This is a genomic window from Candidatus Clostridium radicumherbarum (assembly GCF_045310525.1).
GTDB lineage: Bacteria > Bacillota > Clostridia > Clostridiales > Clostridiaceae > Clostridium_AT > Clostridium_AT radicumherbarum.
In genome coordinates, this window is the sequence record NZ_JBJHZY010000001.1 from 1,073,094 (window position 1) to 1,995,839 (window position 922,746).

At 31.7% G+C, this 922,746-nt stretch carries 887 protein-coding genes, 6 tRNA genes, 3 other RNA genes, 5 pseudogenes, 9 riboswitches and 4 other annotated features (1 of these 914 cut by a window edge); of the genes and pseudogenes, 716 read left to right on the forward strand and 185 right to left on the reverse strand.

All coding sequences use genetic code 11. From position 1 onward, the window contains the following. From ACJDUH_RS05175 to ACJDUH_RS05245, 15 genes are all read left to right on the forward strand, one after another. On the forward strand, positions 1-1,018 hold the 3' portion of the coding sequence (locus ACJDUH_RS05175) for a nucleotide sugar dehydrogenase (protein WP_406764090.1). The gene continues 353 nt to the left of window position 1, outside the view; the window shows 1,018 of its 1,371 coding nt (coding positions 354-1,371); its start codon lies off the left edge, out of view; the stop codon is at positions 1,016-1,018. A gap of 1 nt (position 1,019) precedes the next feature. Beyond that, on the forward strand, positions 1,020-2,924 hold the full coding sequence (locus ACJDUH_RS05180; RefSeq protein WP_406764091.1) for an alginate lyase family protein: 1,905 nt from the start codon (positions 1,020-1,022) through the stop codon (positions 2,922-2,924). Between the two features lie 66 nt (positions 2,925-2,990). After that, positions 2,991-4,385 (forward strand): phenylacetate--CoA ligase family protein, encoded by a 1,395-nt coding sequence (locus tag ACJDUH_RS05185; RefSeq protein ID WP_406764092.1) that lies wholly within the window; start codon positions 2,991-2,993, stop codon positions 4,383-4,385. Positions 4,386-4,446: 61 nt separating this feature from the next. Then, entirely contained in the window at positions 4,447-5,844 is a 1,398-nt protein-coding gene (locus ACJDUH_RS05190) for a phenylacetate--CoA ligase family protein (RefSeq protein ID WP_406764093.1), read from the forward strand. A 4-nt stretch (positions 5,845-5,848) separates the two neighbouring features. Beyond that, entirely contained in the window at positions 5,849-7,003 is a 1,155-nt protein-coding gene (locus ACJDUH_RS05195) for a sugar-transfer associated ATP-grasp domain-containing protein (RefSeq protein WP_406764094.1), read from the forward strand. Next, a complete protein-coding gene (locus tag ACJDUH_RS05200; protein ID WP_406764095.1) occupies positions 7,000-8,037 on the forward strand; it encodes a glycosyltransferase in 1,038 nt (345 codons plus the stop codon). Before ACJDUH_RS05195 ends, ACJDUH_RS05200 begins: the two co-directional genes overlap by 4 nt. Next, complete coding sequence (locus tag ACJDUH_RS05205; protein ID WP_406764096.1) at positions 8,037-9,491, forward strand: lipopolysaccharide biosynthesis protein; 1,455 nt, start codon at positions 8,037-8,039, stop codon at positions 9,489-9,491. The genes ACJDUH_RS05200 and ACJDUH_RS05205 overlap by 1 nt, the downstream gene beginning before the upstream one ends. Positions 9,492-9,527: 36 nt before the next feature. Then, entirely contained in the window at positions 9,528-10,730 is a 1,203-nt protein-coding gene (locus tag ACJDUH_RS05210) for a hypothetical protein (protein ID WP_406764097.1), read from the forward strand. A 2-nt stretch (positions 10,731-10,732) separates the two neighbouring features. After that, entirely contained in the window at positions 10,733-11,899 is a 1,167-nt protein-coding gene (locus ACJDUH_RS05215; RefSeq protein WP_406764098.1) for a hypothetical protein, read from the forward strand. A 296-nt stretch (positions 11,900-12,195) separates the two neighbouring features. Then, entirely contained in the window at positions 12,196-13,182 is a 987-nt protein-coding gene (locus tag ACJDUH_RS05220) for an O-antigen ligase family protein (RefSeq protein WP_406764099.1), read from the forward strand. Then, positions 13,160-14,392, forward strand: a complete 1,233-nt coding sequence (locus ACJDUH_RS05225; protein ID WP_406764100.1) for a glycosyltransferase — start codon at positions 13,160-13,162, stop codon at positions 14,390-14,392. The genes ACJDUH_RS05220 and ACJDUH_RS05225 overlap by 23 nt, the downstream gene beginning before the upstream one ends. 8 nt (positions 14,393-14,400) lie before the next feature. Continuing rightward, complete coding sequence (locus tag ACJDUH_RS05230) at positions 14,401-15,762, forward strand: glycosyltransferase (RefSeq protein WP_406764101.1); 1,362 nt, start codon at positions 14,401-14,403, stop codon at positions 15,760-15,762. A 3-nt stretch (positions 15,763-15,765) separates the two neighbouring features. Then, entirely contained in the window at positions 15,766-16,932 is a 1,167-nt protein-coding gene (cps2T, locus tag ACJDUH_RS05235; protein WP_406764102.1) for a beta 1-4 rhamnosyltransferase Cps2T, read from the forward strand. Beyond that, the gene (locus tag ACJDUH_RS05240) at positions 16,932-17,621 is read left to right on the forward strand and encodes a YveK family protein (protein WP_406764103.1); all 690 of its coding nucleotides are present in this window, start codon (positions 16,932-16,934) and stop codon (positions 17,619-17,621) included. The genes cps2T and ACJDUH_RS05240 overlap by 1 nt, the downstream gene beginning before the upstream one ends. Beyond that, positions 17,618-18,274, forward strand: coding sequence for a CpsD/CapB family tyrosine-protein kinase (locus ACJDUH_RS05245; protein ID WP_406764104.1), 657 nt, complete (start codon positions 17,618-17,620; stop codon positions 18,272-18,274). The genes ACJDUH_RS05240 and ACJDUH_RS05245 overlap by 4 nt, the downstream gene beginning before the upstream one ends. 74 nt (positions 18,275-18,348) lie before the next feature. Here the strand turns inward: ACJDUH_RS05245 and ACJDUH_RS05250 are convergent, their stop codons facing one another. Both ACJDUH_RS05250 and ACJDUH_RS05255 read right to left on the reverse strand, forming a co-directional pair. Beyond that, a complete protein-coding gene (locus ACJDUH_RS05250; protein ID WP_406764105.1) occupies positions 18,349-19,425 on the reverse strand; it encodes a GIY-YIG nuclease family protein in 1,077 nt (358 codons plus the stop codon). Between the two features lie 80 nt (positions 19,426-19,505). Then, positions 19,506-19,640 (reverse strand): hypothetical protein, encoded by a 135-nt coding sequence (locus tag ACJDUH_RS05255; RefSeq protein WP_406764106.1) that lies wholly within the window; start codon positions 19,638-19,640, stop codon positions 19,506-19,508. 285 nt (positions 19,641-19,925) lie between these two features. On the opposite strand from ACJDUH_RS05255, the gene ACJDUH_RS05260 reads away from it, so the two are divergent. From ACJDUH_RS05260 to ACJDUH_RS05320, 13 genes are all read left to right on the forward strand, one after another. Next, the gene (locus ACJDUH_RS05260; RefSeq protein WP_406764107.1) at positions 19,926-21,125 is read left to right on the forward strand and encodes an acetate kinase; all 1,200 of its coding nucleotides are present in this window, start codon (positions 19,926-19,928) and stop codon (positions 21,123-21,125) included. Between the two features lie 295 nt (positions 21,126-21,420). After that, entirely contained in the window at positions 21,421-22,839 is a 1,419-nt protein-coding gene (locus ACJDUH_RS05265) for an aspartate ammonia-lyase (protein ID WP_406764108.1), read from the forward strand. Between the two features lie 51 nt (positions 22,840-22,890). Then, positions 22,891-24,117, forward strand: a complete 1,227-nt coding sequence (locus ACJDUH_RS05270; RefSeq protein WP_479723046.1) for an NAD(P)-dependent malic enzyme — start codon at positions 22,891-22,893, stop codon at positions 24,115-24,117. Positions 24,118-24,322: 205 nt separating this feature from the next. Then, the gene (locus ACJDUH_RS05275) at positions 24,323-26,233 is read left to right on the forward strand and encodes a BglG family transcription antiterminator (protein ID WP_406764109.1); all 1,911 of its coding nucleotides are present in this window, start codon (positions 24,323-24,325) and stop codon (positions 26,231-26,233) included. Positions 26,234-26,255: 22 nt separating this feature from the next. Next, entirely contained in the window at positions 26,256-26,843 is a 588-nt protein-coding gene (locus ACJDUH_RS05280; protein ID WP_406764110.1) for an RDD family protein, read from the forward strand. Positions 26,844-26,958: 115 nt separating this feature from the next. Next, on the forward strand, positions 26,959-27,285 hold the full coding sequence (locus ACJDUH_RS05285; RefSeq protein ID WP_406764111.1) for a PTS sugar transporter subunit IIA: 327 nt from the start codon (positions 26,959-26,961) through the stop codon (positions 27,283-27,285). 143 nt (positions 27,286-27,428) lie between these two features. Next, complete coding sequence (locus tag ACJDUH_RS05290) at positions 27,429-27,758, forward strand: PTS sugar transporter subunit IIB (protein ID WP_406764112.1); 330 nt, start codon at positions 27,429-27,431, stop codon at positions 27,756-27,758. Between the two features lie 85 nt (positions 27,759-27,843). Further along, positions 27,844-29,202: a PTS sugar transporter subunit IIC gene (locus ACJDUH_RS05295; protein ID WP_406764113.1), complete on the forward strand. Its 1,359-nt coding sequence runs from the start codon at positions 27,844-27,846 to the stop codon at positions 29,200-29,202. Between the two features lie 11 nt (positions 29,203-29,213). Then, a complete protein-coding gene (locus tag ACJDUH_RS05300) occupies positions 29,214-29,741 on the forward strand; it encodes a GrdB-related putative oxidoreductase (protein ID WP_406764114.1) in 528 nt (175 codons plus the stop codon). 88 nt (positions 29,742-29,829) lie between these two features. Beyond that, complete coding sequence (locus tag ACJDUH_RS05305) at positions 29,830-30,786, forward strand: glycosylasparaginase (RefSeq protein WP_406764115.1); 957 nt, start codon at positions 29,830-29,832, stop codon at positions 30,784-30,786. A gap of 6 nt (positions 30,787-30,792) precedes the next feature. Beyond that, a complete protein-coding gene (locus ACJDUH_RS05310; protein ID WP_406764116.1) occupies positions 30,793-31,911 on the forward strand; it encodes a Sapep family Mn(2+)-dependent dipeptidase in 1,119 nt (372 codons plus the stop codon). Beyond that, entirely contained in the window at positions 31,904-32,656 is a 753-nt protein-coding gene (locus tag ACJDUH_RS05315) for a copper homeostasis protein CutC (protein ID WP_406764117.1), read from the forward strand. Before ACJDUH_RS05310 ends, ACJDUH_RS05315 begins: the two co-directional genes overlap by 8 nt. A 103-nt stretch (positions 32,657-32,759) precedes the next feature. Then, the gene (locus tag ACJDUH_RS05320; protein WP_406764118.1) at positions 32,760-33,848 is read left to right on the forward strand and encodes a DUF871 domain-containing protein; all 1,089 of its coding nucleotides are present in this window, start codon (positions 32,760-32,762) and stop codon (positions 33,846-33,848) included. Positions 33,849-33,971: 123 nt separating this feature from the next. Here ACJDUH_RS05320 and ACJDUH_RS05325 read toward each other — a convergent pair whose 3' ends face one another. After that, positions 33,972-34,958: an anti sigma factor C-terminal domain-containing protein gene (locus ACJDUH_RS05325; RefSeq protein WP_406764119.1), complete on the reverse strand. Its 987-nt coding sequence runs from the start codon at positions 34,956-34,958 to the stop codon at positions 33,972-33,974. Further along, on the reverse strand, positions 34,951-35,454 hold the full coding sequence (locus ACJDUH_RS05330; protein WP_406764120.1) for an RNA polymerase sigma factor: 504 nt from the start codon (positions 35,452-35,454) through the stop codon (positions 34,951-34,953). The genes ACJDUH_RS05325 and ACJDUH_RS05330 overlap by 8 nt, the downstream gene beginning before the upstream one ends. Before the next feature lie 200 nt (positions 35,455-35,654). On the opposite strand from ACJDUH_RS05330, the gene ACJDUH_RS05335 reads away from it, so the two are divergent. The 3 genes from ACJDUH_RS05335 (at position 35,655) to ACJDUH_RS05345 (ending at position 37,609) form a co-directional block, all read left to right on the forward strand. Further along, on the forward strand, positions 35,655-36,500 hold the full coding sequence (locus ACJDUH_RS05335) for a Nif3-like dinuclear metal center hexameric protein (protein ID WP_406764121.1): 846 nt from the start codon (positions 35,655-35,657) through the stop codon (positions 36,498-36,500). A gap of 100 nt (positions 36,501-36,600) precedes the next feature. Further along, positions 36,601-37,149, forward strand: coding sequence for a DUF7010 family protein (locus tag ACJDUH_RS05340; protein ID WP_406764122.1), 549 nt, complete (start codon positions 36,601-36,603; stop codon positions 37,147-37,149). Between the two features lie 58 nt (positions 37,150-37,207). Further along, positions 37,208-37,609, forward strand: coding sequence for a GNAT family N-acetyltransferase (locus ACJDUH_RS05345; RefSeq protein WP_406764123.1), 402 nt, complete (start codon positions 37,208-37,210; stop codon positions 37,607-37,609). Between the two features lie 168 nt (positions 37,610-37,777). Here the strand turns inward: ACJDUH_RS05345 and ACJDUH_RS05350 are convergent. Further along, positions 37,778-38,068, reverse strand: a pseudogene (locus tag ACJDUH_RS05350) (glutaredoxin family protein); the annotation flags it as partial. A gap of 244 nt (positions 38,069-38,312) precedes the next feature. Here ACJDUH_RS05350 and ACJDUH_RS05355 point away from each other — a divergent pair. After that, complete coding sequence (locus tag ACJDUH_RS05355) at positions 38,313-39,074, forward strand: MerR family transcriptional regulator (RefSeq protein ID WP_406764124.1); 762 nt, start codon at positions 38,313-38,315, stop codon at positions 39,072-39,074. 53 nt (positions 39,075-39,127) lie between these two features. Here ACJDUH_RS05355 and ACJDUH_RS05360 read toward each other — a convergent pair whose 3' ends face one another. Further along, positions 39,128-39,718, reverse strand: a complete 591-nt coding sequence (locus tag ACJDUH_RS05360; RefSeq protein ID WP_406764125.1) for an ECF transporter S component — start codon at positions 39,716-39,718, stop codon at positions 39,128-39,130. Positions 39,719-39,817: 99 nt separating this feature from the next. Then, a riboswitch (FMN riboswitch) is annotated at positions 39,818-39,942 on the reverse strand. 93 nt (positions 39,943-40,035) lie between these two features. Further along, positions 40,036-41,721: a PucR family transcriptional regulator gene (locus tag ACJDUH_RS05365; protein ID WP_406764126.1), complete on the reverse strand. Its 1,686-nt coding sequence runs from the start codon at positions 41,719-41,721 to the stop codon at positions 40,036-40,038. A gap of 214 nt (positions 41,722-41,935) precedes the next feature. On the opposite strand from ACJDUH_RS05365, the gene ACJDUH_RS05370 reads away from it, so the two are divergent. From ACJDUH_RS05370 to ACJDUH_RS05430, 13 genes are all read left to right on the forward strand, one after another. Further along, complete coding sequence (locus ACJDUH_RS05370) at positions 41,936-42,880, forward strand: oxamate carbamoyltransferase subunit AllH family protein (protein ID WP_406764127.1); 945 nt, start codon at positions 41,936-41,938, stop codon at positions 42,878-42,880. Continuing rightward, positions 42,864-44,420 (forward strand): acyl-CoA synthetase FdrA, encoded by a 1,557-nt coding sequence (fdrA, locus tag ACJDUH_RS05375; RefSeq protein WP_406764128.1) that lies wholly within the window; start codon positions 42,864-42,866, stop codon positions 44,418-44,420. The genes ACJDUH_RS05370 and fdrA overlap by 17 nt, the downstream gene beginning before the upstream one ends. A 22-nt stretch (positions 44,421-44,442) precedes the next feature. Next, positions 44,443-45,849, forward strand: a complete 1,407-nt coding sequence (locus ACJDUH_RS05380; protein ID WP_406764129.1) for a YlbE family protein — start codon at positions 44,443-44,445, stop codon at positions 45,847-45,849. A gap of 63 nt (positions 45,850-45,912) precedes the next feature. Next, a complete protein-coding gene (locus ACJDUH_RS05385; protein ID WP_406764130.1) occupies positions 45,913-46,707 on the forward strand; it encodes a cyclase family protein in 795 nt (264 codons plus the stop codon). A 29-nt stretch (positions 46,708-46,736) separates the two neighbouring features. Continuing rightward, a complete protein-coding gene (locus tag ACJDUH_RS05390; RefSeq protein ID WP_406764131.1) occupies positions 46,737-47,420 on the forward strand; it encodes a hypothetical protein in 684 nt (227 codons plus the stop codon). After that, positions 47,408-48,604 carry a thiolase C-terminal domain-containing protein gene (locus ACJDUH_RS05395; protein WP_406764132.1) on the forward strand — a complete coding sequence of 399 codons (1,197 nt, stop codon included), beginning with the start codon at positions 47,408-47,410 and terminating at the stop codon, positions 48,602-48,604. The genes ACJDUH_RS05390 and ACJDUH_RS05395 overlap by 13 nt, the downstream gene beginning before the upstream one ends. 1 nt (position 48,605) lies before the next feature. Next, entirely contained in the window at positions 48,606-48,944 is a 339-nt protein-coding gene (locus tag ACJDUH_RS05400) for a Zn-ribbon domain-containing OB-fold protein (protein ID WP_406764133.1), read from the forward strand. A 213-nt stretch (positions 48,945-49,157) separates the two neighbouring features. After that, complete coding sequence (locus ACJDUH_RS05405) at positions 49,158-49,985, forward strand: FAD binding domain-containing protein (protein WP_406764134.1); 828 nt, start codon at positions 49,158-49,160, stop codon at positions 49,983-49,985. Positions 49,986-49,987: 2 nt separating this feature from the next. Next, positions 49,988-50,500, forward strand: coding sequence for a (2Fe-2S)-binding protein (locus ACJDUH_RS05410; RefSeq protein WP_406764135.1), 513 nt, complete (start codon positions 49,988-49,990; stop codon positions 50,498-50,500). 2 nt (positions 50,501-50,502) lie between these two features. After that, entirely contained in the window at positions 50,503-52,845 is a 2,343-nt protein-coding gene (locus ACJDUH_RS05415) for a xanthine dehydrogenase family protein molybdopterin-binding subunit (RefSeq protein ID WP_406764136.1), read from the forward strand. 94 nt (positions 52,846-52,939) lie between these two features. Further along, positions 52,940-54,220 (forward strand): uracil permease, encoded by a 1,281-nt coding sequence (gene uraA / locus ACJDUH_RS05420; protein WP_406764137.1) that lies wholly within the window; start codon positions 52,940-52,942, stop codon positions 54,218-54,220. Positions 54,221-54,551: 331 nt separating this feature from the next. Further along, the gene (locus ACJDUH_RS05425; protein ID WP_406764138.1) at positions 54,552-60,194 is read left to right on the forward strand and encodes a glycoside hydrolase family 2 TIM barrel-domain containing protein; all 5,643 of its coding nucleotides are present in this window, start codon (positions 54,552-54,554) and stop codon (positions 60,192-60,194) included. Between the two features lie 155 nt (positions 60,195-60,349). After that, positions 60,350-63,574, forward strand: a complete 3,225-nt coding sequence (locus ACJDUH_RS05430; protein ID WP_406764139.1) for a glycoside hydrolase family 3 N-terminal domain-containing protein — start codon at positions 60,350-60,352, stop codon at positions 63,572-63,574. 187 nt (positions 63,575-63,761) lie between these two features. On the opposite strand, the gene ACJDUH_RS05435 is transcribed toward ACJDUH_RS05430, so the two are convergent. From ACJDUH_RS05435 to ACJDUH_RS05445, 3 genes are all read right to left on the reverse strand, one after another. Then, entirely contained in the window at positions 63,762-64,658 is an 897-nt protein-coding gene (locus tag ACJDUH_RS05435; protein ID WP_406764140.1) for a DUF2156 domain-containing protein, read from the reverse strand. A gap of 136 nt (positions 64,659-64,794) precedes the next feature. Next, entirely contained in the window at positions 64,795-67,149 is a 2,355-nt protein-coding gene (lon, locus tag ACJDUH_RS05440) for an endopeptidase La (protein ID WP_406764141.1), read from the reverse strand. Between the two features lie 81 nt (positions 67,150-67,230). After that, positions 67,231-67,794 carry a TetR/AcrR family transcriptional regulator gene (locus ACJDUH_RS05445; RefSeq protein ID WP_406764142.1) on the reverse strand — a complete coding sequence of 188 codons (564 nt, stop codon included), beginning with the start codon at positions 67,792-67,794 and terminating at the stop codon, positions 67,231-67,233. Between the two features lie 278 nt (positions 67,795-68,072). Here ACJDUH_RS05445 and ACJDUH_RS05450 point away from each other — a divergent pair, with 278 nt between their 5' ends. The 10 genes from ACJDUH_RS05450 (at position 68,073) to ACJDUH_RS05495 (ending at position 81,279) form a co-directional block, all read left to right on the forward strand. Further along, positions 68,073-69,914, forward strand: coding sequence for a peptide ABC transporter substrate-binding protein (locus ACJDUH_RS05450; protein WP_406764143.1), 1,842 nt, complete (start codon positions 68,073-68,075; stop codon positions 69,912-69,914). Positions 69,915-70,020: 106 nt separating this feature from the next. Continuing rightward, positions 70,021-70,950 (forward strand): ABC transporter permease, encoded by a 930-nt coding sequence (locus tag ACJDUH_RS05455; protein WP_406764144.1) that lies wholly within the window; start codon positions 70,021-70,023, stop codon positions 70,948-70,950. Positions 70,951-70,953: 3 nt separating this feature from the next. Beyond that, a complete protein-coding gene (locus ACJDUH_RS05460; protein WP_406764145.1) occupies positions 70,954-72,225 on the forward strand; it encodes an ABC transporter permease in 1,272 nt (423 codons plus the stop codon). Positions 72,226-72,237: 12 nt separating this feature from the next. Then, positions 72,238-73,281 (forward strand): ABC transporter ATP-binding protein, encoded by a 1,044-nt coding sequence (locus ACJDUH_RS05465; RefSeq protein ID WP_406764146.1) that lies wholly within the window; start codon positions 72,238-72,240, stop codon positions 73,279-73,281. A gap of 1 nt (position 73,282) precedes the next feature. Continuing rightward, positions 73,283-74,245 carry an ABC transporter ATP-binding protein gene (locus ACJDUH_RS05470; protein ID WP_406764147.1) on the forward strand — a complete coding sequence of 321 codons (963 nt, stop codon included), beginning with the start codon at positions 73,283-73,285 and terminating at the stop codon, positions 74,243-74,245. 152 nt (positions 74,246-74,397) lie between these two features. Next, positions 74,398-74,739: a single-stranded DNA-binding protein gene (locus ACJDUH_RS05475; protein WP_406764148.1), complete on the forward strand. Its 342-nt coding sequence runs from the start codon at positions 74,398-74,400 to the stop codon at positions 74,737-74,739. A 175-nt stretch (positions 74,740-74,914) separates the two neighbouring features. Beyond that, the gene (locus ACJDUH_RS05480) at positions 74,915-76,237 is read left to right on the forward strand and encodes an LCP family protein (protein ID WP_406764149.1); all 1,323 of its coding nucleotides are present in this window, start codon (positions 74,915-74,917) and stop codon (positions 76,235-76,237) included. Positions 76,238-76,329: 92 nt separating this feature from the next. Then, a complete protein-coding gene (locus ACJDUH_RS05485) occupies positions 76,330-77,154 on the forward strand; it encodes a PRD domain-containing protein (protein WP_406764150.1) in 825 nt (274 codons plus the stop codon). Positions 77,155-77,407: 253 nt separating this feature from the next. Further along, a complete protein-coding gene (locus ACJDUH_RS05490; protein ID WP_406764151.1) occupies positions 77,408-79,405 on the forward strand; it encodes a glucose PTS transporter subunit IIA in 1,998 nt (665 codons plus the stop codon). Positions 79,406-79,617: 212 nt separating this feature from the next. After that, the gene (locus ACJDUH_RS05495) at positions 79,618-81,279 is read left to right on the forward strand and encodes a ribonuclease J (RefSeq protein WP_406764152.1); all 1,662 of its coding nucleotides are present in this window, start codon (positions 79,618-79,620) and stop codon (positions 81,277-81,279) included. Positions 81,280-81,367: 88 nt separating this feature from the next. On the opposite strand, the gene rocF is transcribed toward ACJDUH_RS05495, so the two are convergent. Both rocF and ACJDUH_RS05505 read right to left on the reverse strand, forming a co-directional pair. Continuing rightward, complete coding sequence (gene rocF / locus ACJDUH_RS05500) at positions 81,368-82,267, reverse strand: arginase (RefSeq protein WP_406764153.1); 900 nt, start codon at positions 82,265-82,267, stop codon at positions 81,368-81,370. A gap of 10 nt (positions 82,268-82,277) precedes the next feature. Continuing rightward, positions 82,278-82,460 carry a hypothetical protein gene (locus ACJDUH_RS05505; RefSeq protein ID WP_406764154.1) on the reverse strand — a complete coding sequence of 61 codons (183 nt, stop codon included), beginning with the start codon at positions 82,458-82,460 and terminating at the stop codon, positions 82,278-82,280. Between the two features lie 109 nt (positions 82,461-82,569). Here ACJDUH_RS05505 and ACJDUH_RS05510 point away from each other — a divergent pair, with 109 nt between their 5' ends. Continuing rightward, the gene (locus ACJDUH_RS05510) at positions 82,570-82,728 is read left to right on the forward strand and encodes a hypothetical protein (RefSeq protein ID WP_406764155.1); all 159 of its coding nucleotides are present in this window, start codon (positions 82,570-82,572) and stop codon (positions 82,726-82,728) included. A gap of 375 nt (positions 82,729-83,103) precedes the next feature. Here the strand turns inward: ACJDUH_RS05510 and ACJDUH_RS05515 are convergent, their stop codons facing one another. Continuing rightward, a complete protein-coding gene (locus tag ACJDUH_RS05515) occupies positions 83,104-83,949 on the reverse strand; it encodes a CvfB family protein (RefSeq protein ID WP_406764156.1) in 846 nt (281 codons plus the stop codon). Positions 83,950-84,233: 284 nt separating this feature from the next. On the opposite strand from ACJDUH_RS05515, the gene ACJDUH_RS05520 reads away from it, so the two are divergent. Both ACJDUH_RS05520 and ACJDUH_RS05525 read left to right on the forward strand, forming a co-directional pair. Further along, the gene (locus tag ACJDUH_RS05520; protein ID WP_406764157.1) at positions 84,234-85,127 is read left to right on the forward strand and encodes a deoxyribonuclease IV; all 894 of its coding nucleotides are present in this window, start codon (positions 84,234-84,236) and stop codon (positions 85,125-85,127) included. 97 nt (positions 85,128-85,224) lie between these two features. Then, entirely contained in the window at positions 85,225-85,803 is a 579-nt protein-coding gene (locus tag ACJDUH_RS05525; RefSeq protein WP_406764158.1) for a 5' nucleotidase, NT5C type, read from the forward strand. Between the two features lie 13 nt (positions 85,804-85,816). Here the strand turns inward: ACJDUH_RS05525 and ACJDUH_RS05530 are convergent, their stop codons facing one another. From ACJDUH_RS05530 to ACJDUH_RS05540, 3 genes are all read right to left on the reverse strand, one after another. Further along, a complete protein-coding gene (locus ACJDUH_RS05530; protein ID WP_406764159.1) occupies positions 85,817-87,541 on the reverse strand; it encodes a DUF4153 domain-containing protein in 1,725 nt (574 codons plus the stop codon). Between the two features lie 241 nt (positions 87,542-87,782). After that, on the reverse strand, positions 87,783-87,950 hold the full coding sequence (locus ACJDUH_RS05535) for a type II toxin-antitoxin system antitoxin (protein ID WP_406764160.1): 168 nt from the start codon (positions 87,948-87,950) through the stop codon (positions 87,783-87,785). Positions 87,951-87,959: 9 nt separating this feature from the next. Next, the gene (locus tag ACJDUH_RS05540; RefSeq protein ID WP_406764161.1) at positions 87,960-88,838 is read right to left on the reverse strand and encodes an SPFH domain-containing protein; all 879 of its coding nucleotides are present in this window, start codon (positions 88,836-88,838) and stop codon (positions 87,960-87,962) included. A 276-nt stretch (positions 88,839-89,114) separates the two neighbouring features. Between ACJDUH_RS05540 and ACJDUH_RS05545 the strand changes: the two genes are divergently transcribed. Continuing rightward, on the forward strand, positions 89,115-89,465 hold the full coding sequence (locus ACJDUH_RS05545) for a hypothetical protein (RefSeq protein WP_406764162.1): 351 nt from the start codon (positions 89,115-89,117) through the stop codon (positions 89,463-89,465). Between the two features lie 146 nt (positions 89,466-89,611). Then, positions 89,612-90,487 (forward strand): YitT family protein, encoded by an 876-nt coding sequence (locus tag ACJDUH_RS05550; protein ID WP_406764163.1) that lies wholly within the window; start codon positions 89,612-89,614, stop codon positions 90,485-90,487. A 32-nt stretch (positions 90,488-90,519) separates the two neighbouring features. On the opposite strand, the gene ACJDUH_RS05555 is transcribed toward ACJDUH_RS05550, so the two are convergent. Beyond that, positions 90,520-91,395 (reverse strand): DMT family transporter, encoded by an 876-nt coding sequence (locus ACJDUH_RS05555; protein ID WP_406764164.1) that lies wholly within the window; start codon positions 91,393-91,395, stop codon positions 90,520-90,522. 286 nt (positions 91,396-91,681) lie between these two features. Between ACJDUH_RS05555 and ACJDUH_RS05560 the strand changes: the two genes are divergently transcribed. The 8 genes from ACJDUH_RS05560 (at position 91,682) to ACJDUH_RS05595 (ending at position 111,546) form a co-directional block, all read left to right on the forward strand. After that, positions 91,682-93,760, forward strand: coding sequence for a penicillin-binding transpeptidase domain-containing protein (locus tag ACJDUH_RS05560; protein WP_406764165.1), 2,079 nt, complete (start codon positions 91,682-91,684; stop codon positions 93,758-93,760). A 198-nt stretch (positions 93,761-93,958) separates the two neighbouring features. After that, complete coding sequence (locus ACJDUH_RS05565) at positions 93,959-96,148, forward strand: DNA topoisomerase III (RefSeq protein ID WP_406764166.1); 2,190 nt, start codon at positions 93,959-93,961, stop codon at positions 96,146-96,148. 379 nt (positions 96,149-96,527) lie between these two features. Beyond that, positions 96,528-97,766: a glycosyltransferase family 4 protein gene (locus tag ACJDUH_RS05570; RefSeq protein WP_406764167.1), complete on the forward strand. Its 1,239-nt coding sequence runs from the start codon at positions 96,528-96,530 to the stop codon at positions 97,764-97,766. Positions 97,767-98,041: 275 nt separating this feature from the next. Further along, positions 98,042-99,478, forward strand: a complete 1,437-nt coding sequence (locus ACJDUH_RS05575) for a DEAD/DEAH box helicase (protein WP_406764168.1) — start codon at positions 98,042-98,044, stop codon at positions 99,476-99,478. Positions 99,479-99,694: 216 nt separating this feature from the next. Further along, positions 99,695-99,865: a zinc-ribbon domain-containing protein gene (locus ACJDUH_RS05580; RefSeq protein ID WP_406764169.1), complete on the forward strand. Its 171-nt coding sequence runs from the start codon at positions 99,695-99,697 to the stop codon at positions 99,863-99,865. A 693-nt stretch (positions 99,866-100,558) separates the two neighbouring features. Beyond that, positions 100,559-101,233 carry a phosphorylase family protein gene (locus ACJDUH_RS05585; protein ID WP_406764170.1) on the forward strand — a complete coding sequence of 225 codons (675 nt, stop codon included), beginning with the start codon at positions 100,559-100,561 and terminating at the stop codon, positions 101,231-101,233. 67 nt (positions 101,234-101,300) lie between these two features. Beyond that, the gene (locus ACJDUH_RS05590; protein ID WP_406764171.1) at positions 101,301-107,237 is read left to right on the forward strand and encodes a PxKF domain-containing protein; all 5,937 of its coding nucleotides are present in this window, start codon (positions 101,301-101,303) and stop codon (positions 107,235-107,237) included. 355 nt (positions 107,238-107,592) lie between these two features. Next, a complete protein-coding gene (locus ACJDUH_RS05595; RefSeq protein WP_406764172.1) occupies positions 107,593-111,546 on the forward strand; it encodes a bifunctional metallophosphatase/5'-nucleotidase in 3,954 nt (1,317 codons plus the stop codon). 66 nt (positions 111,547-111,612) lie between these two features. On the opposite strand, the gene ACJDUH_RS05600 is transcribed toward ACJDUH_RS05595, so the two are convergent. After that, a complete protein-coding gene (locus ACJDUH_RS05600; protein ID WP_406764173.1) occupies positions 111,613-111,882 on the reverse strand; it encodes a hypothetical protein in 270 nt (89 codons plus the stop codon). A gap of 82 nt (positions 111,883-111,964) precedes the next feature. Next, complete coding sequence (locus ACJDUH_RS05605; RefSeq protein WP_406764174.1) at positions 111,965-112,549, reverse strand: hypothetical protein; 585 nt, start codon at positions 112,547-112,549, stop codon at positions 111,965-111,967. A 145-nt stretch (positions 112,550-112,694) separates the two neighbouring features. Here ACJDUH_RS05605 and ACJDUH_RS05610 point away from each other — a divergent pair, with 145 nt between their 5' ends. The 7 genes from ACJDUH_RS05610 (at position 112,695) to ACJDUH_RS05640 (ending at position 121,150) form a co-directional block, all read left to right on the forward strand. Continuing rightward, positions 112,695-113,189, forward strand: coding sequence for a hypothetical protein (locus ACJDUH_RS05610; RefSeq protein ID WP_406764175.1), 495 nt, complete (start codon positions 112,695-112,697; stop codon positions 113,187-113,189). 256 nt (positions 113,190-113,445) lie between these two features. Continuing rightward, positions 113,446-116,028: a bifunctional acetaldehyde-CoA/alcohol dehydrogenase gene (gene adhE, locus ACJDUH_RS05615; protein ID WP_406764176.1), complete on the forward strand. Its 2,583-nt coding sequence runs from the start codon at positions 113,446-113,448 to the stop codon at positions 116,026-116,028. A gap of 225 nt (positions 116,029-116,253) precedes the next feature. Continuing rightward, positions 116,254-116,412, forward strand: a complete 159-nt coding sequence (locus ACJDUH_RS05620) for a lmo0937 family membrane protein (protein WP_406764177.1) — start codon at positions 116,254-116,256, stop codon at positions 116,410-116,412. A 16-nt stretch (positions 116,413-116,428) separates the two neighbouring features. Next, positions 116,429-116,785: an MmcQ/YjbR family DNA-binding protein gene (locus ACJDUH_RS05625; RefSeq protein ID WP_406764178.1), complete on the forward strand. Its 357-nt coding sequence runs from the start codon at positions 116,429-116,431 to the stop codon at positions 116,783-116,785. Between the two features lie 116 nt (positions 116,786-116,901). Further along, positions 116,902-117,699 carry a hypothetical protein gene (locus ACJDUH_RS05630; protein ID WP_406764179.1) on the forward strand — a complete coding sequence of 266 codons (798 nt, stop codon included), beginning with the start codon at positions 116,902-116,904 and terminating at the stop codon, positions 117,697-117,699. Between the two features lie 202 nt (positions 117,700-117,901). After that, the gene (gene adhE, locus ACJDUH_RS05635; RefSeq protein WP_406764180.1) at positions 117,902-120,517 is read left to right on the forward strand and encodes a bifunctional acetaldehyde-CoA/alcohol dehydrogenase; all 2,616 of its coding nucleotides are present in this window, start codon (positions 117,902-117,904) and stop codon (positions 120,515-120,517) included. Between the two features lie 177 nt (positions 120,518-120,694). Then, positions 120,695-121,150 carry a CBS domain-containing protein gene (locus ACJDUH_RS05640; RefSeq protein ID WP_406764181.1) on the forward strand — a complete coding sequence of 152 codons (456 nt, stop codon included), beginning with the start codon at positions 120,695-120,697 and terminating at the stop codon, positions 121,148-121,150. Between the two features lie 38 nt (positions 121,151-121,188). Here the strand turns inward: ACJDUH_RS05640 and ACJDUH_RS05645 are convergent, their stop codons facing one another. Continuing rightward, positions 121,189-122,466 (reverse strand): FAD-dependent oxidoreductase, encoded by a 1,278-nt coding sequence (locus ACJDUH_RS05645; RefSeq protein ID WP_406764182.1) that lies wholly within the window; start codon positions 122,464-122,466, stop codon positions 121,189-121,191. Between the two features lie 215 nt (positions 122,467-122,681). On the opposite strand from ACJDUH_RS05645, the gene ACJDUH_RS05650 reads away from it, so the two are divergent. From ACJDUH_RS05650 to ACJDUH_RS05680, 7 genes are all read left to right on the forward strand, one after another. Next, positions 122,682-122,894, forward strand: a complete 213-nt coding sequence (locus ACJDUH_RS05650; RefSeq protein ID WP_406764183.1) for a hypothetical protein — start codon at positions 122,682-122,684, stop codon at positions 122,892-122,894. A gap of 83 nt (positions 122,895-122,977) precedes the next feature. Further along, on the forward strand, positions 122,978-123,886 hold the full coding sequence (locus tag ACJDUH_RS05655; RefSeq protein ID WP_406764184.1) for a 3'-5' exonuclease: 909 nt from the start codon (positions 122,978-122,980) through the stop codon (positions 123,884-123,886). A 26-nt stretch (positions 123,887-123,912) separates the two neighbouring features. Beyond that, positions 123,913-125,421 carry a transcriptional repressor LexA gene (lexA, locus tag ACJDUH_RS05660; protein WP_406764185.1) on the forward strand — a complete coding sequence of 503 codons (1,509 nt, stop codon included), beginning with the start codon at positions 123,913-123,915 and terminating at the stop codon, positions 125,419-125,421. Between the two features lie 101 nt (positions 125,422-125,522). After that, the gene (gene murA / locus ACJDUH_RS05665) at positions 125,523-126,791 is read left to right on the forward strand and encodes a UDP-N-acetylglucosamine 1-carboxyvinyltransferase (RefSeq protein ID WP_406764186.1); all 1,269 of its coding nucleotides are present in this window, start codon (positions 125,523-125,525) and stop codon (positions 126,789-126,791) included. Between the two features lie 163 nt (positions 126,792-126,954). Beyond that, positions 126,955-127,143: an alpha/beta-type small acid-soluble spore protein gene (locus ACJDUH_RS05670; protein WP_406764187.1), complete on the forward strand. Its 189-nt coding sequence runs from the start codon at positions 126,955-126,957 to the stop codon at positions 127,141-127,143. Between the two features lie 72 nt (positions 127,144-127,215). Beyond that, the gene (locus ACJDUH_RS05675; RefSeq protein WP_406764188.1) at positions 127,216-127,545 is read left to right on the forward strand and encodes a hypothetical protein; all 330 of its coding nucleotides are present in this window, start codon (positions 127,216-127,218) and stop codon (positions 127,543-127,545) included. A gap of 38 nt (positions 127,546-127,583) precedes the next feature. After that, complete coding sequence (locus tag ACJDUH_RS05680; protein WP_406764189.1) at positions 127,584-127,886, forward strand: spore coat protein; 303 nt, start codon at positions 127,584-127,586, stop codon at positions 127,884-127,886. A gap of 31 nt (positions 127,887-127,917) precedes the next feature. Here ACJDUH_RS05680 and ACJDUH_RS05685 read toward each other — a convergent pair whose 3' ends face one another. Further along, a complete protein-coding gene (locus tag ACJDUH_RS05685; protein WP_406764190.1) occupies positions 127,918-128,820 on the reverse strand; it encodes a hypothetical protein in 903 nt (300 codons plus the stop codon). Positions 128,821-129,272: 452 nt separating this feature from the next. Here ACJDUH_RS05685 and ACJDUH_RS05690 point away from each other — a divergent pair, with 452 nt between their 5' ends. The 3 genes from ACJDUH_RS05690 to ACJDUH_RS05700 all read left to right on the forward strand — a co-directional run bounded on the left by ACJDUH_RS05690 (position 129,273) and on the right by ACJDUH_RS05700 (position 132,603). Beyond that, positions 129,273-130,214: an ABC transporter ATP-binding protein gene (locus ACJDUH_RS05690; protein WP_406764191.1), complete on the forward strand. Its 942-nt coding sequence runs from the start codon at positions 129,273-129,275 to the stop codon at positions 130,212-130,214. Continuing rightward, positions 130,215-131,078 (forward strand): ABC transporter permease, encoded by an 864-nt coding sequence (locus tag ACJDUH_RS05695; RefSeq protein WP_406764192.1) that lies wholly within the window; start codon positions 130,215-130,217, stop codon positions 131,076-131,078. A 94-nt stretch (positions 131,079-131,172) separates the two neighbouring features. Further along, entirely contained in the window at positions 131,173-132,603 is a 1,431-nt protein-coding gene (locus tag ACJDUH_RS05700) for a GldG family protein (protein WP_406764193.1), read from the forward strand. A gap of 167 nt (positions 132,604-132,770) precedes the next feature. On the opposite strand, the gene ACJDUH_RS05705 is transcribed toward ACJDUH_RS05700, so the two are convergent. After that, positions 132,771-133,028: a hypothetical protein gene (locus tag ACJDUH_RS05705; RefSeq protein ID WP_406764194.1), complete on the reverse strand. Its 258-nt coding sequence runs from the start codon at positions 133,026-133,028 to the stop codon at positions 132,771-132,773. A gap of 137 nt (positions 133,029-133,165) precedes the next feature. On the opposite strand from ACJDUH_RS05705, the gene ACJDUH_RS05710 reads away from it, so the two are divergent. The 9 genes from ACJDUH_RS05710 to ACJDUH_RS05750 all read left to right on the forward strand — a co-directional run bounded on the left by ACJDUH_RS05710 (position 133,166) and on the right by ACJDUH_RS05750 (position 141,309). Beyond that, on the forward strand, positions 133,166-133,390 hold the full coding sequence (locus ACJDUH_RS05710) for a hypothetical protein (protein ID WP_406764195.1): 225 nt from the start codon (positions 133,166-133,168) through the stop codon (positions 133,388-133,390). 121 nt (positions 133,391-133,511) lie between these two features. Beyond that, positions 133,512-134,417 carry a metal ABC transporter substrate-binding protein gene (locus ACJDUH_RS05715; protein WP_406764196.1) on the forward strand — a complete coding sequence of 302 codons (906 nt, stop codon included), beginning with the start codon at positions 133,512-133,514 and terminating at the stop codon, positions 134,415-134,417. Between the two features lie 117 nt (positions 134,418-134,534). Next, on the forward strand, positions 134,535-136,334 hold the full coding sequence (locus tag ACJDUH_RS05720; protein WP_406764197.1) for a MutS-related protein: 1,800 nt from the start codon (positions 134,535-134,537) through the stop codon (positions 136,332-136,334). A gap of 16 nt (positions 136,335-136,350) precedes the next feature. Continuing rightward, positions 136,351-136,833, forward strand: coding sequence for an LURP-one-related/scramblase family protein (locus ACJDUH_RS05725; RefSeq protein WP_406764198.1), 483 nt, complete (start codon positions 136,351-136,353; stop codon positions 136,831-136,833). Positions 136,834-136,896: 63 nt separating this feature from the next. Then, positions 136,897-137,131: a binding site (T-box leader), on the forward strand. Positions 137,132-137,322: 191 nt separating this feature from the next. After that, on the forward strand, positions 137,323-138,714 hold the full coding sequence (asnS, locus tag ACJDUH_RS05730) for an asparagine--tRNA ligase (protein WP_406764199.1): 1,392 nt from the start codon (positions 137,323-137,325) through the stop codon (positions 138,712-138,714). A 134-nt stretch (positions 138,715-138,848) separates the two neighbouring features. Continuing rightward, positions 138,849-139,880, forward strand: a complete 1,032-nt coding sequence (gene mnmH, locus ACJDUH_RS05735) for a tRNA 2-selenouridine(34) synthase MnmH (RefSeq protein WP_406764200.1) — start codon at positions 138,849-138,851, stop codon at positions 139,878-139,880. 16 nt (positions 139,881-139,896) lie between these two features. Next, positions 139,897-140,754 carry a DMT family transporter gene (locus ACJDUH_RS05740; RefSeq protein ID WP_406764201.1) on the forward strand — a complete coding sequence of 286 codons (858 nt, stop codon included), beginning with the start codon at positions 139,897-139,899 and terminating at the stop codon, positions 140,752-140,754. A 29-nt stretch (positions 140,755-140,783) separates the two neighbouring features. Then, a complete protein-coding gene (locus tag ACJDUH_RS05745) occupies positions 140,784-141,053 on the forward strand; it encodes a DUF1294 domain-containing protein (RefSeq protein WP_406764202.1) in 270 nt (89 codons plus the stop codon). 82 nt (positions 141,054-141,135) lie between these two features. Beyond that, positions 141,136-141,309, forward strand: coding sequence for a hypothetical protein (locus ACJDUH_RS05750; RefSeq protein WP_406764203.1), 174 nt, complete (start codon positions 141,136-141,138; stop codon positions 141,307-141,309). Between the two features lie 38 nt (positions 141,310-141,347). Here ACJDUH_RS05750 and ACJDUH_RS05755 read toward each other — a convergent pair whose 3' ends face one another. Beyond that, positions 141,348-142,187 (reverse strand): YihY/virulence factor BrkB family protein, encoded by an 840-nt coding sequence (locus ACJDUH_RS05755; protein ID WP_406764204.1) that lies wholly within the window; start codon positions 142,185-142,187, stop codon positions 141,348-141,350. A gap of 190 nt (positions 142,188-142,377) precedes the next feature. On the opposite strand from ACJDUH_RS05755, the gene ACJDUH_RS05760 reads away from it, so the two are divergent. The 7 genes from ACJDUH_RS05760 to nifJ all read left to right on the forward strand — a co-directional run bounded on the left by ACJDUH_RS05760 (position 142,378) and on the right by nifJ (position 150,463). Further along, a complete protein-coding gene (locus ACJDUH_RS05760; protein WP_406764205.1) occupies positions 142,378-142,776 on the forward strand; it encodes an HNH endonuclease in 399 nt (132 codons plus the stop codon). 149 nt (positions 142,777-142,925) lie between these two features. Further along, positions 142,926-143,315, forward strand: coding sequence for a hypothetical protein (locus tag ACJDUH_RS05765; RefSeq protein WP_406764206.1), 390 nt, complete (start codon positions 142,926-142,928; stop codon positions 143,313-143,315). Positions 143,316-143,524: 209 nt separating this feature from the next. Continuing rightward, positions 143,525-143,968, forward strand: coding sequence for a cell wall hydrolase (locus ACJDUH_RS05770; RefSeq protein WP_406764207.1), 444 nt, complete (start codon positions 143,525-143,527; stop codon positions 143,966-143,968). Positions 143,969-144,004: 36 nt separating this feature from the next. Next, a complete protein-coding gene (locus tag ACJDUH_RS05775; protein ID WP_406764208.1) occupies positions 144,005-144,565 on the forward strand; it encodes a hypothetical protein in 561 nt (186 codons plus the stop codon). A 134-nt stretch (positions 144,566-144,699) separates the two neighbouring features. Then, positions 144,700-145,953 carry a D-alanyl-D-alanine carboxypeptidase family protein gene (locus tag ACJDUH_RS05780; RefSeq protein ID WP_406764209.1) on the forward strand — a complete coding sequence of 418 codons (1,254 nt, stop codon included), beginning with the start codon at positions 144,700-144,702 and terminating at the stop codon, positions 145,951-145,953. Between the two features lie 305 nt (positions 145,954-146,258). Further along, entirely contained in the window at positions 146,259-146,804 is a 546-nt protein-coding gene (locus tag ACJDUH_RS05785; protein ID WP_406764210.1) for a hypothetical protein, read from the forward strand. A gap of 134 nt (positions 146,805-146,938) precedes the next feature. Continuing rightward, positions 146,939-150,463: a pyruvate:ferredoxin (flavodoxin) oxidoreductase gene (nifJ, locus tag ACJDUH_RS05790; RefSeq protein WP_406764211.1), complete on the forward strand. Its 3,525-nt coding sequence runs from the start codon at positions 146,939-146,941 to the stop codon at positions 150,461-150,463. A 35-nt stretch (positions 150,464-150,498) separates the two neighbouring features. Here nifJ and ACJDUH_RS05795 read toward each other — a convergent pair whose 3' ends face one another. Continuing rightward, on the reverse strand, positions 150,499-150,663 hold the full coding sequence (locus ACJDUH_RS05795) for a CDIF630_02480 family spore surface protein (RefSeq protein ID WP_406764212.1): 165 nt from the start codon (positions 150,661-150,663) through the stop codon (positions 150,499-150,501). A gap of 331 nt (positions 150,664-150,994) precedes the next feature. On the opposite strand from ACJDUH_RS05795, the gene ACJDUH_RS05800 reads away from it, so the two are divergent. Both ACJDUH_RS05800 and ACJDUH_RS05805 read left to right on the forward strand, forming a co-directional pair. After that, a complete protein-coding gene (locus ACJDUH_RS05800; RefSeq protein WP_406764213.1) occupies positions 150,995-151,861 on the forward strand; it encodes an SDR family oxidoreductase in 867 nt (288 codons plus the stop codon). A gap of 315 nt (positions 151,862-152,176) precedes the next feature. Beyond that, the gene (locus ACJDUH_RS05805) at positions 152,177-153,046 is read left to right on the forward strand and encodes a TerC/Alx family metal homeostasis membrane protein (protein ID WP_406765016.1); all 870 of its coding nucleotides are present in this window, start codon (positions 152,177-152,179) and stop codon (positions 153,044-153,046) included. A gap of 60 nt (positions 153,047-153,106) precedes the next feature. Here the strand turns inward: ACJDUH_RS05805 and ACJDUH_RS05810 are convergent, their stop codons facing one another. After that, positions 153,107-154,105, reverse strand: a complete 999-nt coding sequence (locus tag ACJDUH_RS05810) for an alpha/beta hydrolase (RefSeq protein WP_406764214.1) — start codon at positions 154,103-154,105, stop codon at positions 153,107-153,109. A 403-nt stretch (positions 154,106-154,508) separates the two neighbouring features. On the opposite strand from ACJDUH_RS05810, the gene ACJDUH_RS05815 reads away from it, so the two are divergent. The 5 genes from ACJDUH_RS05815 (at position 154,509) to larE (ending at position 159,485) form a co-directional block, all read left to right on the forward strand. After that, positions 154,509-155,069, forward strand: a complete 561-nt coding sequence (locus tag ACJDUH_RS05815) for a phosphatase PAP2 family protein (protein ID WP_406764215.1) — start codon at positions 154,509-154,511, stop codon at positions 155,067-155,069. A 357-nt stretch (positions 155,070-155,426) separates the two neighbouring features. Then, on the forward strand, positions 155,427-156,206 hold the full coding sequence (gene lgt / locus ACJDUH_RS05820; RefSeq protein WP_406764216.1) for a prolipoprotein diacylglyceryl transferase: 780 nt from the start codon (positions 155,427-155,429) through the stop codon (positions 156,204-156,206). Positions 156,207-156,217: 11 nt separating this feature from the next. Next, the gene (locus tag ACJDUH_RS05825) at positions 156,218-157,357 is read left to right on the forward strand and encodes a cysteine desulfurase family protein (RefSeq protein ID WP_406764217.1); all 1,140 of its coding nucleotides are present in this window, start codon (positions 156,218-156,220) and stop codon (positions 157,355-157,357) included. Continuing rightward, positions 157,354-158,499, forward strand: coding sequence for a tRNA uracil 4-sulfurtransferase ThiI (thiI, locus tag ACJDUH_RS05830; protein ID WP_406764218.1), 1,146 nt, complete (start codon positions 157,354-157,356; stop codon positions 158,497-158,499). The genes ACJDUH_RS05825 and thiI overlap by 4 nt, the downstream gene beginning before the upstream one ends. Positions 158,500-158,660: 161 nt before the next feature. After that, positions 158,661-159,485 (forward strand): ATP-dependent sacrificial sulfur transferase LarE, encoded by an 825-nt coding sequence (gene larE, locus ACJDUH_RS05835; protein WP_406765017.1) that lies wholly within the window; start codon positions 158,661-158,663, stop codon positions 159,483-159,485. A 61-nt stretch (positions 159,486-159,546) separates the two neighbouring features. Here the strand turns inward: larE and ACJDUH_RS05840 are convergent, their stop codons facing one another. From ACJDUH_RS05840 to zwf, 3 genes are all read right to left on the reverse strand, one after another. Then, positions 159,547-159,765 (reverse strand): DUF1450 domain-containing protein, encoded by a 219-nt coding sequence (locus tag ACJDUH_RS05840; protein ID WP_406764219.1) that lies wholly within the window; start codon positions 159,763-159,765, stop codon positions 159,547-159,549. Positions 159,766-159,779: 14 nt separating this feature from the next. After that, positions 159,780-161,567 carry a stage V sporulation protein D gene (locus tag ACJDUH_RS05845; RefSeq protein WP_406764220.1) on the reverse strand — a complete coding sequence of 596 codons (1,788 nt, stop codon included), beginning with the start codon at positions 161,565-161,567 and terminating at the stop codon, positions 159,780-159,782. An 82-nt stretch (positions 161,568-161,649) separates the two neighbouring features. Further along, positions 161,650-163,134: a glucose-6-phosphate dehydrogenase gene (gene zwf / locus ACJDUH_RS05850; RefSeq protein ID WP_406764221.1), complete on the reverse strand. Its 1,485-nt coding sequence runs from the start codon at positions 163,132-163,134 to the stop codon at positions 161,650-161,652. Positions 163,135-163,407: 273 nt separating this feature from the next. On the opposite strand from zwf, the gene ACJDUH_RS05855 reads away from it, so the two are divergent. Then, positions 163,408-164,319, forward strand: coding sequence for a patatin-like phospholipase family protein (locus tag ACJDUH_RS05855; protein WP_406764222.1), 912 nt, complete (start codon positions 163,408-163,410; stop codon positions 164,317-164,319). 83 nt (positions 164,320-164,402) lie between these two features. Here ACJDUH_RS05855 and ACJDUH_RS05860 read toward each other — a convergent pair whose 3' ends face one another. Next, entirely contained in the window at positions 164,403-165,440 is a 1,038-nt protein-coding gene (locus ACJDUH_RS05860; protein ID WP_406764223.1) for a M42 family metallopeptidase, read from the reverse strand. Positions 165,441-165,657: 217 nt separating this feature from the next. Here ACJDUH_RS05860 and ACJDUH_RS05865 point away from each other — a divergent pair, with 217 nt between their 5' ends. The 32 genes from ACJDUH_RS05865 (at position 165,658) to ssrA (ending at position 201,540) form a co-directional block, all read left to right on the forward strand. Then, entirely contained in the window at positions 165,658-167,019 is a 1,362-nt protein-coding gene (locus ACJDUH_RS05865) for a VanW family protein (protein ID WP_406764224.1), read from the forward strand. A gap of 204 nt (positions 167,020-167,223) precedes the next feature. Continuing rightward, positions 167,224-168,162, forward strand: a complete 939-nt coding sequence (locus tag ACJDUH_RS05870; RefSeq protein WP_479723047.1) for an AAA family ATPase — start codon at positions 167,224-167,226, stop codon at positions 168,160-168,162. A gap of 1 nt (position 168,163) precedes the next feature. After that, positions 168,164-169,342, forward strand: a complete 1,179-nt coding sequence (locus ACJDUH_RS05875) for a DUF58 domain-containing protein (RefSeq protein ID WP_406764225.1) — start codon at positions 168,164-168,166, stop codon at positions 169,340-169,342. Between the two features lie 251 nt (positions 169,343-169,593). Continuing rightward, a complete protein-coding gene (locus ACJDUH_RS05880) occupies positions 169,594-171,615 on the forward strand; it encodes a transglutaminase-like domain-containing protein (RefSeq protein WP_406764226.1) in 2,022 nt (673 codons plus the stop codon). Between the two features lies 1 nt (position 171,616). Continuing rightward, positions 171,617-171,701, forward strand: a tRNA-Leu gene (locus tag ACJDUH_RS05885). 74 nt (positions 171,702-171,775) lie between these two features. Next, positions 171,776-172,792, forward strand: coding sequence for an N-acetylmuramoyl-L-alanine amidase family protein (locus ACJDUH_RS05890; protein WP_406764227.1), 1,017 nt, complete (start codon positions 171,776-171,778; stop codon positions 172,790-172,792). A gap of 94 nt (positions 172,793-172,886) precedes the next feature. Next, positions 172,887-173,711 carry a Cof-type HAD-IIB family hydrolase gene (locus tag ACJDUH_RS05895; RefSeq protein WP_406764228.1) on the forward strand — a complete coding sequence of 275 codons (825 nt, stop codon included), beginning with the start codon at positions 172,887-172,889 and terminating at the stop codon, positions 173,709-173,711. An 83-nt stretch (positions 173,712-173,794) separates the two neighbouring features. Next, the gene (trmL, locus tag ACJDUH_RS05900; protein ID WP_406764229.1) at positions 173,795-174,262 is read left to right on the forward strand and encodes a tRNA (uridine(34)/cytosine(34)/5-carboxymethylaminomethyluridine(34)-2'-O)-methyltransferase TrmL; all 468 of its coding nucleotides are present in this window, start codon (positions 173,795-173,797) and stop codon (positions 174,260-174,262) included. A gap of 13 nt (positions 174,263-174,275) precedes the next feature. Beyond that, positions 174,276-175,115, forward strand: a complete 840-nt coding sequence (locus tag ACJDUH_RS05905; RefSeq protein ID WP_406764230.1) for a DegV family protein — start codon at positions 174,276-174,278, stop codon at positions 175,113-175,115. Between the two features lie 123 nt (positions 175,116-175,238). After that, positions 175,239-175,337: riboswitch (glycine riboswitch) on the forward strand. A gap of 3 nt (positions 175,338-175,340) precedes the next feature. Next, positions 175,341-175,414, forward strand: a riboswitch (glycine riboswitch). Between the two features lie 104 nt (positions 175,415-175,518). After that, positions 175,519-175,896 (forward strand): GrdX family protein, encoded by a 378-nt coding sequence (locus tag ACJDUH_RS05910; RefSeq protein WP_406764231.1) that lies wholly within the window; start codon positions 175,519-175,521, stop codon positions 175,894-175,896. Between the two features lie 20 nt (positions 175,897-175,916). Next, positions 175,917-176,849, forward strand: a complete 933-nt coding sequence (gene trxB, locus ACJDUH_RS05915; RefSeq protein WP_406764232.1) for a thioredoxin-disulfide reductase — start codon at positions 175,917-175,919, stop codon at positions 176,847-176,849. Positions 176,850-176,862: 13 nt separating this feature from the next. Further along, on the forward strand, positions 176,863-177,195 hold the full coding sequence (locus ACJDUH_RS05920; protein WP_406764233.1) for a thioredoxin family protein: 333 nt from the start codon (positions 176,863-176,865) through the stop codon (positions 177,193-177,195). 179 nt (positions 177,196-177,374) lie between these two features. Next, positions 177,375-178,661, forward strand: a complete 1,287-nt coding sequence (locus ACJDUH_RS05925) for a glycine/sarcosine/betaine reductase component B subunit (RefSeq protein ID WP_406764234.1) — start codon at positions 177,375-177,377, stop codon at positions 178,659-178,661. 40 nt (positions 178,662-178,701) lie between these two features. Beyond that, complete coding sequence (gene grdA / locus ACJDUH_RS05930; protein WP_406764235.1) at positions 178,702-179,169, forward strand: glycine/sarcosine/betaine reductase complex selenoprotein A; 468 nt, start codon at positions 178,702-178,704, stop codon at positions 179,167-179,169. Positions 179,170-179,199: 30 nt separating this feature from the next. Next, positions 179,200-180,507, forward strand: a complete 1,308-nt coding sequence (gene grdB, locus ACJDUH_RS05935; RefSeq protein ID WP_406764236.1) for a glycine reductase complex selenoprotein B — start codon at positions 179,200-179,202, stop codon at positions 180,505-180,507. Positions 180,508-180,743: 236 nt separating this feature from the next. Further along, complete coding sequence (gene grdC / locus ACJDUH_RS05940) at positions 180,744-182,279, forward strand: glycine/sarcosine/betaine reductase complex component C subunit beta (protein ID WP_406764237.1); 1,536 nt, start codon at positions 180,744-180,746, stop codon at positions 182,277-182,279. Between the two features lie 31 nt (positions 182,280-182,310). After that, positions 182,311-183,471 carry a glycine/sarcosine/betaine reductase complex component C subunit alpha gene (gene grdD / locus ACJDUH_RS05945; RefSeq protein WP_406764238.1) on the forward strand — a complete coding sequence of 387 codons (1,161 nt, stop codon included), beginning with the start codon at positions 182,311-182,313 and terminating at the stop codon, positions 183,469-183,471. 273 nt (positions 183,472-183,744) lie between these two features. Next, positions 183,745-184,860 carry a BMP family lipoprotein gene (locus ACJDUH_RS05950; RefSeq protein WP_406764239.1) on the forward strand — a complete coding sequence of 372 codons (1,116 nt, stop codon included), beginning with the start codon at positions 183,745-183,747 and terminating at the stop codon, positions 184,858-184,860. 168 nt (positions 184,861-185,028) lie between these two features. After that, complete coding sequence (locus ACJDUH_RS05955) at positions 185,029-186,570, forward strand: ABC transporter ATP-binding protein (protein ID WP_406764240.1); 1,542 nt, start codon at positions 185,029-185,031, stop codon at positions 186,568-186,570. 19 nt (positions 186,571-186,589) lie between these two features. Then, positions 186,590-187,666 (forward strand): ABC transporter permease, encoded by a 1,077-nt coding sequence (locus ACJDUH_RS05960; RefSeq protein WP_406765019.1) that lies wholly within the window; start codon positions 186,590-186,592, stop codon positions 187,664-187,666. After that, positions 187,659-188,591 carry an ABC transporter permease gene (locus ACJDUH_RS05965; RefSeq protein WP_406764241.1) on the forward strand — a complete coding sequence of 311 codons (933 nt, stop codon included), beginning with the start codon at positions 187,659-187,661 and terminating at the stop codon, positions 188,589-188,591. The genes ACJDUH_RS05960 and ACJDUH_RS05965 overlap by 8 nt, the downstream gene beginning before the upstream one ends. A 127-nt stretch (positions 188,592-188,718) precedes the next feature. Further along, positions 188,719-190,068: an RNA polymerase factor sigma-54 gene (gene rpoN, locus ACJDUH_RS05970; RefSeq protein ID WP_406765020.1), complete on the forward strand. Its 1,350-nt coding sequence runs from the start codon at positions 188,719-188,721 to the stop codon at positions 190,066-190,068. 147 nt (positions 190,069-190,215) lie between these two features. Continuing rightward, complete coding sequence (locus ACJDUH_RS05975) at positions 190,216-191,250, forward strand: sugar-binding transcriptional regulator (RefSeq protein WP_406764242.1); 1,035 nt, start codon at positions 190,216-190,218, stop codon at positions 191,248-191,250. Between the two features lie 93 nt (positions 191,251-191,343). Then, positions 191,344-192,354 carry a type I glyceraldehyde-3-phosphate dehydrogenase gene (gene gap / locus ACJDUH_RS05980; protein WP_406764243.1) on the forward strand — a complete coding sequence of 337 codons (1,011 nt, stop codon included), beginning with the start codon at positions 191,344-191,346 and terminating at the stop codon, positions 192,352-192,354. Positions 192,355-192,447: 93 nt separating this feature from the next. Further along, entirely contained in the window at positions 192,448-193,638 is a 1,191-nt protein-coding gene (locus tag ACJDUH_RS05985) for a phosphoglycerate kinase (protein WP_406764244.1), read from the forward strand. Positions 193,639-193,831: 193 nt separating this feature from the next. Beyond that, a complete protein-coding gene (gene tpiA / locus ACJDUH_RS05990; protein ID WP_406764245.1) occupies positions 193,832-194,578 on the forward strand; it encodes a triose-phosphate isomerase in 747 nt (248 codons plus the stop codon). Positions 194,579-194,593: 15 nt separating this feature from the next. Then, the gene (gene gpmI, locus ACJDUH_RS05995) at positions 194,594-196,126 is read left to right on the forward strand and encodes a 2,3-bisphosphoglycerate-independent phosphoglycerate mutase (RefSeq protein ID WP_406764246.1); all 1,533 of its coding nucleotides are present in this window, start codon (positions 194,594-194,596) and stop codon (positions 196,124-196,126) included. A 101-nt stretch (positions 196,127-196,227) separates the two neighbouring features. Then, a complete protein-coding gene (gene eno, locus ACJDUH_RS06000) occupies positions 196,228-197,523 on the forward strand; it encodes a phosphopyruvate hydratase (RefSeq protein ID WP_406764247.1) in 1,296 nt (431 codons plus the stop codon). A gap of 123 nt (positions 197,524-197,646) precedes the next feature. Then, positions 197,647-197,880 carry a preprotein translocase subunit SecG gene (secG, locus tag ACJDUH_RS06005; protein ID WP_406764248.1) on the forward strand — a complete coding sequence of 78 codons (234 nt, stop codon included), beginning with the start codon at positions 197,647-197,649 and terminating at the stop codon, positions 197,878-197,880. 306 nt (positions 197,881-198,186) lie between these two features. Continuing rightward, on the forward strand, positions 198,187-200,400 hold the full coding sequence (gene rnr / locus ACJDUH_RS06010) for a ribonuclease R (RefSeq protein WP_406764249.1): 2,214 nt from the start codon (positions 198,187-198,189) through the stop codon (positions 200,398-200,400). A 168-nt stretch (positions 200,401-200,568) separates the two neighbouring features. Then, positions 200,569-201,039, forward strand: a complete 471-nt coding sequence (gene smpB / locus ACJDUH_RS06015; RefSeq protein ID WP_406764250.1) for an SsrA-binding protein SmpB — start codon at positions 200,569-200,571, stop codon at positions 201,037-201,039. Between the two features lie 144 nt (positions 201,040-201,183). Then, positions 201,184-201,540: a transfer-messenger RNA gene (ssrA, locus tag ACJDUH_RS06020) on the forward strand. 195 nt (positions 201,541-201,735) lie between these two features. On the opposite strand, the gene ACJDUH_RS06025 is transcribed toward ssrA, so the two are convergent. Continuing rightward, entirely contained in the window at positions 201,736-202,443 is a 708-nt protein-coding gene (locus tag ACJDUH_RS06025; protein ID WP_406764251.1) for an LbetaH domain-containing protein, read from the reverse strand. A 302-nt stretch (positions 202,444-202,745) separates the two neighbouring features. Here ACJDUH_RS06025 and ACJDUH_RS06030 point away from each other — a divergent pair, with 302 nt between their 5' ends. The 3 genes from ACJDUH_RS06030 to ACJDUH_RS06040 are packed head-to-tail and all read left to right on the forward strand — an operon-like array spanning position 202,746 to position 206,406. Beyond that, the gene (locus tag ACJDUH_RS06030) at positions 202,746-205,079 is read left to right on the forward strand and encodes a xanthine dehydrogenase family protein molybdopterin-binding subunit (protein WP_406764252.1); all 2,334 of its coding nucleotides are present in this window, start codon (positions 202,746-202,748) and stop codon (positions 205,077-205,079) included. Continuing rightward, on the forward strand, positions 205,076-205,915 hold the full coding sequence (locus tag ACJDUH_RS06035) for an FAD binding domain-containing protein (RefSeq protein ID WP_406764253.1): 840 nt from the start codon (positions 205,076-205,078) through the stop codon (positions 205,913-205,915). Before ACJDUH_RS06030 ends, ACJDUH_RS06035 begins: the two co-directional genes overlap by 4 nt. Next, positions 205,912-206,406, forward strand: a complete 495-nt coding sequence (locus ACJDUH_RS06040) for a (2Fe-2S)-binding protein (protein ID WP_406764254.1) — start codon at positions 205,912-205,914, stop codon at positions 206,404-206,406. Before ACJDUH_RS06035 ends, ACJDUH_RS06040 begins: the two co-directional genes overlap by 4 nt. A gap of 60 nt (positions 206,407-206,466) precedes the next feature. Here the strand turns inward: ACJDUH_RS06040 and ACJDUH_RS06045 are convergent, their stop codons facing one another. Beyond that, positions 206,467-207,066: a tyrosine-type recombinase/integrase gene (locus ACJDUH_RS06045; protein WP_406764255.1), complete on the reverse strand. Its 600-nt coding sequence runs from the start codon at positions 207,064-207,066 to the stop codon at positions 206,467-206,469. A gap of 331 nt (positions 207,067-207,397) precedes the next feature. Between ACJDUH_RS06045 and ACJDUH_RS06050 the strand changes: the two genes are divergently transcribed. The 22 genes and pseudogenes from ACJDUH_RS06050 to ACJDUH_RS06155 all read left to right on the forward strand — a co-directional run bounded on the left by ACJDUH_RS06050 (position 207,398) and on the right by ACJDUH_RS06155 (position 227,053). Next, a complete protein-coding gene (locus ACJDUH_RS06050; protein ID WP_406764256.1) occupies positions 207,398-207,586 on the forward strand; it encodes a Spo0E family sporulation regulatory protein-aspartic acid phosphatase in 189 nt (62 codons plus the stop codon). 276 nt (positions 207,587-207,862) lie between these two features. Further along, positions 207,863-208,417, forward strand: coding sequence for an HD-GYP domain-containing protein (locus tag ACJDUH_RS06055; RefSeq protein WP_406764257.1), 555 nt, complete (start codon positions 207,863-207,865; stop codon positions 208,415-208,417). A gap of 405 nt (positions 208,418-208,822) precedes the next feature. Beyond that, the gene (locus ACJDUH_RS06060) at positions 208,823-208,954 is read left to right on the forward strand and encodes a hypothetical protein (RefSeq protein ID WP_406764258.1); all 132 of its coding nucleotides are present in this window, start codon (positions 208,823-208,825) and stop codon (positions 208,952-208,954) included. 75 nt (positions 208,955-209,029) lie between these two features. After that, entirely contained in the window at positions 209,030-210,301 is a 1,272-nt protein-coding gene (locus tag ACJDUH_RS06065) for a sensor histidine kinase (protein ID WP_406764259.1), read from the forward strand. A 32-nt stretch (positions 210,302-210,333) separates the two neighbouring features. Beyond that, positions 210,334-210,909, forward strand: a complete 576-nt coding sequence (locus ACJDUH_RS06070; RefSeq protein ID WP_406764260.1) for an accessory gene regulator B family protein — start codon at positions 210,334-210,336, stop codon at positions 210,907-210,909. A 258-nt stretch (positions 210,910-211,167) separates the two neighbouring features. Next, the gene (locus ACJDUH_RS06075; protein WP_406764261.1) at positions 211,168-211,725 is read left to right on the forward strand and encodes a DUF5317 family protein; all 558 of its coding nucleotides are present in this window, start codon (positions 211,168-211,170) and stop codon (positions 211,723-211,725) included. Between the two features lie 47 nt (positions 211,726-211,772). Continuing rightward, positions 211,773-212,243: a hypothetical protein gene (locus tag ACJDUH_RS06080; protein WP_406764262.1), complete on the forward strand. Its 471-nt coding sequence runs from the start codon at positions 211,773-211,775 to the stop codon at positions 212,241-212,243. Between the two features lies 1 nt (position 212,244). After that, on the forward strand, positions 212,245-212,892 hold the full coding sequence (locus tag ACJDUH_RS06085; RefSeq protein WP_406764263.1) for an accessory gene regulator ArgB-like protein: 648 nt from the start codon (positions 212,245-212,247) through the stop codon (positions 212,890-212,892). A 17-nt stretch (positions 212,893-212,909) separates the two neighbouring features. Continuing rightward, positions 212,910-213,035 carry a cyclic lactone autoinducer peptide gene (locus ACJDUH_RS06090; protein ID WP_406764264.1) on the forward strand — a complete coding sequence of 42 codons (126 nt, stop codon included), beginning with the start codon at positions 212,910-212,912 and terminating at the stop codon, positions 213,033-213,035. Between the two features lie 57 nt (positions 213,036-213,092). Next, a pseudogene (locus ACJDUH_RS06095) lies at positions 213,093-214,778 on the forward strand (bifunctional diguanylate cyclase/phosphohydrolase). Between the two features lie 256 nt (positions 214,779-215,034). Beyond that, positions 215,035-217,119 carry a BglG family transcription antiterminator gene (locus ACJDUH_RS06100; RefSeq protein WP_406764265.1) on the forward strand — a complete coding sequence of 695 codons (2,085 nt, stop codon included), beginning with the start codon at positions 215,035-215,037 and terminating at the stop codon, positions 217,117-217,119. A 231-nt stretch (positions 217,120-217,350) separates the two neighbouring features. Continuing rightward, complete coding sequence (locus tag ACJDUH_RS06105; RefSeq protein WP_406764266.1) at positions 217,351-217,968, forward strand: KpsF/GutQ family sugar-phosphate isomerase; 618 nt, start codon at positions 217,351-217,353, stop codon at positions 217,966-217,968. A 41-nt stretch (positions 217,969-218,009) separates the two neighbouring features. Next, entirely contained in the window at positions 218,010-218,891 is an 882-nt protein-coding gene (gene dapA, locus ACJDUH_RS06110) for a 4-hydroxy-tetrahydrodipicolinate synthase (protein WP_406764267.1), read from the forward strand. 158 nt (positions 218,892-219,049) lie between these two features. Then, entirely contained in the window at positions 219,050-219,337 is a 288-nt protein-coding gene (locus ACJDUH_RS06115) for a PTS sugar transporter subunit IIB (protein ID WP_406764268.1), read from the forward strand. A 13-nt stretch (positions 219,338-219,350) separates the two neighbouring features. After that, positions 219,351-220,619, forward strand: coding sequence for a PTS ascorbate transporter subunit IIC (locus tag ACJDUH_RS06120; protein WP_406764269.1), 1,269 nt, complete (start codon positions 219,351-219,353; stop codon positions 220,617-220,619). A gap of 98 nt (positions 220,620-220,717) precedes the next feature. Beyond that, positions 220,718-221,476 carry an HpcH/HpaI aldolase family protein gene (locus tag ACJDUH_RS06125; protein WP_406764270.1) on the forward strand — a complete coding sequence of 253 codons (759 nt, stop codon included), beginning with the start codon at positions 220,718-220,720 and terminating at the stop codon, positions 221,474-221,476. A 303-nt stretch (positions 221,477-221,779) separates the two neighbouring features. Next, entirely contained in the window at positions 221,780-222,229 is a 450-nt protein-coding gene (locus ACJDUH_RS06130) for a PTS sugar transporter subunit IIA (RefSeq protein WP_406764271.1), read from the forward strand. A gap of 52 nt (positions 222,230-222,281) precedes the next feature. After that, the gene (locus ACJDUH_RS06135) at positions 222,282-222,917 is read left to right on the forward strand and encodes a beta/alpha barrel domain-containing protein (protein ID WP_406764272.1); all 636 of its coding nucleotides are present in this window, start codon (positions 222,282-222,284) and stop codon (positions 222,915-222,917) included. A 211-nt stretch (positions 222,918-223,128) separates the two neighbouring features. Then, positions 223,129-223,239: riboswitch (SAM riboswitch) on the forward strand. A 159-nt stretch (positions 223,240-223,398) separates the two neighbouring features. Further along, positions 223,399-224,571, forward strand: a complete 1,173-nt coding sequence (locus tag ACJDUH_RS06140; RefSeq protein ID WP_406764273.1) for a pyridoxal phosphate-dependent aminotransferase — start codon at positions 223,399-223,401, stop codon at positions 224,569-224,571. A gap of 22 nt (positions 224,572-224,593) precedes the next feature. Further along, a complete protein-coding gene (locus ACJDUH_RS06145) occupies positions 224,594-225,409 on the forward strand; it encodes a MetQ/NlpA family ABC transporter substrate-binding protein (protein WP_406764274.1) in 816 nt (271 codons plus the stop codon). 79 nt (positions 225,410-225,488) lie between these two features. After that, complete coding sequence (larAH10, locus tag ACJDUH_RS06150; RefSeq protein ID WP_406764275.1) at positions 225,489-226,769, forward strand: NPN-dependent 2-hydroxyacid racemase, LarAH10 family; 1,281 nt, start codon at positions 225,489-225,491, stop codon at positions 226,767-226,769. A gap of 107 nt (positions 226,770-226,876) precedes the next feature. Next, entirely contained in the window at positions 226,877-227,053 is a 177-nt protein-coding gene (locus ACJDUH_RS06155; RefSeq protein WP_406764276.1) for an H-type small acid-soluble spore protein, read from the forward strand. A gap of 22 nt (positions 227,054-227,075) precedes the next feature. Here ACJDUH_RS06155 and ACJDUH_RS06160 read toward each other — a convergent pair whose 3' ends face one another. Beyond that, a complete protein-coding gene (locus tag ACJDUH_RS06160; protein ID WP_406764277.1) occupies positions 227,076-227,792 on the reverse strand; it encodes a Crp/Fnr family transcriptional regulator in 717 nt (238 codons plus the stop codon). A 154-nt stretch (positions 227,793-227,946) separates the two neighbouring features. Here ACJDUH_RS06160 and ACJDUH_RS06165 point away from each other — a divergent pair, with 154 nt between their 5' ends. Then, a complete protein-coding gene (locus tag ACJDUH_RS06165; protein WP_406764278.1) occupies positions 227,947-229,479 on the forward strand; it encodes a YjjI family glycine radical enzyme in 1,533 nt (510 codons plus the stop codon). Continuing rightward, the gene (locus ACJDUH_RS06170) at positions 229,472-230,314 is read left to right on the forward strand and encodes a YjjW family glycine radical enzyme activase (RefSeq protein ID WP_406764279.1); all 843 of its coding nucleotides are present in this window, start codon (positions 229,472-229,474) and stop codon (positions 230,312-230,314) included. The genes ACJDUH_RS06165 and ACJDUH_RS06170 overlap by 8 nt, the downstream gene beginning before the upstream one ends. A gap of 131 nt (positions 230,315-230,445) precedes the next feature. Here the strand turns inward: ACJDUH_RS06170 and ACJDUH_RS06175 are convergent, their stop codons facing one another. Next, a complete protein-coding gene (locus ACJDUH_RS06175; RefSeq protein ID WP_406764280.1) occupies positions 230,446-231,678 on the reverse strand; it encodes an MFS transporter in 1,233 nt (410 codons plus the stop codon). A gap of 227 nt (positions 231,679-231,905) precedes the next feature. Between ACJDUH_RS06175 and ACJDUH_RS06180 the strand changes: the two genes are divergently transcribed. The 14 genes from ACJDUH_RS06180 to ACJDUH_RS06245 all read left to right on the forward strand — a co-directional run bounded on the left by ACJDUH_RS06180 (position 231,906) and on the right by ACJDUH_RS06245 (position 244,106). After that, a complete protein-coding gene (locus ACJDUH_RS06180; RefSeq protein WP_406764281.1) occupies positions 231,906-233,087 on the forward strand; it encodes a sensor histidine kinase in 1,182 nt (393 codons plus the stop codon). Next, entirely contained in the window at positions 233,068-233,736 is a 669-nt protein-coding gene (locus ACJDUH_RS06185) for a response regulator (protein WP_406764282.1), read from the forward strand. Before ACJDUH_RS06180 ends, ACJDUH_RS06185 begins: the two co-directional genes overlap by 20 nt. A gap of 125 nt (positions 233,737-233,861) precedes the next feature. Then, positions 233,862-234,200 carry a DUF192 domain-containing protein gene (locus tag ACJDUH_RS06190; protein WP_406764283.1) on the forward strand — a complete coding sequence of 113 codons (339 nt, stop codon included), beginning with the start codon at positions 233,862-233,864 and terminating at the stop codon, positions 234,198-234,200. 40 nt (positions 234,201-234,240) lie between these two features. Then, entirely contained in the window at positions 234,241-234,438 is a 198-nt protein-coding gene (locus ACJDUH_RS06195) for a Flp family type IVb pilin (protein ID WP_406764284.1), read from the forward strand. Between the two features lie 60 nt (positions 234,439-234,498). Next, on the forward strand, positions 234,499-234,690 hold the full coding sequence (locus ACJDUH_RS06200; protein WP_406764285.1) for a Flp family type IVb pilin: 192 nt from the start codon (positions 234,499-234,501) through the stop codon (positions 234,688-234,690). Between the two features lie 79 nt (positions 234,691-234,769). Continuing rightward, the gene (locus tag ACJDUH_RS06205) at positions 234,770-235,288 is read left to right on the forward strand and encodes an A24 family peptidase (RefSeq protein WP_406764286.1); all 519 of its coding nucleotides are present in this window, start codon (positions 234,770-234,772) and stop codon (positions 235,286-235,288) included. Continuing rightward, positions 235,285-235,695: a TadE/TadG family type IV pilus assembly protein gene (locus ACJDUH_RS06210; protein WP_406764287.1), complete on the forward strand. Its 411-nt coding sequence runs from the start codon at positions 235,285-235,287 to the stop codon at positions 235,693-235,695. Before ACJDUH_RS06205 ends, ACJDUH_RS06210 begins: the two co-directional genes overlap by 4 nt. Positions 235,696-235,707: 12 nt before the next feature. Next, a complete protein-coding gene (locus ACJDUH_RS06215; RefSeq protein ID WP_406764288.1) occupies positions 235,708-236,637 on the forward strand; it encodes a pilus assembly protein TadG-related protein in 930 nt (309 codons plus the stop codon). A gap of 8 nt (positions 236,638-236,645) precedes the next feature. After that, positions 236,646-237,344 (forward strand): Flp pilus assembly protein CpaB, encoded by a 699-nt coding sequence (cpaB, locus tag ACJDUH_RS06220; protein ID WP_406764289.1) that lies wholly within the window; start codon positions 236,646-236,648, stop codon positions 237,342-237,344. 24 nt (positions 237,345-237,368) lie between these two features. Next, positions 237,369-238,175: a CpaE/TadZ family protein gene (locus ACJDUH_RS06225; RefSeq protein WP_406764290.1), complete on the forward strand. Its 807-nt coding sequence runs from the start codon at positions 237,369-237,371 to the stop codon at positions 238,173-238,175. Positions 238,176-238,197: 22 nt separating this feature from the next. Then, positions 238,198-239,571 carry a TadA family conjugal transfer-associated ATPase gene (locus ACJDUH_RS06230; RefSeq protein ID WP_406764291.1) on the forward strand — a complete coding sequence of 458 codons (1,374 nt, stop codon included), beginning with the start codon at positions 238,198-238,200 and terminating at the stop codon, positions 239,569-239,571. Between the two features lie 2 nt (positions 239,572-239,573). Beyond that, positions 239,574-240,545 carry a type II secretion system F family protein gene (locus ACJDUH_RS06235; protein ID WP_406764292.1) on the forward strand — a complete coding sequence of 324 codons (972 nt, stop codon included), beginning with the start codon at positions 239,574-239,576 and terminating at the stop codon, positions 240,543-240,545. Positions 240,546-240,626: 81 nt separating this feature from the next. Continuing rightward, complete coding sequence (locus ACJDUH_RS06240) at positions 240,627-241,466, forward strand: type II secretion system F family protein (protein WP_406764293.1); 840 nt, start codon at positions 240,627-240,629, stop codon at positions 241,464-241,466. Positions 241,467-241,493: 27 nt separating this feature from the next. Then, on the forward strand, positions 241,494-244,106 hold the full coding sequence (locus ACJDUH_RS06245) for a dynamin family protein (protein ID WP_406764294.1): 2,613 nt from the start codon (positions 241,494-241,496) through the stop codon (positions 244,104-244,106). A 105-nt stretch (positions 244,107-244,211) separates the two neighbouring features. On the opposite strand, the gene ACJDUH_RS06250 is transcribed toward ACJDUH_RS06245, so the two are convergent. Beyond that, entirely contained in the window at positions 244,212-244,529 is a 318-nt protein-coding gene (locus ACJDUH_RS06250) for a hypothetical protein (RefSeq protein WP_406764295.1), read from the reverse strand. A 260-nt stretch (positions 244,530-244,789) separates the two neighbouring features. Here ACJDUH_RS06250 and ACJDUH_RS06255 point away from each other — a divergent pair, with 260 nt between their 5' ends. From ACJDUH_RS06255 to ACJDUH_RS06295, 9 genes are all read left to right on the forward strand, one after another. After that, positions 244,790-247,258 (forward strand): ABC transporter substrate-binding protein, encoded by a 2,469-nt coding sequence (locus ACJDUH_RS06255; RefSeq protein ID WP_406764296.1) that lies wholly within the window; start codon positions 244,790-244,792, stop codon positions 247,256-247,258. Between the two features lie 185 nt (positions 247,259-247,443). Then, a complete protein-coding gene (gene nuoE, locus ACJDUH_RS06260) occupies positions 247,444-247,953 on the forward strand; it encodes an NADH-quinone oxidoreductase subunit NuoE (RefSeq protein ID WP_406764297.1) in 510 nt (169 codons plus the stop codon). 40 nt (positions 247,954-247,993) lie between these two features. Further along, positions 247,994-248,395 carry a (2Fe-2S) ferredoxin domain-containing protein gene (locus ACJDUH_RS06265; RefSeq protein WP_406764298.1) on the forward strand — a complete coding sequence of 134 codons (402 nt, stop codon included), beginning with the start codon at positions 247,994-247,996 and terminating at the stop codon, positions 248,393-248,395. A 124-nt stretch (positions 248,396-248,519) separates the two neighbouring features. Continuing rightward, on the forward strand, positions 248,520-250,313 hold the full coding sequence (nuoF, locus tag ACJDUH_RS06270; RefSeq protein WP_406764299.1) for an NADH-quinone oxidoreductase subunit NuoF: 1,794 nt from the start codon (positions 248,520-248,522) through the stop codon (positions 250,311-250,313). Between the two features lie 16 nt (positions 250,314-250,329). Continuing rightward, the gene (locus tag ACJDUH_RS06275; RefSeq protein ID WP_406764300.1) at positions 250,330-252,066 is read left to right on the forward strand and encodes an NADH-dependent [FeFe] hydrogenase, group A6; all 1,737 of its coding nucleotides are present in this window, start codon (positions 250,330-250,332) and stop codon (positions 252,064-252,066) included. 179 nt (positions 252,067-252,245) lie between these two features. Further along, a complete protein-coding gene (gene recQ, locus ACJDUH_RS06280) occupies positions 252,246-254,432 on the forward strand; it encodes a DNA helicase RecQ (protein ID WP_406764301.1) in 2,187 nt (728 codons plus the stop codon). A gap of 25 nt (positions 254,433-254,457) precedes the next feature. Next, positions 254,458-256,215 carry a helicase-related protein gene (locus ACJDUH_RS06285; protein WP_406764302.1) on the forward strand — a complete coding sequence of 586 codons (1,758 nt, stop codon included), beginning with the start codon at positions 254,458-254,460 and terminating at the stop codon, positions 256,213-256,215. Positions 256,216-256,365: 150 nt separating this feature from the next. Next, a complete protein-coding gene (locus ACJDUH_RS06290; protein ID WP_406764303.1) occupies positions 256,366-257,232 on the forward strand; it encodes a tRNA 2-thiocytidine biosynthesis TtcA family protein in 867 nt (288 codons plus the stop codon). A gap of 5 nt (positions 257,233-257,237) precedes the next feature. Then, on the forward strand, positions 257,238-257,510 hold the full coding sequence (locus ACJDUH_RS06295) for a hypothetical protein (RefSeq protein ID WP_406764304.1): 273 nt from the start codon (positions 257,238-257,240) through the stop codon (positions 257,508-257,510). A gap of 22 nt (positions 257,511-257,532) precedes the next feature. On the opposite strand, the gene ACJDUH_RS06300 is transcribed toward ACJDUH_RS06295, so the two are convergent. The 4 genes from ACJDUH_RS06300 to ACJDUH_RS06315 all read right to left on the reverse strand — a co-directional run bounded on the left by ACJDUH_RS06300 (position 257,533) and on the right by ACJDUH_RS06315 (position 260,933). Then, positions 257,533-258,048: a hypothetical protein gene (locus ACJDUH_RS06300; protein ID WP_406764305.1), complete on the reverse strand. Its 516-nt coding sequence runs from the start codon at positions 258,046-258,048 to the stop codon at positions 257,533-257,535. A gap of 65 nt (positions 258,049-258,113) precedes the next feature. Beyond that, positions 258,114-258,806: a L,D-transpeptidase family protein gene (locus tag ACJDUH_RS06305; RefSeq protein ID WP_406765021.1), complete on the reverse strand. Its 693-nt coding sequence runs from the start codon at positions 258,804-258,806 to the stop codon at positions 258,114-258,116. Between the two features lie 140 nt (positions 258,807-258,946). After that, entirely contained in the window at positions 258,947-260,080 is a 1,134-nt protein-coding gene (locus ACJDUH_RS06310; RefSeq protein WP_406764306.1) for an SH3 domain-containing protein, read from the reverse strand. Positions 260,081-260,147: 67 nt separating this feature from the next. Beyond that, a complete protein-coding gene (locus tag ACJDUH_RS06315; RefSeq protein ID WP_406764307.1) occupies positions 260,148-260,933 on the reverse strand; it encodes a LysM peptidoglycan-binding domain-containing protein in 786 nt (261 codons plus the stop codon). Next, a riboswitch (cyclic di-AMP (ydaO/yuaA leader) is annotated at positions 260,933-261,058 on the reverse strand. (Overlaps the previous gene by 1 nt.) Before the next feature lie 227 nt (positions 261,059-261,285). Here ACJDUH_RS06315 and ACJDUH_RS06320 point away from each other — a divergent pair. Next, positions 261,286-262,533 (forward strand): MFS transporter, encoded by a 1,248-nt coding sequence (locus ACJDUH_RS06320; RefSeq protein WP_406764308.1) that lies wholly within the window; start codon positions 261,286-261,288, stop codon positions 262,531-262,533. A gap of 96 nt (positions 262,534-262,629) precedes the next feature. On the opposite strand, the gene ACJDUH_RS06325 is transcribed toward ACJDUH_RS06320, so the two are convergent. From ACJDUH_RS06325 to ACJDUH_RS06335, 3 genes are all read right to left on the reverse strand, one after another. Continuing rightward, positions 262,630-264,498 carry an LTA synthase family protein gene (locus tag ACJDUH_RS06325; RefSeq protein WP_406764309.1) on the reverse strand — a complete coding sequence of 623 codons (1,869 nt, stop codon included), beginning with the start codon at positions 264,496-264,498 and terminating at the stop codon, positions 262,630-262,632. A gap of 125 nt (positions 264,499-264,623) precedes the next feature. Then, on the reverse strand, positions 264,624-264,785 hold the full coding sequence (locus ACJDUH_RS06330; protein WP_406764310.1) for a hypothetical protein: 162 nt from the start codon (positions 264,783-264,785) through the stop codon (positions 264,624-264,626). Between the two features lie 116 nt (positions 264,786-264,901). After that, positions 264,902-265,393, reverse strand: coding sequence for a QueT transporter family protein (locus tag ACJDUH_RS06335; protein WP_406764311.1), 492 nt, complete (start codon positions 265,391-265,393; stop codon positions 264,902-264,904). 198 nt (positions 265,394-265,591) lie between these two features. Here ACJDUH_RS06335 and ACJDUH_RS06340 point away from each other — a divergent pair, with 198 nt between their 5' ends. Beyond that, positions 265,592-266,836, forward strand: coding sequence for a M16 family metallopeptidase (locus ACJDUH_RS06340; RefSeq protein ID WP_406764312.1), 1,245 nt, complete (start codon positions 265,592-265,594; stop codon positions 266,834-266,836). An 18-nt stretch (positions 266,837-266,854) separates the two neighbouring features. Next, entirely contained in the window at positions 266,855-267,499 is a 645-nt protein-coding gene (gene recX / locus ACJDUH_RS06345) for a recombination regulator RecX (protein ID WP_406764313.1), read from the forward strand. A gap of 66 nt (positions 267,500-267,565) precedes the next feature. On the opposite strand, the gene ACJDUH_RS06350 is transcribed toward recX, so the two are convergent. Then, positions 267,566-268,786, reverse strand: a complete 1,221-nt coding sequence (locus ACJDUH_RS06350; protein WP_406764314.1) for a 6-phosphofructokinase — start codon at positions 268,784-268,786, stop codon at positions 267,566-267,568. Positions 268,787-269,043: 257 nt separating this feature from the next. Between ACJDUH_RS06350 and ACJDUH_RS06355 the strand changes: the two genes are divergently transcribed. Further along, on the forward strand, positions 269,044-269,598 hold the full coding sequence (locus ACJDUH_RS06355; protein WP_406764315.1) for a hemerythrin domain-containing protein: 555 nt from the start codon (positions 269,044-269,046) through the stop codon (positions 269,596-269,598). A 147-nt stretch (positions 269,599-269,745) separates the two neighbouring features. Here ACJDUH_RS06355 and ltaE read toward each other — a convergent pair whose 3' ends face one another. After that, positions 269,746-270,777: a low-specificity L-threonine aldolase gene (gene ltaE, locus ACJDUH_RS06360; RefSeq protein ID WP_406764316.1), complete on the reverse strand. Its 1,032-nt coding sequence runs from the start codon at positions 270,775-270,777 to the stop codon at positions 269,746-269,748. Between the two features lie 108 nt (positions 270,778-270,885). Next, positions 270,886-273,210, reverse strand: a complete 2,325-nt coding sequence (gene hypF / locus ACJDUH_RS06365) for a carbamoyltransferase HypF (RefSeq protein ID WP_406764317.1) — start codon at positions 273,208-273,210, stop codon at positions 270,886-270,888. A 125-nt stretch (positions 273,211-273,335) separates the two neighbouring features. On the opposite strand from hypF, the gene ACJDUH_RS06370 reads away from it, so the two are divergent. From ACJDUH_RS06370 to ACJDUH_RS06380, 3 genes are all read left to right on the forward strand, one after another. Then, the gene (locus ACJDUH_RS06370; protein ID WP_406764318.1) at positions 273,336-274,235 is read left to right on the forward strand and encodes a DMT family transporter; all 900 of its coding nucleotides are present in this window, start codon (positions 273,336-273,338) and stop codon (positions 274,233-274,235) included. A 112-nt stretch (positions 274,236-274,347) separates the two neighbouring features. Continuing rightward, on the forward strand, positions 274,348-275,475 hold the full coding sequence (locus ACJDUH_RS06375) for an aminopeptidase (RefSeq protein WP_406764319.1): 1,128 nt from the start codon (positions 274,348-274,350) through the stop codon (positions 275,473-275,475). An 85-nt stretch (positions 275,476-275,560) separates the two neighbouring features. Beyond that, positions 275,561-276,175 carry an NUDIX hydrolase gene (locus ACJDUH_RS06380; RefSeq protein WP_406764320.1) on the forward strand — a complete coding sequence of 205 codons (615 nt, stop codon included), beginning with the start codon at positions 275,561-275,563 and terminating at the stop codon, positions 276,173-276,175. Here the strand turns inward: ACJDUH_RS06380 and ACJDUH_RS06385 are convergent. Continuing rightward, complete coding sequence (locus tag ACJDUH_RS06385; protein WP_406764321.1) at positions 276,165-276,509, reverse strand: hypothetical protein; 345 nt, start codon at positions 276,507-276,509, stop codon at positions 276,165-276,167. The two genes, ACJDUH_RS06380 and ACJDUH_RS06385, sit on opposite strands and share 11 nt — an antisense overlap. Before the next feature lie 172 nt (positions 276,510-276,681). Between ACJDUH_RS06385 and ACJDUH_RS06390 the strand changes: the two genes are divergently transcribed. Both ACJDUH_RS06390 and ndk read left to right on the forward strand, forming a co-directional pair. Next, entirely contained in the window at positions 276,682-276,924 is a 243-nt protein-coding gene (locus tag ACJDUH_RS06390; protein WP_406764322.1) for a hypothetical protein, read from the forward strand. A 107-nt stretch (positions 276,925-277,031) separates the two neighbouring features. Next, positions 277,032-277,436 (forward strand): nucleoside-diphosphate kinase, encoded by a 405-nt coding sequence (gene ndk, locus ACJDUH_RS06395; protein ID WP_406764323.1) that lies wholly within the window; start codon positions 277,032-277,034, stop codon positions 277,434-277,436. Positions 277,437-277,532: 96 nt separating this feature from the next. On the opposite strand, the gene ACJDUH_RS06400 is transcribed toward ndk, so the two are convergent. Together ACJDUH_RS06400 and ACJDUH_RS06405 are read right to left on the reverse strand one after the other, a co-directional pair. After that, positions 277,533-277,883 (reverse strand): hypothetical protein, encoded by a 351-nt coding sequence (locus ACJDUH_RS06400; protein WP_406764324.1) that lies wholly within the window; start codon positions 277,881-277,883, stop codon positions 277,533-277,535. A gap of 1 nt (position 277,884) precedes the next feature. Next, the gene (locus ACJDUH_RS06405) at positions 277,885-279,363 is read right to left on the reverse strand and encodes a nicotinate phosphoribosyltransferase (protein ID WP_406764325.1); all 1,479 of its coding nucleotides are present in this window, start codon (positions 279,361-279,363) and stop codon (positions 277,885-277,887) included. A gap of 172 nt (positions 279,364-279,535) precedes the next feature. Here ACJDUH_RS06405 and ACJDUH_RS06410 point away from each other — a divergent pair, with 172 nt between their 5' ends. Further along, positions 279,536-281,743 carry an ATP-dependent helicase gene (locus tag ACJDUH_RS06410; RefSeq protein WP_406764326.1) on the forward strand — a complete coding sequence of 736 codons (2,208 nt, stop codon included), beginning with the start codon at positions 279,536-279,538 and terminating at the stop codon, positions 281,741-281,743. A gap of 227 nt (positions 281,744-281,970) precedes the next feature. Here ACJDUH_RS06410 and ACJDUH_RS06415 read toward each other — a convergent pair whose 3' ends face one another. Beyond that, positions 281,971-282,348 carry a hypothetical protein gene (locus ACJDUH_RS06415; RefSeq protein WP_406764327.1) on the reverse strand — a complete coding sequence of 126 codons (378 nt, stop codon included), beginning with the start codon at positions 282,346-282,348 and terminating at the stop codon, positions 281,971-281,973. Positions 282,349-282,733: 385 nt separating this feature from the next. On the opposite strand from ACJDUH_RS06415, the gene ACJDUH_RS06420 reads away from it, so the two are divergent. The 6 genes from ACJDUH_RS06420 (at position 282,734) to ACJDUH_RS06445 (ending at position 292,475) form a co-directional block, all read left to right on the forward strand. Further along, the gene (locus tag ACJDUH_RS06420; RefSeq protein WP_406764328.1) at positions 282,734-285,946 is read left to right on the forward strand and encodes a glycoside hydrolase family 3 C-terminal domain-containing protein; all 3,213 of its coding nucleotides are present in this window, start codon (positions 282,734-282,736) and stop codon (positions 285,944-285,946) included. A 247-nt stretch (positions 285,947-286,193) separates the two neighbouring features. Continuing rightward, positions 286,194-286,397: a hypothetical protein gene (locus ACJDUH_RS06425; protein WP_406764329.1), complete on the forward strand. Its 204-nt coding sequence runs from the start codon at positions 286,194-286,196 to the stop codon at positions 286,395-286,397. A 158-nt stretch (positions 286,398-286,555) separates the two neighbouring features. Beyond that, complete coding sequence (locus tag ACJDUH_RS06430; protein ID WP_406765022.1) at positions 286,556-288,598, forward strand: cell division FtsA domain-containing protein; 2,043 nt, start codon at positions 286,556-286,558, stop codon at positions 288,596-288,598. A 5-nt stretch (positions 288,599-288,603) separates the two neighbouring features. Then, on the forward strand, positions 288,604-289,794 hold the full coding sequence (locus ACJDUH_RS06435) for a M20 metallopeptidase family protein (RefSeq protein ID WP_406764330.1): 1,191 nt from the start codon (positions 288,604-288,606) through the stop codon (positions 289,792-289,794). Positions 289,795-289,875: 81 nt separating this feature from the next. After that, entirely contained in the window at positions 289,876-290,832 is a 957-nt protein-coding gene (locus ACJDUH_RS06440; RefSeq protein WP_406764331.1) for an RluA family pseudouridine synthase, read from the forward strand. Positions 290,833-290,861: 29 nt separating this feature from the next. Continuing rightward, complete coding sequence (locus ACJDUH_RS06445) at positions 290,862-292,475, forward strand: putative polysaccharide biosynthesis protein (RefSeq protein ID WP_406764332.1); 1,614 nt, start codon at positions 290,862-290,864, stop codon at positions 292,473-292,475. A gap of 8 nt (positions 292,476-292,483) precedes the next feature. Here the strand turns inward: ACJDUH_RS06445 and spoVB are convergent, their stop codons facing one another. Together spoVB and ACJDUH_RS06455 are read right to left on the reverse strand one after the other, a co-directional pair. Continuing rightward, the gene (gene spoVB, locus ACJDUH_RS06450) at positions 292,484-293,989 is read right to left on the reverse strand and encodes a stage V sporulation protein B (protein ID WP_406764333.1); all 1,506 of its coding nucleotides are present in this window, start codon (positions 293,987-293,989) and stop codon (positions 292,484-292,486) included. 61 nt (positions 293,990-294,050) lie between these two features. Beyond that, positions 294,051-295,166: an aminopeptidase gene (locus ACJDUH_RS06455; RefSeq protein WP_406764334.1), complete on the reverse strand. Its 1,116-nt coding sequence runs from the start codon at positions 295,164-295,166 to the stop codon at positions 294,051-294,053. Between the two features lie 429 nt (positions 295,167-295,595). Between ACJDUH_RS06455 and ACJDUH_RS06460 the strand changes: the two genes are divergently transcribed. The 6 genes from ACJDUH_RS06460 (at position 295,596) to ACJDUH_RS06485 (ending at position 301,068) form a co-directional block, all read left to right on the forward strand. Beyond that, on the forward strand, positions 295,596-296,903 hold the full coding sequence (locus ACJDUH_RS06460; protein ID WP_406764335.1) for a PQQ-dependent sugar dehydrogenase family protein: 1,308 nt from the start codon (positions 295,596-295,598) through the stop codon (positions 296,901-296,903). Positions 296,904-296,942: 39 nt separating this feature from the next. Continuing rightward, positions 296,943-297,653 carry a zinc dependent phospholipase C family protein gene (locus tag ACJDUH_RS06465; RefSeq protein WP_406764336.1) on the forward strand — a complete coding sequence of 237 codons (711 nt, stop codon included), beginning with the start codon at positions 296,943-296,945 and terminating at the stop codon, positions 297,651-297,653. A 75-nt stretch (positions 297,654-297,728) separates the two neighbouring features. Then, positions 297,729-298,346 carry a class I SAM-dependent methyltransferase gene (locus ACJDUH_RS06470; protein WP_406764337.1) on the forward strand — a complete coding sequence of 206 codons (618 nt, stop codon included), beginning with the start codon at positions 297,729-297,731 and terminating at the stop codon, positions 298,344-298,346. Then, positions 298,264-299,946: a B12-binding domain-containing radical SAM protein gene (locus ACJDUH_RS06475; RefSeq protein WP_406764338.1), complete on the forward strand. Its 1,683-nt coding sequence runs from the start codon at positions 298,264-298,266 to the stop codon at positions 299,944-299,946. Before ACJDUH_RS06470 ends, ACJDUH_RS06475 begins: the two co-directional genes overlap by 83 nt. A 66-nt stretch (positions 299,947-300,012) precedes the next feature. After that, the gene (gene def, locus ACJDUH_RS06480) at positions 300,013-300,477 is read left to right on the forward strand and encodes a peptide deformylase (RefSeq protein WP_406764339.1); all 465 of its coding nucleotides are present in this window, start codon (positions 300,013-300,015) and stop codon (positions 300,475-300,477) included. Positions 300,478-300,558: 81 nt separating this feature from the next. Continuing rightward, a complete protein-coding gene (locus ACJDUH_RS06485; RefSeq protein ID WP_406764340.1) occupies positions 300,559-301,068 on the forward strand; it encodes an ECF transporter S component in 510 nt (169 codons plus the stop codon). A gap of 115 nt (positions 301,069-301,183) precedes the next feature. Here the strand turns inward: ACJDUH_RS06485 and ACJDUH_RS06490 are convergent, their stop codons facing one another. Further along, positions 301,184-302,008 carry an SDR family oxidoreductase gene (locus tag ACJDUH_RS06490; RefSeq protein WP_406764341.1) on the reverse strand — a complete coding sequence of 275 codons (825 nt, stop codon included), beginning with the start codon at positions 302,006-302,008 and terminating at the stop codon, positions 301,184-301,186. Positions 302,009-302,158: 150 nt separating this feature from the next. Between ACJDUH_RS06490 and helD the strand changes: the two genes are divergently transcribed. The 5 genes from helD (at position 302,159) to ssrS (ending at position 306,693) form a co-directional block, all read left to right on the forward strand. After that, complete coding sequence (gene helD / locus ACJDUH_RS06495; RefSeq protein ID WP_406764342.1) at positions 302,159-304,450, forward strand: RNA polymerase recycling motor HelD; 2,292 nt, start codon at positions 302,159-302,161, stop codon at positions 304,448-304,450. A 97-nt stretch (positions 304,451-304,547) separates the two neighbouring features. Further along, positions 304,548-305,723: an FprA family A-type flavoprotein gene (locus ACJDUH_RS06500; protein WP_406764343.1), complete on the forward strand. Its 1,176-nt coding sequence runs from the start codon at positions 304,548-304,550 to the stop codon at positions 305,721-305,723. 29 nt (positions 305,724-305,752) lie between these two features. Next, entirely contained in the window at positions 305,753-306,007 is a 255-nt protein-coding gene (locus ACJDUH_RS06505; RefSeq protein WP_406764344.1) for a DUF1292 domain-containing protein, read from the forward strand. 21 nt (positions 306,008-306,028) lie between these two features. Further along, positions 306,029-306,427: a hypothetical protein gene (locus tag ACJDUH_RS06510; RefSeq protein WP_406764345.1), complete on the forward strand. Its 399-nt coding sequence runs from the start codon at positions 306,029-306,031 to the stop codon at positions 306,425-306,427. A gap of 63 nt (positions 306,428-306,490) precedes the next feature. Beyond that, positions 306,491-306,693: non-coding RNA, 6S RNA (gene ssrS / locus ACJDUH_RS06515), on the forward strand. 52 nt (positions 306,694-306,745) lie between these two features. Here the strand turns inward: ssrS and ACJDUH_RS06520 are convergent. Genes ACJDUH_RS06520 through ACJDUH_RS06535 form a run of 4 tightly spaced genes read right to left on the reverse strand, consistent with a single transcriptional unit; the run spans position 306,746 to position 310,488 of the window. Then, positions 306,746-307,711, reverse strand: a complete 966-nt coding sequence (locus tag ACJDUH_RS06520; RefSeq protein WP_406764346.1) for a polyprenyl synthetase family protein — start codon at positions 307,709-307,711, stop codon at positions 306,746-306,748. Then, the gene (locus ACJDUH_RS06525) at positions 307,712-308,254 is read right to left on the reverse strand and encodes a Gx transporter family protein (protein WP_406764347.1); all 543 of its coding nucleotides are present in this window, start codon (positions 308,252-308,254) and stop codon (positions 307,712-307,714) included. An 11-nt stretch (positions 308,255-308,265) separates the two neighbouring features. After that, the gene (locus tag ACJDUH_RS06530; protein WP_406764348.1) at positions 308,266-308,646 is read right to left on the reverse strand and encodes a NusG domain II-containing protein; all 381 of its coding nucleotides are present in this window, start codon (positions 308,644-308,646) and stop codon (positions 308,266-308,268) included. A 33-nt stretch (positions 308,647-308,679) separates the two neighbouring features. Beyond that, positions 308,680-310,488 (reverse strand): FAD-dependent oxidoreductase, encoded by a 1,809-nt coding sequence (locus ACJDUH_RS06535; RefSeq protein WP_406764349.1) that lies wholly within the window; start codon positions 310,486-310,488, stop codon positions 308,680-308,682. 257 nt (positions 310,489-310,745) lie between these two features. Between ACJDUH_RS06535 and ACJDUH_RS06540 the strand changes: the two genes are divergently transcribed. From ACJDUH_RS06540 to ACJDUH_RS06565, 6 genes are all read left to right on the forward strand, one after another. Then, on the forward strand, positions 310,746-311,225 hold the full coding sequence (locus ACJDUH_RS06540; protein WP_406764350.1) for an FMN-binding protein: 480 nt from the start codon (positions 310,746-310,748) through the stop codon (positions 311,223-311,225). Between the two features lie 241 nt (positions 311,226-311,466). Then, entirely contained in the window at positions 311,467-311,637 is a 171-nt protein-coding gene (locus ACJDUH_RS06545; RefSeq protein ID WP_406764351.1) for a DUF896 domain-containing protein, read from the forward strand. A gap of 29 nt (positions 311,638-311,666) precedes the next feature. Continuing rightward, positions 311,667-312,569: an HPr(Ser) kinase/phosphatase gene (gene hprK, locus ACJDUH_RS06550; protein WP_406764352.1), complete on the forward strand. Its 903-nt coding sequence runs from the start codon at positions 311,667-311,669 to the stop codon at positions 312,567-312,569. Between the two features lie 5 nt (positions 312,570-312,574). Next, positions 312,575-313,120, forward strand: coding sequence for a 5-formyltetrahydrofolate cyclo-ligase (locus tag ACJDUH_RS06555; RefSeq protein ID WP_406764353.1), 546 nt, complete (start codon positions 312,575-312,577; stop codon positions 313,118-313,120). Positions 313,121-313,151: 31 nt separating this feature from the next. Beyond that, positions 313,152-314,090, forward strand: coding sequence for a magnesium transporter CorA family protein (locus tag ACJDUH_RS06560; RefSeq protein WP_406764354.1), 939 nt, complete (start codon positions 313,152-313,154; stop codon positions 314,088-314,090). A gap of 67 nt (positions 314,091-314,157) precedes the next feature. Then, positions 314,158-315,567 carry an aminopeptidase gene (locus ACJDUH_RS06565; RefSeq protein ID WP_406764355.1) on the forward strand — a complete coding sequence of 470 codons (1,410 nt, stop codon included), beginning with the start codon at positions 314,158-314,160 and terminating at the stop codon, positions 315,565-315,567. Between the two features lie 85 nt (positions 315,568-315,652). On the opposite strand, the gene ACJDUH_RS06570 is transcribed toward ACJDUH_RS06565, so the two are convergent. The 3 genes from ACJDUH_RS06570 to ACJDUH_RS06580 all read right to left on the reverse strand — a co-directional run bounded on the left by ACJDUH_RS06570 (position 315,653) and on the right by ACJDUH_RS06580 (position 322,477). After that, entirely contained in the window at positions 315,653-316,915 is a 1,263-nt protein-coding gene (locus ACJDUH_RS06570) for a Rossmann-fold NAD(P)-binding domain-containing protein (protein WP_406764356.1), read from the reverse strand. Between the two features lie 13 nt (positions 316,916-316,928). Then, the gene (locus ACJDUH_RS06575) at positions 316,929-321,806 is read right to left on the reverse strand and encodes a cytidyltransferase (protein ID WP_406764357.1); all 4,878 of its coding nucleotides are present in this window, start codon (positions 321,804-321,806) and stop codon (positions 316,929-316,931) included. A 179-nt stretch (positions 321,807-321,985) separates the two neighbouring features. Beyond that, positions 321,986-322,477 (reverse strand): DUF4883 family protein, encoded by a 492-nt coding sequence (locus ACJDUH_RS06580; RefSeq protein ID WP_406764358.1) that lies wholly within the window; start codon positions 322,475-322,477, stop codon positions 321,986-321,988. A gap of 154 nt (positions 322,478-322,631) precedes the next feature. On the opposite strand from ACJDUH_RS06580, the gene ACJDUH_RS06585 reads away from it, so the two are divergent. The 6 genes from ACJDUH_RS06585 (at position 322,632) to ACJDUH_RS06610 (ending at position 326,169) form a co-directional block, all read left to right on the forward strand. Continuing rightward, positions 322,632-323,549 carry an acyl-CoA dehydratase activase-related protein gene (locus ACJDUH_RS06585; RefSeq protein WP_406764359.1) on the forward strand — a complete coding sequence of 306 codons (918 nt, stop codon included), beginning with the start codon at positions 322,632-322,634 and terminating at the stop codon, positions 323,547-323,549. Further along, entirely contained in the window at positions 323,521-324,618 is a 1,098-nt protein-coding gene (locus ACJDUH_RS06590) for a 2-hydroxyglutaryl-CoA dehydratase (protein ID WP_406764360.1), read from the forward strand. The genes ACJDUH_RS06585 and ACJDUH_RS06590 overlap by 29 nt, the downstream gene beginning before the upstream one ends. Further along, positions 324,599-325,585, forward strand: a complete 987-nt coding sequence (locus tag ACJDUH_RS06595; protein ID WP_406764361.1) for an acyl-CoA dehydratase activase — start codon at positions 324,599-324,601, stop codon at positions 325,583-325,585. Before ACJDUH_RS06590 ends, ACJDUH_RS06595 begins: the two co-directional genes overlap by 20 nt. Positions 325,586-325,646: 61 nt before the next feature. Beyond that, positions 325,647-325,808, forward strand: coding sequence for a hypothetical protein (locus ACJDUH_RS06600; RefSeq protein WP_406764362.1), 162 nt, complete (start codon positions 325,647-325,649; stop codon positions 325,806-325,808). Positions 325,809-325,897: 89 nt separating this feature from the next. Beyond that, a complete protein-coding gene (locus ACJDUH_RS06605) occupies positions 325,898-326,032 on the forward strand; it encodes a CPC_1213 family protein (RefSeq protein WP_406764363.1) in 135 nt (44 codons plus the stop codon). Positions 326,033-326,046: 14 nt separating this feature from the next. Beyond that, positions 326,047-326,169, forward strand: coding sequence for a hypothetical protein (locus ACJDUH_RS06610; protein WP_406764364.1), 123 nt, complete (start codon positions 326,047-326,049; stop codon positions 326,167-326,169). A gap of 152 nt (positions 326,170-326,321) precedes the next feature. On the opposite strand, the gene ACJDUH_RS06615 is transcribed toward ACJDUH_RS06610, so the two are convergent. Continuing rightward, positions 326,322-326,403 (reverse strand) — tRNA-Leu (locus ACJDUH_RS06615). A gap of 165 nt (positions 326,404-326,568) precedes the next feature. Here ACJDUH_RS06615 and glsA point away from each other — a divergent pair. From glsA to ACJDUH_RS06790, 35 genes are all read left to right on the forward strand, one after another. Further along, positions 326,569-327,486, forward strand: a complete 918-nt coding sequence (gene glsA / locus ACJDUH_RS06620; RefSeq protein ID WP_406764365.1) for a glutaminase A — start codon at positions 326,569-326,571, stop codon at positions 327,484-327,486. A gap of 89 nt (positions 327,487-327,575) precedes the next feature. Then, positions 327,576-328,721: a chorismate synthase gene (aroC, locus tag ACJDUH_RS06625; RefSeq protein ID WP_406764366.1), complete on the forward strand. Its 1,146-nt coding sequence runs from the start codon at positions 327,576-327,578 to the stop codon at positions 328,719-328,721. A 13-nt stretch (positions 328,722-328,734) separates the two neighbouring features. After that, positions 328,735-331,365, forward strand: a complete 2,631-nt coding sequence (gene polA / locus ACJDUH_RS06630) for a DNA polymerase I (RefSeq protein ID WP_406764367.1) — start codon at positions 328,735-328,737, stop codon at positions 331,363-331,365. 18 nt (positions 331,366-331,383) lie between these two features. Further along, positions 331,384-331,998, forward strand: a complete 615-nt coding sequence (coaE, locus tag ACJDUH_RS06635; protein ID WP_406764368.1) for a dephospho-CoA kinase — start codon at positions 331,384-331,386, stop codon at positions 331,996-331,998. Next, positions 331,988-332,563 carry a lytic transglycosylase domain-containing protein gene (locus tag ACJDUH_RS06640; RefSeq protein ID WP_406764369.1) on the forward strand — a complete coding sequence of 192 codons (576 nt, stop codon included), beginning with the start codon at positions 331,988-331,990 and terminating at the stop codon, positions 332,561-332,563. Before coaE ends, ACJDUH_RS06640 begins: the two co-directional genes overlap by 11 nt. Positions 332,564-332,772: 209 nt before the next feature. Then, positions 332,773-332,855: transfer RNA gene (locus ACJDUH_RS06645), tRNA-Leu, on the forward strand. Between the two features lie 166 nt (positions 332,856-333,021). Further along, positions 333,022-333,531, forward strand: coding sequence for a GNAT family N-acetyltransferase (locus ACJDUH_RS06650; protein WP_406764370.1), 510 nt, complete (start codon positions 333,022-333,024; stop codon positions 333,529-333,531). A gap of 50 nt (positions 333,532-333,581) precedes the next feature. Continuing rightward, positions 333,582-333,785: riboswitch (cyclic di-AMP (ydaO/yuaA leader) on the forward strand. Between the two features lie 4 nt (positions 333,786-333,789). After that, entirely contained in the window at positions 333,790-334,419 is a 630-nt protein-coding gene (locus ACJDUH_RS06655; protein WP_406764371.1) for a C40 family peptidase, read from the forward strand. Between the two features lie 109 nt (positions 334,420-334,528). After that, positions 334,529-335,227 (forward strand): hypothetical protein, encoded by a 699-nt coding sequence (locus ACJDUH_RS06660; protein WP_406764372.1) that lies wholly within the window; start codon positions 334,529-334,531, stop codon positions 335,225-335,227. A gap of 236 nt (positions 335,228-335,463) precedes the next feature. Then, positions 335,464-335,724 carry a DUF4321 domain-containing protein gene (locus ACJDUH_RS06665; protein WP_406764373.1) on the forward strand — a complete coding sequence of 87 codons (261 nt, stop codon included), beginning with the start codon at positions 335,464-335,466 and terminating at the stop codon, positions 335,722-335,724. 20 nt (positions 335,725-335,744) lie between these two features. Beyond that, the gene (locus ACJDUH_RS06670) at positions 335,745-336,320 is read left to right on the forward strand and encodes a Maf-like protein (protein ID WP_406764374.1); all 576 of its coding nucleotides are present in this window, start codon (positions 335,745-335,747) and stop codon (positions 336,318-336,320) included. Positions 336,321-336,332: 12 nt separating this feature from the next. After that, positions 336,333-337,019 (forward strand): RadC family protein, encoded by a 687-nt coding sequence (gene radC, locus ACJDUH_RS06675; RefSeq protein WP_406764375.1) that lies wholly within the window; start codon positions 336,333-336,335, stop codon positions 337,017-337,019. 19 nt (positions 337,020-337,038) lie between these two features. After that, positions 337,039-338,043 (forward strand): rod shape-determining protein, encoded by a 1,005-nt coding sequence (locus tag ACJDUH_RS06680; protein WP_406764376.1) that lies wholly within the window; start codon positions 337,039-337,041, stop codon positions 338,041-338,043. Between the two features lie 2 nt (positions 338,044-338,045). After that, entirely contained in the window at positions 338,046-338,891 is an 846-nt protein-coding gene (gene mreC, locus ACJDUH_RS06685) for a rod shape-determining protein MreC (protein WP_406764377.1), read from the forward strand. Positions 338,892-338,901: 10 nt separating this feature from the next. After that, positions 338,902-339,405, forward strand: a complete 504-nt coding sequence (gene mreD, locus ACJDUH_RS06690; protein WP_406764378.1) for a rod shape-determining protein MreD — start codon at positions 338,902-338,904, stop codon at positions 339,403-339,405. An 18-nt stretch (positions 339,406-339,423) separates the two neighbouring features. Further along, entirely contained in the window at positions 339,424-342,318 is a 2,895-nt protein-coding gene (locus ACJDUH_RS06695; protein ID WP_406764379.1) for a penicillin-binding transpeptidase domain-containing protein, read from the forward strand. A gap of 144 nt (positions 342,319-342,462) precedes the next feature. Then, positions 342,463-343,095 carry a septum site-determining protein MinC gene (minC, locus tag ACJDUH_RS06700; protein WP_406764380.1) on the forward strand — a complete coding sequence of 211 codons (633 nt, stop codon included), beginning with the start codon at positions 342,463-342,465 and terminating at the stop codon, positions 343,093-343,095. Between the two features lie 14 nt (positions 343,096-343,109). Then, entirely contained in the window at positions 343,110-343,910 is an 801-nt protein-coding gene (gene minD / locus ACJDUH_RS06705) for a septum site-determining protein MinD (RefSeq protein WP_406764381.1), read from the forward strand. Positions 343,911-343,921: 11 nt separating this feature from the next. Further along, positions 343,922-344,191, forward strand: coding sequence for a cell division topological specificity factor MinE (gene minE, locus ACJDUH_RS06710; protein WP_406764382.1), 270 nt, complete (start codon positions 343,922-343,924; stop codon positions 344,189-344,191). 102 nt (positions 344,192-344,293) lie between these two features. Continuing rightward, positions 344,294-345,409, forward strand: a complete 1,116-nt coding sequence (gene rodA, locus ACJDUH_RS06715; RefSeq protein WP_406764383.1) for a rod shape-determining protein RodA — start codon at positions 344,294-344,296, stop codon at positions 345,407-345,409. Between the two features lie 60 nt (positions 345,410-345,469). Further along, entirely contained in the window at positions 345,470-345,838 is a 369-nt protein-coding gene (gene mgsA / locus ACJDUH_RS06720; RefSeq protein WP_406764384.1) for a methylglyoxal synthase, read from the forward strand. A 341-nt stretch (positions 345,839-346,179) separates the two neighbouring features. Next, a complete protein-coding gene (locus ACJDUH_RS06725; protein WP_406764385.1) occupies positions 346,180-346,926 on the forward strand; it encodes a peptidoglycan DD-metalloendopeptidase family protein in 747 nt (248 codons plus the stop codon). Between the two features lie 29 nt (positions 346,927-346,955). Further along, entirely contained in the window at positions 346,956-347,810 is an 855-nt protein-coding gene (locus ACJDUH_RS06730; RefSeq protein WP_406764386.1) for a M50 family metallopeptidase, read from the forward strand. 237 nt (positions 347,811-348,047) lie between these two features. Then, on the forward strand, positions 348,048-349,907 hold the full coding sequence (locus ACJDUH_RS06735; protein ID WP_406764387.1) for a TIGR03960 family B12-binding radical SAM protein: 1,860 nt from the start codon (positions 348,048-348,050) through the stop codon (positions 349,905-349,907). Further along, positions 349,876-350,598, forward strand: a complete 723-nt coding sequence (locus ACJDUH_RS06740) for a TIGR03936 family radical SAM-associated protein (RefSeq protein WP_406764388.1) — start codon at positions 349,876-349,878, stop codon at positions 350,596-350,598. Before ACJDUH_RS06735 ends, ACJDUH_RS06740 begins: the two co-directional genes overlap by 32 nt. Before the next feature lie 69 nt (positions 350,599-350,667). After that, positions 350,668-352,110, forward strand: a complete 1,443-nt coding sequence (locus ACJDUH_RS06745; RefSeq protein ID WP_406764389.1) for a ribonuclease E/G — start codon at positions 350,668-350,670, stop codon at positions 352,108-352,110. 120 nt (positions 352,111-352,230) lie between these two features. Continuing rightward, positions 352,231-352,542 carry a 50S ribosomal protein L21 gene (gene rplU, locus ACJDUH_RS06750; RefSeq protein WP_406764390.1) on the forward strand — a complete coding sequence of 104 codons (312 nt, stop codon included), beginning with the start codon at positions 352,231-352,233 and terminating at the stop codon, positions 352,540-352,542. Positions 352,543-352,545: 3 nt separating this feature from the next. Continuing rightward, the gene (locus tag ACJDUH_RS06755; RefSeq protein ID WP_406764391.1) at positions 352,546-352,872 is read left to right on the forward strand and encodes a ribosomal-processing cysteine protease Prp; all 327 of its coding nucleotides are present in this window, start codon (positions 352,546-352,548) and stop codon (positions 352,870-352,872) included. A 4-nt stretch (positions 352,873-352,876) separates the two neighbouring features. Then, positions 352,877-353,179 carry a 50S ribosomal protein L27 gene (rpmA, locus tag ACJDUH_RS06760; protein ID WP_406764392.1) on the forward strand — a complete coding sequence of 101 codons (303 nt, stop codon included), beginning with the start codon at positions 352,877-352,879 and terminating at the stop codon, positions 353,177-353,179. A 349-nt stretch (positions 353,180-353,528) separates the two neighbouring features. Further along, positions 353,529-354,803: a GTPase ObgE gene (gene obgE / locus ACJDUH_RS06765; protein ID WP_406764393.1), complete on the forward strand. Its 1,275-nt coding sequence runs from the start codon at positions 353,529-353,531 to the stop codon at positions 354,801-354,803. A 26-nt stretch (positions 354,804-354,829) separates the two neighbouring features. Next, complete coding sequence (locus ACJDUH_RS06770) at positions 354,830-355,120, forward strand: YhbY family RNA-binding protein (RefSeq protein ID WP_406764394.1); 291 nt, start codon at positions 354,830-354,832, stop codon at positions 355,118-355,120. Positions 355,121-355,202: 82 nt separating this feature from the next. Beyond that, positions 355,203-355,808 carry a nicotinate-nucleotide adenylyltransferase gene (nadD, locus tag ACJDUH_RS06775; protein WP_406764395.1) on the forward strand — a complete coding sequence of 202 codons (606 nt, stop codon included), beginning with the start codon at positions 355,203-355,205 and terminating at the stop codon, positions 355,806-355,808. A 10-nt stretch (positions 355,809-355,818) separates the two neighbouring features. Further along, a complete protein-coding gene (gene yqeK, locus ACJDUH_RS06780; protein WP_406764396.1) occupies positions 355,819-356,388 on the forward strand; it encodes a bis(5'-nucleosyl)-tetraphosphatase (symmetrical) YqeK in 570 nt (189 codons plus the stop codon). Positions 356,389-356,398: 10 nt separating this feature from the next. Further along, positions 356,399-357,352, forward strand: coding sequence for an LCP family protein (locus ACJDUH_RS06785; protein ID WP_406764397.1), 954 nt, complete (start codon positions 356,399-356,401; stop codon positions 357,350-357,352). 88 nt (positions 357,353-357,440) lie between these two features. Continuing rightward, positions 357,441-358,340: an RluA family pseudouridine synthase gene (locus ACJDUH_RS06790; RefSeq protein ID WP_406764398.1), complete on the forward strand. Its 900-nt coding sequence runs from the start codon at positions 357,441-357,443 to the stop codon at positions 358,338-358,340. 16 nt (positions 358,341-358,356) lie between these two features. Here the strand turns inward: ACJDUH_RS06790 and ACJDUH_RS06795 are convergent, their stop codons facing one another. After that, on the reverse strand, positions 358,357-359,628 hold the full coding sequence (locus tag ACJDUH_RS06795) for a D-alanyl-D-alanine carboxypeptidase family protein (protein WP_406764399.1): 1,272 nt from the start codon (positions 359,626-359,628) through the stop codon (positions 358,357-358,359). Positions 359,629-359,756: 128 nt separating this feature from the next. On the opposite strand from ACJDUH_RS06795, the gene ACJDUH_RS06800 reads away from it, so the two are divergent. The 8 genes from ACJDUH_RS06800 to ACJDUH_RS06835 all read left to right on the forward strand — a co-directional run bounded on the left by ACJDUH_RS06800 (position 359,757) and on the right by ACJDUH_RS06835 (position 367,218). Continuing rightward, positions 359,757-360,362, forward strand: a complete 606-nt coding sequence (locus ACJDUH_RS06800) for a helix-hairpin-helix domain-containing protein (RefSeq protein WP_406764400.1) — start codon at positions 359,757-359,759, stop codon at positions 360,360-360,362. Between the two features lie 64 nt (positions 360,363-360,426). Further along, a complete protein-coding gene (gene selD, locus ACJDUH_RS06805; RefSeq protein WP_406764401.1) occupies positions 360,427-361,455 on the forward strand; it encodes a selenide, water dikinase SelD in 1,029 nt (342 codons plus the stop codon). A gap of 41 nt (positions 361,456-361,496) precedes the next feature. Further along, entirely contained in the window at positions 361,497-362,894 is a 1,398-nt protein-coding gene (selA, locus tag ACJDUH_RS06810) for an L-seryl-tRNA(Sec) selenium transferase (RefSeq protein WP_406764402.1), read from the forward strand. Between the two features lie 4 nt (positions 362,895-362,898). Continuing rightward, on the forward strand, positions 362,899-364,806 hold the full coding sequence (gene selB, locus ACJDUH_RS06815) for a selenocysteine-specific translation elongation factor (RefSeq protein ID WP_406764403.1): 1,908 nt from the start codon (positions 362,899-362,901) through the stop codon (positions 364,804-364,806). A 68-nt stretch (positions 364,807-364,874) separates the two neighbouring features. Further along, a tRNA-Sec gene (locus ACJDUH_RS06820) sits at positions 364,875-364,971 on the forward strand. Between the two features lie 399 nt (positions 364,972-365,370). Further along, positions 365,371-365,634 carry a hypothetical protein gene (locus tag ACJDUH_RS06825; RefSeq protein WP_406764404.1) on the forward strand — a complete coding sequence of 88 codons (264 nt, stop codon included), beginning with the start codon at positions 365,371-365,373 and terminating at the stop codon, positions 365,632-365,634. Positions 365,635-366,026: 392 nt separating this feature from the next. Beyond that, positions 366,027-366,581, forward strand: coding sequence for a hypothetical protein (locus ACJDUH_RS06830; protein ID WP_406764405.1), 555 nt, complete (start codon positions 366,027-366,029; stop codon positions 366,579-366,581). 88 nt (positions 366,582-366,669) lie between these two features. Further along, positions 366,670-367,218, forward strand: coding sequence for a T6SS immunity protein Tdi1 domain-containing protein (locus tag ACJDUH_RS06835; RefSeq protein ID WP_406764406.1), 549 nt, complete (start codon positions 366,670-366,672; stop codon positions 367,216-367,218). A gap of 177 nt (positions 367,219-367,395) precedes the next feature. Here ACJDUH_RS06835 and ACJDUH_RS06840 read toward each other — a convergent pair whose 3' ends face one another. Further along, positions 367,396-369,825, reverse strand: a complete 2,430-nt coding sequence (locus tag ACJDUH_RS06840) for a transglycosylase domain-containing protein (protein WP_406764407.1) — start codon at positions 369,823-369,825, stop codon at positions 367,396-367,398. 464 nt (positions 369,826-370,289) lie between these two features. Between ACJDUH_RS06840 and ACJDUH_RS06845 the strand changes: the two genes are divergently transcribed. Next, on the forward strand, positions 370,290-371,171 hold the full coding sequence (locus ACJDUH_RS06845) for a sensor histidine kinase (RefSeq protein ID WP_406764408.1): 882 nt from the start codon (positions 370,290-370,292) through the stop codon (positions 371,169-371,171). A gap of 12 nt (positions 371,172-371,183) precedes the next feature. Continuing rightward, complete coding sequence (locus ACJDUH_RS06850; RefSeq protein WP_406764409.1) at positions 371,184-372,938, forward strand: tetratricopeptide repeat protein; 1,755 nt, start codon at positions 371,184-371,186, stop codon at positions 372,936-372,938. Positions 372,939-373,112: 174 nt separating this feature from the next. Here ACJDUH_RS06850 and ACJDUH_RS06855 read toward each other — a convergent pair whose 3' ends face one another. After that, complete coding sequence (locus ACJDUH_RS06855) at positions 373,113-373,619, reverse strand: metallophosphoesterase family protein (RefSeq protein ID WP_406764410.1); 507 nt, start codon at positions 373,617-373,619, stop codon at positions 373,113-373,115. A gap of 126 nt (positions 373,620-373,745) precedes the next feature. Between ACJDUH_RS06855 and ACJDUH_RS06860 the strand changes: the two genes are divergently transcribed. The 3 genes from ACJDUH_RS06860 to holA all read left to right on the forward strand — a co-directional run bounded on the left by ACJDUH_RS06860 (position 373,746) and on the right by holA (position 376,867). Continuing rightward, positions 373,746-374,048 carry a hypothetical protein gene (locus ACJDUH_RS06860; RefSeq protein WP_406764411.1) on the forward strand — a complete coding sequence of 101 codons (303 nt, stop codon included), beginning with the start codon at positions 373,746-373,748 and terminating at the stop codon, positions 374,046-374,048. A gap of 196 nt (positions 374,049-374,244) precedes the next feature. Beyond that, a complete protein-coding gene (locus ACJDUH_RS06865; RefSeq protein WP_406764412.1) occupies positions 374,245-375,840 on the forward strand; it encodes a ComEC/Rec2 family competence protein in 1,596 nt (531 codons plus the stop codon). Positions 375,841-375,844: 4 nt separating this feature from the next. Beyond that, on the forward strand, positions 375,845-376,867 hold the full coding sequence (gene holA, locus ACJDUH_RS06870) for a DNA polymerase III subunit delta (protein WP_406764413.1): 1,023 nt from the start codon (positions 375,845-375,847) through the stop codon (positions 376,865-376,867). A 33-nt stretch (positions 376,868-376,900) separates the two neighbouring features. Here holA and rpsT read toward each other — a convergent pair whose 3' ends face one another. Further along, the gene (gene rpsT, locus ACJDUH_RS06875) at positions 376,901-377,167 is read right to left on the reverse strand and encodes a 30S ribosomal protein S20 (protein ID WP_406764414.1); all 267 of its coding nucleotides are present in this window, start codon (positions 377,165-377,167) and stop codon (positions 376,901-376,903) included. A gap of 284 nt (positions 377,168-377,451) precedes the next feature. Between rpsT and gpr the strand changes: the two genes are divergently transcribed. The 25 genes from gpr (at position 377,452) to ppdK (ending at position 402,722) form a co-directional block, all read left to right on the forward strand. Then, positions 377,452-378,426, forward strand: a complete 975-nt coding sequence (gene gpr / locus ACJDUH_RS06880; RefSeq protein ID WP_406764415.1) for a GPR endopeptidase — start codon at positions 377,452-377,454, stop codon at positions 378,424-378,426. A 111-nt stretch (positions 378,427-378,537) separates the two neighbouring features. Then, complete coding sequence (locus ACJDUH_RS06885) at positions 378,538-378,816, forward strand: hypothetical protein (RefSeq protein ID WP_406764416.1); 279 nt, start codon at positions 378,538-378,540, stop codon at positions 378,814-378,816. Positions 378,817-378,942: 126 nt separating this feature from the next. Then, a complete protein-coding gene (gene lepA / locus ACJDUH_RS06890; protein ID WP_406764417.1) occupies positions 378,943-380,748 on the forward strand; it encodes a translation elongation factor 4 in 1,806 nt (601 codons plus the stop codon). Between the two features lie 11 nt (positions 380,749-380,759). After that, complete coding sequence (hemW, locus tag ACJDUH_RS06895; RefSeq protein WP_406764418.1) at positions 380,760-381,890, forward strand: radical SAM family heme chaperone HemW; 1,131 nt, start codon at positions 380,760-380,762, stop codon at positions 381,888-381,890. 186 nt (positions 381,891-382,076) lie between these two features. Then, positions 382,077-383,114 (forward strand): heat-inducible transcriptional repressor HrcA, encoded by a 1,038-nt coding sequence (gene hrcA / locus ACJDUH_RS06900; RefSeq protein ID WP_406764419.1) that lies wholly within the window; start codon positions 382,077-382,079, stop codon positions 383,112-383,114. Between the two features lie 62 nt (positions 383,115-383,176). Beyond that, a complete protein-coding gene (grpE, locus tag ACJDUH_RS06905; protein WP_406764420.1) occupies positions 383,177-383,776 on the forward strand; it encodes a nucleotide exchange factor GrpE in 600 nt (199 codons plus the stop codon). Between the two features lie 120 nt (positions 383,777-383,896). Next, on the forward strand, positions 383,897-385,750 hold the full coding sequence (gene dnaK, locus ACJDUH_RS06910) for a molecular chaperone DnaK (RefSeq protein WP_406764421.1): 1,854 nt from the start codon (positions 383,897-383,899) through the stop codon (positions 385,748-385,750). Positions 385,751-385,844: 94 nt separating this feature from the next. Beyond that, the gene (gene dnaJ, locus ACJDUH_RS06915; RefSeq protein WP_406764422.1) at positions 385,845-386,969 is read left to right on the forward strand and encodes a molecular chaperone DnaJ; all 1,125 of its coding nucleotides are present in this window, start codon (positions 385,845-385,847) and stop codon (positions 386,967-386,969) included. Between the two features lie 122 nt (positions 386,970-387,091). Beyond that, a complete protein-coding gene (gene prmA / locus ACJDUH_RS06920; protein ID WP_406764423.1) occupies positions 387,092-388,030 on the forward strand; it encodes a 50S ribosomal protein L11 methyltransferase in 939 nt (312 codons plus the stop codon). Positions 388,031-388,091: 61 nt separating this feature from the next. Further along, complete coding sequence (locus tag ACJDUH_RS06925) at positions 388,092-388,853, forward strand: 16S rRNA (uracil(1498)-N(3))-methyltransferase (RefSeq protein WP_406764424.1); 762 nt, start codon at positions 388,092-388,094, stop codon at positions 388,851-388,853. Next, a complete protein-coding gene (gene mtaB / locus ACJDUH_RS06930) occupies positions 388,853-390,154 on the forward strand; it encodes a tRNA (N(6)-L-threonylcarbamoyladenosine(37)-C(2))-methylthiotransferase MtaB (protein ID WP_406764425.1) in 1,302 nt (433 codons plus the stop codon). The genes ACJDUH_RS06925 and mtaB overlap by 1 nt, the downstream gene beginning before the upstream one ends. Before the next feature lie 58 nt (positions 390,155-390,212). Then, positions 390,213-390,557 (forward strand): histidine triad nucleotide-binding protein, encoded by a 345-nt coding sequence (locus tag ACJDUH_RS06935; RefSeq protein ID WP_406764426.1) that lies wholly within the window; start codon positions 390,213-390,215, stop codon positions 390,555-390,557. A gap of 140 nt (positions 390,558-390,697) precedes the next feature. Beyond that, the gene (gene rpsU / locus ACJDUH_RS06940; RefSeq protein ID WP_252131274.1) at positions 390,698-390,874 is read left to right on the forward strand and encodes a 30S ribosomal protein S21; all 177 of its coding nucleotides are present in this window, start codon (positions 390,698-390,700) and stop codon (positions 390,872-390,874) included. A gap of 23 nt (positions 390,875-390,897) precedes the next feature. Beyond that, on the forward strand, positions 390,898-391,344 hold the full coding sequence (locus tag ACJDUH_RS06945; protein ID WP_406764427.1) for a GatB/YqeY domain-containing protein: 447 nt from the start codon (positions 390,898-390,900) through the stop codon (positions 391,342-391,344). 218 nt (positions 391,345-391,562) lie between these two features. Continuing rightward, on the forward strand, positions 391,563-391,847 hold the full coding sequence (yqfC, locus tag ACJDUH_RS06950; RefSeq protein WP_406764428.1) for a sporulation protein YqfC: 285 nt from the start codon (positions 391,563-391,565) through the stop codon (positions 391,845-391,847). Then, the gene (yqfD, locus tag ACJDUH_RS06955) at positions 391,831-392,979 is read left to right on the forward strand and encodes a sporulation protein YqfD (RefSeq protein ID WP_406764429.1); all 1,149 of its coding nucleotides are present in this window, start codon (positions 391,831-391,833) and stop codon (positions 392,977-392,979) included. Before yqfC ends, yqfD begins: the two co-directional genes overlap by 17 nt. A gap of 31 nt (positions 392,980-393,010) precedes the next feature. Then, the gene (locus ACJDUH_RS06960; RefSeq protein ID WP_406764430.1) at positions 393,011-395,107 is read left to right on the forward strand and encodes an HD family phosphohydrolase; all 2,097 of its coding nucleotides are present in this window, start codon (positions 393,011-393,013) and stop codon (positions 395,105-395,107) included. 13 nt (positions 395,108-395,120) lie between these two features. Next, entirely contained in the window at positions 395,121-395,627 is a 507-nt protein-coding gene (gene ybeY, locus ACJDUH_RS06965; protein WP_406764431.1) for an rRNA maturation RNase YbeY, read from the forward strand. 35 nt (positions 395,628-395,662) lie between these two features. Beyond that, positions 395,663-396,361 carry a diacylglycerol kinase gene (locus ACJDUH_RS06970; RefSeq protein WP_406764432.1) on the forward strand — a complete coding sequence of 233 codons (699 nt, stop codon included), beginning with the start codon at positions 395,663-395,665 and terminating at the stop codon, positions 396,359-396,361. A gap of 94 nt (positions 396,362-396,455) precedes the next feature. Next, the gene (locus ACJDUH_RS06975) at positions 396,456-396,854 is read left to right on the forward strand and encodes a cytidine deaminase (protein ID WP_406764433.1); all 399 of its coding nucleotides are present in this window, start codon (positions 396,456-396,458) and stop codon (positions 396,852-396,854) included. Between the two features lie 33 nt (positions 396,855-396,887). Continuing rightward, a complete protein-coding gene (era, locus tag ACJDUH_RS06980) occupies positions 396,888-397,775 on the forward strand; it encodes a GTPase Era (RefSeq protein WP_406765023.1) in 888 nt (295 codons plus the stop codon). Between the two features lie 46 nt (positions 397,776-397,821). After that, positions 397,822-398,592: a DNA repair protein RecO gene (gene recO / locus ACJDUH_RS06985; protein WP_406765024.1), complete on the forward strand. Its 771-nt coding sequence runs from the start codon at positions 397,822-397,824 to the stop codon at positions 398,590-398,592. Beyond that, on the forward strand, positions 398,585-399,208 hold the full coding sequence (locus ACJDUH_RS06990) for a DUF4342 domain-containing protein (protein ID WP_406764434.1): 624 nt from the start codon (positions 398,585-398,587) through the stop codon (positions 399,206-399,208). Before recO ends, ACJDUH_RS06990 begins: the two co-directional genes overlap by 8 nt. A gap of 169 nt (positions 399,209-399,377) precedes the next feature. Continuing rightward, positions 399,378-400,019, forward strand: a complete 642-nt coding sequence (ccpN, locus tag ACJDUH_RS06995) for a transcriptional regulator CcpN (protein WP_406764435.1) — start codon at positions 399,378-399,380, stop codon at positions 400,017-400,019. Between the two features lie 69 nt (positions 400,020-400,088). Then, positions 400,089-402,722: a pyruvate, phosphate dikinase gene (gene ppdK / locus ACJDUH_RS07000; protein WP_406764436.1), complete on the forward strand. Its 2,634-nt coding sequence runs from the start codon at positions 400,089-400,091 to the stop codon at positions 402,720-402,722. 105 nt (positions 402,723-402,827) lie between these two features. Here ppdK and ACJDUH_RS07005 read toward each other — a convergent pair whose 3' ends face one another. After that, positions 402,828-403,898 (reverse strand): CotS family spore coat protein, encoded by a 1,071-nt coding sequence (locus ACJDUH_RS07005; RefSeq protein ID WP_406764437.1) that lies wholly within the window; start codon positions 403,896-403,898, stop codon positions 402,828-402,830. Positions 403,899-404,211: 313 nt separating this feature from the next. On the opposite strand from ACJDUH_RS07005, the gene dnaG reads away from it, so the two are divergent. The 31 genes from dnaG to ACJDUH_RS07160 all read left to right on the forward strand — a co-directional run bounded on the left by dnaG (position 404,212) and on the right by ACJDUH_RS07160 (position 435,932). Beyond that, a complete protein-coding gene (gene dnaG, locus ACJDUH_RS07010) occupies positions 404,212-406,014 on the forward strand; it encodes a DNA primase (protein WP_406764438.1) in 1,803 nt (600 codons plus the stop codon). Between the two features lie 21 nt (positions 406,015-406,035). Beyond that, positions 406,036-407,100, forward strand: a complete 1,065-nt coding sequence (gene rpoD / locus ACJDUH_RS07015) for an RNA polymerase sigma factor RpoD (protein ID WP_406764439.1) — start codon at positions 406,036-406,038, stop codon at positions 407,098-407,100. 103 nt (positions 407,101-407,203) lie between these two features. Beyond that, positions 407,204-408,085 carry a PH domain-containing protein gene (locus ACJDUH_RS07020; protein WP_406764440.1) on the forward strand — a complete coding sequence of 294 codons (882 nt, stop codon included), beginning with the start codon at positions 407,204-407,206 and terminating at the stop codon, positions 408,083-408,085. 97 nt (positions 408,086-408,182) lie between these two features. After that, positions 408,183-408,875 carry a tRNA (adenine(22)-N(1))-methyltransferase gene (locus tag ACJDUH_RS07025; protein ID WP_406765025.1) on the forward strand — a complete coding sequence of 231 codons (693 nt, stop codon included), beginning with the start codon at positions 408,183-408,185 and terminating at the stop codon, positions 408,873-408,875. Continuing rightward, positions 408,866-409,678: a Nif3-like dinuclear metal center hexameric protein gene (locus tag ACJDUH_RS07030; protein ID WP_406764441.1), complete on the forward strand. Its 813-nt coding sequence runs from the start codon at positions 408,866-408,868 to the stop codon at positions 409,676-409,678. Before ACJDUH_RS07025 ends, ACJDUH_RS07030 begins: the two co-directional genes overlap by 10 nt. A gap of 121 nt (positions 409,679-409,799) precedes the next feature. Next, positions 409,800-410,181: RNase P RNA component class A (rnpB, locus tag ACJDUH_RS07035), an RNA gene on the forward strand. Positions 410,182-410,588: 407 nt separating this feature from the next. After that, positions 410,589-410,666 carry a potassium-transporting ATPase subunit F gene (locus tag ACJDUH_RS07040; protein ID WP_406765026.1) on the forward strand — a complete coding sequence of 26 codons (78 nt, stop codon included), beginning with the start codon at positions 410,589-410,591 and terminating at the stop codon, positions 410,664-410,666. Positions 410,667-410,696: 30 nt separating this feature from the next. Continuing rightward, positions 410,697-412,376 carry a potassium-transporting ATPase subunit KdpA gene (gene kdpA, locus ACJDUH_RS07045; RefSeq protein ID WP_406764442.1) on the forward strand — a complete coding sequence of 560 codons (1,680 nt, stop codon included), beginning with the start codon at positions 410,697-410,699 and terminating at the stop codon, positions 412,374-412,376. Positions 412,377-412,391: 15 nt separating this feature from the next. After that, entirely contained in the window at positions 412,392-414,401 is a 2,010-nt protein-coding gene (gene kdpB / locus ACJDUH_RS07050) for a potassium-transporting ATPase subunit KdpB (RefSeq protein ID WP_406764443.1), read from the forward strand. A gap of 28 nt (positions 414,402-414,429) precedes the next feature. Next, positions 414,430-414,990, forward strand: a complete 561-nt coding sequence (gene kdpC, locus ACJDUH_RS07055; protein WP_406764444.1) for a potassium-transporting ATPase subunit KdpC — start codon at positions 414,430-414,432, stop codon at positions 414,988-414,990. A gap of 15 nt (positions 414,991-415,005) precedes the next feature. Continuing rightward, a complete protein-coding gene (kdpDN, locus tag ACJDUH_RS07060) occupies positions 415,006-416,124 on the forward strand; it encodes a KdpD-like non-kinase potassium sensor (RefSeq protein WP_406764445.1) in 1,119 nt (372 codons plus the stop codon). 96 nt (positions 416,125-416,220) lie between these two features. Next, on the forward strand, positions 416,221-416,442 hold the full coding sequence (locus ACJDUH_RS07065; protein ID WP_406764446.1) for a (2Fe-2S)-binding protein: 222 nt from the start codon (positions 416,221-416,223) through the stop codon (positions 416,440-416,442). 170 nt (positions 416,443-416,612) lie between these two features. Then, the gene (locus tag ACJDUH_RS07070; protein WP_406764447.1) at positions 416,613-417,197 is read left to right on the forward strand and encodes a hypothetical protein; all 585 of its coding nucleotides are present in this window, start codon (positions 416,613-416,615) and stop codon (positions 417,195-417,197) included. Positions 417,198-417,287: 90 nt separating this feature from the next. Beyond that, positions 417,288-417,881 carry a Holliday junction branch migration protein RuvA gene (gene ruvA / locus ACJDUH_RS07075; protein ID WP_406764448.1) on the forward strand — a complete coding sequence of 198 codons (594 nt, stop codon included), beginning with the start codon at positions 417,288-417,290 and terminating at the stop codon, positions 417,879-417,881. Positions 417,882-417,894: 13 nt separating this feature from the next. Further along, positions 417,895-418,926 (forward strand): Holliday junction branch migration DNA helicase RuvB, encoded by a 1,032-nt coding sequence (ruvB, locus tag ACJDUH_RS07080; protein ID WP_406764449.1) that lies wholly within the window; start codon positions 417,895-417,897, stop codon positions 418,924-418,926. A 93-nt stretch (positions 418,927-419,019) separates the two neighbouring features. Then, entirely contained in the window at positions 419,020-420,048 is a 1,029-nt protein-coding gene (queA, locus tag ACJDUH_RS07085) for a tRNA preQ1(34) S-adenosylmethionine ribosyltransferase-isomerase QueA (RefSeq protein WP_406764450.1), read from the forward strand. 18 nt (positions 420,049-420,066) lie between these two features. Next, positions 420,067-421,203, forward strand: a complete 1,137-nt coding sequence (tgt, locus tag ACJDUH_RS07090; protein ID WP_406764451.1) for a tRNA guanosine(34) transglycosylase Tgt — start codon at positions 420,067-420,069, stop codon at positions 421,201-421,203. 63 nt (positions 421,204-421,266) lie between these two features. Further along, the gene (yajC, locus tag ACJDUH_RS07095) at positions 421,267-421,569 is read left to right on the forward strand and encodes a preprotein translocase subunit YajC (RefSeq protein WP_406764452.1); all 303 of its coding nucleotides are present in this window, start codon (positions 421,267-421,269) and stop codon (positions 421,567-421,569) included. A gap of 80 nt (positions 421,570-421,649) precedes the next feature. After that, complete coding sequence (locus tag ACJDUH_RS07100; protein ID WP_406764453.1) at positions 421,650-422,018, forward strand: TIGR04086 family membrane protein; 369 nt, start codon at positions 421,650-421,652, stop codon at positions 422,016-422,018. Positions 422,019-422,086: 68 nt separating this feature from the next. Continuing rightward, positions 422,087-422,224, forward strand: a complete 138-nt coding sequence (gene scfA / locus ACJDUH_RS07105; RefSeq protein WP_406764454.1) for a six-cysteine ranthipeptide SCIFF — start codon at positions 422,087-422,089, stop codon at positions 422,222-422,224. 108 nt (positions 422,225-422,332) lie between these two features. Beyond that, positions 422,333-423,688, forward strand: a complete 1,356-nt coding sequence (scfB, locus tag ACJDUH_RS07110) for a thioether cross-link-forming SCIFF peptide maturase (RefSeq protein ID WP_406764455.1) — start codon at positions 422,333-422,335, stop codon at positions 423,686-423,688. Between the two features lie 92 nt (positions 423,689-423,780). After that, positions 423,781-425,046 (forward strand): protein translocase subunit SecD, encoded by a 1,266-nt coding sequence (secD, locus tag ACJDUH_RS07115; RefSeq protein ID WP_406764456.1) that lies wholly within the window; start codon positions 423,781-423,783, stop codon positions 425,044-425,046. A gap of 1 nt (position 425,047) precedes the next feature. Beyond that, entirely contained in the window at positions 425,048-425,935 is an 888-nt protein-coding gene (secF, locus tag ACJDUH_RS07120) for a protein translocase subunit SecF (RefSeq protein WP_406764457.1), read from the forward strand. Positions 425,936-426,215: 280 nt separating this feature from the next. Continuing rightward, positions 426,216-426,734 carry an adenine phosphoribosyltransferase gene (locus ACJDUH_RS07125; RefSeq protein ID WP_406764458.1) on the forward strand — a complete coding sequence of 173 codons (519 nt, stop codon included), beginning with the start codon at positions 426,216-426,218 and terminating at the stop codon, positions 426,732-426,734. A 160-nt stretch (positions 426,735-426,894) separates the two neighbouring features. Continuing rightward, positions 426,895-429,090 carry a RelA/SpoT family protein gene (locus ACJDUH_RS07130; protein ID WP_406764459.1) on the forward strand — a complete coding sequence of 732 codons (2,196 nt, stop codon included), beginning with the start codon at positions 426,895-426,897 and terminating at the stop codon, positions 429,088-429,090. A 13-nt stretch (positions 429,091-429,103) separates the two neighbouring features. Beyond that, complete coding sequence (dtd, locus tag ACJDUH_RS07135; protein ID WP_406764460.1) at positions 429,104-429,553, forward strand: D-aminoacyl-tRNA deacylase; 450 nt, start codon at positions 429,104-429,106, stop codon at positions 429,551-429,553. 19 nt (positions 429,554-429,572) lie between these two features. Further along, a complete protein-coding gene (locus ACJDUH_RS07140; RefSeq protein WP_406764461.1) occupies positions 429,573-430,187 on the forward strand; it encodes an MBL fold metallo-hydrolase in 615 nt (204 codons plus the stop codon). A 103-nt stretch (positions 430,188-430,290) separates the two neighbouring features. After that, complete coding sequence (locus ACJDUH_RS07145) at positions 430,291-431,790, forward strand: coproporphyrinogen III oxidase (RefSeq protein WP_406765027.1); 1,500 nt, start codon at positions 430,291-430,293, stop codon at positions 431,788-431,790. A gap of 167 nt (positions 431,791-431,957) precedes the next feature. Beyond that, positions 431,958-433,733 carry an aspartate--tRNA ligase gene (aspS, locus tag ACJDUH_RS07150; RefSeq protein WP_406764462.1) on the forward strand — a complete coding sequence of 592 codons (1,776 nt, stop codon included), beginning with the start codon at positions 431,958-431,960 and terminating at the stop codon, positions 433,731-433,733. Positions 433,734-433,771: 38 nt separating this feature from the next. Beyond that, complete coding sequence (locus tag ACJDUH_RS07155; protein WP_406764463.1) at positions 433,772-434,032, forward strand: metal-sensitive transcriptional regulator; 261 nt, start codon at positions 433,772-433,774, stop codon at positions 434,030-434,032. 265 nt (positions 434,033-434,297) lie between these two features. Beyond that, on the forward strand, positions 434,298-435,932 hold the full coding sequence (locus tag ACJDUH_RS07160; protein WP_406764464.1) for an alkaline phosphatase: 1,635 nt from the start codon (positions 434,298-434,300) through the stop codon (positions 435,930-435,932). A gap of 132 nt (positions 435,933-436,064) precedes the next feature. On the opposite strand, the gene ACJDUH_RS07165 is transcribed toward ACJDUH_RS07160, so the two are convergent. Both ACJDUH_RS07165 and ACJDUH_RS07170 read right to left on the reverse strand, forming a co-directional pair. Continuing rightward, a complete protein-coding gene (locus ACJDUH_RS07165; RefSeq protein WP_406764465.1) occupies positions 436,065-436,514 on the reverse strand; it encodes a threonine/serine exporter family protein in 450 nt (149 codons plus the stop codon). 2 nt (positions 436,515-436,516) lie between these two features. Next, complete coding sequence (locus tag ACJDUH_RS07170) at positions 436,517-437,284, reverse strand: threonine/serine exporter family protein (RefSeq protein WP_406764466.1); 768 nt, start codon at positions 437,282-437,284, stop codon at positions 436,517-436,519. Between the two features lie 351 nt (positions 437,285-437,635). Between ACJDUH_RS07170 and ACJDUH_RS07175 the strand changes: the two genes are divergently transcribed. The 12 genes from ACJDUH_RS07175 to lplA all read left to right on the forward strand — a co-directional run bounded on the left by ACJDUH_RS07175 (position 437,636) and on the right by lplA (position 451,169). Then, the gene (locus tag ACJDUH_RS07175; protein WP_406764467.1) at positions 437,636-439,009 is read left to right on the forward strand and encodes a sigma-54 interaction domain-containing protein; all 1,374 of its coding nucleotides are present in this window, start codon (positions 437,636-437,638) and stop codon (positions 439,007-439,009) included. 306 nt (positions 439,010-439,315) lie between these two features. Next, positions 439,316-440,362 carry a 2,4-diaminopentanoate dehydrogenase gene (gene ord, locus ACJDUH_RS07180; protein WP_406764468.1) on the forward strand — a complete coding sequence of 349 codons (1,047 nt, stop codon included), beginning with the start codon at positions 439,316-439,318 and terminating at the stop codon, positions 440,360-440,362. Positions 440,363-440,377: 15 nt separating this feature from the next. Then, entirely contained in the window at positions 440,378-440,680 is a 303-nt protein-coding gene (gene ortA, locus ACJDUH_RS07185; protein ID WP_406764469.1) for a 2-amino-4-oxopentanoate thiolase subunit OrtA, read from the forward strand. Next, the gene (ortB, locus tag ACJDUH_RS07190) at positions 440,673-442,085 is read left to right on the forward strand and encodes a 2-amino-4-oxopentanoate thiolase subunit OrtB (RefSeq protein ID WP_406764470.1); all 1,413 of its coding nucleotides are present in this window, start codon (positions 440,673-440,675) and stop codon (positions 442,083-442,085) included. Before ortA ends, ortB begins: the two co-directional genes overlap by 8 nt. Before the next feature lie 8 nt (positions 442,086-442,093). Further along, a complete protein-coding gene (locus ACJDUH_RS07195) occupies positions 442,094-442,462 on the forward strand; it encodes an ornithine aminomutase subunit alpha (RefSeq protein WP_406764471.1) in 369 nt (122 codons plus the stop codon). Then, positions 442,455-444,632, forward strand: a complete 2,178-nt coding sequence (gene oraE / locus ACJDUH_RS07200) for a D-ornithine 4,5-aminomutase subunit OraE (protein ID WP_406764472.1) — start codon at positions 442,455-442,457, stop codon at positions 444,630-444,632. Before ACJDUH_RS07195 ends, oraE begins: the two co-directional genes overlap by 8 nt. A 58-nt stretch (positions 444,633-444,690) precedes the next feature. Next, positions 444,691-446,022, forward strand: a complete 1,332-nt coding sequence (locus tag ACJDUH_RS07205) for a GlmL-related ornithine degradation protein (protein ID WP_406764473.1) — start codon at positions 444,691-444,693, stop codon at positions 446,020-446,022. A gap of 22 nt (positions 446,023-446,044) precedes the next feature. Next, the gene (gene orr / locus ACJDUH_RS07210) at positions 446,045-447,112 is read left to right on the forward strand and encodes an ornithine racemase Orr (protein ID WP_406764474.1); all 1,068 of its coding nucleotides are present in this window, start codon (positions 446,045-446,047) and stop codon (positions 447,110-447,112) included. 361 nt (positions 447,113-447,473) lie between these two features. Further along, on the forward strand, positions 447,474-447,878 hold the full coding sequence (locus tag ACJDUH_RS07215) for a MarR family winged helix-turn-helix transcriptional regulator (RefSeq protein ID WP_406764475.1): 405 nt from the start codon (positions 447,474-447,476) through the stop codon (positions 447,876-447,878). A 173-nt stretch (positions 447,879-448,051) separates the two neighbouring features. Further along, positions 448,052-448,405: a carboxymuconolactone decarboxylase family protein gene (locus tag ACJDUH_RS07220; RefSeq protein WP_406764476.1), complete on the forward strand. Its 354-nt coding sequence runs from the start codon at positions 448,052-448,054 to the stop codon at positions 448,403-448,405. Positions 448,406-448,459: 54 nt separating this feature from the next. Then, positions 448,460-450,190 carry a dihydrolipoyl dehydrogenase gene (gene lpdA, locus ACJDUH_RS07225; RefSeq protein ID WP_406764477.1) on the forward strand — a complete coding sequence of 577 codons (1,731 nt, stop codon included), beginning with the start codon at positions 448,460-448,462 and terminating at the stop codon, positions 450,188-450,190. Further along, the gene (lplA, locus tag ACJDUH_RS07230) at positions 450,183-451,169 is read left to right on the forward strand and encodes a lipoate--protein ligase (RefSeq protein ID WP_406764478.1); all 987 of its coding nucleotides are present in this window, start codon (positions 450,183-450,185) and stop codon (positions 451,167-451,169) included. The genes lpdA and lplA overlap by 8 nt, the downstream gene beginning before the upstream one ends. A 149-nt stretch (positions 451,170-451,318) precedes the next feature. On the opposite strand, the gene ACJDUH_RS07235 is transcribed toward lplA, so the two are convergent. The 4 genes from ACJDUH_RS07235 to ACJDUH_RS07250 all read right to left on the reverse strand — a co-directional run bounded on the left by ACJDUH_RS07235 (position 451,319) and on the right by ACJDUH_RS07250 (position 454,795). Then, positions 451,319-452,452, reverse strand: a complete 1,134-nt coding sequence (locus ACJDUH_RS07235; RefSeq protein WP_406764479.1) for a hypothetical protein — start codon at positions 452,450-452,452, stop codon at positions 451,319-451,321. Further along, positions 452,442-452,999: an RNA polymerase sigma factor gene (locus ACJDUH_RS07240; RefSeq protein WP_406764480.1), complete on the reverse strand. Its 558-nt coding sequence runs from the start codon at positions 452,997-452,999 to the stop codon at positions 452,442-452,444. The genes ACJDUH_RS07235 and ACJDUH_RS07240 overlap by 11 nt, the downstream gene beginning before the upstream one ends. Before the next feature lie 208 nt (positions 453,000-453,207). Continuing rightward, entirely contained in the window at positions 453,208-453,702 is a 495-nt protein-coding gene (locus tag ACJDUH_RS07245) for a hydrogenase maturation protease (RefSeq protein WP_406764481.1), read from the reverse strand. A 106-nt stretch (positions 453,703-453,808) separates the two neighbouring features. Then, on the reverse strand, positions 453,809-454,795 hold the full coding sequence (locus ACJDUH_RS07250; protein WP_406764482.1) for a tocopherol cyclase family protein: 987 nt from the start codon (positions 454,793-454,795) through the stop codon (positions 453,809-453,811). Positions 454,796-455,104: 309 nt separating this feature from the next. Here ACJDUH_RS07250 and ACJDUH_RS07255 point away from each other — a divergent pair, with 309 nt between their 5' ends. The 11 genes from ACJDUH_RS07255 (at position 455,105) to ACJDUH_RS07305 (ending at position 471,916) form a co-directional block, all read left to right on the forward strand. After that, positions 455,105-456,448 (forward strand): serpin family protein, encoded by a 1,344-nt coding sequence (locus ACJDUH_RS07255; RefSeq protein WP_406765028.1) that lies wholly within the window; start codon positions 455,105-455,107, stop codon positions 456,446-456,448. Between the two features lie 22 nt (positions 456,449-456,470). Continuing rightward, positions 456,471-456,851 (forward strand): RidA family protein, encoded by a 381-nt coding sequence (locus tag ACJDUH_RS07260; protein WP_406764483.1) that lies wholly within the window; start codon positions 456,471-456,473, stop codon positions 456,849-456,851. 28 nt (positions 456,852-456,879) lie between these two features. After that, complete coding sequence (locus ACJDUH_RS07265) at positions 456,880-457,425, forward strand: GNAT family N-acetyltransferase (protein ID WP_406764484.1); 546 nt, start codon at positions 456,880-456,882, stop codon at positions 457,423-457,425. 136 nt (positions 457,426-457,561) lie between these two features. Continuing rightward, positions 457,562-459,778, forward strand: coding sequence for an ATP-dependent endonuclease (locus tag ACJDUH_RS07270; protein WP_406764485.1), 2,217 nt, complete (start codon positions 457,562-457,564; stop codon positions 459,776-459,778). 3 nt (positions 459,779-459,781) lie between these two features. Then, positions 459,782-461,641 carry a UvrD-helicase domain-containing protein gene (locus ACJDUH_RS07275; protein WP_406764486.1) on the forward strand — a complete coding sequence of 620 codons (1,860 nt, stop codon included), beginning with the start codon at positions 459,782-459,784 and terminating at the stop codon, positions 461,639-461,641. A 1,453-nt stretch (positions 461,642-463,094) separates the two neighbouring features. Beyond that, a complete protein-coding gene (locus ACJDUH_RS07280) occupies positions 463,095-465,662 on the forward strand; it encodes a type I restriction-modification system subunit M (RefSeq protein WP_406764487.1) in 2,568 nt (855 codons plus the stop codon). Position 465,663: 1 nt separating this feature from the next. Continuing rightward, positions 465,664-466,905 (forward strand): restriction endonuclease subunit S, encoded by a 1,242-nt coding sequence (locus tag ACJDUH_RS07285; protein WP_406764488.1) that lies wholly within the window; start codon positions 465,664-465,666, stop codon positions 466,903-466,905. A gap of 13 nt (positions 466,906-466,918) precedes the next feature. Continuing rightward, positions 466,919-470,065: a type I restriction endonuclease subunit R, EcoR124 family gene (locus ACJDUH_RS07290; protein WP_406764489.1), complete on the forward strand. Its 3,147-nt coding sequence runs from the start codon at positions 466,919-466,921 to the stop codon at positions 470,063-470,065. Between the two features lie 807 nt (positions 470,066-470,872). Then, positions 470,873-471,025 carry a hypothetical protein gene (locus ACJDUH_RS07295; RefSeq protein ID WP_406764490.1) on the forward strand — a complete coding sequence of 51 codons (153 nt, stop codon included), beginning with the start codon at positions 470,873-470,875 and terminating at the stop codon, positions 471,023-471,025. Beyond that, positions 470,988-471,338, forward strand: coding sequence for a hypothetical protein (locus tag ACJDUH_RS07300; protein ID WP_406764491.1), 351 nt, complete (start codon positions 470,988-470,990; stop codon positions 471,336-471,338). The genes ACJDUH_RS07295 and ACJDUH_RS07300 overlap by 38 nt, the downstream gene beginning before the upstream one ends. A gap of 155 nt (positions 471,339-471,493) precedes the next feature. After that, on the forward strand, positions 471,494-471,916 hold the full coding sequence (locus ACJDUH_RS07305; RefSeq protein ID WP_406764492.1) for a DUF3267 domain-containing protein: 423 nt from the start codon (positions 471,494-471,496) through the stop codon (positions 471,914-471,916). 193 nt (positions 471,917-472,109) lie between these two features. On the opposite strand, the gene ACJDUH_RS07310 is transcribed toward ACJDUH_RS07305, so the two are convergent. Further along, on the reverse strand, positions 472,110-472,271 hold the full coding sequence (locus ACJDUH_RS07310) for a hypothetical protein (RefSeq protein ID WP_406764493.1): 162 nt from the start codon (positions 472,269-472,271) through the stop codon (positions 472,110-472,112). 43 nt (positions 472,272-472,314) lie between these two features. After that, positions 472,315-472,728 (reverse strand): hypothetical protein, encoded by a 414-nt coding sequence (locus ACJDUH_RS07315; protein WP_406764494.1) that lies wholly within the window; start codon positions 472,726-472,728, stop codon positions 472,315-472,317. Positions 472,729-472,874: 146 nt separating this feature from the next. Here ACJDUH_RS07315 and ACJDUH_RS07320 point away from each other — a divergent pair, with 146 nt between their 5' ends. From ACJDUH_RS07320 to ACJDUH_RS07330, 3 genes are all read left to right on the forward strand, one after another. After that, on the forward strand, positions 472,875-473,639 hold the full coding sequence (locus tag ACJDUH_RS07320; RefSeq protein WP_406764495.1) for a nucleotidyltransferase domain-containing protein: 765 nt from the start codon (positions 472,875-472,877) through the stop codon (positions 473,637-473,639). Positions 473,640-473,652: 13 nt separating this feature from the next. Continuing rightward, positions 473,653-474,387 (forward strand): DUF6602 domain-containing protein, encoded by a 735-nt coding sequence (locus tag ACJDUH_RS07325; RefSeq protein ID WP_406764496.1) that lies wholly within the window; start codon positions 473,653-473,655, stop codon positions 474,385-474,387. Positions 474,388-474,542: 155 nt separating this feature from the next. Next, positions 474,543-474,618: transfer RNA gene (locus ACJDUH_RS07330), tRNA-Pro, on the forward strand. 93 nt (positions 474,619-474,711) lie between these two features. Here ACJDUH_RS07330 and ACJDUH_RS07335 read toward each other — a convergent pair. The 7 genes from ACJDUH_RS07335 to ACJDUH_RS07365 all read right to left on the reverse strand — a co-directional run bounded on the left by ACJDUH_RS07335 (position 474,712) and on the right by ACJDUH_RS07365 (position 477,700). Continuing rightward, positions 474,712-474,933 carry a CGNR zinc finger domain-containing protein gene (locus ACJDUH_RS07335; RefSeq protein WP_406764497.1) on the reverse strand — a complete coding sequence of 74 codons (222 nt, stop codon included), beginning with the start codon at positions 474,931-474,933 and terminating at the stop codon, positions 474,712-474,714. Positions 474,934-475,111: 178 nt separating this feature from the next. Next, the gene (locus ACJDUH_RS07340) at positions 475,112-475,333 is read right to left on the reverse strand and encodes a DUF2922 domain-containing protein (protein ID WP_406764498.1); all 222 of its coding nucleotides are present in this window, start codon (positions 475,331-475,333) and stop codon (positions 475,112-475,114) included. A gap of 63 nt (positions 475,334-475,396) precedes the next feature. Then, entirely contained in the window at positions 475,397-475,621 is a 225-nt protein-coding gene (locus ACJDUH_RS07345) for a DUF1659 domain-containing protein (protein WP_406764499.1), read from the reverse strand. Between the two features lie 163 nt (positions 475,622-475,784). Further along, entirely contained in the window at positions 475,785-475,955 is a 171-nt protein-coding gene (locus ACJDUH_RS07350; RefSeq protein WP_406764500.1) for a YvrJ family protein, read from the reverse strand. Positions 475,956-476,057: 102 nt separating this feature from the next. After that, entirely contained in the window at positions 476,058-476,480 is a 423-nt protein-coding gene (locus ACJDUH_RS07355; protein WP_406764501.1) for a hypothetical protein, read from the reverse strand. 187 nt (positions 476,481-476,667) lie between these two features. Continuing rightward, the gene (locus ACJDUH_RS07360) at positions 476,668-477,177 is read right to left on the reverse strand and encodes a hypothetical protein (RefSeq protein WP_406764502.1); all 510 of its coding nucleotides are present in this window, start codon (positions 477,175-477,177) and stop codon (positions 476,668-476,670) included. Between the two features lie 88 nt (positions 477,178-477,265). Continuing rightward, positions 477,266-477,700, reverse strand: a complete 435-nt coding sequence (locus ACJDUH_RS07365) for a helix-turn-helix domain-containing protein (protein ID WP_406764503.1) — start codon at positions 477,698-477,700, stop codon at positions 477,266-477,268. A 139-nt stretch (positions 477,701-477,839) separates the two neighbouring features. Between ACJDUH_RS07365 and ACJDUH_RS07370 the strand changes: the two genes are divergently transcribed. The 10 genes from ACJDUH_RS07370 (at position 477,840) to glf (ending at position 488,178) form a co-directional block, all read left to right on the forward strand. Continuing rightward, entirely contained in the window at positions 477,840-478,046 is a 207-nt protein-coding gene (locus ACJDUH_RS07370) for a helix-turn-helix domain-containing protein (protein ID WP_406764504.1), read from the forward strand. A gap of 55 nt (positions 478,047-478,101) precedes the next feature. Continuing rightward, on the forward strand, positions 478,102-478,968 hold the full coding sequence (locus tag ACJDUH_RS07375; RefSeq protein ID WP_406764505.1) for a DnaD domain-containing protein: 867 nt from the start codon (positions 478,102-478,104) through the stop codon (positions 478,966-478,968). A 10-nt stretch (positions 478,969-478,978) separates the two neighbouring features. Next, positions 478,979-480,268, forward strand: coding sequence for a replicative DNA helicase (gene dnaB / locus ACJDUH_RS07380; protein ID WP_406764506.1), 1,290 nt, complete (start codon positions 478,979-478,981; stop codon positions 480,266-480,268). A gap of 101 nt (positions 480,269-480,369) precedes the next feature. Further along, positions 480,370-480,948, forward strand: a complete 579-nt coding sequence (locus ACJDUH_RS07385) for a sigma-70 family RNA polymerase sigma factor (RefSeq protein ID WP_406764507.1) — start codon at positions 480,370-480,372, stop codon at positions 480,946-480,948. Between the two features lie 110 nt (positions 480,949-481,058). Next, positions 481,059-481,823, forward strand: coding sequence for a peroxide stress protein YaaA (gene yaaA, locus ACJDUH_RS07390; RefSeq protein WP_406764508.1), 765 nt, complete (start codon positions 481,059-481,061; stop codon positions 481,821-481,823). A 173-nt stretch (positions 481,824-481,996) separates the two neighbouring features. Continuing rightward, entirely contained in the window at positions 481,997-483,520 is a 1,524-nt protein-coding gene (locus tag ACJDUH_RS07395) for a Y-family DNA polymerase (RefSeq protein WP_406764509.1), read from the forward strand. Next, positions 483,517-483,945, forward strand: coding sequence for a hypothetical protein (locus ACJDUH_RS07400; protein WP_406764510.1), 429 nt, complete (start codon positions 483,517-483,519; stop codon positions 483,943-483,945). Before ACJDUH_RS07395 ends, ACJDUH_RS07400 begins: the two co-directional genes overlap by 4 nt. Positions 483,946-484,254: 309 nt before the next feature. Next, positions 484,255-485,331: a M24 family metallopeptidase gene (locus tag ACJDUH_RS07405; RefSeq protein WP_406764511.1), complete on the forward strand. Its 1,077-nt coding sequence runs from the start codon at positions 484,255-484,257 to the stop codon at positions 485,329-485,331. A gap of 241 nt (positions 485,332-485,572) precedes the next feature. Next, the gene (locus ACJDUH_RS07410; RefSeq protein WP_406764512.1) at positions 485,573-486,940 is read left to right on the forward strand and encodes an MATE family efflux transporter; all 1,368 of its coding nucleotides are present in this window, start codon (positions 485,573-485,575) and stop codon (positions 486,938-486,940) included. Positions 486,941-487,053: 113 nt separating this feature from the next. After that, positions 487,054-488,178, forward strand: coding sequence for a UDP-galactopyranose mutase (gene glf / locus ACJDUH_RS07415; protein WP_406764513.1), 1,125 nt, complete (start codon positions 487,054-487,056; stop codon positions 488,176-488,178). A 54-nt stretch (positions 488,179-488,232) separates the two neighbouring features. Here the strand turns inward: glf and ACJDUH_RS07420 are convergent, their stop codons facing one another. Continuing rightward, complete coding sequence (locus tag ACJDUH_RS07420) at positions 488,233-489,249, reverse strand: glycosyltransferase family 2 protein (protein ID WP_406764514.1); 1,017 nt, start codon at positions 489,247-489,249, stop codon at positions 488,233-488,235. Then, the gene (locus ACJDUH_RS07425; protein ID WP_406764515.1) at positions 489,250-489,900 is read right to left on the reverse strand and encodes a phosphatase PAP2 family protein; all 651 of its coding nucleotides are present in this window, start codon (positions 489,898-489,900) and stop codon (positions 489,250-489,252) included. Positions 489,901-490,237: 337 nt separating this feature from the next. Between ACJDUH_RS07425 and ACJDUH_RS07430 the strand changes: the two genes are divergently transcribed. The 8 genes from ACJDUH_RS07430 to ACJDUH_RS07465 all read left to right on the forward strand — a co-directional run bounded on the left by ACJDUH_RS07430 (position 490,238) and on the right by ACJDUH_RS07465 (position 499,706). Then, positions 490,238-490,933 carry a hypothetical protein gene (locus tag ACJDUH_RS07430; RefSeq protein WP_406764516.1) on the forward strand — a complete coding sequence of 232 codons (696 nt, stop codon included), beginning with the start codon at positions 490,238-490,240 and terminating at the stop codon, positions 490,931-490,933. A gap of 609 nt (positions 490,934-491,542) precedes the next feature. Next, the gene (locus tag ACJDUH_RS07435; RefSeq protein WP_406764517.1) at positions 491,543-492,628 is read left to right on the forward strand and encodes an MBL fold metallo-hydrolase; all 1,086 of its coding nucleotides are present in this window, start codon (positions 491,543-491,545) and stop codon (positions 492,626-492,628) included. Next, positions 492,615-493,985, forward strand: a complete 1,371-nt coding sequence (locus ACJDUH_RS07440; protein WP_406764518.1) for a hypothetical protein — start codon at positions 492,615-492,617, stop codon at positions 493,983-493,985. The genes ACJDUH_RS07435 and ACJDUH_RS07440 overlap by 14 nt, the downstream gene beginning before the upstream one ends. A 22-nt stretch (positions 493,986-494,007) precedes the next feature. Then, positions 494,008-494,496, forward strand: a complete 489-nt coding sequence (locus ACJDUH_RS07445) for an ABC-three component system middle component 1 (RefSeq protein ID WP_406764519.1) — start codon at positions 494,008-494,010, stop codon at positions 494,494-494,496. Positions 494,497-494,504: 8 nt separating this feature from the next. Beyond that, positions 494,505-497,594 (forward strand): AAA family ATPase, encoded by a 3,090-nt coding sequence (locus ACJDUH_RS07450; protein ID WP_406764520.1) that lies wholly within the window; start codon positions 494,505-494,507, stop codon positions 497,592-497,594. Between the two features lie 105 nt (positions 497,595-497,699). Next, a complete protein-coding gene (locus tag ACJDUH_RS07455) occupies positions 497,700-498,458 on the forward strand; it encodes a hypothetical protein (protein WP_406764521.1) in 759 nt (252 codons plus the stop codon). 230 nt (positions 498,459-498,688) lie between these two features. Beyond that, positions 498,689-499,393 carry a helix-turn-helix domain-containing protein gene (locus ACJDUH_RS07460; protein WP_406764522.1) on the forward strand — a complete coding sequence of 235 codons (705 nt, stop codon included), beginning with the start codon at positions 498,689-498,691 and terminating at the stop codon, positions 499,391-499,393. Further along, complete coding sequence (locus ACJDUH_RS07465; protein ID WP_406764523.1) at positions 499,380-499,706, forward strand: hypothetical protein; 327 nt, start codon at positions 499,380-499,382, stop codon at positions 499,704-499,706. Before ACJDUH_RS07460 ends, ACJDUH_RS07465 begins: the two co-directional genes overlap by 14 nt. Positions 499,707-500,012: 306 nt before the next feature. Here ACJDUH_RS07465 and ACJDUH_RS07470 read toward each other — a convergent pair whose 3' ends face one another. Further along, complete coding sequence (locus ACJDUH_RS07470; RefSeq protein ID WP_406764524.1) at positions 500,013-500,228, reverse strand: hypothetical protein; 216 nt, start codon at positions 500,226-500,228, stop codon at positions 500,013-500,015. A gap of 162 nt (positions 500,229-500,390) precedes the next feature. Between ACJDUH_RS07470 and ACJDUH_RS07475 the strand changes: the two genes are divergently transcribed. From ACJDUH_RS07475 to ACJDUH_RS07515, 9 genes are all read left to right on the forward strand, one after another. Then, positions 500,391-501,317 carry a DUF2971 domain-containing protein gene (locus ACJDUH_RS07475; RefSeq protein WP_406764525.1) on the forward strand — a complete coding sequence of 309 codons (927 nt, stop codon included), beginning with the start codon at positions 500,391-500,393 and terminating at the stop codon, positions 501,315-501,317. Positions 501,318-501,447: 130 nt separating this feature from the next. Next, on the forward strand, positions 501,448-502,431 hold the full coding sequence (locus tag ACJDUH_RS07480) for a DUF2971 domain-containing protein (protein WP_406764526.1): 984 nt from the start codon (positions 501,448-501,450) through the stop codon (positions 502,429-502,431). A 372-nt stretch (positions 502,432-502,803) separates the two neighbouring features. After that, positions 502,804-505,602, forward strand: coding sequence for an AAA domain-containing protein (locus tag ACJDUH_RS07485; RefSeq protein ID WP_406764527.1), 2,799 nt, complete (start codon positions 502,804-502,806; stop codon positions 505,600-505,602). A gap of 191 nt (positions 505,603-505,793) precedes the next feature. Then, complete coding sequence (locus tag ACJDUH_RS07490; protein WP_406764528.1) at positions 505,794-506,333, forward strand: hypothetical protein; 540 nt, start codon at positions 505,794-505,796, stop codon at positions 506,331-506,333. A gap of 120 nt (positions 506,334-506,453) precedes the next feature. Further along, positions 506,454-506,789 (forward strand): hypothetical protein, encoded by a 336-nt coding sequence (locus ACJDUH_RS07495; RefSeq protein ID WP_406764529.1) that lies wholly within the window; start codon positions 506,454-506,456, stop codon positions 506,787-506,789. Between the two features lie 325 nt (positions 506,790-507,114). After that, positions 507,115-509,595: an ABC transporter permease gene (locus ACJDUH_RS07500; protein WP_406764530.1), complete on the forward strand. Its 2,481-nt coding sequence runs from the start codon at positions 507,115-507,117 to the stop codon at positions 509,593-509,595. 41 nt (positions 509,596-509,636) lie between these two features. Then, complete coding sequence (locus tag ACJDUH_RS07505; RefSeq protein WP_406764531.1) at positions 509,637-510,323, forward strand: ABC transporter ATP-binding protein; 687 nt, start codon at positions 509,637-509,639, stop codon at positions 510,321-510,323. 354 nt (positions 510,324-510,677) lie between these two features. Beyond that, entirely contained in the window at positions 510,678-510,830 is a 153-nt protein-coding gene (locus ACJDUH_RS07510) for a hypothetical protein (protein ID WP_406764532.1), read from the forward strand. 242 nt (positions 510,831-511,072) lie between these two features. Beyond that, positions 511,073-511,624, forward strand: coding sequence for a hypothetical protein (locus ACJDUH_RS07515; RefSeq protein WP_406764533.1), 552 nt, complete (start codon positions 511,073-511,075; stop codon positions 511,622-511,624). A 421-nt stretch (positions 511,625-512,045) separates the two neighbouring features. Here ACJDUH_RS07515 and ACJDUH_RS07520 read toward each other — a convergent pair whose 3' ends face one another. Then, positions 512,046-513,398, reverse strand: a complete 1,353-nt coding sequence (locus ACJDUH_RS07520) for a DUF4179 domain-containing protein (RefSeq protein WP_406764534.1) — start codon at positions 513,396-513,398, stop codon at positions 512,046-512,048. Then, the gene (locus ACJDUH_RS07525) at positions 513,399-513,962 is read right to left on the reverse strand and encodes a sigma-70 family RNA polymerase sigma factor (protein WP_406764535.1); all 564 of its coding nucleotides are present in this window, start codon (positions 513,960-513,962) and stop codon (positions 513,399-513,401) included. Positions 513,963-514,613: 651 nt separating this feature from the next. Between ACJDUH_RS07525 and ACJDUH_RS07530 the strand changes: the two genes are divergently transcribed. Beyond that, positions 514,614-515,180 (forward strand): SDR family NAD(P)-dependent oxidoreductase, encoded by a 567-nt coding sequence (locus ACJDUH_RS07530; protein WP_406764536.1) that lies wholly within the window; start codon positions 514,614-514,616, stop codon positions 515,178-515,180. Between the two features lie 98 nt (positions 515,181-515,278). On the opposite strand, the gene ACJDUH_RS07535 is transcribed toward ACJDUH_RS07530, so the two are convergent. From ACJDUH_RS07535 to pssA (ACJDUH_RS07550), 4 genes are all read right to left on the reverse strand, one after another. Further along, positions 515,279-515,707, reverse strand: coding sequence for a hypothetical protein (locus ACJDUH_RS07535; RefSeq protein ID WP_406764537.1), 429 nt, complete (start codon positions 515,705-515,707; stop codon positions 515,279-515,281). A 57-nt stretch (positions 515,708-515,764) separates the two neighbouring features. Then, positions 515,765-515,929 carry a hypothetical protein gene (locus tag ACJDUH_RS07540; RefSeq protein ID WP_406764538.1) on the reverse strand — a complete coding sequence of 55 codons (165 nt, stop codon included), beginning with the start codon at positions 515,927-515,929 and terminating at the stop codon, positions 515,765-515,767. Positions 515,930-515,956: 27 nt separating this feature from the next. Continuing rightward, positions 515,957-516,481: a hypothetical protein gene (locus tag ACJDUH_RS07545; protein WP_406764539.1), complete on the reverse strand. Its 525-nt coding sequence runs from the start codon at positions 516,479-516,481 to the stop codon at positions 515,957-515,959. Positions 516,482-516,553: 72 nt separating this feature from the next. Next, a complete protein-coding gene (gene pssA / locus ACJDUH_RS07550) occupies positions 516,554-517,090 on the reverse strand; it encodes a CDP-diacylglycerol--serine O-phosphatidyltransferase (protein WP_406765029.1) in 537 nt (178 codons plus the stop codon). A gap of 447 nt (positions 517,091-517,537) precedes the next feature. Here pssA (ACJDUH_RS07550) and ACJDUH_RS07555 point away from each other — a divergent pair, with 447 nt between their 5' ends. After that, entirely contained in the window at positions 517,538-518,287 is a 750-nt protein-coding gene (locus ACJDUH_RS07555) for an alpha/beta fold hydrolase (protein ID WP_406764540.1), read from the forward strand. Between the two features lie 235 nt (positions 518,288-518,522). Then, a complete protein-coding gene (locus ACJDUH_RS07560) occupies positions 518,523-518,834 on the forward strand; it encodes a molecular chaperone Hsp90 (protein WP_406764541.1) in 312 nt (103 codons plus the stop codon). Between the two features lie 326 nt (positions 518,835-519,160). Here ACJDUH_RS07560 and ACJDUH_RS07565 read toward each other — a convergent pair whose 3' ends face one another. Continuing rightward, entirely contained in the window at positions 519,161-519,883 is a 723-nt protein-coding gene (locus ACJDUH_RS07565) for a DUF3298 and DUF4163 domain-containing protein (RefSeq protein WP_406764542.1), read from the reverse strand. 317 nt (positions 519,884-520,200) lie between these two features. Here ACJDUH_RS07565 and ACJDUH_RS07570 point away from each other — a divergent pair, with 317 nt between their 5' ends. From ACJDUH_RS07570 to ACJDUH_RS07715, 30 genes and pseudogenes are all read left to right on the forward strand, one after another. After that, positions 520,201-520,392 carry a DUF4177 domain-containing protein gene (locus tag ACJDUH_RS07570; protein ID WP_406764543.1) on the forward strand — a complete coding sequence of 64 codons (192 nt, stop codon included), beginning with the start codon at positions 520,201-520,203 and terminating at the stop codon, positions 520,390-520,392. A gap of 669 nt (positions 520,393-521,061) precedes the next feature. Further along, positions 521,062-522,144, forward strand: coding sequence for a G1 family glutamic endopeptidase (locus ACJDUH_RS07575; RefSeq protein ID WP_406764544.1), 1,083 nt, complete (start codon positions 521,062-521,064; stop codon positions 522,142-522,144). 152 nt (positions 522,145-522,296) lie between these two features. Beyond that, positions 522,297-522,842: an RNA polymerase sigma factor gene (locus ACJDUH_RS07580; protein ID WP_406764545.1), complete on the forward strand. Its 546-nt coding sequence runs from the start codon at positions 522,297-522,299 to the stop codon at positions 522,840-522,842. Positions 522,843-522,854: 12 nt separating this feature from the next. Continuing rightward, positions 522,855-523,583, forward strand: a complete 729-nt coding sequence (locus ACJDUH_RS07585) for a hypothetical protein (protein WP_406764546.1) — start codon at positions 522,855-522,857, stop codon at positions 523,581-523,583. Positions 523,584-523,806: 223 nt separating this feature from the next. After that, positions 523,807-524,265, forward strand: a complete 459-nt coding sequence (locus ACJDUH_RS07590; RefSeq protein ID WP_406764547.1) for a GNAT family N-acetyltransferase — start codon at positions 523,807-523,809, stop codon at positions 524,263-524,265. Positions 524,266-524,632: 367 nt separating this feature from the next. Further along, positions 524,633-525,082 (forward strand): NUDIX hydrolase, encoded by a 450-nt coding sequence (locus tag ACJDUH_RS07595; protein ID WP_406764548.1) that lies wholly within the window; start codon positions 524,633-524,635, stop codon positions 525,080-525,082. Positions 525,083-525,182: 100 nt separating this feature from the next. Continuing rightward, entirely contained in the window at positions 525,183-525,920 is a 738-nt protein-coding gene (locus tag ACJDUH_RS07600) for a hypothetical protein (protein WP_406764549.1), read from the forward strand. Positions 525,921-526,174: 254 nt separating this feature from the next. After that, the gene (locus ACJDUH_RS07605; RefSeq protein WP_406764550.1) at positions 526,175-526,468 is read left to right on the forward strand and encodes a DUF2089 family protein; all 294 of its coding nucleotides are present in this window, start codon (positions 526,175-526,177) and stop codon (positions 526,466-526,468) included. Positions 526,469-526,473: 5 nt separating this feature from the next. After that, the gene (locus tag ACJDUH_RS07610; RefSeq protein ID WP_406764551.1) at positions 526,474-526,794 is read left to right on the forward strand and encodes a hypothetical protein; all 321 of its coding nucleotides are present in this window, start codon (positions 526,474-526,476) and stop codon (positions 526,792-526,794) included. A gap of 215 nt (positions 526,795-527,009) precedes the next feature. Beyond that, a complete protein-coding gene (locus tag ACJDUH_RS07615) occupies positions 527,010-527,342 on the forward strand; it encodes a PadR family transcriptional regulator (RefSeq protein ID WP_406764552.1) in 333 nt (110 codons plus the stop codon). A gap of 3 nt (positions 527,343-527,345) precedes the next feature. Beyond that, positions 527,346-528,092, forward strand: a complete 747-nt coding sequence (locus tag ACJDUH_RS07620; RefSeq protein WP_406764553.1) for a permease prefix domain 1-containing protein — start codon at positions 527,346-527,348, stop codon at positions 528,090-528,092. Positions 528,093-528,325: 233 nt separating this feature from the next. After that, on the forward strand, positions 528,326-528,532 hold the full coding sequence (locus ACJDUH_RS07625) for a hypothetical protein (protein WP_406764554.1): 207 nt from the start codon (positions 528,326-528,328) through the stop codon (positions 528,530-528,532). Between the two features lie 65 nt (positions 528,533-528,597). After that, positions 528,598-529,602, forward strand: a complete 1,005-nt coding sequence (locus ACJDUH_RS07630) for a D-cysteine desulfhydrase family protein (protein WP_406764555.1) — start codon at positions 528,598-528,600, stop codon at positions 529,600-529,602. 83 nt (positions 529,603-529,685) lie between these two features. Then, positions 529,686-529,823: pseudogene (locus ACJDUH_RS07635) on the forward strand (DUF362 domain-containing protein); the annotation flags it as partial. 251 nt (positions 529,824-530,074) lie between these two features. Then, the gene (locus ACJDUH_RS07640) at positions 530,075-531,433 is read left to right on the forward strand and encodes a ComEC/Rec2 family competence protein (RefSeq protein WP_406764556.1); all 1,359 of its coding nucleotides are present in this window, start codon (positions 530,075-530,077) and stop codon (positions 531,431-531,433) included. A 12-nt stretch (positions 531,434-531,445) separates the two neighbouring features. Beyond that, a complete protein-coding gene (locus ACJDUH_RS07645; protein WP_406764557.1) occupies positions 531,446-531,658 on the forward strand; it encodes a DUF3006 domain-containing protein in 213 nt (70 codons plus the stop codon). A gap of 365 nt (positions 531,659-532,023) precedes the next feature. Continuing rightward, positions 532,024-533,718: a molecular chaperone HscC gene (locus ACJDUH_RS07650; protein ID WP_479723053.1), complete on the forward strand. Its 1,695-nt coding sequence runs from the start codon at positions 532,024-532,026 to the stop codon at positions 533,716-533,718. After that, complete coding sequence (locus tag ACJDUH_RS07655) at positions 533,703-535,358, forward strand: tetratricopeptide repeat protein (RefSeq protein ID WP_406764559.1); 1,656 nt, start codon at positions 533,703-533,705, stop codon at positions 535,356-535,358. The genes ACJDUH_RS07650 and ACJDUH_RS07655 overlap by 16 nt, the downstream gene beginning before the upstream one ends. Before the next feature lie 164 nt (positions 535,359-535,522). Next, complete coding sequence (locus tag ACJDUH_RS07660) at positions 535,523-536,344, forward strand: enhanced serine sensitivity protein SseB (RefSeq protein WP_406764560.1); 822 nt, start codon at positions 535,523-535,525, stop codon at positions 536,342-536,344. 212 nt (positions 536,345-536,556) lie between these two features. Continuing rightward, a complete protein-coding gene (locus ACJDUH_RS07665) occupies positions 536,557-536,952 on the forward strand; it encodes a contact-dependent growth inhibition system immunity protein (protein ID WP_406764561.1) in 396 nt (131 codons plus the stop codon). A 556-nt stretch (positions 536,953-537,508) separates the two neighbouring features. Further along, a complete protein-coding gene (locus ACJDUH_RS07670) occupies positions 537,509-537,652 on the forward strand; it encodes a hypothetical protein (RefSeq protein ID WP_406764562.1) in 144 nt (47 codons plus the stop codon). A 56-nt stretch (positions 537,653-537,708) separates the two neighbouring features. Continuing rightward, on the forward strand, positions 537,709-538,167 hold the full coding sequence (locus tag ACJDUH_RS07675; protein ID WP_406764563.1) for a GNAT family N-acetyltransferase: 459 nt from the start codon (positions 537,709-537,711) through the stop codon (positions 538,165-538,167). Between the two features lie 382 nt (positions 538,168-538,549). Next, positions 538,550-539,287 (forward strand): hypothetical protein, encoded by a 738-nt coding sequence (locus ACJDUH_RS07680; RefSeq protein WP_406764564.1) that lies wholly within the window; start codon positions 538,550-538,552, stop codon positions 539,285-539,287. Between the two features lie 83 nt (positions 539,288-539,370). Next, complete coding sequence (locus ACJDUH_RS07685) at positions 539,371-539,727, forward strand: hypothetical protein (protein WP_406764565.1); 357 nt, start codon at positions 539,371-539,373, stop codon at positions 539,725-539,727. Positions 539,728-539,914: 187 nt separating this feature from the next. Beyond that, a complete protein-coding gene (locus ACJDUH_RS07690) occupies positions 539,915-540,373 on the forward strand; it encodes an NUDIX hydrolase (RefSeq protein ID WP_406764566.1) in 459 nt (152 codons plus the stop codon). Between the two features lie 319 nt (positions 540,374-540,692). Beyond that, positions 540,693-540,947 (forward strand): GNAT family N-acetyltransferase, encoded by a 255-nt coding sequence (locus ACJDUH_RS07695; RefSeq protein WP_406764567.1) that lies wholly within the window; start codon positions 540,693-540,695, stop codon positions 540,945-540,947. A 194-nt stretch (positions 540,948-541,141) separates the two neighbouring features. Then, complete coding sequence (locus ACJDUH_RS07700; protein WP_406764568.1) at positions 541,142-541,663, forward strand: DUF2812 domain-containing protein; 522 nt, start codon at positions 541,142-541,144, stop codon at positions 541,661-541,663. Between the two features lie 154 nt (positions 541,664-541,817). Continuing rightward, positions 541,818-543,338, forward strand: coding sequence for a S41 family peptidase (locus ACJDUH_RS07705; RefSeq protein ID WP_406764569.1), 1,521 nt, complete (start codon positions 541,818-541,820; stop codon positions 543,336-543,338). A 166-nt stretch (positions 543,339-543,504) separates the two neighbouring features. Continuing rightward, positions 543,505-543,657, forward strand: coding sequence for a hypothetical protein (locus ACJDUH_RS07710; RefSeq protein WP_406764570.1), 153 nt, complete (start codon positions 543,505-543,507; stop codon positions 543,655-543,657). 301 nt (positions 543,658-543,958) lie between these two features. Continuing rightward, positions 543,959-544,852: an alpha/beta fold hydrolase gene (locus ACJDUH_RS07715; protein WP_406764571.1), complete on the forward strand. Its 894-nt coding sequence runs from the start codon at positions 543,959-543,961 to the stop codon at positions 544,850-544,852. 217 nt (positions 544,853-545,069) lie between these two features. On the opposite strand, the gene ACJDUH_RS07720 is transcribed toward ACJDUH_RS07715, so the two are convergent. Continuing rightward, positions 545,070-545,639: a dihydrofolate reductase family protein gene (locus ACJDUH_RS07720; RefSeq protein WP_406764572.1), complete on the reverse strand. Its 570-nt coding sequence runs from the start codon at positions 545,637-545,639 to the stop codon at positions 545,070-545,072. Positions 545,640-545,951: 312 nt separating this feature from the next. Further along, positions 545,952-547,868, reverse strand: a complete 1,917-nt coding sequence (locus ACJDUH_RS07725) for a BglG family transcription antiterminator (protein WP_406764573.1) — start codon at positions 547,866-547,868, stop codon at positions 545,952-545,954. 182 nt (positions 547,869-548,050) lie between these two features. Here ACJDUH_RS07725 and ACJDUH_RS07730 point away from each other — a divergent pair, with 182 nt between their 5' ends. From ACJDUH_RS07730 to ACJDUH_RS07755, 6 genes are all read left to right on the forward strand, one after another. Further along, the gene (locus ACJDUH_RS07730; protein ID WP_406764574.1) at positions 548,051-548,356 is read left to right on the forward strand and encodes a PTS sugar transporter subunit IIB; all 306 of its coding nucleotides are present in this window, start codon (positions 548,051-548,053) and stop codon (positions 548,354-548,356) included. 22 nt (positions 548,357-548,378) lie between these two features. Beyond that, positions 548,379-549,665 (forward strand): PTS sugar transporter subunit IIC, encoded by a 1,287-nt coding sequence (locus ACJDUH_RS07735; RefSeq protein WP_406764575.1) that lies wholly within the window; start codon positions 548,379-548,381, stop codon positions 549,663-549,665. After that, positions 549,655-550,023, forward strand: a complete 369-nt coding sequence (locus ACJDUH_RS07740; protein ID WP_406764576.1) for a PTS lactose/cellobiose transporter subunit IIA — start codon at positions 549,655-549,657, stop codon at positions 550,021-550,023. The genes ACJDUH_RS07735 and ACJDUH_RS07740 overlap by 11 nt, the downstream gene beginning before the upstream one ends. After that, on the forward strand, positions 550,023-551,444 hold the full coding sequence (locus ACJDUH_RS07745; protein WP_406764577.1) for a glycoside hydrolase family 1 protein: 1,422 nt from the start codon (positions 550,023-550,025) through the stop codon (positions 551,442-551,444). The genes ACJDUH_RS07740 and ACJDUH_RS07745 overlap by 1 nt, the downstream gene beginning before the upstream one ends. 198 nt (positions 551,445-551,642) lie before the next feature. Continuing rightward, positions 551,643-551,900 (forward strand): HPr family phosphocarrier protein, encoded by a 258-nt coding sequence (locus tag ACJDUH_RS07750; RefSeq protein ID WP_406764578.1) that lies wholly within the window; start codon positions 551,643-551,645, stop codon positions 551,898-551,900. A 286-nt stretch (positions 551,901-552,186) separates the two neighbouring features. Beyond that, positions 552,187-553,446, forward strand: coding sequence for a glycosyl hydrolase family 18 protein (locus tag ACJDUH_RS07755; RefSeq protein WP_406764579.1), 1,260 nt, complete (start codon positions 552,187-552,189; stop codon positions 553,444-553,446). Positions 553,447-553,654: 208 nt separating this feature from the next. Here ACJDUH_RS07755 and cdaS read toward each other — a convergent pair whose 3' ends face one another. Continuing rightward, on the reverse strand, positions 553,655-554,272 hold the full coding sequence (gene cdaS, locus ACJDUH_RS07760) for a sporulation-specific diadenylate cyclase CdaS (protein WP_406764580.1): 618 nt from the start codon (positions 554,270-554,272) through the stop codon (positions 553,655-553,657). A 244-nt stretch (positions 554,273-554,516) separates the two neighbouring features. Between cdaS and ACJDUH_RS07765 the strand changes: the two genes are divergently transcribed. The 4 genes from ACJDUH_RS07765 (at position 554,517) to ACJDUH_RS07780 (ending at position 557,860) form a co-directional block, all read left to right on the forward strand. Then, positions 554,517-555,110, forward strand: coding sequence for a TMEM175 family protein (locus tag ACJDUH_RS07765; RefSeq protein WP_406764581.1), 594 nt, complete (start codon positions 554,517-554,519; stop codon positions 555,108-555,110). A 181-nt stretch (positions 555,111-555,291) separates the two neighbouring features. Beyond that, positions 555,292-555,534, forward strand: coding sequence for a (4Fe-4S)-binding protein (locus ACJDUH_RS07770; protein WP_406764582.1), 243 nt, complete (start codon positions 555,292-555,294; stop codon positions 555,532-555,534). A gap of 30 nt (positions 555,535-555,564) precedes the next feature. Beyond that, complete coding sequence (locus ACJDUH_RS07775; protein WP_406764583.1) at positions 555,565-556,908, forward strand: FAD-dependent oxidoreductase; 1,344 nt, start codon at positions 555,565-555,567, stop codon at positions 556,906-556,908. Between the two features lie 250 nt (positions 556,909-557,158). Continuing rightward, complete coding sequence (locus ACJDUH_RS07780; protein ID WP_406764584.1) at positions 557,159-557,860, forward strand: pirin family protein; 702 nt, start codon at positions 557,159-557,161, stop codon at positions 557,858-557,860. An 85-nt stretch (positions 557,861-557,945) separates the two neighbouring features. On the opposite strand, the gene ACJDUH_RS07785 is transcribed toward ACJDUH_RS07780, so the two are convergent. Then, entirely contained in the window at positions 557,946-560,558 is a 2,613-nt protein-coding gene (locus tag ACJDUH_RS07785) for a RyR domain-containing protein (protein WP_406764585.1), read from the reverse strand. A gap of 333 nt (positions 560,559-560,891) precedes the next feature. Here ACJDUH_RS07785 and ACJDUH_RS07790 point away from each other — a divergent pair, with 333 nt between their 5' ends. Further along, positions 560,892-561,233, forward strand: a complete 342-nt coding sequence (locus ACJDUH_RS07790) for a PadR family transcriptional regulator (RefSeq protein WP_406764586.1) — start codon at positions 560,892-560,894, stop codon at positions 561,231-561,233. After that, positions 561,224-562,516: an FtsW/RodA/SpoVE family cell cycle protein gene (locus ACJDUH_RS07795; RefSeq protein WP_406764587.1), complete on the forward strand. Its 1,293-nt coding sequence runs from the start codon at positions 561,224-561,226 to the stop codon at positions 562,514-562,516. Before ACJDUH_RS07790 ends, ACJDUH_RS07795 begins: the two co-directional genes overlap by 10 nt. A 62-nt stretch (positions 562,517-562,578) precedes the next feature. On the opposite strand, the gene ACJDUH_RS07800 is transcribed toward ACJDUH_RS07795, so the two are convergent. Together ACJDUH_RS07800 and ACJDUH_RS07805 are read right to left on the reverse strand one after the other, a co-directional pair. Continuing rightward, positions 562,579-562,758, reverse strand: coding sequence for a DUF2922 domain-containing protein (locus ACJDUH_RS07800; protein ID WP_406764588.1), 180 nt, complete (start codon positions 562,756-562,758; stop codon positions 562,579-562,581). Between the two features lie 141 nt (positions 562,759-562,899). Continuing rightward, positions 562,900-563,049 (reverse strand): annotated as a pseudogene (locus ACJDUH_RS07805) (flavodoxin family protein); the annotation flags it as partial. 181 nt (positions 563,050-563,230) lie between these two features. On the opposite strand from ACJDUH_RS07805, the gene ACJDUH_RS07810 reads away from it, so the two are divergent. The 3 genes from ACJDUH_RS07810 to ACJDUH_RS07820 all read left to right on the forward strand — a co-directional run bounded on the left by ACJDUH_RS07810 (position 563,231) and on the right by ACJDUH_RS07820 (position 566,549). Further along, positions 563,231-564,526 carry a DUF4179 domain-containing protein gene (locus tag ACJDUH_RS07810; RefSeq protein WP_406764589.1) on the forward strand — a complete coding sequence of 432 codons (1,296 nt, stop codon included), beginning with the start codon at positions 563,231-563,233 and terminating at the stop codon, positions 564,524-564,526. A gap of 26 nt (positions 564,527-564,552) precedes the next feature. Further along, a complete protein-coding gene (locus ACJDUH_RS07815; protein WP_406764590.1) occupies positions 564,553-565,050 on the forward strand; it encodes an RNA polymerase sigma factor in 498 nt (165 codons plus the stop codon). Between the two features lie 296 nt (positions 565,051-565,346). Continuing rightward, positions 565,347-566,549 carry a S8 family serine peptidase gene (locus tag ACJDUH_RS07820; protein ID WP_406764591.1) on the forward strand — a complete coding sequence of 401 codons (1,203 nt, stop codon included), beginning with the start codon at positions 565,347-565,349 and terminating at the stop codon, positions 566,547-566,549. 940 nt (positions 566,550-567,489) lie between these two features. Here the strand turns inward: ACJDUH_RS07820 and ACJDUH_RS07825 are convergent. Next, positions 567,490-568,116, reverse strand: coding sequence for a flavodoxin family protein (locus ACJDUH_RS07825; protein ID WP_406764592.1), 627 nt, complete (start codon positions 568,114-568,116; stop codon positions 567,490-567,492). Between the two features lie 324 nt (positions 568,117-568,440). On the opposite strand from ACJDUH_RS07825, the gene ACJDUH_RS07830 reads away from it, so the two are divergent. From ACJDUH_RS07830 to ACJDUH_RS07845, 4 genes are all read left to right on the forward strand, one after another. Continuing rightward, positions 568,441-569,235, forward strand: coding sequence for a CsxC family protein (locus ACJDUH_RS07830; RefSeq protein WP_406764593.1), 795 nt, complete (start codon positions 568,441-568,443; stop codon positions 569,233-569,235). Positions 569,236-569,527: 292 nt separating this feature from the next. Beyond that, positions 569,528-570,016: a helix-turn-helix domain-containing protein gene (locus tag ACJDUH_RS07835; protein WP_406764594.1), complete on the forward strand. Its 489-nt coding sequence runs from the start codon at positions 569,528-569,530 to the stop codon at positions 570,014-570,016. Positions 570,017-570,030: 14 nt separating this feature from the next. Beyond that, positions 570,031-570,198, forward strand: a complete 168-nt coding sequence (locus ACJDUH_RS07840; protein WP_406764595.1) for a hypothetical protein — start codon at positions 570,031-570,033, stop codon at positions 570,196-570,198. Positions 570,199-570,217: 19 nt separating this feature from the next. Further along, complete coding sequence (locus tag ACJDUH_RS07845) at positions 570,218-571,066, forward strand: alpha/beta fold hydrolase (RefSeq protein WP_406764596.1); 849 nt, start codon at positions 570,218-570,220, stop codon at positions 571,064-571,066. A 337-nt stretch (positions 571,067-571,403) separates the two neighbouring features. Here ACJDUH_RS07845 and ACJDUH_RS07850 read toward each other — a convergent pair whose 3' ends face one another. Then, positions 571,404-571,928, reverse strand: coding sequence for a hypothetical protein (locus ACJDUH_RS07850; protein WP_406764597.1), 525 nt, complete (start codon positions 571,926-571,928; stop codon positions 571,404-571,406). Between the two features lie 66 nt (positions 571,929-571,994). Beyond that, on the reverse strand, positions 571,995-572,531 hold the full coding sequence (pssA, locus tag ACJDUH_RS07855) for a CDP-diacylglycerol--serine O-phosphatidyltransferase (protein WP_406765030.1): 537 nt from the start codon (positions 572,529-572,531) through the stop codon (positions 571,995-571,997). Positions 572,532-572,953: 422 nt separating this feature from the next. On the opposite strand from pssA (ACJDUH_RS07855), the gene ACJDUH_RS07860 reads away from it, so the two are divergent. From ACJDUH_RS07860 to ACJDUH_RS07930, 15 genes are all read left to right on the forward strand, one after another. After that, a complete protein-coding gene (locus ACJDUH_RS07860) occupies positions 572,954-573,631 on the forward strand; it encodes a polysaccharide deacetylase family protein (protein WP_406765031.1) in 678 nt (225 codons plus the stop codon). Positions 573,632-573,970: 339 nt separating this feature from the next. Then, complete coding sequence (locus ACJDUH_RS07865) at positions 573,971-574,495, forward strand: DUF4825 domain-containing protein (RefSeq protein WP_406764598.1); 525 nt, start codon at positions 573,971-573,973, stop codon at positions 574,493-574,495. Between the two features lie 131 nt (positions 574,496-574,626). After that, positions 574,627-575,058, forward strand: a complete 432-nt coding sequence (locus tag ACJDUH_RS07870; RefSeq protein WP_406764599.1) for a GNAT family N-acetyltransferase — start codon at positions 574,627-574,629, stop codon at positions 575,056-575,058. Between the two features lie 59 nt (positions 575,059-575,117). Further along, positions 575,118-575,873 carry a hypothetical protein gene (locus ACJDUH_RS07875; protein WP_406764600.1) on the forward strand — a complete coding sequence of 252 codons (756 nt, stop codon included), beginning with the start codon at positions 575,118-575,120 and terminating at the stop codon, positions 575,871-575,873. 432 nt (positions 575,874-576,305) lie between these two features. Beyond that, positions 576,306-576,863, forward strand: coding sequence for an RNA polymerase sigma factor (locus ACJDUH_RS07880; RefSeq protein WP_406764601.1), 558 nt, complete (start codon positions 576,306-576,308; stop codon positions 576,861-576,863). Then, complete coding sequence (locus tag ACJDUH_RS07885; RefSeq protein WP_406764602.1) at positions 576,853-577,941, forward strand: hypothetical protein; 1,089 nt, start codon at positions 576,853-576,855, stop codon at positions 577,939-577,941. The genes ACJDUH_RS07880 and ACJDUH_RS07885 overlap by 11 nt, the downstream gene beginning before the upstream one ends. An 11-nt stretch (positions 577,942-577,952) precedes the next feature. Beyond that, positions 577,953-578,549, forward strand: coding sequence for a hypothetical protein (locus ACJDUH_RS07890; RefSeq protein ID WP_406764603.1), 597 nt, complete (start codon positions 577,953-577,955; stop codon positions 578,547-578,549). Positions 578,550-578,668: 119 nt separating this feature from the next. Further along, positions 578,669-579,331 carry a hypothetical protein gene (locus ACJDUH_RS07895; protein WP_406764604.1) on the forward strand — a complete coding sequence of 221 codons (663 nt, stop codon included), beginning with the start codon at positions 578,669-578,671 and terminating at the stop codon, positions 579,329-579,331. A 281-nt stretch (positions 579,332-579,612) separates the two neighbouring features. Beyond that, entirely contained in the window at positions 579,613-580,119 is a 507-nt protein-coding gene (locus ACJDUH_RS07900; RefSeq protein ID WP_406764605.1) for a GNAT family N-acetyltransferase, read from the forward strand. 380 nt (positions 580,120-580,499) lie between these two features. Next, a complete protein-coding gene (locus tag ACJDUH_RS07905; RefSeq protein ID WP_406764606.1) occupies positions 580,500-581,108 on the forward strand; it encodes a sugar O-acetyltransferase in 609 nt (202 codons plus the stop codon). Between the two features lie 336 nt (positions 581,109-581,444). Continuing rightward, positions 581,445-582,179, forward strand: coding sequence for a class I SAM-dependent methyltransferase (locus ACJDUH_RS07910; protein WP_406764607.1), 735 nt, complete (start codon positions 581,445-581,447; stop codon positions 582,177-582,179). A gap of 202 nt (positions 582,180-582,381) precedes the next feature. After that, positions 582,382-582,627: a hypothetical protein gene (locus ACJDUH_RS07915; RefSeq protein ID WP_406764608.1), complete on the forward strand. Its 246-nt coding sequence runs from the start codon at positions 582,382-582,384 to the stop codon at positions 582,625-582,627. A 55-nt stretch (positions 582,628-582,682) separates the two neighbouring features. Further along, complete coding sequence (locus tag ACJDUH_RS07920; protein WP_406764609.1) at positions 582,683-582,988, forward strand: hypothetical protein; 306 nt, start codon at positions 582,683-582,685, stop codon at positions 582,986-582,988. Between the two features lie 533 nt (positions 582,989-583,521). Continuing rightward, positions 583,522-584,286, forward strand: a complete 765-nt coding sequence (locus ACJDUH_RS07925) for a DUF2087 domain-containing protein (protein ID WP_406764610.1) — start codon at positions 583,522-583,524, stop codon at positions 584,284-584,286. 395 nt (positions 584,287-584,681) lie between these two features. Further along, positions 584,682-584,954, forward strand: coding sequence for a hypothetical protein (locus ACJDUH_RS07930; protein ID WP_406764611.1), 273 nt, complete (start codon positions 584,682-584,684; stop codon positions 584,952-584,954). A 117-nt stretch (positions 584,955-585,071) separates the two neighbouring features. Here ACJDUH_RS07930 and ACJDUH_RS07935 read toward each other — a convergent pair whose 3' ends face one another. Beyond that, positions 585,072-585,710 (reverse strand): pentapeptide repeat-containing protein, encoded by a 639-nt coding sequence (locus tag ACJDUH_RS07935; protein ID WP_406764612.1) that lies wholly within the window; start codon positions 585,708-585,710, stop codon positions 585,072-585,074. Continuing rightward, positions 585,697-586,824 carry a DEAD/DEAH box helicase gene (locus ACJDUH_RS07940; protein ID WP_406764613.1) on the reverse strand — a complete coding sequence of 376 codons (1,128 nt, stop codon included), beginning with the start codon at positions 586,822-586,824 and terminating at the stop codon, positions 585,697-585,699. The genes ACJDUH_RS07935 and ACJDUH_RS07940 overlap by 14 nt, the downstream gene beginning before the upstream one ends. A gap of 236 nt (positions 586,825-587,060) precedes the next feature. Here ACJDUH_RS07940 and ACJDUH_RS07945 point away from each other — a divergent pair. The 7 genes and pseudogenes from ACJDUH_RS07945 to ACJDUH_RS07975 form a co-directional block, all read left to right on the forward strand. Further along, positions 587,061-587,198, forward strand: a pseudogene (locus tag ACJDUH_RS07945) (cell wall-binding repeat-containing protein); the annotation flags it as partial. Further along, positions 587,193-587,720 (forward strand): cell wall-binding repeat-containing protein, encoded by a 528-nt coding sequence (locus ACJDUH_RS07950; RefSeq protein WP_406765032.1) that lies wholly within the window; start codon positions 587,193-587,195, stop codon positions 587,718-587,720. The pseudogene ACJDUH_RS07945 and the gene ACJDUH_RS07950, both read left to right, overlap by 6 nt. A 40-nt stretch (positions 587,721-587,760) precedes the next feature. Beyond that, a complete protein-coding gene (locus ACJDUH_RS07955; RefSeq protein WP_406764614.1) occupies positions 587,761-588,033 on the forward strand; it encodes a zinc-binding dehydrogenase in 273 nt (90 codons plus the stop codon). 169 nt (positions 588,034-588,202) lie between these two features. Continuing rightward, positions 588,203-588,574 (forward strand): PH domain-containing protein, encoded by a 372-nt coding sequence (locus ACJDUH_RS07960; RefSeq protein ID WP_406764615.1) that lies wholly within the window; start codon positions 588,203-588,205, stop codon positions 588,572-588,574. Positions 588,575-588,929: 355 nt separating this feature from the next. Continuing rightward, positions 588,930-590,246: a pyridoxal phosphate-dependent aminotransferase gene (locus tag ACJDUH_RS07965; RefSeq protein ID WP_406764616.1), complete on the forward strand. Its 1,317-nt coding sequence runs from the start codon at positions 588,930-588,932 to the stop codon at positions 590,244-590,246. Positions 590,247-590,413: 167 nt separating this feature from the next. After that, positions 590,414-591,088, forward strand: coding sequence for a hypothetical protein (locus ACJDUH_RS07970; protein WP_406764617.1), 675 nt, complete (start codon positions 590,414-590,416; stop codon positions 591,086-591,088). An 11-nt stretch (positions 591,089-591,099) separates the two neighbouring features. Beyond that, positions 591,100-592,056 (forward strand): 2-hydroxyacid dehydrogenase, encoded by a 957-nt coding sequence (locus ACJDUH_RS07975; protein WP_406764618.1) that lies wholly within the window; start codon positions 591,100-591,102, stop codon positions 592,054-592,056. A gap of 208 nt (positions 592,057-592,264) precedes the next feature. Here ACJDUH_RS07975 and ACJDUH_RS07980 read toward each other — a convergent pair whose 3' ends face one another. After that, positions 592,265-592,915 (reverse strand): hypothetical protein, encoded by a 651-nt coding sequence (locus ACJDUH_RS07980; RefSeq protein ID WP_406764619.1) that lies wholly within the window; start codon positions 592,913-592,915, stop codon positions 592,265-592,267. Positions 592,916-593,169: 254 nt separating this feature from the next. Between ACJDUH_RS07980 and ACJDUH_RS07985 the strand changes: the two genes are divergently transcribed. The 6 genes from ACJDUH_RS07985 to ACJDUH_RS08010 all read left to right on the forward strand — a co-directional run bounded on the left by ACJDUH_RS07985 (position 593,170) and on the right by ACJDUH_RS08010 (position 600,679). Continuing rightward, on the forward strand, positions 593,170-593,706 hold the full coding sequence (locus ACJDUH_RS07985; protein WP_406764620.1) for a superoxide dismutase family protein: 537 nt from the start codon (positions 593,170-593,172) through the stop codon (positions 593,704-593,706). A 248-nt stretch (positions 593,707-593,954) separates the two neighbouring features. Continuing rightward, the gene (locus ACJDUH_RS07990; RefSeq protein WP_406764621.1) at positions 593,955-595,346 is read left to right on the forward strand and encodes a cytochrome ubiquinol oxidase subunit I; all 1,392 of its coding nucleotides are present in this window, start codon (positions 593,955-593,957) and stop codon (positions 595,344-595,346) included. Next, entirely contained in the window at positions 595,337-596,341 is a 1,005-nt protein-coding gene (gene cydB / locus ACJDUH_RS07995; protein ID WP_406764622.1) for a cytochrome d ubiquinol oxidase subunit II, read from the forward strand. The genes ACJDUH_RS07990 and cydB overlap by 10 nt, the downstream gene beginning before the upstream one ends. A 12-nt stretch (positions 596,342-596,353) precedes the next feature. Further along, positions 596,354-598,069 carry a thiol reductant ABC exporter subunit CydD gene (cydD, locus tag ACJDUH_RS08000; protein WP_406764623.1) on the forward strand — a complete coding sequence of 572 codons (1,716 nt, stop codon included), beginning with the start codon at positions 596,354-596,356 and terminating at the stop codon, positions 598,067-598,069. Further along, complete coding sequence (cydC, locus tag ACJDUH_RS08005; protein ID WP_406764624.1) at positions 598,069-599,796, forward strand: thiol reductant ABC exporter subunit CydC; 1,728 nt, start codon at positions 598,069-598,071, stop codon at positions 599,794-599,796. Before cydD ends, cydC begins: the two co-directional genes overlap by 1 nt. A gap of 79 nt (positions 599,797-599,875) precedes the next feature. After that, complete coding sequence (locus ACJDUH_RS08010; RefSeq protein ID WP_406764625.1) at positions 599,876-600,679, forward strand: hypothetical protein; 804 nt, start codon at positions 599,876-599,878, stop codon at positions 600,677-600,679. Between the two features lie 143 nt (positions 600,680-600,822). On the opposite strand, the gene ACJDUH_RS08015 is transcribed toward ACJDUH_RS08010, so the two are convergent. Continuing rightward, positions 600,823-600,954, reverse strand: coding sequence for a hypothetical protein (locus tag ACJDUH_RS08015; RefSeq protein WP_406764626.1), 132 nt, complete (start codon positions 600,952-600,954; stop codon positions 600,823-600,825). A 332-nt stretch (positions 600,955-601,286) separates the two neighbouring features. Here ACJDUH_RS08015 and ACJDUH_RS08020 point away from each other — a divergent pair, with 332 nt between their 5' ends. The 3 genes from ACJDUH_RS08020 (at position 601,287) to ACJDUH_RS08030 (ending at position 602,726) form a co-directional block, all read left to right on the forward strand. Beyond that, a complete protein-coding gene (locus ACJDUH_RS08020; protein WP_406764627.1) occupies positions 601,287-601,811 on the forward strand; it encodes a DUF4829 domain-containing protein in 525 nt (174 codons plus the stop codon). Between the two features lie 219 nt (positions 601,812-602,030). Further along, positions 602,031-602,459 (forward strand): hypothetical protein, encoded by a 429-nt coding sequence (locus ACJDUH_RS08025; RefSeq protein ID WP_406764629.1) that lies wholly within the window; start codon positions 602,031-602,033, stop codon positions 602,457-602,459. A gap of 75 nt (positions 602,460-602,534) precedes the next feature. Further along, the gene (locus ACJDUH_RS08030) at positions 602,535-602,726 is read left to right on the forward strand and encodes a DUF4177 domain-containing protein (RefSeq protein ID WP_406764630.1); all 192 of its coding nucleotides are present in this window, start codon (positions 602,535-602,537) and stop codon (positions 602,724-602,726) included. A 120-nt stretch (positions 602,727-602,846) separates the two neighbouring features. Here ACJDUH_RS08030 and ACJDUH_RS08035 read toward each other — a convergent pair whose 3' ends face one another. Beyond that, the gene (locus tag ACJDUH_RS08035; RefSeq protein WP_406764631.1) at positions 602,847-602,972 is read right to left on the reverse strand and encodes a hypothetical protein; all 126 of its coding nucleotides are present in this window, start codon (positions 602,970-602,972) and stop codon (positions 602,847-602,849) included. Between the two features lie 231 nt (positions 602,973-603,203). Between ACJDUH_RS08035 and ACJDUH_RS08040 the strand changes: the two genes are divergently transcribed. The 13 genes from ACJDUH_RS08040 to ACJDUH_RS08095 all read left to right on the forward strand — a co-directional run bounded on the left by ACJDUH_RS08040 (position 603,204) and on the right by ACJDUH_RS08095 (position 615,176). After that, a complete protein-coding gene (locus ACJDUH_RS08040; RefSeq protein ID WP_406764632.1) occupies positions 603,204-603,668 on the forward strand; it encodes a hypothetical protein in 465 nt (154 codons plus the stop codon). A gap of 201 nt (positions 603,669-603,869) precedes the next feature. Beyond that, a complete protein-coding gene (locus tag ACJDUH_RS08045) occupies positions 603,870-604,151 on the forward strand; it encodes a hypothetical protein (protein ID WP_406764633.1) in 282 nt (93 codons plus the stop codon). 234 nt (positions 604,152-604,385) lie between these two features. Continuing rightward, positions 604,386-605,156, forward strand: a complete 771-nt coding sequence (locus ACJDUH_RS08050) for a hypothetical protein (RefSeq protein ID WP_406764634.1) — start codon at positions 604,386-604,388, stop codon at positions 605,154-605,156. Between the two features lie 390 nt (positions 605,157-605,546). Next, positions 605,547-605,915 carry a hypothetical protein gene (locus ACJDUH_RS08055; RefSeq protein WP_406764635.1) on the forward strand — a complete coding sequence of 123 codons (369 nt, stop codon included), beginning with the start codon at positions 605,547-605,549 and terminating at the stop codon, positions 605,913-605,915. Positions 605,916-606,635: 720 nt separating this feature from the next. Then, the gene (locus ACJDUH_RS08060) at positions 606,636-607,334 is read left to right on the forward strand and encodes a CPBP family intramembrane glutamic endopeptidase (RefSeq protein ID WP_406764636.1); all 699 of its coding nucleotides are present in this window, start codon (positions 606,636-606,638) and stop codon (positions 607,332-607,334) included. 484 nt (positions 607,335-607,818) lie between these two features. Next, positions 607,819-608,340 carry a sigma-70 family RNA polymerase sigma factor gene (locus ACJDUH_RS08065; RefSeq protein ID WP_406764637.1) on the forward strand — a complete coding sequence of 174 codons (522 nt, stop codon included), beginning with the start codon at positions 607,819-607,821 and terminating at the stop codon, positions 608,338-608,340. A gap of 1 nt (position 608,341) precedes the next feature. After that, positions 608,342-609,814: a DUF4179 domain-containing protein gene (locus tag ACJDUH_RS08070; protein ID WP_406764638.1), complete on the forward strand. Its 1,473-nt coding sequence runs from the start codon at positions 608,342-608,344 to the stop codon at positions 609,812-609,814. A 187-nt stretch (positions 609,815-610,001) separates the two neighbouring features. Next, positions 610,002-610,586 (forward strand): hypothetical protein, encoded by a 585-nt coding sequence (locus ACJDUH_RS08075; RefSeq protein ID WP_406764639.1) that lies wholly within the window; start codon positions 610,002-610,004, stop codon positions 610,584-610,586. 827 nt (positions 610,587-611,413) lie between these two features. Next, on the forward strand, positions 611,414-611,863 hold the full coding sequence (locus tag ACJDUH_RS08080) for a hypothetical protein (protein WP_406764640.1): 450 nt from the start codon (positions 611,414-611,416) through the stop codon (positions 611,861-611,863). 492 nt (positions 611,864-612,355) lie between these two features. Beyond that, entirely contained in the window at positions 612,356-612,430 is a 75-nt protein-coding gene (locus ACJDUH_RS19715; RefSeq protein WP_420492545.1) for a DUF7716 domain-containing protein, read from the forward strand. A gap of 120 nt (positions 612,431-612,550) precedes the next feature. Further along, positions 612,551-612,862 (forward strand): DUF7832 domain-containing protein, encoded by a 312-nt coding sequence (locus ACJDUH_RS08085; RefSeq protein ID WP_406764641.1) that lies wholly within the window; start codon positions 612,551-612,553, stop codon positions 612,860-612,862. A gap of 590 nt (positions 612,863-613,452) precedes the next feature. Beyond that, a complete protein-coding gene (locus ACJDUH_RS08090; RefSeq protein ID WP_406764642.1) occupies positions 613,453-614,256 on the forward strand; it encodes a DUF4046 domain-containing protein in 804 nt (267 codons plus the stop codon). A 2-nt stretch (positions 614,257-614,258) separates the two neighbouring features. Then, on the forward strand, positions 614,259-615,176 hold the full coding sequence (locus ACJDUH_RS08095) for a serine hydrolase domain-containing protein (RefSeq protein WP_406764643.1): 918 nt from the start codon (positions 614,259-614,261) through the stop codon (positions 615,174-615,176). Positions 615,177-615,303: 127 nt separating this feature from the next. Here ACJDUH_RS08095 and ACJDUH_RS08100 read toward each other — a convergent pair whose 3' ends face one another. Next, complete coding sequence (locus ACJDUH_RS08100; protein WP_406764644.1) at positions 615,304-616,029, reverse strand: hypothetical protein; 726 nt, start codon at positions 616,027-616,029, stop codon at positions 615,304-615,306. A 252-nt stretch (positions 616,030-616,281) separates the two neighbouring features. Between ACJDUH_RS08100 and ACJDUH_RS08105 the strand changes: the two genes are divergently transcribed. The 37 genes from ACJDUH_RS08105 to ACJDUH_RS08285 all read left to right on the forward strand — a co-directional run bounded on the left by ACJDUH_RS08105 (position 616,282) and on the right by ACJDUH_RS08285 (position 648,532). Beyond that, on the forward strand, positions 616,282-617,094 hold the full coding sequence (locus ACJDUH_RS08105; protein ID WP_406764645.1) for a hypothetical protein: 813 nt from the start codon (positions 616,282-616,284) through the stop codon (positions 617,092-617,094). 245 nt (positions 617,095-617,339) lie between these two features. After that, entirely contained in the window at positions 617,340-618,086 is a 747-nt protein-coding gene (locus ACJDUH_RS08110) for a FlxA-like family protein (protein WP_406764646.1), read from the forward strand. Positions 618,087-618,376: 290 nt separating this feature from the next. Further along, a complete protein-coding gene (locus tag ACJDUH_RS08115) occupies positions 618,377-620,107 on the forward strand; it encodes a S41 family peptidase (protein ID WP_406764647.1) in 1,731 nt (576 codons plus the stop codon). A gap of 218 nt (positions 620,108-620,325) precedes the next feature. Then, the gene (locus ACJDUH_RS08120; protein WP_406764648.1) at positions 620,326-620,883 is read left to right on the forward strand and encodes a GNAT family N-acetyltransferase; all 558 of its coding nucleotides are present in this window, start codon (positions 620,326-620,328) and stop codon (positions 620,881-620,883) included. 80 nt (positions 620,884-620,963) lie between these two features. Then, on the forward strand, positions 620,964-621,575 hold the full coding sequence (locus tag ACJDUH_RS08125; RefSeq protein ID WP_406764649.1) for a LysE/ArgO family amino acid transporter: 612 nt from the start codon (positions 620,964-620,966) through the stop codon (positions 621,573-621,575). A 112-nt stretch (positions 621,576-621,687) separates the two neighbouring features. Next, the gene (locus ACJDUH_RS08130) at positions 621,688-622,203 is read left to right on the forward strand and encodes a hypothetical protein (protein WP_406764650.1); all 516 of its coding nucleotides are present in this window, start codon (positions 621,688-621,690) and stop codon (positions 622,201-622,203) included. 44 nt (positions 622,204-622,247) lie between these two features. Next, positions 622,248-622,832: an MBL fold metallo-hydrolase gene (locus ACJDUH_RS08135; protein ID WP_406764651.1), complete on the forward strand. Its 585-nt coding sequence runs from the start codon at positions 622,248-622,250 to the stop codon at positions 622,830-622,832. A gap of 333 nt (positions 622,833-623,165) precedes the next feature. Next, the gene (locus ACJDUH_RS08140) at positions 623,166-623,327 is read left to right on the forward strand and encodes a hypothetical protein (RefSeq protein ID WP_406764652.1); all 162 of its coding nucleotides are present in this window, start codon (positions 623,166-623,168) and stop codon (positions 623,325-623,327) included. Positions 623,328-623,406: 79 nt separating this feature from the next. After that, positions 623,407-623,922, forward strand: coding sequence for a GNAT family N-acetyltransferase (locus tag ACJDUH_RS08145; protein ID WP_406764653.1), 516 nt, complete (start codon positions 623,407-623,409; stop codon positions 623,920-623,922). A 128-nt stretch (positions 623,923-624,050) separates the two neighbouring features. Next, the gene (locus tag ACJDUH_RS08150; RefSeq protein WP_406764654.1) at positions 624,051-624,971 is read left to right on the forward strand and encodes a helix-turn-helix transcriptional regulator; all 921 of its coding nucleotides are present in this window, start codon (positions 624,051-624,053) and stop codon (positions 624,969-624,971) included. Positions 624,972-625,051: 80 nt separating this feature from the next. Then, positions 625,052-625,321, forward strand: a complete 270-nt coding sequence (locus tag ACJDUH_RS08155) for a hypothetical protein (protein ID WP_406764655.1) — start codon at positions 625,052-625,054, stop codon at positions 625,319-625,321. Positions 625,322-625,825: 504 nt separating this feature from the next. Further along, on the forward strand, positions 625,826-626,425 hold the full coding sequence (locus ACJDUH_RS08160; protein WP_406764656.1) for a hypothetical protein: 600 nt from the start codon (positions 625,826-625,828) through the stop codon (positions 626,423-626,425). A gap of 95 nt (positions 626,426-626,520) precedes the next feature. After that, complete coding sequence (locus tag ACJDUH_RS08165) at positions 626,521-626,973, forward strand: hypothetical protein (RefSeq protein WP_406764657.1); 453 nt, start codon at positions 626,521-626,523, stop codon at positions 626,971-626,973. Positions 626,974-627,926: 953 nt separating this feature from the next. Then, complete coding sequence (locus ACJDUH_RS08170; RefSeq protein ID WP_406764658.1) at positions 627,927-628,727, forward strand: GNAT family N-acetyltransferase; 801 nt, start codon at positions 627,927-627,929, stop codon at positions 628,725-628,727. A 363-nt stretch (positions 628,728-629,090) separates the two neighbouring features. Beyond that, positions 629,091-630,257, forward strand: coding sequence for a WD40/YVTN/BNR-like repeat-containing protein (locus tag ACJDUH_RS08175; protein ID WP_406764659.1), 1,167 nt, complete (start codon positions 629,091-629,093; stop codon positions 630,255-630,257). Positions 630,258-630,481: 224 nt separating this feature from the next. Further along, positions 630,482-630,934 carry a hypothetical protein gene (locus tag ACJDUH_RS08180; RefSeq protein WP_406764660.1) on the forward strand — a complete coding sequence of 151 codons (453 nt, stop codon included), beginning with the start codon at positions 630,482-630,484 and terminating at the stop codon, positions 630,932-630,934. 92 nt (positions 630,935-631,026) lie between these two features. Continuing rightward, a complete protein-coding gene (locus ACJDUH_RS08185) occupies positions 631,027-631,449 on the forward strand; it encodes an Imm26 family immunity protein (protein WP_406764661.1) in 423 nt (140 codons plus the stop codon). Positions 631,450-631,486: 37 nt separating this feature from the next. After that, entirely contained in the window at positions 631,487-631,804 is a 318-nt protein-coding gene (locus ACJDUH_RS08190; RefSeq protein ID WP_406764662.1) for an SdpI family protein, read from the forward strand. Positions 631,805-632,087: 283 nt separating this feature from the next. Further along, a complete protein-coding gene (locus tag ACJDUH_RS08195) occupies positions 632,088-632,612 on the forward strand; it encodes an RNA polymerase sigma factor (RefSeq protein WP_406764663.1) in 525 nt (174 codons plus the stop codon). A 1-nt stretch (position 632,613) separates the two neighbouring features. Then, positions 632,614-634,017 carry a DUF4179 domain-containing protein gene (locus ACJDUH_RS08200; RefSeq protein ID WP_406764664.1) on the forward strand — a complete coding sequence of 468 codons (1,404 nt, stop codon included), beginning with the start codon at positions 632,614-632,616 and terminating at the stop codon, positions 634,015-634,017. Between the two features lie 248 nt (positions 634,018-634,265). After that, a complete protein-coding gene (locus ACJDUH_RS08205; protein ID WP_406764665.1) occupies positions 634,266-634,499 on the forward strand; it encodes a hypothetical protein in 234 nt (77 codons plus the stop codon). Between the two features lie 151 nt (positions 634,500-634,650). Then, on the forward strand, positions 634,651-635,667 hold the full coding sequence (locus ACJDUH_RS08210) for a MerR family transcriptional regulator (RefSeq protein WP_406764666.1): 1,017 nt from the start codon (positions 634,651-634,653) through the stop codon (positions 635,665-635,667). A gap of 217 nt (positions 635,668-635,884) precedes the next feature. Beyond that, complete coding sequence (locus ACJDUH_RS08215; RefSeq protein WP_406764667.1) at positions 635,885-637,132, forward strand: NAD(P)-dependent oxidoreductase; 1,248 nt, start codon at positions 635,885-635,887, stop codon at positions 637,130-637,132. A 433-nt stretch (positions 637,133-637,565) separates the two neighbouring features. Beyond that, positions 637,566-638,870, forward strand: a complete 1,305-nt coding sequence (locus ACJDUH_RS08220) for a CitMHS family transporter (RefSeq protein WP_406764668.1) — start codon at positions 637,566-637,568, stop codon at positions 638,868-638,870. Between the two features lie 179 nt (positions 638,871-639,049). Continuing rightward, positions 639,050-639,331, forward strand: coding sequence for a hypothetical protein (locus ACJDUH_RS08225; RefSeq protein WP_406764669.1), 282 nt, complete (start codon positions 639,050-639,052; stop codon positions 639,329-639,331). Between the two features lie 119 nt (positions 639,332-639,450). Then, positions 639,451-639,579 carry a hypothetical protein gene (locus tag ACJDUH_RS08230; protein WP_406764670.1) on the forward strand — a complete coding sequence of 43 codons (129 nt, stop codon included), beginning with the start codon at positions 639,451-639,453 and terminating at the stop codon, positions 639,577-639,579. A 180-nt stretch (positions 639,580-639,759) separates the two neighbouring features. Further along, a riboswitch (guanidine-I (ykkC/yxkD leader) is annotated at positions 639,760-639,854 on the forward strand. Between the two features lie 187 nt (positions 639,855-640,041). Then, positions 640,042-640,749 (forward strand): B3/B4 domain-containing protein, encoded by a 708-nt coding sequence (locus tag ACJDUH_RS08235; protein WP_406764671.1) that lies wholly within the window; start codon positions 640,042-640,044, stop codon positions 640,747-640,749. 17 nt (positions 640,750-640,766) lie between these two features. Further along, complete coding sequence (locus ACJDUH_RS08240; RefSeq protein ID WP_406764672.1) at positions 640,767-641,456, forward strand: radical SAM protein; 690 nt, start codon at positions 640,767-640,769, stop codon at positions 641,454-641,456. A gap of 308 nt (positions 641,457-641,764) precedes the next feature. Next, the gene (locus tag ACJDUH_RS08245; RefSeq protein ID WP_406764673.1) at positions 641,765-642,520 is read left to right on the forward strand and encodes a class I SAM-dependent methyltransferase; all 756 of its coding nucleotides are present in this window, start codon (positions 641,765-641,767) and stop codon (positions 642,518-642,520) included. 14 nt (positions 642,521-642,534) lie between these two features. Beyond that, positions 642,535-643,338 (forward strand): ABC transporter ATP-binding protein, encoded by an 804-nt coding sequence (locus ACJDUH_RS08250; RefSeq protein WP_406764674.1) that lies wholly within the window; start codon positions 642,535-642,537, stop codon positions 643,336-643,338. Positions 643,339-643,424: 86 nt separating this feature from the next. Continuing rightward, positions 643,425-645,086, forward strand: coding sequence for a hypothetical protein (locus ACJDUH_RS08255; RefSeq protein WP_406764675.1), 1,662 nt, complete (start codon positions 643,425-643,427; stop codon positions 645,084-645,086). A 46-nt stretch (positions 645,087-645,132) separates the two neighbouring features. Then, the gene (locus tag ACJDUH_RS08260; protein ID WP_406764676.1) at positions 645,133-645,906 is read left to right on the forward strand and encodes a hypothetical protein; all 774 of its coding nucleotides are present in this window, start codon (positions 645,133-645,135) and stop codon (positions 645,904-645,906) included. A 53-nt stretch (positions 645,907-645,959) separates the two neighbouring features. Then, a complete protein-coding gene (locus tag ACJDUH_RS08265) occupies positions 645,960-646,106 on the forward strand; it encodes a hypothetical protein (RefSeq protein WP_406764677.1) in 147 nt (48 codons plus the stop codon). A gap of 86 nt (positions 646,107-646,192) precedes the next feature. Beyond that, the gene (locus tag ACJDUH_RS08270; protein WP_406764678.1) at positions 646,193-646,993 is read left to right on the forward strand and encodes an aminoglycoside adenylyltransferase domain-containing protein; all 801 of its coding nucleotides are present in this window, start codon (positions 646,193-646,195) and stop codon (positions 646,991-646,993) included. Between the two features lie 67 nt (positions 646,994-647,060). Then, a complete protein-coding gene (locus tag ACJDUH_RS08275; protein ID WP_406764679.1) occupies positions 647,061-647,648 on the forward strand; it encodes a hypothetical protein in 588 nt (195 codons plus the stop codon). A gap of 42 nt (positions 647,649-647,690) precedes the next feature. After that, entirely contained in the window at positions 647,691-648,059 is a 369-nt protein-coding gene (locus tag ACJDUH_RS08280; protein WP_406764680.1) for a YkvA family protein, read from the forward strand. A gap of 119 nt (positions 648,060-648,178) precedes the next feature. Continuing rightward, on the forward strand, positions 648,179-648,532 hold the full coding sequence (locus ACJDUH_RS08285; protein WP_406764681.1) for a hypothetical protein: 354 nt from the start codon (positions 648,179-648,181) through the stop codon (positions 648,530-648,532). A 61-nt stretch (positions 648,533-648,593) separates the two neighbouring features. On the opposite strand, the gene ACJDUH_RS08290 is transcribed toward ACJDUH_RS08285, so the two are convergent. Continuing rightward, complete coding sequence (locus tag ACJDUH_RS08290; protein ID WP_406764682.1) at positions 648,594-649,541, reverse strand: L-lactate dehydrogenase; 948 nt, start codon at positions 649,539-649,541, stop codon at positions 648,594-648,596. A gap of 178 nt (positions 649,542-649,719) precedes the next feature. Here ACJDUH_RS08290 and ACJDUH_RS08295 point away from each other — a divergent pair, with 178 nt between their 5' ends. The 32 genes from ACJDUH_RS08295 to ACJDUH_RS08450 all read left to right on the forward strand — a co-directional run bounded on the left by ACJDUH_RS08295 (position 649,720) and on the right by ACJDUH_RS08450 (position 683,869). Then, positions 649,720-650,649: a hypothetical protein gene (locus ACJDUH_RS08295; protein ID WP_406764683.1), complete on the forward strand. Its 930-nt coding sequence runs from the start codon at positions 649,720-649,722 to the stop codon at positions 650,647-650,649. Between the two features lie 128 nt (positions 650,650-650,777). Continuing rightward, positions 650,778-651,500 carry a 4Fe-4S binding protein gene (locus ACJDUH_RS08300; RefSeq protein ID WP_406764684.1) on the forward strand — a complete coding sequence of 241 codons (723 nt, stop codon included), beginning with the start codon at positions 650,778-650,780 and terminating at the stop codon, positions 651,498-651,500. A 9-nt stretch (positions 651,501-651,509) separates the two neighbouring features. After that, positions 651,510-652,055, forward strand: a complete 546-nt coding sequence (locus ACJDUH_RS08305) for a PadR family transcriptional regulator (RefSeq protein ID WP_406764685.1) — start codon at positions 651,510-651,512, stop codon at positions 652,053-652,055. A gap of 99 nt (positions 652,056-652,154) precedes the next feature. Further along, positions 652,155-652,628, forward strand: a complete 474-nt coding sequence (locus ACJDUH_RS08310; protein WP_406764686.1) for a hypothetical protein — start codon at positions 652,155-652,157, stop codon at positions 652,626-652,628. Between the two features lie 120 nt (positions 652,629-652,748). Next, on the forward strand, positions 652,749-653,240 hold the full coding sequence (locus ACJDUH_RS08315) for a Csac_0668 family 2Fe-2S cluster-binding (seleno)protein (protein WP_406764687.1): 492 nt from the start codon (positions 652,749-652,751) through the stop codon (positions 653,238-653,240). A 40-nt stretch (positions 653,241-653,280) separates the two neighbouring features. Then, complete coding sequence (locus ACJDUH_RS08320) at positions 653,281-653,901, forward strand: HAD family hydrolase (protein ID WP_406764688.1); 621 nt, start codon at positions 653,281-653,283, stop codon at positions 653,899-653,901. A gap of 189 nt (positions 653,902-654,090) precedes the next feature. Next, complete coding sequence (locus ACJDUH_RS08325; protein WP_406764689.1) at positions 654,091-655,110, forward strand: LacI family DNA-binding transcriptional regulator; 1,020 nt, start codon at positions 654,091-654,093, stop codon at positions 655,108-655,110. 205 nt (positions 655,111-655,315) lie between these two features. Next, positions 655,316-656,725 carry an ABC transporter substrate-binding protein gene (locus ACJDUH_RS08330; protein ID WP_406764690.1) on the forward strand — a complete coding sequence of 470 codons (1,410 nt, stop codon included), beginning with the start codon at positions 655,316-655,318 and terminating at the stop codon, positions 656,723-656,725. Positions 656,726-656,848: 123 nt separating this feature from the next. Continuing rightward, positions 656,849-657,757, forward strand: coding sequence for a carbohydrate ABC transporter permease (locus ACJDUH_RS08335; RefSeq protein WP_406764691.1), 909 nt, complete (start codon positions 656,849-656,851; stop codon positions 657,755-657,757). 16 nt (positions 657,758-657,773) lie between these two features. Next, positions 657,774-658,646 (forward strand): carbohydrate ABC transporter permease, encoded by an 873-nt coding sequence (locus ACJDUH_RS08340; protein WP_406764692.1) that lies wholly within the window; start codon positions 657,774-657,776, stop codon positions 658,644-658,646. An 88-nt stretch (positions 658,647-658,734) separates the two neighbouring features. Continuing rightward, on the forward strand, positions 658,735-661,041 hold the full coding sequence (locus ACJDUH_RS08345) for a glycoside hydrolase family 65 protein (protein WP_406764693.1): 2,307 nt from the start codon (positions 658,735-658,737) through the stop codon (positions 661,039-661,041). After that, complete coding sequence (locus ACJDUH_RS08350; RefSeq protein ID WP_406764694.1) at positions 661,038-663,236, forward strand: glycosyl hydrolase family 65 domain-containing protein; 2,199 nt, start codon at positions 661,038-661,040, stop codon at positions 663,234-663,236. Before ACJDUH_RS08345 ends, ACJDUH_RS08350 begins: the two co-directional genes overlap by 4 nt. 173 nt (positions 663,237-663,409) lie before the next feature. Continuing rightward, positions 663,410-663,856, forward strand: a complete 447-nt coding sequence (locus ACJDUH_RS08355; protein WP_406765033.1) for an RrF2 family transcriptional regulator — start codon at positions 663,410-663,412, stop codon at positions 663,854-663,856. Continuing rightward, positions 663,849-665,033, forward strand: coding sequence for a cysteine desulfurase NifS (gene nifS / locus ACJDUH_RS08360; protein WP_406764695.1), 1,185 nt, complete (start codon positions 663,849-663,851; stop codon positions 665,031-665,033). The genes ACJDUH_RS08355 and nifS overlap by 8 nt, the downstream gene beginning before the upstream one ends. 2 nt (positions 665,034-665,035) lie before the next feature. Then, positions 665,036-665,461 (forward strand): Fe-S cluster assembly scaffold protein NifU, encoded by a 426-nt coding sequence (nifU, locus tag ACJDUH_RS08365; RefSeq protein WP_406764696.1) that lies wholly within the window; start codon positions 665,036-665,038, stop codon positions 665,459-665,461. Between the two features lie 150 nt (positions 665,462-665,611). Then, on the forward strand, positions 665,612-666,121 hold the full coding sequence (locus ACJDUH_RS08370; protein WP_406764697.1) for a PRC-barrel domain-containing protein: 510 nt from the start codon (positions 665,612-665,614) through the stop codon (positions 666,119-666,121). Continuing rightward, entirely contained in the window at positions 666,105-667,118 is a 1,014-nt protein-coding gene (locus ACJDUH_RS08375; RefSeq protein WP_406764698.1) for an AI-2E family transporter, read from the forward strand. The genes ACJDUH_RS08370 and ACJDUH_RS08375 overlap by 17 nt, the downstream gene beginning before the upstream one ends. A 109-nt stretch (positions 667,119-667,227) precedes the next feature. After that, positions 667,228-667,400, forward strand: a binding site (T-box leader). Between the two features lie 355 nt (positions 667,401-667,755). Next, on the forward strand, positions 667,756-670,395 hold the full coding sequence (alaS, locus tag ACJDUH_RS08380) for an alanine--tRNA ligase (protein ID WP_406764699.1): 2,640 nt from the start codon (positions 667,756-667,758) through the stop codon (positions 670,393-670,395). Between the two features lie 85 nt (positions 670,396-670,480). After that, entirely contained in the window at positions 670,481-670,738 is a 258-nt protein-coding gene (locus ACJDUH_RS08385; RefSeq protein WP_406764700.1) for an IreB family regulatory phosphoprotein, read from the forward strand. A 132-nt stretch (positions 670,739-670,870) separates the two neighbouring features. Beyond that, complete coding sequence (gene ruvX, locus ACJDUH_RS08390; RefSeq protein ID WP_406764701.1) at positions 670,871-671,284, forward strand: Holliday junction resolvase RuvX; 414 nt, start codon at positions 670,871-670,873, stop codon at positions 671,282-671,284. 59 nt (positions 671,285-671,343) lie between these two features. Next, positions 671,344-671,607: a DUF1292 domain-containing protein gene (locus tag ACJDUH_RS08395; protein ID WP_406764702.1), complete on the forward strand. Its 264-nt coding sequence runs from the start codon at positions 671,344-671,346 to the stop codon at positions 671,605-671,607. 19 nt (positions 671,608-671,626) lie between these two features. Next, positions 671,627-672,082 (forward strand): Fur family transcriptional regulator, encoded by a 456-nt coding sequence (locus ACJDUH_RS08400; RefSeq protein ID WP_406764703.1) that lies wholly within the window; start codon positions 671,627-671,629, stop codon positions 672,080-672,082. A gap of 67 nt (positions 672,083-672,149) precedes the next feature. Continuing rightward, positions 672,150-673,808: a ribonuclease J gene (locus tag ACJDUH_RS08405; protein ID WP_406764704.1), complete on the forward strand. Its 1,659-nt coding sequence runs from the start codon at positions 672,150-672,152 to the stop codon at positions 673,806-673,808. 165 nt (positions 673,809-673,973) lie between these two features. Continuing rightward, complete coding sequence (gene typA, locus ACJDUH_RS08410) at positions 673,974-675,797, forward strand: translational GTPase TypA (RefSeq protein WP_406764705.1); 1,824 nt, start codon at positions 673,974-673,976, stop codon at positions 675,795-675,797. Between the two features lie 17 nt (positions 675,798-675,814). Continuing rightward, complete coding sequence (mltG, locus tag ACJDUH_RS08415) at positions 675,815-676,846, forward strand: endolytic transglycosylase MltG (RefSeq protein ID WP_406764706.1); 1,032 nt, start codon at positions 675,815-675,817, stop codon at positions 676,844-676,846. 27 nt (positions 676,847-676,873) lie between these two features. After that, positions 676,874-677,518 (forward strand): O-methyltransferase, encoded by a 645-nt coding sequence (locus ACJDUH_RS08420; RefSeq protein WP_406764707.1) that lies wholly within the window; start codon positions 676,874-676,876, stop codon positions 677,516-677,518. A gap of 4 nt (positions 677,519-677,522) precedes the next feature. Continuing rightward, on the forward strand, positions 677,523-678,749 hold the full coding sequence (locus ACJDUH_RS08425) for a peptidase U32 family protein (RefSeq protein WP_406764708.1): 1,227 nt from the start codon (positions 677,523-677,525) through the stop codon (positions 678,747-678,749). Beyond that, complete coding sequence (udk, locus tag ACJDUH_RS08430; protein ID WP_406764709.1) at positions 678,749-679,381, forward strand: uridine kinase; 633 nt, start codon at positions 678,749-678,751, stop codon at positions 679,379-679,381. Before ACJDUH_RS08425 ends, udk begins: the two co-directional genes overlap by 1 nt. Before the next feature lie 50 nt (positions 679,382-679,431). After that, a complete protein-coding gene (locus tag ACJDUH_RS08435; RefSeq protein WP_406764710.1) occupies positions 679,432-681,078 on the forward strand; it encodes a penicillin-binding transpeptidase domain-containing protein in 1,647 nt (548 codons plus the stop codon). Between the two features lie 80 nt (positions 681,079-681,158). Further along, complete coding sequence (gene sigK, locus ACJDUH_RS08440; RefSeq protein ID WP_406764711.1) at positions 681,159-681,866, forward strand: RNA polymerase sporulation sigma factor SigK; 708 nt, start codon at positions 681,159-681,161, stop codon at positions 681,864-681,866. Between the two features lie 172 nt (positions 681,867-682,038). Further along, positions 682,039-682,827: a shikimate dehydrogenase gene (aroE, locus tag ACJDUH_RS08445; RefSeq protein ID WP_406764712.1), complete on the forward strand. Its 789-nt coding sequence runs from the start codon at positions 682,039-682,041 to the stop codon at positions 682,825-682,827. Further along, positions 682,814-683,869 carry a type IV pilus twitching motility protein PilT gene (locus ACJDUH_RS08450; RefSeq protein WP_406764713.1) on the forward strand — a complete coding sequence of 352 codons (1,056 nt, stop codon included), beginning with the start codon at positions 682,814-682,816 and terminating at the stop codon, positions 683,867-683,869. Before aroE ends, ACJDUH_RS08450 begins: the two co-directional genes overlap by 14 nt. Before the next feature lie 93 nt (positions 683,870-683,962). On the opposite strand, the gene ACJDUH_RS08455 is transcribed toward ACJDUH_RS08450, so the two are convergent. Beyond that, a complete protein-coding gene (locus ACJDUH_RS08455) occupies positions 683,963-684,127 on the reverse strand; it encodes a hypothetical protein (RefSeq protein ID WP_406764714.1) in 165 nt (54 codons plus the stop codon). Between the two features lie 423 nt (positions 684,128-684,550). On the opposite strand from ACJDUH_RS08455, the gene ACJDUH_RS08460 reads away from it, so the two are divergent. From ACJDUH_RS08460 to ACJDUH_RS08610, 31 genes are all read left to right on the forward strand, one after another. After that, entirely contained in the window at positions 684,551-685,837 is a 1,287-nt protein-coding gene (locus tag ACJDUH_RS08460) for a glycosyltransferase family 2 protein (protein ID WP_406765034.1), read from the forward strand. A 134-nt stretch (positions 685,838-685,971) separates the two neighbouring features. After that, entirely contained in the window at positions 685,972-687,243 is a 1,272-nt protein-coding gene (gene ftsA / locus ACJDUH_RS08465) for a cell division protein FtsA (protein ID WP_406764715.1), read from the forward strand. A gap of 15 nt (positions 687,244-687,258) precedes the next feature. Further along, the gene (ftsZ, locus tag ACJDUH_RS08470) at positions 687,259-688,347 is read left to right on the forward strand and encodes a cell division protein FtsZ (RefSeq protein ID WP_406765035.1); all 1,089 of its coding nucleotides are present in this window, start codon (positions 687,259-687,261) and stop codon (positions 688,345-688,347) included. 341 nt (positions 688,348-688,688) lie between these two features. Further along, the gene (gene spoIIGA, locus ACJDUH_RS08475; protein ID WP_406764716.1) at positions 688,689-689,486 is read left to right on the forward strand and encodes a sigma-E processing peptidase SpoIIGA; all 798 of its coding nucleotides are present in this window, start codon (positions 688,689-688,691) and stop codon (positions 689,484-689,486) included. A 19-nt stretch (positions 689,487-689,505) separates the two neighbouring features. After that, positions 689,506-690,213, forward strand: coding sequence for an RNA polymerase sporulation sigma factor SigE (sigE, locus tag ACJDUH_RS08480; protein ID WP_406764717.1), 708 nt, complete (start codon positions 689,506-689,508; stop codon positions 690,211-690,213). A gap of 74 nt (positions 690,214-690,287) precedes the next feature. Then, a complete protein-coding gene (gene sigG, locus ACJDUH_RS08485) occupies positions 690,288-691,061 on the forward strand; it encodes an RNA polymerase sporulation sigma factor SigG (protein WP_406764718.1) in 774 nt (257 codons plus the stop codon). Positions 691,062-691,256: 195 nt separating this feature from the next. Continuing rightward, the gene (locus tag ACJDUH_RS08490) at positions 691,257-691,520 is read left to right on the forward strand and encodes a YlmC/YmxH family sporulation protein (protein WP_406764719.1); all 264 of its coding nucleotides are present in this window, start codon (positions 691,257-691,259) and stop codon (positions 691,518-691,520) included. Between the two features lie 62 nt (positions 691,521-691,582). After that, positions 691,583-692,041, forward strand: coding sequence for a transcriptional regulator NrdR (gene nrdR / locus ACJDUH_RS08495; protein WP_406764720.1), 459 nt, complete (start codon positions 691,583-691,585; stop codon positions 692,039-692,041). 124 nt (positions 692,042-692,165) lie between these two features. Beyond that, on the forward strand, positions 692,166-692,885 hold the full coding sequence (gene pgeF / locus ACJDUH_RS08500; RefSeq protein WP_406764721.1) for a peptidoglycan editing factor PgeF: 720 nt from the start codon (positions 692,166-692,168) through the stop codon (positions 692,883-692,885). Positions 692,886-692,907: 22 nt separating this feature from the next. Beyond that, entirely contained in the window at positions 692,908-693,603 is a 696-nt protein-coding gene (locus tag ACJDUH_RS08505) for a response regulator transcription factor (protein WP_406764722.1), read from the forward strand. A gap of 1 nt (position 693,604) precedes the next feature. After that, the gene (gene pnpS / locus ACJDUH_RS08510) at positions 693,605-695,311 is read left to right on the forward strand and encodes a two-component system histidine kinase PnpS (protein ID WP_406764723.1); all 1,707 of its coding nucleotides are present in this window, start codon (positions 693,605-693,607) and stop codon (positions 695,309-695,311) included. Between the two features lie 104 nt (positions 695,312-695,415). Beyond that, positions 695,416-696,726: a DUF512 domain-containing protein gene (locus ACJDUH_RS08515; RefSeq protein ID WP_406764724.1), complete on the forward strand. Its 1,311-nt coding sequence runs from the start codon at positions 695,416-695,418 to the stop codon at positions 696,724-696,726. 11 nt (positions 696,727-696,737) lie between these two features. Continuing rightward, positions 696,738-698,054 (forward strand): ribosome biogenesis GTPase Der, encoded by a 1,317-nt coding sequence (gene der / locus ACJDUH_RS08520; RefSeq protein ID WP_406764725.1) that lies wholly within the window; start codon positions 696,738-696,740, stop codon positions 698,052-698,054. Position 698,055: 1 nt separating this feature from the next. Continuing rightward, positions 698,056-699,060 carry an NAD(P)H-dependent glycerol-3-phosphate dehydrogenase gene (locus ACJDUH_RS08525; protein WP_406764726.1) on the forward strand — a complete coding sequence of 335 codons (1,005 nt, stop codon included), beginning with the start codon at positions 698,056-698,058 and terminating at the stop codon, positions 699,058-699,060. An 85-nt stretch (positions 699,061-699,145) separates the two neighbouring features. Next, the gene (spoIVA, locus tag ACJDUH_RS08530; RefSeq protein ID WP_406764727.1) at positions 699,146-700,624 is read left to right on the forward strand and encodes a stage IV sporulation protein A; all 1,479 of its coding nucleotides are present in this window, start codon (positions 699,146-699,148) and stop codon (positions 700,622-700,624) included. Between the two features lie 184 nt (positions 700,625-700,808). Further along, a complete protein-coding gene (locus ACJDUH_RS08535; protein ID WP_406764728.1) occupies positions 700,809-701,456 on the forward strand; it encodes a glycosyltransferase in 648 nt (215 codons plus the stop codon). A gap of 242 nt (positions 701,457-701,698) precedes the next feature. Continuing rightward, a complete protein-coding gene (lepB, locus tag ACJDUH_RS08540) occupies positions 701,699-702,310 on the forward strand; it encodes a signal peptidase I (protein ID WP_406764729.1) in 612 nt (203 codons plus the stop codon). A 100-nt stretch (positions 702,311-702,410) separates the two neighbouring features. Continuing rightward, positions 702,411-702,486 (forward strand) — tRNA-Pro (locus ACJDUH_RS08545). A gap of 141 nt (positions 702,487-702,627) precedes the next feature. Further along, positions 702,628-702,826: a binding site (T-box leader), on the forward strand. A gap of 76 nt (positions 702,827-702,902) precedes the next feature. Next, positions 702,903-704,186 (forward strand): serine--tRNA ligase, encoded by a 1,284-nt coding sequence (gene serS / locus ACJDUH_RS08550; RefSeq protein WP_406764730.1) that lies wholly within the window; start codon positions 702,903-702,905, stop codon positions 704,184-704,186. A gap of 296 nt (positions 704,187-704,482) precedes the next feature. Beyond that, positions 704,483-705,679, forward strand: coding sequence for an AI-2E family transporter (locus ACJDUH_RS08555; RefSeq protein ID WP_406764731.1), 1,197 nt, complete (start codon positions 704,483-704,485; stop codon positions 705,677-705,679). Positions 705,680-706,109: 430 nt separating this feature from the next. Continuing rightward, positions 706,110-707,354 (forward strand): ABC transporter substrate-binding protein, encoded by a 1,245-nt coding sequence (locus ACJDUH_RS08560; RefSeq protein WP_406764732.1) that lies wholly within the window; start codon positions 706,110-706,112, stop codon positions 707,352-707,354. A gap of 66 nt (positions 707,355-707,420) precedes the next feature. Beyond that, positions 707,421-708,362 (forward strand): carbohydrate ABC transporter permease, encoded by a 942-nt coding sequence (locus tag ACJDUH_RS08565; protein ID WP_406764733.1) that lies wholly within the window; start codon positions 707,421-707,423, stop codon positions 708,360-708,362. Next, positions 708,359-709,183: a carbohydrate ABC transporter permease gene (locus ACJDUH_RS08570; RefSeq protein ID WP_406764734.1), complete on the forward strand. Its 825-nt coding sequence runs from the start codon at positions 708,359-708,361 to the stop codon at positions 709,181-709,183. The genes ACJDUH_RS08565 and ACJDUH_RS08570 overlap by 4 nt, the downstream gene beginning before the upstream one ends. A gap of 16 nt (positions 709,184-709,199) precedes the next feature. Next, complete coding sequence (gene ebgA, locus ACJDUH_RS08575) at positions 709,200-712,295, forward strand: beta-galactosidase subunit alpha (protein WP_406764735.1); 3,096 nt, start codon at positions 709,200-709,202, stop codon at positions 712,293-712,295. A gap of 32 nt (positions 712,296-712,327) precedes the next feature. Then, positions 712,328-714,013 (forward strand): amylo-alpha-1,6-glucosidase, encoded by a 1,686-nt coding sequence (locus ACJDUH_RS08580; protein WP_406764736.1) that lies wholly within the window; start codon positions 712,328-712,330, stop codon positions 714,011-714,013. Between the two features lie 101 nt (positions 714,014-714,114). Further along, positions 714,115-715,041 (forward strand): DMT family transporter, encoded by a 927-nt coding sequence (locus ACJDUH_RS08585; protein WP_406764737.1) that lies wholly within the window; start codon positions 714,115-714,117, stop codon positions 715,039-715,041. 42 nt (positions 715,042-715,083) lie between these two features. Continuing rightward, positions 715,084-716,094 carry a LacI family DNA-binding transcriptional regulator gene (locus tag ACJDUH_RS08590; protein WP_406764738.1) on the forward strand — a complete coding sequence of 337 codons (1,011 nt, stop codon included), beginning with the start codon at positions 715,084-715,086 and terminating at the stop codon, positions 716,092-716,094. An 86-nt stretch (positions 716,095-716,180) separates the two neighbouring features. Beyond that, positions 716,181-716,357 carry a cysteine-rich CWC family protein gene (locus ACJDUH_RS08595; protein WP_406764739.1) on the forward strand — a complete coding sequence of 59 codons (177 nt, stop codon included), beginning with the start codon at positions 716,181-716,183 and terminating at the stop codon, positions 716,355-716,357. A gap of 191 nt (positions 716,358-716,548) precedes the next feature. Next, positions 716,549-717,730 carry a glycosyltransferase gene (locus ACJDUH_RS08600; RefSeq protein ID WP_406764740.1) on the forward strand — a complete coding sequence of 394 codons (1,182 nt, stop codon included), beginning with the start codon at positions 716,549-716,551 and terminating at the stop codon, positions 717,728-717,730. 144 nt (positions 717,731-717,874) lie between these two features. Beyond that, positions 717,875-718,555 carry a hypothetical protein gene (locus ACJDUH_RS08605; RefSeq protein ID WP_406764741.1) on the forward strand — a complete coding sequence of 227 codons (681 nt, stop codon included), beginning with the start codon at positions 717,875-717,877 and terminating at the stop codon, positions 718,553-718,555. Positions 718,556-718,905: 350 nt separating this feature from the next. Further along, positions 718,906-719,460, forward strand: a complete 555-nt coding sequence (locus tag ACJDUH_RS08610; RefSeq protein ID WP_406764742.1) for a phosphatase PAP2 family protein — start codon at positions 718,906-718,908, stop codon at positions 719,458-719,460. Positions 719,461-719,547: 87 nt separating this feature from the next. Here ACJDUH_RS08610 and ACJDUH_RS08615 read toward each other — a convergent pair whose 3' ends face one another. Beyond that, positions 719,548-720,936 carry an alanine/glycine:cation symporter family protein gene (locus ACJDUH_RS08615; protein WP_406764743.1) on the reverse strand — a complete coding sequence of 463 codons (1,389 nt, stop codon included), beginning with the start codon at positions 720,934-720,936 and terminating at the stop codon, positions 719,548-719,550. A 135-nt stretch (positions 720,937-721,071) separates the two neighbouring features. Further along, on the reverse strand, positions 721,072-722,139 hold the full coding sequence (locus tag ACJDUH_RS08620) for a DUF1646 family protein (RefSeq protein ID WP_406764744.1): 1,068 nt from the start codon (positions 722,137-722,139) through the stop codon (positions 721,072-721,074). 291 nt (positions 722,140-722,430) lie between these two features. Here ACJDUH_RS08620 and ACJDUH_RS08625 point away from each other — a divergent pair, with 291 nt between their 5' ends. From ACJDUH_RS08625 to ACJDUH_RS08665, 9 genes are all read left to right on the forward strand, one after another. Next, positions 722,431-723,450 carry a threonine aldolase family protein gene (locus tag ACJDUH_RS08625; protein WP_406764745.1) on the forward strand — a complete coding sequence of 340 codons (1,020 nt, stop codon included), beginning with the start codon at positions 722,431-722,433 and terminating at the stop codon, positions 723,448-723,450. Positions 723,451-723,537: 87 nt separating this feature from the next. Next, positions 723,538-723,810, forward strand: a binding site (T-box leader). Positions 723,811-723,867: 57 nt separating this feature from the next. Next, positions 723,868-725,064 (forward strand): tyrosine--tRNA ligase, encoded by a 1,197-nt coding sequence (tyrS, locus tag ACJDUH_RS08630; protein ID WP_406764746.1) that lies wholly within the window; start codon positions 723,868-723,870, stop codon positions 725,062-725,064. Between the two features lie 116 nt (positions 725,065-725,180). Then, positions 725,181-725,825 (forward strand): class I SAM-dependent methyltransferase, encoded by a 645-nt coding sequence (locus ACJDUH_RS08635; protein ID WP_406764747.1) that lies wholly within the window; start codon positions 725,181-725,183, stop codon positions 725,823-725,825. A gap of 41 nt (positions 725,826-725,866) precedes the next feature. Then, complete coding sequence (locus tag ACJDUH_RS08640) at positions 725,867-726,073, forward strand: DUF5808 domain-containing protein (protein ID WP_406764748.1); 207 nt, start codon at positions 725,867-725,869, stop codon at positions 726,071-726,073. Positions 726,074-726,283: 210 nt separating this feature from the next. Further along, positions 726,284-726,598 (forward strand): hypothetical protein, encoded by a 315-nt coding sequence (locus ACJDUH_RS08645; protein ID WP_406764749.1) that lies wholly within the window; start codon positions 726,284-726,286, stop codon positions 726,596-726,598. A gap of 66 nt (positions 726,599-726,664) precedes the next feature. Continuing rightward, positions 726,665-726,883, forward strand: a complete 219-nt coding sequence (locus ACJDUH_RS08650; RefSeq protein ID WP_406764750.1) for a DUF1648 domain-containing protein — start codon at positions 726,665-726,667, stop codon at positions 726,881-726,883. A gap of 35 nt (positions 726,884-726,918) precedes the next feature. Beyond that, positions 726,919-727,128 carry a hypothetical protein gene (locus ACJDUH_RS08655; RefSeq protein WP_406764751.1) on the forward strand — a complete coding sequence of 70 codons (210 nt, stop codon included), beginning with the start codon at positions 726,919-726,921 and terminating at the stop codon, positions 727,126-727,128. 80 nt (positions 727,129-727,208) lie between these two features. Continuing rightward, positions 727,209-727,388, forward strand: coding sequence for a DUF4177 domain-containing protein (locus ACJDUH_RS08660; protein ID WP_406764752.1), 180 nt, complete (start codon positions 727,209-727,211; stop codon positions 727,386-727,388). Positions 727,389-727,510: 122 nt separating this feature from the next. Next, positions 727,511-727,687, forward strand: coding sequence for a hypothetical protein (locus ACJDUH_RS08665; protein ID WP_406764753.1), 177 nt, complete (start codon positions 727,511-727,513; stop codon positions 727,685-727,687). A gap of 150 nt (positions 727,688-727,837) precedes the next feature. On the opposite strand, the gene ACJDUH_RS08670 is transcribed toward ACJDUH_RS08665, so the two are convergent. After that, positions 727,838-728,716 carry a LysR family transcriptional regulator gene (locus ACJDUH_RS08670; RefSeq protein ID WP_406764754.1) on the reverse strand — a complete coding sequence of 293 codons (879 nt, stop codon included), beginning with the start codon at positions 728,714-728,716 and terminating at the stop codon, positions 727,838-727,840. 138 nt (positions 728,717-728,854) lie between these two features. On the opposite strand from ACJDUH_RS08670, the gene ACJDUH_RS08675 reads away from it, so the two are divergent. Continuing rightward, positions 728,855-730,297, forward strand: a complete 1,443-nt coding sequence (locus ACJDUH_RS08675; protein ID WP_406764755.1) for an MFS transporter — start codon at positions 728,855-728,857, stop codon at positions 730,295-730,297. Positions 730,298-730,404: 107 nt separating this feature from the next. Here the strand turns inward: ACJDUH_RS08675 and gpmA are convergent, their stop codons facing one another. Next, positions 730,405-731,136, reverse strand: a complete 732-nt coding sequence (gpmA, locus tag ACJDUH_RS08680; RefSeq protein WP_406764756.1) for a 2,3-diphosphoglycerate-dependent phosphoglycerate mutase — start codon at positions 731,134-731,136, stop codon at positions 730,405-730,407. A 130-nt stretch (positions 731,137-731,266) separates the two neighbouring features. Between gpmA and ku the strand changes: the two genes are divergently transcribed. The 5 genes from ku to ACJDUH_RS08705 all read left to right on the forward strand — a co-directional run bounded on the left by ku (position 731,267) and on the right by ACJDUH_RS08705 (position 735,095). Further along, on the forward strand, positions 731,267-732,073 hold the full coding sequence (gene ku / locus ACJDUH_RS08685; protein WP_406764757.1) for a non-homologous end joining protein Ku: 807 nt from the start codon (positions 731,267-731,269) through the stop codon (positions 732,071-732,073). After that, entirely contained in the window at positions 732,073-733,008 is a 936-nt protein-coding gene (locus ACJDUH_RS08690; protein ID WP_406764758.1) for an ATP-dependent DNA ligase, read from the forward strand. The genes ku and ACJDUH_RS08690 overlap by 1 nt, the downstream gene beginning before the upstream one ends. A gap of 105 nt (positions 733,009-733,113) precedes the next feature. Beyond that, the gene (locus ACJDUH_RS08695) at positions 733,114-733,305 is read left to right on the forward strand and encodes a small, acid-soluble spore protein, H family (protein WP_406764759.1); all 192 of its coding nucleotides are present in this window, start codon (positions 733,114-733,116) and stop codon (positions 733,303-733,305) included. Positions 733,306-733,554: 249 nt separating this feature from the next. Continuing rightward, positions 733,555-734,817 carry a DNA polymerase Y family protein gene (locus ACJDUH_RS08700; protein WP_406764760.1) on the forward strand — a complete coding sequence of 421 codons (1,263 nt, stop codon included), beginning with the start codon at positions 733,555-733,557 and terminating at the stop codon, positions 734,815-734,817. A gap of 14 nt (positions 734,818-734,831) precedes the next feature. Then, positions 734,832-735,095, forward strand: a complete 264-nt coding sequence (locus tag ACJDUH_RS08705; RefSeq protein ID WP_406764761.1) for a hypothetical protein — start codon at positions 734,832-734,834, stop codon at positions 735,093-735,095. Positions 735,096-735,181: 86 nt separating this feature from the next. On the opposite strand, the gene ACJDUH_RS08710 is transcribed toward ACJDUH_RS08705, so the two are convergent. Continuing rightward, positions 735,182-735,613, reverse strand: a complete 432-nt coding sequence (locus tag ACJDUH_RS08710) for a helix-turn-helix domain-containing protein (RefSeq protein ID WP_406764762.1) — start codon at positions 735,611-735,613, stop codon at positions 735,182-735,184. Positions 735,614-735,748: 135 nt separating this feature from the next. Here ACJDUH_RS08710 and ACJDUH_RS08715 point away from each other — a divergent pair, with 135 nt between their 5' ends. Further along, positions 735,749-735,928 carry a hypothetical protein gene (locus ACJDUH_RS08715; RefSeq protein WP_406764763.1) on the forward strand — a complete coding sequence of 60 codons (180 nt, stop codon included), beginning with the start codon at positions 735,749-735,751 and terminating at the stop codon, positions 735,926-735,928. Positions 735,929-735,984: 56 nt separating this feature from the next. Here the strand turns inward: ACJDUH_RS08715 and ACJDUH_RS08720 are convergent, their stop codons facing one another. Further along, on the reverse strand, positions 735,985-736,155 hold the full coding sequence (locus ACJDUH_RS08720; RefSeq protein WP_406764764.1) for a YvrJ family protein: 171 nt from the start codon (positions 736,153-736,155) through the stop codon (positions 735,985-735,987). 295 nt (positions 736,156-736,450) lie between these two features. Here ACJDUH_RS08720 and ACJDUH_RS08725 point away from each other — a divergent pair, with 295 nt between their 5' ends. The 5 genes from ACJDUH_RS08725 (at position 736,451) to ACJDUH_RS08745 (ending at position 740,143) form a co-directional block, all read left to right on the forward strand. Then, positions 736,451-736,939 (forward strand): hypothetical protein, encoded by a 489-nt coding sequence (locus ACJDUH_RS08725; RefSeq protein WP_406764765.1) that lies wholly within the window; start codon positions 736,451-736,453, stop codon positions 736,937-736,939. Positions 736,940-737,130: 191 nt separating this feature from the next. Beyond that, entirely contained in the window at positions 737,131-737,931 is an 801-nt protein-coding gene (locus tag ACJDUH_RS08730; protein WP_406764766.1) for a hypothetical protein, read from the forward strand. 59 nt (positions 737,932-737,990) lie between these two features. After that, positions 737,991-738,593, forward strand: a complete 603-nt coding sequence (locus ACJDUH_RS08735) for a hypothetical protein (protein ID WP_406764767.1) — start codon at positions 737,991-737,993, stop codon at positions 738,591-738,593. 232 nt (positions 738,594-738,825) lie between these two features. After that, a complete protein-coding gene (locus ACJDUH_RS08740) occupies positions 738,826-739,410 on the forward strand; it encodes an RNA polymerase sigma factor (protein ID WP_406764768.1) in 585 nt (194 codons plus the stop codon). Further along, positions 739,397-740,143 (forward strand): hypothetical protein, encoded by a 747-nt coding sequence (locus ACJDUH_RS08745; protein WP_406764769.1) that lies wholly within the window; start codon positions 739,397-739,399, stop codon positions 740,141-740,143. Before ACJDUH_RS08740 ends, ACJDUH_RS08745 begins: the two co-directional genes overlap by 14 nt. Positions 740,144-740,305: 162 nt before the next feature. On the opposite strand, the gene ACJDUH_RS08750 is transcribed toward ACJDUH_RS08745, so the two are convergent. Beyond that, positions 740,306-740,995: a YjjG family noncanonical pyrimidine nucleotidase gene (locus ACJDUH_RS08750; RefSeq protein WP_406764770.1), complete on the reverse strand. Its 690-nt coding sequence runs from the start codon at positions 740,993-740,995 to the stop codon at positions 740,306-740,308. A 288-nt stretch (positions 740,996-741,283) separates the two neighbouring features. Here ACJDUH_RS08750 and ACJDUH_RS08755 point away from each other — a divergent pair, with 288 nt between their 5' ends. From ACJDUH_RS08755 to ACJDUH_RS08770, 4 genes are all read left to right on the forward strand, one after another. After that, positions 741,284-741,973, forward strand: coding sequence for a Crp/Fnr family transcriptional regulator (locus ACJDUH_RS08755; protein WP_406764771.1), 690 nt, complete (start codon positions 741,284-741,286; stop codon positions 741,971-741,973). Between the two features lie 129 nt (positions 741,974-742,102). Beyond that, positions 742,103-742,336, forward strand: a complete 234-nt coding sequence (locus ACJDUH_RS08760) for a DUF2164 domain-containing protein (RefSeq protein WP_406764772.1) — start codon at positions 742,103-742,105, stop codon at positions 742,334-742,336. A 53-nt stretch (positions 742,337-742,389) separates the two neighbouring features. Further along, positions 742,390-742,869 (forward strand): GyrI-like domain-containing protein, encoded by a 480-nt coding sequence (locus ACJDUH_RS08765; RefSeq protein WP_406764773.1) that lies wholly within the window; start codon positions 742,390-742,392, stop codon positions 742,867-742,869. A 106-nt stretch (positions 742,870-742,975) separates the two neighbouring features. Continuing rightward, a riboswitch (purine riboswitch) is annotated at positions 742,976-743,077 on the forward strand. Between the two features lie 237 nt (positions 743,078-743,314). Next, positions 743,315-743,887, forward strand: a complete 573-nt coding sequence (locus ACJDUH_RS08770; RefSeq protein WP_406764774.1) for a xanthine phosphoribosyltransferase — start codon at positions 743,315-743,317, stop codon at positions 743,885-743,887. Between the two features lie 78 nt (positions 743,888-743,965). Here the strand turns inward: ACJDUH_RS08770 and ACJDUH_RS08775 are convergent, their stop codons facing one another. Then, positions 743,966-744,724, reverse strand: a complete 759-nt coding sequence (locus tag ACJDUH_RS08775; RefSeq protein WP_406764775.1) for a histidinol phosphate phosphatase — start codon at positions 744,722-744,724, stop codon at positions 743,966-743,968. Positions 744,725-744,742: 18 nt separating this feature from the next. Then, a complete protein-coding gene (locus ACJDUH_RS08780; RefSeq protein ID WP_406764776.1) occupies positions 744,743-745,792 on the reverse strand; it encodes an ROK family protein in 1,050 nt (349 codons plus the stop codon). Positions 745,793-746,129: 337 nt separating this feature from the next. On the opposite strand from ACJDUH_RS08780, the gene ACJDUH_RS08785 reads away from it, so the two are divergent. The 4 genes from ACJDUH_RS08785 to ACJDUH_RS08800 all read left to right on the forward strand — a co-directional run bounded on the left by ACJDUH_RS08785 (position 746,130) and on the right by ACJDUH_RS08800 (position 749,747). Continuing rightward, a complete protein-coding gene (locus tag ACJDUH_RS08785; RefSeq protein ID WP_406764777.1) occupies positions 746,130-746,420 on the forward strand; it encodes a hypothetical protein in 291 nt (96 codons plus the stop codon). A gap of 190 nt (positions 746,421-746,610) precedes the next feature. Beyond that, on the forward strand, positions 746,611-747,948 hold the full coding sequence (locus ACJDUH_RS08790) for a metallophosphoesterase (RefSeq protein WP_406764778.1): 1,338 nt from the start codon (positions 746,611-746,613) through the stop codon (positions 747,946-747,948). 323 nt (positions 747,949-748,271) lie between these two features. Further along, a complete protein-coding gene (locus tag ACJDUH_RS08795) occupies positions 748,272-749,093 on the forward strand; it encodes a pirin family protein (RefSeq protein ID WP_406764779.1) in 822 nt (273 codons plus the stop codon). A 54-nt stretch (positions 749,094-749,147) separates the two neighbouring features. Further along, positions 749,148-749,747, forward strand: coding sequence for a nitroreductase family protein (locus ACJDUH_RS08800; RefSeq protein ID WP_406764780.1), 600 nt, complete (start codon positions 749,148-749,150; stop codon positions 749,745-749,747). A gap of 131 nt (positions 749,748-749,878) precedes the next feature. On the opposite strand, the gene ACJDUH_RS08805 is transcribed toward ACJDUH_RS08800, so the two are convergent. Further along, positions 749,879-750,187 (reverse strand): winged helix-turn-helix transcriptional regulator, encoded by a 309-nt coding sequence (locus tag ACJDUH_RS08805; protein WP_406764781.1) that lies wholly within the window; start codon positions 750,185-750,187, stop codon positions 749,879-749,881. Between the two features lie 183 nt (positions 750,188-750,370). Then, a complete protein-coding gene (locus ACJDUH_RS08810; RefSeq protein WP_479723050.1) occupies positions 750,371-751,063 on the reverse strand; it encodes a superoxide dismutase in 693 nt (230 codons plus the stop codon). 154 nt (positions 751,064-751,217) lie between these two features. Here ACJDUH_RS08810 and ACJDUH_RS08815 point away from each other — a divergent pair, with 154 nt between their 5' ends. Then, positions 751,218-751,340 (forward strand): hypothetical protein, encoded by a 123-nt coding sequence (locus ACJDUH_RS08815; RefSeq protein WP_406764782.1) that lies wholly within the window; start codon positions 751,218-751,220, stop codon positions 751,338-751,340. 62 nt (positions 751,341-751,402) lie between these two features. On the opposite strand, the gene ACJDUH_RS08820 is transcribed toward ACJDUH_RS08815, so the two are convergent. Further along, positions 751,403-751,570 carry a hypothetical protein gene (locus ACJDUH_RS08820; RefSeq protein WP_406764783.1) on the reverse strand — a complete coding sequence of 56 codons (168 nt, stop codon included), beginning with the start codon at positions 751,568-751,570 and terminating at the stop codon, positions 751,403-751,405. A 217-nt stretch (positions 751,571-751,787) separates the two neighbouring features. Here ACJDUH_RS08820 and ACJDUH_RS08825 point away from each other — a divergent pair, with 217 nt between their 5' ends. The 3 genes from ACJDUH_RS08825 (at position 751,788) to ACJDUH_RS08835 (ending at position 754,200) form a co-directional block, all read left to right on the forward strand. After that, positions 751,788-752,348, forward strand: coding sequence for a cob(I)yrinic acid a,c-diamide adenosyltransferase (locus ACJDUH_RS08825; RefSeq protein WP_406764784.1), 561 nt, complete (start codon positions 751,788-751,790; stop codon positions 752,346-752,348). A 183-nt stretch (positions 752,349-752,531) separates the two neighbouring features. Next, a complete protein-coding gene (locus ACJDUH_RS08830; protein ID WP_406764785.1) occupies positions 752,532-753,542 on the forward strand; it encodes an asparaginase in 1,011 nt (336 codons plus the stop codon). A 106-nt stretch (positions 753,543-753,648) separates the two neighbouring features. After that, positions 753,649-754,200 (forward strand): NUDIX hydrolase, encoded by a 552-nt coding sequence (locus ACJDUH_RS08835; protein ID WP_406764786.1) that lies wholly within the window; start codon positions 753,649-753,651, stop codon positions 754,198-754,200. A gap of 42 nt (positions 754,201-754,242) precedes the next feature. On the opposite strand, the gene ACJDUH_RS08840 is transcribed toward ACJDUH_RS08835, so the two are convergent. Continuing rightward, the gene (locus tag ACJDUH_RS08840) at positions 754,243-755,238 is read right to left on the reverse strand and encodes a dipeptidase (RefSeq protein WP_406764787.1); all 996 of its coding nucleotides are present in this window, start codon (positions 755,236-755,238) and stop codon (positions 754,243-754,245) included. Between the two features lie 203 nt (positions 755,239-755,441). Between ACJDUH_RS08840 and ACJDUH_RS08845 the strand changes: the two genes are divergently transcribed. The 17 genes from ACJDUH_RS08845 (at position 755,442) to ACJDUH_RS08925 (ending at position 771,223) form a co-directional block, all read left to right on the forward strand. Then, on the forward strand, positions 755,442-756,599 hold the full coding sequence (locus tag ACJDUH_RS08845; protein WP_406764788.1) for an aminotransferase class I/II-fold pyridoxal phosphate-dependent enzyme: 1,158 nt from the start codon (positions 755,442-755,444) through the stop codon (positions 756,597-756,599). 254 nt (positions 756,600-756,853) lie between these two features. Then, a complete protein-coding gene (locus tag ACJDUH_RS08850) occupies positions 756,854-757,732 on the forward strand; it encodes a YicC/YloC family endoribonuclease (protein WP_406764789.1) in 879 nt (292 codons plus the stop codon). 15 nt (positions 757,733-757,747) lie between these two features. Further along, entirely contained in the window at positions 757,748-758,023 is a 276-nt protein-coding gene (remA, locus tag ACJDUH_RS08855) for an extracellular matrix/biofilm regulator RemA (RefSeq protein WP_406764790.1), read from the forward strand. Further along, entirely contained in the window at positions 758,023-758,649 is a 627-nt protein-coding gene (gene gmk, locus ACJDUH_RS08860; protein WP_406764791.1) for a guanylate kinase, read from the forward strand. The genes remA and gmk overlap by 1 nt, the downstream gene beginning before the upstream one ends. Next, on the forward strand, positions 758,630-758,848 hold the full coding sequence (rpoZ, locus tag ACJDUH_RS08865) for a DNA-directed RNA polymerase subunit omega (RefSeq protein ID WP_406764792.1): 219 nt from the start codon (positions 758,630-758,632) through the stop codon (positions 758,846-758,848). Before gmk ends, rpoZ begins: the two co-directional genes overlap by 20 nt. A gap of 1 nt (position 758,849) precedes the next feature. Then, positions 758,850-760,040, forward strand: coding sequence for a bifunctional phosphopantothenoylcysteine decarboxylase/phosphopantothenate--cysteine ligase CoaBC (gene coaBC, locus ACJDUH_RS08870; RefSeq protein WP_406764793.1), 1,191 nt, complete (start codon positions 758,850-758,852; stop codon positions 760,038-760,040). 147 nt (positions 760,041-760,187) lie between these two features. Next, a complete protein-coding gene (priA, locus tag ACJDUH_RS08875) occupies positions 760,188-762,392 on the forward strand; it encodes a primosomal protein N' (RefSeq protein ID WP_406764794.1) in 2,205 nt (734 codons plus the stop codon). Positions 762,393-762,476: 84 nt separating this feature from the next. After that, entirely contained in the window at positions 762,477-762,929 is a 453-nt protein-coding gene (gene def / locus ACJDUH_RS08880; protein ID WP_406764795.1) for a peptide deformylase, read from the forward strand. A 2-nt stretch (positions 762,930-762,931) separates the two neighbouring features. Further along, positions 762,932-763,861, forward strand: a complete 930-nt coding sequence (gene fmt, locus ACJDUH_RS08885; RefSeq protein ID WP_406764796.1) for a methionyl-tRNA formyltransferase — start codon at positions 762,932-762,934, stop codon at positions 763,859-763,861. Positions 763,862-763,932: 71 nt separating this feature from the next. After that, positions 763,933-765,261 (forward strand): 16S rRNA (cytosine(967)-C(5))-methyltransferase RsmB, encoded by a 1,329-nt coding sequence (rsmB, locus tag ACJDUH_RS08890; RefSeq protein WP_406764797.1) that lies wholly within the window; start codon positions 763,933-763,935, stop codon positions 765,259-765,261. Between the two features lie 8 nt (positions 765,262-765,269). Further along, on the forward strand, positions 765,270-766,310 hold the full coding sequence (gene rlmN, locus ACJDUH_RS08895) for a dual-specificity RNA methyltransferase RlmN (RefSeq protein WP_406764798.1): 1,041 nt from the start codon (positions 765,270-765,272) through the stop codon (positions 766,308-766,310). A 5-nt stretch (positions 766,311-766,315) separates the two neighbouring features. Next, on the forward strand, positions 766,316-767,056 hold the full coding sequence (locus tag ACJDUH_RS08900) for a Stp1/IreP family PP2C-type Ser/Thr phosphatase (protein ID WP_406764799.1): 741 nt from the start codon (positions 766,316-766,318) through the stop codon (positions 767,054-767,056). After that, a complete protein-coding gene (gene pknB / locus ACJDUH_RS08905) occupies positions 767,031-768,719 on the forward strand; it encodes a Stk1 family PASTA domain-containing Ser/Thr kinase (protein ID WP_406764800.1) in 1,689 nt (562 codons plus the stop codon). Before ACJDUH_RS08900 ends, pknB begins: the two co-directional genes overlap by 26 nt. 11 nt (positions 768,720-768,730) lie before the next feature. Further along, positions 768,731-769,597, forward strand: coding sequence for a ribosome small subunit-dependent GTPase A (gene rsgA, locus ACJDUH_RS08910; protein WP_406764801.1), 867 nt, complete (start codon positions 768,731-768,733; stop codon positions 769,595-769,597). Further along, positions 769,594-770,244 carry a ribulose-phosphate 3-epimerase gene (gene rpe / locus ACJDUH_RS08915; RefSeq protein ID WP_406764802.1) on the forward strand — a complete coding sequence of 217 codons (651 nt, stop codon included), beginning with the start codon at positions 769,594-769,596 and terminating at the stop codon, positions 770,242-770,244. The genes rsgA and rpe overlap by 4 nt, the downstream gene beginning before the upstream one ends. Before the next feature lies 1 nt (position 770,245). Further along, the gene (locus tag ACJDUH_RS08920; RefSeq protein ID WP_406764803.1) at positions 770,246-770,881 is read left to right on the forward strand and encodes a thiamine diphosphokinase; all 636 of its coding nucleotides are present in this window, start codon (positions 770,246-770,248) and stop codon (positions 770,879-770,881) included. 180 nt (positions 770,882-771,061) lie between these two features. After that, positions 771,062-771,223: a hypothetical protein gene (locus ACJDUH_RS08925; RefSeq protein ID WP_406764804.1), complete on the forward strand. Its 162-nt coding sequence runs from the start codon at positions 771,062-771,064 to the stop codon at positions 771,221-771,223. A gap of 150 nt (positions 771,224-771,373) precedes the next feature. Here the strand turns inward: ACJDUH_RS08925 and rpmB are convergent, their stop codons facing one another. Then, positions 771,374-771,565 (reverse strand): 50S ribosomal protein L28, encoded by a 192-nt coding sequence (gene rpmB, locus ACJDUH_RS08930; RefSeq protein WP_406764805.1) that lies wholly within the window; start codon positions 771,563-771,565, stop codon positions 771,374-771,376. Between the two features lie 200 nt (positions 771,566-771,765). Between rpmB and ACJDUH_RS08935 the strand changes: the two genes are divergently transcribed. The 6 genes from ACJDUH_RS08935 (at position 771,766) to ACJDUH_RS08960 (ending at position 777,651) form a co-directional block, all read left to right on the forward strand. Then, a complete protein-coding gene (locus ACJDUH_RS08935) occupies positions 771,766-772,116 on the forward strand; it encodes an Asp23/Gls24 family envelope stress response protein (RefSeq protein ID WP_406764806.1) in 351 nt (116 codons plus the stop codon). A 13-nt stretch (positions 772,117-772,129) separates the two neighbouring features. Then, positions 772,130-773,782 (forward strand): DAK2 domain-containing protein, encoded by a 1,653-nt coding sequence (locus tag ACJDUH_RS08940; protein WP_406764807.1) that lies wholly within the window; start codon positions 772,130-772,132, stop codon positions 773,780-773,782. 101 nt (positions 773,783-773,883) lie between these two features. Further along, positions 773,884-775,944 (forward strand): ATP-dependent DNA helicase RecG, encoded by a 2,061-nt coding sequence (gene recG, locus ACJDUH_RS08945; RefSeq protein WP_406764808.1) that lies wholly within the window; start codon positions 773,884-773,886, stop codon positions 775,942-775,944. A gap of 132 nt (positions 775,945-776,076) precedes the next feature. Next, complete coding sequence (rsmD, locus tag ACJDUH_RS08950; protein WP_406764809.1) at positions 776,077-776,634, forward strand: 16S rRNA (guanine(966)-N(2))-methyltransferase RsmD; 558 nt, start codon at positions 776,077-776,079, stop codon at positions 776,632-776,634. A 1-nt stretch (position 776,635) separates the two neighbouring features. Beyond that, positions 776,636-777,115 (forward strand): pantetheine-phosphate adenylyltransferase, encoded by a 480-nt coding sequence (gene coaD / locus ACJDUH_RS08955; RefSeq protein WP_406764810.1) that lies wholly within the window; start codon positions 776,636-776,638, stop codon positions 777,113-777,115. 11 nt (positions 777,116-777,126) lie between these two features. Next, positions 777,127-777,651: an ATPase gene (locus ACJDUH_RS08960; protein ID WP_406764811.1), complete on the forward strand. Its 525-nt coding sequence runs from the start codon at positions 777,127-777,129 to the stop codon at positions 777,649-777,651. Here the strand turns inward: ACJDUH_RS08960 and ylbJ are convergent. Beyond that, complete coding sequence (gene ylbJ / locus ACJDUH_RS08965) at positions 777,634-778,803, reverse strand: sporulation integral membrane protein YlbJ (RefSeq protein WP_406764812.1); 1,170 nt, start codon at positions 778,801-778,803, stop codon at positions 777,634-777,636. The genes ACJDUH_RS08960 and ylbJ overlap by 18 nt on opposite strands. A gap of 182 nt (positions 778,804-778,985) precedes the next feature. On the opposite strand from ylbJ, the gene ACJDUH_RS08970 reads away from it, so the two are divergent. Next, positions 778,986-779,885 carry an MBL fold metallo-hydrolase gene (locus tag ACJDUH_RS08970; RefSeq protein ID WP_406764813.1) on the forward strand — a complete coding sequence of 300 codons (900 nt, stop codon included), beginning with the start codon at positions 778,986-778,988 and terminating at the stop codon, positions 779,883-779,885. Here the strand turns inward: ACJDUH_RS08970 and ACJDUH_RS08975 are convergent. Beyond that, the gene (locus tag ACJDUH_RS08975; RefSeq protein ID WP_406764814.1) at positions 779,869-781,086 is read right to left on the reverse strand and encodes a nucleotidyltransferase; all 1,218 of its coding nucleotides are present in this window, start codon (positions 781,084-781,086) and stop codon (positions 779,869-779,871) included. The genes ACJDUH_RS08970 and ACJDUH_RS08975 overlap by 17 nt on opposite strands. Positions 781,087-781,278: 192 nt before the next feature. Here ACJDUH_RS08975 and pta point away from each other — a divergent pair, with 192 nt between their 5' ends. The 20 genes from pta to ACJDUH_RS09075 all read left to right on the forward strand — a co-directional run bounded on the left by pta (position 781,279) and on the right by ACJDUH_RS09075 (position 798,807). Next, positions 781,279-782,277 (forward strand): phosphate acetyltransferase, encoded by a 999-nt coding sequence (gene pta / locus ACJDUH_RS08980; RefSeq protein ID WP_406764815.1) that lies wholly within the window; start codon positions 781,279-781,281, stop codon positions 782,275-782,277. Between the two features lie 40 nt (positions 782,278-782,317). Next, positions 782,318-783,520: an acetate/propionate family kinase gene (locus tag ACJDUH_RS08985; protein ID WP_406764816.1), complete on the forward strand. Its 1,203-nt coding sequence runs from the start codon at positions 782,318-782,320 to the stop codon at positions 783,518-783,520. A gap of 92 nt (positions 783,521-783,612) precedes the next feature. Then, positions 783,613-784,113, forward strand: coding sequence for a YceD family protein (locus ACJDUH_RS08990; protein ID WP_406764817.1), 501 nt, complete (start codon positions 783,613-783,615; stop codon positions 784,111-784,113). Positions 784,114-784,125: 12 nt separating this feature from the next. Continuing rightward, the gene (gene rpmF / locus ACJDUH_RS08995; RefSeq protein ID WP_406764818.1) at positions 784,126-784,308 is read left to right on the forward strand and encodes a 50S ribosomal protein L32; all 183 of its coding nucleotides are present in this window, start codon (positions 784,126-784,128) and stop codon (positions 784,306-784,308) included. A gap of 125 nt (positions 784,309-784,433) precedes the next feature. Continuing rightward, positions 784,434-785,453, forward strand: coding sequence for a phosphate acyltransferase PlsX (plsX, locus tag ACJDUH_RS09000; RefSeq protein WP_406764819.1), 1,020 nt, complete (start codon positions 784,434-784,436; stop codon positions 785,451-785,453). Between the two features lie 70 nt (positions 785,454-785,523). Next, the gene (gene acpP, locus ACJDUH_RS09005; protein WP_406764820.1) at positions 785,524-785,757 is read left to right on the forward strand and encodes an acyl carrier protein; all 234 of its coding nucleotides are present in this window, start codon (positions 785,524-785,526) and stop codon (positions 785,755-785,757) included. Positions 785,758-785,871: 114 nt separating this feature from the next. Beyond that, positions 785,872-786,576: a ribonuclease III gene (gene rnc, locus ACJDUH_RS09010; protein ID WP_406764821.1), complete on the forward strand. Its 705-nt coding sequence runs from the start codon at positions 785,872-785,874 to the stop codon at positions 786,574-786,576. Then, a complete protein-coding gene (locus ACJDUH_RS09015; RefSeq protein ID WP_406764822.1) occupies positions 786,569-787,657 on the forward strand; it encodes an elongator complex protein 3 in 1,089 nt (362 codons plus the stop codon). Before rnc ends, ACJDUH_RS09015 begins: the two co-directional genes overlap by 8 nt. Positions 787,658-787,709: 52 nt before the next feature. Beyond that, positions 787,710-787,970, forward strand: a complete 261-nt coding sequence (locus ACJDUH_RS09020) for a stage V sporulation protein S (protein ID WP_406764823.1) — start codon at positions 787,710-787,712, stop codon at positions 787,968-787,970. 276 nt (positions 787,971-788,246) lie between these two features. Beyond that, positions 788,247-791,813 carry a chromosome segregation protein SMC gene (smc, locus tag ACJDUH_RS09025; protein WP_406764824.1) on the forward strand — a complete coding sequence of 1,189 codons (3,567 nt, stop codon included), beginning with the start codon at positions 788,247-788,249 and terminating at the stop codon, positions 791,811-791,813. Between the two features lie 64 nt (positions 791,814-791,877). Beyond that, complete coding sequence (gene ftsY, locus ACJDUH_RS09030) at positions 791,878-792,789, forward strand: signal recognition particle-docking protein FtsY (protein WP_406764825.1); 912 nt, start codon at positions 791,878-791,880, stop codon at positions 792,787-792,789. A gap of 137 nt (positions 792,790-792,926) precedes the next feature. Further along, the gene (locus ACJDUH_RS09035) at positions 792,927-793,274 is read left to right on the forward strand and encodes a putative DNA-binding protein (RefSeq protein WP_406764826.1); all 348 of its coding nucleotides are present in this window, start codon (positions 792,927-792,929) and stop codon (positions 793,272-793,274) included. A gap of 10 nt (positions 793,275-793,284) precedes the next feature. Beyond that, positions 793,285-794,640, forward strand: a complete 1,356-nt coding sequence (gene ffh, locus ACJDUH_RS09040) for a signal recognition particle protein (RefSeq protein WP_406764827.1) — start codon at positions 793,285-793,287, stop codon at positions 794,638-794,640. A 33-nt stretch (positions 794,641-794,673) separates the two neighbouring features. Next, entirely contained in the window at positions 794,674-794,931 is a 258-nt protein-coding gene (gene rpsP / locus ACJDUH_RS09045; protein WP_406764828.1) for a 30S ribosomal protein S16, read from the forward strand. Between the two features lie 18 nt (positions 794,932-794,949). Beyond that, a complete protein-coding gene (locus ACJDUH_RS09050) occupies positions 794,950-795,177 on the forward strand; it encodes a KH domain-containing protein (RefSeq protein WP_406764829.1) in 228 nt (75 codons plus the stop codon). A gap of 156 nt (positions 795,178-795,333) precedes the next feature. After that, positions 795,334-795,822 (forward strand): ribosome maturation factor RimM, encoded by a 489-nt coding sequence (gene rimM / locus ACJDUH_RS09055; protein WP_406764830.1) that lies wholly within the window; start codon positions 795,334-795,336, stop codon positions 795,820-795,822. Continuing rightward, positions 795,819-796,526, forward strand: coding sequence for a tRNA (guanosine(37)-N1)-methyltransferase TrmD (gene trmD, locus ACJDUH_RS09060; protein ID WP_406764831.1), 708 nt, complete (start codon positions 795,819-795,821; stop codon positions 796,524-796,526). Before rimM ends, trmD begins: the two co-directional genes overlap by 4 nt. A gap of 125 nt (positions 796,527-796,651) precedes the next feature. Next, entirely contained in the window at positions 796,652-796,996 is a 345-nt protein-coding gene (gene rplS, locus ACJDUH_RS09065) for a 50S ribosomal protein L19 (RefSeq protein WP_406764832.1), read from the forward strand. A 110-nt stretch (positions 796,997-797,106) separates the two neighbouring features. Beyond that, positions 797,107-797,949: a ribosome biogenesis GTPase YlqF gene (ylqF, locus tag ACJDUH_RS09070; protein WP_406764833.1), complete on the forward strand. Its 843-nt coding sequence runs from the start codon at positions 797,107-797,109 to the stop codon at positions 797,947-797,949. A gap of 12 nt (positions 797,950-797,961) precedes the next feature. Further along, on the forward strand, positions 797,962-798,807 hold the full coding sequence (locus tag ACJDUH_RS09075; RefSeq protein ID WP_406764834.1) for a ribonuclease HII: 846 nt from the start codon (positions 797,962-797,964) through the stop codon (positions 798,805-798,807). Positions 798,808-799,072: 265 nt separating this feature from the next. Here ACJDUH_RS09075 and ACJDUH_RS09080 read toward each other — a convergent pair whose 3' ends face one another. Then, positions 799,073-799,174, reverse strand: coding sequence for a putative holin-like toxin (locus tag ACJDUH_RS09080; protein WP_406764835.1), 102 nt, complete (start codon positions 799,172-799,174; stop codon positions 799,073-799,075). Between the two features lie 130 nt (positions 799,175-799,304). Next, the gene (locus tag ACJDUH_RS09085; protein ID WP_406764836.1) at positions 799,305-799,673 is read right to left on the reverse strand and encodes a YraN family protein; all 369 of its coding nucleotides are present in this window, start codon (positions 799,671-799,673) and stop codon (positions 799,305-799,307) included. A 224-nt stretch (positions 799,674-799,897) separates the two neighbouring features. Between ACJDUH_RS09085 and ACJDUH_RS09090 the strand changes: the two genes are divergently transcribed. The 37 genes from ACJDUH_RS09090 (at position 799,898) to ACJDUH_RS09270 (ending at position 838,731) form a co-directional block, all read left to right on the forward strand. Continuing rightward, complete coding sequence (locus ACJDUH_RS09090; RefSeq protein WP_406764837.1) at positions 799,898-801,418, forward strand: YifB family Mg chelatase-like AAA ATPase; 1,521 nt, start codon at positions 799,898-799,900, stop codon at positions 801,416-801,418. A 64-nt stretch (positions 801,419-801,482) separates the two neighbouring features. Then, positions 801,483-802,553: a DNA-processing protein DprA gene (dprA, locus tag ACJDUH_RS09095; protein ID WP_406764838.1), complete on the forward strand. Its 1,071-nt coding sequence runs from the start codon at positions 801,483-801,485 to the stop codon at positions 802,551-802,553. A 76-nt stretch (positions 802,554-802,629) separates the two neighbouring features. Then, on the forward strand, positions 802,630-804,723 hold the full coding sequence (gene topA, locus ACJDUH_RS09100; RefSeq protein WP_406764839.1) for a type I DNA topoisomerase: 2,094 nt from the start codon (positions 802,630-802,632) through the stop codon (positions 804,721-804,723). A 206-nt stretch (positions 804,724-804,929) separates the two neighbouring features. Beyond that, positions 804,930-805,706, forward strand: a complete 777-nt coding sequence (gene codY, locus ACJDUH_RS09105) for a GTP-sensing pleiotropic transcriptional regulator CodY (protein WP_406764840.1) — start codon at positions 804,930-804,932, stop codon at positions 805,704-805,706. A 224-nt stretch (positions 805,707-805,930) separates the two neighbouring features. Then, positions 805,931-806,632, forward strand: coding sequence for a 30S ribosomal protein S2 (rpsB, locus tag ACJDUH_RS09110; RefSeq protein WP_406764841.1), 702 nt, complete (start codon positions 805,931-805,933; stop codon positions 806,630-806,632). A gap of 82 nt (positions 806,633-806,714) precedes the next feature. Continuing rightward, on the forward strand, positions 806,715-807,635 hold the full coding sequence (gene tsf / locus ACJDUH_RS09115; RefSeq protein ID WP_406764842.1) for a translation elongation factor Ts: 921 nt from the start codon (positions 806,715-806,717) through the stop codon (positions 807,633-807,635). A gap of 105 nt (positions 807,636-807,740) precedes the next feature. After that, positions 807,741-808,451, forward strand: coding sequence for a UMP kinase (gene pyrH, locus ACJDUH_RS09120; protein ID WP_406764843.1), 711 nt, complete (start codon positions 807,741-807,743; stop codon positions 808,449-808,451). 17 nt (positions 808,452-808,468) lie between these two features. Then, positions 808,469-809,026: a ribosome recycling factor gene (gene frr, locus ACJDUH_RS09125; RefSeq protein ID WP_406764844.1), complete on the forward strand. Its 558-nt coding sequence runs from the start codon at positions 808,469-808,471 to the stop codon at positions 809,024-809,026. Between the two features lie 155 nt (positions 809,027-809,181). Beyond that, a complete protein-coding gene (locus ACJDUH_RS09130) occupies positions 809,182-809,946 on the forward strand; it encodes an isoprenyl transferase (RefSeq protein ID WP_406765037.1) in 765 nt (254 codons plus the stop codon). Between the two features lie 11 nt (positions 809,947-809,957). Then, positions 809,958-810,755, forward strand: a complete 798-nt coding sequence (locus ACJDUH_RS09135; protein ID WP_406764845.1) for a phosphatidate cytidylyltransferase — start codon at positions 809,958-809,960, stop codon at positions 810,753-810,755. A gap of 191 nt (positions 810,756-810,946) precedes the next feature. Next, a complete protein-coding gene (locus ACJDUH_RS09140; RefSeq protein WP_406764846.1) occupies positions 810,947-812,104 on the forward strand; it encodes a 1-deoxy-D-xylulose-5-phosphate reductoisomerase in 1,158 nt (385 codons plus the stop codon). A gap of 20 nt (positions 812,105-812,124) precedes the next feature. Then, positions 812,125-813,135, forward strand: coding sequence for an RIP metalloprotease RseP (gene rseP, locus ACJDUH_RS09145; RefSeq protein ID WP_406765038.1), 1,011 nt, complete (start codon positions 812,125-812,127; stop codon positions 813,133-813,135). 25 nt (positions 813,136-813,160) lie between these two features. Next, positions 813,161-814,210 carry a flavodoxin-dependent (E)-4-hydroxy-3-methylbut-2-enyl-diphosphate synthase gene (gene ispG / locus ACJDUH_RS09150; RefSeq protein ID WP_406764847.1) on the forward strand — a complete coding sequence of 350 codons (1,050 nt, stop codon included), beginning with the start codon at positions 813,161-813,163 and terminating at the stop codon, positions 814,208-814,210. 286 nt (positions 814,211-814,496) lie between these two features. Then, complete coding sequence (gene rimP, locus ACJDUH_RS09155; protein ID WP_406764848.1) at positions 814,497-814,958, forward strand: ribosome maturation factor RimP; 462 nt, start codon at positions 814,497-814,499, stop codon at positions 814,956-814,958. A 13-nt stretch (positions 814,959-814,971) separates the two neighbouring features. Continuing rightward, positions 814,972-816,033, forward strand: coding sequence for a transcription termination factor NusA (gene nusA / locus ACJDUH_RS09160; protein ID WP_406764849.1), 1,062 nt, complete (start codon positions 814,972-814,974; stop codon positions 816,031-816,033). A gap of 8 nt (positions 816,034-816,041) precedes the next feature. Continuing rightward, positions 816,042-816,311, forward strand: coding sequence for an RNase P modulator RnpM (gene rnpM / locus ACJDUH_RS09165; RefSeq protein ID WP_406764850.1), 270 nt, complete (start codon positions 816,042-816,044; stop codon positions 816,309-816,311). Beyond that, complete coding sequence (locus tag ACJDUH_RS09170) at positions 816,301-816,615, forward strand: ribosomal L7Ae/L30e/S12e/Gadd45 family protein (RefSeq protein WP_406764851.1); 315 nt, start codon at positions 816,301-816,303, stop codon at positions 816,613-816,615. The genes rnpM and ACJDUH_RS09170 overlap by 11 nt, the downstream gene beginning before the upstream one ends. A gap of 16 nt (positions 816,616-816,631) precedes the next feature. Then, entirely contained in the window at positions 816,632-818,701 is a 2,070-nt protein-coding gene (gene infB / locus ACJDUH_RS09175) for a translation initiation factor IF-2 (protein ID WP_406764852.1), read from the forward strand. A 19-nt stretch (positions 818,702-818,720) separates the two neighbouring features. Then, positions 818,721-819,086: a 30S ribosome-binding factor RbfA gene (gene rbfA, locus ACJDUH_RS09180; protein WP_406764853.1), complete on the forward strand. Its 366-nt coding sequence runs from the start codon at positions 818,721-818,723 to the stop codon at positions 819,084-819,086. Next, a complete protein-coding gene (locus ACJDUH_RS09185) occupies positions 819,073-820,032 on the forward strand; it encodes a DHH family phosphoesterase (RefSeq protein ID WP_406764854.1) in 960 nt (319 codons plus the stop codon). Before rbfA ends, ACJDUH_RS09185 begins: the two co-directional genes overlap by 14 nt. Further along, the gene (gene truB / locus ACJDUH_RS09190; protein WP_406764855.1) at positions 820,032-820,901 is read left to right on the forward strand and encodes a tRNA pseudouridine(55) synthase TruB; all 870 of its coding nucleotides are present in this window, start codon (positions 820,032-820,034) and stop codon (positions 820,899-820,901) included. Before ACJDUH_RS09185 ends, truB begins: the two co-directional genes overlap by 1 nt. Before the next feature lie 11 nt (positions 820,902-820,912). Continuing rightward, positions 820,913-821,857 carry a bifunctional riboflavin kinase/FAD synthetase gene (locus tag ACJDUH_RS09195; protein ID WP_406764856.1) on the forward strand — a complete coding sequence of 315 codons (945 nt, stop codon included), beginning with the start codon at positions 820,913-820,915 and terminating at the stop codon, positions 821,855-821,857. 122 nt (positions 821,858-821,979) lie between these two features. Further along, on the forward strand, positions 821,980-822,243 hold the full coding sequence (gene rpsO, locus ACJDUH_RS09200; protein ID WP_406764857.1) for a 30S ribosomal protein S15: 264 nt from the start codon (positions 821,980-821,982) through the stop codon (positions 822,241-822,243). A 112-nt stretch (positions 822,244-822,355) separates the two neighbouring features. Beyond that, positions 822,356-824,470 (forward strand): polyribonucleotide nucleotidyltransferase, encoded by a 2,115-nt coding sequence (locus ACJDUH_RS09205; RefSeq protein WP_406764858.1) that lies wholly within the window; start codon positions 822,356-822,358, stop codon positions 824,468-824,470. Between the two features lie 226 nt (positions 824,471-824,696). Continuing rightward, on the forward strand, positions 824,697-825,995 hold the full coding sequence (locus tag ACJDUH_RS09210) for a M16 family metallopeptidase (RefSeq protein ID WP_406764859.1): 1,299 nt from the start codon (positions 824,697-824,699) through the stop codon (positions 825,993-825,995). Next, complete coding sequence (gene dut, locus ACJDUH_RS09215) at positions 825,982-826,401, forward strand: dUTP diphosphatase (protein ID WP_406764860.1); 420 nt, start codon at positions 825,982-825,984, stop codon at positions 826,399-826,401. The genes ACJDUH_RS09210 and dut overlap by 14 nt, the downstream gene beginning before the upstream one ends. A 63-nt stretch (positions 826,402-826,464) precedes the next feature. After that, the gene (locus ACJDUH_RS09220) at positions 826,465-826,740 is read left to right on the forward strand and encodes a YlmC/YmxH family sporulation protein (protein ID WP_406764861.1); all 276 of its coding nucleotides are present in this window, start codon (positions 826,465-826,467) and stop codon (positions 826,738-826,740) included. Positions 826,741-826,752: 12 nt separating this feature from the next. Further along, positions 826,753-827,952 carry an aspartate kinase gene (gene dapG, locus ACJDUH_RS09225; protein ID WP_406764862.1) on the forward strand — a complete coding sequence of 400 codons (1,200 nt, stop codon included), beginning with the start codon at positions 826,753-826,755 and terminating at the stop codon, positions 827,950-827,952. Between the two features lie 142 nt (positions 827,953-828,094). Then, on the forward strand, positions 828,095-828,775 hold the full coding sequence (locus ACJDUH_RS09230) for a ClpP family protease (RefSeq protein WP_406764863.1): 681 nt from the start codon (positions 828,095-828,097) through the stop codon (positions 828,773-828,775). 120 nt (positions 828,776-828,895) lie between these two features. Next, positions 828,896-831,133, forward strand: a complete 2,238-nt coding sequence (locus tag ACJDUH_RS09235; protein ID WP_406764864.1) for a DNA translocase FtsK — start codon at positions 828,896-828,898, stop codon at positions 831,131-831,133. 91 nt (positions 831,134-831,224) lie between these two features. Further along, a complete protein-coding gene (gene rimO / locus ACJDUH_RS09240; protein WP_406764865.1) occupies positions 831,225-832,562 on the forward strand; it encodes a 30S ribosomal protein S12 methylthiotransferase RimO in 1,338 nt (445 codons plus the stop codon). Next, positions 832,546-833,091: a CDP-diacylglycerol--glycerol-3-phosphate 3-phosphatidyltransferase gene (gene pgsA, locus ACJDUH_RS09245; protein WP_406764866.1), complete on the forward strand. Its 546-nt coding sequence runs from the start codon at positions 832,546-832,548 to the stop codon at positions 833,089-833,091. Before rimO ends, pgsA begins: the two co-directional genes overlap by 17 nt. 154 nt (positions 833,092-833,245) lie before the next feature. Further along, the gene (gene recA, locus ACJDUH_RS09250) at positions 833,246-834,304 is read left to right on the forward strand and encodes a recombinase RecA (RefSeq protein ID WP_406764867.1); all 1,059 of its coding nucleotides are present in this window, start codon (positions 833,246-833,248) and stop codon (positions 834,302-834,304) included. A 201-nt stretch (positions 834,305-834,505) separates the two neighbouring features. Continuing rightward, positions 834,506-836,050, forward strand: coding sequence for a ribonuclease Y (rny, locus tag ACJDUH_RS09255; protein WP_406764868.1), 1,545 nt, complete (start codon positions 834,506-834,508; stop codon positions 836,048-836,050). Between the two features lie 169 nt (positions 836,051-836,219). Beyond that, positions 836,220-837,047, forward strand: coding sequence for a PHP domain-containing protein (locus tag ACJDUH_RS09260; RefSeq protein WP_406764869.1), 828 nt, complete (start codon positions 836,220-836,222; stop codon positions 837,045-837,047). A 17-nt stretch (positions 837,048-837,064) separates the two neighbouring features. Then, a complete protein-coding gene (locus ACJDUH_RS09265) occupies positions 837,065-838,261 on the forward strand; it encodes a pyridoxal phosphate-dependent aminotransferase (RefSeq protein WP_406764870.1) in 1,197 nt (398 codons plus the stop codon). Between the two features lie 209 nt (positions 838,262-838,470). Then, complete coding sequence (locus tag ACJDUH_RS09270) at positions 838,471-838,731, forward strand: HPr family phosphocarrier protein (protein ID WP_406764871.1); 261 nt, start codon at positions 838,471-838,473, stop codon at positions 838,729-838,731. Positions 838,732-838,765: 34 nt separating this feature from the next. Here the strand turns inward: ACJDUH_RS09270 and ACJDUH_RS09275 are convergent, their stop codons facing one another. Next, positions 838,766-838,981 (reverse strand): DUF378 domain-containing protein, encoded by a 216-nt coding sequence (locus tag ACJDUH_RS09275; RefSeq protein WP_406764872.1) that lies wholly within the window; start codon positions 838,979-838,981, stop codon positions 838,766-838,768. 336 nt (positions 838,982-839,317) lie between these two features. On the opposite strand from ACJDUH_RS09275, the gene purB reads away from it, so the two are divergent. Together purB and ACJDUH_RS09285 are read left to right on the forward strand one after the other, a co-directional pair. Next, a complete protein-coding gene (gene purB / locus ACJDUH_RS09280; protein ID WP_406764873.1) occupies positions 839,318-840,748 on the forward strand; it encodes an adenylosuccinate lyase in 1,431 nt (476 codons plus the stop codon). Positions 840,749-841,596: 848 nt separating this feature from the next. Further along, on the forward strand, positions 841,597-842,556 hold the full coding sequence (locus ACJDUH_RS09285; RefSeq protein WP_406765039.1) for a tyrosine recombinase XerC: 960 nt from the start codon (positions 841,597-841,599) through the stop codon (positions 842,554-842,556). Positions 842,557-842,595: 39 nt separating this feature from the next. On the opposite strand, the gene ACJDUH_RS09290 is transcribed toward ACJDUH_RS09285, so the two are convergent. After that, positions 842,596-842,952 (reverse strand): hypothetical protein, encoded by a 357-nt coding sequence (locus ACJDUH_RS09290; protein WP_406764874.1) that lies wholly within the window; start codon positions 842,950-842,952, stop codon positions 842,596-842,598. 139 nt (positions 842,953-843,091) lie between these two features. Here ACJDUH_RS09290 and lexA (ACJDUH_RS09295) point away from each other — a divergent pair, with 139 nt between their 5' ends. Next, positions 843,092-843,700, forward strand: a complete 609-nt coding sequence (gene lexA, locus ACJDUH_RS09295; RefSeq protein WP_406764875.1) for a transcriptional repressor LexA — start codon at positions 843,092-843,094, stop codon at positions 843,698-843,700. 84 nt (positions 843,701-843,784) lie between these two features. On the opposite strand, the gene ACJDUH_RS09300 is transcribed toward lexA (ACJDUH_RS09295), so the two are convergent. The 6 genes from ACJDUH_RS09300 to miaB all read right to left on the reverse strand — a co-directional run bounded on the left by ACJDUH_RS09300 (position 843,785) and on the right by miaB (position 852,759). Beyond that, a complete protein-coding gene (locus ACJDUH_RS09300) occupies positions 843,785-845,065 on the reverse strand; it encodes a methionine gamma-lyase family protein (RefSeq protein ID WP_406764876.1) in 1,281 nt (426 codons plus the stop codon). A 195-nt stretch (positions 845,066-845,260) separates the two neighbouring features. Further along, entirely contained in the window at positions 845,261-845,509 is a 249-nt protein-coding gene (gene hfq / locus ACJDUH_RS09305) for an RNA chaperone Hfq (RefSeq protein ID WP_406764877.1), read from the reverse strand. Positions 845,510-845,585: 76 nt separating this feature from the next. Further along, positions 845,586-846,524: a tRNA (adenosine(37)-N6)-dimethylallyltransferase MiaA gene (gene miaA, locus ACJDUH_RS09310; RefSeq protein ID WP_406764878.1), complete on the reverse strand. Its 939-nt coding sequence runs from the start codon at positions 846,522-846,524 to the stop codon at positions 845,586-845,588. 17 nt (positions 846,525-846,541) lie between these two features. Continuing rightward, positions 846,542-848,383 carry a DNA mismatch repair endonuclease MutL gene (gene mutL / locus ACJDUH_RS09315; protein WP_406764879.1) on the reverse strand — a complete coding sequence of 614 codons (1,842 nt, stop codon included), beginning with the start codon at positions 848,381-848,383 and terminating at the stop codon, positions 846,542-846,544. Between the two features lie 73 nt (positions 848,384-848,456). After that, positions 848,457-851,111, reverse strand: a complete 2,655-nt coding sequence (gene mutS / locus ACJDUH_RS09320) for a DNA mismatch repair protein MutS (protein WP_406764880.1) — start codon at positions 851,109-851,111, stop codon at positions 848,457-848,459. Between the two features lie 316 nt (positions 851,112-851,427). Then, on the reverse strand, positions 851,428-852,759 hold the full coding sequence (miaB, locus tag ACJDUH_RS09325; protein ID WP_406764881.1) for a tRNA (N6-isopentenyl adenosine(37)-C2)-methylthiotransferase MiaB: 1,332 nt from the start codon (positions 852,757-852,759) through the stop codon (positions 851,428-851,430). A 330-nt stretch (positions 852,760-853,089) separates the two neighbouring features. Here miaB and ACJDUH_RS09330 point away from each other — a divergent pair, with 330 nt between their 5' ends. Beyond that, positions 853,090-854,274 (forward strand): aminotransferase-like domain-containing protein, encoded by a 1,185-nt coding sequence (locus ACJDUH_RS09330; RefSeq protein ID WP_406764882.1) that lies wholly within the window; start codon positions 853,090-853,092, stop codon positions 854,272-854,274. 69 nt (positions 854,275-854,343) lie between these two features. Here ACJDUH_RS09330 and ACJDUH_RS09335 read toward each other — a convergent pair whose 3' ends face one another. The 19 genes from ACJDUH_RS09335 to ACJDUH_RS09425 all read right to left on the reverse strand — a co-directional run bounded on the left by ACJDUH_RS09335 (position 854,344) and on the right by ACJDUH_RS09425 (position 875,020). After that, positions 854,344-855,207, reverse strand: coding sequence for a GNAT family N-acetyltransferase (locus tag ACJDUH_RS09335; RefSeq protein WP_406764883.1), 864 nt, complete (start codon positions 855,205-855,207; stop codon positions 854,344-854,346). A 181-nt stretch (positions 855,208-855,388) separates the two neighbouring features. Next, positions 855,389-857,299 (reverse strand): bifunctional 4-hydroxy-3-methylbut-2-enyl diphosphate reductase/30S ribosomal protein S1, encoded by a 1,911-nt coding sequence (locus tag ACJDUH_RS09340; RefSeq protein ID WP_406764884.1) that lies wholly within the window; start codon positions 857,297-857,299, stop codon positions 855,389-855,391. 8 nt (positions 857,300-857,307) lie between these two features. Further along, positions 857,308-857,985, reverse strand: coding sequence for a (d)CMP kinase (gene cmk / locus ACJDUH_RS09345; protein ID WP_406764885.1), 678 nt, complete (start codon positions 857,983-857,985; stop codon positions 857,308-857,310). Positions 857,986-858,063: 78 nt separating this feature from the next. Then, positions 858,064-858,420, reverse strand: coding sequence for a chorismate mutase (gene aroH, locus ACJDUH_RS09350; protein ID WP_406764886.1), 357 nt, complete (start codon positions 858,418-858,420; stop codon positions 858,064-858,066). Beyond that, the gene (locus tag ACJDUH_RS09355) at positions 858,420-859,649 is read right to left on the reverse strand and encodes a BaiN/RdsA family NAD(P)/FAD-dependent oxidoreductase (RefSeq protein ID WP_406764887.1); all 1,230 of its coding nucleotides are present in this window, start codon (positions 859,647-859,649) and stop codon (positions 858,420-858,422) included. The genes aroH and ACJDUH_RS09355 overlap by 1 nt, the downstream gene beginning before the upstream one ends. Before the next feature lie 196 nt (positions 859,650-859,845). After that, the gene (gene gdhA, locus ACJDUH_RS09360) at positions 859,846-861,213 is read right to left on the reverse strand and encodes an NADP-specific glutamate dehydrogenase (RefSeq protein WP_406764888.1); all 1,368 of its coding nucleotides are present in this window, start codon (positions 861,211-861,213) and stop codon (positions 859,846-859,848) included. Positions 861,214-861,354: 141 nt separating this feature from the next. Then, positions 861,355-862,242: a MurR/RpiR family transcriptional regulator gene (locus tag ACJDUH_RS09365; RefSeq protein WP_406764889.1), complete on the reverse strand. Its 888-nt coding sequence runs from the start codon at positions 862,240-862,242 to the stop codon at positions 861,355-861,357. Positions 862,243-862,400: 158 nt separating this feature from the next. Continuing rightward, on the reverse strand, positions 862,401-862,952 hold the full coding sequence (gene mnmM, locus ACJDUH_RS09370) for a tRNA 5-(aminomethyl)-2-thiouridylate-methyltransferase MnmM (RefSeq protein WP_406764890.1): 552 nt from the start codon (positions 862,950-862,952) through the stop codon (positions 862,401-862,403). A gap of 61 nt (positions 862,953-863,013) precedes the next feature. Further along, positions 863,014-863,724, reverse strand: a complete 711-nt coding sequence (locus tag ACJDUH_RS09375) for a pseudouridine synthase (RefSeq protein ID WP_406764891.1) — start codon at positions 863,722-863,724, stop codon at positions 863,014-863,016. A gap of 150 nt (positions 863,725-863,874) precedes the next feature. Then, positions 863,875-864,657 carry a formate dehydrogenase accessory sulfurtransferase FdhD gene (fdhD, locus tag ACJDUH_RS09380; protein WP_406764892.1) on the reverse strand — a complete coding sequence of 261 codons (783 nt, stop codon included), beginning with the start codon at positions 864,655-864,657 and terminating at the stop codon, positions 863,875-863,877. Next, positions 864,658-865,260: a molybdenum cofactor guanylyltransferase gene (locus ACJDUH_RS09385; RefSeq protein ID WP_406764893.1), complete on the reverse strand. Its 603-nt coding sequence runs from the start codon at positions 865,258-865,260 to the stop codon at positions 864,658-864,660. A 19-nt stretch (positions 865,261-865,279) separates the two neighbouring features. Then, positions 865,280-867,184: a 4Fe-4S dicluster domain-containing protein gene (locus ACJDUH_RS09390; RefSeq protein WP_406764894.1), complete on the reverse strand. Its 1,905-nt coding sequence runs from the start codon at positions 867,182-867,184 to the stop codon at positions 865,280-865,282. Further along, on the reverse strand, positions 867,185-869,245 hold the full coding sequence (gene fdhF / locus ACJDUH_RS09395) for a formate dehydrogenase subunit alpha (protein WP_406764895.1): 2,061 nt from the start codon (positions 869,243-869,245) through the stop codon (positions 867,185-867,187). A 4-nt stretch (positions 869,246-869,249) separates the two neighbouring features. Then, the gene (locus tag ACJDUH_RS09400; protein ID WP_406764896.1) at positions 869,250-869,684 is read right to left on the reverse strand and encodes an MOSC domain-containing protein; all 435 of its coding nucleotides are present in this window, start codon (positions 869,682-869,684) and stop codon (positions 869,250-869,252) included. A gap of 13 nt (positions 869,685-869,697) precedes the next feature. Then, positions 869,698-871,605, reverse strand: coding sequence for a molybdopterin biosynthesis protein (locus tag ACJDUH_RS09405; RefSeq protein ID WP_406764897.1), 1,908 nt, complete (start codon positions 871,603-871,605; stop codon positions 869,698-869,700). Between the two features lie 43 nt (positions 871,606-871,648). Further along, positions 871,649-872,875 (reverse strand): molybdopterin molybdotransferase MoeA, encoded by a 1,227-nt coding sequence (locus tag ACJDUH_RS09410; RefSeq protein WP_406764898.1) that lies wholly within the window; start codon positions 872,873-872,875, stop codon positions 871,649-871,651. A gap of 204 nt (positions 872,876-873,079) precedes the next feature. After that, the gene (locus tag ACJDUH_RS09415) at positions 873,080-873,295 is read right to left on the reverse strand and encodes a DUF3006 domain-containing protein (RefSeq protein WP_406764899.1); all 216 of its coding nucleotides are present in this window, start codon (positions 873,293-873,295) and stop codon (positions 873,080-873,082) included. Further along, positions 873,279-874,259, reverse strand: coding sequence for a ComEC/Rec2 family competence protein (locus ACJDUH_RS09420; protein ID WP_406764900.1), 981 nt, complete (start codon positions 874,257-874,259; stop codon positions 873,279-873,281). Before ACJDUH_RS09420 ends, ACJDUH_RS09415 begins: the two co-directional genes overlap by 17 nt. Before the next feature lie 155 nt (positions 874,260-874,414). Then, complete coding sequence (locus ACJDUH_RS09425; protein WP_406764901.1) at positions 874,415-875,020, reverse strand: FMN-dependent NADH-azoreductase; 606 nt, start codon at positions 875,018-875,020, stop codon at positions 874,415-874,417. Positions 875,021-875,364: 344 nt separating this feature from the next. Between ACJDUH_RS09425 and ACJDUH_RS09430 the strand changes: the two genes are divergently transcribed. Beyond that, positions 875,365-875,730: a winged helix-turn-helix transcriptional regulator gene (locus ACJDUH_RS09430; protein ID WP_406764902.1), complete on the forward strand. Its 366-nt coding sequence runs from the start codon at positions 875,365-875,367 to the stop codon at positions 875,728-875,730. 31 nt (positions 875,731-875,761) lie between these two features. On the opposite strand, the gene ACJDUH_RS09435 is transcribed toward ACJDUH_RS09430, so the two are convergent. The 10 genes from ACJDUH_RS09435 to ACJDUH_RS09480 all read right to left on the reverse strand — a co-directional run bounded on the left by ACJDUH_RS09435 (position 875,762) and on the right by ACJDUH_RS09480 (position 885,025). Beyond that, the gene (locus ACJDUH_RS09435; protein WP_406764903.1) at positions 875,762-876,511 is read right to left on the reverse strand and encodes a 4Fe-4S dicluster domain-containing protein; all 750 of its coding nucleotides are present in this window, start codon (positions 876,509-876,511) and stop codon (positions 875,762-875,764) included. A gap of 10 nt (positions 876,512-876,521) precedes the next feature. Continuing rightward, entirely contained in the window at positions 876,522-878,318 is a 1,797-nt protein-coding gene (locus ACJDUH_RS09440; protein WP_406764904.1) for an NADH-ubiquinone oxidoreductase-F iron-sulfur binding region domain-containing protein, read from the reverse strand. Continuing rightward, the gene (locus ACJDUH_RS09445) at positions 878,311-878,778 is read right to left on the reverse strand and encodes an NADH-quinone oxidoreductase subunit NuoE family protein (RefSeq protein ID WP_406764905.1); all 468 of its coding nucleotides are present in this window, start codon (positions 878,776-878,778) and stop codon (positions 878,311-878,313) included. Before ACJDUH_RS09445 ends, ACJDUH_RS09440 begins: the two co-directional genes overlap by 8 nt. 24 nt (positions 878,779-878,802) lie before the next feature. Then, complete coding sequence (locus tag ACJDUH_RS09450) at positions 878,803-879,072, reverse strand: ubiquitin-like small modifier protein 1 (RefSeq protein ID WP_406764906.1); 270 nt, start codon at positions 879,070-879,072, stop codon at positions 878,803-878,805. A gap of 142 nt (positions 879,073-879,214) precedes the next feature. Further along, a complete protein-coding gene (locus ACJDUH_RS09455; RefSeq protein WP_406764907.1) occupies positions 879,215-881,020 on the reverse strand; it encodes an aldehyde ferredoxin oxidoreductase family protein in 1,806 nt (601 codons plus the stop codon). Beyond that, a complete protein-coding gene (locus ACJDUH_RS09460) occupies positions 881,020-881,499 on the reverse strand; it encodes a 4Fe-4S dicluster domain-containing protein (protein ID WP_406764908.1) in 480 nt (159 codons plus the stop codon). The genes ACJDUH_RS09455 and ACJDUH_RS09460 overlap by 1 nt, the downstream gene beginning before the upstream one ends. Before the next feature lie 322 nt (positions 881,500-881,821). Further along, positions 881,822-882,778, reverse strand: a complete 957-nt coding sequence (moaA, locus tag ACJDUH_RS09465) for a GTP 3',8-cyclase MoaA (protein ID WP_406764909.1) — start codon at positions 882,776-882,778, stop codon at positions 881,822-881,824. Positions 882,779-882,805: 27 nt separating this feature from the next. After that, positions 882,806-883,498: an energy-coupling factor ABC transporter ATP-binding protein gene (locus ACJDUH_RS09470; RefSeq protein ID WP_406764910.1), complete on the reverse strand. Its 693-nt coding sequence runs from the start codon at positions 883,496-883,498 to the stop codon at positions 882,806-882,808. After that, positions 883,498-884,154 (reverse strand): ABC transporter permease, encoded by a 657-nt coding sequence (locus ACJDUH_RS09475; protein WP_406764911.1) that lies wholly within the window; start codon positions 884,152-884,154, stop codon positions 883,498-883,500. The genes ACJDUH_RS09470 and ACJDUH_RS09475 overlap by 1 nt, the downstream gene beginning before the upstream one ends. 13 nt (positions 884,155-884,167) lie before the next feature. Continuing rightward, positions 884,168-885,025: an ABC transporter substrate-binding protein gene (locus ACJDUH_RS09480; protein ID WP_406764912.1), complete on the reverse strand. Its 858-nt coding sequence runs from the start codon at positions 885,023-885,025 to the stop codon at positions 884,168-884,170. A 36-nt stretch (positions 885,026-885,061) separates the two neighbouring features. Further along, positions 885,062-885,180, reverse strand: a riboswitch (molybdenum cofactor riboswitch). Positions 885,181-885,331: 151 nt separating this feature from the next. On the opposite strand from ACJDUH_RS09480, the gene ACJDUH_RS09485 reads away from it, so the two are divergent. Further along, on the forward strand, positions 885,332-885,538 hold the full coding sequence (locus tag ACJDUH_RS09485; RefSeq protein WP_406764913.1) for an alpha/beta-type small acid-soluble spore protein: 207 nt from the start codon (positions 885,332-885,334) through the stop codon (positions 885,536-885,538). A gap of 199 nt (positions 885,539-885,737) precedes the next feature. Here ACJDUH_RS09485 and hcp read toward each other — a convergent pair whose 3' ends face one another. Beyond that, positions 885,738-887,390: a hydroxylamine reductase gene (gene hcp / locus ACJDUH_RS09490; protein WP_406764914.1), complete on the reverse strand. Its 1,653-nt coding sequence runs from the start codon at positions 887,388-887,390 to the stop codon at positions 885,738-885,740. Between the two features lie 258 nt (positions 887,391-887,648). Here hcp and ACJDUH_RS09495 point away from each other — a divergent pair, with 258 nt between their 5' ends. The 4 genes from ACJDUH_RS09495 (at position 887,649) to ACJDUH_RS09510 (ending at position 892,452) form a co-directional block, all read left to right on the forward strand. Then, positions 887,649-888,017, forward strand: a complete 369-nt coding sequence (locus ACJDUH_RS09495; protein WP_406764915.1) for an iron-sulfur cluster assembly scaffold protein — start codon at positions 887,649-887,651, stop codon at positions 888,015-888,017. A 52-nt stretch (positions 888,018-888,069) separates the two neighbouring features. Then, positions 888,070-889,506 carry a HesA/MoeB/ThiF family protein gene (locus tag ACJDUH_RS09500; RefSeq protein ID WP_406764916.1) on the forward strand — a complete coding sequence of 479 codons (1,437 nt, stop codon included), beginning with the start codon at positions 888,070-888,072 and terminating at the stop codon, positions 889,504-889,506. 142 nt (positions 889,507-889,648) lie between these two features. Then, on the forward strand, positions 889,649-889,936 hold the full coding sequence (locus ACJDUH_RS09505) for an ArsR/SmtB family transcription factor (RefSeq protein WP_406764917.1): 288 nt from the start codon (positions 889,649-889,651) through the stop codon (positions 889,934-889,936). Between the two features lie 26 nt (positions 889,937-889,962). After that, positions 889,963-892,452 (forward strand): CoA-disulfide reductase, encoded by a 2,490-nt coding sequence (locus ACJDUH_RS09510; RefSeq protein WP_406764918.1) that lies wholly within the window; start codon positions 889,963-889,965, stop codon positions 892,450-892,452. A 74-nt stretch (positions 892,453-892,526) separates the two neighbouring features. Here the strand turns inward: ACJDUH_RS09510 and ACJDUH_RS09515 are convergent, their stop codons facing one another. The 3 genes from ACJDUH_RS09515 to ACJDUH_RS09525 all read right to left on the reverse strand — a co-directional run bounded on the left by ACJDUH_RS09515 (position 892,527) and on the right by ACJDUH_RS09525 (position 894,823). Beyond that, entirely contained in the window at positions 892,527-892,892 is a 366-nt protein-coding gene (locus ACJDUH_RS09515; protein ID WP_406764919.1) for a DUF1634 domain-containing protein, read from the reverse strand. 23 nt (positions 892,893-892,915) lie between these two features. Then, positions 892,916-893,749, reverse strand: a complete 834-nt coding sequence (locus ACJDUH_RS09520; protein WP_406764920.1) for a sulfite exporter TauE/SafE family protein — start codon at positions 893,747-893,749, stop codon at positions 892,916-892,918. A 297-nt stretch (positions 893,750-894,046) separates the two neighbouring features. After that, positions 894,047-894,823 (reverse strand): flagellar brake protein, encoded by a 777-nt coding sequence (locus ACJDUH_RS09525; RefSeq protein WP_406764921.1) that lies wholly within the window; start codon positions 894,821-894,823, stop codon positions 894,047-894,049. Positions 894,824-895,028: 205 nt separating this feature from the next. Between ACJDUH_RS09525 and ACJDUH_RS09530 the strand changes: the two genes are divergently transcribed. Continuing rightward, entirely contained in the window at positions 895,029-895,367 is a 339-nt protein-coding gene (locus tag ACJDUH_RS09530; RefSeq protein WP_406764922.1) for a carboxymuconolactone decarboxylase family protein, read from the forward strand. Between the two features lie 29 nt (positions 895,368-895,396). On the opposite strand, the gene ACJDUH_RS09535 is transcribed toward ACJDUH_RS09530, so the two are convergent. Further along, positions 895,397-896,287 (reverse strand): LysR family transcriptional regulator, encoded by an 891-nt coding sequence (locus ACJDUH_RS09535; RefSeq protein WP_406764923.1) that lies wholly within the window; start codon positions 896,285-896,287, stop codon positions 895,397-895,399. 142 nt (positions 896,288-896,429) lie between these two features. Here ACJDUH_RS09535 and ACJDUH_RS09540 point away from each other — a divergent pair, with 142 nt between their 5' ends. After that, complete coding sequence (locus ACJDUH_RS09540; RefSeq protein ID WP_406764924.1) at positions 896,430-897,629, forward strand: MFS transporter; 1,200 nt, start codon at positions 896,430-896,432, stop codon at positions 897,627-897,629. A gap of 69 nt (positions 897,630-897,698) precedes the next feature. On the opposite strand, the gene ACJDUH_RS09545 is transcribed toward ACJDUH_RS09540, so the two are convergent. Together ACJDUH_RS09545 and ACJDUH_RS09550 are read right to left on the reverse strand one after the other, a co-directional pair. Then, positions 897,699-898,970 (reverse strand): M14 family metallopeptidase, encoded by a 1,272-nt coding sequence (locus tag ACJDUH_RS09545; RefSeq protein ID WP_406764925.1) that lies wholly within the window; start codon positions 898,968-898,970, stop codon positions 897,699-897,701. A 105-nt stretch (positions 898,971-899,075) separates the two neighbouring features. Next, positions 899,076-900,065, reverse strand: coding sequence for a polysaccharide deacetylase family protein (locus ACJDUH_RS09550; protein ID WP_406764926.1), 990 nt, complete (start codon positions 900,063-900,065; stop codon positions 899,076-899,078). Positions 900,066-900,356: 291 nt separating this feature from the next. Here ACJDUH_RS09550 and ACJDUH_RS09555 point away from each other — a divergent pair, with 291 nt between their 5' ends. Then, complete coding sequence (locus ACJDUH_RS09555) at positions 900,357-900,515, forward strand: hypothetical protein (RefSeq protein WP_406764927.1); 159 nt, start codon at positions 900,357-900,359, stop codon at positions 900,513-900,515. Between the two features lie 170 nt (positions 900,516-900,685). Here the strand turns inward: ACJDUH_RS09555 and ACJDUH_RS09560 are convergent, their stop codons facing one another. The 3 genes from ACJDUH_RS09560 to ACJDUH_RS09570 all read right to left on the reverse strand — a co-directional run bounded on the left by ACJDUH_RS09560 (position 900,686) and on the right by ACJDUH_RS09570 (position 902,517). Beyond that, positions 900,686-901,198 carry a DUF3189 family protein gene (locus ACJDUH_RS09560; RefSeq protein ID WP_406764928.1) on the reverse strand — a complete coding sequence of 171 codons (513 nt, stop codon included), beginning with the start codon at positions 901,196-901,198 and terminating at the stop codon, positions 900,686-900,688. A gap of 123 nt (positions 901,199-901,321) precedes the next feature. Next, on the reverse strand, positions 901,322-902,077 hold the full coding sequence (locus ACJDUH_RS09565) for a PHP domain-containing protein (RefSeq protein WP_406764929.1): 756 nt from the start codon (positions 902,075-902,077) through the stop codon (positions 901,322-901,324). Positions 902,078-902,142: 65 nt separating this feature from the next. Beyond that, positions 902,143-902,517 (reverse strand): phage holin family protein, encoded by a 375-nt coding sequence (locus ACJDUH_RS09570; RefSeq protein WP_406764930.1) that lies wholly within the window; start codon positions 902,515-902,517, stop codon positions 902,143-902,145. 282 nt (positions 902,518-902,799) lie between these two features. Here ACJDUH_RS09570 and ACJDUH_RS09575 point away from each other — a divergent pair, with 282 nt between their 5' ends. Genes ACJDUH_RS09575 through ACJDUH_RS09585 form a run of 3 tightly spaced genes read left to right on the forward strand, consistent with a single transcriptional unit; the run spans position 902,800 to position 906,443 of the window. Further along, the gene (locus ACJDUH_RS09575; RefSeq protein ID WP_406764931.1) at positions 902,800-905,145 is read left to right on the forward strand and encodes a xanthine dehydrogenase family protein molybdopterin-binding subunit; all 2,346 of its coding nucleotides are present in this window, start codon (positions 902,800-902,802) and stop codon (positions 905,143-905,145) included. Then, positions 905,132-905,974, forward strand: coding sequence for an FAD binding domain-containing protein (locus ACJDUH_RS09580; RefSeq protein WP_406764932.1), 843 nt, complete (start codon positions 905,132-905,134; stop codon positions 905,972-905,974). Before ACJDUH_RS09575 ends, ACJDUH_RS09580 begins: the two co-directional genes overlap by 14 nt. After that, positions 905,967-906,443, forward strand: a complete 477-nt coding sequence (locus tag ACJDUH_RS09585) for a (2Fe-2S)-binding protein (RefSeq protein WP_406764933.1) — start codon at positions 905,967-905,969, stop codon at positions 906,441-906,443. The genes ACJDUH_RS09580 and ACJDUH_RS09585 overlap by 8 nt, the downstream gene beginning before the upstream one ends. Before the next feature lie 74 nt (positions 906,444-906,517). Here the strand turns inward: ACJDUH_RS09585 and ACJDUH_RS09590 are convergent, their stop codons facing one another. Genes ACJDUH_RS09590 through ACJDUH_RS09605 form a run of 4 tightly spaced genes read right to left on the reverse strand, consistent with a single transcriptional unit; the run spans position 906,518 to position 908,701 of the window. Next, positions 906,518-907,348, reverse strand: coding sequence for an FUSC family protein (locus tag ACJDUH_RS09590; RefSeq protein ID WP_406764934.1), 831 nt, complete (start codon positions 907,346-907,348; stop codon positions 906,518-906,520). 28 nt (positions 907,349-907,376) lie between these two features. Then, positions 907,377-907,583, reverse strand: a complete 207-nt coding sequence (locus tag ACJDUH_RS09595) for a capping complex subunit for YIEGIA (protein ID WP_406764935.1) — start codon at positions 907,581-907,583, stop codon at positions 907,377-907,379. A gap of 15 nt (positions 907,584-907,598) precedes the next feature. Next, on the reverse strand, positions 907,599-908,504 hold the full coding sequence (locus tag ACJDUH_RS09600) for a YIEGIA family protein (RefSeq protein WP_406764936.1): 906 nt from the start codon (positions 908,502-908,504) through the stop codon (positions 907,599-907,601). A 20-nt stretch (positions 908,505-908,524) separates the two neighbouring features. Further along, a complete protein-coding gene (locus ACJDUH_RS09605; protein WP_406764937.1) occupies positions 908,525-908,701 on the reverse strand; it encodes a hypothetical protein in 177 nt (58 codons plus the stop codon). 259 nt (positions 908,702-908,960) lie between these two features. Between ACJDUH_RS09605 and ACJDUH_RS09610 the strand changes: the two genes are divergently transcribed. Then, a complete protein-coding gene (locus tag ACJDUH_RS09610; protein WP_406764938.1) occupies positions 908,961-909,161 on the forward strand; it encodes a hypothetical protein in 201 nt (66 codons plus the stop codon). 130 nt (positions 909,162-909,291) lie between these two features. On the opposite strand, the gene ACJDUH_RS09615 is transcribed toward ACJDUH_RS09610, so the two are convergent. The 5 genes from ACJDUH_RS09615 to ACJDUH_RS09635 all read right to left on the reverse strand — a co-directional run bounded on the left by ACJDUH_RS09615 (position 909,292) and on the right by ACJDUH_RS09635 (position 916,152). Further along, entirely contained in the window at positions 909,292-910,668 is a 1,377-nt protein-coding gene (locus tag ACJDUH_RS09615) for an MATE family efflux transporter (protein ID WP_406764939.1), read from the reverse strand. 612 nt (positions 910,669-911,280) lie between these two features. Beyond that, a complete protein-coding gene (locus ACJDUH_RS09620) occupies positions 911,281-911,844 on the reverse strand; it encodes a flavin reductase family protein (protein WP_406764940.1) in 564 nt (187 codons plus the stop codon). A 700-nt stretch (positions 911,845-912,544) separates the two neighbouring features. After that, positions 912,545-913,822 carry an FAD-dependent oxidoreductase gene (locus tag ACJDUH_RS09625; protein ID WP_406764941.1) on the reverse strand — a complete coding sequence of 426 codons (1,278 nt, stop codon included), beginning with the start codon at positions 913,820-913,822 and terminating at the stop codon, positions 912,545-912,547. Positions 913,823-913,841: 19 nt separating this feature from the next. Further along, a complete protein-coding gene (locus ACJDUH_RS09630) occupies positions 913,842-914,825 on the reverse strand; it encodes a sulfide/dihydroorotate dehydrogenase-like FAD/NAD-binding protein (protein ID WP_406764942.1) in 984 nt (327 codons plus the stop codon). Between the two features lie 229 nt (positions 914,826-915,054). Continuing rightward, positions 915,055-916,152 carry a D-alanyl-D-alanine carboxypeptidase family protein gene (locus tag ACJDUH_RS09635; RefSeq protein ID WP_406764943.1) on the reverse strand — a complete coding sequence of 366 codons (1,098 nt, stop codon included), beginning with the start codon at positions 916,150-916,152 and terminating at the stop codon, positions 915,055-915,057. 195 nt (positions 916,153-916,347) lie between these two features. Between ACJDUH_RS09635 and ACJDUH_RS09640 the strand changes: the two genes are divergently transcribed. Together ACJDUH_RS09640 and ytfJ are read left to right on the forward strand one after the other, a co-directional pair. Beyond that, complete coding sequence (locus ACJDUH_RS09640; protein WP_406764944.1) at positions 916,348-916,923, forward strand: DUF2953 domain-containing protein; 576 nt, start codon at positions 916,348-916,350, stop codon at positions 916,921-916,923. A 48-nt stretch (positions 916,924-916,971) separates the two neighbouring features. Continuing rightward, positions 916,972-917,403: a GerW family sporulation protein gene (gene ytfJ, locus ACJDUH_RS09645; protein WP_406764945.1), complete on the forward strand. Its 432-nt coding sequence runs from the start codon at positions 916,972-916,974 to the stop codon at positions 917,401-917,403. 1 nt (position 917,404) lies between these two features. Here ytfJ and scpB read toward each other — a convergent pair whose 3' ends face one another. The 5 genes from scpB to ACJDUH_RS09670 form a co-directional block, all read right to left on the reverse strand. Beyond that, positions 917,405-918,016 carry an SMC-Scp complex subunit ScpB gene (gene scpB / locus ACJDUH_RS09650; RefSeq protein ID WP_406764946.1) on the reverse strand — a complete coding sequence of 204 codons (612 nt, stop codon included), beginning with the start codon at positions 918,014-918,016 and terminating at the stop codon, positions 917,405-917,407. Then, positions 917,982-918,758: a segregation/condensation protein A gene (locus ACJDUH_RS09655; RefSeq protein ID WP_406764947.1), complete on the reverse strand. Its 777-nt coding sequence runs from the start codon at positions 918,756-918,758 to the stop codon at positions 917,982-917,984. Before ACJDUH_RS09655 ends, scpB begins: the two co-directional genes overlap by 35 nt. Before the next feature lie 126 nt (positions 918,759-918,884). Beyond that, on the reverse strand, positions 918,885-920,051 hold the full coding sequence (locus ACJDUH_RS09660) for a D-alanyl-D-alanine carboxypeptidase family protein (RefSeq protein ID WP_406764948.1): 1,167 nt from the start codon (positions 920,049-920,051) through the stop codon (positions 918,885-918,887). Positions 920,052-920,271: 220 nt separating this feature from the next. Beyond that, a complete protein-coding gene (locus ACJDUH_RS09665; protein ID WP_406764949.1) occupies positions 920,272-921,570 on the reverse strand; it encodes a pyrimidine-nucleoside phosphorylase in 1,299 nt (432 codons plus the stop codon). Positions 921,571-921,594: 24 nt separating this feature from the next. Beyond that, positions 921,595-922,410: a purine-nucleoside phosphorylase gene (locus ACJDUH_RS09670; RefSeq protein WP_406764950.1), complete on the reverse strand. Its 816-nt coding sequence runs from the start codon at positions 922,408-922,410 to the stop codon at positions 921,595-921,597. Between the last annotated feature and the right edge of the window lie 336 nt (positions 922,411-922,746).

The window sequence follows — 922,746 nt, forward strand, 5'->3', positions numbered from 1 at the left end:
AGAAGGAATTCATAAAATGGATTATTTGGAAAATGCCTGCAGGATCATCGGTAAAAATATAAATAAGAATAGTTTAATAATTATTAGAAGTACCGTAATACCAGGAACCACAGAAGAGCTAATACTGCCTATTATTGAAGAAGAATCTAATATGAAAGCAGGAAAGGACTTTTATCTTGCTTATGCCTCAGAAAGAATCGCAGAAGGGCTTGCCTTTGAGGAATTTGAAAATATGCCAACCTTAGTAGGCGCCGTAGATGAAGAGAGTTTAAATAGGGCAGCAAAGGTATTAGCTATAGTATGTAAAGCAGAAATAGTAAGGGCTAGCTGCATAAAAGCCGTGGAGACTTCCAAGGTATTTGAAAATGTTCAAAGAGATGTTAATTTAGCTATGTCCCAGGAGTTTGCAAGATTCTCTGAAGCAATGGGAGTAGACATTTTCGAAGTAATTAAACTTGCAAACACACATAAAAGAGTTAATCTTTTAGTTCCAGGAGCAGGAGTTGGGGGCTATTGCATACCAAATGCCTATTACTATCTTCTTCCTAAGGCTAAGGAATACGAAGTTGAGCTTGAAATGGTGAAGCTTGCAAGAGATACAAATTCAAATATGCCTCTTTTTATAGTTAGCAAGGTAAAAGAATTATTAAATATTGAAGGGAAAAAGTTAGAAAGTAGTAAAATTGCAGTTTTAGGGTTGGCAATGAAGGACTATTCAAATGATGATAGATTAAGTCCCCCTATAGAAATATGTAAGCGGCTAATAAACTTAGGCGCTGAGGTAAGAGCTTATGACCCTGTTATTACTACAGAATATGATTTTAAAGTTAAAAGTCAAGAAGAAGCCCTAGGTAATGCAGATGCCCTTATTATACTTACTAAACAAAAGGAAATTAAATACTATACTTTTGAACACTTAACAAAGGTAATGGCTAAAAAAGCTGTTTATGTTGATTGTAAGGGAGTATTAAATATGAAGGAAGCAAAAAAGCATGGGATTAATTATTGGAGAATTTAAAGTGAGTAATATTAAAAGATTATCAAAAAATTTAATTAAAAAAATATATTTTTCACTTTTAGAATCCTATGAAAAGTTTATCTCTGGAGGTCTAAACAGTGATTACTTTATGGGCTTTAAAACAAAATGTAATTTTTTCTTTAATTTAACACAGAAAAATAATTATTTAAATGTATTAGAAAAGCTTAAAAAAGTAGATGATATTAAAAAGGACGGGGGAAAAATTTGCTGCCATGTATTTAATTTATTTGCTTCAGGTGATAAATATTTAAGTGAATGCATTGAATGGAGTAAGGACTTTAAGACAGGTTTTAAATGGGAAAATAAATATTACAAGAATATAAAGATTGTTGATTTAAATAATAATTCTGATGTGAAGGTTCCATGGGAACTTTCACGCTTTCAGCATTTTTTTACTATAGGAAAAGCCTACTTACTAACAAGCAATAAAAAATATTCATTGGAATTTACAAAGGAAATTAAGGATTGGATAGATAAAAATCCTATTAAAAGGTCAGTAAATTGGACATGCACTATGGAGGTAGCTATAAGAGCTGTAAATTGGATAGCAGGATATTTCTTCTTTAAAGAAAGTATGGATATAGGAAAGAAATTTTGGAATAAATTTAATAAAAGCTTATATCTTCATGGTGAATTTATATTTAAGAATTTAGAAAATAAGGGATTGGTTACAGGTAATCATTACTTGTCTAATATAGTTGGCCTCATATGGTTAGGACTATATTTTAAAGACTTTGAAGATCCTAATGGGAAAAATGCTCCTAAGTTATGGTTAGATTTCGGCATTAGTGAAATTGAAAAGGAAATGTTAGTCCAGGTAAATGAAGATGGAACTGATTATGAAGCTTCTACTGCCTACCATAGATTAGTAACCGAGCTGTTCTTATTGACAACTATATTCTGCAATAAAAATGATATAAAATTTTCAGATAAGTATATGAGTAAATTAGAGAAAATGTGTGAATTTTTAATGGATATAACTAAATCAAATGGATTAGCCCCTTTAATTGGAGATGTGGATGATGGAAGATTTATTATAATCTCGGATTATTACACTTGGGTAAAAAGGGATTTCAGACATATTCTTTATATAGCTGGAGAATTCTTTAATAGAGAGGACTTTAAATTTTACGGAAAGAAATATAAAGAAGACGCATTATGGATTATAGGACCAGATTCAGCGTTAAAAAGTGTTAATCCGCCTGTAAAGCTAAAGTCTAAAGCCTATAAAGATGGAGGATATTATATACTGCGAAATGAAAAAATTTACTGCTTAATTAGGTGTGGAGAACTTTCCTTTAGAGGTTTAGGGGTTCACAGTCATAATGATCAACTAAGCTTTGAATTAAATGTAGATGGGGAGGATTTTATTATTGACCCTGGGACATTTGTTTACACAGCTGATTATAAAATGAGAAATCTATTTAGATGTACCAAGATGCATAACACCATAAGTATTGAAGACTGTGAACAGAATTATTACGAAGAGCAAAATTTATTTTATATGAAGGAACAGACAAATGCCAAATGCATGGAATTTGACGACAATAAATTTGTTGGAAGGCATTATGGCTTCAAAGCTAAATGCGGAATTATACATGAGAGGACTATTGTATTAAAGGATGATCATATAGAAATAACAGATAAGCTTATTAGTGAAAACAAAAAGGTATCAACTAAAGATTTAAATATAATAGCTAATTTCACCTTAAGTGAAGGTGTAGAAATTATTAAATCTAAAGACTCCATAGAGCTTATTAAAAACAAGAAGATAATAAAATGGAATTTTTCAAACAATATAATGATAAAGGATAGCTACTTAGCAAGGAGTTACGGTGATTTAAAAGATACTAAGAAGCTTGAAGTTCTTATAAACTTAAATTAATTGTACTAATGGAGATATTAAAGTAAAGCTTTGATATTAGATTAGCCATGGAAGGAAGGTGGAATAATGCTGAAGCAATTAATAAAAAGCTCTCCTGGATTTATAGAGAAACCAGCTAGATATATATATACAAGTTTACCTGATTATATCAGGTATGGTAAAAATTTTAGAAGCCAATATAAGTTTCTAAATAAGTCGCAATGGTGGACAAGCCAGCAGCATGAGGAATATCAGTTTATACAGCTTAAAAAATTATTAGAACATTCTTATAAGAATGTACCTTATTACACAAATATTTTTACAGAAAGAGGAATCAAGCCAGAGAACATTAAAAGCTTCAAAGATTTAAAAAAGCTTCCCTACCTAACTAAAGAATTAGTACGAAATAATCTAAAAGATTTGGTTGCAAAAAATTATAATATAAAAAAATTAAAAATAGTTACTACTAGTGGTACTTCAAGAATCCCAATGGATTTTTATATTGAGCCAATTATTGATAAAGCCAGAGAATGGTCCTTTATAGTGAATTTATGGAATAGGATTGGTTATGATCCAAAGAAAATTAATAATAATGTAATCTTAAGGGGAATTATTCCTAAAAATGGATTATACGAATATAAGGGAAAAGACCTAATACTTTCATCCTTTCAAATGACGGAAGAAAACATGAAGAACTATGTTGAACTAATTAAGGGATTTAATCCAGATTTTATACAAGCGTACCCTTCGTCTATTCATTTATTATCTAAATATATTCTAAGGAATAAATTAGTAGGAAACTTTCATAAGCTAAAATGTATATTATGTTCTTCTGAAAATTTATTTGACAATCAAAGGCTTGACATAGAACAGGCTTTTAGAGTAAGAGTATACAACTTTTATGGTCATTCAGAACATGCGTGTTTAGGTGGAGAATGTGAACTAAGCAATTATTTTCATATTCAAAGCGAATATGGATATACCGAAATAATAAATGAAGATGGACAAGACGTAAAAGAAGAAGGGGAAATAGGAGAAATAGTTGCTACAGGGTTTAACAATTTTGCAATGCCTTTTATAAGATATAAAACAGAAGATTTAGTTGTGAATTCTAATGAGAAATGCAATTGTGGTAGGAATTATAAGCTAATTATTAAAGTTGAAGGAAGAAAGCAAGAGTTTTTAATCGATATGTTTGGAAGAGCAATAACTGCTACTTGGGCTGGGTTCCCATTAAGGCAGATAGAGAAAAAAATAAACTCTTTTCAATATATTCAAAATGAACCTGGAACATTGCTACTAAATATAAAATCTTTTGAAGAAATAACAGATGAAGATATAAAGAACATAAAAAAAGTCTTTGATTTGCATTACAAAGGCTTTGAATTACAGATAAAAAGTGTAGAAAATATAGAAAGAATTAGAGGTGGAAAATTTAAATTTTTAGTACAAAATATAGATGTTAATACCAATGAAAGCTAATTAGTTTGTGGATATATAATAAATTTATAGATTCACTGTATTTTAGAAGGGTAGTGTAGTAGTGCTAAAGGAATTTATAAAAAACTCTCCAAATTTTATTGAGAAACCAGCTAGATATATATATGCCAGCATACCGGATTATATTAGATATGGTAAAAACTTTAGAAAGCAATATAAATTTCTAGAGAAGTCTCAGTGGTGGACTAGGGAGCAGCATGAAGAATATCAAATGTTGCAGATAAAGAGGTTATTAGAGCATGCTTATAAAAATGTTCCTTATTACACAAGAACATTTAATGAAAGGGAAATTAAGCCTGAGGATATTAAATGTTTTAATGACTTAAAAAAGTTACCTTATTTAACAAAGGATGTTGTGAGAAGTAATTTAGAAGATTTAGTTGCAAGGAATTATGATAGGACCAAGTTAGAAATGCATACTACTAGTGGCACTTCGGCAATGCCAATGGACTTTTATATAGAGCCTAAAATTGATGAAATCAGGGAGTGGGCTTTCATATCAAACATATGGAGTAGAGTAGGGTACGATGTTAATAAGATAAACAAGTGCGTAATATTAAGGGGAAATATTCCCCAAAATGGATTTTATGAGTATAAGGGTAGAAATTTAATACTCTCATCCTTTCAAATGACTGAAGAAAATATGAAACAATACATTAAACTAATTGAAATTTTTAATCCTGATTTTTTACAGGCATATCCATCTTCCATTCATTTATTATCAAAATATATTTTAAGGAATAATATAAATGTAAAATTTCATAAATTAAAATGTGTGTTATGTTCTTCCGAGAATTTATATAAACTTCAGAAACAAGATATTGAACAGGCTTTTGGAGTAAGAGTGTTTAGTTTTTATGGACATGCGGAGCATGCCTGTATAGCTGGTGGGTGCGAACAAAGTGATTACTTCCATATACAAAATGAGTATGGATATACTGAAATAATTAATAAATATGGGCAAGAGGTTAGTTGCGAGGATGAGATAGGGGAGATAGTGGTAACAGGATTTAATAATTTCGTCATACCATTTATTAGATATAGAACTGGGGATTTAGTGGTCAATACAAATGAAAGGTGTGAATGTGGAAGAAATTACAGGTTGATTAAGAAAATAGACGGCAGAAAGCAGGATTATTTTGTTGATAGAAGTTGGAGGATAATTCCTTCAACTTGGTCCGATTACCCATTATGGCTTATTAAACAAAAAATATCTTCTTATCAATATATTCAAAGTGAACCTGGAAAGTTGATTCTTAATATACAATGCTATGATGAAATTGTAGATGAGGAAATTAAAGCCATGAAGGATGTGTTTGGTTCATATTATCCCGCATTTGATCTGAAGATTTGTATTGTAGAATATATCGAAAGGACTAAAAGAGGAAAATTTAAATTTCTAATACAAAATCTAGATTTTAATAAACTTGAGGGGAAATGAATTCATGGGAGATTTAAATAAATTTAAAAATTCATATTGGTTATTGAAATTAAAGGAAATAAAACATCGGTTAACATATGTTACATCAAATGAGAGAATGGCCATTTCTATGGAAAGATATAAAAAATGTGAGAATAAAAAGCCTATAAGACAAATTAAAAGTGAAATAAAATTATGTAAAAAATATTGGGGATGTTATCCGCTTCATTATTTTCGTTATGATTTATATAGAAAGGACAAACAATTATCAGGAAAAGAGCTAATAAATTATATACCAGAATTCTTTTTTTATCGAATATTTTTACCCTATCATGACTCAAATAAATATGCAGTATTAATTGATGAAAAAAATATAACAGAACAAATATTTCGAAGCTTAGGAATAAACCAACCTAAAGCTTTATATAAGATAATAAACAATAATTTATACAATATTGAAATGAAAAATCAAAATTATCTAGATTTCAAATTGGATTTAGAAGTTAATAAATATCCAAAGATCTTTGTGAAACCATCTAATGGACAAGGAGGCAATGGAATATACGTTTTTCATAGAAGAAATAATGGAATTTATAAAACTAAACTTGAAGAAGAATTAAATAAGGAATTTCTAGATGAGCTTCACAAAAAGGGAGACTATATATTTCAGTTAGCAGTTAATCAGAATAAAAATATTTCAAGTATATATCCTGACTCTGTTAATACCTTTAGAATTGCTACTGAAAATAAAATGGGTAGTGTTAGAATCCTTTGTGCAACGTTGAGAGTAGGTAAAATGGGTAATGAAGTTGACAATGGCAGCCAAAATGGTTTAGTTCTTGAAATTAATATTGACACTGGTAAAATTAAAGAATTTGCAGTTACTGAAGAAGGGGAGAAGTTCTATAACCACTCTGATACGGGGTTTGAATTTAGAAATTTTAAAATTCCAGAATGGGCTAGGATAAAGGAGTTTACTATGGATAGTGCAAGAAAATTGCCTCAGTTTACTTATTTGGGCTGGGATATTGCACTTGGAGAGGAAGGACCTTTGGCAATTGAAACAAATATGAACTTTGGTTTAGATCATTACCAAATATCCATCGGTGGGTTAAAGGATATATTTTTAATAGATAATCCGGATTTTTATTGGGAAAATAAAGGGGTGTTTGGAAGATGATAGTTCAAGTAGGACCATACCCTGAGCCTATTGGAGGTATATCAGTATATATTAAAAGAATGAAACAGTATATGGATCTAATTGGTATAAAAAATGAGGTGTGGGATACAAGCGGAGTGAAGAAAAAAGAAAGCGGAGTAATAAATGTAAGGCTTAGATATATGCCATTTAGGCTTATACAAAGAAAAGATGTAGACATAATTCATTATAATTTATGCGGCTTTAAATCTAAAATTTATATAGGTATTTTAAATAAATTATTTTTTAAAAATAGAAAAAAAATAATAACTATACATGGAGATTATTCTACCTTTTTTTTAAAAGATAGAAAATATATTATTAGAGCTTTGAATAGCTTCGATTGCATAATATGTGTTAAGGCTGGTGATTCAAAGCGGCTTGTGGATGCAGGGGTGAATAAGCCAGCATATGATATATCTGCATTCTTGTTTCCTTTGAAAAGTACAGAAAATATAATACCCGATTATATAAGTGAATTTATTAAGCAAAAGAGATTTATTATTTCTGCTAATGCATCTTCTATGCAATTTTTTAATAACATTGATTTATATGGAATAGACATGTGTATAGACCTAGTGGCAGCATTAAAAAACAATAATTTAGATATTGGATTAATATTTTGCCTTCCTTACATTGATAATGATACTTATTATAAAGAATTAGTAAACAGAATAAATGAAGGTGGAATACAAGAGAATTTTTTATTTGTTCATGAAAACATAGAATTATGGAAAATTATTGAAAGGTCAAACCTATTTATTAGACCAACTTGTAATGATGGTTATGGTGTATCGGTAGCTGAAGCCGTATTTTGCAAGGTTCCTGCTATTGCTAGCGATATATGTGATAGACCTAATGGCACTATTTTGTTTAAATCTAGAAACTTTAAAGATCTTTTTGAAAGGACAGTTGAAGTCATAAAAAATTATGACTTTTTCAAGAAAAAAGTTGAAAATGTAGAATTAATAGATAGTTTAGAAAGGCTATTAAGTATATATAGAGATTGGAGTTAATGTTTAATGTAATGGAAAATAAATTTGCAAGGCTAGGGGTTATATACGTTATTGGACAAATATTATCAAAGGCAATCTCATTTATTCTACTTCCTATATATATAAAACAATTAGGTATTATAGGTTACGGGCAACTTTCTTTGGTAGATGCTGTTCTTGATTTTATTGCATCATTCACAATATTAGGAATTTACTCTGGTTATATAAGATTTTACAGAGATTATAGTGGTAAACAACAGGAAAGGCTAAAAAATACTGCAATAAGTTTTGCTTTTGCTATGAGCCTAATAGATATAATCCTAGTACTAACAGTTGGTAAATTTACTTCAAATTTTATTTTTAATTATGAACATTCATTTTATATTCTCATATTAGTTCTAGTCAGAAGTATAATTAGCCAATTAGTAATATTGTTAATGTGTGATTATGGATTAAATTTTAAAGCTAGGATTAATGTTACCTTAAACTTAGTGAATCTTTTACTAAATCTAGTTTTTACCTTTGGTTTAGTTGTATATAAAAAACGCGGAATTATTGGAATTTATGAAGGTTATATCCTGAGCAATTTGATAATGTTTATATATTTAATGAAGGTTAAGGATTCAAAATTTAAATTTGAAGTGGATAAAGATATGTTAAGGAATATGCTTAAGTTTTCAGTGGGCTTAATTCCATCCTGTATAGCTGCTACTATATTAACATTATCCGATAGATATTTTCTTAAAGGCTTTAGAGATATTACTGCAACAGGGATATATTCAGTAGGTTACAAGTTTGGGATGCTTATAGAACCACTATTCGTTTCTCCTTTTAAGCAGATATTTACACCATATAAATTTTCAATTTGGAAGGATAAGGATTCACAAGACAAATTTAATAGTTTCTATTTTAAGTATCATTTCATTGGCTGTTTCATAGTACTTGCAATTTGTATCTATAGTAAGACTATGATAATTCTACTTAGTTCAAAGGATTCTATAATAGCCTATAAGGTTGTTCCATTAATTGCTATGGCTTACTTCTTTTATGGAAAATCTTCCTTTTACAGCATGGGCATACAAATAAAAAACAAAACCTATTATGATGGATTTATAATGCTTTCAGCAGGTGCAATAAATTTAATTTTGAATCTTATATTAATCCCTAAACTTGGAATGTATGGAGCAGCGGTATCAACAACAATATCATATTTAGTTATGAATTGTATATATGTTAGATTTTCATTGCCGCTATACTATATAAAATTTGAAGGCAAAAAAGTATATAAAATATATTTTATAACTTTTGTATTATATTCAATTTATTATGTAATCAGCATTTTAAATATATTTATATTGTTTGAAATAATTATAGGAGCAGTACTATTGACAAGTTACATAATTTGCTCAGTGCAATTTAATTTAATTTCTTTAAAAGAGCTAAGAAATTATTTAGTAAAAATTAAGAAAAGTTAAATTAGAAATCTTTAAGCTTTTATGAGGAGAATATTAATGAAAAACAATATTGAGGTTTTAACCTTAGATACTGATAGTGCTACTGAATTAAGTTTAATAAGAAATATAGGAGAAAAAGGAATAAGAATAACATTAGTAACATTTAAAAGTAAAGGGCTAAACAGATTATCTAAATATATAAAGGATATAATTAAAGTTTCAAATTGGAATGAAAGTTTAGAATTATTTATAGACGAACTTATTAAAATAGGAGAAGTAAATCCTTTTAAGTATATGATTATATCTGCAAGTGATTTTATTAATTTAGCATTAGCTCAAAATTATGAAACTCTTTGTAAATTCTATTACTTTCCGTTTAAGGAAGCTAAAGTTATTGAACTGCTAATAAACAAAGAGGCTTTTTATGTTAAAATGGAAGACTTAAACATTATAATACCTAAAACCTATAAAATAACCATCAAAGATGATTTGAAAGATCTAATAAATAGTGAAGCAATGCCATTAATAATTAAACCTAAGTACATGTTTGATAAGGAGTTCCATGAGTATTTTGGTAGTAAAATATTAAAAATATTAAATCTTGAAGATTACAGACGATTAGAGAAAAAGCTAGAGATTATTTATGACAAGGTTATTATTCAAAGGTTAATTAAAGGAAATAAAAATGTTGCAGTATATGGATATTTTAAAAATAACGCCTTCGACGCGTATTGTGTAATTGATAAAGACGAGATGAGCAGCTGGGGGACAACGATTATTGGGCATTCTATTGAAAATATAAAATTAAAAAAATATGCTGAAAGTATATTATGCAAAATAGATTATGAAGGCTTTGCTGAATTAGAATTTATTTATGATACGGAAGATGAGAGCTTTAAACTGCTTGAAATTAATTGTAGGCCTGTTCAGTGGTGCAGATTGTGCAGCAAAGTAACATATCCAATTGAAAGTATTCCTATTCAAATAATAAATGACAATTTCAATAATGATAGGGCTAAGCAAAATTTACCAGCGAAGTATTATATTTTTTATGAAATGGGAACTCTTGAGTTATTACAAGCAGGGAAAATAGGTTTTAAGGATATTTACAAGTATATAAGAAAGCCAGAGTACATTTCTATGTATTGGGACAGTAAAGATATAATACCATCTATTAGGTACAGACTCAGTTTTTTAAAAACCTTTTTAAAAATAGTTATCAAAAGTCTTATAAGTAGAAAACCAATAGGAGCTAAGTAATTATGGAAATCGAAATTTGCAAATGGTATGATGATGCAGATTCTCCAATACTTTTTATGGTAGATGATTTAGCTAATGTATGGGTAGATACAAATGGGAATGGACAAGTTGATTTAGAAGAGGATTGGGGATATGCAAAGAATAATGAAAATTCTTCTTTTAGATTTTTAATTAGTGTAATTTTAAAGGATAAGCAAGAGGTAAAAATTACTTTTTTTACTCCAGTAGGAATAAGGGTTGGAATGATTGAAAATCCCAAAATAAAATCTATTTCTAAGATGTTAAATTGTGATGAGGAAAGCAAAGAGTTTTTTAGAAGTATTAATGATTCTTCTAGGTTTGAGATAGCTTATCATGGGACAACTCATGGTAGAGTTGGTAAAACTAATTTAGATTTTATTCAAGAATGGGAACTATATAATTCTTTAGAAGAGGCTGTTAACAAAATTAATTATGGTAGGGAAATCTATAAGGAGGTATTTGGAGAGTATCCTAAGGGTGGTAAATACTGTGGATATGAAATAAATGAATTTTCTGATGAAAGTATAGATAATACAGGCTTTTTATGGTGGTGTAGATATTGGAATAGGGGGAAGACAAATGAGAATCCACTAACTAATTTTGATATTAAAACTTTTGGAAAAAATAATGTTTACGATATTCCTAGTACAATAGACGGTTCCTTCTTAAATGGGATATTACACCCCAATAAGCATAAATTACTAAAAAAATTATTAAGGGATCTTTTAATAAGACTTAAACTTCATCAGCTAGACTTCTTACTAAAAAATAAGCTTGTTATAAGCATTCAAGAACATATGGCACCTTCAAGAGATGATGGAAGAAGGCAAAGTCCTAATATCTTTGATGATAAGGAAAGCTTGAACTATATATTTGAGTATTTAAAAAGCAAAAGAGTTTGGTATTGTACAGGTAGTGAACTAGTGGAATATGTACATACTCGGCAAAATATTAATATTATTATTTTAGATCAGGATAGTTTTAAAATAGACATACTAAATAAAGTTAATGGGCTATTATCCATAAAACTACCTAATGATGTGAACTTCATTAAATCACCCAATGGAATTATTGTGAAAAAAAATGATGGATGTTTTAATGTGGAAATAATGAGGGGTAAATATTTAATAATTAGAGGTAATAGATAGAAATGAAACAATTAATTATATTATATATATTGTTTTTCACAAGTTTATTATCCCTTTTTGTAAGTAAAGATGAAAAAAATACATATAGAAAACTTATTTTATCATTACTATTAGTATTCATTATCATAAATGTTAACATTAAAATTAATCTTTGGAATGATAAGTTTGTGTATATTAATATTTTATTATTAATACTTTTAATACTGAATTTAATAATCAAGAGGGATAAAAAAGTAATAAATATAAAAAGCATTATACTTTTTTTAAATATTACTAATATTATTTATATACTACAAATGATTTTTATAAGAATCTATGATATAAACCTATTTGTTTATAGTTTTTCGACAAACCTTATCATTTTACTTATTATTATTATATTTTATAAATTTCAAGGTCGTTTTAATAAGGATTTTATTATTAAAAGTATAGCAATTATAGCATTCATAAATTTTATACTTGGATTATTACAGTATAAAACAGGAAAGATGCTTATTTATGGAAGCTTAGCAGGAGATATTTATTATACTGAAGGAATAAGTATTGTAAAGAGGGTTGTTGGATTTGTAGGAGCGAGCAATGGAGCAGGAAATTTAGGAGCAATACTTTTTCCGGTTGTGTTATATAAGTTTAACAATAAAAGAAATCTATTAAATTTAATTTATATTTTTGCAGTTTTAATTTTTACAATTATGACATTAACTAGAATTGCATATGTGGCTATAATTATAGAATTCTTAATATTTTTTATAATGAACAATAACAAAAAAGATACGGGACATAAGGTATTATTTATTTGTGTTTTCTTTATCGCTTCTATAATTATTTATAATATTTACTTTAATAATATATATAACATTTTATTTACTGAAAGGGGAAGTACAGAATCAGTTAGGATAGAACAATTTTTAAGGGTTTATAAGTTATTTTTACAATATCCATTTTTGGGTGTAGGTACTGGACAGTATACATATTTTATACTTGACATTTTCTCAATAAAAGACACAGAAATACATTCTCAAATATTAAATACTTTCGTGGAATGTGGTTTTTTGGGTGGATTTGCTTATTTAATTTTCAATATTAGGCTTATGATTATGGCTGTAAAAAGCATTCCAAGAGTAGAAGTATGGTTTGTTTTATCTTTGTTTATAGGCAATTTGATAGTTTCAAATTTTAATCCAAATCAGTACTATTCAATTGATATTTTTATATATTACTTTATTTTATGCGGTATTATATTTGCCGCCAGAGGTGAACATGAAAAAACTTTTGATAATTAGTGACTTCATCGAAAATCAGCCCGTTGTGGCTTCAGTTAGATATTGTGACTTAATGCCGTATATATCAAAAAAGTTTTTTACAATTGTTATTAATGACGAGGGCAAGGGTAATAAAAAAAGTATTTATTCAAATGTTAACTTTAAATATAATATTTCGAAAAGTAAATTTACTCAAAGAATAGAACTAAGGAATAAAAAAAGAAATTTAATAGAGACACTATTAAGAAATAAGCTGATTTTAACTATTTGGAGAAATTATTCTAATAGTTTTTATTGTTTTAGAAAGAAAAATATTGGCATGTTAAAAGAACTTGATGATTTTCTTCTGTTAAACTCAATAGAAGCAATATTTATTACAGTTCCAGATATTCATGGCCTATATATTTTAGACTATATAAAAAGAAAACATATAAAAATACCAGCAATTGTTGAAGTAAGAGATATTTTAAATAATAAGATTGGCGGTGGTAATCCCAGCTATACATTAAAAAATGCCGAAAGGATTTTAATAAATAGAGCTGATGGAATTATAGCCCTTTCTAATGGCATTAAAGAATACTATAAAAAGTTTGATACAGATAAAAAAATAAGAGTTATTACAAATGGATACAATGCTGAAGACTTTAAGGATTGTAAATATGATTCTATAAATAATAAGAATGAAATTACACTTGCTCATGTAGGCTCCATTTATAAAGGGAGAAATATTAAGGATTTTATTTCTGCACTTATAAAATTAAGTAAGACTAGTAATATAAATGTAGTATTTAATGAAGTTGGATTTCTTGATAGTGAGGCTATTAAGGATATTGAAGAATTAAGTGATGATATTAAAGGTTCTAAAGTAAAAGTTAATATACTAGGTACTATGTCACATGAAGAGGCTATTAAATATCTTATTGAATGTGACATATCTGTAATTTTAACTCATAAAATAGGAAGTGAATATGCTATACCAGGAAAGACTTTTGAGTATATAGGAGCTTCAAAGCCAATAATTGCAGTGACTAAGGACAAAAATTTAATTGAGTTAATAGATGGTAAGTTTGGAGAGTGTGCTGAGCATAACGTAGATAAAATAGAAGAAAAGCTGCAAAAGTTATTGAAAACTCATTATGACTTTGAAAATAGATTTCAGTTTTCAAGAGAAATTGAAAGTAATAATATTATTAATTTCATTGAAGAGGTGGCTACAAATAAGGAGGATTAGAGGAAGTTATGAGAATACTACATTATTCATTAGGTCTTCCGCCTTATAGAACTGGTGGACTTACAAAGTATGCCTTTGATTTAATGAAGGAACAAGTAAATGAAGGAAAAGATATATACTTGCTATATCCTGGACATATTAAATTATTAAATAAGCAAATAAAAATACACTTAAAAAAGCAACAATTTGGTATAAAAGTATATGAACTTATAAATCCATTACCAGTTCCTTTATTAAGTGGGATTGGACAACCATCTAGCTTTTGCATAAATGTATCGAAAAACGTATATATATCCTTTCTTAAGAAATTAAATCCAGATATAATTCACCTTCACACATTAATGGGACTACACAAAGAATTTTTTATAGCTTGTAGGGAATTAAATATAAAGATAATTTTTACTACCCATGATTATTTTGGCATTTGCCCAAAAGTGAATTTATTTGATTTTAATAACTGCCTATGTACTGATTATAAAAAAGGAGAAAGTTGCACTAAATGCAATGAAGCTTCCTATAGTCTTAAGTTAATTTTTATAATGCAATTAAGATTATATAAAAGCTTAACGAGTTACAAATTTTTTAATAAGATGAAGCATTATTTGAAAAATAGGTTAAGTAAAAAAGCAGGCTGGAAGACTTTAAAGCCTAACCACCCATTAAACGAATATTCAGAGCTTAGAAAGTACTATTTAGAAATTTTTAAATTAATAAATTATTTTCACTATAATAGTTCAGTTTCAAAAGAGGAATATGAAAAATACATAAGCTGCACAGGAGAAATAATTAATATAACTCATAATGAAATTAAGGATAATCGAAAAGTAAAAATTTATAATAACAATTCTAGCAAATTAAGAATTACTTATTTAGGTTCTACTGAAGCATATAAAGGTTTTAGTTTATTGACTCTAGCTTTGGATGAATTAAAAAGGCAAAACATTTGTAATTGGGAACTTACTGTATATTCACAGAAGAAAGAGGGGGCTGATCCCAATTATATTTTTAAGGGAACTTATAAGTACCAGGAGCTAGAGGATATTTTTAATAACACAGATATTTTAATTATACCAAGTGCATGGAAAGAAACCTTCGGATATATTGGCTTAGAGGCATTTTCCTTTGGAGTTCCTGTTATGGTTACAGAAAATGTTGGCTTTAAAGATATACTTATTAATAATGTTACTGGAATAATCGTAGATCCTATTATAAAGGAATTAGCAGAAAATATTGCAAAGGTAATTAAAGATAGAAATATTTTAGAAAAAATTAATAGAAATATTATAAAAGATAAATATGATTTTTCCTTGAAGAGCCACTCGGAAAAAATGTTTAAGTTATATGACAAAGTGTTAGAAGGAAGGTGCTAAGCAATGGAGGTCTTTATTATTGGATCCAAAGGAATACCTGCAAGATATGGAGGCTTTGAAACCTTTGTTCATAACCTTACTGCAAAGAAAAAAAGTGAAAATATAAAATACAATGTCTCATGCTTGGGGGAAGATAACAATGAATTTGAGTTTAATAATGCAAGATGTTTTAATGTTAAAGTAAAAAATATTGGCAGCATAAAAGCAATGATTTACGATATTAAGGCTTTAAGAACTTGCATAAAGTATATAAGAAAAAATAAATTAAATAATTGTATTGTTTACATATTAGCTTGCAGGATGGGTTTTTTTTTAACTTTATATTGTAAAACATTAACAAAATTGGGCGTAAAGTTATTTGTAAATCCAGATGGACATGAATGGAAGAGAAGTAAGTGGAATAAAATTATTAAAGCATATTGGAAATGGTCAGAAAGGTTGTCTATAAAACATGCAAATCTTATAATTTGTGATTCCATGGAAATGCAAAAATATATAAATAAAAAATATGAAAAATTTAAGCCTAAAACAAAATATATACCTTATGGTGCAGAAATTAAGTTTTCAAGTTTATGTTCAAATTCTGGAAAATTTCTTTTATGGTTAAAAGAAAATTATATTAAAGCTAAAGAATATTACTTAATCGTTGGAAGATTTGTCCCAGAGAATAATTATGAATCAATTATTAGAGAATTTATGAAATCAAATACAAAAAGAGAGTTAATTCTTATAACAAATGTAGAAAAAAATAAATATTATGAAGATTTGATGAAGAAAACTAAATTTAATGAAGATAGAAGAATAAAGTTTGTAGGTACTGTCTATGATGAGAAATTATTAACAGATATTAGAGAAAATGCTTATGCCTATTTACATGGGCATGAGGTAGGTGGGACAAACCCTTCACTTCTTGAGGCTTTAGCAAATACAAATATAAACATTTTGCTTGATGTAGCCTTTAATAAAGAAGTAGGACAAGATGCTGTATTATATTTTTCAAAGGAAAAGGATGATCTTGCAAATCTAATTAATAAAGTAGATAAATATGATTATGAGAAAATTAATAGCTTAGGAAATCTAGCTAAAAGTAGAATTAGAGAGCAGTATACTTGGAAAGCTGTAGTTGATAACTATGAAAAGTTATTTTTAAATGCTTTGGAGGAAGAATAATGGATTTTAAAAGATTTATTAGTATCTTAAAAAAGAGGTTTCTATTTATATGTCTTATTACTTTTGCTATAACTTTAGCAGCTGGATATTTAAGTTATTTTGTTATAACACCCATTTATAAGGCTGATATTTCAGTTATCATTGGTAATTCTAATAATTCCAATGAAATTAATAAACAAAACTATGATGATGTATTAATGTACCAAAAAATGGTGAAAACCTATAGTAAACTAATAAAATCTAGGATAGTTGCAGAGGATGTAATAAAAAACCTAAAATTAGAACCTATGAGCACCTCTGATCTATTAGAAAGTGTTACAGTTACTCCTGACAATGATACTCAATTTTTAACAATTGCTGTATTATCAAAAGATACAAAACAAGCAATGAATATAGCTAATCAATTCGCAAAATCATTAAAATCTATTAGTATGAAAGTTAATGAAATAGATATTGTGGAAATTATAGACGAAGCACAACTGCCCATTGAACCTGAGAGCCCCAAACCAATTCGTAATATTATTATGGCTTTTTTTGTTGGAAACATGTTATCCATTGGGTTTGCTATTATGAGTGATTATTTAGATAATACCATTAAAACAGAAGAAGATGTTCAAATGCTGCTTGGCATCCCAGTTTTAGGAACAATTTCGAAAGTTAATTTAAAAGAGATGGATGTGATTGTATGAGAAAGAGGACAAGTAAAGCAAATAGGCTAAAAACCATCGCAGCTGAGCAATTTAGAACACTTAGAACTAATATACAATTTTCTTCTTTAGGTAATGAAATAAAAAGCATTGTTATAACCTCTAGTATGCCTGGAGAGGGGAAAAGCATTGTTACATCAAATTTAGCGGTTACAATAGCAAACACCGGCAAAAAAGTAATTATAGTTGATTGTGACCTAAGAAAGCCAACAATTCATAAAAAGTTTTCATTACCTAATTTAATAGGCCTTACTAATATATTAGTTCAAGATAGGAATAAACTTGAGACTATTACAGCTGCTAATTATCCTAATCTATATATACTAACTAGTGGACCTATTCCTCCTAATCCTTCAGAGCTTCTTGGAAGCAATAATATGAGAGAGCTTTTAAATGAGCTCATTAATACTTACGATATTGTACTTTTAGATTCACCCCCTGTTTTATATATAACCGATACACAAATCTTATCAGCTATTGCTCAAGGGACTATACTTGTTACTGCCTATGGAAAGTCAGAAAAAGCTGCAGTACTTAGTGCAAAAGAAAATATCCAGAAGGTTGGAGGTAAAATATTGGGGGTAGTAATAAACAAAATGCCTGTAAAAAAGAATGATACCTATTATGAGTACTAAATTTTAGCTATTAATTAAATTAAATATTTTAAATTTAAACTATAAGTTAATGGAAACAAATGCCTCTTCGCGTATTAATATTTAATAAGTGAATCAATTGTCTCATCTAGTGAGGCTTCTAATTTGTTATCAATCCAATACTCCGGAATAACAACAAATCTACAGTTGTTTTTATTAGTATTTAAATAAGAATAGATTATTTGAGCTTCATCGATTTCATTTCTCCCTATTTCAATGGAGCTTTTTAAAGCTTTTAAACTAAAATAATTAAGTATTATTTCTATTAATGTTGTTTTTATTTCTTTAATATGAGTTAAGGTATTTTTAAATAATCTAGTAAATATTATATTTGGCCCATTAATTAAAAAAATTTTAAAAGTATCTTTATTTAAATATTCAATTAAAACAATTTTACCATTCTCTTCAGAAAATGTGATGACTTTCTCTTTTGCCATAAGAGATTTTACGGCACTTAAATAATCTCTGTATTTTATTGCTGTATCAAAATCCAGTTTTTCTGCAGCATCCTTCATAATTGATTCCATAATATTGAGAATTTTTCTATCAGTATCATTTAGAAGCTTAAATATGTCCGCAATTCTAGATTTATATTTTGCTTTAGCATTACTATCAAAGCACATACCAAGACAAAGACCAAGGGAATAATTTAAGCAGGGAGAATTACTTTGATGATCACTGCTGCACTGAATTTTTAAACTCTCTTTAATACCTTGAAGTGCTCTTTCAACTACATTTTTATTTATAAAGGGCCCAAAATAGAAATTACCATCATCCTTTGAAACTTCCATAGAGGTTTCAATTTTTGAAAAATCCCTATTAATTTTTACATAGATATAAGATAAAGGAGTTTTCATCATTCTATTATAACGAGGCTTAATTTCCTTAATTAATCTGCATTCTAAAATAAAGGCTTCAAATTCTGTATCAGTTAAGATATAATCAAAATTTTTTATATTTTTCACTAGCTTTACAACCTTTGGAGAATGAGCTTTTGAGTATTGAAAATAGGAGCTCACTCTGCTTTTTAAATTTTTAGATTTGCCAACGTAAATAATGCTATCAAGAGAATCCTTCATAAGATATACACCAGGTGAAGAAGGAAGAATTCTAATTTTTTCTTTTAAATCCAAGGCTAAACCTCCAAAATAAAAATATTCTTAGAAATTAAGTATATTATATATTTTTGGAGGGTGATAAATCAAATTTATTGTTAGCTATTAGTAGTAGTTTTTGATTTACTTATCTTATTTTCAGCAGCTTTAAGTCCTTCTAAAGTACCACTATTTCCACTATTTTTAATTGCCTTATTCTGTTTAACAGCATCATTTCTTTTATTTGTATTCATAATATATCTCCTTGTATTATAAAAATTTATTTACAATATTATTTTTAACAGATTTATAAGAAATATGTGAGAATAATTCTTCAAAAATTCTTTAAGCATGGTTTTTGTAAAGAAGTGTGATTTAAAGTAATAAATTCCCAATAAGAAAGTTAAATAAATAGTGTACAAGCTGTCATATATGTTATACAATTTAGATGTGTGATACACAATAGCAATAATTCTTGCAAGAATATTTAAAATTGCAAGAAAATTAAAAACTAATAAGGCATGGAAGGAGAAAACTTTATGAAAATATTAGTTATTAACTGTGGTAGTTCTTCATTAAAATATCAATTAATTAATATGGAGAATGAAGCTTGTATAGCCCAAGGATTGGTTGAGAGAATAGGAAATGAAGGATCTGTTTTAACACAGAAGGTAGATGGACGAGAAAAATATATAGTTAAACAAAATCTAAAGGATCATAAAGATGCAATCGGCCTTGTACTTAATACTTTAGTAGACAAAACAAATGGAGTAATTAAGAACGTTGATGAAATATCAGCAGTAGGGCATAGAGTTGTACATGGTGGAGAACAATATAATAGTTCTGTATTAATTGATGGAAATGTAATGAAAGCCTTAGAGGAATGTTCTAAATTAGCACCTCTTCACAATCCACCAAACATTATTGGAATAAACGCCTGTAAGGCTCTTATGCCAAACACACCTATGGTAGCAGTTTTTGATACTGCCTTTCATCAAACAATGCCGAAGCATGCATATATATACCCGCTGCCTTATGAATTTTATGAAAAAAATAAAATTAGAAAATATGGTTTCCATGGAACTTCTCATAAATATGTTTCTATACAGGCAGCAAAAATGCTTAATAAAGATATAAAAGATTTAAAAATAATTTCCTGTCATTTGGGTAACGGAGCAAGCATTACAGCTATAAAAGATGGAAAATCCATAGATACAAGTATGGGCTTTACACCACTAGCAGGTCTTGCTATGGGAACTAGAACCGGGGATATGGATCCTGCCATAATAACTTATATGATTGAGGAATTAAAGTTATCTCCAAGTGAGGTTACAAACATAATAAATAAGAAATCTGGAGTGCTAGGTATTTCTGGAGTAAGCAGTGATTTTAGAGATATTTGGTCTGATTCTGAAAGTAATGAAAGGGCACAGCTTGCTTTAGATGTATTTCATTATAGAATAAGAACCTTGATCTGTGCTTATGCAGGCGCCTTAGGCGGGGTAGATTGTATTATATTTACGGCAGGCATAGGGGAAAATTCAGGAGATTCAAGAAAAGCTTCCTGTGATGGTTTGGAGTTCCTAGGAGTTAAGATAGATAAGGAAAAGAATAAAGTATCAGGAAAAGAAATAGATATTAGTACTGAAGACTCAAAAGTTAAGGTGCTAGTAATCCCTACTAATGAAGAACTCATGATAGCAAGAGATACAAAGGAAATTGTAGATTTAATTAAATAATAAAGTTAAAAAATAAGTGTCTTTTAAAATGTTAGAAGCACTTATTTTTTTGTTGTAATAAAAAATGTCTACAAGGATTTAAACCTGATTTTATGTAAATAAAAATTACTGGTTTATTTTCTTTTTTAGCTAATTTTTATTTTTTTAAAAATACAGTTGAATTTATCATAATAAAGTTATATTATTTATATAAATGCAATTTTACATTCATTTTATATAAAATTATGAATGGAACAATTATAAACATAAGTAAAAAAATTCATTTAAAAATATGAATAATATTGGGGGAGAAAAGATGTTATTTAGACTAGAAAGCGATTCAATTGGAGAGAAGCAAGTACCACAAAATGCCTATTATGGCGTGCAAACCCTGAGAGCAGCAGAAAACTTTAAAATTACAGGCTATTATATTCATCCTGAATTTATTAAAGCTTTAGCAGAAATTAAAAAAGCTTCAGCAATGGTAAATATGCAAGTTGGACTATTAGATTTGAAGGTTGGAGATGCAATAGTTATTGCTTGTGATGAAATATTGCAAGGAAAACTTCATGATCAATTTATTACAGATCCTATTCAAGGTGGAGCTGGCACTTCAATGAATATGAATGCCAATGAAGTAATTTCAAATAGAGCTATAGAAATATTAGGAGGAGAAAAGGGAAATTATAATATAGTACACCCTAATGACCATGTTAATATGGGACAATCCACTAATGATGTTATACCTACTGCTGGCAAAATTACAACTTTGGTATTGCTGAAAAAAGCTAATGAGAAATTAGAAGAGCTATACGAAGCTCTAAATGAAAAAAGTAAAGAATTTGATGATGTTATAAAAATGGGAAGAACACAGCTTCAGGATGCAGTTCCAATTAGACTTGGACAAGAATTTCATGCCTATTCAAGTGTTGTTAAAAGAGATATCGCTAGGATAACAAGGACAATTGAAGACTTAAGAACTGTAAACCTTGGAGCAACTGCTATTGGTACAGGCATTAATGCAGATGAAGCTTATGTTAAGAATGTTGTTCCTATGCTTAGTAAGATTACAAAAATGGAACTTACTCAAACCGAGGATTTAATTGATGGTACCCAGAATACAGATGGCTTTGTAGCAGTATCTTCAGCACTTAAAACCTGTGCAGTAAGCCTCTCTAAAATTGCAAATGATTTAAGACTTTTATCCTCAGGACCTAGAACTGGCTTTGAAGAAATAAATCTTCCTCCTAAGCAAAATGGTTCTTCTATTATGCCAGGAAAGGTTAATCCTGTTATACCTGAAGTTATGAATCAGGTGGCATTTAATATTATAGGTAACGATATGACTATTACTATGGCTTCAGAGGCTGGACAGATGGAGCTTAATGCCTTTGAACCAGTAATGTTTTATAATTTATTTCAATCTATTGAAACCTTGACAAATGGTGTTGATACCTTTATAAATAATTGTATAGTTGGCATAACAGCTAATAAAGAGCACTGTAAGGAATTAGTTGACAACAGCGTGGGCATAATAACTGCAATATGTCCTCACGTAGGCTATAAAGAAGCAGCAAAGATTGCAAAAACTGCTTTAAAAACTGGAGAACCAGTTAGAAAAATAGTTCTTAATGAGGGAATACTTGATGAGTCAGCTTTAGATACAATATTAGATCCTTATGGAATGACTGAACCAGGAATTTCAGGCAAAGAATTGCTGCATAAGGCGATTTAAGATGCAAGATAACTATAGAAACTATTAAATAACATGATTAGGAGAGATATTATGGATTTAAGAGAAACAGTTTTAAAATTTCACAAGGATAACGAAGGGAAAATAGCACTTAAGTGTAAGGTTCCAGTAAAAACTAAGGAAGATATGACCTTAGCTTATACACCAGGTGTTGCACAGCCTTGCCTAGAAATAAACAAAAACTATGAAACCATTTATGATTATACTTCAAAGGGAAACTGGGTTGCAGTAGTAACTAACGGAACAGCAGTATTAGGACTTGGAGATATAGGAGCAGGAGCAGGACTTCCTGTTATGGAAGGTAAAGCTGTTCTATTTAAGTCCTTTGCTGGAGTGGATGCCTTTCCAATCTGCTTAGATACAAAGGATGTAGACAAAATAGTTGAAACTGTAAAGCTTATGGAACCAACCTTTGGAGGTATAAATCTTGAGGATATAAAGGCTCCAGAATGCTTTGAAATAGAAACAAGACTTAAGGAAATCTGTGATATTCCAATTTTTCATGATGATCAGCATGGAACAGCAGTTGTTTCAGCAGCTTGTTTAATAAATGCCTTAAAGGTTGTTAATAAGAAAATTGAAGATGTAACAGCTGTTATAAATGGAGCAGGTGCTGCGGGTATAGCAATCTCAAAGCTTCTTATAAAAATGGGTATAAAAGATGTAATTTTATGTGATACAAAGGGACCTATATTTGAAGGCAGAACAGCTGGAATGAATAAATACAAAGATGAAATGGCTAAGATATCAAACAAGGAAAAAGTACAAGGTACTTTAGCAGATGCTCTAAAAGGAGCAGATATATTCCTAGGGGTTTCCGTTGCAAACTGCGTTACTGAAGAAATGGTTAAGTCCATGAATAGAGATGCAATTATAATGGCAATGGCAAATCCTAACCCAGAAATACTTCCTGACATCGCTAAAAAAGCTGGAGCTAAAGTTGTTTGCACAGGTAGATCAGATTTTCCAAACCAAGTTAACAACGTTGTTGCTTTCCCAGGAATATTTAGAGGAGCACTTGATGTAAGAGCAAAAGAAATAAACGATGAAATGAAAATAGCTGCGGCTTATGCTATAGCATCTATTATTTCAGAAGAAGAATTAAATGAAGATTATGTAATGCCAGCTGCCTTTGATTTAAGAATTGCACCACTTGTTGCAAAAATGGTTGCTGAGGCTGCTATAAAAACTGGAGTAGCAAGGAAAATAGATGTTACACCAGAAATGGTTGAAGAACATACAAAGAAACTTTTAGGTTAGAAAATACATTTTACGAAGGGACGATTCCTATGTTATGTGCTTTTGGCATAATAGAGAATCGTCCCTTTCCATTTACTGCTATTTTAAAGTAAGAAAACTAACACTGCGTCTTTTATTTCCTAGTACTAGGAAATCTGTTCAAAATAAAAATTACTAAATTAATATATAATAAATCCAATGATAATTTTATGAAGAAGGTGATAGGGTGTTAAATAAGAGACAAGAAAAAATTATCATGTTTATTCACAATAGTAAAGGCTGGATTATTGGCAAAGAATTAGCTAAGGTGCTAGGGGTGTCAGACCGTACTATTCGTAGTGACATCGCTAATATTAACGGCTTTTATGCATATGAGCTAATTGAATCAAACATTAGGCTTGGATATAGAATGAACGAGGATAAATTTCAAAGCTTGGATATAGAAGCAGGAGATATAATTCCTCAAACATCAAAAGAGCGATGTATTTATATCATTAAGGAATTATTGTTTGAAAAAAACGATATTAATTTAACTCTTTTACAGGATAAAGTATATGTGTCCGGCTTTTCCATTGATAATGATATTAAAAAAATAAAAAAAATGCTTGAGCCCTACGAGGGTCTGCAGCTTGTAAGAAGCAAAAATTATATTCGTTTAAGCGGCAAGGAAGAAGAAAAGCGTAAGTTATATAAGGATTTATTGGAAAATGAGATAAAGGGAAACTTTCTAAATTTAGATAAAATTGCTTCTTTTTATAAGGATTTTAATTTAATTGAAGTAAAAGATATGCTTGAAGCTATACTTAAGGAATATCATTATCATATTCGTTCACTTACTTTAACCATGATTATTATGCACATAGGAATTGCAATACAACGTATTATACGTCATAACTTTATTAATACCGATAGAAATACGGAAGAATTAAGAAGCAGCCTGGAATACAAAATTGCACAAGAGTTTTTTCATAAGGTAGCAAAAAAAATAAGACTTGAAATTATTGAAGATGAAATAGCTTTAGTAGCACTATTATTAATAGGCAAAAAAAGTACTGTTTACACAAACGATGACTCAAAATGTGATGCTGACTATACCATTCCTAATTTGCTGCAGGAGATTTTCAGTGACATTAAAAAAACCTTTGATGTTGACTTTAGCTCTGATAATGAGCTCATGAATGGGCTGGAAATGCATATTACCTCGCTAATAGAACGCATTAAGAAGAATATTGAAATTGATAATATGTATCTGCAGGAAATCAAGCGTGACTATCCCTTGGTTTTTGAGATGGGAGTGAGAGTTTGTGAGCTATTAGAAGGAAAGCTTAACATAACTATCAGCGAAAATGAAATTGCCTTTATTGCCTTGCATCTTGGCGTTGCATATGTTAGAGCAAATATAACCTATAAGTATAAAGTAGTTATGATTCATCCTCAAGATAAGGTTTTGTCTAATTTATGTATGGAAAAAATAATTAATCGCTTTGGGGATCGTATGGAAATTATCGAAAGCATGAATTTCTTTGAGGAGTCCGTAATTACTGCTTTAAAACCCGATTTAATTTTAACAACACTTCCATTAAAACATAAATTGCCTATTTCAACAGTGCAGATTTCACTGTTCGTAAATTATGAAGATGAAAATAAAATTTATAAAGCTTTAAATAATTTAGAGAAAATAAGATGCAGAGACAATTTTAAACTTTTAGTTCTAAAGCTTATAAAAAAGGAATTTTTCTATTCACATGTTAATGTGGACAGTCCTAATGAGTTAATTACAAAAATGTGCAATAACTTATATGAAAAGGCCTTTGTAGATAAAGCATATGAAAGCAGTGTGCTGCAGAGAGAAAAGATGTCTGCAACCTCTTTTGACTATGGCTTTGCAACTCCCCACAGCCTCAATGAAATGTTTATAAATCAGTCAGCCTTAAGTATTGCAATCCTGGATAAACCTATTACCTGGGGAGATTTTGATGTACGGCTTGTAATCTTGTTTACTATTAATAAAGAGGATTACAAAATTCTAAGAATATTTTTCGACTGGTTAAGCAATGTAATTTCTAATTCTGAGCAATTTGCCAGAATATTAGAGGTTAATAACTATAATGAATTTATTAATGAAGTCTTAAAATAAATACTATCTAGAAGGTGAAGGTATGAAAAAAGGAAGAAAATCTTTTAATGAGAACAATGTTCCAGCTTCAGGGGATTTACCGATTTGGAAGCGCTTTGTAGCTTACATGGTGGATTGGTATTTAGGAAGTATATTTACTTCCTTACCCATGGTTATGATTTATATGAAAGCAACAAATACACAGGACTTAAATACTAATTTATTTCAATATCCAAAGCAATATGCCCTTATGGCAGGAGCTCTAGGATTATTGTTTGGATTTTTTTATTACCTCATTGTGCCATTACTTATTTGGAAGGGACAAACCTTAGGAAAACACTGGTGTCATTTTAAAATTGTTAAAAAGAATTGCCAAGATGTAAGCTTTAAACAATTATTTTTAAGACAAATTATTGGTATTTTTTTAGTAGAAGGAGCTTTGATTTTCCCAAGCAATTTGTTTCATCAAATATTATCCTTTATATGCAATGTGAATTTAATTACTCCTCTTAATTATGTAGGTATAGCTATTAGTATTATATCAGGATTGTTAGTTTTAATTAGAAAGGATCATAGGGCTATTCATGATTTAATTGCAAGTACCAAAGTAATTAGTGTTTTGGAAAAATAATAGCAGCTTGCAAAAATGAATAGTAGTGGTAGTTTTCCTAGAAGTAGGAAGAAGGCTTAAAGTAAATTGCTATTTTAAAGTTATATACTATAAGTATCAAAAAGGAGGGACAGCGATGGAGGGTTTAGAGCTAGCATGTTTTCAAATTATTTCCTCAGCAGGTATGGCAAAAAGCAGCTTTATTGAAGCCATTAAAGAAGCTAGGAAAGGTGATTTTACAAAAGCAAAGGCTTGTATTGATAAAGGTGATGAATATTTCGCTCAAGGACATAATGTTCATACTGAATTAATTCAGAAGGAAGCAGGAAATGAAAAGGTTAGTCCAAATTTATTATTGCTTCATGCAGAGGATCAATTAATGTCAGTTGAAACCTGTAAGATTCTAGCAAATGAATTAATTGAAACCTATGACCGCATTTGTGCTTTAGAGAATAAAGGTTAATTATAAAGTTAAGTATATTTATAATAAAACATAAAAATTATAGGAAGGAGGTTAAAGTCCTAAATGGACTTTAACGAGTAGATTGCGAGCGGGAGCGAGTGGTCTTAAACTACTCAGTGCGACCACTGAAAGGAGGAAGAAAAATGAAGAAAATTTATTTGTTTTGCAGTGCAGGAATGTCTACAAGTATATTAGCAAGTAAAATGCAAGCTGCAGCTGATGAAAACTCTTTGCCAATTGAAGTAAAGGCTTATCCTCATAATGAGTTAGATGAAATTATTAAAAAGCATCATCCAGATTGCATTTTATTAGGACCGCAGGTTAAATATTTATATGAAAAAACTGTAAACGATTTTGGACCATCTGGTATTCCCATTGCTGTTATCGACCCAACTGATTATGGTATGATGAATGCTAAAAAGGTTTTAAAAAGTGCAATTAAGCTAATTAAAGCTTCAAGCGAAAGTAAATAGTTTTGCATGGGATAATAAGTGATTATTTTACTACATAGGTATTATGATTACTTAATTATAGACAAATAAAAGAGGGGGAAAAAACATGATAAAATGGTTAGAAAAAGTTTTAATGCCAATAGCTGAAGCAATTGGTAAAAACAAATATTTAATATCTATACGTGATGGATTCTTAATATCCACGCCATTATTAATTGTAGGTTCATTATTTCTATTAATAGCAAACTTCCCAATTCCAGCATGGACTAATTGGCTAGAGTCTGTACAAGTAAACGGATCTACCTTAGCAGCTTATTTTGGAAAGCCTGCTGACGCAACATTTTCGATTATGGCAATTTTTGCTGTACTTGGTATAGGATATTCCTTTGCTAAACAAATGAAAACTAATCCTATTTTCGGAGCAGCAGTATCTATTATGTCATGGTTCTTAATTATGCCTTATGGTGTAACTGGAAAAGCACATGTTAATGGCATCAAAGACCCAGTTCAGGTTTTCTTAGGTGGTGGACTTCCACTTGGCTGGGTTGGTGCGAAAGGTATATTTATTGGTATTATTTGTGCTTTCTTAGCTGTACACATTTATGCTTTTGCTGAACGTAAAGGATGGATAATTAGAATGCCTGCTGGTGTTCCTCCAACTGTTGTTCAATCCTTCGCAGCTTTAATTCCTGCTGGACTTGTTATATCTGTATTCTTTGTTATAAATTTATTCTTTGGTTTCTTTAATACTGATGTTTTCACAATTGTATTTAAGTTCCTGCAGCTGCCTCTTATGAACCTAGGTGATACCTTAGGTGCTATGGTTATTGCATACATCTTCTTACACCTATTCTGGTTCTTTGGAGTAAACGGTGGTTCTGTAGTAGGTGCTGTATTTAACCCAATTCTTCAAACCTTAACTGCTGAAAACTTAGAGTTCTTCAAAACTGGAGTTGGACAGGGACATATTATATCTCAGCAATTCCAAGACTTATTTGCAACCTTTGGAGGTTGCGGATCTACATTATCACTATTAATAGCTATGCTTGCATTCTGTAAATCAAAACGTATTAAAGAACTTGGAAAATTAGCTTTAGTACCAGGCATCTTTGGAATAAACGAACCAATAGTATTTGGACTTCCAATAGTATTAAACCCAACTATGTTAATCCCATTTATGTTAGTTCCAACCCTTAACATTGTTATTTCATATTTTGCAATGGCCTTAAAATTAGTTCCAATTTGTAATGGTGTTAATATCCCATGGACAACTCCAATTATTATTTCTGGATTTTTAGCTACAAATTGGGTAGGTGCAGTGCTTCAAGCTCTATTACTAATTTTAGGTGTAATTATTTATATGCCATTTATAAAGATCATGGACAAACAATACTTAATTGAGGAAGCTAAAGCAATAGAAGAGGACGATGATTCTCTTGAAGGCTTATCCTTTGATGACTTATAGGAGATGATTGAATGCCAATTAAAATCATGATGATTTACGATCAAATTCAAGCTGGTGCAGGTACTAAGGATGATAAAATGGTACCCTTAGGTGCTAAAAGAGAGGCTATAGGACCAGCAATCATGATGGAACCATTTTTAAAGGAGATTGACGGTAAGGTAATTGCTTGTCTTTATTGTGGCAATGGTACTTATTTAGCTGATCCTGAGGAGGTTTCCAGAAAGCTTTGCGCTATGGTAAATAAAGTTCAGCCAGATGTAGTAATGTGTGGACCTGCCTTGAACTATAAAGATTATGCCAGTATGGCAGCAAGAGTTGCTTATGATATTAATAAGTCAACTAATGTTCCAGCTTTTGCAGCTATGTCTGTTGAAAATGAGGAGACAATTGCTAATTATAAAGATAAAGTAAATATTGTAGTTACTCCTAAAAAAGGTGGTATAGGGCTTAATGATTCCTTGAGAAATATGTGTAAGCTAGCAAAGGCTTTAGTTAACAAGGAAGACGTTACAGCTTTAACTGGCAGTATTTGTTTTTAAATTTAAAAACCACTAATTAATTTAGTGGTTTTTTAATTATATTTTATGCTTGTTTTAATATTATTACAGAATAAAGGAGTAAAATAATATGTACGGAATGATTGCAACTTGGCGTATGGCTGTTGAAGGTATTACAATGGGAAGAGAGATCTTAAAGAATAGAGGATGTGCAGGAGATGCAATTGAAGCCGCTATTAAAGAAGTTGAAAACTTTGAATACTATAAATCGGTAGGCTATGGCGGCCTGCCTAATGAGGATATGGAAGTAGAATTAGATGCTGCATATATGGATGGCACTACTTTTGATATTGGTGCAGTTGCTGCAATTAAGGATTTTGCTAATCCGATCAGCATAGCAAGACGATTAAGCGAGGAAAAAGTAAATAATTTATTAGTAGCGGAAGGAGCAGAGAAGTTTGCTCATAAAGAAGGCTTTGAACGAAAAAATATGTTAACAGAGCGTGCTAAGATATTTTATTATAATCGTGTTAAAGAAGTAAAGGAACAGGAAATCAAGCCTTACAGCGGACATGACACTGTAGGTATGGTATGTTTAGATGAGCATGGCAATATGACTGCTGGTACCTCAACAAGCGGTTTATTTATGAAGAAGAAGGGAAGAGTTGGGGATTCTCCAATTTGCGGTTCTGGCTTTTATGTAGATTCTAAGGTAGGAGGAGCTAGTGCCACTGGCCTTGGAGAAGATTTAATGAAAGGCTGTATTTCTTATGAAATAGTAAGATTGATGAAAGAAGGTCATCATCCTCAAGAGGCTTGTGAAATTGCCGTAACGAGGCTTGATTCAGAGCTTAAAGAAAGAAGAGGAAAGGCTGGAGATTTATCCTTAATTGCCATGAACAATAAAGGTGAATGGGGAGTTGCCACCAATATTGAAGGCTTTTCCTTTGCAGTAACTACTGAAAATGAGGAACCAATTGTGTATTTAACAAAGAATGTAGATGGGAAATGTATTCATGAAGCAGCAAGTAAGGAATGGCTTGATAACTATATGAGTACAAGAACTGCACCCATAGTTAGAAGGTGATAATTAATGAAGGCTAAAATATTAGGAAAAATAGATGAGCTAAAGGAACAAATGATTTCTGACATTCTGGAAGTAGTTAAAATTAACAGTGAAGAAGGTGAGATAGAAGAAGGAATGCCTTTTGGCAGGGGTGTTAATGATTGTTTGCTTAAGGCACTTGAAATAGCATCTAAACTTGGCTTTGAAACAAAGAATATAGATGGATATGCTGGCTATGCGCAGCTTGGAGAAGGCAGTGATTACATTGGTGTAATAGGCCATTTAGATGTAGTTGCTGCTGGTGAAGGGTGGCTTGAACCTCCTTATAGCGGCTATAATAAGGATGGGAGAATTTATTCAAGAGGTATTTTAGATAATAAAGGACCAATTATGTCCTGCCTATATGCACTATATGCCTGCAAAGTAAGCGGTATTAAATTTAACAAACCTATTCGTATAATATTTGGAACTAATGAAGAAACGGGAATGAAAGATATTGAGTATTATTTGAGTAAGGAAAAGCCGCCAATTATGGGATGGACTCCGGACTGCAAATATCCTGTGGTTTATGGAGAAAGAGGCAGAGCAAAATTTAAAATATGTGCAAATGAAATAGACTTGAAGGATTTTTTTAGCTTTGTAACTAAGTATTTTCTTCAAAGTAAGGATAATGGAGACAGGTTAGGAATTGATTTCTCTGATGAGGAATTCGGGAAAATGCAGATGAGAGGCTATAGTTTAAGGCTGGAAGAAAATAAAAGTGTATTTGACTTTACCTTAAGCTACCCTGCAGGAGTAACTCTTTCAAAAATTACATCTCAAATTAGATCAAAAATGCCAGATACTCTATCCTTAGAGGTAGTTAGTAATTATGATCCTGTAAAGTTTGAAAAAGACTGTTTTTTAGTACGAAAGCTTAAAGAAGCCTATGAAGAAATAACTGGCTTTGATGGTACACCTGTAACTACAACTGGCGGTACTTATGCAAAATTAATGCCTAATATAGTTCCATTTGGACCAAGCTTTCCAGGGCAAAAGGGTATTGGGCACAATCCAAACGAATGGATGGACATTAAAGATATTGTGATGAATGCTAAAATATATGCTTTAAGTTTTCTAAAGCTAGGTGGTGAAAGTTATGAATAAAATAGTAGAAGTGTGCTGTGGAAGCTATTATGATTGTCTACAGGCTTATAAAGGAAAAGCAGAAAGAGTAGAATTAAATAGTGCACTATATTTGGGAGGATTAACTCCAAGTATTGCAGAACTAATTTTAACTAAAAAAAATACTAATTTAAAGGTTGTTTGCATGGCAAGGCCAAGAGCTGCAGGGTTTTGTTATGAGAAGGAAGACTATGAAACATTATTATTAGATGTAAAGCTCTTAATGGAAAATGGCGCAGATGGCATTGCCTTTGGCTGCTTAGATGATGAAGGCAATATTAATGTTATGCAAACAGAAGAAGTAGTTAAATTAATTAAATCCTATGGATCAGAAAAAGAATCAGTATTCCACAGGGCCTTTGATTGTGTCAGTGATGCCTTTGAAGCTGTGGACACTTTAATTAAACTAGGTATAGACCGTATTTTAACAAGCGGCTTAGAAGCAAAGGCTGTAGAGGGAAAAGACCTATTGAAAGCGCTTCAGGAAAAATATGGACATAAAATTCAAATTCTTGCTGGCAGCGGAGTTAATGCTGGAAATGCCATAGAGCTTATGAAATATACGGGTATTACCCAAATTCACAGCTCCTGCAAAGCCTGGCTCATGGATAAAACTACAACTAAAAATCACGTTACCTATGCCTATGGCAAGGATGAATTTTGCTATGATGTAGTTGACTCTAAGCTAGTTGAAAATCTAGTAAAAATTGTTAATGAGGAGCTATAATATTAAATATAGATAGAATTATGATAGAGGTAAAATTAGAAGTAATATAATAAAAAAAAGATTACTATTAATAAAAATTAAAATCAAAGGGAGGAATATTAAAATGCATAGAATGGGAATATCTGTTTATCCAGAGCATTCTACAGAAGAAAAAGATTATACTTATATGAAACTGGCTGCAAAATATGGCTTTACTAGAATTTTTACTTGTTTATTATCAGTAAATGAACCAAAAGAAATTATTATGGATAAATTCACAAGATTTATGGAAGAAGCACATAAGCTTGGCTTTATTGTTGGGGTAGATACAAATCCAGATGTGTTTGCACATCTAGGAGCCACCCCCCTTAATTTAAAGCCATTTCATGATATGAAGGTGGATATTATTCGTCTTGATGGACATTTTAGTGACATGGAAGACATAGCAATAACCCATAACTCCTATGGCATTCCTATTGAGTTTAATGGAAGTCAAAATACAGCTTTGGATCTAATGATTGAAAGAGGAGCAAATACGCATAATATGGTAGTCTGCCATAATTTCTATCCGCAGAAATATACGGCACTTGGATGGAATAAATTTATGGAATTTACTAATAAATATAAAGCTTTAGGCCTTACTATGGCTGCATTTGTTTCCAGCAATAATGAAAATACCTTTGGACCTTGGCCTGTTTATGAAGGACTTCCAACCTGTGAAATCCACAGAGGCATGCCAATAGATTTACAAGTAAGACATCTTCTTGCAACTAATAAAATTGATGATGTTTTAATTGGAAATGCCTACGCTACAGAGGAGGAGCTAAAAGCAATATCTGAAATTGATCAAACAAAAACCACCTTTAAGCTTGAGCTTGATGCTAATATTACAGAGGATGAGAAAAATATCATATATAATTATCCACATTACGGCAGAGGTGACGCTTCAGACTATATGGTCCGCAGCAGCATGCCGAGACTAAATTATAAAAATAAAAACATTCCATACCGTAAACATGACAGTGAATTTTTCCATAAAGGCGACGTAGTAATAGTTAACGATAATTTATCTCATTATCGCGGTGAGCTTGAAATTGCCACAAAAGATATGCCTAATGATGGCCAGAGAAATTTTGTAGCTAGAATACCTGAGCAGGAATTAATTCTACTTGATCTATTAAAACCTGAATATCCTTTTGGGTTTATTAAATAGCATAGAGAACTGAAAATAGAAGGTTTTGGTATTAATAACTATGTAATACCTATACTTATTTTAAAATAAAAGATTTTTAAAAAGAAGCGCTTTCCAAAAAGAAAATGGGCGGCGCTTCTTTAATTAATAAATAGTTGTAATTACTCCAAAAGAAGAAGCTTTTATATGAGGGTTTCCTATTAGTTCCTTTAATTGAGACTTTGTACCGTAAACTATGCATCCCAATATTGATACGTCACTATAGGTTTTATAGCCTTTTGCCATCATTTCATTATATATTGCGTTATATTTTACGAGTTTAGGATTTTGTAAAATAGATAGCAATTCATTATAGGATGTATCAAAATACATAGGTTTTACATTTACTCCTAGAGCATTGAATTCATCTATATAAGCGCCTGCACCAGCATACATGTCTGCATCCTTTTTGAACATGTTCATGTCTTCCTTTGTATAAGCATCTAACCAGTACCAAGTTGGCACTATTTTACCAAGTAAGAACTGAGCGTCAACCTGTTTGTATGGTTTATCAAAGGATATAGCAAGTTCAATTATTTTATCATCGGAAATTTTATCTAATTCACTTAAGTCATTTTTATAGCCTTTATAATTAATTTCAGGATGAAAGAACATCATTCTTCTGTACCCTGTTTGAGTATAACTTTCAGGCCATGGTCCCACTTCATTACCGTTATATCCTCCTTGATATCTTGTAACAGGGTAATTTGAACTAAGGCCTAAAAAAGACAATAATTTATTGTTTTGAAAATAGCTAAAAACTGATTCATTCTCTTGTATTAATACAGGTTTATTTCCGATAACTTTAGATACTTTGTAGGTGCCTTTTCCTCCTAAAAATCCAAGCGTATCTTTAGATTCACTAATATAACCATTAGGCACAGTGAGTTTTACCCAATCCTCGTTTTGCTTAAAAGCTTGTTCGCTTAATTTTAAGCTAATTTTTGTATTGAGATAAGATCCAATTGCAATAACTAGAATTGTTACCACCAAAGATATAGTTATGGTCCTTATTGTGGACATTAGCTTACCATTTCTTATTGCTTTCTTTAATTTATCTTCATTAAATAAATCGTCTAAATTGTTATCCATTATTTAACCACATCCTTTCAAATTCCTTTCTTGCTCTATAGAGATAAGTTTTAACTACTGACTCTTTTATACCTAGTAATAATGCTATTTCCTTATAGGAAAGCTCCATATCATATTTTAAAATTAGCAAGTCTTTATATCCATCTTTTAACTTGTTAAGACAGTTTTTTACCTCATTATTACGTTCAGCTACTAATAAATCTTCAGTTAAGTCGCCTTCTACTGAAAACTTATTAGTGAAACTTTCTTCATCAATACTTATTTGATAAAGCTTTTTCCGTTTCTTCATCAAGCTTTTAAATTCATTTAAAGATACTTTAAATAACCAGGAGGGAAGCTTTTCTTTAGATACACCATCCATGTATTTAATTGCTTTAATAAAGCTGTCTTGTACTATATCTTCAGCTTCTTCCTTGGTACATCCGTTTTTTATTAAATATCCCATTATGATTTTTGATTGCTTTTTATACAATTCTAGCAGCAGCTGGGTATCCATTTTTCCCTCCTTTCTGCGAATTTATTACGCCTTTATATTAATAAGACAATTCTACCATTAAAATGTAAACAAGAGTTAGTTGAAATATTTAAAATATACATTATATACAAGTAAATGATATAATTAACATATGGATATCATAAGATAAAAGATTAGTAAATTTCATAAATAAGAAATATTAATATTTTTGGGGGCTATGGATGAAAACTATTGAATTATATAACCAATTAGAAAGTGATTTTATTTTTAAAAACTTGCAGGATGATTGGGCTAGATACATGAGTAAAGTAGATGAATATCTTTGCTTAAATTTTAAAGAAAGAAGTATGGGATTAGTATGTGATTTTGCTATGGAAATCAATAAAGTTTACACTGCTGTATTTCCAACTGAAGAAATTATGCAAAAAATTATAGATGAAGGAACAACAAATTCCATGTTATTTGTGCACCACCCATCTATTTGGGATAGTAGGAGAGCACCCAATTCTTTCTATCAGATGAAAAATGCTTTATTAGAAAAATTCAAAGAAAATAGAATAGCCATATATAACTTGCACGTTCCATTGGATAATTTCAGCCAGTATTCAACTAGTGTAACTTTAGCTAACGCCCTAGGTATAGAAATTGAAAAGCCATTTGCAAAGTATCGTGGTGCTTTATGTGGTATAATAGGAAAAACCAAGTGCAAAACTATGGAAGAATTACAAAATAAGTTTTCAGAGGTACTAGGTCACAGTACAAGCCTTTATTTATATGGAAATGCAAAAATAAAAGATGGAAGAATAGCAATTGTAGCTGGTGGTGGCAATAATCAGGATACAATTACTGAAATGATTGAAAATAGAGTTCATGTACTTATAACTGGTATTACTGCAAATAATAATTCTGAAATTCATAATATTGAAGAAAAAAGTTCTATTAATGTTTTAGGGGGGACTCACTACTCAACCGAGAAGTTTGCGTGCCAAAAGATGTGCAGCTACTTTGAAGAACTTGGACTTGACTCCGTTTTTATTGAGGGGGAACCAATATATGAAGATATGTAAATTGTGGTAAGTATGATTAATTCAATTTTATTAATCAATTATTTTGTGATTATTTGATTTTCTATAATTTTTTTGATGAGGTATTACAGGGGGGGAATATATGAGTTTAGATGAATTAAGAACTGATATTGCAAAAAGAGGAAAAAAAGGACTTTCATTTATTATTGCCTCCGTATTTATATGGTGTGCTGTTCTGGTTGTGTGGTTGCTACCTCAAGAAAATACTATAACGAAAAATTTATTAACATTCTGTTTTACTACACCACTTGTACCATTTGCATATATGATTTCAAAGATAATAAAAGCAGAATTTTCAACGAAAGATAATCCTTTAAGTAAATTAGGACTTTTATTTTCTTATAATCAACTCCTATATATACTAATTGCCATGTGGGTATATCCAACGGTGCCAGATAAAATGGTAATGGTTTTAGCAATTATTTTCGGAGCACATTTAATGCCCTTTGGATGGTTATATAAATCAAAAGCATATACAGTAATGTCTATACTAATATCTTTTACAATTTTTATTATTGGAATTGTGTTCAATGCTGTTATAGTTTCAATAGTTATGATAATATATGAAATTATATTCTGTATATGGTTAATGTTTGAAAATAAATCTTTAAACAAAGAGGCATTAGGATAATCTATAATTAATAAATGAACTATTTACATATGATTTACGTACTAGGAGGTCAGAAGATATGGAAGTAAGATATAATGCTCCTTCGGCAAAGGAATATATTTCTTTAAGGCTTAAAACAGGAATGGGAACTAAAGATTTATCAAAAACTGAAATAGCATTGAAGAATTCCTTGTTTATAGTTTCTTTGTGGGACAAGGATAAACTCATAGCCTTTGGAAGGATTGTAGGGGATTATGGAATAACTTATGTTGTTTCTGATATTATGGTGGATCCAGAGTATCAGCGTAAAGGCCTTGGCAAAAAAATTATGAAAGAAATCGATTCATATTTAAATCAAAATACTGATGAATATGCCTATGTATGCTTAATTGCAAATAAACCTGCAGATAAGCTATATTCTCAATTTGGATTTGATTATACTGAGCCAAAATCTTGTGGCATGAGAAGAAGACAAAAATAAATTGAGGTAATTTTTAGACGCTGATTAAACAGAAGTAGCAGAAATCGTTAAGGAAAATAATTTTAAAATACTTATCCTCAATTTCAGTATACTTAGTGCATTCAGCGTCATCATGTTTTTAAGATTCCTTATTTCATCAAATAAAATATTACATAACTGATTTATATTTTAGGTCGCAGTTTTTAATTCATTTTTACAATTAGGACATGTAACAGATATATTTCCCTTACCTTTAGGGATTCGAAGCCTCGTAGGACATTTTGGACAGTTGATTACTACGTAATCTATTAAATTCTCTATTTTATCAGTATCCAAACCAACAACTACTTCATCTCCAATAATAAAAGCAGGGACTCCTCTAATTCCTCTTTTCATAAGCTCGGTTCTAGCAGCTTTATCTGTACTTATATTCTTTTCCTCATAATTTATTCCTTTTTCTCGAAGATACATCTTCGCAGTAGAGCAATGGGGTCAGGTACTTGATGTAAACATAGTCACATTTTTCATTTATTATCCTCCTTGATACATCATTATATTTACATATTACGATTTAATGATATATTTTGCTATAGATTTTAGAAAAAATTTTAAAATATTTATTGACTTTAACGTTACGTAAAGGTGTATATTAAGCTTGTAAGGAAATTAAGTGCAAAAATACTAAAATAATTTAGGGTAGTACAAAGTACAGGAGAGGATGTTAATGGAATATACAGTGCAAAAACTAGGAAAAATGGCGGGAGTAAGTACACGGACCTTAAGATACTATGATGAAATTGGAATTCTTAAGCCGGCAAGAATCAATTCATCAGGTTACCGTATTTATGGACAGGAAGAAGTTGACAGACTTCAGCAAATTCTTTTTTATAGAGAACTTGGTGTTGGCTTAGAGAGCATTAAAGACATTATTACCTCACCTGATTTCGATGGCGTAAAAGCACTTAAAGAACATAAGGCTAAACTCCTGGAAAAAAGACTTCAGCTAGATATATTAATTTCCAATGTTGATAAAACTATTGAATTAAAAAAGGGGAGAATTGAAATGGCAGATAAAGAAAAATTTGAGGGCTTTAAGAAGAATATGCTAGATGAAAATGAAAAAAAATATGGTAAGGAAATTCGTGAAAAATATGGTGATGAAGCTGTAAACAGGTCAAATAAAAAAATTAAGGGTATGACAGAGGAAGAATATAATGAAATCACTAATTTAGGGAACAATGTGCTTGAAACTTTAAATGAAGCCTTTAAAACAGGCGATCCAGCTTCAGAACTTGCACAAAAGGCAGCAGACTTACATCGCCAGTGGCTTAGCTTTTATTGGGACAATTATAGTAAGGAAGCACATGCAGGCCTTGCACAAATGTATGTAGAGGATGAAAGATTTACTGCTTATTATGATAAAGAGCAGCCAGGAACAGCTGTATTTCTAAGGGATGCAATACGGATTTATACTGGAATTAAATAAGAAAAGTGCCGCCATGATAATGACTAAGTATTTTATCATGGCGACACTTATTTTTATTTTTGATGCAAAATAGGAGATACGCTCTTGTATACAGCTAAGGTTACTACTGAAACTACAAATACTTTTAGAATATTATAAGGAACAATAATCCAAATAATAAAGGAGTTTAAGTCTTTTACATTATGGTTTATTGCAGCTCCCATACCAACAACAGCAGATATCTTAAAGCCTAAAACTGTTTCATATAATGGCAATAGAACAAAATAATTTAGAATAGAAGCAGCAATAGTCATTATAACTCCACCTGCAAGTAAACCTAAAAGTGCTCCATTTTTAGTCTTTTTCTTTTTATAAATTATTCCTGCTACAAAAACGAGTACAGATCCAATTAGAAAGTTTGCTGATTCGCCTATTAGTGCAGTATTTCCTTTAAAAATAGCGTAAAGTATATTTTTTACTAATTCTACTAATACTCCGGCCATTGGTCCGAAGGCGAAAGCCCCTAGCAAAGCTGGTAGATCTCCAATATCAATTCTTAAGAAGCTTGGGAATATTGGTAATGGGATTTCAATATACATAAGAATAAATGCGATACACCCTAGTAATGAAATTTTAATAAGCTTGTTTAATTTGTTATTTTTCATAAATATCCTCCTTTAGAAGATCTTCAAGGGAGTTTGTACAAATGTTATAGAAAATTAAAAGCCCTGACAAAAAGTCAGGGCGAACTAATCGAATCTAATACACATCTTCTTTCATCCAGACTTTACTGTCGGCTTCGGAGTTACACCGAATCTGCCATAAGGCTCGCGGGCTATACCGCCGGTAGGGAATCCCATTATATGGTCACCCTGCCCTGAAGATAATCATATTAATTTTTATAATTAAATTATACAACATAAATAATAATTTAACAAGGTAGCATTAAAAAAAATTTATAAATAAGTGCTAATAAAATTTATTAATTCATTTTCAGCACTTCCATTGCTTTTAAGGCAATTTCAAGATTAAGTCTGCTATCAGAATCATCAATGTTAACACCTGTTATTTCTCTAATCTTCTGCAATCGATATATAATAGTGTTATAGTGCATGTACATCTTTTCAGAGATTTTTTTCATATTTCCATTACATTCAAAATAAATTCTTAAGGTTTTTATAAATTCTGTTTTATTATCCTTGTCATAATCAATAAGAGGTTTTATATTATCTATGCAAAATTCCATAAGTTCATTTTGAAGACCATCATAAGAAAGTATTCGATAGATGCCTAAATCATCATAATGTATGATATTGCCAATTTTGGTTTTGCTTAAGTTTTCTACGATTAATTTAGCCTGCTCATGACTTTTATAAAGTTCTGAAACGCCTTTATAAGCACGGCCTATACCCATAATAAGTTGATTTTTATTAAATCTTTTCTGAGCTTCTTTTAGAATATCCGAACAAAAACACATAACTTCATTTTTTATTATTGTATCACTTTTTGAATTTTCACAGCCAAATAATATTATAATTCTATCGCTTTTATCTACATAAATTATATTTGCATTTTGATGTTTTATTTTTCGGTTAATAATAAATATCAAGCTGTTAATACTATCTTGTATTATATTCATATTATTTTCAACTTGGTTTGTTTGTTTATACATATCTTTTAGTGAAATTATAATCAAAGCATATTTAAGTTCTTTATTGAAATTAAAGTTTTTTGCCTTTTCCAAGGCAATTGCTTGATTACTTTTATTACTACTTAAAAGGTTATCAAAGAATTCAAGCTTATAATTACTTTCCATGTTATACAAAGATAATCTTTTGACAAATTCTAAGGCTATAATATGGACATAGGATTCAATAAGCATGTTATCAATTGGTGACAAAACTCTATTATCAAGCCATATAAAAATGAAGCCGTAGTCAACATTATCTATAACTATAGGTATAGTTCTGCGTTCTATATATTTACCATTAAAATTATCTCGGCTTAGGTCATACTTCTTGCCGCCTTCCTCATGGAAAGTTGAATTTTTTGAGCTTATATAATTATAAATTATCTTTTCTATAATACATATATGAGTTCCATCTTCACAGAAAATTTCTGAACTGTCCTGCATACTTTCATAGATAGCTAGCGAATTGCCGATGTTCTCATAAAGCTTTTTACCTATTTCCTTAAGCCCTCCCCCCTTCGTCATAATGTCCATTATTTCTCTGTTGAATTCTTCTATATTAATTAACATATTCATTTGATTATTTATAACTTCAGTGAGGATTACAGAGATTAAATCAGTATGAGAAACACAAAAAGGAAGTTCAATTATAGGAAATTCTAACTTATCAGCTAATTCTATTATATTTAAGGGCAGCTCACTAACATATCTTCCTACCTTAATACCAAGGCCTACTACGCCTTTTTCTTTTAATTTTGGTATTATATCAAGCAGCGCACTTATATTGTCCTTTATTGAATAAGCAGTAGTAATAAGGAATTCGCCATCACTTACCCATTCAATTATATCAGGAACTTCCATGACATTTACCTTTGTTATTCTCTTTGAAGTACCTGACCTACCTGCCAAAATCTTCGAACCTTTAAGAATGTCTAAATTTAAAAGATTTTCAACAGAAATTCCTAAATAGCTGAACATGATATACCCCCTGTAAAATTAACAATTAAATAGTGCCCTTAAAAAGGTTTCTATACCACATTTTACCTTGATTCTTGTAAACAATCAACAATTAATTTATTAAATATTTAGAATATTGCAACAAAGGTAAAGAAAAATAAACATAGAATTTAAGTAATAGAATCTTAATAAAGGAATGGTTTGCTTGAGGACTATTTATATATGTAAAGATTTAATGAATTATATTACAGAGCAAAAGAACTTAGAAGGACATATCCATTCCGTATTTAAAAATGCCTGTAATATAGTAATAAATGATAAATTTATCACAATATTAAGCAAATATAAATATATGGGTCCAATGAGCTTAACTGTGGATAATGAAGTTGAAACAAACTTTATTAGCATAGGGCTTAAGCAAGGGTTAAAGGTGGAGATAAATGTAAACGGTATCATCTATCCTAAGGAAAATATTTATATAGATATGCAAAATGCAAAATTATGGGGTTCAGAAGCAGAACTAAAACCTTCTGCTGTAGCAGAGAAAAATATATTAGATAATTTAATACTTATAGAAAACACAATAAAAACAAAAGGTAAGCTTTATGGCATTGGGCCACTAATAAATATTTTAGCGGGTGAAATGCCAGAACTAAATTTAATGAAATTTCCTATTGAATATTTTGATAATAATTTTAACTTTATAAGAAATAGATTTATTAATTTCATGAATATTGCAGCAGCATTTGATATAGAAAATATATCTTATTCAGCGGAAAAAGTTATAGGCTTTGGTACAGGCCTTACACCATCAATGGATGATTTTATATGTGGTATGATGATTTCATTTACATATCTAGGTGATTATTACAAATTAAATTTGGAACCTATATATGAATTTAATAAGGAATTAATAAAAAGAGGACTTAACAAAACAACAAAGGTAAGCTCAGAATTACTGAAACATTCAAGTCTTGGGAGGACTAATGAAGCTGTAAGACAATTAATGCATTCAATATTACATGATCTAGAAGAAGAAAAAATAATTAAAGCTTTAATTAATACCATTGGTTTTGGAGAAACATCTGGAACTGATACAGCACTTGGTGTATACACTGGTTGCAGAATAATGACCAATTTAAGATATAGGAGGGTTTGGTTAAATGAAGCTATGCATTGAGATTCGAAAAAATACTTACTATGATTCCGTTGCTCTAATGCTAATAACTAAAGAAATTAAGAAGATGCATGGAGTAAAAGAAGTTATAGTTGGTATGGCTACAGATTTAAATAAGGAGTTATGTGCTAATTTAAAATTATCAAATGAAGAAATTAAGATGCTTACACCTAATGACTTTTTTATAGCTGCTGCTTCAGAAGAAGAAAATGCTTTAGAAAAAATAGTAAAAAAGGTAGATGAGCTTTTAAACTCTAAAAAAGATGAAGGAGAAGCTGAAATAAAGGCTCGAACCTTGCAGGGAGCTGTAAAGCAGCTTAAGGGTGCTAATATGGCAGTTATTTCTCTTCCAGGAAAGTATGCAGCTGAGGAAGCAAGAAAAGCTTTGCAGAACAACCTTCATGTAATGCTTTTTAGCGATAACGTAACAGTTGAAGAGGAAATTGAACTTAAAAGACTTGGAAGTGATAAAGGTCTTTTAGTAATGGGACCTGACTGCGGCACAGCAATTATAAATGGAATTCCTCTCTGCTTTGCTAATGTAGTTAATAGGGGAGATATTGGAATAGTTGGTGCTTCTGGTACAGGTACCCAGGAAGTTACAGTAATAATTGATAAATTAGGTGGAGGTGTTTCTCAGGTTATTGGAACAGGTGGAAGGGACCTTAAAAGCGAAGTTGGAGGAATAATGATGCTTGAAGGCTTTAAAGCCCTAATAGATGATTCTTCAACTAAAGTTATAGTTTTAATATCAAAACCACCAGCTAAGGAAGTAGCAGAGAAAATATTAGAAATGGTAAAAGCAACTGATAAGCCTGTAGTAGTTAATTTTATTGGAGGAGATAGAAATCAAATAGAAAAAAGTGGTGCATATGCATGTATAAGTTTAGAAGACGCTGCACATAAGGCGGTTAGTTTATCTAAAGGTAAGGCGCCTCAAGATTTTGATGGATTTTCTATTGAGGAAGCTTTAATTAATGAAATAGTTAATAAAGAAGCAGCTAAGCTTCAAAGCTCTCAAAAATACCTTAGAGCACTATATACTGGCGGTACTTTGGCTGATGAAGCTATGAAGCTTCTAGGTAAGGAAGGCTATAATATTTATTCAAATATACCACTTAGTCCTGAATTCAAATTAAAAAATATTCATAAAAGCGTAGAACATACTTGTATTGACTTAGGTGATGATGATTTTACACTAGGTAAACCTCATCCAATGATAGACCCTATTGGAAGAGTCGAAAGGCTTCCAATGGAAACTGAGGATGGAGAAGTTGCTGTAATCCTAATGGACTTTGTTATTGGCTATGGTTCTAATATGGACCCGGCTGGAGAAATGCTGCCACAGATTATAGAAGCTAAGAAAAGCATGGAAGAGAAGGGAAAATATTTATCTGTTATTGGTTATATATGCGGAACAGAAAAGGACCCTCAAAGCTATAATGAGCAGGCACAAAAACTTAAGGAAGCTGGTGTTATATTAATGCCATCAAATGCTCAGGCAGTAAGGCTTACTGCAAAGCTTTTAAATAAGATTAAATAAAAAGGCAAAGGAGGTGTAAATCATGTCTCTTGTTAACAAGCTATTTAACAGTGACTTAAAAGTTGTAAATTTAGGACTTGAGTCCTTTTGCAAGGATTTAAAGGAGCAGCATGTAGATTGTGTTCATGTAAATTGGAGACCGCCAAGTGCAGCAAGTAAATTACTAGGAAAGCTTGAAGAGGAAAACTTAAAAGAGAAAATAGAAAATGCAAATAGAGAAGCAGTAAACAGATTACTAGAGGCTCAGCCGGTTATTTTAGGTGTAGGCACAGCAGGTACTGATATACCAGGCATGACAAAGAAAACAATCCTTCATGCAGGACCTCCAATAACTTGGGATAGAATGAGCGAGCCGCTAAAAGGGGCAATTGTAGGCGGCCTTATTTACGAGGGGTTAGCCTCTAATGAAGAAGAGGCAAGAGTCTTAGCTGCTTCAGGAGAAATAATTTTTGACCCCTGCCATCATCACAGCACTGTAGGACCTATGGCTGGAGTAGTTACCTATTCTATGCCTGTTTGGAAATTACAAAACAAAGCCTTTGAAAATTACGCATACTGCACTTTTAATGAAGGTTTGGGCAAGGTGCTTAGATTTGGTGCCTTCAGCAGCGAAGTTATAAATAGACTTAATTGGATGGAAAAAACTCTTGCACCTGTACTTAAAGAGGCTGTGGAACTAAGAGGAGAAATAGATTTAAAGTCAATAATTGCTCAAATTCTTCAAATGGGCGATGAAGGTCATAACAGAAATAAAGCAGGAACTTCACTTGTATTTAGAGAAATAGCACCTTTTATTGTAAGAACTAGTTTTTCAGATGATGTAAAGGCTGAGGTTCTGACCTTTATAGATAAAAATGATCACTTCTTCTTAAATATATCAATGCCAGCTTGTAAGTGCAGCTTAGATCCACTAATGGATATTAAATACAGCACACTAGTCTATACAATGTCCAGAAATGGTACTGATTTTGGTATAAGAGTAAGCGGAACCGGAAATGAGTGGTTTACTGCACCTTGTGAAATTGTTCAAGGCTTGTATTTCCCTGGCTTTGATGAAAAGGATGCAAATCCTGATATTGGAGACAGCTGTATTACAGAAACAGCAGGTATTGGCGGCTTTGCAATGGCAACAGCTCCAGCAATAGTACAGTTTGTTGGTGGAACACCTAAGGATGCTATAAATTATACTAACAGCATGTATGAAATAACCTGTGCTGAAAACAATGCTTATAAGCTTCCAAACTTAAACTTTAAAGGGACTCCTACAGGAATTGATGTACGAAAGGTTATAGAAACTTCAATACTTCCAGTAATAAATACAGGTATTGCCTGCAATAGGGCTGGAGTAGGTCAGGTAGGTGCAGGAATAGTTCATCCGCCTATGAAATGTTTCGAAGATGCCTTAAAGGCATTTATAAATAAAATATAAAAATAAGGAGGCGTAACTATTAATAATTGTTACGTACCCCAGATAAAAACAGGAGGGTTATAAATGAATATTATTGATACCTTTAAAAATGTAAAGATGTATGATTTAACTCAAAAAATCAGTCACTTAACACCACCTTGGCCAACCTATGAGCCTTTAGAAATTAAATTCTTTAAAAGATTATCTTCAAATGGTGCTAACGGTCAAGTGCTTACTCATTCAAATCATGTTGGAACTCATTTAGACGGATCACTTCATTTTTGTACACATGGAAGAGATATAGCTAGTATTCCACTAACAGATTTAATAGGACCAGGAGTGGTAGTTGATATTTCTGATATTGCTGAAGACTATGGCATTTATACTTCAAAGGACATAATGGATAGAGCAGATGTAAGAAAGGGAGATATTCTAATAATACACACTGGCTATCATAAATATGCTTGGGATGAGCCAGAAGCTGATGAAGAAAGAGTTATGTTAAGGCATCCTGGACCAACAAAGGAATTTGCTAATTGGTGCAAGGAAATGGAATTTAAGTGGATAGGTGTTGACTGCGGTTCTGCAGATCACCCAATGAATACAAAGATTCGTGAATGGTGCCCGAAAGAAGCTGTTAAAGCAGATAAATTCTTAAAAGCTAAATATGGCAAAGGCTTAGAAGATTTCTGGCCATCAGATGATTATCAATTAATGCACTATGATCTTTTCCCTCTTGATATTATTCATGCTGAAAATGTTGGCGGAGAAATAGACAAGGTGCTTGGAAAGAGACTAATAATAGGTATATATCCATGGAGATTTGAAGGAGGAGAATCCTGTATATCCCGTATTGTTGCTTATGATATGGAAGAATAAACAAATTTATTTTGAAAGGATGATTAAAAATGATAGTAGATAAAATGGAGCAAAGCTTAAGACCTGTAGAGTCACCATTACCAGAATATCCAGCAAAGTATATTACACTTGCAACTGGAGAAAAAATGGTTATTCGACAAATTACAAGAGATGAGGTTCCTCACATATTAGAAGCTGTTAAACCTCTTATGACTGTTGAAAAGGATTTTTATGATATAGTTGCATCCAGAATGTATTCTGAGCTCTTAGGTTACTACCGTTATAGAGTAAAGGATGAATACTGCTTAATAGGAACTATAGATGGTGTTATAGTTGGGATTGTTAATGGACGTACAGTTGATGATAAAGTAGGCATGTCCTACCACACTATGACTCTTAGACAAGGCTTAAGAATAGGTGCTCAATTATTTGCTGCAAAAATGGAATATCATCTTGATTATTTAAATCAAGAAGAGGTTTGGATAGTTGCTGAGAGTCCAAATGGCTTTAAGAGATGGATGATAGAATATGAATTAGAATCAAGACCAGAAATTTGGCATGAACTTGGTGGAGTTCCTACTTATGTTTTAACTAAGGCATTATGGGAAAAACATAAAGCTTCAAAATGCACTGGAAGAAGACCTGTTAAGGAAGAACTTCTTAAGACTTCTGAAACCCCAATCCTCCCAGAAACCTATGCACAAATTCCAGGATATAAAAGATGCGAGAAGTAGGAATTGTAGGGGTTGGTCATACTAAGTTTGGTAAATGGTCAGGAGGAACCTTTACTGATATGCTTAGCTTGGCAGCTGTAGAAGCTTTAGATGACGCTGGTGTTAAAACTGGTGAAGGGCATGGGATAGATCAAGTTTTCGTAGCTTCCATGGGCTCAGGTATAATAAACAGACAAAGTGGAATTGCTTCAGCTTTAGTTGATACATTAAATTTAAGACCTGCTATGGCTGAAACTATTGAAAATGGTCCAGCTTCAGGAGCTTCAGCTATAAAATTAGGTTATATGGCTATTGCAAGCGGTATGTGTGACGCTGTTCTAGTAGTTGGCGGAGAAATGATGAGAGTTGTAAGCGGCTGGGAAGGTACTGACTTTGTAGCTACCATGCTTCATCCTGAGGCAGAATACAACTATGGCTTAACACTTCCAGCCTTTGCTGGAATGTTTACAAAGCTTTGTATGGAGAAGTATGGAATCACTGAAAAAGACTTATCCATTGTTTCAGTTAAAAATCATGAACATGCAGTTAATAACCCAGTGGCTCACATTCATGTTGTACCTAATTTATATGCAATTACTGAGGATGAAGATGCACATGTTATTAATCCTTATGTAGCAGAACCCTTAAGAATGTATCATGTTTGTCCTGTATCTGATGGAGCAGCAGCTGTGCTTTTATGTGCTGTAGAAAAGGCAGATAGATTTAATAAGAAGCCAGTAAAGGTAGCTGGCATTGGTCAGGCAACAGATACCCATGCCGTGGCTGAAAGAGAAATACCAACTGATTTATTAGCTGTAAGACTTGCTGCAGAAAAGGCTTATAAAATGTCAGGTCTTACTCCAAAGGATATGGATGTGGCAGAACTTCATGATGCCTTCCAAATACTTGAGATAGTTGAATCTGAAGAGGTTGGTTTCTTTGAAAGGGGTCAAGGCCATATAGCTGCTAGAAATGGTGAAACAAAAGTTGGAGGCAAGATGCCAATTAATACTTCAGGAGGTCTTAAAGCTAAAGGACATCCACTAGGAGCAACAGGAGTCTCACAGGTTGTTGAAATAGTAAAGCAGTTAAGAGGAGAAGCTGATGGAAGACAAGTAGAAGGTGCAAAGGCAGGGCTTGCAGTCAATTTCGGCGGTTTTGGAAATAATGTAGTGGCAACTATACTTACAAAGGAGGCGGAGTAATATGAGTGAGAAAATGTATGCTTATAAATGTACAGCATGCGGAGAACTCCACCATCCGAAGCATTATGTATGTAGAAAATGCGGTGCTAGGGAATTTGAGGAAATAGACCTTGATGGAGAAGTTTCCCTTGTAACCTATACTAGAGTATATAATCTTCCAGAGGGCTATATGAAGCCATACATTGCCTTTGGAATTGTTAAGTTTGATAATGGATTAACAGTAAGTGGTCAAATTGAAGCTGAAAATATGGAAATAGGTATGAAGCTTAAGACTACTGTTGGAGTCATAAAAGAAGGTATAGGAAAAGATTACTTTGGGTTTATTTTTAAACCGATATAATCCTAAAACGCATAAAAAATTAGTAACAAAAATAAATATATATTAAATAGCTTTAGAATCTAAATTAAGTTACAAAAAACCCCTAATAATACTGCATGTTTTTTCATAAATGCTAAGTATACTAGGGGGTTTTTTGTATAAAAATTTAATTAGATTATTAAAGCCCTTATTAGGTAAAAGTTATCTTAGAAAATAGGGATTGGAGGGATTAAATTGCAAGAATTACAGTACTTTAAACCAAAGTGCCTAAATGATGCCATGGTATTACTAAATAAATATGGTAAGAATATTAGGATTTTAGCCGGCGGCACTGATTTAATTATTGCACTTAAAGATAAGATTATAGTTTGTCCTTATATATTAGATATTAAAGCAATAGATGAGCTTAAGAATATTAGTTATTCAAATGAAGATGGCCTAACTATAGGAGCAGCTGTAAGTTTAAATGACATTATTAATTCTAAGGAAGTAATAGAAAATTATCCAGTATTAATAGAAGGCGCTAAAAATTTAGCTAACAGTCTTCTCAGAAATAGGGCTACCCTTGTAGGAAACCTATGTAATGCATCTCCAGGTGGGGATATGCTTTCACCATCCATTGTGCTTGAAGGTATAGCAGAAATAGCTTCAATAGATGGTACTAGAAAAGTACCCCTTAAGGAATTTTTTATTGGAGTTAAGAGAACTGTTTTAAAGGAAAATGAAATTGTAACTAAAGTAATTTTCCCCTGCATAAAAGGAAAAGGAAAATACTTAAGAAAATCAAGAATAAAAGGTCATGATCTTGCACAAATAGCTGTGGCAGCATTTTTAAAATCTGATGGTGGACTTAATATAGTAATAGGTGCTGCAGGACCAACACCAGTTATTGTGGAAGGACTTAATAATATAGATGTTTTAAAGAGTGAAGAAGTAATAGTTGAAAAGGTTAAAAGTTCTATTAAGCCTATAAGCGATCAAAGAGCAAGTAAAGAATTTAGAATTGCAATGGCTGAGTATTTAACAAGGCAAATTTTAAAGGAACTAGGGGAGGCGAAATAACCATGAAGGAAAAGATACATTTATATGTTAATGGAGAGGAGGTTTTTGCTGAAGTAGCTCCAAATAAAACCTTGCTATATCTTATAAGAGAAGAACTAGGTCTTACAGGTACTAAGGAAGGCTGTGGTGCTGGTGAATGCGGTGCCTGCACAGTAATATTAAATGGAAAGGCAGTAAATTCTTGTTTAGTAATGGCTTTAGAAGCAGCAGAGGGAGAAGTATTTACCATTGAAGGAGAAGCAATGAATGGAGAATTATCCGTTTTACAAAAATCCTTTATAAAGCACAATGGACTTCAGTGCGGCTTTTGTACTCCTGGTATGGTTATGTCAGCAAGAGCCCTATTAAATAGAAACTCTAGCCCTAGTAGAGAGGAAATAATAGAGGCAATGCAAGGAAATTTATGCAGATGCACAGGCTATGAAAGCATTATCGAATCGGTGGAAGAAGCGATGCAAGGTGAAGCAGATATTGTTAATCTTTATGCTTTGGATATGAAAGCAAAGGGGGAATAACAATGGATTATAATTATGTAGGAAAAGGAATATCTAGATTAGATGGAATAGAAAAGGTTACAGGGGAAGCACAATATGTTCATGACATTAAGCTTCAAGGCATGCTTTATGCAAAGGTGAAAACGAGCCCCTATGCCCATGCAAGAATAATTAGTATTGATACCTCTAAGGCTAAAGAACTTCCTGGTGTTAAAGCAGTTTTAACTGGAGCAGAGGCTTCACAAAAGTTAGGTATATATATGGTTGACAGGCCAATACTTGCTGTAGGTAAGGTAAGGTATTTTGGTGAAGCGGTGGCTGCTGTTGCTGCTATTGATTTAGATACTGCTGAAAAAGCAGTTGAATTAATTGAGGTTACCTATGAAGAACTGCCTGTAATTCAAGAGGTGGAAGAGGCCTTAAAAAAAGACGCAGTTTTAGTTCATGAAGATATGGCAAATAACAAATATATTGAAAACGTATTCAATCCTGAAATTGGGACTAATGTTGCAAATCACTTTAAATTGAGAAAAGGCAATATAGAAAAAGGCTTCGAAGAAGCTGATTTGATAGTTGAAAATAAATTTGCTCAGCCTCAAGTACTCCATGTTCCTCTTGAAACACATAATGTTGTTGCTAAATGGGGAAGTGGAGATAAGATTAAGGTATGGAGTAGTGCCCAGGCGCCCTTTGCAATTCGAGACTTAATGAGTGTAGCCCTAAATATTCCAAAACAAAATATAGATGTAACTGTACCCTATGTAGGAGGTGGTTTTGGGGGAAAAGCAGGTATACATTTAGAAGCTTTAGTTGCTCTTTTATCAAAAGCTGCAAAGGGAAAACCAGTAAAATTAGCTCCAACGAGAGAAGAAGAGACTTCCACACTTCCCTGCAGGCAGGGCCTTGTTGCAAGAATAAAAACTGGGGTTAAAAAGGACGGAAAAATTATAGCTGAAGAAATTGAATATCTTTGGGATGCTGGAGCTTATGCTGATTATGGTGTTAATATCGGAAGAGCAGCAGGGTACTCGGCGGCTGGTCCTTATGAAGTAGATAATATTAAGGTGGATTCCTATACTATATACACAAATCATATTTTTGGAACTGCCTATAGAGGCTTTGGTCACGCTGAGTTCTTCTGGGCAGTGGAAAGGCAAAGAGAATTAATAGCAAAAGAGCTTGAAATGGATCCTTATGAATTTAGAATGAAAAATCTTCTAAAAGCTGGTTCTACAACAATAACTGGGGAAATTGTTACTGAAAATACTGGAAATGTGTGCAAATGTTTAAGCATAGTAGCTGAAAAAATTGGCTATAAAATACCAAAAACTAATGAAGAAAAAGCTCTTGAAGAGAGTACTGGAAAATATAGAGGAAAGGGTATAGCTGTACTTCATAAGGCACCTGCAATGCCTACCTTCTCAGCATCCTCTGCCTTAATATTGATGAATGAAGATGGTTCTATTCGATTTAATGTTGGAGGTATAGATTTCGGACAAGGAACTTATACTGCCCTTGCTCAAATAATAGGAGAAAGACTTCATATTCCAATTGAAAAGATTCATGTAGTAGCAGATACAAATACAGATACAGCCCCATATGACTGGCAGACTGTTGCAAGCAGAATGACAGTACTTGTTGGAAATGCAGTTATTGAGGCTTGTGATGATATGCTGGAGCAAATACTAGAAATAGGTGCAATTGCTCTTCATTCTGCAAAACATGAAATAGCAATTGGGGATGAGTGCGTCTATGTAAAGCAGCATCCAGAAAATAAGCTTTATTATAATCAAATGGCTGTAGGCTATACTTATGCAAATGGCAACTCAATTGGAGGACCAATAATAGGAAGAGGTAAGAGTATAGCTCAAGGGCTTTGCTTTTTAGACAAGGAAACTGGACAAGGAAGACCTGCTCTTGATTGGACCTTCGGGGCTCACGGCATTGAAATTGAGGTAAATAAGAATACCGGAGATATAGAAATATTAAAGATAGTTTCAGCATTTGATGTTGGTAAGGTTATGAACGAGAAGCTCTTAAAGGGTCAAGTAGTTGGTGGAATAATACAAGGAATTGGAACAGCTCTATGTGAAGGAATGATCTACAACGAGAAAGGAAGACTTTTAACTAGAAACTTTGTAGATTACAAAATTCCAACCATGAGAGACTTACCTAAGGAAATTGAGCTTCATTTTGTAGAAACTCCACAGCTTGATGGACCATATGGAGCTAGAGGCTGTGCTGAACATCCAATGATTTCTATAACAGCAGCTATTGGAAATGCAATTGCAGAGGCTACTGGAACAGAAATTTATGAACTCCCATTTTCACAAGATAAGGTCTATAGAGCATTAAATAAACAGTAATGTTACAAGAGTGATTTGCAGTGCAGTAAAATTTAGGAATTGTTTATTGCACTGCATTTTATAAAAAATTTAAATAATTTAAGGAGTGTGAAAAATGAGACGTGTAATCGGCATCCATGAAAGACTTCCTATTCTTGAAACCATACCACTAAGTCTACAGCATTTAACAGCTATGTTTGGTGCTACTATCCTTGTACCATTTTTACTTGGTGTTAATCCATCTATAGCACTATTTATGAATGGTATTGGAACAATAGTTTATACTCTTGTTACTAAGGGTGGAATTCCTGCATATCTAGGTTCCAGTTTTGCTTTTATAGCACCAACTGCTCTTATAATTTCTAAGTATGGTGGCTTTAATCATGCACAAGTAGGCTTTATCTTTTTCGGATTATTCTTCGTTATAATGTCATTCGTAATTAAATATGCAGGCACGAAATGGATAGATGTAGTAATGCCTCCAGCGGTTATGGGAGCAGTTGTTGCAGTTATAGGACTTGAACTTGCACCAGTTGCAGCAGGTCAGGCAGGCTTAACTGGAGATCCTAATTGGAATGTTATAGCTGTTTCAATGTTTACTTTAGCAGTAGGAGTATTTGGTTCTGTAATGTTTAGAAAATTCCTTCAAATAATTCCTATTTTAATAGCTGTTATAGCAGGGTGTATATTTGCTGCACTAATGGGTCAATTTGATGTTAAACCCATAATAGAAGCTCCATGGTTCCAGCTTCCTCAGTTCTCGGCACCAGTAATGGATTGGAATGCTGTAGCAATAATTGCTCCTGCTTGTCTAGTTGTACTTGCAGAGCATATTGGTCACTTAATTGTAACTGGTAACATAACTGAAACGGATTTAATAAAGGATCCAGGATTACATCGTTCCTTATTAGGAGATGGTATTAGTAATATTCTTTCCGGGTTTGCAGGCTCACCTCCAAACACTACTTATGGTGAAAATATTGGAGTTATGGCTATAACCAGAGTTTATTCCGTATGGGTAATTCGCGGAGCAGCTATATTTGCTATTATATTCTCATGTATCGGCAAGGTATCTGCGGCTATTAAATGTATACCAACTCCTGTAATGGGCGGAATAACTGTTCTTTTATACGGCGTTATTGCTGTATCAGGTATTAGAATGCTTGTAGAGCAAAAGGTTGACTTTAGCAAAAACTACAATATGGTTCTAGCTGCAGTTACATTTGTAGTAGGCGTAAGCGGTGCTAAAATAACTATAGGAACAGTTGAATTAAAAGGAATGGCATTTGCAGCAGTTGTAGGTATTATATTATCTATTATCTTCTTTGTATTAAGCAAATTAGGGGTAATGAATGAGCAGTATGTGATTAAATCAGATGAAAGCATGCAGGCTTAATTACAATAAAAATTAATAATTAATATTTTTTAAAAAAAGTATAAAGAATTAAAGAAGAAAATCCCTTTATGGGATTTTCTTCTTTTTATACAAATATAAAACTTAAAAGTATAATCAATAGAAAATATTGACAATAAAGAAATGCATAACCTATAATGTTAGTATGGGAATAAATGTAAAATATACTAAAAAGATCAAGACTTAAAGGAAAGAAAGCTGTATTTTTTCCCTTTCATTTAATAGTACTATTTAAACATTAAGGGGGTGAAACCGTTTAGTTGATTAAAATTACTTTAGCCAACAATTTAAATTTAGAAAGGAGAATGAATTTATGAGAAAAAAAAGACTTAAGCCATTGTCAATTCTTATGACTTTTATGATGGTCTTAGGGAGTATTGGAAGTTCAGCATTTACAGTATTAGCTGATGTACTTCCTAATGGATACCCTGAATGGAACAACAATCCTCAAACTTTTGCGGTAAATAAGGAACCGAGCCATGTAACATTGGTACCATTCGATAATTCTGAAGCAGCCCTTTCAGATATAAATAAGGATATAGCTAATAGGGGTATACGGGTTGATTCCACAAATCTTGTACATCTAAATGGTGCATGGAAATTCAATTTTGCAAAAAATCCTGCTTCTAGACCTGTAGATTTTTACAAAGAAGATTATGATATTAGCAGCTGGGATACAATTAAGGTGCCAAGCAACTGGCAGACAGAAGGTTATGACTATCCAATTTATACAAATATTACTTATCCTTGGACAGGTTATGAGAGTTTAACAACAACACCTCCCCCAAAGGCTCCAACGGTATACAATCCTGTCGGGTCATATAAGAAAACCTTTTCTATTCCGGAAAACTGGGATGGAAAGCAGATATTTGTATCTTTTCAAGGAGTATCATCTGCGTTTTATGTTTGGGTAAATGGCCAGAAGGTAGGTTATGCTGAAGATAGTTTTGTACCTAAGGACTTTGATATTACAAAGTATGTTAGAAAAGGTGAAAATAACATATCAGTTGAAGTTTATAGATGGTCTGATGGTAGCTGGCTGGAAGATCAGGATTATATACGTTTAAGTGGAATATTTCGTGATGTATTCCTCTTTTCAACACCTAAGGTTCATTTAAGAGACTTTAAGATTGAAACTGATTTTGATTCAACTTATACAAATTCTACACTATCAATTAGGTCTAATATTCATAACTATAGCGGAGAAAACCAAGGAGTATACACCGTAGAAGCCATGCTTTATGATGGTACAAGACCTGTACTCGATGAGCCTATTACTATGAGTGGAGACTTTTCAGGTGGTGCAGAAACTGTAATAAGTAGCAGTGCAGTAGTACCAAATCCTAAAAAGTGGTCAGCTGAAGCTCCTAATTTATATTCTATGGTATTAACTCTTAAAGATCCTAACGGAAAAATAATTGAAGCGGAGAATACAAAAGTAGGCTTTAGAAAGTTTGAGTTAAAAAGTGGCCAGATGAAAATAAATGGTACTGCAATTATGTTTAAGGGGGCTAATCGCCACGAGACAGACCCAAGTACAGGAAGAACTATACCAATGAGTGATATGATTACTGATATTACATTGATGAAACAATTTAATCTGAATACAGTACGTGACTCACATTATCCAAATGATCCAGCATGGCTTGAATTATGTGACCAGTATGGATTATATGTAATTGATGAAGCAGATTTAGAGTCACATGGAGTCAGTGGCACACTACCAAAAAGTGACCCGAACTGGACTGCTGCATGTATTGATAGAATGCAAAGTTTGGTAGAAAGAGATAAAAATTATCCATCAGTTTTGTTATGGTCACTAGGAAATGAAGCTGGAAGTGGTAGTAACTTTAAGGCAATGGCTGACTGGACACATAAAGCAGATTCAACTCGACTTGTACATTATGAAGGAGACAGTTCAGTAGCAGATATAACAAGCCAGATGTATCCTAGTGTAAGTACCGTTGAAAGTTACGGAAAGTCTGGAAATTCTAAACCTTATTTTATGTGCGAATATGCACACGCCATGGGTAATAGCAATGGAAACTTACAGCAGTATTGGGATGTTATCGAAAAGTATCCAAACCTTCAAGGTGGATGCATTTGGGATTGGGTTGATCAAGCATTGTGGGAACCTACACCAGTTACTTATATTGCACATGATACAGTTAATGCCAATATTAAAGGTACTTTAATAGGAAAAGTTGTAGATCCAGGCCAATCTGGAAAGGCGATGCATGGATATATGGACCTTACCAATGATTCATCTCTTAACATAACAGATTCATTAACAGTAGAAGCATGGGTAAAGCCATATAATAATGGTTCAACTGATAATGAATTTGTTACAAAAGGTGATACACAGTTTGCTTTGAAGCAGAGCGCTAATTATATGGGCTCTGGGAACCCTGGACTAGAATTCTTCATCTACGATAAAAATAACCCTGGAAGTAATACTCAATGGATTTCAGCCAATGCTGCAGTTCCAGCTAACTGGTATGGAAGCTGGCACCACATGGTTGGTACTTTTGATGGACATGTAGTTAAGCTATATGTAGATGGTCAGCTATTAGCACAGAACCAGCATGATTCAAAAATAAGCACTAACAATTATGCTGTAAGCATTGGTCGTAATGCTGAGAAGAACAGGAATGCTAATGCAGATATTGATTCAGTACATATATACAATAGGGCATTATCATATGATGAGATAGTTGATTCTTCTAGAAAACCTGATAGCAGCACAGTTTTATGGATGAATTTTGATCAATTTGAAGAACAGCATTATACAGATACAAAGTATCTTGCATATGGTGGTGATTGGGGAGACAACCCAAATGACGGTAATTTTTGTGCAAATGGAATATTACTAGCAGATAGAACACCAAAACCACAAGCAATGGAAGTTAAGCATGTTTACCAAAATATAAAGGTAAACCCTATTGATATATTAAATGGTAAAGTTGAAGTTGCAAACAAATACTTATTTACAAACTTAAATGAATTTTGCGGAAAGTGGACACTGACTGAAAATGGTAAGGTTATACAAAATGGTAATCTTCCAGTTTTGGATGTAGCACCAAAAACAAGCAAACAGATAACGGTACCTATTACTAAGCCTCAAACAAAAGCAGGAGCAGAATATTTCTTAAATTTCAGCTTTACTTTGTCACAGGATGAACAATGGGCAAAGGCTGGATATGAAGTAGCTTCTGATCAATATCAAGTTACCTTTGATGTTCAAGATAAGCCTGTATTAGATACAACAAAGATGTCAAATTTAAATTTAACTGAGACAAATGACAGCGCAGTTGTAAAAGGAACTGATTTCCAGATATTATTTGACAAGGCAAAGGGTGCAATTACATCCTTCCAATATAAAGGAACTGAACTTGTAAGCAGCCCTCTTCAACCAAATTTCTGGAGAGCTTCAAACGATAATGATAAGGGAAATGGAGAGCCTTCAAGAACAGCAACATGGCGTTATGCAGGACAAAATAGAACAACTGATAGTGTTACTGTTAAAAGGGTATCTGATCAAGTAATACGTATTGATGTAAGCAATACACTTCCTACAACTACAGCTTCTCAGTACAGCAGCAACTATACTATCTATGGAACAGGAGATGTAACTATAAACAATACTTTAAAGCCTGGAAGCAGCAGTCTTTCTGAAATACCTGAAATTGGTATGGAAATGAAGATGCCGGCAGGTTTTGAAAATTTAAGTTGGTATGGCAGAGGACCTGAAGAGAACTATTGGGATAGGAATACAGGAGCTTTTATAGGCTTATATAATAGTACTGTAACAGATGAATTCGTGCCATATATTGAACCTTCTGAAACTGGAAATCACACAGATATAAGATGGATGACAGTTACAAACAAGGATGGGGTAGGGCTAATGGTTTCTGGACAACCGTTAATGGAGGCAAGTGCTCTTCATTATACAGCTGAAGATTTAAGCACAAAAGCTCATACCTATCAACTTACAAAGATACCTGAAACTGATTTACATCTTAATTATAAGCAGATGGGTGTAGGCGGTGACAACAGCTGGGGAGCAAAACCTCACCCTGAGTTCACTTTGTATTCAAATCAGACATACTCCTACAGCATGAGAATAAGACCTATAGCAACGGGACAGTCTGCTGATGAATTAAATAATTATGATCTAAGTACACATTTAATTAGAAATATTAAAATTGATGGAAAAATACTAGATAGCTTCAATGGAGATGTCAATTCCTATAATATAACCCTTAATGCATCAGCTGTAACAGGTCTTCCCAAAGTTGTAGCAGCTGGAATAAGTGACAAGGTTAAGATAACTGTAAAACAGACAGAAGAGCTTCCTGGTTCTGCAACTATAACAGCTGTAAGTGAAGATGGCAGTTTGACTGAAACTTACAATATTAACTTTAAAGTGGATAGTAAGGCATATTTAAGTGATATTGATTGGGTAAGTGCAACTGTTGGCTGGAGTACTATTAAGAAGGATAAGAGTATTGATGGAAATACATTAACCCTAGCAGCAGCCTCAGGTGCAATTACCTATAATAAAGGAATAGGCACCCATGCAAATTCAACTATTATCTATAACATAGAGGGAAAGGGGTATAAGACCTTTGAAAGTTACGTTGGGGTAGATCAAGAAATAACAGGAAATTACACTGATGGGCTAATATTCCAAGTATATCTTGATGGAGTTATAAAATTTGACAGTGGATTGATGAAAAAGAATACTGTTCAAAAATTCATAAGTTTGGATTTAGCTGGAAGTAAGGAGTTAAAGCTTGTTGTAACAGATGGTGGAAAGGGTAATAATTCAGAAGACCATGCAGACTGGGCAAATGCAGGCTTTATTACTAATACCTTAAAAGCTGCAGCCTTAAATATTGATAAGTCCATAATAGGTCCTAATAGTTCTGGAGCTTTGACAGTAACTGGAGCAATGGATGATGATTCACTAGCAGATATTTCTAAAGCCAAAATAACCTTTACAAGCGATAATTCAGGAATTGCACAAGTAGATGATAAGGGTATTGTAACTGCAGTTTCTGAAGGGAAGACAAATATTAATACCTATTTACTTCTTGGTGGGATTATAAAGAAGGCGACTGTCTTAGTTACTGTAGATTCAACAGCACCTGAAACTAAAGCTTTAGTAGAGGGTACCTTAAAGGATGGCTGGTATTCATCAGATGTAAAAGTAACTTTGAATGCAGAAGACAGTGTTTCCGGAGTTGACAAAATTGAATATAAACTGGATAACGGAGATTGGAAGCTTTATGAAGGACCTCTAACCTTTAAAGAGGAAGGAACATATTCACTACAGTATCGTTCAACTGACAAGGTTCTAAACCCTGAAGGAATAAAGACTTTACAGGTAAATATTGATAAGACCAAACCAACATTTACATTAACAGCTGGTGATAAAGCTGTAATTGAAGGAGCTAGCTTTGAAGATTATTATCCAATTGTATTTAAAGTTGATGATAATCTTTCTGGTGTAGTTAGCGCAAAGATAAACATTAATGGGGATGATTATAATTTAGAATTGGCAAAAGGAAAGTCTTTAGATATAGACTTTGCGGGAAAAGCCGGAAAATATAAAGCTATTGTAACATTGGTAGATAAGGCTGGTAATACCACAAATAGTACCATTAATTTTGAGGTTTCAACAAGTATAAGTTCAATAAGCCAACTGATGGATAGATTTGTGAAATCTGGAGAACTAAAAGGATCCATGATGGATCAACTTACAAACAATCTAAGCCAGGCACAGCATCAATTGGAAGACCAAAGACCAGATCAGGCTGCTAAGCACATGGAGGACTTTGTAAAACATCTTAATAACGAAGCATTAGCAAAAGATGTATCAGCAAATGCAAAAGCTGTGTTTAATGCAGATGCAAATGTATTAATAAAGCTGTGGACAGTAAATGATAAATAGTTAAAACTAATTAAAATAAGAGCTTCAGCAAAACTGAAAGCTCTTATTTTAGATTTAATCTTACAAAATTTTATATTCATATTTAAATACATACTGTCATAAGTTTTATTGTGATTTAAACTATATCAAAGGTGAGAAAGAGAGGGGAATTTGTATTGAATAAAAGTATTAGAAAAAAATTATCCTTATTGTTAACTCTTGTATTTCCTGTTTCCATGCTTACAAGTATGTCATTTACACAGACTACTAAGGCAGAAGATAGTGTCATACCAGTTTATCTAGATCCTGATGCGCCGGTTGAATCAAGAGTATCAGATTTACTCAGCAGGATGACACTAGATGAGAAGGCTGCTCAAATGCTGCAAGGTGAAATAGGTACAGGTTCAGGTAATGTAAAACCTGCTGATTTTGCAACATATACATTAGGTTCTGTGTTAAGTGGCGGAAGTGCTGACCCAGCAACAGGAAACGATGCTCAGAGCTGGTATAATGCAGTCACAGCTCTAGTTAGCGCATCAACTCAAACTAGATTGCATATACCTACTATTTATGGTGTAGATGCAGTGCATGGTCACAGTAATGTTGTTGGCGCAACTATATTCCCACATAATATTGGTTTAGGCGCTATTGGCATGGGAGATTCTGATACTGCTCAAGGATTGGTTAAAGGTATAGGGGCAGCAACTGCTGAAGAAATGAGAGTTACAAATATTCCTTGGACGTTTTCACCATGTCTTGCAAACCCTCAAAATCCAACTTGGGGCAGAAGCTACGAGGGTTTCGGTGAGGATTTAGAGCTGGTTGCAAAACTTGGAACTGCTTATGTAAGAGGATTACAAGGTGACAGCATTAGTGAGCTTAAAAATCCTAATAAGGCAGTTGCTACAATAAAGCATTATATTGGAGAAGGTTATACAGTTAACGGAATTAATCAAGGGAATGTAACTTCTATGACTAAGGAACAGATTGCAGCAGAAATTTTAAAGCCTTATGCTGATGCAGTTGCAGCAGGTGCCAGAACTATTATGCCTTCCTATAATAGCATACAAGGTGTAAAAATGACTGCTAGTAAATATTTACTTACAGATATTTTAAAGAACCAATTAAAGTTTGATGGCTTTGTAATTTCTGACTATAATGCTGCTGCACAAATTACTATGGATGAGAATGGTAATGCGGTATCTGGGCTTAAAAATCAAATAAAAGTTTCTGTAAATGCAGGTGTAGATATGCTTATGCAGCCTACAAATTGGAAGACCTGCATAGGGCATATTATTTCGCTTGTTAATGATGAAATAGCATCTCCTGGTACTGGAATACCTATGTCTAGAATAGATGATGCAGTATCGAGGATTTTAAGAGTAAAGTTTCAGGCAGGATTGTTTGAAAACCCAATATCACCAAATCCTGCAGAAAATCCTAGTGTCGCATCAAAACTTGGTTCTAATGAAAACAGGTCCTTGGCTAGAGATGCTGTAAGCAAATCACTTGTATTACTTAAAAATGACAATGTAAATGGAAAGCCAATTCTTTCACAGCTTAAAAATATGAAAAAGGTTTTTGTTGCAGGAAAGAGTGCTAATGACATAGGATATCAATGTGGAGGATGGACAATAGACTGGCAGGGAAAAACTGGTGCTATAACCTCAGGAACTACAATACTTCAAGGCTTACAAAAGGCAGCAGCCTCTGACCAATCAATCACTTATAGTGCAGATGGTTCTGGCGCTGCAGGTAACGATGTAGCTATAGTAATAATAGGTGAAAAACCTTATGCAGAAGGAAATGGAGATAATCTAAATGGATTAGGCTTTGATTCAATAGATAAAACAACTCTTGCTAATATCAAAGCAGCTGGAATACCAACTGTAGTTGTGCTTGTTTCAGGAAGACCTATGATAATACGCGATTATATCAATGATTGGGCAGGACTTATTGAAGCATGGCTGCCAGGTACAGAAGGTGCAGGAATTGCTGATGTTCTTTTTGGAGAGAAGGACTTTGTAGGAAAACTTCCATTAAAGTGGCCATTCTACACAGAAGCATATCCACTAACTGATAAAAATAAGCAATATGTAATGTTTAATACTGGATACGGACTAACTAAGAATCAAGTTACTCCTGAACTTCCAGCAACACCAATTCATCCATATAATGTAATACCTGATGGTGCTAAAGCTACAGTTCTTCCTGCAAAGATTGAAGCTGAAAATTATATATATCAATCTGGTTGGGATGCAACTGGAAACAGCTTTATTGAAAACACCACAGATATAGGTGGTGGAAAAGATATTGGTTGGAGTGGGGCAGGTAAGTACTTAAAATATTATATAGATGTACCGCAAACTGGTAATTATAAAGTTAATTTCAGAATTGCCTCACCAAATGGAACTACTAAAGCTTTTTCCTTGAAAGACAAAGATAACAATGTGCTTTGTACCGTTGATGCTCCAAAGACTGGTGGTTACCAAGCATGGACCACAGTAACAAAAGATATACAGCTAAATGAAGGAAAGCAGCTAGTTACATTTTATTATGAAAATGCCGGATTTAATTTTAATTGGATGAGCATAACCTTTACAAAAACTACCGCTCCAATAGCAAATCCGGTTCCTGGAATATACAATACTAATCAAAATGTTATATTAACTAGTATTACACCAGATGCTAAAATTTACTATACAACTGATGGAACTGAGCCAACTATAAATAGCGCAAAATACTCTTCACCTATTAATATTGAAGCCAACACAACAATTAAGGCTTTTGCGGTTGCTGAGGGTATAGAAAACAGTGATACTACGGTATTGAACTATGTAATTGATAAAATTTGTCCAGATTATAGTTTAACAGTAAATGGAAACGATTTAAAGGAAGGAGATTCATTTAATGATTACTTGCCTTTGACATTCAAAGCTTGGGATAGTCAAACTGGATTAGCTTCTGCAAAGGTTTGTATTAACGAAACAACATATACCATTGACCTTCAAAAATCATTAAGTTTGGATATAGATTTTGCAGGCAAGACAGGAAAATACAAAGCTTTAGTTACAGTAATAGATAATGCTGGAAATACTACAAAAAATGATATAAATTTTGAGGTTTCATCGAATATAGGCTCTATGAGACAGCTGATGGATAGATTCATAAAATCTGGAGAACTAAAAGGATCCTTGATCGATCAACTTACAAACAATCTAAACCAAGTGCAGCATCAACTGGATATTCAGAGACAAGATCAGGCTGTTAAACACATGGAGGATTTTGTGAAGCATCTTAATAATGGAGCATTAGCTAAAGATATAACTGCAGATGCAAAAGCAGTGCTTAATGCAGATGCCAATGTGCTAATAAAACTGTGGGTATTGGCAGATAAGTAACAATACTAAATAAATTGAAAAAATAAAAGTAATAAGGTATCACATAGATTGAAGTTAAATAAAAGATTACTTTATTTAGATTTAAAAATATGGTATTAAAAAATGAAGTTTATTTTTGTATATTAAAAATAAACTTCATTTTATTAAGTATAAATAATTAATTGAAAAATAGTAAATAGTTATAGGATCATACGCTTAGTATGAATTTTTTTTCAAGCTTTAAAGGATAATAAGACATCTTGGATTTTCTGAGACCTTCAATTCCAAGATCCTGCTCTCTATTAATAATTTCTGAGTTATTGAAACATCTATCTACAAAGGTTCTAGCTATGAAGCTGTAAATTCCTTCTATATCCTTATCGCCTTTTTCAATATGGATAACTGCAAGCTTTTCATTTAAGCTTTCTCCAATGCTAAAGGCACCTATTTTCCCATCAACGTAAACTGCAATTCCTTTAAGGTTCAATGAATCCATATTTTTAACAATATCTTTAATTGCAATGAGCTCATAATAAAGCTTATCATCTTTTTCTTCATTTTCCTCATACCATTTTTCTGCAGCCATTATTACGTCTTCAATTACATCCTCGCTATCTATATCTACAACTTCATAGTCATAGTTTTTTATAAAGTAGTTAAAATGATTCTTTTTAGAATGAAGCTTCTTGCCTGAAAAAGTCATAAGCTTTTTAGCTTCATAGAGGTAATCAAAATTATCTCTATCTTCCTTTATGCATAGGGACTTTTTCTCTTTAAGCATCAAATTAACTTCATTTATAAAGCCTTCTTCTAAGTCCTTAAATAAGTATCTCATATTATTTTCTTCTTTATAGGTCTTTAAAGCTTCTATAATTGACATTAAATTTTCCTTAGTATAGCCTATGGGCTGCATAAAATGATAATTTCCATCGAAGTCTCTTTTTTTAATTATAAGTGCATCTTTATAAACAGTATATTGAATATCACAGGCATCCTTCCAAATGTAAAGACTCGTAAAGCAGTATTCACAACTTAAAAATTTGTAGGGTAAAATAAATTTATCAATAATTTTTTTATCCTCTAAACATATCTTTGAAAAATTCATACAAAATACCTTCCTAATGTTACTTATTTAAGCTTTAATCTTTATACCTGCATATAAGCATTATTAGTTTCTTCTTCAAAGGGTAAAAATTAAAGCTTATAAATCGTTGAATTAAAATTGAATAATTAGCTAATGTCTATTTAAATAAATGAGAAGCAGCTATCATGTCAGGAACTAAAAATTCAGGCTTAGGTAAATTAATATTAAGCGCTTCTTTCATTACATCTTCGATAGTTTCTACGGGTATAATAGTTATTTCATTTTTTACTTCATTTGGCACATCTTTAAGGTCAGATAAATTATCCTTTGGTATTAAAACTTTTTTAATGCCAGCTCTTTGAGCTCCAAGAAGTTTTTCTTTTAAACCTCCGATTGGAAGTACTGTACCTCTTAAAGTAATTTCACCTGTCATTGCAAGCTTTGAATCAACATTAATTCCTGTTACTAGTGAGGCTAGGGCAGTAAACAGTGCAATTCCAGCTGAGGGACCGTCCTTTGGAACGGCACCAGAAGGAACATGAATATGCAAATCTGTTTCTTTAAAGTTAAAGCTGTTTATGGCAAGTCTTGACTTTAATAAACTTAGTGAAATTCTTGCGGATTCTTTCATAACATCTCCAAGTTTGCCAGTTAAAATTACTTGTCCATTTCCAGGCATTGAGGTTGCTTCAATAAATAAGATTTCTCCGCCAACTGGTGTCCAGGCGAGGCCAGTGACTACTCCAATAGGGTTCTGCTGGGAAACTCTATCATGTCTTGAAACTTTATTTCCTAATACATCTTCCAATATATCTTCAGTTATTATATATGGAAGCTTAATGCTTTTAGATACTACTTTTTCGGAAGCTATTCTGGCAATTGTTGCTAGCTGCTTCTTTAAACCTCTTACTCCTGCCTCTAAAGTATAATCATCTATTATATTTTGTAAGGCTTCATCATTAAAGATAAGTTCTTTATTTGTAAGGCCGTGTTCCTTAAGTATTTCCGGAATTAAATGATTCTTGCCGATATAAAACTTTTCATTACTTGTATAGCTTGATACTTGTATTATTTCCATTCTATCTAATAGTGGTCTTGGAATTGTATCAAGTGAATTTGCTGTTGCAATAAAGAATACTTCTGATAAATCATAGGGTACATCTAAGTAATGATCTGAAAAGCTATTGTTTTGTTCAGGGTCCAGAACTTCAAGAAGTGCACTTGCTGGATCACCATTATAGCCGCCCATTAATTTGTCTACTTCATCTAAAATCATTACAGGATTTTTTGTACCTGCTTTTTTTATGCTTTGAATTATTCTTCCTGGTAATGCACCTACATAAGTTCTTCTATGTCCTCTTATCTCTGCCTCATCTTTTATACCCCCTAAGCTAAGACGTACATATTTTCTATTTAGTGCCTTTGCTATGCTCTTTCCAAGGCTTGTCTTACCAGTTCCTGGAGGGCCAACAAGAAGAAGAATAGAGCCTTTTTTATCTTTTTTAAGCTTCATTACAGCTAGGTGCTGTAATATTCTATTTTTGACTTTTTCAAGTCCATAATGGTCTCTGTCAAGTATTTGACGAGCTTTTTCAATATTAATACTTGCTTTTTTCCCTGATTTCCAAGGAAGCTGAACTAATAAATCCAGGTAATTTCTTATTATATTATAGTCTGAGCTAGTAGGACTTTGACTTTCAAACTTACGTAACTCTTCGTTGGCTATTTCCTCAATGTCTTTTGGCATATTTGCCGCTATTATTTTCTCTCTATAATCCTTTTTATTACCTTTTCCATCATTTAATTCTTCCTGAATTGCCTTTAATTGATCCCTGAGAACTTGGTCTCTATAATTTTTATTTGCCCTTTCAGAAAACTTTTCTGCAAGTTCAAATTGAAGCTTTATGCCCTCTTTATTTTTATGAAGATGTTCCAGAAAGCGCAAGCTTCTATCTTTTAAAGACTTAATGTGAAGGAGCTCATATTTATCTTCATTTGAAATTCTGGCAAATTGTGATACATATCCAATTAATTTATTTATATCATCTATTTCATCAATTTTCTTTACTATAGGTTCTGAATCTTTAAAATAAGCAGCGGTTTCATGAATTATCTTTTTTAATTCTTTAAGCATATTCTCTTTCGCTGCAGAGGTTAAATCAAGATCCTCTGAGGCATTATTAAAATCACCCATAATAATTTCAGAAGTTATATTCAAGTTTTTTATTTCTATACGTTCTAAAACCTTAAGAGTAATTTCATAAATACCTTTATTGTTTTCCAATTTTTCAACTTTAAACAATACTCCAGTATCGTAAAAGTCCTCTGTCTTTAAATTATTTTTATCGTGATTTTCCTTAAGGGGAAGTGCAATGCTTACTGAATTTTCATTTTCTAAATGCTCAATTTCTTCCTCACTTAATCTATTTAATTTAACTTTTTGAGTCATTCCAGTTAGTAAAAGACTATTTAATACTGGAAGAACCATTTTTTTATTTATTGTTTTTGTCATATCTTCAATCCTTTCAAAATCCTTATTGGCATCACTAAACTATAATATTTATCTCTAAAATAAATAATTATAGTTACTTTATTATACAAGAAGTGCATCTTGAATTATTTTAATCATTTCTTCAAGTATATTTTCTCTTTCTTCTTCTTCGATACAATGGTTACTAGAAATATATTTAATTGGAGAAAATATAATAGCTGACAGGCTATCATTCCTGTAATTTTTAATGATTTTTTTCCTCTTTAAATCATCAAATAAACTATATATACTAAATATACCTTTCATTGTTTCACATTGATTTGATAAAACAGGGCAGCAAGAAAATTGTTCTACAAAATTAAATATTTCCTCATTATCTTTTATATAGACATAATAGCTTTTTATAAGTACCTCTATAAGTTCTTTACCATTCATATCCTTATTAGTTTTATCAAGCAAATAAGAAAAGATGTCTTCAGAGTATTCTCTATAAATATCTTGAAGCATCATCTCTTTATTTTGATAGTATATATAAACTGTAGCAGGAGATACTCCAGCTTCTTTTGCTATTTTTGACATGGAGGTTCCATGTAGACCTTCTTTTAAAATGCTGCTTATTACAGCTTTTTTTATGCTGTTTTGTTTTTCATCATCTTTTTTTCTCATATTAGACACCTCGTTATAATTCTATAATAAATGAACATTCATTTAAAGTCAAGTGATGGCATGTGCATTACTTATTAAAAAAATAAGTAATAAAGCATATACATGCCATTACCATCAAAAAATATGTCAAGTAAATCATGCTGTGTTAATTCAAATTTTAATTTTGAGTGTGCTTTATTAAAAAAATTAGACATATCCTTTATTTGATTTTCATAGTATTAAGTATGTTATTTAATTAATACATAATATTTTTTAACATGTGAAAAGGGGGAAAATTAATGAAAAGCAAAAAGCTAGTTGCGTCTTTAGTGATGGCTGTCATGGTATTTACATCTGTACTAACAGGGTGTCAAACAAAACCACCAACAAATGATAAAACACCAGTAAAGGTAGATAAAGTACTTGATTACTACGTTGGTGATGAACCTCAGACTCTAGACCCGCTGCAAATGATAGGTGCACCAGATATGTATCTTGGGAACTTTTTCTTAGAAGGTTTAACAAGAGCAGGTAAAGAGGAAGGTAAATATGAACCAGGTGTTGCAAAATCCTGGAGTTTTGATCAAGCATCTAATACTTATACCTTTGTACTAAATAAAGACGCTAAATGGAGTAATGGGGATCCAGTTACTGCTCAAGATTTCTTCTTTGCATGGAGACTAGCTATGGAAGACAGCACACCTTATAGTTATATGATTTCTTATATTAAAGGTGCTCAGGATTATGCCGATGTTACTAAAAAAAGCTATTTGATAGGAAAGGATGCAGCCTTTAAGGCTTTAAATGATTCAATAAAAACTGAAAAAGATGCCACTAAGAAAAAAGATCTAAAAGCTCAGGTTTCTAAGAGAATTGAAGCTATGACAGAAACAGAAAATGCTGAATATAAAAAGTTGAAAGATGATTTATGGGCTAAGGTTGGAGCAAAGGAAAAGGATGGAAGTATTGTAATACAGCTTGCTTCTCCAGTACCTTTCTTTGTTGGCCTAACTGCATTCCCTGTATTTTTTCCAGTAAATGAAAAGTTCTATAATGAACATAAAAAAGCAGGGGACTATACATTAGAAGCAGCTGGATTGCTTTCCAATGGCCCATGGGTTGTTAAGGATTGGAAGCACAAAGAAAGTTTTGCTATGGAAAAAAACACCAATTACTGGAATAAAGACAATATAAAGATTGATAAGGTAAATATTAAGGTGGTAAATGATGTTGCAACAAGAACTAATCTATTAAAAACAGGTAAATTAGATGGATCTGCAATACAATCTACAGATTTGAAGGATTTTGAAGATCAAGCTACCTTAGATCAATATAAATTGCAGCCACTTGAAAATATGCCTGACTACACTGTATTCTATATAGACTTTAACCATTTTAGTAATAAGATTACTCAAAATGTAAATATAAGAAAAGCTATGGCCTATGCTATGGATCGTAAAACCTTTGTAGAAAAGATAAATTTAGGAGATGATCCAGCATTAGCACTTATACCAACACATTTCTTAGGCTTAAATAAGGCTTTCCGTGATGAGAATGGTGTAACTTTATTTGATGATAATCAAAAGGATAAAGCTAAGGAATTTTTGGCACAGGGCTTAAAGGAGCTTAATTTAAAAGAGCTGCCAGCAATGGATATGCTAATTGATACTGGTGATATATCTATGAAAATAGCTCAGAAATATCAAGAAGATTGGAAGCAAATCGGAATAACAGTTAATCTTATACCAGTACCATGGTCAGAAAAATTAAGCAGATTACAAGCTGGAAACTTTGCTCTTTGTGCTGATGGATGGGGTCCAGATTATTTAGACCCAATGACCTATATGGAATTGTTTGAGACTGGTAACGGTAATAATTATGGCCAATATAGTAATAAAAAATATGATGATTTGATTGAAAAGGCTAGGGCAGAAGCTGATGCTGCAAAACGCATGGGTTATTTCTATGAAGCTGAAAAGATACTTATGAATGATATGGTTATTGCCCCAGATTATTATAGAGTTGCTCATTGGACCTATAAAACTTATGTAACAGGAGTAGTACACAGAGGAATAGGAGCTAACACTGATTTCTATTGGGCAGATATTGACATGGCGGCTAAAAATGCTGAGTCAAAATAATCCTTAAATAAAGAATATTTTATGAAAAGGTATATGCTTCATATACCTTTTCTAATATGTATGTGCCATAGAAATAGGGCAAATTGTATAGTAGGAGGAATTTAGTGTGCTGAGGTATATTTTAAAAAGAACCTTATATGCTTTTATAACACTTTGGGTTATTGCAACTCTAACTTTTGTACTTATGAAGGCGCTTCCAGGAGATCCATTTCATGATCCAAAGCTTAAGCCGGATGTAAAACAAGCCTTAATGGAAAAGTATGCATTAGACAGACCAATAATTCAGCAATATGGGATATACATAAATCATTTAGCCCATGGAGACTTTGGAACCTCCATTAAGTTTCCAGGACGTTCAGTAACTACCATAATAAAAAATAGCTTTCCGAAGTCCTTCGCACTTGGCTGGAGGGCAATGCTTCTTGCAAGTACCCTGGGAATATTTTTTGGATTAATTGCAGCGCTTAATCATGAGAAATGGATAGATTATATAGTTATCCTAATTGCAATAATAGGAGTAGCCGTTCCTAACATTGTAATGGGACCATTTCTATCTTATAACTTTGGAGTTAAGCTTGGATGGCTGCCAGTAACTGTGGATAATACTCAAAAATCCTTAATACTTCCTGTAATAACTCTATCCCTTGGAACTATTGCCTTTGTGTCTAGAATGATGCGTACCACCACCTTGGAAGTAAATGGACAAGACTACATACTTACGGCAAAATCTAAGGGTATAACAAAGCTTCAAATTGTTTTAAGACATATTATTCGTAATGCAATTATGCCCGTTGTAACAGTTTTAGGACCACTTTTTGCGGCAATAATAACAGGTTCAATTGTAGTAGAAAAAGTATTTGCCGTAGCAGGACTTGGTGAATATTTTGTAAATACAATACTTGAGCAGGATTATCCTATGATTATGGGCATTACAATTTTTTATGCTGTTTTAATAATAGCAGCAATGTTAATAGTAGATATTGCCTATAGTTTAATTGACCCAAGATTAAGAAGCAACATAGGAGGTGGGGATTAACTTATGGATAAGACAATGTTTGAACATGTTGGTAAAAATCTAGCAGCAGCACAGAAAATTAAACGTCCAAGCATCTCATATATTAAGGATGCACTAAGAAGACTCAAAAAAAATAAACCTGCTGTGATATCGATTATTATACTAATTATTATGATAATCATGTCTCTAATTGGACCAATAATAACTAAGGCATTATATGGATACACCTACAGAAATCAAGATCTTAAGGTGCAAAATCAATCTATGATTCTAAGTAATAAAAGAAGTATTATGCTTACATCAAACACTGCATTTACCTATAAGAAATATTCACATGACTTAAGAAAAACAACGATTTCTTTTAAAAATATTAAATTAAAGAGTAGTGGTTCATTAACTTTAAAAATAGGGAACAAGGCTGAAGAAGCACAGCAGGGAGATCAAAAGGAATATAAAATTGAAATAAAAACTGAAAACGGGGACACCTTAAGTAAAATAGCTGAGAAACTTAATAATGAAGCAGAAAAACAGCTTCAACAGGACCCTGATTTTAGAGGAATTACAGCAAAGGCAAGTGGGTCAACTTTAACTATTGAAAGTAAAGGCAAAAGTGAATTTAACAAAACTCATTGGCTTGGAACTGATATGTTCGGGAGAGATTTATTTACAAGGCTATGGGAGGGAGGAAGAGTTTCCTTCTTAATTGCCTTTATATCTGTATTTATAACTTCCATAATAGGTATTTTATATGGTGGAATTTCAGGATATATTGGCGGCAGGGCAGATACTTTAATGATGCGCTTTATTGAAATAATAATGGTAGTACCTGACATGCTGTATATTATTTTACTTCTTCAGGTTATGAAAGCAGGAATTAATCCAATTATAATAGTTCTTGCAGCCACCTCCTGGATGGGTATAGCTCGTATTGTCAGAGGAGAAGTAATGAGACTAAAACATTCTGAATATGTCCTTGCAGCTGAAACCCTTGGCGCTAGCCCAAAAAGAGTTATTCTTAAGCATTTAATCCCCAATACCATGGGACCTATAATCGTTCAAATGACAATGATGATACCTTCAATGATTTTTACAGAAGCCTTTTTAAGTTTTATAGGTCTAGGAATACCAGTACCTTTTGCCTCCTGGGGATCCTTAATAAATGAAGGTGCTCAAGTTTTTGTGCTTTATCCAAATAGTTTATTTGTTCCAGCTGTAGCACTTAGCTTAACTATGTTGGGTTTTAACATCTTTGGAGATGGTCTTCGAGATGCATTAGATCCAAAGCTAAGAAAGTAGGAGGCGATTTAAGTGAAAAAGTTATTAGAAATAAAAGATTTAAGTGTATCCTTTGATACTTATGCAGGTGAAATTCAAGCAGTTAGAGGAGTGTCCTTCGATTTATATGAGGGAGAAACCATTGCGATTGTTGGAGAATCAGGCTGTGGGAAATCTGTTACTGCAAAGTCTATTATGCGTCTAAATCCAGAACCTCCTGCAAGATTTAAAGGCGGACAAATTTTATTCAATGGCGAAGATATAGTTAAAAAAAATGAAAAAGAAATGAGAGAAATAAGAGGTAGTAAAATTGCAATCATATTTCAAGATCCAATGACATCTTTAAACCCAACAATGACTGTAGGAAAGCAAATTGTAGAAGGATTAAAGAAACATACTAAAATAGATAATGCTGCTGCTAAGAAAATCGCCATAGATATGTTAAAAACAGTTCAAATTCCAAATGCCGAGCAGAGATTTAATGAATATCCCCATCAGTTTTCTGGAGGAATGAGGCAAAGGGCAATGATAGCAATTGCACTTGTCTGCAATCCGAAGCTTCTAATTGCAGATGAACCAACAACTGCACTTGATGTTACTATACAAGCTCAAATAATGGAACTTATGAAAGAACTCCAAAACAAAATAAATACCGCCATCATTATTATTACTCATGATTTAGGGGTAGTTGCGGAAGTTTCCCAAAGGGTCATAGTTATGTATGGTGGTAAGATAGTTGAATACGGAAATACGGATCAAATTTTTTATAATTCGAAACATCCATATACCTGGGGACTTTTAAGTTCGGTTCCTAGATTAGATATAGTTAAAGAAGAAAATAGATTATCCTCTATAGAAGGAACGCCGCCAGATTTATTTGCCCCACCAAGTGGATGTCCATTTTCTGATAGATGTGAATATTCTATGAAAATATGCAGAAAAGAAATGCCTGAAAACTTTTATATAGAGGAAGGGCACGCTGCAGCCTGCTGGCTAAATCACCCTGAAGCACCTAAGGCTAAGCCCCATATTGAAGCAATAAAATTAAATTCTTCAGAAGTAGCTGGAGGTAATTAAAATGGCAGATAAGGAAGTAATATTAAAAGTAGAAAATTTAAAGAAATATTTTAAAGTAGGCGGTAAAGGTATACTAAAGGCAGTTGATGATGTTAGCTTTGATATATATAAAGGAGAAACCTTGGGACTTGTGGGAGAATCAGGCTGTGGAAAGTCAACCTGCGGTCGTACAATTCTAAGAATATATAATGCAACGGAAGGAAAGATAAAATTTTATGGTAAGGACATTCATAAATTAGAAGGGAAGGAAAAAAAGGAGTATAACAAACGAGTGCAGATGATATTTCAGGACCCCTATGCATCCTTAAATCCAAGAATGCTTGTCTCAAATATAATTGCTGAAGGAATTGACGTACATGAAATTTTAAAAGGGGAAGAAAGAACAAGGAGAATAGATGAGCTGTTAGAGCTAGTTGGCTTAAATAAAGAACATGCCAATAGGTTTCCACATGAGTTTAGTGGAGGGCAAAGGCAAAGAATAGGAATAGCTAGAGCACTTGCTGTTAACCCAGATTTTATTGTATGTGATGAACCAATCTCAGCTCTAGATGTATCAGTACAAGCACAGGTAGTTAACCTATTACAAGATCTGCAGGAGAAATATGGGCTCACTTATTTATTTATAGCACATGATTTATCTATGGTAAGATATATATCTGACAGAGTTGCAGTTATGTATTTAGGAGCAATAATGGAATTATCAAGCAGTGATGAAGTATATCATCATTCTATGCATCCATATACAGAGGCTCTGCTTTCAGCAATACCTATTCCTGATCCAAAAATTCAACATAAAAGACATCGTATAGTCCTTCAAGGAGATGTTCCAAGCCCCATAAATCCGAAAGAAGGCTGTAAGTTTGTAGATAGATGCTCAAAGGCAATGGAGGTTTGCCATAAAATTAGACCTGAACTCAAAGAACTAAAACCAAAACATTTTGTGGCCTGCCACTTATATGATTAAATAAATTAACAATTATTAATCTAGTTAAAGTCACCTTTTGAGCAAGTAATTTATATTATTATGTATAAATTTTTTATTTAGCATTACTCAAGTTGTTTAATAAAAGTTAATCTGGATAGAATTAAAAACAAATATAAGTATTGGAGGAAGACATGAATAGAGTTGTTTTAATTGGCAGATTAACAAAAGATCCAGAGATGAAGGTTTTCGAAGAAAGCGGTAAGGTTAATACGAAATTTACCCTTGCGGTAGAAAGAAGCTTTAAAAACAAAAATGGGGAAAGAGAAGCAGATTTTATACCTGTTACCTTTTGGGGTAAAAGAGCAGAAATAGTAAACGAACATTTAGTAAAAGGAAAGCTTATTAGTGTAACAGGAAGACTACAAACCCACAGTTATGAGGATGCAGAAGGAAAAAGGAAATATATTGCAGAAGTCATAGCTGATGAGTTTCAATTTATCGATTCAAAGAAAAAAGAGGAAAATATTATTTAAAAGCTAAGCACATGCTTAGCTTTTTGTTTATTACAGTAAAAATTTAAGTATTCATAAAAAATTAATTTCATATAATAGAAGAGTTAATATATAATGATTTTATGGAAATGATTTCTATAAATTGATTTATATTCTTCAATCAATAATTAAAGAATTTTACAGGGGGAAGCATTATATGGGGAAGTTAAAAAAGCTTTTTAAAGAGAAAAGGCTGCTCATGATTGGAATATGCAGTTTTATTGTAATTATAGCTGTAGTACTTTCGTCCTATTTATATATAAAACATATATATAATAAAAACATATTAGTTGATGTACCAAAAGTAGAAAACGATAATACTGTGCCTGAAATTAATTCTGAACCGGAGGTAACAGAGACTAATTATGGTGAAGAAACTGATATAGTTAATGTACTTTTAGTTGGAGTAGATTCTAGGGGAGAATTTAACGACTCAAGAACAGATTCAATAATAATAGCAACTATAGACCCATCTACAAAGAAAGTAAAGCTTACTTCTCTAATGAGGGATATGTATGTAGTAATCCCTGGAAGAGGATATAATAAAATTAATGCAGCCTTTGAAATTGGGGGTATAGATCTTCTTAAGAAAACTATTAAATATAATTTTGGACTAAATGTTGATAAGAATATAGCAATAGATTTTCAAGGATTTCAGTCACTAATTGATAACTTAGATGGAGTAGAGCTAGATGTAAAAGAATATGAAGTAAAAGAAATAAACAAGTATATTGAAGAGGTGAATGGAGCAAACTCTACATTAATTCAATCTCCTGGTATGCAAAAGTTAGATGGACAGCAGGCATTATCCTATTGCCGAATAAGAAAAGTAGGAAATAATGACTATGAAAGAACTGACAGGCAGAGAAGAGTGTTGTCTTTACTTCTTAGTAAAGTAAAAGACACTAGTGTTTTAAGTTATCCTAAACTTTATTCAACTATGTCTCAATATGTTAAAACTAATATACCTTTTGAAAATATGCTTAAAATAGTTTATACAGTATATAAATTTGGTGATACCACAACAGAAAGTCTAAGGTTACCTGCTGATGGATATTTTAAAGATACTTATATTAATGGTCAATCTGTTTTAATCCCTAATTTAAAATATAATGCTACAGCACTTTACAAGTTTATATATAATTCTGTACCGTCAAATTTAAAGGTTCCAGACAATAGTGCTGTATATGATAAAAAATCAGAAGATAGTCAAACACCAAATAAAGAGACTACACAAGGTAATGTACCAAAACAGACACCTACAGAGCCAAATACCCAGACTACAGACTCAAATAATACAAAGCCAAATACTCAAAATCCAGACCCAAATAATTCACAGCAAAATACACAAAATCAAAATCCTACTGATAATACAAAAACCAATACAGAAGGCCAAAACCCAAGTGACAATTCTAACAAAAATACTACGCCGTCACAACAAACTACTAATTCTAATGGGGTAAACAATACAGCTCCATAATTAATATAGTTTAAAAATTTAATGAAATATTGAATATAGTGAAGAAATTCATTACAATAATAATGATACTGATAGCTTTTTAGGAGGCAGAAATGGAAGTTTACACAATAAAAAAAATACTTAACAACAATGTTGTAATTGGTGTAAAGGATAGGGAAGAATATATTTTAGTCGGGAAAGCTATTGGATATGATTCACAAAGGGGAGATAAGCTTTTTAAGGACAGAATTGAAAGCATTTTTATAAAACAGGATGATGCAAAAGATAACTTTGATAGGATTTTGCAAAATATTAATAAAGAAATTGTTGGACTTTCTGAAGAAATAATTTCCTTATGTGAAAAGGAGCTTGATCAAAAACTTAGCAAAGCTATACATGTTTCTCTACCTGATCATATAAGTTTTGCAATTCATCGAATTGAAACAGGTGTTAAAATTGAAAATCCCTTTTTAAATGAACTTGCAGCTTTATATCCTAAAGTATATGCACTTGCACAAAAGGCATTATTGATGATAAATGGTAGGATTACTACTAAGCTGCCAGAGGATGAAGCAGGTTTTATTTGTATGCACATTAAAGCTGCTATAAATAAGGAAGAGGTTACCTCTGCCTTAACCTACACAAAAAAAGTTGGCGAGATTATGCAGCTAATATTTAAGCTTATTAAAAAGGACGTAAAGAAAAACTCACTTGAATATATTAGAACCATAACACACGTAGATTTAATGCTTCAAAGGGTAATGAATAAAAAAACAATAAAAAATTACCTGCTTGACAACATAAAAAAAGAGCTATATAATGAATACGATTTAGCATTAAAGATTGCTTTAAAAATTGAAAATTTATTTTCTATTAAGATACCTGAAGATGAAATTGGCTATATTGCCTTGCATCTTAGGAGACTTTCTGAAATATAAGTTGTGTTACTATTAAATTAGGCACGGGCTTAAAGTATAACTTATTTATTAAGTTATTTTTTGGGCTCGTGTTTTATTTTTTGTATAAAATATATAATGAAAAATTCTAATCCATTATATATATTAGCCTTTTGAGGCAAATTAAAAAAAAGGAGGTTAAAGTCCTAAATGGACTTTAACGAGTAGTTTGCGAACGGGAGTGAGTGGTCTTAAACTACTCAGTGCCGACCACTAAAAATAAGGAGGAATTATAATGAAAAAATTATTCGCAGTATTTCAAAAAATAGGTAAATCCTTGATGCTTCCAGTATCAGTTTTACCTGCAGCTGGTCTTTTACTTAGATTTGGCCAGCCTGACCTGCTTAATATAGCATACATGGCTAAAGCAGGAGACGTTATATTTGGAAACTTACCAATGATATTTGCAGTTGGGGTAGCCATTGGTTTCTCTGGTGGAGAAGGAGTTGCAGCTCTTGCAGCAGTAGTAGGAGAATTTATCCTTGAGGGGATAATTAAAGTAGCAAGTACTAATGCTGCTAATGTTCTTGCGGAAAAAGCTGCCGCAGCCCAGCATATGACACTTGCAGCTTTTATGACCACACCTGCTTATAGTGATATAGTGACAAAGTCTACTATAAATATGGGTGTGTTTGGCGGTATTGCCATAGGTCTAATAGCTGGAGCTCTTTATAATAAATTCCATAATATTAAGCTGCCTCAAGTGTTAGGCTTCTTTGGAGGAAAAAGATTTGTACCTATTGTTACTTCTATAGCAGCCTTAGTATTTGCAATGGTTGGGGTAACTGTATGGGCTCCAATTCAAAATGGCATTAATGTTTTTGCACAGTGGGCAAGTAATTCAGTTCTTGGACCTGCATTTTATGCAGCTGGTAAGAGATTACTTATTCCTGTTGGATTGCATCATATGTATTATCCAGCATTCTTATATCAATTTGGACAATATACCTCTAATGGAGTAACTTACTTTGGTGACTCTGCTAGGTTCTTCCATGGAGATCCTACAGCAGGTGTATTTATGGCTTCTGAATATCCGATACTAATGTTTGGTCTTCCTGGAGCAGCAATTGCTATGATTGCAGCTGCAAAAAAGGAAAACAGAAGTAAAATAGCTGGTATGATGATTTCTGCAGCTTTTGTATCTTTCTTAACTGGTATAACTGAACCTATTGAGTTTTCATTTATATTTGTAGCACCTATATTATTTGTATTTCATGTACTTGCAGCATTTTTATCTGGAATTATTACAAGTCTCCTTCATATAAGATTAGGCTATACATTCTCAGCCTCCTTTATTGACTACTTATTAGGTTTTAAATTTGCTGGTCATCCTTGGCTTATATGGATAGTTGGTGCTGCCTTCTTTGCACTTTACTTTGTAGTATTTTATTTTTCAATAAAGGCCTTTGATTTAAAAACGCCTGGTAGAGAAGAGGATGAGGGTGAGGAAGTTGTTCCTATGAATGTCAAGGGTAGCGAAAGAGCAGCTAGAGTATTAGAGGCTATTGGTGGAAAAGACAATATTGAAGTTTTAGATGCCTGTATTACAAGACTTAGACTTAATTTAAAAGATTCATCTAAAGTAAATCAAAAGGCTTTAAAAGCATTAGGTTCAGCGGGGATATTAACTGCAGGTAACAGCGTTCAAGTAATATTTGGAACTGAAGCAGAAAGCATTAAGGAAGATATGAAAGCAATTATTGCTAATAATGGAGTTTATAATACTTCAGAATCAGAGGTTCCTAAGATTGGCAATAAAGAAAAAGTGATTATTGGAGGTTCTTATTCTTTAGGAAGCCCTTTAGATGGTGAGGTTGTAGAGCTATCTGAGGTTCCTGATGATGTATTTTCTGATAAGATATTAGGAGATGGCTTTGCTATAATACCTTCAGGAAACAAGGTTTATGCACCTATGAACGGTGAAATAACAGTATTATTCCCAACAAAACATGCTGTTGCTATTACAACAGATGAAGGCCTTGAAATATTAGTCCATATTGGTTTAGATACTGTAAATTTAAATGGTGAAGGCTTTACGGCACATGTAAAGCAAGGTGATAAGGTTAAGAAGGGAGATTTGCTTCTAACCATAGATTTAGAAACTATAAAACAAAAGGCTAAAAGTGAGATTTGCCCAATTATCATTACAAATATGAATATTGTTGAAAATATTAACATTTTTAAAGGGGTAAAGAAGAACGGGGAAAAAGCAGCAGATGTAATAACTAAATAACAATTATTAATAGTTCGTACCAAAGTATTAGTTGGTTGTATTACTTTGATACGAACTTTTTTTAATCAAAACAATTAAATCATGTGAACAGACTAAAGGAAATAACATTTATATAAGATTTTTATTAAAAATAATATGAATTGTAGAATTAAATTTTCTTTTTAAAGAAAAAATATATAATAAATATGTTGTTAAAAGCAGGTGATTCACGATTGAGTAATGAAAATGTAAAGGTTATTCCCTTGGGAGGGCTTGGAGAAATAGGAAAAAATATTACTGCTATAGCCTATGAAGATGAAATTGTAGTTATTGATTGCGGCATATCCTTTCCTGATGAGGAGATGTATGGTGTTGATTTAGTTATACCTGATATAACTTATTTGCTAGATAATGCTGAAAAGGTAAAGGGTATTTTTTTAACTCATGGACACGAAGATCATATTGGTTCACTGCCTTATATTTTAAAACAGCTTAATGTACCAGTATATGGAACAAGGCTTACTCTAGGTATAGTAGAAAATAAACTCCGGGAACATAATATGCTTTCAGATTGTAAGCTTAATAGGGTAGAAGCAGGTGAAGTAGTAAGAATAAAAAAGCTTAGTGTTGAGTTTATAAGGAACACTCACAGCATAGCTGATTCTTGCTGCCTAGCTATTCATACGCCGTTAGGTGTGATATTTCATACTGGAGATTTTAAAGTAGATTACACACCAATAGATGGTAAGGTTATGGATTTAGAAAGGATTTCTACTTTAGGAAAGCAAGGGGTGCTGCTGCTTATGGCTGACAGTACCAACATAGAACGTAAAGGTCAAACAATATCAGAAAAGTCAATTGGGAAAACACTAGAGAAGATTATTTCAAAAGCTGAAGGCAGGGTTATTGTCGCTACCTTTGCATCCAACATTCATAGAATGCAGCAAATAGTGAATGCTTCTATTGAGTACAACAGAAAGGTAGCATTTAGCGGAAGGAGTATGGAAAATATTTCTGCAGTGGCTATGGAACTTGGTTACTTACACATACCCGAAACTTGTCTTATTAGTGTAGATAATATAAATAATTATCCCAATGAACAAGTTACAATTATCACCACTGGAAGTCAGGGTGAACCTATGGCTGCACTTGCTAGAATTGCTTTTTCAAGCCATAGGAAAATTCAACTTGCTCCTAAGGATTTATTTATTATTTCAGCTTCTCCTATTCCTGGTAACGGTAAACTTATTTCTAAAGTAATAAATCAGCTATTTAAAAAAGGTGCAGATGTTGTTTATGAAGCTTTAGAAGAAGTGCACGTATCAGGTCATGCATATAGGGAAGAACTGAAGCTAATACACACCTTAGTACATCCTAAATTTTTTATGCCAGTCCATGGTGAATATAGACACTTAAAACACCATAGAGACTTAGCAGTAAAATTAGGTATGGAGGATAGTAATATTTTTACTCTTGACACTGGAGATATTTTGGAATTATCTAAGGATGAGGCAAGAATATCAGGAAAAGTTCGTACTGGCAATGTATTTGTTGATGGACTTGGAGTAGGTGACGTTGGAAATATAGTTTTAAGAGATAGGAAATACCTGGCTCAAGACGGTATGCTTACAATAGTTGTCACCATCGAAAGAGAATCCTACAGCATTATTGCAGGACCAGACATAATAACTCGTGGTTTTGTATATGTTAAGGAATCAGAGGCTTTAATTAATGAAGCTAAGGAAATAGTAAGGAATGAAATAGAAACCTGCTTAAAAAATGAAATTCTTGAATGGCAGGTGCTAAAGAACTGTATGAAAAAGTCTATGGAGAAATACTTATACGAAAAGACAAAAAGAAGGCCAATTGTTTTGCCTATTATTATGGAAATATAAAAAACAGCGGTGATTTCATGAGATCACCGCTGTTTTTAATGCTCTTATACAATCTAATTACATTATGATTTGAATAGTTTAAACCTTGCTACTTAAGAAACTTAAAGGTCCAATCTAATAGCTCTATAGCTATATTTGCAGTGGTGTCATTTTTGTCTAGCAGAGGATTTAGTTCAACAAAATCCATGGATTTAATTAGGCTTGATTCTCCTAAGGTTTTCAAAATAGTTTTTGCATCTTCAACGCTAGGACCATTTACTACTGCAGTGCCAGTACCTGGAACAAGCCTTCCGTCTATAAAATCAATATCAAAACTTAGATGAACAGTATGAATATTGTTTTGCTTAATTTCATCTAAAACTTCATTAATTACATAATCCATGCCTTTTTCTTCAATTCTTTTTGTGGTATAAACATGTAAGTTTTCACTTTTAATGAAGTCATACTCACCTGGATCTAAGTCCCTGGCACCAACAATAAATACATTTTCCTTTTTTACCTTTATGCCTTTATAATAAACATCTGAAAGATTATCATAACCAAGCCCCATGGCTTTTGCAAGGGACATGCCATGTACGTTACCGCTTTCGCTGGTTTTTTGTGTGTTAATATCACCATGTGCATCCACCCAAATTACTGCAAGATTTTCGTAGGCTCTGCTAACTCCTGCAATACTTCCAAGTCCAATGGAATGATCTCCGCCAATAACCAGGGGAAAACTTCCACCTTTAATTGAGGAATAAACTATATGTGCAAGATTATTGTTTACTTGAATTATAGGTTCAACATATTTCATGTTTGGATGAGAGAAAAATTTATTATATTCTTCGACAACGGGAACAAACAAATCACCAAAGTCAAACACTCTATGATTATTATTTCCTATTACTTCAACAATATTTTTATCCCTTAATTTTTTAGGACCATATTCAGGTCCTCGTTTATCTGCTCCATAAAATATGGGAACACCAATAATACTTATGTCCATTTGATTTCACCTACAATTTATCTACTGGCTTGAATCTTATAACATTGTTTTCAAAGGTGTAAGTATAGTTAAACACTGTGTTCTGAATTTCTACACTTAATGTCTTATCTGTATAATTTAATACCTTTACCTCATTTTGAGATACCTCGTAGGTTTGACAAAAAAAATCTTTTACTTGGTTTTCAGTGGTCATTTACATTACCATCCTTTCATAAAAACTTTATTATAGTATTTGCCATTTATTTTTAAAATATTTATGATAGAATATAATACATGAATCAAAGTATATGGAGGATATTATAATGTCAGATAAAAATATAGAAATGATGAAAAAAATTATTGAAGAAAAGAAAAAGAAAAGTGCAGAGCAAAGTGGAAGTATGAGAGCGGATAAAAGCATTGGCAAGCATAGAAAGGCAAACAGAAGCAGCAAGAAAACAGGCGGACTTTTTGATAAATAGTTACTCAGTGTGCTAATTTAATCATTCATAATTCAATTAGCAATTGATAAAGAATGATAAATTAATAATGTTAGATTATTTATAGTTCAGAAAAGCCTATAATTAAAAGACTTTGCCAGATGGCAAAGTCTTTGCTTTTTTTGTATTATGCTTTATCTGTACGAGTAGTTTGAGAAGTTTTCATACTCATACTATTTGATTTGTTGCTACTTGGGGGTTTATTCTGCATCTTGTTTTTAGCTTTATTTTCGTTTTTTGTCATAATGGCCTCCATAAATTACATAATCTTTCGGCTATAGTTTTACCTTTTAGTAATGTAATTATGCAGTGGGTTGAAATTTCACAAGTGGTCTCAGTTAAGCCAGTACTAAAATATTATTTAGTTTTTAATGAAGTTCCTTTTTCATCTTGTGTAATTAAACCTTTCTTCATAAGGCCGCCTAGGGCTTGTTTAAAATAGTTTTTGCTTATATGAAAGGTTTTATATATTTCTTCAGGTGAGGTTTTATCATTTAAGGTCATAAAGCCACTTCTTGCCTTTAAATAATTCAATATATTTTCTTGAAGCATTGTAACTTCGGTCTTTGCAGATTTTCTTGGGGTTAAACCAAGTTTTCCATCTTCATAAATTTTATTAACAGTAAGTTCCAGCACATCTCCATAATGAAGTTCTGTAAAATACTCATTGTGAAGTATAACACCTCTGTATTTATTATCTACAGCTATCATTGCACTGTGATTTGTTTGAAATCCATAAACAATTCCTGTAGTAGTGTCATTTTGCTTATATTTATCATTTTCTACTAAGTATTTATCAATATTAGTAGTGGCAGCAATTCTTCCTGTTTTGTCTAAATAAATGTAGAATAAATAATATTTATTATTTTCAAGTCCATAAAGCTTTTCCTTTTTTGGAACTAATATATCCTTTTCAAGCCCAAAATCAATAAAGCTTCCAATACCTGTATTAGAAACTACCTTTAAATAAGCAATGTCTCCTACTTTTGCTAAAGGTTTCTTTAAAGTAGCAACAGGTCTATCCTTAGAGTCCCTGTATATAAATACCTCAATTTCATCGTCAATATTTATTTTTTCATCAAGTATATTATTGTTTGGTAAAAGAATATCATCTGCTGTTTTACCAGTACCGCCATCTAAAAAATAGCCAAATTCAGTTTGCCTTAATATTTTTAATTTGTTATAACTACCCATGTTTATCAAGATATTTACCTCTTCTCACATTACAATATATTTTTCTTTTAGTATTTTATATTTTAGCATATTTAATCCTTATATTTCTACCATTCTTATCTTTGTTTTAAATGAAATTCAAATTTAAAAATCTTAAAACGCTAAATAATTGAAAAGACTGATGGGCTAATGGATTCCTTCAGTGTTTCTACGATTTTTAGTATTAAGAACAAAAAGACTTTAAATTTCTTATATTTAATGATATAATTTAAAACAGATATTATATAATAATAAATATTAGATAGGGTGATAATATGCTAAAAATTGGTTCTCATGTTTCCATGAGTGGAAAAAAGATGCTGCTTGGATCCTCTGAGGAAGCCGTGTCATATGGAGCAAATACTTTTATGGTTTATACAGGTGCTCCACAAAATACAATTCGTAAACCCATAGAAAGTTTGATGATTAATGAAGCACTAGAACATATGGCTGATAATGGAATCGAAGAAATTATAGTTCATGCTCCTTATATAATCAATTTAGGGAATAGTGAAAAAGTAGAAACCTTTGAGCTAGCCGTTAATTTTTTAAGGGAAGAAATAAAAAGAACTGAGGCACTTAAAAAAGCAAAGCAGATTGTACTACATCCTGGAGCTCATGTAGGAGCAGGAGTAGAAAAAGGGATTAAACAAATTATTAAGGGGCTTAATGAGGTTATTACAAAGGAACAGAATGTTCAAATCGCATTAGAAACAATGGCAGGAAAAGGCTCTGAATGTGGTAAGACCTTTGAAGAGCTAGCTGAAATTATTGATGGAGTAATAAATAATGATAAGCTATCAATATGCCTGGATACCTGTCATATAAACGACGCTGGCTACGATGTAGTTAACAATTTTGATGGAGTATTAAAGGAATTTGATAAAATAATTGGACTTAATAGGCTTAAGGTAATACATTTGAATGACAGCAAGAATACACTTGGCGCTAGAAAAGACAGGCATGAAAATATTGGGGCAGGTCATATAGGCTTTGATGCTCTTTGCTATGTGGCACATCATGAACTTCTAAAGGATATACCAAAGATTCTTGAAACACCATATATTGAAATTCAAAATATAGGAAAGACGGCTCCATATAAATATGAAATAGAAATGTTAAAACAAAAAAAGTATATGGATTTAACAGAAAAGATAACAAAAGCTTAATATAATCGTAATATTTAAGACGTATACTTTTAAATGAAGGGCGTAAGCATAGATAATGCTTAGGTTACACATTAGAGAAGAAAAAGGAGGTGATGAGATGAAAAACTTAAATATATGTATAGATATTGATGGAACTATAACAGATCCTTATTATTTTTTAAACTTAGCCAACAAATACTTTAATAAAAATATTACAGAGGAGCAGGTTACAGACTACTATATTAGTAAGGTTTATGATATTTCAGAAGTTGAATATGAAGAGTTTTATGAAAAAAATAAATGGGAACTTCACTCAACTCAAAAGCTTAGAGCTAACGTTAAGGAAGTTTTAAGAAAATTACATTTTAAGCACAATATTTATTTTGTAACTGCTAGAGAAAAATCTCTTAAAATGCTTACCTTTGGATATTTGAGAAAAAATAGTATTCCTTTCGATAATTTATTCCTATTAGGAACCCATCATAAGGTAAATAAAGCTGTAGAGCTAAACTGTGACCTATTTATTGAAGACAGCTACGAAAATGCAGTTGAACTTTCTGAGGCTGGCTTTACCGTACTTTTATTAGATACAAATTATAACAGACAGCCTTTAAATAATAGAATTAAACGAGTTTATAATTGGACAGAAGTATACTATGAGATAAATAAACTGCTACTACAAAGGGAAGCAATGTAATAGCAGTTTTTTATTATTTTAGCTTAACAAGAAAATAAAAATCATTTCCTTTTGCATCAAAATTTTGATTGTTGACATCTCTATTTCCAGATATACTTGAAAAGACAATTTTAATTTTTACTTTGTCATTCTCATCATTTGCTGTCATTTCCTCCTCAGAAAGTACAGTTTCCTTTGTATCAGAGCTGTGATTATTAATTATTTCTCTGGCAATAGTATTAATATTTTTCTCATAAATTGTTTTTCCACTGCTGACTAATTTTAATTCTCCTGTTTCATAATCGTATTTGGAAGCTAATTGAACATCTTGAGTATTATTCATGGATCTCATATCAAAAAGGTAGTCATAGCCCGTTACATTCAATGCCTTTTGAGATTTTTGTATATAAAAATAGTTTTGTCCAGTATATTCACTCATAGGATATTCGTAGGGAAATCCAAAAACATCCTGCATATCATCAATTTTAAAGGAAGCAGGTAAATATTTCATATCTGAAAAGCTATGATAATTATTAAAGTAACTTACAATGCTGCTTAGATTAATTTTATCTTCCTTTGAAACATTGGAAGAGATTTTTAATTTTCCAGCTATAAGCATATTGTTTTTAATTAATATTTTTTGAAATCTTCCATTTTGGCTCATTTTTGATACTGAAAAACTACTTACAGGCCCAAATACTGAGAGTATACTTAAAAAACATAGACTTATTGGAAGTAATATATTTCTTATTTTTCTTGAAAAATTAAAATAAAGCATTATGCATAGAACCCAAATGGCTAAAATTATAACATAATATCGTCTTTCTGTTATTCCATAGGCATTTACCCTTATACCTATAGATATAAACATCATTATTAGAATTGGAAGTATTACTTTTGGAGATGTGATATAGAATAAATTCGCCCATTTATCTTCACTTTTAAAGGGAGTAATAAAAAATAATACTACTGCAACAATAACTGAATACCATAGAACTAGATTTGAAACCATACCGATTGGCCAAATTCTTGTTACAATTATTTTACCAAGATATATATATAAAATGGCAGTATAAGCTGTCAAGAGTGGCATGACAATATATAATAATAAAATTCTCAAAGCTTTTGGGTAGGTATTCATATTTACTGTTTCCCTATCAGAAGGGATTAAACCAAGAAAATATGGTACGGCAAATATAAAAGTTACCATAATAAATGAATAATAATAATATTTACTTAGGATTTTTATACCTATAAGTTTATCTATAGCAAATAGAATTGCAGAAAGTCCAGAATACATAAATACAGAATAAATAACCGTTAAAAAAAATGCAGAAAGTAAAGTAATAACATACTTTTCAAAATTTGATTTTCTATAAAAATATGGAATAAATATAAAGATAAGATAAAGTGCAAAACTTATAGCTATGTATCTATTTACTGCTGTCATTTTTAGATTGGTTAAAAATAAAAGATAATATAAAATAAGAAAAATAATATTTAAACCATATATTATTGAAGTTTTTAAAATATTAGATGCACTTTTCTTTTCAAAGTACAGCTTTGTGCAAAGTGAAAGGGGAATTCCAAGTGCAAAGGTCATGGTGATTCTTCCAAGTGTGTTACTTATAGGTTTTGTTTCAGCTATTATAATAAGAAGAGCAGCTATTAGGATTGAAAATAATATGGAAATAGGAAAGCGTTTAGTACTTGCATAAAGTTTATTTATAATGTTTTTAAGAGTGCTAAATAGTCGCATGAATACCTCCTAGTATTTCTTATACTGTACACAAATATTATTAATATTTGTGCTCCTTGTTTTCTTAATACTTATTTAACGATTATAATTATTGCACTTTTCAAACTATTTTACCTAATATTATCATATTCTGAAAAATAAAAATAGATGTTAATTAAACAGATATAAAAATGCGGGACTGTCGCAAAATAACCATAATAAAATGAAAATTTAGCAACAGCCCTTTATTAATTGAAATGACTTATTTTTCTTCATCTTTTAAAAAAGATTTATTTCTTTTTTTTATAGCGTCAGTTAAAAGATATTCTATTTGGCCATTAACTGATCTAAATTCTTCTTCGGCCCATCTATTTATTTCTTCCCATACCTTAGGGCTTAGTCTTAGTAGTACAGTCTTTTTATCGGACATAGCTAACTCCTAATTATGAAGTGTGCCGGTATTAATCACTGGCTGTGTAGACCTTTCTCCACAGAGAACAACCATAAGATTGCTTACCATAGCTGCCTTTCTCTCATCGTCTAGTTCCACAACCTTGTTTTCACCTAATTTGTTAATAGCCATTTCAACCATTCCTACTGCACCTTCAACTATCTTTTGCCTTGCTGCTATTATTGCAGTAGCCTGTTGCCTTTGAAGCATTGCAGCAGCTATTTCAGGGGCATAAGCTAAATGGCTTAATCGTGCTTCTTCAACTACAACCCCAGCTTTTCCTACTCTATCTTGAAGCTCTTTCTTTAAGGCTTCTGAAACCTCATCTGCACTGCCTCTTAAAGAAAGTTCTTTTACGCCATCAGTTATGTCATAGGGGTACATTCCAGCTAAGTGCCTTATAGCTGACTCGCTCTGAACTTTCACAAACTCTGAATAATTTTCAACATTAAATAGAGCTTCAACTGTATTTTGTACCTTCCATACAACAACTGCAGCAATTTCAATTGGGTTTCCCATTTCGTCATTAACTTTTAATCTTTCACCATTAAGGTTTCTAGAGCGAAGAGACACCTTTTTCTTTGTAAAAAAAGGATTAGCCCAATGCCAGCCAGCAACTTTTATAGTGCCTTTGTAATCACCCATAAGTACAAGAGCTGCAGCAGAATTAGGCTGAATAACAAAGAAACCTGGAAGCATAAGCATAAAGCCGATAAATCCAACTATTGAAATTACTATAGAGAAAACACCAAAGGCTGATGCAGACACAATACCTATTATAAAGAGTACTACGGAAAGAACCAGGAGTAATATTGCTATGAAGAACATTGTAATACCTGAACTTGTTTTAATTTCTTTCTCGTTCATAAAGTAAACCTCCTAAAAATTTATATAATGATATCAAATTGATATCATTATAATATATTATACCATAATTGATTATTAATGGGAATATATAGGACATAAAATTTAGGAAATTAAAAGTAATTTTTTTATGCAAAATTTGAAAGTTAGTTAATAAGTATAATTCTTAAAAGCATTGAAAACTAGAGCACAAAAGGATATTATTATAATATACATATTGACAATTTATTCTAATAATTGCTACTATAAAATAAAATATTCTAAAAGGAGTGAGAAAATATGAAGCAGCATGTAAATGGAGCTCAATTAAAGGAAATTGATTTGGATGAAAGAATTTCTCTGTTATCATTGGTAACAGGTCTTGCTAAGGATTATGTGAGTGATGAATATAGAAAGGGCATGAAGGACGAAGACAGCATGCTTTTAAAATATGGTTATGATATAAAAGTAGGAGACCTTATAGAAATGATAGAAGATTTTACTGGTGAATTCCCAACACCTGAAATAGTAAGTGGAAAATATAAGGTGAAAATTTCTGCAGCTGATTCAGAATTTCAGGTAAGCTACTGTGATGCATTATATGAGGTAGTTAAAATATTGTTAAAGAAGAAAATAATAATTGTGCAATAATTATTTAAAAAGACCATTATCCATAAATTAAAGTATTGATAATGGCCTTTTTTATTTTTGAAAAATTTTTATAAAATATATTTAAATTATTTGAATTATTATTTATACTGTATATGGGACAAGCTGACTAGAAAAAGGTGATGAAAATGAGTAAAAAAAATAACAAAGATATTTTATCCGATTTTATACTTGTAACTATTGGCTGCGTTTTAACTGCTTTTTCAATAACTTCAATATTGAAGCCAAATGGACTAATAACAGGTGGCATAACAGGAATTTCTATTATTCTTGAGAAATATATTTATATTAAATACACTTATATATATTATGCCTTATCTTTACTTATTCTTATTGCTTCCTATATTACAGCAGGGAAAAAAGAAGCTTTAAAAATAATAACTTTATCAATTGCTTTTCCTTTAATTTTAATCGAATTGGAGAATTTTAATTATATTTTTATACAACATGATATGCTGCTTGCATCAGTATACTTTGGAATAATATATGGGATAGGTATTGGGCTTGTATTTAAACGTGGCTTTTCTTTTGGTGGAACAGATACCATTGCAAAAATCTTAAATAAAAGGATTTTAAATTTTATAAGTATAAGCCAAATACTTCTTGGAATTGACGGTGTAATAATTGCAGCTTCAGCAATAATATATAATAAAAATATAGCTTTATATGCTATTATTTCACAAATAATTACTACTAGAGTTATTGATGCTGTAATGTTTGGCTTTAGTTCAAAAAGAGTTCAAATTGAAATAATAAGCGAAAAATATGAGCAAATTGCAGATTATATTTTACATAAGATAGCTAAGGGAGTAACCAGTTATGAGGTTAAAGGTAGATATAAAAATGAAAAAAGGCTTAAGCTTCAAACTATTTGCTCTCCTAAAGAAGCTATGTTAATTAAGAAATTCATAACAACTGCAGACCCAGAAGCATTTGTAAATGTAATATCAATAACATCAGTTTGGGGTGGAGTTGGCTTTGATAAGTTAATTGACGAAGGGTAGTTTACTTATTAAATAAACAAAGTACAGCATTTTTATGCTGTACTTTGTTTTTCTTTTGAAAGTATAATTACTGAGGTAAGTATTAATATAGTTCCAATAATAAGGGTTATAGTTAATTTTTCTTTAAACAATACAATACCCATAATTATACTCACAATAGGTTCAAAGGTTCCTAGAATTGATGTAGAAGAGGCTCCTATAATTTTTAATGCTCTTACAAATAAACCAATAGAAACTATTGTTGAAATTAATGAAATACCGATAATTGAAGTTGTAGTTTCAATGTTTATTGGAAAAATAAATTTACCGCTAATAAAGGTAAAGAGTATTAAAGAAACACCTGCGAAAAGTGAGAAATAAAATACTGTAACTAAATTACTAAGTTTTTTAATTTCCTTATTGTTCATACCCATAACACAGGCAGCATAGCAAAAGCCTGAAGCTATTGCAAGGATGACACCGCCTATATGAATCCCTTCAGCCTTTATACCAATAAGAATATAAACTCCAGTTATAGATACAAGTAGTGCAATTACTTTGTTCTTGGTAAAGGCTTCTCTATATATAAAATAATTTAATATAATTACAATAGCTGGATATACAAAATGCATAGTAGTAGCAAGACCTACTGTTATATAATTATAGGAATAAAATAAAGTCATACCAGTTGAGGTATAACCAATCAATCCTATTAATGCCAATAAAGTAAATTGAGTTTTATTAACTCTAAAATCTACCTTTGCAAATAAAAAATATATGTATAACATAAGTGCTGCTAATAAAAATCTTAGACTAATAACTGTAAGTGTATTGCTTCCATTATTATAAATAATCTTTGCAAAAATTGGCATGAAACCAAAGGCTGCAGATGAAAGTAGTGCATAAATAATTCCGTATATTTTTTTCAAGGTTTCCTCCTAGTATTGCTATATTGTGTACAAGGATTATTAAGCTTCTTTATTAAAATACTACATGTCCATGTTTATTGTAACAGAATATGAATGAATGTTCCAATTAAAATTAAAGATTATTGTATTTTAAATACATCCTTAAAGAACAGATAGTCTAAATAGAAATAATAGGGTTATACCTTAATTGACTTTTTATTGAAATTGGTACAATATAGTTATATTGGTACTATTAAGCAAAAGAATAATTAAATGGGAGAAGTTTAATACTTGCGAGGTGAAGAGAATGAGGAAAAGGGTAAATAAAAAACTTATCATTATACTTTCTATTGCTGCTGTACTAGTTTTAGGAGGAGCAGTATACTTATTTACTACTTTATCAAAAGATGATAATGGTACTAAAGTCTTTGAATCCTATAAAGATAAATGGGAAAAACAAGACTTTAAATCAATGTATAGTATGCTTTCAAGCGCTACTAAAGAAAAGATCAGCGAGAAGCAATTTGTAGATAGGTATACTAATATTTATAGTGGCATTGAGGCTAAAAACATCTCAATTAAATTAGACAACAATGATAAATCAAATAATAAAAGCAGTAGTGCTAAGCTTCCATTTTCAATTACTATGGATACAGCTGCTGGTAATTTAAAAATTCCAGGTTATGAACTAAATTTAGTAAGAGAAAAGATAAATGGTAAAAATCAATGGACGATACAATGGGATGAGAAAATGATATTTCCAAATCTAGGTCCAGATGATAAGGTTAGAGTGAACATTTTTAAAGCTAAACGTGGAGAAATAGATGATAAAAGCGGCAAGGCCTTAGCTGAAAATGGGCCTATTTATATTGTAGGATTACAGCCAAGCAAATTTATGATTAATAAAGAAGCTAATACTGCAAAGTTAGCTGAAGTTTTAGATATTGATACCTCAGTAATTGACAATAAATTAAAAGTTAATACTAATTCTGATCAATTTGTTCCTATTGTAAATATCTCATCCTCTGATAAGAGCAAGGTTTCAGAGGCAACAAAAATAGATGGGGTTCGTTATCAGCAAGGTGTTGGAAGAGTTTATCCTGGAGGAGAAGCATTTGGCTCCCTTATAGGTTATATTGGACCAATAACTGCAGAAGAACTGGGAAATTTGAAGGATCAAGGCTACAGCTCCACAAGCTTCATAGGAAAAGCTGGACTTGAACAGGTCTACGAAAAAAGACTTAAAGGCTTAGATGGAGCAGAAATATATATATCAAAACAAAAGGATAATAAGGAGATAGAAAAAATTACTCTTATTAAAAATGAGCCAAAGGATGGAGAAAGCATTAAGCTTTTCGTAGATTTTGATTTGCAAAATAAGATATATAGTTCAATGAATAAGGATTCAGGAGCATGTGCAGCAATAGATCCTAAAAGTGGTGAGGTACTTGCACTAGTAAGTTCACCTTCCTATGATTCTAATGCACTTACTTGCTACGCTACAAATACTCAAAAGACAGCATGGAAAAATGGGCCAGATCCATTTCAAAATCGCTTTAAGAATGTATATGCACCAGGTTCAACCTTTAAATTATATACTGCTGCTGTAGGACTAAGTAATGGGAAGATAAAACCAGATGAGGCAGTTAGCATACAAGGTAAACAGTGGCAGCCGGATAAGTCGTGGGGAACCTACTATATTACAAGGGTCGATGATTCAATTGGACAATTAAATTTAAAGAATGCCTTTGTGCATTCAGATAACATTTATTTTGCAAGAGCAGCTTTAAGCATTGGTAAGGATGAATTTGTTAAAAGTGCTGAAAGCTTTGGTTTGGGAGAAAAACTACCTATAGAATATCCTTTTGCAAAATCTCAATTATCCAATGATAATAAAATAAATAGTGCTCAGCAGCTAGCGGATAGCGGATATGGGCAAGGTGAAGTGCTGGTGAGTCCTCTTCAGCTGGCTTTAATGTATAGTACTTTGGTGAATGATGGAAATATAATGACACCGCTGCTTGAAAGCAGCAGCAGTGTATCCCCAAAAGTGTGGAAGGAAAAAGTTATTTCACAAGATAATATAAAGATATTGAAAGATGATCTTACTGCAGTTATAGAAGATCCTTCAGGTACAGGTCATGGGGCAAAAATTAACGGACAAGCTTTAGCAGGTAAAACAGGAACTGCAGAACTCGATAAGTTAAGTGCTGATGATAAAAATGGAAAAGAAAATGGCTGGTTTGTATGTATGAACATAGATAATCCCAAAATTGTAGTTTCAATGATTGTTGAAGATGTAAAAAATAGAAGCGGCAGTCATTATACTGTACCTAAAGTTAAGGATATAATGAATTATTACTTGACTCAGGGCGGTGGAAAATAGAGCAAAAAACAAAGTATCGCAACTCTCATTTAAGGCAGTTTGCGATACTTTATTTTTTTATGATATTATTGGACAGGCAGTACTTAGAAACTATATTGTTGTACAAAAAAGAGTATAGCATTTATAATATAAAGAGCAGTTTTTATTGAAATGAAATATTATAATTAAGCAATGAATAATTGGAAGGAAGTATAACTTATGTCAAAGATATTAGTGTTAGCTGAAAAACCATCAGTTGGAAGAGAGTTGGCTAGGGTTTTAAAATGTAATAAAAAGGGTAATGGATATATAGAAGGTGAGAAATATATTGTGACCTGGGCTTTAGGGCATTTAGTTACTCTAGCTGATCCAGAGGTATATGATGATAAATATAAAAGCTGGAAGATGGAAGACTTACCTATGCTACCTAAACCACTTAAGCTTGTTGTTATAAAGCAAAGTGGCAAACAGTTTAATGTAGTTAAAGAGCAATTAAATAGAAAAGACGTTACGGAAATTATAATAAGTACTGATTCCGGACGCGAAGGGGAGCTCGTTGCTCGATGGATACTAGAGAAAGCTAGAATTAATAAGCCAATGAAAAGACTTTGGATATCATCTCAAACAGATAAAGCAATACTTGAAGGCTTTAGAAATTTAAAGCCTTCAGCACAATATGATAATTTATACAAAGCAGCAGCATGTAGGGCAGAAGCTGATTGGGTTGTGGGCTTAAATATTACTAGAGCACTTACTTGTAAGCATAATGCTCAATTAACTGCTGGACGTGTGCAGTCTGCAACTTTGGCAATGATAGTTAATCGTGAAGAAGAAATAAGAAATTTTAAGCCGAAGGATTATTATGTAATAAATACAAAGGCTAAAGGATTTACTCTTCAATGGAGAGATAAAAATAATAATAGCAACATTTTTGATGAAGATAAATTAAATAAAATTCTTGCTGCTATTAAGGGAAAGGATGCAAATGTAGTTGATGTTACTGAAAGTGCTAAAAAACAATATTCTCCTGCCCTTTATGATTTAACAGAGCTACAAAGAGATGCAAATAGAATTTTTGGGTATTCAGCTAAACAAACTTTATCTATAATGCAAAGATTATACGAAAACTATAAGTTATTGACTTACCCTAGAACAGATTCAAGATATATTTCTAGTGATATTGTTGCAACTTTACCAGAACGTTTAAAAGCAATTTCTATAGGCACATATAGAGCTTGTGCAACAGAAATACTAAATGGTAAGATAAATGCTAATAAAAGCTTTGTAGATGATAGCAAAGTAAGTGATCACCATGCAATTATTCCAACTGAGGAAAGAGGGAATATAGCTCTTTTAGGCAGTGAAGAAAGACATATATATGATTTAGTAGTTAAAAGATTCCTATCTGTTATGCTGCCACCTTACGAATATTTACAAACTACCATCATTGTAGAGATAAATGGCGAAAGCTTTATAGCTAAAGGAAACGTAATTAAGTCTAAGGGATGGAAGAAGGTATATGACAGAGAAGATGATTTAGTAGAAGATGAAGAGGAAAAGGACAATCAAGTATTACCTCAGGTTAAAAAGGGTGAAAAGTTAAATATAACTTCAGTTGAGAGTAAGAAACTTAAAACAAAAGCACCTGCTAGATTTAATGAAGGTACTCTTCTTTCTGCTATGGAAAAACCTCATAAATATGTAGATGTAGATAAGCTCGCAGCTAAAACACTTGGTGAAACTGGTGGTATAGGAACAGTTGCTACAAGAGCAGATATTATTGAAAAACTATTTAATATGTTCTATATAGAAAAAAATGGTAAAGAGATTATTCCAACAGGAAAAGGTAAGCAATTGATAGAGTTAGTTCCGGAAGAATTAAAATCGCCATTAATGACTGCTAAATGGGAACTTGAATTAGAGCAAATTAGCAAGGGAAAGAAAGATCCGAGGGCATTTACTGAAGAAATGAGAGAGTATGCAGCTAAGTTAGTTGAAAATGTAAAAGGAAGTACTGATAAATTCAAGCATGATAATTTATCTGGAGCAAAATGCCCAAACTGTGGTAAATACATGTTAGAGGTAAAGGGCAAAAATGGAAGAATGCTTGTATGTCAGGATAGAGAATGCGGGCACAGAGAGAATTTAGGTAGACTTACCAATGCTCGCTGCCCAGAATGCCATAAGAAGCTAGAACTTAGAGGTCAAGGAGAAGGACAAATCTATGTTTGCACGAATTGTACTTTTAGAGAGAAAGCCGCAACCTTTAATAAAAGATTTAAAGACAATGAAGGAAAACTGAATAAAAAAGATGTGTCAAAATATATGAAAAAAATGAAAGAAGAAAGTCAAGAACCATTGAATTCTGCATTAGCTGATGCCTTGTCAAAACTTAATTTGCAGAAATAGATTATATCTTAATAAAGCAGTATTTATGCGACTACGAATAAAATGAACCACAAATATTAGTGAAAACAACTAACATTTGTGGTTCATTTAGTTTTCTTCATCTTAAAAATTACTATAAAGCAATTTTGTGTAATCAATGGAAAATGTGTTTAATGGACCTGAGTCTTCAAACAGTAATTGAATAGTAGCATTTAATAATTAAAACTTAGTTACTGTTTATTAAATTTAGATTAAATTATTAAAATTAATGATTTTTATACTCATTCTTAGAGTATAATCAAAATATTATTTTAAGTAAATAATTTATAAAACTATCCACAAAATATAATTTATATGATATATTATAAAACATGAGTATTGATATTAGGAGCTGATAATATTGAAGATATTGCTAACAACAGATACCTTTTATCCCATGGTTAATGGAGTTGTAATTTCTACTCAAAATTTATACAAGCAATTAAAAAATCTTGGAAATGATGTAAGAATATTGACTCTTTCTCCTTCAGGTGAAGAAAAAATAGATGGAGATATATATTATCTTAGATCCTTTGGTGTAAGTATTTATCCAAATGCACGTGCAAAGAGTTTTTTACACAATAAACTAATAAAAAAGATTATAGAATGGAAGCCGGATATTATTCATTCACAAACAGAGTTTTCAACTATGTTTGTTTCTAAGAATATAGCAAAGAAGCTTGAAATTCCCCATATTCATACTTATCATACTCTGTATGAGGATTACCTTAAATATATATTTAAAGGAAAACTTGTCTCAAAGGATATGTCAATAAAACTAACTAGAATATTATTAAACTCACTTGACGGCATTGTTGTGCCAACAGAAAAAGTTGAAAGTGTACTGCGTAAATATGGCGTCAATAAAAATATGTATATTGTACCTACTGGAATTGAGATAAATAAGTTTAAAAATAAAATTACAAAGGAAGAAAAAGAAGCACTTTTAGAAAAGCTTAATTTAAATAATAAAAAGATCCTTGTATATATAGGCAGAATTGCAGAAGAGAAGAATATTGAAGAAATAATAAAATTCTTTAATAAAGTTCAAATAGAAAATAATAATATTACACTTTTAATAGTTGGGGGAGGACCCTATGTTGAAAAACTTATAAAGCTTGCAAAGGAACTTAAACTTGAGGATAAAGTTAAATTTACAGGAATGGTAAAACCAGATGAAGTGTGCAAATATTATCAACTAGGTAATGCCTTTGTAACCTCATCAACTAGTGAAACTCAAGGCTTAACATATATAGAAGCCTTAGCAAGTGGATTACCAGTTGTATGCAGGTATGATCCCTGCGTTGAAAACTTGATTATAGATGGTGAAAATGGATTCACCTTTAAAGATGAAAATGGATTTGTGAGTGCTGTTAACTCAATACTAACAAATGAAATGCAGTTAAAAGAACTTTCTATGAATGCTTGTAAAAAGGCAGAAGAATATTCCACAGAAACTTTTGGTGAAAATATTTTTGAGGTATATAAAGACACAATTTTTAATTTCAATTTTATAAGAAGAAAGCCTTATGATATTGCTGCTTATAAAATAAAAGGTTATGCTAAGAAATTAAAAAATTTATACAAGGAATCATTTTAAATTATTATAAATAATAAAAGAGTTTAATTATTAAAAAAGAAGTGTATAATAAACAATGCACTTCTTTATTATTTTGCAGTAAAATAATTGAAACGAGGTTAAAGCCCTAAATGGGATTTAACGAGTAGTTTGTGAGCGGGAGCGAGTAGTCTTAAACTACTCAGTGCTTACGACTAAAGGAGGTAAATGTCCTAAATGGACATTTACGAGCAATTATCGAGTGGTAGCGAGAGGGCTTAATTGCTCAGTGTTTCCGACTAAAGGAGGAATAATTAATGAAGTTTGAAGATTATATGTTAAATGAAAATATATTAAAAGCAATTGACTTATTAAATTATAAGCATCCAACAGAGGTCCAACGTCAGAGCATTCCTTTAGTATTAGAAGGTAAGGATGTAATAGTAAAGTCACAAACTGGCAGTGGCAAAACTGCTGCTTTTGGTATTCCTATTTGTGAAAAAATAGTAATTGATGAGAAGGCACCACAAGCCTTAATTTTAACTCCTACTAGAGAATTGTGTGTACAAATTAAGGAGGATATAACTAATATTGGAAGATTAAAAGGAGTTAGATGTGCTGCAATTTTTGGTAAACAGCCTGTAAGTATGCAGGTAAGAGAACTAAAACAAAGGGTTCATGTAATAGCAGGGACTCCAGGAAGAACCTTAGACCACATTGAAAGAGGAAATATCACATTAGATAAAATTAAATTTTTAGTAATAGATGAATCTGATAAAATGCTTAATATGGGTTTTATAGATCAGGTAGAAGCTATAATTAATAAACTTCCAGGAAATAGACAAACTATGCTTTTTTCAGCAACCATGCCAGAGGAAATACGTAGCTTATGTGAGAAGTATATGGTAAATCCTGTGGAAGTGGAAACTAAAAGTGAAACCATAACAGCAAATAGTATTAATCAGGTTTTATATAGGGTAAATAAGGATGAAAAATATAATTTGCTTGTTAAGCTCTTATATACGGAGAACCCTGAAAGCTGCATTATTTTCTGCAGTACTAAGGATACGACAGATAAATTAAGTAAAAGACTGCAGCAATCTAAATTTTCAGTAAAGGAACTTCATGGAAGTATCGTGCAAGATGAAAGATTAAAAACCATGAAAAGCTTTAAAAGAGGAGAATTTAGATTTTTAGTTGCTACGGATGTAGCTGGCAGAGGTATAGATATAGAAGACTTATCACTAATAATAAATTATGATGTTCCAGAGGAAAAAGAAAGTTATGTTCATAGAATAGGCAGAACTGGTCGTGCAGGCAAAAGAGGTAAGGCAATAACCTTTGCAGCAAGTATAGAAGAAAAGTATTTAAGAGCCATTGAGGAATACCTAAATTATAGTATTCCACTAGGCTTAATTCCTAGTGAAGAAAATGTTGAAGCTGCAAAGAAAAAGTTTCTAATCAGTAAAAATGCAGTTCCTAAACCTAAAAAAGATAAAGGACAATTAATTAATAAACAAATAAGTAAGTTATATATAGGTGCAGGCAGGAAGAAAAAGATTAGAGCAGTGGATATCGTAGGTGCTATATTAAGCATAGAAGGAATTAGTGCTGATAATATAGGGGTTATAGATATTCAGGAGAATTTTAGTTATGTTGATATTTTAGATGGTAAAGGGCAAATTGTATTAGATGACTTAAAAGTGTCTAGAATAAAGGGTAAGATTGTTAAAGTTGAATTGGCAGTTAAGTAAGCTTTTAAAGAGGATAAGTTTTCAGTTTTCAGTAACTTGTTTTAGATAAATTGCAATTATCTATTGTAATTTATTTATTGATATGATATTATATGAATGTAGTTATAAGTTATCTTGTAATTACAAGATTTAATATTGTAACAACCATTCCTCTTTTTTAGGGATAATCTAGTTATCAATTTTTAAATCTAATATTATAAAAGGAGGAATGTTGAAATGGCAGATAAAACTTTAGTATGCAAAGACTGCGAAAAAGAATTCGTATTCACAGAAGGCGAGCAAGCTTTCTATAAGGAAAAGGGATTTGAAAACGAACCACAAAGATGCCCAGATTGCAGAAGAGCAAGAAAGGCAGAAAGAAACAACAATAGAGGATTCAGAAGATAATTTGAATAGCAAATTGTTACCCTGTAGGTTTACCTACAGGGTTTTTATTTTTTTGTATATTATTTTAGCATGGGCTTATCAAAGCTCTAAAATATATTTAATTATTAATTTATAGAAAGTTAATAAAATTTTAAAAAATATACAAAAATTTCAAATAAACTATAGTATTTATTTTCATAATTTGGTATTATATTTTTACGCCTCAAATATAATTGCAATATTCTGAATAATGGAGCAATATTTCGATTTAATTTAGTTAATAAAGTTAAAAGGATAAAGGAGATATTTATGAGCTTTATGGATAAATTTCAGGGCATTTCTAGATAAGTTTTAATTACAGATAATCCGTATACTGTTCTTATTTGTAACTTAGCTAAAGTAAACGTTTAGATTTTATTGTTTTCTTCAAATTAGGCTTTGTTACTAACTAAAATGAAAGCGCATACGCAATTATCTTTGAAATTTTGATTAATTGATTTGTAAAATTTAGTTAACGTTTAAATAATATTCATATAATATAGGCTTTGTATAATATTATCGAATAGAGTGATATATGAAAATTTTTTGAAAAATAAAACAATTATATATTATTTAATTTTAAATATTTAACAATTATAATATGTATTTTTTAGATTACATAATGAATATATTTTTTTTTATTTAGTAATAAATCTAAAAGGAGAGGGCAGGCACATGAAGTTAATAGATAATTTTAAATTTGAATTACCAAGTATCTGCTTAATTACGGACGACCCCTATCGAGTTAAAATGATAGCAGCTCATTATTTGGACAAGGTAGAGATATTTTCTGAAACACGAGGACAAGTTGGCCTTATTGGTGAATTCAATGATGTACCTTTAACTGTTATGTCAGTTGGAATAGGTAAAACATCAACAATGGCATATTTAAGTGAGCTTTGCTCAAAAAATCAAATTAAACGTGTGGTTTATTTTGGGGATTGTATTACTAGTGATTCTAACTTACCTGTAGGCTCCATAACATACATAAGCAAATCGTACGAAAATGATAAGTGTTTTGATGCATCTGAAGATTTATTTAAATATACGGAAATTATAAAGAGAAAAAATAATATTAATGCAAAAGCTTGTATAACTACTACTAATGACAATTATTTTATAGAAAAAAGATATACTGCAACTCAAGACACAAATGTTTTAGATTTTACGACCTCCGCTATATATAGACTTAATAAAAATGATACTCATGCTGATATTAACACTATTTCCATACTTAATGTTTGTGAAAACATTACAACAAATAAAATAATAGATGAAGCGGTTAGACAAAGTGGCTGTCATTCGGCTGTAATGTTAGCGCTAGATACCTTAATTTTTAAAACTTGTTAAACCTAACATGATTTTATTTGTTGAGGATGTTTTACAATAAATTAATATTTTAAAAGGAGGTTTGTTAATGAAAAAACTTAAGAAATCACGGTTTATGGCCGTAATGGTATCGTGTTTATTATTGATAAACACGATAATGCCGACGCTGTTAGTAAAAGCAGCTGCCACTGATATGGATACATCTTTTAAATCAACTGTAAATCCACCGCAAAGTATTACTGGAAAAACAGAAATAGCATCATGGAGTTATTCTTCAACTCCTACAGTTTACGACATACCAGCTACCAGTGGTTATTACACAACAACTTCAACTGGTAATAAGTCTATATTGAATTTGTATAGGAATAATTTGAAATTTACTGGATCCTTTAGTTGGTCAACATCAACAATTTCAAACAGTGGATATAATGGACAAACTGATAAAGGGTATTGGTTGATTTCAACATCAACAAAAGGCTTTAAAGATTTAATATTCAACTTTAACACTCGTTCTTCTGGTACAGGCCCAAGAGATTTCAATACAGAGTGGAGTGCAGATGGAAATAATTGGGCAGTTTTTGGTAATACCTCTCCTACTTCACCAACTACAGTTAAAATTGAGACCACATCCCCAGCCGAGCAATTTGGAATGGCATTGCCAGTTGGAGCAGAAAATTTAGATACTCTATATATTCGAGTTCTACAAAAATCTGAAACTTCAGAAGGGAATGGTACTGTTGCATCCGGTGGGACTCATGGTGTTAACAGCCTACAACTTTGGGGTGCAAAGAATCAAGCTTATACAACACCTGCAGTTACAGTAGCACCTACTACTGCTAATCCAATTTTAGATGCTACTCCAATAACTTTATCCTGTTCTGATACAAATGCACAGATTTTTTACACAACAGATGGAAGTAATCCAGCTGCAACAGTTGGTGGTTCTACAAAATTGTATTCTGGGCCTTTTACAGCACTTTCAGAAGGCGGCTTTAATGGGACAAACCCATTTGTAGTTAAGGCTGTAGCTAAATCAGGTACTCTTTTGACAAGCGATACAGCTACGGCATCCTTTAATCAACAAATAATTACTTCTAACGAAGATGCAAAAAAACTATCTGCAGGGGCATACGCTTGGGTAAAAGGTATTGGTACCTACTTAAATGGAAATACCACACTATATATACAAGATGGTATGAAGATTGGCAGCGGACTTTGTATTTATAAGTCTGGTGCAAACTTTTCCTCCTACGTTGGCAAAGAGATATATGTTTATGGCAAAGCTTCACTTTATAATGGTTTAATGGAAATAGTTCCTGATGATGTTAGCGCAAATGTAGTTGTGCGCAACGCTGCACCAACTATTCCCACTCCAATAAAAGTTATGTTCGACCAACTTTTAACAAGAGATTATGAAGGAATGCTTGTTTCTTGCGATACTATAAAACTTGATAATGTTGCTGGAACAAATACTGGAAGCTATTATAACCATTCAGTTAGCCAAGCAAATATCCCATTAACAATGCGTGCAAAAGGCATAAACTCTTCAGTTGGAACAACTGGAAGCTACGTAAATATTGTAAATGCCCTTGTAAATTATAATAGCGCAAGCCCCTATAATGGAATCTATTTGTTTTCTACAAATACTTCGGAATTAGTGGCTACAGCAACACCAACAGTTGAATTTATGAAAGCTAGTGTACCTACTGGAACAGCAGTGCCGCTTAATTCAATGGTTACGCTTGCTACATCAACTACAGGTGCAAATATAACCTATAGCTTAAATGGTGGTACATCAGTAACAACCAGTGGAAACTCAGTAGATGTAACAATAGATTCCTTCAAAGATGGAAAGGCAATCATTACAGCATATGCTACAGATGGTACTTATACAACAGCAACTCAGACCTTCACTTATACACAAAGCCAAGTTATAGATGTAACTGCTAATCCAGTAAGTGGTCCTGTTGTACCAGGTTCACCAATTACACTAACATCAAAATCAACAGGTGCAACAATTCAGTATAGTTTATATAAAAATTCTTATTCTGATACAGATGGTACTTTAGTAGGAACTGCAAATCAAACATATACAACGCCTATTACAGTTGATGCTGCTTCTTTCCCTGTAAGAATAGTTGCGAAGGCTATACTGACTAATTATTTAGACAGTAATGTAGTAATATTTACTTACACAGCTAAAAAAGCAGTTGGTGGAGAAAAGAACTACTATGGTTCTATACATGCACATACAGCAGAAAACTCCGATGGGCAAGGTACTTTGGCTGAAGCAGATGCTTATGCAAGAGATATAGGTAAATATGATTACTTCATTTTAACAGACCATTCAAACTCTTATGATAAAGCTCCAGCTACAGATTCTGTTGCTAAAATAGGAAATATAAATAACTATAATACTGATAATCAACAATGGCTAAATGGTAAAAAAGCTGCTGCTGATGCTACAACTTCAACATTCCTTTGTGATTATGGTTATGAAATGACTTGGTCTGGTGGTCCTGGACATATAAATACCTTTAATACATCAGGTTTTGTAAGCCGTAATAATACAGCACTAAATAACAAAACAAATGATGCAGGTATGCAGGCTTATTATCAATTACTAAAAAATACACCTGGATCGATTTCACAATTTAATCATCCTGGTCCTACTTTTGGTAATTTCTCCAATTTTGCATACTATGACCCACAAATTGATGATAAGGTTAATCTTATTGAAGTAGGTAATGGTGAAGGTGCCGTTGGTTCAGGCGGATACTTCCAGTCAATTGACCAATATATTTTGGCACTGGATAAAGGCTGGCATTTAGCCCCAACTAATAATGGCGATAACCATAAAAAAGGCTGGGGAACCTCTAACACCTGCGCAACAGTTGTTTATACTAATGATTTCACAATGGCTGGAATATATCAAGCAATGCGTGATCGTTCCGTTTGGGCAACTGAAAATAGAGATTTAGATGTGACATATCATTTAAGCGATGGTACAAATACTTTCAGTATGGGTGCTATTTTAAATGCTCCTCCTCCAGCAATTAATATTACAGTTACAGCTAAAAATAAGGCTCCAGAGAAAGCAACTAGTAATATAGCTTCAATTGAACTAATAAGCGGAGGCGGAAAAGTTGTAGATAAGAAAACTTATTCTGCAGGTAGCAGTGATGTAACCTACACTTATTCAAAGAATGCACCTGCTGCAGGATACTATTTTGCAAAGATTACAGATAATCAAGGCTTTGTTGCAGTTACTGCTCCTATATGGCTTGGTTCTGCACCAAAGGTTGGAATAACCTCAGTTGTTAATAGTGCCGTAATGCCTGTTACAACAGAGCCACTTAGCTTAACAACAACTTTCTTTAATAATGAAAGTACTGCTGCAACTCTTAAATCTATATCTTATACAGTAGATGGAGATACTTCAGCTAATAAAACCTATACACCTGTTACAAGTATTGCTACTTTAGGCAGTGCTACCCATGTATTTTCTTATACACCAACAACAGCTGGAACTAAAACAGTAAATATAAGCGCTGTAATTACTGTTAATGGGGTAGATACTACTTACACTGCAACTAGTACTATGAAAGTTGCGGATATTGACAAAGTGTTATATGTAGGACTTGATGCATCTCATGGTAATGAATATGTTAGTGGAGGAAGCTACCCTGATTCTATGGCTAATATGATGACTCTTGCAGCAAATAATAGCCTAAGAGTGGTACAGCTTAAAACTTCACAAGATTTTATTGCTGCCTGCAGCAATCCTAAATATAAAATGATTATTTTGAATGCACCATCTAGAAAGAGTGTTGCCGCATGGCTTACTCCAACTGACTATACACCAGATGAAATTGCTGCCTTAAAAATATTCTCGGAAAATGGAAATACACTTGTTTTTGGAACTGTGGCAGACTATGGAGAATCTAATAATGCTGATCCAGCTTCGCCTAAAAAACATATGTCTGAACTTCAAAATGATGTATTATCAGCTATAGGTTCCACCTTGCGTGAAGGCGATGATGAAGTTATGGATGATGCCACAAATGGCGGGCAAGCGTATAGATTATATCCGACAGAATTTAATAAGTCAAATCCATTGCTGCTAGGTGTTGTATCCGAGCAAACATATAGCCAATACTCCGGCTCCACAATTTATGCAGTAGATAAGACAACTGGTGAACGAACGTCAACACTGCCTGAAAGCGTTAGTCCAATGGTTTATGGATTCCCAACAACATATTCAGCAGAATGTGACAATGACAACTTTGGATATGGTAGCACGAAGCCAACTTTCCCTTACGTTAATGTAGGCACTTATAAAACAGACAAGGGGCTAAATAATGACGATGGGCTATATATTCCTAAGTATGTTAACCCAAACAGCAAGGTAGCAAATAATCCAGAAGAGAAATTACTGGCCGCTTCTGAAAAAGTAGTTCATCCAAATGGTAAAACATCATTAGTTGTTGTAGCTGGTGGTTCATTTATGAGTAACTTTGAAATACAAGTAGCTTTAGATAATGCATTTACACTTCCTTATGCTAATTACAACATAATGGATAACCTATACAAAACGATTAATCCTGTAAAAATAACAAGCATAGCTGATGCTAAAAATCTACCTGACGGAACAGAAGTTGTAATTGAAGGAATAGCTACTAGCGGAGTAAATACTCAAGATGAAAATGCTGATACAAACAAAGGTTTCTTTGACTGTATTTATGCGCAAGACTCAACAGGAGGTATAAATTTATTCCCAGTTGCTTATGGTGTAGAAGAAGGACAAAAGGCAAGATTCTATGGAACTATTACACATTATCAAGGTGAAGTGGAGTTAACAGTTAGCAAAGTTACTATTTTAAATGAAGACATTAATAAAATTGAGCCTACTGTTCTTACTTCAAAGGCTTCAATGCAGCCAGAGAATACTGGACTCTTAGTAAAAACTAAAGGTATTGTATCAAATATATATAAAAATCCTGACGGAACTATTAATCAATTTACAATTAATGATGGTAGTGGACCTGCCATTGTATTTATCAATGGATACATCACAAAGGGAACAACACTTCCATTTATTAAAGATGGTGCAACTGTTTCTGTTGTAGGCTTAGCTTCTATCGGTGAGGTAGTAAGTGATTCTGATATGCACCCAAGAATTAGGGTTAGGGATCGTGCTGAAATTGTTAATATTGATGTAGTACCTCCTGTTATCACAGTTGCGGGTGTCGTTAATAATGGTATATATAATACAGCAGTTACACCATTGGTAAGCACCGATAAGGGCATTTTTACCATGACCTTGAATGGGGACAAATATACAGGAGAGCCTATCACCAAAGAAGGAAACTATACCTTAGTCATTAATGCAGTAAATAGAGATGGATATACTTCAGAAACCACCCTAAGATTTTTAATTGATTTAACAGCTCCTAAGTTTACTATAAAGGGAATCAATGATGGAGAAGCTGTGAAACTAAATCAGGATGTAATTATTACTTGGGAATTTAGTGATGAAGGCTCTGGTTTACAAACTGTATCTGGAGACATAATAAGCGGTGATAGATTAGATACTAGTAAAGTTGGGAAAAATACATTGACATTTTCAGCAGTTGACAAAGCTGGTAATAAAACAGTGAAGACTATTACCTATTATGTAAACTATGATTATAGTGGAGTATTAAATCCAATAAATGTTGATGGTTTTAATGTATTCAAAGCAGGAAGTACAGTGCCAGTTAAATTCCAGCTTAAAGATGCAAATGGCAGCTATGTAAATAATGTTATAGCCAAATTATATCTTGCTACAATAAAAGATGGAAAAATTGGTACAGAGTTTAATGCAGTATCAACATCTGCAGCTTCTGATGAAAATGTATTTAGAATTGATGGAAACCAATATATATTTAATCTTAGTACTAAAAATCTAGTTGAAGGTTCTTACCAGCTAAGAATTGAATTAGGTGATGGTTCAATTAATACAATAAACATAACATTAAGATAATTTTATTTTACTTTGCAGCTAATGGTTAAATTATACTATTAGCTGCATTAAGTGTTAATCTTTAATTTAAGTTTAAACATTAAATTTTTACTTATAATACATTAGATAAATTAATCTACCATAAGTGAAAGAAGAGCTTAAAATAATAAGAAAAATATTTAAAAATTTGTACTATTTTGTAATTGTTTATATAGCGTTAATTATAATTTGTGGTAAAATGTTATTACTAAGCAATAATAATACATACTTAGTAATATTTCACATATGACTTTATAATGTAAAAGGGGGGCAAGTCACAAAATGCATTTAAAGTTTTATAGTGAAAAGGATTCAAAAATAACGGGGAGGGAACTCAATGTTAAAAATCAAAAAATCCAAAATTCTAAGTTTGTTTATGACAGCTGCTATGATTTTTTCAAATCTAACAGGTTTAGGGGGCATAAACATTGTTAGAGCAGCTGGTACCGACAAAGTATTTGATTTAGTGGAAGTAACAGATTTCCACGGTGCTCTTGTAAGCTCTGACGCGACACCACTACCAGTAGCAGGAGTTCTTGCTAAGAATATTAAGGATTTAAAGGCAACTAATCCTACTAGAACATTAATTATTGGTGGAGGTGACCTTTATCAAGGTTCACCAATTTCAAATGTTCTAAGAGGGGTGCCAGTGCAAAAAGCATTTTCAAATATTGGTATGGAAGTTACTGCACTTGGAAATCATGAATTTGATTGGCAATTAGATACAGTAGTTAATACAACTATGAAAGACGCTAGTTACTCAATTGTTGCAGCAAACTTATACAATAAGAATGCTGATGGAACAAAGGGTACAAGAAAATTTGAACCTTACAAGATCATTGTTAAAGATGGTGTTAGGATCGCATTCATAGGCGCCATTACCGCTGAAGCAAAAGACATAATTATGCCAGCGTATACAGATAATTATATTTTTACTGATGCTGCTACAGAAGTAAATGCTTGTGCAGCAGAAATAAAAGCAGCAAATACTGCAGATGTAGTTGTTGCTATAATACATGCAGGAAATATATATGATTCTAATTATAAAGATACTGGTAAAGGCGAAATATATGATATAACAAATAAGTTAACTAATGTTGATGCAGTTTTTGGAGGACATTCACATAGCATAGTTACAGGTGTTGGTACTAATGGAGTACCAATATATATAGCTAACTATAATGGTAAAGGCTATATTGATGCAAAGATGACTGTAAAAGCTGATGGTTCTGTTAGTTTCGCAGCTCCTAGTGCAGCAAACTATATAGCAGTAGATACTACTGCTGCAAATGGGTATAAAAATGCTAGCCCTGTACAAGATCCAGAAGTTAAAGCAATTGTAGATGCAGCAAACACAGCTGTAGGCCCAACATTTGCTGAAGTTATTGGAAATACTGCAACGAATTTAACAAGAACTCAAGTGGGTGCACCATTTGGGGAAAGTATTCTTGGTAATTGGAGTGCAGATGTAGTTAGGAAAAGTGCAAGCGCAGATATAGGTATACAAAATAATGGTGGCTTAAGGACTGATATTAAAGCTGGTCCTATCACTGTAGGAACCATATTTTACTTTATGCCATTTGATAATGAAATAAATACAGTTTTGGTTACAAAGGCGCAACTAAAAGTTATACTAGAACAAGCAGTAAAAGATGGGGGTAAAGGAATACAAATATCCGGAATTAAGTTTACTTATGATTCTACTGCAACATCAGGAGCTAGAGTACTCAGTATAACTAGAGAAGATGGGACAGCAATAACAGATACAGAAACTTTAAAAATAGCTGGTCCAGACTTTGTAATAACCGGTGGAGACGGTTTCACTGGGTTTACAGATGTTAATGTAAGTAAAACTATGGTAAAAACTGGTGTACTTGTTAGAGATGCTTTACTTGCAGATGTAAGAGCAAATAATGCTATTAATTATACATTAAATACAAGAGTCAATAATTTGGCTAAGACTATTTCAATAGTAGGAACATCTGACCTACATGGAGCAATATATCCATTGGATTATAATACAGGAAAATCATCAAACGTTGGACTTGCTAAGATTTCAACCTATATGAATAACTTAAGAGCAACAAACCCAAATACAATGTTAATAGACAATGGAGATACAATTCAAGGAACTCCACTTGTGTATTATTACAATATGATTGACCAAACTACAGAATATCCAATGATGAAGGTAATGGGAGCCATGGGTTATGACTCATGGACACTTGGAAACCATGAATTCAATTATGGATTAACAACATTAAATAGAATTATAGGTGATGCTACAAAAGAGAAGATCCCAGTTTTATCAGCTAACACTTATAAATCAGACAATACAAATTTTGTTAAACCATATATTATTAAATCATTTAATATTAATGGAAAGACAATAAAAGTAGGGATACTAGGGCTCACAACAAAGACAATACCAAGTTGGGAAGATCCAGCACATTACGCTGGGCTACATTTTAACGACTTAGTAGATGAAGCTAAGAAATGGGTTCCTGTGGTTAGAAGTGCAGGCGCTGATGTAGTTATAGTGTCAGCACATACTGGAACAAGCAATTTAACTGATACAATTCCAGAAAATCAAGCAGATTTAATAGCAAAACAAGTATCAGGAATTGATGCAATTCTTGCTGGACATGCACATACTGGTAAAACTTATTCCTTTACAAATCCTGATGGAAAAGTTGTACCTGTAGTAGAACCAAAGAATGGTGATGGTATATTCAGCCAAATTGATCTCAATATTAATGCAGATGGAAAATTTGTAGGATTAAATGCAGCTAATGTTACATTACCTACAGATATAGTTGCAGACCCAGCTATACTTGCAATTGCAGATCCATATCAGACTAAAACTCTTGCATATACAAATACAGTAATTGGTCAAGCAACAGCTGAATTTGAAGGAACTAAACAAATAACTGAACCTTCATCAATAATGGAACTTGTAAATAAAGTTCAAATGAATGCAGCAAATTCACAGCTTTCAATTGCAGCTCCACTTAGTCTTACCGCAAAAGTTCCACAAGGAGATATAAAGAGGCAAGACATTATGGGAGTTTATGTATATGAAAACTTCTTATTTGGCGTAAATATGACTGGTAAGCAGCTTAAGGATTGGATGGAATTCTCAGCTAGATATTATAGAAAAGTGAATAATCCAACAGATGCCATAGAAGCAGAGTATACAATAGACAAAGATGGGAAAAAAGTTCAAACAATTATGGATTATAACTTGGATCAATTGTATGGGGCTACCTATGATTTAGACTTAACTCAACCAGCTTGTACAACAGATGCTAATGGAAGAGTAGTTATTGGTGGCACTGGAAGAATAAAAAATCTTAAGTTTAATGGAAAGCTTGTAAAGGATACAGATGTATTCAAAGTAGCAATAAACAACTATAGATACAACGGTGGCGGCGGATTCATGGCTGCAGCAGGTTTAACACCTGGTAGTGCTGCAACAATAGCTGCAACCTATTATGATTCTGCTAAGGCTCTTGGAGATGACGGACAAGTTAGAAACATGATGTTCAAATATGTTCAAGATAATAAAACAATTACTCCAACTAACAGTAAGAACTGGAAGGTTTGGACTGTAGCTGTTAGAGACCAGAATATTGTAGTACCAAATGATACTACAACTGTAGTTGATACTATAAAATCTTCGCCAGATAAGGCTATTACTAATGTAAATATAGACACAAATACAATAGTTTCTAAGGATATATTTACTGCGATAGCTGGAAAAGACCAGACTGTAATCTTCCAAAAGGATGGAGTAACTTGGACATTTAATGGACTTGATATTAAGCCAGAGTTAATAAAAGACATAGATTTATCCTTAAAGACCGTTAGTGCTGATCTTAAGGCTAAAGAAACAGCTAAAGCTAAGGCTATAGTAGGCAAAGATGTTGCTATCGCCTCCTTCTCCTTTGCATATGAAGGTAAACTACCAGGAAAAGCTGATATTAAAATATTTATAGGCAAGGATTGGGCTAATAGAACTGTAAATGTATTAAGATACTTTGCAGATAAGAACACATATGAAGTTGCACAAAAGGATGTAGCTGTAGATGCTGAAGGATACATTATATTTACAACAGATCATTGCAGTGATTACTTCGTAATAGATAACACAGCAATTTCTTCCTCTAAGCTTCCTCAAACTGGTTCAGCAGTTGACTTTACAATGGTTGTAGACTTTGGTGCATTAATTGCAGCTTTAGGAGTAGCAGTAGTTATCTATGACAGAAAAAAGAAAAAGGTTAATGCTTAATTACTAAAACTAGCTTAAAAAATAAAATGGCTGCAGGAGTAAAATCCTGCAGCTATTAACTTATGTTTAATTGCATATGAAGGCTTCTATATTTATAATAGGTACTTTAGCCAATATCCAAAGGTTTAAATTCCATACCCAGCATATCCAAAAATCTTCTGATAAATTTATTGGTTTTACCCAAAGGCCGGTATAGTCCTTAAGCCATATATAAGTGATTTTAAAGAAACAAGGAGTAAAGGTTATGGGCATAATATTATTAGACTTCGGAGGCCTGCACATGCCAAGTGCTCTTGCTCTATATATATCAGGAATATAATTTGGTGGAGGATGCAAGGGTGCATCAAAGGATTCTTTGGTTATTTCGCCTACAGGCGAAGGATCGTATTTACCTCAGCATCTCATCATAGCTTTTTTCTTAATGACAGGTAAAGCTTTCAATTTTTCTAAGATCCATTCCAAAATAAACCCATCTGCGGCCATCCCATCTATAGCCAGCTATTGAAGTTCTTCCAACATGGGTTATATAAGCCCAGAAGGAATCACCATTCCTTAACCAAATATAAGAAAATCTAAATTTACAGGGCGCTATAGCACCGGGATCTACAGCGTGTGTAGAAATACCGCCATGCATATGTGGTTCTTGTGGCTTTGGAGGCTTATACCCTGGTGGTGGAGATGACGGCATACCTTGATGTCCGCCATGGCCTCCAGGTGGCATTCCAGGATGTCCACCAGGTCCAACTGGCGGCCTTGGTGGTGGATTATTTCCACCTGGGAAATGCTGCTGTCTAAAATATGGGCAAGTGTAAATTGGAATAAACTCAGTAAAGTCATCATTAATTTCATCAAAGTTAAATCTATAGCTTCTGTCCATATTGGTTGCTACATCTTCATCAGGTTCGAATAATTCTTCATATTCAGGTAGGCTTTTATCTTTGCTTTGCTCATTATCAGTATTTTTTTCATCAAAGATTTCTTTATCGCCATAATTAAGATTCATTTTCAGACTCCTTTAAAAAAGATTACAGTACATTTTATGCTATAGTTTTGAAATTGGTTAATAATTTATTATTTAGAGCAAAAAGAATATGATATAATATACCTAATAATTCAGATTTCAAATTGACGATGAGGAGCAGCAACCGATGAAAGTAATGGAATTTATAGTTAAGATGACCTCTGCTTATACAGATGTTCAACTAGTAAAAAGCGGCTGGAAGGTAGAGGAGAAGGATAAGCTTTACACAAGAATTAAAGGAAAGTACAAATTTAGTTATATTATTAAAAGTTTTGGCAAAATAAGAATAAGTGAAATGACTGCACATTATGCCGCAGAAGATGCGGTCCTTGAGTTAGATAATTTGATAGAATTTGATTTTGAAGAAGCTTGGAGTATTTTATGGAATAAAAGCTATGAGCCTCAGTCTCTTGAAATTTTAATAAAGGGAAATATATTTGAGAAGTTAATCGATAAAGGATGGAAGCCTGCTGTTACAGGAGTCATTGATTATGTCCAAGACGACTACGATTTGAGCTATTACTATCCTTCCCCTGAAAGTGAAAATCTGTATAAGATTGTTGATGATAATCCTGGAGATGTACTATTATATGTGAGAAAAATTACTGCTGCATTAAGTTAATGCGGTATTTTTTCAGTATTGAATTGTTAAATAATAAACAAAGAATTATGATTTTATCTTATTTTCTATTGAAGATAAATTTATAAATAAATAAAAAACGTTTACAGATAAGTTGATATTCCTATGTTTGGGGAGTAGGGATTTAAAAAATACTTTGTGTAAAGTTTAACAAAAACTATTGCATTTTAAATTAAAAGGCTTTATAATAAAAACATAGTTAAATATTTAACAAACAAGTTCTGTAGGAGGAATTATTATGAAGGTAACAAATTTAGAAGAACTTATGCAAAGAATGGAACAGGTTAAAGCAGCTCAAAAGAAATTCTCAACTTACTCACAGGATCAGGTAGATGAAATATTTCGACAAGCTGCAATGGCAGCAAATAATGCAAGAATTAAATTAGCTAAAATGGCAGTTGAAGAAACAGGAATGGGAATAGTAGAAGATAAGGTAATTAAAAATCACTTTGCTTCTGAATATATATATAACCAATATAAAGATGAAAAAACCTGTGGTGTTATAGAAACAGATGAGGCTTTTGGATTAACAAAAGTAGCAGAACCAATAGGAGTTATTGCAGCTATAGTTCCAACAACAAATCCAACCTCAACAGCAATTTTTAAGGCGTTAATAGCTTTAAAAACTAGAAATGGAATAATCTTTTCTCCTCATCCAAGAGCTAAGATGTCAACTATAGCTGCTGCAAAAATAGTTTTAGAAGCTGCAGTAAAAGCTGGTGCACCAGATGGAATTATAGGATGGATAGATGAACCTACAGTTGAACTTTCACAGATGGTAATGTCAGAGGCTGACATAATATTAGCTACAGGTGGTCCTGGCATGGTAAAAGCTGCATATTCTTCAGGTAAACCTGCAATTGGAGTTGGAGCAGGAAACACTCCTGCAATAATAGATGAAACAGCTCATATAAAAATGGCTGTAAGTTCTATTCTTCTTTCAAAAACTTTTGATAATGGTGTAATATGTGCTTCTGAGCAAACTGTTATTGTTATGGATGAAGTATATGAGGAAGCTCGAAAAGAATTTGAGGAAAGAGGAGCTTATTTCTTAAAGGGTGAAGAAGTTGACAAAGTAAGAAAAACTATTTTAATTAATGGCTCTTTAAATTCAAAAATAGTAGGACAACCAGCAGCTAAAATAGCAGAAATGGCTGGTGTAAAGGTAGCTGAAGAAACTAAAGTGCTAATAGGAGAAGTAGAATCTGTAGAACTTGAAGAGGCCTTTTCTCATGAAAAGTTATCTCCTGTACTTGGAATGTATAGAGTAAAAAGCTTTGATGAAGCCCTTAAAAAGGCAGCAAGATTAGTTGAATTAGGCGGATTTGGACATACTTCTGTATTGTATACAGACCAAGTAAAATCAAAGGAAAGAATTGAAAAGTTCGGAGCAGCAATGAAAACCGGAAGAACGATAGTAAACATGCCTTCCTCTCAAGGTGCCATCGGAGATATTTATAACTTTAGACTTGCACCATCTTTAACACTAGGCTGTGGCAGCTGGGGTGGAAACTCAGTATCTGAAAACGTAGGAGTAAAACATCTTCTAAACATTAAAAATGTAGCTTTAAGGAGAGAGAATATGCTTTGGTTTAGGGTTCCAGAAAAAATATACTTCAAATTTGGTTGTCTTCCAGTCGCTTTGCGAGAACTTAAAGATTTAGGTAAGAAAAAGGCCTTCATTGTTACTGATAAGGTATTATATGATTTAGGCTTCATAGATATTGTTATAAAAGTTCTAGAGGAAATAGGAATTGATTACAAGGTGTTTTATGACGTTGCTCCAGATCCTACACTTGCTACTGCAAGAAAAGGTGCTGCAGAAATGGCAAGTTTTAAACCTGATACAGTAATCGCAGTAGGTGGAGGCTCACCTATGGACGCTGCTAAAATCATGTGGGTACTTTATGAGCATCCGGAAGTTCGCTTTGAAGATTTGGCTATGAGATTTATGGATATTCGTAAGAGAGTTTATACCTTCCCTAAAATGGGCGAAAAGGCTATGATGGTAGCAATACCAACCTCTGCAGGAACTGGTTCAGAAGTAACACCTTTTGCAGTTATAACTGATGAGAAAACAGAAGTGAAATACCCATTAGCTGACTATGAATTAACTCCTGATATGGCAATTGTAGACGCTGAGCTTATGATGAAGATGCCAAAGGGCTTAACAGCAGCTTCGGGAATAGATGCTCTTACACATGCCTTAGAAGCCTATGTATCAGTATTAGCTTCAGAGTATACCAATGGATTAGCACTTGAGGCTATAAGGTTGATATTTAAGTATTTACCAGCTGCTTATAATGAAGGTACTACAAACATTAAGGCAAGAGAAAAAATGGCTCACGCTTCAACTATGGCAGGAATGGCTTTTGCAAATGCTTTTTTAGGAGTTTGTCATTCAATGGCTCATAAGCTCGGATCAATGCATCATATTCCTCATGGAATAGCTAATGCCTTAATGATCGACGAAGTCATTAAATATAATGCGGTAGATAATCCAAGAAAGCAAGCAGCTTTTCCACAATATAAATATCCAAATGCGAAATTTAGGTATGCAAGAATTGCTGACTATTTAAATCTTGGTGGAAGTTCAGAAGATGAAAAGGTTGAATTATTAATAAAGGCTATACAAGACTTAAAGGCACAGGTTAATATGCCAAAATCTATAAAGGAAGTAGGAGTTTCAGAAAAGAATTTCTATATAACTTTAGATGAAATGTCTGAACAGGCCTTTGATGACCAGTGTACAGGAGCAAATCCAAGATATCCATTAATAAGTGAAATAAAGCAAATGTATATTAACGCTTACGAAAATTAATTCTGCTTTTAATTGAATCAAGTAAACCTTGTTTTTAAAAATAAATTGATTAATAAAATGCAAGCATAAGGAAAAAGGAGAGTTTATTTGATTTTCTACAATAAGCGATATTAAATACCATATATAGAGTTAATTGATAGCATATTATAATATTTAAGAATTGTAATTATACAAGAAACTCAGTAAAATATGAAATATAACATATTTTATATGGAGGTTTCAAAAATGGGATTTTTAAGATGGCTTGGTGGTATAGTAGTATTTTTCTGGGTTTTAGGCTTTATTTTTAGAATGGGTGGTAGATTTATTCATTTACTATTAGTTGTTGCAGCCCTTGTTTATTTATATGATCTTTTCTTTGGAAGAAAAAGAAATATTAAATAAGGTGGTGACCTAGTTAATGGATTTTGAAGAGCTTAAAAATTATTGCTTAAGTAAAAAGGGCGTAGCTGAAACTTACCCCTTTGATGATAAAACTACGGTTTTTAAAGTTGGTTCAAAGATGTTTGCATTAGCTAATAAAAATAGTAATCCTCTATCTATAAGTTTAAAATGTGAGCCATATCTTTCTCAGGACTTAAGGAGAGAATATAGTTCAATTACACCTGGATATCATTTAAATAAACTCCATTGGAATACCATTCAGCTTGATGATTGTTTAGAAGAAGAAAAGGTTTATTGGCTTATAGACTTGTCCTATGATCTTGTATTCAAGGGATTAAAAAACTCAGATAAACTAAATATTTCCCTTAAATAGTAAAAGTTTAAGCGGCGTTTATATTGACATTTATGGCAGTATAAAAGCCGCTTTACTATTCTGTTGAAATATTGATTGAATTTAGCTAATATTATTATAAGGATGTGAGGTAATCTATGAGGGGAAAATCTACTACTATTGGTGTAATAAAAAAAGAAGAAAAGCTAACAAAATTTCAAGCACTAAGTGTTTATAGAGCTTTTAAACATGCTAATCCAGGAATTAAGACAGAGATTAAAAAACTGAAGCATGAGCTTTTGCATGGATTATCAAGACATGATAGAGCAAGTGGAATATGGTTTTTAAATGTTTATAAAAAAGTCCTTGAAATAAGAAGTAAAAATATTTCTTTAGAAACTTTAATGGAAGCCTATAAAACTGATGATAAAAATGTAATAGCAAAAAAACTCCTTGCTTACTATTCTAATTATGGAATTGCTGAAGGAGTAATATTAGGTTCTTCTGCAGGTTTTCTAGGATTTATCTCTGAAGCCTCTTCAACCTTTGGTGAAATAGTTTGCTTAACTTATTTTCAGCTGTCTTTAATATATGATTTATCAATACTTTTTGAAAGACCATTGATAGATGCAAATAATTTAGAAATTTATAGGGTATTAAAGGCCTCCTTTGACATTAGTGAAAAGGATTTAATTCGTGGAAAGGTTTATGAATTAGTTGACAAAGGAGATAAGTTTATAGAGGAAAAGTTATTAAAAAATGATGGGACAGTTCTTCAAAGTGTTTTAAAAAATTTAGGCGTTGCAATTTACTACAAAGCAGAAAAAAATTTTTTAGCTAAAGCTATTCCAATACTTACATATATTTCTGGACCATTAGTCTGCATAACTTCTGACTATGAAGCTGTTAAAGCATTTGGTAAAAGAACCTTAAATATTTATTCGGGCATTGCATAAGGAATTTTAAAAAGTTAAAGTGTGTCTAAAAAATTAAATGAAACGAGCGTACAAGAAATATCTAGTAAATAAGTCTCTGTTGAATTTTAGTTTTTATTATAGATAGCACTTTTTTTATATTTAAAAAGAAATATTAAAAAAATTATTTTAACACATAATATTCATATACATTTTTTAATATATTCCAAAAGAGGTGTTTTTAATGAAGGTTACTAATGCTGATGAATTAATAATGAAAGTAAAACAGGTAAGGGAAGCTCAAAAAAAATTTGCACTATATTCACAAGAACAGGTTGATGAAATTTTTAGGCAGGCTGCCATGGCTGCTAATAATGCAAGAATTGACCTTGCCAAAATAGCAGTAAAAGAAACTGGCATGGGAATAGTAGAAGATAAAGTAATAAAAAATCATTTTGCAGCGGAATACATTTATAATCAATATAAGGATGAAAAAACCTGTGGAGTAATAGACAGAGATGAGTCTTTTGGAATAGAAAAGGTTGCTGAACCTATTGGGGTAGTTGCAGCAGTAATTCCTACTACAAATCCGACTTCAACTGCAATTTTTAAATCTTTAATTTCACTAAAGACAAGAAATGGAATTATTTTTTCTCCTCATCCTAGAGCAAAGAATTCAACAATTGCTGCGGCTAAGATAATTTTAGAAGCTGCTGTAAAAGCTGGAGCACCTGAAGGAATTATAGGATGGATAGATGAGCCTACACTAGATATGACACATATGTTAATGAGTGAATGTGATATTATTTTAGCAACAGGAGGTCCTGGGTTAGTAAAGGCAGCCTATTCCTCAGGCAGACCTGCAATAGGTGTGGGAGCTGGAAATACACCTGCTATTATAGATGAAACTGCTCACCTTAAAATGGCAGTAAGTTCTATTTTACTTTCTAAGACTTTCGATAATGGGGTTATATGTGCTTCAGAACAATCTGTTATAATCTTGGATGAAATCTATGATAAGGCAAGAAATGAATTTAAAGAAAGAGGAGCTTATATTCTAAAAGAGGATGAAATAGATAGAGTAAGAAAAACCATATTAAAGGAAAATGGGGCCTTGAATTCTGATATAGTAGGGCAAACAGCCTATAAAATAGCTAAAATGGCTGGCATTAATGTTTTAGAAGGCACAAAGGTTTTAATCGGTGAAGTTGAAGCTGTAGATTTTAAAGAAGCATTTGCACATGAAAAATTATCTCCTATTTTAGGTATGTATAGAGCTAAGAATTTTGACCATGCAATGGAAATAGCGATAAAATTAATTGAACTTGGAGGCTTCGGTCATACCTCAGTTTTATATACAGATCAAATTAAATCTAAAGACAGAATTGAAAAATTCGGTGCCAAGATGAAAACAGGTAGAACAATAATAAATATGCCTGCTTCTCAAGGGGCTATAGGTGATATCTATAACTTTAAGCTGGCACCATCCCTTACTCTTGGCTGCGGAAGCTGGGGTGGTAATTCAGTTTCAGAAAATGTTGGTGTAAAACATTTGTTAAACGTTAAAAGTGTGGCCTTAAGGAGAGAAAATATGCTTTGGTTTAGAGTACCTGAGAAGATTTATTTTAAATTTGGCTGCCTACCAATTGCTCTAAGAGAATTGAAGGAAATGGACAGAAAGAGAGCATTTATAGTTACAGATAGAGTATTATTTGATTTGGGTTACGTTGACTTAGTAACTAACACCTTAGAGGAAATTGGAATTGAAGCAAAAATATTTTATGACGTTGAGCCAGATCCAACCTTAGCAACTGCTAGGAAAGGAGCTAATGAACTTGAAAGCTTTAAACCGGATGTAATAATTGCACTTGGTGGAGGGTCACCAATGGATGCTGCAAAGATAATGTGGGTTCTTTACGAACATCCTGCAGTACGCTTTGAAGACTTGGCTATGAGATTTATGGATATTAGAAAAAGAGTTTATACCTTCCCTCACATGGGAGAAAAGGCATTAATGGTATCAATTCCTACATCTGCAGGAACAGGCTCTGAGGTTACACCATTTGCTGTTATAACTGATGAGAAAACAGGAATAAAATACCCTCTTGCTGATTATGAATTAACACCAGATATCGCTATAATTGATGCCGAGCTTATGATGAAAATGCCAAGAGGATTAACCGCTGCTTCAGGTATAGATGCTTTGACACACGCAATAGAAGCTTATGTATCCGTACTAGCTTCTGAATATACAAATGGCTTAGCACTTGAGGCAATGAGGCTTATATTTAAGTATCTTCCAGCAGCATATAGCGAAGGTAACACTAATGTAAAGGCTAGGGAAAAAATGGCTCATGCTGCAACTATGGCAGGAATGGCCTTTGCAAATGCTTTCCTTGGTGTATGCCATTCTATGGCTCATAAATTAGGTGCTATCCATCATGTTCCCCATGGAATTGCAAATGCACTTTTAATAAATGAAGTTATAAAATTTAATGCTGTTGATAATCCTAGAAAACAGACAGCTTTTCCGCAATATAAATATCCTAATGCTAAATGGAGATATGCACAAATAGCAGATTATTTAAGACTTGGTGGGGATAATGAAGAAGAAAAAATAGAAAATTTAATAAAGGCTATAAACAAGTTAAAGGAAAAGATAAATGTTCCTAAAACTATTAAGGATGCAGGAGTTTCAGAACAAAAGTTTTATGCTACCTTGGATATAATGGCTGAAGAAGCCTTTGACGATCAATGTACTGGAGCAAATCCAAGGTATCCGCTAATTTGTGAATTGAAGCAGATGTACATCAACGCCTTCGAAGGAACTCCTGGGAAAAATAATAATTGCATAGAATAATTATAAGTATATATGAGCTGGGGCTACTTTTTATATTTACAACAGCCCCAGCTACATTTTGAATATTATTTAAAGTATTTGTAAATTTTATAAGGTTTCAAAGAAACTCTGGCCTACATATGCTATAATATAAATGTAAATAATTAAAAAAATAAGGTTTAGGAGAATGAATACAGGATGAATATAGCATTTTTTCTTACACCTAAAAGTGATGTTATCTATGAAACTGAAACTTCAACTTTAAGACAAGTTATGGAGAGAATGGAGTATCATAGGTATACTGCAGTTCCAATTATTGATGATAAGGGGAGATATGTAGGAACTATAACGGAGGGGGATTTGCTTTTCGAACTAAAGAATAACCCGCAGTTAACCTTTAAGGAAACTAACACTATAAAGGTATTTGAAATACCTAGAAGAGTTATTAACAAGCCAGTATCTATTGATGCTGATATGGAAAGTCTAGTCACATTGGCAATAAATCAGAATTTTATTCCAGTTACTGATGATGAAGGTATTTTCATAGGTATAATAAAAAGAAGCGAAATAATAAATTATCTTTATAATTTTGCTTTAAAGACCCAGACAGAATGTATATTTAATGTTGAATATGCAGCTGGAGTAAGAAAATAAATTAAAACAAAATGGAGAGCTGGACTCTCCATATTTTATTATATAAGTGCTTTTGAAAATATGTCTTTCAAACCTAAATCCTCAATTCTTTTGGCTATTTCAGCATTATCAATGCAGTAGAGCCCTAATTCTTTCATCCTTGTAAAATACTCACTTCCTGAAAAAGTATGGCGTACCTTTCTCCCTCCTAATGTATTTAGTCTATAATTGGCATAAAAAATTAAATCCCCAATAGCAGTTTTATTTGGCAATATCAAAAGAGGTATATTTAATAAATATCTAACAGCATTATGACCTGCCAAGGCACCAGTACTTATCGCCTCCGTATGTCCTACAAAAAAGCCTGATTTTTCACCTGCGCAAAAAAGGTTATCCGTGCCTTGCACCTTCATGGCATCAGATCTAGGTGCTGCAGATAAATATCTTATGGAATTACCGTTTCCACCAGAATAAGGATCCATAAATCGAACGTCTTCTAAACCTTTAAGCTTTCTTAGTTTATCTATTGGATAATAGGGAGTCATAACTTTGATATGGCCTGTATCTAACAAAATAAGATTTTCTGCAAATTCTTCCAAGGCATATTGCTGGCAAACTTTTAGTTTTAGCTTATCTTTATTTTGATCTTCACTTGGAACTTTTAATATTGCTAAACCTTTGTCACTAAGTTCTTTTAAAAGTTCCTTAGAAAGGCTATCTCTAGATATTTCGCAGGATCCACTAAAGGCACCAGGAGTACCATTTTCTCTTTCACCAATAATATCCTGCACTCCAGCTTTTGCACTTACACTCACTCTAGGGCCAAAGGTTGGACATCGCAAAATACACATTACACATCCATGGCCGTATCTAGAACAATTGTCCATTGCACCTGTAGAGCCGGTAGCATCAATAAAAACATCACCAAAAATTAATGAATTATCCGAAAGCTTTAACGCCTTAATTTTATTAGCTTCCATAACTACATTTGAAACTCTAGAAACTAAGTTTATTTCAATACCATAACTTAATAAATATCTTCTTACTTCCGGTTCTAGCTTATTTACATCACATAAGGTTGCATGTTTGTGTTCAGGAAAATCAACATTTCTATGCACTGCATTTTCATCAGTAATTTTGATTAAATCTCCTGCGCCTAAATTTATTAGTTCTTCTGCAGCAGTATATCTTCCGTTGTTTCTCATAATACCACCAACGTTTCCCAGGCCTAAAAGCAAATCAGTTTTTTCGTAAATAGAAACTTCTGCTCCAGCTTTTTTAGCTGTAATGGCCGCAGAGCAGCCTGCCCAGCCGCCACCAATAATTATTACCCGCATTTATCTTCCTTTTAAAAATTGCTGTTATATTATTATATGCCGATACTACATATTAGGACACTAGGAATTTAACTTTTATAAAATACACATAATATAATTGAAATAAAATTTAAAGGAGGAAGAATAATCAACAATTATTATGTAATGAAGAGAAATTTTAGGAGGCATAACAATTAATAATTATTATGTACCCCAGAGAAATACAGGAGGGTTTTATGTTAGAAAAAAGTCACATAGATTTAGGAAAGCTAGAAAGAGTTCCATCAGGTAAACCATTTGAGTACAAGGATGTGGTAAGTGATAAGCTTGATTTGCTTAAGCATACTGAAGATGGAAAAAGGTTTAAGGATGAAGTGGAGAAGGGGCTTTATAATAATATTAAAATTGAAAAAGATACTGGAAGTCATTTATTGTACAAAAAATTATAAAATAAAAGCTAGAGATTTGTTCTCTAGTTTCGTTTTTTTTGTTATAATATAATTTGCTAACTAGAATATAGGGGATGGGGTTTTTGAATTATGTAATATTAGATCTTGAATTTAATAATTTAAGAGAAATAACAGAATTTTATCCGGATTTTTACGAGAATAATCCAGATTTAATAAATGCTAAATATGAAAATGAAATTATAGAAATTGGAGCTATTAAATTAGACAGAACCATGAAAGAAACCGGCAGATTTAAAACTTATGTTAAACAAAATATTTATAAGGTTTTAAATCCAAGAGTTTCTGAGATTACAGGAATTACTGAAGAAAAGCTTAAAGAAGGGATTGGCTTTTTAGATGCTTTAAATGATCTTGGAGAGTTTGCAGGACAGGATTCAATTATATGTTCCTGGGCAAAAGATGATATTGCAGAAATTATAAGAAATGCTGATTATTATAATTGCAGCGCTATAGGTTGGCTTTCTGGATATATTGATCTACAGGAGTATTGTACAAAAATATTACTTGAGAAAAAGTCTATAAGTTTAATCCATGCATTAAATAGATTAAGAATAAAGGTAAAAGAAGATGAACTTCATGATGCTTTAAATGATGCATATTATACTTCTGAAGTTTTTAAAAGAATGTACAATGATAGAGCAGTTAAGAGTTTTATCGTAAGGGATATAATTAATATGCCGTCTATAATGATAAGGGATCTTGAAAAATTTCAATTAGAAGAAGAAAAGGCTAAACTTTCTTGTCCTAAATGTGGTTCTTTAGTAGAATTAGAGTATCCCTTGAAGCTATTTAAATGGAGATTCATAGGAATTGGAAGCTGCCATAATTGTAACAGCAAAATTCTTCAGAAAGTAGTAGTTAAACAAAGCCTTGCAGGAGATAAGGTATATTTAAATGACAATAGATTTTTAAATGATAAAGAATACATAGAGTTAGTTGACAGGTTTGAGCATAATAAAATGATTGATTAATCATAAGGGGAAGGCAGGAAATTAGAATGCAGCTAGATGGAATACAAGAAAAAATTATTAGAAGTAAACCAAATAAGTTAAGCCTTATAAAAGGCAGTTGCAACACGGGAAAAACAACAATTGCTGTATATAGGACGCTTTATCTTAAAAATAATTATTGTTTATTTGATGATGATAAAATTCTTATACTTGCCAAGGACAGCAGAAATAGAGATCAAATTCGAGCTATGTATAATGTAATCGATGATGATACCAAATTCGATTATAAAACTTTATTCACAAATAATGTTGATAGGGTTGATGTATTAACTGTAGGGGATATTATTAACAGATATTATTTTAAATATACGAATACAGAAAAGAAATGGTTTAAGGTTATTCAAGAGGAAAAGGAAAAGACAGAGATTATTAGACAGTGCATAGATAAAATAAGTAATCAATATGAAAATTTAAGAATACTAAAAACGGCAAAAATAAAGTTTTTTATTGATGAAATAGATTGGATAAAAGCATGCGGCTACAGAGATTTGGATGTTTATCAAAATTCTAGTAGAATAGGACGTAAATGCAAAAAAGGTGAAGGACCCATTAGATTGTTAAAAAATTCCAAAGAAAGAGCAGCAATATATGAAATCTATAAAACCTACAATGAAATTCTTCTAGAAAATGGCCTTATAGATAAGCTGGATATATCTTATTTAGCCTTAATGGAGGCCCAAAAAACCTTTGATGGCAAGTATACACATATAATAGTGGATGAAAGTGAGAGTCTTACAAAGACTCAATTGGATTTTATAAAAGCACTTTTTATGAACAAAAATTATTCAAGCCTTATGTTTACAATCAATAAGGATGAGGCATTAAATTTTAAAGCATGGTTTATTAAAGGCAGAAGGATAAAGGACTTAAAACTAGACTTTGCAATAAAAAACTATAATTTAGCTAAAACCCATTGTAACCTTAATGAAGATACTTTTAAAGAAGCAGCTGCTGCAATAGACATAAGAGAAGACAATATTGGTTCAATGGAATGCTTTCAATATATAGACATTAAGCATCATGTAAAACATATATATAAAAGAGATGCAGATTATGATAAGGAAATTATAGCTTTAGAAACTAACGAAGAAATAGTTTATTCAGAGAAAGATTTATTAGAACTGCCTGTTTATAGCGATATTGCAGCAGGTGAACCAATAATGATGAGCTCTGAAGTTTCTGATCAATTTTACCTTCCAGAATATTGGATAAAAGGCGGTAAACAAAATTTTATTCTAAAGGTTAAGGGAGATAGTATGATTGGAGCAAATATATTTGATGGAGACTATGTTGTAATTAAAAAGCAAAGTACGGCACAAAATGGAGATATAGTTGCTGCTGACATAGAGGGCAGCGCAACCTTAAAAACACTTAGTCTAGGTAAAGATGTTCCAATGCTTATGCCAGAAAATGAAAAGTATAGCCCAATATTTATACATGATAAACAGGTTTCTATTTTAGGTGTGGCAGTAGGTATAATAAAAAAACAAAATTGAGGAATAGTTTAAAAAGCTATTCTTTTTTTTATTTGTTGTTACCATAAAGCTTGTTTATACATATTATGAAAGATAATCACTATATAAACTAGGAGCAAGAAATGAGGTATTTACAGGTAAAACATTCAGAAATGCTTACAGGTACGGTAAAGATACCGGGTTCAAAGAATAGTTCCTTAGCATTAATTCCAGCATGTTGTTTAGCAGATGAACCAATTATTTTAAAAAATATTCCCCATATTTTAGATATTAAGAGAGTTTTGGAAATTAGTAAGGATATTGGTTTTTCAATTGCGAGAAAAGAGGACAATTTAATCTTAGATCCTACTAGAATTAAGAATTCTATAATCGAGCCCCAAAAGGCCTCTGCCTATAGAGCTTCTTATTATTTTATTGGAGCCCTCCTTCATAAATTCAAAAAAGTTTCAATAGGATATCCCGGAGGAGATAATTTTGGCTATAGACCAATAGATCAGCATATAAGCGGACTCAAGGCTTTAGGTGCAAAGTTCAGTTTCTATAACAATCATTATGTGGTTGAAGCAGAAGAACTAATAGGCTCTGAAATAACCTTTGAGAAACTTACTTTTGGAGGAACTATTAATATAATACTTGCAGCAGTAAAAGCAAAAGGCTCAACCATACTAAAAAATGCAGCAAGGGATCCAGAAGTTGAAGACTTAGCTAGTTTATTAAATAAAATGGGTGCTAACATAAAAGGTGCAGGAACTGATACTATAATTATTGAAGGTGTTACTACATTAAAAAGCTGTATTCATTCAGTGATACCAGATAGGTTAATCGCAGGTGCTTTATTAATGGCAGCTGGATCAAGTAATGGCAGAATTACTGTTGAAAACGTAATACCTTCTCATCTAGAATCCTGTATTCAAAAATTAAGGGAAGCAGGATTATTTATAGAATCTAGTGAGAATAGTATAACTGCAAATGCTAAAAATAAACTAAATGGAATTTCTGTAGAAGCAGGAATGTATCCTGAGTTTGGTACAGACTTTCAACAGCCACTAACTGCTATGCTTACTGGTGCTCATGGTACGAGTGTAATTGTAGATAAAGTGTATCCCGGAAGATTCAATCACTGCAGGGAATTAAATAAACTTGGAGCAAAAATTGAAATACAAGACAATAAGGCTATTATACAAGGGAAAAGCTTTTTAACTGGTGATTGGGTTAAGGCCACCGACGTAAGAGCAGGCATATGCCTTATTTTAGCTGGATTAAGCGCTGAAGGAACAACCTATATAACAGGTATTGATCATATTGAAAGAGGATATGAAAATTTAGTCAAGGATTTTTCCTGTCTAGGAGCTGATATAATTCTCTACGATAGTGATGTTAAAAGAAATTAAAATTATTAGTAGAAAAATACAAATATGTTTATTTTAATTCTTCCTGATAAAATTTGAGTTTCTTGGTTTAAATTTAATAGTGTATTATTACAAAAAAAGAGCAAACTTATATTACAACACCAAAATAACTATAAAATTAACTGACTAAAAGGAGGAATTAATAATGGCAAGAAATAAGGCTCTAGTACCTCAAGCAAAGGCAGGATTAGATAGGTTTAAAATGGAATCTGCTAAAGAAGTTGGCGTTAATTTAAAAGATGGTTATAATGGAGATTTAACTTCAAGAGAAGCAGGCTCAATTGGCGGACAAATGGTTAAAAAGATGGTTCAATCCTATGAACAAAACCTATAGTAAGGCAATATACATTTTATATAAAAAGGCTGAAACCTAAGGTTTTAGCCTTTTTTTTAAAGGAGGTTTATAATGCTAGCTCCACATGAAATATTAAATATACAGGAATTATTTAATAAAAATTTATTAGAGGCAAAGATGCTTACAAATAATTTATCTATGGTTCAAGATGAGAACTTAAAGCAAACAATGCAGGAACAGCTTCAAGGCAAAAAAACAAGACTAAAAGAACTGGAGGATTTTATAAATACCCAGATGAACAGTCAAAATAACAATCAAAACAACCAAAATAATAATCAAAACAATCAAAACAACCAAAATAATAATCAAAACAATCAAAATAACCAAAATAATAATCAAAACAACAATCAAAATAGCAATCAAAGTAACAACCAAAGTTAATTAGATATATATATGTATAACATAAAGGAAGTGATAGTTTGACTTGGATAAGTAACATATTAGGTAATGAGAATAAAGGCACTTTAAGTGATAAAGATTATGCACTAGAATTTATAAATACATCCAAAGTAGATATTAGAATGCTTAGCAAATGCATTACTGAAGCTTCTAATGCCGAACTTAGAAAAATATTTACTAATCAATTAAACGCTTCAATAAATGATTACTTTAAGCTTTCAGATTTAGCTAATCAAAAGGGCTATTATAATGCCTTTGCAGCTCCAAGTTCACAAATTCAACAGGACATTCAGGAAGCGAAAAATTTACAAAATCCACAATAACATATTAAAAAAAGGCACATATCGTGCCTTTTTAAATTAAGTCCATAATAGGTTTTGAAAGAAAATTATCTACTATACCTTCTGAAATATTATTAATTATTATCTTGATCTCACTATTAATAAGTAATATGTCATAATTATTATTAATGAAATTTGTAGTAAGCTCATCTATTAAATTTAAATCACTTAAACTCATATTACAAATCTCAATTTCTAATTTTTCATCAATTAAATTTAATATCATATCAATAAAACTTGGCTTTGCAATATTTTCTGAAAGTGCATTAGTTAATGAGTTTATAATAGCATTCCTTCCTTCAACTGGGAAGTATGTGCTAAATTCTGATATTTTCTTTTTCATTATTTTATCTATTTCTTTATTAATAAAATTAATTATTTCAAGAACATTCTTTGGTTCATTTAAATAATCTTCAATGGAGATTTTTAACTTGCTGTATATATTATTGACATTTATAAATCTTGATACCATAGGACCCATACCATTTATCACATTATTTATTTCTGCATAAATCCTTTTTTCTATTTCTTTGCTTGATAATATTTTTTTAAATCCAGAAATAAGATCATCTTTATGATTATATATATATACTTTAAGACTGTTGATTACAGCAGGGGGAATTGTCTTTTCTAATGTTTTATTAGATTTTTCTAAGGCACTTAAATTATTATCTATTAAAATAGATATTTGATTTTTAAAGTTTTGAGATTTAATGGTATTTAAAAGCTCCTCTTTGAATTTAGATTTAATATTTTTATAAGCAGTACTTTGAATTAATTCTTTTTTATTATCTATAATTATTTTTTTAAATTCCATGCTCATATGTTTACTTAATGATTGTTTAAAACTCTCCTTTTTTAAGTTTTCCATAAGATAATCATTAATCTGTATTTTTAATTCAGCTGATTTTTCCACTTTATTCCTCCTTTTAGTTGGAACACGGGGTAATTTAACCTCGTTCGCTCCGCTCACAAATTACCCGTTAAAGCCCATTTAGGGCTTCTACCTCGTTAAAGTCCATTTAGGACTTTCCTCCTCGTGTTCCTTATTCTGCACAAAATAATTATTAATCATTGAGTTCCTTATATATAAGAATTAATAACCTCATGCTCATAATTACCACTATATATTCTAGTATACTATACTATGTATAAAAATAGCATAGAATTAATCCATATTAAGGGTATTTTTTGAATAAGTAATGTGGATTTTTTAAATATATTATAATATTTACAAATTGGTAATGAAATGTAAAAATAATATTTACTTTTATGACACAAAACTGTGATAAAATAATTTTTGTTAGACAAGTAATTACTTATAAAAGAAAAATTGGGAATATATAGAATTACGAAGGAGGCTGTAAATTGATTCAGGTTGAGAACTTAGTAAAGAAATATGGACAGCAAACAGTTTTGAATGGTATAAATCTAACAGTTAATGAAGGCGAAATTTTAGGACTTTTAGGACCCAATGGGGCAGGTAAATCTACTACAATGAATATTATAACTGGATACATCTCAGCCACTGACGGAAATATAGAAATCGACGGTCTTAATATTTTAAAGGAGCCAAAGAAGGTAAAAAAGAAGATAGGATATTTGCCTGAAATTCCTCCTTTATATATGGATATGACTGTAGAAGAATATCTTTTATTTGTAAGTAAAATAAAGGGCATTAATAAAAAAGAAATAAAGAATTCTATGGATAAAGTAACTGACCTTGTAAAAATAAATAATTATAGAAATAGGCTTATTAAAAATCTTTCTAAGGGCTATAAACAAAGAGTGGGACTTGCTGAAGCTATAATTGGTAACCCTGAAATACTTATATTGGATGAACCAACAGTAGGTTTGGATCCTAAGGAAATAATTGAAATAAGAAGTCTAGTTAAAGAACTTGGGAAAACTCATACAGTTATATTGAGTTCACATATACTCTCTGAAGTAAGTGCAATATGTGATCGAGTTGTCATTATTAATAAAGGTGAAATAGTAGCAAGCGGAACTCCATATGAACTTTCAAAAAGATTAATTTATAATAATAAGCTTTTACTAAGGATAAAGGGAAAGGGCAAAGTTGCAGAAAAAATACTCCAGGAAGTAAAAGGTATCCAGAATATTAAAATTCAAGGTACTGTTGAAAATGGAACTATAGATATATTAGTTGAGGCAAAACAAAATGAAGATATTAGAGAAGAAATATTTTTTAAACTAAGTAAAGCTGAAACTCCAATTCTTATGATGAAACCTTTGGATTTATCTTTAGAAGAGGTGTTTCTGCAGGTTACTAATGAAGGGGGAATTTAAATGCTAGCTATATTGGAAAAAGAAATAAAGTCATACTTTTGCTCAGCAGTTGGCTACGTATTTATAGGTATTTTCTTGCTTGTATGCGGAATTTTTTTTGCAAATTATAACCTTTTGCCTGCGAGTCCTCTTTATAGTGATGTTTTATCAAGCATGACTTTCTTATTTCTCATACTTGTACCCATACTTACCATGAAACTTTTAGCCGAAGAAAAACATCAGAAAACAGACCAGCTTTTACTGACCTCTCCTTTAAGAGTTAGTGAAATTGTAATTGGGAAATATTTAGCATCAGTTACATTGTTTATTATTACATTATTAATAACAGTTCTATATCCGCTTATATTAAGCAAGTTTGGTACCCTGCCAGTTGGAGAAATTGTAGCTACTTATATTGGCTTTGCTTTTATGGGAGCAGCTTTTATATCAGTAGGAATCTTTGCTTCTTCATTTACAGACAATCAGGCAATTGCTGCTGTAGTTTCTTTTGGAATTTTACTTTTAATTTGGATAATGGATTGGGTGCAGCAGGGGCTTCCTAGCGGAAAGACATCAGGAATTGCATTTGCTGCAGTATTGGTAATTGGACTGTCAGTTTTATTATTCTTCGTATTACGAAATATTGTTATTTCTGGTTTAACTACAGTAATAGGAGCAGGTATAATGCTTATAATATATTTGAAAAATTCTACACTTTATGAAGGATTTTTACCAAATTTTTTTGGATGGTTTTCTCTTTTAAAAAGGTTTGAAAACTTTGGCATGGGTATTTTGGATCTAGGTTCAGTTCTTTATTATCTCTCTTTTTCTATTATCTTTGTTTTTTTAAGTATTCAAATGATAGAGAAAAGAAGATGGAGCTAAGGAGGTAAAAGTCCTAAATGGACTTTTACGAGTAGTTTGCGAGCGGAAGTGAGTAATCTTAAACTACTCAGTGTTCCGACAAAAGGAGGAAAGCATGAAGAAAATTGATATTAAAAGGTCTTTTAAAACTAAAAAATTTAAATATGGTGCTTTTTCAACAATAGCTGCACTTGGATTATTAACAGTGCTTATAGTAATAAATCTAGCTGTAGATAAGTTAGATATTAAAAAAGATTTGACACAAGGAAAAATATATTCAATTACTGATCAATCTAAAAATATGCTTAAAAATTTAAAGGCTGATACAAATATAATAGCCTTCTATGAAACGGGGAAAGAGGATCCTGGAATTAAAGCAGTGCTTAATCAATATAAAACAGCTTCTAATAAAATTACCATAGAATATAAAGATCCTGTTAAGTATCCAGCTACTCTCCAAAAATATAGTAAAGGTGGTACAAAGCCTTCAACTGGAAGTGTTGTGGTTGAAAGCGGCAATAAATATAAGGTAATATCTTCTGATGACTTCTTTAATCAAACCGTAGATAGTTATGGAAACAGTCAGATTAGTTCCTTTAATGCAGAAAAGCAGATAACAAATGCTATTATCTACGTCAATTCAGGCAATGAACAGGCCTTATATACACTTACTGGACATGAAGAGGAAGCACTTCCTTCAGATGTCTTAAATCAGCTTCAAGCTGAAAATTACAATATAAAGGATATAAATTTACTTGAAGGAAGCGCTTCTCTCCCTAAGGATAGTATTTTGGCTGTAGTTTCACCAAAAAAAGATTTATCAAAGGAGGAAGCACAAAAAATTAAAAACTTTTTACAAAGTGGAGGAAAAGCTGCATTCTTTATGGATATTCAGAAGGAGAAATTCCCTAATTTTCAAGATGTCCTTTCAGTATATGGTGTTGCACTTCAAAATGCAGTTGTTGTTGAAGGAAATGCTCAAAATGCGGCTAATACCCCAGTTTATTTATTACCTAATTTTCAGGATCATGAAATTGTAAATGAATTGAAGTCTAATAAGCTCAGTGTACTTCTGCCTTTATCACAAGGAATAGAGGAGTTAAAGTCGAAAAAAGCTACTACCACAATAGAACCCTTACTTACCACTTCAAGTAACTCTTGGGGTAAAGTGAATTTAAATGCAACTACTTTTTCAAAGGAGAAAGGGGACTATGAGGGACCTTTTAATCTAGCAGTAGCTATAACCGATGAAAATAAAACTGAAGGAACAACTACTAAAATGGTAGTAGTGGGAAATGCCTATTTTATGAACTCAGATGCAGTTTCTGCAAGCAACGGAAATAACATAGATTTTGCAGTAAATTCATTAAATTGGCTTCAAGATAATAAAGATAGTATTTCAATAAGACCTAAGGATTTAACTGTGCCAAATTTAATAATGAATGATTTTCAAAAGATAGCACTTTCAGGGGTTGTTGTAATTTTAATCCCAGCAGTAGTTATGATTATAGGTATTATTATTTGGCTTAGAAGAAGGCATAGATAAAAACAGCTTAAAATGGTCTGATGTAAATCAAGAGTAATATGAAAGGTAGTCCCAAAATATGAAGGTTAATGTAAATATATAAAATTTAGGACAGACAATCATGATTGTCTGTCCTAAATTAATTAAGATAACCCAATTTTTAAAATTACTTTATTGCAGCTTCATTATTAACTAGTGAAGGCTTGAAGTATAATATAATCTTCACCTTCATCTTTAGCACGTTCAATTGCTTCATCTTTTGTTGCACCATTAATTACAATATTATCTTCCATAGTATTGATTTCAGTAAGGCTTTTTACAATAGTCTCGTCAGTTTGACCCCTTCTGCGCATATCCTGAATTTGGTCATAAGTATTTTTGCTTATTTGCTTTACAGCACAGTTATAAGGATCATTCATCAATATTACACTATAATGTTCTTTCATTGAAACCCTCCTGTAGTATTATTTTATATTTTGCTACAGTATATTGTCTCACAAATATTAAATTTTATGATTATATATGCATAATTTTATAAAAGTTTATGTAATATATATAAGAAAATAGTTGAGAGGTGGATTAAATGGATGATGAGCTTATTATGGAAGAAATGATTGAAGCTCTTGAAATTAATGGAGAAATAAGACTTAGTAATGAAGAACAAGAACTTAGTATTCAATCAATTGATGATAAGGATGGCTATTCCTATATTAGCAGTACAAATAAGCATTTTGACGACAGCAGAGAAGCAATAGAATGGGTAATCCTTCAATTTGACGGACTAGAAAATATAGAAGAATGGGAATAAGAAATTAAGTGGGAGAATACCCACTTTTTTATATGTACTCGTATTGACATGAAGAAAATTTTAAGATAATATTATGTAGATGCAAATGATTTGCATTGAAATATTATTTAGGAGAATAACAATGACAAAGAGGTTAATTGCAGCGATTATTATTTTAGCTGTATCAGTTGTATTTGCTGGATGCAGTAATAAAGTAGCTGCTGATAGTGGTAATTATGAAAACAGTCAAAATAGCAATGGAAAAGTAAATGTTGTAGTATCTTTTAATGCACTAAAAGAGTTTGCACAGGCTGTAGGTAAAGATAAAATAGATGTTAAAGTAATAGTTCCTGAAGGAACAGAACCACATGACTTTGAACCTAAACCTAGAGATATGGAAAACATTAACAACGCACAAGTATTTATCTATAATGGTCTTAATATGGAAACTTGGGTGGATAAAACTTTAAGTGCTGTTGATAATAAGAAACTTTTATCAGTTGATGCTTCAAAAAATATTGATGTTATCAATACAGCAGGTCAAACTGATCCTCATATATGGCTTAGCTTAAAAAATGCACAAATAGAAGCAAAAAACATTTTAGATGCTCTTGTTAAAGTCGATGAAAAGAATAAAGCTTATTATGAGAAGAATTACACTGATTTTTCTAATAAACTTAAAAGTCTAGATGAAGATTATAGCAGTAAGTTTGAAACAGTATCTAATAAAAATTTTGTGACTGGTCATGCTGCTTTTGCATATCTTTGCAGGGATTATAAACTAACGCAAAATAGTGTAGAGGATGTCTTTGCTGATGGAGAACCAACTCCAAAGAAGTTAAAGGATTTAGTAGATTATTGCAAGGGAAATAATATTAAAGTTATATTTATGGAAGAATTAGCGAGTCCTAAGGTTTCTGAAACCTTAGCTAAGGAAGTTGGAGCAAAGGTAGAAAAAATTTATACTATCGAAAGTAAAGAAGACGGGAAAGATTATATTGAAAGTATGAAAGATAATTTAGACATGATATATAATAGCTTAAAATAACTAATATAAGCCTGTGCCTTAAAATTATGGGGTACAGGCTTTTATACTAAAAATTCCAATTATTCGTTAAATATGGTATAATACCAAAGAGAAAATGCCAATGGGGAGGACATAAGATTGCTAAATCCAAAGTATATATATGAAAAAAGAAAAAAAAGGTATGAAAGTCTTTTACTTGAATTAAAACATACAAGTAATTTTATTAGTGCTTTAAGGTTTATTATTTTTGCAGCTGCTTTAATCTTCACTGTTTATACTTTTTTACATAAAAAATATTACATGTCAACAATTATATTTTTCGTTGGCTTAGCAATATTCATAATATTGATGCTGAAACATAATAAGGTTATTGAAAATAGAAAATTAGCAGAAGCAATTTTGCATATAAATGAGTTATCTCTATTAAGGTTAAGTGATGAATGGAAAAGCTTTAAAGATAAAGGCGAAGATTTTATAGATAACGATCATAATTATGCAGATGATTTAGATATATTTGGTGAAAATTCATTATTTCAATGGATAAATAATGCCTATACGCCCCTAGGAAGAATTCAATTGAAAAATCACTTATGCTTTCCGAGGCTTGATAAAAATGCGATATACGAAAGTCAAGAAGCAATAAAGGAACTTTCAAAGAACGTTGGGTTTAGGCAAGAGCTGGCTGCAGAAGGTAGTTTCATTGTAACAAATAAATCAGAAAATGAGGAAATGTTTTATTGGGCTGAAAAGGCAAATTTAACTTATAAAAATGGTTTTTTAAAATTTTTAATTTTTTTAATGCCTCTTGCTGCAGTTATATCAATATTGTTATTTTTATTTTTCCATGTTATTGGCTATGTAATTCCCTTAATATTTATGGCAGTTAATCTGGGTATTCTAAAATTACAAGAAAAACAAAGATCTGAGATTTTGGATACAATCTATAAATATAAGAAAAACCTAAAACTCTTTCATAAAATGATAAAATTAATTGAAGAGAAAAATTTTCATTCAAAGCTATTAATGGATATTAAACATGAATTTATAGGTGAGAATTTTAAGGCTTCAAAGGCGATAAATAAATTGAGTAAAATTTCAGATAAAGTCTCTGATAGGCGTAATCTATTCAGCATTCTACTTAATGCAATTTTTCTATGGGATTTTCATTTAATAACACAGCTGGAAAATTGGAAAAAGCAGTATGGAAAGTTAGTTATGCCTTGGCTTAATGCTATCGGTGACATGGAAGCCTTATCAAGTTTAAGTATAATTGGATTTGATAACCCTGAATGGACCTTACCTGTTATAGATAACAGCCTGAAAGTAAGAGCTGAAAACATAGCTCATCCCTTATTGTCTAAAGATGCTGTAAGTAACGGTGTAGAAATTAATAGAAGTTCTAGTATATTATTAATAACTGGCTCCAATATGTCTGGTAAAAGTACATTCTTACGGACTATAGGAATTAATCTCGTCCTTGCATATGCAGGGGCAAGCGTTCGTGCAGCGGAATTTTCCTGTGGTCTTATGAATATATATACCTGTATGAGAATAAGTGATAATCTTGAAAAAAATATTTCTTCTTTTTATGCGGAAATAATTCGAATTAAAAAAATTGTAACAGCAGCAAAAGGTGGAGAGACAGTATTCTTTCTATTAGATGAAATATTTAAAGGAACAAATTCTTTAGATAGACACACTGGAGCTGAAGCACTTATTAACATGTTAAGTAAAGAAAATACCCTTGGCATTGTTTCTACCCATGATCTTGAACTTGGAGATTTGGAAAACAAAAATCAAAAGGTGAAAAATTACAATTTTCAAGAATATTACAAGAAAAATGAAATACAATTTGACTATAAATTAAGAAAGGGTATTTCAGCTACTAGAAATGCTAAATTTCTTATGAAGCTTGCTGGTATAGAATTTATAGAATAATTAAGGAGTGGGGTATATGAGGTATCAAATTAAACAAAGAGTATTAAGTATGGCAGATAGTTTTACTATTAAAGATGAATTTGAGAATGATAGGTTTATAGTAAAAGGAAAATTTTTTTCCTTCGGTAACAAGCTTAGAATATATGACTTAAATGGTAGAGAGGTTTCCTATATAGAGCAGGAAATGTTTCATTTCCTCCCAAGGTATAATATTTTTTTGAATGAAACTTATGCTGCTACAGTAAAAAAAGAAATGAGCTTATTTAAACCAAGTTTTTATATTGAAAGTACAATGGGAAATTATACTATTGAAGGAGAAATCTTTTCTCATGAATTTCAAGTTTTTAAAGATGGAAGAGAAGTGGCACATGTAAGTAAAAAATGGTTTTCCTTTTCAGATACTTATGGTGTGGATATTGAAGATACAGAAAATCAAGAATTTATGCTGTCACTTGTAATTGTAATAGATCAAATATTATATGATAATAAAAATAAGTAATATGGATGCCATTAATGGTTGACATAATATATGTCAATGTGTATAATGAATTATAATTATATGAGTAAAACTTTGATGAGAAGAGTAGCTATTATGCAGATTTAAAGAGAGCTGTGGCAGGTGGAAACACAGTATGAAGCTTTTAGTGAAGAACAGCTCTGAGTTTCTAACTGAAATCCTTGGATAGTAGGCTTAGACGTAACCAATGCGTTATTATTGGAAAGTATAATACGTACTTTTTAAGCTGGCTTTTTAAAGCAATCTGGGTGGCACCGCGGAATTTACCTTCGTCCCATTATTTATTAATGGATGAGGGTTTTTTTTATTTCACATAATTTTCAGGTTTATTTGTTTATAATATGACTATATGAAGAATTCAAGTGATACTAGTCACGCAAGCATTAATAATACTTACGTGTAGAATAAGGAATACAAGGAACACAACAATTAATAATTGTTGTGTACTTAAAACTACAGGAGGGAATTAAAATGGAAGGCATAGTAATAAAACAGCTTTACAGAGAAACAGAAAAATTTGAAGGTCAAATGGTAAAATTATCTGGTTGGGTAAGAACAGTGAGAGCATCTAATGCTTTTGGCTTTATAGAGCTAAATGATGGAAGCTTTTTTAAAAATGTTCAAGTAGTATTTGAAAGTGACTTAGAAAATTATAAAGAAATATCTAAACTTCCAATAAGCTCATCGATTTCAGTAGAAGGTATACTGGAACTCACCCCAGATTCTAAGCAGCCCTTTGAAATAAAGGCAAAGAACATGATAATTGAAGGATTATCTCAATCAGATTATCCACTACAAAAAAAGAGACATTCACTTGAATATTTGAGGACAATTGCACATTTAAGACCTAGAAGCAACACTTTTTCAGCAGTTTTTAGAGTTCGTTCAATTGCCGCATATGCTATACACAAATTCTTTCAGGAAAGAGGTTTTGTGTACGTACACACTCCAATAATAACTGGAAGTGATGCTGAAGGTGCTGGAGAAATGTTTAGGGTTACAACCTTAGATTTAAATAATATACCTAAGGATGAAAAAGGTGTAGTAGATACCTCCAAGGATTTCTTTGGAAAAGCAACAAATTTAACTGTTAGTGGACAGCTAAATGGAGAAACCTTTGCACTTGCATTTAGGGACATATATACCTTTGGCCCTACCTTTAGAGCAGAAAATTCAAACACAGCAAGACATGCAGCTGAATTTTGGATGATTGAACCAGAAATGGCCTTTGCAGATCTTAATGATGATATGGAAGTTGCAGAAGCTATGGTGAAATACATTATTAATTATGTTATGGAAAATGCTCCTGAAGAAATGGAGTTCTTTAGTAAATTTATAGACGCTGGGCTCATGGAAAGATTAAACCATGTTGTTAATTCTGAATTTGGAAGAGTAAGCTATACTGAAGCAGTTGAAATTTTAGAAAAATGCGGAGAAAAATTTGAGTATCCAGTTAAATGGGGCATAGATCTTCAAACGGAGCATGAAAGATATTTAACTGAGCAACACTTTAAAAAGCCTATTTTTGTTTACAATTATCCTAAGGATATTAAAGCATTTTATATGAGAGCTAACGAAGATGGAAAAACTGTAGCCGCAGCAGATCTTCTAGTACCAGGAGTTGGAGAAATCATCGGTGGCAGTCAAAGAGAAGAAAGACTTAAGGTCCTTGAAGCTAGAATGGATGAACTAGGTCTTAATAAAGAAGATTACTGGTGGTATTTGGAACTAAGAAAATATGGTGAAACTGTACATTCAGGCTTTGGACTAGGCTTTGAAAGAATACTTATGTACTTGACTGGAATGTCAAATATTAGAGATGTAATACCATTTCCTAGAACTACTGGAACATCAGAATTTTAAGATTAATCTTATACAATGAAAAGTACCTCTTAAGCTAGCTGCCGCAAGTTTTGCGACAGCTCTTTTTCATTTTTGACATAATTATTTTTTAGGGTTATACTAGTGTGCAGAATGTTCATAATCAAGGAGATAAGATGTTTAAGTCGATAAATTATAGTGATTTAAAAGGAAATTTTGCATTAATTGATGTAAGAAGTCCTATGGAATATAAAGAAGCTACAATTCCAGGTGCCATAAATATTCCTATTTTTGATAATGAAGAGAGAAAGGAAATAGGCTATGTTTATGTAAATGAAAATGTTGATAAAGCAAAATATTTAGGAGTACAGGCTGTATCTAAGAAATTGCCATATATATATAGTGAATTAAGTAAACTTGATCAGGAATATGAGAAGCTTGTACTTTTTTGTTCAAGAGGTGGAATGAGAAGCTCAAGCCTCTGCGGTCTTTTAACAACCTTAGGGCTTAATACCTATAAATTAAGCGGAGGATATAAGGCCTATAGAGGATATATTAATGAAATGTTACCTAAAGAAAATGAAAAGGTTAAATATATTGTTCTTCATGGAAAAACTGGAGTTGGAAAGACAAATCTCTTATATAGCTTAAAGAGAAATGGTATGGATGTTCTAGATTTAGAAGAGGCTGCAAACCATAGAGGATCTTTATTAGGCAGTGTAGGATTAAAGGGTGAAAGAAGTCAAAAGTACTTTGAATCTTTAGTATTCAATTCCTTAATTCAAAGGAAAAGTAACTTTATTTTTGTTGAAGGTGAAAGTAAGAGAATAGGAAATATAATTATACCCGAGTTCATATATAATAATATGGAAGCAGGTATACACCTGCTAGTTGATGCTGATATTGAATATAGATGTGAATTGATTTTAGAAGAATATACAAGAGAAGAAAGTTCAAAGGTAGATATACTTAAATCCTTAGACTTACTTAGTAAATATATTAGTAATAAAAATATTACTAAGTATAAGGATTTAATACTTAATGATAAGTATTATGAAGTTGCAAAAGAATTAATGTTAAAATACTATGATCCAATGTATCAAAGTGGTATTGAGAAATACAATTATGAACTTCAATTAAATATTTCGGATTTAGAAAAGTGTTCAGAGGAAATAATTAAATGGACAAAGGAAAACTTTTTATTTTAAGAAATCAGGTGATTAATTGAAAATAGGTTATATTTATTCAATAATTTCAGCAATATTGTTTGGTTGTGCTGGTTTAGTGTTAAAGTTTGCTTATGTAGAGAAAATAGGACCTGTGGAGTTGCTTACATTACAATATATAATAGCGGTTAGTGTTATGTTCATAATACTTTATATAAAAAACAAAGGACTTCCGAAGCTAAGCAAAAGTAATTTGATTCATCTTTGTATTCTTGGAGTCATAGGAAATACTTTTATGACTATTTTTTATTATACTGCTTATCAATATCTGACTATGTCAATGGTAACAATACTTTTATATACATACCCAATTATGGTGTTTTTGTATTCCTTAATTTTTGAGAAGATAAAGATTAAGTTAGCTAAACTAGTAGCATTAATATTTGCCTTTATAGGATGTATACTTGCATTAAACTTACTAAATGGAAATGTAAAATATTCTTCTAAAGGTATTATTTTTGGATTATTATCAGCTGCCTTTTATGCTTTTATGAATATATATTCGGAAAAAAGACTTACACATATTGACTCTTTCAGTATAAATGCTTATTCTACATTATTTTCTTTAATATCTTTAATACTTTATAAATTTCCGGGTTTTATTTTTAAAGGAGAAGTTACTGAAACTACTTTTATATGCACTGTTATATTAGCAGTTTTCTGTGAGATAATTCCCTTAACTCTCATGTATGCCGCAATAAAGCATATTGGCTCTTTAAAGGTTTCTATTATAGGAAATTTAGAAACGCCTACTGCAATGCTGCTTTCCTTTCTTGTATTAAGAGAGTCTATTAGTTTTGTACAAGTAATTGGTGCTATTTTAATCTTTTGTGCTGTATATATAATTAGAAAATAAATGCTAATAACTTGGAGGAAAAGTAGAAAATGAAATTTATTTTAGTGTATTTAATTGCTATTAACATTTTTGGAATATACATAATGTATCTTGATAAAAGAAAAGCAAAAAAAGGTTATTGGAGAGTACCAGAAGCAACATTATTTATGGTAGCAGCCATTTTTGGGAGTCTAGGAGTTTTAATTGGAATGAAACTATTCCATCATAAAACAAAGCACTTAAAGTTCGTAATTGGAATACCTGCAATTTTAATACTACAAGTATATTTAATTTACAAGATATTTCAACATATTACATAAGTTCCTTGGCATAAATCATTCTTTTTTTGGGCAATACAATAAAAGATATAATTTTTTAGATAAGCTCAAAGGAGATGATTAAATGGCACAAAATAAAAAAAGAAATTTAACTGAGGAAGCTAAAAATAAATCAATGATGCAGAAGAGTTTAAATAGCCTAAATTCTAAAAATGGATATCAAAATACTGGTAATGATGCACAAGTTCATGCAAAAGCTTATGCTATGAGGCAAAGTGATAACGGCTCTCATATGTAATATGTAAAGGGGCTGTCCACAGCCCTTTTATTATTTTATTATTTTGGTCTATTTAAGCTTAGTTGTCTGTAGGAAATTGTGGCATTTATCTCTCCGCCGATTAATATAATAACTGAGCTTAAGTACAGCCAGGACATTAATGCTATAATTGCTCCAATACTGCCATAAATTTTAGAATAGCTTCCAAAGTGATTAACGTAATATGAAAAAGCAAAGGACGTTAAAATCCAGCCAACAGTAGTAAAAACAGCACCTGGAAAGGTTTCCTTAAAGGTTAATCTTTTACTTGGGGTATATTTATACACAGCATTAAAAACTATAAGCATTACTATTAGCCCAATAAAGTATCTAGCAAAGTCTAAAAAATACTCAGCTAGTTTTGGGTATTTAAAATGTGCTAATAAGAGATTTCCGCCAATTTCCCCGAAAACTAACAGTGCTAATGAAATAATAATAATTAATGCAAGGCCTAGTGTACACATTAGAGATGTGAATTGAACCTTAATGAAAGATCGGTTCTCTTTTTCATCATAAGCTTTGTTTAAGCAGCGAATAACTGCATTAAATCCATTGGAAGCGGTCCAGATTGTTGTTATCATACTTAAAGATAAAAGTCCACCTCTTTTAATATCAACTATTTCAATCACAGTTTTTTTTATTAATCCAAAAACTTCATTTGGCAGGATATTTTTTAGTACACCTAAAATATCCTGACTTTTAATAGAACTATACCCTAGTATTGTTAAAAGTAAAATTAAAAAAGGAAAAAGAGATAAAAGAAAGTTATATGCAAGCTGTGAACTCATTGCTGAGATTTCGTCGTCAATATATCTATAAAATAGACTTTTGAAAAAGTTTCTTGGTTTATTCTTATTCAAGTAAAACACCTCTATAATCTTTATCCATAATATTTTATTAAATTAATCATATTATTATACCTTACATGAATATACTTATCATCTATAAAACTTTTCATAAGTACCAATGAGATAATTAGAAAATTTCATGTAACTATGATATAATTTAAATGAAGCATAACTTTTTGTACAAACATTAGGAGGGTTGTTTTTGTATAAGTGTGAAATATGTGGTAAGGAAGCTGATATTCATCATATAGTTCATAAAAGCGAGGGAGGACTTGATTTTCCAGCTAATTATAAATATTTATGTTCAAAACACCACAGAGGTAAATATGGCCCACATAGAGATAATAAAATTGATATAACATATAAATTGGAGCTTCAAGAAAATCTTGATGAATTATTATATAAGGAATTTTATTCTATGAAAGAGCTTATTTTATTACTAGGTTTAAATAAAAGTAAGGCAAAGAAGCTCTTAAAAGATCTTCGGCTTTATAAGGAAGGCTACAAAAAAAGCGAAATAATATTTAGACTTATGGGAAAACACTGTTACAATGAGAATATGTTAGAAGATTATATTGATATGATGGTTATAAATATATAAAATTTAAATATAAATTAGTCTTATAGATACTAAAAAATGAAGACACTATTTTCTTGTCTAAAATGGAAAGCTTTCTATAGTATTTTCAATACAAAATTTGCAACAATAATAATGAGTGTTCCGTATAAAATAAAAGGAGGAATTTTTGTATGAGCGATAATGACTTAAGAAAGCAAAAAAAGGCTGAGCAGCTTGAAAATGAAAGAAGAGTAGAAAACCTAATAGATATAGTAGAAAATAAAACAAGAACAGATAGACATTTAGAGCAGCATTCTGATATAGGTGATCCTGATAGATTAGATCATGCAAAAGAAGTTCAAGATGCAAGAGAAGAACAAATTGAAAATCTTAAGAATACAATTGTATATGGAGATAATAGTAAAAATGATACTAAAGATCAAATTAATAATTTAAAAGATAATTATACTTTTGCTGAGGGATATATAAACCATAATGGAGATCATATGTCTGATAAAGCATATAATAACTTAAAGAAAAAACAAGAAAATAGAAAAGAACAATTAGATCAGCTTCAATAATATAAGCTGTGTGGTTTAATTTTTTAATCACACAGCTTTTTTTTATTTGCAGTTTATTATTAGATACTTGATGCTTTAAAGCATTCTAATAAAATTGAACATAAAAAATCTATTCAAGCAATATAATTTTAATAGATAAAAATAAAGAACAATTTATGCTCTTATGAATAAAATAATACTATGATTAAATTTTAGTGAGGTGGCGAGAGTTGGCATATGATGATCGCGAGCTTTTAGCAAGAATTATTAGGTGCGAAGCTGGTGGCGAAGGTGATAATGGCATGAAAGCAGTAGCCACAGTTGTTATGAATAGAGTTAGGGTTCCAGCTGGGGAATATCATAAAATTGGGCAAGGAGATATAAGAAAAGTTATTTATCAAAAGGGTCAATTTGATTGTATGAGAGGAGTCTTAGGAGGTCAAACTAATCCCCAAACTATTTGGTCAAATCCACCTGATGATGTACATTATGCTATAGCAGATTGGGCATTAGCTGGTAATAGGTTATTTACTATTGGTGCATCACTTTGGTATTTTAATCCCTTTAACCCTGAGTGCCCATATACCTTTCCTTATAATGGTACAGGAAGTTTTCAAGTAAGAGTTGTGAAGCACTGTTTTTATAATCCTACAGCGTTATATTATGAAACTTAATTTTGATATTATTAATTATATATAAGGAGGACTTTAATGATATCTGATTTTTATGAAGATTGTCCATTCAGATTTGCGCAAAATTCACAAATGACACCGGGGTACATACCTGTACCTAGCCAATATAGACCAATGTTTGAAACTGGACCAACAGGTATGCCAATTTTTACTGCAGGAATGCCACAGATGCAAGGAGGTAATTCAACTATGCCACTAAATCCTCATACACCTATACCGCAAAACCCTAATACACCTCAGGGACCAGGAGGCAGTACTGCTATACCACCATTTCCAGGTCCTGCACAAACTCCAGGAACAAATATTCCCGGACAAAACTTTCAGGATAATTTCGAAATGGCACCTGGTTCACCAATTCAACAGGATATTAATTATACACAAGGTTATTTAAGAACACAAATTGGGAAAAGAATGTTAGTTAGCTTTCTAATAGGAACTAGCACATATCAGGATAGAACAGGAGTGCTTGAAAAAGTAGGAATCAGCTATATAATATTAAAAGAGCCTGAGGGAACAGAATTATTATGTGATATCTATTCTATAAAGTTCGTGAGAATTTTTACAACTTCAGCTCAATAAAAAGATAAAGACCGCGAGAAGCGGCCTTTATCTTTTTATACTCCAAATTTTTCAAGTCTTAATTGCTTGTCCATACGTATATTAGATGTTATACTAAAAAAGTAAATAAAATTATTAAGATGGAGAGATGTATAATGAAACGTACTTCAATAAGTTTGCTATTAGCCTCAGTAATTATATTTTCGAATTTTATAGGTGTTAAGGCTGCTGAAAATCCTATGCCAAAGATAGATGGAAAAGCAGGAATAACAATGGACATAGATACAGGAGAAATTATTTATCAGAACAATATTGATAATAGATATTATCCAGCAAGTACTACGAAACTAATGACTGCTTTAATTTTTGCAGAAAATAAAAATAAGACAGATGAAATTAAATATACTGAAAGCGCAAAAGAACAGCCTCAAGATTCCATTGACAAGAATCTTCATCAAATGCAAATTGGAGATACCATGTCTGCAGAGGACACCATGGATGCTTTAATGCTATTTTCTGCAAATGATGCTGCAAATATGATGGCTGATAGCGTTAGTGGAAATGAAGAGAAATTCGTGCAATTAATGAACGATAAAGTTAGTAAACTAGGTTTAAAAAATACACACTTTGTAACAGCTAACGGACTACATGATGATCAGCATTATACTACACCCTATGATTTAAGCGTAATTGCAAGAGAAGCTTTTAAAAATGCTTGGGTTCAAGAAAGCATGCAAAAGAAAACAAGTAAGGTTTCAATCTCAGATGGAACAGTGTTAATATTAAATAACAGAAATAAAAACCTTGGCGTTAATGGTGCAGTTGGTGGAAAGACCGGATATACTTCTCAAGCTGGAAGATGCTTAGTAGAATTTTATAATAGAGGCGGAAGAAGACTTGTTGGGGTAGTAATGAAATCAGTTTATGACAATCAAGACAATGCCGTGTTTAATGATATGGAGAAGATAATTGATTGGAGCTATGAACAAAAGCCTGTATCTCTTAATAAAGCCGGAGATACTGTTAAGACAGAAACTATGTCATATAAGCCTTTTAGATTTTTTGGGCCTCAAAAGACTATAAATGTTCCTTTAGTAATTAAAGAAGACCTTAATTATTATGATAATGCTGTAAACAAAAAAGAAATAAAGGAAGATTTTAATTTAAGTAAATTAAATCTTTGGAGTTTGAGCAGTGATAAGCCTGTTGGTACTATGACACTAAAAGAAAGAGAAGTAGCTAAGGAATATAAGTTATATACTACAGTATCAACTAGCAGTATTATTAAAGCCAACCTTCTATTATATTTAGGTGCCATAGTGGTTTTAGTTTTGATCTTATTTGCAGTATTAATGATAATATTAAAGTTAAAGAATATTAGAAGAAGAAAATCAAATCGTTATTATTAATAGTAAAAAATAAGTAGTAAATAAATTAATTTATTAAATAAGAGAAAGCCTTGTAAGATTTTGAAATTTTACAAGGCTTTTGTTACATATATAAACATCATAAAAATTATAATTAAAGGGTATTTGATAGCTTTTAATAATTTTTTAACACGAAAAAAGTAAAAATTTGTAGTTCGAAATAAAACAGCAATATATTGATATTTTTTAGGTAACAAGTTAGAATTTTATTATAGGTATAAAAAGTAAATAGATGAATATTTAGGCGATGAATTAATAGCCTAATAGATATGGGGGAGGACATGGTTGTGGAGAAAGGGTCTATTACAATAAAAACGGAAATTAAGGCTTTACTAGGTGATTTAATAAAAAAATCGACAATAGTAATATTAATCATTCTACTATGCATTGCGGCAATAAAAACTAAAAGCAGTATAGCTCTTAAATATAATATGGTTGATTCAATTTTTGATGAATCAGAACCCATAGGAACATTGTCTATGCTTTTAGTATATTTTGTACTTGGAATTTTAATAATATTGCTTATTTTTGCTCTATATAAGCTTATTGTCTTGTTTTATGAACTCAAAAGAGTAACAGTAATAGATTTTGCACGTGAAAAAATTGTTGTTCAAAGTTACGATTTCCCCTTTGAAAAACAGATTGAAGAAAAGAGATTTAATCGTATTGTGGGAGTAGATATCCTTCAAAAGTCAATAGACAGAGCTGTAAATTCGGGAACATTATATTTAGAATATTTGGTACTTAGTAAAAATGATTCAAAACTTAGAGGAATAGAAATTCCAAATGTTTTAAATCCAATTAAAATAAAAGATAAGCTTTTAAATGAGTAATAGGGTCTGTTGCATTATTTGCAACAGACCTTAATAATTTAGTGTAAATATGTATACTATTCCTCAAATTTCAAATAATATATGAGATATTAAATTTTAATATATATATTTAAAATAAGAGGAGGCTTAGTTTAATGCAAAAGGTTATGAAAACTATGGATGGAAATCAAGCTGCTGCTCAGGTTTCATATGCTTTTACTGATGTAGCTGCAATATTTCCTATCACTCCATCCACGCCAATGGCAGAAACTGCAGATGAATGGGCTGCTCATGGAAAGAAGAATATGTTTGATCAGCCTGTAAAAGTGGTTGAACTACAATCAGAAGGAGGAGCTGCTGGAGCAGTTCATGGCTCGCTACAAGCAGGAGCTTTAACAACTACATATACTGCTTCACAAGGTTTACTTCTAATGATTCCTAATATGTATAAAATAGCTGGAGAACTTCTTCCTGGAGTTTTTCATGTTAGTGCGCGTGCTGTTGCCGCCCATGCACTTTCGATTTTTGGGGACCATCAAGATGTTATGGCTACAAGACAAACAGGCTTTGCACTTTTAGCATCATCAAACGTTCAAGAAGTAATTGACCTTGGATCCATTGCACATTTAAGCGCAATTAAGGGAAGAGTACCGTTTTTACATTTTTTTGATGGTTTTAGAACTTCACATGAAATACAAAAGGTTGAATTAATAGATTATGAAGACCTTTATAAATTAGTTGATCATGAAGCCATTAAAGACTTTAGAAATAGAGCCTTAAATCCAGAACATCCTGTTGTAAGAGGAACTGCTCAAAATCCGGATATATACTTCCAAGGCAGAGAGGCTTCTAACCCATTTTATTTAGCTATTCCTGATATAGTGGAAAATTACATGAAGGAAATTAAAAAATTGACTGGAAGAGAATATCACCCCTTTGTCTATTACGGAGACAAGGATGCAGAGAATATAATAGTTGCCATGGGATCTGTATGTGACACAATTAGTGAAGTAATCGACTATCTTAATGCAAAAGGTAATAAGCTGGGAATGATTAAGGTTCATCTCTACAGACCATTTTCAGAAAAATATTTCTTTGATGTGCTTCCAAAGACAGTTAAAAGAATTGCAGTATTAGATAGAACTAAGGAACCAGGCTCCATAGGTGAACCTTTGTACTTGGATATAACTAGACTTTTTTATAATAAAACAAATTCTCCATTAATTATTGGCGGAAGATATGGATTGGGTTCAAAAGACACTATACCTTCACAAATTGTTTCAGTATTTAATAATTTAAGCAGCAAAACGCCTAAAGATAGATTTACTATAGGAATAGTTGATGATGTTACACATACTTCTCTTGAAGAAGCTGAAGCTATAGAAACTACCGCACCAGGTACTATTAGCTGTAAGTTCTGGGGACTAGGTTCTGATGGTACTGTTGGAGCTAATAAGAGCGCAATAAAAATAATAGGAGATAATACAAATTTATATGCCCAGGCTTATTTCTCCTACGACAGTAAAAAATCTGGTGGAAGTACTGTTTCACATTTAAGATTTGGTAAAAATCCAATAAGATCACCATACTTAGTTTCACATGCTGATTATATAGCATGCCACAATAAGTCCTTCTTATATAATATAGATGTTTTGAAAGGCATAAAGAACAATGGAACCTTTGTATTAAATTGTCCCTGGAATCCTGAAGACTTAGAAAAGCATCTTCCTGCATTGGTTAAAAGACAATTAGCTAAAAATAATATTAACTTTTATATTGTAGATGCTGTTTCTATGGCACAGGACATAGGCCTTGGTAATAGAATTAATATGATTATGCAAATTGCATTTTTTAAACTTTCCAGTGTTATACCTATCGATGATGCAGTTAAATACCTTAAAGAGTCCATTGTAAAAAGCTATGGGAAAAAGGGTGAAAAGATAGTTCAAATGAACTATGCAGCAGTTGATAGAGGCTTAGAAGCAATTAGAAAGGTAAATGTACCAAAAGAGTGGGCTGATGCTAAGGATGAACCTAAGGAGGTAGAGGACGCTCCAGGGTTTATTCACAATATCCTTTGGCCTATGGCAAGGCACGAAGGGGATGATCTTCCAGTCAGTGCTTTTACGGGTATGGAAGATGGAACATTTCCACTCGGAACTGCTGCATATGAGAAACGCGGCATAGCCGTAAACGTTCCAGAATGGCAAATAGATAAATGTATACAATGCGGACAGTGTGCTTATGTATGTCCTCATGCAACAATCAGACAATTTGTATTAGATGAAGAGGAAATTACTAAAGCACCTGAAGCTTTCGAAACTAAAAAGGCAGCTGGTAAAGGGCTTGAAAGCTATGGCTATAGGATTCAAGTTTCTACTCTTGATTGCACAGGCTGTGGAAATTGTGCTGATATATGCCCGGCTCCTGGAAAAGCTCTTATTATGAAACCAATGGAAGAGCAAGCTGCAGTTCAGGTTAAAAATTGGGAATATGCAATCACTGTAAAGCCAAAGGAAGGCTTACTAGATAGAAATACCTTAAAAGGAAGTCAGCTTTATACACCTTTATTGGAATTTAACGGTGCTTGTCCAGGTTGTGGTGAAACCCCATATATAAGATTGCTTACTCAATTATTCGGAGAAAGAATGATGATTGCAAATGCAACAGGATGTTCATCCATTTGGGGCGCAAGTGCTCCCTCAATTCCATACACCAAGAACTTAGATGGAAAAGGTCCTGCTTGGGCAAATTCACTCTTTGAAGATAATGCAGAGTTTGGTTTTGGTATGTACCTTGGGGCAAACCAAATAAGAGATAAAATTAAAGATTTAATGCTTGAAGGTATTGAGTCAGACTTAAATGAGGAAGTAAGAGCAGTATTTAGAGAATGGATTGATAGTATGAATAATGCCGATACTTCTAAAGAAACCTCTCATAAAGTAACTGAAATTCTGAGTAATCCAAAATATTCATCACATAGAATTGCTAAAGAAATATTGGATAGAAAAGACTACTTAGTTAAAAAGTCCTTCTGGATGATTGGAGGAGATGGCTGGGCTTATGATATAGGTTATGGCGGCTTAGACCATGTGCTGGCATCTGGTGAAAATGTAAATCTATTTGTAATGGATACAGAGATATACTCAAACACAGGAGGTCAATCTTCTAAGTCTTCTCCTACTGGGGCAGTGGCAAAATTTGCAGCTTCTGGGAAAAATACAAGAAAGAAAGATCTTGGTATGATGGCAATGAGTTATGGCTATGTATATGTAGCTCAAATAGCCATGGGAGCTAATATGAACCATGCCATTAAAACCATAGTTGAAGCGGAAAAATATGATGGACCGTCCATAATAATTGCCTACGCACCTTGTATAAGTCATGGTATTAAGGTTGGTATGGGTAGTAGTATGAAGGAAGAAAAGAAAGCTGTGGATTCAGGATATTGGCATTTATATAAATACAACCCAATGCTAAAAGAAGAAGGTAAGAATCCATTTACTTTAGATTCAAAGGAACCATCAGCTCCTTATAAAGATTTTATTGAAGGAGAAATTAGATATGCATCCTTAAAAACTATCTTCCCTGAAAGAGCAGATAAGCTATTTACAGAGGCAGAGAAAAATGCCAAAGAAAGATATGACAATTACAAGAGACTTGCAGAAATGCAGTATTAAAAAATCCCCTTTATGGGGATTTTTTAATTAACAGCCTATTTTTCATTTTCATCAACATATTCTTTGGCATTTAAAACTCCAATTTCGTCTGGAATTGCCACATTAGATAATTCCTTAGTCTTTTCGATATTAGCCCATGCTGCAGTTTCATGATTTTCAATTGGCACTTCTTTGAATTTTTCTTTGTAATAATTTGACATACTATTCCTCCTTTTAGTCGGAAACACTGAGCAATTAAGCCCTCTCGCTCCCGCTCGCATCACTGGGTAGTCTAGCTTGCCGATTACTCATGGTTAGACTACCCGTATAAGCCCATTTAGGGCTTATTCCTCGTAAAAGTCCATTTAGGACTTTTACCTCCTTCGCATTCCATTTAGATTGCAATAATTATTAATTATTACCTTCCTTATCCATAGTTAGTATTTACAAAGAAAATAAAACTATTAAGGAAATTTTGTAGAATAAATAATATAAATAAATAAATACTATATTTGATAATTTTTAAAATTAATTTTAGAGAGGAGTATAAAAATGGATGCAAATAGTTTTCCAATGAAAATCAGTCCTCAAACCCAAAATAAGCAGCCAGGAATAGAAGCAGTTATGAATCCAAGACCTATTTTTGAAGATACAGATTATAAAGCTTCCAATAAACTATTAAATAAGGTAGCTGTAATAACTGGTGGAGATAGTGGAATAGGCAGAGCAGTAGCGGTAAATTATGCCTTGGAAGGTGCGGATATTGCTATTATCTATTTAAATGAACATAATGATGCAGATGAAACTAAGAAAATAATTGAAGGTAAAGGGAAAAAATGCATTGCAATTCCTTGCGATATTGGTGAAGAGAAAAACTGTTTCGACGCTGTAAAAAAAGTTATTGATACCTTCGGAAAAATTGATGTCCTAGTCAATAATGCAGCAGAACAACATGCTCAAAACAGTATCGAAGATATTACCAAGGAACAACTTGAAAAGACTTTTAAAACTAATATTTTTTCAATATTCTATATGGTAAAGGCTTGTTTACCACATATGAAAGAAGGAAGCATCATAATAAATACTTCATCTGTTACAGCCTATAAAGGTCATGAAACTTTAATAGATTATTCTTCAACAAAAGGAGCAATTGCAACCTTCACACGATCCTTAGCAATTTCCTTAGCTGTTAGAAAAATAAGAGTTAATGCAGTAGCTCCAGGCCCAATATGGACACCATTAATACCATCCTCTTTCAATGCGGAAGAAGTAGGAAAATTCGGTAGCAATACAAATATGGGCAGACCAGGCCAGCCAGTTGAGGTAGCTCCAGCCTATGTCTTTTTAGCATCTGATTCTTCCACATTCATTACAGGAGAAACAATACACGTAAACGGCGGAGAAATAATCAATGGGTAAAAGGCCTAAATGGCCTTTTACGGCCACCCTTCCAGGGTCGCTTGGTACGTTAGGGTGGCCCGGGTCGTAGACAAATATTTTTGTCAGACTATATAGTAAAATATACTATGAAAAAAGTTAATTAAAATAACAAAATGTATTGCCATATAATAAAATATGTAGTATAATGAATGTATACAGAGGGAGTAGCTTCCTGTAAACAGGTACAAAATCGTCAGTACGGCAGTAATGCCCGGTTTTGTATAGAAAAGTAGCGAGACTCTGCAGTGGTACAAATATGTATTGCTGCAGAGTTTTATTTTTTAAATAAATAACATAAAATATGTAAGAGGAGGAGATAATTTGAAAGTTAAAAATGCAATGTTTATGGTTTTATTTTGGATATGTATGGCACTATTATTTAATTTTGGTATCTATATGTTTCAAGGCAGTGAAAAGGCTCTACAATTTTTAGGGGGATATGTAATCGAACTTAGTTTAAGTATGGACAACCTATTCTTATTTTTGCTAATTTTCGAAGCCTTTAAAATACCATCAATTTATCAGAAAAGGGTATTAAGCTTTGGAATATTTGGTGCAATATTATTAAGATTTATCTTTACTATGCTTGGAGTTACAATAGTAAATAGATTCCACTTTGTGCTTTATATATTTGGAATTGTTCTTCTTATAAGCGGTTATAAAATGATGTTTGGAAATGAAGAAGATAAAAACTATAGAGATAGTAAAATAATGAAGGTGCTGGGCAAAGTTATACCAATTACAAATAGTTTACATGGAGAAAAATTCTTTGTTAAAATAGATAAGGTTCTTTATGCAACTCCATTATTTGCCATACTTGTCCTAATTGAGTTTTCTGATATTTTGTTTGCTATAGATTCAATACCAGCAATATTTTCTATAACAACTAATCCTTTTATTGTGTATACCTCCAACATATTTGCTATTTTGGGTCTTAGAAGCTTTTATTTTGTACTTCAAAAACTAAACAATTTATTCTGCTATGTAAAATATGGCGTAGCATTAATACTTTCATTTACAGGTATTAAGTTATTGCTGCTTATGTTTAATTTAGAGATATCACTACCTATTTCTCTTGGCATTATATTCACAGTGCTTGCTTTAAGTATTTTATGTTCAGTTCTATTTCCAAATAAAAGTCAAAGAAAGGTTGAAAATTTTTAAACATTATTAGTATTAAAAATAAGTCAAAAAAGAGGAGATTTAAAAAGTTAGATCTCCTCTTTATTTTTTTAATGCTAAAGAATCTACAAATTTATTAATCTTTTCTTTATATTCTTTTTCATTTGCTTTATATGATTCTAAGTATCCAGCCTTTGGAGCAATATATATAGATTTAAAAGCTGGCTTTAAATTAAATAAAGCTTCACTCATAGCTTTTGGAATATTAGTATCATTTTCACCATGAATAAATAATACAGGTGTAGAAATCATTTTAATATAGTTTATAGGGGAAGCTTCCTTAAAGGTAAATTCATTATTATATTTATTAACTTTTTCAGTATAGAATAATAAAAATTTAACAATAAAAGGATTTCTAATATTATAGTTTTCCTGCAATTTTAGTTTAAATAGCTGTTCTAAATTTGAATAAGAGGAATCGGCAATATAAAAACTTACCCTTTTGCTAGTTTCATTAAGTGAGGCCTGTAAAAGAGCAGTAGCGGCCCCTAAACCCTCTCCATGAACTCCGATAATTCCACCTTTATTTTTAGCAGCTACCCAAGTGATCCATCTGTCTAAATCAAATTTTTCCGCAAATCCAAAAGTTATGTTTGAACCACCTGTTTTACCATGATTTCTGCTATCATAAATTAGTACATTAAAGCCTTTATCCAAATACATATCTATATATTTTAGTGAGGAATATCGACTTCCTGAAAAATCATGAAGAAGAATTATTGTGTTTTTTGTGGGAGTTGGATTTACTAAGTAGGTCCCGTAAAGCCTGTAATTATTTCTTGAGCCTACAGAAACATCTTCTTTATGTATTGATGAATATCTAATTTCATCTATGAAGGATTTATTTTGACTATAAAGGTCTGCACCTTTATGAGTATCTGCTTCAAAAAAACATTTATAAAATTTATTACCAACATAGAGACCATATGAATTAATACAAAAAAATAAAATAAGTACTGTGGATACAATAAATTTCGGTAATAATTTTTTCTTTTTTGCAGATTTATTTTTAAGTGTAAATATCTGAATTGGCACACCCATTTTACATCACCCTTGACACTACTAATATAACAATATAATTTTACATTTAAATAACAATTTTGAAAAGTGTAAAATTTTAATAAATGAATTTTAAAATTTAGTTTAGTAAATTAATTTAAGAAAAATTAAAAAATTGTAACATATTTTATTAAGAAATCATTAATAATATGAGTATGAGTTGTTATATGGTATAAAAAGCCTTATAATATTTCTAATTAATTATGAAAATATTAATAAACCTTCAGTGGGAGAAAATATTGTTATGGAAAATATAATTTTAAACCAGGGTATAAGTGCTAAAAAAATTAAAAGTTTTGCATTATCCCTTAGCCTCATGCTATTAATAATTCCTTTAAATTTATGTTATCTTCTATTAAACACTTCCAATAGAGGTGTGCACACTTTGGTTACTAGTATAGATAACAACATTCCTTTTCTAAAGGTATTTATTCTGCCTTATGTTGCATGGTATGCCTTCATATTTATTATTATGGCATATTTATGCTATAAGGATAGGAAAACTTATTATATAACCATAACTTCCTATTTGTTAGGACTGATAGCTTCCTATATAACCTTTTATTTTTTTCAAACTACCGTACCTAGACCGGATGTAGTTGGAAATGATATTTTATCTAAAATAATACAAATTATTTATAGAACAGATAAACCATATAACTGTTTTCCCAGTATACATGTATTAAGTAGCTTTTTAATGATAAAGGCAATAATGACAAGTTCTGCTAGAAACAAAACAAACTTAGTTATTATTGGGTCAAGTTCTGCTCTAATTATAATTTCAACTCTTTTCATTAAACAACACGTAATTTTAGATGTTTTTTCTGGAATAATTTATGCAGACTTATTATTTAGATTGGTCCAGACTTATGGAGTGTTATTTTGGAATAATATAATCAAGCTCTTTGTTACTTTGGAAACTAGAAAGAAATTAGAAGTAGAATAATTCTTAATTTCCACAGAAATTTTCTGTGGTTATTTATTTTTTAGCTTAAATGTGAGAAAATATATTGGCGACCTGTTTGTCTATTTATAAATTTAGTTAGGAGGTAAAAGTCCTAAATGGACTTTAACGGGTAGTTTGCGAGCGAGAGCGAGTGATCTTAAACTACCCAGTGGGGGTAGCCAAAGTCCTAAATGGACTTTAACGAGTAATTTACGAGCGGGAGCGAGTGATCTTTAATTACTCAGTGCTTCCGACTATAAGGAGGTTAAAGTCCTAAATGGACTTTAACGAGTAATTAGCGAGCGGGAGCGAGTAATCTTAATTACTCAGTGCTTCCGACTATAAGGAGGAATAATAATGAATCCAGTTGCATTTAATTTGTTTGGTCTTCCAATTAGGTGGTATGGAATATTAATAGCTTTAGGAATGATTATCGGTATTTTGCTTACTTCATATACTTGTAAAGTTAAGAAAATAAGTTATGATAATATGATGGATATAGTACTTTTAGCTCTGCCATCAGCAATAGTGGGAGCAAGGCTTTACTACGTTTTATTTAATTTGGGCTACTACGGTAAAAACCCATCTGAAATAATAGATATCAGACAAGGGGGCCTAGCTATCCATGGAGGAGTAATTTTTGCAGTACTAGCAGCCTACATATATACAAGGAAAAAGAAAATACCATTTTTAAAATATGCTGATGCAGCTGCTCCTTCAATCATAATTGCTCAGGCATTAGGACGCTGGGGGAACTTTTTCAATCAAGAAGCACATGGAGGAGAAGTAAGCGCAAGCTTTATAAAACATTTTCCTCTATTTATTCAAAAGGGAATGTTTATTGATGGGGCTTACTACCACCCAACATTTTTATATGAATCTATATGGGATGTGTTAGTGTTTATCATATTAATTTATTTTATTAGAAAAGTTAAAACTGACGGCTTATTGTTCTTTGCTTATGTCGGGCTCTACTCTATAGGAAGATTTTTTATAGAGGGCTTAAGAACCGATAGTTTAATGCTTGGGCCATTAAGAGTAGCACAATTGGTAAGCTTAACTGGAGTTATACTTTGGATAGGATTTCTTTGTTATGCTAGCTTTTATAAGAAGAAACAAAAGAAAATTGAAAAATAGGAAGTGATTTTATGGAGGCTTATTTTGATAATAGTGCTACAACTAAACCTTACAGTGAAGTTATAGAGGCTATGGTCGATGCAATGGAAAACTTTTATGGTAATCCATCCTCTGCACATAAATTAGGACTAAAAGCAGAAAATAAGATGAATGAATGCAAAGATATTGTTTCAAAAACTTTAAATTGCACTAGGGATGAAATTACATTTACTTCTGGAGGAAGTGAAAGTAATAACTTTTTAATAAGAGGCTTTATAAAAGAAGGAAATGAAATAATAACTACTAAAATTGAACATCCTAGTGTTTTAAATATATGTAAGGATCTGGAGAGGGCTGGAATTAAAGTCACATATCTTGATGTAGATAACAATGGAAAAATTGACTTAGAAAATCTTAATAAGGCAATTACTAAAAATACACAAATTGTAAGTATAATGCATGTAAATAATGAAATAGGAACTGTTCAAAATATAGAAGAAATAGGTAAACTCATTAAAGAAAAAAGCAGCCGAATAAAGTTTCACGTTGATGCGGTTCAAAGTTATGGCAAGTTTAAAATAGATGTTCAAAAGGCAAAAATTGATTTACTATCAGCTAGCGGACACAAGATACATGGACCTAGAGGCGTTGGAATAGCTTATGTAAGAAAAGGACTAGTACCTCGACCTTTAATATTTGGTGGTGGCCAAGAAAAAAACTTTAGGTCTGGAACGGAAAATTTGGCTGGTATGGCAGGCTTTGCAAAAGCAGCAGAAATTATCTATAGTGAAAATCATAAAAACTTCATAAATGTATCTATGCTTAAAGAATATTTTATTAACAGACTTAAAGAAATAGATAAAATTAAGATTAACAGTCCAATTGGTGTGGATTTTTCACCATATGTTATTAGTGTATCCTTTTTAGGAATAAGAGCTGAGGTTCTTCTTCATCTTTTAGAGGAAGGAAATATATATGTTTCCATGGGATCTGCTTGTCATTCTAAGGATACAAAGGATAGTCATGTTTTAAAGGCAATTGGATTATCGGATAAAGAAATTAAAGGAAACATCAGATTCAGTTTTAATGAATTAAATACAAAAGAAGAGATAGATTATACTATAGACATACTTAAGAAGTCTTTAAATTTTTTAAGGAGAGTTGGCAAATGAGAAAGTTACTTTTAGTTAAATCTGCACCCGAAATATTTTTAAAGGGTCTAAATAGAAATAAATTTGAAAAAAAACTAAAGAATAATATTAAAAAAGTTTTAGAGTGTATTGATTACGAATTTGTGGAAGACTTAGGAAGATGGTTTATTTATTCCGAAGAATTAGAAGAAATAATAGATAAGGTTACAAAAGTTTTCGGAATATCCGAAGTTTGTATCGTTACAGAAATAGAAGCTTCTATGGATGAAATAGAAAGACAGGCTTTAGAGGAAATAAAAGAGCTGAAGCCTGAGAATTTTAAGGTTGAGACAAATAGGGCAAATAAAACATTTCCTATTAATTCCATGGATGTAAGCAGAGAAGTAGGGGCATATATTCTTAAAAGTATTCCTGATTTAAAAGTAAAGGTAAAAAATCCTGAATTCACTATAAATGTAGAAATAAGACAGAGAGCATATGTTTATTCAAAGAAGATTAAGGCTGTTGGAGGACTGCCTTATGGTATGAATGGAAGCACTATGCTTATGCTATCTGGGGGAATAGATTCACCTGTTGCAGGATATATGATGGCTAGAAGAGGTGTTGAACTTAGCTGCGTTTATTATCACAGTCACCCATACACAAGTGAAAGAGCTAAAGAAAAGGTTAAACAGCTAGCAGCAATTTTAAGTAATTATACTGGAAATACAAAGCTGTATGTTGTTCCTTTTACAGATATTCAAATGTCAATAATAGATAAATGCAGAGAAGATGAGCTTACAATAATAATGAGAAGATTTATGATGAGAATTGCTTGCAAGCTTGCAGATAAGCTTAATATTAACTCAGTTACAACAGGAGAAAGCATAGGGCAGGTAGCTAGTCAAACTATGGAAGGTCTGGTTGTGAGTACAGATTTAGCAGATAGACCCGTATTTAGACCATTAATTGCTATGGATAAGGTAGACATAATGGAGGTTTCAAGACAGATAGGAACTTATGAAACTTCAATATTACCTTACGAGGATTGCTGTACAATATTTGTTCCTAAACACCCTAAAACTAGACCTGAACTCGATAAGATGAGAAAAGCTGAAGAAGTACTTGATATTGAAAAGCTTGTTGATGATGCAATAAATAATATGGAAATATATGAAATGTAGGTAGAAGTCCTAAATGGACTTCTACGGGTAGTTTGCGAGTGGAACGAGCGAGTTTAAACTACCCAGTTGGCGGAGCCGAAGTCCTAAATGGACTTCTACGGGTAGGCTATGGAAGGAGTCCATAAGCCAGTCTACCCAGTGTTCGAGTGAAAGGAGAAAATATGAATTTAGAACAAAAATTTGATAAACTTAAAAATATTTTAAAAGAGCTAGGTAGCGTGGCTATTGCTTATTCAGGTGGAGTGGACAGCACTTTTTTACTAAAGGTTGCGAGTGACGTGCTTTCTAATAATGTAATTGCTGTAACTGCAAAATCTTCAACCTATCCTGAGAGAGAATTTAATGAAGCTAGAAAATTTGTTGAACAGTTTGGTGCAAAACATATAGTTATAGTTTCAGAAGAACTTGAAATAGAAGGTTTTGCTAAAAACCCAGTAAATAGGTGCTACTTCTGTAAGAAAGAATTATTTACAAAAGTATGGGATGTTGCTAAGGAAAATGAAATAAAATATGTACTTGATGGTTCTAATTTTGATGATACTGGAGACTTTAGACCTGGAATGAAGGCTGCTAAAGAGCTTTCTGTAGTTAGCCCTCTTAAACTTGCAGAGCTTACGAAAAAGGACATAAGAGAACTTTCAAAGAGATTAGGAATTCCAACCTGGAATAAACCTTCCTTTGCATGTCTTTCTTCAAGATTTCCATATGGAAATGAAATAACAATTGAAAAACTAAGTATGGTAGAAAAAGCAGAACAGTTTCTAATGGATATGGGCTTTAAGCAGATTAGAGTAAGGCATCATGGTGATATTGCCAGAATAGAGGTGGCATCTTCTGAAAGAGAAAAATTCTTTGATGCTAATATAATGGATAAAGTAGGCATTGAGCTTCAAAGGCTGGGCTTTAAATATGTAACATTGGACATGCTTGGATATAGAACAGGAAGTATGAACGAGGTTTTAACTGAAAAAGATAAACAAATTTAAATAAAGGATAGTCTCAAAATAAAAGGTATCTGCAAGATATAAATTATGAGACTATCCATTTTTAATGCTTTCCAATAAACTTATTGATTTCTTCTATCAATTTCTCTGCATTGTCAGCTACGAAAAGCTGGTCTTTAATTCTAGCTATTGGCTTTTCAGAGCACTCTCCACAGCAATATATGCATTTAGTAGTGGATATTTCTAATTCTGGACACTTACTTTTTAATAAAGGTATGACATCATTTCTCTGTTCATTATATATACAAAAGGTTATTTTCAATATAGGTTCCCTCCTTAGTCGGTTAATACGTCTGGATTAAGGGCTATGTAGTTAAAAATTTCAGTAAAAAGGTCTTTTGCCACAGGTGCAGCAACTTGGCCTGCATAATAATTTGATGGATCTGGTTCATCAATTGTTACAATTAAGCTTATTTTAGGATCAGAAACTGGAGCTAATCCTGCAAAGGAGGACATATATTTATTGTCTTCATAGCCTCCCTTTGCACCTGCTTTCTGTGCCGTCCCTGTCTTTCCACCAATTGATAGCCCTTTAATATACGCTTTAGAACCAACCCCTTCACTAACCACCTTTTCCATATATCCCCGTAAGGTGCTGGTTAAACCTGTATCAAGTACTTTTCTTTTACTATAATCCTTAAATTTTTTATCTATAACAATATTTCCTTTATTGTCATAATGAACAAGGTTTCTCATTATATGAGGCTTAATCCAAGTTCCTCCATTAGCTATAGCATTAAAAGCAGCCATATATTGTATTTGGGTTACAGAAATGCCTTGGCCAAAGGACATAGTGGCTAAATCTACCTCGTTCATAGTATTAACATCCTTAACTAATCCAGAAGCCTCACTAGGTAAATCAATTCCAGTTTTTTGACCAAAACCTAATTTTTTAATGAAGGAATTTAAGTTATCCTTTCCAAGCTTTTCTCCAACCTTAATAAAACCAACATTGCAGGAATTTTTAAGTATGTCTACAAAATTTTCAGTGCCATGTCCTTTAGTTTGCCAACAATTAATAATTCTATTTGAAACTTTTAGAGATCCACTGCAGGTAAAGGAATCATTTTCATTGCTTGTTCCGTTTTCCATTGCAGCTGCTGCAGTAATTACTTTAAAAATGGAGCCTGGTTCAAATACATTTTCTACTGAAGGATTTTTCCAAAGCATATTTAACTCTTCAGAAGTTTTGGCACCTGCCTGAGGATTACTTAAGTTATAGTCAGGCTTATTAACCATAGCTAAAACTTCTCCATTTTTAGGGTTTGTAATAATTATAGAAACACCTTTAGCTTTATTATCACTTAGTGCCTTTTCAGCTGCTTTTTCTGTAAAACGCTGAATTACTTCATCTACTGTTAATTGAATACTCTCTCCATCCTTAGGTACTGTGTATCTAGAGTCAGCATAAAAAAGCTGATTGCTTTTACTGTCTTTTTCAAAGGTTATGTATCCAGGTTCACCAGCTAATTCCTTATTGTATGATTGTTCCACACCAGAATTTCCATTACCTTGACCGTTAATATTGCCTATCACATGTGAAAGAAACTCATCTTGAGGATAAAAGCGCTTTGTATCCTGTGATACAATAATTCCAAATATTTTTAATGCCTTAACTTTATCCGCCTCACTTTTTTCAATTTGCCTTTTAAGTGGAGCCCAGCTGGCAGGCAACCCATTACTTACGGTTTTATTCATAGCCGATATTATGTCTTCTGATTTTATTTTTAATATATCTCCAAGTTCTGATGCGAAGGCTTCTGTACTTAATTTTTTTTCTTTTAGAGTTTCACGTAAGGTTGTTAAATCCAGGTCAACTCGATAGACGTCTGCACTTACAGCTAATTCATGATTGTTTCTATCTAAGATATTTCCTCTTTTAGCATCTATTTTAAGATAGCTCGTCCACTGTGAATTTGCAATAGTATTTAATTTTTTTGAATCAAAGATCATAAGGTATAAAAGTCTTCCTAGAAGTCCGAAAAATAACAAAGTAAGTATTAAATATGAAATAACTAATCTTTTTCTTTTTGCTTTTGTAAGTTTTAATTCTCCTTTAGTCAAATTATAACCTTCTTTCTGCAACAGCTATTTTATATATATTATAACTGATTAAAGGCAGATATGGGAATATCTGCCTTTAATATTAATTTTGTAAATTTACCCAATATTTATTATCCCTTTTTAATAACTCATTTGCTTCAATTGGACCACAGCTTCCAGCACTATAAATTGGCAATGTATTATTTTCAGCTTTCCATTGGTCAGCAATGGTATCTACAAATTTCCAAGAATATTCAACCTCATCCCAGCTAGTAAATAGTGTATTATCACCATTCATTACTTCAAATAGCAATTTTTCATATGCTTCTGGAGTGTTGCTTTCAAATTGACAGCTCTGGCAAAAATCCATTTGAACAGGAATTATAGTATTTTCTGTTCCTGGCATTTTTGTATTAAATTTAAAATAAATACCTTCAGTAGGTTGAACTCTAATAACTAACATATTTGAATTTAGATTTTCATGTTCTTTCGAATATAAAATTTTTGGAATAGATTTAAACTGAACTATTATTTCAGTGGATTTGGAAGCAAGTCTTTTTCCAGTTCTTATATAGAAAGGCACACCTGCCCACCTAAAGTTTTCCACATGTAGCTTTAAGGCAACATAGGTTTCAGTTTGCGAAACTTTTGAAACTCTATCTTCAAATAAATATGCTTTTAGCCTAGTTTTTCCTTTAAAACCTTCACCATATTGCGCTCTAATAATATTTGTTTTAATTTTATCTGACGTTATGTCTTCTAAAGAACGTAAAACTTTAACCTTTTCATCCCTAATAGAATCAGAGGTTAAATTCATTGGAGGCTCCATAGCAGTGAGAGTTAATAGCTGCAGCATATGATTTTGCACCATATCCTTTAGTGCTCCGGCTTCATCATAATAACCGCCTCGATTTTCAACACCAACTGTTTCGCTGGAAGTAATCTGTATATTATCAATATACCTATTATTCCAAAGTGGTTCAAAAATTGAATTTGCGAATCTTAAAACCATAAGGTTTTGAATCATTTCTTTTCCTAAATAATGATCGATTCTAAAGGTATTGCCTTCACCAAAAACCTTAGAAATAGTTTGATTTAGGCGTCTAGCTGAAGCTAAATCTCTACCGAAAGGTTTTTCAATTATTAATCTCTGCCAGGAATTACTATTTGTAACTAACCTATGTGCATCTAGCTGCATAGTTATTGTGTCGAAGTATTCAGGGGAAACAGCTAAGTAAAAAATTCTATTTCCTTTCGTATTATAAACCTTATCCAGGCCTTCTAAAAAGACATTTAATTCATCGTATCCATTACTGTCATGGAATTCAAGCTTTTTATAATGAAGTCTTTTTGCAATATTATTCCACAGATCTTCATCAATTTTTTTAAATCTAGAGAATTTTTTAATAGAAGCTAAGGCTTCTTCTCTATAAGCTTCGTTCTCAATTTCTCTGCGACCAATAGAGACAATAGCAAAGTTGTCTGGAAGTTTTTTGCTTCGAGTTAAGTTATATATTGCTGGTAAAAGTTTTCGATGTGTTAAATCTCCAGTACCGCCAAAAATAACCAGAATACAAGATAAATCCATATATACTACCTTCTTTCAAGTAAAGTAAAATCAGCATGTTTAATTTTTCTTTTCTAAGGGTCTGCTTTAAACAATATAATCTGTATTTATCATTCCCAAAACAGGAAAATCAAATCATGTACTATATTATAATATTATATAATATTTATTATCGAAAACAAATAATTATTAATAAATTTATTACAAATATAAACTCCAATTCATAAATGTTTTGGTATAAATAAATTTATGTTCAAATATTATTTATTATATTACTTCATTGGGAGGAATTTATTGAATATTGATGGAGTTTTTGAAGGTGGGGGAGTAAAAGGTATTGCTTTTGTTGGGGCCGTATGCTGCTTGGAAGAGAGAGGCTATAACTTCTCTAGAGTAGCTGGGACTTCTGCTGGTTCAATTATCGCTGCACTTCTTGCAGTGGGCTATACTGGGGATGAATTAAAAAGAATTATTCTAGATTTAGATTACAGTAAGCTCTTGGATAAAAAAGGATTTAATAGGATACCACTTATCGGAAATGAAATTTCAATACTTAAAAATAAGGGCATTTATGAGGGAGAATACATTTGCAGGTGGTTAGCTTCTCTTTTTGAAACAAAGAAAAAAACTAGATTCAAAGACGTAATGGTTAATGGAAATTCCAGGCTAAAAATAATAGCTTCTGATATAAGTAAAAAAGAAATTGTTATTTTACCTGATGATTTAATAAAATATGATATTGACCCCATGGAGTTTGAAATATGGAAGGCTGTTAGAATGAGCATAAGTATTCCATTATTTTTTCAGCCTGTAAAACTTAAATATAAAAAAGAATATAGTTTTATAGTAGATGGTGGCCTTTTAAGTAACTTTCCAGTATGGATTTTTGATGTCAGCAAGATTCCAAGATGGCCGACCTTCGGTTTCAATTTAGTAGATATGAAGAAAAATTCAGCTAAAGAAATTGGCTTTTTAAATTATATTACTGACTTAATAGAAACTGTGGTAAATAAAAACGAGGATGTTTATGTTAGGGATAAGGATTCAGTAAGAATAATAAATATTCCAACTTTAGGAGTAGGTGCAACACAATTTAGTATAAATAAGGATATGAGTAATAAGCTCTTTGTTTCAGGCTATGAAAGTGCAAAGAATTTTATTAGTACTTGGGACTTTAATGGATATATTAGAAGATATAGAAGTTAATAATAATTAAAAATGGCATCCATATGAGTTATTACTTAATTATTAAAGAAGCGGCGCAAGTTTTATTTTGCACCGCTTCTTAATTACTTTTCTAATGAATATTTTATAACCAAATCTAAAGTGCTTAAGATAGCATCAAAATGTGTTCGCTCATAAGCATGTGAGGAGAATACACCTGGTCCTATTAAAGCAGCCTTTGTATCCCAGCCGGCTCTAAGTACTGCTGAGGCATCTGATCCATAATTGGGATATATGTCAATTTTATAATCAATGTTATTATTTTTGCAGGCTTCTATGAGTTTCTTCCTAATTGCATAATCGTATGGGCCAGAAGAATCCTTGGCACATATACATACAGCATATTCTGAAGAGTTTTGATCCAGGCCTGGGGCTCCCATGTCAACTGAAATAAATTCTTTAGTGTTTATTGGAATAGCAGCAGAAGCGCCATGACCTACTTCTTCATAATTGCTAATAAAAAAGTTAGTGGTATAGGGTAATTGCAGTTTATTTTCTATTAAATATTTTATTGCATAAAGAAGTACAGCTACACTTGCCTTGTCATCTAAATGTCTGCTTTTAACAAAGCCTTTTTCTGTTATAGTTGTTCTTGTATCAAAGCTAATAAAATCGCCCACATTTATTCCTAAATTTTCAACATCTTCCTTTGTAAAAACCTTCTCATCAAGTATGACTTCCATATTTTCAGGACTTCTTTTTAAATCATAGGCTTCTTGTCCGCTAATATGAACAGAAGGCTTTGTTGTATGTATAGAACCAGTATAGGTATTTCCAGATAGAGTTTCGATTAAACAATTTTCGCCATCAATAGCAGACATCATAAAGCCACCGATTGGAACTAATGAAAGTGTGCCTGAAGATTTAATGGATTTAACCATGGCTCCTAAGGTATCCACATGAGCAGAAAAGGTTCTTTGATAGCTATCATCCATACCTTTAAGAGTAACGATAACAGCACCTTTTACTGTCTTTTTATATGTAACTTTTAAAGTATTTAATTCGTCTATAATATAGTCCATTATTTTTTCTGTGTTACCAGTAGGGCTTGGAATTGTTAAAATACTTTTCAGATAGCTTTTAATATTTTCATCATTGTACATCTGAAATCCTCCTTGTATTTAAATTTTGTGAGAGATAATTACCGTTATTTGCCAAGTTCATAAAGTGTTTTCTTTAATTTTTTTAAAATATTAAATTTTCAATACACAACTAATATATCACATTAATTTAATTTTATAAATAACACAAAAAAAATAATTGCACTGTTAAATAATTGAAAATTATAGTATAATAAAATTCATAGAAAGAAGGGATGGCATGAAAAGAAAATCTATTATTATTACAATAATTTCTGTAGTTGTAGTAATCGGTGCTTCTACAGCAGCTGTACAAGCTTATAATATAAGTAATACAATTAATAAATATTCAAATACTATATATCCAGATGTTGCTATAGAGGATATTGATTTATCAGGCATGTCTAAGGCAGAAGCTATAGATTTATTACAGAAAAAATATGGAGATGTTGTTTTAAAGAAAAAAATTAATATAAAGGCTCTAAATAATACATATACAATTGATTATTCAAAGCTAAACGCAAAATATGAAATTGAAGAGGCTGTTAATGAGGCTTTTTCATATGGTAAAGACCTTAAAACTTTGCAAAAGTATAAAATAATAAAAAGCCATGAACCAATGCAATATAAACTTAAGTTTAATTATGATCCTAAGCCGGTTAAGGACTTTATTGCAGACATGCAAAAGAAAATTGATAAATCACCAATAAATTCTAGTATATCTATGGTAAGCCGCGGGAAGTTCTCCGTAACCAAGGATGAGAGTGGACTAAAATTAGATACACAGAAATTAGAAAAAGATATTTTAGATAAAATTAATGGAGATATTACAGGTGACATAGATATTGAAGCAAAAGTAGATACTGTACAAGCTTCAATAACTGAAGATAATCTTTCTAAAATAAATACTAGAATCTCTAGTTTTAGTACTAATTTTTCTGGTTCTTCAGCTAATAGAGCATCAAATATCATTTTAGCTACAAAAAGCATAAATGGTAAGGTCTTAATGCCGGGGGATACATTTAGTTTTAATGGTGTTGTAGGTGAGAGAACTGCTCAAAAGGGCTACAAAGAAGCACCTGTAATTGTAGGAAATAAGCTTGATTCTGGGCTCGGCGGAGGAATTTGTCAAGTGTCAACTACTATGTATAACGCAGTAATTCGCGCAAACATTAATGCCACTGAGAGATCACATCATACTTTGCCATCGCATTATATAGGTCTTGGCATGGATGCTACAGTTGATTATGGAAATATAGACTATAAGTTTAAGAACACATTAAATTTTCCAATATATATTGAAGGCTATGCTCAAGGAACTAATTTAGTATTTAATATATACTCAGATAAAACTTTGACTAACAGAACCTATGATTTAGTCAGTGAAACTTATGACATAATTCAGCCTGGTACAAATTATATTGATGATCCTAATTTATATGAAGGTGAGACAGTTCTTGATCAACCTCCATCTATTGGGTATAAGGTAAGAGTATATAAAAAGATTTATGAAAATGGAAAATTAGTTGGACAGGAACTTATTTCTAATGAAACTTATAAAAAAGTAGATGAAGTTATTAGAAGAGGAACAAAAAAGAGATAAAAAGGATATTATGACTCAAAATAGACATGCATAAAGTGGCATGTCTATTTTTTTCTCATAATTAGTTGTATTACAATTTAGTAACGTTTGGCTTAAATAATTTTATTACAGAGTACGTTATAAATGGAAACTTATTGTAAAAATAAGTTTTAATATGTTATAATTTGATTATTATGTCAATTTGATACTAAGGAGGAAAGTATAGTGGAAAGTGAACAGATAATTAAAAATATTGTATATAATATGGAAAAAGTTATAATAGGTAAAAGGTACGAAATCTACAATATAATGAAAGGAATTATAGCTAATGGTCATATATTAATAGAGGATGTTCCAGGAGTTGGAAAGACTAACTTAGTTAAGGCCTTAGCAAAATCAGTAAATTTGTCCTACAGCAGAATTCAATTTACCCCAGATCTTTTACCTTCAGATATAACAGGTATATCTATATATAATCAAAAAAATATGGAATTTGAATTTAGACGAGGCCCAATATTTGCAAACATAGTTTTAGCAGATGAGATTAACAGAACATCACCTAAAACTCAATCGGCATTACTTGAAGTTATGGAAGAGAAACAAATTTCAGAAGGGAATTATACATATCTATTAGATAAGCCATTTTTCGTTCTTGCAACACAAAATCCAATAGAAAGCGAAGGAACCTTTGTACTTCCCGAAGCACAATTAGACAGATTTATGATTAAGGTGAGTATAGGCTATCCAGAAAAAAAAGATGAGGCTGAAATTTTAAAAATTTATAGAAATAAGGAACCCCTAGAAGAACTGCAAAGTGTTGCAGAACCAGAGGATATTATTGAGCTTCAGAATTTATCAAGAAATGTGAAGGTGAAAGATGACATAAATGAATATATAGCAAATATAGCTGATGCTACAAGAAATAATAAATATCTTGCATTAGGCTGCAGCACGAGAGCATCTATAGCCTTATTAAAAATTTCCCAAGCCAGTGCTTTAATTAATGGGAGAGATTATGTAATTCCAGAGGATATTAGGGAAAATGCGCTCCTGGTTTTAAACCATAGAGTAGTTGTCTCCTCTCTTGCTAGGGCAAATAACTATGATAGTGAGGATGTAATTAGGGACATCATTAAAACCGTTTCCCTTCCAAAGGTGAAGTAAAATGTTTAAGGTAAGTATTAAGTTTATTTTGCTATTACTTGTTTCTTATATTTTTGCAATAGTTGAAGGAGGAAATTTACCCTATGGAATTTTTCACGGACTGCTTTTAACCTTTTTGATTGGTTTTATTTATATTTTAATAAAACAAAAGAATATTAAAATTCAAGTGAAATTCAATAACAAAATCTATAGTTCAGGAGAAGAGCAAGAATTTACCACTATTATAAATAATTATGGTTTCTTACCTGCACCTTATGTTCTTTTATATAACAATGCATTAGAACAAATTAACTTGAAGTACAATGGTGATGCAGTGGCACTAAATCCTGCTGATAGTGTGTGGATTAGAAACGTAGTAAAATTTAATAAAAGAGGACTGTATAATTTTGGAGAAATGAGTATAAAGGTAAGTGATTTATTTTCTATTTTTGAGAGAAAAAGAAATATTAACTTAGATATACCTATTAAGGTCTATCCTAAGGTATATGAAATTTCAAAGTTTACTTCAAATGGTAGTGATATTTTCAAAAATGCTATAAGCAATATAAGTAATATTGAAGACTTATATAGTACAAAAGAAATAAGAAAATATAATATAGGTGACAATTTAAAAAAGGTTAATTGGAAAGTAAGTGCAAAGCACGGTGAGTTGTATGTGAAAAACCCAGATTTAGTTTCTGGGGAAGAAAGTAATATTTTTCTTGATATGAGTAAATCAAACATATTAATTTCAGAAGACGAGATAAAAGAAGAGCAGTTAATAGATTTGTGTGCTTCAGTAATAAGTCATATGCAATTAAGAGGAATAAAAACTAAATTATTTATTAACACAAAATTGCCTAGAACTTTTGAAATAAAGAGCAGAAATGACTTTAATGAGTTAATGGAGTTTTTCCTAACCCAAAAAAGTGATGGTGAAAATGATTTTTCAATGTTTATTAATTCTAATATAAATAAAATACCTGCATTAAGCTGGATTGGTATTATTACTACAAATGTTAACAGGGAATTAAAAGACAATTTATTATTATTAAAAGACAAAGGGTATAATATTACTGTTTTTTATTCGACTTTCTCTTTAAAGGATATTACTTATAATGAAATATTAAAAAAGTCGCAGATTGAATGTCTTAGCTTGTTAGACATAATAAATAAACAGGAAAGTAAGGTGAAGATATGAGCTTTATTAAAGAGAATAAAATGTTCATATTTTTAATATATGTGAATATGTTAGTCATACTTACTCTTATTAAAATCTGCTACAAAATAGAAAAATTTAATTATCTATATGTAAGTATCTTGATGCTAATAGGCTTTATTGTATATTGGTTTTGTCACAGCGTTTTAAAGAAAAAAATTTTTAAGTTTTTCTTTACTTTAATTATAATATTTGGAGCAGCAATATATTATTTTTTAAATTCCGGCTATGTAATGAAGCTAATTGAGGAACAGATTATTAATAATATTATATATATTAACGATTTAGTTAGTCAGGCCATGCCAACAGGCTTTATATACTATAAACCTATTTTTATTTTAATACTGCCCATGATTATATTTTTAATAATCTTTTTTACTACAAAAGGACTCTTAAACTCTATATTAATATTTAATTTCGCCATAATAACTACACTTTGGTATCTTGGATATACTGATGAAATTAAAAAATTTTTATTTTATTATATATTGGTTACATTAATCACCTATTGTATTAATTCCTTCAAGAAAAATGTTAGAAAGCTAAACAAAAAAGGTGTAAAAGTAAATATTAAAAGCCAAAGAATTTTTTTATATACCATCATTTTATGCGTTATAATTGCTGGGATTACTGATTTTCTTCCCCAGAACTTTAAAGGAAAATACAGTGCAGATATAAAAGGAAAATTCGTAAATAAATATGTAGAAAATGGTGAAGCAGATACAAGTAAGGCAGTAAAACTCAAATATGATTTATCTTTTTCGGGTTATAACAAAAATGGAAACAAACTTGGGGGGCCAGTAACAGTTGATAAAAACCTTGCTTTTAGGGTTAAAAGTGATGGCACATATTATCTTAAAGGTGATGTAAAGGACTTTTATAATGGATTTAATTGGTCTAATAGTAATGTTAAGTATTATCTGCAGAGCGATAAGAACATGTCAATGTTTCAAGATAATTTTTCTAAGAGCTTTATAGGTGAAAGTAAGTCTTTAACAATATATCCTGAAGGTTTAAACAGCTCTACTTTATTTACGCCTGAATATGCCTATAATGCAGTAGTAGAGAAAGGTAATATCTTCTATGATGATATCCCAACCTTTGTAACGAGCAGCGTTGTGAAAAAACCCTATCAAATTAGTTTTTATAAATTAAATGGCTATGGATTAAATATCCATGATTATGGTATTAGTACTGATAAAAATGAAGTAGGAACCCTATATTATAATGATTGGTATAAGAAGTATCTAGAGCTGCCTGATAATCTAAGCTCAAGAATATATGATTTAGTTTATTCTCTAACAAAAGATAAAAAGTATAATTATGAAAAGATTCAAGCAATAAATAACTACTTAAAATCAAATTATAAATATAGTTTAAAGGTTTCTAATGTACCAGATGGGCAAGAATTCCTTGATTATTTTTTATTTACAGAGAAAAAGGGGTACTGTACTTACTTTGCAACAGCAGAAACCATTATGTGCAGAATTGCAGGCATTCCAGCTAGATATGTGGAAGGCTTTAATATGGTAAATGAAAAAGACAACAATGGCTTATATGAGGTTAAAAATGAAGATGCCCATGCATGGACTGAAGTTCTTTACATGCAGACTCCTACATCAGGACTCTGGTATACAGTTGATGCAGTTCCAAATGCTGTTGAATACATTCACAAGGAAGAAGAGGCTGACAAAGGTAGTATTTTTACACAAAACGGTAATGCCAATAACGGAAAACAGGCTCCAAGTAAAGGAGCTAAAGAAGAGGCAGGAGATATTGGTGCTAATACTTCAAAAAAAGGAATAAACCAAAGTATATTGTATATTATTTATGCAATTTTACTAATTATATTATTAAACTTACTATTTATTTTTAACTTTAAAATTAAGAAACATGCTATATTGAAGAAGCCCAGTATAGTTCCTCTATATAAATATTCACTAGAAAGGGTTGAAGCTTTAGGTATTAAAAAGCCAGAAACTTTGACAGATCTGGAGTTTATTGATTCATTAGAGAGTGTACTTTCATTAAAGTTAAAGGAAATATGTAAGCTAGCCTATGACGAATACTTCGGCGGCATAGGTGTGCAGGAATTTAACAGAGAAGATTTTTTTAAGTTTATTGAAAGCTATCTAGCAAAAAGACAAAATAAATTTATTTATTTCATAAAAAAATATTACTATATAGGTAAAATCTCTTTAATTAGAAACAAAATTATGATATTATATAAGAGTATTAAAAATATTAACACATAACGCAGAAGTGCTGGAATTGGCAGACAGGCTGGTCTCAGAAGCCAGTGTTTAACCACGTGTGGGTTCAAATCCCATCTTCTGCACCAATTTAAAAATAATTACCACTGATAAGCATTTATCGGTGGTATTAATTTAAATAAACATAATTGGAAGGTGGGATATGAATAATAAACTAGAAAGTATAAAAAAATTAACTTTGAGCTGTTTTATTTTTTTAGCAATAAGTATTAATTTGATTTATGCAATTAACATCCGTATGCATAGTACAAGCAATTCTCAAGTCATTAAAATGGTATTAGCTGCTGGTAACCAGGGAAATATCTCTATTTCAGAGAGCAGTTATTTTAAAAAATACATTATTAGCTGCGATAGAGAAATTGAAAAATTAAACTTAGAAGACAATAAAGATTATATTAACATCAACCTAAAAAAGGATGAGGCAGAAAGTATAAATCTTAATGGAGACAAGAAATTACAAGACCAGGATCTTGGTTATAACATTACAAAAGATGGTTACATTCTAAAGATTAAAAAAAAGCTAGAGCATAATAATTTTGTAAGTATTGATAGGAACAATAAGAAAAATATTATTATTCTTATTTCAAAAGTGGACAAGCCTTTTACTCATAGTGTTGTAATTGATCCAGGCCACGGCGGTGTTGATAAGGGAGCCAATTATGGCAGTTTATATGAGAAGGATATCAATTTAAAGATTGCAAATTACGCTGCTGATCAGCTTGAATTCAGCGGCATTAAAGTAATTTTAACAAGAGATGAAGACAAATTATTACCACTTAAAGAAATTGGAGATATTACAAATTCGTCTTTAGCTGATATCTTTGTATCAGTACATGTTAATGAGAACAAAGAGAGTAAATACTGTGGTGTTTCTAGTTATTATTATGATCCTAATGGATTTCAAACTGAAGAAAGAATTAGACTTGCAAAAACTATGCAAAGTGAACTTGTGAAAAGCGATTCTTGGAAGAATGTAGGTATTCTTAGACAGAACTTTGCAGTATTAAGATATAGCAATATACCTAGTGTACTTTTAGAATGTGGATTTATAAGTAATACCGAAGATAGAAATAAATTAACTCAGGATAATGTTCTTAGAAATTATGGAGATAATATAGCTAAGGGAGTTATTAAATATTTTCAGAAAAATAATAACTAATTTAACACGGGTTATTCCCGTGTTTTTGTTTTGAAGCAATATTTTTGCTATAATATATTACATATGAACTAACGAAGGAGGCAGATATTTAAAGATGATTAAGCTGTTATGTATGGATATGGATGGTACACTTTTAAATACCAGAGGTGAGATAAGTAAAAAAAACTTAGATACTATTAAAAAAGCTCATGACAAAGGTGTAAAAGTTACTATTTGTACAGGAAGAATATTCACTTCAGCTAGATATTTTGCTGATTTAATAGGAATAAAGGTTCCTATCATTGCTACAAATGGATCCTACATTCGTGAAAAGGACAGAGATGAAATAATATATAAAGCTGTACTTGGTAAGAGAAAATGTGAAGAGGTCTTAAATGTTCTTAGGAAGTATAAAATTTACCCACATTTTAATTCTCCCAATACTGTTTTTACAGAAAAAATAATATATTCATCACAAAGCTATGCCAATATGAATAAGACACTGCCAAAGGACAGGCAAATAGATATACAAATTGTAGATGATTGGAATATTATTTTTGATAAATATGAAGATGAAATATTGAAGTGTATATGTATTGACGAGGATATAGAAAAAATTCAGGCAGCAAAAATAGAGCTCAAAAATAATGGAGAACTAGAAGTTGTAAGTTCTAATAAGAATAATTTTGAGGTAATGAACAAAGGAGTTTCTAAGGGAAGAGCTGTAGAAGTTTTGGCAGGATTCTATAATATAAACAAAGAAGAGATAATGTGCATAGGGGATAATGAAAATGACTTGTCTATGATTAAATATGCTGGGACGGGTGTGGCAATGGGAAATGCAGAAGAATTTGTAAAAGAAGCAGCAGATTATGTTACTTCCACTAACGATGATGATGGGGTGGCAAAAGCTATTGATGAACTAATTTTACATAATTAATAGCTATCTTTACTAGAATTAAACAATAATATAATATATATATAGTGAAGATTTAAGGATTTATTGAGGAGATGAAAATAAATTTGAATTTAAATATTGTTTTGTTTGAGCCTGAAATTCCACAAAATACAGGAAATATTGCTAGAACTTGTGTATTAACTAATTCTAAATTACATCTGATTAAACCTCTTGGCTTTAGTCTTGAGGAAAAGCATTTAAAAAGGGCTGGATTAGATTACTGGACATATTTGGATATGGAGGTACATGAGTCTTACGAGGATTTTAGAAAAAAGTATCCTGAAGGGAATTTCTATTTTTCTACTACAAAAGGCAAAAAGTTTTATACTGAAGTAAGTTACAAAGAGGGAGATTTTATTATATTCGGAAAAGAAACAGCTGGGCTGCCCGATTATATTCGTAATGACAACCTAGATAATCTAATAAGGGTTCCAATGCTTGAAAGCAGTACAAGATCTTTAAATCTCTCCAACACTGCAGCTATCCTAGCTTATGAAGCATTAAGACAAATGAATTTTCCAAACATGAAGTAGGAGGAGAAATAAAATGGATAAGATTAAAATAGTTACTGATAGTACCTCAGATTTGCCATTAGATATTATAAATAAATATGACATAGAGGTACTCCCCCTTACAGTACATTTTGGAAAGGTCACTTATAGAGATGGAGTAGATATAAAACTCCCTGAATTTTTACAGAAAATAAAAACTTCTGATGTTTTTCCTACTACATCACAAATCAATCCTCAAAGCTTTTATGAATGTTATAAAAAATATTTAGAAGAAGGTTATAAAATACTATCAATACATATTTCATCTAAAATGAGTGGGACATACCAATCAGCATGTATTGCTAAAGATATGCTGCAAAGCGGGGATGTTTTTGTTATAGATAGTTTAAATGTTACTTCGGGCCTTGGTCTTTTAGTTTATAAAGCCTGTATTTTAAGAGAATTAAATTACTCCTTTGAGGAAATAAATAAAAAGCTTATGGAAATTATTCCTCATGTAAAAAGTGCGCTATCCTTTGAAAGCTTAGAAAACCTAGTTAAGGGAGGCCGGCTATCAAAGACAGCAGGAATGGTTGGCAGCATATTAGGCTTAAGATTAATTCTAGAGATAAAAGATGGGGAAATAGCTGTAATGGACAAGGTTAGAGGAAGCAAGAAAGCTAGCAAAACCATAGTAGATTATGTTGAGAAAAAAGGTATCAAGGACAATGAGCCTTCATTTTTACTGCAAGCTGATAATAAGGACGTCTATGAGGTTTTAAAGGAATACCAGGTATTAAATTGCAGGGAATTTGTTGAATGTGAAGTAGGATGTGTAGTTGGTACTCATTCAGGAAGTGGTGCAAGCGGTATTTTTTTCATTGAGAATTATTAATTCTGAAATATTATATTCAGCACTCATAAATTTTGAGAGAAATTAATTCAAAAAACTATAGCAATTTTATTATGTATATAATATAATAACATTAAGGAAATAATACCTATATAATATTGATGGATGAAACTTTCGAGAGATAATCATTTATGATAGCCGAAGGAATAAGCAGGAAAGCCTAAAACCTGTGAAGCTCTCAGGCAAAAGTATCGAAAGTGGACATATCTCTGGAAAGCTTGAACTATTTAAATTAGAAGTTCATCACCGAAGGAGTAAATCTCTCAGGTTAAAAGACAGAGTACAATGGCGTAAGGCTTTGTACTTTGTCTTTTTTGTTTTATGACTGTACAAGAATTATATTATATTTTTCTTGAAAACCTATACATAATTTGGAGAATAATGTATGATTGAATCAATTATTGTTGTAACCAATAATACTTTGGTAGAAGAAAATTTAGGAAATAAGTTTTCTGTAAATTTCATTAATGGAAGTGCTGTTGATGTTTTAATTAAGGCTAGAGACTACGTTCATAACAATCATAGGCTCCTGACACATCCTTTAATAAGCAGCATTAAACCAAATGAAATGCCTTTTAGAACGATTATAATATCTAAACAAAAGGAAAATAATATAGATATGGAATCCCTAGAGCTTATAGAGAATAGTATCAGTACTACTAATAAGTTCATGAAGGATTTTGGCATTCCTAATTGGAATGAGAGCATATTGAATGATTTCCAATTAATAGACTTTGATATTATATATAATGCCATTAATTAATTTTTAAAGGAGGTAAGTACATGGCACATATTTACGATACTATAATAATAGGCGGGGGACCTGGAGGTTTATCAGCAGGTCTTTATGCTGCAAGATCAAAAATGGATACTTTACTTATTGAAAGAGCAAAATTTGGAGGGCAGACTGCAACTACTGATGAACTTGAGAATTATCCAGGTTCTATAGAGGATTGTACTGGTCCATCTTTAATTGAAAGAATGAGAAAACAAGCAGAAGAGTTTGGTACTAAATTTGTTAAAGATGAAATAACTGAAGTTGATTTTTCAGGTAAAATCAAAAAGCTTATAGGTAAGAAAGAAACATATGAAGCTAAGACAATAATAATAGCAACAGGAGCATATCCTAGGCTTGCTGGGTTCGAAAACGAGTTAGAACTTAGAGGTAAAGGCGTATCTTATTGTGCAACTTGTGATGCTGACTTTTTCACAGAGCTGGATGTTGCTGTAGTAGGTGGTGGTGATTCTGCACTTACAGAATCTATTTATTTAACTAAGTTTGCAGAAAATGTAACAATCATTCATAGAAGAGACCAATTTAGAGGAGCAAAATCCATACAAGACAAAGTTTTTAACAATCCTAAAATAAATATTATTTATGATTCCGTAGTTGAAAAAGCTAATGGAGATGAGATATTAGAAGGGCTAGTACTTAAAAACGTTAAGACAGGGGAAGCTAGTGATTTAAAGGTCGATGGATGCTTTGTTTTTGTAGGATATCTACCAATTACAGAACTTTTCACAGGCAAAATAAATTTGGATGAAACAGGGTATATAATTACTGATGAAGAAATGAAAACTAATGTGCCTGGAGTATTTGCAGCAGGAGACGTTAGAAGAAAGTCCTTAAGACAGGTTATTACAGCTGCTGCAGATGGAGCAATAGCTGCAACTAATGCAGAGCATTATTTAGAAAATGAATTTAATGAAATTTAGGAGGTAAAAGAAAATGTTAGAATTAAACAAGGATAATTTTGAGACAGAGGTATTAAATTACACTGAGATGCCTGTATTTGTTGACTTTTGGGGAGATAAATGTGAAATCTGCAAGGAACTAATGCCTGGAGTACATGAATTAGAACATAAATATGGTGATAAAATAAAATTTTCTAGTCTTAATATAAGCAGTGCTAGAAGGCTTGCAATTGGCCAAAAGGTATTAGGACTTCCTACAATGATAATTTATAAAAATGGCGAAAAGGTCAGCACAATTACACCTGACAAAATAAGCAGTTTAGATGATGTAGAAAATTTTTTAAAGAGTGTTTATGAAACACTATAATTCATAAAAAAATGAACAATGAAAACATAACTGATTATACTTTCATTGTTCAAAATACATAAAAGATAATTTGTCAATTAACAAACAATCCAAAATCTACTACAATAATGAATTACAATTAATAAATTAAAATTATTAATTGTTAATTATAAATTTATTTTAATAAGGAGGTGACAGCTTTGCGTTTAGAACTTGGTAAAATTTATATAAAGGATCTTCAATTTGGAGCTGAAACTAAGGTGGAAAATGGAATTCTTTATGTAAATAAAGAAGAGTTATTAAATGAAGTTAGTGGAGATGATAGAATTAAATCTATTAACTTTGATATTGCAAAGCCTGGTGAGGAAACCAGAATTATACCTGTAAAAGATGTTATAGAACCTAGAGTTAAGACTCAAGGAAAGGGTGGAATATTTCCTGGCTTCATAAATAAGGTGGATACTGTTGGCTCAGGAAGAACTCATGTACTAAAAGGTGCTGCTGTTGTTACTACTGGTAAAATAGTAGGATTTCAGGAAGGTATAATTGACATGAGTGGTGAGGGTGCCAAATATACGCCATTTTCAAAGACGAACAACTTGGTTGTAATTTGCGAGCCCAAAGAGGGAGTACTCCAGCATGAACATGAAGAAGCAGTTAGAATTATAGGCTTTAAAGCTGCAACATACCTAGGAAAAGCAGGAAAAGATGTTGAACCTGATGAAGTAAAGGTATATGAAACTTTACCAATTCTTGAACAAGTGAAGATGTACCCTGAACTTCCAAAGGTAGTATATGTATACATGCTACAAACTCAAGGTTTATTACATGATACTTATGTATATGGAGTAGATGCAAAGAAAATTATTCCTACATTTATCTATCCAACAGAAGTATTTGACGGAGCTATTGTAAGTGGAAACTGTGTTTCTGCCTGCGATAAAAATCCAACTTATGTACACTTAAACCATCCTATTATAGAAGATCTTTATGAAAGGCATGGTAAGGATTATAATTTCCTAGGCTGCATAATTACTAATGAAAATGTTTATCTAGCTGATAAGCAAAGATCCTCAGATATGACAGCAAAATTAGTTGAATTTTTAGGAGCTGATGCTGTTATTATATCTGAAGAAGGTTTTGGTAACCCAGATGCAGACCTTGTTATGAACTGTAACAAGATAACAGAGAAAGGTATAAAGACAGTACTTGTAACTGATGAATATGCAGGAAGAGATGGAAGTTCCCAATCACTTGCAGATTCAACACCTAAAGGTGATGCAGTTGTAACTGGTGGTAATGCCAATGAAGTAATAACACTTCCTGCAATGAAGAAAGTTATAGGACACCCTGAAGCAGCTAATATAATAGCTGGAGGATATGTTGGAAGCTTAAGAGAAGATGGCACAATAAATGCTGAAATTCAAGTTATTACAGGAGCTACAAGTGAAGTAGGATTCAATTATCTTACTGCTAAAGGTTACTAATTATAGATTAAAAATTTTATTAATTGAAAGGATGGATATTATGTTAAAAGGCAAAAAAGTTATTGCTATAGGCGATAGAGACGGAATTCCAGGACCAGCAATAGAAGAATGTGTTAAATCAGCTGGAGCAGAGGTTATATTTGCATCAACAGAATGCTTTGTTTGAACAGCCGCAGGTGCAATGGATCTGGAGATCCAACAAAGAGTTAAAGATTTGACTGAAAAGCATGGCGCAGAAAATGTAGTAGTAGTTATCGGAGGCGCAGAAGCTGAGGCATCTGGACTATCTGCAGAAACAGTTGCTGCAGGAGATCCTACTTACGCAGGACCGCTAGCTGGTATTGCTTTAGGACTTGCAGTTTATCACGTTGTAGAACCAGAAATTAAAGAGGAATGTGATGCTGCTGTTTATGATGAACAATGCGGTATGATGGAAATGGTTCTTGACGTAGATGCTATAGTTAGTGAAGTTAAGAATGTTAGAGATCAATTTTCACAATATAAATAAATAAAAATACTCCGAAAGGGGGGAGCACACTTGATACGTGTTGTCCACTATATTAATCAATTTTACGCTGGTATAGGCGGAGAAGAAAAAGCTGATATAAAACCTGAGGTTAGAGAGGGCTTTATAGGACCAGGTATGGGACTTAATAGCCTATTAAAATCAAAGGGTGCAGAAATAGTTGCTACAGTAATTTGCGGAGATTCATATTTTAATGAAAATGTGGAAGCAGCAAAAACTGAAATAATTGAGATGATTAAAAAATTTAGCCCTGATATATTTATTGCAGGACCAGCTTTTAATGCTGGAAGATATGGAGTTGCTTGTGGAAATATTGCTGCAGCTGTAGAAGAAAACTTAAATATCCCTGCTTTAAGTGCAATGTATATTGAAAATCCTGGCGCAGATATGTATAAAAAACATATTTATATCGTTGAAACAAAAAATAGTGCTGTTGGGATGAGAGACGCACTTCCTAAGATAGCTAACCTAGCTATAAAGTTAGCTAATAAGGAAGAAATAGGCGCTCCAGCAGAAGAAAGTTACATTGAAAGAGGAATTAGAAAAAATTTCTTTGCTAAGGAAAGAGGCTCCAAAAGAGCGGTAGATATGCTTATAAAGAAATTAAGCAATGAAGCCTTTACTACAGAATTCAAAATGCCTGTATTTGACAGAGTAGAACCTAATCCTCCTGTAGCAGATATAACTAAAGCAAAAGTTGCAATAGTAACTTCTGGAGGTACAGTACCAAAGGGAAATCCAGATCATATTGAATCATCCAGTGCATCTAAATTCGGAAAATATGATATTGAAGGTGTATATGATTTAACTTCTGAGACCTATGAGACTGCACATGGCGGATATGATCCTACTTATGCAAATGCAGATAATGATAGAGTTTTACCAGTAGATGTATTAAGAGAATTTGAAAAAGAAGGCAAAATTGGCTCTCTTCATAGATATTTCTATAGTACAGTTGGTAATGGAACTGCAGTTGCTTCCTCAAAGAAATTTGGTGAACAAATTGCAAAAGAATTAATTGCAGATGGAGTTCAGGCAGTTATATTAACCTCCACCTGAGGAACTTGTACTCGTTGCGGTGCAACGCTTGTTAAAGAAATTGAAAGAGCAGGCCTTCCTGTAGTTCACATGTGTACAGTTGTTCCAATATCTCTTACAGTTGGGGCTAATAGAATAGTTCCTACTATAGCTATACCACATCCTCTAGGAAATCCAAATCTAGATAAAAAGGATGAGTATGAATTAAGAAAGAGATTAGTAGAGAAAGCTTTAGTAGCTCTGCAAACTCCAGTGGATGGACAAAAAGTTTTTGAAGACTAAAATATATTTATAGACTCAAGAAAGGAGAAGTGGAGAAATGAAAAAACATTCTCCAGCTTCTTCTTTTTTTCTTGGTAAAAGTCCTAAATGGATTTTTACGGGCAGTTTGCGAATGGAATGAGCAAGCTTAAACTGTCCAGTGGCGAAGCCAAAGTCCTAAATGGACTTTTAAGGGCAGCCTAGCCGCTTAGAAAGGTTGAGTACAGGTTGCCCAGTAAAAAAAAGGAGGAATAAAAATGAGCTTTCCAGTAATTAAAAAAGCATCCTATATATTAGTTAATACTCCAGACATGGTTATCCATAATGGAACTACTCAAACCTTAGAAAGAGAAACAAATCCTAATTCAGAATATTTACAGCAAATAAAAGGACATTTAAGAAATTTTGAAGATGTAGTAGCATATGCTCCTAATCAGACTTACATTGGAAATTTAACTCCGGAAGAATTAGCTAAAATGCCAAGACCTTGGCATAATGAAAAGCTTAATAGTGCTGATAGATATGGTAAATTTGGCGAAATCATGCCAGAAGATGAGTTTTATGGTTTAATAAAATTATCAGACGTTTTTGACTTAGTTAAATTAGAAAAGGATTTTACAGCTGAAGTTAAAGAAAAGTTTGTTAAGCATCCAGTTTTAAATAATAAGGCAGATGCACTTGGTGATGGTGAAGATAAAGAAGAAATTCAAAAACTTGTTGACTCACATATTGCTGATGGACTTTATATAGGAGAAAAATTAGTTGGTGCTATAAGACGTGCCCATGAATTTGATAAAAATCTTACATCACATATAATGCTGGAAAATTTATCAGTTAAGGCTTCAGGAGTGCTTGCATTAATGCACCTTGTTAAAGATTTAGATATGGATGTAAATGAAATAGAATATGTAATAGAGTGTTCCGAAGAAGCTATTGGAGATATGAATCAAAGAGGTGGAGGTAATATTGCCAAATCCATCGGAGAAATAGCTGGCTTAAAAGGAGCTACAGGAGCTGATATAAGAGGCTTCTGCGCAGGACCAACTCATGCTTTAATTACTGCTTCAGCACTAGTTAAATCAGGAATTTATAAGAATGTTGCCATTGTAGCAGGTGGAGCAACTGCTAAACTAGGTATGAATGGTAAAGACCATGTAAAGAAAAATCTTCCAGTATTAGAAGATTGCTTGGGAGGATTTGCCATTTTAATAACTGAAGATGATGGTGTAAATCCAATTCTAAGAACTGATATCATTGGAAGACATACTATTGGACATGGAGCTTCACCTCAGTCAGTGCTAGAAGCTTTAGTGCTAGAACCTCTTGATAATGCTGGATTAAAGATTACAGACATTAACAAATATGCACCAGAAATGCAGACTCCTGATATCACAGAACCTGCTGGAGCTGGAGATGTTCCTACTCAAAACTATAAAATGATTGGAGCACTTGCAGTTAAGAAAGGGCAGCTTGATAGAAAAGACTTACCTGGCTTCGTAATAGAACATGGATACCCAGGATTTGCACCTACTCAAGGGCATATTCCATCAGGTGTTCCTATAATAGGTCATGGAAGAGATCATATGCTTAAAGGCGAAATGGACAATTTCATGATTATAGGTAAAGGAAGCTTATTCCTTGGAAGGATGACAAACCTTTTTGATGGTGTATCAATAGTAGTTGAGAAGAATAAAGGTGCAAAAGTAGAAGCAAGTGGAGTTTCTAAGGAAGAAATAAAATCAATGGTTGCAGATGCAATGAAGGATTTTGCTGCCTTTTTAATGAGTAAATAGCATAGGCTTTCTATAATAATGAGGTGATGTGATGGATAAAATAGAGGCTAATAAAATCATAGCAGAAGTATTTAATGAAATATCTGAAGGTATAAAATCTGGCAGCTTTGGTAAAAAGGTGAGAATAGGATTAACTATTCTTGGCTCTGAGCATGGAACTGAAGAAATGATTAAGGCAGCCGAAATGTCTAGTAAAAAATACCCTGATTTTCAGGTGGTGCTAATTGGCACGAAGAACAGTTCCAGCCTAGAAACAGTTGAAGTACAAACAGCTGAAGAAGGCCACAAAATCATGGTGGAAATGCTTGACAAAGGACTTCTAGATGGATGTGTTACTCAGCATTTTGACTTTCCAATCGGAGTTTCAACTGTTGGTAAAGTTATAACTCCGGGTAGAGGCAGAGAAATGCTTATAGCAACTACTACTGGAACTTCCTCTGTAAACAGGGTGGAAGGAATGGCAATAAATGCAGTTTTAGGAATAGCTGCAGCCAAGGCAATGGGCATCCATAAGCCTACAGTTGGAATCTTAAACTTAGATGGAGCAAGAAAAGTAGAAAGGATATTAAAAGAAGTTAAAGATAAGGGTTATAATATTGAATTTGCTGATTCCTTAAGAGCAGATGGTGGCTCTGTTATGAGAGGCAATGATCTTCTAGCAGGTACACCGGACGTTATGGTTTGTGATTCTTTAACAGGAAATCTACTTATAAAACTATTTTCTTCATTTACAACAGGTGGAGATTACGAAACTGTTGGAGCAGGTTATGGACCGGGAGTAGGAGAAAGTTATAACAAACTGATAAATATTGTTTCAAGAGCTTCAGGAGCACCTTTAATTTGTGAAGCTTTAAAGTTTTGTGCAGAATGTGCAAAAAATAAAGTTTTAGAAATATCTGCTGACGAATTTAAAAAGGCTAATAAAGCTGGCTTAAAGGAGATAATAGCAAAGAATATTAAAGAAAAAACTAATGAAGCTGCTGATGAGATAAAAATGCCCCCAAGAAAAGTTGTAACAGCAGATATTACAGGAATTGACATTCTGGAACTTGAAAACGCCTGCAAGGTTCTATGGAAAGCAGGAGTTTATTCTGAAAGTGGAATGGGCTGCACAGGTCCTATAGTGCTTGTAAATCCAGAGGATTTAGAAAAAGCTAGAGAAATATTAAGGAATGCTGAATTCTTAAGCTAGTTAATATTTTTAATTTTCTATTGATTTTTGTAAATGATTGCATTATACTTAAAAATACGCCCTATAAAAAAATTTAGATATCTTAACAAAGTTTAGAAGTATAATATGTAAAGATATACAATATAATTTACAGAATATAATTTTAATTTATTTTGAATAATATGTTAATATTTTTTTAAATTTTGTTAAATTTTAGAAGGATTTTAAATTATTTTATAGAATAATTTAAAGTATAAACTAGACTCATTTATTTATTATGGGAGGGAACTTTAAATGAACAAAAAAAGAATTATTTCTTTAGTTGCAACTTTTGCTGTTGTTGCAACATTATTTGCTGGCTGTAAAGCTAACAATCCAACAACACCAGGTACTGGTACAACAACTCCAACAGCTAAGAAATTCAAGGTTGGTCTTTCTACAGACCAAGGCGGTTTAAATGATAAATCATTTAACCAAGCTGCTGATTCAGGTATCAAAAAGGCACAAACTGATTTAGGAAATATTGATTATAAGGCAATTGAATCAAAACAAAAGGAAGATTACGAACCAAATCTTGATGCTTTAGTAAGTGATGGAAATGATCTGGTATTTGGAGTAGGTTTCCAAATGGAAACTGCAGTAGAGAATATGGCTCAAAAATATCCTAAAAAGAATTTTGCTATAATCGATTCAGTAGCAGTTGATAAATCTGGAAAACAATTACCAAACGTTGAATCAATAATGTTTAAAGAGCAAGAAGGATCTTTCCTTGTTGGTGTTATAGCAGGAAAGGTTTCTAAAGCACATAAAATTGGATTCATTGGCGGAATAGATGGAGATCTTATTCAAAGATTTGAAACTGGCTTTGCTGCTGGTGTTAAGGCTGTAGATCCAACAGCTGCAAAAGGTTTAATAGACAGAACTACAGTTAAATACGCTGGAAGCTTTGATGATGTAAATAAAGGTTATGAACTTGCTAAATCACTTATAAATGATGGATGCGATGTTATATATCATGCTGCTGGCGGCGTTGGTATAGGAATGTTCAAGGCTGTTAAAGAAGCTAATGATGCAGGTAAGAAGGTTTGGGCAATTGGTGTTGACCAGGACCAAGCTGTAACAGTTCCAGAATATAAAAACATAATATTAACTTCATGCATGAAGAGAGTTGACAGCGGTACTTATGAAGTAACTAAAGAAGCTCAAGCTGGACAATTCAAAGGCGGCACTCAGCTAACACTTGGATTAAAAGAAGATGGAGTTGGTATAGCTCCAAGTTCAAATGTTAATGTACCAGCTGATGTATTAGCACTTGAAAAGAAGTATGAAGATGCAATAAAAGCAGGAACCATTGTAGTTCCAGCAAAAAAAGGTGAGGCTGCTAATTTCACAGCTCCATCAATCCAATAAGATAATTTAATTGTTTGGATTAAAGCTAGATGTAATAATTACATCTAGCTTTTTGAAACAGTGAAGAAAAACTAAATTTGGGAAAATATTTATTATTTAAATTTTATATAATATTTGCTATAATAGATGCAGTTTAAGCAGATTAAATACAGGAGGTGGGAATTACAGATGGAAAAAGTGATAGAAATGAAGGGTATCACTAAGATATTTCCAGGTACTATTGCAAACGAAGATGTGGATTTTGAACTATTAGAGGGAGAAACCCATGTACTTCTTGGTGAAAATGGAGCTGGAAAAACCACTTTGATGAATGTACTTTATGGTCTTTATCAACCGGAAAAAGGCGAAATATATGTAAGAGGAAACCTTGTTAAAATGTCTGACCCAAATGAAGCCATAAAACTAGGAATTGGTATGGTTCATCAACATTTTATGTTAGTTCAGAATTTTACAGTTGCAGAGAACATTGTACTTGGTTCAGAACCAAGAAAAGGCGTAAAGTTAGATATAAAAAAGGCTATATTGAATGTTAAAGAGCTTTCTAAAAAATATGGATTTGCAATTGATCCTAATGCAATTATTTCGGATATATCAGTAGGGCAGCAGCAAAAGGTTGAAATACTAAAAGCGTTATATAGAGGTGCAAGTATTTTAATTTTAGATGAACCAACTGCTGTTTTAACTCCACAGGAAATTGAAGAATTAGGTATTATAATTAGAAACCTTGAAAAAGAAGGAAAATCTGTAATTTTAATAACTCATAAATTAAAAGAAGTTATGAGCATGAGTGACAGAGTTACGATTCTTAGAAGAGGGAAGATAACAGGAACCGTTCGAACTAAGGATACAAGTATAGACCAGCTTGCAGAGTTAATGGTTGGAAGAAAGGTTAATCTTGTAGTTAGTAAAAAAGAAGCTCACGTTGGAAGGGAAATACTTAAAGTTGAGAATTTGGCTGCAAATGATCAAAGAGGACTTCCTGCTGTTAATGGAGTAAATCTTACAGTTAATGCTGGAGAAATAGTAGGTATAGCTGGAGTAGATGGAAATGGACAATCTGAATTAGTGGAAACTCTTACTGGTCTTAGGAAACCTGTATCTGGTTCTATTATTTTAAACGGCAAGGATATATTTGGGAAGAGTCCAAGAGAAATAATAAACGATGGAGTAAGTCATATTCCTGAAGACAGACATAAAAGGGGACTAATATTAAAGTATTCCTTATTTGAAAATGCAATACTTGGAAATCATAATAAAAAACCCTTTAGTAATGGAATTATTATGAATTATAAGAATATAAGAAAATATTGTCAAAAACTTATAGATGATTTTGATGTTAGAACTCCGAATGATGAAGTTATGGCTTCAGCTCTTTCTGGAGGAAATCAGCAAAAACTCATTGCAGCTAGGGAAATATCAAAGGATCCTGATTTACTTATTGCATCACAACCTACTAGGGGCCTCGACGTTGGAGCTATCGAATATATTCATAAAAGACTAGTTATGGAAAGAGATAATGGAAAAGCAGTGCTCCTTGTTTCTCTTGAATTAGATGAAATTATGTCCTTATCTGATAGAATTGCAGTTATGTATGATGGAAAGATAGTTGCAATCCTAGATAGGAAGGATGCTACAGAAAATAAACTTGGTATTTTAATGGCTGGAGGAAGCCTTGAAGACTATAAGGAAGAGGTGAAGGACATTGAGTAATGATAAGAAAGATAACATGATGGTAAACTACTTGAATAAGGCATTCAAAAGTCTTGGGTATCCTTTGCTTGCAATTATAGTTGCCATATTTGTTTCCGTATTCTTTGTAATGTGGTCAAAAGGCTATTCTATACTAGAGTATTTTTCAGCCTTAAGAGACCTCTTCAGCGTAATATGGAAAGGCAGCTTTGGTTCGAAAATGATGGCACTTCAAACTCTAGAATATGTAACACCTCTTATATTTACTGGTGTGGCTAATGCTGTTGCCTTTAGAACAGGACTATTTAATATAGGAGTTGAAGGACAATTCCTAATGGGCATGATGTCTGCAGCCATTATTGGAACAATTCCTGGATTAAGCCCCTTCATACATATTCCATTAATTATTATAGGTGGAATACTTGCAGGAGGAATATGGGCATCTGTACCAGGTTATTTAAAGGGCAGATTTGGAATAAATGAAGTTATTAATACAATTATGATGAATTATATTGGTATGAATTTTGCTAACTTCTTAATCTTAAGAACTCCTTTTGGCGTGTCAGACAAGTCAGCTACACCTCTAATTCAAAAAAGTGCAGAACTTTTAAGACTTAGTAGTTCAGGTAGAGTAAATGTTGGACTATTTATTGGAATAGCAGTTGCCTTATTAATTTATTGGATCTTATGGAAAACTACTATAGGTTATGAACTAAGGGCAGTTGGAATTAATCCTCATGGCGCAGAATATGGCGGAATTAATATATCAAAAAATACAATACTGGCTATGGTATTTTCTGGAGCAATTGCTGGTATGGGCGGTGCAGTACACGTTTCAGGTATTTTACATCAAACACAAAACTTTATGGCTTTACCAGGATTCGGTTTTGATGGTATGGCTGTTGCACTTTTAGCTAAGAGTAACCCAGTTGCCTGCATCTTCTCAGCAGTACTTTTTGGTGCACTAAACAGCAGCTCAAAAATATTACAGCTTAATAGTATTCCCAAGGAAATTGTTTATTTGATTCAATCTATAATAATAATATTTGTTGCTACAGATTATATTGTCAAATTTATTGGAGAAAAGAGAAAGAAGAAGGTGATGATAAATGGCTAGTGTTACAGTTATTGTTGCATTATTAGCAGCTACTTTAAGAATGGCAACACCTCTTATTTTTGCAGGTCTCGGAGGAGTATTTTCTGAAAGATCAGGAGTTGTTAACATTGGACTTGAAGGGATGATGACTATAGGTGCCTTTTTTGCTGTACTTGGCACTTATCTTACAGGAAGCCCACTGCTTGGTATATTAATTGGTATGGCAGCAGGGGCAGCGCTTGGACTCATTCATGCATTTTTAAGTATTCACCTTCGAGCAGATCAAGTTATCTCAGGTACTGCAATAAATCTTTTTTCCACAGCTTTTGCATCCTTTATGATATATAAAGTTTTTAAAAAAGGCGGACAGACAGATTTAGTAAACTCATTACCTTACGATTTACCTAAATTTATTAAAGGTATTCCTGTTATTGGAGATTTACTATCTCAGTTAAATTGGTTTGTAATACTTGCAATTGTACTTGTATTTGTTGTATCCTATGTCTTATATAAAACACCTATTGGACTTAGAATTAGATCAGTAGGAGAGCATCCAGCCGCTGCAGACACTTTAGGTATAAGTGTTTATAAAATCAGATATTCCTGTGTTGTATTATCTGGTGCTCTTGCAGGACTAGGCGGTGCAGCACTGTCACTTGGAATAACACCACTTTATAGAGAGGGTATGGTTTCAGGACGTGGATTTATAGCTTTAGCTGCACTTATCTTCGGTAACTGGACACCTAAAGGAACTATGTGGGCATGTTTACTATTTGGTTTTGCAGATGCCTTTCAAATGAAGGCTCAAGGCTTTGGATGGAGTCTGCCTCAAGAAATATATGCAATGTTCCCTTATGTTTTAACAATGTTGGCACTGGCAGGATTTATAGGAAAAACTCAAGCTCCAGCTGCTGATGGTACTCCTTACGTTAAGGGTGAGAGATAATTTTTAAAAGTTTCTTAATAGAACTCGCAGGTCATAAACTTGCGAGTTTTTATTTTCTTATTATTAAAAAAATGTTATTATAGGTGTATTAAATGAATTTATCCTTTAGGTGGTGAAAAAGATGGCTATGAGCTTTGAATTATCTTTAACTCAGGAACAAAAGCTTATAATGACTCAGGAAATGCAGCTTTCAGTAAAACTTCTACAAATGTCAAGCATTGAGCTTAAGGAGCATATTGAAAATGAGGTTTTAGAAAATCCTGTACTTGAATATGCTGATGAGAATAAAGATAATAATTCCACCATGGAGTATAAAGAGTTTATGGATTTTCTAAAAAAAGATAAAACATATTTTAATAATGAAAGTACGGAAGAGGAAATTTCGCCCTTTTATTTTATATCTGAAAAAAAATCTCTAAGGCAATTTTTAAGAGAGCAGGTTAATGACCTGAATGTAAATGATTTCTATAGAAGTATTTGCTATAATATTATAGATAACTTAGATGATAAAGGTTATTTAGATGAAGAAGTAAAGGATATGGCAAATAATCTTAGAATTGAAGAAAAATTTGTATCTCATGCTTTAGAAATTATTCAAAGCCTGGATCCTGCTGGAATCGGTGCAAGAAATTTAAAGGATTGTTTAAAGCTTCAGCTTAAAAGAAAAGATATCCTTGACGAGAATTTATTTTCTATTATAGAAAATCATATGGAGGATCTTGCTGAAAATAAATATAATAAAATAGCAAAGGTGCTTAATGTTGAGCTTAAGAAAGTCCAAGAATATGGAGATATCATAAAAAATTTAGAACCAAAGCCTTCAAGTGGATTTTATGATGGAGAAGAGACAAAGTTTGTACTACCAGACGCCTATATTAAAAATATAAATGGTAAATTTGAAATAATAATTAATGAAGCAATTACGCCAGGACTAAGAATAAATCCTATTTATAAAGAAATCCTTAGCAATGATAGTGATAAAGAAGCGGTGGATTATGTTAAACAGAAAATAGATAATGCTGTTTTTTTAATGAAAAGTATAGAATATAGAAAATCAACAATTTATCGAGTATTAGAAAAAATAGTGGAATTTCAAAAGGATTATTTTGAATTTGGAGATGATTTTCTAAAGCCTATGACACTAAAAGACATAGCTGATAACCTAGGTATACATGAATCTACAGTAAGCCGAGCAATTAAGGACAAATTTATAAATATAAGTAAAGGTACAATTAAGATAAAGGATTTATTTACTGTAGGCTTATCTTCTAAAGACAATTCTCAGGATATTTCTACAAACCTAATAAAAAAAGAAATTAGACTATTAATTGATTCAGAAGATAAGACTAATCCCTTTTCCGACCAAGGTATTTGTGATACACTCAATAAAAATGGTATGAATATTTCTAGAAGAACTGTAGCAAAATATAGAGAGGAATTAGGAATAAAGTCTTCAAGTAAAAGAAAGCGATACTAACTATAAGAAACATGTTTTTTATTTATTAACACTTTGTTAACAAATTTTTAATAAATACTAATTTAAAAAAATTAGTATTTAATTTATAATATAAGTGGGACAAGAAATGAATGACTGGGACATTCAATGACCAAAGAGGTGTAGCAATTGAATGAAATTATGAAGTTAGCACAAAAGATTGTACCGGAAGCCGTTGATTTGCTTAATAAGAGGTATAATATTCTTAGAACAATTTATTATAATCAACCAATTGGAAGAAGAATTCTTGCAAATAAGCTTGGCGTTGGAGAAAGAATTGTTAGAAGCGAAATAAACTTTTTCAAAGAGGAAAATCTAATCGAAATAAATACCCCAGGAATGACTATCACCAAAGATGGAGAAGAAATAATTGAAAAGCTTAAGGATTTCATTCATGAAATTAAGGGCCTTTCAGATATTGAAAAAGTAATTAAGGAAAAGTTAAGCTTAAAGGATGTAATTATTGTTCCAGGAGATGTTGATGAAGATGCAACTGTAATAACTGAAATTGGGAAATCGGCATCTATATTCCTAAAAAACTTATTTAGAGATAACTGTATTATTGCCATAACCGGAGGTTCTACAGTAAAATCAGTAATTGACAATATACATAAGACTCCAAATCTCAATAATGTTCTTGTAATTCCTGCAAGGGGTGGAATGGGCAGAAGTGTAGAAATTCAAGCAAATAATCTTGCTGCTAGTTTTGCAAAAAAATTAAATGGTAATTATAAACTTCTTCATATACCAGATAACATTAGTTCTACTGCTTTAAATTCCTTACTTAATGAGAAAGAAGTTAAAGAGATTGTTAAAAATATTAGAAATTCAGATATATTAATATATGGTATAGGCAAAGCTGATGAAATGGCAGCAAGAAGAGAGCTCCCACCTGATAAAATTTCAGAACTAAAATCTAAAGGAGCAGTTGGTGAAGCTTTTGGCTATTATTTTGATAGAAATGGAAATGTAATTTGTGCAACCTCTTCAATTGTTGTAGATGGAAAATCGCTAAAAGCAATTGAAAATCTAGTTGCAGTTGCTGCAGGGAAAAGTAAAGCTGAGGCAATAGTAGCCACCCAAAGAAATATAACAAACAGCACCTTAATTACTGATGAAGGTGCAGCACTGGAAATAATAAATATACTTAATAAATTAGAATAAGCTAATGGTTTCTAGTGTATATTATTTAAATTTTGTCAAATTATATTTTATATATAATTATAAATATTTTTATTATTAGGAGGTAAATATCAAATGGTTAAAGTTGGTATTAATGGTTTTGGAAGAATAGGTAGAAATGTGTTTAAGGCACTAGTTAAGAACTATGGCAGCGAATTACAAGTAGTAGCAATAAATGATTTAACTACACCTGCAACACTTGCACATCTTTTAAAGTTTGACTCATTATTTGGAAAATATGAAGGCACTGTAGAAGCTACAGAGAGTTCTATAATAGTAGATGGTAAAGAAATAAAGATCTTTGCAGAAAAAGAAGCAAAGAATATTCCTTGGGCAACAGTAGGAGCAGAAATAATAATAGAATCCACAGGTTTCTATACAGATGCAACAAAAGCTAAAGCACATATGGAACAAGCAGGAGTTAAGAAGGTTCTAATTTCAGCACCAGCTAAGAATGAAGATATAACAATAGTTCTAGGTGTTAATGAAGATAAATATGTACCAGCAGAGCATAACATAATTTCAAATGCTTCTTGTACAACAAACTGTTTAGCACCATTTGCAAAAGTTCTTCATGAAGAATTTGGAATAGTTAAGGGTCTTATGACAACTGTTCACTCTTATACAAATGACCAAAAGATACTTGATGCTCCTCACAGTGATTTAAGAAGAGCAAGAGCAGCAGCAGAAAGCATGATTCCAACTACAACAGGAGCAGCAAAGGCAGTAGCACTAGTACTACCAGAATTAAAAGGAAAGTTAAATGGATTCTCACTTAGAGTTCCAACTCCTACAGTATCCTGTACTGATTTAGTAGCTGAACTTTCAAGAGATATAACTGTAGAAGAAGTTAACGCAGCATTTAAGAAGGCTTCTGAGGGTTCATTAAAAGGAATACTTGGATATGAAGAACTTCCACTTGTTTCTATGGACTATAGACAAGATGAAAGATCATCAATCATTGATGCTCCATCAACAATGGTTATAGGTGGAAACATGGTTAAAGTTGTATCATGGTATGATAATGAATGGGGTTATTCAAACAGACTAGCTGACTTAACTAAGTTTGTTGCAGATAGACTATAATAAAATTATTAAGGTCTGGTTTTGTAGTTAGGGCTATAAACCCAGACCTTTCTTTGTTATTTTATTAAATTTTATGTTAAAGGAGATTAAACCATGAATTTCAATAAAAAGACAATAGAAGATATTGAAGTTAAAGGCAAAAGAGTGTTAGTTAGATGTGATTTTAATGTTCCAATGAAAGATGGAAACATAACTGATTTAAATAGACTAAATGGTGCACTTCCTACAATTAACTATTTAATTAAAAATGGTGCGAAGGTAATACTTTGTTCTCATTTAGGTAAGGCAAAAGGCCCAGACCCTAGTTTATCACTGGCTCCAGTTGCTAAGAAGTTATCCGAACTATTAGGGAAAGAAGTATTATTTGCAGCTGATGATACAGTAGTAGGAGACAATGCAAGAAGAGCTGTAGAAAATGCAAAAGAAGGAGACGTTATACTTCTAGAAAATACAAGATTTAGAAAAGAAGAAGGCAAAAATGAAGATTCCTTTTCTATGGATTTGGCTTCACTTGCAGACGTGTATGTAAATGATGCATTTGGAACAGCTCACAGAGCTCATTGCTCCACAGTTGGAGTTACTAAATTTGTTAAGACTGCCGTTTGTGGTTACTTAATACAGAAGGAATTAAAATTTCTTGGAGATGCAGTTGAGAATCCTACAAAACCTTTCTGTGCTATATTAGGTGGTGCAAAGGTAGTTGATAAAATTGCCGTTATAGATAATCTATTAGAAAAAGTTGATACTTTAATAATTGGCGGCGGCATGGCTTATACTTTCTTTAAGGCTCAAGGCTTTGAAATAGGCAAGTCACTACTTGATGAAGAAAGATTAGACTATGCAAAAGAAATGATGGAAAAAGCTAAGGCAAAAGGTGTTAAACTTCTATTGCCTGTTGATAATAGAGTTGCACCAGAATATGCTGATGTAGATGCTAAAATCACTGAAGATCAAAATGTTCCAGTAGGATTTATGGGGCTTGATATAGGACCAAAATCAGAAATTCTTTTTGCAAATGCTATTAAAGAAGCAAAAACAGTTATATGGAATGGACCAATGGGAGTTGCAGAATTTAAGAATTTTGCTGATGGTACAGTTGCAGTTGCTAAAGCTATGGCTGATTCAGGAGCAACAACAATTATTGGTGGAGGAGACAGTGCAGCAGCAGTAAATAATCTTGGATTCGGAGAAAAGATGACACATATTTCCACTGGTGGTGGAGCATCACTTGAATTCTTGGAAGGAAAAGACCTTCCTGGTATCGCTGCCCTTAATGATAAATAGCAGCTTACAACCTGTAGTTAAGAATTATTATCAATTAAGTTTACAAATTGTGTAATTATGATATAATATATTTGATTATTAATAGTGAATTTTTAAACATGCCTACATGACTTTATCTAAATTCATTATTCTTAATTATTCATTATTAATTATTAATTATTAATTATTAATTCATAAAGTAGGAGGGGTTTTAATGAGAAAACCAATTATTGCAGGTAATTGGAAAATGCATAAAACTGTTGATGAAGCAGTTAGCTTTGTAGAAGAAATAAAGCCGCTAGTTAAAGACGCTAAATGTGAAGTTGTAGTATGCCCAACGTTTGTATGCCTTGATGCTGTAGTAAAGGCGGCAAAAGGATCAAATATAAAAGTAGGTGCACAGAATTTACACTTTGAAGAAAAAGGTGCATTTACTGGTGAAGTGGCTCCTAATATGCTTGAGGCTATAGGAGTAGACTATGTTATAATAGGACATAGTGAAAGAAGACAATATTTTAATGAAACAGATGAAACTGTTAATAAGAAGCTAAAGGCAGCTTTTGATCACAATATTATTCCAATCCTTTGCATCGGTGAAGCTCTTGACGAAAGAGAGGCAGATATTACTGAAGAAGTTATTGGAAGACAAATAAAGCTTGATTTAGCAGGACTTAATAAAGATCAGGTTGAAAAAATAGTTATTGCCTATGAACCTATTTGGGCAATAGGCACAGGTAAAACTGCTACTTCAGATCAAGCTAATGATACAATTTCATATATCAGAAAAGTAGTAACTAATTTATATGGAACAGAAACTTCAGATAAAGTAAGAATTCAATATGGTGGTTCTGTTAAGCCTTCAACTATAAGTGAACAAATGGCTAAATCTGATATAGATGGAGCTTTAGTTGGAGGGGCAAGTTTAGTTGCTGCTGACTTTGCAGCAATCGTAAACTTTTAACGAGGGGGAATAGCCATGTCAAAGAAACCAGTTATGCTAATGATTTTAGATGGATTTGGAATATCAGATAAAGTAGATGGAAATGCAGTAACTGCAGCTTATAAACCAAACTTTGATAGATATTACAATAATTATCCTAGAACTGAGCTTGGGGCCAGTGGTTTGGATGTTGGTCTACCAAGAGGACAAATGGGTAATTCAGAGGTTGGACATTTGAATATAGGCGCAGGCAGAATAATATATCAGGAATTGACAAGAATAACTAAAGCAATAGAAGATGGAGATTTTTTTGAAAAAGAGGAATTTATAGATGCTATTGACAAGGCTATTAAAAGTGGAAATTCACTGCATATTTTAGGACTTCTATCAGATGGCGGGGTTCATTCTCATATTGAACATCTTAAGGCTCTTATTAAACTTGCAAAGAATAGGGGACTTAAGAAGGTATATATTCATGCTTTCCTTGATGGAAGAGATGTTCAGCCAGGTTCAGCTAAGGATTATATTATTGAGCTTGAAAATTATTTAAAAGAAATTGAGATAGGAAAAATAGCAACTTTATCCGGAAGATATTATGCTATGGATAGAGATAAGCGATGGGAAAGAGTACAACTTGCTTATAATGCCATTGTATTAGGTGAAGGAGAAACAGCAGCTTCAGCTTTAGAAGGTATTGAAAAATCCTATCATGACAATAAAACAGATGAATTTATATTACCAACAGTAATCTTAGAAAATGGTAAGCCTACAAGCAAAATATCAAATGGAGACTCAGTAATTTTCTTTAATTTTAGACCTGATAGAGCCAGAGAAATAACAAGAGCAATAAATGATAAGGTGTTTGATGGATTCAAGCGCGAAGCTTTAAACTTAAATTATGTTTGTATGACCCAATACGATAAGACACTAGAAAATGTAACAGTTGCTTATAAACCTGAATCCTATGCAAATACCCTAGGAGAATATGTAAGCAAGTGCGGCAAAACTCAGCTTAGAATAGCCGAAACTGAAAAATATGCCCATGTAACCTTCTTTTTTAATGGCGGTGTTGAAGCTCCAAATAAAGGAGAAGATAGAGCGCTTATTCCATCTCCAAAGGTAGCAACCTATGATTTAAAACCTGAAATGAGTGCCTATGAAGTAACTGAGGAACTTTTGAAAAGAATTGACAGTGATGGATACGATATGGTAATCTTAAACTACGCAAATCCAGATATGGTTGGGCACACAGGTGTATTTGAAGCTGCTAAAAATGCTATTGAAGCTGTTGATGTATGCCTTGGAAGAATTGTAGAAAAGGTATTAGAAAAGGATGGTACAGTTTTCATTACAGCAGATCATGGAAATGCTGAGCAAATGATAGATTATTCAACTGGAGATCCTATGACAGCCCATACAACTGATCCAGTTCCATTTATTTATGTTTCAAAAGAGGCAATAGGAAAAGAATTAAGGACAGGTATTTTATCAGATATAGCGCCTACTATGTTAGGTGTGATGGGACTTTCAGTTCCAGATGAAATGACAGGTAAATCATTAATAAAATAATTAGAGCTAATATACTGCAAGGTACCTGTAAATTTTATTTATAATAATACAATTTACTGTATCTTGCAGATTATATACATATTTGAAAGGAGTTTTTAATAATGAAAATTCATGTTGACATTGTAGATGTAACTGCAAGACAAATTCTAGATTCAAGGTGCTTCCCAACTGTAGAGGTTGAAGTTACTCTTGAGGATGGAACAATCGGCAGAGCTGCTGTACCATCTGGAGCTTCCACTGGTATATTTGAAGCTGTAGAATTAAGAGATGGAGATAAAGCAAAGTTTAATGGTAAAGGCGTATTAAAAGCAGTAGATAACGTAAATAATACTATTGCTCCAGAATTAATCGGAATGAATATCTTCGATCAAGTTTCTATTGATAAAACTATGATCGAATTAGATGGAACTAAAAATAAAGGTAGACTTGGTGCAAATGCTATGCTAGGAGTTTCACTTGCTTGTGCACATGCAGCTGCTAATTACTTAGGACTTCCATTATATCAATATGTAGGTGGAGTTAATGCAAAAGTTCTTCCAGTTCCAATGATGAACATAATCAATGGAGGAAAACATGCTGATAACAACGTTGACCTTCAAGAATTTATGGTTATGCCTGCAGGTGCAGCATCCTTTAGCGAAGCATTAAGAATGAGTGCAGAAGTTTACCATGCACTAAAATCATCCTTAAAAGCTAAGGGTTATGAAACTGGCGTTGGTGATGAAGGCGGCTTTGCTCCAAACTTAAAATCCAATGAAGAAGCAATTCAAGTTATAATTGAAGCTATAGAAAAGGCTGGATATGTTCCAGGAAAAGATATTTATATAGCTCTAGATCCAGCATCCTCTGAGTTATTTGAAGATGGAAAATATAATTTAAAGGGAGAAGGAAAAGTTCTTACTCCTGCCGAAATGGTAGATTTCTATGTTGATCTAGTTAATAAATACCCAATAATCTCAATTGAAGATGGTATGGCAGAAGAAGATTGGGAAGGTTGGAAGCTTATTACTGAAAAGCTTGGCAGCAAGATTCAATTAGTAGGTGACGATTTATTCGTAACTAATACAGAAAGACTTCAAATGGGTATTGAAAGAGGAACTGCTAATTCAATTCTAATAAAGCTTAACCAAATTGGTACTTTAACTGAGACTTTAAATGCAATTGAAATGGCTGAGAGAGCTGGTTACACAGCTGTAGTTTCCCATAGAAGCGGTGAAACAGAAGATACTACAATTGCAGATTTAGTTGTAGCTATGAACGCTGGTCAAATTAAGACTGGTGCACCTGCAAGAAGTGAAAGAGTTGCAAAATACAATCAGCTACTTAGAATTGAAGAAGAACTTGGAGATATGGCAGAATATAGAGGCTTAAAAGCATTCTACAACATTAAAAAATAGTACAAAAATATGTGGAGCTTAACTGCTCCACTTTTTTTTGGAAATTTATATATTTTATTAAGTTGTAAAATATTTGATACTATGATACAATAGCATTACATGATTGTATGGGAGGTATTTTTAATGCGTATTGCACTTATAATTGCTCTTGTAATTATTTCCATAATTTTAATTGTATCTGTGCTTATGCAGCCAAGTAAATCCAACGGCCTGTCAGGGTTTATAGGTGGAGGAACTGCTGATACATATTACAGTAAAAATAAAGCAAAGTCTTATGAAGCTATAATGGCTAGAGTTACTGTAATAACCGCTATTTTATTTGCATTAGATGTAATTGCCTTAAGTTTGGTAAAATAATAGATTAGCTAAAAGTATAGTCCTGGACTGTACTTTTTTATTTTTATAAAATTAATTGGATAGCTTTACTATTAATGTGAATATATTTTTTGTTTATACCAAAAATAGAATATATCTATTTTTATAGGAGGTTAAAGCCCTAAATGGGCTTTAACGGGTAATTTATGAGCGGAGCGAATGTGGTTAATTACCCCGTCGTGACCACAAAAAGGAGGTAAATGTCCTAAATGGACATTTACGAGCAATTATCGAGCGGGAGCGAGAGAGCTTAATTGCTCAGTGTTTCCGACTAAAAGGAGGAAAATTTTGAATATAAGAGAAGCTGTATTGGAATTAATGAGAGAAAAAACTTATAAACCTATTTCGTTATATGAAATTGCTAGTACACTTAATATTAGTAAAGAAGATATAAGGGTTTTTGAGGATGTCCTAGTGGATATGGAAGCAGATGGCGACTTAATAAAGATTAAGTCCAATTTATACGGATTGCCTGAAAAAATGGGTCTAGTAGTAGGAAAGCTCCAGGGACATCAAAAGGGCTATGGTTTTGTTATACCAGAAAATGGCGAAGCAGATGTATTTATACCTATTGCTAATATGTATGGAGCAATGCATGGTGATAAAGTTATTGCAAAGGTTTTAAAAGAGGAAAATAGCGGAAAGAGAAGAGAAGGAGAAATTGAAAGAATACTACAAAGAGCTAATAAAAACATTATCGGTACCTATGAAGACAGTAGAAATTTCGGCTTTGTGGTTGCAGATGATAAGAGGATTCATCAGGACATATTTATTCCAAAGAATTTTAGAAGCGGTGCTAAAACAGGTCAAGTAGTTATGGTTGAGATTATCTCTTGGCCAGATGGAAGGAGAAATCCTGAGGGTAAGGTAAGACAGATATTAGGCAATAAAGGAGACAAGGGAATAGATATATTGACAATAATCAAAAAATATGGTCTTCCTGAGGAATTTCCTCCTAAGGTGGAGTCCTTTGCAGAAAATATACCTGATACAATTCCAGGTGAAGAATATTCTAGAAGAGAAGATTTAAGACAGCTTAATTTAGTAACTATAGACGGGGAAGATGCAAAAGATTTAGATGATGCTGTATCTATAGAAAAGTTAGAAAGTGGTAATTATAGACTGGGAGTACATATTGCTGATGTATCACATTATGTAAGAGAAAAAAATCCACTAGACAGGGAAGCGCTTAAAAGAGCAACTTCTGTTTATCTTATTGACAGAGTTATTCCCATGTTGCCCAAAAAGCTCTCAAATGGTATTTGCAGCTTAAATCCAAAGGTTGATAGATTAGCACTAAGCTGTTTCATAGAAATTGATAAAAGCGGAAAGGTGTTAGATCATAGGATAGTTGAAAGCATAATAAAGACTAGGGAAAGAATGACCTATACTGATGTAACCAAAATTCTAAGGGATAAAGATGAGGAACTTATTAAGAGATATGGTTATCTTTATGAAGACTTTAAGCTCATGGAAGAACTATGCAGCGTACTATACAAAAAAAGAATGTCAAGAGGCGCAATAGACTTCGACTTTGATGAAAGTAAGATTATTTTAAATGATAAAGGAAAACCAATTGATATTAGCCCTTATGAAAGAGAAATAGCAAACAGGATAATAGAAGAATTTATGCTCGTTTGTAATGAAACTATTGCAGAGCATATTTTCTGGGCAAATATACCTTTTGTATATAGAGTTCATGAAGACCCAGATGAAGAAAAATTATCTAACTTCCATGAATTTGTCCATAACCTTGGCTACACAGTAAGATGGAGTAAAGAGGTACACCCTAAATCGCTGCAGGAGATAATTGAAAAAGTTAAGGGGAAAAAAGAAGAAACTGTGGTAAGCACCTTACTACTTCGTTCTTTAAAACAAGCGAGATATTCCCCTGAATGCAGTGGACACTTTGGCTTAGCAGCTAGATATTACTGCCACTTTACATCTCCAATAAGAAGGTACCCTGACCTTATTATTCATAGAATAATAAAAGAATATATAAATGGTAAGATTGATGATAAAAGGATAGAGAGACTCAATAAAGAGGTGGAATATGCTTCAAAGCAATCCTCAGAGATGGAAAGAGTTGCACAGGATGCTGAAAGGGAAGTTGATGATCTTAAGAAAGCCGAGTATATGGCTGAGAGAATTAATGAAGAATATGAAGGCATTATATCTTCTGTAACAGGCTTTGGCTTTTTTGTGGAGCTACCTAATACTATTGAGGGACTTGTTCATATGAGTAATCTAGATGATGACTATTACATTTATGATGAAAAACACTTAAGCTTAATAGGTGAGAGAACGAAAAAAATCTACAGGCTCGGAGATGAGGTAAAAGTTAAGGTCTCAAAAGTTGATATAGAATTTAGAGAAATTTATTTTGAACTCGTTTATGAAGAGAAAGAAGAAGAAGGCAAGAAAAAGCCAGAAAGCAACATAATATCAGTAGAGGAATTCGAAAGTGAAAATACTTTAAATTTAAGTGAAAATATGGATTAAGCTTAATTTGAATGCAGCAGCAGCCTTCAATGTATATAAACGGCTGCTGCAAAACTTTTTATATTTAAATTTAATATGAAACAATTCGTATTGCTTTATATTATTATTGTTATTATAATATAATAAAGTATTACAATTATAATTACAGATACAAAGTTGGTGATTTATATGGCGAAGGATGCAGGTAATAAAACTGTTGCAGAAAATAGAAAAGCAAGACATGATTATTTTATTGAAGAAGCGATGGAAGCAGGCATAGAATTGGTTGGTACGGAAGTCAAATCAATTAGAGCTGGAAAAGCCAATCTTAAAGATAGTTATGCTGAAATAAGAAATGGAGAAGCCTTTGTTAGAAATATGCATGTAAGTCCTTATGAAAAAGGTAATATATTTAATAAGGATCCTCTTAGAGATAGAAAGCTTTTGCTTCATAAAAATGAGATTATAAAGCTGGCGGCTCTATCAGCTCAGCAGGGGTATACCTTAGTCCCACTTTCTTTATACTTAAAAAATGGTATTGTAAAGGTATCTCTTGGCGTAGCCAAAGGTAAACATAATTATGATAAAAGAGATGATATGCTAGAAAAGGCTGCTAAAAGAGACATTGATAGACAAATGAAGGAAAAATCGAGATATTAAATATTTAATTTTAACTTTTCCTTTATTTAAATATTGATTATGATTATAATATGCTGTATTATAATAAATGTACTTGAGGCAAGAGAGTATACAAAAACTTAATATAAGATACACTTTAATCTCTCTATGCACTCCACATAATATGGGGGCGTGCTTGGTTTCGACGGGGGTAAGGGGTATCTAGGAAGCGAGTGGAGGGAACCTGTGGACCCGCCTTAAAAAACTATGGGACTAAATATAAACGCAAATAACGATAATTTAGCTTTAGCAGCTTAGTCTGCTAACGTCAGCCCGGTAGGACCGCGGACCGGAACCTGGCGTCGACAGCGGTGAAACGAGCCCTAGTAAGCTTTGCCTAGGGAACGGGAATAATGAAGCTACTGAAACCAGAAGCCTGTCCTTGGGCGTCTGGCAGAGGGAATGTTAAACTAAGGACTGCACTCGGAGATGCTTAGGTATAACTGCTTTCGGACAGGGGTTCGACACCCCTCGCCTCCACCATACATAAACAAAAGCTCAGCATGTTGCTGAGCTTATTTTAATTGCATGAATTCTTCATAAAATTGTTTCTTTTGCTTAAGTAATTCGTTTGAATACCGTCCATTTCTTGGAGTTATTAGTTTATAGTCATTAATAATCAATTGAGCTCTTTTCTTTTTAGTACATTAATGAAATGTAATATTGGGCTTTGTGATATTATAAATTTCCTAAGTTTTTAAAAGTATTACTATCACAACTAAAACCACAACTACATCTGGTATCACCAAATTTTAGAGAATAGGCCTGTGAAAGTTCAATATTAGATTTAACAACATTTTTAGCAAAATTTTCATTATCTTCCGAGATCTTTTTTAGAGCATGGGCTTTTTCTTGAGTATCTATTATAGCACCAACTGGAATATAACTTTTAGCAGGAACTCGAACTCCATTTGTTATAATAGCTCCTAAATCGATGTAACAATAATCTTCTACAATAGAATTGAAAATTATAGCATTAAATCCTACAAAAGTATTATTTCCAACAATGCATGGACCATGAATTAAAGCTCCATGGGCAATACTAACTTCATTTCCTATGTAGATAGAATATTTCATTTTATTTACAGTAAATTTCATATCTTTCAAACCATGTAAAATTACACCATCTTGTATATTAGTTTTATTTCCAATATGAAATGGTGTACCTTCATCAGCTCTAATTGTCACATTACATCCAATAAATACTTCACTTTTTATTTGGACATCTCCAATAATACTGGAAAAAGGACCGATAAAAGCAGTTTTATCAATTGTAGGATATACGCTATTAGGATTAAAAGATGTAGGAGGATTACTTGTAACAAAATATGAATAAAGATTAGTTGGTCCTACAGGCTTATAGCTAATAATTTTATATTTATTCATAGTATATCTCCTAATAATTTATTACTATATGTAATATTATTAAGTCTGGTTATCACTTTTTTTATTGGATAAATAGTACTATTATATTCTATGAATCAGTGTTAATTATGTTACAGAATTAATATAATAATTTATAAAATCTAATGTTGAAAAGTAAATATTACATTTATAGATAAAATATAAAAATAAGAAATAATGTTAATTTAAACGAACTAACTCCATACAAAGATAGGATTAATTCATAATAAATAATTAAGCTAAATATATTATAAAAGAAAATGATATTATATCGGGAGCACTCAATGTATGATTTAAATATTATCGGCAGAAGCTTACCAAGAAAGGAGTCTTTAGATAAAGTAACAGGTGCAGCAAAGTATACAGATGATTATGAAGCCGCGGGACTTTTGCATGCAAGAATGGTAACAAGTCCATATGCACATGCAAAAATAAAGGCCATTGAATATGAAGCTTCACTAGGAGTTCTTGGAGTTAGGGCAGTATTAACAGGGAAATACTTTCCTCGGCTGATTGGATCTACTATTATTGATAGACCTCCCATAGCTATAGATAAAGTAAGATACAATGGTGAACCCGTGGCTGTGGTCATAGCTGATAGTGAGGTTCAGGCTGAGAAAGCTGTTCAAATGATAAAAGTAGAATATGAACCATTACCGGTAGTGAATTCTCCTAGTGAAGCGCTTAAAGAAGATTCACCCCTTGTTCATGAAAAACTTGATGAGTATGAGATTATTGATGAAGTTTTTCCAGAGCCTAACACAAATATCGCTAATCGAACAAAGATTAGAAAAGGTGATATACAAAAAGGGTGGTATGAAAGTGAAATAACAGTGGAGGCAAGCTTTTCATTTCCGCCTTCTGATCATGCCGCTATGGAAACAAGATCCGTAAGGGCAGAGATTTTACCAGATGGAAGAGTTATTATATACTCTTCTTCTCAGGCTCCCTTTACCATAAAAGCACTTATAAGTCATTTCTTTAATATAGATCCTGGCAAGGTTATCGTTCATGTACCTTTTGTAGGTGGGGCTTACGGAGGTAAAACAGCTGTACAGCTGGAGTTTATTGCCTATTTATGTTCAAAAGCCGTTGGAGGGAGACAGGTTAAACTTACTAATAAAAGAGAAGATGATTTTATTACATCTCCGGTTCATATCGGCCTTGATGCTAGAGTCAAACTTGGATGTACAAAAACTGGGAGGCTTACGGCTGCAGAAATAACCTATTTATTTGATGGCGGCTCATACTCTGATAGAGCTGTAATTATAACCAGAGCAGCGGGGGTAGACTGCACAGGACCTTACAATATTGAAAATGTATGGTGTGACTCACTTTGCATGTACACCAACCATCCTTATGCTGCAGCCTTCCGGGGATTTGGTCATTCTGAACTTACTTTTGCCATAGAAAGAACAATGGATATTTTAGCGGATAAGCTGGGAATGGACCCCTTAGAATTAAGATTAAGAAATGCAATTTTACCAGGAGATACTAGTGCTACACAGACTTTGCTTAATAGAAGCAACTTAGGTAACTTACCTAAATGCATACAAAAGCTAGCTGGACTAATACATTGGGGAGAAGCAGATGAAGCTGAAACTGAGAAGGATAAAGTTAGGGCAAAAGGTGTAAGCTGCTTTTGGAAGAATTCAAATACAGCTTTAAATGCAGGAGGAGGAGCAATTCTAACATTTAATTTAGATGGAAGTATGAATCTTATTTGTGCTGCAGTTGAAATAGGACAGGGAACTAAAACAGCTTTAGCACAAATATTAGCAGAGAAAATGAAAATGAAGGTAGAGCAAGTTCATGTGAAAATGGAAGTTAATACTGAGACTGACACTGATCACTGGAAAACAGCAGCAAGCAGGACTACCATGCTGATTGGAAGAGCAGTTTTAAGGGCAGCAGAGGATGTCATTAATCAACTATTAAGCATAGCTGCTGTTGCTCTAAGGTGTTCGCAAGCTGAACTAGAAGTTGGTCGTGGAAAAGTATTTTTTAAAAGTAATCATCAAATAGGAATAGAAATCAGCAAAATCGCATTTGGTTATACTTTCCCCAATGGAAATACTATTGGAGCACAAGTTATTGGAAGAGGAAGTTATGTTCTTGAGAATCTAACAAAATTAGATACTGAAACCGGTAAAGGCAATCCAGGACCAGAATGGTCTGTAGGAGCAGCAGCTGTAGAGGTAGAGTTTAATAAAAAAGAATATACCTATAAAATTCTAAAGGCTGCCTGTGTTGTTGATGCAGGGAAAGTTATTAATGCAGCAGCTGCAAGGGGACAGATATCGGGTGGCATGAACTTGGGGCTAAGCTTTGCTAGTCGTGAGGCATTTTTGTTTACAGATAAAGGCATTATTCAAAATAAGCAGCTAAGAACATATAGTATTTTGAGACTTGGTGAAAATCCAGAGTACCTTGTAGATTTTGTAGAAACTCCATATTTAGAAGGACCATATGGTGCAAGAGGAATTGGAGAACATGGTGTAATTGGTATGCCTTCAGCACTTGCAAATAGTTTATCCTGTGCAGCAGATAAACCTCTTAATCAGCTGCCACTCATACCCGAATATATTTGGAAAGAAATAGAGGGAGGGCATAAATGATTGCATTTAATTTTGACTACTATAAACCTGATTCGTTGGATGAAGCAGCTACGCTGTATAGAAAGCTTAGTAAAAGTGGAAAGGAGCCTTTATATTATTCTGGCGGTACTGAAATAATTACTATGGCAAGAAGAAATGATATTTTTACAAAGGCAGTAATAGATATTAAAGGAATTCCTGAGTGTAATGTATTTGAAATTAAGGGTAATCAGCTGTTAATAGGAGCTGCAGTAACTCTCACTCATATTGCTGAGAATAAATTAATTCCCTTTCTAAGTGAGACATCGGACTTTCCTGCCAATCATACAGCACGTAATCAGATAACAGTGGGCGGAAATATTTGCGGTAAAATTATTTATAAAGAGGCAGTTTTAGCATATTTGATTGGTGACAGTACTGTTAGTATATATGGAGAAAAAGGTAAACGTATTGTTCCAATAATGAAGGCATTTAATAAAACACTTCAACTTGAAAAGGGGGAGTTTCTTTTTCAATTGTCAATAGATATGAGTTACTCTGATTTACCATTTGTAAGTGTTAAGAAAACTAAACAAGGAAAAATGGAGTATCCTTTAATTAGTATGTCAGCAATAAAAAAGGATAATAATATTCAAATGGCATTTAGCGGGGTTTGCTCATTTCCATTTAGGTCATTAAAAATGGAAGAGTATATAAATAATAAAGCTACTAATAGGAAGGAAAAAATTGAACAGGCAATAAGCCATTTGCCAGCTCCTATATTTGGTAATATTCAAGGCTCTTCTGAATATAAAAGATTCGTATTAAAAAATTTACTAGAGTATACCTTGGAAGTATTGGATGGTGTGGGAAGATGATATCATATATTGAAGAAGCTAAAATAGAACTAGACATAAATGGAGAAAAGAAAAGCTTGATTGTGCGGCCAGCAGATACATTGCTTAGAGTAATTAGAGAAAAATTAGGATTAACTGGAGCAAAACCTGGTTGTGAAAATGGAGACTGTGGTACATGTACTGTACTTCTAGATGGGGTACCTGTTAAATCATGTATAATATTGGCAGTTGAGGCTGTTGGTCATAAAATAATTACCATTGAGGGTTTGAGGGATGAACCCATTCAAAAAGCCTTTATAGAAAAAATGGGTTTTCAATGTGGTTATTGTACTCCTGGATTCATAATGAACTGCTATGCACTTGTAAAAAATAACCCTTATGCAGATGAAGAAACTATTGAAAAATGGCTGCAATCTAATATTTGCAGATGTACTGGATATGAAGAGATAAGAGAAGCTGTGAAATCTGTATTGCTGGTTAATGAATCTAACACTCCTCGCATCAACCAATGAAACCCTTGACTAATTTAATTAGTCGAGGGTTTTCCCTGTTGTTAGAGTATCAATAGAATATTAAACCATTTCACTGTTTTCTTTTAGCTTAGAATACATTCTCTCTTGCTGTTTTGAAGTAAACTGAAAATATATTTCAGTGTTTGAAACAGATTTATGGCCTAGCCACCATTGAAGTTCTTTTATATCCATATCAGATTCAGCAAGATGAACGGCAGTAGTATGCTTTAAAGCGTGAAAATGATGCTTGCTTTTATCTTCTATATTTGCTAGTAAACAATATTTTTTCATTAGGTAATCCAAGGTCTGGCGTGAAATAGGATTTCCCTTTTGGCTTTTAAAAAGCACTTCTGAATTAGAAGTTATTTCCTTATCAATTATATATTTATCTAATACTTCCTTTGTTTTACTATCAAGTCGTATTGTATTATTGCAGCTTCCCTTTAATCTTTTACAATATAACTCGCTTTTCAAAGAATTATAATCCTGCAATTTTATTAAAGCAATTTCAGAGGCTCTTAAACCACATCTGTATGCAATTCTAAAAATAGACAAGTCTCGAATTGAATGAACACTGTCAAGACTTGTAATAGCAATAAATAAATTCTTTGCTTCTTGCTGGGTTAAATATTTTATTCTAGTATCATCATTTCTTGACATAGTTTTCCTCTCTTATAATAAACTAGACAATATAAATATTTTGTCCAATAAATTATAGCATAAAATGTATAAAAAACCAAGTTTTAATAAATAAATTGTAGTTTTGTGGAATTTTTGATTACATCATATGTTATCATTTCCACAAATATACAATCGGATAGCCGTTACTATTAAAAAATAAGCATAATTTAACATGAATTTGTACAAAATATTTATATTGTTCTAATAAATAATACAGTGTAAAAAAATTAATGTCAAAACAAAAATAACACTGAGTTTAATTAAATAAATTAAGTAATATTTATTTTAGCTAATGGGGGAATTATAAAAAATGAGTTGTTCAAAGGAAGATTTGAATAAAAAGATTGAGGGATTAAGAGCCACCTTAAATGAGGTAAGTGCAACTTTGCTGGAATCTGATGTTAGTGAAAATCATAAAGTCATTAGCATAAGTGAAGAAATGGATATTCTAATTAATAAATTTATCTTAGAAAAGTATAACTCCAATAGTAAAAAATAGGACACAAGATATAAATTAAACTCATAGCAAATTTTTCATTACTATAGACAGTTATGATTATTACAATTATTCAGCTAATGAGGAGGAGAATTATGGTTAAAAATTTAAAAATTAAGCACAAGCTATTAACAGCTTTTATGGTAATAGCTTTTTTTATTGGCATTGTAGGCTACATAGGTATAAGCTGTTAAGGAAGCCTTTGAAAATCTATGGAGTAATGGCAGTTAAATACTTAAGTAAACTTTTAATATCTTCGGAAAGGATTTACATATCACAATGGGAAGTATTATAAATATAATTTTATGTATTCTTCAAGAAAAGGATTCAAGAGTAGAGAAGCATTCCAAAAGAGTAAGTAAATTATGTGAAATGCTAGGGGAAGCAATGGGACTGGCTGAAGTAGAAATAAAACAACTTGAGATTTGTGGACTTTTGCATGATATTGGCAAAATAGCAATAGATGATAATATACTTAACAAACCAGAAAGACTTACAGAAAAGGAGTGGAATGAAGTAAAGAAACATCCTGGTATAGCTTTTAGGATATTAAGTTCATCACCAGAGATGAAAGAGATTGCAAAAGGCGTTTTATCTCATCATGAAAGATATGATGGACTTGGATATCCAAAGGGTTTAAAGCAAGATGAAATTCCCTTAATGTCAAGAATAATAGCTGTAGCAGATTCCTTTGATGCAATGACTAGCGAAAGAGTATACAAAAAGCCTTTGCAAAAAGATGCTGCTATTAAAGAACTTATAAAGAATAAAGGTACACAATTTGATCCCTACATAGTGGATAAATTTGTAGAGAGAGTTTTAATTAACATATAAATAAAGATTCATCAATCCCAGTATAGTTCAGAATTAAATAGATAAATTAAGGTTTGAAGATTATATATACAGACATGTTTATAAAATTTAAGCTAAATATAAAATTCCACCATAAATTGCTATGGTGGAATTTTCACATCTATAACTGTATAATTAAGAATATAGTTATGATAATAAAACAGAAACAGGGCTAATCATTAAAGATATATCAGATATGGAGATTATTCAATAAAGTAAAAAAGTAGTCTGAAATTACATGAATAGAAAATAAAATATTAAAATAACTGTCATTAAAAGAGGATTTTGGCATTAAATGTGGTAAATAATATATAAGATTATTTTTTATAAACCACTACATATATTCAAAAAAAATATAATTTTATATATGATAGGAGGTGTTGTTAAATGAAAAAGTTCTACAAGCTTATTGGTTCAGCTTTTTTAGGAATTGCAGCCTTAATTACTATTGTTGGCCCTGTATCATTAAATTTAATTGCTGTTGAAGAAATTCCTGAATCAATGAAGCTTACTCGATAGCTAAAAACAAATTGTTGCCAAAAATAGGGACAGGCTTCTGTCCCTATTAAATATTCAAAGGATGGGTACGATTTTATGTTGATAAGAATTTGTGATGTGCTTAATACTATCATCCAATCATTATTATTTATGTTGATATGCAATAATATTGTTCCAAGGAATTATAAAATATCGAAAATTAAGGTCGTTATTTTAAGTGCACTTATATTTAGCGATGTTTATTTATTTACTACTTATAGTGGTATAAATCCAAATGTTGCAAACTTATTGGCACTGCTTATAATATTATTACTGCTAATCCTATTTTATAGAAAAACCATTATAGATGCTTTTGTAGGTTTTTTCGTAGCATATTTTCTTATTACAATAACTAGTTATTTTACATTAACTATTTATCAATACTATATAAGCAAACTAAATATTAATATTAACCCTGAATTAGGTATGCTTATTTTTGTATACATGCCTGCATTTATATTATATTTATTATTTTATAGATTAAGAAAATATATCCTTGATTTTGCTATGCTTTTAAGGGGGCTTAGACATTCAATAATTATCATACAGATTATGACCTATGCCTTGCTTTTCATAAACATTTTTTTTCTAGACTGGATTACGGAAAATATGAATCCAGTAATTAAGGCTTTTTTATATAGTCTAGCCTTTATGGGCTTTATTTTTGCGGCAATATATTTTGCAAAGATAAATGAGAAATCCAAGGAAGTTGAGGCCTTGAACGAAGCTCTAAATAATAAAATTATTGAACTTAAAAAGATAAAACATGATCATGGAAGTGAAATAAGCAGTATTTATGGAATGTATCGGCTTGGCGATATGGACAGATTAGGCGAACTTTTAAAAAACATTGTAGAAAGAAATCAGGCTTTTACTCCTGCAGTGAATGTTGATATAAAGTCTAATCCACTCGTTGCTCCTGTATTAAATATAGCCGTGAATGCAGGTATTAATGTAATAAATCTTGATAGTGCAGACTATGAAAAATTACCCTTAACAGTAAATGAGTTTTTAATGCTAATTTCAAACATTATAAGAAATTCCATAGATGCAGTGGAAAAGGTTGAAAATCCAATCATTAAGTATAATAGTTACAATAATTCTAAAGAGATTGTTATTATGATAAGTAACAATGGTCCTAATATTCCACAGGAAATTAGAAATAAGATTTTTGAGGCGGGTTTTAGTACAAAAGATAATAGTGGTGATAGGGGATTGGGGCTTAGCATAGTAATGGATATTCTTAACAAATGTAACGGAAAGATTTCTATTAGGGATAATAGAGAATTTGTGCAATTCATACTTGAGATTCCTTACAAAGTCTCATGAAATAAAGAATTTGTAATATAGGGAGAATATCTGTGAGAAGGTTAATTAAAAATTTTGCAGCATTTATTTCTGCAAAAAATGAATATACGAGAGATTTAGAAGAACAATTAGAATACTCTTTAAGAATAACAGTGTTTGAAACCTTAAAGATTTTTGGAATAATATTTTTCTTTAGTATATTTGGACATTCTGTGGAAGCCGCAGTAGCTGTTGGTACAATGGCTATTATTAAGCCTTTTATTGGAGGATATCACGAAGACACACAGGTAGGGTGTTTTGCAGCAGCGTTAGTTATTGTAGCATGCGTTATTTATTTGAGTATTAATCTGAATATTGATCTTATTTCAAAGCTTATTTTAAGCGGTGTATCTTTATATTGTATATGGAATCAGGCACCAGTAATCAATCCTAAAATGACATTAACAAAAGTAGATTTAATAATGAGAAATAGAAAGGTTGGTCTGCTACTCACTGCTCTTTTTATTATTATTTCCATAGTAACATATAGATACAATTCAGTATCTAATTCTATTTTGTGGACAATAGTTATTCAAGCATTGTTAATGTTTAACAAAAGAAGCTTGGATATTACTAAAAAATGTGAATAAGGTTTTGTGGGTACTATTGAAAAAGTCCATATTAAGTCTCTACTCTACTAATTACATTAATTCTACATAAAATGACTAAATTGATTATTAATATTAGTTCAGCAGCATAAAACATTATTAAATGTGAAAATCATAGCATTTAATACAAAATTCTGGTATAATATAGCTAATTGAAATTAAAATGGTAAAGAATTATTTTCTTCGGTTATTATATAATAACTTAAATGAGATAATAGAAAAGTTTGAGGAACTTATGTCATGATAGAAACCATACTTGCTGCTATGCTTGTGGCTAAACTAAAGGGGTACAAGTTAAAACCACTTTTTAAATCTTGGGAGATATATCCTATATTGGTTTTTGCATTTATTTATGTATTTTTAAATACGGAAGTGTTTTTGGGAAAGTACGACTTTATAAAGTATGCTGGCATCTTAGAGAGAGTTTACTTTTGTACTTTCTTCCTTTTAATTATTAAGTATAAGCAATATGTTAATGCTATTATTGGCTCTGCATCTGTTATAATAGGAACAGTATTAAACAAGCTTGCAATTTCAGCTAACAATGGAAAAATGCCTGTTTATCCAAACTTATCTTATATAACTGGCTATATTAAACCTGATACTTTAATGAAAGTTAAAGATATACATGTTATTGGAAATTCCACAAGTAATTTAAAGTTTTTAACTGATTTTATTGATATTGGATACAGCATCTTAAGTATTGGTGATATATTTATAAGAGCTTTTGTTTTTATTATAATTTATGGATGTATTAAAAGTGCTAATAGGATGCAAGTTAAAAAGTTTATCAAATAATTAAAGTAATATTTATAATACTATTTTTAACTAAGGAGAAGAAATATATGTTAGTAAAGGTATCATATGTGGAATTTTTATTAAGGGGAATCCCAGAAGGGTTACTATTTTATTTTGCAGCCTATGCCTTCACAAAACAAAGGATTCATTTAAAGAGGTATTTTCTTTCTTGTATACTTCAATCTGTTATCGTATATCTTATTAGATTCTTACCAATTCAAAATGGAACAGATGCTATATTGAATTTAATTTTACTTATTACGCTATCAGTAATTATAAATAAATTTGAAATTATTCAAGCTATTAGAGCCGGCATTATTATAATTCTGCTTGAGTTTATATGTGAAGCAATAAATGTTTATTTCATTCAGTTTATACTAAAAAAAGATTTGAATCTTCTTTTTAATAATCCTATGCAAAAAATATTATATTCAAGTCCATCTTTGTTGCTATTTGGATGTTTAGCTATAGGTTATTATATAATTTTAAGAAAAAGAAATGAGTTGAAGATTATTTAATATGGAAAGAATTACAAATAATGTTGCTGCCAAAATTGCAGGGGAATTAAAGTTAGATAATGATAATAGGGAAATAATAGCTTATGGTATATTTGCCATAGTAGATATAGCTTTTTCTATATTTCTAGTTATTATTTTTGGACTTCTGTTTCATGTTACATATGAAGCACTTATTATTAGCTTTACAGGAAGCATCCTTAGAAAATACTCAGGTGGTGCACATGCATCTTCCCCAGGTAAATGTGCTACTATAGGAACGGTAATATGTTTAGGATTAGCTTTATTTTTTAAATTTTTACTTGGGTATATAATCACTTTAAGAGTATTATTTATCCTTGGCATAGTAATTTTCGTCATAAGCTATTATTTAATTTATAAGCTGGCTCCAGTAGACAGCCCTTCAAAACCAATTAAAAAGAAAGAAAAAAAAGACAGGATGAAAAAAGGATCCATTTTTGTTTTAAGCAGTTACTTATTACTTGTTATAATAAGCAGTATTATTTATTTTTACACGAAAAATAAAAATTTTATGGTGTATTCTTTATGTGTTTATGGGGGTAGTATGTGGCAGGTATTTACACTAACAAAAGCTGGACATAGTACAGTACATAGCATGGATAAGTTCTTAAGTAAAATATTCATATTTTAAAAAAGGAGGTGAGCAAAATGAAAAAAAGACTATTAGTAATGGTTGCTGCTGTTGCAACATTAGTTGCTTCTTTTGTAGCATCATCAGCTTGTTTCTTCTTTAATTATCAGCCAGAAGAACCAAAATCCTTAAGAGAAGAATAATTATAAGGTCGGTTATCCGACCTTGACATTTTTAAATTTTTACAAGGTAGTGAAAGCATGAGCAAAATTGACGATGAAAAAAAGCAGATAAATGATATAGTATCAGTAGTAAAATTAACTTCGCTTTTATTTTCTGGCATGGGTTTTTTTAAATTTATATTTAATTATTATAAAATACCCTTAGATAATTCAAGTTATACATTAACAATGGGTATAATTGTAATACTGGTGTTCGTTTTATCACTGGTTTATTCCATATGGGCTTTTTCAACTACTAAAAAGTTTAATGAAAAATATATTGCACGAATTCAGTTAATAGAAAACTTACTTTTCGTTTTATTATTCTTAACCATTATTATCATTACAAATGCTCAAAAGAGCGATTTTTAATTTTTGTTCTTATTTATTATTATAACCACTACCATTCAATCAGGTATGAAACAAGGTGCAGTAATTGCAATTCTATCTTCTGCCTTAATATTAACAATGGACTTAATTTATGGCCCTAATTCAGGTGAAAATCTTTACTTTGAAAAAGATTTAATAATAGCGGGAGTTTTTATACTTACAGCATGGACACTTGGATTTTATGTAAAAACTGAAAGTGAACATATAAGGAAGCTTAAAAACCTTGCAAATGAAGATGGACTTACCGAAGTGTACAATCATAGATATTTTCATGAAACTTTAATAGAGAAAATAAAATCTTATGAATTAGACAAAAAACCTATTTCATTAATATTTTTAGATATAGATCATTTCAAAAATTATAATGACCTTTATGGACACCAAAAGGGTGATGAGGTACTGAAAACTATAGGACTTCTTCTAAAAAGCAATGTGAGAGAAGGAGATATTGTTGCTAGGTATGGAGGAGAGGAATTTTCTGTTATACTGCCTGCTACATCAGAACAAGCTGCAATTAAAATAGCGGAAAACATTAGAATAAAAATTCAAGAAACTCCATTTGAAGGTGAAGAGAACCAGCCCCATGGCAAATTAACAGCTTCTATTGGGGTATCGGTTTTTCCCGACAAGGCAAAAAATGATGTTGAGCTAATTAAATCTGCTGATGATGCTCTTTATAGAGCAAAATTCTTTAATAAAAATAGAGTTGAAGTTTATTATTCTATACTAGATGAGTTAAAAGAAGATATAGAAGATAAGCACATAGATCTTATTACTTCAATTAAAACCTTAATAAGCGTTATTAATGCAAAAGATAGATATACCTATGGTCATGTTGAAAGAGTTGTTGTATACAGCAGATTGTTTGCAGAAAAGCTTCAGCTAAGTGTTGAAGATAAGAAAAAACTCATATATGGGGCCTACATGCATGACATTGGTAAAATTAATATTATGGAAGAAATATTAAATAAAAAGATGCCATTAACTAAAGAGGAATGGGAAATATTGAAGCTGCATCCTGAGAATGGAGTGGAGATAATAAAGCCAGTAGAATCTTTAGACGAAATTGCTCCACTGATATTACATCATCATGAAAGATACGATGGAAAGGGATACCCAGATAACTTAAAAGGCGAAGATATACCTTACCTTGCCAGAGTTTTAACTGTAGTTGACTGTTTTGATGCCATGACTTCAAACAGACCTTATTCAAAAAGAAAAACTCATGATGAAGCCATTGAAGAACTAAAAAGCTGCAGCGGTACACAGTTTGATCCAATGATTGCTGAGGCCTTTATAGAAGTTATTGAAGAAAACAATGCTAAAATAATTTAATAGAAGAAAGAATTCTAAGCAAAATAAAAGTCCAGTGGTTTACTGGGCTTATTTTAATTCTAGAATATTTTAATTGTAAGATAATTTTTTTAAAGTCTCAATTCAATAGTTCATAAATTGTTAAACATGATTACAGGAATTGTACTTAATATTCATTGAAACTAATATTGATTTGCATTAAAATTGCAATATATGTAGACTTATAGTATTTTTTTGAATTACTATACAAAATATACAAGTGAAAGGGGGCAATAATATGGATAAAGAGCTGATCTTAATTCTAAAGCTTTTATTAGAAAGAACTTTAATAACTACAAAGGAACTAAAAGATGAAACGGGTTTAACAATAAGACAAATTACCTATAGAATTAATAAGATTAATGAAATGTTAAAGCACCTAAATATACCCCCTATTTCATTAAAATATAATAAGGACATAATTCTTAAGCCAGAAACAAGAGAAGGGATTCTTGAAATAATACAGAAGTATGAATCAGAAAAAAATTACTATTTAAGCAAAGATGAGCGGCTTGCCTTTATGTACCTGACTTTATTTATAAACTTAGATTATTTATCGCTTAATTACTTTATAAATTCAATGAAGGTAAGCAGATCAAGCGTACTTATGGATTTTAAGGACTTAGGGCAGCTTTTAAATGAAAATGGTATCGACATTAAAAATAACCGGACTGAAGGATATTACTTAACCGGTTCAGAGATGGAAATTAGAAGGCTAATGATAAAATTTGTAATTAATACCCTTTCTATCAATAGGGACTGTAAGATTTTCAATCTCTTCATTAAAGAATATAAATTGGATAATTATCAAGTTTCAAAAGAAATTATATCTAAGCTTGCAATAAAACATAATATAACATTTGTAGAAGATAGATTGCAGGAATTTATCTATATATTTATTTTTTTAAAGGCAAGATTACTTTCAGAGAAAACAATTGAATATGAAACTTTGAAGATATCTAACATTTCTGTAATTAGATTAATGAAGGAGTATAATTTTACTGAGGATTTATTATATAGCTTTGAAAATGGTAATAAAATTAAATCCTTTGATGCAAATTATATAAGTGCATGGATTATTGGTATTTCAGTAGGAAATACAAAAGATAAGACAGAGGATATTTCAATAATTACTAAAATAGTAATTAGAATAATGGCAAGATTTCAATCATTAAGCGGGTTTCATTACATGAACTATAATGAAATATTTGAACAGTTATATTCACATTTTAGGCCTGCTTATTATAGGCTTCTATTCAAATTACCAATCTATAACCCCCTTTGTGAAAAGGTTAAAGAAGAATACAAAGAGCTATATAAATTAGTTTATGAGACCATGAAGCCCTTTAGCGAATTATTTGATCAGGAAATACCGGAAGATGAACTGGCATATCTGACTATACATTTTGGTGCAATTTTATTTAACGGAAATGAACCTGTTACTCCTCAAAAGAAGAAAGCATTAATAGTTTGTTCAGCAGGTATTGGAAGTTCTGCAATTTTATACACAGAACTGAAGGTTTTATTTCCAGAACTTCATTTCTTGGTACCAATAGAATTATCAAAGTTAAAAGATATAAGTGAAACGGTTGATATTATATTTACTTCTAATTTTAGTGCTGAGCTTATGGAAATTGAGAAACCACTTATAAAAGTTAGCCCAGTTATGACTTTAAAAGAAAAGTCTCAGGTAAAACGAGAAGTTTATATGCTGCTTGGCAATACATTACTAAAGCAGCCAAGAGTGGAGGAAGTAATGGATATAATAAAGCGATATTCGAAAGTAACTTCCGAAAATTTGCTTCACCATGAATTACAGTCATATTTTTCTCAATTGGAAAATTATAATCCTAAAAATGAAACAGGCCTTTTGTTAAGTGATCTTACTAATGAAAATCTAATTAGATTAAATGTACCAGCACAAAATTGGGAAGAAGCAATAAGAAACTCAGCTTTAGCCCTACTGGAAAACGATAAAATAGCTGCTCCATATATTGATGCAATGATAAGTACTGCTAAAGAATCAGGACCTTATATTGTAATTACAAAACATGTAGCTCTTCCCCATGCAAGACCGGAAGCAGGCGCAAAAGAAACGGCAATGGGTATAGCTGTTTTGGAGCATCCTATTGAATTTGGAAATAAAGGTAATGATCCAGTGAAATATGTTTTCTCTCTTAGTGCGGTAGATCACGAAAGTCACCTTCAAGTAATGGCAGAATTTCTAGAGCTACTTGAAAAAGAAGAATTTTATAAAATTTTAGATAAAGCAAAAAGCCCAGGGGAGATTATGGATTTTATTAAGTCTTATGAATCTAAATAAAATTAATACACGCAGACGTAATTTTATTACGTCTGTTTTTTTAATTTAGTGCATCCAATGTCACTTCTTTATACAAAAGTTGAACCTAAATGAGATTGAAAACAGCAGCTATACAATTTAAAATTACAGACATAGGGTTGGCCTAAGACTGAAAGAAAACAATTACATTGTACTTTTAAAATTGTTCTAACAAACAGCCTTTACTTAAAATTTTTTAAAGGAAGTGAAGATATGAATACAGAGAATAACCAAAAGGAAGCTCTTAAGCAATTCCTTGATACTTTATCTATAGAAACAAAAAAAATTATAGATAACATAGATTTTAATGCATTAGCTTCAGCAGAGAGTTTAATTCTAGCAGCAGAAAAAAATAAGAATAGGGTTCATGTAACAGGAATAGGAAAACCAGGCCATGTATCTGGATATGCTGCATCCTTATTTTCTTCAACAGGCACACCAGCTTATATACTACATGGAACTGAAGCAGTACATGGCTCTGCAGGACAGGTAATGCCTGGTGATGTTGTAATTGCAATTTCTAACAGTGGTGAAACAGAGGAATTAAAGGCAACTGTTACAGCTTTAAAAAATAATGGAGCAAAAATTATTTCTGTAACAGGTAAAAAAGAGTCCTGGCTGGCAAAAGCAGGAGATGTATTTCTCTTTGCTGGAGTAGACGAAGAAGGTGGAGACTTAAATAAGGCACCTCGTTCTTCTATCCTGGCAGAAACAATAATATTACAGAGCTTAAGCGTATTACTGCAGAATGCAAAGGGATTAACCATTCAGCAGTATGGCAAATGGCATCCAGGCGGATCCTTGGGAAAGTCAATTAGAGAAGTCTTGTAAAATTCGTTTGTGAAGTAAATAAGAAGATTAGGAGGAGAAGTATGGAACTAAAAGGTATTATTACTGCAATGGTTACACCTTTTGATGAAAATCAGGAGATTAACCCTAAAGCTACAAAGCAGTTAATTAACAAATTAATAAATGCAGGTGTTGACGGAATATTTATTATGGGAACAAACGGAGAATTTCATTTGTTAACAGATGAGGAAAAGGTAGCCTTTGCAAAACTGGTTATCGATGAAGTTAATAAAAGAGTACCTGTATATGTTGGAACTGGCGGAAACAGTACACGTGAGGTTATAGCATTGTCTAAGAAAATGGAAGCAATAGGTGCAGATGCATTATCAGTAATTACTCCATTTTTCCTTGTACCGACACAAGAAGAAGTAATAAAGCACTATAAGGCAATTGCTAGTGCAGTTAAAATTCCAATAATATTATATAACATTCCAAAGAATACAGGAATGAACCTGGAACCTGATACCATTGCAGAATTGGCAAAGGCTAAAAATATTGCCGGTATAAAGGACAGCAGTGGAAAAATAGAAAATATTCAAAGCTATATAGAAGCTGCAAAAGGTGAGGATTTCAGTGTATTATCTGGCTCAGATTCACTAATACTAAAAGCACTGCAGCTAGGTGCAACTGGGGCAATAGCAGCTACATCAAACCTTCTTACAGAATTGGATGTTTCTATTTATCAGAACTTTTTAAAAGGAGATATGGAAGCAGCTGAGAAAGCTCAAAAGGATATTGACGTACTCCGAGGCGTTCTTAAATTAGGCACTGTTCCATCAATATTAAAAAAGTCTGTAGAATTGTCTGGTATTCCTGTAGGACTTGCAAGACTTCCGGTGACAGAACCAAATGAAGAAACTATAGGTAAAATAAAAGAGATGCTAGTTTATTACAAAATGGTTTAGTTAATAAAAGTAATAACCATAGTCTTCAAGGTGGTTGATTTGGAAATACGGAATATTATTATAAATTATAATCCACCACTGCGAAGTCAATGGATTACACATATATATAAATAATCAAAAAAATATGAAAATATAAAAAGAGAAAGGAGAAAAAAATTATGTTTGAAGCATTAGTAGCTTGTAGAACAGGTATGGGGTCTAGTATGTTGCTTAAGATTAAGGTTGATCAGGTAATAAAGGAAAACGGATACCCAATTACGGCTGTACATTCCAATCTTGACGATTTAAATGCCAAGAAGTGGGACTTTATTGTAACTATGGCAGATATCACTGATGACGTAAAAGATAAGGTTCAATATTGCATAGCAATAAAAAATTTGATGGACAAGAATGAAATCAAAATCGGAATAGAAGGATTTTTAGAATTTGTAAAAAATAAGAAATAGGGGGAAACAGTAAATGAAAGTAGTTATTAGTTTACTAAGTAATGCTGGTATCTTGGTTGGACTTATTTCAATGATTGGTCTTATATTACAGAAGAAATCAGCAGATGATGTACTTAAGGGTACATTTAAAACAATCATAGGATTTTTGATATTTAACATCGGTAGTTCAGCAATCAGTGCAGTACTTACCAACTTCAACACATTATTCCAAAAAGGATTTGGAATTACAGGTGTTGTTACACAGGTTGAAGCAGCCACTGCACTTGCACAGGGTAAATTTGGAACAATAGTTGCTATAGTAATGATCGTTGGATTCGCAGCAAACTTACTATTTGCAAGAATTACACCATTTAAGAATATATTCTTAACTGGACAGCACAGCTTGTATTTTGCTTGTGTATTAACGCTTGTTTTAAAAGCATGCAACATTGGTAATACTGCAACTGCTATAATAGGAGGTCTGTTTGTAGGCTTAAGTGCAGCAGCATTGCCAGCTATAACTCAGCCATATATGAGAAAAATCACTGGAAGTAATGATTTAGCTCTTGGACACTATAATGAAATCGCTTACGCTTTCTCAGGATTTTTAGGATCAAAAGTAGGAAATCCAGAACACAGTACAGAAAACTTTAAGTTTCCAAAATGGTTATCAATTTTCAGAGATTTTACTATGTGTGTTGCTGTTGTAATGGTTATAGTATTCTATGTAGCAGCTATAGCAGCAGGACAGGCAGATACTCAGAAGTTAGCAGGAACTGTTAACTGGATTGTGTTCCCATTACTTCAAGGATTACAATTTGCAGCAGGTATGTCTGTTCTTATAACTGGTGTACGTATGTTTATTTCTGAGATTACAGCTGCATTTGTATCTATATCAGAAAAATATATACCTAACTCTCGCCCAGCTGTTGACTGTCCTTCAGTTTTCCCATTTGCACCAACAGCAGTTATTCTTGGATTTATAAGTGCATATGTAGCTGGACTAGTTGCAATGGCAGGCATGATTATATTTAAGAGTTCAATAGTTATGATTCCATCAGCAAGTATAGCTTTCTTCTCAGGTGGTACTGCAGGAGTTTTCGGTAATTCAACTGGTGGTTGGAAAGGTTGTATAGCAGGCTCATTTGTACTAGGAATATTAGTAGTAACACTACCAATGTTATTGTACCCAGTATTTGCTCACTTAGGAATCGTAGGTGCTTCCTTCCCGAACGTAGATTATAATATCGTAGGAACATTATTATATAAAATCACTCAGTTTATACAATCAGTTATTCATTAATTAGTATAAAAAGTCTGATAAATTTGTCAGCATATTAAACAAAGAGCCACATTTGGCTCTTTGTTCTAATTATGATTAATTAAAGGACGGTGAACCTAATGAGATTTAAAGAAAGAATATTTAAAGAAAAGTTATATGGATCCTTTATAAAAATTTTAACAAATCCTTCAGTTACAATATTAGCTAAAAACGCTGGATTTGATTTCTTATTCTATGATTGTGAACATGGTATGTTTACTTATGAGACACTTCACAACTTAATATTAATGGGTAATGCAGTTGGCATTCCATCATTTGTAAGAGTACCTCAGTTAGCAAGAGGAGATGTATCAAGGTCTTTAGACTGTGGAGCTACTGGAGTTATGGTTCCAATGATTGAAAATAGAGAGCAGGCTAAATTACTGGTAGAGTGGTCTAAATATCCACCTATAGGTCATAGGAGTTATTCTGGAGGTGCTAATACAAACTACAAGTCCTCTGGAAATCACAGAAACAATATGATTGAACTAAATGAATCAGTAATATCAATAGTGCAAATCGAAACAGTTCAAGGCGTTATGAATATTGAAGAAATATTATCTGTGGAAGGTATAGATGCTGTTATAGTTGGACCGGCTGATTTGGCTATTTCTTTAGGTATTCCAGGAGACTATTTTAATAAAATAGAAATTGAAGCAATTGATAAAGTAGCTTCAGCCTGCAAAAAATATAATAAAGGCTTTGGAATAATAGGAAAATTAGAATTGATAAAAAAATATAAAGATGATATAAATTTTTTAATTACAAAAATTGATGTAGATATAATTAGAGATGGATTCACTCAATCAGTAAAAGATTTTAATTGCTTATATATCTAATATATCTTGTAAATCTGAAAGCAAAAACAATATGATATAACTTTGAAATTATATTTGAGTTTAATCATAGATTTTTAGAACATTTAATGTTATTTTCTATTACAAAACTTGGACTAAAAATAGATTGAAAATAACTTTGACAGAATTTAAAATATCAAGTGTAATTATATTAATAATGATATTCATAGAGTTCATATATTATATGAATATTCATGAAAAATATAGGGATGTGTCTTTGTAGAATGTTTCATGATAAATAATTTAATTTATAATTACAAAAAGCTTTTAAGAGGTGAGAATTCAATGCTAAGTAAAATTATTAATGAAAACCTTATTCGCCTTAATATATCTGCGAATGATTGGGAGGATGCCGTTAGAAAAGCAGCATCAGCATTATTAGAGAACAATAAAATATCAGCATCATATATTGATGAAATGATAAATACTGCAAAAGAAGTTGGGCCATATATTGTAATAACAAAGCATGTTGCCCTTCCACATGCAAGACCAGAGGCAGGTGCAAAAGAAATTGCAATAGGTATTGCAACTTTAGAGCATCCAATAGAATTTGGTAATGTGGATAATGACCCAGTTAAATATATATTTAGTCTAAGTGCAGTAGATCAAAATACCCATCTACAGGCTATGTCAGAATTAGCAATGCTGCTTGAAAAAGACGAGTTCTATAAGGTTTTAGATAAAGCAGAAAATGCAGAAGAAATTATGAATTATATAAGAACCTACGAATCGTAGAAAAAATAGTAGAAACTTAAGAGAGATTTTCTTACTAGAAATGGAGGGGAATATGTTTAAAGCTGATATAATTAATAAAATAGAGGCAACAGGTGCAATGGCTATTGTAAGAACTGAATCCATAGAAAGAGCCATAGAAATAGCAGAAGGATGCTTAAAAGGCGGAGTAGATGTACTTGAAATAAGTTATACCTTACCTAATGCTGGAGATGTAATTAAGGCTCTTAATGATAAATTTGATGATAATTTATTAGTAGGAGCAGGCACAATCTTAGATGGAGAGACAGCAAGACTTGCTATCTTATCTGGGGCTAAATTCATTATTGCTCCAAATTTTAGCAGGGAAGTTGCGAAAGTATGCAATCGCTATCAAATACCTTATGCTCCTGGGTGTACTACTGTAACTGAAATGGTAGAAGCCTTAGAAGTTGGAGCATCATATATAAAAGCATTTCCTATTTCTAACTTTTATGGGCCTTCACTAGTATCGGTACTCAAAACGCCCATTCCTAATTTACCGATTTTGGCATCAGGAGGAGCTAATTTAGACAATTTAGAACTGTGGCTTAAAAACGGTGTAGATGCAGTAGGCTTTGGTGGTCTTCTGACAAAAGGAAGTAAACATGAAATTGCTGAAAATGCTAGAAAAATAAGAGAGATTATAGTTAATACAAGAAAATATAGGTAGCAGAACATAATATTTAGAATTAAGATTACAATGAAGTGATTTCTAAATAAAGAATAAAATAAGGTATAAAGCAATCAAATTTTTTTGGTTGCTTTTTTTTATTGTGAACTAAAAAATTTATTTTAATGTAACCGTTTTAATAGGCTTTAGTGATATTGACAAGCAAAAAACCATAATTTATAATAAAAAGCAATAAAAAATTTAATAAAAATCCTTATCTAGAGAAAACCGAGGGACTGGCCCGATGAAGTTTCAGCAACCAGCATGTTTCATTTGCATGCAAGGTGCTAATTCCTGCAGATATTTATCTGAAAGATGAGGGAAGGTAGAATATTTATCCCTTCCATGGGCTTTTTTTATACTTAGAATCCTCATCTTTTTATAGATGAGGATTTTTTTGTATATGTTTTAATATCGCTTTTTATATTAGCGTGTTATAAAACATAATTTTTTATTAATAGTTATGAAAGGGTGGTTTGGCATGCCAGAAATTAGCAGCAGACTTAACGGATTTACTGAATCTGTTATAAGAAGAATGACAAGAATTGCAAATCAATATGGAGCCACTAATTTATCTCAAGGCTTTCCTGATTTTGATCCTCCAGTTGAGCTTCTTGAAGCTCTAAAAAAGGTGGCAGATGAAGGACCCCATCAATACGAAATTACCTGGGGTTCACAAAAACTTAGAGAGGCTATTGCAAAAAAACAACAAAAGTTTATGGGTATTCCCATAGATCCAAACAGTGAAATTGTAGTTACTTGTGGGAGTACAGAGGCTATGATGGTAGCAATGATGAGCGTTTGCGATCCTGGAGACAGAGTAATCGTATTTTCACCTTTTTATGAAAACTATGTTGCAGATACAGTACTTTGCGGAGCAGATCCTATTTATGTTCCTCTGTATCCGCCGGAATTTATGTTTGACAAAGAAGAACTTAGAGCAGCTTTTAAGCAGGGAGCAAAAGCACTTATACTTTGCAATCCTTCAAACCCCACTGGAAAGGTATTTACTGAGGAAGAGCTTAAGTATATTGCAGACCTTACAGAAGAATTTGACACATTTGTTATAACTGATGAAGTTTATGAGCATATTGTCATGAAGCCGTATAAACACAAGTATTTTGCAGCACTTCCTGGAATGTTCGAGAGGACATTATCCTGCAGCTCTTTTTCTAAAACCTACTCTATAACCGGCTGGAGAATAGGTTATGTAATTGCTCCAAGTAATGTAATAGAAAATGCTAAAAAGGTGCATGACTTCTTAACTGTAGGAGCTGCAGCACCACTTCAGGCTGCTGTGCTTGCAGGTTTAAATTTGCCAAATGAATATTATGAAAAATTACAAGAACGTTATACAGAAAAAAGAAATATCTTTTTGAAAGGGCTTGATGAGGCAGGTTTAAAATATACAGTACCGGAAGGTGCTTATTATGTTATGGTGGATATCTCTGAATTTACTAGTGGAAGTGATACTGAATTTTGTGAATGGCTTGCAAAAGAAGTTGGGGTGGCAGCAGTTCCGGGTTCAAGTTTCTTTAGAGAGAATGTAAATAATCTAATAAGATTTCACTTTGCTAAAAAAACAGAAACTTTGTTAGAAGCGACAAAGAGACTTAAGACATTAAGAGAGAAGGCTATAAAAAGAAATATTTAATAAATAAAAGGGGGACTTTTTAATGAAAAAGACTATAGCAATTATATTATCAACAATAATAGGAGCATCAATTCTTTCGGGCTGCAGCACAAAGCCTGCTTCGACAGCAGCAAGCTCTGATGAGCCCTTAAAGGTAGGAGTGACAGCCGGGCCACACGAACAAGTAGCTGAAAAGGTAAAAGAAGTTGCAGAAAAAAATGGATTAAAAATAAAAATTGTTACTTTTAATGATTATGTGCAGCCTAATAAACAGCTTTTCGAAAAACAAATAGATGTAAATATATATCAGCATGAGCCATACTTAAAGAAATTTAATGAGGATCAAAACATGAATCTTGTTAAGGTTGCGAATGCAGTTAATTTCCCAATGGGAGTATATTCTCAAAAAATTAAAAATTTAGATGAGCTTAAGGATGGAGATAAGGTTTCATTGCCAAACGATCCTACCAATGAGGCAAGAGCCTTGATTCTTTTAGAAGCTGCTAAAGTAATTAAGCTTAAATCAGGTGTTGGCGTAAATGCTACTATAAGGGATGTCGCTGAAAATCCAAAGAATTTAAAATTCATAGAACTGGAAGCAGCCATGGTTCCTCGTTCTCTAACTGAAGTAGCTGCTGCAGCAATTAATACTAATTTTGCAATGGAAGCAAAGCTAGATCCAGTGAAGGATGCAATATTTATTGAACCTAAAGATTCTCCTTGGGTAAATATAATTGTTGCAAGACCTGATAATCAAAATGATCCAAGGATTAAAAAGCTAGTTGAGGCTTATCATTCTGATGAGGTTAAAAAATATATTGAAGATACCTTCAAGGGATCAGTTATTCCTGGGTTTTAAATATGCTTATAAAGAAAATCCCTCACGGGATTTTCTTTATAAATTGCCTATAATTAATATATCTAGTGGAGGTTAAGCTATGTCTACTTATAAGTTTAAATATGGAAAAATAAAGTTTGAAGTTGATATTAATGATAAGGATATAATAAATACATTACTTCCTAAGGAAAAAGAGATTTTGTCTGATATACCAAAGGAAGTTGAAAGAGCTTTAGAAAACCCCATAGGAACTCTGCCTTTAAAAGAAATTGTTAAAGCTAGGGAAAAGGTTATTATTATTGTAAGTGATGTAACAAGACTATGGATAAAAACAGATAAATTTTTGGTTTATATAATTGATTACTTAAATAAATTTGGGGCTCATGATAATGATATTTCAGTTTTAATAGCTTTAGGTACACATAGAGCTTCTTCAGAGGAAGAGAAAAGGCTTATAGTAGGGGAAGAAGTATATAAGAGGGTTAAAATCTATGATCATAACTGTTATGATAAAAATGTTTTATCTTATATTTGTGAATCAAAGGCTAAAACCCCAATTTACATCAATAAAAGAGTTATAGAAGCGGATAGAGTTATTTTAACCGGCGGTATAGTGTTCCATCTATTTGCAGGCTTTGGGGGAGGAGCTAAGAGTATGGTTCCGGGAGTAGCTGGGCTTAATACAATTCAACATAATCATAGACTTACTTTTCATGAAGGAGAAGGCACAGGACTTAATCATAATGCCTGCTCTAATAAAATTCACGGAAACCCTATGAGAGAAGATATTAATGAGATATGCAGAAAAATAAATCCTGACTTTTTATTTAATGCTGCATTAGACGCAGAAGGTAATTTTATAGAATTTGTGGCTGGGGATTTTGAAAAGGCATGGGAAAAGGGCTGTAATTCCATAAGAGAAATGTATGGAATACACATAGAAGAGAAAGCTGATATTATCATAGCCTCAGCTGGTGGATATCCAAAGGACATTAATTTGTACCAAACAGTTAAAACTATGGATAATTGCATCTATGGTGGAGAAGAGAACAGTGTAGTCATTCTTATTTCAGAATGCTCAGAAGGGCTTGGAGCAGAAGAGTTTTTGCAATGGTTTCAATATAAAACCTTAGAAGACATGGAAAGAGGCTTAAAAAAGAACTTTACCGTTCCTGGTTATGCTGCTTATAAAACTTTTTACTTAGGAAAATACAGAAAGGTAATTTTAATATCTACTCTTATGGACAAGGTAGTAAAGGAGATTGGCTTTATTCCTTCTCATTCCTTAAAAGAAGCCTTGGATTTAGCCTATAAGCTATCTAAGCCAAACCCTAAAATTTCTCTTATGCCTATTGGAGGAAATACTCTTCCTATAGTTTAATCCATAATTAGCTTAAAAGCTTTTGATTGTCATCTAATGTAAGCTTAAGTGCAATAGTATAAAATATTAATTATGTCTAATGATATAATTAATAGGAGATGATGAGTTTGAATAAACAAAGAGTAAAAGAAATATTAGAATCTAATGGCGTTATAAATGTTACATATAAAAATAATCCTGTATGGCTTGAAAGTATTGGTGCAGATAAAGATGGAGTTATCCAAGTAAGAGATTTAAAGACAGATAAAATTATGACGGTAAATATTAGTGACTTAGATGGATAATTATTATTAAAAATTTGCCTGATTACAAATTATTAATTGAATTAAATAGTTGTTCAAGTTTATCAAAATTGTCTTTGCATATAATAATTTCTTGACCCTCTCTATAAATAATACCTTCATCTGTTAATTTATTTAAATATCTATAAAGTGTTCTTTTATTTATTTGAAGGGAATCGGCAATAAAAGCTTTATTATCATTTATTCTATTAGGCAGACTTTTGCCTAATACCTTGTTATATAAGTAAATAATTAAATTTTCATAGGGTGATACTGATGCCTTATATTCTGAGACCATCATTGAGTGGGTAGAAAAGTAAGCTAAGTATTTTATTATAATGGATGAAATTTGAATATCATTATAAACTGCTTCTAAAAATTTATCTTTATTTATTTTAACTAGTAAAGCCTTAGACAGGGTTATTACTGTACCTTTATAATAATTTTCACTATTTATGGATTCAATTAATCCAAATATCTGTGCAGCTTTAAGAGTGTCAGCTATAATACGCCTGCCATCAAGAGTATAGTTTTCTACGTAAGTAGTGCCATTTACTAGAATATATATAAATTCTAATTTTTTATTGCTCTCAATAAATATAGTATTTTCTTTTAAACTCAACATTTGAATGCTATCAGATGCAAAATCCTTAAAAAAAGCTCTTGTATTATATAAGGGCTTTTCTTCCTGAGAGAAAGAAAACTTAAGTATTTCTTCTAAAGAATTATAAAAATTATTCATAGCGGCTCCTTTTTAATAAAATGTGACAATTGTCATTTATTTTATCATAGCATTATTGATAAAATATAATCAATAGAAAATGTTATCATGGAATAAATCTTTGGGTACATAACAATTAAAAATTGCTATGTACGAATTAGGAAGGGGAGTTATTGTGAAGATTTATAAAAGTATTGAAGAAACAAAAGAAGATGTATTAAATACAATTAAGAACTCAGCTCTTACTTATGAGCAGCAGGCCTATGGACTTGCTAAACTGGCAGAAAATCAGCTGCCTTATCCAGCTGGGGCTGATGAAAAATTCTTTGAACTTGTTAATAAAGGAATTATCTGTGACCTTGATGAAGGTCATGCACCTTATGCTCCAAGATATATTTTACCTGATTATGAAAAGTTACTTAAGGAAGGCTGTGAATTTCTAAGATTAAAACCGGCTAAAACCTTAACAGATGCAATTAATATGCTTTTGGTATTTTATCATCATGTACCATCTGTAACAAGATTTCCTGTTTATCTTGGAAGCATTGATAAGCTATTAAATCCATTTATTACTGATGAGGAACAGGCAAGGGACCAAATAAAATGGTTCTTAATTCATTTAGACAGAACAATTAATGACAGCTTTTCACATGCAAATATCGGACCTGAAGAGACCTTAGCTGGTAATATTATTATTGATTTAGAAAAAGAACTTCAAGATGTAACCCCCAATTTGACTATCCTTTATGATAAGGAAAAAACAAGCAATGAATTTGCTTTAAAGTGTGTAAGTACCTCCTTAGTTTGTGCAAATCCGGCCTTTGCAAATGACAAGATGTTTAGAGAAGATTTTCATGGAGATTATGGAATAGCAAGCTGCTATAATGGACTTCCAATAGCTGGTGGAGCCTTTACACTTTCAAGACTAAGATTAAATAAGATAGCTATAAATTCAGAATCAGTGGAGGATTTTTTCAAAGTTAAGCTCAATGAGGCTATTGATTCTATGACTAAATTTATGGAGAGTAAAATTAGATTTATCGTTGAAGAAACTCCATTTTTCAAATCTAATTTTTTAGTTACAGAAGGTTTTGTAAAGCTTGATAGATTTGTTGGTTTATTTGGAATGGTAGGAATGCATGAATGTGTAAATAAGCTAATGGAATTAGATAACAAGAATTTATATTATGGTAAAGATAGGGAAGCAAACGAGCTGGGAGTTAAAATTATGGATACCATAAAGGAAAGAGTGGCAAATTTCGAAAGTAAGTATGGAAAGATATGGGGAAATAAATTTATGCTACACTCACAGGTTGGAGCAGCTAATGACGAAGATACAACAGCAGGTGTAAGAATAGCCATAGGTAAAGAAATTCCTCTATATGACCATTTAAAGCAAGCTGGAATGTTCCATAAGTACTTTCCATCAGGAATAGGTGACCATTTCCCCTTTGATCATACAGCTAATGAAAATCCCCAGGCTGTTCTAGATATCTTTAATGGAGGCTTTGCTTCTGGTATGAGATATATATCTGCATATCCTGAAGATGGAGATTTAATTAGGGTTACTGGCTATCTTGTAAAGAAATCAGACCTTGAAAAAATCAATAAAGGGCAGCAGGTAAGCTATGATACCATACAATATGCTCAGCAACCTTTAAATGAGTATGGAATTTTTGATAGAAAAGTAAGAAGTACAAATGATTAAAGCTAGAATAAATAAAGTAATAGACAGCAGTGTAGTTGATGGCCCAGGAAATAGAACAGCCATTTTCTTTCAAGGTTGTAATTTCAACTGCAAGTATTGCCATAATCCTGAAACAATTAATAATTGCATAAATTGCAAAGAATGCGTCCCTAAGTGCCCGGTTCAGGCTCTTTCTGTAGTGGAAGGTAAAGTTCATTGGAATAAGGAAATTTGTATTGACTGTGATGCCTGTATAAAGGTATGCAGGTTTAATGCTTCTCCTAAAATACAAAACCTAAGTGTAGAGGAAGTAGTAAACCATATTAAAAAGAATATGCCCTTTATTCAAGGAATTACAACCTCTGGTGGGGAGTGCACTCTTCAGAAAGATTTCTTAATACCTTTATTTAAGGAAACCAGAAAGCTTGGACTTACTAATTTTATAGATTCAAATGGTTCCATAAAATTTTCTGATTATCCAGAGCTTATGGAGTATACTGATTCAGTAATGCTTGACGTTAAAGCCTTTGATAATGAGGAACACCTTGACCTAACCTCAAAAGCTAATGAAATTGTTCTGGAAAATGCAAGATATTTAGCAAGTATAGGGAAATTGTTTGAAATAAGAACAGTAGTTATTGATAATTATCTAAATAATAGAAAAACAGTTTATGAAATAACCAATATGCTTAAGGAATATCAAAAGGTTAGAGAAATAAGATATAAGATTATTAGATATAGACACTTTGGCGTTAGGGAAGAATATAAGAATATGAGGGCTCCTTCTGAAAATGAAATGAAGAATTTAAAGGAAATAGCTAATAATAATGGATTCTCTAATGTTTTGTTAGTTTAGTTTCAAAGGTTATCATGTTATAAATAAATATTAAAATCAAAGAGTCTGCTATGGTGATTCCATAACAGACTCTTTAATATTAAAATAAAATATTAAAAGGACAGAAAAAATTATGCCTTTAAAAAGTAATATCAGACTGTTCTTATTCTCATAGATAAAAACAAGTTAGCAATTGCAATTAGAGCAGCTAATAGGAAAACATATTCAAAGCCAAATCTTGCCCATAAGAGACCTCCGAAGAATGGTATGGTCATTGCTATTACATGATCAAAGCTTGTACCTGCAGACAAGGTGGGGGTAACGTCTTCTGGATGTACTGCTATTTTTTTTACGTAGGTAGATCTAGCCATTTCAACTACACTCATAGAATTATCAATTATATAACAGCCTGCAATTATTATAACCGCTATATTTGATGAAAATAAATGAGAAGCAAAAGAGTAACCCATACAAATAACAATTAAAACGATGGCTTCTAGTGAAAGCACAAATCGTTCCCCTTTTATATCAATTGCGTTTCCAACGGCGGTTCTCGTTACTATACTCAAGGCAGCTATAATAAACCCTAGTACTGCAAAGGTAGGAGGATTAAGGTGATACACTTGTATCAATACCCAGGGAGCAAAGGTTAAAAATATTTGCTTTCTCGCTCCATTTATTGTACATAATATGTAATATAAGGTGTACTCTTTTCTAAAAATGAATTTCATCTTTCTTGTAGATTTTTTATTGGGTTTCATAAGACCAAGAATAAAGGCTGCAAATATATAAAAGATAGAGGCAATAATAAAGGCAATTTTATAGGTGAGCCCTAAATACTTAAAACCAATCCATACTATTGCATAACCTATTATTGTGGCAACAAGATTATAGGCATTATATTTTCCAAGTCTCATACCATATTTTTCTTTATTAGAAAGGTTCATTCCTATTCCTGCAGATAAGGGCATGAAAATATGGGTTCCAAGACTAAGCATCATCATCCATACAAGCATACTTGCAAAACTTGGAGAAAATACTCCAAGACCAATCATTCCTAGGGAAGCAAAACACATACCAACAATGGCCATTCTTATATCTCCTAAAAAGGATAAGACACCTAAAACAATAACTATGAGAGCACCTGGCAGCTCCCTTGGAAATTCAACTATTCCTCTTGCTGAGGCTGAGAGCTTGTACACATCACTTAAAAAATTATTAAATATGGTTGAATTGATACCACTAGCAATTCCTGTGAATAAGCCAACTATTAGGAATAAGGTAAAGTCTCTATCTAAATTAAAATTGTGTAAGAGATTACCAACTTTACTTTTAACAAAATTTTCTGGATTTGCATCATTAAAAAACTTAAAATTTTTCCCCATAATATATAACTCCTTTTACATCAACTTAGTTAAGTATATAATAGAACTTGAAACTAATCAATTTAGTAATTGCTGTACAGTATTTATTTTTTTCCCATTTTTGTGTATAATTTTATTTAATTGATAATAAACAGGAAAATGAATTTATTCATCATATTTCAAGTAATAGAAACTATTGCAATTGTATAATATTTGCTTTTTATCTATATTAATAAAGGTGTGATAAAGTGAGAAAAGAAGATTTTAATATAGAGACTATTAATAAAATTACAAAAAAAATCATAGGAGAAATAGGCTCCAGCAGAGAGCTCATAGTTGAAATTTCAGAATCCTTAAGAAAAGAATATGAAAAACTAAAATGTGAGCTAAGTGAAGTTAAAAATAGAATGGTAACTGTAATTCACGAAGTAGATAGCCTTGAAAAAGATGATAAGGCAATGAGACAAAAACTCGCAGAGGTTTCAGCAAACTTTGATAAATATACTGAGCTTGATATTAAGTTTGCTTATGAAGAGGCATCTGAAGTAAGGATTCAATATTTTGGCAAGCAAAATGAAGAAAAAAATTTAAGAGACAAAAGGACAAGCTTAGAAATTGCATTAAGGCAATCACTTAAAAATATTAATCAAGCGGAAAAGGTGGTTAATCAAGTAAGTATTGCTTTAGGATACCTAGAGGGAGATTTATTACCTGTAATAGAAAGTTCAGATAAGAGTTCTGAAATGTATATGGGTATTAAAATACTTGAAGCACAGGAAAATGAAAGAAAGAGAATAGCTAAGGATATTCATGATGGACCTGCGCAACATATGGCAAATGTAGTAATGAAGGTAGATATATGCGAAAAGTTTATAAAAAAGGATGTTGAGAAGGCACTAACTGAACTTTCTGATTTAAAGGAAGCAGTTAAGATAGCTCTAAAAGAAGTTAGAAGTATAATTTATGACTTAAGACCCATGCTTCTAGAAGAGGTAGGATTAAATCAAACGATCAATGATACTGTTCATACAATTCTAAAGGATACAAATATTGAAGTTGAATTTACATTAAAACCTGTAAAAAAAGAAATTGAACCAATTATTCAAGTTGCTGTTTATAGAATCCTACAAGAAGTCTTTAACAATATTAAGAAACACTCAAATGCAAAGCATACAAAAGTAAAATTGGATTTTGGAACAAAATATTTAATGCTTATTATTTCAGATGATGGTAAAGGTTTCGATGTAAAGGATACCTTAAAGAAAGTGAGAAGCAATGCTGAATCCTTTGGACTTATTGGAATTTATGATAGAGTACACCAGCTTCAAGGTGAGCTTAAAATAAAATCTTCAATTGGAAGCGGAACTACTTACATTGTTAAGCTGCCAATAAATAGAGAGGTGATAAAGGATGATAGAAACGGAGATTAATGTATTAATAGCTGATGACCATGAGTTAATTAGAGAAGGTCTTAAAAAGCTTATTAGTTTGGAAGATGATTTAAAGTTAGTAGGAGAAGCCTGTGACGGGGAAGGAGCACTTAAAATATTTAATAATAATAAAGTAGATGTTATGGTCCTGGACTTTAATATGCCTAAACTTAATGGTATAGAGGTTATGAAAATGCTTAAAGATAAGGGAAAGGATATTAAAGTAATTATTCTCACTATAGAAAATGAAAGAAGAACCTTGAATAATGCAATTGAAATGGGTGCTGATGGTTACGTGCTAAAGGAATCTAGTGGCATAGAAATAGTCAATGCCATAAGGACAGTATATGGTGGAGAAAAGTACATCGATAAATCTCTAGTTTCTTTACTTTTTTCACAAATAAAAAAGAAAGACAATGTGGTTCAAAATATTATAGATTCTTTAACCAAGCGTGAAATGGAAATTTTAATAAAGATTTCAAAAGGATTGAGTAATAAAGAAATCGGACAAGAGCTGTATTTGTCGGAAAAAACTGTAAAAAACTACATATCAAATATTTTTAAAAAAATTAATACCGATGATCGAGTTAAGGCTACAATCTTCGCACTAGAAAATAGGATAGAAGCTTATTACAATTTGAAATCATAGAAAAGTAGGGACTAAGGTCCCTTTTTTTTTATGACTAATTTTGGAAATAATATGACTATTGTAGTCTATTAAGTTTGTTTAATGGTAATTATAATAGAATTATAGGAGGAGGGAATTAAAAGCATATGATTAAAAATATAACAAAAAATGAAGATATATGTAAAAATGTATTAATTGCCAATAATTTCTTTAAAAGATTAAAAGGTCTGATGTTTACAAAGGAACTTTCCTCAGACACATCTATGTACATAAACCGATGTAATCAAATACATACATTTTTTATGAATTACGATATTGATGTTTTATATCTTGATAAAAACAGCATAATCATAGAAATTAACGAAAATGTAAAGCCTGGCAAAATAGGAAAAAGAATTAAGGATGCAGTAGCTGTAGTAGAACTTCCGGGTGGAAAGGCTTCAAAAGCTAATTTAAAAGTTGGACAAGCTGTTATAATTTATTAAATAAAGTATAACTCTACTAGTAAAATAAGGAGGTGAACTTATGCTAAAGCTTGTTAATAGATTATTATCTGAAGAAGAAGGACAAGGCATGACTGAATATGCACTGGTATTAGGAATTATTTCAATAGCAATCATAGTAGCTATTTCAAGTTTAAATGGAAATGTAGAAACTCTTTGGACTCATAGAAGTGAAATAAGTAATGCACTAGTAAAAAATACATCCCCACCAAGTCAATAATAAAAAGTAAAAAATAAAATTTAAAATAAAAAAATAAAAAAATTTTAGGAGGAAAAAATTATGTTAAACATTGTTAAAAGATTAATGGTTGAAGAGGAAGGACAGGGCTTGACTGAATATGCATTAGTATTAGGAGTAATAGCAGTAGCTTGTATTGGAATAATAGCAGCTTTCGGTACACAGATTACTCAAGCTTGGACAAGTATTCAACAAAATTTAGGAAACAAACTACCAGGTGCTACACCTCAATAATACAAAAAATAAAAAAGGTATTTTCATAGATAATAAGGCTCTGCATTATGTAGAGCCTTTAAAATAGGAGGTTAGAGTGTTGATATTTAATATCCTTCTTATAATAACTTTAGTCATATGCTGTATAACAGATTTAAGAGTTAGAAAAATATATAATAAAATTATTTTTCCAATTTTATTTTCTGTATTTGTACTTCAGATAATTCTTAATGGATTTTCTGGATTAAAGGTATCACTCCTTGGATTTGCCCTTGGTATTGCAATTCTTATTATACCATTTATATTAGGAGGCCTTGGTGCAGGCGATGTAAAACTTTTAGCACTTATCGGAGCTTTAAAGGGGGGTCTTTTTGCAATAAACACTGCCTTATATATGTGTATAATAGGTGGAGCAATCGCACTAATAATAATTTTATTTCATAAAGAAACCATAAACTTTATTAAAAGTTTGTTTTATTTTTTGGTAGGACTAATTAGTGGGCATCGTTATAAATTGGTATTTTCAACAACACCTTTTATACAAAAATTCCCATACAGTATAGCAATAGCTGGTGGTGCACTTATAAGCCTTTTATCAAAGGGGGCAATTATTATATGAAAAAGAAAAAAGGACAAGCTCTTGTAGAAACGGCCTTAGTAGTTCCCATTTTAATATTATTTATTTGCATGATCATTGATACAGGGAGAATCATATATGCAGAGTCAAGACTAAATCTGATATGTCAAGAAGCTACACGTATTGCTAGCCTTGGAGGAAGCAGTACCGACGTAAAAAACTATGCTTATAACAAGCTTGATTCAGCTTCAGCTGCTACTCTTGATTCAAATACGTCTTATGCCGTACCTAATTCAACAACATACACAACAGATAATTCTCAAAATAAGTCAGGAAACTTTGTAAAAGTTGATTTAAGCGTTAAATTACAATATATTACACCTTTAGCGAGTCTTATTCTTCCTTCTCCATTTGTTGCAACTGCTGAATCTATAATACGTATTGAATAGGGGGCGATTAGGTTGATAGAAAAGTTCAAATTATATAAAGAAGAAGATGGAATAGGTTTGGTATGGTTTGCTTTAACTTTTGTGGTTATCGCATTTATGACTGGCCTGGCAATAGATGGCGGAAGGCTATATTTAAGTAAAATTGAGCTTAGAAAAACTGCAGATGCAGCTGCATTATCTGGAGCTTCGGAACTTACAGGAACTAGTACTTCAATTACTAATATAGTAAATGGAATACTTTCTGCAAACAATGAACTAAGTAGCTTAAAAGAATTAGATATTAAACCTAATGGGGAAAACAAAGTCAAAGTAATCCTTGAAAAGAATGTTCCTCTGTATTTTATGAAAATTTTTGGTTTTAATAATACACCTGTAGATGTTTCTTCAACTGCAGCAATTTTTCCTATGACTGAAACCACTGGAGTAGTACCTTTTGGAATTCCTCAAAGTATGGTTAATGATCCTAATTTTACATTTGGCACAGAGTATACTTTAAAGGTAGGTGCCGGAGATTCTATATCAGGTAATTTTGGTATATTGGCCCTTGCTGATACAGGAGCAAGTAGCTACCTTGATGTTCTAAAAAATGGTTATAATCAACCTATTGAAATTGGTAAAACTATTGATACACAAACAGGAAACATTGCTGAAAATACTATAAAGGGAGTTAATTATAGGATACAACAATCTCCATATACCCAATATGATGAAACTCATAAAGATGATCCTAGAATAATAAAAATATTGGTTTATACACCAAATGGGTCTTCTAATCAGATAAAGTCAATTACAGTAACAGGCTTTGCTTATTTTTACTTAGCAGATCCTATGAGTTCGCACGATACAACAGTTAAAGGTTTTTTTATAAGACAAACTGGAGTAGGCACAGGAAGTAGTGATGTGGTAGATAATGGTGCTTACGCAGCAAAATTAGTGGAGTAGGTGATTATATGAAATCAAAGTTTATATTAATTGGAGCATTGGTTTTTGCCATTATAACAACTTTTTTATTTAGCAACTATGTAAAAAATATAGATAATAAGTATAAGAATGATAAGAATATGGTAAATGTGGTTGTCTTAAAACAAAATATAAAAAAGGATCAAAAGGTTACTAACGACATGGTGGAAGTTAAAGCCTATAGCGCAAATTCAATAATACCAGGAGCTATTAAAAATATTAAGGATATTGAGGGAAGTTATGCTCTTGTGGATATGAAGGCTGGAGAACAGCTTTTTACAGATAGATTTTCAAACCAAACAAATGAAACAGAATTTTTATCAAGAAAAGTTAAAGAAGGAAACAGAGCAATCTCTATTGACGCAAATTATGTAGAATCAGTTTCTACCCTAATAGAACCTGATGATTACGTAGATGTCGTCTTTAGTGAAAAGGCAAAGGATGGAACTGTTAATACACAAACTATTTTAGAGAATATTCGAGTTTTAGCTGTTGGCACTAGAATGGAGGAATCCACAAGTGCACTAGCGGGTACTAAAACTACGACTCAAGGTGCAGCAAATACAGCCCAAGCAGAATATAAATCAATAACTTTAGAATTAAGTCCGGACCAGATTAAAACCATAGATAACGCTGATGAAAGAGGAAGTCTGAAGTTTGTTTTACGAAGCAAATTTGAAAAGAAGTAATAATACTAGGAGGAGCCAGCAAATATGAAAGAGGAAATCGATAAAAAATTAGGCAAAATGGCAATTTTTATAAGCAGTAAAGGGGGAGTAGGTAAAACTGTAGTATCAGTTAATGTGGCAGCAGCTCTTGCTTCCAAAGGCTTTTCCACCTGTATTATAGATGGCAGCTTCCAGTTTGGAGACGTAAATCTTGCACTTGACATACAGCCAAGGTACACCATTAGTGATTTGGTACAAAAGGAAGATCAATTAGAAAATATAAAGATTTCAGATTACCTTTATAAACATGACAGCGGGTTAAAGGTACTTTCAGCGCCTTTAAAGCCGGAACTTGCTGACTTAATAACCCCTAATATGATTCCTGTAATATGTCGCAGATTATGTGAGGATAATGAATATTTGATCGCAGATCTTACTACTGGTATTTCAGAAATAAGCTTAAATTTCATAGAAATGGCAGACTTAGTTTTCATAGTTACGGATTTAGAACTATCGGCTCTTAGAAATACAAAAACTATGCTTAGGACCCTAGAAAAATTAAATATGGAAAGTAAACTAAGAGTAATAGTAAATAGATCAGACACCGAAACCTTAACAAAGGCATCACAAGTTCCAGACATACTTGAAACTAATGACATTATATATGTAATGAATAATTTTAAAGTGGTCACTAAATCATTAAATATTGGTATTCCTTTTGTAATTAGCAAACCTAATGAGAAAATAACCTCGGATATAATTTCTATTACCAGGGAATTTAATATGGAAAATTCACAAAGCAGAAGAAAAAGAAAAAGAAAAGGCGGGTTAATGGGAATCTTGGCACGATAAGACTCAAGAAGGAGAGATAATAATGAGCTTACTTGAAAAAATAAATACCGCTAACAAAATTGAAGATGAAAAAAAACAAGTAAAATCTGATAGTAAGTCGATTGTTTCTTCTGAAGCTAACAAAGCTTCAGGAGTAGCATTAAGTAAAGAGCAGGAATATAAATTAAAGCTCCAAAAAATAATTATTAATGAAGCAAAAAAAGATGAGGATGTTGAAAACATTATCCCTAAAATAGATTCAATAGCTCAAAAGATTATAGAAACTGAAGATAATTCCTTTAAAACAGTTGATACAAAGAAGGTAGTAGAAGAACTAATAAATGACGTAACTGGATTTGGACCAATAAATCCTCTTTTATTAGATGAAGATATATCAGAAGTTATGGTGAATGGAATCAATATGGTGTACGTAGAAAAAAATGGGAAAATTGTCCTTACAGATGTAAGGTTTAGAGATAACGACCAAATAATGAATGTAATTGATAAGATTGTATCACCACTTGGAAGAAGAATAGACGAAAGCAGCCCCATGGTGGACGCAAGACTTCCAGATGGCTCTAGAGTAAATATAATAATTCCGCCTCTTGCACTAAATGGGCCAACAATTACAATAAGAAAGTTCGCCAAAGAACCCTATACAATTCATAATTTAATTGAATTTGGTACAATTTCAGCTGATATGGCTATGTTTTTGGACGCTTGTGTAAAGGCTAGACTTAACGTATTAATTAGTGGTGGTACAGGTTCTGGAAAGACAACCACTCTAAATGTACTGTCGGCTTTTATACCTGATGACGAAAGAATAGTAACAATTGAAGATGCTGCAGAGCTGCAGTTATCACAGCAGCATGTTATTTCTTTAGAATCCAGGCAGGCTAATGTAGAGGGTAAAGGATCTATTTCAATTAGAGATCTTGTAAAAAATTCTCTAAGAATGAGACCAGATAGAATAGTAATAGGTGAGGTCCGTGGCGGAGAGGCTTTGGACATGCTGCAGGCTATGAATACTGGCCATGATGGTTCCATTACAACTGGTCACGCCAATAGCCCAAGAGATATGATATCTCGTCTTGAAACTATGGTGTTAATGGCAGGATTGGAGCTTCCTATTAAGGCCATTCGTCAGCAGATAGCAGGAGGTATAGATTTAATAGTTCAGCAGTCAAGACTTAAAGACGGTACAAGAAAGATTATTAATATTACTGAAGTTCAAGACTTAGAAGGGGATGTAATCGTCCTTCAAGATATATTTACCTTTAATCAAACTGGTGTAGATAAATCAGGAAAAGTAATTGGTAAAATCACTCCTACTGGTATCAGACCAAAATTCTATGAGCGTCTTGAAACTTCAGGCATAGAGGTACCAGCATCTATATTCAATGTAGAGGAGTGGTAATTATGAAAGAAATAATCTTTTTATTTTACTTCTTATGCAGTTTTATGTTAATCTTTGGGATTTTATATATTTTGATTTTGCGTGACAAGAAATTAGAGAAAAGACTTAAGTATTACCTTGATATTAATGAAAAGTATAAAAAGTCCAAGGGTAAAACAAGTAAGGATCAGCCAAAATTCGTAGATTTAAAAAATATTTATCAATTTGTAAGGGCAAAAACCTCAGAGGAAACTAGGGAAAAACTTCTACAGATACTTAGAAGTTCAGGTGTACAAATGGATATCGAAGAATACATTGTGCTAGTTATAATTTCAGTAGTATTCCTTGGATTTGCATTAGCACTGCTGTTAAAAAATTTTATTTTCGTAATTCCTGGTGCTGTGATTGGATATTTATTACCTAAGTTTTGGCTAAGTAGTAAAAGGAAAAAAAGAATCAAGGAATTTAACGAAGCACTGCCGGATATGATTATGACAATTGTTGGCTCCTTAAAGGCTGGATTAAGTTTTGCTCAAGCTATGAAGACTGTAGCTGAGGAATGTGAGTCTACGGTAAAAGAAGAGGTAACAGCACTTTTAAAAGAGATGAATTATGGAATAACCATGGAAGATGCATTGAACAACTTAAAAACAAGAATGCCCAGCAGCGACCTTGATATAATGATACAGGCCATTTTAATTCAGAGGCAGGTTGGCGGAAATCTTTCAATAATTCTAGAGATAATAGTGAAAACTATTAGAGAGAGAAATGAAGTAGAAAGACATGTTCAATCCTTATCAGCTCAAGGAAAATTATCTGGGAAGGTAGTAGGCCTGCTTCCAGTTGCACTTTTTATAGTAATATCATTAATTAACCCAGGGTATATGGCACCCTTTACCAAAAGCTTAATTGGTAAAATAGCCTTAGCAATTGGTGCTTTCTTTATGATAATCGGATTTATATTGATAAATAAACTTTCTAAAATCGAGGTGTAGAGAATGCTGCTTGAGGTATCTTTTATAGTAACATTAATATTTGTCTGCTTATTTATTTATTCATTATCTCGTGAAGGAGAAATGAAAATAAAAAAGAGATATAAAAATTATGTAGGCGAAACAAAGGCAAATGAAAATATAGACATGAAAAAAAGCGAGCAAAAAATAAAGAAAAAAATTAATTTTTTTAGAAAAAAGGGCAGTGATTATTATACTAAGAAGCTTTCCACTAAAAAGGAGGAAAAATTAGAAAAATCCTTGCTTAAAATGGGGAATCCATGGAATATAACTAGTGCTGAATTCCAGTTTTATATACTTTTATTTAGAATAGCTTTTCCTCTATCCATAGGTATTTTGGAGATATTACTAGGAGCAAAACTATCAGTTATTATTTTACTTATGATGGCTAGTTTTGTAATGAGTATTTTCTTTCCTAATATTTATATAAATTCAAAGATAAAAAGAAGATATGCTGCAGCCCTTAAAGAGCTGCCGGATTTTTTAGATCTTCTTACAGTAAGTCTTGAGGCAGGTCTTGGATTTGATTTAGCTATGAATAAGGTTATTTCTAAAAGTAATGGGGTATTAGCTTCAGAATTCCATATTTGTCTTGAAGAAATAAGGCTGGGTAAAACAAGAAGAGACTCATTTATTGGATTAAAGGAGAGATTAGATTTTCCATCTCTGGTGTCTTTAATCAATAGTATCCTTCAAGGTGAAAAGCTGGGAATGAGTATGGTACAGATCTTTAGAATCAAGTCTCAGGAAGAAAGGGATAAACGAAGACAAAGGGCTGAAGAGGCTGCTATGAAAGTACCTATAAAAATCTTGTTTCCTTTGGTATTTTTAATATTCCCTAGTTTGTTCATTATATTGCTTGGACCAGCTGTATTAGAGTTAATTAATGGATTTGTTAAATAAAAAAAATTTAAGATAGGGGGCTTAGTTATGAAGGTAATTAAGATAAATGGAGTAAAATCCGATTCATCATATATTCAAAGTGTTTTAGAAGGGTATTCATTTGACAACCCTATTTTTATAATTGACAAGAATAAGGAGCTCTATAAATTTATTGAAGAACTTACTATAGATGAATGTTATCTATACATTCTTAGAGTAGCAAGAGAAATAGAGTTTAATGACATTGATGTTAAGATTAGAAATCTTGAAACTAATATTATTGAAAAGGATAATATTTCATCCTTTAGTGAATTACTTGAAGAGCTAAATGAATATGATCTTGATATTCACCAAGTTATTATTGATACTGAAGACAAAAACTTTTTAAGTGACGTTATTCAAGCTCTTAATTACTTAAATTTAGATATTGAAGTAACAATGAAAAAAGAAAAAGGTGAAAGAGCCAGAGTAAACGCCTTTAAATCTGGATTTTATAAATTGAGAAGATCAATAATTAAAGCCCAGGATTTAATAAATGAAATAGAAGTAATAGATGAACTTTCCTCTGAAAAGGAAAATATTATAAGTATACTTAATAAAATAAAAATTAATCTTGATAGTGCCAAAGAAAGAAATTTAAATATTTCAGTTATGGCGACTAAAAAATCGGGGAAAAGTGTTGTAGTTAATTCTTTTCTTGGGGAACAATATGCTCCTACAAGTCTAGAATTACCTACACCTAATACCTGTATTTATAAAAAGAGTATAAATGATCAAATCCGCTTAGTTTACGGTGATGAGGATCTATATTTTGACTCACCTGAGGAAATTTACAAATATACCTATAATGAATTTAAGAAAGCTCAGAATAATTCAGAAGAGGAAAGTGCAATTGACGACATGGAAATTCACTATGTAAAAGACAGCAATGACTTTGCCACCTTTACCATTATTGATACCCCTGGGCCTAATTATGCAGGAGCTAATAATTCTAGTCAAGGAATAAATATGCATAAGAGAAATGCATATAAGTGGATTGAGAAATCAGATGTGGTAATTTTCTTAGTTAATTACTCAAATTATCTAACTACTGATGAAGAAGAGTTTTTCAGAGATATTAAAACTCAATTTGAAAAACATGATAAGTTTTATTCATTAATTGTAGCAGTAAATAAGCTGGATGAAATGTATATGAGCGAATGTGAAAATAAATCAGTAGTAAGATTTCTAGATTACTTAAGGAGCAAGTTAAATAGCCTGGGCTACAGTGGCTTTATAGTACTTGGAATCTCAGCTAGATCATATTTTGATATTATAAAGGTATCTCAATTAGACAGCAGTGAATTAAAATATTTGGGTGAAACTAAGAGAATGTCACAGCTTTCCGGTGATGAATTAAGACTTAGACTTAAAAAATTAAAGAGAAAATATATAGGTAAAAACCAGATGACAGTTTTAAGCTTTGTTGATGATCAACTTGAGAAGCTTGAATGTTTTCAAGGTTTAAATGATGTAAGTCTTAATACTCTAAGGGAGAGAAGCGGCATACCTAAGTTAATGGATTACACAACCTATGTTGCTATTCAGAAGGCAAATACTGAATTATACTCATCAATTATCTGGAGTATTGATGAATTGTTTGTAAGGCTTAAAAATCTAGACTTAGTTAAGAGTATAATTGATGCAAAAATTGAAAAGCAGGAAGAAATAGAAGAAATTGAAAACATGCTTCAAAAAATGATGGATACCTTTGACTTAATTGATAAGGAAATAAACCAAAATTTAATTTTTACAGAGCTTCAGGATGATTTAATTTCTAAAATATATGAATCAAGACAAGCAAGCATAGAAGACATTAGTGATGTTTACGAAGAAAAGCTGGACAGATTCTTTATGAGGCTTAGAATGAAGGATAAAGATGATTTGAGAGATATGAAAACTAAGGGCTTTAGTATTGATCTTTCAGTTAATAATACTGAAATTGAAGAAGAATTGAATGCTTTAATTGGGAACATACTTAATACAATAAATTCTGACATTGATCTAAAAGAGAATTATTTTAAACAGTGCGACGCAGCTATAAAGGAAATAGTTCATTCCTTCAGTGAAAAAATTAAGAAAGATTATAATTTGAAGGATTTTATTATTACTGTACCTAAGGTTGATCATGCCTTTAATAGAAAATCTCTTGTTAAAATTCCTTCTATAAATATTGATTGTATAAATGTCAAAGAGGATGTATTAAATAGCATAGATTTTAAAGAGAATTTCTTAGAAAAATGCGTGAATCACTTTTTAGAAAATAAGATAGGTACTTATTCTACTGATGGAAAGAAGCTTAATGAAATAAAAAGTAATTGGATAGAGGCTATTAAGAGTTCTGTTCAAGGAGAGTATTCAAATTTATTTACCACCTTAGAAGTTAATACAATAAATTGCATTGAAGATTTAAAAACTCAAATTTATAAAGCTGCTGATAGTCTTACCAGTACGTACAAGATTACATTTAGTGATATGTTAAAAGACTTGTCAATGTCTAAGATGAATGTGGAGGAACAGATGAATTATTTGGATGCCAAACTTCAATTTTTTGATCAAATTGAGGATAAGATTTCTGAATTTAGTGATATCTGGAATGGCATAAGAAGAGAGCAAGTATAATTTATGAATATGCAGCTTTAAAAGTAAAGTAATACATGAATTTAAGCTATAGCAATTTGGTTAATGCTATAGCTTTTCTTCTTTTATAGAGGCAAAGTTTATAATTTAACCTAAGAATTGAGGATTTTCCTGAAAGTCAGATCTAATAGCCTTTTGTAGAATTATTAGTTTCATTTCCTTATTATCCTTATTTAAAGAGCAAGGAAAGGTAGAAGAACATTCTTTGCATTTTAAAGTTTCCGATTCCTTAATCTGTTCTCTGTTATTAAATAGAAATGGGAAGGATTCATTATTAGTTAGCCAGGATTCCTTTCCTAAGCTGTCAAGGTCATAAGTGTATAAATAAGTAGCTTCTCTTATTAGCTCAAAATTACAACTTCCACATTTCGGACATTTTAATGAGATTTCTGTACCTATTTCCATAATAGAACTCCTTTTTTTATAAAAATTAAGTGAAATATAATAGTTATAAGTAAAATTAAATACTAATTTAATTTAGACGATTAATAAAGTATATTTTATAAATATATTCTTTCAATAATTAAATTATTTTAAACTTAAATTAGAAAATAAATAAATATTAGAATTTTGAATTATTTATTTCATTATTTGAATAAATATTTTGCAAGAATCTAGAAAATATTGTAGAATTATAGTAGAAATTTCTAAAATGAGGTGATAACATGTTTGGATTTAAAAAGGACAAGACTATTCAAGTAAAAAATCTAGATGAAAAAGTTTTAATAAATGCAGCAGCTCCCATTACAAGTGAGAGAGGCATTGCTGTATTAAAGCATAATCAAAAATGCATTGTGGATAGAATTAATGAAAAAATTGAGGAAACTGGTTTTGCAGCGGAGAATCTAATATCTTTAACCCATGAAATTGCTGAAAACGTTGAAGTGCAAATGGGATCTATTGAGAAGGTAGTAAGTGAAGTAAGCAATTACTCTGCTCTTGCTGAAGAGGTATTTGCAAGTACGGAAAATTCAAGGCAAATAGCTGAGCAGACAATGGATATTGCAAAAGGTGGAAGTGAAGCGGTAAATAACTCCATAGAGGCTATGAAAGTAATAGAAAAATCTGTAGAAGAAGCAAAAAAAGTAGTTAATGATCTAAACCTTAAATCAGCACATATAAATGATATGCTTGCTATTATTAAAGATATAGCAAATCACACAAATTTGCTCTCATTAAATGCCTCAATTGAGGCTGCAAGAGCTGGTGAGGCAGGAAGAGGTTTTGCGGTAGTTGCTCAAGAGGTTAAAAACTTAGCCGAAAGAAGTGTGGATTCTGCAGGTCAGATTTCTGCTACTATAGATGAAATAAATGACAGCATAAAAGAGACTATTAAGGCAATGGATAATAGTATGAATAAAGTAATTGAAGGTACTGACATTGCAAATAATACAATGAAGGTATTTAATAATATAATTAATGCAGTTGGTACGACAAGCAGTGTTACAGAAGAAATTAATGTTGCAATTTCAAAGCAAACAGAAAGCTTAGAGGGAATAATAACAGCTACTGAGGACATGAATAGAACATCAGAAAAAGTTCTTGGTATGGTAGAAACAGCATCACTTAATACCCAGTATACAAAAACTTCTTTAAACATGTTATCAAATGTATCAAAAGACCTTCAAACAATATCTTCGAAGCTTCTAGAAAAAATAGATAAAACGGAAAAAAATGATACGCTTGTAAAAACTTTCATAACTGATGCACCATTAACAAAGGATCCTCAAATGGCTTTTGATACTAACAGTGCACAAATTCTTTATAATTTAAATGGCGCCATGCTTTTTATAGGCTCAACAGGTGAAATTACTCCTGGAATAGCAAAAAGCTGGAATGTAGAGGAAGATAATTTAACTTGGGTATTTAATCTCAGAAAAGGGGCCAAATTTCATAATGGACGAGAAATTACCTCTGAGGATATTAAGTACTCCTATGAAAGATTATTAAGCCCTGCCTTAAAGTCACCAAACAGTTGGTTCTTAGATCAAATAGAGGGAGCAGCGGAATTTTTACAAGGTAAGACAAGAGAAGTTAAAGGAATAAAAATACTGGACAGGTATAGGTTATCTATTAAGCTTACTAAACCATATACAGGCTTTTTAGTTAATTTAGGACAATCTGTTTGTTCTATTTTAGCTAAAGAAGATGTTGAAAAAGGAAAACTTACTGGCTGTGGACCATATATACTTGACAGCATGGATAATGAAAAATGTGTTTTATCTGCATTCAAGGACTATTATGGGGGAGCTCCTTATGTAGATAAGCTTGTAATAAATTTTGACGGTACTAAAGCTGTTGAAAGCTTTATGAATAATGAGTGTGACTTTATTACCATTGATAATAAAACCCAAGTAGATGCCTTATCAATTAATAAGTCTCTTAAAATAAATTATAAAAGTATAATGGCTACATATTATGCAGGCTTTAATCTGCAGAACAGTTCAGTTTTTGCTAAAGATGCTGAACTTAGAAAAGCATTAAATTTGGCTATAGACAAGAAAAAGATAATAAATAATATACTTGGGGGATTAGGTGAAGAAGCAAAAGGACCTCTTCCTACAAATATGGTTGATAATAACTATTTGTCTGGCTTTGATTATAATCCTAGAGCTGCAAAAGAAATTATTTCTAGAAAACTACAGGGCAGTTCTAAAATTAAATTCTTAATAAGAGATGAAAGCAGCGAAACTACTTTCAGTAAGCTTGCTAGTAGTATTATTGAAGATTTAAAAGCTGTTGGTATTGATTCTATAGTTGAAAAAATATCTCCTGATAAATATCATACAAGAGAAGCTTTAAGCCGATGTGATTTATTCTTAAGCCGCTGGCTTTCAGATACTGGTGACATGGATAACTTCCTTCAGCCTATGTTTAATCCTGCTAATTCAACAGATTTTACTGGGTATAATAACTCTGATGTTACAAGCATTATGGATAAAGCAAAGGAAATTGTAAACCCTCAAAAGAGAATTCAATTGTATAAGGAAACTCAGAGTATAATAGCAAAAGATTGTCCTTGGATATTCCTATTTCATCCTCAAATTGGATGTGTATCAAAAGAAGGAGTAATCGGAGCAAGAGTAAGTCCTTTAGGGATTGTTAGATATGAAGATATTTTAAGGGAAAATTAAATAGAAATATAAAAAAAGCAATAATATTTAGGCTGCGGTTATACATTATTAATTTGTATAACCATAGCCTTTTTTGACGTTATTAAAATAAAAATAAAATTGTTAAAAGTATTGAATATTTTTAATATTTTTAATATTATGATATTAAGATAATTAAAAAATTAACAAAGTTAGGAGCGATTGTTATGGTAAATTCCTGCAAATGTACAGAAAGTGCTCTAGATAACAGAACACTAAAAGTGTTAAATATTATTGATAAACATAAGGAAGTCCAGGGTGGTCTAATACCTGTACTTCATGGAATACAGGAACTTTACGGCTATTTACCAGAGGAGGCTTTAAGGTTGGTATCTGAGGGACTTGAAATACCAATGACCGAAATTTACGGAGTAGCTACCTTTTATCATTATTTTTCATTAGTACCAAAGGGTGAACATGTTATAAGAGTGTGCTTAGGTACAGCCTGTTATGTAAAGGGAAGTCAATTGTTAATTAATAGATTAACACAAGAATTAGGTATTGGTATAGGTGAAACTACAAAGGATAATAAGTTTACGTTGGAAGCTACAAGATGTTTAGGAGCTTGTGGACTTGCCCCAGTAATGACAATCGATAATAAGGTTTATGGAAAAGTAACACTTGATGATATTAGAAGAATCCTAGATGAATATTTAATTAAGGAGCACAGCAATTAATAATTGTTGTGTACCTCAAAGAATTGCAAGGAGGTATAATATGAAAACCATTGAAGAGCTTGAGAAAATTAGAAAAAAAACCTTTGATAATATTAACCCAGGTATTGACAGAAAGAATCCAAGAATTGTAATTGGAATGGCAACCTGCGGTATTGCGGCCGGGGCAGAACCAGTTATGAATGCGATAATAGATGAACTAAAAAGAAATGACATTAATAATGTAATTGTAGCACAGACAGGGTGTATAGGTATCTGCAAATTAGAACCCGTAGTTGAGGTATATATGCCGGGCAAAGAAAAGGTAACCTATGTAAAAATGAATGTTACGAGAGCCAGAAGAATGATATATGAGCATGTAATAGGCGGAAAGATTATTGATGAATATACCATGCATCTTATAGAAGGAAAAGTTTTAAATGACTATACTGTACTGGATACCTAAGAATTGGAGTATAAATTTCAAAATGAAGGAAGTAAAAGTCCTAAATGGACTTTTACGAGTAATTTGCGAGCGGGAGCGAGTAATCTTAAATTACTCAGTGTTCCGACTAAAAGGAGGAAGTTAAATGGATCTATTTAGGGCTCAAATACTTGTTTGCAGCGGATCCGGCTGTGCTTTAGAAGGTTCAATGGATATTGTAAATCAAATAAAGATTGAACTTAAAAAAAATAGAATAGAAAATGAAGTGGAAGTAATAAGAACTGGCTGTCTAGGACTTTGTGAGTTAGGACCAATAATTATAGTGTATCCAGATGGAACCTTTTATAGTAAGGTAACCTCATCAGATATAAAGGAACTAGTAGAAGAACATTTAGTAAAGGGAAAAGTAGTTAAAAGACTTGCGCATTTTGAGTCCTTAGAGAATTATGCAGTGAGCTCTTTAAATAAGGCTCCATTTTACAAAAAACAAAATAGAATTGCACTTAAAAACTGCGGCTTAATAGATCCTGAAAATATAGATGAATATCTAGCCATCGAAGGTTATAAGGCTATGGAAAAGGTATTAACTAAGCTTACCCCAAGTGAGGTTATAGATTCATTAAAAAGATCTGGTTTAAGGGGCAGAGGCGGCGGCGGCTTTTTAACAGGTTTAAAGTGGGAATTTGCTTCAAAACAAGATAGTTGTGATAAATATATAATTTGCAACGCTGATGAAGGGGATCCTGGGGCCTTTATGGATCGTTCCATATTAGAAGGAGATCCACATTCAGTTATAGAAGCGATGATTATTGGAGGCTATGCTATAGGCTCTAATAATGGCTTTATTTATGTTAGAGCTGAATATCCACTTGCTGTTGTTAGACTAAATATAGCTATAAATCAGGCCAGGGATTATGGCCTATTAGGTGAAAATATATTAGGCTCTGGGTTTAATTTTAACATAGAAATAAGGCTGGGGGCTGGTGCTTTTGTCTGTGGAGAGGAAACAGCATTATTGAACTCAATAGAAGGGAAAAGAGGAATGCCAAATCCAAAACCACCATTTCCAGCTGTAAGTGGTCTTTGGAGAAAACCTACAGTCATCAATAATGTTGAAACCTTAGCAAATATACCTCAAATACTGCTTAAAGGTCATGAATGGTTTTCAAGTATTGGAACATTAAATAGCAAAGGAACCAAGGTTTTTGCTCTTGGTGGTAAGATAACTAATGCAGGTTTAATTGAGGTTCCAATGGGTATTACATTAAGGGAGGTAATATATGATATTGGTGGAGGGATACCTAATGGAAAGCATTTTAAGGCTGTTCAAACAGGAGGACCTTCAGGAGGCTGCATCACAACTGAGAATCTTGATACACCAATTGATTATGACAGCTTAACAGCCCTAGGCTCAATGATGGGCTCTGGAGGTATGATAGTATTAGATGAAGATAACTGTATGGTAGATGTAGCGCGATTTTATTTAGATTTTATTAAAGATGAATCCTGTGGAAAGTGTACTCCATGTAGAATAGGCACTAAAAGGATGCTTGAAATTTTAGAGAAAATAACTTCTGGTAATGGAACACTTGAGGATTTAGATAAACTAGAAGCCTTAGCAAAGCAAATTAAGTCGGTTTCCTTATGCGGCCTTGGTCAAACTGCATCAAATCCTGTACTTTCTACATTAAAATATTTTAAAGATGAATATATTGCCCATATTGTAGATAAAAAATGCCCAGCAGGAGTTTGCTCTGCACTCATAGAATACAGCATAAATTCTGAAAAATGCAGAGGCTGCAGCCTTTGTGCAAGACAATGCCCTGTAAATGCAATAAGTGGTGAAATAAGACATACTTACAATATAGATCAAATGAAATGTATTAAGTGCGGCGCTTGTATAAATAAATGCCCATTTAAAGCTATAGAAAAGATATAGAAAAGGTGGTGATAAAATGGAAATGGTTAAGTTTAAGATAGATGACAATTATGTAGAAGTTCCAAAGGGAACTACTGTACTAGAAGCTGCTAGAGAAATAGGAATTAATATACCGAGCCTTTGCTACCTAAAAGATGTTAATAACTGCTCCTCCTGCAGAATTTGCGTGGTAGAGCTTAACAACAAACTTATAGCCTCCTGCAGCTTAAAGGCTGAAGATAATATGGAAATAAAAACTACCACCTTAAAGGTGAGGGAAGCACGAAGGCTAGTAGTAGAACTTTTACTTTCAAATCATAAAAGAGAATGTACTACCTGCATAAGGAGTGAAAATTGTGAGCTTCAAAGGGCAGCAAAGGAACTAAATGTGAAGGATATTAATTATATTGGAGAGAGAATACAAAAACCTATAGATCTGTCTTCACACTCAATTATAAGAGATACAGAAAAGTGTATACTTTGCGGAAGATGTATAAGTACCTGTGCCAATGTGCAAACAGTAAATGCCATAGGTTTTTCTCATAGAGGCTTTTATACTGAAGTAGCCTCTGCATATGATAAACCATTAGGTGAGACGGTTTGTATTAATTGCGGACAGTGTATTGTAGCTTGTCCAGTCGGGGCCCTCAGTGAAAAAAGTGATATAGACAAGGTTTGGAAGGCTTTAAGTGATAATGAAAAATGTGTAATTGTACAAACTGCTCCAGCTGTAAGAGTGGCTATAGGAGAAGAATTTGGCTTAGATTATGGAACAAGAGTTACTGGGAAGATGGTTGCAGCTCTTAGAAAATTAGGGTTTTATAAGGTTTTTGATACAGATTTTGCTGCAGACCTAACAATCATGGAAGAGGGGACAGAATTAATAAAGAGACTGGAGAATGGAGAAAATCTTCCCTTAATGACCTCCTGCTGCCCAGGCTGGGTGAAGTTTGTAGAACAATTTTATCCTGAAATGCTTAAAAATTTATCAACTTGCAAATCTCCTCATGAAATGGAAGGAGCCTTAATTAAAAGCTATTATGCAGCCAAAATTGGAGTTAATCCCAAAAATGTAGTAGTTGTATCTGTAATGCCCTGCACAGCCAAAAAATTTGAAGGTCAGAGAGAAGAATTATCAAAAGACAATATGCAGGATGTGGATTATATTCTAACTACAAGAGAACTTGCACAGATGATTAAAGAAGCTGGAATAGATTTTTTCAAATTGAAAGATGAAAAATTTGATAGTCCACTTGGAGAATCAACTGGAGCAGCAGTGATATTTGGAGCTACTGGTGGTGTTGCAGAAGCAGCCCTTAGAACAGTCTTTGAAATTACTAGCGGTAAGCCTTTAGATAAGATAGAATTTAATGCTTTAAGAGGCAATGAAGGTATCAAAATTGCAAAAACTGAGCTAGGTAATGGTACTGCTGTAACAACGGCTGTGGCACATGGTCTTAAAAATGCAAGGGAACTATTAAAAAGGGTAAAAAACAAGGAAATTAAAGTTGATTTTATAGAAGTTATGGCATGTCCTGGAGGTTGTATCACTGGTGGAGGTCAGCCAATACTTAGTTCTAGAACCCAGGAACAAATAGATATTAAAGCACTAAGATCAAAGGCAATATATGAGGAAGATCGAGAACTGCCAATTAGAAAATCCCATGAAAATCCATTTATTAAAATACTCTATGAAGAATTTTTAGAAAAACCAAATAGTTATCTAAGCCATGAACTATTGCATACAACCTATATAGAGAGGGAAAAATTCTAATATAAAAAAGCTATCTCACTTTAAGAGATAGCTTTTTTTGAATTCAAGATTATTAAACAAGCCAATAATGTCTATAATTGTAGTTAGAAATGCTTTATAATATTAGATAAACGATACAACAATAAATTACATATGTTTGTCTATAATAATAGCTAATGCATAGAACTGGAGTGAAATTAATGATAGATAAGGCAATAGAGGCATTACAAAAGTATTATGGATATAAGGACTTTAGAGAGTCTCAAAAACCAGTTATAGAAAGTATATTAAAGAGGAAAGACACTTTAGCAATTATGCCAACAGGTGGCGGTAAATCAATATGTTATCAGGTACCTGCTGTACTTTTTGAAGGTATTACAATAGTAATTTCACCTCTCATTTCCCTTATGAAAGACCAAGTGGATAATATTGTAGATTTAGGAATAAATGCTGCTTATATAAACAGTACCCTTTCTAATAATAAAATAAGTATAATCTTAGAAAAGCTTAGTAATAAGGAAATAAAAATTTTGTATTTAGCTCCAGAAAGATTAGAGTCAGTTGATTTTTGTGAGCTTATAAAAAATTTGAATATATCCCAAATAGCCATAGATGAAGCTCATTGTGTCTCCCAGTGGGGTCACGATTTTAGAACGAGCTATAGATATATTCCTAAGTTTATAAGTATTTTTAAAACTAGACCACTTATTACTGCATTTACAGCTACTGCAACAAAGGAAGTTAGAGAGGATATAGTTAAGCTTCTGAAATTAGATAGCCCAAATGTTTTTGTTGCAGGCTTTGATAGGGAAAATTTAAATATAAATGTTATAAAAATTTCAAATAGGTTCAGCTATTTATTAAAATATATAAAGGAAAACTTAGATAGCTCAGGAATAATATATGTTTCCACTAGAAAAGAAGCAGATAACATATATGAGAAGTTAATTGAAAATAATATAAATGCAGGTAAATACCATGCAGGATTATCCGATGAGGATAGAAAAAACAATCAGGAAAACTTTGTTTATGATAGAACTAATGTAATGGTAGCTACTAATGCTTTTGGTATGGGAATTGATAAATCAAATGTTAGATATGTTATTCACTATAACCTTCCTAGAAATATAGAATCTTATTATCAGGAAATAGGAAGAGCAGGCAGAGATGGTGAAAAAAGCGATTGTATTTTAATGTTTGCACCCCAAGATGTTATGACTCAAAAGTATTTAATCGAAACAAGTATCCAATCACCTGAAAGAAGAACAAATGAGTATAAAAAGCTTCAAAGTATGGTGGATTTTGTACATCATAATGGTTGCCTTAGAAAATATATTTTAAATTATTTTGGAGAAGAGGTTGAATACACTGAATGCAGCAGCTGCAGCAACTGTTTAAGCGATGGAGAAATGGTTGATAAAACCATTGATGCCCAAAAGGTACTATCTTGTATATATAGGATGAAAAGAGATTTTGGTGTTAATGTAATTGTGGATGTACTTAGGGGATCCTCACAAAAGAAAGTCCTTCAATATAAATTTAATGAATTGTCTACCTATGGTATAATGAAGGATTGCTCAAAGGAATATGTAGCTGGCTTCATTAACACCCTTATTTCACATGGATATATATCCCTAAAGGAAGGTGAATTTCCTACGGTAATATTAAATACTATATCCATGAAAATACTTAAGGGCCAGGAAAAGGTAATATTAAAAGAATTGACAAAAGTTAAAAAGGTATCTTCAGATAACAGTCTATTTGAAAAATTAAGGGCAGTGCGTAGAGAAATCGCTGTTAAGGAAGGAGTACCTCCTTATTATATATTTTCAGATGCTACCTTAAGTGAAATGAGTAGACGCTTTCCTGAAGCTGAAGAACAAATGAGAGATATTTCCGGGGTTGGTGAAGTAAAGTATGAAAGATATGGAGAAATATTCATAAATCATATAAAAGATTATATAGTTGAAAACAATATAGCAGTAACATGGACCTTTGAAAGAGATATTAAGGCAGGTAAATCCAAGGAAAAACTTCCACTGAAAGAAAACATTGAAGGATTAAAAACAAAAACCCATGATGTAACGTTAAATATGCTTAAGGAAGGGAAAAGCATAAGGAATATAGCAAAAGAAAGAGGGCTAACTTTAGTTACAATTTTGTCTCACCTTGAGAAATGCGCTGGAGAAGAAAAACTTAAAGGTATTTCAATCGATTTTGAAGAAATGTTTACTGAAGAAGAAGAGATGCTAATACTTAAAGCAGCTAATGAGGTTGGTTTTGAGAAACTTACCCCTATTAAGAAGCTGCTGCCTGAGGATATAAGCTTTGATAAAATAAGAGCAGTTATTATAAAGAATTTTGATTTAAAAAGAGAAGCTAATTAAGTAAATGACTAAGGGAGAGGAATAGATGAAAAGAGGGGTAATTGAGCGAAATTTTAGAAAGCTGAAAAATCAAATAAGTCAAATTGATGAAATAGTAAGGCATACGAAAACAAATTCCCTATGGGAGCATGAGGCATCTGTAAGAAAAAAGCTAAAAGAACTTAGAGAATATGAGAACGAGAATCTAAAGGACTATAAAGATGTATATGAAGGCTACTTAAAAATATTAGAATTTATTTCAAAAAAGCTAATTGAAGATTTTAACAAAAGGAATAAAACTGATTTTCACTTTGATGAAATTGTTTATGAGCATTATGACAGCTACTTAAAATCAGGTATAATGAGTGCTTTAATAACTGAGCATATACCTGATAGAGCTTCAAGGGAATTTGACAAGGTATTTCCTGAAAACCCTAAGAATGAGTATTCTGAAGCTAGAAAAATGAACAGAAAATTCTACCTTCATCTAGGTGAAACAAATACAGGTAAAACTTATAATGCAATTCAAAGACTAAAACAGGCAGATAAAGGGATATATTTATCACCCTTAAGAATATTGGCCCTTGAAAATTATGAAAGGCTTAATAATGAAGGTATAAAGTGTAATCTAATTACCGGAGAAGAAGAAATAATAGTTGAAGAAGCTAGACATATCGCATGTACTATTGAAAAACTAAATGTGGAAGAAGAATATGACATAGGAATAATAGATGAAATTCAGATGATTGATGATGATCAAAGAGGGCAAGCATGGACAAAGGCGCTTTTAGGACTTAAGTGCAAAGAAGTACATGTATGCGGAGCCATAAATACTAAAAAACTTTTGATTAACATCTTAGAGGACTGCGGCGATGACATAGAGATACTTGAATATAAAAGAGAAATACCCCTTGAGGTTTTAAATAAGTCTTTTTCCTATAAAGACATTGAAATAGGGGATGCACTTGTTGTTTTTTCAAAGAAAAGAGTGTTGGAATTAGCTTATTATTTCTCAGATATAGGAATAAAGGCGAGTTTAATCTATGGAGATTTACCCCCTGAGGTTAGAAAAAAACAATATGAGCAGTTTTTAAATAAGGAAGCTGCTATATTAATAACTACAGATGCTATTGGTATGGGTGTAAATTTACCTATAAAACGAATAATCTTCATGGATATTAAAAAATATGACGGCTATGAGGTAAGATATTTAAAATCCCAAGAAGTTAAACAAATAGCGGGGAGAGCAGGGAGAAAGGGAATTTATGAAACTGGCTATGTTGCGTCACAGGGTGGTAATTCAGAATTTTTAAAGGAAAGCCTTGAAGTAGAGGACTATCCCATTAGTAGAGCTGTTCTAGGTCCCAGTGAAGAAATTTTAAAAGTAAGAAATTTACCACTTAAAGAAAAGCTGGCTCTTTGGGTTACGAGAAAAGAAAAAGTTGGGCTTTATAGAAAAATGGACATCAACGAATATTTAATAATTTTAGATAACGTTAAAAAATATAAACTTGATGAAAGAACTCAATGGACCTTACTTAAAATCCCATTTGATGTATCAAATAATGATATGATGAACTATTTCTTAAGTTATGTAGATGAAATTTTTATAGCAAATAGAAAAATTATATCTAAACCTGAACTTTTAAAAATGGAACTCTACGATTTGGAATTACAATATCAAAGGGTTAATTTATATTATTCCTTTTCACGTGCCTTTAAGCTGGAATTTGATGAGCAGTGGGTATTAGAAGCAAGAAAAGAAGTAAGTGCTTCTATTAATAATATTTTATTAAAAATATAATAGAAAGATAATGGCATCCATATTAGTTACTACTTTTTCAAAATAAATAATAACTAATATGGATGCCATTAAAATTTATCTTTCCATTAGCTTACAAAGACAAAAGCTTAAAATAATGCTATAATAATTTGGAAAAAGAGAGGTGTTCATATGAGCGGAATAGCTGGAGAGGGATGTGAAATTTTAGTTCCTTTTAATGAAAGAAAACCAATTGAGGTTATAGAAAGAAGTATTACTACTACATATAGAAAACATATTTGGGCTAAGTTTATAAAGGCCATTCAAGAATATAATTTGGTAGAAGAGGGAGACAAAATAGCTGTTGCAATTTCAGGAGGAAAGGATAGCCTTTTAATGGCAAAGCTTTTTCAAGAGCTTTATAAGCATAGCAAGGTTAAATTTGAGCTGGAATTTATTGTAGCAGACCCTGGATATCATGAAAATATTAAAGAGCTTTTAATCGAAAACTGTAAGCATCTAAATATTCCTATAAAGATTTTTAATTCAGGAATTTTTGAAATTGTTGATAAAATTGCTAAGGATTATCCCTGCTATATGTGTGCTAAAATGAGAAGAGGGGCATTGTATACAAAGGCCCAGGAATTAGGCTGCAATAAGGTTGCATTAGGACATCACTACAACGACGTAATAGAAACTACACTATTAAATGTACTTTATACTGGTAATTTTAGTACCATGCTTCCAAAGTTAAAATCCGATAATTTTGAAAATATGGAGCTTATAAGACCAATGTATTTTATTGAAGAAATGTATATTGAACGATTCACTCAAAATAGCGGTATTTGGCCACTTAATTGTGCTTGTATGGTTGCAGCTAAGAAAATAGGGAATAAACGCTATGAAATCAAAGCTCTAATAAAACAGTTAAAGGAAAACTTTAATGATGTGGAAAAATCGGTCTTCAGAGCTGCAGAAAATGTGAATATGAATGCTATACTCGGCTATAAAAAAGATGGACAAAAGCATAGTTACTTAGAGTTTTACGATGAGGAGTAGATATTTTGATTAAGATTTGGGGCAAGGTTATAAAAAATAATAAGATCATTAAGGATGCTGTAGCAACTTCAAATATAGAAGGAAATTATCAAGAAAAATTAAAGCAGTGTATCATTGAATTATGTGAAAAATTCGATATACAAAAACCATACTGGCTGCCCACTAATTTGGAGGAATACAATAAAAGGAATAAAACCACATTTACTTATCATAATTTCATGGAAGAAATTGACTTTGATAAGTTCATAATACAGGAGTTAGATATAAAAAACAAATGAGATTGTATGAATTCATACAATCTCATTTGTTTTTAAAACTATTCACCATAAACTTAAGGTCATAAATCATATCCCCAAAGGGGCTAGTGCAGCCATAATCAATTAATACATTATTATCCTTCAATGTTCCCCAGGAGCTAACGGAAATTAGATCTTCATAAAACAGGTAATGTTTATCAGCTAGAATACATAAATCATTAAAGAAATCTTTATCTTTAGAAAAATTAAAAACATTAATATATTTATCCTCAAGAGTATTACTTAATGGCACAGCTCTTTCCATAATCAAAATATTTGGTTTAAAGCAAGCAATAGGTGATAAATATTTTTTAAGCTTTAAATTTACATGGGTGAAAACGTAATGCTCTACTTTGTTCTGATAAATCCCTTCATTTCCTTTTGCAACCTTAATTACATAATTTTTATTAAGTGCATAAACCTTTCTGCTAATTCCTTCTCCAAGAAACATAAATTTTGAATCAAAATCTGTACTTTTTAAGCTGTACAAGTTTTTAAAAAATGCCTCTGAAATTGCCACAGCATATCACCTAAAAATTATTCTAATATTACATATATGTTAATTTTTTTAGAATGCTACTTTTTTTATTCAAAGGGCATTATACCAATGGCTTTATAAAAATCATAATCTACTGTATGACTTGTGCTTAAGTTATTATCTTTTCTAAACTTAATAACCTTTTCTTTCATAGTTTCCCCATATTTTCCGTCTAAAGCCCCTAAGTAATAGCCTTTATCTTTAAGCCTTCTCTGGACTTCATATACGTCTGCGCCTGTATCACCAGGCTCCAGATATCTAAATTTGTTAATGAACATGTCATATGGACCACCATATATGACTACAGGGGTTCCATAGCCAACTCTTTCATATAAATTTTCTGCATCTTTATTAAGCATTCTTATGCAGCCAAGTGACACTGAACCGCCTATAGATAGGGGTTTATTAGTGCCATGTATGCCATATCTGCCCCAAGGTACATTAAGCCCCATCCATCTAGTTCCAAAGCCTGCACTCCATTTTCCTTTACTAACAATATTCCATGTACCGATTGGAGATGGAGTAGATGGTTTTCCTCCGGCTATAGTATAAGAGCTGACAATTAAGTTTTTTTGTGTATCAATTAAATATAATTTTGTGTCCACTAAATCAATTAGAATATTGTATTTTGGTCTATATTCATTAGATTTTATCTGGGTCTCAGCCTTTATTAACGTAGGGAAAAAGGATAAAATATATAATGAAAAAGAAAAAATTAAGGCATATTTTAAGGTTTTAATTTTATCAACTCCTCACTATTATAAAATACAAAGTTATTATTTACTTTAATAAATTAAATATTCAAATAAAAAAGTAAGAAGAGTGGAGATATGTTTTATACATACTTTACTCTTCTTACTTTTTAGTTGATTTTATTATATTAATTTACATATTTTATATAATCGCTATAAACATAACCTTGAATTCCATTTAATTTTATATTTATCCAATTACCATCTTGAGATGAGCCTAAAAGTTCTGCAAATTGATTTCGTGCTAAGGTTCCGTAAATTGAACTACTTGCAGAAGCAGATGCTCTAATATTAAGTAGGTACACATTATTTATGGCAACGTATCTGCCTGTTAAATTTGAATTAATAAGATTTCCATATATAAAGCCTGACTGACCATTATAGGTTATTTGATACCAGCCATTAGAAAAATTCAAAATATTTACAATTGAGTCCTTTGGGATGGTTCCTGCTAAACTTGCGGTTGTAGAAGGACTAGTTCTAAAATTTGCCGCATAATTTACATTGATTATTTTACCTAAGGAAATAGATGTAGCAATAGAATCATCAACAATATTTATATATCTGCCGGGAATATAGCCATTATTAATATCATCCATTGTAACAAAATACCTTTTAGTGCCTTGAATACCTCCAAACACCTGATCCCAAGTTGCCTCATAGGTATATGCACCACTAATACCATTTAAGGTACCCCATCTATCAAAAATCAATACGTGATCACCTGGTCTATTAAGAATATCCATATGCTTTAATTGACTCAAAGATATTTTTGTAAAATAGTTATCAAATAAGGAATAGGTAGAGAGTTTATCACCTGAAATATTAAAAACTGACTGAACAAAACCTGAACAATCTATGCCTGAAGTACCTGGAATTAATCCATAACCTGCAGTTGTATTTACATTACCTGTATAGGCTCCCTTATTAACCGCATCTAAGAAATTTGTCCAAGAAGCACCGTATGAACTTGAATCTAAGCTATCATGACCACCCCAATTATAGGGAATTCCTCTAGCTTCATCTGCGGAAATTCCATTTAACTGATCTGGCTGAGTTACCATAGAAGAATAGGTAGAACTTATAGAATTATTTTTGCTTTTGTCATAAGTCCATGTGAGATTTATCATATTCAGTGCTCTTTGTTCTGCTTGACTTCTAGAAATAGAAGCGGCAGTAACAGCGCCTGCTTTATAAGAAGGAATTGTAAGTGCAGCTAAAAACATTAATGCTAATGATGTTTTATGGGTCCATTTCAACAATTATCACTCCTATAAGATTTTATAAAATAAGGAGCTGTTTTTGTGACAGCTCCTTATACAAATCAAATTAATATGAAAAAACCATTTTATCAACTCTTAATGCTACAGTCTTTGACCAAAGCCAAGTATTTGTAGTACTATCATCAAAATAGAACTGTGCACCATGAGTAGGATCTACACCTTTTAATGCATCTAAGGCTGCCTGTCTACTATCAGCTGTAGCAGCATTATTAATCCATCCATTTAAAACTGGTGTAAATTGATAGTAACCATTTATTTGTTGATAGATAACATCTTTAATAGTATTTGGCCAATCAGCACTTTTTACTCTGTTTACTACAACAGCACCAACAGCAACTTTAGCTTCATATGGCTCACCTTGAGCTTCAGCGTTTATAAGTCTAGCTAATAGATCTAAGTCTGCTGTAGTGTAAGGAATTACACCTGCAGAAGTCTGACCTCCAGAACTTGAAGGAGTTGAACTTGGTGAGGAGCTTGTACCAGGAATTATTAAAGTTTGATTTGGATATATAGCATCAACCCAATAGTTATTTGCAGTTCTTAAAGCAGTTAGAGAAACACCAAATTTTTTTGATATTAAATATAAGGTATCTCCGCTTTTTACTGTATATTGCACAGCAGGCACATTTAATACTTGTCCAGGATAAATCATAGCAGAACTTAAGTTATTGTTTTGCATTAGTACTGAACTATTTGTATTAAATAAATTACCTATTTTATAGAGAGAATCACCAGATACAACTTTGTAGCTGGCAGCATGTACTAAATTACCAGATAGGAATGAGATTGATAGTGCAAAAAGTAAACTTTTTGTTATTTTAGATTTTAGCATAATTGCCTCCTTTTGCCTCCGAGGTTAGTTGACGGGTTCGGGTAAGAGGTACCCTACTCATTAGATGAGATTCACCCCAGGATAAATCCCCCGTACTCCTTTTGGAGATTCGGCGTTTTGTATGTGATTATTGTAACAAATGAAATTATATATTTCTAGGCAATATATGTGGAAATGAGGGCAAATGATGGTATATGTTTTATTCTTAAGTATATTAAAGTTTATTTTAATCTAAACTATACATTATAAAATTAAAGTTCTTAAAACTATTTTAAATATATATAAAGTTGCGACAAAAATTTATATATTATATTATAAAATAAGGATTAATTTTAGAGGGGATGGCATATGAATGAATTTAATGACGAATTTTAAAAGACTAGGCAGTAATAATTTCCATGCATTAACCCATAAAAATTTTAGGTATTATTGGTTTGGACAATGTATCTCTTTAATAGGTACATGGATGCAAAGTATAGGTCAATCTTGGCTGGTTTTTACCCTAACAGGCTCACCATTTCTGCTTGGACTAGTTGGTACTATTCAATTCCTGCCCATAACAATATTTTCTCTTTTTGCCGGAGTAGTTGTAGATAGGTTTCCTAAGAAGAAGATATTATTAATAACTCAAAGCATATCTATGCTGCTTGCTTTAACTCTTTCAATTTTAGTATTTACACATACAGTAAAATATTCATACATACTTATAATAGCTCTTATTTTGGGATTTACAAATACATTGGATACACCAACACGACAAACCTTTGTGGTTGAGGTAGTTGGAAAGGAAGATTTAATGAACGCAATTGCATTAAATTCTGCTGTTTTTAACTTAGCAAGGATTCTTGGACCATCAATAGGTGCGTTAATTATGTCACTACTAGGTGCAGGATGGTGTTTCTTGTTAAATGGCCTTAGTTTCATAGCAGTTATTTATGGACTTATTAAAATAAAACCAACCCCTTATGTTAGAAAAACAAATCCAGAAAGCAAAATATTAAAGGAGATTAAAGATGGGTTATTATACATTTATAAGACTCCAAAGCTATTGAAAACAGTTTTAATTGTATTTGTAATGGGAGTTTTTGCTTTTAATTATAATGTGCTACTTCCTGTATTTACAAAAAATGTTCTTCATCAGTCGGAGAGAACCTATGGATTTTTAATGGCCTCATTGGGAATAGGTTCACTTATTGGAGCTGTTACGGTTTCTCTTAAAAGCAGGAAGGGTCCTAAACATTCAACTTTGCTCCTAAGTTCAATTATAGTATCAATAATGCTGATGCTTACTGGATTAAGTAAACTAGAGTACATAGCTGCAATTTCTTTAGCTATAACTGGTGTATTTAATATTTACTTTTCCACAACAGCAAATTCTACACTCCAAATAAACGCTAAAGATGAATACAGGGGAAGGGTGATGAGTGTATATGCCTTAGTTTTTGCAGGTTCAACTCCTATAGGTAATTTATTTTCAGGTACTGCTGCGGATAAGCTTGGAGCTTCCTCAGCCTTTGTGGTAAGCGGGATATTAAGCCTTTTATTTATAACTATTTTAGTAATAATATTTAATAGAAAACTAAGCTCTGAAAGAGCTTAATTTAAAGCAGCTTTTCATCTTCATTGATTTTTACAGCATTATAAATGAAATATAAAAAAGGGATGAGTTAAAAATCTTTTAACTCATCCCTTTAAGTTATTTAGCGTAATTTTTAAAATAATTACTTCTAATAATTGTGTCAGAAATAGTTATACCCTCAATTGCTGAGTTCTTCTCCTTTTCACTAGAACTCTTACCAATATAATCTCCATTTGTAAGAACTGCAAAACTCTTATTGGTATTAAATAAATTCTTTCCAATAGCCGTTTTTTCAAGAGATTTAGTATCAGCACCCATTATATAAGCAAGGCTAGGAAGGAGGTCAACTTGTCCACCAATATTATCGAATTTTTTACCTTCCAAACCTTTAGTGTATATAATAAGAGGAACTCTCATATTATTATTTTGCCACCAGCTTTCTTGAGGCTGGATTTTTGAAACCTCATCATTGTAATATTTGTGTATTCCTGTATGATCACCATAAACCACTACAACTGAATTATCTAATATACCATCCTTTTGAAGTTTGTCTAGAAAAATTCCAATATGTTTATCGGTATAATGAATACTTTGGAAGTAGCCCCCTAATTTTGTTTCATCTAGCTTACTGTCGAGCTTTAATTCTCTATATTGTGCTGGTATATCAAAAGGTCCATGACTTGATAAAGTTATCATAAAACTGTAAAAGGGCTGCTTTTGCTTTGCGATTATAGGCTCTGCCTGACGAAGGAAAGAACCATCACTTAAACCAAGTCCAATTGTTTCATCTAGTTTATAAGAGGTTTCATCAACTGCCTTTTGAAAACCAATGGAAGTAAGTGCAGGCATCCAATTCCAATAGGAACCTTTATCTGGATGTAGTGCAATAGTTGAATAACCAATACCTTGCATTAACTTAGGTAGAGAATTATAACTATTATTAGGGTACCGGAAGAAAGTACTTCCAATCCTTACAGGATAAACTGATGTATTTGTCATTAACTCTGCATCTGAGGTTGTTCCGTTGTTTACTTGTTCATAATAGTTATCAAAATAAAAACTGTTTTTTAATAATTTATTTATATTAGGAGTTATTTCTTGATTGTTAATTTTTTGGCCTATAACGAAATTCTCTAAGGATTCAACCTGAATGAGAATTAAATTTTTACCTTTAAACATACCCTTATATTCATTGTCCGGAAGGGATTCCTTATTATTAGTAAACCAAGTTTCTATTTGATTTTTCTCAGTACTTGAAAGATTATAGGGCTTATTATCTTCATAATAGTTATAGGCATCATAAATATGATAACCTAGAGGTGATAAATTAGCCATTGTTTGAGTAGGCGTCCAGCAAATTCTAAAAAGTATAGTCTTTTGTCCTTTTTCAACTATATCTATTTTGTAATGGTCAAACCATAAATAACCGATAGATATCAATAAGCTAAATAAAAAAATTAAAGGTAATCTCTTTCGATTCTTGTAGTGATTTTTGCACAATATTGTTAAAGGAATTAGAATTATAAAGTCAGCTACAAAAATCAAGTCAATTGTTCTCATCATTGAAAATACATCACTTGATAAATTGTTTAAATTACCAGTTTGACTTAAATTGTGCAGGGTTAAGAAACTATTAAAACCTCTAAAATACCATAAATCACATAATAATAGAAAGGTAAATAATAGATCTATAGCTATAAAATACAGGAGCTTGCCTCTATTTTTAAATAAAAAAGAAAAGGACAAGAAAATAATAATAAAACATAAATAAACTAATAGATGTGGACTTCCATAAAATGCCCATCCTACTTTAAAGGATGTGGCTTTTTCGCTATTTACTAGCAAAATAAAAAGTATTGATTTTAAATAAAGGCATAAAAGAGTCACAAAAAACAAAGTGTCTTTTGCAAGTAATTGTAGGTTTTCTTTTAAAATGCCTTTTCTGTTGATTTTATTTGTATTTAATTTAGTAGTATTATTTAGCAAAACTAAAACCCCTTTTGTATTATATATTTAAATCACAATAAAAATTATACAGTAATTATTTTAATAGAACAATAAGTAAAACAAAAATCTGGTTACATAAAATAACCAGATTCAGTGCCTTAGAATTAATAATTTATTGAAATTTGAGCTGAATAATTATGTGGATTGATTTCTTCTATAGTTGGTGTTTTACCATTCTTGTTTTTAAGGTAACCTCTGTATATAAAAAATATTTCAACTAAAAGTATTAATATTAATACGGCAAGTATTTTTATAAATCTTGACATTCATACCTCCATATACATTGCTTGAGAATACAATACATATATATTAATATTTATGCTGCTAATACTGCTCATAATATTAAATTGAAATAATTTTTAACTTAAAATAAAGTATTGATTTACTGAAGGTATTGCTTTATTTTTGTATTTTTATCTATAAATAGTAATAGAGGTAATCCAAGCACGTAGGTGCATACAAGTTCACCAAAACCAACTTGCAGTGCTGTTAAAATAAATGGAATATTTGCTGTATAGGTTACTAGTAGGCCTATAACCACTGCATTAACAAGTACTGCAGGCAGTGGAGCAATATACTTTTTAAATTTCAAATTACTCTTTCCGATGTAATAGGTAATAATAGCTGCAATTAATGTAGCCAAAGAGCCTACTACTATATCCAAAGGTCCTATTGGACTTAAAAGATTTGCTATAACACAACCAATAAATAGTCCTGGAATTGAAAGGGATGAGAAAAAAGGTAAAATTGTAAGGGCTTCAGCCACCCTAAATTGGATTTCACCATAGCTTATAAAAGCTAAAGACATGGTTAATGCAGCGTAAACTGCAGCTATTAGTGCTGCAATTACAATTTTTTGAGTTTTACTTTTCATATTTTTATTCCTCCTAGTTTTGTTAAGGCAGGATGGTTACGAACTGCCTGTACATATAGATATTTAAAGTACTTGTCTATTTTAGCTTGTATTTATTCTTAAGTCAATATAAATGAAAATATATCACTTTTAGAGAAAATGTATTATAATTAGTAAATATGAGATTTTGTCTTAAGTATTATTTTTAAAGGAGTTTTCATGAATAAAAACATTTTTGATGCAAAAATTCACATATTAGAAAATGGACTACATTTAATTTCTATAAAAAAAGATAGCAAGCTTTCATCTATTCATATCGGAATAAAGGTTGGATCTATTAATGAACAAACTGATAATAGAGGTATCTCCCATTTTATTGAACATATGCTTTTTAAAGGTACTAAAAATTATAACAATGAGGAGTTAAATGATTTTTTAGAACAAAGGGGTGGTGAGTACAATGCTTATACTGACTATTCCTGTACTGTATTTAGTATTACTGCTCTGGCAGAAGAATTAGAACCTTCCATTAGTATTTTAGCTGATATGATTCAAAACTCTATTTTCCCGGAAAAAGAAATAGAAAGAGAAAGAGGAGTTATCTTAGCAGAAATCAGAACAAGTAAGGACGATATTGAAGACTATAGCTTTAAAAGGGCTAATGAAGTTGCCTTTACAAAAAGTTCTTTAAGATTTGATACTTTAGGCGAAGAAAAAACGGTAAAAAGGTTTAAAAAAGAGCAAATTGTAGATTATTATAATAAATACTACAGTCCTAATAACGCATTCATTACTATAGTTTCTCCATATGATCATAAGGAGATAAATAACCTTATTAAAAATTATTTTTTTTCTTGGAAAAAAAGAGAGCTTAAAGAAGATAGTGTTAGCATAGAAAATAACATTGAAAAAAAGGTAGTTAGCTTAAAGAAAGATATCGAACAAAGTACTATTGTATATGTTTTTACTTTTCACGGCTTAAGTAAACAAGAGGAGCTAGCTCTTAAAATTTTGAATCATAAATTTGGTGAAAGTGCAAATTCAATTTTATTTAGGGAATTAAGAGAAGAAAAGGGGTTAGCCTATGATGTATATTCACAAATGGATATTACAAACAATGTTAAAACCTTATATATCTATACAGCAGTTTCAGAAGATAAGATTGATGAAGCCATTAACTCTATTGATGCTTCAATTGAAAGAATAAAAACTGGGGAAGCAAATTTTAATGAAAATACAGTTATGCTTATGAAAAAGGTGCTAAAAACAGCCGTAGCTGCTACAATGGAAGACTGTACTGATTTAGGAAACTATGTACTTCATCAAAGTATGGATAATGAGAGTATTTATGAATTTCTTGAGGATATGGAAAATCTAGAGCAAATTAAAAGTACTGACTTATACAAAGTAGCTAATAAGGTTTTTAACAGCCCTACAATTCATATTTTAAAATCTGAAATATAATACTTTTTAGGAGCTATTATGATAGAAAAAATAACAAAAATTGAGCTTCAAAAGAAAAATGAAGATAGAGTAAATATTTATATTAATTATGAATATGCATTTTCCTGCAGTAAAGAACTAGTATATACTCATAAATTAAGTAATGGGCAGCAAATTGAAAGAGATGCCTTAAATGCTATTGTAGCTGAAGATAATTATATAAAATGTAAGAATAGTGCCCTTAGGATTATAGAAAGAACCTATAAATCGGAAAAGGAATTAAATGATAAGCTCATTGAAAAAGGCTATGATGAGCAAACTATAGTGAGTACTATGGAATTTCTTAAAAAATATAGTTTCTTAGACGACTTAACTTATACAAAGATGTATATAAAGGATAAAATTAAAACACAAGGCAAAAATAAAATAAAGTTTGCACTAATTAAAAAAGGAATTTCTGTAGAAATAATAAATAATGAACTAGAAGAAATAAATACAGATGATCAAAATGATACATTAATGACCTTGGCTGAAAAAAAATATAAAACTCTACAGAAAAATGAGCAGGATATCAGAAAACTTTATAAAAAGCTGGCTGATTTCCTTATAAGGAAGGGCTTTCAATGGGAAGAAGTAAAGCCTGCATTAAAACAATTATTAAATGAAGACAGTTTTGAAGAATGATAAAGAAAAGCTAGCTAAAATATATAATTGATTTTATATATTGTAGCTAGCTTTAGTTATTTTAAATTACCTCTTTAATATTGCATATTTAGGTAAGCCATTTTCTGTTGGAAGTTCTGGGGTACCTTGAATTAACGGGCTTATATAATCTACTGCAGCATCCGTAACAAAATTATTTTCCTTTGTAATCCAAGTTTTAGGGAAATATTTTATGTGATTAGCTACCTTTATAGGATTCATTAATATAGTTTCATATTTATAAGGATTATTTTGAAGTCTTTTAATTCCAACAACAAATCCAGTTGAACCATTGCCTGCATACTCTACTGCCTTTCTTCCTAGTTCATAAGCTTCCTCTAAATCAGTCTTAGAAATACAATGCATAGCGCTGCGTTGAGTAACTCCAAGCTCAAGAGTTTTTACACGGGTTGTGATTTTATTTTCAATTATAAGGTTCTTAAGGCTTGTGCAGACTCCACCAAGCTGTGCATGTCCGAATTTATCGTGAGTTGCGCCAGAAGTACTTTCGGCAATAAATTCGTTATTCTCACCCCTTAAGCCTTCAGAAGCTACTATGAAAACTTGGTTTTGTGCCTTGAATCTCTTATTTACATCTTCTACAAATTTCTCTTTGTTAAAAGCTACTTCAGGTAAATAAATAAAATCACAAACCTGTTTTCCGTTTATTTTAGCTAATGCAGCACTGGCAGTTAACCAGCCAGTATCTCTACCCATAGTCTCTACAATAAATATACCATTATTAATATAGACTGAGGAATCAAGGTAGCTCTCTAAAATTGTAGTTGCAATAAACTTACTTGCACTGCCAAACCCAGGAGTATGGTCTGTCTCCATTAAATCATTATCAATAGTTTTAGGGATTCCAATAATTTGTACTGGTATATTATTTAGCTTTGTATATTCAGATAAGGCTCTTACTGTATCCATTGAATCATTTCCGCCAATATAAAAGAAGGCTTCAATATGATATTTATTAAAAATATTGAATAATTCCTTATATTCACTGTCATCATTTATGTAATCTTTCATCTTATATCTACAAGATCCTAAGCCAGAAGAAGGAGTATATTTTAATCCCTTTAATTCCTCATAGGGGATTGAAGATAAATTTACTAACCTTTCTTTTAATATTCCTTCAATACCATTTAACCCTGCATAGACAGTATCAAAGCTTTTATCCTCTAAACATTGATCTAATACTCCTATAAAAGAAGAATTAATAACAGCTGTAGGCCCACCTGATTGTGCAACAATACAATTTTTCATGACTTTTCTCCTCCCGAATTAATTTTAAAATGATATACTAATGCGTAATTTAAATCCAAGTGATTTATAATAATTTACTGCTTTATTGTATTATATTATTTTTATATATGCAATATTATTAACTTACATATTCAAGTTTAATTCAGCTTTTAAAGTTTTTGAATATATAGTAGAATAATATTTAAAAATAAATTAAATAAGTAAATCATAACAGTTCTTTTTTAGTCTGAAAGTTTATTATTAAAGGAGGAAATTTCATGAGTGCTATTGATACAATGGTAAATGAACATAAAAACGTTAAAGCCATGTTAAAGGTAATGCGAAGTATGAGCATAAAGGTTTTAAATAATGACAAGGTTGACTATTCGGATTTTGATAAAGTCATAGATTTTGTAAGAACTTATACAGATAAGCATCATCATGCCAAGGAAGAAAACATACTTTTTAAAAGAATGGGAGAAGAGCTTGGAGATAGAATAGCAAAGGGTCCAATAGCTGGTATGCTTATTGAACATGATTTAGGAAGGTTATATATGTCAAACCTAGAAGCTGCATTAGAAAAATTTTCAAAGGGTGATAGGGATGCAAGAGTAGATATTATTGCAAATTCTATTTCATATACAGATTTACTTACAAGACATATTGAGAAAGAAGATACAACAATCTATAAATTTGCAGAAAGGTCATTAAGTAAGGCTGTTATTGAAGATATAGAAGACAAATGCGCCGCAGTAGAAGATTTAGCCTCAGAGAAATCTTTTCAGAAAAAATATATTGATTTATTAAATGAACTTACTGAGAAGTATTTGTAAAGTTTGGGGTTTCTTTAATGTATATTAGGGAGCAGTAACTCTGTTATAAAAATATATGTAAAAATTGGATAAGAGCATCAGACTCCTTTACCTTAAGTAAAGAGCTTGTCTACTTAAGGTAAAGAAGTCCATACTTTTGCCTGCTTTTTATTCTAAATTCATAAGTTCCTTTATAACCTTTACAACATAACTTATATCATTTCTGCCTATCCAGTAATTTGTTACAAATCTAAATTCACCATTCTCTTCTGAATTTATTTTAATACCTCTTTGGTACATATCATTTACAAAAGTATCTTTATTAAAATTAGCCTCACAAGCATTGAAAAATACCATATTTATATGTATATCCTTATAATTAACTTTAACTCCAGGTAATTTTTCTAGTTCCCTTGCTAAAACCAAGGCATTTTCATGATCCTCATTTAGTCTTTTTGTCATTGACTTAAGTGCCACCAGACCTGCTGCTGCAAGAAAACCTACCTGCCTTAGGCCTCCACCCATTAGCTTTCTTCCTTTTCTAGCACTAGCAATAAATTCTTTACTGCCTGCAAGCATTGACCCGATTGGAGCACATAATCCCTTAGATAGGCAAAACATCACTGAATCACAGTTAGCTGTTATTTCAGCTGCTTCAACATTTAAATATGAAGCTGCATTAAAAAGTCTAGCACCATCTAGATGAACAGGTATATCATGTTCCTTAGCAATCTCATATATGCTTTTCATGTTAGCTATTGGAATGACTCTTCCGTTAGAATGAGCATTCTCAAGGCAAATAAGTCCTGTTCTTGGAAAATGAATATCTTCTGTACGGATTCTGGAGGCTATTTCATTTGGATCAAGCTCTCCATTACAGCTTTTTAAAGTTCTTAATTGGACACCAGCTATTACTGAAGAAGCTCCTACTTCATGAACAACAATGTGACAATCATCACCTAGTATTACTTCGTCGCCTCTACGGCAGTGGGTAAGTAAAGCCAGTTGATTACCAAAGGTACCACTTGGTACAAAAAGGGCAGCTTCTTTATTAGTAAGACTTGCTGCATATTCTTCAAGTTCCTTTACTGTTGGGTCATCTTCGTAAACATCGTCTCCAACTACCGCATTGTACATAGCCTCTCTCATTTCTTTAGTAGGTACTGTTACAGTATCACTTCTTAAATCAATAAATTTCATTTTAATCCCCCTTGATATCTTTATAAGTATCGGGGTAATCTTACTAGTCCATTGCCATGGACTAGATTACCCGTAAAAGTCCATTTAGGACTTTTACCACAACAATTATTAATTGTTGCGCCCTTTTTTTATCTTTTCATTAGCTATTGCTATTTGTCCAAGAGCAATTCCACCATCGTTTGTCGGAAAGGCTTTAGGATAGTATACCTTAAAACCTAAGGGCTTTAATTTTTCACATAAATTCTCTAAAATAAAGGAATTTTGAAATACCCCACCACTTAATACAACTTCATTTAAGGAGGTCTGGTTCTTTATTAATGTGCAGGTTTCAGCAGTAAGGTTAATTATACTATTATGGAATTTTAGGCTCATTATATGTTTTTCTATCCCAGAAAATCTGTCAATTAATATTCCTTCTATAAGTTTATTAGGGTTTATAATGTAATTTTTTTCTTCCTTTACAATAGAATAGGAATAACTTTCTGATTTTGTATCTTTAATTGAAGCCTCTAGTTCTATGGAAGCTTGCCCTTCATAGGTGATTTTATCTCTAATACCTATTATACTAGAAACAGCATCAAAAAGCCTGCCCATACTTGAAGTTTCGGGACAATTAAAGTCATGTTCAATAACATTTAAAATCGTTAAAGCTTTTACTCCATAAAGCTTTGTTATAACTTCATTTAAGCTCAGATTACTAACGCTTATACCCGATTTATAAAGCTTATGAATAAATGAAACAGCAATTCTCCAGGGTTCCTTAATGGAAATTTCACCGCCAGGAATTTTAATATAATCTAAGTGGGCAATTCTATGAAAGCTTAGTAAGTCACAAACTAAAAACTCCCCACCCCAAATTTTGCCGTCAATACCATAACCTGTTCCATCAAAGGAAACACCAATAACTTTGTTTCTTATGTTGCTTTCCACCATGCAGCTTGCTATATGGGCATGGTGATGTTGGACAGGTATTTTGGGAACATCATACTTAAGAGCATACTCAGTGGAATTATAATTAGGATGCATATCATAGGCTATAAACTCTGGTTCAAAAGAAAAAATATTTTTAAAGTGCTCAACATTTCTCTTGTAATGCATAATTGTTTCAAGATTTTCTAAGTCTCCATTATGCTGGCTTAGAAAGATAAAGTTTTCTTTAGAAATTGCAAAGGTGTTTTTCATGTTTGGACCGCAGGCTAATATGTTAGAAACAGTTTCGTACTTTATTGGATCAGGAGCGTAGCCCCTGGCTCTTCTAATAAGCATCTCATCTTCATTAAATACTTTTGTAACAGAGTCATCCACCGGTATATAAATATCTCTGTTATGCATAAGAAAGTAATCTACAATAGAAGACAAATGCTGAGCTGCCATTTCATTCTCGTATTCAAGAGGCAGGCCAAAATAATTTGCACTTGTCATAACAAGAGCCTCGATATCTTCATTAAATATGAGCTGGTGTAATGGAGTATATGGAAGCATTACGCCTAGGGTCTTTTGATTGGGAGCAACTGCTTCTGGAAGTTTATAACTTCTGTTTTGCCTTAATAAAACTATTGGCTTTCTAATTCCATTTAATAATTCTTCTTCCTTATCACTAACTATGCAATATTTTTTTACTACAGATAAGTCCTTAATCATAACAGCTAAAGGCTTATATGGTCTTTTCTTTCTTTCTCTTAATAGCTTAACAGCCTCTTCATTAGTGGCGTCACAGCATAGGTGAAAGCCAGTTAAGCCTTTAATTGCAAAAATTTTACCCTCCTTTAATTTTTTAACCGTCCAATTTATTATATTTAGACTTTCCTTGCTATAATTAGCTGTAATATTTAGAGCATTAATGTTTTTCCCAGAATTATCTATAACAAATATTGAAGGGCCGCAATCCTCACAGGCATTTGGCTGTGCATGAAATCTTCTATTTAAGGGATTAGTATATTCATCAATGCAAGGTTCACACATTGGGAACTTTTTCATAGTGGTTTTGTCTCTATCATAAGGAATAGATTTAATTATTGAGAACCTAGGTCCACAATTAGTACAGTTAGTAAAAGGATAACCATATCTTCTATTACTTAAGTCTAGTATGTCATTTTTACAATCTTCACACATAGCTATATCAGGTGATATAAGAGTTATTTTATCATCTTGAGTACTACTTTCTTTTATTATAAAGCCCTCATAGTTCTTTAATTCCTTATTTTCAGTTACTATTTTCTCAATCCTTGATAGAGGAGGAGGAGTGTTTTCTAATTTATATAAAAATTCATTTATGTTCTTGTCTGTGCCTTCTAAATCTATGTAAACTCCTTCAGAGTTATTGTTTACCCATCCATTTAAGGACAAAGTTAAAGCTAAATTATAAACAAAGGGCCTAAAGCCCACACCTTGAACTATACCTGAAACGGTAATAAAGATTCTTCTTTTAGTCATGAATTCTACCTGCTTTCTATAGTGTATAGCTTTATTATATCAATTATTTTAGAAACTAAAAGTGCAAAGAATAAGGAATATATTGTATAATAGTCTTAATTGCAATTTCTAAGGGGGGATATGAAATGAAAGATAAAAAGTTAGCACATGGAATGGCTCTTGTAATAATGCTAATTTGGGGTGTTTCATATTTAAGCATTAAGGTAGTTGTGTTAGAAATAAATCCAGTGTTATCAGCCTTTTACAGGTTTTTTATTTCTTCAATTATATTATTTAGTTTTTTAAAGTTAAAGTATCCAGAAGAAAAGTTATTAAAAGAAGATAGATTTAAAATGGTAATTGGTGGGCTTTTTGGAGTAGCGCTATACTTTTTTTTAGAAAATTATTCAATATATTATACCACTGCTTCAAATGTAGCTATTCTAGTTTCGTCTATACCTTTGTTTACTTTAATTTCTCAAAGGCTTATATTTAAAGAACCGCTTACTATCTGGAAAATATCCGGTGCAGCTTTAAGTGCAATTGGCATTATAATCATAATCGCTTCTAAGGAGAAGGTGAGTTTGTTTTCAAAAGGAACTTTAGGAGACTTAATGGCTTTAGCCTCTGCACTTTGCTGGGTAATGTACAATATTGTTACTAGTAAATTTAAAGGTAACTATAAAAGTATAACTATTACCACCTATCAAGGCCTATTTGGATGTTTATTTTTATGCCCTTCACTTTTTTTTGCAAAGATAGAGCTTCCATCTTTAAAGGTTTCATTAAATATTATTTTCTTAGCTATTTTCTGTTCTTGTATTTGTTATATCCTATATATATACTGCTTAGAACATCTTGGGGCAACCATATTATCAACCTACATAAATCTTCAGCCTATAGTAAGCCTTGCATCAGCCTATGTCCTTTTAAGAGAAAGCGTTAATTTTAGTCAAGTAATTGGGTGCTTAATAATAATTATTGGTGTATCTTTAGTAAGTCTTGGAGATAAATTTGCAATTAAGAGTTTTGAAGAACAAGTTTAATTATTTTTATAAAATATTAAAAAAATGAATTTACATAGATAACATTATTGTAAATATTTACACAGTTTGATAAAATATTATTGAAATATTAAATTAATTAAAGGAGAAATTTATGGGTGATATAAGATTAAATAAACTTGCCAATCTTCTAGTTAATTATTCTACTGAGGTAAAAAAGGGTGATTTTGTTTTTGTTTCTAGTGACGAAGTAGCCACCCCATGGATGGTGGAAGTGGTAAAAGAAGCTGTTAAAGCAGGGGCACATGTAGAAACTTGTCTTAATTCACAGGATATAGCTGAAGTAAAATTAAAGTACAGCAGCGAGGATCAACTTTTAGAGGATCATATACTCATGAAAACCATGCTGGAAAATGCTGATGTGTGGCTTTCAGCTTGGGGTGGGAGAAATACAAAAGTAAATTCAAATATTGATTCAAAAAAACTTCAGTGTTCATTAAAAGGTGCTTCTAGTTGGAGAAAAGTTTATTCTGAGAAAATGGGAAATGGCAGCTTAAGATGGTGCGGTACTCAATACCCAACTTATTCAGATGCGCAGGAAGCTTCTATGAGCTACAGTGATTATGAGGATTTTGTTTATGGTGCTGGATTACTTGACTCCGAGGATCCTGTGGCAGAGTGGAAGAAAATAAGTGCTCAGCAAGAAAGATGGGTTAAATATTTAGATACTAAAAAGGAACTCCATATATTATCAGAAGGTACAGACATAAGAGTAAAGGTTGAGGGGAGAAAGTGGATAAATTGTGATGGAAGAGTCAATTTCCCAGATGGTGAAATTTTTACATCACCAGTTGAAGATTCAATTGATGGCTATATAACCTTTAGTTTTCCAGGTATCTATTCAGGTAAAGAAATAGAAGGCATAAAATTAGAAATTGAAAATGGGAAAGTAATTAATGCAGCTGCCCAAAAAGGTGAAGACTTACTACTAGCGTTATTAGATACTGATGAAGGTTCCTCCTTCTTTGGTGAAGTAGCAATAGGTACCAATTATGGTATAAAGGAATTCACAAGAAATATGCTTTTTGATGAAAAAATCGGTGGTACTATTCACATGGCAATAGGTGATTCAATGCCTGAAGCTGGAGGCACTAATAGATCAACACTTCATTGGGATATGTTATGTGACATGAGAAAGGGCGGCAAAATTTTCGCAGACGGTGAACTATTCTATGAGAATGGTGAATTTATTAGTGATATATTAACAAAATATTATTTATAGTACAATAAAAGCGGCATTATTTCAGTGCCGCTTGATTTATTATAAGAAAGGAGCCTTTGATTCATCAAAGGGGTTAACTACGCATATGATAGAGCAAATTGAAAAGATATTTATTGATAGAAAACCTTCTATTATTGGAGAATATAAAAGAAGTGCAGTTATGCTGTTATTATATGAAGAGGATGGAGAAACCTATTTAATTTTTGAAGAAAGAGCACATAATTTAAGGCATCAACCAGGTGATATTTGTTTTCCAGGAGGTAAAATTGAGAAAAATGAGATTCCAAAGGAAACTGCCATAAGAGAGACTATGGAAGAGCTTAATTTAAAAAGTGAGGATATGGATTTAATTGGTGAAATGGATTATTTTGTAAGTCCATATGGAAGTATTATGTATCCTTTTGTAGCAAAAACTAAAGCTCATAATATTTATCCTAGTAAAGATGAAGTGGATCACATTATTAAAGTTCCTATAAAATTTTTCTTAGAAAATGAACCTCTTTCCTATGACATGGAAATTGCCCCAAACTTAAAGGAGGATTTCCCATACCATTTAGTTAAAGGAGGCAAAAATTATAAATTTAGCCGAGGGAAATTGCCTCAGTTTTTTTATAAATATGAAGGTAATGTTATATGGGGGTTTACAGCAATGATAGTTAAAAAGTTTGCTGAAATAATTAAAAAGGAAGCTAGTGAGTAGACTTCCTTTTTAATCCGAAAAACGCAATTGATACAACCATAATTGCTAAAAAAGCTATAATATAAATAGTTGATATAAGTCTTGACCCCAAAAAGTATTTTATATAGGCGAAAGCAGAGAAGGAAATTATAGTCCAAAATAAGAATATATAGGACATAATGTTATTATTTCTTCTCCAAGCTTTTGGATTTTTCATAGAGCCTATTATCTTCTTTCTATGATTACTGTGCTCAGAGGTATTAATAACAATAATTTTAAAATAAATAAAAAAGATGAGGCAAATAGCTGATAAAATAAGAAAAAAATAAGAAATAGAAATGCTTGTCATGTTCATAATGTACCCTCCTTTTTAAATATTAGTATTTATAGTATTACCAAAATTAGAATAATAATTAAAAACATTTGTTAATTCATATAAAATTTGAAAAAGTCAGAATTTACACTTCATTTTTTACAAACTTTACTTTATAATAGTATCAAGGCTATTTTATGGGGAGGTTGTAACTATGACACCATGTTCGTTTTTATCTACAACTGATAATGATGTAGAATGCTTTTGTGATTGTGCCTTTTATAACTATGAAGATAATGAGGGAGCATGCCCTTTTAAAAATTTGACTGGAAACAGATTAGGAAAAATTAAGGATCTTCTAAAGTTTGACTTTTTTTCAGAGGAAAATACAAGTGAGGATGATTCTGATTTTGATGATATTCATCACTTTTATAAAGATAAAGAGTTTATTAGCTAAATTTATATGTAATTAAACAGTTTGTATGATAATGTATATTTTTATAAAATATGATTAGAATAAACATTATTGTATTTATTTTGAATGAAGTTGATTAGGAGACAATTATGGAAAGAACACTAATATTAGTAAAACCAGATGGAGTGGAAAGAAAACTATTAGGTGAGATTATAAGTCACTATGAAAGAAAAGGACTTAATATTATAGCTTTAGAACTTATTCTTGCTGATACTGAAACAGCTAAAAGGCATTATGAGGAGCATGTGGGTAAACCTTATTTTGAAGAATTGATTAAGTATATTACTGAAAACAAGCTTTGTGCCTTAGTAGTTGAAGGAGAAAATGCAGTAGAAATTGTTAGGAAGATTAATGGTGATAAGGATCCACTTAAATCTGATTTAGGAAGTATTAGGGGTAAGTTTTCCATAGAAAAGACTAGAAATCTAGTGCATGCGTCAGATAGTGCTCAGAGTGCAAAACGAGAAATCGGCATTTGGTTCCCTAAAATTTAATTTTGCATAGTAAAGCTGGGTAAAGTACATTTTAATAAATGACTTTACCCAGCTTTAATTTTAAATACAATTATTCTTATTTATCTATGAAGAAATTTAAATAGCTTTACAACAATTTTTACTGCAGCTTCTATTACAATCTGAACAAGTATTTTTATTACTATCCTTTAAGGTGGTTTTCAGCATAAAGGTATTCTTCCTAAAAACCAGAGTTATTTCGCTGATTCTTTCAAAAACCTTCACATCATAAACTATTGGTAAATTTTCAATATTATCAATTATGTCCCATGAATTCTTATTATCTAAGGTGATTTCAACTTTTGGACTTTTGCAGCATCCATCTACATAAGAAAAACGTAAAAAGGAATAGTCAGTCTCATTTTTTAACATAATTAATAGTTTTTCATAAGCACTTTCAGATATTTTTATTTTAACTTTATTATCCATATTATTCCTCGTAAACATCTGAATATTCATGTAATAGACTTTGTTTAAGCTTCCAAAGTTTTGTTGAGAGATCTACGTAATAGGAATGGGGATTCTCAAATCTTAATACTTCAGGCCAAAGCTTTTCTGTTTCCTCTTTAGCAAACTCCTTCATTTCCATTACAGTAGGACTATCATAAACACTATTACCATTTTCAATTATTTTAATCTGCAGCTCTTTAACATAATAATTTTTAATCTTTTTCCTTTTCCAAGTATATATCGGATTAAAGATTTCTAAGGGCTTACTTTCGTCCAAAGCTTCATTATTTATGGTAATTAAGTCAGCTATAGCAAGGTTTGAATTTTTATCAAAGATTCTATAAATCTTTTTAAATCCAGGATTTGTAATTTTCTCTTCATTTTCACTTATTTTAATTTTTGGTATTATTTCATTACCATTTTGAATAGCAACTAATTTATATACTCCGCCAAATACTGGTTCTGATTTTGCTGTAATAAGTCTTTCACCGACGCCGAAGGAATCAATTTTAGCTCCTTGACTTAAAACATCTCTAATTATAAATTCATCTAATGAATTGGAAATTACTATACTGCAATCAGTATAACCAGCATTATCTAGAGTTTCCCTGCATTTCTTTGTTAAATAGGTTATATCTCCGCTGTCAATTCTGATTCCCTTTGGTCTTAAGCCTCTAGGTTTTAAAACTTCATCAAAAACCTTAATAGCATTTGGAAGTCCTGATTTTAATACATTATAGGTATCTATAAGTAAAGTACAATTTTCTGGATAAGTATTTGCCCATGCAGCAAAGGCTTCATATTCATTAGGGAAAAGCTGAACCCAGCTGTGTGCCATGGTACCTGCAGCAGGGAGTCCAAACATTTCTTCCGCTATTGTACATGCAGAGGAAGCACATCCTCCAATTATTGAAGCACGAGCACCATATATAGCGCCATCATAGCCTTGAGCTCTTCTTGAGCCAAATTCCATCACTGGCTTTCCTTTTGCTGCCCTGCAGATTCTATTTGCTTTGGTGGCAATAAGTGTTTGGTGATTAACAGTTAATAATATCATAGTTTCAACAAATTGAGCCTGTATTATGGGCCCTTTTACCGTAACTAGAGGCTCATTTGGGAATACCGGATTTCCTTCAGGTACAGCCCAAACATCGCAGGTAAACTTAAAGTTCTTGAGATAATCTAAAAATTTATCAGAGAAAACACCCTTGTTTTTTAAATATTCAATATCTGATTTAGTAAATTTTAAATTTGTCATATATTCTATTAACTGCTGAACACCTGCCATTATGCAGTAACCACCATTATCAGGTACTCTTCTAAAGAACATATCAAAATAGGCTATTGTATCACCAACATTATTGTCTAAGTAGCCATTTGCCATGGTTAGTTCATAGAAATCAACAAGCATTGTTAGGTTTCTTTCATTTAGTATATCGAAATTCTTTGTATATTCCATAATACAACTCTCCTGTAATTAATTTAGTAAGCTGCGACATTTTAATTTTAATATTCTATTAAAATTATTACAATACTTTTTTAATAATTTGAAGATATGCTTATTTTTTGCATGATATAATATTTTATGTCAATAATTATTTATATTAGTTATAGAATTTATGAGGTATAACATGTTAAATCAAAAGATATTGAGAGAATTCTACTCTTTAAGAGATAAAATTATAGAAGCGGATTTTAGTTATTTAGATAAGGAGCAGAGAAGTGCAGTACTAAGCAATGATAGAAACGTAATAGTGTCAGCATGTCCGGGCAGTGGAAAAACCACGGTATTAATTAATAAAGTATTATATTTAGTAAAATATGGACTAATCTACAAAAGTAATTATATACCAAAGAATTTAAGCAACGAAGTTATAGAATTAATGAAAATATACTTGCAAAAGGGAAAAGAAAAATTAAGGGAAGAAGATATAAGGCTGATTAATGCAAATTTAACTGAGAAAGGGATAAATCCGAATAATATTATTGTAATTACCTTTACTAAAGCAGCTGCAGAAAATATGAAAAAGAGGTTTCAAAACCTAAGCTGCGGCAGGAAAGCTCCTTTTTTTGGGACCTTTCATGGACTTTTTTATAAGCTTCTAATTAGGAATGAAGGGCAAATTAAAATAATTGAAGGTAATGAAGCCTTTAAGATAATATCAAATACTCTAACTAGATATACTGATGAAGTAAGCGAAGAAAAAGTAAATGAAATAAGAAACTATATTTCAGTTTTCAAGGTAAGCAACACTCCTTTAGAAGATTTCGATCCTAATATTGATAGATCAATTTTCATAAAATGCTTTAGCGCTTATGAAGAATATAAAAATACCCATAACCTTCTAGACTTTGATGACCTTCAAATAAACTTTAAAAAACTTTTAGTGAAATCACCTAAGGTACTTAGTACTTATAGGAAAAGCTTTCATCACATACTAGTGGACGAGTTTCAAGACTGTGATGAAATGCAAATGCAAGTACTAACAATGTTAAACGAAACAAATTCTATTTTTGCTGTAGGAGATGAGGATCAGTGCATTTACAGCTTTAGAGGTTCTAGACCAGAATTTATGGTTAATTTTGGTAGTATGTTTGAGAAAGGAAAAAGCCTTTTTCTTTCTACTAATTATAGAAGCACTGAGAACATAATTAATATATCAAATACACTAATTAAAAATAATGTAAATAGAAATATAAAAAATATGTTTTCAAGCAAAAATGAAAAAAAGAAAATTGAAAGTAATAATTTTTATGATGAAAATTCAGAAGGGGACTTTATTGCAAATGAAATAGAAGCCTTAAATTTAAGAGGAGGGTATAGTTATAAAGACCATGCAGTGTTATTTAGAACTAATATGGAAAGCAGAAGTATTGTAGATGCCTTACTTAGAAAAAAGCTTCCTTTTAAGTTATTAGATAAGGAATATAATTTTTTTGAACATTTTATTTGTAAGGACATAATAGCTTATTTAAGATTGAGTATATTCCCTGATGATGCTCAGAGCTTTATAAGAGTAATAAATAAGCCCTTTAGGTATATTAGCAAAATAAGTTTAGAAAAGCTTAAGGAATGCGATATTAAGGGTAATTGCTTTGAAGCTGTTAAGAACATGGAGACAACTCCTATTTTTCAGATGAAAAATTTGGATAAACTATATAAAAGTATAGCTCACTTAAATAAAATGACACTGGAAGGTGCAGCTCAATCTATAATTCATGATTTGGGCTATGAAGAGCATATAGTCTTGTATTGTAAGAAGTTTAAATTAAAACTTTCAGATTTATTAGATATAATTGAAGAATTTAAAGAGTCAGTTAAACCCTATAGTACTATAATAGCTTTTTTATCACATGTTGAAGCAGTGAAAGAAGAACTAAAAAAAGTTAAAAATAATTTTGGGGAGGAAGATGCAGTAATCTTAAGTACAATTCATGGAGTAAAGGGTATGGAATTTAAAAATGTATTCATTATGAACTGTGTTGAAGATTTGCTTCCCCATAAAAATAGTATTGAGGAAGGCATAGAAGAAGAAAGAAGACTATTCTATGTAGGTATAACAAGGGCAATTGATAATATTTATTTTTGTATTCCCCAAAATATAAGAGGCAGCCATAAGCTTTGCTCAAGATTCATTGAAGAAATTGACTTAAATTCAGCTGGAGGACTAAAACCAATTTATAATAATGGAGATACGGTTGTACATCAAAGCTTTGGTAAAGGAAAGGTAATGGAATTTAAAGATAATGTAATAGAAATTGCCTTTGAAGAGGGCATAGCTAGAAAATTTGATGTAAACATACTACATAATAATGGATTACTAAAAAAGCTGAGCTGATAATGTTAAATTAAAAATTCATTTCATACACGTAACACATTTAAAACATATTGGAGGTAGTATAAAAATGATATTAAGAGAATATATTCAGATCATGGGCAAAGATACTACTGACTTATTATTTCCAAAACCTGATAAAGAAAAAAGGTTCATGATACACTTCAACAAAACTTGAAAAATTATTTTATAATAGAAAAGTGGGAATGAAAGGTACACATTGTAAAAATTTAATATCTTAATCCAATTCCTAAAAATCTATATGAATCCTTATCTAGATATACTACTATTGGCCCTAATACTCCATTTTTAAAGTTTCTAAATGAAACTTTATATGCATTAACAGAATAATATTTACCAATTGAACTATATATTTCATTTCCTTTCAAAATACTTTCCTCTACCTTTGCAGTTTTCCATTCACCTACCTGTTGCTTGTAAGTTTCATTCAATGTATTATAAGCAATTTTACAAATATCACTTTCTGTTTTTTGTGTTGTGGTTTGGGTAATCTTATCTATCTTCACACTATCTTTACATAGTTTTGTACATCCAACTATTGGTGATGAAATAAGAACTATGATGAATAACATAATCATCTTTTTCATAAACTAATCTCCTTGATTATAACCTATTCCTTACTACTTACTACGATTTAGTTTTTAAAAAGTTGCTTGTTTTTGTAAGGTTAAAAAATTCATATAAAATTGAACTTAAAATATACAAACCGTAATGAAAAAGCTATGAAGAATGATAATATTGTAGAATCGGAGGTCGTACCATGGATAAAGGAGAATTAGAAATAATTTATGGTTAATATTTAGTAATATTTGAAATAAATGTAAGCTGGTAGTATAATAAAGGTGCAAGTTAAGAAGCTAACTCCTGTATAAAAGGTATATAGTTAGGGGGTGATTTATAGATACATAGAAAATGGTTTCACAGCTTCCTTAAATGTCTGCAACAATAATAAAAAAAATTGGAGGGGGAAAAATGAATTTTAAGAAAACCTTTTCTATTGTGATGGCTTTAGCTTTAACTGTAACTACAGCTCCAGCCATGAATAGTGTAAAAGCAGTTTCTGCACCGGGAAATATTGAGTTGTCAAGAAAAATCGCTACAGAAGGTATGGTTTTGTTGGAAAATCATGGTGCACTGCCGATTGCAAAGGGCCAGTCTGTTGCTCTTTTCGGCTCTGGTCAGATTAACTTTCAAAAGGGTGGAGGAGGTTCTGGTAATGTAAATGTTGATTATGTTGTGAATCTGCTGCAGGGAATGGAAAACAAGGCGAAAGACGGAAAGATTTCTGTCTATAAACCTTTGGCAGATGCGTACAGCAGTTATATAGCAGGCGGCGGAAAAGGTGAAATGTCACTTACGGATGATCAGGTAAAAGCTGTTGCTACAAATGCAAAGACAGCCATCGTTACCATAAGTAGATATTCCTCGGAAGGTTCGGACAAAACTGCAGCAAAAGGAGATTATTACCTTAGCGATGCTGAAGCCAAACTTCTTAATCAGGTTACTTCAGCAGGCTTTGAAAAAGTTGCCGTGGTACTTAATATAGGTGCTGTTATAGATACTTCCTGGATAGTGAATTATCCTGGAATTTCTGTTCTTATAGCATGGCAGCCAGGAATGGAAGGCGGAAATGCCACTGCAGATGTATTATGCGGGGATGCAAACCCATCTGGAAAACTGGTGGATACCTTTGCAAAGAGTTATGATGACTATCCGTCAGCTGCAAATTTCAGTCAATATGGTGACCATGTAAGCTATGAGGAAGATGTATTTGTAGGATACCGTTACTTTGAAACTTTTGACTCTGGATATTCCAGAGTAAACTATGAGTTCGGCTATGGACTCTCCTATACTTCCTTTGAAATCTCAAATGTAAACGTATCACAAGAAAAGGGAAAGATTCATGTCACTGCAAAGGTTACAAATGAAGGCTCCGTTGCAGGAAAAGAAGTAGTACAAACCTACTTCAGTGCACCGCAAGGGAAACTTGGAAAACCAGGCAAAGAACTTGCAGCTTTTGCAAAGACCAAACTTATTCAGCCTGGAAAATCAGACGTTCTACAAATGTCCTTCGATGTTAATGATATGGCAAGCTACGATGACACAGGAAAAGTACAGAAATCTGCATATGTTCTTGAAGCAGGAAATTACAATATATATGTAGGCAATTCTATCAAGGATGCAGGGAAAAATGGTATAAGATATACTTATAAGCTTGATAAAACTGTTGTCGCAGAGCAGTTAACAAAACAGCTGGCACCAAAGAAATTGTACAGAAGACTGCTGGCTGATGGGACCTATGAAACACTGAAAAATCCTACGGTTACAATAGCAGCAGCAGGAGCTGCAAAGCTTGAGGCAGAGGACTTTTTGGATGCTACTCAAGGTACGAATTATGTCCGTGTCGAAAGCTTCAATGTAAATGGTGTTTCAGGCCAGTGTGTAAGTTATTTGAATTACACAGGCAATTATGTTTCCTACGACCTTAATGTAGAAAAGGCTGGAACATACAATGTAGTTTTCAGAGCTGCCAATGGTCGTGCAGCCATAACAAATATGTTGGGAATTTACGTTAACAACGTTCAGCAGCCTAATGTGAATATTACTCTTCCACAGACTGGAGATGGTACAAACAAAAGTGAATGGTATAACTTTATAGATACCGCTCCGGTAACAATTACACTTCCGGCAGGGCCATGTACCTTAAAGCTTGTTTCCAATGGTTCCTGTGGAAATATTGATTATATCACTTTAAGAAATACAGAAGATACAACAATAACAACTCTTAATGGCGTTACGAGTACAGAAAATTCTGCGGCAATTACTGCGGCAGCTGCTGAAGTAACTGCACCGACAGGAACCAAGATAATGCTGGGTAATGTTTATTCAGACCCAAGCCTTATGGATAAATTTATTGCACAGTTGACAAATCAGCAGCTGGCTGATTTATCCGGAGGAAAGAGAGCACAGATAGCAGGAGGTACCGGCGGTATAGGCGGATTAAGTGACTATGGTATTCCAAGTGCACAGACTTCCGATGGGCCTGCAGGCTTACGTCTCTCTACTCACTGTACTGCATGGCCGGTTGAAACCTTACTCGCATGTACATGGGATGTGGATTTAATACAGCAGATGGGAATTGCTGTCGGAACAGAAGCCAGGTTAAATAAAGTTGATATATGGCTGGCTCCAGGTATGGACATTCATAGAAACCCATTATGCGGCCGTAACTTTGAATACTTCTCTGAAGATCCTCTTATATCCGGTAAAATGGCTGCTGCTATAACAAAGGGTGTTCAGTCTCAGGGAGTTGGCGTTACCTTAAAGCATTTTGCAGCCAATGAAAAGGAAGCAAACAGAACAAACAGTGACAGCAGGATTTCTGAAAGGGCCCTGCGTGAAATTTACTTGAAGGGCTTTGAAATTGCGGTTAAGGAAGCTTCACCTTGGTGCATTATGTCCTCTTATAATCTAATCAACGGAACAGAAACTGCTGAGAGCTATGATTTGCTTACCAATATCCTCCATGGAGAATGGGGCTATAAGGGAATGGTAATGACAGACTGGGGTAATAATTCAACTGCTTATAAAGAAGCCAAGGCAGGAAATGACGTAAAGATGTCCAGCGGAAATTCTTCCAATATCATGAGCGCGCTGTCTACAGGACTTATTACCCGTGCAGAACTGGAGCGAAATATAAAAAATGTTCTAAACATGATAATGAAGACAAATGTGTTCAAGGATAAAGTGCTGCATCCTACAGTTTTCAAGATTAGTCAAAAGGAGAATACAAGAATTAAAGCTGTAGATCATGCATGGACCAGCGTTTCAATAGGAGAAGAAACCTGTAATGACAGCGACGGTGGAACGAATCCAACTTACACCAATACAAATGAGTGGATGTCCTTTAATGTTAATGTACAAAGAGTCGGAGTTTACAATTTCTATCCAAGGGTAGCAGTTAATGCCGCTAATGCAGCCTTTGATATTTATGTTGATGACGCTCGTGTAGGCTCTGTAGTTCAGAAAACAGCTACAGGTGGGTGGCAGAACTGGGTTACTGCTTCACCAGTTCAGATCACGCTTCCGGAGGGACAGCACACAATTAAGCTCCAATTCACAGTAAGCGGTATGAATATAAACTGGTTTGAATTCGAATTCCTACATGGAGTTGCTGAAGAATAGATCAGTCTACTCCAATAAAAAGGCATGCTGATAAACTTAGCATGCCTTTTTATATAGGCCATCATGTAAATAGCATATCTAGAAAATTTGATGTACTTATACTTCATAATAATGGATTACTAAAAAAGCTGAGCTGACAGTCAAAGATAAGTAATAATTGGAACGAAAGTAAAGATTACCAAGATTATAACGATAATACAACTGAGAATTGTAAAGGAAGTAATAAATCAAAATGGTAATTAAAGTAATGAAAATTAATAAAACGGAATTACATAAGCATAAAAGAGAAAATAAATATATAAATAATACAAAGAAGAAGAAGCAAAGGCCTTCATTTAAGAATATTATACAAGCAATTAGAAATGAAAAGGTACAAAATTGTTATAATAAACATTTAGCTATATTTTTAATAGCAGATTATTTTTATCACCAGATGAATGGCATAATATAAACGCTATCTGTATGGATATTTTATATTAAATAACATTAAGATTGATATGTCTAAATTTATTGAATATTGTTATACCATAGTATATAATTTTATTAAAGAATAAGCTCCTATTCATAGAATGGGAGCTTTTAAATCATATGCTAAAAGAGGTACAAGCTATGGAGTTATTAAATATTAATCCTAAGGAAGTAATTTTTGCATTAGATATAGGAACTCGCTCAATTATTGGAACAGTGGGTGTAGTTAGAGAAAAGAAGTTTTACTGTATAGCTGAAAGCTATTTAGAGCACGAAGAAAGAGCTATGCAGGATGGACAAATTCACGACATAAACTTAGTAGCTGCCGGTGTAAGCTCTGTAAAAGTGAAACTGGAAAAAGAGCTTAATTTCAAACTAAAGGATGTTTCCATTGCTGCTGCAGGTAGATTTTTAAGAACAACTACCTCAAGATCAGAACTGAAGCTTGATTATGATAGAGAAATAGATAAAGAGTATGTAAGAAGCCTGGAATTAACAGCTGTTAAAAACGCTGAAGATGAGATTAATAAAAACACGGAAGGCAAACTTTATTGTGTAGGCTACAGTGTAATAAATTATTTTTTAAATGATTATGTAATTAGCAATTTACTATCACATAAGGGTGATAATGCTGCTGTAGAAGTAATAGCTACTTTTCTGCCAAGATCCGTTGTGGAAAGCCTATATGCAGTTATGGAAAAAGTGGGTTTAAATGTAGTTAATCTCACATTAGAGCCAATTGCAGCAATGGAAGCTGCTGTTCCTAAAAGCTTAAGACTTCTTAATATAGCCTTAGTTGATATAGGTGCAGGCACCTCCGATATTGCAATAAGCAGTAAGGATACAATCAGTGCCTATGGAATGGTTTCTTTAGCTGGAGACGAGGTAACTGAAGCTATTGCTCAAAGCTTATTAGTAGACTTTAATTATGCAGAAGTTATAAAAAAGGAACTAACAGAAAAAGAAATTATTAATTATAAGGATGTCCTGGGTTTTCAAAACGAAATTAGTTCTGAGGAAATTATTAAAATAATTAAGCCAGTAGTAGATAAAATTAGCAGTGAAATTAGCTCAAAAATAATCGAGTTAAATGGTGGTAAGGCCCCTAATGCTGTTTTTTTAGTTGGGGGAGGAGCACATACCCCTCTGCTTAAGGATTCACTTTCTGAAAAGCTGAATTTACCAGCGCAAAGAATTGGCATTAAAGGCAGGGATGCAGTAACAGACTGTGTATCTTGTAATGAAGAATTAGGAAGTACAGGAGTTACAGTTTTAGGAATTGCACTTGTTTCAATTATGAAGCTTGGACATGATTTCATTGATGTTACCTTAAATGGCAGCGTAGTAAGTCTCTTTAATTCGCATAAACACACCATTGCAGATGTAATGATGCAAGCAGGAATTAACCCAAAGATTTTAATTGCGAAAAATGGAAAGAATATAAAATATAATTACAATGGTATAAAAAGAGTAGCTTTTGGAAGTTTAGCAGTTAATGCTGAAATAATCATAAATGAAAAACCAGGGAATATAGATTCTGATGTTAAAGAAGGAGATAAAATTGAAATTATTTACGCTAAAAATGGAATGGATGCAGCGCCGAAAGTTTACGAGCTAATTAATGGCCTTAATTCAATTAGCTTATACGTAAATAATATTATTACGGTAATTGATCCCATTGTTATTATAAATAATGATACAAGAGCCTTAAATGAAACGATAAAAGATGGGGATGAGGTTAAGGTTATTACAGTAAGTACAATTGGTGATTATAAACAATACATAGATAAGGATAGTGGAAGATATTTTATTAATGATGTTGAGCTAAAGGACAGCTACGTCATTAATGAAGGGGATAGAATCTATAAAGTTAAGGAAACAGATAATAGAATAGAAAATAGCATAAATACTATAGAAATGGAAGCTGAAGATAAAATGGCTTCTATTAAGCTCACAGCTGTATCTGATGATACTAAAATTACTAATCAACTTGAAGTACATGTAAATGATGAAAAAGTAATTTTAAAAAACAAAGAAAAATATATATTTATAGATGTGTTTGATTTTATTAATTTTGATCTTACGAAGTCTAGAGGAAATTTAGTGTTGATTCTTAACGGAAAAAAAGCAGGATATTATGATGTACTTTCAAAGGATGATGTTATTAAAATCTATTGGGAGTAATAAATATGGAGGTAAAGAATTTGTTGGATTTTTTAAAGAAAGCTGAAGAAATGAAAGGTGACCTTATAGATCTAAGAAGGTATTTTCATGCTCATCCAGAGCTTGGATTTGAAGAATATGAAACCTCAAGGAAGATTAAAGATTTCTTATTAGCTGAAGGAATTGAATTTACAGAGGTTGCTGGAACAGGGATCTGTGCTGTTATAAAAGGCCATGGTGAAAAGACTATAGCCTTAAGAGGAGACATGGATGCACTTCCGCTACAAGATAAAAAAGGTAAAAGTTACTCTTCAAAAATAGATGGAAAAATGCATGGCTGCGGTCATGATGCCCATACAACAATTTTAATGGGAGCAGCTAAAATACTAAATAGTATAAAAGATGAGTTAAATGGCAACGTGAAGTTATTTTTTGAGCCAGCAGAGGAAACTGTTGGTGGTGCAAGATTTATGATTAAAGAAGGAGTACTTGAAAATCCTAAGGTAGATTGTGTTATTGGTCTTCACGTACATGAGGGAATAGAAGTTGGTAAAATTGGATTGAAAAAAGGAGTTGTTAATGCTGCCTCTAATCCATTTACGGTTAAAATAACAGGTAAAGGTGGTCATGGGGCACATCCTGAGGATACTGTTGACCCAATTGTTATAGCAAGTAATATTATTTTAGCTCTTCAGACAGTAGTAAGCCGAGAAATACCTCCAACTGATGCAGCAGTTATAACCGTTGGCAGCATTCATGGAGGAACTGCGCAAAATATAATTCCTGAAGAGGTAACTATTTCAGGTATTATTAGGACAATGAGAAGTGAGCACAGAGAATATGTAAAGAAAAGACTTATAGATATTTGTGAAGGGGTTGCAGGTACCTTAAGAGGTAAGGTAGATATAAAGATAGAAGAAAGCTATCCCTGCCTTTATAACAATGATGATATTCTGCAGCTTATAAATAATAGTGCAGAGGAAATAATAGGAGGCAAAAATATTATCAATTTGGAAAATCCAAGCATGGGCGTTGAAAGCTTTGCTTATTTTTCCATGGAAGTTCCCTCTGCATTTTATTTCTTAGGAGTCAGAAATGAAGAAAAGGGTATTATTAATCCCGCACATGGCTGTTTTTTCGATTTAGATGAAGATGCTTTGTCAATTGGGGTAGCAATTCAATGCAGGGCTGCCTATGAATATTTAAAAAGAAAGTAAAATAGGTTGCACCTTTCATTGTTAATGATATATAATTAGTTGTTATTTTAGATAAAACAACTTTTTACTAGGAGTGAAAAAATGAGGATAGAGATAGGCTCAAATGAAGCAGGACAAAGATTGGATAAGTTTATAAGAAAATGGCTTAAGGACGTTCCATTAAGTGCTATATATAAGGGAATTAGAAAGGGAGATATTAAGGTAAACGGCAAAAAGGCTAAAGAAAAGCTTTTCCTTTCAGAAGGGGATATTGTAGAAACTAAAGAGATCGTTTCGGAATATAAAAAGGATAAATTTCAGCGTATAGAAAATAATCATTTGAAAATTACCTATGAAGATGAAAATATGTTAATAGTAGAGAAGTGGCCTGGAGTATTAGTTCATTCAGATAGCCAAAGCACCGAACCAACTCTTACTGATTATGTACTTTCTTATCTTTTTGATAAAGGAGATTTTACACCTGAAAAGGAAGTTACCTTTACTCCTGCTCCCTGTAACAGACTGGATAGAAACACCTCTGGTATAGTTATTTTTGGTAAAAATTTTGAGAGTTTAAAGCTTTTAAATGAAATGATAAGAGAAAGAAAAATCAAGAAATACTATGTTGCCTTAGTTAAGGATAGAATTGCAGATAGAAGCTATGAAGCTTATATATCTAAAAATGAAGATGAGAACATATCAAAGATTTACAATGAAAGAAAATCAGATACAAAGAGAATAGCTATGGAAGTAAAAACTCTTCAGAGCTGCGGAACCTTTTCTTTTATTGAAATGGACTTAATCACAGGAAGGAGTCATCAGCTGCGAGCTCACCTTGCCTTTTTAGGCAATCCTATTGTAGGAGATACTAAGTATGGCGAGAAAAAATTAAACAGCTTCTTTGTAAATAAATATGGACTTAATTATCAATTTCTGTATGCCTATAAACTGGTTTTTAAGGACTGTCCTGAGAAGCTCTCATATATGGAGAACAAAACAATAGGAGAAAGCCTGCCTCCTATATTTAAGAAGATTAAAAATGACGTTTTTAAATTTTAGAAACTTTTTAATACTTTAAGGAGAGGATTATGAAGACTCAGTCTACAACTAAAGGCTTTGCTATCCTATCTGCTGCTGGAATGATAGTAAAGCTTTTATCATTAATATATGTACCATTATTACAACACTATGTAGGTGAAGATGGATATGGTATATACTTTTATACCTACACTATATTTGCTTTTATTTATGTAATTACAAACACAGGGTTATCCTCGGCAATTTCAAAAACTGTATCTGAACTTACTGCCTTAAAAAACTACAAGGATGCAGTGAAAGTTTTTAAATTAGCTAGAGCTTTATTATTTGTAATAGGTACTGTAATGTCAATATTAATGCTAATAATGGCTAGGCCGTTTTCAGCATTTATAAAGATTCCTAGTGCATATCTTGCAATTTCTGCACTAGCACCTGCTGTTTTACTTACCTCAATTGCATCTTCCTATAGAGGATATTTTCAAGGCAGAGGTGACATGAATGCAACAGCAGTATCTCAGGTTCTTGAGCAGATAATGAATTTGGTTTTCTCCATAATATTTGCAGCGTTACTTAGAAGGCATGGAGTAGGAGCTGCTTGTGCTGGTGCAACAGTAGGTACAACCATTGGAGCCTTGGTCTCAGTAATATACCTGCTGCATTATTATAAGAAAAACAAGAGTTATAAGATTCCAAAGGAGTATAACTCAGAAGAAATTATTAGATATTCCAATAAGGGGCTTTTTAGTAAACTCATTAATTGTTCTATTCCACTGACCTTAAGCTGGGGTATGCAAAATGCAGGTGGATTTATAGATACTTTATATACTAAGAGAAGACTATTAACAGCTGGCTTTAATGACATTGAGGGAGATACGAAAATTGGGTATCTTGGCAAATATCAAACACTTATAAATGTGCCTATTACAATAGTTTCAGCACTCTGTTCAACTATTTTACCTGTTGTTTCAGGGGCAGCTGCAGTGAATGACAGGGCAGCAATAAAAAGAAGCGTAGACTATGCCTTTAAGACCTGTCTACTAATTGCAATCCCTTCAGCTGTGGGTCTTGCAGTTTTAAGTCAGCCCATATTTAACACTTTATTTGCACGATATAGTTCAGGAGCAGTATTAATGAAGTATGGCTCTGCAGTGTTAATATTTATGGCGATTGTTCAAATTCAGGCTACCATACTTCAAAGTATTGGCAAGCTGTATATTTCTACTTTATATATAGCTGCTGGAATAGTTGCGAAGATTATTTTAAATTACATACTTATTGCAAAACCTAATATCAATATACTTGGAGCAGTTTTTGGAAGTATGGCAGCTTTTTTAGTTCCACTGTTATTAAACAATTACCTTATTAAGAAAAGTTTAAAAATAAAATATAACTTATTAAAGTTATCTGTAAGACCGTTAATAGCAGCAGCCTTTATGGGAATAATAGCATATGTTGTGCAATTCGATGTAGAATATGTACTTGGTTTTGTGTATAAAGGTTATTTTACACAATTGGTATCTACTTTTGCTGCTATAATTGCAGGAGTTTTTAGCTATCTTTATGCATTAATCCTTGTTGGTGGAATAACAAAAAGGGAAATAGAAATGATACCTCATAGATTCAGAAAATTTATACCAAAAACCCTTATGAAAAGAATAAGATAAAGGAAAGTCTATAATGGACTTTCCTCATTTATTATAGAAATTGATAAGAAAAAGGCAAAGAAGCTGAATATTATTATGGTTATATTTTTTAACATTAAATAATCATTTGAAATTACATTATTAATTATGTTCACTATAAAATAAATTAACAAGGTTATAAGTAGATATATAATAAGTTCGCTAGATCTAAAGCTTATATTACAATATTTGCCTATTTCATAAGTATTAATAATGAGTAAGATTATGGAGGTAATAATTAAGGTGATTCCATAGCCATATATGTTTATAAAGCTTATACCTGTAAATATGTAAAGTAAAACTACTTCCAAAACTGAAACTATAAGTGAATTTCTAAGAAGTATTCCTTGTTTACCTAGTCCGTTTAGTATTCCAAAAGTAGTTGAGGAAGTAAAGGCAATAGGTGCTGAGCAAGCTGCAAATTTAATATAGGGACCTAAATCTGATCGGTTAAAGAATAATTTGCCCAAGGAATCAGGTATACTTATTCCAATGACAAGGGTGCTCATGCCAAGCAAAAAAGCTATTTTTATAACCTGCATAATTCTACTTTCTAATGCATAATAATCTTTTCTATCCAAAGCCTTTGAAAGATCCGGTACTAAGATGGTTGCAATAGAGTTAATAACAAGCAGTGGGAAAAAGATAATGGTCATTGCCATACCTGAAAACTTACCTATTAAGGATAAGGCTGTGCTATATTGCAGTCCTGCACTAATTAGTCTTCGAGGAACTATTAAGGTTGAAACTGTAGAAAGCACTGTAGACAAAAATCCATTTAAGCAAAGGGGTAGCGAAATAACAAGTACGTCAAATAATAGCTGAGGTCTGCCTTCTCTTTTAGTTTTTGCATAAGGTATTCTTTTTCTATCTGCTTCATAAAAGACTGTAAGCAGCAGTAAGCTTACAAATTCTCCTATACAAAGGGAGATATATGCAACAGTTACTGTATTATTAATACTTGGAGTCCTTAACATATTTATAAGTGTTACTATTACTGCTATTCTTACACCTTTTTCTAATATGTCTATAAAGGCAGGTACCTTTACCTTAGATGTTCCATAAAAGAAACCTTTTAATATTGAAGACATAGCTACAAATATTAAGGCTGGTGCTATAATTTTTAATGAATTTAAAGTTCTTACATCCTTTATTATGTTCTTACTTATAAAAGGCGTTAAAAGATAAAATAAAGAGGCAATTGTAATACCTATAATTAAGTCAAATACAATTGTAGTCTTAATAGTTCTATGTAAGTTTCTGTAATCACTTTTACCATAGTATATGGCTGCTACCTTGGAGATTGCAGTTACCATTCCACCACAGATAAGGCAAATAAAGAGATTATATATAGGCATTACGAGTCCATATAGTCCCATGCCTTCAGGACCTAATTCCTTAGAAAGTAGAATTGAGAATATAAAACCTAAAACACCTGTAGATAGGTTGGAGATAGTCAATAGTAAAGACTCTTTAAAAAAGTCGTCTTTTTTCATAAAAAAACCCCACATAATTCATAACATTAATAATTATGTGAGGATAATTAATTATATTCTATTATTTTAAGTTTTCTGGATTAAGTCCCTTAAGCTCATCTATTACAAATAAACCGTCTTTTCTTATAAGGACATCGTCAAAGTAAATTTCGCCTCCGCCATATTCTGGTCTTTGGATAAATACTAAATCCCAATGTACTGAGGATTTATTGCCGTTAAAGGCATCATCATAGGAAGCACCAGGTGTAAAATGAATAGATCCTGCTATTTTTTCATCAAATAAGGTATCCTTCATAGGTTTTAAAATATATGGATTTACTCCAATTGCAAATTCACCCACATATCTAGCACCATCATCTGTGTCGAATATTTTAGTTATTCTTTCAGTATCATTTGCAGTTGCCTTTACTATCTTTCCATTTTTAAATTCTAATCTTATATTCTCATATGTAAAGCCATTATATACTGCAGGAGTATTATATGAAATAACACCATTAACAGAGTCTTTTACAGGGGCAGTGTATACTTCACCATCTGGAATATTTAGCTTTCCATCGCATTTTATCGCAGGTATACCTTTAATAGAAAAACTCAAATCAGTATTAGGGCCAGTAAGTCTTACCTTATCTGTTTTTTCCATAAGTGTAACAAGTGAATCCATTGCCTTTGACATTTTACTGTAATCTAAGTTACAAACATTAAAATAAAAATCTTCAAATGCCTCTGTGCTGCTGCTGGCAGATTGAGCCATTGCATAGTTTGGATATCTTAAAACCACCCATTTTGTCTTAGGAACTCTAATGGCACCATGAACAGGATTCCAAAGATACTTCATGTTCATAGACATATTTTCAGCAGGAACATCTGCGGTTTCAGTTATATTATTTCCTGCTCTAAGACCTATGTAAGCATCCATTTCTGACATTCTTAAAGCTTCATATTTTGCCATCATATCAAGCTGTTCCTTGCTGCAGTTCATAAGTAATGCTCTATCAACTTCTTTGTCCTTTATTGTTACAAAAGGTATAGCACCAGCTAAATATGCTTCCTTAACTAACTCTATTACAAGTGGTCTTTCAAGGCCGATAGCTTCGATTAAAACCTTTTCACCCTTCTTAAGCTCACAGGAATAGTTAATTAGATTCTTTGCTAAGGTGCTTATTCTTGGATCTTTCATAGTATATTCCTCCTTTTAGTCGGAAGCACTGAGCAATTAAGCCCTCTCGCTCCCGCTCGATAATTGCTCGTAAATGTCCATTTAGGACATTTACCTCCTTTTAGTGGTCAGCACTAAGTAATTAATATTACTCGTTAACCTCCATATAATCAAAATATAGTAAACTGGTAATAAAACAACAATTTTAATCTACCATCAAAATAATATTATCAGATAAATTTTAATATTGCAAAGATATTTTTATAAAATTGCCATAAAAAATTGCAGAATTTATATATTATAAAAGATTAATGTCATAATTTTGGTTATTGTTTAATGTGCGTTTCAGTAAGCAGTAGTAATATACAAAAAAATAGCTGCTTATAACATATACCTTCACAAAATAAAATATATATAATTAAAAGAATGTAATTTAAGAATGGAGGAAAAATGAAAAAGGTTGTAATATTTACCGCTGCAGCATGCAGCCTCATAATTTTATTTATATTTTTAAAAGGATTTTATAAAAATCAATACATAGACTTAAAGGATAGCAAGCTAAGTTATGAAATAAAGTATAAAGGTTTATTTAAAGCAAAGGACTTTACAGAAGATAAAGTGGGAAATTATTATATTGCCTATAAGGATAAAATACAATTTATAGATGCAAAAGGTAAGAGCTATGATGTTTTAGTGGACAAGAACCTAAATATTAATTCCTTAGAGTTTTATAAGGATAAATTATATTTTGCCAGCAATAATAAAATAATTAGCTTTGATTTAAAGAAAAAGGAGCAAAAGGTAATTATAAATGATTTACCTAATTATGGTGATTATAATGAAAGTCTTATTAAAATAGTGGGTGATGATTTATATATTACTATAGGTGCTGCTACAAACTCTGGAGTAGTTGGGCCGGATAATATTTGGATGCAAGAATATCCATTTTTCTTTGACCTATCTCCAAGAAATATTTCGCTTAAAGGAACAACTTTTGGAAACGAGAAGACTGGTGCTTTCATACCCTATAAAACAAAGAATTTAAAAGGGCAATTAATCCCTGGACATTTCCCAGGAAATGGTACAATAATTACCTATAATTTACAATCTGGTGCTGCAGAAAACTTTGCTTGGGGCATTAGAAATATTAAAGGAATGGATTTTAGCAGTGATGGAAAACTTATGGCTTCAGTAGGGGGAATTGAAAATAGAGGACTTAGACCTCTATCAGGTGACACAGATTATATATATGAAATAAAAAAAGGAGTTTGGTATGGCTGGCCGGATTATAGTGGAGGGGATCCTGTAACCTCTCCAAGATTTAAAAGTGATAAAAATAAGATAGAATTTTTATTAGATAATCATCCTTCCTCAAATCCACCAGCACCCATATATCAGCATAAATCACTTTCCGCTTTAAGTATACTTACAGTTGATAGTAAAGCTCAAGTCGGAGAAAAGGATTGTATATATTTTTATGATAACAGAGACAATATTCTATATACACTAACAAAAGGAAATGTTTTAAAGGAAATGGCTAAACTAAATCAAAATACAGATTTATCAGCAATTCGAATTTATGATAAATCAATACTTTTACTGGATAATAAAGAAGGTTTTCTTTATAGCTTGCATATTAATCCAAATAGTAATATATTTAAAATAAATAAAAATATTATATATTATTTTATATTTATTTTATTGTTTTCAATAACAATAATTATATGGAAATATAGCAGCAGTGCTGATAAGCAATAAACAATTGAACCGTATAACAAAGGAGAGGCAGGTTCTTAAATGAAAAAAAGAATCGAAAATACCTATGGGAAGGCATTAAGAGGAATGATGTTTGCAGTAAATCCCATTAAGAAAAAGGTATTAAAGACAAACTGTACTATACATAAGTTTATAAACATTCAAGCTGTTGAAATATTAAAGAATGAAAGCTATATTGAGGAACATGAATTTTTTAAGGAATATATAAAGCCCTTGAATGAAGGTGTAACCTGGGCGGATCAGGACTTTAAAAGCTCTAATCATTTTTATCACTTTAGTAAAGGTAAAGGGTTGTATGGGTTTTCAGATGCACTTACTGAATTCAAAAAGTACTATAATAAATCTTTAAACTGCTATAAATTAAAAGATATGGATAGAGCAATGTTTTTCCTTGGTGCCTGCTGTCATCTAATACAGGATATGACCGTTCCTCAGCATGTAAATAATAAGCTTCTGAACAGTCACAGACAATTCGAAATGTGGATAATTAAAAGATTTTATTCTGATTATTCATTTTTGATAGATAAAGGGATTGTCCAATATAAGTCAGTTGATGAATATATAAAAAACAATGCCTTATTTGCAAATAATGCTTTTCTGAAATATTCGAGTATTTATAGCAGAGAAGAAAGGTATGGTAAAATAGCTGCTGCGGTAATAAAAGAAGCACAAAACACAACAGCAGGCTTTTTGATTGACTACTATAACACCATAAAAATTAATAATAAATAATTCTTCCAATATTTGGAGGAATTATTTTTTTTCTGTAGAATTAGTGTATTAATAGTTAATAAAGGGGTGAAGTAAATGGCACTATTTTCAGTTTCAAATTTTAATAATAAAATAATTATTAATATGGAAAGAGAAGTCTTGACAGGTAATGTTTTAGATATAGGAGAGAAAAACCAGGGCATTATATATAGTATTTTCAAGCATTATAATGAGGAGGCCTCTTTAGAATATGTAGCAAGTAGAGATGATAAAAAAGAGATTCAGGAAAATAGCTACGACAGCTGCATTATGCTTTTTTCTTTAAGAAATATTTGGCTAAAAAAAAGCAAAAGAGAATTCATTAAAGAAATTCATAAATTTTTAAAGGACACTGGTGTATTACATATATGGGACATAGATAAACCATATTTAAAGCTTTCTAAGTGCAGTATAAAAATTATGCTGCCAGAAGAAAAGGTTAAGATAATTAACATAAATGAACTCAATTTGCTTAAGGATACTTCTAAAAATGGAACTTTAAAACTTCTAGAGGATTACTTTGAGGTCATTGATTTTAAGTGTTCGGATAATATATACTATATTAAGGCAAAGAAGAAAGGATGTTCAATTAATGAAACTACTACTAGTGGGAATAAATTCAAAATTTATACACAGCAATTTAGCAATAAGATATCTAAGAGCTTTCACAAGTGATATTAATTATGAATGTAATATAAGGGAGTATTCAATAAATGACAGAGCTGAGAAAGTTGTTGAAAGCATTATACATGAGAAGCCCAATATAGTGGCTTTTTCTTGTTATATATGGAATATAAGCTTTGTAAAGCAAATAGCAGTTTTAATAAAATTAATTAATAAGGATATTAAAATATTATATGGGGGTCCAGAAGTATCCTTTAATAGTGATGAATTTTTTCATAATCATCCAGTGGATTATATTATTGAGGGAGAGGGAGAAGAAACATTTAGAGAATTTGTCTTAGCTTTTAAGGAAGGTCTAGAACCTGATAATATAAAAGGTGTATATTACAAGGAGGGCAGCCTGATTAAATATGGCGGCAGAAGGCCTTTAATGGACATAAATAAACTGATCTTTCCCTATGAAAAAGATGAAGACTTAAATAATAAAATAATATATTATGAAGGAGCCAGAGGATGTCCTTTTAATTGTAAATACTGTCTCTCATCTACAATCCATGGTGTCAGGTTTTTAGATATAAATAGGGTAAAAAAAGATTTAAATAACTTAATAAATAAAAAGGTTAAACTCATTAAATTTGTAGATAGAACCTTTAATTGCAGCAGCAAATTTGCTATGGAGGTATGGAGCTATTTAATATCTTTAAATACTGATACAACCTTTCATTTCGAAATCTCTGCTGATATCTTAAGAGATGAACAGTTAGAACTTTTAAAAAGTGCTCCTAAAGGTAGATTTCAATTTGAAATAGGGGTTCAAACAACTAATTATGAGATTTTAAAAAACATCAATAGATTTGTATCCTTCGAAGATATAAAGAGTCAAGTAAATATATTAAATGGCTTTGGAAATATTAAGCAACACTTGGATTTAATTGCAGGACTTCCAGGAGAAAATTTTGAATCCTTTAAAAGATCATTTAATGAACTTTATAGTATTAGGCCTGATGAGATTCAACTTGGTTTTCTTAAATTATTAAAAGGGTCCCCAATGAAAGAAGAAGCTAATAAATGGGGTATTGTCTCTTCCCCCTATGAACCTTACGAGGTTATTAGTACGAAGGATATAAGCTACGAGGAATTGACCTTGTTAAAAAAAGTAGAAGAAATGGTAGATAAGTACTATAATTCTGGTAAGTTTAATAGTATACTAAAATATTTTCTGCCTAAATTTGAAAATCCCTTTGAATTTTACCTAAATTTAGGTTTGTTCTTTAGTGAGAAAGGATACTTTAATAGAAGTCTATCTTCAATAGAATATTATAAAGTTTTTTTAGAATTTAATGCTGAGGTAATTAAGGAAAGAAATGAAAATTTAATAGATATAATAAAATACGACTTTTTAAAATTTAATAAGAAAAAATATCTTCCCAACTTCATAGATAGAAATATTGATAAAATTACAGAAAAGAAAATAAAATTAGCAATTAAAGAAAAAATAATCACCATTGATTATTTAAATTATAACCTTGAGAAATTTAATATAGATATTAATAAATTTCTAAGTTCAGGTAGAATAATTAATGGCAGTTTCTATTATATTTTTGATGAAGATAATACTGAAAATGTTTTAGAAATAATTGCATCCATATGACTTATTATTTATTTATCAGAATTGTTAATAGGCTTAAATACTTATAAAAAATACGGGGGTAAGTAAATGGCAGTGAAAGAGATTCTTAGATTTGGAAATCAAAAGCTAAAAAGGGTTAGCAGAAAAGTTGATATTATAGATGTTGAAATTATTAAATTAATAGAGGATTTAAAGGATACACTCTATAGTACCACTGGTATTGGGCTTGCAGCCCCTCAAATTGGCGTGTTAAAAAGAGTGATTTTTATAGATTTAAGAGAAGGAAAGGAAGCAATTGCATTAGTAAATCCTAAAATTGTTGCGAAGGTAGGCAAGGAGGAAGGCATAGAAGGCTGCTTAAGCTATCCAGGTTTTGAAGGTTCGTTAATCAGACCAAAGAAGGTAACCGTACAAGGAATGGATATTAACGGCAATACAGTTCAGTACAATGCAGAGGGGCTACTTGCAAAGGCATTTTGCCACGAAATTGATCATCTTGATGGAATATTATACATTGATAGGGCTAGAAAGGTGTATAAACTTGAAGAGTAAATAAATTTTTATATTTTTCTTTACAAATAACATTTAACTCTGTATACTGGTGTATATACAGGTGTATATGGAGGGTTTAGTATGAAAGATATAAGAAAGCTGACCTATGCAGCATTATTAACAGCATGGGTAATTATTATTCCAATTTACTTCAAAGGACTTCAAGTAGTTTTGCCGCCATTTACTGCAACAATAACTGCTCATGTACCTATTTTTCTTGCCATGCTTCTAGGACCTGAAGCAGCGGTTATGGTAGCACTTGGCTCTGCACTAGGATTTTTTATATCCTCACCAATATATGTAGCAGCTAGGGCATTAATGCATGTTATTGTGGCTTTAGTGGGCGCTAATTTAATTAAAAAAGGGAAATCCTTTAATACTGCACTTATTGTTACTGCGCCAATACATGCAGTTTTAGAAGCACTAGTGGTAATACCTTTTGGCTTTACCATGTATAAGGTTTTAATAGTTGTTGGAGTTGGAACACTACTGCATCATTCTGTAGATGCTGTCATCTCATCTGTACTTGTTAAGTCTATTTCAAAAGCAACTAGAAAAGACTTAATTAAGGAATTCTCATCAAATAGATAATCAGATAAGAGAAGCTGTGACAAAATAACTTTAGCAGAATGAAAAGATGGCTACAATATATAAAATATGCTAATGTAGCATATTTTATATATTGTAGCTATTTTTATGCATATAACTATAGTTCTAAGTATTTCTTTAAAGAAGCTTCCCATGTAGGCATTTCTATTTCAAAACAATTCTTCAATAAGGACATATTAAGGATTGTACATTTTGGCCTTGGTGCTCTATTAGAAATAAAATTTTCAGGTATTTCTATAACGTCCTTTTTTATATTTAAATTATTAAGTATTGTTTTAACCCATATTGATTTTTTAATGGCACCTGCATTAGTACAGTTATAAATTCCATACCTATCAGTGCAAATTATTTTTTCAATAACTTTAGTTAAATCACCTATATAGGTGGGGGAAGATATTTCGCTTGAGCACATAAATAAAGGTACTTCTTTATTTTCTATAACATTTCTTACAAAGCAATCTTTGGATCCATAAATCCAAGAGGTCCTTAGTATAAAGTATTTAGAACAAATTGTTCGAATAAGCTTTTCTCCAGCTAACTTAGTTTTACCATAAACATTTATAGGTGAACATAAATCTGTTTCATAGTATGGACCTATCTTATTTCCATCGTACACATTATTGCAAGAAAAATAAATAATAGGTATATCTAGTAAACTGCAAGGATATGCAACGTTTAAGCTGCCAATAGTATTAATACTGTAAGCTGAGGTTTCGTCTCTTTCACATAAATCTACATTTGACAGGGCGGCAGTATGCAGTACTATATGAGGCTTTAAATTTCTTATCTTTTCTATGCACATATTTTTATCTGTTATATCTAAATCATTTTTATTTAATGCAAATATTTTATGATTTTTACTTAAGCTTTTAATAAGATAGCTGCCTATGTTGCCATCTGCACCAGTAATTAATATGTTCATTTAATCCCTCCATAGCAAATATTCTATGTGGCAAATATTTTAAGATTCATTAAATTATATGAATTTAATAATGATACAATAATAGATATTGACAAATATTTATATTGAATATAAAATATTATTTTACGTGTAGAAATAAGGGGTGATTATATGAGTATAGAACCTAATGAATTTCTTCAAGAAACAAAAAAGTTAAATGATGTTAAAGCATGGTTAAAAGCTGAAATAAATATTATAGAGTCAAATGATGATATTCTTAAAGAAAAAATTGCAAAACTGAAAAGACAAGCAAAAGGGAAATATAGTGAAGAGCTGGAAACAACGCAAAGACTTTATGAGATAACTCATAAGAATCTCAAAAACTACAGCGAAGCCGAAGGGCAGACTTTCTTTGCCAGAGTAGATTTTAGAGAATATAGAAAAGAAATGGAAAGCTTTTATATTGGTAAATTTGGATTAGGAGATAGTAAGACCGGAGACGAGGTTGTAATAGATTGGAGAGCTCCTATAGCAGATTTATATTACAGCGGTACTCAAGGAGAAGCTTATTACAAAGCACCTATTGGAGTTATAAATGGCGAACTTTCTTTAAAGAGAAAATTTTTAATTAAAAATGGTAATTTAACAGATGCCTTTGATGAAGGAATTAATGAGATAATACTTAATTCAAAAGAAGAAGAGGGTACAGCTCTAATTGACGAGTTTCTGAAAATAAGTTTAGAAGAAAGTATAAGCAGTAAGCTCAAGGAAGTAGTTGCAACTATACAAAAGGAACAAAACGAAATTATCAGAGCTGAAAAAAATGGGGCATTAATCGTTCAAGGTTCAGCTGGTTCAGGAAAAACAACTGTTGCTCTACATAGACTTGCATATCTGCTTTATAAATACAAGGATAAGCTTTCAGGAAATGATATCTTGGTTATTGCACCAAATAAACTTTTTTTGGATTACATCTCAGAAGTACTTCCAAACTTAGGTGTTGACATGGTAAAACAAAAGACCTTTGAGGAACTAGCGGTGGAACTTTTAGGTATTAAAGGAAAGGTCTATAGCAAAGACAAAAAGCTATCTGTGGTACTTGAAGAAGTAGAAAAAGAAAAAATAAAGTATATTACTAACAGCAGTAAATTAAAAGGCTCCTTGACTTTTAAGACAATTTTGGACAGGTACATAAGATACATAGAAAAAAGAGATTTAGAAGTTCATGATATTACAGTAGAAGACTATGTATTATTTGATAGTAATGAGATTAAGAGATTATATTCGAAAGATATGGTAAATTTGCCTATTAATAAGAGAAAAGATGAAATCAAAAGATATTTTTTATTAAAACTTAATGGAAAGATAAATGAGGTATTAGACAAAATAGATTTCTCTTACGAATACTTGCTTGCTAGAACAAAAAGAGTTATGGAAGATGGCAGCTTAAGAAGGCAAAGACTAGTAGAGCTTTATGATGAAAGGGATAATAAAAAGGAATATATTAAGAAAAAGGCAAAAGAATGCTTTGAGGAATATTTTACTAATTGGAGAGAAATAGACACAAGTAAGTTATATCAAGCCTTATTTAATAATAATGAAATTCTTAGTGAAGTTGTGGAAGATAAAATTCCAGGTAAACTTTTAAGTTATATTACAGAAGAATTAAATAGTAATATTAAAAATGGAATAATAGATAGTGATGATCTAGCAGCTATGCTGTATCTTAAGTTTAAAATTGAAGGAATATCTGAAAAATACAAGTTTCAGCATTTAGTAGTAGATGAAGCCCAGGATTACAGTATGCTTCAAATATATATATTAAGAAATCTAACAGGGAATAATTCCTTAACCTTGGTAGGAGACATAGGACAAGGTATTTACTATTATAAAGGTATAGAGGACTGGCAAAAAGTTGTTAGAGATGTTTTTGATGGAGATGCCAAGTATACTCCTCTTACTCAAAGTTATAGATCAACAGTAGAAATAATTGAATTTGCAAATAAGATTTTAAAAAAGCAAGCTAACAGCTTAAAGCCAGCTATTCCTGTATTAAGACATGGGATGCCTCCTAAAACTATAGAATTTAAAACAAAAAATGAGTTCGGATTATTAATGGATAAAGTAGTAGAAGAAGTGGAGGTAGCTGGAAGGAAAAGCATTGCTATTATAGGAAGAACCTATGAGGAGTGCAAGTTAATCAATGAGATAATGAAAAAAAGCAATAACTATAAATGGGAATTAGTAAAAGATACAGATAAGAACCTTAGCTTAAATAGAATTATTATACCTTCCTATATGACAAAAGGCCTAGAATTTGACTGCAGTGTGGTTTTTAATTGTAATGATACTAATTATAGTGAAAGTGAATTAGACAAAAAGCTTTTATATGTTGTATTAACAAGAGCACTTCATTTTCAGTATGTGTTTTTTAACGGTAAGATTTCTAGCTTATTAGAATAAGTTAGAAATCTTTTAAATTTTATTTAAAAAAAATACATATTATGTTAGAATAACAAAGGGAGAAAATTGTTTAGACTAGGGAGGATAACTTGATATTATGGAAAGTATTAATTTAAAAGATAACATATTTTATGTTGGTGTTAAAAACCCTGAACTAAGAGTATTTGATGTAATCATGGAAACAAATAAAGGTACTTCATATAATTCCTATTTGATTTTAGATGAAAAAATTGCATTAATAGATACGGTTAAGGATGGTTATTATGAAGAATTCTTAATCAATATAAAGAATATTATAGGGGAAAGAAAAATTGATTATATAATAGTTCAACATACAGAATTAGATCACAGCGGGTCACTTTCAAGGTTATTAAAGGATTTTCCAGAAGCAGTAGTTGTAGGGTCAATAGCCGCCATTAATAACAGCAGACAAATAACAAATTTAGATTTTAAGTCCAGGGATATAAAAGAGGACTTAAACCTTGGAAATACAACCTTAAAATTCATTGCAGCCCCAAATCTACATTGGCCGGATACAATCTTTACCTATGCAGATAATCAGGAAGTTTTGTTTACTTGTGACTTTCTTGGCAGCCATTATTGCCCCGTATCGGATCTTTATGAGGACTCATCTGAAGAATATTACCACGAAATGAAATATTATTTTGATGTGATTATGGGACCCTTTAAAAAATTTGTTTTAATGGCGTTAGATAAAATAGAAGGTTTAAAAATAAGCCTTGTGGCTCCAAGCCATGGCCCTATTCACAACCATGATATAGATAAGTATTTAAATACATATAGAGAATGGGCAGAGTTTGAAATGCCTGAAGATAAAAGAATTGAAATATTTTATGTATCAGCATATGGCAATACAGAGAAGATGGCAAAATACATAGAAGATAAGCTTACGCTTAAAGGTTATAAAGCTTCAGCTCACGAAATAACTTCAATGAGTATAGAAGAAATAACTAGCCTTATAGAAAAATCTTCAGGTATACTTTTAGGTTCACCAACAATTAACCAAGACGCATTAAAACCAGTATGGGATATTTTATCTGTTGTTTGCGCAATAACCAATAGAGGAAAGGCTGCAGCAGCTTTTGGCTCCTATGGCTGGAGTGGGGAAGGGGTTAAAATGCTGACAGATAGACTAAAAAGCTTAAAATTTAAAGTAGTAGAGAACGGACTTATGTTTAAGTTTGTAGCTTTCGAGGAAGACTATAAGAAAGCGGATGATTTCATAGAAAAATTTCTTGAGCTTATGAAATAAGTTAAATTGTAACAAAAGGAGTGTAGTAATTGGAAGATAAAATGATTATGTCTTTTCTTAATGAGGAAGGAAAAAAAGTTGATTTTGAAGCTGTAGCAGAAATCTATTTAGAAAATAGAAAGTATTTGATATTAGCACCTGTTGAAGCCTCAAATGAAGATGATGCCTATGTGTTTAGGGTAGATAGCGAAGAAGGAAAAGAAGTATATAATATAGTTGATAATGACGACGAATTCTTAAAGGTTAATAAAGAATACAAAAGAATACTTTATAATGATAAATAATTCTAAAGGGATGTGAAAATTATGAATAAAGATGCAATAATTAAAATCTTAAGTGAAAATAATCTAACCTCAATTGAAGAAATACCTTATAATGACGAAGTCACTGTGCTAAGGTTTTTTTATGAATTTGATGAGGATGAGATAGAAGCTGCCAAAGCTTATTCCAATGATGAAAGTAAAGATGAGGAAAACAAAGATGAGTGGTATGAGGAATTTTTCCTGCCTTATCTAAATGATTTAGCAGTGGATAACGTTGGAGAGATTATTGAAGATATAATGGATAAACTTAACATAGACTCTCAATTTGTTTCCTATGAAATGGATGAGGAAGAATACAGCTCCAGTGAATTTATTGCTGCCTTTTCTGAGCAAGGTAAGCTTAAAGAAATTGAAGATATTTTGGAAGATTTAGAATTATAATTTAACTAAAACTATTATATTACAGTTGAAAAAAAGTAGAAACATGATATAATAATAATATACTAATTCCTGAGATGTACGCAAGGCTTATAACGTTCAACCACAGTAATTCATAGGGATTTGCAACAGATTTGTTCTATGTCATGCTTCCTAATATGGTTTATCCATATTAGCTTATTTAGAAGAAGGCAGAATGCAGATGAGCAGAACCCACCTGCTAATGTGCGGGTATGAACAAATAAGCTATACGGCATGTTGGGACTATTACTAAAGTAAATTAAAACCACAAGTTTAAAACTTGTGGTTTTATTTTTGAAACTAATATTTTCTAAAAAGAAGATCTTCACAGAAACTAGTAAGGAAATTTTTACTATCACATTCAGGTAAAGTACTTATCTTTTTAAAGGCTCTATCCGTATAACGTTTTGCTAAGGATTTTGCTTTATCAACTCCGCCAAGATCTATTGATAAACGGATTAAAGAATCAATATCCTCATCTGTATAGTTATCCTTTAAGATTAAGGGTAAAAGTGCCTCTTTATCTTTTTTAAGAGCATATATTAGGGGTAGGGTATATATACCTTCTTTTAAGTCATTACCAGTGGGTTTTCCTAATTGGTTATCTTCGCTTGTGTAATCTAATATATCATCTATGATTTGAAAGGCCATTCCAATATCATATCCTATGTCGCTAAGTGTTTTAACTAGTTCACCTGAACAATTACCTTCAAAAGAACCTACATAGAAGCTCATTGAAAATAAAGCAGCTGTTTTTGCAGCAATCCTTTTTAAATACTTTTTAACACTTAACTCCTTTGAATAACGGGAAGAAAATTGTTCAATTTCACCTGTGCATATATCAAAAATTGCATTAGATAGCAATTTCATATTATCCATAGAAGTATTATCCGAAAGCATCATAAAACAACGGCTAAATAAAATATCACCCATAAAAACAGCGTAATCTTTTCCATATTTTGATTGTATTGTCTCATTGTTTCTTCTTGTTTTTGCATCATCAATTATATCGTCATGTACTAAGGTAGCCATATGAAGCATCTCTATTACAGCTGCTAAATTACATAGCTTTTTTGAATCGTAATTACCAAAGCTTCCAGATAACAATACAAAACCTGGTCTTAAAAGTTTTCCGCCTGAATCAATTAAGTCCAAAAGGGCATTTTCAATTAATTTATTATTATTTCTTACGTTTATTTTCATAATTCTTACTACTTCTATTAAATCAGTGTTAAGTAGTTCAAATTTATCCCAAAAGTTGTTCATTTAATCACCCTTAAAATATTTATTGTTTCTTATACTTGTGTAAAAAGGTAGTTTATTGATATATTTCATTAGAAATCTTGAAGTAATTCCAACAAAAAATCCAGTTCCAATGCCAGCTATAGCTAGCACAGGTAAATATACAATAATATTTATATTATTAATAATGAGTGCAGCGGCAATGATTTGGCCTAAATTATGAAAGAATGCACCAGTAATACTAACCCCAATAATACTTATATAATTTTTACCTAATCTCTTAATAACATACATTGCAAGCAAGCTTAATATTCCACCGGAAATGCTGTATAAAAAACTTGAAATAGAACCACCGAATAGGGTAGATAGAATAATTCTTAGCATCATAACTATAAATGCATCCTTTAAAGAAAAAATATATAAGCATACAGTAGTTATTATGTTAGACAAACCTAATTTTGCACCAGGAGCTATAAATGGAATAGGAAGCATTCCTTCTATTACATAAAGAACAAGAGCCTGAGCAACGAGTAAGGAGATAAAAGTTATTTTCTGCGTTTTTCTCATTGAAACCTCCCCTAAAAGGATACAGTATCAGATTCTGTATTATCACCTTTTATCTGAACAACTAATTTATGAGGTAAGCATACCAATACAGAACCAGGCTTATTAATTGCACCATCCTTTATGCAAATCTTATCCTTGCAATCAGCATCAATTATTCTTACTTTGCCATTTTGAATTTCTATTACATTTTCACCTAAATCATTTTGAACTTTAATTTGTTCCTTTGTGCTATTATCTAAGGGAAGCTTTTTATAAAGCTTCCCTTTAACTTCAATTTCTACATATTTATTTTTATAATTTTTTTGCGAATTATAAATAGCAAACCCAGAGGAACCAATGGTTATTATTACTAAAACAATTATAACTACAAAGTCTAAAGGCTTCAATTTCATTGTTATTCCTCGCTTTAAAAAGACATTTTTGTATTAATTTTTAGTTGCAGCATGTTCAATATAAAGGTAAGACTTTCTAGCAAATTTAGTATTATTCCACCATTTTTTAAGGAATGGCATAACGTAATAATCTAATCCTAGAGCTCTTCCGCCTCCGCCTATTAAAGCAAAGCAAGCAAATATATACCATAGTATATCATATCCTGCCATACCAGATATTATAAAGTTAAGACATAAGAAAATTGAACCTGCACTTGCGATAAAAGTAAATAGTCCTGCTATTAAAGCTAAACCAAATGCTAATTCTGTGAAAACAATTATAACCTGGAACTGGAAACCAACAGGTCTTAATAAATGCATAAAGCTTACAAAAAAATGTGGTGGAGAGCTAAGTATAGGAGTTACAGTTGCTGCGGCAGCTTGTGCGCCTTCACCAGCGGCGGCTGTTGCTGAAGCAGTAGCATCAGGCATAAATAGTGGAATCTTTAACTGAGATAACCATCCAGTATTAATTTTATTAATAGCTTCAAGTGTCCACATAACTCCAACATAAACTCTTAAAATTGCAAGCCAAAAGCTATGTGATTTGGCTGAAGCATGACCACCAAGGATAGAACGTCTTTCCTTAATATCAAAGAATTCATGTTCAATATAAGACCAGCAAGCATTAAATCCAGCTACGCCAAATAAATAATGTAAATTTACTAAATGTTTCATAGCCATTGCTAAGAAGCCTGACAAAGAAACACCTAGAACACTGGCAACTGCGTATCTGCTGCCTATTGAAACCATTAATCCATGATAATTAGTTTTATGACCTTTCTTTTCCTTATGTGAAATTTCTGCTGCAATATTTTCTACTGCAGTTTCTGCTGTTTGTATAGCTGTCTCAACTATTTGAGGAAGACCCTTGCCGTTTTCTTCAATATATGAATTATCACCAATTACATAAACCTCGCTGTAATCAACAGACTGCATATATTCATTAGTTTGGATTCTTCCAGCTCTGGAAGTAGTTAGTCCTAAATTTGCAGCAAATTTGCTCGCTTGTACACCACAAGTCCAAATTAATGTGTTTGTCTCAATTTTTGTTCCATCTTTTAATGTAGTAACTTCCTTATCTACATTAGTAATAGGGGAGCTTTTTAAAATCTGCACACCCTTCTTTTGTAAATATCTTTCTGATTTTGCAATAAGGTTATCATTTAAAATTGGAAGTATTTTATCTAAAGCTTCAACTAAAATTAGTTTTACTTCTTTTTCATCAATGTAATAGTTTCTTGCAAGCTTTTCCTTCCATTCAATAAGTTCACCTAAAGTTTCTACGCCGGTAAAGCCAGCACCTGCAACAACGAAGGTAAGCATCTTCCTTCTTGCTTCTGGATTTTTTTCCTTTGCAGCTTTTTTAAACATATTTTCAATATGTTCTCTAATTTTTAAGGCATCATCAAGTGACCAAATGGTGAAGCTATTTTCTTTAACACCAGGAACACCAAAGAAAGCTGGTTCGCTTCCAGCACCAAGAATCAAATAGTCATAATCATAAGATTCTAAGTCAGAAGATAAAGTCTTTTTGTTAAAGTCTATCTTTGTAATTTCATCTAGAACAACGTTAACTTTTTTAGCACTAAAGATCCTTTGTAAATTAATTTGAACACTATCTTGTTCAACTCTTCCACCAGCAACTTCATGAAGCTCTGTCATAAGTGTATGATATGGATTCTTACCTATTAGAGTTATCTCTACGGTATCATCCTTTTTAAATTTTTTATGTAGCATTTTTGCTGCATGAACTCCAGCGTATCCTGTCCCCAAGATAACTATTTTTTTAACATTACCCATTTTTGGCCTCCCAGTTTGACAAATTTTTGTTTTATTTTATAACATATTATATGATTATATATATATTTTAAATTAAAAACTTCGAAATGTCTACCTGTAAAAGAAAGTAAATTTAGAAATTATCAAAGAAATTAATGAAATTTATTGTATAATTATCAAATGTGCAAAAACTAAATCTTCTGATAATATATTGACAATGCTAAAATATGGTGTTAAGATATTAACGAAAGAAAATTAAATTTTGGGGGGAATAAAATATGAAGAAAATTATTACATTAGTAATGATAGCTGCACTTACAGTTACTAGTTTTGTAGGTTGCTCAAAACCAGCACCAACTCCAACAAATGATACAAAACCAGCAACAACAACACCAGCTGATACAAAACCTGCTACAACAACACCAGCAACAACAAATGGACCTAAAGATGGTACTTATACAGCTGAAGATACAGCTGATTCACATGGATATAAAGGTGTAGTATCTGTTACTTATAAAGATGGCAAGATTACAAACGTTACATTTGATGAAGTAACTAAGGATGGAAAGAAAAAGAGAGATGACGCTAGTTACAATTCTCAAATGAAAGCTACAGCTAAGGTTTCTGCTGTTGAAGCTCAAGATAAATTAACTAAAACATATCTTGATACTCAAAAGGTTGATACTGTAACTGGAGCAACTGAAATGTCTGCTAGATTTAAGACTCTAGTAGAAAAAGCTATTGCATCTAGTAAATAATCAAGACATAAATTATTGCAAATTTTATGGTTTTCAAACGGAAGACTAATAATTAGAAGGTTTTGCCTTATGGCAAAACCTTTTGTTTTTCAATGAAAAGTAAATCATTACACTAAACTTCCTTGTAAAATAAAAAAATAATTCCTCCTTCATCTTAAAAAGATGTAATTACTTTTCACTTGATTAATTTAATATTTAATGTAGAATTAATATAACAAAAATAATAGAAAGAGGATTCAATATGAACGCTCAAGAACTTGTAGATAGAATTAACTTTTTATATAAAAAAAGTAAAGAATCAGGACTTACAGAAGAGGAAAAAGTTGAACAAAAAGCCTTAAGAGAAAAATATATAGATAATGTTAAAAGAAATTTCAGGGCTCAGTTAGACACTATTGAAAAGAAGAATTAAATTTAAGATATAAGAGGAAGTGAATTTAAATGGCTGTCACTATTGAAAGCCTTATAGAAGACCTTAAACTAGAAATAATAATACAAGGTAAAGCAAACAGAGAAATAACCTACAGTGATATGAATAGACCAGGCCTTCAATTTTCTGGTTTCTATAACTATTTTGCTAATGAAAGAGTTCAAATAATTGGAATGGCAGAATGGAGTTTTTTAGATGCCATGCAGCCAGAACTTAGAAGAAAAAGACTTAAGAAGTTTTTTCAGTTTGAAACACCATGTATTATTATAAGCAGGGGTTTAGAGCCTCATGAGGAGCTCATAGCTTCAGCAAAGGAAAATGGAAGATGGGTTCTTAGGACAAATAGCATTACAACACGTTTCATAAGTAAGTTAACTAATTACTTAGATGATAAATTAGCCCCAGAAACAAGAATGCATGGGGTTTTAGTTGATGTTTATGGAATAGGTATTTTAATTACTGGAGAAAGTGGAATAGGAAAAAGTGAAACAGCTTTGGAATTAATAAAAAGGGGACATAGATTAGTTGCAGACGATGCAGTGGATATAAAAGAAATAGATGGCATCCTTAAAGGGAAAGCACCCTTTATAACATCCGGAATGATGGAAGTTAGAGGTATGGGTATTATTGACGTTCCAGCTTTGTATGGTCTAAGTTCTGTCCTTACCGAAAAAACTATTCACATGGTTATCTATTTAGAGCAGTGGAAGGACGAAGAGGATTACGATAGGCTGGGAATTGAACAGAATTACATAGAAATCTTGAATGTACCAATTAAAAAAATGACCTTACCAATAAGACCTGGAAGAAACTTAGCTGTAATTATAGAAGCTGCGGCAGCTAATTATAGATACAGCCTTAATTCAAGTATTTCACCAGTAGATACTATAAATAGTAGGATAGGATTAGGGTAAAATTTATGGATAAGAAAGAATTAAGAGAACATATGGTAAATACAAGAAATTCTATGTCAGTAGAAAATAAGGCTGCCAAGGATAGGAATATTTTTAACCAGGTTATTATGAGTAAGTATTATATTGAAGCAGAAACTATAATGACCTATGTAAGCTTTGGATCAGAGGTAGATACACTATGTATAATAAAGCATGCCTTAGAGAATAATAAGATTGTTTGTGTACCAAAGATAATAAATGTAAGCCAGGGAATGAAGGCAATTAAAATTCAAAGTCTAGGTGATTTAATAAAGAATAAAATTGGGATATTGGAACCAGTTAGTTTTGATAATGAAATTGAGTCAAAGGATATTGATTTGTTTTTGGTACCTGGTCTTGCCTTTGATAAAAGCGGTGGAAGAATAGGTTATGGTGCAGGTTATTATGATAGATTTCTAAAAGCTTCAATGGTTAGCAGCGTAAAAATTGGTTTAGCCTATGACTCTCAATTAATTGATATGGTACCAATGACTGAAAATGACGTATATATGAATATTGTTATGCACAATTAAGAAACAGATTTTTATACAAGTTGGTGAGTTTATGATTATTTTAGATATCATAAATAATTTTAAGGTAGTTGAAGAGAACATCAATATTAAAGATGGACATTATTGGATACTTCTTAAGTCTGATGAATTGTATAAAATAAAAAATATGTATGTTTTGGAAGAAGAGAGCTTAAATGAGTGCGTCAACATTGAGCAGTTCCCTAAACTAAGTTTTTTTTCAGGGTATACCTTTATTGTATTTAATGTACTTCAATATAAGGATATAGAGGTAGTATCAAAGGAGTTAAATATCTTTTTAAGTAAGGATTATATCATTACTGTATACAAAGATGAACTAAATATTTTACAGAGTCTAGTTGACGACATAAGAGAAAATAAGAATTCTTTTATTCTAAAAGAAAAAAATAGAACCGCCATAATTTTATATTACATATTAGATAGAATTATATTAAGAAATTATGATGTAATTTCATCCTTAGAGGCTTATGCTGACAAAATAGAAATAAATATACTCAAAAGCCCAAGACAAGAGCAGATAAATCAATTAATTCATCTTAGAAGGCAGGTATATAAGATCAGAAAATATTTAAATCCATTAAGGTATATAGGTGATAGTCTCGTAAGTAATGAAAATAATATTATTGAAAAAGAAGATATAGTATACTTTAAAAATTTAAATTTGAAAATTGAAAAGCTAATGCTTTCTCTTGAAGGTTTAGTTCAAGACTTGGCCCTTGTAAGAGAAGCCTTCGAATCAGAAATATCAAATAAGACTAATGATATAATGAAGGTTTTTTCGATAGTAGCCAGCATCTTCCTGCCTCTTAATCTTATAAGCAGTATGTATGGAATGAATTTTAAAAATATTCCATTTGTTGAACATGAAAATGGTTATTATATTATTAGCTTTGCTATGGTGCTCATATCTTTAGGACTATTATTTCTATTTAAGAAAAAGAAATGGCTGTGATTTGTATTTTTGTTTATAATTTGATAGAATAAAAGTGTTAATTACTATATTTTAGGGGGTATAAGCTATGGAAGAAGTAAACAAAAGTTTAAGCAAAAAATATGAATATGCTTGGGAAAAGTATTCAAAAGAAGAACTGGAAAAAGTTTTTTTATTAAGCAATAGATATAAGAATTTTATGTCTAATTGCAAAACTGAAAGAGAATGTGTTAAAGAATTTATAACTTTAGCTGAAAAAGCAGGTTTTAGAAATTTAGAAACTCTTATTAAAGAAAAGGTAGCACTTAAGAGTGGGGATAAAGTTTATGCAAATAACATGAATAAAACCTTGGCACTCTTTGTTATTGGTTCAGAACCTTTTGAGAAGGGGCTAAAAATACTTGGTGCCCATGTGGATTCTCCAAGACTTGATTTAAAACAAAATCCATTATATGAAGACACAGATTTGGCAATGTTCGAGACTCACTATTATGGCGGAATAAAAAAATATCAATGGGTTACAATTCCTCTAGCAATTCATGGTGTAGTTGTAAAAAAAGACGGTACTGTAATTAACATTGTTATTGGAGAAGATGACAATGATCCTGTAATAGGTATATCTGATTTACTAATACATCTTTCAGGAGATCAGATGCAAAAGAAGCTTGATAAAGGTGTAGAAGGCGAGGATTTAAATGTTCTTGTTGGAAGTATCCCTGATATGGATAAGGAGTCTAAGGAAAGAGTTAAGCTAAATGTTCTTAAAATATTAAATGATAAATATGGAATTGATGAAGAAGACTTTGTTTCAGCTGAACTAGAAATAGTACCAGCTGGAAAAGCAAGAGATTACGGCTTAGATAGAAGTATGGTTTTAGCTTATGGTCATGATGATAGAGTATGTTCCTTTACTTCTTTTGAAGCTCTATTAGATATAGAAAATCCAGATAAAACCTGTGTAGCCCTACTTGTAGACAAAGAGGAAATAGGTAGTGTTGGGGCAACTGGAATGCAGTCTAAGTTTTTTGAAAATGTAGTTGCAGAAGTTATGGAACTTGCTGGTGACTATAGTGAACTCAAGCTTAGAAGAACCCTTACAAATTCAAAGATGTTATCTTCAGACGTAAGTGCTGCCTTTGATCCTAACTATCCTTCTGTTATGGAAAAAAAGAATGCTGCTTACCTAGGAAAAGGAATCGTGTTTAATAAATATACAGGAGCAAGAGGTAAATCTGGCTGTAACGATGCAAATCCAGAGTATATGGCTGAACTTCGAGCAATAATGGAGAAACATGGTGTTAGCTGGCAGACTGCTGAACTTGGTAAAGTAGACCAAGGAGGCGGAGGGACAATTGCATATATTCTAGCTGAATATAACATGCAGGTAATAGACTGCGGTGTTGCCCTTCAAAATATGCATGCACCATGGGAAGTTGCAAGTAAAGCTGATATCTATGAAACAGAAAGAGCATACTACGCATTTTTAAAAGAAGCATAAAATAAAGCTGCTGGAATTGATTCCAGCAGCTTTTATTTTATTAATGCCATTTAATAAATGGGATATTTTCTTAAACAAAATGCAATTACTTATGAAAAATTGGCTTCTCATACCAGGTATTTAAATAATCATAGGTGTCTTCTAATTTAGAAAATAGTTCCTTAGGAAATTCATTGGTTTCAAGCTCCACTCCTGATGGCAGCAATCTATTTAAGGAACCCATAAACACACCACCTATTAATGTAGCACTATAGTTCCAGCTGCAATTAAAGGTTTCAATAAATGAAAGTACACCTGAGGAAAAAGCAGGTGCTATGTACGGCTTAAAGCCAAAGGTTCTAACATCTAAATTTGCATCTTTAGTCCTTTCTGTCAGATACTCAGATAGCTCTTTATTATAGTTTTTAATACTATCTGCTACTACAACTCCTTCACCATGGGGGCCAAAACACCTTCCTTCAGTTTTGTACTTATCAGCGCCATTTACCTCAGCAAAATAAGCTGCCCTTCCATGCATTACACCTAATCCGTAACCCCTTATCTGTTCGGGTGCCAGCCCCTTATAATCCATATTCCCTTCTGAATTTGTATTACTTGAGTTAAAGGCAATTTTACAAAGTAAATCAACAGGGTCTGACATTACAATAAATAAACCTTTATAATTTCTTTCTCGAGCAAGTTTTGAATAATATTTAAGTATTTCTGCATTGCCTTCAAATTGTGCAATCCTAACATCTTCAGGTTCTTTCCCAACTTCAGGCACTCCTACAGACACACAAAAGACAAACATATCGCAGTCAAATAAATTACTATCCTCTAAAGGAATTATCTCAGGAAAATTATAATCTAAAGAGGGTGAATAAATCTGACCAGCTTCATAGTGCCATCTTTTAATTCTGCTGTTAACAGAGTCAAATATACCTATTTTATTGACCTTCTCTGATGCAGTAAGCCTAAGTCCAGCTGCCAAGTTTCCACCTACATCTCCCAGACCAACTATATTTACATTCCACTTTTTCGGAAGGTAATCAGTAAGGCAGCTTTCCCACCCAGGAAAAGCTGTATTTACACATTTTACTTCTCTTTTATTAATTTTTTCTTGCAGCCATAAAGGGATATATTCATTATAATTTTCTGTTTTTTTTAATAATTCAAGTCCTTCACTTTCTAGAAAAAGTAAAGAAGGGTGAGTTACTGCAAAACTTTTTCTGCTTTTATTAGGAGGCATGTTTGTTAGAGAATAAATAATACCAATCGAATTCTTAGCTTCTTCTTCAGTTAATGTTTCATAGCCAAGTCCGGCTATTTTAGAAAGAACTGTTTTACCATTGATTTTATAAAATATCATAAGAACTCTCCTTTCATTTTAAACCACTAAATATATGCTGAAATCTAAATAAAATTTCCAGGTCATTTTTTACATAAAGCGAAGGGCTTAAATTTAAATCATAGTCCATATTTCTACCCTTATCAGGGCACCTAGGTACAGTAAAAACCTGCCCCATATTTAGAAGGCTTAAATTTCTTTCATGTATGAAATGATATTCACTTTCTAAGGAATTTAATATATCTAAAGAATTTTCTAAACATACCTTAGAAAGATTATATATGGCCTCCATGGGAGCATTTTTTATGAAAGTAGGGGAGGTATAGGGCAATATTAAGTTTACTGAAGGTAAAAGGTTTCTTTGAGGAAAACTTCCTCTCCATAGGGCATCACCGCCTATAAAGGGATATAGAGAATTTTCATTAAACCAAATTTTAAGTCTAGGAACAAAATACACACTATCTACTTCTCTTTTCTGCATATCCATTAAATCTTTACCACGGCCGGATAATATACCACACAAGATTTTCTTTACATAGACGCCTTGCTTTTTAAACAGGGGATCTAAAGCCTTCATTCTGTATCCTTTATGTAATATATTATCTACTAAAATTACAGGTCTTTTAAAAGATTTTATCATTTTAACCTGTGATTCTAAGTCTAAATAGTAGGGGAAAGGCCCTATATTAAAATCTTTCATATCAGCATTAAATAACTTTTCAGTATGAAGGGCCTTAGTAATTGTATTAGGTATAATGTACCTTTCTAAAATATCTCCATAGGGTACACACATGGCAGAACCTATTGTAGGAGGCACAGCAGCTTCAGTGGGTACTTGATTTTCATAACATATCTTTCTAATCATTGATTGATGAAGCATGTTACTGTCAAAGCTCAGCATTAATTCGCCAGGATAAAGCCTATTTAATGCTATTTGAAGTTTCCTCCGTGAAGAAGCAATCACAGCTTTTATTTTAGCATTGCTTCTAAATGGTTCCTTAAGTAAATTTTCTGTGTCTAAATTTAGTACACATGGTGTACTCATATCCACAACATAGGTTGGATTTAAGGAATCCTCTGTACTAATTTCAATAAAACCCTGCAGTTTAAGTGTATCATAAATTGAGGATGAGGCAGCATGGGTTAAAATATTCTTAAATATTGCGAATTGATAGTCCCTAGATAAACAGAAGGCCAAAGTTTCGGTTATAAGTATTTGTTCAAGGCCCTTAAATTTATCAGTGTTTTTTACCTCAAGGCAGTGAATCAAAATCATTCTGCCAAGGCTATTATCTCTTATATATTGGCAGATTCTTGTATCCCTTAATTCATCATATAGTGCACTTGATCGTACCCAGTGAAAAAGGGAAAAACCAATAATTTGATACTCATCTAAAGTATCTATCAATAGAACAATTCTACCAGAAGGCTTTTGCAGGGCTTCAGTAATTATGTTAATAAGTGACTCCCTATCAATATTTGTAATAGACACTAGATCATTTATTTTTGACTCTAATTTCTCATTAAAGCTTTCTAGTATTTCAACTTTAAATCTAAGAGATGTTATCGAAGATTTTTCAAGTGGTTCCTTTTGATAAAATCCATTGTCATAAATATATTGCTGTACCAGTGGATCAATAAGGCTTGAAATATCCCTGTTATCATCAATGTAGTTTCTTATTTGTGTTGAGCTTATATCAGAATACTTTTGAGGCAAGGTAAGCCAAACAATTTTACCTGTAATACTTTTTACTGCTTCTTCTAATCTTTTGCTTTTATTTCTTTCAAAAATTATGTGATTAAAGTTATGAATAGTGCCATTGCCGATAGCAGCCTTGTAGGAGGAGGCGTTAAGTAAAACATCGCTTCCAATTGCTATGTAAAGCTCAGAGTTAATAAAATTTTTTTTCAAATCATAAAGGTCTACAGCATTAGCAATATTAGTGGACAAATTATGAGGATATAAATAAATATTTAATTCATCTGCAATTGACATACTTAAAATATTACGCCGTAACATATTTGGCAGAGTTTTTTTAGACCAGGAAAATTCGTCAACTGATAAATATACTTCAAACCCAAGATCTCTAATATCTTTTGCAATTTCCTTGTGGCTTAAGGAAAATGGGTCAAAGGTACCTGGGAAAAAAGCAACTTTATCTGGTATAGGAAGTTTTAAAACTCCAAATAAAAAAATATAATCAGATATAAACCTATAGATATTGTTTAAGGCAGCGGAATTCGCTAAAAATAAAAGTTCTTCATTTTTATTATCAGTAATTAAGGTGATTATTTTTTTACCAATAAGTTTAAATATATGTTCCTTTTCTTTATAATCTAAAAGTTCTGTTCCAAAAATATCTTTACCAATTACGCTCAAAGAAGTTTGCTGAACCTTTGTATCATAGTCTCCAAGTGCGTTTAATATAATTCCCAGCATGGAAACTAATCTTTTTTCTAAGGCTTCATAACTTTGAGTAAATCTTAAGCTGTAGGATGGATAGTTAGATAAGGCAACACCAATTGTTTTTAATACAAGTGATTTAACATTTGTACTGGAACTTTTAATTTTAGCCTTTAAATCCTCTATTATCTCATCCAGCTCAACAGGCTGCAGAAATAGAATAATTCTGCCAATATAATAAGGTATATATTCAGTAAACTTATTACCTTCAATTTCTAATGCTCTCAGAAGTTCAACAGATACCTCGTTTCTTTCAGCTAAAGATAAGCTAGGCATTAGCTTTAAAATTGCTTCACCTGCTGAATTGCGGACACTTTCAACAGCACTAACTTTTAATAAATTACAAAAATGTATAGCTGAATGAAGTCCATTAGCTTGAATATTTTTAATTGTATACTCTTGTAATAATAATATTTGACTCTTCTTTCTAACCCAGTCTGTTGCTGTTTTTAAATTGCTTAAGAACATATCAGGAATTTTCTTTTCATCATTTTTACAATATAATTGAAATATTTCACTCATATCTTCTAAGGTTAAGTATTGAGTGATTTTGTATTTATAATAGTTTTCAGAGGGGATATTACTTTTTCTATGTTTTAATGTAAAATAATTTTTTATTTCCCCTATAAATGAATTATTGGGCGGAATTAATGGAAGCATTTTGTACAAGGTCTCTAGTGAACTGATTCTTAAGGAAATACTATGTTTATTTAACATAGCTAAAACAAAATCAAAAATGGGCTTTAGGCTCGTTTCAAAGGGCTCTAAAGGTATTTCCTTCATGGTTTCAAGAAGAAATAAAAGCTCATCAGAATTTCTGCTTTGGATGTTTTCATAAAATTTTATAAGCACCATTCTATATTGAAGTAAAGTATCCTCTTTACAGTTTTTAAACAAGGAATTAACAATTATGCTTATGCTGTAGCCCATTAAAAATCTATGTGCAGGTATAACCTTTCCACCAGGTGAAAGTAGGTTTTCAATATATTCGTTTAGAAGTTCATAGCTTGTAAGAGCTGGTGATTCCATCTTGACATTTTCGGGAATTTCCTTTCTATAATCCTCATCGAAGATTGAAAGAAGAGTTCCTATTAATTCTGCACAATGCCTTCTTATGTCGTCTTCAGGGTGAACTAGGTTTTCAAGCAGAAACTTAAGAGTTTGTAATTTTTGATTCTGAGTTAAGTAAGTAGAGTACTCCTGAAATATACGCAAATATTCTCTTAGATTTTTCCAATCTGTTTCACTTCTCGCCATTTCTAAAATATGCTCTAAGGAATACTCATCTCGCAGCTGATACATTAAATTTATATTGTGATTTATAGCAAGATTTTTTAAGCTTTGGATTATTTCTGTACCCTGCATAAGAGAATAATTTTGATTTAATTCTTTGCTTATCCATTTCATATTAGTTATTTCAGTGCTAATTCCTAAGTCCAGCATATAATCTTCAAAATCTTTAAGCTTATTATATACCTTTCTATATCTTTTCTCCTTAGCCACATCAACATTATCAAGCTTTTTAAGTATTACATTAAAGGAATCCTCCAATGTAAAAATACACATTTTTTCGTTTTCACCGTTTCTTTTATTCTTTACCCTGAAATCAGAATAGATAAGTACCAAGGATTCAATTGGAAGATTTTCAAGTTCTAAATCCCAAGTGGAATGATTGATTGCTATATTTCTAATATAGTTTATGCCATAACGTTTAAACCAAAGGTCAGAATAGTAATAATGAAGGTAGGGAACCCTTTTTAATTCTGAGCCTTTACAACCATATTTACCAATATCATGACCTGCTGCGGCCCCTGAAACTCTTCCTAGGTCTATAGGTATACCGGCTTCCTTCAGCTGCCTTGCTATAAATAAAGCAAGAAAATGTACACCGCAAATATGATCAAGGGTATTAAAGCCAAAAACTTCTCCATTTAGTTTCATCATTTCATAAGTATAATTATGTTTAAAAGCCTTTAAGAACTTTCTATATTCTTCAGGATATTCCAGAGAATTTTCTTCCTCTAAAGTAAGAAAATCCATTGGATATAAACTTTGCCATGTGCCATCCTCTGAAGTTTTTTGAACCTCTGCTATTATCCTAAGTACTCTTAAGTAAAATTCACAAGCAGAATTATAAGCTGGGTTAATTTTAATAGTTACTGCTTCAGGAAATGATTTAGCTAAGGTGTATTGATATAAATAATCAAGCCAATTATCAGGTTTACTAAAAGGTACCAAATTGTCAATTATTTCATTACATAAATACAGAACTCTTCTACAGCTATAATCATTATCGCAAATTAGGTCTTTTAGATTATTTTTAAAACTATCAGCTTTCAAGCTGTCATTAACGATATTAAAGGGGATGTTTAGCTTATTTAACCAATTTAAGCTTAATAATTTTCTATTTAGTTTACTATACAATTTTTCAAATACTAAATTATTCATGTAATCCTCCTTTTGAAGAAATTATATGTATGCAATGGTTATCTTTAGTAATTATAAATTACATTATATAACTATATAAATCATTTTCATAGATAGAAATTAAAAATGTAAAAATGCAAAAATGGCATGCATATGAGTTATTACTTTGAATAATAAGTCATATGCATGCCATTGCCTTTTTATCTTGGTATTAAATATTGGCAAAGGCCAAAGAGATTATATAAATTCTGAGTACCAGTCATATCTATGTAGTCCATTGGAAATGTGCCATCCCACGGGTATATAGCCAAGTATTTTTCGTTGTAAACATTAATAACATACTTTTCTTTATCAAAAGTTAAAAAAAGCTTGTAGGCTGGCTTTTCAGGAAGGTTCTTTGGCTTATCTATAAAATTATATGATTTTAACCCTTTAGTAAAGTTTTTAATTGTATTAAGGTCATCTTTGGAAAGTTCCTTTTCTTTATAAAAATTTGTATCTAATACTTTTACTTCTATATTTGAGTCTTTTATCAATAATTTTGCTATAAGATTTGTGTAATAGTATAAATTAGGCTTCTTTATTGTTAAAGTAAAGTTATTTATAACAACATTTCCAAACTTAGCACTGCAGCCGAAAAAGAAAATTGAAGTTATTAAAGCTGCAGATAATGTTAAAAATTTTTTCTTCAAAATATCACCTTTAATCTTATTCTCTAATTAACATATGAACAATAATTATTTAATATTACTGAAAAACTTTAGCCCTATTCTAAAAAAAGTATAATCTTATAGATTTAGGATATAGTTATTAATTGTATAGTTAATTAAAATGGAGGTATAACTCATGATTGTCGGTATTCCTCAGGGACTTATGAACTATAAGTATTACCCTTATTTTGAAGTATTTTTTAAGGAATTGGGAGTAAATGTTCTAACATCTAAAAATACAAATAGAGAGATATTTAATGAAGGAGTTAAGTACTGCACAGATGAAGCTTGTATTCCAATAAAGGTTTTTCATGGACATACAGCATATTTGAAAAATAAATGCGATATGATTTTTGTGCCAAGAATCATGCAGCTTAATAAAAAAGAATACATATGTCCAAAATTCTGTGGACTACCAGAGATGATTAAAAATAACATAAATGATTTGCCGCCATTAATAACAAGTACGATTTACGCCTATGATAAGAAACATTTACTAAGGGCTGCAAAGGAAGCAGCAAGTGCTATTACTAGGGATAAAGAAAAGATCAATAAAGCTCTAACTTCAGCATTACAGATTAAAAATATTGTTGCTGAAGAAAACAAAAATATTTACAAATATAAAATAGGACTTATTGGGCATCCTTATAATATTTATGATAGCTTTGTAAACATGAATGTGGTGAATAAACTGAAAAGATTAGGAGCTTCAGTTATTACAGAAGATAACATTGCTAAGGAATTTATCGAAATGGAAGTTAAGTGTCTATTTAAAAGGCCTTTTTGGGCTTTTGCAAAAGACTCCTTTGGAAGTTCTGTATACCTTGCTCGAAATAAAGTGGTTGATGGATTAATATATATATCATCTTTTGCCTGCGGGATTGATTCTATAGTTCTTGAGCTGATAAAAAATGAAATTGGAAACTTTCCACTTTTAACAATAAAATTAGATGAACATACTGGAGAAGCAGGGGTTGATACACGATTAGAGGCCTTTGTGGATATGTTAGAAAGGAGGGAATTTAATGAGAATTACCTTTCCTCATCTAGGTAATGTTAATATTGCAGCTAAGGCATTGTTTTCTGGACTTGGAATAGACTATATAATGCCCCCTCAAAATAGTTACAGGGCTCTTGAAATAGGGTCATCATATTCACCTGAGGAAATATGTCTTCCATTCAAGCTTATGATAGGAAATTATATTGAAAGTATAAAATTAGGTGCTGATACTGTACTAATTACAGGAAGCTGCGGTCCATGTAGATTTGGAGAATACTGCGAGCTGCAAATGAATTTACTGAATAAATTAGGCTTTAACTTAGACTTCATTGTCTTAGATCAGCCTTCTGATATTGGTGTTAATGAGCTTTTGTATAGATTAAATAAAATAAAAGGGGCAAGTAATAAGAATTTTATAAATAGAACGGTGGCAGTACTTAATGCAATAAAAATTAACAGCTTAATGGATAAATTTGAAGCTGACCTTCACTATAAGGCAGGTTTTGAAAAAAATAGCGGTGAATGTAGTACTTTATTAAAAGAACTGAAAAACAAATTAATAAGCTGCCCAAATGCAGAGGATATGAAAAGTATCCTTAAAGCATACTTTAAAAAGCTAAGAAATATTGAAATTGATAAAAATAAAAATCCATTAAAAATTGCCATTATAGGAGAAATTTATACCATAATTGAACCCTTTGCTAATATGTACTTAGAAGATAAGCTTATGGAATATGGTATATGCAGTAAGCGAAAATTATCACCTAGCTGGTGGGTTAAGGACACTTTATTATCACCTTTAAAATTAGATTCTTTAGCAATAAAAAAAGCAGGAAAGGATTACTTAAAGCTTGGAATTGGAGGCCATGCACAGGAATGCATTGGTGAAGCAATGATGGCCAAAAGAGAGGGTTTTGATGGGGCAATTCAAATACTGCCCTTAGGATGTATGCCTGAAATAGTTTCAAAATCTATTCTACCTGTTATTTCTCAAAAGGAAAACTTTCCTATTATGTCTTTAGTAATCGATGAAATGACAGGAGAAGCTGGCTATATCACTAGGCTAGAAGCTTTTATTGACTTACTTGAGAGGAGAAGGGAAAATGTATTTTCTAGGAATTGATCTAGGCTCTGTAAGCACAGACTTTGTCTTAATTGATGAGTATTATTGTGTAAAGAAAGAGCTATACTTAAAAACCAAAGGAAACCCAATTAAAATTATTAAAGAAGGCTTAAAAATTTTAAAAACTGAATTTAAGGATGAAGAAATTGCTGCTGCAGGGGCAACTGGAAGCGGAAGACATATTTGTGCAGCAATTATTGGAGCAGATATTGTTAAAAATGAAATAACTGCACATGCCGTAGCAGCACTGCAGTATGATAGCTCCGTAAAAACCATTATTGAAATTGGAGGTCAGGATTCAAAAATTATATTAATTAATAATGGCATTGTTACTGATTTTTCAATGAATACAGTTTGTGCAGCAGGAACCGGTTCTTTCATAGATAGACAGGCAGAAAGACTGGAAATACCTATAGAAAAGTTCGGTAATTATGCAATGCTGTCAGAGAATCCTGTTAGAATCGCAGGAAGATGTGCCGTTTTTGCTGAATCAGATATGATACATAAACAGCAGCTTGGATATAATGAGGCTGATATTATTGCAGGGCTCTGTAAAGCCTTAGTTAGAAATTATTTAAATAATGTTGCAAAGGGTAAAACCATACAAAGCAAAGTTATCTTTCAAGGAGGTGTCGCTGCAAATATTGGAATCAAGGATGCCTTTGAAAAGGAACTTGGCATGAAGGTGATTGTACCTAAGCACTATAATATGATGGGAGCCATTGGAGCAGCAATACTTGCAAGTGAAGCAGTAGCAAAGAAAAAATACAGCTTATTCAGAGGGTTAAGTTTAGCAGAAAAGGAAGTCTACTCAAGAAGCTTTGAGTGTGAGGGCTGCACCAACAATTGTGAGATTTCAGAAATAAAGGATGAGAAAAACATTTTGGGCTATTTTGGAGATAGATGTAGTAAGTGGTCAAACATTTTAAAAACAAAAGATGATAATGAAAAAAAAGCTATAGTATAAATTTAAATTAATTGTAAATCCTATGGTTAACTTATTCCCACTTATAAAGGAGATTAAACTTATGGATGATCAAGAAAATTTAAAAATTAAGGAGAAAAACAATTATTTAAATCCATCTGATATAGTTAACGGAACTGCAAATTTATACGAAATTAAAGAAAAAGAAATGGAAGCAGCACTTAAAGATATTTATAGGGAAATAGGATACATGGAAATGGATTAAAAAATAGTCTTTTGGCTCTTTTTTCGAATTACTTATACACATAAAAGATATTACATTGGAAAATCTAATATATGAAAGGGGAGTTTATTATGAGTGGAAAAAACAATATTAGGAAAACTCAAAATAACAAAAAGGAAGACGGAGATTTTAAAAAGAAAAATATATCACATGACCCTATAGCTGAAAGTGCTAAGGCACTTCATAACGAAGTGGGCATTAGATAAAAAGGAGAAGTATCATGAGTCATAAAGAAACAAAAAAATCAACAAAAAAAGAAAACAAAAAGCCCTCTAAGCCTGAATTAATTCAGGAGGATGAAATGGAAAAACATAAAACAAAGGGATTAAATAGGGGTGTATAAATATGACAAAGGAAAAAAATAAACATAAGGCAAAAAATAAAGAGCCCAATAGAGTAAGTATAAGTGAAGAAAAGGATGATAAAGGACCTAGAAGAAAAAAAGTAACAGATGAATTTTAAATAAAAACCCTGTACAAATGTACAGGGTTTTTATGGTGCCGGTGGCCGGACTCGAACCGGCACGGTTTCCCGCATGATTTTGAGTCATGTGCGTCTGCCATTCCGCCACACCGGCAAAATTACATTACTAATATTAGCATAGCTTCATAAAAAAATCAATAAAATATTTTAATTGTCATTTATAATTTAAATAAAATACAATAAAGGTCTTTATTATATTTCTGATTTAATGTAAAATAATGAGGAATTAAAGGTTAATTTATAAAAATCGGAGGCAGCAATGAACAAACTGTTAGAAGCAATTATTGAAAATAATAGACATTTTACTATAAATGGGAAAGTAGCATCTTACATACCTGAACTAATTAAGGCAAATCCAGATGCTCTAGGGATTTCAGTTATAACCTTAGATGGTGAAGAATACTTTGCCGGAGATTACAACACAAAGTTTTCAATACAGAGTATTTCTAAAATTATAAGCTTAATGTTAGCTTTAATTGATAATGGCCGTGATAGAGTTTTTTCAAAAGTAGGTGTTGAACCAACGGCGGATGCATTTAATTCTATCATTAACTTAGAAACAAAAAAAATTCAAAAACCCCTTAATCCTATGATAAATGCAGGTGCCATAGCGACAGTTTCCTTGATTTCAGGAAAAACTGGACAGGAGACCTTTGATAGAATTTTAAACTTTACAAGAAAAATTACTGGAAATCCTACTATAGATTTTAATGAAGAAGTTTATAAATCCGAAAAAATTACTGGTGATAGAAATAGAGCATTAGCTTATTTTATGAAGAGTATGGGAGTCATCGAACCTGAGGTAGAAGCTGTCCTTGATGTTTATTTTAAACAATGTTCCATAGAAGCTACCTGTAAAGATATAGCTAAAATAGGTGCAGTACTTGCAAATGATGGTATACTACCCTGGAGCGGAGAAAAGGTGGTACCAAGAAATGTTGCCAGAATTGTAAAAACAATTATGGTAACCTGTGGTCTTTACGATGCTTCCGGAGAATATGCAGTTGAAGTTGGAGTTCCTTCAAAAAGCGGAGTTGGTGGAGGAATTTTAGCTGCAGTTCCAGGTAGAATGGGTATCGGTGTTTATGGACCTGCCCTTGATTTAAAAGGAAATAGTGTTGGTGGTATTAAGGTTTTAGCGGAATTATCACGGGAACTAGATTTAAGCATATTTTAAATGAAGCCTATTAGGCTTCATTTTGCTATAAAATTAAAGTTTGCTGAAAATTATAGCTTTGTAATATTTTAATAAACAAGGAGGCAAATATGTTGAAGTATTTAGATGCAGGTGAATCGCATGGCAAAGCCTTAGTGGCTGTAATAGAAGGGCTGCCTTCCAATTTTAATATAGATATAGATTACATAAATAATGAATTAAAACGAAGACAAAGTGGCTATGGAAGAGGAGCTAGGATGTTAATCGAAAAGGATAAAGTAGAGATTTGGTCTGGAATGAGAGGAACTTATACTACTGGAAATCCTTTAACCATGGTTATATATAATAGAGATTATGAAAACTGGAAGGAAAAACTAGGTAAAAGGGCAAATGAAAATGAGGCTATTACAATTCCTAGGCCGGGCCATGGAGACTTAGTTGGATATATAAAATATAATACCGGAGATATAAGAGACGTAATAGAAAGAACTTCTGCAAGAGAAACTGCAATGAGAACGGCTGTTGGTGCTCTTTGTAAGGATATGCTTAGAGAACTAAATATTATTGTAAGAAGTAAAGTAAACAGTATAGGAAATATTTGTGATGTAAATACATATTTGTTTGATAATAAGAATTATGAAAAAATAGAAGAAAGTGAAGTAAGATGTTATAATAATGAAATAGAGGATAGAATTAAGAAAGAAATTGATATTTGTAAAGCCGCAGGGGAAACTATTGGAGGAAGTATATTCCTTTCAATAAAAGGAGTACCTATAGGAATTGGAAGCTATACCCAGTGGGATATGAAGCTTGATGGTATTTTAAGTAGAGCAATTATGTCACTACAGGGTATTAAAGCCGTAGAGTTTGGTAACGGACTTAACCTTTCATTAAAAGGCTCAAGTTTCAACGATGAGCTTTTCTATGAAAATGGAGGCATTATAAGAAAGTCTAATAACGCTGGTGGAATTGAAGCAGGTGTTTCCAATGGTGAGGATATAGAAATAAAAGCGTACATGAAGCCAATTCCCACAGTTAGAAAGGAAATAAATACCATAGATTTAAAACATAAGAAAAACATGAAAAGCAGATATGAAAGATCTGATGTTTGTGCAGTGGTACCCGCATCAATAGTTCTAGAAAATATATGTGCTTTTGAAATACTGAAGGAACTGCTAAGTAAATTTCCAAGTGAGGATTTTAATTTACTAAAAAAAAGTATTGAAAATTATAATAGAGAAATTAATGAGAGATAATGGAGGCGATTATATGGCAAAAGATAAGTTGGTAATATTAGATGGTCACAGCTTGATGAATAGAGCTTTTTATGCCCTACCTCCTTTGACAAATACTGAAGGTCTGCATACAAATGCACTATATGGATTTTTAAATATGCTGTTTAAGATTAAAGAGGAAATTAAGCCAGACTATATAGTTTGTACCTTTGATAGGAAATCACCTACTTTTAGACATGAGGAGTATAAGGATTACAAAGCAGGAAGAAAAATGATGCCTGAGGAACTTGCTGAACAATTTCCTACATTAAAAGAGCTTCTTAAGCTTCTTGCTATAGATATTTTTGAAATAGACGGCTTCGAAGCAGATGATCTTATTGGAACCTTAGCTAATTTTGCAGAAAAGAAGGACATAGAGGTTTTTATAATAACTGGAGATAGAGATGCGCTGCAGCTAGCCTCTGAGGACATTAAAGTTGTAATAACTAAAAAAGGAATGACAGAAAAAGAAGTATATGATAAAAATAGAATGATAGAAGAACTTGGAGTTACTCCTGCTGAGTTTATAGATGTAAAAGGACTTATGGGAGATAGCTCAGATAACATACCTGGCGTACCAGGTATTGGTGAAAAAACTGCTTTTAAATTAATACAACAATTTGGAAGTGTTGAAAATGTACTTCAAAATATTGATAAGGTTTCTGGTAATAAAATTAAGCAAAATCTAATAGATTTTAGTGAACAAGCAATTTTTAGTAAAAAATTAGCAACGATTATTACTAACGTACCTATAGATATTGATTTAGACTCCATTAAATCAAAAGATAATTTAGATATAAATGGTCTAAGGCAAATGTTTTTTAAGCTTCAATTTAAAACATTATTAGATAAATTGCCACTTGAAGATAGTAATTCTAATAAAAGTTACGAAACTATAAAAAGAGAAATTAAATATGAGTTAATTGATAATAAAAAGGATTTAGAAGTTCTAGTTAATGATGTTCAAGGCAATTTATTTATGAATTTTAAAACAGAGAATTTAAATATTTACTCAAAGAGTAATATAAATAGTATCTTCTTTAATACAAATCATAAAAACTATATTCTTGATATAAATTCACTATTTGCAAAAGATAAAACTTTAGCTGTGAAGCTGCTGAAAGAAATTTTTGAGAATGAAAATATTAATAAATTCGGACATGATAACAAGATAGCCTTCATGCTTCTAAGTAAATTGGGAATAAAAATGAAAGGCGTAGAATTTGACACTAAAATCGCTGCCTATCTTATCGACTCCTCAAGAGGCGACTATGAATTAAAAACTTTACTTCAGGAATATTTACAGCGAGATATTCAAGGGGATGAGACTGAAAGCATAGTGGAAGAAACTGAATGCCTTGAAGAACTTATTTTAAGGCTTAAAGAAAAGATCAAGGAATACAATATGGAAGAGTTATTATATAAGCTTGAGCAGCCCTTATCTGAAGCCTTAGCCGATATGGAAGCAGAAGGCTTCATGGTTGATGCTGAAAAGCTTAATGACCTAGGGTTAAGATTTAAAAGTGAAATAGAACTTGTTCAAAAAGACATATATGTACTAGCTGATGAGGAATTTAATATTTCTTCTCCAAAACAGCTTGGTAAAATATTATTTGAAAAACTAGATCTGCCTGTAGTTAAAAAGACTAAAACAGGCTATTCTACCAATGCAGAAGTTCTTGAAGAGTTAAGCGATAAGCATCCTATAATCGAAAAAATTCTTATGTACAGGCAGCTTACTAAGTTGCATTCTACTTATGTTGAAGGCTTAAAGTCTGTAATTGATAGTGATGGAAAAATTCACAGCAGCTTTAATCAGACAGTAACTACTACAGGAAGGCTATCCAGCACTGAACCAAACCTTCAGAACATTCCTATAAAATATGAAATGGGAAGAGAAATAAGAAAAGTGTTTGTACCAAACAATGAAGACTGTGTGATACTTTCTGCGGACTATTCGCAAGTGGAGCTAAGAGTACTTGCACATATTGCAGAGGACGAGAATTTAATTGACGCCTTTATTAATCATAAGGATATCCATACAAAAACTGCCTCTGAAGTATTTAAGGTTCCTTTAGATGAAGTAACTTCTCTTATGAGAAGTAGAGCAAAAGCTGTTAACTTTGGAATAGTCTATGGCATTGGTGATTTTAGTTTGGCCAAAGATTTAAAAATAACAAAAAAAGAAGCAAAATCCTACATTGATACTTATTTTGAAAGATATCCTAATGTTAAAAAATACATGACTAATATAGTTCACAGCGCTGAGGTGAATTCCTATGTAACTACACTTCTAAACAGAAGAAGGTATATAAGGGAGGTTAATGCCTCTAATAAAGTAGTTAAAGCATTAGGTGACAGGCTTGCTATGAATACACCTATTCAAGGAAGTGCAGCAGATATAATAAAACTTGCTATGATTAATGTTGCAAAGAAATTAAAAGACTTAAAATTAAAAAGTACTTTAATTTTACAAGTCCATGATGAGCTTATTCTTAATGTATATAAAGATGAACTTAAAGAAGTTGAAGCTTTAGTAAAGACAGAAATGGAAAATGTTGCTGATCTTAAAGTTCCACTTGAGGTAGATATAAATGTCGGTAAGGATTGGTATGATGCCAAATAAATTTAATTAGGTGAAGCTATGATAAAGGTAGGATTAACTGGCGGCATAGGAAGCGGTAAAAGCACAGTGTCTAATTTTCTGAAAGAAAAAGGGATACCCATTATTGATGCAGATATTATATCAAGAGACATATTAATACTTTACCCTGAAGTTGTTGGTAATATTAGGAAGGAATTTGGCTCTGAATTTTTTGATGATAAAGGCCTTCTTAAAAGAAGAGAACTTGGTAACTTCGTTTTTAAAAATACTGAAGGAAAATTAAAATTAGAAGCATTAACTATACCTTATATTATTAAAGAGATATTCTTAAAAATTGAAAAATACAAGGATGAAGGATTTAAAATGTGCATTGTTGATGCTCCTACACTAATTGAAACAGGTCTATATAAGGCTATGGATTTTAATATTTTAGTTTGGGTAGACTTAAATACGCAAATAGAGAGAGTTGTTAAGCGAGATAATTTAAATTTAGATGATGTAAAAAACAGAATAAATGCCCAAATACCACTAGAGGATAAAAAGAAGTATGTTAACTTTATAATTGATAATAGAAGCAGTATTGAGGCTACAATGAAACAAGTAGATAAGGTTTTGCAAGAAATATATAGTTCAGAGGTAAGATATGAAACATAGAGGTCTGTTTACTGTATTTGTTATATTACTGCTTGTGATTCTAATTGTAGAGTTTAGCAATATTTCAAAAATTCTCTATCCCTTTAATTATGTAGATTCTATTAATAAATATTCAAAAAAATATAATTTAGATCCTTATTTAATTTCTGCAGTTATTAAAACCGAAAGTAACTATAAATCAAGGGCTCTTTCTTCTAAGAATGCCTATGGATTAATGCAAATAACTCCAGATACAGCTGAATGGGCGGCAAAACAGATGAAGCTTGATGATTATAAAAATGAAAAGCTGTTTGATCCAGATTATAATATTAATATGGGCTGCTGGTATTTAGATAACTTAAAAAAAGAATTCAATGGGAATATGGATTTGGTTTTGGCTGCCTATAATGGTGGAAGAGGAAATGTTGAAAAGTGGTTAGCTGATTCAGAACATTCAAAGGATGGTGTGAGTCTGCATTACATACCCTTTAAAGAGACGGATAAATATATTAAGAGAGTAAAGGTAAACTACAATATTTATAAATTTTTATATAAAAATAAATTTACAAGTGATGTTATAAAATAATAGAACAACATAAAAAGGTGGAAAGAATTATTCTTTGCCACCTTTTTATGTTGTAATTCTATTTGGAACATAATGAAATGTTGTATACTATGACATTATCAGAGATCAAATATATTGTATTTGTGTAGTTTTAAATTATTATTGACGGATTAGCAAAGGAGGTAGTATAATAACTGATGTAACATAGCTAATAAATAGAATATAAGTATGCAGGAGTGGCGGAATTGGCAGACGCGCACGTTTGAGGGGCGTGTGGGAGACCGTACGGGTTCAAGTCCCGTCTTCTGCACCATTAAATGGCATGTACATAAGTAATAACTTATGTACATGCCATTTAATTTATAGTTATTTATTATAAACAAGTAATAACTTATATGGATACCATTAATTATAATTTAATATTAAAAAAGGATTTTACTTCATTTTGTAGAATTAAGTTATTGATGTGAGGTGAATTTATGTTTGATGTAGATTTTTATATAGAAGATATATCTGTTTCTAGTATAGAAAAAGAGGACGTTATATTAGTACAGCATTGGATAAATAATCAATATATAAATAGTGAGAACGAGAAACCTCTAATGTTTAATGATTTTTATGAAAGATTTTTAGAATATTATGTTAGTGAAAATGAGTTTTTCTTAAAAATTGAAATGGAAGATAAACTGATTGGTGTAATTAAAGGCAGAATAGAATTTAAAAATATTAATGAAGTTTGGCTGTGGTATTATTTATTAGACAAAGACTATAGAAATAAAGGCATAGGCAGCAAAATTATAGAGGCTATGATTAAATACTTTAATGTAGAGCTAGGCATATTTGATTTTTATGCTGTAGTAAGCGAGAGAGATACAGATATTTATAATTTTTGGAAGAAAAGTAGTTTTAAAAAGATAAGAGTCTCAAAAGACTTTTTTAACATATCTGGAGAAGATATGGATATGATAATTTTAAAATTTCAAGGTTAAAGTTGTTAATTTATTAATTAACATTGACACATCAGCAGTATTAGTAATATAATAATTAAGAGCTGAATCCCGTTTTTACAAAAAATGGGTACGGAGGAACCAATATATGCAGGGGTTAATCTGATTTCTATAATATATAGAAAACTAGGTATTATCCAGTTAGGAATGACATGAATGTATGTTATAAGTCTTATCAGTAGGGAACCTTCACCCGAACCCGTCAGCTAACTCCGGAAGCAAACAGAAGGGGGGAAACAAATGAAGTACTCTATAGCCAAACCGCTATTATTTGCGGCAGCTTTAGTGGCGTTTGGTATTTCTGCCAGGTTTAACGGATATAGCGTTAAGGCAGATGCAGCAATCAAAGATCAACCAAACGTGGTTGTTCGATCAGCAAGCTTAAATACGGACAAGGTAATTAAAGTCCCACAAAAAACTGAACAAAAAACCAGTTCCACAAAAAATAAAACCTTAAGCAGAAACAATGGTAGTGGAATAACTGGAACTGCTCCAGCTTCAGCAGGAAGCAGTAGTGTAGTTTCTTATGCATATAAGTTTCTAGGGAAACCATATGTATGGGGAGCATCAGGACCTAATGCATTTGATTGTTCAGGATTTACAGCTTATGTCTATAGAGCATTTGGTGTTGGACTCGGTCACTACACTGGAACACAGTTTGGTAGTGGTCAATCAGTAAGTAAAGGTAATTTAGCACCAGGAGATCTAGTATTCTTTAACACCTACGGTTCAGTTTCACATGTAGGAATATATGTGGGCGGCGGTAATTTTATACACGCAGCAAATGAAAGAACTGGTGTTACAGTTAGCAGCCTGTCTGAAGGCTACTATGCATCTAGATATGCAGGTGCAAGAAGAGTCAAAAATTAATTTTTTCTTCTCGGCAAATTTTGCCGAGTTTTTTTTATCATAAAAATCCACTTTTAAAAATAGAATTATATAGGGTTTTAAATTGAAACTTTAGAAGTGGAGGTAAACCATGAAATACACAAGATATGATTTAAAAAGAAAGAAATCTGAAAATACTGTAATCATTTTGGTTTTGTTATCAGTAGTACTGGTGGCTTTTTTGCTTGGAACATTTATTTCGAACCTTTTTATGAAGAAGGCTTCAGTGGCCAATATAACCCCTCCCGCTAGCAGTGATGTAGGTACAGTTAAGACAGCGGAAAATAAATCAAGTAAATTTATAGTGATACAAGGTGGAAAATTTGCTAAAACTGAAAATATAGAACAAGAAAAAAAGTTATTAATGGATTATGGAACTCCTTTTACCATACAGGATCAAGATGGTACAAGAGTTTTATTAGGGATATATAATGAAAGTGAAGGTTTAAAAGTAATTAATGACCTTAAAACTAAAAATATTGATAATTCAAAAATTACCTTTGAATTAAAAACAGACAACTTGGGCAGTGAAGAAATAGCTGTAATTGTTAATGCAGAGCTGGAAATTATTAAAAAGCTTTCTGATAAAAATATAAAATCATATATAACAGATGATTTAAAAAGTTGGGTTAATGGCCTGGAAAAAGTAGATTCAAAGGATGCAAATAAGGCAATTCTGGAGGACTATAAAACACATATTAATGCTCTTCCGAAGGACTTAAATAATGATAATACAGTAAACATTGAAATATATATTTATAACTTATTAAAAAAGCTTACCAGTAAATAGGTAATATAAGAATTTATAACATGAAATTTAGCGAATATATAAAATATGTATATTGAGTATAAGGTAATCAGCTCACGTAACATATTTTATATATTCTAGCTTTTTTTATGTTATTTTTTATTTTTTGACATTACTTTTTTTATTTCTTAACAAATTATAAATAATGTACTAAATACTTGTTTACACTTTTATTAAATGTTAAACTATAAAAGATAAATAAAGGCAGGGGATTATTAATGAGGGGTTCAGAAAAAAGTAAAAGTTTTATTTTTTTTATAATAATTTTAGGTGCTATATGTGGAAGTTTAATCGGAGATTTACTAGGAAGCAATATTAAGTATCTATCTGTTCTAAAAAATGGATATAATATTGGCACAAAGAATCCTTTAATACTTGACTTAAAAATATTAAGTGTTTCCTTTGGCATAAATTTCAATGTAAGCTTAATGACTATAATAGGTATTATATTGGCAATAATACTATATAGGAAATTTTAGCTTAAATAGGATGTGATTTTATGTCTATAATACTTGCATCTGCTTCCGAAAGAAGAAAGGAGCTATTAAAAAGAATAATTCCTGATTTTAAGGTAATAGCAAGTGATTTTGATGAAGATTCCGTTACCTTTAAAGGTGATTGTATTCAATATGTAAAAAAATTATCATTAGGTAAAGCGCAAAATGTCGCTAGTAAAACTGTGGCAGCTAACATTATTATTGGCTGCGATACCATTGTATACAACAATAAGAAGGTTCTTGGGAAGCCTATAAATGAAGAGGAAGCCTATAAAATGCTAACTTCACTAAGTGGGAATAATCATTTAGTTTATTCTGGCATTTCCATAATAAACACTGTAACAAATAGTATAGTGCAGGATTATGTTTGTACAGAAGTTTACTTTTCAAAGCTATCTGAGTCTCAAATTCATAGCTATATTAAGAGTGGCGAACCGATGGATAAAGCTGGGGCATATGGTATTCAAGGTTATGGAGGTATTTTTGTTGAAAAAATTAATGGTTGCTATTATAATGTTGTAGGGCTGCCTATAAATAAATTGTATTCTTTATTAGGGGATATGGGGGTAAATCTGTAAAGGAGTTATTATATGGAAAAACCACTTAGAATTATGGATTTACCTAATACAGAAAGACCTAGAGAAAAATTGTTCAAGTATGGTGTAGAAACTTTGAGTAATAACGAGCTTCTAGCCATTATATTAAGAACTGGGACCTCTAACGAAAATATTCTAGAATTAAGTTCTAGGATATTAAAAGAGTCAGGTGGACTAAATGGACTCTTAACTTCGAGTTATGAAGATTATTTACAGTTAAAAGGCATAGGCTCTGCTAAGGCCTCACAGCTAATAGCACTTGCTGAAATTTCAAAAAGATTTAAGTCTTATAAGTCAGGTGATGAGTATAAGATTAGTGAGCCTAAAGACGCTGCTATGCTCCTAATGGAAAGCATGAGAAATTTAAAACAGGAATGTTTAAAGGTTGTTCTGCTTAACACAAAGAATATGGTTATTAGTATTAAGGATGTTTCTATTGGAAGTCTTAATTCCTCTATTGTACATCCTAGAGAAGTATTTAATGAGGCAGTAAAGAAAAGCTGCGCTTCTATAATTGTTAGTCATAACCATCCTTCTGGTGATCCAACACCAAGCAGCGAAGACATAAATTTAACTCATAGGTTAAGTGAATGCGGTAAGCTGTTAGGCATTGAAATGCTGGATCATATCATAATAGGTAATGGCATTTATATAAGTTTAAAGGAAAAAGGTATTTTGTAGATTGAAAGGAGAACATTAAATGGGATTATTTGGAATGTCAAAAGATATGGGTATAGATTTAGGAACAGCCAATACTCTAATTTACGTAAAAGGAAAAGGAATATTATTAAGGGAACCATCTGTTGTAGCTATAAACTGTGATACAAAAAAGGTGCTTGCAGTTGGTCTTGAAGCAAAACAGATGATTGGAAGAACTCCAGGGAATATTGTGGCTATAAGACCACTTAAAGACGGTGTTATCGCAGACTTTGATATAACTCAAACTATGCTTAAAAAATTTATTGAAAAAGTAAGTCCAAAGAGTGCTTTTACTAGTCCAAGAATAGTAGTTTGTTTCCCATCTGGAGTAACCGAGGTTGAAAAAAGAGCAATAGATGAGGCTACAAAGACTGCTGGAGCTAGAGATGTTCTTTTATTAGAAGAGCCAATGGCAGCTGCAATTGGAGCAGGTCTTCCAGTTGATGAGCCAACAGGAAGTATGATTGTTGATATTGGTGGAGGAACTACAGAGGTTGCTGTTATATCTTTAGGCGGAATTGTTACAAGTAAATCTTTAAGAGTAGCTGGAGATGAATTAGATCAAGCAATAATTAGCTACATAAAAAGAGAATATAATTTAGCTGTTGGTGAAAGAACAGCTGAAGCTGTTAAGATGGAAATAGGTTCAGCCTTTCCATCAGAAAATGAAGGTTCAATGCAGATAAAAGGTAGAGACTTAATTAGCGGACTTCCAAAAATACTTGAAATAACAGAGGTAGAAGTAAGAGAAGCTTTAAAAGAGCCAGTTGAGTCAATAATTGATGCAATAAAAACAACTTTAGAGAAAACTCCTCCAGAACTTGCTGCAGACATTATGGATAAGGGAATTATGCTTGCAGGTGGTGGAGCTTTACTAAAAGGATTAGATAAATTAATCAACCACGAAACCCATATGCCTGTACACATTGCTGAATCTCCTCTTGATAGTGTAGCTTTAGGAGCAGGTAAAGCATTAGACAATATTGATAAGGTAAGTAAAAGATAAATATGTCATTCTTCAGGAACAAACTGGCAGTAACAATTGTTGTACTGTCAGTTACCTTTTTAATATTAATTAGTTATAGTGTCAAGAGGGATAAGGTTTCGGTTGTTGAAAATGGTGTTGGTACAGTATTTAATAAAATGCAGTATGGAGTAAGCAAAACTGGCAGCGTAATTAAGGACTCATTAACTTTTGTTTTTAATTTTACAAAGGTTAAACAGGAAAATGAAGCATTAAAACAAGAAAATGATAAACTACAAAACCAATTAGTAGAATATAATTCTGCTATTAAGGAAAATCAAACACTAAAAGAGGATCTAAATTTTAAAAATCAGAGATCTGAATATAATTACATTGGATGTAATGTTATAGGTAATAGTGGTGGTAATTATTTAGATGGATTTATAATTGACAAGGGTCAGAAGGATAATATTAAAAAGGGCATGGTGGTTATTACTGCAGCAGGATTGGTTGGGCAAGTGACCTCTACAGCAAGTAATTGGTCAATAATACAATCCATTTCAAATGAAAACATAGCAGTAAGTGGTATGGTGGAATCTGCAAATGAGATAAACGGTATTGTAAAAGGTTATAAGGATGACAACAATAATTTACTAGCTAAGCTATACTATCTTCCTTTAGATTCAGCAATTAAGAAGGGTGATGTAATACTTACTTCAGGTTTTGGAAACTTATATCCAAAGGGAATAAGAATCGGAGAGGTAACTGATATTGAAGTAGATCAAGGAAAGATAATGGAAAATGCCATTATCAAGCCTTATGTGGATTTTAATAAATTACAGCAGGTACTAGTTGTTGTGCCAAAGGATGTAAGAGATATAAAATATTAGGGTGGTTTGGATGAAAAAGGTTTTAACTTTATTTTTTATATGTGTGTTGCTCTTTATCTTGGATAATACACTTGTTCCTTTTTTTGCAATTAGAGGATTCTTTCCAAGTTTACTTTTAGCTTTTTGTATTCTTTATTCTATTATTAATGGAAGTATTGAAGGCTTATGGCTAGGTGTATTTGCAGGAATTCTTCAAGATTTGTATTTTTACCATGGTTTTGGCATAAACGGCTTTACAAATATGCTTGTTTGCGCAGCTGCAGGTTTAATAGGTTCAGGTATATTTAAAGAGAAGGCACTGATACCTATTGTTTCATCACTTGGATTATCTTTTATAAAAGGTGTTTTAGTTTTTTCAATTTTATATATCAACAGCATTTATATGCCATTTAGCAAAGTTGTTTTCAACAGTTTATATAACATGGCTATTGCTGCAATAATGTATAGATTAGTATATAAGTTATGTCAAAAAGAATATATGCAGAGAAAATGGAGCTTTTATGATGGAAGGTAGGGTAGAACATAAAAAGTTATGAAAAAGAAAGAAAATAAGTTTAATAGATATTCAGCGCTAACCTCATTAGTTGTATTTGTTTTTGTTGGTATCATTTCTAGATTGGTATACCTTCAAATTGTTAAAGGAAATGAATATAAGGATAAGGCTAACACAAAAGCAATTACTGAGCTTCAGCAAAATGCTCCAAGAGGCAATATTTTGGCAAGTGATGGTACTAAGCTTGCAACCAATGTTCAAAGCTACAATTTAACTTTTACACAAACAGATGAAAGCAGTATAAGCTTTTTTGATACAATGGATAGTGTTTTTAAAATATTAGATGATAATAAGGAAGTACAGAAGGATGATTTACAACTTAAAATAAATCCTTACAGATTCGAATTCAATACTTCAGATGAGGATGTTAAAAAGCAACAAGAACTAAGATTTAAGAAGGACAGAGGACTTGATCAATATGTAATTCAAAATACACCGGAGCTTAAGAATAAAAAAGGAAAGTTAACACCTGAAGATCAAGATAAAATAAATGAGCTGCTTTTACAGATTACGCCGGAACAAACCTATAATTATATGGTAAATAATCTGTATAAGGTGACACCAGAGGGCATTTTTAAAAGCATAATAGGGCAGTATAAAGCTAGCCCTGACGATACCTTAAATAGAATAAGTTCAAGATATAAAATTACAGTAGACGCAGAACTCAAAGACTTGCTTACTGAGTACAGTAAGGCATCTAAGCAAGCTGTTAAAGATGATTTATTTAGTAAGCTTATGACTAAATGTCAAGTTGATAAAACAAGACTTCCAAGTGATAAGGAGCAGCAGCTTGAGAGAAGATATATATTAGTTTTAGATGCAATAAAGATGCAGAGCTTCTCTGGCTATAAACCAGTAACCATTGCAAGTAATATAAAAAAAGAAACCGCTTTTATTTTTGCACAAAAGCTAAATGACCTGCCTGGTATAGATACAGATATGCAGCCAATGAGGACCTATCCCTATGGTGAACTTGCATCTTCTGTAATAGGCTATATTTCTAAAATAACATCCAGCGATAAATATGATATAAGAGGCTATGATGTAAACACTGATTATATTGGTGCCCAAGGCATAGAGGCAGCTTTCGAAGACAGGTTAAAAGGAACAAAAGGTGGAACTATTGTTAAGCTTAATACTAAGGGAAGAGTTATTGAGGAACTAGGAAGCAGCGAATCATCTCCTGGACAAACTATACAGCTGACCATAGATAAGAATGTACAGTATGCAGCAGAAAAAGCTCTGGATGAAACCATGGCAAACCTACAAAAGGCTGGTCTGCAAAACGATGTTAATACTAAAAATGCAACAAGAGGAGCAGCAGTAGCTATCGATGTAAATACAGGGGCTGTGCTTGCACTAGTTTCTAGGCCAGGTTTCAACCCTAATGATTTTTCTAATCCAGCAGGGATGACTACTGACGTATTTAATAAATATTTTAATCCTGACTATGTTAAGTATGGTCAAGATAAAGGCTTAAGCAGTGATTTAATCAATACTTTGTTTCCCGTTAGTTCAAAAACAAATAAGAGATATGATAAATATGATTATTTTCCTAAGCCACTTTATAACTATGCCACATCTTCTTTAGTGCCTCCAGGCTCTACCTTTAAGCCTGCAACTGCTGTTGCAGGACTGGAATCTGGAGTAATTACACCAGGCTTTAAAGTAGATGATCATTCGGTATTTGATGATAAAAAAGGTGTACACAAAACCTTCTATGATGATGGCCCTGGTTTTGGCTGGGTAGATTTGACTCATGCATTAGCTGTTTCTAGTAATCCATATTTTATGACTGTTGGTCAGAAACTAAGAGAGACCTATAATGATGATATATTAGCTAAATATGCCTGGAAGCTAGGACTTGGAACTGATCCAAAATCAAATGCTAATCCAACCACTGGTATTGAAATAGGAGACAATTATGGGCAGGTATTTAATTCTACGTCTATAAAGAATAATTATGCTACAACAACATGGTATTCTGTAATGGAAGAATTAAAATCCGGAAAAGGGAACAAAATATCTAATTTTGAACCAATAGATTTATATGATAATATAAATGACAGTCAACAGGTTAAAGATATTAAGTCTCAGTTAAAGACGAAAGTTTTAGATTTCACAAAAAATGGTGGATTTATAAGTGATGAATATAAGAATAATTCAGGAAAAAGAGATCAGTTAATAAAGCAAACCTATAGTGGGCTCCTAAATCAATTGATTTCAGCAGATCCTCAGTATAAAGATAAGAAGATATCTTCAAATGTTATTAATTTATTGGCTACTGACATGTACGATCTTACTCTTAATAGTTATGGTCAAAGTTCTCTGCCTTTTAATATGTATGATGCATCAATTGGGCAAGGTATGGATAATTTTACACCACTTCAATTAGCTAATTATGTTTCAACCATAGTAAATGGAGGAACTAGATATAAGCTGCATTTAGTGGATAAAATAATGGACCCTAACGGTAAGGTAATAGAACAGGAAAAACCTGAGGTAGTTGAGAAAACAGGCATTAAACAGACTACAATTGATGCTGTTAAAGCAGGTATGCATGCCGTTACAGGAGAAGATGGAACAGCAAAAGGTGTATTCGATGGCTTACCTATAGATACAGCAGGTAAAACAGGTTCAGCTACTTTTAGTGCTATTCAAAATGATATAGGAAGAACCTCCTATGGAGTTTATGTTGGTTTTGCTCCCTTTGATAAACCTCAAATTGCAGTTGCAGTTATGGTTTTCGACGGAGGGCATGGTGGCTTTGTTGCACCAGTTGCAAGAGCTATGTATGAAGCATACTTTAAAACTCAACTTGATGCAGAGGGATATAAACCTAAATTTGATGTAGTTGTACCACCAATCAAATAAAATATAATTTTTTTATAGCCACAAAGCCTTAGTGTCACGAAAACACTTGGTTTTGTGGTTATTTTATATTATTTTTGAATTAATAGAAGGATTTTAAGAAAATTTGTTGAATTATTACTTTAAGCCCTTACTTTGGAGGTTTTTATGGTGGACGATAAAATATTAATAAAAGGAAACAAAGAAGGTTTATATGCTGTTATTTATATGAATAAGTTTAAAGATTTTGACGATATGCTGGAAGCCTTAATAGAAAAATTAACTAAGGGCAAAAAGTTTTATCGAGGGGCTACTTTTAAAATAACTACTGATCTTAAGTATATTAGTAGTAAGGATTTAAATAGACTTAAGGATGTATTATTTGAAGAATTTTTAATTAAAGACTGCATATTTGAAGATAGAGAAGAAAAAGTTAATAAGGTTTTTTCTGGTATTTATGAGGGTCGTACAAAGTTTATAAGAAAAACTATTAGAGGCGGGCAAACTATCAATTATTCTGGTAATATTGTAATAATTGGTGATGTTAATCCTGGAGCTGAGATTTATGCAGCTGGGAATGTTATAGTTCTAGGCACTTTAAAAGGACATGTACACGCAGGCTTTGGAGGTAATGAAAAAGCTTTAATTGCGGCTTTTAACTTACAGCCAGAGATACTTCAAATAGCAAATATTATGACTAGATCCCCAGAGGATGGATTGAAACCAAAATATCCAGAGGTGGCGAAGGTAAAAGAAGATAATATTATTGTAGAACCATACTTATTTAATAAGTTTATTTAATGGAGGTAAATGAAATGGGAGAAGCTATTGTTGTAACTTCAGGAAAAGGTGGAGTAGGGAAAACCACTACCACTGCAAATATAGGAACTGCACTTGCAGCTATGGGGAAAAAAGTTGTTCTTGTAGATGGAGATACAGGACTTAGAAATTTGGATGTTCTTATGGGCCTTGAAAATAGAATTGTTAATACCTTAGTTGACATAATAGAAGGAAGATGCAGACTTAAATCTGCACTTATTAAAGATAAGAGATTTAATAATCTGTTTTTACTCCCTACAGCACAAACAAGGGATAAAAATGATGTAGAGCCAAGCAAAATGCTTGAGCTTGTTAACCAGCTTAAGGAAGAATTCGATTATGTTATTATAGATTGTCCAGCAGGTATTGAGCAGGGATTTGAAAATGCTGTAATTGGTGCTGATAGAGCAGTAGTTGTAGTTAACCCAGAGCTTACTTCTGTACGAGATGCAGATAGAGTAATAGGCAAACTGGATGCAAAAGGACTAGATAGACACGAACTTGTTATAAATAGAATAAATTATGAAATGACAAAAAAAGGTGATATGCTGGATATAAATGATATTTTAGAATGCCTAGCTGTGAAGCTTTTAGGTGTTGTCCCAGATGACAAGAATGTCACTATTTCCACTAATAGGGGAGAACCTATAGTTTTGGATGATAAAGCATTTTCTGGGCAGGCTTTTAAAAATATTGCTAGAAGAATCACTGGCGAAGAAGTACCTCTCTTGTCATTAAATAATGAAGAAGGCGGTTTTTTATCTTCAATTAAGAAAATCTTCTTCAAATCAAGATAGGGGGAATAATAATGGATTTATTTAAATTTTTCTCTTCGAAACCATCACCTAAGGATGTTGCTAAAGAAAGATTACAACTCATATTAATCCATGACAGAGAAGATTTTTCACCTGAGTTTCTTGAAGAAATAAAGGGTGAAATTTTGAAGGTTTTATTAAAATATGCTGAATTAGATAATGGAGATATTGATGTTAAGCTAACAAGGACAGAGTCAGGTGAAAATTCATCACCAGCTTTGGTTGCTAGTATACCTATAAAAAACATGAGAAAAAAGATCTAAAAATTCAAATAAAAGTTACATATATGTACAAGTTATTAGTATATTACTAATAGCTTTTTTTTTTATTAATTGCTATAATGTATTTTGTATTGGAGGGATTTTATGCTTGAAAAGTTAAAAATAAAAGGAAAGCTTCTGAAAGAATTAGATGTATGGACAATTATTATTGCTATTATTATAGTGCTTTTTGGTGCAATAAATATATATAGTGCTACTAGGCTTAAGACTGGAACTTCCTATTTAAAACTTCAAATTATATGGCTCATAATTGGCCTGGCAATATTATATTTTATATTAATTTTTGATTATTCGGTAATAATGAATTATTCTTCCCTCATTTATTGGGCCTCCATTATCTTTCTTTTAATAAATGATACCCTAGGTAAGGTAACTAATGGTGCAAGATCATGGATAGCTTTAGGCAGCCGAGGCATTCAGCCCTCTGAGTTTGCCAAAATAGCAATGATAATTATGCTTGCTAAAAAATTAGAGGATATGGAAGGAAACATAAATAATCTTAAAAACTTTTTTATATTATGCTTCTATGCCTTAGTTCCTATGGCTTTAATAGTAATTCAGCCAGATATGGGTATGACCATGGTGTGTTTCTTTATTGTTCTAGGTATATTCTTTATGGCTGGACTCAATTTAAAGATAATTATAGGAGGAATTGGCTCAGTTGTAGCATTAGTTGCAATAGGATGGAATTCACCCTTTATGCAGTTATATTGGAAGGACAGGCTCACATCTTTTTTAAACCCAGCAAAAGATGAGCTTGGAAGTGGTTTGCAGCTCCTATCTTCCTTAACTGGAATAGGCTCTGGAGGAATCTTAGGCAAGGGTTTTTTAAAGGGAACACAAATATCAGGAGGATTTATACCAGAAGCACATACAGATTTTATCTTTGCTGTAGTAGGAGAAGAATGGGGTTTGGTAGGTGCAGCATTTCTACTCATATTATATGGCTTACTGCTTTATAGATTTATAAAAATAGCCAAATCTTCAAAGGATATATTTGGATCCATAATTTGTTCCGGGATTATTGCAACTACATTATTTTCTATACTACAAAATATAGGTATGACTATTGGAATTATGCCTATTACAGGAATAACCTTACCTCTAATGAGTTACGGTGGAAGTTCTATTTTAACTAATTTTATTGCCATAGGATTAATTTTAAATATAGGTATGAGGAAAAAGAAAATTAATTTTTAAATTTGGAGGCACAATAATTAATAATTATTGTGTGCCTATGAGGAATACAGGAGGGTCTACATGAAAATAGCACTTATTGCACATGACAAGAAAAAGGAAGACATTGTTGAATTTGTATTAAGAAATAAAGAGGTATTTAAGGAGCATGAACTTTATGCAACAGGAACTACAGGCAGGATTATTTCAGAAGCCACAATGCTTAAGGTTCATAGATTTTTATCAGGCCCAATGGGTGGAGACCAGCAAATTGGTGCTAAAGTGGCCGAAGGAAACATGGACTTTGTAATTTTCTTAAGAGATCCATTAACTGCCCAACCTCATGAGCCGGATGTTAATGCACTGCTAAGATTATGTGATGTTCATCATATACCATTAGCTACCAATATTGGCTCAGCTGAAATATTTTTAAAGGCTTTAAGGAACAGATAACAAGTGTAAGTACCGCTGCAGTTTATATACGAAATATAAGCTGAAGCGGTAATTTCTTTTTTGTCATATTATAGCATTCCTAAAAATATATATTAGGTAGAAGCCCTAAATGGGCTTCTACGGGCAGTTTACGAGCGGGAGCGAGTGTTTCAAACAGCCCCGTTGGCGAAGCGGTCGCCCTAAATGGGCTTCTACGGGCAGTTTACGAGCGGGAGCGAGAGAGCTTAATTGCTCAGTGTTTCCGACTATAGGAGGTTAAAGTCCTAAATGGACTTTAACGGGTAATTTATGAGCGGAGCGAGTGGGTTAAATTACCCCGTGTTCCGACTAAAGGAGGAAAAATGGGAAGCTATAATTCACAATATGAAAGCTATTACAACGGCATGGTTAACAGAAGAAAAAATAATAGTTATGGATTTAATAAAAAAAATAAATTTATTTTAGATGGAAATTTCTTTTTAAAAAGGCTGCAGAGAGATTTAATTGGGGTTTTTGTATTATTTATACTTGTATTGGCCTGCAAGATAGTTCATACCTCACAAACTACATATGCTTACAGCTATTCTAAATCCCTTATAAATAGTAGTTTTGACTATGAAGCTGCATTAAGTAATGTTAAAAATCTAGATATGAAAGTCTTGGAGACTAAAGTTTCCGATTGGATGGATACGGCTAAAACCAAGATTACTGGGGGAAAAACAATTAAAGAGACACTTAAATCTGACTATATGTCTCCAGTAGCAGGTACCTTAGCTATATCAAAAGATAAGGTATTAAAAGATGGAATAGATATTTCTGTACCAAGCGGTACAGAAATATTTTCAGTATACGGCGGAAAAATTAAGGAAATAGGAGAAGACGCTAAAAACGGAAAGTATATTATTATTGATCACGGAAGTGGAATCGAAACTAAATACAGTAAATTAAATCAAATTGCATTTAAAAATGGTGATTCCATTACAAAAGGGCAAGTGATTGGAAAAATAGCAGCATTAAATAATACAGCTTCTTCTTTTTTACATTTTGAACTGTCATATATGGGGGAAAGTTTAAATCCTGAAGAGTATTTAAACCTTACTAATAATTAAATATTGTATTAATTTTATGGAGGCAGCTTTTGTTCAAGATTAATAAGTTCTTTATTCCATATATATTATTACTATTTTTTATAGGCTTTAAAGGTCAATTATTACTGGCCTTTTTAATTGTATTTTTCCATGAAATTGTTCATTATATCACTGCACTTATTTTAGGTTTTTCAGGCTTTGATATAGAAATCCTCCCTATTGGAACTAGATTATCACTTAAAGATTTAGATGAAGCTTCCCCAAGAGAAGATATAATCATTTCACTTTCTGCACCTATCATTAATCTTATTGCCTTCCTTGCTTTATATAAAATTTATATTATATATCCAAGTGAGTACATTTATATTTTAATGCAAGGAAATTTATCAATTGCACTTATTAACCTGATACCAGCCTTTCCTCTAGATGGGGGAAGAGTATTAAGGTCGTTTCTTACTTATAGAACCATTTATAGACGCGCTAACGAATTATGCATTAAAATAAGCATGGCACTAGGTGTATTCATATTAGTTTCATTTGTAATTTTAATAAAGTTTTCAATTATTAATATAAATCTTATTATTATTTCAATTTTTATAATCTACGCTTCAAGGAAGGAAAAAAGGAGGATAGTTTATATAATAATGGGAGATATAGTAAAGAAGAGATATAAATTTCTAAAAAATGGATATATTGAAAATAAAAGCATTTCAATTCATATAAAGTGGGATCTTTTAACTGCTTTAAGTATAGTAGATAAGAATAAATACAATATACTTACAGTACTAGATAATGAAATGAAGGTAATGGATATAATATACGAAGAAGAATTAGTAGAAGCCTTAAAGCATTATGGCAATATTACAGTAGAAGAATTTATAGAAATAAGAGAGGAAAACATTTAGAAGCGAAGCTTTTTATTATTATAAAAATATGCTAAAATATATTGTCGGTTTATAATAATATGAGATCATATTTTAGGAGGTTAAAGCCCTAAATGGGCTTTAACGAGGTATAAGCCCTAAATGGGCTTATACGGGTAGTCTACCGATGTGTAATCGGTAAGCTAGACTACCCAGTGTATCGAGCGGGAGCGAGTAGTCTTAAACTACTCAGTGTGACCACAAAAAGGAGGAAAACAGATGAATAAGATAACTGATGATATATTATATAAGGTTGAAAAACCTGCTAGATATATTGGCGGCGAATTTAATTCTTACAATAAAGATAAAAACAATGCTGAAATTAGGTATGCCTTTTGCTTTCCAGATGTATATGAGGTGGGAATGTCCCATTTAGGAAGTAAAATACTATATTATGTTTTAAATGAAAGAGAAGATACTTATTGTGAAAGAGCTTTTGCCCCATGGCCAGATATGGAAAAGCTTATGAGAGAAAATAATATAGCTCTTTCTACCTTAGAAACTAAAGATCCTCTTTCAGATTTTGATTTTCTAGGGTTCACCCTTCAATACGAAATGAGCTATACTAATATTTTAAATATGCTTAGCTTGTCAGGTATACCTGTTAGAGCTTCAAAAAGAGATGACAGTTATCCAATAATTATGTGTGGAGGTCCCTGTGCCTATAATCCTGAGCCTCTTTATGACATTGCAGATATTTTTGTAATAGGTGAAGGTGAAGAAATTATTCATGAAATCCTTGATTTATATAAAAATTATAAAAACAGAAGTAGAGTTGATTTTTTAAGGGCAGCTTCAAAAATACAAGGGGTATATGTGCCAAGTCTATATAATGTAACCTACAATATTGATGGGACAATAAAAGAATTTAAGCCCATATATGAAGATGTACCTGCTAAAGTTAAGAAGAGAATAATAAGTAATTTGGATAATAACATATTTCCTGATAAATTAATAGTTCCTTATACAGATATAGTCCATGATAGAATCACCCTTGAAACCTTTAGAGGCTGCACTAGAGGCTGCAGATTTTGTCAGGCAGGAATGATTTATAGACCGGTTCGAGAAAAGACAACTTCAAAGCTTATGGAACAAGTGGAGGATTTGATAAACAATACAGGCTACGAAGAAGTATCACTTACTTCCTTAAGCATTTGTGATTATTCGGATATTGAGAACTTAATTCAATCCATGGTATTGAAATATAAAGAAAAAAATATTGGAGTATCATTACCTTCCCTTAGAATAGATTCTTTTTCAGTAGATTTAATTAAAGAAATTCAAAAGGTTAGAAAAACTGGCCTTACATTTGCTCCTGAAGCTGGATCACAGAGAATGAGGGATGTTATTAATAAGGGTGTAACAGAGGAAAACTTAATTAATTCAGTTAAGAGTGCATTTGAAGCAGGGTGGTCTACTATAAAACTATACTTTATGATAGGACTTCCCTATGAAACCCTTGAGGATGTTAAAGGAATTGCGGAGCTCGGTGAAAAAGTAGTAGATGAGTATTATAAAATTCCTAAAAATATTAGAAATAAAGGACTTAAGGTAACTTTAAGTACTTCAATTTTCGTTCCAAAGCCATTTACACCTTTTCAGTGGGCACCACAGGATAGAATGGAAGATGTAAAGGAAAAGATATGGGCAATTAAAGATTCAATTAAAAGCAGAGCTATAAGCTACAATTGGCACGAGTCCATAGTAAGCTTTATGGAAGCTATATTTGCAAGAGGCGATAGAAGGCTTTGTGAAGTGCTCATTAAGGCTTTTGAGAAAGGTGCTAAATTTGATGGCTGGTCTGATTACTTTAACTTTGCAGCATGGGAAGAGGCAATGAAGGAATGCAATATTGATGGAGACTTTTATGCCTATAGGGAAAGAAGCTATGATGAGGTTCTTCCTTGGGACTTTATTGATATTGGCGTAGATAAGAGATTCTTAATAAAAGAAAATGAAAAGGCTAAAACAGGAGTACTTACACCAGACTGCAGACTAGGCTGCACCAATTGTGGTGTCAATGTAAACTTTAGAGAAGGGAAGTGCTTTGAGGGTGCGTTATTTAATAAAGTTCAGTAAGGAAAGCCAAATAAAATTTGTTTCACATTTGGATTTAATGAGGACCATTCAAAGGGTAATTAGAAGAGCAGCACTTCCAATTGAATATTCTAAGGGCTTTAATCCGCATATGGCATTATCTTTAGCTCAGCCGCTAGCAGTAGGAATGTACTCTACAGGAGACTATATGGATATAGTTTTAACTGAGGAGGTTTCTGATTCCTATATTAAGGAAGTCTTTAATAAAAATGCCCCAGAAGGTGTTAAGCTAGTAGAGGCTATTAAAGTAAAAGATTTAGTAAATCAAAAGAAAATTCCTCAAGCAATGGCACTTATTGATGCAGCAAAATATGTAATTTCTTTAAGGTACAATGATACCTCCATGCTTTCTTCAGAACTAAAAAATTTATTGGATGAGAAAGAATGGGGCATGATTAAAAAAAGTAAGAGCGGAGAGAAATTCATAAACTTAAGGGATTATATAAAGGATTTAAGCTATGAAATTTTAGATAAAAAGTTAATTATTACTACAACAATAGCTTGTGGAAGCAGAGAAAACTTATCAGCTGAGCTCTTAGCTGAATATATATTAAAAAATACAACTTGTGCAGATTTAGAGACTTTTAAAGATATAAGAAGAGAAGAAATGTATATAAAAAATAATGATGAACTAGTTTCACTCTATGATTATATACGTGCTGCTTCTAAGTAAAATATCTTGAATATTAAGAAAAGGAATTACATAAGGGTAATTCCTTTTCTTATAAAAGAAGGTGCTTAAATGAAGGAATTATTTATTGAAAGAAGAGAGAGGCTCTTAAGAATTGCTATAAGAAACATGGGTAAACTTGAAGAATGTTATATAGAGGAAGAAAATAATGAGCCTAAGCAGGGTGAAATATACAGGGGTATAGTAAAAAACATTGTACCTGCAATAAAGTGTGCCTTTTTAGATATTGGCTTTGGTAAAAATTGCTATATGTATTTAGATAGAAAATTTAATAACACTAATATAAAGAAAAATGATGAACTTGTTGTTGAAGTTTTAAAAGAGGGAATAGGAGATAAGGGGCCTAAGATAACTAATGCTTTTTCAATACCTGGAAGATATGTTGTGCTTGAAACACTTTATAAGGAAATAAGATTTTCTAGTAAAATTCAAAGTGAAGAATTTAAAAAAGCAGTTTTAGATAATATTCCAGCTCCTAAAGATCTTGGATTAAAAATCAGAACAAATGCAGAAAAGGTATCAATAGACAGGATAAAAGAAGAAATAGAAAGGCTTTTAGTACTTTATAATAATATACTAAATGACTTTAATTTAAGCAGTAAACCTAAGCTTTTATATGGAGGAGAAGGCATTCTTGATAAGGTGCTTAGGGATAAGCTAGATCTTGAAACAGATAAGATAATTATAAATAATGAAAAGGACTATAAATACATAAAAGATATTCTAAAACATAATACTGATGTTCAGTGCACAGTAGAGCTATATGCGGAAAGCAGAACACTATTTGACTACAGTGGAATAGAGAAGGAGATATTATCCTTAAGAAACAGCAGAGTCTTTCTTAAAAATGGAGGTTTTATAGTCATTGATAAAACAGAAGGAATGTATGTTATTGATGTAAATTCAGGGAAGAATATAAAGAGCAGCAGCTTAGAAAAAACAGCCTATGAAACTAATTTAGAAGCAGCTTATGAAATAGGAAAACAAATTAAGCTTAGAAATCTTTCTGGAATTATTATAGTAGATTTTATAGATATGACTAAAATAGCCTATAAGGAAGATGTGTTTACAGCTCTTAAAAAAGCTTTTGAAAGTGATAAAAATAAAACTGTAGTTTATAATTTCACAGAGTTAAACTTAATTCAAATTGCTAGAAAAAGAATCGGAAGGCCAATACTTGAATATCTAGAAGAAGACTGCATAAAATGCAGTGGTAAAGGTAAAAAGCTTAAATTTTCTTATATGATAGAGCTTATTAGAAATGAAATATATAAAATAGATAACAGTCTTAATATAGATAACGTATATATAGAGGTTAGTTCTTCATATATGGAAGAGATTAATAAGGATATAGAAGGCTTTATCAATAGTATAGAAGCTCAGAATAAAAAGGTGTTTCTAAGCTATGTTCAAAATAAGGATTTTATAAAAGTAGAGCCTTTAATCTTTTCAAGTGAAGTAGAGAAAATGCAAAAGTTTAAGATATATGGATAAAGCTTCTTTACAAAAATATAATCCTATGTTACAATGGCATTTGTAGACCGCACACATAGGGTTTTAAATCACATTTTTGTGTACCTGAGATGGCGAGACTGGTTTGAGGAGGTGTTTTTAATGTACGCAATCATAGCTACTGGAGGAAAACAATACCAAGTTAAAGAAGGAGACGTAATCTACGTTGAAAAGTTAACTGCTGAAGTTGATGGAACAGTAGAATTAGGAAACGTTCTTGCAGTTGGTAAGGAAGATGGTTTAGTAGTTGGTAAGCCTGTAGTTGAAGGAGCAAATGTTGTTGCTAAGGTTCTAGCACAAGGTAAAGCTAAGAAAGTTATAGTTTTCAAGTATAAGAGAAAGAAAGACTATAGAAGAAAGCAAGGACATAGACAACCATATACTAAGCTTCAAATTGAAAAAATAAACGCATAAGCCATGATTAATGCAAGGTTTAGTAAAAAATGCGGTAAAATAGTGTCTGTAAAACTAAGCGGTCATGCTGAGGCTTCTAATGATGGTTATGATATGGTTTGTAGTGCTGTTTCAGCTGTTTCTATAACAATTGCAAACGGAATTACAGAAATCTTAAATATTAATCCTATCATAGAAATTGAAGATGGCTTCCTAAGCTTAGATTTAAATAAGCTTACTATTAAAGAAATAGAAAGCTCTCAGATGCTGTTAGAAACTATGCTTTTAGGACTTAAAAACATAGAAATTAATTATAATGAATATATAAACGTAGTGTTAGAGGAGGTGTAGTACAATGCTAGTTATGAACCTTCAGTTATTTGCTCATAAAAAAGGAGTAGGTAGCTCAAGAAACGGTAGAGACAGTGAATCCAAGAGACTTGGTGTTAAATGTGCAGATGGACAATTTGTTCTTGCAGGAAATATATTAGTTAGACAAAGAGGAACTAAGCTTCACCCAGGCGAAAATGTTGGTAAAGGAAGCGATGATACTCTTTTCGCAAAAGCAGATGGTATCGTTAAATATGAAAGATTCGGCAGAGACAAGAAAAAAGCGAGTGTTTATCCTCTTGAGGTAGAAACTCAAATTGCTGAGTAATTATAAAAGCACCCATTAGGGTGCTTTTTTTAAGGCCTTATGTACTAAGGTATGAAAGCTAATTTATGAAGCCAACTAAAAATTTAAGCAATTCCACTACATACGGAATTATGAAGAAAATGATAAAGTATATTTCACCATTTTCGATAAAATTAATAATTTAGTTTATAATATATACAATACAATAAAGTTCTTACATTAATGATGTCATAAAATATCCAATCTTCAAGGATTTTTAGGAGATCATTAATGTATTAGAACTTTCGTATTGTATAATATGAAAATGGAAAAAACTAACCTTATGGTTATTGATATAAAATAGAAAAATGGTTTAAAAGAGGTGAAGGTTATGTTTATAGATAGAGCAAAAATTTATGTAAAATCAGGAGATGGCGGTAATGGAGCAGTTTCCTTTAGAAGAGAAAAATATATTCCTCTAGGCGGACCTGATGGTGGAAATGGAGGAAAGGGTGGAGATGTTATATTAGAAGTTGATCCTAATATGACTACTTTATTGGACTTTACGTATAAAAAGAAATATGCTGCAAAAAATGGTGGAAGTGGGTCTGGAACTAACTGTTTCGGGAAAAATGGAGAAAGCTTACATATAAATGTTCCTATGGGCACAATAGTAAGAGATATTGAAACTAATAAAATAATGGCTGATTTATCCCATGAAGGTGATAAATTTGTGGTAGCAAAAGGAGGTAAGGGAGGCAAGGGCAATTCTAATTTTGCAACCCCAACAAGGCAGGCTCCTAATTTTGCAGAACCTGGTATGCCGGGAGAGGAAAGAAATATTGAACTCGAGCTTAAATTACTAGCTGATGTGGGTTTACTTGGATTTCCTAATGTAGGTAAGTCTACTCTTTTATCTATTGTTTCTAAAGCTAGACCTAAAATAGCTAATTATCATTTTACAACTTTAAAACCAAATTTAGGAGTTGTAGATGTTCCTGGAGTTACAAGCTTTGTAATGGCTGATATTCCTGGAATTATTGAAGGTGCAGCTGAAGGTGTAGGTCTTGGACTTGACTTTTTAAGACATATTGAAAGAACTAGAGTATTAATACATATAGTTGATATTTCTGGAGTTGAAGGAAGAGATCCCTATGAAGACTTTTTAAAGATAAATGAGGAATTAAAGAGATATAGTGTTAAGCTTTGGGATAGACCACAAATAGTTGCTGCAAATAAAAGTGATATGCTCTTTGATGATGAAGCCTTTATAAGTTTTGAAAATAAGGTTAAGGAGCTTGGATATAAGAAGGTATTTAAGATATCTGCTGCTACTAATACTGGTGTAAACGAGCTTTTAAAGGAAGCAGCTAGGGTACTCAGCACAATACCAATCACTGATCTTGAGATTAGGGAAGAAGATAGGTATGTACCTGAAGAAAAGCACTTTACTTATGAAATAAGAGTGGAAGATGGAGTTTATGTGGTTTTAGGAAGCTTTGTAGATAGGCTTCTAGCAAGTGTAAATGTAAATGACTCTGAGTCCCTTAAATATTTTCATAAAGTACTTAGAAACAAAGGAATCCTTGATGATTTAAAAAACATGGGAATCCAAGATGGGGATACAGTTAGACTCAACGATTTTGAATTTGAGTTTTTAACATAGTACGAGGTTTGTGAAGGAGAGTATATATGATAACTAGTAAACAACGAAGCTTTTTAAGGTCACTTTCAAATGGTCTTGAGCCTTTATTTCAAATTGGTAAAGGCGGTATAGAAGAGGCATTTTTAAAACAACTTAAGGACGCCTTAGAAGCTAGAGAGCTGATTAAAATAAAGGTTTTAAGTAACAGCGGCTATGATACGAGAGAAGCCTCAGATATAATTTGCAATGAAATTGGCTGTGAAGGAATACAGGCTATTGGAAGTAAAATTGTACTGTATAAAAAGTCCGAGAAAAAGCCTAAAATAGAATTACCATAATATTAAATAATAATTAAAATAAGCATGTATTGTTTACCACATAAAAATAATACATGCTTATTTTTGAAAGCAGGGATAAATTATGCCAAATAAAGGGCTATTTGGAGGTACCTTCGATCCTATCCATTTTGGACACTTATATATAGCTGAGGAAGCTTTGTATAAACTTAATTTAGATAGTATATTATTTATGCCTACTGGTAATCCTCCCCACAAAACTGATAGAGAAATAACTGAAGCCTATATTCGTTATGAACTTGTCAGAATGGCAATAAAAGACGAGGAGAGATTTAATTTATCAAGTTTCGAAATAGATGAGAAAGGATTAAGTTATACTTACAAAACCTTAGACTATTTAAAAAACAAGGAGCCAGACACAAATTGGTTTTTAGTAACTGGTGGAGATTGCCTTATGGAACTAGATTCTTGGAAAAATGTAGATGAAATATTCAAGCTTTGTACTCTTGTAGTATTTAATAGATTGGGTTATGAAAAAGGTAACATTCTGAAGCAAAAGAAAATTGTTGAGGAAAGGTATAATGTTAAGATAATTTTTTTAAATATAAATCCTTTGGACATATCTTCAACAAATATTAAGAAAATGCTTAAGGAAGGTAGGAATGTAAATCATCTCCTGCCGCTAAATGTATTAAATACAATTTCAGAATTAGGTTTGTATAAGGAATGAAGGTGAATATATGTGGAGTGAAGATCAGATAACGGATTATTTAAAAGCAAATTTAAACCCTCAAAGATTTCAGCACAGTATAAGGGTAATGGAAACAGCTGTAAGTCTGGCTAAGCGTTATAAAGTTGATGAAGAAAAGGCTAAACTTGCAGGACTCACCCATGATTGTGCAAAAAATTTAAATAATTTGGAAATTAATGATTTATTAGTAAAAAATGGGTATAATATAGATATGATGTTTAAAAAAAGTTCTAATGTTATGCATGGTCTTGCTGGGTCAATTATAGCAAGAGATGTTATGGGAATTTCAGATGAGGAAGTATTAAATGCAATTGTCTATCATACAACAGGAAGAGCAAACATGAGTATGCTAGAAAAGATTATATATATAGCTGATTATATTGAACCTATGAGGAATTTCGAAGGCATAGCGACCTTAAGAACCTTAGCATATGAGAATTTAGATGAGGCACTTCTTTTATCCTTTAATAACACTATCAAATATGTAATAGATAAAGCGGAGCTAATTCATAAGGATACAATTGAGGCCAGAAATTTTATTTTATTTACAAAACACTAGGAGATAAAATATGGGAAGAATAAAGAGAAGCCATAGTTTTCGCGACTTTTTTATTATCTTTGTTTCATTATTTGTATGCATTAGCCTTGCAGGCGCAGCCTATTTATATTTCTATTTAGATGGACTTAATCATACAAAGCTTGAAAAGAATAAAGTGCAGCCTATAGCTGCTAATAAAGATGAACAGGTAAATATATTAGCCATGGGCACCGATATTGGAACCGTAGGGGCTAATAGTAATAATAATCCTAAGAGAACGGACACTATACTTCTTATTAATTTAAACCCTAGTCTTAAGGAAACCAATGTTATTTCTATACCTAGAGATACTTTAATTCAGATGAATAACTCAAATAAAAAAATAAATGAAGCTAATGTAATAGGTGGCCCTGGTTATTTAATTGATGCAGTTGAGAAGCTTTTAGATATAAGGGTAAACTATTACTCTAAATTGGACTATGAAGGCTTTAGAAAGATAATTGACTGTGTTGGACCCATTGAAATTAAAATCAATAATAATATGAATTATGATGATGAAACTCAAGATCTGCATATTCACTTTAAAAAAGGCGATATTGTAGAGCTTAATGGGGAAAAGGCGGAAGAATTTTTTAGATGGAGAGAAAATAATGATGGTACTGGCCTAGCTAATGGAGACTTAGGACGAATAGAGAATCAGCACCTATTTATTAATAAAGTAATAGATAAATTTAAAAGCCCTTCAATTATAACTAAACTTCCTAGTATCCTAGGTACAATCTCAAATTATGTTGAGACTAATATGAAGGCAGATGAAATAATTAAATATGGGCTGATGTTATCTAAGATGGATAAAGCAAACATAAAGCTTTATACAATTAAAGGTGACCCAGAATATATAAATGGGATTTCCTATGTAATTTATGATAAAAGTAAGAATACAGAATTATTAAATAAGCTTCATTATGAGGCAGCTATGAAATAAGATATTTATTTTTGGCTATTTCTGATATAATTAATATAAAATAATTTGTTAACTGTGTGTAAGCACAGTTTATTTTTTGAGGTGGCACATGAATAATGATTTAATTTATAAAATTACTGATAGTGAGAAAGATATGAAGCTTAGGGAATATTTAAGAAAAACAGCAAAGCTATCAGGACGATTAATAAAAGGAGCTGCAATAGATGGCAGAATTAGAGTTAATGATATAGTAACCAAATTAAATTATGTTTTAAAAACAGGAGACACTATTTCCTTTCAAGTTGAGAAGAATGAATCACAAAATATAGAGCCAGAAAAAATAGATTTAGACATTAGATACGAAGATGAAGATTTAATTATAGTAAATAAAATGCCTGGAATGGTTGTGCATCCAACGAGAAGCTATCCCAGCGGTACTTTAGCAAATGGTTTGTTATACTATTTCAAGGAAAAAGGTGAAAATTGTATTGTTAGGCTTGTAAGCAGGCTGGATATGGATACTTCAGGCCTAATTATAATTGCAAAAAACCAGTTTTCACATATGTCCTTGGCAAGGGATATGCAGAGTGAAAATTTTAAAAAAAGTTATTTAGCTGTAGTACATGGAAACCTTAAAGATAAAGAAGGAACCATTGACTTACCTATTTATAGAACTGGAGATGACAGCATAAAGCGGATAGTGGATGATAGAGGACAAAAAAGCATTACACATTTTAAGGTTATTGAAAGTTATAAGGATTCAGAGCTTTTAGAACTTACCTTAGAGACTGGAAGAACTCATCAAATAAGGGTTCATTTAAGTTACTTGGGCCATCCAATTTATGGTGATAATTTATATGGAATAGATGAGGATAAGGCTTTAATTACAAGGCAGGCCCTTCATGCCTATAAAATATCCGTGCCACATCCTAGAACAGGTGAGATTTTGACTTTAGAAAGTGAATTGCCAAAAGATATAAAAGAACTTATAACAAAAATAAGTAGGTAATATTACCTACTTATTTTCATATATTCCTATTTTCATATATTTTTATTTTGCTTTGTCTTTTCTTCTTTTTATTAATTTTAATAATTATACGAAGTAATACTAGAAAGGAGAATATACCCAAAATAATTTTTAATGCTAAAAATAAATAATTCATTCCCTTACTTGAAAAGACTTTTTCATTTAAAAGAGTTGGTATCTTATGATCTATGCCGCTGTCTAACTGCAGTGCTGGAAGAGTGGTATTATCAAGCTTCATAGTGGCATCTGTTAATTTATCTCCTCTTGAAAATGATTTATTACTTAAAATGTTGCTCTTATTAACTTCAACTTTAGGAACCTCATTTATGGATTTATCCCTTACGTAGTAGTAATCTTCTTGTGCAAGTAAAGGTATATTTAAGTCTCCTTCAGTAACCGTTGTAACTAGTTCATTCTTTTTATAAAGTGGAACTAATTCAAAATTTTTAAAGCCATAGTCAAAAAGTGCTCTTGAATCTTGAAAATATGTTTTGTTCTTATCGTGTACTAAGGCAACTATTAGCCTTTGGCCATTTCTTTCTGCACTTGCAACATAGGAATGTAATGACTGGATTGTATACCCGGTTTTACCTGCGTCTGCACCATTATAGTAGTACATGGAGTTTTTATTTATTAATTTATTTTCATTTGCTAAATTAATGCCTTCAGGATGCTTATTTGTAGGTGGAATCTTGTAGGAAAAAGTTGAAGAAATCTCTCTAAATTCAGGATATTTAATAAGCGCCTTCATTATTAAAGCTAAATCTTTGGCAGAAGTTTTATGATTTTCATCATAAAGACCGCTTGGGTTTACGAAGTGTGTATCTAAAGCCCCTAATTCCTTTGCTTTTTTATTCATAAGGTCAGCAAAAGCTGAGGTGGAACCACTAATATGTTCTGCTAAAGCTACTGCACAATCATTTCCAGAAAGAAGCAGCATCCCATATAATAAATTTCTAACGGATATTTCTTCACCTTCAAATATCCCTATTTTACTGCCATCCACATAGGGTGGGTTTTTACCTACTGTCACTATATCATCCAGGTTACTATTTTCCAAAGTTAAGAGCGCTGTCATAGTTTTAGTAGTTGAAGCTGGAGGATATGAATCATCCATATTTTTAGAATATAAAATTGTTCCAGTAGTAGCATCCATTAATATTGCGCTATCAGCCGAAACATTAGGAGCAGCCTCTTTTGCATAAATAATTATATTTGAACTGCTTATGAGCATTAAAATAACTAATAATAATGTTAAAAAACGTTTCATAAATAATCCTCCTATTACATACATGTATAAATTATAACAAATAAAAGCTAAAGATGCGATAATAAATTTAATAATTGTCAATAATTAAAATATTATTAATATAATTGGTCGTATTTGGAGGAGAGATAATGAAAACCAAACAGAAAATAATTGGCTCTGTAGTTATATTATTGGTATTGATTGGTTTTTTAGTGGTTGGCATTTTAATAAATAAACCTAAAAACCATAAATTAGAGGAACAAGACATTTTTGTAGATAGTATACCTAGTGAAACTATGCAAAAAACTGAAAACAAAATGGTCACTGTATATATTCAGGGGGAAGTAAAAAAACCAGGAGTGTACAGCTTATCAAGCGGCAGCATACTAAACGATTTGGTGAAGGCAGCTGGTGGTTTTACAGAAAAAGCAGCGCCTGATACGAAGCTTAATCTTGCAAAAAAATTAAAAGATGAGGATTATGTATTTGTTCCAGAAAAATCCGAAGAGATATCTAATAACAGTAATTCTGCAGCTGTTTCCTCAAATAACAAAGAATCAAAAAAGATTAACATTAATACTGCTTCTGCAGCAGAACTTGATACACTGCCAGGCATTGGACCCACAACAGCACAAAAGATTATTGATTATAGAGAGAAAAATGGACAATATACCTCTATTGATGACCTTAAGAAAATTGGAGGAGTTGGAGATAAGACTTTAGACAAGTTTAGAGATAATATAGACATAAGATAAGGAATATTATACAATTAGTACTGAACTTTAGTATCATATTCATGATATGAAAGGAGTGGTAATAATGGAAAAAAGATTAACTGAAATGTCCAGAACTTCTGGGTGAGCAGCCAAAATAGGGCCGGAGACCCTTTCAAAAATTTTATATAAATTACCTGTAATGAAAAATGATAATTTATTAGTAGGTATAGAAACATCTGATGATGCGGCGGTATATAAATTAAACGATGATACTGCTATGATTCAGACTTTGGATTTTTTCACACCTGTAGTAGATGATCCTTACACCTATGGTCAAATAGCAGCAGCTAATTCCTTAAGTGATGTTTATGCCATGGGAGGTAAACCTGTATCAGCATTAAATATCGTATGCTTTCCACTTTGTTTGCCTACTGAGATTTTAGCAGAAATTTTAAGAGGTGGAGCAGACAAGGTATTAGAGGCAGGTGCAGTAATTGTTGGAGGACATACTGTAGATGATAATGAACCTAAATACGGACTTTCTGTAACAGGCTTAGTACATCCAAATAAGGTTTTAAAAAACTACGGTTCAAAGGTTGGAGAAGTGGTTATTTTAACAAAACCTTTAGGAACAGGGATAATTAATGCAGCAATTAAGGGACAAATTGTTTCTGATAATGCTTATGAAAAAGCTGTTAAAGTGATGTCTACACTAAATAAATATGCCTCTGAGAAAATGGAGAAATTTAATATAAGTGCCTGCACTGATATAACTGGCTTTGGATTTTTAGGCCACAGTTATGAAATGGCCAGTGCATCAAAGGTTGCAATTAAGTATTATAAAAATAAAATACCATTTATAGCTGAAGCTAAAGAGTATGCTGAAATGGGGCTTGTTCCAGAAGGAACCTATAGCAATAGAGCATATTTAGAGGAAAAATGTTCTTTAAATAATTTATCTGTTTGGTTTGAAGATATATTATTTGATCCACAAACCTCAGGAGGTCTTCTCTTTACCATAAATGCTGAAGATGGTGAAAAATTAATTAAAGAACTTGAAGGCCTTGAAATTGAATCTGCTATAGTTGGAGAAGTAATAGCTTTAGAGGATAAATTTATCATTGTGGAGTAGACTATTTAAATCATAATTTGTAAAGAAAGGTTTTAATTATTATGAATAAGAAAGATTTGCTTAGAAAACTTCCTAAAATGGATGATCTTCTAAAGGAAGAAATAGTTGTTAATAGTTTGAAAGCTGTTATTAGACCAATAGTTATTGAAGCTTTAAGAGAAACCTTGGAGGAATTTAGAAATAGGATATTAAATGACTATATAACTGAATTTAATACTATAGATATATTAGAGGGTTTCAGACAATTAGTAGAACAAAAGAATTCCCCTAAATTAAAAAAGGTTATTAATGGAACTGGAGTTATTTTACATACTAATTTAGGCAGAGCCTTATTAGGTGAAGAAGCATTAAAGCATATTATAAACTGTGCTGACAGCTATAGTAATTTGGAATATGATCTTAAAAGTGGGGAGAGGGGTTCTAGATACGAGCATGTTGAAGAATTAATAAAAAAGATTACTGGTGCAGAAGCAGCTTTGGTTGTAAATAACAATGCTGCAGCTGTTATGCTGGTGTTAAACACCTTATGCAGTAACAAAGAAGCCATTGTATCAAGAGGGCAGCTTGTTGAAATTGGAGGCTCCTTTAGAGTTCCAGAGGTAATGAAGTTTAGTAATGCCACACTTGTAGAAGTTGGAACTACAAATAGAACCCATCTTTATGATTATGTAAATAGTATAACTGAAAATACAGGTGTACTATTAAAGGTTCATACCTCTAACTTTAAGATAATGGGCTTTACTGAGGAAGTGCCATTAGAGGACCTAGTGAGTTTAGGAAAGGAAAGAACCATACCTGTGGTAGAGGATATAGGCAGCGGCGTATTAGTTGACTTTTCTAAATATGGTTTCTCTTATGAACCAACTGTACAGGAAAGTATAAAGAAGGGTATAGATGTAGTGACCTTTAGTGGGGACAAGATGCTTGGAGGACCTCAGGCAGGGATAATAGCAGGTAAGAAAATTTATATTGACAAAATAAAAAGGAATCAATTAACTAGAGCACTTAGAATTGATAAACTCACTTTAGCAGCTTTAGAAGGCACACTAAAATATTATTTGGATGAAACTAAAGCCGTAGCGGAAATTCCAACTTTAAATATGATACTAAGTTTAAAAGAAATCCACAAAAAGAGAGCTCAAAGACTTAAAAACAGAATTCTAAAAGCATCAAAAGGAATTGATATAGATATTGCTTCAGATTATTCTATGGTTGGCGGAGGTTCCATGCCTGCTGAAAAAATACCAACTTTTGTTTTAAGAATAAAATCTGATTCCTTAACTACTAAGGAAATGGAAGTTTATCTTAGAAATAGGAGAATTCCAATTATAGTTAGGATATTTGAAGATAATGTTATAATCGATTTAAGAACTATCTTTGACAAGGATTTTGACATTATTGTCGAAGCTTTTAAAAATTTAATGCAGCAGAAGGGTTGATATAATGAAGCATGTTATAATAGGAACCGCTGGGCATATAGACCATGGCAAAACCACATTAATTAAGGCCTTGACTGGAAGAGAAACTGACACCTTAAAAGAAGAGAAAGAGAGAGGCATTTCTATAAACCTTGGCTTTACATTCTTTGATTTACCTTCTGGAAAAAGAGCTGGAATAATTGATGTTCCAGGTCATGAAAAATTTATCAAAAATGCACTTGCAGGTGTAAGCAGCATCGATGTGGTTTTACTTGTAATAGCAGCTGATGAAGGCATAATGCCGCAAACAAAAGAGCATTATGAAATATTACAGCTTCTAAATGTTAAAAAAGGGATTATTGTACTTACAAAAACTGATTTAGTTGATGAAGAATGGCTCCTTCTAATTAAAGAAGATATTAAAGAATATTTTAAGGGTACCTTCCTTGAGGAGGCGCCAATTCATGAGGTTTCTTCTAAAACTGGAAAAGGCATTAAGGAGCTGATTGGGGATATAGACAAAATTACTGAGGAAGTAGAGCCAAAAGATACAGAAGGACATTTTAGACTTACTGTAGATAGAGTTTTCTCAGTCAGCGGCTTTGGAACCGTTGTTACCGGAACCATCATCAGCGGCAGAATTGAGGAAGGCGAAGCAGTTGAGCTATATCCCTCTAAACTACCTACAAAGATTCGAGGAATACAAGTTCATGAAAGCCCAGTTAAGTTTGCTGAGGCCGGCCAAAGAGCTGCTTTGAATCTTGCTAACGTAAAAGCTAGTGAAGTCCATAGAGGTGATGTGCTTTCAAAAGAAAATATTATGGAGCCATCTTTAATTGTAGACTGCAGCTTTAATTATTTAAAGTCAGCTGAAAAACCTTTAGAAAATAGACAAAGGGTAAGGCTCTATCATGGAACAAGCGAGGTTTTGTGCAGGGTAGTTTTGCTTGATAGAGAGGAGCTTATGCCTGGAGAAAAGGCTTATGTTCAACTAAGACTTGAGGAGCCTCTAACAGCTCAAAGAAAGGATAATTTTGTTCTAAGGAATTATTCTCCAATGTATACCTTAGGTGGAGGTCAAATAATAGAACCTGTTTCTAAAAAAACTAAAAGATTTGATAATTCTTATATAGGAGAATTAAAAATAAAGGAAAGCGGAAGTCAGGAAGATATCTTAAATAAATTAGTTAAAAAACTTAGCAAGGATTTTCCAGATGAACAGGTGATAATAAAAGCCTTAGGGAAAAATGATGAAAGGCTCTCTGAAAGATTAGAAAGCTTGGTAAATGATAAGGTGTTACTAAAGCTTACTAATCTAGATAAACCAATTTATATTCATAAAAGCTTTTTAAAGTTAAAAACTTCAGAAATTGAAACGCTCCTAACTGATTTTCATAAGAATAATCCACTTAAAGCTGGCATATCAAAGGAAGAAATAAAAAACAAAGTTTTTGGGAAAGGTATTAAACAAAAAACCTATGATGAGCTTCTGCAGCTTCTATGCTTAAGAAATGTTTTAAGGATACAAGGAAGTTTTATAAGTCTTATGGACTTTGAAATCAAGTATTCTAAAGAACAAAATATAATAAAGGATAAAGTTTTAAATGCCTTTTCGAAAGCTTGGTATATGCCGCCAAAGTATGAAGAGTTAATTCAAGGTGAGAAGGATAAAAAGGCCTTTAAAATGGTATATGATTCGCTGCTTGATATTGGCAGCTTAACAAAGGTATCAGAAGAGTGCATTTTATTAACAACTTATTATGAGGCAGCAAAAACACAAATCATTCAATATGTTAGCGAACATGGTAGTATATCAGCAGCTGAAGCTAGAGACCTTTTAAACACAAGCAGAAAATATGCTGTTGCAATCTTAGAAAACTTGGATAATATGAAAATAACAAAGAGGTTAGAAGATATTAGGGTCCTTTACTAAATTACTATTTCTTACATTGACTTTAGAATTATTTTTATGTAAAATCATAATGCGTAGTAAGTAAATACGGGGGTAGATAAGTGCTGGTGTGCTTGCCAGTCTTCAAAACTGTGTTGCCGTGCTAAGACCACGGTAGGTAGGTTCGATTCCTACATACTCCCGCCAAATTAAGTAATATTAAGGGTTATAGGTATTTTAACAATAAATACTTATAACCTTTTATTTTTTATAACCTGTTATGCAGACCTAGTAATTAAATTTAATGAAAGATGTTGATTTAAGTGGGTTCAAGGAAGATTAAAATTTGCTTGGAAACCGTAATTTTGACAAGCCGCCACTAATTATACAAATGAGGACGTACAAATAAGTATAAATAGATTAATACAAGATAATAAAGATGGAGCAGTGTTCAATGCAAAGTTACGAAACATTATTTCAGATTTAAGTAAAGTCAACTGCTTTAAAAACAGAAAGGAGATAGTTCTACAATTACGAAATATATATTTCAATACAAGGTGAGTTTAAGAACCTATAACAGGAATTTTAATGGTAAGGAGAAAACAAATGATAAACCTAATAGATCAAAATAGTAAATCAATAATTTTAGGAGACATAATCAAAGCTGAAAACTTAAAAACAAAGGAAACTTTCTACTATTTATACTCTAGAAATTACTTATATAGATATGATAAAAGTGGAAATATTGACGAAGAGAGAAATAATAATATAGCAGTCGATGACATTTTAACTTTGGTCAATGATGGGAATTGGAAATGGACTAATTTAGGTCATAAAGAAGATATTTATAAAGATTTATTTAATAAATAATATTATAATATGAGTCTTTTTTTGCATAAAATTTAATAAGCAGAAGATAATTTTTGAATATTATAGACGAAGCCCCTCTAAATTGGTAATATTTTACGTAAATATATAAGGAGTTTTAAGATTTGATAAGGATTAAAGGTAATATATTGTTAATAGGAGGGATGTTTATACATAATTTTAAATTCATATTACTACTTAATTCTATCAATTACGAGTACAAAACACATTATAAAAACTGTAAACAGTCAGCCAAAGTAGGTTCTAAAATTCTTATTAAAAGTAACATTAAGTATATGTAATTCAGAATAACCTCATTTGTTTGCTGTTTCAAAAAAATTATAATTAACAAGAGTTCAATTAAATGTATAAGAGGAAGAGGGGTTTGATAAAAAATGAATATTATAAGTTCAATAATAATTATTATAGTAGTTTCACTTTTTATGAGTTATTTGATGTCATCTTCGAAGAAAGAGATAGCTGCAAATGAAGAGGGATTTCTAGTATTTAAAATGAATAAGGCTTACGGAATTGTTGGAACTTTAGGTATAATTGCTATATTTATCGTAGGAATTATAGCATCTTTAGGAACAGTTAAGACTATTAGTGGTGCCCTAGTGGTACTGCTTATTTCAATACTTTTACTTTTATTATGCTTGCCACTTCTTTTAGTATCCCGAAATCAAAAAATAATGGTGTCAGATGAGAAAATTCTTTTTTACAGTATGACAGGTAAGCTTAAAGAAATTTTATGGACTGACATTAATGAAGTTAAGTTTAATAAAGTCTCTTTGGAGTTAAAGTTAATAACTAATAGTACAAGTATAAAACTGCATATGCATTTAGTCGGTTTTAATAGGTTTCTTGAGTTAATGGAAATGAATCTTAGCAGTGAAATATATAGAAATGCTATGATAACTTTACAATCCGTACAGAAACGATATTCATAAGTACTGAGAATAATGATAATAAAAAATACAGACTTCATTGGAAAGATATGATTCAATAGTTAAAATTAAAAAATTAAGAGGATAAGCTATGAATGATGATTTATTTAAAGGTTATAAAATTAATAGTAAAGTTGATAGCAAAATAGTTAATAATTATAAAGAAGTTTTACCTAAGGAGTTAATTTTCGTATGGGAGAATTATGGATTTGGTTCTGTATTAAACGGATACTTAAAAATAATTAATCCAGATGAATATCGAGCAATTATAGATATGTCATATTTTAGAGCTAATGTATCTATTCCAATTTTTGTAACAGCATTTGGGGATATAATCAATTGGGAGGAAAATAGATATATTAGAATGGTAAAATATAAAAATGGAACATTTAAAGGAATATCGTTAGGATTTGATTTCTTTTGGGAAGATGTAATTATCGATTATTTTTGTAAAGAATTTTTTGAATTAGATAAATATAATAAAGCAATTTCTATATTAGGAGAATTAGAATATGACGAATGTTTTGGGTATATACCTTTATTAGGCTTATGTGGTAGTGAAAAAGTAGAAAATTTAAAAAAAGTAAAAATAAAAGAACATATTGAATTAATTACACAGATGGTAGGCAAAATTGAATAATAAAAAATTATGACGTTTAGCATTACAATAAATTTTGCTAAGCGTCTTTTTTATTTGTGTAAAAGTGAGCAGACAGTTATGTGAATTCACATCTAACTAAAAAATGAGAAAGTGAGTGTTTAACACCAATGCTCCACAAAAGATGACTCCTGTAGAGTACAGAAATCATCTTTTACTTTATTGTTTACTGCTATTTTGTGATTTTGTATCATTATTATTTGTTGGTGGATTTGATACAGTACCAGATTGAATATTATTGTTGTTATTGATATTGCTATTTGTACCGCCACCGTTATTATTAACATTATTATTAGTATCGGTTCCGCTATTATTGCCTGTTTGTGTTGATGGAACTGAGCTTTGGCTGGCTGCATCAATTGCTTGCTTTTCTTGATTTAGCTCTGCTGTTTTAGCATTGATTCTATTTTGAAGACTCTGTTTTTGATCATCCGAAATCTTATTTACTGTACTTTGAGCATTTTGAAGAGCTGAATCAGCTGCTGCATAATCATTTTTCGAAGATAGATGGATATTTTCATAAGCACTTACTGCATTTTCTGCATCAGTAACTTCTGTCTGAGCTGCAGCGGTGGCATTTTCATCAATCTGCTGCTGTATATCCGCAGGTACATTAAAATCTTTTGGTTGAAGTCCTTTATTTGCCTTATTCATAAAGTCCTGCCATATACGTCCTGGATAGGTGGCTCCATATAAGTCTGATATGGATGTAGGTGTATCATACCCCGCCCACACTACTGTAGTCAGGTAAGGTGTGTAGCCTGCAAACCATCCGTCTTTAGAGGAACTTGTTGTTCCAGTCTTACCCGCAGCAATCATATTATTTAATCCAAGGCCATAACCTGTAGCTGAGCTTTTCGTTAAAACGCCTTTTAGCACATCTGTCATATAGTAGGCGGAATCTTCTTTATAAATTCTTGTCCTGTTCATAGTGTTTTGATATATACAGTTCTGATTTTCATCTTCTATTTTGGTTATACAGGTAGGTGTTATAAACTCTCCTCCTCTTGCCAAGGTAGAATATGCACTAGCCAGTTCAATCGGAGTAACCCCATAAGTAAAACCACCAATTCCGATTATAGGACTGTTATCCGCACTGACGATATGAGCAAAATCCATTTTATATAGATAAGGAAGTGCATACTGGGTGGTTTCCTTCTGTAAAAGCTGATATGCAACTGTATTTAAAGAAAGCTCAGTAGCAAACCTAAGTGTTACTTTTCCAAAGAAAGTATTTTCATCATTTTTAGGGCCATTGGGTATATATTGGTCAACCATGGTACTATCAGGTGTATAGCCATCATCAAAGGCTGGGGCATAAACAAGCACAGGTTTTATGGCTGAGCCCGGCTGTCTAACTGCTTGAAACGCTCTATTGAAATAATTTGTAATATTACTTTGGCTTCTTCCACCAACTGCAGCAACTACTTCTCCTGTGGAATTGTCAATACAAACACCTGCACCTTGCATTTTGTATAAGCCGGTTTTGGGATCTGTTACATAAAAATTTGAAAGTCCATTATCCAAGGATGTTTGAAGCTGATTTTGCAGGTTCACATCAAAACTTGTATAAATTTTATAACCGCCATTTCTAACCTTCTTTTCATAATCTGCATAGACTTCATTATAATTATCTTCGTAGCTGCTTCTATCCGCATCTGAAGCAAATTGATATTGAAAATTAAAATTATCATTCTGCATTAATGCCCTTACAGCACTATCTACTGCATAGGATGTCATATAATTTTCAGTTACACTTTGAGGTGGCTGATAATTTAGCACCACCTTGGTATTCAGTGCATCCTGGTACTGCTTATCCGTAATATAATTCTGTGCTTTTAAGTTGGACAGCATCAGATGCTGTCTATCTATCACATGATCATAATATTTCAATGGATTATAATAAGTGGGGTTATTTGGTATAGCAGCCAAAAATGTTATTTCAGCAAGGTTTAATTCATTTAAGGACTTATTAAAGTACGTATGTGCAGCAGAAGCAATGCTATATGCTCCATTACTGAAATTTATATTATTTAGATAATACTCAAGTATTTGTTCTTTTGAAAACTGCTTCTCAAGCTGAACAGAGATAAGAATCTCAGTTAACTTCCTTGACCAGGTTTTGTCTTGAGTTAATAACACATTTTTAACCAATTGCTGGGTTATTGTACTTCCTCCCTGGGTTATTTTGCCCTTATTCTCTATATAGGAAACTAATGCTCTAGCCATTCCACGTACACTTATTCCATTGTTTTTATAGAAGTCCTTATCTTCGGTTGCTACAAAGGCTTCCTTCACTAAGTCAGGAATATCATTATAATTTGTATAAGTATAACTAGATGAAGACAGCTTAGTAATTTGGTTGCCATCCTTATCATATATAATTGTAGGACCTACTCTTTTAAACGTATTATCGTTAATACTTGAAATTTTGTCTGTTGCTTCTTGTTTAGCCGCCTGAATTTGGCCACTAAAGGAAAATAAAAAAGATGCACAAACAGATATAATTAATAAAACAATTAAACATAATGCAATGAAAATATGCTTAAGCGTTTTTTTCTTCTTTTTAGCTCCATTTCTTCTAGTCATCTTTCCTCCAACTGCATTTTAGGCTTTAGAAAATATCATCATGAAATATAATAATATAAATTTGTGTCAATTAAATGACAATAATAAGAATTCTTTATTAAATATATCAATACCTATAATTATTCTTGATCTTGTTAGATAGATAAAATGCGGCTTTAATGGACTTTGATTTTGACATTTCACAACGAGGACTTAAACTTTTAAGGAAGATTTTTAATAACATGATAGTTTAGCAAAATTTAAAAAACAATAAAATCAAAGCTTAGAGTATGTGAATAGTAGCTTCGCTGGTGTGTCTTTTTTTTATGCTTAAAATTTATAAATTGTATTTCTGCAAATTAATTGTTGTTTTTAAAGGATTAAGAAAAAGAATGTCGAATTCTATACATTATCCAAATTTTATGATAAAATTATTAGAAAAGTCGGGTAAACATTCTTGATATATAAGGTGGTAAACTTAAAATATGGATATTGATAAAAGTAATGATAATAGTGAGATAGAAAAATTAAAATTAGCCTTAAAAGCTTGTGAAGAAAAATTAGAAGATCATAATAAAAAAAGTGAGTTTTTCGCCAATATATCACATGAATTTAAAACTCCAATAAATATTTTAATGGGAGCAATGCAGCTTATTGAATTGTATACCTTAAGCGGAACTATTAAAGATCCAGAGAAAAAACTTGAGAAGTATATGAAAACAATGAAGCAAAATGCTCTGAGATTATTAAAACTAATTAATAATATTATTAGTATGACTAAGATTGATTCTAACGATGTTTCAATTGAGCTTCATAATTATGATATAGTTGCTATTATTAAAAATGTGGTACAATCTATTGAAGCTTACGCAAAGGTAAAATTAATTAATTTAACTTTAGAAACAAATTTAGATAAAAAAATTATAGCTTGTGATGCAGATAAAATTGAAAGAATAATGTTAAACCTTTTATCAAATGCTATTAAATTTACTAATAAACAAGGAAATATCAAAATAAAATTAGAAGAAGTCAATAATATGTTATGTATTTCAGTTGAAGATGATGGAATGGGGATTCCAAAAGATAAATTGAATAGTATCTTTCAGCGATTTAGAAAAGTTGAAACAAGTTTTACTAGAAACAGAGAAGGAAGCGGCCTTGGCTTGTCTATAGTAAAGGCCCTTGTGGAATTGCACAACGGTACTATAGACGTTACTAGTGAATATACTAAAGGAAGTAAATTTGTAATTCAACTCCCAGATAGAAAATTAAGCGAAGCTAATAAATTAAATCTTTATGTCCAATTAGACGACGGTATTGAACAAAGGGTAAAGGTTGAATTTTCTGATATACAAGATATTTATTAAGGAAGTGATTGTTTGAAAGCTGCAGAAGAAAATGTGGAGATATCTAGAAATATAAAAAAATCAAAGCAAAAGATAAGTGTAACTGCCTTAATAAAAGAGGCAGAAGCCTTTGAAAAGATAAATGATATTCATTTGGCGATAAAAAGCTATGAGAATGCACTTTCAATCTGCATATCTGAGAATAATACTGCTGATGTATTTCACCTATCCATGAAACTTGGAGACTTTTATCAGTTAAGCGGTAAATTAGAAGAGGGATTACAGTTCTTTCTAAAAGCAAAAGCTTCAGCAGAAATTCTTCAGAATAAAGCCTTAATTATAGATGCCTTAAATAAAATTGCAGATAGCTATATAAGCTGTTATGAAATTGAAAATGCCCTAAAGTATTCAGAGGAAGCTTCTAAAGTTCTAAATGAAATTGATTATTTAAAAGGGAAAATTGAAAATAACATTGGTATGTCACGCATTTACAATATAAAAAAAGAGTATTTTAAGGCTAGAGAACTCTGCAATGAATCATTGCTACTCTGTGGCGATAAATACCCTCTATTTAGAGGGAAATTATATATTTCGCTAGCAGATCTTTATAAAAATATTACTAGCCCAGAAGAGCACTTAGAACTTTTAAGGCAGGCCTATGAGTGCTTTGAGAAGGCTGATTATGAAAGAGGGCTGTTTGGTGTTATAAATAATATTGCAGTTGTATATGCTGAAAAGTTACATGATTATGAAAAGGCACTTGAATATTATAAAAAACTAAAAAAACTTTGCGAAGGTTCTATTTATGTGGAGTTTCTTAAAATATGCTATCTTAATATTGGAGAAGTCAATTTAAAATGTTTTAATTATAAGAAGTCCCTTCGTTGGCTTAATAAGGCTATAAAAATGCCTTCTGGAGCCTATGCTGATAATATATTAGCTTATAATTACGTCTTTTTAGTACAAGCTAACTTAAAGAAGTATAACTACACAAAAGCTTATGACTTTTTAATGAAGGCTGAAAAAGAGGTAGGTAAAAACTCCAATACTGAATATACATTAGTACAATATTATAAAGCAGCAGCCTTAATTTTTAATGAGTTTGGAGACACTAACTGCGCTAAATCATATATAAAAAAAGCATTGGATTCAGTTGAAAAAGATGAAACATTGATTAAATGGAATATAGGTATTATATATGAATATATAAAGCTAAGTGAGGCTAAAAATGAGACTGATGTAATTGATATAGTTGATGGAGTAAGCTATGCTCTATCAAAATACAAAAATAAAGACCAAATTTTAGAGTCTGTTTACAATATTACTATAGCATTAATAGATTTGAACTATAATAAAATAGCACTTGATTTTTTAAGTAAGTATAATTCAATGAAACCAGACTATGAAATATTAAAACTAAAAAAGATGTTTATTGATATTAAACTAAGTAAAAGTGAGAATACAAAATTATTATTAAAGGCTTTAAAGCTAGCCCAAAAAATAAGTGATGTTAATTTTGAATGGAAGTTATCCTGCTTAATAGGAGACTATTATTTAAAAAATGATGATGCTAAGGAAGCTTTAAATTATTATAATGCCGCCTTTAAAATTGTTAAAGAAATGGTTTTATCTGTGCCTGAAAAGTATAAAATACAATATGCAAATGCAAGTAAAGTTTTAGAGGCCTATAATAAATTAGTTATGGCAATGTACTATAATTCAAAGATAGAACTTGAGGTTTGTAAAATAATTACTAGTATTGACCAACTAAATGAGATATTTAATTAATTAGTTCTATGGAATTTTTTAAGTATGAGAAACTATAATAATTAGTTTAATTTATTTTATAAATTAACTACTATTAATGAAGAATTATAAAGAACAAGAATTTCTTTATAATTCTTCATTTTTCATTTATAATTTTAATTATTAACTTAGTATTCTTAATTCTTAAAAAGATTTTTAAAGTTTATCAAAGAAGTTAATTTGAGCATTAATGTGTCCTTTACTAAGCTCTAAAATTATATAAGAATACCATCTATCCTTTCTTTTACTTGTTGGTGAGCCTGGGTTTAACATTAGAATTTTATTTACAGTCTTTATTATAGGCTGATGACTATGTCCGAAAATTATAATATCCACTTTATTGTCTTTAAACATTTCATAAGCTCTATCAATGGTAGTTTTTGCATTGCCATGTCCATGATAAATTCCAATTTTATAGCCCATAATATTGATAAGTTCTTTTTCTTTAACTCTTTCTTTTATAAGATCTCCATCATTATTACCAAAAACTCCAATAAATTTTTTTTGATTTTCTAAAAGATCAATAACCTTACTGTTTTTAAAATCTCCGGCATGTATTATTAAATCAACAGCTTTTAAATGTTTATTTAATAAATCCTCAATTTTATATAAATCCTTTGAAATATGTGTATCTGAAATAATTCCAATTTTTATGTTGACCACCTCCTAAACACCTATAGTTATACATTATTCTTAGTATGCTTCAAATGTTAAATGGATTTTCATTAAAGACTGCTTCTGATTAAAGACATAGGTTTTGGATAAAATAATGATGGAGGTGTATTAAGTATGATTAATAATGTGTTTGAAACTACAGTAATGGGAAGCAATATTGTTTATTTGAATATACCTGAAGAGGATTATTTTTTAAGCTATGATTCAATAACTAGAAAAGCTGCGGAAGAAATAAGTAATACCTATTTTTTGCTTAGAAGCAGAGATGGAATTCCTGAGGTCTTAGATATAGAGCATCACGAACCTAGCCATAGGGTGAAAATTACCCTTGAGGTAAAAGATGCCACTGATAACAATAGGCCTTTATATAAGGTTCCAGATTCTCTAAATATCACAAGAAATAATGAAGTTCGTTAAACCTCTTGTATTTTATGGAATCGCTCTTTTTATAGGTTGTATTTCTTATATAGCTTTTAAAAATAGTTTAATTATAGGTGCAGTTTTAACTGCATCTTTTTTAATCATAATTCTCTCAACACTAGATACTAAATATTCAATAATAATTCTTTGCTTTTTATTTCTTGGGATACTTAGCTCACACCTCTACTATAATATGGAAGTGAATTCAAATACTTTTAATATAAGGCTTACAAAATATAATGAATTTTATTCTTATGGTATATTAAACGGAAGAAAGGTGCTGCTTAAGGGAAATCTTAAAAAAGAGGATGAGGGATTAAGCCTAATAATTAATGGAAAATTTGAAGACATAAGAGATTATGAAAAAGGAATTGTTGGAACCATATACATAGATAGTGCTTCAAGTGGAAAGAAGGATTTTATTTCTAATATAAGTACCTTTAAGCAGAAATTATATTATAAATTCATGGCTAGTTTAGGTGAAGAAAGAGCAGCACTTATAATGTCCCTTTGCTATGGGGAAGCAAATTACCTCTCTGATATTCAAAAGGACGACTTCAAAAAACTTGGGGTTGTCCATGCCATTAGTGTATCAGGCTTTCATATGGCCATTATATATAAGGTTCTAGAAGGTGTTTTTGGAATAGGACCATCTATACTCGTTTCACTTTTATATGCCTTATTCACAGGGGCACAGCCTGCAACCTTAAGGGCATTTTTGATGATATTTACTTTAAAAATGTCTAAAAAGGTGTTTAAGAATTATGATGGTCTTTCAGCCCTAAGCTTGTCAGGTATAATTATTCTTACTTTAAAACCATATTATTGCCTGGACTTAGGTTTTATATTGTCATATCTTTCAACTTTAGGAATCATGCTTTATTATAACAAAATTAGAAGAGCTCTTTATTATATCCCAAATAAGATAAATGAAAGTATCAGCCTAACTCTAAGCGCACAGGTTTTTTCAATGCCCTACGCTGCACTTTCCTTAGGAAATCTTAGTTTTGGCTTCATTCCAGGAAATATAGTTTTATTACCTCTTTATACCGTGCTTGTCTTAATAGGGAATATAGCCTTATTGTTTTATAAAATTGATTTTTTATTTAACATATTAAATAAACTTTTAGCATTAATTATGCTGGTTTTAGAAGGTGCAACTTATACCTTGCTTTTAATAACACCTAAGGTAGTATATTTGAATTTCTTTCAAAGCTTTGCTCTTTTACTCACTATTATTTCTTTTATATTAATTAAAAGGGGAATGAATAATTTAAAACCAGTTCCTCTCTTAATAGCCATCTTATTAGCTTTAAATAATTATAAGTTTTTCCCAAATATACAGTATATAGATTTAGGTGCAAGTGATGGTGCAATTATTGAATATAAATTAAATAAAATCTTAATAGTCAATGATGGTGAAAATATAGTAAACAACATAAAGACTATTGATAATAAATTTAACTTCACAAGAATTATTAAAAATTCTAAAGAAGGCTTAACTTTCAAAATTGATACTAATTTTTATGTAAAGACTCTACCTAATTTAAATTCAGAGGCAGGTGAGCTAAATATAGAAGTATTTTCAAATAATAGAAGAACTATTTTCACAAGAAACTCTCAGAACTTTACGGATATTGATTTAAAAAAGTGTGATATAATAGTGTTGCCTCAGAAAAGATATTATTTTGCTAAAAATGTTACAATCAATAGCTTAAAAACGTCAAGTTATGATATTGTCTTTAATAAGGCATATCCTAGTTTTGCATTAAGCAAAGGAAAGGAGTAGTTTCTTGCTTGAATATATTGAATTAGAAGAGAAACTTAAAAATAATAAATTTGAGAATTGCTATATATTTTGCGGCATTGATGAAGCATTGATGAAGGAAAAAATTACATTTATTAAGAAAAAGGCTCTTAATGCCTCCTTTTCAGATATAAATTTTGTTCAATTCGATGGGAAAACGGCAGATATGGAAGCAGTTATTAACACTTGCGACACTATACCATTTTTAGATGAGAAAAAGGTAGTTGTTGTTTTCAGAGCCGAGTTTCTAGGAGAAGGAGAAGATAAAACCTCTAATAAAAGCTTTGAGCTCCTTCAAAAATATATTGAGAATCCTGCTAAGCATACAATTTTAATTGTCTATTATGTGTTTAAAGAAGACAGGGAGAAGCCAAGCAACAAAATTAAGAAATTAGATAAAAAAACTTCCGTTGTAAAATTTGATAAATTAAAGGGCGCAAATCTTGAAAAAAAGATTAAGGCACTGTTTGATGAAAGAAACAAAAATATAGGCAGGGCAGAACTAAAATTTTTCTGTGAGGAAATTGAGAACAACATGGAAGCTGTAAAAAATGAAGTTGAGAAGCTTTGCTGCTATGTAAGTAACAAGGAAATTACAAGAGAAGATATTTTGATGATGCTGCCACCAAAAGCTGATAATGATATATTTGATTTGGTGGATTCAATATCACAAAAGAAATTGGAAAAAGCATTGGACATCTTGTCGGAACTTTTATATAAAGGAGAGAAGCTTACCTATATTTTGTATATGGTTGAAAGGCAGTTTAATCTACTTTTGCAATTAAAACTAGGAATTGAAAAAGGGAAAACAAAGGATGTGCTTTCTAAAGAGTTGAAAATGAATCCCTATATTTGTGATAAAATGATGCTTCAAAGTAAAAGATTTACACTAAAAAACTTAAAAACTGCTATTAATGACTGTTTAGAAAGTGAAGAAGTACTTAAAAGCTCGCCAGTTAACAGTAAAACTGAAGTAGAATTATTGATTCTAAAAACCATAACAGCATAAAAATAAAAAACCGGTTAAAAACCGGTTTATTTATTAAGCAGAAATAGAATTTAACTTTGCAGCTAATCTAGATTTCTTTCTTGAAGCCATATTCTTATGAATTATTCCTTTAGAAGCAGCCATATCTAAAGCTTTTACAGTATTAGTGAAAGCAGCTTTAGCTTCTTCAAGGTTTCCGCCTGTTACAGCAACTTCAAACTTCTTTATAGTAGTTTTAAGAGCTGATTTAACCATTTTGTTTCTAAGTGTTTTAACTTCGATAACTTTTATTCTCTTTTGAGCTGATTTAATATTTGCCATTGGTTTTCACCCCCTTATTTTTTTATAGGGTCTCAGCAGTTTGGGGAAATCTGCGTCCGAGTTATTTACATAACAAACCATATTATAACACTTATTTTTTAGCACTTCAATAGTAAATTACAAAAATCACCTTGGAAGTCTATATTTTTGAAGTTATTCTTTCTATTTAAAATTATATCTTCTACATGACCGTATAGTATGAGTTTAATTGGAAAAGATAAGGTTAAAAATAATAAGAAAGATAAAACTCTTCTTACAAACTTATTTTTTAAAGGAGCAAAAACATGATAAATGTAAGAACTGATTTGGCAATTGAAGCTAAGGAAATATATGAAAAGAAAAGTAATGGAAGATATCCAGGGGTTGAAGTTTCTGAAGAAAAGGATGGAGACATAAAGATTACAAAAGTTAGAATAGTAGATGAGGTAGGGGAAAAAGCTATGGGTAAGCCCATAGGAAGCTATATTACACTAGACATACCTGCTGTAACCCATTATGATAGTGATTCAATGGACGAGGTAAGTGAAGCTATGGCTAAGGTACTATCTCCCATGATAAATTTAGATAAAAGTATGACAGCACTTGTAGTTGGACTTGGAAATTCAAGCATTACGCCAGACGCCTTAGGTCCAAAGGTTATTTCAAAACTAATGATTACAAGACACTTAAAGGAATTAGTGCCTGACAGCATAGACGAAAATATAAGGCCAGTATGCGGGATTTCACCGGGAGTTTTAGGTACCACAGGCATAGAAACTGGTGAGATAATAAAGGGTGTTGTGGAAAAAATTAAGCCGAATTTGATTATTTGCATAGATGCCTTGGCCTCTAGAAAAATGGAAAGAGTAAATAAAACTATCCAAATTGGAGATACTGGAATTTCACCAGGTTCTGGAGTTGGAAATAAGAGAATGGAAATTAGTAAACGTTCACTTGGAATTCCAACAATAGCAATAGGCGTTCCTACAGTGGTGGATGCTGCCACTATGGCTAATGACACCATTGATTTGGCCATAGATGAAATGATAAAACAAGCTACAAACGGTGGGGAATTTTATAATATGCTGCGGGGTATAGATAAAAATGAAAAGCAGAAAATGATTGAAGAAATTTTAAATCCCTATGTAGGAAACTTAATGGTAACACCAAAGGAAGTAGATTTAGTGGTAGATTCACTCTCAAAGGTAATAGCTAATGGCATAAATATAGCCTTGCAGCCAGCTTTAGAACTTGAGGATATTAATAGATACATGAATTAAATTAATAAAAAAAATGGTATTTTTTGAATAAAATAAATAAAAAAGTACATCCTTTTATATATGGAGGAATTCAAGGAGTAATCATTGAATGCCTAAAGGAGGTACTTTTTTGTGTTTAAAAGGTCAAAATATTTTTTAATAATTTTTATTTCTCTTGGCATAGTTTTTTATGGCTTTATAACAGTCAGCAATGTTCTGCCTGATTTCATAAAGGAAAGATCAGCATTTAAAGTTTCCTACAGCACTAAACCCTTTGATCTACAATTTGATATTGGAGATTATATAGTTTACTTAAACAACAAAGCAGTTGATAATTACAAAAGAGGTGCAGATGAGTTTATGCATAACCTTGTTACAAATAATCCAATAAAAAAGATTTTAAAGCAATAATAGCTATTTAATTCCTTAATAAAACTAAAAAAATATTATAAAGGTTGATTTACAGTATTTATTGACAAATTCCCTGGTTACTATGTTATAATTTATTTTGATTTAATACGTTATGGGGGTAGAACTATGCAAACAGATAGACAAAAGCATATTAGAAATTTTTCTATAATTGCTCATATAGATCATGGTAAATCAACACTTGCAGACAGGCTTTTAGAAAGTACAGGTACCTTGACGCATAGAGAAATGGAAGAACAGGTTCTAGATAATATGGAACTTGAAAAAGAGAGAGGTATAACTATAAAAGCACAGGCTGCAAGGCTTATATATAAAAGAGAAAATGGTGAAGAATACATATTAAATTTAATTGATACTCCAGGGCATGTAGACTTCAACTATGAGGTATCAAGAAGCTTAGCTGCTTGTGAAGGTGCTGTACTTGTTGTAGATGCTACCCAAGGAATACAAGCCCAAACTTTAGCAAATTGTTACTTAGCTCTAGACCACAACCTTGAAATAGTACCAGTTATAAACAAAATTGATCTTGCAAGTGCAAGACCTGAAGAAGTTATTCATGAAATTGAGGATATTATTGGAATAGAGGCTCATGATGCACCTTTAGTTTCAGCTAAGTCCGGACTAAATATTGAACAGGTTTTAGAGGCAATAGTTAATAAGGTTCCAGCCCCTGAAGGAGACGAAGAAAGTCCATTAAAGGCCCTTATTTTCGACTCCTACTATGACAGCTATAAAGGTGTAGTTTGTTATGTAAGGCTAAAAGAGGGAAACGTCAAAGTTGGAACAAAAATTAAGCTCATGTATACAAATAAAGTTTATGACGTTACTGAAGTAGGTGTATTTTCTCCTCAAATGTTTCCTATTTCAGAACTTAGAGCTGGTGATGTAGGCTATATTACAGCATCTATTAAAAATGTTAGAGATGCAAGAGTTGGAGATACAATTACAGAAGCAGACAGACCTGCTTTAGAGGCTTTAGAAGGGTACAGACCAGCAGTGCCAATGGTATTTAGCGGTATCTATCCTGTAGATGGTGCAAAGTACGAGGAACTTAAGGAAGCTATAGAAAAGCTCCAGTTAAATGATGCCTCCTTAAGCTTTGAACCAGAAACATCAATAGCATTAGGTTTTGGCTTTAGATGCGGCTTTTTAGGATTACTTCACATGGAAGTAATTCAAGAAAGAATTGAAAGAGAGTTTAATATAGATATTATTACAACGGCTCCTTCTGTAATTTATAAAATCAGCAAAACAGACAACACTGTTATAGAGCTGACCAATCCAAGTAATATGCCGGAAGCTTCAACTATTAATTTTATGGAAGAACCTATAGTAAAAGCGTCCATTATCACTCCAACAGATTATGTTGGGGCTGTTATGGAATTATGCCAAAATAGACGTGGAAGCTTTAAGGATATGCAGTATCTTGAGGAAACAAGAGCAGTCTTAAATTATGACATTCCACTTAATGAAATAATATATGATTTCTTTGATGCGCTAAAATCAAGAACAAGGGGATACGCTTCCTTAGATTACGAACTTAAAGGCTATGCAGAAAGCAAACTTGTTAAGCTTGATATCTTGCTTAATGGCGATACTGTGGATGCATTGTCTATGATTGTTCCAGAAGAAAGAGCTTATTATAAAGGAAGAGGCATGGCTGAAAAATTAAAGGAAATAATACCAAGACAGCAATTTGAAATACCAATTCAAGCTGCTGTAGGCTCTAAAATTATTGCTAGAGAAACAGTTAAAGCTCTTAGAAAGGACGTTCTGGCAAAATGTTATGGCGGTGACATAACAAGAAAGAAGAAGCTTTTGGAGAAACAAAAAGAAGGTAAAAAGAGAATGAGACAGATAGGTACGGTGGAAGTTCCACAAGAAGCCTTTATGTCAGTATTAAAGATAGATTAAGGAGAAAAGTAATGGAAGAGCCAATAGCATTATATCTGCATATACCATTTTGTAAACAAAAATGTTTTTATTGCGATTTTCCTTCCTTTGCCTGTAAAGACAACTTAATGCTTAATTATACAAATGCACTTTGTAAGGAAATAAGTAGTGCGGCAAATTATAAAATTGGTTCGATTTTCATAGGTGGGGGTACTCCCACCTATTTGTCTTTAGAGTGTTTAATGCTATTAAAGGAAGCAATAGCTAAACTAGATCTTACCGAGAATATGGAATTTACAGTGGAAGGAAACCCAGACAGCTTTAATAGTGAAAAGCTAACCATATTTAAAGCCATGGGAGTAAACAGACTAAGTATAGGACTGCAAGCATGGCAGGATACCCTGCTTAAGAATATTGGACGAGCACACAATAGGCAGCAATTTTTAAATACTTTTAAAACAGCAAGGAGTTTAGGGTTTAATAATATAAATGTTGATCTTATGTTTGGCTTGCCAAATCAAACCTTCCTTAATTGGAAGGAAACCTTAGAAAAGGTTTTAGAGCTAAATCCAGAACACATTTCTTGCTACAGTTTAATTGTAGAAGAAGGGACACCATTTTATAAAAGTAATGAACTTGGAAAGCTAAATCTGCCAGAAGAAGATGTAGAAAGAGAAATGTACGAATTTGCAATAGAATTTTTAAAATCAAAAGGCTATATGCAATATGAAATATCCAACTTCAGCAAAGATGGTTTAGAGTGTAAGCACAACTTAACTTACTGGAACTTAAAGGATTATATTGGCTGCGGCTCCAGCGCTCATTCTTACATAAATAATACAAGGTATAGAAATGAATCTGATATAGAAAAATATATTTACGGCATAAATAGTGGGACAAATGCTGTAATTGAAAAGCATGTAAACTCATTAGAGGATAATATGGAAGAATTTATGTTTATGGGACTTAGAAAAATAGATGGTATATCTATAGAAGAATTTAAATTGAGATTTCAAAATGATATACATAATATCTATTCTAAGGTATTAGATAAGTTTTTAAAAACTAACCTTCTGGTATTAGAGGGTGATAGATTATTCTTAAGTGCAGAGGGCATAGAATTATCTAATCAAATTATGTGTGAATTTATACTTTCGGTATGATGATCATAGTAAAATAGAGAAAATTAGAGAAAAACGAAGTAATTAAAAAATAAAAAATTATAATTAAGATATTTGATTTATATATGGATAATTTAATTAATTGACAAAAGAATTTAATAGTGATATGTTTTAAACATAGTGATTAGCACTCACCGACAGCGAGTGCTAATAAAAAGAGGTGATTGTATGGAGATGGACGAAAGAAAGATTAAAATTCTTCAGGTCATAATAAATGATTATATATCTACAGCTGAGCCTGTTGGTTCCAGAACCATTGCAAAAAAATATGATTTAGGCATAAGTCCTGCAACTATTAGAAATGAAATGGCAGATCTTGAAGAAATGGGATTTCTTGAACAACTTCATAGCTCCTCTGGTAGAAAGCCATCAGATAAAGGTTATAGGCTATATGTTGATAAGCTTATGAAATTGCCTCAGTTAACTACTGAAGAGGAAAATTTAATTAAGAGTCAGCTTTTAAATTCTGCACTTTACGAGGTGGAGAAGATTGTAAAGCAAGCAACTCAGTTATTATCAGAGCTTACTAAACTTACCTGTATTGTAAAGGCTCCTTCAGCAAATAAAAGTTATATTAAATCAATTCAGCTTTTAAGTGTTGATAATAACAATATTCTTGCTGTTATTATTACTGATACAGGAATTATAAAAAATACAGTCATAAGGATTAAAACCCCTGTAAGTACAGAGGATTTAGTAAAATTAACTAATATTTTAAATGGAAGACTTAAAAATTTAAGTATTGAAGATATAAATCTCACAGTTATTAATTATCTTAAAACAGATTTAATAAATTACGAGGAAATTTTTGATGCTATAATACCTGCGCTGCATGAAAGCTTAAGCAGTTCAGATATATCTGAAATATATCTTGAAGGTGCAACAAATATATTCAATTATCCTGAATATAACCAAATAGATAAAGCAAGAGACTTCTTGTACCTTCTAAATAATAAAGAAAATATTAAGGAAATGTTAAATCAGTCCAATAATATTTCCATCACAATTGGCGGAGAAAATAATTTAGAAGAAGCAAAGGACTTAAGTATAATATCAGGTATATATAGTATTTATGGAAGACCCCTTGGGGCAATAGGGGTAATTGGCCCTACCAGAATACCCTATTCTAAAGTTATTAGTATTTTATCTAAAATATTAAAAAATATAAATGATTCACTTAATCAATCATATTTAGATGATAGATGATCTATCTATTTTTGAATATGTATTAGGTTTAAAATGGTTTTTGCAGAAGGGAGCAGCGATAAATGGAAAAAGAATTCAAGGACGAAAATATACAAGTGGATAATGAGGAAACCTTAGAACAGGCAGAATTAATGGAGGATAAAGAATTCGAAAATACTGATAATGAATTACTTGCTTCACTTAAGGGTGAGTTTACTAAATTACAAGATGATAATAGAAAGCTTAAAGAAGAAAAGGATAAAGCAGAAAATGAGCTTAATTCAATAAAGGACAGATTACTTAGACTTTCTGCTGAATATGAAAATTATAGAAAAAGAACTGCAAAAGAAAAAGAAGGAATATATTCAGATGCCTGTGAAGACATTCTAAAAAATATGCTTCCTGTTTTAGATAATTTGGAAAGAGCAGCTATTGTGGATGGTAAGGCAGAAGATATTAAAAAGGGTATTGATATGACAATCAGGCAGTTTAATGATAGTCTTGAAAAGCTTCAAGTAACTGAGATTCCGGTAAATGAAGGCTTTGACCCAAATATGCACAATGCTGTTATGCATGTAGATGATGATAACTTTGGCCAAAATGAAATAGCAGAAGTTTTTCAAAAGGGATTTATAAGAGGAAACAAAGTCATAAGACACAGTATAGTTAAAGTAGCTAATTAAAAAATTAAACATAAATTTTTTAGTTTAAAGAACACAATATTTGTGTTCAAAATAAGAATTGAAGGTATCACAAATATTTAAATATTTGTGCAGAATAAGGAATACAAGGAGGATATTAAAATGGGAAAAGTAATAGGAATCGACTTAGGAACAACAAATTCATGTGTAGCAGTTATGGAAGGTGGAGAACCTGTTGTTATAGCTAATGCAGAAGGTGCAAGAACTACTCCTTCAGTAGTATCTTTTCAGGCAAATGGAGAAAGATTAGTAGGTCAGGTTGCTAAAAGACAGGCAATTACAAATCCTGATAAAACTATAATATCAATAAAGAGGCAGATGGGAACTAGCCATAAGACAAACATAGATGGCAAGGATTATACACCACAAGAAATTTCAGCAATGGTACTTATGAAAATAAAGGCAGATGCTGAGGCTTATTTAGGTGAGAAAGTAACTCAAGCAGTTATAACTGTACCAGCATATTTTAATGACAGCCAAAGACAAGCAACTAAGGATGCAGGAAAAATAGCAGGACTTGAAGTACTTAGAATAATAAATGAACCAACTGCAGCATCACTTGCATATGGTCTTGATAAGCAAAATGAGAGCCACAAAATATTTGTATATGACCTAGGTGGTGGAACCTTTGATGTATCCATTCTAGAACTTGGTGATGGTGTATTTGAGGTTAAATCAACAAATGGTAATACAAAGCTTGGTGGAGATGACTTCGACCAAAGAGTTATGGACTTTATTGCTGACACCTTTAAGAGAGAAAATGGAATTGACTTAAGAAATGACAAGATGGCATTACAAAGATTAAAGGAAGCTGCTGAAAAGGCTAAAATAGAATTATCAGCATCACTTCAAACAAACATTAATCTGCCATTTATAACAGCAGACGCTACAGGTCCAAAGCACATAGACATGAATCTTACAAGAGCTAAATTCAATGAATTAACTCATGACTTAGTTGATGCTACAATAGAGCCAATGAGAAAAGCTCTTAATGATGCTGGACTTTCAATGAATGAAATAGATAAAGTTATATTAGTTGGTGGTTCTACAAGAATACCTGCAGTTGTAGATGCAGTTAAAAACTTTACTGGAAAAGAACCTTCTAAAGGAGTAAATCCTGATGAGTGTGTTGCAGTAGGAGCAGCAATACAAGCTGGAGTATTAACAGGAGATGTAAAGGACGTATTACTACTTGATGTTACTCCACTAACACTTGGTATAGAAACCATGGGAGGAATTGCAACTCCATTAATACAAAGAAATACAACTATTCCTACAAGAAAGAGCCAAATATTCTCAACTGCAGCAGATGGTCAAACCTCAGTTGAAATAAATATAGTTCAAGGCGAAAGACAAATGGCAGCTGATAATAAGACACTTGGAAGATTCACATTATCAGGCATAGCTCCAGCTCCAAGAGGAATTCCTCAAATAGAAGTTACCTTTGATATAGATGCAAATGGTATTGTAAATGTTTCAGCTAAAGATAAGGGAACTGGAAAAGAAGCAAACATTACAATTACAGCTTCAACAAATTTAAGTGATGAAGAAATTGATAATGCAGTAAAAAATGCTGAAAAATTTGCAGAAGAAGATAAGAAGAGAAAAGAAACTATTGAAGTTAAGAATAATGCTGACCAAATGGTTTATCAGTCAGAAAAAACTTTAAAGGACCTTGGAGATAAGGTTTCTGCAGAAGACAAGGCTAAGATCGAAGACAAAATCAAAGCTGTTAATGCAGTAAAGGATGGAACTGATATAGAAGCTATTAAAAAGGCTACAGAAGAATTAACTAATGAGTTTTATGCAGTTTCTTCAAAGATGTATCAAGCAAATGGCGGAGCAGAGGGTGCAGGCTTTGACCCAAATAACATGGGCGGAGCTAATGCACAGGGCAGTGCACCTCATGATGATAATGTAGTTGATGCAGATTTTAAAGTTGAGGATGACAAATAAATAATTTCAAGTATAATATATAAGGGATGGGTAACTAAACCCCTCCCTTAATTTAAGTCTTAATGAAGTAATATATAGGTGGTGTAAAACTTAGATGGCTAAAAAAGACTACTATGAGGTGCTTGGCCTTCAAAAGGGTGCAAGTGACGATGAAATTAAAAAAGCTTTTAGAAAGCTAGCCATAAAATATCATCCTGATAAAAATCAAGGCAATAAAGAAGCTGAAGAGAAATTCAAAGAGATAAATGAAGCCTATCAAGTGCTTTCAGACCCGGAAAAGAAATCTAATTATGATCAGTATGGAACTGCTGATTTTAATGGTGCCGGTGGTTTTGACGGAGGCTTTGATTTTTCTAATATGGGTGGCTTTGGAGATATATTTGAAAGCTTTTTTGGTGGTGGTTTTTCTTCAGGAAGAAGAAAAAATGGTCCAGAACGTGGAGCTGATGTAGAATATAACTTAAATCTAACCTTTGAAGAAGCTGTTTTTGGAGTAGAAAAGGAAATTTCAATTCATAAACATGAGAACTGTGAAACCTGCAGAGGAACTGGCGCTAAACCAGGTACTTCACCTAAAACCTGTGATAAATGTGGTGGTACAGGTCAAATAAAGGTACAGAGAAATACTCCTCTTGGAACCTTCCAAAGCATTAATACCTGTGATAAATGCGGAGGTAAAGGTAAAATTATTAGTGATCCATGTCCTACTTGTAGAGGAACAGGTAAAGAGAGAAAGCTTAGAAAAATTAAGATTAATGTGCCAGCTGGTGTTGATACCGGCAATGTTATTCCATTAAGAGGTCATGGAGAACATGGTAATAATGGTGGATCCCCTGGAGATCTATATATAAATATAAGAGTCGCTTCCCATCCTCAGTTTAAAAGGAAGGGTTTCGATATCTATATAGATAGACATATTAACTTTGCGGAGGCAACTGTAGGCTGCGAATTAAAGGTACCAACAGTGGATGGAGAAGTTAAATATGATGTTCCTTCTGGAACACAGCCAGGAACAGTTTTCAGATTAAAGGGAAAAGGAGTTCCAAGAGTTAACAGCAGCGGCCGTGGTGACCAATATGTTAATATTATTGTAGACATTCCAAAGACCTTAAATGAGAAACAAAAAGAAGCCTTAAGACTGTTTATGGAAGCAAGTGGCAGCAGTCATGAAGAGATAAAAAAGTCATTTATGGATAAACTTAAAGGAAGCTTTAAGTAAGTAAAAACTTCGTTCTATAATAAAGAACGAAGTTTTTTATACTTATAAGTTTACTATATTGGAGGATTTGGTATAATAAATACTAAGCATTACTAATTTTAAGCTAAGGAAGGATTGAAACAATGGAAGGAAAATGGATTGAGGTTAAAATTGTAACCAGCAGTGAAGCTTTAGAAGCTGTAAGTGGAATATTTTATACTCTAGATGTTAAGGGAGTAGCAATAGAGGACCCAAGGGACATATTAGAAAGAGAACAGGGGCCTTTAAGCTGGGACTTTGCAGATATAAATATATTTGAATATGGAAGTGATGCGGCAGTAATAAAAGGGTATTTTGCTGTTGAGGACAACATAGAAGAGATTAAAAGCTATATTGAAGAAAAATTAGTTTACATAAAGGAATTAGGGATAGATATTGGTAAGGGCCAGGTAATGGTAAACGCAGTTTATGAAGAAGATTGGGCTAATAATTGGAAGAAGTATTATAAACCAACTAAAATTGGTGATAAAATAGTTATTAAGCCAATTTGGGAAGCTTATGAGACTAAGGGCGAGGAAATAATAGTTGAAATGGATCCTGGTATGGCCTTTGGAACAGGAACTCATGAAACTACTAGAATGTGTATAGAAGCACTTGAAAAGAAGGTGCAAAAGGAAAGTACTGTATTTGATATTGGCACAGGCTCAGGAATACTTGCTATTACAGCTGCGAAGCTTGGTGCTAAGAAAGTTATTGGAGTTGACTTAGATCCTGTAGCTGTTGATTCTGCAAAACAAAATACTTCTTTTAATAAAATAGATAATATAGAAATAATTCATGGAAACTTAATGGAAGTAGTTGAAGGTAAAGCTGATATTGTGGTTGCAAATATAATTGCTGAGGTAATAATGTTTTTGTGTGAGGACGTTAAAAAGTTTTTAAAACCAAATGGTTATTTTATTAGCTCAGGAATAATAAAAGATAGAAAAGATGATGTGGCAAAGAAATTAACAGAAGTAGGTTTTAAAATTCATGAAATTAATGAACTTGGAGAATGGGTGTGTATTATAGCAAGTCTATAGTTTTAATTATAGCTGGCAAGTATATAAGGCATTTAATCAAGCCGCAGGGAGTAAGTAATATATGAATAAATTTTTTGTGCAAAAGCAAAGTATTTCTAATAATAGGGCAATTATTGAAGGGGAAGACGTTAAACACATATATAAGGTGCTTAGACTAAATACTTTAGATAAAATAAGCATAAATGACTGTGAAGGTACAGAGTATTTAGGTGAAATATCTGAAATTACAAAGTCTAGAGTAGAAGTTAGGCTTTTAGATAAACTTCAAATAAACAATGAAAGTCCATTAAATGTATACTTATTTCAGGGTCTGCCAAAGTCCAGCAAAATGGATCTTATAGTTCAAAAAAACACGGAGCTTGGCATTAAGGAAATCACCCCTGTAATTACAGAGAGAGTAGTAGTTAAAAATGAGCTTGGTGAATTTAGGAAGGTAGACAGGTGGAATAGAATAGCCTTAGAAGCCTCAAAACAAAGTAAGAGAAGCCTAATACCAAAGATAAATACTCCTATTGAATTTAAGGATTTACTTATGGAGTTAAAGCTTATGGACTTAATATTAGTGCCCTATGAAAATGAAGAAAATATAGGTCTTAAAAATATTAATTTTAAAGATAGAAAAAACATAAAAAACGCTGCAATAATTATTGGACCTGAAGGCGGCTTTGAGAATTCTGAAATAGAGTCCTTAAAGAATTTAGGAGCCCATATTATTACCTTAGGGCCAAGAATATTAAGGACAGAAACCGCTGGTTTTGTTTGTGTGTCTCAAGTAATGTATGAGCTTTCGGATATGGGCGGGAATGAAGGAGATTTAATTTAATGAAGGTAGCATTTTCGACTTTGGGCTGCAGAGTGAATCAATATGAGTCTGAAGCCATGACAGAAAAATTTTTAAAAGAAGGCTATGAGGTTGTTGATTTTGACAACTTTTCAGATGTATATGTTATAAATACCTGTACAGTAACAAATATGGGGGATAAGAAGTCAAGACAGATGATAAGCAGGGCAAGAAGGCATAATGAAAATGCAATTATTGCTGTGGTTGGCTGTTATTCTCAAATTGCTCCTGATGAGGTATCTAAAATTGAAGGTGTAGATATTGTCCTTGGTACAAGGAATAAGGGGGATATTATTTATTGGGTAAACAGAGTTCGGGCGGAAAACAAACAGCTTGTTGAAGTTAATGATGTACTTAAAAATAAGGATTTTGAGGATCTTAATATAGAAGAATATCAAAACAGAACCAGGGCCTTTATTAAAATTCAAGATGGCTGCAACAGGTTCTGCTCTTACTGCCTAATTCCATTTGCAAGAGGTGCTGTGTGCAGCAAGCCACCTAAAAAGGTTATAGAAGAAGTGATAGAACTTTCGGAGCATGGCTTTAAAGAAGTAATTTTATCTGGCATACATACAGCCTCCTATGGCGCAGATTTTACTGAAAACTTTACTTTGGTAGACCTATTAGAAAAGGTAAATGAGGTACCTGACATAGAGAGAATTAGAATTGGATCTATAGATCCAACCTTCTTTACTGATGAAGTTATTGAAAGAATAGTTAAACTTAAAAAATTATGCCCTCATTTTCATCTGTCGCTTCAAAGTGGCTGTGATGTCACTCTGCAAAGGATGAATAGACATTATACTTCACAGGACTATAGGAAGGTAGTAAATAAGCTTAGAGAAAAAATATCAGATGTATCTATTACAACAGATATTATTGTTGGCTTTCCAGGTGAAACAAATACAGAGTTTGAAGAAACCTATAATTTTTTGAAAGAAATAAAATTATCTAAGATGCATATATTTAAATTTAGTCCAAGAAAAGGAACAAAGGCTGCGGCCATGCCAAATCAAGTTGATGGAAGTGTAAAAGAGGAAAGAAGCAGTACCTTAATTTCTTTAAATATTGAATTAGAAACTGAATTCATGAGTAAATTTATAGGAAGAAAAATGAAAGTGCTTTATGAACAATGCTATAATAATGACAGTGAAAAATTTGAAGGCTATTCTCCAAATTATATAAAGATAATAGCTGAAAGTAAAGCCAATATCGAGGGCTTAATTCTAGAAACACAATTCCAGGAAGTATGTAATGACCATGTAAAAGGAAGCTTAATTTAATGCTTTTTTTATAAAGGAAGTCTATTTTAAATGCCTTAATATAAAGGAGGTGATTTTTATGGATAATTGTATATTTTGCAGTATAATAGCTGGTAAGATTCCCAGTGAAAAAGTCTTTGAAGATGAGAAGGTTTTAGCCTTCAAAGACATAAATCCTGAAGCTCCCGTACATATTATTATTATACCTAAAAAGCATATAAACAGTATCAATGATTTGGAATATACTGATAATGAATTAATAGGTCATATTTATAATGTGGCAAAGGAAATAGCTGCTGATTTAAAGATAAATGAAAGCGGTTATAGAGTGGTGACAAACTGTGGAATGGACGCTGGTCAATCCGTTTTACACCTGCATTTTCACCTTCTAGGTGGAAGAAGTTTAACCTGGCCTCCAGGTTAAGGAAATGGGTAGTTTATTACAATGAAATTGTTGACAGTTAACAATTAAATATTGTATAATAAAAAATGTGCTATTAAACCCATTAGGCGCTGCATTTAAATTTAAAAGTTATTTTGTGCTAGCGGAGGGAGGGATAAGATATGTCAGAAATAAGAGTTGGAGAAAACGAAACATTGGATAGTGCGTTAAGAAGATTTAAGAGAAAATGCGCTAGAGCTGGGGTTCTTTCTGAAGTTAGAAAGAGAGAACATTATGAAAAACCAAGCGTTAAAAGAAAGAAGAAATCTGAGGCTGCAAGAAAGAGAAAGTTTAAATAGAATTCCTGAAAGAAGGTACAATTATGTCTCTTAAGGAAAGACTGCAAGATGATTGGAAGCAAGCTTTAAAAGCTAAAGATAAATTTAGAGCTGATACTATTAGTATGGCAAGAGCCGCTGTATTACAGGTTGAAAAAACTGATGCCGTAACTCTCGGTGATGAGGAAATTATTGGAGTTATTGCAAGAGAAGTAAAACAGAGACGAGAGGCTGTACTTGAGTTCGAAAAAGGGAAAAGACAAGATTTGGTTGATCAAACAAATAATGAAATCGAAATCTTGCTTAATTACCTTCCTCAGCAGTTAACAGAAGAAGAAATATTAGTTATGGTTCAAGATGCAGCTGTTGAAGTAGGTGCAAATAGCATAAAGGATATGGGTAAAGTTATGCAAGTGTTGACTCCTAAAGTAAAAGGAAGAGCCGACGGTAAGCTTGTAAGTCAACTTGTAAAAGAACATTTAAATAAATAATAATGATTATAAAAGGTTCAGTTTACTGAACCTTTTATTTATTTATATACAATGCAATAAAGTTCTTACATTAGCTATTTCATAAAATATCCAATCTTCAAGGATTTTTAGGACATAACTAATGAATTAGAACTTTTGCATTGTATTTTTTAAAGCAGTCATTTATTAATTTTATTTTTCATAAATTTAGTAAGAAAGAATTATCTTGAGGTGAAGGTATGGAAAGTAAAATCATAAAGACTAAAGAAATTATAGCTGAAAAATTAGATTTTCCGAGAGACGTTGTTTTAGACATCCCTAAGATAACTATAATTGGAGATAATGAGATTACTATAGAAAATCATAAGGGAGTAGTAATTTTTGATGAAGAGAAAATGAAAATTAATTCAAATGCCGGTTTAATAACTATTTACGGGAACAGCTTCAAAATATTGTTTATGGGGGGAAGCACATTGACTATAAGTGGAAAATTTAAGTCAATGATGTATGAAAATAATGTTTGAACATTCAAGAATTAAAAGAGGTAGAGTAACAGTTGAAGCAGAGTCTCATAAACCGGAAAAGTTTGTTAATTTTCTTTGGAGAAGTGGTGTCCATATTAAGAATATACATAAAATAAGTATAACTACTATTATTTTGGACATTAACCTTAAGGATTTTAACAAGGTGAAAGAAGCCGCCTTAAAGACTAATACTAATATTAGAATTCTTGAAAACAAGGGAATTTCTTTTTTTATTCTTAAATTAAAAAGAAGAATTGCACTATTTTGCGGGATTTTTATCTTTGCAGGTCTTATATACTATCTTTCAGGATTTATATGGAAAATTGATATTAAAACAGAAGATAACTTAACTCCTTATGAAATAAGACAGCAATTAACTGCCTTTGGAATTGTGCCAGGAATAAGAAAAAGCAGTTTTAATGTTTATGAATTAGAAGACAAAATGATAAAAAATAATAATAATATAATGTATTTAAAAACTTCAATAGAAGGTTCAAGACTTCTTGTAAGTGCTTATGAAAAAATACCACCACCAAGCACTATAGAAGATAATATTCCCTGTAATTTAGTAGCCAAAAAAGATGGTCAGATTATAAGGGTATTTACTTCTGCTGGAACCTCCATTGTAAAGCCTAATGAAATGGTGCGAAGCGGACAGCTCCTAGTAAAAGGTGAACAAGGAAAAGAAGGAAACGTATATAATGTTCATGCCAAAGGAGAAGTTTATGCCAAAACCTTTTATGATGCTTCAAAAGAGGTAGCCTTTAAGGGAGTAAAGAAGGTAAGGACAGGAAATAAAATTGAGAATTATTATATAGAAATCTTCGGTAAGAGAATTTATTTTAAAAATAGTTTAAATAAATTCAAAACCTATGATAAAATAGTAGAAAAAAGCAATATAATCAAAAGTGAAACATTTTATGAAACCGTAGAAACAAAATATATATTAGAGCCTAATGAAATAATTGACACTGCAGCAGCGCAGCTCTATGCAAAACTTACAGAAAGCTTTGATAAGTCTGTAAAGGTTTTGGACAAAAAGGTTATTTCGGAAGTTAATGGAGACAACTACAAGGTTAGGGTGTTAATTACTGCAGAAGAAAATATTGCATTACCTGAAAAGCTTAAGTAAGTATAGTTTTAATAACAAAAGGTGGGGTAACATGGGCACGTTTAATTTTAAGGGTTTTGTGCAGAGAAATAAGCTAAAGAATGTTTTAATATATGTTGTTACGTTTATTATAATTTATATACTTTTAATAACATCCCTAATTACTAAAACTTATGACATTCAGGAAGGCAGCATTGCTAAATTTAGCATAAAGGCTCAAAGAACCACAGTTGATGAATTTAGTACCAAAGCTAAGAAAGATGAGGCCGTAAATCTAATTCCAGCACAATATAGTATAGATACAGGGGTTAAAGATACTGCTCTTAATATGGTATCCACCTTATTTTCTAAAGCAATACAATTAAAAGATGTAAATCTTCCAGATAAGGATAAAATTACGCAATTATCAAGTATATCCAATGCCTTGTTATCTGAGGAAGACTTTGGGACATTAGTAAAAATGGATAAGGAAGGGCTTTCAAATCTTGAAAGCTTTCTTTTAAGTACACTTACAGATGTTTATAACTTCAGCATACAGTATAACCCGGATGTAAGTGCTGAATTAAACAACGAAAACCTTAAAAGGGCACAGGATATGGTGCAGCTTAAATTCAACAGTTCAAATTTTCCTAAGGCTACAAGAGACTTAGGTACCAACATAGGAATAAAATTGGTTAAGCCAAACTCCTTTTATGATAAAAGTAAAACAGAAGAAATGAAAAATGAGGCAATAAATAAGACTGCTCCGGTAATTATTCAAAAGGATCAGATTATTGTTATGGAAGGAGAGCAGGTAACTAAGGAAAAATATGAGCTTTTGCAGAGCCTTGGATTATTAAATAGCAATAATAAATCTGAATGGTATATCTATACTAGTTTAGGAATTATAATAATCCTGCTGCTTTTTATGGAGCATTTTTACATATATAAGTATCATAGAGATATTTATAAGGATATAAAAAAATTGACTCTAATAAACTTAATCACAGTTATTTCCTTACTTCTTACTAAAAGCTTAACTATTGCATCCCCCTTTTTAATACCTTTAGCTTTTGCTCCTTTAATTATAAGTCTTTTAATAAATAACAGGATTTCTCTTACTATTAATATAATCAACGTAATATTTATAAGCGCTGCCACTAATTTCAATATAGAAATTACCTTGCTTGCAATTGTAAATACCTTTGCAGGAGCATTGATTATTAATAAACAGTATCAAAGAAATGATATTGTGTATTCCTCTTTGTATATCTCCATAATCAATATAATAGCAACCTTTTCAATAGGTTTTTTATTAAGCAATAATTCCAAAGATGTTTTAACTCAAGCTGGATATTCTGCTATTGGAAGTGGTTTATCTGGAATCTTAACTATCGGGTTACTCCCATTTTTTGAAAGTTTCTTTGATATTGTTACAACTATTAAGCTGCTTGAATTATCAAATCCTAATAATCATCTTTTAAAGAAGCTATTGATGGAAGCTCCTGGAACCTATCATCATAGTATTTTAGTAGCAAACTTAGCTGAACTTGCATGTGAAGAGGTTGGAGGTAATCCAGCTCTAGCAAGAGTTTCAGCTTATTACCATGATGTGGGTAAAATCAAGAGACCTTACTTTTTTAAAGAAAATCAAATGGCAATTGAGAATCCACATGATAAGATAACTCCAAATTTAAGTGCTCTTATAATTATTTCACATGTAAAGGATGGAATAGAGCTTGCTAAAGATTATAAATTGCCCCAAATAATTCAAGATATTATTCTTCAGCATCACGGAACCTCCTTAGTAAAATATTTTTATGTAACAGCGAAAAATAATAGTGATAGCCCTGATGAAATAGTTGAGGAGGACTTTAGATATTCAGGACCAATTCCTCAAAGTAAGGAAGCAGGCATTGTTATGCTTGCTGATAGTATTGAAGCTGCTGTACGCTCAATAAATGAACCAAACCAGGATAAGATTGAAGCTATGGTAAATAATATTGTTAAAAATATTTTATCAGAAGGTCAGCTTGATGAATGTGATCTTACCTTAAAGGATATAACTAAGATTAAGAAAACTTTTGTAAATAGCCTAAATGGAATCTACCACAAAAGAGTTGAGTATCCCGAAGACAAGTGGGCCCACAAAACTCAGGATAAAATTTAAAAGGAGTACTTTAATGATTCTAATAGATAACAGACAAAGTAATATTATAATTAAAAAAGAAGAAGAAGAAATTTTAAAAGAAATAATAGACTATACCTTAAAAGAAGAGGGAGTTAACATTGAATACGAAGTAAGTGTTATTTTTGTTGATAATACTGCTATAAGGGAACTAAATTTAGAGTTTAGAAATATAGATAGAGAAACGGATGTACTATCTTTTCCAATGCTTGAGTATACTCCTAAAAAGGTTTTTAAGGATTTATACATAGATTACCACTTTACTGATGACTGCTACGATGAAGATAGACTTGTTTTAGGGGATATTGCACTATCTCTTGAAAAGGCAAAAAAGCAAAGCGAAGAATTTGGACATTCATTTATAAGGGAAGTTTGCTATCTAACTATACATTCTCTTCTTCATCTCCTAGGTTATGATCATATTGAAGAGGATGATAAACTTAAAATGAGAATAAGGGAAGAAGAAATTTTAGGAAAGTTTAATATTAAAAGGGATATATAATAACTTACAGCCGTATATAATAAAGGGGATTTCTTATGAAGATGAGAAAGCTTTTAGACAGCTTTAACTATGCAATAAATGGAATAATACACGCAGTTAGAACTCAAAGAAATATGAGGATTCATATGATTGTGGCCTTATTAGTCTTAACTGCTTGTTTTTTTTATAATTTAACAAAAGTAGAATTTTTAGTACTTGCAATTACTATTACTATGGTAATAGTTGCTGAAATGTTTAATACAGCAATAGAATGCGCAATTGACTTAACTGCTAACTATTATCATCCCTTGGCTAAAGTTGCGAAAAACACTGCAGCTGGGGCTGTTTTAATAAGCGCCATCAACGCTGTTGTTGTAGGTTATATTTTATTTTGGGATAGGATAAGCTTTGCAGGACCTATTATAATTAAGAAAATTAAGCAGTCTGATCCTTATACCATATTTATTATTTTGCTGATTGTTTCAATATGCACTGTTGTGGTAAAGGCCATTTTTGGAGAAGGGACTCCATTAAGAGGAGGTATGCCAAGCGGCCATAGTGCAATTGCCTTTGCTTTAGCCACAACTATAGCTCTCTTATCAAAAGAATCTTTAGCAATACTTTTTAGTTATATATTAGCATTTATTGTTGCTCAAAGTAGAGTGGATTCTCACATCCATTCTATTTTAGAAGTATTTGCAGGAGCAATTTTTGGAACACTACTAACAATATTGCTTTTTAAGATCTTTGGTTAAAAGTGTATTTATTATTGTATTAATAGCAATTAGTGCTATAATTTATATACAAGTTTTAGAATAATTTTCAAATTTAACTGGAGGGTTTAGGTTAATGGATATTAAAGAATTAATTAGAAATGCCATAAAAGCTAGAGAGAACGCCTACGTTCCTTATTCTAACTTTAAAGTTGGTGCTGCAATTCTAACTGAGGATGATAAAATATATAGTGGTTGTAATATTGAAAATGCTTCATTTGGAGCAACAAATTGTGCTGAAAGAACTGCCATTTTTAAAGCAGTTTCTGAAGGTCATAATAAAATCAAAGCCATTGCAATTGTGGGAGATATAAAAGCATATACCTATCCCTGCGGGATTTGCAGGCAGGTAATTAGTGAATTTGCAGATGCTGAAAGCACAGTAATACTAGCTAAAAATGAAAATGATTATATAACAAAAACTTTAGAAGAAGTTCTGCCAGGGGCCTTTACAAAAAAGGACTTAGATAAGTAGAAATAAAGTTTTTAAAAGGAGTGCATTGTGGTAATGTTTAAATCAGGCTTTGTAACAGTAATCGGAAGACCTAACGTTGGTAAATCAACTCTACTTAATTATATAATGGGTGAAAAGTTATCAATAGTTTCAAGTAAACCCCAAACAACTAGAAATAATATACAAACAATATTAACTAAAGAAAATTTTCAAATGGTGTTTGTAGATACACCAGGGATTCATAAACCAAGGCATAAGCTTGGTGAATATATGGTTAAAATGGCAAAGGATACCTTTAAGGAAGTTGACGAGATATTATTTTTAACAACTCCTGAGATTGAAATTGGCAAAGGAGACCAGCTTATTCTTGAAGAACTGAAAAACTTAGATATTCCTGTTTTTCTGATTGTTAATAAAATAGATGAAAATAGTGATGATAGAATAGCTCAGACTATAAAAAATTATTCAGAGCATTTTAACTTTACTGAAGTTATTCCTATATCCGCAGTAAAAGGTAAAAATGTTGACACACTACTTAAAATAATGGAAGATTATTTACCAGAAGGACCTAAATACTATCCTGATGATATGATTACAGATCAACAAGAAAGATTTATTGTGGCAGAAACAATAAGAGAAAAGGCTTTAAGACTATTATCTCAAGAGGTTCCCCATGGAATAGCAATTGAAGTAATTACAATGAAAAAAGATGAAAAGGATATCTATAATATTGAAGCAACTATATTATGCGAAAAAGATTCTCATAAAGGGATAATTATAGGAAAAGGTGGAGAGATGCTTAAAAAAATATCCACCTATGCAAGGCAGGATTTAGAGAAGATATTAGGTACCAAAGTATATCTTAAGCTTTGGGTAAAGGTTAAGAAAGAATGGAGAGACAATTCTTCTATGTTAAAGGAGTTGGGATATAAAAAAATATAAAAACAAAGATTTCGCTTTATTTTTTATATTAAGGGTATAATATAATATAGGAGATGGTTTTCTGTCAATTTTTAAAACAAAAGCTATTGTAATTAAATCCATGGATTTAAAAGAATCAGATAAGCTTCTTTGGCTCTTTACAGAAAAGCTTGGAAAAGTTTCTGCAGTGGCTCGAGGAGCTAGAAAATCAAAAAGCAAACTGCTGCCCCTTAGTTTACCCTTTTGCTTTGGAGAATTTGTTTTATTCCGTGGAAAAAGCATGTATAGTATAAATGAAGGGGAAATATCAAATTCCTTTCAATCACTTTTAAACGACTTTGAAAGCTTAACTTATGCTTCTTATTTATGTGAGCTCATAGATATTGCCCTTGTTGAAGAAGAAAGTAACAGGGAGCTTTTTAAGGAATTTATTAGTGCATTTTATTTACTTCAAAATAATGCAGTTGATTTTAAATTATTAATTAGTGCTTTTGAAATAAAGTTAATAATTGAATCAGGTTATTATTTTAATCTAGATAAGTGCGTATATTGTGGTGATAAAATAACCTCATCAAATTCTTTTAATATACAGTATTTAGGTGGTATCTGTACTAAGTGTGAAAGGCATCAGGGAATAAAAATTAGCTTCGCCTCATTTAATGCATTAAGATATTTAGTTAAGACACCACTCGCAAATATATATAAGCTTAATTTAGCTAAAGAAGTTATAGAAGAGTTACATAACTTACTTATAAATGCCATTTATTATAACTTTGGTAAGAAACCACACAGTTTAGAAATGTTAAATATTTTTAGAGGAGTTGAAAAAAATGAGTGAAATTACACTAGAAAAAATTGATGTAGTAAGAGAAAGAACTGGAGCAACTTATGGTGAGGCAAAAGAAGCGCTTGAAGCTTCTGAGGGTAATGTTGTAGATGCTATTATTTATATGGAAAACAATAAAAAATCTACTATGGATAATTTGTATACTACTAAAGACGAATTCTTAACATGGATTAAGGATTTAATTAACAAAGGGAATGTTACAAGAATTAGAATTAAAAAAGAGGAAAAAGTACTTGTTGATATGCCAATTAACGCTGGAATAGCTGTTGGAATAGTTGCCTACGCTATTTGGGCACCATTAATTGCAATTGGAGTAATAGGTGCTGTTGTTACCAACATAACCATTGAAATAACAAAAAAAGATGGTTCGGTTGAGATAATAAATAAGGCAATTAAGACTACAATGCAGGACGTAAAAGAAAAAGTAAATGATATGGCAAATGAGGTTAAGGAAAAAGTTAGTGATGTAAAAGATAAGGTATCTGATGCTGCATCTGATGTAAAAGAAAAGTTTGCAAGCAAGAAGCAGGATAATGCAAAAAAAGATTCAGAAACCGTATACACGTACACTGTAAAATTTGACGAAAATGAAAATAATTCCAAGTAGTTATAATTCTCTAGCCAGCAGCTAATTGCTGCTGGCTAGAGTTAATTTATATATTTAATAAATTTTTATTGAAATTGTGTTAAAACTTAGGTAAAATATTTAAAGCATGTATAATTTATTTCATTTACATGCTATAATAACGTTGTAACATTGTAATTGAGGAAAGAGGGTGAATCAAATTAAGCTTTCTATTAGACAAGAAGAAATTATTAAATTAGTTAAACAAAATGGACCTATTACTAGTGAAGCTTTAGCTCAAAAACTAAAAGTTACTAGAGCAGCCCTTAGACCTGACTTAGCTATATTAACTATGACTGGAATACTCGAGGCAAGACCAAAAGTAGGTTATATTTACTCCAAGAAACCTACCTATAGTTTAATTTATGACTACATAAGAAACATAAAGGTTATAGACGTTATGTCTGAACCTGTAATAGTCAATGAAAATACTCTTGTATATGATGCTATTGTGCATCTCTTTTTAAATGATGTTGGTACCTTATTTATACAAAACAACGGTTACTTAGTTGGTGCAGTTTCAAGAAAGGACTTTCTTAAAATTGCAATGGGTGGAACTGATATGCACAAGGTTCCTGTTGGAGTAATTATGACAAGGATGCCTAACATAGTGTTTGTAGAAAAGGAAGACGCTGTATATCTAGCAGCACAGAGGATCATGGAACATGAGGTAGATAGCTTGCCAGTTATAGAAAGGGTTTTCGAAAATTCAAAGGAAAACTTTAAAATAGTTGGTAAAGTATCAAAAACAAATATCACAAGACTATTTGTTAAACTTGGAGAAAACAATTAATTTTTGACCTAACCGGGACACTTTTTAACCCGTTAGTATAAATAATTTATTTAAAGGAGTGTTACATACATGCAAAGTAAAAAGTATGTTTACCTTTTTAGCGAAGGTAATGGATCAATGAGAGAACTCCTTGGTGGAAAGGGAGCAAACCTAGCTGAAATGACAAATCTAGGAATCCCAGTACCACAAGGATTTACTGTTACAACTGAGGCTTGTAATAAGTATTATGAAGACGGTAAGGTAATTTCTGAAGAAATTATCTCTCAAATTTATGAATATATGACAAGTCTAGAAAAAATAACTGGCAAGAAATTTGGAAGTGTTGAAAACCCACTACTTGTTTCCGTTAGATCAGGAGCAAGAGCTTCAATGCCAGGAATGATGGACACAATTTTAAATCTTGGTTTAAACGATGAAACTGTTGAAGCTATGTCAAAACTTACAGGAAACGAAAGATTTGCATATGATTCATACAGAAGATTTATACAAATGTTTGCTGACGTTGTTATGGAAATTGAAAAGAGAAACTTCGAAAATATATTAGACGAAGTTAAAGAAGCTAAGGGTGTTAAGCTTGACACAGAACTAAATGCAGCTGATTTAAAGGAAGTTGTTAAGAGATTTAAGGCTTTCTATAAAGAAGCTAAGGGAGAAGAATTCCCAGCAGATCCTAAAGTTCAATTAATAGAATCTGTAACAGCAGTATTTAGATCCTGGGATAACCCAAGAGCTAATGTATACAGAAGATTAAATGATATCCCATCAAACTGGGGAACTGCAGTTAATGTTCAATCAATGGTATTTGGTAACAAGGGAGAAACTTCAGGTACTGGAGTTGCATTCTCAAGAAACCCATCTACTGGTGAAAAGAGAATTTATGCTGAATACTTAATGAATGCTCAAGGTGAAGACGTTGTTGCTGGTATAAGAACTCCAGAAGATATATCAACACTTGAAAAGAGAAATCCAGAAGTTTACAAACAATTTATGGATATAGTTCATACTCTTGAAAATCACTACAAAGATATGCAGGATATGGAATTCACAATAGAAGAAGGAAAGCTTTACTTTTTGCAAACTAGAAATGGTAAGAGAACAGCTCAAGCTGCATTAAAGATAGCTGTTGATCTAGTTGAAGAAGGAATGTGTACAAAAGCAGAAGCACTATTAAAGGTTGATCCTAAGCAGCTTGATTCACTATTACACCCTGCTTTTGATGCTGCTGCATTAAAGAGTGCTAAGATAATAGCAAAAGGACTTCCAGCTTCACCAGGAGCTGCTTGTGGTAAGATTTGCTTTACAGCTGAAGAAGCTAAAGAGCGTCATGAAAAAGGAGAAAAGGTAGTTCTAGTTAGACTTGAAACTTCTCCAGAAGATATCGAAGGAATGATAGCTTCAGAAGGAATACTTACTGTAAGAGGCGGTATGACTTCACATGCAGCTGTTGTAGCTAGAGGTATGGGAACATGCTGCGTAGCTGGCTGCGGAGATATTAAAGTTAATGAAGAAGAAAGAACTATAGAAGTTGCCGGTTTAAAATTAACTGATAAAGACTATTTATCAATAGAAGGAAGCACTGGTAATGTATATGGTGAAGCTATAAAGACAGTTGAACCTGAAATCAGTGGATACTTTGGAACTTTCATGGGTTGGGCAGATGAAACAAGAAGCCTAAAGGTTAGAACTAATGCAGATACTCCAAGAGATGCACAGCAAGCAGTTAAGTTTGGAGCAGAAGGTATTGGCCTTTGCAGAACTGAGCACATGTTCTTTGCTGAAGACAGAATAGCTGCAGTTAGAGAAATGATAGTAGCTAAGACTGAAGAACAAAGAAGAAAAGCTTTAGATAAATTACTACCAATGCAGAGAGAAGACTTTGTAGGTCTTTATGAAGCAATGGAATTTAGACCAGTTACTATAAGATTCCTAGATCCACCACTACATGAATTCCTTCCTCATGAAGATGAAGATATAAAGGCATTAGCTAAGGAAATGGGCTTAACTTTTGAAGAGTTAAAAGCTACAGTTGAATCCTTACATGAATTCAACCCAATGATGGGACACAGAGGATGCAGACTTGCAGTTTCTTACCCAGAAATAGCTGAAATGCAAACAAGAGCAGTTATAGAAGCTGCACTAGATGTTAAAAATAGAAAAGGCTATGACATAGTTCCTGAAATAATGATTCCACTTGTTGGAGAAGTTAAGGAATTAAAATATGTTAAAGACATAGTTGTTAGAATAGCTGATGAAATAATAGCTAAATCAGGTGTTAAATTAGAGTACAAAGTAGGTACAATGATAGAAATACCTAGAGCTGCATTAACTGCAGACGAAATTGCTAAAGAAGCAGAATTCTTCTCCTTTGGAACAAATGACTTAACACAAATGACATTTGGTTTCTCAAGAGACGATGCTGGTAACTTCTTAAAGCACTATTATGAAAAGAAGATCTACGAATTTGATCCATTTGCAAAATTAGATCAAACAGGTGTAGGTAAGCTTGTTAAAATGGCTGCTGAGCTTGGAAAAGCTACAAGACCAGACATTAAGCTTGGAATATGTGGAGAACATGGTGGAGATCCATCTTCAGTTGAATTCTGTCATAATGTTGGATTAAACTATGTATCCTGTTCACCATTTAGAGTTCCAGTAGCTAGACTTGCTGCTGCACAAGCTCAAATTAAGAATCCAAGAAAGTAATAGTTGATAAACAATATGAAAACTTAATTTATACAGTATAAATTTTAGTTGGAGTTGTTTATCTATATAAAAATCACCAGATTTTTTCTGGTGATTTTTTTACTATTATTTAAGTATGTTTTTCTTGAACTTATTTTCAATATAATTCATAAACCCTTTTGAAAATTCTAATTGTGCCTCGGACTTACTGCAAGCTTTTGTAAGTACAGAGACAAATGAGGTCTTATTACACTTATTTATGTTATTATAATAATCTCTTGAAATTTTCCAAAACTTTTGAGGAAAAGCAAGGTAAACAAGAATTGCCTTATATTCATCAAAACATAAGGGATTTAGCCTTTCGTACAATTTTAAGCAATTAATTGTTAATTCAAGATCCCATTTTGTACTATCTCTTTTTAAAAGCCTTCTTAAGAAATAGGAAATATCGTGTACACTATAATCCATTTTACATTTATCGAAGTCTATGGTCCATATATCTCCACTAGTATCAAAAATTATATTTTTATTAACATAATCTAGGTGACATAAGGAGCTTCTTAAGTTTTCATTATTAATTGTAGCAGCAACATCCACCGCGGTTTGACTTAAGAGTATATTGCTATCAAAGTACTGCAGAAAGGTTTTAGAAAATTTATCACCATAAATAAAGGCTTGATTCGAACAAAGAAGTAATTGTTGAAAATGTTTTGTAACTGAGGCATATAGATTTTCATAGCCAATTCTTGGAGTGCTTCCGCTAATTGGTTTGAAGTTTCTTGTAGAAAGATGAATTTTTGCTAGATTTGTACTGGCACTAAGTACATTTTCTATGTTGTCATAGCTGCATTTTTCTCCCTCAATCCATGGGGTTAGAATGAATAACATATTCTTATAATTTACGAATCTATCCTTGGAGGTAGTAGGTAATATTCTCGGCACTTTAATCCCATGTCTAAAAAGCCATTCTATAGCAGAGTATACAAAGAGAAGGTCTTCTGTACTAAAGTAAATTTTTTTCAAGCAATAGCACTCATTTTCATTTGAAACCTTATAAACTGCCCTCTGCTTGTCTGTATCTTTGAATTTGATTTGGGTTATTTCATAATCCTCCATACCATAATGGGGCAGTACATTCTCTTTAACATTTTCTTCAGATAAAAGATCTATTTTATATGCTTCAGCCTCACCTAGCATAATAACACTCCTTAATAGCAATCACATTATATGATATTAAAAAAGTTTTTATATTATACATACTTATGAAAAAAGGAATTTTATAATGAGTATAGAATTATTAGTCATAAGTATTTTTACACCGCATGATAAGCAATTTTATTAAAATAACAGGAATAATTATTGCTATATATTGGGTAAAATAATATTTGTCAAAGAAGGAAGGATTTTTTTAATTTATAAAGAATATTATAAGTGACGATAAGCAATTATAAATTTATTTGTTTTTTTAGAAGGAATTTAGTTGTTTTTGTCGAATATTATTATATTTGTTATGGAAAATATTTTGGTTAGGAGGGTTTCCTTGAACATTACTGATGAAATCATCCAAAAAATAAAGGATAGCAATGATATTGTGGATATAATATCAGAAACTGTAAGGCTTAAGAGAGCTGGAAGATATTACACAGGTCTATGCCCTTTTCATCATGAAAAGACGCCATCTTTTACAGTTACACCGGACAAACAAATTTATAAATGTTTTGGCTGCGGTGAAGGAGGTAACGTAATATCCTTTATTATGAAAACTAAAAATTTGGATTTTCATGAGGCTGTTAAATTTTTGGCTGATAAGGCTAATATTGAACTTGAAGCTGAAACCCCAAAATCCATTAAGAGAAGAGAGGTTAACGCAAAACTTTATAAAATTAATGTTGATGCCGCAAGATACTTTTATGGGTGGCTGCGTAAAAATACTAAGGCCCATAATTATTTTACGGGAAGAGGGATTTTAGATAAAACTCTTACAAGGTTTGGTATAGGATATGCAACCGATAGTTGGAATGAACTATTAAATTATCTAAAGTCTAAAGGCTATACAGAATTAGATATGTTAAATGCTGGGTTAATTATTAAAAATGATAAAAATAAACTTTATGATAGGTTTAGGAATAGAGTAATATTTCCAGTGTTTGATGTGAAAGGTAAAGTCATTGGATTTGGAGGCAGGGTATTAGACGATTCTAAACCAAAATACTTAAACTCGCCAGAAACTGAACTGTTTAAAAAAGGTACAAATTTATATGGCTTGAATTTTGCAATTAAAGATCTCAAAGATAGAGTAATTGTAATTGTGGAAGGCTATATGGATTGTATTTCACTTCATCAATATGGAATTACAAATGTTGTAGCTTCATTAGGTACAGCTCTTACAGTGAATCAGGCTAAGCTCTTAAAAAGATATGCAGATAAAATTATCATATCCTATGATGCAGACCTGGCAGGCCAGACAGCAACTTTAAGGGGACTTGAGATTTTAAGAAATGAGGGTTTTGAAATAGGGGTGCTCACAGTTCCTATGGGAAAAGATCCAGATGAATTTATTCGAGCAAATGGTAAAGAAGCATTTTTGAAATTAATTGATAATGCACTTCCTCTTGTTGAATACAGAATAAAAAGAGCTGGTGAGGGCATAGACTTTAATAAGCCTGAAATGCTGACTAGTTTTATAAAAGAGGTAGCAATAATAATCAATGAACTAAATTCATTAGAAAAGGATATCTATATAAAGAAAATTTCCGAGGATACTGGTGTAAAAGAACAGGCAATAATTGACCTTATAAGTGAAGAAATTCAAAAAAACACAGCAAAATCAGATTTTATGAATATAGATAACAGTTTTGGACAAAAATTATATTTGGAACCTGCTTATATGAAAGCAGAAAGAGGCATTTTAAAGCTTATGAATGAAAGCGAAGATGCATATAATTATATAACACTTAACTTTACTGAAAATGATTTTATTGTTGAAAGTCATAAGAGTTTATTTAAACTTATTAGAGAAAACATTCATGAGGATTATAAGCAAAGGCAAAAACTCATACAGCTTAAGCTTACTGATACTGAAATTTCTAAAGAATACGTCAACTTTGAAGAATTACAAATCAATTTAGAAGACACTAATTATATAAATTTCATAGATGATTGTTTTAAAGAAATAAAAAAATTTAAACTTGAAGCAATGAAGAAAGATATGTTAAGCAAAATCAAGCAATTTGAAAATAGTGGGGAAATTAAGGAATCATTGAAGCTGGCACAGGAATTAGTGGCTTTAAAGAAGGAGCTAGCTAAGCTGTAGAAGTATGGAAGGAGGCAAAAAATGAAAGATAAGAGTGCAAAGATGCAATTAGTTAAGAAACTTATTGATAAAGGCAAGAAATCCGGCACTTTAACTTATAAAGAAATAATGGATGAACTTGAAGAGATCGATTTAAGCCCTGAACAGATAGAGAAAATATATGAAGTTCTTGAGTCCATGGGAATTGAAATAATGGGAGATATGCAGGAAACCGAAGTAGCTGAAGAAGAACTTGATTTGTCAGTTCCAGAAGGTATAGCAATTGATGACCCTGTTAGAATGTATTTAAAGGAAATAGGTAAGGTGCCACTTCTTTCACCAGAAGAAGAAATCAGTTTAGCTAATAGAATTGAAGCTGGAGATCAGGTTGCAAAGAAGAAACTGGCTGAAGCAAATTTAAGATTAGTTGTAAGCATAGCAAAAAGATACGTTGGAAGAGGGATGCTCTTTTTAGATTTAATCCAAGAAGGTAATCTGGGACTTATAAAGGCTGTAGAGAAATTCGATTATAGAAAGGGCTTTAAATTTAGTACCTATGCTACTTGGTGGATTAGACAAGCGATAACAAGAGCTATAGCAGACCAAGCAAGAACTATAAGAATACCAGTTCATATGGTTGAAACTATAAATAAGCTTATTAGAGTATCAAGACAATTACTTCAGGAGTTAGGCAGAGAACCCGTACCAGAAGAAGTTGCCAAGATAATGGAAATGCCTGTGGATAAAGTAAGAGAAATAATGAAAATAGCTCAAGAACCAGTATCGCTGGAAACCCCAATCGGTGAAGAAGAAGATAGCCACCTTGGTGACTTTATCCCAGATGATGATGCACCAGCACCAGCAGAAGCTGCTGCCTTCACAATGCTTAAAGAGCAGTTAATCAATGTTTTAGATACCTTAACACCTAGAGAAGAAAAGGTACTTCGCCTAAGATTTGGCTTAGATGATGGAAGAGCTAGAACCTTAGAGGAAGTTGGAAAAGAATTTAATGTAACAAGAGAAAGAATTAGACAAATTGAAGCAAAGGCACTTAGAAAATTAAGACACCCAAGCAGAAGTAAAAAATTAAAGGATTACTTAGATTAAGCACCTCATAAGGGTGTTTTTTCTATTAAAATAATTAACATTAACTTTACTTATTTTAAATATTATATATATTATGGTATAATATTAGGAATGGGGTGATAATATGGAAATTTATAAACCATGTAAAGGTAAAGGAATATATTATATTTTAGGCTTACTCTTAATATATGTATTATTTTTTACTGCTGGTTTATTCTTAGTAAATACTTATATTCTATTTAGCTTATTAAAAATTGCATTTGTAGTAATAACAGCCTATCTACTATACTATATTCTTCAATATACTACACTCAAATATGGAACAGATGAGAAAAATATATATATTATTAATTTCATAAAGACTATTAAAATACCTTACGAAGAAATTGACTACTATAAGGTTGAAGAAGGCAATATTAATGGGGTTAAACTAAGCGGCATCAGTAATAATAACTTTGCTTTAGGAAAGTCTGTGATAAAAAAAATAGGGACAACAAATATGTATGTAACTTCAAATAAGAATATTATATATTTAAAAGTGAATGAAAAAAATTATGCTATTACTCCAATGGATTTCAAAAACTTTAAAGCTGTATTAGAAAAAAATAATGAAGTGGAAAGTGATTGGACTCGTGATGAAGAAAAACATATTAGTCTCCATAAGGATAGAGGCTTTATGGTTCCTCTAATACTCTCAAGTATTATTATTTTCGTTTTAACTTTAAATCCCTTTATTTTGTATTTGACAAACAAGCTTCCAAGCAGTATGCCTCTAAATTTTGATTCCTCATTTTTACCTGTAGATAAGGGAACTGGCAAACAATTTGCCTTCAATCAAATGATATATGGTGTACTTAATATGGCTATACTGTTTTGCATGTATTATGCCTCACATTTCTACGCAAAATATGATAAAAAATCTGCTAAGAAATATATGTATATTTCTTTACTAATAGCAGCAGCATTTTTAATCATTCAAATTAGAATACTTCTTACATTTAGATAAAAATAGGAGGCTAAAGTCCTAAATGGACTTTAGCGAGTGGTTTGCGAATGGGAATGAGCGTTTTAAACCACTCAGTGTTTCGACGATAGGAGAAAATATGGAACTAAGCTTAAGACTTTTAAAAATTGCATCTATGGTGGAGCCATGTGAGTGTTTAGTTGATATAGGTACGGATCATGCCTATATTCCTATATGGCTTATAAAAAATGGAATATGCAAAAGAGCAGTAGCCTCGGATATAAATGAAGGACCCATAAAAAAGGCAGAAAAAAATATCACTGAGGAAGGCTTGACTGAGAAAATACAATGCCGCTTAGGAGCAGGCCTTAACACTATAAAGCCCTATGAAGCAGAAACAGCTGTAATAGCCGGTATGGGCGGAAATCTAATTAGAGACATTATTAATAATGATATTGAAGTATTTAAAAGCTTAAGTTGCTGCATAGCACAACCTGTACAAAACCCTGAAGTTTTCAGGCAGTATATATATAATATTGGATTTACAATTATTGATGAAGAGCTTGTTTTTGAGGATAACAAATTTTATGAAATAATTAAATTGAAATTTGATAAAGCTAAGGAGATTGTAGAGCCAATTTATTATGAAGTAGGTAAAAAACTCGTTGATAAAAGGCATTACCTACTTAAAGATTTTATCAATTATAAATTAGATAAATATAATTCAATTAATAATAGATTAATAGATAACAGTGTGAATTCTCAAATTAGGAAAGCAGAAGTTATAAATAAAATAAATGACTTGAAGGGACTGCTTGATTTATGCCGCTAAAAGTGAAGGATTTAAGAAACTTAATGGAAAATTTAGCACCTGCAAATTTAAAAGAAGACTATGACAATGTAGGGCTTATGGTAGGAAGCCTTGAAAATGAGGTTTCTAACATACTAGTTGCTCTAGATTGTACACTTAAGGTAATAAAAGAAGCTAAAGAAAAAAACTGTAATTTTATATTAACTCATCATCCACTTCTTTTTATAAAACCAAGGTCGGTTACCGATGAAACACTTATTGGAAAGAAAATTTTGGAACTTATAAGAAATGATATAGCACTGTACTCAGCTCATACTAATTTAGATTCAGTTTATAATGGCTTAAATGATATGCTAATGAAACTTTTAGGCTTTGAAGGCTATTCTATTATGGAAGTAAACAAGATAAACAGTTCTTCAGAAAAAGACGGTATAGGAAGACTTGCAGTACTGCCTTCCCCCTTAACTTTAATAGAGATCTGCAATATTGTAAAAGATAAATTAAAAGTTAGTAGTTTAAGATATGTGGGAGAGGACTCTAAGGTAATTAGAAAGATAGCAGTTGTCAACGGCAGCGGTGAGGACTACTATGAGGCTGCTTTTAGACTTGGAGCAGATTTAATAATAACAGGTGATACCAAATATCATAACACCAGCGACTTTAGTGAAATGGGCATGGCAATTATTGATGCAGGGCACTTTGAAAGCGAATGGCCAGCTATGAGGATATTTGCTGATAATCTTAGAGATGAGCTTGAAGCTTTAAATTATACTAATAGTGTTATTATTTCAGAAGCTAGTATGCCAATTTATAAATACCTTTAATTTTGAAAATAAACATTTTTTATAAATATAAGTAAAACAAAAGTAAATTATATTTTAATATCTTAAATGGAAATAAAATTTATTTGATAAAATTGAAATACTATGATATTATATATTTCGTTGAGTAAGCCAGACGGTCGCTGCCTAATTGCCATTATGGCTTTTTAGGGAGAGGAAAGTCCGAGCTCCACAGGGCAGGGTGCTGGGTAACCCCCAGTGAAGGTGACTTTAAGGAAAGTGCAACAGAGATATACCGCCATGTTTAAGATTTCTTAAGCGTGGTAAGGGTGGAAAGGCGAGGTAAGAGCTCACCAGCGCATTGGCGACTTTGCGGCTATGTAAACCCCACTTGGAGCAAGACCAAATAGGAAGGCAGAATCCTTAAATGGATTAAGAGGTTGCCCGCTTCGCCTTCGGGTGTGTCGCTTGAGCCTGCTTGGTAACAACAGGCCTAGATAGATGACTGTCAAATACAGAACTCGGCTTATAGACTTAGTCAACACCAAAACACTAGCTTTTGTTTAGTGTTTTTTTTATTTTTTGAAAAAGATTTAGTATATTAGCTAAATGTACTTGGATTTTGTTTACACTATGTTCAAAAAGTTATTAACTTAAATCTTCTCTAAGAAAAGTAATTGTGAAATCTATTACATGACGTTTTTTAAGCTTTTTTTGATAAAAATACAAAGGATAATAACGTTGTTAATGTATATATATGGATATATTATATTAATATAAAGTTAACTGAAGCAGAATACTCAGTATCACTGGGAATTCTGCTTTAGTTAATTTTAAGAGTAAAAAAGATTGTATGAGTCATAATAACATTAGAACATAAATTTGAGTAATTTGGGGGCTAAATGATTAATAATCATTTATTACAGAATAGGAATACAGGAGGGAAAGTACCATGATTTTTTTAAGTATTATTTTTTTCGTGGTTATAATTTATTTATTCTATGCTCTGATAGAGCCAGAAAAATTTTAATTAATTAAGGTAATTTTAGGAGGACTTTTTATGTCTTATTTAGAACTCACAATAATTGTTTTTATTATAATTTTAATAACTAAACCACTTGGAATCTATTTATATAAAATTGCAAACTATAAGAATTTATCAGAAGGTAGCTTCTTTAATTCTATTGATAATTTTATTTACAAATTAATTGGTGTAGACAAAACTCAGGGAATGACTTGGAGAGAATATTCTAAGGCTTTTCTTATAACAAATTTACTAATGATTTTTGTATCCTTCATAATTTTAATTGCTCAAGCAATTTTACCTTATAACCCAACAGCTGCAAAGGGAATGAGTTTATCATTAGCTTTTAATACAGCAATTAGCTTTATGACTAACACAAACCTACAGCATTACGCAGGAGAAAATGGGATAACATTTCTTTCACAGATGATTGTTGTTGTGTTCTTAATGTTCACTTCAGCTGCTTCTGGAATTGCAAGTGCATTTGCCATAATGAGAGGGATAGCTCAGAAGAGAGAGGATCTTGGAAACTTTTATGTGGATTTCACAAGAATTATAACCAGGTTGCTTCTTCCTTTTTCAATTATAATAACCTTGATATTGGTATCCCAAGGTGTTCCTCAAACTTTAGGCGGTACTCAAATAGCTAAAAATTTGCAAGGTGGAATTCAGTCCATTATTACAGGACCTATTGCAGTTCTTGAGTCAATAAAGCATATTGGTACAAATGGAGGAGGTTTTTTTGGAGCTAATTCAGCACATCCCTTTGAAAACCCAAGCCAAGTAACCAATATTATTGAAATGCTGTCTATGATGATGATACCTGCTGCTCTAATTTATACTTTTGGACTTATGGTAGGAAGTAAAAAACACTCAAGAGTGCTTTATATATCATTGATGATTGTTTTTATTAGTATAACATCCCTGGGAATATATTCTGAGGTTCATGGTGGAAAGCCATATACAACAATAGGTATAAATAATTCATTAGGCAATATGGAAGGAAAAGAAACTCGTTTTGGAGCTTCAGATTCTGCTATTTTTGCAGGCATCACGACAGCCTTTACAACAGGCTCAGTAAATTCCATGCATGATTCCTACACTCCTTTAGGCGGAGGAGTTCCACTAACCTTTATGATGCTGAACACTATCTTTGGTGGTGATGGTGCTGGAATTGAGAATATAATTCTTTATGCAATACTAACTGTTTTCATAACGGGGCTAATGGTTGGAAGAACACCAGAGTATTTAGGAAACAAAATTGAAACTAAGGAAATTAAGCTTGCAGCTCTAGCTATACTAGTACATCCTTTGCTAATATTATTTGCTTCAGCCATTACTATAGTTTCAGGGCTAGCTGGTGCACATATTACAAATCCAGGATTCCATGGACTTACTCAAATGATTTATGAATTTACTTCTGCTGCGGCAAATAACGGTTCAGAATTTGCTGGTTTTGCTGGAAATACAACTTATATGAATACTTTAACTGGAATATTAATGTTCTTAGGGAGATATTTAACTATAATAATGCTTATGGCAATAGCTGGTTCTATGTCTAAAAAAACTAAGCTTGAACCATCACCAGGAACCTTTAAAACAGATAATGCTCTATTTGGAGTTCTTTTCATTGGAATAATTGTGATAGTTGGTGCTTTAACATTTTTCCCAGCATTGATACTAGGACCAATATCAGAATTTTTAAGTTTGGTCTAAGGAGGGGTGGAGTAAATGAATAGAGATATAATAAAAAGCGCAGTAATTAATTCTTTTAAAAAATTAAATCCTAAAACTATGGTTAGAAACCCAATAATGTTTATAGTTGAATTAGGAGCAATACTTACACTGCTTGTAACTATTTTACCAAACTTATTTAAATCATCCCAAAGCTTTGGGTATAACTTAACAATAACTATAGTACTTTTTATTACTGTATTATTTGCAAACTTTGCAGAGTCTATTGCAGAAGGGAGAGGTAAAGCGCAGGCTGATACTTTAAAGAAAACTAAAAAAGATACTCAGGCAAGGCTTATCGACCAAAATGGAAATGTAAAAATGATAAGTTCTTCTGAGCTTGCAAAAGGTGATATAGTTGAGGTTTTAGCAGGAGAAGTAATACCTAGTGATGGGGAAATAATTGAAGGTATTGCATCAGTAGATGAGTCTGCTATCACAGGCGAATCAGCTCCTGTTATTAAGGAAGCAGGGGGAGACTTTAGTTCGGTTACGGGAGGAACAAAGGTTATAAGTAATTCTTTAAAAATTAAAATAACAGTTGGTGCTGGTGAATCCTTTCTTGATAAGATGATTAGCTTAGTTGAAGGAGCAGCGAGACTAAAAACTCCTAATGAATTGGCACTAAGTACACTTTTAATAAGCTTAACCATTATTTTTGTTGTAGTTGTTTGGACTCTTATACCTATAGCAAAGTTTGTGAATATAAATATTGATATTGCTACACTTATAGCACTTTTGGTTTGCTTAATACCAACTACAATTGGAGGACTTTTATCAGCTATTGGTATTGCGGGTATGGATAGAGTAACTAAGTTTAATGTCATTGCTATGTCTGGTCGTGCAGTTGAAGTAACAGGTGATATTAATTCAATGCTTTTAGATAAAACTGGAACTATTACATTTGGTAACAGAATGGCAGATGAATTTGTGCCTGTAGGAGGCCATACTCAAGAGGAAGTAACCTATTATGCACTTTTATCTTCCTTAAAAGATAGCACTCCAGAAGGACGTTCTGTGGTGGAGCTTTCGCATAAGCTTGGAGTAAAGGCAGAACAGGGAATAGAAGAAGGTGCGGAGATAATTGAATTTACTGCTGAGACTAGAATGAGTGGTATGAATTTTAAAAATGGCTTAGCAGTTAGAAAAGGAGCAGCAGCCGCAGTTATTGATTATGTAAAAGCCAATAATGGAAAAATTCCAGATGATTTAAACAGCGAAGTTGAAAGAATTTCAAAATTAGGTGGAACTCCATTAGTAGTAGTTAAAGAAAATGAAATTATGGGCGTTATTTATCTTAAGGATATAATTAAGCCAGGAATGCAGGATAGATTTAATCAGTTAAGAGCTATGGGAATAAAAACAATAATGGTAACAGGAGATAATCCTCTTACAGCTCAAACTATTGCAAGAGAGGCTGGAGTTGATGATTTTATAGCTCAAGCAAAACCAGAAGACAAAATATCTGAAATTAAGAAAGAGCAAGCACAAGGAAGACTTGTAGCAATGACCGGAGATGGAACAAATGATGCTCCAGCACTTGCTCAAGCTGATGTAGGGCTAGCAATGAATAGTGGAACTATGGCTGCTAAAGAAGCTGCTAATATGATAGATTTAGATTCGGATCCAACAAAAATTATAGAAGTAGTTGAAATAGGAAAACAGCTGCTCATGACAAGAGGTGCGCTTACAACCTTTAGTATAGCTAATGACGTAGCAAAATACTTTGCAATTCTTCCGGCTATAATGTCAGCTACACTTCCAGCCATAGGTGTGATGAACATTATGAGATTAGCATCTTCAAATAGCGCTATACTTTCTGCATTAATCTTTAATGCTGTTATTATACCAGCTTTAATACCTATAGCTATGAAGGGAATAAAATATAAACCAGCTTCAGCAAACAGGATATTAGCAAAGAATGTGTTTATATATGGAATCGGTGGAATAATAGCACCATTTGTTGGAATTAAGTTAATAGATATGATTGTACATTTATTTGTGTAATTTGTATTTATTGGAAAGAGGGATATTTATGAATGACTTAAAACATGGATTAAAGCTAACTTTAATTTTTATGATAATACTAGGTATAATATATCCTTTGACTATGACAGGAATTTCAAGTTTAATTTTTCCTGAAAAATCAAAGGGAAGCTTAGTGTATAATAATGGTGCTTTAATAGGCTCAACGCTTATTGGACAAAAATTTACCGATAGCAAATGGTTTCAAGGAAGACCTTCTGCTGTAGATTATAATGCCTCAAGTTCAGGGGGAAGCAATCTTTCAATGTCTAATCCTGAATTTAAGAAAGAAATTGATAAAAATATACAGGATTTTTTAAGTAAGAACCCAACTGTTAAAAAAGAAGACATTCCAGCAGATATAATTACAGCATCAGCTTCTGGCTTAGATCCTGATATAACTGTAGCTTCAGCAAGACTCCAAGCTGGAAGAGTAGCAAAGGCCAATGGACTATCTCTTGAAGAGGTAAATAAAATAATAGATAATAATATAAAAGGCAAATTTTTAGGCATCTTTGGAGAGGATACAGTTAATGTACTAACTTTAAATATGAAGTTATTAAATAAATAGATTTGAGGTGCTGTAATGTCTCAAAAAACTCCAGATCAGTTTTTAAAAGAAATAGAAAGAACCAATAAAGGCAGACTCAAGATATATATCGGTGCAGCCCCTGGTGTAGGCAAAACCTATCAAATGCTTCGAGATGCCCATGAGATGAGAGAAAGTGGAATTGATGTAGCTATTGGGCTTGTTGAAACCTACGGAAGAAAGGGCACTATTGAGCAAATAGGAGATTTGGAAATAATCCCACTTAAAGAGATAAATTATAAGAATGTTGCATTATTAGAAATGGATGTAGAAGCTATACTAAAGAGAAATCCTAAATTAGTAATAGTAGATGAACTTGCACACACCAATGTTCCTACCTCTAAAAATCAAAAACGATATCAAGATGTACTAGAAATAATAGACAATGGTATAAGTGTTATGACTGCCGTAAATATTCAGCACATAGAGAGTCTAAATGATTATGTAAATAGAATGACTGAGATAAAGGTTAGAGAGACTATACCAGATTCTATGTTAGACTTAGCAGACGAGGTAGAAGTCATTGATATTTCAATTGATGCTTTAAGAGACAGATTAAGGCAAGGAAAAATCTACAATAAAGACAAAATAGAAACTGCCTTAAATAATTTTTTTAGGGTTGGAAATCTTACAGCTCTTAGAGAATTAACTTTGAGAGAGGTAGCAAATGAAGTTGATGAACATCTTATGGAATATAAGAATGCAAAAAGTGTTGAAGGGCTGGTTGGCGCACAGGAAAAAATACTTGTTTGTGTTAATCTTAATTTTAATGCTGAATATCTTATACGAAGAGGATTTAGACTTTCTAAAATGCTAAAAGCCCCTCTTTCTATATTGTATGTAAAAAGCGAAGAATACACAGGTGAGAGGCTTAAAAAGCTGGATGAATTAAGTCAACTTTGCATAAAGTTTGGAGCTGAATTCAAAGTAATAACATCAGTTGATCCTGCCCTACCTATAATTGAATTCGCTAAGGAAAATGGAATAACTCAAGTAGTAATTGGTCAATCTGCTAGAACCAGAGCACATGAAATAATGAAGGGGTCTATAGTAAGAAAGATAATGAGAGGAACTAAATATGTGGATGTTTTAGTAGTGGCTGACCCTAGGGTTTAGTAATTTTATTTTATTGTGTTATAATGTATTAATAAATAGGCTATGTTTTAACATAGTCTATTTTTATAAAAGATAATAATAAAAGGAGATAAATATATGGAACAGAATTTAAACGAAGAAATTTTAGATAAATTAACCAAGGTATGCTTGTGTAAGGCAATACCAAGATCTACTATGAAGAAAGCCATTAGAAATGGTGCAAGAACAGTAAAAGAGGTCCAAGCAGCTACGGGCGCTGGCTCTGGTCCTTGCAACGGCAGACGCTGCACTCCAAAAATAGAGCAGCTTTTAAAGGATATGCTGGGGGAAGAACTTTAAAACAAATTACTAAGAGTAAAATAATCCAAAAGTAATAACATTTAAATTTTGAGGAATACTAAATATATTACAAATTAACTATAAATGTATAAAAAGTTTATTTGTGGACATAATACCTGTTAAATGAAAGAGATGTTTATCTTTTTTAAGTAATAAAATAGGAGGATATTATGTCTAAGAAAAAATTTTCATTATTAGTAATCCTAATGATAATTGCTTTTATAGGTATATTTGAAATAAGTTATAATATTGGATTTAAAAAATTAAATTCTTTGAATAATAATAGAGGACAGGGCCTTCAGTCAGCTAGTGATATAGATAAGTTAACCTTGAATTCAAATACTGAAAGTGTTATTTCATCAAACGCCAAAGTAACTCTTAAAATAGAGTATGAAAAAAGTGGTGATATTGACAGCAGAGAAATGATCACTTCAGATTTTGCTGGAAAAAGTAAAGACCAATTAGAAGCTCAAGGCTATGAGGTTGAAAGTATAACAAAAACCGAAGCTGTACTTCTTAAAAAGGTCAATGCCTATGCTCCAAATAAATATATTCTAGGAGTTAGTGGAAACTGTTTTGTAATATTTAAAACCGATGCCAATAGCAACTTATATATAGAAAATGAAAATTCTGATATTACTAATATTAAGGTTCCTACACAGGGAGACTATAATCTTCTAGTAAAAGGAAGTAAGAGTTTTCAGTTTAATACAAGAGAAGAAGCAGAAGAAAAACTTGGGGAGTTTAGCTCTTAACCCAAGTTTTTTTATTGAATAAAAACTTAGTTGATGGTAAAGTAATATATGAATTATATTATTTTTGCTTTTTTGGAAGGATGAATTAGGGTGTACGATTATATAAAAGGTGCTTTTGCAGGAGTTTACAAAGATTACATTGTTCTAGAAAATAATAATATAGGTTATAAGATTTTTACTTCAGGCACTACACTAGCTAATATGCCTGCTGTAAAGGATACTGTTACCCTATATATTCAGCAATTGGTAAGGGAAGATTTTATAGGCCTTTACGGTTTTCTAACAAGAGAGGAACTTACAATGTTTAATCTGCTTCTTGGCATCAATGGGGTAGGGGCTAAGGCTTCGCTATCCTTGTTATCAATAAGCAGTGTAAATAACTTAAAATATGCAATTCTAACTGGAGATGAAAAGAACTTAACCAGAGCACCTGGTATCGGCAAGAAAACTGCTCAAAGGATTATTTTAGAATTAAAAGATAAATTAAAGGGAGATAAGGATAACCTTAATTGTGGTAATGGAGCTGTAGAAATTGATGAGGATAATAAAATCAATGAAGCACTTGAAGCTCTAATTTCACTAGGCTATTCTGAAAAAGAAGCAGCTGCTGCCTTAAAGAAGGTTAATAAAGAGGAAGCTGTGGAGCTTATTATTAAAAACAGTCTAAAACAACTTTTAGGCTAAGGAGATTTGCTTTATGGAAGAAAGAATTATTACAGGAGTAAATATAGAAGAAGATAATGATATTGAATATAGTTTAAGGCCTAAAAGCTTACGGGAATATATTGGCCAGAGCAAGGTAAAGGAAAAGCTTAATATATTTATTGAAGCTGCAAAACTTAGAAATGAAGCACTAGACCATGTCCTTCTCTATGGTCCTCCAGGACTTGGAAAGACAACTTTAGCCAATATTATTGCTAGAGAAATGAAGGGAAACTTAAAGATAACCTCTGGCCCGGCTATAGAACGAGCTGGTGATTTGGCAGCAATACTAACAAGCTTAAATGATAATGATGTTTTTTTTATAGATGAAATACATAGACTAAATAGGGCTGTTGAGGAAATACTCTATCCTGCTATGGAAGACAATGCACTTGATATTGTTATAGGAAAGGGTGCCGCAGCGAAATCCATTAGGATTGATCTGCCTAAGTTTACTCTTATTGGAGCTACAACAAGAGTTGGCCTATTAACAGCTCCTTTAAGGGATAGATTTGGTGTCTTATGTTCAATGGAATTTTATGAGGATGCTGAGCTTAAAGAAATTATAACAAGATCTGCAAAAATACTTGAGGCGGGCATTGATGATGATGCTGCCTTGGAGATAGCAAGGCGATCAAGAGGAACTCCAAGAATAGCTAATAGGCTTTTAAAAAGAGTAAGAGACTATTCTGATGTAAAAGGTAATGGCTTAATTAATCTAAGCATTGCAAAGAGTGCTTTAGAGCTTTTAGAAATTGATACTCAGGGCTTTGACAGACTTGACAATAGAATACTTGAAGCCATAGTTGATAATTTTAATGGAGGGCCTGTAGGACTAGAAACCCTTTCCTACTTCGTTGGAGAAGAGTTAGATACTATAGAGGGTGTTTATGAACCTTATTTACTTCAAAAGGGCTTTATTATTAGAACTCCAAGAGGAAGGATGGCAACTGATAAAGCTTATAAGCACTTAAATAGAAGCAGAAATAAGAAATCTATGGAGCAATATTCCTTGTTTGATAAATAGAATACAAATATGCACAAAATCGCATATACTATTATTTATTATAAGTTTATATGGATTTTGGCTGCACAATTTACATAAGAGAAGGTGGCAATTTTGGAAGTAAAAGATTTTTATTTTGATTTACCTGAAGAATTAATTGCACAGCATCCAATTGAAAAAAGAGACGAATCCAGATTAATGGTTGTTGATAAAAATACTGGTGAAATTCATCATAAGATATTTAAAGATATAATAGATTACTTAAATCCAGGAGACTGTTTAGTGCTTAATGATACAAGAGTTATGCCTGCAAGACTTATTGGCTCAAAACAGGGCTCAGGAGGTAAAATTGAATTATTACTGCTTAGAAGAATAAATATAAATACCTATGAAACTTTAGTAAAGCCAGGGAAGAAGGCTAAAATAGGAACCATCTTCGAATTTGGAAATGGAGAATTAAAAGCAGAGATAATAGATATAGGAAAAGAAGGAAACAGAATAGTTAAGTTTACTTATGAAGGAATATTTGAGGAAGTATTAGATAGACTGGGGCAAATGCCTCTTCCTCCTTATATAAAGGAAAAACTTGTTGATAAGGAAAGATATCAAACAGTATATTCAAGAGAAGTAGGCTCAGCTGCAGCTCCTACTGCAGGACTTCATTTTACTGAAGAGCTATTAGGTAAACTAAGAGAAAAGGGTGTAAATTTAGCCTTTGTTACACTCCATGTTGGACTAGGAACCTTTAGACCAGTAAAAAGTGATAAGGTAGAAGAACACACTATGCATTCTGAGTACTACGTTATGAATAAGGAAACTGCAGAGGTAATAAATAAGGCTAAGGAAAGCGGGAAAAGGGTAATTGCTGTTGGAACCACTTCAAATAGAACTCTTGAAACCATAGCCGATGAAAATGGAAGAGTTAGAGAACAGTCAGGCTGGACAGATATATTTATTTACCCCGGCTATAAGTTTAAGATAGTAGATGCACTTATTACTAATTTTCATTTGCCTGAATCTACTTTAATAATGCTTGTTAGTGCATTTTCAAGCAGGGATATAATTATGAAGGCCTATAATGAAGCAGTAGAAAATAAATATAGATTTTTTAGTTTTGGGGATGCTATGTTTCTTAATAATTAATCAAAGGATGTGTATTACTTGTATAAATTACTTAAAAAAAGCGGCAAGGTGAGAAGGGGTGAGTTTGTTACACCTCATGGAACTATTCAAACTCCAGTATTTATGAATGTTGGAACATTAGCTGCAATAAAGGGTGCTGTATCCTCTATGGACCTTAAAGAAATAAACTGTCAGGTTGAGCTTTCTAACACCTATCATCTTCATTTAAGACCTGGAGATAAGATAGTAAATAAATTAGGCGGAATACATGAGTTTATGAATTGGGATAGACCAATTCTTACGGATTCAGGTGGATTTCAGGTATTTTCACTTGCTGACATAAGAAAGATTAAAGAAGAAGGAGTTTATTTCAGCTCACACATAGATGGCAGAAAAATATTTATGGGACCAGAGGAAAGCATGCAGATTCAAAGTAATTTAGCCTCTACCATAGCTATGGCCTTTGATGAGTGCATTCCAAATCCATCTCCTAAGGACTATGTCATAAATTCCGTAAATCGGACAACAAGATGGCTTGAGAGATGCAAGATCGAATTAGATAGGCTAAATACTCTTCCTGATACTATTAACAAAAAGCAGATGCTCTTTGGTATAAACCAAGGTGGAGTTTATGAGGATATAAGAATCGAGCATGCTAAGACTATTGCAAAAATGAATTTAGATGGCTATGCTATTGGCGGTCTTGCTGTAGGTGAGAGCCATGAAGAGATGTATAGAATTATTGATGCGGTAGTACCGCACCTTCCACAGGATAAACCTATATATTTAATGGGAGTAGGAACTCCAGAAAATATTTTAGAGGCTGTAGCAAGAGGAGTGGACTTCTTTGATTGTGTACTTCCTGCAAGAAATGGAAGGCATGGACACGTATTTACTAAATATGGTAAAATAAACATAATGAATGCACAATTCGAATTGGATAAAAGCCCTATTGATGAAGGCTGTGACTGTCCTACCTGCAGATCCTACTCAAGGGCCTACATAAGACATCTTTTTAAGGCCAAGGAAATGCTTGCAATGAGATTATGTGTTTTACATAACTTGTACTTTTACAATAAGCTTATGGAAGATATACGTAATGCCATTGATGGAGACTATTTTGAGGAATTTAAAGAGAAGAAGCTTTCAGAGTGGTCAAAAGGCAGAGATAAATAGTTTTTTAAATTACCATTAAGCGTAAGCTTGATATAAAAAAAATTACGAAAGGAGGATGTAAATATGGCAAGTATATTACAATCACCTATAATGTATTTTGTAATAATGATAGCTCTTTTTTATCTTTTTATATTCGTTCCAGAAAACAAAAGAAAAAAGAAGTATAGTTCAATGCTTAATAGCCTCAAAGTCAACGATGAAATTACAAGTCGTGGTGGAATTGTTGGTAAAATAGTAACTATACAAGAGAAATTTGTAATTCTAGAAACTGGACCTGACAGAGTGAGAATTAAATTAGATAAAAATGGTATTTCTCATGTTATGAGTTCAAAAGAACCAGAAGCTGTAGAAACTAAAGAAAATTAATCATAAAACATCTCCTTCATACATACATAATAGTATGTATAAAAGAGATGTTTTATTATTTTTTGGAGGTGCTCTCTATTTTGGAAGAAATCAAAAAGAATTACGTGTACATAGGAAAAGGTGTGTTAAGAGGCTTAATTGTAACACTAGTAATAGCATTTTTACTGGCCTTAATTCAGACCTATAGCAGCATAGGGGAAAGTGCTTTATCAATATGTATCTTACTTACCAGTATGATTAGCATTATATACGCTTCAATTTATTCTGCAAAGAAAATAAATAACAGAGGATGGTTAGTTGGGCTTTTAACTTCTGTTTTATATATTTTAATAATATACATAGCTGCTTTTGTTTGGGGAAAAGAAGCAATAAACATAAGAGACTTATGGAGGGTAATGCTGGCTATAGCTACAGGTATACTCTCAGGAATGCTGGGAATAAATCTATAAAACACTTTATTTTGCATTACAACTATGTTATAATTTTCATGGAATGATTTAGGAATGGAGGAATTGAAATGAAACATATAACAACAATAAACAGAAGCAATATTAAGGATAGCTTAAAGAAGCCTGGCTGCAAGGAATGTGCAAATTCATGTCAATCAGCTTGTAAAACTTCTTGCACAGTTGCTAACTTAGCTTGCGAAAATTAATATAATACCAAGCAGTAACTAATGTTACTGCTTTATATTTATTATTAAAGAGTATATTATAATATTAATATATATAATTTTACCAGATGCCACAGGAGGAGAAAACAATTGTCATTAGTTCATAAATTTACTCAAGGAAATGATTTTTATGTAATAGACGTAAATTCAGGAGTTGTACATGCTGTTGATGAACTGGTATATGATCTATTAGATGAAAATAATCTAAAGGAAAAAGAAGAAGTATTAAATTTAAATAAATATGCTAAAGAAGAAGTAGATGAGGCATATAATGAGCTCAAGGAGCTTATTGATAATGAACTTTTATATACAAAAGACCTTTATGAGGAAATCGCCTTAAATGATAAATCCAAGTCCTTTGTAAAAGCTCTTTGCTTAAATGTAGCTCATGACTGCAATTTAAGATGTAAATACTGCTTTGCAGATGAAGGTGAATACAAAGGCTGCAGAAAGCTTATAACTACAGAAGTTGGAAAGAAAGCAATAGATTTTGTTATTAAAAATTCCGGCCCTAGAAAAAATATTGAAATAGACCTATTTGGCGGAGAGCCTTTAATGGTATTTAATACTATAAAGGAAATTGTTGATTACGCTAGGGAGCAGGAAAAAATACATAATAAGAACATCAGATTTACTATGACCACAAATGCAACACTTCTTAATGATGAAATAATGGAATATATTGATAAGCAAATGGGAAATATAGTATTAAGCATTGATGGAAGAAAAAGCGTAAATGATAAGGTAAGAGTTCGAGTTGACGGCAGCGGAAGCTATGACAAGATTCTTCCAAAGATTAAGGCTATGGTGGAAAAGAGAGATAAATCAAAGCAGTACTATGTGAGAGGTACCTTTACAAGAGAAAATACTGACTTTTTTGAAGATGTAAAACACTTTGCAGACTTAGGCTTTGATGAGGTATCAGTAGAACCTGTAGTTCTTCCTTCTGATCATGAGTTATCTCTAAGAGAAGAGGATTTACCTGTTATTTTTAATCAATATGATAAGCTATATGATTACTTACTGGAAAAACGTAAGGCTAATGAAAACTTTAAGTTCTATCATTTTAACATCGATCTTCAAGGAGGACCTTGTGTATATAAGAGAATATCAGGCTGCGGAGCTGGACACGAGTATCTTGCCATAACTCCAGATGGAGATATTTACCCCTGCCATCAGTTTGTAGGTAATGAAGATTTTAAGATGGGAAGTATATTTGAAGAAGGTTATGACGATTCAATATCTGACACCTTTAAGAAGGCTCACATTTACAATAAACCTACATGTAAGGAATGCTGGGCAAGATTTTACTGCAGTGGCGGCTGTCAAGCAAACAATTTTAACTTCAATGGTGATGTTCACATTCCCTATGAGCTTGGCTGCAAGATGCAGAAAAAGAGAATAGAATGTGCCATAGCACTAAAGGCAAAGGAAATGGAAGAATAGGACATATTTAACCAAAGTTGACTATATTTTGAAAAGGTAATATAATTAACTCTAAGAACGTAAGCGATGAAAGTATACGAAGGGGGATAAAGATGAAATCAAAAGGGAAAAGTACAGCAACATTTTTAGCTATTATTCTTGTTATTTTCTTTTTAGCCTATAGTGGTATTAAGGGTCTTGTAATTGGTGACTATAGGATAAAGCCATTTTCAGAAACAATAAACAGAGGACTTGATCTTCAAGGCGGAGTTTCTGTTTTAATGGAGATACAAGGAAATAAGCCATCTTCTGCTGATTTAGATAGAACAATTCAACTTCTATCATTAAGAATTAATACGATGGGAGTTAGCGAAACTTCAATAACAAAAGAAGGTTCTAGAATCAGAATAGACATACCAGGAAAATTCGATACTAAACAGGTAATAGACACAATAGGAAAACCTGGTATTTTAACATTCAAAGGTCCTGATAATGTTGACATCTTAACGGGTAAGGAAGATGTAAAAGATGCAACTGCTATGATTGATCAAACTGGTCAGCCAATTATAAGTTTGGAATTAAATGATTCTGGAAAAAAGAAGTTTGCTGATGCAACTGCAAAATTTATTGGTCAGCCAATATCTATATATATGGATGATACTTTAATAAGCAGCCCTACAGTTCAAGCGGTAATTACTGATGGTAAGGCTCAAATTACTGGAAGTAAGGATATAGCTGCGGCTAAAAATACTGCAAGTATAATAAAATCCGGAGCACTTCCTGTAACCTTAAAAACAGCTTCTGTAAATGTTGTTGGTCCAACACTTGGAGCTAATGCTATGCCTCAGAGTATAAAAGCTGGAGAAGTTGGTATTGGAATAGTATTTTTATTTATGCTGTTATATTATAGAATACCAGGTCTTTTAGCAAATATATCCCTAGTGCTTTACATGATATTATTACTAGCTTGTTTCTCAGTTATTGGAGCTACTTTAACCCTTTCAGGTATTGCAGGCTTCCTGCTTACTGTAGGTATGGCCGTAGATGCCAATGTACTTATAATTGAAAGAACAAAGGAAGAGCTTAAGGCTGGAAAATCACCAAAGTCAGCTATAGACGCAGGCTTCCATAGGGCAATGTCCTCTATTATAGACTCAAATCTTACTACTATAATTTCTGGAATAGTGCTTTACTCACTAGGGTCAGGAACAGTTAAAGGTTTTGCTCTTACCCTGATTATAGGTGTACTTTTAAGTATGTTCACTGCAATAACCTTCACAAAGGCTATGACAAAACTAGCAGTTAGTATGGGCTGGTTTAGCAAGAAGTGGACTATAGGAACTTTCGGAGTACATGACATGAGAAGGGGTGTGAAATAAAATGCTTAAGATAATTGAGAAGACCTGGCTGTGGTTCACAATTTCAATAGTCATTATCGTTATAGGCCTTGGAGGGTTAGCTGTTAGAGGTCTTGATTTTGGAATAGATTTTAAAGGCGGTACAATTATTAGAGTTAATATGGAAAAAGACTTTACGAAGTCAGATGTAGATGCGATAATACAAAAATATGATAAACAGGCCTTAACCAATAAGTCAACACCAGAAGGAAGCACTGCTCCTGAACTTGAAATTAAGAGCAACAGCTTAACTGGTGAGCAAATCGCCAATATGTTTAGTGATATAAAGGATAAATATAAACTTAAGGACAGTGATTTAATAAGCCAGGATAATGTTGGAGCATCTATAGGTAACGAATTAAAGCAAAAAGCTGGATTGGCACTTATTATAGCAACAATTGCTATGCTTATATATATAGGCATAAGGTTTGAATTTAACTTTGGAGTAGCTGCTATTATTTCATTAGTACATGATGTACTTATAACCCTTGGAGTATATGCGTTATTTAAAGTACCAGTGGATTCTGCCTTTATTGCAGCAATGCTAACTGTAATTGGATACTCCATCAATGATACTATAGTTGTATTTGATAGAATTAGAGAAAATCAAAAGTACATGAAGAAGAACGACTTTACAGCACTTGCTAATGCAAGTATAACTCAAACAATGACTAGATCTATAAATACTGTATTAACTGTTTTAATTACTATAACTGCAGTATATATATTTGTACCTTCAGTTAGAAACTTTGCTTTTCCTCTAATAATAGGAATAGCTTCAGGTTGTTATTCTTCAATATTTATAGCTAGTCCTTTATGGGTACTTCTAAAGAAAAGAAAGAAAAGAGCTTTAGCAAGCAGCCCAGCATAATAAAGAACAAATAGAAACCATATCATTAAAACAAATGGCAGGCACAGGAGTTATTATTTTACTTAATAACTCCTGTACCTGCCATTATTATTTTATTAAAAGCTTGAAAATTACTGAACAATTAATGTATAATGTATAAGTATTATTTGAATAATAAATTAAGTGAATTACTACAATAACTTAGACTCAGAAAATTTTAATAGCGCACAAAATATTTATACTATAAAATAATATTCGTAAATTACCTAAAAGGACAAAGTTTTCAAAGGGGGAACTAAAAGTGGATTTAAAAGAAAAAATAAGAGTTATAGAGGACTTTCCAAAGGAAGGAATTAGCTTTAAGGATGTTACCACAATTCTTGAAGATGGAGAAGCATTAAAATATACTATAGATACTATAGCTGCTCATTTAAAGGACAAAAATATTGATGTAGTAGTTGGACCAGAAGCTAGAGGTTTTTTATTTGGAGCTCCAGTAGCTTATGCATTAGGAGTTGGCTTTGTACCAGTAAGAAAACCTGGAAAACTTCCATTTGATACTATAGGTGTAAGCTATGATTTAGAATATGGCAGTGACGAGTTAGAAATTCACAAGGATGCCATACTCCCAGGTCAAAGAGTTGCTATTGTAGACGATTTGCTGGCAACAGGGGGAACAATCGGCTCTGTAGCAAAGCTTGTTGAACAAGTTGGCGGGGTTGTAGCTTCAATAGATTTTGTTATTGAACTTACCGGCCTAAATGGTAGTGATAAATTAGCAGGACATGATATATTATCCTTAGTAAAATATGAGTTTTAATTAGCTTAAAAAAAACCAAATTTCAATATTTATTATGGTTCTGTATCTGATAATGAAATTCAATTTTTAAATTGCAAATTTCTACATAATATTATATAATATTAGTAAAAATAACGGCTGGTTGAATTAACCAGCCTTTGATTTTAGGAGAGTAATCCAAATGCTTAGTAAATTAATGGATACAATTGAAAAAAATCATAGCAATGTTAATAAGGAATTTATCACAAAAGCATATAATTTAGCATTTGATGCCCATAAAGAGCAAAAAAGAGAATCAGGTGAGCCTTATATTTCTCACCCTGTGGAGGTTGCTTGTATACTTGTAGAAATGGGCCTTGATACTAATACTATAGCTGCTGGATTGCTCCATGATGTAATAGAAGATACACCTTATAGCTTTGAGGATATTGTTAGAGAATTTAATGAAGAAGTTGCAAATCTAGTTGATGGTGTTACAAAGCTGGATAAAATAGAATTTAAGACTAAAGAAGAACAGCAAGCTGATAATGTTAGAAAGATGCTGCTTGCTATGGCTAGGGACGTTAGAGTAATTTTAATAAAATTAGCAGATAGACTTCACAATATGAGAACCCTAAAATATAAGTCAATTGAGAAACAAAAGCAAACTGCAAAGGAAACCTTCGATATATATGCTCCTCTTGCACATAGGCTTGGTATTTCAAAAATTAAATGGGAACTTGAAGACTTAGCTTTTAGATATACAAATCCAAATGAGTATTATGACTTGGTTAAACAAATATCTGAGAAAAGGGTGGAAAGAGAAGATTATATTAGTGACATTACTAAGGAATTAGAAGAAAGCTTACTTAAAGCCGGAATAAGCTCAGATATTGATGGAAGACCAAAACATTTATATAGTATTTATCGTAAGATGATAAACAAAAACAAGACAATTGATCAGATTTTTGATTTAACTGCTGTAAGAATTTTAGTTAATAATGTTAGAGACTGTTATGCGGCTTTAGGAATTGTACATACCATGTATAAACCTATACCAGGCAGGTTTAAAGACTATATAGCTATGCCGAAGCCAAACATGTACCAATCCCTTCATTCTACTGTTATAGGGCATGAAGGTAAGCCCTTTGAAATCCAAATTAGAACCTTTGAAATGCATAAAACTGCTGAATATGGTATTGCTGCCCATTGGAAATACAAGGAAACAAGTGCCGGCACGGCAGCTGGTAATCTTGACACGAAGCTTACCTGGCTTAGAGAAATGTTAGAGTGGCAAAGGGATACCTCAGACGCAGAAGAGTTTATGGAAAGCTTTAAAATTGATCTGTTTTCTGATGAAATATTTGTATTCACTCCTAAGGGTTCGGTTATAAACCTACCAAGTGGATCAACTCCTATTGACTTTGCATATAGGATCCATACAGACATAGGCAACAGATGCACAGGAGCTAAGGTAAATAGTAAAATGGTGCCCCTTGATTATGAGCTTCAGACAGGTGAAATTGTAGATATTCTAACCTCTTCCGTTCCTAAGGGACCAAGCATTGATTGGCTTAATATAGCTAAAAGCAATCAAGCTAAAAGTAAAATCAGGTCTTGGTTTAAAAAGGTTAAAAGGGAAGAAAATATAGTTAAGGGTAAAGACTTACTGGAAAAAGAGACCAAAAGGCAGGGCTTCAACTTTGGTGAACTTGCTAAAGGTGAAGGCCTTGATCAGCTTTTAAGAAAATATAACATGAACAGCATTGATGATATATATGTTTCTGTTTCCTTTGGTGATATAACACCTTCTACCATTGTTCAAAGGTTAAAGGAAAGCTATAACAAAGTAAATAAACAAGAAGTTCTAGCTGCTAAAGTATTAGAAGAGCAGCTGAATAAAGCTATTGCTAAAAATGCAGAAAATCCTAATAGACCAAAAATCCTAAGACACAATGTTGAAGTTAAAGGTATAAGCAATATCTTAATTAGATTTGCAAAGTGCTGTAATCCAGTTCCTGGAGACGAAATCCTTGGCTATATTACTAAGGGTAGAGGGGTATCAATTCACAGAACTGACTGTAAAAACTTAGAGAGTATTTTATCCAATGATGAAAATAAAATTGTTGAAGTAAGTTGGGGGACAGCTATGGGTACTGATTATATTACAGAAATTCAAGTTAAGGCGGACGATAGAGAAGGTCTTCTTTCTGAAATTATGGAATTAATAATAGAAACAAAGACCTTTCTTAACGCTGTTAATGCCAAAACTATTAAAAATAATATTGCAGTAATAACTGTAAAGCTTAAAATTTCTGATATAGAGCATTTAAAAGAACTCATGAAAAAAATCAGAAAGCTTCAAGGAGTATTGGAAGTTTATAGAACAAAGTCTTAAGGAAGTGGTGAATTTGAGAGCTGTGGTGCAGAGGGTTAAATCCTCTAGTGTTTCCGTAGACAATAAAATAATAGGTAAAATAGGCAAGGGCTTAAATCTTCTCTTAGGTATATCAAAGGACGACACCTATGAGGATGCTATATATATTAGAGATAAGGTGCTTAATTTAAGAATCTTCGAAGATGAAGAGGGAAAACTCAACAAATCCTTATTAGAAGTTAAGGGAGAACTGCTAGTTATTTCTCAGTTTACTCTATATGGAGACTGCAGAAAAGGGAGAAGACCAAGCTTTATAGAGGCCTTATCTGGTGAAAAGGCAGAGGAGCTTTATAAAGAGTTTGTTAAGCTCTGCAGTGAGGTTCTAGGAAATATAGAAACTGGAAGCTTTGGAGCAGATATGCTGGTTTCTATAGAAAATGACGGACCGGTTACCATTCTTATAGATAGTAAAAAACAATTTTAAAGTGCTAAGAGGTGACGCTATGCTTATTAAGAGAATTCCTGCTGGAGTATATGCTGCAAACTGCTACATATTAATGGACGAAATTACAAAAGAATCTGCAGTTATAGATCCAGGAGGAGACCCTGAGGATATAGATAATTATTTAAGTAAAATAGGTGCAGAGGTAAAATATATACTACTAACACATGGACACTTAGATCATACAGGTGCAGTAGGCTATTTTATGGAAAAATACAAGGCTCAGGCTCACATTAATGAGGCTGATGGAAAGCTAATCATAGAAAATAATTTTATGCTTGGGCCACTAAAATACAAGGGTCAGGATGTAAAACTTACAATGGATGTAAAGGAAGGCATAAAATTTAGTATTGGAAACATTGTAATAGAAGTTATTGAAACTCCTGGACACACTCCTGGAGGAGTTTGCTACAAGGCAGAAAACAACCTATTTACAGGAGATACGCTTTTCCTTCGTTCCATAGGAAGAACAGATTTAACAGGAGGAAACTTTGAAACCTTAATTAACAGTATAAATAACAAGCTTTTAGTACTAGATGAGGCAGTAAATGTTTATCCTGGTCATGGACCAATGACTACTATCGGTTATGAAAAGGTGAATAATTCTTTCCTTTAATATTAATTAAATCCATGCAAGGCAATAGTTTGCATTTTAAACTTGGGTATTACCTGCAGTATATTAGAGGTAAGAAATACCCATTTACTTATGTAAGGAGAGAATTATGATTAAAGTTTACCTTAATGACTTTAAATATAGATATGATGTTTTTCAGATAATAAATTTATATTTTACACTTTCTGACATAGAATTTGTAAATGCTAAAGAGGGCAAAGCAGGCAATATTACTGATGTTAATAATGCTGGCAATGATGCAAATGGTTATAGTACCAGTGCAGACTATTACATAACAATTACTGATAATAAAATTTTAATAAAGGATTCTTCAGAAGAATACCAGTATGTTTTTAAAAGGGACATTAAGCTTTCCGACGAAATTAAGCTAGGGATTTTTTTATTTTTAAAGAATAAAACAAAAATGAATTTTCCCTGGGGTATCATGCTTGGAATTAGACCAAGTAAAATAGCTGTTAAGCTTTTAAAGGAAGGTAGCAGTGAAGTTGAGATAATAGATTATTACAAGAAACATTACGAAGCTTCAGAAGAAAAAGCAAGACTTTGTATTGACATAGCTAGGCTTGAAAACAGTTATATAAATACTGATAGCAAAAATATAAGCATATATATTGGAATGCCCTTTTGCCCAACAAGATGCTCATATTGTTCCTTTGCTTCAAATCCAATAACAAGCTGCAGTAAGCTTGTAGAGCCTTATTTAGAAGCCTTAACTAAAGAACTTTTAAATACAAGCAGGTATCTTGAAGAAAATAAATTAAAGGTTCAATGTGTTTACTTCGGAGGGGGTACACCTACTTCCATAAATGAAATTCAATTTGAGAACCTAATGAAAACCATATATAATGAAATTATAGTAAAATATAAGCCTCAAGAATTTACAGTAGAATGTGGAAGACCTGACAGCATTACTGAAAATAAGCTTATAACTATGAAGAATTATGCTGTTAATAGAATTAGCATAAATCCTCAAAGCATGAATGATTCTACCTTAAAGAGAATTGGCAGAGCCCATACAGCTAAGGATGTAGTAGATAAATTTAACTTAGCTAGGGAAATTGGCTTTGATAATATTAATATGGATATAATTGTAGGCCTTGAGAATGAAGGCTTAGAGGAAATAGATAATACCTGCAGTGAAATTCTAAAACTAAAACCTGACAGTATTACAGTGCATGGCTTAGCCATTAAAAGAGCTTCTAGAATCCATGAAAAGCTACTAAATGGCCAAGAAGTTAAAAATCTATGCCAAGATGAAATTATAAAGATGTATAATAAAACAGCAGAACTTGCAAAGCTTTTAAACATGAAGCCTTATTATATGTACAGACAGAAAAATATGATAGGCAATATGGAGAATATAGGCTATGCCGCAGCTCACAAAGAAGGTTTGTATAATATTCAAATGATTGAGGAAAAACAGACTATTATTGCACATGGAGCTGACGCTGCCTCAAAGGCTGTTTTTCTTGAGGAAGACAGATTAGAAAGACACTTTAATGTTAAAGATGTAAAAGAGTACATTTCAAGAATTGATGAAATGATTGATAAGAAAAATAAGCTATTAAATAGTTTATATAAATAAGCTCTTTAGTAAATCACTATTTATGCGAGCAAAATCCTGATGTTTCTACAGGTTTTGCGAAGTATAAATAGTAGATTTACTTGAGGTTATATAAATAATTTCAATTAGTAGATTTACTTTGAAATTATATAAATAAATAAAAAACTTAATATTTTGGAGGAATGAAAATGGGAGAAGCATTATTAGGACTTAAAAGAACCATAATGTGCGGTGAACTTAGAGACACCCATATTGGAGATAAAGTAACTGTAATGGGCTGGGTCCAAAGAAAAAGAAATCTTGGCGGGCTTATTTTCGTAGATTTAAGAGATAGAACCGGCATACTTCAGGTAGTGTTCGGTGAAGCTATAAACAATGAGGCCTTTGTAAAAGCAGATACAGTTAAAACAGAGTACTGCCTTGCAGTAACTGGAGAAATTGTAAAAAGAGAAGCTCCAAATGCCAATATGCCTACAGGTAATGTAGAATTAAAGGGTATGAGCATTAAAATATTATCTGAATCAGAAACACCACCTATATACATAAAAGAAAACTTAGATGCCTCTGAAAACATAAGAATGAAATATAGATATCTTGACTTAAGAAGGCCAGATATGCAAAGCATCTTCATGATAAGACATAAGGCAGCTAAGTCTATAAGAGATTACTTAGATGAGAATGGCTTCCTAGAATTAGAAACACCAATGCTTACAAAGAGTACACCAGAAGGTGCTAGAGACTATTTAGTTCCAAGCAGAAATTATCCAGGAATGTTCTATGCACTTCCTCAGTCACCACAGCTCTTTAAGCAGCTACTCATGGTTTCAGGCTTTGATAAGTATTTTCAAATTGTAAAATGCTTTAGAGACGAAGACTTAAGAGCAAACAGACAGCCTGAATTCACACAAGTGGATATTGAAATGAGCTTCATTGAGCAGGACGACGTAATTGCCATGAATGAAGGTCTTATTAAAAAGGTATTTAAAGATGTGTTAAATGTAGAAGTACAAACACCAATAAAGAGAATGCCTTATAGAATAGCTATGGAAAAATACGGCTCAGATAAACCAGATTTAAGGTTTGGTATGGAAATAGTTAATATAAGTGAAGTTGTTAAAAATGCTGATTTCAAGGTATTCAAGGATGCTTTAGAAGCTGGCGGCAGTGTAAGAGCCATTAAGGTTCCTAATTCAGCAAACATGGGTAGAAAAGATTTAGATAGACTTGGAGAATTTGTTAAGACTTATAAGGCAAAGGGTCTAGCTTATATTGCCTATAAAGAAGATGAAATAAAATCACCAATTTCCAAGTTCCTTAAGGAAGAAGAGATTAAAGAAATATTAAATGTTATGGAAGCTAAGCCTTCTGATTTAATATTAATACTTTCTGACAGCAATAAGGTAGTGCTACAAGCACTAGGTGCACTTAGACTTGAACTTGCTAAAAAATTAGAAATACTTAAGGATAACAAGGAATTCAACTTTGTATGGGTAACAGAGTTCCCATTAGTATCTTATAATGAAGAAGAAAATAGATATCAAGCTGAGCATCATCCTTTCACAGCACCAATGGACGAGGATATTCAGTATCTAGACACAGATCCATCAAAGGTACGTGCTAAGGCTTACGATATTGTATTAAATGGAGAAGAACTAGGTGGTGGAAGTATAAGAATCCACGACAGCAGTCTTCAGGAAAAAATGTTTAATATTCTTGGCTTTACAAAAGAAAAGGCCTGGGAAAGATTTGGCTTCTTACTTGAGGCATTTAAGTTTGGTCCTCCTCCACATGGTGGATTAGCTTTTGGCTTTGATAGACTTATTATGTTCTTAAGTGGTAGAGATAATATAAAAGACGTAATAGCTTTCCCTAAGAATCAAAATGCCTTTGATCCTATGACTGAGGCTCCAAATATAGTTGATGATACTCAGCTTAAGGAATTAGGGCTTTCAATAATAAAGTAATACTAATTTCAATTGGAATAGGAAAAAGAGGGGATTAAATGGATACAAAAAAAGACGTCCAAAACCGCCTAAGAAGAATTGAAGGCCAAGTTAAAGGCATTGAAAAGATGATTGAAAGTGAAGCAAACTGCAAGGATATACTAATCCAGATTGCTGCTATTCGTTCAGCCTTAAACAAAGTAGGGGGAATAGTCCTAGAAAACTACGCTAAAGACTGCATCGACAACACTGAAGGAAACTGCTTTCCCAAAAACAAAATCGATGATCTCATGGATTCCTTACTGATGTTTATAAAGTAAAAAACATAAAAAAGCTGCAAGCATTTTCTCAAAAGGGATAATGGAGAAAAAGAAGAAACAATAAGTCTTGTGCAAACTATATTATACTACATAAGAAGTGATTCCTATGTAGTATATTTTTTTAGGAAAACTTATACAATCAAAGGATAATGCATAAGAAAGCAGTATTCTGTTAAGAGTCAAGATACCTAAAACATCCCCTGTAATCATTTATTTAAAATAAGCATATATTTTAGAGTAATAAAAATTACAGGGGGAAAACCAAATGCTGAAAATTCATCAATTGAAGATGAAAAGGTCCTTAATTGCCTGTATTTGTGTTGTACTTATGGTGATTGGAGCTGTAAATTTTAACTCCAAACCTAATGTACAAGCAACAAGCAGCAAAGCTAAAAATGTTATTATGCTTTTACCAGATGGTACTAGCGTAGAGGCAACAACAATAGCTAGGTGGTATAATGGGGGAAAATCACTAGCGATGGATGAAATTGCAGTAGGTCTTACAAAAACTTACTGGAATGAAGGCCCTATAACTGATTCTGCACCTGGTGGAACTGCCTATGCTATAGGTTATAAAACTGATGACAAGCACGTTGGGGTAATGCCTGATGACAAGCCGGCAGCAACTTTGATTGAGGCTGCAAAATTAGATGGTAAAGCTACAGGCGTAGTTGTTACCTGTGAAATGATGCATGCCACTCCTGCAGATTTTACTGCTCATGATCCAGATAGAGCAAATTATAATTCACTAATGAAACAGCAGGTCTATAATGGAGTAGATGTAATGCTTGGTGGTGGAGATCTTTACCTTTCACCTGAGGCAGGTAATGCTTCAACTGGAATTAAAAGAGAAGATAAAAAGGACTTAAGAGAAACAATAAGGGGTCTTGGATATGATTATGTAACTACTAAGGCAGCTATGGAAAATTCCAACTCTTCAAAGCTCTGGGGAGCTTTTGCACCAACAGATTTAAAATATGATATAGATCGTCAAACAACTAATGATACAACTCAGCCAACTCTTGCAGAAATGACTAAGAAGGCTATAGATATATTATCCAAGGATAAAGATGGTTTCGTTCTCATGGTTGAAGGAAGCAAAGTGGACTGGGCAGCTCATGCCAATGATCCTGCTGGAATGGCAGGAGATATTATAGCATTTGATAATGCAGTTAAGGTAGCATTGGATTTTGCTAAGAAGGATGGTCATACTGTTGTAGTATCTTCTGCTGATCATGGTACTGGCGGACCTCTTATAGGAGGTATAAACCCAAATTACTCAAGTGTAACTTTTAAACAGAGCATTGATAACCTTAAACCAGCCAAGGCTTCCTTGGATTTGGCAAAGGCTCAACTAACTGGAGCAGATGAAAATAAAATTAAAGAGGTTTTAAAGAGCTATTATGGAATAGAGAATCTTACATCTGATGAAATGACTCTTATTAAAGGAGGATATGTTAATAAGGTAGTAAGTAATAGAGCAAACATAAGCTGGGCATACGGCGGGCATATAGGTGGAGACGTTGCTTTATATAACTATGCTCCGGTTGGTATAGAAAAACTTCATGGTGTGGTTGAAAATACTGATGTAGGAAAATATATGGCAAGAGTTATTGGACTTAATCTTGATGAAACAACTAATAGACTTTTTGTAAATGCAAAGGAAGCCTTTAATGCAGTTGGTGCAGATGTAACTATTGATACATCAGATATAGATAATCCAGTGCTTAAAGTGAAAAAGGGTAATAGGACACTTGAACTTCTTGGATATACTAACATAGCTAAGTTAGATGGCAAGGAAATTAAGCTTGAAGGTGTAACAGTATGTAATAAGACCAAGACAGGATATAGTGTTGAGAATTCCTTTGTATCTACACAGGCAGTAAATCTTATTAAATAATCCTTTCTTAATATATAATATTTGCAATGTCCAGCAGTAGAGATTAAATACTGCTGGTTTTTATTTGGAAAGATAATATTCACTGTTAACTTCTGAAGTCTTTATTCATACAAAGGAATTTTTAGAGTTATATTATTTTAAGACTGACCCTTTTCTTGCCTTTTGAATAACAAGAAGCAGCTTTGTTATGGTTGAAGCAACTAGTATTCCAACAGCTATTGCTCCGGCACTTGCCAAGGTATTAAGGCCTGTAGTCAAAAACTTATTTGTATCTCCTTGTACAGAAGCAAGCATTGTATAATACATACCGCCTCCAGGAACTAGAGGAATAACAGCACAAATTGAAAATATGGTAACGGGAGCTTTTAAGTATCGTGCCTGTATTTCAGAATAAATTCCTGCAGTAAGGGAGGCTAGAAATAGGGAAATCATAACAGAGTCATTAATACTTAGTGATAATAGGTAAACAAACCAAGTAATAGCGCCTCCAACTGAAGCAAATATCAGATTCCTTCCTTTTATATTAAAATAAATACCAAAGCCTAAAGTGGCAAGCAGTGCATATATAGATTTAATTAACATGTTTAAAACCCTCCGAAATAAGTGAACCAAAGTTTGAGTACTGTACCTGAGCCAACGGCTATGGCAACAGCTATTAATAGTGCATCTGTACCTCTAGAAACGCCAGAAACAAAATCACCAGCTATAGTATCTCTAATTGCATTTGTAATGGTAAGCCCAGGAACAAGAAGCATTATTGAACCAATTATGATTTTATCAACATTAGTTGCTAAGCCTATCTTTGTTGAAAGCAGTGCGAATAGTGCAGCTACAGCACCACCGATTACATTTATAATAAAGTCGTTAATACTTACTTTACTAAGTAAAATTATAAAGGTTTCAAGTATCATGCCTATAAAAAAGGAAACTAAGAAATCATAAAAGTTACCTCCAAATAGCAAGGTGAAAAAAGAAGTAGTTACAGCAGAAAAAAACAAAGTGGTTAAGACTCCATATCTCTTTTTTTCTGAGATTTTTTCAAGCTCATTAAATACATAATCTACCTTAAGTTTTTCAGGCTCTATTCTCCTAGAAATGTCGTTTACCAAGGCAATTTTCTCTAAATTAACTGTTCTATTTTTTATTCTTTTAACTAGTGAAGTAGTTACACCTTTTGTATCAGTAGCTGAAATCATAATACCTGTAGGAGTAACATAACTATCAGCATCCTTTAAGCCATAGGCAGTACAGATTCTATTAATGGTTTCTTCCACTCTATAGGTTTCCCCGCCATTTTGCAATATTATTTTACCAGCTTCTGCAGCTAAATGAATTACTCTATTTATATCCATTAAATTCATCCCTTCAAAAAAATATAACATGAAATTTACAGAAGACTCTAATACCACTAAAGAATCCATGATTAAATTTCATTTAAGTGTATTAAGCTTCTGTAGATTATTTAGTCTTTAAATTATTTTCTTGAATTATTATATCATATCTATTTATTGAAATTCATCCAATTCTTATTAATTCTAGGTTAAAATTAAGGATCAGCATTGCAGAAAATTTAGAAGAGTTTTATAATTTACTTAATAATAAAGAAGGATTGTCCTAAAAAGCAGTATATATGCTTAATGGGGTAGCTGTAAACGTGGAGAAGTGATGTAGATTAACTTTGGATTAAGGCATGTGGAGGGTTTATGAATACTACAGAAAACATATTAAAATGTCTTCTTGAGAATTTAGATGTGGGGGTTCAGGTTTTAGATAGGGATGGAAAAACCATTTACTACAACGAAGCCATGAGTAGAGTTGAGGGCTTTAATATAAACGAGGTTTTAGGAAAAAAAGTAACTGAGTATCTAGAGGGAGTCGGGGAAGATAATTCGACTTTAATGAATGCCCTTAAAACCGGTGAAAAATATGTAGACATTATTCAGCACTACAGCAGCTTTCACGGTAAAGAAATAGTTACAATAAATAATACCATTCCTGTAACTCATGATAATAAGGTTTTAGCGGCTATTGAAATCTCTAAGGACCTAACTCAGCTTAAGGAGCTTAACGAAAAGCTAATTAAGCTCCAGGCAATAAATGAAAATAATACTAAGTATTATACCTTTAAAGATATTATTGGAGAAAACAGCCACTTAAAAGCAGCAATAAACAAAGCCAAAAGAGCCAGTTTTTCTCATTCCTCAGTTTTAATTTATGGGGAAACAGGCTGCGGAAAAGAGCTTTTTGCCCAAAGCATTCATTATGACGGAATAAGAAAGGAGAAGCCATTTATAGCTATAAATTGTGCAGCAATCCCAAGCAGTCTTCTTGAAGGCATGTTGTTCGGTACTGTTAAAGGAAGCTTTACGGGTGCTGAAAATAAAAAAGGGATCTTTGAAGAAGCAGATGGAGGCACACTTTTATTAGATGAAATAAATTCCTTAGAGCCTAGCTTACAGTCCAAGCTTTTAAGAGTGCTGCAGGAAGGCTACATTATGCCTATAGGCAGTAATGTACCAATAGATGTAGATGTTAGGGTTATAGCTACCTTAAATGAGGAGCCGGAAAAGCTTATTAAAGAAGGGAAGCTCAGAAAGGACTTTTATTATAGGCTAAGTGTTATAAGAATCGAAATTCCTCCTTTAAGGGAGAGAAAAGAGGACATTAATTTATTAATAAAAGACTTTATAAAAAAGTACAATAAGCTTCTGCATAAAAATATTTTAGATACTGATGAAGAAGTAAGAAGTATGTTTATGGAATATTCCTGGCCAGGCAACATTAGAGAGCTTAGAAACATAATTGAAGCAGCAATGAATATGGTAGATAATGCGGCTTACCTAACTAAGGAATACATTGACAGCAGGGTACTGAAAATGAAAGGCAGCAGCGCAATAGAAAATTTAGATTTTAATTTAGTGGACAAGGGCCTAGAGGATTACTTAAGCAACCTTGAAATATCAATCATTCAGGATGCTCTAAATAAATTCAATAATAATATTACTAAAGCTGCGTTATTTTTAAAAATATCCAGGCAAACCTTACAGCATAAAATTAAAAAATACAAACTGCTGTAATTTCGGCAGTATCACTGCAAATTAATTTGCAGTAAATTATATTTGTTTGACAAATCAGATAATTCGACGAAATAAGATATTTTCAATTTAGTGCAAAAATATTTGCAGTAGATGAAAACCTTTACTTAAATATAAATGAAATGTGTATAAATATAACAAGAATGAGTAATTTATTCATGCTTGTTATATTTTTTTGTATTTTTTTAATGTGACTTTAATAAAAATAAGAAAATAAAGTTGGCACGAATATTGCTATATATAATTTTGTAAAAATTTATTTAAAAATCATATTAGGGGGAATTATTAATGGAAAACGTAAGAGTAATAATGTGCGGACTTGGGGCTATGGGCAGCGGAATGGCAAGAATGATTTTAGACAAAAAAGGAATTGAAATAGTTGGTGCTATAGATAGCTATGAAGGAAAAATAGGAAAGGACCTAGGAGAAGTTTTAGCTATAGACAAGAAGGTAGGAACTATAGTTAGCGGTGACTTTAATAAAACTATAAGTGAGACAAAGGCAGATATCGTTATACTTGCAATTGATTCCTTTGTTAAAAATGTATATCCATATATTAAGACTATAGTTGAAAACAAAATCAATGTTATTACTATAGCTGAAGAAATGTCCTATCCTTTTGTAGTAGCTAAAGAGCTTTCAGAGGATATGGATAGATTAGCTAAGGAAAATGGAGTTACAATCCTTGGAACAGGCGTAAACCCTGGTTTCGTATTAGATACCTTAATAGTAACATTATCAGCTGCCTGCAGAAAAGTTACTTCTATTAGTGCTTCAAGAGTAAATGACCTTTCACCATTTGGAACAACAGTTATGAGGACTCAAGGAGTTGGTACAACACCTGAAGAATTTGAAAAAGGACTTAAGGATGGATCAATAGTAGGACATGTAGGCTTCCAACAGTCAATACCAATGGTTGCTAAGGCTCTAGGAATCGAAATTGATGAAATTGTAGAAACTCGTGAACCAATAATATCAAATACTCATAGAGAAACTCCATATGTTAAAGTTGAACCAGGAATGGTTGCAGGCTGCGCTCATATTGGTTATGGAATGAAGGATGGTAAGGCTGTTATTACACTTGAGCATCCACAGCAAATTCACCCACAAAGCGAAGGAGTAGATACTGGAGACTACATAGATATTAAGGGAGATCCAGATTTACATCTTTCAATAAAGCCTGAAGTTCCTGGTGGTATTGGAACTATGGCTGTAGCTGTAAATATGATTCCTCAGGTTATAGCTTCAAGATCAGGTCTTAAGACAATGGTTGATATGCCATTACCTCATGCTATAGAAAACAGCTTTGCAGAGGCAGTTAAATATTATAAATAAGGATGGCGAAATACTATGCTAAGTAAAGGAAGCTATGTAGAAGTTGAAAGACAGGTATTAAGCTCAGAAGAAAGAGCTTCTAATATTCCTGAAGAAACTAAAAATACACCTCTTATGCTTTGGGCTAAGGGCTTTTTAGAGGAAGATAGTGAAATAGGTAAAATAGGAAAGATAGTTACAGTTAATGGACGAAAAGTTGAAGGCATAATAACTGAACTTAATCCTTCCTACACTCATGACTTTGGCGAATTTGTGCCTGAAATACTTTATATAGGCATGCAGGCCAAGGCTATACTAAGGGGTGATAACATTGACTAAGTATGAAGAGATGATGGCTAGAAAAGGCGAAATAATGCTTAAATCTGTAGGTGTAGACTACTCAAAATATGAAAAGGGTAAGTTATCCTTTGATTACGAAAAGATGATGAGAGAAGAAGGCTACACCCTGCAGGATGTTATGAAAATACAAGAGGAAGTGGGAGTAGGAAATACTCCTCTCCTTGAACTTAGAAATATTACAGAGCTAGCTAGAAAGGTTTCAAAAACAGGAAAGGCAGCAAGAATCTTTATAAAGGATGAAAGTGCCAATCCTTCTGGAAGCTTTAAAGACAGAAGAGCATCAGTAGCTGTATATGATGCTAAAAAAAGAGGTTACAAGGGAGTTGCATCAGCAACCTCTGGAAACTACGGCTCAGCTGTAGCATCCCAAGCTGCTATGAGGGGACTTAAAAGCCTTATAGTACAGGAATGTTATGATTCAAAAAAAATAGGTCAGCCGGAAATACTTGAGAAAACAAGAAAATGCGAATGTTTAGGGGCAGAGGTTTTAAGACTTACAGTAGGTCCAGAATTATTTTACACCTACTTAAAGGCATTAGATGAAACTGGCTTTTACAATGCCTCATTATATTCCATTAACGGCATAGCAGGAGTTGAAACCTTAGGTTATGAATTAGCAACTAACTGCAGAGAACGCTTTGGAAAAGATCCAGATGCAGTTGTTATAACTAATGCCGGGGGCGGAAATGTAACTGGTACAGCTAGGGGTCTTTTAAAGGCTGGGGCACATGATACTAAGGTAATAGGAGCATCAGTTGATTTAAGCGGACTTCATATGGCTTCTGATATTGACTTTAACAGAAAGTCCTTTACAACAGGACACACAGGCTTTGGCATTCCGTTTATGACAAACCCTGATAGATCAGATGTACCTAGAAGTGCTGCTAGACCTCTTAGATACTTAGACAGATATGTGACTATTCCTCAAGGCCAGGTATTTTATATGACTGAGCTATTAGCACAACTTGAAGGGCTTGAAAGGGGACCAGCGGGAAATACTTCGCTTGCTGCTGCTTTTGTTATTTCCCAGGAAATGGATGATGACCAAATATTGGTAGTACAGGAAACAGAGTACACAGGAGCTGGAAAGCACATAATTCCACAGCTTAGCTTTGCAAAGAAAAATGGTGTTGAAGTTAAAATTGGTAATCCAGAAGAAGAAATTCCAGGAAAAAATATAATATTACCAAGCCATCCTTCAAAGCTAACTGTAAAGGAAATAGACTTAGGTAATACTAGAAAATCCTATATTTCAAATGCAGTTAAAAATAAAAGCGTAAATGAAATAGAAAGCTGTGATTTAGATTTCTTAAGTGAAGAAACAAGACTCAGCAAAGATGCTGTTTTAGAAATACTTGAAACTTTAGATATAAAGGTAGGGTAGATATAAAAATGAGAAGAGAAGACGATTTTAGTACAAGAAGAGAACACCTAAAAAATTTAAGTGATGAAGAATTATATAAACGCTTCTGGAGCTTAACAGAGCAAATAGTAAAACCAATGGTAGATTTAGCATATAAACATACCTCACCTGCAGTTGAAAGATCAGTTCTACTTAGAATGGGCTTTTCTAGCTTGGAAGCAGGAAACCTAGTAAAAGAAGGAACTAAGTGGAACCTACTTGGAAAAGGGCTTGGAAATGTAGTATTGACCTATGCCAAGCTTCAAAACATGCCTTACCTACAGGCTGGAGAAGAATTAAACAGAGGAATAGGCTGGGAGAAAGTCCATGCAGCAATGAGAGGTGAAAATAATGCTTAATAGAAATGAGAAACTGGATATTAATGAAATTCTAAAAGATCTTGAACATTATGCACCTAAAAGAAGAGGCTGGCACTGGAGAGAAGACTACCATGAAAAAATGGGAGAATTTGAGTATCAGGAAATATCAAAGCCCTTAACTCAGAGTGAACCACTTCCTGCAGCCAGGTCTTTTGCTAAAATAGACCCTCAGCCAAAGCCTGTTATTACAACAGAAATAGCTTCAGGAAGATTTGAAGATGATATAAGAAGAATGAGAATGGCTGCTTGGCATGGTGCTGACCATATTATGGTTATAAGAACTGCAGGCCAAAGCCATTACGACAGCTTAATTGAAGGTACACCTGAAGGTATAGGTGGTGTTACAGTTACAAGAAAAGAGGTAAGAGCTTCAAGAAAGGCACTAGATTTAATCGAAGAGGAAGTAGGAAGAGAAATAAACTTCCACTCTTATGTATCTGGAGTAGCTGGACCTGATATAGCAGTTATGTTTGCTGAAGAAGGAGTAAACGGAGCTCATCAGGATCCTCAATACAACGTTTTATATAGAAACATCAATATGATTCGTTCCTTTGTAGATGCTGCTGTAGCTAAAAAGGTTATGGTTTGGGCAGATATGCTTCAAATAGACGGTGCTCACAATGCAAATGCAACAGCAATGAAGGGCTATAAGGTAATGCCAGAGCTTATGGTTCAGCATGCTATAAACAGTAAGTTCTCAGAAATGGTAGGAATGAAAAAGGGAAATATTGCACTTTCAACTGTTCCTCCAACTTCTGCTCCAGCTCCATGTATGAGAATAGACATTCCATATGCTGTAGCACTTAGAGACTTCTTTAAGGATTATAGAATGAGAGCACAGATGAACACTAAATATATAGAATCCTGTACTCGTGAAGCTACAGTTGGACATACTTTAAATCTAATGATTTCAAAGCTTACCTCTGCTGATATTCAGAGTACAATTACACCAGATGAGGGAAGAAACGTTCCATGGCATTATAACAACATGCATGCAATTAATACTGCTAAGCAGGCTTTAATTGGCATGGATGGTCTTATGGATATGATAGAGCTTAAAAAGGAAGGCTATCTACCTGAAAAGGTTAGAGAACTTAAGGAAAAGGCAGTACTATTCCTAGAAGAAATAATCGAAAACGGCGGATACTTTAAGGCAGTACAAGATGGCTTCTTTGTTGACTCAGGTGAATATCCAGAAAGAAACGGAGACGGTATTGCTAGAAAAATAGAGGGCGGTATAGGCGTTGATACAGTTGTTGAAAGAGAAGATGATTACTTTGCACCTGTATGCGCACACTTTGGCTATAACAATGTTCCTAAGGAATATGAGCATGCCTGTGAAGCAATAGATGGCTGTACATTATGTAAACATGAAAAGATTAAGTATATAGATGAGCTAGATGAAAATGACAATGTTAATGTTAGACTTGAAGCTGTAAAAGACAATGGAACCATAATTCCAGAAGTTCAGTGGAAAAATGACGGTATTGTATCTGTAACTTTATTTATACCTGAAGACATAAGAATTGCTGAAGCTGCAGCTATTGAAATGGGTAAAAATATGAACCTAACTGATGTAGAAGTTATTCATAAGCAGGTAATGCAGGAAGCTGAAGGTACACTTGTAGAAATAAAGGGTAAGGTTAACTTTGCTATTGATAAATCAAAGCTAGTTATTCCAGAACCAAAGGTAGTTTTAGCAGATGACGTTATAAGAGATTTTATAAAGAATCATCCTGTAAAGGTTGTTGCTGGTACAGTAGGTGAGGATGAGCATTCAGTTGGCTTAAGAGAAATCATAAACATTAAACACGGCGGTATTGAAAAGTATGGCTTTGAGTGTGAGTATTTAGGAACCTCCTGCCCAATTGAAAAGCTTATTGACGCTGCAATTGAAACAAAGGCACAGGTTATAATGGCAAGTACTATAATTTCTCATAATGATATTCACGTTAAGAATATGAAGAAGCTTCATGATCTTTGCGTTGAAAAGGGTGTTAGAGATAAGCTTATTTTAATCTCCGGCGGAACTCAGGTTAGCGATGATATAGCTAGAGCAAGCGGTATGGATGCAGGCTTTGGCAGAGGTACCCATGGAAATAACGTTGCTACCTTCATAGTAGAGGAGCTTCAAAGAAGAGAAAAATAAAAATTAAGGCTGTCTTTTAAGGCAGCCTTTAATCTAAAAGGACTGGAGGTGAAAGGATATGAAGGCTGACTATTTAATTTCTGAGGTTGGAAGTACAACTACTGTAGTTACTGCTTTTAAGCTCACCGATATGGGGATAGAGGTTGCAGCTCAGGGGAAGAGCTATACTACGGTTTTAGAGGGTGATGTAACAATAGGTTTACGGGCTGCCATTAAGGATATGGAAAGAGAGTGCGGCGAGGAAGTTACCTGGAACAGAATGCTTTCTACCAGCAGCGCAGCTGGAGGTCTTAAGATTACAGTTCATGGTCTAGTGGAAGATATGACAGTTAAAGCTGCTAAAGAAGCAGCCTTAGGAGCTGGTGGAAACATTAAGCTTGTTACAGCTGGAAGGCTTAGAAAGAGCGATATTAAAAAAATAAAGGAAATAGATCCAAACCTTATTATGATTGCGGGAGGTACTGACTATGGCGAAAGGGAAACAGCACTTTATAACTCAGAGCTTATAAATGCTGAAATAACAAATAAGCCTATAATCTACTGCGGAAACATTGCAAATCATGAGGAAGTAAAAGATATCTTTGAAAATAAGGAATTATATATAGTTGATAATGTATTTCCAAGAATAGATGAGCTTAATGTAGAACCCTCCAGAAAGATAATACAAAGTGCCTTTGAAAACAATATTATAAAGGCTCCCGGCATGAATAAAATAAAGGAAATGGTGGACGGAACCATAATGCCAACACCAGGAGCAGTAATGGAAAGTGCAAAGCTATTATATGAAATGTTAGGAGATGTACTTGTTCTGGATGTAGGTGGGGCTACAACGGACGTGCATTCTGTAACTGATGGAAGCACGGAGATATTAGATATTCTTGTAAGTCCAGAGCCAAAGGCTAAAAGAACTGTTGAAGGGGACCTTGGAGTTTACGTAAACAGCGCCAATATTATAAATCTTTTAGATATAAGGGATATAAAGGAAGCTTCAATAGAAAGCATAAGAGAAAATATTAAGCCAATTCCAACTACTGAAGAAGAAATTAATGCAAGCTCACTCTTAACTAAAAAAGCTGTAGAGGTTGCCTTAAATAGGCACGTGGGTTATATAAAAAGAAGCTTTGGAGCAACTAAAACCTTTCTAGCCTATGGAAAGGACCTTTCAAAAATAAAATATATAATTGGTACTGGTGGAGCTCTTACAAGGCTTCCTTATGGGGAAAATATTTTAAATGATATAAGATACACAAAAGAGGACATGACTATGCTTCCAAAAAGCTCAGCAAAGGTACTACTGGATAAGAATTATATAATGGCCTGTGCAGGAGTTTTAAGTAAGGAAAACAAAGAAGCAGCAATTTGTCTTTTAAGAAATAGCTTGGGGATTTAACTATTGTAAGGTGGGGATTAATATGAAGAAAGAATATCCTTGTATAGAAGTTACTTTAAACAAAATTACGCATAATGTTTCAGAGATAAATAAGCTTTGCAGAGAAAAAGGCATTGACATAGTTGGTGTAAGCAAGGTTTTCTGCGCTAGAAAAGAAATTGTAAATGCAATGCTTGAAGGCGGAATTAATGTAATTGGAGACTCTAGACTTGAAAATTTAAAAAAGCTTAAGGATATAAACTGCAAGAAGCTGCTTCTTAGAATACCAATGGAGAGTCATGCAGCAGAAGTAGTAAAGTATTCAGATATAAGCCTAAACTCTGAATATGCCACTATAGCCATGCTTTCTAAGGCAGCTAAGAGAGTAAACAAGGTTCATAATATTATATTAATGATTGACCTTGGAGACTTAAGAGAAGGAGTATTGGAAAGTGATGTTTTAAACACTGTGGAAAAAATCCTTCAGCTTCCCAATATTGTGCTCTCAGGAATAGGTACAAATTTAACCTGCTACGGTGGTGTTATTCCTGATAAAACTAATTTAGGAAAACTAGTAAGCTTAAAGGAAGCTATTAAAATTAAGTTTAATATTGAGCTCCCAATTGTTTCAGGCGGAAACTCCAGCAGTCTTTATGCTGTTATAGATAACAGTATTCCGGAAGGTATTAATCAACTTAGAATAGGTGAAGGAATTGTACTAGGCCGCGAAACAGCCTATGGGAAGGATATACCTAACTGCTACAAGGATGCCTTTATTCTAAAGGGTGAAATAATAGAAATAAAGGATAAACCTTCAATACCAATTGGGAACATTGGCATGGATGCCTTTGGTGAAACTCCTCATTTTACAGATAAGGGGATTATGAAGAGAGCGATTGTAGCATTAGGAAGACAGGATATCGCTCCTGAAGGTCTTAAGCCATTAAATGGGGGAATAGAAGTTATAGGAGCAAGCAGTGACCACCTAATACTAGATATAACCAATAGCTGCATAAAGTATGAAGTGGGAGACGTTGTAGATTTTACAATAGACTATGGCTGCTTACTAAGAGCAATGACTTCACCTTATATTAAAAAATATGCTGTTTAAAAAAACTTCCGCTTCAATAGAATTATAAATTATAATAAAATACATTATTATTTTTATAAAGCTCGTCGCTGTGCTTTAAGTAAAGCGACGAGTTTTATTGTGCGTAATTTTCACTATATAGAAATCTGATAACTTATGATTTATAATAAATATAATGGCTAGAATCAATTTATATTGAGACATAATTAAAGAATGATAAACAAAGTAATATTGTACTTTTTACTTTTTAATGTTAAAATTCTTTGCATATGCAGGTTATTATTTTTATTTTTCAGAAATAAAAATGAGTCTTAATTTTAATTAAACTTGTAAAAGGTAAACTATAAAGGAGGCTATTATGTTTTTTAATTTAGATAATTGAGTGGGATATATAACTGAGAATGCTATGAAGCAGGTCTCGGAGGCCTTCGGTCGAAGACTTCAAAATACAGGTATAACACGGGTTCAGTGGATTGCACTATACTACTTAAAAACCCAGAAGAGAATTTCTCAAAAAGATCTGTCTAGGCTTATGAATGTGAAGGACTCTAGCGCAGGAAGACTTATTGATCGCTTAGAGAGAGACGGCTTGATTGAAAGAGAGCGAAACGATAATGATAGAAGAGTTATATACATAAGTCTTACTGATAAAGGAGACAAACTTATTTCTGATTTAATACCTTTTGGTACTCAGTTCAACGATGATTTACTAGAGGGCATTGATGAAAAAGACCTTTTGATTTATGATAAGGTATTAAAGAAGATGCTTTCAAATATTGAAAAGTAAATAAAAAAATGAATTAACACTTGCTTTCAAAGGTATAATTTTTACTAATAAGCAAGTGTTTTTCTTTTTAAAAAATATTGTTTGATATTTAACAAATTACTTGCTATACTTAATATATAAATACTTGCTATGCTTAATATTGCATAAGCAAGTAAAATTAAGGAGGTAATAAAATGGCTTACAATGTTAGAGAAATGCTTAATTCCTTTGTAGGTGGACTTGAAACCCTTTCAACAACTAACCCTGAACAGGTAGGAGCTTTTATGGGACTATTAGGTGCTTCCTATGAACCAAAGGCTTTGGACCTTAAGACTAAAGAATTGATGAGTGTAGCAATTGGCTGCTACAATAGATGCGAATATTGCATAGTTTACCACAGCTACAAGGCTTTTGAGGCAGGCGCAACAAAGGAAGAGATAATAGAGGCAGCTATGGTTTCTGTAGCTTTTGGCGGGGGGCCATCTATGGCATATTCAGTAACCTTACTTAAAGAATGCATTGACGAATTTGAAGGAGATTTTAAATAAGAAAAAGGGCTTTGCCCTTTTTTATTTTAAATAGTGTATTTGGAGGTAAATAACATGAAGTATGATTTAATTATAGAAAAGCTTTCCGGTCATGATACTTCAGGAAAGGTAGGCAAAATAAACAAAAAATCAGGAGACAGTTTAAACGCTGGAGATATTATTTTTACCATAGAATCCGGTAAGGGCACTATGAAATATATATCAAAGTACAATGGGGTTTTAGAACAATTATCCATTACAGAAGGGGATACAATAAAGAAAAATCAAGTTATTGGAAAAGTAGATGGAGAATTAGTTAAGGAAGAAACAGCAAAAGTTCAAACCTCCACTTCCCAGCAGCCTAAAAAGACAGCTTACTCCTTCGGACTTGCAAAGCCTATACAAAAAAGCTTTGAGGTAGATGTGGCTGTTGTTGGAGGAGGACCTGGTGGTTACGTCTCAGCTATTAGAGCAGCTCAGGGTGGAAAAAAAGTCCTTATAATTGAAGAGGACAGACTTGGAGGAACCTGCCTAAATCATGGCTGCATTCCTACAAAAGCCCTTGTAAGCAGTGTAGATGCTCTAGAAAAAATCAGAAAGGCAGAAAGATTTGGGTTGGAAGTAGGGAGTATCAAATTTTCTCTTGAAAAAATAATGGAGAGAAAGAATGAAGTGGTAAATACTCTGGTTTCCGGTATAGAACATCTCATGGAAGTACATGAAATAGAACATATTAATGGTAAGGCTGAAGTAAAAGATGAGCAGACACTCTTAGTTAAAAATAAATCAATTGATGCCGTTATTAAATTTGAAAAACTTGTTATAGCAACTGGTTCTAAGCCATGCTCTATTCCAATAGAAGGGGCTTTAAGTGATGATATCCTCACAAGTCAGGACCTTTTGGAATTAACTGATATCCCTTCCTCTATTACAATCATTGGCGGAGGGGTTATAGGAATGGAATTTGCATTCATTTATAACGCTTTAGGTTCAAAGGTAAATGTAGTAGAATTTTTCCCTCAGATTATTAATACAATAGATGAGGATGCAGCAGATATAATAAGAACCTCTGCAAAAGAGAGAGGAATTAATATCTATGAAGGTGCTAAGGCTGTTTCAATTAAAACTGCTCTGGATGGCATGAAAATAGTTGAAATTAATAAAAATAATGAAACAAAATACTTAATCAGTGAAAAGGTGGCCATGGCAGTTGGTAGAAAAGCAAATTTAGATTCCCTTGACTTAGAAAAGCTTAAGGTTAAGCTAAATGAAAAGCGCAATGGTATAATGGTGGATGAATTTATGAGAACAAGTAATCCTAATATATATGCCATAGGCGATATTACAAACAAAATTCAACTAGCACATGTAGCGTCACATCAAGGAATTGTAGCAGCTGATCATATAAATGGCATAGAAAATGAAATGTGTTATGATTTGGTTCCAAGTGCAATATTTACAATGCCTGAAATTGGGCAGGTTGGAGTTACTGAAAAAGAAGCAGAATTACAAAAGCTTGATTATATAGTTGGAAAATTTCCATTAATGGCAAACGGTAAAGCGCAGGCAATGGGGGAAACAGAAGGTTTCGTTAAGCTAATTGGAGACAAAGAAACAAGAAAGGTTATAGGAGGCTCAATCGTTGGAGTACATGCAACTGATATGCTAAGTACTGTAAGTAATATTATTGCCTCAGGTTTAACTATAGATAAAGCCATGCATGTAATTTACGCACATCCTACAATTGCTGAAAGTATCCATGAAGCACTATTAAACATAGATGGAAGGGGAATTCATTTTGCATAAAGAGTTTAAAATATATATTTCTGAATCCTTTGATCCAAAGTTCAATTTATCCTTAGAAGAGTGGCTCATGAAGAACTGTGAAAAAAATGAAGAAATATTATATCTGTGGCAAAATGAAAACACCATTGTTATAGGAAGAAATCAGAATCCTTATAAAGAGTGTGATGTAAAAAAGCTTAAAGATGATGGAGTTCAGCTGGTAAGAAGATTATCAGGCGGCGGAGCAGTTTACCATGATCTAGGTAACTTAAATTTTACTTTTATTGCCTCTGAAGAAAATTATAATGTAGAACATAATATGAATGTAATTTTAAATGGTATTTCAAAATTTGGTATACAGGGCTATTTCAACGGCAGAAATGATTTATTGGTAGAGGATAGAAAGTTTTCTGGAAATGCTTTTATTAACGAAGGTGGAATGAACTGCCATCATGGAACGCTGCTTGTAGATGTTGATTTTAATAAGCTTAGTAGATACTTAACTGTATCTCCCTTAAAGCTTAGGTCTAAGGGGATTGAATCCGTTAAAGCCAGGGTAATTAACCTTAAAGAAATATCCCCGGAAATAACCATTGAAAATTTAAAGAGAGCTATCATTTCAAGCTTTAATGAGCTTAATAATACTAAGGCTAAAATGATTATTTTAGATGAAGAAGCAGTAGACGTAGCTTCTTACCTAAAAAAGTATGGCTCCTGGGATTGGAATTATTCAGAAAGTCCTGATTTTACAATTACCTTAGAGGAAAAATTTCATTGGGGCCTTATAGATATTAATATAGAATTTTCTGATGGATTAATTAAAAATTGCAGGTTCTACACAGATGCTCTCTTACTTGAGGATTTTCAAAGGTTAGAGAAAAAACTTCAAAATGAACAATTTAAAAAGGGAAATATATTAAAAGCTATAGAAGAATGTATTAATAATACTGAGATTAAAAAGGATCTTTACTGCCTAATAAATAGTAAACTTCAAGTTTAGTTTTCATGGTTGATTTTCTTTCCAACATAAAAAAGTGCCGCAAACTGCTTTTTAAAGTAGTTTTGCGACACTTTCATATTTTGCGTAAAGGGACAGGCTTAAATCCTTGGTGATGGCTTCTTCATTTACTTTATAATCCTTTTGTCAACCTAATTACTGTCTTTTTGAATACTGTTATCTTCATGGATAGGTATTTCTATATTCACTTCTCCTTTTTTTTGAGTAACCCCGTCTATTTTTATATCCTTGTCATTGATTATATGAAGAATAATCTTATTTTCACTTTTGGGTAAGGGGTCAAAATAAAAACTGCCAATAATATTATCTTTAATTTTGCCTTGTCCAGGTAACGATTCTTCGATTTTCATATTTTTAAAGTTAATGCTTCTTCCATCATCAGTAGTTAACATAAATTTATAATTTTCAAATTCATTTTTAATAATATCAGTAGCAAAAATTAGCCTTGTTTCCTTTTCATTTGAGCTAATGTTAAAGATTCTTATACCATAGCCATTTATTATGGATTTTTGGTAATCAATCTCCTTGCTATTTATAATATGTACGTCTTCATTGGGCAATAGAACATTTATTGTAAACTGACCTTTTATATATATGTTAAAAGGACTGTTTGTTTGTAAATTGCACATCAATGTATATACTCCTGGTTTCTCAGGTGCTTTAAATTTTAAACTAATCTCAATAGGCGTTTCTTTTGTAATCACTTTATTTGCTAACTGAGGAACAGGTATTTCCTGAACTACACCATCATTTTCTAAATTATATTCATCTTTTAGTACAAATTTAGGCTCTTTATCTATAATTTGTAATTTATCATAATTACTCACCAAACTCATATCAAATGTTAAACTATCTCCAACCTGGCATACTTCATCTTTTATATATGAAGTAAAATCAATATTATAATCGCTAGGTGGACCCTTTACTAAATTCATACCAGGATTATTTGCAAATATTTCTTTATTTATGCTATGTTTATATTTCAAATTTTCATTACTAGTAGTACCTTCTGACTGACCTATAGTAGCTACATTTCTTCCTATATGGAAAATACCATTTTTTAGAGAAAATATTGATGTGGATATAATACTTAATAAAATAACAAAAGCTATTGCTGCTTTCGGTATTCCCACAAACCGTACTCTTCTTTTATTTAAAACATTTTCTTTGATATTATTCCACATAGCTTGTCTTGACCCCTCCCATGATGGAATATTGGTGAGAGCGTCCTTTAGCTTAATCTCCAATTTTTCTTCATCTTTCATACAAAAAATCACTCTCCATTTCTATTAAAACTTTTTTTAGTTTTTGCCGAGCTATGTAAAGTCTTGATTTTATAGTAGAGGTGGGCACAAGTAGTAGATTTGCTATTTCTTTCTCTGAAAGCTCTGCATAGTACTTTAAGGCAATTGGGAGTCTGTATTTCAAATCAAGATTTGCAATTTGCTTTAGAATTAAGGCTCTTTCCTCATATTCAGAAACTTTATCTTCAATAAATTCTGTAGAATTCTTATTACTAATATCCTCATTAAGTTCTACATATTTTCTTGATTTCTTCAATGACTTTCGCGCCTCGTTAACTACTATTTTCGTAAGCCATGGAAAAAAACTTCTTTCATTATTAAAAGTATTAATACGAGAAAAAGCTTTTATAAATGCATCCTGAACAGAGTCTTCAGCAGAAGACCAATCCTTTGTTATTAAGAATGCTAGCTTTAAACAATTATCAACATACCTTTTATAGATTTCTTCCATTGCTGCAATATCACTATGTAGCACTAATTCAATTAATTCAGTATCACTCTTTTCCATTAAAATGCCCCCCATACCAAAGCAACTAAATAATAGAGTGTTTTTGGACGTCCTTTTTTATCACTCTAACTTATATATACCTTTAAGCTCTAAAAAGTTTATAATTTTTAAAATTTTATTTAAAAAAAGTGCCGCAAGCTACTTCTTAAGTAGTATGCGACACTTTCTTCTTATACGTGCTATAACTGTCTAATTGAAAGAGTAGATTTTAATTAAGGCAGTTTATTTGATTCTGAATAATACTTATATCCATAGTATTTGGTGAGTATTTAAGTACTTTTATAAGGTTTCTAACTTTATCACTTATTAAATCAAATTTATTATCTAACTTCTCACTTAAATTATCATCAAAGGTTATTTTATCAATCTCAATTCCTATAACATAGCCTGATTTATTCTTATCATTACATAAGGAATTAAGAGGGCTAAAATCGTGCTTTGTAATATAGCTGTTAAAATGAGAATTATATTTTTCAATTGGCATTAAGGTTATAGTTCCAGGTTCAAGGCTGTAGCAGGTAGCATCCAGCACAAAAAATAAATCAGAATCCTTAAATTCCTCTATAGAAAAGTCTGCTGCTGTCTCTTTAAAATAAACTTCTATATTTTCATTAATAAGTTCATCCTTTAGGTCTTCTGCTATCTTTACAGCAATTCCTTCATCACACATAAGTCTGTTTCCAATAGCAATTAACTTTATCATGATATTACCTCCTGAATTATTTATAGCACACAAAGCTTATTAATCTTTGTGTCTCCAAAATTAATCATATATAATTATATGCATTTATATACATTATAATAGCATATTAATGTATATAATCCAAGATATTTTTTTGCTCTCCGCCATATTCTATTCCTGTACATTCACCTTCGTCTTCAAAAATAACAACATCTTTAGTTAAATCAATGAGCCTAAGATGGACAATCCCTTTAAGATTCTCCTCCAGCATAGGTATCATCTCGCTGCCTTTTGGACCATAGCATCTAATGAATCTGTCTTTATTTGTCTTGGTATGAATATACATTTTATACTTATTATTTTGAATAGTAAGCTCAACATCTCCATTATCTTCCACAATATTAATTGTACTTTTATTCATAGTAGTAAACTTATAAAATTTATTGTTAAACAAAAAGCCTATTAAGAAGCCTCTAAAGCTGCTGCGTAAAAAAGGAATGTGGCCTATGGAGCAGCTTAAGGCCGCCTTATAATTTTTAAAACAATTACACTGTACCCAAATCCAAGAAAGAGGGAAGGACTTTCCCCAATTCTTTTCTATGTAGCCTTTTCCATTATTAAAATCTATAACTTCACCATTAACATTAAGGCTTCCCATTAAGTCAACATCAATAGCGCAAACCTGACTGTAGCATTCCATAAAGGGAATGAAATTATAATAGCCCATACTGCCTGGGCTAATAAAGGAGTCAGGCCATTTGATTAAATTTTTAAAATTTATAGTTCCAAAGATTTTAAGGTTATCTTCATTTATATCAATAGACATTTGATCTAAGGAAAAACTGTTTCTTCCTACACCAATATTGAATTTCTTATTATTCCAGGAAAAATCCACAATATTATATTTAAAATAGTTAAACTCTGCCTCATTTCCTCTTAATAATTGAATAAAGGAATGAGATGTAGTTTCACTTGTTCCATAACTTATACCTGGAATAAAGGCAAAAACCTGCTGCCTTTTTGCATCCACAACTTTGAAGTACCAGCCTTCAAAATAATCTTTTCTCTTAAATTTACCATGATACAAATTAGGATAAAAAATCTCTTTAGACACAACTATTCCTCATAATCTTTCTTAATAATTTAAGTCCTTAGTAATTAATTATTGACTATATGAAGTTTTTAAATACAAATAAATATTCAATAGATAGAATAGATTTTCTGGAATCTTCGTAACAATTTTGAAATTTTTAGATATATAGTTTATAATAAGATTACAAATATAGTAAAATGTACCATAGCCTTAAGCTCATAAAGAAATGAGATACGTACTTAATTTGAAGATTTTTTTAGGAGAAGTCGATTAGATAATTTCAACGTATAAGAAAGTATAAAATATTTATGAGAGGGTGATAACTTGAAAATGAAGAAATTAACAGCATTGATCATAACCATGGGAGTAATTATTGGAATGACTGGATGCAGCAGTAATGGCACAAAAGCTATAAATAATTCAGTAACAAATCCTATTCAGTCGAAAGATAGCAATTTGGAAAAGGCAGATGTAATTAATGCTGCAGTAAGTCCAGTATACCCGAAGAGTATAGCTTTTGGGGATTATGATGGATGGTTTTCTGTAAAGAAAGACAACAAACTTGAAGACAGCTTCTCAAATTCTTTAAAGGACTTTTCCAATAAATCAACTTCTCTATTATTAAAGAATCAAACAAAAAATATTAGCTATTCACCAGTAAGCCTTTATATGGCACTTTCACTTGCAAGCTCAGGTGCAACTGGAGCAACTCAAGAGGAGATGCTAAAAGCACTGAATGCGGGGGATAAGAAAACAGACTTTATAAGTGAACAAAACGGTAAGCTTTTCAGACTCTTGTATACTAATAATGATATTGGAAAGCTTAACTTAGCAAATTCCTTATGGCTAAATAAAGGAAACAACTTTAAAAAGAGCTTTTTAGATAATGCATCGAAGAATTTTTATGCTTCTATTTTTAATATTGATTTTAAGGACCAGAATTCTTCAAAGCTTATGTCAGACTGGATTTCTAAAAATACCAATGGAATTCTTACACCACAAATAAACTTTGGAAAAGAGCAAATTATGTCCATTATAAACACTATTTACTTCAAGGATCAATGGGCAGATAAATTTGATGTGAAAGCAACTAAAAAAGACACCTTTTATTTAAAGAATGGTGACGAGGTTAAATGCGATTTTATGAACAGAACCTATGTAACTCACAGCTTTATTAAAGGTGATGGTTTTACTAGTTCAACCCTAAGTTTAAAGAATTCTAATAGTATGATCTTTATTCTGCCTGACAAGGGCATCAGCGCAGACAGTTTATTGGAGTCACCTGAAAAGGTTGCAACGCTTTTTGATGAGAAAGATATTAAAAATGGAAAAGTAATTTTTCAGATACCTAAATTTTCCTACGGCAGCAGCCTAAGTCTCAAGGAAACATTAAATTGCCTTGGGATAAAAAAAGCATTTGAAAAAACTGCAGATTTTTCAGGTATAACTGAAGGTACAGCTTTTATTTCAGATATAAAGCAGGAAACCCATGTAGCTATTGATGAAAAAGGCGTAGAAGCAGCAGCTTTTACACAAATAGATTATAGCGGATCAGCTCCTCCTAAGGATGAGAAGGCAGAAATGATTTTAAACAGGCCTTTCATATATGCTATTAAAGGAAGTACAGGAGACATATTATTTGTTGGAGTAGTTAATAATCCAAATGAAAAATAAAGAAGAATGAGGGGGAATTATAATGGTAAGAAAAGCAATTAATGCAGCAGGAGCTGTTGCTGTAGGACCATATTCACATGCAGTTGAATCAGAAGGCTTAATATTTTTATCTGGGCAAACACCCATAGATTCTGAAACAGGAAAACTTGTAGAAGGTGATATAACAAAGCAAACAAAGCAATGCTTTAAAAACCTCTTTAATGTATTAAATGCTTGCGGCCTAACACCAGATGATGTTGAAAAAGTAAATGTATTTTTAACTGATATGAGTAATTTTACTGCTATGAATGAAGTTTACTCAAAGCAGTTTTCCATGCCCTACCCAGCACGTACAACTATAGGGGTTGCAGCACTGCCTCTAGGGGCTCAGGTTGAAATTGAAATGATTGCTAGGAGGAAGTAGCACTAAAGAATAAAGAGGGGGAAAGCAAATGGGGAAAATCAATAATGAAAGTTACATAATAAATGATAAGAAGCTTATATTAAGAACTGTTGAAGTTCACGACTCAGAAAGTATAATAAATTTACTAAAAAAGATAGATGAAGAAACTACTTTTATGCTAAGAGAACCAGGTGAATTTCAATTATCTATCGAGCAGGAAGAAAAGCTACTTCAGGATATGATTGATTCAAAAACAAGCACATTAATAGCAGCTGAATACGATGGTAAAATAATTGGAACCTGCGGCATAAATGGAAATACAAGAAAAAGGCTAGCACATACTGCAAATCTTGGTATTGCAATAGAAAAAGAACATTGGAGCCAAGGCGTAGGTAGAAAATTAATGGAAGCAGGTATTAAGTGGGCTAAAGAGTCTGGAATAACTAGGCTTACACTAGAGGTAGACACTGACAATTACAAAGCCATAAGCTTATATCTAAAACTTGGATTCGAAATAGAGGGAACACATAGAAATGATAAACGGTTGGCTGATGGGAGTTATAGGAGTGGGCATTCAATGGCTTTGTTGTGGTGAAGAGTGGAATTTTCCACTTTTTTGTTGTTTATAGAAGGAATTGGGAGATTTGTGAAGAATATTATAATTATAAATTTCATATTCAGTGAACCTTACTATTAAAAAATTGGAATTAAGATTGTGTGGAGGTCTATTTATGAGGATTTCGTCTATATATATTCAGAACTTCCGAAAATTAAGGCAGTGCCGTATTGATTTTAGCAAAAAGACAACTCTGTTTGTTGGTGCTAATAATAGTGGAAAAACGTCTGCTATGGATGCATTGGGTAAATTTTTAGCGGGAAGAAGCTTTGTTTTTAACGATCTTACCTTATCCAATCGGACCTTAATAAACGTGAATGGTGAAGAATTGGTTGGCAATGAATGCAAAATACCGGAGGATTTATCAAAATGGGAAGCCCTTTTGCCTATGATGGACGTTTGGTTAGAGGTAGAGCGTAGCGAGATTCATTATGTTGCCAGCATTATTCCCACCCTGAAATGGCGTGGTGGAAAACTCGGGATTCGTTTAGCTTTTCAACCTAAAGATATTTCAAAGTTATTTGCAGAATATCGGGAGGCATATTCTGCGGCTCGTACCACTGAAGCTGCAGGGAAAGGAAAAGATGCCTCTCATATAAATTTATACCCAAGAGATTTATGTGATTTCCTCGACAAAAAATTAACAACATATTTTTCTATCAAGTCATATGTGCTAGATCCCAAGCAGTCAGAAGCGAAAGTTCCGCAGTCAACCCCGTATGGAATGGAATGCTTCACTGACAACCCTTTAAAGGGTATTATTAGAATAGACATGATTGATGCTCAACGTGGTTTTTCTGATCCGGAGTCTTCCGATGAAAGTGAAAGGTCTCGGAAACAGTTGTCTACCCAGATGCGCAGCTATTACGACAAACACTTAGATCCTGAGAAACTCCCCACCCCTAAGGATTTAGAAATACTGGAAGTCACCGAACAAGCGAGAGGTGTCTTTGATAAAAATCTAGCTGAGAAGTTTGCCCCTGCAATTCAGGAACTGGAAGGCTTGGGTTATCCAGGCGTAACTGATCCTAAAATTACGATTACAACCAAGGTTAGCACAAGTGAGACATTGAAACACGATTCTGCCGTGCAGTATGCACTTAGCAAAAACGATGGGACGCTGAAGCTGCCGGAAAAATATAATGGCTTGGGCTATCAGAATCTTATTTCAATGGTTTTCGATCTCATGAGTTTTCGAGACAGTTGGATGAGAGTTGGAAAAGCCCTGCAAGCACAGGATACTACGGATACAATTGAGCCATTGCATCTTGTTCTAGTAGAAGAGCCGGAAGCGCATTTGCATATGCAGGTACAGCAAGTATTTATACGGAAAGCCTACTCAGTACTGCGAAATCATAAGTTTCTTAAAGACAATAAGAATTTTGCCACGCAGCTTGTTATCAGCACACATTCCAGCCATATCGCACGTGAGACGGACTTCTCTGATTTGCGCTATTTCAAGCGACTTCCAGAATGCGCTGAGTGCAATGTTGCAACAGCAAAAGTAATTAATCTATCCGATGTGTTCGGCAAAGAAGATGAGACAGACAAATTTGTAACACGATACCTGCAAACAACTCATTGCGACTTATTTTTCGCAGATGCCGCTATATTAGTTGAAGGTTCTGCTGAAAGTATGTTAGTGCCTCATTTTATAAGGGATCATTATCCAGAGTTACATCAAAGATATGTTTCTATACTTAATATAAATGGCCGTCATTCACATCGCTTGAGTCCTTTAATTGATAAACTGTGTTTACCAACATTAGTGATTTCCGATTTGGACTCTGTGGAACCAGATGGTTACCATAAGGCGGCTCGTCCTGTTAGAAACAAAGGGTTAATAAGCAGTAATTATGCAATTACTGATTGGTTAGTTAAGGAAAAAGATTTAGATAAACTTTTGGATCTTCCAGTAGAACGAAAAGTACTCACAAATTACACTGCTGACAAATACTCTGTTCGTATTGCCTATCAGACCCCATTAACTGTCGATTTTGATAAAATACCAACCGAAGCATTGTCGAGCACGTTTGAAGATTGTGTTGTCTACACGAACTATGAATTATTTAAGGGTCTTAAAGAAAGTGACATTGGAAGTGATGCTGGTAGTCTTATTAAAAAAGTTAATGCCGCACTTAATACTGTAAAATCATTTGAAGAACTCCACAAGCAAATATATAGTGTGCTTCGAGACGGGAAGTCTGATCAAAAAGCAGAATTTGCTTTGGATTTAATTTATACTATTGATCCAAACAGTCTTACAGTTCCTCCGTATATTGCGGAAGGCTTAGATTGGCTTCAAACTTTTCTGCGTCCGGAGGTGTGTTGAAACATGGAAGGTATAAAAGCTGTCCAGCAATTATCGGATAACTACATAGATGATCATGTGGACGATGAAATAAAACTATGTTTCTCTGAAGATAGTCCCAAAAGCTTCTTTATGTTTGCAGGTGCAGGTTCTGGCAAAACACGAAGCTTAATTAATGCGCTTTCTTTTTTGGACAAAGAAATGGGAGCTAAATTTTCTGCACACTCCAAACAGGTTGCAGTTATAACTTACACAAATGCCGCCTGTGACGAAATATCTAAAAGGCTTCAATATAAGCCTATTTTTGCAGTATCAACTATTCATAGCTTTCTATGGGAACTGATTAAAAATTATCAGACCGATATAAAGGCTTGGATTATTGAATCTCTAAAAAAGGATATTGCCGAATTGAATGAAAAACAGGCTAAAGGACGTGGCGGTGATGCCACTGTTAAAAGGGCAGAAGAAATTAAAAGGAAGTCTACTCGCCTTGCTAAGATTGAAAGCGTAAAGAGATTTTCCTACAACCCTAATGGAGACAATGTGGGCTATGACTCTCTAAGCCATAGTGAAGTTGTTAAAATGGGTTCTGAATTTATAACCACCGAAGAAACCATGCAGGAAATCTTAGTCGGTAAATATCCAGTCTTGCTAATTGACGAGAGCCAAGATACAAAGAAAGAGCTTGTTGACGCTTTACTTATTGTCTATGAGAAATATAAGGACAGATTCGTTATGGGCATGTTCGGCGACACGATGCAGAGAATATATATGGATGGCAAAGATAATTTAGCATGGTGTATCCCTGACGAATGGGAAAAACCAGAAAAGGTTATGAATCATCGTAGCGCTAAGCGGATAGTAGAGTTAGCCAATACAATTCGAAATACTATTGATAAACAGCAGCAGCGTCCTCGCTCTGATGCCGAGGCGGGAACGGTGAGTTTATTCATAGCAGATTCATCGGCCAATAAAGAAGAGGTGGAACGTCGAGCAGCTAAAATTATGGCTGAGAAGGCTAATGACAATGACTGGCTTGATGCCGCCAAATATAAAAGCTTAATACTGGAGCATCACATGGCAGCCAGTAGATTTGGATTTTTTGACTTATATTCACCGCTTAATGAATCCAAAGCTTTTGACACATTTTTGCGTGACGGATCAATATCTGAAATATCGTTTTTATCTAATGTTGTTTCTCCACTAGTAAATGCATACCAAAATGATAATGATTTTGAGGTTTCGAAAATTATTCGTCAGTACTCTCCTCTTATTGACAAAAAAGCATTTCGGAAATGTTCTGAAGACCAAGCTAAGTTGCTAGAAGTGGCAGAAAATGCAGTTGAGGACTTGCTTACTCTTTGGAAAGATGGAGTTATCCCTACCTGCATCAATATATTAAAGAGCATTAAAAAGAATAACCTTTTTAATCTCAATGATCGTGTAGATAATATCCTATCCGAAGAAGAACAAGACGAAGATAAAAAAGTCACAGCATTACGAAAAGCACTATCTGTACCTTTTGATGAACTCGAACGATATTCGGCATATGTAACTGGCAATACCCAATTTGCTACACATCAAGGGGTTAAGGGACTAGAGTTCCCCAGGGTCATGGTTATTATGGATGATGTTGAAGCAAAAGGATTTTTGTTTAGCTATGAAAAACTTTTTGGTGCGAAGTCTAAAACTGACACAGATTTAAAAAATGAACGTGAAGGGAAGGATACTGGAATTATGCGAACAGCAAGGCTTTTCTATGTTGCGTGTTCGAGGGCTGAAAAAAGCTTAGCAGTTGTAGCTTATACAGAGGATACAGAAGCCGTTAAAAAAACTGCAATTTTAAATGGCTGGTTTTCAACAGCAGAAATTGAAGTTTTATAATACAACTAAATATCAATCATTATTCTTAATTGGATTACTGATTAATGCTTATTATAGAAAGTGGGTGTCAAGCACTCAACCAACACTTGAAGCTATGATAATGATGATAAAATAATTAAGCATAAATACATTATCGAAAGGCTTTATATGCATAAATTATACGTCAAATATGAATAAATACACATGAAATTTTGTCGTTATGTTCCCGCACACGTGGCACGTGGAGACAGTTGTGTTAATAGAGAAGAAATAGCCTGATATCAAAGGCTTTGAAGGCTTTTGAGTAAATATTGAAGTGTGTTTTATGTTCCCTCAGACTACAGTTTGGGGGAACTTTTGCTTGAGGGGGGTTAACAATTACTCAAAATTAAGAGGTTTTGCGTATTTGTTTAGTTTTGCGTAGATGTTTATTATAACAAGGGATAACACCCCTCGCCTCCACCACGTGGAGACCTGTGTACTGCTATATAAGGTGAAATAAGAATTGAATTGGACTGGATGGACGCACTCAGAGATGGGTGTGTTTTGCTGTAGAAAATTGTTTAAGTGTTTTGAAAATAATGTTAGGATGGGGTATAATAAAAAGATGAATAATTATATTAATAAAGTTATTGATAGTACCATTAAAAGTACAGGTGATGCAGTATGATAGGTTATATGAAAGCAGGAAGATACAAAGCGTGGGTTGCTTGATGAAAAACGTATAAAATATACCAAATTTTATTTATCATCGGTATTTACAATAGTAATAAAATGAACTATAAAATGCAAATGGAGAGTATGAAGGGATTACATCGGAAGAGAATAAATGTAGATTATGGCACGGGGTAAATGAATTAAGAGGTTAATGGATGCAAGTCGATATAAAGATTATATGTTAGGACTAATGGTTTATAAGTTTTTGAGTGGTAAACTTTAGAAACAAGATAGAACTTTAAAGTGGATTGACTTATTCGCCTTATAATGTTGTTAAGGAAAAAGGAACACTTGTATTACGTTCTTCTAATGTAAAAAACGGTGAAGAAGTCGATGCAGATAATGCGTCTGCCGATTAAAGCGTTGTTAATTCTAGCAATGTAAAAGAGGGAGATATAATAGTTGTAGTGTATAACAGTTCTCGTTTTTTGATTGGGAGACAAGCTCAAATCAAGGCTGAAGTGGGTAATACCGTCATTGAAGCTTTTATGATATGTAATATTCAAATCATTTCGCAGTAATAAATGCGTTACTTAACACAAAAGGATTTGACAGAGAGGTTGAAAAAAAACTAGGTGCAACAATCAACCAAATCAAAAACAGTATGTTCAAATAAATGGAATTTATGTTTCTAAAATCATAAGAGAAAACCGAATTGGAGAGATGTTTACACATATCGATAACTTTATCACTCTTCATCAACGTAAGTAAAAAACGATAAATTTATTATAAAGACTACTAGGAGGAATAAACAGATATGAACAAACAGCAACTGGCAAATAAGATTTGGGAGTCAGCTAATAAGATGCGTTCCAAGATTGAAGCTAATGAATACAAGGATTATATTCTTGGTTTTATTTTTTATAAATTCTTGTCAGATAAGGAAGTTGAATATTTAAAGACTTTGGATTGGACAGATGAAGATTTACCGGAACTTACAGAAGAAGAAAGAGATACAGTTGATTTGTGTAAGAAAAAAAATGGCTATTTTATCGCATATAACAATCTTTTTTCTACGTGGGTGAAGATGGGTAAGGACTTTGATGTGTCAAATGTTACTGATGCTCTTTCTGCATTTGAAAGAAATATTGGTAATAACTATAAGTCGGTATTTGATAAGATATTTGATACATTGCAGATGGGGTTAAATAAACTTGGCGAAACCAGTGGTGCAAGAACAAATGCAATCAGGGGACTTTTAAGTTTGATAAAAGATATTCCTATGGATGAAAAGCAAGGATATGATGTCTTGGGGTATATCTATGAATATCTTATATCAAATTTTGCATCAAATGCTGGAAAGAAGGCTGGAGAGTTCTATACGCCACATGAAGTTTCATTACTTATGTCAGAAATTATTGCATATCACTTAAAGGAGCAGAATAATATTTCTATTTATGATCCGACCTCTGGTTCCGGTTCATTGCTTATAAATATTGGAAAGAGTGCTTCTAAGTATATGGACAGTGAGAATATTAAGTATTTTGCTCAGGAGTTAAAGGAAAATACATATAACCTTACTCGAATGAATCTTGTTATGAGAGGTATAAAACCTGCTAATATACGCACAAGAAATGCAGATACTCTGGAAGAAGATTGGCCAATTGATTTGAATAGCTATCCTCCAGTGCTTAGAGTAGATGCCGTAGTTTCCAATCCTCCATATTCACAGGTTTGGAATCCAGAAGATAAAGAATTTGATGAACGATATTCGGGTTATGGTATAGCACCAAAATCAAAAGCGGATTATGCATTCTTGTTACATGATTTGTACCATGTTTCTCCGAATGGAATTATGACGATTGTATTACCTCATGGTGTGTTATTTCGAGGAGGAGAAGAGGGGGAAATACGTAAGAACTTAATTGAAAAAAATCAGATTGATGTCATTATTGGTTTGCCTGCAAACATATTTTTTGGTACTGGTATTCCAACTATAATTATGGTATTGAAGCAAACAAGGGATAATGATGATGTGTTGATTATAGATGCATCAAAGTGCTTTGAAAAAGAAGGAAAAAATAATAAGTTACGTGCTTGTGATATCAGAAAAATTGCAGATACTGTGGCAGCTAGGGCTACAGTTCCTAAGTTTTCAAGAACTGTTAGTAGAGATGAAATCAGAAAAAACGAATATAACTTAAATATTCCACGCTATGTTGATTCCTCTGAAAAGGCAGAGAGTTATGATATTTATGCATCTATGTTTGGTGGAATTCCTACAAGTGAGATTGAAGAACTGAAAGAGTACTGGGACGCTTTGGAAGGATTAAGAAGTGCTCTATTTGTTGCAGTCAATGAATTCTATTCAGAACTTGCTACGCAAAATATGAAAGATACTATAAAGAATCACGATGCGATAAAAACTTTTGAAAATACGTTTAAGAAAGCATTTGAAGGATTTGAAGAGTATTTGTTCGGCGAATTGATTGAAAATGCAGAAAGTGTTTCAGTATCAAAAGAGGAAACTAAAATTAGTAAAGATATATTTGCTCGCTTGGAAAATATTCCACTTGTTGACAGATATGAGGCATATCAATTACTGGATGATAGCTGGACTCAGATTGCTAGCGATTTAGAAATGATTCAAACAGAAGGTTTTGAAGCAACAAAGAAAGTTGACCCCAATATGGTTATTAAGAAGAAAAATGGTGCTGATGTTGAGGTACAGGAAGGCTTTATAGGACATATTATTCCATTTGATTTAGTACAGAATACAATTTTAAGGGACGATTATCAACAACTTAAAGACAAGGAGAACCGACTTAATGAGATTACTGCTATGTATGAAGAATTACTTGATTCTATGAGTGAAGAAGAAAAATCAAGCGATGCAATCAACGAAGATGGTACAGCATTTGTAAATGCACAAGTTGCTAAACTTGCAAAACAATATGCTGCTGAAATGAAAAAAGGTGATATATTTGGTGAGGATAGTTTTGAAACAAAGATTATTCAGTGCAATGGTTTGATTTTTGATGAGAAAGCATTGAAAAAAGAAATCAAAGAGGAAGCAGATGCACTTCATATTAAGACAAAAAATACTATTGAAGCATTGACTGACGATGATGTTAAAATGCTTCTTCACAGGAAGTGGATAACTAAACTTGTAAAAAGCTTATATTCTATGCCAAATACAATTGTCGAAGACTTGATAGCAAGAGTAAGTAGTATTTCAATGAAGTATAGTGAAACTTTTGAGGATGTAGAGAAGAGTATTATAGCTACAGAGAAGGAATTAAGCGTATTGTTGGAAGAACTTTGCGGCAATGAATTTGATATTAAGGGGCTCAGTGAATTTAAATTACTGTTAAAGGGTGAATAATATGATCGAAAAAAAGAAAACACCGAGGATTAGATTTGCAGGATTTACTGATGCTTGGGAACAGCGCAAGTTTGACGAATTAGCTGATTATAAAAAAGGACCTTTTGGAAGTGCATTGACCAAAGATATGTTTGTTCCGAAAGGAAACGATAATGTTAAAGTATATGAACAGCAAAATGCTATAAATAAGGATTGGAAATTAGAAAGATATTTTATTCCTAAGGATTATGCAATTAAGATGAATTCTTTCAAAGTACTTGCAGGAGATATTATTGTATCATGTGCTGGCACAATAGGCGAAATATATGTATTACCAATGGATGCAGAGACCGGAATTATTAATCAAGCATTAATGAGAGTTAGGGTTAAAGAAGATATTGTTGAGAAAAAATTGTTTATATATTTATTTTCTAATATGATTGAAAGCTTTTCAAAAATTCATAGTAATGGGTCAGCAATGAAAAATATACCACCATTTTCAGACCTAAAGCCGATGTTAGTGAATGTACCAACGAAAACGGAACAGAGAAAACTTATTAGCTTGTTAATAGATCTCGACAAACTTATCACCCTTCATCAGCGTAAGTATAACAAGCTAGAAGTAATGAAGAAATCCATGTTAGAAAAAATGTTTCCTAAAAGTGGTTCAAATATTCCAGAAATAAGATTTGCAGGATTTACTGATGCTTGGGAGCAGCGTAAGTTTTCAGATATAACATATCTGGCTGGAGAAAAGAATCGAAACAATATTCCATATCAAAGTTATTCTATATCAAATGAAAAAGGCTTTATTCCACAAGATGAGCAATTTGAAAATGGTGGAACAATGAAAGAAGCTGATAAAAGTATGTATCTTATTGTTCAACCAAATTCATTTGCATATAATCCGGCAAGAATAAATGTAGGGTCTATTGGATACTATGATTTGCCTGAAAATGTAATTGTTAGCTCACTTTACGAGGTGTTCAAAACATCAGATGATATAGATGATAGATTTCTATGGCATTGGTTCAAATCAGATTTGTTCCCTAAATTTATTGAGCGTTACCAAGAAGGTGGGGTTCGTATGTACTTTTATTATAATAAATTATGTATGTGTTCCTTGGATTTGCCAAGCATAGAAGAACAAAGGAAAATAGGCAAATATTTTGATAAGTTCGATAACCTTATCACCCTTCATCAGCGTAAGCTGGAGAAACTGAAAAAAATCAAGAAATCTATGTTAGAAAAAATGTTTATATAGGAGGTGTTCGCCCGTGAGTTATAAAAATAGTTATGATAAGGAAGTGAATTTTGAAAATGACCTAATTAAGATGCTTATTGAAGATAAAGGATGGAAGGATGGTGTCCTTGAATATCCTACAGAAGAAGAGCTGATTAGAAATTGGGCAGATATAATTTATAATAGAAATAGAAGTGTGGACAGACTGGGCAATTATCCATTAACTGAAGGTGAAATGAACCAAATTATGACGCAAATTTCAATGCGTAAAACACCATTGAAACTAAATGGACTTATCAATGATGGTATAGTTCAGATAGTAAGAGATGAGGAGCAAGATACTCATAATTTCAAGAAAACAGTATCCTTGGATATTTTTAATCGAAAGGAAATTGCAGCAGGAAGAACATTTTATCAGATTGCAAGACAGCCTAAGTATAGAGCTAAGGATAGTATTTACCCTAATCGTAGGGGAGATTTTTGCCTTCTGATAAATGGTATGCCTTTGATACATGTGGAGTTAAAGAAAAGCTGCATTCCGGTAAGTGAAGCACAATATCAGATTCAGAAATATTTGAGTGAAGGAGTTTTTACAGGTATTTTTTCTCTTGTACAGATTTTTATAGCTATGAATCCAGAGGAATGCACGTACTTTGCTAATCCAGGAAGTTCGGATAAGTTTAATCAGAATTTCTGTTTTCATTGGGCCGATAGTAACAATGATCCTATTAATGAATGGCAGGATATAGCAGGTGATTTGATTTCTATTCCTATGGCGCATTATATGATTGGATTTTATACTGTAGCAGATAATACTGACAAAACACTAAAGGTAATGAGAAGTTACCAGTACAATGCTGCCAGTGCGATCGCTGATAGAGTGACTAAAATGCGTTGGAACGATAAGACCATTTATGGTGGCTATGTTTGGCAGACTACAGGCTCTGGTAAGACTATGACCTCGTTTAAGTCAGCCCAGTTGATTGCAAACTCTAAAGATGCTGATAAGGTTGTGTTTTTAATGGATCGAATTGAACTTGGGATACAATCTCTTAGAGAGTATCGTGGCTTTGCGGATGAAGCTGAAGAAGTACAAGCAACAGAAAATACAGATATTTTGATATCAAAACTTAAAAGCCCAGATACAGAGAATACATTAATTGTTACATCTATTCAGAAGATGAGTCGTATCAAGCAGGAAGATGGTGTAAACAATCATGATATAGAGCTGATAAATAGCAAGCGTATAGTATTTATTGTTGATGAATGCCATAGAAGTGTATTTGGAGAGATGTTATCAACAATAAAGTTTACATTCCCTAGAGCAATATTTTTTGGCTTCTCTGGTACTCCTATATTGGATATTAACAAGAAAAAGGATTCTACTACTGCGGATGTATTTGGAAATGAACTTGAGGGGGCTAGGTACACAGTTGCTGATGGTATGCGTGATAAAAATGTACTTGGCTTTGACAGCATTCCTCAGCCTACTTATAAGGATAAGGAATTAAGAAGATTAGTAGCGCTAGATAAGGCAAGAGCTACTGATGAAGCAGAAGCACTTGCTGACGAAAATAAGAAAGAAGTATACCTTCACTGGATGAATGATGTTCCAATGGGAGAAGAATTAGATGATGAAGGAAACAGATTGGAAAGCATCGAGGGAGCATTATCAGATGCACTGTATAATTGCGATAAACACAGAAATAAAGTTATCGATGATATTTTGGATAATTGGGTATCACAAAGTCTTGATGGTAAATACCACGCAATCCTAGCATGCAGTAGTATTGCAGAGGCGATTGAATATTATAAACTAATGAAATCAAGAGAATGTTATTTGAAAGTGACAGCTGTTTTTGATCCTAGTGATGGAAATAATGAACACTCTATCGAGAAGATACATGGAATTCATGATATTTTAAGCGACTACAATCAGATGTATGATAAGACTTTCGGAATTTCTACTTATTCTGGATTTAAAAAAGATGTGTGTGCAAGATTAGCACATAAAGAACCTTATCTTGCAGTGGAAAACGATAAGAAAAAGTGTTTAGATATTTTGATTGTTGTTGATCAGATGCTTACTGGATATGATTCAAAGTGGCTTAATACATTGTATATGGATAAAATCTATAGATGGAACAATATAGAAATGGTCATACAAGCGTTCTCACGTACAAACAGAGTGTTCCAAAATGATAAAAAGCACGGAATAATTAGATATTATCGTAGACCCTATACAATGAAAAATATAATTGAATATGCTTTCAAATCATATTCAGGGGATAAGCCATATGGAATATTTGTGCCTAAACTTAAGCAGAATCTTGAAAATATGAATTACGCATTTTCTGATATAAAGGATATTTTTGTGCTTGCAGATATTCCGGATTTTTCTAGACTACCTGCTGAAGCAGATGAGAAAAGGAAGTTTGCTAGTTTGTTCAGACAGCTTCACAATTATCTTGAATCTGCTAGAGTACAGGGATTTGTATGGGAAAAATTAGAATATGGAGAAGATGAAGGGATTTTTGATGGAAATGTCACAGTTCTTTTTGATAAGATCACATATGAAACATTATTGGCACGTTATAAAGAGTTAAGAAGAGGCGGCGGCGGACCAAGTGTTGATGTTGGATATGATATTGACCCATATTTAATGTCTTTGCCTACTGATAAAATTGATTCTGACTATATGAATTCAAGATTTAGAAAATATTATAAGATGGTTGAAGAAGGTGCCGATGAGGAAAATAAGAGTGCTATGCTTAATGAACTGCACAAATCTTTTGCTACTCTTTCTCAAGAAGAACAGAAATATGCTCATATGGTCATTAGAGATATTCAGAATTCAGTTTTGCTGTATGATGAGTCAAAATCAATTAATGATTATATTTCTTCATATAGGACAAAGGCAAGGAATGAAGAATTACATAACTTCGCTATCAAACTTGGTATAGATGAAAATGCTTTAAGAGAATTTATGTCATTAAATGTTAATGAGCATAATATTGATGAGTTTGGGCGTTTTGAAAAGTTAAAACAAACTATAGATATTGATATTGCACAGCTTTATTTTGAGAGAAAAGAAGGTTTATCAATTCCAAGGCGTAAGATACATCCTAAAATTGATAAAATGCTTAGAGAATTTATTCTTAATGGAGGAAATGAAGTGTAAAAATGGTAACGTTTTGGTAACAGAGTAAGGTTATACAATTGGGAAAATTATTTATTGGGTTGGTTACTACCTTGACAAAACACTATACGGATTATGTACTTTACTAATAAGAAATTCTAGATTAAGGATGGAAGGTTTGAATTTGGGAATAATCTAATTTATTTGGAAAGTTCATTTGCAGAAGAAAATTCATCTAGACAGCATCAAATTTGAGATATAATAACGGTCTATACTGTAGATGGAGGAATATCTGATGGTATTACAGAAAATGAAGTGAAATCAACTATATTCTTCAAGGGTTATACACTGGTAGAGTTTATGGGCTAAATGGGAATAATTGCTCAATGGATGGATTATTACAGCATAATGTTATGAAGCTTTCCCAGAAACTTAACCAGCTATTCACTGGTGTTAGTATAATATTGTAGACATAGAAAGCCGAATACAGCAGATAAAATTCTAATTCGCTAAACATGGATTTAGCGAAGTAATAGTTTTGCAACTAAGGATGAAAATGCAATAAATAAAGTATGTTTTGATGTAAATCTTTCTGGTGAAGAAGTTGAACAAGCTCTAAAGGATTTAGTTTGTTTCGTATAGTAGGGCTTCATGGGAAAATTTATTTTAGATTATATGACAAAAATTATATAATGTTGGATTTATTGATTACAATGATGGATGCTTTTATATGAAGATTCACACTGATGAATAATCTCAAAAACAGTAACTTAAAGAACATGAATAATTGCTATAAATAGCGGAAAAAATTAGTAATAGCTTTCACCAAAATAGGAGGAATCTATTATTATGAATGTCACAGAACTATACCGTAAGCAAAAGCCTTATATTAAAAAGGATGAAGTAGGAAGAACTTATGAAGAAGCTGTATTACATGCCCCAGGTTATGTAAGGTTTGTTCAAAATGCATATAGAGTTAGAAATAAATTTTTTTGGAGGTAATAGATCTAGTTCTAAAGAAAGAGATTGGCTGGAAGAATATATAAGGTTAAATGATGTTGAAGGTAAGAAATTGCTACGAGGAGGAGACATTATTTACCTACATGGAAATGAGTATTACAGAACTAGAGGAGAGTCTATAGAATTTCTAGCTGCGCTTATAAGAATGATGCAGCATAGATTAGGCATCCGTGAGGGCATAACTATGAATGGGCTTGAGCTTGCTAGAGAAGATAGAGACTGGGTAATGGAATATGCAAGAAATGCAGAAAAAGAATTAGAATTATACTATGAATCTAAGAGATATTTTATATAAGTTGTAAATCTTAATAGTGTAGTATATAAATAAAAAGACATGCCAATAATCTTAATGAGGTGAATAGCATGTCTTTTAAAATTACATGGAAAACGCATATACTCTGTCTAATCTTATCTATAATTATCACTGTTATATTAGGTAATATTCCAAGCATGATTTTAGATGAATTTTTTGCTCATAATTTTATCCTGTATCCAACCCATAATATTCTAATTAATTTCTCTTTCTACATTATTATATTATATATTCCGATAACCTGTTTTCATGAGTTCATACATGGTTCTACATATAAAATATTTGGAGGTAAAGTAAAATACGGATTTAAAGGTATATATGCTTTTACTCAGGAAGTATCGGGCAAACCTGTTAGTAGAACTGAATTTTTAATAATTTTACTAAGTCCTGTTGTGATAATATCACTTCTTAGCCTGATTTTTAACAACTGGCTAGTACACATGATATTTCTACTGAATGTTTTAGGTTCTAGCGGAGATATTCTTATGAGCCTATATTTAGCTAGAATAAATTACAAGTCAAAAATAATTGATAAGTCTTACGGTTTTGACTACATATAATATGAAGAAAAAATTTAGGCAGTCACAAATTAAAATTAAAATCTATTATAATAATAGTTATCTTCATCGTATTTAACCTCAGCATCTTTCTCATTAAAGTCTGAGCTCAAATCGATACCAACTTCCTCATGGGCATTGTCGGAGTTAGATTTATGCTTTATAGATCTATAGTTATGAGGATATTTATATAAAGTTACTCTATCAATGCCATCTTTGTTAAGTCCATTTGCATCGAATCCTTGTTTGTCAAATCATTCATTGTCAAAACCATTTTTATTATAACCGCTTCTATCAAGTCCATTTTTATCATATCCATCTTTATCATATCCGTAAATATCAAGCCCCTGCCTATCATATCCGTCTTTATTATATCCTAACTTATTAAAGCCATTTCTGTCTTAACCGCTCCTATTATATCCTTTAAAATCAAATCCTTGCCTGTCAAATCCTTGTCTATCAAATCCTTTAAAATCGAACCCACTACTATTAAAGCCTTCTTCATTGTATCCATTTACATCATAGCCATTTCTATCAAAGCCGTATTTGTTAAAACCATTTATATCAAATCCATCACGATTATAACCTTCTGAGTCAAAACCATAACAATCATAAATTTTTACGTTTTTATGTTCATTTTTACGTTCATTTTTTTGTTTAAAATCATTTATAAGTTTGGCTTCACCTTTATTAATAAGGAATTGAGCTACGTCAATACCTTTTTCTAAATTGCCGCTAGCAAAAACTTCAGCAAATTTATCCATAGTATATGTAGTTCCATAGAATGTTATTTTTGAGTCTTTATCTAATTTCACTAAAATCATCTCCTTATGAGAAAATTTATATAATTATTTATTCTATGAGAATGCTGTAAATCCTGCTAAAAAGGAGTATAATTATGTAAGAATTGTTAGTTTTATAATATTTAAAGTAATTTTAATAAATATATGGGGGGATTATTATGACTTCTGATCAATATGTATCTTCAATAATAAGTAAGTATAAGGTAAAAGACGAAATTGACGCTTTGACCCAACTTTTCGTTATATATCCACTTGAGAAGATAATAAGAAATTGGGCAAGTACCTGGTTAGATGAAATTAAAATTTCTGGTTCTCGTGCTAAAGGAACTGCAATTAATCTATCTTCTGATTTAGACCTGTTTATCTCATTGAAATCAAGTAATCCATTTACTTTAAAACAGATTTATAATTCCTTATATGATGCAATAATTAAAGAAGGTATAAGCGCAAGAAAACAGAATGTTTCAATTGGAATAAATTATCAAGGACATAATATTGACTTAGTTCCAGCTAGTAGACACTCTGGTAATACAAATTATCATTCACTTTATAAAAGTAAGGCAGATTCGTGGACTCAGACTAATATAGATAAACATATAAATTTAGTAAAAGATTCAGGGCGTAGAGATGAAATAATTGCTTTAAAGATATGGCGCAAACTACATGGACTTGATTTTCCATCAATCTATCTTGAATTAACGGTATTAGAGGCTTTATATTATAAAAACAAAAATCAGCTAGGCTTCAATTTCCTTACTATATTAGAGTATCTGCAAAATGAATTCGTAGAAAAACGAATTGTGGACCCATCAAATACAAACAATGTTATTTCAGATGATTTGTACAAATATGAAAAGCAAGCCATAGCAGCTAAGGCTATGGAAAGCAGAAGTGCAAAGGCTTGGGAAGAAATCATATGGTAAGGGGAGGAGCACAGTGGGGACTATAGATTTAAAAGAACTTTTTTATGGACTGCAAAAGCAAATGATAGCTGAACTTAAAACTAATAGGGAATGCATACCTCATCCAGGCACCAAAGGAGATTGCTCCGAGATAAACTGGATTGAGTGGTTAAAAAAATATTTACCCAAAAGATATAGTGTAGACAAAGCATTTATAATAGATTGTAATAATAGTATTAGTGAACAAATAGACATTGTAATTTATGACCAACAATACTCACCATTTGTTTTTAATCAAGGTGCTGCTAAATATATTCCAGCAGAAAGTGTTTATGCCATATTTGAAGTAAAACAGGAACTTAGCAAATTCAATGTGCAATATGCGGCAGAAAAAGCAGAAAGTGTCCGAAATCTTACACGAACTTCTGCGCCTATAATGCATGCTGGAGGTAGCTTTCCTCCGAAAGAGCCCAAAGAAATATTAGCAGGGCTGCTAACTCTAACAAGTACATGGGTAGATCCACTTGGCGAATCCTTTGACAATTGCTTAAAGAGTCTTAGCAAGAAACAGAGGCTAAATATAGGGTGTATTCTAGAGTGTGGTTCATTTTTAATAAATTATACTGAGGGGATGCTAGATATAAAGAAAAGCACCAATGAAGAGGCTTTTATATCATTTTTCTTAAATTTACTCATGGAATTACAGAAAGTTGGGACTATAACAGCAATGGATATAATGCGATACGCTCAAGTATTAGATTCTATTTAACATTATTGTTCTTAGCTTTAAAGTATATCTACCTTATTAGATATACTTTAAAGCTACTTGACGTTTCAAAGATTTTTATTTATATATAATACTATATTAGAACTTTCTCTTGTGGCTTAACAAATGATAGTTCTTAAGGAAATCCGCATTAATATCTGGGTATGGCGCAGATGGTAGCGCGCTAGAATGGGGTTCTAGAGGTCGCAAGTTCAAATCTTGTTACCCATACCAAAGGAAAGTCTGTAATTCAAACGAGTTACAGACTTTTATAAATTTCTGATATTTAATTTTAAAAGGCTTAAAACCATAATCCAACCATTAAGCCTATTTTACTTTAAAAAGTAAGCTCTCAAGGGTACTATGGTTAACAGCATTAGCACATCTAGTGCTACAATAAATCTTTTTCTTATTTGTATGAAGAACTGGAAAGTAAGTTGAACACGTCACATTAGCACATTTCTTAACTATTCTAAATTTTGGATTTAAGAAAAAAATAGCAAAGTATATAGCCCTTGTAGATTGGCAAGCAAAATTATAAATCAACATCGAATATTACATATGTTTCACAAATAATTAACAGTGGAATAAATGACATTGAACTATAAAGATTACTTATTTCTTTTCAGTGTTGTATAAGAGAACGCACATAGATTTGTGTAAATCAAATCTATGTACGTACATTTGCCTAACCTTTGGGGGTACCTTGAGCAGATACCCCTTTTAATTATCTAACCTCAAGTGCAGTAACATTTTTCTCAGTAATCTGAGCAGAATGTTTTGTTACAAGGTTGCCGCCGGATGACTTAAATATATTTTTTGCTATTATTACATCCATGGCAGCAGACACTTCATTTTGAGTAATATCATCTCTTACACCGGCAAGTGTAATACTTGCTCTTGAGCCTAATTCGTTTAAGAAAGTCATTACTAAACTTTTTTCTGCCATTATATTTCCTCCTTTCACACGGAATATTTGGTATTCTAAGATTTACCATGGGTCAATTACCAATTATGCATTTACAAGTATATTGTCATCACTTCTTAAGATATCTGTGATTTCATATTGCAATAAAAGAGCTAAAGCATTTGCAGTATCTAATATGCTTTGATTGTCTGCGGTCACTTTTATGTTTGAGAACTTCTTTGCCTTGATGACATCTTTACCAGTTAAGTCTATGCCGTCTTTGTATTTAATTGTCATAGAAGATTGAGCTAATACACTGTTTACTGCCATATATATTCACCTCCCTTTTTATTATTTAATTGTGGCCACATACATAAATATGCACTTTGAAAATTATTTATCGGGTTAAAGATAAAAAATTAAAAAATATTTTACTTTAATAAAAGCAAAAAAGATTTCTCCTGCAGCAAACGTTTTGCCGCAGGAGAAATCTTTAATATGTAGCTTTGCTATCATTGCCACTAAGCCTTACTGAAAGTATAGTTGAAAGCTGGTTTATCGAAGAAGATAGACCGTCTAACTTACCTTCAATTCTTATAAGCAGATAGGCAGCTACCGCTATGGGGAAACCAACATCAGCTATGCTTTTTAAAAGGTCTTCCATGATATCACCTCCATTTTTGCATTTATAATAATAAATATGCAGAAGGTGAGGTAAATGACGTTATAGCTGCTATTTTTAATTATATTTATTGAAATTATATATTTATTTTTCAAATAAAAAGCCATAGTAATACCTAATTGCCTCATCCACAATAGTATTCATATACACATTGACATCAGGATGAGCTGCTTTAATTTCGTTAAGCATCTTTGCTGTAGAGTAGCGAAGCTTATAGAAGCGGCTTATTGTGTAGGATTCACCTTCAATGGATGGAGTAGCTGTATTAGCTTCTGTTTTGGTTTTTCTATTGTCTAATAAAGCTTCTGCTTCTGGTTTTGAGGCATTAAAATCAAAAGTATTAATAATACTTGGGACTTCTGTTAAAGAAGGTTCTAGCTCTGATGTAAAACTGAAAGAGGATAAAACATTTTCAGGTGAAACCTCACCTTCCGTGAAGCCATCCTCCTCATCAACATAAAAGTCAAGCGACTCTACTGAGCTTTTAGACTGATTTTTTCTTTCCATTTTCTTGTCCACCTATATCACAAATTAATATATATATAAATATGCACATAAAGGCTGTATTTACTTTGAAAGGGCTTATTTGAAGCAAATATTTATATATTTTAATTTTTATGTAGGCAAATATTTATATATTTCAATATTTATTTAGATTAATATTTATATAGGTAAATATATATATAGGTAAACATTATATTTCTAAAATAGAAATTTTGGGGTGACAATAATTATATGAAAAGCCTACAGCTCCAGCATTTAGAAATCTTAAAGCAAATTCTTTGGACTCAAGCACTTCTATATTAAGTTCTTCAGGAGTTTTTGAAATTTTTGGAATCAATAGATGACCTAGTACGATATGTGCTAATTCACGGACGATGGCAAAGGATAATTTTTTATAAGTAGGATGCTGGCGAGGATAGTTTACTTTATTTCTATTTACAAAAATTATATGTAAACTATGTTCTTCAACATATTCTGTTAGTGCATCATGCTTTTCAGAGAGATCAATAAATGCGTATTCAAAGGGGAAGGGCTGAAGTGTTTTTATTTTTTTTAAAAGTTCCATAAAATCAATAGGCCAGTGATTATTATTGATTTGTAATAACTCAATTAGCCAGGATACTCTAAGAGTAATGTAATTTTGACGATACGCTGGAATAAGATTAAAGGTACAGCGTTCCATATTATAATCTTGTTTCATGTATAACCTCCATAACAAAAACTGATTAGAAAATAAGTTAGTAAGGAAAATTATACATTTATGGGGAATATATTACAAGACTTGACTTTTATCTTTTTTTATATTTTAGAAATTGCTGAAGTAAAACTTCAGTCTGAGCTTTGATTATTTCTAGTTCATTTTCTGAAAGGTCTGAAGCTGATACTCTATAGGCAAGATTAGCCCAGCTTTTGTCCTTTTCATACATATCTTTTATTTGTCTAGTTATGTCTATTAGGTTTCCATTTTCATCTTTATAAATATTTTCAGTGAAACCTTTGTGGTCAATGAGTTCTTCTATGTATCCTGCCTTTTGCAATAGTTCTTCGCAAGCTACACCTAAAAAAGGAGCAATAGCTTTAAGAACTATAGGAGAGGGTGTTTTCCTATCACCAGTTTCAATTCTACAAATTTCTGCGCTACTAACACTGCACTTTTCAGCAAGCTCTCTTTGTGATAATCCTATTTTTTTTCTTAAATTTTTTATATATTCACCAATACTCATGATATCACATCCTTTTAAATTAATTATATAAAAAGTGATACCTAATGGCAATAGATTATTATGGGAATAATTGACAATTGGCAATTAAAAATGTTAACATTAAATAGATATAGAACGGTAACACGAAAGGAGAAATGAAATGATTTTAAATGTAAAATATCTTAAAACTCTTATTGAGAAAAAAGGATGGTCAGATCGGCAGTTTGCGATGAAATGCGGACTATCCTCTGCTACTGTTTCGCGCATTATATCGGGAAAAAGAGGTGCTGGAACTAGGGCCTTAGTTGGAATAAGGAAGGCCTTTCCAAATGAACCCGTAGAAAAACTATTTTTTTTATCTAATTAGCAACTTAATGATAATGAGTACACAATTATAACAAATAAAAAGGAGAGCATTAATTATGGCGAAGTATAGACAATTACAAACCTGCTTCTGGAAGGATAGCTTTGTTACAGAGCTCACACCAGAGGAAAAATTCTTTTACATGTACCTTATGACTAATGATAACACTACTCAGTGTGGAATTTATACTTTTATTGTTAAGTTTGCTGAAGTGGAGACAGGCTATAACAGGGAAACTATTGAAAAGCTCTTAAATAGGTTTATTGAGTATGGGAAGATAAAATATTGCAGTGAAACAAAAGAAATTATGGTTGTAAATTGGCTTAAGCATAATTTTATAGGAAGCAAGCCAGTTATTAGCTGCATTAATAGAGAGTTAAAGCAAGTTAAAAAGGCTTCTTTCCTTACAGATCTGTACAATATATGTAAAAACAATAACTATCCTGTGGAGACTATTTTTAAGGGTATAGATACAGTATCCATAGGGTATACAAGCCATAGTGAGGAAGAAAAAATACTCTTAAGGGAAGAAGAAGAAATAGAAAAAGAAGAAAAAGAAGAAGTAGAAGAAAAAGTTAACGCTACTTCGGTAGCTTTAAATAGGGATTTAAATAATAACTTTAAGAAAGTAATTAATGCTTTTAATAATAATATTCATCCAATAACACCTATGGAATATGAGAAGCTTTTTGACTGGTGCAAAGATATGGATTTTGAGGTGGCAATAGCTGCAATTGAAGAGGCAGTAAAGCATAATGCAAGAACAATGGCCTACATAGAAAGAGTTCTTAACAGCTGGCTTGAAAAAGGTTATAGCACAATACAGGGAGTTAATGCGCACCAGAGGGACTTTAAAAACAAAAGAGAGCTCACTAAAGAAAACAGGTCAATTCCAAATGCCAAGGCCTATGAGCTTATAGAGTGAGGTGGCAGTGATGGCAATAAACACCTTTTATAATTTAGAAGCTGAAGCTGAAGTTTTAGGTTCTATAATGAATGATAATAATAGCCTTTGTAATATTATTGATTTTTTAAGCTATGAAGATTTTTACAGCTCTAAGCACCAAATAATATATAAGACAATGGTAAGCATGTACGTAGAAGGGTCATTTATTGATATAACTACTCTTTGTGACAGGCTAGGAGTTTGTTTAACTGAAGCAGGAGGCATAACCTACATAAGCCAAATTTTTTCAAGCTGTATTTCTACGGAAGGCTTGCTTTCCTATGGGTCCATAGTAAAAGAAAAATCTAATAAAAGAAAGCTTATGAAGGCTATGAAGGAAATGGAACTGGAGCTTAAAGAAAAGGACATTGAAAGCAGTAGGGTTATTGATGCTATTCAGGACAAGCTTATAAATATTAAGTTTGAAAGGAATCTGGAGGATGGGAAACTGGAAGGGCCAATGATAGACTTCTTAAATAAACTTGAGGAAAGATGGAAAAATGGTGGGAACATTCAAGGCATAAAATGTGGTTATAAAAACTTGGATAAGGTTCTCGGCGGTCTGATGCCTCAGGATTTTATTATAATTGCGGCAAGACCTTCCATGGGGAAAACTGCAGTAGCTCTTAATCTGGCTCTAAACTGTGCCTTAAGAGCTAAGGTTAAAACCGCTTTTTTCAATCTTGAAATGGGGAAGACCCAAATAATTGAAAGAGCAATTGCCTCCTATTCAGAAATACCTATGGAAAATATAAAAAAAGGCAGTCTCAATGACACTCAATGGGCCCTTGTAGGGAGTGCAAGCAGTAAAATCGCCAGCAGCTCTCTTATGATTTTTGATAAGACATTTACACTTAGAAAGCTTAAGGAAGAATGTAAAAGACTAAAGCTCCAATGGGAGCTGAATGTGGTTTTTATAGATTATTTACAGCTAATAAATAGTGAGGAAAGAACAGAAAATAGAACACAGGATATTTCAAAAATATCAAGAAGCCTTAAACTTATGGCAAAGGAACTGGATATAACTGTTATTTCCTTGTCTCAATTGTCTCGAGCTCCGGAGACTAGGGCAGATCATAAACCTCTCTTGTCTGACCTTAGGGAATCAGGTGCCATAGAGCAGGACGCTGATATTGTTATGTTTTTGTATAGGGATGAATATTACAATGCAGACAGTGACAGGCCTAAAACGATAGACTGCATTGTGGCAAAAAACAGAAATGGACAGGTGGGTACTGCTAGGCTTAAGTGGAATGGGGAGCTTCAAAAGGTTATGTAGTAAAAGTGAGGATTAATATATATTGTTACATCTTATTAAGCTGTTATGTAGTAGCATGGGTTAGTGGCTAAGTAATTTAATATAATGGAGGGGTGGTAAAGGTGAATCAAAATGAAATTGAAGCTTGTGTAATAAGAGCGAAAAGTGGAAGTCAGGAAGACCTCTTAAAAATCCTAGAGCAATACAAGCCCTTTATTTTCAAAACTGCAAAAGCTTTTAATATTAAAAACTTCGACACCTATGATTTAGTTCAGATAGCCTATGTTACCATAATAAATGTAGTATTAAAATATAAGATAGGCTCTCATACCTTTACAAGCTATGCTCTTAATGCTATAAAAAATGAACTTAAATATACTGCAAGAAAGAACTCTAGGTATAATCAAGAGCTAAGCCTTAATACACCTTTAAATGAAGCTGACGATAATTATAATGAATTTATTGATTGGCTGGAAGCACCGGAAACAATTGAGGAGGAACTTCTTAAACTTGAAAAATCCAAAGAATTAAGAGAAGCTTTGGCAAGGCTATCTGAAGAGGAATTAGAACTTGTTATTATGGTGTACTATAATAAAGTTTCAATAAAAACCTATGCTAAAAAGAAGGGTTTAGCCTATACTACAGCAATAAATAGAAAGAATAAGATTTTAGGGAAGTTGAAGGGGTTGATGGTTGTTTAATTTTTAAGATGCTGACTTTGCAACAAATGCTTATAGTAGTTTGTTTATGAAGTAGAATAATTATATTTTTGTCCAGGGCAATGATATAATTATCATGAGGTGAGTTACCAATGCTTATCATATTATCGCCAGCAAAAACTCTTAACATGGATAGGGCACTTAATAGTAATTTATATACAAAGCCGCTATTTATAAAGGAAGCAAGTGTCTTAATTAAGGAGCTTTTAAAATATTCTCCTCCAGAGATGGAAGGACTTCTTAAAATAAATAGTAATCTTGCAGAGCAGAATTTTATAAGACACATAAGGTGGCAAGAAGAACATAATTTATCAAATGCGAAACAAGCTTTATTAGCATATGATGGTGCAGTATATCAAGGGATAAATGCAATTGATTTAAGTGAAAAGCAGTTAACTTTTACAAATGATCATTTAAGAATATTTTCAGGGCTATATGGTGCATTAAGACCATTAGACTTAATTCAGCCTTATAGATTAGAAATGGGAACCAAGCTTAAATATAGGAAAAGTAATAATTTAACTAGCTTTTGGAAATCTAAGCTTACCACCTATATTAAAAAAGAATTACATTACCAAAAGGATAACCTATTATTAGATTTAGCCTCAAAGGAATATTCTTCGGTATTAGATATGAGTAAAATTAATGCAAGGGTTATAACACCAGTATTTAAGGAATATAAAAATGGAACTCATAAAGTCATAACTATTTATACAAAACGGGCAAGAGGACTTATGTTAAGGTTTATTATAGAGAATAATATTGTTTCGCCAAATGAATTGAAGGAATTTAATGAGGAAGGATATAGTTATAAGGAATACCTATCATCTGATACAACTTGGGTATTTACAAGATAAAAGTAATTTATGGCAGGTGAGGCATAATAGAAAATCTTATGGTTGCTTGTTTTGACGTTTATTATTATAAAGGTTATGCTAGAGCCTCATGTATAGTATTTAGAAAAGCTGAGGAAAAGTAAAAATAATTTATCCAGCTGATAATTTTTGAAGGAGGGGACTAAATAGTAAAAATGAAGAATAGGACCTATATAGCAATTGATTTAAAATCCTTCTACGCTTCGGTGGAGTGTAATGAACGAGGCCTTGATCCCTTGACAACAAACCTTGTTGTTGCTGATTCAAGCCGCACTGAAAAAACCATCTGTCTCGCCGTAGCTCCCTCCCTCAAAGCTCACGGTATTCCTGGTAGGGCAAGATTGTTTGAGGTTGTACAGAAGGCTAAGGAAGTAAATGCATTACGGCTACGAAAAGCACCGGGGAGAGTCTTTTCTGGTGCTTCCTTCAGTGATACAGAATTGAAATCCTCACCGAGTATGGCCCTGGACTATATTGTTGCTCCACCGAGAATGGCACTTTATATAGAGTATAGCACGCAGATTTACAATATCTACTTGAAGTACATTGCGCCTGAAGATATACATGTATATTCCATTGATGAAGTATTTATTGATGCTACCAATTATTTGAACACCTACAATCTTTCAGCCCATGAACTTGCCACGAAAATGATTATGGATGTTATTAAAACTACCGGTATTACAGCTACAGCTGGAATTGGCACAAATCTGTACCTTTGCAAGGTCGCTATGGATATTCAGGCAAAGCACACCAAAGCAGATCAAAACGGCGTTCGGATCGCTGAACTTAACGAAGTAAGTTATCGCCATTTGCTGTGGTCACACCGGCCACTTAAAGACTTTTGGCGTGTTGGTAAAGGCTATGCCAAGAAGCTGGAGGAAAAGGGCCTTTTTACCATGGGGGATATTGCAAGATGCTCTCTTGGTATAGCCACAGATTATTACAATGAGGATTTACTGTACAAATTGTTCGGCATCAATGCTGAGTTATTAATCGACCATGCATGGGGATGGGAACCATGTACCATTGCTGATATTAAAGCATATAAGCCCAGCACAAACAGTATTGGGTCGGGGCAAGTGCTGCAATCTGCCTATACCTTTGACAAAGCAAAGCTGATTGTGCGAGAAATGACTGATCTGCTTGTTCTTGATTTAGTGGACAAAAGACTTAAGACGGATCAGCTTGTTTTGACAGTTGGATATGATATTGAAAATCTGACAAACCCGAAAATAAAGAAATCATATCACGGGCCGACTACCACCGACCACTATGGACGTAATGTTCCGAAGTCTGCACATGGCACCACAAATCTTGATAAGTCTACATCCTCTACAAAGCTAATCATGGATGCCGTCACAGAGCTGTTTGAGCGCATCGTTGACAAAAATCTCCTGGTAAGGAGAGTCAACATCACAGCGAATCATGTTGTGGATGAGGCAATTGTTCAAGAAAAAAATAACTTTGAACAGCTTGATCTATTTACGGATTACAAGACTGTGAAAGTGAAAAAAGAGGAAGAAGAAGCCGAGCTTGCACGAGAAAAAAGGATGCAGAAAGCAATGATTCAGATAAAAAATAAATACGGCAAGAACGCCGTTCTAAAGGGTATGAATCTGGAAGAAGGGGCTACCACATTAGACCGAAACAAGCAGATTGGAGGACATAAGGCATGACAAGAGAATACGATGACATCATTAATCTACCGCACCATGTCTCTGCGACACACCCTCATATGACAGCCATTAATCGGGCAGCACAGTTTTCCCCATTCGCTGCACTGACTGGCTATGATGCCGCAATCAAAGAAACTGCAAGATTAACTGACGAGAGAGTTGAATTGGACCAATATACGAAGGACACTTTGAACTATAGGTTGCAAATCCTAGCAGATTGGAATAAAGAGCAGCCTGAAATCGCAATCACTTACTTTCAACCAGACGCAAAGAAGAACGGTGGGGCTTATGTTACTACTACTGGTATTGCTAAAAAGATAGCCATATATGAACAGGTTGTTGTTATGACCGATGGCACAACGATCCCTTTCGAAGAAATCATTAGCATTGAGGGGCAGATATTTAAAAGCATGTGTGATGAGTAAATAATGATAAATTACAAATTGCAGGATATTTCTACCAAACAAACAAAATTGGTCGACTGTATTTAAAAATAGCCATAAGTAATTATTTGTATATTTTATAATGTTGTGATAAAATACAAAGATTATTAAGTAAATTATTGGATATTTTTAGTTAATTTTATGAGGAGAATATAAAATGTATGATTATCTAATAGTTGAAGCAGGTCTGTTTACAAGACTTGAAAAACTCATTGCCAATATTTGATAAAGGGTTTTAGCTTTTCGTGCAGAATTATAAAGATATACATTATAATAAGGAGTTGAAGAATTATGATTCAAGAAAGACTTGACAAAGTTTTACAGTTGATGAAAGAAAAGAAAATGCCACAGATGATAGTGTCAGATTCAAACACCATTTTCTATCTTACCGGCAAGTGGTTTCATACAGGGGAGAGGATGATTGCTCTTTATATTAATATAAACGGAAATAATAAACTGTTTCTGAATGATCTGTTTCCTGTTAATGAGGATCTTGGTGTTGAAATAATCAGATTCAATGATAACCAGGAGCCTGTGGAGATGCTTTCCAGGTTTGTTCAAAAAGATAAACCCATGGGTATTGATAAAACATGGCCGGCGCGTTTTCTATTAAAACTTATGGAATTTGGCGGTGGAAGCACATTTATTAATGGCTCTGAAATTACTGACAGAGTGAGAATGAGTAAGGATGAGAAAGAAATAGAACTTATGAGGGAGTCTTCTAGGATTAATGACATTGCTGTAGACAAACTGATAAAATCAATATCTCCCCAATATACAGAAGAACAATTGGGAAATATGCTCATGGGTATATACAAGGACTTGGGAGCGGAAGCATTTTCTTTTGATCCGATAGTAGGATATGGGGCCAATGCTGCTGATCCTCATCATGGTAATGATGATTCCACTTTAAAAGAAGGAGATTGTATTGTCATAGATATCGGCTGCAGGAAAGCTTCCTATTGCTCAGATATGACAAGAACAGTTTTCTACAAATGTGCTCCAGAAAAAAGCAGGGAAGTATATGAAATTGTAAAAGAAGCTAATTTAAGGGGCATCGAAAAAGTTAAACCTGGAGTCAGATTTTGTGACATTGATGCTGCTGCAAGGGATTACATAGAAGAAAAAGGTTATGGAAAATATTTCACTCACAGATTAGGACATTCCATAGGAATAGAAGACCATGATTTTGGTGATGTTTCATCAGTTAATCTTGATACAGTTCAGCCGGGAATGATATTTTCTATAGAACCGGGAATCTACCTTCCTGGAGAGGTTGGGGTTCGTATTGAAGATCTGGTCCTTGTAACTGAAAATGGCTGTGAGGTATTAAATAAATACAGTAAAGAACTTACAATAATAGAATAACAAAAATAGATTATTTTTTTTAATAAATTAAATGAACAGAAAAGCGAAAGAAAATAATTGAAGAATTAACTAAAGACTTGTGGAATTAAGCATACTTAGAGCAGTTGGTTATCCCCTTAACCAGCTGCTTTTATTTTATAATAAGTTGTTAATTATATAACTTAGATGACAATGTTAAATTATTGAGTTAGAATAATAAAGATTATTATTTTGGTAATTTTAAAACTTATAGGGGGCTAAAATGAAGAAATTTACTTTCAAATTAGATAAAAAGGCAGATAAAGAAATAATTGAGCTAGCTTGGCCGTCAATTACTGAACAGATACTGGAAATGATGGTAGCAATGGTTTCTACTATATTTATGGGGAGAATAGGAACTGATGCTGTGGCTGCAGTTGGAATGGTAAATATGCTAATCGGATTTTTACAAACTGTTTTCTCAGGCCTTTCCATTGGGACTACAGTAATAATAGCAAGGGTAACTGGTGAAGGAGATATAAACGAAGCAAAGAGAGCTTTGATACAATCCATGTATATGTCACTTATAGTTGGTCTTATGCTTGCTGTAATAGGGAGAATTTTATCTGTAAATATTCTTGGGCTTTTCTTTGGAGGAGCAGAACCAAAAGTATTTAGCATAGGCATAAGTTATTTTAAAATTATATTATTGAATCTCCCATTCTTTGTTCTGGATATTATAGTTTCTGGAGCAATGAGAGGAGCAGGGGATACCATGACTCCTATGGTAATAACTGCAGGAGTAAATATCCTTAATATTATATTAAATACAGTATTAATATTTGGGGTACCGATGCTAAGCATACCAGCACTAGGAGTAGTGGGCTCTGCAATTGCTGTTACCACCTCAAGAATAGTTGGGGTAACAATCAGAGTCTTGGTGTTATACAATCGAAAAGGACTGAAGCTTAATCTCAGTCTTAAGGATGATTACAGCATTAAACCTGAACTTATGAAGAGAATTATAAACATAGGGGTACCAGGTTTTATTGAACAGGCAGTTATGCAGGGAGGATTTCTTGTAGTTCAAATAATTATTGTATCTATTGGAACGGTAGCTATGGCGGCTTATCAAATAGGAATAAACGTAAATGCGCTTGCTTTCTTCCCTGTATTCGGATTTGCAATTGCTAACACTACACTTGTAGGTCAGAGTCTTGGTGAGAGAAAATATAAAAAAGCAGAAAACTATGCTTATGAAAGCCTGAAAATTACTATGATGGTGGGGACAATAATCGGCATAGGAATGATTATTTTTGCTAAGCCTTTAGCATATCTGTATTCTAACGATCCACTTGTTATTAAGGAATCAGTAGGACTTATTCGTACCTTTGGAGTGCTGGAACCGCTTCTTGTTATATTGAATGTATGCTCAGCAACGCTAAAGGCAGCAGGAGATATAAAATATGTTATGGTGTCTTCCTTTGTGGGACTTTGGACCTGCAGAGTTTTTGTATGCTTTGCGCTTGTGAGATGGTTTGGAGTAGGTATGACTGCAGTTATAATAGGAATATTCTTGGACTTCAGTATAAGATCCTTCATGTATCTATCTAGAATGAACAAAGGAAAATGGAAGTACTTAAGAGTTTAAGATTATTTAAAGAAAAAACCTAGAATTGTATGTTTTATAATGTTGTGATAAAATTTAAGATTATGAAGCAAATTAGAGGATAATTTTAGTTAATTTTGTTAGGAGTATTTAAAATGTATGATTATTTGATAGTTGGAGCAGGTCTGTTTGGAGCAATTTTTGCTAATGAGGCTAATAAAAGGGGCAGGAAATGCCTTGTCATAGACAAGCGTTCACACATTGCAGGGAATATATATACAGCTGAGATAGAAGGAATTCAGGTACATAAGTATGGAGCACATATTTTTCATACCAGCAGCAAAGAAATTTGGGAGTATGTAAATAAGTTTGCGGAGTTTAATAGGTATACAAATTCACCGGTTGCAAGGTATAAATCGGAGCTTTATAATATGCCTTTCAACATGAATACATTCAATAAGATGTGGGGAGTAATAACCCCTGAAGAGGCGAAGGCTAAAATACAGCAGCAGATTGAGGAAGCAGGCATTACTGAACCCGAAAATCTTGAGCAGCAGGCTATAAGCCTTGTTGGAAGAGATGTATACGAAAAGCTTGTTAAGGGATATACAGAGAAGCAGTGGGGGCGCAGAGCAACAGAACTTCCAAGCTTTATTATAAAAAGGCTTCCCGTTCGTTTTACCTATGATAACAACTACTTCAATGACAGGTATCAGGGAATACCAATTGGTGGTTATACTAAGATTATTGACAAAATGCTTGAAGGCATAGAAGTTAAACTTGACACTGATTTCTTTAATCACCGCACAGAATTAACTTGCCTAGCTGATAAAATTGTTTTTACTGGAATGATAGATGAATACTATGACTATTTATATGGTGAGCTTGAATATCGTTCACTAAGGTTTGAAACAGAAGTTATAGACGCTGAGAATTATCAGGGAAATGCAGTTGTTAATTATACTGAATATGAAATACCATTTACAAGGATAATTGAGCACAAGCATTTTGAATTTGGAACTGAAAATGGAACAGTAAATCCTAAAACAGTGATTACAAAAGAGTACCCTGCAAATTGGAAGCGAGGAGATGAACCTTATTATCCAATGAATGACGATAAAAACAATGACCTTTATGGGAAATACAAGGCTCTTGCTGATAAAGAAACTAATGTTATTTTTGGCGGACGCCTAGGAATGTATAAATACTTTGATATGCATAATGTAGTAGCAGAAGCTTTAAAGTGTGTGAGACAAGAGCTACATCTAAAAAATATATAGGAAAAATTAATGCTTTAAAATAGGTTTTACTATTTTAAAGCATTTTTCTATAGATTAATTAAAGCCAAAAACATTTCTTGTTAATGTATAAGCGAGTAAAATAAGCTTTCTTCCTATAAGTCCTTTGAATTGTACAAACAGTCCTAGAAAGGATCTGCTAACTTCCTTATATAATTTATTATTTTTATAATTTAGATAATTCCAAAGTTCTTTCTTTTTATTTAAATTTTCCTCAGTGTTATCCTTGAGTAGAAGTACAGTAGTAATTGTCATCATCATAATCAGATATTTAACCATGTACTTGCGAAGCTTTTCAGATTTTATAATTGCTGGATTATAGCTGTCTATCATTATCTTCGTAACTTTAATCTGCTGGTCTATACGAGCAAGCATAATCTTTTCATTTACAGATTGATCATCCCTTCCTATAAAGTATCTGTAAAGGTCCAAATTCACATAATACATTGTACTTACATAAGGCAGAGGATTATATACAAATATGTTGTCAACATAAAAGGTATGCTTCGGAAGTTCTAAATTACACTTTCTAAGAACCTCAGTACGGTAAATGACAGAGTGCATTAATATATTCTGGCTGCCTTTAAGATAACCCAAGTCATTCCAGGTAAATATTTTTTCTTCAGGCATTGCACCTTTATAATTAATGCTTGTTGACTTACCCAAACTCACATTTTCATATACATAATTTGCAATAAGCATGTCCAATTCTTTAGAACTGTTAATCATGTCCCTCAATATATTAAGTACTTTTTTAAAGCTATCCTTATCAAACCAATCATCGCTGTCTAGAACTTTAAAATATAGACCAGAAGCGTTCTTAAGTCCTGTGTTTACTGCATCTCCGTGGCCGCCGTTTTCTTTATGAATGGCACGTATTATATTTGGATATTTTCTTTCATATTCATCAGCTATTACTGAAGTGTTATCCTTTGAACCATCATTAATAATTAAGATTTCTATATCCTCGCTTCCAATTAGCAGAGATTCTATAGCCTTATTCATATAAGCTGCTGAATTGTAGCAAGGAATTGCTATTGTTAGAATTTTCATTTATGCCTCCTGATTAAAAGAATGTATTGTTTTATTAATTTGCAAGCGTAAAGCAAATTGCCAGGTCAGTTCTGAGAGTATAAGTCCTCCAAAAACATCAATTAAAACATGCTGTTTAGTGACTAAAGTTGAAATACATATCATTATTGCCGTAAATAATGAAAAATAGCGATACCAGGATGGTATATCTTTAGAGTTTCTAATACCGATAAAACAGTTCCAGCTTACTAAAACATGAATAGATGGAAAAAGATTATTTGCGGCATCTATACTATATAAGAACTTAAGCATGTCCACAAATATGCCTGAAGAGGCTATATCTGGTCTTATATTTGTTGTAGGATAAGCGATGTATATAATAGCGCATATTAGTTTTCCTGTTAAATCTGCTATGGCTAAACGATAGCACTGCTCTTTGCTTATGCGGCTGATTAATATATAGTTAATAATCCAAAAAAAATAACAGCCAAAATAAACAACAACAAAAATTGGAATTACCGGAATCTTATTATCTAAGTACGAGGTTAAATTATGAAAAATACGATTTTTATAAAATAGTCGTACCCCAGAATACACTGTAAAATTAACGATAACAACTAAAAGCAATGGAAGTACGGCGTATTTTGGTATAATGCTGGATATTCTTTTCATAAAGTGTTGTAAATCCCTTCAGATAAATTAATTAATATTTTGCTCGCTAGAATAGCGATTTACTAAATGAAGTTATGTAAAATGTAACAATATAAGTATAATGTTTTTTATGATAACCAGTCAATAACTTTTGATAATTGCTAAACCAGTTGAAACGGTGTGATGGTTTGAGTAGTAAGGAGCTAACTCCTAGTTACCTCCTAGTACCTAGGAGGAACTTCAATTAATCTTAAAATGTGAAAGGCCAAAATGATTAAAAAAGGAATAAAAAGGGAAATTGTTGAATAAATAAAAGAAGGAGATTTTTAAAAAGTTCTATAAAAGGAGTGGATGCAAAATGAATACGTTAAGCAAAGCGCTAGCTGATAAAATTGCGACGATAATTATTTTCATAGCTATCCTTATTGTAGGATTTTTTGTAGTTAAACATTTTATACCAAATATTTTTGGGGGAACAACATCAAGCCAATATGGTACAGTTGTTGAAAAATTCACTAAAGGGTCAAAACTTGTAGTTGCCGGAGCTGAATCAAAAACCATAGCAAAGCATACTTTTTCAAATAATGAAGTGAGCAAATGGCCAGATTGGTCAAAAGGTATCATGAGCACAATTGTTGGACGCCAAGTGCAGGTTGAGGTCCCTGTAAAAACAGAATTCAAATTAGACCTTGAAGGAATTACTAAGAATGACGTAACCATTACAGATAATACCTTAACTTTTAATAAACCACTCACCGTTGAAGTAGATTCACAACAAGATGGAAATATTAAGGCAAACAATGATGCAGGTATAATCGACCGAGTCGTTGATGCAGCTACAGCTGGAGCAACAGCACAAGAATTTCTGAGTAAAAAAACACAAGAAACTATCGCAACAACTTCTGATAGCGTGATGAATAGTAAAGATAGTCAAGAAATAGTTCGTAAGTATGCAGAAGAAGCTCTTGAAAATCTTTTGAATCTTGATTCTAAAGACCATATCAATGTAAGCTTAAAGACAAGTGACTTGAAATTTGTCAATGTAGATAAATAAAACTCTGAGATTTAGCATCAAAATTCCAGATGCAATTGAATGAGTAAAATTTGAAGGAATACTATATCCAAATCCTACTAGTAATAAAATTTATATCCTTTGGGAAGATTAGGAACAAAACATAGGGGTAGGGGCTATACATTTAGAACCAGGCGATGAGTCTGTTGGTATAAAAGAAATTCTAATTAGGATTTTGAATAAGTAAAAAATTAAATATAGAAAATGTTAAATAGAAGCAAATAATGATTTCGATGTTGGATGCTTCTTTTTTAATATCATTATTTAATAATTTAGTTTTATAATTCAGTTAATGTAGATTTACAGGTAGATCATGAAATATATAATCGTGTACCTACATATCTTTATTAAATAAATCATTATAAGTTTAAATTTGTTATTATATGGAGGAATTTAAGTATTTATGTAGAATACTTACCATAATAAGGATAGGCTTGTGGTGAAACTTGGATTTAAATGCAGTTGGTAACTACCATTGAAACTATTTTTATCTCAGAGATATCTTAATCTTACTTCATAATATCTGAATGTTAATAATAAATAATAAAAATTAGCTAATAAACAAATTACATTAATATAAAGGAGAGCATCATGCCGGTAGAAGTTAGAGTATTGAAAGCATTTCAAGGTGATTGTATATGGATAAGATATGGCGAAAAAACTTTTACAAATATAATAATTGATTCAGGTCCAAGCACATTTACAAATAAGTTTAAAGAGTTAATAAGAGAAATACGAAAGAAAGAAGAAATAATTGATTTATTAGTTTTTACTCATATAGATAATGATCATATTGGTGGGGCTAGCAAAGCAATGATTGATGAAAATGTCAATAATAATTGTATAAAGAAAATCTGGATTAATACTCCAACAGCAATATGCAGACAATTTAATTTAAAGCAATATGAAAATGTCGACCACCAAATACCTGTAAGCACGGTGAATCAAGAATATAGCCCTAAAATTGCTAATAGTTTAATTGATATAATCGCTAAAAAGAAAATTGAAACTGAGCAATTAATTATGGCTACTGGTAGAAGCATTAATATAGCTGATGCTGAAATCATGGTACTTTCACCAACTGAAAAAGAATTAATTGAATTAGTAAAAGAATGGGGAAAATATGGAATGAATACCCCTTTTTCTTCAGAGGTCTATAACAAAGTTGCTATAGATACTATTAATGATATGGAAATCAATAAATATGACAAGGATAAAAGCCCATACAACGGATCTAGCATAGCATTCACTTTTAAATATAAGGATATAACGTTACTATTATTGGGTGATGCCTATGCAGATACAGTTGCACAAGTTATGGGAGATATTTATGGAGAAGAAAAGCTTGTTGTTGATTTGACCAAATTATCACATCATGGAAGTTCCTCAAATAGTAATAGTAAGCTATTGGACAAGCTTATTTGCTCAAATTATATTATTAGTACTAATGGAGCAAATTCAAATCCAGATAAGCGTACTATTGCGAGGTTGTTAAAATCAAATGACGGTAAACAAATAAATTTATTCTCAAATTATAATTGGTGGGAAAACAAAAACTACTTTACTAAAGAAGATAAAGTAAAATATATTAATCCTAAGATTATAAATAGAATTGAGCTTAATTCTAAAATGATTAATGTTAAAGAAGGGCTGTTGATTGGAAATGAGTGTGATTAAAATTAAGCAGCTTGCAGTTCTAATAAGAAATGAAAATGGAGCAATAATTGGTAGCGGAACATTATTTGTTCCTAGAGGGGATGGACTCCATGCATACATTTATACCGCAAGCCATGTTATTATGCATAATGAAAGGGTTGAAAAAAAGTTAAAGTTTAAGATGTTGGTAGATGATGAAGAGGTAGACTTTGAAACTGATGTTGAAGATTCTATAAAGTGCCACGATAGTTACGATAAGAATTCAGACATTAAGGAATATGATGTAGCAGTAATAAAAGTATTGAAAAAAGATTGGATGAAAAATTTACCAACGTTAACAATTGGAAAACCCAAGGAAAATGAAAATATCAATGGACAAGGGTATCCTATAAGTGCACATGAAGAAAAATTACAATTTGCAATGTTGCCTTTGAATGGAGTCATTCGTACCTGTTCTGATAAATATATGAGATCTCAATTGCAATTAAGCAATGAGTTGAATCCTATGGAACATGATGAAGAATTAAAGGGGTACTCAGGTGCTGGAGTCTATGAAGTAAGTGGTGACCAAACAGACCCTGTTCTACTAGGAATATTCTCGTTTGGTCAAGGCCAACAAGCAGTACAAAAACTTACGAATATATTTTATAGTGATCTTCTAAGAGACATCTGCAAAAAAAATGGATGGGAAGAGCCTGAGGATGCGCTACAATTACCAGGAAGCTTTGAACCTTATGCTTATGGTGCAACTAGGATAATTGAAAATGAGAATACCAGAAATCAGATAAAGGATTTAATAGATTATTTTATCAAGATAGGAATTAAACCAAGCGATTTAATAGATTCAAAAGATTCCCTTCATGATATACCTAGATGTAATAATAAGGATAGAACTAGATGCGAAGCGTGCTGGACAGCAAGATTACAACTGATTAGTATTTTAGCGATTTTAAGAGTTAAGATTGAGGAATTTAATGATCCGCAGATTGATATTAATACCCATAGAATCCCTATAGATTTTTTTTGTTCTGAAGGCAGTGAAGGTGAATCGAAGATAGCTGAAGTAGTGCGTTCTATTGTAGATAAGGAGTACGTGTTAGGTGGAAAATTTAGAGAAAATGCCATACTAGTATGGGCTAGTTTGGATAAACAAAATACAAAAGTTATGAAACGGTCGGAGTTTAACAATGTTGTAAGAGATATATGTGGTGAAGAAGTAACTTATAGGTTAAAAGGATACGACACATTATATGGAGAAAGTGGAACCAATAATTTATCAATAATACATATAGATGAACTAATGAAAGTCCTAGATGCGAAAGATATAGAGAGTTCTACTAACAATTTATTGGAGGTATTAAGGGATGTCATCAGATAAATGGGATGAGCTGTTCCGCGAATTGAGTACAGTTCAAAATAAAGATGTACAATTTCGGTTAATTGAAAGAAAAATGGTGAACTACAGTTCATGGGTTTTATGTTGCAGTATGGATAGCGTAGGTAAACTAGAGAATACATGGAAGAGCATTGTTGATTGTTTAGCTGTACATTTGCAGGCAAAACTTACTTCAGAAATAGAAAGAAGTAATGTGTATCTTCTGTTGTTTATAGAACAGGAAATACCGAATTATCTTAAAATGAAAATAGAGTATGATAGATACTGCTGTAGGAAACTAATTATAAATGAGAAAATGCCAGAATTGGATATAGATATACAAGGGAAAATAGAAGATTTAATATTTAATATCAAAGAATATCAACAAGATGCTGAATCAAACACGCTGAGCAGTTGGTTAGAAAATAATGAACCATCTCTTTTAGAAATATATGAAGTATATAAAAAAGGGTCGTCTATAGAAAATGTTTTTACTTTATATAGTGGTATTTAGGAGGATATATGAGCGATAGAAAACGCATAAAGTACGTAGAACTGAATGATTTTAGAGCGTATAAAGGAAGCATGACTTTTGACTTTACAAATAAAACAGGAGAAGTAGCTGATCTAATAGCAATATATGCTCCAAATGGTGTTGGAAAGACATCTTTTTTTGATGCCATTGAATGGGGACTAACAGGTAAAATAGACCGAATGGAGAATGATATAGGCGATAACAAATATAAAGGATCTATATTAAAAAATAGAGATTCTATAGCTAAAGCGGCTGATGTGAAAATTGCGTTAGAAAATGGAAATCATATAACTAGGAAAACAAGAAAGTTAACGGTAAATCAAATACAAGACTATACTCCTGGTTACAGGAAACCGATTGATCACGAAGTATTTAGCTTTAATAATTGGGATACATTGATATTGCCACATAATCGTATAGAAAGCTTCGTTAAAGATAACACAGGAGCTAAAAAATATGATTATTGGGGAAGCTATTGGGATCCAACTGGTGAGGAAAGAAAAAAGTTTGAATTTTTATATAAAATGAAGAAACAAGCTTTAATTAAATCGGAAAACCTAAGTTCGGACATTGAAGCAAATAAACTTAAGTTAGCTGAATTTCAAAAAACTATCGAGATAATAGTTAATATAAACAAAGCAATAAACAAATTTAACAAGTTAGTTGATGGAAAGAATAAAATAAAACAACTGAATTTGAATTTTAGTGGTAAGGATTATAGTGTTTTAATAAATGAAATAGAATCGAAAAAGAATAGTCTTGAATTAGCAAGCTTAAAATATGAAAATAGCGTAAAAAATCTTGGAATACTAGATGCAAATTTCATCAAATCTTTTGAAAAGAAGATAAAACAACTTAAGTATAATGAGTATAATTATGAAAGTTGGGCTCAGATTTCCCTAAAGGCAAATGAAAAGTCTAACTTAATAGAACAATCACTTATGCTACAGGAAAGATTAATATTAAACAATCAATTGCTAGAGACCTTGAAGGAAATTCAATGCGCTGGAGATATATGGTTCAAAAAGTATGAAAATTATAAAAGTACAAAGTTGTTTGTAAATTCTATAATAGATAAACGAAAAGAGTTAGAAAATCAATTATTATTCAATGATGAACAGTATAAGACGCTTTGTGAAAAACAGAATGTATTGACATTGAAGAATGATTTAGATGAGAGAAAGAATAAGCTAAATGAAAGTTCAACCAATTTATACAAAATAGATAGAAGGCTAAAAAGAAATGAAAAATGGTTAATTCGGTTTATAGAACTAAGCAATAAGGTAGAAAATCTAATAACATTATTAGAAAATACTAAAGAAGATGCAAAAAGCTCTGTTATCAAGGATATCGATAAGCTAAGGTTAATACAATTAACTATGAAAGCTCCTGATATGGAAGAAAAAAATAATATCATAATGGCTTTAGAAAATCTAATTAACGAGAAGCAAATAATTGAAAATAAAATTTCAGTTGAAAAAGGAAAATATGAGACAGCAGAGAAACTATCAAACGAACTGGCCGAGATTATTAGGATTGCAAGAAACTACATAAGTAATCAAAAAAGTAGTGTATGCCCGGTATGTGATATGAAATACAATTCTAAAGAAGAGTTATTGCTAAGAACTAACATAACTAAAAGTGCTGCTGTAACTATGTATTTAAACAACTGTAGACAGTATGAAAGCAATCTAAATGAAGTTAATAACAAAATACAAGAATGTGTTAAAAAATGGAATGATAATCTTAATTTAATGTTAGAAGAGAATGAAAAAGATATAACTAAGTATATTTCTATTAAGAAGCGAATTGAATTGTTAAAAAAAGATATAGAAAAGGCTAAAGCAATTAATAGTAATGATTACAAGAGTTGTATAAATCAAATAAGTACTTTAGGTTATTTGAATTCAGAAATCTCGATAGAACAAATTGAAGAGTGGTATTCTAAGGAATTAAATAAATTTAATAGAGAATTGCTAAATTTGACTGAAATGATAAATGGCGTTAAGAGTGAAATGGGAAAAAACAGGGCATCACTAGGTGAACTTTTGAAAGAATATGAATCAAAAAAAATTGAAAGTGCAGATTTTGAAAAATCGCCTATTAACTTAAAATTCATAGATTTCTTGAAAAAAAACAATCAAAAAGAAACTATTTTAGATATTAATGGCAGAATTACTAGCATAACTAGCGAAAATTTTGACTTAAATCAACAGCTGGAAAAATTAAAAATTAAATTGGAAATGTTAAAATGGATAGATCATAATAAGATTAATTACTACAAAAACAAAGCCAGCTTATATAGTTCAATATTAAAAGAAAATACAAATGACTACGAAGAAATCTGTGATAAAGCGAGAAATATTTTTGGAAAAGGTATAGTAAGTCAGAATAGAGTTAATTATCGAGTTAATAAATTAAGAAAGAGTATTGAACGAAATAATCAAAAAATAGATGCAATTAGCTCAATACAATTTAATGGAGAAATACAAGAATATTTAAACTCAAGGGCAAGAATTGAAAATGATTTAGCAATGACGTTAGAAAGTTTTATAAAATGTAAAGAAATATTTGATAAGTTGGAAAAGGTATATGTAGATGCTAAAAAAGTGGTTGAAGATAAGATAAAAACTGTCCTTAATACACCTTTAATGAACGACTTTTATAAGAAGTTGGAACCACACCCGGTTATGAGAAATATGAAATATTCACTGAAATTTAATGATAAAGATAAGCCAGAGCTTGAGGTGTTAGTTACGAGTGAGAAGGAAGAGTACATACCCGAATGGTATTTTAGCTCAGCTCAATTAAATGTAGTGGCATTAACAACTTTCTTTGGAAGAGCAAACACTATTAATTCTTCACCAATAGATACCATTTTTATTGACGATCCTGTTGGACATTTTGATGAACTTAATATCCTTGCTTTTGTTGATATGCTAAGAGCAATGATAGAAAAGAATAAAAAACAAATAATAATATCAACTCATGATGAGGTAGTGTACAACCTTATGAAGAGAAAATTATCAGAAGAGTACTATTCAACAAAATTTATTGAATTAGGTTATAGAAAGTAGTTTGAGTTAAGAAAAAAATATTTTTGATAGCAAACTAAAGTTATTTCATAAAAATCTAATTATAACTTCAAGTGTAGTATCTAATACTAGAATGACTTCGAGATAATGGACAGACAGCTAATAAGAAAGGTAAACAGTAAGCTGGATGCAATTTCATCATTAGCCAATCTAAAAACATTGCTGGATGTAAATAAAGTTAATCAAACTTTTTTATATTTACTAGCATTTGACAACTATATTAAGCATATTAAGACAATTCTTGTTACGGTAAAGACTAGCTTTATCATAGGTTCAAATGATGGATTTTTAATTAAAGAATTCATATATGATGGGATATCCTATCCACTAGTAAATGCTTTGGATAAGGTTAAAGAAGTAAATGATTATGTACAACAAAAGGCAGAAGAGATTCTTACAGAGGTTAAAGATCAATTGCCAAACTGTCTTAATAATAGTCAAAGAATCCAAAACATCAGTTTTAAGCAAGTTATGAAAGAGAATGCTCAATCCAAAGCTGTTGAATATATATCATTCTTTATTGATGTACAAAATGATATAAGTGAGCTACCTAATGAAATAATGGTATTGCCGTTGTTAGTGAAACCAAATGATGAGATATATAGCTTTGATTTTAGAATAAAAAAGATTTTTATTAGGAAAAAAGGTAGCGAAGAAGATGGCATAGTTGGGTATGCAGAACTTAAAAACGGATTAGAGACAAATGAATTTTATAGAATTTTTGAAGTTCATCCATGTGGCATAGATGAATACTATAGGTATATTTTTAATTTTGTAAAAGATTACCCTCAGGTAACATTGAATTATTATACCATGGAAGGAACCATTATCATTTATAAAGATTAGTGTAATGTGATCCCGTTTACCATTAGTGTGACACACATTAGGAACATTTGAAAAGACTGAGTAAAATATACTACTGTGGCAATGAAAAATAATAAACAGAGCAATAAATCAGAATTTTATGGGATAAAGGGCCTTTAGGAAATAAATTATTATTATTTTGCAAAAACACACTTGACGGGGACATTGTCCCTGTAGTGTATCATACTTCTTGAAAGGTGGTGGCGCAAATAATGCAGGCCAAAGAAGTTACAAAAAAACTAGGAATCAACAGGGACAGAATTAAATATTTCAAGAAGCATGGAGTATTTGTCCCTGAAATAGCAATCAATGATAGTAAGAACGCTGAATATACGGAGAGGGATGTTGCAACACTTAAAAAGCTGATCGTCCTCACAAAGTCTGGTTTAACTTGTGGAGATATCAAGAAGGTACAGGATGGTGAGTTGACGCTCCTAGAAGCAATCACCGAACGCAGGCTTATAATAGAGGAGGAAATGAAAAGAAAGCGTGGTTCGTTACTTCTTTCTGAAGAGCTGTTAGAAAATGATGTGGAGTATGACTGTATGTCGACAAACTATTTCTGGTACGAAATACAGAAGAGAGAGCAGGCAGGAGAGACATTTATGGATGTTGATGACATGTATGGCTATCGCCCCGTCACACTTATGCGCACAGTTAAATGCCCTCATTGTAGCGCAGAGCAGAAAGTTGATTTGGAGGACTACCTCTGGGATGAAACATCAAACGAAAGTAGATTTGATGATGATATGGGAGCGGATATTGTGTACAGCTTTAATTCTGAGGGCAGTTATAATTGCGAAAAATGTGGTAAGGTACTCCAAGTTGAGGGTTGGATAAGAGAGTATCCACTAGGTGCTTATGATTCAGAGCATATTGAAATTCATGTAATGGAGGATTGTCATGGGGAAAACTAATGAAGAAAAAGGACTGCTTGCAAAGTTGGCAAGTGGATTATTAGACGGTGTGGTTGGTGACGAAAAAACCTACAGCGGATATAAGGACGTTTATTGCGGTAAATATATAAAAGACGGAGTGCCGGTTTCTTATAGGGAGGGTGAATCAAGTCGTTTTTTTAACGGGAAAGAAAATGAAAGGGTGCCTGGGAAAAGAACAGAAGAGCACTACGATAATGATGAGCGTAAGTTGGAATTTCTACAAAAATACGGATGGTTGACAGATGACGAAGATGCTAAGGAGTATAGCGCAAAATTCAAGCCGAAGAAATAGCGAGGTGTTTTTGAATGTGCTTATGCTGAAAAGCACATCCAGTTTAACTATGCTAATGTAGTGGATATGTTCCCACATACCGCAAAAACTCTAAAAAACGGTTGACCTGTTCCCAAGAACGCAGACATCAATAATGGTAACTCGAGGCATCCTGTATGTGGAAACATATCAACGTTTAAACTACATAGTTATCAATGAGATGAGCTTTTGCTTCAAAATAATTCCATAACTAGCGAATAGGTACTATTTTTCTTGCTCTGGTTCCAGTAGAAGCTTTAAATTTTGTCTATAATGTACGATAAACGATTACATACCGCTGAGAGTTATTAATTTAATAAAATTTAAGTTTACCACTTTGAAATTTGGATTAGCAATTGGAATCTTATTAGCATCTAATACAAACATGAAAAACATAAGTAATTCCGTACTATATTCTAGAATAACGTTTTCTGATCGAACTTTTATTAATACAAGGAAGCATAGGCATTGCTCGACTATAGAACACGTTTTGTTTGATTTCATTATAATTCCTCCTTTCCGTGAAGTATTAACTCTGATAATGAAAAATATTAGAGTTTATATCAAAAAGTTCAGAGTTTCAACTTCCAATAAGGCTAATAACAGGAAGTAAAAGTATATAAAATTTAAAAGTAGTATCAATTTAAATAATGAGGAGTGAGGATAATGATTGTTTACCATTATTGCAGTCTTGATACCTTTTATGCTATTGGCATTAATAAAACGATTAGGCTTTCTGATATTACAAAATCAAACGATTCCATGGAAATTATGTGGGTAACTAAATTTATTAAGGATATCTTTATGAATACCTTTGACAATGAAAAAACTGAGTATTTTAAGAAAAACTATCCTAGCAGTGTTTTTGAAGAACTAATAAATCATTATCAAATTGATTTCTTTGATGAAACCAAACGTATTTATTCTTATTATGTTTGTTGCTTTTCAGAAATAGGGGATGTTTTAAGTCAATGGCGTGGTTATGCAGACGATGCTAAAGGGGTTGCCATTGGCTTTGATGGTAATTTGCTGTCGAGCATTGGATATAATGCTAAATATGATCCGATTAACACTCAAGCTCTGTACTTTGATAAAGTTGAATATTCAGATCGGGCACATAAGCAAATAGTAAAAAAAGCATCTGAACAACTAATTAAAGATTTAAAACCAATTGCAAAAAAATATACTATAGATTGTGTTGATAAGATACGACAAGAAAGTATGAAACCTTTTAATAGTTGTTTCCTAAAATTATTTAATAAGGCTATTTTTATAAAAAACCCCTTTTTCAAAGAAGAAAAAGAATATCGAATTTGTCAGTGGTTAGACAATAGAAATAATGAACCACAAGTTGAAAGTATAATTTTAAATAGTGGTATACACTTTGATAAGTTCTCATTTCAAAACCGTGGAGGCAAACTTGTTTCATATTTTGATTTAAATTTTAGTAAATCTTCGGATGAATTTGTTAAGGAAATAGTGATAGGTCCTAAGGCAAAAATTACTAAGTCTGATGTGAAACGATTTTTATTTAATAATGGCATAAATATAGATGATAGCAAAATTTTATATTCAAATGGAACATATAGGTAGTAAATATGCTAAGATACACACCTTAATTTTATGATAGGAGTATTTTGATAAGCTTATAACTAACTAATGATATGAAGTTAAAAATCTACTAACTGTTTTTTATTAATTCTTATACCGAAGGAGATTGTTTATGAAAATGATTAATAGTACAATTTTATCACATTTTAAAGATGGAGTAATAAAAAGACATACTAAAACACAAAAGATTGTATATCATTATACTTCTCCAAGTGGTATTCTTTCCATTTTACAGAATGATAAATTGTGGTTTACTGATTGCCAATATTTAAATGATAAATCAGAATACATATATATAAAGAAACCTCTGATAAAGGCTTATAAATTGATAGGTGAAGAACCTAATGAACCATTTCTTGACAAATTACTTTTTACTGATCCTTATCAATCTACAAGTATAGAATTAACAGGTGAAAAAAGGAATAGAATTAGATTTAAAAATAATAGGTTTTTTCTGTTTTGTACATCAAATAATGCAGATTCTCAAAATATGTGGAATTATTACGTAAAAAATGGACAATATCTCGGATATAATTTAGGCATTAAAGTTGATGCACTGGTTAAGCACTTACCTTCTGCACCTGGTATGACAGTAACTCATGGTAAGGTGCTTTATGATGAGAATAAACAAGTATATCTAATAAAAACTTTTTTAGAGAAATTAAATGCACAAACAGAGCCTTTGCAAAAAAGGTATGATGAAGCTAAAAAACAAGGCAACGATGATCATGAACTTTACATATTAGAAGACGAATTAGCAGAATTTTATCAAGAAAAATTAAAAAATTATATTGATGAGATACGTTTGTTTTTTAAACATAAGGCATTTGAAAGTGAAAATGAATATAGATTTGTTGTTAAGGTACCGGATGACTTTGAAAATAATGATTTTGAATTAAAGTATCGCATAGGAATTAATGGCGTTATAATTCCTTATCGTGAGCTTTCAATAAATGGGAGAAAACAAGTTTTTAGTCAAATAACATTATCTCCTATGATGGAGATAGAGCTTGCCAATTCTGGGTTACAAAGCTTGCTTAAAAAATTAAATAAAGATATTAAAATTATAAACTCTAATATACATATTCGTTTTTAATATATAGAAAATAAACCTTAAAGAGAAAGAACTGAAATGAAAAATAATCTTCCCATTACAATATAACTAGAGTTTCATAATTTATACTATGGGTAAGAGTTTTGGAATGAAATTATTAATTTATCAGTTGAAGGGCTTGGTAAGTCTGATATTAAATGCAACAACAAGTGTTTGTGATTGATGATTATTAACCCACATTGAAAAATCAATGTGGGTTAATTTATTACCTAGGTTTAGTAATTACTTTTTGACCATGTTTTAAATATATTTAACATGCAGTAATATCCATATTTCTGTCTTTAATTGAAGGAAATTACATATATGTGAAGAATATAGTATATAATATTAATTATGTATGATTAGGAGCAAAAAATGAACACTGAAAACACTTTAATCCTAATAAAAAACAATAAAACCAACCAATTTGAAGATAAGACCTCTGAAATAGGAAATCTTAATTTTTTAAATTCTCAAGTAGCGGTAACTTTCACATCTTCAAATAAAACCTATAACTATAAATCTTCAAATATACGTATTCTTAAAGATCCCAAATTAATTAACTTAGATCAAAAGATTTTGTTAATTGAGGGTTTTCCAATAAAGAGTTCTTCAAATGTACTTGATTTTGGAGAGTATATAAAAGTAGTTGATGAAAGCGGTAGATCAGAAGCTTATCATAAATCAAAGATGAGCTTTGAAGATTCCTGTCTTAATAATAAGCAGCCTAAGATTATATTTAACTATTTAAAAGAGCTATCTTCATATGTAAGTGTTATGGAAGATGGCAGAACCATGCTTGCTGAGCAGTACGAAAAGATATCTAAAATAAGTGAAAAAAGTGTGCTTGCTGCTTACTTATCTGGAGAGAATATTAGAATGCAAAGCTATAAGGATACCCCTATATTTCCCTTTGGCTTCAATCTTAGTCAAAAGAAAGCTGTAATAACGGCCTTAGAGAATTCCATAAGCATCATAGAAGGACCACCGGGAACAGGTAAGACTCAAACTATATTAAACATTATTGCGAATGCAGTAGCTAAAGGAAAAACTGTTGGTATAGTATCAGGTAATAATTCTGCAACCTCCAATGTACAGGAGAAGCTGGAGAAGAATGGCTATGGCTTTATAACTTCCTTACTTGGTAATACAAAAAATAAAGCTGACTTTTTTCAGAATAAACAAAGTGAGATCCCTAATATTGAGAACTGGTATATAGAGAAAGAGGAAGCAAAAACTCTATCAGAGCAGCTTAATACCACTTCAATGACTTTGAATGCTCTTTTGGAAAAACAAAATGAAATAGCAAAACTTAAAGAAGAACTTTCAAAATTGGAAGTAGAACAAAGCTATTTTGAAAATAATTTTAAGGATAGTTATATTCCAGCTTCACGGTTTTCCTTTCATAGAAGGTGGACTACTGAGTCAATATTGGAATTTTTTACGTACTTAGAAAAAGCTATAGAAGTAAACAGTAGTAGAAAGATATTAACTAGGGTTTACTTGCTTTATAAGTATGGTATTTATAAGTTTAAGCTTTATGAAAATAATATGACAAATATAATTTCTTCACTTAAAAGAGATTATTATATAAGTGCAATTAATGAAAGAAATAAGAAAATAGTACTTTTAGAATTAAGACTTGAGGGTAAAAGTTTTAAAGAACTTATGGAAAAGTATACAGATATATCGGCAAAGCTTTTTAAAGCAGCCCTATTTAATAAATATTCAAATAAAAATAGAGAGAATTTTACAATCAAAAGCTATAAGCCTAAGTTTAAAGAATTTATAAATGAGTATCCGGTTATCTTAAGTACTACTCACTCAATTTTAAATAGTGTTACAGAAAACTATTTGTTTGATTATATAATAATTGATGAGTCCTCGCAGGTAGATTTGGTAACTGCTTCTTTAGCGCTAGCCTGCTGTAAAAATGTCGTTATTGTTGGTGATGTAAAGCAGCTGCCTCAAATTGTGCCCTCAGAGCTTGAAAAGACGAGTAATGAGCTTTTTTATAAATCTAATATACCTAATGTTTACAATTATAGTGAGCACAGCATAATAGCTTCCTTAATGAAGCTATATAAGGAAGCATTGCCAAAAACTTTACTTAGTGAGCATTATAGATGTCATCCCAAAATAATAGGCTTTTGTAATGAGAAGTTTTATAACAATGAACTTATTGTTATGACTGAGGAAACTCCAGAAGTTACTCCTTTAAAACTTTATAAAACTGCTCCAGGAAATCATGCTCGCAGAATAGATATTGGTAATCAAAAGGGTTGGTATAATCTAAGGCAAATTGAAGTTATTAAAGATGAGATTTTAGGCCAAAACAAGGATACATATAAGGATCCAAGTAAGATTGGTATTATTTGCCCTTACAGAAATCAGGTTAATGAAACTAATAGACATATAGGAAAGGAAGAATTAGAAGTAGATACGGTTCATAAATTTCAGGGTAGGGAAAAAGATACTATTATTTTTACAACTGTGGCTAATGATATTAATCCTTTTATTGATGATGCTAATCTTATAAATGTAGCTGTTTCTCGTGCTGTTAAAGAATTTATTGTAGTAACTTCTAATAAGGTATTTAAGCAGCATGGAACTAATATAGGAGACCTTATGAGATATATAGAATATAATTCCTTTGATAATGCAATAATTGAAAGTCAAAAAATATCTGTATTTGACTTACTGTATAGTGAATACTCTGATAAACTTTTAAAATATATGAACTCAAAAAAGCATGTTTCTGAATATCAGTCTGAAAATTTAATGTACAAAGTTATAGATGATGCGTTGAACCTTACTGGGTTTAACTCATTTAAATGTGTTATGCATGTACCTTTAAACTCCATAGTTAAGGATACTTCAAGGCTAAGTATTGATGAAAGGAACTTTGCACAAAATCCTTGGTCACATGTGGACTTTCTAATTTTCAATAAACTAGATAAAGAACCAGTGCTAGCTATTGAAGTTGATGGCCATGAATTTCATAGAAATAATGAGAAACAGATAGTTAGAGATAAATTAAAGGATAAAATATTAGAGAAAATAAATTTGCCTATATTAAGAGTTGCAACCAATGAGAGTGGTGAAAAGGAAAAGCTAATTGAAATGCTTAATAAAGTGGTTAAGATGTCAGAATATACAATGGAAAATACTTAAATTAAAGTAAACCGCCAAAACTAAATTTTATGGAGTTCTTAATAATCAGCATATTGTTATTGAAGGTTCTTACATGGGGGTTAGAAGGATAATAATTGTTATACTGACTATTAGTCTGCTTTTAGTGGGCTTTATATATGACTGTAAAAGTTTATAAAAGCGGTAATTATTATTTATAGGGGATGAATATATTGAGTAAAAATAGCCGATTTATCAAAGAAAAGCCAAATGAAAAGCTTAAAAGAATACTATTTTTAATACCATTCATCTCGGGGTTACTAGTACCAGAATTAATTATGATAATCTCTCGTGATGCCAAAGTTCAATTTTTTGCCTCTACTATAATTTATAGTTTTATAATAATTATTATGTTTTTATTAGGACTCTTACTTGTATTTATAAGAAGTGGTAAAGATGAAAAGTTAGTTAAAATAGTATGGGGAAGAATTTTGGGTATAGCATTTTTGGGTATTTCAATCTTTTTAAGTATTCAAGTATCTGATTATTACAAGGATATTCCTGTGATTATAAATTCAGACTACTCATATTTTGAAGGTAACTTAACTAAATATCATTTCAATAATAGGGGAGGAAACTCAACATCGTTAATTTTTGGAGATAAAACATTTAAAATATACTATAAAGCTTCACCACAATTTACGATTATAGGTAAGAAATACTATGTTGAATTTCTACCACATTCTAAATTTGTTATGAGTTTGAAAAATTGATAGCTTCAGTGGTTTGTTTCAAAACTTGTAGTTTTGAGACGTATTAATGATATGTCACAATGGTAATTTATGACGCAGCAACAAGTTATTCCGTACAACTTTTAGAAAGGATGATTTTCTTTGAAAATTTCTTATTATGATAATAATGAGATTGAGCACAATGAATTTGGCACTATAAATATAGATAGAGTTTATTGCCTTGATTTTAATAAATTCAGTAACAATGAATGGACTGCTTTAGCAGATATATATAGAAAATTGCCAAATCAGGTTGTTGAGGGTAATATAGAACAACAAATGTGGTTTGGGACAGAAGGTGTTTCAGAGTTCTATCTATGGTCTTCTGTTGAGCCGTCTGGATTACAAGTTGTTGGACATTTAAAAGAACGTGATTGGAAACATTGGGAGAAATTGTTTCATGAGAGTATTGGACAGTTTCCGTTTTTTAATGCATAGAGCAAACTACAGTAATTCGGAATCTTCTTATATTGTTGAACAACTGTAGACTATGTTGAAGTAAGTGTAGCAATTAAGATAGGTGTATTTTGATTCAAGTTTATAGATACTGAATTGTGATTGAGAAATGTAAAATAATAGGTAAATGTTTCTTTATTTTCATGAAGGCATGATATATCATTATCAACCATATTTATTTAAAGAAGAAATTAAATGGGTAAATATATTTTTTGTTTTATAAGAAAAAACAACTTGTTTATGTATTTATTCGGCAGGAAACACATACTTAAACTATTTTAATATTGAAAAAGGAGTGTCTCATAATATGATTGAAAACTATCGTCAGCTTGTACCTCGTTATTTGGTATCAAACAAAAAGACAACTTTGTCATTAACTATAAGTATATTAATTTCAGTTGCCTTACTAGTTTCTGTTGGGATAGTTATGGGAAAATATAATACTACCAGATTAGAAATTGCACAGGAAGGCCACGGGAAATATTATGCTGGTTTTCTCTATGTTCAGGAAGATACCCTTGATAAGCTTAAGAAATTTGATGGTATATCAGAAGTTGGGACAAGTATTACAATTGGTGAAGTGCAGCTAGATGGTGAAAAATTACAAATTAAAGGAGCGGATCCTGTTGCTCTTAACCTTTTAAATGCAAAGGCCATAGATGGAAGGCTGCCTCAAAGTGGCTATGAAGTTGCCATTGAAAAATGGATGTACAATAAAATGAAAAACAAACCAAAGCTAGGTGATAAATTTAAATTTAGCGAATGTTATGTAGATTCAAATGGTAAAGCTCTAAGTAAAAATAATACGGAATTTACTCTTGTAGGTATATTAGAAGATTTTCAGGACTCAAAGATGTTTGAAACAGGTAATGCCTACATTACACTAGATACAGCTAATTCACTTTTAGGTAATAGCAAGAAGGTTTATGAGCAGTGGTTTACTATAAATAACAACCTGCCAGTGGATAGTACATTAAATAAAATAAAGACTTATGCAAACACTGGAAGCTCAGGTGAATCAATAATTGAAGGTTATCGCCCAAACATATTTTATACAGCTGCTTTAAATGAGGCAAAGGCTGTAAAGTATATAACACTTTTCTTTAATCTTATTGTAGCAGTAGCTGTTGTTATGGTTATCTACAATGTTTTCAGCATTTCAGTTCTTCAACGAAAAAAGCATTATGGACTTTTAAGGGCAATAGGCATAACACCAAAGCAAATTAAAATTATGCTGTTTTTTGAGGCCTTTTTATATGAAGTTATTGTAGTACCACTTGGAATTTTAACTGGAATACTAGTAACGTCATCAATTATGAAAGCAATAGGTGGGGAAGTTTTTAAAGGCTCAGTGTTTAATAATATAAGTGCCCTTAATATTATTTTACCTATTTTAGTTAGTTTAATAGCTATAACTGCAGCTGTATACAGCCCTGCAAAAAATGCTTCAAAAATATCTGCAATAGAGTCAATGACAATGGAGGATTCCATGCCTACTAAGAAATTATATAAGGCTTATAAAGAAAACTTCATAGATAAACTAATTGGATATACAGGGAAAATGGCAATAAGTAATTTGAAAAGATATAAGAGAAGGTTTTTAGCAACAGTAATAGCCATTGGAATGGGCATTTCTTTATTTGTACTTTCAATATTTATAATAAATTTCTTAAATCCAACAAAATTCTTAGAAGATAGAGTTAAAACAGATTATGTTTTAACTCTATCAGGAGTTACAAACGATAATTATGGTTATGATGAGGAAATAGTAAATCAAATTAAAAGTATTCCAGGGGTTAAATCCGTAGATAAATTCAAAAAATTTCAAATGGATTATATATTACCTATAGACTCAATGACTCCAGAAGCTATAAAAGAAGTTCAAGAAAAAAAGAATCCAATTAGTGTAGTGCAAATGTGGGGTGGATATCATGTAGTATCTCAGTTCTATGGCTGCAGTGATGAATTTATTCAATCCTTACGTAAGAGTGTTAATGAGTCTAATGCACAGGTGTTTACTGTACAAAATTTAGCTAATGAGAACTTTACTAAAATTAAGAGCGGAGATGAAGTTAGGATTTTTACTCAGTATATGGTTTCAGGCAAATTTGTAAATGTTGACAAAAACATTAAAGTGGATTATGTACTTAAGGACCTACCAATGAAATTAAACCAATTAAATGGGTATATAGCTACCTTTGTACCTTATAAATTTATGGAAGATAATTTTAAGCTTTATGGTTATCAGGATATCGAAATAAATGTAGACCATAAAGCAAACTTAAGTAGAATAGAAGAGCAGCTTCAATTTATTGCAGCTAATCATAAAAATGGACAGCTAATAAGCTATCAGGATGAAGTAAATAAATATCATAATTATCAGCTTCAAGTAGGCACTATACTTATTTCTCTTGCGGCTGTAATTGCAGTTGTAGGCTTCATCAACATTATGAATACCTTAAACATGAATATTATTATGAGAAAAAGAGAGTTTGGAATGCTTAGGGCCATGGGAATGACCAAGAGTGAACTTAGGAAGGTTTTACTAAAAGAAGCATCCATATACGGCATATTTAGTTCCATAATCGGTATTACCTTAGGATATATTCTCATATGGATGATATATAACCTAGCTAGAAGAAGGGTAGAAATATATTTTTATGTTGATTTAAAGGTGGTTATACTCACAATTATTGTAACTGTGATACTCAGTATATGTTCCTCGATATTACCGCTAAGAAAAGCTACTAAAGCAGATATAGTAGAATCTATACAGGCAGTTGAATAGAAGTTTAAGGATATCTAATTTATTAAAGAGGGGGAAGGAAAGTGGAAATACTTAGAACCTATAAACTCACTAAGACTTATGGCAAGGGTGAAACTGAGGTAGAAGCTTTAAAGGAAGCTGAAATTAGTATAAATAGGGGAGAATTTGTGGCTGTAGTTGGTCCAAGCGGATCAGGGAAAAGCACCCTGCTTCATTTAATTGCAGGGCTTATGCAACCAACCAGGGGCAGTGTGTTAATTGAAGGGAAAAATATATATAACCTATCAGAAAATGAACTTTCAATTTTTAGAAGGAGAAACATAGGCTTTATATTTCAGTTTTTTAATCTGCTTCCTATGCTATCATTAGAAGAAAATGTAATTCTTCCTGCTTTGCTTGATAATAAAAAAGTGGACATGGAATATTTAGATGAGCTATTAAAGGTGCTTGGACTTTCAGAAAGAAGAAGGCATCTTCCTGGAGCCTTATCTGGAGGACAGCAGCAGCGTGCGGCAATAGCAAGAGCACTTTTCACAAAGCCATCCATTGTATTTGCAGATGAGCCTACGGGAAATCTTGATTCCAAAAGCAGTAAGGAAGTTTTAGAACTACTAACTATGTCTATAAAAAAATATAATCAGACTCTTGTTTTAATTACCCATGATATGAATGTGGCAAAACATGCAGATAGGATAATTAAAATTGAGGATGGGGTTGTAAGTGAGAATTTAAAAATTATTGAGAGTTAGACGTCTAATTTTATAGATTTTTATATTTTAGCGAAGTATAGAAGTGCGATAATAATTAAAAAAAGTATTATTAAGTATTCCAACGGATTCCGATAAGAAGTGTAAAATTAAAAATATTAGCAAAAATCACTTGATTTCTCACATAAAATAACAAGTGATTTTTTATATGGAATAAACTAATTCCAATGATAAATGCCTAAAATTTAGGTGCTATTTTGTATGCTAATTTATGCGCCAAATAATATAATAAAAACACACTTATCCTTTATTCTTTAATTTATGATTACTTTGGTATAATATTATAAATTCATATTTATAATTAAGTACAAAGGAACTCTTCTGAGGAGGTATAAAATGAAACGAGTATCGTTAAAGCAACCAACTACTCATTTTATTGATGCACGATATGAATGCCAAGTTGCAGATGGAACAGGCGGAGATGGACACTTTCATTATAACTTCATTGTATCACCAACACTACCAGACAACATTTCTGAAATTTATTAGTTTTAAAGAATATACTCTATCATTCGGAGATAAGCAAATAGGTCATGATATAGTAATCCAGTTATAATATAAGTTGAATTAGATAATTCACATATTTCATATCTTGCGACGCAAGAGTAGGATATTCCGACATTAACTAACTGAATTTTTAATAATTCTCTTTAATATCTTGAAGGATTTTGCAATTAAGCGACGAATATATAACTGAAGTAGAGATTAAATCAAATAGCGAGGGAGAAAATATGAAGATTTTTAGTTCAGCTATTATTTTTTTAACAGTATTTATTTTAATGAAATACTTAGGTGCTTCATCAAAGAAACAAGCACACAAGAATGAAGAGGGAATTATAGTTTTAAGAATGAATAAGGCATATGGAATAGTTGGGTATATTGGAATTTTAATTTCATTAGTTATAGGAGTAATTGCTACATTAGGTACAATAAAAAATATTTCAGATTTAATTATGGCAATGAGTATGTTTTTGTTCTTCTTTATTATAAGTTCAATGCTTGTAATGGTATCTAAAAATCAAAGAGTTGAAGCAGGAGATGAAAAGATAATAGCTTATAGTATGACTGGAAAAGCAACTGTAATTAAATGGAGCGAAGTTACGAAAGTACAATTCAGTAAAACTTCACTAGAATTAAAATTAACGGCTAAAAGACAACAGGCAAAATTGCATATGCACTTTATTGGTTTTTGGGATTTTGTTGATTTAATGAAAAGAAAGCTTGATATATTAGTATATAAAGATGCGATTTTAATATTAGATACAGTAAAAAAGAGATTTTAAAATAACAGTAATTTTTGCAATCATTTTTTCAACAAAAAACCTATGCTGAATAAGTAATTTAGCATAGGTTTTTACATTTAATTATTTAGGTCGTAATGAAGAATATTCTTATATGCTTCGCTAGTTTAATACTTAGATCAAAGTCTTACGAAAAAGCTTAGTTTTACTAATGTAGACTCAGCTTAAGTTATAGGGGCTAAGGTTACGTGAACGATGCACTCAAGTTCGCTTTGGCATATTCGGAACCATGCCACATTTTGATAAGGTTTTAAAATGACTTAAGGGTAAACCGTTATCTGAACTTTTTAATCCATGGATGAGAAATATAAACAGGGAAAGCCTATAACCAGTTCTTAATGGCTATAGGCTTGTTTAAATACAATGTGAAATATTAATGTATAAAAGTTATGGAATCCCTAGTTTAATTATCTAACGTTATTTTAATCTCTGAATCATAATCTATATAATAGTCCAAGTTTGGTGCTATTATCTTATAATTTTTATCACTTTTTAGGCCTTTATACTCCACCACAAATTCATACTTATCACTTTCAATTTTTCTGATGGAATTATTTATAGGATATAGATCTCCAGCAGGGTTAAAGTTTTCACCTTCTAACCTAATAAATTGATTATTAGGCAGCCTGCCATATATAACCCCTTTTATAATCACATTATCTCTGTCATTTGAATAGGTTATTTGATCTATCTCTACTTTGCCGTGCTTGCCTTCATTAAGTTTAAAGGGTAGCTTAGTTGAGATAGGCAATGCCTCATCAATTGGGCCTTGTGCTGAATTATAATTGTTCCCTTCCTGTTTCTCATGATATTTATAAGGGATAAGTGTTAAATACTTTGTATTGCTATTTGCCTTTGAATAAAGGAACGTATAATCAAATCCGCCAGAACTGTTAGGATGAACACTATCTGCTTGTATATCACTAGGTTGGATTATATTGCTTTCATCATCTAACATTATAAATAGATTAGTAGTATCAGGAACTAGATTTTTATTTTTACTATGAATTGAAACTATTGTGTTAAAGGGAGTTAGAGTAACTTTTTTAATTGTAAAGTTATATTTATCATAGGATATTTCCTGATTTTTTGTATAAATTTTTATATTTTTGCTTGATTCAGCCTTTAAGATATTGAATTTAAAGTTCCACTTTCCCTCACTTGTATTGAATCCATTAAAAGACATATCAAAATTAAAACTATTTGGTAAGTCTAAGGACTTTGCAGTAAGTAAAATAGTTCCTATAATTGTATTTTCATCTATGTTTTTAACTAAACCTTGTGAACCTCCATCTAAGGTTCTCCCATTTACCTTAAAAATTGGCCAAAATAAAGTGCCTCGCTGATTTATTTTTTCATCACTTTTAGCAGTATAACCTATGACTATATTATTATCAAAACAAACAACACTGTTTATGGTGAAGGAACTTCCATTTTGGGTAATAGTTTTATTTATTATTGCTGAGTATTTTTCATAATCACCAGTGCGACCTAATAGTTCCACTATTGGATTTAGAATAGGAAATTGAGCTGCTAGGGTAGGATTTGTATAACAGACTCCAATAAGGAATATTGAAAAAGCAGCACAGGCAACTGCTATTTTGGTTCTAAGGTGTCTTCTTTTTTTAGTATACTTTCTTAAATTATGTTTTAATCTTCTTTTTTGTATATCAGTCATACATATATTAATATCATCAAATTCATGTTCATCTACAATAATATTATTAAATTCCAAATATAAATTGTTTTCGATCATTTAGATAGCCTCCTCCTGAAAATTGATAAGTTGTTCTTTCAAAAACTTTCTCCCCCTGGATAACCTGTTTTCTACAGCAGCCTTAGTTAAATTTAAGCTTTGAGCTATAGAGTTAATATCTTCATTAAGGAAATATCTTTTGAGGAATATATGCTTATCCTGCTCTTTCATCTTATCTATAGCAGCTAATATCTCAGCTCTTCTTTCCTTTAATATAAGACCATTCTCTATATCTTCACCAGAAGAAAGTATTAAACTGTCTATATCCGTAAGGTTGGAGTATTTTATAAGCTTGCGCTTGTAATCAATTGCCTTATATTTTGCGATTGTAATAATCCAGGTTTTAAATGAACCTTTTTTTGAGTCAAAGCATTCAATATTGTCCCATATTTTAATAAGTACATCATTCGTACACTCTTCAACTGCACATATATTATAGTCGTTATATAAGATACTATAGACTATCTTATAAATAAGATTTCCATACATATCAATTACGTAATCCATAGATTTATAATTTTTATTTTTAAGTTCCTTTATAAAATTACTTTCATCTATTTTCAAGCTTTAACCTCCTAGATTCAGTTTCATCAATTTTATTTAAATTTTTAAAGAGCTCTCATACATTAAATACGCTTTATCCTATAATTTCCTATCAAATAATATTGCAAATTTTAAAAACTACCTAGTAGTTAATACCGATTTATTGTTAAATATAAATTTTATTTAAAGAGTACAAATAGGTAAAATTTCTAGCAACAATTGCTATTCAATAGAGGAGACATGAAATTTATTATTTGTATTGATAATATTAAGATACTATATAGTCTGTATTTCGTACAAGAAGAATGTTCACAAAAAGAGAATTATAAATTTGTTTTGTGTTGTATATGAAAGCATATTACTTTAGACAAGTTATTTAGCACAGCAGGTTAGGAAAAGAATTCTTCTTTGGGAAAACTTTAAATGATTAGACTATGAAATTCTAAAACACAAGAAAGACTAGCTAATGCAAATCAAGTAATTTAAAGAAGGCTCTATTTGATAAAGTTGCTGATAGTGATATGATTATTATTAGGATGAGCCGTAATGTTCTTATATGACGGCTCAGTATTAAATTATACACTAATTCATAAAATAATAAGGGGGAGTAAAATATGGATAAAGAAGATAAACGCAAAATAGAAGAATATAAGAAAAATCCAATGGTAAACTTTGCTGATTCAGCTAGATATATGGATTAATAACGCCGGGCAAAACACGCCACACAAGTTTTCGTGGGAAACGGGTGAAACTTACACTGAGAACATTATTCAAACCAATATTACTGGCATGATTTACGGTTCACAGATTGCTGCAATGGGAATGCTAAAACAGGGGCATGGTGCGATATACAGCATGGAGGGCCTTGGCTCAAACAACATGATACAGCTTAAAACAATACTGTACGGTACTACCAAGCATGCATTAACGTACTTTATGAAAGGGCTTGCAAAGGAACTGGATGGAACAGGTGTAATAGCCGGGCGTTTATCTCCGGGCATGATGCTCACTGATTTCATCACAAAAACACCGGACGGAGAACAGTCAGAAGTCATCTCTGATGAAAAGTTTAAAAAGTTGTTTAATATATTGGCAGACAAACCTGAAACGGTTGCAAAATTCTTCATACCAAGAATACTTAGTAACACCAAAAATGACGCTCAAATCGCATGGTTAACAAATAGAAAGGCGGCATGGCGGTTTATGACTGCAGGCTTGCGCAAGAACAGGCTGATTTAGAAATTGAGACCTAATAACTAATAGAATGACACTCCTTTAAAATTAGGTATAAAAAAACACTCTGGTTTCTTCAGAGTGTTCCGGGGGATAAGCAAATTTTAGAGAAACTGTTTTAATTGTTGAACATTATCCTCTTCGAACTTAAGCAATTTTTCCATCAGTTTTATAATATCTTCTTCTGCGTCCTTATATTTTTTAAGCTTTTTAATTGCATCAATAATACCCATGTTACTTCCGATGATTAGCATTTCGGAAATATGTGAGGGTGTTTTATCGGCCATAGTTTGCATATTAATCATCAAATAAGTTTTTATTTTATCTAATGTGCTAATACCTTTTTCATCTTGCCCATTTTCATTAAGTGCTTTTTGGGCGGCTAAATGTATTTGCTTATATTCGTTAAATTGAGACTCTAATTGCTTTTTAAAGTTCTCATCTTTAACTATATCCAACAATTGTTTGATTGTGTCCACTCCCATTTGTGAGTTTTGAAAAACGAAGTTTAACAATTCGGTATTTCCATTCATCTTCATCACGCTCCTCGGATATTAGTATATCCAGGTAACATTTATATATTATGATTGCTAAAGCACCAAAATTCCTCTATTATCATAAACAGTCCGACCTGCATCGCCGCCAAATCTTATGGCACAATTAAGCGCCAAAATTGTTGCCACAGCACCATCTATATCCCTGCCACTTTTTTGCAGTAAAGAAAAATGCTTTTTGGTAGTTGTACCTAAAAGCATTTTTTCATTACTACTTTTGGGAGACTATTACATCTGATCCTTGTATCCCTCACGAATCAAGTGAAATTCTCCGGACTCCGTGTTTAAATCATAAATATTAAAATTGGTTCTGATATCGAAACCTTCATGATGAACAGCCAAATTTATAGAGGCTGAGCCATCTTCACCGCTGACAATTCGATGAAAGACACCTGCAGGCCAGACAAGTAAAGCACCGCCATTGTATAGGAGCTTACCATTTTTTAAAATTTTGTCGGGATATACAGTAAAGTGCTCGGCTTTGCCATGAGTTTTGTTATAAATGTCAACCTCACGTCTGCCATGAAGAACTAGAAGGTTATCGTCCTGATGAGGGTGCATGTACCATGGACGTGAGACAGAACCAACAGGTCCGGGAGAAACTGCACTGTGGTCATGAAGCACACGATCAATGGAATCTATATGTGTAATACTGTCCATTGGGAAAAGATCAAAAATGACACCTTCTGTTTTTCGAAACGGTTTAAGCTCAATGATGCGGTAGAGATTTTTAACTTCTTCGATAATATTCATTGTAACCTCCTTTATAAAAACAGATATTTTGAATTAATTATAAATATAACGTAAATGTAACCCAATTACTTATTATACTTTTTTTAGTTTGATGTTACTAATCATTAAATACGAACCAATACATATTATTATTGCAATAACAAATATATTAGTCATTATAGCTGCATTAACGAAAATATAAATAAGATAATATAATGCCATAAAGCATCCAACCAGAGTAATAGGCACTCCAGTAAATATCCCATTAAAATCAAATGCATTATATCTTGCCAGCCTATAAGCTCCAGCTACCGGCATGAGAATAGTTATAATATACCCTATTAAAGAATAGGATAAAAGGTTACATATATAGAATGTCAGCACAGACGGTGCCACACCAAATGATATTACATCTGCCAGTGAATCCAGTTCTTTACCTAGAGTATTTTCTACTCCAAAATAACGTGCAATACGTCCGTCATATCTATCAAATAGGGCTGATATAAGAATGAATGCACTGGAAAAAAGGAAATTCCTCTCGCTTGCCATTAGTATAGAAAGAACACCAAAGATTAGATTGCCAAATGTGAATACATTAGATAAATTTTCTTTTTTAGGTAAATTTAAAATATTAACACCTCCTATTTTTTACATCATAGCTAATTATATATTAGTTCGTAATATATTGCTATAACATCCGACCAGTATTTAGAGTAATTTCTTTATATCATTATTCTTTAGTTCTTATAACTTATATATTCATATTACTAAATTCATACATCCTCAAATTAATAACAAAGTCATTCTAAACATAACCTACTGATAGAATTGTGGACCCGTGAAAACTATTGTACGGCTTTTATAGCCTTCTCAGTTAGGCTAATTGCTTATAAGAAGAAGATAATAAGGGACATTTTAGTTTGTTTACCCCAATATACGTAGTTTGGATAAATTCAATAAAATTCCATGTTTGCAATATTTAACAACACGAAATATAATATGAATATCGCAAACAGGGGGGTATTGATTATTTATATCAAAAGTAAAAAAATAAAATTAATTCTGATAGTAATTCTTTTGCTAATTATCTGTATAGTCATCGGTGTATTAAAACATAGAGAAGATACATTTGCTACTAGGATCATAAATGGGAGGGTTGATATTGGTGGTTATGGTCTAAATGTTAATTGTTATGGAAAAGGAACTCCAACTGTTATATTTGAATCAGGTCTAGGTTACACCAACAGCACCTGGTCGTTAGTACAACCTGAAATCTCGAAAATTGCAAGAACATTTTCTTATGATAGAGCAGGACTTGGAAATAGCGATGTAAGCAAATTACCAAGAACCAGTTTAGACCAAGTTCATGAGCTGCATACTCTTTTAACTAATGCAAAAGTTAAAGGCCCTTATATTATAGTTGCACATTCAATTGGAGGCTTTAATGCAAGATTATTCGCTGGTACATATCCTAATGAAGTGTCCGGTATTGTATTTGTTGATAGTACGCATGAATATCAATTTGATGGTATATCTGGAACTTCTTTAGAAGAATTAAATAGAAATTTAGATAGCGCAGAACCTAAGTTTGATGTTATACAAAGTGCCAAGCAAGTAGATGAAATAAGAAAAAAGGATGCATTAAGGAATATTCCAATAGTTGTCCTCACATCCACACAACCGGCTATTTTTCAAGATAACTTGTCAAAATTGTCCAAGAATAGTAAGCATATTTTAGTTAAAGACAGTGGACATTTCATACAGAATGATAAACCTCAAGTAGTGATTGATTCTATTAAGGAATTAATTGACAGTGTACATAAATAGCACAAAGTAATTATACCTATTAGTATAATATAGTACTAGTTTAAAAGACTAATTTAAATAATTGATAGAAAGGAAAATCAAATTTGTTGCGTCCAATTTACTTAAACAGAGTTCCACTTCTCTTCGTTGTAAAGGATAAATAATTATGGTACAATAAGTAAAAACTTAAGGGGAAGGGATATTAATTATGGATAAAGAAATATTAAACTATGTTGTTGAAAAAACACATGAATTAATGAGTGCATCATCATGTTGTAGTGGTGCAAGAATAGCAGCACAGAACTGGTTGAATGCTATCGGAAGTGAAGGGGAAGCCGCAGAAACAAAAAGATATATTGATGAGCTGGAAGCAGATGTTATGACAATTGACAGTTTAATTGGTTTTGCTGAATCAGATCATGGCATTCAGGTTTTTGGAGCGGACAAGGCTAAGATTATTGCGACGCATGCAAAGGAAGTTAAGTCTCAGGGAGAAAAATATTGTGTTTGCCCAGCTTGTGCAGCTGCAGCAGCGATTCTAGAAAAGAAGGCTAACCTTCTTAAGTAAGAAATAAAGAGGTGCCTTAAGGTATACTTAAATAATTTAATATCTAACATTTTTGCCCTTTCGAATTTCAAGAAGGGCTTAATTTTTCAAGTTTTATATTCCTTTTATTATCCATTCACTAATCAACATTAATAGACCTGTTTCATAGTTACTAAAGCTCTATTAAAATAAGTATCCACTTTAAAAGCCCCTAATGCAATTAATTGTATTAAGGGCTTTTAAATATGTCATAGGCAGCAATGATAGTGAATAAATGTTTAAATATTGTATTCTTATTTTTATTTTAAATTATCTTGTTCTCTATAATTTGAGGCTTTATAGTTTGGTTATACAAAATGAGGTTTTAAAATATTGCTAATATTTGTGAAGGGAATCCTTATAAGTGGTATAGCAGACACCACAGGAGCAATTTCATTGAATCTAGGATATATAACCAGAGCATTATTATCTAAATAGAAGGGTTGATCTTTTGCAATTCCTTTATAATTGGCTGCGATACTCGGATAATTTGTTTGAAGCTGCTGTTTGGCAATTTTATTTAATGTGGCTAAATAATCAACTCCTTGCCTGAATAAATCTTCTAGACTAATAGAGTTACCAGTCCTAAGATCATAGTTATATGAGGTTCTTATATCATTATGTTTTCCACTAAAGTATTCCTGGAAAAATATTGAGAAACTTAAGATATTGTTTTTATCATAAGTTACTGAATAGGTTGTGGCAATTTGGAAGGGATCAGGTTGTTTTCCTTGTAATTTTAAAACTCTTGCATGTTCTTTTGCAGCGGCTTCCATCTGATTTTTATATTCTAGAATATCATTTTTAACATTATTGTTGATATAGGAGAGGATTTGAGGATTTGCTGAGCCATGAAACACGGGTATTAAAAGATTTTCATTTATTTCACTACTTGAATTTTGTATATTCGTTGTGGTAACTGACACTGTGGGATCTAGCTTTCTAAAGCTATTATCGGCTTTATACATGGGATCAAGCCTATGGTATTTAATAGGACATAATGTTCTGTAATTAAGGAATGGGCAATACATTATAAAGGCCTCCTTTTATACTACTTATCAGATTATGATTGTTCTCTATTAAAAGTACCGTTTGCATTTAATAAGTTATTAGTAAGGATCTAACTTAAGCTACTTCCTAGCACCCCTGGGTAGATTCCTTTGCGAGACTGTTATTGGAGTTAGGAAATTAGTGAACTGCAGCATTTTTAGATACACTTAGTTTATATAATATCACCTCAGTAAAATTACTGACAAAAGAAGGAAATGTTACACTTAACTAGAATATAGTTTTATAAAGACACAAATGTAATATATTATTCTTTAAAATAATTAATTGGGAGGTAACCATGAGTTTTAAATATTTATATGTTGAGTCCAAATCAAAAGGACTGTTCTCTGACGCAAATCATAGAGAATTGATTGATAAGTATGCCTCTGAAGGTTGGAGATATGTAGATGCAATTCCTTCTTCGTTCTACGGAAATAATGGTCAACCAAAAACTTTTGACTTATTATTTGAAAAGAGTGATGATGAATAATTTTCTTATATAGCTCATCAATTATTATTTAGCGATTAATGAAGAATGGTACTTTATTACGTCTTAAATGAATGTATGATTTTATCAAATAGATAATATACGGATCTCAAAGAAAGGATAATGTCCCTCGAAGAACAAATCAAAATAATAGATGATCAGATTAAAGCTAAGGATAACCAGATAAACGGATTAATTCAATCTAATATAAATTTTGCAAAGGTATTAAACCTCCAATGGAAGAGGGTGCTGCTACAGTAGATATTAAGAAGGGGTTCTTTAGTAAATTATTTGGAAAGTAAAAAAAATAAATCTTTTTTTAAAAGACCATTTAAATAGAGAAACCCTTTTAATATGTTCTCAAATTTAAGGGGCTGTCGCCTTAGCATATCAAACTGCTAAGGCGAAGCCCTTTTTTTGAGCTGTTTCTAAAAAGATTAAGCTGACACTAAGAAAAACATAGGTAGCTAATCGTAAAAATTTTTTCATAAATTGGCTTTGAGGTAGCATCTACGTAATCTGGGGCAAGGTAGATTTTAAACATTACAACAAACAATTTAAACTATTTATGGAAAATAAAAGGTTTTTTTGGAATTTTGTAGAATTATGTATTTATTATACTTATGGACAAACATTATAAAAAAATTATTTTATTAAAAGGAGAGTTAAGAGATGTATTTAAGAAAAAGATGTTTATCTATTATTTTAGTAGCAACTTTAGTTGCTACATCAATATTCAATTCACAAAACTTACACGCCCAAAATAATACAAATAGTAAAGATAAAGAAGAAAATTATTCAGAAATCCGAAAGCTTCCAGATGGAGGAGAAGTTTATGTTTATAATATAAATGGAGTTGAAAATGATTTTCCTATTCCACCTAAAGGATTTATTCCTATGAATGCAACTGATGAACAATTATTAGAGTATGGTTTTCCAGCTAGGCCTAAAGATAAAAATGAATTATTGCAATGGGAAGATATGATGAAGCATTACAAAAATACACCAATACCTAAAATTATTTCTACACAAATAAAACATGGATTAAAAAGAAAAGAAAATTACACCATAAAAAACAGTGTAAATAATCAACTTCTTAATTGGTCTGGATATGTGGATTATGTAAATTCAAATACATTAAGAAGCGTTCAAGGTGATTTTACACAGCCAACAGAAAAAAGTGATTCAGTTGCTAATGCATATGAAAGCTCTTGGATTGGAATAGGTGGAGTAAATACAGCCGCTTTACTTCAGGCTGGAACAGCTATGCATAATTATCAATATACTGCATTTTATGAATATATTGATGAATATAATAATGATCCTAATGGGCAAATAAACATAGCATCAATAAATATTAGTCCTGGAGACGATGTACATATGTATGTAACTTATCTGTATTCGAATCGAGTTGCTAATTTTTATGTTGCAGATTACACTAATGGAGGTAGTCAGAGTATTTTTGTAAATCTTGATAATAACTATTATGATGGTAGTACAGTAGAATGGATAGATGAAAGACCTACTTTAAAATATTCTGATGGAACTAAAGCATTTGCAAATTTAGCAGACTTTGGAACTATTTCTTGGTTTAATTGCAAAAGTTATAATTCTTCAAATGTTTGGAATGACTTGACTTCATTATCACACCAATATGTGTCGATGTGGAGTACTGGTGGTAAATATATGCTAGCATCACCAAATACACCATATTCAAGCACTAATTTTTATGATGTTTGGTTAAATGCAAATTAAATGAAATAAATGTATTTATCAAAAAAGAGGGATGTGGAACATCTCCTCTTTTTTGATTTCAACTAAAAGTTAAACTCTTTCAATAATTATAAAAATTTTACTGTAAAAATATTTATTTTAAACGTATATATAATAGAGGGATGTGAAGAACTATGAACGCAATAGAGTTTGAGGAGATTATTTTAAAAATTGCAGATGGTGATAAAAATGCATTAAAACTAATTTATGAGGAATTTAATTATGTAGTGTATAATTTTGCACTATCAATACTTCATAATGAACAGGATGCTTCAGATGTATCTCAAGAAGTATTTATAAAGATATGGAACAATGCATGTAAATTTTTACCGGGTAGAAACTATAAAGCATGGATAATAGAAATAACAAAAAATCAATCAATCGACTGTTTGAGAAGAAAAAAAAATAAAATTGTTACAGAAGAATTAGATAAATTAAGTGATGTATGTTTAATAGAGAATGAAGCATTCGATGAACAAGTGATAAACAAAATTAGATTAAATCAATTACTTTCATCACTAACTGACATGGAACGTGAAATAATCATTATGCATGTAATAGGAGAAATTACATACATGGAAATCAGCCATATTTTAAAAATATCTTTTGGGAAAGTGGTGTGGAATTATAAAAAGGGTATCAAGATATTGGAAAATCAGGTTAATAAGTTAAAATTGTAGGAGGCGATATTTATGAAACAAATATCTAAAAAAGAGATAAAAGAAAAATTAATTATGAATTTCAAGGTTCAAACGCCGAACTTCTGGGAACAGATACAAGATAAATTAGAACCTCAAGTACATCACATTTATTCTGATACTAAAAAAAAGAGTAGTTTAATTTCATTATATCGGGTTGGGATAATTTTTATTATTGCTATAATTATTACCTCTATTAGTTTTAGATCAAAGTTAACAAATTATGTGATAAACAATTTTTCAAAAACAAAAGAAAAAATAGCCATTAATTCTCAATCAACAAGTAAACAAGATAATGAACCAGTTAAGGTTAGTTCATCGCCAGCGATGAGAAGCTTTCATGAATGGCAGAATAAATATTATCAGATAGAGTCAAATCAAGGGATCGATAAAAATCAAATTGGTAAGTATATTGGAAAATATTACAACACTGATTTATTTGAAATTAAAGGTATAGATTCAACTAAAAGTATTGCGGTTACAAATGTTAAAGATTTTTATCTCAAGGCAAATTTTGTATTTAATGCTACAATTAATTGGAATAATAAAATTTATGAAATAAATCCTAACTATACAATTCTTCCAAATCTAAATAATGAAAAAATAGATAAATATCTAGGTAAAATAAATTCATTTGATGTTTATAGCATTCAGGGAGTGGATACAAATCAGGAAATTTCCTTATATTATAATAAAAATTATATTATTGCAATAAGAAAGTAATAATATAATCAATTATGTTACTATTAGATGTATTAAAATTGAAATCTACACATGTTAATTGTATTGGAATAATTTTCAAATGTTAATGTACGATTTTAGTAAGAATTATACATTATTTTTTTATATCCAGTTTAAGGTAGTAAAGGTATAATTAATATAAGCGATTGGGACGTCTTCGTAGAAAAGTGCGAACTGAAGATTATAAATATAAGGTGGTGCAAACATGAAAGTAAGAAAAACGGTTAAAGAGGATATTGACCTCCTCATTAAGATTCGAATGGAATACCTGTTTGCAGAAAAAGGTGTGTCTTCTTCGGAAGAAGTGCAAGATATTAGAACGAAGTTAGAAGAATATCTTACTCAACACCTTAACAAGGGATTTATTGCTATCATTGCCGAGAATGAAAATGAAGTATTAGCAACTGCATTTATGTCTATCGTGGAAAGACCTCCACTAATAGCGTTTTCATCATATCTTGTCGGTACGGTATACAATGTTTTTACATACCCTCAATATAGAGGAAAAGGCATTGCAACGAAAGTTATGACTAAACTTTTATCGGAAGCAAAGCTATTAGGCGTTGCCGCAGTTGATTTAATGTCGACTGAAAAAGGGAAACCATTATATGAAAATCTTGGATTTCGAGTATCAAATTATACATCAATGAATAAGTTCCTCTAACTCCCGCAAAATAAGCATAATCAGAATTTATATTAATTTACAATATTCTTATATTTTCCATCAATAATTATATAGTGGAATGTAAAAAAGCATGTTAATTTCGTTTGATTAACAAGGCAACATAATATAGAGCATTGCAACAAAAAGATAAATAAAATTTATTGAATTTTGATAAGGTAGAAAAAGTCTACCTTTTTTTATTTATCAAAAGAAACATGTCAGGATATGCTATAATTGAGAGTAATAGTATTAATGTCTTGAATAGTGTAGCCATTTCAATTTTAACATTACTGGTTACTTATGAATAAATGCGTCATATGAATTATATAGACAACCCGATAAGCCTGAATTTGTAAGGAGGTATAAAATGGTTGAGATAAACTTGTATGATAATATCATAGATAAAAGTAAAATAATCTTTGTTGATATAGTGGCTAAATATAGAGGGCAATGGGTATTGTGTAAGGGAAAAAGCAAAGGTTCATGGGAATGCCCTGGTGGTCACATAGAAAATGGAGAAACACCAGAACAAGCATCAAAAAGAGAATTATGGGAAGAAACAGGAGCTATAGAATTCGATATTAAACCAGTTGGGTATTATGGCGCAAAAGGTAGCGATGGTGTTATGGAAAGTGTTGAGGAAGTCTTTGGACAAATATATTATGCAGATATAAAGGTTATTGGGGAGTTACCTGATTTTGAGATAGAAAAAATTGAACTTTTTAAAGAACTCCCCAATAACTGGACGTACTCTTATGCACATCCAATGTTCATTGATTTGGCAGAAAAATTTATGTTTAATAGTATAAACACATAGAGATATTCTATGTCATATATTTCTTTTATTAAGAGGGAATGGTATTATATTACGACCAACCAAAAGAAAACATCTAATGTTTTTTAGGAGTGTATAAGTTATGTTAAAAAAGATAGATTTAGGAAGTTTGAGTGAAATATTTAGAACAAATGTGAGTAGTAGTAATTGCACATACGAGATTATTCATGCTCCTTTTATGGAGGATATTTACAAAGTAGATTGTTACGAAATACTAAAGACAAATAATTTAATACAGATTTTAACAGGTATAGCTTATCATAACGATTTTCAGCAGTTACCAATTACATTGGAATTTAAGGTGGGAATAAGTTTAATAGAGCTAATAAATTTACCCACTGTTAGGCTGCTTCCGAGTACATTTGAGAATATTAGGATACTTTCAAAAGATAAGATTTTCTATGGTGTTTGGATAAAGAAGCTATCGGAAAAAGCAAAATTAGCCTATAAGGAATTGCTAAACGAAGATAAAATCGATAACAGTCTCAAATCAATATTCAGAATTGACACTAAAAGAAATATCATCTCAAAACAACAAATGATTACTGCATTTGAATTAATTACTGAAGAAAATACAGAATACGATTGTAAGATTATAAATGATAAACTTATTTCATATTTATTATATGAATGTAACAAAAATAATGGATTTTATGGGGTACCTTTATCAGGTTGGGAGTTAGATAGTATAGAAGCTTGTAAAGCCTTCTTAAAATTAAAAAAAACCTTTGATAGAGTATTTTTAGTGGGTTCAGGGCAAGTATGGCAATCAACACATCTCGTTGTATCACAACCCCAAAATAAATTATTTATAACCTAATAGGATGATTATGTATTTCGTAATGGTAATATATGACGAAATAAATACTATTTTAAATACTATTTCTAAAAACAAGGCTATTGTGCTTCATATCCACGGATGCCTTGTTTTTTGTTTTGAGAAATTGTTCAACTATAAATTTGTATTTCAAAATAAAGGTTTACTTTAATAATATTAAAGAATATAATTAATATTATTAAGATATAAATTGCATAATATATAAATATAATTAAAGAAATGAGGTTTAAATGCCTATGGAAGTGATACCAGATTGGTTAGCAGATTTAGATGAGGAAGATATAAATTTTATTAAGAAATTTATATTATCCTCAGGTTCATTAAAAGAAGTTGCAAATATCTATGGAGTAACTTATCCAACAGTAAGGCTTAGATTGGACAGATTAATTCAGAAAATACGGATATCAGAAGATACTACAAACGAACCTTTTATTAAACTTATAAAAAGATTTGCAGTGAATGAAAAATTGGATTTTGATACTGCAAAAATTTTAATATCAGAATATAAAAAAATAAAAAAGGGAGAGTGATTCTAATGGCGGGTTTTCTTTATTTATTTTGCGTAATAGCATTTTTGGCGGGAATTGTTCTAATACAAGTATTTTTATCAAAAGGAGAAAACAAGTGGATTGGTTTAATATTCCCGATGATTGGTTTTATGTTTTCTATTTACGCAGTCTTGGGCATGGTCGCTTATGCAAATGAATCAACGGTTGAACGTATATTTCAATTAATTATGATGTTATTATTGTGGAATATTCCTACAATTATTTTACTTGCTATATATTTTGCTTGTCGTGAAAAATTTAAGAAGAAAAATGGGCTTGATAAAATGAAAATTGAGGATTTGGAATAATTAATAAATACTCGGGTATCATTGAGTAGAAATAATAAAAGTAATTCGATTTCTTCTTTTCTTGCGTCGTAAGAGTAATTTATGACGAAGCAAAATGTTTATCCTTAAACATAGATTTAATAAAATCTATGTTTTTTATTTTTTAATTATATGCTATAAAATACTTTATGCAATAGAGTAGTTTATAGTATTATGTTATTAGGCGGTGATAAATTATGGAAATAGATAAAGAAATGATAAAGGGATACATAGAAAGTATAATTTTAAGTGTATTGGTAAATGAAGATTTATACGGATATGAAATCTCGAAGCGTATAAAAAACATCAGTGAAAATACATTTGAAATCAAAGAAGGAACTATGTATGTAGTATTAAAAAGACTTGAAACAAACGAATTAATTTCTCCATATTGGGATGATACGGAAAGTGGTGGTGGAAGGCGTAGGTATTATAAAATTACGGAGAAAGGTGTTAATTATCTAAACAATAAGAAATCTGAATGGACTTTTTTTAAAAATATAATTGATACATTTTATAAGGGGGTATAATTGATGGAGAAAATTAATAGATATGTTAATTCAGTTTATAAACATATTGGTGGAGACAAAGAAGAAATTCAAATATTAAAAGATGAAATGAGAAATCACTTACTGCAAATTGTAGAAGAATTAAAGTATGAAGGTAAGTCAGAAGAAGAGAGTGTTTCTATTGCAATTAAGAGATTTGGTGAAGAAACTCAACTCGAAAATGAATTACTTGGTATATTTAAATTTGTAAATAAGAAGGCGAAGAAAGCATTGATTGTAGCAGTAGCCTTCCTTTTAATAACTATAATATCATTTGCAACTTTTGTTGTTGGAACTAAAATTTCTATAAAACAGTATAGGGATAGAAACAATGAGATTTTTAATGTAATGGCATCATATAACCAAGACAATTTGGAGAGTATAGATAAAAATATTGGTACATTACTAAACAAGTACAAGGGAAAGATTACATATGTAACAATGTATGGTGTGGTAAACGGCCAAAATGAATGGTACAAGGACATAAAGGATTTGGAATATTCTTATCCAAAGGATATTCAGTATGATAATATTGATACCTTTAATTCTATCAGTAAGCAGATAACTAATGAAAAAGGAATTAAATATAATGTTATGATAGGTCTTGTTCCTAATGCTTTTATACCTATTTATATACAAAACTTAGGAATATTATCTTTTGTATGGCTCGGTTGTTTCGTAATATCTGTTATTGTTTGGATTTCTACAAAAGTTGATATTAGCATAAAATAAGATATTGATTTAAATTATCATATTTCGGAATATTCTTAAATTACGAATTAATTTTTAATATAATAATATGAACAATATTCTTTGAAAAATGAATAATGCAGTGAAAAAGTTATTTAAAAATCTTATTTGTTTATAATCAATTAGCTATTCATGGTATAATTATGGATATTAAAGTCGGAGTGGTAAAATATTGTTCGTCTAATAAATATAATAAAAAAAAGGGATTACCTTATATGAAGTTTGATAAAAAGTTGATGATAGATTTACTAATATTAATTGTTCCAATAATTATTATGTTTTTACTTATGCCAATTTTGCCTGATAAAATCTCTATTCACAGAAGCATTACTGGTAGCAGAAGTTATATTGATAAGAAGTATTCTTTTATTTTAGGAATACTTCCATTTTTAATATATAAGTTAAAATATGATAAAAAATAATATTATTTAATATATACAGTATAATAAGTACAAAACAAATATTTTTTAAAGGAGATGAACAAAATTTGGATAATATTTTAAACAAAATTCAAATTCCAGAAAGAATAAAACTTGCAAATGTGCCAACGAAAATTGAAAAGCTTGAAAGGTTTTCAAAAATATTAGGTGGGCCAAATATTTATATAAAGAGAGATGATCAAACTGGACTAGAAGTATCGGGTAACAAAATTAGAAAATTAGAATTCTCAATAAAAGAAGCTATTAATAAAGGGGCTAATGTACTTATAACTTGTGGTGGAATTCAATCAAACCATTGTAGAGCAACTGCAGCTGTAGCAGCAAGGCTTGGAATAAAATCAGTACTTGTTTTAAGAGGAAGCAGTGGTGTTGAAGTTGATGGAAATTTATTTATAGACAAGCTTTTAGGTGCAGACATTCGTTTTATCACAACAGAAGAATATAAAAATTCAAGAGCAGATATTATGGAACAGATTAAAGATGAATACGATAAAAAAGGCTATATATCTTATATTATTCCAGAAGGAGCTTCAAATGGAATAGGCACTTTTGGATATTATAATGCAATGAAAGAAGTTATTGAGCAGGAACGGGAATTAGGTGTTCATTTTGATAAAGTTGTACTAGCTGTGGGTTCTGGAGGTACATACGCAGGAACTTTTTTAGCAAATAAAATATTAGAGAATAATTGTAAAATCTTAGGCATAAATGTTTGTGATGACAGTGAATATTTTAAAAATCGTATCTATGAAATATTACAAGAAAGCATAAAGTATATTCATATGGATTTGGAAATTTCTAAAGATGAAATAAGAATTATAGATGGATATGTGGGAAAAGGATATGCTTTAAGCAGAGAAGAAGAAATAAACTTCATTAAGGAATTTGCAAAATTAGAAGGAATAATTTTAGATCCTGTTTATACAGGAAAAGCTATGTATGGATTAAGTGAAGAAATAAAAAATGGCAGCTTTAAACACAATGAAAATATTTTATTTATTCATACTGGTGGGGCTTTTGGAATTTTTCCTCAAAAGGAGCTATTTAAATAGCTAATCTTTTTATAATGCCTTCGGTGGGAAAATTAATGTAAAATATATATTATCGACTTATCTAATAGAATGGTGGGGATAAAATGGAGAAGGTTGCTTTATTAAAATGTACTGATTATGATGTTGATAAAATTGAAGAAAAGCTTAGAGAGGGCTTTGAGCTTTTAGGTGGAAATTCTTTTTTGAGGAAACTTATACCTGAAAATAGTAAAATATTATTGAGCCATTAAGTAAGATGTTAGGATTAAAATAGATTGTGATTATTGAAATTATGGTTTTCTATATTGTGACTGCAACCATTTATATTACACCCTTTAAGTGTTTTTGTCTTAACTCAAGTTCAAACATTTCAATAGCATATCTAAGCATTATATTAGAGCGTTAAGCTCTTTTTTTCTGTAAAAAGAAGGAATTTGATTATTTTTGTTGAAATAGTAAATTATTTGATAATTTATAGGTTAGGAGGATAACAATGAGCTATAAACAAAAGTTTTATAATAGAAATTGGTTTATTTGGATAGCTTTAATTTTGTTTGCACCTTTAGGTATTTTTTTAATGTGGAAAAATCATAAATTTACTAAAAAAATTAGAGCAATACCTTCTGGAATATTTGCATTGTTGTTTTTTATCATAGTCTCTGGAGTTAGCTGCTCAAATAATAATTCTATTCAAACCTCAACTGGTAAAAAAGCAACTGGATCTAATGTAGAGAATTCAAAGAGTAATGAAACTCAAAGTTCATCTGCTACAGATGCTAAGACAAACAATGATTCTAAGCCTGTTTCTAATGAATCATCAAATAACACAACAGTAGTAAATGGACAACTCAAAGTACATTTTATTGATGTAGGACAAGCAGATTGTATATTGGTTCAACAAGGCAATTCATCTATGCTTATAGATGCTGGCAATAATGAAGATACTCAAACTATTAAAAGTTATTTAGACAGCCAAGGAGTAAAAGCTTTAGATGTTGTTGTAGGTACTCATGCACATGAAGATCATATAGGAAGTATGGATTATATAATAAATTCATTTAAAGTTGGAAAGGTATATTTTCCAAAGCAAACTTCTACAACTAAGACCTTTCAAGATTTTATAAGTGCAGTTAAAAATAAAGGACTTCAACTTACCGCTCCAGTAGTAGGTAGTTCTTTTAAAATTGGTGATGCAACCGCTACTATTTTGGCACCCAACGGAAGTGGCTATGAAGATGCTAATGATTACTCTATAGTAATTAAGCTTACATATGGCAGTACATCTTTCCTTCTAACAGGAGATGCTGAAGCAACTTCTGAGAGCCAAATGTTATCTAATAGATCAGATTTATCAGCAACTGTTTTAAAAGTAGGACATCATGGTAGCAGAACTTCTACTAGCCAAACCTTTTTAGACAAAGTAAACCCAAAGTATGCTTTAATAAGTGTTGGTAAAGGTAATAGTTATGGGCATCCTACTCAAGAGACTCTAAATAGATTAAAAAACAAAGGTGTAGTTGTATATAGAACAGATGAAAATGGGACTGTAGTTGCGACAAGTGACGGAAAAAATGTAAGTTTCAATACTCAACCGGGAAGCTATAATGGCATTACATCTAGTTCAACATCAAACTCTAGTAATAATCAAACTTCTGTAGTTGTAAAACCAACTCCGGCTCCAACACCTGCTCCAAGCCAAAACAAAAGTGTTACAGTATATATAACAAATTCAGGGAAAAAATATCATGTAGCTGGTTGTAGATATTTGAGTAAAAGTCAAATTCCCATAAGTTTAGATGATGCAAAAGCTGGTGGTTATGGACCTTGTAGTGTTTGCCACCCACCTCAATAAGGAGTGATATGAATGAAAGTAATAATTGATAGATTTGAAGGCAATTATGCTGTATGTGAAGAAGAAGATAGAACCATGATTGACATAGAGAAATCTAAACTACCTCCAGGGGCTAAAGAGGGAGATGTACTAGCCATTTTAGATGATGAAATTACTATTGATATTATAGAAACAGAAAAGCGAAAGAAAATAATTGAAGAATTAACTAAAGACTTGTGGAATTGATTAAGGAGCTAAAAAAGCTCCTTTTTATGTATTTCATTATTCTTTCTGTTAGGTTTATAACCTAATTCCCATCTGTGCCATGTATGAAGAAGACGATCATTTATTAATGAATATTTCAGAAATGGTTCATATTGTATACGTATAAATGAAACGTAGCCGATCTCCAATTCAAAAAATACTGGAGAACTCTGACGCTTTTTATTTATAATTTTGTTGAGAAAAGAGGAAAATTCTAAGGAATTGTAGAAATATAATAGTGTATAAAATTATAAACTAAGTTAATATTATGAAACTAATGTCTTTAATGGGAAGCTGAGATATCTTATCCAATTTACAGATATTATAATGGAGGGATTTATTTGACAGTGGTTGGAATAGATTTAGGAACAACAAATAGCTTAGTAGCATATTGGAGTGAAGAAGGGCCTAAAATAATTCAAAATGTTTTTGGCGACAAACTTACACCGTCGGTAGTAAGTATTGATGAAAATGATGAAATACTTATCGGAAAAGTTGCAAAAGAGCGTTTAATTAGCCATCCTAATTTAACGATATCAGCCTTTAAAAGATATATGGGTACAGATAAGAAAATCCAACTGGGGAGACATTCATTTTCACCTGAAGAATTGTCTTCCTTTATATTAAAATCTTTGAAGGAAGATGCAGAAGCATTTTTAGGAGAAGAAGTAACGGAAGCAGTTATTAGTGTGCCAGCATATTTTAATGATTTACAAAGAAAGGCAACAAAAAAAGCTGCGGAAATAGCTGGTTTAAAGGTAGAAAGATTAATAAGCGAGCCAACAGCTGCGGCTATAACCTATGGATTACATCAAGAGGAATCAGAAACTAAGTTTGTTGTTTTTGATTTAGGTGGAGGAACCTTTGATGTTTCTATATTAGAAATGTTTGAAGGAGTTATGGAGGTAAAGGCTATAGCAGGAAATAATTTTCTTGGGGGAGAAGATTTCACCAATCTTTTGGTTAATTATTTTTTAGATAAAGAAAAGATTGATTTAGAAACTTTAAGTTTTAAAGATAGAGCATTGCTTTATAAACAAGGAGAAATGTGCAAGCGGTCATTAGGGGAAAACGGTTCTGGAACAATGACTTTTACTTTGGAAGAAAGCAATTATGAAGTAAGCATTAATAAACTTCAATTTGAAAAATTAGCTGATAAACTATTATTAAAATTAAGCCATCCTGTGGAGCGTGCTTTGATGGACGCAGAAATTTCACCAAGAGAGGTGGATGCTGTAATCCTTATTGGTGGAGCAACTAGAATGCCAATAATTAAGAATATAGTTGGAAAGATGTTTGGAAAGCTGCCATATTCAAATATTAATCCAGATGAAGCAGTAGCACTAGGAGCTGCTATTCAAGTTGCTTTAAAGGAAAGAAATGAGGCATTAAGCGAAGTTATTTTAACAGATGTATGCCCATATACTTTAGGCATCGAAATTGCAAAGCAAAAAAATAAAAACGCTTTTGAGGCGGGGTATTTTAGCCCTATAATTGAAAGAAATACTCCTATTCCTGTTAGCAGGGTGGAGTCTTTTGTAACTGTTCGTGATAAACAAGATAAGATAAGTGTGAAAATTTATCAAGGCGAAAGTCGGCGCGTTGAGGAAAATATAAAATTAGGAGAGCTTGAAGTTAAAGTTCCGAAGGACAAGCGTGGGAATCAAGGGATAGATGTAAGATTTACTTATGATATTAATGGGATATTAGAGGTAGAAGTTTTAGTTTTGAGTACTGGAGTGAAAAATAGAATAGTTGTCAATAAAAACCAAGAAGGTATGTCTGAAAGGGAAATTGAAAAGAGGCTAGATGAATTAAAGAAAATTAAAATACATCCAAGAGATAAAATGGAAAATAAACTGTTAATTGCAAAGGCTGAAAGAATGTACGAAGAAACTTTAGGGGAAAAACGTCAATATGTAGGTAATTTGATTGAAATCTTTGAACAGGCTTTATATACACAAGAGGAAAGAAAAGTTGCTAAAGCGGCTAAAGAATTTAGAGAAAGATTAGAACAGCTTGAGGGATGGGTAGATTATTAATGAATATTTGGAGTGTATTAGAAATAAAGCCTACTGAAGAAGTTGGAGCAATAAAAAAAGCGTATGCAAAGAAATTAAAGTTACATAACCCAGAGGAAGATCCTACTGGGTATCAAATTCTCCGTGAAGCCTATGATAGAGCTTTAAAACTGGCGAAAAATAAAAAAGTAAATAGTTATGATAAATTATTTGAATTTGAAAAAGATATTATTTCTAAAGAAAAAAATTATGAAGAAATTAAATCTAAAAAACTAAATAAGGTTAATTTTACGGAAGATTTTACTAATGAGAAAAGATCTTATGAAAGTATAGATAACACTAATTCAACAGTAGATCATACTAATGAAAAGATGGAAAGTTTTATAGAAGAGTTTTTAGATAAGGTACAAAATCTTTATAAGGATTTTCATAAAAGAATTGATGTTGAAAATTGGAAGAGCATTTTAAACACAGATAATTTATGGAATTTAAATTATAAAAATATTATAAGTAAGAGAATACTTAACTTTTTATTATATTTTCCTTATGTACCTAAAGAGGTTTTGCAAGAATTAAATAAAACTTTTCACTGGAGTGAAGAAGGAAACCATCTTAGAGATTTATACAATGATTATTCAAGAAGTTTCTTGTTGGACCAATTAGGAAAAGAGATATGGCTTAGATATCAATATTTAAGTAAAAAAGAAGGAATAGATTACGATGCTTTCTTGGAATATAGACGATTAGTTTTTGATGCTCTTAAAAATAAAGATTTAAAAAAAGCTGATAAATATTTATCACTGGCAAATGAGATTTTTTGTGATGACCCAGATTTAATGTGCATGAAAGCGGAAGTTTACCTTAGAAGGGGAGAGCTTAGAAGGGCTAAATTATTATTTAGAGATGCTATAAATATTAATAATCAAGACAAAAAGACGCCTCTTTATATTGCTAATATATATTACAATAACTGCCATTATAGCAGTGCAATTAACTTTTGTAAAGGCTTAATAAAGCTTGACTCCAATAATATAGAGTTACGACTTTTATTAGGTAAATTTTATTTCAGACAAAAGAAATTCAAAGAAATAAAAAAAGCCCAAAATATATTTTTAGATTGTTTAGACTTTGAATCATATGCAGATGAGGCAAGAAAATATTTAAATTGGATTTTACATAACTATGAGGCTTCTTATGAGAAAGAACCTTGGAATCTTTTCATAATAAAAAATTTAAAAAAACTATATTTAATATTAGGGGAGAGCAAAAAAGCAGGGCAAGTAAGATTTAAACTAAAAAAGATATTTTCATTAATTATAACTATAGTAAGTCATATTTTGGTTGCTTTAATATTAGTTATAGGGATAGTGTTTATATATAGAATAATTACTATTCCAAATACACAAATCTCTGTTGAAAATGTAACTGCTAAGAAAATTGAGTTAAGCTGGGATAAGATACGAGGGGCAGAAATGTATAATGTTTATATGCATGATAATACTTCTAATAAGTATAAACTTATTGGAGTAACCAAGGATACGAAATTTACTGAAAGTAACTTAGAGCCTGAAACTGTATATACATATAAAATTGCAAGTATTAAGGATGGGAAAGAAGATATAGTATCTGATTTTATTAGTGTAAAAACAGAGGCCAAATGAATATTCGTCAATTGCAGCTACTTACACAGAAAAAAAGAATATTAGCTACGGAATTTCGTAAACTATGGATTAGCAGTACAAGCTGGAGAGTGGATTTATAAATATATCTAATGGATGGATTTATTATAAAATTTAAATGATGGTGAAAAGATTAATTTGAATAATTGATAGAAAGGAAAATTCAAATGTTTGATGTAAATAAACCAGTTATCAATCCGGATCTAGTAGTGGCTATAAAAGAAATGAAAATAATTAACACTAAAGAGAATCAAGACAGAGTAATTAATGAGATGATGAAAGCTCACTTTATTTCACCTGTAATCATCTCACCAATACCAGGGCCTTCAAGTGATAGTGAGGTTGTGTTGAAGGAAAATACAATAATCAATTTTAGTGTAATAGAAAATACAGCTAATCAACAATTCTTTTTAGCTTTTACTGATTGGGAGGAATTATGGAAGTGGCATAAAGTTGAAAATCAGCAGACTTTAATTGTAACTTTTGATGATTTAGCTAGAATGGTATTAGATGAAAGAGGTAATTCGGATGGATTTGTAATTAATTCTCATGGCGAAAATATTACATTTAATAAAACTATGATAGGAGCCTTAAAGGATGAGAAAGAAAGACGTGCAAAGGGGTGCGTAGTTGAACAAGTGGTAAAGAAAGATACTACAGTTCAATTGGGACAACCACGTATTTATCCTAAAGAAATGGTTAATGCCATTTCGAATTATTTAAAAAAGCAAAAAAATGTACAGGCAGCGTATTTGCAGTTAATGATAAAAGAAGGAGAACAGAGCTATTTACTAATTATAGATTTTATAGGTGACAGGAGAGAAATATTTGATGGAATAGCTAATGTTGCAATGAGTCACTTAAACGGCATGATTATTGACTTGATACCATATGATTCCGATTTTGGACGCAATGCGACAAGTAATATTGAACCGTTCTATAAAAAGAAAAAGTTTGGACTATTTTAAATAGAAAAATATTTAGCAACAATTACTATGGATGCAGTTATTTGGCTTTTAATATCCATATACTAAATTGCTAAGTAGTCTGTGAATATAATGATCACAGGCTTTTTTATTGGTGTTTTTATTCCATAAGTTGTATAATTTATATATTAAAGTAATTATGACTTGTAAGAAATTGTGAAACATAAGCTGTATAAAGTTTGCGAGGTGATGAGATGGAAAAATATTTTCACTTTGATAGAAATAAATCAATACAGGAACTTGAAGGGCAAAACTGGGGCGGACCAAATCTTGACTCGCCTTCAATTTTGACTTGTTACAAGTTAAGGAAAAAGGCAATAGGAATTTTCGAAGTCGAAGATTTAAGAATCATGATAGGGCAAAAAATAGGGTTAGACTATCTAATCCCTTTAGCATTAGAAACGCTTGAAGATAATATCTTTGCTGAAGGTAATATGTATAGTGGTGACCTTTTAGATACAGTTTTAAGGGTAGATAATAGTTTTTGGGAGAACAACCCTATATATAAGACAGATTTTGAGGATATACTTGAGAAAAATATAAATGCATTAAAAAATAAACTTGGTTCTTTCTGTAAGAGATTTATTTAAAAAATGGATACATGATCGGTGATCAGTAGGTTTAGCACAAAAAAAGGAAGCTATTAAAAATAAGTATTTCTATCATTCTTATATTAGTTTATTTATATGAATGTTGATGTTTATATTTTATTAATTAGGTAAAACAAAGTTTAATTGGATTCCAATAATTCAAGAGATAATATTATCTTCAATGGCTATTTCATTTATTTATTTTTTCTATTGTCATTATAGTATCTATAATTATTTTTGTAACTTTCAACAAATCTAAATTATAGTAATTTTGTGTGATATTATGCACCAGTTATAGGAAATTTTAGAACAGTAGAGAATTAAAAAAATAAAGGTAGAATTTATTAAGAAAGATAAAGAAGAAGTTGAAAGTATTTTAAGAAATAGTTTAGTTACTTTACTTTATTCATATATTACGTCTTAAATGAATGTATTATTTTATTAAGAATCATACATTATTTTTTTATATCCAGTTTAAGGTAATAAAGGTATAATTAATATAAGCGATTGGGACGTCTTCGTATTTTTAAGCGAACAAATAAATAGGGGTGATTTTATGAAAAAGTTGATCTTTGGATGTACTTTATTAATAATAGCAACAATGTATATGATACCTGGAGCATATGGATTAGCAATTCCGATATATGTTTTTGGTTTTATATTTGTTGCATGGGGTTCTGTTGATGATAAAAGAAGTTAGTTTACAATAGTAGAAAAGTGCGAACTGAAGATTATAAATATAAGGTGGTGCAAAACATGAAAGTAAGAAAAACGGTTAAAGAGGATATTGACCTCCTCATAAAGATTCGTATGGAATACCTGTTTGCAGAAAAAGGTGTGTCTTCTTCGGAAGAAGTGCAAGATATTAGAACGAAGTTAGAAGAATATTTTACTCAACACCTTAACAAGGGATTTATTGCTATCATTGCCGAGAATGAAAATGAAGTATTAGCAACTGCATTTATGTCAATCGTGGAAAGACCTCCGCTAATAGCGTTTTCATCATATCTTGTAGGTACGGTATACAATGTTTTTACATACCCTCAATATAGAGGAAAAGGCATTGCAACGAAAGTTATGACTGAACTTTTATCGGAAGCAAAGCTATTAGGCGTTGCCGCAGTTGATTTAATGTCGACTGAAAAAGGGAAACCATTATATGAAAATCTTGGATTTCGAGTATCAAATTATACATCAATGAATAAATTCCTATAACTCCCGCAAAATAAGCATAATCAGAAGTTATATTAATTCACAATATTCTTCTATTATTCAACAACTATAATAAAATAAGAATAGGTTACATTGCGGAAATTAATTGCGCCATGTAGCCTATTTTCATGTAAGGCGTTATATAAAATACTGCACCCCCATTTCTTGCGTGAGGGTGGCTTCGTATGGTGTGTAATGCGTAGTCATCTTGTAAATATTTAGCGTATTCACTAGCATACTGCATTAAGAATTTATAAGACGTATTATTTGTGAAGTTAATGACTTATGGGATATGATGAAAATGTAAGTGGTTTTATAGTAAAATGTTATTTATAAAGTTAATTCGGAGTTGCATTTAAATACGAAATTGAAAGGGCGAAGTTCTATGAGAAAATTAAGGGATGTATTTTATATAAACGCAAATATTGAAAAACAGTATACTATTTTTTATGGTATGGAATTTAAGGAATTTATCAAATGTAATCCAACTAAAATAGATAATATTTTAATAACTGATGGGAAATTTATTGGTAATAATTTTAATTATAATTGGTGGTTAGAAACTGTTAATGGAGATGGCTTTTCAGAACTATGCAAAGAGGATTTATATGGGTTAGGTAATTTTCATTGGATAGATTATAAAAATGAAATAGACTTGGATAATTGTACCCCTGAAGAAAAAGCAGAAGTATTATACTTATCTCATTTTGGCGAACCTTTAAAAACTCCATTTATAGATAGAATAAATAACAATTTCTTTTATCTTGCCCATGATGATGGTTGGTTTTGTAAATTATATTGTAGGGATATATCTGCTATTAGGGAGGTAATATCAAATAAAATTATTGAAAGTGTTACAACTAATAAAAAGAGAAAAATATATCCAATAGATAATGAAGTAAAAAATAAATTATTTGAATTGGTTCAGAAGGGCTTATTAATAGATTTCTCAAATATTTATAGAGATGATAAAGCGATTAATATAAATTTCTATGTTATAGGTGAATATCATAACATGGATGAGATGTATAATAACCTTGAACGGAATAAGAGCAGAGCGAGTACTAGAGGGAGAATAGAGCATAAAAATAAGGCGTGGAAAGTGTATTTTTATAATAAATGATATAAAACTTATTGCATATTTTTCTTATAAGACGCAATAGTAAGTAAATTACTAATATCTTATGAAGGAGGGTATATAATCAAATGGGGACTTTTGAAGCAAAATTTAATGAGGTATTAAATGCCTGGCCTTTTGAAATTGACTTATCTGATGGAGAAGTATTAAGTGAATCTGGATTTTATTCAGAAAACTTATCAATAATATGGAATAATGTTGAAGCAGTGGTTGGTTATAATGATTCATGTAAAGACATGATGGTATGGACTATTTATAAAGTTTTACATAAAAAAGCCAGAGAATCATTTATCAAAAATATATATAAGCTTTATCCTACTTCAATTAGGATTAATGAATATAAAAGTCAATTTTATAGTGATTTGCTTGATTCTGAAGATTATAAAGATGTATTAAATGAATTTGAGAAAGAAAATAATATTTAGAGCTATAGTTCATAAATTTCATATCTTGCGAAGCAAGAGTAAAATTTTACGAATTAACAATGAACAAAAACAAAAAAGAAAATGGACGGTCACTATTGGAGTAGCAAAAAGTAAGGTGTGTGAGAATTTATAATATAGCTATGGGTTTAATTAAAGGAATTATTAGTAATTTGTGGAGGTGAAAAAAATGGGAGAACATTTTAAGTCATTATCAGCAATATTTCCAATTATATTACAGAAGAAAGATAGTAATGTTCAAATTTTACTGCATCATAGAAAAAATACTGGCTATCAAGATGGGAAGTGGGATATAGCAGGCAGTGGACATGTTGACGAAGGTGAAACAGCTAAAATGGCTGTTGTGCGAGAATGTGAAGAAGAGTTGGGGATTGATGTGAATATTATAGATTTATCTTTTGTTCATTTATCTCATCGTGTTAGCAATAATGGAGGAAGAACATATTATGATATTTACTTTGTAGTTAATAAGTATGATGGTGCACCTAAAATTCTGGAATCAGATAAATGTTCAGAATTAAAGTGGTTTAAAATAAATGACCTTCCAGATGAAATTATTGATATTAGAAAAGCAGTACTTGACGACTATAGAAATAACATCCAATACAGTGAAGTAATTGAAATGTAAAACTGTGAAAGATTTAAATATCGAACTATTCATAAAAAATGAATTTGCAGTATTTTTTGTTACGCATTTTTCTTATATTGTAAAGCAACATATATTATTACAAAAAGAAATATATCAGTAATTAATCAACTTCCAATTATGCATATAATCAATTGCTAAGTAGTCTGTGATATTCATGATCACGGGCTTTTTTATTTAAGATTGGTTAGGAACATAGCATATGATGTTAATACTATATATGTTATAATTGGAATAATACGGGATAATAAAAATGTGATTTAAAAAGTATTTATATATTATAACAAATGGGAATATAGGAATGAAAACACCAATATTGGAAACAGATAGATTAGTATTGCGACCATTTTGTATGGAAGATGTACAAGATGTATTTGAGTGTTGGGAAAGAGACCCTGATGTAGCAAAATATATGTTATGGGAAAGTCATAATGAGATAAACAAAACTATTGAATGGGTAAGAAAAGAATTAAGTAAAATAGATGCTGATGATTGGTATAGGTGGGCAATTTTATTAAAGAAAACGGGAGATATACTGGGAACTGGATTGATTTAAGTAGATGAAGAGTACACAAAGTTTGAAATAGCATATAATCTTGGGAAAAAAGCATGGGGATTCGGATACACAACAGAAGCAATGCAGGCAATTATATAAAGATTAATTTTTTTTAATATAAAGGAGCTCTATAATCATGGTTTTAGAAAATAAAGCGTATATATTATGTATGTTTAACTGATGGGAGAGAAAGTATGAAAAAGATAACAAAATTGTTTACTAATATAAGAACTGAGGAGAACTGGCTTAACAAGCAGAAAGGTTGGAAGCTTATTTATACGAATGGCATACGCTATACATTTGAAGAGTGCTCTTGCGAATATAATTACGAGTATATATATTTTGATAAGAGTAAAAGGGAATTGGACAATATAAGAAAACAGATTATAGATAGTGACATTGAGCTTGTATGCAATTCATCAACTTGGGCTCTGTTCAGAAAAGATGCTGCAAAAGGGGAAATTCACGTTTATGCTGACAATTATCTGAAATATAAGATATTAATGAAAAAGTACAATTCATCTATGGCCTTAGGTGTATGCTACTTGTGCCTGGGTTCTTCTCAGATTGCGTTAGCGTCTACAGTGAACAGTTTATTTAGATTATCTTCCGCATTATTTTATTTAACTAGTTTTATGTTTTTTATAGCTGCTTCTTCATTTAAAAAGTATTCATTAGAATATGATGATGGTTCCAACGCTGACAGGATGAAATAAGAAAAATAGTTATACGCGCTTTTCATGTTCAACATCACATAACAAAACATTCCAGTTCACTTTGTCCTGAAAAGGCGGACAAAGCCACCTCAAAATTTTAAAATATAAGCCATATATTTAAAATGAATAAATAATTATGATTAAAGGGGGAGCTATGAGAAGATTGAAGATTGTTTTAAAGATTATACTATGTATTGCAATTGCATTGTGTGTAATAGGTTATGGATTCATTAGTGTGCTTATTACGCCTAAAAAAGTAGTTAGCAAAGGGCAACTTAAAGAACTTACTTCAGAGGAAAAGCTTGAGGATTTCAGATATATGTACAATATACTTAAAGATTCTTTTCCTTTTTTTAAGGTGGAAAAGGATAAGACAGGATTTGACTGGTTGGCTAATAAAGAAAAGTTTGAAAAGCAGATTGAAGCAACAAAAAGTAATGAAGAGTTCTACTATACATTGAGTGGAATTGTAAAGATGATACAAAATGGACATACTGGAGTAGTGACACCCAGCAGGTACTATGGTATGGCACAAAGTTATACTAGTATTATGAATCACCCTTGGGATACTGTACTTAATCAAAGCGGTGTTAAAAATAAGTATGAAACTTGGAAAAGTATTGTTAAAGAAAGTACAGATGTGCTTCCTGTTAAAATAAAATATGTAGAAGGTAAATATATAGCAACTGAGGATTATGATAATATTAAAAAAGGATATGTTTTGGAAACTATTAATGAAAAGCAGATAGATGAATATTTTAAAAGTAATCTGGATAAGTACTATCTTAACTATGATTATAAAAGGGATAAGCTTTATATAAGTTCCAATCTGATACTAGCGGAGAAAGATAAGGAGTATAGGGCTGTTTTTACAAATAAAGAAGGCGTGAAAATCACTGAAAAGTTTACTCCTATAGCCTATGAACAGAAGAGTTTAACTTCAACTGAGAGCTCTTCATGCCAGCAGAAAATAATAGAGCCAAATAAAATTGCTTATTTAAAGGTTAAATCTATGTCTAATATTACGCTTATAAGTGATCGCACGTTAATTTTAGAATTCTTTAAAAGCATTAAGGACTATCCATACCTTATTCTTGATATTAGAGGGAATGGGGGAGGAACTGATAACTATTGGGAGGAAAATGTAGTAGCGCCGCTAATAGTGAAGAAAACAAGCAGTATCAATGCAATGGCCTATAGGGGCAGTTATATAAAAACTTTTATGAGGGGCAGAGGAATAATAACTAAGCCAATTAGTGGGCTGCCTGAACAGTTTAAAAGTAGATATACTTCAGAAATGGAAAGTTTTATTACCGCCCCTACATCAGTAAGTCCAGAAAACTCAGTGGGATTTAATGGCAAGATTTTTTTATTGGTGGATGACGCAGTATATTCATCTTCAGAGTCTTTTGCAGCCTTTTGCAAAGGCACTGGCTTCGCTGAAATAGTTGGTACAAATACCGGAGGTGATGGCATAGGGATAGATCCTTGTGTTATGGCACTTCCTAACAGCGGTCTTGTAGTCAGGTTTAGTTTGGATATGGGTATAAATGCTGATAATACTGTTAATGAGCAGGCTCACACAAAGCCAGATATTTACGTAGAAACTACATATAATGATTTTCTTGAAGGTAAGGATACTATACTGAATAAAGCTGTGGAGCTGTGTAAATAAAGAATAGTCAAAACTTCATATAACAAAAAATTTCCTTTCAGCTTGGCTTGAAAAGACAACCAAGCTATACCTGCGACACTAAGCCAGGTTTGGATAAGTGAGTAATTTATAATCTTCATATATGATACACAATTGTAGGATATTATGAAGTAGGAGGTTTATCCTTATGCTTGAAATAACCAAGAAAATATTAATTAGTGCTTTAATTAAATTGAGAATTATTAAGAAAATTGAAGACAAAAATGAAAAAGATTTGACACCAGTTCACTGGTTTATTGTATTTTTTATTACAAGTTGTTTAAAAGATACAGTCAGTTAAATATGGAATCTCAATTTTTACCATCATGCTTTTTTTCACTAATGACTCTTTATCAAGTAATCCTATATGTGATAATTTGTTTACCAGTTTATTATATTGTATACGGAGTAAATAGGTTTATTTATTTTATGCGAAATGGAGATGTAATGTAGAAGATATTTAAAGTTACTTCGCAATCTTCTTAAATTGTGAAGTAATAATTGCTAATTCACAAATTGATAAACAAGAATTTATATAGGCTTTATTGATGCGTTCATGATTAAGACGGTATCAATATAAAATACAAAGGAGGATATATGTTATGGCACACGTAAAGGCGAATGGCATACTAATTGAATATGAAATTTATGGAAAGAAGACAAATCCTACAATAGTGCTTATTGCAGGAAATGGTGCTCAGCTAAATTTTTGGGAACCAGATTTTTGTGAAATGCTTGCAAAGGATAATTTACAAGTTATACGTTTTGATAACCGCGATGCGGGATTGTCTACAAAATTCGATGCGGCTGGTATTCCCGATATGAAAAGAATATATCAGGCAGCACAAGAGGGAAAACCAATTAAGACAGCATATACATTGGAAGATATGGCTGATGATGTGGCTGGTTTGCTAGATGCGTTGGGAATAGAGAAGGCTCACATCTGTGGTGCTTCTATGGGAGGCACGATTGCTCAGGTTTTTGCCTATAGGCATCCTTCGCGTATATGTAGTTTAATTTCTATTATGTCATCTACAGGTAATCCGAATAATCCTCAAATATCACCAGAAACATTAGCGATTGTTACAGCAACACCTCCAAATGTAAGGGATGAATATATTGATTATACTTTATGTATGTGGAAAAATATTCGGAGTAAGGGGTTCCCTTTTGAAGAAGAACGTGCAAGGCGGTATTGTGGAGAAAGCTATGATCGTTCTTATTATCCACAAGGAGCTGTACGCCAAAATGCAGCGTTGGTTGCTAATGGGGATAGGAGACAACACCTTTCATTATTAACAGTTCCGACGCTGGTAATTCATGGAACCGAGGATTTATTATTTCCTGTTGAAGCAGGAAAAGATACAGCACGCACAATACCTAATGCTAAATTACTTTTGATCGAAGGAATGGGACATGATATGCCTAAGGGAACATGGAAATGCATAGTCGAAGCAATTGCTAGTCAGGTAAACGATACGTTTCATTCATGTTAATTGGGAAAGATACAACCATGTTTATTATGTGTGCAGAAAATAGATTGATTATTATCGCAAATTCAAATTTGTAGTTAAGAGTTATTTCACATTTTTCTTATATGATGTACTCTGTTAAAGAACAGTGTTGATAATATACAATATTTTTGGAGAACTCATTGAAAAGTTCCCCAAATGCACATTTTAAACTTTATTTTGCTTTTGGCTCTGTTAAAAATTAATTACCATTCCCATGATAGATTAGTTGTACAACGCCAGAAGAGAACCTTCTGATATTAACCATTTTTAAATTCAATCTCTGTTTTATATCAATAAACAACGGTTTTCCTTCTCCCAAAATAACAGGGTGAATAGATAATCTAAATTCATCAACAAGCCCTAAATTTATAAAAGTTGTAATGAGACTTGCTCCTCCATATAGCCAAATGTCTTTACCAGGCTTATTCTTCAATTTATTTACTTCTTCAAGAATATTTTCATTTATAAATATTGCTTGATTATCAGTATTTATTTGTGTTCTGGAAAACACATATTTCTCTTTACTATGAACCAATTTCCAAATTTCTTTTTCATCATCAGAATCTTCATCTTTGGGAATATATTGTCCCCATAAATCGTAACTTTTTCTACCATATAAAATAGTGTCAATTTCATTCAAAAAATTAGTGAACCCCATATCAGTGTCCATAATGCACCAATCAACTTCTCCATTTTTCCCTTCAATAAAGCCATCTAAAGTAGTTGCTAAATCTAAAATTATTCTTCTCTGTTTTACGTTATTTGACAAAACTCTTCCTCCTTCTTATATTCTTCCTTGAAAAACTTTAATTGTGACACAATAATATGAAATTGTACATTTATGTAATTATACATCATATAATTACAAATATTTATACGATTTAAACATAGATTGCTTCTCTATACCTAAAATCCTTTAATTTTGTATCAATATGTGAGGTATGAGATTGCACAAGTAAATTTTTGCTCTTTATAGTATCTTTCTCTGTATTAAAGATTTCAAGCCATTTAAACCAATACATATATTTTATGCATACCCATATAGATGAGAGAAAGAAAAAACATTTTAGAAATGGTACTTTTACATATCTTCCAATATAGCTTTTGTTGTACTGATAATTTCATCGTAAGTTTTGCATTTGCTGACAGAAAGTACATGTGCTTCGTTGGTAAAAATGTTAATAAGCTGATTGAAAACTGAACGGAATATTTTGCGTTCATGATAAGCAATTCCTATTAAAATTACAAGTTTTACTGTTTCGTCATTCCATGTCTGACCTTTGTCGTAACAGGTAAAAGAAATAAAACTTTTATTTACCTGCTGACTAATGGAATGTGGAATGGCAATGCCGTTTTTAAAGCAAGTTGAAGAAAGTTTTTCCCGTTTTATTACCTCTTCAGGAAAAGAAGGCATAAAATAGTCAAGAGGCTCAATTTTATTTAAAATCTTATTAATAACCTGAAATTCATCAATACCTGTAAGGTTGGTGAAAAATAACTTTTCTCCAAACATGTATTTGAAGTCAGATTCAAATTGATCATATTTCTGCTTGTGAATAAGTACGTCCGTGTGTGAGCGAATTATGGAAATTTCACTTTCTGTAATGAAAGGTGAAATGAAAATAATATTCTTCTTTGGAATCTGAACTTCGCTAATAACAATATCTGCCTTAATATCCGAAGATTCATAGTTGTCAGCGGAAATACTGAACTTAATATTCAGTTGATCGTTAAACAATTTTTGAATCTTTTCAATGTTGTAACGATAAAATTCGTGATAATTTGAATAAACATAAATTGTAGAAAGTTTATTTTTATTGACCTGATTGCTTTCAAAGAAACTACCTATATGTAGGGCAATAAGAGAAATTTCATCCTGATTTATAATGTATCTTGTTTCAGTATAAATAATATCTGCTACAAAAACTGCTATATCGTATATTAATGGATAGGTCGACATAATTTCTTTTGCAAGAGGGGTATGAACAGAAAAATTTGTGTTGATACGCCTAAGCAGATTGTTGATATGTAGCATAAACCTTGTTATAAATATCTCGTCAAAATCGTCTAAAGCATAATATTCTTTGATTTTCAGCAATATAAGTTGCGTTAGATGTTCACTTTCATCAGTGATGTAAGCACTTATATTTTTAGTATTAACAAAATTGTAGTCTACAGTAGCAAGATTACATGACAAAAACATTGCCAAGTTTTGCTTCTCTGATTCAGAAAAAACAACATCATAATTTTCTTCAAGAAAAGAAACAGTACTTTCGGCAGCTTCTTTTTTCATATTTGTTGTAAGATTAGATGGTAAAAAATCTGTAATCTCACATTGCTGTTTAAGTCGGTCAATTGTGATAACAAGGTGAAGTGCAATGTTGTTAAGCGAATAATCATTAAAAGTAAAATGAGCTTCGTCAAATATTTTTTTAAGATTTTGTTTAAGAAAATCTATTTGATAGCTTTCGTTCAAATACTTTGTTTTATCACTGCTCATAAAATTTGCATAATAATCAGAGGTAATCAGATTACTTGTGAGCCGGCGCTTATCTTTCTCTGTTCCAAGTAGTGAAACCTCATCATTTTTGATTAACAAGTCTAAATTAAATGCAGATATATTTCGTCTTACTCTTATAAGATCGCGGTCAATAGTGGGTCTACTAACATAAAGTTCATCAGCCAAATCGAAAATATCTAAAGGCCTAGCAGATAAAAGTAACTTTGACAAAATGTTAGATATCCTATCTTTGGGAAGATATTCTGTGTGTTCAAATAGATGCATATACGATTCATAATCATCACACAAACAATATTTGTTGGAATCTATCTGAACAATAATTATATTAGGAGAAGTGCTTTCGTTAAGCTGCTTTATATAATTTTTTACTTGTTTTTCAGAAATTCCAAATTTATCAGAAATCCTTTTTATAGAGAGATTTCTTGATGAATGCTTTATGAAATAATCTAAAATATCTCTTGATTTATTTCGACGCATATGCTTCTCCTTTACATTTTTATTTATACAACATAATTAATTTATATAATAATACTTGAGAATTAAAAAATCAAACAATATCACCATATTTTAAATACCCAAAAGTGGTAATTAAAAAATTTGAGAAGTAAATAGTAAAAATATAAAATTTAAGAATACCAAACAACAAGGAGGAAATATCTATGGAAATTCTTTTCGTATGTGGCGGAGGTGCATCCAGCAGCTTTATAGCCCAAAATGTTAGAAAAGCAGGGAAAAATGCAGGAGTGGATGTTAATGTTGAAGCCGTTGGTGAGACAGAACTAGAGGATTATGCTAGCGGAAGAGATGTTATTTTGATTGGACCGCATCTTAAATATCTGGAAAATGATCTTGCTGAAATTATTGATGAATATGATGTGCCATTTGCATTTATAAGCGACCAGGATTACGCAAAAATGGACGGAGAATCAATCCTCAAGCAGGCACTTAAATTAGCAGAAAAATAAAGAAAAAAGAGGGGATAACATTATGAACAAACTTATTGATTGGATGACTAATTCATTCGGACCCAAAGCGGGGAAAATTGCAAAGAACCCTTGGATTGCATCAGTACAGGACACAATGATTTCTATTATGCCTGTTATGCTGATCAGTTCATTCATAACAATTTTATCAATTTTAAATGATTATATAAAGAATTTTCCGGATTTCTCATATATCAGTACTTTTACATTTGGATTGAGCAGTATTTTTGTTGCATTTTTAATACCAACATTTGTATTGGAAAAATATAAATTACCGAAGTACAAAAGACAAGCAGGACTTATGGGTGTTGCACTTATGTTCATGATGAGTCAGACCGTTTTTAACGCAGATGGAAACCTCGTAGTGTCAGCTGACAGAATCGGCTCAGGCGGAATGTTTGTAGCAATAGTTGCTGGATTGTTTACAGCATTAGTAATGAAATTTTTCAGTAAAAGAAGTTTGTTTAAGAAAGACACTCAGCTTCCTAAATTTTTAGTAGACAGTTTTGACAGTATTGCACCTATAGTTGTGATTATGATTATTGCATTTGTATTATGCCATATCTTGGGATTAGATCTTTACAAGTATATAAATATTGCATTATCACCATTAATTAATATTGCACAGAGCTTTGGAGGATTCGTTTTCATCATGTTCTTAATGTGCTTCTTCTATTCATTTGGATTAAGTCCTTGGCTTTTAACACCCGTTTATTACACAGTTGGTATGCAGGCTATAGCAGAGAATGCTAAAATGGTAGCAAACGGTGGAGTAGCTACATTAATCACAACAAATGAAGTATTTGGTGGTTGGATATGGTTAGGTGGTACAGGATGTACATTAATGTTATGTGTAATTTTTGTATTATTTACTAAGTCAGGAAAACTAAAAGGTTTAGGCAGGACATGTATTATTCCAGCAATATTTAATATAAATGAACCAATAGTTTATGGTTCTGTAGTATTTAACCCATTATTGATGATACCTATGTGGATGTGTGGAATTATAGTACCATCACTTACTTACATTGTATTTAAGCTTGGTATGGTAACTGTCCCATCAAAAAGCTTCCTTCTTTGGTATATGCCAGTAGGATTACAGACATACATGACAAACCATGACTTTAGAGGTCTGATTTTATTAGCTGTATTGCTTGCATTAACATTTATCATTTATTATCCATTTGTAAAAGCATATGACAAACAGTGTTTGAAGGAAGAAATGGACGAAAAAGTTAAGGAAGAAGAATTAGAAGCAAAAAAAGCAAAAAGAGTTTTATATGCTGAGTAATGATGTAACAAGGATTGAAAGTGAGGACAAGGAAATGACAACAGAAGAGATGAATGCACAGGCTATGGAAATCATAGTTAACGCAGGAAATGGAAGAACATTGTTAAATAAAGCATTAGAGGCTTTATATGAAGGAGACGAAGAACTTTATAATTCACACATGGAAGAGGCTAAAAAGGAAATGACAGCAGCACATGCTGCACAGACAAAAGTTCTTCAAAGCACTATTACAGATGAAGGAGTAAAGCCCAATATTTTATTTACACATGCACAGGACACATTAATGACAATCATGAGTGAGATGAATATTGCAAAACATCTGGCAAAGATAGTCAGAATGATTAAGGAGAGCAAATAATGGCTGTAAGCAGAAAAATCCTTTGGGGTGGAAGTATTGCAGCTCACCAGTGCGAAGGTGCTTATAAAGAGGATGGAAAAGGTCTTGGGATAATGGATGTGGTTACTACAGGAAGTGTGTCAGTTCCAAGAAGCTTTCATGATGAACTTAAAGAAGGTGGAACATATCCATCACATTATGGAATAGATTTTTATCATAAGTATAAGAAAGATATAGCATTGTTTGCAGAGGCTGGTTTTACAGCCCTGCGTATCTCCATAGACTGGGCAAGAATATATCCAAATGGTGATGATGCAGCACCTAATCAGGCAGGAATTGAGCATTACAGAGATGTAATAATGGAACTTAGAAGAAATGGTATTGAACCAATTGTAACCTTATTCCATTTTGAAATGCCTTTAAATATCGTAAAAAAATATGGTTCATGGGCAAGTAGGGAGACGGTTAATTTATATCTTCGTTACTGTGAAACAATATTTACAGAATTTAAGAATATTGTGACTTATTGGTCAACATTTAATGAAATGAATCATTTGGATGCAGACCTTTTACTTTCTGATTTCTTTACTTATATGAATACTGGATTATGTTATTCAAAGATTGAAAATCCAGCAAAGGTAATGGCTGAATGTGCCTATAATATGACTTTGTCAAGTGTGAAGGCAATAAACCTCGGACACAGAATAAATCCAGCTTTTCAGATTGGATGTGTATTTGGTTTAACACCATCATATGCAAAAACTTGTAATCCAGACGATTCAATTTTAGCTTTTAAAAATATGGAAAGAGACTGGTATCAGATTGATGCTATGTGCAAAGGAAGTTTTCCTGAGTATAAGTTAAACGAGTATAGAAAACGGGGAATTGAAATAAATATTTCTGATGAAGATAAAAAGGAGTATGCTGATTCTAAACTTGATTTTATGGGGGTAAACTATTATGCAAGCTCTGTGAGTACAGCTTTGAAATCTGACCATGAGGATGAAAACTTCTTCGGTGCTGTAAGCAATCCATATCTAAAGCAAAGTGACTGGGGATGGACTATTGACCCTAAAGGACTTAGATATCTATTAATGATGTTGGATAGAAGATATAATATTCCTATGATTATTACAGAAAATGGGCTAGGTGCTTTTGACAAAAAGGAAGAAGACGGTTTAGTGCACGACCAGTATAGAATTGATTATTTAAAGGATCATCTTGACGAACTTAAAAAGAGCATAAATGAAGATTGCGTTAACTGTTTTGGATATCTAATGTGGGGACCTATTGATTTAATAAGTGCCACAACAGGAGAAATGAAGAAAAGATACGGAATTATATATGTAGATCAGGATGACGAAGGAAATGGAACTCTTGAAAGAAGTAAAAAGGATTCATTTTACTGGTTCAGAGACTACACAAAAAACTGGAATAAATAATTGAACTTTTTTAAATGGATTTGGGAGCATTGATAATGATATCATTATTAATGCTCCCATTTCAAAGATTTAGGAGAGAGGTAAAGCAATAGCTGGATAAATCAAATAATATAAAAGTTACGGTAAATGAAATCTATATTGATTTTATCTAAGCAGCAGTTAGTTGCTTTCATTAAAAAAGAAATGGGGAAGAGAAAAATGAAAAAATTTGAATATGTAATTACAGAACCAGGAGGAATACATGCGAGACCAGCAGGAATGCTTGCTAAGGCAGCATTTAGATATAAGAGTATAATTACCATTGAAAAAGATGGAAAGAAGATAGATGTAAAAAGACTAATGGCTTTAATGGCATTAGCGGTAAAATGTGGTGAAACAGCAATTTTTACTATTGAAGGAGAGGATGAGGATATCGCTTCTACAGAACTGGAGATTTTTTGCAAAGAAAATCTATAACAGTATGAGGAAAATAGATGGAGAAATATATTTGAAAGGTATTTTATTTTTTATGTTAGGTTTATAACCTAATTCCCATCTATGCCATGTATGAAGAAGACGATCATTTATTAATGCATATCTCAGAAAAGCTTCTTGTTGTATAGCTATACATGAAATGTAGCTTATCTCCAATTTAAAGCAGTTAAGACACCACGGAAGTTTATTATAAGAAAAACTGATTGCATGTGTTCTAAAATATTTTCATATATTTATATGAAGAAAAAATATTTATAAGGGAGTTTCTATGTTTATTTATGTAGTTAAACAAGGTGATTTTCTATTCTCAATTGCCACAAAATATCAAGTTACTATGGATAGTATTCGCATATATAATGGATTAAGAACCGACAATTTAATACCAGGACAGGATTTGCTCATTCTAACAAATATGTATATTGTTCAACCTGGTGATTCGTTATACCTTATTTCTCAAATGAGTTCCATTCCAGTTGAAACTTTGCGCTTGGTAAATGGTTTACATTCAGATATGTTAATGGTAGGAATGCAGTTGTATTTACCTCCAAGAGCAAAATATGAGGCAGTAAACTCTAGCTTTATAGTACCTACTACGCCACAAGAAAACCAAAATAAAGTTCGTCAGTTTGCTCCTATTAATACTTTCTTTGGTATCTTTGAGTACCATATTTCAGAAGAGGGTAATTTGAGTACTTTAGATGATGAACAGCTTATTGAATTGAGTAGAAATCATAATGTAGCACCTCTTGCAGTTATTACAAACCTAACACCTACTGGATTTAGCTCACAAATAATAGAGGAAGTATTAAATACTCCTGTAAAAACTAATAATTTAATTAATAACATATACAATTTATTGAAAAGCAAAAACTATGCTGGTGTGAATATTGATTTTGAACTGGTACATGAAAATATAAGAGATTTATATAGTGATTTTCTGCGCAGGTTAAGAGAAAGATTAAAACCAGATGGATACTTTACAACTGTTGCAGTTCCAGCTAAAACAAATGATCTTGTACCTTGGCTAAAGGGGTATGATTACGGAGGAATTGGAGTGGCTGTAGATTATGTTTTTATTATGGCTTACGACTGGCATGAAACAAGCAGCCCACCTGGGCCTGTTGCTCCTATTAATGAGGTAAGGCAAACAATCGAGTATGCACTTTACCAGATGCCAAGAAATAAAATTATACTGGGTGTTCAGCGCTATGGGTACGACTGGACCATGTCTGATGGTAAAGTAATTGAGGCAACCTCCATTTCCACAGATGCTGCAGTAGGAACAGCTATAAAATATCAAGTGCCAATTCAGTATTCTACAGTGTATCAACAGCCTTTTTTTAACTACAGAGATAATGCAGGTTTTAGACATGAAGTGTGGTTTGAAAACGCTAGGGCTCGTAATAAAAAGCTTCAGCTAGTTGTTAACTATGGTCTGGCAGGCATAGGAGCTTGGCAATTAGGGCAACTCTTTATTCAATCTTATACATTAGTAAGCGAATATTTAATCGCAAAAAAAGTAATTTAATTTTATCTTGAAGCAAAAATCTTTTTCAGGCTGTAGATTTCCTTATCAACAGCCTGAAAATACATTAAATAAAAATGAAATTTAAGGTGCATAAAAAGTGATATATTATATTCGTAAGCGGTAAATAACTTGTCACATTGACAGCTATTTACCGCTTACGGTGTTTTGATAGAAAGATGATACTAATTAAATTCTACATCGTTCATTATTAGGATTCACCAGTATGAATGGGATAGAGATTTCCTTTAAATCCGAATGAAATCCCGCCTGTCTCTTCGGATACTACAAGTACGAGCGCATCACTTCGTTCGGATAAGCCTAAAGCAGAGCGGTGTCGAGTACCAAGTTTTTTGTCACCCACAATCCTATCAGTAAGTGGAAGAATATTTGCTGCCGAAACGATCTGATTACCACTTACCATGACAGCACCATCATGAAGTGGATTTCCTGGAAAGAATATGGATTCTAGCAGATTGTGTGTCAACTCAGCTCTGATTGAAATACCCGGCTGAACTAAATCGTCAAGGATATTTTCTCGTTGAATGACAATTAACCCACCATGCCTACGTTGAGACATATTTCGAACGCAAATGGATAATTCCAAATATTTATCTGTAAATGGAGATAGATAACAGTTTAAATAAAAACTAGAAGCTTTCATATCAATGTATATAAAATGCTCCTTAATTTTTTCCAAGTTTCCAAGTAGACAGTAATTTTCATTATCCATTGCATCTAAGTTTTTCTGTAATTCCAATATTACTTGGTGGATTTCATTTTTTATATTCTGTTTCATTGGGGAATAATCACAATCTTCATAGGACACGAATGTACACCTCCTACCATAGTTTGTTACAGCATGAAATTATTATGTATATCTATATTTCGGATTATTCAGTTATGAAATATCCAATACTTTTTCGAAAATAGAAACCGGGAAAATTATCTTATGAAATATGGTATACTAACACTAAAAGTGAGATTAATTTTCTTTAGAAGAAATAGGTTAAAATTATTTCAATCATTAAGATAATTATAGAACTATATAATATTCGAGGAGGTGTTTAATAATGGGGAAAAATCGTCTCGAAGCTTTCAGCGACGGTGTACTTGCTATTATCATCACTATAATGGTACTTCAAATGGATATTCCACATGGAAACAGTATAAAGGATCTTTTAACATTAATACCTAAATTTCTTAGTTATGTACTCAGCTACATTTATGTAGGAATTTATTGGAACAATCATCACCATATGATGCACACTGTTAGCAGGGTGTCAGGATCTATTTTATGGGCTAACATGCATTTGCTGTTCTGGCTGTCTCTTTTTCCTTTTTCTACTGGCTGGATGGGACAAAACAATTTTGCACCATGGCCTACAACACTGTATGGAATAGTGCTAGTAATGGCTGCTATAGCCTATCATATTCTGCAAGACATCATTATAAAAACTGAGGGAGAACAGTCAAAGCTAAAACAAGCAGTAGGTAAGGACTTGAAGGGGAAAGCATCTGTGGTTTTATATTTAGCGGGAGTTATCCTTGCTCCGATATGGACTTGGATTGCTCTGATTATTTATGCTGTTCTCGCATTTGTCTGGTTGATACCCGATCGACGAATTGAGAGAATTCTATATAGCCAGGGACACAAAACTGATTAAGTTAGCAAGGTATCATAATGCTTATATTCATCCACAACAAATTGAATAATGGTATGATTTATATAAAATTTTTTAATTAAATAAAATCTAGAAATAAAGGGAAACTAATCAATAGTAAATTTGTATTTTCACCTTATATTGGTATATGTTGATAATATAAAAGGAAAGAGAGAGAAACAAAATGACTGAAAAAGAACTGAAAGAAAATGGCTATCGTTTGTATAGAGGAGAAGAGGTTGATGTATATTTTAAGTTATCTAAATGTATACATGCAGGAAATTGTGTGAGAACACTCCCAGAGGTATTCAATGTGAAGCGTACTCCTTGGATCATCGCAAATAACGCCTCAAAAGAAGCCATAAAGGAAACTGTTTTGCGTTGTCCCTCTGGTGCACTGCAATACATTGAAAAAGACAATAAGTAATTAGAGAGTTTATTATTGGGAGGATATTATATGAGAATACTTGTTATAGGTGCCGTGGCAGCGGGAACTTCTGCGGCTGCACAGGCAAGCAGAAATGATAGTAAAGCAGAAATAGTAATATACGAAAAGGATAAGGACATATCTTATTCTGGCTGTGGACTTCCTTACTATATAAGCGGCAGGTCAGAGGATATAAACATAATTGAACCAAGGGATTCCGCCTTTTTTAAAAAGAAATACAACGTGGATGTTTTAACTAGGCATGAAGTATTGAGAATAAATGCAGATATAAAAGAACTAACGATCAAAAATATAAGCACTGGTGAAGTGTTTAAGGATAGGTATGATAAATTGGTTGTGGCCACGGGAGCCGCTCCCTTTGTTCCTAACATAAAAGGAATAGATAGTGATAATGTTTTTTTCTTAAGAAATGTTGAAAATGCTAGAAATATTAAGAGTTTTATAGAAACAAGAAAACCGCAAAGTGCAGTAATTGCAGGCACAGGGTTCATAGGCCTTGAAATGCTGGAATGCCTAATGGAGAAAGAATTAAAAGTAACTATAGTAGAAAAGCAGGATAAAATAGCACCAAACTTTGATGAAGATATGGCAGCTTTTTTAGAAGATGCTTTAGCTGAGAAGAAAATCAACATTCTAAAAAATACAAGTATTATTAGCATTGATAAACATAAAATTATTTTAGAGGATGGCAAAGAAATAAAAACTGAAATGGTTATAATGGCCACAGGAGTAAGACCTAATGTTACCCTTGCAAAGGAAACGGGCATTGAGCTCGGAGAAACTGGTGCTATCAAAGTAAATAGGAAGTTGGAAACAAATATCAAAGATATTTATGCTTGTGGAGATTGTATAGAAACCTTCTCAGTAATTACAGGAAAGCCAGTATATAGGCCTCTAGGAACAACTGCAAATAAAACAGGAAAAATTGCAGGTGACTTAATAACCGGGAGAACTGCAGAATATAAAGGTAACTTAGGTACTAATATATGTAAACTCTTTGATATGACCATTGCAACTACCGGATTAACTGAAAAAGAAGCTATTGCTCACGGATACCGCATAGCTATTTGCAATGATACAAAAGATGATAAAGCCACTTATTTTAATGGAAGAGAAATGCACATAAAGGCTGTTGCTGATAAGAAAACAAAGAAGCTTCTTGGGGTACAAATTATTGGGCACGAGGGTGTGGACAAGAGAATCGATATATTTGCAACTTTAATTACATATGGTGCAAAGGTTGATGATATTTTCCACTTAGATCTTGCTTATGCACCGCCATTTTCAACAGTTAAAGACGCTGTACACTATACGGGAATGAAGCTTAATGATGTACTAAGTAAAAACAAATAGATATAAAGAGCTTAATTAAGAGTGTCCTATACGCTGAGAGATTCTTTTTTTATGTTTAAAAATTATGTTTAAAAGTCTTTTAAATTTTAAAACTATAAATTCTTGACTAATAATAATTGTTATGTGATAATATATTTATAGAGTTACTTAAAGTAATCAACTAAAATAAAGTACTAAAAGTAAACAAGCAAAAAATATTAACTTATAGATTAAGTTTAGAAGAAAGATAGAATTAATAGGAGGAATTAAAATGTTAAGAAAAATAGAAAGCAAAAATATGGGAAGCAGCAATCTTGGATGGTTAAGAAGTAAATTTCACTTTTCCTTTGCAGAGTATTACAATCCACAAAATATAAACTTTGGAGTTTTAAGAGTTATTAATGACGATTTAATTGAAGCTGGTACTGGATTCGATACCCACCCTCACAGAGATATGGAGATAATATCCTATGCAGTTAATGGCGACCTTACTCATGGAGACAGCATGGGAAATAAAAACACTATAACTCGCGGCGATGTGCAGTACATGAGTGCAGGAACAGGGGTTTATCATAGTGAGCATAATCTAGGAAAAGATACATTGAGATTATTACAAATCTGGATATTCCCAGATAAGAAAGGCTATGAACCAAACTACGGAGATTACAGATTCGATTGGAATGATAGACAAAACAAATGGCTTCATATGGTTTCCAGTAAAGCTGGAAATGCACCAATAAAGATAAATCAGGATGTAAATATTTATTCCTTAGAACTTGAAAAAGGAAAAGACATCAGTTTTCCAGTAAAGGAAGGAAGACAGGCATATTTAGTGCAAATAGAGGGAAGTTCTGAAATAAATAATATTAAGTTAGCAGATAGAGACGGAATAGAAATAATTGAAGAAGACATATCAATAATATCAGAAGAAACGTCTCATATTTTAATTCTTGAGATGAAGAGAGAAGCTTAATCAGGAGTCTAAACTAAGTGGGGGACCAAATGGTCCCCTTTATTTTAGTTAAGAGTAAATGTTCTGCAGATGCTGAAAAATATTTCTAGCTATTGTTAAAACTCCTGCTGCGTAAATCTAACTGAGTGTCGCAATAACATAAAAACTTTAACCTTTCTATTTTAAAATATGAATTTGCCAATATGTCTGGCCAAGCCTTAATATTTTCTATAATATTATTTTTATAAACTATATCTAGACTAGCCCAGGGAACTAAAGATGGATCAGATTTTTTCTCTCTGTCATAATCACTTCCATATTTCCAGCCAGCAGCCTTTTTCTCTAAGGAGTTTCTTTTATGCTCGTGCTCTGCTAGAATATTTAATTCTTTATCTGTGAATTTTATAGCCTCAGGTTCCTCCTTGACAGAAACCAATTCATAATTAATTTTATTTAAGGCTCTTGGAATGCTTTTTACCTGATTACGAATGTTATTTTTCTTATCTTCACTAAGCTCATCCCAGAGACTTTCAACCATGGATGCTGATTCCATGATGCTTTTGCATAATAGTTTGTGATTATAATAAAGTGCCATGGAAAGTTTTTCTGCTTTTTCACTAAAAAACTCATCATACATAAGGTATCGGGAAAATTGTTCCTCATCTACATGCAGCTTTAACTGTTCTTTAGAAGGCAAAAGATATTGCTCCCATTTGCTTGCGTTTGACAGCATGCTCATATCAAGTATTGTTTCCATTGATCTTGATTCATGTTTATATTTAGGTACTTTAAGCAATGCTCTTATAACACCATTATCAATTTGAGCTTCACCCATGTGATCTATCAAATGAGGCACCTTTCTTTCCAAAAGTGAACGTAATAGCATTGCTCTTCTAACTATGAATAATTGATCCCATTTTTCATCTGTCTGGTTTGGCCCTAAAATATTAACATACCCTCTTAAGCGGCTTATAAAATCTGGACCTTTAGCGTTTTGAAACTGGCTTAAAAATTGTTTGTATTCCATGTCATCTGTAATGTTCTCGCCGCTAAATTGTTTATAAGTACTGCTGGTGCCACCTGCAAATACAAAAATAGCTTTTCCGATTGGGTGCAAAGAATCACCTTCTCTAAATATGCCATCCTGCATAGGTGCCAAAAAATATTTTAACCAGCCTAATTTTCCTTGAAAAGCAGAATCAAATTCATCAAAGAATACAAGTGGCATTTTCCCCTTTAGAGAAACATCTCTTACTTTATGCAGTGCATTAATTAAATCTGTCAGAGATTGAAATTGAGATAAGTTAAAATCCAATTTCTCAATAAGTTTAGGTGCAATGCTGGAAGCCACTTCTGATACCCCAAAGGATTTGCCTGAGCCCGGAGTTCCAAAAACAGCAATAGAAAGTGGTCTTTGCACGTTTTTAGTATGTACGTACTCTGATATAAGGTTTTTTATGCTCCTATAGGATTCAATCTCAGTTCTGTCCACGGTTTTTAAATTTCCAAATTGTGCTATTGGTATAAACTTAAGTGCATTTTTTTCTCCATATTTGACTATATCATATGAGATTTCAGCTAGATTAATAGAACTTTTATCCTTTATTATGTACCAGCAGCCCATACAGTTGGGATTATTTGAGTTACGTATAGTAACATCCTGTATATATTCTTTATATATAAAGTCATTTTCCCCTTCAATAAATATATTGGGATTAGGAAAGTCGCTTTTCAGAACATTTTCACCAAATCCATAAATGAAGTATTTTTGTGCAGCTACAATTGCAGAACGTATACCTTCTCCAATAGATTTACCAAGTTCTTCATCATTTTGTATGCCTAAGGCAATACTGCCGGCAAGTCCCGCCGTAAAACAAGATGAGAGTCCATACATTTTACCTTGGGTTTCCTTAATAAAGTCTCCTTCAAAGGCATAAGTAAGAAAGTATAATTGAGATTTAGGCACAGAGCTATTCTGATAATAAATGGCACCTTCAAGTCCAAATTGTATTATAAGATGATGGGACTTTGAAATAAAAGCTATTTCAGGATTGTTATTCATCTGCCAAACAAAATCAAGTGCTGTTCTTTCCCAGGAAAGACTTTTACTTATATTAACTCCTTGTGCTCGAAGATCATCTGCATTAATGACTACGATTGTATTTTCAATATAAGACTCATTTATTCTTTTCCAAAGCTTGCTTGAACTTGTAGAATTACTTACTTTATAGATAATAATGGGAGTTCTCCCAGAAGATTTTAAAGCTAAGGGCCAAAATTCTTCATTAGAATTAAAGCCATTATCTTCATCATCTAAAACAACAATATCTGCTTCTTCATTATCATTAGCCACTGGCAGCAGCATTGGTTTACCAGATGCCGGTGCTGAATACCCCACAAATTTTTTAATTCTATACACCTTATTATTATCTTTTTCATTGCTACTGACAGGAAAAAGTTCTAACTTAGAAGAGGAGAGAAGTAGTTCATTTTTAAAATCGTCTTTTGTTTCTGGAATTTGTGGTGAAATCATTGAAATTCCAGAAGCTAAGCCTATAAGTTTCGCTAAAAGCAGTGCATCTCCTGCTTTTATTACACTGTGAACATTGGGGTAATTTTCCCACTTTTGCCCCTTAGTACATTTTTTAAAGGTTCTCCAAGTAAGTGAATTTATGCAGACATCCCCGGAGACCACAATTTTTAAATTATTTTTTTTCATTTGTATGACTCCTCATAAAGAATTGAATTTTATATTTATTATTATCCCCAAATAGAGTACAAAATAATTACGGATGATTAAGAAGCTGATGTTGTAGAGAAGGTACTGGGAATGGTGCATTAGTTAGTGGTTAAAGAAATAAAAAGAATTTGTAGCGGTCAGTCAAGGCGTAGGTAAGAGCTTTGGCTGATCTTTTTACTAAACTGTTCATTATGAAGAATATAATTTATTAGATAAATATACCAAATATGTATTGACTTAACCTTTTCCGATGTTATAATAATGCTTAGTTATACTATGTATTGTAATTCTAGGTATGAAGGGAGTGGTTTTGTGAAAGTAAATAAAGAAATGCTTAAAGGATGTACTGGTATACTGGTACTAAGCTTGCTTGAACGAAAATCAATGTATGGGTATGAGATGATAAAAGAACTTGATAAAAAATCAAATGGGGTATTTGCATTTAAGGAAGGCACACTTTATCCAATTTTGCACTCGCTTGAGGCGAACAACCTGATTGAATCCTATTGGGATGAGAATGAAGGTGCACGTAAAAGAAAGTACTACAGGATAACTGAAGAGGGGAAAAAAGAAGTTAAGGAAAAACAAAAAGAGTGGAAGGTATTTACTGAAGCAATGGATCAGGTGTTATGGGAGGGTATAACATGGGGCTAGAGAATAACCAAAAAATTGATGAATATTTAAGTAGTCTATGCTCTCAAATCAGAAACTCAAAAGTACACAGTGATGTGAGAGAGGAAGTTAGAATACATATTGAGGAAATTGCTCAGGAGTATACAGAGGGTGGTTTCACAGTTGATGAAGCAGTAAATAAGGCAATAGCACAAATGGGTGATGCGTCACTTATAGGCAAGGAACTTAATAAAGTACATAAGCAAAGGCCGGAATGGAGTATAGTGATTTTAACTTCTATTTTTGCTATAATAGGGCTTTCAACAATTTTCATTATGGGCTCCAGTGGGTTACTTACGCAGTATTCAATGGTTACAAGAAGTGTTACTAGTACATTAATAGGTGTTGCTTGTGCTGCTTTACTATACTATTTTGATTACATGAAAATTAAAGGTTATTCTATCTACATATACTTTGGAACTGTGGCAGTTGCGATGTACACAATATTTTTCTGCCCGACTGTTAATGGAAGAGCCTATTTATTTATAGGCATAGGTATTGATTTTATAGCTATCAGCCCGTTTTTGTTCACCACAGCTTTAGCAGGCATACTGGAAAACTTTAATTGGAGAGAAACCAAGAATGCTATCTATGGTAGTTTCCAGCTCGCTTTTCCAGCTCTGTTAATGATTTTAGGTCGTTCTTTATCTGCTATGGTAGCTTATTCTTTAGCTGTACTGGTTCTTTTAATAATTTCTGGAGTTAGAGTAAGGAATATTTTCATACTGGTGGCATCTTGTATAGCAGCTTTTTGGATGTATATACTAAAAGAACCTTTCCATATAAAGAGACTTTTGATATTCTTATATCCGGAAAAGGATCCGACAGGAAGTGGGTATTTAAACATTCAATTAAATAAGCTTGTTCATTCAGCTGGTCTGTTTGGTCAGGGATTTGCATTTAACGGTAGATTACTTCCTAATATACACTCCGACTTTATTTTTACCTATATAATATATACTTTTGGCTGGATTGCAGGTATTTTGATTGCAGTTCTTGTAATACTGTTTTTAGTAAGAATAAGTCATATTGCAATTTATGTTAAAAGTAGCTATGGAAAGCTTTTAATTTGTGGGTTTGTTGCAATATTTTCAGTTCAATTCCTGTGGAATATTCTTATGAATTTAAACCTGGCTCCAATAGCGACTATGGGATTGCCTTTTATAAGCTACGGAAACTCACAGTTCGTTGTGAATATGGCTGTCATAGGGCTGATATCAAATATATACAAGCAGAGGACTACAGCTGTTGGAAACATAGTGTAGAATGCTGTTTATAAGAATTTCATTTCAAGCTAAAAGGGGAGTACTTGATGGTACCCCCTCTATTATCTCACAGCAAACTCAGTAACTATTCTTTCAGTTATCTGAGCTGCGTTCTTAATTTTTAAATCTCCACCGGTTGTATAGCTTATGTTTTGAGCTATGCTAACGTTCATAGCAGCTACTTCTGCTTCAGTAATATCATCTCTAACACCACTGATTAAAATGCTTTCCTTTGATCTCATTACATTAAAGGAGGTCACTACTTTTATTACAAAAAGAAATATATCAGCAATTAGTCAACTCCCAATTATCTATAAAATCAACTATTTTGTAGAATTCTACGTAGATAATGTTATCAAAACTACAGTTTCTTCCCCTGCTTATATGCATTTTAATAGCCAAGCCATGTTTTTCCCAAGAGGTCTCATGGTTTGCATTCCTTCTAGATCTTGTTTAACCTCGTCGGGAGTATTTCCATGTAACATGTTCCAATATTGAGAGGATACTACTGGCATATTAGAAATTGCAAAATATTAATTTAGCTGATTCTGGGCTACTAAATATTGAAACAGAAATTTTTCATGATGTAGGAAATAACTTCATAAAGCTTTCAAAAAAAGAAAAGAAAAATATTTTTATCACTTTAAACAAAATCCTAACATAAAAAGTCTATCTATATGAAAATACAATTTTAACAAAATATAGGAGGCTTTTATGAGTGATGACTTTATAAACGACGGTAAGAAGAAATATGATACTATACCATTACCTGATGATATTGAATTATGTTTGATTAGAACGCTTAAAAAAGCTAAAAATTCAAGAAAAAATAAACCCATTATAAAAATAATTGGAGGATTTTCAGCCGCATTAGTAGTATTTATATTAATAGTCAATTCATCACCAAACTTAGCTTATGCTTTGAATGATGTGCCAATATTAAAAAACTTGGTGCAGCTAATATACCACGACAAAGGTTTCAATAATTTAGTTAATAGCAATAGATTTCAGCAGCTTAACTTAACAGCTACTGATAAAGGGGCAAGCTTTACTGTGAACAGTATTGTAGGAGATAATTCAAAGCTTTGGATTGGCTACAACTTCACAGGTAAAGGTTTATTTGTTGGAGAAATCAATTTCAGAACAAGAGACGATAATAAGTATCTTCCATGGTCGGTGGTAAACACGAATGAAGATAATAATAATTTAGACGTATCTATTGATAAATTAGTCAAAGATTTTATCATGGATGTTCAGGTTTATAGAGATGACCCATTGTTCCATGTACCTACTACTAACTTAAGTGAAGAAACTTTGAAAGCCTTAAAGGTAAAATTAGCCCAAAGCAAACTGACTACTTTAAGTATTCCTATATCATTAAATAACACAGTATATAAAGAAGATTTAAATGTTTTATCTTACAAAAATAAGGAATTCAAAAGCAAAATTGGTACCTTTAAAATTGATAAGATTACGTTATCAGAATCCAGAAGTAATGTTTATTGTGAATTACTTAGTAATGACTATGAACTTATAAATGTTGAATCTCCTAGACTAGTAGATAAAAATGGGGAAGAATTTGACTACCCTTATAATTTTCAAAACTTAGCAGTAAACAACAATATTGTAATAGAGTTAGAGGGCGGAATAGCAAATAATAGAGAATTATCCTTTAAATGTGATGGAATTAAATATTTAAACAAGAAGGATAAATATATTACACTTGATGTAAAGAATAAGCTAGCTAATCCAAATAATTTGGGAGTAGAGTTTGCAGGAATCGAAGGCAATACTATTACACTAAACACAACAAAAGGTGCTGTTAATTTTGATTTCCAAGCAAACAGTAAAACTGGCAAAAATATAATAATTGACAGCATTTCAATTAACTCCTCTAATGGAAAAGAAGTATTAAAATTTAAAAACATTCCTAGCGAAGATATTATATTGAAAGTAACAGAAGCAGATTGCATGAAAACTGATGGGTTTGATTTGAAATTAGGGGATTAAAAGTAGTGTAGAAAAGGGTGAGAATTTTGATTATAAAAACTCCCAAACAAAGAAAATTAGAAAAGGTTTTTGAAGATATAATACTAGCTGAAAAAAGCAGTTTTTATAGGTTAGCTTATATGTATGTCAAAGATAGCAATGATGCTTTAGATATACTTCAAGAAAGCATTTTGAAAGCTTATAATAATTTACACTCTGTTAAAGACATACAGTTACTCGATAGATGGATAAAGCGAATCATTGCAAATTCAGCTATTGACTATATTAGAAAGAATTCAAAGTTAGTTCTTGTAGACAAAATAGAATCAATTGAGGCATCACACTATGATAGGCAATATGAAGATTTATATGAAGCAGTGGATACACTACCCCCAGAGCTTAAATCTATAATAGTTTTAAAGTATTTTCAAGGATATACAATAGAAGAAGTTGGTGAAATATTAGAAATAAGTACATCTCAAGTAAAGAATAAGCTGCATAAGGCTTTAAAACTATTAAGAATTGAAGTTAAAGTACCTAGCTGAATAGTAAAATAACTCCAATTCATACAATCATACTTTAACCTCATTTTTATTTATATTAATTTTCTAGTTTAACTGCCTAAGTTAAATTTAGTTTAAAAAAACTATTAAGTATTATAGTGGCGATCGTAAAATGTTATATACTTATAAAAAAGGCAGCAATGTCTTTTTTCTTTTATCTGCATCAACAAATCTTCCTAAAAGTTTACCGTTTAAAGTTTGGCTTGCATTTGGAAATTTATGGTATAATAAAATTGTTAATTTGAATCGTAATTTATTGTGCACTAAAGGTGGATACTATGAAAGTAAGAAAAAGAATAGCTTTCTTTATGTTTATATTTTGTTTATTTTATATACTGAACCATAGTGATGCAAGTAATATTCAAAACCAATCTAGCACTATTCCACAATACAATCCTAATGTGCTTACTGGATGGCAAGTTGATTTGCGAGGAAAAGATATTTCAATGTTAAATTTAGAAAAAAGAGAAGATGATTTATTACATTCTGATTTTGATACTAAAACAATATGGACAAAGAATCTTCCAACTAATTATAATCCATTTAAAATTTTGGAGTCTTCAGAAAATCCTGGGCTAAATATTATTGGATTACATAATATAGGAGTAACGGGGAAAAATGTAAATGTTGCAATTATTGATAGTTGGATGCCTGATAATCATATAGAATATTCAAAGCAGTTGAAAATGTATAAAAGTTATGCAGCAGCCAGTAGTTTGCAGTTTCATGGGTCTGCTGTTACTTCTATCGTCGTTGGAAAAAATACAGGAGTCGCACCTGATGCAAACCTGTATTATATAGGTACAAACAATTATGAGAATGGTAAAGCAGATTTTACATCGTATGCAAAAGCTATTGAAGAAATAGTTGACATCAATAAAAAGTTAGATAATAAAATAAGAGTTTTATCTATATCAACAGCTTGGGCTCCAGATAGCACAGGATATAATGAATTAATAAGAGCAATTAAAGATGCTATAGCACAGAATATTTTTGTAGTATCACCAAATATGTTTGAATACTATTCAAATAAATTCTATTTTTATGGAATAGAAATAGGGTGTTTGAAAGATAGAGATAAAGCAGATAATTATAATATAGTTCCTTGGGACAAATGGATTAATATGCTTAAAAACTCAACAAATTTTGCGGAATATTATAAAAATAATTTTAATGAAGTTCAACCGTCATTACAATTACTTATACCTATTGGGTGTAAAACAGTAGCTAGTCAATTAGGCAAAGATGATTACACCTTTTTTAGTACAGATGGATGGAGTTGGGGGATTCCCTATATAGCTGGACTATATGCACTTGTTTGTCAGGTGAAACCAAATATAACTCCAGAGGAATTTTGGAGTGTTTCACTTAATACTGGAGTTGAGAGGATTATAAATAAGGATAATAAGAATTATATAGGTAAAATAGTAAATCCACAGAAACTAATAAGCGAGCTCATGAAGCAAAAAGTATTAAAGTAATAATATATAATTTCAATAGAAGGCGCTATAGCGCAATACTAATATAAATATAATAATTTTATGCTAAAAATTATAGATTTACTTCGTAATTTTCTTTTATTACGTCCCAATGGTAATTGAAGTCTTATTAAAGAATAAAATTAGTTACTGCTCTTGTTTCCTTTTCTGGCATTAAAACTCCAGTTTCTTTTCCTGCTTGTATGCGTTTTATTAGCCTAACCATATATTTCCATAGAGTTCTCATAGTTTGCATTCCTTTTTTTGTTTTCTGTACTGCAATTATGATGCATAAATTTCCATATGTAGTCAATACTAAAACTATAATAGGAATAATATTATAGGAGGCACAGAAAATGCAGGCTGGAGTAAGAAATAAATTAGTGGGAAAAGTTGAGGAAATTAAGGCTGATGATGTTATGGCTCAAATCAAGATGACTGTTGATGGGTGAAATAATTCCCCAATTGTAACGTCCGTGATGACGAGAGAGAGTTTAGAAGATGCAGGTTTTAAGCAGGGAGATCAAGTTGAGGCCCTAATAAAAGCCATTAATGTAGTATTTGTAAAACATTAATAATTCAAGACTGTTACATAACTATTTTTATGTGTGTGACAGTCTTTTTAGTTCTTATTAAAAAACTCACGAAAATTTAGGGTAAATTTACTACATTAGTAGTATTGACCATGAAGCATCCACTTCTATATGTGTTGGTAGTTTACTAATTTAAAATATAGAGAATCAGACCCAAAATTAAAGCTATAGGTAGTACAGCTATTGTCCACATTAAAAGATTTATTGGTAAACTCATTTAAAAATTCAATGTTTTGCAATCATTAAGCAGAAATTATGGTTTTCTATGTTGTAAGTTAGGGTTTGCTAAACCACCAATTAGCTATGAAAACTAATTGGTGGCTAAAATATTTTGCTTTTTTAACTTTTTATTAACGTATAAAATTAGTTACTGCTCTTGCTTCCTTTTCTGGCAATAAAACTCCAGTTTCTTTCCCTGCTTGTATGCATTTTAATAGCCAAGCCATGTTTTTCCCTAGAGTTCTCATGGTTTGCATTCCTTCTAGATCTTGTTTAACTTCGTCGGGAGTATTTCCATGTACCATGTTCCAATATTGAGAGGATACTATTGGCATATTAGAAATTGTAAAATATTTATTTAGCTGATCCAGGGCTGCTGTGGAACCACCTCTACGACAACTTACTACTGCAGCACCTGGCTTATACTCAAAGCCATATCCAGCATAAAAGAATCTATCTAAAAAGGATGTTATGTGACCTGAGGCACCAGCATAGTGTACTGGAGAACCAAATATAAAACCATCAGCCGACATTGCTTTTTCTAAAGCAATGTTTACGGTGTCATCGTTAAAGGAGCATTTGCCAGAGTTATCTCTAGAACAGCCTCCGCAGGCCATGCAGCCACGAACAGGGTTCTTTCCTACGTGAAAAATTTCTGTTTCAATATTTTCTTTTTCAAGTTCCTTTGCTACTTCGCATAGTGCTGTATAAGTACAGCCTTTAGCTTTTGCACTACCATTAATTAATAATACTTTCATTTCTACCACCCACTTTCATATACTATTATACAATAATATATAAGTAATGGGGCCCGATGATATATTAAAAATTGTAAAGAAATATCATAGTATTAAATAATAAATTGCAAGTTCAATTAATATCTAATCATGTAATTGTGAGCACTGGAGAACTCAAGAAATTTGTAAATTGCTAAAAAGAATGCATTGATGTGATATTTATAATTTCAATAAAATGGATTAAGTTCATGATATTATTAAGCTGTAACAATTATCATAAATATGCATAATATGAACTATAAAATTCGACATGAAGTCTCATTATATTAAAAGGAGAAGAAACTTATGTGCAATAATGATATTGAAAATAATGATAATTGTTCAAGCGTTATATCAGAAACAAAAACAATTGCAGAACAAATTTGTGTAGCTCCTGATGTTATTGGCCCTGGAGATGTATTTGTTAAGATTCCGGTTATTCTTGCAGAGGCAAATGTAACAATTCCGGTTGAAGCAACTATCACATTGGACCAGCCAGCTACAGAGATTAAACGTATTAAAAAGAATGTATTTTTAACTGAAGCTCGACTTATTCCTATTCCTATTCCATTTTCAGAAGTCAATGGCTTTTTTGGTACAGGTATAGTTTTTATCCAGGGTTTTATTAGAAAGAATATCGAGTACGCTACCCAAACTTGTCCAACGACTGCCAGTGCAAATTTTTGTGGAGATATAAGACAATGTACCGTTGAAACTCCTTTTGATCTTACTACCAGAGTTACTTTCTTCAGAAATCCTGTTTTTACTAACAATACTTCAAGTGAACTGGAATTTTTTACAGATAAACTTAGTTCCTGCGATGCTTGCGCGGATAACGTAGTAGGAAAAAATCCTTGCGATCAGAGTTTCTTTGCTACAGAATTCTTTAATGAAAAACCTTTTGTTGAACTAGTAAGAGCGGATATTGCTGAACTTGATATTCACAAAAATCCAATGACAAATTGCCATATTCCTACAGAACAACTGTTTAAGGTAATTACCGAAAAAATTGTTGTAAATTTAACCTTTAAACTTTTACAAAATCAGCAGGTAAAATTGGAAGCATTAACCCCGACTAGTCCATGTCCAAGGACCTCTTAAGAAAATAACAATAAATTGAGCTTCACTTTGATGAAAAGGTACAGAAATATTTCATAAATAATAAAGAAGGAAAATCCTCAGATGATGGGGGGCTCCTTCTTTTTCTGTTTTTACTATAAGGATATAAATATGCTTTGTAAATGGTAGTATTCTCCATAATATATATAAATCTATTTCAGAATAGTGCAATAAAATTCATTAAAGTACAATAAAGTCCAATAAAGTGCTTGACATTTATTAAAAGAGTTATTATAATTTGACCATAGATTAATTTTGAAAGGGTAGATTTTTTATGGAGAATCAATTTTATACAATAGATAAAATTGCAGAAATATTGGGTATGCATCACAAAACTATAAGAAAGTTTATAACTGAAGGTAAGCTTGCAGCAAGTAAAGTTGGAAAGCAATGGAGAATCTCAGGTCATGATTTAAGTGTTTTTATGGAAAAAAACAATGTTAATATAAGTGATAAAAAGATTAGTGAAGAGTCAAATATTGATTTTGTTACTAATGGAGAAGAGAAAGATAATATAAATCAAAAAGTAAATGTATCTACTGTTGTAGATATTAATGATGTAGATAAAGAAGAATATTTTAGAATTTCAAATACTCTTATAGCACTAATGAATTGTAGAGATTCCAAAATGGGAAAATCGACAATTAATATGAAATATGATGAAAAAGTAAGCAGACTAAGGGTTTTATTATGGGGAAATGTAAGCTTTATTGAAGAGATGCTAAGTGTGATTTCTATGCTTGCGGAACAAACTAATTTATAAGGAGAGTGAATACTTTGAATTACAGAGTAGTAAATAAAAATAACAATAAATATATTGAATTTTTTTCTGATTTGAGGAAACTTTCTTCAGAGCAAGATGTGGTTATGGAAGCTAACAAAGGAAATCATTTTAGAACATTTAGGAATATTGGAGATGCTGAAACTTGGATTTCAAATTTATGACACTAAGGAGAAAAGTAAAATGGGAAAAAATATTGTGTTTAAAACTCAAGAAGGAAAAAATGATGTGATAAAACATTATGATTTATTTCTTGAAAAGTGGGCATTATCTTATGAAAAATTTTATGTGGATACAAGGTATGGGAAGACATTTATTATAGCTAGTGGTGAAGAAAGCAATCCACCTCTTATATTACTTCATGGCAGTGGTATGAACTCTGTTATGTGGTTAAGAGATATGCAAGAATATTCCCGTAATTATAGGGTGTATGCTATAGATATACTAGGTGAACCGGGGAAAAGTGATGAAAACCGTCCTTCATTAAGTGGCTCTTATTATGCAGAGTGTCTTAAAGATGTTTTTGATGATTTATCACTGAAAAAAGCAAATGTTGTTGGAATTTCATTAGGTGCATGGTTAGCAATAAAGTTTTCGGTAAGCTATCCAGAAAAGGTATCTAAACTTGTATTACTTTGCCCATCTGGTGTAGGAAAACAAAAGAAGTCATTTATTATTAAGGCTATGTTTTATGCACTTTTAGGAGAGAAAGGTATAGATAAATTATATTACAAAGTTAATGGGAATCAGCCTATACCAGAAAAAATGTTAAAATATCAGAAGCTTATAGGAAAGAGCTTCAATTATAGGCGAGAAACAATCCCCATATTTTCTGATAATGAATTAAAATTATTAACTATGCCAACTGTACTATTTGTAGGAGCAAAAGATATAATGCTATATTCAGATAAGACTGCAAGACGTTTAGGAGGGTTACTTCCACATGCAGAAATAAATATTATAGCTGAAGCTGGTCATTCTAATGTTAATGATGTAAATAAAATAATAGCATGGTTAAATTTGAATAGTTAGTGGATATTGAATTATAAAAAAACAAAAGTCTACGTTAGACCTGTTACGGTGAACCGTATCATAAGGAAAGGAAAAACAGCCTGCAAACACAACATATCAATACTTATAGTAAGTGTGTTCCTAAAATCCTCAAAAAACTCGAGACTTAAGTGTTAGCTTGTCAACTACTCACTTATTGGGGTGGTTGTGAGATTATGATGCTAGGCGCGAAGGATAGTTGGTAATAATCTCTTATCCTTTTTATTTGGTATCTCTTCGCAAGAATGAATAAGTAAGAAAAATGCTTTTAGGTAGTGGTACCTAAAAGCATTTTTTCATTACTACTTTTGTGAGACTATTACATCTGATCCTTGTATCCCTCACGAATCAAGTGATATTCTCCGGACTCCGTGTTTAAATCATAAATGTTAAAATTGGTTCTGATATCGAAACCTTCATGATGAATAGCCAAATTTATAGAGGCGGAGCCCTCTTCACCACTGACAATTCTATGAAATACACCTGCAGGCCAGACAAGTAACGCACCGCCATTGTATAGGAGCTTACCATTTTTAAAAATTTTGTCGGGATATACAGTAAAGTGCTCGACTTTGCCATGTGTTTTGTTATAAATGTCAACCTCACGTTTGCCATGAAGAACTAGAAGGTTATCGTCCTGATGAGGGTGCATGTACCATGGACGTGAGACAGAACCAACAGGTCCAGGAGAAACTGCACTGTGGTCATGAAGCACACGATCAATGGAATCTATATGTGTAATACTGTCCATTGGGAAAAGATCAAAAATGACACCTTCTGTTTTTCGAAACGGTTTGAGCTCAATGATGCGGTAGAGATTTTTTACTTCTTCGATAATATTCATTGTAACCTCCTTAATAAAGAACAGATATTTATAAATACAACGTAAATGTAACCCAAATATTACCTATTATATTTTTTTAAGTTTGATGTTACTAATCATTAAATACGAACCAATACATATAATTATTGCAATAACAATAATATTAATCATTATAGCTGCATTTATGAGAATATAAATAAGATAATATATTGCCATAAAACATCCAACTACAGTAATAGGCACTCCAGTAAATATCCCATTAAAATCAAATGCATTATATCTTGCCAGCCTATAAGCTCCAGCTACCGGCATGAGAATAGTTATAATATACCCGATTAAAGAATAGGAAATAAGGTTACATATATAGAAAGTCAGCACGGACGGTGCCACACCAAATGATATAACATCTGCCAGTGAATCCAGTTCTTTACCTAGAGTATTTTCTACTCCAAAATAACGTGCAATACGTCCGTCATATCTATCAAATAGGGCTGATATAAGAATGAATGCACTGGAAAAAAGGAAATTCCTCTCGCATGCCATTAGTATAGAAAGCACACCAAAGATTAGATTGCCAAATGTGAATACATTAGATAAGTTTTCTTTTTTAGGTAAATTTAAAATATTAACACCTCCTATTTTTTACATCATAGTTAGTATATATTAATTCACAATAGATTACTACAACATATGATAAAGTAACATAGCCTAGAGATTAATTTTCTCTAGTTTTTTTATTTTTCGAAAAAATTAGAAATTATAAATTAAGGTATTATGGAACAGTACCTTGAATATGGATTGTATTTTTCTTTCTCCATTTTAAATATTGAACGAATTATATGAGTATACATATGTAAAATTTACTAGTCATTAAATATTTATAAAGCACCAACAATAATAAGTGACATGTATAATTATTTTTTATTTATATATAAAAATATCATTAATTACTGGAATGTTTCTTTGTTTAAGTTTGGGAGGTGTGTATTTTGAAACTAAAAAAAAAAATATTATCTTATACTTTAATATTTTTGTTAGGTACTATTATGATGATTTATAATTCGAGTCTTGAAGAATTAAAATTTAAAGAGGCCTTTTCAAGTATTGATAAAAAAGTAATTTATTTAACCTTTGATGATGGTCCTAGTTCTGTTGTAACTAATAATATTTTAAATATTCTAAAACAGCAGCATGTAAAGGCAACATTCTTTGTAGTAGGAAGTATGATTAAGGGCAAAGAATCAGTTTTAAAAAGAATATTTTTGGAAGGTCACAGTATTGGATTGCACACTTATAGTCATCAGTATAAACAAATCTATGCAAGTGAAGATGCATTTATTGAAGAAATGATGAAAACTTCAGAAGAAATAAAAAAAGTAATAGGTATTCAACCTAAGATAATAAGATTTCCATATGGAAGTAATTCTCATTTGAATAATGCTTTTTTAAAAAAATTGCATGCCCACAATTTTAGGGTTTATGATTGGAATGCATCAATCTCTGATGGAATAAGACCTGATACTTCTCCAAATTTATTTGCTAGGGAAGCAATTGTCAGAGGTGATGGAATACCCTATGTGATTTTTCTAATGCATTGTAATAACACAAATGTAAATACATACAAAGCACTACCACAAATTATTGAGCATTATAAAAAACTAGGATATGAATTTAGAGTAATCACCAATGACACACCAGAATTTTATTGGCACTTTTTTAATTAAGTATTATAAGTGTTTTTAGCTGATTGGCTATTAATATTTGGAAGGGTAGAAGATTTTATAACAGAGAAGGCTTTTGAAAACTTTCAATTCAGAAACTGTAGTGAGGTACTGTGGCGTTAGTTTGTAAAATAAGCAGTTATATTGAATAAATAAATAAAAATAATGATTAAAAGCTCTGAAAATTCAGGGCTTTTTATTATTTAATACTGGAGCATTTAATCTAAAAATAATCCTATATTTGTTTAATTATGTAATACATTGAAATAAATGTTCTATTTATGCTATAGTTTAAATATAATCTATATGTTCGTAAGAGGATATGCTATACAAGGAGGATATATGAAAAACCAATTTAAAATATTAGTATCTCTAATAATAATTCTGTCATTAAGTCTTATAGGTTGTGAAAGTAATTCTTCTAAAACATCAAATCAAGCTGTAAACACTAATTCCCAAATTAAGACAAGTGATATAGTGAAATACAAAGGTTCCTATGTAGGAGACAATAGTTCTGTAGGAAATGTAATAGGAAAACTACCAGCTAATATGTATAGTGCAGGATTTAGTTTAGAAACTAAGAAGCAGCCCTACGGAATAATTATAAACTACAAAGCAAATCAAAGCTTAGGGGAAGAAGATTATTATAAATTTTGGAGTGGTAAAAAAATTAATGAATTTTTGGAAAAGAACGCTGTAGTATTATTATCACTTATAGAAAATGCTGACTTTGTAGAATTTCATGTAGATAATATTGGTGAAAAAACTTATAAATATGATAGAAAGGGTTTAGAACAAAAATATAGCAGTGATTTAGAAAACTTATTTAAAGACGGTAGTAATATTTATAAGTTTTTAAATAGTTAATTTTTTTGAAAACGGCTCACCAGTCATTACACATTATGTAATGTTTGAAGGCGTTATCAGAATGTAATTCTGACTTTTAAACTAGTGTTTACTTTGTATTTTATTTATATTGGGGTTGGAGGCACGTAAATATGGAAATTAGGTTAATGAAAAGTGAAGATTATAATAAGGTATATCAATTATGGACAAATACAAAAGGAATGGGATTGCGCAGTTTAGATGACTCATTTGAGGGTATAGAACGATTTTTAAAAAGAAACCCTACCACAAATTACATAGCACAAGTTGAAAATAAAATCATAGGTGTAATATTATGTGGACACGATGGTAGAAGGGGATATATCTACCATACAGCAGTTAATTCTTATTATCGAGGGAATGGAATTGGTAAAACATTAGTAAACACTGTGCTTGAGGCTTTAAAGAAAGAAGAAATAAATAAAGTTGCACTTGTTGTATTTGATTCAAATGATTTAGGAAATAAGTTTTGGCAATCACTTGGTTTTAATAAAAGAGACGATTTGATTTATAGAAATTTAAGTATAAATGAAAGCAATGCTTAATATTCATTATATAATTAATTGTAAACATCCACATATGAATTTAGGAGATAAAAAAACAAATGGTTCAAGATAATAATGAATTAGAAATAGTTAAAGAATTCAAAGAAGTTCTAAAGCCAAAACTGTATTGGCCAATTTGGAACACAATTATATGTTCTGGTCCACCATTAAACCTTATCTTTAGATATTATTTAGAAAGGGATATTAAAAATCCAACTGTTGCAATAATTCTTACAGTAATAGCTATGATATGGACTATTATTAATTGGTATTGGTATGTAAAGGAAAGAAATGATTTTAAAAAGTATTGGCAAAAGATTTCAGTGGAATTGGAGACCTTAAACTATAAAGAAAAGACTTCAAAAGGTTACATTGATATAATTTCTAATAGTTTGCAAATAACAGCAATAGCTTCTCTGGTAGCATTCTTTATTTTCGTTGCTATTGCATTATTATCTAAACTTTCATATTTTAAATATTTTGCGTTATTCTCCATAATAATTTTTCTCTTAGCAGGTATAGGAATGATAATTGTTAGTATTATTCTATTTTTTAGCTTTCTTAAAGAAGTAAAAAAGGAGGGAAGATTAAATAACGTATTAAAAAGATTTTTTCTAATCTTTACACTATTATTTATTATACAAATGATTCTTATTTTTATAATACACAAAAACCTCGATTGGTTTAGATGCCTTATAACTTCTTTAATGATGACACTTCCTATTATTATATCTTCTGAAGTTGCTATTATATATAAAGGGTTAAAGAAAGAGTATTCAGTGAATACTACGCCAGATGAAAGCGAAAGCAGGTAAACTGACTGGTTAGAGGTTAGAGGTGTAATACCTTACTAATGAGTGCAATAAATCATTGATTTGCTAATGGCTTTTTTCATATATTTTAGAGCAACATATATTATTACAAAAATAAATATATATGAAATTAATTAACCAGTTGCCTAATAGTAACTAGTTAATTTTGCTATGCGCATTTTTTCAATGGATATTTTCTTAAAATTATGTTTGATTTATATTAGCAGGATTATCCATAAAATCAATTGTTAATGAGTCTGTGATCATAATGATCACGGGCTTTTTTATTAAACTAGGGTGATGCAAAATAAAATAATTAAAAAAATCAATTAAATGAAGAAACTTTTTTGTGGGTGACAGGGTATATAAGATATAATGGAAATAAATAGTAACTATGTTTTACTATACAAATTTAAAGGTACGCGGGGTATCCATATGGAAATAAATGAGGATGAAATCATTAAAGATGCGATTGATGGAAATAAGTCAACAATGGGAATTTTATTTAATATGTATGCAAATGATGCTGTGAAGCTTGCCTACTTTATTACAAGTGAATGGTCTACTGCGGAGGATGCAGTGCAGGAGGCTTTTATAAGAGCTTTTTCTCATATTAAATCCTTTGATAGAAATAAGAAATTTAAACCTTGGTTCACAAAAATTGTAGTGAATGAAGCGAAAAGAGCAGGAAAGAGGTCAGCAAGACATTATTGTTTGGAAGATGTTTTGGATATGAAAAGTGATTCTGATTCATTAGAGTACGAGGTTATTGGTGAATTAAGCAGACAAGTTCTATTAGAAAAGATAAATAAGCTTGAGCTAAAGTATAGACTGCCAATAATATTAAAATATTTCTCTGATTTATCAGAGAAAGAAATAAGTCAGGTATTAGTTATACCGGTAACCACAGTTAAGGCAAGATTGTACAAGGCAAGACAGATATTAAAAAATGACCTTACAGCTATGGAGGTGGGTTTTCAATATGAAAGATAAAGAAGATTTTGATGTGGAGTTAAAAGCTGCATTTGATAATTCCTTTGATTGGAAGGGCTCAAGGGAAGACATGTGGAGGAATATTGAGAGAAGACTTTCTGAAAAGAGGAACCTGCATCGATTTAGAAATACAAGAGCAGCTGCGGGTTTAGCAGTGGCAGCAATTTTATGTGTTGTTTTCCTTGTGATTCCAATAAACCATAACATTTCAGGTGATAAATTAAAAAATACACCTAATACTCAGGTAACACCTAAGGGTGAAAAGTTTGCCTCAAATCAAACGCAATTACCTAGTAGTAGCAGATCAATAAGTAATCAAGAAGCCTCTGTAAAAGAATATTTGGGTCCTATAAATTTAAGATGGAATTTTGACTTGAACTTGAAAGATGAATCCTGCACTCCTGGACAGGAGATAAAACTAAACATGACTTTTACTGGCGGACAGGAGGACACTAAAATTATAGAAAAAGCACCATCCATTGTCATTACAAGAATTGGAAAGGTGGATCATGATGAAAAAATTGATGTAATGCCTTTATTACAGTTAGAAAATAAAATTATAAAAAAAGATGAATCTATTAATTTAGAATTAAAGTTTAAAGCACCCACTGAATCAGGGTTTTATTTCGTTCAATTAGGCGAGCTCAAGATACAAAATAGTATGGGAATTTCCCAAACATCTGGAGGAGGCGCAAAATTTATAGTTACTGCTTCAAAATCAGAGGTCTATGTGAAAAACATTCCTATAAATAAAGAGTTGAATGCACATGGGAACATTATAAAAGTTAAGGATATTGTCATGAATGAGAAGGAAACAAAAATAAACTATACTATTAGCTTTGCTGAGAGGCATGCTGACTGTAGGTTTAAATTAGTAACAGATACCGGGGAAACATTATATCAGATAGACTGGATTGGAAGGGATATTCAAAACGGAATGGATGCGATGGTAGGTTTTAACCCAGTGCGTAACAATGTTAAAAAATTATATTTAGAGGTAATTGATTTAAATGAGACAACAGCAGATGGTGTTAAAGGGATAAAAGGTGATTGGAATCTTGAGATGCCAATAAATTAGGAGGTAATATTATGGTCAATGCTTCTAAAATTTTAATAGCAGTATTTGCATTCTGCACAATTATGACAGGTTGTTCAAAATCAGATTTAACTGGAAATTTTAAGAAGGAGCCTCTAAAGGTCACAAACCTTCAGAATGGAAATCAAACTAAACAGAACAATCAGTATAAGTATTTCGAACTTCCTGATAAGATACAATTAATAGATAAGGGAAAAAGGCTTAAAATGATAACAGCTGATGATAATTTATATAAGCAAATATTAGATTTAACCAATGAAAGATTTAATACAAATGTTTCTTCACTTAGGTGTATTGTAACTCCAGAAAACTTAAAGTCATTAGAAAATAATGAGTTAGTTTTAGAATTTATTTATCTCGGACCCAAGTATACCGAATTTTATAATCAATTTCTTCCGCCTATTAAACAATATGTTAGATTACTAATGCCGCTGACAAATTCTGTTTCGAAAAATTTATATATTGATGACGGAAAGGGTTCTGGTCTTTCCCCACTTTCAAATCTCTTGCCGCCTGACAAATTGATTGATTTAGTAAATAAATCTAATATCACAAATACTTCTTCTAGTGATAGTGGTGAACCTTGGTAGCAATACTTGTTTAAAGTATTAAATAAATTTAATTAAATTTAAGCTGGATAACATGCACAGTAATAAAAGAATTCTAATACCTGCTATTCAGTGCAGATAATATTAGAGGGGTGGATATATTGAATAAGAAAAAAATTATTTTAGGAGCTACAACTTTAGTAATAGCAATATTTATTGTGGGCTGTAGCAATGGAAGTAATCATGCAAATTCTTCGTATACATCTACAGTTAATACTAAAAAGCAAGAAATTAAAATTGATACTTTCAAACAAACAGTTGATACTTCCAATCAAACAGTTGATGGATTGACTTTATCAGTTAATGCAAAAATAGGAGTAGTAAAAGGAGATAGAACTAAAGATAATGTTGCACATGACAATGGAGAATATATTGCTAATGGTAGTGACATTGTGAAAGCAGCAGATTATAAAAGCATTATTGTAGATATTGATATAAAAAATGATAGAGATAATGCAGCTGATTTAAGGTATTTGAATGGGGCATTACAAGATGGTTATAAAACAAATAGTACAATAACTGTTGACGGGTACAATATCCAAATCCAAGCTAAAACTTCAGGCAAGTATGAATTTAAGTTTCTTGTAAGAAAAGATATTATAACCGAAAATCTTAATTTATATTACTTATGGATAAAGAATAAAGATGAATACCAAAAATTAATACAAAATGCTAGTATGATGAATCCAACTATACATTATATGGCAAAAGATAATAGAGATATATTTGAGTATATAAGACTTTCATGTTATATTAATAATTAAACAATAAAAGCTCTGAAAATTCAGGGCTTTTTATTTTTTAAGACTACAATAATTTATCAATAATAAATGGAGTTAATTTCATTAACAATAATAAAATAATCAATGTACAAATGCTAATAAAAATATAAATCTTAGCAGCATTTTTAGCTATACGCTTAATATCCATAATATCACCTCAGTAAAATTATTGACAAAAGAAGGAAATGTTAAACTTGACTAGAATATTGTTTTATAAAGACACAATTGTAAGTTATTACGTATGAAATTAAGGGGGAACTATTTTGAGTAGATTAATTCGTTATGCAAACTTGAATGACACGGATATTTTAGGAAAAATTCATTCAGAATCATCACGGGAAGGGTTTAAAGGTATTATTCCAGATTATATTTTAAATGATATTTTTTCTATTGAAAGGAGAACAAAGCGTTTTATTAGTGAAATATCAGAGGGTTCGCCCAGGACTGCTGTTGTTTTTGAGAAAAATGAACCAGCAGGACTAATTTCATTTGGGAAATGTAGATCTGGCATTAATGATAAATTGTGGATAGAGATTTGGAGAGTTTATTTAACTCCAAAATTTTGGGGAAGAGGTGTTGCTAAAGAGTTGATAGAATGGGGAATCAACGAAATACAAAAAGAAAACTTCAGCAATATAGAACTTTGGGTATTAGAAGAAAATATACGTGCCAGAAAGTTCTATGAGAAAATGGGGTTTAAACATGATAATACTGTCCAAATAACTAATATGGGTAAAGAACTAAAAGAACTACGTTATATCAGAGCATAAAAACAATATGAGTACTTCACAATATTCTTAGCATATATATTTACAAAAAGAAATTTATCAGCAATTAATCAACTTCCAATTATCAATATAATCAATTGTTGAGTAGTCTGTGATCATAATGAGCACGGGCTTTTTTATTGTTTTTTTTATTTCATTAGTTGTATAATTTATATATTAAAATAATGCTGACTTTTAAAATATTTTTCCATAACAAGATTTATAAAAATAGTTATTTTTAATGTTTCATGCAAGTTCATGAGATTCTACGAGATACCATTTTTTTAAAACTATGAATTTAAAGAATTTTATGGGATTATTGCGGTAAAGTCGCATATTGGCACATTGGTTATAAGAATAAGCATATAAAAGGGGAATTTAATATGACAGAATATGAAAAGATGCACAGTGGTAAGATTTATAATTGTAACGACAAAGAATTGATGGAATTACAGGAAAAGTGCTTAGATAAGCTTTATGATTTTAATGCCACTCGTCCTAGGGAATTTGACAAACGTATAGATATGCTAAAAGACATGTTTGCGGAGTTTGGCCAAGGTTGCTATGTTGAACCACCTTTACGCTGCAACTGGGGCGGAAAGCATGTGCATTTTGGGAATAATGTCTATGCAAATTTTAACCTTACTCTTGTAGATGATACCCATATTTATGTAGGAGACTATACGCTATTTGGGCCAAATGTAACAATAGCAACAGCAGCACATCCAATACTTCCAGAAATGCGTATGCCGGTAACACAATATAATCTGCCAGTACATATTGGTAAAAATTGTTGGATTGGTGCAGGAGCTATTATTCTTCCTGGAGTTACTATTGGTGATAATTCTGTTATTGGAGCTGGAAGTGTGGTGACAAAAGATATTCCAGCGAATGTAGTTGCAGTAGGTAATCCTTGTAAAGTCTTAAGAGAATTTGATGAAAGAGATAAAAGGCAGGTAAGCGAACTGATGGCGATAAGTGTGGGAAAATAACAGCCAAGCTAAGATAAAGTTAGTTCGAAATCTTCTTTTCTTGTATAGCAATATATATTATTACCAAAAAAATATATCAACAATTAGTCAACTTCCAATTATTCATATAATCCATTGTTAAGTAGTCTGTGACCATTATGATCACGGGCTTTTTTATTGGTGTTTTTATTCCATAAGTTGTATAATTTATATATTAAAGTAATACTGACTTGTAAGCTAATATGTTACAAAAATAAGATAAAACTAATTAATTAAGAGGTAGATAAGCATTTGGAAATAAGAAATTATTACCGATAGTATTTTTATAAAAATGAAATAGACGATAGGAGAGAAAATATGGATAAATTAAAAAAAATACTAGTTGGAGAATCTAAGAATTTAAAGGTTTTAGACATTGGGACTGGCGTTGGATCTTTCATTGAAGTACTGCAAGAAAGCTTACCGGGATATATTAGTATAATTGGAATAGATACAAAGAAAGAGGTGTTGAATAAGGCGGCAGAAAAATATAAAGATAAAAGGATTAAATTTATGCATATGGATGGGGAAAAGATAGAATTTAAGAATAATAGTATAGATGTAATTTCTATTTCTAATACTCTTCATCATTTACCAAATAAAGAAAAAATATTATGTGAAATTAAAAGAGTATTGAAGCCAAAGGGTATTATTATAATTAATGAAATGATTTCTGATAATCAATCTGAGAAACAACTTTCCCATGTGAAACTTCACCACCTTCAAGCAGAAATAGATACTTTATTAGGTATCTATCATAATAGGACCTTTACTGAACATGAATTAGTTAACATAGTAGCTAGTTTAAATCTAGAAAATGTAGACATGTTTCAGTATAATACCCATGAAGAACAAGAAAAAAGTGAAAACTTAGAAGATGAAAAGGGAATTTTAGATCAATGTTTTCAAGCAGTGGAATCAAAAATAGAAAAAATAAGTAATGTAATGCTACATGAAATGTATTTAGAAGTCTTAGAAAATCTGAGAAGCAAATTATATAATATAGGGTTTTTTACTGCAACTGAATTGATAATTGTATGCAGGAAAATATAGCTATACACCTTTGACCTATCCGGACATGGCTTGGTGAAGGAATGTGATTTGGTTGTCTTTTCAATCCAAAGTGAACTTGGGTGTTTTGTTAGAGGAAGTGTTATGTTTTGCATAATCTATATTCGTTGTTTATATAAGATTCATTAATCATAAGTATTACATAAATGAACAATAGTAAAAAGTTATGAAAGAAGGAGACAAAATGGAAATTATTGTTAAATATTTAAAGGATAATAAAAAGTATATTTATATAGGAGCAAGCTATTCTTTTTACAAGGATACAAGTCCAAGTTTTTTTGGAGGAAATCTCTTCCCCAATGAAGATGAAGGGGAGTTTAACTGCGTTCTAGTAAGTGATGAACTGGGACAACTGATATGGCTTCCAGTACAGGAAATAAAATTAATTAGTGTTAATGGCAATAGTCCTTGTGAAATCTTACAGAAATAATGTTGTAACATTAAATAATGACGAAGTGCTTATAATTTATATTGGAGGAGATAAAATGAGAGACATTTTCAACGGTAATATCAAAAATTCAAAGTCTGCAATAATTGCTTTAGTTTTATTCTCAATCATTATGTTTGTTAGCGGAATATTTTTTTTGATTACTGCTCTATTTTATCATAGTATTGAATCAAGTGCTCGGATTTTGCTTTTAATATTTACCATAATTTCTTTTGCTATAACAATTATTTATCCTGTTTTAGCTATTTATTTTGTTAGGAGAATGGATAAATATCCACATATATCTAGAATGTTTTTTAAAGATTATATTTATGTAGATAATAAAAATAAAAAAGATAACTGATTAAGCGAGAGTTATAGGCATTTTTGAAAATAAATTGCTTCATAATCTTCATTTAAGTTGCCTTAAAAAGTCCTGGGGGGAGAATGCATCTACCTATCAGGCACAGACGCTACTGGCTATGTTTCGTCATTACAATGAACACAGTTTCCGTAGAAACAGTGTTTTGTTATCGCAGATTCTGGGAGGGGAGCCACATACATTGCATCAGTTTGTTAGCAGAAACATGCATTAATAAGAAAAGGGGTTATATTTTGTAAGCACTAGGAGAGATGATTCTCAATGCTGAACAACATCAAAATAAGCCATGAAGCTTTTACTTTAGGTAGGAATATAGTTAATAAGTGCGGTTTTTTAGCCTTAGGTATTGATATGGCATGCCTAAGGCTATTTTTATAGTTAAAAATGCCATATCACAACTAATAATTAAACTTAACAATATCAAACAGATAATAAAAATGTTTATTTATATATAGACAAATGTGAATTTGTTTAATAAAATATAATTAGAAAACTTTGGGATTGGAGTGATGGTAATGAAGGGTAATGAAATTTTATGGGATTCATCTATAGACGAGATAAAAAAAGGTTACATTGAGGGAGAGCAAGAATTTACGTGTATATTTTGCAATAGTAGCTTTGAAAAGGGAAAAATATTTAAAAGGGGAGAGGATTTTTATGATGCAAAAAAAATAACTGAAATCCATGTTAAGGAAGCACATAGTTCTTCTTTAGGTTATTTATTAAATATGAATTCAGACTTTACAGGAATATCTGAGATTCATAGAGAAGTAATAAAATTAATGGCTCAAGGGCTTACAGATAAGGAGATAGCAACAGAACTCGGCATAGCACAATCAACTATTAGAAATCATAGATTTAAGTTAAGGGAAAAAGAAAAGCAAGCTAGACTGTTTTTGGCTACAATGGAGCTTTTAGGTGATGCATCATCAAGGGGGATAAATGTTTTAGATAAGGAAGTTATAATAGATTCCCATAAAACTGCTACAACATTAGATGATAGATATAATATTACGGATATGGAGAGAAAAGCAACTATTAAAGCATATATGGATGAAACAAATGCATTAAAATCCTATCCAGCTAAGGAAAAGAAGAAGATTATAGTTTTAGGAGAAATAGTGAAAAACTTCTCTAGAGGTAGGACTTATACTGAGAAGGAAATAAATAGAGTATTAAAAAGGATTTTTGAGGACTATGCAACCATAAGAAGAGCCTTAGTTGAGTATGGCTTTATTGATAGAAGCAATGATTGCACTAAGTATTGGGTTAAGGAATAGGAGTGATGCCGGCAATAATTGACGTAGATAGTGCTTCTAAGGATAAGCTTATAAAAATTGCTGCTCAGTATGACTTGGATATTGAAAAGTATATTGAGGAAGATGAATTATAGAAGATAGTAACACTATTAGAAACCATTGATCAAAGAAAGGGAGCTTCTACAGTAGCTCCCTCCACCCCTAATAGGTTAGCAAACATTGTAATACACTTGCGCAAGTACTATTACAATGATATAATTGTAACATAATTAATCCATATTTGGGGGAGATTAACAACGAAAAGGAAGAATTTTTTGAATTTTATTTTATGTTTTATTTTTTTACTTTCAATTACTTTAAATATAGGTTTCTTAGTACCTAAGAAACATTCAGCGTCTATTTCAATAGGGTATTATGTGTCACGCGATCAGAATGGGATATTCTATAAACTTTCAATCATGAATGATAATAAAGTTCTTCTTTATGGTATGAAAGATAATCTATTATTTGAAGGGAAATTAGAATTCAATGAAAAAGAAAATAATTACCTGATTAAAACTGAGTCCAACACATACCAGGTTGCAGTACGTGATGATGTTATATTCTTGCCAATAATTGAAAATGACAAAATTGTCAGCAAGTTATTTACGAAAGTTGGTAATATTCCCGTTACCTTTGGGAAAGAGTAATTAAATATTATGTATTTTTACCGTAGAAAAGTTTAGTTAATACCGACCAGTATTCAGAGAAATGAAAGGCTTCCTGTAGGGAGCCTTTCATTTTATAATAGATTAAAAAATGGAATATTACATGTTTTTCAAAAATTTTATTATATAGCTTAAGGTATAAAACTCTCTATCCAGCTTTGTAACAATTGACTTTAGTCCCGTTATTATTGTTTGCTCTTCAAAATTCTCTAAAAGAAGCATAATATTTAACATATTGAGTCCACCATCTTTTGTATCAAGAACTCGTGCTTTTTTTATGTACTGGTTTTCCATAGCACCCAAAACAGCGCCTCTTAACTCTTCACTTATTTCTAATTTTGGCATTTCCTCAAAAATTCTGATGCCGGGAGTATTTAAAGTTAGATTTTTAGCTTTACTTATATCAGTAGATAAAAATACAGTATTTATAAACTTTGCATCTTTGAAATTAGCGCCTTCCAGCTTAACTGAGTCAAAAACAGCATTTTCAAACACAGCACTTCTAAAGTCGCTGTCCTTTATGTTTGTTCCAATAAATTCCGCATATTTAAAGCTGCATTTAAAGAAGTTGGTAGATTTAAAATGCGCTCCTCTAAAGCTTACATAATCAAAAACTGAGCCTGAAAAATCGCAGTTATAGCAATTACTCCTCTCTAAGTTTTTGTACATAAAGTTCTTATCTTTTTTCTCTATATTATTATAGTTGAAATTTCCCTGAACACTTCTATTTGTAGCCATGGTTTTCCTCACCTAAATCCCTTCTTGGTATTTTAAATTTAATAGTTTTTTCTATTTCATTAAGTCGTAAGCGATCTTTTGGATCAATAAAGAGACAGGTATAACCTTCTTCTCCAGCTCTTCCGGTTCTACCTATACGATGTATATAGCTTTCTACGCTTTCAGGTATGTCATAGTTGTAAATATGGCTGACTCCGCTTATATCAAGTCCTCTTGAGGCCACGTCCGTTGCTATTAAATATTGAAAATCTCCATTTCTAAAGGTCTTCATTATTCTTTCACGCTTTGACTGAAGTATATCACTATGCAGTTTTTCGCAGTTGTATTCACGCTTGTATAGTGCTGCCTCCAGTTCGTCTGCTCTTCTTTTGGTTCTGCAAAATATTATAGCCATATAGGGATTGTCTTGATCTAGTACAGTGCATAGTGCATCCAGTTTTTTTCTGTCTGTGGTTTCTACCACCTGCTGCTTAATTGCATCAAGTGTTACTTCCTCTTTACGAATAGCCACGGTTTCAGGATCTTTCATATATCTATAGGCTAATCTTTTAACATCTGAATTTAAGGTTGCAGAGAAACAAAGGGTTTGGCGTTTTTTAGAGGTTTCTTTAATTATTGATTCTACCTCATTTTTAAAGCCCATTAAAAGCATTTGATCTGCTTCATCAAGTACGAAGGTCTTTAATTTGCTTAAATCTATGGTCTTTCTCTCAAGATGGTCCAGAATTCTTCCCGGTGTGGCAATAATAAGATGGATGCCCTTTTGCAGCTTTTTAAGCTGAGAGCCAATATCTTTTCCACCATAGGCTGCCAATATATTAATATCCTTAGCCTTCTTAAGCTTTAGAGCTTCTTCAGTTATCTGAAGGGCAAGTTCTCGGGTAGGAGTTAAAATCAAGGCTTGAACTGCCTCCACTTCAGGTGAAATATTTTCAAAGATTGGAAGCAAAAACGCCAGGGTTTTGCCTGTGCCGGTTTGAGATTCAACTATAACATCTTTTCCAGACTTTATAAGACTGATGCTTTTCTCTTGAACCGGTGTGGGCCCAGTGATTCCGTTATTTTTCAAAAGCTTTACTATAGCTTCATTAATTCCTAATTGATTAAAATTCATTATCGTATACCTCCCTAATTATAGGGTTCCATTTCTAAATTTAAATTAATACCTACTTAATGCATTCTGTTTTCAGCAGGTGAACCTAATGTTTTGGCTAGTTAATAATACCATACTGTATTGATTATTGCTAATAAATAGTATTATGGAAAAAAAGTATATGCTTAAATTCACTATATATAATTTTGCAAGCTTAATTCTTCTTGGAGGTTTTTTGAAAATTAGATGCATTATCAGCAGCACCATTAGCAAAGGTAAATGATGCTCCTATACTATTGACAGAAAAAGGTGCACTAAGTTCAGATACTATATTTGAAATACAAAGATTAAAAGCTACAAATGCTATTTTAGTTGGAGGAACAGGTGGTATAAGTACAAATGTAGAAAATCAGCTAAAAAATATAGGAGTTAGTTTTACCAGGATTGGTGGAATTAATAGATATGAAACATCAAAATTAGTAGCGGAAAAATTGGGTACAAGCAATGGAATTATAGCAGCAACTGGTTTGGATTTTCCGGATGCACTATCAATAGCTCCAATTGCAGGAATTAAGCCTATGCCTATTTTATTATCACCAAAGGATGGATTAGATCCAAGTGTTGCATCCTTTATTAAAGGTAAAAGTATACCAGTTTCATATATTGTTGGAGGCACAGGAGTATTAGGAGATACAGTATCTACAAGTGTACCAAATAGTAAGAGACTTGGTGAAAAAAATAGATATGAAACTAATCAAATTATTAATAATCAATTTGTAGGAAATTTAAGTACAGGTACAGTTTTTTTAGCAACAGGAAACGATTTTCCAGATGCACTGAGTGGATCAGCTTTATCAGCTAAAAATAATGCTCCAATTATATTATCAGATAAAAATTCAATTACATCTCATTTTTGATGCAGTCGGAAAAAGCTCATTTGCTAAATGCAAACCATTGTTGCAGCCAGATGGCGTTTATATATCATCAGAATTAGGTTATATGGCACAGAATCTTTACTTAGCATTCATTACGTCTAAAATTTGTAGTAAAAAAGTCATATTTCCAGTTCCAACAGATATAAAGAGGACTATACTTTTTATCAAAGACTTAATTGAAAAAGAAAGATTCAAGCCAGTGATAGATAGAAGATATCCATTGGATAAAATCCATGAGGCATATAATTATGTTGCAACTGGTCAAAAAATAGGGAATGTTATCATAACTTTTTAATATAATTTTGTAAAATATATCAGCAAATAGTCAACCTCCCATTTCGGAGAGTAATAAAAATTAGGGTTATTATATAGTCTTGGTGGCCTTTATATTAAAGAAGGATTTCATTAGATTCTGTAGAATAACTATAATAAAGGTAATAATTTCCTTAAAGGGGGATAAGAAAATGGCAGAAACACAAAAAATATTAGAATGGACATTAATTTCTGAATGTCCAATTCCAAACGATGTAAGCGATTTGTTGGTAGAGGGAGAAGTACCAGTTGCTGCTTACAAAACTTTCCGTGATAGCGCTATTTTTACTAACAAAAGGTTGATTGTTAGAGACGCTCAAGGTCTGACTGGTAAAAAAGTAGAGATTTATTCTTTGCCTTACTCTTCTATCAACATGTGGTCTACTGAAAATGCAGGAAAGCTTTTTGATTTTAATGCTGAAGTTGAATTATGGACCAGAGCAGGACATATTAAAGTCAATCTACAAAAGGGAGTAGATATACGCAAATTTGATAAACTGATAGCTAATGCGCTACTTAAATAATTTGCTTACTATATGTTGTTTTACTTATGACTTATGTAGAGAACATTTAAAAATATACTCTGCTGAGAGAGCTTTTTAGTTCAAATCTACAGGGTATATTTATTTTTAAAAGAGATATTCTATTAATAAAATAGTTAAGATGTCATAAAATACTGCGAAAAAATGAATAAGCTTCATTTTAGCTTATTTTATTGAATTTTCTGAATATAAAATTTTCGATAAAATGACAGAAAAAAAGTGAAATAAATTTAAAATGATGTTAAAATATTATAGGATAGAAAATTAAAAATTATTTTGTGCAAATTTAATTAAAGTAGCACAGGGGAATAATACATTTAGAAAAGGAGTTTTAATGATGAGTAAACCAATTTTATCAGCTCATTTTGAATCTAGAACACCATCAGACGTTAGACTAGCACAAATGAAATATGAGGAGCGTAAATTAAAGCCTGAGGCTGTTATTAATGTAGGTATTGGAAACGTTTCACTTCCTACAAATCCTGCTATGCAGAAAAGAATGTTTGCTCTTGGTGCACCTGAAAGTCCATTTGCAAAAGGTGTTGTAAGATATACAACTACTGCTGGTACTGATGAATGTCAGAATGCATTTAAAAATATCCTTAAATGCGAAGGTTTTGATACAAGCAATTTATTTGTTCAGGTAACTGACGGAGGATCTGCAGCTATGGAATTACTATTATTAGGTGTTTGTGGTGCTGCAGGCACAGGTGACAAGCCTCTAATGGTAATTGATCCTGCATATACTAATTATATCTCTTTCGCTGAAAGAATCGGACGTAAAATAGTTACTGTAACACGTACTTTAGACGATAACGGTAAATTCAGTCTTCCAGAAATAGATAAAATTGAAGAACGCATTAAAGAGCATAATCCTGGAGCGCTTCTTGTTATACCTTATGACAATCCTACAGGACAGTTCTATAACCATGAAACCCTTAAGGAACTTGCTAAATTATGTGTAAAATACAACATGTGGATGATAAGTGATGAAGCCTATCGTGAGCTTGTCTATGAAGAAGGCAGCAAGCTCGTAAGTATTTGGGGAGTAACTGATGCAGAGGTTCCTGGTATCGAAGGAAGAAGAATCAGTATTGAAACAGCTTCAAAGGTATGGAATGCCTGCGGATTAAGAATCGGTGCACTAATTACAGATAGTGCTGAATTCAACAATCGTTCTGTAGCTGAATATACTGCAAACCTTTGTGCTAATGCAATTGGTCAATATATATTTGGCGGATTAGCTCATGAAACAAAGGAGCAAATTGCTGACTGGTGCAAGAATATCAGAGAATACTACAAAGAGCAAATATTAATGGTATACAATGGACTTAAAAGCCAAGAGCCTAAATTAATTGTTTCCAGTCCAGATGCATCCATATACTCAGTAATTGATGTTAGAAATGTAGTTAAGCCTGGCTTTGACTCAATTGATTTCGTTCTATACTGCGCTGGAGAAGGAGCTGTTAACCTAAATGGTGTTGAAACTACTCTTCTAGTAGCACCTATGAAGGGCTTCTACAATATTGACAAGGCTGAGAACAACCCAGGAAATACACAGTTTAGAATTTCCTTTGTTGAATCACCTAAAAATATGGCTAAGGTTCCAGAATTATTTGTTAAGCTTCTAAGACAGTATGAAGCGCAAAGATAGGAATTAAACTTAAGTTTCAATTATGACTTTTAGTATTAATTAGAAGTTTTAAGTGAGGATGTAACCGCCAAGCTATTAAAATAATTAATATTTCAATAGCTTTGCGGTTTTTATATTTTAAAAATATGGGTAAATATATTATAAGAATTTTAAAGGGGAGTATTAGGATGAAAAGGGGAGATTTTCTATGGGGGGCTGCTTTACTTATATGGATATTGATTCTTGTTGTTCCATCTACGCGAACAGCCTTTATAGCAGTTACTGATGCACATCCTTATGCTGGTGGATTTTTTAAATTTGCCATTTTAGCCAGCATGGGAGATCTATTAGGTATAAGGGTTTTAAAAGGTAATTGGCTCATACCTAAAGGGTTATTATATAGGGGAATAGTATGGGGCATCATCGGACTAATGGTTACACTTGTATTTACAGTTTTTATGGGTGGCGCAGCAGCTGCCATGGTTGCAGGAAGACTGCCTTTTAAAGGCTCAAATTTAGCTCAAGCCTTTTTCGGCAGTGCCATTATGAATGTTACCTTTGGACCAATGATGATGGCTTTCCACAGGTTTACTGACATGTTTATAGATGCAAAGTATGAGAAAAAAGATGGAAAAGTAACCTTAAAGGAATTAATTGAGAAAAATGACTGGAACTCCTTAGTTGAGTTTAGTTGGCTTAAGACTTGTCCCTTCTTTTGGATACCTGCTCATACAATAGTCTTTTTAATACCAGGAAACTATAGAGTATTGGCTTCAGCATTCTTATCCATTGCATTAGGCCTTTTGCTTGCAATTGCTAAAAAGGGTAAACAAGCCCCAACTGAAGTTTTAGTTGAAAATTAAAGGAGAGCATTATGAACAGCATTGTATTTCTTAATTCAAGCAGAGTGGACTTTGATAATAAGCTTGATTTTTCAAAGCTAAAAGAACAAGGCAAAGTTACATTATACGAAGACAGCAGCGATGATCAGATTCTAGATAGGGTCAAGGATCAGAATATAGTAATTACAAAGGAACTACCTATTGGTAGAGAATTAATAAAGAAGTTTCCTTCCAGTGTTAAACTCATTTGTGAAGCTGGAACTGGCTACAACAATATAGATATTGATGCCTGCAGAGAAAGAAATATTAGGGTATGTAATGTGCCGGGCTACAGTAGCGAAGCGGTTGCTCAGCTGGTTATTACCTTTATGCTTAGTTTAAGCTCTTCTCTGCATAAGCAGCAGAGGATTCTTACAAATAAAAATTATGATAACTTTACAAAAAATCTTCAGGTACCTCACTTTGAAGTGCAAAATAAAACCCTTGGAGTTATTGGAGCCGGCGCTATAGGTCAGCAGGTAATGAAAATTGCGGTCGCTCTTGGAATGAAAATATTAGTTTACAGCAGAACACCCAAAGATTTAGGTAGCGCTGCTATTAAGTTTACAAGCCTTGAGGAGCTTTTAAAGGTAAGCGACTTTGTCACTATACACTGTCCTCTAACCGAAAAGACGAAATATCTTATAGATAAGTCAAAGCTTCAGCAAATGAGGTCTAATGCTTTTATTATTAACACTTCAAGAGGAGCCATAATAAAAGAGCAGGATTTAATAGAAGCGCTAAAAGATAAAGTTATTGCAGGTGCAGCACTGGATGTTCAGGAAATAGAACCACCAGAACCCACAAATCCCTTATACAGCATGGAGAATGTAATACTTACTCCTCATATTGGCTGGAAGGGGTATGAAACAAGACAGAGGCTTATTAATTTATTAGCAGAGAATATTGAGGCATCTATTTCGGGAAGGGCTGTTAATGTTATAGTTTAGGATTAATCATGAAGAACTTATATAGAGAGTGGATCTTTTGATTATGTAGATTAATATCTATATTTAAATTATTAGATAAGAAAGCTGTAAAACATTTTATTTTACAGCTTTTTTAAATATAAATCATAAAAATTTGTATATCATAAAATTAAATATATAATAGATAATTTATTGAATGTATGAAGGGAAAGGTCAGCAGTTATTACTACTAAAGTTGATTTTTTATAATTTCAAAAGTTGCCATGTCACGATATGGGATATAAGAAAAATTATCATTTATATTCTCAACAAAGGATTTAATCCAAGCATCTCTTAATTCATAAAATAGTTTTACATCCCCAGATACAGCATCCCAATAGCCTTTGTGCAAACACATTTCATTTTCCCATTCTAGTTTATCTTCAGTATTTTCAGTAATACTATTTACTCTATCACAAGGCATTCCTTCTAGTATATAATCATTTAGCGCCTTATAAATTGTAGAGGCATTAGTAGCATCATATTTTTCTTTTGCTTCTTTTCCACATTTGCTACCTTGCTGAGCATATAGTTTTAAAGCAATATTTTTAACTTCCTCGCAATATTTATTGATTAATTTAGTAAGTAGTTCTGCTTGCCTACTTTCAGTAATAGATATTTTGTTTTGAAGCCACCCGTGGATATTAGAAACATCAATCAATTCTTCAATTGGTCTATCTTCTAGAGGAGTGCCGTATTTTTCTTTTATTTCATTATATAATGAACATGCTTCCTGGCCATATTGCTTAGTATAAGCCTTCACTAAATTTGCTTCCAAATTTTCATAGAGTTTTATTTTATTAAATATACATGTATGAATTGGTGCTAAAAATTTACTCATATAAATTATCCTCTCTTTTTATGGTTAGATATAATACTAATTTTCTTTATGTCTTTAATTAATATACCATCAATTATTTATTTATACTGTAACAAAAGTTACAGATGTAAAATAAGGGACATTTAGCAAATAAATGAAGTTGATAAACAGTACTTAAAAGTTCAAAACTAAGTAAATAAATCAAGCTTTTTACTGTAACACTTTACCCAATTCCAGCATATCATAAACTGTACTATTTCTATTTGGAGGATGTTATGCAATATCAATGTCCATATTTTAATGACTATTACTATGACTATAGAAAAGTCCAACCACCACAAAATCCTAATAGTAGAGCTATTGCTAGAATAACAGGCGGGCCATTGGCACCATCTATTCGTGGCACGGTTATATTTACTGATGAACAAGGAGGTACTCAGGTTGCAGTAGAAGTATTTGGTCTCCCGCAATTTAGGCCTGCTTCAGATGGTAATCCACAAATTGGACCTCATGGTTTTCACATTCATGAGAATGGCAACTGCAGCGTAGGTAATCCTTCAGATCCCTTTGCTGCTGCAGGCTCACACTGGAATCCAACAAATCAGCCCCATGGTAATCATGCAGGGGATTTTCCTGTTCTTTTCTCTAATAACGGCTTTTCAAGAATGATTTTCTACACTACTAAGTTTACTGTAGCTGATATTATAGGTAAATCTGTAATCATCCATGAAAGTCCAGATGATTATAGAACTCAGCCTGCAGGAAACTCAGGTAAGAAACTGGCTTGCGGTGTTATTCAAGGAATGATGTAAAAAAGAAATAAATTGAAAGCTGCTGTAGATATAATAAGCAGCTTCTCCATTAGCACTAGTTATTCTAAATTTTAGTGCTAATTTTTTATGTATTATTATTCAAGGCAAAAAGATAATATTTCTTGATTTAAGTATAAAATATAAAATTTTTTTAAATAAACACTTTTAAAATTTACCAAAAAGACATATAATTAATCAATAAAAGGAATTACAAAATAATAATTATTATAATAGGGGGTAAAAAATTAATGGGTAATGTAATCACCTTGGCAAGACTTCAATTTGCCATAACCACAGTTTATCATTTTTTCTTTGTACCATTAACCATTGGATTAGCTTTTCTTTTAGCCATTATGGAATCATTTTATGTTAAAACCAATGATGAAAAGTATAAAGCTATGGCTAAATTCTGGGGAAAGCTGTTCCTGATAAATTTTGCAATGGGAGTAGTTACAGGTTTAGTGCAAGAGTTTCAATTTGGAATGAATTGGTCTGATTATTCTAGATATGTAGGGGATATTTTTGGCGTTCCCCTGGCAATTGAAGCACTGCTGGCATTCTTCTTAGAATCGACCTTTCTTGGAATTTGGATTTTTGGATGGGATAAGGTTTCGAAAAAAATTCATCTAGCAGCTATTTGGATAGTGTCTATATCAACAATGCTTTCTGCATTTTGGATTTTAGCTGCAAATTCCTTTATGCAAAACCCAACTGGTTATGTTATTAACAATGGAAGAGCTGAAATGGATAGTTTCTCAAAGGTTATAGAAAATCCTCACTTATGGGTTCAATTTCCTCATACAATCTTTGCTGCTCTAGCTACTGGAGGTTTCTTTGTTTTAGGAATAAGTGCATATCACTTGATTAAAAAGAATAATGAACAGTGGGTTAAAACTTCTCTTAAGATAGGAGCTGTTACTGCTCTTATTTCGACTATTTTAGTTGCTGGTGCAGGAGATGCACAGGGAAAATACCTTGCTAAGAACCTTCCTATGAAAACAGCTGCTTCAGAAGCTCTATGGGAAAGTAAAGACCCAGCACCTCTTAGTATTGTATCTATTATTGATGAGAAAAATAAGAAAAATACCATTGAAATTGCAATACCTAAACTACTAAGCTTTATGAGCTTTAATAGCTTTACAGGAAAAGTTCAAGGTATAAATGATCTTCAGGCGCAATACGTAAAGCAATATGGACCTGGTAATTATATTCCGCCAGTTACTATATCTTTCTATACCTTCAGAGCTATGGTGGGTTCAGGTATGCTGATGATTTTATTAGCACTGCTAGCGCTATATCTCTATATAAGAGGTAAGCTTACAGAAAAACAATGGATTTTAAAGATATTGGTATTATCAATAGCACTGCCATATATAGCAAATTCTACAGGCTGGATTTTAACAGAAATGAGTCGTTCACCTTGGATTGTTTATGGACTTTTAAAGATTGATCAGGGAATTTCACCTACAGTTTCTGCAGGCTATGTGCTAACTTCACTAATAATATTTACCTTAGTTTATTCTGTACTAATAGTTATAGATGTTGCATTAATGTTTAAATTTGCTAAGCAGTCTCCTTTAGGTAAAAATGCTGGAAAAGTAGATGTTAAGGAAGATAAGGAGGGGTCATTATGGATTTAGGAAATTTATGGTTTGCATTAATTGGAGTATTGTTTGCTGGCTTCTTCTTTTTAGAAGGCTTTGACTTTGGAGTAGGCATATTACTTCCTTTCTTAGGTAAAAAGGATGAGGAAAGAAGAATTATTATAAATACCATTGGACCCTTCTGGGATGGAAATGAGGTTTGGCTCATAACAGCAGGGGGTGCAATTTTTGCAGCCTTTCCTAACTGGTATGCTACTATGTTTAGCGGCTTTTATTTAGCACTGCTTTTAATTTTGGTTGCACTTATTCTAAGAGGAGTTGCCTTTGAATTTAGAAGCAAGAAGGAAAGCAAGGCTTGGAGAAAAAACTGGGATACTGTGCTTTTTGTAAGCAGTACACTACTAGCTCTTCTATGGGGAGTGGCTATGGCAAACCTAATAAAAGGAGTGCCAATTGATAAAACAATGAACTATGTAGGTGGTTTCTTTGATTTAATCTCCATATATACCTTAATAGCTGGAATAACTACTCTTTTTGTATTCATATTCCACGGAGCTGTATTCCTTTCACTAAAGACAACTGGGGAGATGCAAAAGAAAGCTGTTAAGACTGCTGGTACATTTGGAATTTATGCTATAGCTGCAGCTTTAATATTAGGAGTACTTAGCTTTGTACAAACAGATCTTTATAATAGTAAGCTTGCTTTAGCTGCTTCTATACTAGCATTAGTATTATTAGCAGTAAGCTTGTATTTGGTAAAGAAGAATAAAGTTAAGCTAGCAATGTTTACTAATGGTCTATCCATAGCTCTAGGAGTAGGAGCCTTATTCCTAGGCTTGTTCCCAAGGGTAATGGTATCCAGCCTAAGCCCAGAGTTCAGCCTTACAATTCAAAAGGCTGTATCCAGTGCTAAGACACTGTCCTTAATGACAAAGGTTGCACTAGTATTCGTACCAATTGTTTTAGCCTATCAAGCCTGGACCTATTGGGTATTTAGAAAGAGAGTAAGTGTTAAAGACTTAGAATATTAAGGCGGTATTAAGATGTTTAATAAGAGATTGTTAAAAGAAAGCACTGCAAAAAAACTATATATTCCAGCAGCCACCCTTTCAGCTGTACTTAATTCTGCATTTACAATTTTGAATGCTTATTTCCTTGCGCTAATAGTAAATGGAGTATTTATAAAAAAGCTTGGGGTTATAGGTATTAAGAACTATATTATAATGTTCGCAGCAAATGCTGTTTTAAAATCCCTTGTTAACTTTATAATTGATGTTTATATTAAAAATTGCTCTGAAGATATTAAGGAGGGTATAAGGGTAAATACATTTAACCTTATACTCTCCTCAAATCCATTTAAAGTTAAAAATCAAAAATTAGGTGAGGTTATAAATATCTTAACTGATGGTATAGAGAATATAACACCTTACTACTCACAGTACATTCCTCAGGCCTTTGCAGCCTTTTTAATACCAATTACTATATGTATTGCAGTTGCTTTTACTGATAGACTTTCCGCACTAATAATGCTTATAACCTATCCTATAATACCATTCTTTATGAGACTTATAGGCTATAAAGCTAAAGAAGTTAATGAAAGGCAGTGGAAAAAGCTTAATGTTTTAAGCTCACACTTTATGGAGGTGCTGCAAGGACTTAGTACACTAAAGCTTTTCGGAAGAAGTAAGCTGCAGGAGAAAAAAGTTTTTGAAATCAGTGAAGCTTATAGAAAGTCTACCATGGAGGTTTTAAGGATTTCCTTCCTGTCAGCCTTGGTATTAGAGCTTTCAGCTACAATAAGTACAGCAGTACTGGCAGTTAATTTAGGACTTAGACTTGTGTATAGTAAAATAGATTTTTTTAATGCATTTTTCGTATTAGTATTGGCACCTGAATTTTATCTGCCTATGAGGCAGCTTGGGATGAAGTTTCATGCTTCTTTAAATGGTCAGGTAGCCATTGAAAAAGTACAAGCAGCTGAAGAAGCTTTTAAAGAAATTGAAAGCGAAAAGGAAGCCTTAATTAATAGTGAGCAAATAGCTGTAGAGATTAAAAATCTTAGCTTTGCACATGAAGAAAAGGAAACATTAAATGATATAACCTTTAATATTAATAAGGGTGAAAAGGTTGCCTTGGTTGGTGAAAGCGGAAGCGGAAAGACTACCTTAATAAATATTATCAGCGGCTTTTTAAAGCCGGAGTATGGAAAGGTCTTAATTAACGGCACAGATATTAATAAAATAGATAAGCAAGAATATTTTAAAAGCATTTCCATAGTGCCTCAATTTCCCCATATATTTAATATGAGTATTGAAAATAATGTTTCTTTAGGCAGCGTTGCTGATTTAGATAAGCTTTTAAGTATATATGAGAGTACTAAGGTAAGTGATTTTGCAGAGGGCTATGAGGCTAAGTATAAAACCCAGATTGGTGAGGGAGAGAAGGTAGAATTAAGCGGAGGAGAAAAGCAGAGAATTGCAATAGCTAGGGCACTGTTTAAAACTTCAGGTCTTCTTATCTTAGATGAGCCAACTTCAGCCCTAGACCCTGAAACAGAAGAAATGCTTACCAGTATATTTAGTAAAGATTTAAATTATAGAACCGTTTTAATAGCAGCACACAGGCTAAACACCATAAAGAAGGCAGATAAAATTGTAGTGCTTAGCCATGGAAGTATTGCAGAAATGGGCAGTCACAAGGAGCTTATAGATAAAAAGGGCTTATACTATGAAATGATAACAGCTAAGGAGGTGCAGTAATGAGGATACTTAAGGTAATGAATAGTCTTATGAAAAAGCACTTTTTTTTCGTTATATTATCTCTCTTAATGGGACTACTTACAATAATGAGCAATGTAGGAATGCTTTCCACCTCCTCTGTGCTTATATCAAGAGCTGCACTGCATCCAGATGTGCTTGATCTTATGGTACTTATTGTAGCTGTAAGATTTTTTGGAATATCCAGAGGGATTTTCAGATACTTAGAAAGAATATTTTCCCATGATACCACCTTTAGAATTCTCAGCGGAATCAGGGGCTGGTTTTATAAAAATTTTAATGATAACTACTCTGAAAACAATAAAAATTTTAAAACAGGTGATATTTACACTAAGGTAGTAAACGATGTTGATACTCTAAAGGAGTTATTCCTAAGAGGAATATATCCGCTAATAACAGCAGTGCTCACTGGAATTTTAACTAGTATATTTATTTCCTACTTTAGTAAAGCCGCTGCAATAATATATCTAATAATTTACACTATATCAGGCTTTGTACTGCCTGCAGTACTTTTTAGCTTTAGTAAAGGCTATATTGAAAGGGAGGCTTACATCAAAAAGGAGCTGAATATAGCCATAATTGATTCAGTTAAAGGAGTATTAGAGGCAGCACTGTTTTCAATGAGAGATAAATTTTCAAAGGACTTTGCTGCACTTAGCAGAGAATATTTAAAGCTGCAGAAGAAAAAGAATGTTTTAACTGCAATAGGGGACAATATTTATTCTCTTTCAGCTAGCATTATCATGGCTTTAACTCTTCTTATTACTGCACCACTTATTGAATCAGGAGTACTAGAGGGGATTTATTATGCTATGCTTCCCCTTGCCATAATGGCCTCCTTTGAAGCTCTAATTCCAATGCCAAATATACTTTATAAATTTAGAGAGTCTGGTAATGCAGGTACCAATATTTTCTCTATTATAGATAATGGAGAACCAAAAGAAATCAAATCCAATAAAGAAATAAGTAATTATAATTTATTTGTAAATAATTTAAGTGTTAGGGAAGATGGGGAAAGCAGTGAAATTATTAAGGATATAAGCTTTAACCTTCCCTATGGAAAGAAGCTTGCCATTGTGGGTGCTAGTGGCTCAGGCAAGAGCACTCTTTTAAGAACACTGCTTGGATTTATGAAATATTGCAGCGGAGAAATTAATTTAGGTGAGGTATCCTACAGAGAAATGGATAAGGAGGAGATTAGAAAATACTTCACCTATGTGGATCAAAATCCATATTTATTTAATACAACAATCAGGGAGAACCTTTTAATAGCAAATCCTGCTTCAGATGAGGAGAATATATATAATAAGCTAAGTGAGTTTAATGTAAAAGAATTAACAGATGAGCTTCCTGATGGAATTAATACTATGGTAGGCCAATTTGGCTTAAACTTTTCCGGTGGAGAAAAGCAGAGATTGGTCCTAGCAAGAGCTATGCTGAAGGATAGTAAAATAGTGCTGCTAGATGAGCCAACAGCAAGTCTAGATGTAAACCTTGAAAGAATGGTTATTGCTGCAATACAAAGTGAAATAGCGGATAAAAGCTGTATATGGGTAACACATAGATTAGTAGGTATGGATAAAATGGATGAAATATTAGTAATGGATAGAGGGGCAATTGTGGAAAGAGGTACTCATAAGGAGCTGGTAGATAGAAATGGCATATATTATAAGCTTTGGAGTATTCAGCAGCAGCTAAAAACAAATTAAAATAGATTAAGTTTATGGTATATATTTGAATTATAGATAATATAATATAGAGTTAGCCATATAATATCGGAGGTATAGAATGCTAAGCAGCATAAAGAAGATACTGGAAAGTGTTGTTAGCAAGGGAATCTACGACCTTTTAAAGTATTTACTGCTTACTTTAGTTGTCGGTATTGCAGGATTGTTTTATAATTTCTTCGCTTTACATGGAAAATATTTATTACCTTATGCTATTGTAATAACCTTTATAGCTGCAGTTACTATATGTTTATTAATTTTACTTATTTATAAAGAAAATAACCCTATATTTAATATATACAAAAAAACTGATTTTCAATATATACTCCTTGAAAAGGATTTATTTTATGATTATACAAATTTGGATTGCATAAAGTATGAGAAAAAGGTAAAACTTAAAATGTTATGTGATAATGTTGACAGATTTTATGATAAGTATAATTGGACTGGTGACTCTAACCCTATAATTACCAGCTCCAATCAAATGCATGAGATAGTTCCAACACCCAAAAGAGACTCATATAATACATTTGAGGTTTATTTTGGCAGAACTTATAAAAAAGGCGATGTTCTAGACTTAAAACTATCATTTATAATGGAGGATAAAGGGTGTAAGGCAGATACTGCAATTTCAACAACTATTGATGAACCCATAAGGAATCTTAAAATAAAAATTAAAGTATGTGAAGATTATAGAGAAGGCCCTGCTAATGCATCTATATACCCTGTGATAGATGGTCGTCATTCGATCTATTATGAAAAAAAATACTTTGATAATGACGGGGTAATAGAATGGGAAACTAAAGACCCAGAAATGCTGACGCGATATTCATTAACCTGGAACCCGCCAAAACAAAATAATTAATAATGTTGTTATAAAGTAACAAGTAATTTGGTAATACTATATTATGTACTAAAGTAAATTTTAAAGAAAAAACAAAGGGGAATTTAATATGCATGACTGAGGATTTAAATGATATAAAAAGGCAACCTTGTTAGGTTGCTTTTTTATTTTCTATCATAGAGCCCATCGCCTCTTATTGATTTAGCGTCCTGTTCCATTTCTCGGCTGCTTTTATATTCGTATATATCAACGGTAGCTCCATTAACATCCACTCTTGAAAGATTTTCATTAAGCACACACTTTCCATCCTTTGAAATAAAGATTAATCAAATTGCTAAAATTTGAATAAGAAGCAATAAATAATTCTAAAAAAAGTTAAGTCGAAATATGAGAAAAATGCGACATAACATAGAAATTAAAATTCGAATAATGATCTTTGAAAATTGAATAATGCGGTGAAAAAAAAATATGAAAATCCGCTTTTATTTATAAGATTCATGGTATAAATTACCACAGAAAGATATAATTAGAAGTAGTTAAGAGAGAATAGTAAATTAAGACGAAGCAATTTTGTAAATAAACAAGCATAGAATACAATGATAAGTTTATTAATTTAGGAGATGATAAAGTGAATAAACTATTAGGAATCATATGCTTAATAACATTATTAATTTGTGGTTGTAGTGCAAATAAAGTCTATAATAAGGTTGAAAATAACACCAAGCCTAACGAAAGTGTACAACCAGCAAAGCAAATATCAGACCAGTTAAAAACTTTAACCTTTAACGACCAAATTCAAGTAGAAGAAATAATTAGAGAGTATTTTTCTGCCTTAGAGAAAAAGGATTATTCTACAGCATGGGAACTGACTTCTTCAGAACAGAAGAAAGTATACTCAAAAGAAGAAGCATTAAAAAATCATTGGGGATTAGAGTCTATAAAACTTATATCTATGAAAGGATATATGCCATCAGAAAAATACGCAGTTGATTCTGTCCCACCTAATACACCTACTATATGGTTTACTGTCACACTTGATATACAGCCAACTCCCAATAGTTCATGGAATAAAGGTGTAAATGTCCCTTTTGTAAATGTAGTAAAAAATAGTAATGGAAAGTGGAAAATAGATGGTCTTGCTACAGGTCCGTAATTTAATTGTTGAATGGTAATGTTCTTATTAAGAAACTTATAATGAATGCTTATGAACACTACACTTATATATTCTTAAATTATTTGAAGGTGACGGAAGTTTTCACAAAGTCTCTCCAGATAAAAAAAATAACAGCACTAATACGCAATCTTCTTATATTGTTGAACAACAGTAAAATAAAACTTATTAAAACTTTCAAGTAAGGGGGAAAGGAATGAAGTGTTTAAAAACTATAAAAAGGCTTTAATTATGTCTATAGTAATAATAGCCGTATTATTGGGAGTATTAGTGTCATATTTACTTATCAGTAGAGAACCAAATGAAGGGGAAATCAAAGCTGTTTCAAAAGCTAAAGCAGTTATGGGGTATAGTAATTTTCCTGATAAACCAGATAAAGTTAAGGGAATTATAAATGGGGGAGGTCCATATCCAGGCATCAAAATACCTGGTGAATTTGAGACAAAGGTAAAGTTAAAAATTGATAGTACCTACCAGGTTACTTTTACTGAATATTGGAATAGCAAAGATTTTAAATATGAAGGTTCAAAAGATGGAACACAAAGTCATTTTATAATATTTGAGGTTAAGGGCAATAACGTGAAAGGAATTAAGGATGGTGGAGACTTTTCACCTGAACAAGTAAAATAGCTACTATTAGTTCGTAATAAATTACGTCTCAATCGTAAAATATTATTCTTTAAAATAATTAATTGGGAGGTAACTATGAGTTTTAAATATTTATATGTTGAGTCCAAATCAAAAGGATTGTTCTCTGACGCAAATCATAGAGAATTGATTGATAAGTATGCCTCAGAAGGTTGGAGATATGTAAATGCAATTCCTTCTTCGTTCTACGCAAATAATGGTCAACCAAAAACTTTTGACTTAATATTTGAAAAGAGTGATGATGAATAATTTTCTAATTTAACGTTATAACAATAAAAAAAGAATAATTATTTTGAACACCGCATTATTCATGATTGAATTTTGCGGTGTTTTTACGTCGCAATTCAATACCTATACGACGAAAGAATATTATTTATCTTTATCTGCCGTAACTAGAATGTAGACACCAACAGCAATAATTATTAGACCTATAAATGTAAATATGCTAACAACCAGTTCGTTATAATTACTTAAGAAATCAACTATATTATCCATAATTACATCCTTTCATTTAAAGGTTGCTTATGTTTATTATTACAAAAGATATATTTTGTATGTATATAAGCATTTTGAAATATAGTTATACAATGTTTCACATAATACAGTAGGGACAGCATGAAAATAAGAAAATGCTACATAGCTACAAAAATTTTATTGTAACAATATAATAAAGATGTTATGATTTTAGTGTAGTAAAGTGGAATTTGTAATGTTGGGAGAGTTGTAATGGGATATAACGTTGTAGATGTGCTTAATAAAGCTATAAATATTACAATTCGCAAAAGGTCTATATATGAAAGTTTAGGACAAAGAAAGTGTGATATTCTAGCAGTAAAAATAATGTCAAAGGCCTTAGTAAAAGAAATGGATAGAACAATTCAGTATTATGAGAAATTAAAAAATGAAGTAGAGCCTGAAGAAATTGATTTCTATATTTATGATAAAATATCTTTTTTAATAGATGAATTTAATAAAAAAATAAATGTGACAGAAATAAACAATATAAAGGATTATTTAAAGTTTTCACTTGATGTAGAGAAAGGCGGAAAATCTGTACTTATTGATGTTCAAGGTAGATTTGTGAAAAATAAAAGTGATATAAATACCAAAACTTATAAAATATTATCGGACATAATTTATAATAAAGAGAAGCTTATTACAACACTTGAAAAGATTATGAAAATCGAATAATTATTCTTAATGCCGTATTATTCAGAAATGAGTACTACGGTGTTTTTATTTGTTCTTTGAAAACTGAATAATACGGTATTTATATGTTCTTACAAATTATAATTTACTCTTGTATCTAGTGTGATTATATGTAAAATATGATATAATTATCCTTGAGATGGTGGAATCGCAAATAATGTGAAGCAGTGAGGAGCGATTAGTGTGAGTATAACTTATGTGGTTATAGAAGGTATAATTTCAGTAGTACTATTTCTTCACTATAGGAAGAACAAACCTTTATACGCATATGTTTTAGCAGTATTTATATTAATTGATTTGGTTGTTAGATTGTCAAGCCTTTTTATTTATATACCAACTATAATAAAATCTTTATCAAGTGGATTTGTAGACCTTGCTTTCATAATATTTTTATTTTATTGGGCAAAGGAAGCAGATGAGACACTTGAAGATACTGATGGTATAAGAATAAAGAGACAGAAATAAACTTCAACTTTCATAATTTTTTTAATGACTCAACTAAAAAATGAATATTTTCTTTAAATACCGTATTATTCAGAAAAAATGAGTAATAGGGTATTTTTGTTTTTAAAATTATATTTAGAAGGATTTTGAACTGCTTTATAGAATATATTTATAAAACTACAATGATAAAACGAAGCGAGCCAATGAAGCGTCACAACTAGAGTGAAATTGAAATAAGAGTCAGGGGGAGGTTTTGTGGGAAGTATGGATGAGAGTGTGTCATTAAATAATGTAGTGGAAATAAATCAAGAGGTTATCCAAACTACTGGCAAGAAGTTATGGAATCCTAAGGGCTTTTTAATTCTTAGTATTCTGTTCTCTTTTCTACCAGCTGCAATTTTGTATTCTTTAAATTATGGTAGATTAGGGTTTTCTAAAAAGAAAAATATTTCATTGCTAATTTCAATTATTGCTTTTGCAATTATGATATCAATGGCACTTTTAATTAATCTAAGCATATTAAAGGGTATTTTCTATGGCCTAAATATAGGAGCAGCTGTATATATGAGACAAGATCAGTCCAAGTTATTTGAAAACCATGTATTAAACGGTGGACGAAAAGCATCTTACTTAGTTCCAGTCCTAGTAAGTACAGTTATTACAGCAATATTTCTGGTATTGATGTTCTATTCAATTAATATCCCAGATCAGAAATTAATGTTTAATGGCAGCGAGCTTTACTTTACAGAGAATGTACAAAAAAGTGATGCAGAGAAATTGGGGACTTATCTAAGTGAACAAGGCTTTTTTAACGAAAACAGAAAAGTTTCTGTCAAGATCGATAAAAAATCTACAACATATGAGTTCTCTTTAATTATAGACAAAAGTAGTCTAGAGGACAAAAATTTAGAACAGTCTGCTAAGGACATGAGTACGGAATTGTCAAAAAACGTGTTTAATAATAACAAAGTAAATATTAACCTTTGTGACAATGTCTTTAAACCGTTAAAAACCATATCTAATTAAAATTTAACTTGAGTAAGTACTATAATTAAAAGTGGTTTTTTGAATTGGCATATTTAGATATCGACCTTTACTTATTTAAGTTGGATATATTTAATACACATTTCTCTTATTTAACGTCTCAAAAATAAAGAGCCGAATAATTATTTAAAACACCGCATTATTCAGAATTGAATATTGCGGTGTTTTTAAGTCGCAATTCAATACTAAGACAACCTATGAGTAAAAGACGACATATCTGTAAAATTCAATAATACGAATAATGTTCTTTGAAAATTGAATAATACGGTATTAATGATATATATTAAGGAATAACTGTTGTATAATTATAGTATTATGTGAGTTAGTTTTTTATTAAACTACTTAATAAATTTGAATTTGCAAGGAGTTTTTATGGAAAGTTATTCACAAGAAAAATTACAAAGTGCAATAAAAATTATATCTTCAACTATCAATAACTGTGAAAAAATTCAACCTAAATTTGCAGAGGGCACATCACAACATTCTCTTTTAAGGAACAGAATTAGTGCATTAAAAATTTCTAAATGTTTGCTGGAAAGAGATGCAGACATAGAGATATATAGCAAGATTGATTTGGAAAAAGCATTGCCACCTGTGATTTCAATTATAAATAAAACTGAAAAAGCTAGAAGTAAGTATGAAGAAGGCAGTGCTCAGTTTAAGAGAGTTACACCGATAATAGAAGCAATGTATATTTCTAAGGCATTAATAGAAAAAGAAATTGCACTAAGAAATCAGTAGCTACCAATTAATAGAGCTGAAAAATTCCAGTTTTTTGATTAGATCCTTGAAGATATAAGGAGAACAAAATTAAGATTATTGTTAAAATACCGTATTATTCAAAATGAATATGCGGTATTTTTAGTTCGCAATACAAGAATAAGACATCCTATGTGAAAAATGCGATATAACTATAGAAATTGATAATACGAATAATGACCTTTGGTAATTGAATAATGTGTTGAAAAATTAGTACGAAAATCCTCTGTAATCTATAAGGCTCATGGAATTAATTACTATTAAATGATATAATTAGAAAGTGATTGAGATAGAATAGTAAATAATTGTGTACTAAAGCTTATTTATATTTTGGGGGGTGGGGTATTATAAATAGGTTTCGAATTATAGCAGTAACTTTTATAGCAATTGCTATTATACTCTCCAATATAATGTGTGCTAGCGTTGCTTTTGAATATTCCAACATGATATGGGGCATAAAGTATGCGGGTTACAGTGCTCCAGCAAATGTAGCCTTTTTACTAGCTATTCCATATATTATAGGAATTTTAAATTGTACCATCCTTTCTTATATCTTTTGGAGAAAGTCTAAAAATCACTAAATGTTCATAATTTATAGTACGAAACTTTCTTTTCTTATGTCGCAAGGGTAAAATAAAGCGTCTTAAGCGTAAAAAATTGAGAAGTAAAGGCAAGCACATTTTTATGGGGGGAAAACTGATTATGAATTTTATCAAAGGTTTTTTTACAATAGATAAAGAGTATAAAGATACAGTAGAAAAATACAATTACAAGGATGGCATTTCAGCAATTACATTTTACCTATTAGTTATAGTTCTTTACTATGTAATGGGGGTTTTGTATGGCAAAAAAAATTTATATTTAGGTTATGAGGCTAACCTTTTTCTGGCAATATTATGCATTTTATTTGTGTTGTTTTATAAACAGCCGATAAAAACAATAGGGTTTGGCAAAAAGAATCTATCAAAGTCATTAATTTTAGGGCTGGTACTGTCAGCAGTCCTTCTAATTATAAATCTTATTTTAGGAATTTCAGGTGGATATCGTTTTAATACTGCTTCAAAACTAATTTTAAACTTTGGCTATTACTTTTTTGTAATAGCACTTGTAGAAGAAATCATATTCAGAGGATTTATTCAGACAAGAATTTATGGAATTATCGAGAAGCCCTTCATCGCAGTAATAGTAACGGCATTTATGTTTATGGCTTTTCATATTCCTTTTCAAATGGGTGCATCACATATGAAATTTTTGGCGTATGTTTCAAACAATTATATAACACTCCTATTCACATTTTTATGGCATATTGTATTCAATTTTCTGTATACAAAATATAACTCTATTGCCGCACCTACAGTATTTCATGCTGTTATGGATTGGTGCAACGTGCTCTTTAAATGATTATTTCGTTTTACAATTTATTTCATATATAACCTGTATTTTTGCTTTGAACATTAACAAATAAGCATATGGTAAAAATTAAAATAAACAGCGTTGGAAAACAAGTTCAAATGGGAAAATCTATATCTAAAATTAATGGATAATATCTGTACTACAAGATTATAAAGTGAGGAAAGAATGGCTGAAAAATTATGTGGTAGGATGGATTTGTAAATAATAATCTAAGTCAGCGATAATATTTATTGGTATTATCGCTGTTTTTTGTTTATAAGCATTTCATTTGGAATAATTTCCTAGTAATATATAAGTATTCAATAGATAAATAGTGGTTTACTATATTTTAAGTAAACGACAATATACTAAATTGAGAGCAAAAATGTAATATTTTATTAATTAAAAATTTAGTAAAACCGTTTGACGATTTTGATTGTCTAATGGGTGTAAATATAAATTACATGTAATTTAAAGTTTAAGGAGTGCAATTATGGATGTAGAAGATAAAGCGAAACTAGCAATTAGTGGAGATGAAAAAGCCTTTGAATATCTTATGGAAATTAATAAAGAGGGACTTTACAGGGCAGCTTTTGCTTATGTAAAGAACGAACAGGATGCTTTGGACATTTTGCAGGAGACAGTATATAAGGCTTATATATCTATAGATAAGTTAAAGGAGCCAAAGTATTTTAAAACATGGTTAACAAGAATACTTATTAATAGTGCTTTCAACTTTATTAAAAAGAATAAAAAGATAGTACACTTAACTGATGATATAGCAAATGGCTCAAAGTCCTACGAAGGGAATACAGTAGACGAAAGAATGGATATACTTAGTTCTATTAAAAAGCTTGAGGATAAATATCAGACTGTAATAGTCCTAAAATATTTTCAGGACCTTACTATTACTGAAATTTCTGAGGTGCTAAATTGTCCATCAGGTACTGTGAAAACTCATCTAAACAAGGCATTAAGCAAACTAAGAATATCTATGGGAGAGGAGATATTTTAATATGGATAACTTAGAAAATCTAAAAAATGAAATAAAAATTCCAGAAGGAATAGATTTAGCAATTAAAAAAGGTATAGAAAAAGGAAAGAAAGATAAAAAGATAAAAAAATACCAAAGGATATACAAAAAGACTGCTGTTGCAGCTACAATTCTTATTGCTGTGACTTCAATAGGAATTGCTCGTCCTGATATCGTAAAAGCAGTTCCAGGTATAAAATCAATTTTTAAGCTTATTAACCATGGTAATATGGGTGAGAATTTTGATAAATTTGAGCAATTTTCTACTAATGTCAATAAAGCAATAGAAAAGAATGGATTAAAGATAACTATAAAAGAAATTACAGTTGATGATAATGTGTTGGCAATAACTTCTGTTGTAGAAGGAAAAAATCTAAAAGAAAATAAAGGATACATGGGAAATATAAAAATTAATGATAAATTAGTATATACATCAAGTAGCAAAGATAAAAAGGTTGATGATAATACCCTTATGATGGTAACTTACGCCAAAGTTTCTGACATGAATTTGCCTAGAGATTTGAATATTGATTTCGATATAATTTGGGTTAATGAGGTGAAAGGTCCTTGGGATTTTAAATTTAATGTGACCAAATCTGATAAACCTGTAAATTCAAGGATTGTTAATATCGATAAAAGCATTAAGATACCCGACAGGACATTAAACATTAGAAAATTGATTATTAGCCCTTTAGGAAATACAATTGATTTTTTAGGAAATTATGATGTCTCTAAAGACCGTAATGGTTTTGATGAACTTGATTTTGTTGTTTTGGATGATAAAGGAAAAATACTTGAAACTCATAGTTCGGTTCACCCAATTAGTAATGAAAAATATGAAGGAAAGTTAGAGATAACAGATGATATAGCAAATGTAAGGTTATTAACTGTAGCTCCAGTATTTAAGCATTGGGGACAAAAGACAATGTTGTTAAACAAGATATCTTACCCAATACTTCAAACTACGATAGACAGCGATAATTTTAATCTTCCCCAGGAAACTATATCAAAGAGCAGACCCGTAACTGAAGAGCAAAAATCAAATGGATATGCCTTTAATAATGTTACTCATGTTTTCAATATAGATAAGGTAAGAGACTTTACAACTATAGATAAATTAGTTAACCAGATTATTAAGGTTGGAACTAATAACAATGTCCTAATAAAAAGCATTGATACCTCAGAAAATGAAACTAAAATTACATTTAAGGTTCAAGGTAATGGAGCTTATTATTATATTAACTTCAATGATACAGTTCTTCTAGATGAAAATTATAACTTTATTGAGAGAGTAAGTGACGAAAATATTACTAACGTAGAATATAAAGATGAGAGTATTGTATCAATTAAGCTACCTGCAATTAATAAGACAAAAAAATATAAAATAGCGCTACCTATTATAGACGAACCTCAAATAGATGAGCAATATAAGATAAATATTAATATAACTAAATAAAACATGAAGCTATTTAAGTGATGCATATATATCAATGAACTTCTTTTCAATATTTTTAATGCTTCACTAAACATATTTTCATGTTTAGTGAAGCATTGTAAATTATTGCGTTTCATCCATTAGAAAAAGAAACTTTTTTCAAACAAGAACGTATTAATTTATAAAAATATAAAAAGGGTGAATTTATATGGCCGATTATAAAATAACTACAAGATATGGTATTCTTATAATAATAATGTCTCTAATTATCATGGTTGGCTGCGAAAAAAAACTAAGTCAAAGTCAGGATGTAACATCTTCAAAACCGATACAGCAAGAGATAAAGAATACAGAATCGGTATATACTGCTGAATTAAAAAACATCACAAAAAATGCAAAGGTTGTTATAGCAAATAATAAACCTTGCCAAACAGGATGGATTCCTAAAAATCAAGAAAACACTTTATCAGAAATCATATTCTGGTTACAACAAGCTAAATCATATAAAGGTGAAATACTCAAACCCAAAAATGTTCCTGAAGGCGAAAAATTAGTATTTAATGCGTACATTGGTCCCTGTATACTAAATATATCTACTTCAGACAACCATAGAATAACGATAGAGCCTGCATCTTATATTGATAAAGATGATGGAAAATTTTATTACAGCACTCACTATACTACAAATGTGCTTGAATTTGATTATGATGGACAAAAAACTTATATAGAATCCAGTCAGTTGTTTGATTGGCTGAAAAATAACAAATGGGAAGGAGAATTTAAACAATTATAGAAATTTTCTTTTTCTAAAATGGAATCAAATTTATATATAGTACAATTACTTCATAATGTTCTTATTTAACTACACAATAATAAAAGCCGAATAATTATTAAACACCGCATTATTCAAGATTGAATTTTGTGGTGTTTTTACGTGGCAATTCAACACTAAGACAACCTATGAGAAAAAGGCGACGTAACTATAGAAAATAATAATGCGAATAATGTTCTTTGAAAATTGAATAATGCGGTGAAAATATAGTATGAAGATCCTCTGTAATCTATAAGATGTATGGAATCAATTACTATTAAATGATATAATTAGAAGTAATTGACATAGAATAGTAGTATATCACACATTAATAAAAAAACATTTGGGGGAGAAGGTATGGATAATTATAAATATGGGATTAAAATTATACTCGTAATTTTTACATTAATTTTTTTACCATTAATCATAGATAGGATTCCTAATGAAAGGATTAAATTTATATTTTCAATTGTTTTTTTTAGTATTTTGTTTATTTTTATATTATACGAATTTTACAAAGATGTTATCAATAATCATTATTCTACAACTAAATTTATACTACTATCTGACTTAATAATTATTTTTTTATATATAGTTTTTGTGATTTTAGTCATAAAAAATTTTAATAAAATATTGAGTCTTAATTTTAAATTAAATCTAGATAATATTATCTTAATACCGTTACCTATTATAATAATTAGACATTACTTAAAAAGTAAAAGGTTCAAAAATAAGAATAATTAATGCATAATATTCTTTTATTGTTGAACAATGGTAAAATATTATGAATTAAAAAGGAGATATCTTTAATGACTGACAAAGGAATTAAGTTTAAGCCTTTAGGAGTTGCCATAATAGTAATTCTAGTTATTATAATTTTATACTATACTAGCATCAATCGCATAACTATAGATGTTTCACAAGTAAAAAGTTTGAAGATACAGTCATTAGAGAAAAACATAAATGATGGTTCATGGAAATGGAATGAGAAGGAAATAACTCGTAAAGAAGACATTCAAAAGGTTGTTGGATTCCTTAATTCAATAAAGTATAGAAAGATAATGCAGGAAAATGATAATGGATTTGGTTTGGTAGTGATTATCAAAGGTGAAAAAGATTATACAGTTGTTTTCAAAGGTAATGTAGTTAATGTAAATGGAACAAATTATAGGACAAATCTTCCTAATAATGAAAAAGCCCATCAGATATACAAGGACTTGGATTATACAGAGAAAAATGCTACAAATCTAATGAAATAAAAATTGTAACCTTTGTTACGGAATTTTAAGATTTAACGACACAACAATAAAAACCGAATAATTATTAAAACACCGCATTATTTAAAATTGAATTTTGCGGTGCTTTTACGTCGTAATACAATAAAAAGACAACCTATGACGAAAATGCGATATAACATAGAAATTGGTAATACGAATAATGATCTTTGAAAATTGAATAATGCAGTGAAAAAATAGTATGAGGATCATTTGTAATCTATAAGGCGCTTGGAATTAATTACTATTAAAGATATAATTAGAAGTAATTGAGACGTAATAGTATTATTAAACGTATCTATTTAAATATATAAATATTCAAATATTTGCTGGTTCTATGCGGGTTCAGCGTGGATTATATAAACCTACTTAATACGGAATCTTCAAATAAGACGAACTATTTACAATCAATGAAAATTAAAAAGCAGGTGATAACTATGAACAATATTCTAAAACTTAGAGACGTTTTATTATATAGTGAAAAATGACTTGCTACGGGCTTTTTTATATTATTATGACCATGATGCTTTTATAACATTTAATACTACATAATATTCTTAAGTGGTGAAATAACGTAAAAAACTGCAAACTAAATAAAATATAAATCTTAATTGTTCGATTTTGAAGTAAGAATTTAAATCATAGAGGAAAAGAATTAAAGGAGGTTGAAAAATGACAAATTCTATTGTTTATGATAAGGCTAAATACCACTTTGATGGCAACTTTCCAATTGATATACCGAGAGAACAGGTTTATATCCATACAGGAATGTATTTAGGTTGGATTATTGATAATGATTTGTTCAGTGAAGAATTTAAAAATGAAACAATAGATGAGATTTTGAAATTTAAGCAAAAAAAAGTTACAGGAACTCAAATATATATTTCTTGGGATGTGGCATTAGTAGATGATATGTTAAATGACGAAGGGAATGCGTTTTCAACGTATTATTTTGACTTTGAGAAAGGGGCAATATCTACATGATTATGAGGAGTTACTAGCAAAAGATTTAGAGTCGATATATCATGTTAAAGATAGTTGGGAAAATTATTATAAATTAAAGAGTAGAATTGATGAAAGATTTAGGGAATGGAAAACGCCAAGAAAACACGGGGTGAAAACTTATTTTTCAAAATTATTTTCTAAAAATCTATAATATAGAACAATATAAAATATTTGTTTTTAAAAAATTAATTCGCAACATTTAAGTATGTTGACTAAATAATAAAACCGAATAATAATCTCAAACACCTCATTATTCAAAGTGAATTTTGGGGTGTTTTTAGTTCGCAATTCAAATCTATTTTTTATTAAACTTTGTTCCAAATCTACATCTGACTTATGTAGAGAATATTTATAAAAATACCCTGTAGGGAGGGCTTATAACTCAACTCAGCAGGGTATATTTTTATTGCCTTCGACACCCCAATTTAATATACATTAATTCGTATAAAATTATAAATGATCCAACCAAAGTAATTTTTAAAAGCATCAATACTGGTAATACAATTTATTTTAATACTGAATATTTATATTAAAGCATGTCTATAATCTAGTAAATGGAGGTTTTAAATTTGTCTTTTAATCTTTATAATTTAAGTGATGTAGAAATATATGAGCTTTTACTAAACGGAAGAATTTCAAGCTTTCCATCTGGATTTTGGGCTAATAGAACTGAAACCGAAGCTAAAGATACTGCAATAGAGCTGCTTCGTTATCTGATTAATGTGAAATTGAAATTAAATAAGGAAGAAGTAGAAGCCATAGTTAGTAAAAAGTTTTTAACAAAATATAAATTGCATACAGCAAGTAAATTGTTTGGAAGAAGTGCTATTAAATATGTTATAAGCTCATTTCCGGACACAGATTATCAGCCATGGAAATTTAAAAAAGATAAAGTGCCGCAATGCTATTGGACAAATGAGGAAAATAGACTGAATGCAGTGCGCTATTTATTTGATAAAGAATTTAAATGGAGCATCGAAGATGTAAAAGAAAAGTTAAGCTGGGATCTCCTAGAGAAAAATGGCTTAATGACATTACATAGTTATTATACAAACTTGTTTGAATTAATTAAATGTATTTATCCAAATAAAAAATTGTTTCCTTGGGAGCTTAAAAATAGTGAAGTTCCAAATGGAACTTGGTCTTCTAAAAAAAATAGGATTAAAGCTGTTAAGTGGCTAGTTAAAAAAAGTAGTTTAAAAGGAATTCAAATTAATAGAAACACCTTTGGTGTATATGGTTTAAGTAGGTTACTTGAAGAATATTATTGTGATAACCCAAAACGAGCAATTAACGAAGCTTATGGAGACTCTCCTATTAAAGGTAGACATAAAAGTGAAAATATGTTTATATATCATCATGGGGGTAGTTAAATATGAGAGAATCAATTTTAAATCAATTTCGATTAACTGTACTTGAAAAAGGCTACGGAGTTTATGGTATAAACGTATATCAAGAAGGTCAGGGAGAAATCTCATACCAATGGCGGTCTGATGATAAAGTTTGTCTTTACTCTGGTTCCAAAACCTTTACTTCTTTAGCTATAGGAATATGCCAGGATGAAGGTTTGCTAAAACTATCTGATACTGTATTGAGCTTTTTTCCGGAATATAAGAATATAGCATCTGAGCAATCAAATAGCATAACAATAAGAGACTTATTACATATGTCCTCAGGGAAAAAAGTATTCTATTTTTCAGGACCTGAAGAAGCTATGAGGACAAATGATTGGGCTAAGTTATTTTTTTCTGACCCAATGAAATGTGAAGCTGGATCAGAGTTCTTTTACTCAAATGCATGTACCTATATGCTTTCTCGTATAGTTGAAAAAGTTTCAGATGTTACGTTACGAGATTTTCTTATACCACGCCTTTTTACTCCACTAGATATTTTTAACCCACAGTGGCATACCTGTCCGGATGGTCATACTCTGGGTGCTACTGAGCTTTATTTGACTAATAAAGAATTTTCAAAGCTAGGCTTGGTATTCTTAAATGGCGGAGTTTATGAGGGAAAAAGGATTGTAAGTGAAGCATATATTAAAGCTGCGACAACAGATATAATAAGTAATGCAGATGCAGGGCATGATCCTGGAGAAGGTACCAAGGGCTATGGATATCAGCTGTGGCTTTGCTCTTATAAAGGAGCCTATCGTGCAGATGGAATGTACGGACAATATTGCATAGTATTCCCCGACAAGAAAGCTGTAGTCACTGTTACTTCCCATGAAGAAAACAATGCAAATGATATTTTGCGTGCTATTTATAAAGATATAATTCCTTATCTTGAGTAGTTGATGTTAAAAATCCACAACAGAAATGTTGTGGATTTTTGTTGCCTATATTAGCTATCTCAGCAGGCGTCATACCTGATGAGCGCGTCTTTTTTGGGGCCAGCTACATTCACGCAAATTATAGCAATCACATCCTCAATTGATCTATTATCAGCATTGATACGTACGACTTTGCTGTATTTTTAACCTTAATTATGTTATTTATGAAGTTTTCCTTAGATTCTTTATTATTTACTATTTCATTTCCATATCTTGAAAAAGGTATTATATTATTAGTAATGTCAATTTCAAATACGCCTTGAGCAACTCCTAAAGGTACGTAAATGGATTCACCTGATGCTAAATGATCTTTTTTTCCAAATATAATATATTCCTTACCAGATTCAATTAATGGAAACTCACCCATGGTAGCCTTTATTTTTTTTGTCTTTTTTTCGTTAGCTGTCAATTTTTCTAAAGTATTAATTTCGAAACTCTTTTCAACTGGTTTGTTTGCCTTTAAAAAATCTTCCACTGAAACAATACCTCCAACAGATGCAAGTTCCATTATTTGCCCTTTTATTTTAGTATCCTTTAAGGAATTAGTAACTTGTAGTTTAAATTTTGTTAATACATTATTACCTACAACTATTGAGTTTGTTTCCAAAACCTTTCCCTCAACAATGATTTCAGCATCAGCTATCAATGTATCTATATTTTTATAAACCAGACTCAAATCTAGTGATGAATTCATTGTATAATCATAACCAATATTTGATACGCTTGATTGCTGAGCACCCTTACTGGTAGATGCACATCCTGATATAGTAATAACTAAAGTTAGTATGATTAACATTGTAATAATCTTTTTCATAAAATCACTCCTTATTTTCATTGAGCCCAAAACAATGCCCCGCTTATATTTTTATCTACGAATTATAATCAAAAGAGTTATAATAAATGGTAGAAATCTCAATACTTGTAGAAATTTTACTCTGTTTATTTTTGAAGGAACCATTTTTATAGAATTATGTAAATTTACGAGCTATAATAAATTTATAGGTTAATGATAATCTTAAATATTTCATTTTAGAAAATATTTAATAAAGACAATGGGGGTGATTATTTGATAAATTTAAGAGAGATTAGAATCTCTTTATTATACTTTTTTTATTTTGTGCTGATGATATCGGTTTTATTGTTTGTAAGAAAACACCACTTACTAACTGGTAGCATAAGAAACATAGGTATTGGAGTTATCATTCTTGTCATTATCGTTACTTTTATCCTATTTGCAATAATTCCATGTATAGCAGTTTCTATTTATCATTTAGTTAAGGCAGTAAGATATAATAAGGTTTATTATAAGGAAAAACATTATGCTGACTGGCGTTATTCAAAAGATGAATGGACAAGTTTTATTAATAATAATTACAGAATAAATAATAGAATTGAAATTAAATCATTTAAGAAGGCTGCTGTATATTTTAGTATTGTTGTATTTATAGCCTATTTTCTATATTTTTTAACGAATATTAAAGATAGGAAGAATATGCCAGCTTATATATTAATTGCTGTAGCAAGTTTCCTTATCTGTTTTATACCAGTAATGATTAAGAATAAGATAAGCATGAATGATCATTTATTATTTACAAACCGCAGTGTTATCTTGATGCAAGGTACTATTATAGTAAACGGAGAGATTTTTAATTTAGATGTTCCACTTAAAAAAGAAATGATGAAAAAGCAAATAAGGAATGGCAATCTTGAAATTGAATACGCAGTTCCTGCTAGATATTCAGATAAATATTCTAATAGAAGGTATTTAAATGTGAAGGACGTAAAGAAGCTTATAATACCAATACCTTCTGATAAACATGAAGAAGCCGTAAAATATATTAATGTACCACTACCTATCACAGTAGATTATAGAAAATAATATAGCTGTTTTAGATTTTTACTATATACTCATTAACAGGTTTAAAGAAGTATTAAGTAATGTTTTCGATATAATTGAATTCCATCAGATTGATGTTGGGAGGAATACCGATTTTCAAGCTGTAATTATGAGGAAAAAATAAATTCTGCAACATCAAGTCTTACTCCGGAAGTGAAGTAAATAATTTTAAAAAATATTCGATATATATACTAGGGAATGCAATTCATATTTTTGGAGGTATAAAAATGAGAATAGCACCAGTCTCTACCAACTTAAAAACTGATTATTCACCACTTGGTGATAATAATGCTATAAAATTACTTGAAAAACAGAAAATGCAAATGCAGGAGCAGATACAAAAAGTCCGTGCAAGCAAAATGGATGACAAAACTAAACAAGAAAAAATTAAGTCCATCCAAGATCAAATAGAACAAATTAATATGGAAATCCAGCAGAGAAGAAGTGAAATGCTTAATCAAAACAAAAATACAAATCAAGAAAATAAGAGCAAACAATCAAATACTGATGCTAGTGAAGATAACAGTAATTCAGCAGATATGTCTCAATTAGTTCAAGCGAGCACCACATATTCCCAAGCTAAAATTATACATAGAATTAAAAACAGCCTGAATGGGAAAAGTAATGTTTTAAAGATAGAAATCGAGTTAGATAGCGGTAGAGGCGGAGACCCAAAAAGGAAGATAGCAGATCTTCATGACACTGAATCTAGAAAACAAATGTTGGATAAAAAAGAAAGCGAAACGCTTAGTACTACAAGAAAACAAGTAAAGGAAGCATCAAGAACGGAAAGTAAAACTAAGGACATAAATAATAATGTTAAAAATGAAGAAACCAGCGATACTGAAAATACTGCTATAAATGATTATGTGAGCAATCAAAACGAAATATCGGTTAATAATGAAGAGAATTCTCAACCACAAGGTATGAAAGGAATAGATAAAAACTATAAGAGAGTCAATGTTAGAGTTTAATTATTAATAAATTTTTTTTGATATTAATAATAAAATATACGAATCTTTGTCAAGGCACCATTATAGGTGCCTTTTTTACTTAAAAAAATAAGGTCAATTTGTAAAATATTATGTTTAAAATAAAGAGGGATAACCCGTATGGAAAAGAATGAACCGTATAAAGGAATTACAGGAATATTTGAATATATTTGGATGAAGTGATACAATAAAATGTAATATATTGGATATACAAACTATTCCTTGAGCGTAATGAATTATGATGTTCTGGGATTTTTTTGGGGGAGCGGGCTATGACAGATAAAAAAGAAAAACTGAAAAGTAAATGGCTTAGTAGAGGTTTAGTAATTAGTATAATTGCTTTTTTTGTATTAGTAAGCTTTTTTAGAGCGAAAAGTGAGGGAGCTTTCCAGGATGTTTTCCATAAGAAAAGCGGCATTAAAATCGAAAGCTTAAATGAAAATCAAGTTATAAATTTGAACAAGCTGTGTAAAGTATGGGGCTTTGTTAAATATTATCATCCCAAAGTTATATCCTCTTCTTTAAATTGGGATTTTGAATTGTTTAGAATTATACCAAAAATAATGGAAACTAAGGATTCTAGGGAAGTTGATAAGGTTTTATATAATTGGGTTAATGAGCTTGGGGATGTAAAGATAAGTTCAGAGAACGGCAGCAAAGATGTTATGATGGAGCCTGATACAGCTTGGATAAAGAATGATAATTATATCAGTAAAGAGTTAAGTGATTTATTGGTAAAACTCTCAAAAACTTATATTTCTGAAAGAAATAAAGGCTATGTCAGCTTTGAAAAGGATTCACCTTATGCAAGCTTTAAAAATGAAAATTCCTACCAAAATATGACTTATGATGATGAGGGATATAAGCTTCTCAGTTTGTTTAGATATTGGAATATAATTGAATACTATTATCCCTACAGAGAGGTAATGGGGGAAGATTGGGATGGCGTTTTGACAGAATTTATACCCAAGTTTATTGAATGTAGGGACTCACTATCCTATAAGCTTACTGTAGCAGAATTAACAACTAAAATACATGATTCCCATGCATATGTTACGGATAAGAGATATGAATTAGGCAGATATTGGGGATATAACATAGCGCCTATAAAGTTTCAGTTAGTTGAAGATAAGATTGTTATTACAGAAATAGCACAAAAGTATGCTGCAGATTGCAAGGCGAAAAAAGGAGATATAGTATTAAAGCTTAATGATAAGGATATATTTGAGGTCATAAAAGAAAAAGCGAAATATAAATCAACCTCCAATGATAAGGATATTGTAAAAGATTTACTTTTCTATCTGCTTAATACACAAGAGGATAGTTTAACCCTTACTTTAGAGAGAGACGGTAAAGAGATAAGAGAAAATATTAAGTGCTATTTTGATGGTAAAATGTTTGTGCCAACTCAGTCTCATAAGCTCCTCACAGCAAATATAGGCTATATAAATCCTGGTGCATTAGCTAAGGGTGAAATAGATAAAATTATGAGTGAATTCAAGGATACAAAAGGGCTCATTGTAGATTTAAGATATTATCCTTCCGATTCCATAATGTATACTTTGGGGAATTATCTTATGCCTCAAAAAGTTATTTTTGCAAAGGTAACTGCAGCAAATCAAGCTGTGGCCGGGGAATTTATATCTTTGGCAGATATGGAAGTTGGAAAGGATAATCCCAATTTTTATAAAGGAAAGGTTATTATAATCATCAATGAATATACACAGAGTAATGCTGAATTTACTACCATGTCATTAAGAAAGGCACCTAATGCACAAGTTATTGGAAGCAATTCAATTGGTGCAGACGGCAATATAGCTGTAATTAGTTTGCCTGGAGGTATAGAGACAGCCATCTCGGGAATTGGGATTTATAATCCTGACAAATCGGAAACCCAGAGAGTAGGGATAAAGCCTGATATTTATATAAAACCTACAATACAGGGAATAAAAGAGGGAAGAGATGAACTTGTGGAAAAGGCTATAGAGCTTATTAATAATTAGAATATATTTTATAAGGGATAAATATCAAATAAACATGAAGAAGCCGTAAAATATATTTATGTACCACTTCCCATAATAATAGATTATAGAAAATAATATAGAGTGGAATTTTCTGCTCTATATATTTTTTTGAAGGATTAGGAAGATTTATAGAGAATATTATTGCTATATAATGTGAAATTAGAGGTAAATTTTTACTGAGTAAGGAGTAAAATTATATGATTATAAACAATCCATTACCTGTAATAGAAACAAAAAATCTGATACTTAGAAAAATGGATTATGATGATATCTATGATATTTTCCAAATGCGCAAGGACCCTAGAATGAATGAGTTTACTGATACAAAGCTTGATGAAATCCCAGAAGAAACTAGGTCCTATATTGAGAAAATGAACAAAGGTGTAGATGAGAATAAATGGGTTATTTGGGCTATTGAGCATAAACAATCAAAAAAAGTGATAGGCTCAATCAGTATTTGGAATATTAACCTAGAGCAAAAAAGTGCAGAACTAGGTTATGGAATTATACCTGAATACCAAGGCAGGGGATTTATGAAGGAAGCTTTATTAAGTGCAGCAGATTATGGCTTTAATGTAATGAATTTAGAAACACTAGAAGCATATACAGAAGAAAATAACATAAAATCTATAAAGCTACTTAAAGGCTGTAAATTTGAAGAAGTTGATCGAGTAGATGATGAAGGTTATTATAATGATCGGATTTATCATATGGTTGTATATAGACTTACAAATAAACGATTTATTGTATGCTAAAAAGATGAATATAAGAGTGCTGAGTTAAAGGGTAAAAATGGATTTTACAATAAAATAAAACAACAGAGATGAGGGAAGAAATGTTTAAATATCTTTTGCAAGGACTTTTATTTGGACTTGCTTATGTAGCACCAATCGGAACACAAAATTTATATATAATTAATACAGCTGCACGAGAAAGTAAATTAAAAACCTATCAAGTTGCACAAATAACTATTTTCTTTGACATAACACTTGCTCTTTCATGCTTCTTTGGAATAGGATTGTTGATTGAGAGATTTTTTTTACTAAAAGAAATCATACTTTTATTAGGAGGCATAATTATAACTTATATAGGTATTTGCTTGATTCGTTCTACTTCACAAATTACTGATAATGAAGGTGTAAGTCAATCTTTAATAAAGTCTATAGTTACTAGTTTTGCTGTTACATGGCTTAATCCTCAAGCAATAATAGATGGGTCTTTATTATTGGGTGGATTTCGTGCTTCACTTCCTTTTTCAATGTCAAAATACTTTATATTAGGCGTTTGCATTGCATCTTTTACTTGGTTTAATTTTTTGGCATATTTTGTATCAAGGTTTCGTAGTAAATTTAATAATATAATTAAATGGATTAATATAGCCTGTGGAGGAATATTAATATTTTATGGCTTAAAATTAGGATATTCCTTTATTCAACTGATAAAGTGATAAATGACTCATTTTTTTATTATTATTCTAGAGATTAAATTACAATATTAAATTACATTGTAATCAGAGCCACGCTAATAAGATAAGTAAATTTTGAAAGGAAGATTGTTTGATGTATAAATTTAGAAGAACCCTAACGGCGGTAATCACTGGACTCATAATATTGGGATTAACAGGTTGCAGCGAAAAGAAAAACAATATAGTTACTACTGTTTCGAAGAAAGTAACTGAAACTGGTAATAAGATAGATGCTGATAATAAAATAAATCTTAATAATCTTAATTATACACTTCCTTCAAACTGGGTGAAAAGAGGAAATGAAAGTGAGATATTTTTTGATGATGAAAACAAACAAACATCAGGGGGAATTTCAGTAGTAGGATACTATGGTGATTATGGTGCTTCATTACCTAACCATAGTAAGATATTGAGTACAGAGGATATTAATAGTAATCTTGGAAAGGGTAAACTTTTTATGCTTGAACTAAGTAATCCTGCTGCTTCTAATAATCCTAAAACATGGAAGGAAATACATGCTATTATACCCTCAAATAATAACAAGGCTTATGATATATGGGTAAATGTGAATAAGGATACTCTAATAAATATTTTGAAAAGCTTCCATTAGAAATACTATTATTACTAAAGATGTGAGATTTGAGGTAAATAAGGATGAATATATTGAAACTAACTTGTAAAATGACAAATTGCTATCTCATTGAATCTAGGCTTGGGTGGATTATGATAGATACAGATTTTCCAGAGACTTTAAATCAAATGCTGCACCTTATAAAACAGTATGATATTAAAATAAGTGATATAAAATATCTACTTGTAACACATTTTCATCCAGATCATGCTGGTTTTGCACAAGACTTAAAGAATCTTGGGGTGAGCTTAGTTATTCATGAATGCCAGACTCCTTTTGTAAAAAAATTAAACGATTTTTTTAAGAAGAACCCTAAATTTAATTTTACAGATATTATTCTAGAAGATAACATTGTTATCAATAATGAGAATAGTAGAAGCTTTCTTAAAGACTTGGGTATAGACGGTGATATAATTCAAACACCTGGGCATACGGATGATAGTATCAGCCTTGTTATTGATGGTTACTGCGCATTTACAGGTGATCTTCCTGAATTTGCTTTAATGGAAGCGTATGATGATGAAACAATAAAAAATAGTTGGGAATTAATTAAAGAACGTAATATAACAAAAATATATCCAGCTCATGGAGCCTCTTATATGATATAAAGGAATAAAATTATATGATTATAAAGATAAACTATTGGAATTGGTAAAGATTCTTTAATTTTAATTTAAGGCTCAGGTTTTTCTGAGTTCTTTTTATTTGCTGTTAAAAGGAGGAAAATGCATAAGATTGGAAGAATATATAATTAAATGTAAGAATTGAAATTGAGGTGATTAATTTGAAAGAAAAGAAAGAAATTAAATACATAAAGGGCAAGTTCTCGGATCTTGCTTGGTTTGAAAATATAGCCAATCTATACCTGTGAAGCTAAAAAAAAGAGCTTTCTAAGCTTCTCGGAATAGAAAATTATGAATGTTATGTGAGGTGGAAAAATAGTGGAAGCTATAGGTACTGGGATTGGATTAGCAATAGCCTTAATTGTATTTTTAGAAATGTGCAGATTTTTAAGGTGGATAATAAAATTACCAAGAGAAATAGATGATTTAAAGAGAAAAGTAAGCAATCTTGAGGAAGTTATTAAAAATTTAAATGGATAAAAGAATTTATTTCACAATCTTCTTATATTGAGTAAAAATTATAATTTATTATCAAATAAATAAAAAGAGAGGTAAAACAATGATTATTAGACAAGCAACCATATCTGACGCTTGGAACATCGCTAAAGTTAATGTGGATGCTTGGCGTACCACATATAAAGGTATTGTATCAGATGATTATTTAAACGAACTATCATATAATAACCTAGAAAAAAGATGGATGACTTTTATTAATGACTCTTCAAAAGGTAAAATAAATATTTTTGTTTCTGAAAATGAAGAAAATGAAATAATTGGATTTGCTTCATGTGGCATAGAGAGGGAAATTGACAACCCAACTTACGGCGAATTATATGCTATATACATTATTAAGGAGTATCAAAATAAAGGAGTTGGTAAGATACTTTTTGATTGTGTAATAAAAAAATTGAATGAATTAAAATTTAATTTAATGCTTATTTGGGCATTAGAAGATAATCTTCAAGCGTGTCGATTCTACGAATTGATGGGTGGTGAAAAAGTTAAAGAAAAATATATAAAAATTGGCAATAATACACTGAAAGAAGTGGCATATGAGTGGATAATAAACTCCTAATATTATTTATTACTTCACTATATTGAGAACTATCATAAAAAATGCAGTACACACTTTGTATTAAAATTTGTCTTTTTAAGTCAAGAAAATAATTCTGATATTTGATATATTTTCTTTGGAGGAATGTAATGGAACAATGGGAGAAGGTCAAAGCTGTTCAGAAAATGCAGGACTTTATTAGAAATCATATAAATGAAGAAATAAAAGTCGAAGAGATAGCGAAGGCATCAGGATATTCTAAAAGACATGCTACCCGCATTTTTAAAGAGTTATTAGGAAGAACTCCTTTAGACTATGTAAGGGCAATTCGATTAACAGATAGTGCAAAAGATTTGCTGAAAAGCCAAGATAATATTTTGAACATAGCCATAAATACACGATTTGATACACATGAAAGGTTTATACGGGCTTTCTTTAGAGAATTTGGAATAAGACCACAAAAATATCGAAGGGAAAGACCTCCTCTAAAATATTTTGTTCAATATCCCATTAAGCATTACTATTCTTATCTTAATGTTAAGGAGAAGGAAATCATGGAAAATAAAGACACAGTAACGTTGTGTACTGTAAGTGTTATTGAGAGACCAAAGAGAAAACTGCTGCTCATACGTGCAAGAAAAGCACATGACTATTGGAGTTTTTGTGAAGAAAATGGTTGCGATTGGGAGGGATTGTTTAATAGTATAGAATGCAGAATAGATAATGCAGCAATTATGGAGCTTCCAGGAAAACTATTAATAGATGGAACAACAAATTGTGCGGCTGGTGTTGAAGTTCCATATAATTATGGTGGTAAAATTCCAGAAGCCTGTGATTGCGTTGAATTACCAGAATGTACTATGATGTACTTTCAATCTGAACCACTTGAAAACGAAGATGAATTTGGAAAAGCAATTGATAATGTATATAAAGCAATATATGAATATAATCCAAAACAATACGGGTTTGAATATGCATTGGAATTAGCTCCTAAATATAATTATGGTGCTTCTAAAGAAACAGGAGCAAGACAAGCGATTCCTGTAAGAAGAATTATGTTACATAAATAAGTATTACTCATAATAAATATTATTAGTAATCATTTATTAACATGTTCGTATTAAAGGATGGATTGATGGGGGAAAAATTTATGATAATGCTTTGGAATCAAAAAGAAGTTTTTGTTGGATATTCATTGCAGAAGTTTAATGAAATCCGTCAAATACTTTCAGCAAACAAAATCAAGTATAAATACAGATTGGTTAATAACAGTAATGACTATCTTTTTAGTTCAAGAGGAGCTAGAACAGGTACTTTCGGTGAAAACATGAATTATTCAATTACCTATTATGTGTATGTGCATAAGAAGGATTACGAAAATGCATGTGCAATACTGAAAAATCCAAAATATCAAAGGTAATTTAATAAAGTGTATTCGTACTTTGCTTATTTTGTATCGCTAGAGTAAATTATGACGCATTAATTATTACTTTTAGGTAAGGGATAAAATGTAGACTGTGGGAAGTATTTTTCAGATTTTATTTTATTTAATGGTTATTTCAATAATATTAACTGCTGTTTTATCAAAGAAAAATATTTCAAGTGTAAAGATAATGCTATTTGGTATAGCATTAATATATTTTCAAATTCGGTTTTAAAAGGAATGGTTCAGTACGGAATTGATGATTTAATATCAATAATCGGTTTAAGTTTTTGTATTGTTGGTTTCATTAAGAAGGATAAGTAATTCATTTATTTTAGTGCGGAAATTTTCTTGTTAAACGTCATAAGCATAAAAGTTTGTGGCGTTTTTAATTATGGCAAATTAGGAATTTTTATTAAAAGATTCAGACTATATATGTTATAATTGGTATAATACGGAATAGTAGAAAAGTACGATAGAACTCTTCTGAGGAGGTATAAAATGAAACGAGTATCGTTTAAGCAACCAACTACTCATTATGATGAAGGTATTAAGCAGATTGATGAACAAATATGTGAATTAATAAAACAACGTAAGGAAATTTCAAACAATAATCCAGGCTATCCGACTTTTGAATACATAACTAAATGGGCAGAAAAGTTTGGTTTATACGAAGAAATGCTAAAATCAATATTTTATTCATTATGGAATGAAAAAATGTATAAACCTTTAGTTGAACCAGAAGGCTTTCAAAGGAATTTACCAGTATTAAAGTCTATTGAAATAAATGATAGGTTATTTTCTATAGTTTCAATACGTCAGTTTTCAAATTCTAGTATTGTAAATTTCAATATAGACTGGGATAATATAGGTCATTTATCAGAGAGTAAACCACCACATACTCGTTTTGAATTATTTATTGATGAACGATATGAATGCAGTGTTGCAGATGGTACAGGCGGGGATGGACACTTTCATTATAACTTCATTGTATCACCACCACTACCAGACAACATTTCTGGAATTACATTCGCTTTTAAAGAATATAATCTGCCATTCGGAGATAAGCAAATAGGTCATGATATAGTAATCCAGTTGTAATATAAGTTGAATTGGCTAATTCGCATATTTCTTATATTGTTTAATAATGGTGATTAATCGTGATATACTTGTAAATTTTATTGGGGGTATTGAAGTTGAGAAAAATATGTATTTTTTTGGTGAGCATAATGTTATTAACAATTACTGGTTGCTCAAATAAACAAGTGGATAACATTGATTATACTTTTAAAGGAGAAAATGAATTTTGGACTGCTGAATATCAAGTAAAAGGAATAGGTACATTTAGTAAAAAATTTGGCCAAATCAATTTTGATAGCGATCTAAACAAAACATTAACAGTAACATATACTAAGGACATATCCCAATTATCTTCGGTTAAACATATAGAAATATCATATGAAGATATCACCTCTCCATTAAAAGGTAAAACACTAATAGAAGATTATAAAAATGACTCCCATGCTAGAAAAACTTATATTTTAAAGTCACATACTACTGGCTCAGCGATTGAGGCTGGTAATAGTATAATAAAAGTAACAATCAATATTGATAAGCAAATACAAACAATAGAATTGAAAAATGAATAATAAGTTTTATAGTTTAATATTGCTAAATAATGGTAAATTGTGATTAATTATTAGAACGATATTAATATTTAATCTTGAAGATATAATTTAGAAAGAAAAAGGGGGGAGTGACGTTTGGCAACTTGATATGCCATTCGCACTTTCTTTGGTACAATTTCATCTATCACATTTTTAGTTCCATTGAAAAAAATAAGAAAGCATACAAAATATTAAATTTACATCGGATTATTCTTATCTTGTGACGTAAGAATAAATTATTATAAATTTACCGTTGGAGTAAAAATTTTATGAAAAAGTTGATATTTGGATGCACTTTACTAATTATGGGTACATTATTCGCAGAGTCTTCTTTAAATATAGCAATACCATTTTGGGTGATAGGTTCCATTTTCGCGTTATTTAGTATTTTAGACGATAACAAGGTTAAATAAGAACCAATGTTGGTTCAGAATATTTTTATGGTTCATTAATCAGAAATTACTATTAATGGAGAATTGTAATATATTACGAAGGAAGGATTGATTTTTTGAAAAAGAAAAGCATAATTGTCATCTTATTCCCTGGACTATTTATGACTATAATAACAATTACTTCATTTTCAAATATACTTGAATCTTATAGTGCTTATTTTAAAGGACTATTCATATTATCATTAATTCTATTATTTCCATTTTTATTTTTAATACAAGGAATTATATGTGCTTTAAGCTTGACCAACATATTTTGTGCACTTGGGGTATCTATATTTTCATTTATAACATTAATGTTTATTTATTTAAATAGCACAGCGTTAATATATATATTGATTTATTTAATATTAGGGATAACTGGATACTTAATAAATAATTATATTACAAAAGGTAATTCCTCAAATAATAGTTAAGTTCGTATTTTTCTTTTATTGTACAACAGTAGATAAATATGAAGCAAAGGTTTTTAAAAGGAGAAATAATATGATAAGGAAATTAGATCAAAGAGATAACAATAACCTTATGGAGTTAATTATGGACGAGCCTGAGTATAACCTTTATATAATTGGAGATGTGGAGAACTTTGGATATTGTCAGGATTTTCTTGAATTATTTGGTGAATTTGATGAGTATGGTGTGATATCTGCTGTTTTAGTCAGATATTTTGGCATTTTTAATTTGTACGCAAAAGATAGATTTGACGTGGATGGATTTGTTAATATAATGAAAAGTTATGACAAATTAGGAATGTTAGTTGGCAAAACACAGATAATTTCAAGATTTGAAGATACATCGTTAGGATTTAATAAATCCGAACTCCACCATTTTGCTGTGTTAAAAGAGTTAAAACCACAATTTGAAATAGATAAAAATGTAATTGTAAAAAAGGCAAATACTGAATATGTTGGAAGAATAGCAGATTTGAAAAACATGATTAGTGAATTTTCCAGTGGAAGTAATAATTTTAAGGAGATTCTTATAAATGACTTTAAAGCTGGAACTGCTCAAGGATATTATATTGAAGTCGATGGGAATATGGTATCGTATGCCCAAACTTCTGCCGAAAACAGTAAATCGGCAATGATAGTCAGTGTTATGACTGATAAGAAATACAGAAAAAAAGGACTGGCATCTGCATGTTTAAAAGTGCTGTGTGATGATTTAGTTAAGCAGGGAAAAACACTCTGTTTATTTTATAGAAATCCTGAAGCAGGTGCAATTTATAGGAGGTTGGGATTTAAGGAAATAGGCTTGTGGAGTATGTATATGAAAACGGAAAAATAAATAGTCACGTTCGATTGAATGTCATTTAATTTACTACGCATTCTTCTTTTAGAATTTGAACTGCCTTCGGAAGTCTTTGTTGATATTTTAGTTAAAGAGAAAAGAGTATATAATGACAAATTAAAAATAGAACAAGATAATTTTTCACATTCTGGTATATATAAATGTCACTTCAACTCTATAAGGTATTTAGAAAAATACTATGAGGATGTTTCTCTATTTGTGAGTTTCTATGATAAAAGTATAACAATCCCTTTAACTTCAATAAAGAAAATTGAATAAAATATATTAAAAATAAGTAAGACACATTATTATTTTAAGACGTAATATATTCTATTGCGAATAAAAAAGAGGGAAGTAATTATGGATAAGAGATTTATTAGTTTAATCTTTCTTAGTATGGTATTTTTCATAGGATGTAGTAATTCGAGTAAATTAGACAGTTCATCTAACACTAAACCTCAAAAACAAAGTAACGCCATATCTCAAAGTAATAATAATTTGACTTTTGAAAAATCTGAGGTTTACAGCAATCTATTAATGGTGAACAAAACCACAGGATGGATTGTAAGAAATAATGTGGTGTTAAGAACTATTAATGGAGGCTTGGACTGGAATGATGTTTCGCCCTACAGTAATAGCAAGACTAATGATACTCAGTCAATAGTTTCAACATATTTTTATGACAGTAATATCGCTTGGGTTAGTTTTGGAAATGATTTAAATGACGGCAATAAACTAATAGTATATCACACTACAGATGGAGGAGGACATTGGGAAAAAGAATCTTTGCCAGCAATTGAAGACTGGGAAGGTACTGGAAACGAAAATATTAATTTTATTGATCCCTCAAATGGATTTATATTGGTGACATCGCAACCTGCTTTGGGACAAATGAACAAATCAATCTATAAAACTAATAATGGCGGTAAGAGTTGGCTAAGAATTGGAACTATAACTAATAAAATTCCAAGTTATCCAACAGGTTTGACTTTTAAAAATAGTAGAGAAGGTTGGATTACATCCTCAAATCATGGAGAAAATTATATTACAACATTCAAGACGGATGATGGTGGTTATAGTTGGCATAAAGAAAATTTGCAAATGGTACCTGTGTATAAAGATTATTATACAAATTCTTATCCTCCTGTTTTTTTAAATAATGAAAAGAAATTTGGAATTCTGCCTATAGAATATGTGAATGAAAAAAGCCGATTTATCATTCCCTATATAACAAATGATGGAGGAAATTCTTGGACTGCTACAAAATCTTTAAGTAATTATGACTTATCTCATTATGATTTCATTAATGAAAAGCAGTGGCTAGCAATTGATAATAAAGAGAATAAATTATATGAAACAAGTAACGGTGGTAATAGCTTTGAAGAATTATCTCAAAATGAGATTTTTAAAGGTATCAAAACCTTAGATTTTATCTCAAATCAGATAGGTTGGGCTATTGGAGATAATTTCTTTATTAAAACAATAGATGGAGGGAAAAATTGGACTAAAATTAATATAAACAAATGAACACCTCAATCTACTAATAGATTGAGAGCTTTTAATGGAAAAGAACACGATATATACGTGTATTTGCATTATGTAAATATAAATCCTAATGATATAAATTGTTCCAAAACACTTGCTAAAATTGTAGAGGATATAAGATTTTAAAAGTTAACAAGTTAATATTATAAAATATTAGTTTTTCTTATATTACAAATAATCATAATTACTATTAATGGGGAGTTTATATGAAAAGAAAGATAATAATAGTTCTATTTTTAATTTGTATCGTATCAATTTCTACTAACGTTTTTCAGTTTTACAAAATTGAACAGTATAGTAATCAGCAAAAGTTCTACACTGTAGCAGTTGAAAGTGGTTTTAAATCCTTTATAACTGGTCTAGATTACTATGATGGTAAAACAAGCGCATTATCAAATGAAAGTGCTATAAAAAATAGCGTAAGTACCATCTCAAGTATAAGTAATAAAATGCTTATATCAAAATACAAAGATAATAGGCCACTCTCAGAAATGTTAATGTATTTAGATATGTTTTTCGTTATGGAATCTGATGAATATATAAATAAAAATATAAACAGTATTAAACCCCAATTAACAAATATATCTAAAAATTTAAATGATGAGAAAGCAATAATAGAATTAAATTTTGTATTGAAAAAACTTGTGTCAAACAAGTAAAACTCCAAACATTTAAAGTAACGTATAATCTCATTAAATGATGAACAATGGTAATTTGTTTAGAAGCAGAATATTAAATTGAGGTGGGAAATTTGGCTCATAGAATTAGAATTGGGAATCTATATGGGATACCTTTGCCTAATAGTAAATTTGCATTTGGTAGATATATGAGAGATGCATCAATAGCAATTTATAAGCATATAGGGAATGACATTAGTGATATACCAAAAGATGAAGATTACCAGTTTATTGTGGGAATCTATACGGCTGATATTAATAAAGATTTAATATTAATAGATAATTTACCATTTGAAAATAAAGAACATGAATGGCCTCCACCAACATATATATTAGATAAAATTAGCGGAGAATATGAAATTTATTATAGAGGTGAAATAAATCGTGCCAGTAAAGACAAATGTATAGATATGGAGAAAGCTTCTATCTGGCATACAAATCATATAATAGATAGAATCCTGGGAGATAACAAATGGGGGACGAAATCAAAGGACTGATGTAAAAATAATTTAATATATTATGGGTGGGGGAGTATTGGCTATACTTGGGATTATATTAAGAGCATTCCCACCAGAACGCATAAATAATAATTTTGGATACAGGTCACCTTCTGCTATGAAGAACAAAGATACATGGTCTGAGGGGAATCGCTTCTGCGGTTTAATACTTATATGCAGTGGTGCTATTTTCATTACATTCTCTATATTAGTAAGATATCTATATAATAATAATTTGAATTTTTCAATGAGAGTATCAGTAGCAGCCCTGGCTATGATTCTAATGGGAAACATTATATTTACTGAAATCCATTTAAGAAAATTGTTTGATAAAAATGGAATAAGAAAAAGATAAATGAAGCAACATTTTTATTTAATTCTGATATTGAGACGCAATTGTATTCTATTACGTCATAAAAGAGGAAAAAATTAAATAAAATAGAAGTCCATATCCAATATGGGTATGGATTTCGTTTTTTAAGATATTGGTTCAATAATTATATAATGTACTTTTACTTTGGCCTAATAAAAAGTATGAATTTTATATTTTTTTAAAATACTTGGAACCAAAGGATTATTTTATAGGTCTAATTAGTAGGAAAGATAAAATTATATTAATAAACGTTTGGGGGAAGGAAATGGAATACATTGAACTTGTGAAAGCTGCTAAAAAAGGGGATAGCAAATCATTCTCAAAGTTAATAAAACTCTTTGAAAAGGATATGTATAGAGTGGCAAAAGCGATAATGGGGAACGATGATGATGCACTTGATTGTATTCAAGATGCAGTTTTAAGAGCCTACAAAGGCATACGGAATTTATCAAATGAAGAATATTTCAAAACTTGGTTAATTAAAATTCTAATTAATTGTTGCAACAACCTTATCTCTGATAGGCGGAAAATAACATCTTACATAGATTCTTCAAGTAGGGAAGCTGAAATCGAAGACGTAAAAATCGATAAAATTGAAATTGATGAGGCTTTACTGAAGCTTGATGAAGAAATGAAGCTTCCTATTATCCTTTTCTACTTTGAGGATATGAGTATATGTGATATAGCCGAAAGCTTAAGAATTCCCGAAGGTACTGTAAAATCAAGATTATCTAGGGCAAGAGTTAAGTTGAAGCAATTATTAGACTATAAGGAAAGAGGTGTTATATAGTATGGATAAAAACTCTGATATCGAATTAAAGAACTTTCTAAACTCTAATGAGAATTTAGAGATTCCAGAAGAAATTTCAAATGGCATTAACAAAGTATTGAATAAGATAGAAAAACGGCAAAAATTTAAGAGATGGATGAAGGGTGGCTCAATAGCTGCGTCGTTATTAATACTTATAACAATTGGATTGGGAGCAGCATTTCCAGCTTTAGCTGAGCAAGCAGCAGTTATTACTAGAATCCTTGGTAAGGAATCTTTTTTTAATAGAGAACTTCAGAGTAGTTTTTATAAAAGTGACATAAGTAATGTACAGAATAATTCTATAGCTGTAGGTCAAACTTCCACTCATAATGGTATTTCTGTAACAATGAAAGAAATTGCTTATGATGGTACAGCACTATATGCTGTATATCAGGTAAAAAGTGATGTTCCAAATGATAAGTTACGAAACGTGGGTAATATAAGTATAGGTGGCGAAACTACTGATTTTGTTGGCGACAACTTAATTGCAATACAAACGATTGATAACAATACAGTGCAGTTTGTACAAATGTTTATTATTAGTGGTGAAGAAAAGTTAGCAGATAAGTTTAATGTTTCAATAAATTTTACGGAATTGCTATTCAAAAAAGGTAATTGGTCATTTAATATGATTCTTGATAAAAATGAACTGGCAAAGGATTCAAAACTTACGGATTTAAATAAAGTGGTTAATTTCAATTCAGGGAAAGCAAATGTACGTACATTAGCTCAATCATCTACCTTTGCAACCCTTACTGTAGACTATGACAACTATAATCGTAATAAGGATTATAATAATTTTTCATTGATAGATAATTATGGAACTGAACTTCAGCAAATAGAGTTTGCTACCCAAGAAATAAAAAAGGGAGAAAAAACAGAAGTTATAACTGTATACAAGGTATCTAAGGATACAATTATAAAAAAGGTTGTAGCCAATCAATCAACATCATTTGAATATCCTTATCCACAAAAATTTAAGGACTTTACATATGTTGATTTAAATACCAACTTTCCTAAAACTGTAATAATAGGTCCAGGAAAAGAAATAACAATAAATAGTATTAGCCTGAAAGAAGATTATACAACAATTCCACATAGCGAAAATAGTAAATACAAATATTATGTATTTACTATAACTGCAGAGGATTTATCCATACAGGATTATGTTTCTAATGGAGGAATAACTATATATCATAATGACATGGCAAAGACTAAATATGGTGCCTATAATTATGCCAGAGCTAATGTGGTAGGTAACAACACTTATGAAATTAGTTTTATAGGAAAAGATGCATCTAAAATGCAAGCAACAAATTGTGTTTTAGCGTTTATACCTTATGATGAAGTATTAAATCAAAGGGCTGAAATTGATATAAAATAATTGATGGTAAGCAATTTGTCTTATCAAGAAAACTTTAGCATATTATTTATACTTCACATTGATAGAGTGGAAATTTCTACTCTATTTATTTTTTTGAAGGATTAGAAAGATTTTTAGAGAATATTATTCCTATATAATGTGAGATTAGGTTACAATAAAAAACAGCTGAGAATTAATTAAAGAACGTAATATAAGAAAAATATGAAGAAGTAAATTAATATAAATAAATTCATATCATGGAGGTTTTTATGGATAAGTATAAAAAATATCGAAAGATAAGAAGAAGGCTTGAGACTGTATCAGCTTTAATTTCTATTTTTATTGGTAATGGAATAAGTTCTGCTTTAGGCATATATGGTAAAAAAATAATTTCATTGGATAGTATATTAAACCTTGCTATTATATGTGTAATTGCTTATGTGTTAAACTTTTTTGCTGTGAAAATTTCAGATAAATGGTATGAAAAAAACATGGACAAGTAGATACATAACTAGTTATATAAAAGACTTATGTATATGATATAAGAAATAAAGAGGAAATACTAATGGATTTTTAAAATTAAAATATATTAAAAGTATTGAATTTAGTATTGACTCTAACCCAAGGTTAGGATTTAAAATTACCTTGAAAGGGGTGAAAATCTTGAAAATTAGTGAGTTTGCTATTAGGTCAGGGGTAACAGTAAAAGCATTACTTCATTATGATAAAATTGGATTATTACGGCCATCTTTAAAAACAGAATCAGGTTACAGAATTTACAGTGATGAAGATTTTATCAAACTCCAACAGATTACAACTTTAAAGTTTGTTGGGTTATCACTTGAAGAAATAAAGCAACTTATAAATGAAAAAGATCAAAATGTAGAAAGTATAATAAATACTCAAACGAAAGCATTAGAGGAAAAAAAGAAGCACATTGAGACTGTTATTGCTGCACTTAATAGAGCCAAGAAGCAAATAAAAGATAATAGTTTTTTGGAAGTACAACAGCTCATTGATATTATCAAGATAACCAATATGGAATCTAGGGCAAAACAGAGATTTAATAATGCAAGTACACAATATGTTACGGATGGTTATTATTGGAGAGCCAAATCTGCAGAGTTAATAAATAAATTAGTTAAGCCAAATTTGAATGATATTATACTTGATTTAGGCTGCGGTACTGGGAAACAAATTATTGATTTGTCACGAAAAATAAAATTAGCCATCGGAGTAGATATTAGTGACGGAATGATTACACAATCTAAAGAAAATATAGAAAAAGCAAGGGTTCATAATGTTGAGGTTTATGTTGGAAGCTTTGAAGAACCTGATTTAAATGTTGACTTACAGAAAAAATGCATTAATAAAATTATATCGAATTATGCGCTGCATCACTTAACAACAAAATATAAGAAAGACGCAATAGAGAAAATGGTTACCTTAGGCGGCGATAATTTAGAGAGCATTATAATTGGTGATTTAATGTTTTTTGATAATCCTGATGATTACAAGGAAGAATTTTCTTTAGTAGGATATGGACCAGAAGTAGACTTTCCATCAAGTGCCGAAGAGTTAGCAAATTGCTTCTTAAACTTTGGCTTTGAAATCCATGTGCACAAATTGCACCCACTGGTAGGGGTTATAGCTGCAAATAGAAAGAATTAAATATATTTGATCTAAATCACTTTATAAAATTCAATAATGGGAAGTATGAGATAAATATTAGTATAATAATAATTTATCCATAAAATTAGCACTAGTTATTGTAAATAATTGGTGCTAAAATTTTAACTATTATTGCATTATGTAATAAGTTTTATATAATATATAAGGTAATACTTATATACAAATTAAACTATAAAACAAGGGGTGCAAAAAAATTATGGCTCAATTCGTTGTAGAAGAAGCAAAAAGATGTCTTCAATGTAAAAGACCGTTGTGTAAAGAAGGTTGTCCTGTAAATACACCTTTTAATGAAGTTGTAAAACTTTTATTGGAAGGCAATATAATAGATGCTGGAGAGAAACTTTTTAAGAATAATCCACTTTCTGTAGTATGTTCATTAGTTTGCCCGCATGAAAAGCAGTGCCAGGGGCACTGTGTACTCGGAAGAAAAGGCAATCCAATTCAAGTTGGTTCTGTAGAAAATTATGTTTCGGATTATTATTTAAACTTCATAACTCCCGAAGCAAGAAAAAATACAGAAAAGAAAGTTGCAATAATAGGGTCAGGCCCAGCGGGTATAACCATAGCTATTATCCTTGCTTCAAGGGGATATGATATAACTATATTTGAGGCTCATGATAAAATTGGCGGAGTTTTAAGATATGGCATTCCAAACTTTAGGTTAGATAAAGACATTTTAGAAAAACTCAAGGACAAGCTGATAAGCATGGGAGTTAAAATAAGGCCAAACACTTTGATTGGACAAGATATAACTGTTGATGACCTATTTCGGGATGGATATAAAGCCATTTTTATTGGTACAGGTGTATGGAAATCAAAAGCCTTAGGTCTTAAGGGAGAATCACTTGGACATGTTCATTATGCAATAGACTACTTGAAAAACCCTGAGGTATATAATCTAGGAAAGAAAGTTTGTATAATTGGAGCTGGCAACGTTGCTATGGATGTAGCAAGAACTGCCCTTAGACACAGAGCCAGTGAGGTTTACATCATGGCTAGAAGGGGGGCTGAAAGTGTTACTGCTGAACAGGTTGAAGTAGAATATGCAAAATTAGATGGTGTCAAATTTGAATTCTATAAGGCCCCAGTAGAAATAACTGACCAAGGAGTTAAATTTGTTCAGACAAAAGTAATAGAAGAAGATAATTCTCATGGAAGATTAATAATGCTTGAAGGGACTGAAGCCTTGTTTGAGGCAGACTCTGTAATTTTAGCTACAGGCCAGGGGCCAAGAGCAAATATTGTGTCTACTACAAACGGCATTGATGTAACTGGAAATGGTCTTGTAGCTACTGATGAATGTGGAAGGACCACAAGAGAAGGAGTATTTGCTTCCGGAGACGTTGTAACTGGGGCAAAAACAGTGGTTGAGGCTGTAAAAGTATCAAAAATTGTTGCACAGGCTATAGATGAGTATGTTTGCAGCAAGTATAATTTAGATTAATAAAATATGGGACAGTCACAAAATGCAAATAATAGTTTAAGCATTTTGTGACTGTCCCTTTTTAAATATCGGAATTCCAAAAAGTAGTTCGGATTGTCCTTTTGATTATCATAATTTATTAAGAGGTTGCTTTGATATTTTAATAATTTTACATAGGATTTCTTTAGAAAAGATTTTAAACCGGTTTTCATAACATTTAAATATTATCAAATTCGTAATTTCTAAGATTATTTTAAGAATATTTTAAAATCATTTTAATATTTAAAAAATTTATGTTGCCACTTCGTGAAATCTACTTAAAACCCGTTGAAAACGTTATTTTAAGCTAATATAATAAAGACAAACCTGAAAATGGTATTTAAATTGATAAATTAAAGGATATCATGCGCGCAATATCATTTAATTATATTAATAAATTAAGGGGGAATAATAAATGACATCATTAGCTGTGTTAGGTTATTTAATTGTTATTGTGTTCATGGTATTAATAATGACTAAGAAATTAAGTCCATTTACATCACTTATTATTGTACCAATAATATTTGCTATGATTGGTGGATTTACAACTAAATTGCCAGCATTTATACAGGCTGGCCTTAAGGGTGTTGCAACAACATCTTACATGCTATTCTTTGCAATCCTTTTCTTTGGTATAATGTTAACAGTAGGATTATTCGATCCTCTTGTTAATAAAGTAATAAAAATAGTAAAAGGTGACCCACTTAAGATACTTATTGGAACAGCTGTTTTAGCAGCAGTAGTTTCTTTAGATGGTGATGGTGCTACTACAGATATAATTGTTTGTGCAGCATTAGTTCCAATCTATAACAAGCTTAAGATTAATAAAATGTACTTAGCAGCATTAGTTATAACTATGAATACTATACTTAACCTTATTCCTTGGGGAGGTCCAACTGCCCGTGTTGCTGCAGTTACAAAAATCGATGGCGCAGTATTAATGAAACCTTTCCTTCCAGGTATGGTTGTTGGCATAATATGGATACTAGTAGTTGCTTACTACTTAGGGTTAAAAGAACGTAAGCGTCTTGGAATTACCATCCTTGATGAAGCATCACATGGTGAAATGGCTGCAACATTAACAGAAGAAGAACTAGCTCTTAAGAGACCAAAACTTGTAGCTATAAACTTTATTTTAACTCTTTTAGTACTTGTAGCTCTTCTTTCACAAAAGGTTCCAGCTAACGTAGCTTTTGAAATAGGTACAGCTTTAGCATTAGTAATAAACTTTAGAACATTAAAAGAACAAAGAGCAGCAATATCACTTCAAGCTGACAGTATTATTCATACTGTAGGAATGATATTAGCAGCTGGTGTATTCATGGGTATTTTAACAGAATCTAAAATGGCAGATGCTATTGGAACTCATATCGTATCAATGGTACCAGCATCCATGGGATCACACTTCCTTGGAATTACTAGTTTATTAAGTATACCAGGGACATTCTTCTTATCTAATGATGCTTACTATTTCGGTGTTCTACCTGTACTTTTAAAGGCTGGCGCAGCTTATGGCTTCACCAATTTACAAGTTGGTGTAGCAGCATTATCAGGACAAGCAGTTCACTTACTAAGCCCATTAGTTGCATCAATATACCTACTATTAAATTTAACAGATCAAGACCTTGGCGAATGGCAGAAATTCTGCTTCCCAATTACAATGGTATTATTTGTAATTTATGTTGTAACATTAACGTTAACAGGAGCATTGCCTCTGTAAAGACATGTATATGATTATTACTCATGGCCTTACATTAAACCCCTCATTTATGAGGGGTTTTTTAATGGCTTTCTTATGACTTATTGCATATTGTCATTTACTTTTGTGTAAGAAAGTTTTCTTAAGGAAATTTAAATAATTTATAGACTAATTTTTAATTTAAAGAGGGAGGATGAAAAATGTCTTTAGGACGCATTGGAATTATTGTATTGGTTTCTCTTGCAGCATATATTACTTATTTTACATTGAAAGATATTATATTTCGAAAAATAAATTTAAATAAATGGATTATATTCACTTTAGGCTTAATTATAATTTTTGTTTCAAGATTTATTGGAGTAGGCTCAACAAGTATATACTCATATATTCTATCTGGACTATTTGTAATATTCTTGCTCTGGTTTTATGATTTATATGGTGCAGATAATAAAAAGAATACAAATGAGAAAAAAAGAAGATGAAACTTGTAATGAAAAAGTTCACCATGATTGGTGGACTTTTTTTATATAAAATTGAGTAATTTATGGTTTATAATCATTATATAGGCTAAGTTAATATTAAACAAAAGGAGATTAATGTAATGGATATTAAAATTAGAAGAGTAGTCATAGAAGATTTAGAAGCAGTAGCAGAGGTGGAAGAAAGATGTTTTCCAAAAGCAGAGGCAGCTACAAAGGCATCATTGGAAGAAAGAATCTTTTGGGTTTAAGTGGGTATATTTATATAAATACGATGAATAAAATCTTTTCAGCTAGATTATTAACAATGAGTATAGAATTAGGCGCAAGAGTAAAATATTGGGTAGAAAAAATATTATATTGATTTGGATTAACTTCTATGCTAAACTAGACATTAAGTTGCAGCTTATAAATTATAAAAAAGTTAATATAGTTTAGTTTTCTAGGGTTCCGCAGTATAATGCTGGCTGGTCCGAGAGAAGACGCACTGTAAATGTGGCCAGGTCAGGATAAAAGCCTGGGAGATATTTTAATAATATTTCCTTTGGCTTTTTTTATATTTATTTCTAATAAGTATAGAAAATTTCTTTGACAATAATTTTTATGTATATCAGGTTTAATGCCAATTTACAGGAGATAATATTAAAAATGGAATGGATAATTGGAGAATTAAAATCTTAGGATAATTATTTATAATACGAGGGAGGAAAATAATGAAGAAATTTGTAGTTGAAGATGATTTTTGGAGTCTATTTCCTAATGCTAAAATAGGAGTTGTTATCTGTAATGGTATAGATAACTCTTTAAAGGATGAGGAGAAGTATAAGGAACAGATTTTAACAGGAGAAAAGGAAGCCTTAAAGCACTTGCAGAATCCAGAATTTAGCAGTAATGAAGTTATAAAAATATGGAGAGAAGCATTCCAAAAGTTTAAAACAAAGAAGGGTGCAAGGTCCTCTATTGAAGCTTTACTAAAGCGTGTGAATAATGGAAACCATTTAGGGACTATTAATCCGCTAGTTGATATTTACAACTCTATTTCATTAAGATATGCATTACCCTGCGGCGGTGAGGACATAGAAAAATTTGCAGGAGATATAAGACTGACTAAGGCAGTTGGAAACGAAGATTTTGTAACATATGGAACGGATAAAAGCGAACCGCCATATGAAGGTGAGATAGTATATAAAGATAATGAAGGGGCAATCTGCAGGTGCTGGAATTGGCGTGAATCAGTAAGAACAATGCTTACAGAAAATACAAAGAATGCCTTTATGTGCATTGAATTAGTCGATGAAAAAAGAATAGCAGAGTTTGAGAATGCGTTGCAAGATCTAGCAAAGGCAATACAAGATAATTTAGGCGGAACTTGTAGGATCTCAATTCTTGATATTAACAATAAAGAAGTATCAATAGATTAATCTGAGGTGAAAAGTTGATGGGTGGTTTCAGTTATAAAGATATTTATATTGAAGATGGAAGAAGAGTTTTGGAAATTAACATACTTCCAGAAAAGTATTGCAACTTTGATTGTATTTTTTGTCCTATTGGAAGGTCACAAAATAAAATGGATACGCAAAAATCATTTGATGAGGTAGAAAGTTCATTAAAAGAGCTAGAAAGTAAAATAGAAGATACAAAGGCAGAATTAATCTTTATAAACTCAAAAGGAGAAGCTTTTGTAAATGATAAAATCGCTGATATTGTTGACTTTATCAAAGATAAAGTTATACCTGTAAGGTTGCTTTCTAATGGATATTTACTAGGTAGAGAAGAATATATAGAAACTGCTAATAAATGCGATGAGGTTATTGGAGAGATAAAAGTAGTAGAAGAAGAAGATTTTCAAAAAGTCCAAAGACCAATTGAAGGGTATACATTAGCAGAATATATTTCAAACATGGTTTCCTTTAATAGACAATACAAAGGGAAATTTATATTCGAGGTTACAATTATTAAGGGTTATAACGATGATGAAGAATCAGTTCAAAAGTTAAAAAATGTTATTAAAGAAATATCTCCAAGCAAGATAATTATTGAACGAATGGATGATGAAAGATTTAAGAAAAAATTTGGTATAACTGATGAAAGATTCGAGGAAATTTCAAATGTACTATTAAGTATTTAGTAGTGTTAAAACATAAAAGTTAAAGAATTAATTTCATATAAATCCATATCGTAAGCAAGCAGTGACGCTTGCTTTATCTTTTTCCTAAGTTAATAAAAATTTGTTTTATATTGATTTTTAAAAGGAAAATAATGTGTGCTTAAAATAACCAGGACCTTATCTGTATAAGATAGAGGAACTGCTTTTTTTTATTAATAATAGATTAGTAACAAAATATATAATATTGATGTTATATATGGTATAATTTACATAATACGGAATATAAATAAGCTTAAAATTATATAAAAGCAAAGTTTCAGGAGGATTATATGGGCAAAAATTATACAGAAATAAATTCAAAAGTATTTGATAAATGGATTGAGGAAGGTTGGGAATGGGGACAACCTATTAGTCACGAAGTTTTTGAAAGAGCTAAAAATAATGATTGGTTTGTACTTCTGACGCCTACTAAACCAGTACCTAAGGGGTGGTTTTGTGAGATAAAGAATGCTGAAATACTAGGTCTGGCTTCTGGCGGTGGCCAGCAAATGCCCATATTTACTGCATTAGGCGGAAGGTGTACCGTATTGGATTATTCTGAAAAACAACTCTTAAGTGAAAAAGAGGTAGCGAGAAGAGAAAATTATGAGATTAAAACAGTCAGAGCAGATATGACAAAGCCGTTGCCTTTTGAGGATGAATCCTTTGATTTTATTTTTCATCCAGTTTCCAATTGTTATGTTGAAGATGTTGCTCCTATTTGGAAAGAATGTTATAGAGTATTGAAAAAAGGTGGAATCTTAATGGCAGGACTTGATAATGGGATTAATTTTATTTTCAATGAGGAAGAGACAATGTTAATTAACAAACTGCCTTTTAATCCTTTAAAGGATAAAGAACAATATGATGATTCAATAAAAAATGACTGGGGAATTCAATTTACACATACCATTGAAGAACAAATTGATGGACAATTACGGGCAGGCTTTATTCTCACTAATATATACCAAGACACAAACGGTACAGGCAGACTTCATGAATTTAATGTACCTACTTTTTATGCTACCAGAGCGATTAAAAAGTAAGATATCTATTAATAATGGGAGGGGTTAATGTGGGTGATCAAAATGAGATTATAGTTGAAATTAGAGATTTATCCATGAATTTTGGTTCAAAGGAAGTACTGAAGGGAATAAATCTTGATGTTCATAGAGGAGAGATTATAGGTTATATAGGACCTAATGGAGCAGGTAAGAGCACTACAGTAAAAATCATTCTAGGGCTTGTAACTGGATATAAAGGAACGGTTAAAATATTAGGAGATGATATATCCCTATCTTTAATAGATTATAAAAAAAAGATAGGCTATGTCCCAGAAATTGCTGATATTTATGATAGCCTTACTGCTCAGGAATATTTGACCTTTGTAGGAGAGTTGTATGGGCTAGAACATATAACTGTAGACAAGAGAGCTAAAAGACTCATGTCAATATTTGATATGGAAGCAGTTTACACATCTAGAATTTCTTCATTTTCTAAGGGTATGAAGCAAAAGGTGCTTATAATAGCCAGTATGATTCATAATCCAGACATACTATTTTTAGATGAGCCAATTAATGGTATGGATGCAAACAGTGTAATTGTCTTTAAGGAGTTATTAGGTGAACTGGCACAGCAGGGAAAGACTATCTTTTATTCATCCCATATAATGGAGGTTGTAGAAAGAATCAGCAGCAGAATAATACTTCTTAATGATGGTAAAATTGCAGCTGACGGAACCTTTGAAGAACTTCAAAGAAACTCAAGTGAGGGATCTTTAGAGCAGATTTTTAATCAACTGACGGGCTTTAATAAACAAAAACAGGTAGCCGGTGAATTTATAGCTGCGCTAAGGGAGGTTTAAGCCCTAAATGGGCTTATACGAGTAGTTTGCGAAGTCCGTGAGTATGTAAAACTACTCAGTGTGACCACTGGAAGGGGGAATAGAATATGAGGGAGTTTAAATTATTAAAGTTTTTGGATATTTTTAAGGGAATCTTTATAAGCTTAGGCGTTGATTATAAAGTAATGCGGCTTATTCTTCAGGTGAAACTAACCATGGATACAAGGAGACCTACTACAATTATAAATAATAATGCAAAGCAGAAGGAAGACAAGAATAACTTCAATATGAGCTTACTTATGTACGCCTTTTATGGATTAATGTTTGGAATGGTTGCACTATTGCCTATGCCAATATTTTATACAATGACTACTATATTTACTGTGATATTATTGTTTACAACACTTATTATGATATCAGACTTTTCAGCTGTACTGCTTGATATTAGGGATAGAGGCATAATATCCTCAAGACCTGTGAGCAATAAAACCTTAAACATGGCAAAAACAATTCATATAGCATCATATATGTTAAGTATAGTTTTTGCCTTATCGCTAGTCTCCATTATTATTACCTCTGTGAGATTTGGGATAGTTTTTGCGCTTATTTTTATATTTGAGCTTGGATATATGTCCTTGTTTATAATATTTTTAACTTCCATTCTTTATTATGTAATACTATCCTTATACGATGGAGAAAAGCTTAAGGATATAATTAATTATTTTCAAATTGTTTTTACAATGCTAATTTTCATTGCACAGCAATTTACCAGTAGAATATTTTCTTTGGCAGGCAACAAGGTGAGTTATACACCTAAATGGTGGCATTATTTTCTGCCTTCAATGTGGATGGCGTCGCCGCTAACAATACTTAAAGAAGGTGCAAAATATAACAGCTATATATATCTAATGATTTGTTTACTTTTAATACCTTTTGTGCTTTTCCTTCTTTATGTTAAGTTAATAGCACCTTCCTTCGAACACAAGCTTCAAAAAATGAGCTCTTCTTACGGCTCCAGGAGAAAAGGAAGAATTAAAAACTGGTGGGAAGAAAAGAAAGTACAACTATTATGCCGTAGTAATATCGAAAAAGCTTTTTTTAGATTTATTACTAATATGCTTTCAAGTGAGAGAAAACTTAAGCTTCAAATATATCCTTTAATGATGATGAGTATAATATTTCCATTGATAATGCTTATATCTTTCTCCAGTATGGGTGGCTCACTTATTGATACTATAAGTAATCTTAGGAGCAGCAAGGTTTACTTTTTTATGTACCTTTCTGCATTATTTAATGTAAATTATGTATCGATAATTACAAGAAGTGAGAGCTACAAAGCCGCTTGGATTTATAGAGCTGCACCTATTAATAGGCCATCAGATATCTACAGGGCCGGTGTAAAGACTGTAATAGCTAAATACTCCATACCTGTTCTTTTGTTGCAATCAGTAGTATTTATTGCCTTTTGTGGAATCAGTATTTTACCTAATATAATTGTAATCTTTATTAATATGTTTTTAATTACATTAATAACTTTAAATATTAATAAAAAAGAACTTCCTTTCAGCAAAGAAATGCTTACTGCAAATCAGGGTCAAACAGGTAAGGGCTTCTTAACCTTGGTTATAGTCGCAGCAATTGGACTAGCTCATTTTGGCATAAGCCATTTTACTTACGGTACATTAATATTAGGTATATTATGTTTATTCTCATCAATTTTCCTGTGGAAGTATACATTTAACTTTGGGTGGAGTGGAGTTGAGCTATAGTTTCTAAGCCGAGAATCTTATATTAGTCAAGGAAGTGAAGAGTATTATGGAAACTAGAATTTATGAATTTAATAATAATATAAAAGTTTATTATACAAACCAAAGAAAAAAACTCCCCGCAGCCTACAAGGAGAAAGTAAAAAAACATTGGGAGGAGTTGCTTAAAAATGGCAAAAGGTTTTTTAATGGAGATGTGTACACTATAAATAATATTGAGGCAAATGAAAGTTTAATAAATATTTTCGTTGGATTAACTGATTATGCGCATTTTTTATATACCATAAACAAAAATACTTATGATGAGAATGATTGTAAGGTAATTCATACCTCAGTTTTGATTGAAACCTGTGATAATAAATTTGCTATAGGTGAAATGAATGAGGGCACTGCATTTCCTTATAAACTTCAGTTTATTGGTGGTGGTATAGACAAAAATGATATAAAAGGGGAAACTTTAGATCTAGAGCATAATATTAAAAAAGAGATTTTAGAAGAGCTAGGTATTGAAACTGAGGATAAAAGTACAGTGAAAAGTTTAAGACCTTACTTTTTAAAAAGTGGAGGAGAAGATAACTTTCTTTCAGCTATATTTAAAATGGAGCTATTAATTAACAAAAATGATATTAGATTATTGCTAAATAGTCATAACAAGAGCCTAGCATTAAAAAATAAAATGCAAGAGATAAGATCCTTAATATTTATAGATGCATCAAGAGAAGCAGTAAAGGAATTTATTATTAAAAATGAAAGTAAAAAGGACGGAAATCTTGTTGCAACCTTAGAAGCTGCAGTAGGTATAAGGCCAATTTTAACTTTTTAATAATACATTTTATATTTATGCTTTTAATTTATAAATAGGTAGGTGAAATGAGTATGAGGAAAAAGCAACCTTATGGAATATTAAATATTGTAGTACTTATTCTTGTTTGTTGTTTTTTATATCTATATAATTTACTAGCAGTTGCCATATGCTTGTTTATTGCAGTTGGCTATCTTGCATACGAAGCTTATAAAAAATGAAAATACATACTTTTAGGACAAAGTAGTACACTTTGAAATTCATTTTTTTAGTATTATTTAAGAAAGGGACTAAATTGGGTGATTAGATGGGACCTATAAAAATATTAGATAATATAGTTGAAACCTTTAAAATTATATTAGATAAAAACCTTGTTGGAATTTATTTGCATGGATCCTTGGCAATGGGATGCTGTACAACTGCTAGTGATATTGATTTAATTGCTTTAGTAAAAGAGCCTATTGAAACTTCAACAATGAAAGCTATTATTAAGGCTTTAATAAATTTTGAAAATTTACCTAAAAAGGGAATTGAGATGAGTATCGTTCTTGAGAAGTATGCAAAAGACTTTATATATCCTACACCCTTTGAACTTCACTACTCTGATTTTCATAAGGAAAGATATTTATCAAATGATAATTACATATGCGGTGGCTATACTGATAAGGATTTAGCTGCTCATTTTACAATAATCAAACATAGGGGAATTTGCTTGTATGGTAAAAGTATTGAGGAGGCATTCGGTAATGTTCCTAAAAAATATTATATAGATTCAATCATTTCAGATGTGGAAAATGCAAAGGAAGACATAATTGAAAACACTGTATATATAACTCTAAATCTATGTAGAGTACTATATTACTTAAAGGAAGAGGTCATTAGTTCTAAACTTGAAGCTGGGAATTGGGCTAAAAAAGAGATTCCTTTGCAGTATAGAAAGCTTGTAGAGGATGCTGTTAATGTATATAGCGAACAGTTAGTAAAATTAGAATTTGATAAAGGGTTATTGATTGAATATGCCGACTATATGCTAATGGAAATAGATAAATATAAATATAGAGATGTTTTGCTGTCGATTAAGAAACGTTATAATAAGGTAAGTGGATAAAGTTGTTAGGATTTTAATATATTGATTAATAGTAGTAAAAATTGAGAAATATTACATGGAGGTTTTTATGATTAGAAGTAAGGCAGCATTTGGAGTAATTTTGATAATGATGATTAGCGCTAGTATATTAGGTTGTACTAATCAACAATCATTGAAAGTAGTAAATGAGACAAGCACTAGTAAATCTAACAGCTCTGAAACCAATAAAACAGTGCAAACACAGCAGATGGCAAAGGCACCTAGTACAGATAATTCAAAAGATATAAAAGTAGCTGAAGAAACTTTTTATGGTCATTGGCAAATTGAAAAAGTTTTAGCATATGGACCTGTAGGAACTTATAGTAATGATGACATAAAAACTATAATAGGTAAGGAGCTAACTTTTTCCAAAGATAGTGCAAGTTGCTTTGGAGACCAAGTTGATAGCTTAAACAATACAGCATTAAATCCAGTTTATAAAAAATCAGTTATATTTAAAAATGATTTTGAATCAAGTAATCGCATGACCTTTGATAAATTAGGTATTAAAGGCGATTCAATCACAGAAATTGATGCTGCTGATGCAAAAGGAAACGGGTGCACCTTTTTCATTAAGGACAATAATACATTAATTTTATTCGGTGGTGGAGCTTATTTTGAGCTAATAAGAATCTAATTCATTTTTGACTTATAATACAAAACATAGGAGATTTATAACATGGATTTAAAAGAGAGAGCTAAAAAACTAAAATCAGATATACCTGCAATATTTATTGCTTTAAAAAAGAAAGAAACACCTATTATTGCAAAGCTATTTGCAGGAATTACAATTGGATATGCATTATCACCAATTGACTTTATACCTGATTTTATCCCAGTCATAGGCTTGTTAGATGATATAATTTTAGTTCCAATATTTGTTGCTATGACAATAAAATTTATACCAGAAGAAATATTTAATCAATGCAGAGTTGAAGCTGAAAACCTATGGGATAATGGGAAACCTAAAAAATGGTATTATGCAATTCCTATTATATTAATATGGTTACTAATAGTAATTTTTATTATTAAATTAGCTGTTCCATAAATGCAGCTTTCTTTCAACGTGAGATAAAGGTATAAGAACTAAGGGATTATTACAAATTATTATGGCATATTAGAAGATTAACCATGTTATAAGATTAATAATTTAAGGTGGTGGGTGGTTTGTTTACAACTATTTGCTCTGCACTTAGTATTTTACTGACAACAGCCGTATTGGTTCTATTAGTAAAAAAATTGATAATAGGGTTCAATGATAGATATACTGGTGTAATTATTTTACTTGCTCTAGCACTAGGTATAATAAGCATATTTTGCAGCGCCATTGGTGGTTTTGGTGCTATAAAACTGGATTTGATGTTTTTGCCTTCTAACGAAATAGCAAAAATTAAAAATCAAAATATTATAGCATTTGTTATTGGTTATGTTTCCCTTACATTAAATTATGCAATATTGAAAATTATAGAAAGAAAGAATAAAAAGGAACAACCAAAACAAGAAAAGCATTGGGATTTGTAGAAACTTAATTGATATTAAATGAATGACAAATTAAGAACGGGCAGCCGTAGCAGCCCGTTCTTTAAATATTGGCACTTATTTGTAAATTCTTTAAAGAAACGGCTGAGTCTCTTAACTTTTTCAGCTCTTCTTCGTTAAATGGAACTTCCAATACTTTTTTTACACCTGTTGAACCTACAATAGATGGGATACCTAAATATACATCCTCGATTCCATATTCTCCACTTAATAACGAGGAGACAGTTAAAATTGAATTTTCACCTCTTAATATAGCCTCTACAATTTTCCTTATAGCTAAGGCAACTGCATAATAGGTAGCTCCCTTTTTCTTAATAACTTCATAGGCAGCATTTTTTACAGACTCTTGTATTTCATTCTTATCATTTTCTCCACACCCATTATGAGAAGTACGACAAAATTCATCTATATTCATGCCTGCTATATTAGTCGAACTCCAAGTGGCTATTTCGGAATCCCCATGTTCACCAATAATATAGGTATGAATGTTTCTTGTATCTATATTGAATTTTTCACCCAGCATATACTTAAGTCTTGAGGTATCAAGTACAGTCCCAGATCCAATTACCCTTTCTTTTGGAAATCCAGAGAGTTTGTAAGTGATATAGGTCAAAATGTCAACGGGATTAGAAACAACAAGAAGTATTGAATTAGGACTATATTTAGTTATCTCTGGAATAATTGACTTAAATATAGATAGATTTCTGCCTATTAAATCTAATCTGGTTTCGCCAGGTCTTTGAGCTGCCCCAGCTGTTATGATAATGATATCTGAATCCTTTGTATCTTCGTAATCGCCTGCTGTTATTTCAACAGGTTTTACAAAAGAAGCGCCATGAGACAGATCCATTGCTTCTCCTTCAGCTTTATCCTTATTTATATCAACTATGACTATATTGGAAGCGAGTCCACCCAACATCAAAGTAAATGCTGTAGTTGAACCAACAAAACCAGAACCAATGATAGATATTTTTGCACCAGAATTATTCAATGTAGCACCTCCATGGTTTTTAAGAATATTTTTTATAACAAAATTATAAAACTATTTACATGAAAAAAATGTGATTTTAAACAAAATTTAAAAAATATAAATTTGCCATGGTATATTATGGTATCATTAATTAATAACTGTAATTTAACTAAAAAACCATAAAATTAGGAGTGATAAGGTGTTAAAGTTATCTAGGAAATCCTTTCTTAAAGTTAGTTATTTGCTAAAAAATGATGCAAGAGATATAGAGAGATGTTTATATGAAAATTATTTTGAAAATGGAAGAAGCGAAAATGTTGTTGATGCATTAAAGAAATTTCAAAATACAGATGGTGGATTTGGTAAAGCTTTAGAATCAGATTTTAGGCTGCCTAATTCATCGCCTATGGCCACATCAATCGGTATAAGAATTTTAACAGAAATAGAAGAAACAAAAGAAACAAGGAACATTATTAAATCAGCTTTGAAATACCTGGAATTTACTTTTAATAAAGAAAGAAACGGATGGTATGCTCTGACAAAAGAAGTTAATAATTATCCTCACACACCATGGTGGCATTATGATGAAGAAAAAGGCTTTACAATAATAGATAATAACTGGGGAAATCCATCTGCTGAACTATTAGCATATCTATATAAATATAAGGAATATCTCAATAAAATAGAAATAAGTTATCTTATTGATTATGCAATTCATTACATCGAGAATAAAAGGCACTTTGAGTCTGAAAATGAGCTGTTTTGTTATATAAAATTATATGAGGTATTACCGGAGGAACTGAAAAGCAAGTTAAAGAAAAGAATATCTGATGGTATTTCTGAGGTTATTGAATATGACCGTGATAAATGGGGAGGGTATGTTCCTATTCCCTTAGATTTTGTTCCAAGTCCTGAAAAAGAAAGTTTTGGAGTAAAAAGTTATAAAATAGATGAGAATCTTGATTATTATGTACATTTAATAGATATTTGTGAAGGTAAACTCATAAATCCTCCTTGGGGGGATAGTTTTTACCACGGTAGTTTATCCCCAGCTTATAATGAATGGAAGGGAGTTCTAACCCTAAAAATATTGAAAAGGTTAGATTCCTATAATCGAATAGAAAAATAGTTAAGAGTTAATGAACAATATTTGAGACGATTTTGCGTCTCTTTTATTTTTATGAGTTGAAATATTAAAATGGGTATGCTAATATATCTTTAAGATACATATCTAAAAGATATATTGGGGGATTAATTATGAAAAGACAAAATTTTAGAATGCTGCTCTTGCTAACTGCAATGCTGCTATTTCCGATAACCATTTATTATTTCTCTCCAGCTATTATCATTCAGGGGGCAATGAAAGGAATAGTTACTGGCAGCTTTATTGTGTTTGCTGTAATGCTTGTAGGCTCAATTTTCTTTGGAAGGCTATTTTGCGGCTACTTATGCCCTGCAGGTGGTTTACAGGAATGTGCAATACATGTTAATGATAAGAGTCCTAAACAAGGCTGGAAGAACAATATAAAGTATGTAACTTGGTTAATATGGATTATTATAATAATTGTATGTTTTATTTTTAGAAAGCAAAAATTAACAATAGATTTTTTTAGCATGACAGATCATGGAATATCTATAGCAAATATTAAGGATTATGTTATATATTATGGAGTTGTACTGCTATTCTTTGCTCCAAGTATAGTATTGGGTAAGAGAATCATGTGCCATTATTTCTGCTGGATGGCACCATTTATGATAATAGGAAGTAAAATAGGGAACCTGCTGCATATTAAAAGACTTAGGTTAAAAGCAGACAAAAGTGCATGTATAAACTGTCATATATGCGATAAGCATTGTCCCATGAGTCTTAAGGTAGCAGAGAAAGTTAAAATAGGAGATATGTATGACAATGAGTGTATATTATGTGGGTCATGCATTGATAATTGCCCGAAAAAGGCAATAAACTACAAAATGATGTAAGGAGAAAAAATGAAAAAAACAAGGTATGTACTTCTTGGATTGCTTCAAGAAGAAAACTTAAGTGGATATGAGTTAAAAAAAATTATAGACATTCGAATGTCCTTCTTCTGGCAGGAAAGCTATGGGCAAATATATCCTGAATTGAGTAAAATGGCAGAGGAAGGCTTAGTTGAGATTTCTCACAGGGAAATAGAAGGAGACCTAAAGCGTGAGAAAATAAACTATAAAATAACTTCTAAAGGTACAAATGAGTTTAAAAGGTGGATGGAACAAGAAAATGAAAAGGATACTGTTAGGTCTGAAGTACTTTTGAAACTATATTTATCTACTTCTAAAAATATTTCCGAAATGCAAAGACACATAATTAAATTTAAGGAACAATCTGAAGAAAAGCTAAAGTTGTTTAATTTATTTGAAGCAGAATTAAAGCAAGTAATAGACCTGCATAACAATCACAAGCAGATTCTATCAGTATTAGATTTAGGTATACGCCAGGCAAAGCTTTATATTGACTGGAGTGAGGAGATTTTAAAGAATTTGGAAAGTGAGGAGTAGAAAAAACCATAAGGGTGAAGGTCATGTTCTTAAATTAACTCGCATATTTATAATATTTATAAGATATAAAATAGTAATTTTTCAGGAGGCAATAATATAATGTTAGGTCATTTAGGCTTTTCCTATGTAGGATTCATATATTTATTGATGCTATGGATTCCAAATGCCCTTTGGAGTAAGAGGAAGCCGGTAGACTATGATACTTCAAAGGAAAATAAACTTTTATTATTTCTTGAGCGTACTGGGCAGGTATGCTGTACTTTAAGTATTCTTATTTTTGCCGATTTCAATATTAAAGCCCTTTCAGCATGGAGTTTATGGCTTATTTTATCAATTTTTCTAATGATTTTATATGAGATTTATTGGATTAGATATTTTACAAATGAACCAACAGTAGAAAACTTTTACCGAAGCTTTTGCGGAATTCCAGTACCTGGTGCCAGCCTTCCTGTTATAGCTTTTTTGCTTTTAGGAATTTATGATAAGGTAATTTGGCTAATTATATCTTCTATAATAATTGGTATAGGCCATATTGGTATACACCTTCAGCATTTAAAAGCAATTAAGGATTAATTTGTATTTCTTATGGTTAATTATGATATTATAATAATGTAGTTTAAGTATTGATTATTAAGAAATATTTGTGAAATGATTAGTTTAATTAATTTGTAAGGAATAGAGAGGTTATTGAATATGGATGATCAAAGCTTTAAAAAGTCCTGTTGAGGAAGTAAGCAGAACTCTACTAGTTCAGTAGAAGAAAATAATTTATGCCCTATATGTAATAGAAAAGGTATGAAAGTTAAAAATATTACTGTTAAACATTTAGTTAATGAGGAATTGGCTAAGGAAATTAAAGCAGCTTCATATTTTATTTGCATGAATGAAGAATGTAATGTAGTCTATTTTAATTCAGAGTTAGATATAGACTATAACAAACAGCAGATAAAAGTCCCAATATGGTTTAAAAAAGACGCAAATCCCAAATATATATGTTACTGTAATCAAGTTACTGAAAATCAAATTATAAATGCTGTCTTAAAGGATGGAGCAAAAGATATAAAGGATATTGAAAGACTTACTGGAGCAATGAAGAATGGAAACTGTGAAATAAATAATCCCTTAGGTAAATGCTGCAGCCCAATTATACAAGAAACTATCAATAAAGCGTTGAAATTATTATAGAAAGTAAAATTACACTTATAAGAAGAAAGCAGGGTTACAAATGAGAAATATAATATTTGATATTGACGGTACTTTATGGGACACCACTGAAGTTGTTGCTAAGGCCTGGAGTAGGGCGCTTAAAGAAATTGGGGGCACTTCTGCAATCATTACCTCTGAGGTTCTAAAAAAAGAGTTTGGGAAAACCATGGAAGTTATTGCTGATGATTTATTCTTTGATGCAGATAAGCATAAAAGGGAACAGTTAATGGAATTATGCTGCAAATATGAAGAAGAAGCTATAAGTGAAGTTACAGATAATCTTTTATACCCTAAGGTAAAAGATACTATAATTAAGCTATCTAAGAAATACTGCTTGTTCATTGTTAGTAATTGTCAGTCAGGTTATATAGAGCTGTTCATGGAAAAGGCAGGAATAGAAGAGTATATTACTGATTATGAAAGCTATGGAAATACTGGAAGAGGCAAGGGTGAAAACATCAAACGTGTTTTAGAGAGAAATAGTTTAGAGGATGTTGTATATGTTGGTGACACTCAGGGAGATTATGAGGCAACAGTATTTGCTGAAATTCCATTTATATATGCAAAATATGGTTTTGGAAGTCCCGAGTCATGTTATTTAGCTATAAATAGCATAGATGAATTACTAAATTTTTCTTAATAAAGCTCAATAATATTAAAGGAAAAAAGCTTGGATAATTCGATATCCAAGCTTTTTTTTGATGAAATACTGGACTATACTAGGAATTTTTTTACTATTATATTGATTTATAAAAAGTTTTGATTTAGACTAATGATAAAATGTGAATATCTTACATAATAATTTGTCGGGGTTAGATGGAGGCTAAACATGGTCACTTTAAAAGATATTGCTAAAGAAGCCAATGTAAGTGTTACTACAGTATCCAATGTTATACATGGCAACCACAAGAAGGTAGCAAAAGAGACAGTTGAGAAAATAAATGCAATTATAGAAAGAGATAATTATGTTCCAAATATGACAGCGAGGTCATTGGTCAATAAGCTATCAAAAATTATTGGTGTAATTAATCATGTGGTAACTGAAAAAGGTGGCAACTTTATTTCAGACCCATTTCATAGCGTTATAATTGGTGGAATAGAACAAAAACTTCGGGAAAAAGGCTATTATTTGATGGTTAGAACTGTATATAGTGAAGATGACTTATTTTCACTTCTAAATAACTGGAATTTAGATGGATTAATTTTAATTGGTTTAGTTCAAGACAAATTCTTTGAAAGGCTAATGAATGCAAATGTTCCTTTCGTGTTGATTGATAGCTATGTGGATAATGAAAAGGTATTGAATATTGGACTTGAGGATTGCAAAGGAGGTTATATGGCTACAAAATATCTAATAGATAAAGGCCATAGAGATATAGTTTTTGCATCACCTATTATGAAGAAAAGAGGAGTTGTGGAAGAACGTTTTAAAGGATACAAAATGGCACTTAAAGAAGCGAAGATTCCCTTTAAAACTAAAAATGTTTATCAACAAGAAATTACTATTACAGAGGGAATAGAATTAGGACATAAATTAAGCCTTAGATCCGATGTTTCTGCTATATTTGCAACTGCTGATATATTTGCTGCTGGTATTATTTCGGGCCTTAATGAAAAAGGAAAGAGAGTGCCAGATGATTTTTCAGTGGTAGGCTTTGATGACATATATATTAGTTCACTTACAGCACCTAGGTTAACCACAATACATCAGAACGCTCAAAAAAAAGGGTTGGTTGCCGCTGAAGTCTTAATTAATTCTATTGATGGTGTCTCAATTAATGACCATAAAATAATACTACCTGTTTCCTTAGTAGAAAGGAATAGTGTAAAAGATTTAAATCATAAATAAGAAAAACTCATTTATAAAGCTAAACATATATTTTTCAAATAGATGTTTAGCTTTTAGAATTAATTGTAAAAAAATAAATAAAACTATATTGACAAGTTATGTGAAAACGTTTATAGTTATATTAAGGTTTAACGTTAAACCTATATATTTTTTCTGCTTCATTTTAACGTTAAACTACAATATGATTTATTAAGGGGGAAAATAAATGAAGAAGAACATCCAAAAAATTATTTCCATGGGACTTATGTTATCCTTGCTTGGTTTTACTGGATGTACAAAGAACAATGCTACACCAGCTAATACAACTACAAAAAGTGAAGTAACAGTTAAACTTGGTATTTGGCCACAGGATGGATTAACCGATCAGATTGAACAACACAAAAAATGGGCAGCAGCTATTCTAGCTAGTGACAATGTAAAAATTGTACCTTCATATTATAAGTATGCTACAGATAGTTTTGTATCTATGGCGACAGCAGGAAATGCTCCTACATTATTTGATACATGGTATACAGAACCCCAGAAGCTAATTGAAGCAGGATTTGTTAAAGATATTACTCCAGAATTAAAGGAGCTTGGCTGGGATACAAAAATGAATCCAGATGTAAAGAATTTACTTTCCAAGGATGGGAAAATATATGGTTTACCACGTGATGGATATGCAGAAGGATTAATGATAAATAAAAAACTATTTGCAGATGCAGGTTTAGTTGATGCTAATGGTATTCCTAAATATCCAAAAACATGGGATGAGCTTGCACAAGATGCTAAAATTATAAAGGATAAAACTGGACATGCAGGAATAGATATTTTAGCTAAAGATGCTGCTGGTGGATGGCTTTTCACAAATATAGGTTGGGATTTTGGAGCTCAGTTTGAAGTGCAAAAAGATGGTAAATGGGTTGCACAACTTAATTCAAAAGAAGCTATAGCAGCAATGCAATATGTAAAAGACTTAAAATGGAAATATGATGTTTTAACTGCAGATCCAACTAATGAAGATTGGGCATCAGGATATAAAGCTATCGCAACTGAAGATGCTGCAATGTATATAGCATCACCTGACTCTGCAGATCAGTTAGCACTAAATAAGATGGATATTAATAATCTTGCAATGGCACCATTACCTGCAGGACCTGCTGGACAATACTCATTAGGTGGTGGAACACCTTATATGTTCTCTGCAAATGCTACTCATGAACAAGTAGTAGCAGGACTTAAATATCTTGTACTTATGGGAAAAGCACCTGTAGTTACAACTGATTCTATTAATGGTTTAGAAGCAGATGCAAAAGCAAGAGTTGCAAAAGGAGTACCTATACTTCCTTCATTCCCAGCATGGTCTGGAGCAACAGACTACTTAAAAGCTCAAGCAGATGCTCAACAGAAATATAAAAATGTTGATATGAAATTTTTTAATGACTATTATGACATATTAAAGAAACCTGGTAATTTACACCTTGAAGAACCACAAGTTACTCAAGATTTGTATAAAGAATTAACTAATGTACTTCAAGCTGTTATTACTAATAAAAATTCAGATGTTACTAAATTAATGAACACTGCCAATACAAACGTTCAAGCTCTTTTAGATAATGGACCAAATAAAAAGTAAAATATATTCAGTAAAATAATATTATTGTTATGGCATGTTCTTTGCAATTGTAGAAACCTTTTTTTTGTTGCAAGGAACATGCATAATTTTTTTAAAAGTTATAAGTGCAGAAGGGGGATTAAAATGCTTCAAGTAAAAGAAAAGCCAATAAAGAATAAATCATTAAATTTATTAAAAAATGATATATCTGGATGGTTGATCATGATTCCTGCTATTATTTTATTTATGTTCTTTGTATGGGAACCATTAATTGAGAATATCAGACTTTCATTCTATAGTGCTAAAGGTATTAGGACTGTAGACTTTGTTGGTTTTAAGAATTATGTAGATGTGTTCAAAGATCCCGCATTTGTTCCAGCTATAAAAAATACAATTTCCTACACTGGTTGGTCTTTAGTGTTAGGGTTTTTGGTACCTATAATTATGGCAATATTAATTAATGAAATGGTTCATGCTAAAGGATTCTTTAGAATTGGAACTTATTTTCCTAATGTTGTTCCTGGCCTTGCTACTGTTTTAATGTGGGGACTTATTTTTAGGCCTGGTAATACAGGGATACTAAATATAATTTTGAGCCAAGTGGGTATAGGTCCCCAAATATGGTTAAATGATCCAAAGCTTACTATACCGTTAATAGTAGTAACTATGACTTGGAAGAGTGCAGGTGCAACGGCTCTCATATATTTAGCTGCTTTCCAAGGTATAAATCCAGAATTATATGAGGCTGCAATTATTGATGGTGCAAGTATATGGGATAGGGTCAAAAATGTAACTATACCAAATATGCGAAATTTAGGACGAACACTTTTAATATTACAGATTGTTGCTGTTTTCCAAGTTCTGTATGAACCCATGGTAATGAAAAATGGTGGGCCCAACAATGCATCTATTTCAATTATGGAACTAGTTTATAACTTAGCATTTGGGAAATTTGATTTTCCAAAGGCTTCAGCCATTGGCGTTCTTATGAGTTTATTCTTAATATCAATAACACTTATTTATAATAAATTTATTAAAGTACAGGATATGTAGAAAGGAGTGAGCTATTTTGTCTAAGTTTTTCCTTAAAGAAAATGGTATTATTACTCAATCAGATTTAAAGAGAACCAGAGTAAAAATCCTTTACTTTGTTATGTTTATTACTTGTATACTTATTACATTGTTTTCAATTGCTCCTCCTATTTGGCTTTTTCTTCAAAGTTTTAAAGATATAAAGGAATTTACCTTAACGCAATCCATACTTCCAAAAACCTTTGATTTTAGCAAGTTTGTAGGGACCTGGAATGAACTTAAGTTTTATAAGTATTATATTAATTCATTTTATTCAGTTACAGGTTCAATAATTTGTGCTGTAGTTTTTAATGGACTCTTAGCATACTCAATATCTATTATTAAACCTAAAGGAAGCAAGTTTGTCTATACACTTGTAATCTCGAGCTTGATGATTCCGGCAACTACAAGTATTGTTCCGTTATTCGTAAATATTAGCAAGCTGCATCTTAATGGATCATTCATTCCACTATGGCTTTCAGTTGGAGCTAATGCTTTCTATGTGGTTTTATTTAAGGAATTTTTTGATACTCTTCCCAAATCCGTTATAGAGGCTGCAAGAATAGATGGCTGTAGTAATGTGGGTATTTTCTTTAAAATTATAATGCCATTAAGCAAGCCAATTACAATGGTAATAGTCATGTATGCACTAAATGCTGCTTGGTCAGACTTTTTACTACCAAGTCTTTTATTGAATAATACAGGACTTGAAACTGTTATGGTTCGATTATTTCAATTTAAAGATGCAATGGGATCACAGGTTGATATGCTAAGAGCTATTGTGTTTGCAATGATTCCACCAATTATTTTATTTACTATCTTTCAAAAACAGATTACTCAAGGCATTACTCATTCTGGAATTAAGGGTTAAAAGGAAATTTATTAGCCTGTTAAGTAGATAAAGAAGCAGTAGAAATTATAAGCAACATATTTAACTTTATAATAAGGCGGGGGTTACTATGGCAAAAATAGCAGATATATATTATAAACTTGATCCATGGAAAATTATAGAGGAGGGTTTTGATTCAAATCGAAATATGGTCTCAGAATCCATATTCTCTCTAGGAAATGAATACATGGGCGTAAGAGGATATTTCGAAGAAGGTTGCTCCTGTAACAGTCTTTTAGGGAGCTATTTTAATGGAGTATATGAGTTTTCTAAGGATGTAAATAAGACAGCCTATAAGGGTATTATAGACCATACTCATTTCATGGTGAACTCAGTTGATTGGCTTTATACAAGAATAAAACTTGACGAGGAACTTTTAGATTTAGGAACTGTAGAATTTAAGGATTTTAAAAGAGTATTGGATTTAAAGGAAGGTACTTTAACAAGGCAGTTTATCTGGAATACAAAAGGTGGAAAGACCTTAAAGGTAAGGTTTTTAAGATTTTTAAATATGGATAAAACCAATGAGGGCTTTCAGAGAATTGAGTTTGAACCAATAAATTTCACAGGAAATATTAAACTTATAATGGCATTGGATTTTGGAATTATTCATGCAGCTAGAGAAAAAAATTACTGGAACATTGTAAAAAAAGATTTTAGAGAGGATATAGCTGCTATTATAGGTGAAACCTTGACTTCAAATCAAAGGGTTTACTCAGGTTTTAAGCTTATATCTGATTGCATAATAGAAAAAAGTGCTTATGTTAAAGATAAGCTCATTGGCTATGAGGTTACAGTTAACCTTATTAAGGGAGAAATAAGTAAAATTGATAAGCTGGTATCTAATCTAGTAGTGAAGGACACTTTCATGGATGCTGAACATATTTGGAGTAATGGGACTAGCTTAGTTAAAAAACAGGAAGAAAAGGGCTTTGAAGCTGTCCTTACAGATAGTACAGCACTTTGGAACAATATCTGGAACAGGTTTGACATACAAATTGATGGTGATGATAAAAATCAGCAAGGTATAAGATTTTGTATATTCCAAATGCAGCAAACCTATCACGGACAAGATCCTAACAATAATATAGGAGCTAAGGGGTTAACTGGGGAAGCTTATAATGGGCATGCCTTTTGGGATACTGAAACCTACTGTCTTCCCTTTTTCCTATTCAATAATTTAAAGGCTGCTAAAAATCTATTGGAATTCAGGTATAATAATCTAAATAAGGCAATGGAAAGGGCAAGGATGCTGGACTGCAGCGGGGCATGCTATCCTATAGCTACCTTAAATGGAGAAGAGGCCTGCGACCTATGGCAGCATGCAAGTCTCCAGTTCCAGCCAAGTACGGGAGTAGCCTATGGCATCTGGCACTATGTCCAACTAAGCTATGACAAGGAATTTTTATATACCCACGGAGCTGAAATGCTTATTCAAATAAGCAGATTTTTGAGGTCGCGAGGTGCCTGGAACCAGTTAACAAATAAATTTGGATTTTATGCTGTAATGGGTCCAGACGAGTTCCATATGATGGTTAATAACAACTGTTATACAAATTATATGGCTAAAAAGACCTTTGAATATACAATAGATGTACTTAAGGAAATGAAGACTAATTCAAGGCAAAGCTATGATATGCTTCAAAAAAAGGTTAATTTCACTGAAGAAGAGCTTCAAGATCTTAATAATTGCGCAGAGAATATGGATATTCTATACAATGAGGAAACCAAGATTTATGAGCAGCATGAAGGATACTTTAGTTTGCCTCATATTGAAGTAGATGATATTGACATAGAGGATTTTCCACTATATAGTAATTGGTCCTATGACAGGATATACAGAAGCGATATGATAAAGCAGCCTGATGTTTTAATGTTAATGTTCCTATATAATCAGGAATTTAGCTCTGAAGTTAAGGAGGCTAACTATGAATACTATGAAACCAGATGTATTCATGAATCCTCACTATCACCTTCCATACATTCAGTACTTGCAGCAGAACTTAAAAAGCACGAAGAGGCACTTAATTTCTTTGGCTTTGCAACTCGCATGGATTTAGATAACTACAATAGAAATACAAGGGAAGGACTCCATACTACAAGTCTTGCAGGAGCTTGGGTAAACATTGTCTATGGTTTTGGAGGTATGAGAAGTGATGGAGAAATTTTAAAGTTTTATCCTTCAATACCTAAGATATGGAACAGCTATAGCTTTAGAGTGGTCTATAAGGAAGCAATACTTTTAATAAAAGTTGAAAAGGATAAACTTAATTTCAAAACCCTAAACGGAAAATCTGTTGAGGTTTCCATTTATGATGAAAAATATGCAATTCACCCTGAAGGTATAAATATACCATTTCCTGGGGGCTCAAGATGATAGATATGGATTGGATTATAATAGACGATGAATTTAATATTAATAATATAGTAAGTAATGGCAATAAATTCATGACAGGCAATGGCTATATGGGCTATCGCGGAACCATGGAGGAGTATACTGATAAAGAACTTACGGCCTGTAATCTTGCAGGTTTATATGATAGACAAGGAGATGGCTGGAGGGAGCCAATTAATGCACCAAACGGGTTATTCACAACTTTATTAGTGGGCAATAAAGTACTTGGATTAAATAATTTTAACCCAAGTGAGCATAGTCAAGTCCTAGATATTAAAAATGGACTTCACTTGAGAAATACAGTCTGGGAAACTGATTATGGCAAGGTTAAAATTGAAGCAGAGCGGTTTGTAAGCCTTGCAGATATACATCTAATGTGCCTTAAGTATACCTTATCTGTGGATAAGGAATGTGCCATCAAAATCAAAACTGGCATAGACGGCAAAGTATGGGATATAAACGGCCCTCATTTAAAAAATTATTCAGTAAAAAAGGAAAATAACTTAATTGTGGTCTCAGCTGTAACTAACGAATTAAAGGTTCCAGTATCTGTTAAAGAAATATGTGAAAGGTCTTTTGAAGCAGTGGAAAACATTGAAAAAACAGATGTAAGTATTTTTCATAATATATGCTTTATGGCTGAGCCAAAAAGAAATTATACAATCTATAAATATGTATCAGTATGGACAGGAAATGATGAAACTGAAAATATAGAGGAGGACTGCTCTTTAACTGCATCTAGGTCTTTTAGTATGGGCTATGAAAAAGTATATTTAGAGCACATAAACAAGTGGAAGGATAGATGGGAGACCTCTGATGTAGTTATTGAAGGCTGTGAAGATGATCAATTAGCACTGCGTTATAGTATATACCAGCTGCAAATAATCGCACCACTGCACTCAAATAGGCTTTCAATTCCTGCAAGAGGTCTTTCTGGGCAGACTTATAAAGGTGCGATTTTCTGGGACACAGAAATGTTTATACTTCCTTTCTTTCTTCATACGGCACCTGAGGTAGCTAAGAATCTAGTTAATTATCGTATTAGAACCCTAAATGGTGCAAGAAAAAAAGCAGAATACTATGGTTATAAAGGAGCCTTCTACGCCTGGGAAAGTCATGAAAACGGCCAGGATGCCTGCAGTGATTTCAATGTAACAGATGTTTTTACAGGACGTCCTGTTAAGACCTACTTTAAAGATAAACAGGTGCATATAAGTGCAGCTGTAGCATATGCCGTCTTAGAGACCTATGAGTTCACTGGAGATATAAGCCTTCTATTAAATGGTGGTGCTGAAGTAATACTAGAATGTGCTAGATTCTATTATTCTTATACTTATTTTAAAGAAGAAAAGGACAGATACGAAATTCTTGATGTAATAGGCCCGGATGAATATCATGAAAGAGTAAACAACAATGCCTATACTAATAAGATGGTCTATTATACAGTAGATGCAGCACTTAAGGTTATGGATATTTTGGAAGTGAATTTCCCTAAGGAATATGAGAATTTAATTGATAAGCTTGACTTTAGAAAAGACATTGACTATCTTGTGAAGTTCAAAGAAAAGCTCTATGTTCCAAAGCCTGATAAAAAAACACTTATAATAGAGGAGTTTGATGGTTATAGTAGGTTAGAAAATTGCTCACTTTCTGAAGTGAGAAGTAGGCTTATTAATCCTAAAGAATATTGGGGCGGGGGCCATGGCGTTGCTTCAACTACTCAGATTATAAAGCAGGCAGATGTTGTACTTATGCTCTATCTCTTTAGAAATGAATACTCAAGTAAAGTTAAAAAAGTTAACTGGGAGTTTTATGAGCCAAGAACTGAACATGGTTCCTCTTTAAGCCCCTGTATTTATTCTCTGCTTTCCTGTGATATAGGAAATGAAAGGTGGGCATATCCATTCTTTGTAAAGACCGCAAATGTAGATCTGTCAGGTGATTCTAAACAATTTGCAGGCTCAATCTATATTGGTGGTACTCATCCTGCTGCAAGTGGCGGTTCTTGGATGTCTGCAGTTTTTGGCTTTGCTGGCCTAAAGGTTGTAGAAGGAAAGATAAGCGTAACTCCGAACCTGCCAAATAATTGGAATAGACTTAACTTTAAGATAATTGTGAGGGGTAAGAAATATACAATTGACATTACCCATGATGGTTCTGAAATTACTAAAGCATGAAGTTACAATATAAATAATAATACTTGTGGCTAAATAGAGCCCCAAAATGTCAAAATAAAAGACGTTTTGGGGCATTTTACATTACTACAGCTTAAACACTATTGTTGACAATTTCACTCTGATTTGCTATTATGTGTATGAATGATAACGATGAACATAAGGAAGTGAAATACATGAAGCTTTCTACTAAAGGCCGTTATGGAGTTAAGGCAATGGTTGATTTAGCTCTACGCTATGGCGGCGAACCGGTTTCAATAAAAAGTGTATCTGAAAGACAGCATATTTCTGAATATTATTTGGAGCAGCTTTTTTCACCACTTAGAAAGGCTGGATTAATTAATAGTATTCGAGGTGCGCAGGGTGGTTATACTTTAAGCAGGGCACCGAAAGATATAACTATAGATGAAATTATGGAAGTGCTTGAAGGGCCAATTGAAATATCTAATTGCCTGGATGAAAAGAGCTGTGACAATGCTGATTGCTGTGCCACTAGGCTTTTATGGGCAAAGATAAAAAACAGTATTGATAGTGTAACTAAATCTACTACACTTCAGGATATATTAAATGATTATAAGAATATAAATACTAGCGACTTAGAAGGAGTGAACAAAAATGAATAAACCAATTTATATGGATTATGCTGCTACTACCTATGTAAAGCCAGAGGTACTAGAAGAAATGCTGCCATATTTTACAGAGAAGTTTGGTAACCCATCTTCAATTTACTCTTTATCAAGAGAAACAAAAAAGGCTATTGATAAGGCTCGTGACAGAGTATCTAATGCAATAAATGCTGATTCTAATGAAATATATTTTACAGCTGGCGGCTCAGAAGCTGACAACTGGGCTTTAAAAGGAGTTGCCTTCGCCAACTTTAATAAGGGAAATCACATTATAACAACTAATATTGAACATCATGCTATACTTCATACCTGTGAGTATTTAGAAAAGCATGGCTTTGAAGTTACATATTTACCTGTAGATGAATATGGCTTTATATCCTTAAAGGATTTGGAAAATGCCATTACAGATAAGACAATACTAGTTTCTGTAATGTTTGCTAATAATGAAATAGGAACAATTCAACCAATTAAAGAAATTGGTAAGCTCTGCAGAGAGAAAAAGATAATATTCCATACTGATGCAGTTCAGGCAGTTGGAAGTATTCCTATAGATGTCAAAGCTATGAATATAGATTTACTATCAATGGCTGCTCATAAAATTTATGGACCAAAGGGAACTGGTGCCCTTTATATTAGAAAAGGTGTTAAAATAGATAATTTAGTTCATGGCGGTGGCCAGGAAAGAGCTAAAAGAGCTGGAACTGAAAACATTGCTGGTATAGTTGGCCTTGGAAAAGCTATAGAACTTGCTACATCAAACTTGGAAGAAAACTCAAAGAACCTGGCAGCTCTTAGAGATAGATTAGTAGAAGGTCTATTAAAAATACCTTACAGCAGATTAAATGGACCAGTTAAAGAAAATAGATTGCCTGGAAATTCTAATATTTGCTTTAGATTTATTGAGGGAGAAGCTATACTTCTTTTACTTGACAGCATGGGAATCTGTGCTTCCAGTGGAAGTGCATGTACTTCTGGTTCTCTAGATCCTTCACATGTTCTTTTAGCTATAGGGCTTCCACATGAAATAGCACATGGTTCCTTAAGATTAAGCTTAGGAGCTGGGAATACTGAAGAGGAAATTGATTACGCTATTGAAACCGTAGGCAAGGTAGTAACTAGATTAAGAGAGATGTCACCACTGTGGGATGACTTTTTAAAGAAAGGGGAAAAATAATTATGTATAGCGAAAAAGTAATGGACCATTTTATGAACCCTAGAAACGTTGGAGATATTCCAGATGCTAATGGTGTCGGAGAAGTTGGAAATGCAAAATGCGGAGATATAATGAAGGTATATCTTAAAATAGAAAATGAAGTAGTAACTGATGCTAAATTTAAAACCTTTGGATGCGGATCTGCTATAGCATCCTCCAGTATGGCTACTGAGCTTATAAAGGGAAAATCAGTTTCTGATGCATGGCAGCTTACAAACAAAGCTGTAGCTGAAGCCCTAGATGGTCTGCCACCTGTTAAAATGCACTGCTCAGTTCTTGCTGAAGAAGCAATTCATAAGGCAATAAACAATTACAGAATTAGTAAGGGACTAGAACCATGGGACTATAAGGAACATGATGATATTCATGATGAGGTTCATGGAGAATAATTTATAAATTAATAATTAGATTTAAAAAGAAGAACTTTAGAGTTTTAACATGAACTCAAAAAGTTCTTCTTTTTTAGTTATATTTTTAATTATTTGGGAAAAAATAATATTTAACATATTATACGGTAAATAATGAATATAGAGGGTACCATGTTTAGAACAAAAGATTTTATCATGATGGATGTAGTTGATATTAAGGGAAAAAAGGTTGGCTTTGTAAAGGACATAATTATTGACTTTCATAAAGGAGAGGTAAAGGGTTTTGTTGTTTCTACCTATAAACTTCTGCAGAAGACAATTACAGTTTTAAAAGAGGATATCGTTTCCTTTAATAAAGCTATGATTATCTCAAGTTATGGAAAAGAGACCCTCCTTAAGTTTTCGGCTATTAAAAATATGGATATAGTAAATAGATATGGTGATATTATTGGAATGGTTGAGGACATCTTATTCCATGAATTTACCTTTAAAATAACAGGTCTTATTGTGTCTACCGGGTTTTTAAAAAATGTACTTAAAGGGAAGAGAATACTTTTAATGAACACTTTGATACTTGGAAATGAAAGTATACTATGTACGTCATTAGATAGTGATATTAGCTTCTTAAGTGTTCCTCATAAAATATTTACGGAAGAAGAGTGCCATGAAGAAAATATTTAAAATTTTATTAATGCTTATAGCCCTATTTTTAATAATCTATGTTTTGTTTAATAGTGACCTTTTTAAGGAAATTGTTTATCTATTAGTAATGTCTTTTATCGCAGCCTATTCCTTGAAACCAGTTATAAATTTAATGATAGAAAAGGGCATAAACAAGAAGCTGGCAGCTTTAAGTATTATTTTACTTGCTATAGTACTTACTATAGTTTTTATAATTGTAATTATACCCTCATTATTTAAGGAAAGCTTAAATATAAGCGATACATTACATAAAATTCAAAGCTATCTTGAAGGAATTTATAATAACTTAAAGCCTCTTCAAAATAATAAGACCATGTTTATCTTATTTGATGGCATAAATTCAAATATTAATAAGATGCTTACAGATATGCTTAACAATATTTTTAAAGGTGCCTTAAACGTTGGAGAAAATCTTCTAACCTTATCTGTTGTTCCAATAATTGTCTATTATTTTCTAGCTGATAGTGAAATAATTTTCAATAAGATTCTAGTTTTCTTTCCAGTTAAAATTAGAGCAATGGTTAAAAAGATAATTGGAGATATAGATAAAATTCTAGGGAGATATATTGTAAGCCAATTTGTATTATGTATTATAGTTGGTATCTTAACCTTTATTGTGCTTATAATCCTCCACGTAGATTATCCACTGCTTTTATCTGTTTTAAATGCCGTATTTAATATAATACCTTATTTTGGTCCTCTTCTAGGCGGTATTCCTGCAGTGCTTATTGCCTTTTTAGGATCTACTAAGATTGGTATTTGGACTTTTATCTGTTTAAATATCATACAGACAATTGAAGGTAATATTATATCTCCTAAGATTACGGGGGATAGTGTAAGCATGCATCCCTTAACTGTAATAATTCTTCTTATTATAGGTGGTAAGGTAGGAGGCTTTATAGGTATGGTGCTGGCTGTTCCTATAGGTGTTGTTATAAAGATAATTTATGAGGATTTAAACTATTATCTTTTTTAATTCGATAGGTTTTAATTAAAGATAACTTCTAATTGCCTATTTTATAGATTTCATAAAAATCAAATATTGACATGTGGTACAATTTAACTTATAATTTTTATTAAATTAATATATGGTTATGACGAGAATGAGTAGTAATATTGAGATATTAAGAGAGGAAGTGGTTGGTGCAAACTTCTTAGGAGATATTATGAAGCTGTCTTTGAGCCATGTTATGCTAGAGTGATACAATTATTGCATTGTATAATTAGGGTGGTACCGCGAACAACTTTCGTCCCTTTGGGATTTGAAGGTTGTTTTTATTTTATTTTAACGGAGGTAAATGTCCTAAATGGACATTTACGGGTAGTTTGCGAACGGGAGTGAGTAATCTTAAACTACCCCGTGGGCGAAGCCAATGTCCTAAATGGACATTTACGAGGTAGAAGCCCTAAATGGGCTTCTACGGGTAGTCTAACCATGAGTAATCGGCAAGTTAGACTAGCCAGTGTATCGAGCGGGAGCGAGAGAGCTTAATTTCTCAGTGTTTCCGACTAAAAGGAGGTTAAAGCCCTAAATGGGCTTTAACGAGTAGTTTTACGAGCGGAAGCGAGTAGTGCTAAACTACTCAGTGTTCCGACTAAAAGGAGGAATTATTATGAAAACTATGGGACTAAATGAAATAAGAGAAAAATATTTAAGTTTTTTTGAAAGCAAAGAACATTTAAGACTTGAAAGCTTTCCCCTTGTACCTAAAAACGATAAAAGCTTATTGCTTATAAATGCTGGTATGGCTCCTTTAAAGCCTTATTTTACAGGTCTTGAAGTTCCACCAAGCAAAAGAGTTACTACTTGTCAAAAGTGTATTAGAACAGGAGATATAGAAAATGTAGGCAAAACCTCAAGACATGGTACATTTTTTGAAATGCTAGGCAATTTCTCCTTTGGAGATTATTTTAAAAAAGAAATAATTCCATGGTCTTGGGAGTTTGTAACAGTTACTTTAGGCTTACCAAAAGATAAATTATTTGTAACCATTTATCTTGAAGACGATGAAGCTTATGAAATTTGGAGCACTAAAACTGACGTTGATCCTGCTAGAATTTTCAGACTAGGCAAGGAGGATAATTTTTGGGAAATAGGTCAGGGACCTTGCGGACCATGTTCTGAAATTCATTTTGATAGAGGAAACGGTCCTATTACAACTGTAGAGGATTTTGTAAAGGCTGCTGATGAAGATAGAATAGTAGAATTTTGGAATCTAGTATTTACTCAATTTGATAAGGATGAAAATGGAGTTTATAACTTGCTTCCAAATCCTAATATTGATACTGGAATGGGGCTTGAAAGAATTGCAACTATTATGCAGGGCGTAAACAATATATTTGAAGTTGATACAATAAAAAATATATTAGATAACGTATGTAAAATTGCAAAGGTTACTTATGGTTCAGATAATAAAAATGATATTTCTATAAGAATAATTACAGATCACATTAGAAGCATGTCCTTTATGATTTGTGACGGAGTACTACCTTCAAATGAAGGAAGGGGCTATGTACTAAGAAGAATCTTAAGAAGGGCTGCTAGACACGGCAGACTTCTTGGCATTAGTAATATATTCTTAAATGAACTTTGTGATATAGTTATTGAAAACTCAAAAGAAGCTTATCCAGAATTAATGGAAAGAAGAGACTTTATTAAAAAGGTAATAAAATTAGAAGAAGAGAGATTTGAGGAAACTATAGACAGCGGTATAGAAATTTTAAAGCAGTATATTATAGAACTTGAGAAATCTCACAGCAAAACCTTACCTGGAGACAAGGCATTTAAGCTTTATGACACCTATGGTTTTCCACTAGAGCTTACTTTAGAAATATTAGAAGAAAAAGGGATGGAAGTTTCCATAGAAGAATTTAATACAGAAATGAAAAGTCAAAGAGAAAGAGCTAGAGCTGCTAGAGGGGAATCTAATTATTTAGGAAACGATGATAATATATTAAATAAGATTCCAACTGACATTAATACTAGTTTTACAGGCTATAATTCCCTAATTTCAAATACACAGGCCTTATTAATCATTAAAGATGAAGAGTTTGTATCCCTCCTTCAAAAGGGTGACAAGGGAATAATTTTAACTTCTGAAACACCTTTTTATGCAGAAATGGGAGGTCAGGTAGGAGACAGCGGAACTATTTATAATGATAATTTTAGTGCAGTAGTTTATGACTGCAAGAAAAATATTTCAGGAAAAATCCTTCATTTTGTTGAAGTTACAGAAGGATATATTGAAGAAGGAAACAATGTAATTCTTGAAGTTGATGAAAAAAGAAGAAACAGTATAGGAAGAAATCATACTGCAACTCATATGCTACACAGTGCACTAAAAATGGTACTTGGAAATCATGTAAATCAAGCAGGTTCCTTGGTAGATGAGCATCGATTAAGATTTGACTTTACTCACTTTACTGCAGTAACACCTGAGGAATTAAAGAAAATAGAAGCAATTGTGAATGAAAATATTATGAAGGTCTATAATGTAAATACCGATGTTATGAATCTAGAAGAAGCTAAAGAAAGCGGTGCCATGGCACTATTTGATGAAAAGTACAAAGATGAAGTTAGAGTGGTTTCCGTTGGAGATTTTAGTAAGGAGCTTTGCGGAGGCACCCATGTTAAAAATGCAGGTGAAATTGGTATTATTAAAATAGTTTCAGAGGCAGGAGTAGCTGCAGGCATAAGAAGAATAGAAGCAGTTACAGGTTTCAATGCAATAAACTTCATGGAAGAAAAAGAGAATGTAATTAAAGATGCAGCCTTAAGCTTAAAGTGTTCAGAGAAAGATGTATTAAATAAAATTCATCTACAAGCTGCGGAATTAAAAGACAAAGAAAAGGAAATAATAGAATTAAAAAATAAACTAACTAGTAATGTAGAAGAAGAACTCTTAAGTAAGGTTAAAGAAGTAAAGGGAATAAAATATATAGCTGCTTCTCTAGATGGTATAGATGCTGATTCCTTAAGAAATCTAGGGGATAAACTTAGAGATAAAATAGGCGAGGGAGTAGTAGTTTTAGGAAGTAATGTACAGGGCAAAGTTCAATTTGTTGCTATGGCAACTAAAGGGGCTGTAAGCAAGGGAGTGCACTCCGGTAAGATAGTAAAAGAAATTTCTGCTATTGCTGGAGGCGGCGGCGGTGGAAGACCGGATATGGCTCAGGCTGGAGGTAAGCTTCCTGAAAAACTTGAAGCTTCTATTAATAAAGTACAAGAAATATTGGATACATTAGTAAAATAGTGTACTTTTAAAAAGAAATAGTATATAATGTTCTTAATAGATACCTATTATCATTATTAAATGATAAAATGAGAGGTGAAACGTAATGGGATATAATAATGAAAATACTATACAGTTCGATTTTTCAAAAGATAAAAAGGATTTGACAAAAGAAATTCTAAATGAAGTTTATAATGCATTAATTAAAAAAGGGTATAATCCAGTTAATCAATTAGTAGGATATCTCATTTCTGGCGATCCAACTTATATTACTAACTATAATGGTGCAAGAGCACTAGTTAGGAAATTAGAGAGAGACGACATTCTTGAAGAAGTATTAAAGGCTTATCTTGGTATAAAATAAAAAATGCCCGCAGGGGCATTTTTATTTTAATATTACTTTGAAGGGACCTTAATTCATAAACTTTACTTATTGATGCAAACATTTTTTATCGTTATTGAATTTTTATTAGTCAAAGGCAAAAAAGGAGTAAAAATGAGAATTCTTGGTTTAGATCTAGGAGCGAAGACAATTGGAGTAGCAGTAAGCGATCCTTTAGGTTTCACAGCTCAAGGTGTAAAAACAATTTTAAGAAAAAATAAAAATGTGGATTTAGAAGATATCAAAAGTATATGCAAGGAATACAGCGTAGATACTATTGTAGTGGGTCTTCCTAAAAACATGAATGGCACTATTGGGCCGCAAGGTGAAAAGGCCATAAGTTTTGGCAAACTTATAGAAGAAGCTACAGGTCTACCAATAGTAATGTGGGATGAGAGGCTTACTACCGTTGCCGCTACTAGGGCAATGCTGGAGGCTGATTTATCTAGAGCTAAACGAAAAAAGATAGTAGATAAAATAGCTTCAACCTATATACTCCAGGGCTATTTAGATAGTTTAGGTAAATAATATTGACATAATATACCACATAATGTAAAATAACTCTATTATAAAGGAGATAATTAACTATGGAAAATGATATAAGCTCAATCGTTCTTACAGATGAAAATGGCGAAGAAAAGGAATTTGATGTTGTAACTAAGCTTGATATTGAAGACAAGGAATATGTTATTGTAATTCCATCTGATGAAGAAGAGGAAGATGCAATAGCTCTTAGAATAGACAAAGACGAAAATGGTGATGACCTACTAGTTACAATTGATGATGAAGAAGAGTTTGCTATGGTTCAGGAAGCCTATGAATTAGTATTTTCAGATGAAGATTTAAATTAATAAAAGGGGAAGGGTTATTATGCCTAAGTTGTCATCTAATGAAATCGAAAAATTAAAAAATAATCTTAAGGAAAAAGGTTATAAGCTTACACCTCAAAGAAGGGCTATAGTTGACAATATTATTAAAAATGAGGGAAGCCATCTTACTACTGAGGAGTTATATGATTTAGTAAAACAGGAGTGTCCGGAAATTGGTCTTGCAACTGTTTATAGAACTGTGCAGCTTTTAGAGGAACTTAATGTAGTAAGTAAATTAGACTTAAATGATGGCTGTTATAGATATGAATTAGTTCATGAGGATGAGAATCATCATCATCATCATTTAATATGCAGCAATTGCGGCAAAGTAATTGAGGTTCAAGGCGATTTATTAGAGGTACTTGAACATGAGATAGAAAGCAAATATGATTTTAAAATTAAGAATCACAGCGTTAAATTTTACGGGATTTGTAATGAATGTAAAGACAAAATTTAGCTATTAATAGCTGATTAAGCTATAAGAAATAAATTTACAATGGCAAAATTATTAAAAGGAGGAAAACATGAAGAAGGAAAAAGATAAGATACGAATTATTCCTCTAGGCGGCTTAAACGAAATCGGGAAAAACTTAACTGCAATAGAATACAAGAATGATATCGTTGTTATTGATTGTGGTTTAAAGTTTCCAGACGAAGAAATGTTTGGAATTGATATAGTTATTCCCGATGTAAGTTATCTAGCAAAAAATATTGAAAGGGTACGAGGAATATTTCTTACTCATGGACATGAGGATCATATAGGGGCACTGCCCTATGTGTTAAAACAAATTAATGTACCCGTTTATGGAACAAAGCTAACTTTAGGTATTGTAGAGACCAAATTAAAGGAACACGGGCTTCTTAGCACGGTAGAACTTATTAGGGTAAATCCTAGGGATGTTATTAAGCTTGAAAATGTTTCAGTAGAATTTATTAAAACTAATCATAGTATTGCAGATTCCGTTGCAATTGCAATACACACACCTTTAGGCATAGTATTGCATACAGGTGATTTTAAAATAGACTATACACCTATAGATGGGGTGGTTGCAGATCTGCCTAGATTTGCCGAACTTGGAAGAAAAGGTGTTATAGCTATGATGGCAGATAGTACAAATGTTGAAAGACCAGGCTATACGGATTCTGAAAGCACTGTTGGTGAAACCTTTGAGAATATTTTCTCAAAAGCTAAGGGAAGAATACTTGTTGCAACCTTTGCTTCAAATATTCATAGACTACAGCAAATTATGAAAATAGCAGATAGATATGGTAGAAAAGTAGCAATATCCGGCAGAAGTATGGAGAACATTGTTGCTGTGGCAGTGGAGCTTGGATATATTACTGCCGATACTAGTAATCTAATAAGTATTGATAACATCAATAAATATAATGATAATCAGATAGTTATTATTACTACAGGAAGTCAAGGAGAGCCAATGTCTGCACTTTCAAGAATGGCAGCTTCTGAACATAAAAAAGTGACTATAGTTCCAGGAGATTTGGTAATTATTTCTGCTAATCCAATACCAGGAAATGAGAAATTAGTTTCTAGAGTTATTGATCAATTATTTAAAAAAGGTGCTGAAGTAATATACGAAAATGTACATGTATCAGGCCATGCCTGCCAGGAAGAGCTAAAATTAATGCATACATTAGTTAGACCTAAGTTCTTTTTACCTGTACACGGTGAGTATAGACATTTGAAGCAGCATGCTGAACTTGCAATTAGGCTGGGACTGCCTGAAACAAATACCATACTTGCAGACAATGGTGAAGTTATTGAGGTAACGAGAGATTCTATTAAGAAAAATGGAACTGTTACTGCAGGGCAAGTTTTTGTAGACGGACTTGGAGTAGGCGATGTTGGTAATATCGTACTCAGGGACAGAAAACATCTATCACAGGATGGAATTTTAACCGTTGTTGTTACAATAGAAAAGGAATCTGGAAGTGTAATAGCAGGTCCAGATATAATTTCCCGCGGCTTTGTATATGTGAGGGAATCAGAAAATCTTATGGAACAAGCAAGACTTATAGTTAAAGATGCACTTAGAGAATGTGAGGAAAAACATATAACCGAATGGGCATCTATAAAATCTAACATTAAAGAAGTATTACGATTATTTTTATATGAAAAGACAAAAAGAAAACCAATGATATTGCCTATAATAATGGAAATATAAAACTTCCATTAATGCTAAGTTGACTTTTTATGTCCATAATATTAGAATAAGTATGATAAAAATAAATTGGATGCTGCCTAAGTGTCCAATTTTTGTTGTGTTTTAGCATTATTTGTTAATGTTTTAATATAATCAATAAAATTTGCACTATATTGGAGGATAAATATGAACTTATTTACTAGAAATGATATTAGAAATGTTGCAATTATAGCTCACGTTGACCACGGCAAGACTACTCTTGTGGATGCACTATTAAGACAAAGTCATATTTTTAGAGAAAATGAAAAGGTTCAAGAAAGAGTAATGGACTCAAATGACCTTGAAAGAGAAAGAGGAATTACTATTCTATCTAAGAATACTGCTGTTATGCATAATGGTATTAAAATAAATATAGTAGATACTCCTGGACATGCTGATTTCGGCGGAGAAGTTGAGAGAGTACTAAAAATGGTGGACAGCGTTTTACTTGTTGTAGATGCCTTTGAAGGGGCTATGCCTCAGACAAAATTTGTTCTTAAAAAGGCACTTGAACTAAAGCTAAAGCCAATTGTTGTAATTAACAAAATCGACAGACCTGATTCTAGGCCTCTAGAAGTTATTGATGAAGTATTTGACCTTTTTGTTGAGCTTGGTGCAGATGACAGTCAATTAGACTTCCCTATAATCTATTGCTCAGCTAAGGACGGAATTGCTAAAAAAGAAGTTGATGATGAAAGCACAAATATGGATCCATTGTTTGATGCAATCATTAAGAATGTTAAGGCTCCAGAAGGATATATTGATGAGCCAGTTCAATTACTAGTAACTACTTTGGATTCTAATGAGTATGTTGGAAAAATAGCTATTGGAAAGATTGAAAGAGGAACTCTAAAAAGAAATCAGCAGGTTGCACTAATAAGACGTGACAACAGCATAAGCAATGTTAAGATTTCTAGCCTATATGTTTTCAGTGGCTTAAAGAAAGAAGAAGTTGAAGAGGCTATGCTTGGTGATATTGTTGCTGTAGCGGGAATTCCTGATATCAATATAGGTGAGACTATTGCAGATGCAAGCAAACCAGAGGCTCTTCCTTTTGTAGATATTGATGAACCAACTTTAAGTATGAACTTTATGGTTAATGATTCACCTTTTGCTGGTTTAGAGGGTGATTATGTTACTTCACGTCACTTAAGAGATAGATTATTTAAAGAAATAGAAACAAATGTAAGCCTTAGAGTTGAAGAAACTGATTCTGCAGATTGCTTTAATGTAAGCGGCAGAGGAGAACTTCATCTATCTATATTAATTGAAACCATGAGAAGAGAAGGTTATGAATTCCAAGTATCTAAGCCATCTGTAATCTTTAAAGAAGAAAATGGCAAACTACTTGAACCAATTGAAAGACTTACAATTGATGTACCTGAGGAATTTATGGGTGTTGCTATGGAAAAATTAGGACCTCGTAAAGCTGAAATGGTTAATATGACTTCTGCTATAAATGGTTATACACGTTTAGAATTCTTAGTTCCATCAAGGGGTTTAATAGGCTTTAGAAGTGAATTCATTACTGATACTAAAGGTAATGGAATAATGAATCACGTATTAGAAGGCTACGACAAGTATAAGGGAGAGATACCAGAAAGAAGCAGAGGCTCTATTGTAGTATTTGAAGCTGGTGAGGCTATAACTTATGGTTTATATAATGCTCAAGAGAGAGGGACTCTATTTATAGAAGCTGGTACACCAGTATATGAGGGAATGATTGCAGGTGAAAACTCTAGATTAGGAGATATTGAAGTAAATATTTGTAAGAAAAAGCATCTTTCAAATACTAGATCATCTGGTTCAGATGAAGCTCTTAGATTAACACCTGTAAGACAAATGTCCCTAGAGCAGTGTCTTGAATTTGTTGCCTCTGATGAATTAGTTGAGGTAACACCAAAAACTATAAGACTAAGAAAGAAGATTTTAAGCAATGACCTTAGAAAGAAAATGATAAATAGAAAGTAAATATATGGGGTGGGGCAATGAAAAAGGTATTTTCAGTAATTATTGTCATTTTAGTGGTACTAGGAATTTTGGGGTTTATTATTTATAGAGATGCACTAAAAACTATAAGGCATCCTTTTATAAGCACTACAAGTAATGTAGAAGTAAAGGTTAATAGCGGTGACAGCTTAAATACTGTTATTGAAGGCTTAGCTTCAGAAAAAAAGATAGGTAATTCCTTCTTAATAAAATGGTATATTAAAAATCAAAAGTTAAGTTCAAATATTAAGCCTGGCACTTATAGTTTTGCTGCTAATACTTCTATAGAAGATTTTGTGAAGGGCCTAGAAGAAGGCCGAGATAATTTGAATACCATTAAAATTACAATACCTGAAGGTTATGATATAGACCAAATTGCCCAACTTCTAGAAAAAGATGGACTATTTAAAAAAGAAGATTTTATAAATGCAGTTAATAGTTATAAATTGCCTTCTTATATAAAGCAGGATGATAAAAAAAGATATGCATTAGAAGGCTACCTTTTCCCAGACACATATATCTTTGGTAAAAATACAAAGTGTAGCGAAGTTATAAAAACTATGCTTAACAGATTTGAGGAAGTAGTTTCAGAAGTAAATAAAAATAATAATGGAGCTATTAAGGACGAAAATATAGAAAATATTATTACAATGGCTTCTGTCATTGAAAAAGAAGCAGTTACAGAAAGTGACAGACCAAAGGTTGCTTCAGTATTTTACAACAGAATTAATAAAAATATGAAGCTTCAATCTGACGCTACAGTAATTTATGCATTAAATGTCCATAAAGAGGTAGTTTATACAAATGACTTAAAGGTAAATTCACCCTATAACACTTACCTTGTTCAAGGTTTACCTATAGGTCCAATATGTTCTCCGGGAAAGTCTTCTATTGTAGCTGCTTTAAATCCTGAGAAATCAAAAAATATATATTTTATAATTATTAAAGATGGACCTCATTTTTTCAGTGATAATTACAATGAATTTTTGAAAATAAAGAAACAATATATAGATTCAAATATAAAAAAATAAAGCTTTATTTTGCAATTGGAGGATGCTATGAGTGGAATAACTTATGATTATATGGAACATTATATTAAGGGCTTAATACCAGATAATACTGGTATCCTTAGAGAAATGGAGCTTTATGCTGCAAAAAATTCTGTTCCTATAATTCAAAAGGAAGTTGGTAAGTTCCTAGAACTTATGATTACTCTAAAGAATCCCATTAAAATTTTAGAGCTAGGCACAGCTATTGGATATTCAGCTATTTTAATGGAGCTTAGCTCGAAAAATACTGCAAAGATAACAACTATTGAAAGAGATCCCAATATGGTAACAATTGCAAAGGAAAATATTAAAAATCATGGATTTCATGATCAAATTGAAGTTATTGAAGGTGACTGCCTTAAGGTTCTCGAAGGTTTAGATGACAAGTATGATTTAATATTTATGGATGCAGGAAAAGGTCACTACAATCATTTCTTACCTCATTGTCTAAGGCTATTAGATAATAAAGGGATGATTATAGCAGATAACGTCCTTTTTAAAGGCATGGTAGCCTCAAAGGAGCTTTTAATAAGAAGAAAGATAACAATTGTTAAGAGGATGAAGACTTATTTAGAACTTATATCAAGCAATCCTGAACTTGTAACTTCAGTTATACCAATGGGAGACGGTATCGCAGTAACAACAAGGAGGTAATTAAATGACTAAACCAGAACTTTTAGCACCAGCAGGTAATTTAGAAAAATTGAAGACTGCTATAAATTTTGGCGCAGATGCAGTATATATGGGAGGCAGCAAGTTAAACTTAAGGGCCTTTGCTGATAATTTTGATAATGAGGAGTTAAAAAAGGGAATAGAATATGCCCACGAGAGAAATAAAAAGGTATACGTAACCTTAAATGTATTCCCTCATAACGAAGACTTAGATGGCCTTGAGGAATATTTAGAAGAGCTATATAAGTTAAATGTAGACGCAGTTATAGTCTCAGATCCTGGTATTATTATGACAGCAAAGGAAGTTGTCCCAGATTTAGAGCTGCATTTAAGTACTCAAGCTAATAATGTAAATTGGAAAGCTGCTTCTTTTTGGCATAAGCAGGGTATTAAAAGGATTGTACTAGCTAGAGAATTGTCTCTACACCAAATAAAAGAAATTCGAAGTAAATTACCTGAAAGTTGTGAACTAGAAGCCTTTGTTCATGGTTCCATGTGCATGTCCTATTCAGGCCGCTGCCTATTATCTAATTACATGACAGGTAGAGATGCAAATAGAGGAGAATGTGCACAACCCTGCAGATACAAGTATTATCTAATGGAAGAAAAAAGACCTGGAGAGTATTATGAGGTTTTTGAAGATGACAAGGGAACCTATATAATGAACTCGAAAGATTTATGTATGATTGAACATATTCCAGAACTAATGGAATCAGGTATAACCTCATTTAAAATTGAGGGTAGAATGAAAAGTTCCTTTTATGTAGCTTCAGTAGTGAAAGCCTATAGAGAAGCTATTGACTCTTATTTAGAAAATCCAAAGGAATATGTATTTCAGGATAAATGGATGACGAGCCTAAAGATGGCAAGTCATAGAGAGTACCATACTGGATTTTACTTTGGAGAAAAAAATAAGCAGGTTTATGGTTCCTCATCCTATATAAGAACTCATGATATAGTTGGTATTGTTAAAGAATATAATAAAGATACCAATATTGCAGTAATAGAACAAAGAAATAAGGTTTTTGATGGAGACAAAGTCGAAATTATGAGGCCAAAAGGTGATAATATAGAAATCATACTAAGTGATATGAGAGACATAGATGGCAGTAAAATAGAATCCGCTCCAAGAGCACAGATGCTATTTACCATTATGACCAAGGAAGTACTTAAGGAAGATGATATGCTTATTAAATCTAAGGAGGAGAAGTAATGGAACGTCCAATTCTAATAGGAATTGCAGGAGGTACTGGTTCTGGTAAAAGTACCATTGCTAGGGAGATATACAAGAAATTTGGTGAACAATGTATAGCCATGATAGAACAAGACTCCTACTACAAGGATCAAAGCGAGTTATCCTTTGAAGAAAGAGTCAAGACAAATTATGATCACCCAGATGCATTTGATACCCCTCTTTTAGTTAAGCACTTAAATAGTTTATTACTAGGACAAGCCATTGAAAAACCAATTTACGACTTTGAAATTCATAATAGGCAAAAGACCACAATTAGAGTTGAACCAAGGGACATTATTATTCTTGAAGGTATATTAATTCTGCAGGAACCTGATATAAGGAATCTTTTAGACATAAAAATTTATGTTGATACAGATGCTGATGTAAGAATTATTAGAAGATTAATTAGAGATATAAACGAAAGAGGAAGAACTGTTGATTCGGTTATAAATCAATATCTAAATGTTGTAAAACCTATGCACCTGCAGTTTACAGAGCCTACTAAAAGATATGCAGATATTATTATCCCAGAAGGTGGACACAACAAGGTTGCAATAGATATTATTGTTGCAAATATAAAACAATTTTTACAAAAAGAAGAGGATTTATAGAATAAAACACCTCACTTTAGGCTAGAATTTAGCTAGGGTGAGGTGTTTTTATGCATAGAAGAAATGTATTAAAAAGAACTATATATTTACTTGTACTATATATTCTATTATTTAGTGCATTATGGTGGAGGCTAAAGGTAGATACAGTTGATGATGCAGGGAAACTAGGGGTATGGGCAGATATGCAGTATAGTGAAAAAGTCAATCTCTCAGAATTGAATTATTCCTTACTTGATATTAACGGTAAACCTCTTTTAAACTATAAAAACAAATATTATGCCGTCATTGATGAAGCAGCCTTTAAAAAAAATAACTTAGATGCAAAGTCTGACAATTTATATGCCTTAATTTATATATTGCAGAGCTATAATCCTAGTTATGATTTATCTACTATAGGTTTAAGTAATAAAGAACAAAAGCTAACCTTTGAAGTTGATGAAAATACTTATAATAAACTAAAAAGTATAAAAGATATAAAAGGCTTTTATATATATTCCTATTCAGAGGTAGATAGATCAAAAGCTTGGAAAATAGAAAATTTACTTACAAATATAATGGATCCTTCTGGAGATCACAAGAAAAGTGAAGCTTCCTTAGAAATGCAGGTCTATAATAAAACTAAGGGTAATGAGCCCGCATATACTAAGTTTGCTAAAGATGTGGATGGCAATATTACTTCTGAAACCAGCCTTAATTCTGAGAACAATAATAATGTACGGCTTACAATAGACAAAGATATTGAAGATAAAATCAATGGAGTTTTAAATTCTAGCAAATACACTAAATTTAATCAAATAAGTGCTGTTTTAATGGAAAGTAATACTGGGAAAATATTATCCATGAATCAAAAGGATGACACGCAGGCTAATCTTAATTTAGGATCTAAAACAGAAAATGGCTTTGAACCTGGCTCAATTTTTAAAGCTGTTGTGGAGGAAACAGGATTTATGCAAAAATCCCTGTCCTTAGCTGAAGAATTCTCCTGCAAGCAAAAAACTTACAGCGGTCAATATGATAAATGCGGAGATAAGAATCATGGTATCTTAAATGCTGAGGAGGCATTTGTAGCTTCCTGTAACAATATTTACGCACAAATAGGAGATAAAGTAGGAAGAAAGAATTTTCTAGATACTGCTAGTAAAGAAGGCTTATTTAGTAAGGTATTAGGCTTTGATAGTGAGGTTACGGGAGATTATGCAAAGCTACAGGATTATGAACTTTCAGGTCAGCTGGCAATTGGCCAGAGCATGAGAATAACTCCAGTCCAGGCTCTAGCAATACCAAATACCATTATTAATGGGGGAATTTATGTTAAACCTTATATTATAGATGCCTACGTTGATAACAATAATAATGTTAAGGAGCAGGAACAAACTCAAAGTACTAAGATCTTTGAAAAATCAACTGCAAATATTATGAAAAACGAAATGATTAAGGTAGTAAGATATGGAACAGGTACCGCAGCTTATATAGATAATATTGAAGTTGGCGGAAAAACTGGTACTACTACAAGATATAATAACAAGACTAAGGCTTCAGACGGGTGGTTTGCAGGATTCTTTAAAATTAAAGACAAGTATTATTCTATGGTAGTGTTTGTAAAAGATATTGATACTAAAAACGAGGAGGCTGCAAATACAGCTGTTCCAATATTTAAAGACATTATTTTATCTTTAAATAGCTACCTGCAAAAATAATTTTATAAAACTTCTTAAATAGGAACATTTTTTAAAAATCTTTCATACTATATTAATAAGCACTATTAGGAGGATCAGCTTTGTTCTTCGTTAATTGTTTATTAGATATGGCTTCAAGTATGGCCTTTCTTGTTGGCTATGTTACCAATGGGAATTCTTTTCCCCAGCCTCTTGATGAAAAAGAAGAAGAAATGTATCTTGAAAAATTTAAAAACGGAGATTTACATGCAAAGAGCATATTAGTAGAAAGAAATTTAAGATTAGTTGCACATATTGTAAAGAAGTATTCCTATCCTGGTAAAGAAGTTGATGACCTTATCTCAATAGGCACAGTAGGACTTATCAAAGCTATCGACTCCTTTGATACCTCAAAAGGGACCAGGCTAGCAACTTATGCAGCTAGATGTATAGAAAATGAAATATTAATGCTAATAAGAAACAATAAAAAGACAAAGGGAGAAGTTTATCTACAGGAACCCATTGGGGTGGATAAGGAAGGTAATGAAATTTCCTTAATGGATGTATTAAGCAGTGATGATGATTCTATAATCGAGGTAGTGGAAACCAAAATTCAGGTTAAGAAGTTATACAGTAAAATTGAAAGTGCATTAGCGAAAAGGGAACAGCTTGTTATTGAAATGAGATACGGCCTTACAGATGGAAAGCCAAAGACACAAAGAGAAATTGCAAAGCTCCTGGGAATTTCCAGGTCCTATGTTTCTAGAATTGAGAAAAGAGCATTGAAAAAGTTATACAAAGAATTAAATACACTTAAAAATAATGGCTGAAGTAATGTTAAATGGGGATTTGAAATGAGAAGTCAGCTTCTTTAATTTCATATCCCTACATTTGTTAAAAAATAGAAATTTTTATATTAATTAAAGGATTTTTATAATTTCTATTGAATAAATTAAGTAGATAGTGGAAATTGATTTTATTAATAAAATTAGAGGTGTTAGCTTGAAAATTTGCGGATTACTTGGACAAAATATTACTTACTCTAAATCACCAGAAATACATAGTGAATATTATAAACTTAAATGTTATGGACTTGAGTATAAAATATTTGATTTAGAGGAAAAAGAGATTGAAATTTTTATTAATAATTTAAGGAATAGTAATATTATAGGATTTAATGTAACAATACCCTATAAGGAAAAGATAATAAAATATTTAGATACAGTTACTTACCCTGCTAATACAATTAATGCGGTTAATACTGTACTTGTAACTGAAGATGAACTTGTTGGTTACAATACAGATTACTCAGGTTTTATGAAGAGCCTTAAAGTAAATAGTCTTAATATTGAAAATGGAAAGGCTTTAATAATAGGCGCTGGAGGTGCTGCAAAAGCAGTGTATCATGGACTTTTGGATTTAAATTGTAATGACATTGAAATTGTAACTAGAAATGTTAATAAAGCAGCTGAGTATTTTGGAAATTATAGCAAAATATTTTCTAGTGATTCTATTAAAGATTTAAGCAAATATAATATTATTATAAACTGCACTCCCTTAGGAGGCAAAAATTATATGAACATGCTTCCTATAGAAGTAGACACAATTAAGGCTAATTGCATTGCCTATGATTTAGTTTATAATCCAGCTGAAACAAGATTTTTGCATGAAGCAAAAATACAGGGGGCGCAAGTTTTTAATGGTGAAGCTATGCTTAAATTTCAGGCCTATGAGGCTGCAGATATTTGGGCTGATTATTTATATGGAGGGGACAAACATGAAACTAATTGAGCTATTAGAAATTACTACAAGAGAAGGTGCATCTGATTTACATTTAACAGTAGGAATTCCACCAGTTATGCGCTTAAATGGTGAACTTATAAAAATCGCTAGCAATACTCTTACAGTACTGGATACTGAGGTATATACAAAAGAAATATTAAGCAGCACTGATTATGAAAATTACATAAAAAAAGGAGAAATTGATATATCCTACTCTATTTCCGGCCTTGGAAGGTTTAGGGTGAATATATTTAAACAAAGAGGCAGTGATGCACTAGCTATTAGGTCTGTAGCTCTTAACATACCTTCTTTATATGATTTAGGCTTTCCCCCTGTTATTAAAGAATTAACTGAAAGGCAAAGGGGGCTGGTGCTTGTAACAGGTCCTACTGGAAGCGGAAAAAGTACAACTTTGGCTGCAATGATTAATGAAATAAATAACACTCGTGCAGCTAATATTATTACACTAGAAGATCCAGTAGAATATTTACATAAACATAATAAAAGTATAATAAATCAAAGAGAAATTGGGAAAGATAGTCTTAACTATCAAAATGCATTAAAATCAGTATTAAGGGAAGATCCTGATGTTATACTAGTAGGAGAGATGAGGGACATAGAGACAATATCCATTGCTATAACAGCTGCTGAAACTGGCCATCTTGTTTTCTCAACTTTACATACCATTGGTTCAGCTAAAACAATAGATAGAATTATTGATGTTTTTCCTCCTCATGCTCAGCAGCAAATAAAAGTACAACTTGCAGCTGTACTGCAGGGTATCATATCACAACAATTATTGCCTAAAGCATATGGCAAAGGAAGAGTTGCAGCCTTAGAAATAATGATAGCCACCCCGGCAATTCAAAACTTAATTCGTGAAGGTAAAACTCATCAAATAGAATCTTCTGTTCAAACAGGAGGGAAATTTGGAATGAAAACTATGGATATGGCTTTGGCAGGGTTAGTTAAAAAAGATATAATAACAGATGAGGTTTCCTTAACTTATGCAGTAGATAGAGAAATTTTAGAAAAGATGTTAATTCTGTAAAGCTTCAAAAGTAATTTGTTTTTATTATTTTCTAATTGATTTTACTTAAGTGTTATTACTTCATGGAATAAAAAAAGGACCTAAGGTCCTTTTTTAAAACATTAAATAATCTATCATTTTTAAACATGTATCGTTATTACTTTTTTCCAATTGTGTCTTATTAGCTTCTTTTTCAACTTTGTTGTTTTCTTTAATTATTTCATTACAAAACTTAAAAACTAAATTTTCATTTACTACAACACTATTGCCTTCTATCATATTAACCCTCCTCAATTTTTACAGATAAATAAAAATTGAGGCTTTACCAGAAGGATTCGTCCTTTTTGTGAAGCAGCTTTAAATCTAAATAATAAATTAATTTGTAGGAACCCATGAGGGCTACCTCCCTATCTTGCTATTATATAACATATAATATTTTATATTTATATTATAGCATAAAGTGGAAATATATACAAATTCACAAACCTCAAAGAAGCTTAAGCAATTGCAATATTTCATTATAATGCTGTGATTATAAAATTTATTCTACTTTACCTCCAAATTTCTTTAATATATACAATTATGCTTGCAAATATAAATTATTATAGAGAAATAATAAATTTTCTATAGAATTTAAGTATAAATTGTGCTAAAATATCTGTGAACTAGGGGGGATTGATGTTGGAAATAATAAGTACACTAATGAAAATCAGTTCTCAAATTTTGAGTGCTTTTGTATTCATTGTATCAATGTATTATTTATGTATATCTTTTTTCGGGTTATACAAAAAAAAGGAAGTTAATAATGTAGAGCCTAAAAAAAGCTTTGCTTTATTGGTCGCAGCTCATAATGAAGAAAAGGTAATTCAAGATATTATTTATAGCTTGAAAAGATTAGATTACCCCAAGGAATTATATGATATATTTGTTATAGCAGATAATTGTACTGATAAAACAGCAGCTATTGGCAGAAATGCAGGTGCTCTTGTTTATGAGCGATTTAGTAAAACAAAAAAAGGAAAAGGTTATGCTTTAGAATGGATGTTTGATAAAATTTTCAAACTAGATAAAAAGTATGATGCAGTTGCAATTTTTGATGCTGATAATCTTGCTTCTAGAAACTTTTTAAGAGAGATGAATAGCAAGCTTTGTGATGGTTTTAAAGTAGTTCAAGGTTACTTGGATAGTAAGAATCCTACAGATACTTGGATAACCGGAAGCTATTCAATAGCCTTTTGGACCTCAAACAGAATGTTTCAATTATCTAGAAGAAATCTTGGCCTTTCTAATCAATTAGGAGGAACAGGTTTTTGTATAGATACAGAAACCTTAAAAGAGTTAGGATGGGGTGCTACCTGCCTGACAGAGGATTTGGAGTTTACCTGTAAGCTAGTATTAAACGGATGTAAGGTAGGCTGGGCACACGAAGCCGTTATTTATGACGAGAAGCCGTTAACCCTTTCACAATCTTGGTGGCAGAGAAAGAGATGGATGCAGGGTTTTACAGATGTTGCTAGCAGGTATTTCTTCAAACTTATGAAGAAAGGCATTGTGGAATTTAATATGACAGCAATTGACTGTGCCTTATACAGCATTCAGCCAATGGTAATTCTAATACTTGGTGTGGCAATGATATTAGACTATATCAGTAGAATTACCGCAATCAATTTGTCCTCAATTATGAGTTTCTTCTCTAATCTTTCAGATTCTCATAGTCTTATTAATTCATTAGACCTAGGACATATTCAAACAGTTACTATAGTGTTGTTCGTAGTTTCCGTATTACAATTTATTTACACTCCAATAGTATTAATATTAGAGAAAAAGCTTAATTTAAAAATCTTCTTTTATTATATTATTTTCCCTATATATACTGTTACCTGGGTTCCTATTTCTGTACTTGGAATAATAGATAGAAATAAAAAAGATTGGAGCCACACAGCCCATACAAGAAGTGTGAATATTACGGACTTAGAAAAAGTTAATTAATTAAGAGAATAGCTTCAGCTATTCTCTTTTCTTTTCGATAATATCTATATAAAAAGTTTTAAATCTTAGAGGAAAAATTAAATTCATGTTGAATATAATATTTAGGGTTCTTTTATAAAGGGGGATAGGACTGAATGGATGAATATGTTTATGCGTTGGATATTGGATCTTCTAAAATTTGTGGTGCTGCCGGTAAACTAGAAAAAACTGGTAGAATTCAAATTGTAGGCGTTACAACTGTACCTTGTATTGGATTAAAAAAAGGTATTGTAGTTGATATAGATAGCACGGCATCCTCAATAAATAATTGCATAGAGCAGTTAAAAAGAATGATTGATAGAGAAATAACAAATGTTTTTATATCTCTTTCAGGAAGTATGTGTGAACTTATTCCAAGCAGAGGTGTTGTTGCGGTTTCATCAGAAGATAGAGAAATAACTAAAAGCGATGTTAAAAGGGTTTTAAATGCTTCAAGAATTGTTTCTATCCAAAACAATAAAGAAATTATTGGAGTTATTCCAAAGCAATTTATAATTGATGGTTATGACAACATAAAAGATCCCGTTGGAATGTCAGGAATGAAGCTTGAAGTAGAATCTGAAGTAATAGTATCGCAAACAACAATTGTCAACAATTTATTGAAAAGTGTACATAAAGCTGGCCTTCAAGTTGAAGGAATTGTTTTAGAACCTTTAGCAATTGCTAAAGCTGTAACAAAAAAGGACGAAAATCTAATTAATATAGCTATTATTGACGTTGGATATGAAAAAACCGATATAGCTATATATAAAAATGGAAATTTAAAACATACTGAAGGTATCCCTTTAGGTGGTAATGCAATAACAAATGATATTGCAATTTGCTTAAAAATTCCTTATTCAGAAGCTGAAAAGTTAAAAATAAAGTATGGGACCATGTATAGGACTAATTTTGATTCTGCTGAAAATATTAAAGTAAATGTATCAGATAATGAATCTATTATAATAGATAGAAATACTTTAATGGAAATTATTGAAGCAAGAATAGAAGAAATTTTTTCATTAATAAATAATAAATTAAATAGTACTGGATTTTTAGAGGAAATTGATGTTATTATTTTAGCCGGTGGAGGAATTTCTGAGTTTAATAATATTTCTGAAGCTTGTCGCATTAGGTTAAATAAACCTGTTAGAATCGGAGCACCAGATTTCGTAGGTGCCTCTAATCCCATTTTTAACACAGCCATTGGAATTATAAAAGATGTTTACAGTCCATCAAATTTTAAGAACTTTACGGAAAGTAAGGAATTTGATTCTGAAAAACCTACTAAAGTAAATAAAATTTATAATTCTGTAACACATAATAAGGAAAATAAGAATGAAAGTGTAATTACAAAAATAAAAGTCTTTTTAGCAGATTTTTTCTAATGAGGAGGTAGTATGATGCTAGATTTTGATATTGATGTTCAACAATTTGCCCAAATTAAAGTTATTGGGTGCGGTGGTGGTGGTAATAACGCCGTTAATAGAATGATTCTAGGTGGATTGAAAAATGTAGAATTTATAGCTGTAAATACAGATAAGCAGGCCTTAATGCTTTCACAAGCAACACAAAAGATTCAAATAGGAGACAAGCTTACCAAAGGTCTTGGAGCTGGTGCTAATCCTGAAATTGGGCAAAAGGCTGCTGAAGAAAGCAAAGAAGAAATATCTCAAGCTATTAAAGGTTCAGACATGGTATTTATTACAGCAGGAATGGGCGGCGGTACTGGAACTGGTGCTGCTCCGGTAATTGCAGAAATAGCAAAATCCATGGGAATACTTACTGTTGGAGTTGTAACAAAACCTTTTCCATTTGAAGGCAGAAAGAGAATGCTTCATGCTGAAATGGGAATTAAGAATTTAAAAGACAGAGTTGATACTTTAGTTACTATACCTAATGAAAGATTATTAAGTATAGTAGATAAAAAAACTCCTCTTATTGAATCATTTAAATTGGCTGATGATGTTTTAAGACAAGGTGTACAAGGTATATCAGATTTGATCACAATTCCAGGGCTTGTTAATCTTGACTTTGCAGATGTTAAGACAATAATGATAGATAGAGGCTTAGCTCATATGGGTACAGGTGAAGGCCGCGGCGACAATAGAGCAGCTGAAGCTGCAAAACAAGCCATTTCTAGTCCATTGTTAGAAACTTCAATAATTGGAGCTACAGGTGTTCTTTTAAATATTACTGGTGGTTCGGATTTCTCACTTATTGAAATGAACGAAGCTGCTGAAATAGTTCAGCAGGCAGCAGATCCAGATGCAAATATTATTGTAGGTGCAGTAATTGATGAAAACTTAAAGGACGAAATTAGAATTACTGTAATAGCTACAGGCTTTGAAGCAAATAAAAATGAAATTAAAATGACAAAGCCAGAAGGTACAGCTGTTAATAGTGAAGCAGCTTTTACCCTAGAAAAAGAAAAATATGACGAAAATGATTTAGAAATACCTGCTTTCTTAAGAAGGTCATCAAAGAGATAATTTAGTTAAATAATATTTTAGTGCCATCCACTGAAAAAAAGCAGCGTTCTTAATTTTAGGAATGCTGCTTTTTTTCTGGGTGGCTCTTGGCTTTTTTTGAGGTTTTATGCACTATTTTATATTTAAAAAATAATATTGTCTTTTATGAATTGACAAATTTTTGTAATTATAAGATATATAATAAATCTTAAGGAGCTGAAGGATTAATGATCATTCAGTACAGAATAAGGAATACTAGGGGCTAAACAATTAATAATTGTTTAGGACAGTATAAGGAATAAAAGGAGCACAATGATTAATAATCATTGTGTCCAGAATGAGGAATACAAGGGGGGAGGGTAATGGTAGTTAATATAGATATACTTGTTTTAGAAAATAGTATTGTAAATTATTTTTTGTTATACATAACTTCTCAAACCTTAAGAATAAGAAAAAGCTTTAAAAATATTGCTTTGCCTGCTTTTTTGGGAGGCATTTATGTCATTACCTTAATATTTCCTAAACTTTATATTTTAACTGAATTACCTTTCAAGTTCCTAATGGCAATATTTATGATCTTTATTTTATTTTATAGAAGTACAATATTATTTTATACAAAAGCACTATTTGTTTATCTACTATATTCCATGGTTTTAGCTGGCCTTTGTTTTTTTATAGAATTGAATTATAATGGCGGATTCCAGCTTAATTCATTATTCTATAATTTTTCCTATAAAAAACTTATGTTAGCACTTATACTTTTATACTTAACCATTAATAGATTAGTTTTATTCATTAGAAACAGAATTGAACTCAGTTCTCTGATTTTTTCAATAGATATAGTTTTTAAAAATGGAGAGAAGACTGTTAAAGCTTTTTTAGATACTGGTAATGAACTTACAGAACCTGCCACAAACCTGCCAGTTATGATACTTGAGAGTGAGCTTATGGATAGAACAATAGATGATAAAGAAACCTTTTATATACCCTATAGAGTAATAAATGGGGAGGCGAACAAATTAAAGGGTTTCAAACCTGAATTTATAAGGATACATAAAGGAGAGGTTGTAGAAGTAAGACAGGTTATCATTGCATTATGTGAAAATAAGCTAAGCAGTATGGGTGACTATAATGCACTATTATCAAGGGGAATAATTTAAAATTAATAGGGGGTAGAAAATGTTCAGCTTAAGAATGATATTAAATAGGATACTATCAAGATTAAAATTTTTAGCAAAGAATTTATATTATATTGGTGGAAATGATGCATTACCTCCGCCGCTTAGTAAGGAAGAAGAAGATAACTTAGTCCAAAGACTTGTAGCAGGAGACGAAACCATTAGATCAATTCTTATAGAAAGGAATTTAAGGTTAGTAGTTTATATAGCACGTAAATTTGAAAATACGGGGGTTAATGTTGAAGACTTAATTTCCGTTGGAACTATTGGGCTTATTAAAGCTGTAAATACCTTTGACCCAACTAAGAAAATTAAATTAGCTACCTATGGTTCTCGCTGCATAGAAAATGAGATACTTATGTATTTAAGAAGAAATAGCAAGGTAAAGGCTGAAATTTCATTTTACGAACCATTAAATATTGATTGGGATGGAAATGAATTATTACTTTCTGACATCTTAGGTACAGATAATGATTCAGTTTATAATTTAATAGAAGATGAAGTTGATAAGCAGCTATTATTTGTTGCAATGAAAAAGTTAAATATAAGAGAAAAAGAAATAGTAGAATTAAGATTTGGCTTAAACGGAGAAACTGAGAAAACCCAAAAGGAAGTAGCGGATTTACTTGGTATTTCACAATCTTATATATCTAGACTTGAAAAGAGAATTATAAAAAGATTAAAAAAAGAAATTAGTAAAATGGTATAAGCTTATTCAAGTATAAAAATTGCCTCTAAGGGAAATAATTAAAATGTTAGAATTCTAAAGGGGCTGATGACAGGATGATGATTAACAAAGTAGAAATTTGCGGTGTTAATACTGCCAAACTTCCAATTTTAAAGGAACCTGAAATGCGACAGTTACTACACAAAATGAAAGATGGAGATGAGCCTTCTAGAGAGAAATTTATAAAGGGTAATTTAAGATTAGTTCTAAGTGTCATACAAAGATTTAATAATCGCGGTGAAAATGTAGATGATTTATTTCAAGTAGGATGTATTGGGCTAATAAAAGCTATTGACAACTTTGATCTTTCTCAAAATGTAAAATTTTCTACATATGCAGTTCCAATGATAATAGGAGAGATTAGACGTTATTTAAGAGATAATAACTCTATTAGGGTAAGCAGATCATTAAGAGACATAGCTTATAGGGCTCTGCAAGTTAGAGATAAGCTTATTACTGAGAATAATAAAGAACCTACTATTTCCCAAATAGCAAAAGAATTACAGGTTCCAAGGGAAGAAGTTGTTTTTGCACTAGATGCAATTCAGGATCCAGTTTCACTATTTGAACCAATTTACCACGATGGTGGAGATGCTATTTATGTTATGGATCAAATAAGTGATAATAAAAACTTAGATGACAGCTGGCTTGAAAACATATCTATTAAGGAAGCCATGAAAAAATTAAACGATAGAGAAAAGCTTATTCTCAATTTAAGATTCTTTGATGGCCGTACTCAAATGGAGGTAGCAGATGAAATAGGTATTTCTCAAGCACAAGTATCTAGATTAGAAAAAACTGCATTAAGACATATGAGAAAGTATGTTTAAGAGCCTTAGGGCTCTTTTTTTATAGGTATTTTAAGACTTTTTTATTAGATAAGACTTAATTAAAAGAAGAAGAATTTTAATATTGTTTAAGGCCTTCCATTTATTTAACATATAATATTGTAATACTTCATATAATTTATAGATTTAGTTTACGTAAAATAAAAATTTAATCTAGGACAACCTAGGAGGATGTATATGGAGGTATCAATGTATTCAATAGTAAATTTAAGGAATATGGAAGTTATAGAAATAACCTCAGGGGCAAAACTGGGATTTATAAAAGATCTTAAAGTTGACTGCAGCGAGTTTAAAATTTTATCACTGCTACTGCCTAATCAAAAGATGACTTGGTTTAGTAAAAATGATCTAATAGAAATACCTTGGGAAAAGGTTTTAAAGGTTGGAATTGATGTTATATTAGTGGAAGCATCAGATCTTGTTATAAATAACAAAGAGTAGAAAATTTCCTTTAAACATTGTATAATTGATTTAACAAGCGATAAATAAAGGGTGTGAAAGAGTTGAGATGTCCTTATTGTGGATATGAAGAAAGCAAAGTAGTGGATTCCAGGTCCACTGAAGATGAATCAGCTATAAGAAGAAGAAGAGAATGTTTGAAATGTAATAAAAGATACACTACTTATGAGAAGATAGAGGATATTCCTATCCTTGTTATAAAAAAAGATTTAAGCAGGGATTATTTTGATAAATCTAAAATTGTTAATGGCGTACTGAAGGCTTGCCAAAAAAGGCCTATATCTAGGAGTCAAATTGAAGCTATTGCAGAAGATATAGAAAAGCAGCTCAGCAACCAAATGCTTACAGAGGTAAAGTCCTCCTATATAGGTGAAATGATTATGGAAAGGCTTAAGACTATTGATGAAGTAGCCTATGTTAGATTTGCCTCAGTTTATAGACAGTTTAAAGATATTAATACCTTTATGCAGGAAATTAAAAACTTGATGACAAGTAAAGAATAATTTAGCAGCCAAGTTCCTTTATGCATATATTTGTAGAAGGAACTTGGCCTTTTATGTTAATTCATGGTTAATATTTTTAATTTTATATTTATTTAATATAATTAAATGTTACAATTATGTTGAGGTGAATAATTTGGAGAAATATAAACTCAATAATTATGAATTTATTAAATTTACCTATGGTAATGCAAATTTTATTTTCTCGACCTCTAAGAATAATTTGAATTTTAATGTGAATTTAGAGGAAGGCAAGTCTAACTTAATGATGTTAAAGTCTATGTTTAACTTAAAAGAAATAGGCTATTTAAAACAAATTCACAGTAACCTTGTTTACAATTATGACGGAGAAATTCATCAAGGTGATGGCCTTATAACAAATAGAAGAAATGTTGGTGTTGGAGTATTTACAGCAGATTGTGTACCAATATTAATTTACGATAGCGTGAATGAAGTAATTGTGGCAGTTCACAGCGGGTGGAAGGGAACCTTAAATGAAATTTGCATCAATGCATTATCTAAACTCAAGTCAGAATATGGCTCAAAAATGAAAGATCTTTCAGCTGTTATTGGTCCCCATAATAGAGGCTGCTGCTATGAAGTCGGTGACGATTTAAAGGTACTATTTTCAGAAAAAGAATTATATAAGGATTTGGAAATAATAAAAGATAATAAGCTTGATCTTGAAAAATGTATAATTAAGCAGCTAGAAACAAATGGTGTAAAAAGTGAGAATATTATTTCAACAAATATTTGCACCTATTGCACAAGTGATTATAATATGTACTCATACAGAAAGCAAAAAGAAGAATGTGGAAGAATGTTTTCTTTTGTTTATCTAACTTAAGTAAATTAAATGGAGGTATGTTATGTCTGAATACAAAATTTTAGTAGTTGATGATGAAGAGCATATTCAGGAGCTTCTCAAGTTCAATTTAGAAAGCAGCGGTTATAAGGTTTATTGCTGCGGCAATGGTACTGAAGCATTAAAAATTGCCAGAAAGGAAAACTTAGATTTAATATTATTAGATGTTATGCTGCCTGGAATGGATGGCTACGATGTCTGTAAGGAAATAAGAAAAGACAATAGTATTTCAAATTTACCTATTATTATGATTACTGCTAAAAGTGAGGAACTGGATAAAATTTTAGGGCTTGAACTTGGCGCAGATGATTATTTAACAAAGCCCTTCTCCATTAGGGAGCTTCTTGCCAGGGTAAAGGCAGTGCTCAGAAGAACAACTATAATGCCTTTAGATAAGTCCTTTAGATTTGACAATATAATTGTAGACTTTGAAAAACATGAGGTTTTAAAGGATGAAAACAGGGTGGATTTAACACTTAAAGAATTCGAAGTTTTGGAAATATTAATTAAGAATAAGGGACGTGTAATTACTAGAGACTTTCTCTTAGATAAGGTTTGGGGTTATGAATATATTGGTGAAACAAGAACAGTTGATGTTCATATCAGGCATCTAAGGCAAAAGATTGAAGAAGACGATAAGAGCCCGAGATATATTGAAACTATACGTGGAGTAGGGTATAGATTTAATTTTGGTGACTAGCATGAAGAAAAAACTTTTGAGATCAACTTTAGGAGTGCTTTTTCTAAGTGTTGTTATTTTGACAACACTATTTATATTAATTATTAATCACCAATATATAGAAACAATTAAAGAAAATCTAGCCCAAAACAATAATGTTGTTATTAATTTAATAAAGACTGATAACCTTAAAAATCAAGAGGACTTCTTTAAAAATAACTTACATAATTTTAATATTAGAGTTACTTATATAAATAAAGAAGGTAATGTTATCTTTGATTCTGAAGCTGATACTGAAACTATGAATAATCACAATGACAGGCCGGAAATAAAAGATGCAAGGGTTAATGGGGTAGGTTATAGTGATAGATATAGTGTTTCTGTACATAGGAAAATGATCTATGCAGCAACCAGCTTCGGTGATGGTTATATAATTAGAAGCTCAATGCCTGTTGCACTAGTTTACGGCTTTGAGAATAAATATATTAGATATTACCTTATTACTATAGTGTTAGTGCTTATTCTCGCTGCTTTAGTATCTTCAAGATTATCTCAGGGAATTTTAAAACCTATTAAGGAGCTTCAAAATATCACCTCAAATGTGGCAAAGGGTGAGCTTCATAAAAGAGTTGTAATCAATTCAAGGGATGAAATAGGAGACTTAGGGAGAGCCTTTAATGATATGGCTGATAAGCTTCAATATTCGCTTAAAGATGTAACAGATAAACAAAACAGGCTTGAGGCAATATTAAAAAGCATGGACAGCGGAGTAATTGCCATAGATAAAAATTCAAAGGTTATAATGATTAATCCCTATGCTGAAGAAATCTTTGGCTTAGATAAAAATATTATTGGTCAAAACTTAATGGACAACATAAGAGATTTTGAATTAGAAGACTTATTCAGGCATTCAACCGTGGACTACAACGAGATTAAGGTTTTATGGCCTAGGGAAAGAGAACTGCGAATAAAAACTGCTGATATCATTAACTCCGGTGAGCTTATAGGTAAGGTAGCAGTTCTGCAGGATATTACAGATATTAAAAGACTTGAAAATATGCGCTCTCAGTTTGTTGCCAATGTTTCTCACGAACTTAAAACTCCTTTAACTTCAATTAAGGGCTTTGCTGAAACTCTAAAATATGTTGAAGATCCAGATAAGAAAATTAAATTCCTGGATATAATAAATGATGAGGCAGAAAGGTTAACAAGGTTAATTAATGATATTTTAACCCTATCTTCCTTAGAACAACATAAATTAGAGAAAAATGAAGTAGTTAATGTAAATGCTATAGTAGAAAACGTCTATAATCTAATGAAAAACACAGCTGAAAGTAAAAATATTGCACTATCTGTTACTGGTAAAATTGTTCCAAATATTATTGGAGATAGTGATATGTTTAAACAGATGCTTATTAATTTAGTAGACAATGCAATTAAATATTCTGGTAATAATGCAAAGGTAACTATCGGTACAGATTTCAGCAAAACTAAATGTATTCTTTGGGTAGAAGATACTGGAGTTGGTATGACTAAGGAACACTTAGACAGGATATTTGAGAGATTTTACAGAGTAGATAAGGCAAGATCGAGGGCAGAGGGTGGAACTGGCCTTGGGCTTGCAATAGTTAAGCATATAGTCTTAAGCTTAAATGGAAATATAAATGTTTATAGTGAACCTTCAAAGGGCACGAAATTTACAATTGAGATACCAATTAAAATAGGATAGGCTTAACTATCCTATTTTCTTTTCTTATTTGAAATCCATTGACTAATATTTTCAGTTAAGGTATTATAACATAATGTATAGATATAACCTTTGGGAGTGAAAATATGAAGAACAAAATAGTGAAAATTTCACCAAATAGTTTAGCAGAAGAAATAGATTTAGAAATAGGCGACAGGTTAATTAGTATAAATGGAACTGAAATTAAAGATATTATTGATTATAAGTTTTTAATGGCAGATGAAAATATTATCCTTGAAATTGAAAAGGCAGATGGTGAAGTATGGGAGATAGAAGTTGAAAAGGATTATGATGAGGATTTAGGAGTAGAATTTGAAAATTCAATACTTGATAATGCCAGAAGCTGCTCTAATAATTGCCTGTTTTGTTTCATAGACCAACTACCAAAGGGAATGAGAGAAACCTTATATTTTAAGGATGATGATTCGAGATTATCTTTCCTTCAAGGAAATTTCGTAACCTTGACTAATATGAAGGATGATGATATTGATAGAATTATTAGATATAGAATAAGTCCTATAAACGTTTCTGTACATACAACAAATCCTGAGCTAAGAGTAAAGATGCTCAATAATAGATTTGCTGGCAATATATATGAAAGGCTTGAAAGACTTGCTGATGCTCATATAGATATTAATTGTCAAATAGTTTTAGTTCCCGGAATTAATAATGGAGAGGAATTAATTTCAACTACAGAAGATTTATTTAAATTATATCCAGCTATTAGAAATGTTGCAGTTGTGCCAATTGGTGCTACAAAATATAGAGAAGGTCTTTTTAAAGTTAACTTATTTGATAAGGAAAGCAGTTTAAAGGAAATAAACAATATAAAGAAGTTGCAAGATAAATTTATAAAGGAAGCAGGTTTTCCCTTTGTAAGATTATCAGATGAATTTTATGTACTAGCAAATCTAGAAATTCCTGATAGGGACTTTTATGGAAGCTTTGAGCAGCTAGAAGACGGTATAGGTATGATTAGAATGTTTAGGGATAATATTACTTCTTCCTTACATAATCTAGAAAAAGCAAGTAAAGGGAGTTTTACAATTATAACAGGAGCCTTAGCTTTTAATGAAATAAATGCTGCTGCTCATAAAATTATGGAGCATAACAGCAGTATTAAACTAGAGGTAGCAAAAATTACCAATAGGCTTTTTGGTGAGACTATCACAGTAGCTGGCCTTATAACAGGTAAGGATATAATAGAACAGACAGAGAAAATTAACTTAGGAGAATTTGTACTTATACCTCAAAATATGCTTCGAGGCGGTGAAGAAGTTTTTCTCGATGATATAACAGTAGAGGAATTAGAAAAAGCTCTAAATAGGAAAATAATTATCTGTGACTACACTGGAGAAGACTTAATTGAATTAATTAATACACATTCCATAAAATAGGAGGAAAGACAATGGGTAAACCAATAGTTGCATTTGTAGGAAGACCAAATGTGGGTAAATCCACACTTTTTAATAAAATTGCAGGAAAAAGAATTTCAATTGTAGAAGATACACCAGGGGTAACGAGAGATAGGGTGTATGCAGAGGCCGAATGGCTTAAATATAATTTTACCATAATAGATACAGGTGGAATTGAGCCAGAAAGTGAAGACATCATTCTTTCTCAAATGAGAAGGCAGGCACAAATAGCCATTGATACGGCAAATGTAATAGTATTTATCGTAGATGGAAAAGAGGGCCTTACTGGTGCTGATGCTGAAGTAGCTCAAATGCTAAGAAAGAGCAAAAAGCCTATAGTGCTTGTAGTTAATAAAATTGACAACCTTACTGATGAGGATAATGCATATGAGTTTTATAATTTAGGTATAGGGGATCCAATAACAATTTCAGCTTCACAAGCTTTAGGACTTGGCGATATGCTGGATAAGGTAGTTTCCTATTTCCCTGAAAACTCTGAAGATGCAGAGGATGAAGAATTTATTAAAATTGCCATGATAGGCAAACCTAATGTAGGGAAATCCTCACTTATTAATAAACTCTTAGGTGAAGACAGGGTCATAGTTAGTGATATACCAGGAACAACAAGGGATGCCATAGATAGTGTGCTGGAAACTGATGAAGGTAAATTTATTCTTATAGATACAGCTGGTCTTAGACGTAAGAGTAAAATAAAAGAGGAAATTGAAAGATACAGCGCTGTAAGAACACTAGCTGCTATAGAAAGAGCAAATGTCTGTATTCTGATGATTGATGCTGAAGACGGAATCTCAGAGCAGGATGAAAAGATTATAGGTTATGCTCATGAGCAGGGAAAAGCTATAATGATAATTGTAAACAAATGGGATTTAATTGAAAAAGATGATAAAACCATGCAAAATTTTAAAAAGAACTTACAATATAACTTATCCTTTATAGATTATGCTCCATATCTATTTATTTCTGCCAAAACAGGGCAAAGGGTACATAAGGTCCTAGAGATGGCTAAGAACTGTTATGACAATTCCTGCAGAAGAATATCTACAGGACTTTTAAACGATGTTATAAATAAGGCTGTCTTAATGAAGGAACCTCCAATAGTAGGCTTAAAGAGGCTGAGAATCTATTACGTAACCCAGGTAGATACTAAACCGCCAACTTTTATATTTTTTATTAACGACTATAACTCAGTACATTTTTCCTATGAAAGGTATTTGCTAAATCAAATTAGAGAGAACTTTAATTTTGAAGGTACAGCTATAAAAATACAATTTCGTGAAAGGAAGGACTGATATGACAAATGAGGTTACATTTCTTGGGGGCGGAAGCTTTGGGACAGCATTAAGTGCCTTACTTGCTAAAAAAGGAATAAGCGTGAAGCTGTGGGATAGAAACCCAAGTATTGTTCAAGGCATTAATTTAGACAGAGAAAATAAAAAATATCTGCCTGATGTTAAGCTGCCAAGTAATGTTAAAGCTTATGAAAACATAAAAGAAGCAGTGGATAAGAGTAATTTTATTGTATTATCTGTTCCTTCTCATGTTGTGAGAGGGTTATGCAAGCAAATAAGTCAATTTGTTTCAAAAGAGCAAATTGTAATCTGTATAGCTAAAGGTATTGAAGAAGATACTCAAAAAATTCTATCAGAGGTAATTGAGGAAGAACTTCCACTAAGTCCAGTGGTAATCCTTTCAGGTCCAAGTCATGCTGAAGAGGTGGCTCTAGATATACCAACAGCTGTAGTTGCTGCATCAAAACATAAAAAGTATGCTGTAAAAGTTCAGGACCTTTTTATGACAAACACCTTTAGAGTTTATACCAATACTGATTTAATTGGTGTTGAAATTGGTGGGGCAGTGAAAAACATCATAGCTCTAGCCTCAGGTATTTCAGATGGTATCGGCTATGGAGATAACGCCAAAGCTGCTCTTATGACAAGGGGTATGCATGAAATAGTAAAGATTGGAACTAAGCTTGGAGCTAAGAAGGAAACTTTTTCAGGCTTAACTGGAATTGGTGATTTAATTGTAACTTGTACAAGTATGCACAGTAGAAATAGAAGGGCAGGTATTTTAATAGGGCAAGGAATGCAGCCAGATGAGGCAATTGATAAAATTGGAATGGTGGTAGAAGGTATTAGGGCCTGCAGGGCTTTTTATCAGCTCAAAGAAAAACTTAAGGTATCCATGCCAATTACTGATGTCCTTTATAAGGTTTTGTTTGAAGGCAAGGATCCAAAGGAAGCCGTTTATGAACTTATGTCTCGAGATAAAAAGGACGAAATTTATAATTTTTAAGTATTTTTTATTTTCTTTATAGTTATAATTTTATATGTTGTCCAATATATATATAGTGTTAATAAGTATTATTGGGAGGCATGCGTTGGAAAATTTCGATATATATAAGGACATAGCCGAAAGAACGCAAGGGGACATTTATGTGGGAGTTGTTGGACCTGTTAGAACTGGTAAATCTTCATTTATTAAAAGGTTTATGGATTTGATGGTTATTCCAAATATAGAAAACTCCTATAAGAAACAAAGAGCAAAGGATGAGCTGCCGCAGAGCTCATCAGGAAAATCAATTCATACTACTGAACCGAAATTTGTTCCAAATGAAGCTATAGAAATACACTTAAACGAAGGAACAAAGTGTAAGGTTAGAATGGTTGACTGCGTAGGATATATTGTTAAAGGTGCACAAGGTTATATGGAGGCTAATGGGGCAAAGATGGTTAGTACACCTTGGTATGACCATGAAATCCCCTTTGAAGAAGCAGCTGAAATTGGCACAAAAAAAGTAATTAATGAACATTCTACAATAGGTCTTGTTGTAACTACTGATGGATCAATAACTGATATTGACAGAGACGATTATGTTGAGGCAGAAGAAAGAGTTATTAATGAATTAAAAGCAATCAATAAGCCATTTATTATTCTTTTAAATTCAGCTCATGTAAATGATGCGAGGACTTTAGAATTAAGATCTGAAATGGAAGAAAAATATGATGTTCCTGTTCAAGCTTTGGATGTTTTGAATATGAGAGAAGAGGACATAGGTAATATCTTTCAGACTATACTTAGAGAATTCCCAGTTTCTGAAATTAATATCGATTTTCCAGAATGGATTGAGAAGCTTGATGCTAAGCATTGGCTTAAGGTAAACTTTATTAATTTAGTAAAGGATCTTTGTAAAAGCGTTTTAAAACTAAGGGATGTAAAACGATCTCTTGATGCCTTTAGAGAAGTTGAATTCTTAGATCTAGCTAACATTAACGAAGTAAACATGGGAAATGGTACAGCTAGAGTTGCTTTAAATCCTAAAAACACCTTATTTTATGAGGTATTAAGCGAAGTCTGCAATTGTGACATTAAAGGTGAAAATGAACTCCTAGCTATAATGTACGATTTAAATAGGGCAAAAGTTGAATATGATAAGATTGCAGCTGCATTAAAAGATGTTAGGGAAACTGGTTATGGCTTAGTTGCTCCACAGCTTTCTGAGATGAAACTAGAGGAACCTGAATTTGTTAAACAGGGCAGCAGGTGTGTTGTTAAGCTAAAAGCAAGTGCTCCATCTCTACATCTAATAAAGGCTGATATTGAAACTGAAATATCTCCGATTATGGGTACAGAGAAGCAAAGCGAAGAGCTTATGAAGTCACTATTAGAGCAGTTTGAAAATGATAAGTCTAAAATATGGCAGAGTAATATGTTCGGAAAGCCGCTTGAAATCCTTGTTAAAGAAGAGCTTCAAAATAAATTATATAAGATGCCTGAAGATGTACAAGTAAAACTTCAAAGAACTCTTCAAAAAATCATAAACGAAGGTACCGGTGGACTAATCTGCATAATTCTTTAATTAAACATATAAGTTATGCATGAATATTATATTTAATCAAATTTTTAATATTGAGTCATAAAACTATTGAGTCTTAAACAAGTTCTCAATAGTTTTTCTTTTTGATTTTATTTTAAAAGTTTAAATAATCCTCTATATTTCGCAAATAATAAATTCATAATACATAAGATGGAGGAAAAGGATTATGAAAAAAATAGTAACATTATTATTAGCAGCTTTTTTATTTATGGTTTCAGCATTACCCTTAAATGTAAATGCAGCTGAAAATGTAAGCATAGGAAAACCTTGCTTAAGTCAAAAGGCAGTTGATTTTAAACAAGAACAAAGAAAGCTATGGAGCGATCACGTTTTTTGGACCAGAAATTACATTATAAGTGACTTGGCTAACCTTGAAGATAAGGGTAAAGTATTAGAAAGACTTCTTAGAAATCAAGATGATATCGGTGCACTTTATAAACCATATTATGGGGAAGAAAATTCAAAAAAGCTTACTGCTTTATTAAAGGAACACATACAGCTTGCAGGTCAAGTTGTAGATGCTGCTAAAGCTTCTAATAAAGCTGATTTAGACAAATATAATAAGCTGTGGTACGAGAACGCGGATAAAATAGCAAGCTTCTTAAGTAGTGCAAACCCAAATTGGTCAAAGCCTGTTCTACAAGAAATGTTATATAAGCACTTGCAGTTAACAGCAGCAGAAGCTGTCTCAAGATTGAATAAGAATTGGGATGCTGACATTGCAGCCTTTGACAAAGGTTATACTCACATCTTAAACTTTGCCGATGTGCTTTCAGATGGAGTTGTAAAACAATTTCCTGATAAATTTAAATAACATGGATTTATATCCTGGATAGATTAGTAATATAACAAATTTCTGGGTAGAATTAAACTACTAAAAATATATTCAAGTAACAGAAACAATTTCTTTATAGTTTAACCAATAAATTCAAGAGAGCAGCTTGCTCTCTTTTCTATTGCTGATTAAATGAGTTTTAAATATATTTGAATATTTGGAATTATATGATATATAATTATATAAATAGACAATTTATATGATTTTATGGAGGTGTGAACGTGCAGGATAAGAAAAAGGTTATAAAAGAAATTAGAAGCTGGTTTTTTACAATTTTAGGAGCATTTTTTATTGTAACTTTACTTAATAGCAAGGTTTTTGCTAAAGTTCAAGTACAACAAAGTTCTATGGAAAATACATTGTTCACAAATCAGCAATTGATAGTAGATAAATTGAGTTATAACTTTTCAGAACCTAAACGGGGAGATATTATTATATTTCTTGAAAATGAAGAAAAAGGAACTGTTATTGATGACACATTAAGAAATATAAATAGTATGGTATCTCTATTTAATGGTGTAAAGGAAGTAACTGAATCACATAATAGATTAGTAAAAAGGGTAATCGGTATTGAAGGCGATGAAATTGATATTAAGGATGGATATGTCTACATAAATGGTAATAAACTTGAAGAATCATATGTTAAGGGAAAAACTTTAAATGGAGATTTTAAACTTCCTGCTAAAGTTGGACATAACAAATTATTTGTTTTGGGTGATAACAGACCAGTTAGTAAAGATAGCAGGAAGTTTGGCCTTATAGATATTGATCAAGTAGAGGGAAAAGCAATTTATAGAGTCTATCCCTTTGATAAGATTGGTAATTTAAAGTAGATTACAGCTAAATAAGAGTAATTATGCCAAAAGTATTGAAATTTTTTAGTAAGCAGTTTATAATATATTTTGTTAAACAACGAAAATATTACTTTAATATCTGGGTATGGCGCAGATGGTAGCGCGCTAGAATGGGGTTCTAGAGGTCGCAAGTTCAAATCTTGTTACCCAGACCAAACTATGATAATCCGAACCTAATTGCTGGATAAGGTTCGGATTTGTGCTGTATTTTAAGAATTTATAGGTTTGTTAGAAAATAAATTTTTCACTTGTAAACCTCTAATAAACTGTTTATAATAAGTATAATAAAATATTGTATTACAGTGATGATAAAAGCTATAGTTTATGAATCTCTACAGAGAGCCGGTGGTTGGTGTGAACCGGTGAGAGGTTAAGCCTTCCACTTTTGTAGCTGTCGGTGATGAGCCGTAGGGTAGCGCCCTTTATAGCACCTTCGAGTGGTTGGCAAACTAGCTGACAATTTGGGTGGCAACGCGGAATCCTTCCGTCCCATATTATTTATATGGGACGGAGGGATTTTTATTTTTCTAAATAAATAGTGATAAAAACGCACTTAATTAAGGAGGAAAATATGTTAGATATCAAATTTTTACGCACAAATCCAGAGGTTGTAAAAGACAATATTAAGAAGAAATTTCAAGAACAAAAGTTAACAATGGTTGATGAAGTGATTAAGCTCGATGAGGAATATCGAGATGCAAAGTCAAGAGGGGATGCTCTTAGAAATCAACGGAATTTAATTAGTAAAGAAATTGGCATTTTGATGTCCAAAGGGCTTAAGGAAGAGGCTGCGCAAGTCAAGGTTAAGATTGCAGCTATTGCTGAGGAGCTTACGGAATTAGAAATGTTGGAAAATAAACTTGAGGCTCAAATTCATGATAGAATGTTGATTATTCCCAATATCATTGATCCTACGGTACCAATAGGTAAAGATGATAGTGAAAATGTTGAAATTGAACGTTTTGGAGAACCTGTTGTACCTGATTTTGAGGTACCATATCATACAGATATTATGGAAAAACTCCATGGTATTGACCTCGACAGTGCAAGAAAAACTAGTGGGAATGGGTTCTATTATCTCTGTGGTGATATTGCACGACTGCATTCTGCAATTCTCAGCTATGCGCGTGATTTTATGATTGATAGAGGGTTCATTTACTATATTCCACCTTTTATGATACGCAGTAATGTTGTAAACGGGGTTATGAGTTTTTCTGAAATGGAAAATATGATGTATAAAATAGAGGGTGAAGATTTATATCTGGTTGGAACAAGCGAGCATTCTATGATAGGTAAATTTATTGACACAATTTTGGATGAAGAACAGCTCCCTCAAACATTAACCAGCTATTCTCCATGCTTTCGTAAAGAGGTAGGGGCACATGGTATAGAAGAACGAGGAGTATATCGCATTCATCAATTTGAAAAGCAGGAAATGGTCGTCCTTTGCAAAACAGAAGAAAGTGCTCTGTGGTTCAATAAACTATATCAGCATACCGTTGATTTTTTTCGCTCCTTAGATATTCCTGTACGTACCTTAGAATGTTGTTCTGGGGACCTGGCGGATTTAAAAGTAAAGAGTATTGATGTAGAAGCATGGTCTCCTAGACAGCAAAAATATTTTGAAGTTGGAAGCTGCTCTAATTTAGGTGATGCACAGGCTCGCAGATTAGGCATTCGAGTTAGAAACAAAGAAAAGGGAAACTACTTACCGCATACACTGAACAATACAGTTGTTGCACCGCCGCGCATGTTGATAGCATTTTTAGAAAACAATTTAAATGCGGATGGTTCAGTCACAATTCCAAAACCACTTGCAATGTATATGGGTGGTAAAGAAATCATTAAACCATAATAAGTAAAACAATAAGGAATGGAGCAGAATCATATTATGGTAGCAGGGGCTTCCGTGGCTCTCTTAGGGTCTAAATATTGGCTAGAAGCTGGTAAAGCCTTGATATAACAAGGCTTTTAAATTTTATATAAATATTTAGCTAATCATTTGGGTGTATAATGGATGTATATAAAGTTAGGGGTAATTGTAATTGCTGTAATAGTACAATTTATGATAGTATAATAAAAAGGATAGATAAATTATAAGGTATCGGCCTTACTATTACAAAAGAACATTAATAAATTACGGAGGGCATAATGTTTGATAAATTTAAGTTTAAAATAAATAAAAAATACGCAACCATCTCTCTTTATGTAATAATTACAACCTTAATAATTTTTATATTGGCAAGGGCAACTTTTCAAATTGAAAGTATTTTAAAAGCAGTAACTACGGCTTTTAAGTATATAGGCAAAATGCTAACTCCTGTATTTGTTGGAATTATTATTGCATATATTATTAACCCTTTAGTTGAATTAATTGAGATCTTGCTTAGAAAAACAAAGTTTTTAAAGTTTAAAAATGAGAAGAAGTATAGAACCATTGCCGTTTTTGCTTGTGTGCTGCTTATAATTTTAGTTGTATTTTTTCTAATTGGAACCTTTATTTTTAGTATTACAAAGCAAATTTCTAATATGAACTTTGATAGGGTAATTGGTATTATTACCAGTTACATAAATGGATTCTCAGACTCTTTAAAGAATATTGAAGGAAAGTTACAAAGCATGCATTTAGAATCCAAGGCGCTAGAACAATATGCAGCACAATTTTCTACTGCACTTATTACTTGGTTAAATAATTTTGCTGATAATCTAGCATCAAACACCATGAATATATCTGGATATATTTCTAATTTTGTTTTTGGACTTATCATAGCAGTTTACTTATTATTGGATAAGGATGATTTTATACAATATGCTAATAAATTCTCAAAAGCAATGTTTTCAGATAAAACTTCAAAAATAATTAAGAGCTATTTGCATGACTTTGATGAGATTTTTTCAGGCTTTATAAGAGGCACACTATTAGATGTACTTTTCATGTGTGTAGCCTTAAGTGTATCTTTAGGCATTATAGGAATTAAATTTGGTGTTCTAATAGGTTTTCTTGCAAGCCTTTGTCATTTAATTCCTTATTTTGGTCCAATTGTTGCCTTTGCAGGTACCATAATTTTTGGATTACTAAATGCTCAATATAGTCAAGTTGTTATAGCGATTATAGTTTTATTTATTATTCTTCAAATAGATGCTAATATTATTCAACCAAAACTTCTTGGCAGTAAATTATCTCTAAAGCCAATATTTATTTTGATATCTATAATTATTGGAGCTGATATAGCAGGGGTTTTAGGTATGGTGCTGGCAGTACCTGTTGCTGCATTAATAAAGTTATTTTTAAAGAGAATAATAGATGAACGAATCAGGGAAAAAGAATTGATAGAAAGTCAAAATTAACTTAATATATTTTAAACTAAAGGCATCCATATAAGTTATTACTTATTTATTATATATAAGTAATAACTCATATAGATGCCTTTAATTATTTTATAGTAAAATTAGATAATTTTACTATAAAAATAGTATATATACTTTCTCTTTATTGTATGTTTATACAACAAATTTAGAAATTATTTGTATTTTAACGTTGTAAACAGTCATTTTAGTAGTAAAAGTCAATTATTTTACTTAGTAAAATAATTGACTTTTACTATATTCAGTTGTAATATAATATTATAATAAGTAAACGTTTCAAATAATCCCACTAATTTAGAAGTAAGTATATAGAATTAATTGTTTGAAAACTTATAAGATTTAATTTTATAAGTTTGAGATATACATATTTATTAAAGGATACAAATTTAAAAATTAAGGGGGAACGTAAAAAATGAAAACCAAAAAAGTATTAACACTAGTTATGACTACTGTCTTAACGCTAAGTTTATTATCAGGCTGTGGTAATAATTCAGCACAGACTGGCACAACTGGAAAAAGTAATGAAAAGACTACCATAAGGTTTGCAACTTGGGATTCTGATGACACACTATCACTTCAGCAAAAAATAGTTGATAAATTTAACAGCGAGAACAAAGACGTAAATGTAGTTCTAGAGAGCTATGGTAATGACTATGATACAAAGATTGCAGCTGGAATTGGGGCAAATGATGCTCCAGATGTAATGTATATGTGGAATTATCCTCAATATGGGGATGCACTTGAACCTTTAGATAGTTATATTAAAAAAGAAGGACAAGCCTATAAGGACAACTTCTATGAAGCTCTATGGAACTATAATTCCTCAAAGGGAAAGGTTCTTGGAATGCCAGTAGGTTATACAACTCATGTAGTTTATTATAATAAGGATTTATTCGATAAGGCTGGTGTTTCTTATCCAACTGATGGCTGGACATGGCAGGATCTTAAGGATGCAGCAAAAAAACTTACAAATAAGAATGAAAAGGTTTATGGCTTTGCCTTTTCAGGAAAACCAGACCCATACGATTTTGAGATGTATCTTTGGAATAATGGAACTCAATATGTAGGAAAAGATGGAAAGCTTGAAGGAAATCTAAATAGTGATAAAGCTGTAGAAACGCTAAGCATGTTCCAAAGTATGGAGAAAGACGGTATAGCAATTGCATCTGAGGGCTCTGGATCGGATGAAATGAAAAGCGGAAAGGCTGCAATGTTTATAAACGGCTCTTGGTCATTAGATACTTTAAAAAGTGCTAAAATTAATTTCGGCGTAGCTACATTACCTGTATTTGAAAAGGGTAAGAAATCCATAAGCATTATAAGTTCATCAGGAGTTTCAATATCAAAGACTTCTAAGAATAAGGAAGCTGCATGGAAATTCGTAAAATATTGGACCTCAGAGGAAGCAAACAAAGCAAGAATCGGATATGAAATACCAGTATTAAAATCTGTTGCTAAATCAGAAAATCTAATAAATGACAAGACCTATTCAGTATTCTATACAATGCTTAACCAAAGCGAAGGCTATACACCATCTTCATTTAAGATGGATAAATGGAGTCAAGTATCGGATAAATTGTCACTGGTTTTTGAACAGGTATTTAATACAAGCAGTTTAAAGAATCCAAAAACAGCACTTGATGAAGCTGTAAAATAGAACACTATAAAGAATTATCCCGCTTTATACGGGATAATTCTTTAAACTAAATATGGAGGTTTACATATGGAACAAACCAGAGAGATAAAAATCAAGAGACGAAGATTTTTAAGTAATATAACACCTTATCTTTTTATTTCCCCATGGATAATTGGATTTCTTGTATTTACTTTGGTACCACTTATATTTTCTTTAGTAATCAGCCTATATAATTGGCCTGTTATAGGAAAAAAACAATTCGTGGGCCTAAGTAATTACATAAATATGTTTACTGCAGATCCACAATTTTTTAAGTCCCTTATTATAACCTTAAAATTTGCTTTAATATTTGTACCATTAAATCTAATTTTAGCTCTTATACTAGCTCTACTTATAACACGTCCTGTAAAAGGAGTAAAAGTATTTAGAACTATTTTTTATATACCTACTGTAGTTTCAGGAGTAGCAATTTCAATTATTTGGGGATGGATATTAAATTCTCAATATGGAATCTTAAATTATATTTTTTCTTTTATAGGCATTAGTGGACCAAAGTGGCTTACAGATCCTAAATGGGCAATTATAGCCATAGTTATAGCAAGTGCCTGGGGAGTTGGCACAATGATGCTGATATTCTATACCGCAATTAGCAGTATTTCAAAAGATATGTATGAGGCAGCTTATATTGATGGAGCATCACCACTGCGCTCTTTTTTTTCCATCACACTTCCTCTCATTACTCCAACATTGCTATTTAACCTTATTACCTCAACCATCACAGCTCTTCAGCAATTGACCTTAGCACTCTTACTTACAAATGGAGGACCAATGAAATCCACTTATTTTTATGGACTTTATGTTTATAATAATGCATTTAAACAGTTCAAGCTTGGTTATGCAAGCGCTAATGCATGGTTTATGTTTATTGTTATATTAATTTTAACAGCTACTATTTTTAAATCTTCTTCCGCATGGGTTTTCTATGAAAATGAAATGGCTGTTAATAAAAAAGGAGGTAATAAGAAATGAAGATAAGTAAAACACAAAAGATAATAATATACACTTTTTTAATATTATTTACACTTTACTTTCTATTTCCTTTTGTATGGATGATTCTTACAGCCTTTAAAACTGAAGGAGAGGCGTTTACATATCCACCAAAAATATTTCCTAGTATATGGCACTTTGATAACTTTATTAAGGCCTGGAATTCTCAGCCTTTCTATTCATATTTTAAAAATTCTGTGATTGTAACAGTACTTACTACAATTGGCCAGCTTATTTCTTGTTCACTTGTAGCCTATGGTTTTGCAAGGTATGAGTTTAAGGGTAAAAATATTTTATTTGTTTTACTTCTCTCCACAATGATGATTCCCTGGGATGTAACAATGATACCACAATATATGGAATTTAAGGCCTTTGGTTGGATTAATACCTTGAAAACTCTTATTGTACCAGCTTTTTTTGGCTCAGCTTATAACATATTTCTTTTGAGACAGTTTTTGATGGGAATTCCTAGAGACTTTGAAGAGGCAGCAAGAATAGATGGAGCAAATGACTTTCAAATTTTTTCAAGGATATTTGTTCCGCTTATGAAACCGCCTTTAATACTAATAGGTGTGCTTAATATTCTACTTGTATGGAATGATTATCTTGGTCCACTTATTTTCCTTCAGGACAGAACAAAATATACTTTGGCCTTAGGCTTAGCCTCCTTTAAGGGAGTTCACACTATGCAAATAATACCTATTATGGCTATTACAATTGTCATGATAATACCACCAATTATTGTTTTTGCATTTGCTCAAAAATATATTGTAGAAGGTATTAGCGGTGGTATAAAACAATAATGGAAGGAGTAACTTTATGCAGCGCATGATGAAAGATTGGGAAAATAATAATTTGCTTCACATAAATAGAAAAGAAAGTAGGGCATACTTTTACGGGTACAAATCCACAGATAGAGCTTTAACCTCTGATGAAGTTAAAAGTTATGGGATAATAAAGCTTGATGGACTATGGAAATTTATGTTTCTTCGGGCCCCAGAGTTATCTCCTGAAAATTTTTATAAAAATGAATTTGATGCTTCAAATTGGAATGATATTATGGTACCAGGGAATTGGCAGGTTCAGGGATATGGAAAAATGCATTATACAGATGTTTATTATCCTTTTCCTATAAATCCTCCATATGTTCCAACAGAAAATCCTACAGGAATTTATAAGCGAAATTTTAAACTTAATAGTGATTGGGTAAAAAATCGTACCATACTAAGATTTCACGGAGTGGACAGTAGTTTTAACTTATGGATAAATGGGTTTTCAGCAGGCTTTTGCAAAGGAAGCAGGGTGACTTCTGAATTTGATATAACCTCATTTGTTAAAGAAGGCAAAAATGATATTACAGTAAGAGTTTATCAATGGTCTGACGGTACATATCTTGAAGATCAGGATATGTGGTGGCTCAGCGGAATATTTAGAAATGTGGAATTAATAAATGAACCATATATTTGCATTGAAGATATTACTGTTATTACAGATTTTGATGATGATTATAAAGATTCAATGTTGAAGCTTGATATGCTTTGCTCAAATTACAACACTTTAAATATTGGTGGACTAAGTTTAAAGTTTAGTTTATACAACATGAAAAATGAAAATATATGTGAATTTGAATCTAAGGATATTGCTATAGAAAAAGAAAATAATGTTAATATATTTATAGAGGAAAAAATATTATGTCCTAATAAATGGACAGCTGAGACTCCATATTTATATAAACTTATAATAGAACTTGCAGATTTAGCTGGAGAAACAATTTATTCAGTGCCAGTTAAAATTGGTTTTAGAAAAATAGAGCTTATAGATGGCAACTTCAATATAAATGGAAAGACAATAATGCTAAATGGAGTAAATAGGCATGATTTCAGTGCTGAAGCAGGAAGAACTGTAACAAAAGAGAGTATGCTGGATGATGTTCGGCTAATGAAGCAGCATAATATAAATGCAGTTAGAACCTCACATTATCCAAATCATCCTTATTTTTATGAGCTCTGTGATATTTATGGACTTTATGTAATAGATGAAGCAGATCTTGAGTGTCATGGCTTTGAACTTACAGGAGATTATAATTGGATAAGTAATAACAGCTGCTGGGAAAAAGCTTACGTAGATAGAGCTGAACGAATGGTAAAAAGGGATAAGAATCACCCTTCAATTATAATGTGGTCACTGGGTAATGAATCCGGCTTTGGATGCAATTTTACAGCCATGTCACAGGCCTGTAGAAGCTTAGATAATACAAGACTTATACATTATGAAGGAGATAGTGATGCAGTTATAAGTGATATATATAGCACCATGTATACTAGACTTAATAAGCTTGAGAAAATAGGTGAAGATGAGAAAGGTAAAAAGCCTCATATACTTTGTGAATATGGCCATGCCATGGGAAACGGTCCTGGCGGTCTTAAGGAATATCAAGAGGTGTTTAGAAAATACAAAAGACTACAGGGCGGCTTTATATGGGAATGGTTTGATCATGGTATAAAGCAAAGAAACAGTGATGGAATTGAATACTATGCCTATGGCGGGGAGTTTGGTGACTACCCTCATAACGGAAACTTTTGTATTGATGGACTTATATTTCCTGACAGAAAGCCTTCTCCAGCTCTTTTAGAGTATAAGAAGGTTATTGAACCTATTAGTACCTATGCTGTAGATCTTAAAAAAGGGATAATTAAAGTTAAAAATCTATATGATTTTATTGATTTAACACATATTGATTTAAAGTGGAAGGTTTCTTTTGACGAAAATATACTTGATACAGGAACTATTCATCTCGGCAAAATTAATCCTGTGGAAGAAAAAGAAATTAAAATTCCAATTGATATAAAGAATGTAGCGGTAAATACAGATTATTGGCTTAATTTAACCTATGTTTCAAAAGAAGATGAATTATGGGCAGAAGCTGGACATGAGATAACCTTTGAACAGTTTAAGCTTCCAATGTTTGAAGTAAATAAATCCATGCGCCCAGTAAAAGAGCAATTGGCAGTAAAAGAAAGTGAAGGAAGACTCATTATATCAGGCAGTGAATTTAAGGTTATTTTTAACAAAGTGTTTGGCTGCCTTGAGGAGTATTGGTATAAAAGCAAGAAAATTATTGAGAAGGGACCAAGCTTAAATTTTTGGCGTGCCCCTATAGATAATGACATGTATCTTACACCGGACTGGAAAGAAAAATATTTTCTTCATATGATGCAGGAAATGCTGGAATATATGGAATATGAAAATGAGGGCTCCAAAGTTTTAATTAAAATAGGTGTACACATTGCGCCTCCAAATCAAGGGTGGGCATTTAAGGCGGTATACAATTATACAATATGTTCCAATGGCGATATAAAACTTAAAGTTACAGGTCGTCCTTATAGAGATGAGCTAAATATGCCTAATGTAATTCCAAGGATAGGTCTTGAGCTATATGTAAATAAGGATTTTAATAGCACAGTATGGTATGGAAGAGGACCTGGTGAATCCTATAGTGACAGTAAGCTGTCAAGTAAGATTGGAATATTTAGAAATAAGGTAGAAAATATGCATACAGCCTATGTATATCCTCAAGAAAATGGAAATCATACTGATGTAAATTGGATGAGCCTTATGGATTCAAATACTGGACTTTTCATAATTTCCGATAAAACCTTTGATTTTACAGCACATGATTATAAAAAGGAAGCCTTAGAAGCAGCAAAGCATCAGCATGAAATAAAAAAAGCTGACTTTATTGTATTAAATCTTGATTATTTACAAAATGGTCTTGGAAGTGCAAGTTGTGGTCAGGATCAGCTTCCACAATATAAGTTAACTCCTAGAGAATTTAACTTTGAATTTGAACTATCACTTTATAATAAAGAAAAAATAAATGCTGTAAATTATAGTAAAATCAGATATGAAGACTAATTTGGTTAATAAACATTTGAGAGGTGATAGTTGTGGAACTTGATATAAGTAGAGTACCTTTTAGCAGGTACGGATCATACTTTGTTTATTCTATTGATCCAAAGTCTGGTGAATTGCTTTTAAGAGATGTTCACGGCGGCGATGAAGCTGAAAGCACAGTATTTAAAATTGATGTAATAAAAAAAGGAAATAAAGTACCTTACAAGGTTAAAGTTAGCGAAACAAAGCTAACTTTAACAAACTCTGAAAATATAGAGGAACAAATTAATATTTGTATAAGTGAAGAGGACATGATCCATATTGAAGGAAGCGGAATTGGACTTAGATTTAATGCAGTTAAGACACGATATGATAATGTTCTAAGATATGCAAAAGATAAGTGGGAATATCATTTTTATTCAAAGGAAATTAAGATGATGTTTAGCCTATTAGATGGAAATGTGTCTCTAAAGGCGCCTTGGAATATAGTTGGAAATGAAAGTATAGTAATGGAGGTTGAACCTTTAAAGGACTATATGCATCTAGTTATAGAGAGTTATAAAACGGTATGGGAAAATAAAGAATTTGAAAGCTATGAAATAGCTCAAAAAAAGGTGGATTCTTGTTATGAAACTTGGTTTAAAAGCATGGCAGAGGTGCCAGAAAAATATAATACCTCAAAAGAACTAGCAAGCTATATAACCTGGTCCTGTGTCGTTCACCCTGAGGGTGAATTAACTCGGTATGCTATGTATATGTCTAAGAATTGGATGTATAACATATGGAGCTGGGATAATTGCTTTAATGCAATGATGCTAAGCATAAATCATCCTGAACTTGCCTTAGATCAATTATTATTATTTATAGATAAACAGGATCCTTCCGGAATTTATCCGGATTTCATAAATGATAAGTTTAGCTCCTTTAGCTGCTGTAAGCCACCTATTCACGCCTGGGCTTTTAGTAAATTAAGAGAAAATAATAGTTTTTTTAATAGAAAAGATGTTGTAGAATTAATGTATGAATCACTATCAAATGCAACGGAATATTGGCTAGTTCATAGAAGACGAAATAAAAATTCTCTTCCCTTATACAATCATGGCAATGATTCAGGTTGGGATAATGCCTCAGTTTTCCACATGGGAATTCCAGTTGAAGCTCCTGATTTAGCAGCCCATCTTATACGTCAGATGGATATTTTATCTAAGATGGCTGATGAGCTTGGTAAAATCGAAGAAAAGAATATGTGGAAGATAAAAGCAGATGACTTATATGTGCTTTTAATGAATCACCTTTTGAAAGAAGATGGTTTTTCTGCTATATTATATGACTCAGTTGAAAAGGAAATACCATATAGAAACAGCCTTTTATTAAGGCTTCCTATAGTTATTGGCTATAGACTTCCATCTGAAATTAAGGCTAAAATTGTTACAAGTTTAAAAGAAGATTTTGAAACAGACTTTGGTCTTGCTACGGAATCTCATAGAAGCCCATTGTACAAAGAAGATGGCTATTGGCTTGGGCCAGTATGGGCACCGGTAATGTATCTTATAATAGATGCTTTAAATTCCTGTGGGTATTCAGCTCTTGCTAAGGATTATGCTAAGCGTTTTTGCAATGCAACTCTTATAGGAGGTATGGCAGAAAATTTTGATCCATTTACAGGCAAGGGCTTGGTTGATCCAGCTTTTACTTGGACCTCCAGCGTCTTTTTAATGCTGGGAAGAGAGTATTTATAATTGGAGGTTAAAGTCCTAAATGGACTTTAACGAGTGGTTTGCGAGTGAAAACGAGTATGCTAAACCACTCAGTGTTTCCGACTAAAGGAGGAAAAGCATAAATGAAAAAATACATTGGAGAAATAGGCCTTCTATTTGTAGCAATTATATGGGGCATGGGTTTTGTAGCATCGCGTTTATCTTTAGATTCAAAGCTTACTCCTTTTCAAATTATGACTCTCAGATTTTTTATTTCCACTTTATTAATGCTAATTATTTATAGAAAAAATCTTAAAAGTATTAATAGAAATTCTTTAATAGCTGGAATAATATTAGGTTTGTTACTTTTTGTAGGATTTGCTTTTCAAACAGTGGGGCTTCAATATACTACTCCTTCAAAGAACGCCTTTTTGACTGCTATAAATGTTGTAATGGTACCATTTATAGGTATCTTACTCTATAAGAGGTCTTTAGATAAATTTGGAATAGCAGGTGCAGTATTAGCCTGTATCGGTGTAGGCATTTTAACTCTTGATGGAGGATTTAATGTAAATAAAGGTGATATATTTACATTAATATGTGCACTTAGCTTTGCCTTTCATATATTTTTCGTAGGAGAATTTGTTAAAAAATATGACCCAATATTACTTACTACTTTGCAGCTATCTTTTGCATTTTTATTCTCCCTCATTGCAATTATTGTTATGGGGCAGACAAATATTCACCTAAATTCCAAGGGGATTTTATCAGTTTCATATTTGGGTATTTTTAGTACAACTTTAGCTTTTCTTCTGCAAAATGTTGCACAGAAATTTACAAATGAAACAAAAGCTGCTATTATACTATCTATGGAGTCGGTGTTTGGTTCTCTAGCATCAGTTGTCTTTCTAGGGGAACTTATGACAGTAAAAATAGCATTAGGATGCATTTTAATATTTATTGCTATTATTATTTCAGAGACAAAATTATCTTTTTTGCAAGTTGGTATATGGAAAAAAGATAATGTAATTCAGGAAATTATGGCGTATGATGATACCATTGATGATTAAGTTATAGGAAAAATAATTATTTATAGATAGGTGATAAGGAGTATGGCTATTATAAAGGATATTGCTGAAAAGGCTGGAGTGTCAATTACTACAGTATCAAGAGTATTAAATTATGATGAAACCTTAAATGTATCAGATGAAACTAAGCAGAGAATATTTGAAGCAGCTCAGGAACTAGAGTACATACCTTCAAAGCGTAAAAAGCACAGGAGAAAATTTAAAATAGGTCTTCTTTATTCCTATTCTCTTGAAGAGGAACTAGAAGATACCTACTATCTTTCTATACGTGTCTCAATAGAAAAAAAGCTATTATCAGAAGGAGCTAACATATTTAGAATAGGAAAAGATGATGATCTAGAAAAAATAAAAAATATAGATGCTATTATTGCTCTAGGAACCTTTAATTCTAATGACATAGAAAGAATAAAAAAATTTACAAAGCCTATAGTTTTTGTAGATAGTTCACCTAATGAGGATTTATTTGATTCAGTAATAATTAACTTTCCTCAGGCGGTAAAAAAAGCCCTTGATTACTTATGTTCGTTAGGACATACGAAAATTGCTTATATCGGAGGTATGGACTTTGACATTAATGGCAATAGGATTGATGACTTAAGGGAAAATACCTATACTAAATATATGAAAGAAAGAGAACTGTACAATCCTGACTTTATAAAAGTAGGTAAATATACTCCGAAGGATGGCTATAGATTAATGAAGGAAATCCTAGAAACTACAACTTTGCCTACAGCTGCCTTTGTGGCAAACGATTCTATTGCTATAGGGTGCTATAAGGCAATATATGAAAAAGAATTAAAAATTCCTGAAGATATAAGTATTGTTGGCTTCAATGATATATCCTCTGCGCAGTATATGATGCCTCCGCTTACTACAATTAAGCTACACATAGAGTTTATGGGTGAAACAGCAGTAGATTTAATTATAGAAAAATTGATGTCAGAAAGAAATATATGTAAGAAAATAACTATACCTGCTGAACTTATAATAAGGGAAAGCTGTAAGGTTATAGATATACCTAATACAATTAAATAAAATTTAACTACTATTAAATAAGTCAAGTGCCACCCACTTGACTTATTTATATTTGCATCTCTATAATATTAATATGGGGTGATTTTATGAATGCAGAAAAAATATGTCCGCTTTGTGGAAAAGAAAATAATTGTCAGCATGGTCAAGGTGGATGCTGGTGTGATTCTGTTGTAATACCTAAATATATAATAGATATGATACCCGAAGATAAGAAGGGAAAGGCTTGTATTTGCAAGGCGTGTCTAGAAAAGTATACAAAATAAAAATGCAAACAACAACTTGCAAGTTTTGCCCTGAGTTCTCAGGGTTTTTTATTCTAAAAAATTATTTAATTCATAATAGATATTTTACGGTATGTATAATATATTCTTAGCATAAGTATTTATTAATGGTCATATTAGGAGAAGACTACAATTTAAAGGTTATTTAATTTCAATCGAAAGGAGTGATGTTATTGTTAAGTAATGATACAAAAATAACAACATCCGATTACATAGAAACAAATAATATTAAAAGAATAAGTAAACTTAATAGTGCTGTTATTATACCTGCTTTAAACCCTACATCTAATTTAATTGACTTTGTTCACGACTTACTAAAAACAGGAGTTCCCTGTGTAATTGTAGTAAATGATGGCAGTGATACCTCCTTTAATGGTATTTTTACTGAGCTTAAAAAGTTTAATAAATGCACGGTTCTAGAGCACGAGGTAAACAAGGGTAAGGGTAGAGCCTTAAAAACTGCTTTTACTTATTTTACAGAAAACTACTCTTTTTTAGATGGTGTTGTTACTGCGGATGCTGATGGTCAGCATGCAATTAGTGATATTTGTAAAATAAGCGAGAAACTTACCAATACTCAAGGTTCACTTATTTTAGGTGTAAGAAATTTTAAGGAAAGTAATGTTCCTAAAAGAAGTTACATAGGCAACACAGTAACTAGCTGCATTTTTAAATTTTTATATAACAGTAATTTAAATGACACACAAACGGGACTTAGGGGTATACCTAAAAAAGAGCTTCCTTGGATTCTCCAATTAAAAGGGGAGAGATTCGACTTTGAAATCAATATGCTAATAAATGCAAGGCGCAATAATATAAATCTTAAAACTATACCTATACAAACCCTCTATTTCGAAAATAACTCTGGCTCTCATTACAGCACAATTAAGGATTCAATACCTATATTTTTAAAACTTATATCTGGGTTAATCCAATATTCAGGATCAACAATTGTATCAAGTATATTAGATGTTTCGTCCTTTTTTATATTAAATACAATTTTACTTTCAACTTTTCCTGCTGCTTTAAGAATATTCCTAAGTACAGTTATTGCTCGTTTAATATCCTCCATGTGCAACTATACAATGAATAGGAAATTTATCTTTTCAGATACTGGGAAGGTTTCAAGATCTGCAGTTCGTTATTATATTCTATGTGTTTGTTTAATGATGACCTCATATGGTTTAGTTTATTCCATTAGTCTATTTTGGAAAGTAAATGAATCCTTTATAAAACTTATTACTGATTTCATTTTGGGCTTTTTAAGTTATGAGGTTCAACTGCGCTGGGTATTTCAAAATAAGAATAATGAGGAAGGGTCTATCCATAATGAAGTAGCAAAAGATTATAGGTAGAAACTACTCTGTGTTCCCACCAAGGAGGTTAAAGTCCTAAATGGACTTTAACTAGGTATAAGCGCTAAATGGGCTTATACGGGTAGTCTGACGATGAGTAAACGGCAAGCTAAACTACTTAGTGTTCCGACTTTAGGAGGAAAAATGAAAAAACGATTTACAAAATGCTTTTTTAAAACCCTTCGTTTTATTCTAAGAATTTTAACGCCAGCTTATAAGGTATGTCCTTCTTCTAATATAGATTCTCCGGCGGTTTATCTAATAAATCACCAAAATACAAGGGGACCGCTGCTAAACGTACTCTGGTTTAATAAACCTGTACGGATGTGGGTACTTAGTGTATTTTGTAATCATAAAACCTGCTTTAGGCAGTATTATGATTATACCTTTACAAAGCGTTTTGGTATTCCAAAATTTATAGCTGCCATATTTGTATTCCCTTTATCTTTTATTGTATCAGCAATTATGCAGGGGATGGAGGCAATTCCAGTTTATAGACGGTCAAGGGAAATTTTAAAGACTTTTAGTGAAAGTATTAAAACCTTAATCAATAAACAAAGTATTATACTTTCTCCAACTGTTGACTATACAAATTCTATCTCCAATATGGGAGAAATGTATAAGGGTTTCTTAGATTTAGAAAAATATTATATTCGTGAGACTGGCAGACATCTTCCTTTTGTACCACTGCATATAAGTAATGACAAACGTACTATTTTTGTTGGTGAGCCAATTTACTTTGGCTCAGAGGAAGGATACAAGCAGGAGAAAGAAAAAGCTTTTATTAAATTAAAAAAAGAATTTTCTCGATTAGAAACTATATAAATTAAAAAGGACTGTCACGAAATAATTAATAATATGAAAAAATAGGTATAATATATAAGTAAAAGGTCAGATAAATTTTATTTGAATTTATCTGACCTTTTTAAACTTATTTATAGAATTAAAAATTTAATCTAATTTTAATATTATCTTTAAAATTTTTTAATTTATTTTATATATTATAAAGAAGCTAGCTTAGAGATTAATAAAATACATATTAAATATATTCTATATAGATAATATAAAGAATATAAAATTTTTTAATATTAGGGCGACAAATTAAAAGACTTTAAAGTTTTATTAGTTAGAGATGTAATTCAGAATGCTACGTTTATTGAAAGGAAGATTAAACAATGAATTTCCAAATTTTTAGACTTATAAATAATTTAGCTTATAAAAGCAATGCTTTGGATAAATTAATGATAATTTTTTCAAAATATGTTCCTTACGGTTTTATGGCTGCTTTGGCCTTAGTTTATATTTTGGGCATTACAAGCCATAACCTAGACTATAGAAAAGCGGCTTTCGGCACCTTTTTTATTACTGTTATCAATCTTGTTTTAGTTTTTATTATTGGAAATATATACTACGTTGACAGACCATTTGTTCATAATAAGGTAAACCTATTATTCCCTCATGTGGAGGATGCCTCTTTCCCAAGCGATCACGCTACTGGTACCATGAGCATAGCCTTAGGGCTTTCGAGGTATAATAAATTACTCAGCATAATACTTACCATATTATCTGTTGTTGTAGGCTTTTCTAGAGTATACGTAGGTCATCATTATCCTTTAGATGTTATTGGAGCATATGCTTTAGTTATTATTACAGCATATATTTATAACGCAAAATTAAGAAGCAAAGTAGAAAACCTATATGAAAAAGTAGAGAAAAAAATAATAAGATAATGGCTATCACATGAGTTATTACTTATTTTAAAAGATAAATGACTGCCATAAAGGCAGCCATTTGAATTATAAATTATTTTTATTTTATTACATAGTAATGTTCTTGTTATTTTCTTTAATTATAATAGCAGGCTCATTACTAATTTCTTCTAAGTTATTATCCCATAGATATTTTTTAGTTTCCTTTGCAATTATAGGGCTAAGTACCAATAGAGCTACTAGGTTTGGAATTGCCATAAGTCCATTAAACAAGTCAGCTAAGTCCCAAACTAAGCTTAGTGAGAATACTGAGCCAACAAAAACAAATATAACCCAAAGTATTCTATAAGGTAAAATTGCTTTTTTACCTAATAAGTATTCAATTGCTTTTTCACCATAGTAGGACCAGCCAAGAATAGTTGAAAATACAAAGGTTAATAAACCAACTGTTAAAATTATAGGACCTATAACTGGTATATCTGAGAAGGCTGTTTTAGTTAATGCAGCTCCTTTTAAGCCTTGCTGCCAAGCACCCGAATTTACAAGTACTAAACCGGTCATTGCACATACTACAACTGTATCCCAGAAGGTTCCTGTTGAGGAAACAAGGGCTTGTTTAACTGGGTTTCTAGTCTGAGCAGCGGCTGCAACTATAGGTGCACTACCAAGACCTGATTCATTGGAGAATAATCCTCTTGCAATACCATATCTCATAGCCATCATAACTCCAGCACCGGCAAAACCGCCAACTGCAGCTTGTGGTGAGAAAGCATCTGAAACAATTAAGCTAATTGTACTGCCAATAGTTTTATAACCTAAAGCTAAAAGTATTAAGCAGCCTAAAACATAGAAAATAGCCATAAAAGGTACTAGTATATCACAAACCTTAGCTATCTTTTTTATGCCGCCAAGTATAACAACTGCTGTCAATGCAGCTATTATTATTCCTGTTATCCAAGTAGGCAATTTAAAGGTTTCATAGGTCATTGCTGCCACTGAATTAGCTTGTACCATACAACCTATACCAAAAGCAGCAATACTTGTAAAGATAGCAAACAAAACTCCAGCCCACTTAGCCTTAAGCCCATGTTCAAGAACATACATAGGTCCACCTGCCATTGTACCATCCTTGGTCTTCACACGATATTTTACTGATAATAGAGCTTCGGAATATTTTGTAGCTATTCCAAATACACCTGTTAGCCAGCACCAAAGAACTGCTCCGGGACCACCCAGTCCCACTGCAGTAGCAACTCCAACAATATTACCAGTACCAATTGTAGCAGCTAGAGCCGTACATAATGCACTAAATTGACTTACGTCACCCTCTGCAAAATCGTCCTTTGTTACAGAAAGCTTAATAGCCTTGCCAATATAACGTTGAATGAATTTTAACCTAAAGGTTAAGAATAGATGAGTGCCGAACAATAAAATAATAAGCGGCAGACCCCATAGCCATCCATCAATCTGAGCTATTAGTTTTCCGAACGATTCCATAAAAATTCCCCCTCTTTTTTATTTATTTACAACTAAATTATACATTTAATTACCAATTTAATCAATTCAGAATTTACCGACAAATTAACACAATTTTTAAGCCAAGGGTTACCCACTTGGCTAATGGTGATTATATTAAAATATAAAGATAATAACAAAATATAAGAGCATAAGAGCAGCTCCCACGGGAACACCAAGTTTGGCCCATTCTTTGCTATTAATCTTAAGTTTATGAGCAGAAATAATGTTAGGAATATTTCCTGGAATAAGCATACCTCCGCTGATTAGAAGTCCCATAAGTACAGACTCAATTTGTATTGTAGTCATTTTTAGACTAATTTCAGCAGCGGCTAAAGTTGCATTATCTAAAACTGCGGAAATCATATTAATAAAATAGAGCAGTCTGCTATCTAAATTTATCACATATGTATCAATGAGTGGCTTAAAGCCTGCACCCAATAGCTCTAGTGCAAATATAAATAGAAATATTTTTAAGGCCCTAAATATTACTTCCTTATAGGTTTCATTTTCAATATCTGGATCAAGAAAATAATAATCCTCATCATGTTCATGATTTACAGCTTTAAAATCGTCATGTACCTTAACCTTATCAGGTTTAATTGTAAATGCGCCAAGTAGGCCCATTAGTAAAACTCCAGAAATAATATAAACACCTAAACAATCTGCGAGATACCAGAAGTTAGCATTAAGCTTTGAAATAACTATAGTTGCTAGTGGCTCTCCAACAGGGGTTAAAACCGCTCCAAGACCAATTGAAAAGCAGGCAAGTATAACAACATTTACCTTTTCCTTTCTTTTAATCGGCATAGCGTTAACTATTTCCACCAGTAATAAGGCAGAAATTATTGCAGTTATAACACTGGAGGCTAGCCCTAAAATTACAATTACTAAAAAAACAAAAACCCTAAGAGAAAGCTTTTTTAAAATAGTGTTTATAATCCCTTGAACCTTCTCCTTTAATGCTTTAAAAATTAGGCCAGCTATGAGAACAGCAAAAGTTATAAAATAAATTAACTTGTTTTGAAAAACATCTAATATTAGGTGGGTGCTTAAAACTCCAGAAACAATTGTTGCTGAAATTCCCATTAAGAAAAGAAAGATCTCCAGATTGTGTTCTACGATTTTAATTTTAAAAGGCAAAGTAAGCACCAATAATAGGATAATTACTAATCCTAAAAACATAATAATCACCACTTTCTTATATTTTTACACTACTATTTTAACATATTTTGGATAAAAATAAAGCTTGTTTAAAAAACTCTTAATTAATATCCCAATTTATTACCAAAATGATATAATGATAGCAATAAAATTCTAAATTTATTTTTACTTTGATAAAAGGTGAGGAGTAGGTTATAATTTTATTGTAACATAATGGAGGACAAAGTTCTAAAACGACTTTAACGTGTAACTTGTAAGTAGAAACGTAAAAACTTAAACTACCTTGTGTTTCCATAGAAGGAGGTTATATAAATGTACAGCTTTAAGAATGATTATAGTGAGGGAGCTCATCCTAGAATACTAAATGCTCTCCTTGAATCAAATATGGAACAGGTTGAAGGATATGGAGAAGACCCATATTGCATAGAGGCCGCTGAATTAATAAAGAAAAAAATTGGGCGCGAAGATATAGATATTCATTTTATGCCAGGAGGAACTCAAACCAATTTAACTGTTATTTCTTCTTTTTTAAGACCACATGAAGCAGCCATTGCTGCAAATACAGGGCATATACTGGTTCATGAAACTGGAGCTATTGAATATACAGGTCATAAGGTTATTTCTATAGCATCTAGTGATGGAAAACTTACTCCTTCGCTTATTAAGCCAGCCTTAGAGGCCCATACAGACGAACATATGGTAAAACCAAAATTAGTTTACATATCAAATTCTACAGAAATCGGAACTATATATAGCAAGAAAGAACTAGAAGAGCTAAGTAAATTCTGCAGAGAAAACAAGCTTTATTTATATGTTGACGGTGCTAGACTTGGGTCTGCACTTTGCTCAGAAGCAAATGATATAAAACTCTCTGACATGGGCAGCCTAGTAGATGCCTTCTACATAGGAGGAACTAAAAATGGTGCCTTAATAGGAGAAGCATTAGTTATTTGCAGAGATTCACTTAAAGAGGATTTTAGATTTTTTATAAAGCAAAAAGGGGCAATGCTTGCTAAGGGAAGGCTTCTCGGAATACAATTTCTAGAACTTTTTAAAAATGACCTATACTTTGGTTTGGCAAAGCATGCAAATGATATGGCAAACATACTAAAGGAAGGAATTAAGAAGGCTGGCTACGGATTCTTAATTGACTCTCCTTCAAATCAAATATTCCCTATACTTCCAAATAAGTTAATTGAAAAACTTTTAAAGAACTTTACATTTTATGTTTGGGAGAAGGTAGATGAGGAGAATTCCGCAATACGCCTTGTAACCTCCTGGGCTACTAATAGAGAGTATGTATTGGAATTTCTAGCAGCCTTAGAAAAATAAATCTTATTAAAACTAGATTTATTTAATAATCTTATATTGTTATTGTATTTTTCTTGAAATTGTCATATAATATATAAAAATCAATAATAAAATGCTTTGATGAGAAAGAGTAGAATATTAGTTATCTTTACAGAGAGTTCCCGGTTGGTGAGAGGGTCAAGAAACAATATTTGAATACGTCTCTGAGCAGAAGGCTGAATTAAATTTAGGCAATTCCTTAATTTAATAGGCTGATTACGGAGCCCTTCACCCGTTATAGTGATAGAGTATCGTTTAATTAAACTGTACTTGAAGAGGTTGATATGGTGACATATTAATGAATTAAGGTGGTAACACGGGATTTATGCTCTCGTCCTTTATGAAAATAAAGGACGAGAGCTTTTGTTTTTTTGCTTTTAATAAAGAGGAGGAATGAAAATGATTAGTATTAAGGAACAAATCAAAATAATAACAAAAGGTGCAGCAGAAGTAATTAATCTAGAGGATTTAGAAAAAAAATTAACGGAAGCACAAAAGGAAAATAGGGGACTAATAGTAAAGCTTGGACTTGATCCTTCAGCTCCAGATATTCATTTAGGCCATGCTGTTGTACTCAGAAAGATGAAACAAATACAGGATTTAGGCCATAAGGTTGTAATAATTATTGGAGACTTTACAGGCATGATTGGCGATCCTACAGGAAAGTCAAAAACTAGAAAACAGCTTACAAGTGAAGAAGTTTTGGAAAATGCTAAGACCTACGAAAGACAGATATTTAAGATATTAGACAAAGATAAAACAGAATTAACCTTTAATAGTCAGTGGCTTTCTAAGCTAAACTTTAAAGAAGTAATTGAGCTTGCAGGGAAATACACAGTTGCAAGAATGCTTGAAAGAGAAGACTTCAAAAATAGATTTAACAATCAGCAGAGTATTGGAATTCATGAATTTTTTTATCCACTAATGCAGGGCTTTGATTCTGTGGCTATAAATGCAGATATTGAACTTGGAGGAACGGACCAAAGATTTAATATTCTTATGGGCAGAACCTTACAAAAGGATTATGAAAGAGAGCCGCAGGTGGCAATTTTTATGCCTATTCTTGAGGGTATTGATGGCGTTAACAAAATGAGTAAGAGTCTTGGAAACTATATCGGTATTAATGAACCTGCTCAGGATATGTATGTTAAGACTATGCAAATTCCTGACAATTTAATAATTAAATACTTTGAACTTGCAACAGATATTCATCCGGACGAAATTGATAAAATTAAGGAAGAGCTTAAAAATGGAACAAATCCAAGAGATGTTAAAATGAGACTAGCTAAGGAAATTACATGCTTATACCATGGAGAAGCCGAAGCTAGGAACTCAGAAGAATATTTTAAAAGCCTTTTTCAAAAAAATGAAGTGCCTCTTGATATTCCAGAATATAAGCTTAAATCTGAAGAAACTTTAATAGAAATATTAATGAATTCAAATTTAATAAGCTCTAAAAGTGAGGCTAAAAGACTTATAGCACAGGGCGGTATTAAGCTTAACGGAGAAAAAATATTTGATGCCATGAAGCTTAATTTTAATAATAATGATATTCTTCAAGTTGGAAAAAGGAAATTTATAAAGCTATTACAATAAAGCAATGAATAATTTATAATCTATTGTATAAATAAATTGAAATTCCTATGAATTACCCATATAATTTAAGATAATTAGTATTATGAAAATATATTTGTTTAGGGGATAACAACAAAATGGTTAATTCAAAAGAGTGGAATTGGTCAGTAGTAAAGGATAGTTTCTGGACAAAGCCTTCTGAGGATGTCTTTTACTATGTGAATAGGTGGAAAAGACTAGGATTTTCAAAATTTTTAGATCTAGGCTGTGGTCTTGGCAGACACTCAATTTTATTTGCAGAAAATGGCTTTGATACTTACAGCCTGGATTTATCTGAAGTTGGACTAGATACCCTAAATAGTAAGGCTGAAGAGTTAGGCCTAAGCATTAAAACTGCTCTTGGCGATATAAATAAACTACCTTATACGGATAATACCTTTGACTGTTTACTTGCTTATCATGTTATATCACATACTAGTACTTACGGAATTGAAGCTATTATAAGCGAGATAAACAGGGTACTTAAAAGCGGAGGAGAATTTTTTATAACTCTATGTTCTAAGAACAGTCCATCTTTTACAAGTAAGAATTATCCAAGACTTGATGAGAATACAATTGTCAAGACAGAAGAACCAGAGGCAGGTATACCACATTTTTATTCAGACCTAGAAGGGGTTAAAAAGCTGCTTAGTAATTTCAATATTATTAGAATTAGGCATATTGAGGATATTTATGAGGATACCAGCGGCTGGCATTATTTTGTACATGGGGCAAAGAAATAGTGGAAAGTTTGATATAAATTGATATATTTGGGAGGTTTGTTATGGCAAGAAGAAAATGGACAAAGGAAGAAATAGAAGCATACAGGAAAGAGCATGGAGAAATTTTCTACTTTAATAGGGAGGACTCAAATTTACTAGTTCCTAAGGCTTATGGGATAGGTCGTACGCTTAACTGGGCGAACCCAATTTCAGGGATTCTTATTTTGGTTATAATTTGTTTTGTAATTTTCCGCAAATTTTATAGATAGTTAATGAAACATGCGAGGTTACTATTTAATCTCTTGGCAAAATATTTTAAATACTTTAGTCATCATATTTAAACGCCGCAAGCAGTAAAAGTTTGCGGCGTTTTAATTTAATAGCTAGAGTATGATATTAGGCCCTATATATGTTATAATTGTAATAATACGGAATCATTCAACATAAAACCTTTATATTAAAAAGGAGTAAATTTATCCATGATTAATAGAATTACTATTTTCATTATTCTTGTTATGCTAATTTTTACTGGATGTGCAAAAGTGCCGACAAAAAAAGTTTCAACAGAGGCAGAAAATACAATTAAAAAAATTTCTATGATTTATGGAGAACCAAATCCTGAAATCACTTTAATTGAGGTTACAAAGCAAGAAAACACATTTAAACCTATGTACATAGTATCAATAATAGGTAAATTTCAAAAGGGAGTACAAAAGGCTAAAAAACTTCAATTTTCAATAACTAAAGATGGAAAAGAAGTTTGGGCCTTTGAATCTGATGGTTGGAATGATTAGCATTTATTTGAAGAAGAAAATATTGAATATTACGTGTCATATACAGGGAAGAAAGGAAGCTATAAAATGAATTTTAAAAAAAGTGTATTAGTGGATATATTGTTATTAATAATACCAATAATTATAATGTTTTTAATTACTCCTATTTTGCCAGACAAAGTACCAATACATTGGAATATTAAAGGAGTTGCAAACGAATTTATTGATAAAAAGTTTTCTTTTATTTTAGGGATTATACCATTTGTGATATATGAGTCTATTAAAGCTAAATATTCCAATAAGTAGTGCTAAATTAACTGTGAAACGGTGATAATGGACAAGTGATGAATAAATGTAAGGTTGAGGCAACAGGCAATAAAATAGATATTAAACCAAACGAAGAAGTTACTTTAAATGTTTTTATTCCAGGTGAAAACTACGAAAATAATAATAAAATAGATAGTAACCGCCCCCAATATGAAATAGAAGGTTATCTTAATGAAGTAAGCAAATTAACTCATTTTGGGCAAAGTGGGGATTTTACTAAATAAAACTTATTATTCATATATTGTTGAACAAATGTAAACTAACGTGAAACAAATATTATTTATTTGATTCAAAGGAGTTAATTATGTGGGAATATGCAACAGAAACTTTTAATAGTCTTTTTGATACGGAAAAAGGTTTAAAGATAAAGAGCAATAAAGTGCTTGAACAATATGGAAAAGAAGGATGGGAACTAGTGAACTTTCAATGTGTGGGTGGATTAGGTTCTATTATGGTATTTGTATTTAAAAGAGAAAAGAAGTAGGAATAGACTATTCTGATAACACTCTATTATCTCATTATCTTCTAATATATTTAAATATATAAAAGAGTGAGAAAGATTATGGGAAATTAACATTTAATATTAAGTAGAAGGGGGAATTTTGTATGGAGATTAATTATCTTACTATAATAGCTACAACTATTTATCTTTTTCTATTAATTGCAATTATAATAGCAATATACAAAGCAGTAAGTGGTGTTAAAATTTTTATTAATAGAAATAAAGAGTTAGATAGAAAGGTAGATACTATCTTGAGTAAATTAAATGATAAAGATAACTAAAAATGTAATTAAATAATCTAAGTATTGGGGTAAGGGATTAATGCCTGAAGCAGTATAACAAGTAATTTCTCCAAAGCTTTATCAATTATTATTTAGTAATTAATGAAGAATGGTAAAGTTGAAAGATTCAAAATTTCTAATATACTTAGATTAAACCTTCCAATTTTCTTTAAAAGCATCTATAAACTTTCTAGCAGCAGGGGATAGATGCCGATTTTTCAACCATATTATAGCTGTACTTGTATTTAAAGACTTTTCATTAATTTTTTTATAGTTGAGGCTTAAATTTGGAATGAGATTAATCCAATCAATTGGGATAATTGCTACACCCACACCGAAACTTGCCAATAATAGTATTGATCTAGTATCATCAATTTTACAAAGTATATTTGGCTCAAACCCTGCATGTTGACATGCTCCTACTATCATCTGTTCAAATCTACAATGTATTAGCAATGGTTTATTAGCAATTTCAGTCAAAGATATATGTTTTTTATGTTTATCCCAGTCTTGATTATTAGATGTTACGGCTACCATAGGTTGATTTTGTAAGGATATCGCTTCAAATAAATCTGAATTAAAAGGAGTTCTGATAATTCCAATTTCTGTCGTTCCAATTTTTAATGATTCTAGTATTAAATGTGTACTCATATTTCTTATTTCAAATTTTATCTTAGGATACTTTTTATGAAAATTATAAATCGTTTCAGGTAGAACTATGGTTGCTGATGTTTGTATAGTACCTATAGTTATAATCCCCTCAAGACCTTCTTCAAAGTCTTTTAATTCTTTAATAGTTAAATCCATCAAATCCAACATCTGTTTTGAACGATATTGAAGTTTTCTACCAGCATCTGTTATTTGAATTTTTCTTGTGCTTCTTTCTACCAATTTAACCCCTAATTCATCCTCAAGACTTTTCAATTGGCGGCTAAGATAGGGCTGAGCTATATGCAGCCTTTCCGCAGCTTTTGTTATATTTCCCTCTTCAACAATTGCTAGAAAATAGTTAAGTTGTCTATTATCCATAATAATCACTTCCTATCTATTTATATATATTTTGTTATGAATAGTATAATTATTAAGTATTTTCATTATAAAATATTGTTTAATATAATAATACAAGATAAATTAATTGGAATCAAAGAAAGGATATAATTTTGGATTATGGAAATAAACAATAAGAATATGTATAAAAATAGATGGATGATATTAGGTGTTGTAGTATTACTTCCGTTTATGGCAACATTGGATAGCACTATAGTGAATGTAGCACTACCAGTAATGGTAAATATATTTTCTGTAACTATGTCTTCTATTCAATTAATAGTAATTTGTTATCTGATTACAATAGTCAGTACAATTTTATTATTCGGTAGATTAGGTGATATAAAAGGAAAATCTATAATATTTAATATTGGATTAATTATATTTACTATAGGCTCTTTGTTTTGCGGATTATCAAGCAATCTTACCTTCTTGGTACTTTCTAGGATCATTCAAGCCATTGGAGCCTCCGCTGCAATGGCAAACAACCAAGGAATAATAACTCAAGTATTTCCTGCTAATGAGAGAGGAAGAGCTCTTGGAATATCAGGAACCTTTTTGGCACTTGGTACCATGATAGGACCACCTTTGGGAGGATTTATAGTTTCATATTTCAGTTGGAATTATATTTTTTTTATAAATGTTCCTATTGGACTAATTTCAACTATAGTTGGAATTAAAACTTTACCTCGAAATTTAAATAAAAAAGATGAAGACATTGACCTTATTGGAGCTGTACTTTCAGGAGTAAGTATTATCCTTTTATTTTATTCACTTGTGGCCGGTGAGACTATTGGATATGGAAATAATGTAATTATAGCTGCCTTTGTTACGGCTATCCTCTTGTTTACAATATTTATATTTATAGAAAAGAAATTAAAGTATCCACTTATAGATTTTTCAATATTCAAAAGTTCGCTTTTTTCTGTAGGTATACTGTGTACTTTTATATCATATATGTCAATTAATAGTAACAATATTGTTCAACCTTTTTATCTAGAGAATGTTTTAAAAATAACTCCAAGCTTTACGGGTATCATCATGTTAACATATCCAGTAATACTAACACTAATTTCACCTTTTAGCGGTTATTTATCTGACAAGATTGGCTCAGAGTTTTTAACGTTCATAGGTTTATTACTTATAGGTATAGGAATGAGCTTAATGGCAACTTTAAATGAAAACTCAAGCATTCAGGTAATGTGTGTATATGTATCTATAATGGCTATTGGAAATGGATTGTTTTTACCACCTAATAATTCCTTGGTTATGGCCTCAGCTCCAAGTGATAAATTAGGTATTGCCGGAAGTATAAATGCTTTTATAAGAAATTTAGGGCAGTCGGCTGGTGTTTCTATGGCTACATTGCTTTTGTATTCTTTAATGAGTATTAAAATGAATAAAAAAGTATTTGGATATGTAGAAGGTAGAAATGATATTTTTATATTTGGAATGAGGTATGTATATATTGGTTCCGCCATTGTCTGTCTCATTGGAGTTGTACTTACAGCTATAAGATTGATGAGAAAAAAAGAACTACTAAAAAACAAAGTTAAATATTAAATTCAATTGACTAATTATAATTTTTATTTAATTATAAATTGTAAAACAGCATATGAATCTTGATTTATGAATATAAAAAATTGGGCAGTAATTTTACTGCCCAATTTTTATATATTTTCTGGTATAGTTCCTGAAGGAAGCTCACCATCTTGCCCAAGGTAATAGTGTTTTATAGGCTTTAAATCATTATCAAGCTCATAAACTAGTGGAATTCCAGTAGGAATATTTAAGCTTACAATACCATCCCCAGGAATATCATCTAAATATTTAACAAGTGCTCTTATGGTATTACCATGAGCTGAAATAATAACTTTATTATTGGATTTAATTGCAGGAGCAATAGCTTCATACCAATATTTAAGTACTCGTTTCTCAGTGTCTTCAAGATTTTCTGTTAAAGGAAATTCACCTTCTTTAAGCTCTCCGTATTTAGGGTCAGAAGCCTCATATCTTTTATCATTTTTTTCTAGTGCCGGCGGTCTAACATCAATAGATCTTCTCCAGATATGAACCTGCTCTTCTCCATATTTTTCGGCAGTTTCAGCTTTATTTAAGCCCTGCAAGGCACCGTAGTGTCTTTCATTAAGATGCCAGGACTTATAAACTGGAATCCACATTAAATCCATTTCATCAAGTGTAATCCATAGAGTTCTAATAGCTCTTCTTAAAACTGAGGTAAAAGCTATATCAAAACTATATCCATTTTTACTTAAAATTCTTCCAGCCTGCCTAGCTTCTTCTAAGCCATTTACAGATAAATCTACATCTGTCCAGCCAGTAAACCTATTTTCTAAATTCCATAGGCTCTGACCATGTCTAATTAAAACTAGTTTAATCATATAAAAACACCACCTTTTTATATATTATATATTAAATTTAGAAATTAATATACAATGGCATCCTTATGAGTATTTTTAATCAAATTACTAATAATATAAATATAATTTCTTTAGAAAGAGGTGTTTGTTAATGGCTGTTGCTCATAAATCAGTTATATCCTTCGGTCTTGTAGCTATTCCAATATCCATGTACACTGCTGTACAGGATAACGATATTCACTTTAATCAGCTCCACAAAGAAGATGACTCAAGGATAAAATATAAGAAAACCTGCAGTCATTGCGGAGAAGAGCTTTCCTCAAAAGATATTATTAAAGGCTATGAATACGATGAGGACCATTATGTTGTTGTAACTGAGGAGGATTTAGAAAAAATTAAAACTGAAAAAGACAAATCCATACAGATACTTCATTTCGCGCAGCTTAATCAAATATCCCCAATATTTTATGACAAGACCTATCAGGCTATTCCAGAAGCCGGTGGCGATAAGGCTTTTGAGCTTTTGCGGCTATCCCTAATGTCCGAGCAAAAAATAGCAATAGGAAAAACGGTTATGGGTACAAAGGAAGCCCTAGTTGCTATAATTCCACGTGAGGATGGAATTTTAATATCAACTATGTTCTATGAAGATGAAATTAAAGATCTTCCTAAATCCTATAACAAGCCAGAGATATCAGAAGCCGAGCTTAATATGGCAAAAACATTAATTAGTTCCATGGATGCTCCCTTTAATCCTTCTGAATACAAGGATGAATATCAAATAAGACTTCGTGAGCTTATTGAAACTAAAATAGCCGGTAAGGAAGTTATTGCTTCTAAAAATGAAGTTCCTAATAATATCATTAATCTTATGGATGCATTAAAGGCAAGCATTGAGCAAAATGAGGGTAAAGATAAAGTTAAACCAAAGCGCAAAAGAACTCCTAAAGGTGCATAATGGATATCTTTAAAAGTAAAAATATTAAACCAATGCTTATAGGCGAAACTCAGGATGCCTTTGACAGCACAGATTATATATATGAATTAAAGCTTGATGGTGAGCGGTGTATTGCATATCTAGATAAAGACTCTACTGAGCTCAGAAACAAGCGAAACTTAAAGATGCTTCCAAAGGTTCCGGAGCTTTCTAGCATACATAAGCAGGTAAAATGTCGCTGCATTTTAGATGGGGAACTAATAGTTACTAGGGATGGAAAGCCTGATTTTTTTGAAATTAGAAGGCGTTCTCTTATGACAAATGCTTTTAAAATTAAACTGGCAGCAGATAAATATCCAGCAAGCTTTACTGCTTTTGACATTCTCTATTATGAAGATCATGAAGTTTATAGCTTGCCTTTGATGCAGCGTAAAAAGCTATTAGAGAAAGCTGTTAAAGAAAATGAACGCATTGCTGTTTCTAGGTATATAGAAGAACGTGGAATTGAATTTTATAACCTTGCAAAGCAAAATGACCTTGAAGGCATAGTTGCTAAGAGAAAGGACAGTAAATATTACTTAGATAAGCGTACTAAGGACTGGATTAAAATTAAGAATCTTCTAGACGATGACTTTGTAGTCTGCGGGTATATTCTTAAGGATAAGGGCGTTATAAGTATAGTTCTTGGCCAATACTCAGGAGATGAATTGATATATAAAGGCCATGTTACTTTGGGAGTATCTACGGAAGATTTTAAATTGATAAAAGCAGTACCTAGAATAAGTACATCACCATTTGATGAATTACCTTCAGGTAATAATGATGCAGTATGGATTAAGCTAAGCCTTGTGTGTACAGTTAAATACATGATGAAAACTGAAGGTGGTGGCTTGCGCCAGCCTATATTTAAAGGCTTAAGAAATGATAAAGAGCCAGAGGAGTGTGTTGTAAATTAGCCAATACAATGTCGCTATGTATATTTTGTTGAACAAAATAAATACTACTTATTAAGGATCTAACTAATTAATAATTGTTTATAGGAATGCAAGGAGTGTGAAACTATGATAATTGACAGAGCTTTAGAAATTTTAAATTCAACTGAAAAATTTAGAGTTTTATATTCAAATGAGCCTGTTTGGATTCAAGGTATTAATACAGAAAAAAGAACTGCTACAATAGAATTAATGGGAACGGGCTTTTTAGATGAAGTTCCTATATCAGAGCTTACAGATACAGGCTCAAAGATGGAGTAATTATAAAGGAGGAGTTGATTTCTATAATGAAATTAGCTCCTCCTTTAATTTTCTAGTGGTAACAATATTTTATATTAATTTTATATGATTTAATACTTAAACTTATAGACTCTGTATTTTTTATTTCTTGTTTATTTTTGTTATTAAATGGTATACATAAAGTTATAGCTAAAGGAATATAATACTATTGACTGCGAATATATGTTCGTACTATAATTAGATATAACATTTAATAAAGGGATGAAAATAATGAAAAATAATACCAATAGGGTTATATTTCATATTGATGTTAACTCCGCCTATTTATCTTGGACTGCAGCAGATAGGTTACAACATGGAGAAACTCTTGATATTAGGGAAATTCCCTCAGCTGTTGGCGGAGATCCTGTAAGTAGGCATGGAATTATATTGGCTAAATCCATTCCTGCTAAAAAGTTCAAGATACAAACAGGTGAAACCTTACATGCCGCCCTGCAAAAGTGTCCTGATTTATTTATAGTATCACCTCAATATGACTTATATATGAGGTGCAGCAATGCCATGGTTTCACTGCTTAGAGAGTACACACCGGACATTCAAAGATTTTCTGTGGATGAATGTTTTTTAGACTTTACTGATATGGGAAATTTATACCCAGATTATTTTAAACTTGCTAATGAAATTAAAGATAGGATTATAAAGGAGCTGGGCTTTACTGTTTCCATAGGTATATCTAATAATAAGCTCCTCTCAAAGGTAGCCTCTGATATTAAGAAGCCAGATGCTGTTATAACCTTATTTCCCCATGAAATGAAAGACAAGATGTGGCCGCTTCCTGTAGAAGATTTATTTATGGTGGGGAGAGCTACGCTTCCTAAGCTGCATAATCTAAATATATTTACAATAGGGGATTTAGCAAATTATGATTTAAAGCTCTTAAAGGGAAAACTTAAAAGCCATGGAGTAATGATATGGAATTATGCTAATGGTATTGAAAATTCTGATGTAAGAAAATCGAACCATATTAATATGAGGGGCATGGGTAATTCTACTACTATACCTTTTGATGTAGATAATAGGGAAGAGGCCCATAAGGTAATACTTTCATTATGTGAAACTGTAGGTATGCGGCTTAGGGATTCTCAAAATTGCTGCAGCCTTGTAGCAGTGCATTTTAGGACAAATGAATTTTATAACTGCGGCAGACAAAGAAAAATTTATTATTACACAGATAGTACGAAAAAAATATCTGAGACAGCTTACGAGCTATTTGATGAACTGTGGAATGGTGAGCCCTTAAGACATATTGGCGTAAGAGTATCCGAACTATGTACCAATGATTTCTGCCAAGTTACTCTCTTTGAAGAAAAGGATAATGCAAAGAACAGCGCCCTGGATAAGGTAGTTGATTCAATACGAATGAGATTTGGCTCTAAAGCTATAATTAGAGGTACTTTTCTAAATTCAGGGATAAAACCTTTAATGGGTGGAATAGGAGAAGATGATTATCAGATTATGACTAGTATTTTATAAGGAGTGAATTTACCATGCAAGTGCTTGCAAAACCAATAAGTGTTGTGGCTTGGTTTGATGAAAAAGGATTCCCTCATCCTGTAAGGTTTAGAATAAAAATTGAGGATGAGAGTGAAAAAGTAATAAAGGTAGACAGAGTTGTTACTGTTGATAAGGAAAAGATTGCAGGCAATGAAATGCTTTTGTTTAGGTGTCAAAGCACAATAAAAAATATGCAAAGAGTGTTTGAAATAAAATATGAATTAAGAACCTGTAAGTGGATATTATTCAAAATGTAATACTTGAGTTATTATAAAAGTTTAGAGATGCTTTGGCATCTCTAAAATAGCTATTTATATATTCTTATTAATGGTTCCCATGTAATCTACTTACAGGATAAAATTAATTCCTTATTAATAGTCAAACGCTCAGGAATTTTATTATAGTTAATTTCATAATCAGGCTTCACTACAGCTGCTGAAGGTGAAGGCTTGTATAAATTAATACTTTCTACCAATAGATTAATCTTATGTATTAAATCTAATGGCAGACCTTCTAAATTTTCTAATAACATCTTAATCTCTGGTTTAGTCTCATCTGCTTCATCTGAAGGTTTATCAGTCCTACAAAGCAAGTAATCCGCGCTTACGTTAAAAAAGTCCGCTAAAATCCTTATAGTTAAGGCATCGGGGATCCTTTGTCCAGTTTCCCAATGTGATACAGTCTGCTTAGTAACATTTAATTTGTTTGCTAAATCAATTTGTAATAACTTTCGATTAACTCTTTCGGCTTTTAACCTATGTTTAAGATCATCCATTTAGACACCACCTTTTAATAATAATTATATACCAAATGTTTACATATATAAATGGGTATACAAAAAGTATATTATTAAATATACCCTTTTAAATTTTCATGCTGCCTCGTAAATATAGATGAAGAGGTGGTTTAGATGAAAGTTAATAGAGTAGAAGCTTTACTTAAACTATATGATTATCCTAGTTTAAAAGAAGAATATGATTATAAAAAAAGCAAAGAAAGCATCAAAGATAAGAAACTATCCTTTTCTGAGATTCTAAGAAAAGAAAAGGAAATATATAAGCATAAAAAAGCTTTAAACGGGTACCAATAGGTGCCCGTTTTTTTACTTAGCTTTAGTACAGCAGCATTTAATGAAACATAGATGTTTTATGAAGTTTTATTAATATCATTGCTGCTAAGTTTAATTGACAAAATAGCTGATAATTGACTTATAGAAGCAGACAGATTATCCATTTTGCCTTCAAGTCTTATAAGCAAGTAAGCCGCAACAACTATTGGAAAGCCAACATTAGCTACAGCCTTTAAAAAATCTTCCATGGTTAAACCTCCTTTCAATTCACATATACATAAATATGCTGATTCACGAAATATTAAAAAATTTTATATGTTTGAGTTTAGAAGGAGTCTACTAAATTTACGATGCCAGTTTTACTAATATTTACATATTAGGTACATTTATCGTATAATTATTGTATAAATAAGATATAAAAGGTGAATTTTATGGGTAAGGCTTTATGAGAAACTATAAAATTATTAGAAATATTTATATATTAACCACAAGAATATTCGTAAAAATGATAAAGAATACGATAAATAGGAGTTTTATTAAATAATGAATAGAAAAATATTATATTCAATAATTTCAATAGCTGTACTAGTAATCTTAATTGCCATTGGAATTTTTATAAAAATGAGTAATGCAAAAGCTGGCACTTTTATTGCAAAACAGTTAGATACAAGATCAAGAGAGTATATGAAAATAGATGATAAAGTAAGTAAACTTATTAAAGGAAACGGTGTTTACTTATTAAATACAGAGGGAGATAAAATAAACTATCTAATTTTAGATGGTAGTTATATGAATTTAGGGAATGAAGCACCTTATTTTTCAGCAGTGAAAATTGAAAATAAAGAAGCTTCAATTATGATTTACTTTAGTGAAGAAATGAAAACTTATCCAAATGGTAAATATCCTGAACAGAGATTAATATATAAAATCACAGAAGATAAGAATTATGAATATATCAGGGTATTTAAGAATGGAGAAGAAACTCACTTTGATTCAGTTATTTTAGGAGGATTGAAATGGTCTGTTACTTAAAATACTAATAAAATTTTTAAGTTGGGGAGATTTTCTTGAAAAGAATATCTGAGAAAATTAAAACAATCCTTGTAGTATTGGGAATAGTGATTATGGCATTCATTATTTTTTGGGGTCTAATATCCTTAAAGGGACTAATTATTAATGCCGTGTGAGTGTAAATATCTAATTTTTTATGGGAGGGATAATTTGTGCCCAATAAAAAATTATTACTAACAATTAGTGCTGTTCTTGTTTTGTTTACTTTAATTGTTTTTTATAATTCATCTAAGCCTGATAAGCTTAAGCCCATTAACCAAAGCGAGGTGGAAATAGTCAATAGAGTAGGAGGAATGCCTCCTGACAGATGGAAAGTTTTATTTGCTTCAAAAGATTATTCTACAATTGTAAGGATTGTTGCCTTGATAAATTCTGCACATAAGGCAAACTTTAATCCAAATGGATATAATAGCGGCAAATATCCTATAGACATGGAAATCAAACTTAAAAATAATATCGTTTGGAGAATATCACAACTTTGTAAAGTAACTACTGGACATTTAGAAAACGATGAGATGGAAGTTCATGTCACTCCTTATAAAGATCGAGTTAAGCTGGTTATAGAAAACGGAGAGAAAACTTCTTCTTATACCTTATTTTCTGAGCAGTTGGCAGATTATATCCAAAGAGGAGCTGCTCAAGATATGCCTCCCGTCATAGGATTTTCTATTACTTCTAACCCTGTAAAACCCGGTCAAACAGTTACTATTTCTGGAGATGGATGTGCTGAAAAATATGTTGAAATCTACATAGCAGATGGTAATGCATATAGTAATGAAAAATACCTTATTGCAAGAGTCCCAACCAGTTTTGGCGCTTGGAAATGGGAAGAAACATTTATCGGCAGAACCATTAGAACTTTAGATGGTAAGAATCTTAAACTAACAAAGGATAGTTACTTTTTGGGGACATTTGGATGGGGCGTAACATTAGATTTATCAGAGAGTAAATAGATTCCTGATGGGTAGGTTATGAAAAAGGTGGGTATGGGTATATAGAATTATTGTTACAAATGGCTAATCTAATAATATATTTTATTGGACTTATTGCAGTTATTTTCATTCTGCATATTTTTTATAGGGCTATAAAAAAAATCGATTATATGCTTAATGGCAAGATTAGCAAGATATATAAAAGCTGGAGGAATATGAGCAAAACAAAAAAGAGGATTGGCCTTTTGCTTCTGGTTTTAATATTAGCTGGGTACTTTTGTTATGAAATGATTTACTTGACAAATAAAAATTACAAGTTTGCTCTATACGAAGTTAAATCACTTGGTGGAAACAGTTTAGGAGATGCTATTCTATATAAAAAGCCGTTTCTCACAGAGGATGATATAAAATCATATAACTGGGGTAGCCAAACCTTTGAGCTAAAAAATCATATTAGAAACTATGCAAAAGAGTCAGCAAGACTTGGAAAGAATTATAAAGCCTTTGTTCTAGTGGCTAATGGAGAAAAGATATATATTGGTGGTTTTTACAAATGGGGACCTAACATATATTTATCTATAGATAATAAGACAGGTGCTTTATATTATACAGGTATTCAAGGTTACGATATAAGAGCAGATGAACGTATATACAATGCTCTTAAGTCATGTGGCAAACTATAACGAAAATGTTGATTTATATAGCATAGCCATATCAAATTTATGATGCAGCTCTCTACCGCTTTGCTTACAATAGGATGCATCATATAGACCAGACAATAAAAAAATCTGCTCTATAGGGTACATCTTTTTTTGATAATTTTAATATTTTTTCAATAAATTTTATAAAATTGCAACCTTTTTTATTATTTGTTAATCTTATACAATAGAGATGTAAAAAGGGGGGGATTGTTATATGAATGAAGAGGAGCTAATAGATATGGTTAAGAATAATGATAAAGCTGCTTTTAAAATATTATATGAAACCTATAGTGGAAAAATTTATAAAACCGCATATATGATAGTTAATGATAATTCTTATGCACATGATATAGTCCAAGAAGTATTTATAAAAATTTATATGAATATTAATACGCTTTTGCATAATTCTGCGTTTAACTCATGGATTTATAGAATTACTATTAACTGCTGTATGAAACACATACATGATAACTCAAAAACACAGCTAGCATATGAAGATGAGGAGCTTATTGAAGTTTCAGAAGAAAAGTCTTACTTAATACCTGAGAATAGTTTTATGAAAAGCGAACTTCATAATGAAATAATGTATTATATAAATAAAATACCTAATCTACAGAGAATTACTATAATACTTTTCTATTACAATGATCTTACTGTTAAAGAAATAGCAAGTGCTATGAAGTGTTCAGAGGGAACAGTAAAGGCAAGGCTGTCTAGGGGAAGGAAAAAGTTAAAGATTTTAATTGATGAAAAAATAAGTAAAAATGAAACGGAGGTAGAAAATTATGGATTTAGATAAGCTTATTAAAAACTTACTGGATACCTATTCAGAGAATATTGTAGTAGATATTCCACCCTTTGATGAAATATGGGAAAAGACTCAAGTTGGAAGCAAGGTTTTTCCAAAGAAGAGAATTAAGCTTAATTTATTTTCTACTTCAGGATGGATAGAGGTTGCTTTATTTTTGCTTATAATTATTCTTGTACCTGTGTTAGTAACACAAATAGGCAGCTTCTCTTCTAAAGTTACCCCTTCTAGCAAACAGGAGGTAACTTTAACTAATAATGATATAGAAAATGCGAAGAAGGTTGCTATTAACTTTATAACTGAGTTTACTAATTATTCAAGTTATCAGACATTTGATAAAGATATTAATATATTATATCCCAATGACGAAAGGACAAAAAAAATTATTTCATATTTATCAGAAAAGTATTCTAATGATTTCATAGCAAGACGTGTATCCCTGGTAATTCCAAGGTCAGCTTACAATTTAAAATGCGAGGTTAAGTTAGATAGCTTGACAATTAACAGCGACTTACCAAATTCTAAGGATAATCAGCCAGTTTTTTATTATACTGCTAAAATTAGCTATATTAAAGACGGCAGCTTAACAGAAATAAATTCAATAAAAATTGAAGGAAGGCTAAGATTAAAATATGAAAGTAATACTTGGAAAATTGATGAGCACTCTATACAAAGTATAGACCCTAAGGATTGGTTTAAAAACGATACTTATAAATTGCACTAAAATAGGATGAAGCACTAAGAAATTCACATGCAATATATTGCAAATTTTAAATTAGTATAATACATTGTAATATAAACTGTACCCTGTAGGATGGATACATAAAAAGATGTACCTGCCCTACAGGGTATTTTTTCACTTAAATTCTACCTGGTTTAAATTCAATTACTTTTCAAGAATATCTATAAGCTCCATTAAACTATTAATCTCATAAGTAGGCTTAAATTCTGTGCTGTTTAGAACTTTGTTAGGATTATACCAGCAGGTATCTATCCCAAAGTTTATTCCACCCTGTATATCAGAGGTTAAACTGTCACCCACCATTAGAACCTTGCTTTTATTAGTATGCTTAATACTGTTTAAAGAGTACTCAAAGATTTTAGGATCTGGCTTAGATACAAGTATCTCCTCCGAAATAACTATGCTCTCAAAGTATTTTGCTATAGTGGATTTTCTAATTCTTTTGTCTTGAACATCCGTTAAACCGTTAGTAACTATAGTAAGCTTATAATTTTTATGAAGGCTTTCTACAAGGTCCGTGCTGTCCTCATATAAAAAAGAGGCATTAGCTAAATGATTCATATAGGACTTAGCAAAGGAATTTTCATCAAAGTTAACTTTTAAAGCATCTGATAATCTTTTAAACCTCTCTACCTTTAGTACCTTCTGAGTTATTAGCCCTTCTTCAAACTCCCTCCATATAGCCGTATTAATATCATGGTATATTTTCAAGTGATAATTTTCATCATATTTAAAATTAAATTCTAGCATTGCATTTTTGAAAGCATCTCTTTCAGATTTCTTAAAATCAAATAGTGTTTCATCAGCATCAAATATTATAATCTCGTATTTCATATTTTCCCCCTAATAAGTTTGTTGCTCTAATTATATCATACAAATTTCTTTATAAATAAGTTTTAAATGCTCTAAAATTAAGCTTAAAGAAGAATAACACCGTTTATTAATGCTAAGTTCTTATACATATAAATTCCTCTTTGTATTCCTTAATCTGCACTAAACAATTTACAATTCTCTATTAATAAATTACAATATTCCTAGGAACTTGAATATGACATATGTCATGTGAAGGAGACTGGAAGATTAATAATCTTCCAGTGCAGGATAAGGAATACAGGAGGGTATATGAAAAGAATTTCCGAAGATAAGCTTTTAAAGTATTATATTGAAAAGTTTAATATTGAAAATATATTGGATCTAGAAATAATAAATTATGCTCAGATTCATTTCTTTGAGAGAGAAGAATATATATTTGAAGCAGAATCAAATCTTGAATATTATTATTTTCTAGTAGAGGGGAAAATCAAAATTTCATACCTTTTTGAAAACGGCAAATCAATGCTCCTAAAGTTTTATAAAGAATTTAATTCAATAGGAGATTTAGAACTTTTAAAAAACATTCCTATACGCTGCAATGTGGAAGCAGTAGAAGATAGTTATTTAATTGCTATTCCTTCTGAAATACTTAGAAAAAAATATTTTGATAATGTGAAGTTTTTACATCATTTAATTGACTCTTTAAGTGAAAAGCTTTTTGCAACCATAAATAATAGCTCCTATAACTTTGTCTATCCCCTTATAAATAGGTTATCTAGCTATTTAGTAGAGCATATTACAGATAAAAACTACATAATTTTGAATTCTACTTTTGAAGAAATAGCACAGTTTTTAGGGGCAACATACAGGCACTTAAATAGAACCTTAAAAGAGCTTGAAGCAAAATCCATAATAAATTGTGAAGATAAAAAAATATATATATTAAATGAGGAAAAGCTCCGAGAACTATCAAAAAATTTATATATTAAATCGCTTTAACAAATATATTATATGCACAGAATTTGTAACTAAGGTTAATATTATATATAATAAAACAAATAAAAAAATGTTTAACCAAACATTTTAAAGATATTTGGTTAAACATTTTTTTAAAAGGAGTAATTTAGTATGAAGACTAAAGATAATTTTAAATTAACTAAGGAACAAAAGGAGTATATGACTTCAGAAATTAAAACATATTTTTTAAATGAAAGAGAAGAAGAATTAGGAGACTTAGCTGCAAATCTTGTATTGAATTTTATAACGGAAAAGTTAGCACCTGAATTCTATAATATGGGTGTATTTGATTCCTATAAGTACATGAATGAAAGGACAGAAGATTTATTAGGTATACAAAGATAAAGCTTAGTGCAGTTCTTGAATTTATGTAAACAAATGTGAAGGGAGCAGAGTATATGGATTACAAAATTGTAAGGAAAGATGCTTTTGAAGTTATAGGTAAGATTTATAAGATATTCTACGGTGATGGGAAGCACAACCAAAGAATAGCTAAGTTGTGGGAACAATGCAATTTTGATGGAACAACAGACAAGATTATTAAGCTTAACAGTTCAGAAAAGCTGTTAGGTATATGTATGGATTTTGAAGAAGTTAAGCAGGAATTTTCTTATATGATTGCAATACAAGATATAAATGATGTAAAGGTTACTGAATTTGAAAAAAGAGAAATACCTTCTGCAGATTGGGCTATACTTGAATCAGTAGGGCCTATGCCAGATGCTTTGATAAATTTATGGTCAAAGGTATTTAATGAATGGTATCCAGAAACAGGCTTCCAGCATGGAAATGCACCAGATATAGAAGTGTATTATCCAGGTGATCCATCGGCAAAGGATTATAAATGTGAAATATGGACACCTATTGTTAAAATGTAAGAAAGCTATAGATTTAAATTTAAGTAATCAAGATGTAAATTAGGTATTTGCATAAATGATAATAATGTGTATAATAAATATATAATTTGACGAATAATTTTATATTATATCAAATATATATTCGCATCGTATATGTTCAATGATATGGTTTGAACGTTTCTACCAGGAGGCCGTAAACTACCTGACTACGATTGTATAAGCAAATACTTATTTTTACATTGTACGTAATTTTATCAACTATATTTTTTGATGTAGTTTTATTTGAATGCGTACACTTATGTAAGACTAATTACGTTTATATGATCCTAGGCAGAATAACTAGTGCCTAGGATTTTTTATGTAGAAATCTATAGCTATGGAGTGAATGTAAAATAAACCCAATAGTTGTTAGCGATAGGGAACAGTTTAAATTACTTAGTGTTACCCAATTGAAGGAGGATTTTTCATGAAGACTTTAAAAGACAAGATTATGAAGGATGGAAGAGTGATTAATGGTAATATTCTTAAAGTTGATTCATTTATTAATCACCAAATGGACATCAAATTATTTAATGAAATGGGAAAGGAATTTAAAAAGAGGTTTGAAAATAAAGAAGTTACAAAAATACTAACTTTAGAAGTGTCTGGAATAGGAATTGCAGCTATTACTTCTCAGTATTTTGATTATGTTCCAGTAGTTTTCGCAAAAAAACATACAGGTGCTAATTTTGTTGAGAATGCTTATGAAGCTGAAGTATATTCCTATACAAAGAAACAAACCTATAATGTTAAAGTAAATAAAAATTTTATAGAAGAAAAGGACAAGGTATTGATTATAGATGATTTCCTTGCAAATGGCAAGGCAGCCCTTGGGCTTATTGATATTGTAAAACAAGCTAAAGCTGAAATTGCTGGGGTTGGGATTGTAATTGAAAAGGGCTTCCAAAACGGTAGAAGGGATCTTGAAGATTTAGGTATAGATGTAGAGTCACTAGCAGTAATTGAAAGCTTTAATGATGGAAAGGTAATATTTAAGTAGAATAAATTGAGTAGTTTATTAAAGCAAAAATAAAGGTGCTTAAAAATTAATAAGGAAGATGGCGTAGTGAAACAAAAACTACACCATCTTCCTTTCTTTAAAATGCACAATTCTGAGATTGCAGTCCTCACAAATCTCTTTTGCAATATTAAAGCTTCTTCCAATACTCTCCGCTGTATGAGCATCAGAGCCAATAGTTACATATTTCCCTCCTAGCTCATTAAAACGCTTGTAAACTTTTGTTAGGTTTACAGCTGCATCGTGCTTAGATAATCTACTAGTATTTATTTCTATGGCTTTTCCTTTATCAGCTAGAAGTTTCAGAATTTCATCAATATATTCTATATATTCATCATAATAGAGCTCTTTATCAAAAAAATCATTATATCTTGCTATATAGTCTATATGGCCAAGAGTATCGATAAAGTCATGAGTTTTTATACATCTAATCATATATTTTAAATATTGTTCATAAACCTCAGTTTTACTACGGCCTTCATAAAAGCTTTTTTGATAGGAGTCCATTTTGTCTACAACATGAACAGAGCCTATAATTTGATCGAAAGGGTAGGAGTCAGCAACATTTTTTACTTGTTCTAATAAATCCGGGCGCATTCCAAGTTCAACTCCAAGGAGAAGTTTACCACTTCTGTAGTTTGAATATTCATTAAAGAAATCAGGTATACAAAAGGTGTTGTTATCAATAGATGGAAAGCCCACATCCATATGTTCAGTTATTATTAGTCCTAAATCAAGCTTGCGAGACGCATTAATTGCATCTGTGATTTCCATTTTGGAATCAGTAGAGAATTTAGTGTGAACGTGAGAATCAAACATAGCTTCCTCCTTACTTGTTTAAAATTTTTTTGATTTAATCAATCTAATACCAGAGGTCATTTCTTCTATAGTCAGATGCATTATCCCAGAAATATAATCCATTCTGCTGTCCTCAGCATGTAAAATTTCTGGTCTTATATTTTCATCTATATATTTAGAGCAATATTCGTTTATTATATCAAGATACTCAAACTTAAAATTTTCTCCTCCAATAACAATATATTCTGGATTAATAATACAGTTAATAACCGATATAGCCAAAGCAATTGCTGAGGCATATTCCTCAATTGTATTACTTTCATTTACTATATTGTCCAAGGTTCTTCCATTACTAAGTTTAAGAAATCCAACCTCACCAGCATAATGGGAAAAGCCTCTAACCAGTTTGCCATTTGCAATTATGCCTGCGCCTGTACCATCTTCTGTAAAATTAATATATACCATATTTAAAGACTCAGAATCAGAAAGGTCTGCTTCTTTTAATCTTGCATAAGCAAAGCCAGTAGCTATTGCATTAAGATCATTTTCTATAATAATTGGAAGCTTAAATTTTGCTTCAAGGTATTCCTTAACATTAAAACTGTACCATTCCTTTAATTTGCTTCCTGTAAAAAGGCGGCCGTTATCAACAGCAGCAGGGACTCCTAGACCAATATATTTAATTGAATTATATTTTTTTATTAAAATACTGATTAAGGCTTCAACTGCTTCCATATGTTTACCTTGTATAATTTGGTATCTTTCATCTTCAATTAAATCACCTGCGGTATTTCCAATGGCGTAATCAATATATTTATCTTCAACGCATAAGACTGCTGCCAGTGAGTGATTTAAGTTTAAGGTATAGCGCTCGGCTCTTCTTCCGCCGCTGGATTCATCGAAGCCTTGATTTAAAACCTCATCCTCACTAATTAAGGCAGAAAGTAAAAGCCCCACCGTTGTAAGGCTGATTCCTGTTTCTTTTGCAAGTTCTGCTTTAGTAGCTGAGCCCATGGTTTTTAAGGCATTCTTTATAATATCATTGTTTACTTTTTTTAAAATATTTGGTCTTCCTGAAAGCTCACTCAAGGTATCACTCCTATGTATTTAAACTTATTACGCAAACTTTATAAAGTTTATGTAATAAGTTTATCACACATTTTTTATATTTACAATATACTTTAAGGAATAAGCTAAATTCTGTATTCATAAAGTTATATAAGTACAACATATATAACTCTAAAATTATTTATGCAATTCCTTATTATACATAAAATAACATATAATAAGTTATATAAATCAAGTGCCACCCATTTGACTTATTAAAAGCATAGGATATAGTTTATACTTTATTGATATTTAAAATATTAATTGATGCGTAATAATTATTCTTGTCTATTAAGGAATGGATTATAGGAGGTAAATTATGAAAAAGAAGATTATTATTTTAAGTACTTTTTCCATTATTATTATACTTACACTAACTGGCTGTGTTCCAGGAGACGGCACTTATACTGCTTCAAAACCTGCCGGCTTTTTTTGGGGCGTTTGGCATGGTTGGATTGCTCCACTTTCTCTTGTACTAGGGCTATTTAAAAAGGGGATAAGGGTATATGAAACTATAAATACAGGCTGGTGGTATGATTTCGGATTTTATATGGCTATAATAAGCGGATTTGGCGGGTTATCAATATTTCGTAAAAAGGATAAAAAATAATACAGCAAAATAAAAGGTTAAGTTCTTTTAAAAAGTGATTAGAATCACATTTTTTAAATTTGAGCTGTGCTATTATTTACTTATTCCAGATCCCCATTCAAAATACTTGATTCTAGAAAGAATATATTCTAAACTAGAGGATATATTCTTTCTTTTTTAATAAAATAAATTGAGCATTGATGGAGTTAAAATGAAAAATAAAAACAGAATCTTAGGACTAATACTCGTAATTATTTCAACGTCCCTAATTGGCTGCAGCAGTACTAAAGCTTCAACAATTAAATCCGGCAAGGATATTACTTTTTTTGTAACAAGTGACACTCATTATCTTGCAAAGAACTTAACTGATGGTGGACAGGCTTTTCAAGAGTTTATTAATACCGGCGATGGTAAGGAATTAAATTATATGCAGCAAATAATGGATTCTTTCACGAGAGATATTAAAAAGAAAAAGCCGGATGTACTTATACTTAGCGGAGATTTAACCAGTAATGGTGAAAAGGACAGCCACTTGGAGCTTGCAAAGAGGCTTTCTGACATAGAGAAGACCGGTACCCGTGTTTATGTTATCCCAGGAAACCATGATATATTAAACCCCTACGCTAGAGGCTTTAAAGGCAGTGATCAATATCAAGTTTCTTATATTACAAAAGATGATTTTAGCAAAATTTATGGAGACTTTGGCTATAATGAGGCTATTTCTAGAGATAAGAATACCTTAAGCTATCTTGCAGCACCATCTGATGATGTTTGGCTTTTAATGCTTGATACTGCTCAGTACGAGAATAATCTTGTATTAGGATATCCTCAAACTGGAGGAAGAATAGATAAGGGAACTATGGAATGGATTAAGCAGTGCAGTGCTTTAGCAAAATCAAAGGGTGCTAAATTAATTGCTGTTATGCATCATAGTTTAATAAATCATAGTGACATAGTATCAAAAGACTTTACAATTGATAACAGCAGTGATGCAATAGCATTATTTAAGGAATTAAATATTGATTTAACCTTATCAGGACATATACATCTTCAAGATATAAAATCAAATAACAGCGATGGAAAAACTATTTATGATATAGCCTCAAGCTGCATAGATATATATCCACAAAAATATGGTGTTCTTAAATATTCACCTAAAAATGGTATTGATTATACTACTACAAGTGTTGATGTGGAAGGCTGGGCAAAGGAAACAAATCAAAAGGATAAGAACCTTTTAAACTTTAAAGAATACTCCAAAGATAGTTATGGAAAAAGGCTTTATGAAAAAAATGCAACCAGATTATCTTTTTCTGATGACTATACTGCGGAACAGGTTGAGCTTATGTGTGAAACCTATAAAGATATTTATCTAAGATATTATGATGGTGATAAGGTAATTGTCACTGATGAAATAAAAAATTCTGAGGGGTATAAATTGTGGAAAGCCTCAAATTCAAATAAAACCTTATTAAAACTTGCAAATTTAAATGGAGAGGTTAATAATATTCTTCATATAAGTGCCTCAAGTCTAGCAAATGATAAATAGTAAATTAGAAGACTTGTATTTGCAAGGCTTTTAAAACTTAATATATGCATCATTATTAGAAAATTGCACTCCTTTTTCTGGAGCGCAATTTTTTTATTTATTTAGAGCTTAAATTCTGGATAATTTGATGTTGTATCTTTTAATTTATTTATAAAAAATATTTTATAAATTTTGTAGAATCACTTGACATAACCATGTTACTTATAGTATTATACTTACATAAAGTAATTAATAATTATTATCAATCATTTAATTTATAAAGAAAGCCAATATATACTTTCAGTATTAATTCTTTATTTATAATTGTTAATAACATTAAAGAGGTGATTTTTACGATAAAATTAATTAAAGGAGAAAAAGTAAGTGATGGGGCAGGAGTAAAGCTTAATAGAACAATAGCTACCAGAACTTTAGACCATGCAGATCCTTTCTTTTTATTAGATGAATTTAGAAGTAACGACAAAAATGATTATGCAGCAGGTTTTCCAATGCATCCACATAGAGGAATAGAAACTTTAACCTATATGATTGAAGGTAATTTTGTTCATAGAGATTCAAATGGTAATGAAGGCAATTTAAAAGCAGGTGAAGTACAATGGATGACTGCTGGTAAAGGCATACTTCATGAAGAGATGCCCATGATGGACAAAGGTCAGCTTTGGGGATATCAACTGTGGATTAACTTACCTAAAAAGCTTAAAATGGTAGCTCCAGAGTATAGACATATTAAAAGTGAAGAAATACCAGTAATTAAAAAGAATGGCGTAGAGGTTAAAATTATTTCAGGTACCTTTGATGGAGTCACCGGTGCTGTGAGTTCATATTATCCTATAGATTATATGGATGTAAGAATTAATGAAGGAAGCTTCCAAAAAGAAGGTATGGGTACAAATTTAATATATGTACACACAGGTAAAGTTAAAGTAGCATCTCAAGGTGAAGAAATAGAAGTAGATGCTGGAAATTTGGCTTTAATAGAAGAAACTAATGATTTTATGGTATCAGGCAGCAATTCAGGCTTCTTATATATAAGCGGGGAACCAATAAAAGAACCAGTTGCAAGATATGGACCTTTTGTAATGAATACAATGGATGAGGTTCTACAAGCCATAGATGACTTTAATAATGGTAGTTTTAATAAATAATAAAAAGTATAAAATAGTAAAAAATAAATATATAAAATTTTAGGAGGAATTAAAATGAGTAAAGATTTATTCACAGAATTAAAAGAAAGACGTTCAATTTATGGACTAAGTAAGGAAGCAGTTGTAAGCGATGAAAGAATAGAAGAAATAGTTAGAGAAGCAGTAAAATATGTACCTTCAGCATTTAATTCTCAAAGTGCAAGAGCAGTAGTTTTACTAGGCGAAAACCATGATAAACTTTGGAATATCGCTGAAGAAACCTTAAGAAAAATAGTTCCAGCTGATGCGTTTGCATCTACAAAAGAAAAAATGGATTCATTCAGAAATGCCTATGGTACAGTGTTATTCTTTGAAGATAATACAGTAATAGAAAAACTTCAAAGTGATTTTGCATTATATAAGGATAACTTCCCAATTTGGTCTCTTGAATCTTCAGGAATGGCTCAGTTAGTTGTTTGGTTAGCACTAGAAGCTGAAGGCTTTGGAGCTTCACTGCAGCATTACAATCCATTAATTGATGATGAAGTAAAAAAGACTTGGAATATTCCTGAATCCTGGAAGCTGCTTGCACAAATGCCTTTTGGTAAGCCAACTGCAGGTGCTGGAGAGAAACAATTTATGTATTCAGAAGAACATGTTAAAATAGTTAAATAAATTTCATAAGGTAATAGAGTCAGTTAATATTTTTTTAACTGACTCTATTTATGTAGGCACTTATTACAAATTTCACCTAAGTATATAAATAAAAACCTTTTTCTAAAATTCATTTAGAAAAAGGTTTTTACTTATGTCCATTTTTCAGCCCAGGTCTGAATTTCATTCATAGATTTTTCTAAATCCCTGCCTTTATCAGTTAGTTCATATTCTATGCGTACAGGCATTTCAGGATAAACAGTGCGAATAACAATTTCCTGTTCTTCAAGTTCCTTAAATCTTTCAGTAAGCATACGTGCACTTAAACTAGGGATAATAGACTGTATATCTGAAAATCTTTTAGGTCCATTTAATAGAGAACGGATAATAAGTCCTGTCCATTTCTTGCCTAAAAGTGTAAATGCAGCTTCAAATCTTGGACACATATGAAATTTTTCCATGAATAATCATCTCCTATAAATATATTACCATATTTCTAATATAAAAGTAAGTATATTTATTTACTTAAGTTATAAAAAGTAAATAACTTATTATGTAAGTAAATCTTATAGGAGAAGCTGCTTCTAATATGCAATATAAAATAATTTTAATGCCACCCACATTGAATAGGTGAGTGGCTATTATTATTTATATCTCTTGCAAATCTCATCCCAATTTACAACATTCCACCAGTTATTAATGTATTCTGTACGTCTATTTTGATATTTTAAATAATAGGCATGCTCCCAAACGTCAAGTCCCATAATTGGCACTATACCTGCCATAATAGGACTATCCTGATTAGCAGTAGATATTATTCTAAGCTTCCCATTATTATCTTTTATAAGCCATGCCCAGCCGCTTCCGAATCTATCTAATGCAGCTGTATTAAATTCTTTCTTGAAATTTTCAAAGCTTCCAAAGTTTTTAATGATATCTTCCTTTAATCTTCCTTTAGGCGCTCCATCTTTATTTTTACCCATTATTGTCCAAAACAGGCTATGATTATAATGTCCACCGCCGTTATTTCTAACAGTTTCTCTAATATCTGAGGGCAAGCTGTTTAGATGTGTAAGTAAATACTCAAGAGACTTATCCTTTAGTTCAGGATACTTGTTTACAGCTTCATTTAACTTCGCTACGTAAGCTGCATGATGCTTATCATGGTGAAGCTTCATAGTTTCAGTATCAATATAAGGCTCAAGAGCATCATAGCTGTAGGGCAAGGGCGGCAGCTTAAAAGTACCTTCGCTTTGAGGTTCTGCCTTAATAATATTAAGTGGCAGCAGTAAAAACATTAAGCTAAAGCAAATAGAAGAAATTAATTTATTTTTCATTACTTCACCTTCCTTTCACATTTTTAGTAGTGCCCAAATAAAGAAAATTTATAAAACTTACAATACTAAAACATTAAGCAGTTAAATCCAAAGTGAAATAAAATGAATATAAGCTTGAGCCTTGGGAAGGATATAATATTAAAGGAGTGATATTATGAGCTCAAAAAACAATAAAAATAATGATAATAAAACCTCAAATAAAAAGAAAGCAAATCCTATTACTATGGAAGTAAAAAGCAATGCTAGGGAGGCTGTTAAAGGGCTTCCCAAAGTATAAAAGAGCTAAATTAAGCTCTTTTATACTTTTTTATTAAAATTTAAAATTCTAGCTAGTAATACCTATAATTTGCTGTCATAATACTCTATTATTTTGGAGTAGTTACCACCTAATTTTGCCGTAAAATTATCATTATAACCATAGGTGCTGTCTTTTTCCTCTGGTATGCTTTCTGCTTCTTCCTGCAAGCTATTATCAGATGATATATTTTCAATTGGCATATTAGTCATAAGTATCGCCTCCTATACTTAGGTTGCGTAACTTTTATATATCTATTCATTTTAAGGAAATTAATTTAAAGGTGCTGCTAATAAAATTACATTTTTATTATGATAAATAAAAAAATGATTGAGAGATAAAACTTAATTATACTTTCCAGATTTATTGTTATTTTATATTTGTTGGGTTAATATAAAATTATAAGTAAATTATTATTGGAGGAATATTATGGGAAAGATATATACAAAAACAGGAGATCAAGGATATACAACTAATCTACTTTCTAATAAATATTCAAAGTCAGACATTGAAATGGAAGTACAAGGTAGCATAGACGAGATAAACGCCTACGTTGGCCTATTAAGAAGCAAGCTGAAGTTAACTTCTTCAAATTATGAAGAGAATACATATTTAAGGCTTGATAATACCTTAAAGTCAGTACAATATCACCTATATTTAATAGGAATAGAAATCTCAACAGAGTATACTAAAGTGCATATAAAAGATGAGGAAATATCCTTTCTTGAAAAAGAAATCGATTTTATGTTTGATAACACTGAACCACTGAAATCTTTCATATATTACTATGGCAGTGAAAATTCAACTACCTGTCATGTTATAAGAACCATAGTTAGAAGAAGTGAAAGAGTATTTGTAAGAGCCTTAGATAATAAGACCTATCCAAAGAGTTATCAGTATGTAAATCGTCTATCAGACTTTTTTTATGCTTTCAGCAGGTATATAAATTATTTAGATGGTGAAAAGGATGAACCAATGGTTCTAAAATAAAATTAACCTTTAATTGATATATATTTTGAATTGCCACTGGTTTTAAACTTTATTAAACTATTAATTTAAATTTTTACTTTAAAAATAGTGACTTTATGAAACTATTATTGTAAAATAAATTTGTAATGAAAGATATGTTTCAATTTTGTCATTATTTATTAACAATAAACAGGTGGTGTTCACATGAATACGATTCAAAATAACAAAAAAAAGGTTGCAGTTATATTTAATGGTGGAACTATTACAATGAAAGTAGATTCAAGGATCAGCGCAGCAGTGCCTACCTTAACAGGTGAAGAAATTATGGCCATGGTTACTGGAATTGAGGATTATGCTGAAATTGAATCTCTTACTTTTTCTAATTTGCCTGGACCTCATATGACTCCAGAAATTATGATGGATCTATCAAAGTATATACAAGGATTATTAGATAGAGAAGATATAACAGGAGTTGTCGTTACTCATGGTACTGATACTCTTGAAGAAACAGCCTTTTTATTAGATTTAACTATAAACAGCCCAAAGCCCGTAGTTGTGACTGGTTCTATGAGAAACGGTTCTGAATTGGGCTATGATGGTCCCGCTAACTTAGCAGCTTCCATCTGCACCGTTATTTCTGAGAAATCTAAAAACAGAGGGGTTTTAGTCTGCTTAAACGATGAGCTTAATTGTGCCAGCGAAGTCACTAAATCCAATTCAATGAGCTTAGATACTTTTAAAAGTCCAAATTTTGGGCCAATAGGAATTGTTGACAGCAATGTGGTTATATTTTATAGAGACAGCCTTATGAAGCAGCACATAATTACAGACAGTGTAGAAAGTAAGGTTGATTTAATAAAATGCGCGGCAGGTATGGATTCAAGTTACATAGATTTTGCACTTTCAAAAGGGGTAAAGGGACTTGTAATCGAAGCATTGGGAAGAGGGAATATTCCACCATTAATGGTGGATGGAGTAAAGAAGGCAACAGAAAACGGAGTTCCTGTTATACTAGTTACTAGATGTTATCAAGGAAGAGTACTTGATTCCTATGGTTATCCTGGCGGAGGAAAGACTCTAAGAAAACTAGGCGTCATTTATGGCGATAACATGCCAGGGCAAAAGGCAAGAATTAAATTAATGCTTGCCTTAAGTAAAACTAAAAATTTAGATGAAATTAAAAATATATTTGAATCAGGACATTATAGCAATTAACTATTAAAAACTATAAAGAGGCGTACTAATAAGTATACCTTTTTATAGTTTTTAGAATTTTTACATTAACTATTCTATTTATTTTTAGAAAGGTCAGTGAAAAAATATGAACTGGATTAATACAATAAAAAACTATAATACTTGTAATGAACAGGAAGCAAAAGATAAAGAAATAATATTAAAATGTATTGAGGATTCTAAGAATATTTTAACTCGAGAAAACGAAGTTGCGCATATTACAAGCTCTGGCTTTATAATAAATAAAGCTAAGGATAAGGTATTGATGATATATCACAACATATATAATTCTTGGGCTTGGACAGGCGGACATGCTGATGGTGAAGAAGACTTATTAAAAGTAGCTATTAGAGAAGCCCAGGAAGAAACCGGAATTATGAAGGTGGTACCATTAACAGATGAAATTGTATCCTTAGATATTCTAACTGTGGTAGGACACATTAAGAAGGGTAAATATGTAGCTCCACATCTGCATCTGTCAATTGCATACCTGCTTATAGCTAATGAAGATGAAAGTCTTAAGATTAAACCTGATGAAAACAGCGGAGTAAAGTGGCTGCCTCTTGACGAAATAGCGCAATATTCAAACGAACCTTATATGGTTAAGGTTTACGAGAAAATTATTAAAAAAATTAAATAGAAAATAGGTACTATCGCTATTTTGCGATAGTACCTATTATATTTACTTTAATACTTCCTCATAAACTCGCAGAACATTCTTAAAGAAAATCTTTTCAATATCCTCATTACTATACCCAGCTTCTTTTAGTGCTTTTTCTAGCTCCGGCATTTTACTTGCGTCGCTTAACTCCAGATCTTGATATATTCCATCAAAATCACTACCAAGTCCGATGCAGTCAATTCCTGCTAAATTTGAAATATAGCTAATATGCTTAACCATATTACTAATTTTAGACCGCATTCTTTTTCCTGATTCTGGTTCTTCAAGAAAGTCACCTGCAAAATTTATCCCTAAAACTCCTCCTCGCTTAGCTAGCTTTAAAATCATATCATCAGTCATATTACGTACATTATTCGTTACGCTTCTTGCATTGGAATGGCTGGCTACAAATGGTTTTGTAGTACAATTAAGCACATCATAAAAGCCTGCATCGCTTAAATGAGAAACATCTATAATCATACCCAGCCTTTCCATTTCTTTCACAAATTCAAAACCAAAAGGTGTCAAGCCTTCTTTTGTATTAGGAACATGAAAATCTAACTTTTCCCCATCAGACATGTTAATATTAGGTGAGCTAATGCCATTTGGATAGTTCCAAGTTAAAGTGACCATTCTTACACCTAAACGATAGAAGGTTCTCAAATTTTCTAGTGATAAGCAGGCTGTACCACCTTCTTCTATAGTTAATAAAGCAGAAATTTTACCTTCACTTTGGTTTTTAATTATATTTTTATAATTTAAAGCAAGTAAAAGATTATCCTTGTTTTTTTCTAATTCTCTATAAAAACAATCGATTAAAGCTAAAACTTCATCTAAAGGTTCTTTAGTTTTTTTTAGGTTTACAAACATAGCAAAATTCTGCAGCAAGTAATCTCCTGTTTTTAGCTTGTTCATATCAACATTAAGATTATTGGATTTTAATTCTATATTATATCCTTTTCTTTGTTCATTTAAAATTTCACTAATAGTATCACAATGCATATCCACAACTTTCATTTAAGTTTCCCCCTTATTAATTTCTCCATTTTAATTAGATAAATCCTTATTTCTATTTAATTAATATATTAATAGACTTTATCTAAGTTGTAAATTATATATGCTTTTAATTATCAATTTAAATTAGACTATCTACAAAATAAGGTAGCAAATATTATTTAAGAGAATAAAATAATAAAAAGCTATAAAAAAGGGGGCATTTTATGAAATTAAATAATCGACTCCAAAACATTTCTGAGTATCACTTTAAAAATTTGGATCTTATAAGGAAGCAATGCAACGAAAATGGTATAAATGTCACCGATTTAAGCATAGGAGACCCTGATTTACCTGTTAATAAAAAAATAATAGATGGTCTTTTATATGGTTTAACATTAAATAATTATAACAAGTATCCTCCTTATGAAGGTATTAATGAATTAAAAAAAGAAATTATTAAATATTATAATGAAGTTTATTCAGTGAAACTTAACCTTGATGAAGTACTAATACTTATAGGTTCAAAAGAAGGTATAAATAATTTAATACCTGCCGTATGTGATTTTGGAAGCTATGCAATTATACCGAAACCTTCCTATCCAGTATACGATATATGCTGCAAGCTTTGGGGTGTTCATAATTATAATATTGGGCTTAAAAAGGAAAATTCATATTTGCCTAATATCGGTGATCTATCAAAGGAAATCCTAAAAGGCAGTAATTTGTTAATCTTAAACTATCCTAATAATCCTACTGGAGCTACTGCTAATAGTGACTTTTATGAGGAAATAAAAGATATCTGCAATAAGAATGACATTGTAATTTGTAATGATGCTGCTTATAATGAAATATTATGTAACTATAATAGACCTCTTAGCTTACTTCAAAATAATAAGAATAATTATTGTATTGAAATAGGTAGCTTTTCTAAATCCTATAATATGACGGGCTTTAGAATTGGTTATGCTGTTGGAAATTCAAAAATTATTAAAGCACTTTCTAAAGTTAAAACAAATGTTGATTCTGGACAATTTAAGCCAATTCAATATGCAGCTTTAGAGGCTATTAAACTTGATAGAAGTTATATAAATTCTATAAGAAAAGTGTATATTGAAAGAAGATTTGAAACTGAAAAAGTATTAAAAAAGCTTAATATAAATTTTTTCTCTGCTGAAGGAACCTTTTATATATGGTGTGAAACCCCTGAAGGTTATTCTACGAAACAATTTTGTGAAAAACTATTGAGTGAGTATGGTATAATTGTAACCCCAGGGAAGGTTTTTGGAGATGAAGGAAGTAAGTTTTTTAGAATAGCACTTACTCAGGAAAAAGAAAAAATAGTTTCAGCTTTAAGTGCTGTAAAATTAATAGCAAATAATTAGCATTAACTTATGTAAATCATGGATATTGGATTTGTTAAACCATAGGTATATGAATGACAAACTTCAAAAAAAGTTACAATAACAAATTTATCTTGCATTTTTTGTAATGAATTATGTATAATTAGGTATGAAGTACAGATATAAAATTTAATTATTTTATTTTAAAAAATCAGGAAATTAAAACCTGTTTTTTTATAAACAAAAATAAGTAAATGGATATATCTTGAGTAGATGATTGGAAGGAAGGAAATATTATGGCAAGAAGTATGACTGGCTTTGGACGTGGAACAAAGGATATGGAAGGTAAAAGCTTTTCTATTGAGATGAAAAGTGTTAACCATAGATACTTAGATATAAACATAAAACTTCCTAGAAACTTAATATCATTAGAGGAACGTATTAGAAAAATAGTTTCTCAAAATTTAAACAGAGGTAAGGTTGATATTTTTATTACACAAAATATCTACTCAACAAATGATGTTATTGCAAACTTTAACCAGTCATTAGCAGACAGCTATGTTAAGTGTTTACAAGAGATAAAAGAAAGGTATAATGTTAGGGATGATATATCAGTTTCTTTGGTGTCAAGATTTCCAGATGTTATTACCTTAAATCAAAAGGAAGAGGATTTAGAAGCTTCCTGGGATGCTATAAGCTCAGCTTTAAATGACGCCATAAGCAATCTTCTAATAATGCGTGAAAAAGAGGGGGAAAAGCTTAGGAATGATTTAGAGTCTAGATGTAAGTATATGAAGGAATTAGTGGGTGAAATTTCCAAAAGGGCTCCATTAATAGTAACTTCCTATAAAGAAAAATTAGAAAAAAGATTAGCAGAATTATTAAATGATGTTAAATTAGACGAGTCTAGGGTCGCTATGGAGGTTGCAATTTTTTCAGATAAATCAAATGTAGATGAAGAAATTGTCAGATTGTACAGCCACCTTAATCAGATGATTGAAACCTTATATTTAAAAGAGCCAATAGGAAGAAAACTTGATTTCATTATTCAGGAGATGAATAGGGAAACAAATACTATAGGTTCAAAGGCAAATGATTTAGAGCTTGTAAATGTAGTACTTAATATGAAAAATGAAATTGAAAAAATAAGAGAACAGGTTCAAAATATAGAGTAACTTAGGAGGATTATAATGGGTATAAAACTTATCAATATTGGATTCGGTAATATTGTGTCTGCTAATAGATTAGTGGCAATAGTGAGTCCAGAATCTGCGCCAATAAAAAGAATAATTCAGGAAGCTAGAGACAGAGGTATGCTTATTGACGCTACTTATGGTAGAAGGACTAGGGCTGTTATCATCACAGACAGCGATCATGTAATATTGTCTGCCGTTCAGCCAGAAACTGTAGCACATAGATTATCTTCTAATAAAGATGAAGTCGAAATTGACGAGGTTGAGGAATAATGAAAGAGAGAGGACTTTTACTAGTTATTTCAGGACCATCAGGTGCTGGTAAAGGAACCATCTGTAAGGCTCTAATGGAAAACAATACAATGTGGCTTTCTGTTTCTGCTACTACAAGACAGCCAAGAAACGGGGAGTTACCAGGTAAGAATTATTTTTTTATTTCACATGAAGAATTTCAAGCTAGAATAGAAAAAGGTGATTTTTTAGAATATGCTGAGGTCTATGGAAACTATTACGGAACTCCAAAATCTAATGTTATAGATATTCTCGAAACTGGGAAAGATGTAATATTAGAAATAGATATTCAAGGTGCTCTTAAGGTTAAGGATGCATTTCCGGAAGGAATATTTATCTTTATTCTTCCTCCATCAATGGAAGAACTTAAGCAAAGAATTATAAATAGGGGTTCAGAAACTCCCGAGTCCTTAATGACAAGATTTATGTCAGCATATAAAGAGATAAACTTTGTATCTAAATACAATTATGCCGTGGTAAATGACACTGTAGAAGCTGCTGCAAAAAAAATAGAAAGTATAGTAATTGCTGAAAGATGCAGAGTAGATAGATTAAAAGATACATTAATTAATAAGGAGGAGTTAACCCATGGTAAACTCTATGATTAATCCATCAATAGTTGAATTATTAACTAAGGTTGATAATAGATATTCTTTAGTTATAATTACTTCCAAAAGAGCGAGACAAATAATAGACGGAAGTAAACCTCTTATAGATACAGAAAATAGTAAGCCTTTAACTGTAGCTATCAATGAACTAAATAGTAGTGCTATAACTTACGAGACAGTGAAAGAGGGAATTAAGTAGAATGTCTAATTTAAAGACAGTTGTTGTAGGTGTTTGCGGAGGTATAGCTGCATACAAGGCACTAGATGTTGTAAGTCAACTTAAAAAAAAGGACTTTAATGTCCACGTAATTATGACTAAAAGTGCAGCTGAGTTTGTTACTCCTTTAAGTTTTCAGTCATTAAGTCAAAACATGGTAGTTACTGACATGTTTGCTGAGCCAAAGGCATTTGAAATTCAGCATATTTCCCTTGCAAAAAAAGCTGATTTAATGCTTATTGTGCCTGCTACTGCAAACATAATAGGAAAAGTTGCAAACGGCATAGCAGATGATATGCTAACTACTACAATAATGGCAACTACTGCACCCGTTGTTTTTGCACCGGCAATGAATACACATATGTATTCTAATCCAATTGTAAAAGAAAATATAAATAAATTAAAGAAGCTGAATTATATCTTTATCTCCCCTGAAAGCGGGCGTCTGGCCTGTGGTGATGTTGGGGAAGGAAAATTAGCTGATACAAAACTTATTTCAAATATTACATACAGTCTTTTATATGATATAAAGGATATGAAACATAAAAAAGTTTTGGTTACTGCTGGTCCTACTATATCACCTATAGATCCTGTGAGATTTATAAGCAATAAATCTTCTGGTAAAATGGGCTTTGCAATTGCAGAAGAAGCTAGGGATAGAGGAGCTGAAGTTACACTAATAACCGGTCCAACAAGTTTAGAATGCCCCCATGATATTAATGTAATTAAAGTTAATACAAATGAAGAAATGTATGGAGAAGTTATAAAAAACTTTGAAAGCCAGGATGTTGTTATTAAAGCTGCTGCAGTTGCTGATTATAAATCTAAAGAATATTCTCCTATTAAGCTAAAGAAATCATCAGAAGATTTGAATATAACTTTTACTCGAGATACCGATATTTTAAAAAAACTAGGGGAATTAAAAACCCATCAAATACTAGTTGGTTTTGCAGCTGAAAGTAATAATTTATTGGATTATGCAGCACTTAAATTAAAGCAAAAGAATCTGGATTTTATTGTGGCAAATGATATTACAAGCACTGAAACTGGATTTGCCTCCGATGATAACAAGGTATTTATCATTGATAAGAAAGGAAAAATTTCTTCACTAGATAAAATGCCCAAAAAGCAGGTTGCTAGAGAGCTTTTCAATTTAATAAATGAAAAAATATAAATTGTTAATTAAGGCCTGCCTGGTAACCAATAATTCAGGCAATGGCCTTTTAATATTTAGTAACAAATTTTGCATCATTAAACTGCTATATGGAATGTTTCATATAGTCTAATTTTAGAAGATGTAATTATCATAAAGGGTGATTAAGTGTTTAAATATGCTGGCGTTATTGTAAATAATAACTCAATTCAAGTTGATAAAATTTTTACCTACATAGTTCCTGAAAGCTTAAGAAATACCATTGAATTAGGCTATAGGGTGAAAGTCCCATTTGGAATGGGTAATAAAAAGGTTTATGGCTTTATTATTAAACTCTTTGAAGTTAATAAAAGTGAAAATAATAATTTAAAGGAAATATATGAATTAAGTGATTCCTATCCGCTATTAAGGAAAGAGGATATAGAGCTTCTTGACTTCATGAGGGAAGAGTACCTATGCACCTATTTAGAAGGAATTAAAGCCATTATTCCAACTGGTATTTTAAAAGGTGTAAAAACTAAAGTTAATGCAGTTTTATATGCTGGAAAAGAACTTCAAGGTAAGTTTGATAAAGAACCCTATATAAGTATTTTTAACGCAGCGAAGTCAAATAATGGAAAATACAACAAAAATGAATTGAGCAAATTATATAACTTTTCATTATCATCTATAAACACAATGCTGAAACAGGAGTATTTATCAGATGAAAAAGTTATTGTTAACAGATACAATGATAGAAGCTTTGATAAATATTCCGAAAAAATTCTAAATGTAGAACAAAAGAAAGCTATTGAAATCATAAATGGTTCAGAAAATAATATTTTTTTAATTCATGGAATAACTGGAAGCGGAAAAACAGAAATTTATATGAAGCTTGTAAGTGAAGCAATTAAAAATAATAAGGAATCCATAATATTAGTGCCTGAAATTTCCTTAACCCCTCAGATGGTTGAAAGATTTAAAGGGAGATTCGGTAAGGATATTGCAGTTTTTCACAGCAAATTATCTGAAGGGGAACGCTTCGATGAATGGCTTAGAGTAAAAAATAAGCAGGTTAAGGTAGCTATTGGAGCTAGATCGGCTGTTTTTTTGCCCTTTAGCAATCTAGCTTATATAATAATTGATGAAGAACATGAAAATAGCTATAAATCAGATAGTGATCCTAAGTACCTTGTTTTTGATATAGCTAAGTATAGGTGCAGGTATGAAAAGGCTAAGCTTATTCTAGGCTCTGCAACTCCATCTGTTGAAACCTATTATAAAGTAGAAGAAGGCAAAATAAAGCTTATAACACTTAAAAACAGGGCAGATAATGCAATTTTACCTCATATTGAAGCAGTAGATATGCGGGAAGAACTCTTAATGCAAAACAAATCAATATTTAGCAGAAAATTATATGAGGAAATGGATAAGGCTCTTGCAAATAAAGAGCAGATAATTCTATTTTTAAATAGGCGAGGTTTTTCTACCTTTGTTTCCTGTAGAAAATGTGGTTTTGTTTTTAAATGCAGCAAATGTGATATTGCCTTAACTTATCATCATGAAGATAACACACTAAATTGTCATTACTGTGGTATGAAAAGGAAAATAACAAATATATGCCCAAAATGTAAAAGCAATTATGTAAAATACTTTGGCATAGGTACAGAAAAAATAGAACAGGAAGTAATGAAAATCTTTCCTAGTGCAAAAACACTTAGAATGGATTTTGATACTACAAGAAAAAAGAACTCCTATGAAGAAATTTATAATTCCTTTAAAAACCATGATGCTGATGTTTTAATAGGAACACAAATGATTGCCAAGGGTTTAGATTTTAAAGGTGTAACTTTGGTTGGTGTTCTCGCAGCGGACCTTTCTTTAAATGTTCCTGATTTTCGCTCTGCTGAAAGAACTTTTCAATTAATAACGCAAGTTTCAGGCAGAGCTGGCAGAGGAGAAAAGGAAGGGAAAGTAATAGTTCAAACCTATACGCCTGATAATTATAGTATCCAATTTTCTTTAACTAATGATTATCTAGGCTTTTATAATAGAGAGACTTCAATAAGAAGGGATATGAACTATCCCCCATATAGCAAAATATTATTAATAAATTTAAGCAGCAAGAAAGAAAGTTTATTAATAAAATATATACAAAATATTGGTATAATTTTAAAGAATAATCTTAAGGAAAATGATAAAATAGAAATGTTAGGGCCATGCCCCTGTGCCATTTCTAGGATAAATGATTTTTATCGATGGCAGATAATTTTAAAAGGAAATATTAATTATTCTATTGCAAATAATATTAAGAATATAGTTTATGACTTAACAAAGGAGATATATTCCGATATAAGAGTCAGCTTAGATTTAAATCCAATAAGTTTAATGTAATTTATGTAGAGCAAAAAAGGAATACAAGTAGCGTAACAATTGATAATTGTTACGTGGATATAAGGAATACAAGGAGGTAATAAAATGGCTTTAAGAAATATAAGAAAAATAGGTGATGAGATTTTAAGAAAAAAATCTAGAACAGTAGATGAAGTTACTGATAGAATACGAATTCTTCTTAGTGATATGCTGGAAACTATGTATACTGCTGATGGGGTTGGCCTGGCAGCACCACAAGTTGGAATACTAAAGAGACTTGCTGTTGTTGATGTTGGAGAAGGTCCTGTTTATTTGATTAATCCTGTAATATTAGAGACCGAGGGAGAAGATATAGACGAAGAAGGATGCTTAAGTATTCCAGGTGAGCAGGGAGCAGTATTAAGACCAAAGAAAATTAAAGTTAAAACATTAAATGAGAAGGGTGCAGAAGTTATTATAGAAGCTTCAGACTTTTTTGCAAGAGCTATATGTCATGAAATGGATCATTTAGATGGAGTACTTTTTGTAGATAAGGTTATTAAAGAAAGCGAGGCATAAAAATGGACATTATCTTTATGGGTACTCCTGAGTTTGCAGTACCTTCCTTAGAAAAACTTATAGAAAATTATAATGTTACAGCTGTGTTTACCCAGCCAGACAGGCCTAAGGGAAGGGGTAAGAAAATTGGGACTTCCCCTGTTAAAGATACGGCAATAAAATATAATATTCCTGTTTATCAGCCTGAAAAAATCAGAAATGATGCAAAAGGCATTGAAACTATTAAAGAACTAGAACCAGATTTTATTATTGTAGTAGCATTTGGTCAAATTTTGCCAAAGGAAATTCTGGATATACCGAAATATGGCTGCATTAACCTTCATGCTTCGCTGCTTCCTAAATACAGAGGTGCCGCTCCAATAAATTGGGCTGTAATAAATGGTGAAAATATAAGCGGAAACACTACTATGCTTATGGATATAGGACTCGATACCGGTGATATGCTTCTTAAAAGTGAGTATCCTATAAAAAATGATATGACAGCAGGTGAACTTCATGATATTTTAATGGAGGATGGAGCTAATTTGCTGCTTGAGACTATAGAAAAGGTAAAAGCTAATAAACTTATACCGCAAAAGCAGGATCATTCTAAAAACACTTATGCTCCAATGCTTACAAAAGAGTTAGCTAAAATTAATTGGAATAAAACAAATATAGAAATAAACAATTTAATTAGAGGCTTAAACCCATGGCCTGCTGCTTATACTGATTATTTAAATAATTCTATGAAAATCTATGAGGCTGAAGTTAAAGTTTCAAATAACAAATACGAGCCTGGACTTATCATAAGCGTAACAAAAGAGGGAATTGAAGTAGCCACAGGTGAAGGCAGCTTACTTATAAAACGAATTCAGTTTCCTGGCGGAAAGCCTTTATCAGTAGAAGAGTATATAAGAGGTCATAAGCTAGAAGAAAATATATTTTTAAAATAAAGGATAGTTTAATTTATTTTGAAGTATTAGTAGTTCCTATTGATACTAATAAAATAAAATGAGGTAAAATAATGGAAAATGCTAGAAAAGTTGCTGTAGATATTCTTCAAAGTATATTTGATAAAGGCGGATATTCAAATATCGTCTTAAATAGAAGCCTTAGTAAGGCAGATCTAGAAAATAGAGATAAGGGCCTAGTGACGGAAATTGTCTATGGCACCATTAAATATAAATACACTATTGATAAAATATTAAGTAAATTCTTAAAGAATGGTTTAAAAAAGCAGGACAGCTTTCTTTTAAATATTTTAAGAATAACTATATATCAAATTAAATATTTGGAGAAGATTCCACAATTTGCTGCTGTTAATGAAGCTGTGGAGCTTACTAAAAAATATAGGTCCTTAAGCTCCTCTAAGGTTGTAAACGGAGTGCTTAGAAATTACTTAAGAAGTGAGGACAGCACATATATAAATGAAAGTAATAATTTAGAGGCATTATGCTTTAATTATTCCTTTGAGCCTTGGATGGTAAAGCTCTTAATTAAACAGTACGGCATGGTTACAGCTGAAAATATAATGAAGGGTCTAAATAAGGTACCAAGTATTACACTTAGGGTAAATAATATTAGAACCAATTATGAAAATGCAATTAAAGACCTTACTTCTTATGGATATGAAATTGAAGAAGGCAATGTTTGCCCGGAAGCAATAAGAATAATTAAAGGCAAAAGCATAGAAAATAATCCTCTTTTTTTAAACGGCATGGCAACAGTTCAGGATGAAAGTGCTATGCTGGTTGCACCTTTAATGTCACTTAGGGAGAACATGACAGTTTTGGATTTATGCAGTGCTCCAGGCGGTAAAACCACTCATATATCTGAGATAATGAATAATACTGGCAAGGTTTATGCCTTTGATATTCATAAGGATAAACTTGCTCTTATAATGCAGAATGCTAAAAGACTAGGAATTACTAATATTAAATGTTCCACCTTAGATGCAGCAGTTTATAATGATGCTTTAAAAGATTTAGGTGATAGGGTGCTTATTGATGTTCCATGCTCTGGTCTTGGCATTATTAGAAAAAAACCTGAAATAAAATGGACTAAAAATGAAGCTGAATTAAATAGTTTAATTGATATTCAAAGAAAAATAATGAAAAATGCCGCATTATATGTAAAAAGTGGCGGTTATATTTTATACTCAACCTGTACCTTAAATAAGAAAGAAAATGAAGAGAATATTAAATGGTTTTTATCTAATAATAAAAATTTTACTATAGATAGAATTTTCTTTGGAAATGCCGTAAATATATGTTATAGTGATTTTGGGGTTACTATTTTACCTAATGAGAGTATGGACGGATTTTTTATTGCTAAATTATACAAAATAGAGTAGGTGCATTTATGAAAAATATCTTAGATTATGATTTGTCAGAGCTTAAGCTTTGGATGAAAGAAAATAATGAAAGCGAATTTAGAGCAACTCAGGTTTTTCAGTGGATATACAAGGGTGCATCTGAATTTAATGATATGAAAAACCTTCCAAAAGCTTTAATTGAGAAACTTAACAATACTTTTCATATAGAACTTCCTAGTATAGTACATGTACTAAAGAGTGAAGATGAGACTTACAAGTTTCTTTTAAGCTACAGTGATGGTAATATAATTGAAACAGTTGTAATGAAATATAATTATGGCAATTCCATTTGCGTATCTACACAAATTGGCTGCAAGATGGGCTGTAAATTCTGTGCCTCCACCCTTGGCGGTATTGTAAGAAATCTTAGTTCAGGTGAGATTTTAGCTGAGGTCCTTGTTGCACAAAAATATATTAATGAAAGAATTTCAAATATAGTTCTTATGGGAAGTGGAGAGCCCTTAGATAATTATAGTAATGTAGTTAAGTTTATTAGTTTAGCCAATGCTGATTACGGTTTAAATATAGGACAAAGGCATATTACACTTTCAACCTGTGGGATAGTACCTAAAATCTATGAGCTTTCTAAACTAAAGCTGCAAATTACACTAGCAATTTCTCTACACTCACCAAATGATGACCTTAGAAGGTCTATGATGCCAATTGCAAATAAATATTCTATAGAAGAGTTAATTAAAGCCTGCAGCGTATATATTGAAGAAACCAATAGGAGAATTACCTTTGAATATGCCTTGGTTTTTAATACTAATGATAGTAAAGAAAATGCAGAAGAACTTGGCAGGTTATTAAAGGGTATGTTATGTCATGTCAATTTAATCCCTGTAAATGAAGTAGCTGAAAATAACTTTAAAAAGTCTACAAATGAGCAGATTTATAAGTTTCAAAATGTTCTGGAAGGTTATGGTATAGAAACAACAGTTAGAAGGGAAATGGGCTCTGATATTAATGCTGCATGTGGTCAGCTTAGAAGAAGTTTTATACAAAGTAATAGCCCAGAAAAGGAGTGAAATAAATGATTGGCATGCTTTCAGACATAGGGAATATTAGAAAAGTCAATGAAGACTTTGTAGGTTTTCATGAAGATTCTAATAAAAAACTTTATGTTATTGCTGACGGTATGGGTGGACATAATGCTGGAGAAATTGCCAGTAAAATAGCCGTGGAAAATACTATTGAATTTGTATTTTCCGCTGAACTTAATGAACAAATAGAAATTTTATTAAAACAAGCCATAGAAGCTTCAAACAATAAAATATATGAGGTTTCTAAAACTGATCTTGCACTTAAAGGTATGGGTACTACTATTACTGCCTGCTTGGTTACTGGTAATGAAATGGTTGTTGCTAACGTAGGAGACAGCAGATGCTATATTTTAGAAAATGATAATTTTCATCAGATAACTAATGATCATTCTCTTGTACAAGAACTTGTAGATAATGGTTCGATTACAGAAGAGGAGGCTGCTATTCATCCCAACAAAAATGTAATAACCAGAGCTCTAGGAACAGCTGCAAAAGTTGAAATTGATATTTTCTCAGCTGACCTAAGCAGTGTATCCAAGGTTTTGCTATGTACTGATGGATTAACTAACTCATTAACCAAGGAGGAAATATACGAAATTATAACTAATAATGATTGTGAAACCTCCTGCATTAGGCTAATAGAGCTAAGTAAAGAGCGCGGTGGAAGAGACAATATAAGTGTGATTATATTTGAAGGAGAGTGCAATGATGGTAGGGACTTTACTAAATAATAGATATGAAATTTTAGAAAAAATTGGCGAAGGCGGCATGGCAAAGGTATATAAGGCTAAGGATCATTTGCTTAATAGATATGTTGCTGTTAAGGTGTTAAAAAGTGAGTTTTCGAAAAATACAGAATTTGTGGTGAAATTCAAAGCCGAAGCAGCTGCAGCAGGGAGTATGTCTCATAGTAATATAGTAAATATATTTGATGTAGGCTCAGAGGAGAATGTAAATTACATTATTATGGAATATGTAAATGGTAGAACTTTAAAAGAGCTTATTATTGAAAATGGAAGGTTAGATTACAATAGAGCTCTAGATTTCGGCATTCAAATAGCAAAAGCTTTAGAATGTGCACATAAAAACAACATAATACATAGAGATATAAAGCCTCAGAATATTTTAGTTACAGATGATGGCTTAGTTAAAGTTACAGACTTTGGTATAGCTAAGGCTACAAATTCGGTTACAATTACTAATACAAATAAAGTAATTGGATCTGCTCATTATTTCTCTCCTGAACAGGCTAAAGGTTCTGTTGTCGATGGAAGAACTGACATTTATTCACTAGGAGTCGTGTTGTATGAGATGGTTACAGGCAGAGTTCCCTATGATGCAGAAAGTCCAGTTTCAGTTGCATTAAAACATCTGCAGGAGCCAGTTGTACCTCCAATCCATTTAAACAGTAATGTTCCTGAGGGGTTAAATAATCTAATATTAAAAGCTATGGAAAAAGAGCCAATTGGCAGATACCAAAACATTAAAGATATGCTTTTAGATTTGCAGAGAATAAAAAATAATACTAATTACAAAGTGGATTTTAACAATACTGAAGATGAGTATACTAAAGTTATGGCCCCAATAAATAACATTAACGATGAAGAAGATAATGAAGATGAGGAAGACGGTACAAAAACAAACAAGAAAAAACTTGCTGCTATACTTATACCTTTAGCGGTTTTAGTCATTGCTGTTGGTGTATTTGCTGGTTGGTATATGAGTAAAAAACCTAATCTAAATCCTAGTTCACTTATAAGCAGCGATACAACAGTACCTAAAATAATAGGGCTTAGTGAAGCAGACGCTCAAAATGCTGTTAAAGCAAATAATTTAAAGTTTGTTGTAGCAGGAAATCAAAAAAGCGATAAACCAGCTGGAACAGTAATTGCATGTAGTCCAGATGAAGGTAGTACTATAAAAACAAATCAAGATGTCAGAGTTTATATAAGCTCAGGACCAGCTGAAACATTGGTTCCTAACCTTGTTGGCATTGATATTACCGCTGCTACAGATATGATTAATAATAATGGTTTTACACTTGGAAAGGTAGACCATCAATTTAGTGATACTGTTCCAAAGGATAGTATAATAAAGCAAAACCCTCCTGAAAATTCACCATCAACTGCTGGAACAAAAATTGATTTAGTGGTAAGTTCAGGTCCAGAAATTAAATATACTACAGTTCCAGATTTAACTAATGCTACATTAGATGAGGCAAAGACATTACTAACAAATTCTAATCTTAAAATGGGAAATCAAATAGTGATTCCTACAGATAACCAGGCTTTAAATGGTAAAGTGGCAAACCAAACAATTACTGCAAAGAGCCAAGTTAAACAAGGAACAGTGGTAGATATTAGTTATTACGTATTTACTGAAGGTGGAGCATAAAAGGAGATACTATGAACGGAACTATAGTTAAAGGTATCGGTGGATTTTATTATATTAAAACTCAAGATGAGATTATTGAATGTAAGGCAAGGGGTAAGTTCAGATTTAATGAACTTACCCCTATGGTTGGAGATAAGGTTGAAATAACGGTAAAAAACAATAAAGGAGTTATAGAGAGGATATTTGAAAGATCTAGTGAACTTATAAGGCCAAGTGTTGCAAATGTCTCTCAGGCCTTTGTTGTTTTTACTTTTAAAAATCCTGAACTTAACTTAGAGCTCTTAAACAAATTTTTATTACAATGTGAAAAGAATAATTTAAGGGTAGTTATTTGCTTTAATAAAATTGATCTAGTTGATTTAAAGGAATATGAACATATCTTTCATATGTTTAATAATGCTGGCTATGAATGTATTTACTTAAATGCTAAAAGTGGCATTGGACTAGATCTTTTAAAAGAGAAGCTTACTAACAATATTACAGTATTTTGTGGTCCTTCAGGCGTTGGCAAATCCACTTTATGTAATAAACTTATTGGAAGAGAACTTATGGAAACAGGAAACATTAGTGAAAAATCCAGCAGGGGTAAACATACTACAAGGCATAGTGAATTAATTGAATGTAAGGATGGTTTTATAGTAGATACACCAGGTTTTTCTTCCCTTGAAATTATTGATATTGAAAAAGAAAAGCTTCAGAATTATTTTCCTGAATTTAAGGTCTATAAAGATACCTGTAAGTTTTCAGGCTGTCTTCATTACAAAGAACCTTCTTGTTCAGTAAAAGAAGCAGTAAATGAGAATAAAATAAATGAGCTTCGTTACAATTTTTACGTTAAAACACTTGAAGAATTAATGCGCGGGAGGATAAAAAGATGATTAAAATAGCACCATCTATACTTTCAGCTGACTTTTCTATTCTTGGCAGCGAAGTTAGCGAACTAGAAAAGTATGGAGCTGACTTTATACATATCGATGTAATGGACGGAAGGTTTGTACCAAATATTACTTTTGGTCCACCTATTATTAAAAGCATAAAAAAATATTCCAGACTTCCCTTTGACGTCCATCTTATGATTGAAGAGCCTTCTAGGTATATTGAAGACTTTGTAAAGGCTGGAGCAGATATTATTACTGTTCATTACGAAGCAGATAAACATATTGATCGAACAATAAATTATATAAAAAGTTTTAATGTTAAGGCAGCAGTTGCGCTTAATCCAGGTACTCCAGTTTCTAATATTAAAGATATTGTAAAAGAATTAGATATGGTACTTATTATGAGTGTTAACCCTGGATTTGGCGGTCAGAAATTTATAGATTACAGCAAGGATAAAATAAGAGAACTAAGAGAAATGGCTAATTCTAATAATCCAGGGCTTTTAATAGAAGTAGATGGTGGAATTGATAGAAATAATATAGGACAAATAGTGAAAAGTGGTGCAAATGTTATAGTGGCAGGTTCTGCAGTCTTTAAGAATCATGCTATTAAAGAAAATATATTAGATTTAAGAAGCGGGCTGTAAAATGAAATGCATAATAATTGCAGGAGGTACACCTCCTAGTTTAGAACTTTTAAAAGATGAGATGGAAGATTCAGTCTTTATTATATGTGCAGATAGCGGTGCTGATTGTCTTATAAATTATAAAATTATACCTGAATATTTAATAGGAGATTTTGATTCTATAAATAGAGAGGCTTTTAATTTCTTTTTAAACAGTAATTGTAACATAGAAAGATATCCAGTGGCTAAGGACTGCACAGACTCTGAATTGGCATTCCTTAAGGCAAAAGAGCTAGGTGCTGATGAAATTGTGTTTTTAGGCTGCACCGGTTCTAGACTTGATCATACCTTAGGTAATTTTGGTCTGCTTTTAAAATGCTTAAATAGCAATATAAAAGGTTGTATAAGAGATGCTAATAACTATATAGAGTTATTAAATAGTCCCATTATAATTTCCGGTAAGCCAAAAGAAAAATTTTCACTGCTTGCCTATAATTCTACTATTAAGGATTTAACAATTTACGGTGCAAGATATCCACTTAATAACTATGAATTATCCATAGGGGATTCTTTAACTGTATCTAATGAATTTAAAGATCCTGAAGTTAAAATAACCTTCTCAAGTGGGTATTTGCTTTTACTTAGAAGTAAAGATTGATTTTAAATATAAAGATATTGATAAAAATCCCTTAGGGGATTTTTTAATTTTAAGTTTTATATAGACAAATTTCCTTCAATTTTATAAATTTTTAATTTAGTATAAGAAGGCTTTATTTTTGTCACAAAATATTAAGTTAAGCATATAATAGTAACAAAGCAATAGGGTGAGGTATGGGCTTTGTCAATAAAACGTAGATTTAAGAAAAATATTGGGTGGATAATAGCCTCTATAGGTATTGGAATTATAATTACCTTTATTATACCTTTTTGGGGATGGATGATTGCAGTTGGCGGTGGACTTATATACGTCGGCTGGAGAATAATAGATAACCAACATTAATAATGGTTTGGGGGGATATAAATGAAAATAGTAGCTATAAAGCTGCCTAGATGTATAGCTTCCATATTAAAAGTATTCATAAGAAAAAAAAAATAAATTGAACATAAATAATAAAAAATGCAATTGTTATACAACTGCATTTTTTATTATTTATACAGCACGTTGAACTCTACCTGAACGTAGACATCTTGTGCAAACATGTATTGTTCTTGGGGTTCCTTCAACAACAGCCTTTACTCTTCTTAGGTTTGGAGCCCATTTTCTCTTCGTTTTACGATTTGAATGACTTGCTTGTAATCCTGATATAACACCCTTATTGCATATTTCACATCTTCTTGACACAAAAACACCTCCTTAGAAATTGTGAAGAATTTATCTTCTCAATCCAAACATGTTTTATTTTATCACACATTTTGGCTTTTTTGCAAGTATAAAATGAAATAATTAGCTAAATAATTAAACTTAAGTATTAATTTTATTGAATAAATTCTATATTTAATATAAAATAGTCTATATGGTCTTTTTAATTGAGGAGGGATATTATGATAGGCAATATTCAAAACGAAAACGGAGTTATTAGTTATTCCGAAGAAGTAGTTGCAAATATTGTTGGAGTTTCAACCATGGAATGCTACGGAGTTGTCGGTATGGCATCTAAAAATGCTAAAGATGGACTTTGGGAACTTATTAAAGGAGAAAACTTAAGCAAAGGTGTAAAACTTCATTCAAAAGAAAATGAATTATCAATTGAATTATATATAATAGTTGAATATGGAACTAAGATTTCTGTTATAGCTAATAATATAATTCAAAAGATAAAATATAACATTGAAAATTTAACTGGACTTAAGGTTTCCAGTATTACAGTTAACGTACAAGGTGTTAGAGTCTAAGGGGGTACTTTTAATGGAATTCATAAAGATAGATGGGATACATTTTTACAACATGGTAGTAAATGCTTCAAACAAATTGGAGGAGCAAAAAGCCTTTGTAAATTCCTTAAATGTATTTCCTGTTCCAGATGGTGATACTGGAACTAATATGTCAATGACCTTTAGAGCTGCAGTTTCAGAAATTGAAAATATGAACAGCATATCTATTGGTGAAGTTTCGAAGAGATTAGCTAAAGGAGCCTTAATGGGAGCTAGAGGAAACTCTGGTGTAATTTTATCTCAGGTTTTTAGAGGTATTGCCAAAGGTTTGGAGGATAAAACTGAGGTAGATGTTTTAGAATTTGCAAATGCCTTACTGGAAGGTTCTAAATCAGCATATAAGGCAGTAATGAGACCAACTGAAGGAACAATTTTAACCATTATTAGAGCTGCTGGTGAGAGTGCAGTAAGAAGTACTGCATCTAACATTACTGCTTTAATGGAGGAAGTAACTGAGCAAAGTGAAATAATGCTTAATAAAACACCAGAAATGCTTCCTGTGCTTAAAAAGGCAAAAGTAGTTGATGCTGGTGGTATGGGCCTCTTAATTATACTTAAAGGTATGTTTGAAGCTTTGAAATTTGATATAAAAGCTGAAATATCAAATATCTCAAGTAGTAATAATGAAGCCTTTAATGCTGCACAAATACTAGGTGAACAAGACATAGAATTTGGGTATTGTACTGAATTCTTCGTTTTAGGTAAGGATATTAATGTAGATAACTTCAGAAATGAATTAAATCCACATGGTGATTCCATGATTGTCGTTGGTTCTGAGGATGCCGTTAAGGTACATATTCATACTAATGACCCGGGTTTAGTACTTTCAAAGGCTGTAAAGCTTGGTGAATTATCTAAAATTAAAATAGATAATATGAGAGAACAGCATAGACATGTGTTATATGATGAAAATACCATTAATAAGGAAGCATCAAAAAATAGAGATATGGAAGAAGCCGCAGTAGAAGCTAAGAAATATGCATTTATCTCCGTTGCAATGGGAGAGGGAATAAAGAATATTTTTGAAGACTTTGGTGTTGACTACGTTATTGAAGGTGGTCAAACTATGAATCCTAGCACCCAGGATATTTTAAACTGCATTGAAAAATTAAATGCTGAAAATATTTTTATTCTTCCTAATAATAAAAATATAATTATGGCTGCAAACCAAGCTGCAGAACTATCAGAAAAAAATATTGTTGTAGTACCTACTAAAACTATCCCACAGGGTATAGCTTGTATTACCATATTTGATTCTGAAGCAGCTTTAGAAGATAACATAACAGCTATGAATGATGCAATAGAAAAGGTAACTACAGGTCAGGTAACCTATGCTGTCAGAGATACAGAAATGGATGGCAAGGCCATTAATGAAGGAGATATTTTAGGTCTTCTTGAAGGCAAGATTAATGTAGTTGGTAATGATATATATGAGGTATGCGAAGAAGTATTAGCTAACATGTGTGATGAAAACAGCGAGCTAATTACAATATTATATGGTGAAGAAACAGATGAAGCTAAAGTTTCTGAGCTAGTATCTAAATTAGAGGAAAAGTATCCCGATAAAGATATTCAAAGCTACAATGGAATGCAGCCTCTTTATTACTTTATAGTTTCAGTGGAATAAGAAAAGCCTTTGGGCTTTTTTTATTCTTAGGCTATGGCTAAACTTGGTTGCAATTAACCTAAGTTTAGCCATAGCCTATTCTATATATGGGAGTGTTACTCATGAATATTTACGAAGATATCTCTTATTTAAAAGGGGTAGGTCCTAAGATGCAAAAGCTCTTAAATAGCCTTGGAATTATAAATATAATAGATTTAATTTTATATTTTCCTAGGGATTATGAAAAATATTATATAAACGGTGACGGTGAGAAAACTATATCCGGCAGCAAAATTATTATAAGTGGTATCGTTATTAGAATTGACAGAGACTTAAGAACAAAAAAGGGGAAAGTAATTTCAACCGTAGTCTTAAAAAACAATAAGGGAGAAATTTTTAAATGTAAGTGGTTTAACCAGCCTTATATGAAGGATAAATTTATAATTGATATTCCTTATACTCTTAGCGGTAAAGCTCAAGAATTTAATGGAGAAAAAATAATTGTAAATCCAAGTATAATAAAAGATTTTAAGCCTATTAACGATTTAAATTCAGAAAAAGACACTAAACTTTCTCCTAAATATGGATTAAAAAGCGGAATAACAAATAATTTTTTGGTTAAAGTAATCTCAGAAATTCTTGCAAAGGTGGATATTGCTGAAAATCTGCCTGAAGATTTACTAAAGAAATATAAGCTTTGCAATCTTAACTTTGCCATGCATAATATTCATAACCCAAAGAGCTTGGAAGCTTTAACAATGGCTCAAAGGAGACTGAAGTTTCAGGAGCTTTTTACTTATTCTTTAAAAATTTTACTTCTAAAGGAATATGTTAATAATACAAAAAAGGGCATAGCCTTTAAAATGTCACCAGACTTAAAGCTTTTAAAGGAGTCCTTACCCTTTGCCCTTACAAATGCGCAAAATAGAGTTATAAGAGAAATTCTATTAGATCAAAAATCAGTAAAACAGATGAATAGATTAGTACAGGGTGATGTTGGCAGTGGGAAGACCATTGTAGCTATTATAAGTATATTTAATACAATAAAAAATGGCTATCAAGCTGCTTTTATGGCTCCTACAGAAATCCTTGCAGTTCAGCATTATGTAGAATTAAATAAAATACTAGGAAAGTTTAACATCAATATTTCCTTGCTTAATGGAAGTGTTCCTAAAAAGCAGAAAGATTTAATTAAAGAAGATATAAAAAGTGGGAATATACAAATAGTAGTTGGTACCCATGCTCTTCTTGAAGAAAGTGTGGAATTTAATAATTTAGGCTTAGTAGTAACAGATGAGCAGCATCGTTTTGGGGTCATGCAGAGGAGTAAATTATTTAATAAAGGTAAAAATATAGATATATTAGTTATGACTGCTACTCCAATACCTAGGACAATATCATTGTTTTTATATGGTGATTTGGATATTTCTATAATTGATGAACTGCCTCCAGGAAGGCAGAAAATAGAAAGCTCATATCTTTCAGAAAGCAGGAGAAGCAAAGCTTATAATTTTGCATTAGAAGAGATAAAAAATGGGAGACAGGTCTATGTTGTATGCCCACTGGTAGAGGAAACAGAAAATGCTGAGCTTAGTTCTGTAGAAAAGTTATATAATTTGCTTACTAATAATTATTTTAAGTGTATAGAAATAAAAATGCTTCATGGTAAAATGTCGGCTGCAGATAAAAATCAGATTATGGATAGCTTTAAAAAAGGTGAAACAAAGGTTTTAGTTTCTACTACAGTTATAGAAGTCGGCATTAATGTACCTAATGCTACTATTATGATAATTGAGAATGCAGAACGATTCGGACTTGCTCAGCTTCATCAGTTAAGGGGCAGAGTAGGAAGAGGAGAGTATAAATCCTATTGCATTTTAATTGCTAATATAAAAAATGAAACAATTAAAAAGCGGCTTGATATTATTCAAAATAACACAGATGGTTTTAAAATAGCTGAAGAGGACCTTAAAATCAGAGGTGGCGGTGAATTGTTTGGCTTTAAACAACATGGTGATACTGGACTCATTCTAGCTGATTTAATAAATGATTTTAATATGCTTAAAGTTGCCAATAGTGAAGCAAGAAATCTTCTTAAAAGCCCCGAAGCAAAAGATATTAAAGTTAAAGAAGATATAATCAAAGCTATGGACAATACTTCAAGGTTCATATGTTTTAATTAAGAATTAATGAATTTTATTTTTAAAAATTACATTATATGAGGTATTTTTATTTATTTTCTTGAAATATGGAGATATTTGTATTATTCTATGTATATATGTAATTTAATAATTTTATCATAAGGAGTGAAAGCTATGAGAATTATTTCAGGTGAAGCAAAGGGCAGAAAGCTATTATCTCCTGAAGGCATGGGTACTAGACCAACATTAGATAGAATAAAGGAATCAATTTTTAACATAATTCAAAATAAAGTTTATGGTTCAGTTGTCATAGATGTATTTGCAGGAACAGGAAGTTTAGGCCTGGAGGCAGTAAGCCGCGGTGCTAAGGAATGTTATTTAATTGATAAAGGAGAGACTACCTTTAAATATTTAAAGCAAAATGTTGAGAATTTTAAGTTCACAGATAGATGCAAGTGTTTAAATATGGACTCCTATGATGCTTTAGAAAATTTAGTTAATAAGAATATAAGCTTTGATTTAATTTTTATTGATCCACCTTATTTAAAAGACATGATACCGCCAGCTATTGATATCATAACAAAAGGAAACTTACTTAAAAAAGATGGTCTAATAGTATGTAAAATTGATACAAAAGAAACCTTGTATGAAGGAAACTTAAAAATTATGCTTAAAGATCATAGAATGTATGGAAATACAACTGTATGTTTCTATAAGTACCTGGAGGATTAATATGAAAAGAGCAGTTTATCCTGGAAGCTTTGATCCAATTACAAATGGTCATCTAGATATTATTAAAAGAGCTTCAGAAATTTTTGATGAGGTTATTGTAGGAGCTCTGGTAAATCCTGATAAGAAAGGATTGTTTGATATTACTGAACGGGTAAACCTAATAAAAAAATCCACCTCTAATATCAGCAATGTGAGAGTAGAAAGTTTTACTGGACTTTTAATCGATTTTATGAAGAAGACTGATACTAAAATAATTGTTAAAGGTTTAAGGGCTATTTCTGATTTTGAATACGAGTTTCAAATGGCCATGTTAAATAATAAATTAGATTCCAATATAGAAACCGTATTTTTAATGACTAGTGAAAAGAATTCATATATAAGTTCTTCATCTATTAAGCAGATTGCTATGTTTGGAGGCAGCATAACAGACTTTGTTCCAGAAATTATAGTTAATGATATTTTGGATAAATTTAAAAAGTAGGGGGATATATTATGGAAGTAATAAAACTATTAGAATACCTTCAAGAAATTCTAGACACAGCTTCGAAGGTTCCTGTTACAGGAAAAATACTTGTAGATAAAAAAGAAGCTATGAATGTTGTTGATCAAATTATAAATTATCTTCCAGATGAATTTAAAAAAGCTCAGTGGATTGTGGAAGAAAAAGAAAGAATACTTGGAGAAGCTCATGAAGAGACCTCTACCATGAAAAAAGAAAGCATGGATTTAATTAAAAGACAGATTGAAAACCACGATATCACCAAGGAAGCAATGATAAGAGCTGAAGAAATTATTGCTTCAGCCCAAAGAGATGCAAAATCCATGAGACTTGGAGCTAGAAATTATGCTGATGAAATACTTACTCAGCTTGAAAAACAAATTACAGATAAAGGTAACTCCATGGTTGCAAACATTAAAACTCAAGTCGAAGATTTTGTAGAAGGATTAAGCACCGAAGTTAATTCAGATCTAACTACTATACGAGAAAACATTAAAGAATTAAGAGGTATGAAATAGCCTGATAATTCTATTTAATATAAAGGGTGCTGTCAATAACATCATTAATATTAGTAGAGTGGACAAGTCATTAATATTTTTGCTGTTTGCTGCAAAAACATCTACAGTTTTACTTATAAATAAAAATTTATATAAAATTGCAGATATAATTGAACAAATTAGGCCTTGGAGGGCCTTTCTTATTATATATTTTTTCATAGATAAATTATATTTATATGTAAAGGAAAATACTTGAGAAATGACTGAAAAACCACTAAATCCTAATATAAAGCTTATTAAAATAGTTTTAGCATAGAGACTAATGTCAGCAGAAGATATTAGGAAGCTTCCATTAGTCATTTCTATTACCCCTAAAGCCATTCCTTGTGTTATATTTTTATTTAGATTAAGCAGTGTGCTGAAACCATTTATGGCAATATCAAAGATGATATTGCTTTTTATTATTCCTATTATTACACTAAATAGGATAACAAAGCCTCCAATACTTATAGAAGTCTTTATAGAATTTTCAATACTATCCTTTAAAATAATACCGATGTTTTTTTTAGGGGTTAAAATCTCATTACTTCTTTTATAGGCCTTATAAGGCACTTTAGCTGGAAGTATAATTCCCATAACAAAACAGGATATGTAATTTGAAACAAGAAGCAGATAGCCAATATAATTATTTTTCAGCATAGATGTACCTACTGCTCCAATTACAAACAAAGGACTCGCATTACTAGCAATATTAATAAGTCTTTCACAGGTTAAAAAGTCTATGTGTCCATTTTCATACAAATCACAGGCATATTTAGCGCCTAAGGGATAGCCGCAAAAGAAACTTACCATTAATGCAAAGGTACACTGAAGGGGCAGCTTTAAGGGCTTACATATAATATTGCCCAGTAGATTTGAATATATTTTTATTCCATCATAGGACATCATAATACTTGTAATTACTAAAAAAGGAAATAATGAAGGAAATACTTTGTTTACAAATAAATTAACTCCAAGCAGTGCTGAATTTATACAAAGCTTTGGAGTTAACAAAATTTGCACAATTAGAAGGGAGCAAACTATAGTTACTAATAAGCTTTTATTAAATGATTTAAACAATAAGTATATTAATAATGCTATTATAAGAACTATTAAGAAAAATAAAAAATTCAACAAGATCTCCTCATTTTCAGTGTTTGTATAATTATATTTTAGCCCAGTATAAATTTATTACATTTATTATAAACTGTTTTTCATAGTGTAAGGAGATTAAATCATTTAAAAAAGATTATAAGAAAGGAAGTGAAATTTAGTGTTTGTGCCTAAACAGGGCATTATTTCACTAAAAATAATATATGGAAATTAAGCAGATAAAAGGAAGTACTTTTTGTATTGATACTGGTATGTCAACTTTACCTTTTTATAAAATAAACGATGAGGAAATAATTTTACTGGATACTGGCTGGGCAAAGGGAGAAAGAGAAGGAATAGAAGAACTCCTTAATAAAAATAACTTTAATGTAGCAGGTATATTAAACAGCCATGCTCATATAGATCATATTGGAAATAATGCATATTTTAAAAAGAAATATAACTCTATTATTGCAATGCCGGCTTATGAGGCACATGTTTGCAGTTCTGCGGTTAATTTGAAGGTTTATTATAGCAATCAGACTTTAACGGAAATAACAGAGCATTATGGCCATATGATTTGTGATACTGATATTAAAATTTTAGATGAGGAAAATAAGATTTATCTGTGTGGAATAAAATTTAAGATTCTCCATACACCAGGGCATAGTCCAGCACACATTTGTATTATTACACCTGATAATGTTGCATACTTAGGAGATGCCCTTATTAGCTATGAAGTAATGGAAGGAGCTAAAATGCCATATGCTTTTATACTTAATGAGGATTTAAAAAGTAAGGATAAGCTATATGACTTATGCTGCAGTAAATATGTTGTAGCCCATAAAGGTGTATTTGATAACATTACTAAACTTATTACAGATAACATTAATTTTTATAAAAATAGAGCACAAAGGGTCTTCAATGTAATTGAAGGTTCCATGACCATGGAAGATATTCTAAAAGCTGTAATTATTAGTTTTCATATTCATGTAAACAGCAAATACAAATATTCCCTAATTGAGAGAATGCTTAGATCCTACGTTGAATATTTAAATGAAACTGGAGCCATAAAATTAAAAATGGAAGATGGCTTTCTAAAGTATTCTAAAATAACTTTATAGGATTAATTAAAAAGTCACTAAAGGGATCTATTTTGGAATTTAAAAGACTATAAGCCTTTGTAGCCTGAATTTCTAAGTCAAGAACTTCATTATGGACTTTAGGAAGCTTAGTATATACTGGTATATTTGAGCTTTTCTTAAGGTCCTTAAGTATTTTAGTTCCTATTTCATTAAAACCTAATACTCGTACATAGGGACAAGATTCTTTTCTTAAAATTTCAGTATTATAGCTTTCAAAGCCTATGAAATATTGGCAAAGTATTCTGCTTATTCTTGTGTAAGTAAATCTTTTACTTTTTATATCTTGAATTAAGTCATCATAATCATTTATCCTATCCAAGCTTTTATATATTTTATTGTGAAGGCCTTCAGTGACATCCGGTAGTTTTTCTATTTTAGAGTCATCACAAAAATATTTATATTTAATATATTTAAGCATATTACTTCCACTGGCAAATTCATAATTACTGTTTTTAAGGTTTAAAAGCAAATTATAGCTAGATTTAGGCAAATGCTTATAAAGCTCAGATAGGTCTTCATTTTCTTTAACATATTTTCTAATTGCAGTTGCACTTGAAAACATATTATCCATAGCTTCACTATTATAAGAGGCACCTTCACGTCTAATTGTATATGGCTTAATATTGCTATTTAACTTTATTAAGCTTTTTAGATATTCAATACCTAAAATATTATTAGAAGTACTTAAGCTTTGTACGAGGTTTTCATCTATAATATTTTCATCTTTAATATACTCACTTAAAGCTAAGCTTCTTGCTTTTGCAAAGCCATATCCCAAATCTAAATATTTTTTTAGGTTTTTCTTAAATTCAAGTGGTTCCTTTAAAAGTATTTCAGATATGTTTTTAAGAAATTCTAGGTCTCCAACCTCACTTCCAAAACAAATACTATTTACTGCACCTAAACTGTTTAAGAGACTTACTGCACCAAAGGCAAAAAACTCAGCAGAAGATAAGCTATACAGAACTGGAAGTTCTAATACAAGGTCAGCACCACATTCTAAAGCTGTCTTTGCTCTATTCCACTTGTCTATCATAGCCGGCAGACCTCTTTGCACAAAATTGCCGCTCATAACACATATAATAGCATCAGCACCAGTAAGTTCCTTTGTTTTTTCCATATGATATAGATGCCCGTTATGTAAGGGATTATATTCCGAAATTATGGATGTTATATTCATTTTTTCACAACCTTTTACCTTAAATAAAATATTAATTATATTCATTATTTATACTAGTACTATACTTATTATGTACATTATAGCAAAATCTTAAGGTATATTTTAGACATTTTTGTTGAAAAGTATATTAATAATGAGTTATTATAATATATGGTGTATATGGATTGAAAAATACAGAAGGGAGATACGATTATGGATATAATGAAAGAATTTTGGAAGAAGGCAAAATCTGATGTAAAGAGGATAGTACTTCCAGAAGGTGAAGAAGAAAGAACCATAGTAGCTAGTGCTATGATTAAAAAAGAAGGTTTAGCAGAATTAGTTTTACTGGGTGATGCTGAAAAAATCAAAAGCAAGGCTAAAAGCTTAGGTGCTGATATAGAAGGAATAGAAATAGTAGACCCTAAAACTTCTCAAAAGACATCTGCTTACGCTGAAGGTTTTTATGAGCTTAGAAAATCAAAAGGTGTTACTTTGGAAAAGGCTCAAAGTACAGTACTAGATCCTATGTATTTTGGAACAATGATGGTTAAATTAGGCGATGCTGATGGTCTAGTATCAGGTGCTATACATACTACTGGAGATTTACTTAGACCAGGACTGCAAGTTATAAAAACTGCTCCTGGAATTTCAACAGTTTCAAGCTTTTTTATAATGCTTGTACCTAATAGCCCATATGGAGATAATGGAATGCTTTTATTTGCTGACTGTGCAGTAAATCCAAATCCAACTGCAGAACAGCTGGCTGCTATTGCAATTTCAACTGCTGAAACTGCTAAAAAATTATGCAATATGGAACCAAAGGTTGCTATGCTTTCTTTCTCAACTATGGGTAGTGCACAAAGTGAATTAGTTGATAAAGTTAGAGAAGCTACAAAAATAGCTAAAGAACTTAGACCTGACCTAGAAATAGATGGTGAATTACAATTAGATGCTGCTATAGTTAAAAAGGTTGCTGACCAAAAAGCACCTGGAAGCAAAGTTGCAGGTCAAGCTAATGTATTAGTTTTCCCTGATTTACAAGCAGGAAATATAGGCTACAAACTAGTTCAAAGATTTGCAAATGCAGAAGCTATAGGACCAGTTTGTCAAGGATTTGCAAAGCCAGTAAATGATTTATCAAGAGGTTGCAGTGCTGAGGACATAGTTAACGTTGTTGTTGTAACTTCAATTCAGGCTCAAAATAATTAATAATGCTTACCTAAGAATAGGTAATGAGGAGGAAATTTAATTGAAAATACTAGTTGTCAATTGCGGTAGTTCATCTTTAAAATATCAGTTAATTGATATGGTTAATGAAACTGCATTAGCAAAAGGTCTTGTTGAAAGAATAGGAATGGATGGTTCCATACTAACTCAAAAGGTAGAAGGTAAGGAAAAATATATTATAAAAGAAGCAATGCCTAGCCATAAGGATGCTATTAAATTAGTTTTAGAAGCACTTGTTGATAAGAATAATGGCGTAATTGCTGATATGTCTGAAATTTCAGCTGTTGGTCATAGGGTTGTTCACGGTGGAGAAAAATATTCAAATTCTGTACTTATTGATGAAGTAGTTATGAAAGCATTAGAGGATTGTGCAAAACTTGCACCACTACATAACCCTCCTAATATTACAGGTATTAATGCCTGCAGAGAGCTTATGCCAAATACTCCTATGATTGCAGTATTCGATACAGCTTTCCACCAGACAATACCAGAATATGCTTATATTTATCCGCTTCCATATGAACTTTATAAAGAGCAGGGAATAAGAAAATACGGCTTCCATGGAACATCCCATAGATACGTATCACAAGTTGCTGCAGAAATGATGGAAAAGGATATTAATGATTTAAAAATTATAACCTGCCATTTAGGAAATGGAGCTAGTATTGCTGCAATAGAAGGCGGGAAGTCTGTAGAAACAAGTATGGGCTTTACTCCTCTTGAAGGAATAGCTATGGGCACAAGATCCGGAAGCATAGACCCAGCTATAATAACTTTCTTAATGACAGAATTAAATTACAGCATTGATGAAGTTAATAATATTATAAATAAAAAATCAGGTGTATTAGGTATTTCCGGTGTAAGTAGCGACTTTAGAGATATTGAAGACGAAGCTTGGAAAAATAACAATAAGCAAGCACAATTAGCTTTGGATGTATTCTATTATAAAGTTAAAAAGTTTATTGGTTCCTACACTGCAGTTATGAATGGTGTTGACTGCCTAGTATTTACTGCAGGACTTGGAGAAAACTCACCTGAAACTAGAGAGGCTGTTTGTACTAACCTTGATTACTTAGGAATTAAGCTTGATCCTTCTAAAAATAAGGTTAGAGGAAAAGCTGTTGACTTAAGTGCAGAAGGCAGTAAAGTAAAGGTATTTGTAATTCCAACAAATGAAGAGCTTATGATAGCTAGAGACGTTAGGGAAATAGTAGAAAATAAATAATTTACAATAATTTACGTAAACGCTAAATACAGCTTGACTTTTATTTTAGTTGTTTATATAATAAATTGTGGCTAATGCATTGAGGTGACACTATGAAAATAGATGTTGTAGATTTAATTTCTAAAAAAGCATCTAAAAAAAAGGTGCATTTAGTTTCCAGTATAGAGAATTTTTATGATGATGGAGAATATATTCAATTTCTAAAGCCTGTAACATTAGATGGAGAAGTATCAATTTCTGAAAATGTTATTAGGTTAGAAGGTAAAGTTACAACTGAGTTAGGCTTATCTTGTTCTAGATGTTTAACAAGTTTTAATTATAATGTAGATATTCAAATTCATGAAAACTTTTCTAATAATCCAGATAATAAAGATGATGAAATCATTTTTATTGATAGTGATATAATTGATATCACAGAAAATATCAAAAACAATATAATTTTATCTTTACCTATTAAAAAGTTGTGTAAAGATGACTGTAAAGGCTTATGTCAAGTTTGCGGTATAAACTTAAATGTATCATCCTGCAATTGCACAAGAGATTTAGTTGATCCAAGACTTGCAAAGCTTAAAGATTTGTTTTCTGCAAATTAAGGAGGTGTTACAATGGGAAATCCTGCGAGAAGATTTTCTAAAGCTAGAAGAGACTCTAGAAGAGCACAAACATTTAAATTAAGCCTACCAGGTATAGTTGAATGTCCTCAGTGCCATGAGATGAAACTTGCTCATAGAGTATGCAAAAACTGTGGATATTATAAGAGTAAGGAAGTTGTAGCTACTGAAAAATAATTATAAGAGAAAGTCATTTGACTTTCTCTTGTTTTTTTATTTTAGGTATAATATACTTTTTTTAGGAATAATGTTTTTATTGTTAAGCAGAAAGGAAGTGAATTCCTGGTATTCCAGGTAATCTTATGATAATTGCAGTAGACGGGATGGGTGGAGATAATGCTCCTGAAGCAGTAGTTGAAGGCTGCGTTGAAGCTGTAAAGGAATTAGGGGTAAAAATCATACTTACAGGTCCAGAAGAACTTATAAAAAAGACTTTATCAAAATATACCTTCCCTAGTGAAAGTATAGCAGTAGTTAATTCCACAGAAGTAATTAGCCCAAATGAAGAGCCTGTTAAGGCTTTAAAACAGAAGAAGGATTCTAGTTTAGTGAAGGCATTAAACCTTGTTAAAAATGGTGAAGCAGATGCTGTACTTTCTGCTGGAAGCACAGGGGCTCTAATGGCTGGAGCTACCCTTATTATAGGTAGAATAAAAGGAATTAAAAGAGTTGCACTAGCTCCAATAATGCCGGGAAAGACTAATCCCTTCATGGTAACTGACGCTGGTGCAAATGTGGACTGTAAGCCTATTTATCTTCTTCAATTTGCCTTAATGGGAAAAATATACTTTGAAAATATTTTAAAGGTTAAAAATCCAACCATAGGACTTATTAATATAGGTTCAGAAGAAGAAAAGGGTAATGAGCTTACCAAAGAAACCCATAAGCTTTTAAAATCTTCTAATTTAAATTTTGTGGGGAACATTGAACCAAGAGATGTGCCATCTGGTGAAACTAATGTTTTAGTTTGTGATGGTTTTGTGGGAAATACATTTTTAAAAACCTACGAAGGTGTTGCAGGCAGCATATTCTCATTACTTAAAACTGAAATAATGTCCTCCTTGAAAACTAAGCTAGGCGGATTATTATTAAAATCAGTATTTGATAATTTTAAGAGAAAGTTTGACTATACCGAATATGGCGGCTCAGCTTTTTTAGGAGCTAAGGGAATAGTAATTAAAGCACATGGTAGCTCAAATAGTAAAGCCTTTAAAAATGCTATTAAGCAGGCTAAAGATACATATGAGCAGAATATTGTTGGAAGAATTACTGAGGAACTTGAAAAGCTAGATGCAGGCAGTATAAATGATACTGAAGATTAAATTTTAATATTGACGTCATAAGAGGAATGTAATATTATCTTTATATAACTATAGAGTTGGAGGTGAAATTATGATATTTGAAAAGGTTAAAGATATAATTGCCGATCAATTAGGAATAGATGCTGATGAAATATCTATGGAATCATCATTTATGGATGACCTAGGTGCTGATTCACTTGATATAGTTGAGTTAATAATGGCATTAGAGAGCGAGTTTGACTTAGAAATCCCTGATGAAGACGCTGAAAAAATTAGTACTGTTGCAAATGTAGTAGACTACATAAAAGCTCATACTGAAGAGTAATTTTTAAGTCCCGCCGTCAGCGGGACTTTAAATTTTAAAAAAACTAGTTTATTCTTGAGCTTGTATAAATATCAGCAGGTTGAAGAATAAACTATTGTAAGGAGAATTGCTTTTATGAGAACGAATAAAAAAAACTTAATTGAACTTGAAAAGCTTTTGAATGTAAATTTTGCTAATATTCTTTTGTTAAATGAAGCTTTAACACACAGTTCCTATATAAATGAGGATAAAAATTCAATACATTATGAAAGATTGGAATTTTTAGGTGATTCAGTTCTTCAGCTTACAATATCAGAATACTTGTATAAAAACTTTAATGAAAAGTCAGAAGGAGAACTTACAAAAACACGTTCCTTAATTGTATGTGAAAATTCACTTCATCAAATAGCAAAAACTTTAAATTTAGGAAAATATCTTAATATGAGTAAGGGTGAAGAGCTGACTGGCGGAAGGGAAAGAGTTTCTATCCTTGCTGACTGTGTTGAAGCAATTATTGCAGCTATATATTTAGATAAGGGCTTTGATAGTGCCAAGGAATTTATATTAGATAAATTTGAAGGAATTATCAAAAAGGCTTTAGCTAATGAAATAATCTTAGATTATAAAACAAAATTGCAAGAAATACTTCAAAAGGATGGGGAAGTATCTATTGTTTATAACTTAATAAAATATGAAGGACCACCTCATCACAGAAAATTTTTCACTCAAGTCGTTATAAACAATAAACCTATTTCAAGCGGTTCAGGATACTCTAAGAAAGAATCTGAACAAGCTGCAGCAAAAGAAGTACTTATAACTTTGGAGGATATAAATGAATAAGGCTAGGTATATTATACCTATATTTGTTCCACATGAAGGCTGTCCTCATGATTGTGTATTTTGCAATCAGAACAGTATTACAGGAACTACCACAAAGGTAACTGCGGAATTTGTTAAAGCAACAGTTGAAGAGTATTTGAAAACGCTTCCTGAGGAAAACCGCATACTTGAAATTTCGTTTTTTGGTGGTACCTTTACGGCAATAAATATAGAAAAGCAAAAGGAACTTTTAGCAGTTGCAAAATTTTATAAAGATAGAGGAGTTATTGACTATATTAGGCTCTCCACTAGACCAGATTATATAGATTCACATATTCTTACTAATTTAAAGGAATATTCTGTTGATATAATAGAGCTTGGTGTACAATCAATGGATAAAGAAGTTCTTATTAAATCAGCAAGAGGCCACAGCAGAGAAGATGTAATAAAGGCTTCTCTTTTAATTAAAACTTATGGTTTTACCTTAGGGCATCAAATAATGCTTGGGCTTCCAGGTGATGGCTTTAAAAAAGATATAGAGACTACAGCTGAAATTATTAAACTGTCACCTGATTTATGCAGAATTTACCCAGCTCTTGTAATTAAAGATACCCCCATGGAGAAGATGTATTATTCTAATGTTTATAAACCATATTCATTAGAGGAAGCCATAAAAATATCAAAGGTTATATATGGAATGTTGGTTTCCAATAATATAAATGTAATAAGAATAGGGCTGCAGCCTACAGAAGAAATAAATGTAGGTAAAGATATTATAGCAGGACCATTTCATCCTTCCTTTAGAGAACTAGTTGAAGGAAGTATATTTAATGACTTAATTTTAGAAGCAGCTCCGAAAAATTATACAGGTGACTATGAAATAACTGTTAACGACAAGGATATTTCTAAACTATTTTGCAATAAAAAAACTTTTTTTAATGACACTAAAGAACAATTAAAGACATTAAATATTAAATTAACGCAGAGCAAGAATATTAACCGCGGCGAATTAGAACTTGCTTACTTTAATCACTGTCACAAAGTGTCGATTAGTGAGTATTTAACTAATAAATATAAAGAAGGATATTTAAACCTTTTATAGAATATTATCTCTGTAAAGTTTGTAACATGAATTTTGTAGGGAGGAATTTATAATGGAAGTATTAAAGGTCTCAGCTCAATCACAGCCAAAATCAGTTGCAGGTGCCCTAGCAGCAGTTTTAAGAGAAAATCACGGTGCTGAAGTACAGGCCGTGGGAGCAGGTGCTGTTAATCAGGCTGTTAAAGCAATAGCTATTACAAGAGGTTTCGTTGCACCAAATGGAATAGACTTAGTGGTAGTCCCTGCCTTTTCTGAAATCATAATTGAAGGTGAAGAAAGGACTGCAATAAAGTTTATTGTTGAACCAAGATAAACTTATTTGTGCTTTAAGTTATAAAGTGCCACCTTAGTAATGAACGATATGTGTTTTTCACAAGTGTTTATTACTAAGGTGGCACTTTTATACTTGTCACCTTTATAGCACTTTGGTATAATATTTACTTATGTAGTGTTATAATAGAAGTAAGAGGTGTTAATTAATGAATAAGAAACAAAGAGAAAAATACACTAAATTGTTAGCATATTTTATTATTATAATTTTTATTTTAACTTTACTTCCTTCACTGTTTAGATAATAAGGGGTGCACATATGTTTCTAAAATCTATTGAAATTAGAGGTTTTAAATCCTTCGCTGAAAAGACGAATTTATCCTTTAAAAAAGGTGTTACTTCTGTTGTCGGCCCTAATGGCAGTGGGAAAAGTAATATATCAGATGCAGTTCGTTGGGTTTTAGGTGAACAGAGCGTTAAAAGTCTTCGTGGCGGCAAAATGGAAGATGTTATTTTTGCGGGAACTCAATATAGAAAACCTGTAGGCCTGGCACAAGTTTCACTTGCCTTAGATAATTCTGATGAAAAATTACCTATAGATTATTCAGATGTAATAATATCAAGAAGACTTTATCGTTCTGGTGAAAGTGAGTATTATATTAATAATACTCAATGCAGGTTAAAGGATATTCAAGAATTATTCATGGATACTGGAATAGGTAAAGAAGGTTACTCAATAATAGGACAAGGTAAAATTGATGCCATACTAAGTGGAAAGCCTGAGGAAAGACGAAGCTTACTTGAAGAAGCTGCTGGAATTGTAAAGTACAAAAGCCGTAAAGAAGATGCTGAAAAAAAGCTTCAAAATACAGAACAAAATTTAATAAGAATTATTGATATTATTAATACTTTTGAAGAAAGACTTGAACCTTTAAGGATACAATCAGAAAAAGCAAAGGACTTTTTAAAGCTTTCATCTAACCTTACTGAAAAAGAAGCAAATTTAATAATTCATTCTATTGATATTTCCCAAAATAAAATTAACTCAGTTACTGAAAAAATTAATGATTTAAAAGAAAAAATATCTAGTATTTTAATTAGCAAGGAAAATTCCTCTAAAAAACTTGAAGAGTTAAATCATGAATTTGAAGAGCATAATGCAAAGCTTCAAGATGATCAAAAAGAGTATTATAATGCTAAGTCTCTTTATCAAACTTTTACCTCCGAGAATACCTTACTTGAGGAGAGAGTGAAGAATCTTAAAGAGCTAATAGATAAAAATATTATAGAGATAAATAAAATTAAGGAAAAACTTCAGAGTTTAGTTAATGTTAAAGAGGAGCAGGAAAATAGTCTGCTTTCCATGCAAAATGAAATGAAACAATTAGATGAAACAATTATTAGGTGTGAAGAAGAAATTTTAAAGCTAAATGATGGGCTAAGAAATGATGAAGTTTATGTTTCAGAGCTAAAAAATAATGATACCGAAGTAATTAATAGCATTTCAACTACAAAAAATTCTATATTATTAATGGAAAAAGAAAGGCAAGGAATTGAAAATAAAATCAAGGATTTGCGGTTTTCTACAGAAAATTTCATTAATTCAATTAAAATAAATTCAAGTACCGTTATTATGATTAATGAAAGTATAAATAATATTAAGGCTAAATCCTTAAGTTCTGAAAATGACATTAAGAAAAACAAACTTGAAATATCCAAATTGAATACCCAGTTAACAAAGGATGAGAGACTTCAAAAGGAGCTAAATGTCATTTTAAATAAAACAGAAGCAAATTATCATATGCTTTCAAGTTTAGAGAAGCAATATGAAGGTTATAATAAAGCTGTAAAATCCTTGATGCAGGAAATTACTGCAGGTAAAATACCCAAGGCAGAAAATAGGTGCTTTATTTTAGGAGAAATAATCAAAGTAGGCAAACAGTATGAGGTTTCTATGGAAATCGCCTTAGGAGGAGCTATTTCGGATATTATAACCGAGGATGAAAATATAGCTACTTATCTAATTAATTATTTAAAAACTAATAATCTTGGCAGGGCTACATTTTTGCCCTTAAATATTGTTAAAGGCAAGAAAATTCAAAACATTGAAAGCTGCAGCAAGCTTGAAGGTTATCTTGGAATTGCCAGTGAATTAATTAAATATGATGCCAAATTCACTAATGCAATTGAGTTTATATTAGGAAGAACCATCATTGCTAAGGATATGACATATGCCTTAAAAATAGCAAAAGCTACAGGCTACAGCTATAAAATCGTAACACTGTCTGGAGAGGTTATAAATTCTGGTGGTTCCTTAACTGGCGGAAGTACATATCATAAATCTACAAACGTTATTAGCAGAAAAAGAGAAATACAGGAACTTCAAGATAAGCTTAAAAATATTAATTTAAGTTTAGGAGAAGTCATTAAAAAGGTAGAAGAGCTTAGGGCATTAATTAAGAAATTAGATGAGACAAATTTAAATTTAAGAGACGAAATTTATAAAGATAACATTGAAACTACAAGATTACAAGGTGAAATTTCTTCAATTACAAATGAAAATAATAAGTTAAATGAAAGCTTGGAAAGGTCTAAAAAAGAAATTGAAGCTTTAGAAAATGAAGTAAACAATTTCGATGTAACTTTATCTGAGAAAGAAGCCTCCTTAAAAAAATTAATAGATGAAGAAGCTTTAATGTCAATTAAAATAAATGAGCTTACTGATTTATTAAAAAATAAAAATGTTGATATTATCGAAGCTAAAGAAAAGAATACCAGCTTAAAAATAAAAAAGGCTCAAAAGGAAGAAATTATAAACAATAAAATCAGAGAGCTTACTAGACTTGCAAATGATACAGATGAGACCTTAATTAAGAATAAGCATTTACAAGAAGAAAATGAGCTTTCTCAGAACTCATTAAACACTTGCATGATTTCAATAGAGGAAAACATTAACAAATCAAAATCAATCGAGCAGGATATTTTAAGCTATGAGGAGTATTTTAAAGCTAGTGAAGCAGCAAAGATTGCCATTAAGGATAAGATAAGCACCGCTTCAAATGAACTTGATAATATTGTTATGGCCTTAAATAAAAATGAAGATGAGTATCACAAACAAGAGCTATCAATTACAAAACTTCAAGCTGAGCTAGATGGACTTTATGGAAAACTAAATGATGAGATGTCATTAACCTATGCAGAAGCTATTAAATATAGATCTAATATTGAAAATATAGAAGAATATAAAAAAGCTATATTAAAAACTAAAGCTGACATAGCTTCACTTGGACTTGTAAATGTAGGAGCAATAGAGGAATATAAAGAAGTTCAAGAGAAATACCTATTTATGTCTTCTCAAAGGGAAGATTTAATAGCAGCTAAAACTGAGCTTGTTTCTATGATTCATGAAATGACTGAAAAAATGAAAAGTGTTTTCAGTGATAACCTAAACATTTTAAGAGGTTTATTTAATGAAACCTTTAGGGAATTATTTAAAGGTGGCAGTGCAGACTTAATTATAGCAAACGGGGATGAATTAACTTCAAATATCGAAATAAACGTTGAGCCTCCTGGAAAAAAACTTCAAAATATTAATTTAATGTCCGGTGGAGAGAAGGTACTATCAGCTATAGCTCTTTTATTTGCTATTTTAAAGATGAAACCTACCCCATTTTGTATATTAGATGAAATTGAAGCTGCCTTAGATGATGCTAATGTATTAAGATACGCTGAATTCTTAAAGAAGTTTTCAGATAATATTCAATTTATCGTTATCACCCACAGAAAAGGAACTATGGAAGTAAGCGATATTCTTTATGGAGTTACTATGGAGGAAAAGGGCGTTTCTAAAGTTGTATCAGTTGATTTAAATAAACATCCTAATTAGTAATTATTATGGCATTAAAAATAATTAACTTACTGAAATATAATTTTAACCGGAGGAATAGCATATGTTTGGTGGATTTTTTGAAAAGCTTAAAAGCGGTCTCTCTAAAACAAAGGATGGATTTACAGATAGAATAAGCGATATGCTTAATTTATATGTTAATATTGATGAAGAATTATATGAAGAGTTAGAAGAGATTTTAATAACAAGTGATATTGGTGTTGAAACAACCTTAGATATTATTGATAGGTTAAGGAAAAAAGTTAAGGATGACAAAATTAAAGATCCTAAATTAGTTAAACCCTGCTTAAAGCAAGTACTGTCGGAAATCCTTGGGGCTAACGAGGAGTCTAGTCTTATTAAAGAGGTACCTGCAATTTTATTAATAGTAGGTGTAAATGGGGTGGGTAAAACTACTTCCATAGGTAAGATTTCAGCTAAATTAAAGGCTTCTGGCCATAAGGTAATATTAGCAGCCGCTGATACCTTCCGTGCTGCAGCCATTGATCAATTAGAAGTTTGGAGTAAGAGGGCTAATGTTGAACTTGTCAGGCACCAAGAGGGATCTGATCCAGCTGCTGTAGTTTTTGATTCTATTAAGGCTTCTAAAGCAAGAAAAGCTGATGTTCTCATATGTGATACTGCTGGCAGATTACATAACAAGAAAAATCTAATGGATGAATTGGCTAAAATTAATAAAGTTATAGATAGAGAATACCCAGAAGCTTATAAACAAACTTTACTAGTATTGGATGCTACAACTGGTCAAAATGCTGTTATACAGGCAAAGCAATTTTCTGAAGTTTGTCCTCTTGATGGCATAATCCTTACAAAACTTGATGGAACTGCAAAAGGTGGAATTGTTATATCCATAAAAAGCCAATTAAATATTCCTGTAAAATTAATAGGTGTTGGTGAAGGAATAGATGACCTTCAAGAATTTAATGCCAATGATTTTGTTGAAGCATTGTTTTAATTGGTTAATATCCATAAATTTTTTATAAAAATAAGTTATTTATTAAAATTATTAGACTTATTACAGGCTGTTAAGTAAAAATACTTGACAGCCTATTTTAAATCTGATATTATCTACTTTGTAAGTAAGGTGATTGCATGGAAGAAAGAGTTTTGATATCCTTTTTGCTGGATTATTATTCAGTACTCCTAACTGATAAACAGCAGGAAATAATGAAAATGTATTATAATGAGGATTTTTCTCTAGGAGAAATTGCTGAACTTAGTAATACCAGCAGGCAAGCAATACACGATGTTATTAAAAGATGTCATAAGTTATTACTGGAATACGAAGATAAGCTAAAGCTTAAATATAAAGATGATCTTTTAAATGAAAATAAAAATAAAGTTATAAGCAAACTTGAAATTTTAAAAGGTTATATTTCAGATACAGAAATAACAACTAAAATCGAGGAAGTTAAAAAAGATATAATACAAAGTCTTTAGGAGGATTATCATGGCCTTTGAAGGATTAGCTTCAAAACTACAAGATACTATTAAAAAACTTAAAGGCAAGGGGAAGCTTAACGAGAAAGATATAAAAGATGCCATGAGAGAAGTAAAGCTTGCCTTACTTGAAGCCGATGTTAATTACAAGGTTGTTAAAAATTTTGTAAACAGCATTAGTGAAAAATGTTTGGGAAATGAAGTAATGGAGAGCTTAACTCCTGGTCAGCAGGTTATAAAAATTGTTAATGAAGAACTAACAAATTTAATGGGAAGCACAGAAAGTACTATTAAATATATAAATAACGATATTACAGTTATTATGTTAGTTGGACTTCAGGGTGCTGGTAAAACTACCATGGCAGGTAAATTATCGCTTCAAATGCGAAAGTCTAATAAAAGGCCCTTGCTTGTAGCTTGTGACATATATAGACCAGCGGCAATTAAACAGCTTCAGGTAGTCGGAAAGCAAATTGATGTTCCAGTTTTTACCATGGGGGACAATGTTAGTGCAGTAAATATCGCAAAAGCCTCCATAGAATATGCTAAAAGTAACAATAACAACGTAGTTATTATAGATACAGCCGGCAGACTTCACATAGATGAAGAGCTTATGATGGAGCTGAAAGATGTTAAGGCTTCAGTTAATCCAAGCGAAATTCTGCTTGTAGTTGATTCAATGACAGGTCAGGACGCCGTTAATGTTGCTCAAAGTTTTAATGAGCAGCTTGACATTACAGGTGTTATTCTTACAAAACTAGATGGTGATACAAGGGGCGGTGCTGCACTTTCTATTAAAGCTATGAGTGGTAAGCCAATTAAATTTGTAGGACTTGGAGAAAAGATGAATGATTTAGAAGTCTTTTATCCAGACAGAATGGCATCTAGAATTCTTGGAATGGGCGATGTGCTTTCACTGATAGAAAAAGCTCAAGCAGCTATTGATGAAAAGTCAGCTAAAGAACTTAGTTCAAAAATGTTCAGCCAGGAATTTAATCTTGAGGACTATTTAGGATTAATGAGTCAGATGAAAAAGCTTGGTCCTATAAATAAATTAGTTGAAATGATTCCAGGTTTTAATTCTAAAGAACTTCAAGGTGTTGACTTAAGCCAAAGCGAGAAAGAGCTTAAACGAAAAGAAGCAATTATACAATCTATGACCATTAAAGAAAGAAAAAATCCTAGCTTAGTCAGCGGTTCTCCTTCTAGAAAAAAGAGAATTGCCCTAGGTTCAGGTACAAATATACAAGAAATTAATAAATTTCTTAAAGAATTTGACATGATGAAAAAACTTATGAAACAAACAAAGAATATGCAAAAGGGCTATAAAAAGGGTATGTTTGGAAAGTTACCTTTTATGAAATAAGCTAAGGCATATCCTTTAAAGGAGGTGAAATAAATGGCAGTAAAGATAAGACTAAAAAGAATGGGTGCTAAAAAAGCTCCTTTTTATAGAGTTGTTGTTGCTGATTCAAGATCTCCAAGAGATGGAAGATTCATTGAAGAAATAGGTTACTATAACCCAACTACAGAACCAACTACTATAAAAATCGATGAAGAAAAGGCTATACAATGGGTTAAGAATGGTGCTCAACCATCAGAAATAGTAAAGAGACTATTCACTAAAACTGGAATTAACGAAAAACTTTCCAAGTAATCACTGGGGGTGTGTTCTATGAAAGAACTAGTTGAAATAATAGCTAAATCTTTAGTTGATAACCCAGAAGCAGTTCAAGTAAATGAAGTGACTGGAGAACAATGCACTATACTTGAGTTAAAAGTTGCACCAGATGATATGGGCAAGGTAATTGGCAAGCAGGGTAGAATAGCTAAAGCTATCCGTACTGTTGTCAAAGCAGCAGCTATTAAAGATAATAAAAGAGTTGTTGTAGAAATAATATAGGGGGTTAGGTTAAACCTAATCCCTTGTTTTATAGGTAAAGCTATATTTTAAAGTTTGTTTTTAAAAAATCAGGTATTAAAGGCCTGATTTTTTAAAAACAAAAATTAAGCTAAGAAGTTTAATATCTTTAATACTTTATAAGAAGGTGAGTGTATAATGAGAGAGTTTATTTCAATTGGTCAGATTATTAATACACATGGATTAAAAGGTGAACTAAAGGTTTTTCCCTTAACCGATGACATTAGACGCTTTAGAAAACTAAATGAGATTTATATAGATAATGTTATTAAAAAAGTAATTTGGTGCAAGCTTCAAGCTGATAAGGTTATTATGAAGCTAGAAGGCATTGAAACAATAGAAGAAGCTTTAAAATTAAAAAACAAATATATAGAGGTTAAAAGAGAAGATGCAGTAGAATTATCGGAAGGGGAATACTTCATAGCTGATATTATAGGCTGCACTGTTTATGATAAAAACAAGGTAGAGCTTGGGGTAGTTTCTGACGTAATTCAAACTCCAAGTAATGATGTATATTGGGTAAAAGGTAAAAACGAACTGCTTATACCAGCTTTAAAACATGTAGTTAGAAGTATATCCATTGAAAATAAAGAAATAATTATAGAACCTTTAGAGGTATGGCAATGAAGATTCATGTTTTAACACTTTTTCCAGAAATGTTTGATGTATTTAATCAAAGTATTCTAGGAAGGGCTATAGAAAAGCATATTATTGAAATAAGCGCTGTAAATATACGGGATTATTCAACTGATAAACATAAGAAGGTTGATGATTATCCCTATGGTGGAGGTGTCGGTATGGTTATGACCCCTCAGCCTATTGTTGATTGTATTAAAGCTGTTAAAGAAGCTAATAATGGTAAAGTAATTTTTTTAGGACCCAGGGGCAGAAGATTTGATCAAGAATCTGCAAAAGTGCTTTCTAAAGAGAAGGAGCTAATTTTTCTTTGTGGTCATTATGAAGGTATAGACGAACGTGTCTATAATTTTGTGGATGATGAGGTTTCTCTAGGTGATTTTGTACTTACTGGGGGAGAGATGGCAGCAATCCCAATTATAGATAGTATCTGCAGACTTGTTCCTAATGTATTATCAAGCAGCGAGAGCTATGAAGATGAATCCTTTTACTCTGGCGCACTTGAATATCCTCAATACACAAGACCTGAATGCTTCGAAAACTTAAAGGTTCCTGAGGTTTTACTATCCGGACATCATGAAAATATCAGAAAATGGAGAAGGCTTGAGTCCTTAACTATAACTAAGAAAAAGCGCCCTGATCTTTTTTCTAAATTAAACTTAACAAAGGAAGATATTAAGCTTTTGAAAAAGTAACTGAAAAATAATTTTTATTGCATTTACTCATTATTTGTGATAAAATTCATTTTGTGCTAGTACGGGCGCTCCTCTGATACATATAACGATCACGAACGTCAAATAAATAGTAGGAGGGAATGCACATGTTAGATATAATAAAAGCTATCGAAGCTGAACAAATTAGAACAGATTTACCAAACTTTAATGTTGGAGATACTATTAAAGTACACGTTAAAGTAAAAGAAGGTACTAGAGAGAGAATTCAGGTATTTGAAGGTGTTGTTCTAAAGAAGCAAAATGGAGGAATTAGAGAGACTTTCACTGTAAGAAGACTTTCTTCAGGCATTGGCGTTGAAAGAACTTTCCCAATTAACTCCCCTATAATAGACAAAGTTGAAATCGTAAGAAAAGGTAAAGTTAGAAGAGCTAAACTATTCTATTTAAGAAATAGAGTTGGTAAGGCAGCAAAAGTTAAGGAATTAATATAAAAAGGGCTCTTAAGCCCTTTTTTCATTCTATAGGAATTTATGAAATTTAATAATTGTCTATAACTTTCACATATATATCTAAGAATAAAGGAGTTGAACTTTCATTAATTATGGCGATAAATTGGTTTCCAGGTCATATGGCCAAAACAAGGAGAGAATTAAAAGAAAATATTAATCTTGTAGATGTAGTAATAGAAATAAGAGACGCAAGAATTGTTACCTCAAGTGCAAATCCAGAAATTGACGGAATTTGTGGAAATAAACCTAGACTGATTTTACTTAATAAAAGTGATTTAAGTGAAGCAAAGATAACTGAGGAATGGATTAAAAAGCTTTCAAAGGATAATGTAGCAGTTATTGCAGTAAACAGTATCACAGGAGATGGACTTAATCAAATTAAGCCTACAATTAACAATATTTTAAAAGAAAAACATGATAGATTAAAGGCTAAGGGCTTAATTAATATAACCACCAGGGTTATGGTAGTAGGAATTCCTAATGTAGGTAAGTCTTCCTTTATTAACAGATTAGCTAAAAACAATATAGCTAAAACAGGAGATAGGCCTGGAGTTACTAAAAGCAGACAATGGATAAAGACCAAAATCGGAATAGAACTTATGGATACACCAGGTATACTATGGCCTAAATTCGAAGACGAAAATGTTGCACTTAATTTAGCTTTTACTGGAGCAATAAAGGACGAAATCATGGATATTGAAGATTTGGCTCTAAAGCTTGTAACTGTACTACAAGAGCTTTATCCAGCAAGACTTATGGAGAGATATAAGATAAACTCATTAGAAGAAGACCCACTTGAAAACTTAAATAATATTGCCAGAAAAAGAGGCGCAATATCCTCTGGTGGGGTAATCGATTATAATAGAGTTTCAGTTTTACTTCTTGATGAGTTTAGAGGCGGCAAATTAGGTAAAATTTCCTTGGAAAGGCCTTAGCTAGGTGTAATAATGGAGAATACAACTTATGAAGCTTCAAGTAATTTTTCTAAATTTAGCTTTAATGAAATAAAAAATGAAATAGATAGAATTAAGAATAGCTGCATTGAGTTTAAAATTGATTCCTCTGTTTTATTTGAAATTGCTTCAAATTTAGAGAAAGATTCAAGAAAAAATGTTCAAAGCTTAGCTTTAAAAACCAAAAATTTTATTAGTACTAGAGTAAAAGAAATTGATAGGGTAAAGAAAATGTATGACTTTGATAAAAGCTACATTAGTTCTGGATACCTAGCTGGTGTAGATGAAGTTGGCAGAGGGCCCCTGGCAGGCCCCATAGTAGCTGCTTCCGTTATATTAGATTTAAATTACAAAGACCAAAAAGATCTGCTCCTTGGAATAAAAGACTCAAAAAAACTTACTAGTAAGCTTAGAGAAGAACTTAGTGAAATAATTAAAGATAAGGCAATAGCTTATAGTATATCACAATTGGAGAACACCACAATTGATTCTAAGGGAATAGCCTTTTGCAATAATGAAATTTTTAAGATGGCTGTAGCCTCTCTTCATCAAAGGCCCAGTCTAGTTTTATCTGATGGTTATCCTATTAAAAATTTCAATATAAAAAATAATTATGCTGTAAAAGGCGATGAAAAAAGTGCAAGTATTGCCTGTGCATCTATTATAGCTAAGGTTTATAGGGATAATTTAATGAAAGATTATTCTAAAATTTATCCTAATTACGGTTTTGAGGAAAATATGGGATATGGTACAAAAGAACATATTGATGCCTTAAAAACCTATGGTCCCTGTGAAATACATAGAAGGTGCTTTTTGGGGAAATTAATAATAAATAATTAAAGATATATTTCATTTTAAAGGCTAATCTCTTAATTATTGAAGAAAAACTACCTAAATTCATATAAATTTTATTATTAATATTGGTAATATGCAAAAAATTATGTTTATTTTTATATAAAGTTTGATATAATATAAGTAAGTAATGCAAAATAAAAATAGGGCGCTACCAGCACCCTATAGTATACAATCTAGTTGCTTAGGCAACTGGCATCACTATTTAATAGTTAACTAAAAAATAGTAGCTATCCACTTGCGGTTGGGGCTACTATTTTTTCGAGATTTTTTCTATAAGTAACACTATTAATGTTAATAGTGCAGTCAAGAATAAACCACCTTCAAATAGTAACATTATAACGTCGTTACTCATAAGTATCACCTCCCCTCGTGAGGGATAAATGATACCAGTAGCCCACAAAATAAACTAAATTGTACTAGAAAATTATAACATAATTTTTATTATATTTCCATGTGCACTTATATTTAACCTATAAAATAAGCTAGAGCTGAAAAGCATCTTTTATAAGTCTAAGCTCATATTTATTACTATCTAATTTTAATAAAATTTCTATAACGTCAAACCGAAAAGAAAAATTATATAATTTATTTTTCATTATATAAAATTCAGCTGTCTTATAAAGCTTTCGCTTTTTATTATAATTTACCGCTTCTCCAGGCCTTCCATAATCAGTATTATATCTAGATTTTACTTCAACAAAAGCTATATGTTCCTTATCCTTTCCTATAATATCTATTTCTCCTGTTTTACATCTAAAATTTTTTTCTATTATAATATATCCTTGTTTCTTAATATACTTTTCAGCTAAAAACTCTCCTAAAGTGCCTATATTCCTATTATACTCGTGCATAAAGTTCTCCTTAATACTCTGTAAGTTATTATATTAATGATATTACTCAGCCTATTCACACTTTAAATTATGTACTTTATATTTCAATTTAATCATATATAAAAGATATGAATTTCAAAAAAATAATTTATAAGTTATATATTTTTTATTATTGTCAATACTTTATTTTTAGAGAAACATAGAAAGTAAAATTTAAATATTAAATATTTATGAGAGGTTAAGATATGGCAATAAAGGTTATTACAGCGGCGTTTAGTGGAATAAGCGGAATAATGGTAACAGTTGAAATTGATATTGCAAAAGGTCTTCCGAGCTTAAATATAGTTGGTCTTGCGGATGTATCTGTTAAGGAATCTAAGGAAAGGGTAAGAGCTGCAATTATTAATTCTGGTTACGAATTTCCTATTAATAGAATTACAGTAAATTTAGCTCCTGCAGATATTAGAAAAGACGGTTCACAATTTGACTTACCAATAGCAATTGGAATTTTAATGGCTACAGGACAAGTAAATATATGCAGCAGTGAAACTTATCTCTTTATAGGAGAGCTTTCACTCTCAGGAGATATTAAAAGGGTTAAAGGTGCTTTGCCCATTATTTTAGAAGGTAGTGAAAACAATATTAAAAATTTTATTGTTCCCTCGGGTAATGCAAAGGAATGTGCCATAGTACAGCAGTGTAATATTTATACTTTTGATACTCTAAGACAAATTGTAAACTTTTTAGATTACAAAGACATGCTGCCTTATTTTGAAAGTATAGGCGAAAGGGATAATAATAATTTTGATTATGATTTTGAAGATGTAGTAGGTCAGGAAAGCTGTAAAAGGGCAATCGAAATTGCGGCAGCAGGAGGGCATAACTTAATTCTCTGGGGGCCTCCTGGTTCTGGCAAAAGTATGCTTGCTTACAGAATACCTTCAATACTACCTAGTCTAAGTTATGAGGAAGCATTAGAGGTAACAAAAATCTACAGTGTTTCTGGAAATTTAAAAGAAGAGGGCTTAGTAAGAAACAGACCTTTTAGAAGCCCTCATCATACTAGTTCTAATATTTCCTTAGTGGGTGGAGGTAACAACTTAACACCTGGTGAGATTTCACTAGCCCATAATGGAGTTTTATTTTTAGATGAAATACTTGAGTTTAAAAAAGGAGTTTTAGAGGTATTAAGACAGCCTTTAGAAGATAGATCAATTAAAATTTCAAGGGCAAATGGCAGTGTAGTTTACCCAGCAAGCTTTATGCTTGTAGGCTCCTTGAATCCATGTCCCTGCGGATATTACCGAAGTGCTTCAAAGATATGTAATTGTTCTGACTATGAAAGAAAACGTTATATTTCCAAATTATCCGGACCTCTTTTAGATAGAATAGACATTTTTGTTTATGTCAATTCACTAAATTATAAGGAAATAACAACTAAAAACAAGTCTGAATCCTCTATTACAATAAAAAAAAGAGTTGATGCTGCGAGAAAACTTCAAAAAGAAAGATTTAAAAATTCAAAAATTAATTGTAATGCACAAATGAATATGAAACAAATATCTGAGCATTGTAAATTGGATAAGGACAGCTCTATTTTACTAGAGAAAATATATAATAAATATCATTTAAGCAATCGTGCCTACAGCCGAATATTAAAAATTTCAAGAACCATAAGTGACTTAAATGGAAATAAAACCATTAAATATACTGATGTTGTAGAAGCAATAAATTATAGAAAGTTTTTGGAAGAAAACATTATTTGACTTATGAAAGATACTTATAGAAAGGAGTATATATAAATTCATATTTATATAATACTAGAATAAAATGATTGAATATTATATTTGGTTTTCAATGATAAATATAAGCCATAAACATAAATTAAATATTTTAAAAGAATATAAGGATTTAAAATATTTCTACGAAATATGCTCTGCAAATAAATTTAATGATAAAATCCTTCAAAAGAAGCTTCTTAGTTACTATGATGAGAAAGCCATAAATAAGGTCTTAGATATAATTTACAGAAATGATATTAAGGTAATAAGTTATTTTGACTACTTATATCCAGAGAAGCTAAAAGTATATGAGGATGCTCCAAGTATACTTTATTTTAAAGGCGATATATGTAAAATAAATCTTACTTATAATATATCTATTGTAGGTTCTAGAAAATGTACTTATTATGGATTAAAGGTGGCTGAAATATTAAGCTCTGAGCTTTCTAAAAATAATATCAATATTATAAGTGGAATGGCAAAGGGAATAGATACAACAGCACACAAATATTCTCTAGAAAATCATGGATATACCTGTGCAATATTAGGCAGTGGCCTAGACGTTATTTATCCTTCTGAAAATGAGGCGTTATATGGAAATATTATTCAAAATGGCTGTGTAATTTCAGAATTTCCACCTGGAACGCCTCCTTTAGCTCAGAATTTTCCAATAAGAAACAGAATAATTAGTGAGCTTAGTGATATAGTAATAGTAATAGAGGCTGGACTTAAAAGTGGATCGCTTATAACCGCTAGACTTGCTTTAGATATTGGAATTGATGTAATGGCAGTGCCAGGCTCCATTTTTTCAGAGCAAAGTAAAGGCTGTAATAAACTTATTAAAGATGGTGCTTTTCCGCTAACATGTATAGAAGATATTTTTGATCTATTGAACTTATGTTATTCTAGTAATATAATACAAAATCAGGAAGAATTAAGCATAATTGAAAAAAAGATCTGTAAGTTAATTTGTGATTCTCCTATACATTTTGATGACATAATTAAAATCACTAAGGTTGACATTAAACATTTATATGAGGTATTATTTGAATTGCAGCTAAAAGATGAAATATTGTGCTTAGCTGGAAACTATTATGTTAGAAATAATAAAGTCATTTAATAATGGTAACCATAATTTTTAGGGGGTGAAGATCCTGATATGAATATTTCTTTCAAGATTTATATCAGGTAATTATATGGGTCAAAGATTAGTTATTGTTGAGTCACCTGCAAAGGCTAAAACTATCGAAAAGTACTTAGGTAAAAATTATATTGTAGAAGCATCTATGGGTCACGTTAGAGACTTACCAAAAAGTCAATTAGGAGTGGATGTTGAAAATGATTATACTCCTAAATACATTACAATTAGGGGAAAGGGAGAACTATTAGATAAATTAAAAAAAGCGGCTAAAAAAAGCGAAAAAGTTTTCCTGGCAACAGACCCTGATAGGGAAGGTGAAGCTATATCTTGGCATTTAGCCAAGGTCTTAAATATAGATGAGAAGGAAAAATGCAGAATTGAGTTTAATGAAATAACTAAAGGTGCCGTAAAAAATGCACTTAAGTCACCAAGAGCGATCAATCCTAATGTTGTAGATGCTCAACAGGCTAGAAGGATTTTAGATAGATTAGTAGGCTATGAAATTAGTCCTATACTATGGAAAAAAGTTAAATGGGGGCTAAGTGCTGGAAGAGTACAATCTGTTGCATTAAAAATGATTTGTGACAGAGAAGCTGAAATCAATGAATTTATACCTAAAGAATATTGGTCTATAGAATGTGATTTAAATAAAAAGAACACTAAGAAAAGCTTCCTCGTTAAGCTTGTATCTAAAGACAATAAAAAAATAGAAATAAATACCAAAGAAGAATGCGCTAGCATAATAAGTGAATTGGAAAAAGGAGAATTCATTACTAATAAAATTAAAAGGTCTCAAAAAAACAAAAATCCTCTTCCTCCATTCACAACAAGTACACTGCAGCAGGATGCCTATAAAAAACTTAATTTTTCAACTAAAAGAACCATGTCCGTTGCACAGCAGCTTTATGAAGGAGTGGATATAAAAGGCCACGGAACCTTGGGGCTAATAACCTATATGAGAACTGACTCAGTGAGAATTTCAGAGGAAGCACAAGCAGCTGCCAAAGAATTTATACAAGATTCCTATGGTGAAAATTATTTGCCTAATTCACCAAGAATATATAGAAGTAAAAAGAATATACAAGATGCTCATGAAGCAATAAGACCTTCTCATATTGAGCTAGCTCCTTCTCTAGTAAAAGACAGCTTAAAAGATGAGCAATATAAGCTTTATGCCTTGATATGGAATAGATTTATGGCAAGTCAAATGGCATCTAGCATATTAAATACACTTACTGTTGAAATAAATAATGGTAATTATGAATTTAGGGCCAATGGTTCAAGTGTTAAATTTGATGGCTTTATGAAATTATACGAATACCTATCAGAAGAGGAAGAAGGTTCTATTAATATACCAGACTTAACTGAAGGTGAAATTTTAGAAGTGAAAGATAAAGCTATTGAAGGAAAACAGCACTTTACACAGCCGCCAGCTAGGTTTTCAGAAGCCACCATAGTAAAAACCTTAGAGGACAACGGTATAGGTCGTCCAAGTACTTATTCACCTATTATATCAGTTTTGCTTGATAGAAAATATGTAGATAGAGAAAAGAAGACTTTATTTCCAACAGAATTAGGCATCATCGTAAATACTATTGTCAGCGATTACTTTAAGGAAATTGTTGATGTTGAGTTTACAGCAGAAATTGAAGATAAGTTAGATAATGTAGCAGAGGGAAAAGAGCAGTGGAATAAGATAGTTGATAGCTTTTTTACCCCAATAAAAAAGTCAATTGAAATTGCAGAAAAAGAGATTTCTAAGATTACAATTGAAGATAAAGTCAGTGATGTAAAATGCGATAAGTGTGGAAGATTCATGGTTATAAAACATGGGCGTTTTGGAGATTTTCTTGCCTGTCCGGGTTATCCAGAATGTAAAAACACTAAACCAATTGTTGAAAAACTAGATGTTAAATGTCCAAAATGCGGTGGGGACATCTTAGTTAAGAAAAGTAAAAAAGGAAAAAAGTTTTTTGGCTGCAGCAACTATCCAAAATGCGATTTTGTAAGCTGGTTCGAACCTGTAAGTGAAAAATGTCCTTCCTGCAACGGGAATATGGTGAAAAAATATTCTAAAGCCAAAGGTATAATTTATGAATGCATTAATCCAGAATGCAAACATAAGGAAATTAAAGGTGATATGAGTTAATAATTATAAAAATAAAATGTCGAATATTTTAAAAATTTTGTTGAAATATATTTTTTTATATGTTATTATATATGAGAAATTTAATAAAACAATTCTAAATTTTTAAAAAAATCTTGAAATAGAATTAACCCATGTTAACGGTTTCAATTGTGTGTGAGGGTAAAGGGCACTAATTGGTTTTATTAAGAAAGTAAGGAGGAAAATAAATGTCATCATTGTTAAATAAAACACGAATGTTAAACAAAATATTGCAAAAGTCAGGTACCGAGCCTGTAGTCTTTGATGATATATGCAATTTACTCAGCGAAGTATTAGCATGCAATGTGTATATAATAAGTAGAAAAGGCAAAATATTAGGTTATAATTTATCTTCTGACTTTGAATGCGATGTGGTAAAGAATAAAATTATAGCTGAAATGAGATTTCCAGAAGATTATAACAGCAAACTTTTAAATGTTCATGAAACCATGGCTAATTTGCCAAATGAAGGCCTCTGCGTTTTCGAGGAAGAAAAAAATTGTAATGTTGAGAATAAATTAAGCACTATAGTTCCTATAAACGGAAATAGAGAAAGATTAGGCACTTTACTTCTAGCTAGATTTGATAAAGAATTTACTGAGGAAGATTTAGTTATTTCTGAATACAGTGCTACTATTATTGGTCTTGAAATACTTAGATCAAAGAATGAAGAAATTGAAGAAGAAGCTAGAAAGAAAGCTGTAGTACAGCTTGCTATTGGCACTCTTTCATATTCAGAACTCGAAGCTGTAGAACATATATTTAATGAACTTGATGGTGATGAAGGACTTTTGGTTGCTTCAAAAATAGCAGATAAAGTTGGTATAACTAGATCTGTAATAGTAAATGCTCTTAGAAAATTTGAAAGTGCCGGCGTTATTGAATCAAGATCCTTAGGTATGAAGGGTACACATATTAAGATATTAAATGATAAATTAATTGATGAATTAAAAAAGATTAAGTAATATTAATGGCAGCCATATGAATAATGACTTATTTTCTTAAATAAGTCATTATTCATATGGCTGCCATTTTAAAATATATTTAATTTTCTAGTTGAATATGGATAAAACATATGATATACTACTTGAGGAATAAATACACACATTATCTAATTTATAATAGGTTCCTTTAGTGGCTATTTATAAATATGAAGATAGTGGAGGTAAAAAACAAGGAGGAAAAATTTATGTCAGTTATTTCAATGAAACAATTATTAGAAGCTGGTGTTCATTTTGGACATCAAACAAGAAGATGGAACCCTAAGATGGCTCCATATATATTTACAGAAAGAAACGGTATTTATATTATCGACTTACAAAAAACTGTAAGAAAAATTGAAGATGCATACGATTTTGTAAAAAGTGTATCTACAGAAGGAAAAGATGTTCTTTTTGTAGGAACAAAGAAACAAGCTCAAGAAGCAATTCAAGAGGAAGCAGTTAGAAGCGGAATGCATTTTGTTAATAATAGATGGTTAGGCGGTATGCTTACTAACTTCAGAACTATTAAAGCAAGAATTAGAAGACTTGAAGAATTAGATAAAATGGAAGAAGACGGAACATTTGAAGTTCTTCCTAAGAAAGAAGTTATCAAATTAAAGAACGAAAGAGAAAAGCTTGAGAAAAATCTTGGTGGAATAAGAAATATGGATGGTCAAAACATTGGCGCATTATTTGTAGTTGATCCAAGAAAAGAGAAAAATGCTATTTCTGAAGCTAAAATTCTTGGTATACCTGTAGTTGCAATAGTTGATACAAACTGCGATCCAGATGAAGTAGATTATGTTATTCCTGGTAACGACGATGCTATCAGAGCAGTAAAATTAATAACTGCTAAAATCTGTGATGCAATAATTGAGGGAAGACAAGGTGAACAATTAGCTGAATAATGCTAATTTACTAAGAATAAAAAGGTAGGTGAATTATTTTTCATTTACCTTTTAAATTAACGTTTTATAGGAGGAATTGAGAATGATTACCGCACAAGCAGTAAAAGAACTTAGAGAGAGAACTGGCGCTGGCATGATGGAATGCAAAAAAGCATTGACTGAAGCTAATGGAGATATGGAAAAGGCAATAGAAAATCTTAGAGAAAGAGGATTAGCTGCTGCCGCTAAAAAAGCTGGTAGAGTTGCATCTGAAGGTTTAGTTGAGACTTATTTAGCTGAAGATAATAAATCAGGTGCAATTGTTGAAGTAAATTGTGAGACTGACTTCGTTTCAGCTAATGAGGAGTTTGCTAAATTAAGCAAGAATATAGCTAAACAAGCATCAACAACTAATGCTAAAACTGTAGAGGAATTAGTAGAAGAAAAATATATAGCTGATAGTAACATTACAATTAAAGATGCTGTTACAGCATTAATAGCTAAACTTGGCGAAAATATGGCTGTTAGAAGATTTACTAGATTTTCAATAGATAAAGGCTTAGTTCACAGCTATATTCATGGCGGTGGAAGAATAGGCGTTTTAGTTGAAGTAGCATGTGAAAAAGATAGTGATGTTGTATTAAGTGTTGCTAAAGATATTGCAATGCAAGTAGCTGCTGCTAACCCATTATTCTTAAATAAAGAGCAAGTAGATACTGATACTTTAGAAAAAGAAAAAGAAATTTACAAAGTTCAAGCTATGAATGAAGGAAAGCCTGAAAATATAGCTGAAAAAATGGTTCAAGGTAGAATTCAAAAATACTATAAAGAAAATTGCCTAATTGAACAAGTTTGGATTAGAAATTCAGATTATACAATAACAAAATACTTACAAGAAAAATCTAAGGAAATCGGTGCTCCAATCACTGTTACTAGATTTGTAAGATTTGAAAAAGGCGAAGGAATTGAAAAGAAAGTAGAAGACTTTGCTGAAGAAGTACGTAAGCAAATGCAACAGGGCTAATATGTGAAAAGGGAACACCTTGTGTTCTCTTTTTTTAAAATAATCTTATAAATTAGAAATTATTATAAAACTATGTAATTTCTACTAAATTGGAGGTATAATTATATGGAAACCGCAAAGTATAAAAGAATAATGCTAAAACTTTCTGGCGAAGCACTTTCAGGTCAAGATGGATTTGGAATAGACTTTAATGTGGCGAAAAGGATTGCAGAAGAAATTAAAGAGCTAGTAGATTTAGGAATCGAGATTGGTGCTGTAGTTGGTGGTGGAAATATATGGCGCGGTCGAAGTGGAGCTGGAATGGATAGAACCACGGCTGACTACATGGGAATGCTGGCTACCTGCATTAACGCATTAGCTTTGCAGGATTCTTTAGAGAATATTGGAGTAAATACAAGGGTGCAAACTGCCATTGAAATGAGAGAAATTGCTGAGCCTTTCATTAGAAGGAGAGCTATGAGGCATTTAGAAAAAGGTAGAGTTGTAATTTTTGCAGCTGGAACAGGTAACCCATACTTTTCAACTGATACTACTGCTGCACTTAGAGCAGCGGAAATTGAAGCTGATGCTATTTTATTAGCAAAGAAAGTTGATGGTGTCTATGATAAAGACCCATATAAATATCCCAATGCAGTAAAATATGATGCACTTACATATATTGAAGTTTTAGAACGTGGTTTACAAGTTATGGATTCTACAGCAACATCCCTATGTATGGATAACAGTATACCTATAATAGTTTTTGGGCTTGATAAGCCGGGAAATATTAAAAGAGCAGTACTTGGAGAAAAAATTGGTACGATAGTATCAAAATAATATAAGGAGGTATTTCTATGATTAATGACATAATTAAAGCTGCCGAGGATAAAATGAATAAAACAATTGTAGTACTAAAAAAAGAGTTAGCTTCTATGAAGGCAGGAAGGGCAAATCCGCAAATCCTAGACAGAATTGAAGTTGAGTACTATGGAAGTATGATGCCAATAAATCAAGTTGCAAATATTTCAGCCCCAGAACCAAGGGTAATCCTAATTCAACCTTGGGAAAAAAGCTCTTTAAAGACAATTGAAAAAGCTATTCTAAAATCAGATTTAGGACTTACTCCTTCAAATGATGGCACTGTTATTAGGTTAATTATTGCAGAATTAACTGAGGAAACTAGAAAGAATCTTGTTAAGAACGTAAAGAAAACAGGAGAAGAAGCCAAAGTTGCAGTTAGATCCATAAGAAGAGACAGCAATGATAAGGTTAAGGCCTTAAAGAAAAATAATGAGATACCTGAAGATGATTTAAAAAAAGCTGAAGAAGATATTCAAAAGAAAACAGATGCATTTATTAAAGAAATAGATAAAATTATTGAATTAAAAGAAACAGAAATTATGTCAGTTTAGTTTATAGAAATAAAACCTGCACAATTGCAGGTTTTATTTGTAAACAACTATTTTTAAATAGGAATTCCATTAAATAAATGATAGGTCATAATATTTATTTCGCAATCTAGATAAATATATATGACTTAACATTGATAGAGAAGGAAGTAATTATGATGCTCAGGTTTTTAAAATCCAATAAAAAAAATAATACTCCTGTAACTCATAACCTTGATATGAGCAGGATTCCTAAACACATTGGTATTATTATGGATGGCAATGGCAGATGGGCTAAAGAAAGAAATTTGCCCAGGACATTAGGACATAAAGCTGCAATTGAAACAATCCGTGATATAGTTAAGGAATGTAACAATTTAGGAGTGAAATATTTAACATTATATGCTTTTTCTACCGAGAATTGGGTTAGACCTGCTGAAGAAGTAAACACTTTGATGAGACTGTTAGTTGAATATTTAAGAAAAGAATTTCAAGAACTTAATTCAAATAATGTGGTTATTAACTCCATTGGCGATATATCAAAATTACCTGAAGTCTGTCAGATAGAATTAAAAAAGGCCTATTCTAATACCAAAAATAATAAAGGTCTTGTATTAAATCTAGCTTTAAATTATGGCGGCAGGGATGATATTACCAGAGCTTTTAAAAAAATATATAAAGACATTAAATTTGGAAAACTTAATGAGGACCAAATCTCTGAAGAAATAATTTCAAAATATTTATATACCTCAGGAATGCCTGATCCAGACATTATTATAAGACCAAGTGGCGAATTTAGACTAAGTAATTTTTTACTTTGGCAAGCAGCGTATTCAGAGTTTTGGGTTTCTGATATAAAGTGGCCAGATTTTAAAGTTGAGAATCTCCATCAAGCAATATTTGACTACCAACAAAGAGACAGAAGATATGGTGGAGTAAAATAAGGAGTGCATTTATGAACAAACGTTATTTAGGGGCTTTAATATTGTCACCCTTAGTTATTTTTATTTTTATTGGTGGAGTTTATTTAAAGTACTTCACTTTAATAGTATCACTAATTGGAATGCATGAATTTTTTAATGTTATTAAGAATAAAAATATTAATGCATTAAAATCTATTGCGTATGTTTCATGTGTTTTATATTACATATTTTTAAATAATAACACTAACTTTCATATAATTCTCTTAATTATTATAGCTGCTCTTTTTATAATGCTGTGTATACCAGTATTAAATATAAAATATAATTTTATTGATGTTTCATGTACACTATTTGGCTTTGTTTATATAGCAGTATTTTTTAGTTTTTTAGTATTAATAAATTTTAAAAGTCAAGGTAACTATCTTATTTGGCTTGTTTTTATTTCTTCCTGGCTTTGTGATACAACAGCTTATTATGTAGGTAAAGCCTTTGGGAAAAACAAGCTGTGCCCAAAGGTAAGTCCAAATAAAACTATTGAAGGATCAATAGGTGGCTTGCTTGGAAGCACTATTGCCTGTGGTATCCTAGGCATAATCTTTACTCACTTTGGAGTAAGCATTCCTCTGTATCATTATTTTATAATTGGTGCTCTCTGCGGAGTCTTCTGTCAATTTGGGGATTTAACAGCTTCATCTATTAAAAGGCTGGTTAATGTTAAAGACTACAGCAATCTAATTCCTGGACATGGTGGTATTTTAGATAGATTTGATAGTATTCTTTTTGCCGCTCTAGTTGTATATTATTACATTGACCTTATTCTTAAACTTTAGTAATTTAAATAGTTTATATAAAACAAATTAAGCAGTATAATAATAAATATTATAGCTGCTTAATTTGTTTTATAATATAATAGTTATATTGGCTAATTAATAAAGGCAGCAATATTTATGAAAATTAAAATAAGAAAATCCAATATTAATATATTTTATATTTTCATAATATATTTAAGGAGGATAATAATTTGAAATATATCAGTATACTCGGTGCAACTGGTTCTATTGGTACACAAACAATTGATGTTTTAAGACAAAGCAGAAATGATTTTTCACTTTTAGGGATTTCTGCACATAAAAGCTATGATAAAGTTATAAATATAATTAAAGAATTTAATCCAAAATTTGTAGCAATGACAGAGGAAATAGCCTTTAATAAAGTAAAAGACTACTGCAGAATAAATAATCTAGATATTGAAGTAACCTTTGGAATGGATGGTCTTAATAAGATTGCTACAATTCCTGAAGCTCATATAGTTGTAACTTCTGTTGTAGGTATGGTTGGTCTAATTCCTACTTTAAAGGCTATTAATGCAGGAAAACATATTGCCTTAGCTAATAAAGAAACATTAGTTGTAGGTGGATCTCTTGTAACAGAAGCAGCTAAAAAAAATAATGTATTATTACTGCCTGTTGATTCAGAGCATGGTGCTATCTTTCAATGTCTCTATGGCAATAATGCTAAGGAAGTTTCTAAAATTATTCTAACAGCATCAGGTGGACCCTTTAGAGGAAAGACCTTAAAGGAATTACAAAATGTATCTCTAAAGGAAGCATTAAATCACCCTAAATGGAAAATGGGTAGCAAAATAACTATTGATTCTGCAACTCTAATGAATAAAGGTCTAGAAGTAATTGAAGCACATTGGCTGTTTAATGCAGCCTTTGAAAATATTCAAGTTGTCGTACATCCGCAAAGCATTATACATTCTATGGTAGAATATATTGATGGAAGCGTATTAGCACAGCTAGGGCCAACAGATATGAGACTTCCTATACAATATGCACTTAATTACCCATTAAGAAAAATTGGTGTAGCGGAAAAGCTGGACTTTTACAACCTTAGCAGTTTAACTTTTGAGAAGCCTGATACTGATACTTTCAAGTGTTTAAGACTTGCTTATGAGGCTGGTAAAACAGGAGGTACAATGCCAGCGATTTTAAATGCGGCAAATGAAGCTTGTGTGAATTTATTCTTAAAGGAAAAAATAACATTTCTAAAGATAGGAGATATTATAGAAGAATGTATGAATAAGTTTACCTGGGTTAATAATTTTAAGATAGAAGATATTCTTGAAATTGATAAAAAGGTAAAAAACTTTGTTTTAGAAACATACGGGGATTAAGGAGGATTTTTATGATTATTATTTATATTCTGGGCGCAGTTTTAGCCTTTAGCATGCTTGTAATAGTTCATGAACTTGGGCATTTTACTTTAGCAAAACTAAATGGAGTGAAGGTTGAAGAATTTTCTCTTGGCATGGGTCCAAGGCTTTTTGGAATAAAGGGTAAAGAAACAGAATATTTAGTTAAGGCATTTCCCATTGGTGGATATGTAAAAATGCTTGGGGAAGAAGAAAAAGTTAATGATGATAGATCTTTTTCAAGTAAATCAGCAGGAAGAAGACTTAGTATAATAGCTGCTGGTCCTATAATGAATTTTATTTTTGCAATAGTCCTTTTTTCAATAATAGGTTCACTTCGTGGTTTTGCTGTACCTGTAGTTGATAAGGTAGAACAGGATAAGCCAGCTTATACAGCTGGGTTTATGCAGGGTGATAAAATTATCAGTATCAACAATAAAAAAATAAGTACTTGGGACGATTTTTCTACTGAAGTATATATGACTAACGGAGCAAATTTAAGTATTATGATAGATAGAAATGGTACTACAAAAGAAATAAATGTAGTTCCAGTTATGGATAAGACAGAAAACAGATATATAGTTGGTATTTATCCTAAAGTTTTAGAAAATCCAGGCATAGGTAAATCTATAACTTATGGCTTTACTCAAACAGGTACTATAATTAAACAAACCTTTGGAGTACTTAAAACCTTAGTTGCAGGTAAGGCTTCAGCTAACGATATAGGTGGTCCTATAACTATTATAAAGGTATCTACAAAAGCTGCAGAAGCAGGCATTATTCCTCTTATGGGTTTTGCTGCATATTTAAGTGTTCAGCTTGCCATATTTAACATAATACCATTTCCTGCATTAGATGGAGGTTGGATCTTCATATTATTATTTGAAATTATTACACGTAAGAAAATAGATGATAATAAAATAGGTATTGTAAATTATATTGGCTTTGCAGTACTCATGGCCCTTATGTTGCTTGTGGTTATGAAAGATATATTTTACCCTATTAAGCTTTAATATATAAGAAATACAGGTGAGGAAAATGATTAGAAAAAATACGAGAAAATTTAAAATTGGTGATATATATATAGGTGGTGATTCACCTGTTACTGTACAATCTATGACTAATACTGATACAAGAAATGTTGATGCTACAGTTTCTCAAATTTTGAAGCTTGAAGAGGCAGGCTGTGAAATAATAAGATGTGCTGTACCGGATATGGAAGCCTCTGACGCCCTTTGTAAAATAGTTAAACAAATCCATATTCCACTTGTAGCTGACATTCACTTTGATTATAAACTGGCTTTAAATTCAATAAATAATGGAGTGTCAGCCTTAAGAATTAATCCAGGAAATATTGGCAGCATAGAAAGAGTAAAAGCAGTGGCAGAAGCAGCTAAAGCTAAGGGTATCCCCATAAGAATAGGAGTTAACTCTGGTTCCGTTGAAAAAGATCTTTTACAGTCATACGGTAAGGTCTGTCCTGAAGCTTTAGTAGAAAGTGCCTTAAGGCATGTAGATATATTAGAAAAACTAAAGTTTAATGACATAGTCATATCCATAAAATCTTCAAATGTAATTCAGATGATAGAAAGCTACAGATTAATTTCTAGCAAGGTAAATTATCCTTTACATATAGGAGTTACTGAAGCTGGGACAATTTGGAGAGGGACAATAAAATCCAGCATTGGTATTGGCAGCTTATTAAGCGAAGGTATAGGAGATACAATTAGAGTATCACTTACAGGTGATCCAATTGAAGAAATAAAAGTAGGTAAAGAAATATTAAAAGCAATAGGCTACAACAACAATGGGGTAGAATTCATATCCTGCCCAACCTGCGGCAGAACTCAGATTGATTTAGTTAAAATAGCGGAGGAAGTAGAAGAAAAATTACAGAATCTAAATAAACATGTAAAAGTTGCCGTTATGGGATGTGCTGTAAATGGCCCAGGAGAAGCAAGAGAAGCGGATATTGGAATAGCTGGTGGTAACGGAGAAGGCTTAATATTTAAGCATGGTACCATAATTAAAAAGGTAAAGGAAGAAGCTTTAGTAGAAGAACTAATTAAAGAAATAGAAAATCTTTAATTAATTATGTATAAAATTCTTAAAAGTGGACATTTATAAATTTAGGCATTAAACTAAATTAATTAGCTCTATTTTAGTAGAAAAAGCAAATTTTTCTTGAAATTATTAATTAATTGTGCTAATATAAGCTTGTTAGTTTTGTTATGTTTATTTCACAGTTAATTACGTCGTAAGAGTGGGTCATAAAACCCGCTTTTTCTTTTTAAACGCAACTTATGTTGCGTTTAATTTTAGGACTTTTATATTAAACGCTGTGCTTACTTATTGGTATAAAGGAGGGAATATTATGAATAATGATGCTTTAATAGAAAAACTTATTAAACTTATCACTCCAATAGTCATTGATAAAAACTTAGAACTTTATCATATTGAATATGTAAAGGAATCAGGAGAAAATTATCTTAGGATCTATATAGATAGTCCTAATGGAATTTCATTAGATGACTGTGAAAAGGTAAGCAGACCTGTTAGTGATATGTTAGATACTGAAGAACCTATAAATGAACCCTATTATTTAGAGGTATCTTCTCCTGGTATAGAAAGAATTTTATATACTGACTCTCATCTTTCCAAATACATAGGAAGTGAAGTTCAAATAAAATTGTTAAAATTACTAGATGGTAAAAAAATCTATGAGGGAACCTTAAAAGATTATGATTCTCAGGAGGTTATTATTACCTCTGAAAATGAAAATTTTAATATACCTAAAAATAAAATTAAAACTATCAGTTTAAAAGGGGATATGTAAGGAGGTTTAAGTCATGAATGAAGAATTCATTGAAGCGCTTAAAGAAATTGTAAAAGAAAAGGGAATTAGTGAAGACCTACTTTTTGAAACTATTGAAGATGCATTGGTTGCGGCTTACAAAAAGAATTATGTTACAAATGCAACTCAAAGTGTAAAAGTAACTATGAATAGGGCAAATGGTGAAATTCACGTTTACTCTCAAAAAAAAGTAGTAGAAAATGTTGAAAACGAAATTGAAGAAATTTCACAAAGTGATGCAAAAGATATTAATCCTAAATATCAATTAGATGATATGGTTGATATTGAAGTAACTCCTAAAAAATTTGGCAGAGTTGCTGCACAGGCTGCAAAGCAAGTAGTAGTACAGAGGATTAAAGAAGCTGAAAGAAATATCATATATAATGAATTCATTACAAAAGAGTATGACATTATAACAGGTTCAGTAATAAGAAAAGATAAAGGCAATGTCTTTGTAGATCTTGGCAAAATAGAAGCTGTAATAGGACCTAATGAGCAAATGCCTGGTGAAGAATATAATTTTAATGATAAATTAAAATTATATATAGTTGAAGTCAAAAATACTACTAAAGGGGCACAAGTAGTGGTATCCAGAACTCATCCAGGACTTGTAAAAAGGCTTTTTGAACTAGAAGTACCTGAAATATATAATGGTACTGTTGAAATAAAGAGTATTGCTAGAGAGGCTGGCTTTAGAACTAAAATAGCAGTTAACTCAAATGATGAAGCCGTTGATGCTATGGGAGCTTGTGTTGGCCCTAAAGGTGTTAGGGTTCAAAATATAGTAAATGAACTTAAAAATGAAAAGATAGACATAATCAAATGGAATAAGCTCCCTGAAATTTATATTTCTAATGCCCTAAGCCCTGCAAAAGTAATTGATATTTCCATTGATGAATCAGGTAAATCTGCTCGTGTTGTAGTTGATGATACTCAATTATCTTTAGCAATCGGTAAAGAAGGTCAAAATGTTAGATTAGCAGCTAAACTAACGGGATGGAAAATAGACATAAAAAGTAAAACTCAAGCCCTTGAATTACAAGCACAAGAAGAGTAGGTGATTTTATGAAGGTAAAAAAAATACCTCAAAGAATGTGCAATGGCTGTATGGAAATGAAGCCTAAAAAAGAACTTATTAGAGTGGTTAAAAATAAAGATAATGAGGTATCTATAGATTTAACCGGTAAAAAGCCAGGTCGTGGTGCCTATATATGCAAAAACGAGGAATGTTTAAATAAGGCTTTTAAGACTAAAAGATTAGAGAAAAATCTAGAGGTTAAAATTAGCGAAGAAATTTATAATAAATTAAAGGAAGAAATAACTTATGAAGGATAAATTTCTTCAATTTCTAGGCATTGTTAAGAAATCTGGCAATTTAGTTGAGGGCTATAATAAGTGTGAGGAAATAATTAAAAGTAAAAAATTATTTCTTATAATCATTTCAAAGAACTGTTCAAGTAATACTAAAGAAAAATTTATAAGACATTGTACCAATTGTTCTCTGCCTTATGTGGAGGCCTATGCTAGTGAAGAATTAGGTAATGCAGTTGGGAGAGATGAAATTAATATATTAGGAGTAACAAATAAAAATATGAGTGATAATCTTATACTTCTGTTAAAAGAGCAAAGTACAATTTAAACCTGGGGGTGAATATATGTCAAAAATAAGAGTTTATGAATTAGCAAAAGAATTAGATATTTCCAGTAAGGACTTAATAACCTTACTTTTTGAAGAATTTAATATAACAGTAAAAAATCACATGAGTGTAATTGAAGATGAAGATGCTGAATTAATTAAGGAATTGTTTGCAGAGAATAAAAAGGCAGCATCAGTTAAAGATGGAGCTTCAGAAACTGAAGAAGATATAATTGAAAAATATGAAGACCTTGCAGAAGAAAAGATTAAGGTTAAGAAAAATAAAAAGAAGTTTAAAGACCAAGATGAAAAAGAAATAGGCGCAGAAGAAGCAAATGAAATAATTCAAATAGGTGAAACTATTACAGTTAAAGAACTTGCTGATAAATTTAATAAGCCTACAACTGAGGTAATTAAGCAGCTTATATTTTGCGGTGTAATGGCAGCAATTAATCAAGAGATAGATTTCAATACTGCTGAAAAGGTTGCTGAAAAGTTTAATATTTCAATAATAAAAAAAGAAGAAGAGTTAGTTAAACAAGAAGCTGAAGAAGAGATAGAAGAAGATGTAGATGCAGTAAAAAGGCCTCCAATCGTTACAGTTATGGGTCACGTAGACCATGGTAAAACTTCCTTACTTGATGCTATAAGAAAGGCTAGAGTAACTGAAACAGAGGCTGGTGGTATTACTCAGCATATCGGTGCTTATACTGTAACTATTAATGAAGAAAAGATTACTTTTCTAGATACTCCTGGACATGAAGCCTTTACAGCAATGAGAGCTCGTGGTGCTCAAATTACAGATATAGTTGTATTAGTAGTTGCTGCTGATGACGGAGTTATGCCTCAGACAAAAGAAGCTATAAACCACTGCAAAGCAGCTAATGTACCAATGATTGTAGCTATTAACAAGATGGATAGACCAGGTGCAAACATAGATAGAGTTAAGCAAGAACTTACTGAATACGGCTTAGTTGCTGAAGACTGGGGCGGTGATACAATATGTGTACCAGTTTCAGCTCATACTAAAGAAGGTATTGATAGTTTACTTGAAATGATACTTTTACAAGCTGAGATTCTTGAGCTTGTTGGTAACCCAAATAGAAATGCAAAAGGAACAGTAGTAGAAGCTAAGCTTGATAAAGGTAGAGGTGCCGTAGCAACACTTCTGGTTCAAAACGGAACTTTACATGTAGGAGATTCAATACTAGTAGGTAATACTTACGGTAGAATCAGGGCTATGTTTGACGATAAAGGAAAGAAGATAAAATCTGCAGGTCCATCTATACCAGCTGAAATTCTAGGTTTATCAGAAGTACCAGCTGCAGGTGATAAGTTTAATGTAACTAAGGATGAGAAAACAGCAAGAGCTATGGCTGAAAAAAGACTTCAAAAGCAAAGAGCTGAGCATTTGCAATCTTCAAATAAGGTTTCTTTGGAAGACCTTTACAGCCAGATTCAAGAGGGAAAGGTTAAAGAGCTTGATATAATAGTAAAAGCAGATGTTCAAGGTTCTGTAGAAGCTATCAAGCAATCCTTTGAAAAATTATCAACAGACAATGTAAAGGTAAGATTAATTCATGGAGATGTAGGTGCAATTACTGAATCTGATATTATCTTAGCTACTGCTTCTAATGCCATAGTTATTGGATTTAATGTAAGACCAGATACAAATGCAGCTAATCTTGCTGAAAAAGAAAAAGTTGAAATAAAAACTTATAGAGTTATCTATGATGCTATTGAAGATATTAAAAAAGCAATGATAGGAATGTTAGACCCTGAATATAGAGAATTAATTTTGGGTAAGGCAGAAGTTAGAATGACATATAAAATTTCAAACATAGGCACTATTGCTGGCTGCTATGTACTAGATGGTAAAATTGTAAGAAACAGCAGTGTACGTGTAATTAGAGATGGAATTGTAATTTTCGAATCTGCTTTGGCATCTTTAAAGCGATTTAAAGACGATGCAAAAGAAGTTAACCAAGGTTATGAGTGTGGTTTAAGTGTTGAAAAGTATAATGACCTAAAAGAGGGAGACATAATTGAGTGCTACACAATGGAAGAAATAAAACCAAAGCAATTATAATTTAGTAGGAGATGGTTTTATGGCTAAATATAGAAGTGGTAGAATTAATGAAGAAATAAAAAGAGAACTTAGTAATATTATTCGAGATGACATTAAGGATCCTAGATTAACTGCCATGGTTAGTGTAACAAAAGTTGATGTAACAAAGGATTTAAGATACGCTAAAGTATTTGTAAGTATTTTCGGCAAGGAAGATGAGAAAAAAGATACACTTGCTGCCTTAAAAAGCTCAACTGGTTTCATGAGAAAGGAAATTGGGCAAAGAGTTAATCTAAGGCATACACCAGAAGTCATTATAGAACTTGACAATACAATAGAACATGGCATGCATATAGATGCCCTGCTTGAAAGTATAAAGGAGAAATCTTCTCATGATAATAAATAATGTTATTAAATCCATACTTGAAAGCAAAAGAATAGGTATATCTTTTCATGCCTCTCCCGATGGGGATTCCATCGGGAGCTCTCTTGGACTGATGCAAGGCTTAATGAAACTTAATAAAGAGGTTTATATCCTATGCGACGATAAAGTACCAGAAGTATATAGCTTTTTACCTTGTATTAAAAGTATAATCAATGCCTCCAGCACCATCAAAGATGGCACTGATTGCATAGTAGTTTTAGATTGTGGAAGTTATGACAGAATTTCAGTTAATTTAAGTGAATTTCCTAAAAACTACACTTTAATAAACGTAGATCATCATATAACAAATGAGCTATATGGTGATATAAATTTTGTTAACACACATGCCTCTGCAGTAGGTGAAATAGTTTATAATATACTTAAAGAACTTAAGGTAAAGATAGATGAAAATATAAGCTTATGTCTTTATACTTCCATAGTAACTGATACTGGTGGTTTTAAATATTCTAATACAACTACTGACACCCACAATATCATTGGAGAATTAATTAAAACTGGTATTAACTTTAGTGAAGTTCATAGATTAATTTTTGAAAACAAGAAATATGAAAGAGTTAAGCTATATGGAAGCGTAATAAATTCCATGTACCTTACCCATAAAGATAAAATTTGTGTTATGAAACTCACAAGTGAATTACTTAATGGTTTTTCAAATAAAGCTTCTGATACTTCTGATATTATTTCTATAGGTATGGAAATAGATACAGTTGAAGTAGCTATATTATTAAAGGAAATGTCAGAAGGAGTAAAAATTAGTTTAAGATCAAAATCAATTGTTGATGTTAGAAAAATAGCTGAAGCCTTTGGTGGTGGTGGACATACTCGTGCTTCGGGTTTATCCATAGATAAAAACATAACTGAGGTGGAAAAAATCATATTAAATGCTGTTGAAAATGAGTTGGTGTAATGGATGGAATAATAAATATATATAAACCTTTAGGTGTAACTTCTTTTGATGTTGTTAAAAATGTTATGAAATTAGCTAAAACGAAAAAAGTTGGTCATACTGGGACTTTAGATCCTCTTGCAACTGGGGTGCTGCCAATTTGTATTGGACGTGCAACTAAAATAGTTGATTATATTATGTCTGAGAATAAGGTTTACATAGCTGACCTAATGCTTGGAATTAAAACTGATACCTATGATAGAGAAGGAACAATACTAAAAGAAAGTGATGTTAATTTATCTAAAGATAAAATTATAGAAGTTATAAGTACATTTGTAGGTAGCACTCTGCAGGAGCCGCCAATGTACTCGGCTATAAAAATTAATGGTAAAAGGCTGTATGAGCTTGCTAGAAAAGGTGTAGTTGTAGAACGTGATAAAAGACCTATAAATATTTATGATATTAATATTTTAGATGTAAATTTACCCTTGATTAGATTTAAGGTTACCTGTTCTAAAGGAACCTATATACGAAGTTTATGCAACGACATTGGTGATAAGCTTGGTATAGGCGGTACCATGTGGAATTTAGAGAGAATTCAAACTGGACAGTTTAAAAAAGTTAATTCCCATGCTTTAGAGGAATTAAATTCAGAAAATTTAGAAAGTCTACTTACTCCTATAGATGAAGCATTGGAATCCTATGATAAACTTATATTCTCCTGTAAATATGAAAACTTGCTGGTTAATGGAGTTAAAATCAATAATCCCTATATAATCGATAAAATTGACTTTAATAAATTATTTAGAGTTTATTTAGATGATTCTAAGTTTATAGGCCTAGGAAAAAGGGATGAATTTGGATTTAAAGTTGTAAAATTATTAGTTTAGGAGCCTAACTTATGATAATTATAGAAGATAATTTTAATATAAAGCTAAATTATAAAACCTATATAGCTCTTGGAAGCTTCGATGGTTTACACATGGGGCACATGGGACTAATCAATAAGACTATTGAATTATCTAAAAAAAATAATGTAAAAAGTATGGTGTGTACCTTTAAAAACCATCCCCTAAACATTATTAGCAAATCAAAAGCACCTAAGTTAATAATAGATAATGATATAAAACTTAAATTATTAGAAAGTTTACAGGTTGACATTGTAAATTTAGTAAACTTTAATAATGATTATATGAAAATTTCACCTGAAGACTTTATTATTAATATGATTAAGCATTATAATGTTCAAGGAATTATTGTTGGATTTAATTATAGATTTGGGTTTAAAAATACTGGTGATATAAAATTATTAAAAAAGTACAGCAAAAAATTGGGTTTTGAACTTTATGTAATTGATTCAGTAACTTATGAAAATGAAGTTGTTAGCAGTTCTCGAATAAGAACCTTAATTCAGGATGGTAAAATAACTGAAGCAAATAATATGCTTATAAAGCCATTTATGTTAAAAGGTGCTGTTATTAGAGGGAAACAGCTTGGCAGAAAACTTGGATTTCCAACTGCAAACCTTAATTACGACGAAAGTTTTGTAATACCCAAAAATGGAGTTTACGCAACTATAGTAGAATATAAAAACTGTTTTTATAAGGGCATGACAAGTGTAGGGGTAAATCCTACGGTTCAGCTGAAAACTAAAACAATATTTATTGAGACTTATATTTTAGATTTTAATAAAAATATATACGGAGAAGATATTAAAGTATATTTTATTAAAAGAATGAGAGATGAATTTAAATTTAATTCCTTAGAGGAACTTATTGAGCAGCTGACAAAAGATAAACTTATTGTAGAAAACGAAAAAATAGAAAATTTTACTTATAAATACTAAAAAATAATTTACAATATATTTTTTATTTGCTATAATAACATTCGTGAACCTTAATCTATGAATTATGATTTGCCAACGTAATCCATGGATTATAGGACCTAATTTTTGGAGGTGTATATATAATGGAACAGGCAACAAAACTAGAAATTATCGAAAAATTCAAAAGACACGAAGGGGATACAGGTTCTCCAGAAGTGCAAATAGCTCTTCTTTCAGACAGAATTAGTCACTTAACAGAACATTTAAAAGAGCACAAGAAGGATCACCACTCAAGAAGAGGTCTTCTTATGATGGTAGGTAAAAGAAGAGGTCTTTTAAATTATTTAATGAAAGAAGATATTCAAAGATATCGTGATATTGTTGAAAAACTTGGATTAAGAAGATAATGAAGAGCGGGTCAACTCCGCTCTATTATTTTAAATTTATGAGACTAATATTTTATAATATATAAATTTATGTAAATACTAATATTAGTGATATTTGAAAGGAGGTAAATATATGAGTAATGTTTTAGAAACTAAAATTGCTGGTAGAACTTTAAAAATAGATCATGGCAAGGTTGGAGCGTTATCCGACTGTGCATTACTTGTTAGCTATGGCGATACAGTTATACTTGTAAATGTAAATGCCTCTGCTAAGCCTAGAGATGGTATAGACTTTTTTCCTTTAAGTGTTGAATATGAAGAAAGACTATATTCCGTAGGTAAAATTCCTGGAGGATTTATAAAAAGAGAGGGCAGACCTTCTGAAAATGCAATACTGCACGGTAGAGCAATAGACAGATCTCTTAGACCTCTTTTCCCAAAAGGCTATAGAAATGATGTTCAGGTTATATGTACTGTTCTATCAGTAGAGTCAGACAATACCCCTGATATATTAGCAGTAAATGCTGCTTCAACAGCTTTATGCATGTCTAGTATTCCATTTTCTGATCCAGTAGCCGCTGTTTCAGTAGGTCTAATTGATGGTAACTTTATTACTAATCCAACTGCTATTCAAAGAGAAAAAAGCAGTATGAATTTAACAGTATGCAGTACAAAAGATCAAGTTATCATGATAGAAGCTGGTGGTGATGAAATACCAGAGGAAGTTATGTATAATGCCATTCTATTTGGATTTGATGAATGTCAACAAATTATAAGTTTCCAAGAAGAAGCTGTAATGAAATTTGGTAAGGAAAAGAAAATACCAGATTTTTATGAAATACCAGCAAATATTGAAAAAGAAGTAAAAGAATTTTCCTTTAATATTATAAAAGAAGCTATGTACATAACTGATAAGGATATGAGAAACTTAGCTATAGACGAAGCTAAAGCTAAGATTTCTGAAGCCTTTTCTGAGAAATACCCTGATAATGCTGCTGATATAGCAGACATAACTTACAAATTACAAAAGCAAATAGTAAGGAACATGGTACTGAATGATAAGAGAAGACCAGATGGAAGAAAGTTTGATCAAGTTAGACCTTTAGGTTGTGAGGTTTCTTTATTACCAAGAACTCATGGTACAGGTCTTTTTACAAGAGGTTTAACTCAAGTTATGACTGTTGCAACCATTGGTGCACTTGGAGAAGTTCAAATACTAGATGGTCTTGGTGATGAAGAATTTAAGAGATATATTCATCATTATAATTTCCCTTCCTATAGTGTGGGTGAAGTAAAACCTTTAAGAGGACCTGGAAGAAGAGAAATAGGGCATGGTGCTTTAGCAGAAAAAGCTTTAGAGCCATTAATACCTTCAGAAGAAGAATTCCCATATACAATCAGATTAGTTTCTGAAGTGTTAAGCTCAAATGGTTCAACTTCACAAGCAAGTATTTGTGCAAGTACATTGGCATTACTTGATGCTGGTGTTCCAATTAAAAGACCTGCTGCTGGAATAGCTATGGGACTCGTAACAAGCGAAGATTTATCACAAGAAGAAATACTTACAGATATTCAAGGAATAGAAGACTTCTTTGGAGATATGGACTTTAAGGTTGCCGGAACTGTAAATGGAATTACAGCAATACAAGTTGATACAAAACTTCATGGCCTTTCTAAAAATGTTATTAAAAAAGCTATAGACGATGCTAGAAAAGCTAGACTATTTATATTGGATAAGATAAATGCTTGTATTCCTGAAGCTAGAAAAGAATTATCTCCTTATGCACCTAGAGCCTATACTATGACCATAGATCCTGAGAAAATTAGGGATGTTATTGGAACTGGTGGAAAGACTATTAATAAGATAATAGCTGAAACTGGTGTAAAGATAGATATAAATGATGACGGAAAGATATTTGTTATGTCAAATGATGGTCCTAGTGCTCAAAGAGCTTTAAAGATCATTGATGATTTAACAAGAGATGTTAAGCCAGGCGAAATTTATCTTGGAAAAGTAACTAAGATTGCTAACTTTGGTTGTTTTGTAGAAATACTTCCTGGTAAGGAAGGTCTTGTTCATATATCAAAGCTTGACTTTGCTAGAGTAAATAAAGTTGAAGACATAGTTTCAGTTGGAGATGAAATATTAGTTAAGGTTACAGAAATAGATAACCAAGGCAGAATAAATCTTTCAAGAAAAGATGCTATAAAAGACTCAGAAAGCGAAGAAGTTGAAGTTGAAAAATAGAAGGGCATCACTGCCTTTTTATTTTTTGCAAGTATTTAATCATTCAGCTTTTTTAATAAGCACATACATTAATATATTTGGGTGCAGGTAAAAGTCCTAAATGGACTTTTACGGGTAACCTAGCTGCTTATAAATAACTAGTACAGATTACCCAGTATAGCGGAATACCAGGAGCACAACAATTAATAATTGTTGTGTACAGCATGAAGAATACCAGGAGGATAATATGTATAATATTTTTACATTAGATAACGGATTAAGAGTTGTAGTTGAGGATATAAAATATGTTAATTCAATAAGTGTTGGTATTTGGATAGAAAACGGCTCTAGAAACGAAGATTTAATAAATAATGGTATTTCACACTTTATAGAACATATGTTTTTTAAGGGCACAAATAATAGAACAGCTAAGCAAATAGCAGAAGAAATAGAAGATGTTGGCGGGCAGATAAATGCTTTTACAGGAAAAGAAGCAACTTGCTTTTATATTAAAGCACTTGATTCTCATTTAGAACTTTCTATGGATATTTTGTCAGATATGCTTTTTAACAGCAAATTTTCACCTGAAGATATAGAAAAGGAAAAAGGCGTTATTATAGAAGAAATTAATATGAGTGAAGATCAGCCTGAAGATGTACTATCTGATTTACATAGCGAGGCTATATGGGAAAAAGACTCTATCTCACTTCCAATACTTGGTACCTCTGAAACTGTAGGCTCATTTTCTAGAGAACAAATTTTAGATTACATTTCGAAGTACTATATACCTGAAAAAGCGGTAATTTCAATCTCAGGTAATGTGAATTTAAACTATGCTGAATCCTTAGTGGGTAAGTTTTTTGGTAATTGGAATAATAAATCACACATTATAACTGACTATTCTAAGCCAGCTATATATAAAAATCATCTATATAAGTTCAAAGATATTGAGCAGCTTCATATAAGCCTTGGTTTACATGGTTTAGAAACTGGAAATGAAGACATTTACGGACTGCTTTTACTTAACAATATGTTAGGCGGCGGCGCCTCTTCTATTTTATTTCAAAAAATCAGAGAAGAAAGAGGACTATGCTATACGATCTATTCCTATCTTTCATCTTTTATGAATACTGGTGTTCTTAGTATATACACCGGGTTAAATTCCAAATATGCACTAGATGTTATAGATTTGGTTAATGAGGAGCTTTATAATTTTACTAAGCAGGATATTGGTGAAGAAAAGCTTTTGAAATTAAAAGAGCAGTTAAAGGGAAATTATATTTTGGGGCTTGAAAGTACTAGCAGCAGGATGTTTAGCAACGGCAAATCCGTATTGTTTTTAAATAAGATTAATAAGCCAGTGGATATTATTAATAAAATAGATGCTGTAACAATTAATGACCTTATAGATATCATGAATAAAACCTTTATGAAAGGTATCCAAAATTCTGCCTTTGTTGGTCAGGAGATAAATATGGATACAGTTATAAATAAAATAGAAGGTGATACAATTGCTTTTAAAAATAAAAAAAGTGAAAGATTATAAAGACTTACCAACTCCAAGTTATATGACAATAGGATCTGCTGGCATGGACTTATATGCTGCCATAGATAGGCCCATAACATTAAAAACACTTGAGAGAGTAACAATGCCCACAGGTATATGCATTGAGCTTCCAAAAGGTTATGAGGCTCAAATAAGGCCACGCAGCGGACTCGCCTCTAAACACGGTATAACTCTCCTTAATTCACCTGGAACAATTGATTGGGACTATCGTGGAGAAATAAAAATAATATTGGTAAATTTAAGTTCTGAGGAGTTTACAATAAATAAAGGTGATAGAGTTGCACAAATGGTCATAAATAAAATTGTAACCCCGATTATAGAAATTGTTGAAGAAATTACTGAAACTTCGCGAGGTTCAAATGGTTTTGGCTCTACAGGAGTATAGTAATAAACTATTGCCACCTTTCATATATTTTATTAAATATATGAAAGGTACGGTGAACATAAAATGAATGATAACATAAAATACTATAGTGAAATGGAAAGATACGAAATAATTAACATCAATGATGGCGAAAAATATAATTACTTATCTAATAATGATATTGTAATTGATGAGAAAGGAAACCTAAAGTTTCTAATTCTTAATGATTCTAAAACGAGGTTCGGTTTTTTTGGTGGAAATGAATTTATTGAAGTTCCATGGGATTATGTTAAAAAAATTGGCTCCAAAACCATAATTATTGATGTAGATGAAAGTGTACTTAAAAAGACAAGGGCTTAATGGAGGTTTTACATGAAAATCTTGATACAAAAATTTGGTGGTACGTCAGTATCAACCCATGAAAGAAGAACATTAGTAATTAAAAAGATAATTAATGCTATAGAACAAGGCTATAGTCCTGTAGTAGTTGTTTCAGCCATGGGTAGAGCTGGTGAACCCTATGCAACAGACACCTTATTATCTTTAGTCAATAAAGATTTTAGAGATAAAAATCCTTTAGCATTAGATTTACTTATGAGTTGTGGAGAGTTGATAAGTTCTGTTGTACTTTGTGATGAGCTTAGTAAATCCGGATTAGACCCCATTCCTTTAACTGGTGGACAATCTGGAATAATTACAGACTCAAATTTTAATAATGCCAATTTATTAAGAGTAGATACAAGTAAGCTTTTAGATCTTTTAAACCAAAGAAAGATACCAGTTGTAACTGGTTTTCAAGGAAGTAGTGAAGATGGTTATATAACAACCTTAGGTAGAGGTGGAAGCGATGTTACAGCTTCAATTTTAGGTGTAGCCCTAAATGCTGAGGAAATTCAAATATACACTGATGTAGATGGTATCATGACTGCAGACCCTAGAATTGTTTCCGATGCTACCTTAATTAAAGAAATTAGCTATAATGAGGTTTTTCAATTTGCTGACCAAGGAGCTAAAGTCATACACCCAAGGGCAGTTAATATAGCTATGAAGGGTAATATACCTTTAGTCATAAAGAACACCTTAAACAACTGTGAGGGAACTACAATTAATAGTATTGGTGCAATAGAAGATGATGGTATAATCACTGGAATAACACATATGAGCTCAAGAGTTCAAATTCGGGTTAAACTGCAAGATAATGATTTAAATGATAGATATTATGATCTTCTAGATTTATTGGCTCAAAATTTAATTAGTATCGATTTAATAAATGTATTTCCTAATGAAAATATATTTACTATTGACAAAAAAGATATGGATAAATTCATAGATATAATGAATAACCAGAAATTAAAGTTTTCTTCTATTAATGAATGCAGTAAAATAGCTTTAATTGGAAGCAGAATTAGAGGTGTGCCAGGTGTTATGGCAAGAGTATTAAAGGCTTTAACAAAGGCCAAAATTGAGGTATTACAAACTGCAGATTCACATACAACAATTTGGTGTTTAGTTGAAACAAAAAATACTGAGAAGGCAATTAATGCTCTCCATAAAGAATTTAATTTAGGATAAAATTAATATATGTATATATAGAATTTCCTAGGTAAAACTAAGTTTAAGGATATCCAAATTCTAAGGGTAAATATTGACATTAAATGTCTTCATGATAGATACCACAATTGACATTGGATTTCTAAACCTAGGAGGTATGTATATGACAGAAGAAATGGAAAATAAAGAACTAGAAAATATAAAGGATCTTGGAGTACAAAATATTCCTAAAAATGACGAGAGAATTCAAATACTCCCTATAATTGGTCAAATTGAAGGTCATCAAATGCTGCCGCCCCAAACTAAAGCCACAAAATATGAGCACCTTATTCCACAGCTAGTTGCCATAGAGACCAATAAAAATGTTGAAGGAATTCTAATAATCTTAAACACAGTAGGAGGAGACGTGGAGGCGGGCCTTGCCATATCTGAAATGATTAACAGCATTACTAAACCAACTGTATCCTTGGTAATTGGCGGTGGTCATTCTATAGGAGTTCCATTAGCAACATCAGCTAATTTTTCCTTTATATCTCCATCAGCTACTATGATTGTTCACCCTATTAGGATGAATGGACTTATAATTGGAGTTCCTCAAACCTTTGAATACTTTAATAAAATGCAGGAAAGAATAAATGAATTTATTACTAGAACAAGTAAAATTAATAAGGAAACATTAAAAAAGCTTATGAGTGAAACTGACAATTTATTAAATGATATGGGAACGATTCTTATAGGAAATCAAGCTGTTGAATATGGTCTAATAGACAAAGTTGGCGGCATAAGCGATGCATTAAAAAAACTTGATGAATTAATTGATGCTAAAAAAGAAACTTCAAAATAATCATAGGTTTATTCCTATGATTATTTTTTTGAGGAAATCTATAAAAGGAAAATCAAAAATAATGTAGAATATTAAATATGGAACGATGGAAAAGGTTTTGTACAGGTAGGAGGGAATAAGTTGGCTAAAAAAAGTTCAAAGACAGGTATTAACAATGATATTTTAGGTTTATTTTATATTACTATAGGAATTCTTTCAGTTTTTAGTGTTTTTTCATCTAATACTGCAGGTATAGTTGGCAGAGTTACAAGAAAATTTTTAATTGGTATGTTGGGCTTAGGTGCTTATTTATTTCCTTTCTTTATAATATTCATTGGTTTTTGCCTAATAATAAAAAAGGGAAATATTAATTTTAATAAAAAATTTTATGGAATACTTTTGCTATTAACAAATACTCTTTTATTAATTCAAATGGTAAATATGAAACCTTACTATAATTCTGAAAATGTGATGGAGGGTATCTCTAAAATATATAATTCTGGTACCATTATGCACGGCGGTATCTTAAGTTATATAATTGATATTCCTTTAATAAAGTTATTTGGTTTTATAGGAAGTTATGTAATATTTATTGCACTATATATAGTATCTTTTATTTTAATTTGGAAATTATCACTTTATGAAATAATAACAAAATTAAACTTTGGTAAAGCTATCTTTAAAAAGGATAAAGAAGAAAAGAAAGCTAAGGATAATACTGAAGCTGCAGTTACTCCCTTAATAGCTTATGACTCTAATAAAGAAAATTATATTAAAAAATTAAACAATAAAATTAAAATAATTGATTTTATGAAATCTTCTGAAGAGCCAATTGAAAGTCCTAAGGAAATAGCAGTAGAAGAGAACACTTCAGAAAACTTAAATCGTGAGCTTGAAGATGAAATAAATAAACATTCCTTAGATGTTGATTTGGAGTATTTGTATCCTACTACAGACCTCCTTAATGTAAATACTTTATCTAGACTTAATAAAGAAGATAAAAAAGAACTTATAAGTAATGCAAGCAAGCTTGAAGAGACCTTGAATAGTTTCGGCGTGGATGCTAAAGTAGTTCAGGTTACAAAAGGCCCTTCGGTTACAAGGTTCGAAATTCAACCTAGTGCAGGTGTAAAGGTAAGTAAAATAGTTAACCTCGCAGATGATATAGCCTTAAGTCTAGCTGCTTCAGGTGTAAGAATGGAAGCTCCTATACCAGGTAAGTCAGCAGTAGGTATCGAAGTTCCTAATAAAGAACTTACACCAGTATTTTTAAGAGAGGTTCTAGAGTCAGCAGAATTTACCGGCTCTAATAAAAATCTTTCCTTTGCCTTAGGGAAAGATATAGCTGGAGCCTGTGTAGTTTCAGATTTAACTAAAATGCCTCATATGCTTATTGCAGGTGCTACTGGTTCTGGAAAAAGTGTTTGCATAAACACACTTATTATAAGTCTTTTATATAAGTATTCACCAGAAAACGTAAAGCTTTTAATGATAGATCCTAAGGTGGTAGAATTAAGTGTATACAATGGAATTCCACATCTTCTTATACCAGTAGTAACAGATCCTAAAAAAGCTTCTGCGGCTCTTAATTGGGCTGTAAATGAAATGACTAGAAGATATAAGCTCTTTGCAGATAATAATGTTAGAAATATTGAAGGTTTTAATGAATTAGTGGATAAGGGTAAACTTAAAGATAAGTTGCCTTGGATAGTAATGATCGTAGATGAGCTTGCAGATTTAATGATGGTTTGTCCTAATGATGTAGAAGACTATATAGGCAGACTTGCACAAATGGCAAGGGCAGCAGGAATGCATCTTGTTATTGCAACCCAAAGGCCTTCTGTAGATGTTATAACTGGTGTTATTAAGGCAAATATACCATCAAGAATATCCTTTGCAGTTTCAAGTCAAATAGATTCTAGAACGATTCTAGATTCCTCAGGTGCGGAAAAACTGCTTGGTAAAGGGGACATGCTTTTCTACCCTGTAGGTGCTCCTAAGCCAATGAGAATTCAAGGAGCCTTTATATCTGAAGAAGAGGTTGAGAAAGTTGTTAACTTTATTAAGAAACAAGAAACTTTACATGAGTATAGCACTGAAATTATGGAAGAACTAAATACAACTTCTACTAGTAATGAAGGTAGTGAGGATATAGACAGTCTTTTAAGTGAAGCAGTAAAAATTGCAGCTGATTTAGGCCAAGCTTCCACTTCGCTGTTTCAAAGAAAATTAAGAATAGGATATAATCGGGCTGCAAGAATTATAGAACAGATGGAACAACTAGGAATTATTTCAGGAAAAGATGGAAGTAAGCCACGACAATTATTAATTGATAAAGAAAGTGCAATAAATGGAGATTATATCAATAAAAATAGTTAAAAATTGAAATATTTATAATATACCACTTGTGAATTTAAATAAAGAGATTTAAAATAACTATGTATGCATCATATTTTCGGGAGGAACATAAGTGGATAGACTAAAATTTGGAATGATCAGCTTAGGCTGTGATAAAAACAGAATTGATTCTGAAATGGCAATAAGTAAATTAAGCAAAAAATATGATTTAGTTATAGACCCAAAAGAAGCAAATATTATACTAATAAATACCTGTGGTTTTATAGAAAAGTCCAAGCAAGAATCTATTGATACCATATTAGAAATGGCAAAGTACAAGAGGCTGCATAAATGTAAGGTTTTGATAGTTACTGGTTGTCTAAGTCAAAGATATAAAGAGGAACTATTTACATTAATGCCAGAAATTGATATTATGTTAGGTGTAAATAATTATGATAACCTGCTTCAAAGTATAGATGATTTTTTAGCCAGCAAACAAAAAACCTTTAAAATTGATTATAGTGATAGTTCACTTGCTGAGGGAGATCGTGTACTTACTACTGGAAAAGCTACTGCTTATTTACGTATAGGCGAAGGGTGTAACAATTTTTGTACTTATTGTGTTATTCCGAAAATTCGTGGTAAATATAGAAGCAGAAAATTGGAAGACATTTTAAAAGAAGCCTCTAGTCTAGCTAGCCAAGGTGTAGTTGAATTTATTTTGGTAGCTCAGGATACAACAATGTACGGTATTGACCTTTATGGTAAGAAGTGTTTAGATGTTTTAATAAGGGAACTATCTAAAGTTGAAGGACTTAAGTGGATAAGGCTATTATATTGTTATCCAGAAGAAATAACACCTGAACTTATTAAAGAAATTTCTTCAAATTCTAAGGTATGTAAATATATAGATATGCCCATTCAACATATAAACAATAATGTTTTAAAGAGAATGAACAGAAGAGGCCGCAGGGAAGACATAGTTAAAAGTATTAGTGAGATGAGAAAAAATATAAAAGATCTAATTTTAAGAACATCCTTAATTGTTGGGTTCCCGGGAGAGACAGAAGAAGAGTTTAAAGAATTGGAAGACTTTGTTAAGGAAGTTAAATTTGATAAATTAGGTGTCTTTAAATATTCTAGAGAAGAAGATACCCCTGCTAGCAATATGGAGAACCAAATTTCAGAAGAAGTAAAAAGTAAGCGGGAAAGAGAATTAATGCTTCTTCAGAAGTCAATCTCTGCTTACATAAATAGTGAGAAAGTAGGACGAAACTACCAGGTACTTGTTGAGGGCAAAAACGGCGAATATTATTATGGTAGAAGCTATGAAATGGCTCCTGATATAGATGGAGAAATTTATTTTAAGAGTAATAATGAGTTAACAATTGGAACTATTACAAATGTAAGAATAACCTCAAATGAAGAATATGATTTAATAGGAGTTGAATGTAATGAATCTTGCCAATAAACTAACTCTAATCCGTATATTTTTAATTCCCATATTTTTAGTTTTTATAGCTGTAAATTCTATACCTTATGGCAAGATAATAGCAACTGCTGTATTTGTCCTTGCTGCTCTTACAGATAAACTTGATGGCTACATAGCTAGAAGCAGGAATCAAGTAACAAGGTTTGGAAAATTTATGGATCCCTTAGCTGATAAGTTATTGGTTACAGCTGCTTTGATATCTCTGGTAGAGTTTCAATTAATACCAACATGGGTTGCAGTAATTATAATCGCACGTGAATTTGCAGTTACTGGATTAAGATCATTAGCTGCTGCTGAGGGAATAGTTATAGCAGCAAGCTGGTGGGGAAAAATTAAAACAGTAATTCAAATAATAGCCATAGTATTTGCACTTATAAATTTAAATTACAAAGGTTTATATTTTGCTGAAATTTCTAATTTAATAATGTACCTAGCAGTAATTGTCACTTTATTATCTGGATTTGATTATTTTATTAAAAATAAAGATGTAATTAGAACGGATAAGTGATTAATATTTTGTAACTTGGTTATAATTTTAAAAAGTTCCTAAAAAATACTTAGGAACTTTTTATATAGAGTTGACTAAAAATAAATTATATTATATAATTAATCAGAACTTATGTTCGTAAAATGAAAGGATGTGAACCCAAAAGGGAATACATATGGATAGTGAAAAATTAAAAGCCATTGAAATTGCTATGGGGCAGATTGAGAAACAATTTGGTAAAGGTTCAATAATGAAGCTTGGAGAACATAATGTTATGAATCTTGATGCAGTTTCTACAGGGTGTCTTGATTTGGATATAGCTTTAGGTATAGGTGGAGTTCCTAAGGGAAGAATTATTGAAGTATTTGGACCTGAATCTTCAGGTAAAACAACTGTTGCCTTACACGTAGTTGCTGAAGCACAAAAAAATGGTGGTGCTGCAGCTTATGTAGATGCGGAACACGCCTTAGATCCTGCTTATGCAAAAGCTTTGGGGGTAGATATAGATAATTTAGTAATATCTCAGCCTGATACTGGAGAACAAGCACTTGAAATTACTGAAGCCCTAATTCGCTCTGGAGCAATTGATGTAATCGTAATTGACTCAGTAGCAGCCTTGGTTCCTAGAGCGGAAATAGACGGTGAAATGGGTGACTCTCATGTAGGTCTTCAAGCAAGGCTTATGTCTCAAGCACTTAGGAAGCTGGCTGGATCAATTAATAAATCTAAATGTGTAACTATTTTTATAAATCAATTGCGTGAAAAGGTTGGTGTAATGTTTGGAAATCCTGAAACTACACCTGGCGGTAGAGCACTTAAGTTTTATGCTTCTGTAAGACTTGATATAAGAAAGATTGATACAATTAAACAAGGAGACGACGTAGTTGGTAACAGAACAAGAGTTAAAGTTATAAAAAATAAAGTTGCTCCACCATTTAAGCAAGCAGAATTTGATATTATGTATGGTCATGGCATATCAAGAGAAGGAAATGTATTAGATGTTGGAGTTAGAGAAGATATTATTCAAAAGAGCGGAGCTTGGTTCTCTTACCAAGATACAAGACTAGGTCAAGGCAGAGAAAATGCAAAGCAATATTTAAAGGAAAATGAAGATATTTTATTTGAAGTAGAAAATAAAATTAGAGAAAAATATAGTCTTCCTATATCAGCAACTAAAAAAAGCGATTCAAAAGAAGAAAAGGATACTAATAATAAAAAACAACAGCAGGCCTAGAAGCAAATTTATATGTATATAATATGCTTGTTTGAAGGCTTTGGTTATTTTATTTTCTTGACATCATATTAAAACTAATATAAAATAGTATACAAATACTGGTTTAGCACATTCAAAGTATTACCAATTAAATAAATATGACACCTTTTTAGGCTTTATTTCATAGTTTTATATGCAAAAAAAGCAAAGGAGGTGTTAAATATGCCATTACCACAAGCGACTATATTTGGCATTATTATCACTATTGCAGTAGTTTTATCTGCTGTAATTTATGTAAGAAAAAATATATCTCAGGCTAAGATTTCAAAGGCCGAAGAAGAAGCTAAACAAATTCTTGATTCAGCTTCAAAAGAATCTGAATCATTAAAAAAGGAAGTTATTCTAGAAGCTAAAGAAGAAACTCATAAACTAAGAACGGATTTTGAAAAAGAATCAAGGGATAGAAGAAGTGAAATTCAAAGACTTGAAAGAAGATTGATGCAGCGTGAAGAATCTTTGGACAAAAAAAGCGAAATGCTGGAAAAAAGAGATGAAAGTTTTATTAAGAAACAGCAAGAAATAGTAGCTTTAGAGTCAGAAGTTCAAAATCTATACAATCAGCAAAGAGAAGAGCTTGAGAGACTTTCTGGTTTAACATCAGAAGAAGCAAAACAAATTTTATTAGATGAAATTAAAAAAGAAACAAAACATGATGCCGCTATTATGATTAAAGACATTGAAACAAGAGCAAAAGAAGAAGCGGATAAAAAAGCAAGAGAAATTATAACTTGTGCTATTCAAAGGTGTGCTGCAGACCATGTTGCTGAAACAACTGTTCATGTAGTTAATCTTCCAAATGATGAGATGAAGGGAAGAATTATAGGTAGAGAGGGTAGAAATATTAGAACCCTAGAAACTTTAACTGGTATCGATTTAATAATCGATGATACTCCAGAAGCTGTAATTCTATCTGGTTTTGATCCAATAAGAAGAGAAGTAGCGAGAATAGCCTTAGAAAAATTAATTGTAGATGGAAGAATTCATCCTGCAAGAATTGAAGAAATGGTTGAAAAAGCTAAAAAAGAAGTTGAAAACAGCATCAAAGAAGAAGGCGAACAGGCTACTTTTGAAACTGGAATACACGGTTTACATTCAGAGCTTATTAGACTTCTTGGAAGACTAAAGTATCGAACTAGCTATGGCCAAAATGTTTTAAAACATTCTATTGAAGTTGCTTATTTAGCAGGATTGATGGCCGCCGAATTAGGCTTGGATGTTAATATAGCTAAAAGAGCAGGTTTACTTCACGATATAGGCAAAGCTGTAGATCATGAAGTTGAAGGCCCACATGCTTTAATAGGGGCAGATATAGCTAAAAAATATCATGAGTCCTCAATAATTGTAAATGCAATAGGTGCTCACCATGGAGATATGGAGTTTCAATCTATGGAAGCAGTACTAGTTCAAGCAGCTGACGCAATATCTGCTGCAAGACCTGGAGCAAGAAGAGAGACTTTAGAAGCCTATATAAGAAGGCTTGAAAAATTAGAAGAGATTGCAAATGAGTATGAAGGTGTAGAAAAATCCTTTGCAATACAAGCAGGCAGAGAAATTAGAATTCTCGTTAAACCTGAAGAAGTTGACGATGCAGCTTCTATTGAATTAGCAAGAGATATTGTTAAGAAAATAGAAAGCGAGTTAGAGTATCCTGGACAAATTAAGGTTAATGTTATAAGGGAAACTCGTGCAATTGAATATGCAAAATAAACATATAATTGTAGGCCACTGAATTTTTCAGTGGCTTATATTATATCTATATTAATATTAATAAAAATAAAGATGCTTTTAATAAAATCATTTACAATAGGGATACTAAATGGTATTATTATAATAAAGTGAAAGTATTCCTTCATTTTTTAAAAAACAGGTGTTTATCATGCAGTTTTCAGATTTACATATTCATTCCAGATATTCAGATGGAGCATTATGGCCAGAGGAAATAATCAAAATTTCATATAATAAGGGACTTAAATGTATATCTATTACAGACCACGATACTATAGACTCTCAAATTGCCATTGAAAATATATCTGAGCATTTTGATGTGAAAGTAATTCCTGGTGTGGAACTTAGTACAGAATATTTGAGTAGAGAAATTCATATTTTAGGCTACTTTATTAATTACAAAAATATTGATTTAATATCTAATTTAGAAATAGTTAAAGTATATAGAAAAAATAGAGCTATAGATATTATTTCTAAATTACAACAGCTTAATATGGATGTAAGCTTTGATGAAATTAGTATTAATAATAGTTGTATTGGCAGACCACATATAGCAAAGGCATTAGTTGCTAAAGGTTATGTAAATAATACAAAAGAAGCTTTTCATCAATATCTTATAAAAGGTAAACCTGCTTATGTAGAACGATACAAGATTAATTATAAAGATGCTTTAAAATTAATCTGCAACTGCGGCGGTGTACCAGTTTTAGCTCATCCTGGGGAAGTTTATAAAGGTATACAAATAGAAGCTTTAATTAAAGAATTTAAAGTTTATGGACTAAAGGGACTTGAAGTGTATCATCCTGCACATTCAATTGTCCAAACCAATAAATTTTATAATCTTGCGAAAAAATATTCTTTGGTGATAACTGGAGGAAGTGATTGCCACGGAGTGGAACATCAAAAAGAGCTACTTCTTGGAAGCTGCGGATTAAGTGAAGAATTAACTAATAAATTTTTAAAACTAAAGTATACTTAATATGGGAGGGCTTTACAATGAATTTATCGAGAAAGGCAGAGCAGATATCACCTTCATTAACACTGGCAATAGATGCAAAGGCTAAAAAAATGAAGGCAGAAGGGATTGATGTTATAGGTTTTGGTGCTGGAGAACCAGATTTCAACACTCCATTAAATATTCAAGAAGCTGCTATTAAAGCAATAAAAGAGGGTTATACAAAGTATACTCCAACCTCTGGTATAAAGGAACTAAAGGAAGCTATTTGCAAGAAATTTAGCAATGATAATAAATTATTTTATGAGCCTTCTCAAATAATAGTATCAACTGGCGCAAAACAATGCTTAGCAAATGCATTTCAAGCAATCTTAAATCCAGGTGATGAGGTAATTATTCCATGTCCTTATTGGGTTAGCTATCCTGAACTGGTAAAGCTTGCAGATGGAGTGCCAGTTTTTATTGAAACAACTGAAGAAAATAAATTTAAATATTCTATAGACATACTTAAGAAATCCGTTACGCCAAATACTAAGGCAATTATTCTAAATAGCCCCGGAAATCCAACAGGCACAGTTTATACAAAGGACGAACTGATTGATATTGCACTATTTGCTAAGGAAAATGATTTAATTATTATTTCTGATGAAATATATGAAAAATTAATTTATGATTTAAGTTTACAACATATAAGCATTGGTACATTATCAGAGGATGCATTTAATAGAACAATTACTATAAATGGTGTATCAAAATCCTATGCAATGACAGGTTGGAGAATTGGATATGCTGCTTGTGGAAATGAAAGAATAATAAAGCTTATGACAAATATTCAAAGCCACTATTCTTCAAATCCAAATTCCATTGCTCAATATGCTTCTTATGAGGCTTTAGTTGGGGATCAGGATGCAATGAAACATATGATTGAAGAATTTAAAAACCGCAGAGACTACATGGTTGATAAAATAAACAAAATGAAATATATATCCTGCATAAAACCTGAGGGTGCATTTTATGTAATGATAAATATATCTATGGTATTAGATAAAAAAGTTGATGGAAAGCTAATTGAAAACTCATTAAACTTTTCAGACTTACTATTAGAAAAAGAAAATGTAGCCGTAGTTCCTGGAAGTGCTTTTGGGGTTGATAATTATATTAGACTATCTTATGCTACTAGTTTAAATAATATAGAAGCAGGTTTAAACAGAATTGAACATTTTCTTAACACCTTATAAATAATTATAATTAAAGATTTATAGTAATAATAAAATGTTACGTGTTAATAAAATAGTATTTTATATAATACTGAAAAGGTAGAATTAAGTAAATATTAGGTTTTACCTTTTTCTCTGTTACTTTAAAATAGTAAAGTTATCATTGTAAAATTATAAAAAAATGCTATAATAGAAATGTTAGGTATTATAATTAGGTAGAGGTGATGAAAGTGGTAACAAAAGAGGTTATAGTTAAAAATTCAACAGGACTTCACGCTAGACCAGCAACTTTATTAGTTAAAAAAGCTTCTTCATTTAAGTCTGACGTAAGTATAGAATTTAACGGAAGAAAAGCTAATGTAAAAAGCTTAATAGGCGTATTATCCTTAGGAGTGACTAAAAACTCAAATGTAAAGGTTATAGCATCAGGTGATGATGAAAACTTAGCTGCAGAAGAAGTAGTTAAATTAATAGAATCCTTAGAAGAATAATATAAATAAATAAAAGGCTCAATAGAGCCTTTATTTATTTTACTCTTTTTCTGGTCTTTAACAAAAACAATAGAACATCAATTCCTGCAACCCCAATTAGTATGTATATTATTCTTGCAATTAACTGCAGATGATTTCCTACTAATATGCGTACCAAATCTAAGCCAAATAAGCCAAAGAGTCCCCAATTTAAGGCCCCAAATATAACAAGTATACATGACACCTTGTCTATTAAATTCACTTTATACATATTTTCCTCCAAATATAATTATCTAGTAAATTATATTATTATATTTTACAAATAATACATATATAATTAAATTCTAATATTAATTACGAATATTAAACCTATAAAATTAAATATTATTATGGTATAATATGAATATTGTTGTTAGTCATATCATTTTTATACGGAGGTAAAAGGTCTAAATGACCTTTTACGAGTAGTTTGCGAGGTCAAAGTCCTAAATGGACTTTGACGGGTAGTTTGCCAGCGGAAGCGAGTAAGTTTAAACTACCCCGTGCCCGAAGGGGAGCGAGTGGGCTAAACTACTCAGTGTGACCACTAAAAGGAGGAAAAATTAATATGAGAGAAGAATATAATTCACCCTTAACAAGCAGGTATGCTTCAAAAGAAATGTCTTATTTATTTTCCGATGAAAAAAAATTTAAAACCTGGAGAAGGCTTTGGACTGCCCTAGCCGAAGGAGAAAGAGAGTTAGGTCTTGATATAAGCTTAGAGCAAATTGAAGAATTAAAATCGAATATTGAAAATATAAATTATGAAGTAGCAGAAAAAAGAGAAAAAGAAACAAGACACGATGTAATGAGCCATGTTTATGCTTATGGCCTTCAATGCCCAAGTGCTAAAGGTATAATTCATTTAGGAGCTACTAGCTGCTATGTTGGAGATAATACAGACTTAATCGTTATGAAAGAAGCACTTATTATCATTAAAAATAAGATTATAAAAACAATTTATAATCTATCTATGTTCGCTCTTAAGAATAAGTCCTTACCGACACTAGGCTTTACTCATCTACAACCTGCACAATTAACTACAGTAGGAAAACGTGCTACATTATGGATTCAAGATCTCTTAATGGATTTAGAAAATCTTGAATTTGTAATAGATTCACTTAAGTTTAGAGGGGTAAAGGGTACTACAGGAACACAAGCAAGTTTTATGGAACTCTTTAATGGAGATGAAGTAAAAGTTAAAACTTTAGATAAGCTGGTAACAGAAAAAATGGGATTTAAAGAAAGCTTTCCAGTTACAGGGCAGACCTATTCTAGAAAGGTTGATTCAATTATATTAAATACCCTTTCTGAAGTTGCGCAAAGTGCTTATAAATTCAGCAATGATATAAGACTACTTCAAAGCATGAAAGAAATTGAAGAACCCTTTGAGAAGAATCAAATTGGTTCTAGTGCTATGGCTTATAAGCGAAATCCAATGAGATGCGAAAGAATAGGTGCATTAGCAAGATATATAGTTGTAGATGCGTTAAATCCTGCAATTACAGCTTCAACCCAGTGGTTCGAAAGAACCTTGGATGATTCTGCCAATAAGCGTTTATCAGTTTCTGAGGCCTTTTTAGCATTAGATGGCGTGTTAAATTTATATATGAATGTTTCTGAGAATTTGGTGGTATATGATAAAGTTATAGCTTCCCATGTGAATAATGAACTACCATTTATGGCTACTGAGAATATTTTAATGGAAGCAGTAAAACGCGGCGGAGATAGGCAAGAGCTTCATGAAAGAATTAGAACCCATTCCATGGAAGCTTCAAAAAGAGTAAAACAAGAAGGCCTAAATAATGATTTACTTAGCAGAATAATTGCAGATTCTATTTTTAATATGTCAGAAGAAGAAATTATGTCAATACTAGATACTCAAAAATTTATAGGCAGAGCCCCTGGTCAAGTTGAGGATTTTATAACATATTATATAAATCCAATACTAGAAAAAAACAAAGCTGCATTAGGTATAACTTCAGTTATATCTGTTTAAAAAAGTACAGCAAAAATAGAATTATTAAAAAATAGATTATTAGAAGCTGAACACATTGTTTCAGCTTCTTTTTTTATAACATTAATAATTGATAAATTAACAATTATACCCAGAATAATTAACAGGTTGTGATTTACATAATATGGTATATTTATGCATTTTCTGTACTAATTTATTTAGTTCAAGAAATAATACAGATAATGGTAATTATTTTGCTAAATGATAACACATGTCAATTGATAGATAGAAAAATAAATGTTAGATAATGTAAAAATGTGTTTATAGCTTTAAAACAGCTTAAACTGCCTTATAATCTATTAGTTTAGTTATTGGAGGAATAATATGTGTGCATAGATAATAATAGCTTAAAATCAAAAATAACGATATATATCTGTTTTTGTCAAGAAATTCGTAGCAACGAATTTCGCTAAATGTATATTTAGCGAAATTATCTAGACTTGCGAAGTAATATTTGGTATAATATTCATGAGGTGAGATTTATTATGAAAAGCCGTTATGAATTAATTGAATATAATTCCAAAGATAAAGAAATATTAAGCAAAACAAAATTGTCAAAAGAAGATGTGGATAAAATAGAAGACCTGAAATTTCAATATAAAAGCAATAACTTCTATCCAGTAATAGAGGACATCTATAAATTTCATAAAAATAATTATAGCACTAGTGATTTATCAAATATATTTGGAGTAAGCACAAGGCAGATACAAATTATATTTAAAAATCTTGGAATTAATAGAAATCATTCTGAAGCTCAGCTTATTGGTGTAAATAGAAATGATAATACAGTTGTATTGCCTTACAAAGCTAAAGCAGCAACTTTTAATGAAATTGTTTTACCGGAAAGGCTTGAGGAATTCTTGAATTATTTATCTGTAATTAGAGGTAGATCCAATAATACTATTGATGGTTATAGAATAGATTTATCTCTCCTACTTAAATTTTTAAAAATTTATAAAAAGCTCTACCCAAAGGATACACCTTTAGAAGACATAATAATAAGTGATATTGATGATAATTTTATAAAGTCTATAAAACTTTCAGATCTTTATGCATATTTAGCCTATGTTGAAAGAAATAGAAACAATAGTGCCTATGCTAGAGCTAGGAAAGTAGCCTCAATAAAATCTTTTTTTAGATATCTAAATACGAAGACTAAAATTTTAACAGAGAACCCTGCTTCAGATTTAGAAACTCCAAAAACTGATAGAAGAAACCCAATATATCTTACACTAGATGAGAGTAAGGAACTTTTAGCTTCAATTGACGAGAATTCTAAACACCCTAGGCGGGACTTTTGTATTATTACCCTTTTTCTTAATTGCGGTTTAAGACTTTCAGAACTCTGCAGTATTAATATATCTAAAATTAAAGATGATATATTAACTGTTATAGGAAAAGGAAATAAAGAAAGGACTATTTATTTAAATAATGCCTGCTTAAAGGCAATCTCAAATTACTTAATCGAAAGAGATTCCATGGAAATTTTAACTGCATATAAGGACGCTCTTTTTATAAGCAGTAAGAAACGCAGAATAAATAAAAAATCTGTGGAGCTTATAGTTGCTAAATATATAAAGGCAGCAGGTCTTAATAATGATAAATATTCCCCTCATAAATTAAGACATACTGCTGCAACTTTAATGTACAAATATGGAAATGTTGATATTAGAAGTCTTCAAAAGATACTTGGTCATGGAAATGTGTCTACAACTCAAATTTATACCCATGTAGATGATGAAAAATTAAGAGAAGCTGTAAAATTAAACCCTTTAAATACAGAAGAGTAAGATTTTTTCTTACTCTCCCTCCCCTTTATTTCTGTAACTTTAATTTTTATGCTTTGATAAATTAATGAAACCTGGAAATTCCTCATAACTTTCTAAGTTTTCTTCATCATTTATTAAATCTTTTATTTCTCTAATATCATCAATGTAATCCCATTCTACTTCATCTTCTGACATTATGTTTTCACCCCCATGAAGCTTATCATTTTCTTCATATTCCATAAGCTCCTTATTATCTTCAAGGATTTCATCAATATTAATAGCCTTCATGTCGTACCCTTCAAGCTCTAGACATTTACCACAATTATTGCATTTCTTCTTTGGATTTAAATCGCATATATCACACTCACCGCAATCATTACAGATCTTGGCTTTATCAAAAACACATAGTTTATCCATATAATTTACCACCTTACCTATTGTTTACGTAGCAATTATATCAAAGTATTTTTAACAAATCAACTATTAAAAAGAACACTAGTTTGATATTGTTAAAATGTTATGTTATAATCTTTGTAAAGATTGTGAGGTGATAAATATGCTTGAAGGTAAAAACAATAAACAACATGAAATATATGAATACATAAAAAATTCAGTACTTAATAAAGGCTATCCACCCTCTGTAAGAGAAATATGTGATGCAGTAGGATTAAGGTCCACCTCTACAGTTCATGGTCACTTGGAAAGACTAGAAAAGAAAGGACTTATTAAAAGAGATCCTACTAAGCCTAGAGCTATAGAATTAATGAAAGAAAGCGTTACAAAGAGAGAAATAATAGATATACCTATTATAGGGAAAATAACAGCTGGTCTCCCTATTCTTGCGGTTGAAAACATAGAAGATACATTTTCTATACCTCTTAATTTTATCAAAAATAATAATGAACTTTTTATACTAAATGTATCAGGAACAAGTATGATTGAAGCTGGAATTTACGATGGTGACATGGCTATAATAGAGAAATGTAATACTGCCTTAAATGGCGACATTGTAGTTGCCTTAATTGAAAACGAAGCTACCTTAAAGAGATTTTTTAAAGAAAAAGATCATATTAGGCTGCAGCCGGAAAACAGCACAATGGAGCCTATAATCGTGAAGGACTGCCAAATACTTGGCAAGCTTGCAGGAATTTATAGAAGTTACTAATATTAATGAAATTAATGTCAGACACATGAGTTATTACTTAGTTATAATAATTAATAACTCATGTGTCTGACATTTATATTTATTTTATAGAATTTTTGAAAGAGAAATTAATACTCCTATTTTTACATGGTCAAAGGTTAGCCCTCCTTGAAGGTAAGCTATATAAGGCTCTCTTATTGGCGCATCAGCAGATAGCTCTATGGAAGCCCCCTGAATAAAGGCTCCTGCTGCCATTATAACTTGATCTTCGTAACCCGGCATATCCCAAGGCTCGCATTGTACAAAGGAATCAATTGGCGAACCAGCTTGTATACCCTTGCAAAAATTTATTAGTTTATCTTTGTCATTAAACTTAATAGCTTGAATTATGTCACTTCTTTTATCATCAAATTTAGGTAGAACCTCAAAACCTGCAAGTTCCATTATTTTCGAAGTAAAGATAGCACCTTTAACTGCTTCTATAGCTACATGGGGAGCTAAAAATAGGCCTTGAAATAGCTGTCTCATAACACCGAATGTAGAACCGCACTCCCCTCCTATTCCAGGTATGGTAAGTCTGTAGGAAGCCTGAGTCACGTATTCATTTTTACCTGCTATATAACCGCCTGTAGGAGCAATACCTCCTCCTATATTTTTAATAAGAGAACCTGCTACTAAATCAGCCCCAACATGAGTTGGTTCATATTTATCTATAAATTCTCCATAGCAATTATCAACAAAACAAATAACCTCAGGTTTAATTTTTTTAATAAATGCTATTATCTCTCCTATTTCTGATATAAGTAAGGATTTTCTCCAGCCATAACCAGTTGAACGCTGTATATGTATAAGCTTTATACTGCTGTCTTTTTCTAATTGACTTCTTACCTCTTCTAAATTAACTTTCCCATTTTCTTTTAAATCAATTTGCTTATATTTCACGCCATATTCTCTTAAAGATCCTATGTTTTTATTATCACTAATTCCGATTATATTATGGAGGGTGTCATAGGGAGTACCACAAATAGATAACATTGTATCATTAGGCCTTAAATTACCAAATAAAGCTGCTCCAATTGCATGTGTTCCATTAACAAAATGAGGCCTTACGAGAGCACTTTCTGTTCCAAAAATTCTAGCATATACTTTATCAAGAGCATCTCTACCTATATCACCATAGCCATAGCCGCTGGAATTTGTAAAATGAGCATCGCTTATTCTTTCTTCCTGCAGTGCATTTAAAACTCTAATCTGATTATATTCTCTTATCTCGTTATAATATTTAAATTGTCCTTCTACTTCCTTTAGTGTTCTTTCATATAAATCTAAAATGTAATCACTTATATTATATTTATTTTTAATAAAATCTTTTGTAATCTCTAACATTTTTATCCTCCAAAACGTACCTTCTTAATATTATTCCTAAACTCATATATTAAGCAAAATATATATTTTTCTTATTTAGTCCAAAAATAATATTAACACAAATAAAAAAAATAGGCAATTCTGAAGGTTCTTTTTGGCAAAGTAAAAGAGTATGTCTTTTGCTAGACATACTCTTCATATTTTATAAAATTTATGTTACATGGACTCTTCTTCGCTAGGTGAATTGTTAAACAATATTGGCTTAAGCGGTGTAATTGTAGAAACCGCATGCTTATAAATAAGCATCTGTCTTCCATCACAATCTAAAACAACTGTGAAACTATCAAAGCCTTTTACACTGCCCCTAATTTGAAATCCGTTTGTAAGATATATGGTAACAGGTATTTTATTTTTTCTGGCACCATTCAAAAATATGTCTTGAAGATTGTTAGCTGTTTTATTCATTAAATACCCCTCCTTATTACAATAAAAATATTTTTAATTATTAATTCTATATTTTTATTAAAATTCCTTTAATAAATTATATATTCTTTTTTAATTGTATATAGTTTAAAATATACTCTACTATCTCATCCTCATTTTTAAAAGACTCCTTATTAATCCAATTGACCCTATTATCTTTTCTAAACCAAGTTAACTGCCTTTTTGCATAGTTCCTGCTCCCCTGTTTAATCATGTCTACAGCTTCATTAAAGCTATTCCTGCCTTCTAGATAAAATAGAATCTCTTTATAGCCAATACCTTTCATTGACTGCATATCTGAAGTATATCCCATTTCCTTAAGTTTAATAACTTCATCTACTAGTCCCTTTTCCAGCATAAGATCTACTCTGGTATTGATTCTTTCATATAAAATGCTTCTATCCATAGTCAGAACAAAATAATGCAGGTTATAAGGAATATCAAATATGTTTTCGTTATTATTGAATTCACCAATTGTCTTTCCTGTGAGCTTATGTACCTCAAGGGCCCTAACAACACGTTTTAAATCATTTGGATAAAGTCTATTGTAAGAATCAGTATCTATTTCTTTTAATAATCCATGGACATAATCCTTTCCTTTTTCAAGGGCTAATTCTTCTAATTCTCTTCTAAAGTTTTCATCCTTAACAGCCTCTGTAAAGCTATAGTTATAGATAAGTGAGTTAATGTATAATCCAGTACCGCCAACAAGCATAGGTACTCTGCTCCTCAAGGTTATGTCATTAATGCATTTTTCCGCATCTTTTTTAAATTGTGCAGCGCTGTAGTTAATTTTAGGATCAATTATATCAATTAAATGATGAGGGATTCCTCCCATTTCTTCTTTGGTTACTTTAGCTGAGCCTATATCCATGTACTTATATATTTGCATGGAATCAGCTGAAATAATTTCTCCCTCTATTCTATTGGCTAATTTTATAGAAATAGATGTTTTTCCTACTGCAGTTGGCCCAGCTATAATAATTAAATCCTTCAATACCTTTCCTCCATCTTTTACTGTATTCTTTTGAACCTTTTCTCAAGTTCATTTAAAGTAATTTTAATGATTGTAGGTCTTCCATGAGGGCATGTAAAAGGATTATCAATATACCTTAATTCCTCAATTAAGTGCTTCATTTCAATTAAGGAAAGTCTATTATTGGCTTTTATTGCTGCCTTACAAGCAAGCTTTGCTATTTTATCATATTTTACCTCAGCGGTTTCCCCACTGCCCATAGCTTTTAAATTATCAATAATATTTAAAAACAAATTCTTAACTTGTATCTCACCTAGAATTATTGGAATCTCTCTTATATTTATAGTATTCTCTCCAAATTTTTCAATGTTAAAACCAGCATTTCTAAATATTTCTGTATTTTCCTCATAAACAAAATAATCTTCAAAATTTAATTCTAAAACTATTGGGGCTGCCAATACTTGCGCAGTTACTTCCCTATTTTTTAAGCTTTTATTATATTTTTCAAACAAGATTTTCTCATGAGCAGCATGTTGATCTAAAATATATAGCTCTTCTCCGCTTTGGGCTAGGATATAGGTGTTATTAAATTGTCCAATTACCTCAAGGTAAGGAAACTTTGCCTCTTTAGTAGGAAAATCTTTTATGATATTGTTAGTTTCAGCTACTGTTTGCGCGTCATATAAGTTTTTCTGCTCATTAAAAAAGCCTCTATCTTCATAAATATCTACCCTAGAATCCTGGCTAAAGCTATTTTCACCTATTGGCAATAAGAAGTCTTCACATTTATTTACTTTAAAATCAATAGGTATTTGAACAGATGTCTTTTCGTTTATGTTATCCTCATTAATGCTTAAGACACTTTGAACTGGTATATTAAAGGTATCTTTTACTCCTTGTCTTAAGGCCTCATGGACAGTATCGAAAACAAGTTTATAAATAAACCTATCATCTCTAAATTTTATTTCAGATTTAGTAGGATGTACATTTACATCTATAAGCTCCGGAAAGATATCAATAAATAAAACAAAAAAAGGAAACTTATTAATAGTTAAAAAGGACTTAAAGGCATTTTCCACTGCTGAGGTTATGGATTTATGTTTAATATATCTCTTATTAACAAAAATACTTTGATTATTTCTGCTGCCTCTGCTTATTTCAGCATTTCCAATATATCCATAAACAGAAGCAATATCATCGTGTTTTTCAAAGTTTATTATGTTTTCACAAATATTCTTACCGTAAATTGCCCTTATAGTATCCTTAATTTCATTTGTTGAATAAGTAGTTAATACTTTGCTGCCGTTATTTAATATTTTAAATGAAACCTTAGGGTTTACCAGTGCAAGTCTTTCAACAATATCATTAATTAATGCTGCTTCCCTTTGAGGTGATTTCAAAAATTTAAGTCTAGCAGGAACATTATAAAACAAATCCTCTATTTCTATGGTAGTACCTACATTACAACCCGCATCTTTTATATAATTTATTATGCCCCCAACAATTGATATTTCTTTGCCATACTGAAAAGCCTCTGATCTACTTATAAGTCTTACCTTGGAAACAGCTGCAATACTTGCAAGTGCCTCTCCTCTAAAGCCGAAGGTGTTTATTTTATAAATATCTTCAATTTCATTAATTTTGCTTGTTGCATGGGGTAAAAAAGCCTTTTCTATATCCTCAGGGTGAATTCCATAACCATCATCAATAATCTTAATTAACTTATGTCCCCCTTCAGATATTTCAATAGTAATATATTCAGCACCAGCATCTAAACTGTTTTCTATTAATTCTTTAACCACTGAAAATGGCCTTTCAACTACTTCTCCTGCTGCAATTTTGTTTGAAGTTTCCACATTTAAGACATTAATTCGTTTCAATTTATCACCTCTTTTGATTCTAAAAAGCCTTTAATACTTTATAATTATGTCTTTTTTCAATTACATATCTAAACTACAAGGACTTTGCCTTATTTATAATTTCATAAAGCTTATTAAAGCCTTCCATTGGAGTAAGCTCTAATATATTAAGGTCTTGTATTTCTTTAATTAAATTATTCTTTGATATATCCTGAAAATTAAGCTGCATTATATTATCTAAAGAATCTACTGCTGCCTCTTTTTGACTTCTTTCTCTATGCTTCCTTTTATTTTCTAAGCTCAAAGGTTCTTCCTTAATATCTAAATCCTCAGTTATTTTTATGTTATCTTTATTTTCTAGCTCTAGTAATAGCTCCTTAGCTCTTATAATAAGTTCCTCAGGAAGCCCTGCCAGTTTTGCAACCTCAATACCATAGGACTGATCTGCTCCACCCTCTACAATTTTCCTAAGAAAAACTATTTCATTATTTATTTCTTTAACTGCAACTGAGTAATTCTTAACTCCCTTAATAGATGCTTCCAGCTTTGTTAGTTCGTGATAATGTGTTGCAAATAAAGTTTTACATTTTATTTTTGAAGACTTACAGATATACTCTATTACAGCCCAAGCAATACTTAGTCCATCATAGGTACTTGTCCCCCTGCCTACTTCGTCTAAAAGCACCAAACTTTTATTTGTGGCGGATTTTAAAATGTTTGAAACCTCCCACATCTCAACCATAAATGTACTTTTTCCTGCTGAAAGATCATCTGATGCACCTATTCTGGTGAAAATTCTATCACAAACTGATATAGATGCACTTTTAGCTGGCACAAAGCTTCCTATATGTGCAAGAAGTGTAATTAGAGCAACCTGCCGCATATAAGTTGACTTTCCAGCCATATTGGGTCCTGTTATAAGCAAAAGCATGCTTTCTTTTGTATCAATTGAGGTATCATTAGAAACAAAACCTCCAGCTGATATTATTTTTTCAATAACAGGATGCCTTCCTTCTTCTATATTAATAACTCCATCTTCTGTAATTCTTGGCCTCGTATAGTTATTTTCCATTGCTGTAATTGCTAAAGCACTTAAACAGTCAAGCTGAGATATATTTGAGGCAACTTTTTTCATTCTATCTATCTCATTTTCAACCTTATCTCTAATTTCTATAAAAAGCTGATACTCTAAGTTTATTAATTTATCCTCAGCACCAAGGATTTTATCTTCCATTTCTTTTAGCTCAGGTGTTATATATCTTTCTGCATTTGACAAGGTCTGTTTTCTAATATATCTGCCTTCTGGAATAAGCCCTTTATTGGCATTAGTTATTTCTATATAATAACCAAAGACCTTGTTAAAGCCTACCTTTAAAGACTTGATTCCAGTTTGTTCCCTCTCGCTATTTTCAAGCTGCGCGATCCATTCTTTTCCCTTAAATTTAGCTTCCCTAAGCTCATCTATTATGGAATTATAACCTTCTTTAATTATATTTCCCTCTTTAATTGAAAGACCTGGATTCTCAATTAATGCTAAATTAAGCAGTTCATATACATCTCTTAGTTCATCTAAGTTTTCATATATTTCAAGAAGCTTACTTGATTTTACGTTACTTATGATTTCTTTTATAGCTGGAATATTGCCAAGTGAGTTTTTAAGGGCAACAAGTTCCTTTGCATTTACACTTTTATTAGAGACCTTTCCAACAATTCTTTCCATGTCATAAATGTTTTTAAGCTCTATTTTTAAATCCTCTAATATAGATAAATTCTCTGTCAGCTCCTTAACTGAGTCTAACCTATTTTCAATGGTAATCCTATTTAATAGAGGCTGTTCTACCCATTTTCTTAAAGTCCTGCTTCCCATTGAGGTATGAGTCTTATCGATTACCCATAAAAGTGAACCTTTTTTTGTTTTATCTCTTAGTGTTTCAGTTAATTCTAGATTTCTTCTAGTATTAATATCTATATTAAGATAATCACAGACATCATAATACTCTATTTTGTTAATATTGGTTAAATTAAGCTTTTGTGTTTCTTGTATATAGCTAAGCAGCCCATTTGCTGCAAATTTTGAAACCAAGCTAACATTTTTATCATTTGAATTACTAAATTGTTTTAGCTTCTCATGGTACCCTGCTTTAAAATACTCTTCATTTTTTTCAGAAAATATTATGCTAAATCTTTCTTCTATTTTATTTTTAAGCTGTTTGTCCATTTTTTCATCTGCTAAAATTTCTTTAGGAGAATATTTAGAAAGCTCATCTAGTACCAAGTCATAATTTTTATTAAATTCTGTGCTATAAAAGTCACCTGTAGATATATCAGCAAAACAAATTCCAATTTTATCTTCATGGACGAAAATACTCATTAGGTAATTATTTGTATTTTCTTCAAGAAAAGTTGAATCAGTATAAGTTCCAGGGGTAACTATTTTAATTATATCTCTTTTAACTATGCCTTTAGCTAAACTTGGATCTTCTAATTGTTCACAAATAGCAACTTTAAACCCTCTATTGACAAGTCTTCCTATATAAGAATCAGCCGCATGAAATGGAATTCCGCACATTGGAGCTCTGTTTTCAAGTCCGCAGTCTCTTCCAGTTAGTACTAGCTCCAGTTCTCTAGATGCTATTTCTGCATCTTCAAAGAACATTTCATAAAAATCACCTAATCTAAAAAATAATATACAATCCTTACATTTTTCTTTTACGAGCATATATTGCTGCATCATAGGAGTTAAAGACATCTTCGCATCTCCTTTTATATTACTTAAGTTACTATATTTTAAAAAAGCATCTTAAAAAATCAAAGTATAATGAAAGTAAGCGAAAATATATAAAATATGTGAAATGAGCATAAAGTGATAGCTAGAAGTTCTTAGTGAAAGAATAGCCACAAAGTCTTAGTGTTGTTCGTTTGTTTGAACGATAGTGAGTTTTACGAAAACACTTGGCTTTGAGGCTATTCTGAACTTAGAACTTCTTTCGTAGCGATCAGCTCATGGAACGTATTTTATATATTGTAGCAAATATTCATTATCATTTATTATTAAGATTTACTTATTATATTTGCTTTCCATTTAGTGAAAAGGATAAAGCTTCTGTTATTTCTACATTTACAAGCTTTCCTATACTATTAAAGTCCCCAGTAAAGTTCACCAATTTACTAGTTCTAGTTCTGCCCATTAGCTTTGTACTGTCATTTTTACTAGTTCCTTCTACTAATACCTCCACTACTTTGCCAAGGTATTCCTTATTTTTCTTTGCACTAATTTCATTAACTACACTTACCAGCCTATTAAATCTATCATGCTTAATATCATCAGGAATTTGTTCCTCCATTTCATCCGCAGGAGTTCCCTTTCTCTTAGAATAAATAAAGGTAAAGGCTGAATCATATTCAACTTTTTTAACTAAATCCAATGTCTCCAGAAAATCTTCTTCTGTTTCACCTGGGAAGCCAATAATTATATCAGTAGATAAAGCAACATTTGGTATAGCCTTTTTAATTCTATTTACTAAGTTAAAGTATTGTGCTTTATCATACCGTCTATTCATTTTTTTAAGTATATTAGTGGAACCAGATTGTACAGGAAGATGTATATGCTCACAGATCTTTTTAGACTTAGCAATAGTATTTATAACTTCCTCTGATAGGTCCTTTGGATGTGAGGTCATAAATCTTATTCTCTCTAAACCTTCAATCTTATCAAGTCTCTCAAGTAGTTTTGCAAAGCTAATATCTTCTCCCTGACCCTTACCATAAGAATTTACATTTTGACCAAGAAGGGTGATTTCCTTGTAACCTTTAGAAACCATGTCTTTAATTTCATTTTCGATGTCAGCTGCTTCCCTGCTTCTTTCTCTGCCCCTTACAAAAGGTACAATACAATAGGTACAAAAATTGTTGCAGCCATACATTATTGTTACAAAGCCTTTTATACTGCTTTCTCTGTCTACTGGTATACCTTCAACTATTTTTTCTTCCTTATTAACTATTTCTATTATGGACTTCCCTTCCTGCTTTACTCTATTTAAATACTCTGGAAACTTATATGCATTATGAGTCCCAAAAATAATATCTACAAATGGATATTTTTTAATAACGTTATCTGCAATTCCCTCCTGCTGCATCATACATCCACATACCGCTATTATTAGTCCAGGGTTTTTCTTTTTTAAATTTTTAAGTGCGCCTAGATTACCATATACCTTTAGTTCAGCATTTTCTCTAACACAGCAGGTATTAAATATTATAACGGAAGCTTCTTCCTTAATATCTGTTCTAACATAGCCTTGAGACTTTAACATACCTGATAGCTTTTCTGAATCCTCTTCATTCATCTGGCAGCCCCAAGTTTCTATAAAATATTTTAATTTAATTATATCATTCATCCTCTATCTCCTCAAAAATTTATGCATTTACAATATATTTTGATAAATTTATTTATATATATTGATTATATCATTAATATTATATATAATCTGAATAACTTTTTAAAGTATTTTTTATCCTCCTGGAAGTTCAATAAATAATGTTTAATTGGTAAATATTGTGAAGGATTTATTTCAAGAATTGTTAGAAATATAATTAATTTTTTAACAATTGAAATTTTAAAAACATTCTAAATTATTATTGAAACTATAACTTCATATTTGATATAATGATTGTAAGGGGATTAAACTAAATAAATTTTAACATACTAAACTTTGGGGGGTACCAATATGAATTTATGCTATGCAGAAAGAACTTCAAGTATAAAAGCTTCAGAAATTAGAGAACTCTTAAAATTAACAGAAATGCCTGATATCATTTCATTTGCTGGTGGACTTCCAGCACCAGAATTGTTCCCTATTGAGAAACTTGAAAGCATTACAACTAGAGTGCTTAGAGAAGATGGCCGCGCAGCACTGCAATACAGCACTACTGAAGGTTATGCTCCATTAAGAGAAATAATTGCAAAGCAAAGAATGCCAAAGGCAAGAGTAAAAGCTACACTAGATAATATAATGATTACTAGTGGTTCACAACAGGGTTTGGAATTTTCAGCAAAGATCTTTATTAATGAAGGTGACGTTATTATTTGTGAAAGTCCAAGTTATTTAGGAGCTTTAAATGCATTTAAGGCTTATCAGCCTAAATTTGTTGAAATTCCAATGGATGATGACGGCATGATTGTTACTGAACTTGAAAAGGCTTTAGAAGAAAATCCTAAAGCTAAAATGATTTATACAATACCTGATTTTCAAAACCCTAGTGGCAAAACAATGTCTATTGAGCGAAGAAAGCGTGTTGCTGAGCTTGCTAAGATATATAATATTCCCGTTATTGAAGATTGTCCTTATGGAGAACTTACCTTTGAAGGAGAACAATATCCATCTATAAAGAGTTTTGATGAAGATGGGTATGTAATATATTTAGGAACTTTTTCTAAAACTTTCTGTCCAGGGCTTAGAATTGGCTGGGTTTGTGCAGATATTGAAATTCTACAAAAATATATAATAGTAAAGCAAGGAGCAGATCTTCAATGCAGCAGCATAGCTCAAAGAGAAACTGCACTTTATATGCAGACTTATGATTTAGATGAGCATATAGCAAATATTAGGTCAATCTATAAAACAAGAAGAGATGTTATGCTTGATTCTATTGAAAAATACTTCCCAAAGGATGTAATTTTCACAAGACCTAAAGGCGGATTATTTACATGGGTTGAATTAAGAGAGGATTTAGACGCTGCAATAATATTAAAAGACGCCTTAGAAGAAAAGGTAGCTTATGTACCTGGCAGTTCATTCTATGCAAATGGTGACAGAGCAAATCATTTTAGATTAAATTACTCCTGCATGAACGAGAATCTCACCCTTGAAGGTATAAAAAGATTAGGTAGTGTCTTGAAAAAACATTATTAAGCATTATTTATTAAAAGGCCACCCCAGTAACAAAGATTAAATTTATCTAATGTCACTAGGGTGGCTCATTTATTTATTATATTCCCAGGTAAAAGTCTCGCCTATTACTTCAAAACCAAGCTTACTGTACATTTTTATAGCTGTTAAATTATCAGAAGATACCTTTAAGTTTACTTCCTTATATCCATTTTTTATTAATAAGTTCAATAAATACTTCATTAATAAGCTGCCTAGCCCTTTTCCCCTAAACTCTTTTAATATTCCTACATTCACAATTGTTGGCACATTATCGATTAATATAATTTGTCCATAACCTGCATATTCCTTATTGTATTTAGCAAATACTGCACCTTCTTCATAATAATAGCTCTGATATTCATCATACAGCATGTCATCAATGGTTAAAGGCATTCTATCATCATTTCTAAATACATCATTTTGAATATTACATCTTAATTCTTCTTGTTTTCCTTTTCGTAAAGCTTCAAATTCCACTTGTTTTTCAGGAAAGGTGTAGTTTAAATTATTAAGAGACATTTTCATATTTAAGGTACCCTTGCTTTTTTTAAAACCGATTTCAGTTAACACTTCAAAGTTATTTATGTTTTTTCTGCAATTATATATAAATTTATTACCCTTAAAAGAATTAAGAAGCAATCTATACTTATTTATTATATCCTCATTTCCATATACATACATAGAATTAATTATAAGTCTTCCATCTTCATTTTTAAAGGCCCATAAATAACCGTGTACCTTATTATTTTCTCTAATTATCCTCACCTTATTATGTATTAAAAGTTGTTTAAAAAAATTTAGCTCTTTGTAGTAATCCATAAAGTCTTCATTTAGTAAGTTAAATCTTAGTCTGTTGTCATTTATAAAAGTAAGATCTTTTAAGTATGTTTTATTAAATCCAATACATTCATACATATACAAATCCTCTTTAACTTCACTACTTCTTATTAATAATTAATTATATTATTTTTTAATTTAGTTATGCTTCAATTTTTAACATATTAAAAATAATGTTGATTGACAGTTTATTAGAAATTTTTCAGAGTAAACTGTATATCAACATTATTTTTAGATAACTATAGCCTAAGTTAAAATTTTAAACTTCTTCAGCTTCTTTAATGCTTAAGCCTATTTTTCTTGTTTCTTTATCTACATCTACAATTTTAGCTTTAATTTGTTCTCCAATTTTTAATACATCAGAAGGCTTATTAATTCTATCATGACTAATTTGGGATATATGTACTAAGGCATCAACTCCTGGTTCTAGTTCCACAAAAGCTCCAAAATTAGCAAATCTAACTACCTTCCCTAACACTATAGTTCCTACTGGATATTTTTCTTCAACGTTTTCCCAAGGATTTTCAGTAAGTTTTTTAATACTTAAGGATAACTTCTTTTCTTCTTTATTAGCATCTACAATTAATACTTCTACCTTCTGTCCAACCTTAAGAACATTAGCTGGTTTATCTACCTTTCCCCATGAAATTTCAGAAACATGAAGCAAACCATCTATTCCATTAACATCAATGAAAGCTCCAAATTGAGTTAGTCTTTTTACTTCACCAACTACTTTATCTCCTACGTTAATTGTTTTCCAAGCTTCTTCTTCCATTATATTTCGTTGAACTTTTAATATTTCACGTCTTGAACCAACAATTCTAGTATTTCTTCTTTCAGTTTTTAATTCTATTATCTTTATTTCGATTTCATTACCTATAAAACGCTCTAAATTATCTACATGGAATAATTCAATATGTGAAGCTGGTATAAATATTCTTACACCTTTATAACTTCCTATTAATCCACCAGTAACAGCTGATTTTACAATTACTTTTAGATTTGATCCATCTTCAAAAGCTTGTTTAACATCTTTAAAAGATTGTTCTCTTTCTATTTCAGTTTTAGATAAAACTACATATCCATCTGAATTATTTCTATTAATGACCTTTACTTCCACTTCATCTCCAGCCTTTAATACATCAATTAGGCTTACATTGCTTTCCTTAGTAACTTCTTCCTTTGGAAGTAAACCATCTGATTTATAGCCTATATTAACATAAGCTTCTTTTTCATTCACTGAAATAATAGTTCCTTTTACAACCTTTCCTACATAAATATGATTTTCATTTTGCTGCATAAATGCTAATTGTTCATTTACCTCATTATTCATTTCACTCATTTTATTAATTGCCTCCTTTATTATCCAATCAGGTGTTGAAGCTCCTGCTGTAACACCTATAGTATTGATATTTTTCCCAAGAAAATATTCCTTAGGTATTTCATTCCAATTCTCAACATGTATTGTATTGACGCAATATTTCTTGCATATTTCATAAAGCTTTGTAGTATTAGAACTATTATAGCCACCAAGTACAACCATCATGTCTACTTTCTTCGATAATTCTTCTACACTTTTTTGTCTCTCTTCTGTAGCATTACAAATTGTGTTGAAAGCCATAATTTCTTTACAATTCTTAAGTATATACTCTATTACATTCTCCCAATTCTCTTGTTTTTCTGTAGTTTGTGATACTACACAAACCTTTCTTGGAAGCTTACCTAGTTCCTCTTTAGTTTTAGCAATAATAGCTGTATTATTACACCAACCATTTATACCTATAACTTCAGGATGATTCTTATCTCCTACAATTACAATCGTAAAGCCTTTATCATAATATTCCTTAACTTTAAGTTGAATATTTGATACATAAGGACAAGTAGCATTAATTATATGTAGTCCTATTTCTTCAAGCTTTTTAAAGGTTTCAGGCGAAACACCATGTGAACGGATTATAATTACATCACCATTTTTTAACTCATTAATAGTATTTTCATCTACTGAATATATATCATTTTCTTCTAAAAACTTCACAACATCATTGTTATGAATTAACGGTCCTAAAGTGAATATTCTCTTATTATATTCCTTTTTGACCTTAATGGCCTCATCCACTGCCCTTTTAACTCCAAAGCAAAAGCCTGCCTTTTCTGCTAAAATAACTTTCATATTATTACTTAACTCTCCTCCTTTTTATTTCCTTCCAAAAAGCTTACAATATATTGTGACATTTTATCAACTACTTCATCAATACACATAAAAGAAGAATCTATTTCAATTGCATCCTCTGCTTTTCTTAAGGGATCAGTTTCTCTATGTGAATCTATGTAATCTCTTTTAATTATATCATTTAATATTTCATTAAAATCTACAATTATATCTTTCTCCATGAGTTCAGAGTACCTTCTCTTAGCTCTTTCTTCTGCAGAAGCAGTCAAAAAGAACTTAATGGGAGCATTTTTTAAAACCACTGTTCCAATGTCTCTTCCATCCATTACTACTGAGTACTTTTCTGCTATTTTTTGCTGAAGAGCTACAAGCTTGTGCCTAACTTCTGGAATAGCAGCATAGTTAGAAACGTTCTTGCTTATTAAAGGCAGATTTATTTCACTGTTTATATTTTCTCCATTGAGAATCAAGCTTTCATTTTGAAAATGCATTTCTAAATTATTCATTAGCTCCACTAAACTATCTTTTTCCTTGTAAGAAATGTTTTCATCTAAGGCTTTAAAAGTAACTGCTCTATACATAGCTCCAGTATTTATATACATTAAGCCAAATTTGTGAGCAACAATTTTAGCAATTGTACTCTTTCCTGCACCTGCTGGACCATCTATAGCTACTGAGAAATTCAATATTACGACCTCTTTTCAAAAATTAAATTAAGCCACTTTATTATATTCTATAAAAGATATTAAAATCCTTTAAGATTTTTAATTTATCAAATCTTGTCTAAGGATTTTTGCATTGTTTAAATATATATATTTTATTTCCTTATTCTTATCAATGTTAACATGTAGCATCACCCTAATGCATTTTTTTAGACTATTATTAACATCCATCTCATTAAAATGCATTATTGCAACTTTATTGAGCTCAAAGTGCTCTCTTATATATTTCCCTGGATAGGTGCTTTTAATATCCCCTGTACAGGAAAATATAATAGAAATAATATCTTTTGTTTCTATATCATTTTCTTTAATAATTTCATTAAATAATTCTATAGCAGCTTCTCTTACTTCATCTATATTGTCCTCATTTATCGTAGTTGCGCCTCTTATAGCGATCATTAATTCTCACCTACCTTGCTGCCTGCTATATATCCAGTTGACAAGGCTATTTGTATATTATAGCCCCCTGTGTAAGCATCCACGTCTATTACCTCACCAGCAAAATACATGTTATCAACTAATTTAGATTTCATAGTTGAAGGATCAATTTGCTTAGTATCAACTCCCCCAGCAGTGACAATTGCTTCCTCAATAGGTCTTAGTCCAAATATTTGCATTGAGAAATTTTGAAGTAAGAAAACAAGTCCTTTTCTTTCTTCCCTGGTAATTAGGTTTACCTTCTTTTCACCATCGATGCCCGCTAACTTAACTACTACGTTTATAAGCTTACTTGGCAATAAGTCATTTAGAGCATTTTTAAAGGCCTTATTAGTATACAGCATGAAATCCTTTTGAACTCTTTTATCAAGTTCTTCCTCACTTAATGCTGGCTTAAGATTAATAGAAGCACTTAAACTTAACTTATTGTTAATTGTACTGCTTGCACTAAGTACAAGTGGCCCAGAAATTCCATAATGGGTAAATAGCATTTCGCCAAATTCCTTAAAGATAACCTTTTTGTTTTTATTATTGATAATTTTAAGTTCCACATTCTTTAAAGATAAACCCTGCAGCTCCTTTACCCACTCATTTTCAATTACTATAGGTACTAATGAAGGCTTCGGCTCAATAATTTTATGTCCAAGCCTTTTTGCAAATAAAAGTCCATCTCCTGTGGAACCCGTTCTTGGATACGATAAGCCTCCTGTACAGAAAATAAAATAGTCTCCTTCAATAATAGAGCCGTCTTGAAGTTCTATGTGTATTATGACATTATCTTTTGCAAAAACACTTTTAACAGGAGAATTTAACTTTAAGGTAACTCCTTCTTTTATTAACTCATCTCTTAAAGCATTTATAATATCTGAAGACTTATCAGATTCAGGAAAAACCCTATCTCCTCTTTCAATTTTAAGTTTAACTCCAAGCCTTTTAAATAGATTCATAGTGTCTTCATTTGTAAAAGTATATAATGCACTATATAAAAAGTTGGGGTTACCAGGAATATAATCAAAAAATTCACTTATATCTTTTGCATTAGTAATATTACATCTTCCCTTGCCTGTAATAAAAAGCTTCTTGCCGATTTTTTCATTTTTTTCTACTAATATAACCTCATGCTTTTTAGCAGCTGTAATAGCAGCCATTATTCCTGCTGGTCCTCCACCAATTATAACTACTTTTGGCATTTTATCACCACCAATATACTTGTGGACTTATAATTAATAAATTTCTTTATGTTTATTCTATTTAAATATTTATCAAGGAAAATAAATATAAGCCCTATATTATAATGTAATATATTAAAGCGATTAATTCAATAACAATTGTTAAAACCAATAAACTAAAAAGAGAACCCATTGGGTTCTCTTTAAAAAGTTAATTTTAGTAATTTCCTTGAGCATGCATTGCATCTGCAACTTTTACAAATCCTGCTATATTAGCACCAGCTACTAGATTATAGCCAAATCCATAATCTTCTGAAGCTTTCTTACAATTGTTGTATATATTAACCATTATTTGATGCAACTTTTGATCTACTTCTTCAGCTGTCCATGCCATTCTCATGCTGTTTTGAGCCATTTCTAATGCTGAAGTTGCAACTCCGCCTGCATTAGCAGCTTTTGAAGGTCCAACAATAACACCATTAGCTTGGAAGTATTCAACTGCTTCATTTGTACATGGCATATTAGCAGCTTCACAAACAAATTTAACCCCATTTGCTACTATTTGTTTAGCTTGTTCTATTTTAATATCATTTTGAACTGCACATGGTATTATAATATCAGCTTTTACTCCAAATGGTTTTTCTCCTGGGAAGAACTCAACGCCATATTTATCAGCATAGTCTTTAACTCTTGCACCCTTATTAATATTTAGCATTTCTACCATATAGTCTATCTTTTCTCCAGTAACTCCGTTTGGATCATAGATATATCCATCTGGTCCTGATAAAGTAACAACTTTACCGCCTAACTGAGCAACCTTTGCGCAAACACCCCATGCAACATTACCAAAACCTGATACAACAACAGTTTTGCCTTCAAAACTTTCATTTTCATGTTTTAGCATTTCATTGCAGTAGTAGGAAACACCAAATCCAGTTGCTTCTGGTCTAATTAAGCTTCCGCCGTATGTTAATCCCTTACCAGTTAATACACCGTTTTCAAAGGAAGCCTTTATTCTTCTATATTGTCCGAATAAATATCCTATTTCTCTTCCACCTACGCCGATATCTCCAGCTGGAACGTCAACATTAGGTCCGATATGTCTATATAATTCAGTCATAAAGCTTTGACAGAATCTCATTATTTCATTATCAGACTTTCCTCTTGGATCGAAGTCTGATCCTCCCTTACCTCCTCCTATTGGAAGTCCAGTTAAGGAATTCTTTAAAACTTGTTCAAAACCTAAAAACTTAACTATACCAATATAAACTGATGGATGGAATCTTAAGCCGCCTTTGTAAGGTCCTATAGATCCATTAAATTGAACTCTAAATCCACGATTAACTTGTACCTTTCCTGCATCGTCTACCCATGGAACTCTAAACATAATTTGTCTTTCTGGTTCACAGAATCTTTCAAGAAGATTTTCTTCAATGTATTCTGGATGTTTGTCTAGAACAGGTGCAAGTGAACCTAAAACTTCCTCAACAGTTTGTAAAAATTCTGGTTCATTAGAATTTCTTTTCTTAACGTTTTCAATAACCTGTGCAATGTAGTCTTTAGAGTTTAATTTTTCGTTTGACATTATAAAATACCTCCTAAATGAATGTAATACTGCATTAACAAATGATAAATGAATGTTAAATTGCTTTCTTTATATACTATTCTATACGAATTGCAATATTCCTTCTTTTTTTTGAAAATATTTTAAAATTAAAAAGGAATTTTAAAGACCATTACTTTCTTCTTTATCAACATAAGAATATACCTGATATTCTTCCCAAATATTTTCTAAATCATTAAAGGTTTTTGATATTTTTTCTTTTTCCCTTAGTCCCACAGCAATTATTAAGGCATTAATAACGCTTAATGGAGCTACTAAGGAGTCTACAAAGGACGCCATATTACTTTGTGCTATTAAGGTATAATCTGCTTTAGAAGCAAGTGGTGATAAAAGACTATCTGTAATTGCAACAACCTTTGTTCCTCTATTGTGAGCGAAGTTTAAAGCTTCAATAGTCCTTGAGGCATATCTAGGAAATCCTATACCTATTACTAAATCATCTTCAGATACATTTAGTATTTGCTCAAATATATCACTTATACCATAGCCAACAACCTTTACGTTATCTAATATTAAATTTAAATAGAACCCAAGAAATTCTGCAATTGCTGTAGAACTTCTAAGTCCGATTATATATATCTTTTTAGCTTTAAAAATATTGTTTACCACTTCTTCAAAGGTTCTATTGTTTATTTTCTCTAAAGTAGCTCTTATATTTTCCATATCTGATTTTAATACACCCTTTAGAGCACTTTCTTCACTAACATAGTCATTAGATAATTCAATTCTCTGCACAGTTGTTAAACGTGTTTTAATAAGTTCCTGCAGCGCTTTTTGAAGCTTTGGATATCCACTAAATCCAAGTTCATTTGCAAATCTAACCACTGTTGATTCACTAACACCAACACTAATGCCTAGTTTTGCTGCTGTCATAAAGGCAGCCTTATCGTAATGTTTCAAAATATATTCTGCAATTAATTTTTGGCCTTTACTTAACCTAGGAAATTTCATTTGTATGGTTCTCATAAGGTCTTGTTTATTTTCTTCCATTTTATACATTCCTTCCTTTAAAAATTACATAAAAGTGCATGATTTATTTCATTTTAACATCTATTGCAAAATATATCAATACAACTTTCAATTGCTTATTATTTTTCCAATAAATTTTCAATTTCAAACTTCAGATTTTTCAATAAGCCTGTGCAAAATTATATTTTTTGATTTTTTTCAATTATCAATAACATAGGTGCTTTATTATTCCTATTAATAAAGGTATGAAGCATTGCACCAAATTCATTTTTAGGAAGTTCATTAACAAATTGCATAATTTTATCTCTTTCTTTTTCTCCTTCCTTATGTCCAATATATATAGATATACTTATAATTCCACCAGGTCTTAATATTTTAAGGGCTTGTTTCAAGCTTTCTATTGTAGCATCAGCTTTAGTTGTTATATTTTTATCACCACCAGGCAAATACCCTAGGTTATATATGACACAGTCAACCTCAACATCTATATATGTCAATATATTCTCATGTGAATCATTTATAATAGTTACATTTTCTTTTTTCCGTGCTCCATAACTTTCTGCAGCCGATTTTTGAATTTCAAAGCAAAATACTTGATTAAAGATGGTGCTTAGAAAATCAGTATCATATCCATTTCCTAAAGTTGCATCTACAGCTATTGCAAATTCAGAGCAATAATTCTTAATAATATTATGTGCTAAATTACTTAAGTCTCCAACATACCTATACACTACCTTACTCTCCTTAAATCTTAAGTTAAAATTGATAATAAAAGATTTTCTTTCTGGTTCTCTATAAACTTTTTAAATACTCCACCTCTGAATTACTTAAATATCTATAGCTTCCAAGCTTTAATTCACCAAGCTTAATTTTTCCTATTGATATTCTTTTAAGAGAAATAACAGGATGGTTTATAGCTTCGCACATTTTTCTGACCTGCCTGTTTTTACCCTCATGAATAATAATTTCAGCTGTAGAACTAGCCTTATCCCTCTTTATAATTTTAATTTCTGCATCTGCTGTAATATAACCTCCTATATCAACACCACTGCAGAACCTTTTTACTTCATCATTAGTAGGGAGGCCATGTATTTCTGCTATATAAACCTTTTTGACCTGCTGTCTGGGATGGATAACCTTATTATAAACCTCACCGTCATTTGTCAGTAATATTAAGCCTGATGTATCATAATCCAATCTTCCAATAGGGTATATTCTTTCTTTAACTTTAACTAGATCTAATATGGTTTTTCGACCTCTTTCATCTTGTACAGAAGAAATATATTTAATTGGCTTATTTAAAGCAATATACATCATATTCTCTTCTTTTTTTACTAACTTATTATCAACATATATATTATCTTTATCAATATCTATCTTATAACCAAGTTCAGTTACTACTACATCATTAACTCTAACTCTTCCGGAAACAATAATTTCCTCACTTTTTCTTCTAGACGCCACTCCACTTTCAGCCATAAACTTTTGAAGTCTTTCAAGCATAACATCACCTTCTTCATTTCATAATATTCTCTTCCATATTATAGACTATAAAAATAATATATCCAATAAAAAAATTGACACCTTTCTTTGGAATTTATAAAAGGAGTTATCCTTTTAGATTCCATTAATCTAGTGTCAATACCTTGATCTTTAAATATCAATAATTCTTTCCTTATAAGTATAGAGGTTCATTCGAAGGCCTCGCACAAAACCTATAACTGTAACCCCGGAAGTCTCGGCTATATTTAATGCTAAATCAGTTGGTGCAGAGTGAGAAGCTACAATTGGTATTCCAGCTTTTACTGCTTTTACTATTATATCAGAAGATATTCTTCCAGTAGTCAATAAAAATTTATTACTGCTAGCTATATTATTTACTAAGGCTTTCCCTATTACCTTATCTAAGGCATTGTGCCTTCCTATATCTTCTGTAAAAATAACAATTTCATCATTACTGCAGAGAGCGCAGCTGTGCACTCCTCCTGTTTGTTTAAAAAGTTCTGAGCTCTTATTAAATTCCTTCATTAATTTTATTATGCTCTTATAAGAAATCTTATTATTACTTCTAATTTCACTACTTAAGCCTAATTCTAAATATTCTATTTGTGTACTAGCATTGCCGCAGCCAGAGACTTTAGCTTTTATTCCCTCAAAATTAACTTTAATTTCATCTTTTAAAACAACGCAAACTCTATCTTCAAATTTTTCTTCAATACTTACAATATCATCAGTAGATGTAATTATACCTTCAGAAAAAAGATAGCCAACAGTAAGTTCCCTTAGGTCCATTGGTGTACACATCAATACTGTATATAGCTCATAATTAATATATATTTTTAGAGGCATTTCACTAACTATAAAGTCTAAAGTATCCTCATATAACTTATTACTTATCTGTCTTATTTTTATCTCCTTTTTAATCTGAAGTGCCATTTATCCCTCCATAAAAGAACTTTCTAGAAATTCAAGATCTGATTTATAATTTAAATTAGTAAAAATATTCATGTTCTTAGAATATTTTCTTACTTTCTCTTCTTTAACATAATGCAAATTGCATTTATTAATAACCTGAAAGAGTTTAAAATTATTATTATTAAGTTCTTTTTCAAAAACAGAAAGCATTTCCTTAGAATAAAAGGCATATAATGGTTCAATGAGGCCAGAATTATAGGAGGCAACCCCTTTAAAGCTTTGCTTTTTTAATAAACCCATCATATATTTTATATAATCTAAATTTATAACAGGCATATCACAGGCAGTTACAAAAACATACTTACTATCAGCATGATTTAAAGCTGTATAAATTCCTCCTAAGGGTCCTGAATTTGGTATTATATCTTCTATTACCTTATATCTAATATTTTTAAACTTATTTTTGTCATTAGATATTAAAATTACATTTTCAAAAACCTTATTTAATTGTTCTGAAATAATTTCTATTAATAATTTGCCATTAACTCTGACTTCACATTTATCAAAGCCCATTCTGCTGCTTTTTCCACCACATAAAATAGCTGCTGTTCCAAAGTCTTTCAAAGGTTTACCTCCTCATCCTCTAAAATTCAGGTGGTAATGTAAGCATTTCCTCATAATTAAAAACAGGTCCATCAATACACATATACTTGCTTCCAACTTTACAGTGCCCGCATTTACCTATACCACATCGCATGTGGGTCTCTAGAGAGGTATATATATCTGTGCCTTTCATTCCTAAATTTATTAAATCCTTAGCAACAGCTTTAATTCTTCTTGGAGATGCACAGATTATTGCCGAAGTATTATTCCAATTGAGCCCTAAATCAGGTAGTAAGTCATTAATATAGCCTACATGAGCATTTACCTTGGTTGTAGCATTGCTTAAGGCATAAAGTACCTTAACCCCATCTATATTACTCCATGAAATTAAGTCATCTTTATAAACTAAGTCTTCATAGGACATGGCACTCCCTATAATAACAACCTTTCCAAAGTCCTGCCTGTTTTCAATTATCCGTAATATCATGGTTCTTACAGGTGCAAGGCCAACACCACTACCGATTATAATTATATCTTTGCCTTTAAATAAGTCATAATCAAAACCTTTACCAAATGGGCCTCTTAAGCCTACCTTATCTCCTATTTTCATTTCATGTATGGCATTAGTTACTTTACCGGTTTTTTTAATACAAAAATCAAAATATTCTTCTGAGCTTGGAGAAAATGGAATTGAAATTGCTATTTCTCCCACCCCAAAAACCGTTATTTCAAAAAATTGTCCTGTAAATTTAAAATTCTCATGCAAAGATTTATCCTCATATTGCATAATAAACCTTTTAATATTCTTAGTTTCTGGAATGATATCTGTAATAACCGCAACTTGCGGAGTATAAACACTTTCGCAGTTATTATCATGATGCAGTAGATGTTTATCTTCCTCAATTTTTTCAGAAGGTATTTCTATATTGCTTTTTTCAGCCAAAGTATTAATAATACCAACAATATTTATATTTGCAGGGCAAACATTGATACACCTTCCACAACCTGTGCAGCCCTTCATACTAAACTTTTCCTCAATGTATTTCATTTTATCATATATTCTGTATCTTACCCTTGATACCTTATTTCTTGGATTATGCTCACCAGCATTTCTAGTAAAAGAATCACTTTGACAAGAATCCCAGTATCTTACCCTGCACCCGCTGCAGCTATCAGTATTTTCTTCAACCACATTAAAGCATGTGCATGTTGGACACATATTTGTGCAGCCTGTACATCTTACACAATCCTTCGATATTTCTTCCCACAAAGGATCATTAAAGTTTTCTTCTAAGAGCTTATGAATATTTTTCTTTGTAAGCTTTAGCTTAAATTTCTTATTTACTTCATTAAGTAATTCAGCCTTTTGGTCAGCATAATTTTCATCAATATTAAAAAATATTGAAGCTCCAAGTTTTATTAATTCTTCTCCCTTATTGCTGCCTATTTCAACCATATATATATCGTTGATTTCTGTAAAAAGAATATCGTAGCCAGAGCTAGCAAATGGTCCAATACCCATTGATTTGCAAAAGCAGTTTTCTCCTACTTCAGTACAATTCACAGCAGCAAAATAAGCTGTTTCTCTGTTTTTTTCGTAAGCTTCATCCTTATAACCTTCAAGAAAGAACTTATCCATATATGCTATACCATAGGCATCACAGGCTCTAATTCCAAAAAATAATCTTTTCCTTTTATTATTGCTTGTAAAGTTATCAACCTGTATATCTTTACCTTTAAGCTTCCAATTAAATAATTTCTCCTTTTGTTTAAAAATATATTCTTTTACTGGGAAAGGAAAATTTATATAATCTAAAGTTAGTTTATCTTCATCAAAGGGTAGAAGCATAACTTGTCCTTCTTCATCTTGCGGTGCATAAACTTCAAATGCATTAGACCAAAGCTTTAATAATTTTTTTATATCTTCTTTTTTTACAGCAAGCATTTATTTCACCTCTTCAATTCTCACAGCACAAACTTTAAATTCTGGAATTTGGACAGTTGGGTCTATGTTTTTACCAACTAGCTTGTTAACAGCTGACTCATAAAAATGAAAGGGAATAAATACTACACCTTCCATAATATTTTCAGTAATTCGAACCTCGATAATAATTTCTCCAATTCTAGAAGTTACCCTTACCTTTTTCCTATTTCTTAGTCCAAGCTTTTCAGCATCATTGGGGTTTACTTCCATAAACCCTATTGGATATTCTCTATCTAAAGCCCATGCTCTCCTAGTCATTGTGCCAGTATGATAGTGATGAAGTAATCTACCCGTTGTTAAAATATAAGGATACTCCTCAGTAGGAAGCTCACTTGATGGAGCGTAATTATTTATAGTAAATCTTCCAAGTCCTCTTGAAAACTTGCCTTTATGCAAAAACTTTGTTCCAGGATGATTTATATCAGGGCATGGCCACTGAAGGCCTTCCTTTTCAAGTCTTTCGTAAGTAATACCTCCATAGCTAGGAACTAACCCTCTCATTTCTTCCATTATGTCCGAAGGAGAAGAATAATCTGCCTGTCCTCCTAAAGCTCTGATAATTTCACATAGTATTCTCCAGTCCTCTTTACTATCTCCAATTGGGCTTATTGCTTTTCTAACCCTTTGAACTCTTCTTTCAGTGTTTGTAAAAGTGCCATCCTTTTCCATAAAGCTTGTACCAGGAAGTACAACATGGGCAAGTTTTGCTGTTTCAGTCATAAAAATATCTGAAACTACTAATAGCTCTAAGCTTTCTAAAGCCTTTTTAACATGATTTATATCTGGATCTGAAAGCATAGGGTTTTCAGCCATAATAAAAAGCGATTTTATACTCCCTTCAATGGCTCCATCCATCATTTCCCCAATAGTTCTGCCTGCTTTTGAAGCAAAATCCTTTCCCCAAACTAAAGAAAATTTATCATGAATTTTTTCATCAATTAATGCTTGATAACCTGGTAAAACATCTGGAAGTGCTCCCATATCACAGGCCCCTTGAACATTATTTTGCCCTCTAAGAGGATTTATTCCTGTCGATTCTCTGCCTATCTGACCGGTTAGTAAAGATAGATTAGCTAGTGCCCCTACACTTTTGGTACCAGTAATATGCTGAGTTATTCCCATGGCATAAACTATAGAAGCTTTTCCTGCCTTGGCATATAATCTTGCTATTTCTCTAATAGTTCCTTCGGGAACTCCAGAAATAGCGGCTACCTTCTCAGGTGTGTATTCTTTAATTGATGGCTTAAATTCCTCAAAGCCTTCAGTTAAATTATTTATAAACTCTTCATTAATTAAATTCTCGTTTACTATTACATTTAAAATTCCATTAATAAAAGCTAAATTGCTTCCTGGAATAATTGGTGCATATATATGGGCATATTCTGCTAGAGGTATTTTTCTAGGATCAGCAACAATTAACTTAGCTCCTTTATTTTTAACTGCATTTATTATTCTCACGCTGATTAAAGGGTGCTGCTCTGTTGTATTAGACCCTATTACAAAAATTACTTCTGCATCTTCCAACTCATCAATTGTATTTGTCATTGCTCCACTTCCAAATGCTGCAGCTAAACTAGCTACTGTTGGGCTATGTCAGAGGCGGGCACAATGATCAATATTATTACTTTTTATTATTGCACGAGCTAATTTTACCATTAGATAATTTTCTTCATTGGTACACCTTGCTGAAGATAACATTCCTATAGCTTCAGGTCCTTTTTTTTCAATAATATTTTTATAGGAATTGCTTATAAAAGAAATAGCACTATCCCAAGAAACCTCTTTAAAGCTTCCATCAGTTTGTCTAATTAGAGGCTTAGTTAATCTATCCTTGTGATTTACAAAGCTGTAGCCCTGCCATCCTTTAACGCAAAGTTTACCCTTGCTCACTGGATGATCATTCTTTGGTGTTACCCCAATTATCTCATTATCATCAACGTTTAAATAAAAATTACAACCGCAGCCGCAATAACCACATGTAGTAAGGACCTTCTTCATTTCACTTCCCCCCAAATAAATCATTTAATTAATCTACAATAATTATTTCATCTCCAGGTTTTATAAAGCCTTCTGATAAAACTCTTGTAAATATACCCTCTCTCGGCATTATACAATCCCCAATAAGATTACGAATCTCACAGCCAAAGTGGCACTCCTTGCCTATTTGTGTAACTTCCATAAGTACCTCACCTATCTTTAGCTTGCTGCCAACAGGAAGTTCATAAAGTACAATACCTTCAGTGGTAAGGTTTTCAGCAAATTTACCTGAGCATAGTCCCTTTGCCCCGAGTTTCTTCATCTTTTCTATACTTTCCATCCCTAAAAGACTTACCTGCCTGTGCCATTTACCTGCATGGGCATCACCTTCAAGGCCGAAATCCTCTATAAAATGTCCTTTTTCGATAGGATGTTTTATAACCCCTTTTTTTTCACTAATATTTACTGCTAATACTTTTGCCATAGTAACCCTTCTTTCATATATTTACTATTTTCCCAATATTGGAGTAATCATATCCGCCTAATTTATCAAGCTCATTTTTAAAACCTTCACTTTTTATTACTTCTATAAATTCTTTAATACTGTCTGAATTTAGAAACTCCTTTGGCACTGCAAAATCATATTCTTCATTTCCAAGTGGTATGAAATCTAAGCCCATAAGCTTTGCTGCAGAATATATTCCTAATCCACAATCTGCATCCTTTGCAGCTACAGCTGCTGCAATACTTAAATGTGTGTACTCTTCTCTATCATAGCCACTAATATCTTTAGAATTAATATTTAATTTCTTTATGTTATAATCAAGAAATAATCTTGTTCCAGAGCCCCTTTGCCTATTAATAAAACGTACCTTCTTTGATACAATATCTTGAAGGGACTTTAAATTTAAAGGATTATCTTTTAACACCATTATCCCCTGTATTCTGTTAACTCCTTTAATAATGGCAATGTTCTTGTCTCCTAAATACTTCTTAATATATGAAATATTATATTCTCCGCCTTCCATATCAAGCAGATGTATTGGTGCTATGTGAGCTTCACCAGATTTAAGTGCCATGATTCCTCCCATGCTTCCAACGTGAGCAGAAGAAAGAAAATATTTACTTGTTTTTAGATGTAATAAGTCTGCTGCAGTGTCAATTATTGGGTCATGGCTTCCTATGCAGACAATGGTATTTCTTATGTGTTCTTCTGTTTTTAAAAGCTTTATATTAACCTTTGAACCTGCCTCAATACCTTCTATGTTTTGAGGGATCTCTAAAACCCCATCTGCATTTACTAGAGACATAGTAGCCCCTGCACCCCTATTTAATGGAGTTGCTATAATCTTATCTCCAACATATCCTAGCTTTACTCTTACAAATTCCAAATATTTTAAAGATGACATCACTCTTCTTGAAAGAGTAGCTTGAATTATTTTTATTTCTTCGGATTGTATCCCTAAAAATCCCTTAATTACTTTCTTACAGATGTTTTCCATAATAAAATATGCTGAAACAGGAAAACCTGGTATACCAACTATAGGCTTTTCCTTAATGCTTCCTAATATTGCTGGCTTTCCTGGTTTTATAGCAATACCATGAATATCTACGCTGCCAAGCTCTTTAATGATCTCATAAGTGTAGTCTTCTCTACCTGCAGATGATCCAGCATTTATTAAAACCATATCACATTCTTCAATAGCTTTAAGGGCAGCTTTCTTAATTAATTCATAATCATCCTTAACTATATTATATCTTCTTGGGATCCCTCCCCATTCCTCAATCATGGATGAGAATACCCTTGAATTAAACTCAATAATATCTCCAACCTTTAAGTCGGTTTTTGGTTCTACTATTTCTGTTCCTGTAGGAATAATCCCAATAACTGGCCTTTTATATACTTCAATTTCATTTACACCACCAGCCAGCATAGCACCAATATCAACAGGCCTAATAGTATGTTTTGATGGAATGATAAGTTGACCTTCTACTATATCTTCACCTAAAGGCCTTATATTCTGCCATGGAGCAGCACTTTTATAAATCAGCACCTTGTCTTTTGAAATTTTAATAAGGTCCTCCACCATAATTACTGAGTCATACTCTTTTGGTATGGGATCGCCAGTATCAACAACTAAATAATCCTTTCCCTCAATTAGTTCTATTTGATTTCTATCTGATGCCTTAAAAGTTTTACTGCTTAAAGTTGCTATTCCATCCATGGCAGAACTATTATAAAAGGGGGAAGAAATCTTTGAGTAAACAGGTGAGCTTACTACCCTTGACCTAGAATCTATAGTATTAATAATCTCTTTTTGACTTTCTAGGTTTCCAAGCTTACTAATATATAATTTTACAGCCTCATCCAGTTCAATATTTGTTAAAAAAACCTTCTGCGCCATGTCTACTCCTCCATTTTTTCTTTTTATCCCTATGTTAGTTGTTTTAAAGTTTATACACTTCTATTTTTTCTCCTTTATATAAGCCTTCCACATCTTTATTAATTCTTATATAACCATAAGCTCTAGAAAAAGCTGTGATTATTCCCGACTTTCCAAATACAGGATATGCTATAACTTTATCATTTTCTTTTCTAAGTGAAACTGGTAGATATTCTTCTCTACCCATAGCTTTATGATAGTTAATACTCATTTCAGCAGCAATTCCGTACTCTTCTTCCTTTAACTTCATTAGTTTATCTATATAGTCTTTAACTAGTATTTTATAGACAACTGAAGCTGCTAGAGGATGCCCCGGAAGGCCAAATACTATTTTTTCATAAGCTTTCCCAACAATTGTTGGTTTCCCTGGTTTTATGGCCATTCCATGTACCAATACCCCGCCATTATCATAGGAATCTATAACCTTTAAAGTATGATCCTTTTTACCTACTGAGCTTCCACCTGAAATTAGAACTATATCACACTCTTTTAAAGCTTTATCTACTATATTCCTTAAAAGCAAAAATTCATCTTTTACAATTCCATAACTTATTGGAATACCACCATCTTGCTTTATTAAACTGTATAGCATATAAGTATTTATATCTCTAATCTCTCCTAATTTAGGATCAGTTTCAATTGAAACGATTTCATCACCTGTAGATATTATTGCAACTTTTGGCTTCTTATAAATATTTACTTCCTTTATACCTTGAGCAGCTAATACACCAATTTCATAGGGTCTAAGCCTTTGTCCATCTTTTACAACTATATCACCAATGGACACATCCTCACCTATTTGTACAACATTTTCTCCCGGTGCAGATTGTTTGTTAATAAGAATTGTTTTATCATCTAATCTATCGCAATATTCCAGCATAACTACGCTGTCAGAACCCTGAGGAAGCATACCGCCAGTAGGTACATAGGAACATTCTCCTGCATTATATATTTCACTTTCAGGACTTTTTCCCATAATTATTTCTTCTATTAATTCCATTATGGCCGGCATGGACTCGCTTGCACCAAAAACATCTCTAGAATTTACTGCGAAACCATCTACTGTTGATCTTCTAAAGTTTGGAATGTCTAAGTTAGCTTTTATATCTTTTGAACAGATTCTATTTACCGAATCTAAAAGGGAGACGGTTTCTGACTCCAATTTATAGGCAAATTCCCTATTTATTAAAGCTCTTACTTCTTCTGTTGTCCTAACGCTTAAAAGCTCCATAATTTAACCCCCTATAGCATTAAAAAAGCTTCTATAAGCTGCAAAATATAATTTTATGATACCCCCTAGGCCATATCATGTCAATAATTGACAAAATTTTAATTAATCAAACCAAGAAATATTTCCCAGGTAATGGAAATATAAATATAAAATCAGTGCAGCTCCACTTAACCTTACTTACATAATATACAGAGCTGCACTGACTTATTCTTCCCATAGATCTTTAGTTAAAAGCTCAATTCCCTTTTTCTTCTTTAAAGTTTCATTAATACCTATTTGTATATTGTCCCCATCAATAATGAGTACATCTCCCTCTTTTGCCTCTTTAGGAATTAAGAGCCTTTTGATATTAATCATAGTGCCATCTTCTTTTTCACAGACGGCAAAACCCTCTTCAAATCTATCAATTACTGCTTCCATTTTTATAATCCCCCGGCTTTGTATTAAAACTTATATTTTTACCATCTGACAGGCATATAATCGTACCACTTTCATCAGTTCTATAGAGTTTTATATTCTTTGCTTGAAGCCTTTGCATTACTTCTTTATGAGGATGACCATAATCATTTTTTACGCCGCAGCTTACAACTGCATATTTAGGATTAACTTTATTTAAAAAATCCAAAGATGTAGAGGTATGGCTTCCATGATGACCAAGTTTAAGGACATCAGCACTTAAATCCAAGCCTTTATTAATCATATCCTTTTCATTTGAAACTTGAGCATCTCCTGTAAATAAGAATTTATTATTTCCAAAGGTCACCTTCAAAACTATTGAATAGGTATTCAAATCGCCGCTTACTGTATTTATTGGACCTAATATATTACAATTTGCATCTCCAAGCTTGAAATTAGTACCTACTACAGGCACTTTTGCTTTTAAGCCCTTTTTATTCATGGCAGTAACTACGTCTTTAAAGGTTTTAGTGTTAGTTGTAACCTTTGACATATATATAGTTCCTATATTTAAGCTGTTAATGATAGCATCTGCGCCTCCAATGTGATCCTCATGGGGATGAGTAAGTATAAAGTAATCCAGCTTTTTAATGTTTTGTGACTTTAGGTAATTTATTAAAGTTTCAGTAGAATCGTTAGTTCCAGCATCAATTAACATATTTTGGCTTCCCTGCTGCACTAGTATACTGTCACCTTGCCCCACATTAATATAATGAACCTTTAGTTTGCCATTTACTGTAACCAAGGATGAAGTTTCTTTTACAGAATTATCATTGCTTTGAGAATCAAGCTTTGAATTAGTGCTGTTAGATACATCTCCACTTATTGCACTTTTTGAATTATTAGTACTGCAGCCAGATAGCAGTATTAACATAGATAATAGAAGCATTAAAATATGCCTTTTATAGATAAATGTACTTTTATTCACTTATTTCCCCCAGCCTTCTTAATATTATAATAATATCTTACTACAATTCCTTGAAATTGTAACGATTCATTTAGAAGAAAATAAATTACTAAAAAATATATTTTTATGTATGATAGTTTAAAGGGCATCCCCAAAAGATGAGTTTGCCCTTATAATTAAAAGTTCTTTGCAGTTTTATTTGCTTCTTCTTTTGCTTTTTCTACGATAGCATTAACGTCTACTCCAATAATATCTAAGCCTTCTGCAGCTATAGTAGTAAAATCAGTAATTCCAAAGAACCCGAATATAGTTCTTAAATATCTGTCGCCCATTTCAAATGCAGCTGCTGGTCCTTCCGCATAGCTGCCGCCTCTAGCTACTATATGCACGGCTTTTTTACCAGCACATAAGCCTACTGGGCCATTTGCAGTATATTTAAAAGTAATTCCTGCAACACATACATAATCTATATAAGCCTTTAATATTGCTGGAATACTTAAATTCCAAAAAGGTGATGCTATTATATATTTATCTGCTTCTAAAAATTGATAAGCATATTTAAGTACAGGATTATCTTTTCCTTCACCAGGTTTTGGTGCATGAAGTTCCATTAGCTTATCTTGTGGTAAAAAATCAATACCTTCCTTATAAAGGTCTAAAGTTATGATTTCATCCTGTGGATTATTTTTCTTATATTCTTCCACGAAACTTTCTGAAATCTTATAAGTTCTTGAAGCCTCATCTGTTTTTGCATTAGCTTTGATGTAAAGTACTTTGCTCATAATAATTATCCCTCCATATTCTTTTGTGCTCTAAACTACCCTTATTTTGTCTAGAAAACATACTAATTATTAGTATGTTACTATAATAACAACATGATACTTTATTCACAAGAAGGCACTTTTTTTATACATAGTATACAAAAATATACCATGTATGTAGAATAGTTTTTACAATTTCTCTTATAATATGATAATTTTCTATAAGTATATGTTATAATATATTTTGTGTATTTATTTTTAGTTAGCAGCTAACCTTTTTCTAGTTATGTAATAATTCTATTAAGCAGGTGAAAAGATTGATAAATAAAATGCTGTGCAAAGAGCCTCTACACGAGGAATGTTATATGAAGGATCAATGTCTTAAATATGAAATATGTCCTATGGTATTAGTGCAGGATTTGCTTTCTGGCAAATGGAAAATATTAATATTATGGTACTTAAGCCGCAAAAGCTTAAGATTTAGTGATATAAAAAAAAGGCTGCCTAATGCTACACAAAAAATGCTTACAATGCAGCTTAGAAGTTTAGAAGAGGACAAGCTTATATATAGAAAAGTATATCCTGTAGTTCCACCTAAAGTAGAATACGGCTTAACTGAAGTAGGTAAAAGGATTTTACCTATACTTGAGATGATGCATTCCTTTGGCAGCGGCTATTTGAATGATGGATTGCTTAAGGAAAATATTTTAAATAAAGATATTTCTGTTTAAAAAATAAGTAAAGAGGATTAATTTATCCTCTTTACTTATAATCAGTATATATTTCTTTAAATTTTTCAGCATTAAATTTTTTCCTGCATTTTCTGCAAATATTCTGGATACTTGTCTCGTTAAGCTTATTAGTACTAAATTCTACTTCTTCTTTTGTAGCATAATATTCACCGCAGCTTTCGCACTTTATAAGCTGAAATTCCTTTCCCCAAATCCTTCTCCTGCCATCATCTTCAATTATATTTATAGCTTTTGTTGGACATACATAAGCACAGGCACCGCAGCCAATACATACTAAAGAAGGTTCATCATAGGGTGTGGAAATTTTTTTTGTAACACCCCTATTAACTGCAGATATAGCACTTGTACCCAATTTTTCACAGGCCTTTACACACAGTCCGCATAAGATGCACTGCTCAATATTATCTGTACTAAACCTAGTTAAGTCCTTGATATCAAACTCTTCTCTTAGTTTACTAACAGTTTCATTATTAGGAACCCGAGCTGATAAGAGCCTGATGATGGTCTTTCTCATATTCATAATCCTTTTAGAATTTGTAACAACTGTTATTTCTTTCGTGATTGGATATATGCAGGAAGTTACAACCTTCCTATAACCTTTATCGATTACTTCAACTATACATAGCCTGCAGCTTCCCTCCCCTGGAAGTGCCTCACTGTGACATAGGGTAGGTATGTATATGTTATTTCTTTTTGCCACTTGTAATAAGTACTCACCATAAGAAGCTTCACATACTTTATCATCAATTAAAACTCTCATGCTTCCACCCCTATTTAACCTTTACAGCATCAAAATTACAGGTATTTATACAGCTGCCGCATTTACTGCATTTATTTATATCAATTAAATGTACTTTCTTTACTTCTCCAGAAATAGCCTCTGTGGGACAGTTCATCTTGCATAAACCGCAGCCTCTGCACATATCAGCATCAATGTAAAAAGTAGTTAATTCTTTACATACCCCTGCTCTGCACCTTTTATTTAATATATGTTCCATATATTCCTCTAGAAAATATTTCAAAGTTGATACTACAGGATTTGGTGCACTCTTTCCAAGGCCACACAAGGATGCCTCGCTTACTGTTTCTGCTATTTCCTTTAATGCTTCAAGATCCTCTTCTCTTCCTCTGCCTTCGCATATATCATCAATAATTTCCAACATTCTCTTTATCCCTTCTCTGCAGGGAACACATTTACCACAGGATTCTTCAGATAAGAAATTCAAATAATATCTTGCTACATCCACCATACATGTTCTATCATCTAATACAATCATTCCTCCAGACCCCATCATAGAATCAGCTTCTGATAGGGAATCATAATCTACGCTTAAATCTAAAAATTCTTCAGGAATGCATCCCCCTGAGGGACCTCCTATTTGTACTCCTTTAAACTTTCTATCTCCAATAATTCCACCGCCAATATCATAAATAAGTTCTCTAAGGCTTGTACCCATTGGCACTTCCACAAGTCCTGTATTTTTAACCTTACCAACTAGTGAGAACACCTTAGTTCCTTTGCTTTTATTTGTTCCAATAGCATTAAACCAATCACTGCCATTTTCAATTATCACAGGAACATTAGCCCAGGTTTCCACATTATTTAAAACTGTAGGCTGACCCCATAAGCCCTTTTCTACAGAATGAATATATTTAGCTCTCGGTTCTCCGGTGCTTCCTTCAATAGAGGCCATAAGAGCAGTAGATTCCCCGCACACAAAGGCTCCACCACCTCTTACAATTTGAATGTCAAAATTAAAACCACTGCCAAGTATATTCTCACCTAAATACCCATTTTCTCTTGCTTCAATAAGAGCCTTTGACATATTCTTTATTGCAAGGGAGTATTCATCTCTAATATATGCAAAGCCTCCTTTTGCACTAATAGTATAGGCACAAATTATCATTCCTTCTATTACGCTATGAGGATCCCCTTCCATAATACTTCTATCCATAAATGCCCCAGGATCTCCCTCATCTCCATTACAAACTACGTATTTAGGAAAACTCTCAATGCTATCACATTGTTTCCACTTAGTCCCTGTTGGAAAGCCTGCTCCACCTCTTCCTCTTAATCCTGACTCTGAAATTTCTGTAATGATATCCTTTCTAGACATTTGAAATATAGCCTTATTAAGAGCCAAATAGCCCTTATTTCTTTTATAATCTTCAATATTTAAAGGATCAATTTCTCCAATATTTCTTAAGGCTATTTTCATCTGTCTTTTGTAAAATTCACTTTCCTTATGGGATTTCACCTTTCTTTTTAAAGTCGGTTCATAATATAAAAGCCTATTAATAACTTCTCCCTTTAATATTGTCTTCCTAACTATTTCTTCCGCATCAGAAGCTTTTACCTTAAAGTAGGAAATACCATCAGGCTCTATTTTTACAACAGGTCCTTTTTCACATAGCCCATTACAGCCTGTTGCCTTTACAATAGTTTTTACACTTATTTCTATATTTAAATCTTCAATATTTTTAACTATTTCATTAAAAACTTCCATGCTGCCATTTGCAAGACAACCTGTACCGCAGCAAACATAAACTACTCTTTCATCATTCATTTTCTTCACCTTCATACTGCTTGAGAATTTCTTTTATTGCACTTGTGCTTACCTTTCCATAATATTTATCATTAATAACCATTACAGGTGCTATTGCACATGATCCAAGGCAATTTACTGTCTGCAAGGTAAATATTCCATCTTCTGTAGTTTCTCCTGGCTTTATATGTAAGTAATTTTGAATTTCATCTATTAATACTGAAGAAGACCTAACATGACAAGCAGTTCCATCACATACAGTTATAATATTCTTGCCTTTTGGTGAAAGGCTTAAGGCTTTATAAAAGGTAGCCATGCTGTATAATTTACTAATTGGCGTATTTAAGTATAGGGATAAAGCTATTAAAGCTTCTTTAGGAATGTACTTAAAATTTCTTTGAATATCCTGAAGTATAGCTAAAGTATATCTCTTTTCCTTTGGATATTTTTCCATTATATCATTAAAGCTAAGAGTACTCATTTAAATTCACTTCTTTCAATTTATTTAACCACCTGCTACCACAGGAAAAATCGATATTTCATCATTATCCATAAGTTTTGTTTTAAGCCCGTCAAGATGAACTATATGTCTTCCATTTACCATAATTATTATTTCATTACTTAGATTTTCCCCATCAAAGATAGCTTTTTTTAGTTTTTCTCCAAAAGTATTACATAGCTCATATAAAAGCTCCTCTAAGGTTTCATAATTTTCAATATCTAAAGACTTAGTATTAGTATAATCACGTAAATAGGCAAAGAATTTCACCTTCATAACCTGCCCCCAAACTTAAAATTCTAGGGAAACAATTTAATAAACTTAACTTATAGAGGATAAATGCCTTGGCTTATGACAATTATTTTCTATTAATTAAATGTACTCATTGTTTCCCTAAGAAATTAATATATTTTATTATTTAAATAATACTTAGTTCTTTTAACTTTTCTTCAGTTGGCTCACTATCTTCCTTCCAGCCTCTTACCTTATAGTATTCACTAAGCATTTCGTCTAACCTTACAACTAACCCCTTACCTGGTCCGTCCTTAAGTGGTTCCGTAAGCAGTCTTGGCGGCAGAGTATCATCAGCTTTAGTAAAGCCTGCCTTTAAGTTAAATACCTTTTCAAGGTTCCATATTCTTTCTCCAATCCTTAATACCTCTTCATCAGTGTAATTAACTCCTACTGCTGTTCTTATCATTTCAGAAATTTCAGGCAGTCCTAGAGCAAAGGTTGTAAATAAGCAAATACCTGCAGAATCTACAACGGCAGTTAAGTCTTGGAAAATTTTAAGCCACTGTGCCTTATCATCTATTACAAGTGGATCCAGCTTTTGTGGAATCCCAAGTATTTCAGGAGAAGTCATATATCCTCTAACATGGCAGCCGCCGCGGTTAGAAGTAGCATATTCAAGGCCCATTCCCTGTACTCCACGTCCATCGTAGGCAGGCATTTCCTGCTTCTTAACTGACATGGATAGTTCAGGATGACCATATTCTTCAGCTAGTCTATAGGAGCCCTTAGCTAATTTGTCACCAAAACCGTCTCTTACAGCAGTCATCTTAGTAAACTCTACTAGGCCTTCAGCATCTCCAAACCTTAAATCTCTACCTAATTCCTCTTTATTAACCATTCCATTTTCATATAGCTCCATAGCACAGGCAATGGTTGAACCTAAGGTTATCGGATCTAAACCATATTCATTACATATAAAATTTGCCTTACAAATAGCAGCCAAATCCTTTACTCCACAGTCAGCCCCAAAAGACCAGCCTGCTTCATATTCAGGGCCCTCGCCCATTCCTTTAAATTTGCCCTCGGAAATCTTAGTAACTCTTCCACAGCCTATTGAGCAGGCAAAACATCCCTTATTCTTTACTAAATATTTGTCAGATAGTGCTTCTCCGCTTGTATCTTCAGCATTTTCAAATATTCCACCATCTCTCCAGTTTCTTGTTGGTAGTGCTCCTGATTGATTTAAGATGTTTACTAATATTTGAGTCCCATAGGCTGTAAGTCCAGTACCTGTTACAGGATTTGCTCTAAGCTTATTTCTTGCATCTAAACTGGAAGCCATAAATCCTTTTGGATTTGCAACCTCTACATTTCCAGTGCCCTTAACTACTACTGCCTTTAAATTCTTAAAGCCCATTACTGCACCTAGGCCGGATCTTCCTGCAGCTCTATGCTTGTCATTCATAATGGTAGCATATAATACACCTTTTTCTCCTGCAGGACCTATGCAGGCAACTCTGGCGCCAGTATTCGTCTCATTAAGAATCTCATCTGTAGTTTCAAAAACTGTCTTTCCCCACAAATGCATAGCATTTCTTAATTCAACTTTGTCATTATTTATATATAAGTAAACTGGATTTTCTGACCTGCCTTCAAATATGATTCCATCATACCCTGCAAACTTAAGCTCTGGTCCAAAGTGCCCACCGGAGTTTGATGCTCCTATTGTTCCTGTAAGTGGAGCCTTAGTTACAACTTCATATCTTCCTGCTGAAGAAGCAAGGGTACCAGTTAATGGACCAGTTAAAAATATTAGTTTATTCTCATCGCTAAGTGGTTCTACCGTTGGATCCACTTCATCCATAAATATTTTTGTCCCTAGGCCTCTAGCACCTAAATATAGCTTTGCATCCTCAAAATTTAATGCCTCTTCTTTTATGGAGCCATTTGAAAGGTTAACTCTTAGTAATTTACCTAACCATCCGTACATTAATTATTCACCTCCTGAAATAATTGCATAAACTTATCTGCAACTAATTTTTTCTTATTAAGCTCAGTAGGTGTAGCTTCTTTAAATTGTATTGTACCGGAAGGGCATAACTGCGCGCATAGTGGTGATCCATTGCAAAGATCACACTTCACCATAGTCTTTTCTTCAGAATTAAAGCTCATGTTTCCAAATGGACATGCACTTATACACAGCTTGCAGCCAATACACTTATTCTTATCTACTAGTACTGTTCTATTTTCATCCTTATAAATTGCCCCTACTGTGCAGACCTTCATACAGGCAGGGTCTTCGCACTGCATACACATAATAGGTACGGAAATTGCAGCCTCATCATATTGAAATACTGTTACAGCTGCCTTTTGAGGATTAAAGGTATTAGTTTTCTTAAATGAGCAGGCCATTTCACAGGTTCTACATCCAGTACATTTTTCTGGTGAAATAATTAAAACTTTCCCCATTTTTATTCTGATATCCATTTAAATAGATATCAGCGCCACCTCCTTTTATTAATATTAATAAATATAAAAAGAGCTCATGTTAATAAAGCACTAGTTTAATAAAAACTAATCCTTACAACATGAACTCCTTCGCACACTGGCAGGTATGAAAATTACTCTTCATGCCCTATCGTCTCTGGGGCCTTTTTTCTAGGTCCTTTGAGAACGGAGTCTATAAATATAAATATTTCCCTAATAATTTATATGTAATAAAACTCCAATTATGTCTTTATGAGTATTTCTACATTTATTGCTAAATTCCTGCATATTTAATAAATTTTAATTAACCTCCAACTTGAAACATCATTCTTTTACTTTTGCTTTCTTTATCCTTTTCTAGATGGTGTTCCTCTGGCTTCTCAAAGATTGATTCTTTAAGTTTAGTTATTAGTTTTAAATCATCACCTGTATAATTTTTAATATCAATTTCTTCTTCTGAATGAAGACAAGGCTTAATTGTTCCTGACGCGGTTAATCTTATTCTGTTACAGCTGCTGCAAAATTTACAACTTAAGGGACTAATGAATCCTATAGTTCCCTTAGCATTTTTAAGCTTATATAATCTTGCAACACTATTACTCATATCCTTTATCTCATAAAGCTCAGAATAGCTTTTTATAATCTCATCGCTTTTTACCATAGAGGTATTTAAATTTACTGCTTCCCCTATTGGCATTAACTCAATAAATCTAATGCTCACTGGCAGTTCTCTTGTTAATTCGATGAAACTCTTGATCTCATCATCATTTATTCCTTTCATTAAAACAGTATTAATCTTTAAAGGTGCTAGTCCTATTTTTAAGCATTTATCTATAGCTGAAAATATTTTGTTAAGATCTCCTCCCCTTGTAATATATTTATATTTTTCTTTATTTAAGGAGTCAAGACTTATATTAGCTCTTGTTAAGCCTGCCCTTTTTAAATCCCCTGCCATATCATCTAAAAGTATTCCGTTAGTAGTAATGGCTATTTCCTTAATGCCATTTATCATAGAAGTTTTATTTATTAAATCAACTATTCCTTTTCTTACAAGAGGCTCTCCGCCAGTATATCTTACCTTTCTTATGCCAAGAGCTCCAGCTGCTTTTACTATTTTATATATTTCTTCAAAGCTTATTATATCCTTGTGTTCTTTTTTATCTACACCATTTTCAGGCATGCAGTATATACATCTTAGGTTACATCTATCAGTTATAGATACTCTCATATAGTCTATGTTTCTTCCATACTTGTCCTGCATAAAATCAATCCCCTACAGTTTAAATCATTATATATTAAGTATAGCCTTAACAAGTTTGTGCTTTGGATTATTAAATATGTCTTCTTTCTTGCCTATTTCAATTACTTTTCCTCTATCCATGAAAATAACTTCATCAGCGATTCTTTTTGCTTGATAAATATCATGAGTTATAACAACAACAGTTCTTTGTTCCTTTGCCATATTTTTTATAAGTTCTTCAGCCTTAAGAGTACTCTCAATATCCATACTGGAGGTTGGTTCATCAAAAATTGTAAGATCAGTTTCAAGAATGGCCGTTCTTAACAGACAAACCTTTTCCTGTTCACCTCCTGAAAGCTTCTTACTATTTTTATTTAATAACTCTTCAATATTAAATATGGCTAAATATCTAGCTAATCTCCTTTTTATTTCCTCATCTTTATATTTTCTAAACTTCAGCCCACAAATAATATTTGATAAAACTGAACCAGTAAAAAGGTAACTTGATTGAAGCATTATAGAAATATCGCTTCTAACTTTCTCTAAATTTAAATCATTATATTTTATAGTACCAGAACTTAAGTTCCTAAGACCTGCAATAGATTCCATTAAAGTAGTTTTCCCACTGCCATTTAGCCCAATTACAGCATAGATTTTTTCATTCTCTAAATTTAAATTATCAATATTAAGCACTACATTATTATTATATTTTTTAACTGCTTTATGTATAAATACCTTCATTAACTATCACTTCCTTGCAGCTTATGCAATATAAAATTAATTACAAATGAAATTAAAAGTAAAATTATTCCAATAATAATTGCATTGTTAAAGTTCCCTTTTCCTGTTTCAAGTGCAATATAGGTAGTCATTACCCTAGTATAGCCTTTAATATTGCCGCCTACCATCATAACGGCTCCCACTTCAGATATTGCCCTTCCAAAGCCAGCTGTTACAGCAGTTAAAATTTGAACTTTGCTTTCTTTAAATATAGCAATTAATATGTCCTTATCAGATGCGCCGAGGGACAAGCAATTTCTTTTTATTTCACTTCCAGTTTTAGCTATTGACGATAATACTAATCCAAATATTATAGGAAATATTAGCAGAGTTTGAGCAATTATCATGGCAGTTGGTGTAAAAAGCAGTCTTAAGTTGCCTAAAGGACCGCTTCTTGATAATAACAAATATGTAACTAAGCCCATTAATACAGGAGGTAAGCTCATTAGAGTATTTGTAATTCTTATTAATATTTTTTTGAATCTAAATTCCATTATGGCTGCAGGAATTCCAAGTAAAATTCCTAATAAGGAGGCAATTAAAGTTGATGATATAGAAACAAACAGGGACATAGTAATTATGCCCCTTAATTCCACCAAGTTGCTAAAAATATCCATTATGTCTTATCCTCTAATTTGCATCTGGAATAAATAAGGACTGATTAAATTTCGCCTTACCAAAGTCAGCTATTAGCTTCTGTGCTTTATCAGAGATAATCCAGTTAACAAATTCCATTCCTTCTTTTTCCTTTATATTGTGATTTTTAGGATTTGGTATCATAACTCCATACTGATTTAATAAATCCTTGCTTTTTTCTGTTACAATTTCAAGATTTAGCTTATCCTTCATTGAAAGATAAGTTGCCCTATCAGTTAAGGTATAAGCCTGCTTCTCATTAGCCATTTGTAAAACCTCTCCCATTCCTTTTCCTGCAGATAAATACCAACTGCCTTTAGGCTCTATATTTAAAGTTTTCCATACAGCTAATTCTTTTGTATTTGTCCCTGAGTTGTCTCCTCTTGAAATAAAGACAGCCTTTGTATCACTAATATTTTTAAAAGCCTTAGCTGCATCATTTGATGCATCCTTTTTAAGGCCTGCTGGATCAGCTTTAGGTCCTACGATTATAAAATCATTGTACATTACATCATGTCTGTTTATTCCATAACCGTCCTTAACAAATTGAAGTTCCTGAGCCTTTGCATGAACTAATAGACAATCTGCATCTCCATTTTTCCCCATGGCAAGTGCTTCCCCTGTGCCCTTTGCAACAACATTTACTTTTATACCAGTGTCCTTCTCAAAATAAGGAAGCAGATAGTCAAGTAAACCTGAGTCCTGTGTACTTGTTGTAGTGGATAAAATCATACTTCTAGATGTTTTAGCAGTATCAGTTGTGCTGCCAGCAGTTTGAGTTGTCTTTGGAGTACAACCTGCAAATGATAGGCAAATAATTGAGGCAAGTATTGGTGTTAAAAACCTCTTCATTAATAAAACTCCCTTCATATATTTTTATATGAAAGAAGAATGTAAATACATTCTCCTTTTCAAAAGTGGAAGGCAAAAACGTTTCCATCTTTACCCTAACGGTCATTAGCCCATAGAATTTCCTTAGGTTTAATGACTCGGAGAAATTTTTTCTTTATTTCTAGTATTCGATATTTATTGAATTATTCCTGCATAAAAAATTATTATTTTCCAAATTATAGTATGTTAAAATTTAAACACTTACACTATTTTCTATGTATATGCTTAGATAAAATACTCAAAATAAAAGTATAAGGAGGTGTTATTTTGAGTAATAGACCATTAGTTCCTGAAGCAAAGGAGAAACTTGATAAAATGAAAAATGAGTATGCAACTGAAATTGGAATAAAATATAATGATGGTTATAAAGGTGATAGAAGTTCAAAATTAAATGGAGCTACAGGCGGCCCAGTTGGCGGTCTTATGACAAAAAAAATGGTAGAGGCTTTTGAGAAAAAGCTAATTGATAAGTAAATTAAATTATTAAAGCTTGTCATAAAATTTTATTAGTATGAAAAAAAAACTGTAATATATTAAACATGCTGCATGAGCTCAGCGTTTAAAAGCAGTTTCAAACTTAAGAAAAGCCACAAGGCCATGTGTTTTCGCAAATTCATTTTACTTAAGACGAACAACACTAAGGTTTTGTGGCTATTTTTATATATTTATATATTTATACTCTTTGACTTAAGGCACTCTTTAAATCCTCTTCTGGAGTACTTATAGGAGTTAAATTAAAGGTATCCACTAAATACTGGAGAACATTTGGTGATAAAAATGCAGGTAAACTTGGTCCTAAATACATACCCTTGACTCCTAATGATAAAAGCGCCAGTAAATCAGCTACAGCCTTTTGCTCATACCAGGAAAGCACTATTGTAAGTGGTAAGTGATTAACGTCTGTTTCGAAGGCATCTGCAAGTGATGTAGCAATTTTAACTGCAGAATAAACATCATTACATTGTCCTACGTCTAATAACCTTGGTAGGCCTGCTACTGTACCAAAATCCAACTTATTAAATCTATATTTACCGCAAGCTAAGGTTAAAATTATACAGTCATTTGGAACCATCTTAGCAAAATCAGTATAGTAGTTTCTTCCAGGTTTTGCTCCATCACAACCGCCTATTACAAAGAAATGTCTAAGCTGTCCACCCTTAACTGCATTTACAATGGCGCCTGCATTTGATAAGGTTGCTTCATGTCCAAAACCTACTAATATTTCCTTAGTCTCCTCATCTTCCTTAAAGCCGCCTAATTCTAAGGCCTTATTAATTATTTCACTAAAATCCTTAGTACCATCCTCAGAAACACCTATGTATTTTACTCCGTCCCAACCAACAACACTTGTTGTAAATATTCTATCTTTATAGGTCTCTCTCGGTCTCATTAAGCAATTTGTAGTCATTAGAATACAACCTGGAATATCATCAAATTCCTTTTGTTGATTTTGCCAAGCAGAACCAAAGTTTCCTACTAGATGGGGATATTTTTTAAGTTCTGGATAACCATGAGATGGCAGCATTTCACCATGAGTATAGATGTTAATTCCTTTGCCTTCAGTTTGCTGAAGGAGCATTTCTAAATCTCTTAAGTCATGACCAGATACTATAATGAAAGGACCTTTTTTAATATTAACATTAACTTTTTGAGGTGATGGATTCTTGTATCTTGTAGTATTTGCCTCATCTAAGGTCTGCATTACCTGAACACTCATATCTCCCACTCTCATAGTCATACGTATCATTTCATCTAATGATAAATTATCATTGGTAGTTGATTCAAGTGCTATAAAGTAAAATTGATCTACTTGATCGTTATTATAGCCAATAAACCTTGCCTGATGTCCATAAGCACTAATACCCTTTAACCCATATATCACAGTCATTCTTAAAGATCTAATATCTGCATCAAGAGTTTGATCATACATAATTCCTGCCTTCACTGAATCTTTAAGCATTTCTTCCTTAGTATCACTTAAATTATAAGTTGCTGCCTCTGCATATTGTCCCTCAGGAGCTAAGCTCCTAATTTTTTCTTTTAATTTTTGTGATTCTCTTAATAATTTTACATGAACCTCAGCATCAAAATTAACATTTGTAAGTGTTGTAAATAGTCCATTCTCTACAAATTTCACTATTTCTTTATCAATTAGCTTTCCTTGATCAATTAAAGGCTTTGCGTAGCAGGATATTCCCTTTAACTGATATATTAATAAATCCTGCAGATTTGCAACTTCAGGTGTTTTACCGCAAACTCCACTTTTTGTGCAGCCCTTTCCTCCCATGGTTTGTTCACATTGATAACAAAACATTGAATTTTCCATTTAAACCACTCCTTAGATAAATAAATTTTACGGGCATAGTATATCCATTACTTAGCAAAATTATATTTAATTATAAACATATCACAATATTCATCATATTCAAATTGTTTGATATTTTTGTTAAAGTTTTATTTTATTGATGCATAAATTGACAATAATTAATTTACTTTTATTTTTTTTAAATTAGTTTTATAATGAAGTTAATTATTATTTCCCATATAAAACATAAATTACCTTTATTTATATGGAGGTGCCGTCTTGTATAATAATATAGTTTTGGATCACTTTTCAGACCCTAGAAATCTTGGCGAAATTACAAATGCAGATGGAGTGGGCCATGTTGGAAATCCTATTGATGGAGATTACATAACAATTTATATCAAAGTTAACAATGGTCTTTTGACTGACGTGAAATTTAAAACCTTTGGATGTGGAGCAGCAATCGCTGCTAGTAGTATGGTAACAGTATTGGCTAAAAATAAAACCATTGAAGAGGCGTTAAAAATAACTAATGAAGAAGTAGCAAAAGCTTTAGGAGGATTACCCAAAGAAAAAATAAAATGCTCCAACATAGCTGCTGATGCCCTTTATGATGCAATTAATCAGTACAAAGGCTTAGTGGGGTGATTTTGTGATATTAGAAAAAGAACAAATTAGCCGGTACTTACGACATATAATTATGCCAGAAATAAGTGGCCAAGGTCAAAAAATATTATTAGAATCTAAAGTAATCATATATGGTGAAAATGTTAAGGATGTATCACCACTGATTTATTATTTGGCTGCCTCCGGAGTTGGTCATATTGTATGCTATTTTGAGGATGATAATGAATATGAGACTTTATTTTATAATATTAAGGATTTAAATAAAGATATTTCAATTGTGCAAATTGATAAAAATGACTTGCTTGAAAATAATGATATGTTTTATTCAAATCTTATTAGGATTTTCTTAGGAAGTATTAAATTTATAAATGCCATTATTAATATGATTAATTTTAAAAATGCAAGAAAATTCATACCTACAATAATAACTTTAATAAATGATTGGAAAGGTACGTTACAAACATTTGACAATTTTGATAAATTTAACGACTTTGTAAATATTATAACAAATAAATACACTAGTATAGAGCCAAAATACAATGAATTTGGTGCTCAAAATTCCATTGGAAAAATAATTTCAACTTCAATAATGGGTGCTCTCTGCTCAATTGAAATTATTAAAGAATGCTTGAATTTTAAAAAAACTAATACAAGTTTACTATATTTTGATGTTTTTTCAATGGAATTTAGTAAAGCTGAGCAAAATTACGCATATTCAATTATAGACAACCTACTATGCAATAATTATAATGACCTAGTCTCTATGGATAATACTGAGGAAAAATTGTCTGAACACAAAATATTAGTTGTTGGCACAGGTGGACTTGGCTCTCCTGCTGCATTAGCTTTATTAATGGCGGGAATTGGTACAATAGGTCTTGTTGATTACGATAAAGTAGAAATCAGTAATCTTAACAGGCAAATACTCCATTCTACCTCACGCATTGGAATACCTAAAGTTGATTCTGCCAAGGCATTTTTAAAGAATATTAACCCTAATACTAATATTATTACTTACAGCGTTGAATTAAATAAGGATAATGCCATGAAAATAATTAATACTTATGATATTGTGATTGACGGCGTTGATAATTTACCTACTCGATATCTATTAAATGATACCTGTTTTTTTATGAAAAAGCCTATGCTTGAGGCAGGTGTGCTTAGATTTAGTGGACTTAATACCACCATTATTCCTGAAGATGGTCATTGTTTCAGATGTGCTTTTCCAAATATGTCTATGCTAGACAGCACTCCTTCATGCAGCGAATCAGGAGTTTTAGGACCAGTACCTGGGGTTATGGGTTTTATAGAGGCCGCTGAAGCAATAAAGTTAATTATAGGAAAAGGAAAGGTTCTTAAAAATGAACTTCTTTACTTTGATGCCTTTGACTTAGAGTTTACCCTTGTGGAAATAAATAAAAACCCCCTCTGCCCTTTATGCGGTAATCAGCCAAAGATTGCAGAACTTCAAGAATATAAAATTATCTGTGAAAAAAAGAAGAACTGAAATTATCTAGTTCTTCTTTTTTTCCATCCCATTTTAAATTAGCTATAATATTTTTTATTTATAGTTAAAATATTGACAATCAAATCACTATATCATAATATATAAATATAGTGATTTAATAAATCAGAAAGTGAGTAATTATATGGATAAGAATTTTGAAAAATATAACGAAATAGCAGAAATGCTAAAAGTATTGGCTCATCCGGTAAGACTCTGTATTGTAAGGGGTTTATTGGAGAATGGTGAGTGTAATGTTTCCTATATGCAATCTTGTTTGGAGACTCCTCAATCTACCATATCTCAGCATCTTCAGAGATTAAGAGCTTCAGGAATTGTAGAAGGAAGAAGAAATGGACTTGAGATCTATTATAAAATCTCGAATCCCAAAATTGCTAATTTGATTATTGAACTAATTAAAGAAAATGAATAATTAAGTAATTAATTGGAGGAAGTAAAATGAGTAAAAAAGTATTAATTGTAGGTGGAGTTGCTGGTGGCGCATCTGCTGCAGCTAGACTTAGGAGATTAGATGAAAATGCAGAAATAATTATGTTTGAAAGAGATGAATACATTTCCTTTGCAAACTGTGGCCTGCCATATTATATTGGTGAAACAATTAAAGAAAGAAGCAAACTATTAGTCCAGACCCCTGAGGCTATGAAAGCTAGATTTAACATAGACGTTAGAAATAATAGTGAAGTAACAGATATAAATGTATTAGATAAAAAAGTTACAGTTAACAGCAAAACTAAGGGAATATATGAAGAATCCTATGACTATTTAATATTGTCACCTGGAGCAAAGGCTTTAAGGCCAAACATTCCTGGAATAAACAGTAGTAAGATTTTCACCTTAAGAAATATTCCTGACACAGATTCAATTAAAGCCTATGTGGATAAAAAAGGTATAAATACCGCTGTTGTAATTGGCGGAGGCTATGTTGGTGTTGAAATGGCTGAGAACCTTAGAGAGAGAGGTCTATCTGTTACTCTTGTGGAAGCTGCTCCTCACATACTTGCACCCTTTGATTCAGATATGGTAGTTATGGCTGAAAAAGAATTATCTGATAATGGTGTAGGACTTTTATTAGGTGATGGTGTTAAAGCCTTTAATGAAATAGGAAGTCAAGTTGAAGTTACCTTAAATAGTGATACTAAGCTTACTTCTGATATAGTAATTTTAGCTATAGGAGTAGCCCCTGATACAGCTTTTATTAAAGACAGCGGACTAGCTTTTGGCCCTAGAGGTCACATTTTAGTAAATGAAAAGATGGAGACAAATATAGAAGGAATATATGCTGTAGGTGATGCTGTAGAAGTAGTAGATTTCATAACAAAACAAAAATCTGCAGTGCCTTTGGCTGGTCCTGCTAATAAACAAGGAAGAATTGCTGCTGATAATATAGCAGGCTTAAATTCAACATATAAAGGCACTCAAGGTACTTCTATTATAAAGATTTTTGGACTTACAGCTGCAGGAACAGGAGCAAATGAAAGAACACTTCAAAAAGCAAATATTCCATACAAAATAATTTATGTGCACCCTGTATCTCATGCTTCTTACTATCCAGGTGCTATACCAATGTCCCTTAAGCTTATATTTAATGAAGAAGGAAAAATCTTAGGGGCTCAAGCTATCGGTTATGATGGTGTAGATAAGAGAATTGATGTAATAGCAACAGTAATAAGACTTAATGGAACAATTAATGACTTGGCTGAACTCGAATTGTCCTATGCTCCCCCATTTTCTTCTGCCAAAGACCCTGTAAACATGGCAGGTTTTGTAGCTCAGAATGTATTAGCTGGAAACACCCATGTTATAGCATGGAAAGATTTAGAGCAGCTTAATAATGAAGATTATATTTTAGTAGATGTTCGTACTGAAGAGGAATACAATAATGGTCATATAAAAGATGCAATAAATATTCCTGTAGACAACTTAAGAGAAAAGTTAGGAGAATTAGATAAAAATAAGACTATAGTTGAATACTGTCAAGTAGGCTTAAGAGGATATGTGGCAGATAGAATATTTTGTCAAAATGGTTTTAAAGTTTATAATGTAACAGGTGGTTATAAGACTATAGCTTCATTAAATTATACCCCAGATAAGCTTACTTCAGAGGATGCTGACAGAGACAATCATAGTTATGCAGCCTTTACTATAGATCCTGATACACAGGCTGTAAAAAAAAATGAAGACCAAAAGGGAAATTTCGATAAAGCTATAGATGCCTGTGGACTTTGCTGCCCAGGACCACTGATGCAGGTTAAAGCTTCAATGAATGATTTAATGGATGGTCAAATTCTTAAGGTTTCTGCCTCTGATCCAGGTTTTTACGAAGATATTAAAGCATGGTGTAAAAGAACTAACAATGAATTAGTTGACCTAAATAAAAATGGCGGAAATATCGATGCTTTTATAAAGAAAAGCAGTAAAAATGAAATTGTAAACCAAAATATAGATACCTTACCTGCAAAAGATAACAAAACTATGGTTGTATTTAGCGGAGACTTAGACAAGGCAATTGCATCCTTTATAATTGCTAACGGTGCAGCTTCTATGGGTAAAAAAGTTACAATGTTCTTTACCTTCTGGGGACTTAATATATTAAGAAAGCCTGAGAAAATAAGTCTTCAAAAAGGATTTATGGATAAGATGTTTGGAATGATGATGCCTAGAGGAAGTAAAAAATTAAAGCTTTCTAATATGAACATGATGGGCATGGGCGGAAAAATGATAAGAATGGTTATGAAGGACAAAAACATCTCCTCTTTAGAAGAATTAATTCAATCAGCTATTGATAGCGGAGTTGAGATAGTAGCTTGTCAGATGTCCATGGACGTAATGGGACTTAAAAAGGAAGAACTTCTAGATGGAATTAAGATTGGTGGAGTTGGCTATTACCTAGGTGAAGCAGAAGATTCTAACGTGAATTTATTTATCTAGACAATTTAACAAATAAAACCAGCCGTCAGTAAAAATATGCTTTAAAACATATTTTTACTGACGGCTAATTATTTTTATTCAACTTTTCCTAAAACAAAGCTAATAAGTAATATAAAAAAAACTAAAGTTGTGATTTTAACATATAAAAAATCTTTTTCTCTAATAAAAACTAAGATAGATACTCCAACTCTAAATACAGGTGTGAGAATAAGTATTATAAGACCAACCATTATTATAGCAAAGGGTTTTAAAGCTATAAAGCCTCTAAATATCTCTGATAAGGCTGAAGGAAAATAACTTCCTGAATACCCACTGTTACCCGTTACTAAATACATAGTAAGCCCTACAAAAACTATTATTGCGCTTAAAAGTACACCAAATCTAAGAAAATTGCTTATTATTATCTCCATTTCTTCTATTTTATTGTTTTCTTTATTCATAATAATCACTCTCCTGCTCCCTTCTATTTAGTAAAACCTTTAATAATCATTTGAATGGAAACGAAGGCTAATACAGGAATAAAAATCATCCTAATAGTTTTACTTCTTAAATTCTGCATTATTTTAGTTCCTAAGGTCGCTCCAATAAGTACACCTAAGGCCACAGGTGCAGCTATTTTAGGATCAATGTCACCTCTTAATAAGTATACTCCAGCGCTAGCTGCCGCGGTAACCCCAATCATGAAATTGCTTGTAGCACTAGAAACCTTTAGGGGCAGCTTCATGAATAAATCCATGGCCATAACCTTAAATATTCCGCTTCCTATGCCCAGAAGTCCAGATATTACTCCTGCAACATACATCATTCCGAAGCCCCCATAAACTCCAGTAACATTATAATCTATATTTTTCTTTAAAGCCTTATCATAATAATTGCTGTTTAACTTAAGCTTATTTGCTATTGGATGATTCTCTACATTCTCAGGTAATTCCTGAGCTTTTTTCTGCAGCATGGCCAGGGCAGAATATAGTAGTAATATGCCAAAGATTATGTATAGGTATTTTGGATTAATTAAGCCGCTAATGAATGCTCCTGTTATTGCACCAATAGTTGTTGCTATCTCTAAAAACATTCCAATTCTAATATTTGTAATCTTGTCTCTTATGTAAGCTACAGCTGCTCCGCTGGAAGTTGCAATAACAGATACTATACTAGCACCAATAGCATATTTAATATCAATGCCGAAAAGTAAGGTCAAAGCCGGCGTTATTATTATACCTCCTCCAAGTCCCAATATAGAGCCAAAAATCCCTGCAATGATTGATAAAATTAAAATTTGCAGCGTCAAAGTAGTCATAATAATTCCCCTTTCTGTATATATTAATTAATGCTATCTTTTACTCTTTATTCATGTTTATTCTTTAATATAATATAAATACTAATGTACCTTACTTTCCTAAAATCAATTCCTTTTTAAATAATGAAAGCCCCAATTTGGAGCTTAAAATACATATTGAAGATTATTTATAGAACTTATTATATCTCTAATTTTTCATATATAAGTAAATCATTATGTATTTACGTTATTATAGTTTATAGGCAATGTTAATGCTGATTTTATCTTCATGATTTTTTTATAACAATAATTATCATTTTATGTGGAAGTTTTCTTAATTTTATTTCTTCTAGAAATTTCATTTTTAATTACAAATCCAGCTACTCTATCCCTATCTATTTCATGAATATAAACATACTTCATACATAATAACGAACTAGTACCATTCTTATAATTTGGATCAATTCTTAATATCTTGCATAATACATCAAATTTATTAGGTAAATAAAGACAAACCAGAACATAATCCCCTACTTCACATTTATCCTCTGCTAAAATAGAAATACCACCTGCACTGATATCTTTAGTTAAAGCTTTCTTAATTTTTAAAAAACAGCCTTTTGGTATATCCAATATTGTATTGTAGTTGCCTTTAGGTAGTATACAATATCTTACTCCAAATTTAAGATTTATTCTAAAAAATCTTCTTCTATCAACTTTCTTTTCTATTAATGGTGTGCTTAATACTAGTATTAATTTATCTCCTTCTTCTTTCAGACCAAGAATCTTTGAAGAACATTCATAAGCACAGCTAGAATTAGTAATTCTTATATTAATATTTTCATAATCTCTAAATAAATCAATATTTTTAACTGAAACAGCAATAACTAAATTGTTCTTATAAATTTTAATTATTTCACCTTCACATTCATTTTCTAAACTATAAACCTGTGCCTTAATTTCTTCTTCTTCAAAGCCTTTTGGATCTTCTTTCACAACATGTATTACTTCATGTCTTAGAAACAAATAAACAGTTTTAGCTAATGACTGTTCATCAAGTACTAAAAAGTCCCCTTCTAATAATTCATTATCCAAAATAGCCATTCCCCCATTTAAATTACCATATATAACAGCTTACAAGTAAAGATTGTATAATTATATAAGTATTACTATTTATATACAAAGTATAATATTATATAGTACATAAAGCAAGAAAGGATCATTGTAGTTTAATAAGTAATATAAATAACTTTTATGGAGATACTATAATCTATAAAATAATAGAAAAGGTGTAGATATAATGAAGGATTATTTTGATAACCTTGATGTAATTGAAAAAAATCTTAAATACTTAGTTAAAAATCATGGCGAAATTTATGATGCTTATGAAAACTTTGGTAAGTTGGTCCATGAAAAGGGAGGTCCCCTAGATGAAAAGACACGCTGGCTTATTAAAATAGCTTTATCAACTGACTGTCAGTATGAATACGCCTTAAGAACCCATATACTTAAAGCTTTAAAGAGCGGCTGCACAAAGGAAGAAATAGAGCACGCTATACTTCTAGTTGCACCGACTGCAGGATTCCCAAAGATGATGCAGGGACTGCTTATTCTAAGGGATATCATTGAAATTGAATAATAATAAAAATAATGGGGTCTAACCCCATTTTATTTATCAAACAATTTAATAAAATTCCTAGCAATACTCGAGATATTTTTATTTTTAAGCCATATCAAGTTTAACCGAGATTCTATTGTGGGATTTATGATTTTTTTAATTTCTAATTTTATATTTGAGGTAAGATTTGAAGCAGTAACGGGAAGTAAGGCAATACCAATTCCAGCCTTTGCCCAGCTTAAGGATGACATAGTATCATCATTTCTGCATATTATTTTAGGCTGAAAACCTTCTTTCTCACAAGCATTTCTTATCATATCTTCATATCTGCGGTGTATTATTAAAGGTTTATCTTTTAGCTCAATAAGGGGAATACTTTTTTCCTTATAGTTAGAATCATAAAGTTCTGGTGCAGCTATGGTTACGAAGTAGTCATTTAAGTGTTGACCTAAGTTATCCTTTAAAAAAATAGATTCATAAGGACTTGAATTAAAGGGTTCTCGTACAAAACCTAGATCTACAACTCCACTATTTAGTAATTCTATAATTCTAAAGCTGTCTCCTTCCCAAAGCTGAAAATCAATTTTATTATATATTTTACGAAATTCACTAATTTTATTAGGTAAAATTGTTATACCTGAGGAACGAACAGTTCCAATACTTAAAGTTCCTTCAATGCCTTGATTTAAATGTTTCAGTTCATTTTCAGTTGACTTTAATAATTCAATCATCTGTTCAGCTTTATTTTGGAGAATAATTCCTGCCTCTGTAAGCTCTAAATTTCTGCTGTTTCTATTAAATAAAATTACATTTAATTCTTCCTCTAACAGCTTTAACTGCTGACTAAGGGGCGGTTGTGATATGTTTAAGCGCTTCGCTGCTGCAGTTATCTGTCCTTCTTCTGCAATTGCTAAAAAATATTTAAGTTGTCTAATATCCATAAGATACCTCTCTTTAATCTATATAAATAAAATATGGATTCATTCAATTATTATATTTTTAATATAGATAACTTCTTGCTATAATGATAGAGGAAAAAAATATATTTTACAAGCTAAAATGTAGTCAAAAGGTGGAATCATAATGAATAAAAATTACATAAGATTATTTGGTGTAGGCCATTTAGTTACTGATATTTATCAAGGTGCTCTGCCTGCAATGCTTCCCTTTCTTATATCCAATAAGAACATAGGCTATGCAGCAGCAGCTTTTTTAATTTTTGCCGCTAATGCTAGTTCCTCAATAATACAACCCCTATTTGGAATTTATTCTGATAAAATCTCAGCTCCTTGGGCTTTACCCTTAGGCTTATTGTTAGGTGGCCTTGGGATTGGCTTAGCTGGAATAATGCCAAGCTATTATGGAATTTTCATTTTAGTAGGCTTAAGTGGTATTGGAATTGCTTTATATCATCCAGAAGGAGCAAGACTTACAAATAAGTATGCTGGAAAAAATAAAACCTCTGCAGTAAGTATCTTTGCTGCTGGTGGAAATATCGGATTTGCTGTTGGCCCTATTATAACAACTGCGGTGTTAATGTTATTTGGTCTCAAAGGCACAGTTCTACTAAGTATACCAGCAATTATCATGAGTATCATTCTTATGACCCAAATAGCTAATTTTTCAAAACCAGCTGAGAATGTAAGCAATAATACTTCTAACAGTAAAACTACAGAAGTAAAACAGAAAGATGAATGGAAACCATTTATTAGGTTATTATTAACTTTACTATGCAGATCCATAGTTTTCTTTGGATTTAACACCTTCCTTACACTCTATTGGATGAAGGATCTGCATCAAACTGAACTTGCCGGCAGCATAGCATTATCTACTTTAATAGTAGTTGGTGCAGTAGGAACTTTATTTGCTGGAAAACTTGCTGATAAAATTGGAAATAAGAAAATAATAATAACTGGTTATTCTTGTTTATTTCCATTATTGTTGTTATTCTTAAATATAAAAAACCCAATAATCTTAACAGTGATTTTAATTCCGATGGGTCTTTCACTCTATGCTCCCTATAGCCCAATGGTAGCACTTGGACAAAAATATTTGCCTAATCATGTTGGACTAGCCTCTGGAGTTACTATGGGACTGGCTGTTACCATGGGTGGAATAGTCTCTCCATTACTTGGTTTAATATCTGATCACTACGGCATTCATGCGGCATTATCCTGCCTTGTCATTATGCCTATTATTGCAGTAATATTAGCTAGTAAATTACCGCAGCCAAATATTGATGTTAAAGAAAAAGAAGTATTAAGAGGAGCAGCCTCATACTAAAAATGGCATCCCTATGGCTTATTACCTATTTATGAATAAATAAGTAATAAGCCATAGGGATGCCATTATTTACACAATTGACCCAAGTAGTAGAATACCAATATTATCATTATATATTTCGTTAAATTGTGATATAGGTAATGGATTTTTTCCTATACCAACTTCTATTGTAAAACCAGGTCTTCTAAATTTATCTATAAACCAATCTTTATAACCTGCATAGGATACGATACCGTAAGTTTGTGCAGGAGTGTATCCGCTAACATCCGCGAAAAGTTTTACTATTCTCGCTGAATCTTCAGGTATAATATTTAAGTAAGTCCAATATATAACTTTTCCTTGACTATGATAAGCAATAACAAGCCTAAAGTTATGATTTCTAGTAAAGTCTGCTACTGCTTTACTTTCAGGTTCAGATTCTGGCTTAGTTCCAGAATACCTAGTAGGTCCTGGTCCATAAACTCCGTAGCTTGCTTCAGCGGCTTTTGAAAGTTCCCAAGAAGCATCATAATTATGATTAAGATCAACTCCTCTATTATTTGCCTCCCAGTTAGTAGAAAAATCAGTGCTTCCCTTATTCCATTGAATTAACCTGGAATAGTAAGGATTATCTCTTTTAAGTCCATTAATAACCAAATCAACTCCATCTGGATTTACCATTGGAAGTATATAAATTGTACTTTGCTTCCATATATCTCTAACATTATATCCCCTTAAATTGCCCCCTTCTACATAAGCCTCTGAGAAATCTTCTATAAACTTCATTAGAAGCACTGAAGTAATCCACTCAAGTCCGTGATGAGCTCCATTATAAAAAACTTGATTTGGTCCAGTACCAAGTTTTATATAATATAAATTTTTTCCAAGAATACTTTTTCCTGCTGTTCCTACCTGCATAAAAGGATATCTTGCCTTTAAGCCTTGTATATCTCTTTCCATAATATCATAAGTATAGCTAATATTAGTGTCAACAACTTGAATACCATATGGAATTACTAATCTTTGCCCAATGGTTAAATTATTTGCATTTATTCCTGGGTTTGCTGCAAAAATCTTATTCATTGTAGTGTAATACTTTCTTGCAATACTATAAATAGTATCACCTGGTCTTACATTGTAAGTATCATAGCCAAGTAAAAACCTTTGCAAAATACTAAAGGTTTCTACCCCAATAACTCCATCTTCTGTTAATCCAAAATTTTTTTGAAATTGCTTCACTGCCTGCTCAGTTTTTCTCCCAAATACTCCATCTATTAATCCAGGATTGTAGCCAATTCTTGATAAAACTGATTGAATTTCCATAACATCTGAGCCCCTGGAGCCCATACTTAAAACTCTCATAAATACTCCTAATAAACTAATGTTATTACTAGAATATGATTTATTCTAAAATATGTTGCTTAAAATATCATTGACTTCTAAGCTTTAGATTTACGTGTACATAAGTTATTTAAATTGAACTCCATTTACTTTAGGGGTTAAGACTGAGAATTTAAAGCCTTGGCCCTTTAAGCCTTTTATAATGTCAGGAAGAGCCTGAGCGGTAGTTGTTTTTGGTTTGCTGTCATGCATTAGTATAATTGCCTGTTTTTTATTTTTGGATCCATTTAAAACTTCATTTATAATTTTATCTTTAGCTTGAGTAAGAACGGATGCATCTGTAGAATCCACGTTCCAATCAAAGTATTTAATGCCTATCTGTTTTTCATACTTTGTAAGTTTATCCATGAAATCCACTCCACCATAGTTATAACTTACATGGTTATTTGACCCCCCCGGAAAGCGAAGTATTTGTGTCCTAATGCCGGTAATTGCAAATAGAAAATCATCTAACTTTTGCTTATCATTATTAAAGCCCTCAATTGTCTTATAGACTGCTGCATAATCGTGTGAATAGGTGTGATTTGCAAGAGTATGTCCCTCATTTACTATTCTCACATATATAAGCTTACTTTCTGGATGTCCATTAACAAAAAAAGTAGCTTTAATATTATTCTCTTTCAGTATATCAAGAATTTTAATGGTGTTATCAGATGGGCCATCATCAAAAGTTAAATAAGCTGTTTTGTCAGTTCCGGTATTAGTAGCAGTTTGATTACTTGCATTTGCAGCTTCTAATTTCTTTTTCAAATCAGCATTCTCATTTTGTAATTTATTATTACTTTCTATTAGCTTTTGGCTATTTAAATTCAGTTCTTCTATTTTTGAATTTAGCTCCACATTTCTTTCTCTAAGGTCATTTCCCTCATTAAGCAGCTCTTTATTAGTTATCATTAAATCAGTTATTTCAGAATTTAGTTTTTCATTACTTTTAGAAAGCTCAGCTGTTTTATCACTTAATAAATGTATTTGTTCCTTACTTTTATAATCTGAAAAAGTAAATAATGAACATAATATGATTGCCATAGCTAAGATCTGCTTTCTATAAACTATCATAACACCCCATCCTACAGAATTTTTATTGGTTTATGTAATATTTTCTGAAGGTTTATAACTAGGAGATGTTAAAAAAATATCTAGATGAGAGAAGATTTCAAAAATGTTTGTCCTAATCCTAAATTCAAATATACTAATACATATTATGCAGTAAGGATTTGTTTGGTTTATACATGGAAAAAATATTATTTTTTATCCTCTTCTCTTCATATTATCTACACATTTCTATGCTAAAATTTCAATACAAGTTATACAAGGAGGTGTCAAAATGTTTGGTACAGCTTTAGCTCAATGTATACATATGTGTGGTTTTCACGGGCAAACTCTGGCAGAATGTATAAAAATGATGATATCTATGTAGTAAGACTTTATAAGAATTTAATACTAATTCATCAGCTTATAAACTATAATAGATTTTTAGACATGGATTATGTCAATAATTTAAATTAAGAAGAGTTTGATCCTTGTAAATAATTTTTTTAACTACATAGAATAAACAAAAGCTTGGTTTTTAATCAAGCTTTTGTTTATGATTTCTTATATTATTCTTATAAACATTTATTATTATTATAGACATTAGCTTTTATCTTTGTTGAAGTAACCAGTATAGTAATTAAATATTATTTCTTCTTAAATTCATTATTATCCAAAATAATAACCTCTGACTTATCTTCCTCTGCTTCCTTCTTTGTATGATTTACAAGTTTTATAATGTTCTTATAGGATTGTTTTGCTCCCTTTACAAGCAAGGGCACTCCTATAAAATCAATTTTTAGCCACCTAGAGAATAATCCACCAAAGGTCATTGGTAATGGAACAGTTGGTGAAGTATTGGAAAATATAATTTTCTCATTTAATAGGTCTTCTTTATGAAGCATTGAAGCTAAATTATATAAACCTGGAATTAAAACCTTTGAACGTCCCCTACCTACAACATATACTTTGTTTCCATCCTCATCAGTTCCATAATGAAAGAGTTCACCACGATTTCCATATTCCAACTTGTTAAAGTTAGGCAATTTTAGTATTTCATCCTTAGTTGGCTCTCGGGTTTCATCCAACATTTTTAAGTGATAAGCAATTGCTAATATGGATGAGTGGGTTCCCCCATAGCAATTATATATGTATATCATTTAAATCACCTGATTTCATATTTTTTAGCTTTCTTTTAATAATTGTAGTATTTTCATTAAAAATTGATATTAAACATATTTTCTCTAATATCTTAAATATTTCTACAATCTTTTATGAATAAATTAATTTCTTAATAATTTCATGAGTGTATGGGCACTTCCATTAGCATTAAGAATATCATCATCTGTAAGGCCTGCCATAGAAGCAATATCATAAGCTCTACCAAAATTCCCTACATCCTCAGATTTGTGTGCATCACTTCCCAATGAAAATTTAACACCCATCTTCTTTAATTTTTTTATTGTTTCTATATCCATATTCCTATGGCCTCTGTTAATTTCCAAAGCGGTATTACTTTCAATTGCAACTTTACCAATTTCCATAATATCTGGATTAACATGCTCTAATGGATGATTTAATATAGTAATATCGTATTTTTTAATAGTATTAATTGCAGCTTCTGTATAGTTCTTAAGTAAAAGTGGATTATGTAGTGCTCCAGGATGATACCCTACACAAATTATATCAAGGAAATCAATTATATTATCATTAACATCTATATCTCCTTTTCTACTGATAATATTACATTCTACACCAAGAAGAATCTTAAAGTCATTTTCCTTTAATAATGAACTATTATTCAAATCATCAAATATTTTACGTAATTCTTTATATTGATTTAGTTTCATTCCGAATGTAATATGCCTATAACCATGGTCTGTTATGGCAATTTCCTTTAACCCTTTTTCTATTCCAGCTTTAACATTAGATTCAATGCTACCTTTAGCATGTTCTCCAAAAATAATACTATAAAATGGAATATGCCCTTTTGCAATATTAGTATGAGTATGATAATCAGCAATAATCTTTAAGCTCATTTTATTATCTCCTTAGAAGTAAATTGCATTTTTTAAGGGCACTCAAAATGAGTCCCCTTAAAGTTTTACATTGCTCTTCCAGGTATTATGGCATCTATAATACCTATTACTATAGCTGCCAGTATTGCTCCTATTATTGATGTTGTCATATTTGGTACAAAAAATTGTGCTATATAAATTATAATAACTGATATAACAAACCCTTTAAATCCTTTTCCAAAAGGTGATGCATCAACTTTCATAAAAGATTCAACTAAAACATCTAATACTGTTATTACTACGGCAGCTATTAAAAAAGACCATATTCCACTAATAGAAAAACCCGGGGTGAGATATGAAGTTACCACCAAAACTAAAGCAACTAAAACAAATCTTCCAATCCAACCAAAAAAACTTCTTCCATTTGACGCTTCTCTGTTTTCATTACCATTATCTCCCATAAATATTCCTCCTAAAAAATAAAGTTATTTACATTAACAGTATTCCCAAATATCAAAAAATAAATTAATGCTTGTGTGTAAATAAGATTATTTTTAATAGCATTTTAAGAATTCAAATATATAAATTGCTTATGTAATGCTTATGAACCATTTTATTTTGTCCCTATTTTTAAAATTAATTAGATATATAACTATAAGAGGAACATATTGAATAAGATGTTTATAAGTTGTAAAAAATAAGATAAACTATGATTTTGATTATATGAGAGGTGGTATATATACATGAGTAATATGAATGGCATTGGTGTAAATATACCAAGGAAAGAAGCTTTGGACAAAGTAAATGGCACAGCCAAGTATACTGATGATACGATTTGTCCAGGGATTTTACATATAAAAATACTAACAAGTAGTTTCGCTCATGCGAATATTAAATCAATTAATATATCTGAAGCTAAGGTGTCGCCAGGAGTTCAAGCTGTGATCATAGGAAATGATATTCCAATACTCTGTGGATCAATTATAGAAGATAGACCCCCAGTAGCCATAGATAGGGTCCGTTATTATGGTGAACCTATTGCAATAGTTGTTGCTAATAGCGAGCAGGAAGCAATGAGAGCCTTAAAACTAATCAATGTTGAATATGAGCCATTACCTATAATTAATTCAATTGAGGATGCCTTAAAGCCAAATGCTGCCAAAATACATGAAAAATTAATGGATTATAAAAAAGTGGTTGAGGATGTTTATCCTGAAGAGAATACCAATATCTTAAATAAAGTACAAATAAGAAAAGGTGATATTATTAAAGGTCTAGCTGAAAGTGAAGTTATTGTAGAGGAAACTTTTTCACTACCACAGTCAGATCATGTTGCAATGGAAACAAGAAATGTGAGAACTCAGATTATGTATGATGGAAGAATAATAATTTATGCTTCTTCCCAAGCTCCCTACTCTGTTAAGAAATATATAAGTAATTTTTTTAATGTTCCAGAAGGAAATATAATTGTAAAAGTACCATTTGTTGGTGGATCCTTTGGCGGTAAGACTACCTTACAGCTGGAAGTTATCGCTTATATTGCTTCAAAGGCAGTAAATGGCAGAATGGTTAAGATAGCTAATACGCGGGAAGAAGATTTTAAAACCTCACCATGTAAAATTGGGCTTGAAGCAAACTTAAAAATGGGAGCAACTAGAAATGGAATTATAAAAGTTCTTGAAGCCAGTTATATGGTTGATAACGGGGCTTATGCAGATACAGGTCCACGTATTGCCAAAGCCATTGCAGTTGATTGTACTGGTCCATATAATATTGAGAATGTATGGTGCAACTCAATTAGTGTTTATACAAATCATACTTATGTTACTTCTTATCGGGGATTTGGTCATGCAGAATATACTTTCTGTATTGAGCGAATGATTGATAAATTAGCAGCGAAGCTTAATATGGATCCCCTTGAATTAAGGATTAAAAACTGTATAAAACCTGGACACTACACACCTACACAGGTAAAAATGACTATTAGTAATATAGGAAATCTTGAAGGTTGTATAAGTAAATTAAAGGAATTAATAAAATGGAATGATGGACAAATAATAAAAACAAAAGAAGGATTGATAAAAGCCAAAGGAATGGGCTGTTTCTGGAAAACATCTGATTCTCCTACCAATGCTGTTTCTGGAGCTTTTCTAACTTTTAATACAGATGGCAGTGTAAATCTTAATTGTGGCGCTGTTGAAATTGGTCCAGGAATGAAAACAGCTTTAGCACAGATACTTGCTGAAAAATTAAAAATGAATGTAGCTAGAATTTTTGTTATGATGGGAGTAAATACTCAAGTTTCCCCTGAACATTGGAAAACAGTTGCAAGTACCACAACCTTCATGGTTGGTAGAGCAGTTATTAAAGCAGCTGATGATCTCATAAACCAATTAAAGAGCTTAGCTGCTGTTGTAATGAAATCACCACCTGAAGACCTGGAAGTTGCAGAAGAAAAAGTGTATTTAAAACAAGATCCAGAAATATACGTATCCTTTAAAGACTTAGTTGATGGATATAAATATTCAAACGGCTTATCAGTTGAAGGGCCTATACTAGGTCGTGGTAGTTTTATAATGAGCCATATTACTCAATTAGACAAGGAAACTGGGAAAGGCAAACCTGGATCCTCATGGACAGTAGGTGCTCAAGCAGTTGAAATTGAGTATGATCCAATTAATTTTACCTATAGGCTAATAAAATCCATAACTGTTATAGATGCAGGTAAAGTTATTAATCCGCGAACTTCAATAGGATTGTTAATGGGTGGAATGAATATGGGATTTGGATTAGCTACCAATGAAGAGTTTATTTATGACAATGCTGCAATTTTACAAACAACTTCTCTACGTACCTATAAACCAATGAGATTTGGTGAAAATCCAGAATACATAATTGAGTTTATTGAAACTCCCCAGATCGATGGACCCTTTGGAGCTCGCGGCCTTGCAGAACATGGTATAATTGCAATTCCAGCAGCATTTGCTAATGCTTTGTCACTTGCTGCTGAAGATGAATTTGATTATCTGCCAATTACACCAGAAAAAATTTGGAAGACTAAAACTGGAGGAAAATATGATACCCTTTGATTTTGAATACTATAAACCAGATAATGTTGAAGAAGCTGTTAATTTATATAGGTCGTTACATGAAAGCGGGAAGAAGCCTTTATATTATGGTGGAGGTACGGAAATTATTAGTATGGCAAGAGCTTATAATGTTGAAACTGGCGCAGTAATTGATATAAAGGGCATTCCAGAATGTAATATTCATGAAATAAGAGAAAATAGCTTGGTTATTGGTTCTGCAGTTACACTAACACAAATAGCTGAGTTTAATTTATTTCCAATATTAGGATTAACAGTACAAAGAATAGCTGATCATACCATACAAGATAAAATTACTCTTGGTGGAAATATAGCAGGAACAATTATATATCACGAAGCTGTACTTCCTCTTTTAATATCTGATGCTAAGGTTATTATTGCTAATTCAAACGGAAGAAAGCAGTTTTTGTTAAAGGATATATTTGATAAAAAAATACACCTTAATAACAGTGAACTTATTGTAAGTATATCCTTAGATAGCAGGTTTCTTTCACTGCCTTATTTACATGTAAAAAGGACTAAAAATGATAAGATAGATTACCCTTTAATTACAATGGTTGCTCAAAAAGATAGTAATTGGATAAATATTGCATTTAGCGGCCTCTGCAGATACCCATTTAGATCTGCTATAATTGAAGATTATTTAAATGATAATAACTTACCTCAAAATAAAAGGATCAATAATATAATCAATAATATTCCAGCTGATATATTAGATGATTTAGCAGGAACTTCTGATTTCAGAAAATTTACGCTGCAAAAATTGCTTATTGAAGTTTTAGAGAAGCTGGGGGGATGCAATAATGCTTAAGATCTCTGGTAAAACAATAATAAGTTTAAATATTAATGATGAAGATAGAGAAGTTGTTGTTAAACCATCAGATGTTTTATTATATACACTTCGTGAGAATTTAGGCCTAACTGGGACTAAGCAAGGCTGTGAAAATGGAGACTGCGGCGCTTGTACAATTCTTATTGATGGATGGCCCATAAAATCTTGCTTAATGCTTACGGTTGAAGCAATAGGTAAGAAAATAACTACAGTTGAAGGTTTAATAAATGAGCCCGTACAAACAGCTTTTGTAGATAATTGGAGTTTTCAATGTGGATATTGTACATCGGGATTCCTTATGGTTTGTCATGCCTTGTCTAATATACATGCAGATGCAAATGACCATGTTATAGAGCAATGGCTGCAATCTAATCTCTGCAGATGTACCGGTTATGAAGAGATAAAGGATGCTATTAAATCTGTATTAGCATCTAAAAATACCAAATAATTTAGTAAATAATAATATAAAATGCATAGTATAATTGAATTTTTATTCTCAAGACTAACTATGCTTTTTTTAATTTATATAATATCCTCCATTATCTTATCTAAATTAATCATTTCATTAAAAAAGATTTTTTTATGAATGCTTATAATATAATCAATATTTTCATTGGGTATTGTAATATTACCCTCTTTTTTGTCATTAATATAATTTATTATTTTTATTTGTTCAAAGGTAAATGAAAGTGTAGAGATTAAATTTTCTAGTTTATTTCTTAGCGGAATATACTTTGAGTTATGCCTTAATTCTTTTATATATATCTTTAGCTGTTCTTTCATTGTATTTAGATGTGATTCTATACTATCCAGCTCATTTTTACCTTCATAAAAATCTTTCTTTTGAGCTATAAGTAACAAACTTTCTTGTATACCTTTTGACTCTTTTTTAAATATTTTTATCATATCTGGATTAAAAACATAATTGTTTACAATTGTTGTTATACCTATGCCTATAAATGTATCAAGGAGTCTATTAAAACTATAATCAATGGCCGAAAATCCTTTAGTACCCACGATAATGGAACAAAATACAAGACATGCAATAGATGTAGTACTATCCCACTTGAGATAATCACAAATATAAACAATTAATATTACTCCAATTCCAACAAGTAATACAAGCATATTCTGAGCTGGAGCAATTACAAGTAGAACACCAATTAAGGCTCCAATGATGCTGCCAATGATTCTGTTAATTCCAAATTTAATAGTTTCTCCAAAGAAAGTTGATATTGGCATTACAGCAGGTAGTAAAACAAAAAACGGAAATTTAAGTTTTAATAAAGTAGAAACTAGCATACATAATGAAGCTGAAAGTCCAACTCTAATTGCTTTTCTTTTTAATTCCATAACTTTATCCCCTTCTTCAATATGATAATTACTTCTTTGTAATAACCATATAATCTCCACAATTAAGCTGAACGACTTCTGCTCTTAAAGCCCTTGAAATATCTATAGTAATTTGTTTTTGCTCTTCTATATTATTAGCAACTAAAATTAAAGGATTACCATTTTGTGCTCTATCTTTAGATAATGTTATGTAAGCTGCTATTTCATAGCCTGTGTTATATGAACCAGATGCCATAATACTCAATCCCTTCTATTTATTAAAACTCGAGTCCATCAATCTATAATTTTTCTTTATGCTTTCTAAAATAGGAGTCTTTTTTATTGTTTCGATGAATGCCAATTCATCATGAATAATAGGAACCATAACTACTGCAATTCTACCAGTTTCATAATCACGCCTTGTATAGTGATATCTCTTAAGACCAAGTATTCTGCAAATCTCATACAATATTGCTTGCCTTTGACCATTATGATCTAGTATTCTGCTGTAGTATCTTTCTTTAGGATAAATAATAGCTGCAATACCGCTGCTTTCAACTAATTTTCTAGAAGCATCCGTTCCTAAATGATTCGTCACAAATATATCCTCTACATATAGCTCAGAATTTTTAACTGTTATAGCAGCTATTTTTATTTCTGCAATGTCTCCTACAGATTTACCTTTTGAGAATATTCTAAGAAGGTATATGGAAATTATTCCTGACGATATACCACATAGTATATTTATTATCATTGCTTTATCAGTTATAATATGCATTGTTAAGCTTGAAATTAATGCAGTAAGTAAGGAAAAGTAATTTCTTGCTTCAAAGGTTTTAGCTATACCATCAATATAGGCCTCTCCTCTAAATACATGTTCAACATCTTCAAGGTCTTGAAGACTCTCTTTTTCTATTCTTCTTACTTCCCTGAACTGTTCTGCAGCAATAAAAAGGAAGGTAATTGCACTGAAGTCTTTAGCAAGTAGTGCGGGAATTGCAATAGCACCAATACCTGAAGAAATAAACCCTGTTACTAAATGAATTAGGTATCCATTTGGATAACTTGGATATTGCCTGTAGTCAATAACTAGAGTAATATATCTTGCAAAAGTTCCGCAAAGTATTGGTACTAATATTAAGTAAATATGATACTGTGATATCATTTCTTTTTCCATGGAATCCTCCGGCAGAAATTCTAGTCTCTTAATATTTCTTTATCTGATTTAATGTCTGCTTCTATATCCTTATTTCCTATAGTTTCCTTGTGTATTGGTGTAATACTGAACCCATCAATACCATAAGCTGTCATACTATTTATTTGATTTTCTATTGCTTTATTTTGATTATTAATTATCTTATCTTTATATTTCATTTTTTTCACCTCAATCATTATAATTACCTTGGTGCAGTTTAATATTCATATATGAAAAAAGCTGTAATCAGGAACCATTTTTGAATCTCCCCCTTTATTTATCTTCAAAAATTAAGCCGATGTAAGTAAAACTTTTTTGGAATATTTTTGTGCTTAACATAAAATCGACAGCTTTCTTTATCATTATTCTAATATAATAGATTAAGGGCATAATTGGTTTTTTGCTGAAATAATCACTACTAAAAAACAGGAGGTAAATATGAATAAAAAATGTATAATATGCAAAAATAGAAAATCATGTTTAACTTATGATTTAGGCGGCTTACATGATGGTGAATGGTGCAGCAAATTCATAGAAGAACCTGAAATTACAGAAGAAGAACAAGAAAGACAACAACAAGAGGAAGTAAAAAATAAATCTATAATTGAAAAATTAATAGAGAAAATAAAACATAGTTGATTTAAAATGTTCTGCGCATTTAATAAAAACATTTAAAAAATCCCCCTCATGACCGCATTATATCTATACTGATCATGAGGAGGAAAATATTTTAATTACTTTTATCATTATCTTCAGCTACATTACTTCATCAAGTTCTCAATCTTATAAAAGGAAAAATCTTTCTTGTCCCTATTTCGGGATGCCTGCTGAGAAATATAATAAACCAACTTGTTAGTATGATACCTTTCATTACACTGCTGAGGCTTATGCTCCACCAAACCCCGGATAAACCCAATCCTGCTGATAATAGTATTGCACTTGGAATTCTCAAGGTATTAAAAATAATACCATTTAGAGAAGGCGGTACTGTTCTTCCAAGTCCATTAAAAGCTCCTGCAGTGGTTATTTCTATACACATAAAAAATTGTGAAACCCCAAGTATTCTAAGATATACTATTCCTTCTTTTACAACATTCTTCTCCCGTATAAAAATCGAGAAAATTGGTCCTGGTAAGAATATTAAGAGACTTGACGTTATTAAACCTATAACAGAAATAATGCCTATGGCTGTAAAATATCCCTTATAAATTCTGTCCCACTTTTTCGCACCTAAGTTTTGACCCACAAAAGCGGCTAAAGCTGTTTGAAAGCCTCCAGCGGTCATCCAGGATATGGACTCTATTTGTGAACCCACACTTTGCACTGCAATAGGAGTAGGCCCCCAATTCGAAAGTATTCTTGCAATTATCATAGCTATTAACGTAAAGGCTCCACTTTGTAGCGATACAGGCAACCCAAATCTCACTATCTTACTCATATGGTTCCAGTCAGGTTTTTGTAGAAAATGAATTCCCTTAAAGTAATTAGTTCTTTTCAATATAACAAAAATATAGATTGATGTTGCAACAAATTGGGCAAATATAGTTGCAATAGCTGCTCCGGTAACCTCAAGCCTTGGGAAAGGCCCTATTCCTAATATTAGTAAGGGGTCCAGCGTTATAGCAATTGCCAGCCCTATAGTGTTGATTAAAAAAGGCGTCCTGCTGTCTCCATGTCCATTAAAAATAGCTGTAAGTACAGGAGGCAAAAAGAAAAACACCATACCCAGTGATATTATGCCTAGAAAACTTGATGCATTGTTTATAATATCATCGCTCTTGAGATTAAAAAAACCTATAAACTGTCTTCTAAATATGAATATAGAAACACCATAGAGCAGTGCTAAAACCACAGTAAGCTGCAATGAATGTCTTATATAGCTTTTAGTTTCCTCTGCATCCTTCTTTCCTACTGATTGTGCTATTCCAACTGCAGCACCTATTTGCGGAATGGTTATGAAAGCAAAGGCAAACCAGGTAAAAAATCCCGCAGTTCCAACAGCTGTAACAGCTCTTGAGCCTAAAATTCCAACCCATAGCATGTCCGCCAAATTATAGGCCATTTGTATAAATGATGTTCCCATAATAGGCAGTGCTAAAATTATTAATTTCTTTAAAATCTTGCCCTCTGTCAAATTCGTATTCAAAATTTTATATCTCCCTTAAGTACACTGAAAATAAATTCAACTTAAAAATGCTTATTCAATTATAGCATACTTAATAATATATACCTATTTTTTCAAATGAAAATCTTATTACCTTAAGATAAAAAGGCATCATTTCATCATAGTAACCCAAGACCATCTTTGTTCTCTCATTAATTTGTAGTTTTCTCGTTCAAAAAACCGACCTTACTTATGATACGGTTCACTGTATCTTATTCTAAAGTTCAATAAGTTGCTAAAAATATAAGTTGACTGAACTTCCGATTATAGACATTATCAGAATAAGCTGGGATTTATCCTATTATACAATGTTCTACAAATAACAATAATTTCCTCCATAGTATATTAGAACTTACCATGGACCTAAAAAAGCTACAATCTTTTGAGATTGCAGCTTTACGGCCAACTGTTTCATAGTTATTTGCAATTCTCTTTTACAATTATTCATGATTTTATTTTATTTGGCATCTTAATTCCACCTTTCTAAGTTTTGGTTCTAATACTTCGGATTAATTTACCATTGTTCAACCATCATATTTTTATGACTAATTAATCATATTAGAAGATTACGTATCATCCTTATATTAATGCTTGCTATCTAGGTTCGTCGGTACTAATGCTCCTATATGTTTTAAATAATGTACCAACTTTATCCTTTAGATTATAGTACCCTGGATACATCATAATTGTTGGTTTAACCTCAAGGGCATTTGGTGTTCCATTTTCCAGACAGTCTTCATTCGCATATACTGCAACAATTTCTCCAATAAACATCGTAAAATCAAATATAGGAATTGTCTGTATTACCTTACAAAGATAATTTACAGGACATTCTTTTATCATTGGTGCATTTCCTGCATCATCATAAAATGAATCAAATACATTCGATTTATCTTCTTTATTACCAGAGACGCACCCACAAAGATCAGTCTTATAAATAGATTCAGAGGATGGTATGTTTACACTGAAGAATCCATTTTCCACTACGCCTAAAGTTGTGTAGTGGGAATTTTTCAATGAAATATACAATACAGGCTTCTCACTTACAACCCCATATGCACCTATTGTGGCATAGTTTGGTTTCCCATTAACCATGGCGCCTGCTAAAACTGTAATAAATGGTCCAAAAGGGATATTTGCTATTTTCTTCTTTATCATATTCTTTCTCCAATCCAATTATTTATTTGTTGCAACAATAATAATTATATGGATAAATTGAAAAAAATATAGACTGTTTCTTTCCTATGAGTTATCATATAGATAGATTACGCGCAAAAATAAATAATTTTATAATCACAATATAAATAAGTCTACTTTAGACCAGTACACTCATACTGTATTTTTCATGCTATCATAATAGTACTCAAACATAAAATGGAAGACAGTTTTTTTAAAATATCGTATTATTCAATTTTGAAAGATTATTGTTCTTACTTTAAGTTTCAAGACTTAATCGAAATTCTACTTAAAATTATTACTGGCTTTGTACTCTTGGTACAAAGCCAGTTTTCGAAATTAAAACTTTTATGTTATTAATTATTTATATAAAATATAAAAATTATACTTATATGACAAGTTTTATGATGTATAAAAGGATAAAAATAAAAGCCGTTGTATTTAACTTCTATTAACGTAATGTAATATTGTTTAATACCTCTTATGTTTGCAAAATGTTTGCAAACTACTCCCAAACTTTCAATTCCGTAAATTAAATTTCTTGTTATATGGATAATCTAAGTTAATATCCATAGATTTAAAGCCTTTGAAATCATTTGTATTTGCTCCATTATTTCACCTAAATGCCCCCAGAATAATATCTGGAGGCATTTTTATTAACTATTATTAAATTTTATATTATTTAAATTAGCTTTTGATTCAGTACATCAGTAAGCTTCAATTTTTCAACTCTGCCCTTTATTTCCTCTATATCTATTGTATAAAGTCCTTGTGCTTTCATTCTTTCAAAGTATTCTGCTCCTGCAAAGGTGTATCTGTTTCTTCTTCCTTCCTTTGTCATGAGTTTATAATTTGCATAGGAGATTATATCCCCTATAGATAGAGCTTTTGGCAGTATTAATGCTGGCATTCCCATAACATATCTTACTGCATTATGCCCTGCTAGAGAGCCTGTGCATATTGCCTCAGTATGGCCTACAAATAAACCTGACTTTTCACCTGCACATAAGAGATTATCTATGCCTTTGACCTTCATATCGTCTGTTCTTGGAGCTACTGAAAGATATCTGATTGAATTTCCTTTTCCTCCTGCATAAGGATCTACATATTTAGCTTTCTCAAGGCCTGGTATTTTTCTAAGCTTTTCTAAAGGATAATAGGTTGTCATTAGCTTTGCGTGCCCTGTGTCTAACAGCACAACATTTTCTGCAAATTCTTTAAGGGCATATTGCTGACAAACCTTGGTTTTAAGTTTATCTAAGTTTACATCCTCAGGAGGAACCTTTAAAACAACTACACCTGTTTCGTCTAACTTTTTAACAAGCTCATCAGATAAACTTTCCTTAGCTAGCTTACAGGAACCACTCATAGCTCCATAGGCTTCATCATCTCTTTCACCTTGAAAATCTTCAACCCCAGCTCTAGAGCTAAGACTTACTCTTGGTCCAAAAGCTGGACATCTTAATACGCACATTGAGCAGCCATTACCGTATCTTAAGCAGTTGCCCATTGGCCCTGTGGAACCTGTTGTTTCGATAAACACATCTCCTTCTACAAAAGTGCCGTCTGCAAGATATATTCCTTTAATTTTATTTCCTTCTTTTTCAACATCTATAATTCTTGAAAGTAGGTTAATTTCTACACCTATGTTAACTAAATAAGCTTTTACCTCAGGCTCTATTTTATTAACATCATAAAGCCATGCGTGTGCATGCCCTGGAAACTGAATGTCTTTATGTCTTGATAAGGAATCGGTTATTTTAATTAAATCACCTGCTCCAAGTGCTATTAACTCCTCGCTAGCAGTATACCTTCCGTTATTTCTCATTATGCCCCCTACATTTCCAAGACCTAAAAGCATATCTGTCTTTTCAAATAGTTTTACTTGGGCACCTGCTTTTTTTGCAGTAATTGCTGCAGCGCAGCCTGCCCATCCACCACCTATTATTATAACCTTCATACTTATTCCCCCAACTTAATTAAATAAATCTTCTTCCTTCAAATATATATTTAGGTTCAATCTGTACCTTACATAGCTTTTTTACCCTTTGACCTTTATACCTTGTAGAGCATGCCCCGCATATTCCTTCTCCGCAGCACATTTTAGCATTATTACAGCAGGAAAAATCCACTTTACTATCTATAAAATCTAAAACTTTAAAGTTTAATATATCTGGAGCAGAGCAGTGTATCAAGTTAATATTTTCATTTTCCAGTAAGTTTGTTAATATATTTTTAAGTTCCTCAGAAATAGCCCCTGCTTGAAGTGTATTGCAGTTAATAACTGTGCAATTGCACATTTCTAAATACTTGTTTATAAATACATTTTTAAATCGTGCTTTATCCAATATTACAATAATTTTGTTTCCGTTTGAATATAGCTTTTTTAGAACTGGAACAACTGGCGCCTGACCTATGCCTCTAATTATAACAACTGCAGTACCTTCTTTGCTTTTAAATATGTTTCTTAGCCCAAGTTCTCCATTAAAAAATGGTCCTCTTATGAAAATATTATCTCCGTCCTTTAGCTCGTTAAGGCTCTTTGTTTTAATACCTTTAATTTCAATAGCTATTGTTATAATATTTTCATCTGTGTTAGTGTCCATTATTGATATGGGAACATCATAGAACTGTGATGCTTTTGTACTTCTTAGAAAAATATAGCTTCCTGGATGAACCAAGTTTTTAGTTAACTCGTGAGGTACGGAAATATTTAAGATAACTACATTTCTTTCCACTATCTCCTTATTAACAATTTTACAATTAAATATTTTTCTTAATGGCTTAGCTTTACTGTTATTCCAAATATATTCTTGGTATATGCAAACGCCTTTCCAGTTGATGCAGTCGCAAAACTTTTTACCAGAAAGCTGTGAACATAGTATACAATCTCCTGTTTCGGCTAAATGGCAGGGGCAAAATTCCGTCCCGGCATCTATGCAATCTCTTATTTCATAATTCACATTAGAACCTCCTTTGGCATGCTAAACCTTATTAATAGCAATAACCTATACTATTAAATTATTTAAAACTACAAAATTTGCTACTACTATATAAAAATAAATAATTTAATTCAAAGCTCCTCTTTTTATAACAAAGCTTGTCCTTGAATTCTAACCTTAAAAAATACTCAAAAAGAAAAAAGCACTTATAAAAGTGCTCTCATCTAAATTTATATATAGTATATTAAATTTATTTAAAGAAAAACCATTTCTTAGCTTTAATATCATTACCTGCAATTAAATAATTAGTGTATATCTTCTTGTCTCCTTCATAGATACTTATGCCTCCAAGCTTTGTTCCTTTTACTATAGGCAGTTTTATGTTTTCAGTTGGCTTTGTTATTTTTACTTCATAATTTTTATCTTTATTAACCGGTAATATTATCTCCTTTTCAGTTGTAAGCTTAAGTACCTTACTTGAGCGATTAATATTAAATTCATCGACTACTTCTTCTTTTGAAAAAAACTGTTTATAATCGTAGTTCTTATTAATATAATCGTAGATTTTCTTTGTTTCCTTCCATCTTTCAGGTGAGTTTAATACAACAATAATAACATCATTATTCTGTATTTCAACTGATGAAACTAAGCACTTTCCTGCTTTGCCTGTATAGCCTGTTTTAACGCCGCTGGATTCAGGAAGAAGCCATAAAATTTTATTAATATTGTGATAGCTTCTTGTAAAATCGCTGTCCTTCTTATCTAAATCCTTAGTTGCAACTATTTCATTAAATAGCTTATCTTCTCTTGCCTTTATAGTTATTAAAGCCAAATCATAGGCGTTGCAATAGTGATTTTCACTATCTAGACCATGCGGTGATTCAAAATTTGTGCTGCAAAGTCCGATTTGATTTGCATATTCATTCATTATCCTTACAAATCCTTCTACACTGCCTCCAATACCCTCTGCAATAGCAATAGCTGCATCATTGCCAGATCTTAGCATTAAGCCGTATATAAGTTCCTTAAGAGAAATCATGTCGCCTTTTTTGTATCCGACAGTTGAACCACGAATTGCTGAGGCCTTGCTGGATATTTCAAACTTTTTATCTAAGTCTCCGTATTTAAGAGCCACAAGAGCTGTCATTATCTTTGTCGTACTTGCCATAGGTATAAGCATATGTGCATTTTTTTCGTATAGTACCACTTTAGACCTACTGTCTATGGCAACTGCTGCTCTTGCATTAACATTTATATTCATGGCATTTACCTTAATACTTACGAAATTAAATATTATTAGTGAACAAACTAAAAATAGGCTAATAAATTTATTTTTTTTGCTTTTCAATTCTATCACCTCTTAAAACATACTATATTTATTTTTTCTAATAACTGATAAATTACTCATATTAATATTTTCCATGATTTTAATAAAGTCTATAAAATAGTTTTTCCTTATTGAATTATTTAAACTGAGTAATTTTATTTATAAACTTATATTTATATTTTTATTGGAAATAATATAAACATTGGAGGTATTGTAATGTTTTACCTATATTTTATATTATTAGTGATAATAATTTTATTGTTGATTCCTATTCCTATAAAGCTTAGTATTAAATATTCGAGTTTCAATATTAATTTTTATCTTTATAACTTCAAACTTAATTTTGATAAGCTGAGGAAGCTTTATAGAAAAAGTGAGATAAAAAAACATGTTAAACCCTTACATAAGGAAAAATACGAATTTGATTACACATATATACTTTTTCTTATAGACAGGATTGAGAACATAAAATTAAAGCCTACAATTAGATTTAAATTTTATTGTAACTATGGTTTTAGTGAAGCATCTAGTACAGCAATAGCATTTGGTTATATTAATTCAATTTCTCCTTTTCTATATAAGTTATTAAATACTCCCTTTAAAATCAAAAGTTATGATTTCAATATTAAACCAAATTTTCAAGGTGTATTTTTAGAATCAAGCATAAATAGTATAATTTTTGTAAATATAATCAAAATAATCTATATGATCATTTTTATTAGAAAGAAAAGGAATCGCTCAAACCTTAATTTTAAATTAAAGAACCAAGAGCATAATAATACTAAAACATAGCAATTATTAATTGTTGTGACATATAAAAGAAAGATTAGGAGGAATAAGATGGATAATCATCCAATTGACAATTTAATGAAAACCACCATGGAACATATTAAAGAAATGGTAGATGTAAATACCATAATTGGAGATGCTATAGAAGCCAAAGATGGTTCTATAATAATTCCAATCTCCAGAGTTTGTTTTGGTTTTGCAGCAGGTGGAAGTGAATTTAACTCAAAAGAAGAGAAGAAAGATATGTCTAAATTTCCTTTTGGAGGCGGTACTGGTGCTGGGGTTACAGTTAAACCTGTAGCTTTTCTAGTTATACATAATGAATCAGTAAGAATTTTACCTGTTGAGTACGATAATCCTTATGAGAAGTTCATGGATTCAATACCCCAGTTTATTGATATGATAAAGGGACTAACCTGTAAAAATAAGGGTGATAATAAAACAAATGAAACAACTGTAGATACAAATGAAACCAAGGAATAGTTTATTCCTTGGTTTCATTTTCACTATTATCGTCTTCGGTAGCTATAATTTCCAAACTTGCTAAATCATCTAAAACTGGCAGCTGCTCTAAGTTTTCCAGCCCAAAGTGCAAAAGGAACTTATCAGTAGTTGCGAAAAGAACAGGCCTCCCTGGTACTTCTAATCTACCAACTTCCTTAATAAGGCCTTTTTCCGTTAAGGTTAAAACTGCTCTATCACTTTTTACGCCTCTTATTTCATCAATGTTTATTCTTGTTATTGGCTGCTTATAGGCAATTATCGCCAAGGTTTCCAAGGCAGCTTGAGAAAGAGATTGTCTTGTATTTATCTTAAGAAGCTTTTGAACATAATTAGTATTTATAGCTTTTGTTACTAACTGATATTCATCATTAAGAGTTATTAGCATTATTCCTCTTTCTTCACTTTCGTAGCTTTCCTTTAACATTTCTAATAAATTTCTTGTGGTTTCAAGATCACATTCTATGATGGAAGCTATTTCCTTATCTTTTAAGGGATCTCCACTAGCAAATAGTAATGATTCAATAATTGAAAAATACACTTTTTTCTTTGAAATTTCATCAATCTCTAATTGATCCAGATAGGCTTTCTTCATTATTTTCTATCCTTTCTACATATATATCAGTAAAACTCTTTTCTTGCAATACTCTTACAGTTTTTAGTTTTATTAGCTCAAGTAGTGCTAAAAATGTCACTACTTTTTCCATTTTGCTTTCACAGGTAATTAATATATCAGTAAAAATTACAGTTTTACCCTGCTTTAGATTTTGTCTTAAATATTCCATCTTATCTTCAATTTTATATGAATCAATAGGAATTTCTTTCTGCAAGACATTTCCATTATTTGTCTTACTATAATATTTATTCATTAGTTCATTAAATAAATTATATAGCTCTAACATTGTAATATTACTTAGAATGTCAACTTCTTCATCCCTACTATTATCAATAATAATTTCAGGTTTTTTAGTAAATACTACTCCAAACTCTTCTTCCTTTGTTCTTAAAATCTCAGCTATAGCTTTATATTTTTTGTATTCAATAAGTTTTGAAACTAATTCTTTACGTGGGTCAACCTCTTTATCAGCAGCTGTTTCGTCTTCTGTATAATTTGGTAAGAGCATTCTAGATTTTATTTCAAGAAGATTAGCAGCAATTAAAATAAATTCTGAGGTTACTTCTAAATCCATTTCTTTCATTTGATTTATATATTGTAAATATTGATTTGTTATTTCATGAATTTGTATGTCATATATATCCATTTCACTTTTTTTGATTAAATGAAGCAGCAGGTCAAAAGGGCCTTCAAAGTTTTCAATCTTTATATTTAATGTCATTGGTTCTCTCCTAAAACATTGTTTAATACCTATAATAGTATTTTAGATGGTTTCATAACTTTTTACAAATAAAATTTAAAAAATAAAGCAGTTAAAGGCAAATTTGCCTTTAGCTGCTTTAGTAAGTTATATTGAATTTTCGAACATTCTCTTTATATTAAGTTTTAGGTTCTCAAATACGCCACCCTTTTTAAAGTCTCTATCACAATATATTTCAACTTTATTTAACGGCATATCATTAACTAATACTTCACAGTAGCCTACTACTTCCCCTTTTTTGAATTCCTTTTTATTACTATCAATATTTAAGGTGCATTTCTTTATAATTTTATTATCAATTCCTTTTTCAACAACTATACTGCAATCCTGCTTTGCCTTTGCAACAAAATATTTATCATTTTGCTTATTAATGTAAATTTTTTCTACATCATCATCTTTGCTAATAGCCTTTTTAACTTCAAATTTTGAAAAACCAAAATTAAGAAGCATGCTGGCATCTCTATTTCTTATTTTGTAGGAGGGAGCTCCCATTATAACTGTTAGCATTCTTGCACCATCTCTAACAGCTGTTGCCGATATGCAGTATTTTGCTTCTTCTGTAAAGCCAGTTTTTAAACCATCACAACCCTTGAAAAATCTAACTAATTTATTGTGGTTTACTAGTCCAATAGGTGATTTCCTTCCTTCTGAAATAGTTTCCATATATGTTCCTGAATATTTTAATATAGTAGGGTGCTTTAGCAGCTCTCTTGACATTATTGAAATGTCATAGGCGCTTGTGACATGTCCTGCTGCATTTAGTCCAGTACAGTTTTTAAAGGTAGTATCCTTCATGCCTAAGGCTTTTGCTCTATCATTCATAAGCTTAACAAAAGCTTCTTCACTACCAGCTAAATATTCCCCCATGGCAACTGCTGCATCATTACCAGAAGCAATAGCAATTCCCTTTAAAATTTCTTCAACTGTTCTAATCTCCCCAGTGTCTAACAGCATTGTGCTTCCGCCCATTTTCTTTGCGTTTTCACTTGCAGTAATCTTATCACTTATTTTAATCTTACCACTATCTACAGCCTCCATTGCTAGAAGCATAGTCATAATCTTAGTTACAGAAGCCGGTGCAAGTTTTTCATGAGAATTTTTTTCAAATATTATCTTTCCTGTTACAGGTTCCATTAGTAATGCTGATCTTGCATCAACCTTTAAGCCGCTCTCCTCTGCTTTAACCTTAATTGAAAATATTTGAAAAATAAAAACAGCTGATAGTATAATGCTAAATAATTTTTGTTTTCTCATATTACTCCTCCTTTCCATGAAATTAGTATTACCTCTTTTTTTTAGATTATAACGAAAGAAAATTGTTAAATTTTACATTAAAGTATATATGATTTATTATAAATAAAGCTTATGGATGAATAATATTATGGAATTATTCTTTCTCAAAAATCAAAAAAAATAGCTTTAACTAGTAAAGCTATTTCTAAATTCATTATTAAATTTTAATAATAAACTTTGTTTATAGTATTATATCATGAATGTAATCTACTTTTTTAGCAGTATTTCCAATTGTGTAGGCCTTTCTTATCATAGCCTCAGCCTCGTCACATTGAGATAAATTAGTATGTAATACGCATAAGGTATCTCCTACATTAACTTTCTCTCCAACCTTCTTTACAATTGTTATGCCAGCAGCAAAATCAATAGAATCTTCTTTAGTTTTTCTACCTGCACCCAGAAGCATTGCTGATATTCCAATATTTTCTGCCTCTATAGCTGCTACAAAACCTTTCACTGTAGATTTTACTTCAAAATGATTCTTAGCAACAGGTAATAGTTCTATATTTTCAATAACTTCAGGATTTCCCCCTTGTATCTTAACAAGTTCTTTAAGTTTTTCAATTGCCCTGCCTGATTTTATTATTTCTGATAAGCTCTTAAATGCTTCGTCAAACTCCTTAAAGGCACCACCTAATACAGACATATGAGAGGCAATAGTAAGTGCTACTGTAGTTTCGTCTTCTGAGCCCTTTCCTTTTAGAACCTCAATTGCTTCTCTTACTTCATTTGCATTACCTACTTCGTGGCCTAAAGGCTGATTCATATCTGTTATAACTGCTACAGTCCTTCTATTAAGATGTTTACCTATTTCAACCATTGTTCTTGCTAATTCCCTTGCTTCCTCCACAGTTTTCATGAAAGCACCTGATCCAACTTTAACATCAAGAACTATAGCATCTGAGCCCGAAGCTATTTTCTTGCTCATAATTGAGCTTGCTATTAAAGGAATACTATCAACTGTTGCAGTAACATCTCTTAAAGCATATATTTTCTTATCTGCAGGAGTTAGATTCCCAGACTGTCCTGTAATTGCCATTTTATATTTATTTACATTATTAATAAATTCTTCACTGCTTAATTCAGTTCTAAAACCTTCAATGGATTCAAGTTTATCAATAGTTCCCCCAGTGTGTCCTAAGCCTCTGCCTGACATTTTAGCTATTGGAACACCTACAGAAGCTACTAGTGGGATAACAATTAAGCTTATTTTATCCCCTACTCCTCCAGTTGAATGTTTATCAACTTTTATGCCCTCTATGGCTGAAAGATCCACCTTATCACCAGAATTTACAAAAGACATAGTCATATTAGAAGTCTCTTCCTTATTCATGCCTTTAAAATATATAGCCATAAGAAATGCAGACATCTGATAGTCAGGAATTTCACCTTTAGTATAGCCCTGTACTGCAAAATCAATTTCTTCGGCAGTCAGAACCTCTCCTTGTTTCTTCTTTTGTATTAAATCTACCATTCTCATTTTTTGTTCACTCCTATTACTTTATTAAAGTATTTTTACAAATTCATTAATCAGATTAATGAACTTATCTTTAACCTTATTTGATACTTCTATAACCTCTTCATGATTAAGAGCCTGGTTTAAAATCCCAGCAGCCATGTTTGTTATACATGAAATACCAAGCACCTTAATTGTGCAGTGTCTCGCAGCAATTACTTCAGGTACAGTTGACATTCCAACTGCATCTCCGCCTAATATTCTAGTCATTCTAATTTCAGCTGGTGTTTCATAAGTAGGCCCAGTAAACATAAAATAAGTGCCTTGCTTAAGTTCAATATTTAGATTTTTTGCTGCAGTTTTTGCTAAATTTATTAATTCCTTATCATAAGCAGAAGATAAATCTGGGAATCTAACACCTAGATTCTCATCATTTTTCCCAATTAAGGGATTATTAAATGCCAAATTAACATGATCAGTAATAAGCATTAAATCTCCAGGCTTAAAGTCAAGGTTTACTCCACCAGCTGCATTTGTAACAACTAAGGTTTCAATTCCTAAATATTTCATTATATATACTGGCAGCACTAAATCCTCCATTTTATTTCCTTCGTAATAATGGAATCTTCCCTGCATCATAACAACATCTTTACCTTGAAGTTTACCAAAAACAAATTGACCTTTATGCCCTTTAACAGTTGATTCAGGTAAATTTGGTACCTCAGAATATTTTATGACAACCATATCTTCAAGGGTTTCAGCCATTTCTCCAAGTCCTGATCCAAGTATTATTCCTACTTTAGGAATAATATTAATTTTACCTTTAATGTAGCTTACACTTTCCTTTACCTTCTCTAAGTTCATTTACTCAATCCTTTCTTTAGCTTAATTATATATTTTTAGTGATGAAAATAGGCATGTACCTAGCTTTATATAAGCTAAACACATGCTAATATTGTAAATAAATATTATCATATTAATACTGTTCTTAACAGTTATAATTGTATGCTTTAAAGTAATTTTAAGATTATGAAATATACAAATTAAAAATTACTTATAACTTTTTTAATAATATATATATAATTATATAGAATTTTCATATTTTTATCTACTAAAAAATTAACAAAAATACTATTATCATATATATTTGTTTTATAAAAGTAATATAACACCCCATCTATAATCTTAGGAAGCAGCATA

Excerpts from the sequence above, each read along its gene's own strand:
- ACJDUH_RS09425 (WP_406764901.1), bottom strand. The coding sequence starts at position 875,020 with ATGAGCAAAGTACTTTACATCAAAGCTAATGCAAAAACAGATGAGGCT.
- ACJDUH_RS08990 (WP_406764817.1), top strand. The coding sequence starts at position 783,613 with ATGAAAATAGATGTTGTAGATTTAATTTCTAAAAAAGCATCTAAAAAA.
- ACJDUH_RS06975 (WP_406764433.1), top strand. The coding sequence starts at position 396,456 with ATGGATATTAAAGAATTAATTAGAAATGCCATAAAAGCTAGAGAGAAC.
- ACJDUH_RS05745 (WP_406764202.1), top strand. The coding sequence starts at position 140,784 with ATGAAATTTATTTTAGTGTATTTAATTGCTATTAACATTTTTGGAATA.
- ACJDUH_RS07750 (WP_406764578.1), top strand. The coding sequence starts at position 551,643 with ATGAAAAAATTTGAATATGTAATTACAGAACCAGGAGGAATACATGCG.
- trxB (WP_406764232.1), top strand. The coding sequence starts at position 175,917 with ATGGCACATATTTACGATACTATAATAATAGGCGGGGGACCTGGAGGT.
- ACJDUH_RS07725 (WP_406764573.1), bottom strand. The coding sequence starts at position 547,868 with ATGCGTCGAAATAAATCAAGAGATATTTTAGATTATTTCATAAAGCAT.
- ACJDUH_RS07420 (WP_406764514.1), bottom strand. The coding sequence starts at position 489,249 with ATGAAAATTCTAACAATAGCAATTCCTTGCTACAATTCAGCAGCTTAT.
- ACJDUH_RS08710 (WP_406764762.1), bottom strand. The coding sequence starts at position 735,613 with ATGGATGATCTTAAACATAGGTTAAAAGCCGAAAGAGTTAATCGAAAG.
- ACJDUH_RS08230 (WP_406764670.1), top strand. The coding sequence starts at position 639,451 with ATGGATATTAAAATTAGAAGAGTAGTCATAGAAGATTTAGAAGCAGTA.
- ACJDUH_RS06745 (WP_406764389.1), top strand. The coding sequence starts at position 350,668 with ATGAAGGAATTATTTATTGAAAGAAGAGAGAGGCTCTTAAGAATTGCT.
- gpmI (WP_406764246.1), top strand. The coding sequence starts at position 194,594 with ATGTCAAAGAAACCAGTTATGCTAATGATTTTAGATGGATTTGGAATA.
- ACJDUH_RS07570 (WP_406764543.1), top strand. The coding sequence starts at position 520,201 with ATGAGTTTTAAATATTTATATGTTGAGTCCAAATCAAAAGGACTGTTC.
- yqfC (WP_406764428.1), top strand. The coding sequence starts at position 391,563 with ATGGAAAGTAAAATCATAAAGACTAAAGAAATTATAGCTGAAAAATTA.
- ACJDUH_RS06045 (WP_406764255.1), bottom strand. The coding sequence starts at position 207,066 with ATGTCAAGAAATGATGATACTAGAATAAAATATTTAACCCAGCAAGAA.
- ACJDUH_RS07600 (WP_406764549.1), top strand. The coding sequence starts at position 525,183 with ATGTTAAAAAAGATAGATTTAGGAAGTTTGAGTGAAATATTTAGAACA.
- ACJDUH_RS05335 (WP_406764121.1), top strand. The coding sequence starts at position 35,655 with ATGAAAACTATTGAATTATATAACCAATTAGAAAGTGATTTTATTTTT.
- ACJDUH_RS08765 (WP_406764773.1), top strand. The coding sequence starts at position 742,390 with ATGGATTACAAAATTGTAAGGAAAGATGCTTTTGAAGTTATAGGTAAG.
- ACJDUH_RS05580 (WP_406764169.1), top strand. The coding sequence starts at position 99,695 with ATGGCAGATAAAACTTTAGTATGCAAAGACTGCGAAAAAGAATTCGTA.
- ACJDUH_RS06250 (WP_406764295.1), bottom strand. The coding sequence starts at position 244,529 with ATGGAAATAGGTACAGAAATCTCATTAAAATGTCCGAAATGTGGAAGT.
- ACJDUH_RS08490 (WP_406764719.1), top strand. The coding sequence starts at position 691,257 with ATGGAGGTATCAATGTATTCAATAGTAAATTTAAGGAATATGGAAGTT.
- ACJDUH_RS06145 (WP_406764274.1), top strand. The coding sequence starts at position 224,594 with ATGAAAAAGACTATAGCAATTATATTATCAACAATAATAGGAGCATCA.
- purB (WP_406764873.1), top strand. The coding sequence starts at position 839,318 with ATGAGAGAAGAATATAATTCACCCTTAACAAGCAGGTATGCTTCAAAA.
- ACJDUH_RS08755 (WP_406764771.1), top strand. The coding sequence starts at position 741,284 with ATGAAAAGAATTTCCGAAGATAAGCTTTTAAAGTATTATATTGAAAAG.
- ybeY (WP_406764431.1), top strand. The coding sequence starts at position 395,121 with ATGATTCTAATAGATAACAGACAAAGTAATATTATAATTAAAAAAGAA.
- ACJDUH_RS07770 (WP_406764582.1), top strand. The coding sequence starts at position 555,292 with ATGACTGAAAAAGAACTGAAAGAAAATGGCTATCGTTTGTATAGAGGA.
- ACJDUH_RS07925 (WP_406764610.1), top strand. The coding sequence starts at position 583,522 with ATGAAGGGTAATGAAATTTTATGGGATTCATCTATAGACGAGATAAAA.
- smpB (WP_406764250.1), top strand. The coding sequence starts at position 200,569 with ATGGCGAAGGATGCAGGTAATAAAACTGTTGCAGAAAATAGAAAAGCA.
- ACJDUH_RS09035 (WP_406764826.1), top strand. The coding sequence starts at position 792,927 with ATGGAAGAAAGAGTTTTGATATCCTTTTTGCTGGATTATTATTCAGTA.
- ACJDUH_RS05630 (WP_406764179.1), top strand. The coding sequence starts at position 116,902 with ATGAGGGGAAAATCTACTACTATTGGTGTAATAAAAAAAGAAGAAAAG.
- ACJDUH_RS05910 (WP_406764231.1), top strand. The coding sequence starts at position 175,519 with ATGATTGAATCAATTATTGTTGTAACCAATAATACTTTGGTAGAAGAA.
- ACJDUH_RS06795 (WP_406764399.1), bottom strand. The coding sequence starts at position 359,628 with ATGAAACGTTTTTTAACATTATTATTAGTTATTTTAATGCTCATAAGC.
- ACJDUH_RS06130 (WP_406764271.1), top strand. The coding sequence starts at position 221,780 with ATGCTAAGTAAAATTATTAATGAAAACCTTATTCGCCTTAATATATCT.
- ACJDUH_RS09195 (WP_406764856.1), top strand. The coding sequence starts at position 820,913 with ATGATAATTATAGAAGATAATTTTAATATAAAGCTAAATTATAAAACC.
- ACJDUH_RS07795 (WP_406764587.1), top strand. The coding sequence starts at position 561,224 with ATGGGGCTAGAGAATAACCAAAAAATTGATGAATATTTAAGTAGTCTA.
- ACJDUH_RS05485 (WP_406764150.1), top strand. The coding sequence starts at position 76,330 with ATGGAAGTTTACACAATAAAAAAAATACTTAACAACAATGTTGTAATT.
- ACJDUH_RS07590 (WP_406764547.1), top strand. The coding sequence starts at position 523,807 with ATGAAAGTAAGAAAAACGGTTAAAGAGGATATTGACCTCCTCATTAAG.
- lpdA (WP_406764477.1), top strand. The coding sequence starts at position 448,460 with ATGAAGTATGATTTAATTATAGAAAAGCTTTCCGGTCATGATACTTCA.
- ACJDUH_RS05365 (WP_406764126.1), bottom strand. The coding sequence starts at position 41,721 with ATGTTCAGCTATTTAGGAATTTCTGTTGAAAATCTTTTAAATTTAGAC.
- ACJDUH_RS06060 (WP_406764258.1), top strand. The coding sequence starts at position 208,823 with ATGAAAAAGTTCTACAAGCTTATTGGTTCAGCTTTTTTAGGAATTGCA.
- ACJDUH_RS05535 (WP_406764160.1), bottom strand. The coding sequence starts at position 87,950 with ATGTCCGATAAAAAGACTGTACTACTAAGACTAAGCCCTAAGGTATGG.
- ACJDUH_RS07370 (WP_406764504.1), top strand. The coding sequence starts at position 477,840 with ATGATTTTAAATGTAAAATATCTTAAAACTCTTATTGAGAAAAAAGGA.
- ACJDUH_RS08605 (WP_406764741.1), top strand. The coding sequence starts at position 717,875 with ATGAAAAAACGATTTACAAAATGCTTTTTTAAAACCCTTCGTTTTATT.
- ACJDUH_RS07470 (WP_406764524.1), bottom strand. The coding sequence starts at position 500,228 with ATGAAATCAAACAAAACGTGTTCTATAGTCGAGCAATGCCTATGCTTC.
- ACJDUH_RS06535 (WP_406764349.1), bottom strand. The coding sequence starts at position 310,488 with ATGGGTAATGTTAAAAAAATAGTTATCTTGGGGACAGGATACGCTGGA.
- ACJDUH_RS09445 (WP_406764905.1), bottom strand. The coding sequence starts at position 878,778 with ATGAGTACTCTTAGCTTTAATGATATAATGGAAAAATATCCAAAGGAA.
- ACJDUH_RS08400 (WP_406764703.1), top strand. The coding sequence starts at position 671,627 with ATGCCTAAGTTGTCATCTAATGAAATCGAAAAATTAAAAAATAATCTT.
- ACJDUH_RS08125 (WP_406764649.1), top strand. The coding sequence starts at position 620,964 with ATGTTTAAATATCTTTTGCAAGGACTTTTATTTGGACTTGCTTATGTA.
- ACJDUH_RS07975 (WP_406764618.1), top strand. The coding sequence starts at position 591,100 with ATGAACAGCATTGTATTTCTTAATTCAAGCAGAGTGGACTTTGATAAT.
- ACJDUH_RS05510 (WP_406764155.1), top strand. The coding sequence starts at position 82,570 with ATGTCAGATAAAAATATAGAAATGATGAAAAAAATTATTGAAGAAAAG.
- ACJDUH_RS08095 (WP_406764643.1), top strand. The coding sequence starts at position 614,259 with ATGAGAGAATCAATTTTAAATCAATTTCGATTAACTGTACTTGAAAAA.
- ACJDUH_RS09605 (WP_406764937.1), bottom strand. The coding sequence starts at position 908,701 with ATGAAATATAAAGATAAGATAATTAATAATCAAAATAAAGCAATAGAA.
- ACJDUH_RS09330 (WP_406764882.1), top strand. The coding sequence starts at position 853,090 with ATGAATTTATGCTATGCAGAAAGAACTTCAAGTATAAAAGCTTCAGAA.
- dapA (WP_406764267.1), top strand. The coding sequence starts at position 218,010 with ATGGAACTAAAAGGTATTATTACTGCAATGGTTACACCTTTTGATGAA.
- rimP (WP_406764848.1), top strand. The coding sequence starts at position 814,497 with ATGAATAATGATGCTTTAATAGAAAAACTTATTAAACTTATCACTCCA.
- acpP (WP_406764820.1), top strand. The coding sequence starts at position 785,524 with ATGATATTTGAAAAGGTTAAAGATATAATTGCCGATCAATTAGGAATA.
- ndk (WP_406764323.1), top strand. The coding sequence starts at position 277,032 with ATGGAAAGAACACTAATATTAGTAAAACCAGATGGAGTGGAAAGAAAA.
- ACJDUH_RS07410 (WP_406764512.1), top strand. The coding sequence starts at position 485,573 with ATGAAGAAATTTACTTTCAAATTAGATAAAAAGGCAGATAAAGAAATA.
- ACJDUH_RS05240 (WP_406764103.1), top strand. The coding sequence starts at position 16,932 with ATGGATTTTAAAAGATTTATTAGTATCTTAAAAAAGAGGTTTCTATTT.
- rpsO (WP_406764857.1), top strand. The coding sequence starts at position 821,980 with ATGGAACAGGCAACAAAACTAGAAATTATCGAAAAATTCAAAAGACAC.
- ppdK (WP_406764436.1), top strand. The coding sequence starts at position 400,089 with ATGCAAAGTAAAAAGTATGTTTACCTTTTTAGCGAAGGTAATGGATCA.
- ACJDUH_RS08670 (WP_406764754.1), bottom strand. The coding sequence starts at position 728,716 with ATGGATAATAGACAACTTAACTATTTTCTAGCAATTGTTGAAGAGGGA.
- ACJDUH_RS05410 (WP_406764135.1), top strand. The coding sequence starts at position 49,988 with ATGAAGGAAAAGATACATTTATATGTTAATGGAGAGGAGGTTTTTGCT.
- ACJDUH_RS05880 (WP_406764226.1), top strand. The coding sequence starts at position 169,594 with ATGAAGCTAATTGAGGAACAGATTATTAATAATATTATATATATTAAC.
- ACJDUH_RS08560 (WP_406764732.1), top strand. The coding sequence starts at position 706,110 with ATGAAAACCAAAAAAGTATTAACACTAGTTATGACTACTGTCTTAACG.
- ACJDUH_RS08830 (WP_406764785.1), top strand. The coding sequence starts at position 752,532 with ATGAATACGATTCAAAATAACAAAAAAAAGGTTGCAGTTATATTTAAT.
- ACJDUH_RS05705 (WP_406764194.1), bottom strand. The coding sequence starts at position 133,028 with ATGAAAGAACATTATAGTGTAATATTGATGAATGATCCTTATAACTGT.
- ACJDUH_RS07335 (WP_406764497.1), bottom strand. The coding sequence starts at position 474,933 with ATGTTGATTTATAATTTTGCTTGCCAATCTACAAGGGCTATATACTTT.
- ACJDUH_RS07400 (WP_406764510.1), top strand. The coding sequence starts at position 483,517 with ATGACAAGAGAATACGATGACATCATTAATCTACCGCACCATGTCTCT.
- ACJDUH_RS07255 (WP_406765028.1), top strand. The coding sequence starts at position 455,105 with ATGAAGAAATTAACAGCATTGATCATAACCATGGGAGTAATTATTGGA.
- ACJDUH_RS07830 (WP_406764593.1), top strand. The coding sequence starts at position 568,441 with ATGTGCAATAATGATATTGAAAATAATGATAATTGTTCAAGCGTTATA.
- rsmD (WP_406764809.1), top strand. The coding sequence starts at position 776,077 with ATGAGAATTATTTCAGGTGAAGCAAAGGGCAGAAAGCTATTATCTCCT.
- ACJDUH_RS06410 (WP_406764326.1), top strand. The coding sequence starts at position 279,536 with ATGTTAAATCAAAAGATATTGAGAGAATTCTACTCTTTAAGAGATAAA.
- ACJDUH_RS09430 (WP_406764902.1), top strand. The coding sequence starts at position 875,365 with ATGAAGGATCAATGTCTTAAATATGAAATATGTCCTATGGTATTAGTG.
- ACJDUH_RS05480 (WP_406764149.1), top strand. The coding sequence starts at position 74,915 with ATGGGGAAGTTAAAAAAGCTTTTTAAAGAGAAAAGGCTGCTCATGATT.
- ACJDUH_RS08320 (WP_406764688.1), top strand. The coding sequence starts at position 653,281 with ATGAGAAATATAATATTTGATATTGACGGTACTTTATGGGACACCACT.
- ACJDUH_RS07680 (WP_406764564.1), top strand. The coding sequence starts at position 538,550 with ATGAGAAAATTAAGGGATGTATTTTATATAAACGCAAATATTGAAAAA.
- ACJDUH_RS06570 (WP_406764356.1), bottom strand. The coding sequence starts at position 316,915 with ATGATATTTTATAAAATCAATGGTAAAACAGTTCTTTCTAAAATAGCC.
- ACJDUH_RS09500 (WP_406764916.1), top strand. The coding sequence starts at position 888,070 with ATGCCAGAAATAAGTGGCCAAGGTCAAAAAATATTATTAGAATCTAAA.
- ACJDUH_RS08555 (WP_406764731.1), top strand. The coding sequence starts at position 704,483 with ATGTTTGATAAATTTAAGTTTAAAATAAATAAAAAATACGCAACCATC.
- ACJDUH_RS09415 (WP_406764899.1), bottom strand. The coding sequence starts at position 873,295 with ATGGAAGCAGTAATTGATAGATTTGAAGAGGGTTTTGCCGTCTGTGAA.
- ACJDUH_RS08810 (WP_479723050.1), bottom strand. The coding sequence starts at position 751,063 with ATGAAAAATAAATTAATTTCTTCTATTTGCTTTAGCTTAATGTTTTTA.
- ACJDUH_RS05290 (WP_406764112.1), top strand. The coding sequence starts at position 27,429 with ATGAAGAAAATTTATTTGTTTTGCAGTGCAGGAATGTCTACAAGTATA.
- ACJDUH_RS09435 (WP_406764903.1), bottom strand. The coding sequence starts at position 876,511 with ATGAGAGTTTTAATTGATGATAAAGTATGTGAAGCTTCTTATGGTGAG.
- ebgA (WP_406764735.1), top strand. The coding sequence starts at position 709,200 with ATGCAGCGCATGATGAAAGATTGGGAAAATAATAATTTGCTTCACATA.
- ACJDUH_RS07710 (WP_406764570.1), top strand. The coding sequence starts at position 543,505 with ATGCTTGAAATAACCAAGAAAATATTAATTAGTGCTTTAATTAAATTG.
- ACJDUH_RS05565 (WP_406764166.1), top strand. The coding sequence starts at position 93,959 with ATGTCAAAGATATTAGTGTTAGCTGAAAAACCATCAGTTGGAAGAGAG.
- ACJDUH_RS09520 (WP_406764920.1), bottom strand. The coding sequence starts at position 893,749 with ATGACTACTTTGACGCTGCAAATTTTAATTTTATCAATCATTGCAGGG.
- ACJDUH_RS05330 (WP_406764120.1), bottom strand. The coding sequence starts at position 35,454 with ATGGATACCCAGCTGCTGCTAGAATTGTATAAAAAGCAATCAAAAATC.
- ACJDUH_RS08370 (WP_406764697.1), top strand. The coding sequence starts at position 665,612 with ATGTTTAGAACAAAAGATTTTATCATGATGGATGTAGTTGATATTAAG.
- ACJDUH_RS08735 (WP_406764767.1), top strand. The coding sequence starts at position 737,991 with ATGGCTAATCTAATAATATATTTTATTGGACTTATTGCAGTTATTTTC.
- ACJDUH_RS08110 (WP_406764646.1), top strand. The coding sequence starts at position 617,340 with ATGAGAATAGCACCAGTCTCTACCAACTTAAAAACTGATTATTCACCA.
- ACJDUH_RS06245 (WP_406764294.1), top strand. The coding sequence starts at position 241,494 with ATGAAGGTAATTAAGATAAATGGAGTAAAATCCGATTCATCATATATT.
- ACJDUH_RS09555 (WP_406764927.1), top strand. The coding sequence starts at position 900,357 with ATGTATACATATGTGTGGTTTTCACGGGCAAACTCTGGCAGAATGTAT.
- uraA (WP_406764137.1), top strand. The coding sequence starts at position 52,940 with ATGAGACGTGTAATCGGCATCCATGAAAGACTTCCTATTCTTGAAACC.
- ACJDUH_RS05385 (WP_406764130.1), top strand. The coding sequence starts at position 45,913 with ATGAATATTATTGATACCTTTAAAAATGTAAAGATGTATGATTTAACT.
- ACJDUH_RS05475 (WP_406764148.1), top strand. The coding sequence starts at position 74,398 with ATGAATAGAGTTGTTTTAATTGGCAGATTAACAAAAGATCCAGAGATG.
- ruvX (WP_406764701.1), top strand. The coding sequence starts at position 670,871 with ATGAGAATTCTTGGTTTAGATCTAGGAGCGAAGACAATTGGAGTAGCA.
- ACJDUH_RS07070 (WP_406764447.1), top strand. The coding sequence starts at position 416,613 with ATGTCTAAGAAAAAATTTTCATTATTAGTAATCCTAATGATAATTGCT.
- ACJDUH_RS08615 (WP_406764743.1), bottom strand. The coding sequence starts at position 720,936 with ATGGAATCGTTCGGAAAACTAATAGCTCAGATTGATGGATGGCTATGG.
- ACJDUH_RS06320 (WP_406764308.1), top strand. The coding sequence starts at position 261,286 with ATGAATTTAATGACGAATTTTAAAAGACTAGGCAGTAATAATTTCCAT.
- dnaB (WP_406764506.1), top strand. The coding sequence starts at position 478,979 with ATGGCAATAAACACCTTTTATAATTTAGAAGCTGAAGCTGAAGTTTTA.
- ACJDUH_RS07960 (WP_406764615.1), top strand. The coding sequence starts at position 588,203 with ATGGCAGAAACACAAAAAATATTAGAATGGACATTAATTTCTGAATGT.
- ltaE (WP_406764316.1), bottom strand. The coding sequence starts at position 270,777 with ATGAAATTTATTGATTTAAGAAGTGATACTGTAACAGTACCTACTAAA.
- def (WP_406764795.1), top strand. The coding sequence starts at position 762,477 with ATGGCTTTAAGAAATATAAGAAAAATAGGTGATGAGATTTTAAGAAAA.
- ACJDUH_RS09540 (WP_406764924.1), top strand. The coding sequence starts at position 896,430 with ATGAATAAAAATTACATAAGATTATTTGGTGTAGGCCATTTAGTTACT.
- ACJDUH_RS06115 (WP_406764268.1), top strand. The coding sequence starts at position 219,050 with ATGTTTGAAGCATTAGTAGCTTGTAGAACAGGTATGGGGTCTAGTATG.
- ACJDUH_RS08620 (WP_406764744.1), bottom strand. The coding sequence starts at position 722,139 with ATGTTTTTAGGATTAGTAATTATCCTATTATTGGTGCTTACTTTGCCT.
- ACJDUH_RS07740 (WP_406764576.1), top strand. The coding sequence starts at position 549,655 with ATGCTGAGTAATGATGTAACAAGGATTGAAAGTGAGGACAAGGAAATG.
- rnc (WP_406764821.1), top strand. The coding sequence starts at position 785,872 with ATGAGAACGAATAAAAAAAACTTAATTGAACTTGAAAAGCTTTTGAAT.
- ACJDUH_RS06430 (WP_406765022.1), top strand. The coding sequence starts at position 286,556 with ATGGAGTTATTAAATATTAATCCTAAGGAAGTAATTTTTGCATTAGAT.
- scpB (WP_406764946.1), bottom strand. The coding sequence starts at position 918,016 with ATGAAGAAAGCCTATCTGGATCAATTAGAGATTGATGAAATTTCAAAG.
- selA (WP_406764402.1), top strand. The coding sequence starts at position 361,497 with ATGAATAAGAAAGATTTGCTTAGAAAACTTCCTAAAATGGATGATCTT.
- ACJDUH_RS07730 (WP_406764574.1), top strand. The coding sequence starts at position 548,051 with ATGGAAATTCTTTTCGTATGTGGCGGAGGTGCATCCAGCAGCTTTATA.
- ACJDUH_RS07465 (WP_406764523.1), top strand. The coding sequence starts at position 499,380 with ATGGGGAAAACTAATGAAGAAAAAGGACTGCTTGCAAAGTTGGCAAGT.
- remA (WP_406764790.1), top strand. The coding sequence starts at position 757,748 with ATGGGTATAAAACTTATCAATATTGGATTCGGTAATATTGTGTCTGCT.
- ACJDUH_RS08450 (WP_406764713.1), top strand. The coding sequence starts at position 682,814 with ATGAAACTAATTGAGCTATTAGAAATTACTACAAGAGAAGGTGCATCT.
- ACJDUH_RS06385 (WP_406764321.1), bottom strand. The coding sequence starts at position 276,509 with ATGAACATGACAAGCATTTCTATTTCTTATTTTTTTCTTATTTTATCA.
- ACJDUH_RS08155 (WP_406764655.1), top strand. The coding sequence starts at position 625,052 with ATGATAATGCTTTGGAATCAAAAAGAAGTTTTTGTTGGATATTCATTG.
- ACJDUH_RS06860 (WP_406764411.1), top strand. The coding sequence starts at position 373,746 with ATGATTAATAATGTGTTTGAAACTACAGTAATGGGAAGCAATATTGTT.
- ACJDUH_RS07350 (WP_406764500.1), bottom strand. The coding sequence starts at position 475,955 with ATGGAAGACCTTTTAAAAAGCATAGCTGATGTTGGTTTCCCCATAGCG.
- ACJDUH_RS07485 (WP_406764527.1), top strand. The coding sequence starts at position 502,804 with ATGAACACTGAAAACACTTTAATCCTAATAAAAAACAATAAAACCAAC.
- ACJDUH_RS07280 (WP_406764487.1), top strand. The coding sequence starts at position 463,095 with ATGAACAAACAGCAACTGGCAAATAAGATTTGGGAGTCAGCTAATAAG.
- ACJDUH_RS07940 (WP_406764613.1), bottom strand. The coding sequence starts at position 586,824 with ATGAATTTTAATCAATTAGGAATTAATGAAGCTATAGTAAAGCTTTTG.
- ACJDUH_RS09400 (WP_406764896.1), bottom strand. The coding sequence starts at position 869,684 with ATGGCAAAAGTATTAGCAGTAAATATTAGTGAAAAAAAAGGGGTTATA.
- ACJDUH_RS05225 (WP_406764100.1), top strand. The coding sequence starts at position 13,160 with ATGAAAAAACTTTTGATAATTAGTGACTTCATCGAAAATCAGCCCGTT.
- ACJDUH_RS06265 (WP_406764298.1), top strand. The coding sequence starts at position 247,994 with ATGAAAACCATTGAAGAGCTTGAGAAAATTAGAAAAAAAACCTTTGAT.
- ACJDUH_RS08220 (WP_406764668.1), top strand. The coding sequence starts at position 637,566 with ATGACATCATTAGCTGTGTTAGGTTATTTAATTGTTATTGTGTTCATG.
- ACJDUH_RS08180 (WP_406764660.1), top strand. The coding sequence starts at position 630,482 with ATGAAAAGAAAGATAATAATAGTTCTATTTTTAATTTGTATCGTATCA.
- ACJDUH_RS05395 (WP_406764132.1), top strand. The coding sequence starts at position 47,408 with ATGCGAGAAGTAGGAATTGTAGGGGTTGGTCATACTAAGTTTGGTAAA.
- ACJDUH_RS08260 (WP_406764676.1), top strand. The coding sequence starts at position 645,133 with ATGGAAACTAGAATTTATGAATTTAATAATAATATAAAAGTTTATTAT.
- ACJDUH_RS07270 (WP_406764485.1), top strand. The coding sequence starts at position 457,562 with ATGAGGATTTCGTCTATATATATTCAGAACTTCCGAAAATTAAGGCAG.
- adhE (WP_406764176.1), top strand. The coding sequence starts at position 113,446 with ATGAAGGTAACAAATTTAGAAGAACTTATGCAAAGAATGGAACAGGTT.
- ACJDUH_RS06640 (WP_406764369.1), top strand. The coding sequence starts at position 331,988 with ATGAAACATAGAGGTCTGTTTACTGTATTTGTTATATTACTGCTTGTG.
- aspS (WP_406764462.1), top strand. The coding sequence starts at position 431,958 with ATGGGAGAAGCATTATTAGGACTTAAAAGAACCATAATGTGCGGTGAA.
- ACJDUH_RS06585 (WP_406764359.1), top strand. The coding sequence starts at position 322,632 with ATGATTGTCGGTATTCCTCAGGGACTTATGAACTATAAGTATTACCCT.
- ACJDUH_RS07980 (WP_406764619.1), bottom strand. The coding sequence starts at position 592,915 with ATGAGTAAATTTTTAGCACCAATTCATACATGTATATTTAATAAAATA.
- ACJDUH_RS07715 (WP_406764571.1), top strand. The coding sequence starts at position 543,959 with ATGGCACACGTAAAGGCGAATGGCATACTAATTGAATATGAAATTTAT.
- ACJDUH_RS09580 (WP_406764932.1), top strand. The coding sequence starts at position 905,132 with ATGATACCCTTTGATTTTGAATACTATAAACCAGATAATGTTGAAGAA.
- hrcA (WP_406764419.1), top strand. The coding sequence starts at position 382,077 with ATGGAGATGGACGAAAGAAAGATTAAAATTCTTCAGGTCATAATAAAT.
- ACJDUH_RS07260 (WP_406764483.1), top strand. The coding sequence starts at position 456,471 with ATGGTAAGAAAAGCAATTAATGCAGCAGGAGCTGTTGCTGTAGGACCA.
- ACJDUH_RS08665 (WP_406764753.1), top strand. The coding sequence starts at position 727,511 with ATGGAGATTAATTATCTTACTATAATAGCTACAACTATTTATCTTTTT.
- ACJDUH_RS07300 (WP_406764491.1), top strand. The coding sequence starts at position 470,988 with ATGCATATAGAGTTAGAAATAAATTTTTTTGGAGGTAATAGATCTAGT.
- minD (WP_406764381.1), top strand. The coding sequence starts at position 343,110 with ATGGGAGAAGCTATTGTTGTAACTTCAGGAAAAGGTGGAGTAGGGAAA.
- ACJDUH_RS07775 (WP_406764583.1), top strand. The coding sequence starts at position 555,565 with ATGAGAATACTTGTTATAGGTGCCGTGGCAGCGGGAACTTCTGCGGCT.
- ACJDUH_RS08435 (WP_406764710.1), top strand. The coding sequence starts at position 679,432 with ATGCATAGAAGAAATGTATTAAAAAGAACTATATATTTACTTGTACTA.
- ACJDUH_RS06390 (WP_406764322.1), top strand. The coding sequence starts at position 276,682 with ATGACACCATGTTCGTTTTTATCTACAACTGATAATGATGTAGAATGC.
- ACJDUH_RS08740 (WP_406764768.1), top strand. The coding sequence starts at position 738,826 with ATGAATGAAGAGGAGCTAATAGATATGGTTAAGAATAATGATAAAGCT.
- ACJDUH_RS09660 (WP_406764948.1), bottom strand. The coding sequence starts at position 920,051 with ATGAGAAAACAAAAATTATTTAGCATTATACTATCAGCTGTTTTTATT.
- ACJDUH_RS09545 (WP_406764925.1), bottom strand. The coding sequence starts at position 898,970 with ATGAGAGTTTTAAGTATGGGCTCCAGGGGCTCAGATGTTATGGAAATT.
- ACJDUH_RS07595 (WP_406764548.1), top strand. The coding sequence starts at position 524,633 with ATGGTTGAGATAAACTTGTATGATAATATCATAGATAAAAGTAAAATA.
- ACJDUH_RS06800 (WP_406764400.1), top strand. The coding sequence starts at position 359,757 with ATGAAAACCAAACAGAAAATAATTGGCTCTGTAGTTATATTATTGGTA.
- aroH (WP_406764886.1), bottom strand. The coding sequence starts at position 858,420 with ATGATCGCTATAAGAGGCGCAACTACGATAAATGAGGACAATATAGAT.
- ACJDUH_RS07865 (WP_406764598.1), top strand. The coding sequence starts at position 573,971 with ATGAAAAACCAATTTAAAATATTAGTATCTCTAATAATAATTCTGTCA.
- ACJDUH_RS06425 (WP_406764329.1), top strand. The coding sequence starts at position 286,194 with ATGAAAATTAATAAAACGGAATTACATAAGCATAAAAGAGAAAATAAA.
- ACJDUH_RS09505 (WP_406764917.1), top strand. The coding sequence starts at position 889,649 with ATGGATAAGAATTTTGAAAAATATAACGAAATAGCAGAAATGCTAAAA.
- serS (WP_406764730.1), top strand. The coding sequence starts at position 702,903 with ATGTTAGATATCAAATTTTTACGCACAAATCCAGAGGTTGTAAAAGAC.
- ACJDUH_RS06275 (WP_406764300.1), top strand. The coding sequence starts at position 250,330 with ATGGAAATGGTTAAGTTTAAGATAGATGACAATTATGTAGAAGTTCCA.
- ACJDUH_RS08275 (WP_406764679.1), top strand. The coding sequence starts at position 647,061 with ATGATTAGAAGTAAGGCAGCATTTGGAGTAATTTTGATAATGATGATT.
- ACJDUH_RS05985 (WP_406764244.1), top strand. The coding sequence starts at position 192,448 with ATGAATTTCAATAAAAAGACAATAGAAGATATTGAAGTTAAAGGCAAA.
- frr (WP_406764844.1), top strand. The coding sequence starts at position 808,469 with ATGATTAATGACATAATTAAAGCTGCCGAGGATAAAATGAATAAAACA.
- secG (WP_406764248.1), top strand. The coding sequence starts at position 197,647 with ATGCGTATTGCACTTATAATTGCTCTTGTAATTATTTCCATAATTTTA.
- ACJDUH_RS05370 (WP_406764127.1), top strand. The coding sequence starts at position 41,936 with ATGAATTATATTACAGAGCAAAAGAACTTAGAAGGACATATCCATTCC.
- ACJDUH_RS05585 (WP_406764170.1), top strand. The coding sequence starts at position 100,559 with ATGAAGTTAATAGATAATTTTAAATTTGAATTACCAAGTATCTGCTTA.
- ACJDUH_RS07875 (WP_406764600.1), top strand. The coding sequence starts at position 575,118 with ATGGTTCAAGATAATAATGAATTAGAAATAGTTAAAGAATTCAAAGAA.
- ACJDUH_RS06770 (WP_406764394.1), top strand. The coding sequence starts at position 354,830 with ATGATAACTAGTAAACAACGAAGCTTTTTAAGGTCACTTTCAAATGGT.
- oraE (WP_406764472.1), top strand. The coding sequence starts at position 442,455 with ATGCTTAATAGAAATGAGAAACTGGATATTAATGAAATTCTAAAAGAT.
- ACJDUH_RS09470 (WP_406764910.1), bottom strand. The coding sequence starts at position 883,498 with ATGAAGGTATTTATACATAAAGCAGTTAAAAAATATAATAATAATGTA.
- ACJDUH_RS07615 (WP_406764552.1), top strand. The coding sequence starts at position 527,010 with ATGGAAATAGATAAAGAAATGATAAAGGGATACATAGAAAGTATAATT.
- grpE (WP_406764420.1), top strand. The coding sequence starts at position 383,177 with ATGGAAAAAGAATTCAAGGACGAAAATATACAAGTGGATAATGAGGAA.
- ACJDUH_RS07905 (WP_406764606.1), top strand. The coding sequence starts at position 580,500 with ATGACAGAATATGAAAAGATGCACAGTGGTAAGATTTATAATTGTAAC.
- ACJDUH_RS05445 (WP_406764142.1), bottom strand. The coding sequence starts at position 67,794 with ATGAGAAAAAAAGATGATGAAAAACAAAACAGCATAAAAAAAGCTGTA.
- ACJDUH_RS06440 (WP_406764331.1), top strand. The coding sequence starts at position 289,876 with ATGAGGATAGAGATAGGCTCAAATGAAGCAGGACAAAGATTGGATAAG.
- ACJDUH_RS05545 (WP_406764162.1), top strand. The coding sequence starts at position 89,115 with ATGAAGCAGCATGTAAATGGAGCTCAATTAAAGGAAATTGATTTGGAT.
- ACJDUH_RS07850 (WP_406764597.1), bottom strand. The coding sequence starts at position 571,928 with ATGAATATTATCGAAGAAGTAAAAAATCTCTACCGCATCATTGAGCTC.
- ACJDUH_RS07655 (WP_406764559.1), top strand. The coding sequence starts at position 533,703 with ATGGGTAGATTATTAATGAATATTTGGAGTGTATTAGAAATAAAGCCT.
- yaaA (WP_406764508.1), top strand. The coding sequence starts at position 481,059 with ATGCTTATCATATTATCGCCAGCAAAAACTCTTAACATGGATAGGGCA.
- ACJDUH_RS08900 (WP_406764799.1), top strand. The coding sequence starts at position 766,316 with ATGATTGGCATGCTTTCAGACATAGGGAATATTAGAAAAGTCAATGAA.
- ACJDUH_RS05670 (WP_406764187.1), top strand. The coding sequence starts at position 126,955 with ATGGCAAGAAATAAGGCTCTAGTACCTCAAGCAAAGGCAGGATTAGAT.
- ACJDUH_RS07880 (WP_406764601.1), top strand. The coding sequence starts at position 576,306 with ATGGAAATAAATGAGGATGAAATCATTAAAGATGCGATTGATGGAAAT.
- ACJDUH_RS08625 (WP_406764745.1), top strand. The coding sequence starts at position 722,431 with ATGTACAGCTTTAAGAATGATTATAGTGAGGGAGCTCATCCTAGAATA.
- coaE (WP_406764368.1), top strand. The coding sequence starts at position 331,384 with ATGATAAAGGTAGGATTAACTGGCGGCATAGGAAGCGGTAAAAGCACA.
- cydB (WP_406764622.1), top strand. The coding sequence starts at position 595,337 with ATGGATTTAGGAAATTTATGGTTTGCATTAATTGGAGTATTGTTTGCT.
- ACJDUH_RS06605 (WP_406764363.1), top strand. The coding sequence starts at position 325,898 with ATGAGTGGAAAAAACAATATTAGGAAAACTCAAAATAACAAAAAGGAA.
- ACJDUH_RS08255 (WP_406764675.1), top strand. The coding sequence starts at position 643,425 with ATGAGGGAGTTTAAATTATTAAAGTTTTTGGATATTTTTAAGGGAATC.
- ACJDUH_RS06650 (WP_406764370.1), top strand. The coding sequence starts at position 333,022 with ATGTTTGATGTAGATTTTTATATAGAAGATATATCTGTTTCTAGTATA.
- mnmH (WP_406764200.1), top strand. The coding sequence starts at position 138,849 with ATGTTTAAGTCGATAAATTATAGTGATTTAAAAGGAAATTTTGCATTA.
- ACJDUH_RS06525 (WP_406764347.1), bottom strand. The coding sequence starts at position 308,254 with ATGAGAAAAACGCAGAAAATAACTTTTATCTCCTTACTCGTTGCTCAG.
- ACJDUH_RS06175 (WP_406764280.1), bottom strand. The coding sequence starts at position 231,678 with ATGGGGAAAAATTTTAAGTTTTTTAATGATGCAAATCCAGAAAATTTT.
- ACJDUH_RS08590 (WP_406764738.1), top strand. The coding sequence starts at position 715,084 with ATGGCTATTATAAAGGATATTGCTGAAAAGGCTGGAGTGTCAATTACT.
- ACJDUH_RS05435 (WP_406764140.1), bottom strand. The coding sequence starts at position 64,658 with ATGAATTTTTCAAAGATATGTTTAGAGGATAAAAAAATTATTGATAAA.
- ACJDUH_RS08960 (WP_406764811.1), top strand. The coding sequence starts at position 777,127 with ATGGAAGTAATAAAACTATTAGAATACCTTCAAGAAATTCTAGACACA.
- ACJDUH_RS05955 (WP_406764240.1), top strand. The coding sequence starts at position 185,029 with ATGGAAAAAGTGATAGAAATGAAGGGTATCACTAAGATATTTCCAGGT.
- ACJDUH_RS05205 (WP_406764096.1), top strand. The coding sequence starts at position 8,037 with ATGTTTAATGTAATGGAAAATAAATTTGCAAGGCTAGGGGTTATATAC.
- ACJDUH_RS06470 (WP_406764337.1), top strand. The coding sequence starts at position 297,729 with ATGGCACTATTTTCAGTTTCAAATTTTAATAATAAAATAATTATTAAT.
- minE (WP_406764382.1), top strand. The coding sequence starts at position 343,922 with ATGGATTTATTTAAATTTTTCTCTTCGAAACCATCACCTAAGGATGTT.
- ACJDUH_RS06105 (WP_406764266.1), top strand. The coding sequence starts at position 217,351 with ATGAATACAGAGAATAACCAAAAGGAAGCTCTTAAGCAATTCCTTGAT.
- ACJDUH_RS08535 (WP_406764728.1), top strand. The coding sequence starts at position 700,809 with ATGAAAAAAATAGTAACATTATTATTAGCAGCTTTTTTATTTATGGTT.
- ACJDUH_RS07965 (WP_406764616.1), top strand. The coding sequence starts at position 588,930 with ATGAGTAAACCAATTTTATCAGCTCATTTTGAATCTAGAACACCATCA.
- spoIIGA (WP_406764716.1), top strand. The coding sequence starts at position 688,689 with ATGGTAGTTAATATAGATATACTTGTTTTAGAAAATAGTATTGTAAAT.
- rpsT (WP_406764414.1), bottom strand. The coding sequence starts at position 377,167 with ATGGCAAATATTAAATCAGCTCAAAAGAGAATAAAAGTTATCGAAGTT.
- ACJDUH_RS06405 (WP_406764325.1), bottom strand. The coding sequence starts at position 279,363 with ATGGAATATACAAAGAATTTCGATATACTAAATGAAAGAAACCTAACA.
- ACJDUH_RS05675 (WP_406764188.1), top strand. The coding sequence starts at position 127,216 with ATGCTAGCTCCACATGAAATATTAAATATACAGGAATTATTTAATAAA.
- tyrS (WP_406764746.1), top strand. The coding sequence starts at position 723,868 with ATGATTAGTATTAAGGAACAAATCAAAATAATAACAAAAGGTGCAGCA.
- ACJDUH_RS08035 (WP_406764631.1), bottom strand. The coding sequence starts at position 602,972 with ATGGATAATATAGTTGATTTCTTAAGTAATTATAACGAACTGGTTGTT.
- ACJDUH_RS06160 (WP_406764277.1), bottom strand. The coding sequence starts at position 227,792 with ATGAATAATTTTTATAATTCTTTAGAAGAAATACTTAAGTTTTCTTTC.
- eno (WP_406764247.1), top strand. The coding sequence starts at position 196,228 with ATGAAAATTCATGTTGACATTGTAGATGTAACTGCAAGACAAATTCTA.
- ACJDUH_RS08715 (WP_406764763.1), top strand. The coding sequence starts at position 735,749 with ATGAAAGTTAATAGAGTAGAAGCTTTACTTAAACTATATGATTATCCT.
- ACJDUH_RS06185 (WP_406764282.1), top strand. The coding sequence starts at position 233,068 with ATGATAGAAACGGAGATTAATGTATTAATAGCTGATGACCATGAGTTA.
- ACJDUH_RS06790 (WP_406764398.1), top strand. The coding sequence starts at position 357,441 with ATGAATAATGATTTAATTTATAAAATTACTGATAGTGAGAAAGATATG.
- rocF (WP_406764153.1), bottom strand. The coding sequence starts at position 82,267 with ATGGACATAAGTATTATTGGTGTTCCCATATTTTATGGAGCAGATAAA.
- ACJDUH_RS07295 (WP_406764490.1), top strand. The coding sequence starts at position 470,873 with ATGAATGTCACAGAACTATACCGTAAGCAAAAGCCTTATATTAAAAAG.
- ACJDUH_RS05265 (WP_406764108.1), top strand. The coding sequence starts at position 21,421 with ATGTTATTTAGACTAGAAAGCGATTCAATTGGAGAGAAGCAAGTACCA.
- ACJDUH_RS08135 (WP_406764651.1), top strand. The coding sequence starts at position 622,248 with ATGAATATATTGAAACTAACTTGTAAAATGACAAATTGCTATCTCATT.
- ACJDUH_RS09610 (WP_406764938.1), top strand. The coding sequence starts at position 908,961 with ATGAATAAAAAATGTATAATATGCAAAAATAGAAAATCATGTTTAACT.
- ACJDUH_RS05315 (WP_406764117.1), top strand. The coding sequence starts at position 31,904 with ATGAATAAAATAGTAGAAGTGTGCTGTGGAAGCTATTATGATTGTCTA.
- ACJDUH_RS09080 (WP_406764835.1), bottom strand. The coding sequence starts at position 799,174 with ATGAGTAACGACGTTATAATGTTACTATTTGAAGGTGGTTTATTCTTG.
- dnaK (WP_406764421.1), top strand. The coding sequence starts at position 383,897 with ATGGGAAAAGTAATAGGAATCGACTTAGGAACAACAAATTCATGTGTA.
- ACJDUH_RS05390 (WP_406764131.1), top strand. The coding sequence starts at position 46,737 with ATGATAGTAGATAAAATGGAGCAAAGCTTAAGACCTGTAGAGTCACCA.
- ACJDUH_RS08820 (WP_406764783.1), bottom strand. The coding sequence starts at position 751,570 with ATGACTAATATGCCAATTGAAAATATATCATCTGATAATAGCTTGCAG.
- ACJDUH_RS08565 (WP_406764733.1), top strand. The coding sequence starts at position 707,421 with ATGGAACAAACCAGAGAGATAAAAATCAAGAGACGAAGATTTTTAAGT.
- ACJDUH_RS08770 (WP_406764774.1), top strand. The coding sequence starts at position 743,315 with ATGAAGACTTTAAAAGACAAGATTATGAAGGATGGAAGAGTGATTAAT.
- ACJDUH_RS09265 (WP_406764870.1), top strand. The coding sequence starts at position 837,065 with ATGAATTTATCGAGAAAGGCAGAGCAGATATCACCTTCATTAACACTG.
- ACJDUH_RS07800 (WP_406764588.1), bottom strand. The coding sequence starts at position 562,758 with ATGAGATCAAAGGAAAGCATTTTAATCAGTGGTGTTAGAGATGATATT.
- zwf (WP_406764221.1), bottom strand. The coding sequence starts at position 163,134 with ATGGATTTATCTTGTATTCTGGTTATTTTTGGCGGTACTGGAGATTTA.
- rpmF (WP_406764818.1), top strand. The coding sequence starts at position 784,126 with ATGGGAAATCCTGCGAGAAGATTTTCTAAAGCTAGAAGAGACTCTAGA.
- ACJDUH_RS08460 (WP_406765034.1), top strand. The coding sequence starts at position 684,551 with ATGAAAATCAGTTCTCAAATTTTGAGTGCTTTTGTATTCATTGTATCA.
- ACJDUH_RS06335 (WP_406764311.1), bottom strand. The coding sequence starts at position 265,393 with ATGAAAAGTAAAACTCAAAAAATTGTAATTGCAGCACTAATAGCTGCA.
- hcp (WP_406764914.1), bottom strand. The coding sequence starts at position 887,390 with ATGGAAAATTCAATGTTTTGTTATCAATGTGAACAAACCATGGGAGGA.
- yqeK (WP_406764396.1), top strand. The coding sequence starts at position 355,819 with ATGTGGAGTGAAGATCAGATAACGGATTATTTAAAAGCAAATTTAAAC.
- ACJDUH_RS05650 (WP_406764183.1), top strand. The coding sequence starts at position 122,682 with ATGTTAGAAAAAAGTCACATAGATTTAGGAAAGCTAGAAAGAGTTCCA.
- ACJDUH_RS09355 (WP_406764887.1), bottom strand. The coding sequence starts at position 859,649 with ATGCCAAAAGTAGTTATAATTGGTGGAGGACCAGCAGGAATAATGGCT.
- nuoF (WP_406764299.1), top strand. The coding sequence starts at position 248,520 with ATGGATCTATTTAGGGCTCAAATACTTGTTTGCAGCGGATCCGGCTGT.
- ACJDUH_RS07405 (WP_406764511.1), top strand. The coding sequence starts at position 484,255 with ATGATTCAAGAAAGACTTGACAAAGTTTTACAGTTGATGAAAGAAAAG.
- recA (WP_406764867.1), top strand. The coding sequence starts at position 833,246 with ATGGATAGTGAAAAATTAAAAGCCATTGAAATTGCTATGGGGCAGATT.
- cps2T (WP_406764102.1), top strand. The coding sequence starts at position 15,766 with ATGGAGGTCTTTATTATTGGATCCAAAGGAATACCTGCAAGATATGGA.
- ACJDUH_RS05700 (WP_406764193.1), top strand. The coding sequence starts at position 131,173 with ATGAAGAAAATTGATATTAAAAGGTCTTTTAAAACTAAAAAATTTAAA.
- ACJDUH_RS07695 (WP_406764567.1), top strand. The coding sequence starts at position 540,693 with ATGAAAACACCAATATTGGAAACAGATAGATTAGTATTGCGACCATTT.
- dnaJ (WP_406764422.1), top strand. The coding sequence starts at position 385,845 with ATGGCTAAAAAAGACTACTATGAGGTGCTTGGCCTTCAAAAGGGTGCA.
- ACJDUH_RS07510 (WP_406764532.1), top strand. The coding sequence starts at position 510,678 with ATGAAACGAGTATCGTTAAAGCAACCAACTACTCATTTTATTGATGCA.
- ACJDUH_RS07065 (WP_406764446.1), top strand. The coding sequence starts at position 416,221 with ATGGAACAGAATTTAAACGAAGAAATTTTAGATAAATTAACCAAGGTA.
- ACJDUH_RS09535 (WP_406764923.1), bottom strand. The coding sequence starts at position 896,287 with ATGGATATTAGACAACTTAAATATTTTTTAGCAATTGCAGAAGAAGGA.
- ACJDUH_RS09570 (WP_406764930.1), bottom strand. The coding sequence starts at position 902,517 with ATGGGAGATAATGGTAATGAAAACAGAGAAGCGTCAAATGGAAGAAGT.
- ACJDUH_RS06120 (WP_406764269.1), top strand. The coding sequence starts at position 219,351 with ATGAAAGTAGTTATTAGTTTACTAAGTAATGCTGGTATCTTGGTTGGA.
- rplS (WP_406764832.1), top strand. The coding sequence starts at position 796,652 with ATGTTAGATATAATAAAAGCTATCGAAGCTGAACAAATTAGAACAGAT.
- ACJDUH_RS08920 (WP_406764803.1), top strand. The coding sequence starts at position 770,246 with ATGAAATGCATAATAATTGCAGGAGGTACACCTCCTAGTTTAGAACTT.
- grdC (WP_406764237.1), top strand. The coding sequence starts at position 180,744 with ATGAGCTTTCCAGTAATTAAAAAAGCATCCTATATATTAGTTAATACT.
- hemW (WP_406764418.1), top strand. The coding sequence starts at position 380,760 with ATGGAAGAGCCAATAGCATTATATCTGCATATACCATTTTGTAAACAA.
- cydD (WP_406764623.1), top strand. The coding sequence starts at position 596,354 with ATGTTTAATAAGAGATTGTTAAAAGAAAGCACTGCAAAAAAACTATAT.
- pknB (WP_406764800.1), top strand. The coding sequence starts at position 767,031 with ATGATGGTAGGGACTTTACTAAATAATAGATATGAAATTTTAGAAAAA.
- ACJDUH_RS05490 (WP_406764151.1), top strand. The coding sequence starts at position 77,408 with ATGAAAAAATTATTCGCAGTATTTCAAAAAATAGGTAAATCCTTGATG.
- ACJDUH_RS08935 (WP_406764806.1), top strand. The coding sequence starts at position 771,766 with ATGATAGGCAATATTCAAAACGAAAACGGAGTTATTAGTTATTCCGAA.
- ACJDUH_RS08970 (WP_406764813.1), top strand. The coding sequence starts at position 778,986 with ATGGAAATTAAGCAGATAAAAGGAAGTACTTTTTGTATTGATACTGGT.
- ACJDUH_RS05620 (WP_406764177.1), top strand. The coding sequence starts at position 116,254 with ATGGGATTTTTAAGATGGCTTGGTGGTATAGTAGTATTTTTCTGGGTT.
- ACJDUH_RS05605 (WP_406764174.1), bottom strand. The coding sequence starts at position 112,549 with ATGAATCTTAATTATGGCGATAAAGAAATCTTTGATGAAAAAAATACT.
- ACJDUH_RS05560 (WP_406764165.1), top strand. The coding sequence starts at position 91,682 with ATGAGGAAAAGGGTAAATAAAAAACTTATCATTATACTTTCTATTGCT.
- der (WP_406764725.1), top strand. The coding sequence starts at position 696,738 with ATGGGTAAACCAATAGTTGCATTTGTAGGAAGACCAAATGTGGGTAAA.
- ACJDUH_RS06560 (WP_406764354.1), top strand. The coding sequence starts at position 313,152 with ATGATTATTTTAGATATCATAAATAATTTTAAGGTAGTTGAAGAGAAC.
- ACJDUH_RS06290 (WP_406764303.1), top strand. The coding sequence starts at position 256,366 with ATGAGCGGAATAGCTGGAGAGGGATGTGAAATTTTAGTTCCTTTTAAT.
- era (WP_406765023.1), top strand. The coding sequence starts at position 396,888 with ATGTTTAAATCAGGCTTTGTAACAGTAATCGGAAGACCTAACGTTGGT.
- ACJDUH_RS09185 (WP_406764854.1), top strand. The coding sequence starts at position 819,073 with ATGATAATAAATAATGTTATTAAATCCATACTTGAAAGCAAAAGAATA.
- ACJDUH_RS07990 (WP_406764621.1), top strand. The coding sequence starts at position 593,955 with ATGGGTAATGTAATCACCTTGGCAAGACTTCAATTTGCCATAACCACA.
- plsX (WP_406764819.1), top strand. The coding sequence starts at position 784,434 with ATGATAATTGCAGTAGACGGGATGGGTGGAGATAATGCTCCTGAAGCA.
- ACJDUH_RS07920 (WP_406764609.1), top strand. The coding sequence starts at position 582,683 with ATGAGAGACATTTTCAACGGTAATATCAAAAATTCAAAGTCTGCAATA.
- ACJDUH_RS09455 (WP_406764907.1), bottom strand. The coding sequence starts at position 881,020 with ATGTACGGATGGTTAGGTAAATTACTAAGAGTTAACCTTTCAAATGGC.
- ACJDUH_RS06665 (WP_406764373.1), top strand. The coding sequence starts at position 335,464 with ATGAGGGGTTCAGAAAAAAGTAAAAGTTTTATTTTTTTTATAATAATT.
- udk (WP_406764709.1), top strand. The coding sequence starts at position 678,749 with ATGGAACGTCCAATTCTAATAGGAATTGCAGGAGGTACTGGTTCTGGT.
- ACJDUH_RS08270 (WP_406764678.1), top strand. The coding sequence starts at position 646,193 with ATGGGACCTATAAAAATATTAGATAATATAGTTGAAACCTTTAAAATT.
- ACJDUH_RS08065 (WP_406764637.1), top strand. The coding sequence starts at position 607,819 with ATGGATGTAGAAGATAAAGCGAAACTAGCAATTAGTGGAGATGAAAAA.
- ACJDUH_RS08240 (WP_406764672.1), top strand. The coding sequence starts at position 640,767 with ATGGGTGGTTTCAGTTATAAAGATATTTATATTGAAGATGGAAGAAGA.
- ACJDUH_RS07340 (WP_406764498.1), bottom strand. The coding sequence starts at position 475,333 with ATGGCAGAAAAAAGTTTAGTAATGACTTTCTTAAACGAATTAGGCTCA.
- rnpM (WP_406764850.1), top strand. The coding sequence starts at position 816,042 with ATGAAGGTAAAAAAAATACCTCAAAGAATGTGCAATGGCTGTATGGAA.
- topA (WP_406764839.1), top strand. The coding sequence starts at position 802,630 with ATGGGTCAAAGATTAGTTATTGTTGAGTCACCTGCAAAGGCTAAAACT.
- ACJDUH_RS06210 (WP_406764287.1), top strand. The coding sequence starts at position 235,285 with ATGAAAAAGAAAAAAGGACAAGCTCTTGTAGAAACGGCCTTAGTAGTT.
- ACJDUH_RS08845 (WP_406764788.1), top strand. The coding sequence starts at position 755,442 with ATGAAATTAAATAATCGACTCCAAAACATTTCTGAGTATCACTTTAAA.
- ACJDUH_RS07645 (WP_406764557.1), top strand. The coding sequence starts at position 531,446 with ATGAAAGTAATAATTGATAGATTTGAAGGCAATTATGCTGTATGTGAA.
- ACJDUH_RS08160 (WP_406764656.1), top strand. The coding sequence starts at position 625,826 with ATGAAACGAGTATCGTTTAAGCAACCAACTACTCATTATGATGAAGGT.
- yqfD (WP_406764429.1), top strand. The coding sequence starts at position 391,831 with ATGAAAATAATGTTTGAACATTCAAGAATTAAAAGAGGTAGAGTAACA.
- ACJDUH_RS07500 (WP_406764530.1), top strand. The coding sequence starts at position 507,115 with ATGATTGAAAACTATCGTCAGCTTGTACCTCGTTATTTGGTATCAAAC.
- moaA (WP_406764909.1), bottom strand. The coding sequence starts at position 882,778 with ATGCAGGACAAGTATGGAAGAAACATAGACTATATGAGAGTATCTATA.
- ACJDUH_RS09375 (WP_406764891.1), bottom strand. The coding sequence starts at position 863,724 with ATGCTTGAAAGACTTCAAAAGTTTATGGCTGAAAGTGGAGTGGCGTCT.
- ACJDUH_RS05895 (WP_406764228.1), top strand. The coding sequence starts at position 172,887 with ATGATTAAGCTGTTATGTATGGATATGGATGGTACACTTTTAAATACC.
- mreD (WP_406764378.1), top strand. The coding sequence starts at position 338,902 with ATGAAAAAGGTTTTAACTTTATTTTTTATATGTGTGTTGCTCTTTATC.
- ACJDUH_RS05245 (WP_406764104.1), top strand. The coding sequence starts at position 17,618 with ATGAGAAAGAGGACAAGTAAAGCAAATAGGCTAAAAACCATCGCAGCT.
- ACJDUH_RS05715 (WP_406764196.1), top strand. The coding sequence starts at position 133,512 with ATGACAAAGAGGTTAATTGCAGCGATTATTATTTTAGCTGTATCAGTT.
- ACJDUH_RS05185 (WP_406764092.1), top strand. The coding sequence starts at position 2,991 with ATGCTGAAGCAATTAATAAAAAGCTCTCCTGGATTTATAGAGAAACCA.
- lexA (WP_406764875.1), top strand. The coding sequence starts at position 843,092 with ATGCTTGAAGGTAAAAACAATAAACAACATGAAATATATGAATACATA.
- ACJDUH_RS06240 (WP_406764293.1), top strand. The coding sequence starts at position 240,627 with ATGAAAATAAAAAAGAGATATAAAAATTATGTAGGCGAAACAAAGGCA.
- rpoZ (WP_406764792.1), top strand. The coding sequence starts at position 758,630 with ATGGTAAACTCTATGATTAATCCATCAATAGTTGAATTATTAACTAAG.
- ACJDUH_RS05765 (WP_406764206.1), top strand. The coding sequence starts at position 142,926 with ATGAGCGATAATGACTTAAGAAAGCAAAAAAAGGCTGAGCAGCTTGAA.
- ACJDUH_RS05795 (WP_406764212.1), bottom strand. The coding sequence starts at position 150,663 with ATGTCAAATTATTACAAAGAAAAATTCAAAGAAGTGCCAATTGAAAAT.
- recQ (WP_406764301.1), top strand. The coding sequence starts at position 252,246 with ATGATAGATAAGGCAATAGAGGCATTACAAAAGTATTATGGATATAAG.
- ACJDUH_RS08975 (WP_406764814.1), bottom strand. The coding sequence starts at position 781,086 with ATGAATATAACATCCATAATTTCGGAATATAATCCCTTACATAACGGG.
- ACJDUH_RS06090 (WP_406764264.1), top strand. The coding sequence starts at position 212,910 with ATGAAAAAAAGACTATTAGTAATGGTTGCTGCTGTTGCAACATTAGTT.
- ACJDUH_RS06340 (WP_406764312.1), top strand. The coding sequence starts at position 265,592 with ATGAATAAAAACATTTTTGATGCAAAAATTCACATATTAGAAAATGGA.
- tpiA (WP_406764245.1), top strand. The coding sequence starts at position 193,832 with ATGAGAAAACCAATTATTGCAGGTAATTGGAAAATGCATAAAACTGTT.
- pgsA (WP_406764866.1), top strand. The coding sequence starts at position 832,546 with ATGAATCTTGCCAATAAACTAACTCTAATCCGTATATTTTTAATTCCC.
- ACJDUH_RS08815 (WP_406764782.1), top strand. The coding sequence starts at position 751,218 with ATGAGCTCAAAAAACAATAAAAATAATGATAATAAAACCTCAAATAAA.
- ACJDUH_RS07520 (WP_406764534.1), bottom strand. The coding sequence starts at position 513,398 with ATGATCGAAAACAATTTATATTTGGAATTTAATAATATTATTGTAGAT.
- secF (WP_406764457.1), top strand. The coding sequence starts at position 425,048 with ATGCTTAAGATAATTGAGAAGACCTGGCTGTGGTTCACAATTTCAATA.
- ACJDUH_RS09550 (WP_406764926.1), bottom strand. The coding sequence starts at position 900,065 with ATGATAGTTTATAGAAAGCAGATCTTAGCTATGGCAATCATATTATGT.
- ACJDUH_RS07140 (WP_406764461.1), top strand. The coding sequence starts at position 429,573 with ATGCTTATTAAGAGAATTCCTGCTGGAGTATATGCTGCAAACTGCTAC.
- ACJDUH_RS05460 (WP_406764145.1), top strand. The coding sequence starts at position 70,954 with ATGGATAAGACAATGTTTGAACATGTTGGTAAAAATCTAGCAGCAGCA.
- ACJDUH_RS06190 (WP_406764283.1), top strand. The coding sequence starts at position 233,862 with ATGATTAAAAATATAACAAAAAATGAAGATATATGTAAAAATGTATTA.
- ACJDUH_RS05470 (WP_406764147.1), top strand. The coding sequence starts at position 73,283 with ATGGCAGATAAGGAAGTAATATTAAAAGTAGAAAATTTAAAGAAATAT.
- ACJDUH_RS06380 (WP_406764320.1), top strand. The coding sequence starts at position 275,561 with ATGATAGAGCAAATTGAAAAGATATTTATTGATAGAAAACCTTCTATT.
- ACJDUH_RS08085 (WP_406764641.1), top strand. The coding sequence starts at position 612,551 with ATGACAAATTCTATTGTTTATGATAAGGCTAAATACCACTTTGATGGC.
- ACJDUH_RS06435 (WP_406764330.1), top strand. The coding sequence starts at position 288,604 with ATGGAGGTAAAGAATTTGTTGGATTTTTTAAAGAAAGCTGAAGAAATG.
- gap (WP_406764243.1), top strand. The coding sequence starts at position 191,344 with ATGGTTAAAGTTGGTATTAATGGTTTTGGAAGAATAGGTAGAAATGTG.
- ACJDUH_RS06200 (WP_406764285.1), top strand. The coding sequence starts at position 234,499 with ATGTTAAACATTGTTAAAAGATTAATGGTTGAAGAGGAAGGACAGGGC.
- tsf (WP_406764842.1), top strand. The coding sequence starts at position 806,715 with ATGATTACCGCACAAGCAGTAAAAGAACTTAGAGAGAGAACTGGCGCT.
- kdpA (WP_406764442.1), top strand. The coding sequence starts at position 410,697 with ATGTCTTATTTAGAACTCACAATAATTGTTTTTATTATAATTTTAATA.
- ACJDUH_RS08115 (WP_406764647.1), top strand. The coding sequence starts at position 618,377 with ATGACAGATAAAAAAGAAAAACTGAAAAGTAAATGGCTTAGTAGAGGT.
- mreC (WP_406764377.1), top strand. The coding sequence starts at position 338,046 with ATGTCATTCTTCAGGAACAAACTGGCAGTAACAATTGTTGTACTGTCA.
- ACJDUH_RS05590 (WP_406764171.1), top strand. The coding sequence starts at position 101,301 with ATGAAAAAACTTAAGAAATCACGGTTTATGGCCGTAATGGTATCGTGT.
- ACJDUH_RS07130 (WP_406764459.1), top strand. The coding sequence starts at position 426,895 with ATGCTTAGTAAATTAATGGATACAATTGAAAAAAATCATAGCAATGTT.
- ACJDUH_RS09130 (WP_406765037.1), top strand. The coding sequence starts at position 809,182 with ATGCTCAGGTTTTTAAAATCCAATAAAAAAAATAATACTCCTGTAACT.
- adhE (WP_406764180.1), top strand. The coding sequence starts at position 117,902 with ATGAAGGTTACTAATGCTGATGAATTAATAATGAAAGTAAAACAGGTA.
- ACJDUH_RS06195 (WP_406764284.1), top strand. The coding sequence starts at position 234,241 with ATGCTAAAGCTTGTTAATAGATTATTATCTGAAGAAGAAGGACAAGGC.
- ACJDUH_RS09260 (WP_406764869.1), top strand. The coding sequence starts at position 836,220 with ATGCAGTTTTCAGATTTACATATTCATTCCAGATATTCAGATGGAGCA.
- ACJDUH_RS08070 (WP_406764638.1), top strand. The coding sequence starts at position 608,342 with ATGGATAACTTAGAAAATCTAAAAAATGAAATAAAAATTCCAGAAGGA.
- ACJDUH_RS08080 (WP_406764640.1), top strand. The coding sequence starts at position 611,414 with ATGACTGACAAAGGAATTAAGTTTAAGCCTTTAGGAGTTGCCATAATA.
- infB (WP_406764852.1), top strand. The coding sequence starts at position 816,632 with ATGTCAAAAATAAGAGTTTATGAATTAGCAAAAGAATTAGATATTTCC.
- ACJDUH_RS08235 (WP_406764671.1), top strand. The coding sequence starts at position 640,042 with ATGAAGAAATTTGTAGTTGAAGATGATTTTTGGAGTCTATTTCCTAAT.
- ACJDUH_RS06055 (WP_406764257.1), top strand. The coding sequence starts at position 207,863 with ATGGGAAGTATTATAAATATAATTTTATGTATTCTTCAAGAAAAGGAT.
- ACJDUH_RS08725 (WP_406764765.1), top strand. The coding sequence starts at position 736,451 with ATGAATAGAAAAATATTATATTCAATAATTTCAATAGCTGTACTAGTA.
- ACJDUH_RS07675 (WP_406764563.1), top strand. The coding sequence starts at position 537,709 with ATGAAAGTAAGAAAAACGGTTAAAGAGGATATTGACCTCCTCATAAAG.
- ACJDUH_RS05450 (WP_406764143.1), top strand. The coding sequence starts at position 68,073 with ATGAAAAGCAAAAAGCTAGTTGCGTCTTTAGTGATGGCTGTCATGGTA.
- ACJDUH_RS08610 (WP_406764742.1), top strand. The coding sequence starts at position 718,906 with ATGAATTTCCAAATTTTTAGACTTATAAATAATTTAGCTTATAAAAGC.
- ACJDUH_RS09450 (WP_406764906.1), bottom strand. The coding sequence starts at position 879,072 with ATGAAGGTGAAATTCTTTGCCTATTTACGTGATTATACTAATACTAAG.
- ACJDUH_RS06230 (WP_406764291.1), top strand. The coding sequence starts at position 238,198 with ATGAGCTTACTTGAAAAAATAAATACCGCTAACAAAATTGAAGATGAA.
- ACJDUH_RS07780 (WP_406764584.1), top strand. The coding sequence starts at position 557,159 with ATGTTAAGAAAAATAGAAAGCAAAAATATGGGAAGCAGCAATCTTGGA.
- ACJDUH_RS09640 (WP_406764944.1), top strand. The coding sequence starts at position 916,348 with ATGTTTTACCTATATTTTATATTATTAGTGATAATAATTTTATTGTTG.
- ACJDUH_RS06125 (WP_406764270.1), top strand. The coding sequence starts at position 220,718 with ATGAGATTTAAAGAAAGAATATTTAAAGAAAAGTTATATGGATCCTTT.
- ACJDUH_RS09020 (WP_406764823.1), top strand. The coding sequence starts at position 787,710 with ATGGAAGTATTAAAGGTCTCAGCTCAATCACAGCCAAAATCAGTTGCA.
- ACJDUH_RS05320 (WP_406764118.1), top strand. The coding sequence starts at position 32,760 with ATGCATAGAATGGGAATATCTGTTTATCCAGAGCATTCTACAGAAGAA.
- ACJDUH_RS08215 (WP_406764667.1), top strand. The coding sequence starts at position 635,885 with ATGGCTCAATTCGTTGTAGAAGAAGCAAAAAGATGTCTTCAATGTAAA.
- ACJDUH_RS07305 (WP_406764492.1), top strand. The coding sequence starts at position 471,494 with ATGATTTTAGATGAATTTTTTGCTCATAATTTTATCCTGTATCCAACC.
- ACJDUH_RS05355 (WP_406764124.1), top strand. The coding sequence starts at position 38,313 with ATGGAATATACAGTGCAAAAACTAGGAAAAATGGCGGGAGTAAGTACA.
- ACJDUH_RS07745 (WP_406764577.1), top strand. The coding sequence starts at position 550,023 with ATGGCTGTAAGCAGAAAAATCCTTTGGGGTGGAAGTATTGCAGCTCAC.
- ACJDUH_RS08675 (WP_406764755.1), top strand. The coding sequence starts at position 728,855 with ATGGAAATAAACAATAAGAATATGTATAAAAATAGATGGATGATATTA.
- rpmA (WP_406764392.1), top strand. The coding sequence starts at position 352,877 with ATGCTAGTTATGAACCTTCAGTTATTTGCTCATAAAAAAGGAGTAGGT.
- ACJDUH_RS05595 (WP_406764172.1), top strand. The coding sequence starts at position 107,593 with ATGTTAAAAATCAAAAAATCCAAAATTCTAAGTTTGTTTATGACAGCT.
- ACJDUH_RS07605 (WP_406764550.1), top strand. The coding sequence starts at position 526,175 with ATGGAAGTGATACCAGATTGGTTAGCAGATTTAGATGAGGAAGATATA.
- obgE (WP_406764393.1), top strand. The coding sequence starts at position 353,529 with ATGTTTATAGATAGAGCAAAAATTTATGTAAAATCAGGAGATGGCGGT.
- ACJDUH_RS05775 (WP_406764208.1), top strand. The coding sequence starts at position 144,005 with ATGATATCTGATTTTTATGAAGATTGTCCATTCAGATTTGCGCAAAAT.
- ACJDUH_RS05305 (WP_406764115.1), top strand. The coding sequence starts at position 29,830 with ATGTACGGAATGATTGCAACTTGGCGTATGGCTGTTGAAGGTATTACA.
- ACJDUH_RS08100 (WP_406764644.1), bottom strand. The coding sequence starts at position 616,029 with ATGAAAAAGATTATTACAATGTTAATCATACTAACTTTAGTTATTACT.
- ACJDUH_RS08350 (WP_406764694.1), top strand. The coding sequence starts at position 661,038 with ATGATAGATATGGATTGGATTATAATAGACGATGAATTTAATATTAAT.
- ylqF (WP_406764833.1), top strand. The coding sequence starts at position 797,107 with ATGGCGATAAATTGGTTTCCAGGTCATATGGCCAAAACAAGGAGAGAA.
- aroC (WP_406764366.1), top strand. The coding sequence starts at position 327,576 with ATGTTGAAGTATTTAGATGCAGGTGAATCGCATGGCAAAGCCTTAGTG.
- ACJDUH_RS06575 (WP_406764357.1), bottom strand. The coding sequence starts at position 321,806 with ATGAATAATTTAGTATTTGAAAAATTGTATAGTAAACTAAATAGAAAA.
- ACJDUH_RS07810 (WP_406764589.1), top strand. The coding sequence starts at position 563,231 with ATGAGTGATGACTTTATAAACGACGGTAAGAAGAAATATGATACTATA.
- ACJDUH_RS08455 (WP_406764714.1), bottom strand. The coding sequence starts at position 684,127 with ATGATAGAAGGCAATAGTGTTGTAGTAAATGAAAATTTAGTTTTTAAG.
- ACJDUH_RS08635 (WP_406764747.1), top strand. The coding sequence starts at position 725,181 with ATGGTTAATTCAAAAGAGTGGAATTGGTCAGTAGTAAAGGATAGTTTC.
- ACJDUH_RS09475 (WP_406764911.1), bottom strand. The coding sequence starts at position 884,154 with ATGGATATTTTTAGCAACTTGGTGGAATTAAGGGGCATAATTACTATG.
- ACJDUH_RS06830 (WP_406764405.1), top strand. The coding sequence starts at position 366,027 with ATGAATATTATAAGTTCAATAATAATTATTATAGTAGTTTCACTTTTT.
- rny (WP_406764868.1), top strand. The coding sequence starts at position 834,506 with ATGCCATTACCACAAGCGACTATATTTGGCATTATTATCACTATTGCA.
- ACJDUH_RS07360 (WP_406764502.1), bottom strand. The coding sequence starts at position 477,177 with ATGAAACAAGATTATAATATGGAACGCTGTACCTTTAATCTTATTCCA.
- ACJDUH_RS08325 (WP_406764689.1), top strand. The coding sequence starts at position 654,091 with ATGGTCACTTTAAAAGATATTGCTAAAGAAGCCAATGTAAGTGTTACT.
- ACJDUH_RS07245 (WP_406764481.1), bottom strand. The coding sequence starts at position 453,702 with ATGATAAAGTTAATTGCTATTGGAAACAGACTTATGTGTGATGAAGGA.
- ACJDUH_RS09340 (WP_406764884.1), bottom strand. The coding sequence starts at position 857,299 with ATGAAAGTTATTTTAGCAGAAAAGGCAGGCTTTTGCTTTGGAGTTAAA.
- ACJDUH_RS05360 (WP_406764125.1), bottom strand. The coding sequence starts at position 39,718 with ATGAAAAATAACAAATTAAACAAGCTTATTAAAATTTCATTACTAGGG.
- ACJDUH_RS05260 (WP_406764107.1), top strand. The coding sequence starts at position 19,926 with ATGAAAATATTAGTTATTAACTGTGGTAGTTCTTCATTAAAATATCAA.
- ACJDUH_RS06735 (WP_406764387.1), top strand. The coding sequence starts at position 348,048 with ATGAATAAGATAACTGATGATATATTATATAAGGTTGAAAAACCTGCT.
- ACJDUH_RS08395 (WP_406764702.1), top strand. The coding sequence starts at position 671,344 with ATGGAAAATGATATAAGCTCAATCGTTCTTACAGATGAAAATGGCGAA.
- ACJDUH_RS06465 (WP_406764336.1), top strand. The coding sequence starts at position 296,943 with ATGAAAAAAAGAATCGAAAATACCTATGGGAAGGCATTAAGAGGAATG.
- prmA (WP_406764423.1), top strand. The coding sequence starts at position 387,092 with ATGGAAGGAAAATGGATTGAGGTTAAAATTGTAACCAGCAGTGAAGCT.
- ACJDUH_RS07860 (WP_406765031.1), top strand. The coding sequence starts at position 572,954 with ATGATGATTTATAATTCGAGTCTTGAAGAATTAAAATTTAAAGAGGCC.
- rbfA (WP_406764853.1), top strand. The coding sequence starts at position 818,721 with ATGGCTAAATATAGAAGTGGTAGAATTAATGAAGAAATAAAAAGAGAA.
- ACJDUH_RS05280 (WP_406764110.1), top strand. The coding sequence starts at position 26,256 with ATGAAAAAAGGAAGAAAATCTTTTAATGAGAACAATGTTCCAGCTTCA.
- ACJDUH_RS07535 (WP_406764537.1), bottom strand. The coding sequence starts at position 515,707 with ATGAATGGAAATACCGAATTGTTAAACTTCGTTTTTCAAAACTCACAA.
- ACJDUH_RS08245 (WP_406764673.1), top strand. The coding sequence starts at position 641,765 with ATGGGCAAAAATTATACAGAAATAAATTCAAAAGTATTTGATAAATGG.
- ACJDUH_RS06420 (WP_406764328.1), top strand. The coding sequence starts at position 282,734 with ATGAATTTTAAGAAAACCTTTTCTATTGTGATGGCTTTAGCTTTAACT.
- ACJDUH_RS09480 (WP_406764912.1), bottom strand. The coding sequence starts at position 885,025 with ATGAAGAGGTTTTTAACACCAATACTTGCCTCAATTATTTGCCTATCA.
- larAH10 (WP_406764275.1), top strand. The coding sequence starts at position 225,489 with ATGTCTACTTATAAGTTTAAATATGGAAAAATAAAGTTTGAAGTTGAT.
- ACJDUH_RS07560 (WP_406764541.1), top strand. The coding sequence starts at position 518,523 with ATGAGTGCATCATCATGTTGTAGTGGTGCAAGAATAGCAGCACAGAAC.
- ACJDUH_RS07575 (WP_406764544.1), top strand. The coding sequence starts at position 521,062 with ATGTATTTAAGAAAAAGATGTTTATCTATTATTTTAGTAGCAACTTTA.
- cydC (WP_406764624.1), top strand. The coding sequence starts at position 598,069 with ATGAGGATACTTAAGGTAATGAATAGTCTTATGAAAAAGCACTTTTTT.
- ACJDUH_RS06140 (WP_406764273.1), top strand. The coding sequence starts at position 223,399 with ATGCCAGAAATTAGCAGCAGACTTAACGGATTTACTGAATCTGTTATA.
- ACJDUH_RS07700 (WP_406764568.1), top strand. The coding sequence starts at position 541,142 with ATGAAAAAGATAACAAAATTGTTTACTAATATAAGAACTGAGGAGAAC.
- ACJDUH_RS07275 (WP_406764486.1), top strand. The coding sequence starts at position 459,782 with ATGGAAGGTATAAAAGCTGTCCAGCAATTATCGGATAACTACATAGAT.
- coaD (WP_406764810.1), top strand. The coding sequence starts at position 776,636 with ATGAAAAGAGCAGTTTATCCTGGAAGCTTTGATCCAATTACAAATGGT.
- ACJDUH_RS05960 (WP_406765019.1), top strand. The coding sequence starts at position 186,590 with ATGGTAAACTACTTGAATAAGGCATTCAAAAGTCTTGGGTATCCTTTG.
- ACJDUH_RS06925 (WP_406764424.1), top strand. The coding sequence starts at position 388,092 with ATGAATAAATTTTTTGTGCAAAAGCAAAGTATTTCTAATAATAGGGCA.
- ACJDUH_RS07195 (WP_406764471.1), top strand. The coding sequence starts at position 442,094 with ATGAGAAGAGAAGACGATTTTAGTACAAGAAGAGAACACCTAAAAAAT.
- ACJDUH_RS07985 (WP_406764620.1), top strand. The coding sequence starts at position 593,170 with ATGCAATATCAATGTCCATATTTTAATGACTATTACTATGACTATAGA.
- ACJDUH_RS07005 (WP_406764437.1), bottom strand. The coding sequence starts at position 403,898 with ATGCTAGGTGAGGCTGAAGCATATAAAATAGATCTTTTATCTGAAGAA.
- ACJDUH_RS08825 (WP_406764784.1), top strand. The coding sequence starts at position 751,788 with ATGGGAAAGATATATACAAAAACAGGAGATCAAGGATATACAACTAAT.
- ACJDUH_RS08720 (WP_406764764.1), bottom strand. The coding sequence starts at position 736,155 with ATGGAAGATTTTTTAAAGGCTGTAGCTAATGTTGGCTTTCCAATAGTT.
- ACJDUH_RS06100 (WP_406764265.1), top strand. The coding sequence starts at position 215,035 with ATGGATAAAGAGCTGATCTTAATTCTAAAGCTTTTATTAGAAAGAACT.
- ACJDUH_RS08355 (WP_406765033.1), top strand. The coding sequence starts at position 663,410 with ATGAAGCTTTCTACTAAAGGCCGTTATGGAGTTAAGGCAATGGTTGAT.
- ACJDUH_RS06460 (WP_406764335.1), top strand. The coding sequence starts at position 295,596 with ATGAAAAAGGTTGTAATATTTACCGCTGCAGCATGCAGCCTCATAATT.
- ACJDUH_RS05295 (WP_406764113.1), top strand. The coding sequence starts at position 27,844 with ATGATAAAATGGTTAGAAAAAGTTTTAATGCCAATAGCTGAAGCAATT.
- ACJDUH_RS05340 (WP_406764122.1), top strand. The coding sequence starts at position 36,601 with ATGAGTTTAGATGAATTAAGAACTGATATTGCAAAAAGAGGAAAAAAA.
- ACJDUH_RS08745 (WP_406764769.1), top strand. The coding sequence starts at position 739,397 with ATGGATTTAGATAAGCTTATTAAAAACTTACTGGATACCTATTCAGAG.
- ACJDUH_RS07025 (WP_406765025.1), top strand. The coding sequence starts at position 408,183 with ATGGAACTAAGCTTAAGACTTTTAAAAATTGCATCTATGGTGGAGCCA.
- hprK (WP_406764352.1), top strand. The coding sequence starts at position 311,667 with ATGGCTGTCACTATTGAAAGCCTTATAGAAGACCTTAAACTAGAAATA.
- minC (WP_406764380.1), top strand. The coding sequence starts at position 342,463 with ATGGTGGACGATAAAATATTAATAAAAGGAAACAAAGAAGGTTTATAT.
- orr (WP_406764474.1), top strand. The coding sequence starts at position 446,045 with ATGAAGAAAGAATATCCTTGTATAGAAGTTACTTTAAACAAAATTACG.
- fdrA (WP_406764128.1), top strand. The coding sequence starts at position 42,864 with ATGAAGCTATGCATTGAGATTCGAAAAAATACTTACTATGATTCCGTT.
- sigE (WP_406764717.1), top strand. The coding sequence starts at position 689,506 with ATGTTCAGCTTAAGAATGATATTAAATAGGATACTATCAAGATTAAAA.
- ACJDUH_RS07670 (WP_406764562.1), top strand. The coding sequence starts at position 537,509 with ATGAAAAAGTTGATCTTTGGATGTACTTTATTAATAATAGCAACAATG.
- ACJDUH_RS07355 (WP_406764501.1), bottom strand. The coding sequence starts at position 476,480 with ATGGAAAGAAAAAATCAGTCTAAAAGCTCAGTAGAGTCGCTTGACTTT.
- ACJDUH_RS07685 (WP_406764565.1), top strand. The coding sequence starts at position 539,371 with ATGGGGACTTTTGAAGCAAAATTTAATGAGGTATTAAATGCCTGGCCT.
- ACJDUH_RS09585 (WP_406764933.1), top strand. The coding sequence starts at position 905,967 with ATGCTTAAGATCTCTGGTAAAACAATAATAAGTTTAAATATTAATGAT.
- ACJDUH_RS09565 (WP_406764929.1), bottom strand. The coding sequence starts at position 902,077 with ATGAGCTTAAAGATTATTGCTGATTATCATACTCATACTAATATTGCA.
- ACJDUH_RS05530 (WP_406764159.1), bottom strand. The coding sequence starts at position 87,541 with ATGCGACTATTTAGCACTCTTAAAAACATTATAAATAAACTTTATGCA.
- ACJDUH_RS05540 (WP_406764161.1), bottom strand. The coding sequence starts at position 88,838 with ATGAACGAGAAAGAAATTAAAACAAGTTCAGGTATTACAATGTTCTTC.
- ACJDUH_RS08835 (WP_406764786.1), top strand. The coding sequence starts at position 753,649 with ATGAACTGGATTAATACAATAAAAAACTATAATACTTGTAATGAACAG.
- ACJDUH_RS08170 (WP_406764658.1), top strand. The coding sequence starts at position 627,927 with ATGATAAGGAAATTAGATCAAAGAGATAACAATAACCTTATGGAGTTA.
- ACJDUH_RS07890 (WP_406764603.1), top strand. The coding sequence starts at position 577,953 with ATGGTCAATGCTTCTAAAATTTTAATAGCAGTATTTGCATTCTGCACA.
- ACJDUH_RS09600 (WP_406764936.1), bottom strand. The coding sequence starts at position 908,504 with ATGGAAAAAGAAATGATATCACAGTATCATATTTACTTAATATTAGTA.
- ACJDUH_RS07285 (WP_406764488.1), top strand. The coding sequence starts at position 465,664 with ATGATCGAAAAAAAGAAAACACCGAGGATTAGATTTGCAGGATTTACT.
- ACJDUH_RS09665 (WP_406764949.1), bottom strand. The coding sequence starts at position 921,570 with ATGAGAATGGTAGATTTAATACAAAAGAAGAAACAAGGAGAGGTTCTG.
- ACJDUH_RS07565 (WP_406764542.1), bottom strand. The coding sequence starts at position 519,883 with ATGTATTGCCCATTCCTTAATTACAGAACATTATGTCCTATTAAATAC.
- ACJDUH_RS05825 (WP_406764217.1), top strand. The coding sequence starts at position 156,218 with ATGGAGGCTTATTTTGATAATAGTGCTACAACTAAACCTTACAGTGAA.
- ACJDUH_RS06600 (WP_406764362.1), top strand. The coding sequence starts at position 325,647 with ATGGATGATCAAGAAAATTTAAAAATTAAGGAGAAAAACAATTATTTA.
- ACJDUH_RS08120 (WP_406764648.1), top strand. The coding sequence starts at position 620,326 with ATGATTATAAACAATCCATTACCTGTAATAGAAACAAAAAATCTGATA.
- kdpC (WP_406764444.1), top strand. The coding sequence starts at position 414,430 with ATGAATGACTTAAAACATGGATTAAAGCTAACTTTAATTTTTATGATA.
- ACJDUH_RS08040 (WP_406764632.1), top strand. The coding sequence starts at position 603,204 with ATGGGATATAACGTTGTAGATGTGCTTAATAAAGCTATAAATATTACA.
- ACJDUH_RS06025 (WP_406764251.1), bottom strand. The coding sequence starts at position 202,443 with ATGAATAAATATAAAATTATTAGCTATAAGCCTGTAGGACCAACTAAT.
- ACJDUH_RS05920 (WP_406764233.1), top strand. The coding sequence starts at position 176,863 with ATGTTAGAATTAAACAAGGATAATTTTGAGACAGAGGTATTAAATTAC.
- rplU (WP_406764390.1), top strand. The coding sequence starts at position 352,231 with ATGTACGCAATCATAGCTACTGGAGGAAAACAATACCAAGTTAAAGAA.
- ACJDUH_RS08800 (WP_406764780.1), top strand. The coding sequence starts at position 749,148 with ATGAGTAAAGATTTATTCACAGAATTAAAAGAAAGACGTTCAATTTAT.
- rpsB (WP_406764841.1), top strand. The coding sequence starts at position 805,931 with ATGTCAGTTATTTCAATGAAACAATTATTAGAAGCTGGTGTTCATTTT.
- ACJDUH_RS08570 (WP_406764734.1), top strand. The coding sequence starts at position 708,359 with ATGAAGATAAGTAAAACACAAAAGATAATAATATACACTTTTTTAATA.
- ACJDUH_RS05195 (WP_406764094.1), top strand. The coding sequence starts at position 5,849 with ATGGGAGATTTAAATAAATTTAAAAATTCATATTGGTTATTGAAATTA.
- trmD (WP_406764831.1), top strand. The coding sequence starts at position 795,819 with ATGAAGATTCATGTTTTAACACTTTTTCCAGAAATGTTTGATGTATTT.
- typA (WP_406764705.1), top strand. The coding sequence starts at position 673,974 with ATGAACTTATTTACTAGAAATGATATTAGAAATGTTGCAATTATAGCT.
- ACJDUH_RS06825 (WP_406764404.1), top strand. The coding sequence starts at position 365,371 with ATGATAAACCTAATAGATCAAAATAGTAAATCAATAATTTTAGGAGAC.
- gmk (WP_406764791.1), top strand. The coding sequence starts at position 758,023 with ATGAAAGAGAGAGGACTTTTACTAGTTATTTCAGGACCATCAGGTGCT.
- ACJDUH_RS06035 (WP_406764253.1), top strand. The coding sequence starts at position 205,076 with ATGATTGCATTTAATTTTGACTACTATAAACCTGATTCGTTGGATGAA.
- cpaB (WP_406764289.1), top strand. The coding sequence starts at position 236,646 with ATGAAATCAAAGTTTATATTAATTGGAGCATTGGTTTTTGCCATTATA.
- ACJDUH_RS06330 (WP_406764310.1), bottom strand. The coding sequence starts at position 264,785 with ATGTCAAGATTTATAAAAATACTTGCCGTATTAATATTAATACTTTTA.
- ACJDUH_RS07345 (WP_406764499.1), bottom strand. The coding sequence starts at position 475,621 with ATGGCAGTAAACAGTGTATTAGCTCAATCTTCTATGACAATTAAATAC.
- ACJDUH_RS08300 (WP_406764684.1), top strand. The coding sequence starts at position 650,778 with ATGAAAAGACAAAATTTTAGAATGCTGCTCTTGCTAACTGCAATGCTG.
- ACJDUH_RS09390 (WP_406764894.1), bottom strand. The coding sequence starts at position 867,184 with ATGCTTGCTGTAAAAAAAGAAGATATAAAAAAATTATTAAAGCTTTGG.
- ACJDUH_RS06030 (WP_406764252.1), top strand. The coding sequence starts at position 202,746 with ATGTATGATTTAAATATTATCGGCAGAAGCTTACCAAGAAAGGAGTCT.
- ACJDUH_RS06350 (WP_406764314.1), bottom strand. The coding sequence starts at position 268,786 with ATGAAAAATTGTATTGTTGCACAATCAGGTGGGCCTACAGCTGTTATT.
- ACJDUH_RS06080 (WP_406764262.1), top strand. The coding sequence starts at position 211,773 with ATGTTAGTAAAGGTATCATATGTGGAATTTTTATTAAGGGGAATCCCA.
- ACJDUH_RS07785 (WP_406764585.1), bottom strand. The coding sequence starts at position 560,558 with ATGAAAAAAAATAATTTAAAAATTGTGGTCTCCGGGGATGTCTGCATA.
- ispG (WP_406764847.1), top strand. The coding sequence starts at position 813,161 with ATGATTAGAAAAAATACGAGAAAATTTAAAATTGGTGATATATATATA.
- ACJDUH_RS07395 (WP_406764509.1), top strand. The coding sequence starts at position 481,997 with ATGAAGAATAGGACCTATATAGCAATTGATTTAAAATCCTTCTACGCT.
- ACJDUH_RS06545 (WP_406764351.1), top strand. The coding sequence starts at position 311,467 with ATGAACGCTCAAGAACTTGTAGATAGAATTAACTTTTTATATAAAAAA.
- ACJDUH_RS09440 (WP_406764904.1), bottom strand. The coding sequence starts at position 878,318 with ATGAATGATGAAAGAGTAGTTTATGTTTGCTGCGGTACAGGTTGTCTT.
- ACJDUH_RS08595 (WP_406764739.1), top strand. The coding sequence starts at position 716,181 with ATGAATGCAGAAAAAATATGTCCGCTTTGTGGAAAAGAAAATAATTGT.
- ACJDUH_RS08850 (WP_406764789.1), top strand. The coding sequence starts at position 756,854 with ATGGCAAGAAGTATGACTGGCTTTGGACGTGGAACAAAGGATATGGAA.
- sigG (WP_406764718.1), top strand. The coding sequence starts at position 690,288 with ATGATGATTAACAAAGTAGAAATTTGCGGTGTTAATACTGCCAAACTT.
- def (WP_406764339.1), top strand. The coding sequence starts at position 300,013 with ATGGCAGTGAAAGAGATTCTTAGATTTGGAAATCAAAAGCTAAAAAGG.
- ACJDUH_RS09590 (WP_406764934.1), bottom strand. The coding sequence starts at position 907,348 with ATGGAATTAAAAAGAAAAGCAATTAGAGTTGGACTTTCAGCTTCATTA.
- recG (WP_406764808.1), top strand. The coding sequence starts at position 773,884 with ATGAATATTTACGAAGATATCTCTTATTTAAAAGGGGTAGGTCCTAAG.
- ACJDUH_RS06990 (WP_406764434.1), top strand. The coding sequence starts at position 398,585 with ATGAGTGAAATTACACTAGAAAAAATTGATGTAGTAAGAGAAAGAACT.
- asnS (WP_406764199.1), top strand. The coding sequence starts at position 137,323 with ATGGAAGGCATAGTAATAAAACAGCTTTACAGAGAAACAGAAAAATTT.
- ortA (WP_406764469.1), top strand. The coding sequence starts at position 440,378 with ATGCTAAGTAAAGGAAGCTATGTAGAAGTTGAAAGACAGGTATTAAGC.
- ACJDUH_RS07430 (WP_406764516.1), top strand. The coding sequence starts at position 490,238 with ATGAATACGTTAAGCAAAGCGCTAGCTGATAAAATTGCGACGATAATT.
- ACJDUH_RS05640 (WP_406764181.1), top strand. The coding sequence starts at position 120,695 with ATGAATATAGCATTTTTTCTTACACCTAAAAGTGATGTTATCTATGAA.
- ACJDUH_RS06355 (WP_406764315.1), top strand. The coding sequence starts at position 269,044 with ATGAGTGCTATTGATACAATGGTAAATGAACATAAAAACGTTAAAGCC.
- ACJDUH_RS06590 (WP_406764360.1), top strand. The coding sequence starts at position 323,521 with ATGAGAATTACCTTTCCTCATCTAGGTAATGTTAATATTGCAGCTAAG.
- thiI (WP_406764218.1), top strand. The coding sequence starts at position 157,354 with ATGAGAAAGTTACTTTTAGTTAAATCTGCACCCGAAATATTTTTAAAG.
- ytfJ (WP_406764945.1), top strand. The coding sequence starts at position 916,972 with ATGGATAATCATCCAATTGACAATTTAATGAAAACCACCATGGAACAT.
- ACJDUH_RS06840 (WP_406764407.1), bottom strand. The coding sequence starts at position 369,825 with ATGACTAGAAGAAATGGAGCTAAAAAGAAGAAAAAAACGCTTAAGCAT.
- ACJDUH_RS07820 (WP_406764591.1), top strand. The coding sequence starts at position 565,347 with ATGAAAGTAAGAAAAAGAATAGCTTTCTTTATGTTTATATTTTGTTTA.
- dnaG (WP_406764438.1), top strand. The coding sequence starts at position 404,212 with ATGGAAAATATTTTGGTTAGGAGGGTTTCCTTGAACATTACTGATGAA.
- glf (WP_406764513.1), top strand. The coding sequence starts at position 487,054 with ATGTATGATTATTTGATAGTTGGAGCAGGTCTGTTTGGAGCAATTTTT.
- ACJDUH_RS05220 (WP_406764099.1), top strand. The coding sequence starts at position 12,196 with ATGATTTTTATAAGAATCTATGATATAAACCTATTTGTTTATAGTTTT.
- ACJDUH_RS06945 (WP_406764427.1), top strand. The coding sequence starts at position 390,898 with ATGTCTCTTAAGGAAAGACTGCAAGATGATTGGAAGCAAGCTTTAAAA.
- rpoN (WP_406765020.1), top strand. The coding sequence starts at position 188,719 with ATGAGCTTTGAATTATCTTTAACTCAGGAACAAAAGCTTATAATGACT.
- ACJDUH_RS08640 (WP_406764748.1), top strand. The coding sequence starts at position 725,867 with ATGGCAAGAAGAAAATGGACAAAGGAAGAAATAGAAGCATACAGGAAA.
- ACJDUH_RS08775 (WP_406764775.1), bottom strand. The coding sequence starts at position 744,724 with ATGTTTGATTCTCACGTTCACACTAAATTCTCTACTGATTCCAAAATG.
- ACJDUH_RS09220 (WP_406764861.1), top strand. The coding sequence starts at position 826,465 with ATGAATGATAACATAAAATACTATAGTGAAATGGAAAGATACGAAATA.
- coaBC (WP_406764793.1), top strand. The coding sequence starts at position 758,850 with ATGTCTAATTTAAAGACAGTTGTTGTAGGTGTTTGCGGAGGTATAGCT.
- fmt (WP_406764796.1), top strand. The coding sequence starts at position 762,932 with ATGGACATTATCTTTATGGGTACTCCTGAGTTTGCAGTACCTTCCTTA.
- ACJDUH_RS05965 (WP_406764241.1), top strand. The coding sequence starts at position 187,659 with ATGGCTAGTGTTACAGTTATTGTTGCATTATTAGCAGCTACTTTAAGA.
- ACJDUH_RS07440 (WP_406764518.1), top strand. The coding sequence starts at position 492,615 with ATGAGTGTGATTAAAATTAAGCAGCTTGCAGTTCTAATAAGAAATGAA.
- ACJDUH_RS06050 (WP_406764256.1), top strand. The coding sequence starts at position 207,398 with ATGAGTTGTTCAAAGGAAGATTTGAATAAAAAGATTGAGGGATTAAGA.
- ACJDUH_RS08205 (WP_406764665.1), top strand. The coding sequence starts at position 634,266 with ATGGATAAGTATAAAAAATATCGAAAGATAAGAAGAAGGCTTGAGACT.
- rlmN (WP_406764798.1), top strand. The coding sequence starts at position 765,270 with ATGAAAAATATCTTAGATTATGATTTGTCAGAGCTTAAGCTTTGGATG.
- ACJDUH_RS07460 (WP_406764522.1), top strand. The coding sequence starts at position 498,689 with ATGCAGGCCAAAGAAGTTACAAAAAAACTAGGAATCAACAGGGACAGA.
- ACJDUH_RS06680 (WP_406764376.1), top strand. The coding sequence starts at position 337,039 with ATGGGATTATTTGGAATGTCAAAAGATATGGGTATAGATTTAGGAACA.
- ACJDUH_RS08060 (WP_406764636.1), top strand. The coding sequence starts at position 606,636 with ATGAATTTTATCAAAGGTTTTTTTACAATAGATAAAGAGTATAAAGAT.
- ACJDUH_RS06455 (WP_406764334.1), bottom strand. The coding sequence starts at position 295,166 with ATGAAAGATCCAAGAATAAGCACCTTAGCAAAGAATCTAATTAACTAT.
- ACJDUH_RS07845 (WP_406764596.1), top strand. The coding sequence starts at position 570,218 with ATGGGAAAAAATATTGTGTTTAAAACTCAAGAAGGAAAAAATGATGTG.
- ACJDUH_RS07040 (WP_406765026.1), top strand. The coding sequence starts at position 410,589 with ATGATTTTTTTAAGTATTATTTTTTTCGTGGTTATAATTTATTTATTC.
- ACJDUH_RS07170 (WP_406764466.1), bottom strand. The coding sequence starts at position 437,284 with ATGGATATAAATAGAGTAATTCATTTAGCTGCAGAAGCTGGTAAAATA.
- ACJDUH_RS05645 (WP_406764182.1), bottom strand. The coding sequence starts at position 122,466 with ATGCGGGTAATAATTATTGGTGGCGGCTGGGCAGGCTGCTCTGCGGCC.
- ACJDUH_RS09365 (WP_406764889.1), bottom strand. The coding sequence starts at position 862,242 with ATGGAAGAAAATAAACAAGACCTTATGAGAACCATACAAATGAAATTT.
- ACJDUH_RS06500 (WP_406764343.1), top strand. The coding sequence starts at position 304,548 with ATGGAAAGTATTAATTTAAAAGATAACATATTTTATGTTGGTGTTAAA.
- ACJDUH_RS08385 (WP_406764700.1), top strand. The coding sequence starts at position 670,481 with ATGGGATATAATAATGAAAATACTATACAGTTCGATTTTTCAAAAGAT.
- ftsA (WP_406764715.1), top strand. The coding sequence starts at position 685,972 with ATGGATGAATATGTTTATGCGTTGGATATTGGATCTTCTAAAATTTGT.
- ACJDUH_RS08030 (WP_406764630.1), top strand. The coding sequence starts at position 602,535 with ATGAGTTTTAAATATTTATATGTTGAGTCCAAATCAAAAGGATTGTTC.
- dprA (WP_406764838.1), top strand. The coding sequence starts at position 801,483 with ATGATTGAATATTATATTTGGTTTTCAATGATAAATATAAGCCATAAA.
- ACJDUH_RS05610 (WP_406764175.1), top strand. The coding sequence starts at position 112,695 with ATGAAAGTAATGGAATTTATAGTTAAGATGACCTCTGCTTATACAGAT.
- rpsU (WP_252131274.1), top strand. The coding sequence starts at position 390,698 with ATGTCAGAAATAAGAGTTGGAGAAAACGAAACATTGGATAGTGCGTTA.
- ACJDUH_RS07205 (WP_406764473.1), top strand. The coding sequence starts at position 444,691 with ATGAAGGCTGACTATTTAATTTCTGAGGTTGGAAGTACAACTACTGTA.
- polA (WP_406764367.1), top strand. The coding sequence starts at position 328,735 with ATGGCAAAAGATAAGTTGGTAATATTAGATGGTCACAGCTTGATGAAT.
- ACJDUH_RS06520 (WP_406764346.1), bottom strand. The coding sequence starts at position 307,711 with ATGAACAACTTTTGGGATAAATTTGAACTACTTAACACTGATTTAATA.
- ACJDUH_RS06540 (WP_406764350.1), top strand. The coding sequence starts at position 310,746 with ATGAAGAAAATTATTACATTAGTAATGATAGCTGCACTTACAGTTACT.
- ACJDUH_RS07625 (WP_406764554.1), top strand. The coding sequence starts at position 528,326 with ATGAAGTTTGATAAAAAGTTGATGATAGATTTACTAATATTAATTGTT.
- ACJDUH_RS09135 (WP_406764845.1), top strand. The coding sequence starts at position 809,958 with ATGAACAAACGTTATTTAGGGGCTTTAATATTGTCACCCTTAGTTATT.
- mtaB (WP_406764425.1), top strand. The coding sequence starts at position 388,853 with ATGAAGGTAGCATTTTCGACTTTGGGCTGCAGAGTGAATCAATATGAG.
- ACJDUH_RS06960 (WP_406764430.1), top strand. The coding sequence starts at position 393,011 with ATGGGCACGTTTAATTTTAAGGGTTTTGTGCAGAGAAATAAGCTAAAG.
- ACJDUH_RS05575 (WP_406764168.1), top strand. The coding sequence starts at position 98,042 with ATGAAGTTTGAAGATTATATGTTAAATGAAAATATATTAAAAGCAATT.
- ACJDUH_RS06935 (WP_406764426.1), top strand. The coding sequence starts at position 390,213 with ATGGATAATTGTATATTTTGCAGTATAATAGCTGGTAAGATTCCCAGT.
- ACJDUH_RS09655 (WP_406764947.1), bottom strand. The coding sequence starts at position 918,758 with ATGACATTAAATATAAAGATTGAAAACTTTGAAGGCCCTTTTGACCTG.
- ACJDUH_RS08175 (WP_406764659.1), top strand. The coding sequence starts at position 629,091 with ATGGATAAGAGATTTATTAGTTTAATCTTTCTTAGTATGGTATTTTTC.
- ACJDUH_RS06475 (WP_406764338.1), top strand. The coding sequence starts at position 298,264 with ATGAAACTACTACTAGTGGGAATAAATTCAAAATTTATACACAGCAAT.
- ACJDUH_RS09530 (WP_406764922.1), top strand. The coding sequence starts at position 895,029 with ATGAAGGATTATTTTGATAACCTTGATGTAATTGAAAAAAATCTTAAA.
- ACJDUH_RS05230 (WP_406764101.1), top strand. The coding sequence starts at position 14,401 with ATGAGAATACTACATTATTCATTAGGTCTTCCGCCTTATAGAACTGGT.
- radC (WP_406764375.1), top strand. The coding sequence starts at position 336,333 with ATGGAAAAACCACTTAGAATTATGGATTTACCTAATACAGAAAGACCT.
- ACJDUH_RS09170 (WP_406764851.1), top strand. The coding sequence starts at position 816,301 with ATGAAGGATAAATTTCTTCAATTTCTAGGCATTGTTAAGAAATCTGGC.
- ACJDUH_RS05520 (WP_406764157.1), top strand. The coding sequence starts at position 84,234 with ATGCTAAAAATTGGTTCTCATGTTTCCATGAGTGGAAAAAAGATGCTG.
- ACJDUH_RS09090 (WP_406764837.1), top strand. The coding sequence starts at position 799,898 with ATGGCAATAAAGGTTATTACAGCGGCGTTTAGTGGAATAAGCGGAATA.
- ACJDUH_RS07910 (WP_406764607.1), top strand. The coding sequence starts at position 581,445 with ATGGATAAATTAAAAAAAATACTAGTTGGAGAATCTAAGAATTTAAAG.
- ACJDUH_RS08330 (WP_406764690.1), top strand. The coding sequence starts at position 655,316 with ATGAAGAAGAACATCCAAAAAATTATTTCCATGGGACTTATGTTATCC.
- ACJDUH_RS06445 (WP_406764332.1), top strand. The coding sequence starts at position 290,862 with ATGAAGACTCAGTCTACAACTAAAGGCTTTGCTATCCTATCTGCTGCT.
- helD (WP_406764342.1), top strand. The coding sequence starts at position 302,159 with ATGAGTATAGAACCTAATGAATTTCTTCAAGAAACAAAAAAGTTAAAT.
- ACJDUH_RS06670 (WP_406764374.1), top strand. The coding sequence starts at position 335,745 with ATGTCTATAATACTTGCATCTGCTTCCGAAAGAAGAAAGGAGCTATTA.
- rpsP (WP_406764828.1), top strand. The coding sequence starts at position 794,674 with ATGGCAGTAAAGATAAGACTAAAAAGAATGGGTGCTAAAAAAGCTCCT.
- ACJDUH_RS05875 (WP_406764225.1), top strand. The coding sequence starts at position 168,164 with ATGTTTAAGGTAAGTATTAAGTTTATTTTGCTATTACTTGTTTCTTAT.
- fdhD (WP_406764892.1), bottom strand. The coding sequence starts at position 864,657 with ATGGCACTTCAGATTAAAAAGGAGATAAAAATAAGACAGATAAGTAAT.
- ACJDUH_RS08515 (WP_406764724.1), top strand. The coding sequence starts at position 695,416 with ATGAAGAACAAAATAGTGAAAATTTCACCAAATAGTTTAGCAGAAGAA.
- ACJDUH_RS09015 (WP_406764822.1), top strand. The coding sequence starts at position 786,569 with ATGAATAAGGCTAGGTATATTATACCTATATTTGTTCCACATGAAGGC.
- ACJDUH_RS08280 (WP_406764680.1), top strand. The coding sequence starts at position 647,691 with ATGGATTTAAAAGAGAGAGCTAAAAAACTAAAATCAGATATACCTGCA.
- ACJDUH_RS05800 (WP_406764213.1), top strand. The coding sequence starts at position 150,995 with ATGGATGCAAATAGTTTTCCAATGAAAATCAGTCCTCAAACCCAAAAT.
- ACJDUH_RS06135 (WP_406764272.1), top strand. The coding sequence starts at position 222,282 with ATGTTTAAAGCTGATATAATTAATAAAATAGAGGCAACAGGTGCAATG.
- ACJDUH_RS05950 (WP_406764239.1), top strand. The coding sequence starts at position 183,745 with ATGAACAAAAAAAGAATTATTTCTTTAGTTGCAACTTTTGCTGTTGTT.
- ACJDUH_RS06510 (WP_406764345.1), top strand. The coding sequence starts at position 306,029 with ATGAATAAAGATGCAATAATTAAAATCTTAAGTGAAAATAATCTAACC.
- nifU (WP_406764696.1), top strand. The coding sequence starts at position 665,036 with ATGTATAGCGAAAAAGTAATGGACCATTTTATGAACCCTAGAAACGTT.
- ACJDUH_RS08145 (WP_406764653.1), top strand. The coding sequence starts at position 623,407 with ATGATTATTAGACAAGCAACCATATCTGACGCTTGGAACATCGCTAAA.
- ACJDUH_RS07030 (WP_406764441.1), top strand. The coding sequence starts at position 408,866 with ATGCCGCTAAAAGTGAAGGATTTAAGAAACTTAATGGAAAATTTAGCA.
- ACJDUH_RS06565 (WP_406764355.1), top strand. The coding sequence starts at position 314,158 with ATGGAAGAAGTAAACAAAAGTTTAAGCAAAAAATATGAATATGCTTGG.
- ACJDUH_RS06285 (WP_406764302.1), top strand. The coding sequence starts at position 254,458 with ATGAAAAGAGGGGTAATTGAGCGAAATTTTAGAAAGCTGAAAAATCAA.
- ACJDUH_RS07320 (WP_406764495.1), top strand. The coding sequence starts at position 472,875 with ATGACTTCTGATCAATATGTATCTTCAATAATAAGTAAGTATAAGGTA.
- ACJDUH_RS05285 (WP_406764111.1), top strand. The coding sequence starts at position 26,959 with ATGGAGGGTTTAGAGCTAGCATGTTTTCAAATTATTTCCTCAGCAGGT.
- ACJDUH_RS05255 (WP_406764106.1), bottom strand. The coding sequence starts at position 19,640 with ATGAATACAAATAAAAGAAATGATGCTGTTAAACAGAATAAGGCAATT.
- alaS (WP_406764699.1), top strand. The coding sequence starts at position 667,756 with ATGAAAACTATGGGACTAAATGAAATAAGAGAAAAATATTTAAGTTTT.
- ACJDUH_RS08700 (WP_406764760.1), top strand. The coding sequence starts at position 733,555 with ATGAAAAATAATACCAATAGGGTTATATTTCATATTGATGTTAACTCC.
- ACJDUH_RS09560 (WP_406764928.1), bottom strand. The coding sequence starts at position 901,198 with ATGATATACATATATAATTGCTATGGGGGAACCCACTCATCCATATTA.
- pnpS (WP_406764723.1), top strand. The coding sequence starts at position 693,605 with ATGAAGAAAAAACTTTTGAGATCAACTTTAGGAGTGCTTTTTCTAAGT.
- ACJDUH_RS07755 (WP_406764579.1), top strand. The coding sequence starts at position 552,187 with ATGTTTATTTATGTAGTTAAACAAGGTGATTTTCTATTCTCAATTGCC.
- selB (WP_406764403.1), top strand. The coding sequence starts at position 362,899 with ATGAAGCATGTTATAATAGGAACCGCTGGGCATATAGACCATGGCAAA.
- ACJDUH_RS06255 (WP_406764296.1), top strand. The coding sequence starts at position 244,790 with ATGTTTGGATTTAAAAAGGACAAGACTATTCAAGTAAAAAATCTAGAT.
- recX (WP_406764313.1), top strand. The coding sequence starts at position 266,855 with ATGATAGAAAAAATAACAAAAATTGAGCTTCAAAAGAAAAATGAAGAT.
- pyrH (WP_406764843.1), top strand. The coding sequence starts at position 807,741 with ATGGAAACCGCAAAGTATAAAAGAATAATGCTAAAACTTTCTGGCGAA.
- ACJDUH_RS07540 (WP_406764538.1), bottom strand. The coding sequence starts at position 515,929 with ATGCTTTTAGGTACAACTACCAAAAAGCATTTTTCTTTACTGCAAAAA.
- dapG (WP_406764862.1), top strand. The coding sequence starts at position 826,753 with ATGAAAATCTTGATACAAAAATTTGGTGGTACGTCAGTATCAACCCAT.
- ACJDUH_RS08585 (WP_406764737.1), top strand. The coding sequence starts at position 714,115 with ATGAAAAAATACATTGGAGAAATAGGCCTTCTATTTGTAGCAATTATA.
- ACJDUH_RS05860 (WP_406764223.1), bottom strand. The coding sequence starts at position 165,440 with ATGTACAATGATGAAAATATTAAAAGCTATCTGAAAAGTATTTTAACA.
- ACJDUH_RS06075 (WP_406764261.1), top strand. The coding sequence starts at position 211,168 with ATGATAGAAACCATACTTGCTGCTATGCTTGTGGCTAAACTAAAGGGG.
- ACJDUH_RS06085 (WP_406764263.1), top strand. The coding sequence starts at position 212,245 with ATGGAAAGAATTACAAATAATGTTGCTGCCAAAATTGCAGGGGAATTA.
- ACJDUH_RS09410 (WP_406764898.1), bottom strand. The coding sequence starts at position 872,875 with ATGGAGCTTTTAAGCGTTAGGACAACAGAAGAAGTAAGAGCTTTAATA.
- ACJDUH_RS07915 (WP_406764608.1), top strand. The coding sequence starts at position 582,382 with ATGGAAATTATTGTTAAATATTTAAAGGATAATAAAAAGTATATTTAT.
- ACJDUH_RS08805 (WP_406764781.1), bottom strand. The coding sequence starts at position 750,187 with ATGGAAAAATTTCATATGTGTCCAAGATTTGAAGCTGCATTTACACTT.
- ACJDUH_RS06065 (WP_406764259.1), top strand. The coding sequence starts at position 209,030 with ATGTTGATAAGAATTTGTGATGTGCTTAATACTATCATCCAATCATTA.
- ACJDUH_RS07705 (WP_406764569.1), top strand. The coding sequence starts at position 541,818 with ATGAGAAGATTGAAGATTGTTTTAAAGATTATACTATGTATTGCAATT.
- rimM (WP_406764830.1), top strand. The coding sequence starts at position 795,334 with ATGAGAGAGTTTATTTCAATTGGTCAGATTATTAATACACATGGATTA.
- ACJDUH_RS09515 (WP_406764919.1), bottom strand. The coding sequence starts at position 892,892 with ATGAATAAAGAAAACAATAAAATAGAAGAAATGGAGATAATAATAAGC.
- gdhA (WP_406764888.1), bottom strand. The coding sequence starts at position 861,213 with ATGTCAAACGAAAAATTAAACTCTAAAGACTACATTGCACAGGTTATT.
- ACJDUH_RS06835 (WP_406764406.1), top strand. The coding sequence starts at position 366,670 with ATGAATGATGATTTATTTAAAGGTTATAAAATTAATAGTAAAGTTGAT.
- ACJDUH_RS08425 (WP_406764708.1), top strand. The coding sequence starts at position 677,523 with ATGACTAAACCAGAACTTTTAGCACCAGCAGGTAATTTAGAAAAATTG.
- ACJDUH_RS05550 (WP_406764163.1), top strand. The coding sequence starts at position 89,612 with ATGAGTAAAAAAAATAACAAAGATATTTTATCCGATTTTATACTTGTA.
- ACJDUH_RS05345 (WP_406764123.1), top strand. The coding sequence starts at position 37,208 with ATGGAAGTAAGATATAATGCTCCTTCGGCAAAGGAATATATTTCTTTA.
- ACJDUH_RS06660 (WP_406764372.1), top strand. The coding sequence starts at position 334,529 with ATGAAATACACAAGATATGATTTAAAAAGAAAGAAATCTGAAAATACT.
- ACJDUH_RS06845 (WP_406764408.1), top strand. The coding sequence starts at position 370,290 with ATGGATATTGATAAAAGTAATGATAATAGTGAGATAGAAAAATTAAAA.
- ACJDUH_RS06040 (WP_406764254.1), top strand. The coding sequence starts at position 205,912 with ATGATATCATATATTGAAGAAGCTAAAATAGAACTAGACATAAATGGA.
- ord (WP_406764468.1), top strand. The coding sequence starts at position 439,316 with ATGGAAAACGTAAGAGTAATAATGTGCGGACTTGGGGCTATGGGCAGC.
- ACJDUH_RS06970 (WP_406764432.1), top strand. The coding sequence starts at position 395,663 with ATGAAGATGAGAAAGCTTTTAGACAGCTTTAACTATGCAATAAATGGA.
- ACJDUH_RS06725 (WP_406764385.1), top strand. The coding sequence starts at position 346,180 with ATGGGAAGCTATAATTCACAATATGAAAGCTATTACAACGGCATGGTT.
- rodA (WP_406764383.1), top strand. The coding sequence starts at position 344,294 with ATGCTTGAAAAGTTAAAAATAAAAGGAAAGCTTCTGAAAGAATTAGAT.
- lon (WP_406764141.1), bottom strand. The coding sequence starts at position 67,149 with ATGACAAAAACAATAAATAAAAAAATGGTTCTTCCAGTATTAAATAGT.
- ACJDUH_RS08055 (WP_406764635.1), top strand. The coding sequence starts at position 605,547 with ATGGAAAGTTATTCACAAGAAAAATTACAAAGTGCAATAAAAATTATA.
- ACJDUH_RS05780 (WP_406764209.1), top strand. The coding sequence starts at position 144,700 with ATGAAACGTACTTCAATAAGTTTGCTATTAGCCTCAGTAATTATATTT.
- ACJDUH_RS07375 (WP_406764505.1), top strand. The coding sequence starts at position 478,102 with ATGGCGAAGTATAGACAATTACAAACCTGCTTCTGGAAGGATAGCTTT.
- ACJDUH_RS06865 (WP_406764412.1), top strand. The coding sequence starts at position 374,245 with ATGGAAGTGAATTCAAATACTTTTAATATAAGGCTTACAAAATATAAT.
- ACJDUH_RS09335 (WP_406764883.1), bottom strand. The coding sequence starts at position 855,207 with ATGTATGAATGTATTGGATTTAATAAAACATACTTAAAAGATCTTACT.
- hypF (WP_406764317.1), bottom strand. The coding sequence starts at position 273,210 with ATGACTAAAAGAAGAATCTTTATTACCGTTTCAGGTATAGTTCAAGGT.
- ACJDUH_RS05210 (WP_406764097.1), top strand. The coding sequence starts at position 9,528 with ATGAAAAACAATATTGAGGTTTTAACCTTAGATACTGATAGTGCTACT.
- ACJDUH_RS05215 (WP_406764098.1), top strand. The coding sequence starts at position 10,733 with ATGGAAATCGAAATTTGCAAATGGTATGATGATGCAGATTCTCCAATA.
- mgsA (WP_406764384.1), top strand. The coding sequence starts at position 345,470 with ATGAAAATAGCACTTATTGCACATGACAAGAAAAAGGAAGACATTGTT.
- ACJDUH_RS08200 (WP_406764664.1), top strand. The coding sequence starts at position 632,614 with ATGGATAAAAACTCTGATATCGAATTAAAGAACTTTCTAAACTCTAAT.
- ACJDUH_RS07425 (WP_406764515.1), bottom strand. The coding sequence starts at position 489,900 with ATGAAAAGAATATCCAGCATTATACCAAAATACGCCGTACTTCCATTG.
- ACJDUH_RS09405 (WP_406764897.1), bottom strand. The coding sequence starts at position 871,605 with ATGGCGCAGAAGGTTTTTTTAACAAATATTGAACTGGATGAGGCTGTA.
- ACJDUH_RS06695 (WP_406764379.1), top strand. The coding sequence starts at position 339,424 with ATGAAAAAGAAAGAAAATAAGTTTAATAGATATTCAGCGCTAACCTCA.
- ffh (WP_406764827.1), top strand. The coding sequence starts at position 793,285 with ATGGCCTTTGAAGGATTAGCTTCAAAACTACAAGATACTATTAAAAAA.
- ACJDUH_RS05425 (WP_406764138.1), top strand. The coding sequence starts at position 54,552 with ATGAGAAAAAAAAGACTTAAGCCATTGTCAATTCTTATGACTTTTATG.
- kdpDN (WP_406764445.1), top strand. The coding sequence starts at position 415,006 with ATGTCTCAAAAAACTCCAGATCAGTTTTTAAAAGAAATAGAAAGAACC.
- ACJDUH_RS05380 (WP_406764129.1), top strand. The coding sequence starts at position 44,443 with ATGTCTCTTGTTAACAAGCTATTTAACAGTGACTTAAAAGTTGTAAAT.
- ACJDUH_RS08345 (WP_406764693.1), top strand. The coding sequence starts at position 658,735 with ATGGCAAAAATAGCAGATATATATTATAAACTTGATCCATGGAAAATT.
- ACJDUH_RS07455 (WP_406764521.1), top strand. The coding sequence starts at position 497,700 with ATGGACAGACAGCTAATAAGAAAGGTAAACAGTAAGCTGGATGCAATT.
- ACJDUH_RS06225 (WP_406764290.1), top strand. The coding sequence starts at position 237,369 with ATGAAAGAGGAAATCGATAAAAAATTAGGCAAAATGGCAATTTTTATA.
- lgt (WP_406764216.1), top strand. The coding sequence starts at position 155,427 with ATGAATCCAGTTGCATTTAATTTGTTTGGTCTTCCAATTAGGTGGTAT.
- ACJDUH_RS06170 (WP_406764279.1), top strand. The coding sequence starts at position 229,472 with ATGATTAAAGCTAGAATAAATAAAGTAATAGACAGCAGTGTAGTTGAT.
- ACJDUH_RS07735 (WP_406764575.1), top strand. The coding sequence starts at position 548,379 with ATGAACAAACTTATTGATTGGATGACTAATTCATTCGGACCCAAAGCG.
- mltG (WP_406764706.1), top strand. The coding sequence starts at position 675,815 with ATGAAAAAGGTATTTTCAGTAATTATTGTCATTTTAGTGGTACTAGGA.
- ACJDUH_RS07165 (WP_406764465.1), bottom strand. The coding sequence starts at position 436,514 with ATGTTAATTAAATCTATATATGCACTGCTTGCCACTTTAGGCTTTGGT.
- ACJDUH_RS07175 (WP_406764467.1), top strand. The coding sequence starts at position 437,636 with ATGAATACTACAGAAAACATATTAAAATGTCTTCTTGAGAATTTAGAT.
- ACJDUH_RS07235 (WP_406764479.1), bottom strand. The coding sequence starts at position 452,452 with ATGAAAGATGAAGAAAAATTGGAGATTAAGCTAAAGGACGCTCTCACC.
- ACJDUH_RS05525 (WP_406764158.1), top strand. The coding sequence starts at position 85,225 with ATGAAAAACTTAAATATATGTATAGATATTGATGGAACTATAACAGAT.
- ACJDUH_RS07585 (WP_406764546.1), top strand. The coding sequence starts at position 522,855 with ATGAAACAAATATCTAAAAAAGAGATAAAAGAAAAATTAATTATGAAT.
- ACJDUH_RS08150 (WP_406764654.1), top strand. The coding sequence starts at position 624,051 with ATGGAACAATGGGAGAAGGTCAAAGCTGTTCAGAAAATGCAGGACTTT.
- ACJDUH_RS07835 (WP_406764594.1), top strand. The coding sequence starts at position 569,528 with ATGGAGAATCAATTTTATACAATAGATAAAATTGCAGAAATATTGGGT.
- rpoD (WP_406764439.1), top strand. The coding sequence starts at position 406,036 with ATGAAAGATAAGAGTGCAAAGATGCAATTAGTTAAGAAACTTATTGAT.
- ACJDUH_RS08695 (WP_406764759.1), top strand. The coding sequence starts at position 733,114 with ATGATAATTGACAGAGCTTTAGAAATTTTAAATTCAACTGAAAAATTT.
- ACJDUH_RS06610 (WP_406764364.1), top strand. The coding sequence starts at position 326,047 with ATGAGTCATAAAGAAACAAAAAAATCAACAAAAAAAGAAAACAAAAAG.
- ACJDUH_RS08130 (WP_406764650.1), top strand. The coding sequence starts at position 621,688 with ATGTATAAATTTAGAAGAACCCTAACGGCGGTAATCACTGGACTCATA.
- ACJDUH_RS08790 (WP_406764778.1), top strand. The coding sequence starts at position 746,611 with ATGAAAAATAAAAACAGAATCTTAGGACTAATACTCGTAATTATTTCA.
- ACJDUH_RS09085 (WP_406764836.1), bottom strand. The coding sequence starts at position 799,673 with ATGCACGAGTATAATAGGAATATAGGCACTTTAGGAGAGTTTTTAGCT.
- yajC (WP_406764452.1), top strand. The coding sequence starts at position 421,267 with ATGGCAAGTATATTACAATCACCTATAATGTATTTTGTAATAATGATA.
- ACJDUH_RS05810 (WP_406764214.1), bottom strand. The coding sequence starts at position 154,105 with ATGGGTGTGCCAATTCAGATATTTACACTTAAAAATAAATCTGCAAAA.
- codY (WP_406764840.1), top strand. The coding sequence starts at position 804,930 with ATGTCATCATTGTTAAATAAAACACGAATGTTAAACAAAATATTGCAA.
- ACJDUH_RS06655 (WP_406764371.1), top strand. The coding sequence starts at position 333,790 with ATGAAGTACTCTATAGCCAAACCGCTATTATTTGCGGCAGCTTTAGTG.
- ACJDUH_RS09625 (WP_406764941.1), bottom strand. The coding sequence starts at position 913,822 with ATGAAGGTTATAATAATAGGTGGTGGATGGGCAGGCTGCGCTGCAGCA.
- rsmB (WP_406764797.1), top strand. The coding sequence starts at position 763,933 with ATGGAAAATGCTAGAAAAGTTGCTGTAGATATTCTTCAAAGTATATTT.
- ACJDUH_RS07610 (WP_406764551.1), top strand. The coding sequence starts at position 526,474 with ATGGCGGGTTTTCTTTATTTATTTTGCGTAATAGCATTTTTGGCGGGA.
- ACJDUH_RS08310 (WP_406764686.1), top strand. The coding sequence starts at position 652,155 with ATGTTAGGTCATTTAGGCTTTTCCTATGTAGGATTCATATATTTATTG.
- murA (WP_406764186.1), top strand. The coding sequence starts at position 125,523 with ATGAGGTATTTACAGGTAAAACATTCAGAAATGCTTACAGGTACGGTA.
- ACJDUH_RS08760 (WP_406764772.1), top strand. The coding sequence starts at position 742,103 with ATGAAGACTAAAGATAATTTTAAATTAACTAAGGAACAAAAGGAGTAT.
- ACJDUH_RS07155 (WP_406764463.1), top strand. The coding sequence starts at position 433,772 with ATGGATACAAAAAAAGACGTCCAAAACCGCCTAAGAAGAATTGAAGGC.
- ACJDUH_RS06400 (WP_406764324.1), bottom strand. The coding sequence starts at position 277,883 with ATGGATAATAAAGTTAAAATAAAAATATCTGAAAGTGCTTATGAAAAA.
- ACJDUH_RS09210 (WP_406764859.1), top strand. The coding sequence starts at position 824,697 with ATGTATAATATTTTTACATTAGATAACGGATTAAGAGTTGTAGTTGAG.
- ACJDUH_RS05625 (WP_406764178.1), top strand. The coding sequence starts at position 116,429 with ATGGATTTTGAAGAGCTTAAAAATTATTGCTTAAGTAAAAAGGGCGTA.
- ACJDUH_RS09595 (WP_406764935.1), bottom strand. The coding sequence starts at position 907,583 with ATGGCATCTGGTTCATATAACACAGGCTATGAAATAGCAGCTTACATA.
- ACJDUH_RS08375 (WP_406764698.1), top strand. The coding sequence starts at position 666,105 with ATGAAGAAAATATTTAAAATTTTATTAATGCTTATAGCCCTATTTTTA.
- ACJDUH_RS08010 (WP_406764625.1), top strand. The coding sequence starts at position 599,876 with ATGCTAAGCAGCATAAAGAAGATACTGGAAAGTGTTGTTAGCAAGGGA.
- lexA (WP_406764185.1), top strand. The coding sequence starts at position 123,913 with ATGCAGCTAGATGGAATACAAGAAAAAATTATTAGAAGTAAACCAAAT.
- ACJDUH_RS07690 (WP_406764566.1), top strand. The coding sequence starts at position 539,915 with ATGGGAGAACATTTTAAGTCATTATCAGCAATATTTCCAATTATATTA.
- ACJDUH_RS05415 (WP_406764136.1), top strand. The coding sequence starts at position 50,503 with ATGGATTATAATTATGTAGGAAAAGGAATATCTAGATTAGATGGAATA.
- ACJDUH_RS05890 (WP_406764227.1), top strand. The coding sequence starts at position 171,776 with ATGAATAATAAACTAGAAAGTATAAAAAAATTAACTTTGAGCTGTTTT.
- ACJDUH_RS07580 (WP_406764545.1), top strand. The coding sequence starts at position 522,297 with ATGAACGCAATAGAGTTTGAGGAGATTATTTTAAAAATTGCAGATGGT.
- ACJDUH_RS08335 (WP_406764691.1), top strand. The coding sequence starts at position 656,849 with ATGCTTCAAGTAAAAGAAAAGCCAATAAAGAATAAATCATTAAATTTA.
- lepA (WP_406764417.1), top strand. The coding sequence starts at position 378,943 with ATGCAAACAGATAGACAAAAGCATATTAGAAATTTTTCTATAATTGCT.
- ACJDUH_RS07620 (WP_406764553.1), top strand. The coding sequence starts at position 527,346 with ATGGAGAAAATTAATAGATATGTTAATTCAGTTTATAAACATATTGGT.
- ACJDUH_RS08705 (WP_406764761.1), top strand. The coding sequence starts at position 734,832 with ATGCAAGTGCTTGCAAAACCAATAAGTGTTGTGGCTTGGTTTGATGAA.
- ACJDUH_RS09670 (WP_406764950.1), bottom strand. The coding sequence starts at position 922,410 with ATGAACTTAGAGAAGGTAAAGGAAAGTGTAAGCTACATTAAAGGTAAA.
- nuoE (WP_406764297.1), top strand. The coding sequence starts at position 247,444 with ATGGTAAATTCCTGCAAATGTACAGAAAGTGCTCTAGATAACAGAACA.
- ACJDUH_RS08650 (WP_406764750.1), top strand. The coding sequence starts at position 726,665 with ATGAATTTTAAAAAAAGTGTATTAGTGGATATATTGTTATTAATAATA.
- gpmA (WP_406764756.1), bottom strand. The coding sequence starts at position 731,136 with ATGATTAAACTAGTTTTAATTAGACATGGTCAGAGCCTATGGAATTTA.
- ACJDUH_RS05325 (WP_406764119.1), bottom strand. The coding sequence starts at position 34,958 with ATGGATAACAATTTAGACGATTTATTTAATGAAGATAAATTAAAGAAA.
- gpr (WP_406764415.1), top strand. The coding sequence starts at position 377,452 with ATGATAAATGTAAGAACTGATTTGGCAATTGAAGCTAAGGAAATATAT.
- ACJDUH_RS09230 (WP_406764863.1), top strand. The coding sequence starts at position 828,095 with ATGACAGAAGAAATGGAAAATAAAGAACTAGAAAATATAAAGGATCTT.
- ACJDUH_RS07310 (WP_406764493.1), bottom strand. The coding sequence starts at position 472,271 with ATGATAGGCAGGGGCTTGATATTTACGGATATGATAAAGATGGATATG.
- ACJDUH_RS05905 (WP_406764230.1), top strand. The coding sequence starts at position 174,276 with ATGGATAAGATTAAAATAGTTACTGATAGTACCTCAGATTTGCCATTA.
- ACJDUH_RS06485 (WP_406764340.1), top strand. The coding sequence starts at position 300,559 with ATGAAAGATATAAGAAAGCTGACCTATGCAGCATTATTAACAGCATGG.
- ACJDUH_RS05505 (WP_406764154.1), bottom strand. The coding sequence starts at position 82,460 with ATGACCACTGAAAACCAAGTAAAAGATTTTTTTTGTCAAACCTACGAG.
- ACJDUH_RS06375 (WP_406764319.1), top strand. The coding sequence starts at position 274,348 with ATGGGTGATATAAGATTAAATAAACTTGCCAATCTTCTAGTTAATTAT.
- ACJDUH_RS08645 (WP_406764749.1), top strand. The coding sequence starts at position 726,284 with ATGATTAATAGAATTACTATTTTCATTATTCTTGTTATGCTAATTTTT.
- ACJDUH_RS06315 (WP_406764307.1), bottom strand. The coding sequence starts at position 260,933 with ATGCTAAAATCTAAAATAACAAAAAGTTTACTTTTTGCACTATCAATC.
- nusA (WP_406764849.1), top strand. The coding sequence starts at position 814,972 with ATGAATGAAGAATTCATTGAAGCGCTTAAAGAAATTGTAAAAGAAAAG.
- ftsY (WP_406764825.1), top strand. The coding sequence starts at position 791,878 with ATGTTTGGTGGATTTTTTGAAAAGCTTAAAAGCGGTCTCTCTAAAACA.
- ACJDUH_RS09300 (WP_406764876.1), bottom strand. The coding sequence starts at position 845,065 with ATGTTAGAGATTACAAAAGATTTTATTAAAAATAAATATAATATAAGT.
- ACJDUH_RS08195 (WP_406764663.1), top strand. The coding sequence starts at position 632,088 with ATGGAATACATTGAACTTGTGAAAGCTGCTAAAAAAGGGGATAGCAAA.
- ACJDUH_RS08750 (WP_406764770.1), bottom strand. The coding sequence starts at position 740,995 with ATGAAATACGAGATTATAATATTTGATGCTGATGAAACACTATTTGAT.
- pta (WP_406764815.1), top strand. The coding sequence starts at position 781,279 with ATGGATATAATGAAAGAATTTTGGAAGAAGGCAAAATCTGATGTAAAG.
- ACJDUH_RS08940 (WP_406764807.1), top strand. The coding sequence starts at position 772,130 with ATGGAATTCATAAAGATAGATGGGATACATTTTTACAACATGGTAGTA.
- scfA (WP_406764454.1), top strand. The coding sequence starts at position 422,087 with ATGAAACATATAACAACAATAAACAGAAGCAATATTAAGGATAGCTTA.
- ku (WP_406764757.1), top strand. The coding sequence starts at position 731,267 with ATGGCTGTTGCTCATAAATCAGTTATATCCTTCGGTCTTGTAGCTATT.
- ACJDUH_RS09575 (WP_406764931.1), top strand. The coding sequence starts at position 902,800 with ATGAGTAATATGAATGGCATTGGTGTAAATATACCAAGGAAAGAAGCT.
- ACJDUH_RS07825 (WP_406764592.1), bottom strand. The coding sequence starts at position 568,116 with ATGAAAGTATTATTAATTAATGGTAGTGCAAAAGCTAAAGGCTGTACT.
- ACJDUH_RS07640 (WP_406764556.1), top strand. The coding sequence starts at position 530,075 with ATGAGCTATAAACAAAAGTTTTATAATAGAAATTGGTTTATTTGGATA.
- glsA (WP_406764365.1), top strand. The coding sequence starts at position 326,569 with ATGAACAAACTGTTAGAAGCAATTATTGAAAATAATAGACATTTTACT.
- ACJDUH_RS05865 (WP_406764224.1), top strand. The coding sequence starts at position 165,658 with ATGAAAAGAAAATCTATTATTATTACAATAATTTCTGTAGTTGTAGTA.
- ACJDUH_RS08840 (WP_406764787.1), bottom strand. The coding sequence starts at position 755,238 with ATGAAAGTTGTGGATATGCATTGTGATACTATTAGTGAAATTTTAAAT.
- ACJDUH_RS07475 (WP_406764525.1), top strand. The coding sequence starts at position 500,391 with ATGATTGTTTACCATTATTGCAGTCTTGATACCTTTTATGCTATTGGC.
- ACJDUH_RS08525 (WP_406764726.1), top strand. The coding sequence starts at position 698,056 with ATGACAAATGAGGTTACATTTCTTGGGGGCGGAAGCTTTGGGACAGCA.
- ACJDUH_RS08265 (WP_406764677.1), top strand. The coding sequence starts at position 645,960 with ATGAGGAAAAAGCAACCTTATGGAATATTAAATATTGTAGTACTTATT.
- ACJDUH_RS06555 (WP_406764353.1), top strand. The coding sequence starts at position 312,575 with ATGGATAAGAAAGAATTAAGAGAACATATGGTAAATACAAGAAATTCT.
- kdpB (WP_406764443.1), top strand. The coding sequence starts at position 412,392 with ATGAATAGAGATATAATAAAAAGCGCAGTAATTAATTCTTTTAAAAAA.
- ACJDUH_RS07870 (WP_406764599.1), top strand. The coding sequence starts at position 574,627 with ATGGAAATTAGGTTAATGAAAAGTGAAGATTATAATAAGGTATATCAA.
- ACJDUH_RS06370 (WP_406764318.1), top strand. The coding sequence starts at position 273,336 with ATGAAAGATAAAAAGTTAGCACATGGAATGGCTCTTGTAATAATGCTA.
- ACJDUH_RS08405 (WP_406764704.1), top strand. The coding sequence starts at position 672,150 with ATGAAGAAGGAAAAAGATAAGATACGAATTATTCCTCTAGGCGGCTTA.
- rpe (WP_406764802.1), top strand. The coding sequence starts at position 769,594 with ATGATTAAAATAGCACCATCTATACTTTCAGCTGACTTTTCTATTCTT.
- ACJDUH_RS09290 (WP_406764874.1), bottom strand. The coding sequence starts at position 842,952 with ATGGATAAACTATGTGTTTTTGATAAAGCCAAGATCTGTAATGATTGC.
- ACJDUH_RS07365 (WP_406764503.1), bottom strand. The coding sequence starts at position 477,700 with ATGAGTATTGGTGAATATATAAAAAATTTAAGAAAAAAAATAGGATTA.
- smc (WP_406764824.1), top strand. The coding sequence starts at position 788,247 with ATGTTTCTAAAATCTATTGAAATTAGAGGTTTTAAATCCTTCGCTGAA.
- nadD (WP_406764395.1), top strand. The coding sequence starts at position 355,203 with ATGCCAAATAAAGGGCTATTTGGAGGTACCTTCGATCCTATCCATTTT.
- ACJDUH_RS05300 (WP_406764114.1), top strand. The coding sequence starts at position 29,214 with ATGCCAATTAAAATCATGATGATTTACGATCAAATTCAAGCTGGTGCA.
- ACJDUH_RS05695 (WP_406764192.1), top strand. The coding sequence starts at position 130,215 with ATGCTAGCTATATTGGAAAAAGAAATAAAGTCATACTTTTGCTCAGCA.
- ACJDUH_RS05750 (WP_406764203.1), top strand. The coding sequence starts at position 141,136 with ATGGCACAAAATAAAAAAAGAAATTTAACTGAGGAAGCTAAAAATAAA.
- ftsZ (WP_406765035.1), top strand. The coding sequence starts at position 687,259 with ATGCTAGATTTTGATATTGATGTTCAACAATTTGCCCAAATTAAAGTT.
- ACJDUH_RS05270 (WP_479723046.1), top strand. The coding sequence starts at position 22,891 with ATGGATTTAAGAGAAACAGTTTTAAAATTTCACAAGGATAACGAAGGG.
- ACJDUH_RS06415 (WP_406764327.1), bottom strand. The coding sequence starts at position 282,348 with ATGAAAAAGATGATTATGTTATTCATCATAGTTCTTATTTCATCACCA.
- ACJDUH_RS05400 (WP_406764133.1), top strand. The coding sequence starts at position 48,606 with ATGAGTGAGAAAATGTATGCTTATAAATGTACAGCATGCGGAGAACTC.
- ACJDUH_RS06490 (WP_406764341.1), bottom strand. The coding sequence starts at position 302,008 with ATGAACATATTAATTACTGGTGCAGATGGCAACATAGGCAGCTATCTT.
- ACJDUH_RS07160 (WP_406764464.1), top strand. The coding sequence starts at position 434,298 with ATGCTGAAAATTCATCAATTGAAGATGAAAAGGTCCTTAATTGCCTGT.
- nifJ (WP_406764211.1), top strand. The coding sequence starts at position 146,939 with ATGCAAAAGGTTATGAAAACTATGGATGGAAATCAAGCTGCTGCTCAG.
- ACJDUH_RS07220 (WP_406764476.1), top strand. The coding sequence starts at position 448,052 with ATGGCTTACAATGTTAGAGAAATGCTTAATTCCTTTGTAGGTGGACTT.
- ACJDUH_RS09510 (WP_406764918.1), top strand. The coding sequence starts at position 889,963 with ATGAGTAAAAAAGTATTAATTGTAGGTGGAGTTGCTGGTGGCGCATCT.
- ACJDUH_RS07935 (WP_406764612.1), bottom strand. The coding sequence starts at position 585,710 with ATGGCTACAAATAGAAGTGTTCAGGGAAATTTCAACTATAATAATATA.
- ACJDUH_RS07515 (WP_406764533.1), top strand. The coding sequence starts at position 511,073 with ATGAAGATTTTTAGTTCAGCTATTATTTTTTTAACAGTATTTATTTTA.
- ACJDUH_RS09620 (WP_406764940.1), bottom strand. The coding sequence starts at position 911,844 with ATGATAAAGAAGAAAATAGCAAATATCCCTTTTGGACCATTTATTACA.
- ACJDUH_RS05725 (WP_406764198.1), top strand. The coding sequence starts at position 136,351 with ATGAGGTATCAAATTAAACAAAGAGTATTAAGTATGGCAGATAGTTTT.
- ACJDUH_RS05200 (WP_406764095.1), top strand. The coding sequence starts at position 7,000 with ATGATAGTTCAAGTAGGACCATACCCTGAGCCTATTGGAGGTATATCA.
- ACJDUH_RS07240 (WP_406764480.1), bottom strand. The coding sequence starts at position 452,999 with ATGGAAAAGAGTGATACTGAATTAATTGAATTAGTGCTACATAGTGAT.
- ACJDUH_RS05310 (WP_406764116.1), top strand. The coding sequence starts at position 30,793 with ATGAAGGCTAAAATATTAGGAAAAATAGATGAGCTAAAGGAACAAATG.
- nifS (WP_406764695.1), top strand. The coding sequence starts at position 663,849 with ATGAATAAACCAATTTATATGGATTATGCTGCTACTACCTATGTAAAG.
- ACJDUH_RS09050 (WP_406764829.1), top strand. The coding sequence starts at position 794,950 with ATGAAAGAACTAGTTGAAATAATAGCTAAATCTTTAGTTGATAACCCA.
- ACJDUH_RS08660 (WP_406764752.1), top strand. The coding sequence starts at position 727,209 with ATGTGGGAATATGCAACAGAAACTTTTAATAGTCTTTTTGATACGGAA.
- ACJDUH_RS09075 (WP_406764834.1), top strand. The coding sequence starts at position 797,962 with ATGGAGAATACAACTTATGAAGCTTCAAGTAATTTTTCTAAATTTAGC.
- larE (WP_406765017.1), top strand. The coding sequence starts at position 158,661 with ATGAATTTAGAACAAAAATTTGATAAACTTAAAAATATTTTAAAAGAG.
- grdD (WP_406764238.1), top strand. The coding sequence starts at position 182,311 with ATGGATAAAATAGAGGCTAATAAAATCATAGCAGAAGTATTTAATGAA.
- ACJDUH_RS09205 (WP_406764858.1), top strand. The coding sequence starts at position 822,356 with ATGAGTAATGTTTTAGAAACTAAAATTGCTGGTAGAACTTTAAAAATA.
- ACJDUH_RS05710 (WP_406764195.1), top strand. The coding sequence starts at position 133,166 with ATGGATGATGAGCTTATTATGGAAGAAATGATTGAAGCTCTTGAAATT.
- ACJDUH_RS08420 (WP_406764707.1), top strand. The coding sequence starts at position 676,874 with ATGAGTGGAATAACTTATGATTATATGGAACATTATATTAAGGGCTTA.
- ACJDUH_RS09275 (WP_406764872.1), bottom strand. The coding sequence starts at position 838,981 with ATGTATAAAGTGAATTTAATAGACAAGGTGTCATGTATACTTGTTATA.
- secD (WP_406764456.1), top strand. The coding sequence starts at position 423,781 with ATGAAATCAAAAGGGAAAAGTACAGCAACATTTTTAGCTATTATTCTT.
- ACJDUH_RS09460 (WP_406764908.1), bottom strand. The coding sequence starts at position 881,499 with ATGGGGAAAGTTTTAATTATTTCACCAGAAAAATGTACTGGATGTAGA.
- miaB (WP_406764881.1), bottom strand. The coding sequence starts at position 852,759 with ATGAATGATATAATTAAATTAAAATATTTTATAGAAACTTGGGGCTGC.
- ACJDUH_RS08785 (WP_406764777.1), top strand. The coding sequence starts at position 746,130 with ATGAAAAAGAAGATTATTATTTTAAGTACTTTTTCCATTATTATTATA.
- ACJDUH_RS06595 (WP_406764361.1), top strand. The coding sequence starts at position 324,599 with ATGTATTTTCTAGGAATTGATCTAGGCTCTGTAAGCACAGACTTTGTC.
- ACJDUH_RS07265 (WP_406764484.1), top strand. The coding sequence starts at position 456,880 with ATGGGGAAAATCAATAATGAAAGTTACATAATAAATGATAAGAAGCTT.
- ruvB (WP_406764449.1), top strand. The coding sequence starts at position 417,895 with ATGGAAGAAAGAATTATTACAGGAGTAAATATAGAAGAAGATAATGAT.
- ACJDUH_RS07885 (WP_406764602.1), top strand. The coding sequence starts at position 576,853 with ATGAAAGATAAAGAAGATTTTGATGTGGAGTTAAAAGCTGCATTTGAT.
- ACJDUH_RS08505 (WP_406764722.1), top strand. The coding sequence starts at position 692,908 with ATGTCTGAATACAAAATTTTAGTAGTTGATGATGAAGAGCATATTCAG.
- rsgA (WP_406764801.1), top strand. The coding sequence starts at position 768,731 with ATGAACGGAACTATAGTTAAAGGTATCGGTGGATTTTATTATATTAAA.
- truB (WP_406764855.1), top strand. The coding sequence starts at position 820,032 with ATGGATGGAATAATAAATATATATAAACCTTTAGGTGTAACTTCTTTT.
- hfq (WP_406764877.1), bottom strand. The coding sequence starts at position 845,509 with ATGAATAAAACAGCTAACAATCTTCAAGACATATTTTTGAATGGTGCC.
- ACJDUH_RS06235 (WP_406764292.1), top strand. The coding sequence starts at position 239,574 with ATGAAAGAAATAATCTTTTTATTTTACTTCTTATGCAGTTTTATGTTA.
- ACJDUH_RS08075 (WP_406764639.1), top strand. The coding sequence starts at position 610,002 with ATGGCCGATTATAAAATAACTACAAGATATGGTATTCTTATAATAATA.
- ACJDUH_RS07970 (WP_406764617.1), top strand. The coding sequence starts at position 590,414 with ATGAAAAGGGGAGATTTTCTATGGGGGGCTGCTTTACTTATATGGATA.
- spoVB (WP_406764333.1), bottom strand. The coding sequence starts at position 293,989 with ATGAAAAAAGACGACTTTTTTAAAGAGTCTTTACTATTGACTATCTCC.
- ACJDUH_RS06530 (WP_406764348.1), bottom strand. The coding sequence starts at position 308,646 with ATGAAATTGAAGCCTTTAGACTTTGTAGTTATAATTGTTTTAGTAATA.
- ACJDUH_RS06755 (WP_406764391.1), top strand. The coding sequence starts at position 352,546 with ATGATTAATGCAAGGTTTAGTAAAAAATGCGGTAAAATAGTGTCTGTA.
- mutS (WP_406764880.1), bottom strand. The coding sequence starts at position 851,111 with ATGTCTTTAACTCCTATGATGCAGCAATATATGCTCGTAAAAGAAAAA.
- ACJDUH_RS07480 (WP_406764526.1), top strand. The coding sequence starts at position 501,448 with ATGAAAATGATTAATAGTACAATTTTATCACATTTTAAAGATGGAGTA.
- ACJDUH_RS07020 (WP_406764440.1), top strand. The coding sequence starts at position 407,204 with ATGGAAATTTATAAACCATGTAAAGGTAAAGGAATATATTATATTTTA.
- ACJDUH_RS07450 (WP_406764520.1), top strand. The coding sequence starts at position 494,505 with ATGAGCGATAGAAAACGCATAAAGTACGTAGAACTGAATGATTTTAGA.
- ACJDUH_RS07545 (WP_406764539.1), bottom strand. The coding sequence starts at position 516,481 with ATGAATATTATCGAAGAAGTTAAAAATCTCTACCGCATCATTGAGCTT.
- ACJDUH_RS08690 (WP_406764758.1), top strand. The coding sequence starts at position 732,073 with ATGGATATCTTTAAAAGTAAAAATATTAAACCAATGCTTATAGGCGAA.
- ACJDUH_RS07765 (WP_406764581.1), top strand. The coding sequence starts at position 554,517 with ATGGGGAAAAATCGTCTCGAAGCTTTCAGCGACGGTGTACTTGCTATT.
- ACJDUH_RS08225 (WP_406764669.1), top strand. The coding sequence starts at position 639,050 with ATGTCTTTAGGACGCATTGGAATTATTGTATTGGTTTCTCTTGCAGCA.
- ACJDUH_RS07435 (WP_406764517.1), top strand. The coding sequence starts at position 491,543 with ATGCCGGTAGAAGTTAGAGTATTGAAAGCATTTCAAGGTGATTGTATA.
- ACJDUH_RS08305 (WP_406764685.1), top strand. The coding sequence starts at position 651,510 with ATGAAAAAAACAAGGTATGTACTTCTTGGATTGCTTCAAGAAGAAAAC.
- ACJDUH_RS07665 (WP_406764561.1), top strand. The coding sequence starts at position 536,557 with ATGGAAAAATATTTTCACTTTGATAGAAATAAATCAATACAGGAACTT.
- ACJDUH_RS06785 (WP_406764397.1), top strand. The coding sequence starts at position 356,399 with ATGGGAAGAATAAAGAGAAGCCATAGTTTTCGCGACTTTTTTATTATC.
- ACJDUH_RS08250 (WP_406764674.1), top strand. The coding sequence starts at position 642,535 with ATGGGAGGGGTTAATGTGGGTGATCAAAATGAGATTATAGTTGAAATT.